Raw genomic sequence first — 917,216 nt, forward strand, 5'->3', positions numbered from 1 at the left:
TTTCGATGTCTTCCACATAGTTGGTCGAGTGCTTGCGATAGCCGCGCAGGTTGAGCGTGGTCTTGTGCGATTGGTCGCGGTACAGCAACCGGGAAACGGTCAACTGAAAGTTGTCGCTCTTGCCGCTGTAGCGCAGCACCTCATTGGCGTTGGGGATGTTCTGATGGTAGGTGTAGTCGTTATAGTTGGCCGAGAAGGCCCAATATCCCACCGGGAAGAAATAGTTCAGCGTATGCGAACGGTTGCCGAACGGCCCGTGTTGGAATAAATCCTTGCCGATGTTGGCGTAGAACAGGTCATTTTGCGCAAACGGGGCATCAATAGCCAGGGTGGCCGAGCCAAGATAGCGTCCGGTGCTTTTGGAGCCGCTGTCGTCCAACCCCAGACTGAGCCGCACCGGGCGCCCCTCGTGCCAGTTGACCTGCAGATCGCTGGTGCCTTCCTGGGTGCCGGGCACGATTTTAATGTCGGCATTGGCGCTGGGCACCCGCCTGAAGTTCTCCAGCCCCTGCTCGATATCGCGCAGGTTAAGAAGATCGCCGCGCGAGGCCGGAACGGCGTTCCACAACCGTCCACGCCAGGAAACCGGCTCATCAAAGCGGACGTCGCCAATACGCCCGGGTTGCAACGTAAGTGTCAATGTGCCCTGAGTCAGATCCTGCTCCTGCGCCATCACCCGAGTTGTGACGTAGCCTTTGGCCAAAATGGCATTTTGCACCTTGTTGATAGCGAGCACGATCCCCCGCCCGCCCAGGCAACGGCCTTTGGCATCGTTGGCGGCCGCAAGCGCCCACTGAAAGCGTTCGGCCGACTCGCCGACGAGCACCAACCGGTTGATGGTAAAACAGGGTTTTTCGTGAGGAGGATAATCGGGCAGCACCCGCTCAGGGGCAGCCACGCGCGCATCGGCCTGAGGGGTGTTTTGGTTCTGCAGGGCGCGTTCTCGCTCTTGCTGACGCAGCTGCTCACGGGCATCAATAGCCGCCGCGCCCTGGCTGAAAGCCTCAGCCGCAGAGGCGGAAAAAAACGGCACGGTGCCGAGCAACAATCCCGACAGACCATAGCGAATAAAACAAGGCACAGCACGAACGTAATTTGAGCGCATCCTTGGCTCCCCATCATTATTATTTCAATAAATTTATGAGTGAATATTATAAATAATTTAAATAATTGTAATGACACTGCTTTAGTGACGAATTATGAGCCGATAAGGGCAAAAATCAATCGATTTTTCCCGAAAGAGAGATCATGCGGAAAATAAACAGTTCAGCGACAATTAAGTGAAAGGAAAGCCGATAATGGATAATGGATAATGGATAATGAAAGGAGGATGGCGCGTAGCCGCCATCCTTTAGCGATAATAGCGTGAGCACCGAGGAATAGGCGCAGGCCATCAGTTCAGCAGGCTGCTGCCGAAAGCCCCCTGCCAATCCTGCTCGAACTTCTCGACCGCGGCCTGCACCGCCGGCGCGCCGAGGAACTGCTCCGCCACGTCCACCGGCAGCGTGATGGCCTGACAGCCCGCGAGCAGACATTCCAACGCCTGGCGCGGCGTCTTGAAGCTGGCGGCCAGCACCTGCGCCGACGGCGCGTGCAGGCTCAACAGCTGCTGCAGCTCGTGCACCATTTCGATACCGTCGCCGCCCTGCGCATCCACGCGGTTGACATAAGGCGCCACATATTCCGCCCCGGCCAATGCCGCCAACAGCCCCTGCCCGGCGCCGTATACCGCAGTGCCCAGCGTCGGGATGGACATCGTTTTGAGTTTCTTGATCGCCGCCAATCCTTCGGCGGTCGCCGGGATCTTCACCACCAGCCCCGGCACACGCTGGCTGAGCAGCGCCGCCTCAGCCACCATGCGCTCTGCATCGGTCGCCATCACCTGCGCAAACAGCTTGCCGGTGCCGCCGAGGGCGTCGCGCAGCGCGGGCAGCACTTCCCAGATCGGCTTGCCTTCTTTCGCCACGATGCTCGGGTTGGTGGTGACGCCGTGCAACGGCAGAATGCGCGCCAGGCGTTTTACCGCAGTCACATCGGCGGTATCGAGATAAAGCTCCATCACGGACTCCTCTGTCTTGTTCTGTGGGCGGATTCAAACTCTGATCATCATAGGGTAAAAAACCCGCAAACCTTTGACCAAAATCAATTCAACTTTCATTCGAAACATCTTTAATGGCGAAAGATTCAGCAACGCCAAACGGGTGACTCATGTTCTTTAATCTGCAGCGCTATTCGACCCATGACGGCCCCGGCATTCGCAGCGTGGTCTTTTTAAAAGGCTGCCCGCTGAGCTGCCGCTGGTGTCAGAACCCGGAAAGCCGCTCGCGCCACGCGGATCTGCTGTTTGACCAGCGCCTGTGTCTGAGCGGCTGCACGCTGTGTGCCGCGCGCTGCCCACAAGGCCTGCAGCCCACTTTGGACGGCGCGCTGACGCTGCAACGCGAGCACATCAACGCCGAGGATTATGCGGCCCTGGCCGCCGTCTGCCCGACCGGCGCACTCAGCCTGTGCGGCAGCGCGATCAATCCCGACGATATCATGGCCGAGGTGATGCGGGATAAGCCTTTCTATCTGCGTACCGGTGGCGGTTTAACGCTGTCCGGCGGCGAACCCTTTATGCAACCGGAGGTGGCGGCAGAGCTGCTGCGGCGCGGCCGCGAGGCCGGCATCCACACCGCCGTCGAGTCCTGTCTGCACGTGCCGTGGCGTTACATCACCCCTTCGCTGCCGTGGCTGGACCTGCTGTTGGCCGATCTCAAGCACACCGACGAAGCGCGCTTCAGAACCTGGACCGGCGGCTCCGCCCGCCGGGTACTGAACAACTTCCGCCGTCTGGCGGCGCATGGCGTGCAGATGACCGTGCGCGTGCCGCTGATCCCCGATTTCAACGCCGATCGCCGCTCAGTCCGCGCGATCGTCGACTTCGCCGCCGACGAGATCGGCGTATCGGAGATCCACTTTCTGCCGTACCACACGCTGGGCATCAACAAGTATCACCTGCTCGGAGAGCCCTACCGCGCCGCCCGCACGCCGCTGGACGCGCCGGATTTGCTGGCCTTCGCCGAAGCCTATGCCGGCGCCAAAGGCCTGACCGCCATTTTGCGAGGATAACGCCATGACCACGTTGGATTTGACCACCCTAAGCGCCCGCATCCAGGCGCACAAGAAAGCGCTGATTCACATCGTCAAACCGCCGGTGTGCACCGAGCGTGCGCAGCACTATACCGAAGCCTATCAACAGCATCAGGATCGGCCACTGCCGGTACGTCGCGCGCTGGCGCTGGCTAACCATCTGGCGAAGCGCACCATCTGGATCGCTAACGACGAGCTGATCGTCGGCAACCAGGCCAGCGAGCTGCGCGCCGCGCCGATCTTCCCCGAATACACCGTCGGCTGGGTAGAGAACGAGATCGACCAGCTAGCCGACCGGCCGGGCGCCGGTTTTTCGGTCAGCGAAGAGAACAAGGCGATTTTGCATCGCCTGTGCCCCTGGTGGCGCGGCCAAACGGTGCAGGATCGCTGCTACGGCATGTTCACCGACGAGCAAAAGGCGCTGCTGGCCACCGGCATCATCAAGGCCGAGGGCAACATGACCTCCGGCGACGCCCACCTGGCGGTTAACTTCCCGCTGCTGCTGGAGAAAGGTCTCGACGGCCTGCGTGAAAAAGTGAACGCGCGCCGCAGCCGTCTGCACCTGACCGAGTGGGAAGATCTGCACAAAGCGCAGTTTCTCAACGCCATCGACATCGTGCTGGCGGCGCTGAGCGAGCACATCCTGCGCTTCGCCCGCCTCGCGCGCGACATGGCGCAAAACGAACCGCGCGACTGGCGGCGCACCGAACTGCTGGCCCTCGCGGATAACTGTGAACAGATCGCCCATCGCCCGCCGCAAACCTTCTGGCAGGCGCTGCAGCTGTGCTATTTCATCCAGCTGACGTTGCAGATCGAATCCAATGGCCATTCGGTTTCCTTCGGCCGCCTCGATCAATACCTCTATCCCTGGTATCGGCGTGACGTGGAGCTGGAGCAAAAGCTGGCGCGGGAAGACGCCATCGAGCTGTTGCACAGCTGCTGGCTGAAGCTGCTGGAGGTCAACAAGATCCGCTCCGGCTCGCATTCCAAGGCTTCCGCCGGCAGCCCGCTGTACCAGAACGTCACCATCGGCGGACAGAAGCTGATCGACGGGCGGCCGTGCGATGCGGTCAACCCGCTGTCCTATGCCATTCTCGAGTCCTGCGGCCGCCTGCGTTCCACCCAGCCCAACCTCAGCGTGCGTTACCATGCCGGGATGAGCGCCGACTTCCTCGACGCCTGCGTGCAGGTGATCCGCTGCGGTTTCGGCATGCCGGCGTTCAACAACGACGAAATCGTCATTCCCGAATTCATCAGGCTGGGGGTTGAGCCGCAAGACGCTTACGACTACGCCGCCATCGGCTGCATCGAGACCGCCGTCGGCGGCAAATGGGGCTATCGCTGCACCGGCATGAGCTTCATCAACTTCGCCCGCGTGCTGCTGGCGGCGCTGGAACAGGGCCGCGACGCGACCTCCGGGCAGATCTTCCTGCCGCAGGCACAGGCGCTATCCAAAGGAAACTTCGCCGATTTCGAGCAGGTCTTAGCCGCCTGGGACCGGCAAATCCGCTACTACACGCGCAAGTCGATCGAGATCGAATGCGTGGTGGACAGCGTGCTGGAAGAGAATGCCCACGATATCCTCTGTTCCGCGCTGGTGGATGACTGCATCGAACGCGGTAAAAGCATCAAGCAAGGTGGCGCCAAATACGATTGGGTTTCCGGCCTGCAGGTCGGCATCGCCAACCTGGGCAATAGCCTGGCGGCGGTGCGCAAACTGGTGTTTGACCAGGGGGCGATCGGCCAGCAACAGCTGGCGGCGGCGCTGGCCGACGACTTCGCCGGGCTGGATGGCGAACAGCTGCGCCAGCGGCTGCTCAACGCCGCGCCTAAATACGGCAACGACGTGGACGAGGTCGATCGGCTGCTGGTGCGCGCCTACCAAACCTATATCGAAGAACTGAAGCAGTATCGCAACACCCGCTTCGGCCGCGGGCCGATCGGCGGTGGTTACTACGCCGGCACTTCGTCGATCTCGGCCAACGTGCCCTTCGGCGCCGCCACTGCGGCCACGCCCGATGGACGCAAGGCGCACACGCCACTGGCGGAAGGCGCCAGCCCAGCGTCAGGTACCGATCACCTGGGGCCGACGGCGGTGTTCAATTCGCTCGCCAAGTTGCCGACCGAGGCGATCCTCGGCGGCGTGCTGCTCAATCAAAAGCTGAACCCGGCGACGCTGGACAACCCGCGCGATCGGGAAAAGCTGATGCTGATGTTGCGCACCTTCTTCGAGAACTACCGAGGCTGGCATGTGCAGTACAATATCGTGTCGCGCGAAACGCTGCTGGCGGCGAAGCAACACCCTGACCAATATCGTGATTTAGTGGTTCGCGTAGCTGGCTATTCCGCCTTCTTTACCGCATTATCCCCTGAGGCGCAGGATGATATTATTGCGCGCACAGAACATACTCTTTAAACCTTTGACTCTTAGCGGCCGCGCCTTGGTGGCCGCATCATCAGGCCGATATGAATTTACGACAACAGACCATATTGCAGTTGGTTAACGATCGCCGGCGGATCAGCGTCAATGAACTGGCGCGCGCCTCGGGCGTCTCGGAAGTCACTATCCGGCAGGATCTCAACCTGCTGGAAAAGCGCAGTTATCTGAAGCGGGTGCACGGCTCTGCCGTGGCGTTAGAGAGCGACGACGTCGACGCCCGCATGATGTCCAATTTCACCCTCAAACAGCGGTTGGCGCAGTACGCCGCCGCGCAGGTCAATGACGGCGAGACGATCTTTATCGAGAGCGGCAGCACCAATGCCCTGCTGGCCCGCTACATCGCCGAACGCAAGCGCATTACGCTTATCACCGTCAGCCATTACATCGCCAACCTGCTCAAAGAAACCGACTGCGACGTCATCGTGCTGGGCGGCATGTACCAGAAGAAAAGCGAGACCGTGGTCGGCCCGCTGACGCGGCTGTGCATTCAACAGGTGCATTTCAACAAGGCATTTATCGGCATTGACGGCTTTCAGGCCGAAACCGGCTTTACCGGCCGCGACATGATGCGCGCCGATGTGGTCAGCGCAGTGCTGGCCAAGGGCGTGGAGAATATCGTGCTGACGGACTCCAGCAAATTCGGCCAAATCCAACCCAACCCGCTGGCGCAGCCGGGGCAGATCAGCCGGGTGATCACCGATTCACGTTTGGCGCTGGAGTATCAACATCAGTTGAAACGCCAGGGCGTGCAGCTTGAGTTGGTCAACGAGTAACGCGGCCGCCACCGCACCTATCGCGCCGCGCGGGCCACACCGCGCGCCTTTCCCCTTGCACAGCGGGTTTTTAAGACTATTTACCTGTTTATCCTTCCCGAGAAACCTATACTCAGCTTCGGTAACTTTTGGGCCGTAACCTGCTAATTATTCGGCCGTTAACAAAAGATGCCATTTTTTATATCGATACTGTATGGGAACCAACGGCAGGCCTGATCTATGGTTAACGCCTATACTTATAGGGCACTTCCATATAGCCAATGCTAAGGAGAAGTCATTATGATGATTATCAATAAACGTTTCGCCACCGCCGCTCTGGCTCTGACTCTGGCGTTTTCACTCAGCGCATGTTCCAACATGTCCAAACGCGATCGCAACACCGCTATCGGTGCCGGCGCCGGTGCAGTCGGCGGTGCGGTGCTGACCAACGGCAGCGCGTTGGGCACGCTGGGTGGGGCTGCGGTAGGGGGTATCATCGGTCACCAGGTTGGCAAATAAACCTGACCGATAGTCTTCCGCCGACAGGCTGGCAAAAGCGCATCTGCGCTTTGACGTATTAACCAGAATAACGATGATTTCAGGTCTGTTTTACTTTAAGTCTATGGTTCTTTTGCCGTTAACGGGCTAACCCCCGGCAGCAACAACCTCAAGCCATGCCGCGGCATTGCACTGCGGCATGGCGATTCGCCTCAGCCGCCCGCCAGCTTCACCTTCATGCCTTTGGCTTCCAGCAACTGTTTAAGCAGGTCGCGCTTATCGCCCTGGATCTCGATGACGCCTTCTTTCACCGAACCGCCGCAGCCGCATTTCTTTTTCAATTCCGCCGCCAGCTTGTCGAGCGCGGCATCATCCAGATCGACGCCGGCGATCAGGCACACGCCCTTCCCCTTGCGGCCGCTGGTCTGACGCTGGATGCGCACGATGCCATCGCCCTTGGCGCGTTGCGGTTTAACCTCTTCCTGCTTAATGCGACCGGTGTCCGTGGAATACACCAGACGGCTGTTATCGTCATTCATCATCGCTTCCTCAGGCCAAAGAGGCGCGGATCGCGCGCAGCGTCGCGGCCGGATCTGCAGATTGGGTGATCGGACGCCCAATCACCATGTAGTCCACGCCGGCAGCCTGCGCCTGCACCGGCGTCATGATGCGGCGCTGATCGCCCGCCGCGCTGCCTTCAGGACGGATCCCCGGCGTAACCAGTTGGAAAGCCTGCCCACAAGCGGCCTTCAGACGCTGCGCTTCGTGCGCCGAACACACCACGCCGTCCAGCCCGCAGTCGCGGGTCAGGCGCGCCAGGCGCTCGGCGTGCTCCGCCGGGCTGGTCTCGATGCCGATGCCGCGCAGGTCTTCCGCTTCCATGCTGGTCAGCACCGTAACGGCGATCAGCAGCGGCGCATCCGCGCCGTAAGGCACCAGTGCTTCTTTAGCGGCGGTCATCATGCGCGCGCCGCCGCTGGCGTGCACGTTAACCATCCAAACGCCCAGCTCGGCCGCTGCGGCAACCGCATGTGCAGTGGTATTGGGAATATCGTGGAATTTCAGGTCGAGAAACACGTCGAAGCCGCGCCCATGCAGATCGCGCACCAGCTGCGGCCCAAACAACGTGAACATTTCTTTGCCCACTTTCAAGCGGCAGTCTTGCGGATCGATACGGTCGGCGAACGCCAGCGCAGCGTTCTTATCGGCGTAATCTAACGCCACAACGATTGGAGATGATTTTAAGTCATTGTTATTAGTGTTATTTTCAGACTTCATTTCTTCTACCTTCTGTAAAATGGACATAATCAGGGACTCACCCGCGAAACTGACCGCCGCATTCTACATGCCGGGGACCAGAAATCCCAGCCGCAGCGCGCACCTACGCTCTGTCATGTTACCTCCCGTCTTTGTCATGGCGCGTCAACGAACGCCCGTCAGTAATAAACTACGCAGCGTAAAACGCCGTAAAGATGCGTAAATTGTTAATCAGATATTTTGAAAGACTTGCTCAGCATTATCAGATTTTCAATCGGCACGGATGCTTTATTATTCAACACATCGGAAGCGAACGGCTTCCTTCCTAAATAAACAGACTGGAGTCACCTATGAAAACCATCAAATATTTTGCAGCCGCTGCCGCTATTGCACTGACCTCTTTCGCCACCTTCGCCGCTGAACCGATCAGCAGCCAGCAGGCCGATAACCTGACCGCCACCGGCGTCGTTTCCGCAGGTCACGCAACGACCCTCAGCAGCCTGGAGAAAAAACTGGCCGCTAAAGCCGATGCCCAGGGCGCCAGCAGCTATCGCATCATCTCCGCCGGTGGTAACAACATGTTGAGCGGCACCGCGATCATCTACAAATAATGTTTCCGGTACAGGGCCCGAACGTTCGGGCCCTGCCTCTGTTTACCGCCTGAAAAAAACCGCATTTCCCCCGCCCCATTTTGTTACAGAAATATTAAATTTTTATTACACACTAGACACCCGATCGTCAGTGGCTTAGCTTGAAGGCATCTTCCTGCAGAAAGGCTTTCAAAATGAGCGAGATATCGACACTTACCATTAAAATTCCTCTGGAACTGAAGGAAAAAATCCGCGCCGCCGCCGCTGAAAACGAATTTTCGTTGAGCGTAGAAGTGTGCCAACGCCTGGAAAGCAGCTTCAGCGCGCCCGCCGCCAAGGCTGAAAAACCCACCAAGAAAGCGGATGAGCTGCACCACGGCGAGATCGACAATCAAAGCACCGAAGAAGAGATTGAACAGCCGCTGAGCCAGAAAGAGCTGAAGAAACTGCGTCAGCTGTTGAAAACCGGCGCCAAAGGCGGCAAGAAAAAGTAAGTGATGAACATAAAAAAACGGGGCGATTTATCGCCCCGTTTTGTTTTGTCTCGCCGCCGCGTTATTGCCCATCCAGACCGCGGATCGGTTTAACCGACGACCAGGCGCGGCACGACGGGCAATGCCAATAGAGCGAGTGCGCGGTGAAGCCACATTTGTGGCAGCGGTAACGCGGTTTGGTGCGAATTTGCTCGCCGACCATATCGCGCAACAACAGCAGACTCTCTTTCGCCCGGCCGTCTTCAGCGTCTGCCAGGTGGTAATCCATCAGCCGATAGAACACCCGCATGGTTGGATGGCGCTGCAGCTGACGGTTGATATAGACCTGCACCACATCACGCCCTTCGTGCTGCTCGATGATTTCGGCCAGCATCAGATCGGCGGTGGCGCCGGTGTTCTCTTCCACACAGCGTTTCAGGAAATCCGCCCAGTTGTGCTGCTGTTCCGGCAGATGCCGGTAGCACTCCTGCAGCATCGGCAGCGTCTCGCTGACCAGCTCTTTATCCTGGCTCAATACGCGCTGCAGCGATTCCGCCGCTTTGGCGTAGTCGTTTTGCGCCATGTAGATGCGCCCGAACATGATGGACACGCGCGCACACTGTTTGTCGGCGGCGTCCGCACGCTTGAGCAGGCTCATCGCCCGATCGAGATCGTCGCTGCCCATCGCCTGCAGCGCCAACTCGCAATAGAAGTGCGCAATTTCGACGCGCTGTTTCTCTTTGCCCAGCTTGACCAGCTTTTCCGCCACGTCGATCGCTTTTTGCCAATCGCTGGTGGCCTGATGGATCACCAGCAGCTGCTGCAGCGCCGAGACGCGAAAATCCGCTTCGTCGGTCAACTGGCTGAACATATCCTCCGCACGATCGTACAGCCCGGCCGCCATATAATCGCGGCCCAGCTGCTGTACCGCCAACAGACGTTGTTCGAAGGTCAGGGAGGCGCTTTCCATCAATGCCTGATGGATACGGATAGCGCGGTCGACTTCGCCGCGCGAACGGAACAGGTTGCCCAGCGTCAGGTGAGCCTCAACGGTGTTGCTGTCCTCTTTCAACATATCGAGGAACAGATCGACCGCCTTGTCCTGCTGGTTGGAAAGCAGAAAGTTCACCCCTGCCACGTATTCACGCGACAGGCGGTTGGCTTCTTGCTGTTTGTCCTGCTGAGCGCTTCTGCGCCCCATGTACCAACCGTACGCGGCAGCCACGGGCAGCAACAGAAACAGCAGTTCTAACATAGAGGATTATTCCTTGCTGACAACGGGCTGAGCCGCCGGTTCAGCGGGCTGCTCGAGCTGCAGCTCCAGCCTTTTGATCTTGCGCTCGGCGCGGCCCAGCGCAATGCGCGTGCGCAGGTAAAACAGGCCGCAAATGATCCAGCCGAGCACGAAACCGGCGCCAAACAGCGTGGCCAACAGGGTCGATACGCGATAGTCGCCCTGCGCGACCAGATAGTTAAAATTGACCACCTGATCGTTATGCGCACCCAGAGTGACGGAAATCACGAAGATCACCAGAACCAACAAAAAAATCAGCAAATATTTCACATTCTTTCCCGCGATGCCGAGTGAATCGGATGAACGATGCCAAAACGTGGCGTCCCTAACCCTTAAGTTAGCATTTCCCGTTGCGGCAGGGAAACCCTGCGGCACGATAAAACCACATATCTGCTGGCATATTCGGCAGTCAACGGCTTTAGCGATCAAATTGATGAGAAAGCTTCTCAAAACGTCGAATTTATAAGGATATGGGGGCGACGGCGCAGATTGCAATGGCGGGAAAATGTAAGCGGTTAATGCGGCGCCGATCGGGCGCCGCGTTGCATGTGACATGGTCACATAACCATCACGGCTCCGGCTTGCGCGCCGCGATTTCCTGCTGCTCTTGTGGCGGCGGCGTCAGCGGGCCGAACCAGCGCTGCGCCAGCCAGCAGGTGACCACCACCAGCAGCCAACTGATCAGCGTAGCCATCGCCAGATCGCGCGGCCAATGCATTCCCAGCAGCAGACGGCTGCCCATCACCCCCGTTGCCCACACCATCAGCAGCGCGACGGTTTTATAATGGCGACGCGGCCACAGCAGCCCTACGCCCAACAGCGCCCAGGTGGCGGCGAACATGGTGTGCCCCGACGGAAACGCGAAGCCGGTTTCAAACTGCCAGTGCTTGCGCAGCCAGTTCGGCACCACAGTTTGATCCTGCAGCTGCTCGCGCACCAGCGCGCTGCGCTCTTTGCGGTGCAGCGAATAGAAATATTTGCCGTCCACGCCGTGGGTTTGCTCCAGCCATACTACAAACGGCCGCGGTTCTTGCACCCGATCCTTGATTAACGACTTCACCCCCTGCCCGATCACCAGCGCGGCGAAAAGCAGGATCGCCAAACCGATGGCCGCCTTCAGCCGAAAGCGCAGACACCACAAAAACCAGCCGCAGAGGATAACACTGGTCAGAATGCCCCACGGCGAGGTTACGGTTTCGGTCACCCAGTACAGCGCTTTGAGCAGCGGCTCATTGCCGCCGGGTTGCCAGTGCCAGCCGGATACCCAGACCGCCAGCGGCATCAACAACAACAGCAGCGCGCCGCCCGCCGTGCGTTTTGCTATCTCATACATTGCCATTTTCCTCTGCGTGAATCAGGCAGCAGTGTAACAAGAGTGCAATATTGATAACACGCTAAAAATTAAACAGATAGGCAACCTATCGCAATAATAGGTGGCCAGAAAACGCCATCTGCTGGTTTGCTGAGCACCGCCCGGCAAGAAGTTGTGGCAAAATAGCCGATAATTAACGAAATAGAGATCGGCGTAGCACGTTTTAGTCTTGGTCAATACACTGAACCGGACTTAGGATGCGCGACAATGATTGAATCGTACGCTTTTGTGGAGAGTGACATGCAGCTTAAACGGGTGGCAGAGGCAAAACTGCCGACACCTTGGGGCGATTTCCTGATGGTAGGATTCGAAGAACTGGCGACCGGGCATGACCATCTGGCGCTGGTATTCGGTGACATTTCCGGCGAAGCGCCGGTGCTCGCGCGCGTGCATTCCGAATGTCTGACCGGCGACGCTTTATTCAGCCTGCGCTGTGACTGCGGTTTTCAACTGGAAGCCGCGCTGGAGCAGATCGCTGAAGAAGGCCGCGGCATCCTGCTTTATCATCGCCAGGAGGGCCGCAACATCGGCCTGTTGAACAAGATCCGCGCCTACGCCCTGCAGGATAAGGGCGCAGACACCGTGGAAGCCAACCACCAGCTCGGCTTCGCCGCCGACGAACGCGACTTCACCCTGTGCGCCGACATGTTCAAACTGCTGGGCGTCGACGCGGTGCGTTTGCTGACCAACAACCCGAAAAAGGTCGAGATCCTGACCGAAGCCGGTATCAACATCAGCGAACGCGTGCCGCTGATCGTCGGCCGCAACCCGAAGAACGAACACTATCTGGCGACCAAAGCCGCCAAAATGGGCCATTTGCTCGACCAGAAGTGATCGCCGCCACGGCGGAAACAATCAGGGCGCCTTGCGGCGCCCTTTTTATTGCTCGATTTACAGCATTTTCCTGATCACATAGTGCAGGATACCGTCGTTTTCGTAGTAGGTCAGCTCATTGCCGGTATCGATGCGGCAACGGGTGTCAATCACCTCCTTGCGCCCGTCGGCATAGGTGATGTGCACCGGCACCGTCTGGCCCGGCTGCAGCTGCTGCAGGCCGCCGACGCTGATCTGCTCGTCCCCGGTCAGCCCCAGCGTTTTGCGCGTCACCCCCTGTGGGAACTCCAGCGGCAAAATGCCCATGCCGATCAGGTTGGAGCGGTGAATGCGTTCGAAGGATTCGGCGATCACCACCCGCACGCCCAGCAGGCGCGGCCCTTTCGCCGCCCAGTCACGGCTGGAGCCGGAACCGTACTCTTTACCGGCAATCACCGCCAGTGGCACCTTCTCTTGCTGATACTGCATCGCGGCGTCGTAGATAGACAGCTGCTGCTGCGACGGAATATGACGGGTATAACCGCCCTCCACGCCCGGCACCATTTCGTTGCGGATACGGATATTGGCGAAAGTGCCGCGCATCATCACTTCATGGTTGCCGCGGCGCGAACCGTAGGAGTTGAAATCCTGCGGCGCCACGCCGTGCTCGCTCAGATAACGCCCCGCCGGGCTGTCGCGCTTGATATTCCCCGCCGGCGAAATGTGGTCGGTGGTCACCGAGTCGGCCAGTATCGCCAGAATGCGCGCATCCTTGATGTCTTGCACCGGATCCGGCTTCACCTTCATGGTGCTGAAGAACGGCGGATGGCGGATATAGGTCGAGTCTCCCTGCCACTGATAGGTCGCCGAACCGGTCACCTGGATCGCCTGCCAGTTGGCGTCGCCGTCGAACACTTCGCCGTATTCCTTGTGGAACATCTCGGTGCGCACCTCTTCCACCGCCTGAGCGATGTCCTGGCTGCTCGGCCAGATGTCCTTCAGGTAAACAGGTTGACCGTCGTTGCCCTCGCCGAGCGGCTCTTTGCTCAGATCAATCTTCATGCTGCCCGCCAGCGCATAGGCCACCACCAGCGGCGGCGAGGCCAGCCAGTTGGTTTTCACCAGCGGGTGGATGCGCCCTTCGAAGTTACGGTTGCCTGACAGCACCGCGCCCACGGTCAGATCGCCCTCTTTGATCGCCTGTTCGATCGGATCCGGCAGCGGACCCGAGTTACCGATACAGGTGGTACAGCCATACCCCACCAGGTTGAAACCCAACTCTTCCAGATAGGCGGTGAGTTTGGCGCTGTCGAAATAGTCGGTCACCACTTTGGAGCCCGGCGCCAGCGAGGTTTTTACCCAGGGCTTGCTGCGCAGCCCCTTCTTGACGGCGTTTTTCGCCAGCAGGCCGGCCGCCATCATCACGCTCGGGTTGGAGGTGTTGGTGCAAGAGGTGATCGCCGCGATCACCACCGCGCCGTCGCGCAGTTCGTGCTGCTGCCCGTCCAGCGTAAAGGTTTTGCTGTCGGCCTTGGCCTTGTGCCCGCCGATATCCAGTTCGGTAGCGGCCTTGAACGCCTGCGGCACATTCGGCAGCGCGACGCGATCCTGCGGGCGTTTCGGCCCGGCGAGGCTGGCTTCCACCGTCGACATGTCCAGCGCCAGCGAGCTGGTGAAGACCGGTTCATCACCCGGATGGCGCCACATGCCCTGCGCCTTGGCGTAAGCCTCTACCAGCGCGATTTGTTCGGCGCTGCGGCCGCTGAGTTTCATATAGCCGAGCGTAACGTCATCCACCGGGAAGAAGCCGCAGGTGGCGCCGAATTCCGGCGACATGTTGGCGATGGTCGCACGGTCCGCCAGCGGCAGATCGGCCAGGCCGTCGCCGTAGAACTCGACGAACTTGCCGACCACGCCGTGCTTGCGCAACATTTGGGTGACGGTCAGCACCAGGTCAGTGGCGGTAATCCCCTCTCTGAGCTTACCGGTCAGCTTGAAGCCGACCACGTCGGGGATCAGCATCGACACCGGCTGGCCCAGCATCGCCGCTTCCGCTTCGATGCCGCCGACGCCCCAACCGAGGATGCCCAGGCCGTTGATCATGGTGGTGTGGGAGTCGGTGCCCACCAGCGTATCCGGATAGGCCACGCGGCGGCCGCTTTCGTCGCTGTGCCAGACCGTTTGGCCAAGGTATTCGAGGTTAACCTGGTGACAGATGCCGGTGCCCGGCGGCACCACGCGGAAGCGGTTGAAGGCTTTCTGCCCCCAACGCAAGAAGGTGTAGCGCTCGTGGTTACGCTGCATCTCGATACGCACGTTGTCTTCAAAGGCGTTGTCATCGCCGAATTCATCGACGGTGACCGAGTGGTCAATCACCAGATCCACCGGCGACAGCGGGTTCACCTGGTCGACGTTGCCGCCCAGCCGCCGCACCGCTTCGCGCATCGCCGCCAGATCGACCACCGCCGGGACGCCGGTAAAATCCTGCATCAGCACGCGCGCCGGACGGTAGGCGATCTCACGGTCAGCATGGCCGGTTTGCAGCCAGGCGACGATGGCCTTGAGGTCGTCAACCTGCACGGTGTCACCATCCACATGGCGCAGCAGGTTCTCCAACAGCACTTTCATCGATTTTGGCAACCGGTCGATATCACCCAGCTGCTTCGCTGCCAGCGGCAGACTGTAATAGTAATACTCGCTATTCAGCGCAACCAGCTTATCCATACTTGTTTCACGAAGATCGGACGACATAGCTCCTCCATTTCTTATTGTGAGTAAAACAGGGTAATTACTGAGGTCTTGTTTAAAGATACCACAAAGATAAGTTAACGATTTGATAACAACACGTTTTGCACACAACGATAGGCGGGAACAATCAACGGGAAGAAAGGATCAACACGGCCAAGGGGTTAGACTGCGCGCCAACAAAAACGCCGCAACGATGCGGCGCTTTAGCACGAAAAGGCAGGTTTACAATGGTGCAGCGGGGAAATCCATGCCCACCACCGCCAGCTGATTCTTACGGCCCTTCTTCACCTGGATGCCCATCCCTTTGTGCAGCAGATGCATCTGGCCAGGTTGAACCAGGGCTTTGGCGGTGTGAAGGCGGGTGTCGCCCGGCAGATAAAAATCGACGTCAAAGAAAAAATCATTACCGTATCGGGTGTTGGTTTGCCGACAGGACTCGAGGCGCGAGGCGATAATCTCGCCTTGCCAGCTGTCCTTGCTGAGATAGTTTTTAACCGCGGACATCTCGCTCGAGTTACCGCCGTTATTTTTAAAAATACAGTAAAAGAAAATACCCATCACGACAGGGGTGGCGATCCCCGCATACAGGAAGTACTTCGACATATCAGCCAGAGACATAAGTGTGCTGCTCCATTTTATGTAATTATAAACAACGAGTTATTCGTTACATTCAGCGTTCTGTTGCTGATATTGGTCACCTCGATATTCACCACCACACCGTTCGTTTCCGTTTTAAACGCCGTCTTTGAAAACTCTTTCAGCTTATAAGAATTTGACAAACCTGTCAGGCTGTTGGACACGCCAACGATGCTGCTGGTTATCGCCGATGCCGATACGCTGTTGCCGGTGATACTTTCGCTGAAGGCGGTCACGGTCAGGCTGTGCAACTTGGGATTGAACACGGACTCCGGCGCTTCCAGGGTGATCTTTTCACCGCTGACAATCTTGATTTGATGCGGGCTGTAAATCGTAATGGTTCCCGCGTTGACGTTTTGCGTCCAGTCGCCGCTATTGATGTTGGTGGTAACGCCGTCTTTGATCGATTCATTGACGCCGCCTTTGATCTCGCGTGTGACGCCGCCGGTGACGTCCTCTTTATGGCCGCCGGCACCGATCTTAACCTCCCGCCCTTTATCCAGAGTCTCGGTCAGTTTGCCGGTGACATGGTGGCTTTCATTCCCGTCGATATCGCTGGTGCGGTCGCCTTTGATCGTAACCTTGTCGCCGCCGTCTTTAATGTCGAACGTCCGCCCCGCCTTGATCTCCGCTGCGACGCCGCCATTAAAATAGCCGGTTTCTTTTTGATCCACCGTGGTGGTGCGCTGGCCTTTGTAGTGGAAGGTGGCGTTGCCCGTCACTTCGTCTTGCTGTTGCTTGAGGATAGTTGTCGTCCGGTTGCCGTCGATATTGACCTGCTGGTCATTTTCCACCGAAACCTTCATATCCTTTTCGGAATGCAGCTCCACAGCCTCGCTGCCCGCCTTATCTTCGAAAAACAGATAGCTGGCATTGTCCCGGCTGCCGTCCTTACTGCGGGTCATAAAGCCCATTTGCGTCGCCGCCGCCGGCAACACCCACGGCGGCATGCTCGCTTCATTGTAGACGCGCCCGGTGACAATCGGCCGGTCCGGATCGCCGTTGATAAAGTCCACCACCACTTCATCACCAACGCGCGGTATTTGTACCGAACCGAACCCTTGCCCCGCCCAAGCGCTCGAGACCCTTACCCAGCACGAACTGGTGTCATCCCCTTTGGCGCGGCGATCCCAGTGAAACTTCACTTTTATCCGGCCGTATTTGTCCGTCCAGATATTTTCGCCGGCGGGCCCCACCACCCTGGCCGTTTGCGGGCCATAGGTGCGCGGCCACGGCGTCACCGTCAGCGGGCGAAAAACGGTGGCGGCCGGGATAACCGTAAAGTCGATGCGATGTACCGTTTCGCCTTCTTCGCCGCTGGCGTAGCGGTTCTCGGAGAACGTGTAATCGGCGGCCGTCGTCAGGTATTCGCCGTTATCGCTGAAAAACGGGGCGTTGACCAGGGTAAAGGTGTAGCCCGGCGCCACTCCGATCGCCGTTGCGGTGCCGTGTATCTGTTGATGTTCCACCTGCCAGCGCTCCTGGCGCACGCGTGCGTAGAACTCCCCGTCAGCGTGTTCGACATAGCGGCCCGGCCAATCGTAGACGTCGATGCTGCCCGGCATCGGCGAGGCCGGGTTTTGGCGTGCCTGGAACAGCCAGGCGTTCGGCTTGCGGAAATCATAGTCGTCCAGGCCGTAAATGCCCGGCGTCACGCTGTCTTCCGGTGCCCATTGCCCGATGCCCTGTTCGAGGGTGCTGCCGCCAGACGGAGTCTGATGGTAGGGAATCGTCTCGTAGCCGCTAAACGGCTGATACTGCCCTGCCGCATCCGTCAGCACCAACGTGTGACGGCCCGCCTCATGGCGAAAGTGGTAAACGATCCCCTCCAGCTCCATGAGGCGGCTGATGAAGTCGAGACTGCTCTCCTGATACTGAACGCAGTAATCCCACACCCGATAGTGACCGGTGAGTTTATCCTCTACGTTCACCTGATATTCGCTGAGCAAAGCACGCACCGTTTGCGGCACCGTCTGGCCCTGGAAGATGCGCAGATTGCGATCGCGCTTCATCGGCCATAGATCCGATTCCACCGTCAGCGTATACACGGCATAACGCGTGCCACTTAATTCGACGGCGCTGACGGCCACGCGAGTCACCTTGCCATTGATATGGCGATCCGCTGACAGCAGCCCCGTCGGCAGAGTTACCGTGACCGGTTGCCCCAACAGTTCGCTGCGATTAATACGGGCATCGCGGCCCAGCAAGGTCAGCGTCAGCGCAAACGGCTCGGACAAGGCTTCACGGCCCGCCAGCTTCCAAAAAAGCAGGCCCTCAACGGGCAATTGGACAGAGATACGGCTGGTCATGAGATAAGCGGCTCCGGTGACAATTGGTTAGCATCACTTTAACTTCCGAGAGAAAAAAAACTCTTTGCCAGAACAAAAACGCCTCATTTTCGGAGGATTCCTAACCAGCAAGACACAGGCCGCCTCAACGCAGAATGAGGGGTATTCAGAAACTTAATGGAAATGGCAGAGGGAGTTTGGTCTGGCGCAAGAGCACCGCAGCGCGTTCCCCTGGCCAAGATTGGATTAGCGCAATTTGCGAATGGGGCGGTTTATGTCGCAGGCGCTTGCTCATAAAAAACCCGGAAAGGCGCTGGCCTGTCCGGGTGTGGTTTGATGTCGTCAACGCGGGGGATTATTTGATCGGCAGCTTGATGTCCTTGAACATGGCTTCGATCTCTTCGTTGGAGCGCAGCGCCACCGCGCTGTCGACCACGTCGCGCGTCAGGTGCGGCGCGAAGCGCTGAATGAAGTCGTACATGTAGCTGCGCAGGAAGGTGCTGCGGCGGAAGCCAATCTTGGTAGTGCTGTAAGTGAAGATATCGCGCGCATCCACCGTCACCAGGTCCGGATCCTGCACCGGATCCACCGCCATGCTGGCGATAACCCCTACCCCCAATCCCAGGCGCACGTAGGTTTTGATCACGTCGGCGTCGGTGGCGGTAAAGACGATGCGCGGCGTCAGGCCGGCGCGGTTGAAGGCGGTATCCAGCTCCGAACGGCCGGTGAAACCGAAGGTGTAAGTGACGATCGGATAAGCCGCCAACTCTTCAATGCTGATGCTGCTTTTGCCCGCCAAAGGATGATCGGGTTTCACCACTACCGCACGGTTCCAGTGATAGCACGGCAACATAATGAGATCGTCGTACAGGTGCAGCGCTTCGGTGGCGATGGCGAAATCGGCGGTGCCCTTGGAGACCGCTTCGGCGATCTGCGTCGGCGAGCCCTGATGCATGTGCAGCGAGACGCGCGGGTAACGCTCGATAAAGCCCTTGATCACGTTAGGCAAAGCATAGCGTGCCTGAGTATGCGTGGTGGCGACGTACAGCGAGCCTTTGTCCGGGTAGGTGTGTTCACCGGCCACGGCTTTAATGGCGTCCACCTTGGACAGCACTTCACGCGCGATGCGAATGATTTCCTGGCCTGCCGGGGTGACCTGGGTCAGGTGTTTGCCGCTGCGGGCGAAAATCTGGATGCCCAGCTCGTCTTCGAGCATGCGCACTTGTTTACTGATGCCGGGTTGCGAGGTATAGAGCCCTTCTGCCGTTGAGGAGACATTCAGGTTGTGGTTAACCACTTCCACAATGTAACGAAGCTGCTGCAATTTCATATCTTATACCATCCTAGGTTAAACACTGCGGCTTACCCGCAGCCAGGTATATCGGTGTCGCCCCGGTATGCTGAAACTCACAAGCCATAAACACCGTGTTTTACCCTGATGGTGAAGAAAACGCCGTTGTTAATAAGCTTTAATAATAAAAAAACTTTTTATATAACCACTATACCACGTTGCAGCTTCAAGTATAGATCCGCGTCACACTATGATAACGATTATTTTGCATTGGTATCAACGTGAAACGGCGGCGGTGGAGGGATAAAAGCAGCAAAGCATAGATCCGTTCTCCTCTTTTCACCAATAAAAAAACCAGCCGCCAGGGCTGGTTTTTCTTCTTGCAGGCGGAATGCGGCCTTACTTCTTGCCTTCAACCCACTTGCCGTCCACGTAAAACGCGGACCAGCCGGTCGCCTTGCCGTCTTTCTCGGAAGAGACATACTGCTGCTTGGTTTTGCGGCTGAAACGCACCAGCGTTTTATTGCCTTCGGCATCCGCCACCGGCGCATCGGCCAGGTAGCGCAGCTTCTCCGGCAGGCGATCCTTGAAGCGAGCCAGCTCTTCCACCAGCGGCGCGCGGGTTTCACGCGATTTAGGGAAGGTGTTGGCCGCCAGGAACACGCCGGCCGCGCCGTCACGCAGCACGAAATAGGCGTCGGACTTCTCGCACGGCAGCTCCGGCAACGGCACCGGATCTTCCTTCGGCGGCGCAACATCGCCGTTACGCAGGATCTTGCGGGTGTTTTTGCAGTTCTCGTTGGTGCAGCCCATGTACTTGCCGAAACGCCCCATTTTCAGGTGCATTTCGGAACCGCACTTGTCGCACTCAACGACCGGACCGTCGTAACCTTTGAGGCGGAACTCGCCCTCTTCGATCTCATAGCCGTCGCACGCCGGGTTGTTACCGCACACGTGCAGCTTACGCTGGTTATCGATCAGATAGCTGTCCATCGCGGTACCGCATTTCTTGCAGCGGCGACGGGCGCGCAGCGCGTTGGTTTCCGCGTCGTCGCCTTCAAGGATGTTGAGCACTTCCGCTTCCGGCACCAGGTTGATGGTGGTTTTGCAGCGCTCTTTCGGCGGCAGCGCATAGCCGGAACAGCCGAGGAACACGCCGGTGCTGGCGGTGCGAATGCCCATCTTGCGGCCGCAGGTCGGGCAGTCGATGCTGGTCATTACCATCTGGTTAGGCCGCATGCCGCCTTCTTCCGGATCCTTCTCCGCCGTTTCCAGCTGTTCGCTGAAGTCGACGAAGAACTCGTCCAGCACCGCTTTCCACTCGGCCTGGTTGTTGGCGACCTCATCGAGGCCGTCTTCCATGCGGGCGGTGAAGTCATAGTTCATCAGCTCGCGGAAGTTCTCTTCCAGACGATCGGTGACGATCTCACCCATTTTTTCGGCATAGAAGCGGCGGCTTTCCACCCGCACATAACCACGATCCTGAATGGTCGAGATGATGGAGGCGTAGGTGGACGGGCGGCCGATACCGCGTTTTTCCAGCTCTTTCACCAGCGAAGCTTCGCTGTAACGCGCCGGTGGCTTGGTGAAGTGCTGGCTCGGGATCAGTTTCTGCAGATCCAGTTCGCTGCCGATTTCGACGTAAGGCAGCGTGCGATCTTCATCGCCCTTGCGCAGCGCCGGCATCACCTTGGTCCAACCGTCAAAGCGCAGCGTGCGGCCCTTGGCGCGCAGCTGATAATCGCCGGCTTTCACCGTCAGCGTGGTGGAATCGTATTGCGCCGGCGTCATCTGACAGGCGACGAACTGGCGCCAAATCAGCTGATACAGCTTCTGCGCGTCCGCTTCCATGTCTTTCAGCTGCTCGGCGAGCACGTTCACGTCCGAAGGACGGATCGCTTCGTGCGCTTCCTGAGAATTCTCTTTGCTGCTGTACTGGTTTGGCGCCTTCGGCAGGTATTTGTCGCCGAAGTTGTCGCCGATATAGCCACGCACCATGTTGAGCGCGTCCTGGCTCAGGTTGGTGGAGTCGGTACGCATATAGGTGATGTGGCCGGCTTCATACAGCCGTTGCGCCATCATCATGGTTTTCTTCACGCCGAAGCTCAGGCGGGTACTGGCGGCCTGTTGCAGCGTGGAGGTAATGAAAGGCGCGCCCGGCTTGCTGCTGGTCGGTTTATCTTCGCGATCCAGCACCGTGTAGCGGGCTTTTTCCAGCAGTTTGACCGCGGCGTGAGTCTGCTCGCGGTTGACCGGTTTGAACGGTTTGTCGTGCGCGTGGGTCACTTCCATCTGCAGCGCGGTTTCACCCTTCGCCAGCAGATCGGCATGCAGCTCCCAGTACTCTTCCGGCACGAAAGCCTTGATGTCGCGCTCACGCTCAACCACCAGGCGCACCGCCACCGACTGCACGCGGCCGGCGGACAGGCCGCGGGCGATTTTTTTCCACAGCAGCGGCGAGACCATATAGCCCACCACGCGGTCCATAAACCGGCGCGCCTGCTGCGCGTTGACGCGATCAATGTTCAGCTCGCCCGGCTGTTTGAACGCCTGTTGGATCGCGTTTTTGGTGATTTCGTTAAACACCACGCGGCTAAAACGTTTGTCATCCCCACCGATCACTTCCCGCAGGTGCCAGGCGATGGCTTCCCCTTCGCGGTCAAGGTCGGTTGCGAGATAAATGTGGTCGGCGTTTTCCGCCAACGATTTTAACTCGGCGACCACTTTTTCTTTACCCGGCAGGATTTCGTAATGCGCTTTCCAACCGTGGTAAGGGTCGACGCCCATGCGATTTACCAGCGCCGCCTTCTCATCTTTTTTAACTTTTTTCTTGGCTTTGTCTTCGGTTGAGTCAGCGCTCTTTTTGCTGGCTGAGCCACTGGTCGGCAAATCACGGATATGACCGACGCTGGACTTCACCACGTAGTCATTTCCTAAATATTTATTAATAGTTTTGGCTTTTGCCGGGGACTCAACTATTACGAGAGCTTTACCCATATTTACCTTTACCTAAATTTATTTCTTCTAAAAAGAAGTCTTTTATCTCGCCGTGCCGCGGCAATTCGTGTCTCTTTTTTATATTGCGGCAGTCTGGCAAGAGATCAACAGATTTTTTTCTTTTGGCTGCCCAACTGCTCAACCTGAACGCAAGTTGTTGATCCTGCCTGCTATTCACTCATGCCCCAGAAGTATGGCTGTGCGAGTTTTATTCATAGCGTAAACAAAACCTTCCACCCGACGCCGCAAAATCCCACACTGTACCTGATAAAAAGCGTCACGCAACCTAATTAGCACGGAAAGACCGATTTCGCCAACCGGCGGCCACCCATGGCCATCCAGACGGCAAATAAACCTTAGTCGGTTTGCGGATAAAAGCGAACCGGCGTTAGAATATGCGCAGCGTTTTTTGTTTGGAGTCTAATAAATGTACACAAATACTGCACCTATCGGCCGCGAGGCCCTGCTGGCGGAAGCAAATAACATCATCCGCCAACACGAAGATTATCTGCACGGCATGATCGCCACCGACGTTGAACAAAAAAACGGCGTTTTAGTTTTCCGCGGCGAATACTTTTTAGATGCCGACGGGCTGCCCACCGCCAAAACCACCGCCGTATTTAATATGTTTAAACATTTGGCGCATCTGCTTTCGGAAAAATACCATCTGGTCGATTGAGAAATGAAAACGGGGGCGCCAGGCCCCCGTTGATCCATACACTCACGCCGTTACAGCAGCGGTTTTTCCCCACGCTGCCACCAACGCAACAGCAAGCGATCGACGCTCTCCGCCGCGCTGCCGGTGAAACGATCCATCAGGCGTTTGCGGCGCGCATAGCGCACGGCAACCACCTCGTGATTATCCAGTTCGGCGATCAGCAAATCGTCGCTGGTGCCGATGGCGTCGACCAATCCCTTCTCTTTAGCCTGCGAACCGAACCAGTGCTCACCGGTGGCGACGCTATCGATGTCCAGCGACGGGCGCTGCTCATGCACGAAGCGCTTGAACAGCTCATGCGTTTCGTTCAGATCTTCGCGGAACTTCTCGCGCCCCTGCTCGGTGTTTTCACCGAACAGCGTCAGCGTGCGTTTGAACTGCCCGGCGGTGTGCAGCTCCACATCGATGTCGTTCTTCTTCAACAGGCGATGGAAGTTAGGGATCTGCGCCACCACGCCGATGGAACCGATGATGGCGAACGGCGCCGCCACGATGCGATCCGCGACGCAGGCCATCATGTAGCCGCCGCTGGCCGCCACTTTATCCACCGCCACCGTCAGGCGAATGCCGCCCTTGCGCAGGCGCTCCAGCTGCGAGGCCGCCAGACCGTAGCCGTGCACCACCCCGCCCGGGCTTTCCAGACGCAGCAGCACCTCATCCTGCGCCGTGGCTACCGCCAGCACCGCCGAAATCTCTTCCCGCAGCGACGTCACCTCGTGCGCGTCCATGCTGCCCTTGAAGTCCAGCACATACAGGCACGGCTTGCTCACTTCAACCGCGCCGGACTTGGCGCGCTGCTTTTTCAGCTTGTCGTCGGCCTTGGTCTGCTTCTTGAACTGTTTCAGCCACACCTTCTGCTCGGCGGCATCCATGCGCGCCAGACGCATATCGCGTTGCATCTCGCGATACTGTTCGCCGAGATCGGTCAGCTGCAGCTCCCCTTTTTGGCGGCTCTTGCGTTGCCCCAAACTGACCGCCAGTATGGCCAACGCGGCGATGGCCAGCACCACCGTGGCGACCTTGGCCAGAAACAGGCCATAAACAGATATAAACTCCACAGATTCCGCCTTTATTTACAGGTTGTTAGTATGCTTCTTTCCATTTTAGCCAACCACGGCGGCTGCTGTCGCGGCTAAATGAAAATTCGTTGCGTCCTGCACGTCACTATGGGGACGATTGGCCACCGAACCAAGCCACCGCCGCACCGCTTTTGTTACAAAAGAATGCCATTTCAGCCAGCTACGCATTGAAAATGCGCACGGATTAAGGCATATAACACCCATTATTCATCAATACGATGAGACAGATTCGCTGCGCGGCCCGCAGACGGTCGAGCCTTCGCTCCCGCCCCGGCCGCGCGTTTCACCCTTGCTCCCCATTATCAGCGGGAGAACAGCCACCCAGGCGAGGATTTATCGTGCATTACCAACCCAAACAAGATCTGCTCGAACAACGTATCATTTTGGTCACCGGCGCCGGCGACGGCATCGGCCGCGAAGCGGCGCTGACCTACGCACGTTTTGGCGCCCAGCTGGTTCTGCTGGGGCGCACCGAAAGCAAACTGCAGGCGGTTCAACAAGAGATCGCGGCCCAGGGCGGCGCCCCGGCGCTGGTAGTGACGCTGGACTTGCTGCACGCCACGCCGGAGCAATGCCGGCAAATCGCCGACGATCTGGCGCGCCAGCTCCCACGGCTGGACGGCGTGCTGCACAACGCCGGCCTGCTCGGCGACATCGCACCGATGGCCGATCTGTCGATGACCATGTGGCAAGAGGTGATGCAGGTTAACGTCAACGCCACCTTTATGCTGACTCAGGCGCTGCTGCCGCTGCTGCTGAAATCCCACGCCGGTTCACTGGTGTTCACCAGCTCCAGCGTCGGGCGCACCGGCCGCGCCGACTGGGGCGCCTATGCGGTATCGAAGTTCGCCACCGAAGGTATGATGCAGGTGTTGGCCGATGAATACAAAAATCGCAATCTGCGGGTAAACTGCATCAATCCGGGGGGAACTCGCACCAAAATGCGCGCATCCGCCTTCCCGCACGAAGACAAGAACAAGCTGAAAACCCCGGCCGACATCATGCCGCTGTATCTGTATCTGATGGGCGAAGACAGCCGCCGCAAAACCGGCATGAGCTTCGACGCTCAGCCGAATCGTAAACCCGGCGCGGCCGAATAATAAGGAGGGTTTTCATGGCGGAAGATCGTCATCAACAGCGCCAGCAACGCCTGAAAGAACAGGTCGATGCGCGCATCGCCGCCGCGCAGGAAACGCGCGGCCTGCTGCTGGTGTTTACCGGCAACGGTAAGGGCAAGAGCACCGCCGCTTTCGGCACCGTCACCCGCGCGGTGGGTCACGGCATGCGCGCCGGTGTGATTCAGTTCATCAAGGGCGAATGGCCCAATGGCGAAAAGAATCTGCTGCAGCAACACGGCGTTGAGTTTCAGGTGATGGCCACCGGCTTCACCTGGGAAACGCAGAACAAGGCCGACGATACTGCCGCCTGCCAGGCGGTGTGGCAACACGGCAAGCGCATGCTGGCCGACAGCAGCCTGGATCTGGTGTTGCTGGACGAAGTGACCTACATGCTGACCTACGGCTATCTGGAACTGGAGGAGCTGAAGGCAGCGCTGCTGGGGCGTCCTGCGCACCAAACGGTGATCCTGACCGGGCGCGGATGCCATCGCGATCTGCTGGAACTGGCGGATACGGTCACGGAGATGCGGCCGGTGAAACACGCGTTCGACGCGGGTGTGAAGGCGCAACAGGGGATCGATTGGTAACACAAAGTTCTGGCCCCGAACGGGGCCAGAATGAGGGATTAACTGCGTTTGCTCGGCTTGCTCGGTTTACCCGGCTTGCTGCCCGGCGCACTGCGGCGGCCGCTGCCGGCTACCTGCGAGTGACGCTTGACCGCGCGACGGATCTGGTTAGCCTTCACGCGGCGGCGCTCGCGCTCGACCGGCATCTTGCTGACCGTTTCCGGTTTCAATTCAACCAGCTCACGCAGGTAGTTGATCGCCGCCAGGTCCAGCTCAGCCCAACCGCCGCGCGGCAGGCCTTTCGGCAGGTCGATGTCGCCGTAGCGCACGCGGATCAGACGGCTGACCTGCACGCCCACAGCTTCCCACAGGCGGCGCACTTCACGGTTACGGCCTTCGGTCAGGGTCACGTTGTACCACTGGTTGAGACCTTCACCACCCTGGAAGCTGATGGTGCGGAAGGCGGCCGGGCCGTCTTCCAGCTGCACGCCCTTGCTCAGCTGTTTCACTTTCGCATCGTCGACCTGGCCGAACACGCGCACCGCGTACTCGCGTTCCACTTCGCGGCTCGGGTGCATCAGACGGTTGGCCAGTTCACCATCGGTGGTGAACAACAGCAGACCGGAGGTGTTGACGTCCAGACGCCCTACCGCCACCCAGCGCGAACCGCGCAGCTTCGGCAGGCGATCGAACACCGTCGGGCGGCCTTCAGGATCGCTGCGGGTACACAGCTCGCCTTCCGGCTTGTAGTAAGCCAGCACGCGGCAAACCACCTCTTCGGATTCTTTGATCGACAGGACATGACCGTCCAGACGAATTTTCATCGCCGGCGTCACTTCAACGCGATCGCCCAGCTTGGCGACCTTGCCGTCGACGCTGACGCGCCCGGCTTCAATCATGGTTTCGATTTCACGACGCGAGCCATGCCCGGCGCGCGCTAAAACTTTCTGTAACTTTTCGCTCATTGAGCAACCTCTAATGTCGCCTTCACAGGCGTCGGGGGGATAACCGCCGCGGCTGACCGCCACAGCGGTAATAATACGTTTATCAGGATCGAACCGCGCATTATACAGGCTTTCTAAGGTGTTGAAACCCACTTTATCGGCGGGGGGCACCCTCAGGCGGCGTTCAATACGCCAAAAAATCCTCCACCGCCCACAGCACCGCGTCAGGCCGTTCCAGAATGCCGAGATGGGTGCGCGCCTCGCCTAAACGCACCACGGAGAAAAACGGCTGCTCGGCGGCAAACATCTGCTGCTGCCGCAGGTAGTCGTCACGGCGCTCCAACGAGTAAATATGGCGGCACGGCAGCGGCGCGCTCATCCCCGCCAGGCGTTGCAGCGGCGAACCGAATTGCCGATAGGCCTGTTCGATGGCCACGCCAGCGGCGCGCCAAAGCCGGTAATCCTCCTGCGCCATCTCGACCTCCAGGTGGCGTTTAACCTCAACATGGTTGATTCCCCCCTGCCAGAAGTCAAACAAGGCGTCTCGCGCCGCCAGCCATTGTTGCGGCTGCTGCATGCGGCTTACCGCCGTAAAGAAAGCCGGCTCCGGCGGCGTCATGATCCAGTCGAGAAACACCATGCCGCGCACGCGCTGCGGCAACGCCTCGGCCAACGCCACCGCCAGCCAGCTGGCGTGCGCCACCGACAGAGTGACCACGTTGTCCAAATGCAGCGCCGTCAACAACTGACGCGCATCTTCCAGCAGATCGTCCGCCGTCAGCGACATCTCCGCCGCTTTTGACGACAGGCCGTGGCCGCGCCAATCGATGCTGATCACCCGGTAACGCTCGGCCGCCAGAGCGATGAACGGCTCGAACACGGTTTTCGGTTCACACCAGCCGGGCAGCAACACCAGCGTTATCGGCCCTGAGCCGATATCCTGATAGTCGAGCGTCACGTTGGCGCTGTGAAATACGGTCATGTTACCTCCTGCGCGTCTCTCCCCGACCCGTTCGGGGACTCTCGGGATGATAAGGTGACAGCGCAGCAGGCATTGATCTATTGAAGTTCGTGCGGAAAAGAACTCGAGCGCACCTTATGAAAAAATGCGCACCAATTGGAATAAGAAATTAATGACGCACGCAGGGATAGGCAGCTGTCAGCGCCAGCATAATCACCGACGGCGCGGAATAATGCAGCTGCTCAGGATGTTCGTTTAAATATTGCATTACCGCGTCGGCAGCTACGCCAATGCTCATCCCGGCCGCCGGGCAGATATTGCGATTGCCCTGCATGGAATAGGTATCGAATACGCCGGCGACGTATCCCATAAACATGCCGCCATTCAACGCTTCCGCCACGGTGGCTTCGCCGCTTTTATTTTTTACGTAACCGCCGGATTCCGACAGCAAGGCGCTGCCTGAATAAAAACCCGCATTTGCCATTGAGGAAAATAATAAGGCCGCTAAAAAAGAAACCTGTTTAATCATTGTTGCGCATCCTGCCCATTATCAATTCTGAAGTATTCAAGAATAGCGGCTTTCACGCGAAGTCGCGTCGTTTCGGCCGATTTTCAGATAATGGGCAAGGTGGCAACAATTTACATCAGCGGAAAGGCGCCGCGTCGCCCGCCCCTTCGCGCACCACTTCTGGCGAGGATTCGGTCAGATCGATAACCGTAGTCGGCTGTTGGCCGAGGAAGCCGCCGTGGATCACCAGATCGACCACCTTACCCAAGTGATCGTTGATCTCTTCCGGATCCGACTCGGCAAAATCATTGCCCGGCAGCATCAGAGTGGTGGACATCATCGGCTCGTTCAACGCCTCCAGCAGCGCCAGTGCGATCGGGTTCGACGGCACACGCAGACCGATGGTTTTGCGTTTTTCATTCATCAGGCGGCGCGGCACTTCTTTGGTCGCTTTCAGAATGAAGGTGTAGTTGCCTGGCGTATTGTTTTTGATCAGGCGGAACGCCGTATTGTCAACGTGCGCATAGGTCGACAACTCGGACAGATCGCGGCACATCAAGGTAAAGTTGTGGTTGCCGTCCAATTGGCGGATGCGGCAAATGCGTTCCATCGCCGCCTTTTCTTCCAGCATGCAGCCCAGCGCATAGCCGGAATCGGTGGGATAGACGATCACCCCACCCTTGCGCAGCGCCTCTACCGCCTGGTTGATCAAGCGCGGCTGCGGGTTGTCTGGGTGAATATAAAAAAGCTGACTCATGACTTGCTCCTAAAATGATGCCCGCGCGCGTCGCCACGCGCGTAAAATCAGACCGCCTCGCCCGACTGCGGCCAATCGCGCCACACCGGCTCGACGCCGCCCGGCAACCATAGCTTGCGCCCCAGCTCGATCCACGAACAAGGCTGATGAAAATCAGAGCCTTGCGAGGCCAACAGGCGGTAATCCTGCGCGTATTTGGCCAGCTGCGTGCGCTCGTGCGGCGCCTGCTGACACTGCGCCACTTCCATGGCGTCACCGCCGTGTTCGGCGAAATGCGCCAACAGACGCTTCAACCACTTCGCGGTCAGATCGTAACGGCCCGGATGCGCCATCACCGCCTGGCCGCCCGATTGATGAATCGCATCAATGGCTTGTTCTATTGTACACCACTGCGGCGGCACATAGCCGGTTTTGCCCTTGGCCAGGTATTTCTTGAACACCTGCGCCATATTGTCCGCCACGCCGATCTCCACCAGGTAACGGGCGAAATGGCCACGGGTTACCGCGCCGTCGCCCGCCAGCCGCTGGGCACCGGCATAGGCGTCGGGAATGCGCGCTTTACCCAGCCGCACGCCGATCTCTTGCGCCCGTTGGTTGCGGCGTTCGGTTTGTGCCGCCAACAGCGACACCAGCGCCGGGTGCGCGACGTCCATGCCCAGCCCAACGATATGGATCTCATGATTTTCCCACAGCGTCGAGATCTCCACCCCGTTGACCAAGCGTAACGGCAACGCCTGTGCCGCAATGGCGGCGGCGGCCTCGGCCAGCCCGGCGGTGGTATCGTGATCGGTGATCGCCAGCACGCCCACGCGCATCTCAACCGCGCGCTGCACCAGCTGCGTCGGCGTCAGGTAGCCATCGGAGGCGGTCGTGTGGCTGTGGAGATCGTACAGAGTAAAAGCGGTGGATTGAGGGTTACTGTCTGTCAAAACGGCTATCCGGCAATGGCTTGGCTTTCTATCATACCCGCGATCGGCGGCCGGACGGAAATCTATTCTTCCCCCCAGCCGTAGGCGTCAGGCGGAGGATGAATAGAATTCACGCTGACCGCTAAAACATTGTGCAAAAAGAGGGTTGACTTTGCCTCGCCGAACCAGTTAACTAGTACACAAGTTCACGGCAACGGCCGTGTCGGATGAGAGTTAACAGAGAGAGTCTGCAAATGAACAAATACATTTCTCTTCACGGTTGGTGGCGTACCTCCCTCTTGCGGGCGGTGTAATCGCGCATAGCTGTCATCTGACAATGCAGATTTCCTGAGCCCGCACCTGATGCGGGCTTTTTTATGGACAGAATTCACTGGAACCACCGATGATGAACACTAAACCACAACTGACACTGCTGAAGGCGCAAGCCAGCTACCGGGGCGACCCCACCACCATTTTCCACCAGCTGTGCGGCGCGCGGCCGGCCACCCTGCTGCTGGAGTCGGCGGAAATCAACAGCAAACAGAATCTTCAGAGCCTGTTGGTGATCGACAGCGCGCTGCGCATCACCGCGCTGGGCCACACCGTCAGCGTGCAGGCGCTGACCGCCAACGGCGCGGCGCTGCTGCCGCTGCTGGACGAAGCGCTGCCGCCCGAGGTGCGCAATCAGGCACGCCCTAACGGCCGCGAGCTGACCTTCCCGACGATCGACGCGGTGCAGGACGAAGACGCCCGCCTGCGTTCACTGTCGGTGTTCGACGCGCTGCGCACGCTGCTGACGCTGGTCGACTCTCCGGCGGACGAGCGCGAAGCCGTGATGCTGGGCGGCCTGTTCGCCTATGACCTGGTCGCCGGTTTCGAAAACCTGCCGGCGCTGCGCCAGGATCAGCGTTGCCCGGACTTCTGCTTCTATCTGGCGGAAACTCTGCTGGTGCTGGATCACCAGCGCGGCTCGGCCCGCCTGCAGGCCAGCGTTTTCAGCGAACAAGCGAGCGAGACACAGCGCCTGCAGCAGCGTCTGGAACAGCTGCAGGCCGAGTTGCAACAAACCCCGCAGCCGATCCCGCACCAAAAGCTGGAGAACATGCAGCTGAGCTGTAACCAGAGCGACGAAGAGTACGGCGCGGTGGTCAGCGAGCTGCAGGAAGCGATCCGTCACGGCGAGATTTTCCAGGTGGTGCCGTCGCGCCGCTTCTCCCTGCCGTGCCCGGCGCCGCTGGCGGCCTACCAGACCTTAAAAGACAACAACCCCAGCCCGTACATGTTCTTCATGCAGGATGATGACTTCACCCTGTTCGGCGCTTCGCCGGAGAGCGCGCTGAAATACGATGCGGGCAATCGCCAAATTGAAATCTACCCGATCGCCGGCACCCGCCCGCGCGGTCGCCGTGCCGACGGTTCGTTGGATCTGGATCTCGACAGCCGCATCGAGCTGGAAATGCGCACCGACCACAAAGAGCTGGCCGAGCACCTGATGCTGGTCGATCTGGCGCGCAACGATCTGGCGCGCATCTGCCAGGCCGGCAGCCGCTACGTGGCCGACCTGACCAAAGTAGACCGCTATTCGTTCGTCATGCATCTGGTTTCCCGCGTGGTGGGCACCCTGCGCGCCGATCTCGACGTGCTGCACGCCTACCAGGCCTGCATGAACATGGGCACCCTCAGCGGCGCGCCGAAAGTACGGGCGATGCAGCTGATCGCCGCCTCCGAAGGCACGCGCCGCGGCAGCTACGGTGGCGCGGTGGGCTACTTCACCGCCACCGGCGATCTGGATACCTGCATCGTCATTCGCTCCGCCTACGTTGAAGACGGCATCGCCACCGTGCAGGCCGGCGCCGGCGTAGTGCTGGATTCCATCCCGCAGGCGGAAGCCGACGAAACCCGTAATAAAGCCCGTGCCGTGCTGCGCGCCATCGCCACTGCGCACCATGCCAAGGAGGTGTTCTGATGGCCGATATCCTGCTGCTCGACAACGTCGATTCCTTTACCTACAACCTGGTCGATCAGCTGCGCGCCAGTGGCCACCAGGTAGTGATTTACCGTAATCAGATCGCCGCCGAGGTGATCATCGAGCGTCTGCAACAGATGGAACAGCCGGTGCTGATGCTGTCGCCCGGCCCCGGCGCCCCTTCCGAAGCGGGCTGCATGCCGGAACTGCTGCAGCGTCTGCGCGGCCAACTGCCGATCATCGGCATCTGTCTCGGCCACCAGGCGATCGTCGAAGCCTACGGCGGCCAGGTCGGCCAGGCGGGTGAAATTCTGCACGGCAAAGCCTCGGCGATCGTTCACGACGGTGAAGGCATGTTCGCCGGCATGGTCAATCCGCTGCCGGTGGCGCGCTACCACTCGCTGGTCGGCAGCAACATCCCGGCCGACCTCACCGTCAACGCCCGTTTCGGCGAGATGGTGATGGCGGTGCGCGACGACCGCCGCCGCGTGTGCGGCTTCCAGTTCCACCCGGAATCGATTCTGACCACCCACGGCGCGCGCCTGCTTGAGCAGACCCTGGCCTGGGCGCTGGCGAAGTAATATAAGGAACACGACGATGCAACCTATTCTTGAGAAACTGTACCGCGCCGAGTCGATGAGCCAGCAGGAAAGCCAACAGCTGTTCAGCGCCATCGTGCGCGGCGAACTGGAGCCGAGCCAACTGGCGGCGGCGTTGATCAGCATGAAGGTCCGCGGCGAACGCCCGGAAGAGATCGCCGGCGCCGCCAAAGCGCTGCTGGACGACGCTCAGCCGTTCCCGCGCCCTGACTATCTGTTCGCCGATATCGTCGGCACCGGCGGCGACGGCACCAACAGCATCAATATTTCCACCGCCAGCGCCTTCGTCGCGGCGGCGTGCGGCGCGAAGATCGCCAAGCACGGCAACCGCAGCGTCTCCAGCCGCTCCGGCTCCTCGGATCTGCTGGCGGCGTTCGGCATCCGCCTGGATCTGCCGGCGGAAGAAGCGCGCAAGGCGCTGGACGATCTCGGCGTGTGCTTCCTGTTCGCGCCGCAGTACCACACCGGCTTTCGTCACGCCATGCCGGTGCGCCAGCAGCTGAAGACCCGCACGCTGTTCAACGTGCTGGGCCCGCTGATCAACCCGGCGCGTCCGCCGCTGGCGCTGATCGGCGTTTACAGCCCGGAACTGGTGCTGCCGATCGCCGAAACCCTGCGCGTGCTGGGCTATCAGCGCGCGGCGGTGGTCCACGGCGGCGGCATGGACGAGGTGGCGATCCACGCCCCGACGCACGTGGCGGAATTGAACAACGGCGAAATCAGCAGCTACCAGCTCACGCCGCAGTCCTTCGGATTGGAAACCTATCCGCTGGAAGCCTTGCTGGGCGGCACGCCGGAAGAAAACCGTGACATTTTGGCGCGGCTGTTACAAGGTAAAGGCGAGCCGGCGCACGCCGCGGCGGTCGCGGCCAACGTCGCGTTGCTTCTGAAGTTATTCGGACATGAAGACCTGCGCCAAAATGCGCGGCAGGCACTGGATATGATCAACAGCGGGCAGGCCTATGAGCGTGTCATCGCACTGGCGGCAAGAGGATAAATGATGCAGGAAACCGTGCTACACAAGATTGTCCGCGACAAAGCGCAATGGATCGCGGCGCGACAACAGCAACAGCCCCTGGCCGGCTTTCAGAATGACATCGTACCGAGCGAACGCAGCTTCTACCACGCGCTGCAGGGCACCCGGACGGCTTTCATTCTCGAATGCAAGAAGGCCTCGCCTTCCAAGGGACTGATTCGCGAGAACTTTGATCCGGTGGAGATCGCCTCGGTCTATAAAGATTTCGCCTCGGCGATCTCGGTGTTGACCGACGAGAAATACTTCCAGGGCAGCTTCGACTTCCTGCCGCTGGTCAGTCAAACCGTCAGCCAGCCGGTGTTGTGCAAAGACTTTATCATCGATCCGTATCAGATTTACCTGGCGCGCTACTATCAGGCCGACGCCATCCTGCTGATGCTGTCGGTGTTGACCGACGAACAGTACCGCCAACTGGCGGCGGTGGCCCACAGCCTCAATATGGGCGTGCTGACCGAAGTGATCAGTGAAGAAGAGCTGCAGCGTGCGATCGCGCTGGAAGCGCGGGTGGTTGGCATCAATAACCGCGATCTGCGCGATCTGAGCATCGACCTGAACCGCACCCGTCAGTTGGCGCCGCGCGTGCCGCACGGCGTGACGGTGATCAGCGAATCGGGCATCAACAACTACGGGCAGATCCGCGAGCTGAGCCACTACGCCAACGGCTTCCTGATCGGCAGCGCGTTGATGTCGGAGCCCGATCTGCGCGCCGCCGTGCGCCGCGTGATCCTCGGCGACAACAAAGTGTGCGGACTGACTCGCCCGCAGGACGCTGCCGCCGCTTATCAGGCCGGCGCCATCTACGGCGGGCTGATTTTCGTCGGCCGTTCACCGCGCTATGTGGACATCACCCGCGCCCGTGAAGTGATCTCCGGCGCGCCGCTGAAGTACGTCGGCGTATTCTGCGACGCCCAGGTCGATACCGTGGCGTTGACCGTTGAGCGTCTCGGCTTGCAGGCGGTTCAGCTGCACGGTGCGGAAGACCAGGCCTATATCAGCGCCCTGCGCGCCCGTTTGCCGGCCGATTGCCGCATCTGGAAAGCGCTGAGCGTGAAAGATCGGGTGCCGGCGCGCGATCTGCAGCATGTCGATCGCTATCTGCTGGACAACGGCGCAGGCGGCACCGGCCAACGCTTCGACTGGTCGGTATTGCAAGGCGAAGACCTGACTAACGTCATGCTGGCGGGCGGCCTGCGCGCAGACAACTGCGTTGAAGCGGCCAAGCTCGGCTGCGCCGGTCTGGACTTCAACTCCGGCGTGGAAAGCGAACCGGGCATCAAAGATCCCGCGCGCCTGGCATCGGTTTTCCAAACCCTGCGCGCCTACTGAATATGGCTCTACATTAATAACGGATAATAACGGGAACTCTCATGACGCTGCTTAACCCCTACTTCGGCGAATTTGGTGGCCAATACGTGCCGCAAATTCTGATGCCGGCCTTGAAACAACTGGAAGAAGCCTTTGTCAGCGCTCAGCGCGATCCGGCGTTTCAGGCAGAATTTATCGATCTGTTGAAGAACTACGCGGGCCGCCCAACGGCGTTGACGCTGTGCAAAAACCTCACCGCCGGCAGCAACACCAAGCTCTATCTGAAGCGTGAAGATCTGCTGCACGGCGGCGCGCACAAAACCAACCAGGTGCTGGGCCAGGCCCTGCTGGCCAAACGCATGGGCAAAACCGAGATCATCGCGGAAACCGGCGCCGGTCAACACGGGGTCGCCTCCGCGCTGGCCTGCGCGCTGCTCGGCCTGAAATGCCGCATCTATATGGGTGCCAAGGACGTCGAGCGCCAGTCGCCGAACGTGTTCCGCATGCGGCTGATGGGTGCGGAAGTGATCCCGGTACACAGCGGCTCCGCCACGCTGAAAGACGCCTGCAACGAAGCGTTGCGCGACTGGTCCGGCAGCTATGAAACCGCGCACTATATGCTCGGCACCGCCGCCGGTCCGCACCCGTATCCCACCATCGTGCGTGAATTCCAGCGCATGATCGGCGAAGAAACCAAAGCGCAGGTGCTGGAGCGTGAAGGCCGTCTGCCGGATGCGGTCATCGCCTGCGTCGGCGGCGGCTCCAACGCCATCGGCATGTTCGCCGATTTTATCGATGACGCCGAAGTGGGCCTGATCGGCGTGGAACCCGCCGGTCTGGGCATCGAAACCGGTCAGCACGGCGCGCCGCTCAAGCATGGCCACGTCGGCATCTACTTCGGCATGAAAGCGCCGATGATGCAAACCGACGAAGGCCAGATTGAAGAGTCCTATTCGATCTCCGCCGGGCTGGACTTCCCGTCCGTCGGGCCACAGCACGCCTACCTGAACAGCATCGGCCGCGCAGAATACGTGTCAATCACCGACGACGAAGCGCTGGAAGCGTTCAAGGCGCTGTCGCGCCATGAAGGCATCATCCCGGCGCTGGAATCTTCGCACGCCCTGGCGCACGCGCTGAAAATGATCCGTGAAACGCCGCAGAAAGAGCAGATCCTGGTGGTCAACCTGTCCGGCCGCGGCGACAAAGACATATTTACCGTTCACGACATTTTGAAAGCACGGGGAGAAATCTGATGGAACGTTATCAGCAACTGTTCACGCGTCTGGAAAGCAGCAAGGAAGGCGCATTCGTCCCGTTCGTCACGCTGGGCGATCCCAACCCGGCGCTGTCACTGCAGATTATCGACACCCTGATTGAAGCCGGCGCAGACGCGCTGGAGCTGGGCATCCCCTTCTCCGATCCCCTGGCGGACGGGCCGACGATCCAGAACGCGACGCTGCGCGCCTTCGCCGCCGGCGTCACCCCGACCCAGTGCTTCGAGATGCTGGCGGCCATCCGCCAAAAGCACCCGACCATTCCTATCGGCCTGCTGATGTATGCCAATCTGGTGTTCCATAAAGGCATCGATGCGTTTTACCAACGCTGCGCCGAAGTGGGCGTGGATTCGGTGCTGGTCGCCGACGTGCCGTTTGAAGAGTCTGCGCCGTTCCGCGCTGCCGCCGCGCGCCACGGTATCGCGCCGATCTTCATCTGCCCACCGAACGCCGATGACGAGCTGCTGCGTGAAATCGCTTCGCACGGCCGCGGCTATACCTACCTGCTGTCGCGCGCCGGAGTAACCGGCACCGAAAGCCGGGCGCAGCTGCCGCTGCATCATCTGGTGAACAAGCTGCGCGAGTACCACGCCGCGCCGCCGCTGCAGGGCTTTGGCATCTCCGAACCGGAGCAGGTGAAGGCCGCGCTGCAGGCCGGCGCCGCCGGCGCGATCTCCGGCTCGGCCATCGTCAAAATCATCGAACAGCACCATGCCAACCCGGCGGAGATGCTGGCTAAACTGGCGACCTTCGTCAGCGCGATGAAGCACGCCACCCGGGCATGATCCTCTTTGGCGAGCGCCCTGCCGGCGCTCGCTTTAACAGCTTGTTTCCCTTCAAAGTTTGTTCCATTTATTTACCGCAAAAATTTGAACAAACCGCCGTCTTGTCTCACAATGAACTTTGTTCGCTATGCATTTCTTCGTTTGACTTGGGGAATGCGCTCGCAGTGGCGATACACCGTCGCGAGTTTTAACCATAACATTGCATGGAGAGTAATTTATGAAGCTTTTTAAAACCCTTTCGGCCTTGTGCATGGCAGCCGTTGTGGCGGTCGCGGTGAGCGCTTGCGCGCCGACGGCAAAATCTGAGGGAACGGGCGGCTATATCGATGACACGGTGATCACCACCAAAGTGAAATCGGCGCTGCTGGCGGATAAAAACATTAAGTCGCGCGAGATCAGCGTGGAAACCTTTAAAGGACGCGTTCAACTGAGTGGTTTCGTGACGTCCAGCGATGACGCCAACCGTGCGGTGCAGGTTACTCGCGGCGTTGCCGGCGTGAAATCCGTTGACAACGTGATGCAGCTTAAATAATACCGACAGGGAGGCCTTGCGCCTCCCTGCTTACGGCTTTGATCAGAAGCGGTAACCCGCCCCGAACATGAACACCCACGGATCCAGACGCGTATCGAAGCTGTGGTGCCCACCATTCGCATCGTTGAAGCGAGTTTTGGTTTCGATGTTCATCCACCACACCGACATGTTCAGCATCCAGTGTTCATCCAGGTTGTAATCCAGACCGGCCTGCGCCGCCACACCCCAGGAGTCTTTCAGATCGAGGTTGCTCAACCCGGCGCTTTTACCGTAGTCGTTGAACTTCTCGTCGAAGAAGGTGGTGTAGTTAACGCCGACGCCCAGGTAAGGACGCAGTTTGTCCTGCTTGTCGCCGAAGTAGTATTGCGCCATCAGCGTTGGCGGCAGTTGGTGAACGGTCGCCAGATCGGTGCCGCCCAGCGTCACCTTGTGGCGGAACGGGGTTGCGGCCAACAGCTCAACGCCAATGTTGTCCGTCACCATATACCCGAAGGTCAGGCCGAGCTGAGTGTTGTTTTTCGCATCCAGCGAACCTAAGCCCAGCACGTTGTCCGACCCCGCATTCGGGCGTACCGTCGCGGTACCCGCGCGGAACAGGAAATCACCAGCCTGATGCGCACTTGCCAACATAGGCGCCATCATCGTCGCCAATACCACCAGAGTTGTCTTTTTCATTATCCATTCCATTTGTGTGGTTAATCTCTCGGGGAGGAATATACCTACTTTCGGGTATTTGTGATCCCATCGAGATCACATCTTATGTGTAAAAATTTAAAATCCTACTAAAAACAAGGTTACCTAACCACTTAATAAATCAAGGATTGATCTGCATCAAAAAATCGATTTTGTTGCAAATTATCTACATGTTCAAATTTCAGTTGCGGAGAAAAATGCGGCTGAGGTAATTTCGTTTTCCGTGTTGGTTTTGGTTGGTGCCGTAAGGAGTCGGCGGGCAATCAAGATGAGCGAAATCCTTAATCCCTGTGTCAGCTGCGGCGCATGCTGCGGTTATTTTCGAGTGTCATTCTATTGGGCCGAAGCCGAAGACGGCGGCGGCACCGTCCCTCTTTCCCTAACGGAGCCTTTGACCCCGTTCCTACGCTGCATGCAGGGGACCAACAGCAAGTCCCCACGCTGTACCGCATTGGACGGCGAGATCGGCACCGCCGTGTCCTGCTCGATCTACCTCAATCGGCCCAGCCCGTGCAGAGAGTTCGATCAGTCCGGTGAAAACGGCCTGCGCAACGAAGCCTGCGATCGCGCTCGCGAACGCTACGGCCTGCCGCCGTTGCCGGTGCCCTTGCCGCTTTCGCTGCCTGAGACGACGATCGTTGAAGAAATAGGCGTAGTGCAATTCGCGGGGTGCCACAGCGGCGTGGAACAGGGTACAATCACCCACTGATTTATCTCTGTTTTCCCGACGCCAAGGAGTCTGCATGCCTATCACGGCCAACGCTTTGTACCGTGACAGTTTTAACTTTTTACGCAACCAACTGGCCAGCATCCTGATGCTGGCGCTGTTGACGGCGTTTATCTCCGTGCTGCTGAATCAGGCCTTCAGCCCCGATGCCGAACAGTTGGCGACGCTCGCGGCCACCACCAGCGATTTCGCCTCGTCTACCGGCATGGGCATTCAGGAAGTGATCCAGCAGATGACGCCGGAACAGCAGATGGTGCTGCTGAAAGTGTCGGCCGCCGCCACCTTCTCCGCCCTGGTCGGCAACGTGCTGCTGGTCGGCGGGATGCTGACGCTGATCCGTCTGGTGTCGCAAGGGCAACGCACCAGCGCCCTGCGCGCGCTCGGCGCTTCGGCGCCCGATCTGCCTCGCCTGTTGCTGCTGCTGTTTATCTGCACCCTGCTGATCCAGCTCGGTCTGACGCTGTTTGTGGTGCCGGGCGTGATCATGGCGATCGCCTTCGCGCTGGCGCCGGTGATCGCCTCCGTCGACAAAAAAGGCGTGTTCGCTTCGCTCAAGTTGAGCAGCAAACTGGCCTTCGCCAATGCGCGCGTGATTGTGCCGGCGATGATGCTGTGGCTGGCGGCCAAGCTGCTGGTGCTGTTCCTGGTGAGCCATCTGTCGGTGCTGACGCCGAACGTCGCCAGCGTAGTGTTGACCGCGTTGAGCAACCTGGTGTCCGCCCTGCTGCTGATCTATCTGTTCCGTCTGTATATGCTGCTGCGCGGCTAAGGCCGGCGCCACCAAAACCCAAGGGGCACGCTTCGGCGCGCCCCTTTTTTGTTTACCCCGCTGTGGCGGCTTCCGCCTGCTCCTTACTCTGAATCAGCTTCAGCGCCAGATACAGGTCCGGCACCAAAATCAGCTCTTTGTCACGCCCCAATCGGTTGATGCGGAACCAGCGCGTCAGCTCGGTGCGGCGCCCCGCCAGTACCAGCTTAACGTTACGCTGCAATAGGTCGCGTTTCAGTTCGTCGATGGCCGCCAGTACGCTGATGTCGGCATGGGTAAAGCTGGCCACCGCGTCCACCACCACCCAGCGCGGCTGGAACGGCGTGCCGTCGACCAAATTGAGGATGCGGCGTTTAAAATACGCCACGTTGAAATAGGTTAGCGGCGAATTGAAGCGGTACATCATGACGCCAGGCACCGCCTTCACGCCATTGTTGTTGCCCATGGAATGGATCATGCCTTCGTCGTTGACCCCCAGCAGCTGTTCCGTCGGCCGGAAGACGGTGCGCAGAAACTGCATCAATCCGAGCAAGACCGCCAAGCCGATACCGCTGATCACCCCCACCAGCAGCACGCTGAGGAAGGTAAACAGCGCCAGGCGGAAAGCCTGAGCGTTGCGACGGCGCAAGACCCAGATGCCGCGAATGTCCAGCAGCGACCAGGCCGCATACATCAGCACCACGCCCAATCCCGCCACCGGAATAAACTGCAGCGGCGCCATCAGGAACAGCAAGACGAAGGCGATTACCGCCGCGGCGATGATCGACACCAGTTGGCTCTTGCCACCGTTGGCGTCATTCACCGCGGTACGCGAGTCCGCACCGCTGATGGCGAAACCTTGCGACAGCGCCGAAACGATATTCACCAGCCCCAACGCGCGAAACTCGGCGTCGGCGTTGACCTCATAACCGTTCTTGGCGGCGAAGCTGCGGGCAGTAAGCATCATGCTGACAAAGCTCACCACCGCCAGGTTGAGCGCCGGGATCACCATGTCGCGCAGCAAACCAGGCTGAAAGTCCGGCCACTGGACGATCGGCAACACGCCGCTGAAGCCACCCACCGTCACCACGCCATGCTGCTGCAAGCCGCCGGCCCAGGTAACGAACGCCGCCAGCACGATGGCGAACAGCGGCGCCGGCCAGTTAGGCCGCCATTTTTTGAATCCAAGCAGCGTCACCAACGTCAGCAGCGACACCGCCATCGTCAGCCAATCGCTGTGCAGCAGGTTACCCGGCAGCGCGTAGATGCGTTCGATCAGCTGCGCCTGATGCACCGTGAACCCCAACACCTTGCCGATTTGATCGACGATAATGGTCAGCGCCACGCCGTTCAGCAGCCCGCTGAGGATCGGCCGCGACAGCAGATCCGCCAACGCCCCCAGCTTGAACCGGCTGGCCAGCAGGCACCATCCCCCCATCATGGCGGTCATCATGATGGTCAGTTGCCAATGGCGTTCCATATTGCCCGCCGCCAGCGGCGTCACCACCGCGGCGATCACCGCACAGGTGGCGGCGTCGGGCCCGACGATCAGCTGGCGTGACGAACCGAACAGCGCATAGGCCACCATCGGCAAGATACAGGAATAGAGCCCGACTACCGGGCTGACGCCGGCCAGCTCGGCGTAGGCGATGGCCACCGGCAAGGCGACGGCGGCAACGGAAAGACCGGCGCGAATATCCGGCTTGAGCCAACCGCGTTGATACCCCAATAAATGCGTCAAACCAGGCGTCAGGGCCTGGAGAGATTTCCACTGCATGCTGTTTTCCGCGGTAAATTATCTGGTTATTATGGCACTTACTATGCGACCTGCGGCCGACTCTGGCAATGCAACCGTGCTTTCTTGCGTAAGTTTATGCAAATTCCTGCTTTCGCGGCAGAAATCCGCCGGCCAAACGCCGATAATCGGCAACGTCCGGCGGTACACAGAGCCCGCCGAATCCGGTATAGTCGGCCGATGAACAGATGATGGATTGATTTATGAAGCAGTTTCTTGATTTTCTCCCGTTGATTGTCTTTTTCGCTTTTTACAAGCTGTACGACATTTACGTCGCCTCTGGCGCGTTGATCGTCGCCACCGCACTGGCGCTGGTGTTCACCTGGGTGAAATACCGCAAGGTTGAGAAGATGACGCTGATCACCTTCCTGATGGTGTTGGTGTTCGGCACCCTGACGCTGGTGTTCCACAACGATTTGTTCATCAAGTGGAAAGTGACGGTGATTTACGCGCTGTTCGCGCTGGCGCTGCTGATCAGCCAGTGGGTGCTCAAAAAGCCGCTGGTTCAACGCATGCTGGGCAAAGAGCTGACGCTGCCGGACAAAGTGTGGAGCAACCTCAACCTGGCCTGGGCGGTCTTCTTCCTGGCCTGCGGCCTGGCGAATATCTATGTCGCTTTCTGGCTGCCGCAAAGCGTCTGGGTCAATTTCAAAGTCTTTGGCCTGACGGTGTTGACGCTGGTATTCACCCTGCTTAGCGGTATCTATATTTACCGGCACATGCCGGCAGAACAGAAAAAATAGTTACAAATTTGTTAATGCCTGCGGCGCTTGCCGCGGGCAGTATGAAGTGATTCCCTCCTTTTAAAAGCAGACTGCTATGACACAACAACGACCTTTACCCAGCGGCGAGCTGGTGCTGCGCACGCTGGCGATGCCGGCTGATACCAATGCCAACGGCGATATCTTCGGCGGCTGGCTGATGTCGCAAATGGATATCGGCGGCGCCATCCAGGCAAAAGAGATCGCCGAAGGGCGCGTGGTGACCGTACGCGTAGACGGCATGACCTTCCTGAAACCGGTGGCGGTAGGCGACGTGGTTTGCTGCTATGCGCACTGCATCCGCACCGGGCGCAGCTCGATCACCATCAATATCGAAGTGTGGGTAAAGAAAGTCTCTTCCGCTCCGATCGGTCAGCGCTATCGCGCGACAGAAGCGGTGTTCACCTATGTGGCAGTCGATGCGGAAGGCAACTCGCGCGCGTTGCCAGACGGTAAAATGAATTTCCGCGTCGGCTTCGAAGAGTAAGCCGGCGGAGATACCGCAAATGCAAAAAGGGTCGCCGAGGCGACCCTTTTTTTCTTTGATGGTGACCGAACTCAGTTCAATTCGGTCGTGCCGTTCAGCTTGAAGCGGATAGTCACGGTGCGATCTTTCGCTTCCTTGGCTTCATACCGCCATTTGCGCATCGCCTGCTTCACTTCACGCTCAAACATATTGCGCGGTTCCGCCGACAGGATGCGCACGTTGCTCACCCGGCCGTCGCTGTCGATATCGAACTGTACCCGCACATTACCTTCGATCTGCAAAGCCTGGGCTCGCGGCGGATAGAGCGGGTTAGCGCGGCTGATCGGCCTTGGCCCAACCTCGCGCGAGTTGCCCTGCACCGGCGCGGCAGGCGCCTGTTTCACCGGCGCTTTGTCGATCGGCTTGGCCGGCGAATCGTTGTTGAACGGCGACGGCTCGCGCGGCTCGACTTTCTTCGGCTCCGATTTAACCGGTTTTTCTACCTTCGGCTTTGGCTTAGGCTTCGGTTTCGGCTTGACCGGCTCCGGCTTCACGATCGCCTTTGGCGGCGGCTCCACAATGGGTTCCGGTTCTGGCTCCGGCTCAGGTTCAACCTGCGGCGGTTCCGGCTCGGCCGGCGCCGGTGGCGGCGGTTCGGCCATCGCGGCGGTGTTGACCATCATGACGCTGATCGGCGCGTCCTCTGGCTTCGGCAGCTCCACCACTTCCTTTACCGAAGCGTAAAGCAACCCCGCCACCAGGGCGCTGTGCAAGCCTACGGACAAAACAAAAGGCACGGATATACGGCGATTAAGGAACATCTTTTTTAGCGGCATAATGATTCTGTTTCCTCTGGTTCGCCAAGTTTAAATGCAAATAGCAATCATATTCAATAACGAAAGGCAAACTATCGCTTTAATCGTCAGTATCCGCAGCGAAAACCAGCAAACTCATAAGGATATTAACCTGGCCGTTGCTTTTTAACCGCCGAATCAACACGCTTCATTAACGTTTGGCCGAGCGCTAAAAATAAAAAACCCGCCGTAGCGGGTCGATTGCGGTGATTAAGCGTTATTCTTCATCGCCATAGTAGAGCACGCCCAGCTTAATCAGCGGCCGCCCCTGCGCTTTGCGATGCAGGTTGGTGTCGCGCAGCGAATAGACGCAGCCGCAGTATTCCTGCTGATAGAAGCGTTCGCGTTTGCTGATCTCTATCATGCGCGACGAACCGCCCTTCTTGCGCCAGTTGTAATCCCAATACACCAGATCGGGATACTTTTCCGCCGCCCGGACGCCGCAGTCGGTGATCTGCTGCATGTTCTTCCAGCGCGAGATACCCAGCGAGCTGGAGATGGTGTCGTAACCATGCTCATGCGCATACAGCGCCGTGCGCTCGAAACGCATATCGAAGCACATGGTGCAGCGAATGCCGCGCTCCGGCTCATGCTCCATCCCTTTGGCGCGAGCGAACCAGTTGTCGGTGTCGTAATCGGCATCGATAATCGGCACCCCGTGCTGCTCGGCGAAACGGATATTCTCTTCTTTGCGCAACAGATACTCTTTTTGCGGGTGAATGTTGGGGTTATAGAAGAAAATGGCGTATTCGATCCCGGACGCCTGGATCGCTTCCATCACCTCGCCGGAACAGGGCGCGCAGCACGAATGCAGCAGCAGTTTGCTTTTGCCCGCAGGCAAATCGAGTTTTTCCCTTACCAGTTCCGTCATATCCTCACCTCAATGGCATATCAGTTTAAGCGCGCCGCACTATACGAATAAAAAGTAGCGGCTTCAAGGCATAAGCGCCAATCCGCCGGGAAATTCGCCGCGCGCCGTTCCCCTGCCGCGTCTTTTGCGCTACCTTGATAGCACCGTTTTATAGCCATGATTTTAAAGGTGAAACATGCTTTATCTGATCTACGCGCAAGACGTCCCCAACTCGCTGGAAAACCGCCTGGCGGTGCGCCCGGCGCATCTGGCGCGCCTGCAGGCGCTGCGCGACGCCGGCCGCCTGGTGGTCGCCGGCCCTAACCCGGCTATTGACAGCAACGATCCCGGCGCCGCCGGCTTTACCGGTTCAACGGTGATCGCCGAGTTCGCTTCGCTGGCGGAAGCCCAGACCTGGGCGCAGCAGGATCCCTATATCGCCGCCGGCGTCTACGCCGACGTGACGGTGAAACCGTTCAAGCAGGTATTCTGACCTCATTACCTGACCGGGAGCGGCGTACCGTTCCCGGATCAATGCGTGCTCTCGTCCGCCCTCATCGGTAGAAAAAATGCCTTCCCTTCGGGCGCTGTAGCGCCGCCTGCCTATACTCTCCTGAACCCGCGGCATCGCCGCGTACTCCGGGAGATCGACCGATGCGACTCGATGTTCACGCTCACCTGTGGAGCACAGAGTATCTGGATCTTTTGCAATCTCATGGCCTGCACGAAGTCGCCGCCTATCGGCAATTGGGCGCCGGCCGCAGCGATCGCGAGCTGGCAGCCCGCTTCGCCCTGCTGGACAGCGCCGGCATCGACATGCAAATCTTGTCGGCGACGCCGCTGTCGCCGCACCTGGAAGACGAACAGGCGGCCGTTGATGCCGCGCGCCGGATCAACGATGAATATGCGGAGCTGGCAGCGCGTTATCCCACCCGCTTCCGGGCCATCGCTTCTTTGCCGCTGCCGCACATCGACGCTGCGTTACGCGAGCTGGACAGAGCCTTGACCCAGCTCGGCATGCTGGGCGCCTGCATCACCACCTCAGTACTCGGGCTCTCTATCGCCAACCCGCTGTTCGAGCCGCTCTATCAGGAACTCAACCGCCGCCGCAGCGTGCTGGCCATTCATCCCGCCGGCCGCGGCGCGCACTCGCCGCTGATCGCCGATTACGCCTTGACCTGGTCGATCGGTGCGCCGATCGAAGACACGGTCGCCGCCATGCACTTTATCCTCAACGGCATCCCTCTACGCTTTCCGGAGATGAAAATCATCGTTCCGCATCTGGGCGGCCTGCTGCCAATGACGCTGGAACGCCTCGACCAAACCGTCGCGTGGGAAGCGCCGGATACGCCGGAACCCCCGAGCTGCGCCGCCCTGCGCATGTGGTACGACACGGTAGGACACGATCAGGTGCCTGCGTTGCAAGCGGCAGCAGCGACATTCGGCACCGAGCGGCTGCTGTTCGGCACCGATTTTCCGTTCCAGCCGGGCGAGCTGTTTCAAACCACGGTGGACTACATCCGGCGTGCCGGATTGCCGGAGGAAGAAGCGAGCGCCATTTTGGATCGCAATGCGGCGACGCTGTTTGGGCTGGAGGCAAACTGACGCGCGGAGCGCGCGTGCCAAGGCCGCCTTATAAGGTTGCGCCTGCGGTTATATAACGAGTTTTCCCCGCACCACCACCTTGCCCGGTTTAATGTCAGGATCGGCAATGCGGCGAATTGCCAGATTTAAGGCCTGCCAGGCGATCTCTTGCAAATCATGCGACACGCAGGGGAAATGAAAACCGTAAATCTCGGCATGCGAAACCTCATCGATGCTGAACAGCGACACCTCCTGCATCAACGGCAGCCGATGTTCGATGCAGGCCTTGATGATGCCCAGGGAGATTTGGTTGTTGCAGCCGACGAAAAAGTCCGGGGCGCGGTTGTTGGCCAGCCAACGGCTCGTCTCTTGCCAGGCGACATCCATAAAGAAATCGGCGTACAGCACTTCCAGCGACGCCACTTTGCCTTGCAAAGCCGCTTGCAATCCAGTGACCCTGTCACGCGCCACATTGGAATTCTCCGGCCCGGAGACCACCACTACCCGCTGCGCCTGCTGTTCCAGCAGCCAACGCCCCGCCTGGAGACCGCAGTCCAGGTTATCGATATACACCCCGCTGCAATGGCGGCTGTCCAATTCCCTATCGATCAGCACCACCGGGATATTGAGCGTTTCCAAGCGTTTCAGATAGGAAGGCTGGTACAAATGATCGTTGGAAATGACCGATAGAATGATCGCATCGACGTTGTAGCCAATGAGTTTGTCGATGATTCTGTCTTCGCTTTCCTGAGACTCATAGGAGTCGAACACCAGGGTGTCGTACCCCATTTTTTGCGCTTCGAGCGTCATCAGGCGCGTCAGGCCGCCAAAGAATGGGTTGGCCATATCAGGATTGACGATACCGATGGTTCTGCTGCTTTTCGCTCGCAGATTGCGCGCGGCGGCATTGACCACGTAACCGAGTTCGGCGGCAGTCTCGCGAATTCTCCTCAACGTTTCCGGATGGACCTTGTCCGGCTGTGAAAACGCCCGCGAAGCGGTTATTTTGCTGACATTCGCCTGTGCGGCGACGCTGGCCAGCGTCGCTTTCCGTCCTCGATCCACTGCCAAATGCAGCTCCTTAGCTTGAAGATATCATTTCGTACCATTCTCGGCATCATGACAGAACTTTGCCCATGGCGCTAATGGTTTACGCCTGCAAGGCGGTTAATACGCGGATCGGTAAAAATATCCAGCTCGTCGCGGCTCTCGGAAGAGAACTCGGAGACCACCGCGCCCTGCTTTCCCGCCTGAAACCAGTGCCGGGTGTTGGGGGCGATGGTGTATTGCTCACCCGGCCGCAGAAGGATATAGCGATCGCAGGTATACCACTGCTCCGCCCCTGCGGGCACCCGACATGCCAACTCGCCTCCACGATCGTTGGGCGTCAGGTTTTCATCATCGACAAACAGAAATACCTCCCCCCAACGGCAACGAAAAGTCTCTTGCTTACCGGGCGTGCCGGCGAAAGGCGGATGCAAATGCTCTGGGCAGGTCTGCCCCGGAAAGAGCACCAACTCTTTCGCACAATACCGGGGGGAGTTGACGTAAGTCAGCAGCTGCAATCCCGACACGGGATAGTCAGCCAGACCAAAAGTTGCAATTTCAATACGTTGCTGCTCGTCTTTCGTCAGGACAATGTCCGCCTGGCGCAAATATTCCAGCGTGGCGGCTTTGGCGTTTTGTTGTTTGTTCATCATTTTCCCTGCAAAGTAACGGTATCGATATCAACACGCCGATATTAAAACCGTCATTGCCCCGCCGGTTTTGTGACCGCCATCTCCATATTGAATAACAACCCCCCAGCAAAATTAACTCTCGTCGAGCAATTCCAACATTGATCACAGTTTAACCACCCGCTTTGGCCCACTATCGCCGCATTGAAATGATATCGTTACCATAAAAATGATTCACCAGGAGGCAATATGAAAGCATTAGTGTTGGCCAAGGCGGGGCAAATCGCTATTGAGGACGTCCAGCTGGCCGAGGCGCTGGGGCCCGATGATGTGCAGATTAAAATTCATTCCGTAGGTATCTGCGGCAGCGATGTGCACTATTACCAGCATGGCCGCATTGGCCCGTTCGTGGTTAACGCCCCGATGGTGCTCGGCCATGAAGCTTCCGGCGTGGTGCTTGCGACTGGCGAAAATGTCACTCACCTCAGCGTCGGCGATCGCGTTTGCATGGAGCCCGGCATTCCCGATCTCAACTCGGCCCAAACGCGCGCCGGTATTTACAACCTTGACCCGGCCGTTCGCTTCTGGGCAACGCCGCCGGTGCACGGCTGCCTGCGCGAAACCGTCATCCACCCCGCCGCGTTCACGTTCAAATTGCCGGACAACGTCAGTTTTGCTGAAGGCGCCATGGTTGAGCCCTTGGCTATCGGTATGCAAGCGGCCACCAAAGCCGGGATTAAACCCGGCGACATCGCGCTGGTGATCGGCGCCGGGCCGATCGGCGTGGTAACGGCCCTTGCCGCACTGGCGGGCGGCTGTTCGGACGTCATTATTTGCGACCTGTTTGACGAGAAACTCGCGGTGGCGGCCAGCTACGAAGGGTTGCACGCCGTCAATATCAAAACCGGCGACCTGGCGGGGAAAGTGGCCGCGCTCACCAGCGGCAACGGCGCCGATGTCGTGTTTGAATGCAGCGGCGCAAAACCGGCTATCGCAACGCTGGCTGAGCATGCGGCGCCGGGCGCGACCGCGGTGCTGGTCGGCATGCCGATCGACGCTGCGCCGATGGATATCGTCGCGGCGCAGGCCAAGGAAATTACCTTCAAGACCATCTTCCGCTACGCCAACATGTATCCGCGCACGCTGCGGCTGTTGAGCAGCGGCAAATTGCGCGTCCAGCCTTTAATCAGTCAGACCTACAAGTTCTCCGACAGCGTGGCCGCCTTCGAACGCGCGGCGGCGGGGCATGCCTCAGACATCAAAATCATGCTGGAGATGGAGTAAACCTATGACGCTCTATGCTGGCATAGACTGCGGTACGCAAGGCACGAAAGTCGTGATTGTCGACAGCGCACAGGGCGTGATCCTCGGTGAGGGCAGCGCCCCTCACCGCCTCATCAGCCATTCCAACGGCCGGCGCGAACAAGAGGCCGACTGGTGGGTTGACGCGCTGATCATCGCGTTTCAACAAGCGGTGACCAACGCCGGCGTCGACGCACGCGAGATTAACGCGTTGGGGGTTTCGGGCCAGCAGCATGGCTTCGTGCCGCTGGACGCACAAGGCAACGTGCTGCACAGCGTCAAGCTGTGGTGCGATACCGAAACCGCAGAGGAAAACGAACGGCTGCTGCAGCGGCTCGGCGGCGCCAACGGCTCGCTGGAAACACTCGGTCTGCGGGTCGCCACCGGTTACACCGCGTCGAAAATCCTTTGGTTCAAGACGCACCACCCGGCGCTCTGGGCAAAACTGCACACCGTGCTGCTGCCCCATGATTATTTAAACTTCTGGCTGACCGGGGAACGCGTGGCGGAATACGGCGACGCCTCCGGCACCGGGCTGCTCGATGTGCGCACCCGCAGCTGGAGCAAAACCGCCGTCGATCTCATCGACGACAGCGGCCGCCTGTGGCAAGCCCTGCCGCCGCTCAAAAGCGCGGAATGCTGCATCGGCACAGTGCGCCCTGTCGCGGCGGAAAAGCTCGGCCTCAGCCCCACCGCCAGGGTCTCGACCGGCGGCGGCGACAATATGATGGCGGCCATCGGCGCCGGCAACATCGAGGCAGGCGCCGTCACCCTGAGCCTGGGCACTTCCGGCACGCTATTCGCCTGGTCCGCCGCGCCCGTCGTGGCGGAGTCGGACATGATTGCCGGTTTCTGCTCCAGCACCAACGGGTGGTTGCCGTTGATATGCACCATGAATGTCACCTCGGCCACCACCGCGATGCAAACGCTGCTGGACGAAGATCTTGCCGGCTTCAACGCCCTATTGGCGCAGGCCGCACCGGGCGCCGGCGGCGTCGAGATGCTGCCGTTCTTCAACGGCGAACGCGTTCCGCCGCTGCCCCACGCGCGCGCCAGCCTGCATAACCTGGATAGCGACAATTTTACCCGTGCCAACCTCTGCCTGGCCGTAGTAGAGAGCGCCACCTACGGCCTGCGCTATGGCATCGAGCTGTTCCGCCGCCAGGGCATCGAAACGCGCGAGATCCGTCTCACCGGCGGCGGCGCCCGCAGCGCCGCCTGGCGACAAATCGTCGCGGACGTGATGGGATGCCCGGTGGTCTGTCTGAAAGTCAAAGAGACCGCCGCGTTGGGCGGCGCCATTCAGGCGATGTGGGCGACATCGTTGGCCGATCGCCCGAACCAGAGCGCCGCCGAATTATTGGCTGAACTGTGCCAACGCTTCGTTTCACTGGATGAAGCCACGCGCGCGACGCCAAACGCCGACCGACAAACGCAGTACGAGACGCTTTATCAACGGTACCTGCAGCGTTTGCAACGAACCTACCCGGAGGTGCAACTGTGACGCAAGATCCCCATACGTCAGCCCCCGCCTACCTGCTGGAAGTCAGCGGCGTCAGGAAAGCCTTTGGCCCGGTCGTGGCGCTTAAAAATGCAGAGTTTTGCCTGCGGCGCGGGTCCATCCATGCCCTGTGCGGCGGCAACGGCGCGGGTAAATCCACCTTTCTCAGCATTCTGATGGGCTTTATTCAACCCGATGGCGGCGACATTTTTATCCATGGCCAACGCTGCGAATTTGATCATCCCCGCGATGCCCTCAACGCCGGCATCGCCATTGTGCAACAGGAGTTGAGCGCGATCCCGGACCTGACGGTGGCCGAGAACATTTGGCTGGGCCGCGAGCCGAGGCGCCTGGGGTTCGTCGACTTCGCGACGCTCAACCAACGCACGACCAGCCTGCTCAATGAACTGGATTTCAAGATCGACGCCCGGGAAAAGATGCGCAATCTGAGCGTCGCCGAGCAACAGCTGGTCGAGATCGCCAAGGCGCTGTCGCATGCCAATGCCGACATCATCATCATGGATGAGCCCACCTCGGCGATTGGCGAAGAAGATGCGCAGAAAATCTTTCAGACGCTGCAGCAACTGGCGGCGAAAGGCAAAGGCATTATCTATGTGTCTCACCGCTTGTCAGAGATCTTCCAGATCGCGGACAGCTACACCATTTTTCGCGATGGCGCCTACATCCATGAAGGCTATATCGCCGACATTACCCGTGAACAGCTGATAGAACACATTATCGGCGGCGAGTACGACAGCGAGTTCGCCAAATTCAATCAACCCGGCGAGGCGGTGTTGCTGGAAGTTAACAACCTGTGTTGGCGCGACAAGATCAAAGATATCAGCCTGCAGCTTAAGCACGGCGAAATCCTGGGCATCTACGGCCTGGTGGGATCGGGCCGCAGCGAGTTCCTCGATCTTATCTTCGGCGTTCAGCATGCCGACAGCGGCACGATTCGCTTGGGCGACAAAACGCTGAGCCGTCACTCCCCGCGCGAAGCCATCGACAGCGGTATCGCCTATGTAACGGAAGACCGTAAGGAAACCGGCCTGGTGCTGTGCCGCTCCGTCAGCGAAAACATCAATATCGCCTCTTTCGCCGACATCAGCCGGATGGGATTTGTCAGCGAGAAACGGGAGCAAGCGCGTACCCGCGACATGATCCAGCGCTTCAACGTTAAAACCCACGACGGCGAGCAGCCGGTGGGCAACCTGAGCGGCGGCAACCAGCAAAAAGTGGTGCTGGGCCGCTGGGCGCTGCTGGATCCGGAGGTTTTGCTGCTCGACGAGCCGACGCGCGGCATCGACGTCGGCGCCAAAAAAGAGATCTATCGATTCATGTCGGAATTCGCCTTGCAAAACAAAGGGATCATCATGGTTTCCTCCGAACTTTCGGAAATCATAGGCATGAGCGATCGCATATTGGTGTTCCGTGACGGGCAGTTGGCCGGCGAACTTTCGGCAACCCATGCGACTCAGGCAGCACTGATGAAACTCGCGGTTTAACAGAGAGAGAATAACAATGAGCAGCGCCCACTCCTTATCACCAGGAATGTCATTTTTCACCCGCAATAAGCGCCGTATGCACAAATACGGCATTATCATCGCCTTTTTCGCCCTGTGCCTGACCGTGGCGCTGATTGGCGAATATCAGGTCGCCCAGGGGGCCTGGAGCAGCAATTATTTTCTCAGCAATGAAAACACCCTGATCGTCCTGCGCCAGGTCTCGATCAACGGCATTCTGGCAATCGGCATGACCTTCGTCATCATCACCGCCGGCGTCGATCTCTCCGTGGGTTCGGTGTTGGCGTTAAGCGGGATCGTCGCCGCCCGTTTCGCCACCAACAATAGCGGATTGGCTATCGGCGATACCGCGACCGCCGTCATGGCACCGCTGATTGTGGCGCTGGGCATCGGCATCGTCTGCGGCCTGGTGAACGGCACCGTGTTAGCCCGCTACCGGCTGCAACCCTTTATCGTCACCATGGGCATGCTCTCTGCGGCGCGCGGTTTAACCATGCTGACTACCAACGGCAATCCGGTTTCGCAATTGAACAGCGATTTCCGCTGGTTGGGCAATGGTTATGTCGGCGGCGTTCCGGTGCCCGTCATCATCTTCATCGTGCTGTTCGCCCTCGCCTGGCTGGTGCTGAATAAAACCCTCTTCGGGCGCTACATCTACGCCGTCGGCGGCAACCCGAAAAGCGCACGCACCTCTGGGATTAACGTCACTCGTATCAAGATACTGGTGTATACGCTGTGCGGCGCGCTGGCCGGCATCGCCGGTTTGATCCTCACCGCGCGCACCGGTTCGGCGCAAACCAACGCCGGCGCAGGCTATGAGCTGGACGCCATCGCCGCGGTGGTGATCGGCGGTACCAGCATGGCGGGCGGCGTCGGTACGCTGGTCGGCACCTTCTTCGGCGTGCTGATCATCGGGGTGATGAATAACGGCCTCGATCTGCTTGGCGTGCAATCGTATTACCAACAAATTATCAAAGGCGCATTGATCGTTCTTGCCGTCTTGCTCGACCCATCGCGTAAGCAACAGCGCGATTAATAACATCAGACCCAACTCTACCAGGAGAAAACCATGAATAAGACCAAGATAGCGTTGTTTGCCTCTGCCATGATGTTCGGCAGCCTGTCGGCTGCTCAGGCGGCCCCGGTTAAAATCGCGGTATTGATGTACGGCAACAAAGCCGAATTCGTGCAATTGATGGAAAGATTCGGCAAGGAACACCCGGCGGTGAAAAGCGGCGAAGCCGTGCTGACCTTCTACGATGGACGCTATGATGCCTCGGTGCAAAACGATCAGGCCGCCACCGCGATCCAGACGCGCGCCGACGCCATTATCGTCAACCCCATGGATTTTGAGGCCAATATCGATATCGTCACCAATGCCAACGAAGCCAAAATCCCGGTGGTGGTCACCAACGCGCGTCTGAACACGGACGCGATGACCTCTGAAGTGGTGTCTAACGATGAGCTGGGGGGATATCTCGAGGCCAAAGCCGTCCTGGACAAACTCGACTGCAAGAACCATAAGGTGAACGTGGTGATTATCGAAGGCCCGAAAGGCGGCAGCGGCGAGATCCAGCGCGGCAAGGGCAATGACAAAGCGATTGCCGAGTGCGGCGCCGGCCAGGTCACCGTGCTTGAACGCAAAACGGCCAACTGGTCGCGCGCTGAAGCGCAGCCGCTGATGGAAAACTGGCTGCAGAAACATCGGGGTAAAATCAACGGCGTGATTGGCCAGAACGACGAGATGGCGCTGGGCGCGATTGAAGCGATTAAAGGCGCCGGCCTGAATGTTAAGGACTTCGCGATCGCTGGCGTGGACGGCGTTTCCGACGCGATTCATGCGGTGCAGGCCGGTGAAATGGTCTCCATCCTGCAAGACGCCAAAGGCCAGATGCAGGGTTCCATCGACGTCGCATTGCGCGCCGTGAAAGGTGAAAGCTATCAACCACAGTCGGATATCTGGAAACAATACGCCAAGGATCTGAAATGGGAAGGCGGCACGCAGAAGCATTACTACATTCCGTGGACCGTCGTCACCCCAGAGAATGCCCAATCGCTGTTGGATGCCCGTAAATAACCCTTAGCCCCCCCTCTCCGGGGGGCCCGCCCGCACGTAAACAAAAAAAAGCCAGCACGGAGTGGCTGGCTTAAAGGTTCTTCGAGGGAATATCTTGTTCGATAAACATACGCCTGCCGCTGCCCATTGACTAACTATCAGTGTGATAGGCACAGCCGTCAGCGGCGATTTATTATTGCCGCCGCAGAGCAAACCGCCGCCGCTGATCTACACTTTAGCCGTATTTCAGATGCAGTTACGGGTCATTTTTATTTTCGAATCGAAAAGGAATAATTATGAAGGCAACTAAATATCTCTTGGCACTGCTGGCGTTCACCTCTTTCTCATCGCTGGCGGCGATTGAAATCACCCGGGAAGAGGCGGCGAAACATACCGAGATTGGTCCGGTGACCATTTCGCAAGACGGCGACGACACCGTGGGGATCGATCACGCGCGCCTGTCGAAAGCGGTGGACGAAAAAGGCGGCAAGTATTACGTCATTATTGGCCGCGAGGGCAAAACCACCTTCGAAACCATCAATGCGATAGCCTATAAATAATCGGGTTTATCCTGCGGCAGGCTGACACCTGCCGCTTAATTCATTCGTTATTTATCTCCGTCCGCCAGTATCAACGCCTGCATATCGGCGAACATCGTTTCCCACTCCGCCTGGTCGATATCCATCAAACCGAAATAACGCAGCATAAAAGCGCCTTCGGTGGCGAGAAACGCCAGGCGCGCGCGCTTGCCCTCTTCGCTCGTCAAATCGAGCCCGGCGATGCGGCTGCGGTACCATTCGCGCGTACTCGCCAGATGCTCCGGCGTTTGAATCAGCGTCGCCATCAGCCCGGCGGCCTTGGCGCTGGCGGTCTGATCCGAACTTTGGGTCGCCAACATATGCGCCCGCACGCCGGTCTGTGGCGAAGGGTCGGCGCCGGCGATATCCGCGAACAGCGCTTCATAGGCGCTGCCCCAGCGATCGAACATGGCGTCGATCAAGGCGTCCTTGCTACCGAAGCAATACTGCACCCCACCCTTGGAGATCCCCATCGCTTTGGCGACGGCGTCGATGGTCAAGCCGGCGGCGCCCTGAGTGGCGACGATCTCTTCGGCGGTGTCCAAAACCTTATCGCGATCGATGCTGCGTTGACGTCCCATTAAGAAACCCTTCTTTTCAATACGAACGTATGGATATATATTATCAACCAGTATACCACCCGGCGTCGCCGGAGGGTTACCGGAATGGCGGCGCCTTCGCGCCGCCCACTTTAGTGGATGAATGACTTATGTACGCCAAGAACCGCTGGCTGATCCTGGCCCTGATCGCCAGCGCCCTTTTCCTGATCGTTATCGATATGACGGTGTTATATACCGCGCTGCCGCGCTTGACCCAGGCGTTGGACGCCAGCGCCTCGCAGAAACTGTGGATCGTCAACGCCTACCCGTTGGTGGTGGCCGGGCTGTTGCCCGGCGCCGGGATGCTGAGCGACCGCATCGGCCATAAGCGGCTGTTTCTGGCCGGGCTGCCGGTGTTTGCCGTCGCTTCTCTGTGCGCCGCCTTCTCGCCAACCGCCGAGTGGCTGATCGCCGCACGGGTGTTCCTCGCCGTTGGCGCGGCGATGATGATGCCCGCCACGCTGTCCATCGTGCGCCACGTCTTTACCGACGAACGCGAGCGCGCGCTGGCGATCGGCATCTGGGCCTCGGTGGCCTCCGGCGGCGCGGCCATCGGCCCGGTGGTCGGCGGCCTGTTGCTGGAGTATTTCTGGTGGGGTTCGGTGTTCCTGATCAACGTGCCGGTGGTGCTGCTGGTCTGGCCGCTGGCGTGGAAACTGATCCCGCGCTGCGGCGGCGATAACCCGCGCCCTTCTGACATCGTCGGTTCGGTACAGATCATGATCGGCCTGGTCGGCGCTATCTACGCGCTGAAAGAGCTGAGCAAGCCGGCGCCAGACATCGGCGCCTTGATCGCGGCGGCCCTGATCGGCGCGCTGTTCCTGGCGATGTTCGTGCGCCGCCAGCAGCGCAGCGCCAATCCGATGATCGATTTCTCCCTGTTCCGCAACCGGCTGTTCGCCGGCGGCATCGGCGTAGCGCTGCTGTCGATGGTGGCGCTGATCGGCGTCGAGCTGGTACTCAGCCAACGCTTGCAACTGGTGCTCGGCCTCAGTCCACTGCAGGCGGCGCTGTTTATCTTGCCGATCCCGCTGGCTTCGGCGTTGGCGGGGCCGATGGCCGGTTTGCTGTTGCCGCGCTACGGCGAACGCAGCATCATCCTCGGCGGTTTCGCCCTGACCGCTTTCGGCATCGCCGCCCTCGCCCTGCTGTCTCAGAGCGGCATGGCGCCGCAGCTGGTGAGCCTGGCGTTGGTGGGTTTTGGCCTCGGCGGCGTGATCACCGCCGCGTCCACCGCCATCATGTTGAATGCGCCGGAGGAGAAATCCGGCATGGCCGCATCGATCGAGGACGTCTCCTATGAGCTGGGCGGCGTGCTGGGTGTAACGTTGCTCGGCGGGCTGATGACGGCGGTTTACAGCCACAGTCTGGCGCTGCCGGCGGAACTGCCGGTCAGCGATTTGGCCTACGACAGCATCGACGAAGCGTTGCGTCTGGCGGCCGGGATGGCGGCCGATCGCGCGCAGCAGCTGACTCAGCTGGCGCGGTTGGCCTTCGATCGCGCATTTATTACGGTGTTGATCGCCGCTGCGCTGTTGATGGCGCTGGGCGCCGGCGCGGTAAAACTGGCGCTGCGCAAGTAACCGATAAAAGCGGCTTTTTTCGTCTGCGGATCCTGCGTACACTGATTCGGCAATTTGCTCGACGGATTTATCGTCATCGGTTTGAGCGATGGCAATGATGACTGATATCGTGTTTAACCCTGCGATAAATCCGGTTACTGTAACAGCTATGGAAATGAATTCTGTCTACCCTTGGAACGAATAATCAGGAGAAGATTATTATGGCAACGGCGAAGAAAGCAGCGAAAACCCATATCGGCCTCGACAGTAAACAATCGGCAAAACTCGCCGAAGCGCTGAATGCGCTGTTGGCGAATTATCAGGTGCTGTATATGAACGTGCGCGGCTATCACTGGAATATTACCGGCCCGCAATTCTTTGAGCTGCACGCAAAATTCGAAGAAACTTACAACGATCTGCTGACCAAGGTGGATGAGCTGGCGGAACGCATTCTGACGCTGGGCTCGCAGCCGCGTCACGCTTACAGCGACTATCTGAAAACCGCCGATATCAAGGAACACACCAACGTGACCGATGATAAAGGCACGCTGCGCGGCCTGTTGGAAGGGTATTCAATCTTGCTGCAACAGCAGCGCGAACTGCTGACGGTGGCGGCCGATGCCGGCGACGAAGGCACCGCGTCGCTGATGAGCGATTACATCAAAGAACAGGAAAAACAGGTCTGGATGCTCAACGCCTATCTGGGCAAATAACCCAGGCTCCATGACAAAACAGTCCCTCACGGGACTGTTTTCGTTTTACCACTCGCAGGATACCGCAAACAGCAGCGCACGCCGGTGCTGATCGTCCAGGCGGCGGCGCACCCGGATGATATGGCGATTGCTGCACGACTGGCGCTCCAGCCAGCGATGCCGGCGGCGTTGGCTCTGCCGCAACATGCGCCAGCGGCCCACTTCATTTCTACTGCGTCTCATAATTCCGTCACTCGTTCGTCTAATGCCAACCGCGGGCATTATAGCCCTTTCGGCTCATGATCCAAGTCGCCGTTATCGACGGCACAGCGGACGCCACACGGGCAAAAGCCGCCCTTTCATTTTCAGCAAGTGCCTTAACTTCATCATATTTATGTAACATAAGCGCCGATAAAAGGTTTCGCCTTGACCGATCTGTGCGTACACTCATCATTGGTGGTTTGCGAACGGGATTTTTCGCCTTTATGACAACATTTTATACCGTAATCAGTTGGCTCATGGTGTTCGGCTACTGGCTGCTGATCGCCGGCGTGACGATGCGCATTTTGATGAAACGCCGTGCGGTTCCCTCCGCCATGGCCTGGCTGCTGGTTATCTATATTCTGCCGCTGTTCGGCATCGTAGCCTATTTATCCTTCGGCGAGCTGCACCTGGGCAAACGCCGGGCCGAGCGCGCCAAAGCCATGTGGCCGTCGACCGCACGCTGGCTGAAGGAATTGAAAGAGAGCCGCCGCATCTTCGCCACCGAGTATAGCGAGGTCGCCGAGCCGCTGTTCCAGCTGTGCAATCGTCGCCAGGGCATCGACGGCGTCAAGGGCAACCAGCTGCAGCTGCTCACCACCACCGACGACACGCTCAAAGCGTTGATCCGCGACATCGAACTGGCGCGCCACAACATCGAGATGGTGTTCTATATCTGGCAGCCCGGCGGCCTGGTCGATCAGGTGGCCGAATCGCTGATGGCCGCCGCCCGACGCGGCGTACACTGCCGCCTGATGCTGGACTCCGCCGGCAGCCTGCAATTCTTCCGCAGCCCCTACCCGGCGATGATGCGCAACGCCGGCATCGAAGTGGTCGAAGCGCTGAAGGTCAATCTGCTGCGCGTATTCCTGCGCCGCATGGATCTGCGCCAGCACCGCAAGGTGGTGCTGATCGACAACTATATCGCCTATACCGGCAGCATGAACATGGTCGACCCCCGTTACTTCAAGCAGGATGCGGGCGTCGGCCAATGGATCGATCTGATGGCGCGCATGGAAGGCCCGGTGGCCACCACCATGGGCATCGTCTATGCCTGCGACTGGGAAATTGAAACCGGAAAGCGCATTCTGCCGCCGCCGCCGGACGTCAACATCATGCCGTTCGAGCAAGAGAGCGGCCACACCATTCAGGTGATCGCCTCCGGCCCCGGCTTCCCCGAGGAGATGATCCACCAGGCGCTGTTGACCGCGGTCTATTCCGCGCGCGAGCAGCTGATCATGACCACGCCGTATTTCGTACCGAGCGACGATCTGCTGCACGCCATCTGCACCGCCGCCCTACGCGGCGTCGAGGTCAGCATCATCGTGCCACGCGACAACGATTCGATGATGGTGCGCTGGGCCAGCCGGGCGTTCTTCTCCGAGCTGCTGGAAGCCGGCGTGAAAATCTATCAGTTCGAAGGCGGCCTGCTGCATACCAAAAGCGTCCTGGTGGACGGCCAGCTCAGCCTGGTCGGCACCGTCAATCTGGATATGCGCAGCCTGTGGCTGAACTTCGAAATCACGCTGGTGATCGACGACGACGGCTTCGGCAGCGATCTGGCCTGCGTGCAGGAAGATTACATCGCCCGCTCCAAGCTGCTGAACGCCAAAGAGTGGTTGAAGCGGCCGTTCTGGCATCGCCTGGTCGAGCGCCTGTTCTACTTTTTCAGCCCGCTGCTGTAAAAGCCGCGGCGAGCGTGCTTTAATAGCGCCAAATCATTTGTTATCAGGATTTTTTATGGATTTGAATAACCGCCTTACCGAAGACGAAACGCTGGAACAGGCCTACGATATCTTCCTTGAATTGGCCGGCGACAATCTGGATCCGGCGGATATTCTGCTGTTCAATCTGCAGTTTGAAGAGCGCGGCGGCGCCGAACTGTACGATCCCTCCGAAGACTGGAGCGAGCACGTGGATTACGACCTGAACCCGGACTTCTTCGCCGAAGTGGTGATCGGTCTGGCGGACAGCGACGGCGAGCCGATCAATGACGTGTTCGCTCGCGTGCTGATCTGCCGCGAGAAAGACCACAAGCTGTGCCACATTCTGTGGAAAGAGTGATTCGCCGCTGGCGTCTCGGATAAAAAAAGCCCCGCTCAGTCAGCGGGGCTTTTTGTTGCCGGCTAACGGCACATTACAGCGGGTCGACCTTCAGGCAGGAAACCGCGTGGCGGAAACTGCCCTCCAGCAGCGGACGCGTTTTGGCGCACTCCGGCCCGGCGATCGGGCAGCGGGTACGGAACACGCAGCCTGACGGCGGGTTGATCGGCGAAGGCAGTTCCCCTTCCAGCAGCTGGATCTGTTTTTCCTTCTCCTTGTCCGGATCCGGGATCGGCACCGCCGACATCAACGCCTTGGTGTAAGGGTGCTGCGGATTGTGGTACACCTCGTCATAGGTGCCCAGCTCCACCGCATGGCCCAGGTACATCACCAGCACGCGATCGGAAATGTGCTTTACCACCGCCAAATCGTGGGCGATAAAGATCAACGACAGGCCCATCTCGCGCTGCAGCTGCTGCAACAGGTTCACCACCTGCGCCTGAATCGACACGTCCAGCGCGGAGACCGGCTCGTCGCAGATCACCAGCTTCGGCTCGAGGATCAGCGCACGCGCGATGCCGATGCGCTGGCACTGGCCGCCGGAGAACTCGTGCGGATAACGGTTGATCAGGTTAGGCAGCAGGCCGACCTTCAGCATCATCGCCTTGACCTTGTCCTTCACTTCCTGACGCGGCATTTTCGGGTAGTAGGTGCGCAGCGGCTCGGCGATGATCTCGCCGATGGTCATGCGCGGGTTGAGCGAAGCCAGCGGATCCTGGAAGATCATCTGAATATCGCTGCGGGTTTTGCGCCAGTCGGCGTCGCTCATGCCCAGCAGATCTTTACCCAACCAGGCGACGCGCCCGCTGGTGGCCTTCACCAGGCCGATGATGGCGCGCGCGAAGGTGGATTTGCCGCAGCCGGATTCGCCGACCACGCCGAGGGTCTCGCCCTCGAACAGCCGCAGCGTAACGCCATCGACCGCCTTCAGGGTTTTCGGCGGTTGCCAGAACCACTGCTTGTCGTCATGAATGTCGAAGTGCACTTTCAGATCGGCCACTTCGAGCAGCACTTTCTTGTCGGTTACCGCTGTCATACCAACGCCTCCACCGGTTTAAAGCAGGCGCGCAGGCGCCCTTCCCCAAATTGCTCCAACGGCGGAGCGCTCGCGCACTGTTCCATGGCATGCGGGCAGCGCGGCTGGAACGGGCAGCCTTTCGGCAACCGCAGCAGGTTCGGCGGGTTGCCGGGAATGGTCAGCAACGCCTCGCCTTCAGCGTCGAGACGCGGCACCGCGTTCAACAGGCCGATAGAGTACGGGTGGCTCGGCTGGTAGAACACTTCACGCGCGCTGCCGTATTCCATGGTGCGGCCGGCGTACATCACCAGCACCTTGTTGCAGATGCCGGCCACCACGCCCAGATCGTGGGTAATCATGATGATGGCGGTGTTGAACTCACGCTTCAGCTCGTTCAGCAATGTCATAATCTGCGCCTGAACGGTCACGTCCAATGCGGTGGTCGGCTCGTCGGCGATCAGCAGCTTCGGCCGGCACAGCAGCGCCATGGCGATCATCACGCGCTGGCGCATGCCGCCGGAAAACTCGTGCGGGTACATGCGCATGCGCTTGCGCGCCTCCGGCATTTTCACCGCGTCGAGCATGCGCACCGACTCTTCGAAGGCTTCGCTTTTGCTCATTTTCTTATGCAGCATCAGCACTTCCATCAGCTGCTCGCCAACGCGCATATACGGGTTAAGCGAGGTCATCGGGTCCTGGAAGATCATCGAAATCTCTTCTGCCCGCAGCTTGTTGAGCTGATTTTCCGGCAGGTTGAGGATTTCGCGGCCGTTGAATTTGGCCGATCCGCCGATGCGGCCATTGCTGGCCAGCAGCCCCATCAGGGCGAACGCGGTCTGCGATTTGCCGGAACCGGATTCACCGACGATGCCCAGCGTTTCGCCGGCGCGCAGATCGAAGTTCAGATCGTTCACCGCCGTCACGTCGCCGTCCGGGGTCGTGAACGTGACGCGCAGATCTTTCACGTCCAGCAGCGGCGAGGTTTTGACGCCGACGCCGGTTTGCAACTCAGGATGTTCAATGGTGCTCATGATTGCACTCCTTAACGATCTTTCGGGTCGAGGGCGTCACGCAGGCCATCGCCGATAAAGTTGAAACAGAACAGAGTGACAACCAGGAAACCCGCCGGGAACAGCAGCAACCACGGTGAAACTTCCATTGAGTTGGCGCCGTCGCTGAGCAAGGCGCCCCAGCTGCTGAGCGGCTCTTGCGTGCCCAGCCCCAGGAAGCTGAGGAAGGATTCGAACAGGATCATGCTCGGTACCAGCAGCGACGCATACACCACCACCACGCCGAGCACGTTCGGCACGATATGCCGCAGCACGATATTGCGCGTGGAGACGCCGCACACCAGCGCCGCTTCGATAAACTCCTTACGCTTCAAACCGAGGGTTTGGCCGCGCACGATACGCGCCATATCCAGCCACGACACCATGCCGATCGCCACGAAGATCAACAGGATATTTTGGCCAAAGAAAGTCACCAGCAGGATCACGAAGAACATGAACGGGAAGGAGTTGAGGATCTCCAGCAAGCGCATCATCACCGAATCGATCTTGCCGCCCAGATAGCCGGACATCGCGCCGTACAGAGTGCCGACGATCACCGCCACCAGCGCCGCTGCCACGCCGACCATCAGCGAGATGCGCCCGCCGATCGCCACGCGCACCAGCAGATCGCGCCCGGAGGAGTCGGTGCCGAAATAGTGCCCCGATTCGAAGCTCGGCACCGCGGACATCATCGCCCAGTCGGTATCGTCATAGGCAAATTGCGACAGCATCGGCGCCAGCACCACAAACAGCGTGATCAGCGCCAGTACGAACAGGCTGCTGACCGCCGCGCGGTTGTGCATAAAGCGCCGACGCGCGTCTTGCCACAGGCTGCGCCCTTCCACTTCCAGCTTCTCGCTGAAGTTTTCCAGAGCTTCGCTGTTCTTTTTAGTCAACATCATTCGCGTGCTCCAGATTAATAACGGATTTTCGGATCGATGACCGCATACAGCACATCGACGATCGCGTTGAACAGAATGGTCAGGGCGCCCACCAAAATGGTCAGGCTCAGCACCAGGGAGTAATCGCGGTTCAGCGCGCCGTTAACGAACAGCTGGCCGATCCCCGGCAAACCATAAATGGTTTCGATCACCATCGAACCGGTAATGATGCCGACGAAGGCCGGGCCCATGTAGGACAGCACCGGTAACAGCGCCGGCTTCAGCGCATGGCGGAAAATGATGCGGCGCATCGGCAAGCCTTTGGCGCGCGCGGTGCGAATGAAGTTGGAGTGCAGCACTTCGATCATCGAGCCGCGCGTGATACGGGCGATACTGGCGATATAGGCCAGCGACAGCGCCACCATCGGCAAGATGATGAACTTTGGCGCACCGCCGTTCCAGCCACCGCCCGGCAGCCATTTCAGCGTGATGGCGAAGATCAGCACCAGCAGCGGCGCCACCACGAAACTGGGTATCACCACCCCGGTCATGGCGAACCCCATCACCGTATAGTCCCATTTGGTGTTCTGATTCAGCGCGGCGATAACGCCAGCGCTAACGCCCAGCACCACCGCCAGCAAAAATGCGGCCAGGCCGAGTTTGGCGGAAACCGGGAACGAGCTGGCGACCAGATCGTTGACCGAATAGTCCTTGTATTTAAAGGATGGGCCGAAGTCTCCCTGCGCAAGCTGCGCCAAATAATGACCGTACTGTTTCCAGATAGGATCGTTCAAATGATATTTGGCTTCGATATTGGCCATGACTTCCGGCGGCAAAGCGCGCTCCCCGGTAAAGGGGCTGCCGGGCGCCAGACGCATCATGAAGAATGAGATGGTGATAAGGATAAATAGTGTCGGGATCGCTTCCAACAAGCGACGAAGTATAAATTTAAGCATTGCCCTAACCCTGTGCGACAGCCTGATGACGGCTTATTATTCTCAACATGGGCCGGCGGCTGCGCCGCCGGCTCTTACCGTATCAATGCTTGATGATGTACAGGTTTTTGTCGTACACGTTATCAAGCGGGTCTTTGCCGGTGTAGCCACCGACGTAAGGTTTCACCAAACGGGCGTTCACGTAGTAATACAGCGGAACGATGGCGGAATCTTTATCCAGCTGAACTTCCGCTTTCTGATACAGATCGGCGCGCTCGTCTTTGGTCTTCGCGGTCAACACGTTCGCCATCAGCTTGTCGAACTCGGCGCTCTTGTAGTGCGGGGTGTTACTGCTGCTGTCGGACAGCATCATGTTCAGGAACGAGCTCGGCTCGTTGTAATCGGCACACCAGCCGGCGCGCGCCACGTCATAGGTACCCTGATGGCGGGTATCCAGGAAGGTTTTCCACTCCTGGTTCACCAGCTTCACGTCCACGCCCAGGTTTTTCTTCCAGATGGAGGCGGCGGCGATCGCCAGCTTCTTGTGCAAGTCGGAGGTGTTGTACAGCAGGGAGAAAGTCAGCGGTTTACCCGGGCCGTAGCCGGCGTCCGCCAGCAGTTTCTTCGCCACTTCGTTGCGTTTTTCCTGCGTCCAACCGAACCACTCTGGCGGGGTCAGCTTGGCGCCGTCGGTGTATGGCGGCGTAAAGCTGTAGGCCGGCAGATCGCCCTGGTTTTTCACCTTGTTGACGATAATGTCGCGGTCCATGCCCAGCTTCAGCGCTTCACGCACGCGCGCATCGGTGAACGGCGCCTTCTGGTTGTTGATTTCGTAGTAATAGGTGCACAGATAAGGATCGACGTGCACCTCTTTCGGGATCTCTTTCTTCAGCTTCTGGAACAGTTCGATCGGCATGTTGTTGTAGGTCATGTCGATTTCACCGGTGCGGTAGCGGTTAACGTCGGTCACTTCCGACGAAATAGGCAGGAACGTCACTTTATTGATGATGGTTTTGGCGTTGTCCCAATATTCCGGGTTGCGCTCCAGCACGATGCGTTCGTTGACGATCCAGTCTTTCAGTTTATAGGCGCCGTTGCTGACGTAGTTGGCCGGCAGCGTCCACTTCTCGCCGAACTTCTCCACCGCGTCTTTATAAACCGGCTTCATGGCGTAGTGCGGGGTCATTTCAACCAGATAAGGCACCGGCTCGCTCAAGGTTACCTGGAAGGTGTGGTCGTCGATGGCCTTCACGCCCAGCGTCGATTTGTCTTTTTTGCCGGCGATGATGTCATCGACGTTTTCTACGTGAGCGTATTGCAGATAGCTGGCGTAAGGCGAAGCGGTTTTCGGATCGACCACGCGCTGCCAGCTGTAGACGAAATCTTGCGCCGTCACCGGCTTGCCGTTGGACCATTTGGCGTCTTTACGCAGGTGGAAGGTCCAGACTTTGAAATCCTTGTTATCCCAGCTTTCCGCAACCCCTGGCACGATAGAACCGTCCGGGCTGTTGTTCGCCAGGCCTTCCATCAGATCGCGGGTGACGTTATTTTCCGGCACGCCCTCGATTTTATGCGGATCCAGCGACTGCACTTCGGAACCGTTGTTTTTGACGATTTCTTGCTTGTCGGCCAGCTGCACGCCCGCAGGAACGTCAGCGGCGAAAGCGCCCGCGGTTGCTGTGATGCCCAGCGCGGCGATAACGCCAGCGGCAATGAGAGTTTTCTTCGTGATGTTGGTCATGCTTATCGACTCCAGTTTTTATTATCACAGGCTCTCCGTGGAGCCTGCGTTGCCCGTTAGCGGACTCTGTTTTACCGCCGCCGCGGAACGAATGCGGCGGCCGGCCTTCCCCCATATTCCTCTGCGGTTCGACGCGAGGAATACCCCTTTTACTGCTTGATAATGTACAGATTCTTAACGTCGGTATAGTCCAGCGGATCTTTGCCGGTGAACCCGCCCACCGTCGGTTTGATCAATCGCGCACTGACGCGGTAATAAACCGGGATCAACGCGGAGTCTCTATCCAGCTGCGCTTCCGCCTGCTGGTAGAGCGCGGCGCGCGCAGCTTCATCCGGCGCCTTCAACGTCGCGGCCATGATGGCGTCGAACGCCGGGCTCTTATAAAACACGGTATTGATGCTGCTGTTGGACAACACCAGATTCAGGAAGGCGCTCGGTTCGTTGTAATCCCCGCACCAGGTGGCGCGCGCCACGTCGTATTGCCCCTGATGGCGGCTTTCCAGCGAGGTTTTCCACTCCTGATTGCGCAGCGTGACGTCGGCGCCGAGATTCTTCTTCCACATCGACGCGGCGGCGATCGCCTGCTGTTTGTTTTGATCGGAGGTGTTGTACAACAGCGAGAATTTCAGCGGTTTGGCGTCGCTGTAGCCCGCTTCCGCCAGCAGTTTTTTGGCTTCGGCATTGCGCTGTTCCTGGCTCCATCCGGCCCACGCCGGCTGAGTGAAGTTGGCGCCTTCCGTGAAGGTCGGCGTAAAGCTGTAGGCCGGGATCTGCCCCTGGCCCATGATCTTGTTGGCGATGATGTCGCGATCCAGCGTCATTTTCACCGCCGCGCGCACGCGCGGATCGGTGAACGGCGCCCGCTGGTTATTGAGCTCGTAATAGAAGGTGCACAGATAAGGGTTAACGTGCAGCTGCTCGGGCACTTCGCGTTTCATTTTGACGTACAGATACGGCGGGATGGCGCTGTTGGTGATGTCGATCTCGCCACTGCGGAAGCGGTTGACGTCGCTGACTTCCGAAGCGATCGGCAGGAAGGTCGCCTGATTGATCACCGTCTGCTTGTCATTCCAGTAGCTCGGGCTGCGCACCAGTACGATGCGTTCGTTCACCACCCACTCTTTCAGGCGGTAAGCGCCGTTGCCGACATAGTTGGCGGGCAGCGTCCATTTGTCGCCAAATTTCTCCACCACCGCGCGCTTGACCGGCTTGAGCGACGTGTGACTCAGCATGCTGATGAAATACGGCACCGGCTCGCTCAGGGTCACCTGCAGCGTCTGGTCGTCCAACGCCTTGACGCCGAGCGTCTGCGGGCTCTTTTTGCCGGTCAGGATGTCGTCGATATTCTCGACCTTGGTGTATTGCAGATAGCTGGCGTACGGCGAGGCGATTTTCGGATCGGCCAAACGCTGCCAGCTGTAGACGAAGTCTTGCGCGGTCACCGGGCTGCCGTCACTCCACACCGCGCCAGGGCGCAGGTGGAAGGTCCACTGCCGATAATCCTGATTTTCCCAGCGGGTCGCCGCCGCCGGCACCACATGCCCGTTGGCGTCGGTGCTCACCAGCCCTTCCAGCAGGTTAAGAATGATATTGCTTTCCGGCACCCCCTCGACCTTATGCGGATCCAATGAAGCCACTTCGCTGCCGTTGTTAATCACAATATTCTGCTGCTGCGCCAATTGGACGCCGGCTGGAATCTCAGCCGCCAAACTGCTATTTACGGCGCCGACGCTCAACGCGCCGCTAATCAACAAGGTCAAAGAAGTGCGCTTCAGGGTTTGCTGCATAATCGAGGCTCCTTTTCACCGACAAGCATCGCTTATCGAAGTTTGTGAAGTGTTTATAAGAATTCTAAATAAACGGATACCAGCAAAAATCATTCCCGTTTTTGTGGCGCATTTCAGTTAATTGACCACGGGAAAGTTGCTCGGAAATTAGCAGAAGCCAAATTCCATAGCCAATAAATTTTACGAAAATGTTAAGCAATTCTCTTTTATCGCACCAAGCCTCGTCCGCCCCCTGAGATCGGGGCCGCGTAAAGGCAATCTCATGGCTTTGATTTTAAAGATAAAAAAACAAAAACCATTTCATTTGAAACCGTTAGTGCAATCTCACCGCCACACAAAGAAACATTCAGTTAACAATCTGGCCATTCAAAGAACAAACACCTGCCAATGGGGCGGTTAATCACTAATAACACCTGGATGAAAGTGAGACAAGCCCCACAGAATGATGTGATTAATTTAACAACAGCTTGACCGTTGAACGGGGGCAAAAATGGCAGAAATGGGGAAGGAAAAGTGTTTGAAATAATGCTTAGCGTTTTTTTTGAGCAGCAACATGAGATTTATGCAACATAAGAGTGCAACGGCTTAAATTTTATTCACTCCATGCACTATAATAATGCGAACTAATAAATAATTTAAATTTTAAAATTAACTTTAGCCGCGCCAATAGGCGAGACGCGGCTAAACGCGGCTATCACAACAGACCGGGGAATATCGCCTTAATGCCGGTCACGATAAATTCGATTCCAAGCGCCATCAGCAACAGGCCCATGATACGGGTGATTACGTTAATGCCGGTCTGCCCCAGCAAGCGTACCAACAGCGGCGCGGCACGGAACAACAGCCAGCAACAAAATGCGAACAAAGCGATCGCCACCGTGAAGCCGAGCAGGCTTTGCCAGTTGTGATAGCGGGAACTCCAGACGATGGTGGAACTGATGGCCCCCGGCCCCGCCATCAGCGGCAGCGCTAACGGCACCACGCCGATGCTCTCGCGGATCGCGCTCTCCGATTTTTCCTGCTTGTTCTGTTTGTCTTCCCCCAGCTTGCCGCTGATCATCGACATGGCTATGGTCACCACCAGAATACCGCCGGCGATGCGAAACGAATCGATAGAGATGCCGAACATGCGCAAGATCCCTTCACCCAGGAACAACGACGTCCACAGAATGATGGCGACCGACAGGTTGGCGGTCAGGTTGGTTTTGTTGCGCCCGGCTTCCGCCTGGTAGCTGGTCATGCTGATAAACACCGGCAAAATGCCGACCGGGTTGACCAGCGCAAACAGACCGACAAAGAACTTGATAAAGCCGGAAAGATCCAACAGAGATTGGCCCACAGATGGCTCCGCATTAATCGCTATGAAAAGGTGTGCTGCCTATGCGCGCTAATGTAATGGAATTGGCGCGGGTAATCCATCCGGCCCGAGCAGCATTTTTGACTGCCAGAAAGTTATGAGACGAAACAAATGCCCTTTGTTAAAGTGATGTATGGCCTTTTGATTTTTTATGTTGAAAAAAGAGTCACCGCTCACAGTTATCAAGAATGATTCCCAACACCAGCAAGCTGAAAGGTGTCAGCTTGCGCTTTTCATGATTTAGATCACAAATAAACTACCCAACAGTGGGTAAGCTCTTAGTCGTAGTCAGGGAGTAGAACAAAGTAGGTGGCCACATCGCCGGTTCCGTTCTCCTCACTGCCTGCCCCTCCGGTTGGCGTAGGGTAAAGCTCTTTAAGCAAATCAGCAGCATGCGAAGAAATAACGCGGGAAATCCCCGGTATTCGAATCACCGTTTATCCGCGTTATGACTATACTAGTGGCTCGCACGGCTTATTTACTGAAAGAGTTTAACATTATCAGGAGAGCATTATGGCTGTAACGAATGTCGCTGAACTGAACGAGCTTGTCGCACGTGTCAAAAAAGCCCAGCGCGAATATGCCAACTTCACTCAAGAGCAAGTGGACAAAATCTTCCGCGCTGCCGCCCTCGCCGCTGCTGATGCCCGTATCCCGTTGGCCAAAATGGCCGTGGAAGAATCCGGAATGGGTATCGTCGAAGACAAAGTGATCAAAAACCACTTCGCTTCCGAGTACATCTACAACGCCTATAAAGACGAAAAAACCTGTGGCATCCTGTCTGAAGATGACACTTTCGGTACCATCACCATCGCCGAACCTATCGGCCTGATTTGCGGTATCGTCCCTACCACCAACCCAACTTCTACCGCGATCTTCAAAGCGCTGATCAGCCTCAAAACCCGCAACGGCATCATCTTCTCGCCACATCCGCGCGCGAAGAATGCCACCAACAAAGCCGCCGATATCGTGCTGCAGGCCGCTATCGCCGCCGGTGCGCCAAAAGACATCATCGGTTGGATCGATCAGCCTACCGTCGAGCTGTCCAACCAGCTGATGCACCACCCTGACATCAACCTGATCCTGGCCACCGGTGGCCCGGGCATGGTGAAAGCCGCCTACAGCTCAGGCAAACCGGCGATCGGCGTAGGTGCCGGTAATACGCCGGTGGTAGTAGACGAAACCGCAGACATCAAACGCGTGGTCGCCTCTATCCTGATGTCCAAAACCTTCGACAGCGGCGTCATCTGCGCCTCCGAGCAGTCGGTCATCGTCGTTGACTCCGTCTATGATGCGGTGCGCGAACGCTTCGCCTCCCACGGCGGCTACCTGCTGCAGGGTAAAGAGCTGAAAGCGGTGCAGGACATCATTTTGAAAAACGGCGGCCTGAACGCGGCCATCGTGGGTCAATCCGCGCCGAAAATCGCCGAGATGGCAGGCATTAAAGTGCCGGCCAACACCAAGGTGCTGATCGGTGAAGTGAAACTGGTCGACGAAACCGAACCTTTCGCGCATGAAAAACTGTCGCCTACCCTGGCGATGTACCGCGCCAAAGACTTCGAAGACGCGGTCTCCAAAGCCGAAAAACTGGTCGCCATGGGCGGTATCGGCCACACCTCCTGCCTGTACACAGACCAGGATAACCAAACGGCTCGCGTCGCCTACTTCGGCGATAAAATGAAAACGGCTCGCATCCTGATCAACACCCCGGCTTCTCAGGGCGGCATCGGCGACCTGTACAACTTTAAACTCGCGCCTTCGCTGACGCTGGGTTGCGGTTCCTGGGGTGGTAACTCCATCTCTGAAAACGTCGGACCTAAACACCTGATCAACAAGAAAACTGTAGCGAAGCGAGCAGAAAACATGTTGTGGCATAAACTTCCGAAATCGATCTACTTCCGCCGTGGCTCGCTGCCTATCGCGCTGGAAGAAGTGGCGACCGACGGGGCGAAACGCGCCTTCATCGTGACCGACCGTTTCCTGTTCAACAACGGCTATGCCGACCAGATCACCAAGGTTCTGAAGTCACACGGCATCGAAACCGAAGTGTTCTTCGAAGTAGAGGCCGATCCGACGCTGAGCATCGTGCGTAAAGGCGCCGAGCAGATGAACTCCTTCAAACCGGACGTCATCATCGCGCTGGGCGGCGGTTCGCCGATGGACGCCGCGAAAATCATGTGGGTGCTGTACGAACATCCTGAAACCCACTTCGAGGATCTGGCGCTGCGCTTCATGGACATCCGCAAGCGTATCTACAAATTCCCGAAAATGGGCGTGAAAGCGAAAATGATCGCCATCACCACCACGTCAGGTACCGGTTCAGAAGTCACACCGTTCGCGGTCGTGACCGACGACGCCACCGGACAGAAATACCCGCTGGCCGACTATGCGCTGACCCCGGACATGGCGATTGTCGACGCCAACCTGGTGATGAACATGCCGAAATCCCTGTGCGCCTTCGGTGGCCTGGATGCGGTGACCCACGCGCTGGAAGCTTACGTGTCGGTGCTGGCGAACGAATACTCCGACGGCCAGGCGCTGCAGGCGCTGAAACTGTTGAAAGAGTATCTGCCGGCCAGCTACAAAGAAGGCGCGAAAAACCCGGTTGCCCGTGAACGCGTGCACAACGCCGCCACCATCGCCGGTATCGCTTTCGCCAACGCCTTCCTCGGGGTTTGTCACTCCATGGCGCACAAACTGGGTTCGGAGTTCCACATTCCGCACGGCCTGGCCAACGCGATGCTGATTTCCAACGTCATTCGCTACAACGCGAACGACAACCCGACCAAGCAGACGGCCTTCAGCCAGTACGACCGCCCTCAGGCGCGCCGTCGCTACGCTGAAATCGCCGACCACCTCGGCCTGAGCGCACCGGGCGACCGCACCGCGCAGAAGATTGAGAAACTGCTGGCCTGGCTGGATGAGCTGAAAACAGAGTTGGGCATCCCAACCTCCATCCGTGAGGCGGGCGTGCAGGAAGCGGACTTCCTGGCGAAGGTCGACAAGCTGTCGGAAGACGCTTTCGACGACCAGTGCACCGGCGCCAACCCACGCTATCCGCTGATTGCCGAACTGAAGCAAATCATGCTGGATACCTTCTACGGCCGCGAATTCAGTGAAACGGTAGAAGAGGAAGCGGCAGCACCGGCAGCTGCCAAAGCTGCGGTAAAAAAGTCCAAGAAATAACGGTTCCGTGAACCGATGAAAAAACCCGCCGAACGGCGGGTTTTTTATTGCGCCTGACGCGCTGTTTTTCTGCCCCCGCCGCCAAAGCGCCTCAGCCGGCCCTGGCGACGTTTTCGGCCCTACTCCAGGGAGTGAATCGCCTCTTTATAATGCTTGCGGCAGACAGAGACATAGCTCTCGTTACCGCCAATCACCACTTGCTCGCCGGCGTGCATCGCCTTGCCATTCTCATCCAACCGCAACACCATATTGGCTTTGCGCCCGCAGTGGCAGATGGTTTTCAATTCCACCAGCTTATCGGCCCAGGCCAGTAAATATTGGCTGCCGATAAACAGTTCGCCGAGAAAATCGGTTCGCAAGCCGTAACACAATACGGGAATGTCCAGTTGATCCACCACGTCGCACAATTGTTCAACCTGTGCTTTGGTCAGGAACTGGCTTTCGTCCAGCAGCACACAGTGCACCGGCTGCTGCTGATGCTCTTGCTGAATCATGGCGTACAACATCGAGTCATTGTTATAAAGCTGGGCCTGCGAGGATAAGCCGATGCGCGAACTGACTTTGCCCACGCCAAAGCGATGATCGATCTCCGCAGTGAACACCAGCGTGCGCATACCACGCTCTTGATAGTTATATGAAGACTGTAGCAGCGCGGTGGACTTGCCGGCATTCATCGCAGAGTAATAAAAATAAAGTTGAGCCATGGCCCCGCAACTCCGATGGTATAAGAAATATTCAAATGTTGATTAGGACGGCAAGTGTACCATAACCCGGCCCCGGGCTCAGCCCAAAGCGAGTGAATATTGCGTTCGCCGTAATAATGCGCTTTCAAGCGAAACATATCGTTCTGTCGGTATGTTCTTTTTACAGCTATTTACAGGATAATGTATGCCTGTCATCACTATTAATTCTTGCTAATGGTTATCGCACATTAATGCACAGCCGCCCTTTACCCACCGCAGGCGCGGCAGCCGTGACGGCAGCTCTGGCTATTATACTGCGGCCAATATCGGGCATTTAATCACCTTCACAAGCCCCCCGACGTTTCCTGACGTGATCTTTACCAATATACCCCTATTGTTTACAATGTCTGCAGTGCCACGACGTGATTAAGCCCACAGAACTCATTGTAATATTGATATAAATTGCGGCGATAACTTATCGAGGAAAGCCTTGCGGCACGTATCTTTTAAAGCATGTCTGCTGAAATTTTGGCTTAAGCAAGATGAGGGTAATAGTTAACAGCCCTTCCTATTATTAGTCGTCCGGATCCGATTAACGGTTTCTTTAAAGGTAAATTTGAGTATTCATGTCAATTTGGCTATTGCAGAAAAGAAAAGAGCACTCTATTATTATCGAGACGCCCCCCACCAATATAATTTGAGACTAGGACAATGAGCGAAGCATTAAAGATTTTGAACAACATCCGCACTCTGCGCGCCCAGGCAAGAGAATGCACGCTGGAAACGCTGGAAGAAATGCTCGAGAAACTGGAAGTTGTTGTGAACGAACGTCGCGAAGAAGACAGCCAGGCTCAAGCAGAAATCGAAGAACGCACTCGTAAACTGCAGCAATACCGCGAAATGCTGATTGCTGACGGTATCGACCCGAATGAACTGCTGCAAACTATGGCTGCCAACAAGGCTGCTGGTAAAGCAAAACGCGCAGCACGCCCGGCTAAATACCAATATAAAGACGAAAACGGCGAACTGAAAACCTGGACCGGTCAAGGCCGTACTCCTGCGGTGATCAAGAAAGCTATCGAAGAGCAAGGTAAATCTCTGGACGATTTCCTGCTGTAATAGCGACGCAGTCCGTATCTGAAAGGCTCCCTTCGGGGGGCCTTTTCATTTTAAAGCTTATCGTTCGACTCCCGCTCTCTCTCGCCTTTTAGTAAATATCCTAATTCGCTTTTCCTTCTAGCATGAAATTTCAGTGAAAAAAAAGGGACCCTAAGGCCCCTTTATCGCATTACACCCACGTTCAATTATTGAACCTGATAGAATGCCTTATACCAGTCAACGAAGCGCTTTACGCCCTCTTCAACACTGGTTTCCGGTTTAAAACCGATGTCACGATAAAGCTCTTCCGTATCCGCGCTGGTATCCATCACGTCGCCAGGTTGCATCGGCAGCATATTCTTACGGGCAGTCACCCCCAATGCCAGCTCCAATGCACGGATATATTCCATCAGTTTAACAGGCGTGTTATTGCCGATATTATAAACATGATACGGCGCGGAACTGGTCGCCGGCGATCCCTGTTCAACGGTCCATGACGGATCTGCCTGCGGAATAACCGCCTGCAGCCGTACAATCGCCTCAGCGATATCATCGATGTAAGTAAAGTCACGGTGCATTTCACCGTGGTTATATACATCGATGCTCTCCCCTGCCAATATAGCCTTGGTAAACTTGAACAGCGCCATATCCGGACGCCCCCAAGGACCATAAACGGTAAAGAAGCGCAGCCCCGTCGTAGGGAGACCGTATAAATGGGAGTAACTGTGCGACATCAGCTCATTGGCCTTTTTAGTTGCCGCATACAGTGATACCGGATGATCAACCGAATCTTCGGTTGCAAACGGCAGCTTGCGATTCAGGCCATATACCGAACTGGAAGAGGCATAGAGCAAATGCTCAACTTTATTATGACGGCAACCTTCCAGAACGTTTAAATGGCCGATCAGGTTAGCATCCGCATAAGCCAACGGATTGACCAACGAATAACGCACGCCGGCCTGAGCTCCCAAATGAATGACTCGTTGGAACTGATGCTCGGCAAACAATGCCGCCATACCTTCACGATCGGCCAAATCCAGCTTAATAAAGCGGAATCCCGGCTTATCCGCCAGTCTGTCCAGACGGGCCATTTTCAGGCCCACGTCATAATAGTCGTTCAGGTTATCAATGCCGACAACCTGATGACCGGCGGTCAACAAACGCTCTGCAACGTGATAGCCAATAAACCCTGCGGCGCCTGTAACCAGGAATTTCATGCCCACTCCTTAAATAACCGGTTTAATCGAGGCGCCGCGGCCAATCGCGTAGTAGGTAAAGCCGCGATTTTCCAAACGCTCCGGATCGTACAGGTTACGTCCATCGAAGATCACCGGCTGCTTCAGTTCACTTTTGATCACGTCGAAGTCCGGTGCGCGGAAATTCTGCCATTCGGTGCAGATCACCAGAGCATCGGCGCCGTGCAGCGCAGCCTCTTTGGTACCCATCAGCTTCAAGTCATCACGTTGGCCATAGATGCGTTGGACTTCGTTCATCGCTTCCGGATCGTAAGCCTGAACGGTGGCGCCGGCGGCCCACAGTTGCTCCATCAGCACGCGGCTGGAGGCTTCACGCATGTCATCGGTATTCGGCTTGAACGCCAGGCCCCACAGCGCGAAGGTTTTGCCCTTCAGATCGCTGCCGAAGTAGTCTTTGATAAAGCTGTTCAGCTTGTCTTTCTGTTGGTAGTTGACCTGCTCAACCGCCTGCAGCAGCTTCGGTTGGTAACCGATCTGCTCCGCCGTGCGGATCAGCGCCTGCACGTCTTTCGGGAAGCACGAGCCGCCGTAACCGCAGCCAGGGTAGATGAAGTGATAACCGATGCGAGAGTCGGAACCGATGCCCTGACGCACTTTTTCGATATCTGCGCCCAGCATTTCCGCCAGATTGGACATTTCGTTCATAAAGCTGATTTTAGTCGCCAGCATGCAGTTAGCGGCGTATTTGGTCAGCTCCGCGCTGCGGATATCCATCATGATCATGCGATCGTGATTGCGGTTAAACGGTTCGTACAGCTCGCGAATAGGTTCGATCACATCTTTATTGTCGGTGCCGATGACGATGCGCTCAGGACGCATGCAGTCTGCCACCGCCGCGCCTTCCTTCAGGAATTCCGGGTTAGACACCACGTCGAACGGCACATTGCTGCCGCGCTTCGCCAGCGTTTCCGCCATCACCTGGCGCACCTTGTCCGCCGTACCGACCGGTACGGTGGATTTGTCGATCACCACTTTGCGATCGGTCATGTGCTCGGCAATGGTGCGAGCCACCGCAGTGACATATTTCAGGTCGGCGGAACCGTCTTCATCCGGCGGCGTACCGACGGCGATGAACTGGATATTCCCGTGCGCCACGCCCGCTTTGGCATCGGTGGTGAAATGCAGGCGGCCGGCCTCATAGTTTTGCTGCACCAGCGGGGTCAGACCCGGTTCAAAAATCGGGATATTACCTTTTTTCAGGTTTTCGACTTTTCGTTCGTCGACGTCGATGCACATCACGTCATGGCCGACTTCAGCCAGCACGGCGGCCTGCACCAGACCCACATAGCCAATACCAAAAACTGTTACTTTCATGTGAAAATCCTAGTTTTTCAAATTAAGACGAAAGATCATTCAATTACTTCTTGTCAGCGGCAACAACCTGTTGCAGCCACTGAGAAAATTCTTTGCCCAGGCTGGCATGACGCATGCCGTATTCTACAAACGCCTGCATATAACCCAGCTTGTTGCCGCAGTCATGGCTCACGCCTTTCAGGTGATACGCTTCCACCGTTTCCTGCTGCATCAACATTTCGATGCTGTCAGTCAGCTGAATTTCATCGCCGGCGCCCGGAGGCGTTTTCGCCAGCAGCGGCCAAATATCGGCGGACAGCACGTAACGACCGACGATCGCCAGGTTGGAAGGCGCTTTATCCGGCGACGGCTTCTCGACCACGCAGACCATCGGCGCGCTTTCACCAGGCTGCAGATCGACGCCCTTGCAGTCGGCTACGCCGTAGTTTCCGACATCCTTATGCGGCACGGGTTCAACCATGATCTGGCTGACGCCGGTGGTTTCGAAGCGCTGCAACATCTCGCGCAGATTGTCTTTTTTCGGATCGGCGCTGTATTCGTCAAGGATCACGTCCGGCAACACCACGGCGACCGGCTCATCGCCCACCATCGGGTAAGCGCACATGATTGCGTGCCCCAAACCTTTCGCGTTCCCCTGGCGGACTTGCATCACGGTAACGCCTTTCGGGCAGATCGACTGCACTTCATCCAGCAATTGGCGCTTGACGCGTTTTTCCAGCATCGCTTCCAGCTCGAAACTGGTATCAAAATGGTTTTCGATCGAGTTCTTGGAGGAGTGAGTGACCAGCACAATCTCGTTAATCCCTGCCGCAATGCACTCATTGACGACGTATTGGATCAGCGGTTTATCAACCAGCGGCAACATTTCTTTTGGAATGGCTTTGGTGGCTGGCAACATCCGCGTACCCAAGCCTGCAACCGGGATCACGGCTTTTCTGACTTTGCGATTTACAGCAGGCATTATTTCCTCTCTTAAAGCTAAAGCGCTCATTTTATGAGCTTGGGCTCGATATAAAAAAACCTTCGGAGTATACCAGCTTATGCGCGCCGAGCATTAGCCAGAACACAAATAGAAAACATTTAGGACTATTACCCGCTCTGATAATCGGGGGAATAAATAAACGGTTTAATTACCGATAAGTGAATAGCTTAAGATCTCGCCACTCGGCACCGATTATTCAGCGCTGAGCATCAGCCGCAATCGGCCCCCGCTCCCCCATACCTGACATTGCCAGGCAGTACAGCGTTGGCTGATCTGATTCATGTAGGTGGCGCCCAGCGTACCCAGCGGCACGCCGTTGCTCAGCTGAATTTGATTGTCGCCGGTATTGACGTTGGCGTGCAGCCCGGCGGAAACCAGAATCAGGTTTTTATTTTCGGCGTGATAATATCCCAGCAACAGGGGGAATTGCCCCTCCAATTTCCCCTGTCGCAATAATTGATTAACCTGCTTTAACAATGCCGACATTTGCGGCAAGCGATGTTGTTGATTAGCCAGATGGTCTTGCAGCAATCCATTAAATAATGCGCGCAACAGCAACGCCGCCAATACGCCATTATCGCCGGCGCGGGTGACGTCCAGACAATAGAACGCCAGATCCTTTTCTGACAGCGCTGCGATATCCAATACCAGGCCGGGATTCTCTCCCGTGGTCAACTGCCGATAATTGATCCGGCAATGCGCAATGGTCTGTTGTACCGGCGGCTGCAGCTGTTTAAGCAATTTAATCGCTTCGGAAGGATTTTTGCTCAACGCATCCCAATCTTGAAACAGCTCGACCTCTTCAATGGCCTGGGAGGTGAACATATTGGGATACAAACACGCCAGCACCGCTTCACGCAGGCGATTCAGATCGGTCAGCGGCTTCAGCAACACATCCTGCACGCCCAGCCGCAATACCTTGGCGATGTCAGCCATCTTGTCGGTCGCCGAGATCACCAGCACCGGGATCTGCACTCCCTGCAGGCGCAGGTGCTCGACAAATTCAATGCCGCCCATTTCCGGCATCGCAAGATCGCACAGAATCAGATCCGGCTTGAAATCATCCACGGCACTCAGCGCCTGTAAACCGTTGGTCGCTTCGCCGGTTTCTGCGCCCAGCGAGGTCAAGTACCCGACCAGCACGGAACGAAACACCTGTTCGTCCTCCACGATCAAGATGCGCTTGTGAGTGAGTGGTAATGCCATCAGCCGAGCCTCGTCCCTTTCCATAGTGTAATAGTGGCTCAAAAAGGTCACTTATGCTCGTCTGAAACAGACCGACCGTGCATTGCCAACCGAGAACCGAGAATTATCTATTTTTTATCAACGGCAACAACCGATCCAGTTGTTTTTCCACCGCCAGCAGTCCCGCCTCGATCGCCTCTTCGGCGCGATGGAAATCCAACGTCGAAATCTGCGGACAGAAAGGTTGGATCAAGACGTCCGGCGGATCGCTCGCCATCCGCGTGCGTTTCAAACGATTTTCCAACATTTGAATCGACGTGCCCATAATCTCCATCGCCGTCGGCGCCGTCGTCGGTTTGCGCTGCCGCATTCTGCCAACCCGCTCTCGCAGACGCCCGCGCCAATTGCCTGCGGGGGCATCATCCGCACTTTGGTCCTCACCGCGTACCGAGAACAGATCCTGCTGCATCAGATGCGCGTCATGCTGCAGATCGACAGCGATGACGATGTCGGCGCCGAGCGCCCGGCAGAGCGACACCGGTACCGGATTCACCACCGCGCCATCTACCAGCCAATAGCCGTCGGCCCACACCGGCGCCAACAGGCCGGGCATGCTGCAAGAAGCGCGCACCGCCTGATGAATATCGCCCTCGGTCAGCCACAGTTCGCGGCCGGTGCTGAGGTTGGTCGTCACGGCGCCGAACTTCAGCGCACACTCGGCGATGTCATTGATCTTCAACAGCTGCCCGACGGCATTAAATACGCGTTCGCCGCGCAGCAAACCGCCGCGCTGCCAGGAAAAATCCATCAACCGGATCACGTCCCAATAGCTGAACGACCGCACCCACTGCTCCATCGCCGGCAAACGATGGCTGGCGAACGCCGCGCCCACCAGCGCACCGACAGAGCAACCCGCAACGATATCGACCTCAATCCCCAGTTTCTTTAACGCATTAATCACGCCGATGTGGGCCCAGCCTTTGGCCGAGCCTGCCCCCAGCGCCAGTCCGATCTTGATTTGCCGCATAGCGCCATCCTCTCGGTAAAGGGTTGCCTCTGCTTTCAGGGTAGATTGTCACCAACGAATATTGTTAGGTAACATATGTGCTAAATTCATTTTCTGCCTCGTCTTTCAGGAGTTATTTTGCCCGAATCATGCCCATGCGGCAGCGGACTGACCTACAACGCGTGCTGCGCCCTTTTTATCAATGGCAGCCAGCCGGCGCCGACCCCGGGTCAGCTGATGCGTTCACGCTTCACCGCCTACGTTAATCATAACGTCGACTATCTGATCGCCACCTGGCACCCCGATTGCGGCGCCGAAGCGTGGCGCAATGCCATCGTCGACAGTTTTAAAAACACCGAATGGCTGGGCCTGACGATCGTGGAAGAGAAAGCCGGCCATGAAGCGGATGAGGGCTTCGTCGAATTCATCGCCCGTTTTACCGACGGTGACAGCGGTACCCCTAAGGCGATGCATGAGCGCTCACGCTTCCTTCGCCGCGATCAACGTTGGTATTATATCGACGGTACCCAACCCCAGCCCGGCAGAAATGCAATTTGCCCCTGCGGCTCTGGGAAAAAATATAAGAAGTGCTGCGGGCGCTAGCCGGCCGGCGCTCCACGTTTATGCCTGCGCAGACAGGCCATTCAGTTCAGACAGGATCCCCAAGCTCATGCCACACCAAAATGTACAACGGAAAGTGTTACGCACCATCTGCCCGGACGCCAAAGGGCTGATCGCCAAGATCACCAACATTTGTTACAAGCACGAACTCAATATCGTCCAGAACAATGAGTTCGTCGATCACCGCACCGGGCGTTTCTTCATGCGCACCGAGCTGGAAGGCATTTTCAACGACAACACGCTGCTGGCCGATCTGGACAGCGCGCTGCCGGAAGGTTCACTGCGCGAGCTGCACAGCACCGGACGCCGGCGCATCGTGGTGCTAGTCACCAAAGAGGCCCACTGCCTGGGCGATCTGTTGATGAAAAGCGCCTATGGCGGTCTCGACGTTGAAATCGCCGCCGTGATTGGCAACCACGACACCTTGCAATCGCTGGTGGAGCGTTTCGACATTCCTTTCCACCTGGTGAGCCACGAAGGCCTGACGCGCGAACAGCACGACCGCGAAATGACGGCCAGGATCGATCAATATCAGCCGGATTATGTAGTGCTGGCCAAATATATGCGCGTACTGACGCCGGCCTTCGTACAACATTATCCGAATCAGGTGATCAACATTCACCATTCGTTCCTGCCGGCGTTTATCGGCGCGCGTCCTTATCACCAGGCCTACGAGCGCGGCGTGAAAATCATCGGCGCCACCGCCCACTACGTTAACGACAATCTCGACGAAGGCCCAATCATCATGCAGGACGTGATCCACGTCGATCACACCTACTCCGCCGAGGATATGATGCGCGCCGGCCGCGACGTTGAGAAAAATGTGCTCAGCCGCGCGCTGTACCAGGTACTGGCGCAGCGTGTCTTCGTCTACGGCAATCGCACCGTTATTCTGTAATCGCTCAATAAATCGGTGCATTTCGTTCAGGGATGCACCGCCAAGAATAAAAAAACGGCAAACGATTCATTTTCTGCATTTCAATGCTTTACACATCCGCTTCATTTGATATGATGCGCCCCGCTTACCGAGACAGCGCTCTCGCAAGCAAGGCCAGTTAAATAGCCATGTAATATGGTGGGGTTCCCGAGCGGCCAAAGGGAGCAGACTGTAAATCTGCCGTCACTGACTTCGAAGGTTCGAATCCTTCCCCCACCACCATCTTCTCTTTGTTGATGAACTTGAAGCGAAAGCTGAAATCTCATTAAACGCTGAGGGGGAGGATGAGAAGCTTCGACAAGGTTCGAGCCGAGCGTAGCGAGACAACGCGCTTTAGCGCGGTAATCCTTAGAAGCACACAACAGGAATTTAGCCCATTCCTTAAAAAATCAGTAAATCCATGAATATCATGGTGGGGTTCCCGAGCGGCCAAAGGGAGCAGACTGTAAATCTGCCGTCACTGACTTCGAAGGTTCGAATCCTTCCCCCACCACCATTCCTTGCACAAAACTCCAAAACCCACTTAAAGCACATCACATCCATAATACTCCGTACTGGGGAAGGATGAGAAGCTTCGACAAGGTTCGAGTCTCACGCAGTGAGACAACGCGCTTCAGCGCGGCCCGCAGGGTGAGTCGCGCAGCGACGAATCATCCTTCCCCCACCACCATTCCTTGCACAAAACTCCAAAACCCACTTAAAGCACATCACATCCATAATGCTCCGTACTGGGGAAGGATGAGAAGCTTCGACAAGGTTCGAGTCTCACGCAGTGAGACAACGCGCTTCAGCGCGGCCCGCAGGGTGAATAGCTCTCGTATCAATAAACTCAATTTATCTCCCTTTATCGCCGCTTTCACCTTGATGTTTTATCTCCACACTCCCAGCAGTAACTTGAACTCCGGCCGACAATTCGCTATACCACTGGCTTCTTTAGTGCAGTAAGGAACAGGTGGATGCGAAACAATATTTGCGTTTTTTGTGGCGCCAGCGAAGGCGTCAACCCCGCTTATGCCGAGCAGGCCCGTCAACTGGGGCAACTGCTGGCCGGACAGGGGCGCCGGTTGATCTACGGCGGCGGCAAAAAAGGGTTGATGGGCATCGTGGCGGACGCCGTGCTGGCCGCAGGCGGTGAAGCTGTCGGCATTATCCCTGAGCGCCTGGTTGAAGCGGAAACGGCGCATCGCGGCCTGACCGAGTTGGAAGTGGTGCCTGACATGCATACGCGCAAAGCCCGTATGGCGGCGTTGGCGGACGGTTTTATCGCCCTGCCCGGCGGCATCGGCACGCTGGAAGAGCTGTTTGAAATCTGGACCTGGGGACAGATCGGCTATCACAACAAACCGGTCGGCCTGCTGAACGTTAACGGGTTCTACCGCCCACTGAGCCAGTTCCTCGAACATGTCGCCGATCAGGGTTTCATGCGCCACGACTATCTCGGTACGCTGCACATCAGCGAATCGGCGCAAACGCTGCTGCAACAGTTTGACGACTATCAGCCTAAAAATTACGACCGCTGGGCGAAATAACCGGCTGCGCAGTCAGCGGGCCCGCCGCTGTCTGCGTTACATTTCCCGCCAAACTCTGCTACTATCACAGCACATTTTTCTCGTGAAAACGGCACCGCTCATGAAGTTTGTCTCTTTTAATATCAATGGACTGCGCGCGCGTCCGCACCAGTTGGCGGCAATTATCGAGCAGCACCAGCCCGACGTGATCGGTCTGCAGGAAACCAAAGTTCACGACGACATGTTCCCGCTGGAAGAAGTCAGCCAGCACGGCTACCACGTGTTCTATCACGGGCAAAAAGGCCATTACGGCGTGGCGCTGCTGACCAAAGCGGAACCGTTGGCTGTACGCCGCGGCTTCCCGACCGATGAAGAAGACGCACAGCGTCGCATCATCATGGCCGATCTGGCGACCCCGCAGGGTACGCTGACGGTGATCAACGGCTACTTCCCGCAGGGAGAAAGCCGCGATCACCCGATCAAGTTCCCGGCTAAGACGCGCTTCTATCAGGACCTGCAAAACTACCTGGAGCAACAGCTGTCGGCAGAATCCCCGGTGTTGATCATGGGCGACATGAACATCAGCCCCAGCGATTATGACATCGGCATCGGCGAAGACAGCCGTAAACGCTGGCTGCGCACCGGTAAGTGCTCCTTCCTGCCGGAAGAGCGCGAATGGATGGATCGCCTGCTGAACTGGGGCCTGGTGGACACCTATCGCCACGCCAACCCGGAGCGCAATGACGAGTTTTCGTGGTTCGACTATCGCTCAAAAGGCTTCGACGATAACCGCGGCCTGCGCATCGATCTGCTGCTGGCCAGCACCCCGCTGGCTTCGCGCTGCATCGCCACCGGCATCGACTATCAAACCCGCGGCATGGAGAAACCTTCCGACCACGCGCCGGTTTGGGCGGAATTTACGCTGTAACCCATCACCCCGGCGCTCGCCGGGGTTTTACTTTGTGAAGCCAATGAAAATTATCGACGTGGTAGCCGCTATTTTGGAACAGAACGGCCGCATTTTGCTGGCCCAGCGCGGCCCAGGCAGCGATCAGGCCGGTCTGTGGGAGTTTCCCGGCGGCAAGGTTGAGCCGGGCGAGAGCCAGTCAGAGGCGCTGGCGCGCGAGCTGGATGAAGAATTGGGGATTTGCGCCCGTGTCGACGCCTATGTGGGCAGCAATCAATGGCAGCAAGGCGAACGCGTCATCCGGCTGCACGCCTGGCGAGTCGTGGATTTCTCCGGCGAACTGCAACAGCGTTGCCACTCGGCGCTGGTCTGGGTCACGCCGCAACAAGCGCAGGAATTCGCCCTGGCACCCGCCGACGTTCCACTACTGGCGGATTATATCGCCGCGCAAAGCGATGCACGCTGAGCGCGGCAATAGGTTACATCGTCACTTCTTCAGGCGCACCCAAATCAAGGGGTTGGTACCGATGGTGTTGGGCTCACGCACGCACTGCAGCACTTCCCCCTCCACTTTGAGCACCGCGCCTTCGGAATAGTTTTGATTCTGGTAGACACAGCAACGGTTGCAGGGCTGCGCCGGCGGCGGATTAACGCCGTTTTTCGCCGTACCCCAGATTTCTGGAGAGACCGGTAACACCACGTCCACATCGCCACGGTTGGCGGCGGCCTGGCCGGAAAACGCCAGCGCAGCGGCGGCCAGCAATCCCATGAGTCCGTGCTTCATTCACTCTTCTCCTGCGCCTTACCGGCGCTTTTTCTGCGTTTTTTGCCCCCGCTGGCAGGCGGCGGTGGCAATCCACGAAACGCCATGCTCGCCCGGCTCTGCTTGGCCTGATAAATCAGCTCTTGCAGCGTGCCGACCAACGGCTGCATAAAGTCCTGATAACGACAGGATTTCTCGCTGATTTGCGTCAGCGTAGCCTCCCAGTTGGCCGTCATATCAGGACGAGCAGCAAGATCCGGCAGCGAGTGAATCAACGCGCGCCCGGTTTCGCTGGAGTGAATATAGCGCCCCTTCTTGTACAGAAACGCCCGCTTGAACAGTAATTCGATGATCCCCGCTCGCGTCGCTTCCGTCCCTAAACCATCGGTCGCTCGCAGGATTTTCTTTAGCGCTTTATCTTGTACGAACCGCGCGATGCCGGTCATGGCCGACAGCAGGCTGGCGTCGGTAAACGGCCGTGGGGGCTGGGTCTGGCGTTCTACCACTTCACCGCGCTCGCACAGCAGCTCATCATCTTTAGCCACCACCGGCAGCGGCGCACCTTCGTTTTCCTCGTCGCGCTCCTTGCTGCCCAACAGCGTACGCCAGCCGGCTTCCGCCAGGAAACGCGCCTTGGCGATAAATTTGCCGCCGGCGATATCCAGCTCGATCACGCATTTGCGGAATACCGCATCCGGACAAAACTGCATCAAGTACTGACGTGCCACCAGCCCATACACGTTCCGCTCATCCTGCGTCAGGTTGACCTTGCCGGCGCGGGCGGTGGGAATAATGGCGTGGTGGGCATCGACCTTTTTATCGTCCCAGCAGCGGTTGCGGCGATCGCTGTCGATCACCGGCTGCGGGTACAGCTCAGGTTGATGTACGCTGATTGCGTTTAGCACCGCGTGACGGCCGGCGAAATGCTCTTCCGGCAAGTAACGGCAGTCGGAACGCGGATAGGTGATCAATTTGTGGGTTTCATACAGCCGCTGGCAAACATCCAGCACCTGCTGCGCACTGAGGTTATAACGCCGGGCCGCTTCGATTTGCAGCGTAGAGAGCGAAAATGGCAGCGATGCGGTATCTGATTCCCGTTTATCATTATAGGCGGTGACCAGGGCCGGTTGGCCTTCGATGCGCTTAACCACGTGCTCCGCCAACGGCCGATGCAGCAAACGCCCCTCTTCATCCTGATAAGGCTCGCAGGATTCGCTGGGCTGCCACAGCGCCACAAAGCGCTCTTCTTTCGGCGTGACGATGTGCGCTTTGACCTCGAAGAAGTCTTTCGGCACAAAGTTTTCTATCTCTTCGTCGCGCCGCACCACCAACCCCAGCACCGGCGTCTGCACCCTGCCCACCGACAGCACGCCGTCATAACCGGCATTGCGGCCCAGCAGCGTATAGGCGCGGGTCATATTGATGCCATAGAGCCAGTCGGCGCGCGAACGCGCCAGTGCGGACACGCACAGCGGAATGAAATCACGGTTGTCGCGCAGGCGTTCGACAGCACGCTCCACCGCCTGCGGGTTGAGATCGTTGATCAGACAGCGGCGCACGTTCTGGCGCTTTTCTGCCGTCAAATCCAGATAGTCCAGCACCTCATCCACCAGTAACTGCCCTTCGCGGTCCGGGTCTCCGGCGTGCACAACTTCATCGGCTTCGAGCAGCAACTTTTTAATCGCATTGAGCTGTTTGCTGACCGAAGGGCGCGGCTGCAATCGCCATTTTTCAGGAATGATCGGCAGATCCGCCAACGACCAACGCGCATAGCGGCTGTCATAGGCGTCAGGCTGGGCCTGCTCCAACAGGTGACCGACGCACCAGGTCACCACATCGTTGTTGCCGCAGGCGATATAACCGTCGCCGCGGCGATGCGGCTTGGGCAATACGTCGGCAATGGCGCGCGCCAAACTCGGTTTCTCGGCTATGAACAGTCGCATTATTCACCGTTTTTCTGGCTGAACGTCATCAAGAATTCTCTTACTTCTGCATAGTTCCCGCGGAAGACGATCCGCTGGGCTTTCTTTTCCAACTGATAGCAATACATCGGATCGTAGTACTGCTGCAACAGGGGCGCCAACCATTCGCGGTGCGCGTCGCCCTGGCCGCTGAGGCGCTGTATCCGCAACGCCGCTTCGAGTCGCAGCGTCAACTGCTGGAAACGCTCCAGCCCCAGACGACGGCGTATGGCGAACAGGCCATGGTGCAAATAGTCGTCGTATTGCCGCCAACCCTCTTCTGCACCATAGGTTTGTTCGAACTGTTCGCGCATGCCGTCGATATATTCCGCCTGCAGGCGCGCCAGGCGAATGTCGAACGGATCGTCGATCACCGCTACCGGCGCCTGCTGCATGCCATTGAACAACGGCAACGGCAGATTGTTGCTGCCGATGATCCGCCCTTCGTCTTCCAGCACCCAACGGCGGCTGCCACCATGCTGTTTTTTCAGCAATAACACAGCCAGACGATTCTCAAAATCGATCTGCGAGCTCTGGCCCGCCAGCGTTCGGCCAAAAGATGAACCGCGATGGCGCGCCGCGCCTTCCAGATCGACGCCATCGGCCAGTTCGTTGACCAGCAGCGTCTTGCCGCTACCGGTATTGCCGCCGACCAGGGCCATCGGCAGCTCGGCGCTTTGCGCCAGCACGCCGAGCAGATAATTGCGCAGCGCCTTGTAGCCGCCGACGATGCGCGGGTAGTCCACGCCGGCCTCATGCAACCATTGCTGCACCAGTTGCGAGCGCAACCCGCCGCGGAAACAGTAAATATAGCCTTCGGGCCGCTGCGCGCAGGCCGTCAGCCAGGCGGTAGTGCGCTGTTCGCGCAGTTTGCCGTTCACCAGACTGTGGCCGAGCGCAATCGCCGCTTGCTGGCCATGCTGCTTATAGCAGGTACCGACCGCCTGCCGCTCGCTGTCGACCATCAGCGGCAAATTCAGCGCCTGGGCGAAGGCGCCCTGCTGGAATTCAATCGGCGCACGCACGTCAATCAGCGGCACGTCCTGCAGGAAAATGCGTGGGTAATCGTCGCTGTCCGGCCTTCCTTGCACGTTGGACACTACTCGACCTCTATCAGCGGCTTACCGGCCGAGGCCGCATGCAACTCGCCGATGGCGTTGAGCGTGATGCCATGCTGCTCGGCAATCGCCAACACCTGCGCTTCCGCCTCGGGCAGCACCGCCAACAGCAGCCCGCCGGAGGTCTGCGGATCGCACAGCAGCTGGCGTTGCAGGTCGCTCATCTCACCCACCAGATGGCCATAGCTGTCGAAGTTGCGCCCGGTGCCGCCCGGCACGCAGCCCTCGGCGATGTACGCCTCGACGTCCGGCAGTTTCGGCACCCGATCGAACCAGACCGTCGCCTGCAGACCGGAGCCCTGACAAACTTCGCTCAGGTGGCCCAACAGGCCAAAGCCGGTGATGTCGGTCATCGCCGTGACGCCCGCCACTTCGGCAAAGTCGGCGCCCGGTTTATTCAGGCGGCACATCACCTCCGTCGCCAGGCCCTGATGCTCCGGGCGCAGCTTGCTTTGTTTTTCGGCGGTCGTCAGCACGCCGATGCCGAGCGGTTTAGTCAGATAGAGTTTCGCCCCGGCCTGTGCGGCGCTGTTTTTCTTCACCCGCTCGGTATTGACCACGCCGGTGACCGCCAGGCCGAAAATGGGCTCCGGCGCATCGATGGAGTGGCCGCCGGCCAGCGCGATCCCCGCCTGCTGGCAGGCGAAACGGCCGCCGTCGATCACCTGCTGCGCCACCTCCGGCGGCAGTTTGGCGATCGGCCAGCCGAGAATGGCAATCGCCATGATCGGTTTACCGCCCATGGCGTATACGTCGCTGATGGCGTTAGCGGCGGCGATGCGGCCGAAATCGAACGGATCGTCGACGATCGGCATGAAGAAGTCGGTGGTGCTGATGATGCCGACGCCGTTGCCGATGTCGTACACCGCCGCGTCGTCGCGGGTTTCATTGCCGACCAGCAGGCGCGGATCGACAAATTTTTCCCGCTCGCTGTGCAAGATGGTTTCGAGAACTTTCGGTGAGATTTTGCAGCCGCAGCCAGCGCCATGGCTGTACTGGGTTAAACGGATCGCTGGCGATGTCATAGTTCACTCCCTTCGATAACGGCACTCAAGATAACATAGGGTAGCGCTTGCCGAGGGGATTGATAAGAGCGGGCCGCCGATAAGCGAACAGCCTGCTCAGAAACCATGCAATTTTGCGGGGTTTGGCGCATTTCCCCGCGCCCCGCGGGGAACAAACTCAGAAATAGCTGACGAAAGGCGCGCTGTCCTGCGGCGTCACCTTGGTGGCGGCCTTCAGCTGCGGCGTACCCAGATAGAGGAAGCCGACGATCTCGTCCTGCTCGCGGCAACCGAAGGCTTCGCGCACCAGCGCATGCTCGGTCCAGGCGCCGGTGCGCCAGATACCGTTAAAGCCCTGCGCCAGCGCCGCCATCTGCATCGCCTGCACCGCGCAACCGGCGGAAACCACCTGCTCCCAGCGCGGCACCTTGGTCTCTTCGGTGCAGTGCGCGATGACGGTGATGATCAGCGGCGCGCGGAACGGCGCTTTAGTGGCCTTCTCGATCGCCGCGTCGTCCAGTTGATCCTGCTTCGCCGCCGCCTGTAGCAGCTGGCTGAAACGCTCCAGACCCTGATTCTCGATCATCACGAAACGCCACGGCTGCAGCGCGCCGTGATCGGGCGCACGCAGGCCCGCGTTGATGATATTTTGGCGCACTTCCCCCGCCGGCGCCGGTTCCGCCAGGCGCGAAGCCGAGCGGCGATTCAATAAAAGATCCAGAGCATCCATCGTAAACTCCTGATAACAATTTTCATTCCGGCCACGTTAACATAGCTAAACGACGAGTTACAGCCTCGGCGATAGCGTCCGTGTGCCACGATTTAAAGCTGACATTTACCCGGCCGCTCATTAGGATAGCGGAACATTCTCGACTCTTGTTGGAGAGCACATGCGCACATTGTGGCAAATTATTGCCGGCATTTTCCGGTGGACATGGCGTCTGCTGAATTTTATCAGGGAACTGATCCTTAACCTGTTCCTGGTATTGCTGATCCTGGTTGGGGTCGGCATCTATCTATCCTTCCAAAGTTCTTCCACCTCGACGGCTCCGGCGCGCGGCGCACTGCTGGTCGATTTAAGCGGCGTAGTGGTCGATCAGCCTTCGGTCAACAACCGGGTGCGGCAATGGGGCCGCGAACTCTTGGGCGCCTCCAGCAGCCGTCTGCAGGAGAATTCGCTGTTCGACGTGGTGGACAGCATCCGCAAGGCCAAAGACGACAAAAACATTACCGGCATGGTGTTGCAGCTGAATGACTTCGCCGGCGCCGATCAGCCGTCGCTACGTTATATCGGCAAGGCGCTGCGCGAATTCCGCGACAGCGGCAAACCGATCTTCGCCATCGGCGACAGCTACAACCAGACGCAGTACTACCTGGCCAGCTACGCCAACAAGGTCTACCTGTCGCCGCAGGGCGCGGTCGATCTGCACGGCTTTGCCACCAACAACCTGTACTACAAGTCGTTGCTGGACATGCTTAAGGTCACCACCAATATCTTCCGCGTCGGCACCTATAAATCGGCGGTAGAACCGCTGATCCGCGACGATATGTCGCCGGCGGCGCGTGAAGCGGACAGCCGTTGGATTGGCGGCCTGTGGCAGAATTACCTGGAGACCGTGGCAGCCAACCGTCAACTGACGCCGCAGCAGCTGTTCCCGGGCGCGGCCGGCGTGTTGAGCGGCCTGCAGGCTGCCGGTGGCGATACCGCCCGCTATGCGCTGGACAATAAGCTGGTGGATGAGCTGGCGTCGCGCACCGCGATTGAAAATCAGCTGGTCAAAACCTTTGGCTGGGACAAACAGGCGAACGATTTCAACGCCATCAGCATCTATGATTACCAGCCGAAACCGGATGCCAACCAGGGCGGCAAGATCGCCGTGGTGTTCGCCAACGGCGCCATCATGGACGGCCCGCAGACGCCGGGCAACGTCGGTGGCGACACCACCGCCGCCGAACTGCGTCAGGCGCGCCTGGATCCGGCCATCAAGGCCGTGGTGTTCCGCGTCAACAGCCCTGGCGGCAGCGTCAGCGCGTCCGAAGTGATCCGCTCCGAGCTGGCCGCCGTGCGCGCCGCCGGCAAGCCGGTGGTGGTTTCCATGGGCGGCATGGCCGCATCGGGCGGCTACTGGGTCTCGACGCCGGCCGACTACATCATCGCCAGCCCGAGCACGCTGACCGGCTCCATCGGCATTTTCGGCATCATCAACACCTACGAGAAAACCCTGGATACGCTGGGCGTGCACACCGACGGCGTGTCGACCTCGCCGCTGGCCGACATCGCGGTCACCAAGGCGTTGCCGCAGGAGTTCTCGCAGATGATGCAGCTGAACATCGAAAACGGGTATAAGAACTTCCTCGATCTGGTCGCCAAATCGCGCAAGATGACCCCGCAACAGGTTGACCAAATCGCGCAAGGCCACGTGTGGCTCGGCAGCGACGCCAAGGCCAACGGCCTGGTCGATCAGTTAGGTGATTTCGACGACGCGGTGAAGAAAGCCGCCGAGCTGGCGAAACTGCAACAGTGGCAGCTCGACTGGTTCGTCGACACCCCAAGCCTGAGCGATATGGTGCTCAGCCAGTTCGGCGTTTCCATTCACGGCATGCTGCCGGCGGCGATTCAGGCCATGCTGCCCGCCCCGCTGGCGTCGGTCGCCAACGCGGTGAAAGAACAGCCGGGCTTGTTCAATAACCTGAACGATCCGCAAAACCGCTATGCGATCTGCCTGACCTGCGGAGAAGTCCGCTAACAAATAATTCTGCAGCCCGGCCATCGCCGGGCTTTTTTTCTGCCGCCATGCCCCTATAATTCAGCCCATCTTATCTTTGTTAAAATCATGACCATGCAAAAGAAATCCATTTACGTCGCCTACACCGGCGGCACCATCGGCATGCAGCGTTCCGATCACGGCTATATCCCGGTTTCCGGCCACCTGCAGCGCCAGCTGGCGCTGATGCCCGAATTCCATCGGCCGGAGATGCCGGATTTCACCATTCATGAATATGCGCCGCTCATCGACTCTTCGGACATGACGCCGGAAGACTGGCAACACATCGCCGACGATATCAAACAGAACTACGACCGCTACGACGGCTTCGTGATCCTACACGGCACCGACACCATGGCGTTCACCGCCTCGGCGCTCTCCTTTATGCTGGAGAACCTGGCCAAACCGGTGATCGTCACCGGTTCGCAAATTCCCCTGGCGGAACTGCGATCAGATGGCCAAACCAATCTGCTGAACGCACTGTATCTGGCGGCCAACCATCCGGTGAATGAAGTCAGCCTGTTCTTCAACAACAAGCTGTTCCGCGGCAACCGCACTACCAAAGCGCACGCCGACGGCTTCGACGCCTTCGCTTCCCCCAATCTGCCGCCGCTGCTGGAAGCCGGCATCCATATTCGCCGCCAGCACGGCATTGACAGTCCGGCGTGTGACGGCGCGCTGCAAGTGCACGACATCACGCCGCAGCCGATCGGCGTGGTCACCATCTATCCGGGCATTTCCGGCGCGGTAGTGCGCAACTTCCTGCTGCAGCCAGTCAAAGCGCTGATCCTGCGCTCCTACGGCGTCGGCAACGCGCCGCAGAAGGCCGAGCTGATCGACGAGTTGCGCGCGGCGTCCGAACGCGGCATCGTAGTGGTCAACCTGACGCAGTGCATCTCCGGGCGCGTCAATATGGAAGGCTACGCCACCGGCAACGCGTTGGCGCACGCCGGAGTGATCAGCGGTTTCGACATGACGGTGGAGGCCGCACTGACCAAACTGCACTATCTGTTGAGTCAGCCGCTGACGCCGGAACAAATCCGCACGCTGATGCAGCAAGACCTGCGCGGTGAACTGAGCATCAACGGTTAATCCACTGACCTAGGGAGTGGCGATGAAAACGGCCTTGTTGTTGATCGATCTGCAAAACGATTTCTGCCCCGGCGGCGCGCTGGCGGTCACGGAGGGCGACGCCGTCATTCCGGTCGCCAATCGGGCGATCGCCGCCTGTTTGGCGCGCGGCGAGCCGGTGGTGGCCAGCCAGGACTGGCACCCGGCCAATCATCGCAGCTTTGCGGTGAATTCACATGCGCAAGTCGGCACCCTCGGCGAGCTGGAAGGCCTGCCGCAGGTGTGGTGGCCGGTGCACTGCGCGCAAGGGAGCCACGGCGCCGATTTTCATCCCCAGTTGCAGCGGCAACACATCGATGCCGTTTTTCGCAAAGGACAGGATACGGATATCGACAGCTACAGCGCGTTCTTCGATAACGGCCACCGGGCGCAGACCGAACTGCACGATTGGCTGCAATCGCAGGGTGTCCGACAGTTGGCGATCATGGGCCTGGCGACCGATTACTGCGTGAAGTTCAGCGTGCTGGATGCGCTGGCTGCCGGCTATCCAACGCAAGTGATCGTCGACGGCTGCCGCGGCGTTAATCTGCAGCCGGGCGACAGCGAAAAGGCGCTGCAGGACATGGCGCACGCCGGCGCACAACTGGTTACCCTGTCACAGTTCCTCGCCAGCTAAATCCTCTCGGGTGCCATCGGCGCCCTTTTTGCGCGGCGGCGAAAATATCGACGCCGCTCACAATACCGCCCTTCTTCTCCGCCAGCCGCTTGTGACCGACAGACGCTTTTGCTGTTATGACTGCGACGCTTTTGACGTCAATCGGTTATACGCATCCGGGGCCCGCTGAGCCCGGCTTTATTGTGACCGCCGCTGGCGGTACGGTCGGCCTTGCCGACCCAAGGAGACAAACATGAAATTAACCCGAAAACTGCTGCCTTTGCTGGCAGCGGTGCAGTTGGCTATGGCCGGCGTCGGCTCGGCGCAGGCAGGCTATCTCTCCGTCGGCTACTTCAACGGCGGTGGCGACGTCACCGCCGGCCCCGGCGGTGATATCGACAAACTGGACGTGACGCAAATCACCCACCTCAACTATTCGTTTGGCCTGATCTACAACGGTGAGAAGGATGAAACCAATGCGGCGTTGAAAGATCCCGCGCGCCGGCACCAGATCTACCTGTCGCCGAAGGTAACGGCCGATCTGCAACGGCTGCCGGTGTTGCGTAAACAGAACCCCGAGTTGAAAGTCCTGTTGTCGGTCGGCGGCTGGGGGGCTCGCGGCTTCTCCGGCGCGGCCGCCACCGCAGAAAACCGGGCGATATTCATCCGCTCCGCGCTGCAGGTGATTGCACTGCATCAGTTGGATGGCATCGACCTGGACTGGGAATACCCGGTGAACGGCGCCTGGGGGCTGGTGGAAAGCCAGCCGGCAGACCGCGACAACTTCACCCTGCTGCTGAAAGAGCTTCACCAGGCGCTGGGTAAAGGTAAACTACTGACCATCGCCGTCGGTGCCAACGTCAAAAGCCCGCAGGAATGGGTCGATGTGAAAAGCATTGCCCCTCACCTCAACTACATCAATCTGATGACCTATGACATGGCTTACGGCACGCAGTACTTCAATGCCAACCTGTACGATTCAAAGCGCTGGCCAACCGTGGCCGCCGCCGACCGCTACAGCGCCGATTCCGTGGTAAAACATTATCTTGCCGCCGGATTAAAACCGGCGCAGATGAACCTCGGTATCGGTTTTTATGGCCGGGTGCCGAAACGAGCGACCGAAGCGGGCATCGACTGGGACAAGCCGGACGCCGCCAAACATCCGGTGACGCAGCCTTATTTCAGTGCGCGAGAAACCGCTCTGTTCAACGCGCTGGGGCTGGATCTCAGCAAAGACACTTACTTTAAATACCACGACATCGTCAGCAAACTGCTCAACGATCCGCAGCGCCGTTTCCGCGAGCACTGGGATGACGACGCCAAAGTGCCTTATCTGACGCTGCAATCCGCCACAGGCAAACCGCTGTTCGCTATCTCCTACGAGAACCCGCGTTCGGTGGCCATCAAAGCCGAATACATCAAAAGCCAGGGATTGGGCGGTGCGATGTTCTGGGAATACGGCGCGGACGACAACAACCGGCTGGCGCAACAGCTGGCGGAATCGCTGGGGATTAAGAGCGAGAAACGGTAAATCGACGGGGCGATGGCGACATCGCCCCGCTTTAGGAACAGCTTACTGCGGTTTGAGTTTGACCAGCGGCTCAGCAACGAACTGCTGCTTCAGTTCTTGCTTGCTCTTCATCACGATCTGCCCGTCGGTGCCGATGCTCATGTGCTGCGGATCGACGTTGTTCATCGACTGCCACAGCATCACCGCCTGCAGGCTGTTTTCCTTCTGCTCAGGCGTCAGCGCCACGCCGTCCGGCCACTTGCCCAGCTCAACCGCCTGCACCAGGCGCTGGTATATCTCGGGCGTCATCGCCGCAATCAGATCTTTCACGTCCATCAGAGCCCTTCTCGCTTACGGATGAATAATTAGCTGAATCGATTTTGTTGGTTAAATTACCACTTAACCGGCCGTTTGGTCGCCATTCTCACCGTCGGTGAAGCTCAGCGAAGCGGAGTTGACGCAGTAACGCTCGCCGGTCGGTTGCGGACCGTCGGGGAAAACGTGCCCCAGGTGCGCGTCGCAGTGGCCGCAGCGGATTTCAACACGATGCATATTATGAGAGTTATCATCGAGATAACGAATCGCATCGGCGGAAACCGGCTCATAAAAGCTCGGCCAGCCGCAGCCGGAATCGTATTTGGTTTCGGAATAGAACAGCGGCTGGTTACAACACAGACAATGGTACACGCCCTCACGCTTATTGTGCAGCAATTTGCCGCTGAACGGCGCTTCGGTGCCGCGCTGTTGCGTCACATAACGTTGGATTTCATTCAGTTCCGTGACCGGATGACCGGGGGTTGTCTCTTTAGCCATTTGTGCTTATCTCTGAATGTGGATAATGTCAACGAAAACAATGATTAATAATAACAAAAAATTAACACCGCTGCAGGGTTTTTTGGCCTAAACTGTAGCCCATAAAGGCCACGTCACGATGATATGTGATAACGATCACACATCTTGCGCATGCTGACTTTATACTTGGCGGCTTGTCCCCATATAACGGATAAGGCCGAGCGCAAATGGACTGTGCAATAAGCGTGCAAAACCACCCTTCCGGTTTGACTTGCCGCAAGAATTGACACGATTCCGCTTGACGCTGGGTAAGGTTTTTGTAATTTTACAACCAACCTTTTATTCACTAACAAATAGCTGGTGGAATATATGACTATCAAAGTAGGTATCAACGGTTTTGGCCGTATCGGTCGCATTGTTTTCCGTGCTGCTCAAGAGCGTTCTGACATCGAGATCGTTGCAATCAACGACCTGTTGGATGCAGAGTACATGGCTTACATGCTGAAGTATGACTCTACTCACGGCCGTTTCAACGGTACGGTAGAAGTTAAAGACGGCCACCTGGTTGTTAACGGCAAAACCATCCGTGTTACCGCAGAGAAAGACCCGGCTAACCTGAAGTGGAACGAAGTGGGCGTTGACGTGGTTGCTGAAGCGACCGGTATCTTCCTGACCGACGAAACCGCACGTAAACACATCACCGCTGGCGCTAAGAAAGTCGTTCTGACTGGCCCATCCAAAGATGCGACCCCAATGTTCGTGCGCGGCGCTAACTTTGACAAATATGCCGGCCAGGACATCGTGTCCAACGCCTCTTGCACCACCAACTGCCTGGCGCCACTGGCTAAAGTCATCAACGACAACTTCGGTATCGTTGAAGGCCTGATGACCACCGTTCACGCGACCACCGCTACTCAGAAAACCGTTGATGGCCCGTCCCACAAAGACTGGCGCGGCGGCCGCGGCGCATCCCAGAACATCATCCCTTCTTCTACCGGCGCAGCGAAAGCGGTTGGCGTGGTTCTGCCAGAGCTGAAAGGCAAACTGACCGGTATGGCGTTCCGCGTACCAACTCCTAACGTATCCGTTGTTGACCTGACCGTGCGTCTGGAAAAAGCGGCTACCTACGAAGAAATCAAGAAAGCCATCAAAGACGCCGCTGAAGGCTCGATGAAAGGCGTTCTGGGCTATGTTGAAGACGACGTGGTTTCCACCGACTTCAACGGCGAAGTGCTGACTTCCGTATTCGATGCCAAAGCCGGTATCGCACTGAACGACAACTTCGTGAAACTGGTTTCCTGGTACGACAACGAAACCGGTTATTCCAACAAGGTTCTGGATCTGATCGCTCACATCTCCAAGTAATGGCGTGATGTTAAGCTGATAGTAAGGGCGACATTTTTGTCGCCCTTTTTTATTTGTCTCTCCGGCAAACAATAAGGTAATGAAATGAACGAGAAAATTTTCACCCTGCCCGTTTCCGAACAGATTTCTCCTTACATCAGCCAACGTCAACTCGACGAGCTGGGTGTGGTTGTGGTGTCGCATCCGAAAGTGCGCGCAGCCGTCGCGCTGCAGGGCGCCCATTTGCTGGCCTGGCAGCCCAGCGGCGAGCAGCCGGTGATTTGGCTCAGCAGCAATACCCCTTTCGCTAAAGGCAAGGCCATCCGCGGCGGCGTGCCGATCTGCTGGCCGTGGTTCGGCCCAGCCGGGCAACCTTCGCACGGTTTTGCCCGCAACCAGCCCTGGAGCCTGACGGCGCACGATGAAGATGACAACGGCGTCATCCTGACCTTTACGCTGAAAGACAACGAACAGACCCGCAAACTGTGGCCGCACGCCTTCACGCTGATCGCCCGCTTCAAGCTGGGTGCAGAGTGCGAGATCGAACTGGAATCGCACGGCGATTATCAAGCCACTGCGGCGCTGCACAGCTACTTCCAGGTCGGCGACATCGACCGAGTCAGCGTAGCGGGCCTGGGCGAGCCGTATATCGATAAGGTGGCGGGCGGCATCGAAGCGCGCCAGTCCGGCGAAGTGACCTTCGTCGGCCAAACCGACCGCGTCTATACCCGCCCCGAGGCCTTCAGCCTGATCCGCGATCCGGCGCTCGCTCGCACCATCGAGGTTCACCACCACCATATGAGCGACGTTATCGCCTGGAACCCCGGCGTAGAGCTCTCTTGCAGCATGGGGGACATGCCGAACGACGGTTACAAGACCATGGTTTGCGTAGAGACCGGGCGCGTGAGCAAACCGCTGATCGCCGCCGGCGAACAACCTGCTCGATTGGGCGTCACCTTCCGCAGCCGCAAGAAGGCCTAATACACCGAGCGCGGCGGCGCACTACAGATGTGCAAAAGGGGCGCCAGCGCCCCTTTTTGATGCACGCGATGCACGATAATCGTGCAATGCATGATTAGAAGGTGTAGCTCACACCCGTCATCAACAAACCGGTGTAGGATTTATCCACCATCGGGCTGTCTTTCACTTCATCCGACAACTTCACATAGCGACCGACGAAGAAGGCGTTCCAGCTCTTGTTGATCTGGTAATTGGCGCTCAGCTCGAGGTACGGCGCCCAGCTATCGCCCGGGGTGTAGCTGTCAAGGCCGCTGCGACGGGATTCATTGGCGCTGACGCCGTAGTAATATTTGTTCTGGTTCTTGCTGTTCCACATCACGCCTACGCCCGGTACCAGCGTCAGCGCGTCCAGATCAAACTTGTACAGATAGGCCACATCGCCCACCAGCCCGTTGCTGTTGTTCAGCGTGTCGCCGGTAAAGGTGGTGCGGAGGGTACCCCACTCGGCGTTGTGCGAATAGGCCAGGCCAGCCATCAGCGTGCCGCGGCGCTTGTCGAGACGCTTCATGCGATCGTCGTCGCTGTCGCCCGGACGGTAGCCCCATGGCGTGTAGTAGCCCATGATGCTCAGCTGGTTTTCCTGATCTTTCCACAGGTAGTAACCGGCGGTCAGCGTACGGAAGTAGAAGTCGTCACCTTCATAGTCGATGACGGGCACCGGATAAACGCGGTCCTGATAACCACGATACGCGTCCGGGCTAACCAGCGCGGCAGCGCCGAGTGACCAGGTTCCCGCCTGAGCACTTTGCGCACAAACCATTGCGGAAGCGATAATTGCTAGCGTTTTGAGTTTTGAAATCTTCACTGGTTCTTTTTCCATAAATTACAGGGTTAATAGCCGCAACAGTTTATGTGAAAATTTAGTTACGCGCCTAATCTTTACAATAGAAAACGACCAAGATCGAATAACTTATAGCGGAATTATGAATTAATCATGGCGGAACGATGACGATTCAAGCCGCAGGCCGCGCCAGACAAGGCATTTGGCTCCCAGAGTAATAACTGAGTCATTGATATGACTTAAAAAAAGCTTTTTGTACGGCAGGAAATTTTCCGGCAAGCAAACTAAGCTTAAATCAGAAGGTGAATTTATCCTGAGCCCAGTGGCATACAGCGCAACTCGCGATAATAAGCGCACCAAGTTGGCATACGGGTTGCTGTACTTAGGCGTATTCTCATCTTTCGGGAGCCAGAACACTATCACACGCTCTCTTTAACCTGTGCTAATAACGAAAGGACGGGCATCATGAACATATTTGACCACTATCGCCAGCGCTATGAAGCTGCCAAGGACGAAGAGTTCACACTGCAGGAATTTCTTACCATTTGCCGGCAAGATCGCAGTGCCTATGCCAACGCGGCCGAACGTCTGCTGATGGCTATCGGTGAACCTGTGATGGTCGACACTGCGCTAGAATCACGCCTGTCGCGCCTGTTCTCCAACCGCGTGATCGCACGCTATCCGGCCTTCGAAGAGTTCTACGGCATGGAAGAGGCCATCGAACAGATCGTCTCTTACCTGAAACACGCCGCGCAGGGGCTGGAAGAGAAGAAACAGATCCTTTATCTGCTGGGCCCGGTGGGTGGCGGTAAATCCTCGCTGGCGGAACGTCTGAAGGCGTTGATGCAGCGCGTGCCTATCTATACCCTTAGCGCCAATGGCGAACGCAGCCCGGTCAACGATCATCCGCTGTGCCTGTTCAATCCGCAGGAAGACGCCACGATCCTGGAAAAAGAGTTCAATATCCCCAGTCGCTACCTCGGCACCATCATGTCGCCGTGGGCGGCGAAACGTCTGCATGAGTTCGGCGGCGACATCACCAAGTTTAAAGTGGTGAAAGTGCGCCCTTCCATTCTGGAACAGATCGCCATCGCCAAAACTGAGCCGGGCGATGAAAACAACCAGGACATCTCGGCGCTGGTCGGTAAAGTGGATATCCGCAAACTGGAGAACCACGCGCAGAACGATCCGGACGCCTACGGTTACTCCGGCGCCCTGTGCCGCGCCAACCAGGGGATTATGGAATTCGTCGAGATGTTCAAGGCGCCTATCAAGGTGCTGCATCCGCTGCTGACCGCAACCCAGGAAGGTAACTACAACGGTACCGAAGGCATCTCCGCCCTGCCGTTCAACGGCATTATTCTGGCGCACTCCAACGAATCCGAGTGGGTGACCTTCCGCAACAACAAGAACAACGAAGCGTTCCTCGACCGCGTCTATATCGTCAAGGTGCCTTACTGCCTGCGCGTGTCGGAAGAGATCAAGATCTACGATAAGCTGCTGGATCACAGCGAGTTGACCCACGCGCCGTGCGCGCCGGGCACCCTGGAAACGCTGGCGCGCTTTAGCGTGCTGTCGCGGCTGAAAGAGCCTGAAAACTCGAGCATTTACTCGAAAATGCGCGTGTACGACGGCGAAAGCCTCAAAGACACCGATCCGAAAGCCAAGTCCTATCAAGAGTACCGCGACTATGCGGGGGTTGACGAAGGCATGAACGGCCTCTCCACCCGTTTTGCCTTTAAAATCCTCTCGCGGGTGTTCAACTTCGATCACGCCGAGGTGGCGGCTAACCCGGTTCACCTGTTCTATGTGCTGGAGCAGCAGATAGAACGCGAGCAGTTCCCGCAAGATTTGGCGGAGAAATACCTGGAACACCTGAAAGGCTATCTGATCCCGAAATACGCCGAGTTTATCGGCAAAGAGATCCAGACCGCCTATCTGGAATCCTACTCGGAATATGGCCAAAACATTTTTGACCGCTACGTGACCTACGCAGACTTCTGGATCCAGGATCAGGAGTATCGCGATCCCGACACCGGTCAACTGTTCGACCGCGAGTCCCTGAACGCCGAACTGGAAAAAATTGAAAAACCGGCCGGCATCAGCAACCCGAAAGATTTCCGCAACGAAATCGTGAACTTCGTGCTGCGCGCCCGCGCCAACAACAACGGCCGCAATCCGAACTGGACCAGCTACGAGAAGCTGCGCACCGTGATCGAGAAGAAAATGTTCTCCAATACCGAAGAGCTGTTGCCGGTGATCTCGTTCAACGCCAAAACCTCGACGGACGAGCAGAAAAAACACGACGACTTCGTCGATCGCATGATGGAGAAAGGTTATACCCGCAAGCAGGTGCGCCTGCTGTGTGAATGGTATCTGCGGGTCAGAAAATCCTCATAACGCCTCAGGTAAGCGGCATTATCAGGGCCATGTCCGCAGTCATGGCCGTAGCAGCGCAGCCCACGGAGGGGCTGCACATTGCGCTGTCGCGGTTGGGACATGAAGAGTTGGCAACGTCGTTTGGGGGAAGTATGGCCTATTTCATTGACCGACGGCTGAACGGCAAAAACAAGAGCATGGTGAATCGCCAGCGCTTCTTGCGCCGTTACAAGTCGCAAATCAAACAGTCGATTGCCGAAGCCATCAACAAGCGTTCGGTCACCGACGTGGACAGCGGGGAGTCGGTATCCATCCCCACTGACGATATCAACGAACCGATGTTTCATCAGGGGCGCGGCGGCACGCGCCATCGGGTTCACCCGGGCAACGACCATTTTGTGCAGAACGATCGCGTCGAGCGGCCTCAGGGCGGATCGGGCGGTGGAGGCGGCCAGGGTAACGCCAGCCAGGACGGTGAAGGCCAGGATGAATTCGTTTTTCAGATCTCCAAAGATGAGTATCTCGATCTCTTGTTCGAAGATCTCGCCCTGCCCAACCTGAAAAAGAACCAGTACAAACAGCTGACCGAGTTCAAAACCCATCGCGCCGGTTATACCGCTAACGGCGTGCCGGCCAACATCAGCGTCGTGCGCTCACTGCAAAATTCGCTGGCGCGGCGTACCGCCATGACCGCCGGAAAAAGACGCGCGTTGCACGAGCTGGAAGAGGCGCTGACCCAGCTGGAAAACACCGAGCCGGTGCAACTGCTGGAAGAGGAACGGCTGCGTAAAGAGATTGCCGAGCTGCGCAAGAAAATCGAAAGCGTGCCGTTTATCGACACCTTCGACCTGCGTTACAAAAACTACGAGCGCCGGCCGGAGCCCTCCAGCCAGGCGGTGATGTTCTGCCTGATGGACGTGTCCGGCTCGATGGATCAGGCCACCAAAGACATGGCGAAACGTTTTTACATTCTGCTTTATCTGTTCCTGAGCCGAACCTACAAAAACGTCGACGTGGTGTATATCCGCCATCACACTCAGGCGAAAGAAGTGGACGAGCAGGAGTTCTTTTATTCGCAGGAAACCGGCGGCACCATTGTCTCCAGCGCGCTGAAGCTGATGAGTGAAGTGGTCGAAGAGCGTTACGACCCGGCGCAGTGGAATATCTACGCCGCGCAGGCGTCTGACGGGGACAACTGGGCAGACGATTCACCGCTGTGCCATGAGCTGTTGGCGAAGAAGCTCCTGCCGATGGTGCGTTACTACAGCTACATCGAAATCACCCGTCGCGCCCACCAAACGCTGTGGCGCGAATACGAGGATCTACAGGCGAAATTCGACAACTTCGCCATGCAGCATATCCGTGAACCGGACGATATCTATCCGGTATTCCGCGAACTGTTTCGCAAACAGACCGTTTGAATAATCTGCAATAACGCCACCACAGCCGGAGAACCACGTTTTCCGGCTGTTTCTTTTTCGCCATGATATATCGCCGAGCCTGAGCGTATAATTTTTGACCGCCATCCGAGAAATAATAAGCCGCGTTATCCCGAATGGCGCTGCCTATTATTCTTTCTTCTGAGGTTATTCCTAAACATTCGCCGCCGCGTCCGCACGGCTTGATGGGAATATTCCCATTCAGTTATCGTTATCTTATCGCTTAAGCCCTTTCCTAAGCGAAATTTGCCTTACTTTATTTTTCTATGGCTTCTCTGTCCGCCGTGGCGGGCTTTTACCGGTCAGCAGGTTAGACATCATGATCGATTACACCCTCTATGGCCTCAACCAGCACGATGTTGACGAATACAATAAGCAAATATGCTGCCTGCTCGGCAAAAGCGTGCTGCTGGCGCTGATCGCCAACAAACCGATAACCAAACAGAACCTGCTCAGCTGTCTTGTTCAGGAGGCGGAAAAGCAACCCGATGATTATTTCCAGCGGTTGCACCGCGCAGCCATCGAAATGATCGGCGTTAACGGACGCTAGGGCGATATGCGCAAGGCGGAAATCTACGCCATTATTGCCACCGTCGTGGTGTTGATTGCGCTGTTAATAATTAGCTACGATAGCGATATCCCTGTTTATCCCTGACGGCCAACCTGCTTGCGCCGGTTTTTCACCCGGCGCAAGCAGGATGCGCAGAAACAATTTGCCACCAGAACCGCTTTACAGCCCGGATAACATTCCCGCCCTGGCGTTATTTCGAACCGGCCGCTTCGTCAATCAACCTCGCCACCTCATCGGCGTGGGAGGCCAGCGAGGCGTGACTGGCATTCAAGGTCAACACTTTCCTGGCCTGCAACCGCTGCGCCATTCGCCGCTGATTCTCCGGCGCTATCATGCGATCGTCGCTGGAGAGTTGATACCATGACGGTTTATGTTTCCAGGCGGGGTCGCCGATAGCGTTGCCAAAGGTGCCGGCCAGCGGAGCCTTCTGCGCCACCGCCATCACCAGCGCCTCGTCAGCAGTCAGATCCTGGCAAAAGCTTTCATGGAACTTGTCGGCCTTGATCCACAGGTAACCGTCGCTGTCCGGCGCCAAATTCGCGACTGCCGCCGGAGGATGTTCTTGCGTAATGCCGCCGGGACTTTCACCGGCATCCGGCGCAAACGCGGCGATATAGACCAGCCCAATCACGTTGGGCTGGTTGCCCATTTCCGTGATCACCGCCCCACCGTAAGAGTGCCCGACCAACAAGACCGGCCCCGCTTGTTGCGCGACCATCTTGCGCGTGCGCTCCGCATCTTCGGCCAGTGACGTTAGCGGCATTTCCACCGCATGGATCGCCGAATATCCCCTGCGCGACAACGCGATAATGACTTTACTCCAGTGCGCCGCACCGCCCCAGAATCCATGTACCAGCACGATAGTTGGTTTTAAGCTCATTGCCGACTCCTTTATCTCATAGGGAAGCGCGGTACACCGATAGGCAGGCGCCCTTTACGCAGGCGCCGTACTGCCAGCGACGCTGCGCGCACTCCCCATTTTATATAGCCAGCCTCGCGACGTTCGACAATAGCTACGACGGGTTAACACGCCCGATTTTCCGGCATCGCCGTGAACGGCCGCAGCGGCGCAGGCCGCAATGGCCGAGCGAAAGATGGGATTAAAACTAGGATTTTTACCCATGACGATCTAAAATCTCGCGTAAAAACAAAGAGAAGTAAATTTGAATCACCGGGAAAAGGAATGAAGTTGTGAAGGAAATGATCTCCATCGTATTGATGACGTGCCTGCTGGCGCTGCTGTTTTCGTGGCTGTTCGTCTACGGTCTTAACATTCATTAAACCTACGGCGGCTACCCACGCCCCTTCCTGACTGGCAGGCAGCGCATCCGCACGGTGCGCTCAAAACCGCCGAATCGCGTCATGCTTTCATCCAACAACACGCCCCCTGCACCTGGCAAGAACACGCGCCCACCGAACCCGGCTTCCTCTCACCCAAGCCCTTCGCAAATACATCATAAATTTTTATCAATTACAGTTTCACCGCGTTCCTCTGTGACTCACCGCCCCTTTTCTTGCCTAACCGTGTCTCACTCTGGTGTGGGCTTGTTCACCCACCAATGTTACCGGTAACTATATTGTTGATTTCTTTTCGAAATAAACAGAAAGCTGTTAATAACCCTACGTTCTTTATAGAAATAAATTATGTATTCTTATGGATAAAGGTTTGAATTAACGGCCGTGGGTCATTGATTATCGTCCGCCAAGCTCCTAGAATTCGCGCGTAAAAATACAACTGGGATCGGGTTTCATGTCGTCGCTGTGGGTTGCAACGCAATACTGTTATTTTATTGGTCTGTTAGTTTCTATGGTTTTCACCTATCTGGTTAGCAGGGACACCGTCAAGATTCGATGCATCAGCGCATTGACCATCGGGTTGACCTGGCCGTTGAGTCTGCCGGTCGTGTTGCTGTTTTCGCTGTTCTAACGCTTCCAACGTCTCGCTGCGCTTTCGCTTTAAACAGCCTGCTCATGAAAATAGATTGATCGCCGCGGTTGCGGCTGCTGGCGTGGAATAAAAAAACGCCAGCACGAAGGCTGGCATGAAAAAATTGGAAGCAATGTGAGCAATGTCGTGCCGGCTTGGGGGGCACAGAAGGAGACAACCCTTTTCCCCTCACCGGCGAAACGGATGATAATACGTCTCATTATTAAATGTAAAGTCATTTCCCTGCGCAACTTTTTCCGTTTGGTAAAATATCAGCCGCGCGGCGTTCGCCAGCGCCGATACATCCGCACCGCCCCCCATACCAGCAACCACAGCAAAATATTCACCCCCAACCACAGCATCAGCAAGTAGCAGAAGGTCTGGTAACCGGGTATGCCCCGATCGGCCAAAAACGGGTTAAAGTGAAAAAATTTGACGATCGCGAACGGATTAAGATTGAAACGGTTGAATACGGCCGCCGTCAACAACGGTGGCAACAGGGTGTAAAACGCCAGGCTGAACAGCAGCAGGATCTTTGTACCCGAAGTGTTTTTATAATCTTTCATATCAATGTATTACGTCTTTCGCTGTGATGTAAAAACCGCCGAACATTCGCACGTCAATCGACCCCGAGCGCGAAAAAGAGTTCCCGGCCAACGCGGAAATAAAGCCGATCCTGTGTTTAATCGTCATTTAGCGCCCGGGTGATATATACCCTGTGGATTTTAAATTACGATGCCGGCGCACCGCCCTCATTCGCAACATTTGCGTGGCGTCATCAGGAGGCCTTAATGAAACCGGACGCACTCTCCCTGCCGCCGAACTCAAAAAAACTTAAAGTGATCTACGGCTGGTATATTTACGTAGTCTATATCCTGCTGGTTTTTAACATCTACATGGCGGTTTACAACGTCTGCGTTCGGCATCCGTTCGAAGCCCCGCTGCTGTCGCTGTTTCACAGCCTGTTCCTCGCGCTGATGCTGCAGCAGGTGCTCAAGAAAAACGTCATTTTCGCCTGGATCTTGCTGAGCTATTTTATTCTGATGCGTCTGTATTACGCCAATGTGCTGCATGTCGAGTTTACGCTGCTGAGCCGCAGCCTGGTACTGCTGATTCTGACGCTGTTGCTGACCGGCTCCGTGGCCGTCGGGCAACTGGCCACGCCCCCGCAGCGGCATGACTGGCTGGCGCGGTTGGGCTGGCGTCAGTGGGCTGCGCTCACGGCGCTGGCGGCGATTCTGACCCCGCTGATTACCACCGACTATCTGGGGTAAACAGGGCGTTATTTGGGGATATGAGGCTCGGATATGTCTACGATGCGGCATATTTTGGTGTAGTTACCCGCCTTCTCACAGATCTTGTCTGTGACGAACACGCTAAGGTAGCCCAGCAACAGCAAGTAGCCGACCATGCACAAAATAAAGATAAGCGTTCTCACCGATAGCGACCAACCAGACAAGAGTATCCCGAGCATCATAACCTGAACGCGGCGCTTTAAAAGGATTTCATGTGCGCACCAGCCGCATCAACGCACGTTCTGTAGTAAGATTAGGCAACCTCACCCACCACCGGAAACGCCGATGCACCATCTGATGTTAGACATTGAAACCCTGGATATAAAACCCAGCGCCGTCATTTTGGTGGTTGCGGCAGTGTTTTTCGATCCCCGCACCGGGGAACTGGGCGCCGAATTCGAAATCGCCGTCAGCAGTCAGAAAGACCAACCGGGCAGAACCATCAGCCTGGATACGGTCGCCTGGTGGGCGAAACAGTCCGATGAAGCGCGCAAGCAGGCCTTCGGCGGCACCGAGAGCCTGAAACGCGTGCTGAGCAGCCTCAGCCGCTTTATCCATATGAACAGCACCGACACGGTGAAAGTCTGGGGCAACGGCAAAGAGTTCGATTGCGCGATCCTCGAACACGCCTTCCAGCAGTTGGAAATGCCCTGCCCGTGGAAATTCTGGGATACACAGGACGTGCGCACGGTGATCACGCTGGCGGAACTGCACGGCTTTAACCCGAAAAAGACCCGCCCATTCGAAGGCATGCCGCATCGCGCGCTGGACGACGCCCGCCATCAGGCCCGCTACGTGGCCGACACCGTCTCGGCGCTCTATTACCGCCCGGCAGCGCAGCGTTGACCGCGCTTTGCCCCTTTTCATTTGCCGCCAGAATCTCTACTCTAGCCCTCTTTGTCACTCGGACATGCCTTTCTTGTTATGCAAAAGTTTCTGTTTCTGCTTCTCAGCCTGGTGCTGCTTGGCCCATTAGGCATCGACCTTTATCTGCCGACCATTCCCGCCATCGCCGTCGGCCTGGGCAGCAGTGAAGCGCTGATACAATCCACCATTTCACTGTTTATTTTGGTGCTCGGCCTCGGCCAGGTCATCGCCGGTCCGTTGGTGGATAACTACGGCCGCAAACCGGTGGCGCTGGCCGGCATTATTCTCTACATGCTCGGTGCGGCGATGGCGGCGCTGGCCAGCAACCCGACCGTTTTCATCGCCTCGCGTCTGCTGCAAGGGGTAGCGGTCTGTTGCACCGCCGTCGTCGCCTTCAGCGGCGTACGCGATCGCCTGAATGGTGACGATGCCGCTCGCGCGTTCGGCTTCCTCAACGGCACGCTGAACATCATCCCGGCGCTGGCGCCGCTGCTCGGCGGTCTGCTCGCCGAGGCCTTCGGCTGGCGCGCGCCTTTCTGGTTCCTGGTCGGCTACGCGCTGCTGGTATTAGCGATCATCGCGCTGTATCTGCCTGAAACCCGCCCCGTCGATACCGTGCCGGTCAAAGGGCTGCCGGTGCGCCAATACGCACGCATCCTCAGCGAACGGCGTTTCTTCTCCTTTGCCGTGGTGAATTCCGGGGCGATGGGCATGGCGTTGACCTACGTTTCCCTGGCCCCCAACGTGCTGATGGGCACCGCTGGCCTGACCCCGCTGCAATTCTCGCTGGTGTTCGGCGCCAACGGCTTCTGGATCATGTTGGTCAGCTTCTTCGCCAACCGCATCATCCACAAAGTCGGCCGTCCGGTTTGCCTGGCGATCGGCGGCATGCTGATGGGATTGGGCTGTCTAGGGCTGCTGCTGGGCGTCATGCTGCTGCCTGCGGCGGCGCAAGCGCATTGGCTGGCATATATGCTGCCGGTCGCCAGCGCCTGCGCCGGATTGGCGTTCGTGATGGGCCCGGCCACCAGCTATGCGCTGGAACCCTACTCCAATGAGGCCGGCGTCGCGTCTGCGCTGGTCGGCTTCGTGCAGATGGCGGGCGGCGCCGCGCTGGGTCTGGTGGCGATGGCGTTGCCGCTGCAACCGAAACTGTCGCTGGCGTTGGTCATGCTGGTAGGCTGCCTGCTGGCGCTGCACGCGCGGCGTCTCAGCAAGCAGATTAAAGGACAGATCAGAAAAGTCGCCTGAGCCCGGCTCAGGCTTCGGTGACGACCGGCACCCGCGCCGCTAACGCCGACAACAGCTCATAACCTAACGTCCCTGCCGCCGTGGCTACTTCGTCCACCGGCAGGCGTTTCCCCCACAGCTCGACTTCGGCGCCCAATTCGGCTTGTGGACAGGGCGTTAAATCTACCGCCAGCATATCCATCGATACCGTTCCCAGGGTGCGCGTCAGTACGCCATCCACCCATACCGGCGTACCGGTCGGCGCATGACGCGGATAGCCGTCGGCATAACCGCAGGCCACCACACCGATACGCTGCGCGCCGGCGGCGCTGTAACGGCCGCCATAGCCGACGCGATCGCCAGACTTCAATTGCTGAATGCCGATGATTTCACTGCTCAGCGTCATCGCCGGCTGCAACCCCGTCGACGCCACATCACTCCAGCAACCGCTCGGCGAGGCGCCATAGAGAATGATCCCAGGGCGCACCCAGCTGCCGTGGGTCGAAGGATGCCACAGCGTGGCGGCCGAGTTGGCCAGGCAGCGCGGCAGCGGTATATCGGCGGCGGCCGCCTCGATGGTGGCCATCTGCCGGGTCACTCCTTCCGGGCCGTCGGCGGTGGCGAAATGGCTCATCAGCGTCAGCTCGGCGATGTTGGCAACCGCCTGCGCCCTGCGCCACACCTCGTGCAGCCGTTCGGGTGCGAATCCCAGCCGGTTCATGCCGCTATTCACTTTCAAATAGACGTCGAGCGGCGCGCTCAGCCTGGCGTCGGCGATCGCCGCCAACTGCCAGTCGCTGTGCACCGCCGTCGTCAGGTGATAACGGTCGAGCAGCGCCAGATCCTGCGGCTGGAAAAAGCCCTCCAGCAGCAGAATCGGCCCCTGCCAGCCGGACTCACGCAGCAGCACCGCTTCGGCCAGATCCAGCATGGCGAAACCGTCGGTTTGCGCCATGCTGCGCCAAACGTTCTTGATGCCGTGGCCATAGGCGTTGGCTTTAACCACCGCCCAGACTTTGGCGCCGGGGGCAAAACGGCGCACCACCTGCAGGTTGTTTTCAATCGCGCCGAGATGCATCGTGGCGGTTATCGGACGGGGCATCGCTTCTCCTTGGGGCAGCATACAGCGGCCACGCGCGCCTGCGCGTGGCCAGGAAAGTCTATAATCGAATCGGACGATTAGCGTGCGGGATGCACGTCGCTCAGCGGAACCGCGTGTTGCTGGCGAAACCCGGCGCTGTAGCGCGCCACCGCCAGATCATCGGAAGGGATCGCCGGCGTAATGCCGGACATCAGATCGGACAGCAACTGCCCGGAACCGCAGGCCATCGTCCAGCCCAACGTGCCATGCCCGGTGTTGAGGTACAGATTCTTCAGCGAAGTGCGGCCGACGATCGGCGTTCCGTCCGGCGTCATTGGGCGCAGCCCGGTCCAGAACGTCGCGTCCTCCACTCTGCCGCCGTTCGGATAGAGATCGCGCACCACCATCTCCAGCGTTTCGCGCCGTTTTTGCTCCAGCTGAGTATTGAAACCGACGATCTCCGCCATACCGCCGACGCGAATACGCTGGTCGAAACGGGTAATGGCGATTTTGTACGTCTCATCCAGTACCGTAGAGAATGGCGCCGCCGTTTCATCAGCGATCGGGATGGTCAGCGAATAGCCCTTCAACGGGTAAACCGGGATAGACACCAGGCCGCGCAGCAGCGCCGTAGAGTACGACCCGAACGCCACCACGTAGCTATCGGCTTTGAACACCTCTTCACCGCACTGCACGCCGGCGATCTTGTCGCCCTCCACCAGCAGGCGATCGACGCTGCGGTTGAACAGGAAGGTCACGCCCGCCTGCTCTGCCATCTTCGCCAATTGCTGCGTGAACAGCTGACAATCGCCGGTTTCGTCGTTAGGCAACTGCAAACCGCCCGTCAGCTTGTGCGCCACCTGCGCCAGAGCCGGTTCGACGCTGGCGAGCTGGTTGGCCTCCAGCAACCGGTAAGGCACCCCGGCATCTTCCAATACCGCGATGTCTTTCGCCGCGTTTTCAAACTGTTGTTGGGTACGGAACAGCTGCAACGTGCCGCCCTGACGCCCTTCGTACTGGATGCCGGTTTCCTGGCGCAGCGCTTTGATGCAATCGCGGCTATATTCCGCCAGGCGCACCATGCGGCCTTTGTTGGTCATGTAGTGTTCGGTATTGCAGTTTTTCAGCATCTGCCACATCCAGCTCAGCTGGAAGCTGCTGCCGTCGAGGCGGACCGCCAACGGCGCATGGCGCTGGAACATCCACTTGATGGCTTTCAGCGGCACGCCCGGCGCCGCCCAGGGGGCAGCATAGCCCGGTGAGATCTGCCCGGCGTTCGCCGCGCTGGTCTCCAATGCCGGGCCGGGCTGACGATCGATCACCGTCACCTCATGCCCCGCTTTCGCCAAATACCAGGCACTGGCTACGCCCACCACTCCACTACCTAAAATTACCACTCGCATCGCTGACTCCAGCTCAAGGCTTCACAAAGCATAATCTTCTGCTCACAGGAAATTAACTCAGTGAAAAAATCCGTCCAACAACTTCATCATCAAACGTGACAATATTCACAATTAATTTATCGTCGATAGGCCAGGCATTTGCAATAGCCGCCAGTAAATAGCGATAAGATGCGGTTCATGGGGGATTATAACGTGAGGTCGACGCTGAATCGCTAGCAATGCTGTCACTGACAGCACCAAAAAAAGGCGTGATAAGCAACATGGTTTTAACAGAATATAAAAATATCAGCCAACACATAAATAGAATAAAACACCAACAAAACACATAAAACCAACACAACAGACAAACCCGGGTCATTGTCTTCACAGCAGAAAAGTCGCGTAAAATTTCAGCCAATAATAGCCCCATTATTGCTATTGAATTGAGCAGCCGCACACCCTGGCGCCAATCCCTCCTTTTCATCGCTCAGCACGATATGAACCGTTATGCCGTCGAGCAGATCCTAGAGTTCACATTATCGCTATTCTGGAGTGCCTGTTATGTTTATCGCTATCTACCGATTCTCAGTCAAAACCGGACACGAATCAGCCTTTCGCCAGGCCTGGTTTGAGTTGACTCAGGGTATCTATCTGCAGCGCGGCAGCCTCGGTTCGCGTTTGCATCGCGATGCGGGCGGGCAGTTTATCGGCTATGCGCAGTGGCCAAGCCGCGCCGCATGGGAAAGCGCCGGTGCCGTTCAATTGGAGGAACGCTATCGGCAAGCCCGGGAGCGAATGCGCGCAGCGTTGTTGACGGATGAAACGTTATTTGAACTGGAGGTTACGGATGATTATCTGCAAATCAGGCCGTTTGACTGAGCACAAGCCCACCCGTGCGGGCTTGTGACTGTGGGACAGACCGGCGTCAGTGATGCAGCATCTCGTCCACGACCTCTTTGGTCTGTAGCTGGAACGGGTAGTAGGTCGGCCAGTTATCCATTTCTTTCAGCAGCGCCTCCTGCGACGTGTTGCCCATAAAGATATGGAAATGCGCCGATTTGCGCGGGCCGATAATATGATCGCTGAACTGCACGAATTTCGGTGCCTGGCTGTCGGCATCCTGGCATTCGAACAGATAGCGCACGCCCTTTTTACCGGAGACATAAGTCAGGATCTTATGCCCGGCGTACTTATACTGACAGGCGCTGGATTGATCTCCGCGGTGAAACTCCATGACGCCGTTCTCAATGCCGATGGTATCCACATCAGTGGCGTACCCTTTGCGGTAATACGCCTTCACTTCGGCGAAGCTCTTGCTGTTATCCTGCGTCGCTTTCTTCTTGAACACCGGGTCAAGCTCCCCATTGAGCAAATAAGGATAGACGGATTGCCATACCCCCTCCCAGTCGGCCAAGTCGCGATCTTTGACGTCCTTGTCGTCGAACACGCCCGCTTCCGCCCTTTTTTCCACTTCCGTCAGCGGTTTGCCATGTGAATGATGCCCGTGGGCGACCGCCTGTCCGCTTATGAACATCGCCGCCAGCGCCACCGCCAGTTTGCCAAAATGCCTCGCCAAAATGCGCTCCTTGTCCGTCATTGAGAATTGAGAAAAACGAAAAGTTACAATATAACATAACAGTTTTCAATCATTCTGGCGCTGTAAGCAAGCTATTGCGCCCCCATGCCGCAGGGCTATACTCGGAGAAGAAGCGCGGGGCTTCTGCCGGGACGGACGCGGCGCCGGATCGACCGCCGTTCGCTCCCTTGCGTACCGGCATTTTTATTTCACTGATTTGCAACGGTTAATTATGACTTGAACTATGCTTGTTACAGGGCCTGCCGTTTGAGCGAGGCCCGTGAATAATGAGGGTGCGCTGATGACTACTTCAACACATGAAAAGGTTAAGGATGATAAACGGCTGAGCGATGGACCGGACTGGACGTTCGAACTGCTGCAGGTGTATTTGGAGCAGATCGACCGCGTCGCCAAGCATTACCGGCTCGACACCTACCCCCATCAGATCGAGGTGATCACCTCCGAGCAGATGATGGACGCTTATTCGAGCGTCGGCATGCCGATCAACTATACCCATTGGTCCTTCGGCAAAAAGTTCATCGAAACCGAGCAGCGCTACAAGCAAGGCCAGCAAGGGCTGGCGTATGAAATCGTCATCAACTCCAATCCCTGCATCGCCTACCTGATGGAAGAGAACACCATCACCATGCAGGCGCTGGTGATGGCGCACGCCTGCTATGGCCACAACTCGTTCTTCAAGAACAACTACCTGTTCCGCAGCTGGACTGATGCCAGCTCTATCGTCGATTATCTGCTGTTTGCTCGCCACTACATCAGCCAGTGCGAAGAGCGCTACGGCGTCGATGAGGTGGAACGGCTGCTGGATTCCTGCCACGCGCTGATGAATTACGGCGTCGACCGGTACAAACGTCCGCAAAAAATTTCATTGGTGGAAGAGAAAGCGCGCCAGAAAAGCCGCGAAGAGTATCTGCAGAGCCAGGTGAACACGCTGTGGAAGACCTTGCCGCGCGTCGAGCGCGAAGAGTCGCCGGAGCAGACGCGCCGCTATCCGAGTGAACCGCAGGAAAATATCCTCTATTTTATCGAGAAGAACGCGCCGCTGCTCGAGCCTTGGCAGCGTGAGGTGTTGCGCATCGTGCGCAAAGTCAGCCAATATTTCTACCCGCAAAAACAGACTCAGGTGATGAACGAGGGTTGGGCCACCTTCTGGCACTACACCATCCTCAATCATCTGTACGACGAAGGCCGGGTGACCGAACGCTTTATGCTGGAGTTTTTGCACAGCCACACCAACGTGGTGTACCAGCCGCCGTACAACAGCCCGTACTATAACGGTATCAACCCTTACGCGCTGGGCTTTGCCATGTTCCAGGACATCAAGCGCATCTGCCAATCACCGACCGAAGAAGATCGCTACTGGTTCCCGGACATCGCCGGCAAAGACTGGCTGGACACGTTGCATTTCGCCATGCGCGACTTTAAGGACGAGAGCTTCATCAGCCAGTTCCTGTCGCCCAAAGTGATGCGCGACTTCCGCTTGTTCACCGTGCTGGACGACGATCGCAACAACTATCTGGAAATCGCCGCGATCCACAACGAAGCCGGCTACCGGGCGATCCGCCAGGAGCTGTCGGCGCAATACAATTTGAGCAACCACGAACCGAACATTCAGATCTGGAACGTGGATTTGCGCGGCGACCGCTCGCTGACCCTGCGTTATATTCCGCAGGAACGCGCGCCGCTGGATAAAAGCCGCCGCGACGTGTTGAAACATCTGCATCGCCTGTGGGGCTTCGACGTGATCCTCGAGCAGCAAAACGAAGACGGCAGCGTAGAGCTGCTCGATCGTTGCCCGCCGCGGCCTACGCCGCAGTAACCGCTGTGCCATAACGACAAAGGGCGCCGAAAGGCGCCCTTTATTATTTCGCTCGCACGCGATCAGCGGCGCGCTTCGGTCAGATCGCTTGGCATGGTGCCCTGCATGCTCTGCCAAATCGCCCCGCTGTCTTTACCGTAATTACGCACGGTATCCATCACCTGGTCGTACATCTTCTCATGGCACAGCGTGGACAGTTTGCTGTAGAAGGTCAGCGCCAGCTTGCGCGCTTCCGGGTTGGAGAAGTAGTAACGGCCAACGCGGGTATACAGCCCTTTCAACCCGTTGAAGATCAGGCCGTAGATCGGGTTGCCGGAAGCGAACGCCAGACCGCGGAAGATTTCATAATCCAGCACATTGAACGCATCCGCCTGATCTTCGACTTCGGCGGCCTTCGCCAGCACTTCCTGCGCCTGCTCCGGATGATTGCGCACCGCGGCGCGAATAAAGATCGACGCGATATTGGTGCGTACCGACAGCAGATTATCGATCAGCTGCGGGACGCTTTTGTGATCGAGACGGGCTACGGTCTCAAGGATGTTGAGGCCGGACGTTTCCCAGAAATTGTTCACTTTGGTCGGTTTGCCATGCTGAATGGTCAACCAGCCATCGCGGGCAAGACGTTGCAACACTTCACGTAATGTGGTGCGCGTGACGCCAATCAACTCCGAAAGCTCACGCTCCGCGGGCAAAATAGAGCCAGGGGGGAAGCGATTATTCCAAATACTCTCAATAATGTACTCTTCCGCGAAACCGGCAGGACTCTGCGCCTTTATGACCATGTGTTTGACGTTCCGTTGCGACGATAAATTCAGTAAAAGTAATCAGCTCATCATACCAGATCACACAGACATGACATAGCGTGAGCGAAAAACAATAAACGAAAGTGTGCATAAAGTGGCAAAAAACGCGCAAAAACACCGGTTGCAAGAAATTTACCGCCGTAAAACAAGCTCCGGTTGCGCCCGCCCCCGCCGCGTTGTTAGGGTACGTGCTACGACTGATTTAAGGATGCATAAAGGACAATGGAAACAACCTTGCGCAGCGCCCTGCTCAAAAACTTCCTGGGGCAATCTCCCGACTGGTACAAACTGACCATTATTATTTTCCTGGCGATCAACCCGCTGGTGTTCTTTTTCGCCAGTCCGTTTATCGCGGGTTGGCTGCTGGTGGTGGAGTTCATCTTTACCCTGGCGATGGCGTTGAAGTGCTACCCGTTGCTGCCGGGCGGCCTGCTGGCGCTGGAGGCGGTAGCCATCGGCATGACCAGCCCGGCCCAGGTCTCGCAGGAAATCGAACATAATCTGGAAGTGCTGCTGCTGCTGGTCTTTATGGTAGCCGGCATCTACTTTATGAAGCAGCTGCTGCTGTTCGTATTTACCAAACTGCTGCTCAACATCCGCTCGAAAACGCTGTTGTCGCTGGCATTCTGCCTGGCCGCCGCCTTCCTTTCCGCTTTCCTCGACGCGCTGACGGTCGTGGCGGTGGTAATTAGCGTCGCCACAGGGTTCTATTCCATCTATCACAACGTGACCTCAAATCGCCCCGACGGCGACATCGGCGACGACAGCGATTTCACCGGCGAAGAGCGCAAACAGACGCTGGAACAATTCCGCGCCTTTCTGCGCAGCCTGCTGATGCATGCCGGCGTCGGCACCGCGCTCGGCGGGGTCATGACGATGGTGGGCGAGCCGCAGAACCTGATCATCGCCAAGAGCGCGGACTGGGGCTTCATCGACTTCTTCCTGCGTATGGCGCCGGTCACCTTGCCAGTGCTGGTGTGCGGCCTGCTGGTCTGCTGGCTGGTAGAGCGTTTTCGTCTGTTTGGCTACGGCGTGCAGCTGCCGGACGCAGTGCGCGAGGTGCTGAAAGAGTATGACCGCAAGGCCACTGCAGGCCGCAGCAAGCAAGAACGACTCAAGCTGGTGATGCAGGCGTTGATCGGTGTTTGGCTGGTGTTGGCGCTGGCCTTCCACCTGGCCGAGGTCGGGTTGATCGGCCTGTCGGTGATCATTCTCGCCACCTCGCTGTGTGGCGTGAACGATGAACACGCCATCGGCAAAGCGTTCCAGGAAGCGCTGCCGTTCACCGCCCTGTTGACGGTGTTTTTCACCGTCGTTGCGGTGATCATCGAACAGCACCTGTTCAGCCCGGTGATCCAGTTTGTGCTGCGCGCCGAGCCCGCCTCTCAGCTTTCGCTGTTCTACCTGTTCAACGGTCTGCTGTCGTCGGTTTCCGACAACGTGTTCGTCGGCACGGTTTACATCAACGAGGCGCGTGCCGCGCTGGAGTCTGGCGCCATTGCGCTGAAACAGTTTGAACTGCTGGCGGTCGCCATCAATACCGGCACCAACCTGCCTTCTGTCGCTACCCCGAACGGCCAGGCGGCGTTCCTGTTCCTGCTGACGTCGGCGCTGGCGCCGCTGGTGCGCCTGTCGTATGGACGCATGGTGTGGATGGCCCTGCCGTATACGGTGGTGCTGACCGTGGTCGGCCTGCTGTGCGTACAGTTCACGCTGGAGCCGGCGACCGAACTGTTGACGCAGTGGCACTGGCTGACGCTGCCTCCTCTCGACGCTATCGGCCACTGATGCGGCGCCGGCAGAGTAAACCGACTATTTTTACGCGGAAACCGGCCCAGGTGGCTGGCAGCGAAGATGAATTGGTTTACACTGCCGGTTCAATTGCTTACTGCATGGAAGAATCTAGATATGTTGCAATTCTTTAACCGCTGTTCACAAGGACGCGGCGCCTGGCTGCTGATGGCCCTGACAGCGTTGGTGTTGGAACTGGTCGCGCTCTATTTCCAGCACGTGATGCTGCTGCAGCCCTGCGTCATGTGCATTTACGAGCGTTGCGCACTGTTCGGCATCCTCGGCGCCTCGCTGGTGGGCGCCATCGCGCCGAAAACCCCGCTGCGCTACGCGGCGATCTTGCTGTGGATCTACAGCGCCTGGGAAGGCGTTCAGCTGGCGTGGAAGCACACCATGATCCAACTGCACCCTTCGCCGTTCAATACCTGCGATTTCTTCGTCAGCTTCCCTTCGTGGCTGCCGCTGGACAAATGGCTGCCGGCGGTGTTCCACGCCTCCGGTGACTGTTCCGTGCGCCAATGGCAGTTCCTGACCCTGGAAATGCCGCAATGGCTGGTCGGCATCTTCGGCGCCTACCTGCTGGTGGCGCTGATCGTGTTGATCGCACAGTTTGTTCGCCCACGCCGCCGCGATCTGTTCGGCCGCTGATCGGTACATAAACCAAAAACGGCGCCTGAAGGCGCCGTTTTTTTTAGGGTATTGCTGTCAAATTCAGAGATAACCCCATTTCAGGTATGTGTGAGGAAATAAACGAGCACGATCAGCGCTCCAGCCACGGCAAACAGACGAACCATTTTCATTGTTATGCTCTCGAACTTGCGGGAGAGCGGCCAAATTACCCAACTTATCGCTTAAAAAGAAGCATCCTGGCTCGATTACGCGCGTAATTTACATAACATTAAACTTCTGTGATGCCGGCAGGCAAAAACAGGCGATGTCGGCGCAATCCTCTCGGCTTTCAGGCAACAATAAATTACCGTTATTTATGAACGACTGCGCCTTTGTCACATTCAGAGCACAATATTTTGGTGAACTTTGCCCATAAAATCCTTATAGTATCGGCAAAGTGAGTACTACCGATTTCCCTGGTGTTGTTGTGTGTCTTGCCCCTCATCTATGTAGGGGCTTTTTTCCCCCTGCCCCCTGACTTGCAAAAATTCTCCCTTATCCCGCAATGCTGATAGCGCGCATCGAGTCTCGACTCACCGTTCGCGCACTAATGATTAAAATCGTTCCTGATTCTTTACCTATGCTGATGACGTTTGGATTTCCACACTTTTTCTCTAGTAAGCCGGGCCCAGTCTTTGGCTGACTACAGCAAATGATATCAAGGACACGATCTATGCCGGATACCGCATTGCCTCCCTCGTCTCAGCGCCCGTTCCTGCGTCGCCTGCTGCTTAAAGCAGGGAAAAGATTCCTGCGCTGGAACGGCGAGTTTCAGACTCGCCATTCGCTAATCTCCACCACGCCGCAGATCGGTAATCATGAATTTAATTGGGTGACGGCGCTGGAAGCCCGTTGGCCCGCCATTCGGGAGGAGTTGGATCGCCTGTTGGAGCATCCTGAAGATATTCCCGCATTCCACCAAATATCACCGGATCAGAAACGCATCTCCAAAGGAGATAACTGGAAAACCTTCGGGCTGTTTGTCTATGGGCAACGCGTTGATGAAAACTGCGCCATTTGCCCGCGTACCGCGCAAGCGGTCAGCGAGATCCCCGGCATGCGCACCGCCATGTTCTCTATCCTTAAGCCGCACTATCATATCGTGCCGCACAAAGGCCCGACGCGTGCCGTGGTGCGCGCTCATCTGGGATTAATCGTGCCAAAGGATCGGGAAAAGCTGTGGATCCGCGTTGACGATCAAATCCTGCACTGGGATGAAGGCAAAGTGATTTTGTTTGACGACTCTTATGAGCACGAAGTGCGTAATGATACCGACGAGCTACGCGCGGTGTTGTTTCTCGATATCGACCGGCCGATGGACAAGGTGGGTACGGCGGTGAATAAGCTGCTGTTCAGCCTGATCAAAGCCAGCCCTTATGTGAAACAACCGCTAAAAAACCTGGCGAACTGGCACCGGCGCGATAAAAAAGAGTGAAATGACGGCTTATGCCATGAGCCCCACGCCAGCGGGTTAGCTCAACAACGCAAAGGGGGAGTGCCCAACCACTCCGCCCTCTTGCATCGCGCTCCGCCTTGATCCGCAAGGGTTCCGATTTTACCTGGCCCAGTCCGGCTTGTTGAGGATATGGTCCTGCCAGTCCACCACTTCGCTCTCACGCACCGCGATATGCCGCACCGTGATGCGCTCGCCGTGCATCGCCGCCTTGGAGCCGCTCAGCAACGGGTGCCAGGGGAACAGCGGTTTACCTTCGCCAATCAGACGGTAGGCGCAGGTAGGTGGCAGCCAATCGAAGGTGGTGAGGTTCTCGCGCGTCAGTTTGATGCAGTCTTCTTCCAGCTCGAAGCGCCGCTCGTAGTTGCGGCATTGGCAGGATTTGATGTTGAGCTGGTTGCAGGCTACGTTGGTAAAATAAATCTCGTCGGTATCTTCGTCGATCAGCTTATTCAAACAGCATTGCCCGCACCCGTCGCACAACGACTCCCACTCTTGTTCTGACATTTCCGCCAGCGTTTTCTGTTGCCAAAAAGCGAGTTGTGACATGTTAGCGTCCGGTTTAGGTAAAGGGAAAAGTCACCTGCGCACAGGTTCGAGGGGGGACTATATAGACATTTTAGCCGCGAGATGCAAGTTTTGCCGCCGACGATGCCGGCGGCGAGGAGAAATCAGATCACCCGGGTGCTGAGGGTTTTGCCGTTCAGGCTGATTTTCAGCATGTCGCCGGAAGCCATCGGGCCCACGCCCTGCGGCGTGCCGGTCAGAATGATGTCGCCGGCGCGCAGCGTGAAGAAACGGCTCATGTAGCTGATAAGCGGCAGGATCGGCGTGATCATGTCACGCGTATTGCCCTGCTGGCGCAGCTGGTCGTTAACGGTCAACGACAGCTCGGCGTTTTGCGGATCGCCGAACTCGGCTACCGGGATAAATCCCGACATCGGGCAGGAACCGTCGAAGGCCTTGGCCTTTTCCCACGGCTGACCGGCTTTTTTAAAGCCCGCCTGCAGATCGCGCAGCGTCAGATCGAGCGCCACGCCGTAACCGGCGATCGCCCGCGCCACGCGGTCTTCGTTGGCCTGTTTCAGCGGCGTGCCGATCAGCACCGCCAGCTCGACCTCATGGTGCACTGAACCGAACTCTTTAGGGATGGCCACCGGCTGGCGGATATCGCACAGCGCCGTTTCCGGTTTGATAAACACCACCGGCTCGACGGAAACCGCGCTGCCCATTTCCTTGATGTGATCGGCGTAGTTGCTGCCGACGCAAACCACCTTGTTCACCGGGAAATCGAGCAACGAACCCTGCCAGTCTCTATGTTGATACATACCGCTTCTCCCAAACTGTAGAGGCTTGGCGCGCCAAGCCGATTATTGGTGTGTCGAATCAATGTCCGATCGCGTCCGCCATCATACCCACGGCGATAGCGAAATAGTAAGAGCGATTCCAGTGCATCAGGGTGCGGAAATTATCATAGACCAGGAACGTCCGCCCCTGCAGATCGTCCGGCGCAATGATCCAGCCGCGCTGAATGGCGTGCGGCAACGCACTGCCATCCGCACGCCGCACGCCGCGTTGTTGCCAATCGTTGACGCTGCGCGCCTGCGCATCCTTCAGCCCCAGTTCGGCCCGGATGAAACCGGCGGGCAGCTTGACCTCGCGCCCCCAACCGATGCCGGGCTGCCAGCCCTCTTTGGATAAATAGCTGGCGGTAGAGGCAAATACGTCATCGATGTTATTCCAGATATCGATGCGCCCGTCACCATCGCCATCCGCCGCATAGCGCAGGAAGGAACTCGGCATAAACTGGCATTGCCCCATCGCGCCGGCCCAGGACCCTTTCAGCGACGCATCGCCAACGTGTCCCTGCTCGATTATCTGCAGCGCCGCCAGCAGCTCCTGACTGAAAAAGGCCTCGCGGCGCCCTTCGAACGCCAGCGTCGCCAGCGCAGACACCACGTCTTCCCGCCCCTGAATCTTGCCATAGGCACTCTCCATGCCCCACAGCGCGATGATATAGCGCCCCGGCACCCGATAACGCTCGCTGGCCCGCGACAATTGCGCATGGCGCTGCCGGTACAGTTCGCGCCCCTGGCGCACCTTGACGGGCGACATCACCCGCCGCAGGTAGTCGTCCAGGGTTACCTTCTGCTCCGGCTGATTGCGATCGGCCTTGATCACCCGATCGACGAAATGGATTTGCGCAAAAGCGCGGTCGAGCGTGCCCTGACTGATGCCCTGCTCCCTCGCCCGCCGCTTAAGCTGCTCGACATACGCCGGAAACTGCGCCGGATCGCGGCCGCTCGCCGCCAGCGTCGTCTCCTGCGCCGCGTGTGACGAGCCCGGTATCAGCGCACCGCCCAGCGCCAGCCAAACGGCCAGCGCGGTTGTTCTCACTGAACGTGTCATCGCGCCTCCCCTGGCCGCAGCGCCTGCCTCAGGACTTGTCGCCCGCCAGATGCTGGTTGAGCAGATTTTCAACCGGCGGCGGGAACTGCAGGTAATAGCCTTCGTCTTTCAGCGCCTGCTTCACCTTTTCGATATCCGCCGAAGCCAATTTCTTGCGTTCATCGAGCGAAAGCATCATGGCGAATTGCGGCACGCCGAAACTTTTCATCAGTTCTTCCGGCACACGAGAGAAATCGTCTTTTTTTTCGACATAAAGATAAGTTTGATCGCGTTTCGGGCTTCTATAGATCACACAAAGCATTTTTTTAACTCTATTTAATTGAGGGAGCGTCTTGCCTGGATATAACTCTGACTATAACATGCTTATAGTACATCGGAATATCGCACCCCGAGTGGTATTCCGGGGATTTAAAGTTGCTGAGACTGAGTCAGGATAGATGTCACAATCGCCAATTGAGCTAAAAGGCAGCAGTTTTACCCTATCGGTTGTTCATTTGCATAATTCGCAGCCCGAGGTAATACGTCAGGCGTTACAAGAAAAAGTTGAGCAAGCGCCCGCTTTTCTGAAAAACGCCCCTGTTGTTATCAACGTCGCAACGCTGGATGGCGATGCGAACTGGAAAGAACTTCAACAGGCTGTCGCGGCGGCAGGTCTGCGCGTTGTGGGTATCAGCGGTTGCAGAGATGAGCGACAAAAGCGCGCGGTAGCCCGCGCCGGGCTACCGCTGCTGAGCGAAGGCAAAGGCCAGAAAATGGCGGCGCCGGAGCCTACCCCTGCGCCAGTGGCGGCGGATAACGCCCCCGCCAAAACGCGCATCATCAGCACGCCTGTCCGTTCCGGCCAACAGATTTACGCCCGCAACTGCGATCTTATCGTGACCAGCAGCGTCAGCGCCGGCGCCGAATTGATTGCCGACGGCAATATTCACGTCTATGGCATGATGCGCGGCCGCGCACTGGCAGGCGCGTCAGGCGACACGCAATGTCAGATTTTTTGCACCCACCTGGCGGCTGAGCTAGTCTCTATCGCAGGGCAGTACTGGTTGAGCGATCAAATCCCGTCCGATTACGTCGGGCAGGCCGTACGACTCAGCCTGTTGGATAACGCTTTAACCATACAACCTTTAAACTAAGCCCTTTTGACAAGGAATCCATTTCATGGCACGCATTATTGTTGTTACATCGGGTAAAGGGGGCGTTGGCAAGACCACTTCGAGCGCGGCCATCGCTACCGGCCTGGCCCAGAAAGGCAAGAAAACCGTGGTGATCGATTTCGATATCGGTCTGCGTAATCTTGACCTGATTATGGGCTGCGAACGTCGGGTAGTTTATGATTTCGTGAACGTGATTCAGGGCGACGCCACGCTGAATCAGGCGTTGATCAAAGACAAACGCACTGAAAACCTCTATATCCTGCCTGCTTCGCAGACGCGCGACAAAGACGCGCTGACCCGAGAAGGCGTTGAAAAGGTCCTCAACGATCTCGGTGAGATGGATTTTGACTTCGTAGTGTGCGACTCGCCGGCCGGTATCGAAACCGGTGCGCTGATGGCGCTGTACTTCGCCGACGAAGCTATCATCACCACCAACCCGGAAGTCTCTTCGGTACGTGACTCCGACCGTATTCTGGGGATCCTTTCTTCCAAGTCGCGCCGTGCCGAGAAAGGCGAATCGCCTATCAAGGAACACCTGCTGCTGACCCGTTACAACCCGGGCCGCGTCAGCCGTGGTGACATGCTGAGCATGGAAGACGTGCTGGAGATCCTGCGCATTCCGCTGGTGGGTGTGATTCCGGAAGACCAGTCAGTGCTGCGTGCTTCCAACCAGGGTGAGCCTGTCATTCTGGATGCCGAGTCAGACGCCGGTAAGGCGTATGACGATACCGTTTGCCGCTTGTTGGGGGAAGAACGCCCATTCCGCTTCATTGAAGAAGAGAAGAAGGGTTTCCTGAAACGCCTTTTTGGGGGATAAACCATGGCCTTATTAGACTTCTTTCTGTCCCGCAAAAAACAGACAGCCAATATAGCCAAGGAACGGCTGCAGATTATCGTCGCAGAGCGTCGTCGCGGGGACAGTGAGCCCCCGTATCTGCCTGATCTGAAACGCGATATTCTGGCGGTTATTTGCAAATACATTCAGATCGATCCTGAAATGCTGCATGTGCAGTTCGAGCAGAAAGGGGACGATATTTCGGTACTTGAACTTAACGTGACATTACCGGAATCGGAAGAAGCAGCTAAATGATTGCGACGCATTAATTACCCCCTGTATATTTTATGCAGGGGGTAACTGTATGTGCATCCAGTTAATAAGCATCATCGGCAGCAAAAAAGCGATTTTTCCCTTTGGGACAATTCCCAATTAACTTTGCCGCCACCTCGTTTAAAGTAAATTCTGGCCAGATTTACCTCCAACGCATTATTTCCTGCCTATATTCACCCGAGCAGAGTTTCCTTACCCTGCCCTGGTGAGTGCCAGCGATTAATATTCTTTCAGGATCTCCTGCAACGGCGCCATTAATAAATCGCCACGCCAGCCGCTGATTAATTCAGGGCGACTCTCGCCGTCCTTCAGTTTCCAATGCCAGTTCAGCAGTTGGTTAATTTGGCGACGGGACGCCAGCAGCTCGCTGCTCAACCCGCTTTGCTCGCTGACGGTGGCGATCGCCGCCTTGATGTCTTTAAACACCTTCTTGTAGCCCGGCTGATCGATAAGGTTGGCCAACGGCGCCGGCAGCTCGCCTTCGTCCAAGGCTTCGGCCTCGGCCACCAGCGCCAGCAGCGTTTTACCGTGATAACGGATCTCCGGCCCGCTCAGACCCAGCGAATCCAGTTCTCCCAGCGAAGAAGGCATATAGCGCGCCACCTGCCACAGGTTTTCCTCCCGCACCACGAAGTTCACCGCCAAATCGCGCTCGCGCGCCTGGCGCAACCGCCACTCCGCCAGCTTCTGCAGACAACCCAGCTGGCGCGGACGCAGCTGCCAGGCATTGCTGATTTCACGATAGGCCAATTCCGGCGCCAGCGTCTCGCTGCGGCGTTGGCACAACAGCAGGCACTCGTTATTGGCCGCCGCGGTCCAACCGGCCTCTTCGGTCTCCTGCACCAGCTGTTTGGCCATCGGCAGCAGATAGAACACGTCGGCCGCCGCGTATACGCACTGTCTTTCGGTCAGCGGGCGCGCCAGCCAGTCGGTGCGCGACTCGCTTTTGTCCAGCTCAACCTTCATGTACTCCGCCACCAGCGTCGCGAAACCGCAGGAGAGCGGCCGACCGGTAAAGGCCGCCAGGATCTGGGTATCGACCATCGCCGTCGGCAGCGTTTTAAAGGCGTTGAGAAACACTTCGAGATCTTCGCTGCCGGCATGCAGGAATTTCACCACGGCGGTATCGGCCAACAGCTCGACAAACGGCTGCCACTGCTTGATCGGCAAAGGATCGATAAGGGAGAGTTGTTCACCGTCGTAGAGCTGGATCAGGCCCAGCTGCGGATAGTAGGTGCGCGTTCTGACAAACTCGGTGTCCAGCGCTATCTGGGCATGCTTTCTCGCCTGCTCGCAGACCTGCTGCAATCCGGCATCGGTAGTGATCAACTGATAATTCAAAACATCATTCTCTTGTAGGATTCAAACACAACAACGCCGGCATTCACCGGCGTTGTCGATAGTCAGGCGCAAAGGCAAAACCTAGGCGGCATCGGCCGGCTTCGGCGTTTTTTGCTCCTCGCGCAGTTCTCGCCGCAATATCTTGCCGACGTTCGACTTCGGCAGCTCATCGCGGAACTCAACAATTTTAGGCACTTTATACCCGGTCAGGTGACGGCGGCAATGGGTCAACAGCTCTTCCTTGGTCAGCGAGGCGTCTTTCTTCACCACGCAGATCTTCACCGTTTCACCGGAAACCTCACTGGGCACGCCGATCGCCGCACATTCCAGCACTTTCGGGTGCTGGCTGACCACATCCTCGATCTCGTTCGGATAGACGTTGAAACCAGAGACCAGGATCATGTCTTTCTTGCGGTCGACGATGCGCACAAACCCCTGCTCGTCTACGGTAACCACATCGCCGGTCGCCAGCCAGCCGTCTTTCAGCACTTCGTCGGTGGCTTCCGGGCGCTGCCAATAGCCTAACATAACTTGTGGCCCTTTGACCCACAGTTCGCCCGGTTCACCCGGCGGCACATCCTGACCGTTGTCATCCACCAGTCGAATATCCGTCGACGGCACCGGCAGGCCGATGCTGCCGCTGTAGTGTTTCAGATCGTAAGGGTTGCCGGCCACCAGCGGTGCGCACTCCGTCAGGCCGTAACCTTCCAGCAAATGCTTGCCGGTGGTTTTCTCCCATTTCTCGGCCACCGCCTTTTGCACCGACATGCCGCCGCCAACCGAGAAGCGCAGCGTAGAGAAATCGAGCTTGTGGAAATCTTCGTTGTTCAGCAACGCGTTGAACAGCGTATTCACCCCGCTCATGGCGGTGAACGGATATTTGCCCAGTTCTTTCACCAGCCCTGGAATGTCGCGCGGGTTGGTGATCAGCAAATTGCGCCCGCCCAGGTCGATAAACAGCAGGCAGTTCACCGTCAGCGCGAAAATGTGATACAGCGGCAACGCCGTCACCACCAGTTCCTGCCCTTCACGGAACAGCGGCGAATAGGCGGCTTTGGCCTGCTCGAGGTTGGCCTGCATGTTGCGGTGCGTCAGCATCGCGCCCTTCGCCACGCCGGTCGTGCCGCCGGTGTATTGCAGGAAGGCCAGATCGGCATTAATGATGTCCGGTTTTACATACTGCAGGCGGCGGCCACGCTGCAGCGCGCTGCGGAATGAAATGGCATCCGGCAGGTTGTATTTCGGCACCAGACGCTTGACGTACTTGACCACGAAGTTGACCAGCGTGCCTTTGGCAGCCGAAAGCTGATCGCCCATGCGCGTCAGAATCACGTGCTTGACCTGGGTGTTGAACACCACTTTTTCCAGCGTATGGGCGAAGTTGGACACGATGACGATGGCGCTGACGCCGCTGTCGTTTAGCTGGTGCTCCAGCTCGCGCGGGGTATACAGCGGGTTGACGTTGACCACCACCATACCGGCGCGCAGAATGCCAAACAAGGCGATGGGATATTGCAGCAGGTTAGGCATCATCAGCGCGACGCGGTCGCCCTTCTTGAGGCCCAGTTCATTTTGCAGGTAAGCCGCGAAAGCCCGGCTGCGTTCTTCCAGTTTGCGGAAGGTCATCACCTCACCCATATTGATAAAGGCGGGCTGATCGGCATAGCGCTGCACGGCATGCTCAAACATTTCGATCAACGACGAATAGCGATCGGCATCAATCTCTGCGGGCACATCTGCCGGATACCGTTTTAACCAGACCTTATCCAAGGTATTACTCCTGAAATCATTACTAATTATCATCGCAGCCCTCAAACTCGCAGCCTAACCATAACAATATTTTAACTCAGCAGACCAGTTCGGGTTTTAAACATTATTCAGGTTGCGATGTACGTCACTAATTGTCGGATATTCCTTATCCCAAAAAGCAAAAGGGCGGCCTGAGCCGCCCTGTCAAATTTGTTCACATCAAGCGTATGCTACTCGGTTACGATGGTTTGCACCTGTGCCGGGCCAGGGTTGTACCAGCCATAGCCAGCCCCCCAACCGGGTCCCCACGGACCACCGCGCCAGCCCCAGGGCCCCATCGGCGCCGGCGGCATCACCACCTGCTGCACCAGATGCCAGCGTTTGAAACCGGTGACGTTCATCGTCACGAAGCGATACGGCGTCATGCCGATCCGCCCCTCTTTCAGGCCGGTAATGGGGCCGACAACGGTCACCAGTTGGCCTTTGAAATCAACCGGCTCGAGGAAGCCGTTTACCGTGGCCAGCAAGCGGCCGCGCGAGGGTTCACCCAATATCGGCCGCGCACCGCTGTCGAGCGGCACTGCCGCGATCTCCAGCACCGTACGCCCCTGTTCGTTGGCGACGTTCACCACGGTGCCGCCGAAGCGGGCTTCCGCGCCGGTAAACAGGTTCGGTGCATTTTGTACCGAGGAAAGCTGAGTCACCGGCGAAGGGCTGGAGCCTTTGATCGCATCCGGTACGGTGACGCACCCGGTCAGAACCAGCGCGCCGCAGGCGATGGCCAGCAGCGACAGCTTTTTACTTGCAGTGCGGATTAACATGGTCGCAATCTCCTGAAATGCCTGTAACTTTGACCGCGTTTCATCGTTCAAGTTGCAGGCCTTCATCGCCCGGCATCAACAACAGCACAATACGCCGCGATTACTCACGGCCCGGCAGCTTTTTCCAGGTCACTTCATTGCGCAGGTAGGTCGGCTCGGCGTTTTCTACCGCCACCGCCAGCCCCTGTTGCCAGGCGTGCAGCGCCAGCGGCAGCATGTCTTGCGCCTGCGGCAACAGCATCTGGCCGTCACGCACGCTCAGAGCGGAACCCTTGACCAGATCGGGATAGGTTTGCCAGCCGGTGCCGACGTGGGCCCATTCCCCCTGCAGGCGCTGCGCGCGCTCCAACGCCTGAACCGGCGACAGCACCGCCTCGCCTTCGCTTTCCAGCCAGCGGCCGTCAGCCTGACGCTCGAACTGCCCCCAGTAGACCTCGCCCATGCGCGCATCGATCGCCGCCAGCACGCGTTCAGCGCCGCTGACGCGCCAGGCGCCCTGCGCCATGGTTTGCAGCGTGGAAACGCCAATCATCGGCAGATCGGCGCCCAGCGCCAGGCCCTGAGCGATGCCGATGCCGATGCGCACCCCGGTAAAACTGCCGGGGCCGCGGCCGAAGGCCAGCGCATCGAGCTGGTTGAGCGCCAGACCGGATTCCGCCAGCACCTGCTGCACCATAGGTAAAATACGTTGCGTATGCTCGCGTGGGCACAGCTCAAACAGGGCGTGGATTTCGCCTTGATTCCAGACGGCGACGGAACAGGCTTCCGTCGCGGTATCGATCGCTAAAATTCGCGTGGACATGCCAACCTCTGGCGGGAATAAAACTGGGTTTTTCATACAGGGCGCGCATTGTAGCACAGCCCCGTAAGCCCTTCATCTTTCACGTAGCCGACGTCTCGGCGGCCTGCAGGAAGGCGATGGCCTGCTTCAGATCGCGGGTGCGCGGCGTGGGCGGCAGGCTGTTGAGGAACACCTCGCCATAAGGACGCATCACCAGACGATTATCGCAAATCACCAGCACGCCGCGATCGTCGGTATCGCGGATCAAACGCCCAACGCCCTGCTTCAGGGTGATGACCGCATCCGGCAACTGCACGTCATTGAACGGATCGCCGCCGCGCAGGCGGCAATCTTCAATACGCGCCTTCAACAGCGGATCGTCCGGTGACGTGAACGGCAGCTTATCGATGATGACGCAAGACAGCGCATCACCGCGCACGTCCACCCCTTCCCAAAAACTGCTGGTCGCCACCAACAGCGCGTTACCGGCAGCGACGAACTGCGCCAGCAGCTGCCCTTTGCTGGTTTCCCCTTGCAATAATACCGGCAGCGTCATCGTGGCGCGGAACTCTTCCGCCAGCTCGCGCATCATCTGGTGCGAGGTACATAAGAAGAAGCAGCGGCCGTTGTTGGCTTCGATTAACGGCCGCAGCATGCGCGCCAACTGGCGCGCTCCGCCCGGTTGATTCGGCGAAGGCAAAAAGCGCGGCACGCACAGCAACGCCTGTTTGGCATAGTCGAACGGGCTCGGCAGCAGCAACGTTTTAGCCTTGGTCAGCCCCAACCGTTCGGTGAAATGGCCCAACCGATCGTTGACCGACAGCGTGGCCGAGGTAAAGATCCAGCTGCCCGGCTTCTCGTCCAGCATTTCGCGGAACCGATCGGCCACCGTCAGCGGCGTCAGCGCCAACACGAAGTGGCGTGAATTGCATTCATACCAATAGCTGTAGCCCGGCTCCGTCACCGCCTTCAGCCGTTTGAGGCGCGCGCGATACAGCGTGGCGCGCTCAAAAGCGGCATCCAGCAGCGCCGAACGCCCCAGCGACAGTTTCATGACGTCATAACACAGCTCCAGCGCGTCATCGAGCAACAACAGAGCGCGCTGTACGTTCGGTTCGCCCAGCACGTCGCGCAGATTGCCGCGAAAGCCCGGCTCCCCCAGATTCAGGCGAAAATCTTGCGTACTCAGGCTGAGACGGTCAGCGCTTTTTTGCAGTTGGGCGGCGTCGCGCACCTCGGTGCGGTAGGCGATGGTGATGTCCTTCGCCAGATCCAGCAACTGGCGGCTGGTGAGCTGCTGGCCGAAATACTGGCTGGCGATGTCGGGAATTTGGTGCGCTTCATCGAAAATCATCACCTCGGCTTCCGGGATCAGCTCGGCGAAACCGCCCTCTTTCACCACCATATCCGCCAGGAACAGGTGATGGTTCACCACCACCACATCCGCATCCATCGCGCGGCGGCGCGCCTTGACCACGAAGCAATCCTGATACAGCGGGCAGTCGCTGCCCAGACAGTTGTCATTGGTGCTGGTCACCAGCGGCCAGACGAAGCTGTCTTCCGCCACTTCGCTGCAGGTGCTGATATCGCCCTCTTTGGTCTGCGACGACCACTTGCGCAGCTGCACCAGGTCGATCAGCGTCTGGCCCGCCAGCTCGCCGCCGGCCATCGACTGCTGCTCCAGTCGCTCCAGGCACAGGTAGTTGGAACGCCCCTTGAGCAGCGCCAGCTTGCCTTTGTACTTCAGCGCCTTGGCGACGGTGGGCAGATCGCGCGCATACAGCTGATCCTGCAACGCTTTCGAACCGGTAGAGATGATCACTTTGCGATCGGCGCGCAATGCCGGCGCCAGATAAGCGAAGGTCTTGCCGGTACCGGTGCCGGCTTCCACCACCAGTTCCTGCTTGAAATTGATCGCCTCGGTGACGGCTTGCGCCATCTGCCGCTGCGGCTCACGCGGTTTGAATCCCTTGATAGCCTGCGCCAATGCGCCGTCTGTTGCAAAATCGTCTGTCACGCTGTCTCTCTGCCGGTGTCATTCAGCGGTGATTATGCCAAGCCTGCCGCCCGGCTACCACCCACTTTATCGCCGCGCTTTTTCATCACCGGCTGTGCTACCCTTAGCGGGACGATGATATGGAGATAAGCAAATGAATATTGAAAGAATTGATCCCGATAAGCGCTGGTCCGAAGCCGTGGTGCACAACGAGACCGTTTACTACACCAGCGTGCCGGAGAACCTCGACGATGACGCGACCGCGCAGACCGCCAACGCCCTTGCCGCCATTGACGTGCTGCTGGCGCGCGTAGGTTCGGATAAGAGCCGTATTCTTGACGCCACCATTTTCCTGGCCAACACCGCCGACTTCGCTGCGATGAACGCCGCCTGGGACGCCTGGGTGGTCGCCGGCAGCGCGCCGGTGCGCTGCACCGTGCAGGCGCAGCTGATGAATCCGAAGTACAAGGTGGAAATCAAAATCATCGCCGCGCTGTAAGCCTGAGCACAGACGAAAAAAAACCGCAGGCGGCTATGCCTGCGGTTTTTTTATTGCCCACTATCAGGACAGTTTGAGGATCACCATCCCCGCCAGCAACAGCGCCAGGCCGACCCAGCCTTTGGCGTTTAACCGCTGACCGAACATGATCCAGCCCGCAGCGATAGTGGCGGCGATACCGAAACCGCCCCACAGCGCATAAGCGATCGACAGATCGATGCCCTTTACCGCCTGCGCCAGCGCGCTGAACGCGCCGAGTACCGACAGCAGCGACAACAGCCCCAACCAAATTTTACGGAAGCCGTCCGACATCTTCAGGAAGATGTTGGCGACGATTTCCAACACGATCGCCAGACCCAGGAACCCGATGTGGTACAACTCAAACTGTTGCATGGTTGTCACCTCGCGGGCTGACCTGTTTTCGCTCTTTGCGGGTGCCGGATTTCACCAACATGATGCCGGCGATCAGCGTCGCCAGACCCAGCACCTTCAGCACAGAGATTGGCTCGTCGAACCACAGCACGCTGAACAGGGTGATGAACAGAATGCCGATCCCTTCCCACAGCGCATAGGCCACGCCCAGCGCTACGCGTTTTACCGCGACAGACAGCAACACGTAAGACGCGGTAATCATCACATACATCACGATATGCCCGCTCATGCCGCCATTGACGCTGGCGTATTTCATCGACAAGGTGCCGATGATTTCGGTCATGATGGCCAAACCTAAAAAGATCCAATAAATCATAATTTTTCTCCCAAACGGCGAATAACGCGCGCCAAGGCATATTTATCCCGATTTATCTCGTCAAACGGCCGCCGTGCGGCGCGCAAGACGCAGAGATCCCTGGGGATAAACTGACCCAAACGCAAAAAGAATGTTTGCCCGGCTGAACGATAGCGTGAAGGCGTAAGCCCGCTACCTGCACCGGTTAAGGGAGAAAGACGCTATAGCTCGCTGCACCAGTGATGCTCACTGGCAAGGATCGCAGACAGGAAGAGTTGGCAAGTAGAGGTTCTGAGGGTAGTTCCGTTAATAGTCATCATAATAGTTCTCTATTATCAGCCGCACACCGTGCGATTTGCCCAATATCCTCATAAAAGTAAAATTTTCAACTGAGATATTTTTACCACAGCCAAAATAAGAAAGCAAACTGCCGTTTTCATAAAAAAGCAGAAAAAAACGGGTTAAAAATAATAAAGTTAATTGCAATGAAAATTAAAAAAGGCCCAACGGAGCGTTGAGCCTTGAGATAATCCAGGATGTGCAAATAAGCGCCAACCTCAGGCGCGGCGCGGGTTACGACGCGGCGCCGCTGACGGCATTGCGCGCCAGTTCGGTGATGCGCGCGTAGTCGCCGCTGTCGAGCGCGTCCGCCGGCACCAGCCAGGAGCCGCCGATGCAGAGCACGCTTTTCAGCGCCAGATAATCGCGATAATTGTTCGGCGTAATGCCGCCGGTCGGGCAGAAACGCACCTGCGGGAACGGACCGCCGATCGCCTGCAGCGCCTTCACTCCGCCGTTGGCTTCCGCCGGGAAGAATTTGAACTCGCGCAGGCCGTAATCCATCCCCTGCATCAGTTCAGAAACGGTGCTGATGCCCGGAATAAGCGGGATCGTCCCCGCCGTCGCCGCCTGCAGCAAGGCTTCGGTCAACCCCGGGCTGATGGCGAACTGCGCCCCCGCCTCAGTCACCTCCCGCAGCTGCTGCGGATTGATCACCGTACCGGCGCCGATGATCGCCTCCGGCACCTCTTTAGCGATAGCGCGAATCGCCTCCAGCGCACAGGCGGTGCGCAACGTCACCTCCAGCACCCGCACGCCCCCGGCAACCAGCGCTTTCGCCAGCGGAACCGCCTGTTCCAGCTTGTTGATCACGATAACCGGCACCACCGGTCCCGCCGTCAGGATCTGTTCGGCGCTGGTTTTCCAGTTTTTCATCGTTATTTCTCCATTACTCGCGGTTAACAATGGCACGCCCCTGCCACAGGGTTCCGCGCAAACGCGCGGACGCCGGCCGTACCGTAAGTGATGTGGCCCACGCGCAGATCGCAGGTAAAAAAAAGCCGGCAGACAGGCTGCCGGCATTGCGCATTACTCGAACTCGTTCCAGGAACGGCCGTCGCGGGTGATCATCGCCACCGAGGCCACCGGCCCCCAGGTGCCCGCCTGATAAGGCTTAGGCGCTTCGTTGTCGGCTTTCCACGCGTCCATGATGGAGTCGACCCACTTCCAGGCCTCTTCCACTTCATCACGGCGCACGAACAGCGCCTGGATGCCGCGCATGGTCTCCAGCAACAGGCGCTCATAGGCGTCCGCCACGTGCTCCTGGTTGAAGGTTTCCGAGAAGCTCAGATCCAGCTTGGTGGTCTGCAAGCGGTGCTTGTGATCCAGCCCCGGCACCTTGTTCAGCACCTGAATTTCGATGCCTTCGTCCGGTTGCAGACGGATGGTCAGCTTGTTCTGCGGCAACTGCTGATACGAGTCGCTGAACAGGTTAAGCGGCGGGTTTTTGAAGTACACCACCACTTCCGAACATTTGGTCGGCAGACGTTTACCGGTGCGCAGGTAGAACGGCACCCCGGCCCACTGCCAGTTGTCGATATCCACGCGGATGGAGACGAAGGTTTCGGTGCTGCTGCTCTTGTTCGCCCCCTCTTCTTCCAGATAGCCCGGCACTTTCTTGCCCTGGACGAAGCCGGCGGTGTACTGACCGCGCACGGTGGTTTCCCGGACATTGGTCTGATCGATGCGGCGCAGCGAACGCAGTACCTTGACCTTCTCGTCGCGGATGCGGTCGGTGGTCAGATCCGCCGGCGGCGACATGGCGATCATGGTCAGGATCTGCAGCAGGTGGTTCTGGATCATGTCGCGCATCTGGCCGGCCTGGTCGAAGTAACCCCAGCGCCCTTCGATGCCCACCTCTTCCGCTACGGTGATCTGCACCGAGTCGATGGTGCGGTTATCCCAGTTGGACGCGAACAGCGAGTTGGCGAAGCGCAGCGCCAACAGGTTCAACACCGTCTCTTTACCGAGATAGTGGTCGATACGGTAAACCTGGGACTCATTGAAGTACTCAGCCACCTGATCGTTGATCACGCGGGAGGACGCCAGATCGGTGCCCAGCGGTTTCTCCATCACCACACGCGCCGGCTCGTGGTTCAGCTTGGCTTCGCCCAACCCTTTGCAGATGGCGCCGAAGGTGCTTGGCGGCATAGCGAAGTAGTTGATGGTGGTGCGGTGCTTCTGATCCAGCATTTTACCCAGTTTGGTAAAGTTCTTGCTGTCGTTGACGTCCAGGTTGCAGAAGTCCAGGCGCGCGCTCAGCGTGGCCCAGAGTTCGTCATCCAGTTTTTCCTTCATGAAGGTGCCAAGCGCTTCCTTGACCACTTCGGTATAGGCTTTTTTATCCCACTCCGCGCGGCCGACGCCGATGATCCGCGTATCCGGGTGGATGTGTCCGGCTTTCTCTAACTGGTACAGGGAAGGCAGCAGTTTACGGCGCGCCAAATCACCTTTCGCGCCGAAAATAACCAGGTCACACGCCTGGGCTGTAGAGGTTACCGCCATGTTCATCTCCTCGTTGCAGGATATTTGTAATTTTCTTACATTACTAATGTACTCTGTTTGACTACGGCCAGCAAACCCGGTGCAAAAGCAGAAAAAAAGCCCCAAAGATTCCAGTGGTAAGCGCCACTGCGCGGCAGAGCCGTTGCAGGTGGACAAAACTGTAATTTTTCGTCTTTTTTGACGCTCTGTTACCATTATGAAAGTTAGACACAGGTCATATTCTGGTGAAAAAAGCCTGCATACGCCCTGTCGAGACTGCCAACGGTTACCAGCACGTAGTATATTTTCACTAAACCGGCATTGATTTCTCCTTTATTTGAAATCGACATACCCTATCGATTTCAGGTTACAGCCGCTCGTTTGGCGTCTGCTTGCACGGCGTACACGGACGAAATTCGACGCTGTCGCTTGAAAGCCACAGGGATAAAACCATGAGTGACTCTCGTTATATGAATACGCTGGACAAAATCCAGAGCCATCTGGAACTCCTGAGCAAATCTGAAAGGAAAGTCGCCGAGGTGATCCTGGCCTCCCCGCAGACCGCCATTCACTCCAGCATCGCTACGCTGGCGCGCATGGCCGACGTCAGCGAACCCACCGTCAACCGTTTTTGCCGCCGCCTTGATACTAAAGGCTTTCCCGACTTCAAACTGCATCTCGCCCAGAGCCTGGCCAACGGCACGCCTTACGTAAACCGTAACGTCGAGGAAGATGACAGCGTCGATGCCTATACCAGCAAGATCTTCGAGTCGGTGATGGCCAGCCTGGATACAGTAAAGGCAAATTTGGATATTGCCGCAATCAATCGTGCGGTTGACCTGCTCACCCAGGCAAAAAAGATCTCTTTCTTCGGCCTGGGCGCCTCTGCGGCGGTGGCGCACGACGCGATGAACAAATTTTTCCGCTTCAACATCCCGGTGGTCTACTTCGATGACATCGTCATGCAGCGCATGAGCTGCATGAACTCCGGCGAAGGCGACGTAGTGGTGTTAATCTCGCACACCGGCCGCACCAAGAATCTGGTGGAGATGGCCCAGCTGGCGCGCGAAAACGACGCCACGGTGCTGGCCATCACCTCGCGCGATACCCCGCTCGCCCAGGCGGCGACCCTCGCTTTACTGCTCGACGTGCCCGAGGACACCGACGTTTATATGCCGATGGTGTCGCGGATCGCGCAATTAACGCTCATTGACGTGCTCGCCACCGGATTTACCTTGCGCAGAGGGGCTAAATTCAGAGATAACTTGAAGCGGGTCAAAGAAGCGCTCAAAGAATCGCGCTTTGATAAAGGTGTGGTTATTCCCAACAGTTTTGACTCGTAACCTTACGAAGAAAAAATCGCCGTTCAACAGACATTTGAATGGCGGCATCAGAGGCTGTACCCTGTTAACACGCTCATGCGGGTAACCCGGGTGAAATATCAGTGTTGTAAAATTACATTTCACGCCTGGTTTCGTTATCCGACGTTATCGCAACACCAATATTTGCTTCACCAGTCAACGGAGTAATACATGTCCAGACGGCTCAGAAGAACCAAAATCGTTACCACCCTGGGTCCGGCTACAGACCGCGACAATAATCTGGAAAAGATCATTGCCGCCGGCGCCAACGTAGTTCGGCTCAACTTCTCCCACGGCAGCCCGGAAGATCACCAGGCTCGCGCTGACAAAGTGCGCGAAATCGCTGCCAAACTGGGGCGTCACGTCGCTATCCTCGGCGACCTGCAAGGGCCAAAAATCCGCGTATCCACCTTTAAGGAAGGCAAGATTTTCCTCAACGTGGGCGATAAATTCCTGCTGGACGCCAACCTGTCCAAAGGCGAAGGCGACAAAGAAAAAGTCGGTATCGACTATAAAGGCCTGCCTGCCGACGTGGTGCCGGGCGACGTCCTGCTGCTCGACGACGGCCGCGTTCAGCTGAAAGTGCTCGAAGTTCAGGGCATGAAAGTATTTACCGAAGTGACCGTTGGCGGCCCGCTGTCCAACAACAAGGGCATCAATAAACTCGGCGGTGGCCTGTCGGCCGAAGCGCTGACCGAAAAAGACAAGGCGGACATCGTTACCGCCGCCAAGATCGGCGTCGACTACCTGGCGGTTTCCTTCCCGCGCACCGGCGAAGACCTGAACTACGCCCGCCGTCTGGCGCGCGACGCAGGCTGCAACGCCAAGATCGTATCCAAGGTTGAGCGCGCCGAAGCGGTGTGCAGCGACGAAGCGATGGACGACATCATTCTGGCCTCCGACGTGGTGATGGTCGCCCGTGGCGATCTGGGCGTCGAAATCGGCGATCCGGAACTGGTCGGCATTCAGAAGAAACTGATCCGCCGCGCCCGCACCCTGAACCGCGCGGTGATCACCGCGACCCAGATGATGGAGTCGATGATCACCAACCCGATGCCGACCCGCGCCGAAGTCATGGACGTAGCCAACGCCGTGCTGGACGGCACCGATGCCGTCATGCTGTCGGCGGAAACCGCTGCCGGCCAATACCCGGCGGAAACCGTCGCGGCCATGGCGCGCGTTTGTCTCGGCGCCGAGAAGATCCCGAGCATCAACGTTTCCAAACACCGTCTGGACGTGCAGTTCGACAACATCGAAGAGGCGATCGCCATGTCTTCGATGTATGCGGCCAACCACCTGAAAGGCGTCACCGCGCTGATCGCCATGACCGAATCCGGCCGCACCGCGCTGATGATGTCACGCATCAGCTCCGGCCTGCCGATCTTCGCCATGTCCCGTCATGAACACACGCTGAACCTGACCGCACTGTATCGCGGCGTAACGCCGGTGTACTTCGACAGCCACAAAGACGGCGTGATCGCCGCCAACGAAGCCGTCAATCGCCTGCGCGACAAAGGCTTCCTGGTTTCCGGCGACCTGGTGATCGTCACCCAGGGCGACGTGATGGAAACCGTCGGCACCACCAATACCAGCCGTATCCTGCGCGTCGAGTAATCCACGCCGCAGACGAAATGCCGGCCGTCCCACGATGGCCGGCATTTTTTTTGCCTGACATCGCCATAAACGACGGAGAACGCCATGCTCCACCAACACAATCCCGCCTCGACCGGTGATGCGCTCGATCTCGATGGGCGCGGCCTGACGCAGCTCGACGAATCGCAGCTAACCGGCCATGCGCTGCGCAAAATCAGCCTGTACGACAATCAGCTGACGGCCTTCCCCGCCTCTATCTTGCAACACCGCAACCTGCAGGTGCTAAACATCTCCTGCAATCAGATCTGCCACCTGCCGCCGGAGATTGGCCAGTTACAACAGCTCGAGATGTTCGACTTTGGCCACAATCGCGCCAGCGAGCTCCCCGAGGCGCTGGGCCAACTGCATCGGTTGAAATACCTCTATTTGAGCGATAACGGCTTTTGCTGTCTGCCGCACTCGCTGGCGCAGCTGCAACAGCTGGTCTATCTCAACGCGACCGACAACCATCTGACCGCGTTGCCACAGGCGATACCGAGGCTTGCGGCATTGCAGGAGCTGCGTTTATACAACAATCGCATCCGCAGCCTGCCGGCCGAAATCGGGCAACTGCGCGCGCTGCGGGAACTGCATATCATGAAAAACGCCCTGACCACGCTGCCGGCGGAGATCGTCCTGCTCAGCGAGCTGGAGGTTCTCGATGCGACGAACAACGCCATCGCCGCGCTGCCGAAAGCCTTCTGCCGCCTGCCGCGATTGAGCGAGCTGAGCCTGCGTTTCAATCAGCTGACGCAGCTGCCGGATAATATCGGTGAGCTGACGGCGCTAAGAAGCCTGGATCTGCGGGCCAATCGCCTAAGCGAGCTGCCGGAAAGCCTTGGCGAACTGAGCCGGCTGCGCAAGCTGGACCTGCGTTGGAACGATTTCACCCACACGCCGAAAGTCGTCGACATCCTGCGGGCGCGCGGCTGTATGGTGCACATTTGAAGAGACGCCGGTCGGGTGAGAACCGGCCGGCGTTAGCGACAGAAGGAATTAACGGTACAGATCATCGCGCGAGTAAGGTTCAATCTCCCCTTCCTTACGCGTTTTCAGCAGTTTGAGGATCCAGGTGTACTGCTCCGGGTTCGGGCCCACCAGATTTTCCACCTCTTCGTTCATGCGGCGAGCAATGCGCGGATCGTCGGCTTCGGCCAGGTCATCCATCGGCTCGCGAATATAGATATCCAGCATGCTGGTTTTGCCGTCGTACACCGGGAACAAAGGCACGATCGCCGCACGACACACCTTCATCAGCCGCCCCACCGCCGGCAGCGTCGCCTTATAGGTCGCGAAGAAATCGACGAACTCGCTGTGCTCCGCGCCATGATCCTGATCCGGCAGGTAGTAGCCCCAATAACCCTGCCGCACCGAACTGATAAAGGGTTTGATGCCGTCGTTGCGCGCGTGCATGCGGCCGCCGAATTTGCGGCGCACGGCGTTCCATAGGTAGTCGATCAGCTGATTACGCTGATTGTGGAACATCGCCGCCATCGGTTGGCCGCGCGCGGCCATCAACATCGCCGGCACATCCACCGCCCAGCCGTGCGGCACCAGGAAGATCACGTTGCGCCCTTCCGCCCGGATCCTGTCCAACACTTCTTCGCCGTGCCAGCGCACGCGCTTAAGCACTTTCTCCGGCTTGGTGCAGGCCAGTTCCGCCATCAGCACCATCGACTGCGGCGCGCAGGCGAACATCTGGTCGATGATGTGTTCGCGTTCGCTTTCCGGCAGCTCCGGCAAGCAATAAAGCAAGTTGATGCGGGCGCGGCGGCGCGCCCCCTTCGCCAGCTTACCGGCCAGTTTGCCGACCGCGCCCAGCACCGGATCGCGCAGGCGCGCAGGCACCAGCGAAATGCCGGCCATCAGACCGGTTCCCAACCACACGCCCCAGTAGCGTGGAGATAAAAAGGCTTTCTGAAACTGCGGGATGAACTCTACGTTCGATTTCTTCTCGTTTTGCATGCACATGCTCTTGGCTTAGCGATTCGGCTAATCATAATTGCCATCACCGATTTTGCAATTAACAACCGCGAACCGCCCAGATAAAACAGCATCGGCCCGCAATCAGGCCGATGAAATTAGCGGCGCCGAAGCGCCGGAAAAGGGGGACGTTAATCCAGCTGCAGTTGAGGAACGACTTCCTTCACCTGCGCCAGATAATCGCTGCGGTCTTTGCCGCTCAGCCCTTCGGAACGCGGCAGCTTGGCCGTCAGCGGGTTCACCGCCTGCTGGCCGGTCCACAGTTCAAAGTGCAGGTGCGGCCCGGTGGAGCGCCCGGTGTTGCCGGAAAGCGCAATACGATCGCCGCGTTTCACTTTCTGGCCGGGTTTCACCAGCAACTTTTTCAGATGCATATAGCGCGTAGTGTACTGGCGGCCGTGGCGGATCGCCACATAGTTGCCCGCCGCGCCGCTGCGCTTGGCGATCACCACTTCACCGTCGCCGACCGCCAGCACTGGCGTGCCGACCGGCATGGCGAAATCGACGCCCTTATGCGGCGCCACGCGCCCGGTCACCGGGTTCACGCGGCGCGGGTTGAAGTTGGAGGAGATGCGGAACTGTTTCATGGTCGGGAAACGCATGAAGCCGCGCGCCAGGCCAGAGCCCTGGCGATCGTAGAATTTGCCGTCTTCGGCGCGGATCGCATAGTAATCCTTGCCGCCGGTGCGCATACGCACGCCCAACAGCTGACTTTGCGATTTCTTGCCGTCGAAATGTTCACGCGACATCAGCACGGAGAATTGGTCGCCTTTGCGCAGCTTGCGGAAATCGAGCTGCCACTGCAGCGCCTTGATCACCGCATTGATTTCGTTACGATTCAACCCAGCATCACCGGCGCTACTGACGAAGCTGCCGTTGACCCGGCCGCTGATCACGTTGTTGCGCCATTCGCCCTGCTGCGCCTCTTTCGATTCTTTGAAGCTGTTGCCGACGCGGTCATAGGTGCGGGTTTCACGGCGAGAAACCTCCCAGGTCAGCTGTTGCAGGTCGCCCGCGTCGTTCACGGTCCACGACAGTTGCTGGCCGATCTTCAGGTTACGCAGATCGCGGTTTTGCGAAGCCAACAGAGTGACATCCGACATGTCGATGCCATATTGCGTCAGAATGCTGCCGAGGGTGTCGCCGGTAGAAACCACATATTCATGCACGCCGTCATCGCCGGCATCCTTCTGATCCAACTCATCCTGCGGGATTTCGTCATCGGGGGTGGGTTGGTCGGCATCGATCGGCTCACTGGCTTCGGGAAGCAATGACCGCAACTGGCTGGATTCTAACTCGACGTTCTTGGCGATGGGATTATGTTCTGGGTGATAAACAAAAGGCCGCCAAACAGCGACGGCCAATGTGACGACTGTCAGCGACCCCAGCATGACGCGGTGGGGCCGTGGCAGGTTGTTATACGCCAGAGCGATAGTTCGGACTATCTGCTGCACTCGATATTATCCTCATAAGCTTTACTTCAGGCAGCTCACGTACTGGTTTGACAGCGCTGTCAGGAATTTCCCGTAGCTGTCCTTCCCCAGCGCGATGCCGATGCCCAGCGGGTCCAGCGTTCCTGAACGCACTTTGGTACCCTTGGCGACGGCATTGATTACGGCCGGCCTGAATTGTGGCTCAGCAAAAACGCATACCGCTTTCTGCTCAACCAACTGTGTTCGAATTTGGTGTAGGCGCTGTGCTCCAGGCTGAATTTCGGGATTGACGGTGAAATGGCCCAGCGGACTCAAACCGTAGTGTTTCTCAAAGTAGCCGTAAGCATCATGAAAAACAAAATAACCCTTACCTTGCACAGGCGTAAGCATGTTACCAACATTTTTGTCAGTTTGCGTCAGCAGATTCTCGAACTGGCGCAGGTTTGCGTCTAATTTGTCCTTATTTTGCGGCATAAGTTCCAACAATCTGTCGTGAATCGCGATCGCCGTCACTTTTGCCACCTCCGGCGATAGCCAAACGTGCATATTGTACTCGCCGTGATGATGCCCGTGATCGTCATCGGCATGATTATGCGCTTCATCTGCATGATCATGATCGTCGTCATCTTCGCCTTTCATCAGCAGCGGTTTCACCGCCGGCAGTTCGCTGTTGGCCAGTTTGCGGTCTGCCGAAATCGGCACCAGCGCCTTGGTCAGGAACGCTTCCATATCCGGCCCGACCCACAGCACCAGGTCTGCGGAGCGTAGGCGCTGGATATCGGAGGGACGCAGCGCGAAATCGTGCGGCGAAGCGCCATCCGGCAGCAGCACCTCGGTCGGCGTCACGCCGTCGGCGATCGCCGCAGCGATAAAGCCCAGCGGGCGAATCGAGGTCACCACCGCAGCGGAAGCGCTGCTCAGCGGGCCGGCCATCAACAGTGCGCTGGCCAGCAGCGTGCGCTGCAGCCATTTATTTTTCTGTGCCATCATCAGTAATCCCATCGTTTTCATCAACAAGGCGTGATATTATAACATCCGCTTCGTTCTGCAACCTGTAATCTCGAGATGTCCACACTGATAACGCTAAAAAATATCTCCGTCGCCTTCGGCAGCCGCAAGGTGCTGTCGAATATTTCCCTCAGCCTGCAGCCCGGCCGCATTCTTACGCTGCTTGGCCCGAACGGCGCGGGCAAATCCACGTTGGTGCGCGTGGTGCTCGGATTGGTCAAACCAACCGCCGGCACGCTGGAGCGGGAGCCCGATCTGCGCATCGGCTACGTGCCGCAAAAACTCCACCTCGACGCCACCCTGCCGCTGACCGTCAGCCGCTTTATGCGATTGAAGCCCGGCGTAAAGAAAGCCGACATTCTGCCGGCGCTCAAGCGCGTGCACGCCGCGCACCTGCTCGACCAGCCGATGCAAAAACTCTCCGGCGGCGAGAACCAACGCGTACTGTTGGCGCGGGCGCTGCTGAATAAACCGCAACTGCTGGTGCTGGACGAACCCACGCAAGGGGTGGACGTCAACGGCCAGTTGGCGCTGTACGACCTCATCGATCAGCTGCGTAAAGAGCTGGGCTGCGCCGTGCTGATGGTCTCGCACGATCTGCATCTGGTGATGGCCAAAACCGACGAGGTGTTGTGCCTCAATCAGCATATCTGCTGTTCCGGCGCGCCGGAGGTGGTCTCAATGCATCCCGAATTCATCGCCATGTTCGGCAACCGCGGCGCAGAACAGCTGGCGGTGTATCGCCACCATCACAATCACCGCCACGACCTGCAGGGAAGAATTGTCTTGAAGAAAACCGGGAGCCGCGAAGCATGATCGAATTGTTACTTCCCGGCTGGCTGGCCGGGGTTTTGCTGGCTAGCGCCGCCGGGCCGCTGGGCTCCTTCGTGGTCTGGCGCCGCATGTCCTACTTCGGCGATACCCTGGCGCACGCCTCGCTGCTCGGTGTCGCCTTTGGTCTGCTGCTGGACATCAATCCTTTCTATGCGGTGATCGCCATTACCCTGCTGCTGGCCCTGGCCCTGGTGTGGCTGGAACGCCGCCCGCAGCTTTCGGTGGATACCCTGCTCGGCATTCTGGCCCACAGCGCCCTGTCGCTGGGGCTGGTGGTGGTGGCGCTGATGTCCAACGTGCGGGTCGATCTGATGGCCTATCTGTTCGGCGATCTGCTGTCGGTCACGCTGAGCGATATTGCGATGATCGCCGGTGGCGTCGCCGTGGTGCTGCTGGTGCTGTGGTGGCAGTGGCGCGATCTGCTGTCGATGACCATCAGCCCGGAGCTGGCGCACGTCGACGGCGTCAATCTGGCGAGGGCTCGCACCGTGCTGATGCTGATTACCGCATTGACCATCGGTCTGGCGATGAAATTCGTCGGCGCCCTGATCATCACCTCGCTGCTGATCATTCCGGCGGCCACCGCTCGCCGCTTCGCGCGTACGCCGGAGCAAATGGCCGGCGTCGCCGTGTTGCTCGGCATGGTGGCGGTCACCGGCGGCCTGACCTTCTCGGCGTTTTACGATACGCCGGCCGGCCCTTCGGTGGTGCTCTGCGCCGCCGTGCTGTTCACGCTGAGCCTGTTCAAAAAACAGCAGGCCTGATTTAAAGCCGGGATATGACAAGGGCCGCATTTGCGGCCCTTTTTCATTGAGGATGGAAAACTTACTCTTCGCGTTCGAGCCCGAAGTGCCGGTAAGCATGCTGCGTCGCCAAACGGCCGCGCGGCGTGCGCTGAATAAAGCCCTGTTGGATCAGGAACGGTTCGATCACGTCTTCGATGGTTTCGCGTTCTTCGCCGATCGCCGCCGCCAGGTTGTCCAACCCGACCGGGCCACCGGTAAACTTGTCGATAATCGCCAGCAGTAGCTTGCGATCCATATAGTCGAAGCCCTCGGCATCGACGTTGAGCATATCGAGCGCCTGCGCCGCCACCCCGCCGCTGATCACGCCGTTGGCGCGCACCTCGGCGAAGTCGCGCACCCGGCGCAACAGGCGGTTGGCGATACGCGGCGTACCGCGCGCGCGACGGGCCACCTCATGGGCACCCTCATCGGACAGTTCCAGCCCCAGACAACCGGCGCTGCGAGAAACGATGTGCTGCAAATCCGCTACCTGATAAAACTCCAGCCGCTGGACAATGCCGAAACGATCGCGCAGCGGTGAGGTCAGCGAGCCGGCGCGGGTGGTGGCGCCCACCAGGGTAAACGGCGGCAAATCGAGCTTAATCGAGCGCGCCGCCGGCCCTTCGCCGATCATGATATCCAGCTGGTAATCTTCCATCGCTGGATACAGCACCTCTTCCACCACCGGTGACAGGCGGTGGATTTCGTCGATGAACAAGACGTCATGCGGTTCGAGGTTGGTCAGCATCGCCGCCAGATCGCCCGCCTTCTCCAGCACCGGGCCGGAGGTGGTGCGCAGATTCACCCCCATTTCGTTGGCCACGATGTTGGCCAGGGTAGTTTTCCCCAGCCCCGGCGGGCCGAAGATCAGCAGGTGGTCGAGCGCGTCACCGCGCTGTTTGGCCGCCTGGATGAAGATCTCCATCTGCTCGCGGACATGCGGCTGGCCGACATATTCGGTCAACAGCTTGGGGCGAATGGCACGATCGAGGACGTCTTCCTCGTTGATCGGTTCGGCGGAGATCAGGCGATCGGCTTCAATCATTATCTACCTCTTAGCGGCCTTACAAAGCAGCGCGCAACGCGTCGCGGATCAGCGTCTCGCAGTCGGCACCCGGTTTGGCAATTTTGCTGACCATGCGGCTGGCTTCCTGCGGCTTGTAGCCCAACGCCACCAGCGCCGAGACGGCTTCGGCTTCCGCGTCCGCTTCCGGCGTTTTGTCGGCGGCGGCCGGCAGGCTGATCTCGCTGCTGTTGTTGAACAGATCGCCGTTGAGCCCCTTGAAGCGGTCTTTCATCTCTACCACCAGGCGCTCGGCGGTTTTCTTGCCCACGCCCGGCAGCTTGACCAGCGCAGTGATCTCTTCGCGCTCCACCGCACTGACGAACTGCTGTGCGGACATGCCCGACAGGATCGCCAGCGCCAGCTTCGGCCCGACGCCGTTAACCTTGATCAGCTCGCGGAACAGCGCACGCTCTTGCTTGTCGTTGAAACCGTACAGCAGCTGCGCGTCCTCACGCACCACGAAGTGGGTAAACACGATGGCCTCTTGCCCCAGTTCCGGCAGCTCGTAAAAGCAGGTCATCGGCATGTGCACTTCATAGCCCACGCCGTTTGCCTCCAGTAACACCAGCGGCGGCTGCTTTTCCAGAATATTTCCTCTGAGACGACCTATCATTTACCCTCCTGCAGAATTACCGGGCATGGCGCCCTGCCATGCCGTTGCTGGTAAAGCTTATAACATAAAAAAGGCTGGATGAATATCCAGCCTGAGTAATCACCGCTTTGCGTCAGCGCAAACGCCCGCGCGCCAGGTTCAGCCGCCCTTCGCTCATCCGCAGCACGTTCTGGCTAAGGTGGCAGTGGGTAATAGCGATGGCCAGGGCGTCGGCGGCATCCGCCTGCGGGTTGGCCGAGAGTTTGAGCAGCGAGCGCACCATGTGTTGCACCTGCGCCTTTTCGGCTGCACCGGTGCCGACCACGGTTTGTTTGACCTGCCGCGCCGCATACTCGAACACTTCCAGATTCTGATTCACCGCCGCCACGATCGCGACGCCGCGCGCCTGACCGAGCTTGAGCGCCGAATCCGGGTTCTTGGCCATGAACACCTGTTCGATGGCGAAGAAGTCGGGCTGGAACTGGGTGATGATCTCACTGACGCCGGCATAAATCAGCTTCAGCCGCGTCGGCATGTCGTCCACCACCGTGCGAATGCAACCGCTGGCGATATAGCTCAACTGACGCCCCTGCTGGCGAATAAGGCCATAGCCGGTGACGCGTGAGCCGGGATCGATACCGAGTATGATCGCCATATCTACATCCACCTTGCATGCACGGCGCCGCCGAACGGCGGCGCCCGTTTTACCGGATTACAGCGTCGCCGCCACTTCGTCGGAGATCTCACCGTTATGGTAAACTTCCTGCACGTCGTCGCAGTCTTCCAGCATATCGATCAGGCGCAGCAGCTTAGGCGCGGTTTCCGCATCCATGTCGGCCTTGGTCGATGGGATCATCGACACTTCCGCCGCTTCGGCTTCGAAGCCCGCCGCGGTCAGCGCGTCTTTCACCGCGCCCAGACTTTCCCAGGCGGTGAACACGTCGATGGCGCCATCGTCATAGGTCACGATGTCTTCCGCGCCGGCTTCCAGCGCCGCTTCCATTACGCTGTCTTCATCCAGGCCTGGTGCGTAAGTGATCACGCCCTTCTTGGTGAACAGGTAGGCAACGGAACCGTCGGTGCCGAGGTTGCCGCCGCATTTGGTGAAGGCGTGACGCACTTCCGCCACGGTGCGGTTGCGGTTGTCGCTCAGGCATTCGATCATGACGGCGGTGCCGCCAGGGCCGTAGCCTTCATAGATGATGGTTTCCATGTTGGTATCATCATCACCGCCCACGCCGCGCGCGATTGCACGGTTCATGGTGTCGCGCGTCATGTTGTTCGACAGCGCCTTGTCCATCGCCGCGCGCAGACGCGGGTTGGAATCCGGATCGCCGCCGCCCAGCTTGGCGGCCGTGACCAGCTCACGAATAATCTTGGTGAAAATTTTACCGCGCTTGGCGTCCTGCGCCGCTTTACGGTGCTTTGTGTTGGCCCACTTACTATGACCTGCCATAAAAAAATCTCCGAAAAAAACTACTGGACTGAATTGATCACGAACTCTTCAATTGCCTGCTGATTGCTCCACGACTTGGTCAACTTCACGGCCTCTGCCGCCTCAAGCCATTGGTAAGCGTGATGCTCGGTAATCACCGGATCGCGCTCCTCGGGCAACGCCAGACAGAACCAGTGCTCTTTATTGCGCGTGGTTCCCGGCGCATAGCGATGTCGCAAATGGACAAAGAGTTCAAACTCCACGCAGCGCTGGCAATCGAACAACGGCAGGTGCTCTGCTTCGATATCGATGCCGACTTCTTCCATGACTTCACGCTGCGCGGCATGCGGCGGCGACTCATCCTGCTCCAGGCTGCCGGTGACCGACTGCCAGAACTCGGTATCGTCGCGCCGCTGTAACATCAGCACCCGACCACTGGATTTCGCGTAAATCACTACCAGGATAGATTCAGGGCGCTTATAACTCATCACTCGCTCTCTTGTTCCGCACCGGCTTTCTTTACCACGCTGATCGCCAGCTCCTGCAGCGACGCCGGGTTAGCGAAGCTCGGTGCGTCGGTCATCAGGCAGGCCGCCGCGGTGGTTTTCGGGAAGGCAATGACGTCGCGGATGTTGTCGGTGCCGGTCAGCAGCATCACCAGACGGTCCAGGCCGAAGGCCAGACCGGCGTGCGGCGGCGTGCCGTACTTCAGCGCGTCCAGCAGGAAGCCGAACTTCTCGCGCTGTTCGTGTTCGTTAATGCCCAGAATGCTGAACACCGTCTGCTGCATTTCGCTGCGGTGAATACGCACCGAACCGCCGCCCACTTCGTAGCCGTTGATCACCATGTCATAGGCGTTGGCGATGGCGTTGACCGGCGCAGCGGCCAGCTCTTCCGGGCTCATGTCGCGCGGTGAAGTGAACGGGTGGTGCATAGCCGCCAGGCCGCCCTCTTCGTCTTCTTCGAACATCGGGAAGTCAACCACCCACAGCGGCGCCCAGCTGTCGAGTTGGGTCAGTGCCAAATCGCGACCCAGCTTCAGGCGCAGCGCGCCCATCGCATCGGTGACAATCTTGAAGCTGTCGGCGCCGAAGAACAGGATATCGCCGGTCTGCGCATCGGTGCGCGCCAGGACGGCTTCCAGCACGTCCGCGCTGAGGAATTTGGCGATCGGGCTCTGCACGCCTTCCATGCCTGCGGCGCGGTCGTTGACCTTCAGCCACGCCAGGCCTTTGGCACCGTAGATGTTGACGAAAGCGCCGTACTCGTCGATCTGCTTACGGGTCAGCTGTGCGCCGCCCGGTACGCGGATCGCCGCCACGCGGCCTTTGGCGTCATTGGCCGGGCCGGAGAACACTTTAAACTCGACGTCTTTGACCAGGTCAGCCACGTCCACCAGCTCCAGCGGGTTACGCAGGTCCGGCTTGTCGGAACCAAAGCGACGCATCGCTTCGGCGAAGGTCATGACCGGGAAATCGCCCAGATCCACGCCTTTCACGTCCAGCCACAGTTCACGCGCCAGTTTCTCCATCACTTCACGCACCTGATCGGCAGTCATGAAGGAGGTTTCGACGTCGATCTGGGTGAATTCAGGCTGACGGTCCGCACGCAGGTCTTCGTCACGGAAGCATTTGACGATCTGGTAGTAACGATCGAAGCCGGACATCATCAGCAGCTGTTTAAACAGCTGCGGGGACTGCGGCAGCGCGTAGAATTTGCCCTTGTGCACGCGGCTCGGCACCAGGTAATCGCGGGCGCCTTCCGGCGTCGCCTTGGTCAGCATCGGCGTTTCGATGTCGAGGAAGCCATGGCTGTCCATGAAGCGGCGCACGAAGCTGGTGATCTTGGCGCGGGTCTTCAGACGCTCGGCCATTTCCGGGCGGCGCAGATCCAGGTAGCGATATTTCAGGCGCGCTTCTTCGCTGTTGACCTGGTTGGAGTCCAGCGGCAGCGGCTCGGAGCGGTTGATGATCTCGAGCGCGTGAGCGAACACTTCCACTTCGCCGGTGGCCATATCTTTATTGATCTGGCTGTCCGGACGCGCACGCACGGTGCCGACGATCTGGATGCAGAACTCATTGCGCAGGTCGTAAGCCTTGTCGAACGCCACTTTCTCGTCCGGATCGAAGAACACCTGCACGATGCCTTCGCGGTCGCGCATATCAATAAAGATCAGGCCGCCGAGATCGCGACGACGATTGACCCAACCACACAGAGTGACTTCCTGGCCCACGTGGGACAGATTCAACTGCCCGCAATATTCAGTACGCATACGCTATCCTTTTACACAGCCGATGCCGCGCCGGGCTACTGCGCCCCTGTCGCGCGGCTGTTATCTGATAAATTCTACTTGTTGCCCGGTTTAAAATCCGTCGCATACCAGCCGGTGCCCTTAAGCTGGAAACCGGAGGATGAGATCAACTTGGTCAACGCGGGCTGCCCACACGCCGGGCAGTCTGCCAGCGGCGCATCGGAAAATTTTTGCAATTTCTCTAACCGATGGTTGCAAGCACCACATGCATATTCATAAATCGGCATAGGTCGTTGGATTAAAGAGTGTTGAAAAAAGGGAGTCATTATAAAGGAAATTCATCCGCCCGATAAGTGCGAACACAGCATTGTTACTGCACTAAATGGCGCGTTTTTGTCCGAATCAACACATCGATTAACAAATTTCCCATTAACCTGCGACAGTTTTTTCACGTAGCCTGACTCTCCCCCGGTTTTGCGACTTACGCCGCTCGGCTGGCGTACCGGACAGTTTTTATCCACTTCGCAACGAGATGAAATTCATGCTGAAACTTGACGCCCAAACCACCGCTCTGGTGCTGATCGATTTGCAAAACGGCATTCTCCCTTACGCCGGCGGCCCGCACAGCGCCGATCAGGTCGTGGCGAACGCCGCGTTGCTGGCCGCGCGTTTTCGTATGCTGGGCGCGCCGGTACTGCTGGTGCGCGTCGGCTGGTCAGACTCCTTCGCCGAAGCGTTGAAGCAGCCGGTGGACAAACCGGCTCCCGCGCCCGCCGGCGGTTTACCGACCAATTGGTGGGAGTTCCCCGCGCAGCTGGCGGTCAGCGACAGCGATATTCGGGTAACCAAACGCCAATGGGGCGCCTTCTACGGCACCGATCTGGATTTGCAGCTGCGGCGCCGCGGCGTCAAATCCGTGGTGCTGGGCGGCATTTCCACCAATATCGGTGTGGAGTCCACCGCCCGCGCCGCCTGGGAGCACGGCTATGAACTGCTGATCGCCGAAGATGCCTGCAGCGCGCAGAGTGCGGAAATGCACCGCTTCGCGTTCGAGCACATCTTCCCGCGGCTGGCACGGGTGCGCGACACCGGCGAAATTCTTGCCGCGCTCGAGCGGTAACGTTAAGTTGTAGCCTGATGAGCTAAGTAAAGGAAGACGACGCCGTGATCTACATCGGACTGCCGCAGTGGCAACATTCGGCCTGGAACCGTATCGGGCTGCGTGATTTGGCGGATTACAGCCGCTACTTCAACTGCGTGGAAGGCAACACCACCTTCTACGCGCTGCCGAAACTGGAGATCGTGCAGCGCTGGCGCGACATGACCGGCGACGATTTTCGCTTCTGCTTCAAATTCCCGTCGGACATCAGCCACAAGGCTGCCCTGCGCAACTGCGCCGCCGAGCTGCAGGCGTTTTACCACTGCCTGAGTCCGGTGCACCAGCGCATCGGCCAGCTGTGGCTGCAGTTGCCCGCCGCCTTCGGCCCCGACGAGCTGCCGCGCATGTGGCAATTCTTCGAAAGCCTGCCGAAGGAATTCACCTACGGCGTTGAAGTGCGCCATCCGGCGTTTTTCGCCAAGGGCGAGGAAGAGCGTGCGCTGAATCAGGGGCTGCATCAGCGCGGCATCAATCGGGTGATCCTCGACAGCCGCCCGGTGCATCACGCCGCCCCCAATAGCGCCGCCGTACGCGATGCGCAGCAGAAAAAGCCGAAGCTGCCGGTACACGCCCTGGTCACCGCCGACCAACCGCTGGTGCGCTTTATCGGTGGCGATCAACTGACTGACAACCTGCGTTGGTTCGAAGCCTGGCAGCAAAAACTGCCGCTGTGGCAGCAACAGCATCAGCCTTATCTGTTTATTCATACGCCGGACAACGGCGATTCCCCCCAGCAAGCGCAAAAAATTTGGCAACAGCTGCGCCTGGCGATCCCCGATTTGCCTGCGCCGCCGGACTGGCCGGAACAGGATGCACTGTTTTGACCTATTAATCTGACCAATAACATCAAATATTTCCCCGCGACAGTGAATACAATGACGGCTATGATGCTGGCTGCCAGTTTTGGTTAGGGAACGGAGTGAAAAATGGTAAGCGCGCTTTATGTGGTGCTCGGCGCATTGTTGTTGATCAAACTCTCTTATGACGTAGTCAGATTAAGGATGCAGTACCGCGTAGCCTACGGCGACGGCGGTTTTTACGAATTACAGACCGCCATCCGCGTACATGGCAACGCCGTTGAATACATTCCTATCGCTGCCGTATTGCTGGTGATTATGGAGATGAACGGCGCGGAAATCTGGATGATTCACCTCTGCGGCCTGATGCTGATGGCCGGGCGGCTGGTGCATTACTACGGTTTACGCAACCGCGAGGTGCGCTGGCGCCGTTCGGGCATGGCCGCGACCTATATCTCTTTGTTGTTGATGGTGCTGGCAAATATCTTCTATCTGCCGTGGGATCTGATTTTCAGCCTGCATTGATCCCGTTTTATCATCAGGCGGCCGCGCCGCCTGCTTCCGCTCCGCTTTTTTGCGCTTTTCTGTTAGAGTACGCAGCTTCGAATTCTGAACTGATTTGCCGCTATGCCAAACCGCGATACCCTTTTCTCCGCCCCCATCGCCAAACTGGGCGACTGGACCTTCGACGAACGCGTCGCCGAAGTGTTCCCCGACATGATCCAACGCTCCGTGCCCGGCTATTCCAACATCATCTCGATGATCGGCATGCTGGCCGAACGCTTTGTGCAACCCGACAGCCGGGTATATGACCTCGGCTGCTCGCTGGGCGCGGCGACGCTGTCGATGCGGCGGAATATCAAGGTGCCCGGCTGCCATATCGTCGCCGTCGACAACTCTCCGGCGATGGTGGAACGCTGTCGCCGCCATATCGACGCCTTCCGTGCCGAGACACCGGTTGAGGTTATCGAAGCCGACATTCGCGATATCGATATCAAGAATGCCTCGATGGTGGTGCTGAACTTTACGCTGCAATTCCTCGAACCCGCCGACCGCCTGCGTCTGCTGGAGAAAATCTATCGCGGCCTGCGCCCGGGCGGCGCGCTGGTGCTGTCGGAGAAGTTCAGCTTTGAAGATGCCGAAGTCGGCGAACTGCTGTTCAACATGCACCACGATTTCAAACGTGCCAATGGATACAGCGAGCTGGAGATCAGCCAAAAACGCAGCATGCTGGAAAACGTGATGCTGACCGACTCGGTGGAAGCGCACAAGGCGCGTCTGCAACAGGCTGGATTCGAGCATGCCGAAGTGTGGTTCCAGTGCTTCAACTTCGGTTCGCTGATCGCTCTGAAAGCGGGGGATGCGCAATGATCGAGTTTGGTGACTTCTATCAGCATATCGCCAAGAGCCCCCTCAGCCACTGGCTGGATACGCTGCCCGCGCAGCTCAGCGCCTGGCAGCGGGAATCGCTGCACGGCAAATTCAAACAGTGGTTCAACTCGGTCGAGCACTTGCCGACGCTGACCCCAACCCGCCTCGATCTACTGCACGGCGTGCGCGCCGAGATGGAACCGGGGCTGTCGCCGGGCCAGCTCGAAGGTATCGAGAAAATGCTGCGCACCCTGATGCCATGGCGCAAAGGCCCCTTCTCTCTGTATGGCATCGATATAGATACCGAATGGCATTCCGACTGGAAATGGGATCGCGTGCTGCCGCACATCTCCCCGTTGGCCGGCCGTACTATTCTCGACGTCGGCTGCGGTAGCGGTTATCACCTGTGGCGCATGATCGGCGCCGGCGCACACTTTGCCGTAGGCATCGATCCGATGCAGCTGTTCCTGTGCCAATTTGAAGCGGTGCGCAAACTGTTGGGCGGCGATCAGCGCGCCCACCTGCTGCCGCTCGGCATCGAGCAGTTGCCGGAACTGGCGGCGTTCGACACCGTGTTCTCGATGGGCGTGCTGTATCATCGCCGCTCGCCGCTCGATCACCTGTACCAACTGAAAAATCAGCTGGTCTCCGAGGGGGAACTGGTGCTGGAAACGCTGGTGGTGGAAGGCGATCGCCACCAGGTGCTGGTGCCGGGCGACCGTTATGCGCAGATGCGCAACGTGTATTTCATTCCTTCCGCCGAAGCGCTGAAATGCTGGCTGGAGAAATGCGGCTTCGTCGACGTGAAAATCGCCGATATGTGCGTCACCAGCCTCGAAGAACAGCGCCGTACAGACTGGATGACCAGCGAGTCGCTGGCTGAATTCCTCGACCCGAACGACCGCAGCAAAACGGTTGAAGGCTATCCGGCGCCGCTGCGCGCCGTGTTGACCGCCAAAAAGCCCTAGCGCTTGCTAATCGGGCCGGCCTGCGCCGGCCCGCATTTACCCGTTGCCGACATCGACAATCCGCAGCTCATAGACCATCGTCGCGTTCGGCGGGATCTGCGGCGCATAGCCCGTTTCACCGTACGCCAACTCCGGCGGCACCACCATCGTCAGCGAGCCGTGATTTTTCAGATGGCCTATCGCCTCGCGAAACAGCGGCGGATAGGCGGAGAGCGGCTGTGACATCACCTTCCCACTGCGATCCATATCCTGAATCACGCTGCCGTCGGTCAAGCTCTCTTTCACCACGATGTCCACCCGCGCATTTTCCGCAATGGCTTCATCACCGGCATAATCGATGCGATACCAGAAGCCGGCTGGCGACTTCTGCGTGCCCTTCTTCTTTTTAAACTCGGCGACGAACGCTTCGCCTTTGCTGGTTTGCGTCTTCGCCGCCTGGCTTCTGGCGTCGTTCACCGCTTTTTCCGACTCCGCCAATGCGCTGGCCAGCTGCGCATCGCTCAGTTGGTAATGGCCGTTGAAGGTATCAATTACGCCGGCCAGCAGCACGGTTTTATCGGGAATGATGCCCCAATTTTTACGCTCCGCCAGCATCGTTTGAATGTCGCGCCCCAGGGCGACACCGGCGGCATAGCTCTGTTGCTCCGGTTTTTTCTTGAGCGTCAGTGCATCCGGCAGCCATTTGGCCCGCGCTTTCAGGCCGTTTAGCTCCTCCTGCAAGGCTTGCTGCGCCTGATGGGCGGCTGCCAGCGCCGTCGCCGTTTTATCCGCCTGTTGCGCCGCGTTATCCCGCTGCTGCGCTACCTGCGCGCTTTCTGCTACTGCTGCCGCCAAACGTTGTTCCAGCGTCTTAGCCTGCTCGGTTTGCTTTTGGTTTTTTTCCTGCAGCTGCGCCAGCTGCTGTTGCAGCTCGCCCGTCGTCTTGGTGGCCTCGGCCTTTTGCTGCGCCAACGCCGTCTTCAGGCTTTTCTCTTGCTGCTCGGCCTGCTGGCGCTGGCTGTCCCGCTCTTTCTGCAGCGTTGCCAGCTGCTGCTGCAGTTCGCCCGCCGTCTTGGCAGCCTCGGCCTTTTGCTGCGCCAACGCCGCCTTCAGGCTTTTCTCTTGCTGCTCGGCCTGCTGGCGCTGGCTGTCCCGCTCTTTCTGCAGCGTTGCCAACTGCTGCTGCAGTTCGCCCGCCGTCTTGGCAGCCTCGGCCTTTTGCTGCGCCAACGCCGCCTTCAGGCTTTTCTCTTGCTGCCCGCCCTGCTGTCGTTGGCCCTCCTGCTCTTTTTGCAGCAACGCCAGCTGCTGCTGGAGCGTATCCTGCGCCTTGGCGGCCTCGGCCTTCTGTTGTTCCAGTTCAGCGGCGGCCGCTTTTTTGTCCTGCTCATAACGCTGGCGCGCTTTATCATTGGCGGTTTGCGCCGCCGTCAGTTTTTCCCGCCAGACCTGCTGCGGAACGTTATCAGACGATTCAGACAACGTCGCCAACCGTTGTTCCAGCGATGCGATGCGTCGATCTCGCTCCTCGGTTTGTTGCTTTTGCTGCGCTAGCGCCGTTTGCGCCGCGGCTATTTGCGCCTGAGCCTGCCGCTCCTGCGGCGTCAGGTTCAACGCCTGCCGCACGCTGCTGGCAAAGTCGCTCAACGCGCTCAGATCGGGTGCCGCTGCCGGCTTATCGGCAGCCGCCAGGGAGGACGCGACGCGCAACGCGGTCAGTTCCTGCTGCAATGATTGAATAGCGGCTTGCTGTTGATCCAATCGCGCATCTTTCTCGCGCAGCGTCTTTTGCAACTGCGCCAGTTGCCTCTTCTGAGTGGCCGCCTCGCGGGGTTGAACCGGCCGGCTCGCCGATTTTTGGGGTTCCTGGGGCTGGACGGCCGTTGCAGCGGCGTCCGCCGCCGGGGCATCCTGCCGCTGGTAGCGCTCGGCAAATTGCAACAGCGCAGGCACATCGTCATCTGCCACAGCAACCGTTGGCGCAAACGCCAAGGGTATCATCAGGCTCAGCAATGCCTTTCTCGCACGCAGGATCATTTGGCGCGTTCTCCGCGCTCAGCCAGTCCGGTCATCATTGCAGAACTGATGTCCGCACAAAGGCGGTTGGTACGATAACGATATAGCGCGTCGACGGTTTCCTGCGTGTCCGTCTTGACCCGTTGGCGTACCCCGGCATATTGCGCTGCACCGCCCATCAAGGTATCGAATTCGCGTTTGAATTTTTGGTACTTTTCGTTATCCATGCCGCGCATCGCATCCAGTTCGCGCTGACATTGCTGCATGCGTTCGGCCTCACGCTGCCGTTTGTCTTGCTCCGCAATTTCTTCTGCGCTGGGCGGCTTGCTTAAGGTAGAAACAGGCCGCTTGGCGGTCTGACAGCCGGTCAGGGTCAAGGTCAGCAAAAGCGCAGCGGTCAAACAGTGTGCCGTTCGGGTCATTATCGTTATCTCCTTGTTAAGTCCGCCATCAGCGCGTTCTGCGGCTGCGCCGACGGCTCTCCTCAATTGATGCTGTGATGTTCCGGCCATCAGCCAGGCTGTGTTCGGACATGAAAATGCAGACGCAGCATTGAGAGGCATGGCGCCAATCATTCACTGCATAAATGCATATCAAAAAATCATTTAATATTATGATATTTAAAGGATTTTAACTCACAAACTTATCAGCAGGACATAACAATCGCAAGAAGATATGGGGGGTAGTCGACCGAGATACCGCGTTGAAACGGACTCATGGTCTTTACAAAACATAAAAAAAGCCCCGGCAATACGCCGGGGCATGACTTTACGCTGTATCAGCGTTCTACAAACCTTATCGACTGTTTCAATCGTCCCGACTGATTGACAATCATGTTGCCAACCAACAGGAGAAATTTCATGAGCAATATGATTAGTGTAAATAATATCAGTGAATTGCGTAATCTGACGCCAGTTACAGATGACCAGATTGTCTTTTTAGTTTCTCACACCGCCGGACGTTTCGCCGGCGGCGGAGAATTCTATTATGCGAAAACGGATACAACCAGTGCGGACAATAACGGCACCGTGGTGGTGACAACGGGAGGAGCCCGCTGGAAACGACTAGAGCAGAAACTCAGTTTCGATCACTTCGGCGCCGATCCCAGTGGTGCCTCCGCCTCGGATGCAGCAATCAGCGCGACATTAACCTATGCCGCGAGTTTAAAAAACAAAGTGGTCTATGCTTCGGAAAATGCTCAATATCTGCTGACCAGTGCTCAACCTATCAACGTCGCTAACGGCGTCACTGTGAGAGGCTCCCGTCGCGGTATTGCTCAAGGCCCTGCAAGCCTTACAAGCAATGGCCCTAATCGGGCAGGCCTTGCGGACGACAGTGCTTTCATTATCAAAAAACCCGCAAGTACGGTTTGTTTCGCCTGCGATAAGAATATTGTCTTTGATGGCTGGTCGTTCCTCTACCCGGATCAAAAATATACCGCCACCCAGCCGGAGGCATTCGTTCAATACGGTGCCACCATTACCGCAGCCGGCGCTCTGTCAGTCGCCAACTGCCGTTATGTAGGCGCCTATGACTTTGTTGAAGCTCGAGGAGAAGCCAACAACTTTGAGAATATCTACGGTTGGGCAGTCCGCTGCGACTACCGGGTTTATGAAAGCAGGGACATCAACAGATTTACCAATGTTCACGTCAATGCCAATGTTGTGCGTCCGACAGAAAACGCGGTTACTGCCTCTATCGCCGTAGCCGGTTCTTGTGCTTTCAATTTCGATCGCCACGACAATACGTTTATGGTGAATGTATTCTCTTATGGCAAAAAGATCTTTATCAAAACCACAACACAAGGAACCTCCTATTTAGGCGGTCTCAGCCTAAGCAACTTCATGGCAGACAGAAATGGTACCGGAATTGATATCGACTCAGATTCCTCCGCCAATATTCAAATCACCAACGGCTCTTATATTAATGACTATGGTGATGCCGTTGGGGGGTTCCTGGTATTAAGAAAATCTACTGGCCAATCTAATATCACCCCTGTGCAAATCAGCAATGTTAGCTTCGCTACCGCCAATGGACCGAAGAGCTCACTCTCTCCTCAGGCTATTCGCTTCGAAGCAAACGCTGGATATCAACTCTCATTCAGCAACACCGTTATGCCAATGTGGACAAACGGCAGTCTGAACAATGAAGCTGGTTACAACATTCTCAGAGGCACACTGAGCATTGCACAACGCAGCTATCAGCTGCATGAGGCCCCGCTAAATTATTTGACGAATAGCAATCTGATCGCCATCGGTGCTGACAATCAGCCTACAGGCTGGTTTATTGACGGGAAACTGACGGTAGACAGCAATCTTCTGACGGCCACTGGCGACAACCCGGCCTACAAAGGTTTGGGTCAACGTATTCATCGGAGCATGGGACCGAGGACATTCTGGGCCATCGCATCCTCTATCGGCGATCAATCCACCGCGCAAGCTTCGACTGGCATTTGGGCCCGCTCGTTCAACGATAACTATACCGACACTGTCGAGAGCAATCAGGCTATTCCCTGGATACGCATCGGCAACCTCTACTACGCGCGTTTTGTCATGAACAACAATCGCACTATCCACGATATCTTGGTCAATCCCGGCAGTGGCAATAATACGGTTCGCATTTTAGCCTGCGGCATTAGCCCGGGTGAAATCTTCGACTTCTCGCCTGACACGTTGCAATAGTCTCTCGCGGCATAAAAAAAGCCCCGGCAATACACCGGGGCCTGGTACTTGCGCGACCGCCGAGGGCCCAGCGTCACGCAAAGGGGTCTTACGGCCCGGAAACCGGTTGTCAAACGCGGTTAGCTGCGTGTTTATGCGCTTTGCGCCAAGGGATCAACCAAGGCCAGCGCGTTTTTCATCGCCTCCACCATTTCGCCATCCACGCAATAATGGCTAAATTCGTCAAACTCGTTGTCGGAGCACATGGTGACCCCCGCCTTGCGGTAACGCATGGTCGACGGCACCAGATGGCCGGAGGAGCTGTGCAATTCGTGCAGGCCGATATCGACAAACTTGTGCAGATTGCTGAGGCGCACGCCAGCGCCCGCCATGATCACCGGCCCCTGACTGGCCTGGCGCAAATCGCGCAGCAGCGGCAGACCCAGCTCGGCGCTCTGCTGTTGGCCGGAGGTCAGAATGCGCGCCACGCCCAGGTCGGTCAGCTGCTCGAGCGCCACCATCGGGTTCTGACACATGTCGAACGCGCGATGGAAGGTCACCGCCATGCCCTCACAGAGCTTCATCACTTCGCCCATGCGCGGCAGATCGATGTGCCCTTCTTCATCCAGCATACCGACCACCACGCCAGGGAACCCCATCTCGCGGATCTGGCAAATATCCTGCTTGATCACCGCGAAATCCACCGCGCCGTAGCAGAAATCGCCACCGCGCGGGCGTACGATCGGATGTACCGGGATCGAAACCCGCTCGCGCGCCAGACGCAGCGTGCCATAACTCGGCGTCAATCCCCCTTCGCTCTGGCTGGCGCACAACTCGATACGATCGGCGCCCGCCCGTTCGGCCGTCAGCGCACAGTCGACGCTAAAGCAACAAACTTCCAGTTTTATCATTGTCACCCCCAGATAACGGCCAACATACGGCGGCAATTGTTCATTTCTTTATTTCTCACGTAGGCTCATGCTTAAGCATAAACCGGCTCAGGGTTATCACTATGGCATTCAATTTTGATCAATGGGTAGACCGCAGTCACAGTGACAGCGTTAAGTGGGATAAATATCGCGATCGCGACATCATTCCGCTCTGGGTCGCCGACAGCGATTTCACCTCACCGCCGGCGGTGATCGAAGCCTTGCAGCGCCGCATAGCGCACGGCGTGTTCGGTTACACCCATCCATCCCATGATCTTATTGAGGTTTTTACCCGCCGCATGGTAGAGCGCTACGGTTGGCACATCAAGCCTGAGTGGATCATTTTCCTGCCGGGCCTGGTGTGCGGCCTGAACCTGTGCGTGCGCGCCTGCACCGAAGCCCACCAGAGCACGCTGGCCCCTACCCCTATTTATCCGCCGTTTCGCAAAGCGGCCAAATTCGCCGGACGCCAACACCTCTCGGTGCCGCTGGCGGCAGTGGATCAACGTTGGGTGTTGGATTTTGCCGCGATGCGCGGACGGCTCAGCGGCAACGAAAAGCTCCTGCTGCTGTGCAACCCGCAAAATCCAGGCGGCACCGTTTATCGCCGAGAGGAGCTGTTGCAGCACCATCAGTTCGCGCGCGAGCACGATCTAATCGTCTGTTCGGACGAGATCCACTGCGAACTGCTGCTTGAACCCGGCGTGCGTCATATCCCTTTCGCCACCCTGAACGAAGACGCGGCCCAACGCAGCGTAACCCTGATGTCGCCATCAAAAGCGTTTAATCTCGCCGGGTTGGGCGCCTCGATGGCGATCGTCCCTAATGACGCGCTGCGACAAAAGCTGAAACGCGCGCGCAGCGGCATCGTGCCGGAGGTCAATCTGCTGGCGCTGGTCGCCGCCCAAGCGGCCTATCAATACGGGCAACCCTGGCTGGACGAGCAGTTGATTTATCTGCGCGCCAATCGCGATCGGCTGACCGAGCGCATCAACGCGATGCCGGGATCGACGTTGTTGCCGATCGAAGCCACCTATTTGGCCTGGATCGACTGCAGCGCGTTGCCGGTGGACAATCCGCATCAGTTCTTCGAGCGCGCGGGCGTTGGATTAAGCGCCGGTTTGGATTTCGGCGATCGGCGCTTTGTACGACTGAACTTCGGTTGCCGGCGGGCTCTGCTCGATGAAGCGCTCGATCGCATGGCGCGGGCCTGCGCCACGTTGTTCGACTAGCCTTGCTCGCTGGCGACAATGTCCCGAATGGAGTAAGGATGAAACTTGATCGTGACCGTTCCATCGGTGATGGCCAGCGTCGGGTTAGGCAATCTCTCGCCCTCGCCTTTTGGCGAGCTTTGCTTCAGTTTGATCCCCGGTGCCAGCAACGCTTCGTCAGCGAGATAGCTCAACGCGCGGGCGTGCAACGTCTGCGGATCGCCGCTCAGGACCAACTCGACATGTTCCCAGCCTTCATGCGGATAGCGTTTCTCTCCGGGATACGGCAGCTCGACACAGTCTATATGCCACGGTCCCACGGCCAGCGGCTGCGACAAATCGAACAGACAGATAGGCCGCCCGTTGATCACCGCCTCGGAAAACAGTGTTCCGCACTGCATCAATCCCTGACGCCAGCGTTCGGCAGTGGCATTTTGGTGGCAACGCAGGGAAATGTGATCGGCGGTAAACGAGGACAGATCGAGCCGCAATCTGGCGGCAAATTGTTGCAACGCCTGTTCGAAACGCGGTAGGTCGAGCGTCAGATCGTCAAGCTCGGCAATGGCCTGCAAGGGAGTGGTCATAAAAACCTCAAAACAACGAGCGCAAAGTTAAACGCCGTAATTTACACGGTGGTGGCCGTATTCGCCAGGGATACGCGCCAGTTCCGGCGGTTTTCTGGCATCGGCAGAAAACAAGAAACCGATACCCTTTAAGGTGGGAATATACAATTGGCAATAAAATAAAAAATCAGATTTTTCGCACCTCATTATACTTTTTAATCATGACGCCACTATTTAAGTTATTTTACACAAGTTCAACCCGCACCGAGTCGTTAAAAACGATTGAGTTACTTCGTTTGTCCGGACTTTACTCATGCTTAGAGAGCATGTAAAACAACAAACACAACTCATTGTATAAGAAGAAAATAAAATCGTTAAATAATTAAAAATCTAAGGATTATCTTAATTTCCATCCGGCCAATTGATTCACCAAGGCAACTCGGCTACCTTGGTGGAAAATTTAATTCGAGATGATCATTATGCTATTGCTGACGATATCCTTGGTGTTGATAATTATCGCCGTATACGCCATCTACCGTCATTTCAAATCGCGCAGCACCAATACGCTTGATGGCAGACGTCACAATAAAAAACGTTAGCCTCCTGACTCTCTCCGCCCTGCCTGCTATTTTCTCGGTCGTACCATTTCCCACCTTCTGACAATCGACGGCCGCATCCGACGAGGGTTTCATCGCGGCGGCCGTGCCAACTGCTGACGGGCTGTGTCAAATCGGTTACACTTGCAGGCTGTTTTGTGGCGGTCGCCGTCGGCGCCCACCACCGTTGAATCCCGCAGGGGCTGGCATCGGCCCCTCGTTCGTCATTAAGGTAACCCGGTGAATATTCAGGTTCTTCTTTCAGATAAAGTCAGCCAGGCGCTGATCGCCGCTGGCGCCCCAGCCGATTGCGAAGCGCAGGTCCGCCCATCCGCCAAGGCTCAGTTTGGTGATTACCAGGCCAACGGCGTGATGTCCGTCGCCAAAAAGCTCGGCATGCCTCCTCGCCAGCTGGCGGAAAAAGTGGTGCAACTGCTGGATCTCGGCGACATCGCCGGCAAAGTGGAGATCGCCGGCCCCGGCTTTATCAATATTTTCCTGAACAGCGAGTGGGTCGCCCGTCAGGCGGACCTGGTGCTGAGCGCGCCGAAACTGGGCATCGCGCCGGTTGAGCCGCAAACCATCGTTATCGACTATTCCGCGCCGAACGTGGCGAAAGAGATGCACGTCGGCCACCTGCGTTCCACCATCATCGGCGACGCCGCGGCGCGCACCCAAGAGTTTCTGGGCCATAAGGTGATCCGCGCCAACCACGTCGGCGACTGGGGCACTCAATTCGGCATGCTGATTGCCTACCTGGAAAAAATGCAGAATGAAAACGCCAGCGATATGGGACTGTCCGATCTGGAACAGTTCTATCGCGAAGCCAAGAAGCATTACGACGAAGACGCCGAGTTCGCCGAGCGCGCGCGCGCGTACGTCGTGAAGCTGCAGGGCGGCGATCAGTACTGCCTGAAAATGTGGCGCAAGCTGGTCGACATCACCATGGCGCAAAACCAGCTGACCTATAACCGCCTGAACGTCACGCTGACCGAAGACGACGTGATGGGCGAAAGCCTGTACAACGCGATGCTGCCGGGCATCGTCGCCGATCTGAAAGCCAAGGGGCTGGCGGTGGAAAGCGAAGGCGCCACCGTGGTGTTCCTTAACGAATACCAGAACAAGGACGGCGACCCGATGGGCGTCATCATCCAGAAAAAGGATGGCGGCTACCTCTACACCACCACCGACATCGCCTGCGCCAAGTATCGCTACGAAACGCTGGGCGCCAACCGCGTCCTGTATTACATCGACTCCCGTCAGCATCAGCACCTGATGCAGGCCTGGACCATCGTGCGCAAAGCCGGTTACGTGCCGGAGTCCGTCTCGCTGGAACACCACATGTTCGGCATGATGCTGGGCAAAGACGGCAAGCCGTTCAAGACCCGCTCGGGCGGTACGGTGAAGCTCTCCGATCTGCTGGATGAGGCCATCGAGCGCGCCGAACAGCTGATCGCCGGCAAAAACCCGGATATGCCGGAAGACGAAATGAAAAACGTCGCTCGCGTGGTCGGCATCGGCGCGGTGAAATACGCAGACCTGTCGAAAAGCCGCACCACCGACTATGTCTTCGACTGGGATAACATGCTGGCCTTCGAAGGCAATACCGCACCTTATATGCAGTACGCCTATACCCGTGTGGCATCGGTATTCAAACGCGCCGGCATCGACGAAACCAGCCTGACGCTGCCGCTGACGCTGACCGAAGAGCGTGAAATTGCGCTGGCCACCCGCCTGCTGCAGTTCGATGAGGTACTCACCACCGTCGCGCGTGAAGGTACGCCGCACGTCATGTGTAGCTACCTGTACGATCTGGCCGGCCTGTTCTCCAGCTTCTACGAGCACTGCCAGATCCTGAACGCCGACAGCGAAGAAGCGCGTCAGAGCCGCCTGAAGCTGGCGCTGCTGACCTCGAAAACGCTGAAAACCGGTCTGGATACGCTGGGTATCGAAACCGTCGAGCGCATGTAAATCGCGCTGTGCGGAAAAACAAAAAAGGTCGCCAAGGCGACCTTTTTTCATTTTGGCATTCGGCTCAGGCGACCCGGCGCGCGAAATCACGCGGGCGGAAGCCCAACCCGGCCAGCACGCCGAAATAGGCCATCACACCGGCCACCACCACCGCAGCCAGGCGCAGCAAACGCTCCAGCATATTGCCCTGATCCCAGGCCGGCATCAGCCACATCGCGCCAATCAACACCGCCGACATCACCAGCACCGCGATCACCAGCTTGGTGAGGAACAGCGCCCAGCCCGGCTGCGGCTGGAAGATCTTTTGCTTGCGCAATTGCCAATACAGCAGCGAAGCGTTCAGACAGGCCGCCAAACCGATCGACAGCGCCAAACCGGCATGTTTCAGCGGGCCGATAAATGCCAGGTTCATTACCTGTGTCATGATCAGCGTAATGATGGCGATTTTGACCGGCGTTTTGATGTCCTGACGCGAATAAAAGCCCGGTGCCAGAACTTTCACCACGATCAGCCCCATCAGCCCTACCGAGTAGGCCACCAGCGCGCGTTGCGTCATCGCCGCGTCAAAGGCGCTGAACTTGCCGTACTGGAACAGCGAGACGGTCAACGGCTTGGCCAAAATACCCAGCGCGATGGCGCTCGGCAACGCCAGCAGGAAGCACAGACGCAGCCCCCAATCCATCAGACGCGAATACTCGTCGTGGTTGCCGCTCGAGAAGCTTTTGGCCAGCGACGGCAGCAGGATAGTGCCCAGCGCCACGCCCAGCACGCCGGAAGGAAACTCCATCAGGCGGTCGGCGTAATACATCCAGGACACCGAACCGGACACCAGAAACGAAGCGAAAATGGTGTTGATGATCAGCGAGATTTGGCTGACCGACACCCCGAGGATCGCCGGCCCCATCTGACGCATCACGCGCCAGACACCGGCATCGCCCAGCTTGAGTCGCGGCAGCACCAGCATGCCGATCTTGCGCAAGTGCGGCAGCTGGTAGCCCAGCTGCAGCACGCCGCCGACCACTACCGCCCAGGCCAACGCCAGCACCGGCGGGTTAAAGTAGGGGGCGGCAAACAGCGCAAAACCAATCATGCTGACGTTCAGCAACGTTGGCGCAAAGGCCGGGATCGAGAAGCGGTTCCAGGTATTGAGGATGGCCCCCACCAGCGATGCCAGCGAAATCAACAGAATATAGGGGAACGTGATGCGCAGCAGCGCCGACGTCAGCGCAAACTTGTCGGGCGTATCGGTAAAGCCCGGCGCGGTGAGATAGATAACCCAGGGCGCGGCCAGCATCCCCAGCACCGTCACTACTGCCAGCACCAGCGTCAGCAGCCCGGAGACGTAGGCAATAAACGTGCGCGTCGCCTCTTCACCCTGCTGGCTTTTATATTCGGCCAGGATCGGCACGAAGGCTTGCGAAAACGCTCCTTCGGCGAAGATACGGCGCAACAGGTTGGGAAGTTTGAACGCCACGAAAAAGGCGTCCGTTGCCATACCGGCCCCGAACACGCGCGCGACGATCGCATCGCGGGCAAAGCCCAACACCCGCGAAAACATCGTCATCGAGCTGACGGCAGCCAAGGATTTGAGTAGGTTCATGTGGTTATCTGATAGGTACCGTAAATATCAACGCCTGCTGTTGCAGGCGTCAGTGAAACAATCGGCTCAGTTTACGCATCCGGAAAAGAATAGCTACCGCCATATGTTACATAGAGTTATCCCGCAGCAAGCGCTCGACCATCCGCTGAGCCACCAGCGCCTGTTCGCCGCCGGTTTCCGGCGCGCTCTGATTGGCAACGGCATGGAGAAAATGCCGCACCGCCCCGTCGAAGCCGCGTTGCACCAGCGTGCTTTGCCATCCCGGCACCGGCTGCTCCAGCTCGCCCTGCGCATCTTCACGCAGCCAGTGACGCATATCGGTCAACTGGTACAGCGCGCCGTCGGTCACAGCCTGCACGCTTTCGCGCTGGCTGCCGCCGCGGCGATGCATGCTGGTCGTCACCTGCGTGTCTCCGCAGGCGAAGTGGTGTTCGGCATACAGCATTTCGCCTGCGGCGTTAACCCGCAAGCTGCCGCTCAGCAGTTGCTCGCGCCCCCCCGCCAGCCACAGAGCGGTATCCACCACGTGCAGGTAATCATCCAACAGGGTAAAACGCAGGTCTTGAGGGCCGACGCTGTCCGCCCGGTGTTTGTCCATGCGAATGGAAGCCGGCTGGTTCATTTGCTGCTTGAGCTGCTGATAAAGCGGCGCGAAACGGCGGTTGAATCCCACCATCAGCGTTTTGCCCCGCCGCTCGGCCAGCTCGAGCAACTGCTCGCCCTGCTCCAGCGTTTCCGCCAACGGCTTATCGACGTAAACATGCACGCCACGATTGAGCAGCTCGCCAATCACCGAGAAATGGCTGGCGGTGCTGCTGTGGACAAAGATCGCATCGCACTGTTCGGCCAGGCTGTCCAGACGAGGGAAGCAGGCCATGCGATAGCTGTCGCATATCGGCTGCGCCTTTTGTTGATTGGGGGAAAAGCCGCCCACCAGCGTCCAGTCCGCCGCCTGCCCAAGGATCGGCAGATACGCTTTCTGCGCGATGCCGCCCAATCCCACTACACCCACGCGCAATTTAGTCATTCGTCTCTCTCGCCAACAGTTGCTGCATTTGCCGTTTCAACTCCGCCACTTCAGTTTCCAGCGCGCTGATCCTGGCGCTCAATTCGTCGTCGGTCTCCGGCTCGAGCGCCAGCGGCGCCTCATCAACCTGACCGCTGAACAGATGCATGAAGCGACTTTCGCGCTTGCCGGGCTCACGCGCCAGGCGCACCACAAACGGACCATCTTCGCGGGTGGCCAGCTGCTGCAGCACCTGTTCAACCTCGCTGACATCGCTGAACTCATGCATCCGATTGGTACGGGTGCGCAGCTCGCCCGGCGTTTGCGCGCCGCGCAGCAGCAAGGTGGCGATCACCGCCAGCTCGGCGGGTGAGAGTTTCAACTGGCCGAATTCGGAATTGCAAAACCGCTGCTCGTACTTCACCACCCGATTGCCGAACCCGCTGAGGGTACGCAGGAAATGTTTACGCAGCAACAAATCGAGCAGTTGCTGCACCTCGCTTTCGCTCAGGTCCATCACCGGTTCGCGGTTGGTCTTTTGGTTACAGGCCAGGGTAATGGCGTTAAGCGAAAGCGGGTATTGGTCCGGGGTCGTGACCTGTTTTTCCAACAGGCAGCCGATAACCCGGGCCTCTTTGGCGCTCAATTCATATTTCATCGTTTGGCCTCAACGTGGCGGTAGCCACTCTTTATTGGTGTACGCCGTCAAAACGTGATCTTGCCACTTGCCGTCTATCAGCAGGTAATCCTTGGCGTAACCTTCGCGTTCGAATCCCAGTCGAGTCAGCAGTGCGCCGCTGCGCTGGTTGTGCGGCATATAGTTGGCCATGATGCGGTGCATGCGCTGTTGGCGCAGCATATAACGAATGGCGGACTGCAAGGCCTCGAACATCAGCCCCTGCCCCTGCCATTTCTCCCCCAGCGAATAGCCGAGGAAACAGGCGTGAAACGAACCGCGCAGCACGTTGCTGAAATTCGCCACGCCGCGCACTTCCTGTTCTTCCGGATCGAGCAGGATAAAATAGTAGGCGCTGCCCTGCTTTTGCATTTCGGTGATCATGCCCAGCCGAGCCTGCCAGCCGGAGGGGTAACAGTGGCTTTCGTCGCGCACCGGCTCCCAGGGTTTGAGAAAGGTCCGGTTCTCGGCATAATAGTCCGCCAGGCGATAGGCATCCCGTTCATGCACTAAACGGACCACCATCCGGTCGGTAGTAAGACGTACTTTTGGCGATGCAGAGCGGTAGCCGAACATCATTTCCCCCGCAGTCAAAACGGTTCGATAAGAAGTATTTATTAGGAAGCCGTGCGGATAATTATCCTGTGCCGATCTTACGCCACGGCATTATTTTGCCAATCACGCCGTCGAACCGCACTTTCCTGTCTTCAATATAACCGTTGCCCGCCCCCGAGGTAAAATCCCGGCCGCTCAGTAAATCGCCGAATGCGCGCTTTACGGCGTTTTTCCGCCAATTTTGCAGCGCAGATAACAGCTTGACGATAAAAAAATATTATCTACACCGCCCCTGTCGCCGCACGGAAATTGGGTAGAGAATGGAGAGGCTGTCTCCCCCTCTTTCTTAATTGCTCATGGTGAAGCATGTCTCTGGTGTCGCAAGCGCGCAGCTTGGGTAAATATTTTCTGTTGCTCGACAACCTGCTGGTGGTATTAGGCTTCTTTGTCGTGTTTCCGCTTATTTCGATTCGCTTTGTCGATCAGCTGGGATGGGCGGCGCTGATCGTCGGCATCGCGCTGGGTCTGCGTCAGCTGTTGCAGCAGGGGCTCGGCATCTTCGGCGGCGCCATCGCCGATCGTTTCGGCGCCAAACCGATGATCGTCACCGGCATGTTGTTGCGCGCCGCCGGTTTCGCCACCATGGCGATGGCCGATGAACCGTGGATCCTGTGGTTCTCCTGCGCGCTCTCCGCCCTCGGCGGTACGCTGTTCGATCCGCCGCGCACCGCTTTGGTGATCAAACTGACCCGCCCGCACGAACGCGGTCGCTTTTTCTCGCTGCTGATGATGCAGGACAGCGCCGGTGCGGTGGTCGGCGCGCTGATCGGCAGTTGGCTGCTGCAGTACGATTTCCACTTTGTCTGCTGGGTCGGGGCGGCGATCTTTGTGCTGGCCGCCGGCTGGAACGCCTGGTTGCTGCCGGCTTATCGCATCTCCACCGTACGCGTACCGATGAAAGAAGGCATGTTGCGGGTCCTGCGCGATCGCCGTTTCCTCACCTATGTCCTGACGCTGACCGGCTACTATATGCTGGCGGTGCAGGTGATGCTGATGCTGCCGATCGTGGTCAACGAAATTGCCGGTTCGCCGGCGGCGGTCAAATGGATGTATGCGATCGAAGCCGCGCTGTCGCTGTCGCTGCTCTATCCGCTGGCGCGCTGGGGAGAAAAACATTTTCGGCTTGAACAACGCCTGATGGCTGGCCTGCTGCTGATGACCCTCAGCCTGCTGCCGATCGGCTTGGCCACCAGTCTGCAGGGGGTGTTTACGCTGATCTGCTGCTTCTACCTGGGTTCAATCATCGCCGAACCGGCGCGCGAAACGCTGAGCGCTTCACTGGCCGATCCGCGGGCGCGCGGCAGCTACATGGGCTTCAGCCGTCTCGGTCTGGCGCTCGGCGGCGCGCTAGGTTATACCGGCGGCGGCTGGATGTACGATACCGGCCGGACGATGAACCTGCCGGAGCTGCCCTGGTTGCTGCTCGGTGCCGTCGGCTTCGCCACGCTGCTGGCACTGCATTGGCAATTCAGCCCGCGGCGCAGCGCCTCTATGATGCTGCGCGGCGGTTGAGGCCATAGAAATCCGGCCGAATCGGCAGCAGCTGCTATCCTGTTAGTAAAAACACCTACAGGAGCCCGTCGGCATGATTGAAGAAGCGAAGTTACCGCAACTGCTCGAACATATGATATTGAACTTGCGCATGATCTATGCGCGCTCTACCCTGGTGGAAAAGGCGCTGGCCCAAATTATCGCCGGCGACAGCGCGCTGAAAAGCGATGTCATCAAGCAGCTGCAGATCGTCACCGCCGCCAACGAGCGCGATCAGCTCGATCTGGAACAGGCCCGCATTCACCTGATCGATGTGCTCAACTCGGTACCGGTCAAGAAATAACGCCCCTCGCCCGCGCCTGTTGCGCGGGCAATGTCGCAATAACGCACCATCCAACACACGCACTTCAAGACAGCCTCGGTAAGCTGTGGTAACTATTGCTGTTAAAACCTGACAACCCGGAGCAAGCATGAAACTGTTCATTTACGATCATTGCCCATTCTGCGTTAAAGCCCGCATGATTTTCGGCCTGAAGCACCTGCCGGTTCGCCTGGTCACGTTGCTCAACGACGATGAGACGACCCCGTTCACCCTGATCGGCAAAAAAATGGTGCCTATCCTGGTCAAAGACGACGGTGAAGCGATGGCGGAAAGCCTGGATATCGTACGCTATGTCGACGGTCTGGACGGCAAACCGGCGCTGACCGGCAACACCAACCCGGCCATCGCCGAGTGGCTGCAGCGGGTCGGCGGTTACAGCGCAAAACTGCTGTTGCCGCGCATTGCGCATGCCGACTTCGAAGAATTTGCCACCGACAGCGCCCGCCGTTACTTTATCGATAAAAAGCAGGCGTCAATCGGTGATTTTACAGAGCATCTCGCCAACAGTGCCGATCTGATCGCCGAGTTGGAAGCTGACCTGCACGCGCTGTCGCCGCTAATCGTCTCCGCCGAGGCGGTAAACGGCGAGCTGTCCGAGGACGACATTCACCTGTTCCCGCTGTTGCGTTCGCTATCGATCGTCGCCGGAGTTGCCCTGCCGGACAATGTTGAAGCCTATCGCAACCGCATGGCGCAGCGCAGCGAGGTGCCGTTGCTGCTGGATATGGAACAATAACGTTAGCAAGTCACAACAAGGACATGGCGTACTGATGTTGAAAATGGTGCTCGCCACCGCTCGCGACCGGGCGCGGCTGAAGGAAATTACCTCCGTTCTGATTCGTTACGGCCTGCAGGACGTTCTGCGCCTGCTGGGGCTGGGCGCTTTGTTGCGCGGCGCCCGCAGCGAGCCCGGCCGACAGGACGCGCAGACGCTGCCTGAACGGCTGCGCGAAGCGCTCGAGGCGCTGGGCCCTACCTTCGTCAAATTCGGCCAGATCCTGGCCACGCGCTCTGATCTCTTGGATCCGGCCTGGACCGATGAACTGGATCGCCTGCACAGCCAGGCGGCGGTGCTGCCATGGGAAACGCTCGCGCCGCAAATCATCGCCGATCTGGGCGGCGAGCCCGAGCAGCAGTTTGCCGAATTCGATCGTACCCCGCTGGCCGCCGCGTCGATGGCGCAAATCTACCGTGCGCGCCTGCACAGCGGCGAACAGGTGGTGGTAAAAGTGCTGCGGCCCGGACTGGCGAAAACCATCCACGCCGATCTGCGGCTGCTGGCTTCGCTGGCGGAGACCGTGGAACAGCAGAGCCCGGCGCTGGCGCGCTATCGACCGAGGCAGATGGTCAGAGCGCTGGCGACGGCGCTCAATCACGAACTGGATTTGACTCACGAAGGGCATAACTGCGATCGCGTCGCCGGGATGTTCGCTCATCAACCCGACGTCGTGGTGCCGAAAATCTATTGGCAATACTCTTCCCCCCGCCTGCTCGTGCAGGAATACTTGCCCGGCACCGCGCCGGAAAACCCTGAGCAGCTGGCGGCGGCGGGTTTTGACGGGCCGCTGTTGGCGCAACGCGGCGCCCGCGCCTTTATGAGCATGGTACTGGAGCACCGGCTGTATCACGCCGATCCGCACCCCGGCAACGTGATGGCGCTGAGCGGCGATCGCGTCGGCTTTATCGACTTCGGCATGGTGGGCCAGTTGTCCGAACGGCGGCGCAACCAGTTGCTGTTGCTGCTGCAAGCCATCGCCGAACGTCAGTCCGAGGGCATCGTCAACACGCTGATCGCCTGGTCGGACAGCGAACCGCTGGACCTGATGGATCTGGAGCTGGCGGCGCAAAACTTTCTCGACAAGCAGGCCGCCGCCACCCTTACGCTGGGTAAAGCCCTGACCGATCTGCTGGTGATGGCGCGCGAACACCAGCTGGCGCTGCCGCCCGATCTGGTGCTGCTGTTCAAGGCCTTGATCACCGCCGATGGCGTGCTGCACCGGCTGGATCCGGCCTTCGACATCGTCGCAACGCTCAAGCCGATGTTGCAACAAACGGCGCTGCGGCGCTACGCCCCCGATGCCGTGCGCCAGCGGCTGTTGGCTCTGGGTGGGGAAGCGCTCGACGCCGGAGAGGAGCTGCCGCAAACCTTGCGGCTGTTGGTTCGCCGCCTGAAGCGCGGGCAGCTCAATGCCGATATCAACGTCAGTAACCTCGGCCAGTTGAGCAAAGCGCTGGAACGCGCCGCCGTCACCCTGGCCATCGCCATCGTCACCGCCGCTTTCGCCCTGGGGCTGGCGCCTTATTTGATGCATTCGTCGCTGCGGCTGTGGGGCGTTCCGCTGTTCCCGCTGTTGGGAGGCGCGGCCTGCCTGGCCGGAGTGATTCTGTTGGCGCTGCGATTGCGGCGCTGACGCTTTCGGCGTTATCCGATAGGTCTTGCCTGCTTTTGCGCGCACTATCCTCCCCATCTCTCCGCCGGCCGTTTTCACGCGCAGGTGGAGCGTTTATAATGATTAATCAATTATCTGCAGCACTTTTCGCCAGCAGTCGCAATGAGGCATTAATGAAGAAGATCCTGATGGGCGCAGCCGCCCTGCTGTTCGCCGGCGTATTGGCCGGTTGCAACCAACTGACCCAGTACACCCTGAGCGAGCAGGAAGTGAATGATTACCTGCAGAAACACAACGACTATCAGAAACAGATCGGCGTGCCCGGTCTGGTGGACGCCAACATCGTGCTGACTCAGCTGCAAAGCCAGATTGGCCGCAGCGAACCGGGTAAAGTCACCCTTTCCGGCGACGCCAAGGTCAACATCACGTCGATTCTCGGCCCGCAGGCGGCGGACCTGAAGCTGACGCTGAAGGCGCAGCCGGTTTACGACCGAGCGCAGGGCGCCATTTACCTGAAGGACATGGAACTGACCGATTACAGCGTGCAGCCGGAAAAAATGCAGACGGTGATGAAAGCGCTGACGCCGTATCTGAACCAGTCGCTGAAATCCTACTTCGACCAAAAACCGGCCTATGTGCTGAACCCTGACAACAGCAAAACCGAAGCGCTGGCGAAAAAACTGGCGAAGGGGTTGGAAGTGAAGCCGGGTGAGTTGGTGATCCCGTTCAGCGACTGACGCCGCCCTGAAGCATCAAGCCCGCCGCCGGCGGGCTTTTTATTGCGGGTAAAGATTACTGCGGCGCGCTGTAGGCGATTTCGCCGGTGTTGCAGTTGAGCGTCACGTTGTAGGTTTTATCTGCCTTGGTGCCACGCACCGTCAACGGCACCTGCCACACCTGATCCTTGCCGCTGATGGCATCCGGGCTGACCCAGGCAATCGGCGTTGCGGTACCCAACAGCTTTTTGTCCGACTCCCAGCGCGTGATGCGGTTCTGCAAGAAGTCGCGCTTGACCTGGGCGGCGATATCCGCCGGCTGCAGGCCCGCACACTGTCCCACCTTGGCGGTGCGCTGTTCGTGATCCTGCGCCCACACCGTCGTCGATGCTCCCACCATGGCCAACAAAGCGATAGCCAAACCCGTTTTTTTCATATGTCCTCCCGTTGTGATTAGCGCTATCCGGGCGCCCATCCCTGGCTCACAACAGGGTTTTGGCAAAGGATTACCGTTTGACGAACTCAATGACAAACAGCGCATCCAGGCCCGGATAGATTTCCTTGATCACCTGCTTCAACTCGCTGAGCGACATGTTCTCCTGCTGCGCGTGGCGTTCGGTCAGCGCATCCAGGCGCACCGGCGTTACCGACAACACTTCGATAAAGCAGAAGAATACGCCGTCCTCATTGCGGCTTACGCGCAGCACCTCGCCCGGTTTGAAATGCGATTCGCTGGCATCCCGAATGGTAATAGTTTTACGCCCGGCCAGAATGTCTTGCTCAAAACGGCTGAAGAAAGTTATTTCACGGCTCATTTTAGATCCTTTTTCATCACAACACCGCAACATAGGTCATTATGCCGCTTGCTTTTCTGACGCAGATCCCTCTTTTGAGTTAGACGATGCTTTTTTCGCTTTGTTTTCCGCCGGTTTCTTGAGGGTTTCCGCCGGCGAAGCACCGCGCAGAATCAGACCCAGCGCGTCTTTATTTTCCGCCAGGAAGAAGCTCAGCCCTTCACGCTGTTCGTCATCCAGGCTCAGCGGTGCCTGCTGCAGCCACTCCCCGAGGTTGTCCGCCAGATCCAGCATTTTGTCGTAGGCGTCGGCTTCTTTCTTGCTCGCGAAAGTCATTTTTTCCTCACCGTTTCTCACCACCACATATTTAACTTCAACCGCCATGCGTGCGTCCTCAAATACTCAAATGACTGTAATTATATACAGTATAAATAGATAATGGCGGGAAGGCAAACCGCCACCCGCCTTCGGCTTATTTCAGCAGCCGTACCTTGCAGCTTTTGCCTTTGATTTTACCCTGCTGCAGCTGTTGCAGCGCCTTGCGCGCGCTGGCCTTGCGAATAGCGACATAGGCGTGCACCGGGAACATGTCGATCTTGCCCACTTCCGCCGCCGTCAGCCCGGCGTCGCCGGTCAACGCGCCAAGGATATCGCCGGGACGGATTTTCGCCTTACGGCCGCCGTCGATGCATAGCGTCACCATCTCCGCTTCCAGCGAACCGCTCGCCGCCCCGCTCAGCTCGGACACCGGTGCCCAATCGACGCTCATCTGCAGATAATCTTCAATCGCGTGCGCCCGCGCCATTTCCTGCGGCGTGCACAGGCTGACCGCCAGTCCGCTCAGGCCGGCGCGGCCGGTGCGGCCAATGCGGTGCACATGCACTTCGGGATCGAACGCCAGCTCGTAGTTAACCACCAGCTCCAGCTCTTTGATATCCAGGCCGCGAGCGGCGACGTCGGTCGCCACCAACACCCGGCAACTGCGGTTGGCGAAACGTACCAACACCTGATCGCGATCGCGCTGCTCCAGATCGCCATGCAGCGCCAGTGCGCTGATGTTGCGGGCCTCCAGGGCTTCAAGCACCGTCTGGCAATCGCGCTTGGTATTGCAGAACACCACGCAGGACGCGGGTTGATGATGGCGAATCGCCGACACCAGCAGCGCCGGGCGCTGATCGCGGGTAGTCTCATAGAAGCGTTGTTCGATGGAAGTCTGCGCTTCGCCATCGTCCACCTCGACGCTCAGCGGCTGGCGCTGAACGCGCTCGCTGATGCGCTCGATGCCCGCCGGATAAGTGGCGGAGAACAGCAACGTCTGGCGCTGCGGCGGCGTGTAGCTGATAACATCGTCGATATCGTCGGCAAACCCCATGTCCAGCATGCGATCGGCCTCATCCAGCACCAGCATTTTCAGCTCGTCCAACTGCAGCGTTTTCTTGCGCAGGTGCTCCTGGATACGGCCCGGCGTCCCCACCACGATGTGTGGCGCATGCACCAGCGAATCGAGCTGTGGCCCCATCGGCTGGCCGCCGCACAGCGTCAGGATCTTGATGTTCTGCGTGAAACGCGCCAGGCGGCGCAGCTCTTTGCTGACCTGATCGGCCAGCTCGCGGGTCGGGCAAAGCACCAGCGCCTGTGTGGCGACCTGACCGACGACGATGCTGTTCAGCAGGCCAATGCCGAACGCCGCCGTTTTACCGCTGCCGGTTTTCGCCTTGGCGCGCACGTCCCGCCCTTGCAGGATGGCGGGCAACGCGGCGGCCTGCACCGGCGTCATTTCGGCGTACCCCAGTTCGTTGAGGTTGGCCAACTGTTCGGCTGGCAGCGGCAGGGAAGAAAAAGAAACTGTGCTCACGGCGATAACTCTTATATGGCGAATGAAATGGCGGCGCGCCCGCAGGTTAGCGCCGAATCAGCGGTAAATGATAACAGAGATGGGCGGCGTTACGGGCTGCGGGCATAAAAAAACCCGCCGGCGGCGGGTTTCTTGGCAACGCTGTCGTTAAATAGCAACGACGTTGGCTGCAGCCGGGCCACGTTGGCTGTCCTGGATGGAGAACTCAACCTGCTGGCCTTCAGCCAGGGTCTTGAAACCATCGCTAACGATAGCGGAAAAATGCACGAAAACGTCTTTAGAGCCATCGGCAGGGGTAATGAAGCCGAAACCTTTGCTTTCGTTGAACCATTTAACGTGACCAGTGATCTTGCTCATTTGTGTTTCCTTTACTTGATAAACCTGCCTTGACGGCACGAGACGCGAAAACCTTGTGATAAGTAGGCCTTCTTTCGCCGTCGGTTATTAACGCATAATCGCCCATGCAGGGCAAATATTTCTGCTTGTTATAAAAACAGTCAGTTAGCAACAAAACTGGCGCGACGGCTGTGCACGCAATCGTTTTCGTATATACTGCCCGCCGATCATCAATCCGCTTACTTTCACCGATCCAGGTACGAAACTATGTTAACGATTGGAACCGCCCTGCGCCCTTCCGCCACCCGCGTCATGTTGCTCGGCTCCGGCGAGTTGGGCAAAGAAGTCGCCATTGAATGCCAGCGCCTAGGTCTGGAAGTGATCGCCGTCGATCGCTACGCCGATGCGCCCGCCATGCATGTGGCGCACCGCAGCCACGTCATCAATATGCTGGACGGCGACGCGCTGAAAGCCGTTATCGAACAAGAACGGCCGGACTATATCGTTCCCGAAATCGAAGCGATCGCCACCGCCATGCTGGTGGAGCTTGAACATCAAGGGCACCGCGTCGTGCCCTGCGCCGAAGCCACGCGCCTGACCATGAACCGCGAAGGCATTCGCCGTCTGGCGGCGGAAGATCTCGGTTTGCCCACCTCGAGCTATCGCTTTGCCGACAGCGAGGCCGCCTTCCGCCAGGCGGTTGAACATATCGGCTACCCGTGCATCGTCAAACCGGTGATGAGCTCCTCCGGTAAAGGCCAAAGCCTGATCCGCACGCCCGACCAGTTGCAACAGTCCTGGGATTATGCCCAACAGGGCGGCCGGGCCGGCGGCGGCAGAGTGATCGTCGAAGGGCTGGTAAGATTTGACTTTGAAATTACGCTGCTGACCATCAGCGCAGTGGATGGCGTGCATTTCTGCGAGCCGATCGGGCATCGTCAGGAAGACGGAGATTATCGCGAATCCTGGCAGCCGCAGCGCATGTCGGCCACGGCGCTGAACCGCGCTCAGGCGATCGCGGAGAAAGTCGTGAAAGCCCTGGGCGGTTTCGGCCTGTTCGGCGTGGAGCTGTTCGTCTGTGGCGACGACGTGATCTTCAGCGAAGTGTCGCCACGCCCGCATGATACCGGCATGGTCACTTTGATTTCACAGGATCTGTCCGAGTTCGCCCTGCACGTTCGCGCGTTTCTCGGCTTGCCGATCGGCGCCATTCGCCAGTTCGGCCCTTCCGCCTCGGCGGTGATCCTGCCGCAGCTCACCAGCAGCGATGTGCGTTTCAGCGGGTTGGAAAACGCATTGCGCGGGTACAACCAGCTGCGTCTGTTCGGCAAACCGGAAATCGCCGGGCAACGCCGTCTTGGCGTTGCGCTGGCCACCGCGGACACCACTGAACACGCGGTGGAGCGAGCGAAGCAGGCCGCCGCCGCCGTGGCGGTTGAAAGCTGAAACTGACGGGGCCGCTTACGCGGCCCCGATAACATCAATAATCTTCGTCTTCTTCGGCATCGTCATCCAACGACGCATCCGGCGCGACTTCATGCTGCTCGTCTTCATCATCGTCATCGAACAATACCGCAACCTGAGCGCCCTGATGCTTCTCACGAATTTCCTGCGCAACGCGAGCAATGGCTTCACCGCTGCTCATGCCCTGCTCCATCAGTTGATGGATGCGATCCGCCGCTTCCTGCTGCTCCGCGTGACTCAGTAATGGCATACCTGCATGCATGTGTCGTTCTCTCCGGCAAAAGGGAGAAGGAGTATACGCGCTAATGCGGCGGATCCCAAGCCTCAGGCCGGTTGCGAACAGCCGTTATCGCTGCGCCACTGCTTCAGGCGATGCCGCCACAGCATGACATGCCACCCCTGCTTCACGCCGCGCGCATTGGCGGACATCGCTCTGTCGATGCCGCGCTGATAAAACTCTTCGGTAATCTGATTCTGGGCAAGCGGATCCGGCTCACGACGAATGCTATGGCAAATGCCCAACGCTTCGCGGGTGATTTGCCAGTGGAAAGCCGGACGAATGGCAATGCTGCCTGCATAGCGCAGGTTGAGCCGCTCCAGCATTTCGACGATTTTCATATAGTGGCGTTGATAATCCACGTTTGCTTTGCCGGTGCGGCGACGATTGCTGATCGACTTATCGTGCACCCGTTGACGGTACAGCGGCGTGCTTAAATACTTGACCCGCTGGGCATTAAACATGACTTCGGTCGTCCAGGGAATATCCTGATGATGTAACCCTGGTTCAAAATAAAGCTGATGCCGGCGGATAAAATCGAGGCGATATATCGCCAGCCATACAACGTGAATAAATTTTCGCGATTTCAATGCCCGTTCTAACCACTGTACGCCGGTGATAACGTCGGTGGTCTGTAAACGCTCTTGGGGAAAGATCGGCTGTAATTCGTCCTCACTGGCGAAATAGCGCTCGCCATTGCATTGCATCACGTCTAATTGATGCAGCTCGGCCTGTTCCAACAGCGTGGAATACATTTCTGGCGCCAACAGATCGTCGGCATCAGGAAACGCCACATATTTGCCCCGGGCGACGGCAAGACCGGCATTACGCGCATTGGAAACGCCGCCGTTGGCCTGATCGATCACTCTAATATGCGAATGCTGCGCCGCGTAACGGTGCGCAGTCTCACCCGAGCCGTCGGTAGAACCATCATTGACGATGATCACCTCCAACCGTTGTTCGCGCTGCGCCAACAACGAGGCCAGGAAGGGTTCCAGTAATTCTCCCGCATTATGCATCGGGACAATAACGCTCAGCATTAACGACATAGGCAGCTCTTCAATGATAATGTAACAAAATAATAATTTTATTTTTTTAGATAAAACCCACCCGTTCAGCGCTGGAGGAAAATGGCTGCTGATAAGGCACAGGCATTTCCAATACAGGCCAAATAAGATTAGTCTTATTTTTCTCTTTTCATGCTACGGGCAAGAAACGTTATATAATCAACCGTTAATCCAAAAATAATCGCCTCACCCTCTCAATACCGGGCGGTGCATCCTTTTCTCTTTTTTTTGATAACGAAGAGAAACAGTAAATTTGCGAAATTAACGAGTAATCTTTATATTCTTCGGGTTGCGCGCCCTCGATTGAAATACTTCCAGCTAACTTTAACGCTGAATTTTTAACATATTGAAGTGTAGTTAATGGCGCAAAAAATGCCTTATTTAAGGTCTATTGAGCTGCTGTTTATGTGAACTGTGCTTCATGTCGCGCATGGCAAGACATGCATGCCGCGGCCGTCTATGGCACACTAACGGCCGATATCGCCGCCCCCACAGCCAGGTTTATTGACGTTCATGAGCGTAACAGCCCCAAACATAAAGTCTTTGCCTTACAGCCGCAGCGCCCTGATGACGCTTTTCGCCCCGCTTTCATCCTCCCCTTGGGCGATGCTGCTGCATTCGGGGTTTGCCGAGCATTCGCATAACCGCTTCGATATCCTGGTCGCTGAGCCGCGCGTTACGCTCACCACCCATGGCGCCACCACCGAAATTTGTTGTGACGGCGTCACAAGCCTGTCTGAGGAAGATCCGTTTGCCCTGCTGCAACAACAGTTGGCGACGCAAGGTTGGCAGCCGGCCTTCAATCCAGATCTGCCGTTTCAGGGCGGCGCCCTGGGGCTGTTCGGCTACGATCTCGGGCGCCGGGTGGAAACTTTGCCACAGTTGGCCGACGCCGATCTCACTTTGCCGGATATGGCGGTAGGCATTTATGACTGGGCGCTTATTGCCGACCATCGGTTGCAAACGCTGACGCTGCTCAGCTATGGCGACGTGGAACAGCGCTGGCGCTGGCTCAATAATCAAACCGCGCCGACGGAACGCCCTTTTGCGCTGCTGAGCGACTGGCGCGCCAATATGAGCCGGCGGCAGTACGGTGAGAAATTCCAACGCATCCAGCACTACCTGCGCAACGGAGATTGCTACCAAATTAATCTGGCGCAGCGATTCTCCGCCGACTATCAAGGGGACGAATGGCAGGCATTTTGTCGCTTGAGCGCCAGCAATCGCGCGCCCTTCTCCGCTTTCCTGCGTCTACCGCACAACAGCGTGCTGAGCGTCTCTCCCGAACGCTTCCTGTGGCTGGAACAGCAGCGCATCCAAACCCGCCCGATCAAAGGCACGCTGCCGCGGCTGGCAGACACGGAACAAGACGCCGCGCAGGCTCGCCGCCTGGCGGATTCTCCCAAGGATCGCGCCGAAAATCTGATGATCGTCGATCTGCTGCGTAACGATATCGGCCGCGTCGCCCAACCCGGCAGCGTACGGGTGCCGCAACTGTTCGCCGTGGAGCCGTTCCCGGCGGTACACCACCTGGTAAGCACCATTACCGCGATCTTGCCGGACCAGGCCTCAGCCACCGCGTTGCTGCGCGCCTGCTTCCCCGGCGGGTCGATCACCGGCGCCCCTAAGGTGCGCGCGATGGAAATCATCGAAGAACTGGAGCCGCAGCGCCGCAATGCCTATTGCGGCAGCATCGGATATCTGAGCGCCTGCGGCACCATGGACACCAATATCACTATCCGCACGCTCGTCACCGAAAACGGGCGCATCCACTGCTCCGCCGGCGGCGGCATCGTGGCGGATAGCGAGGAACAGGCGGAATACCAGGAAACCTTCGACAAGGTGGGCCGCATTCTGCCGCAGCTTGGGGAGTGTGAGCTGTCGTGATCCCATCGAATTCACCGGCCTCTCTGCACGCCTTTATCAGCCGTTTTCAGCTGCAGCTGCCGCAGGCGGCGCAGATCTCGCACAACGTGCGCCCGGCGGCGGTGTTGATCCCGATTATCTGTCGCTCAGAGCCAACGCTGCTGTTGACTCGCCGCGCCGACTCGCTGCGCAAACATGCCGGCCAGGTGGCCTTCCCCGGCGGCAAAACCGACGCCGAAGACGGCTCGGCGATCGTCACGGCGCTGCGTGAGGCGCACGAAGAAGTGGCGATACCGCCGCAAGCGGTGACCGTACTCGGCCAAATGGCGCCGCTCGACAGCAGCACCGGATTTCAGGTCACGCCTATCGTCGGCCTGATCCCGCCGGAGGTGCAGTTCCGGGCCAATGAAGGCGAAGTGGCGGACGTGTTTGAGATGCCCCTTCGGGAGGCGCTGACCCTGTCGCGTTACTATCCGCTCGATATTCATCGCGCCGGGCATACGCACCGTATCTATCTCTCCTGGTATCACAGCCAGTTTATCTGGGGGCTGACCGCCGCCATCATTCGACGCCTGGCGCAACAGGTCAGCATTTAGCTGCCATTGCGTGATCTGACTCGCAATCTGGCATGACTATCGGCTTTCCGCTGCGGGTAAAGCGATCGAAATCACTTCATTTGATCGCTTTTTCAACTACCGTTGCGGTTGAATGGTTTTAAAAAAACTGTAAACCCTCTCTTAAACCTTACGAAATACCTGTAAAATACCACCGTCCGAGATAAACCACTGTAGAAACAGGGATTAAGCCGGCGGCGCTCAGCAAGGAAAAGCGGGCGCGATTACCGTTAATGGAGCTTGGGCGAAAGCGGATGCCACGCACAAGGGTTCGCCCCGGGTAATCAGTAAAAAAAGTGACACCACGGATTATTTAATTTCATGCGAAAAAGGCAGCCGAACCCGCACGGCCCTTTTACAATATCGCTGTTCCCTGCGCGGTTTTTAACCGCCGCAGCCATAACAATACGTCTCTTTAAGGAGTTTTAGCGTGATTAGCGTTTTCGACATGTTTAAGATCGGCATCGGCCCGTCCAGCTCTCATACGGTTGGACCGATGAAAGCCGGCAAACAGTTTGTCGACGATCTGGTAAATAAAGGCCTGATGCCTTCTATCACGCGTGTTGCCGTAGACGTTTACGGCTCACTCTCATTGACCGGCAAAGGTCACCATACCGATATCGCCATCATTCTCGGCCTGGCCGGCAACATGCCGGACACCGTCGATATCGATAGCATTCCGGGTTTTATTCGCGATGTAGAACAACGTCAACGCCTGATGCTGGCCAACGGCCTGCATGAAGTCGATTTCCCACGCGACGGCGGCATGGTCTTCCGCAGCGACAACCTGCCGCTGCATGAAAACGGCATGCAGGTTCACGCCTTCGCCGGCGATAAAGAAGTGTACAGCAAGACCTATTACTCCATCGGCGGCGGTTTCATCGTCGACGAGGAGAACTTCGGCAAGGCAGCCGAGCAAGAACTGCAAATGCCTTATCCGTTCAACTCCGCGCGCGAAATGCTCGACCACTGCCGCGAGACCGGGCTGTCGCTGTCCGGCATGGTGATGCAGAACGAACTGGCGCTGCACAGCAAGCAAGAGATCGACACCTACTTTGGTAACGTCTGGCAAACCATGCGCGCCTGTATCGATCGCGGTCTGAACACCGAAGGCGTGCTGCCGGGGCCGCTGCGCGTACCGCGCCGCGCCTCCGCGCTGCGCCGCATGCTGGTGGCGTCGGACAAACTGTCCAACGATCCGATGAACGTGATCGACTGGGTCAACATGTTCGCACTGGCGGTTAACGAAGAAAACGCCGCCGGCGGACGCGTGGTCACTGCGCCAACCAACGGCGCCTGCGGCATCGTGCCTGCCGTGCTGGCTTACTACGATCACTTCATTGAGTCTGTCAGCCCCGACATTTACATCCGCTACTTTATGGCAGCGGGTGCGATCGGTGCGCTGTACAAGATGAACGCCTCCATTTCCGGCGCCGAAGTCGGCTGCCAGGGGGAAGTGGGCGTCGCCTGCTCCATGGCGGCGGCCGGCCTGGCCGAACTGCTGGGCGGCAGCCCTGAGCAAGTGTGCGTGGCGGCAGAGATCGGCATGGAACACAACCTGGGGCTGACCTGTGACCCGGTCGCCGGCCAGGTGCAGGTGCCGTGCATCGAGCGCAACGCCATCGCCTCGGTCAAAGCGATCAACGCCGCCCGCATGGCTCTGCGCCGCACCAGCGAACCGCGCGTTTCGCTGGATAAGGTGATCGAAACCATGTACGAAACCGGCAAAGACATGAACGCCAAATACCGTGAAACCTCTCGCGGCGGCCTGGCGATCAAGGTGCAATGCGACTGACAGACAACCCCGCCGCCGGCGGGGTTTTTTATGGGTAATCAATTCATTGGCCGCTTTAGTGACAATGTCACCAAAAAATATCCTGCATTTTTCTCATCGATCCGACGGTTAGCCTGCAAATTGGCCTTCTGTTTTACCAAACTGAAATAATTTACTGAGTTACCATCAATCTTGTATAACCTCAGGCTAGAATTAGCCGAGCGCAACTTAAGGATCTATGGTCTGACTGTGACTCGGAGCTGGATTACCGAACAAGGATTTACCGGATGTTGATGACCCACCTCGCCGCGTCCCGATATCGTTACTACCGTTGGCTGCTGGCCGGAGCGGTGGGCGTGGCTATTCTGTTGGTATCGCTGTATACCCGTTACTACCAAGAGGTCAAAAGCATCGAACAGAGCCAACAGACGTTGGCCACCCGTACCGTTGGCAAGATCAACCAACTGTTGAGCCCGGCGCAGCTACAGGCGGAACGCAGTATGGATATGCTGGATCAGCCCTGCGAGAACGTCTCATCGACCCTGCGTTTTCGCGCCGCGCAAAATCAGGCGCTGCGCGCCATGCTGCTGGTGAAAAACGGCATCATTTACTGCTCCAGCCTGTTCGGCGCCCGCCATTATCAGATGGCCGCAGTGATGCCGACCCTGGTCAACAGCAATGCCCGGTTGGCGCTGCGCCCTTCGCTGGCGGTCAGCAAAGGTCTCCCCACGTTAGTATTGTGGACGCCATCTCCCACCGATAAAACCAGCGGCGTGCTGCACGTCTTCAATATCGAACTGCTGTCCAACTTTTTACTCGAGCCGCAGGAACCTTATGTTCAGCGAGTGGTGCTGAACGTCGCCGACAGCAGCCTGGAGTATGGCCGCCGTGAAATATTGAGCCGCGATACCCTGACTAACGATCTGCGCTACACCGCCGGTTCCGCGCTGTACCCCTTCTCAATTTCACTGTTCGGGCCACAGATTGGCATGCTCGCGCTTTCCGCGCTGCCGCGCCATATTCCGCTGGCGCTGCTGATCAGCCTGCTGGCGGCCTATGTGGTCTATCTGCTTACCGCTAACCGCATGAGCCTGTCTTATCACATCGGCCATGCCATCACCCATCGGGAATTTCGCGTCTACTGCCAGCCGATCATCCACAGCGACACCGGGCGCTGCGCCGGCGTCGAGATGCTGCTGCGTTGGAAAAAGAAGCGGCAGGGATGGATCTCGCCCGACGTATTTATCCCATTGGCCGAACAGCATGAGCTGATCATTCCGCTCACCCGCTATCTGCTGAACACCGTGACGGAAAACCTGCAGCTGTTCCCGCCGCGGCCGTCGTTTTACATCAGCATCAACGTCGCCGCCGAGCACTTTAAAACGCTCGATATCATCGACGATATCCGTCAGATTTGGCTGCCGGCGCACCCGATGCCGTCACTGATGCTGGAGCTGACCGAGCGCACCGCGCTGTCGGCGATCCAGTACGACCAGATCCGCACGCTGAAAGACATGGGCATCATGCTGGCTATCGACGACTTCGGCACCGGCCACAGTTCGCTGAGCTACCTGAAAAATCTCAGCCCGGACGTGTTGAAGATCGACCGCGGGTTTACCGCCGCCATCGGCACCGACGCGGTCAACGCCACGGTAACCGACACCATCATTACGCTGGCGCAGCGCCTGAAGCTGAAACTGGTGGCCGAAGGGGTAGAAACGGCGGAGCAGGCCGACTATTTGCGCTCGCGTGAGGTCAATGCCCTGCAGGGGTATTATTTCGCCAAGCCGATGCCGATCCACGTTTTCCCCCTGTGGTTACAGCAGTACGAATCGCGCGTCAGGAAAGCAGAAGAGAATACGCCGGAGGCCTGAGCCTCCGGCGGGAAGGTTACGAATGCGTTGATTCGTCAAACACGACGCGGGTAACGCGCACCAGTTCGATGCGGTATTCGGAGACCTCGACGATATCGAAACGCAGGTGGTTCAACTCGATGGTATCCCCCGCTACCGGCATCTGGCCATAATGGGCCAACAGCAGCCCGGCCAGAGTGGCGTAGTCGGCGGTAGGGCTGACCAGGTCATCGCAGGCCAGGGCCTGCTCCAGCGAGTGCAGGTCGGTCCCCCCCTTCACCAGCCAGCCGTCGCCTTCCGCCACGATGTCAGGCGTTTCATCTTCGTCCGGGAATTCACCGGCAATCGCCTCCAGCACGTCCAGCGGCGTCACCAGCCCCTGCACCACGCCGAATTCGTTGGTGACCACCACCAGACGTCCTTTGGCGCGACGCAGCACCGCCAGCAGCTTGATGACATCCATGGTTTCCGGCACCACGATCGGCGGCGTGCGGGCGGCGAACTCGGCGATATCTTCACCCTGTTCCAGCGCCACCAGCAGATCCTTGGCGCGCACGACGCCGACAATCTCATCCACCGACTCGCGGCATACCGGGAACAGGCTGTGCGGCGTATCCAGCAGCTGTGCGCGCACCTCTTCGCGAGAACGCTCGCAGTCGACCCAGGAGATCTCGGTGCGCGGCGTCATCACGCTGCGCAATGAGCGCGAGGCCAGCGTCAGCACGCCGCTGATCATATAACGCTCTTCCGCCGCAAAGGTTTCATCCCTCGGCAACGCGACCGCGTCGTCCGTCTGCTGCGCACGCTGCTGCCCCATCAGGCGCATGATCGCTTCCGCGGTGCGCTCGCGCATCGGGCGACGCGCCTGATGCTTAATGAAGTTACGGCGCGCGATCTGGTTGAACAATTCAATCAGGATCGAGAAGCCAATCGCGGCATACAGATAGCCTTTAGGAATGTGCAAGCCGAAGCCTTCGGCGATCAGGCTCAGGCCGATCATCAACAGGAAGCTCAGGCACAGCACCACGATGGTCGGGTGCGCGTTGACAAAGTTGGTCAACGGCTTGGATGCCAGCAGCATCACCGCCATTGCGATCACCACCGCCGCCATCATCACCGGCAGATCGTTCACCATGCCCACGGCGGTGATCACCGCATCGAGCGAGAACACCGCGTCCAGAATCACGATCTGTACCACCACCGCCCAGAACTTGGCGTAGCCGCGGTTGGCGCCGTCCTGATGCGACTGCCCCTCCAACCGTTCATGCAGCTCCATGGTGGCCTTGAACAGCAGGAATACCCCGCCGAACAGCAGGATAAGATCGCGGCCGGAAAAACTGAAATCGCCTACGCTGAACAGCGGCGTGGTCAGCGTCACCATCCAGGAGATCACCGACAGCAGGCCCAAACGCATCAACAAGGCCAGCGACAGGCCGATGATGCGCGCTTTATCGCGCTGCTTCGGCGGCAGCTTGTCGGCCAATATGGCGATGAACACCAGGTTGTCGATGCCCAGCACGATTTCCAGCACCACCAGCGTAAGCAACCCCGCCCAAATAGAGGGGTCCATTAAAAATTCCATATCAGACTCCAGAGAAAAGTGGGAATGAGCGCAAGCCGCTCAGACGTGACGATGCCGCCGCTGCATGGGCGCAGTCGACAATAGCAAGGTGACGGAATGGGGTTACCGGGAGGTGGCCGGACGGCCGAACAGCATATGTAACGCCAGCAGGTGGCGGGTGAAACCTGGAAAAACAGTAACTTCGGTGACAGTCCATAGGGAGGGCTGAGGCCCTTCACTCCTTAGTGATGAAAGAGGAAATTACTGTATCAGGATTTTTCTGGGGGACAAAGCGGCTTTTTCAACGACGGTTTAGGATGACGCTCCGTCATATCCCCCATGACAGCTAAGATTTCTCCGAGCATTCAATAGCGGAGCAACGTCACAAAAAATATTTTTTCACTCACTAAAATAAATGGCGCGTTCGTGAAATATCGCGCACAGGCATTTGAAACTGCGTGAGAAATGTTAGGGGTGCGTTTCTTTTTTTCTACCATAATGTATCTGAACCGCGGAAGTGACTGCCAAAACGGCGCGGAGGAACGACACAAACCGCGCCTGGAGTTCAACGAGGAGGTAGCGAGTGGCAATAGCTATTATCATCGGCACACACGGGGCTGCAGCGGAACAACTGCTGAAAACGGCGGAGATGCTATTGGGCGAGCAGGACAACGTCGCCTTTATAGACTTCGTTCCCGGTGAGAATGCCGAAACGTTAATCGTCAAATACAATGAAAAAATCAGTGGGTTGGATACCAGCGGCGGCGTGCTGTTCCTGGTGGATACCTGGGGCGGCAGCCCGTTCAACGCCGCCAGCCGCATTGCGGTCGACAAAGAACACTATGAGGTCGTCACCGGAGTCAACATTCCGATGCTGGTGGAAACCTTCATGGCGCGGGACGACAACCCCGCTTTCGATGAACTGGTGGCGCTGGCGTTGGAAACCGGCCGCGAAGGCGTGAAAGCGCTGAAAAAACCGCAGGAAGAACCCGCAAAACCCGCAGCACCCGTCGCCAAAGCCGCTGCCCCTCAGGCGCCGCTGGGGCCGAACGACCACATGAAAATCGGCCTGGCGCGCATCGATGACCGCTTAATTCACGGTCAGGTCGCCACCCGCTGGACCAAAGAGACCAACGTCAGCCGCATCATCGTCGTCAGCGACGAAGTCGCTGCCGACCATGTGCGCAAAACTCTGCTGACTCAGGTCGCCCCGCCGGGCGTCACCGCCCACGTGGTGGACGTGGCGAAGGCCATCCGCGTCTGGAACAACCCGAAATACGCCAACGACCGCGTGATGCTGCTGTTTACCAACCCGACCGACGTCTGGCGGCTGGTGGAAGGCGGCGTGGATATCAAATCCGTCAATATCGGCGGCATGGCGTTCCGTCAGGGGAAAACCCAGGTGAACAACGCCGTATCCGTCGATGAAAAAGATATCGAAGCGTTTAAGAAACTGAACGATCGCGGTATCGAGCTGGAGGTGCGCAAGGTCTCGTCCGACAGCCGGCTAAAAATGATGGACCTGATTAACAAACTCAATTAGTGGCGCCAGCCGCTGATTATTTTACTCAGAGCTTTTTTGGTCATAGGAGAAGTGCAATGGAGATCACCACTCTTCAGATTGTGCTGATATTTATCGTTGCCTGTATCGCCGGGATGGGTTCCGTCCTCGACGAGTTCCAGTTCCACCGTCCGTTGGTCGCCTGTACCCTGATAGGCTTCATCCTCGGCGACATGAAAACCGGCATCATCATCGGCGGTACGCTGGAAATGATCGCCCTGGGCTGGATGAACATCGGTGCGGCGGTCGCGCCGGATGCCGCCCTGGCCTCCATCATCTCGACCATTCTGGTCATCGCCGGCGGGCAAAGCGTCGGCGCCGGTATCGCCCTGGCCATTCCGCTGGCGGCAGCCGGCCAGGTATTGACCATCATCGTGCGTACCCTCACCGTAGCCTTCCAGCACGCGGCGGACAGCGCAGCGGAGCGCGGCAGCCTGCGCGCCATTAGCTGGATCCATGTCGGTGCCCTGCTGCTGCAGGCGATGCGCATCGCCATCCCGGCGGTCATCGTCGCCATCTCGGTCGGTACCGCCGGGGTACACGCCCTGCTCAACTCGATCCCGGAAGTGGTCACCAGCGGCCTGAACATCGCCGGCGGCATGATCGTGGTGGTCGGTTACGCAATGGTGATTAACATGATGCGTGCCGGCTACCTGATGCCGTTCTTCTATCTCGGTTTCGTGACCGCCGCCTTCACCAACTTCAACCTGGTGGCGCTCGGCGTCATCGGCGTGGTGATGGCCGTGCTGTATATCCAGCTCAGCCCGAAATACAACAAGTCTCAGGTTGTACAGGCCGGCCCGGCTAACGCGAACGATCTCGATAACGAACTCGACTAGGAATAGGTGAGAGAAATGGTTGATACGACTGCTCAAAAGAAACTCACGCCGGCCGATATTCGCGGCGTATTCCTGCGCTCGAACCTGTTCCAGGGTTCATGGAACTTCGAACGCATGCAGGCGCTGGGTTTTTGCTTCTCGATGGTGCCGGTGATCCGCCGCCTGTATCCGGAAAACAATGACGATCGCAAACAGGCGATCAAGCGCCACCTTGAGTTCTTCAACACCCACCCTTACGTGGCGGCGCCGGTGCTCGGCGTAACCATGGCGATGGAAGAGCAACGCGCCAACGGCGCGCCGATTGACGACGCCGCAATCAACGGCATCAAGGTCGGTTTGATGGGGCCGTTGGCAGGCGTCGGTGACCCGATCTTCTGGGGCACCGTGCGGCCGGTGTTCGCCGCGCTCGGCGCCGGCATCGCCATGAGCGGCAGCCTGCTCGGGCCGATCCTGTTCTTCGTGCTGTTCAACCTGGTGCGCCTGCTGACCCGCTACTACGGCGTGGCCTACGGTTACCGTAAAGGGGTGGATATCGTCAACGACATGGGCGGTGGTTTCCTGCAGAAACTGACGGAAGGGGCGTCCATTCTCGGCCTGTTTGTCATGGGGGCGCTGGTCAACAAGTGGACGCACGTGAATATCCCGCTGGTGGTGTCCAAGATAACCGACCAGACCGGGCATACCAACGTCACCACGGTGCAGACCATCCTCGACCAGTTGATGCCGGGCCTGGTGCCACTGCTGCTGACCTTCGCCTGTATGTGGCTGCTGCGCAAGAAAGTCAACGCGCTGTGGATCATCATCGGCTTCTTCGTCATCGGCATCTTTGGCTATTGGATTGGCCTGCTGGGCCTGTAATCGTTAGAAACGGCCGGGGGGCGACCCCCGGCTTTTTTATGTGTGGAGCAAGAGATGTCACTGACCGACGCCGTACTGATGCTGTTTATCGCCCTGCTGTTGCTGTACTCGCTGTATGACGAATTCGGCATGGATCTGCTGAAAGGCAAAACGCGGCTTAAAGTGCCGCTCAAACGCCGCAACCGCCTCGACAGCCTGATTTTCGTCGGCCTGATCGCCATTCTGATTTACCGCAATGTCACCGACAATGGTGCGGTACTCACCACCTATCTGCTTATTTCTTTAGCGCTGCTTGCGATCTATATCTTTTATATTCGCTCCCCCAAGATGCTGTTTAAAGCGCACGGTTTTTTCTTCGCCAATGTGTTTGTCGAATATAACCGCATTAAAGCCATGAATTTATCGGAGGATGGCATTCTGGCCGTCGATCTGGAACAGCGCCGGTTGTTGGTTCAAGTGACGCACCTGGACGACCTGGAGAAGATTTATCATTTTTTTGTTGATAATCAATAAATAAAGAAACAGTCATTTTTCCATTGCTCAAACCCTGCGCTGCTTATGGATAATTAATCGGCAGCGTAATTCCCTTCTGACTATTATTTCCGCAACATTGTTACCCCTGGCTACATTATATTCCCAGATGAAATTAGATTAATGAAAACGAGTCTCAATTAAGAACAAACATTGCCACAGAATAAGGTTGTCGGTGGCGGAAATAATATGGTATGGTTGCGCCGTCATTGGGGAGTAGCCGGTTTCTGGAGAATAAAACGCCAGAAACGCCCGTATCAACATACTCGTTTCGCCGTAAGAAACGTGGTGCGGGCAGCCAGGTAAGGTTGGCGAGACCATAGACACGTAACTCCGTCGTTTGGTTGGGGGTGGGTTACGTGTATATGGAGCCACCCGGCCGAGGCTATTTCACATGAACCTTTCAGCAACACTTATTCTCGCTTTCGGCATGTCCATGGATGCTTTCGCCGCTTCGATCGGTAAAGGCGCCAGTCTGCATCAGCCCCGTTTCCGCGAAGCGATCCGCACCGGCCTGATCTTCGGCGTGGTCGAAGCGATCACCCCGCTCATCGGTTGGGCCATCGGCCTGTTCGCCAGTCAATACATCATGGAATGGGACCACTGGGTCGCCTTCTCGCTGCTGTTCATTCTCGGCATGCGCATGATCGTCGAAGGGGTGCGCAACAGGCCCGATGAAGAAGAGAAGGTCAAACGTCATGGCTTCTGGTTGCTGGTCGCCACCGCCATCGCCACCAGCCTCGACGCCATGGCAATCGGCGTCGGTCTGGCCTTCCTGCAGGTGAATATCGTGCACACCGCGATGGCCATCGGCTGCGCCACCATGATCATGGCGACGCTGGGCATGATGATCGGCCGCTTTATCGGCCCGCTGCTGGGCAAACGCGCCGAGATCCTCGGCGGCGTGGTGCTGATCGGCATCGGCGTCAACATCCTGCTGGAACACCTCGGTTATCTGGCCTGAGGCGATTGCTCTGCAAAAAAAACCTGCCGCGGCAGGTTTTTTTGTTTCTGAGCCCGGCGCTTTTAAGCCCGACGCCGATACAGCGCCAGGACGAAATCCGTCTCGCACACAAACTCCCCGCCGTCGGCCAACCGCTGCTGCACCTCCGGCGTGGCGCGCCAGGCGAACGGCGTCATCTGCAGCAGATTGGCGGCCTGCGTCCCCGGCAGGGTCATCGTATAGGCCAGCGTCTCTTTGCGCTCGCAGTCGAAACCGGCGAACTGTTCGTCCTGTTCGGCATGCAGCTGCACCTGTTGGTACACCTGCTCTTTCAGCTGGTACAGATGGCGTGGCCCCGGCGAAACCGTCACCACTACGCCGCCCGGTTTTACCACCCGCGCCAGCTCCTCCGCCTTGCAAGGCGCATAAATGCGCAGAACCGCATCCAGCGCCCCGTCGGCGAACGGCAAACGGTGGCTGGAGGCGACGCAGAACGAGACCGCCGGATAACGTTTGGCAGCATAGCGGATCGCCACCTTGGCGACGTCCAGCCCATAGACCGTCATATTGCGCTTCTGTGCCAGCCGTGCGGCCACGGCGGCGGTGTAGTACCCTTCCCCACAGCCTATGTCCAATAACGCGCCTGCATCGGCCGCCAGCGCCAAATCCAGCCACTCGGCGACCTGCTCTTGCAGCGGCTGATAAAATCCGCCGTCGAGAAATGCGCGCCGCGCCTGCATCATTTCCGCGCTGTCCCCCGGCTGCTTCGATCGCTTGTGCTGCACCGGCAGCAGATTGACGTAGCCTTCTTTCGCTTGATCGAACTGATGATTGCCGTCGCAACGCCATTGTTGTGAGGAAAAATGCAGCGGCTGATGACACAGGGGACATTGATAAGACATGAATGGGCTTCCAGAAAGACAGGGCGCGGCTAGTCTAAAGAAGGCGCCGGCCCGATGCAAGGCGCATCCCCGCTCGCTTTCACCGCCAACAACACCTGGCCAAGCGGGGAAAAAGCTGGCTACACTGAGAGTCTGTTTTATCACGCAGGTGAAAATAACTTATGAGCGATCGTTCCGCGCTGCTCGATGCGGTGCCCCACATTCAGCACGGCTTCGGCAGCAAACTCGCGCTGCTGCCAGGGCATCTGCTGCCCTACAGCGCTACGCTGCCGGAAAAGAAGCAGGTGCACGGCACCCGCATCGTCGACGTGTTGCAACCGGCGCAGGCGTGCGGTGAGGCCGACGGTTTCTACACCCGCCAACCCGGCATTCTGCTCAGCGTGCTGACGGCGGACTGCCTGCCGGTGCTGTTCAGCCGCCGTGATGGCGGCGCCATCGCGGCGGTACACGCCGGTTGGCGCGGGTTGCTGGACGGCATTCTGGAACAGATGGCGGCGCGCATTCGCCAGGACGGCGACACCGCCGATTGGGTGGTTTCTATCGGCCCCGCCGCCGGCCCGTGCTGCTACGAAGTCGATGAAGCGCTGGTTGAAAATTTTAAACAGCGCCTGCCGCTGCCCGCTGCGCTGATCAGCCCGCATTATCGGCATCTGGATCTGGCCGCGATTGCCGAATACAAGCTGGCGGCGCTGGGCTTCGCCGCCGTTGACCGCGCCGGCAGCTGCACCATCTGCACGCCGGACGTCGACCCACAGCGGCCGCAGCGCTACAAATACACCAGCTATCGCCGCAACAGCCACCGGCGCGCGCAGGATCCGACGCATCCGGGGATCAAAGGCCGTAACCAGTATGCCGCCATCATCATCGCCGCCGGATGACGGAAACGAAAAAGCCCGCTCGAAGGCGGGCTTTTTGTACAGCTGACGCTGATTAGATAGCAGTAACGTTTACTGCAGATGGACCTTTCTGGCCATCTTGGATTTCGAACTCAACGTTCTGGCCTTCAGCCAGGGTTTTGAAGCCGTTACCCTGGATTGCAGAGAAGTGTACGAACACGTCTTTGCTGCCGTCAGCCGGGGTGATGAAACCGAAACCTTTAGACTCGTTGAACCACTTAACTTGACCTTTGATCTTTGCCATCTTGAGTATTTCCTTTGGATTGTTTAAACCGCCCGAGGGCGTTACATAGACAAACTAGAGTCGTTACTGCTTGAGGCACTAAGATAAGGATCGGCAGAGAAGCGGTATTCAACGCTAACGTCTTTACTCAGAACTTCTTTACTGAAAATGCCACACATATACAGAACTGTACCTCGTTTTACCCAGATGCGTTATCACATACTCTGTATGCGATGGCAAGCCATTTTTAATCACTGAACGACATGTCGCACATATTTGAAACGGTCGAGAGCCACATTTGCCTAAATAGGCCAAAAGATGTTGAAGCATCGGCTATTTTCTGCTTGCCGAAAACATCGCGCCAAGCCCCGCATTCTGGTGATGTTTTAACAAAACTTTCATCGTTTTGACGCATGTCTATCCGCTCTTTTTCACCTTTTCTGCGCTTATAGCGTTAAAAAATTTGAATCTTTATGGAATTTGATATGCAACATTTGAATATCGATGAACGGGGAGCCATTTACGCCATGCTCCTCCGACCATTTACCGCACGAGAACGCACTCATCGCCGGTCTTCAGCCCTGCTGCCAAACGGCGCAAACGGCAGCGCCACGCGGGCAAGAGGCAGCGCCACGCCCTGCGCAACGGATGCATAAGCATGCAAAGCCATGGCGCGTCTCCGCCGGCCTGCGGCTTCTGGATAAATAATCCGAAGGCTGTTAGCCTCAATAGCCGGAATAATCTTATGCATGGTGAAAGTTCAACGTTGAATTAAATCCTGAAACAGAGTGGTTATTTGAATCACCGCCCGCGCTTATCAATTCTGCTAATTACTGTCACGCTTTCAAACCGTTGACATTATTCCTCCGGCGGGCGGATAGGCGATGCTTGCTGCAAGTTCTGCAACGCAATGCGCTCGCCAATCTTCAGCGGATGGAATTGATGTTGTTCCAACCCCGCTTCGCTCAACGCCAGATTCAACTGATGGGGCGGCTCATCCAGCGATTCATCCGCCAATTCGAACACCCCCCAATGGATGGGAATGGCGCGTGGTTGATTCAGCTGTCGATACAGCGTCACCGACTGCTGCGGATCCATATGCTGTTCCTGCATGAACCACCGCGGCGCATAGGCCCCTATCGGCAACGCCGCCACGTCGAACGGCCCCAGCCGGTGTCCGATCTCCGCCAGCCGCTCCGAATAGCCGCTGTCGCCGGAAAAGTAGAAGCGCAGCGCCGGATGGTGGATCACCCAGCCGCACCACAGAGAACGGTTGCGATCCCACAGCGTGCGCATGCTCCAGTGCCGCGCCGGCGTAGCGTAGACCGTCAGCTCGCCCAACGACAGACTCTGCCACCAGTCCAGCTCATGCACGTTCAGCCGATAGCGGCGAAACCAGCGTTTCAATCCGAGCGGCACGATGAACTCGGCCCGAGGAAAACGCCGCGCCAGTTGCCGCACCGTGCGTCTGTCGAGATGGTCATAATGGTTATGAGAGATCAGCACCGCGTCCACCGCCGGCAGTTGCCCCACCGCCAGCGGCGGCGGCGTTCTGCGTTTCGGGCCGTAAAAGCTCAGCGGCGACGCGCGTTCGGACAACACCGGATCGATCAGGACATAGCGCCCCCCCAACCGCAGCAGCATTGAGGCATGCCCCAACCACCAGACGCTGTCGTCGCTGCCGCTGAGATCGGCAGGTTGCCACCAGCGCTCGGTAAACTGCGCGTAACCGTGCTGCGGCGGCTTGGGCAATCCCTGCCGCTTGCGTTCATCCTGCCAACGCTGAAGGTCGCCCTCCTGGCGCTGCGAAGGCTCCGGGTTGCGAAATCCCTCCGGCGTGTGATGCGCCTTGGCCGCGTCGTAATAACGGTTGATTCTTTTCATTCAGCCTCTTCTCCCGACCGCTGCGCCCCGCACGGGCATGACCTTCAGTGTAACAAACCCGATGAAGCTCGCACTTCGTCAGCCGTGCGCTGCATCGCGGGAGCTTTTGCCGTATGCTGTTGTCTCACTTCGGTGAGCAGCCAGGGCCGCCAAGAGCCCGTTAAGACTCTCTTAAGATCTTTGTGATTGACTTGTAGGGCATACAGAAAAGGAGAAGTTATGAGCCGTTCTACATCCCGTAAATCAGGCGCAGGCCTGGGACGCCGTATTCGCAGCGCGCTGCTGGCGCAGAAGCAATACTGGAAAATGTATTTCGCCATGAAGCTGCGCCGCCTGCGCGTACCTGCACCGCTGGTGGTGCTGGGCGGTTCGCTGCTCGGGTTCTTCATGTTGACCCTGCTGATGCTCAGCGTGGTGGCCATCGACGTGATCAGCACTCTGCTGCTGTTGTGTCGGAAACTGCTGGGGCGGGATCGCAGTGAGGGGCGCGCCTTTATGCCGCGCGGCTGACGAAAAGAGAGCGGAGGCGCCAATACGCCTCCGCACGCAGATTAACGCTTGGCGCCTTTGCGGCGCGTCAGCATAAACCCGCCCCACAGCACCGCAACCCACACCGGCATCAGCAACACCGAAATGCGGATCCCTTCGCTGAAATACATTATCACCAGAATCAGGCCGAGGAACGCCAGGCACAGGTAGTTGCCGAACGGATACCACAGCGCTTTAAAGCTCGGAATAACGCCCTGCCGGTTCTTCGCCGCGCGGAATTTCAGGTGTGCCAGGCAGATCATGACCCAGTTGATCACCAGCGTGGACACCACCAACGCCATCAGCAGCTCAAACGCCTTGCCGGGCATCAGGTAGTTGATCAGCACGCCGACCGAGGTAATCAGCGCCGACAGCGCGATGGACAGCACCGGCACCCCACGTTTGTTGACGCGCGTCAGCGCCTTCGGCGCATTGCCCTGGCTAGCCAGCCCGAACAGCATGCGGCTGTTGGCATAAACGCCGCTGTTGTAGACCGACAGCGCGGCGGTCAGCACCACCACGTTGAGCACGGTCGCCACCAGATTGCTGTTCAGCGCATGGAAGATCAGCACGAACGGGCTGCCGCCCTCCACCACTTGTCCCCACGGATAGAGCGAAAGCAGCACGGTCAGCGAGCCGATATAGAAGATCAAAATGCGGTACACCACCTGATTGGTGGCTTTGGGAATGCTGCGACGCGGGTCCGCGGCTTCCGCTGCGGTAATGCCGACCATTTCCAACCCGCCGAACGAGAACATGATCACCGCCATCGCCATCACCAGCCCGGAGAAGCCGTGCGGCATAAAGCCGCCCTGCTGCCACAGGTTGGTGATGCTGGCCTGCGGTCCGCCGTTGCCGCTGACCAGCAGCCAGGCACCGAACACGATCATGCCGACAATCGCCACCACTTTGATGATCGCAAACCAAAACTCGGTTTCGCCGTACAGGCGCACGTTCACCAGGTTGATCAGGTTGATCAGCACGAAGAACAGCGCGGCCGAGGCCCAGGTGGGGATCTCCGGCCACCAGTACTGAATGTAGATGCCGACGGCGGTCAACTCCGCCATGCCGACCAGAATGAACATCGCCCAATAGTTCCAGCCGGAAAGGAAGCCGGCGAAATCGCCCCAATATTTATAGGCAAAGTGGCTGAAAGATCCGGCGACCGGCTCCTCCACCACCATTTCGCCCAGTTGGCGCATGATCAAAAACGCGATAAAACCGCCGATGGCGTAGCCCAACAGCACGGCGGGGCCGGCCATTTTAATGGTTTGCGCAATGCCGAGAAATAAACCGGTTCCGATGGCGCCCCCGAGGGCAATAAGCTGTATATGTCTGTTTTTTAAGCCGCGTTTTAGCGGGGTATCCTGATGCTGACCGCCCATCTTATCCTCATATGGCGTACACCCTTGCCGTTATCGGCCAAGATTTCACCAATCAATAAATGTATCTGCGGGCGGCTTTTTAACACTTAACCCCGTGAGCATCAAGGAGTAGCGCCCCGAGACGGTAGGCCGGAGCGCGATTTTTTAACCGAGGGAGAGCGAGTAATGACGGCGTTCAGCCAGGCATACCGCACAGTTTGGTCAGGTTGCGCGCGCCGATCATCAGCGTCGCGACATAAGATTGACTACGCGTAACCACTTCCACCGCCACGCGATCGTTTTGATATTTTATCAGGTAGGTCGAAGGCCACCCCTGACGACGCTGGCCGAAGCTTTCGGCATGACGATCGATCGCCGCGTGGGCAATCACCAGATGAGACAAGTTTTTATCACCTTTGATAATGCGCTTCATAAACAGCCTCCGCCAACGACAGCTCTGTTATTAGAAAAAGGAGAAACTCTTACCAATCACCGGTATTTTTATCGAATCAGTTAGCCTGTTGGCTCATCAGGAAACAGATCATCGCCGCGCGCAGCGGGCTGGCGCAGTCCGCCTGCCATTCACCGCCCTGGGTGCTCATGCGCGCTTGCCACTGCGGGCTGTCGTTTTGCTGGTCGGGGTTCAGACTGATTTTGTTGGCGCAAATGATCGGCCAGGCATCGGAGGGATTCTTGCAGTAATCTTTACCTTTCACACCACCGTAAGGATACCACTTGTCCGGGTTCTCTCCGGTCAGCAGCGCGATGCTGCGGTTCACTTCGGCATCGCTTTCTTCGTACCATTTAATCATCGGCTTTATCCATCTTTTGTAAGGTTCGCGCTACATTACGATGTCTATACGACAGTTTTATGACAGCGTCGCCGGTTTTCACATTATCTATACTAATGTTTTATCCCCTTTATCTTTCCTCATCGCCTGCGTACACTTTTTGCCTGTTTACCGCCCAGGAAACGCCTACATGTTGACCGGCCTCAACCATCTGACGCTCGCCGTCCACGATCTCGATCGCAGCGTCGATTTTTATCATCATCTGTTGGGATTTATCCCGCACGCCCGTTGGCAAGGCGGCGCCTATCTTTCGTTGGGGGCCTTGTGGCTGTGCCTGTCGGTGGATGAATCGCGCACGCCACAAAACGCGCGCGATTATACCCACTACGCCTTCAGCGTAGCGCCGGAGCACATGGAGCAGGTCAGCGAGCGATTGCGCCAGAGCGGCGTAGAAGAGTGGAAAAGCAATCGCAGCGAAGGCGAATCGCTCTATTTTCTCGATCCCGATGGGCATCAGTTGGAGATTCATGCCGGCGATCTGGCCAGCCGCCTGGCGGCGTGCCGGGAAATCCCCTATCAAGGTATGGTGTTTTACTGAGGCGCTCCGGCGGCGCGGCCGCCAGCCGGAGCACATGTTCAGCGTTCGGGGATAAAACCTTTGAAGTTCAGCGCGGGGCTGAGTTCGTCGTCATCCGCGTCAGCATCGGCGCCGCGGGCGCTGTGCGCCAGACGCTTCAACAGCGCCGTTTGCTGGCGTTGCTGCTCGGCAATTTCCTGCAGCAGGCGAACCTGCTCGTTGGCGCGCACGCTGGCGCGGTTCACCAGGAACCAGACCCACAGCCCCACCAGCAACGCCACGGCGGCGAGGGCCAGCGACAGCAGGCCGTTCTGGCCAAAACCTAAATCGTACATGGACAACCCTATCTACTGCGACATTCAGGCCGCCATCTTAACACTCGCAGCGGTCGTGCGAACATCCCCGCCAAAAAAGCTTACCAGGGCACGAAGCGCGTCACCGAACAGATGCCCAGCGCGAAATTTCCGCCATCGTCGCAATAACTGTCCAGCGCCAACAGGTAGAAAAACAGGCAGGCAGCGACGGCCGTCATTATCACGAGGATTTTTTTTCGCAACAAATTTAGCAGCCTCATTGTTATCTGGGTAATCTATTGCGCATGTTATCACAGCGAAGTTAAACGAAGTTTAACTTGTCGTTTAGATTTCTGGCTACCGCCCATTTTTCAGACTGTTACCCTTGCCCTCACGCCGCCGCCGTGGCTAGATGCACACTCAGGGATAACGAGGAAGCGCAATGAGCAAATTGATTAAGTGGGTTCTGGTGTTGGCGGTCATTTACGGCGGTTTTTTGATCTCGGGCTACGGCGTGCTGATCGGCAGCAACAAGAACGTCGGCGGGTTGGGTTTGCAGTGCAAATATCTGACGGCGCGCAACGTGGCGATCGCCCAGTATGTCAATGGCGACAACGGTTTCATCGGCGTAGCCGATTGCCCGCTGTTCAAGAAAATCGAAACGGTGGTGGATTAACCGCCACCGCCAGATGCCGCCGCGCTGCGGCGGCCCCGCCTCAGTTGCGGGTAAACTTCATTTCGATCAGCGCAATCGCCTTGTCAATCGCTCGGCGAGTCACCGGATCGGCGCCGGCAGGGTGGGTGGAGAAATCGATGCTTTTGAGCTGGCCCGCCATCTTGTCGCGCACTTCGGTCGGCGCAATCACGTCGATAACGTCCAGAATCTGTTTGATGACCAGTTGGCAAGCGACCAGATCGGAAGCCAGTTCCTGCTCGTTGCTCAGCATGTCAGACATAATAATTTTTCCTCTTGATTCAAACGCCGCACAGAATAACACGCCGCCCGCGGCATTGCCTGCTCTCCCCGCCTTTTTCCCCATTCTGCGCACCACCGAGCAAAAGCCCGCGGCGGATTGGCCTATACTTGCAGCATGACGGTGGCAAAAACCACCCCTAAGCCACAACCAACAGGAGAAAGTTATGGCGAATCACAATGTGAAATCCTGGGCGACAGTGCGTGAAACTTCGGTGGAAATCGCCGAAGCCATTTTTGAACTGGCAGGGAACGACGAAGTGTTGGCGCAGAAGATCTGGGAAGAAGGCAGCGACGAAGCGTTGGAGAAGGCGTTCGCTAAAACCACCGCCGACCAGCTGTATTGGGGAGAGGAAACCGTCGAGCGGAAAAACGTTTAAGCCATCACGCAACAAAAAGCCCGGGTTTCTGACCCAGGCTTTCCCGATTGGCGATCGCCCTGCTCAGCGGCGGGCAAATTCTCTTGATCTCACGGCTCTTCACCTCCCACACCTTCCGCATTTTTCATGCTCATCACCGGCATCGCCATAAAAGCGCCGACGCCCACGATTACAACCAGAGTAATAATCACTGTCATTAACATGCGATCACCCCATCAACGTTGAGTTGTTACGGCTGACTCTGTTTTGGCGGTTATTTGCTGTGGCCTGCTCTGCGTCACCCACCGCGGCGGCGACAGTCTCAGATTAGCCGTTTTTCCTTTCGACTGACAAGCGGCGGTTGAACGGTTTTTCCGAATAATTGCCCTCTGCCATCGGCGGCGTTTTTGTCCGCGGCGGCAAGTTGTGTATACTTCACCGCTATGTAGATCTCACACTGACGCACTGATGATACAAGAACACCATCTCTCATTGGTCTGCGCCCTCAGCAAATGGGTCGAAACTCACCTCGGGCGAGTGATCCATCTCGAAGAGCTGGCCGAGTACTCCGGCTACTCGCTGTGGCACATGCAGAAGCTGTTCAAAGAAGCGACAGGGATTTCGCTGGGCAAATACATTCGCGAACGCCGTCTGGCCGGCGCGGTCTATCAACTGCGCAGCAGCGAAGCGTCGATCTTCGATATCGCCCTGGACTTTGGTTTCGGCTCGCAGTCCCATTTCACCTACATGTTCAGAAAGCGTTTTAATATCACGCCTTATGATTTCCGCCAGGATTTGAGCGTCGATCTGCACATCGATCCGCCGTTGCACGTCATTCACCAAAAATCCGCCTGACCTTCCCCGCCGTAAACCGGCGGGTTAGCGTGCGCCCCATACCGCCAGCAGCGCGATCAGGGCCGGCAACGCCTGCACCCACAGGATCTTGCGATTGGCGGTCAGTCCGCCGAACACGCCGGCAGCCAGCACGCAGCCGAGAAAGAACAGCTGCAGAGCGATATCCTCGCGCCAGTAACCCCATGCCAGTCCCAACGCCAGAAAGCCGTTGTACAACCCCTGATTGGCGGCCAATACCCACGTGGCCGCGGCAAACTCCGCCGTCGTGCCGAATGCCCGTCTGCCGAGCGGCGCACGCCACAGGAACATTTCCAGCACCAGGATATAAAGATGGAGAGCGGCAATTAGCAGCAGCAAAATGTCGGCGAATAGCTTCATGATTATCCTTAACGCTTATTTGAAGATGCCATTAAGTATAAGCGTACTGCCAATATCACCAGATGTTGGCGAAAAAAAACCCGCCGAAGCGGGTTTATGCAGGAGTCATTTTTTGAGGTTAATTTAACACGGCGACCAATAATGCCGCGACAGAGACCCAAAACAGCGCCGTAGCGATCACGACATGGGACAGTCTTGCACGATAGAGTACCTGGCTCATAATGACCTCACTGACATCTGACTAACGGGAGACAGCCTGACTTCCTGAGGATTATCCTAAACTTCTTTTCATTGTCGTTATATGAACCCGATCACTGTTTCGCCGAGAAAGCTTATATTGTCGTAAAGCTGGTGCCGCGATCACATTAATTGCGCCTTATTAGAGCAAAATAAACCGAATAATCGCGGCGATTATAGCTTAATGCTATCAAACATCGCTCCAGGGCAGGCGCGGCGCGGTCATTCGCTCGCCGGAATAGCCGCTAACGGCAGGGAAACGCGGTGTTCCTTGCTCCCAATCATGCTGGGCCTGAATAATGTCTGCCTTACTATGGCCAACAAAATTCCACCAGATAAGGATCTCTTCGTTTAACGGCGTTCCGCCGATTAATAATCCCCGGCTGCCTTTTTGAGCATTTAACTCGATAGAGTTATTTTTTATGCCCAAATAGGCAAACTCGTCAGGTGAAAAGATGTCGCCATTAAGTTCAAAGGTGCCAATCAGCGGCAGAAAACCGATTTCATAATCCTCGCGCAGCGGCAATGTTATCGTCGCCGTTTCCTGCCATTCCATATCAATGGCGATGAGCGGCGAAAGGGTAAACACTGGCGAACGATAAGCGCCAAACTCGCCGACCAACAAACGGTGATTCACGCCATTATTTTGCCAGTGCGGTAAATCAGGGTAATGATCAAAACGCGGCGCCATATCGGCATGCTCGGCCGGCAACGCAATCCACAGTTGCGCGGCGTGTAATCGGCGCGCTTCGCCCACCGACTGTTCCGTATGCGCGATGCCGTGTCCCGCAGTCATCAGATTGACCTGGCCCGGGCGGATCAGCTGTTCGCTGCCGAGGCTATCGCGGTGCAACACCTCCCCCTCGATCATCCAGGTAAAAGTTTGCAGACCGGTGTGCGGATGCGGCCCCACATCCATGCCAGGCGACGTGCCGTTAAATACCGTCGGCCCGGCGTGATCGAGAAAACACCAGGCACCGACGGTGCGTCGCTCACGAGTGGGCAACGCGCGGTTGATCGGAATGCCCCCCACTTCGGCGTTACGCACGGCAATACGCTGGATCTGGCGCACGCCGTCAACGACGGGGCGCTCGCGTGAAGGTAAAGAACGCGTAGGACGGGACTGACTCATCGCAAAGACCTCCTGAATGACGCCGATTCGCCAAAGGCAACCGCCCCAGCTTAGCACAGGACAGCCTCCCCCGGAGAACGACCACGCTCAGGCGCATTCGCGCGGATTAAGGCGCTTTGATATAGCAGCTTTTGATGTCGATATCGTCTTGCGCGTGCCTGAGATCGGAAAAATAGGTCACGCCAAAAAGAATGGATACGACCAGCAGCACGGAAACCAACAGGCCGATAATCGCCAGCAGTTTGGTTTCATCATGGAGATTAGGCTCCATTTTATCTCCCCTAGTTAATCGCGTCAGGTCACCCACAACGTGACCGCCAGCGTAAAAATAATCAGCGAGCAGGACGCAATCGCCAGCACGACGATCGCAAATTGCGCATCACCCAAGGTTTCTCGATAGTTTTTATCCGTTGAGGCATTGCGCTGTTGTTTCACTAAATCGGTTTTCACTCGTTCAACTACTGCATTGCTGCTTGATGGGGCAAGACGCCCCCTCAGAATGGGATTGAAGCCGCCATCATGGTCTTTCAGGCCTCAACCGGGGCATGACGCTATCAATTTTCACCATCAGGGTCAACACTCCCCCATCAGGCAAACGACAGGAAGCGCCAGATATAGGTAACTTTTATTGGGTTCGAAGGGAAATAAAAGATGCTTATGACAGGACGCCAAAAAAGCCCGGCATGCAACCGGGCTATGGCGGAACGTCGGGTTATTGCGGGATGCGCAAGACTTGCCCCGGATAGATTTTGTCCGGGCTCGACAGCATCGGTTTGTTGGCGTCGAAAATCTTGTTGTACAAATTGGCGTTGCCGTACATCTCTTTGGAAATCGCGCTCAGCGTATCGCCTTTCTTCACGGTATAGAAACGGCTCTCGGCATCGGATTGCGCGACCGCCACCTTGTCTTCCACGCCGCTGATACCCGCCACGTTGCCGATCGCGACCAGAATCTTCTCTTTCAATTCCTGGCTGACGGCGTCGCCGGTTACGACGGCTTTCCCATCGACGACCTGCACATCGACCTTGTCGGTACCCGGCAAGCCGCTCTTATCGAGATGCTCCTTGAGTTTGGCGCTTTGATCTTCGGCGGAGGCATTGCCGGTGACTGTGTCCCACAGTTTTTCGCCCGCTTCTTTGACGAAGTTAAACAAGCCCATATTCACTCCTTTTGATGGTTGCACTAATGCGTTGAAGTAAGGCCTGTTAAGCTTAGCACCGTCAAAAGGATATGCCATCCGCTCGCGACGCCAGAAAGGGTTAGAGAATTCCGAAAGTGCCGCAAGCCGCGCTTCGGTGGCGATATATCAGGCAATGATGCTGAAAAATCGCGCTTTTTTGCCTACACTGTTGCAGACAGGGCGGCTCGACGAAGGAGGCGTGCAACGATGTACGCATTGGTGATGTTTGTCTGTTATCTGGATGGCGGCTGCAGTGAGATGGTAGTCGACATATTGCGCGACGAACCGCAATGCCTGGTGGCGATGAAGGAACAGAACCTGCGCCACGCCGGCTGTTATCCCATGGAAGAGTTTATCGACGGCTTTTGGTTGCCGGCCAGCGAATACTCGGATTTTTAATCCTTTCCCACGCTGATGGCTGAGGAATTTCTGATTTCATCGGAAACTTCGTCTTCCTCCGAGGCATGAGGCCGCTGTTTTGCTAAATTGCGGCTCCCGAAGAAGAGAGACAGAGAAAGGTCATGTCAGCATCGGCTCATTCTAACGAGCATTATGAAACTCTGCTGCGCGACGTCAGCCTGGCGTTAGGCGACGCGGTGTTGCAGTTAATCAAAAACCACAAAAAGGTATCCGGCGGCAATATTCTTTCACAGCTGGTGACCGAAATAGAGCATGAGCAGGATCAGCAGCGTTTCGCCGCGCTGCGTTCCGCCATTGAGCTGGTGGGGCTGGCGCCAAAAGGCTGAGTTCCCAATAAAACGAAGGCAGGGCTTGCGCCCTGCCTGATTACCGATCCCGACACAGGATGAAGGTAATGAGAGAAACTTAGAAGCGATAGGTCAGGTTGACGGCAACGATGTCGTCAGTGCTCAGCTTCAGTTTGTTATCGTCGTTCAACTGGTTGATCTTGTAGTCGACGTAGGTGTACATGTTTTTGTTGAAGTAGTAAGTCGCGCCCACTTCCACGTATTTCACCAGATCGACGTCGCCAATCCCTTCAATATCCTTGCCTTTAGACTGCACGTAGGCCACGGACGGGCGCAGACCGTTCTCGAACTGGTACTGGGCCACAACTTCGAAGTTTTGCGTTTTGTTGGCGAAGCCGGAAACGCCGTTGCCACTGATCGGCGTCATGTTGCGCGTATCGGCATACATGGCCGCCAGGTAGACCTGGTTGGCATCATATTTGACCGCGGTGGTCCAGGCGGTGGCCTTGTCGCCTTTACCGTACTTCAGCGCCTTCTGATCGCTGGTGCGGTTGGAGTCGGAGAACGCCGCCGCTACGCCGATGCCGGTGCCGCCGATGTCCTGATAGTCCAGAGACATGCCGTAACCGTCGCCATTTTGCTTGGTCACGCTGCGGCCGTCACCGTCGTTTTTACCCTGGTATTGCAACGCCAGGTTCAGACCTTCTACCAAGCCGAAGAAGTCTCGGTTGCGGTAGGTCGCCAGGCCGTTGGAACGCGCGGTCATGTAGTTGTCGGTGTAGCTGTAGGAGTCGCCACCGAATTCCGGCAGCATATCGGTGTAGGCTTCGGCGTCATACACCACGCCGTAGTTGCGGCCGTAGTCGAATGAGCCGTAGTTGGCAAACTTCAGGCCGGCGAAGCCCAAACGCGTTTTGGTGCCGGTGGTGCCCTGCGCTTCGTCGTGGTTGGAAGCAACCTGGTATTCCCACTGGCCGTAACCGGTCAGCTGATCGTTGATTTGGGTTTCGCCTTTAAAACCCAGACGAACATAAGTTTTGTCCCCGTCTTCACCTTTGTCTTTGCTGAAAACGTGCTTGGCAGCAACGCGGCCGTACAGGTCGAGTTTATTGCCATCCTTATTATAGATTTCAGCCGCGTTGGCGAAGGAGGTGACCGCCCCGAGGGCGACAGCTAAGGCTAATACACTGCGTTTCATCATTTATTTTCCTAGATATTATAATTAGAACCCTGCCCGTCACGCCCAATTTATAATTTGGGCTGTGATTTTATCTTTTGGTATTTTATGAGCGCCCCTAATGTGGGGGTGATGTGACATTAGCATCATGAATCAAAACTTAAAATCAAAAAGTTCATGAAACAACGAGGAGAAAGCATGTTTATTTGTAACCAAATATTACCACAAAATAACCAGCCAACCCATTGAATATAAGAATATTTTATCACATAAGTTATAACCAAAATGGTGCACTGCACTAAAATAGTGCATTTTGGTTTCGTTTTGCGTGCTTTCTGCGCGATTCAAAAATAGCAACAAGATTAGCATGGTTATTAAAAACGTTACTTATTTCACATTTTTATCTTAACAAAGACATCAGGCAATTAAGGCTTTTCTATAACGGCCTAATAGGATCTTTATTGATGCGCGGAAATGCAGGCATCTGCGGCGAATAAAATTCGCTTTGAGGCAATTAAAATAGCGGGAAATAGCAGATTAAAGTAATTAAAGGAATAACGGCGGCGCGCTGACGGCGCCACCGTGGATAATTCAATACAACGTAGAGCGGGAAACTTCGTTCAGCAACATCCCGGCACGCAGCCCCAGCGCCACATTGGGATTAGGGAACAGGATCCATGCGCCCTCTTGGCCGACGCGGTATTCCTCCTGCGGCTGCTCGCACAGCAACATGCCCGCTTTCAGCTCGGTGAAGTTGGCCGTATCATCGTCCAGGTGCAGTTTGAAATCCTCGCTGTGTTTGATTAACGAGTGCATCACACGGAATACCCGGATCGCATCGCCCACGCGCACCGGCAACGCCCCTTCGCTGACCGCCGCCCGCAGAGCGCGATCGATGGCGGCGAACTGCTGCAGATCGTTGCTGCCGAACGGCCGCGCCTTGCCCAGCTCGAGCGTACAGCTCGCGGCATTGAGTTGCTCGCTGGAATAGTGGCTGAAAGTACCGCCCGGCGCGCTGTGCACCACCAGCGCATCCAGGTCGGCGGCGTCCAGCAGCGTTAACATAGCATCGCTGTACGGCCGTTTCTGAAATGGCAGAATACCGAAGCGCGGCAAGTGCGACTCGCGAATGGCGGTGTGCAGATCGTAGTGGAAACGCGCCGCCTGCTCGCCATCAAAAAAGGCGGCAAGCGTGCGCTCCAGCTGCTGGGCACGCGCCGTTTCCCCGCTGGCGGCAAAGTTGCGATAGCGGCCGCCGAACATACGATTCATGTCGCTGTGCAGGTAACGCTTGCCCGCACGCATCGCAGCCGGATTACCCAGCACCACCAACAGCCGCACCGTCAGCGGCAAGCGGCCGGCCAGCAGATCGCCGACCAGCTGATTGAGCAGTTCAATCGGCGCAGTTTCGTTGCCATGCACGCCCGCAGACACCACCATCGCCTGGCGATAAGGCTGCCGCGGCGTGAGCTCCAATACCCCTTCCCCTTGCCAACGCCAGCGCAGCTGCGGCGTTTCACCTTGCCATTCGGCGGGTTCATTCCCTTCCAGCGTCAGGGGCAGTAGATCGATCATACAGCCTCCCTTAGCGTTGGAACGGATAGATAGAGCCGAGACCGAGGATCGACGTCAACGAATCCAACGCCTCACGCCCTTCGCGCAGCAGCGCCGGATCGGCCAGGTCATCCTGCGTCAGACGATCGCGGTAATGGCGATCCACCCATTCGTTCAGCGTCGTAAACAGCCGATCGTTCATCATCACGCGCGAATTCACCGCCCGCAGCTCTTGCTCATTGAGCGCCACCCGCAGGCGCAGACAGGCCGGGCCGCCGCCGTTACGCATGCTTTCGCGCAGATCAAACACGCGGATCTCATCGATCGGGCCGCCGCCGCCAACCATGTCGTTCAGATAACGCCAGACGCCGGCATGCTGGCGCGACTCCTCCGGCACCACGATCATCATCTTGCCGTTCGGCTTGGTGAGAATTTGGCTGTTGAACAGATAGGTCGCCACCGCGTCCGCTACCGACACGCGCTCCGTCGGCACTTCGATCGCCACCAGTTCGCTGTCCAGCGTCGCCATCTTGCGGCGCACTTCATCCAGCGCCTGTTGCTGGCGATAAAACGCCTGCTGGTGGTGGAACAGCACGTTCTGGTTGCTGACCGCAATCACGTCGTTATGGAACACGCCCTGATCGATCACCGCCGGGTTTTGCTGCACGAAGACCGTATGCCGCTCGTCCAACTGGTGCAAACGCGCGATCGCCTCACCGGCTTCGCGCGTCTGGCGCGCAGGGTAACGCGCCGGCGCCGTTTCGCCGCCAAACTCCTGACGACCGTAAACGAACACCTGCACGCTGCGCTTGGCGTAGTCGCCGCCCAGACGGTTATGGTTAGCCGCCCCTTCGTCGCCGAACAACGCCACCTGCGGCAGCGCCTCGTGGTGGGCGAAATGCCGATCGTCGTTGAACATCGCCCGCAATACGTCGGTGGTGGTTTCCGCTTCGATGGCGCGGTGGAATTTGTTGTTCAGGTTGGCGGCGGTGAAATGCACCTTACCGTCGGCGCTGTCCGCCGAAGGCGACACCGTGGCCGCATTGGCGGTCCACATGCACGACGCCGAGCTGAGCGCCGACAGCAGGCGCGGCGATTGACGCATCGCCTGCGCCAGCACCGCCTCATCGCTGCCGCTGAACCCCAGACGCCGCAGCATCGGCAAATGCGGCCGCTCCTGCGGCGGCAATACCCCTTGCTGGAAACCGAGATCGGCCAGCGCCTTCATTTTCAGCAACCCTTGTTTCGCCGCCAGCTTCGGGTTCGATACGCTGTTTTGATGCTGCGTCGAGGCCTCGTTGCCGAACGACAGCCCGGCATAGTGGTGCGTCGGCCCCACCAAACCGTCGAAATTGACTTCATATCCTGACATGGCTATCCCCTGGGGATGGCCTGCGGCGGCGCCACAGCACCGCCGCAGACGATTAACGGAACGACAAGCCCGGCGACAGCGTTGCCGGCAGCGACAGGCTTTCACTTTCCAGCGAAGCCATCGGCCAGGCGCAATAGTCCGCCGCATAGAAGGCGCTTGGGCGATGGTTGCCGGAGGCCCCCACGCCGCCGAACGGCGCCGCGCTGGACGCCCCGGTCAGCGGCTTGTTCCAGTTGACGATGCCGGCGCGCGCTTCCAACAGCAGCCGCTCGAACAGTTCGCGCTGCGGCGAGACCAGCCCCACCGACAGGCCGTAGCGCGTCTGGTTGGCGAGCCACAGGGCCTCGTCGAAATCGCGGTAACGCACAATGGTGGTCAACGGCCCGAAATACTCTTCGTCCGGTACGCCGGCCACGCCGGTCAGATCGATGATCCCCGGGCTGAGCAGTGAGCTGCCCGGCTCCAGCAGGCGCAGGGTCAGCAGCGATTTGCCGCCCAGCGCCAGCAAGCGCTGCTGCGCTTTCAGCATGTTTTCCGCCGCGGCGGACGACACCACGCCGCCCATAAACGGCTGTGGTTCGGCATCCCAACGGCCGACGCGCAGTTCACCCGCCACCTGAACCAAACGCGCGATGAAGGCGTCGCCTTCCGCTCCCTGCTTCACCAGAATGCGGCGTGAACAGGTGCAGCGTTGGCCGGCGGAGATAAACGCCGACTGGATAGCCAGGTTGACCGCCGCATCGCGATCCTCGAAACCATCGACGATCAGGGCGTTGTTGCCGCCCATTTCCAGCGCCAGGATCTTCTCCGGCTGTCCCGCCAATTGGCGGTGCAGATGGTAGCCGGTCCCGGCGCTGCCGGTGAACAACAACCCGTCGATATCCGCACTGGCCGCCAGCGCTTCGCCGGTTTCGCGGCCGCCCTGCACCAGATTGATCACCCCCTCCGGCAGACCGGCTTTCAGCCACAGCTTCAGGGTCTCTTCGGCGGTCAGCGGCGTCAGTTCGCTCGGCTTGAACACCACGCAGTTCCCGGCCAGCAGCGCCGGCACGATATGGCCATTGGGCAGATGGCCGGGGAAGTTATAAGGCCCGAACACCGCCAGTACGCCGTGCGGACGATGGCGCAGCACCGAAGCGCCGTCGGCCATCGCCGTCTGGCTAAATCCGGTGCGCGTCTGATAGGCCTGCAGCGAAATGCCCACCTTGCCGATCATCGCCTGAATTTCGGTCAGCGTTTCCCAGCGCGGTTTGCCGGTCTCGCGGCTGATGGTTTCCGCCAGCGACTGTTTGTGTTCTTCCAACAAGGCGGCGAAGCGCTTCACCAGCTGTTCACGCTGCTCGAACGGCGTGCGCGCCCAGGCTGGGAAAGCGGCGCGCGCAGCTTCGCAGGCGGTGGCGACGTCATCGGCGTCAGCGGCGTTGGCGCGCCACAGCGGCTGATTGCCGACCGGGTCGGTCTTGCCGAACTCAGCGCCGCGGCCCTGCCGCCAGACGCCATTAATCAACAGAGCAGGATGGGACATCATGCTTTCTCCTGTGCAATAAGGGGGAGCACCCGCACCGGGCTGCCCTGCTCGACGCCCAGCGCCGCGGCGGTGGCGGCGTTGATATGCAGGCGGTCGTCATACAGATCGGCATTGACCAGCAGTGCGCGGTAGTTCTGATAGTTGTCGTTGGCCACCAGATGCACCGGCGCATCGGCGCGCATCGGCGTGTCATCCAGTACCACTTTCACCAGGCGGCTCTGCTTCACCGCACGGATGTGGTCGATCTCTGCTTCCAGCGTCGGGCCGCCGTCGAAGATATCGACGTAGCCCTGATAACTCAGGCCTTCCGCTTCCAGCAGGCGGCGCGCCGGCAGGGTTTGCGGGTGCACCTCGCCGATCACTTTCTGCGCGTCTTCGGCCAGGAAATCGACATACAGCGGATGCTTCGGCATCAGCTCGGCGATAAACGCCTTTTGCCCGGTGCCGCTCAGGTAGTCCGCCTTGGCGAACTCGATGGAGAAGAAACGGTGACCGACGCTCTCCCAGAACGGCGAACGGCCGTTTTCATCGGAGAAACCGCGCATTTCGGCGATCAGACGCCGGGAGAAGCGTTCACGGAACGCGGCAATAAACAGGAAACGTACCTTCGACAGCAGCTTGCCGTTCTCGCCGTGACGATAGTCCGGATCGAGGAACAGCGTACACAGCTCCGAATGGCCGGTGTGGTCGTTGCTGAGGAACAGCGTCGGCACCGATTTATAGACGTTCAGCTGTTTGGACGCGTGCACCTGCGTGCCGACGCGGAAGCTGTACCAGGGTTCCGCCAGGCCGACGGCCACTTCGATCGCGCAGACCCCCACCGCCTGCCGGCGCTCGCTGTCTTCCAACACGAACAAATAACACTGGTCACTTTGCGGAAGTTCGCCTTGCCAGGTTTTTAACGCCCGCTCAATACGTGCCGACAGAGTATCTTCATTTTGCGGCAGCGACGTGAGACCGATACCGGATTTGCCAGCCAACGTCAGCAAATCTGCCAGATCGCGGCGCTCTATAGGGCGAATAATCATCATAATGCGAACCTCTTCTGAATCAGGCTGCGCCGGTGAAGGCGCAGCCCGCTGATTAGCTGCAAATGCGCGCCACGGCGCGCGCGAATCGCGCCAGCCCCTCTTTCACATCCTGTTCAGGGATGATCAGCGACGGCGTGAAACGCACCACGTCCGGTCCGGCGATCAGCGCGATGACGCCTTCTTCGTTGGCCAGTTGGGTGATCTGCTTCGCTTTGCCGGCATAGTCTTTCTTCAGTTGGCAGCCGATCAGCAAACCGCCGCCGCGAATCTCGGCGAAGATCGGATACTGGCGGTTAATGTCGTTCAACCCATCGATAAACCACTGGTGCCGCTGTTTGACGCCTGCCAGCACTTCCGGGGTGTTGATGATGGAGAACACCTCTCCCGCCACCGCCGTCGCCAGCGGGTTGCCGCCGTAGGTGGTGCCGTGGGTGCCGACGCCCAGCGTTTTCGCCAGGGCGTCGGTGGTCAGCATGGCGCCGATCGGGAAGCCGCCGCCCAGCGCTTTGGCGGTGGTCAGCACGTCCGGCACCACGCCGTACTGCATGTAGGCATACAGGTGGCCGGTGCGGCCGACGCCGGTCTGCACTTCGTCAAAGATCAGCAGCGCGTTATGGCGATCGCACAGCTCGCGCAACCCCTGCAGGAAGCTGGCCTCCGCCGGCAGCACGCCGCCTTCACCCTGGATAGGCTCGACGATCACCGCGCAGGTGCGATCGTTGATAAGCTCGGCCGCCGCCGCCAGATCGTTATACGGCGTGTGGGTGATGCCGCCCGGCAGCGGCGCAAAGTCCTGCGAATACTTCGGCTGACCGCCGGCGGAGACGGTGAACAGCGTGCGGCCGTGGAACGCGTTGTTGAAGGCCACGATCTGATCTTTGCCGGCGCCGTGCTGGTCGTGCGCGTGTTTGCGCGCCAGCTTCAGCGCCGCTTCATTGGCTTCGGCGCCCGAGTTACAGAAAAACACCTTGTCGGCGAAGGTGGCGTCGATCAGCTTTTTGGCCAGACGCAGCACCGGTTCGTTGGTATAGCCATTGCCCAGATGCCACAGTTTGCCCGCCTGCTCCACCAGCGCCGCCTTGACCGCCGGGTGCGCATGGCCCAACGCATTAACCGCGATGCCGCCGGCGAAATCGATGTAAGACTTACCCTGTTGATCCCACACCTGCGAGCCTTCTCCCCGCACCAGAATAAAATCGGCAGGGGCATAAACCGGGACCATCCAGTCATCGAAAGACTGGCGGGTAACTGCGATTGGCTGTTCCATAGTGACCTCATAATCTCAGCAAAGGCTGAATTTTGACTGTAAGGGCCGCTCAAGCCCGGCTAGGCCGCCACAATGCAAAAAAAACGCTGTTCAAAACCGACTTTCCCCGCGGAGAAAATGCTGCCTTTCATCGCTGTTTTAGAAACAAATCTGTTACATAAAATCGGTTTTTCACTATTTATGGCGTATATCCGGTCCCTGAGCGGGGAGTAAATGTTAACGAGCAGTTAAAATACATGTCGTTTGATAAAGAGTGTAGAGCAGCTATCGTGCCAAAACGGGATTTTTGCCGGATTTTGCTATTTTTTACGTTAAAACAACGGCTTATAATGCATACCTATTCATTTTTTATGCATTGGTAATGCATAAATTAAAAAATAAGGCCTAAAATCATCATTGCCCGCGAAATCCTATTCAATTACGAAAAACTTCAGGATTTCTGATCGGGCTCGCAAAAATAATTTCATCCGATTTGCTCGTCATCACACTTTTTGCCCCAATCCGGTGCAGCGGTGCGCCAGGATCGTGCAATGCGGCGGCGAAGCGCCTATGCCCGACTGCCGCGGCTCTCGCTTTATGCGCCAACGACTACACTGTGATTCTGATCGCACCTTTTCTTCTTCCGCGCACAAGGAGTCACCATGTCCAAGAAAACCGTCGACCTCGGTCGGCCGCTCCCCCTGCATGACATCCGTACCTTTCTCGACGCGCTGAATGCCGCCGGCGGCAAACCCATGGAACACATGAAGCCCAAAGAGGCACGCAGGGTTTTGGAAGACGCGCAGCGCAGCGCCGAGGTGCCGCTGCGTGAGGTCGAGATCAGCGAGAAAAGCATTCATGTAGAGGGGCAGGATATTTTGCTGCAGCTGGTGCGGCCGGCCAGGGTCAAGGAAAAGCTGCCGGTCTTCATGTTCTTTCACGGCGGTGGTTGGGTGCTGGGCGATTTCCCCACCCACGAACGCCTGGTACGCGATCTGGTGCACAGCTCCGGGGCGGCGGCAGTGTTCGTCAACTACCCCCGTTCGCCCGAAGCGCGATACCCTGAGGCGATCAACTTGGCTTACGCCGCCACGGAATGGGTGGCCGAGTACGGTGAAAAGATCAACGTCGACGGCTCACGGCTGGCGGTGGTCGGCAACAGCGTCGGCGGCAACATGGCGGCGGTGGTCAGTCTGATGGCCAAAGAGAAAGGCATACCGGCGCTGCGTTGCCAGATCCTGCTGTGGCCCGTCACGCACGCCCAGTTTGATACCGACTCCTATCATCAGTTCGCCGAAGGCCATTTCCTGACCCGCAACATGATGAAGTGGTTTTGGGACAGCTATGCGCCCGATAAGGCGCAGCGCAAGGAAATCTACGCCTCGCCGCTCAACGCCACGGTGGAACAGCTGCAGGGGTTGCCGCCGGCGCTGGTGCAGACCGCCGAGCTGGACGTGTTGCGCGATGAAGGCGAGGCCTACGCGCGCCTGCTCGACGCCGCCGGGGTCGAGGTCACTTCCACCCGCTACAACGGATTGATCCACGACTACGGTCTGTTGAACCCGCTCGCCCATGTCCCGGCGGTGCATTCGGCGATCCACCAGGCCGGGCGCGCGCTGAAGCATTACCTGTCCTGACGCTAACCGACCAGGTGACAGGCCACCTGATGGCCGGGCGCAACGCTGCGCAGGCGCGGCGCCTGTTCACGGCACTGCGCCGTAGCCTGCGGGCAGCGAGGGTGGAAACGGCAGCCGCGCGGCGGGTTGGCGGGATTGGGCGGTTCACCGCTTGCCACCTGCGTCGGTAAGCGTTGCGTATCCAGCGTCGGCACCGCCGCCAACAGGGCCTGCGTATAGGGATGCAGCGGTTGGCGAAACAGCGCATCGCGGTCGGCGCTCTCGACAATCTGCCCCAGATACATCACCGCCACGTCCTGGCACAGATGCTCCACCACACCGAGATCGTGCGAAATAAACAGCAGCGTCACCCCCTGCCGTTCCTGCAAATCGGAAAACAGATTGATGATCTGCGCCTGAATCGACACGTCGAGCGCCGATATCGGTTCATCGGCGACGATAAACTCCGGCTGCAGGATCAGCGCGCGCGCGATGCCGATGCGCTGCCGCTGGCCGCCGGAAAACTCATGCGGAAACCGCACGTAATGCTGTGGAGACAGCCCGCAGATCGCCAGAGTGTCGAGCACCCGCTCGCGCAGTTCCGCCTTACTCGCCAGACCGTGCTGCAACAGCGCTTCGCCGATGGCGTCGCCCACGCGCAGGCGCGGATTTAGCGAACTGTACGGATCCTGAAACACCAGCTGCATTTTCGGCCGCAGCGCGCGCAGCGCCTCTTTGCTCAGGCTATCCAGCGCCTGCCCGTTAAACCGCACCTCGCCGGCGGTTTTGTCGTGCAGGCCGAGCAACGTACGGCCGACGGTGGTTTTACCGCTGCCGGACTCGCCCACCAACCCGAAAATGCGGCCCTTGCGAATGCTGAAGCTGACGTCGTCCACCGCCTTCAACTGGCCGGTGGTACGCCCGAACAGCCCGTCGCGCAGCGGGAAATATTTCTTCAATCCCTTCACTTCCACCAAAGGTTCAGTCGACATGCGGGCGCCCTCCGGCGTTGAGAAAACAGGCGGACTGGCGCTGCCGGGAGCCGTACAGCGGCGGAATGCCATCGCGGCAGCGCGCGGTGGCCTGTGCACAGCGTTCGGCGAATGCGCAATGCTCAGGCAGCCGCGCCAGATCCGGTACCTGGCCGGGAATGGAATATAAGCGATGGCGCCGCTGCCCCGGCGACGGCCGCGAGGCGATCAGCCCCTGCGTGTAGGGATGCTGCGGTTCGGCCAACACTTCCCGCGTCGTTCCCTGTTCGACAACGCGCCCGGCGTACATCACCGCCAGCCGATCCGCCATTTGGGCGATCACCCCAAGATCGTGGGTGATCAAGATCATCGCCATATTGTGTCGCCGGCTCTGTTCGCGCAGCAGCGCCAGGATCTGCGCCTGTACCGTAACGTCGAGCGCCGTGGTCGGCTCATCGGCGATCAACAGCGCCGGGCGGCACCCGATCGCCATGGCGATCATCACGCGCTGCAGCATGCCGCCGGACAGTTGATGCGGATAGCAGCCCATCAGCGCCTCCGCACGCGCCAGCCCCACTTCCGCCAGCAACTGAATCGCCTGCCGCCAGGCCGTTTTCGGCGACAGCAGCCGGTGACGTATCAGCGGCTCCACCAGCTGTTCGCCGAGCGTCAGCACCGGATTGAGCGCGCTCATCGGTTCCTGAAAGATCATCGCCAGCCGGTTGCCGCGCAGATCCGCCATGTTTGACGCCCGCAGCGACAGCAGGTTTTGCCCTTCGAAGCGGATTTCACCGCCGTCTACCTGCGCCAGCGGCTGCGGCAACAGCCCCATCAACGCCATGGCGGTCACGCTTTTGCCGCAGCCCGATTCGCCGACGATCCCCAGCGTTTGCCCGGCATGCAGTTCAAGGCTAACCTGCTGCACCGCCCGCACCGGCCCTTGCTCCCCCTGAAACGACACCGACAATCGATCGAACGCCAGCAGCGGTTGACTCATCGTTTTACCCCGTTCATTTTCGGATCGAGCGCGTCCCGCAGGCCATCGCCCAAAATATTGATCGCCACCACGGTGACGAAGATCGCCAGCCCCGGCGGCATCCACAGCCAGGGGCGGCGCTGAAAATCAATCAGGCTATTGGCAGCGTCCATCATGTTGCCCCACGACGGCGTCGGCGGCACCACACCCAGCCCGAGGTAGCTCAGCGCCGATTCGCTGAGGATGGCGTTGGCCACCGCCATGGTGGCCACCACCACCAGAATCGGCACGGTGTTGGGCAGCAGATGACCAAACAGCCGCCGCCGGGTGGAGAGCCCCAGCACTTCGGTGGCCAGCATGAAATCCCGTTCGCGCAGCGACAGGATCTGGCCGCGCACCAGCCGCGCCAATGACGGCCAACCCAGCAGGCTCAGCATGATCATCACCATGTAGATGCGGTAGTCAGGCGAGACGTCGAGCTCGGTCAGCATCGCCCCCATGATGATCAGCAGCGGCAGGCCGGGGATGGTCATCAGCAGATCGGCGAAACGCATGATCAGCCGATCCGCCACGCCCCCCAGATAACCGGCGAGCGCTCCCAGCACATAGCCCAGCGTCACCGACAACAGCATCGACACCAGGCCGATAGTCAGCGATATTCGCCCCGCCAGCAGCAGCCGGGTGCAGATATCGCGGCCGAGAAAGTCGGTGCCCAACCAGTGCGCACCGCTCGGTGCCTGGTTGATATTCAGCATATCGCCGGCGTCGTCGCGCCACGGCGACAGCGGCGGCCCAATCAGGCACAGCAACGCCAGCAGCACCAGCAACGCCAGCGAAATCATCGCCGGCCGGTGGCGGCGCAGACGTCGCCAGGCCTGCGCGGCGGGCGGCGGCGACAGCTGAGCCAGCACCGGCAGCTGCGCCTGTCGCCAGCGGCGACGGCGGCCGAAAAACAGCGTAACCAACATCGTATTACCTCAAGCGAATGCGCGGATCGGCGTAGGCGTACAGAATGTCCGCCAGCAGGTTGCCGAGAATGGTCAAGGCGGCCAGAAACAGCGTAAACCCCATCAATACCGGGTAGTCGCGCGCCGCCAGCGAATCGATATGAATATGCCCGGCCCCCGGCCAGTTGAAGATTTTTTCGGTGATCAGCGCGCCGGAGAACAATCCCGGCAGCTCGAACCCCAGCAGGGTGATGATCGGCAACAGCGCATTGCGCAGCGCGTGTTTGAGGATCACCGTTTTCTCCCTGAGCCCCTTGGCGCGCGCGGTGCGGATATAGTCCATGCGGATCACCTCCAGCATGCTGGCGCGGAAATAGCGCGTCAGGCTGCCGGCCTGCAGCATCACCAGCGCCAGCACCGGCAACAGCAGATGCGCCGCCACCTCCAGTGACCAGGCCAGCCCGCTCGCCTCACTGCCGGTGCGCAACATACCGCCCGCCGGCAGCCAGTGCAGATCGACGGCGAACCATTTGATCAGCAACAGGCAAAGAAAAAAGGTCGGAAACGACATGGCGGCGAACACCGCTACGGTGATCAGATGATCGAACAGCGAATAGGGTTTCATCGCCGAGACCACCCCCACCGCCAGCGCGATGCCCCAATACAGCACCATCGCCACCGCCGCCAACAGGAACGAATTCCAGATGTATTGATTCAGCAGCGTACTGACCGGGATCTGGTACTGCAGCGAAAAGCCGAGGTCGCCCTGCAGTAATCGGCCAAGCCAGTGCAGGTAACGGCTGAACAGCGGCTGATCCAACCCGTACAGTGCCCGCAGCTCGGCGGCGCGTTGCGCGGTCAGGTTGATATTGCCATCGATAAAGTCGCCGGGCGCCAGGGCGAAGATGCAAAAAATCAGCAATGAAGCCAACAGCAGCATCGGGATCGTCTGCAACAGACGGCGCAGGATAAAGTTTCTCATTGCGGTTTCCATCGCCGCCGCCCGAACTGGCGCAGCGGCTTCAGGGCGTTACGGCGCCGGTTTGACGTTCGGCAGGCTGCCGACCAAGCCGTTGTAGATATCCGGTTTAAAGCCGGTGACGCGCGCGCTGCTGGCGCTCAAGATTTCGCGATTGCCCAGCAAGATCACCGGCGGATCGTCCGCCAACACCTGATACAGCTGATGGTACAGCGGTTTGCGCTGCGCGATGTCCAGCGTGGCGTTGGCCCTGGCGATCAGTGCATCCACCTGCGGGTTGTGATACCCGGTCTGGCTCTCGCGGCTGATGAAATCGCGCACGCCGTCGTGCGGATCGTTCAACGTACTGGTGCTGAGGGACGCCAGGTCATAATTGCCCGCCTTGCGCTGCGCCAGCAGCGCGTTGAAATCCAATACCTGCGGTTTCAGCACCACGCCGAGCCGGCGGTAGTTGTCCTTGGCGATCGGCACCAACGCATCGTTGATCAGTTTTTTGGTCACCAACAGCGTCAGCTCCAGCTTTTTACCGTCTTTTTGCCGAATGCCATCCGCCCCCACTCGCCAACCGGCCTCGTCCAACAGCTTACCGGCCTTATCGAGATCGTAAGCGTAGGGATTGATGCCGTTCGCGTCATAGGCCCAGGAGATCGGCGAGATTGGCTGGTTGGCGACCTTGCCGTACCCCTGGTATACCACGGCGATCAGCCTCTGCCGATCCAGACCGTAGATCAGCGCCTGGCGCACCCGTTTGTCCTGCAGCGCCGGGCGCCGGAGGTTGAAGTCGACGCGGCTGTAATCGCTCGAACTGTAGAGGTTGATATTGGCGAAGCCGAGCAGCTTCAGCTGTTCGATATCGTCAGGCTTGGCGGTAAAGGCGTCGTAGTCGGTCTCGCCGGTCTGGAACAGCTGGAAGTTGGTAGCCGGGTTGGTCACGCGATAGATAAAGCGCGCCATCGGCGGCGGGCCAAGGTAGAAGTTCGGGTTGGCGTGGAAGCGAATCTCTTGCCCCGGCACATACCTGTCGTAAATGTAGGGGCCGTTGCCGAGCGGCTTGCCGTTGAAGGCGCGCACGCCGTCGAGCTTGCCGCGCTGATAGTCTTTGCCGTAGTAAGCACGAGACAGCACCGGCCCGCCGATCAATTGTAAGGTGGTCGCGCCCGGTTGCGTGGTGACGATCTGAATGGTGCGATCGTCGATCACCTTCAGCCCGCTAATGCTGGCCGCGGTGCCGTTTTTATAGTCGGCACCGCCCTGAATGTGAGCCGGCGTGATATCGGTATCGCCGTCATAGGCCGGGTCGTGCAGCAGCGTCAGGGTAAAGGCGATATCGTCGGCCTTCAACGGCGAACCGTCGCTGTAGACCAGGTTCGGCCGCAGCTTGATGGTGTAGGTCAAATTATCGGGGCTGACCTGCCAGGACTCAGCCAGGCGTCCTTCCGGCTTGCCCTGGCTGTCCAGGCCGATCAGGCGGCTGAAGATCACGTCGGTCACGTTTTCGTCCCAGCCGTTGGTGAACAGATACGGGTTGAAAATCCCCTGCGGCTCCGAGATGCCCGCCACAACGGTGTCTTTGCGCAGTTTGGCGGCGGCCGGCACCCGAGCGGCGTCGCTGGCCGGCGTGATGCCTTCGGCCAGCGTTTCCGCCTGAACGCCGGCGCTCAGCCCCAGCGCGCAGACCAACGCCAGCGGCGTCAGCCGATAACGCAACAGTTTGTTTAGTTTATTTTTTATTCCACTCACCCACTGCCCCTCGTCTTCCCGTTGATAAAAATGTGACAAAATTTATCGCAGAGTAATGGGCGGCTGGAGGGCTGTCTAACAACGAAACCGGCATTCCATTGCCGAAAAAAGCATTATGAATTTTTCTGGGGCGAACCGTCGTGCCAAACGCGGTTCAACCGGTCGCCGCCAGCCCCCGGATAAGTTTGGCTAAGGTTTTTATCGCCTCTTCAAACCGGTCGTTCCATTCAAACGAGGCGTTGAGACGGAAGCAGTGATTGAAATGGTCTCCGGTGGTGAACATGCGCCCCGGCGCGATGCTGATACCCCGAGAAAGAGCGCGCCGGTACAGTTCCATCGACGACAGCGCCGGATCCAGCTCCAGCCACAGAAAATAACCGCCGTCAGGCTGGCTGACTTTCACCGTCGGCGGAAAATGGTGGGCGATCGCCTGACGCATGGCGCTTTGGCGCTGAGCCAGCAGGCGACGCAACCGCCGCAGGTGGGTATCGTAGCCGCCGTGCAACAGATAATCCGCCAGCGCCATCTGGGTCGGCACGCTAGTGGAAACGGTGCTCATCAGTTGCAAACGCTGGATCTGTTGCGCGTAACGCCCCGCCGCCACCCAGCCAACGCGAAAGCCTGGCGCCAAACATTTGGAAAACGACGAACAGTGCAGAATCTGGCCACCGCTGTCGAGCGCCTTGGCCGGCAGCGGCCGTTCGGCGCTGAAATAGAGTTCCCCGTAGACATCGTCTTCGATCAGCGAGATCTGCCGCTCGCGCAGCAGCGCCACCAGACGCTGTTTGTTGGCCTCCGGCAAGGTGGCGCCCTGCGGGTTTTGGAAATGGGTCATCAGCCAGCAGGCCTTGATCGGATACTGTTCCACCGCCTGCTGCAACGCATCCAGATCGATGCCGTCCTGCGGATGGGTAGCGATCGCCACCGCCTTCAGTCGCAACCGCTCCAGCGCCTGCAGCGCGCCGTAAAACGCCGGCGACTCGATCGCCACATAGTCACCCGGCTGGGTCACCGCCTGCAGACTGAGACTGAGCGACTCCATCGCCCCGGCGGTGATGACGATCTCGTCCGGTGCCACCTGCATGCCGCTCAGCGCATAACGCTGGGCGATATGCCGCCGCAGCGCGTCGTTGCCCGGCGGCAGGTTGGCCAGCGAGCTGTGCGGCGTGAACTTGCGCGCCACGCTGCTCAGCGCCCGCGCCAGCTTCGGCTGCGCGAACAGCGTGGCGTCGGGAAACGCCGAACCGAAAGGCACGATGTCCGGGTCCTTGCAGGCCTGCAGCACGTCGAAGATAAAGGCGTTGATGTCCACCTGCTCGCTCAGCACCAGCTTCTCGCCGCGCGAAGGCTGCGGCAACGGCTGCGGGCGCGCCGCCACATAATAGCCCGACTGCGGCCGGGCGACGATCCATCCCTGGCTCTCCAACAGCTGGTAAGACTGCACCACCGTCATCAGGCTCAGCCCGGCGCGTTTGCCGCTTTCGCGCAGCGAAGGCAGCTTGTCGCCCGCCCGCCACACCCGGTTCTGGATCTGTTCTCTAATCTGCTGCGCAAGCTGTTCGTATCGGGTCATAGCTCTTAACTGTTATATGAAAAAGTAAAATAACTGTCACTATTATAGTCACTGTACTTCGTGATTAACTTCACGCCAAGCTTTTCACATAAAAATGACAGCTATACTCAAGAGGTTAATTTATGTTCAACCCTAGGAGGCGCCATGCTGGGTCTTGATGCACTGGAACTCGCCAGAATACAGTTCGCCTTCACCGTGTCTTTCCATATCATCTTCCCCGCCATCACCATCGGTTTAGCCAGCTATCTGGCGGTGCTGGAGGGATTATGGTTGAAAACGCACAATGAAGCCTATCGTGAGCTTTACCATTTCTGGTCAAAGATTTTCGCCGTTAACTTCGGCATGGGCGTGGTTTCCGGGTTGGTGATGGCCTACCAGTTCGGCACCAACTGGAGCTTCTTCTCCGAGTTCGCCGGCAGCATTACCGGGCCGCTGCTGACCTACGAAGTACTGACCGCCTTCTTCCTCGAAGCCGGTTTCCTCGGTGTGATGCTGTTCGGCTGGAACCGCGTCGGCCCAGGGCTGCACTTCTTCGCTACCTGTATGGTGGCACTCGGCACGCTGATCTCCACCTTCTGGATCCTGGCCTCTAACAGCTGGATGCAAACCCCGCAGGGACACGAAATTATCAACGGCCAGGTGGTGCCGGTCGACTGGCTGAAGGTGATCTTCAACCCGTCCTTCCCGTATCGCCTGCTGCACATGTCCACCGCCGCCTTCCTCTCCTCGGCGTTCTTCGTCGGCGCTTCCGCCGCCTGGCACCTGCTGCGCGGCCGCGATACGCCGGCGATGCGCAAGATGCTGTCGATGGCGATGTGGATGGCGCTGATCGTCGCGCCGGTGCAGGCGCTGATCGGCGATGCGCACGGCCTGAATACGCTGAAACACCAGCCGGCGAAGATCGCCGCCATCGAAGGCCACTGGGAAAACCCGCCGGGCGAAGCTACGCCGCTGATCCTGGTCGGTTGGCCGGACATGCAGCGTGAAGAGACTCGCTTCAAGCTGGAGGTGCCTTATCTCGGCAGCCTGATCCTGACGCACAGCCTGACCGAGCAAGTGCCGGCGCTCAAATCCTTCCCGCCGGAAGATCGCCCCAACTCCACCGTGGTGTTCTGGTCGTTCCGCATCATGGTCGGGCTGGGCATGCTGATGATTCTGGCCGGGGTGTGGAGCCTGTGGCTGCGCTGGCGCGGCGGGCTGTATCAGTCGCGTCCGTTCCTGTACTTCATTCTGTGGATGGGCCCGTCCGGGCTGCTGGCGCTGCTCGCGGGTTGGTTCACCACCGAGATCGGCCGCCAGCCCTGGGTGGTATATGGCCTGCTGCGCACCAAGGATGCGGTCTCCGCGCACGGCGATCTGCACATGAGCATCAGCCTGCTGGCGTTCATCATCGTCTATTGCTCGGTGTTCGGCGTGGGTTATTCCTACATGATGCGCCTGATCCGCAAAGGGCCACAGCCGCATGAGCACCAAGAAGACAATACCGAGGGCCGCCCGGCGCGTCCGCTGTCCGCGGTCAACGACACTCTGGATGACAGGAGCTGAACATGGGCATCGATCTTCCGCTGATTTGGTTTGTGATCATCGTGTTCAGCACCATGATGTACGTGGTGATGGACGGTTTCGATTTGGGCATCGGCATCCTGTTTCCGTGGGTGAAAGCGAGCGACGACCGCGATCTGATGATGAACACCGTCGCCCCGGTGTGGGACGGCAATGAGACCTGGCTGGTGCTGGGCGGCGCGGCGCTGTTCGGCGCCTTCCCGCTGGCCTACTCGGTGATCCTCGATGCGCTGGCGATCCCGCTGACGCTGATGCTGATCGGGCTGATTTTCCGCGGCGTGGCCTTCGAGTTTCGCTTCAAGGCAACACCGGAAAAGCGCCATATCTGGGACAAGGCGTTCATCTGGGGCTCACTGTTCGCCACCTTCAGCCAGGGGGTGGTGGTGGGCGCCGTGATCAACGGCTTCCCGGTCGAGGGCCGCACCTATGCCGGCGGCGCGCTGGACTGGCTGACGCCGTTCGCACTGTTCTGCGGGCTGGGGCTGGTGGTGACCTACGCCCTGCTCGGTTGCACCTGGCTGGTGATGAAAACCGCCGGTGATCTGCAGGCGCGCATGTATCACCTGGCGACGCCGCTGTTGGCGATCCTGTTGCTGGTGCTGGCTGCGGTCAGTATCTGGACGCCGATCGCCCATCCGGAAATCGCCGCCCGCTGGTTTACCTTGCCGAACCTGTTCTGGCTGCTGCCGGTGCCGGTGCTGGTGCTGCTCAGCGCCTGGGGAATTCAACGCGGGGTGAAACGCGGCGCGCACTACTCGCCGTTCATGCTGACGCTGCTGCTGGTGTTCCTCGGCCTGAGCGGGCTCGGCATCAGCATCTGGCCGCACCTGATCCCGCCGGCCATCAGCCTGTGGGACGCCGCCGCACCGCCGCAGAGCCTTGGGTTTATGCTGGTAGGCGCGCTGTTTATCATCCCGATCATTCTGGTCTACACCTTCTGGAGCTACTACGTGTTCCGCGGCAAGATCAGCCATGAACACGGCTATCACTGAGGAGGGAGGACGCTATGCAAGATAAAACGGCCGCAGCCGCCCCGGCGCCCTGGTGGAAACGCATCGGTTGGCTGGTGATCATCTGGAGCGCCAGCGTGCTGGGGCTGTTCGTGGTCGCCTCACTGTTCCGCTTGCTGATGACCGCGGCGGGCATGAAGTCGCATTAACGCGGCGCCTTATCTGGCCGCGCTGTTGGGAAAGTAGAAAGAGACCACCAGCGTGACCAGCGGCAAGGCGCCAATCTTCACCAGCTCGAACACCTGATTCAGCGCTTCATTTTTGTCCCAATACGCGTGGGCGGCGAATACGCCCACGCTGACCGCAAATATCCCACACAGCACCTGACGCGCCAGGCGCAGCCGCTCCATTTCGTCGAAGACCAGCGAAGGATCCAAATACAACCTTTCAGCATCGAGCTGCGGGCGCTCATTTTGCGGCTTCATGGAAAAATCCCCACCACCACGGCGACGGCCTCCAGCCCCTCGTCGCTTTCACGCACGATACCGAGGCGGGAACCATCCTGTTTCATCCACTCACGGTCGGCAATCGTCATTAAAGCAAACGCCAGCCGTATGACGTCAGTTTTGGCCATCCCGTGACGCCGGGCGATATCGTTCAAACTGTCGTCGATTTCATTGGATAACCGAATAGGTAAACTCCGCATACCCCACCTCCTGTGGCCGTTGATTCACAGGGAGAAAGTCTACTGGAAGGGCAAATATCGTTCAATTAGTGAACTGCGTAACGTCTCGCATAACCCGCATGCAACGCTAGTGCGGCTTGCGTCCCATCGCGCTGAGGAAGCGTTGCTGCAGACGCAACAGTTCCTCCAACTCAAGCAGCCGGTAGTCGATGCCGAAACGCGGCGCCACCTCGCCGATAATGCGGCTCAGCGCCGGGTAATGGCGGTGGCTCCAATGCGGGAACAGATGATGCGTCAAATGCAGGTTCGCCCCGCCGAACCAGTAGCCCAGCCAGCGCGGCCGGGTCAACCAGTCGAAGGTAGTGGCGAACACATGATGATACCAGCCGTGCGGCATCGCGCCCTGCGCCGGCGCCTGGTAAAAGTTGGCCTTGGCCCAGTGGGTGCCGATGATCAACATCACGAACAGCAATGAAGAAAGCATCTGGCTCAGCAAATAGACCAGCAGGATTTGCCCGATGCCGATGGCCGGCGGCAGCAGCCAGCACGGGATCGCCAGCGCCAGCAGCAGGTGCGCCGCCTTCCCCGCCAGAAAAGCGCTCCAGCCACGCACGCCCTGCTGCGCCATGCGGGCCGCCACGCGAGTGCGGCCCGCCCGGTCCAGCCAGTCGAACAGCCAGATGTAGTACGGGAACGTCAGCGCCGCCACCAGCGGCCAATAGTAACGCTGTGCGCGCATAAAGGGCCGCCAACGCTGGAACGGCGTTTGCCGCAGCACGCCGTTGGCGTCGATGTCGGGGTCGTAATGTTCGATATTGTTATGGGCATGGTGGAACAACACATGCCGCACGCGCCAGCAGTCAGGATCCAGCCCCAGCGGCACGCTCACCAGGGCGTTCAGCCAGCGGTTGGCCCAGGGCCGACGGAAAAACGCGTTGTGTGAGGCGTCGTGCACCACATTGACCGTCAGGAACATGCCGATAAAGATAAAACCGAAGTAACAGGCGAAAAACGCCCAGCCGTTCTGCTGCTGCAGGCTCAGCCCGTAACACAGAGCGCACAGCGCCAGCAGCAGCGCCACCTTCGCCAGCATGCCGCCGTCGGCGAAGCGGTGGTCGCCGTTGGTCGCCAGATAATGCTGAGCGGCCTGCATCAGCGCGCGATGCAACCCGCTGTCGTCGCGCCGATAGGCTAACGGTCGCAGCGCTTTCATGGCTGCCCCATGCGGCGCAGGAAACGCTGTTGCTGCGCCAGCAGTTCGCGATAGCCGATGCAGCGGTACGCCATGTCGTGCCGCTGCGCCACCTCCGCCACCGCAGCGGCCAGCGCCGGGTAATGGCGGTGATTCCAGCCGGGGAACAGGTGATGCGTCAGGTGATAGTTCAAGCCGCCGGTCAGGTGCTCCAGCCAGCGCGGCTCGGGCTGCCAGTCGCAGGCGGTGGCAAAATTGTGCCGGTACCAGCCGTGCGGCATGGTCTCGCCCGTCGGCGCCGGGTAAAACTCGGCCTGCGCCCAGTGGGTGCCCAACAGCAGGAACACCACCAGCAGCGAGGCGCACATCTGGCTGAGCGCGTAGGCCAGCAACACCCATCCCCAACCGATGCCGTGCAAATGACACAGGATCAGCGGCACAATCAGCACCAGCGCCAGATGGGCCAGCTTGCACAGCACGAACAGCGCCCAACCGCCGCGCCCGGCCAGCACGCGTTTTTCCCGCAGCGGCGTTTTATCGAGCCGATCGGACCAATCGAAAATCCAGGCGATGTAAGGCAACGAGAGCGCGGCGATCAGCGGCCAGTAAAGATGCTGATAGCGCATATGGGGCCGCCAGCGCTGGAACGGCGTCTGGCGGAAAAAGCCGTTCTCTTCGGTGTCCAGATCGTAGTGTTCGACGTTGGCGTAAACATGGTGGTAATCCACGTGCCGCGTGCGCCAATAGTCCGGATCGACGCCCAGCGGCAACGTCACCAACCGACCCACCAGGCGATTGGCCCAGGGCGCGCGCAGGAAAGCGTTGTGTGAAGCATCGTGATTGACGTTGACGTTGAGCAGCATGCCCATGGTCACGAACAGGAAATAACAGAGGAAAAACGCCCAGGGCTGATGCTGCAGCAGGCTCAGCGCGTAAAAGCCGATACACGACCCCATCAGCAGCGCGGCCTTGGCCAATCGCGCGGCATCGGCATAGCGATGATCGCCCGCCAGGCAGGCATGCGCCGCACGTTTGAGATCGCGGTGGAATGCCTGTTCGCCATCGGCGGGAAAACTCAGCGGCGGCAGTGATTCAACCATGCGGCTCCTCCACGGCGACCGACGCGGCCATGCGCCCCCAGCCCAGCGCGACACACAGGGCATGCAGCGCCACGGCGGCCATGGCGATATGCCAATAGCGCTGTGGCCAGCCGAGATAGCCGATAAACAGCAGCGGCATACCTACTGCGATCCACAACCAAAGCGCGCTCGCCCACGGCCGCCCTTCCGTCATGCCGCCCAATGCCACCGATCCCAACGCCAGCAACGCCAGCAGCGCCATTTGCGGCCAGCTGACGTCAGCGTAGCCATAGCCGTATTGGTAGACGTAACCGACCACCAATGAGAACAACAGCATGGCGCCGCTGAATACGCTAAACGCCGAACGGCGGTCGCGCGGCCGCCCGGGCGTCGGGCGCCAATCCAGCCGTAAATAACGCAGGAACGGCAGATTGCTCGCCCAGAACGGGTTGGCGGATGGTCTGTCGCCGCTGACGCCATAGCTGAACGGCGTGGTCGGCAATGCCGGGCAGAAGGTGCCGAACAGCTTGTCCCAGAAGATAAAGCTGCCGCCGAAATTCTTATTGGAATACGCCATGTCCTTGACGTGGTGCACCCGGTGGTGCGCGGGCGTGACCAGAATGTTTTCCAGCACGCCGAGCTTCGGCGTCAGCGCGTTGTGATTAAACAGCTGGATGCTGTAATGAAAAATCGACACCGTGACGAATACCGACAGCGGCACGCCCGCCAGCGCCAGCAGCAAAAAGAACGGGATCGACGTCAACGACGAATACCAGGAGTTGCGCACCCCCAACGACAGATTGAAATGCTCGCCCTGATGGTGCACCACGTGCACCGCCCACAGCAGCCGGAAACGGTGGTGCAGACGGTGCAGCCAGTAGAAACCGAAGTCCCACGCCAGCAAAGCGAACAGCCACATCAACAGCGGCGGCCAGGCGTCTACCAGCCCCAGACTGAAATGTGCGGCTACGTAGCCGTAGCAGGTAATTTCCAGGCCGCGGAACAGCCACAGCATGATATGGCCGGAGTTCAGGTTGAACACCAGATCGTGCCAGTTAACCGGTTCACGGCGCCCCCACTGCAACGCCACCGCCTCGGCCACCACGATGAACAGCATGAACACTATCGGCAACGCCAGATCGCTCATCCCATTTCTCCTTTAACCACGCGCCCACGCAGGGTCTGCATGCGCAGAGCCAACCAGCCGGCGAACAGCGCCAACAGCGCGCCGCCGGCCAGATCGACAAACAAATGGCGGCGCAGTTGCAGAATGGAGAACGCGATCGCCACGCCCCACAGCATCCACAGCGCCGTGCGCATTTTGCGCTCGCCGTCGCTCAGCGCCCACACCGCCAATACCGTCAACGCCATGTGCAACGAAGGCAAACAGTTTTGCGGCGAATCCACCTGGGTTAACGCCGCCAGCAGCTGCGCGCTGATCCCAACGCCATCGTTCTGCGGATAGGCCATGGTGGTCGGCCACAACAGATAAACCGCACCGGCGCCCAACGCGGTGAGCTGCATCGCCAGCGTCAGCCATTTTATCCGCTGCAGTGGCGCCAACAGATAGCCTGCCGGGACGATGAGGAAGAACGACAGATAAAGCCAGATGGCCGAGGGGCTGAACGGGATCGCCCGGTCAAGCGCCGACGGCGGCAACAGCGTTCCCGCCCCCTGCAAGCGATCGGTCAGGTTATACACGATGCCAACCGTCCCCCAGCCCAGCAGCATCTGCCACAGCCTGAACAGTGCGTTTTTCATGTCTCCTCCGCCCGGCGCACAATGCGCCGCCGTTTGCGGTCGAACTGCGGCAGCACCGCCTGCGCCGTCAACCGCCATTCCAGCCATTCGGTGGCGATGCCCTGGCGAGCGAACAGCGCGTTCAACTGCGCCTGGCAGTGCACCAATTCAGCCTGGCTGCAATCGGCGATCAGCTCCAGTCGCCGTTCGCCATGCTGGATCAGCCGGTAATCGCTGGTTAACGGCAGCGCATTGGCGATCGTCCGGCTGCAAGCATCGGCGAACACCGCCTGCGGTTGCCGCTGCGTATCGGGCAGCATCAGCTGATCGTCACGCCGCCCCTCGATGCGGGCGATCGCCCGCGTCGGTTGCCCGCACGGACAGGGCTCCTTGCGCAGCACCAGCACATCGTCCAGCCGATAGCGCACGATAGGCTGGGTACGGCGGGTAAAGTCGGTGATCAGCGGCGTGAAACGCAATTCGTCGATCCACTGCGGTTCAATATGCAAGAACTCTTCGTTCAGATGCAACGTACCGTGCGCGCAGGTGGCGGCGAGGAAACCTTCGGTAGCCTGATACACTTCGCCGACCGCCGGAAATACCTGCAACAGCAGGCGGCGATCCTGCTCTTCCAACACCTCGGCGACCGAGATCGCTTTTTTGACCGGCAGCTTCACCTGCCCGGCCAGCACCGCCAACGCCAACGCGCGCAGCACCTGCGCCGGCGCCACAATGATGCTGGGTGCCTGCCGTTCCAATGCGGGCAGATGCCCGCTGAACGGCGCCAGCAGATCGTAAAACGCCAGGCTCAGCCAACGGTTGTTCACGCTGTGATAAAGATTATTGTCCGCCCGCAGAAACAGCGCGACGCGCTCGCCGGCCAACAGCCCGTCCGGCAGCATCTTCGCCAGCATGCCGCCGGCCCACACCTGTTGTTCGCGCGGGCTGACGACAAACACGCCGCGCTGCCCGGAGGTGCCGGACGACAATCCGACGCTGTAGCGCCCGATCTTCGGCGTGAAATCGCGATCCGCCTCGCTGCGCTGCGCGCAGGCCAGCACCGCATCGCGTTGCAGCCCGGCGGTGTTCATCCGATCGAATAGCTCCATCATCAACGCCTTGTCCATCTGCGGCCATTCGGCGAACGGCCGGCGGCTGAAGCCTTGAAAATAGGGGCTCTTGCTCAGCACCCGACGGGCAAAGCCCGCGAGCTGGCGGGCCTGATGCGCCTCCAGCGCCGCACGATCGCCAAAGCGCAGGCGCCGGGCGCGAAAATAGTGCCAAAGAGTCATGAAGGGGATCACAGGTCCCCCTCGTGGCACAGCAAAATGTTGACCTGGCCGCCCGCCCACAGCTGGTTGAGCCGCTCCAGCGTGCGGGTATACGCCGCCGCGTCGTCCATCACCAGATTGGCCAGGCGCGAAGGCCCGCGCAGCGTCTGGTAACTCTGCGGCGACCAGGCGGCGTCGCTGGCCAGCAGCGTCCAACCGGCGTCGGTGAGAATAAAGGCGCCGATATGGCCGGCCGCATGCCCCGGCAACGGCACCAGCACGATCTGCCCTTCGCTGCCCGGCAGCGCATAGCCGCGCTCGAACGGTGCCAGCAGCGCGGGCAACGCCACCGAGGGAAAAGCTTCCATCAACTGCAGGTTGCTCTCGAAATCCGGCGGGATCAGGCCGGGAATAAAGGCGCGCTTCAGCGCCGCGAAACCGCGCAGATCACGGGTTTGCCGCCAGCCCTCGCCAGAACAAATAAAGTCGAGTTGACCGAAATCATGCAGCCCGGCGATGTGATCAGCGTGAAAATGCGAGACGATCAGCGTCTGAATATCCCCCTCGGCGTAACCGGCGGCGCGCAGCTGATGCGCCAACGACTCGGCGGGATCGAAATAGACCGGCGTCATTCGGCGGTAAAGGCTGAACAGCCCCGACTGCGTGTGCTGCTGAAAATAACGCGCATAGCCGGTATCCCACAGCCAGCGCCGCTCTCCCACCTCCAGCAGATAGGCGCGCGCCGGGAATTTGCACACCCGGAACCCGGCGCCGCGCAGCGCCATGCAGCCGATATGCGTGCAGTAACCCACTTCAAAAACGGTGACCTTAGCCATGCTGTATGCCTCCTTGCTGCCGCAGCCACTCGCCGGTCAGGCGAATGCCCTCCTCCATAGAGTAACGCGGCCGATAGCCCAGCTCTTCGATCGCGCGGGTCTGGCTCAGCGTCATGTCAAAATGCACCGCCGCCACGCTGTAGCGCGTCAGCAGCGGTTCCTTGCCGCTCAGCGTCGCCCACAGCTCCATGCCGCCGGCCAGCGCGTGCAGCAGCGGATAAGGCACCGCCTGCAGCCGGTAGCTCAGCCCCAGCTCCTGACGCAGCAACGCATCCAGCATCTCCGCCAACCGCTGCGGCTGGTGGTTGGTAATGTTGTAAACGGCGCCGGACGGCAACCCGCGCTGCCGGCTGGCCAGTTCCATCGCGTGCACAACGTTGGGGGCGAAGGTCAGATCCAGCAGCGCTTGCCCGCCGCCGGGCAGCCGCAGCACGCCGCGATCGCGGTCGAGCTGCTGTAACAGCCGCGGCACGATCACCCGATCGTGCGGGCCAAACAGGCCGCGCGGCCGCAGAATAATGTAGGTGGTTTGCGGATAGATTTTCGCCTGCGCCAACAGCCGCTGCTCGGCGACGTGCTTGCTGGCGGCATAGTGATTGGCGAAGCGCCGGGCACGGAAACCTTCGTCCAGATCGTAATGCGGCCGAAAATCGAAGTAGATCGCCGGCGTGGAGATATGCACGAAGCGCCGCACGCCGCAGCGCCCCGCCGCCTCCGCCAGTTTCTCCGTTGCGGCGGCGTTGATGCGGTGAAACTCCGCTTTGCCGCCCCAGGGCGAGGACTTGGCCGCGCAGTGCCACACCCACTCGCAGCCGGTCACCAACTGCCGGCACTGCTGCGGCGTGGCCTGCGCCAGATCGAGCGAGAAAAACTCGGCGCCCAGTTGACGCAACGCTTCGCCGGCCCGCTCGTCGCGGCCGGTGGCGCGCACCTGATGTCCCGCCTCCAGCAGCCACTGCGCCGCGTTGCGCCCCAGCCCGCTGGTCGCCCCGGTGACCAGCACCCTCATGGCAGCAACACCATGCCGGCCAGCGCCAGCCCGGCGGCGGTGCCGATCAGCATCACCGGCCGACCGGGATTGAAGCGCCCGGTGGTCACGGCGGCATGCAGCGCCGTCGGAATCGACGCCGCCACCTGATTGCCATGATGGCGGTAGATATCCACCAGCGCCTCGCTGGAGACGTGCAGCCGCTTGCGCATATGTTCGAGCGACAGATGACTGGCCTGATGCGGCACCACGGTGGCGATCTGCGCCAGGGTCAAACCGCTGGCGCTCAGCAGCCGGTCGAGGTAATCCTCAATTAGCGCCGACGCCTGGCGGAACAGCGGCTTGCCCTGCATATGAAACAGGAAGTCTTGCTCGCACATGCCGGCGCGCGGGTTGCGCCGCGTGCCGCCGGCGCGGATTTCGCACAGCTCGCTGCCGGCGGGATAGGTTTCCACCAGGCTGGCGAGGATGCCGCTGGCGCCGTCGCCGCGTTCCACGATGGCGCAGGCGGCGCCGTCGCCGAAGATCAGCGACGACTCTTCGTGCTGCCAGTCGATGCCGCGTGAAGCGAGATCGGCCGAGACGATGGCGATGCGTCGATACGTTCCGGCGTTCAACAGCCCCGCCGCCACCTGCAGCGCAGAGATAAAGCTGACGCAGCTGCTGTTGATGTCGAAGCCCGGCGTGCCCGGCGCCAGCCCCGCCACCTTGAGAATGTGCGCGGCGGTGCACGGCAGCGCCTGCACCGAAATCGCCGAGGCGGAGATCAGCAGGTCGATAGAGGCTGCCGGGAGGGCGCTGCGAACCAGCGCGTCTTGCAGCGCGGCGGCGGCGAGATCGGCCTGGCTGGCGTCGTCGGCGGCATGATAGCGGTAAACGATGCCCGAGCGTTTCTCAACGTAGCCGGCCGGTTTCCCCAGGCGGGCATCGAGCGTAGAAGAAGCCACGCGGTTGGGCGGCAACGCAGCCCCGGTGGCGATGATTTTCAGAGGCAGCGGCTCGGGTGAGCAAAATTGTGTGGTCATTATTGTTATTGATTAACCTGACTATCCATAAAGCGATTCTCCCGCACGACGCGAAGGCCACGCGGATCATCCCCGGTTTTTATATCCCAAAATGCCTTTCATCAAGGCGGTATCTCTTGTTATCGGCTACCACGGGCCGACGTCCGTCGGCGTAAGCATAAGCGTAACATGACTGAGATATTCAGTTTACGACATGGCGGGGAGAATGGGCAGACGGCGGGCGAATTATCGGAATAGCGCCGCCGCTGGCGATCAGCGGCGGCGAGGTCAGGCTCAACGGCGGTTGCGCACCAGCTGGTAACGGCGGGTCAGGTATTCCACCGGCGCACTCCAGATATGCACCAGGCGGCAGAATGGGAACAGTACAAACAGCGTCATGCCCAGCACCATGTGCAGCTTGAAGATCAGCGCCACCCCTTCGAGATGTGCAGAGGCACCGGCGTGGAAGGTCACCACCGCCTGGGCCCAGGCCACCAGCTTCATCATTTCGCTGCCGTCCATATGCTGGGCGGAGAACGGAATGGTCAGCAGGCCGAGGCACACCTGCACCACCAGCAACGTCAGGATCATGATGTCGGCGAAGCTGCTGGTAGCACGCACCCGCGGGTTGGTTAACCGGCGTTTGAGCAACAGTGCGCCGCCGATCAGCGTCATCAGGCCGCAGGCGCCGCCGGCGATCATCGCCAGCTTCTGCTTCACGTCGATCGGCAGGAAGGCCTCATACATCCAGTGCGGCGTCAGCATGCCGAGGAAGTGGCCGGCGAAGATGCCGATAATGCCGATATGAAACAGGTTGGACGCCAGGCGCATGCCCTTTTTATCCAGCATCTGGCTGGAACCGGCGCGCCAGCTGTACTGCCCGTAGTCGTAGCGCAGCCAGCTGCCGATCAGGAACACCGCACCGGCCAGATAAGGGTAGATGTCGAAGAAGAACTGATTCAAAAATTGCATGATTAGCGTCCTTTGGTTCCGGTTAACGCATCCGTCAGGTCCAGATACTGTGGCGCCACCGCGCCGGCAAAGCGCCGCTGGTGCGCCGTCTGCTGGGCGGAAGCGCAGCCCTGTTCACCGAGAAACTTGACCTGCTCCTCTTCCCACACCGCATCCAGCGCCTGCGGCGTATCGTCGCGCGCCTCTTGCGCCACCTGCATCTCCAGCGCCTGCGCCTGCACCTCGCTGCCGGACAACGCCAGCAGCAAATCGAACAGCACCGCATACGGGCTTTCACGCTGCTGCAAACGCGCCCCCAGCAGCGCCAGGATCGGCGCGATGTCCTGCAGCCCTTCGCGCGCTTGCGCCGCGTTGCGGCTGGCCAGATACTCCAGGTACAGCGGCAGGAAGTCCGGCAGCTCACGGCTGTCGATCTCCAGCCCGGCGGCGCGGTACTGGGCCATCAGATCGACCATCGCCTGGCCGCGATCGCGCGATTCGCCGTGCACGTGTTCAAACAGCAACAGCGAGGTGGCGCGGCCACGATCGAACAGTTCGCAATAGTCGGCCTGCGCGTCCAGCAACGGGCGCGCGCACAGGCGGCGGATAAACAGAATCAGCTGCGCGCTGTGGTGCAGATCCAGCTCGCTGGCCGGCTCCAATGCTTCGATCAGCGTCTGCTGATGGTCAAACAGCGCCTGCTCCGGGTAATCCAGCAGGCGGGCGATCACTTTCAGGCTGATCATGAGGCGTCCTCCGGCCGCGCAGTTTTCGCGGTCACGTCGATGGCATCGATACGGCGGCTGTTGAACAGGTTGAACTTGCCGTCGCTGCCGTGGCAACCGTCGCCGAAGCTGAAGCCGCAGCCTTTGCTTTCCGGGAAGGCTTCGCGCGCCAGTTCGCGGTGGCTCGACGGCACCACAAAGCGATCTTCATAGTTGGCGATCGCCAGGTAGCGGTACATCTCCTGCGCCTGCGCTTCACTCAGACCGACCTGCTCCAGCGCGCTGGTATCCACTACGCCGTCGACGGTTTCCGCCCGTTTGTAGTGGCGCATCGCCAGCATGCGCTTCAGCGCCAACAATACCGGTTCGGTATCGCCGGCGGTCAGCAGGTTTGCCAGATACTGCACCGGAATGCGCAGGCTCTCGACGTCCGGCAATACGCCGCTGTGCGCCAGCTCGCCGGCGTCGGCGGCAGACTGAATCGGCGACAATGGCGGCACGTACCAGACCATCGGCAGCGTGCGGTATTCCGGGTGCAGCGGCAGCGCCAGTTTCCAGTCCATCGCCATTTTGTACACCGGCGACTGCTGGGCGGCTTCAATGACGCCCTGCGGCACGCCGTCCGCCAACGCCTGAGCGATCACCGCCGGGTCATGCGGATCGAGGAAGATATCGAGCTGGCTCTGATACAAGTCCTTGTCGTTCTCCACCGCCGCCGCCTGCTCGATGCGATCGGCGTCGTACAGCAGCACACCGAGGTAACGAATGCGGCCGACGCAGGTCTCCGAACACACCGTCGGCTGCCCGGCTTCGATGCGCGGGTAGCAGAAGATGCACTTCTCGGACTTGCCGCTCTTCCAGTTGAAGTAGATTTTCTTGTACGGGCAGCCGGTCAGGCACATGCGCCAGCCGCGGCACTTGTCCTGGTCGATCAGCACGATGCCGTCTTCGCCGCGTTTGTAAATCGCCCCGCTCGGGCAGGTGGCGACGCAGGCCGGATTAAGGCAGTGCTCGCACAGACGCGGCAAATACATCATGAAGGTGTTTTCGAACTGGCCGTACATCGCCTTCTGCAGGTTGTCGAAGTTCTTGTCCTGCGAGCGCTTTTCAAATTCCCCGCCAAGGATCTCTTCCCAGTTCGGGCCGCTTTCGATCTTGTTCATGCGCTGGCCGGTGATCAGCGAGCGCGGGCGCGCCACCGGCTGGTGTTTGCCCTGTTTGGCGGTGTGCAGATGCTGGTAGTCGTAATCGAACGGCTCGTAGTAGTCGTCCAGCGCCGGCACGTCCGGGTTGGCGAAGATTTTCGCCAGCACGCCGACGCGGTTGCCCATGCGCGGCTCCAACTTGCCGTTGATTTTACGGATCCAGCCGCCCTTCCATTTTTCCTGATCTTCCCAGGCGTGCGGATAGCCGACGCCGGGTTTGCTTTCCACGTTGTTGAACCAGGCGTATTCCATGCCTTCTCGGCTGGTCCAGACGTTCTTGCAGGTAACCGAACAGGTGTGGCAACCGATGCACTTGTCCAGATTCAGCACCATGCCGACTTGCGAACGAATTTTCATTTGCTGTTCTCCTGCTGACTGCCCTGCGCGTAGTCGTTGCCTTCGTCGTCCAACCAATCAATGCGGTTCATCTTGCGCACCACCACGAACTCGTCTCGGTTGGAGCCGACGGTGCCGTAGTAGTTGAAGCCGTAGGCCAGCTGCGCATAGCCGCCGATCATGTGGGTCGGCTTCGGACAGGCGCGGGTCACCGAGTTGTGGATGCCGCCGCGTTGGCTGGTGATCTCCGAGCCAGGCAGATTCACGATGCGCTCCTGCGCGTGATACATCATGGTCATGCCTGCCGGAATACGCTGGCTGACCACCGCGCGCGCCGTCAGCGCGCCGTTGGCGTTGAAGGCCTCGATCCAGTCGTTGTCCGCGATGCCCAGATCTTTGGCGTCGTCTTCGCTCAGCCAGACGATCGGCCCGCCGCGCGACAGCGTCAGCATCAGCAGGTTGTCGCTGTAGGTGGAGTGGATACCCCACTTCTGGTGCGGCGTCAGGAAGTTCAGCGCCTTCTCCTTATTGCCGTTCGGCTTGCTGTTGAGCAGCGGCTGGGCGGCGCGGGTGTCGATCGGCGGCCGGTACACCAGCAGGCTTTCGCCGAAGGCGCGCATCCACTCGTGATCCTGATACAGCTGCTGGCGGCCGCTGAGCGTGCGCCACGGGATCAGCTCGTGCACGTTGGTGTAGCAGGCGTTATAGGAAACGTGTTCATCCTCCAGGCCAGACCAGGTCGGGCTGGAGATGATTTTGCGCGGCTGCGCCTGAATGTCGCGGAAGCGAATTTTTTCGTCTTCCTTGTTCAGCGCCAGATGCCGGTGATCGCGGCCGGTGACGTTGCTCAAGGCCTCCCAGGCTTTTACCGCCACCTGGCCGTTGGTTTCCGGCGCCAGCGACAGGATCACTTCCGCCGCGTCTATCGCGCTTTCGATCTTCGGCCGCCCCGCCGCCGGGCCGTCGGCCTTGACGTAGTTCAGCTGCTTGAGGAAATCGACCTCGGTTTGGGTATTCCAGCTGATGCCCTTGCCGCCGTTGCCCAGTTTGTCCAGCAGCGGCCCCAGCGAGGTGAAGCGCTCGTAGGTGGCCGGGTAATCGCGCTCCACCGCGATGATGTGCGGCGCGGTTTTACCGGGGATCAGGTCGCATTCGCCTTTCTTCCAGTCCTGCACGCCGTAAGGCTGCGCCAGTTCGGCAGCGGAATCGTGCTGGATAGGCAGCGTCACCACGTCGGTTTCCTGGCCCAGATGGCCGACGCACACCTCGGAGAAGGCCTTGGCGATGCCTTTGTAGATCTCCCAGTCGCTCTTCGAGTCCCAGGCCGGATCGACCGCCGCCGACAGCGGATGAATGAACGGGTGCATGTCGGAGGTGTTCATGTCGTCTTTTTCGTACCAGGTGGCGGTCGGCAGCACCACGTCGGAGTACAGGCAGGTGCTCGACATGCGGAAATCGAGCGTCACCACCAGATCCAGCTTGCCTTCGCCGCCCTGCTCGCGCCATTCCACTTCCTGCGGCTTCACGCCACCCTGCTGGCCGAGATCTTTGCCCTGAATGCCGTTTTCGGTGCCCAACAGGTATTTGAGCATGTACTCATGGCCCTTGCCGGAAGAGCCCAGCAGGTTGGAGCGCCAGACGAACAGGTTGCGCGGGAAGTTCTGCGGATTGTCCGGCTGCTCGGCGGCAAAGCCCAGCGAGCCGTTCTTCAGGCTGTCGACGGTAAATTCGACCGGCGATTGGCCGGCCGCGCGGGCCTGCTCCGCCAGGTGCAGCGGGTTGGTGCCCAGCTGCGGCGCCGACGGCAGCCAGCCCATGCGCTCGGCGCGCACGTTGAAGTCGATCAGGCTGCCGCCGAAGCGCGACTTGTCCGCCAGCGGCGACAGCAGCTCGTCGGTGCCGACGGTTTCATAGCGCCATTGGCTGGAATGGTTGTAGAAGAACGAGGTGCTGTTCATGTGGCGCGGCGGGCGCTGCCAGTCGAGGCCGAACGCCAGCGGCAGCCAGCCGGTTTGCGGCCGCAGTTTTTCCTGGCCGACGTAGTGCGCCCAGCCGCCGCCGCTCTGGCCGACGCAACCGCAGAAGATCAGCATGTTGATCAGGCCGCGGTAGGTCATGTCCATGTGATACCAGTGGTTGACGCCGGCGCCGACGATGATCATCGAACGGCCGTGGGTCTTCTCGGCGTTTTCCGCGAACTCGCGGGCAATGCGAATGATGTTGTGGCGCGACACGCCGGTGATCTGTTCGGCCCAGGCCGGGCTGTAGGCCTTGACCTCGTCATAGTCGGCGGCGCAGTTGGCATCGGCCAGCCCGCGCTCGAGGCCGTAGTTGGCCAGCGTCAGATCGTACACGCTGGTCACCAGCGCTTCGCTGCCGTCAGCCAGCTGCAGGCGTTTCACCGGCAGCTTGTGCAGCAGGATCTCGTCCAGTGCCACGCTGTTGAAATGCTCGCTGTCGGCGCCGCCGAAGTATGGGAAGCCCACCTCGGCAACCTCGTCATGCACGCCCAACAGGCTGAGCTGCAGCTCGACTTCCTGCTGCGCCTTGCCTTCGCGCTGTTCCAGGTTCCACTTGCCCTTTTCGCCCCAGCGGAAACCGATGGAGCCCTGCGGCGCCACCAGATCGCCGCTGCGGCCGTCGATAGCGACGGTTTTCCACTCGGGATTGTTTTCCTGGCCCAGCCCGTCCACCAGATCGGCGGCGCGCAGCAGGCGACCGGCGGCGTAATGGCCGCCTTCACGCGGCTCCAGCAGCACCAGCATCGGCATGTCGGTATAGCGACGCACATAGTCGCGGAAGTAGCCGACTTCGCGATCCAGGTGGAACTCTTTCAGCATCACGTGGCCCATCGCCAGCGCCATCGCGCTGTCGGTGCCCTGCTTCGGATTCAGCCAGTGGTCGCACAGCTTGGCGACTTCGGCATAGTCCGGCGTCACCGCTACGGTTTTGGTGCCCTTGTAACGCACTTCGGTAAAGAAGTGGGCGTCCGGGGTGCGCGTCTGCGGCACGTTGGAGCCCCAGGCGATAATGTAGGAGGAGTTATACCAGTCGGCGGATTCCGGCACGTCGGTCTGTTCGCCCCAGGTCATCGGCGAGGCCGGCGGCAGATCGCAATACCAGTCGTAGAAGCTCAGGCAGGCGCCGCCGATCAGCGACAGGTAGCGGGCGCCGGCGGCGTAGGACACCATCGACATCGCCGGGATCGGCGAGAAGCCGATAATGCGATCCGGGCCGAAGGTTTTGGCGGTGTAGACGTTGGCGGCGGCGATCAGTTCATTGACCTCCTGCCAGCTGGAGCGGACGAAACCGCCGCGGCCGCGCGCGACCTTGTAACTTTTGGCTTTTTCCGCATCGCCGACGATAGAGCCCCAGGCCGCGACCGGATCGCTGTGCTGCGCTTTCGCCTCGCGCCACAGCTTGAGCAGGCGCTTGCGCATCAGCGGGTATTTCAGCCGGTTGGCGCTGTACAGGTACCAGGAGTAGCTGGCGCCGCGCGGGCAGCCGCGCGGTTCATGGTTGGGCAGATCGGGACGGGTGCGCGGATAGTCGGTTTGCTGGGTTTCCCAGGTCACCAGACCATTCTTCACGTAGATCTTCCAACTGCAGGAACCGGTGCAGTTCACGCCGTGGGTGGAACGCACCACTTTGTCGTGCTGCCAGCGGCTGCGGTAGCCGTCTTCCCAGTCGCGGTTGGTGTTCAAGGTCTGGCCGTGCTCGCCAGAAAAAGGCTCCGCCAACTGCTTGAAATAGCGGAAACGGTCTAAAAATTTGCTCATCCGGAATGCTCCTGAAGGCTCTTGTCGTTATAAGAAGACATGCTCAATCTGCCGCCAGCCTACTGACGGCCAAGCGGCGGCAAATTGATTGCGATCAAGAGAAAGCGGGCGGCGACGCGTGCGTCGGGAGAGGAATACCACCAAAGTATAGGGGTGAAAAATGAGGTTAATTGATTGAATTACAATAAATAAAATGGAGCATTAGGGTAAAGGCGAACGGGCGGGAGGCAAGACGAGGTATTTGGGGGTAGGACGCGGGAGAAACCTCCCGCGTGACGTTCACTCGATGCTTTCAGCGTTGAAGCCACAGCGTCGCGGTGCCCACGGCGGGCAACGCCAGCATGAGCTCCGCCCCCCCTCCCTGCTGCCGCCAGCCCGCCGGAAGGCGCAATCGGGTGCTTCCCTCTCGATAATAGGGGTTGGCTACCAGCAGCAAGGCGCGATCGCCCAGAATAAACATCCGCGCCGGCATTTGAGGGTCGCTTCCCGCCAGCGGCGTCGATTTTCCTGTCAGCAGATAAGGGGTGAAGGCGGCGATTTGCTGCGACACGGCAGCCACACCACGCCAGGTAGCGTCAAACTCCCGTTGGTCGAAGCGGCCGGTTTTGCGCTTGTAAAACAGATCGGTATAAGAATAAAACAACAGTCCCTTGGCACCGCCGATCAGCGCCTGCCAGGCCTGATTGCGAATTTCCGCCTCTGACGGTGGATGTGGCCTACGGCGAGCGTCATAAGCGGCGTGATCCATGATTTGCATCACCACCCAGGCCCCGCGAGCCTGACGGGCGGCCTGTACCGTCAGGGCGGTATAACGCGTGGTGCGCGTCAGATCGCTATCGTTCCCCACCGGGTAAGGATCGGTCGCCAAAATGTCGCTGCTGTTAAAGTAGGCGTCCAACTCCCCGGTTTTGTTCAACACCTGGAAGGTAGGATGATCGCCGTCAAGCCGCTTTATTTGCAGGTTTTTTTCCTCGATCTTATCGAGATACTCCGGCCCCAGTTCATCGTTGATGTACCAGGCGAGCAGGTTGGGCTGAGAGCGCAAACGCTGCACGTGCCAGGCCGTCATCGCCGCGTAGTCGCCACCGCGTACGGCCGGAGCGAAACGGCTGCCGCTGTACTGATCTTTGACGGAGTAAATGACCAGCAGCCCGCGGTTGCGTGCGTTGCGGAAAAAGGTGTAAGGATCTTTCTTTTCCCCATAATCATAGTTCAGCACCGTGTTGAATCCCGCCGATGCGATGCGCGCCAAATGCTCATCGGTAGCCACGTTGGCATAAATGCCCAACGGGAAAAGTCGTTGACCATCGCGCAGGGTAAAGCCTTCGCTGTCGATCGCCACTTTGGCCGCAGGCTGCCCGACGCGAAAAGACAGCTCGCTACCCTGTACCGGCTGGGATTGCTGCCCGGTGACCTGCTGACGCAGGCGATATTCCCCCTGGGCCAGGCCAGTCGGCAGTTGATATTCGATACGGCGCTGCCCTTCAACCTGATAACGGTCGCGGCTACTGTGAACAACCTGCCCTGCGGCATTGAGCAATTCGCTGTCGACCTGCAAATGCTGCGGCTGCGGAGTAACCAGCAGCGTGTCGACTTTCCCCTGTGTCGACGCGCCGAGCTGATATAACGCCGGCGTAGGCGCTCGAGCACACGCATAGGCGTCATCAAACCAGGCGGTACCGGTGCTCCCCTTGCGCAGATAGACGCCAAAAGTGACTCGCGCCGCCTGCGGCGGCACGGTATAGCTGGCGCTCACCTGCCGCCAGCCGCTGTCACCGGTCACCCCTGCCGGGTAGCTGCCTTCCAGAAAGCGCCCTTGCGCATCGAAGCTCTGCAGATAAACCCCAGCACCACCGTCGCGGCTTTGCCCGCGTACGCCATGGGTCTTGAGCCAGACGCCGAAATCGATCGTCTGCCCGGGCACAACCCGCAGCATCTGGCTGAAGGTGCGGTACTGCGCGGCATCTGCATTGTCATAACGCAGACTTCCACGGCCGCTGTGCGTATCGCCGTCGGCCTGCGCGCCTTGCGCACGCCAGCCGCTGAGACCCTGTTCAAAGCCGGGGTTGGCCAACAGATTGGGTTGGCAGCTCTGCGCCAGAGCAAAAGCACTCCACCAGGCACAACAGACCAGAGCCACCCTCTGATACATCCCCTTCATGGTCATTTCCTTTTCACCACGGCATTGAACAGGTAGGTGGCGAACAGATAACAGGATTTCTGGTAAGACAGCCCCAAATGCTGACGGTAAATCCGCCATTGCCAGTCTGCGGCGCGGATTTTGTTGCCCGACAGCGAATGGGTAGACAATCGGTAGCAGGCCAGCGGTTCAGGAATGCAGTAAGCCAGGCCGTTGCGCGCCTTCTGCAGCACCGCCAGCCACATCAAATAGTCCTCATGGCCTACTTTTTGCTGATACACCTTACCGATGCGCTTCTGGTTATAGATCCCGGTGAGATTGCCGATCCAGTTGCTTTTCAACATGTCCTGATAGCCAATAAGCTCATCCGCGCCACGGGTGTTTTTGACCAATTTCAGGTCGTCTTCAAAGGTGTAATAATGGGAACACACCACGTCATAGCGGCGGGTTTGCAAAATGCTCGCCTGGCGCGACAGCTTGTTGGGCAGCCATACGTCATCACTGTCACAGAAGGCGATATAGTCGCCCTTCGCCGCCTCAATGCCGATGTTGCGCGTTTCCGCCACGCCCTGGTTATGCTCATTACGTATATAGGTGAGGCGATCGTGGATAAACGGCCGCACAACCTCGGCAGTATCGTCGGTAGACGCATCATCGATCACATACAGGTGATAATCGGTAAATCGCTGGTTCAGCACGCCTAAAATCGACTCTTTAATAGAGTTCGCAGCATTGTAGGCCGGCATTATCACGGATATCTTTTCCATACTGTCCTCACTCGGTGAGCTGTTGCCACTGGGGATAAATACGTTCGGGGGTAAAACGACGAGACTTCTCTAACGCGGCAATAGAAAAGTGCTCGCGCAAACCCGGATCGAGCATCAATTTGATCACCCCTTCGCTGAAGGCGGCGGCGTCGTCATCGGGCACCAGATAGCCGTTGACGCCGTCGTCTATCAACTCGGCCGGGCCGGTCTTGCAGTCGTAGGCCACCAGCGGCAGGCCGAAACTCATGGCTTCGATCAGCACCATCGGCAACCCCTCATAGCGAGAAGTCATCAGATACAGACTGGCTTGGCGATAATAGGCCGCCACGTCGGCGGTGGCCGGCAGTAGGCTCACCTGCTGCTCCAACCCGGCGTCTTCAATCTGCCGCCGCAATGCGTCGCGCTCTGGACCGTCGCCAATAATCAACAGCCGCCAATCCGGCACCTGCGCCGCCACTCCTCGCCACAACGCGATTAGACGATCGAAGCCTTTCTGATTGCTCAATCGCCCCACCGCCAGCGCCACCTTGTTCTGCAGCGCCGGCGTCGGCGCCTGCGTGCCGAACGGTGAAACGTTCTCGATCACCCGACATTTCCCGGCCCCCACCCAGCGAGCGATGGCGTCGCTATCTTGCCGCGTCAGGAAAATCACGCGGTCGCCCAGACGGTAAACCAGCAACTTCAACCACTTAAATACGCGTGGATACTGGTGAAAGCTGACGTGTTCACTCAACAGCAGCCGGCTGCGGGCACAGAACAAACGCAGAAAAGGCGTCATCACCACCGATAGTTTCCCCATGGAAACGGTAATGATCACGTCCGCGCGTTCACGCCGCAGGGCCATCGCCAGCCGCCATGGCCAGAACAGCGAATCGCCGCCGCCGCAGCGCAGCCGGACGTCGCTCGCCAACGGAAAGAAGCTCCGCTCGCCAAACAGCGAAAACACCGCCACCTCGTAACCCGGCAGACGTGCCAGCGCATTGGCCAAGCCGCTGGCGACCCGTTCAGTACCGCCCTTGCCCGCTATATTTTCGATAACGATGATTACCTTGCGTGGTTGCATATCATCTCCTGAATCCCTGGCGCACATTGCGCAGTAGCCGGCCGCCAACCGAGAACAACCCCAACCGCGCCAGACAATCGCCATACCATTTGATCATCTTGAACTTGCCGCTCAGACTGTGCCGCACGATGCGCGACGAGTAATAATTGAACGCCTGGGCGTTCTCCGAATACAGCGAGGCCAGCAGGTGCTTGCAGGCGAATCCGCTGATATGGCGATCGCTGGGGCTGAGAAAGGTATTGATAAAGCGATCGCTGGCCTCCAAATTTAGCTTCGCCGTCATGCGCCCGTAGCGTCCTACGTCGAGAAACACCCCTCCGCCGGCGTCGTGTGCCACATGCGCGCCCAAATTGGTGGCATTGACTAAAAAGCCCCAATCCTGATGCTTATTGAGGAATTCGGGAAATAAAAAGCGGCGATCGCTTTTTTTACGTATGCTGATGGTGGATGAACGGATATCACCCATTTCCAGAAAAAGGAAATCTTCGCCGGAAGAACCGGATTTGTAGTTGAAGTTGAAGTCACGTACCGAATCGCCGCTCACCTCCGCATAGTTACCGAAGATAATATCAATCTGGCGATCTTCATGTTTATTCATGCGGCGAATAATATAGTTGGTCGTGAAGTAATCATCAGAGTCGAGAAAAAACACGATCTCCGATTGCGCCAACCTGATACCTAAGTTACGCGATACCGCCGCATTGCTCTTCTTTTTTTTCTCATGCAACATCACGTTGCTATTGGTCGCTGCTATCTGGCGAATATATTTGATATCATCCTCGTCAGAGCAATCATCAACCAAAATCACCTGATAGTCGAACCCTTGGCAAGCGTTGAAAACCCGCTTCAGAGTTTTAGGCAGATAACGTGCACTATTATAAATAGGGATCACGATCGAGAAATCCATTTCTTAGCCCTCTAATTTAGAATTTATCATTTCTTTTCCACGGCAAAGCAACAATAACGACACGTTAAATACCGGGACCAAAAAATAGGTTTCCGTCAACGTAGTTAACAGGAAAACCACCACCACCCAGCGCATGAATCGACTCAGCTTGCGCATGTTACCCAACAGGTGAAAATAACAGAAAAGCATGACAACAGAGGCGATGCCACCGGCCGAATAAAACATGGCAATGAAGAAGAAATCGACGGGTTTATAAGGTTCTATATTCATACCGAACAGAGGATTGGGTAGTCCCACCGCCTGAAACATCTGCCAGGAGAACCAGACTCGCCCGGTCAACGCCTGGTTCAAGAGGACGTCCAATGCCGGATTGCTACCCCAGAGCATAACGCTGGCGAATTGAAAGCCGATAATGATCAACGTCAGCACGATGCAGACTTTTCTATTGGGGGCGACACGCAGCAGCGGCGCCAGCCAAAACAGCAATAACATCAACAACGCCAGCATAAAACAGGTGCGCGAATAGGAATACATCAGCACCGGGAGAATTAACGTCGACGCCGCCAACGACGCGATATTTTTCATTCCACGCGTTAATTTCGCATGGTCGATCAGGCACAGCAGGGTGGCGAACAAGGCAAAAGAATAATACGCCAGGGTATTCGGGTTATCGAAACCCAGCGTTAATCTGTTGCCGTAACGCTCATCAAGATAAACAAATCCATTGGTGTAAAAGGTATAGGGAATGACCATCAGCAACCCTGCCACCACAAAGGCAATGGCAAACATTTCAGCGCCACGTCCCATGTCTATGCGGCGAAATAAAATTATCACCGCCGTACTGAATACCGCGCCAAAAAGATAATCGCCATGCCCGGTGGCAATATTAATCAGAAACAACAGAGCCAAAAAACCCGCAACCGCTTTTTCCGCCAGCGTAGCGATAAAAAATGCATAACCGACATAGAGCAACATCAGGCCATTAAGCCCCATCACGGTTTTATTAATCAGCTCGCTGTTGAACGATCCCGAGGTCAGGAAAGTTTTCACGAAAAACATCAGCAGAAAGGTCAATACGATGGATTGATTGACTAAATCCCGCGACTGATTATAACCGGCATTGGTATGCATTTGAAAATTGGAGGCGACTCTTTGCATAAGTGTTTACTCAGTAAAATAACTGCCCCATTCCTGCTCAATGTTTTTCGGCATGAGCTTGCTTAGCCCCGCGCCAGGCGTAAACGTCAACTCACCGAAATACACCTTCTCGCCGATCTGGTAGAAATCCACACGGACATAAGAGAACTGCTGCGCTGCCTGGCGAGCCAAACGCGTCATTTCGTCCAACCGCGTAGGGCGCGGCATCGGTTCGTCGGCATTCGGCAAGCTGATACGGATTTCGGTGCGGTTCCAGTCGATATCAAAAATATCGCGCCGATGAGTGCCAAAACGCTGATAATCCACCTGGATGAACATGCGAATTTCATGATTGTCGTTGAAACAATGAAACTTGATATCGTTCGGCACCTGCTCGCCATCCAGCAACAGGCGCTCCACCATGATGCAGGGTTCGATATCCAGATAATGCTTTTCGCGACTCTGCTCGTAGAAGTTGCTGCGCATCCACGCGTTGCTGAGATCGTACAACTCCGCGTAGCTAACCTGCTGTTTGTCGAACACCAACCGGTTATAACCGCTGCCGTGGTTGGCTTTCAGTACAAAGGCGTTGGGCAATTGCCTGAACATGTCGTAGCTGAGCTCGGTGCCATGCGCATACAGCTCTACCAGATACTCCTCGCCCCACAGACCGGCGATAAATTCACGTACCTTGAACTTGTCCGACAAGGTGGTGTAGATGCTGCGCGGGTAAATTTTGCGTCGCATGATCTTTTCGCTGAAGCCGGTCGGTTTTGACAGGTGCGGCAGCTTCTTGAAATAGAGCGCGTATTTAACCTGATGGTGCCAGGCATCGGGCAGGCGCTTGGAAATGTTTTTAACCAGGATGTTTAACATGTTCTCTCCTTAATTTGCTGACAAGACGCGGCAAGCAGTAAAAACAGGTCAGCTGCAGTCGGGTAATTTTTCCGCCACGGAATAAACTGTTCAGCACGAAGAACGAAATGAATTCCGCCAGCAGCGTAGACACCGCCGCGCCGATCAGGCCGTAGCGCGGGATCAGCAGCAGATTCATCACCACGTTCGCCACTGCCACCAACGGCATCTTGATGGCGATAAAGCGATAGCCGGCGAACAGCACGATGCTGCGATAAGAAACTGTCCCCATTACCGAGAACAACGAGGTCAGCGTACAAATAGCCAGGATGCTGGCGGCCGGTTGGAAAGCGGCACCGTACAGCAGCGCAATGGCCGGGTGGGCGAACCACCACAGGCCCAGCAACACCGGCAACGATAGGCCCAAGACCACCAAATACAGCACCCGTATACGGTATTCTTGCTCCAACGGATCGCGACAGCTGGCAATGCCCGGCATCAACGAGGTGATCAGCGCCATCGGCACGAAAACCCAGCCTTGGCTGAGGGTGGTGGCGGCACTGAACCAGCCTACCGCCTGCTCGCCGACCAGATTGCCCAGCATGATTTGATCGATGCGGGTATAGATCACTATCGACAGGCTGGAGATGGCCAACGGCAGGCCCACCTTTAGCAAATAACGGCCATAGCGCCCGGCCTGGCGCGGCGTAACCTGCGGCGAGGCCGCCGCTTCCCCACGGAATAACCAGAGGCGCGCCAGGTAAGGTACGGCGCTGCTGAGGATGTAGGGTACCGCGAACCACACCAGCGGCAGCGCGGCGCTCACCAGCGCCAGCCGCAGCCCGATCGACAGCAGCAGCGCCAGGTTGTTGATCAGCGTATTGCGTTTCGACTGCAGGCGGGCATCGTAATAAATCTTGTACACGTCCTGAATCGAGAAATAGGCACTGACAAGCAGCAACAGCGTCATCAGTTGGCTGGCGGGCGATTGGCTGAAATAGCTCCATGTCAGTATCGGCAGCGCTACCACCAGGAACAGCCAACGGCGCAGGCGTATTGACGCCAGCATCAGGCGAATGCCGCTCGGCTGTCGGCGGGCGACGCGGTTGAAAATGATGCTGTCGGCGCCCAACTGCACCAGTGGCACCACGATGGCAATCGTCGCCAACAGATAGTTGAGAGCGCCAAACTGTGCGGGCCCCAGATAGCGCGCAACGTAAATGGAGACGAAGATGCCGGACAGGCTGAGCGAAACGCGTTCGAGCATCAGCCACAGGGCATTGGTGATAATGGCCTTCACCCGCTTATTCCCCTGCCTGCGGGCGATCTTCCCGATGGCTTGGGTAGGCGAAGTTGTAGTAGCTCATGTCGGTTGCCGCCTTCTTCACCATGCCGTTGAGGATCACGCCCTTGATCCCCACCCCATTCTGTTCGAAACGACGCATGCTGGTTTCGATCTGCTTGACGGTATTCACCTCAAAACGCACCACCAGCAGCGAGGTGCCGGCGTGGTTGCCGACGATCGCCGCATCCGTCACCGCCAGAATCGGCGGCGTATCGATCAACACCAGATCGTAGTTTTGCCCGGCCCAGCGCAGAAAATCGGCGAAACGGCGGTGCATCAGCAGTTCGGACGGGTTCGGCGGTACCTGGCCGCGCGGCACGAAGTCCAGATTGGCGATGGCGGTTTTCCGCACCGCCTGTTCCGCCATCACGTTGCCCACCAGCAGGTCAGACAGGCCCTGATGCCCATCATCCGCCAGCCAGCGGTGCAGGAAGCCTTTGCGCATATCGGCGTCGATCAACAGCACCCGCTGCCCGGCCTGCGCCACCACCACCGCCAGGTTGGTGCTGGTAAAGCTCTTACCGCTTTCCGGGCTGGCACCGGAGACCATCAGAATGTTGTTCTTGGCCTCCATCATGGCGAAATGCAGGCTGGTGCGCAGGCTGCGGATCGCTTCCACCGAGAGATCCGTCGGCTCGGCCACCGCCAGGATTGGCAAACGTCGGCCGCCGGATTTAGGCAACAGTTGGCGCTGCTCGCGGTTGCGCTTCACCTGCCACGGCGACAGCGGCACGGTGGCGTAGACGTTGATGCCCCGCCTCTCAAGGGTATCGATATCATTGATGCCGCGATGGAAGGCCGCGCGCAACAGCACGACCGAGACGGTGCCCGCCGCGCCCAGCAACAGCGCCAACAGCACGATCAACACCTTTTGCGGCTTAATCGGCCGGATAGCGGTTTCCGCTTCGTCGATAATGCGGACGTTGCCGACCGTGCCGGCCTTGCTGATGCTCAGCTCCTGCTGCTTGTTCATCAACTGCATGTAAACCTGCTGATCCACCTGCACGTCGCGGGTAAGGCGCAGGATCTCTTGTTGCATTTTCGGCAGCGTCTGCACCTGCTTACCCAGCCGCGCCTTTTCCGCCTCCAGCGTGGCACGCTTTTCCAACAGCGCCCGGTAAGCCGGGTGCACACGGGTATAGAGTTTGGAGATCTCCGCTTCCTTGAAGGTCAGCTCGTTGAGTTGGGCCTCGAGCTGCACCTGAGTATCCAGCACCGATTTGGCTTCCAGCGACAGATCCACCGAGTCGTTTTGCTGGCGGAATTGATTGAGCTGGGTTTCGGCGTTGTTCAACGAAGTTTGCGTTTGCGGCAGCTGCTGTTGCAGGAACGCCAGCATCCGCTGCGTTTCTTCCGTTTTGCGATCCACGTTCTGCTGCAGATAGTTGTCGGTGATGTTCTTCAACATCGCCTCGGCGCTCTGCGGATCTTCGCTCGGCAGCGTAAAGGTCATGATGCCGCTGTCCTTGCCACCCGGCACCACGTCCAGGTATTTGCGCAGCTCATCCACCGCTTTTTGACGCGCGACTTTCACCACGGTGAAACTGGCGCCCGGCGCTGCATCGAGCGCCGAAACGGTCATGTTCCATCCGCCCTGTGCGACCGCCTGCCCGACCACGCCGCTGAACAGTTTGTCGCCGTCATGGCTCAATTCATAATGCTGCCCGTCGCGCACCGTCAGCGTCAGCGCTTCGTCCAGCATGTCCTCCGGCGTCGTCAGCGTGGCAATCTCCAGGACCGGCGGTTTTTCGCCGCTCAGCCGGGCAAAGCCTTTGCCGAATACCGGGAAATAGTCCGGGCTGACGCGCACCGTCAGGCCGAGGGCGTCCACCGTTTTGCCAAGCACGTAGCGCGACTTGACCAGCGTCACCTCATCCTCCGTCGCCGAACTTTGCCCCATCATCGAGCTGTCCAGCGTTTCGCGCAGCAGCGAATCGCCGGACAGCTGCTTCTCCACCTGCACCACCGCCGTGGCCTGGTACACCGGGGTGGCCAACAGGGCGTAGACCACGCCCAGCACACCGGCCAAACCGGTCACGGCGGCGATCCGCCAACGGTTATCCCACAGCGGCCCGATTAGGCGCTCCCACTCCAGCTTTTCATCTTGTTCGGCCACCATAACGGACAGCGCATTGTTTTTCATTTTCTGTTCCTTATTCATCCTGCGGACTCACCAGTTGCGCACGCGCAAGGTAGCCTCGCTGAGATCGTTAAAGCTGCTGATGGTCGGCACCAGCTGGCTGATCAAACGGTTCCAGCGCGCGACCGGCGCCGCAGTGACGTACACGACGTCGTAAGGTTGCAGCTGAAATTCAGCGCCCATCGCCAGCGCGCTGGCGTCTGAAAGATCGAACTGGTACAGCGTCGCCAACCGCTGCGGCTGTTTGCCGCCGCTCGGTCGGATCACAAATACCCCGGTCGCATCCGCCACCGTCTGGCTGATCCCTTCGGAAGAACCGAGGGCTTCGGTCAGGGTCATGCCGCTGCGGTCCATCTTCAGCGTCGTTTGTTTGCCCACCTCGCCCATCACGAACACTTTCAACTCGTCATTGCGCGGGACGTAAAGGATATCGCCCGGTTGCAGCAGCGCGTTTTGGCTGATGTCGCCGCGCTGCATCAGCGCCTGCAGCGAGATGGCCCGCTCCTTGCCCTGATGGGTCAGCACGACGTTGCGCCAGTCGGCGTTGTCCGTCAGGCCGCCGGCGGCGTTGATCGCATCCAGAATGGTCAGCGGCACGTTGGTGATTGCCTGCTGGCCGGAGGTTTTCACTTCGCCGGTGACATAAGCCTTCTGCGAGCGGAACGCGGCGATACTGACATCCACCTGCGGGCTTTCCACATACTGTGCCAGACGGCCGGCGATCAGACTGCGCACTTCGGTGACGGTCTTGCCCACCACCGCCACGCGCCCGATATAGGGATAAAAGATCGTGCCATCCGCATGCACCCAGTTGCCGGTGTCGCTGGCGCTGCGGTACTGCCCGGCCGGTGTGGTCAACTCGGGATGATCCCAGACGGTGACGTTCAACACGTCGCCGACGCCGATGCGGTATTGATAACTCTGCAACCGCCGATCCAGCGCCGGGTTCGGCCGGGCGACCGGTTCTATGCGCCGCATTTTCTGCAGCAGCATCGGCGACATGCGATAGACCTGTACCTGGTTGTTCAAATCGAAATCGTCGTCTTGCTGCACGACGATGGCTTTTCCACTGGTCGGTAAATGCGAGCCGGGGACCACCGTACAACCGCTCAACAGCGCGGAGGTACAGACCAACGGCATCAAAAGAGGCAAATGAAAATTCATGGGGTTACCGTGATAGACGGGCTGCTGTCGCAGCCCGTGAGAGGATTAGCGACCAACGGTCGGGTTGTCGCTAAGCACCGTTGCCTGCCGCGGTTCGCGCAGCATGGCGAAATAGCCGCAAAAACAGAACAGGAACGCCACCAGCATCAGGCTCTCCTGGAGCTTCAACACTTCGCTGCAAATGCCGATGCAGGCCAGCGTCACCGCCAGCATGGTGCTCATGGCCAGCGCCTGGCGCGCATTGAGCCCGCGGCGCATCAGAATATGGTGCAGATGGTCACGGCCCGCTTTGAATGGGCTTTGGCGACGCAACAGGCGGCGCACCATCACGGTCACCATGTCCATCAGAGGAATGGCGATCAGCCACAGCGCGGTGACCGGGCGCATCACCGCCTGTGGCCCCTGCGTCGCCAACAGCACCAGCCACAGCACGCTAAAGCCAATCACCATGCTGCCGGCATCGCCCATAAAGATTTTGTTACGCGCGCCGAACAGGCTCAGGTTGAACAGCAGATAAGCTGCCAGCGCGACGAGCAGACCCAGGCACCACAGCGCCAGGTCTTCCCGCCCGCCCAGTCCAAACACAACGGCCAACGCGACGAAGGTAACGCAGGACAAGGCGCCCAGTTGCCCGTCGATGCCATCCACCATGTTGTAGGCGTTGATCGCCCCCCAGACCGCCAGCGGCGTGAGCAGCAGCGCGCCATAGCCGAGCATCACTTCCTGATGCCCCCAGACATAGCCCAGAGAGGAGAGTTGCATCCCTGCCGCCAGCATCATCGCCAGCGCGATCCCTCCCTGCACCATGACGCGCGGCGCCACGGGCAGATCAAAGCGGTCATCCAGCACGCCCAACACCACCAGCGCCGTGACGCACAGCAGGTAGATCGTGCTGTCGGGCAGCCAGGCGGGTTGCCACAGCGTCATCAGCGTCAACGTCAGGTATACGGCGATGCCGCCGACCAGCGGAATATGCCCCAGATGTTGCTTGCGCGCATTGGGCTTATCCACTAACCCCACCGCCAAAGCGGCCCGACGGGCAATAAGCACCCAGGCGACCGCCAGCACAAATATCACGCTCAGTTGATATAACATCGTTCCTCCAGCGATTAAGCACGCTACCGCCCTTGAGTTACAGCTCCCAATGCGCTATTAGCAAAAACAAAATTGATCCTGCCAGGATATAAGTCAGCATGAGTTAATCCTGAAAATGCAGATTTATCCGCTTGTCGGCGGAAATACATAAATAACGCCAGCGTGCGGTTAAGTTATCGGTCAGAAAACTCATGTTTAATGGTTCTTTCGATGGCCGAATCAAGTTCCACCGGCGCTACGAAATCATTCTTCACATTGGTTTTAAATTGCGTTCTGGCGCAGAATTTCTGCACTCTGACGCGGCTGATTGGGAATTTTTTTCGACTTATTTTACTCACAACATCTAATGCGGTCGCCCCGCAGATTCCCACTGCATAGGGAATGCGAATCGTCTTATTTTCACGACCAAGAGAAGAGGAAATAACCTCAACCAGTTGATTCATCGTGAAGTCTGGTTTATCAACGTAGTTGCTGACCTGATAGCTGGATTGCTGATCCAGCGCGTGTTCCAATCGTGCGGCAATATTTTCAACATACGCCATCGACTTCATATTATTGCCGCTGCCGATCATCACGAATCGGCCGCTGGCGATCTGACGGAACAGGTTATACACGTTGCCGCGATTCCCTTCGCCGAATACCACCGTCGGGCGAATGATGGTCAGCTTGTTTTCACTATCGGCTTTGCGCCACGCTTCATAAACGTATTCCGCTTCGAGCTTGGATTTGCCGTAGTGATTGAAGGGTTCGAAACGCCCCTCTTCGCCAGTCTCTTGTTTGACGAAACCATAAACGGCGACCGATGAGGTGAAAATGATTTGGCGGATATTCAACGCGGAAGCGGTCATGCAGACATGGCGTGCACCTTCGACGTTGACCTGGTAGTAGAGCGAAATGGGGTCGACATTGTCCTGATGCTCCGCAGCCAGATTAATGATGGCGTCACAGCCCGTCAGCGGTTGCTGCAAGGTCTCGGGCTGAGTCACATCACCGTACTGGTAGAGCGCCGGAAAGTGCTCGCTGGGCCGTTTATCCACGATGATCAGCGTCAGATCATCGCGTGCACTGAGACGTTTCGCCAGGCGCGTTCCGATAAAACCGGCCCCCCCGATAATAGCTACTTTACGCTTATCCATAATTTGTCACTCAGCAGGTTCTCATTATTCCCGTCACAACATTGAGACAGGACGCTAATACGCGTTAGGTAATGAGATTCAGACTGGACAAATCGAATCAGGCTTTCAAATAACAAATAATGAAATAAAAGATTTCATTAAATGTGAAATTATCGCTAAAGATAAAACCTCATTCAGTGCTAATTTTTAACATCGTAAGCAACTTGATATTGCAAGGTTTTATTGGGCAGTATGAGATTAATCCGACCTTTACCAGGCATAGAAAAGGCCTCATATTTTACCGGCAGCTTAATCTGGCCTTGCTTAGGATCGACACATTCAATGGTCGCCTGCTCCATGCTCTCTCCCTGGTAAAGGCAGAACAGGGTTTGCGGGCTATTGGTATGAGGGTTGTTCAGCGTCAACGTCAACACGACGCGCGTGTTATTCTGAATATCATTGATCACCGGCGGGCGGGTTTGGTTGCCCAACACATATGAAAAATGTGAAATGACCAGTAAAGAAGCGAATACCGTCAGGTATTTCACTACGCGGCTAGCGGGCATGCTGAAAAAACGCCGCCCCGATGTTGGCTTCTTTTCAGACGCCGGTGTTTCCTGGGATGGCGTCTCTGCCGCGAGAGGCGCAGAAACCAGTGTCGATTTACGTTGCTTAACTATTTTCTCATCGTTTGTTTCAGGCGCTCCATTTACATTTTCAGAAAGTTCCGCTTGAATATCAACATTAATATCATCATCGCCGTTTAATATATCATTACCGACGTAGTCTTCATCTTCAGATATAAAGTGAAAAACCGCCTGATTTTCCACCTTGTAACCCAAGCGAGGAATGGTTCTGATAAGCGTATGTTCGGTGTCGCTAATTTTCTGACGAATGGATTTAATTGTTTGATTTATCGTTGAATCTGAACAATAAGTCCCTTTCCAGATATTTTCTATAATTTCCGTTCGGGTAACCAGTTCGGGGGATCTGGCGACAAGCAGCGAAAGGATTTGATACTCTTTCCAACGCAGACGAAATTTCTCCCCGGCAGGAGTCAGAACATCGAGATTCCTAATCTTTATTCTTTTATCAAGATTCACTTTTAATTTCCTTAGCGTGCCTGTCCTGCACACTTTGTATAGAAATATCAAAAAATGTTCAAGAAATTAAATGTAAACTCAACAGGTTGCATTCATCGGATATTGGCTTTTATAAAAATTTTCTGATTTCATTTTTTACATTAAGCCTGATTAAGGATGTTCTGTTTATCCAGACGACTCTTTTTCCCTGTTGGCAACATGGATTTCTCTCATGACCGCCGTAAAATCCAACCTGGCACCTCATTGATTTAAAAAAGAAAAACTAACAATGTCGTTTAATTGTTAATCGAGTAAAATTGTGAAATTTCATTCCGTGATGTGAATTCATCCTATTTTCCCACTTAATCTGGTTGGCAGATAGACTACAAAAAGCCGAAAAAAACAGAATGAGAGTTATCTGATTTAACTCCAACACTCATTCATTCCAGCAAGTTTAGCATCTAAGACAAATCCCTATTGATGATTTTATAACAATCGCACTAATTATGCCTTCCCCACCCAGAAATTTCATTTAACCTGCGGCGATGGCATTAATATTTTAATGTAAGAATACTCTCAACAAAAAGAAAAAACCGTGCAAATAATATAATCCGTTTGTGAGAAGACATTCCTACATTGAGAGATATGGCTATAAAAAAAGAAAAAAACGGCAAGCGGAGATGAGAATTTTACCTAAAAGCAGAAAATTTCACTGAGAAGGCGAGGAGAGATGATTCGGTATGAGCGAAATATCCCTCCCCTGTCGGGGAGGAATTGAGACAATCGTTTGGTGCTCAGGCCTTTTTCTTACGGCCATACACTGCCCAGGTAATGACCACACACAAGATATAGAATACCAGGAACACTTTCATCGCCCCCGCCGGCGAACCGGTCAGCGCCAACGAGGTGCCGAATGCCTGCGGAATGAAAAAGCCGCCGGCCGCACCGATCGCCGAGATAAAGCCCAATGCGGCGGCGGAGTCGGTCACCGCTTCACGCTGCGCGCTCTCGTCGCTGCCGCCGGCCGCTTTGACGCGATCGACCGTGATTTTACGGAAGATGACGGCGATCATTTGGAAAGTCGAACCGCTGCCCAGCCCCGCAGTGAGGAACAGCACCATGAAGATGCCGTAGAAGGCGATGAATGAACCGCCCTGCCCTGCGTCCGGCAAGGTCAGGAACAACAGCGCGGCAAAAACGGCCATCACCACAAAGTTGATCAACGTGACCCGCACCCCGCCGAAACGGTCAGACAACGCACCGCCAACCGGCCGCGCCAGCGCCCCGAGGAACGGCCCGAAGAACGCGTAGTGCAGGATCACCACATCCGGGAACTGTGTTTTCGACAGCATGGCGAAACCGGCGGAGAAACCGATGAAGGAACCGAAGGTCGCGAGGTACAGCAGGCTCAGCATCCACAGATGCCCGCGTTTGAGCACCGGCAGTTGCTGGCGCAGCGACGCTTTGGCCGCCGCCAGATCGTTCATGCCGAACCAGGCTGCCAGCGTGGCGATCAACAGGAACGGCACCCAGATCCAGGCGGCATTTTCCAGCCACAGCGGACTTCCGTCCGCCTGATTTTGCGCCGCGCCACCAAACAGGCCGAACAGGCTGCAAGAGATCGCCAGCGGCGCAACCAGTTGCATCACGCTGACGCCCAGATTGCCCAACCCGCCATTGAGCCCCAACGCGCCGCCCTGGCGTGCTTTCGGGAAGAAGAAGCTGATGTTGGCCATGCTGGAAGCAAAGTTGGCACCGGCGAAACCGCACAGCAGGGAAATGACGACAAACACGCTGTACGGTGTGCTGCTGTCCTGTACCGCGAACCCCAGCCACAGGCAAGGCACCAGCAGGAAGCAAGTGCTGATAGCGGTCCAGCGACGGCCGCCGAACAGCGGGATCACGAACGAATACGGCACGCGCAAAATAGCGCCAGAGACCGACGGCAACGCCGTTAACAGAAACAGCTGGTCGGTGGTGAAGTTGAAGCCGACCTTGTTCAGGTTGACCGCGACGGCGCTGAACAGCATCCAGACACAGAAGGCCAGCAGCAGACAGGGAATGGAAATCCACAGATTGCGGGTGGCGATGCGCTGGCCGCGTTGCTGCCAAAAAGCACTGTCTTCAGGGCGCCAGTCCTGAATCAGCGCGCCGGTTTTCTTTGATGAAGGCGTTGCAAGTTGCGACATAAAAACCTCAGACACGGGGGATTATTCCGCACACCCTAGGGGGCGGCCCCGGCGGCAAAGTTGATGTACATCAACCCGAATGCAAGTAGTTGGCGGCGTAAACGGCGCCTTCATCCCCTTAGGGGTACGGGCAAACAAAAAATTAAATAACTTAAAATCAATAACTTGATCAACATCACTTCCTTGTTTTTACCGGCTCGCCACTTCACTGGAAACTAATGGGTACTTCATTCGAGGTATGGGGTTATGCTCAGGGATAATCAAAAATATGGCTGAATCGTTACTTTTTTTATCCCCGTCGCCGCCTACGCCCCTGAGCTTCAGCGGCGCTAAACGCCAGGAATCCGGACTTATGAAACGCCTGTTGGCCCCGCTTTCGATCGTGAATCAGGTCGCCCTGCTGATGTTACTGTCGGGCATTCTGGGCGTGGCCGGCATGGGCATTTCCGCCTGGATGTCGCAAAGCATTCAGGGCAACGCGCATGCCATCAACAAGGCCGGTTCGCTGCGTATGCAAAGCTATCGCCTGCTGGCGCAGGTGCCGCTGGACGCTCGGCACGAAATTCTGATTCAGGAACTTGAACGCGACGAAAACAGCCCAGACCTGCAGCGCTCGGTGGAACAAGAGGGGCTGACACAGCCTTTCGTCGCCTTGCGCGACTACTGGCAGCAGACTCTGCAGCCTCGCCTGCGCAGCGCGCAGCGCCCGGCCGATGCCGCACCGCAGGTGGCGCACTTCGTGCAGCTGCTGGACAAGCTGGTATCGGACATCGATCGGCAAACCGAGCGCCGCCTGCTGATGGTGACGCTGGTGCAGGCCGGCTTCATCGCACTGACGCTGTTGCTGTTGTTCGGCACCACCTGCTACCTGCGCCGCCGGTTGCTGCATCCCTGGCGGCAACTGGTAGAGATGGCGTTAGCGGTGGGCCGCGGCGATTTCAGCCGCCGCTTTCCCCAGCGTGGACACCAGGATGAAATGGCCTCGCTCGGCGGCGCGTTGAATACCATGTCCGATGAGCTGTCTGCCACCTACAGCGGGCTGGAGCAACGCGTAGCCGAAAAGACCGCCGACCTGCAGCAGAAAAATCAAGTGCTGAGCTTCCTCTATCGCGCCAGCCGCCAGCTGCACGCCAACGAACCGCTATGCAGCCGCCTGACGCCGCTGCTCAACCAACTGCAAACCCTGACGCCGCTGCGCGCCATCCAGGTGCGGCTGTATGAAAACGACAGCCGGGAACCGCTGCTGCAGCTGAGCGGCAACCAGCCGTTGCGGCCGGAGCACTGCCACAACCCGGTGTGCAGCGCCTGCCTGAACGACAGCGATCGCCAGCATCCCGATAACCCGTCGCTGAGCTGGAGCCTGAGCGACAAACTCGGCGACTACGGCGTGATCGTGGCTCAGCATGCGCCGCAACAGCCGCTGAACGATGAGCACCGCCAACTGATCAACACTCTGGTAGAGCAACTGACCAGCGTGCTGGCCATCGAACGCCAGGTCGACCACCAGCAACAGCTGATGCTGATGGAGGAACGGGCGGCGATCGCTCGCGAACTGCACGACTCCATCGCTCAATCGCTCTCTTGCCTGAAAATGCAGATCGCCTGCCTGCAGATGCAGGGCGAAACGCTCTCTTCCGCCAGCCAGGCGCTGGTGCAACAGATGCGCGAAGAGTTGAACGGCGCCTACCGCCAGCTGCGCGAGCTGTTGACCACCTTCCGCCTGCAGCTGACCGAACCGGGCCTGCTGGCGGCGCTGCAATCGACGGTGGCGGAGTTCAATCCCAAACTGGGCCTGACCATCAACCTCGATTACCAGCTCGGGCCGCGCACGGTGCCCGCCTATCAGGCCATTCATCTGCTGCAGATCGCCCGCGAGGCGCTCAGCAACATCCTTAAGCACGCCGCCGCCAGCCAGGTGAGCATTCAGGTCATCAATAAACGGGGCGAAGTGACCCTGAGCGTTTGCGACAACGGACGCGGCCTGCCGGCCGAGACGTCCCGCCCCGACCATTACGGCCTGATCATCATGCGCGATCGCGCCAAGAGCCTGCATGGCCGCTGCGACATTTTACCGCGCAGCGGCGGCGGCACCGAAGTGCGAGTCAGCTTCACGCCGGATAACCACGCCATCGACTAACGGAGACACCATGACGACAGAAACCGCCGCCACAATTTTACTGATCGACGACCATCCCATGCTGCGCAACGGCGTAAAACAGCTGATTGGCATGGACGCTCGCCTGCAGGTTATCGCCGAAGCCGGCAGCGGTGAGCAAGGCGTGGAACTGGCGCAACAGCACGATCCGGATCTGATCCTGCTCGACCTGAACATGCCCGGCATCAACGGGCTGGAAACGCTGGATCGCCTGCGCCAGACCGACCTGTCAGGGCGCGTCGTGGTGTTCAGCGTATCCAACCATGAAGACGATGTCGTCAGCGCGCTCAAGCGCGGCGCCGACGGCTATCTGTTGAAAGACATGGAGCCGGAGGAACTGCTGAAAGCGCTGCATCAGGCGGCGGCCGGGCAGATGGTGCTCAGCGAAACGCTGACGCCGATCCTCGCCGCCAGCCTGCGTGAAAACCGCCCCAGCGCCGAGCGCGATATTCAGCAGCTGACGCCGCGCGAACGGGATATTCTCAAGCTGATCGCCCAGGGGCTGCCGAACAAGCTGATCGCGCGCCGCCTGACCATCACGGAAAGCACCGTCAAGGTGCACGTCAAACACCTGCTGAAAAAGATGAAGCTGAAATCCCGCGTCGAGGCCGCCGTGTGGGTGCTGCAGGGTAAAAACGGTTAATCTTCCCCGTACAACGGCCCGGTTTGCGCCGGAATGGGCGGCGGCGTCAGGGTTTGGATCGCCGGCAGGTCCTCGCCATCGCCGGCGCTCGCCGTCAGCGGCGGCGCCACTTTCAGCTCGATCCAGTTGGACGTCACGCGTTGCTGCTTGTCGTCCTCCAGCGTGACCGACAGCCGGTAACTGTTGGCGGCACCCGGCGCGTCATCCCACGGCGGCACGATCGCCGTCCAGCCCTGCGGATCGTTGGCGTTGTGCGGCGGCGTCAGGCTCAGCGCCTGCGTATCCCCCTGCCAACTGACATGAGAAATCCCGTGCAACGCCTTGATTTCCAGCACCAGCGGCACAGTCTCTCCCGCCTGCAGGTTCCACGGCGGCGTAGCCAAGAACACCTGCAGCGTCTTGCGCTGACGGAATTCCAGCACCGGCACATTTTTACGCTCGATGGGATCGTAGCGGCTGCCGCGCAACGACTTGGCCTGCGCCACATACTCCGGCGAAATCTGCTTCACCAATGGCACCCCGAGCCGATAGCTCAGCGCCAGCTCAACCTGATCCTGGCTTTGGCCGCCCGCGCCAATCTTATGCAACGCCTTCATCGTCACCAGCGGCACCGGGGTGTAATTGAGCCCCAGCTGCATGGCGCGCGGATCGTTTTGCTTTTTCCCGCTGCCGAACAGATCGACATTATCGCCCAGATATTGCTCATAGCTGAGCGAACCGCCGATCTGGCGATAAAACGGCAGATAGCCTTGCGTCGTGATGTCGTAGCCTCGCGCCGGACGGCTGAAGAACACCCCATCGCCGGGCTGTTGCGACAACGCCGACAGCGGGTAGTAATAGTTGGTGGAGAAACGCAGATAGTCTCCCCAGGCCTCCGCGCCGATGCTGCCGCGATTGCGCTGCCGGGCGAAATCGCTGTCGAGCGCGGTGTTGTAACCCAGCAGCCAATCGCCGGCGATCCAGCGCTGCCCCAGTGCAAAATTGCCCAGCGCCCCGGCGCTTTGCTGCAGCCAGCCGATCTGGCTGTAGGTCAATAGCCCGTCGACGTCGTACAGCGGGCTGAATAGCTGGCCATTGCTGCCGGTAAAGTCGCCCTCACCGGTCATCTTCAGCGACAGCCTGGCGGTCCCCAGCGGAGACAGCAGCTCCTGCGCCTGTTGCTGCAGCGCGCCGGTCGCCTGGCCCAGCAAATAATCCTCAGCGCGGCTGCGCATCTGCTGACGAGACACATTGTTCAACTCTTGTTCACCGAGCTGCTTGGCCATCTCGGCCCACTGCTTTTCGCGCGCCGCGTCGTCGGGCGCACCGCCCAGCTCGGGCAAATTCGCGGCAGGATCCGCGGCGGTCTGTTCGGAAGGGATCACGCTGTCCGGCGCCGGTGGGGACTCGGCGCACGCGGGCGCCGCTCCGGCCAGCCACATCAGCGGCCCGGCCAGCCACGCCGTCTGACGCCGGCGCCAGAATCGTTTTTTGGTCTTGTTGAGTACTGCCTGAATGACGTCGTTCATGACACCGTTAGCTCCCTCCTTCCTGGAGCACGCCAACCCACTGCTGCGCCGCCGCCTTCCCGCGACAGTTCTGAAAAACCTCACGCCCCGACCAGGCGGGTGCGCCTCTACCCTAAAGCCTAACGGCTTGACGAGAAGAAACAATAGGATAAACCCCTAATCCCTCTTTTGTGACGACGTCACATTATGCGGTTTACCCTTTCATTTCAGCCATCGGGTGAATTCACGCCATTTTAGCGCCGATTTTGCCGATAAAAAGTACGCCAGCCTTTGCGCGCCGCCGCGCATGGCGTTGCACTGCCATGTAATCAGCACAGTGCCGATGCGTGCTATCGCGCGTTCCCCGCAGGCAGCCGCGTTTCACTCCGATGAAATCAGCATTTTGCCGTTATTTTAAACGCCTGTTTTACGGTTGGCGGAGTCCTGATGTTAATTTCTCTACTGTGGCACGCGCTGTTTTTCACCGCGCTGCTGGCGGCAGGCCTGGGCGCCTTCGCACTCATCACCCGGCTGGAGCGAACGGTAGCCACACGCGCCACCCCGCCGACATTACGTCGCCGCAGCCTGCTGTTGACGGCCCTGGGTTTGACTGTGGCGGCGCTGCCTTTCGAGCTGCCGGCGGCGCAGCGGTTATGGTTGCCGGCGGCGGCGGCGCTGCTGATCGCCCTGGCGTGGCTGGACTGGCGTCATCGCTGGTTGCCGGACCGACTGACTCAGCCGCTGCTGTGGGGTGGGCTGCTGTGCAACCTGGACGCTCGCTGGGCGCCACTGGACGACGCGGTTATCGGCGGCGCCGCCGGTTACGGGGCACTGTGGCTGCTCAACGCGCTCTATCGGCTGGTGCGGGGGCGTAACGGCATTGGCCAGGGCGATTTCAAGCTGCTGGCGGCACTGGGCGCCTGGCTCGGCTGGACGGCATTGCCGCTGCTGGTCTGTCTGGCGGCAGTATTCGGACTCGGCGCGGCATTGGCGCACGGCCTGCACAACCGCCGCGCCTGGCGCGCACCGCAACCTTTCGGCATCGCCCTGGCGGCCGCCGGCTGGCTGTTGCTGATGATGAACGCCGACCAAAATATGCCGGCGTTGTTCGGTTAGTTCTTCAGCGCGTCGATCAGTCGATTGAGCACGCCGGCCACTTCCGCCGTGCTGGCCGTTGTCGGATTGGCCAGGGGCTGGATCGCCGCGAGCCTGGTCGTGGAGAGCACCTCATCGCTGCGGATTTCCAGCGCATCGGATGGCGGTGCGTTTAACGATCCGCCATCCGGTCGCCAATAGCTGCCTCGCGTAGTCTGCACCTGATAGCTGCCAAAACCAAAGTCCTTCTCGACGCGGTAATATATTTCGCAGCTCAGCGGCCCGGTGCGCCGCAGCATAAAAGCGCCTTTCGCGCTATAGCTGCCTTTATTGACGACAAAGGCGGCGGCCTGCGAAGACAGATCGAACGTGATATACAAATCGCACGCCAGCACTTTGGTGCTTACTCCCTGTTGCAGAGTAATGTGCGTTGTGGGTTGCCGATCCGGCGCAGTCAGGGTGCCTAAAAAAGTCCACGATTGCTGTTTCGAGATATTGCGTGGCAGATGATTGCTGGTGGCGGAAGGCGCTATCCCCCGCCCCCCCAAACTGTTCATCACCTCAACTCCGCTCAAAAATGACGTGACGTCGACGGTGCTTTTGCCGGCTACCGCTACGCCGCCGTTGTATACGTTGCTGAACGTCACCTCGGTATTGTTGTTGCAGGCGGCGATCGCCACCGGGAAGGGAGTCGTCGAACCGCTGTAAAGACTCAACTGGCCGATATCCCAACGGGATTCGTTGATGAATCGGCACAACACGCCGCCGCTCTCCACGTTCTGCGCGTCCTGGATATTGATATTGCCTATTGTGCCTTGGGCAAAGTTGGTGGACAGCACGCTGACATTGGCGGCGCGCTGCGTGTTGCGGTTCTCGCAGCCCAATGAATTAATAGTGCCGTTAAAATCTTTGAAATAGTAGATATCGCCGATGCAGTCATCCGCAGCCAACGAGCCGACAGTAGAGTAAAACCCTGAGATTCTGAACGCAGTACCCTTGGCACGCGCAGCATAAAGGCCATCGATAAAGTTGGTGGTGCCGGACTTGTCCATCCACAACACCCCATCGCCCGGGCGACTGGCGTTAGCCTCCATCTGCACATTCACCAGCCAGTTAATGAACATGTCGCCCGAGACAAACAGCGAATAACCGCCGACGTTGGTGTAGATATCACGGATATCGAACTTCGTCATATTGCGATCGCTAAACCATACGCCGTGGGTGTCGTCTACGCCGGTATCATCCCGCAGCGTCAAGCCGTGCAGCGTCAGATTGGCGAATCCTTTCACTACGATTACCGCTTTCTTCGTTTCACCCTGTTCATTGGTGTAACTGCTGTCCGCGGTCTTGACGATTTTGGTCGCTCGCCCCAATCCGACCACCCGCAAACCGATGCCGCCGTAGATGTCCGTTGTCGTCTGAATGAGTACATGTCCAGCGACCGTATATACCCGTTTCCCCAGAGACAGTGTACCGCCTGCTTGCAACGCCGCCTCCGCCGCTTTGTTGATCGCCGGCCCCCAGTTGCTTCCGTCGCTGTCCTGATAAAACTGTTCCGGCGTCACAACCTCACCGGTGGCGAGCAAGGTTGCTGCGCGCTGTACTGGAACGTTTTCGTTATTGTCCATAATATCTCCTGACGTGATGTGTTCGCATCATTGCGAACGACCGCGCTGAAAGGCGTAAATAACGCCACCTTTCAGCGCCAATCTATCACCGCCACATGAGCACGTTATGAAATTTCATTTTATTTCACCTTGATACAACATCTCGCGTTTCGCGGTTGCAACAGCACGCGATTTCACACGCTGTCGGCCTTTGGCGCGCCAGAAGCCCGGCCAGGCGCGCAGCGCGGTCGCTACTTACTCACCCGGTCCAGATACAGCATGCTGTTGGCGATATCCACCCGAGCATCTTGAACGTTGTTGCGTAATGCCACCAGCGTTTGCCCCTGCAGCGCCACAACATAGGGCGAACTGGCCTGCAGTTCCCGCTGCAGCGTAACGTAGCGTGCGCTGCGCGCGGCGTTGTCGCCCTCCGCGGCCGCCGCGCGCGTTTCCGCGCTGATGGCGGGTATGCGCCATTGGGTGCGCCAGGCCAGGGTTTTCGGCCCGTCGGCCACGTTATAAGCAAATGCGCTGGCGTTGGTGTTCGGATCCAGGTAGTCGGCGCCCCAATAGGTGAATATCGCCTGAAAATCGCGACCGCGCATCTTGCCCCACAGATCGCTTTCCACCACCGGATGGATATCCAACCGCAGCCCGGCCTGCGCAAAACTGGCCTGCAGCGCCTGGGCGATATCGGTATACGGCGGCTGATTGATGACGATTAGGTCGATGCGCGTGCCTTCAGCGATGCCGGCATCGCGCAGGATCTGTTTGGCTTTATCCACGTCGAGCTTAAACGGCCGATCGTTGAGCGCACCGTCCAATCCTTGCGGCAAGAAGGCCTGATGCACCCGGTATTGCCCTTTCAGCAACCGCTCGGCGATGCTCTGATAGTCCACCAGCCAGCGTGCCGCCTGCCACAACGCCGGATTGCCCAGCGCCGGGTTGTCTTTGTTGCCGGTGTTGAAACCAAGATAATACACCCGGGGCGCATCGGCCTGCTCGATGCGCACACCCGGCGCCTTGCGCAGCGAGTCGAATTGGTCGGCGCCCAGATCGTAGGCCACGTCGGCATCCCCCTTCAGCAACAGCAGGCGGCGGGTGCCGGCGTCGCTGACATTCTTGAACAGCACCGTTTTCAGCCGAGCCGGCGACGGCGCATAGTCGTTGCGGCCAAACAGCAGCGCCTCGTGCGGCACATAGTTATTCACCCGATACGGGCCGCCGCCGGCGGAATGGCTGCGCAGCCAGGCGTTGCCGTAATCCCCCTGCTGCGCATGCTCATTCAGCAGCTTCTCATCCACAATCGAAGCCACATTCGCCGTCAGCAGACGCAGCGCCAGCTCACTGCCGATATTGGCCGGCCAGCTGAGCTGCACCTGGTCATCCCCGATCTTCTTCAGCTGCTGTTCAACGTTATCCGGCGTCCAACCAAACTCGGCGAGAATAAACGACGGCGCCTTGTTCAGCTTCACCGCACGCACCAGTGAGAAAATCACGTCCTCAGGCCGTAACGGATTACCGGAGGCAAAGCGTTGCTGCGGTTTCAGGGTAAAAGTCAGGCTGCGGCCATCGGCGCCCGCTTGCCAACTGCCTGCGGCGTCCGGCGCCAGCTTTTGCGGCGCGGCGCGATCCGGCGCCACCAGGCGCTGATAGAGGTTGACCAAATTGGCCGAGCTGACGGTTTCAAAACTCTCCGCCGGATCGAGGCTGATAATGCCCTCCAGCGAACTGACCACCACCAGGGTGTCTTGCGGGGTGGCGGCCTGCGCACCGAAAGCGGCCGCCAGCGCACCATACAACAAAGTTGGAATTAACCGTTTCATCGATACACTCTCCACAATCACGCGGTTGCGTTGTTTTTCGAGTGTATGGGGTAAGAATTAACAGAAGAACGACGATAAATTGCTTTATTTATTACCAAGATGGATATGCCCGCCGCGTTGGCGGGCACAGGTTTAAATGATGATGCGACCGTGCGCCATCGCTACCGCGCGATCGCACATGTGGTCGATGACGTCCGCATCGTGGCTGACCAGCACCATGGTCAGATCGCCCGCCTGCTTCAGCTCGTTGAGCAGATTGAGGATCTCCGCCTGTACCGACATATCCAGCGCCGAGGTCGGCTCATCCAGCAGCAGCAGCTTCGGCCGCAACAGCAGCGCGCGCACGATCGCCACGCGCTGGCGCTGGCCACCCGACAGCTGATGCGGATAGCGATCCAGCAGGCGCGGATCCAACCCGACCTGGCGAAATCCCGCGCTGATCTTGCGTTCGATATCGCTTTCCTGCAGCAGTTTTAGCGGCTCCGACAACGTGCGCAGCAGCCGGTGTTTGGGGTGCAGCGAAGCATAGGGATCCTGAAACACCATCTGCACTTCGCGCCGCAGTGGGCCGGTAAACGCCTGGCCCGGTTGCAGCCGCCGCCCCAACAGCTCAAAGCCGCCGCGCCAGCTGTCGTTCAGCCCGGCCAACACCCACAGCAACGAGGACTTGCCGCAGCCGGAAGGCCCCACCAGCCCGAAACACTCGCCCGGTTCGATGCGCAGGTTAACGTCATGCACCACGGTGCGCAGTTCGTATCCCTGACGATGGCTGACGCTCAGGTTATCCAGTGCAATCACGCTCATTTCAAGGTCTCCAATAGCGCCCGATCCAGCACCGGCAATGGTTTTCCGCGCGTCTCGCGGCTCGGCCGGCACGCCCACAGCGTACGGGTATAGGGGTGCGTGGCCTGCGCCAACTGCGTCGCCGGCAGCTGATCCAACAGCTCACCCTTGTACATCACCAATACCCGTTCGCAGTGGTGCGCCACCTGCTGCAAATCGTGGCTGATCAGGATCAGGCCCATATTGCGTTGCACGACCAGATTTTCTATCAGCTGCAGCACCTGATCGCGCATCTGGTGATCCAGCGCCGAAGTCGGTTCGTCGGCAATCAGCAGCTGCGGATCGTTGATCAGCGCAATGGCCAGCATCACCCGCTGCCCCATGCCGCCGGAGAGCTGATGCGGATAGCGCCGGCACAGCGCCGCCGGATCGGGCAACCCCACCGCCGCCAGCATCTCCAACACTTTTTCACGCCGCTCGGCGCGACTCAGCTTCGCATGCAGCACCAGCGGCTCCTCGACCTGACGCCCAATCGGCTGATTGGGGTTCAGCGCATGCTTGGGGTCTTGCATCACCATCGCCACCCGATCGCCGCGCAGCCGGCTCCACTGGCGTTCGCTCAGCCGCGTGAGGTCTTCGCCGCCCAGCGTCAGGCGCTGCGCCTGCAGCTGCAACGGCGGCGGCAACAGCCCCATCAGCGCACGCGCGGTCAACGATTTGCCCGAGCCGGACTCGCCGACCAGCGCCAGGCGCTCCCGCCCCATGCTGAACGAAATATTTTTCACCAGCGCCACCGGCTGCGGCCCCGGCACGCCGATCGCCAAACGCTCGACGGTCAATAAGGTGTTATCAGTGCCCATGACGAGGATCCATTTTGTCGCGCAGGCCATCGCCCAGCAGGTTAAAGGCCAGGCTGGCGAACAGGATCGCCCCGCCCGGTGCGGCGGCGACCCACCATTGGTCGAAAATCACTTTGCTGCCTTCGGCCACCATCGAGCCCCATTCGGCGGTCGGCGGCGCGACGCCCATGCCGAGGAACCCCAGACCGGCTGCGGACAGGATGATGCCGCCCAGGCTCAGCGCCGCGCGCACCACCGCGCTCGGCAGGCACAGCGGCAAAATGTGGCCAACCATCAGCCGCAGCCCGCGGATACCCTGCATGCGCGCCGCCGCCAGGTAATCGCTGCGCCTCAGCGCCAGGGTTTCGGCCCGCGCCTGGCGGGCAAAGGCCGGCCAACTGGTCAATGCCAGCGCCAGCGCGCCGTTCATCAGCCCCGGCCCCATCACCGCCACGAACGCCAGCGCAATCACCAGACTCGGCAACGACAGGAAAATGTCGGTCAGACGCATCAAAATACGCTCTACCCAGCCGCCGAGATAGCCGGCGCAGATACCGACCAGCAGACCGATAGGAATGGTCAGCACCAGAATCAGCGACACCAGAATCAGCGTCGGCCGCGCGCCGTAAATCACGCGGGAGAGCAAATCGCGGCCGAAGCCGTCGGTGCCCAGCCAATGCTCGGCGGAAGGTGGCAGCAAGCGCAGTTCGATATGCTGCAGATTAGGATCGAAAGGCGCCAGCCACGGGGCCAGCAGCGCGGTGACGATCAGGATCGCTACCAGCGCCGCGCCCAGCGTCAGCGTGGTCAACCGCTGACCGGTGCGGTAACCGACGGCCGGCTCGCTTTGCGGTTCGTGTTCAGAAAGATATTGGCTCATCGGGTTCGCGGATCCACTAAATAGGTCAAGGCGTCAGCCAGCGCATTCAACAGCACAAAACAGGTGCCGATCAGTAGCGTAGCGCCGAGGATCGCCGGCGTGTCGGCGGCAAACAGCGCCGAAGTCAGGTAACGCCCGACGCCGGGCCAGGCGAACACCGTTTCGGTCAATACCGCGCCCTCCAGCAGGCTGGCGTAGGAGAGAGACAGTACGGTGATCAGCGTGCCCAGCACGTTGGGAAACACGTGGCGCAGCAGAATGCGCAGACGCCCGGCTCCCTTGGAACGCGCCAGCGTCACGTATTCCTTGTTGCACTCTTCCAGCATCGCCGCACGCAGCAGCCGGGTGATGCCCGCCATCGACAGCAGCGCCAGCGCCACCACCGGCAGCCACAGGTGGCTGATGGCGTTATAGAACATCTCGCGATCGCCGGACAGCCAGCTGTCGATCAACACGAAACCGCTGCGCGGCTCCATGCTGTACAAGTAGATATCGTCCAGCCGCCCCGGCCCCGCCGACCAGTGCAGCGTGGCGTAGAACAGCAGCAGCCCGAGCAGGCTCAGCCAGAAAATCGGCACCGAATAGCCGATCAGCGACAGCAAACGCGCCGCGTTATCCAGCCAGCTGCCCGGTTTGAGCACCGCCAGAAACGCCAGCGTAATGCCGCCGAGGGCGCCGAGGATAATGGCGCAAGTGGCCAGCTCCACCGTCGCCGGGAAGGTACGCAGCAGATCGCTCAACACCGGCTGGGCGGTGATGCGCGAAATGCCCAGATCGCCGTGCGCCAGGTGCGTCAGATAACGCCAAAACTGCTCCGGCAGCGGCTGATCCAGCCCCAGCTCATGCCGCACCTGCGCATAGGTGGCTTCACTGGCGTGATCGCCCGCCACCTGCAGCGCCGGATCGATCGGCGCAAGGTGCGACAACATGAAGGTGAACAACAGCAGGCCGAGCAGCGTTAACGCCAGCGACAGCGCGCCGCCAAGCAGCCGCCCGCCCCAGCGCCAATACCGCCGGGCAGCTCCGGCGGAAGCGGAGAGTTCAGCGGCCATTACTTGCTGACCTTGCTGTAGAACACCATGTCAGGGTTGATGCCCTGTACATAGCCCTTGAGATTGTCGCGCACCGCGATCAGGCTGCGCGCCTGCAGGCCGATGACGAACGGCGAGCTTTGCTGCACCTGTTTTTGCAGTTGCTGGTAGTCGGCCACCCGTTTGGCAGTGTCGTTTTCCGCGGTGGCGGCCAACGTCAGCTTGCTCAGCGCCGGGATCTGCCAGTTAGCGCGCCAGGCCAGCGTCTTGCTGCCGTCTTCCGGATTGTAGGCGAAGGCTGCGGCATTGGTGTTAGGGTCGAAATAATCCGGCCCCCAGGAAGTCAGCGTCGCATCGTAGTTAAGCGCTTTCACCTTGGTGGAGACCTGCGAGCTGATACCCGGCACCAATTCGACCTTCACGCCGCCCTGGGCGAAACTGGCCTGCAGCGCCTGGGCGATATCCAGATACGGCGGCTGATTGTTGACGTCCAGACGGAAACTGACGTTGCTGAGCCCCGCTTTGGCCAGTATCTCTTTGGCTTTTTGCGGATTGAAGCTGTATGGCTGATCCTTGAGCGCCCCCAGATAACCCTCCGGCAGAAACGCCTGATGGCTCTGGAACTGCCCTTTCAGCAGATCGTCGGCGATGCCTTTATAATCGAACAGCCAACGCGCCGCCTCCCAGAACGCCGGATTGCCGAGCGCCGGCGACGCCTTGGCGTTGAACTGCAGGAAATACAGCGAAGCATAGGGAATAGCCAGCGGTTTGACGCCCGGCTTGCCCTTCAAGGCCGCCATTTGGTCGGCCCCCAGGTTGCGCGCGATATCGGCATCGCCCTGCTCGATCAGCAAGCGACGCGCGGCCGGATCGGGCACGTTTTTGATCAGGATGGTTTTCAGCGTCGGCGCGCCTTCCGGCGAGCCCGGGTTGGCGTCCAGCACTACCACTTCATGCGGCACATAGGTGCGGATTTTGTAAGGACCGCTGCCGGCGGAGTGGCTGTTCAGCCACTGGTGGCCCAGATCGTCGCCCTGCTGATGTGCCAGCGCCTCTTTGGCGTCGACGATCGACGATACCGGCGCCGACAGTAGGCTGAGCACAAAGGCCGGGCTGACGTTTTCACTCCAGCTGATTTTCACCTGGTGGTCATCCACTTTGATCAGATGTTGCTCGACGTTTTTCGCGTTCCAGCCCAGCTGCGTCAGGATAAACGACGGTTCCAGATTCAGCTTCACCACCCTTGAAAGCGAGAAGATCACATCCTCCGGCCGCAGCGGGTTGCCGCTGGCGAACCTGGCGTCCGGGCGCAGACGGAAGGTCAGGCTGCGGTTGTCGGCACCGGCCTGCCAGCTGCTGGCCAGGGTCGGCTTGAGATCGATGGGGTTGTGCGGATCGGACTGGATCAGACGTTGATACAGGCTGTTGAACGACTGCACCGTGGTCAACTCAAATCCCTGGGCCGGGTCAAAACTGACCACGTCATCGATAGATTGCGCGATCACCAGCGTGTTGGCCGGCGTCGCCGCCTGTACGTTTACGCTGGCCGCCACGGCCAAAAACAGCAAAGAAGGAACGAGCGCTTTCATCTGAAACTCTCCAAGCGGATGGAATTTATAATAATTTTGCGAGTGTATGCGAGCACGATCGGCAGCTGAAGGTACTTAAATCACTATAGATATTCTTTTTATGTATATAGCTGGGATTTTGATTATTAGGCGGGCTTTGGGGCAAATGCGGCAGGAATTGCCTGCCGCCTCTCGCTTAAATCTGATAGTCAATCACCGCATCCAACTGCGACGAGAAGACTTTGTCCTTGATTTCGGTTAGCGACAGCGTGGGGTTGCACAGTTGGATAAAGCGCCAGGCATAGTTGCGCTGCAGCTGGCTGCGCTTCAGGCCCAACCATACCGTATTAGGTTCAAACAAATGCTCGGCGTTGAGGCTGACCAATCCGCGATCGCGTTCTTTTTCATACGACATGTCAGCCAGCACGCCCACGCCTAACCCCAATTCAACGTAGGTTTTAATCACGTCGGAGTCCTGTGCGCTGAGCGCGATGTCCGGCGTCAGCCCCGCCGTTTTAAACGCCGCATCCAGCTTCGCGCGCCCGGTAATGCCCTGGCGGTAAGTAATCAGCGGCAAGGTGCTGAGCATCTCCAGCGTCACCTGCGGCTGTCGCGTCAACTCGTGCCCTTCCGGCACCAGAATGGTGTGATGCCAGCGATAGTAAGGAAACGCCGCCAACGATTCGTCACTCATCAATCGTTCGCTGGCGATGCCGATATCGGCTTCGCCGGCGGCCAACATCGAAGCGATCTCCTCCGGGCTGCCCTGGTTGAGCACCACCCGCACCCGTGGATAAAGCGCGCGAAACTCTTTGATCACCCCCGGCAGGCTGTAGCGCGCCTGAGTGTGCGTCGTCGCGATATGCAGCTGCCCCGAATCGTTGCTGCTGAAAACGTCCGCCAGGCGACGGATGTTATTGGCATCGTTGAGAATGCGCTCCGCCACCACCAGCAGCTCTTTGCCGGGTTCGGTCATGCCCAGCAAGCGCTTGCCGCGGCGAATGAATATTTCGATACCCAGTTCTTCTTCCAGCTCGCGAATATGGCGGCTGACGCCGGACTGCGAGGTAAATAAGGTATTGGCGACCTCAGTCAGGTTGTAGTTGCAGCGCGCCGATTCACGAATAATTTTTAATTGTTGAAAGTTCATCCCCGTCTCCCTGTTTCTTGCAGTAGCGTTTGCCATATTGATACGGAGTCCTGCGAGGCTGAACAAATAAGAAATAACCTTTAGTTATGCAATTTAATACTAAGTGAATTATTCATCGTTGCTCTCGGCTCAACAAGGCGCAACGAAATGCCAAATGACTTTAAAAATAAAGAGATAAACAACCATACAAAAAATAAGCATTAAATAATCATGCAGAAGAAAGTTATTAAATATAGGCATTAGATATATAAAAAGGGCTCAGCATGCTGAGCCCTTCAGTGTCTGCTGCCCTGCTAACGCCTCAGGCCGTGGCTTCAGCCCCGAAAGCGCCAGGGCGGTTCTGTTGCAACCACTGCTGTACATAGCGCACCAGATCGCCGATGCAATCATCCTGCATGCCGTGGTGTTTCAGCTCGTTATCCAGCGCAAACAAATATTGCGCGTTGGTGCCCAGCGGGCCGCTGGCGCTAGCGATCAATGGCGCGATCACCTGGTAGCTGGTGTCTTCTTCAAACAGCGGGTGCTGCGGGTTCATCACAAATACCAGCGCGGTCACGACCTCGCCGCCATCCAGCTGCAGCTCGCACCAGGTAGGCACGTAGCAATCGGTGATCATCTCGCGCTTCCACAGCAGTTCCAGCTCTTCGCGCAGCTTGTTTTCCGGCAGGCGGAATGCCAGGCCGGTGGTCTGGCCGCCCTCTTTCAGCGCCAGCATCCGCCCCGGCTGGTGCAGCGTGCCGCGCCCGGCGGTCAGGCGCATGCAGAACGCCCGATGCCAGCCCGGCAGCGTGGCGGGCCGCACTTCTTCCGATTCAAAAACCGGATTCCACATCAGCGAGCCGTAGCCGAATACCCATACCGGGCTGTGATCCGGCCGGCGCGATAACGTGCAATCCAACGAGGCTGCCCGCTGTTCAGGCGTCAGCAACATCGACTCCTCAATAGCGCCGAATGCGGTTTTACAATCCGCTTTTTGCAGAAAATCTCGCGTTAACACTGTTACAACCTCCCGGGAATACGATTGCTCGTCCTCCCTCGCCGCTGCTGAACCTTTGCAATTTTATTTTTGGTGCGGAATTTTATTAATTCAATAACCGCGCCTATTAATAATGACCTTATTCTTTTCCCGTCGCGCAATCAAGTTGCAAAGCGGTATTAAAGTGAAAAAGTATTTGTACTGAGCAGCAATAATATTAATTCCCGTGGTCGCATAGCGCATGTGCGATCCTCACCGCGGGGAAAACGTGACTTTTGCGCCCGCACGCGTTGTCGCCGGGCGCTGTTGAACGCTTCCTTATAATAGAGCGCCTGCGCATGTTTGGCTTCACCGCGTTCGGCAAGCCGTTCGCGGCGTGGCAGAACATCATGCCCTCGGTGCATGTTCCGAGAATCCTGACTAAACCGGGTTCGCGGCCGATGCGCCTCAATGAGCAAACAATTCTCATTATCAAACGGCATGATATACTCACCGCCAAACGAACTATAAGGAGATCCCCGTGACTACCGAAGCCCCTCGCTCACGCGCCCCCTACCTGATTGCCGTCAGCGCCGTACAGGACATTACCCCGCATCTGCGCCGCATCACCTTTACCGCGCCCGATCTGCGCTACTACCCGGCCAACGCCGCCGCAGCGCACATCAAGGTATTTTTACCGCTCGCCGGCCAAACCCAGCCGGATCTGCCGACGCTGACCGAAAACGGCCCTCGCTGGGCCGCGGACGCCGTGCGCCCGATCGTGCGCACCTATTCCATTCGCGCCGTGCGCCCGGAGCAGGCAGAAGTGGACATCGAGTTCGCCATCCATGACCACCAAGGCCCGGCGGTCGACTTTGCGCGCCAGGCGAAAGCCGGCGATAAAATCGGCATCAGCAACCCGGGTGGCCCGAAACCGATGCTGCCGCAGGCCGACTTCTACAGCCTGGCGGGCGACCCCTCCTCGCTGCCTGCGCTGGCCGCGCTGCTGGAAAACCTGCCGCCGCATAGCGCGGGGCGCGCTTTTGTCCGCATTGACAGCGCCGCCGACGTGATTGAGCTGAAGAAACCGGCGGACGTTGAAGTCAACTGGGTCGTTGGCGGCACGGAAAAAACCGACGAATTGATCGCACTGTTCCGCGAGCAGTCCTTGCCGCAAGGCGAGACGCATTTTTGGCTGGCCGGTGAAGATCGTTTGGTGGTAGGGCTGCGCCGTTACCTGCGCCGCGAACGCCAATGCGATCGTAATCGTCTTTATGCCGTACCTTACTGGCGTGAGGGACTAAATGAAGAGGGTTATCATAATAAACGGCATGAAATCATGGATAATATTGACGACTAACGGTCGCATTTTCCTTGATTAACCACGCACTAAATAAGTAAACACGACTTTTCTCAAATCTAACGTTAAAAAACAGCGTTATTGCGTAAAAGTAAGTAAATAAAACCGCACCCCGTGCGGTTTTTTTGCTACCCTGATCACATAAAGCAAGCAATTGCTTTCTCAGATAAAAACAACATCACACCGGCGCCGTGGGTGTATCCTAATATAAAATACCTACTGGAAACGCAGAGTTGCCGTGTTACGGCGACCGGCGCTGACGGGCTACGCTGTTTGAAAAGGAGTGCCACCCTCATGAAGTCGCAACACGATCCTGGCCGATCCACCAAATCTCGCCACACCGAATACTCGCTGATCTTCCCCATCGCCGCACTGGTGGTGTTGAATCTGTGGAGCAGCACCACTAACTTTCCGCTGATCGTCGGCATCAATATTCTCGCGCTGGTGGGGATCCTCAGCAGCGCCTTCAGCGTTGTGCGCCACGCCGACGTGCTCGCCCACCGTTTGGGCGAACCCTACGGTTCGCTGATCCTCAGCCTGTCGGTAGTGATCCTCGAGGTCAGCCTGATTTCGGCGCTGATGGCCACCGGCGACGCCGCGCCGGCGCTGATGCGCGACACGCTGTACTCCATCATCATGATCGTCTCCGCCGGCCTGGTCGGTTTCGCACTGTTGCTCGGCGGGCGCAAGTTCGCCACTCAGTACGTCAACCTGGGCGGCATCAAACAGTACCTGATGGCGATTTTCCCGCTGGCGGTGATCGTGCTGGTATTCCCGAGCGCGCTGCCGGGCGGCAACTTCAGCACCGGGCAAGCGCTGTTGGTGGCGCTGATCTCCGCCGCCATGTATGGCGTATTCCTGGTGATCCAGACCAAAACCCACCAGAGCCTGTTCGTGTATGAACATGAAGATGATGATGGCGACCCGCATCACGGCAAACCTTCTTCGCACAGCAGCGCCTGGCATGCCGCCTGGCTTATCGTGCACCTGATCGCGGTTATCGCCGTCACCAAATTCAACGCCAACCCGCTGGAAGGCCTGTTGACCAAGGTGAATGCGCCGGCGCAGTTCACCGGTTTCCTGGTGGCGCTGTTGATCCTGTCGCCTGAAGGGCTGGGTGCGCTGCGCGCCGTGCTGAACAACCAGGTGCAGCGCGCCATGAACCTGTTCTTCGGTTCGGTACTGGCGACCATCTCCCTGACGGTGCCGGCGGTGACCATCATCGCCACCCTGACCGGGCAGACGCTGATCTTCGGCCTGCAAACGCCGCATATCGTGGTGATGCTGACGGTGCTGCTGCTGTGCCAGCTGTCGTTCTCGACCGGCCGCACCAACGTGCTGAACGGCACCGCCCACCTGGCTCTGTTCGCCGCCTACATGATGACTATCTTCGCCTGATCAAAAAGGGGCGCACTCTGTGCGCCCCTGTCTGCGTTATACCGAGAAGAATATCGCCGCGGCGATCCCCCCGAACAAAATCCACTTGATGATGTAATAACCGGTGCGGTTCCAGGCCTTCAGGCGTTTCCCCACCCGGCGTATCGCATAGATGTATTTGAACATCTTGTTGACACCGCCGGTGCGATCGCCCTCTTCGTTCGGCGCAGTGGCGGCGCTCATCAGATTGCGCCCCAGCCAATGGTTCACCGCCTGCGTCCAGCGGTAGCGCATCGGCCGTTCGATGTCGCAGAACAAGATCAGGCGATTCTGCCCGCTCTGGTTTTCCGCGTAGTGCAGATAGGTTTCATCGAACATCACCCCTTCACCGTCGCGCCAGCTGTAGCGCTCGCCGTCCACTTCAATGAAGCAACGGTCATCGTTAGGGGTAATCAGCCCCAGGTGATAACGCAGCGAACCGGCGTAAGGATCGCGGTGACGCGGCAAACGGCTGCCGTCCGGCAGTTCGGCGAACATCGCCGCCTTGACCGAAGGCAGGCTGCGCAGCAGCTCAGTGGTCTGCGGGCACAGGGTCATGGCGGAAGGATGGCTGTCTTCATACCATTTCAGATAAAAGCGCTTCCAACCGGTCTTGAAGAACGAGTTGAAACCGGCGTCGTTGAATTGATCGGACGCTTTGATCTGCTGGATCTCCATCAGCTTCTGTCCTTCGTCGCGGATGGTTTCCCAATTCTCCCGCAGTACCGCCAGCTCAGGGAACTGCTCCGGCTTCAGGTACGGCGTAGTCGGCACGCGAGAAAACAGATACATGAAGACGTTCAGCGGTGCGGTAAAGGTGGAATGGTCAGACAGCTGCCGCCATACGTTGTAGCGCACTCGTCCGCGGTAATGCACATAGACGACGCATAAAATAAGCAAAATCAGAATGATATATTTCATGTTTGAATCGCAGCAAAGAACCCACACTCAATGCGCCGCGCGGCGCACACCCCAGATAGTGTCCTTTTGGCGGCACACGCAAACTGCGCGCCAATCTGGAACCCATTAATCATTAACGCTAACTCAACGAAAATCTATACAAATAACCACAATAATTTACACAAAGGTTAAACGAGAGCGGAAATTGCGGAGATAAAAAAGGCCGCCGAAGCGGCCTTTCCATTAGCGGATAGGTTAACTGTAAGCGTTGAGCGTGCGCTGGCACAAAGCGGAGCGCACGCAGTCCTGTTTCTCAAAGCGGATAACGCCGATCATCTCGTCCTCTTCGAAGCGCTCCAGCGCGTCGCTGAGGCCGGATTTTACGCCGCGTGGCAAGTCGCACTGGGTCACGTCGCCGTTAACGATAACCGTCACGTTTTCGCCCAGGCGGGTCAGGAACATTTTCATCTGGCTGGCGGTCACGTTCTGGGCTTCATCCAGGATAACGACCGCATTTTCGAAGGTGCGTCCGCGCATATAAGCGAACGGTGCAATCTCTACCTTGCCGATTTCCGGCCGCAGGCAGTACTGCATAAAGGAAGAGCCCAAACGGCGCACCAGAATGTCATACACCGGGCGGAAATAAGGGGCGAATTTCTCGGAGATATCCCCCGGCAGGAAACCGAGGTCTTCATCCGCCTGCAAAACAGGACGGGTAACGATAATCCGATCCACCTCTTTATGGATCAGCGCCTCCGCCGCCTTGGCGGCGCTGATAAATGTTTTGCCGCAGCCGGCTTCGCCGGTGGCGAAGATCAGCTGCTTATTTTCTATGGCTGATAAGTAATGACCCTGAGCTTCGGTTCTAGCCTCGATGGGTGAGCTATCGCGCTTGTCTCGCGCCATGCCGATAGACTCGACTCCCCCCATTTGCACCAGCGAGGTCACAGACTCTTCTTCCAGCTGGCGATGACTACGAGCGTCACGACGAATAACGCGTTTCGCTTCACGACGTGCTTTGATCACTGCTTTCTGTCTACCCATAGTGGCACCTTACAGTTTGTTTCACCTACCGCAACGGCCAGGCCGCGCGATTATGTTTCACACACGTATTAGGTTTTGGCCTCCTCCGAGCCAATAAGAGCCAAGGGACAAAGTGAATCGACGGCAATGCTTCGGCGCCGTATCTTCACGGGACAACGCGGACTGCATCAATAAACGTGGAGTAAAAAACGATGAGATTCGGTAGCGATAAGGGTGCGGAGTTGCCGGTAAAAGAGAGTCGGAGAGAGAACCCTCGTAACAACGAGAAATCAGGGGAGATGTGTTATTTTTTCTTTCCAGCCCAACCAAGGACTTTACCATTAGCGATCCCCGCAGTGATATTTACAGCTTCAAGCTGTGCACCGTGTGAAAACTACCGCCAGATGATTACAGTATAATGACATTCAATCCCACAGCGTTACTAAAATGTAAAAAAATTTAATATCTTTTGTTTTCAGTTAACGCAAAAACACTATATCACGCCTAAGACGTCATTCCATAGAAAATTATAATTAATAAATATCAATGAATTACAATTTAAAACCACGAATGACACTTTGGTTTCCCGATTAAATTTTGCGCAATCAAAAACAGCGCAACTGCGGTTTTTTTAATCTGCCGGCACAGCATTGAATTGCGTTTCATCGTTCATTGCCCCCACAACGGGAAAGACAAACGTAAAGCGAGGCGGAAGATCCCGCCCCGCCATTCCGTCTTCAGGCCTTGAGCAAGCCGCTGGCCAGATAGTCGCCGCCCTCTTTCACGCCCGGCAATACGAAGAAATACCCGCCGCCGATCGGCTTGATGTATTCCTCCAGCGCTTCGCCGTTCAGTCTTTTTTGCACCGTCAGAAACCCTTTTTCCAGATCGGCCTGATAGCAGACGAACAGCAGCCCCATTTCCAGCTGGCCGGCATTGGATACGCCAAGGGAATAGCTGTAGCCACGCCGCAACATCAGATTGCTTTGGCTTTCCGGCGTGCGCGGATTAGCCAATCGGATATGCGCATCCATCGGGATCACCTTGCCGTCGGGATCGCTCGCATAGTTCGGCTCATCATGTTCATGCTTCATGCCGAGCGGCGCGCCGCTGTGCTTTTCACGGCCGAAAATGGTTTCCTGCTCCTGCAACGGCGTGCGGTCCCAAAACTCAACGCGGAAACGAATAATGCGCGCGGCCTGATAGCTACCGCCCGCCGTCCACGCCGGCTCGCCGGCGTTGTCACCGACCCATACCACCTTATCCATCAGCGGCTTGTCGTCGGTTTTCGGGTTAGCGGTGCCGTCTTTGAAGCCCAACAGGTTAATCGGCGTCTCTTTGCCTTTGCTGCGCGCCGCATGCGCGGAGATAAACCCTTCCCGTTTCCAGCGCACGCTGAGCAGATCCGGCGAATGCTTGATGATGTCGCGCAGTGCGTGAATCACCGTTTCATTGGTGTTGGCGCAGATCTGCAGCAGCAGATCGCCATGGCACAGCCCGGCGTCCAACGCATCGTTGGGGAAGCGTGTCATCTTCTGCAACCGCAGCGGCTTGTGCGCCTGCAGGCCAAAGCGCTCGTCGAACAGCGAGGCGCCGACCGAGACGGTGACGGTCAGATTGTCCGGGTAAATCTCCGGCCCCATGATGCCGGAATCGAGCGGCGGTAGCTTGGCATCCACCTCCGGCGCCTTGCCGCCGTGGGTCAGGAAAGCGATGCGATCGGTCAGCAGCCTAAACAGACGCTCCAGATCCGCTTTGCTGGTCGCCAGCACGTCGAACGCCACCAGCATCATCGCCGCCTGTTGCGGGGTCAGCACCCCGGCCTGATGGCGGCCATAAAACGGCTGTTTCTGCCAGCGCTCATCCTGCGGCGCTGCCAACGGCTCCGCCGCTTTGTCCGCCGCCTGCACCAGGCGGCTGCCGCCCAGCGCCAGCGCGCTCAGCCCCAGTCCCTGCAGCAAACGGCGGCGTGAAGGGGATGCAGCCCCCTGAGAGTGCGGATGAGGCCCGTTATTCGGGCCTGCCTTGTTGCTCATAACCGTATGCCTCAGTCCAGACCCAATACGCCACGCAGTTGGGAAAGATCTTCCGCCAGGGTGGTGATCGGCCCTTTCAGCGCATTGCGATCGGCATCGGTCAGCTTCTCGTAGGACTCATACCCCTCTTTGGTTTGGTACTTCGCCAAAATGGTGTCGACGGTTTTGAAGTTGGCGTCGATCTTGTCCAGCAGCGGCTTGTTGGCTTTGATCAACAGCGGGCGCAGCAGGTTAACTATCTTCTGCGCGCCGTCGACGTTAGCCTGGAAATCCCACAAATCGGTGCGGCTGTAACGGTCTTCTTCACCGCTGATCTTGCTGGCCGCCACTTCTTCGATCAGCCCGGCCGCGCCGCCCACCACCTTGCTCGGCGGGAAGGTCAGTTCACTCACGCGTTTTTGCAGCTCAACGGTGTCGTGATACAGGCGATCGGCATATTTACCCATGTCTTTGGTGGAGTTATCAGCAAACAGCGCCTTCTCCAGACGGTGGAAGCCGGTGAAGTTAGGGTCCGCCGATTTCTTCTCGTAGTCGTCTTCACGGGCGTCGATACTGCCGTCCAGATCGGAGAACAGTTCGGCGATCGGTTCGATGCGCTCATAGTGTTGGCGGGTAGGCGCATACAGCTTGCGCGCTTGCTCCACATTGCCGGCCTTCACCGCATCGGTGAACAGCTTGGTCTGTTTCACCAGCCCATCGACCTCTTTGGTGACGTAGACCTTGTATTCGGCGATCGGGCCGACCAGGTCCAGCGCGCTCGGCTTGCCGTCGGTGGCGCCGCCGGCCGCTGCGGTGACGGTCAGTTTGCCTTTCGGATTGCTCAGCAGCCCGCAGGTCATGTCATATTCGCCCGCCTCGAGCGTGGCGGTCATTTTCTGGGTGAAGCCCGGCGCGATGTTCTCGCGCTCTTCCACCACCATCACCCCTTTCAGGATTTCCCATTCGACGTTTTTCTGGCTGGTGTTGTGCACCACAAACTGCGTCTTGCCGGCCGGCACGGTCAGCTGCATCGGCTCACACTGTTTGTCGTTGACCGTGACCTTGACCTGCGGCACATCCGCCGCCAATGCGTCGATGCTCAGCGCAAACGCCGGGATAGCCAGTAATGCTGCGTGCAACGCCTTGCGGCGAAATAACGGAGTAGACATACGAGATTCCCTATTAAATATTAATGATTGATTTTACGTTGCGCCGGGGCCGCTGCCGGCTCCGCGCGCTGCGGCAGGAAGAAGAAAATCAGCGCCGGGATCAGATACAGGAAGTAGACCGCCACTTCGCTGACCGTCGGCGCTTCCTGATAACCGAGAATGCCTTCCAGCAGGGTGCCGAACAGCGAATGGGTCGACAGGGTGCTGCTGAAGTCGAAGGCGATATCCTGGAAGTGGTTCCACAGGCCGGCTTCGTGGAATGCGCGGATCGCCCCGGCGGCCAGGCCGGCGGCGACGAACAGAATGAACAGGCTGGTCCATTTGAAGAATTTGGCCAGGTGCAGCTTCACCCCGCCCCAGTAAATCATCATGCCCAGCACGATGGCGGCCACCAGGCCGAGCACCGCGCCGATCGGCGCTGCGGCGCCCACGTCTTGCTGAAACGCCGCCAGCAGGAAGAACACCGACTCCAGCCCTTCGCGCGCGACGGCGAAGAACACCATCGCCACCAGCGCCCAACCCTGCCCTTTGCCGGCGTTGAGCGCCTGATCGATCGCCCCTTCCAGATGCACCTTGACCGACTTGGAGACTTTACGCATCCAGAACACCATGTAGGTGAGGATCACCACCGCCACCACCGCAACGATACCTTCGAACAGCTCCTGCTGTTTCTGCGGGAACTCGCCGGTGGTCTCATTGATGAAGATGCCGAGCGCCAGACACAGCGCGGCTGCGACTATCACGCCGATCCACACCGCGCCGAGCCATTGGCTGCGCTGCGTGCGCTTCAGGTAGCTGGCGATCAGGCTGACGATCAACGCCGCCTCCAGCCCCTCGCGGAACATGATAAGAAAGGGAACAAACATAAATAATCACCCCTGAAAAGAGCGCGGCGGCAGAAACGGTGGCTGCGAAACAAGCCGCGCGGCTATGTAAAGAAACGTAAAACTCAACGAGAGTGATTATCATTCGGCCAAGGATAAATACAAGAGGCGCGAGGGTGATTTTTTCTAATCAAATGTCGCCAGGTGTTACCGCTGGGTGGTGCGGAGCGCTCATGAAGTGCCATGATATACTGCAAAGAGCAGAAGTATGCCGTTCTGACGCCATAAACAGCGAGGAGATATCGACGCCGTTTGCTTTACGGACAGACCAGAAACGGTAGGATGGCAGCATCCATCACGATCCGTAGAAGTATGATTTAATCCTGCCGTCAGAGCCTGATTAACCGGTAAGGCGAGCCCGTAGCAAGTTAAATGGAGTAAAAATGAAGATATCCGCCATCGTTCCGGCATTTAACACGGAAAACTACATTAGTGAGTGCGTTGAATCTTTATTAAAGAACGATCAGGATAATATTGAAATCATTCTGGTCAACGATGGTTCAACCGACAAAACGGGCACGATCCTGAGTAGCTTCGTTGCACCTTGCATTAAAGTGATCCATACCGAAAACAAAGGGCAATCGTCTGCCAGAAACACGGGGCTCGCCGCCTCATCAGGCGACTATGTGATCTTTGTGGATAGCGATGACAAACTCGCGGAAAATGCACTGGATCGATTAGCTGGCATGCTAAAAGAAACCCAGGCGGACGTGGTCTTTTTTGAGTCTTCCGTGTTCTTCGACGATGAAAGTCTGGCTGAGCGATTCAACCCTAAGTATGAAAGAAATGGTTCATTAAGTAACATCACTTGCCCAGGAACGGATTTTTTTCAGAAAGCAATCAATGTCGGTAACTATATCGTCAGCCCTTGCTTGTATATATCCAGTAGAAAAGCTTTAAAAAACATCCAGTTCAAAAACGGCATCGTACACGAAGACAACATATTCACTACGCGTCTTCTGCTTGAGAATGATATTACCGTTCATTGTGTCAATGAAAAATTTTATTTACGTCGAGTGCGTCATGGTTCCGTGATGACGCAAAAGAAAGGCGATGAACATGTAAACGGCTACTATAGCTGTATTACCGAGCTGATTAATTATCCCCCAACCAATGCCGGCCGGGTACAGGCCGAGTACAATAAGTTTATTTGCCATATGGTCGATTGCTTCAAGTACACCAATGGCGACATCATTGCCGATTTGAAAGGTGAACTTGCCAAGAAAAACGACATAGTTTCAGGCAAGTTAGCGGGGTTGGAGCGAGAAATCACTGAGCTGCGCAACTCCACATCGTGGAAAATAACCTCGCCATTAAGACGCATGGTGACTTTATTGAAAAGATAACCCTATAACTTTATCAAAAGAAGGGGCGCCATTGGCGCCCTTCGTTATTTGACGGCAGTTATACCGTTTTGTACTCGGCTTCCGCCTGATCGAAACGCTCGGTCATGGTGGCGGAAGGCTGGCGGCCCATCAGGCTCACCACCACAATGGCCAGACAGCCCAGAATGAAGCCTGGGATGATTTCATACAGGCCCAGCCATTCGTACTGTTTCCAGACGATCACCGTCACCGCGCCGACCAGCATGCCGGCCAGCGCGCCGTTGCGGGTCATGCGTGACCACATTACCGAGATCAGCACAACCGGGCCGAAGGCGGCGCCGAAACCGGCCCAGGCGTAGCTCACCAGGCCCAGCACGCGGTTTTCCGGGTTGGCCGCCAGCGCGATGGCGACCAGCGCCACCACCAGCACCATCACGCGGCCGACCCACACCAGCTCACGCTGGCTGGCGCCTTTGCGCAGAAACGCCTTGTACAGGTCTTCGGTGATCGCGCTGGAGCACACCAGCAGCTGGCAGCTCAGGGTGCTCATGACCGCCGCCAGAATCGCCGAAAGCAGCACGCCCGCCACCCATGGGTTGAACAGCAGCATCGCCAGCTCGATGAACACACGCTCGCCGTTCTGCGACACGTTTCCGGCCTGATCAGGGTTGTTGGCGAAGTAAGCGATGCCGAAGAAACCGACGGCGATGGTGCCGGCCAGGCACAGGATCATCCAGGTCATGCTGATGCGACGCGCGCTGCGGATGGTGCGGTGAGAATCCGCCGCCATGAAACGCGCCAAGATGTGCGGCTGGCCGAAGTAGCCCAGGCCCCAACCCAGCAGCGACAAGATGGCGACGAAGTTCAGGCCTTTCAGCATGTCGAGGTTGGCCGGGTTCTGCGCCTGGATCACCAGCATCGAGGTATCGATGCCGCCGACGGCGAAGATCACGATCACCGGCGTCAGGATCAGCGCGAAAATCATCAGGCTGGCCTGCACGGTGTCGGTCCAGCTCACCGCCAGGAAACCGCCGATAAAGGTATACAGGATGGTCGCTGCGGCGCCGGCCCACAGGGCGGTTTCGTAGCTCATGCCGAAGGTGCTTTCGAACAGACGTGCGCCGGCCACGATGCCGGAGGCGCAGTAAATGGTGAAGAACACCAGGATGACGATGGCCGAGATCACCCGCAGCAGCTTGCTGTTGTCTTCAAAACGGCTGGTGAAATAGTCCGGCAGCGTCAGGGCGTTGTTGTTGGCTTCGGTATGCACGCGCAGCCTGCCTGCCACCAGCTTCCAGTTCAGGTAAGCGCCGATGGTCAGACCGATGGCGATCCAGCTTTCGGAGATGCCGGAGAGGAAGATGGCGCCCGGCAGGCCCATCAGCAGCCAGCCGCTCATGTCGGAAGCCCCGGCGGACAGCGCGGTCACCACGCTGCCCAAACTGCGACCGCCGAGAATATAATCATCAAAGTTGTTGGTTGCCCGGTAGGCAAGCAGGCCGATCAGCACCATCCCGAAAATGTACACCAGGAAGGTCACCAGCATAGGTGTGCTCATTGTCATTTAATTCTCCACTTTCATTATTATTCGCGTTTCGCTCCGGCCAAGCCGGCGCTGGTAAACCCACGCGCAATGCATTTCACTGGCCGCCGCGCCGGAACGTGGCGCAGCCTGCGAGCAAGTGCAGGTAAAATAGTTTCTGCCCGTAATTGTTGACCGTCGGTTATCCTAGATGAGCCTTTCATCAACCAACAAGATATTTAACAACAAAGTTACACAAAGTTTACCCTGCGTCACATTTACCGGGCCTGCAGGTTGCACTCACGACAAACAAAATGAGTTGCACCTGGTGATTACCCTTATATACCGCAAGGTAAAGCGCCTGCGGCATAATAAACCCCGCCGCATTCGCTCAATAACGCAACATTCATGCCAACTGTCCATGTTAAAAAATCGATGAAACTCACACTTCACTCATCAGCCTGATTTAACAAGGTTGCACAAAGTTGCAACATGCAGGATATTGTCTGCATTCTTAACACCACACATCTCACGAACCTATCCCAACAGGCTTTCCGGCCTGCTGTTTGTCTAGCCTGATGGGATAGGTTCTAAACACAGGAGTTGGACAGGCATGGGCACTACCACAATGGGCGTGAAACTCGACGAGGCAACACGCGACCGGATCAAGAGCGCCGCGCAGCGCATCGATCGCACGCCGCACTGGCTCATCAAGCAGGCCATCTTTAATTACCTCGAGCGTCTCGAGAGCGGTAGCGATATTCCTGAAATTCCAGCGCTGGCCGCAGCGGGCCAGCCTGAAGCGGACGACATTATGCCGCAAGCGCAGGAAGAGTCACACCAACCATTCCTCGATTTCGCCGAACAAATTCTGCCGCAGTCAGTCACCCGCGCCGCCATCACCGCCGCGTATCGCCGCCCAGAGACCGAAGCGGTGCCGATGTTGCTCGAACAGGCGCGATTACCCGCCGATCTTGCACAGGCCACTCACAAAATGGCCTACGGCATCGCCGAGAAGCTGCGTAACCAAAAAAGTGCAAATGGCCGCGCCGGCATGGTGCAAGGCCTGCTGCAAGAGTTCTCCCTCTCCTCGCAGGAAGGTGTGGCGCTGATGTGCCTGGCGGAAGCGCTGCTGCGCATTCCGGACAAACCGACCCGCGACGCCCTGATCCGCGACAAGATCAGCAACGGCAACTGGCACTCGCACCTGGGGCGCAGCCCGTCGCTGTTCGTCAACGCCGCCACCTGGGGCCTGCTGTTCACCGGCAAGCTGGTGTCGACCCATAACGAAGCCAACCTGTCCCGCTCGCTGAACCGCATCATCAGCAAGAGCGGCGAACCGCTGATCCGCAAAGGCGTGGACATGGCGATGCGCCTGATGGGCGAGCAGTTCGTGACCGGCGAAACCATCGCCGAAGCGCTGGCCAACGCGCGCAAGCTGGAAGAAAAAGGCTTCCGCTACTCTTATGACATGCTGGGCGAAGCCGCCCTGACCGAGGCCGACGCTCAGGCCTACCTAGTTTCCTACCAGCAGGCGATCCACGCCATCGGCAAAGCCTCCAACGGCCGCGGCATCTATGAAGGCCCCGGCATCTCCATCAAACTGTCCGCTCTGCACCCGCGCTACAGCCGCGCGCAGTACGAACGCGTCATGGAAGAACTCTACCCGCGCCTGCTGTCGCTGACCCTGCAGGCGCGCCAGTACGATATCGGCATCAACATCGACGCCGAAGAGGCCGACCGTCTGGAGATCTCGCTCGATCTGCTGGAGAAGCTGTGCTTCGAGCCGCAGCTGGCCGGTTGGAACGGCATCGGCTTCGTGATTCAGGCCTACCAGAAACGCTGCCCGTTCGCCATCGACGCGGTGATCGACATGGCGCAACGCAGCCGTCGTCGCCTGATGATCCGTCTGGTGAAGGGCGCCTACTGGGACAGCGAAATCAAACGCGCCCAGATGGACGGCCTGGAAGGCTACCCGGTTTACACCCGTAAGGTGTACACCGACGTTTCCTACCTGGCCTGCGCCCGCAAGCTGCTGTCGGTGCCGAACCTGATCTATCCGCAGTTCGCCACCCACAACGCCCATACCCTGAGCGCCATCTATCACCTGGCCGGCAACAACTACTACCCTGGCCAGTATGAGTTCCAGTGCCTGCACGGCATGGGTGAACCGCTGTACGAACAGGTGGTGGGTAAAGTGGCCGACGGCAAACTGAACCGCCCGTGCCGCATCTATGCGCCGGTCGGCACCCATGAAACGCTGCTGGCCTACCTGGTGCGTCGCCTGTTGGAAAACGGCGCCAACACCTCGTTCGTCAACCGCATCGCCGACGCCACCCTGCCGCTCGACGAGCTGGTGGCCGATCCGGTCAGCGCCGTGGAAGCCATGGCGGCCAGCGAAGGCCAGATGGGCCTGCCGCATCCGCGCATACCGCTGCCGCGCGAGCTGTATGGCGAGAAACGCACCAACTCCAGCGGTCTGGATCTGTCCAACGAACAGCGTCTGGCCTCGCTGTCCAGCGCCCTGCTCACCAGCGCCAGCCATCCGTGGCGCGCGGAACCTATTATCGACGCCGAGTTGGATCAGGGCGTGGAACAGCCGGTGATCAACCCGGCCGAGCCGGGCGATGTGGTCGGCTACGTGCGTGAAGCCACCGAAGGCGAAGTCAGCCGCGCGCTCGACGCCGCCGCGGCCGCCGGCCCAATCTGGTTCGCGACACCGCCAACGGAGCGCGCCGCGATCCTCGAACGCGCCGCCGAACTGATGGAAAGCCAGCTGCAAAGCCTGCTGGGCATTCTGGTGCGCGAAGCGGGTAAAACCTTCAACAACGCCATCGCCGAAGTGCGTGAAGCGGTCGACTTCCTGCACTACTACGCCGGCCAGGTGCGCGACGATTTCGCCAACGACAGCCACCGCCCGCTGGGCCCGGTAGTCTGCATCAGCCCGTGGAACTTCCCGCTGGCGATCTTCACCGGCCAGATCGCCGCCGCGCTGGCAGCAGGCAACAGCGTGTTGGCCAAACCGGCCGAGCAAACGCCGCTGGTGGCCGCTCAGGCGGTGCGCATCCTGCTGGAAGCCGGTATTCCGCAAGGCGTGCTGCAGCTGCTGCCAGGCCAGGGTGAAACCGTCGGCTCGACGCTGGTCAACGACGCCCGCGTACGCGGCGTGATGTTCACCGGCTCCACCGACGTCGCCGGCATTCTGCAGCGCAGCATCGCCGGTCGTCTGGATCCGCAGGGCCGTCCAACGCCGCTGATCGCCGAAACCGGCGGCCTGAACGCCATGATCGTAGACTCTTCCGCCCTGACTGAACAGGTCGTCACCGACGTGGTGGCCTCCGCCTTCGACAGCGCCGGCCAACGCTGCTCCGCGCTGCGTATCCTGTGCATTCAGGAAGACGTGGCCGAACACACGCTGCAGATGCTGCGCGGCGCGATGGCCGAATGCCGCATGGGCAACCCGGAGCGCCTGTCCACCGACGTGGGCCCGGTGATCGACGCCGAAGCCAAAACCGGCATCGAGCGCCACATCCAGGCGATGCGCGCCAAAGGCCGCAAGGTGTACCAGGCCGCCAAAGGTAGCACGCAGGATGAAAAAGAGTGGGCGCGCGGCACCTTCATCAAGCCGACGTTGATCGAGCTCGACAGCTTCGACGAGCTGCAGAAAGAGATCTTCGGCCCGGTGCTGCACGTCGTACGCTTCCAGCGCAGCAACCTGGACGCGCTGGTCGATCAGATCAACGCCGCCGGTTACGGCCTGACGCTGGGCATTCACACCCGTATCGATGAAACCATCGCCCGGGTGACCGAGCGCGCCAAGGTCGGCAACCTGTACGTTAACCGCAACATGGTGGGCGCAGTGGTCGGCGTGCAGCCGTTCGGCGGCGAAGGCCTGTCGGGCACCGGCCCGAAAGCCGGCGGCCCGCTGTACCTGTACCGTCTCTTGGCCAACCGGCCGGACGACGCGCTGCAGCGCACGCTGCAGCGCCAGGACGAGGAGCGCCCAATGGAAGCCACCGCACGGCCGCAGCTGCTGGGCGCGCTGCAATCGCTGGAGAAATGGGCGGTCACCAGCCAACACGGCGAACTGGCGGCATTGGCGCAGCGCTATGCGGAACTGGGCCAGGGCGGCACCGTCCGTCCGCTGCCAGGGCCGACCGGCGAGCGCAATACCTATGCCCTGTTGCCGCGTGAACGCGTGCTGTGCCTGGCGGATAACGAAGCCGATGCGCTGATCCAGCTGGCCGCCGTGCTGGCGGTCGGCAGCTGCGCGCTGTGGCCGGAAGCGGAACTGCAGCGCAATCTGTTCCGCCGCTTGCCGAACGATGTGCAGGCGCGTGTCGCCTTCAGCAAAGACTGGCAGCAGGATAAGGTTGAGTTCGACGCCGCCATCTACCACGGCGATGCCGACCAACTGCGCACCCTGTGCGAGCAGATCGCCCAGCGCGGCGGCGCCATCGTTTCGGTGCAGGGCTTCGCCCACGGGGAAACCAACATTCTGTTGGAGCGCCTGCTGATCGAACGTTCGCTGAGCGTCAACACCGCCGCCGCCGGCGGCAACGCCAGCCTGATGACCATCGGTTAACGCATCGTCAAGGCGGCGACACGTCGCCGCCTGATTTGCTTACCGCTACGCAAACCCTGCACTCGTGCAGGGTTTTTTATTGTCCGCCGCCCGGCCAGTCGTTAGCGTATTAATCTCCTTGCCTGAGAGTGTGTATGGTGTGTAGATTAAGGACGATAACATCGTGAAGAGTTCAGAGCTGATCGCGCTGCTGGAAAGCCACGGCTGGGTATTGCGGCGGGTAAAAGGCAGCCACCATCAATTCAAACATCCCGATTTTGCGCTGATCATCACCGTGCCGCACCCAAACAAAGATCTCAAGCTGGGCACGCTGCGGCAGATACTTAAAGACGCGGGGTTAACTGCACTTCACATCGCCACGCGTTAGACAGGAGAAACCATGTTTTATCCCGCTTACATCCATACCGAATCAGACGGCAGCGCCAGCGGTTTCTTTCCCGATGTCCCCGGTTGTTATTTCGCCGGCGCCAGCCTGGACGACGCCTTTGCCGATGCCCAAAGCGCGCTGGATGCGCACTTTGAGTTGTTGAGCGAAGACAATCAGCCGATACCGCGTCCGCGGGCCGTCGCCGTGCATCTTGCCAAAAACGCGGAATCCTTCGAGGGGGGGCAGTGGCTGTTGATCGCTATCAATATGGATAAGTTTGACGGCCGGGCCGAGCGAATCAATATCACGCTGCCCCACCGACTGTTAAGCCGCATTGATTCTCTGGTTCGGCAACATCCTGGATACGGCAGCCGCAGCGGGTTTCTCGCCGCCGCCGCGCGAAATGAATTGTTGAAAGTGGAGTGAACGCAGTCGGGGGAAGCTCCCCCGCCGCCTTATTGATTCAGAAACTTGTCGAGGAATTGCTGGGTGCGCTGGTGCTGCGGGTTGGCGAACAGCGCTTTGGCCGGGCCCTGTTCGACGATGCGGCCATGGTCCATAAAGATAACCCGGTCGGCCACGTCGCGGGCGAAGCTCATCTCATGGGTGACAATCACCATGGTGCGTTTCTCTTCCGCCAGTGAGCGCATGGTATTGAGCACTTCCCCCACCAGCTCGGGATCGAGCGCCGAGGTCGGCTCATCGAACAAAATCACCTCCGGCTGCATCGCCAGCGCGCGCGCAATAGCCACCCGCTGTTGCTGCCCACCGGACAGCCGCCGCGGATAGGCCTGCTCTTTGCCGCTCAGCCCCACCTTGGCCAGCAACGCGCGAGCGCGCTGTTCAGCGCTGGTTTTTGCTTCGCCCTTGACGATAACCGGCCCTTCGATAATGTTTTCCAGCACCGAACGATGCGGGAACAGGTTGAAGTTCTGGAACACGAAGCCGACCTGCTGACGCAGCGCACGCACCTGGTTCTTCTGTTTGCTCAGCGGTTTGCTGCCGTCGATCAGGATATCGCCGACGCGAATGGTGCCGGAATCCGGCTCCTCCAGCAGGTTGATGCAACGCAACAAGGTGGTTTTCCCCGAACCGCTCGGCCCGATGATCGCCACCACTTCGCCGGCGTCCACCGCCAGATCGATTCCATGCAGCACCGTCTGACCCTTGAACTGCTTGGTCAACTGTTTAACTTCAATGGCACTCATGCGTTACTCCTGATCCTGGCGATTTACGTGGGCTTCCAGACGGTTTTGCAGTGCGGAAAGCAGGGTCGCCATCACCCAGTAAATCAGCGAGGCCGCCAGGTACATGGTGAACACTTCCAGCGTGCGCGAGGTGATCAGCTGCGCCTGACGGAACAGTTCCGGTACCTGAATGGTGGCGGCCAGCGAGGTGTCCTTCACCAGACCGATAAAGCTGTTGCCGAGCGGCGGCAAGGCGGTGCGCGCCGCCTGCGGCAGGATCACCCGGCGCAGAGTTTGCCAGCGGGTCATGCCGATGCTGGCGGCGGCTTCCCACTGCCCTTTATCGATCGACGAAATCGCCGCGCGCAGCGTTTCCGAGGTGTAGGCGGCGGTATTGAGCGACAGGCCAATCAGCGCCGCCGGGAAGGGATCGAATTCGATGCCGAACTGCGGCAGACCGTAATAGATCATAAACAGCTGGGCGATCAACGGCGTGCCGCGGAACAGCGACACGTAAATGCGCGACAGCCACGACAGCGGCCACAGCGGCGAAAGGCGCATCAGCGCCAGCAGAAAACCGAGCAGCAATCCCAACGCCATCCCGCCCAGGCTGAGCTGAAGCGTCAGTATGGCGCCCTTCAATAAAAATGGCGCTGAATCCAGCGCCAGTTGAATACTTTCGTGCATTATTTAGTTACGTCCGCGCCAAACCATTTCTCGGAGATCTTCGCCATCGTGCCGTCTTTTTGCATCTCGGCGATCGCCTGATCAATCGCGGCCAGCAGCTCTGGGTTATTTTTGCGCAGCGCCACGCCGGACTCCTGACGAGAGAACGCCGGGCCGGCTACCGCCAGCGTATCACCGGTTTTCTTCACCAGATCCAGCGCCGCCAGACGATCCACCAGAATGGCGTTGATGCGGCCAACGCGCAGATCCTGATACTTGGTCGGGTCGTCGTCGTAGGTACGCACGTCCACGCCCTGCACGTTCGCGCGCAGCCACTGTTCATAGTTGGTGCCAAGACCCACGCCAACCTTCTTGCCCTTCAGGTCTTCCGGCTTGGTGATGGTGCCTTCGTTGCCTTTCTTCACCAGCGCCTGAATACCGGAAACGGTGTAAGGGGTGGAGAAGTCATATTTCTTCTTGCGCTCATCGGAGAGGGTCACCTGGTTGATGACCACGTCGATACGTTTCGAGTCCAGCGAAGCCAGCATGCCGTCCCATTTGGTCGGGTTCAGCTTGGCTTTCACGCCCAGGTGTTCCGCCAACGCGTTGGCGAAATCCACTTCGAAACCGGTCAGCTTGCCGTCTTCACCCTGGAAGCTGAACGGCGGATAGGTGCCTTCCAACCCGACGATCAGCGTACCGCGCTGTTTCACCTGCTGCAGCAGATTGTCGGCGGCATAGGTTTGCGTCGACAAACCGGCGGCCAACGCGACACCCACTACGCCCAACAGCCATTGACGACGAACTTTCGCAAACATCATAAACACCCCTGTGTGTTATTTATCTTTTTTGATATCAGCACTTTAACAGTGCGTCCGTCCGCATAAAGGAATATAACTTTATAAATATAGTTCAAAATGGAATAACAAGCGGTATTTACACCTGCGGATGATAGGCGAACAGCGCCGGCGCACCGCCGGTGTGAACGAACAGAATAGGCCCCTCATCGCGGAAACGCCGCTGGGCGATGCCGTCGATCAAACCGGCCATCGCCTTGCCGGTGTATACCGGGTCCAGCAACACGCCCTCTTGCTGCGCCAGCAACTGCACCGCCGCCATGCCTTCTTCATTCGGCATGCCGTACTGCGGCGCGAAGTAATCGTCCCACAGCGCGATCGGCGCCAGTTCGTCGATATTCAGCGAACAAGCCAGGGCCTTTTGGATCTGCTCAACCTTCGGCAGCTGATCGATCACGGTGCGCGAAACCGTCACGCCGATCAGCTCGGTTTCCGGCAACAGCTGCTGCAGCCCCACCGCCAGCCCGGCGTGGGTACCGGCGCTGCCGGAGGCCACCACCACCGAGCTGAACGCCACGTTGCTGCGCTGGCTCTGCTCAGCGATTTCCAATGCGCACTGCACATACCCCAACGCGCCCAGCGCATTGGAGCCGCCCACTGGCACCACGTAAGGTCGGAAGCCCTGCGCTTCAAGGCGCATAGCCAGTTCCGCCAGCTGCTGCTGCGGATCGTGCAGCGCTTCGCACATCACCACTTCGGCGTTGAACAGGCCGAGCAGCAGGCGGTTGCCGTTAGTCAGATAATTTTCTGCACGGGTGTCGATAGGATTTTCCAACAGCGCGACGCAATGCAGGCCCAGCTTCGCCGCCACCGCCGCCGTCTGGCGCACGTGGTTGGATTGAATGGCACCGGCGGTGACCAGCGTGTCGGCGCCTTGGCGCAGGGCGTCGGCGGCCAGAAACTCAAGCTTTCTCAGCTTGTTGCCGCCCATTGCCATAGGAGTGACGTCGTCACGTTTAAGGTAAATATCGCGGCCGAGGTAATCGGAAAGACGGGACAGCTTTTCCAGCGGTGTGGCGGTGCCAACCAGGTCCAGGCGCGGGAATTGCGCCAGTTGTTGTTGCAGGTTCACTTCTTCCCCCCAGGGAATCGAATATCAACATCTGATAACCGATAGATTTAGCAGATGTGAACTGAATAATCATCCTTTATCACGGGGGAAACAGCCAGCCCCGGCCCAACGGGCCGGGGTAAAGCTCAGTAGCTGCGCTGCCAGGCGAGATACTGATCGTATTTGCGCAGCGCAATGCGGTAGTTGTTGTGCGCCGCGGAAGGCAGATCGTCGATGATGCGCTGATGGCTGGCGCTGTTGGCGAACTTGTCCGCCGGGTAGTTGCGCGCCACCAGCATTTCGTCCAGCCGGCGCAGCCGCACCACATACTCGCGGATGGTGCTGTGGCTCATCTCGGTCTGTTCGAACAGATACTGTTTGAACGCCATGATGTCGAAATAGCTCGGGTGGCTGTTGCAGGAGATCTCGCTGCAAAAGCGGCACAGCGCGGTCAGCTCATGCTGTACGTTCAGCCAGACCGCGTCGTCGATCGGCTGATCCATGCGCGCGATGGCTTCTTTATTGATGATCTTGCCGCGAAACACCAGCGCCATGCGGTCCAACAGTTTACCGCACTGGGAGCAATGGGTCTGGCTGTGCTTGTAATCTTTCAGGTAACGGCTAAGCGGCCGTTTTTTCAACAGTATTCCTGGCATAAGGGGCAGTCCGATTGTCGCATGAGTCTTCGAGTTGAGGGGGCGGCGAGCCACCGTCAGGTATCGTTCGCCAGCCGCGCGCGCAGCCGTTTGATCGCCTGACTGTGCAGTTGGCTGACGCGGGATTCCCCGACGTCCAGCACGGCGCCGATCTCCTTGAGGTTCAACTCTTCCTGGTAATACAGCGTCAGCACCATTTTTTCGCGCTCCGGCAACGCCTCGATGGCGTCGATCACTCGCTGGCGCAGGCTGCCTTCCAACAGGTGATGCAGCGGGTTGGCCTCTTCATGCCCTTCCAGCATCGGTTCCGCGTTCTCGCCATGCTCCTCGCGCCATTCGTCGTAGGAGAAAAGCTGGCTGTTATTGGTGTCCAACAGAATTTGACGGTACTCATCCAGCGAGATATTCAGCGTCTGCGCCACTTCCGTCTCGCTCGCCGGACGGCCATAACGCTGTTCCAGTTGCCGCATCACCTGTGCGACCTCGCGCGCATGGCGCCGCACGCTGCGCGGCACCCAGTCGCGGCTGCGCAGCTCGTCGAGCATCGCGCCGCGAATGCGCTGCACCGCATAGGTGGTAAAGGCGGTTCCCTGTAGGGCGTCATAACGCTCAACGGCGTTCAATAACCCGATTCCCCCGGCCTGCAGCAAATCGTCGAGCTCCACGCTGGCGGGCAGCCTGACCTGCAGGCGCAACGCCTCGTGGCGCACTAACGGGACGTAGCGCAGCCAGAGAGAATTTTTGTCCATCACGCCTTCGGCGGTATACAGATCGCTCACTATGTCTTAAACCTGCGGATAAGAGAGTCAGCGCTATTATGCTTAGGGGGCGAAATGCCAATCGGCTGAACAGTCGCACAAAAGAGGCTTTATTTGCGCCATGTAATAACCGCGCGGTGCGCGAACATAAAAAAACCCCGCCGAAGCGGGGTCTTTTTGCGACAGTTAATCGGGAGAGACGATTAACGCAGCAGGGACAGTACGTTCTGAGTAGACTGGTTAGCCTGTGCCAGAACAGAGGTGCCAGCCTGTTGCAGGATGTTGGCACGGCTCATGTTGGACACTTCGGTCGCGTAGTCAGCGTCCTGGATACGAGACTGAGAAGCAGCCAGGTTGTTCACGGTGCTGTTCAGGTTGTTGATAACAGAATCGAAACGGTTCTGTACCGCACCCAGGGAAGAACGCAGACCGTCAACCTGTGCCAGCGCTTTGTCCAGGGTAGCCAGTGGATTTTTAACACCAGCGTCAGTGCCGGAATCAGTCACTTTACCGTCATCAGCAACTTTAGCTTTGGTGTAAGCAACATCACCTGTTGCATCATCTTTGGTTGCGATGAAGTAAGCTGCTTTACCGTCTGCGTCGGTACCTGAAACCAGAGTCTGGCCTTTAGCCAAGCCAGTCACATCAGCGTCAGCCTGTTTTGTTGCATCGCTATCAACAGTGATCTTGGTACCAGTAGCGATTTCAGCGCCTGCTTTTGCAGATTTAGTAGTAACGTCGAAAGTATCCAGGCCCAGTTGCTTAGCGTCGATTTTTTTCAGGTCGATATCGATGGTTTCGCCGTCGTTAGCGCCAACCTGAATAGTCAGTTTCTGATCGCTGCTCAGCACTTTCACGCCGTTGAAGTCAGTCTGCTCGGAGATGCGGTTGATTTCAGCCAGACGCTGAGTGACTTCGTCCTGGATGGATTTCAGGTCGCTGGTGGAGTTAGAACCGTTCAGAGCCTGTGCGGTCAGACGACGAATGTTCTGCAGGTTGTCGTTAACTTCGTTCAGTGCGCCTTCAGTGGTCTGTGCCAGAGAGATACCGTCGTTGGCGTTACGGGAAGCCTGAGTCAGGCCTTTGATGTTAGCGGTGAAACGGTTGGAGATCGCCTGACCCGCAGCGTCGTCTTTAGCGCTGTTGATACGCAGACCGGAAGACAGACGCTCAATCGCAGTGCCCAGAGAAGACTGAGATTTGTTCAGGTTGTTCTGCGCCATCAGAGACAGGCTGTTAGTGTTGATTACTTGTGCCATTGTTTGCTTTCCTTACGAGTCAGTTGCGTTCTTCGCAACACAGTTAAAAGGTTCGGGCTTATTTGCCCACGGCGTCAACCACCGTCCCCTCAGGTATCGGCCCTCCCCCAACAACCTTTAGAATTTTTTTATTTTTTTTTGCGTCTGCGGCAATGGCGGAAATAACGCGCTTTTTCCCTCTTCTATTGCGCCATCGGTTTTTTGTTTTTTTCGGTAAACTTTTTCATCACTGAGCCGATAACGCGTAAAGCGAATAAAGTCATCATCAAGGAGAATTACACATGGCAACGATCAGTTCATTAGGTCTCGGCTCAGGACTCGACCTCAACGGCTTGCTGGATAAGCTGACTAAAGCGGAACAACAGCGCCTGACCCCTTACACCACCAAACAGTCCAGCTATAACGCACAGCTGACCGGTTACGGCACGCTGAAAGGTGCACTGGAAAAGTTCGACAATCTCAGCAAAGAGATGGCGAAAGAGGACTCCTTTAAAGCCACCACCGCCACCGAACACGACGCCTTTAAAATCACCACCAACGCCAAGGCAGTGCCGGGCAACTACGTGGTGGAAGTGAACAAACTGGCTCAGGCGCAAACCCTGACCACGCAGGCGAAAGTCAGCGACCAGGGCGCTAAATTAGGCGCTGAAGGCGTGACGGACCGCTCATTGACCATCACCGCCGGCAATCCGCCTAAAGAAACCAAGATCCCGCTCAGCGACGATCAAACCTCGCTGCTGGAGCTGCGCGACGCCATCAACGGCGCCAAAGCCGGCGTCACCGCCAGCATCATGCGCGTCGGCGACAACGACTATCAGTTGGCGGTCAGCTCTTCCACCACCGGCGAAAACAATAAGATTTCTCTGCAGGTCGATAATGACGACAAGCTGGGCGATATCCTGAACTACAACGCCACCCGCGGCACTGGCACCGCCATGAAGCAGACGGTTGCGCCGCAGGATGCGGAGCTGATGGTAAACGGCACCGCTATCAAGCGCAGCACCAACTCGATCAGCGATGCCCTGCAGGGTGTCACCATCGATCTGAAAACCAAAACCAAAACCGATGAGCCGCAACATCTGGTGATCAGCACCAACACCGCCGGCACCACCGACAAGATCAAAGAGTGGGTCGACAGCTATAACTCGCTGCTGGACACCTTTAATGCGCTGACCAAATATACCCCGGTGAAAACCGGCGAAGCGCCAAACCCAACCAACGGTCCGCTGCTCGGCGACAACACCCTGCGCGGCGTTCAGTCGTCGATCAAAAGCGCCCTCAGCGGAGTCCAAGATAACCCGGAGTTGAAAGGCCTGGGCAACCTCGGCATCTCCACCAACACCAAAACCGGCAAGCTGGAAATCGACAGCGCCAAGCTGAAAAAAGCGATGGATGAAAAACCGGATCAGGTCACCAACTTCTTCGTCGGCAACGGCAAAGACACCGGCATGGCCACCGAGATCCACAACGAGATCCAAAGCTACATCAAATCCGGCGGCATCATCGAGAACTCGACCAAGAGCATTAACACCAACCTCGATCGCCTGAACAGCCAGATCACCACGGTCACCGCCAGCATTCAGAGCACCATCGACCGCTATAAACAGCAGTTCGTTCAGCTGGATACCATGATGTCGAAAATGAACGGCACCAGTAACTATTTGGCTCAACAGTTCAAGTAACCCTTAATCAGGTAAAGAAACAACATGTATAACCGTAGCGGCACTCAGGCCTACGCACAGGTCAGTCTGGAAAGCGGCGCCATGAGCGCCAGCCCGCACCAGTTAATCGTGATGTTGTTCGACGGGGCGCTCAGCGCCCTGCTTCGCGCACGCATTTTGATGAACCAGGGCGATATCGCAGGCAAAGGCATGGCGCTGTCCAAAGCCATCAACATCATCGACAACGGCCTGAAAAGCGGCCTCGACCATCAACAGGGCGGCGAGATCGCCGAAAACCTGGCGGCGCTGTATGACTATATGAAACGCCGGCTGATGCAGGCCAACCTGCACAACGACGAAGAGGCGATCGCCGAAGTGGTCAAGCTGCTGGAAAACATCGCCGACGCCTGGCGCCAGATCGGCCCCAACTACCACCCTTCGCAGGACGCCGTGTAATGGAACGTCAACAACAGCTCTTAGCCGCTTATCAACAAATCTATGCCCTGAGCAGCCAGATGATCGCGCTGGCGCAGACCGGGCGCTGGGAAGAGCTCGTTGAGCTCGAATTCGCCTACGTGACGGCGGTGGAAAAAACCGCCGCCTTTACCGGCCAGGCCGGCCCGTCAATGGCGTTGCAGGAGATGCTGCGCAATAAGTTGCAGCAAATTCTCGACAACGAAACCGAACTAAAACGCCTGCTGCAGCAGCGCATGGATGAGCTGAAAATGCTGATCGAACAGTCCACGCGCCAAAACGTGGTCAATAATACCTATGGTCAGTTTAACGACCGTTCGCTGCTGTTGGGGGAGCCACAGGTCCGATAAGATCGACAATACCGGCGAAAATGGATTAAATAGCACTATGCGCTATTACTCTCGGGTTAGGTTAGGATATTAATCTATGGCATTTGAATTATTCAGTTTATGGGTAATTGGTAAAATGCGCGCTTTGAGCTTTGCTCTCACTTTAATGGATAAACATCATCCCGACACGGACGTTTTCTGTTCAGCAGGAAATTGATTTTTGATAGATAAAACTCGCCGCTGTGTTTCACGGCCCATGGAAAAATGTTGCTCCGACGCTGATCAAAGCGTAAAGATATTCTCAGATAATGGCTGCGAAATGAATATCGATGGAACGTACAATTAATCTCTGTCCTGGAATTGGTGCCTCAGCGCACATCATTCAGCATACTGAATTATTATTCCCTTCAGTCTATTTTGAGCAACCACATCTGTATCTGATACAACAAGGCCATAAGCGCGTGCGCTGGCAACAACAGGAAGTGGTGGCTCATCCCGGCGAGCTGTTGATTATCGACGGCGGTCAAACGGTGGACATTATTAATGGCCCATCCGAAGAAGGTGTTTTCAGCTGTCAGTTGCTGACCTGCGATCCGCTGCTGCTCAACGTCCAGCCGCCGGTAGAAGAAATGCCGCCATCGATGCCGTTCGACGCCGTCCTGACGCTGCGCAACCTGCCCTGTGCCCTGAAACACAGCTTTGAGACCACCAGCCTGGCACTGGCGCTTCGGCAGCGTTTTCCCACCCTCATCGTGCGGCACAAAATGCTGGAAATTCTGCTGTGGTTGGCCCAGTTCGGTATTCGCTTCATCCATAACGAAGCCAAGGATCTCACGCAGCGCGTGCGCCGCTGCCTGGCGACCGATCCGCACAGCATTTGGACAGCGGCCAAAGTCGCGGAAAGCCTGTCGATGAGCGAAGTGATGCTGCGTCGCAAACTGTCGATGGAAAATACCGCGTTGCGCAATCTGATGATCGACGTGCGTATGAGCAGCGCGCTGGCCCTGCTGCAGTCGACCGACTGGCCTATCTCCGCCATTGCGCAACATGTCGGCTATGAAAGTGCGTCGCGTTTCGCCGAACGTTTTCGTAAACGCTTCGGTTTTGCGCCTACCGCCATTCGCGGCCACCAGAGAATTATGGAGCCCGGCCTCCAGGGGGGCGAGGCGATAGTCGCCGGAGAAACCTAAATAGACGCGCAACAAAACGGTTTTATTTAACACAAGCCCTTAACGGTTGTAACAATGCTGAGATACGCTATGTAACGTCCACCCGCCGAACAGCGAATTAAACGATGCATAATGAAAAGCGGTTATTTTCTCTGGCAATAATGTTGTTGGGGCTGTGGCTGTTGGCACTACTGTATGAAGAAGACATGATGCGCTTACTTGCCGCACAATAAGACGACCAGGCTTTTTATCGCCTGGTCAGACTTCAATCCAGTTTGACCAAAATGCCAATTAACACGGCGAGCACCGTCAACATTAAAATACTGATCAAACGCCATCTGGATTCGCTTTTACTGCTCATTGACCCGTCTCGAATAATAACCCTACTAATAAGGTTATAATAAACGCTCGCCTGCGCATTCAATAAGCCCGGCAGCACAGGTTTCATCCCTCTATTCGGTGCATTGCCCTCCCTTTCCCGCCGGTGCGGGCACCGGTCATGGCCGATGCGACATCGACGGCGCAACAAGCGCCAATTTTCCCGGCAGCTCCGCCACCAGTTTGTCCACCGCCAGCCGCACCTTAAGCGGCTGATAAGGCATAAAGGGCCACACAACGCTCACCGGAAAACTGAGGCTGGACTCACCGCGCATGACCTCCGTCAACGTCCCCGCCATCAACCGATCACGCACCAGCCACTCCGGCAGCCACGCAATGCCGGCACCGGCGGAAACCGCATCGACGATCCCCTGCATATCATCCATCATCATCTTGGCCGGCGGCCTGAACGACCGGAGTTCACCGTCTGCGCCGCGCAGCTGCCAGGGCAACACGACGCCGCCGTGTAAATACCCGACGGCCTGATGCCGGCTTAACGCTTCCGGCGTCCTGGGCTCGCCGTGGCGCTGTACGTAATCGGGCGAGGCGCAGAGGATCATGCCGTGTTCCCCCAGTCGCCGGGCAACCAGACTGCCGCTGTCCGCCAGCTCACCGATGCGCACCGCCAGATCGAATCCCTCGTCGATCAGATCGATCCTGCGATCGCTGAACGACATCTCCAGCGTCAATAGCGGGTGCTCATTCGCCAGCGCCGTCAGCAAGGGCGCAATGCACAGATGGCCAAACAATACCGGCACCGAGACTCTGAGGCGGCCGCTGACCTGCATCTTGCCGCTGTCCAGCTGATTTTCCGCCGCCTGCACATTCGCCAACGCCTGCCGGCAATGTTCATAGTACAACGCCCCTTCATCTGTCAGGCTCAGGCTGCGCGTGGTGCGCATAAACAACATGACCCCGAGCCGATCCTCCAGGCGCGACACGATTTTGCTGACCGCAGAACGGGTCAGATGAAGCTTGTCTGCGGCGGCGGCAAAACTGCCGCCTTCCGCCACGGCGACAAAAGCCGGCAGTGCGCTGAGATCGCTTTTCATCTTATGTTTCCAATTTGGAATCAATAATGTGAAAACCTATCACCACTGGTGAATACTAAGCAATGATAACCTGCAGTCATTCCGGTACTCCCGGTGAAATCCACAGATTACCGTCAGAGGACAACCACATGAAAAATATACTGGTGCTCAAATCCAGCATTATGGGAAACGACTCGCAGACCAATACCCTGATTGATCATTATCTGGCGGAACGTCGGGCCAAAGGATATGACGATAAGATCGTCGAACACGACCTGGCGGCGTTGGATCTGCCGGTATTGGACGGCGAGCTGTTCAGCGCGCTGCGCGGCGCGGAAAACACCAGCCAACGCGCCAAAGCGGCGGTGGCGCTCTCCGATCGACTGATTGCCGAACTGAAAGAGAGCGATCTACTGCTGATCGGCGCGCCGATGTACAACCTCAACGTACCGACCCAGCTGAAGAACTGGTTCGATCTGGTGGCCCGCGCCCGGGTAACGTTCAACTACACCGCCACCTATCCGGTTGGGTTGGTCGAGGGCGTCAATGCGCTGGTGTTCAGTTCACGCGGCGGCGTGCACGTCGGTCAGCCAACCGACGCCGTGACGCCCTACCTGCGCTCGGTGCTGGGGCTGATGGGAATTGGCGACGTGCAATTTATCTATGCTGAAGGGCTGGACATGAAACCGCACGGCCACGCTCAAGGGTTGGCGAATGCTCACGAGCGGATCGCAGAATTGGATGGCTGAGGTAAACGTACAACGGCATTGATTTGTTATAACATAACAAATATGATAACCGCGTCGGCGCCACTTCGAGCGGGCGTCGACGCTCCTACATTACACAAATGTTTTATCGCACCTTCAACCAGCTATTTCGATAGCTGGTTTTTTTTGTCCATCGGCTGGGGCCACGACGTCAATATTGCCGGGCGACGCGTTTCATCTCTCGCTCGCCGGGCGACTGCGTCTTCACGGACAGCGGTGCGACAAACGCTTTCCATTCTTTGCTGCTTTCCTGCTGAGCCGCATTCTTTTGGGCCGATGAATAATCATCGTTTTGCCCAGCGCATCCTGACAACGCTATCAAGGCCAGAACAAAACACCGTGATTTGCACATAATCATATCCCTATCAACAACAGTCGCTATAGGGTAACAGCGCCGAGCAAAATTTCACTGAAAAATGACCGGCATGCTCATCACACCGGCATATTCATGATGTCCTGGTAGGCCGCCACCAGCTTGTTGCGCACCTGGACGCCCAATTGCAGAGATACCGACGATTTTTGCAGATCGACCATCACATCGTTCAGGCTGATGCCCGGCACGCCCAGCTCGAAATCCTGCGCCTGTTTGCGCGCCGTTTGCTGCGTCTCGCTGATCTTACCGAGCGCAGCGGTCAGTTCACTGGCGAAACTAACGCCCTGCGGCGCCGCATTTTGCCCCATCTTGCCGGCCTGAACCGCCATGGTCTGCATCTGCTGCAGCACCCCTTCAATGCCCTGAATCGCCATCTGACCCTCAATCATTTCGTCTTGCCGGGTGAAGTTTCACCCTGCACTTCTCCAATGATGCACACCCTAGCACAGCGTTTTCAGAGCTAAAGCGGTTAATTAACTGCAAAAAACCCGGCTTATCGGGCAATCAGAATCATCTGATAAGGCGAATAATGGCCTGCCCAGAAATGGGAGCGCCGCTATTTAGAAGATATGTGTATCAGGGAGTCTGTTTTGTCACACAACGCTAACCATACCGTTCATCAGCCTGGCAGGGAGCTGCTCAGCGGCCCGTACGGGATCGTGAGCGCCATTGAAGGACGAGACCTAAAATGAGTGCTTCGATAACCGCCGGCGAAAGCCGCGACAACGGCCTGCAGGCCATCTGGAATCGTCTGCGCGCCAACCCGAAATTTCCGTTGCTGGTCGCCGCCTCCGCCGCGATCGCGATCGTCGTCGCACTGCTGTTGTGGGTGAAAAGCCCCGACTACCGCGTGCTGTACAGCAATCTGAACGACCGCGACGGTGGTGCCATCGTCACTCAGCTGACGCAGATGAACATCCCTTACCGCTTTGCCGAAAATGGCGCGGCGCTGCTGATCCCGGCGGAAAAAGTGCATGAAACCCGTCTGCGTCTGGCGCAGCAAGGGCTGCCAAAAGGCGGCGCTGTCGGTTTCGAACTGCTGGATCAGGAAAAATTCGGCATCAGCCAGTTCAGCGAGCAGATCAACTATCAGCGCGCCCTTGAAGGCGAGCTGTCGCGCACTATCGAATCGCTGGGACCGGTGCAAAACGCCCGCGTTCACCTGGCGTTACCTAAGCCTTCACTGTTCGTGCGCGAACAAAAATCCCCTTCCGCCTCGGTGACGCTGACTCTGCAACCGGGCCGCGCCCTGGACGACGGCCAGATCAACGCCATCGTTTATATGGTGTCGAGCAGCGTTGCCGGCCTACCGCCAGGCAACGTGACCGTCGTCGATCAGGCCGGACGCCTGCTGACGCAGTCCGACGGTACCGGGCGCGATCTCAACGCCTCGCAGCTGAAATACGCCAACGAAGTGGAAAACGGCTTCCAGCGCCGCATCGAAGCGATCCTGGCCCCGGTGGTCGGCAGCGCCAACGTGCGGGCTCAGGTCACGGCGCAGATCGATTTCGCCACGCGCGAACAAACCGATGAACAGTATCAGCCGAACCAGCAGCCGGACAAAGCCGCTATCCGCTCCCAGCAAACCAGCCTGAGCGAGCAGATCGGCGGGCCACAGGTCGGCGGCGTGCCGGGCGCGCTGTCCAATCAGCCGAGCGCGCCGGCCACCGCGCCGATTGAAACCGCCAAGCCGGCCACCGCGGCGGGCAACAACGCCAACGCGACCGCGCAAAACGCCGCAACCACCCGCAGCGCAGCGGCCAGCGGCGTGCCGCAAAACACCCGACGCGACGCGACGACCAACTACGAGCTTGACCGCACCATCCGCCATACCCAGCAAAAAGCCGGCACCGTGCAGCGTCTGTCGGTCGCCGTGGTGGTCAACTACCTCGGCGTAGACAAAGACGGCAAACCGCAGCCGATGAGCAAAGAGCAGCTGGCGCAGATCGAAGCGCTGGTGCGTGAAGCGATGGGCTATTCCAGCAGCCGCGGCGATACCCTGAACGTGGTCAACACACCGTTTACCGACAGTCAGGTTACCGGCGGTGAACTGCCGTTCTGGCAAAGTCAGTCGTTCATCGATCGTTTGCTCGACGCCGGCCGTTATCTGCTGGTGCTGCTGGTTGCCTGGCTGCTGTGGCGCAAACTGGTGCGGCCGCAGCTGCAACAGCGCCAGGCGGCGCAACAGGCCGCCCTCGCCGCCGCCAACGCCCCTGTCACTAAAACGGTCGACAGCAACAAACCGAGCAACGAGGAGCTGGCGCAGCGTCGCAAATCGCAGCAGCGCGTCAGTGCAGAAGTCCAGAGCCAGCGGATCCGCGATCTGGCTGACAAAGACCCACGCGTGGTCGCTCTGGTAATCCGCCAATGGATGAGTAACGAGATATGAGCCTGACCGGAACCGACAAAAGCGCCATCTTGCTGATGACGCTGGGTGAAGATCGCGCGGCGGAGGTGTTCAAACACCTCTCCTCGCGCGAAGTACAGCTGCTGAGCGGCACCATGGCCGGCATGAGCCAGGTTTCACACAAACAACTCGGCGAAATACTGACCGAGTTTGAAGACGACGCCGAGCAATACGCGGCGCTGAGCGTCAACGCCAGCGACTACCTGCGCTCGGTGCTGGTCAAGGCGCTGGGCGAGGAGCGAGCCGCCAGCCTGCTGGAAGACATTCTCGAATCGCGCGAGACCACCACCGGCATGGAAACGCTCAACTTTATGGAGCCTCAGAGCGCCGCCGATCTGATCCGCGACGAACACCCGCAGATCATCGCCACTATTTTGGTGCACCTCAAACGCGGCCAGGCGGCAGACATCCTGGCCCTGTTCGACGAACGCCTGCGCAACGACGTGATGCTGCGTATCGCCACCTTCGGCGGCGTGCAGCCGGCGGCGTTGGCGGAGCTGACCGAAGTGCTGAACAACCTGCTCGACGGTCAGAACCTCAAGCGCAGCAAAATGGGCGGGGTGCGTACCGCCGCCGAGATCATCAACCTGATGAAAACCCAGCAGGAAGAAGCGGTCATCGACGCGATGCGCGAATACGACGGCGAGCTGGCGCAGAAGATCATCGACGAGATGTTCCTGTTCGAAAACCTGGTGGAAGTCGACGATCGCAGCATCCAACGCCTGCTGCAGGAAGTGGAAGGCGAGTCGCTGCTGATCGCGTTGAAAGGCGCCGAACAGCCGCTGCGCGAGAAGTTCCTCAAGAACATGTCGCAACGCGCCGCCGACATCCTGCGCGACGATCTGGCCAACCGTGGGCCGGTGCGCATGTCGCAGGTGGAGAACGAGCAGAAAGCCATCCTGCTGGTGGTAAGACGCCTGGCGGAAACCGGCGAAATGATCATCGGCGGCGGCGAGGACACCTATGTCTGATCGCATTAACACCCTGCCCTGGCAGCCCTGGTCGCTCAACGATTTGGGCGAGCAGAAACCGGCTCTCGAGCTGCCGCCCTTGCCGGATCTCGAACTTGACGATCCGTCGCCGGACGCGCAGGCCGAATTGCAACAGCAGCTGGCGACGCTGCGCCTGCAGGCAGAGCAACAGGGCCAGCAGCTGGGCTATGCCGACGGCCAGCAAAAAGGGTATGAGGCCGGTTTTCAGTCCGGTCTGGAGGAAGGCCGCCAGCAGGGGCTGCTGGAAGCGCAGCAGCAGCAACAGCCGCTGACCGCTCACTGGCAGCAGTTGGTCACCGAATTCCAGCACACGCTGGACGCACTCGACAGCGTGATCGCTTCGCGGTTGATGCAGCTGGCGCTGACCGCCGCCAAACAGGTGCTGGGCCAGCCGCCGGTGTGCGACGGCACCGCCCTGCTCGCGCAGATCCAACAGCTGATTCAGCAGGAGCCGATGTTCAACGGCAAGCCGCAGCTGCGGGTCCACCCGGACGACTACCAACGCGTCGAACAGCAGCTGGGGGTCACCCTCAGCCTGCACGGCTGGCGCCTGCTGGCGGACGGCGAACTGCACCCGGGCGGCTGCAAGGTCAGCGCCGAAGAAGGCGATCTCGACGCCAGCCTGGCGACGCGCTGGCATGAACTGTGCCGCCTGGCGGCACCAGGAGAAGTCTGATGACCGCGCGTCTCGGCCGCTGGCTGAGCTCTCTGGATACGCTGGAAAAGCGCATCGCCCGCGCGCCGACGGTGCGTCGTTACGGCCGCCTGACCCGCGCCACCGGGCTGGTGCTCGAGGCCACCGGGCTGCAGTTGCCGCTCGGCGCGACCTGCCTCATCGAACGGCACGACGCCGGTGAGGTGCAGGAAGTGGAAAGCGAAGTGGTCGGCTTCAACGGCCAGCGGCTGTTTCTGATGCCGTTGGAAGAAGTGGAAGGCATCGTGCCAGGCGCGCGGGTTTACGCCCGCATCGCGCCGGAAGGCCAAAGCGCCGGCAAACAGCTGCCGCTCGGCCCGGCGCTGCTGGGCCGCGTACTCGACGGCAGCGCCAAACCGCTCGACGGCCTGCCCTCCCCGGAAACCGGTTACCGCGCGCCGCTGATCACCGCGCCGTTCAACCCCTTGCAGCGCACGCCGATCGAGCAGGTGCTGGACGTGGGAGTGCGCACCATCAACGGCCTGCTGACCGTCGGGCGCGGCCAGCGCATGGGCCTGTTCGCCGGCTCCGGCGTCGGTAAGAGCGTATTGCTCGGCATGATGGCCCGTTATACCCAGGCGGATGTGATCGTCGTTGGCCTGATCGGCGAACGTGGCCGCGAGGTGAAAGACTTTATCGAGAACATTCTCGGTGCCGAAGGCCGCGCGCGCTCGGTAGTGATCGCCGCTCCGGCAGACGTGTCGCCGCTGCTGCGCATGCAGGGAGCGGCCTACGCCACCCGCATCGCCGAAGATTTCCGCGATCGCGGGCAGCACGTGCTGCTGATCATGGACTCCCTCACCCGCTACGCCATGGCGCAGCGTGAGATCGCCCTAGCCATCGGCGAGCCGCCGGCGACCAAAGGCTATCCGCCTTCGGTCTTCGCCAAGCTGCCCGCCCTGGTGGAGCGCGCAGGCAACGGCATCAGTGGCGGTGGCTCCATCACCGCCTTCTATACCGTATTGACCGAAGGGGACGATCAGCAGGACCCGATCGCCGACTCGGCCCGCGCCATACTCGACGGCCATGTGGTGCTGTCGCGCCGCCTGGCGGAGGCCGGCCACTACCCGGCGATCGACATCGAAGCGTCGATCAGCCGCGCCATGACGTCGCTGATCGACGAAGAGCATTATCGCCGGGTTCGCACCTTTAAACAGATGCTGGCCAGCTATCAACGCAACCGCGATCTGATCAGCGTCGGCGCCTACGCGGCAGGCAGCGATCCGTTGCTGGACAAAGCGATGACGCTGTATCCGCAGATGGAAGCCTACCTGCAACAGGGCATCTTTGAACGCAGCGGCTATGATGAAGCCTGTCAACAGCTGCAGCAGTTGATTGTTTAACGTCACAGAGGCGCAGAGCGATGAAATCACAGTCACCCCTGATTACCCTACGCGATCTGGCGCAGGATACGGTGGAACAAGCCGCGCAACAGCTGGGCCAGGTACGGCAGGCGCAGCAGGCGGCGGAGCAACAGCTGTCGATGCTGCTCAACTATCAGGACGAATACCGCCAGAAGCTGAATCATACGCTCTGCGACGGCATGGACAGCTCACGCTGGCAAAACTACCAGCAGTTTATCGGCACGCTTGAGCAGGCCATCGACCAGCACCGCCAGCAGCTGCTGCAGTGGGGGCAGAAAGTGGATCACGCGGTGAAGCAATGGCAAGACAAACAACAGCGGCTGAACGCTTTCGAAACCCTGCATACCCGCGCAATGAATGCGGAGCAGCAGCAGGAGAACAAACGGGATCAAAAATTGATGGATGAATTCGCTCAACGCAGCGCACAAAGGAATATCAACCCATGAATCTGAACGCCCTGCCCGGCCTGGCCTTACCCGGCGACGCCGGCGGTCTGACCGAACTGACCTCGGCGCTGGACGAAAGCCAGCTGTCGTCCGCTTTTGCCCAGTTGCTCGGCGCGCGTTTCGCGCCCGCCGCCGATGGCAAACCTCAGCCGGCCACGCTGAGCGCGGACGATGAACGTGCCCCGGCCCTGAGCCGCAACCAGCTCAATCAACTGCTGGCCACCTTCGGCGAGCGCGGCGGTCTGTTGCCGAACCTGTCAACCTCAGCCGACGCGCCTTCACCTGAAGCCGTTGAAGGCGATGCGCCCGCCGCCGGCGATAAACCGACGCAGCCGCCGATCGTCGCCGCCAAAGAGCTGGATGCCGCGACGCTGCAGGCGCTGTACGCCATGCTGCCGGCCGCGATCGTCGCCCAGGCGCAACCGGCCGAAGGCCAACAGTCGCTGCCGATGGAAAACGCTGACGAGGCCACTGCGCTGCAGCCGGGCAACGGCCTGCTGAACATCGCGGCGGCCGGTGATAAAACCCCTGCTCGTTCAGCGGCGCCAGCCGCCCCGACGGTGACCAGCGTTAAAACACCGGCCACCGACGGCGATAACGCTACGGCGGCGCTCACGCAGCCGGCTACCGGCGAACGTGCAAGCACCGCGCAACCGCTGCCGGCCAGCGATGCGCAGCAGCCGCCGACGCTCAATCACGCCGTCGCCCTGGCTGCCGCCAGCCCGACGCAAACGGCCGCCCCGGCCAGCGCACTGGTGAGTGCACCGCCTACGCCGCAGCTCAACGCGCAGCTGGGCAGCCCGGAATGGCAGCAGGCGTTGAACCAACAGGTGCTGATGTTCCACCGCAACGGCCAGCAGAGCGCCGAGCTGCGCCTGCACCCGCAGGAACTGGGCGCTTTGCAGATCACGCTGAAACTGGACGACCAGCAGGCGCAGCTGCACATCGCCTCTGCGCACGGCCAGGTGCGTGCGGCGGTGGAAGCGGCGATGCCGCAGCTGCGCCACGCGCTGGCGGAGAGCGGTATCAACCTGGGGCAGAGCAGCGTGGGCGGCGAATCCACGCCGCACTGGCAACAGGCGCAACAGCAGGCTTCCAACGGCCAGGGGCGTTCCAGCTATGCTGAACATCATGGCGGCGAGGCGGCAGCAGCCGACAACGTCAGCGCGCCGGTGGCGCTGCAGCGCATGGCCAGTGCGGTCAACGGCGTCGATATTTTCGCCTGAGCCGCCGCAAACGCCCAAGCTGGCACCCATTTGCGCGTTTATTCAGGCTATTGCACGCCGCAATAGACGCGATAATACCTTTACATGTCATGCGTGCGGCTTTGCTGCGCGCTATGCTCGCCGCCTCGCAGGCCGCGGGTGGAACAACAGGAATTAGATTTGGCTATGTCTCAGAACTCCCTTCCGGCAGCACCGAAACGCCCCCTTCTGGTCATCCTGCTGGTGTTGATCAGCGTCGTCGCCTGTGGCGCCGCGGGTTACAGCTGGTGGCTGCTGCAACAGCATAAAAACGGCGCCGAACCGGCCGCCGTCAAAGAACAACCGCCGGCGGCGCCGGTGTTCATGCCGCTCGACACCTTTACCGTCAATCTGGTGACGCCGGACAACAACCCGGATCGCGTGCTGTACATCGGCCTCACGCTGCGTCTGCCGGACGAAAGTACCCGCCGTCAGCTGAACGATTTTCTGCCGGAAGTGCGCAGCCGTCTGCTGATGCTGCTTTCCCGCCAGGAAGCGAGCCAGCTGGCCAATGAACAAGGGAAGCAACAGTTGGTGGCGCAGATTAAGGATGTGCTCAGCCCGCCGCTGGTTAAGGGACAACCGAAGCAGGTGGTCAGCGACGTGCTGTTCACCGCCTTCATACTGCGGTAATCACTATGGGCGATAGCATTCTTTCACAGGCAGAGATCGACGCCTTGCTCAACGGCGACAGCGCGGGTGACGAACCCGAAGCGGTGGTCGGCAAAGAGAGCGAGGTCAAGCCTTACGATCCGAACACCCAGCGCCGAGTGGTGCGCGAGCGTCTGCACGCGCTGGAAATCATCAACGAACGTTTTGCCCGGCAGTTCCGCATGGGATTGTTCAACCTGCTGCGCCGCAGCCCGGACATCACCGTCGGCCCGATCAAAATCCAGCCGTATCACGAGTTCGCCCGCAATCTGCCGGTGCCGACCAACCTGAACCTGGTGCATCTGAACCCGCTGCGCGGCACCGCTCTGTTCGTGTTCGCGCCGAGCCTGGTGTTCATCGCCGTCGACAACCTGTTCGGCGGCGACGGCCGCTTCCCGACCAAGGTCGAAGGCCGCGAGTTCACCCCGACCGAACAGCGGGTGATCAAGCGCATGCTGCGCCTGGCGCTGGACGCCTACGGCGACGCCTGGAGCGCCATTTACAAGATCGACGTGGAATACGTGCGCGCCGAAATGCAGGTGAAGTTCACCAATATCACCACCTCGCCGAACGATATCGTGGTCACCACGCCGTTCCAGGTGGAGATCGGCGCGCTGACCGGCGAATTCAACATCTGCATTCCCTTCGCGATGATCGAACCGCTGCGCGAGCTGCTGACCAACCCACCGCTGGAAAACTCGCGGCAGGAAGACAGCCACTGGCGCGAAACGCTGGTGAAGCAGGTGCAGCACTCCGAACTGGAGCTGATCGCCAACTTCGTCGATATCCCGATGCGGCTGTCGAAAGTCCTGAAGCTGCAACCGGGCGATGTACTACCGATAGACAAGCCGGAACGCCTGATCGCCCATGTGGACGGCGTACCGGTTCTGACCAGCCAATACGGCACGTTGAACGGGCAATACGCCCTGCGTGTTGAACATTTGATTAACCCTATTTTGAATGCTCTGAGTGAGGAACAGCCCAATGAGTGATCCTAAGCAACCGTCTGGCGAAGGAAAGGAATCCGTGGACGATCTGTGGGCTGATGCGTTTAACGAGCAGCAGTCCTCAGAGAAATCCGGCGCGAGCACCGAAGGGGTGTTCAAGTCGCTGGAGGCTCAGGATGCGCTCGGCAGCCTGCAGGATATCGACCTGATCCTGGATATTCCGGTCAAGCTGACCGTGGAACTGGGGCGCACCAAGATGACTATCAAAGAGTTGCTGCGCCTGTCGCAGGGCTCGGTGGTGGCGCTGGACGGCCTGGCCGGCGAACCGCTGGACATCCTGATCAACGGTTACCTGATCGCACAAGGTGAAGTGGTGGTGGTGGCCGACAAGTTCGGCGTGCGCATCACCGACATCATCACCCCGTCCGAACGCATGCGTCGACTGAGCCGCTGATGACCGCCGCCGCGCCCGTTACCGTGCAAAGCACCCAACAACCCGCCGCGCCGGCCCTGCCGGCCGGTTCGGTGTTGATGCAGGTCAGCAGCGCGCTCGGCGGCATTCTGCTGCTGATCCTGCTGGCCGGTTGGCTGTTCCGTCGGCTGGGGTTCGCCCCGCAGGCGCGCAACAACAAACTGCTCAACCTGCGCGCCAGTTGCCAGGTCGGGCAGCGCGAGCGCGTGGTGGTGGTGGAAGTCGACGACACCCTGCTGGTCTTGGGCGTCACCGCCCAGCAGATCACCCCGCTGCACACCCTGCCCGCCCCGCCGAAAGACGAAGGCGAGACCAACGCGGCAACACCGGCGGACTTCCGCCAACTGATGCAAAAAGTTCTGAAACGCCCGGAAAAATCGGCATGACCTCGACTCTTCATACCCTCGTCCGCCGTCCGGCGGTTTGGCTCCCTGCCGCCCTGCTGCTGATCAGCCCGGCGGCTTTTGCACAACTGCCGGGGCTGATCAGCCAGCCGCTGGCCAACGGCGGCCAAAGCTGGTCGCTGCCGGTGCAGACGCTGGTGCTGTTGACCTCGCTGACCTTCTTGCCCGCCATGTTGCTGATGATGACCAGCTTCACCCGCATCATCATCGTGCTCGGGCTGCTGCGCAATGCGCTGGGCACGCCGTCAGCGCCGCCGAACCAGGTGATGCTGGGGCTGGCGCTGTTCCTGACCTTCTTCATCATGTCGCCGGTGTTCGACAAGGTCTATCAGGACGCCTACCTGCCGTTCAGCCAGGACAAGATCGGACTGGAGGTCGCGCTGGATAAAGGCGCGCAGCCGCTGCGCGAATTCATGCTGCGCCAAACGCGCGAAACCGATCTCGCGCTGTACGCCAGGCTGGCCAATCAGCCCCCGCTGGCCGGCCCGGAAGCGGTGCCGATGCGCATCTTGCTGCCCGCCTACGTCACCAGCGAACTGAAAACCGCCTTCCAGATCGGCTTTACGGTGTTTATTCCGTTCCTGATTATCGATCTGGTGGTCGCCAGCGTATTGATGGCGCTGGGGATGATGATGGTGCCGCCGGCGACCATCTCGCTACCGTTCAAGCTGATGCTGTTCGTGCTGGTCGATGGCTGGCAGCTGCTGCTCGGCTCGCTGGCGCAGAGCTTCTATTCGTAACCCCCGACCGGAGAAAGCGAGATGACACCTGAATCGGTTATGGCGCTCGGCACCGAGGCGATGAAAGTGGCGCTGGCGCTGGCCGCCCCGCTGCTGCTGGCAGCGCTCATCAGCGGCCTGGTAGTCAGCCTGCTGCAGGCCGCCACCCAGATCAACGAAATGACGCTGTCGTTCATCCCCAAAATTCTGGCGGTGGTGGCCACCATCATCATCGCCGGCCCCTGGATGCTGAACCTGTTGCTGGACTACATGCGCACCCTGTTCAGCAACCTGCCTACCCTGATCGGCTGACCGTGCTCACTTTCGACAGCGCCCAGCTCACCGTCTGGCTCAGCCACTATTTTTGGCCGCTGCTGCGCATTCTGGCACTGATCAGCACCGCGCCGATATTCAGCGAAAAGCAAATCAGCAAAAAGGTCAAAATCGGCCTTGGCGGGCTGATCGTCATCCTGATCGCGCCGACGCTGCCTGCCAGCAATATTCCGATCTTCTCCGCTGCCGGCCTGTGGCTGGCGATTCAACAGATTCTGATCGGCGTGGCGCTGGGGTTGACCATGCAGTTCGCCTTCGCGGCGGTGCGCCTGGCGGGCGAAGTGATCGGCATGCAGATGGGCCTGTCGTTCGCCACCTTCTTCGATCCCAGCGGAGGCCCGAACATGCCGGTGCTGGCGCGCCTGCTCAATCTGCTGGCGATGCTGCTGTTCCTCAGCTTCAACGGCCATCTGTGGCTGATTTCGCTGCTGGCTGACAGCTTCCACACCCTGCCTATCCAAACGCAGCCGCTGAACGGCAACGGCTTCCTGGTGCTGACCCAGGTCGGATCGCTGATCTTCATCAATGGCATGATGCTGGCGCTGCCGCTGATCTGCCTGCTGTTAACGCTGAACATGGCGCTCGGGCTGCTCAACCGCATGACGCCGCAGCTGTCGGTGTTCGTGATCGGCTTCCCGGTCACCATGACCTTCGGCATCATGACGCTGGGCATGATGATGCCGATGCTGGCGCCATTCTGCGAGCACCTGTTTGGTGAGATATTCGATCGTCTGGCGGCGGTGATCGGCGGCATGACCTTCTGAATCCGCCTCCTCCTTCCTTCCCCCCCTTTTGCCTGAGACAAAATGGCAATAAAACCGTTTTATTGGGACAAAAGCCTGAGAAACGCCTTTTATCCGGATTAAGGTTCAAATGTCTCCGGCGGCTTGAATAAATAAAACCCCGACCTAGAATAGACCCGGTAACAAGAAAACATCGCCTCCCCGTTAGCCATCGGCGGCGATAAAAACGCTTACTCCTCAGCGAAAATAAAAAATAACGCAGTCACGCAGAGTTAAATGCGCGACAGATAACTTACACCCTGAATAAATGCGTCCGGCAGCCTGCCGGCTGCAGGGCGCAGCATCGACCTTTGCTAACCACAGGAGCGAGATCATGATTAAAGCGAAAAGCAACCGCAAGGCACGCCGATTATTCGGCTTGACCCACTGGAAAAGCAACAAGTTTAGAGTTTCCTTCACCGAGACCAGCGATGGCGGAAAATGGAAAGTGGTGAAGAAAAAGAAATAATCACGCAGGACCTGTAGCAAAAATTCCGGGTTGCGCCCCTATCCGGCTTCTGCAACGTCATTCGACGCGGCGCCGCATCGGCAGCCCGGGACCCACACTCATCACTCGCCGGCAAACCGTGCCGGTGTACTTTATTCTTAGGAAGGGAATAACGCGCCACATCACCCTGGCTGCTGCGTTAAATTTAAAAATAATGTATTAATGATTTAATTTACTCACACCCCTTATTTATTCACTGACAAGAAAAATCGATTTCCCACCTTATTTCCCCAGCGTTATATTGAAAACAACCTTGCTACCAGTACGCAGCAAGCCTCACTAAAATATAAACGGTGTAAATATGAAGATAAAGTTTCAGCTGAGTGATTTATTCATCAGCGGCATCGCCCTTTTGATCATGAGCACTATTTTAAATACGCTGGGTTTTTCCTGGGGTTTATTTGCTCTGCCGCCTGGCGTCGATAGTTTTGTCATCATCCCGTTTACCTTATTTGGCTCATTGAAGTTGGCCGAGTGCCTCTATAAGCCAATACGCTGGCTGCTAAATGAGAGCCGCAAATCTCAAATCGAAAATAACAACCCTAAAAATAACGCTAAGTCGCGTTAACAGGAGATCGACCTATGCTGAGAGAACTGACCAGAGAAGAAATGCAACGGATTGGCGGCGCCGGTGACGGCAATAACGGCGGCGACCGGGATCGCGACTATGGCCCAAGCTCCTACGGCGCGCAGGCGAACGGCTTCCAGCCTAATTGGGCGGCGAAAGGCTATGGGCTATTTCAGGATCCTTGTACCGGCGCGGTGGTGACCGGCGCCATTGCCATGGCCGGCGCCCTGGCCAGCCGTAACGGCAGTGCGATTAGCACCGCGGCGGCCTCAGCCTTTGTCAACATAGGCGGTCAATGCACTAAAGGGTCCGGCAACGATCGCGGCGTGCCTTTCCGCTAACGCGTAAGCTGAATGAGGAAAACGCAGACAAAAAAAGGCGCGTCGCTCAGTCAGTAGTGGGAGAACGAACGACGCGCCAAACGAGTGCGCCCGGTTTCAAGAAGCCTCCCTCCCCGCGGGGCGGAGAGGGCATTTTCTAAGCGCACTAAAGGGAAACCCGTCGCGGTCAGGCAACGGGGTATTGCTCTTAACGATTCATCTGGAACAGCGACATGCCCTGCATATCGCTGAAGGTTTTGTACGACGCCTGCAGCGCCGCCTGCTGCATGAAGTAAGACGAGATAGACTCGGCCAAGTCGGCATCCGTCAACGCGCTCATCTGGATCTGGTTGGTCATGTCACGCTCTTTACCGATGCTGTCCAGCTGATCCATCTCCTGCAGCTGGCTGCCCAGCTCGGCACGCACGCTCAACACGTTGTTGTAGGAGTTGTCCAGGCCGCGGTTGGCTTTCGCCAACGCATCGTTCACCTGCTGTTTGGTAGCCTCGTCGGCGCCCTGCAGCGGCGTTTTCAGCGCATTCAGCGCGATGTCGATGCTCTCGAAAACGTTGCTGACCGGCGCGCTGCCGTCCGGCTCAGGCTTCGGGTTGCTGGTCAATGACATGAACACCGCGTTGCCGGTATGGCCGATGGTCATGGTGCGGTTGGCGTCCACTTTCTGCTCAACCGTCTTGTCGCCCCCCTGATAGCTGACGGTGCCGCCGTTGTCGACGAACGGCGCCTTGTCGTTCACGTATCCGCCGAACATATAGCGGCCGTTGCCGTCGGTGCTGTTGGCCTGGTTCAGCAGCTGATCTTTCAGCCCCTGCAGTTGGGTGGCCAACGACTGGCGGTCGTTATCGCTTTCGGTGCCGCCGGCATTGACGATCAGCGCCTTCATGTCCGCGATGGTGGAGGTCGCGCCGGCCAAGACCGTTTCTTCCATCGACACGCTCTGACGCGCGAAGGTGCGCGCCAGCGTGTATTGGCTGTTTTCCGCCTGCGATTGCGACAACATCACCGCGCGCGACGCCGCCAGCGGATCGTCGGACGGGTTGATCACCCGCTTGCCGGAGGAAAGCTGCTCGGCGGCCTTCATGAACAGCGACTGGTTGCCCGTGATGCCGCTCATGTTCTGTTGGTACATCATGCTGGTGCTCATGCGCATGCTGTGGGTTCCTTACTCTGAACGACCGGCGCTGCAACGGCGCCGGCTAACAATGAAATCAACGAATATTCAGCAACGCATCGAACAGCGAGCTGGCGGTCTGAATGACCTGCGCGTTGGCCATGTAGTACTGCTGGAAGCGCAGCAGCTCACCGTATTCTTCGTCGAGGTTAACCCCTGACAGCGATTGCTGTTGCTCACCCAGTTGCTTGACGATCTTGGCCTGCGAGGTCGCGATCGCCTTAGCGGCGGCGGTCTGGTTGCCCACGCCACTGACGATGCCGGCGTAAGCGCCGCTCAGGGTCGCCTTACCGTCCACCAGATTCTTGGTTTGCAGATCCAGCAGCTTCTTGGCGTTTTCGTTATCGCCGCGGCCGCTGTCGTCTTTACCGGCGGCGGCGATCTTGGACGAGTCGGTGATGGCGACTTTCAGGTTGCCCGCCACGTCGCTGACCGGCTTCACGGTGAAGCTGTCTTTGGCTTTCGCATTGCCGTCGATGCTCACTTCCAGGCCGTCGAAGTTCAGCGTCGGTTTGCCGTCGGCACTGGTGCCCGGCGTGGCGTTGACTTTTACGTTGTCCGGCAGGCGGCTGACCTGCCAGTTGCTGCCGTCGAACTCGACGCGATAATCGTTGGCCTTCACTTTGCCGGTGTCGGTGTAAGCCACCGACAGCGAAGCGTCGCCGGTGTTGCGGGTATTATCCACGACCCGACCGCCGCTGAAGCTGAAGAAGTCGCCGCCCGCGTCGCCGTTCAGATCGAAGCCTGCGCGATGCTGCTGGTTAAAGCTGTCCGCCATCGCCAGTGCCAACTGCCCCAGCTGATTGCGCACGCCGTCCAGCGTTTCGCTGCGGAATTTCAGCACGCCACTCAGACTGCCGCTGGTGATTTGCCCTTCCGGCACTTCGCTGGCACCGTTGCCGCGGTTGTAACCGATAGTCAAACGGGAAGGATCGCTGCTGGAAGGCATCGCCTCCACCTGATAGGTATTGCTGCCCTGCACCAGGGTCAAACCGTTGGCGAAGGAGACGGTATACGCGTCGCCATCCTGCTGCGTGACCTGAACCCCCACCAACTGGTTCAGCTCGGTGACCAGTTGGTCACGCTGATCCAGCAACGCGTTCGGTTCACCGGCGGCGCTGCCGCGCAGGCGGGTGATCTCGTCATTCAGCTTGGCGATCTGTTGGCTGTAGCTGTTGATCTGCTGCGCCGTATCGCTGATCTGCTGATTAACGCCGCTGTCCATGTCGCGCAGGAACTTGTCGGTGTTATTGAACTGGTTAACCAGGCCATTGGCCTTGCCCAGCACGGTCTGACGTGCGGCGTCGTCGCCGGCGTTGCTCACCAGGTTTTGCAGATTGGTGAAGAAGTCCTGCATGTTGGCCGACAGCGGGTTGGTTTTGCTCGCCAACAGATTGTCGATCTGCGAAATCTTCTCGTAATAGGCGTTTTGCGCCCCGAACGCGCTCTGTGAACTGCGCAGCTGATTGGTGATGAACTGGTTGTATTCACGGTTGACGCTGGTGACGGTCACGCCGTTGCCGATGAAGCCGCTCATGGTGGCCATGCCGCCATTCTGCGCCAAGATCGCAGTCTGGCGGTTGTAGCCCGCCACGTTATAGTTGGAGATGTTGTTGCTGACGGTACTGAGCGCCACCTGAGCCGCATTCAGCCCGCTCATCGCGGTATTGATTAAGCTATTGGACATCGGAATTCCTTATGCTGCGGCGCCGGTGGCCCACAGAGTTCTTAATTGAGCTGCTGAGCCTGTTCGCTCAGCCTGTCTCGGTTATCGGCCAAAATGGGAAGAACTTGAGGAAAAAAAGCGGCAACGCGCTCAGCATCCAGCTAGCCTTCGTTACCGCCTATCCCCTAAATAATTGGCGCCGCTGCGGCGTCAAGAATGACGGGGATTTAGAACAAATCTTTCAGATCGTGGGTATAAGCTTTGACCGCCTGTTCCCCGGCGTTCTTCATCTGCTGAATCACGCTGACCAGTTTGCTGGCGTACTGCGGGTCGGTGGCATAACCGGCGCGCTGCAGCGCATGTGCCGCCTGTTCCGGGCTGCGCGCGGCGGCCACGTCGGCGTAGCGCGGGTTGTTGGTCAACAGCTTGACGTAATCGGCGATCGCTTCGACGTACGAGCCGTAAACGCGGAACTTCGCCTTCACCTTCTTCGCGGCGCCCTGCTCAAACTCGGTGGTGGTGATCTCCGTCACCGGCCCATTCCAGCTGCCGCCGGCCTTGATGCCGAACAGGTTGTAGCTCGGCGTGCCGTCAGAAGTCGGGATCTCGCGCTGCCCCCAGCCGGACTCCAGCGCCGCCTGCGCGACAATCAGCTGATGCGGAATACCGCTCTGCTGGCTGGCGACCTTCGCCGGGATCGACAGACGGGCGACGAAGTTGCCGTTGTTGAGCGACAGCGGCGCGGCGGCCGGCGGCGCTTTCGGCATCGCCCGGCGCACCATCTGCTCCAGCGCCTGATTCGGCAGCGTTTGCAGCACCTCGTTGTCCAGCGCCATCGGCGACAAGCCCGCCGTTTCGCTCGGCACCGTATTGGCGTTGCTCATCTGCTTGACCATCATGTCGGCCAGCCCCAGCCCTTTTTGCGACATCTGCTGGGCGATTTGCTGGTCGTACATCGAGGTATAAAGCCGCGTTTGATCGCTGCTTAATACCCCGTCCTGTGGCAAGGCAGAACGCATGCTTTTCAGCATCATCTGCACGAACATGCCTTCCACCTGCTGCGCCACCTGCTTGAGGTTGCCCTGCGGATCGGCCGCCGCGTCGCGCTTCAGGCCGTTCAGCGCCTGGGCGTCATAGGCCGCGCCCGACATCGCCATCAGATCGCCGGCCATCAGATGATTTCCAGCTTGGCGCGCAGGCAGCCAGCGCTCTGCATCGCCTGCAGGATCGACATCAGATCGATCGGCGTGGCGCCCAGCGCATTCAGCGCGCGGATCACGTTGTTCAGGTTGGCGCTGGCGTTCACCTTCTGCAGCGACCCACCCTGCTGTTGCACCGAGATCTGGGTGTTTGGCGTCACCACCGTCTGGCCGCCGCCGAACGGCGTCGTCGGCTGGCTGACGGTGTTCTGCCGATCGACCACCACCGACAGATTGCCCTGGGCCACGGCGCAAGAGTCGAGGATCACGTCGCGGTTCATCACTACCGAACCGGTGCGCGAGTTGATGATCACCTTGGCGTCCATCGCACCGACGTTGACGGTGATGTTCTGAATCTCCGCCAGGAAGCGCACCTGAGAGCTGTTACCCTGCGGCACCAGCACCTGAATGGTGCGGGCGTCGAGCGGCGTCGCGGTGCCGCCGCCGCGTTGGCGGTTGATGGCGTCGCTGATCTGCTGCGCCAACGTGAAATCTTCGTCGTTCAACTGCAGATTGAGCACCCCGCCGCTGCCGAAGGTGGTCGGCAGCTCGCGCTCGATGGTGGCGCCGTTGCTGATGCGCCCGCCCGCCAGCTGATTGACCTGCACGCTGCTGCCGCCGGCCGCCGCGCCCGCACCGCCGACCAGCACGTTGCCCTGCGCCAGCGCATAGACCTGGTTATCCACGCCTTTAAGCGGCGTCATCAGCAGGGTGCCGCCGCGCAGGCTCTTGGCGTTGCCCATCGAAGAAACCACCACGTCGATGTTCTGCCCGGCGCGCGAGAACGGCGGCAGTTTGGCGGTCACCATCACCGCCGCCACGTTTTTCAGCTGCATGTTGGTGCCCGGCGGCACGGTGATGCCCAGCTGCGACAACATGTTGCTCAGGCTCTGGGTGGTGAACGGCGTCTGCATGGTCTGGTCGCCGGAGCCGTCCAGCCCCACCACCAGGCCGTAGCCAATCAGGGCGTTGTCTCGCACGCCCTGCACCGTCACCAGATCGCGGATGCGCTCCGCCGCCGCCGGCAAGCACACCAGCCCGACGCACAGCGCGATAAACCATTTTTTCAGCATCAGTCAATCCTTAGAACGGTGAAACATTTAAGAAGAAGCGCTGCAGCCAGCCCATGGTCTGCGCTTCGTTGATATAGCCATTGCCGACGTATTCGATACGCGCATCCGCCACCTGCGTCGAGGTGACCGAGTTGTTGCCGCTGATGGTGCGCGGGTTGACGACGCCGGAGAAACGAATGAATTCGGTGCCCTGGTTGATGGCGATCTGTTTTTCCCCCACCACGTGCAGGTTGCCGTTGGCCAGCACCTGGTTGACCGTCACCGTAATGGTGCCGTTGAAGGTGTTGTTGGCGTTGGCGCCGCCCTTGCCGCCGAAGGTGCTGTCGCCGGAAATGTCCATATCGGCGCGCGCATTGCCCAACAGGCCGTCGAGGTAACGCGGCGAGGTGGCGACGCCGAACTTGCTGGCGCCGTTGCGGCTGGCGTTGGCGGAGGAACTCTTGCTGGCGCTGACGTTTTCCTGCAGCACGATGGTCAGGGTGTCACCGACGTTGCGCGGACGGCGGTCTTCGAACAGCGGCTGATAGCCATAGTTCATCGGCTGCACCGTCTGGAAGATCGAGCCGTTCGGCATCGGCGCGCTGGCCGGCGCGGGCTGCGCCGTGGTCGCGCCGTCCACCAGCGGTTTGTGCGGGATATAAGCGCAGCCGCTCAGCGTCAGCATCACCATTCCCGCCAGCCAGCGTTGTCCCTGCCGCGGCAGGATTGCCATCGAATATGTGGTTACCACGGGTATCGCCTTTGTTTCACGAAAGAGAATGACGGGCGCGGCATGCCGGGCCCGTCAATGACAGATTACAGTTGCGTCAGCTTTTGCAGCATCTGATCGGAGGTCGATACCGCTTTGCTGTTGATCTCGTAAGCGCGCTGAGTCTGGATCATGTTGACCAGCTCTTCCGCCACGTTGACGTTGGAGGTTTCCACGTAGCCCTGATACAGCAGACCGGCGCCGTTCAGCCCCGGCGTGCTCTCGTTCGGCGCGCCCGAGCTTTCGGTTTCCTGATACAGGTTCTCGCCCACGCTCTCCAGACCGCTGTCGTTGACGAACGTGGTCAGCGTCAGTTGGCCCACCTGCTGAGCGGCGGTCTGCCCTTGCTGGGTAACGCTGACGATGCCGTCGCGGCCAACGGTGATGGACAGCGCGTTCGCCGGGATGGTGATCGCCGGCTGCACCTGGAAACCGCTGGAGGTCACCAGCTGGCCGTTCTGATCGATCTGGAACGACCCGTCGCGGGTGTAGGCCTGGGTGCCGTCCGGCAGCATCACCTGGAAGAACCCCTGCCCCTTGATGGCGACGTCTTTACTGTTGTTGGTCTGCGACAGGTTGCCCTGGCTGTGCAGACGCTCGGTCGCCACCGGACGCACGCCGGTGCCGATCTGCAGACCGGAGGGCAGCGTGGTCTGCTCGGAGGACTGTGCCCCCGGCTGACGCATGGTCTGGTACAGCAGATCTTCAAATACCGCACGCTGGCGCTTGAAGCCGTTGGTGCTGACGTTCGCCAGGTTGTTGGCGATCACGTCCATGTTGGTCTGCTGCGCGTCCAGACCGGTTTTGGCAATCCATAAGGATGGAATCATCGGTTATTTCCTTGCTGCTTAACTCAATGAGAGCAGTGAGTTGGCACGCTGTTCGTTTTCATCCACGCTGTGGATGACTTTCATTTGCATTTCAAAGCGACGGGCGTTGGCGATCATATCGACCATGGTTTCCATCGGCTTGACGTTGCTGCCTTCCAGCACGCCCGGCATCACCCGCACCTGCGGATCGTTTTGCAACTGATTGCCGCGCTGCTGTTGGGTTTCCGGCGTCAGGCGAAACAGCCCGTCGTCGCCGCGCATCACTTCGCGCGCATCGGCTTTGACCAGCTTCAGGCGGCCGATCTGCGCGATGGTGTTCGGCGGATCGCCGGCGTTCAGCGCCGAAATGGTGCCGTCGGCCGCGATGGTGATCTCCGCCGACGGCGGCACCTCGATCGGGCCGCCGTCGCCCATCAGCGGCATCCCCTGCACCGTCAACTGCCCGGTGGAGGAGATCTGAATGTTGCCGTTGCGGGTGTAAGCTTCACCGCCGCCTGGCAGACTCACCGCCAGGAAACCGTCCTGCTGCAGCGCCACGTCCAGCGGACGCGCCGTGTAGTTCAGCGCGCCCTGGCTCATGTCGGCGCCGGGCGTCGAGGCCGTCACCAAGGTGCGTGTCGCCATGCTCGGCCCGTCGACCGGCACCGCGCGCAACGCGGCGAGCTGGGCGCGAAAGCCCGGCGTCGACGCGTTGGCCAGGTTGTTGGCGGTAATGGACTGCTGTTCCAGCGTTTGGCGCGCCGCGCCCATCGCGGTATAAATCGCGTGATCCATAACTCGGCCCTATTAGCGCAGGCTAACCAGCGTCTGCAGGATTGAGTCCTGCGTCTTGATGGTCTGGGCGTTGGACTGGTAGTTACGCTGTGCGACGATCATGTTCACCAGCTCCTGGCTCAGATCGACGTTGGAAGATTCCAGCGCGCCGCTGGTCAGCTTGCCGAAGCCGCCGCCGCCCGCCAGACCAACGCGCGGCTGGCCGGACGCGCCGGTTTCCTGCCAAACGTTATCGCCCTGCGACGCCAGCCCTTCCGGGTTGGAGAAGTTGGTCATGACGATCTGACCCAACAGCTGGGTCTGCTGGTTGGAGTAGATACCCACCACTGTGCCGTCGTTGTTGATCTGATAGCCCGTGTATTCACCGGCGGCATAGCCGTCCTGCGATACCTTGCTCACCGAGTCGCTGCCCACGTTCTGCTGCATACTGCCGGCGAAGCTCAGGGTGAAGTTTTGCGCCGGCGCACCGTCTTTGGCGGTCATCGGGATCACCATGCTGAACTCGCCCGGCGCGCCGTTGGTGCTGGTGGTTTTCACCAGGTTGCCGCTTTCGCTGAACTCCATGGTGCCGGCGTCAACCGGTGCAGCGCTGCCGTCCTGGGTGTAGACCTGCCACTTGTTGTTTTCGGTCTTCACGAAGTAAGCGTTGATGTTGTGCGCGTTACCCAGCGAGTCGTAAGCGGTGATGGTGTTGACGTAGTTGTAGCTGTCCTGCTTGGTCGGATCGAACTTCGTGTTCTCCGGCACTTTATGGGTGGACTTCAGGTTGGCCACCATCTGGCCGGAGGTGGACGCCTTGGCGTTCATCATGCCTTCAGGAATGCTCAGCGGCACCGGGTTGGCGCCCTGCTGGATGGTCGGCGGGGAACCGGCCGCCGGGTAGCCGGTCAGCTGCAGGCCCTGCATGTTGGTCAGGTTGCGGTTTTCGTCCAGCTTGAACTGGCCATTGCGGGTATAGAAGATGCCGCCATCTTTATCCTGCATGCGGAAGAAACCGTTGCCGTTGATGGCGATATCCAGTGAACGGCTGGTACCGGTGGTGGTGCCGCCCTTGAAGTTCTGGGTGATGCCGGACACTTTGACGCCCAGACCGACCTGCGAACCAGCGAACATGTCGGCGAAAGATACGCTGCCGGATTTGAAGCCCGCGGTCGCAGAGTTGGCGATGTTGTTACCGATCACGTCCAGGTTGGTTGCTGCCGCGTTCAAGCCGCTGACTGCCTGAGAAAAGGCCATGTTATTCTCCGAATAGTGGTCAGGCTATCGTCCGATTGAGCCTGATGCTTAGGGTTATAAGATCTGTCGCACGTCTTCCAGGGTGGCGTTGCCCGCCAGGCCGAGATCCAGCTTGGCGCCGTTGCCGTCGCGGATCACGCCGTTCACCAGGCCGAAATGCAGGCTGCGCGCCACCAGTTGCTCGCCGTTGCCTTTGGCGTTGACGGCCACTTTGTAGGCGCCGTCGGGCGCGGTGGTGCCGTCATCCAGCGAACCGTCCCAGGTGAAGGCGTGCACGCCGGCGGTCAGACCGCCAATTTCGATGGTGCGCACGACCTGCCCGCTGGCATTGGTAATGGTGGCGGTCACCTGATCGGCTGCGCGCTCCAGTTCTACGCCGAACGGCGTGGTGCTGACCTTGCCGTCCTTGCTGCCGACCAGAATATTGTTGCCCGGCACCATCACGCCGTGACCGATCAACGCAGTGGCCTGCAGCGACTGGTTGCTGTTGATCTGGCCGGAGATCGAGCCCAGCGTGGTGTTGAGTTTTTCGATGCCCTGAACGGTGTTGATCTGCGCCAGCTGCGAAGTCAGCTCGTTGTTCTGCATCGGGTTGGTCGGATCCTGGTTTTTCAACTGCGCGACCAACAGCGTCAGGAAGCTGTTGTGCAGATCCTGACTGTTGGTGGTCTTACTGTTGTTACCGATGACGGTGTTGTCCAACGACTCGTTAGTGGTTGCGGCGATAGCCATGGGAATCTCCGGTTACTGACCCAGCGTCAGGGTTTTCATCATCATCGACTTGGTGGTGTTGAGCACCTCGACGTTGGCCTGGTAGCTGCGCGAAGCGGAGATGGTGTTGACCATTTCCCCGACTACGTCCACGTTCGGCATGCGCACGTAACCCTTGGCGTCCGCCAGCGGATTACCCGGCTGATACACCAGGCGCTCGGGCGCCGGATCGTCCACCACCTGGGCGACGCGCACCCCGCCGGTCGGTTGTCCAGGCGCTGCGGCGACCTGGAACACCACCTGCTTGGCGCGGTAAGGTTCACCGTCCGGGCCGGTCACGCTGTCGGCGTTGGCCATGTTGCTGGCGCTGACGTTCATGCGCTGAGACTGCGCCGATAACGCCGAGCCGGAGATATCAAAAATGTTCAGTAAAGACATGCGCCTTATCCTTGTTGCAGCACGGACATCATCCCTTTGATCTGACCGTTGAGCAGCGTCAGGTCGGTCTGATATTTCAGGCTGTTATCGGCAAAGTTGGTGCGTTCGCGATCCATGTCCACCGTATTGCCGTCCATCGACGGCTGATCCGGCACTCGGAACAGCAGATCAAGCTGTGGCGGCTGCATGGTCTGCGCCGGGATGTGGCGCGCCGCCGTCAGGTTCAGCGCCATGCCGTTGCCGTTGACGCGCCCTTGTTCCAGCACCTTGTTCAATTGGCTGGCGAAATCGATATCCCGCGCCTGATAACCCGGCGTGTCTGCGTTGGCGATGTTGGCGGCCAGAATTTCCTGCCGCTGGGCGCGCAAGTTCAGCGCCTCTTGGCCAAAGCGCAGAGCCGCGTCCAGTTTGTCGAGCATGCTCCCTCCGCGAGGTTAGAATTTGGAGTCGACAGCATAAACGCCCGCCGTGCCACCCTATCGCGGGAATAAACGCAAAATGGGGCGCTATTTATCTGCTTAGCCTGCGCGCGCTGCGGGTACACTTACGCGTATCCCGATGAAGCTTGAGAAGATGACGATGAAAGGTAAAATGCTGCTGCTTATCGGCCTGCTGTGCAGTCTGAACGCGCGCGCCGACGATCTGGCGACGCAAATCGAAAGCTTCATCAAAGGCAAATTCAACGGCGAACCGGTGCAGGTGAAAGTGCGGGTGCGCACGCCGCCGAACCAATGGCCCGCTTGCGAACTGCCGCAGCTGTCGCTGTCGCCCAATGCGCGGATCGGCGGCAATGTCAGCATTTCGGCGCGCTGTGGCCAGGAGCGACGTTTTATTCAGACGCAGGTGCAAGTGTTCGGCCGTTATCTCGTGTCGGCACGCGGCATCAGCGCCGGCGCCCGATTGACGGCGGCGGATCTGACGTTGAAGCAGGGTCGGCTCGATACCCTGCCGCCGCGCGCGCTGACCGAACCGGGCAAAGCGTTAGGCGCCGTCAGCCTGCGCAATATCAGCCCCGGCCAGCCGCTGACGCTCGCCATGCTGCGCCGCGCCTGGCTTATCAAAGCCGGGCAACCGGTGCAGGTCACCGCGCAGGGCGAAGGATTTAACATCAGCGGCGCGGGTAAGGCGATGAACAACGCCGCCGCCGAAGACAGCGTGCGCGTGCGCATGGCGTCCGGGCAAATCGTCAGCGGCGTGGTCGGGGACGACGGCGCGATTCGCATTACGTTATAAAAAAGTAAAGGTTCCGCCAACCTTGCCGATAAGACAAATCAAGCAGCATTTTATTGGCCACCAGGGCCGCAACACTTTCATTGCAGCGTCGTCGACCGCAAGCGGCGACGGCGTAAACGGAGATGGACCATGAGTATCGATCGCACCCAGCGGTTACAGCCGGTTTCCACTGTGCAACCGCGTGAAACCCCGGCCGACAACCCGCTCCAACCGCGTAAGGCCGCCGTGGCCGAAACCGCCGTCAGCGGCACCCAGGTCAAACTGAGCGAGGCACAGGCGCGCCTGATGCAGCCGGGCACCCAGGATATCGATATGGGCCGGGTCGAAGCCATCAAGCAGGCGATCCGCAACGGTGAACTGAAAATGGACGCCGGCAAAATCGCCGACGCGCTGCTGCAAGACGCGCAGAGCGATATTCAATGGATCGCCGGCCGCGACTGACAGCGCGGCGGCGGGTAGCGGTAAAGGATAAGTCATCACTATGGAAAACCTGGCACAACTGCTGGATAAACTGTTGGAAACCCTGCAGGCGCTCAATGGCGTGCTGGAGGAAGAGCACGACTTGCTGTGTGCCGGTCAACTGCCCGGTGTGGCATTGCAGCGCGTCACCGACGCCAAAAGCCAACTGCTGGCAACGGTCGCCTATCTCGAGCAGCAGCGTCTGGGGCAGGAGAAAGCCTGCGGGCAACGCGCCCCTTACGCCAGCCATGCGCCCCTGGCCGATCGCTGGCAGCGCGTTCAGTTGCTGAGCCAAACGCTGCGCGAGAAGAACCAGCACAATGGCCTGCTGCTCAATCAGCAGATCGACCATAACGCCCAGGCGCTGTCGATCCTCAGCAAAAACAACAAATCGCTGTATGGCCCGGACGGCCAGTCGCACGTCGGCAGCCTGCTCGGCAGAAAAATCGGCGTCTGACCTGCCCCATTTCGCCCGGTGTACGTGTCGCCGGGCGCAGCTTTATCGGCTTTTGCGCCTCCCTTCGCATTTTCCCCTTGTCGTTTTCTGAGTTCCCTTAACGTTATGCGCCAGCCTGCGCAGAACGGATATTTGCCTGTTCCCCATCACTCCCTATTTCGTCATCTTAGCTCGGTCGTTAAACATCTTGATCTATACCCATTAAGGGTATATTTTCACATGGAGAGTGAATGACCGACATTTATCTCACAAAAGCCTTCCAGACATTTGCCAGCGACGAACGCATCAGTGACGCCACGATAGTGAAAGCGGCGCAAGAGATGCAAAATCAGTTGTACGACGCCAATCTCGGTGGTTGCGTTTACAAAAAACGCATCGCCCGGATGGGGAGTGGAAAACGGCGCGGGTATCGGGTATTAATCGCAACGGCAGATGAAGGCAGGATCTTTTTCATGTATGGCTTTGCCAAAAACGAAAGAGACAACATCAATCAGGATGAGTTAATTTCCTGGCGGCATTTGGCGGCGCTGTATCTGGATTATTCACCATTCAGGCTGTATCAACTGGTCAACTGCGGGGAATTAATAAGGTTACAACTATGAGCAAGATGCTGAAATCGATCCACCAGGAAGTTCAGGGCCTGCATCGCGCCGGTTTCGTCGATGACGTGACCATGCGCACCTTCGACATGCTGTGCCTGCGGCCGGTGAAACAGTTCGGGCCGGCCGAGATCCGCGCGCTGCGCGAACGGGAAAACGTCAGTCAGCCAGTGTTCGCGCTGTATCTCAACGTCAGCAAAAAAGCGGTGCAGAAATGGGAGCGCGGCGAAGCGCAACCGAACTCCGCCGCGATGAAGCTGTTGACGTTGGTGGAACGCAACGGCCTGCAAATTTTGGCCTGATCCTACTGGTAATTGACGATCACCTGATTGCCAATCACCCGCAGCGGCGGGTTCAACCCGCCTTGCGACTGCACGTAATAGACAAAGCGCAATTCCGCATTGGCCGGCTCGCCCTGCAGACCGATGCTGCTACCGCTACCGCCGCCCAGCGGAATGCAGCGGTTCACCGTGCAGAGCTGCGCCTGCAGGCCCACCGGTTCCGGCCCCAGCAAACGGTAGCGCCAGCTGACGCTGGTGATGCGCGCGTTGGCGTCCGGCAGTGCGTTCGGCGGCCGCAAACCGGCGGACTCATCGCGCATGCCGCCCTGTTCCAGCGTAACGCCCGCCCCTTCCGCCACCCAGGAACCAGACACCGCGCCAGCGGCAAGCGGCGCCAACAAACCCAGCAAGCACAAACGGCGTTTCATCAGGCGGCTCCGATGGTCGAGGTCATGCGAATCTGGCGATCGTCGTTGATCTCCAGGTTGGACAGCACCACGATCTGCGGCAAACTGCGGCGCAAGAAGCGCGCCAGCAAGGCCCGCAGCGCATGGTTGACCAGCAGCACCGGCGGCGCGCTGAGCATCTCTTGTCGCTGCAACGCCTGGCGCGCCTGATCCAACAGGCGGTCGGCCAGACCTGGCTCCAGGCCACCGCCGCCTTGCAACGCCTGCAGCAACAGGCGCTCCAGCTGGGTATCCAGCCCGATAACCTGAATCTCGCCGTTGCCCGGGAACCACTGCTGCGTGATAGCCCGGCCCAGTGCCACCCGCACCACGGTGGTCAATTCATAAGGATCGCTCTGCGCCGGGGCATGCTCCGCCAGCGTTTCGACGATGGTGCGCATATCACGAATGGAAACGCGCTCGGCCAACAGGTTTTGCAACACCTTGTGCAGCGTGGTCAGCGACACCACGCCCGGCACGAAGTCTTCGGTCAGCTTCGGCATTTCCTGCGAAACGCGGTCCAGCAGTTGCTGAGCTTCCTGGCGGCCAAACAGTTCGCTGGCGAACTGACCGATCAGGTGATTGAGGTGCGTCGCCACCACGGTGCTGGCCTCCACCACGGTAAAGCCCTGGATCTGCGCCTGCTCGCGCAAGGCGCTGTCGATCCACACCGCTTCCAGCCCAAAGGCCGGATCGACGGTTTTATCACCCGCCAGCTCGCCTACGGCATTGCCGGGGTTGATCGCCAGCCAGCGGCCCGGTTGCGCTTCGCCGCTGCCGATCTCGACGCCTTTCATCAGGATGCGGTAGCTGGCAGGCGGCAGTTCCAGATTATCGCGAATGTGTACCACCGGCGGCAGATAGCCCATGTCCTGCGCGAATTTCTTGCGGATGCCGCGAATACGCCCAAGCAGCTCGCCGTTCTGCTGAAAATCGACCATCGGAATCAGCCGGTAGCCCACTTCCATCCCCAACGGGTCTTCCAACTGCACGTCGGCCCAGCTGGCTTCGGCAGCCTGCGGATTCTCCGGCATCACCGGCGCCTCTACCGTCTTCGGCGCCTGTTGTTCACGGCCGCGTAGCCACCAGGCCAGGCCCAGCAAAGCGGCGGTAAACAGCAGGAACACCAGGTTCGGCATGCCCGGCACCAGGCCCAACAGCCCCAGCACCCCGGCGCTCAGCAGCATCACGCGCGGATTGTTGAACAGCTGGCCTACCATCTGCTCGCCGACGTCCTGATCGGTCGCTACGCGGGTGACGATAACGCCGGCGGCGGTGGAGATCACCAACGCCGGGATCTGTGCCACCAGGCCATCACCGATGGTCAGCAGCGTATAGCTTTCCGCCGCCGCCCCCAGCTCCATGCCGTGTTGCACCACGCCGACCAACAGGCCGCCGACTACGTTCAGCACCATGATCATCAGGCCGGCGATGGCGTCGCCGCGCACGAATTTACTGGCACCGTCCATCGAGCCGTAGAAATCGGCCTCTTGGGTAACTTCGGCGCGGCGTTTCTTCGCTTCGTCTTCGCCGATCAATCCGGCGTTCAGATCGGCGTCAATCGCCATCTGTTTGCCCGGCATGCCGTCCAGCACGAAGCGCGCGCCCACTTCGGCGATACGCCCCGCACCTTTGGTGATGACCATAAAGTTAATCAGCACCAGGATGATGAACACCACGATGCCGATGGCGAAGTTGCCCCCCACCAGGAAGTGGCCGAAGGCTTCCACCACGCGGCCGGCGGCGGCGGAGCCGGTATGCCCTTCCAACAAGATGATGCGCGTTGACGCGACGTTGAGCGACAAACGCAGCAATGTGGAGAACAGCAGGATGGTCGGGAAAGCGGCGAACTCGAGCGTGCGCTGGGTGAACATCGCCACCAGCAGCACCATGATCGACAGCGCGATGTTGAAGGTAAACAGCAGATCAAGGATGAACGCCGGCAACGGCAGCACCATCATCGACAGAATCAACAGGATCAACACCGGGCCGGCCAGCACCTGCCACTGCGTATCTTTAAAATTGCCCGGCAAACGAAGCAGGGAGGCCAAATTAGCCATCAGAGTCACTCTCTCTCGCAAAATCCAGTGCTTCCGGCACCGGTAAACGTTCAGGTTTTTTTGGGATCAGGCCGCCCTCGCGCCGCCAGCGGCGCAGTTGGTACACCCAGGCCAGCACTTCGGCGACCGCGGCATACAGGGTGGCCGGAATATGTTGTCCGATCTCGCTGTGCCGATACAGCGCGCGCGCCAGCGGCGGCGCCTCCAGCATCGGGATGCGGTGTTCCGCACCGAGTTCGCGAATGCGCAAGGCGATTTCGCCGGCCCCTTTGGCCAGCACTTTCGGCGCGCTCATTTTTTTGTCGTTGTACTGCAACGCGACGGCGTAGTGCGTCGGGTTGGTGACGATCACGTCCGCCTTGGGCACATCGGCCATCATGCGGCGGCGGGCGATCGCCCGCTGCTGCTGACGAATGCGCCCCTTCACGTGCGGGTCCCCTTCCTGGTCTTTGAACTCGTCGCGAATATCCTGCTTGGTCATCTTCAGCTTCTTGAAGTGACTCCACAGCTGATAAAACACGTCGAATGCCACCATCGGCGTCAATCCCAGCACGACCAGAAAGCCGCAGAACAGAATCATCTGCAGCGCGTTGCCCAGCGCATCGAGCGGTTGCTGAGTCATCAGATGCAGCATCGCCGCCCAGTTGTGCCACAGATAGAGGCCGGTCACCCAACCGACCAGCGTCGCTTTCAGGATCCCTTTCAGCAGCTCGGCCAGCACCTGGGTAGAAAAGATGCGCTTCAACCCGGATAGCGGGTTCAGCCGCTTCAAATCGAACTTGATCGACTTGCCGCTGAACAAAATGCCCCCCAGCAACATCGGCGCGGCGAGCGCCACCAGCACCAGCCCCGCCATGATCGGCAGCAGCGCCAGCACCGCCTGGCGCAGCAACATGCCCAATTGGCGCAGCATCTGTTTATCGTTGCTGACCATGCCGTGATCGAAGTTCAGACCTTGCGTGAGCATCGCCGCCAGCTGTTGCGCCATGTTGCTGCCGGACATCAGGATAATCGCCAGGCCGGAGAGCAGCATCAGTACCGAGGTCAGCTCGCGCGAGCGCGGGATCTGGCCGTCTTCACGCGCCTTCTCCAGCCTGTGGGGCGTGGGGGCCTCGCTTTTTTCCAGATCGCTGTCTTCAGCCACGAAACGCCGTTCCTGTGTCGGGAGGGTAAAGAATGGCGGTCAGCATGCCAAAAAATTGGCGATGTCATTGGGGGAACAACGAGGAAAAAGGCGGGTTATTTGGGGGATGAGGCAATCAAGGGGAGGACGTTACAGCCAATTTTCCAGCCGTAAGCCATCAACGCGCTCAAATTCGCGTCGGTTATTGGTCACCAGAATCAATCCTTCGCTGCGCGCATGCCCGGCGATATACAGATCGTTTACGCCAATAGGCGTTCCATGACGTTCCAGCGCAGCCCGAATGTTGCCGTAGTGCGAAGCCGCTTTGGCGCCGTAATCGAGAATGTCCAATCGGGAGACAAAATCCTCAACCACTCTGGCGTTAACCGCCGGACGCGAGCTTTTCTCCACTCCGTGAACCAATTCGCCATAGGTGACCGACGAAATGACCATTTTGCCCGCATAGCGATTGAACGCCTCCAGCACTTCCAGAGGCCGGCGCTTGATGACATAGATAACAATATTGGTGTCCAGCATATGGCTGAACATCAAAACTCTTCCCGCTCACGCTGGTGTTGCCCGGCACGTTCATTGAGGAAGTCATCGCTCACCTCATTTTTCGCGCAGAAGAAACTGTCCCAGGTATTCTCCACCGGCGCAAGAATGCGCTCTTTGCCCACCACGCGGACGGTCACTTTAGAAACGGTATCGGGGAAACGCACCTCTGCAGGCAAGCGCACGGCCTGCGTCCGATTATTGGTAAAGACAGAACCTAACGTCATGGCGACCTCCTTTAACTGGAGTACAAATTATAATCGCCACAATGTATATAGCAACGCTATATACTCCAATCTTTGCGCGACGCTGCGCAACTTTCGGGGCGCACCGTCGCGCGCCCCGAAAAGCCTCAGAAACCGAGGCTGTCGAGCAGATCGTCGACCTGCGCCTGATTGGCGATCACGCCGACGCCGTTCTGGTCGAGCTGCGGACCGTTCAGCAGGCTGTCGTTCGGCCGTTTTTCCTTCACCGGCTGCTCCGGCATGTTTTCCATCAGTACCATCAGCAGCTGCTTTTCGATCTCCTGCACCACGTCCATCATGCGCTTGATTACCTGACCGGTCAGATCCTGGAAATCTTGCGCCATCATGATCTCCAGCAGCTGGGCGTTGGTGAAGGCCGTATGGCCCGGCACCTGATCCAGATACTGGCGCGTGTCGTTGACCAGAGAACGTGCGTCGTCCAGTTCGATGGGATTGGCGAACCACTCGTCCCAGCGCCCTTTCAACGCATTAGCGCCGGATTCCAGCTCCGCCTGGCGCGGTTGCGCCGCCTCTACGCAGTTCAACGCCCGTTCCGCCGCCTGCGCCGTCATGGTTACGACATAGTCAAGACGGTCGCGCGCATCCGGGATCGCCTCTGCCGCCTGGGCGATCGCCTGATCGAGCCCCAGTTCGCGCATGCTGTCGCGCAGCATTCGGGTCAGTTGGCCGATGCGGGAGATGATCTCTCCCGCGGTCGCTGCATCGCTGGCAGGCATTGGAATGTCTCTCATCGCCCTCTCCTTACATGCCCAATTTTTCAAAAATCTTGTTGAGCTTTTCTTCCAGCGTCGCCGCCGTAAATGGTTTCACTACATAACCGCTGGCGCCGGCCTGCGCCGCCGCGATGATATTTTCTTTCTTGGCTTCCGCGGTCACCATCAGTACCGGCATCGCGGCCAGCGCGCTGTCGGCGCGGATGGTTTGCAACAGTTCAAGCCCGTCCATGTTCGGCATGTTCCAGTCGGACACCACGAAGTCGAAACCACCGGCGCGCAGCTTGTTCAGCGCATCCGCCCCGTCTTCAGCTTCTTCGACATTGTTGAAGCCCAGCTCTTTCAGCAAATTTCTGACGATGCGACGCATGGTGGAGAAGTCGTCCACAACCAGAAATCTGAGGTTCTTGTCTGCCATTGTTACTCCTGAAATAGTTAACCGTTTAATGATGCAAAACCGCAGGCCGCCGCGCGGCGGCCGTGGGTCATATCGCCGCCGGGTAACCCCGGCGGACTAAAATTAAATACGCAATGCCTGGCCGCCGGCAATCTGCGCCAGCATCCGTTGGCTCATTCTGTCCAGCTCGACCACTTCGCTGACGCCGCCGCTGGCGATCGCCTCGCGCGGCATGCCGAACACCACGCAGCTCGCCTCGTTCTGCGCCAGGGTATAAGCCCCTGCGCGATGCATCTCCAGCATCCCCGCCGCACCGTCGTTGCCCATGCCGGTGAGGATCACCCCCACCGCATTGCGGCCGGCGTATTGCGCCACCGAGCGGAACAGCACATCGACCGACGGGCGATGGCGGTTGACCGCCGGGCCGTCATGCAGCTTCACCTGATAGTTGGCGCCGCTGCGCGCCAGCTCCAGATGGCGGTCCCCCGGTGCGATATAGGCGTGGCCCGGCAGCACGCGCTCGCCGTCCTCCGCTTCTTTCACCGTGATCTGGCACAGTTTGTTCAGCCGTTCGGCGAACGAACGGGTGAATCCCGGCGGCATGTGTTGCGTGATCAGCAGCGCCGGACTGGTGGCCGGCAGCGGCTGCAGCACCTGGCGGATCGCTTCGGTGCCGCCGGTGGAGGCGCCGATGGCGATCAGTTTTTCACTGCTCAGCAGCGGCGCATGGCTGAGGATCGCCGGCGCCGGGCTGCTCGAGCGCTGAGGCAGGCGCGCCCTGGCCGCGGTGCGGATCTTCTCGGCGATCAGCTCACTGTAGGCCAGCATGCCCTCGCGAATGCCGAGCTGCGGTTTGGTGACGAAATCCACCGCGCCCAGCTCCAGCGCGCGCAGCGTGATCTCCGAGCCTTTGCCGGTCAGCGAAGAGACCATCACCACCGGCATCGGCCGCAGGCGCATCAGTTTCTCGAGGAAATCCAGTCCGTCCATGCGCGGCATCTCGACGTCCAGCGTCAGCACCTGAGGATTAAATTTTTTGATCAGATCGCGCGCAACCAGCGGATCCGGCGCGGTCGCCACCATTTCCATATCGGCATGGCCGTTCACGATTTCCGTCATCAGCTGACGCATCAGTGCCGAATCGTCTACGCATAACACTCTGATTTTACTCATTACCTCTCCTTGGTCAGCCCATACACGGTCTGCCCACGCAAGTAGAAATCCCGGCTGATCTGGCTGAAGTTCTCGGAGTGGCCGGCGAACATCAGCCCCCCCGGCTTAAGCAAGGGAACGAAGCGGCGCAGGATGCGCTCCTGCGTCGCCTTATCGAAATAGATCATGACGTTGCGGCAAAAAATGGCGTCGAACTGCCCCGGCAGCGCCCACTCCGGCGCCAGCAGGTTCAGCGGCTGAAAGTTCACCCGCGCCGCCAGTTCCGGCCGCACCCGCACCAGCCCCTGATGCGGCCCGGTGCCACGCAGAAAATAGCGCTGCATTTGGGTCGGCGTCAGGGTGCGCAGATCTTCCTGGCGGTAAACGCCCGCCTCCGCTTTTTCCAGCACCTGCGTATCGATGTCGCTGGCCCAGACCTGGCAACTGCCGGCCCGCTGCCCCAAGGCATCGCTCAGCGTGATGGCGATCGAATACGGCTCTTCGCCGGTCGAGGCCGCAGTGCTCCAGACGCTGTAGCCGTTCGGCCGTGAGCGCGCATGCTCCGCCAGGATCGGGAAGTGATGCGCCTCGCGGAAAAATGCCGTCAGGTTGGTGGTCAACGCGTTGATGAACGCCTGCCATTCCGCGCTGTTCGGATCGCTTTCCAGCAGCGCCAGATAGTCGCCGAAGTCGTGCAATCCCAGCAGCCGCAATCGGCGCACCAGACGGTTGTAAACCATCTCGCGCTTATGCTCCGCCAGCACGATGCCGGCGCGTTGATAAATCAACTGGCTGATACGACGGAAATGCACGTCCGACAGCGGCAGGCGCTGCACCATTTGCGTCAACATCGACGCAGTATCCCGGTTAGAAGTTGACGGCGCCTGTTTCATGCCGCCTCACCGGGGAAAAACGTGCTGTTTATGCGGTTTGACAATCTTGGGCTTCCTTTACCACGGATGAAACTGCGTTGTTGCTGTTACCTGGCGCGACGAAGTTATCGTCCGCCAGACGGAATACCGCGACCGCATCGGCCAGGGTAATAGCCTGCTCTTCCAGCGCGGTGGCGGCAGAGGCGGACTCTTCCACCAGCGCGGCGTTCTGTTGGGTGACCTGGTCCATCTGGGTCACCGCCTGCGTCACCTGCTCGATGCCGCGGCTTTGTTCATCCGAAGCCGACGCGATCTCGCCCATGATGTCGGTGACGCGGGTCACCGAACGTACGATGTCCTGCATGGTGGCGCCGGAATTTTCCACCAGCACCGAGCCGTGTTTGACGCGGCTGACCGATTCGTCGATCAGCACCTTGATCTCTTTCGCCGCCTGGGCGCTGCGACTCGCCAGGTTGCGCACTTCGCCGGCGACCACGGCAAAACCGCGCCCCTGTTCACCGGCGCGTGCCGCTTCCACTGCCGCATTGAGCGCCAGAATGTTGGTCTGGAAGGCGATGCCGTCGATCACGCTGGTGATGGCACCGATTTTCTGCGAGCTGTTGGCGATATCGTGCATGGTGGTGACCACGTCACCGGCCAGTTCACCGCCCTTGGCCGCCGTGGCCGAGGCGTCGCGCGCCAGCTGAGACGCCTGCCGCGCATTGTCGGCGTTCTGTTTCACCGTCGCGGTCAGCTGTTCCATGCTGGCGGCGGTCTCTTCCAGCGAAGCGGCCTGCTGCTCGGTGCGGGAAGAGAGATCGTTGTTGCCTTCGGAGATCTCCTGCAGGCCGATCAGAATCGATTCCGCCCCGTCGCGCACCGCGCCCACAGTACCGATCAGCGACTGCTGCGTGCGCTGCAGGCTGGCGAACAGCATGCTGATTTCATTGCGGCCGTACACTTGAATCGGCGTCGCCAAGTCACCGGCGGCGATGCGTTCAAAGTGGCTGCGGATTTGGTTCAGCGGTTGTACCAACATGGTGCGCAACCACCACATGGCGCTACCGGTCACCACGATCAGCATCAATACCGCCCCCGCCAGCATCAGGCCCGCCAGCGTGAAGGAGAACTGGTTGGCGTCTCTGGCCTCGCTGATGTCGCCGTTGATCAACTGCAGATACTGCACGAAGTCGGCCTCGAACAGGTCCTGGGTCTTCTGCGTCGGCTGATCCATAAACGCCTGCAGCTCCCCTTTTTCCAGGAAGCCGATCAGCTCGCGCAGCGCGCCGCGCAATCGCTCGTAGCTGGCTTTGGTGGTCGCCGTCTGCTGGCTCTGTTGCTCACTGCTGCGCTCAACCGCCATGAACTGATTGAAATAGAGATCGGCCTTCTGCAGCGAACTGCGGGCGCTGCTCATCAATTCGTTCACCTGTTCCTGTGGCAGCTTCAGCGCCGCGCGGGTGCCGGCGCGGTTCAACGTATTGCGCGCCTGCAACAACGACACCCAGCTCAGGCTGAGCGAATCGCGCTGCTGGCTGCCGAGGGTGATGATATCGAGGTTGTGGTTATCGGAGCGGAACGCGGAATACGACAGGCCGCTGCTGGCCAACTGCAGAACGCAGAAGGTCATCAACAACAGGAACAAGCTGGTAGAGATACGGATTCGGTTAAACACTGTGAACCTCCTTGCAGCCGGCCGGCGACCGACCTACGTAGGGAAAAGGGCCTCTGCGAGAGAGGCCCGATACCGGTCAGAACGTTTCCCAGTTATCCTGCAGATCGCTGGCGTTCATTTTTTTATGATTGATTACCGGTGTTACCGTCGCCTTGCTGGTGACAGGCGTTTTAAACTCTTCCTGGCCTTCCGACCTCAGGCGGAATACCGCCACCGACTGGGTCAGCATGCTGGCCTGTTCTTCCAGCGCCGCCGCCGCCGAGGCAGATTCTTCTACCAACGAGGCGTTCTGCTGGGTCACGCGGTCCATTTCCGCCACCGCCTGGCCAACCTGATCGATGCCACGGCTCTGCTCGTCCGAAGCCGACGCGATTTCGCCCATGATGTCGGTCACACGGGTAACGGCGTTGACGATGTCGCCCATGGTTTCGCCGGCGCTCTCGACCAACACGGAACCCATATCGACGCGGCTGACCGAGTCTTCAATCAGGCCTTTGATCTCTTTCGCCGCCTGTGCGCTGCGCTGCGCCAGGTTGCGCACTTCACCGGCCACCACCGCGAAGCCACGGCCCTGTTCGCCGGCGCGCGCCGCTTCCACCGCGGCGTTCAACGCCAGGATGTTGGTCTGGAAAGCGATACCGTCGATCACACCGGTAATATCGGCGATCTTCTGTGAACTGCCGGCGATGTCGTGCATGGTCTGCACCACGTTAGCCACGACCTTGCCGCCTTTCTGCGCGGTTTCGGAGGCGCTCAGCGCCAGCTGAGAGGCCTGACGGGCGTTTTCGGCGTTCTGTTTCACCGTCGCGGTCAACTGCTCCATGCTGGCGGCGGTCTCTTCCAGCGAAGCAGCCTGCTGCTCGGTGCGGGAGGAGAGATCGTTGTTGCCTGCGGCGATTTCAGACGCGCCGCTGTAGATGGCGTCTGCGCCCTGACGCACGCCGCTGACGGTTTCGATCAGCTCGCTTTGCATGTGTTTCAGGCTGGCTGCCAGCACGCCCATTTCGTTGCGGCTGGTGACGACGATCTGTTGAGTCAGGTCGCCGGCGGCGATCTGTTTGATGTGGTCGATCATGCGATTCAGCGGACGCACCAGGATGTGATGGATACCGGTCCAGGCCAGTACGATCACCGCCAGCACCACCACCAGCACCACGATCAGCGTCCAAATGGCCGAGTTGTAGGAGCTGTTGCTGCCGTCGACTGCGATTTGGTACAGCTTGCCGTTTTGCTCCAGGTAAACGTTGTAGCTCTGCTCAAAGTTGTCCTGGTAGCTCTGCGTAGGCTGATCGAAGAAGGCGTTGATCTTGCCTTCGCCCAGCAGTTGGATCAGTTCGGAAAGCGCGCCGTACAGAATGTCGTACTGCTGCTTCACGCGCTCTGCCGACTGAGGATCCTGACGCGGATCCTGAGGGATTTTCTCGTACGCGGCGTAGTGTCTTTCCGCCTCGGCCAGCTCTTCTTTCGCCTTGGCCAGCAGTTCATCAATGGTGGCGCCGCTGCCGATCTTATTGGTATCCATCATGTAACGAATACCGGCGCGGTTCAGCGAGTTGCGCGCCTGCAGCAGATCAACGCGGCTTTCACTCAGCTGCAGCTGCTGCTGACGGATAGTTTGCAGGACGGTAAAGTTTTCCTTATCGCTTTTCAGCGAGGAGAAAAAGAGTCCGCCCGAAATCAACTGCAAGGCGCCAAACAGCACCAACACCAGCAACAGGCTGGTGACCACCTTCATACGATTTAACATGATTTCCCTTGTTGAAGCCCGCGCAGACAGGCTTTGATGACGTTGAATGTGAGAGTTATCGGCGCAGCGCGGCAAAACTTTATGCGGGAAAGTAACTATTTTTAGTGGGGGTTCAGGACACGGCCTGCGGCGTCGCGGCAAGTCATGGAAAGTGAAGGTGATAGGGGGCAGCGCCCTGCCCCCTTGGGTCTTGAATCAGACGCTTTTCGCCACGCTGTCGACCAGCGACATCTCTTCGCTGCTCAGCAGCTTTTCGATATCCACCAGGATCAACATGCGCTCGCCCAGCGAACCGAGGCCGGTGAGGTATTCGGTCGCCAGCGTCACCGCAAACTCCGGTGCCGGGCGGATCTGATCGGCGGTCAGCGACAGCACGTCGGAAACGCCGTCGACCACGATGCCCACCACGCGCTGGCCAAAGTTCAGCACGATCACCACGGTGTTCTCATCGTAAGACACGCTCTGCTGCGAGAACTTCACCCGCAGATCGATGATCGGCACGATCACGCCGCGCAGGTTAGTAACGCCCTTGATGAACGCCGGGGTGTTGGCGATGCGGGTTACCTGATCGTAGCCGCGAATTTCCTGCACCTTGAGGATATCGATGCCGTACTCCTCGTTGCCCAGGGTAAAAATCAGAAACTCTTGCCCTACCGTTTCGCCAGCCAATTTGCTGACGGCTGCCAATCCTGCCATATCATTCACCTTTTAAATCAATAAACTCATTATTATGCGGCGGCGTCCGTCAGACGCTTTTCACGGTTCAAGGTTTGCAACGCCGAGACATCGACGATCAATGCCACGCTGCCGTCGCCCAAAATGGTCGCGGCGGAGATGCCCGGCACTTTGCGGTAGTTGCTTTCCAGATTCTTCACCACCACCTGATGCTGGCCGATCAGCTGATCCACCAGCAACGCATAGCGGCGGCCGGCGCTTTGCAGGATAACGACGATGCCCTGCGTGGCGTCGGTTTTGGCGCCTTCCACTTCGAACACCCGATACAGCTCCACCAGCGGCAGGTATTCGCCGCGCACCTGCAGCACGCGTTCGCCGCCGGCCAACGGATGCAGGTCTTCCGCCTGCGGCTGCAGCGACTCCATCACCGCGTTCAGCGGCAGGATAAAGACTTCGTCGTTCACCTTAACCGACATGCCGTCGAGAATCGCCAGCGTCAGCGGCAGCAGGATGCGGATGGTGGTGCCTTTGCAGGCCTGCGAGCGGATCTCGACGTGACCGCCCATCTCCTGAATGTTCCGTTTCACCACGTCCATGCCGACGCCGCGGCCAGAAACGTCGGTCACCTGTTCGGCGGTGGAGAAGCCCGGCGCAAAGATCAGCATGCCGACCTCTTCGTCGCTCATGCTGTCGCTGACCGCCAGCCCTTGCGACGCGGCCTTGGCGAGAATTTTTTCGCGGTTCAGCCCGGCGCCGTCGTCGATGACCTCAATGCAGATGTTGCCGCCCTGATGTTCGGCAGACAGCACCAGATTGCCCACCGCCGACTTGCCGGCGGCGACGCGGGTGGCCGGCTCTTCGATGCCGTGATCGAGGCTGTTGCGCACCAGGTGCGTCAGCGGATCGATAATGCGTTCGATCAGGCTCTTGTCCAGTTCGGTGGAACTGCCCTGCAGCGTCAGCTCCACCTGTTTGTTCAGCTTGCCGGCCAGATCGCGCACCAGACGCGGATAGCGGCTGAAGACATATTCCATCGGCATCATGCGGATCGACATCACCGACTCCTGCAGATCGCGCGCGTTACGCTCCAGCTGGCTCATGCTGTTCAGCAGGTCGCCGTGGTTCACCGGATCCAGCGTGCCGGAGCGTTGCGCCAGCATCGACTGGGTGATCACCAGCTCGCCCACCAGGTTGATCAGTTGATCCACCTTTTCCACCGCTACGCGAATGCTGGTGGACTCGCTCGCCTTGGCGCGCGCTTTCGGCGCTTCCGCCTGCGCGGCGGCCGGTTTGGCGGCAGGCGGCGCGGCGTTCGCAACCGGCGCAGGCGCGGGCTCTGGCGTAACGACCGCCTCCGGCGAGTTCGCTGCCGCGACGACCGGCGCACTCTGCGTCGGCGTCGAGAAGCTGATTTGTTCCGGTTCCAGCACGAAGCACAGCACGGCGCTGATGTCGTCCTCGCTGGCGGAGGTGAGCAACGTTACGTCCAGACTGTGCTCCGTCTGATGAGGGTCTTTAACCTCGCCGAGGTTGCCCAGCTCTTCCAACATCAACGGGATTTCACTGGCTTTCAGCCCGTTCAGGCTGATGCGCATACCGCCTTCGATCGCCGCCGGCGCGGCCGCTGGCTGCACAACGGGCTGCTGAACGACCGGCTGAGCCGCGGGCGCCTCCTGCTGCTGTTGCGCTTCCAACGCCAGCTGACGCAGCGCCTGGCAAATGTATTCAAAGCTTTCAGCGTCAGGCTGTTGCGAGGTCTTATAGGCGTCCAGTTGCTCCTGCATAATGTCTTTGGTTTCCAGAAACAGGTTGATAATCTCGGTACTCAGGCTCATTTCTTGGCGCCTTGCACCGTCCAGCAGGTTCTCCAGCAGGTGGGTGGTTTCCTGCAGCACCGAAAAACCAAAGGTCGCCGCCCCGCCCTTGATCGAATGCGCCGCGCGGAAGATGGCGTTCAACGGCTCGATATCGGGGGCCAGCGGATCCAGCTCCAGCAGGTGTTGCTCCATGTCGGCCAGCAACTCGTCCGCCTCATCAAAGAAGGTCTGATAAAAATCGCTAATGTCCATGCTCACGGGGTCACCTCTGGCTGTGAGTCGCGGTTAGTCGGTGCGGGCGCGGCTGCCGGCTGTTCCGGCGTTTGACCGGCCGTGGCTAGCGCCGGGGATGCCTGCAATTGACCGGCGGGATCCGCCGCCGACAGCGGCGTTGGATCGGTCGGCGTTGCCGCCTGGGGTTCCGGCGTTTGGCTGGCCGGCGCAGTCGCCGACGGCGCCAGCTGCTTCAGGCTGTCCGGCTGGGCGATATCCACCGCGTTGCCTTCAGCATTTTCGTGTTCGATGCCTTCTTGCGTTTGCTTATTCAGCACCAGCACGGTGATGCGACGGTTGATCGCGTCATCGGCGCCGTGCTGTTTCAGGCTCATGGTGGCCGCCATGCCCACCACTCGCAGCACCTTGCCTTCCGCCAGACCGCCGGCGATCAGCTCGCGTCGGGAGGCGTTGGCGCGATCGGCCGACAGTTCCCAGTTGCTGTAGCCGCGCTCCCCGGTGGCGTAAGGAATATCATCGGTGTGGCCGGACAGGCTGATCTTGTTCGGCAGGTCGTTCAGAATCGGGGCTATCGCCCGCAGAATATCGCGCATGTAGCTCTCGACCTGCGCGCTACCGGTTTTGAACATCGGCCGATTCTGGCTATCGATAATCTGGATGCGCAGCCCCTCGTCCATCATGTTGATCAGCAGATGCGGACGCAGCGCCTTCAGGCGCGGATCGGACTCAATCAGTTCATCCAGCTTTTCGCGCAGCTTGTTCAGCCGCAGCTCTTCGGCGCGCTTGTCCGGCGAATCGACCTGTTTTTTCACCAGGCCGTGCTGTTGCGTCGGATCGTCGCCGCCGCCCGGAATCGGACTGCTTTCGGAACTGCTCTTGTCGCCGCTGGTCAGGGCAACCTTGAGCGGCGTGCGGAAGTATTCGGCGATTTGCGTCAGCTCCTGCGGGCTGGCGATCGCCAGCAGCCACATCACCAGGAAGAATGCCATCATCGCCGTCATAAAGTCGGCATAGGCAATCTTCCAGGAGCCGCCGTGATGGGCGGCATGATGCGACTTGCGCTTTCTGACCAGGACGACCGGGTGATTCTGTTTCATGCTTCTTCTTCTTCCGTCGCCTGCTGTGCCGGCGCTTTCACGCGGCGCACATGTTCTTCCAGCTCAACGAAAGAAGGACGTTCGGTGGTATACAGCGTTTTACGGCCGAACTCGACCGCGATCTGCGGGGCATAACCGTTCAGGCTCGACAGCAGCGTGACCTTGATGCACTGCATCATCTTGACGTTTTCGGCGCTCTTCTGGCGCAGCAGCGTGGCCAGCGGCGAGATAAAGCCGTAGGCCAACAGAATGCCGAGGAAAGTACCGACCATGGCGTTGGCGATCAGCGCCCCCAGTTCAGCGGCCGGACGGTCAGCCGAAGCCAGTGCGTGCACTACCCCCATCACTGCCGCGACGATACCGAACGCAGGCAAGGAATCGCCCACCATCGCCAGGCTGCCGGCGGGCACTTCGCTTTCCTGCTCGTAGGTTTCGATCTCTTCGTCCATCAGCGCTTCGATCTCGAACGCATTCATATTGCCGCTCACCATCAGCCGTAAATAGTCGGTAATGAACTCCACCAGGGTGTTATCGGCAAGGATGCGCGGATAATTAGAGAAAATTTCACTTTCTTGCGGATTATCGATATCGAACTCGAGCGACAGCATGCCCTGCTGACGCGATTTGGCCAGCAGGCGGAACAGCAGCGCCATCAGATCCATGTACAGATCTTTGTTGTATTTGGAGCGCCGCATCAGGCGTGGCAACGCGCGCAGCGTGGCCTTGATCGCCTTGCCGTTGTTGCCGACGATGAAAGCGCCGACGCCCGCCCCGCCGATGATCAGAAATTCAGCCGGCTGATATAACGCGCCGAGATGACCGCCCACGATCAGGTAGCCGCCAAACACCGCACCCAATACCACGAGATAACCCAAAATAACTAGCACACGCATTCCTTAAATTAACAATGTGGATGGAAGGTGGGGCAAACGCGCCCTGGCCAACAGACCAGGCGGCATGTCTGGGGGCGGCATGCCGCCCCTGCGTATCACACGTCGGTGTTCATTGCCGAGAGCCGGCAACGTGGCGGCTCAAATGGCGCGTTTGACCTGCTCGTCCAGCAGTTGAGGAATAATATCGGCCAGTTGCGGCGAAAGTTTACGTCTTTTTACTGCGCGGGATGGGGGTTGGCATAAACTGCAGATGAAACCATTCAGCGGCTGGTGCGCATGGGTGATAAATGCGCCGCCGCAGCAGCTGCAGGCGGAGAGTTGCAGCATGCCGCTGTCGACGAAACGCACCAGCGTCCAGGCGCGCGTCAACGCCAGCAGCGGCGCATCGCCGGCCTGCTGGGGACATTGTTCCAGATAGAGGCGATAAGCTTTAATCACCGCCTCCACTCCGCTGCACTGCCCACTTTTCATCAGGAACAGGTAAGCGTTGTAAAACATCGAAGAGTGAATATTTTGTTCCCAGGTCATAAACCAGTCGGTTGAGAACGGCAACATCCCTTTCGGCGGCGGACTGCCGCGCAACTCCTTATAAAGTTTAATCAAGCGCCCGCGGCTGAGCTGGGTCTCGCTCTCCAGCATCTGCAAACGGGCTCCCAGTGAAATCAGCTCCATCGCGAGCTGAATGTCCTTGGCTTCTTGAACAATACTTTTCTCAACCATCATCAGGCTCTTTTCTTCGTCGGGCTAGCGTCTTTACTCGATAGCTCTTGCAGTAAATGGCTTGATAGCAAAATGCCGGTATGGATTTGTTGCAGATCGTCGACGCGCGACTCTTTGGTCAGGCGTTCGATGGTCTGGTGATCGTTAAAGCGGAAGTGGCAAACCAGCTGGTTGGTCTCAGCCAGTTTAACCATTTGCGGCAAAGTCAGCTGCGCCAACGCGTCAGCCATGGTTTCATCGATACCAAGGCGGAACATCGCGGACGCTTTTTCATCGTTGATCAAACGTTGTGCTAAAAGTAAATATGACAAATTGATGTCATAAATATGCTTAAGTAATTCAGACGTACCCATATTCCCCATCCCGACAGACTATGTTTAAAAACATACGCTGGGTGATAAATTTTATCGCCCGTGACCTGGGTTTTTTCCCAAAGTTGGCAAATTAATCTCTCAAAAACGACCGCTATAACTTTCGCCAATCGCTAAATTCGACCACTGTTCAGTATTTGCTACGAGCGTAAACCTACGTGTATGGATGTACAGCATTTTGCTTCGATAGTGTTTAGCCACCATGAAACTATTTTTACAAATTTAATAAGATTATTCCTAAAGCAACGCAACTCTACCCCCGAACCATTAGCACACACAATGTAAGTGAGAGGCAATTTTAAATACAATGTGACATAGATCACAAAAATAAAAAATATTTAAGCCAAATACGACTAAATGCGCACGTTTATTGACCTCGTTTTCGCTCACAAAATAGCCATAGGTAAAAAAACGTCTTAAAAACAATGTTTATAAGCCAAAAAATTATCTTTTTTAGATCAATTCGAACAAAAGCATCACCAAACCAAAATAACAGAACAAAAATCTGTATATAGGCGACAAACTCAGTATAAATAACCAATTACGTTGCTAAAAAATATCCAAGATGAAAAATAACCAACGTAAACTATAAGGTTATTACCTTTCAGATTTGACTTAAGCCCCTCGCTTCGGGCTGCTCTAATTTTCAACATAAGGTGATTAGGGCTTATCAATGATTCGCTGACGTTGTGAACAAGCCAACAGACGTAACGATATGTTTCCGTATTAGCCTGACGCAAGAATGCCATTTTTACGTTAAAAAGTGCCAGAACGACATATCGGCAGCGCATCGTAAAACTTTAATGCTTTTTTATTTCTTTTTTGTCGCCGCTTTAATTATCACGCAGAACTGTGAATTATTAAAATCCCCCGCGCGCCCATCACTTCACTGCAATAAAATAAAACGCAGTTTTGTTTTTCTCCTCAAAACCCTCAGGCCAATGAGACGACGTTTCAGCGCGAGCGGCAACGCCAAAAGCCGGACAACGCCGTAGCGGTCTTGCTAAAAAAGGAAGAAATCCCCTTCCCAGGACGAAAACGCGCTACCGCGCCTCTACACGCCGCCGCAACCCTACGGTTTCATCCCCTCCCCGTGCAGCCTCACCTGAGACTTTCCCTAATTCTCCATTTATCAGCAGGATGAGATTGCTGACAGCGCACCGGCATATTATGATTTAGCAACGCTCCGCCTCAGGCGGTGTCTCAATTATTACCCAGTGCAATTTATCTACTTGAAATGATTTTTGTCAGGTCGTACATCGCTGCCTCGACGGCATCGCCGAGAGTCGCTGATGTGTTATTCACCCGGCTTTAACTATTAACAGGCTATATTTTAATCATGACCGATACGCTCGAATATCTGCTGACATTCCGTAAATGCTCCTCTTTGGACAGCCTGGAGAAGGTGTACGACAAACTGAACTACTCCATTGAAAATGATACAGAAATGAGCAATATGTACCGCGCTGCAGACCACCGTCGCGCCGAACTGGTTGCAGGTAAATTGTTCGATCTGGGCAAAGTGCCGAAAACGCTGTGGGCGCAGGTGCTTTAATTCAGTGGAATTACGTGCGGCAACGGTTTTATCTTTTATTGCTATATAACCGGGCAAACTCAGCTTTTATTGCCGCGCGTGATGCGAAACACATTTATTACGCCCGCCAGGTTCTACCCTTTATCCGAGCGTAGCATTTTCTCTAAGGCCACCGACGCGGCAGCCTGAAACACGACGGATACAACAAGGAGTGGGATATGGGGTATCAAAACGTTCTGGTCACCGTCGCCGTCGCGCCTGACAGTCACCGCCTGGTGGAAAAGGCCGTCTCCATCGTCCGTCCCTATGGCGGCAACATCACGCTGCTCAGCACCCTCGCCAATCCGGAAATGTACAATAACTTCGCCGGGCCGATGCTCGGCGATTTGCGCACGCTGATGGAGGAAGAAACCCGGTTGTTTATGGAGGAACTGCGCCAACGCGCGGATTATCCGATCGCCGATACGCTGATCGTACACGGCGAGTTGGGCGACAGCCTGGCATTCGCCAGCCGCCGTCGGCCGTTCGACCTGCTGCTCTGCGGCAATCATCGCGACGGCATGATGAACAAAGTCTCCTGTTCCGCCGCCCGCTTCATCAACATCAGCCATATCGACGTGTTGATCGTGCCGCTCTAACGCTAAGCACATTCGGTAACGTTGCCTTGCCGCCCCTGGACTAGGCTTAACCAACCTGTCTGTCGCAACGCAAAGGAGCTTTCGATGTCCCCTTCTCAACAGAACCGTCGCTTCCTGCTGGCCTCGCGCCCGCACGGGGAACCGACGGCGGCAAACTTCCGTCTCGACACGGTTGCCACGCCGCAACCCGGCGTCGGCCAGCTGTTGCTGCGCACCGTTTATCTGTCATTGGATCCTTATATGCGCGGCCGCATGAGCGATGCCCCCTCCTATGCGCCGCCGGTGGAGATCGGCCAGGTGATGGTCGGCGGAACGGTATCGCGCGTGGCCTCCTCACAGCATCCCGATTTCAAGGTCGGCGATTGGGTGTTGGGCTATGACGGTTGGCAGGATTACGCGCTGTCCGACGGCAGCGGCCTGCGCAATCTCGGCCCGCACCTGGCGCACCCTTCCCGCCTGCTCGGCGTGCTGGGCATGCCGGGCTTCACCGCTTATATGGGATTACTCGACATCGGCCAACCCCAGGCGGGCGAAACGCTGGTGGTAGCCGCCGCCAGCGGTGCGGTCGGCTCGGTGGTCGGCCAAATCGGCAAGCTGAAAGGCTGCCGCGTGGTCGGCGTTGCCGGCGGCGCGGAAAAATGCCGCTATGTGGTGGAAGAATTGGGTTTTGACGCCTGTATCGATCACCGTGCCCCCGACTTTGCCGAACAGCTGGCCGCCGCCTGCCCACAGGGTATCGACATCTATTATGAAAACGTCGGCGGCGCGGTATTCGACGCCGTGCTGCCGCTATTGAACACCAAAGCGCGCATTCCAGTCTGCGGCATCATCGCCCATTACAATGCCACCGGATTACCCGCCGGGCCGGACCGTTTGCCGTTGCTGGAGGGGCTGATTCTGCGTAAACGCATCCGCATGCAGGGCTTTATCATCTTCGATGACTACGGCTCACGCTTTGATGAATTCCTGCAACAGATGAGCGGTTGGGTCGAGCAGGGGAAAATCAAGTTCCGCGAGGACATCGTCGACGGCCTGGAGCAGGCGCCCCAGGCGTTTATCGGTCTGCTGCAAGGCAAAAACTTCGGCAAACTGGTGATTCGCGTCGCCGACGAATAACCCGCAGCTGGGCGTGGTGCGCCACGCCCCCTTCTTTAATGTACGGCGCCGTCGCCGAATCGCACATCTTCCTCAACCATCAACGTGACCTCTACGATAGTGCGCACAGCCTCAACCATCGTCGCCAACGCCATGCTCGGCTTGCCCGGATGCGCCGCCGCCAGCTCATGACTGTACGGGATATGCACGAACCCGGCGCTGACCGCCGGGCAATGCGTCTGCAGATAGTGGCGCAAACCGTAAAAAATATGGTTGCAGTTATAGGTGCCCGCCGTGTAAGAAACCGCCGCCGGGATCCCCTGCCGGCGCAGTTGCTGTACCGCAGCCTTGACGGGCAACGTGCTGAAGTAGCCCACCGGGCCGCCGGCGACCACCGGCATATCAATCGGCTGTTTGCCGGCATTATCGGGGATGCGGGCATCGATCAGATTGATGGCCACCCGCTCCAGGGATATTTCGGCCCGGCCGCCGGCCAGGCCCAGACAGATCACCGCCAGCGGCTGCAATTCCTCAATCGCCGCGATTAGCCGCTGATTGGCTTCACCCAGCACGCAAGGCAATTCACGCACTATGATCTCCGCGCCGCCGCTTCGCTCACCGGCCAACGCCTGCGCGACCTGCCAGGAAGGATTTACCGCATCGCCATCGAACGGCTCAATACCGGTTACCAACACTTTGTTCATCATTTCCCCTGCTTGAAGGCTAAATTCGTGTGCTACCAGCCTAGTGAACGCAGTATGATTCTGGAAATGGATTATCTATATATAGAGTATTCATAAAATGAATTTAGCCAACGTCGATCTCAACTTGCTGGTGGTGTTTGAAGCGTTGTATCAGACGCGTAACGTTACCGCCGCAGGCCGGCGCCTTAACCGCGCTCAACCCTCCGTCAGCAATGCGCTGGCGCGGCTGCGCATTCTGCTGAACGATCCGCTGTTTGTTCGCGGCGGCGGCGGCATGGCGCCTACGCCGCGCGCCCACCAACTCATGCCGCAGATACAGCAGGTGCTTGAACAGATCCATCTTGCGTTAGCTCCCCCAACGCGTTTCGATCCGGCCACCGCCGGGCAACGGCGCTTTACGCTGGCCGCCGGCGACTATGCCGATATTTTGCTGCTGCCCGCTATCATCAGCCGGTTGCGTCAGGCGGCACCCGGTATCGATATTCGCGTTTCGCGCCTGGATCGCCGCAATATTTACCGGCAGTTGGAAAGCGGCGAGGTGGACATCGCGTTGGGAGGACATCTTTCCGGCGCTGAAAGCCACTATGTGCACGCGCTGTTTGAAGAGCATCTGGTGTGTATCGCCAGCCGCACACATCCGCAGCTGGCGGACGGTCGTTGGGATCTGGCCCGCTATCTCAGCCTGCCGCACGGGCTGTACGCACCGGCAGACGACGGTTCCGCCAGAGGATTGGTCGACCGACGTCTGGCGGAAATCGGCGGCCAGCGGCGCGTCGCCGCAACCTTTTCACATATTGTAGCCCTGCCGGCCGTGGTTGCCGACAGCGATCTGATCGCCACCCTGGCCGCCAGCGTGGCCCGACGTTTTTCCGATCCGCAACGCGTACGCTTTCTCCCGCTGCCTGACGAGTTGGCCATCGCCCCTTTTCCCATTGAACTGATCGCCGGTCGGCAGGCACAACGCGACCCGGCCTTAATCTGGCTTTGCGATCTGATAGGCCAACTTCCCCTCGCCCCCCGCTCAGATTAACGGCGGCATTCGCTGCATTATCAACCGCTCAAATACACGCGCAAAGGCCCGTTGCGGTGCCTTTTTGCGTCCGCCAAATAGGAATCATCCGAATTCACATTCAGTAAATTTATATATTTGATCATCTTTAACTGACGAATGGTAAGGATAAAAAACAATCAGTGACTTTTTTCACGAAAAAAAAGAGTTGTTTTATAAACACCTTGACTTAAGTGTTACACATTTACTTCATGGTATTACCAATTTCCCAATAATTTGAGATAAAAAATGATCTCAGTGTATCTATATGTTTTAGATAATAAAAAACAGGATCGTGAGCGAGTTAACGAATTGAGCATTGATCCACAAGGCTATTTTGCAAATGCGAAGCTCTATTGTAGACTGCACAAATCGTGCCTTTGTGTAAACTTTGTTAAATCTTTCGTCAGCCCCTGTCTCAATTCGTGACAGATACGCCATCGGGATCGCGCGTTCACTCTCGTGCGGTAGCTATGCCTAAACCCGGGGATAGTATGAATCGCCTTATCAATGCGCATACGCCTTTGTCCGCCCACCAGCCGTTGTTCAGCAGCCTTTTCGGTGCGGAAAAACTGGCCGGCGGTCGAGTTCGACGTCGAGCAGCTCAGCTCTGACAACCGGGCATTTCACCGCGATAAAGTACGATCCGAAGCTCCCCAAAAAAGCGGTGCCCGAAGAGCGCTCGCGGCTTTGAGCAAAAAAAACGGTCAAACAACGCGATCTGGTCTCTACGTTCTGAAAACGACTTGTCGTCTATCAGTTCGCTAAATCACCTTGCATAAGGAAGTGTCACGATGGGCGAGTTTATTGCCTTTTCGACGCAGGACAGCCTCTGGGGACAAATCCTGTTTACCCTCTTTGGTATCCTGGTTGGCTGCGTCTTGCTCACCGCGATCGGCAAAACCTTTTTGTCGGCCGGCCGAGCAGCGGCGTTACCTGTGCGGCTGCTGATCTTTGTCGCACTGATGCTGGCGCTCCTGAAATACAACCAGCAAGTGATGTCGGCGGTGAATGCCCCCGCAGAGCTGATCGGATTCCTGATTCTGCCCGGTTTTTTGATGAGTTGTCTGGTTACGGCGACACCCGGCAGGCTGGCGTTGGCCATAGAGCTGGGCTGTTTTGCAGCGCTCACCGCGCTGTTGATTCTGGGCACCGCCGACATCGGCTTTTTTGCACCTTACCATCTGGAGAGCGCCGGCCAGGTTATCGCCAAGGCGATCGCCGCGGCGTTATCCGTGGCCGCCGTGTTGCTGGCTCGCGGAATCAGCGGCAAGGACAACGCGCTGTCCTCTTGATCATCCATTTCGAAGCGGGGCTCTCTCCGCGCATTAACGATCGGTTCTGAACGCCGCATCGTTTTCTTCATCTGTTGTGACATAGCCTGATATCTATTAAACCGAAAAACGGATTGTTTTTGAGCAAGCAGCCTGGCTGCCGGCTGATATCCACAGGAAGCTTTACACACACAATGAAAGTCGTGAAACCTCTGCGCCTCAGCGCACTTCATCGCCCCTTCTCTTGGCAAGGGCAAAATCATCTTGGCGTTTCCGTTTTGGCCTTGGCCGACATGGGGGTCTCCCCGCGCCTGCGCCCCGAGCCGGAGCTGTGGCAACTGGCCGCCGAAGAGCTCACCTTGAGCGGCGGCGTGCTCGATTTAGCCATCCCGAAAGCCTGTGCGGAGTTTCTCGCCACCGGCAACGCCTACACCCATCATCAACAAGACAAAACCGCCTGCGCCGTGAAGATCCAGCTGGATTCGCTGGAAAAAACGTTGGTGGTTTTCGGCGATCGCCACTGGACCAACGATCGTCCCTCCACTCCCCTCCCTTTTACAGAAATGCGTCTGGACTGGCGCCGGGCTTACGGCGGCACCCAGTTCGCCGATAATCCGCACGGCATCGGCGCCACTCCAGAAACATGTCCGCAAGGCCGTATCCATCGCCTGCCGAATGTCGAACCACTGCAGGGGCGCCTTACCTCTCCCCGGCAAAGCGCGCTACCGGCAAGCTTTGATGCGCTGGATATCACCTGGCCGCGCCGCTTCTCCCGCATCGGAAAAAACTACGACGCCGACTGGTTGAAAAACGGTTTTCCCGGTTTCGCCAACGACATCGACTGGCGCCTGTTCAACATGGCGGACAGCGATCAGCAGTTTCCTCAACGCGACAGCTTGCCTCCCCAGGCCGCCTACCGGATATGGAACATGCACCCGTCAGAGCCGGTGCAGCAAGGGCACTTGCCGCCGTGGCGCGCACGCTGCTTCATCAACCGGCTGCGCGCCGGCGAAGCGCATTTCGAAGAGATTGCCATGCGCCATACCACCGTCTGGTTCTTCCCCCATCGGGAGCAGATGCTGCTGATCTATCAGGGCAGCGCGCGCATCAATGAAGACGATGCCGCCGATGTGATGCAACTGATGCCGGCATTGGAAATCGAAGGAGAGCCCCGCGCCACCGAGCATTATCGGCAGGTGTTGGCCCAGCGACTGGATAAAGAACAGGGAGCCCTGCGCGCTTTTCGTGAGCAGGAGTTGCTGCCGGAAACCTGCATCGGCGCCTGGCTGGATACCGAAACGCCGACGCAGCAAAGCCCGGTAGCGCAAAATATCGCCGCCTACGAGCACCACCAACGCGAAGATCACCGCCAGCGCCTGCTGCGTGAGGGGCAGGACATCGATGAACTGTTCCCGCTGCCATCGCAAGAGGCACCGCCGACGCTGGACCAACTCGCCGAATTCGTCGAGCGATTGGAAAGCCAGGCCGAAGCTCAGTATCAGGACATGCTCAAACACGCACAGGATAACGGTATCGACCCCCTCAAACCCGGCGGAGAGCACGTGCCACCATCCGGTGTGGAAAGCTACCAGCATCAGCGCGATCTGCTGTTTCAGCAGGGGCGTCACTATCCCGACGCATTTAGCGACAAGCAGTTGGGGGAAAGCGAGCGTGCGCTGCACCAGATGTATTTAATGTCGGCACAGGCGCAAAGCCCGGCGCTGCGTTTAAGCGGCGATCTGGCGCAGATCATTCGCCAACGCGTCGCCGCCGCCATGCTGCGCGATAAAGATCTCAGCGGTCTTGATCTAACCGGCGCCGATCTGTCCGGCATGGACCTCTGCCAGGCTAACTTGCGCGGCGCGCTGCTGGAAAACGCCAATCTGCGCCAAACCCGGCTGGTGGGCTGCGATCTTCGCGAGGCGATGCTGGCGCGCGCCGATCTCAGCGGCGCCGTCTTGCAACAGGCCAATCTGAGCCACGCCTCCCTGGCCCTGGCGAAATGCGATGCGACGGATTTCGGCGGCGCGCAGCTGCACGAAACCCACATTCAGCAAACCTTGTTTCAACGCTGCGACTTCACGATGGCGTCATTACGCGATTTGCTGGGGTATGAAACCTTGCTCGGGCAGTGTGATTTCAGCCGCGCCACGCTGGCCAACATCACGCTGATGGAACTGCAGCTGGAGCAGTTGACATTCAGCCACGCCCGGCTCGACAAAGTCAGCTTCGTCAAATGCCGGCTGCTGGCGGTGAACTTCAGTCAGGCACGGCTGGAAAACTGCGCCTGGGTTGACACCGAGACGCAAAGCCTCAGCTTCCGCGCCGCACGCCTCACCGCCTGCGCCTTCGCAGCAAAAACACTGTTGCCGCAGGCGGATTTCAGCGATGCGACGCTGACCCAGTGCAATTTACGCCAGATGCCATTGCAACGGGCTAATTTCAGCCGTGCGCGCCTCAATAATTGCGACCTGTCGGAAACCCGATTGAACGAGGCCGATTTTCGCCAGGCCAACGGCAGCGGCAGCCTGTTCATCCGCAGCGATCTGTCCCAGGCCACCCTGCGCGACGCCAATTTCATTGCGGCGATCCTGCAGAAATGCCTGCTGTCAGGCGCCGACCTGCAGGGCACCAATCTGTTTCGAGCCGATTTGTCGCAGTCGCAAGTGGATCAGGCGACCCGGCTCGACGGTGCCTATACCGCCAGGGTGAAAACATTGCCTCGCCACAACGGGAAGGAAGTATGACCTCAAAGTCTGAGCAGATACGCCAGCGCGTGAAACGCGGCGAGCTGATTGCCGGTGAGGATTTGCACGGTCTGTCATTCGCCGGTATGGATTTGGCCGGCGGTATGTTTAACCAGTTGGACCTGAGCGGTGCGAACTTCTCCGATTGCGATCTGCGCGACAGCGTGTTCAACGATTGCCGGCTCGACCATGCTCAGTTTGCGCGAGCGGACCTGAAACAAACCGCCTTCAATCAGTGCGCCATGTCGGCCAGCCGCTTCGGCGAGAGCCATATCGAGCTGACGATGTTCAACGATTGCCGGCTTGAACAGGGCGACTTTAGCCGGCTGTCGCTCAGCCAAAGCCACTGGATGTCATGCCAATTGGCCGGCGCGAATTTTTCCGCCACTCAGCACGATCGCACCACCTTTTACGAAAGCCCGCTCAATGGCGCGAGTTTGGAGCATGCGCGGCTCTCTCTTGTCACTTTCTTTAGACTAACTCTCTGTGAAACAAGGTTTGAAGGTGCAGATTTCGACCGCGTCACGTTTTTCGAATGCGACCATCGCGGCAAAAGTTACGCCGGGCAGCGCCTGATCGCCTGCCAGTTTACCGATAACCAATTGGACGACGTCGACTTCAGTCAGGCGACGCTGCGCCAGAGCAACTTCAAGGGCGCTTCGCTGCGGCGCGCCACCCTGACGGGCGTGCAGGCGCAGCAATCGCTGTGGCTGGAGGCCAACCTGACCCAGGCTCACTGCCGCAGCGGGCAGTTCGATCAGGCGATTTTCAGCGAAGCGACGCTGGACGCCGCCAACTTCAGCCAGGCGCGCCTGTATCAGTGCGTGTTCCAGCATAGCCGCGCGGCGCGCTGCGACTTCAGCGACAGCGACCTGACCTACGCCGATTTCTGTTATGCCGACATCGGCGCCGCCGATTTCCGACGTGCGCGCTTTATGCGCACCCGCATGCACCGCGCCCACCAGCAGCAAACGCGCTGGGGCGATCGCAGCGGCATTCTCGAGCGCGACGACGAACTGTACGCCGCCGAAACCTGGAGCGCGCAGCGCCAGAGCCGCATTTGACCGTATTGACCACTTCACGAGGGGATCACCATGAGCGTTGCCAACTCTACTCGCGCCGTCAACATCGCGCCGCCCCGGCAGGCCGCCGGCCAGGTCGTCAATCTGCTGCCGGACGGCAGCCTGGTGGTGGAATGTGAAGGCCGCGGCTGGCATTGCCGCCGGGCGGCGAGCTGCCTGCTGACGCCGGCCCTCGGCGATAACGTGCTGGTCGCCGGCTGCGGCCACCAGCTGTGGGCGATCGCCGTCCTCGAGCGCGCGGAGCCGCAGAACGCGGCGCGGCTTTGCGTCGAAGGCGACCTGCAGATCGAAACGCCGAGCGGCTCGCTGTCGCTGCACAGCGCGCAGGCGCTGCAACTGCGCGGCGACGCCATGACGCTGCAGGCCAACAGCGGCGATTGCCACGTCGACAAGATGAAATACAGCGGCGAAGAGCTGTCGGCCTTCGTCAGCATCAGCCGCCTGGTCGGCAAACGCTGCGAGTCGCTGTGGCATTCGGTCAGCCAGATCAGCCACTCGCTGTTTCGCAAAGTGCGCCAGACCGAGCATGTGCGCGCCGGGCAGCTGGATTATCAGGCTGAAGATTACGCCCGCATTCATGCCCGCAACACGCTGATTACCTCGAAAGACATCACCAAGCTGGATTCGGAACAAATCCACGTCGGATAACCTTGCGGAGGCCTTCTATGTTTGCCAACAGCCAAATGATCGGCGTAGACCTGGCGTTTCCCGACGTCTGCCTGACGCCAAGCCCGGCGCCGGTGCCCGTGCCCTACCCGGATATCGCCCTGGCGCCGACCGCCATTCCGAACGCCTTCAATATTCTGTTCGTCGGCACTCCGGCGCACAACATGGCGACGGTGACGCCGCTGACCAACGGCGACAACCCCGGCGTGGCCACCGGCGTGGCTTCCGGTACGGTGATGGGGCCATCCCGCCACCTGACCGGCGCCTTTACCGTGCTGCTTAAAGGCACCCCAGCCACTCGGCTGACCAGCCTCAGCCTGCAGAATTCCACCAATGCGCTCGGCATGCGCATCGTGCCGAGCCAATTAAAAGTGTTGCTGCTTGCGCCCTGATGACGGCGCCCTATTACACAGCCATTCAATCAAGAAAATGAGGATATTGTGAAAACACGGATTACCCTGACGCTGCTGACCGCCCTGACGCTTGCCGGTTGTTCCACCCCTCCACCGCCGCCGCCGGCGCTCAATAACGACGCCATCGTCAGCAGTGAAGTCAATGGCGTCACGCTGCAGCACCGCGCCGCGGTGAGCGCGCCGAAACAGTTCAAGCCGATCGGTGAGGAGTACCGCAGCCTGTACGCCGCCAGCATCATGAGCAGCCCGAATTATACCGGTACCGCCGTCGGCAGCCTGGACAACGCCGCCGCGTTCTATGCGCTGGGCGAAGTGGAAAACAACTGGCTGGCGATCTCCGCCATCCGCGGTGGCGATCTGGTGGGCTATATCCAGGCCAACGCCGGCGTGCCGGAGGCGCGCTACAAATCGACGCTGCGCAAAGACCTGCCGCGGCGCGCGCGAGCTGCCAAACAGGACTGCGTCAAAGTCGGCGGCGACAGCAAGGCGTGTAAAAACGCCGGCTCAGCCACCTGGATCCTCCAGTAGTCAGCACGCCTGCGGGCGACGAGATTCCCATGATGACGACCCCTATCGCTTCCCGCTGGTGCGGGATGCTGTTTCTGCTGCTGGGCGCGCTGGCGCTCGGCGGTTGCATGTCTTCAGCCAAAAGCGTGCCGTCGCGCTACAGCCTGATCTTCGACGCTGACCGCCAGGTCAACGCCGCCGCCGGCGCGCAACCGGCGCCGATTAAAATTCGCGTGCTGCTGCTGCGTTCGGATGCGGAATTCATGGATGCCGACTTTTTCAGTCTGCAAAACGACGCCAAAAGCGTGCTCGGCAACAGCCTGCTGGACAGCGATCAGTTCTTCCTGACGCCTGGCCAGACCGGCAAAAAGCTCAGCGGGCAAAGCACATTGGACGCACGTTACCTCGGCGTGATCGCCGAATATCAAAATCTGGACGGCAAGAGCTGGCGCATTTCGCTGCCGCTGCCGGAACCCACCGAAACCAATTTCTACAAGGTATGGCAATTCTCGCCAGATGAGCTGGAAGCGCATATCGTCGCGGGCGTGAATGGCCTGCGCCCCGTAAAAAAGACCGACTGACCCACCGCTGCGCGGAAGCGAAGTCACTATAGGTGTGATGATGAAAGATGCTCATAAGGTTGTCTGGACCGAGGGAATGTTTTTACGCCCTCACCATTTCCAGCAGGCGGAAAACTATCTCGAAGGCTATATGCGCAACTGGGGCCAGGCCCACAGCGGCTGTTTCTGGGGATTCCTCACCCTGGATCTGGACCAAACGCTGCTGCGCCAGGGCAAGATCGCGCTCAACGCCGCCAGCGGCATCATGCCGGACGGCACGCCGTTCCGCTTCTCCGGCGCCCAGCAGGCGCCCGCGCCGCTGACCATCGCCGAAAACCAGACCGGCGAAAACGTGGTGCTGGCCCTGCCGACCTACCGCGCGGGGCGTGAAGACGTGATCTTTCAGGAAAGCCCCGAAGCGCTGGCGCGCTATCTGGCTTACGAGAACGAGGTCGACGATCTCAATGCCGTGTCCGTGGGCAGCGCGGCGCTGCAGTTCGGCCGTCTGCGCCTGCGGCTGATGCTGGAGAGCGAGCTCAATGCCGAATGGACGGCGCTCGGCGTCACCCGCGTGCTGGAAAAACGCGGCGACAACAGCCTGCGTCTCGATACCGCGCAGATCCCACCCATGCTGAACTGCCAGGGCAACCCGGTATTGAAGACCTTCATCAACGATCTGCAGGGCCTGCTGCAACAGCGCAGCCAGCAGATGAGCCAACGCCTGTTGCAACCGGGCCGCGGCGGCAGTTCCGAAATGGTGGATTTCATGCTGCTGCAGCTGATCAACCGTCATCTCGGCCAGGTGAGCCACGCCTACCACCTCGACCATCTGCACCCGGAGCGTCTGTTCGCCGATTGGCTGCAGTTCGCCACCGAACTCGCCAGCTTCTCGGCGCAGCGCACTCCGGAAGGCCGCCTGCCGGTGTATGACCACGACAACCTGGCGCTGTGCTTCGGCAAGCTGATGCTGTTGTTGCGTCAGGGGCTGTCGGTGGTGCTGGAAGACAACGCCATTCAGCTGACGCTGGTCGAGCGCTCCCACGGGCTGAACGTCGCCACCGTGCAGGACGCCAAAATGATGCGCGATTTCGGCTTCGTGCTGGCGGTGCGCGCCGACGTGGCCGCCGAGGTGTTGCTGACCCACTTCCCGGCGCAGATGAAGATCGCCCCGGTCACGCGCATCCGCGATCTGGTCCAGCTGCAGCTGCCGGGCATCGGTTTGCGCACCATGCCCGCCGCGCCGCGTCAGATCCCCTATCACGCCGGCTACACCTACTTCGAGCTGGAAAAAGGCGGCGACCTGTGGAAACAGATGGAAAAATCCAGCGCCTTCGCTCTGCACCTGGCCGGCGAATTCCCGGGGCTGGACATGGAATTTTGGGCGATTCGCAGCCATACGGACCGGTAATCTATGACTCAGGAAAATAGCATGGCGTCGGCGGCCAATCCGCTGGTGGACGCCGCCAACCCGCTGCTGAACGCCATTTCGCAGATCCGCCAGTCGGCCACGCACGCCAACCCGGCGCAGCTGCGCCAACAGCTGATCGACGAAGTGCGCCGCTTCGAGATCCGCGGCCAACGCGCCAATCTGCCGTACGAGGTGATCATCGGTGCGCGTTATTGCCTGTGCACCGCGCTGGATGAAGCGGCGGCGCTGACGCCTTGGGGCAGCAACAGCGTATGGTCCGGCAGCGGGTTGCTGGTGACCTTCCATAACGAAACCTGGGGCGGCGAGAAGTTCTTCCAGCTGCTGGCCAAGCTGTCGCAGAGCCCGCGTGAGCACATCAACCTGCTGGAGCTGATCAATTATTGCCTGCTGCTGGGTTTTGAAGGCCGCTACCGGGTAATGGAAAACGGCCGTTCGCAGTTGGAGACCATGAAGCAGCGCTTGCTGCAGCTGATTCGGTCGGTGCGCGGCGGCTACGCTCCGCCGCTGTCGCCTCATGCCTTGGATCTGCCGGTGCAGCAGAAACGGTGGCGCCCGCTGGTGCCGCTGTGGGCCTGCGTGGCGCTGACCGGTTTCCTGGCTTCGCTGCTGTTTATCGCCCTCAACTGGCGGCTGGGCGACAACACCAGCCCGGTGCTGGCGGCGATCTACCAAACCAATCTGCCGCAGGTGGCGATCAGCAACCCGGCGCCGGCCGCGCCGCCGACGCTGAGCCTGAAAAGTTTCCTGCGTAAAGAGATCGCCGAAGGGCTGGTGGTGGTGCGCGACGAAGCGCAGCAAAGCGTGGTGATCCTGAAAGGCGACGGGTTGTTCGACTCCGCCGCCACCACGGTGCGCGCCAACTATATTCCGGTCATCGACCGTATCGCCGCCGCCATGAACAGCGTCAGCGGCAAGATCCTGGTCACCGGCTACAGCGACAACGTGCCGATCCGCAGCGCCCGCTTCGCCTCCAACTGGGAACTGTCGCTGGCGCGCGCCGAAGCGGTCAGCGCCCGCTTGCAAAAGCGCCTCGCCAACCCGCAGCGGGTCAAGGCCGAGGGCCGCGGCGAAAGCAACCCCGTTGCGCCGAACGATAACAAAGTGAACCGCGCGTTGAACCGCCGGGTAGAAATTACGCTGTTGGTCGCCCCGGAAAACACCCAGGCGGAAATCAACGGCTTGCCGCAAGGAACCGGAAAGTAATGCTCAGTACGTTATTCTCCATCATCACCAGCCGCCTGCTGTGGGGCTTTGTCGGCATCACCGCGCTGGCGTTCATCATCTGGATGATCGGCCCGCTGGTGGCCATCGGTGACTATCGCCCGCTGGAACCGGAACTCAACCGCCAGATCGCCATCGGCGTTATCTACCTGATCTGGTTCCTGTGCCGCCTGATCCCACGCCTTTACAGCGCCTGGTTCAACAGCCGCCTGCTGAGCAACCTGCGCGCCGCCGAAGCGGCGCCGGCGGAAGACGGCAAGCCCGAGATCAAACAGGACGAACAGCTGGCGCAGCGTTTCGACGAAGCGGCGCAGCTGCTGAAAAAGGCACGTTTCGCACCGGGCCAGGGCGACGGCAAACATCGCTGGATGACCCGCTTCAGCCGCCAATACCTGTACCAGCTGCCGTGGTATGTGATCATCGGCGCGCCCGGCGCCGGCAAGACCACCGCGCTGGTCAACTCCGGCCTGCACTTCCCGCTGGCCGACCGCTTCGGCAAATCCGCGCTGCGCGGCGTGGGCGGGACCCGAAACTGCGACTGGTGGTTTACCAACGACGCGGTGCTGCTCGATACCGCCGGCCGCTACACCACGCAGGAAAGCCAGCGTGAAGAAGACGCCGGCGAATGGCAAAGCTTCGTCGCGCTGCTGAAAAAATACCGCACCCGCCAGCCGATCAACGGCGTGATGGTGACCATCAGCGTCGCCGATCTGCTGAGCGACAGCGCCGAAGCGCGCGCCGCGCAGGCCAGCGCGCTGCGTAAGCGCCTGATCGAACTGCACGAGCAGCTGGGCATTCACTTCCCGGTCTATGTGCTGGTCACCAAAACCGACCTGCTCAACGGCTTTATGTCCTATTTCGGCAGCTTCGACAAAGCGCAGCGCGACCAGATCTGGGGGTTCACCTTCCCTTACGAGCGCTCGCGGCAGCCGGACTTCAATCTGAACGCCGCCTTCGAACAGCAATACGCCCTGCTGCAACAGCGGCTGGACGCGGCGCTGCCGGATACGCTGCTGATGGAACACGACGCGCGCCAGCGCGCCGAAAGCTACCTGTTCCCGCAGGAATTCGCCGCGCTGCGCCCGCTGCTCGGCCAATATCTGGAACAGGTGTTCGCCACCTCCAGTTTTGAAACCCGCTTTACCCCGCGCGGCATCTATTTCACCAGCGGCACCCAGGAAGGCCTGCCGTTCGACCGGGTAATGGGCGAACTGAACCGCTATCTGCAGCTGCCGACGGCAAACTCAGGGGCACAGGCCAACGTGGCCTGGGACAGCGTGGGCCACGAGGCGCCGATCCCGGCGGCCAAAGGCCAGAGCTTCTTCCTGAAAGAGACGCTGGAATCGGTAGTCTTCCAGGAATCCGGGCTGGCGGGCAGCAACCGCTGGTGGGAATACCGCAATCGCGCCCTGCACTGGGCGGGTTACATCGCGCTGGCGGTGATCCTGGCGGTGCTGGCGATGTTCTGGTTCACCAGCTACGGCAACAACAAAGCCTATCTGGCGGAAGTGGCCGCCAAGGTGCCCGGCGTCGAGCGCCAGGGGCAAAGCCTGACGCAATTGGGCAACGGCGACATGTTCTCACTGCTGCCGTTCCTCAACAGTCTGCAGCACCTGCCGGAGAGCCAAAACTTTGCGCTGGACGATCCGCCGTTCACCTACCGCATGGGATTGTACCGCGGCGATCAGGTCGGCGACGCCGGCAATGCGCTGTACCAAAAAGCGCTGAAAGAACTGCTGCTGCCGCAGGTGGCACAACAGATCGCCACCACGCTGCGCAACGACAACCACGGCGACGCGGACTTCAGCTACGAAGCGCTGAAGGCCTACCAGATGCTGTATCTGCCGAAGCACTACGACGGCAAGTTCCTGCGCGCCTGGGTGATGCTCAACCTGCAGCGCAACCTGCCGCAGGGCAGCACCCAAAAACAGCTGCAGCAGATCGAATGGCATCTGAGCCAGCTGCTGGACACGCAGATCCAGGCCTCGCCTTACGCCAAAGACGAACAGCTGGTGGCGCAGGCGCAGGCCGCGCTCAATCGGGCGCCGCTGTCGCAGCGCGTCTATGGCCGCCTCAAGCGCCTGTTGCTGAAACAGACCGACATCAAACCGGTCAGCCTGGTCGATTTGGCCGGCCCGCAGACCGAACTGGCGTTCAGCCGCAAAAGCGGCAAACCGGTGACTGACGGCGTACCGGGTCTGTTCACCTCACAAGGGTATTGGAAGGCGTTCAACGACAACATCGATCCGGTGACCGACACCCTGCGCAAAGAAGACGTCTGGGTGTTGAACAGCCAGACGCCGGAGCAGAAAAGCGCCGATCTGACCAAAACCATCCGCCAGCTGTACATGCAGGACTTCATCAGCGCCTGGGATGAGCTGTTGGGGGATATCCAGTTGGCCAACATCGGCAACCTGACTCAGCGCATCAGCAGCGCGCGTCTGCTGTCCGGCAACCCGTCGCCGATGCGCAACCTGCTGGTCAACGTCAGCAAAAACGTCACCCTGCACGACGAGAAAAACGACGCCGATTCCCGCTCGCTGCTGGCCAAAACCGAAGACAAGCTGAACCAAAACGCCAACCGCACGCTGGAAGCGCTGTTCACCAACCGGCCGGCCAACGCCGACGGCGACGTCTCCGCCCAGCCGGAACAGCTGGTGATGGCGCACTTCGCGCCGTTGCTCGAACTGGCGCAAAGCCAGGGCGAAGGCAACAAGGCGATCCCTTTCGACAGCGTGCTGAAACAGGTCGATGAGCTGTACAGTTACCTGACGGCGGTTCAGGGCGCGGCCAACAGCGGCATGTCGGCGCCGCCGAGCGACATCATCCCGCGCCTGCAGGCCGAGTCCGGCCGCTTGCCGGTGCCGTTCAAGCAGATGCTGCTGTCGCTGGCCATCGGCGCCAGCAGCGACACTCAGCGCAAAGAGATGGAGAACGTGAAAAAGCGCATCAGCTTCGAAGTCGGCAGCTTCTGCCGCCAGGCGATCGCCGGGCGTTATCCGTTGGTGGCCCGGGCGCGCCAGGAAGTGACGCCGGACGACCTGGCGCGCATGTTCGCGCCGAACAGCGGGCTGATGGACAGCTTCTTCCGCGACAATCTGCAGGGCAAGGTCGACACCACCCGCGCCAACTGGCGTTTCACGCCCGGCGTGGACGGCAAGACACTGCCCGGCGGCGAAGGCATCCTGCGGTCGTTCCAGCAGGCGCAGCGCATCCGCGACGCGTTCTTCGCCAACGGCACCGCTACGCCCTCTTACCGCGTCACCGTGCGGCCGGTGCGGATGGATAACGACATCCTCAACCTGACGCTGGATATCGACGGGCAGCTGTTCAAATACAGCCACGGCCCACAGGTGCCGCTGGTGGTCAGCTGGCCGGGCACCCGCAATACCAATCAGGTGCATCTGCAGCTGGCGCTGGCCAACGGCACCACTGCCAGTCTGGTGACCAGCGGGCCGTGGGCGCTCAACCGTTTGGTGGATATGGCGCAATCTTCGGGTACCGCCGGCCTCGGCCGTCAGGCAACCTTCAATCTCGACGGCCATCGCGTCACGCTGGAGTTCACGCCCAACAGCATCCGCAATCCGTTCCAACTGCCGGCCTTCTCGTGCCCGTAGCCCCGAAAGGACATGACCATGAGCACTGATTCAAGCGCCCCGGCGAGCATCGGCTGGTATGGCAAACTGCCCTCCGCCGGCGACTTCCTGCAACGCCGCCTGCCCGATCCGGTGGTTAACCACTGGGCCCACTGGTTCCATAACGGGCTGGTGAACTTGCAGCGCGAGGCGCAGGGGCCGAACGGCCATCCGTTCAGCAACGCGCCGGTGTGGAACTTCGTGATCCCCGCCACGCTCGGCAGCCAGTACGTGCAGATGGGCTGTCTGCTGCCGGCGCGCGACCGCGTCGGGCGCCGCTATCCGATCTGCGCGCTGCGTCTGTTCAGCCAGCAGGATTGGCGCCCGCAACAGCTGAATATGGCGGCGGGCTGGTACCAGCAGCTCGGCCATACCCTGCTGAACGGCGTACGCAACGGCTTTTCCGCCGAACAGATCGACCGCACGTTGCAGGCGATCCCGGCGCTGCCCAGCCCGCCGGCCGAAGCGGACTCCGACATATTGTCGATCATCGGTTTTCAGCATCCGGACGTGCCGGGCCTCGGCTGGCAACAGGCCGCCGACTGTTTCGACCCGGCGCAGTACACCAGCTTCTGGTGGACCAATCAGGCCGACGGGCACCCGCTCTACACCCACGTGCACAGCGGCAACCTCACCGTGCAGCTGTTTTCGTTGCTGTTCGAGCCCAACGGTTGGGCGCGCCCCGGCCGCGGCGGCCAGTACCCGCAAATGTTTGATTAACATCGTTCGTTGAAGGAAATTCTATGGCTATCGATACCGATACCCTGCTGGCCCCGGTTGACGCGGACAATCCCTGCGGCGACAACCTGGAATACGACGCCGACTTTCTGGCGATGGCGCGCGCCGCCACCGGCAAGGCCGAACAGCAGTTCGGCAGTACCATCATTCCGGAAGAGGCGCCGGATTGGGTGCAGGTCGAGCGTCTCTCGACCTCGCTGCTGGCACGCACCAAAGACCTGCGCGTCATGCTGTACCTCACCCGCGCCTGGACCCAGCTGCGCGGCTTGCCGGGCTACGCCGACGGGCTGACGCTGATCAACCAGGCGATACTCCGTTACTGGGACAGCCTGCAGCCGGCATTGGAGTTCGACGGCGAGGCCGATCCGCTGTTTCGCATCAACGCGCTGGCCGACCTTGGCGACAAAGCCGCGCTGGCCGCCAGCGTGCGCGCCGCGCCGTTGCTGAAAAGCGCCGCCGGTGAAATCTCGCTGCGCGACGCCGGCGCCCTGCTCGACGGCAGCAAGCAAGAGTGCCCCAACTTTCCCGGCGGCCGCGCGCGGCTGCAGGATGAGCTGGCGCAACAGGATCGCCCCGAAGGCGCTCTGGTGACGCACATCGCCAACACCCTGAGCGCCATTCGCAGCGAAGTGACCCGCCATCTGGGGGAAAGCGCACTGCCTGAAATGAGCGCGTTAACCAAGGTGTTTTCTCTGGTGGCGCTCGCCGGCCAAAGCGACGCCCCGGCCGCCACCGAACCGGACGCCGCGCCGCAAGCCGCCGCCGCCGAGCCGCAACCGGCCGCGGTACAAAACGTCACGGCGCCGCTCAACTGGCGCAGCGCGCAAATCCAGTCGCGCGACGACGCCCAACTGATGCTGGACAAGGTGAAAAATTATTTTCGTCTTCATGAGCCGAGCCACCCGGCGCCGCTGATGATCGATCGGGTCCAGCGGCTGATTACGCTGGACTTTATGCAAATCGTCCGCGATTTGGCGCCCGATGGGCTTAACCAACTGGAGACCATTCTCGGTCGCCCCGACCACGAGGAGAACAGCTAGCCACCGACTTTTGTTCTCTTGACGACACCCGATACCGTCTGCCGCCTGCGCAGACCCGAATCAGAACCTGACTCTCCCAGCCGGACGAGGCGCGTTCCCAATCGCCATTAGATGGAGTAAATCATGTCAAACTCGAAATCCCGCAGCGGGCAGAAATTCATCGCCCGCAACCGCGCGCCGCGCGTACAGATTGAATACGATGTCGAAATTTATGGCGCAGAGCGCAAAATCCAGCTGCCGTTCGTGATGGGCGTGATGGCGGATCTGGTGGGGAAAGCGGTCGATCCGCAAGCCAGCGTGGAGGAACGCAAGTTCATGGAAATCGACGTCGACAACTTCGACGAGCGCATGAAATCGCTGAAGCCGCGCGTCGCTTATCAGGTCGACAACACCCTGACCGGCGAAGGCAAACTGAACATCGATCTGACCTTCGAAAGCATGGAAGACTTCTCCCCTGCCGCTATCGCCCGCAAGGTCGACTCGCTGGGCAATCTGCTGGACGCCCGCACCCAGCTTTCCAACCTGCTGTCCTATATGGACGGTAAAAACGGCGCCGAGGAGCTGATCTCCAAGATCCTGCAAAACCCGGCTTTGCTGCACTCCTTGACCGACGCGCCAAAGCCGGCGGTTAACGACGACAACAACGAGCGTGAGGATTAATCGATGAGCAACTCGCCTCAGCAACAAAATGCGTTGCAAACCACCGAGACTTTTTCCAGCGACGAATTCAGTGCGCTGCTGAACAAAGAGTTCCGGCCGAAGACCGATCAGGCTAAAGAAGCGGTCGAGAACGCGGTGAAAACCCTGGCGCAACAGGCGCTGGAAAACACCGTCACCGTCTCTTCCGACGCCTACCGCACCATTCAGGCGCTGATCGCGGAAATCGACGAAAAGCTGTCGCAACAGATCAACCAGATCATTCACCACGACGACTTCCAAAAGCTGGAAGGCGCCTGGCATGGCCTGCACTACCTGGTCAACAACTCCGAAACCGACGAGATGCTGAAGATTCGCTTCATGAGCATTTCCAAGCAGGAGCTGGGCCGCACGCTGAAGCGTTATAAAGGCGTGGGCTGGGACCAAAGCCCGATCTTCAAGAAAGTCTACGAAGAAGAGTATGGCCAGTTCGGCGGCGAGCCGTTCGGCTGCCTGGTGGGCGACTACTACTTCGATCACAGCCCGCAGGATGTGGAACTGCTGGGTGAAATGGCCAAGATCGGCGCCGCCTCGCACTGCCCGTTCATCGCCGGCACCGCGCCAAGCGTGATGCAGATGGAGTCCTGGCAGGAGCTCTCCAACCCGCGCGATCTGACCAAGATCTTCCAGAACACCGAGTACGCCGCCTGGCGCAGCCTGCGCGAATCGGAAGACGCGCGTTATCTGGGCCTGGTGATGCCGCGCTTCCTGGCGCGCCTGCCGTACGGTATCCGCACCAACCCGGTGGACGAGTTTGACTTCGAAGAAGAGACCGACGGCGCGACCCACGGCAACTACACCTGGACCAACGCCGCCTACGCCATGGCCGCCAACATCAACCGTTCGTTCAAAGAGTTCGGCTGGTGCACCGCCATTCGCGGGGTGGAATCCGGCGGCGCGGTGGAAAACCTGCCGTGCCACACTTTCCCGAGCGACGACGGCGGCGTGGACATGAAGTGCCCGACCGAGATCGCCATCAGCGATCGCCGCGAAGCCGAGCTGGCCAAGAACGGCTTTATGCCGCTGGTGCACCGCAAAAACTCCGACTTCGCCGCCTTTATCGGCGCGCAGTCGCTGCAGAAGCCGGCGGAATATTACGATGCCGACGCCTCTGCCAACGCCCAGCTTTCCGCGCGCCTGCCGTACCTGTTCGCCTGCTGCCGTTTCGCGCACTACCTGAAATGCATCGTGCGCGACAAAATTGGCTCCTTCCGCGAACGCGACGACATGGAGCGCTGGCTGAACGACTGGATCATGAACTACGTGGACGGCGATCCGGCCAACTCCTCGCAGGAAACCAAGTCGCGCAAACCGCTGGCCGCAGCGGAAGTTCAGGTGGAAGAGATCGAAGACAATCCGGGCTACTACAGCGCCAAGTTCTTCCTGCGCCCGCACTACCAGCTGGAAGGCCTGACCGTCTCCCTGCGCCTGGTGTCGAAACTGCCTTCACTGAAGCAAAACGACGCGTCCTGATGGACTGAAGTCAGGCCGCGATAGCGCGGCCTGACGGATACATCAACCTCATCACAGGGAAAGAAAGATGAAGACAAAACGGTTTTATCTGGCATCGCTGTTGGCTGTCGTCTGCTCGCTCTGCGCCGCGACGCCCGCTTTCGCAGAGCAGACATCGATAGCGCATTTGACTTCCGATGATGTCAATCTGTCAGGCAGCGACTTTTTCCGTTTCTATCGCAGTGCAGATAAACAGGAAAAAGAGAAAGCGCGAATTTATTTGCTGGGCGTGCTGGACGCGACGGAAGGAAAAAGCTGGTGCCAATACAGCCAGCTACAAACCGTCACTCTGCAGGAGTTTGTATTCGAATTCTTTAATAAACTTCCCGCTGCGCGCCTGCATGAAAGGGCTGCCCCCCTGATTGAAGAGGCTCTGGCGACTCGCTTCCCCTGCAAAGGAGGCAAAGCATGAAACCTTTATATCGTCAGCTAAAAAGCAGCCATTACTCCTCTGATTACTCTAGCCCGGGATATTTGGCAGCAGAAGCCGTTTACGCTGAGATTGGCTATGAGCTTGATACGCTTCTAAAGCAAAATCCTGGTTATGCCAATACCTGTGCTGTCCGCATGAGCCTGGCGCTGTTGAAAGCCGGCATCAGCTTCAAAGGCCGCCTGCCAATCAAAAAAGGTGCCTATAAGGGTAAAACGATTGAACCGGGAGCCAAACTGTTGGCCGATCAATTGCATCGCTCCAGTAGTTTTGGCAAAGCCAAAATTTTCTTTAATGCTCCAGATGCAGAGAAAGGTATTGGCAATAAAAAAGGCGTCGTGTTCTTCAATAAAATCACCAACTATGATGGCGGACACATTGATCTGATCGAACCAGAAAACTCACTATTGACCTGCCATTCCCATTGCTATTTTAACTGCAAAGAAGTCTGGTTTTGGGAATTGAGCTAGTGTGCCATCGGCTTATCAGTAAAAGCATGAGGTTGGGTTTAACTGCATGCTTGCTCATAGCAGGCAATCCAGATCGCACGTGAAACCAAGACAACGCGAAATAATTAAGCATTGAGCCATTATCATCTTAATAATGGCTCGGTAACCCGTACCGATAGTTTTCGGTATTTAAGAAGGTGCATGGCACAAGGATATAAATTGGTAATGCATTACCACACTTGCAATTCCTGCTGCTATTACCTGAGTTTTTCAACGTAACGTTAATACTACTGTTAACCCTTAATAAAGAGTGAAGAAACTATGGCTATTGATATGTTCCTGAAAGTTGAAGGTGCCAGCGGCGAATCTAAAGATTCGAATCACAAAGGCTGGACCGACATCACTTCTTTCTCCTGGGGCGCTTCTCAACCGGGCAATATGGGCGTTGGCGGCGGCGGTGGCGCCGGCAAAGTGTGCTTCAACGATCTGCACGTCAACGCGCTGGTCGACAAGTCAACCCCGGCGCTGCTGAAGCACTGCTCCAGCGGTAAACACCTGACCAAGGTTGAGTTGTCTGTCTGCAAGGCGGGCGGTACTCAGGTTGAGTACGTCAAAATCACCCTGGACGACGTGCTGGTCACCGCCGTGCAGTACACCGGTGCAGGCGGCGAAGACACCGTAGGCATCACCTACTCCTTCCAGGCGGCGAAAGTGAAGCAGCAGTACTGGGAGCAGAGCGACAAAGGCGGCAAAGGCGCCGAAAGCAGCGCAGGTTGGAACATCAAGGAAAACCGCGAAGCTTAATTGTTATACAACCTCCCCGTTATGGGGAGGTTGGTTTGGCAAGCGATGTATTTTAGATAAGGAAATCATGATGAAAGCGATTAGAAAAGGTGACAGAGGAAATCACGTAAAATCATTGCAAGAATTGCTTAATAAACAGGGGGCTATTCTTAACTCTGATGGCATATTCGGTCTAAAGACTGAATTAGCAGTAAAAAAAGTGCAACGTAAAAAAGGTCTGCATGTTGACGGCATCGCTGGTCGAAAAACATTCTTAGCCCTGGGTTCACACGTCGAAACTCGAGCACCACAACCTCCTATCGGTGGTAGTGCAGGTCGTCAAGGTCCCGGAGCTATGGGCATTTCACAAAGCGGTTTAAGGTTTATCTTTAATATTGAAGCATGGCGCGGAGTAAGTAACCACCTACATTGGCCTGGCGGTGCAAGCGGGGTCACTCTGGGGCCGGGTTATGATATGAAAGCTCGCTCTATAGAATCAATAAAAAATACCATGATCGCGATTGGATTAGACAGCGCAATTGCAGATAAAATCAGTGCAGCCGCCGGGTTACATCATCAGCAAGCTAAAGACTTCGCGAAAGAAAATCACAATTTAGTGGTTTTAACCGACACACAGGAAACGGAACTACTTAAATTTATAGTACCTGCCTATGAAAGAGCTGTTAGGAATAAAATTCTTGTTCCACTCACACAACAAGAGTTTGATGCGTTAGTCTCCTTTGCTTATAATCCAGGTGGTCGACTCAACAACGTCGCAGCATTCATTAATCAGAGCAAAATATCTGATGCAATGACAGAAATAAAACGTGCCATTACCTCAGGTGGAAAAGTGATGAAAGGGCTGATAAACAGAAGAAATTACGAAGTCGAGCTCTATTTAAATGGAAACTATCGCTAAGGAATTCGCCACAATGAAATTATCTGCATTTTTAATTAGTAGCGTATTTTTCTCACTTACTGCATGTGCAGCAGAAAAAAACGTTAATACCCCAACATCATCAACTATTGATGGCTTATGGCAAGTGACTCAGGTCAACATAGACAATGAGACTACCCGCACGCTTAGCTATCAACTTAACGACCCTCGATTACTAGGAAGGGTAATCAATATTTCCACTAAATCAATAGAAAACAATCTGCCGGAAAAAGACGTCTGCACAGCGCCAACCTTAAGTATTGAGAGAAGCACGCTAAATCAATTCATCGGTAAGTCGATGGGCGGAGATAAAAGCATCTCGGCTAAAAACTATGCATTGAAAGAAAACGGCCAAGCAGAAGTCTCTATTTTCAAGATCGCTTGTCACTCCGGATCATTCGGCCCATCCGATAATGGTGCAGGCTCCAGCTTTGCCGCTCTCAATCCAAAAAAAATGCTGGTTAATTGGTACGATGGTTCGCTACTGCAATTAGAACGGTTACCGAAAGATCCTAAACCTGCAGCGTCTTTCGACTGTGCCAAATCTACAAGCGTTGTTGAAAAAACTATCTGCTCAGACTTCAATTTATCCGCCTATGACAAAAGCGTTTCTCAAGCTTGGCTGTTGGCAAAAAAGCAGGCGACCGATGTAGGGGATAAAAAACTGGCGGCTTCTTTAAACAGCACGCAAAGATCTTGGTTACTGCAAAGGGATAAATGCCGAGATGACAAAGATTGCCTGGCCGATACGATGCAAAAACGAATCGATGCACTTACGTCACACGATTAAAACTGCGTTCCTACTCATGTTGGCGGTATTGAATACTGAAGCTTCCGCCAACGGAAAGTATTCCCCTGCTGAGTACCTCAAAAACTACGCGCTTAGCGTTTGCATCGCCGAGGGGTACTCAGCAAAAGAAGTCAAAAACGATGCCGCCGCCGCCGCTCGGGGTTACATGGAGTTCGGCGATTATTCTCTGGAAGCGCATACCGCTGTCAGGGCGCTGGCAAAAGAATTTCTGGCAAAGCCCTATGACAGCATGTCTGGAGAGCCGATGACGATGGCCAAGTGCATCGATCTTGTACATAGCCAAGCGTTGCAAGCTATCATCAAGAAATACCAAGGGAAAGACGACAACTGATATCAGAGTTGCTCAAACGACGGCTCATATCAAAGGTTATCTCGGATGAGAAGATACACGTACTTTTTAATGTCTCTGCTGCTCGGAAGCCATGTAGTCCTTGCTGAAAACTCGCTCAATGCTCTATCGCAAGAGGCACTATATAAAAATTGGTTAGTCAGCCGTTGCATTGGGAAGTCCACTGACTTAGAAAAAACCAAACAAGACGCCTTCCGTTCCGCTTCCGCCTATTTAGAATTGAGTAAACTGCCTATGGATGCATTTGAACAAGGTGAAAAACTGGCTGAACAGTACGCAAATAAAAACAGCCAAGGCTCAGTTCAAGGGACTTACCATACTTTAGATTGTCTTTCACTGCAGAACGCCAGTGAAGCTGAAACCATTTTTGAACGTTACTCAAAGTAATAGCCGCAGTGATAGAATTCATTTTTTTGCAGCCATCACCTTCAAATTAATTACATTTTTATCACTTATAATTTATTACTTGAAAATATACCAGCACCATTAATCATCAGTCATTGGGAAAATATTCCTTGGCTTTCTATTACTCAGTACAAACCATATGGAATTTTAGAGCATTGGGATAATGAAAAAACAGTGATCGATGACGTCACACTTTCCACCTACTCTTACTCATTTGTGTTTTTATACTTTTTCCTGTCAGTCTTAGTATTTGTCGGGCTTTATCACCTAAAACAAAAAACCAACAATAGAAAATCCCATTCCCTTTTTGTGATAGCTACCACAGTAAATTTATTTGCAAGCATCATCTAGGGTTTAGTGTTTAACTATGGTTCTGAGATACTGGATCCAATGCTCAATATAAAATTTCAAGACTATGATGAGGTGTGGTACGCCAGTATTATATTCGCCCTTACTTACCTGTCTCAATTACCAACTAATCTCTATTACAAAAGAAAGACTAAGAATAATGCGAACAATAGCAATGACATCACCTGACATATACAGCCTCACGTTATTATATTGAAGTTTTCGACCATATAATGCGTTAACCCAAAAAATTAGTCACTCACATTCAAAGATCTCTCTTAGGAAAGAAATTAAGTCAAACTCATCCAGTTATCGAGTTCCACTGTCTGGCCATAAGATCTAATCAGCAGGAATGCCTTATGCGATTTTCCATTGTAAAAAATAAAAGCGGCCAGGTTCCGCCGCAGAGCAGTTGCGATTTTCTGCCGCCGGGCGGCACCATCGGCCGCAGCGTGGACAACAACCTGGTGCTGCCGGACGAAGAGCGCGCCATTTCCCGCCTGCAGGCGATCGTGCATATTTCCGCTGACGGCGAATGCCGCATCACCAACCGCGGCAACGTCACCCGCGTGCTGCTGAACGACATTCCGCTGGAGCGCGGCCGCCAGGTTGAACTGCAGGATGGCGACGTGCTCGGCATCGACGATTACCAGATTGAAGTCAGCGCGCTACAGCAACACGCCGCGCCACAGGCTCAACCGGTGGCCAAGGCTGCTGCCGTTGCCGCTGCTGCGGCCCCAGCAGCCGCCGCCACCGAAAAATCCGCCGCGCCAATTCCCAACGAAATCTGGGACAGCCTGGTGGAAGAATTTACGCCTAACGCGCCGGCCGCCGTCACACCGCCGCCGATCGCCAATCCGGACAATCATCCGCTGCTGGATACCCCCGCTCACGAGCTGAACCCGGCCGATCCGCTGGCGCAGCTGGCGGGCAATGTCGATCTGCGCCAACTGCAGCAGCAGCAAACCGATCCGGCGGCGCTGTTCAACACCGACGCCACCTTTGAGCGCGAGCACATCCTGGCCGATACCACCCCTAGCGCGCTGCTGGCAGAACAGGCGGCACCGCCGCGTCCGGCAGCCCCGGCGCAGAATGCGCAGCAACCGGAGCAAGAACTGGATCCGCTGGCGCTGTTCGGGGGCTCATCCGCCCCCGCTTCGCCAGAGACGCTGAACAGCAACGATCCGCTGGGGTTGCTGATGGGCGGCGCCGTGCCGCTGGCTCAGCCGGAGGAACCGGTACAGCCGTCGTCCCCGCCGCCAGCACCGGCACCGATCGCCGCACAACCGCAAGCGCCGCGCCCACAGCCGACGCCGCCGCCCGTGCAGATGCCCGAGCCGCAACCCCAACCCGCGCCGCAGTTCAGCCAGCCGGAACCGCCCGCGCAGCCGCCGCGCCCGCGCCAGGGCAACCGCCTGGGCATCGATCCAGTCGCCTACCAGTCCGCCCAGCGGCAACACGCCGCCGCGCCGAATGGCGACGCATTGGAAGGGCCGTTGCTGACGGCACTGTTGCAAGGCATCGGTCTCGACGATCTGCAGCCACAGCCGCATTTCGACGAACGCCAGATCCGCCAGGCCGGCCGCCTGCTGAGCCTGTTCTCGCAAGGCACCGTCGCCCTGCTCTCATCCCGCTCGATCCTCAAGCGCGGCGTGAAGGCCGAGATGACCATGATCCTCGACGAAGCCAACAACCCGTTCAAGCTGTTGCCTTCGGGTAAAACGGTGCTGATGCAGATGTTCGGCAGCCAGATGCCGGGCTTTATGCCGCCGGAGCAGGCGGTACGCGACGCGCTGATCGACCTGCAGGCGCACCAGTTGGGGATGATCGCCGGCATCCGCGCCATCATCGCCGCCATGCTGCAGTCGTTCAATCCGGAGCGCCTCGAAGAGGAAGCGCGCAAAGAAGGCGTGGCGCCGCGCCTGTCGCTGCCCGCCAACCGCAAGGCCGCGCTGTGGGACTACTTCGTGAAGAACTATCAGCAAACCTCCGGCGAGATCGAGGACGATTTCCACACCCTGTTCGGCGAAGCCTTCCTGCACGCCTATGACGTTGAAGTGAATCAATACAAAGACTCACAGACCAAACCGGACGCGTAATGAATATCACCATAGCCTCTACCTCCAACCAGGGCGGCCGCGCCTCCAACCAGGATCAAACCGGCGAGGTGCTCGGCAACCGCGCCGCCTGCTTCGTGGTGTGCGACGGCATCGCCGGCTTTCCGGGCGGCGATATCGCCGCCCAGTTGGCGCGCGACACCATTTTGCAAAACTTCGACGGCGAAAAGCATCTGAACGCCCAGAGCATTCGTCAGCACATCACGCGCGCCAACGCCGCGATCCACCAGCAGCAGCGGCAGTCAGACGAATACAGCAAGATGGGCACCACGCTGGTCAGCCTGTTTATCGATCGCGATTATCAGCTGGCCTACTGGGCGCACGCCGGCGACAGCCGCCTGTACCTGTTCCGCCGCGGCTACCTGCATGCCGTCACCACCGACCACAGCCTGATCCAACAAATGCAGGACGCCGGTTATCAAACCAACGGCATCAACAGCAACCTGCTGTATTTCGCGCTGGGGCTCAACGAAGAGCGCGACGCCACCTACAGCGACGTGCTGCAGCTGGAGGACGGCGACGTTTTCCTGCTGTGCACCGACGGCTTCTGGCACAGCTTCAGCCAGGCCGAACTGGAACAGTCGCTGCACATGGTCAACTCCCCCAGCGAGTGGATCGCCCTGATGCAGCAGGCATGGAAGAAAAACAATAACAGCGATAACTACAGCGCTATCGCCGTCTGGATTGGCTCACCGCAGGAAACCACCCTGCTGCATTCGCTGGCGGATGCGGAACGGTTTTTGATTCGCGACTGAGTCGGCGCACATTCACAGCAAGGTTCACTATGAAATACTGGATGCCGGGGCTCGTTGCCCTGATGGCGGTACCGACCGCGCAGGCGATGAACTATCGCCTGGTTTACTCCCCCAGCCAGAAGCTGGAAGTGTTTATCGATGACGTCAAGAACAGCAATCCGGAAAGCTGGTGCGGTAAAAGCATCCCGCTGCGCATCGTCTCGGCGCAAGGCAAAGATCCGGCGGTGCTGAACGACTTCCTGCCGCGCGTCGGCAATCTGCTGGAAAAGCAGTGCCCGAAAGCCGGCCACCTGCCCTGGACGCTGACCGACAAGCGCGGTGAGAAGCTGGCCAGCGGCGAAGCCGCCAAAGCGCGCGGCTGGAAACCGGTGGTCAAACAGGAGACCGCCGAGCAGCCGGAAACTCCGCCGCAGCCGGCGATCCCTGCGGCGGTGGCCGTGACCTCTCCGCAGGCGGACACCGCACCGCCGCAGCGTTTCAGCCTGCCGCAGGGCTGCCATTTCCGCACTTTCTGGCGCGATGAAGCCAACGGCGGCGCGTTGTTCATTCCCGCTGGCGACGCGCTGCGTTGCGGCGAGGACGGCTGGCTGCAGGGCAGCGGCGCGGTCACGCTGCAACAGGGCGGCCAGACCCTCTCGCCGACGCTGTGGTTCCTGCAGGGCTACCCGCTGGCGAAGATCAACGGTGGCGATCGCGCGCTGACCGTCGTCAACGCCAACGCCCAACGGCTGGTGCTGGGCGGCAACCCGCAGGCGCCGGGCAGTTTCCTGCTGCTGAGCTTCGAACCGCAGTTGCACGCCTGGGCGTTCAACGGTGAAGCGATCGTTGAAATGGCGCGCGTCGACGCCGCCGACGAGAACAAGATCAAACAGCGCGTGCAACAGGCGCAGGCCGCCTGGCAGCCGCTGCTGAGCGCCCCCGCCCCGCTGGCCTTCAAACTGGTGGAGAAGCTGGCCGAAGACCGGGTCGATCCGGCCAGCGGCAGCTACCTGTCGGTTAACGGCGCCACTCACTGATTATAAGGAAAGCCTGTGAAATCATTAGCAAGCATGCTGCAAGGCCACTCGATCGGCGCGGCCATTACCGCCGTCGAAAATGACATCAAGGCGAAACCGGCGGATGCCGATCTGCGCGCCGCGCTGGTGCAACTGCTGTGCCTGAGCGGCAACTGGACGCGCGCCAACGCACAGCTGAAGTCCTGGCAGGCGCTGAAACCGATCGCCCAACCGACCACACTGCTGCTGATGCAGTCGGTCAACGCCGAGCTGCAGCGCCAGGCAGTGTTCGCCGGCACGGCCGCGCCGGCGCTGCTGCGGCAGGATCAGCCCTGGCTGCAACTGCTGGTGCAGGCGCTGCATCAGGATGCACAAGGGGCGGCCGAACAGGCCCAGGCGCTGCGCGACCAAGCGCTGGAAGCTGCGCCGGCCGGCGCCGGGCGGTTAACGCTGGCCGAAGGGGAGCAAGAGCGGCAACTGAGTTTCGACTGGCTGACCGACGGCGACGGCCGCCTCGGGCCGGTGTGCGAGCTGGCGCTGAATGGCGTTTACTACTGGCTGCCGTTCGCCGACATCGCCGCGATCCAGTTCCAGGCGCCGCAGAGCGCCATCGATCTGGTGTGGAGCCATGCGCTGGTGCGCCTGACCGATGGCCGCGAACAGGTGTGCCAACTGCCCGCCCGTTATCCGCTGGCTGCAGACAGCGACGACGCGCTGTTGCTGGGCAAACGCACCGAATGGCAACCGCTGGGCGACGGCACCCACTATGCCGGGCTCGGCCTGAAGACCTGGCTCAGCGAAAGCGATGAATTCCCGCTGCACAGCCTGCGGCAGCTGAGCTTCGACGCGAGCGCCTGAACATGAACGATAAGCGCCCACCCCACTACGACGGCGGCGATCTGCGCCGCCAGGGCTATCGCTATCGTCAGGACAGCGAACGCCTGACGTCGCGCGACAAAATGCAGCCGGTGCTGCTCGATATGCTGACCGACGACGAACCGCATAAAAAGCAGGAGGCGCAGGTGCGCAACCTGGTGTCGCACAGCGAGCTGCGCCGCCGGGTATTGCGCGATCTGCAGTGGCTGTTCAACTGCGTCAACAGCGAATCCAATCTGGATCTCGGCGATTTTCCGCAGGTGCGGCGTTCCACCCTGAATTACGGCATCGCCTCGCTGGCGGGCAAGCGCATGTCGGACATCGAATGGCTGGACATTCAGCGCGCGCTGACCGATTCCATTCTCCATTTCGAGCCGCGCATTCTGCCCGAAGGGTTGCAGGTGCGCTGCATCTCGGACACCGGCTCGCTGGAACTGCACAACGTGCTGTCGATCGAAATCAAGGGCCGCCTGTGGTGCGTGCCCTATCCGCTGGAGTTTCTGTTCCGTACCGACGTGGATCTGGAAAACGGCCACTTCGATCTGAAAGACATAGGGTAAGGCGATGGACAGTAAACTTTTAGACTATTACAACCGCGAGCTGGCCTATCTGCGTGAGATGGGCGCCGAGTTCGCCGAACAGTACCCGAAGGTCGCGGGCCGCCTCGGCATGCGCGGCATCGACGTGGCGGATCCCTATATCGAGCGCCTGATGGAGGGTTTCGCCTTCCTCACCTCGCGCGTGCAGCTGAAAATGGACGCCGAGTTCCCGCGCTTTTCTCAGCGCTTGCTGGAGATCATCTATCCCAACTATCTGTCGCCGACGCCGTCGATGGCGATCGCCGAGCTGCAGCCGGACAGCAGCAAGGGCGACATCAGCAACGGCTTCGTGGTGCCGCGCGGCACCATGATGGACAGCCAGACGCTGAAGAAAAGCGGCATCACCTGCAGTTACACCACGGCGCATGACGTCACGCTGCAGCCGGTGCGCATCGCCGGCGTCGAACTGGGCGGCATTCCGGCCGATATCCCGCTGGCTTCGCTGGGGCTGCAGCACAGCGGCTGCGTCAGCGCGCTGCGCATTCGTCTCGAGTGCTACGAAAGCGTCACGCTCAACAACCTGCAGTTGGACCAGTTGATGTTTTATCTGGCCGGGCCGGACATGCAGGCGCAGCAGCTGCTGGAACTGCTGATGCAGCACAGCGTCGGGCTGATTTGCCAAACGGTGGAAGCGCAGCCGCAGCGGCGGGCGCTGGCGTTGGACGGGTTGCGGCAGGAGGGCTTCGCCGCCGAACAGGCGCTGCTGCCCAACGACCTGCGCAACTTCGAAGGCTACCGGCTGCTGCAGGAGTACTTCGCCTTCCCGGCGCGCTTCCAGTTCTTCAGCGTCAACGGCCTGCGCCCGCTGCTGCAGAGCGTGCGCGAAGGGAAAAAGGCGCTGCGCCAGTTCGAGATCGTGGTGCTGCTGGATCGGCACGACGTCGCGCTGGAACGGGTGGTCGACGCCGCCCATTTGGCGCTGCACTGCACGCCAGTGATCAACCTGTTTCCGAAAGTCGCCGAACGCATCGCGATCAACGAAAAAAGCCATGAATACCATCTGGTGGTCGACAACATCCGCCCGCTGGATTACGAAGTGTTTTCGGTGCAGCGGCTCGGCGGCAGCGCCAGCGAAAAACGCTACGAGCAAGAGTTTCGGCCGTTTTACAGCACCCTGAGCGCGGACGACGGCAACTATGGTGCCTATTTCTCTTTGCGGCGCGAACAGCGCACGCTGTCGGAACATGCCCGCCGCTACGGCACCCGCACCGGCTATGCCGGTTCGGAAGTGTTCGTGTCGCTGGTGGACGAGCGGCAATCGCCGTGGCACAGCGATCTGAAATACCTCACCGCCGACGTGCTGTGCACCAGCCGCGACCTGCCGTTGATGCTGTTGCAGCAGGATCAGGGCAATTTCGTGATGCCCGATTCGATCCCGATCAAGCAGGTTTCGCTGCGCAAAGGCCCCACTCCGCCGCGCCCGGCACTGGCCGAAGGCATGATCACCTGGCGGCTGATCAGTCAGCTGCAGCTGAACTACCTCAGCATGATGGACGGCGATCCGGAACAGGGCGCCGCCAGCCTGCGCCAGCTGCTGGGGCTGTACGGCAACCTGAGCGAACCGGCGATCGCCAAACAGATCCAGGGCGTGCGCCACTGCAACCTGCGGCCGGTCTATCGGCGTGTGCCGGAGCCGGGCCCGATCGTGTTCGCACGCGGTATCGCCATCGATCTGACGGTCGATGAGCAGGCGTTCTCCGGCAACAGCCCTTACCTGCTCGGTAGCGTGCTGGAGCGCCTGTTCTCGCGCCTGGTGGCGATGAACACCTTCACCGAGATGACGCTCTCCAGCCAGCAGCGCGGCGAAATCGCCCACTGGCAGGCGCGCATGGGCAAAAGGACGCTGATATGAGCGCGGAGATGATCGCCACCGAACTGGCGCCGCCGCAGATCAATGCGCTGTATCGGCTGCCGGACGACTTCTGGCCGCGGCTGCGCAGCGCGCCTTACAAGCACGATCTGTTTCAACTGCTGCGACGCATCGACGCCCAGGGCGGCCAACCCTATCTGCTGGGGCGAGCGCCGCTGCCGCGCCACGAGATGCTGCGCCTGGGCCAGGAGCCGTCGCTGTCGTTCGCGCCCTCCACGCTGGCGCAGGTGGCGCCACGCGCCAACAGCCCGCTGCACGACGTTTCGATCTTCAGCTTCGGCCTGTTCGGCCCCAACGGGCCGCTGCCGCTGCACCTGACCGAATACGTGCGCGAACGGGTGTACCACCATCAGGACACCACCCTGCTGGCGTTCACCAACCTGTTCCATCACCGGCTGACGCTGCTGTTTTACCGCGCCTGGGCCGACGCGCAGCCGACGGTATCGCTGGATCGCCCGGACAACCGGCGCTTCGACGAGTATCTGTCGAGCCTGATCGGCATCGGCCAGCCGGCGCAACAGGAACGCGACAGCCTCAACGCCCACGCCAAGCATTTTATGGCCGGTCATCTGATTCGCCACAGCCGCGATCCGGAAGGCCTGAGCAAAATATTGCAGCAGTATTTCAAGGTGCCGGTGCGCATCGTCGAAAACGTGCCGCACTGGCTGCGGGTGGAACCGCGCGAACAGGCGCGGCTCAAGGCCGGGCGCGGTGCGCCGCGGCTCGGCGAGTCAGCCTTTCTCGGCATCGCGGTGCGCGATATCCAGCATAAATTCCGCATCGAGCTGGGGCCGATGCCGCAGCAGGACTATGACCGCTTCCTGCCCGGCGCCGAGCTGTGCCGGCAACTGCGCGACTGGGTGCGCCAATACCTGGGCATCGAGTTTGTCTGGGAAGTACGCCTGATTCTGGCGAAGGAACAGGCGCACGGCATCCAGCTCGGCGGCACGCAGCGCTTGGGCCTGAGCAGTTGGCTGGCCGACGATCGGCGACAGCGCGATCTCGACGATCTGATCTTCAGCCCTGAACCGCTGGAAAATCCGTTCTGACCCTATTTCGGCCGGCGCCCTGCGGCGTCAGGCCACCCTGAGACCTGAGGAAAACCATGTCTGAAATCAGCCGCTCGGTATTATTTGGCAAACTGGATAGCCTGTTATTCACCTCTCTGGAAAGTGCGACGGCGTTTTGCAAGCTGCGCGGTAACCCCTATGTCGAACTGGCGCACTGGCTGCATCAGCTGATGCAATCACCGGACGGCGATCTGCAGCAGATCGTTCGCCACTTCGCGCTGGACGAGGCACAGCTGGCACGCGACATCGTCGAAGCGCTCGATCGCCTGCCGCGCGGCGCTAGCGCCATCTCCGATCTGTCCGAGCACATCGACAGCGCGGTGGAACGCGCCTGGGTCTATGGCTCATTGAAGTTCGGCGCGGCGCGCATCCGCGGCGGCCACCTGCTGCTCGGCATTCTGAAAACCTACAGCCTGCGCCATCTGCTGAAGGCCATTTCCCCGCAGTTCGAACGCATCAACGCCGATCTGTTGATGGAGCAGTTCGCCGTCATCACCGCTCACTCGGCGGAAAACGCCCAGGATGCGCCGGCGGAAAACAGCGCCGAACCTCTGCCCGGCGCGCCGCGCAGCGGTGAAAGCGTGCTGGCGCAGTATGCCCAGGATCTGACCGCCAGAGCGCGCAACGGCGAGATCGACCCGGTGGCCGGCCGCGATGAAGAGATCCGGCAAATCATCGATATCCTGATGCGCCGCCGCCAAAACAACCCGCTGCTGACCGGTGAGGCCGGCGTCGGGAAAACCGCCGTGGTGGAAGGCCTGGCACTGCGCATCGTGGCCGGCGACGTGCCACCACAGCTACGCGACGTGAAGCTGTGCCTGCTGGACATCGGCATGCTGCAGGCCGGCGCCGGCGTCAAGGGCGAGTTTGAAAAACGGCTGCAGGCGGTGATCGACGAAGTGCAGTCCAGCCCGACGCCGATCATCCTGTTTATCGACGAAATTCACACCCTGATCGGCGCCGGTGGCGCCCAGGGCACCGGCGACGCCGCCAACCTGCTGAAACCGGCGCTGGCGCGCGGCCAGTTACGCACTATCGGTGCCACCACCTGGTCGGAATACAAGAAGTACATCGAGAAAGACCCGGCGCTCACCCGCCGTTTCCAGGTGGTGCAGGTGCACGAGCCGAGCGAAGACAAGGCGCTGCTGATGCTGCGCAGCACCGTCAGCCCACTGGAACAACACCATCGCGTGCTGCTGCTGGATGAAGCGGTGGACGCTGCGGTGCGGCTGTCTCACCGCTATATTCCCGCCCGCCAGCTGCCGGACAAGGCGGTGGCGCTGCTGGATACCGCCTGCGCGCGCGTGGCGGTCAGCCAACACGCCGAGCCCGCTCAGGTTGAAGACTGCCGCCACCGCATCGATGCGCTGCAAATAGAGTTGGATATCGCCCACCGCGAGGCCAAGGTCGGCATCGGCGATCCCCTGCGCCCGCAGGAGATTGAAGCCCAGCTGACCGCGCTGCGCCAGGAGCTGGAACTGTTGACCGAGCGCTGGCAGCAGGAGCTGGCGCTGATCCAGCAGATCATCACACTGCGCGCCCAGCTGCATCAGCAGGAAGAAGAGCCCGCCGAAGCCGAAGAAGAGACGCAGGCGCGCCCGGACGCCGACGCGCTGCGCGCCCAGTTGGGCGAACTGCAGCAGCAGCTGAGCGCGCTGCAGGGCGAAGCGCCGCTGATCTTCGCCGCCGTCGACGCCAACATCGTGGCGGCGGTAGTGGCCGACTGGACCGGCATTCCGCTGGGCCGCATGGTGAAAAACGAGATTGAAGCGGTGCTGCAACTCTCCGACACCCTGAACCAGCGCGTCATCGGTCAACGCCATGCGCTGGATCTGATCGCCCGCCGAGTGCGCACCTCACGGGCGCGGCTGGACGATCCGAACAAGCCGGTCGGGGTGTTTCTGCTGGCCGGGCCGTCCGGCGTCGGCAAGACCGAAACCGCGCTGGCGCTGGCGGAAACCCTGTACGGCGGCGAGCAAAACGTCATCACCATCAACATGAGCGAATTCCAGGAGTCGCACACCGTTTCGACGCTGAAAGGTGCGCCGCCCGGCTATGTCGGCTATGGCGAAGGCGGCGTGCTGACCGAAGCGGTGCGCCGTCGCCCTTACAGCGTGGTGCTGTTGGACGAAATAGAAAAGGCACACCCGGACGTGCATGAAATCTTCTTCCAGGTGTTCGACAAGGGCTGGATGGAGGACGGCGAAGGCCGCCATATCGATTTCCGCAACACCATCATCATTCTAACCTCCAACGTCGGCACCGATCTGATCGCCGGGCTGTGCAGCGATCCGGAGCTGCTGCCGGAACCGGAGGCGCTGAGCGGCGCGCTGCGACAGCCGCTGCTGTCGGTGTTCCCGGCCGCCTTGCTCGGTCGCCTGCTGGTGGTGCCGTATTACCCGCTGACCGACGCCACGCTAGGCAACATCGTGCGGCTGCAGTTGGGCCGTATTCAGCGCCGCCTGGCGGAGAATCACGACATCGTCTGCACCTTCGACGACGCGGTCATCGAGCAGATCGTCAGCCGCTGTACCGAGGTGGAGTCCGGCGGCCGCATGGTCGACGCCATCCTGACCAACACCCTGCTGCCGCAGATCAGCCACAGGCTGTTGACCGGCAGCGCCAACGACCAGCGCTATCGCCAGCTGCATATCGCGCTGCAGAACAACGAATTCATTTGTCAATTTCAGGCATAACGCCGCGGCCGCCGAGACGGCGGCCCTTTGAACACAGAGAGTCATCACTATGTCGGGAACCGGGATAACCAAACCGAATTCGAACAGCCTGCCGAGCGGCTATCGATTCAACGAATTCGAGATCCAGGAAGCGATCGGCGAAGGCGGCTTCGGCATCGTCTACCGCGCCTACGATCACCAACTGGAACGCACCATCGCCATCAAGGAGTACATGCCAACCTCGCTGGCGAAACGTAACGACGATCTCAGCATCGGGCTGCGCGGCGAGCGCTTCGGCAAAACCTTCCAGGCCGGGCTGAACAGCTTTATTCAGGAGGCGCGTCTGCTGGCGCGCTTCTCGCACCCCGGCCTGCTGCACGTGCTGCGCTTTTGGGAAGAAAACGGCACCGCCTATATGGGCACCCAGTTCTACAGCGGCACCACGCTGAAAAACCTGCAGGCGCAGCATCCGGAGAAGATTGACGAAGCGTGGATCCGCCGGCTGCTGCCGCCGCTGTTCAGCGCCATCAACACCATCCATCAGGAAGGCTACCTGCACCGCGACATTTCGCTGGATAACATCCAGATCCAGGAGAGCCAGCTGCCGGTGCTGCTGGACTTCGGGTCGGCGCGCAAAGAGATCGGCAACCTGTCGGACGAAACGGAGATCATGCTGAAACCGGGCTTTGCGCCGATCGAGCAGTACACCGAAAACAGCGACGGCGAACAGGGGCCATGGACCGATATTTACGCGCTGGGCGCCGTGCTGCACACGCTGATCGTCGGCTCGCCGCCGCCGGTCAGCGTGGTGCGCAGCATCGAAGACAGCTATCAACCGCTGGCCGATCGCCGCCCCGCCGGCTACTCGCCGGAGCTGCTGCGCACCGTCGACCGCGCGCTGGCGCTGAAGCCGGAAGACCGCCCGCAGACCATCGATGAAATGGCCGAGTTGTTGCAGCTGCCGATCGCCGATGAGAACGAAATCATCAGCACCCCGACGGCCGCGCCGGAGAACCTGCTGGTCGCCGCCAACCCGGCAGCCGCCGCTGCGGCCGCGGGCACCGTTACCGCGCGCAGCACCAAACTCACTCGCCCAGTGATGGCCGGCGCCGGCGTCGCGGTGCTGCTGGCGATCGGCGCCGTCGCCTGGCTGAGCGGCGGCAAGGACGACGCTCAGGCCGTCGCCCAAAACACCGAGGCTTCACCGGCGCAGAAGACCCTGACGCAGCAGCCGAGCGCACCGCAAACCACGCCGCCTGCGCCGGTAGAACCTGAAAAAACGGCGCCGCCGCCGCAGCCGGTGGCGCTGGTGTACTTCAAACTGCAGCCGGGTGAGCAGGTTAGCCTCGACGGCAAGCCGCAGCAGGTGACGCCGGGCGAAAATGGCTTCGCCAGCCTGAACCTGGCGCCGGGCCGTTATCAGTTGGAGATCCGCCACAACGATCGGCTCCGCCGCCAGCAGCTCAGCATCGACAACGCCGGCACCTGGCTGGTCAATCCGGCCACCGCCGGCTGATGCTGGATTTGAAGCCCGCCGCGGCGGGTTTCTCCCTATTTCATGAGACTGACGCATGCGTCAATCACAGAGGACGTTCTCATGTTGGATCGCATTATTGCGCACACGCCACTGGGCCAGGAGCAACTGCTGTTCCGCTCGCTGGACGGTATCGAAGCGCTTTCCACTCCTTTCGACTTCTCTATTGAACTGCTGAGCACCGACGCGCGCCTCGATCGCAAAGCGCTGCTCGGCCAACCGCTGACGCTGGAGATCCCAACCCAGGGCTTTCTCAGCGCTCCGCGCTACCTGAACGGCAAGATCACCGCCATCGCCGTCAGCAGCGAAGAGATCGGCGGCACGCGCTACGCGGTGTATAACCTGCACGTGCAACCGGATCTGTGGCCGATGACCAAGGACCGCAACTTCCGCATCTTCCAGGAACAGACGGTGCCGCAGATCGTCAAAACCCTGTTGGCGGAGCATAACGTGCAGCTGGAAGATCAGCTGACCGGCGACTATCGCCTGTGGGGCTACTGCGTGCAGTACAACGAAAGCAGCTTCAACTTCATCAGCCGCCTGATGGAGCTGGAGGGCATCTATTACTATTTCAAGCACGAGATGGGCAAACACACGCTGGTGCTCGGGGATGCGCCCCACCACCACCAGCCTTATCCCGGCTACGAGATGATCCCCTACCACCTGACGCCCTCCGGCGGCAGCACCAGAGAGGAAGGCATCAGCCAGTGGACGCTGTCCGATCGCGTCACGCCGGGCATCTACAGCCTGGACGACTACGATTTCCGCAAGCCGAACGCCTGGCTGTTCCAGGCGCGGCAGAACCCGGTATCGCCGACGCCGGGGCAGATCGACGTTTACGACTGGCCGGGCCGATACACCGAGCATCAGCAGGGCGAGTTCTACGCCCGCGTGCGCCAGGAAGCCTGGCAAGCCGAGCATCAGCAGATTCGGGGCACCGCCACCGCGTTGGGCATCGCCCCCGGCAGCACTTTCACGCTGTATAACGCCCCGCACGCCGACGACAACCGCGAATATCTGACGCTGCAGACCAACTATCACCTGAAAGAGAACCGCTACGCCAGCGGCGACGATCAGAGCAGCGAACACCGTATCGACTTCATCGTGCTGCCGGCAGACGTGCCCTGGCACCCGCCGCAGCAGGCCAGCTGGCCGAAAACCCACGGGCCGCAGACCGCCCGAGTCGTCGGCCCGGCCGGCGAATCGATCTGGACCGACAAATACGGCCGCATCAAGGTGAAGTTCCACTGGGACCGCTTCGGGCCGAAGGACGACGGCAGCTCCTGCTGGGTGCGCGTTTCCAGCGCCTGGGCCGGCCAGGGTTACGGCGGCGTGCAGATCCCGCGCGTCAACGACGAAGTGGTGGTGGACTTTATCAACGGCGATCCGGATCGGCCGATCGTCACCGGACGCGTCTATAACGAAGCCAGCATGCCGCCCTGGGCGCTGCCGGCCGCCGCTACCCAGATGGGCTTTATGAGCCGCACCAAGGACGGCACCGCCGATAACGCCAACGCCCTGCGCTTCGAAGACAAGGCCGGTGCCGAACAGGTGTGGATCCAGGCGGAACGCAACATGGACACCCAGGTCAAAAACGACGAGAGCCACACCATCGCTAACGACCACACCCACCTGGTAGGCGGCAACCAGATCAATCGGGTGGTGCTCAACCAGGCCAGCGGGGTCAAAGGCGACGCCTCCACGCTGACCGGCAAGACCCGCAGCGACGCGGCGGTCAACGCCTTTACCCTCGGCTCAGGCGAATCGCTGCGGCTGGAATGCGGCGAAAGCGTGATCGAGCTGCTGGCGAACGGCCAAATCAATATCACCGGCACCAGTTTCAATATCACGGTGAAAGAGGACGGGGAGATCAATACCGGCGGCCAGCTGGATCTTAACCAGCCCGGCGGCGCCGCGCGCACCGCCGCACCGGGCGGCGGCCATCAGGCGGCGATCCAGAGCGCCGTCGATCAGCTGTTCCCGGGAGGGAAATAGACCTAAGAATAGAATCGTTCCGAACGGCACGCAAAACGCACCTAAGGGCGTTTTGCGTAGCTCACGCCTTCCTCACCACTTCTTCACCGTCTGGTAAATCTCGAGGTCGAAATAGCCGTCGGCCTCGCAGTCGTTGAGATAGTGTTCATAGCTCGCCCCCTCAACCGGCTGATGGCCGCTGGCCGGCAGCAGCTTCTGATAGAACTCGCCCCACACCCGCTCGAAGTCGCCATCGCTGATGCGTACGCGGTAGACCGCGTACTGCCCGGCGGGCAGCGTCTGTACCGCAACGCCCTCGCTACCCGCCGGCAGCGCGAAATCGTCCGCCACGGTCATCACCACGTCGGCGCGCAGCTTTTCCGGCGCCACTTCCGCCGGGTCGTCCCAATACAACACCAGCCATTTGCCGAACGGCACGCCGTGGTGCCGCCGCCAATCCAGCAGTTGCTGCGAGCCCTGCGGGATGGTCTGGGGATACGGCCCCACTACCCTCACCCCCACCACTTTTTCCGCCGCTTTATCGATAATCCTCACGCTCATCGCCCTTCCCCCTCACAATGTCTCAGGCACCGATTTCGGTACGCACGTCCAGCAACTCGGGGAAAAAGGTCAGATCCAACGCCTTTTTCAGGAAGCTGACGCCGCTGGAGCCGCCGGTGCCCGACTTAAAGCCGATGATCCGCTCCACCGTTTTCATATGGCGGAAACGCCACAGATGGAAACTCTCTTCGATATCCACCAGCTTCTCCGCCATTTCATAGGCTTCCCAGTAAGTTTGCGGGTTGTCGTAGATCACTTTAAACGCCGGCAGCAGATCCGGGTTGCGCTGGTAGGGCTGCGTCCAGTCGCGCTCGAGACACTCCTGCGGGATCGGCAAGCCGTGGCGCGCCAGGTACAGCAAGTATTCGTCGTACAGGCTCGGCGCTTCGAGGATCGCCTTCAGCGCGGCGTGCTTTTCCGCGTCGTTGCTGAACACCGCCAGCATGGCGGCGTTCTTGTTGCCGAGCAGGAATTCGATCGACCGGTACTGGTGCGACTGGAAGCCCGACGAACTGCCCAGCACGTCGCGAAACTCGACGTATTCCGACGGCGTCAGCGTTTCCAGCACCGCCCACTGTTCGAACAGCAGCCGCTGGATCTGTTTGACGCGCGCGAGGATTTTGAAACAGTGGCTGAGTTTGTCCTGCTGCACCAGCCGCAGCGCCGCCTGCAGCTCGTGCAGCATCAGCTTCATCCACAGTTCGGAGGTTTGATGCTGTATCACGAACAGCATTTCGTCATGATGCGGCGGGTTGGAGAGCGGGTGCTGGCAGTCCAGCAGTTGGTCCAGGCACAGGTAGTCGCCATAGCTCATGCGTTTGGAAAAATCGGTGACAATCGCGCTTTCTAATTCCCGTTTGTTCATCTGTGATCTCCGTTGCGCCCAGCGCCCCATCGGCCTGGAACGTGCCGCAAAGAGAAAACAATAGTACAGAACCCGCCGCCCGGAAGGGCGATAAACGAGAGATGCTTCGCAGATCTCACTCATCTGCGTTAACACAGTGCCCCCACCCCCGTTGTTGTTTAGTAAACAACACGGCTGCCGCCTGACGACTCTCACAAATGCGCGATCCCATGCACGCGGCGCCCCGGTTGCAGCTTGCCTGCGGCCGGCTTCCCTTATAGATTGCAGGCTAACGGCAGGCAGCAAGGTAGCGGCAAATGGCAAATATTCGTGATGTGGCGCGGTTGGCCGGCGTGTCCATCAGCAGCGTGTCGAACCTGCTGAATAATCGCAGTCACCAGATGAGCGCGCAGACCCGTGAGCGCATCGAACGAGCGATGGCGACCCTGGGCTACCGGCCGGCTCAATCGGCGACGGCACCCACGCCGCAGGCGAAAATCATCGGCCTGCTGCTGCCGTCGATCGTTAACCCGAGCTTTTCGGCGCTGGCGCATGCGGTCGACGGCGCGGCGCGGGCTCACCGTTACCGGGTCTTGCTCGGCAACGCCTACCGCCAGGAGCAGGAGGAGGCCGCGTTTATCGACGATATGTTCCTGCATGGCGTGCGCGGCATCATCGTGGCGGCGAGCGACATTCGCCAGACCCATTTTGTTCGGGCCGCCGAGCGAGGCATGAAGATTGTCACCTACGACAGCCCCTTTGCCGAGCAGATGGCCACCGATAGCCGGCTGTTCGACAGCGTGTCGATGGACAATATCGCCGCCGGGCGCCTGGCCGCGCAGCACCTGCTCGAACGCGGCTGCCGGCACATCGTGTTCGCCACCGAAGCGACGCTGACCGTGGGGCGCAGCCACAAGATCGACGGTTTTCTGAGCGCCCTGGGGCACAGCCTGAGCGAACGCCAACGGGTGATCGAAGGCAAGGCCACCAGCGCCTACGGCGACACGGAAATGTTCGAATTGGGGCTGACGCTGGCGCCGCGCGTTCTCGCGTTGGCGCCACGCCCGGACGGCATCGTGGCGATTAACGATGCGTTGGGCATCGGGCTGATGGTGGGCCTGCGCGCCACCGGCGTCCAGGTGCCCGCAGACATCTCGGTGATCGGCATCGACAATATCGCGCTGGCCGGCCTGGCCGAACCGGGGCTGACGTCCGTCCGGCCGCCGCTGGCGGAGATGGCGCAGCTGATGGTCGAACGCCTGATCGGCCGCATCAACAATGATTCGCAACCGCCCGGCGAGTTTCTCTTCCCGCCGACGGTCATCAGCCGGCGCTCCGTCAAAACCGCCGGTTAATACGGTAAAAACGGCTTACCCTGACGATGCGCAGCCGGCATCGTCCGGATCGGCGCAGCCAAAATCAGAGAAATAGAATCGTCGCAATAAATAAACGGCGCGACGCTTTATGCACGCAACGTCGTTATTCAGCACTCCGCTCATGACTTTGGGCCGGGCCGCTATTATTCCGATTAACCACATGGGGAAAAACCATGATGAAAAAAACAATGCCAAAGGATATTGAACGCAGCGCCATCAGGAAATTGACGCTGCATATTGTCCCCCTCATGATCTTGTTGTATTTCCTGGCCTTTCTCGACCGCAACAATATGGCCTACGCCGCCAAAGCGTTGGAAGATAATCTGGGATTGACCGCCTCGGCCTTCGGCTTCGCCTCCGGAATTTTCTTTATCGGCTATTTTCTGTTTGAAATACCCAGCAACGCCGGCACCATAAAATTCGGCCCGCGCATCTGGTTCGCCAGAATATTAATTTCCTGGGGCATCTTCGCGACCCTGCTCGGTTTTGTGCGCACGCCGATGGAGCTGTATATTTGCCGTTTTATGCTGGGCGTGTGCGAAGCCGGTTTCTTTCCCTCGGTGGTGTATTACTTCACGGTGTTCTTCCCGGAAAAGTACCGCACTAAAATTCTCGGCATGTTCATCATCGTCCAGCCGCTGTCCAACGCCGTCGGCTCGCCGATTTCCGGCTTTATTCTCAATATTCAGCACGATTGGTTCGGGTTCGCCCCCTGGCAACTGCTGTTCATTCTCGAAGGGCTGCCGCCGATCGTCATCGGCCTGCTGATTCCGTTCCTGATCAAGAATTCGCCCAAAGACGTCGGCTATCTGAACGTAGAGGAAAAAGCCTGGCTGATGAGCAACGCCGGCCGTTCCAAATCCGGCTCCAAAATCACGCTGGGCGACTTCCTGAAAGGAATTAAAAACAAAAAATACCTGCTCTACGCGCTGCTCAACTTCGGCATGGTGTGCGGCATTTATGGCTTCGGCACCTGGCTGCCGTCCATCATCGGCGCCATTTCCGGCGGCGATATCTTCCGCGTCAGCCTGCTGGCGCTCATTCCCTACGGCCTGGCCGCGCTGCTGGTCTATCCGTGGAGCCTGTGGGCCAGCAAAACCAAAAAACTCGGCGTATTCGCCGGCCTCAGCATGGTGATCGCCGCCATCGGCCTGATGGGCGCGGTGACATTTTTTAAATACGACCCGTTCGTCGCGCTGTCGTTCCTGTGCATCGCCGCCATCGGCATCTACACCGCCGTGCCGCCGTTTTTATCCATGCCCGCCAACATTTCCACCGGCGCGGCGGCGGCGGCCGGGCTGGCGGTGGTCAGCTGCATCGGCAATATCGGCGGCTTCGTCGCCCCCTATGCGGTGGGCGTGCTGAACGATCTGACCGGCAGCAGCGCGCCGGGGCTGTTTTTCCTGGCCTCGTGCCTGCTGGCGACCGGTTTGACCTGCATTTTCTACTGCGCCAAACAGCGTGAAGGCGTCATCAATTCTTAACGAACCAATAAGGAGTCAATCATGGGCGATCTTACGGGCAAAAAGGTCTTTATCACCGGGGCGGAACAGGGCATCGGCCGCGCCACCGCGGAACGGCTTATCAAGGCCGGTTGCGACATCTATTTTCATTACCACAGCGACGAAAGCGGCCCCAAGGCGCTGGTGGCGCTGGCCCATTCTCTCGGGCAAAAGGCCGCTTACGGCTATGCCGATCTCATCGACACCGACGAAACGCGGCGCTGCGTCTCGGCCGGCGCAGAATTTCTCGGCGGCATCGATATTCTGATCAATAACGTCGGCGGCATCGTCGGGCGCAAATGGCTGGGCGAGATCGACCGCGCCTTTTGGCAAACCGTGATCGACGTGAACATGACCACCATGCTGAACGTGACCCAGAGCGCGCTGCCGCATCTGAAAGCGGCGCCTGACGGCGCCAGCATCGTCAACCTGGCCTCGCTGGCCGGCCGCACCGGCGGGCACTCGGGCTCGCTGGCCTATTCCGCCACCAAAGGTGCGGTGCTCACCTGGACGCGCTCGCTGGCGGCGGAGCTGGGCGAGTACGGCATCCGGGTGAATGCGGTGGCGCCCGGCCTGATCCTCGGCACCCGTTTCCACAATCGCCACACCACCCAGGCATCGGCGGAGGAAACCGTTCGCGCCATCCCGCTGGGCCGCGCAGGCACGCCGGACGACGTAGCGCGCGCCATCGCCTTTCTGGCGGCGGAGTTCGACGGCTTCATCTCCGGCGCCACCCTCGACATCAACGGCGGCATCTACCGCATGTAATTCAGCTGCGGGCGGCGCGGCTGCCGCCCCCTATTCAGGTATCGCTTTATGATCAAATCCGCCATCACCCACCCGCCGCTGCTCGCCGCGCTGGCGCAATGCGGGCATAAAACCCAGGTGCTGATCGCCGACGGCAACTACGCCTGCGTGACCCACGCGCCGAAAGACGCCACCGTGGTCTATCTTAACCTGGCGCCCGGCACCCTCACCGCCCCACCGATCCTGGAAAAACTGCTGGCCTGCATCAACGTGGAAAGCGCTGCGCTGATGGCCTGCCCGCCGGACTTCACCAACACCATCGAAGCCGAATACCGGCAGCTGCTACCGGCTCATTGCCCGGTCGAACACCTGCCGCGCGAGGCGTTTTACGCCGCGGTCAAATCGGATCGAACGCTGCTGGTGATCGCCTCCGGCGAACAGCGCCGCTTCGCCAATCTGCTGCTGACAGTGGCGCCGGTGGTGTGAAAGAGGTAGAGGGTGTGAGGGGTAAAATGAAGGGGCCAGCCCCCTCATGCCGTTACAGGTCAGCGACCCACTTCTCCAGCTCCCCCGCACGTTCCGCATCGATATAGCTGGTGGCCCAGCCAAACAGGTAAGCGAAGGCGAAAATGCCCACCGTCGACGACACCAGCGTCGGCGCGAAAAACGCGGCGATAGCGGAAAGCGTATACCCTGCGCCGATCGACAACCCGAGCGCTTCGAGCTGGTTGCGGAACGCTTTCCAGTTGCCCGTTGAGAAACCTTCAATCGCGGCGTTTACCAGATCCGCGCCTTTGATCGCCCAATCCACCCCGGTGAAGACCTTGCCCAATACCCGCGCATTGCGGGCATACTGTTCCGCATCGATCATTTTCAGCCAGGTGACAATCGCCGCTTTGTCCTGCGCCTTGAGTTTTTTGTTCAGGCCCTTCGTCAATTGCTCGTAGGTTTTCTCCGCATCTTGCACGTTGCGGATATATTTTCCTTGTATTCCCGCCTCCAAATCCTTGGCGAGTTTGGCGTATTTCGCGCCTATCTTTTCCGCGATATCTTTATTGATACCTGCGGCCAGGCTGACGCCATCCTTGATGGCTTTTAATTCCGCATTTTGATATTCGACGAATTCCTTAACGATCGTTTTTACCGAGCCGGGCGATTTTACCGGTTTGCCGTTGGCATATTTCACCTCCATGGCATTCAGATTATCCCCTCTCACCACGGCGATAAACGCGGGCCGGTTCTTATTGGCCTTATAGTAGAGGTTGTAGGTCGCCACTCCGTCTTGCTTTTCCACCTTCAAATGATGAAAACCGTAGTAACTCCCGGTCGTGCGGGTCGTCGAGAATTCGCCGGTTTTGCCGTTGCCATGCCAGCCGCTGACGGGCCGATCGCGATGCGAGTCTGTCACGAAACTGCCTAACGAAGAGGCGCCGATCTGCCCGGCATTCAGGCCATTGTTGCCGCCTTTGCTAGGAGTTGAGGGCTTGCGCGCATGGCCGGTTTCGATATCCCCGATCGCCACTGTCACCCCCTTGGCGTTGACCCCCATCACCAGCCCCCCCAGGCCAATGTGCTTCGCCTGCTCGGCCGTCAAACCGGTGGCGGAAAGGCTCAGCGTGCCGGATGGGCTGACGCTTTCAATATGCAATTTCGCATCCGGGTTAATTCTGCGCGCCGCCTTAATCACCGCCTCCAGCTTCATGCGCAGCGCCGGATCGTTTTGGATCGCCGCTATCTGTTGCTGTTCCGGGCTGTTGCCAACGCCGGCGCCGCCGCGATCGCCGGAATGGCCTTTATCGCCGCCCCCTGGCTCAGGGCCCGTACCGCGTTCAGAACTCCAGTTAGTCCCATCTCCTTTACCGCCATAATTAAATCCAGGCATATGCTTTCATCCTTATTTCGTTTTATTTTTAAGATGCCGATATTCTCGTTTAACGCGGATTGACACGCGCATTATCCCTATCGGCAAACCGTTTTTAGCTGCCCGTCATTTATAAAAAACTGCAGAAATAAGGACAACGGATGGCGGCTGTCTGGTCGGTGAAACAAATAGGATCGCGTCTGCAGAACCTGAATATATCGCCGCGGGACACACCTGGATGGCTGCGACCTGTTCAGAAGTCATTGGCACATACCATGAATTGCAATTACAATCATCGCACTTGCAACTTAAAGAGAATGCTCCGCATGTCGCCTCAACGTATAACACTGCCCGCCGCCTCGGCCAGAACCCAAACCCTGGCCGAAGCCTGTATCCGCAAGATGACCTCCGCCAGCCAAAAAGCCGGCGCTTCGCGCCCTTCTGCCAGCGCCTGGACGGCGCAAACTCTGGGCGAACTCAACGCCAGCGGCGACATCTGGCTTATCGACGGCAGAAGGCGCGCCGAGCCGCCGATTTCCCGCTACGCCACCGCCTGGCCGCTCTGGTTTGGCCATCAATCAGAGCGTTATGAGAAGCCGCTGTTTTACTTCGTCAACACGCCCTTGGTGGACATGCTCCGCGGGCTTGAGCCGGAAACCAATCGCAAGGGGATTTTCATCAGCGATGCAGATACCGGCAGTGCCGATTTGCCGAAAGGCGTTCAGGCCTGGTTCCCGCTTCAGCTCACGGGCATGCAGGGCTGGTTGCCTTTCGATCCGGCCAATGCCAGAGAAACCGGCGCGATACTCCATCACGCCCTGCGCGCGCTCTATCTGGAGGGAACGAGAAAGATGGTGTATCTCGCGACCAACGCAGACAATGGCCCCCTCTCTTCAGGGGAGCCGTTTGTCGCAGAACAGGCGTTCAGGGGAATGTATCGCGTCGCCACCGCGGCAGACTCACCGTTGCAGGTTCGTCTGTGCGGCGCCGGCCGTGCGCTCGCCCGCGTTCAGCAGGCGGCCGAGGTATTGAAAAACTGGGGGATTGCGTCTGAAATCTGGAGCTGCCCCAGCTACACGCGGTTGGCGCAGGACGCCGAACTCGCCGACATGCAGCGCCAGGACAGCGGCGGCAAATGCCATCTGAAAACGTGCCTGGGTGCCGGGAATGCCCCCGTCGTCGCCGTCACCGACTACTCGCACCTGATTGCCAATCAGCTCAAGCGATTCATTCCCGCACGCTTTGCCGCGGTGGGCTCAGATTCACGGGTGCGCGGCGAAATCCACTACCCGCAGGCGGAATGGATTGCGCTCTGCGCCCTCAAACTGCTGGCCGACGAGCAGAAAATCCCTTCGGCGCTGATCGCCGATGCGCTGCGCGTTCTGCACATCACACCCGCTGCCTGATCACTCTCTGGCCAGCTGCATCGCGTTGTCCAACGCGTCGGAGAAGCGTGCGATCTCTTCTTCGCTGAACTGGTTGAGAAAATGGGTGTTGACCACCGTGCGGTAGATCTCCCACATCTTTTTCCGCAGGGCCTTGCCTTCCTCGGTGATAGTCGCGAAGGAGGCCCGGCGATCGTCATCCGATCGAAAACGCGTGACCAGCCGCTCTTTTTCCAGGCGATCCATCAGGCGGGTCAGGTTGTAACGCTCAATCACCAACACGTCCGCCAGCTCATGCATGCGGCGTGTGCCGTTTTCCCCGCTTTCCAATCCCCATAACACGTCATACCAGGCGTAAACCGGCAGCCCCGCCTCCGACAACTTCGCCTCTATCTTTCTGATCATCGCCCGATGCGCGCGCACAAAGGAGAACCACAGGTCGGGTTGTTTATCTGTCATGTCATTTTTCTCGTCAAAAGCGGTGAGTTGCAATTGCAATTGTAAAGGGATAGAGTGGCTTTCGCCATTGTTGCATTTGCAACTCTTGCACTTGCAATTCAATAAACCCCTGTATCGCTCAGCGCCTTATCAGGTAAGTACATTTGGAGCTTTTATGAACCAACCCGTGGTTAAAGCAGATCTTGACCCGCAAGAGACGGCTGAATGGCTTGAGGCATTTGAAGGCGTCACCGATATCGATGGCCGTGAGCGCGCGCATTTTTTACTGGAGAAAATGGCCGAAGCCGATCAGCGAAAACACGGCGATTTCTTCAGCCTGGTCACCACGCCCTACGTGAACACCATTCCGGCTTATAAGCAGCCGACGTATCCCGGCGATCTGGCCGCTGAAGCGCGCATCAATGCGTTTATTCGCTGGAACGCCATGGCGATGGTGCTGCGCGCCGGCAAACATTCCAACGTTGGCGGGCATATCGCCACCTACCAGTCGGCCGCAGTGCTTTACGATGTGGGATTCATGCACTTCTTCCGTGGGCGCACCGATGATTTCGCCGGCGACATGGTGTATATCCAGGGCCACTCCGCCCCCGGTATTTATGGCCGTGCCTATCTCGAAGGCCGCATCGACGAGGAGCTGCTCGACAACTTTCGTCGCGAATCCGCGCACCGTGGCCTCTCCTCCTACCCGCACCCGCGGCTGATGCCGGATTTCTGGCAATATCCCACCGTTTCGATGGGGCTGGGGCCGCTGACCGCCGCCTACCAGGCGCGCTACATGCGTTATCTGGAATACCGCGAGCTGAAACCTCACCAGGGAAGAAAGGTGTGGGCGTTCCTCGGCGACGGCGAGATGGATCAACCGGAATCGCTGGCGGCGATTGCGCTGGGCGGACGAGAAAAACTCGATAACCTGATCTTCGTCGTGAACTGTAACCTGCAGCGGCTGGATGGCCCCGTGCGCGGCAACGGCAAGATCATTCAGGAACTGGAGGGCACCTTCAAAGCCGCCGGCTGGCAGGTAATCAAGGTGATCTGGGGCAGCGGCTGGGACAAACTGCTGCAAAAAGACCGCTCCGGACTGCTGATGCAGCGGATGATGGAGTGCGTCGACGGCGATTACCAGACCTTCAAATCGCAAAGCGGCGCCTATGTGCGGGAGCATTTCTTCGGCAAGTACCCGGAATTGCTCGAGCTGGTCGCCGACCTGAGCGACGATGAGATCTGGGCGCTGCACCGTGGCGGCCACGATCCGCAAAAGGTGTACGCCGCCTACCATCAGGCGGTGCATACCACGGGCAGACCGACGGTGGTGCTGGCCAAAACCGTCAAAGGGTTTGGCATGGGGGAAGCCGGTGAAGGGCAGAACATCAACCACCAGCTGAAAAAAATGAGCCAGGATGCGGTGAAAGCCTTCCGCGACCGTTTAGGGCTGACAATCTCCGACGCCCAACTGGCAGAGATCCCTTACCTGAAGCCTGAACCCGACAGCGCGGCGGCGAAGTACATCACCGCGACGCGCACTGCGCTGGGCGGCTACATCCCTGCCCGCTTCGGCCAATCCGCTCCGCTGGCGATACCGGAACTATCGCGCTTCGACGGCCTGCTGAAGGGCAGCGGCGAACGCAACATGTCGACCACCATGGCTTTCGTCAATATCCTCGGCACGCTGCTCAAAGACGCCAACATCGGCAAACTGATTGTGCCCATCGTGCCGGACGAATCGCGCACGTTCGGCATGGAAGGCCTGTTCCGCCAGATTGGCATCCATTCCTGGCTCGGCCAGCTGTATACCCCGCAAGACGCCGGGCAGCTCAGCTACTACAAAGAGGCCAAAGACGGCCAGATTTTGCAGGAAGGCATCAACGAATCCGGCGCGATATCGACCTGGATCGCCGCCGGCACCGCCTACAGCAACCACGATGTCGCGACAATCCCGTTCTATATCTTTTACTCCATGTTCGGGCTGCAGCGGGTGGGCGATCTCGCCTGGGCAGCGGCAGACGCGCGCACCAAGGGCTTCCTGCTCGGCGCCACCTCCGGCAGAACCACCCTGATGGGTGAAGGCTTGCAGCATGACGACGGCCACAGCCACGTGCTGTCTTCCGTCATTCCCAGCTGCGTCTCCTACGATCCGACCTATGCCTATGAACTCGCAGTGATCGTTCAGAGCGGCATGCGCAGGATGTTCGTTGAACAAGAGGATATTTACTACTACATCACCTTGCTCAACGAAGGATACCCGCAGCCGCCGATGCCGGCGGGCGTGGAGGACGGGATTATCCAGGGCGCCTATTTGCTCAAACAGAACGAAACGGCAAACCAAGAGAGCCCGCGCGCTCAGCTGGTCGCCAGCGGCGCCATCATGCGCGAGGCGCTGGCGGCGGCGGCGCTGTTGGCCGAGGACTTTGGCGTCGCCAGCGATATCTGGAGTGCCACCAGCCTGAGCGAACTGCGCCGTAACGGCATGGCGGCCGAACGCTGGAACCTGCTGCACCCGGAAGACCCGCCGAAAGTCCCTTATATACAGAGTCTGCTGGCGGCGCATCCTGGCCCGGTGGTGGTGGCGACGGACTATATGAAGATCGTCGGCGATCAGATCAAACCGTTCTTGCCGGACCGCGCCTTTATCACCTTGGGCACCGATGGCTTTGGCCGCTCGGACACTCGCGAGGCGCTACGTGAGTTCTTCGAGGTCAACCGCCATTTCATCGCGCTCGCCGCGTTGAAACTGCTGGCTGACGAAGGCCGTATCGCCCGCAGCGAGGTCAACCGCGCCATGGTGCTGTACGGCATCGCCCCCGATAAGCCGGATCCGGCGGCGGTGAAGTAACACTCAGCCTACCCACGCCGCCGGTTGTTACCCGCGGCGTTTTTCTTCCTTCGACTCGGCTGCGCGCGGCGCCCGCTCCCCCAGCCGCACCACCGGGATATCCGCCAGCCGGGTGGTGTAGGCCGGCGACAGCATTTCGCGCTTCATTTGCCACGGCTTGACGATCCCCTGCCCGGCGAACCACACACGCCCGCGCCCCTCCTGATTCAGACGATCGATGGTCGCCATCAGCTGACTGCCGTTGCGGCGCGGCGGACAGTCGTCGAACAGGTCGATCTGCGCCATGGCGGCGGCGCTGAAATCCCCCAGCACCACGCCGCCCTTCAGGTAGCGTCGCCCTTCCTGCCAGATGCTCTCCAGCGCGCGCACCGCCATGGCGATAATGTCGCGGCTGTCGTTGCTCGGCGTTTGCAGCCGGGCGGTGCCCATATTGCTGTAATACCCTTCGCCCGCCGAATGCGGGCTGGTTTTGATAAACACCGACACATTGCGACAGTAGCGCTTTTCCTGCCGCAGCTTCTCGGCGGCGCGTTCGGCGTAGCTGCAGATCGCCTCGCGCATGTGCGGGTAATGCGTCAGGCGCTGGCCGAACGAACGGGAACAGATGATCTGCTCTTTGGCCGCCGCTTCATCCTCCCATTGCAGGCATGACTCGCCGCGCAGCTCTCGTATCGTGCGCTCCAGCACCACGCTGAAGGTTTTACGCGCCAGCCGGGTATCGCAGTCCGCCAGCTGCAGCGCGGTGTGAATGCCCATCGCCTGCAGCTGACGGGTCAGGCGGCGGCCCACGCCCCACACCTCCTCCACCGGGATTAACGCCAGCAGCTTGCGCTGGCGCGCCGGATCGGACAAGTCCACCACGCCGCCGGTCCCCCGCCATTTCTTGGAGGCAAAGTTAGCCAACTTGGCCAGCGTTTTACTCGGTGCAATGCCGACCCCGACCGTCAAATGCAGCTCGCGCCGGATGCGATCGCGCACCCGATGACCGAACGGTTCCAGCGCCTCGCAGTGCGCCACGCCGTCCAGCCGCAGAAAGGCTTCGTCCAGCGAATAAATCTCCACCGCCGGCGCCATCTCCTCCAGCGTGTCCATCACCCGGCGGGACATATCGGCGTACAGCGCGTAGTTGGAGGAGAACACCGCGACGTTGCGGCGACGCATCTCCTCTTTGATCTTGAAATAAGGCGCGCCCATCGGCACGCCCAGCGCCTTCGCCTCGGCGTTGCGGGCGATCACACAGCCGTCGTTGTTGGACAGCACGATCACCGACCGCCCTTGCAGATCGGGTCGGAAGATGGTTTCGCAGGAAGCGTAGAAGCTGTTGACGTCTACCAGGGCGAACATGGCTACAGTGCCGCGTAGACGATAAAGGTCACCACGCCGAAGATCTCCAGCTGCGCTTCGTCGTCGAACACGATAGGCGCGTAGGCGGGATTCATCGGCAACAGCCGCACGTCGGGCCGGCGCTGCAGTTTTTTGACGGTGAATTCGCCGTCCACCGCGGCGATCACGATATTGCCGTGCTCTGGCGTCAGGGCGCTGTCGACGATCAGCAGATCGCCATCCCGAATATTGCCGTCGATCATCGATTCGCCGCTGGCGCGCACGAAATAGGTGGCGTTAGGATGGCGCACCAGCAGCTTGCCGATATCCAGCCGGCTCTCGACATAGTCCTGCGCCGGTGAAGGAAAGCCGCAGGCCACACGATCGGCAAACAGCGGTAACGTCAGGGGCTCACCTGGTGAAAAAGCATACAACCTTGAAGTGCTCAGCATATTCATAACCAAACTGTATATTTATACAGTAAAGCATAAACAAAACGCGAACGCGTGCAACCCCTAATTCCCCGGCGGATCGCACTTTGCCGTGTAATATAATAATTTTCTGAGTGATTTTTCCTGCAACTTTTGGCGTTCTTCACGTGTGTTTGCACACATGATACCCACCAAAACTGTGGATAATGCAGCACTCAGACCGTTGGCGTATCGATGGGCAGGATGAGTGAGGGAATGTCATTGCGAACGGCGCCGACGGCGGGCGATACCGGTTGCCAGACGAAATCCTCTGCCTGCAGGCTGTACACGTCAGCCTGCATTTGACCAGAGGGCGGGACTAAGCGGGTGTCGAGCCAGTCGCGCGCGGCCGTCGGTCTCTGCTGCGTACAGCGCCGCAAAGAACAGCGGCAGGCCTTGCCTCAGCAAGAGCCCACGGGAGGAACGGCGGACGGCCTTACAAAATGACGCCAATAAAATTGCGACTGGCAATGGCATCAATGGGACGGCCAGAGACGAAAGTCAGTACGTTATGCCAGGAGCTTGGGATAACCCGACAAACGCTGTACCGCCACATTTCCCCTGATGGTCCACTGCGAGCTGACGGTATAAAGCTGCTCAACCGGGGATAATTTCAGCGGACGGAAAAATCTGGGGTTCCGGCGTAGAACCCCGAATAAGGAATAATCCTTAATTCATTTCAGGATTATTAATTCCATCTAAAACCTCTTGGCAATATTCTTTTTTATAGGCTTCATCATTACTTAATGACTTAACCAAAAAATCAGCATTTTTCCAACCATTATCCCAATGCGTATCGAATCCTGACTGTTCATACTTTAATGTTCTAGTTAATGAGTCTTTTATTTGTTTTTTATATTTATCAATTTTCTCATTGGTTGCCCCACAAACATCATGTGCAACACGAGCATTTGAGCCAGAAAAACCTATTGCTGAAATTGCCATCGCTTCATTTGATTTGTCGAAATCATTCGCATATGCCACAGCATTAGATAAAGCGAATATGACAAGAGCAGGTATGGTTTTTTTGTATGAAATCATCTTTCACCTCTAACTCATTGATTGTTCATGGGGTCAGTTTGGATATAGAAAATTATTGTACATTAAGGCTGCTTTTTAATCAGTCTCAACTTCTTTATAGAAGGCCTGAATGCGACAAACTTGGGAAGTACTGTAGCCTGTCGCGTCTGCTGTTTCTCGGATGCTCAGTTTCTTAATCTGTCGGTAGTGCCTGATCCATCCTGCTCGCTCCATCTCACCGCTGGCGCGCACGAAATAGGTGGCGTTAGGATGGCACACCAGCAGCTTGCCGATATCCAGCCGGCTCTCGACATAGTCCTGCGCCGGTGAAGGAAAACCGCAGGCCACACGATCGGCAAGCAGCGGTAACGTCAGGGGCTCACCTGGTGAAAAAGCATACAACCTTGAAGTGCTCAGCATATTCATAACCAAACTGTATATTTATACAGTAAAGCATAAACAAAACGCGAACGCGTGAACCCCCCCTATCCCCCGTCAGAACACAGTTTGACGCGTAATATAATAATTTTCTGAGCGATTTTTTTTTACGCCTGCTAACGGTTTCACTCTGCCTTGCACACACGTTATCCACTAAAACTGTGGATAACATGCTGAGCTGCAGTGGCGTCTTCAGAACATGCGCCGTCGCCTCACCGCTCCGCCGCGGCCAGGCAAAAACGATGCACCGCTTCAACCATCTGATCGAGGCCCGGCTGCTCGAGGGGATAATGCCCGGCGTTCTCGAGCATCACGGTGGTCACCGGCACCCGCCGAATGCGCCGCAGAAACAGTTCACTCAGGTGCAACGGCGTCCAGCGATCCTGCGCCGGTTGCGTCAACAGAACCGGGCAAACGTCGAACGCTTCCGGTTCAATGGCGGGTGCATACTCCGCGTACGAGACCAAAAACCGCATCGTCACCCAGGCTCCCGCCGAGGTGTTGTCCGCCAGGCACGCCTTGAGCGCCGCCTTGTCATTGACCAGCGCATGCATCTTGCTCGCCAGCGCCATCGGCATCGCCATACCCGCCAGCGGCGTGGCGGCCGTCAGCCGCGCCAACGGAATGCCCAGGCGGCTCATCAACAGATTCAATGCCGTCTCGTCGCGCACCTGCTGTTCACGCTGATCGAGAAACGTCATGCCGACAATGCCTTTCACCTGCCGGTTCAACGCCGCCACGTGGTAAGTCTCCATCCCGCCGGCGCTCAGGCCGTACAGCACAATCGGCCGCGCATCCTTCGCCCGTTCCGCGTCGATCAGATCGCTGCCGATCTGCACCCAGTCGTCGTAACGCACGCGCCGCCGTTGGCCGCCCATCTGCGTCATTCCGTACCCCGGCATGTCGACGGCGATCGTCTCTATCCCCCGTCGCGCCAGCGGCGCTCCCAGGATGGTCGACATCTGTCGGCCGTTGGTGCCGACCCCATGAAACAGGATCACTTTCACCGGCGCCTCCGGGCGGCGATAGCAGTCCAGATGAATACGGTGCTGCCGCCAGGGCCACCACACCTCGGTCGGTTCTTCCCCCGGCCGCAGCCGAAAATTTTCCGGCAGGAATCGTTGAATCTCCTGCCAGTGAGATTGATTGGCGTAATTCTCCATACGAAACCTCTGGCGTTATGGCGCTTGGTTGACGGGTTCAATTTCAGTATAATCCAACAAATGTCGGATCATTAAAATACAACTTATGTCGGAAAAAGCGATGCCGCAAGCAAAAAAAAATGTGCGCGTGCCGATTCAGGAACGCGCGGCGGCGCGCATGGCCAAAGTGCTGAGCGCCGCCGAACAGATGCTCGCCACCCTCGGGCCGGAAAAAACCTCCATTCCCGCTCTGGCGGAAGCGGCCGATGTGCCGCGCGCCGCGATCTACCCGTTCTTCCCGGACAAATACGCGTTGTTTTCACACCTGGCTCAGAGCCATATGGCGCAACTGGCGCAGGCGCTGCGTGAAGCGGAGCTCAAGAGCGCCGACACCCTGCACGATTGGGTGGATGCCGCCGTGGCGGCCACCGCCCGCTACTACAACGCGCATCCGGCGGCGAGCGTCTTGCTGCTACGCGGCGCGTTCACCGAACCGGAGCAAGAGGCGCACGCCGCCAAGAACCTGACGATCGGCGAGATGTTCCGCGCCAAAGTGCGCGAGCTGCCCGAACTTGATGCGCTGCCGTCAGATCCCGACGTCGTCTTGATCGCCATAGAATTGGCGTTCGCCTGCATGAAATACGGCTATGCGCGGGAAGGCATCGTCTCGCCGGCCATTTGCCGCGAGGCTACGCGGGCGGTCACGAGCTATCTAGGGCAGTGGCGCGCCGCGCCGTAAGGCGGTGGCAAAGACGCCCCGTTTCGCCCTGTTCAAGCACGCCATCTATGATAAAATCGGCTATCACTCATCAGACTCTATCTGACGCCGGCGCTGTATCCGCCGGCGCCGCGAAACCATCATGAACAAGCATTTGATTCTCGACGAACCCGGCGATGCCGACTCGGCCTGCCTGTCGCGCCACGCAGTCTGGCAGCGCAACGATCTGGCTCAGGCGCAACAAGACTGGCTGGCGGAAGAAGTGCCGGTCGCCCTGGTGTACAACGGCATTTCCCACGTAGTGATGATGGCGACGCCGAAAGACCTGGCGGCCTTCGCCATCGGTTTTTCGCTGTCCGAAGGCATCATCGCCTCCCCCGACGATATCTACGACATTCGTCAACAACCGGCCTGCAACGGCATCGAAGTGCATGTGGAGCTCTCGAGCCGCCGCTTTATGCAGCTGAAAGAGAAGCGCCGCAGCCTGGCCGGCCGCACCGGCTGCGGCGTCTGCGGGGTGGAACAGCTGCAGGAGGTCGCTCAACCCGTCGCGCCGCTGCCCTTCACGCAACGCTTCGATTTGGCCCTGCTCGACCGGGCGTTGGCGCAGCTGCAAGGGGTGCAAACGGTAGGGAAACTGACCGGCTGCACCCATGCGGCGGCCTGGATCCAACCGGACGGCGCGCTCAGCGGCGGATGCGAAGACGTCGGCCGCCACGTGGCGCTCGACAAGCTGCTGGGCTACCGCAGCCAACAGGCGTGGTGGCAAGGCGCAGCGCTGGTCTCGAGCCGCGCCAGCTATGAAATGGTGCAAAAATCCGCCATGTGCGGCGTCGAGATCCTGTTCGCCGTTTCCGCCGCCACCCGCCTGGCGGTGGAGGTGGCCGAACGCAGCAACCTGACGCTGGTGGGGTTCAGCAAGCCGGGACGCGCCACCGTCTATACGCATCCGCAGCGGCTCTGGCAATCGACGACGACGGCATAACGCCGCCGGATAAGAATCGACTATTCTCAATAGCAGGACACCAGGAAGCGCCAACGTCATGATAATTCGCCCGAACCAGAACTGGTTTTTTCGCCTGTTCGCCTGGCACGGTTCCGTGCTGTCAAAGATCACCTTTCGCCTGTCGCTGAACGTGCTGATGTCGATAGTGGCGGTGATCAGCTACCAATGGTACGAGCAGCTCGGCGTGCATTTAACCATCGCACCGTTCAGCCTGCTGGGCATCGCCATCGCCATCTTTCTCGGCTTTCGCAATAACGCCGGCTATAGCCGCTTTGTCGAAGCGCGCAACCTGTGGGGTTCGCTGCTGATTACCGAGCGCTCCCTGCTGCGTCAGATCAAAAGCCTGCTGCCGGATGAACCGGCGGTGCAGCAAAAGGTCGCCAAGCTGCTGATCGCTTTCAGCTGGAGCCTGAAACATCAGCTGCGCGCCACCGATCCGACCGCCGATCTGTACCACAATCTCAGCAGCAAGGAGCTAGCCGAAGTGATCGCCAGCCCGATGCCGACCAACCGCATTCTGCTGATGCTGGGTCAGGAGATCGGCAAACTGCGCCATCAGGGCCTGCTGAGCGACATCACCTTCGAGCTGCTCGACAACAAGCTGAGCGAGCTGTCCCACGCCCTCGGCGGCTGTGAACGGCTCGCGAGCACCCCGGTGCCGTTCGCCTATACGCTAATCCTGCAGCGCACCGTTTACCTGTTCTGCAGCCTGCTGCCTTTCGCCCTGGTAACCGACCTGCATTACATGACACCATTTGTTTCGGTGTTCATTTCCTATACCTTCTTATCCTGGGACTCACTGGCCGAAGAGCTGGAAGATCCGTTCGGCGTGTCGGCCAACCATCTGCCGTTAAACGCCATCTGTAATACCATCGAGCGCAACCTGCTGGAAATGAACGACCAAAGCCCGCTGCCGCCGCCGATGAAACCCGACGAGCACTTTAATTTGATCTGATCTCTTTCACCCGAACACACTGGAGCCGAATGCAATGAATGCAAATAACACTTCGCCGCAAGCCGTATTCACGCCGGTAACGCGCCATGCCATCTTCATCGTCGCCACCCTGTCGCCGGTTCCCGCCCAGCTGGCGGCGGTGCGCGCCTGGTGCGGCGATATCGCCGCCGTAGTGCGTTCGGTCGGCAAACGCGCGCCGGCGGGCAATCTCACCTGCGTCTGCGGCTTCGGCTCCGAAGCCTGGGATACGCTGTTCGGCGCGCCGCGCCCTCGCCAGCTGCACCCGTTCAGCCCGATCGGCAGCGGGGAGCGCGTCGCGGTCGCCACGCCCGGCGACATCCTGCTGCATATCCGCGCCGATGAAATGGATCTGTGTTTCGAACTGGCCTCTCAGCTGATCGGCAAGCTCGGCGACGCCGTAACGGTAATCGAGGAGGTGCACGGCTTCCGTTACTTCGATCAGCGCGCCATGATCGGCTTCGTCGACGGCACGGAAAACCCGGAGGGGCACGAGGCCTTCGACTACACGGTGATCGGCGACGAAGACGCGGCGTTCAGCGGCGGCAGCTATGTACTGGTGCAAAAATACCTGCATGACATGCAGGGCTGGAACTCGCTCAGCGTGGAGACGCAGGAGAAGATCATCGGCCGCCACAAACAATCCAACATCGAGCTGGATGAAGCGGTCAAACCGTCGTCGTCGCACAGTTCTCTGACCACCATCACTGACGAGCAAGGCAACGAGGTGAAGATCCTGCGCGACAACATGCCGTTCGGCCGCCCCGGCCTGCGCGAATTCGGCACCTACTTTATCGGCTACGCGCGCTCTCCGCAGCCGATCGAGCAGATGCTGGAAAACATGTTCATCGGCCGCCCGGCCGGCAACTACGATCGGCTGCTCGATTTCAGCCACGCGGTGACCGGCACTCTGTTCTTCGTGCCTTCCGCCCCGCTGTTGGAAACGCTGGCCGACCGCAGCGGCGCCGAACTGCACTAATCCGCTTGCCCTACAGCAGCAGCGCCAGCTCCATCGCCGTGCGCTGCAGCTGCGGCAGCACTCGTTCGCGCAGCTCCGCCGCCGAGATCTGCGACGCATTGACGCCAACGTTCATCGCCGCAACAACCCCGCCTTTACGTGAATGCATCGGCACCGCAATGGAACGCAGGCCGATCTCCAGCTGTTGATCGTTGATGGCATACCCCTGCCTGCGTACCCTGGCCAACTGTTCCTGCAGCTGCTCCGCACTGGTGACGGTAAACTCGGTCAGCGGTTCGAAAGTGACCCGCGACAGATAATCCTCCAGTTCTCCCTCGTCCAGCGCGCTGAGCAACACCAGCCCCATCGACGTCGCATAAGCCGGCAGACGGCTGCCGCGCCCCAGATCGATAGTCATGATGCGTTTAACCGAGGCGCGGGCGATATACAAAATGTTATCGCCGTCCAGCGTCGCCACCGAGCAGGATTCATTAAGCAATTTGCTGAGATAGTCCAGCGAGTTTTGCGCCGCCTTCGCCAGCTCGGAGGAGGAAAGATAAGCGTGGCCAATAGTCAACACGCGCGGCAGCAAGCGATAGTGGCGCCCATCGGGACAATGCACGAATCCCAGCGCTCTTAGGGTATACAAACAACGGCGCACCGCCGCGCGCGGAATGCCGGTTTGTTGACTGATCTCGGACACCGACATCTGCGAATATTGCGGCTTGAAGGCCTGCAACACCTCCAGCCCTCTGGCCAGCGAGGCCATAAAATTAGGGTCGCCCTTGTACTGGTCGTTGCTTAAATCACCGATCTCCTGCAGGCGACGCAGTTCTTCAGTGCCAAATTCAGGAACTTCACTCATTCAGGCCTCCCATTAGTATCTGCACTCAATTTACACGCTCAATACGGCAGTAAAGCCCTGCGTATCGCATCCGATGCCGATTTAGCTGCCTGCATCACAAAATGCAGACCTAAACCCTCAATGTATCGATAATCGCACAATGTTCTGATATTCGCACTTGATGATGTTTTTTTCATCCTCTAGGTTAATTTCAAACCCGCTATTTGTTGGCGCAACGTCCTAACCGAGCCTTGAGGAGAACTGATGATCGATAAAAGCATGGCGTCCGCAGACGCCGCCGTCGCAGATATTCCGGATGGCGCCACCCTTATGGTTGGGGGATTCGGCCCGGCCGGGCAACCCTACGCACTGTTGGATGCTCTGATCCGTCACCGGCCACGCGCGCTTACGCTGATCAGCAACAATGCCGGCAACGGCGATTTTGGTCTGGCGGCTCTGCTGAAGGCCGGCTGTGTGCGCAAAGTAGTGTGTTCTTTTCCGCGGCAGGCTGATTCTTGGGTGTTTGACGACCTCTACCGCCGTGGCGAGTTGGAGCTGGAGCTGGTTCCGCAAGGCAATCTGGCGGCGCGCATCCAGGCCGCCGGCGCCGGGCTCGGCGGTTTCTATACCCCAACCGGCTATGGCACCCAATTGGCGGAAGGGAAGGAAACCCGCGAGATCGACGGCCGCCGATATGTTTTCGAACTGCCGCTGAAGGCCGACTTCGCGCTGATCAAGGCAGAACAAGCCGACCGTTGGGGCAACCTCCGCTATGACAAAACCGGACGCAACTTCGGGCCGATTATGGCGATGGCCGCCAACTGCACCATCGTCGAAGTCAACCATATGGTGCCGTTGGGCGAACTGGATCCGGAGAACATCATCACGCCCGGCATCTTCGTACAACGCCTGGTGCCCTCTTCTCCCCGTGCAGCACGGCTTTCGGCTTAAGGAGCGCATCATGAGCAAACTGACCCATCAACAGCTGGCTGAGCGCATCGCGCGCGATATTCCCGAAGGCGCCTACGTCAATCTGGGCATCGGCATACCTACTCAGATCGCCAACTACCTGCCCGCCGATAAAGAGATCTTCCTGCACAGCGAAAACGGCATTCTCGGCATGGGCCCGGCGCCGACGCCGGGCGAAGAGGACCCGGAATTGATCAATGCCGGCAAACAACCGGTTACGCTGCTGAAAGGCGGCTGCTTTTTCCACCACGGCGACTCTTTCGCCATGATGCGCGGCGGCCATCTGGATATTTGCGTGCTGGGCGCCTATCAGGTCTCCGAACGCGGCGATTTGGCGAACTGGAGCACTGGCGCACCGGGGGCGATTCCGGCGGTCGGCGGCGCGATGGATCTGGCGATCGGCGCACGCCAGGTATTTGTGATGACCGAACACCTGACCAAAACGGGTGAATGCAAAATCGTCCGCCAATGCAGCTATCCGTTGACCGGCGTCGGCTGCATCGACCGCATTTACAGCGATCTGGCGGTGATGGATGTCACCCCCCAGGGACTGGTGGTGCGCGAAATATTTGCCGGCCTGACTCCGCAACAGCTGCAGGACGTCACCCCGGTCGCACTGACTTTCACCCTTCAACACGGGGAACCGCGCCATGAATCCAGCTTATCTGTGTGACGCCGTCCGCACGCCCTTCGGTCGCCTCAACGGCAGCCTGGCCGGCATACGCGCCGACGATTTGGCCGCTCTGCCGCTGAAAGCCCTGCAGGCACGTCATCCGATGCTCGACTGGAGCCAGGTGGATGACGTGCTGCTCGGCTGCGCCAATCAGGCGGGGGAAGACAACCGCAACGTCGCGCGCATGGCGCTTCTGCTCGCCGGTCTGCCGGTGCAGGTGCCCGGCTGCACCATCAATCGCCTGTGCGGCTCCAGCCTGGATGCGGTGGCGGCTGCGGCGCGCGCCATCAAAACCGGCGAGAGCGGGCTGATGATCGCCGGCGGCGTGGAAAGCATGTCGCGGGCGCCGTATGTGATGGGCAAGGCGGAAAGCGCCTTCAGCCGCGCGATGAAGATTGAAGATACCACCATGGGCTGGCGTTTTATCAACCCGCAAATGCAGGCGCTGTATGGCGTGGACACGATGCCACAGACCGCCGAAAACGTGGCGTCGCAATTCGACATCAGCCGTCGCGATCAGGACGCCTTCGCCCTGCGCAGCCAGCAACGCACCGCCACCGCGCAGGAAAGCGGCTTTTACAGCGACCAACTGATCGAGGTGCTTATCCCGCAGAAGAAGGGCGAGCCGTTGACCTTCAGCCAGGACGAACATCCGCGCGCCACCACCTTAGCCGCACTGGAAAAACTCAGGCCGGTGGTCGCCCCGCAGGGCAGCATCACGGCCGGCAACGCATCCGGCCTGAACGACGGTGCCTGTGCGCTGCTGCTGGCCGGGGAGCGCAGCATGGCGCGCCATGGCCTGCAGCCCATGGCGCGCATCGTGGCCAGCGCTGTCACCGGCATCGAACCGGCGATCATGGGATTTGCCCCGGCGGCGGCGGTGCGCAAAGTGTTGCATATTGCCGGCCTGACCCTCGAACAGATGGACGTGATCGAACTGAACGAAGCCTTCGCCGCGCAAGCGCTGGCGGTGACCCGCGAGCTGGGACTGCGCGACGATGCGCCGCAGGTGAACCCGAACGGCGGCGCGATTGCGCTCGGCCATCCTTTGGGCGCATCCGGTGGCAGGCTGGTGATGAACGCCGCCTGGCAATTGAGGAAAACGCGCGGGCGCTACGGGCTGTGCACCATGTGCATCGGCGTCGGTCAGGGCATTGCGCTGATTATCGAACGGGTATGAGGTCAATCATGGATATTGAATATCGTCTCGACGGCCCGGCCGACGCACCGCTGCTGGTGCTGTCCAACTCGCTGGGCACCACTTTCGAGATGTGGCAACCGCAGTTGGCGGCGCTGACCGAACGCTTTCGCCTATTGCGTTACAACCAGCGCGGCCACGGAGCCACCCCGTTGGCGAAAGCGCCACTGCAACTGCAGCAGTTGGCTGAAGACGTCATCACCCTGCTCGACCATTTGGATGCGCCGAACGCCCATTTTTGCGGCATTTCGATGGGAGGATTGACCGGGCTCTGGCTCAGTCGTTATCACCCCGAGCGCATCGGCCGGCTGGTGGTCGCCAATACCGCCGCCCGCATCGGCGACGCCGAAGGCTGGCGACAACGCGCGCAGCAGGTACGGGAACACGGGTTGGCGCCGATCGCCGCCGCCTCCCCCGCGCGCTGGTTCTGCGTGGCATTCGCGCAACGCCACCCCGAGCAGGTGGCGGCGCTGGTGGCGGCGCTGGCAGCCGGTAATCCACAGGGATACGCCGCCTGCTGCGAGGCGCTGGCGCGGGCCGACCTGCGCGCCGAGGTCGCCTCGATGACGCGGCCGATGCGGGTGATTGCCGGTGAGCAAGATCCGGTCACGACGGTGGCGGACGCCGAGTTTTTAGTCGCCAATGCGCCACTCGCCGACCTGCGGCGGTTGCCGGCATCGCATATTTCCAACATCGCCTGTCCGGATCTCTTCAACCGCTGCGTTGTCGAGTTTCTTACTGAAAAGGAATGAAACATGGAACTTCGCATTGAACGCATCGACAGCTGGCTGGTGGATATCCCCACTATTCGGCCACACAAATTGTCGATGGCCACTATGGGCTGCCAAACGCTGACGCTGGTGCGCATGACCTGCGCCGACGGCCTGATCGGCTGGGGGGAAGCCACCACTATCGGCGGGCTGAGCTACGGCCCGCAAAGCCCGGAGGGGATCAAATCGGCGATCGACGGCTACCTCGCGCCGCTGCTGAGCGGCAAAAGCTTCAGCGGTCTGGCGCCGCTGGTTGCGTTGATGAATGGCCAGGTCCAGGGCAATACCTTTGCCAAGTCGGCACTGGAAACCGCCTTTCTCGATGCCCAGGGCAAACGCCTCGGCCTACCGGTCAGCACCCTGCTCGGCGGCGCGCTCAGCAACACTCTGCCGGTGCTGTGGACGCTGGCCAGCGGCGATACGCAGCAAGACATCATCGAAGGGCAACGCCTGTTGGCGGAAGACCGTCATCGCGCCTTCAAGTTGAAGATCGGCACCCGGCCGCTGGAGGAAGATCTGCACCACACCCTGGCGATCAAGCAAGCGCTGGGACCGGAGATCAGCATTCGCGTCGATGTTAACCAGGCCTGGGATGCCGCCACCGCCGTACGCGGAATGGCGGCGCTGCAGCAGATCGGCATCGATCTGGTCGAACAGCCGGTGCCGCAATGGGATCGCACGGCGTTAATCCGCCTCAGTCAGCGCTTCACTCTGCCGATCCTGGCCGACGAGGCGGTGGCCGACGCTCACGACGGTTATGCATTGGCTGCGGGCGGCTTTACCGGCGCCTACGCGCTGAAGATAGCCAAGGCCGGCGGCCCGGCGCAGGCGCTGAAACTGGCGCAGGTCGCACAGGCCGCCGGAGTCGGCGTCTATGGCGGCACCATGCTGGAAGGCACGCTGGGCACCGTCGCCTCGCTGCACGCCTGGTCGACGCTGAAGCTGGATTGGGGCAGCGAGATGTTCGGCCCGCTGTTGCTGAAAGACGACGTGGTCACCACGCCGCTGCGTTTCGCCAACGGTCACGTCAGTCTACCGTCAGGCCCGGGCCTGGGGCTCGATATCGATGAAGACAAACTGCGCTTTTACCGCCGCAAATAACCACGAGGTACTACGCCATGCTGTTCAAAGTTGAAATGGTCGTGAAATTACCGCTCGATATGCCTAAAGCGCTCGCCGACGAAATAAAAGCGCGCGAAAAAGCGTATTCGCAAACCCTGCAGGCGAGCGGAAAATGGCGACATCTTTGGCGCGTAGCCGGTAGCTACGCCAACGTCAGCATTTTCGATGTGGAAAGCAATGCCGAGCTGCACGAGCTGTTATTCGCCCTGCCGCTTTACCCTTATATGAAAATTCGCGTAACGGCGTTATGCCGACACCCGTCATCGATCCGCGACGATGACAAATAAAACACCGGGATAATAACCCGCAAGGTTAGCTGTTAATTCCTGTTCTCTGTATAACCTACATTATAAGCAATGAGGAATTCACAATGTCTATTTCCTTCAATCAACGTCAAGACATTATCAAACTGCTGGAAATCAGCAGCGGTTTTACTAATGACAATGGTGATCCGCGTTTCAAAAAAATCATGCATCATCTGCTGGGCGATATTTGTCAGCTCATCGATCGCTATGATATTTCCCCTGAGGAATTCTGGCAGGCGATCAACTATCTGCACGTCTTGGGCGAACACCAAGAGGCGGCGCTCCTGGCCGCCGGCTTGGGGCTGGAACACTACCTCGATCTGCGCGACGACGAGCGCGAACGTCAACAAGGGCTGAGCGGCGGTACGCCACGCACCATCGAGGGGCCGCTGTATGTGGCCAATGCGCCACTGAGCGCCGGCTTCGCGCGGATGGACGACGGCGACGACGACGGCGAGGTGATGTGGCTGCACGGCCAGGTCAAAGGCGCCGACGGCAAGCCGCTGGCGGGGGCGGTGGTCGATATTTGGCACGCCAACACGTTGGGCAACTACTCTTTCTTCGATAAATCGCAGAGCGGCTTCAACCTGCGCCGGCGGATAACCACCGACGCCGATGGCCGCTACGCGGCGCGCAGCATCGTGCCGTCGGGCTACGGCTGCCCGCCCGATGGGCCCACTCAGGCTTTGCTTAATCGACTGGGGCGCCACGGCAACCGCCCTGCACATATTCATTTCTTCGTCTCCGCACCGGCGCATAAACACCTGACGACGCAAATCAACCTCAATGGCGACCGCTATCTGTGGGATGACTTTGCTTTCGCTACCCGCGATGAGCTGATCGCCACCCCGGTGAAAATCACCGATTCGGCGCTGGCGGCAAAACGCGATCTGCCCGGCCCGCATACCGAAGTGCAGTTTGATTTCACGCTTTATGCCGCTGCGGACCGCATCGAACAAAACAGAATAAACCGTCCCCGCGCGCTGCAAGATTAATCTTTTTCGCACGAGAGAATAGCGACGCCAATAACGGGCAATCGGCTATTGATTGCCCGTCAATCCCTTTTATATGAGGCCATGAATATGCACTCATTATTGAACCCGACAATATCCAAGCTGAAAGAAAAAATAAATCATGCTTTAATCATTGATAAAGAAAATGGCATATATCAGTGCAACCGCGGTATTTTTACCGATGAGGCGCTGTTTGAATTGGAAATGAAAGCCATTTTCGAAGGCAATTGGATTTATCTGGCGCATGAAAGCCAAATCGCCGACTCAGGCGATTATTACACGCTCACCGTTGGGCGTCAGCCGGTGATGATCACGCGCGACAAAGACATGCAGCTGCATGCCATGATCAATAGCTGCTCGCATCGGGGCGCAATGTTGGCCAGCCGCAAGGCCGGCAATAAAAGTACCTTCACCTGCCCCTTCCACGGCTGGACCTTCAATAACGCCGGCAACCTGCTGAAAGCCAAGGACGAGAAAACCGGCGCCTATCCCCCCTGTTTCAAGCGGGACGGCTCACACGATTTGAAACAGCTGCCGCGTTTTGAATCTTATCGCGGATTTCTGTTCGGCAGCCTGAGCGATGAGGTGCAACCGCTGGAGGACTATCTGGGTGAAACGCGACAGATCCTCGATCTCATCGTCGATCAGGCTGAGAGCGGGCTGGAAGTTCTGCGTGGCTCATCCTCCTACACCTTCGACGGCAACTGGAAGCTGCAGATGGAGAATGGTGCGGACGGTTACCACGTCAGCGTGGTGCACTGGAACTATGTCTCCACCATGGCGCATCGGGATGCCGCCAGCGGCACCCAAACCATGGACGCCAACTGCTGGTCGTCAAAAAACGACGGTGGCGCCTACGGCTTCAAGAATGGTCATCTGCTGTTGTGGACCCGGGTGCTGAACCCGGAGTCCCGCCCCATTTATCGGCACTTCACCCGTTTGAACGACGCCTTCGGCGCACACCGTGCCGACCTGATGGTGAACCAAACCCGCAACCTGTGCCTTTACCCCAATCTGTACATCATGGACCAGCTTTCCAGCCAGTTGCGCGTAGTGCGCCCGATTGCCGTCAATAAAACCGAAGTGACCGTATTCTGCTTTGCGCCGAAGGGCGAAAACGCCGACGAGCGAGCCTTGCGCATTCGCCAGTATGAGGATTTCTTCAACGTCAGCGGCATGGGTACGCCGGACGATCTGGAGGAATTCCGCGCCTGCCAGCTCGGGTTCAACGCCGGCAACATGCCCTGGAGCGATCTGAGCCGCGGCGCTACCCGCTGGCTGGAGGGCCAGGCTGACGACCATGCCAAAGCGCTGGGGATCGTACCTGACATGACCGGTCCGCGCCCGGAAGATGAGGCCCTGTATCTCAGCCAGCATCATCATTGGCAAAACATTCTGCTGCGCCAGCTGGAGCGCCAGCAACGACACGACGAGGTGGCGCAATGAGCACATTTAACCTGCAACAGCGGGTGGAACAGTTCCTATACCGCGAAGCACGCCTGCTGGATGACCGGCAGTGGGATGACTGGCTGGCCTGTTACCATCCGCAGGTCGAATATTGGATGCCGGCCTGGGCTGACGACGATCGCCAGACGACGGACCCTCACAGCGAGATTTCGCTGATTTATTACGCCAATCGCGAAGGCCTGGAAGACCGCGTTTACCGCATAAAAACCGAACGCTCAGCCGCCAGCAGCATGCCGGAGCCGCGCACGGTGCATCTTATCAGCAACGTGGAGCTGTTATCGTCCGGTGCGGAACAGGCCGAGGTGAACTACCACTGGGCCACCTTCTATCACCGCTACAACCACACGGACACCTATTTCGGCTCAACCCGACTGTGGATAGATCTTAGCGGGGAGGCGCTACAAATTAAGCGCAAGAAAATTCGTCTGGATAATGACTATATCAATCATGTAATTGATATTTATCATCTTTAATGCAGGAGGTGAGGTATGTCTTTTACCGTTGCCCTTAATTTTGAAGACGGCGTCAGCCGCTTTATTCAATGCAACCCGAATGAAAAAGTACTCGACGCCGCCTACCGACAAAAGATCAATCTGCCGATGGACTGCTCGGACGGCGTATGCGGCACCTGTAAATGCCACTGTGAACAGGGAGAATACCAGTTGGGCGATGACTATCTGGACGAAGCACTGTCAGAGCAGGAAGCCGCACAGCGGCGGGTGTTGACCTGTCAGATGGTGCCGCTCTCGGACTGCGTCATCGAGGTGCCGATGCCTTCGACGATGTGTAAAACCGCCAGCGAAATGTTTACCGCCACCGTCACCTCCGCCACCGCCCTGTCGGACAGCGCCATCGAGTTCTGCCTGACGCTGGATGATGAACGCGGCATCGCGTTCCTGCCGGGGCAATATGTGAATATCGACGTTCCCGGCAGTGCGGCCAGCCGCGCCTATTCGTTCAGTTCGCCGCCCGGCAGCCGGCAGCTCTCTTTTCTGCTGCGCAACGTGCCCGGCGGCATGATGAGCCGTTATCTGACCGAACGGGCGAGCCCCGGCGACGCGATCCGTCTGCGCGGCCCGCAGGGCAGTTTCTATCTGCGTGCGCCGGTGCGGCCGATGTTATTTTTGGCCGGCGGCACCGGGCTGGCGCCGTTCCTTTCCATGCTGGAATATCTGGCGCTCGGCGGCAGCGAACAGCCGGTGCATCTGATCTACGGCGTCACCCATGACCACGATCTGGTCAAGCTGGAACAGCTGGAGGCGTATCGCCAGCGTCTGGCGAATTTCAGCTATCTGACCTGCGTGGCCAGTGAAACGTCGTTTTCGACGCATAAAGGGTATGTCACCCAGCATCTCGACGAAAGCCTGCTTAATAACGGTGAGCTGGATGTGTATCTGTGCGGGCCGCCGCCGATGGTGGAAGCGGTGCTTGGCGATTTTCAGCGACGCGCCTTTATCCCGCATAGCTTCCATTATGAGAAGTTCGCCCCCAGCCAGGCCGATGGGAGGAGTTGACCATGGATAAATCACGTTTCAGCGGCCAGGTGATGGTAATAACCGGCGCCGCTCAAGGCATCGGCAAAGCGGTGGCCGAACGCGCGGCTCGGGAAGAGGCCCGTTTGGCGCTGATCGATCGCTCCCCCTATCTGGAAGAGGTCGTGGCCGTTTTACGCGAACGCGGCGCCGATATCATCGCCCTGCAGGCCGACTTGGAGCATTGGGAAGCAGCGCGCGATGCGCTGGATCAGGTGCAACAGCACTTTGGACGCGTGGATATTATGGTGAACAACGTGGGCGGCACCATCTGGGCACGACCGTTTGCCGACTATGCGCCGCAACAGATTGAGGCGGAGATTCGGCGCTCGCTGTTCCCGACGCTATGGGGTTGCCGCGCCGCGTTGCCGTATATGCTGGCGCAGGGGAGCGGAGTGATCGTCAACGTCTCTTCGGTCGCCACGCGCGGCGTCAATCGCGTTCCCTATTCCGCAGCCAAAGGCGGCGTCAACGCCCTGACCCAATCACTGGCCTTTGAATATGCCGGCGCCGGCATTCGCATCAACGCCACGGCGCCGGGCGGCACCGAAGCGCCGCCGCGGCTGACGCCACGCAATCGCGAATCCCCGACGCAACAGGAGGAAAGTTGGTATCGGCAGGTGGTTGAGCAAACGCTCGACAGCAGTCTGATGCACCGCTACGGCAGCGTTGATGAACAAGCCGCCGCTATTCTGTTCCTCGCCAGCGCCGAAGCCAGTTACATTAACGGAACGGTGCTGCCGGTCGCCGGCGGCGATTTGGGGTAAAACAGGCGCCGGGGGATCAACGTATGATCCGCCGGCCCTGCGCATCGATCACCGGCTCCCCGTCCTCTTTGCTGAAGGCGCCGCGCTGCGGATCCGGCAGAATATCCAAAACCACCTCCGATGGGCGACACAGACGCGTGCCGAGCGGCGTCACTACGATAGGGCGATTGATCAGGAGCGGCCGTTGCAGCATAAAGTCGATCAGTTGTTCATCGCTCCAGGCGCTGTCGTCCAGATGCAGCTCGGCGTAGGGCTCGACGTTTTTGCGCAGCAAGGCGCGCGGCGTCATGCCCATCTCGGCCAGCAGCGCTGTCAAACGTTCGCGGCTGGGCGGCGTTTCCAGATACAAAATCACCTCCGGCTCAGCGCCGCTGTTGCGGATCAGCGCCAGCGTGTTGCGCGACGTGCCGCAGGCGGGATTGTGATAAATTTTGATGTCGCTCATGTCAGTTGCTCCGGTTATGGCAAAACGGACAGCCGCAGCGCCAGCGCGGCCAGGGTGACGAACAGGATCGGCAGCGTCATCATCACGCCTACGCGAAAATAATAGCCCCAGGTAATGACGATGTTCTTCCTTGCCAACACATGCAGCCACAGCAGCGTAGCCAGGCTGCCGATCGGGGTGATTTTGGGGCCGAGATCGCTGCCGATAACGTTAGCGTAAATCATCGCCTGCTTGATGACGCCTTCCGCGCTGCTGCCGTCGATCGACAGCGCCCCCACCAGCACCGTCGGCATGTTATTCATGACGGAGGAGAGAAACGCGCTCAGGAAACCGGTGCCGAGCGTCGCCGCCCACAGCCCCTGCCGCGCCAACGCATCCAGTACGCCGGACAGCAAATCGGTCAAGCCGGCATTGCGCAGCCCGTAGACCACCAGATACATGCCCAGCGAGAAAATCACAATCTGCCAAGGCGCCCCGCGCAGCACTTTGCCGGTATCGATCGCCCGCCCGCGTTTCGCCACCGCCAGCAGCACCAGCGCACCGCAGGCGGCGACCAAACTCACCGGTACGCCGAGCGGCTCCAGGCCGAAGAAGCCGATCAGCAACAGCGCCAATACGGCCCAGCCGGTCCTAAACGTCGCGCGATCGCGGATCGCTTCCTGCGGTACCGGTAAGCGCGCCAACGCGTAGCGCAGGGGAATATCTTTGCGGAAGAACAGATGCAACATCACCAGCGTCGCCGCCACGGCGACGAGGTTGACCGGCACCATCACCGCCGCATACTCCGTAAAGCCCAAGTGGAAGAAATCCGCCGAAACGATATTCACCAAATTGGACACCACCAGCGGCAGGCTGGCGGTATCAGCGATAAAGCCTGCCGCCATCACGAAAGCCAGCACCGCCGCAGGGCGAAAGCCGAGCGCCGACAGCATGGCGATCACGATCGGCGTCAGGATCAGCGCAGCGCCGTCGTTCGCAAACAGCGCCGCCACCACCGCACCCAACAACAGCATGTAGGTAAACAGCCAGCGCCCTTTACCGTTGCCCCAACGGGCGACATGCAAGGCGGTCCAGGCGAAAAAACCGCTCTCATCCAGCAACAGGCTGATAATGATGACGGCGATGAAGGTCGCGGTCGCATTCCAGACTATCTGCCACACCACGGGAATATCGCCGACGTGCACCACGCCGCTCAGCAATGCCAACCCCGCCCCGATTGACGCGCTCCAGCCAATACCCAGCCCTTTCGGTTGCCAGATAACCAAGATCAACGTCAGAATAAAGATCGTCCCCGCCACTATCATCGCTGCCTCACTGCTCTCTCAAGCTTACATATATGTTTTTTCGAATATATAACGGCAAATTTTTTTACCGTTACGAGCAGCCTTTCGCCACGCGTTGCCCCAACGCCGCCACCTGCTCTGGACGGCACAGATAAGCCTGCTCAATAATCGCCGCCGCCCAGGCCGGCATATGCGGCGACAGGCGATAATGTATCCATTTGCCGTCGCGCCGATCGAGCAACAGCCCGCTTTCGCGCAGCATCGCCAGATGCCTTGAGATTTTGGGTTGCGGCAGCGCCAGAGCACCCGACAGCTCGCACACGCACAGCTCGCCGGCGTGGCGCAGCAACAGCACCAGCGTCAGACGCGTATCGTCCGACAAGTTTTTAAACAGCTTCAGCGGCGTCAATGACGACATAATGCGCTCCTGGTATTCTTTGCCCCACTATAATCCAGCGCTGGAACATTTCAAAATCATATTCGTTTAAACGAATATAAATTCACGCGACATGTCATCGCGCACGCCCGGCTATCGGCGAGTTAAGTTTCAGCTATCGATTCCATACGCCAAAGCCGCTGTTCATTATGTGCTCTTTCGCTACAATCGTGAGCACTGACATTCACCGTATCGAGGACACCATGTACAACTTCTCCCGCTATCAGGCAAAAGAACTGGCGCTGGCTTACATGAGCGGCAAAAAACACGATCTGTCGCCACAGGAGTTTTTGCAGCAGTTGAAAAGCAGCGAAAGATCGTTTGAACACCTGCTGAAACACGGCAGCGAAATGCCGCGTGAAGTGCTGGTCAAAAGCTTCTGAACGGCCGGTTGCCGGCCCCTTTTCCTCTACATCGCCGGTGGCGAGCCTGACGGGCCCGCGCATTCCCGGCTATCCATCCCCCTCACCTCACCGCAGAATTTCGCCCCCATAGGCGAAAAGTTGATAAATTCGCACCAAAAAGCGAATTATTGACTTATTCGCATCAAGATGCGAATTTATAGTCTTCCTTCTACCAACAACGGATCACGCCATGCCGACGCCAATCAGCGTAATCAGCGGCGATCTGGTCGATTCTCGCCGGTCAGACACCGTCAACTATCTTAACGGGCTGCACAGCCTGCTCGAACGGCTGCAGCGCGATGGGCGGCTGCATCAGGTGGAGATTTTCCGTGGTGACGCCTTCCAGGCGCAGGCCGCCCCCGAGGACGGGCTGTTTCTGGCGGTGTACGTTCGCCTTGCCCTGCGGGCGATGGGCGCCGTGCACTGGGATGCGCGCATCGCCGTCGGGCTGGGCAGCCAGCGGCCCGACGCCATCGGTTACGGCAGCGCCTTTATCAATTCCGGCAGCGCGCTGGACGCCATGGCGAAAAATTGCCGGCTGGCTCTGAAAACCGACAACGATCGGACAAACGCCATTGTCAGCGATCTGCTGCCGATGTTAGATCATGTGATTAGCCGCCTGTCACAGACCGAAGCGCGCATCGTCCAGGCAAGAATGTTCGCTGACAGCGGCGCGGCCGTGGCGGGCCAACTGCAAAAAGCCGCCTCCACGGTCTCCGCCGCGCTGAAACGCGCGGCCTACGAGGAAATCATGCGGTTTATTCACGCCATTAACAGGATCGTCTGACTATGGATCTGACCTATACGCCCTTGCTGGCCTGGCTGTTGCTCGCCCACTTGCTGGCGGATTTTCCGCTGCAGCCGCGGAGTTGGGTGGAAGATAAAATCCAACATCGCGCGCGCTCGCGTTTTCTGCTGTTGCACGCCTTGCTGCACGGGGTGCTGGCCGCCTGGGTGGTGGCCGGTTTCGGCCTGCTGCACGGCGGGCTCTCTTCACGCCAGGTGCTGGCCGGCCTGCTGGTCATCGCCCTCAGCCACTACCTGATCGATTGGCTGAAAGTCACCATCATGGCCCGCCTGAGCCCGGCCCGCAGTTTCCTGCTCGATCAGGGATTGCATCTGGCGGTGATCGCCTTGCTGTGGCTGGGGCTGACGCCGAATGCGGCTGAACTGCTCGCCGCGCTGGGGCGGCAACTGGGGAGTTGGCAAACCGGCCTGGTGCTGGTGGCTTACAGCCTGATTTATCTGCCGATGAGTCTGCTGATCGGGCAACTGCTGGCGCGCTGGACGCCGCAAATGCCGCCTTCGGCCAAGGCCGACAACGACTCGCTGCTGCGCGCAGGCAAACAGATTGGCTACTTGGAGAGAACGCTGATCCTGACCTTTGTGCTGCTGGGGCAGATCCCGGCGATCGGTTTTTTGCTGGCGGCCAAATCCATCTTCCGTTTCGGCGATCTGCGCCAGAGCGACGATAAGATGCGTACCGAGTATGTGCTGCTCGGCACGCTGTTTTCCTTCACGCTGACCATCATGCTCGGCCTGTTGGTCAACAAACTGCTGTAGCGGTGAGGGGGCGAAGCATTTCGCCCCCGAAGTGAACGCCGAGGCGGCTTACAGCCACTCGCCGAAGCGGCGAATGTAGAAACGCTTCATCATCTGCGCAACCACGCAGTAACTGACCAACGTCGCGGCCAGCCACGGGAAGTATTCCCACGGCAGCGGCTGCAGGCCAACCAGGGCACCGAGCGGCGAGAACGGAATGTAGATGCCGAGCGCCATCACCAACCCGGTGGTCAGCAACACCGGCAGCGCCGCGGTGCTCTGAATGAACGGGATCTTCTGGGTGCGCAGCATATGTACCACCAGCGTTTGCGACAGCAGCCCCTCGATGAACCAACCAGACTGGAACAGCGCCTGGTGTTCCACGCTGTTGGCGGCGAACACGTACCACATCAGCGCATAGGTCGTAATATCGAAGATCGACGAGGTCGGCCCAATCCACAGCATAAAGCGCCCGATGTTTTTGGAATCCCACTTGCGCGGCTTGCGCAGGAACTCTTTGTCCATCTTGTCCCACGGCAGCGACAGCTGAGAAATGTCGTACATCAGGTTCTGAATCAACAGGTGGATCGCCAACATCGGCAGGAACGGAATGAAGGCGCTGGCCACCAGCACCGAGAACACGTTGCCGAAGTTGGAGCTGGCGGTCATGTTCAGGTACTTGATGATATTGCCGAAGGTCTCGCGCCCCTTGATCACCCCCTCTTCCAGCACCATCAGGTTCTTTTCCAACAGAATGATGTCCGCCGACTCCTTGGCGATGTCGGTGCCGGTATCGACCGAAATGCCGACGTCGGCGTCGCGCAGCGCCGGGGCATCGTTGATGCCGTCGCCGAGGAAACCGACGGTATGGCCGTTGGCCTGCAGCATTTTCAGCACCCGCGATTTTTGCAGCGGCGTCAGCTTGGTGAACACCGTGCGCAGCTCCACTTCGCGCGCCAGCTCTTCGTCATCCATCTGTTCAATCTGCAGCCCGGAGAGCGGTTCACCCGGCTCCAGCCCGACGTCGCGGCAAATCTTGCAGGTGATCACCGGGTTGTCGCCGGTCAGCACCTTCACCGTCACGCCGTTTTCCTGCAGTGCGGCGATCGCCTGCTGCGCGCTCTCCTTCGGCGGATCGAGGAAGGTCAGCAGCCCCTGCACCACCATGTCGCGCTCATCGGCCACGCTCAGCGGTTCGGCCGAGCGTTGCGCATCCAGCTCGCGCGTCGCCAGCACCAGCACGCGGAAGCCATCTTCGTTATACTCGCGAGCCAGCGCCTGCAGCGCCGCACGACGCGTTTCATCCAGTTCCAGCGTCTTGTCGCCTTCGCGCACGTGGGTGGCGATCTCCAGCATCTCCTCCACCGCGCCCTTACAGATCAGCTGCTGTCTGCCATGCTCATCCGCCACCACGATCGACAGACGGCGGCGCACGAAATCGAACGGCAGCTCATCCACCTTGCTGAAACGTCCCAGGGCTTCGATCCCCGGTTTGCCGCGCCCGAAGCGGATCACCGCCTGGTCCATCAGGTTCTTCATGCCGCTCTGGTGGAAGCTGTTCAGCCAGGCCAGGTGCAGCACCTCGTTATCCCTGGCGCCATTGACGTCGATGTGGTGCTCGAGAATGATGCGATCCTGCGTCAGCGTACCGGTCTTGTCGGTACAGAGCACGTCCATGGCGCCGAAGTTCTGAATGGCGTTCAGGCGCTTCACCACCACCTTGCGGCGCGACATGGCGATCGCCCCTTTCGCCAGGTTGGAGCTGACGATCATCGGCAGCATTTCCGGCGTCAGACCGACCGCCACCGCCAGCGCGAACAACGCCGCTTCGCTCCAGTCGCCTTTGGTGAAGCCGTTGATCAGCAACACCACCGGCACCATCACCAGCATGAAGCGAATCAACAGCCAGCTGACGCTGTTCACCCCGCGATCGAACGCGGTTTGCGCCCGCGAACCGACGATCGACTTGGCGAGCGAGCCGAAGTAGGTGCGCCCGCCGGTCGCCACCACCACTGCCGTCGCGGTACCGCTGGCGACGTTGGTGCCCATCAGGCAGATGTTGGACAGCTCAAGCAGCGCGTTCTCGCTGGAGACCTCCCCTTCGCTCGACTTCTGCGCCACGTTGCCCATCGCATCGTATTTCTCGATAGGGATCGCTTCACCGGTCAAAATCGCCTGGCTGATGAACAGATCGCGCGAGGCGATAAGGCGCACGTCGGCCGGCACCATGTCGCCGGCGGAGAGCTGAATGATATCCCCCGGCACCAGTTCGCGGATCGGCACCTCCAGCGTCAGCGGATGCGCGCTGTAGCTGCTGCGGCGCAGCACCGTAGCGGTGGTACGCACCATCGATTTCAGCGCTTCCGCCGCCTTATTGGTGCGATATTCCTGCCAGAAACGCAACAGCCCGCTCAACGTGACCATGGTCAGGATGATGATGACGCCGGTAAGTTCAGTTTCTTCACCGCTCTGGAGCGGCAGCCAATAATCGGTAAAGAAACTGATCGCAGCCAGCACCATCAGCACGAAGATAAACGGGTTATTGAAGGCCTTGATCAGCTGGATCAGGGCGTGCGGTGCCTTGTCGTGGGCGACCTGGTTGGCGCCGAACTGTTCCAGCCGTTCATCGGCGTCGTCCTGGGTCAAGCCGTTGCGGTTGCACTTCAGGTTCGCCAGCGTCTGGGCGATGCTGTTGGTCGCCTCTTGCGCAATGGCGTAGCTCACCGCGTCTTTATCACGGCGGTGCGTTCTTTCATTAATCTGAGTCATAACGCTATTCTCTTATTTTAGTTCTGCGCACAGGGTTCTCCCGCCCGATAAACAGGTGACTATGCACAGCTTGGAATTTGTTTAATTAGCGCGACTGAATGGCGAGATCACCCGGCCAGCCACGCAAGAATTATTTCCCTTCCGGGGTCATCGTCCATAACGCCTCCTTAATGCCCAACGTTATTCACGGCGTGCCTGAATAAACCCGAACATGCAATCAAGTTAATAAATATTTATATGATTAATCAGACCGGTAATTCGGACGCAACGCGCCAGCGAACGGCGCTCACACTTTTTTCCAGGCTGATGCGGCAGACAATACCCTCAATTTCTTTTTGCGCGGCCGGCGTGGCGTTAATTTCCGCGCACACTTCCAATTGCCCAGGGCTGGCAATATCGGCGCTGCGCAAGGATTGCAACCGCAAGGCCACGCCGTTCAACGCCTGCAATATCAGGGTGCGCACCAGAATTTCATCCTGCTCGCCGCAGGTCACCTGAATGCGATAGCACAGTTCGAGATCGGTCGCCTGCTGTTGCGGCTGCAGGTTGATGCGCTGCGCGGCTTCGCGCAGCAGGATATTGGCGCACAGGATAACTAGCGTGGCGACCACCGCATCCCAATGCTGGCCCAGGCCGCACAGCACGCCGATGCCCGCAGAACACCACAGCGTGGCGGCGGTGTTGAGGCCGCGAATGTTCAGCCCTTCACGCATGATTACGCCGGCGCCGAGGAAGCCGATGCCGGATACGATCTGCGCGGCCACGCGGCCGGCACTGGCCGGATCGGTGGACATAGAGCTGAGAATGAAGACCGCTGCGCCGGTCGCCACCAGCGCATTGGTGCGCAGGCCGGCCATGCGTTGGCGCCACTGGCGCTCGGCGCCAATCACCGCGCCCAGGCACATCGCCAGCAATAAATTTAAAACGAAAGGAGTCATAGCCATGACTTTCCCCTTAATTAACGACAGGAGATAAAATCATGTGCTGTTTAGCACACGCGAAAACGCGCTGAAAATAAATCAGCGAATCAGCGTGTCATGCCTGGAGGGAAAAGGCTGTGGCTGCAGAATACCATAATAACGTCCAACTCAATTCACCTGAAGCCACCTGGCATCAGGAAACGTTTTCTTATTCGGGTATGCACAGCTCAGAAATAACTGGAGAGGGGTGCTGCCCGCCGCTAGCGGCAAGCAACAAATCAGAAGAGAATTGGTCAGCTTGCCTTATTTATTTTATTACAACTGCAACTGTCCAATTGGGTTTCTCCACCGAAATTTTGGCTGAGTATAGTGACGTCGGATAATGAAGTAAAGGCTAATTTATTAAACGAAAAATAAACTGAAATACCGCACTGATATTTCGATGTCACAAATAGGGCGCGGCAACGTTGGGTAGCGGTGTGCTTATCGGTAAACTGCCCTCCTTCATCTTTCAAGGACGCCTCCGATGAAACAACGGTTTTCCCCGCTCGCGCTTGCGCTGCTCGTCAGCTTTTCCGCCGATGCCTTGCTGCTGCGGCAAGGCGACGTGCAGTTTGAACTCGATCCCGCCACGCTGCGCATCACCGCAGGTGCGGTGCCGGTCAACTTGGCTCAGCCCACGCAACAGGTGGCGGACCTCACCGCGTCGCCACAGCGCGCCAGCTGGCGATGGCCGCAAAGCGCGGTCAGCGTGAGCGCCCGCCTGGAAGACGGCGATCTGCGCCTGAGCTTCCGCAGCGACCGGCCGCAAACCCTGAGCTGGTATCGTCTGCCTCCGCAGGCGGCGGCGCTGTTGCTGCCGATCGGCGAAGGCAGCCGCATTCCGCTCGACAACCCGGTCTGGCGCAACTACCTGACGACGGAAATGACGCCGCTGGATACCAACTGGGATCTGAAACTGCCGCTGTGGAGCCAGCAACATCAGGACAAGGTCTACAGCTGGCTGATGTTGACGCCGTTCAGCAACCGGGTCACCTTCGCTTCGGAGCAGGAAAAGCTGGCGATGCGCGCCGAGCATCAGTTCAACCGCTTCAATCAACAACAGGCATTCGAGGTGCTGCTGCACGTGGGGAACACGCCGCTGTCCGGCGCCCGCCGTTACCGCGAGATTCTGCAACAAAGCGGCCAGTTCAGCAGCCTGCACGAAAAGATGAAACAGGCGCCCGAAGGCGAAAAGCTGATCGGCGCAACCCATATCTACCTGTGGGGCGACCAGCTGCTGGCGGCGGAAGATGTCAAAGATTGGCAGGGCTTGCTGCACTACCTCGCCTCTCCCGCCGCCGAAGCGCTGCGGCAGCAGATGGATGCCGAGAGCAGGAAGTCCTTGCGGCAATTGGCGGGCAAAACGCCGGAAGGCTGGCAACAACAGCCCCTGATAGACGGCATCAACCAGGCGCTGACGGCGCAGTTCGCGCTGGGCGCGACGCCGGATGACGCCGATTTCCTGCTGGCGCAGCAGCGCCAGGCCGCCGCAGTGCGTGAGCGGGCGCAGCAAGAGCTGGGACGCTGGTTAACCCCAGTGGACGGTTGGGGGCAAGGGCTGGCCAAACCACTGATCGATGCGCTGCGCCAGGCCGGTTTGCCGCGCCTGTGGTTGGGCACCGACAACTGGACCGCCGCCTTCCTGCACCCGCAAGCGGTGGCCGCCGCCAAAGCGGCCGGCTATCTGATCGCCAGCTACGACTCCTATGATACTGCCATTGCGCGCGGCGTGAACGACAGCTGGCTCACCGCGCAACTGCCGACGGCGCTGCGCGAAACCTGCGCCATCGTGCGCGCCGACGGCAGCAAGAAACCCGGCTTCGGCAAACAGGGTTACTACCTTAATCCGGGCTGCGTCCTGCCCTATTCTCAACAGCGCATGCGCGAGCTGGTGCAACTGGCCGGGTTGAACAGCCTGTTTCTCGACGTGGACGGCACCGGCATGGTGTCCGATGACTATCAGCCCGACCACCCGACCGGCGCAGCGCAGATGGCCGAGGCGCGCAACGCCCGGCTGGCCTGGTTCAGCGCCACCCTTAAGTTGCCGCTCGGCTCGGAGGACGGCAACGCGGTGACCGCCCGCAGCCTGATGTTCGCCCACGGCATGGAAACCTGGGGATTCGGCTGGGGCGATAAACAGATGAATCAGGATAAGTCCTCGCCCTATTATCTCGGTGCCTGGTGGCCCAACACCCAACCGGCGTTTTTCTTCCGCCCCGCCAGAGTGAAACAGCCCTACCGCACGGTCGAATTCGATCCGCGTTATCGCCTGCCGCTCTACCAGGCCGTTTTCCACGATGCGATCGTCAGCAGCCACCATTGGAATTACGACAATCTGAAGTTCAGCGACGTTCAGACCAGCCGTAGCCTGCTCAGCCAGCTGTATAACACTGCGCCGATGTTCCATCTGAGCCGCGCCACCCTGGCGGCACGCTTGCCGGCGATCAAACGCGCCGATGCCGCTTTCCGGCCGCTGCATCAGGCTCTGTGGGACAAAGCGCTGACCGACTTCCGCTGGCTCGATCGGGACGGCTGGGTGCAACAGACGACCTTCAGCGACGGCTCGACGCTGACCGCCAACTTTGGCGAGCGGCCTTTCGCCGGCATAGCGGCCCACAGTCTGCGTGCCAAACTGGCCGACGGCCGCACGCTCGACGTTGCCCCTTAGCAAGGTCGCCGGTGGTGGGCTACGCTAGGCTATATTTCCGACGACACGCAAGGAGCGGCCGATGACGCCTCTTATTCACACTCTGCTCGACGACATTTGGCAAAGCCTGGGGCAATGCCCCGCGCCCGTCGACCGGCTCACCGTCAGCGGCGCCGGCGCATTGCCTTCGGCGTTTCCCGTCACCGAATTGGCCACCGCCGCCTGGGGCGCCGCCGGATTGGCCTGCGGCGAATTGCTGCGCCGTGAGGCTGCCGACGCACCGCAGGCCTGGATCGATCAACGCCTGGCCTCATTCTGGTTCGGCTGGACGCTGCGTCCGTTGGGTTGGACGCTGCCTGCGGCGTGGGACGCGCTGGCCGGCGACTATGCCACGGCGGATGGCTGGATACGCCTGCATACCAATGCGCCGCACCATCGGCGAGCGGTGGAACAGGTGCTGGGCGCGGCATCGGATAAAGGCTCGCTGGCGGCGCGCGTGCTGAGCTGGAAAAAAAGCGAACTGGAACAGGCGGTCATCGAGGCCGGCGGCTGCGCGGCCCAAATGCGTTCGGCGGCCGACTGGCGCCAGCATATTCAGGGCAAGAGCGTGGCGCTCGAACCGTTGATCCACACCTCGCTGCAGCCGGAAGCGCCGCCGCCGGGTTGGGCGCTGCCCGCCGCCCGGCCGCTGCACGGCGTACGGGTGCTGGATCTGACGCGCATTCTCGCCGGGCCAATCGCCACGCGTTTTCTCGCCGGTTTGGGCGCCGACGTGCTGCGCATCGATCCTTACGGTTGGGATGAACCCGGCGTCGAGCATGAGGTGATGCTGGGCAAGCGCAGCGCGCGCCTCAACCTGGGCAATGCGCACGATCGCCATACGTTTGAACACCTGCTGAAGAACGCCGACGTGATTGTGCACGGCTACCGCGCCGGTGCGCTGGAGAAGCTGGGCTATGGCACGGAGGAAAGGCGCGCGCTGGCGCCGGGCCTGATCGACGTCTGCCTGAATGCCTACGGCTGGAGCGGGCCGTGGCGCACCCGGCGCGGTTTCGACAGTCTGGTGCAGATGAGCTGCGGGCTGGCGGAGGCAGGCATGGTTTGGCGCAGCGCCAGTATGCCGGTGCCGCTGCCGGTACAGGCTCTGGACCACGCCACCGGCTATTTGATGGCGGCAGCGGTATTGACCGGTATGGCGCAGCGCATGAAAAACGGTGCCGGCTACCACGCCCGGTTGTCGCTGGCGCGCACGGCGCAACTGCTGTTGGCGCATCCGCATCCGACGCATTATCGGCCGGAACCGCTGGCGCCTGCCGGCCCCGCCGACGAGAATCCGGAAACGGAACTGACTTACTGGGGCGCCGCGCAACGCCTGCGCGCGCCGTTAAGCCTGCAGGGCACCGCACTGCAATGGGCGCTGCCGGCGACCACGCTCGGCGCCTCGCAGCCGGAGTGGCTGCGCCGTTAAACCGCCGCCAGCTGCTGCTGCAGCCACTGCAGCAAACGTGTCACCGCCGGGGTCAGCCCGGCGGTCTGCGGCCACGCCAGATAAACGTCGTCATCGCTCAGGCGGCATGGCGCGGCCAGCGCCACCAGCCTCCCCGCGTCGATCGCGTCCTGTACCAGCAGCTTTTTCGCCAGCGCGATGCCGAATCCTTGTTCCGCTGCGCGAATCAATAATCCGGCATCGTTGAACAGCGCCTGTTGCCGCCCGCACAACGAGCGCCCCTGTGCGTTGAACCAGTCGCGCCAGGGGCTGACGTCGTGCTCCAGCAACGGCATATCCCCGCCGCTCTCGAATGCCTCCCGCCACTGCCGCGCCATGTCCGGTGAAGCGACCGGCAGCACATCACCCGCCGCGATGCGCTGCGCCTGCAGCCCCGGCCAATGCCCGCCGCCGATGCGGATCGCCGCATCGAAGCCGCGCTGCGACAGATCCTGTAGCGTCAATGAGGCATCGATATCGAGCGCAATATCGGCGCAGGTCTGATTAAAGGCCGGCAAACGCGGCAACAGCCAGTAATGGGCAAAAGACGGCAACACGCTGATGCGCAGCGTCTGGCGTGCCGCCGCACGTCGGGCGCGGGCCACGCCCTGCTGCAGCGCCTGCAGCGCCGGTTCCACCGCCGCCAGCAACTCTCGCCCGGCCGCATTCAAACGCAGCCCGCGCCCGCGCCGTTCAAACAGCGGGTAGCCGACCGCCTGCTCCAGCTGCTGAATTTGCTGGCTCACCGCCCCATGCGTCAAATGCACCTGCTGCGCCGTGGCACGCAAATTTTCCAACCGGGCGGCGATCGCAAAAGTCGGCAAGACATGCAGGGGAAGACGTTCATTCATCATTGGTTAACCAGGCTATCCAAAAAGGGTATTTTTTATCGATTTTGGCCGACAGGCAAATGTTCTATGTTTACCTGACCATTCCTGACGCTTTCGGAGCCGCCATGCACCCACGTTTACAACAGGATCTCGCTCAGTTTCCGCAGATCCTCGACTACACCCGCCAGCTGGCGGAGGACTTTCTGGCTGGGCTGCAACAGCGCTCGGTCTGCCCGCCGCTCGCGCACCAGCAGCTGCAGCCGGGTGATGACCGATTAGCAGAAAACGGCGCCGGCGCCCTGGCGGCGCTGGATGACTTCTGGCAGAAGTATCAGGCCGGCATTTCCGCCAGCGCCGGCCCGCGTTATTTCGGCTTCGTCACCGGCGGCGGTACCCCGGCGGCGGTCGCCGCGGACTGGCTGGTTAGTGTGACAGACCAAAATAGCCTGCTCAGCCATGATACCATCGCAGCCACGATTGAACTGGCGGCCGTGACGCAGTTGAAATCCCTGCTGGGCCTGCCGGAAGCGTTCAACGGCAGCCTGGTCAGCGGCGCCACCATGGCCAATTTCGCCGGGCTGGCCATTGGCCGACAGTGGCTGGGCCAACGACACGGTGTCGATGTCGCCCAACAGGGCCTGGCGGCACTGGGCCCCATCCGGGTATTGGCGGCCAATCCACACTCCAGCAGCGTGAAGGCGCTCAGCATGCTCGGCATCGGCCGCGAAGCGTTGACGACCGTCGCCAGCCTGCCGAAGTCTGAAGCCATGGATATGGAAGCACTGGAGCGGCAGCTCGCCGCTGGCGAAGGCCGGCCCACGTTGGTGCTCGCCAGCGCCGGCACGGTCAACACCGTCGCTTTCGACGATCTGCCGCGTCTGCTGGCGCTGCGGGAGCGTTATCCGTTTTGGCTGCATGTCGATGCGGCCTTCGGCGGCGTGGCGGCCTGCTCGCCGCTATACGCCCCAAGGCTCGAGGGCTGGCAACATGCGAATTCCATCACCGTCGATGCCCACAAATGGCTGAACGTGCCTTACGACAGCGCGATCCAATTTACCCGCCATCTGGATCTACAGATGCAGGTGTTTCAGAACCATTCGGCCTACCTGGAGGCGCCGACGCTGCGGCCAGACAACTACCTGCATCTGACGCCGGAAAACTCGCGCCGCTTTCGCGCCCTGCCGCTCTGGCTGACGCTGAAAGCCTATGGCCGCAGCGGTATCCGGGATATCGTCGAGCGCAACGTCCAACTGGCGCAGGCGCTGGGGGCGGCGTTAGCGGCAGACGAGGGGTTCCACCTGCTGGCACCGGTGAATTTGAACGTGGTGTGCTTTGCGCTCAGCCATCCGCAAGGTGAGCGCGAGGCGGCGCGCGATCGCTTTCTCGAGCGCCTTAATCGGCATGGCGTAGTGCGCTGCACCCCGACCACCTATAACCATCAGCCGGGGATCCGCGCCGCGTTGGTCAACTGGATGACGCAGGAGCAGGACATCCAATTGGCGCTGGACTCGTTGCGCCATTGCCTGGCGGAGACGGCTTAGGCGCCCGGCAGGTCACCGAGGTGAAAGGTCTGCAAACGCCGCTCTTGCCGCCCGTCATCACCGATATTGTCCGGCGACAGCCAGGCGGTAAACGCCGCGCGCAGCGGCGGCCACTCTCCGTCGATGATCGACAGCCAGTCGGTGTCGCGCGTGCGCCCTTTGACGACAATCGCCTGGCGGAAAGTGCCCTCGTAACGAAAGCCAAAACGCTCGGCGGCCTGGCGTGAGGGCAGATTGAGGTTATCGCACTTCCATTCGCAGCGCCGGTAGCCAAGATCGTCGAACAGATGCCGCAGCATCAGGAAGATCGCTTCGCTGCCGAGGGCGCTGCGCTTCATCAACGGCGACCAGTTGATGGTTCCCAGCTCTGCCACACCGTTGGCGGGATCGACGCGCAAAAAGGCGCAGGTTCCCACCGCGCGCCCGTTCTCCTGCTCGATCACCACCATCGTGTTTCTGTCGGCGCTGGTTGCCTGGGCCTGGAGATAGCGCTGGAAATCCTCGCGCGTCTGCGGCCGTTCCCAGAACAGATAGGTCCAGTCGCTATCGTCTTCGGCGGTTTGATAAGCGCGATAGAGTTCATCGCCCCAGCGATCGATGTTCAGCGGTTCCAGACGGCAAAACCGTCCTTGCAGTAACGTCTGTCCGGGCATGCCTGCCGGCTGCCAATGGGGAAGAGCGTCGCCTATCGGCTGCCCGTACGGATTCCGTCTCATCGCGGCGTCCTGTTTTTGAAAGGGAAAAAGCAAGTTAAAACCAACTCAGGCCAGAGACAACTCCGACCTGCTTTTTGGCGCAGGTTTGCCAGAAAGCGGCACAACTGTTTAGAGAAATAACTCAATTCCCGTTTAGCATTCACAGAAATGATTTCAGCTGAAATAAATATCCATATAACTCATTGTAAAACGGTGATTTATGGCAACAATTAAGCTACACATTTCAGCAATAACGTTAACTTTTGTTTGCCGTTATGATACAAAATGAAGTGATTGTCATTCTCAAAAATACTGTCACACTAGATAATTGATTGATTTTAAACCATAAAAAACCAACTGCGCAAAGTGAGTTGTTTTTGAGCATTCAAAAAGCCCGCTGAAAAGCTTCAAAAAAACAACACATGAATTTTTTTTAAGACTTTTCCTAGCAAACTAAAATTTTGTTTCGTGACATGATGGGCAGAATCCCGGCGAGAGATGCCGCCAGGCACGGGCGCCAAGTACAAATCAGGCCTATCATATTGAAGCGGAGCCGTCAGTGGAACGCTCTGACTTAAGCTAAACTTATAGATTCATGTGATTAATAAGTTTAGTATGAAAATATCATTGAGTGCCGTCGCGTTTATTGATAGAACACTCGCTACACTGAATTATTGTTTCATTTTGCCTTTCGGCTTTTTAGGCTTTTTCTCATATTACCGCAGTAAAACGGATTTAAGTGGGGGTGCGATATGCCAACGATCATCATGGATTCATGTAGCTATACCAGATTGGGATTAACCGACTATCTGACTTCGCACGGCGTGAAGAAACGCCATATTAATGCCATTGAGGATATTGACAGCCTGCATGAAAAATGCAGTAAGTTGAATCCCAGTTTGGTGTTTATTAACGAGGACTGCTTCATCCACGAAGCAAACGCCACCGAGCGAATAAAACGGGTGATATCACTGCACCCGGATACGTTATTCTTTATCTTTATGGCCATTACCAACGTACATTTCGACGATTACTTATATGTTCGCAAGAATGTCATCATATCGTCAAAATCCATCAAACCAGAGACTATGAATCAGCTACTTAGTCACTATCTCGAGAAAAAGTCCCTTCGGGTGGAGAAGTCCTCCCTGGATCAAACGCCGGTCACGTTGAGCCAGACCGAATCGAACATGTTACGCATGTGGATGTCCGGTCAAGGTACCATCCAGATATCAGACCAGATGCAAATAAAAGCTAAAACGGTCTCTTCACACAAGGGAAACATCAAGCGGAAAATAAAAACGCACAACAAGCAAATCATATACCACGTTGTTCGTTTGACTGACACGCTGACCAGTGGAATATTTGTCAATAGCCGTTAAACATACAGAGAATGCCCCCCACTCTGTTTTGGCCGTCGTTAAATATCCGGTGATAATGTAATCCGGGTGTCAAGCGTCGGAAACGCCAAAAGAATACCTGCTGCGTTATCCCCCGCTAGCGCAACGGGTATTTTTTTACATAGATAAAATAAATCCTACCGTAACGAAATAGTCTCAAAATAGACTATTTCACAAGTTGATTAATGAGATTACCCGAAGTCACTGCCCGCGTTCGCGGTGCGGCTCCACAAAGGTGCCGTCGCGGCTATCTATTTCATTAAAGAACCACACGCCCGCCGGATAATCCTCAAGGGAAACCAGATACATGGTGCCCTCGTTGAACACCTCTACGGCCAGGATGACGCCTTCCCGCCGTGGGCCGCCGTCTGTTTTTACCGTCACGCGATCGTTAACCTGCATACCTTCCCCCATTATTTGCGATTGGCGTCAGTGTATTACAAAACGCAGGGAGAACACACCGCCCTGTCCTGCCACACTCTGCTATCAGCGTAGCAGCCATCAGGATTTTTCACTTCCTTAACATTTTGGCCGCAGAATCTTAAGCTGGCCCCGCGTAACCTGTCCGTAGGCGTTTCCCCCCCAGAGAAGCGCTCGCAAATGAAGAAGTAACAAGGAACTTTTGCCCGCTGACTTGCGGGCTTTTTTTTGCCCTGCGCCAAATTACAGGCATAAAAAAACCCGCCGCAGCGGGTTCTTTTCAATCAGCGGTAAACGCCAATTAGATAGCGGTAACGTTAGCCGCAGATGGACCTTTCGCACCGTTCTCGATAGAGAACTGTACGTTCTGGCCTTCAGCCAGGGTCTTGAAGCCTTGATCCTGGATAGCAGAGAAGTGTACGAATACGTCTTTGCTGCCGTCTGCTGGGGTGATGAAACCAAAACCTTTAGCTTCGTTGAACCACTTCACTTGACCTTTGATCATGTTGGACATGTCTAATTTCCTTCAATAATAATGTAAGCCGCCATGGGCGAGATAGCCGGTCATCAGTTACTTATGGAGGCACTGGAAAGGAAATTCGTCAGAGAAGGGCTATCCGGGATAACGCTTTAAATTTGAACTACTTTACTCAAAATGTCGTGCATAAATAGGTCTGTACCACAGGCCGACATCATTAACTCATGAGCGAGCAGCAATAGCAACCTTTTTCGCCGTGATGAGACGCTAATCGCGGCTAAGCGCACAGGATTTGACCCTGCTTGCCGATGGAATCGCCGTCTGGCGTATCCGTAACACCCTGCTCAAATGATAGTAATTCTCGTTCTGCTGTTCTATAGTTGCCTGGCGAAATCATCCAGGGAGACTCACCATGCCGAGATGGCTCACATTACCGACCGCCTGCCGCGCCGCGCTGCTGGCCTTTGCCACTTGCAGCGCCCCGCTTGGCGCGCTGGAGTTGAATTATCAGCCTCCAGAGCCCAGTGCTGCCCCTGCCCCTAAACCGGTGGCGCCGCCAGGGCCGGCCCCCAAGGCGGCGAAATCGCCGATTACCTGGGTGGAAGCGCGAGATAAAAGCGGCTTTCGCGTCGATATCGAGTGCGATCATCCGGGTTGCAGCAAGCCGCGCACCAAACCTTACCCCGCGTATGAAGGCCCGGTGAAGAAAACCGATCGCCGCCGCCAATCCGATCCTTATTCCACCAACCAGGATCCCGATTACAACATTCAGTTAGGTTATGAATGGTAATAGCGCTTTCGGAGTAATGCCTATACACCCCGCTATCACGGCCGCTTAGAATAGCGTCAGTTCACCACTCCTCCTGGTGTTGAACCTAACAAGCTGTGTTGCAAATCTTTATGCGCCTCCCTATAGGCGCTTTTTTTTTTGCCTCTCGTCATCGCGCTTTGCCGATTACAGATTGGTCTCATTGCCCGACTAAGTGATGAATGTCACAAATACGCCTCTTTGCCATTCTTATTTCGGAGGTGATGTTCATGGCCACAGGATCCCTTGCTCTCTTGGCCGTCTTGGCCGGCATTGCGGGCTATGCGCTCTACAAGCATTTCAAATCTCAGAAGAAAAGCGCATTGGTTCGCCCGTACGATCGGTAACCGGCAACGCATTTTCACCGCAAAGGCGCGGCTCACCGCACGCCGCGCCTTCGCTGATTGTCATCCTTTCATCACAAAAATGTCACAATATGGCCATATCATGATTGGCGATTATCCGCTCTGGCTTAACACCAAGGATTTCGCCCATGACCCTAATTAAAGCTGCAAACCACCAGGAAGCAGAAAAGCTCATCCGCGCCGGCACGGCCAAGAAAATCGAACTGGCCTACGATATCGACAGCGACGATTTCTTCCAGCTTGCCAGCCTGTGGTGCGATAAAGGCGCCAAGATCTCCAAAGGAAAAGAACACTTTATCGTCTCGTTAAAAGGATTCCGCATCCCGCCTAACGATTGATCGCCTGCCGCCCATCGCGGCGGCTTCGCCCCTTCCTCGCAAAACCGCTCTATTCGACCACGCGCACCTCATTCGATTTCGCTAAGCTAACGGCAGACTTTATTGCGGGCGTTCCGCCTGATAGCCGCGTCCACCACGATGAGGAGAGTGACCATGTCAACAAATGCAGCGCTGCCCGGCAAGATGAAAGCGATTGAGATCAGCCAGCCAGGCGCCCCCGAGGTTCTGGTCGTCACCGAGCGCCCGGTACCCGTCCCGCAAGCGGGCGAACTGCTGGTGAAAATTGCCGCCGCCGGCGTTAACCGCCCCGACGTGTTGCAGCGCCAGGGAAACTATGCGCCACCGCCGGGCGCTTCGGATATCCCCGGTCTGGAAATCGCCGGCGAAGTGGTGGCCCTCGGCGAAGGCGTAACCCATTTCGCTCTTGGCGATCGGGTTTGCGCCCTCATCGCCGGCGGCGGCTATGCGGAATACTGCACCGTACATGAAAGCAATGCGCTGCCGGTGCCGGCGGGTCTGAGCCTGACCGAGGCCGCCGCACTGCCGGAAACCTTCTTTACCGTCTGGGTCAACGTGTTCCAACGCGGCCACCTCAAAGCCGGCGAAACCGTGTTGATCCACGGCGGCACTTCCGGTATCGGCACGGTCGCCACCATGCTGGCGAAAGCCTTCTGTGCACAGGTGATCACCACCGTCGGCTCCGAAGATAAACGCCAGGCCAGTCTGGCGCTGGGCGCCGACGTGGCGATTAATTACCGCAACGAAGACTTTGTCACGCGCACCAAAGAGGTCACCGGCGGCAAAGGCGCCGACGTAATCGTCGATCTGATCGCCGGCGACTATGTCGCCAAGAACTATCAGGCAGCGGCGATGGAAGGCCGCATCGTGCAAATCGGCACGCAACATGGCGTGGTGAAAGAGTTAAACCTGATGCCGCTGCTGTTGAAACGCCTGACCCATACCGGTTCAACGCTGCGCTCACGCAGCGTCGCGGACAAGGCGCAGATTGCCGCCGAGCTGCAAGAGAAGGTTTGGCCGCTGCTGGAACGCGGCGTGCTGAAACCGCAGATCTTTAAAACCTTCCCGCTTGAGCAGGCCGCCGCAGCGCATACGCTGATGGAGTCCAGCGAGCATATCGGCAAAATCATGCTGACGTTCTAAGACCGTTCCCCGCCGCCTCACGGCGGGGAAGCCAATACGCCACTCAGGGAATGATGCCGCGACGGCGGAACTCATCAAACAGCGTGATAAACATGGTTTCGGTTTCAATAAACTGATGGAAACCCAAACGCCGCGCCTTGCTGCCGTCCGCGAACATGTCATAGTCCCAGGAAAAGACGAAATCGGCGAAACGCCAGCCAGCCACCGCGCGATAATCAGCCTCGGTCAAAGAGTGCCGCTGCGCCAGCTCCCGCCACAGCGGCGCTTTGTCGGCCATCATGCTCTCCAGCGTCATCGACAACGGTGGCGCACATTCCAGCCCGAAGTACGCGGCGATTTTCGGCCACATTTCGCTCCAGCGAAACAGATCGCCGTTGTTGATGTTAAACGCCTGATTGGCCGCCGCAGGTTCGGTCGCCGCCCACAGAGTGGCGCGCGCCAACAGCCCGGCGTCGGTCATTTCCAACAGGCTGTGGTAAGCGCCCGGCTTACCGGGAAAGCGCAGCGGCAGCCCGAGCGCTTTACTGATGGAGGCGTAAACCGCGATGCTTAACGCCAGATTCATCGGGTTGCCGAGCGAGAAGCCCCCCACCACGCTCGGGCGAATGGCGCTCCAGCGCCAGCGCTTGCCTGCCTGACGCTGCGCCAAATACTGCTGCTGCGCCATGTTAAACTCCGGCGGCATATGCCCCGCGTCGCTTTCGCGCGCCGGCGTTTTAAACGGCCCCAAATGCGCGCCATAGACCTTATAGCCCTGCATCAGGCTGATATGCTCCAACGCCGGCGCGATCGGCTCCAGTCCTTCGACAACGTGTTGCAACATCTGCAGGTTCGGCGCCACCAGTCCCGCCCAGTCCGGCGCATCCTGATAGGCGGCATAGAAAACGTGACTAATCGCGCTCAGCGGTCGCAGCGCGTCACGCGTCGCCGCCGCATCCAGCAGGTCAACCTGCAGATGGCTCACCCCTGGCGCCGGTTGCCCACCCCGCCGCGAAACGCCCACCACTGGCCAACCCAGGCCGGTCAGCTCCTCAATCAATCGGCGCCCAATCACGCCATTGGCGCCGATCACCAGCGCCTGTCGCATTGCGTTCATCTTGCCACTCCTCGGGTTATCGATGCCCAGAGTGTTATTGATTAGCAATACTTGTGGTAGAAGAGACTTTCTACTAACACTAATAAGAAAAATCTATAGGCAAGCACATCATGGATAAGCTGAACGCGATGAAAACCTTTCTGCGGGTAGCGGAGCTGGGCAGCCTGTCGGCCGCCGCTCGCGATCTGCGTTTGACGCAGCCGGCGGTCAGTCAGCAAATCGCCGGCCTGGAGCAACAGCTGGGAGCGCAGCTGTTGTTTCGCAGCACTCGGGCGGTCACCCTGACCGAGGCCGGCAATGATTACTATCAGCGTATCAAACCGATTATGGCGGCGGTCGACGAAGCGGAAGAGGCGCTGCACGGGCAGCACCACCGGCTGCAGGGCAATCTGCGCCTTCACGCACCGACCGGTTTCGGGCAACGACACGTCACGCCGCTGGCCATCGCGTTCCAGCAGCGTCACCCGGAACTCACCATCGAGCTGCTGCTGGACGATCGCCGCGCCGACGTGATCGGCGAAGGCATCGACGTAGCGCTGCGCTTCGGCGAATTGCACGCGCCCGGCATGGTGGCGAAACGGCTGGGTGAGTTGCAACGCCTGCTGGTGGCGTCGCCGGCCTATCTGGCCAAGCACGGTACCCCCCGTTCGCCGGCGGAGCTGGTGAAACATGCGCACATTCGTTACAGCGGATTAAACGACGGTGATACGCTCACCCTGCTCGGCCCACACGGCGCCGAGATAGTCGCTCTGCGGCCCACGTTCCGCGCCAACAATACGTTATCGCTGCTGGCGGCCATCGAGGCAGGCGCCGGAATCGGCGGCGCTCAGCGGCCGTTGATCGGCGAGCAGCTGGCGACAGGGGCGTTGGTTCCCGTGTTGCCGGAATACCGCTACCCGCCCATGGCGCTGCACGCGGTCTACCCCGCTTTACGTTTTATTCCGGAAAAAGTGCGCGCCTGGGTGGCGCATCTGCAACAGGCGTTGACGACGATCGAGGGAATCAGCAGAGTGAATGCCCCCGGCCAGACGCCGGGAGCATAATCATTATTTGAACAATTTGCCGACCATGTCGCCCAATTCATTGCTGTCTTGCTGTACTTCGCCATTTGGTGAAGCGGCATCGGCTACCGTCGGCAAGAACTGCGCAATGGTGCTGGACGCCTGGGCCGGATCGACGCCCAGCTTTTCAGCCAGTTGATTGATCGCATCGCTGCCCAACGCCTGCTGCACGTGATCGCCGGTAATCGGCTGATTTTCGCCATTGCCGAGCCAGGAACCGACGATATCGCCGAACTGCCCCTGACGGAACTTGTCCAAAATGGCCTGCAGGCCGCCTTGTTGCTCGACCCACTGCATAATGGCGATGTAATCGATGCCTTTGCCGTTGGCACCGCCGCCTAAAATGTTACCCAATACGCTATCGAACAGACCCATGATATTCCCCTTTCAGCGATTCGGCCGCGCCGCGCCGCCGGATTGATTTCACGAAAAAGGGCCGCCGCGGCGACCCTGTTGAGCAACGGCTGCTTAGCCTTTGATCTTCCTGTAGACAAAAAGCACCACCAGTGCACCGATGACTGCCACCACAAAGCTGCCCAGGTTAAAACCGTCAACGCGACCCATACCGAAGAAGGTGCTGATATAGCCGCCGACCACGGCGCCCACGACCCCCAGTACCACGGTCATAATAAACCCGCCGCCGTCTTTGCCCGGCATAATCCATTTGGCCAGGATACCGGCGATTAAACCAAAAATGATCCAGGAAATGATGCCCATCTTTACTCTCCCTCTTACCTTTTGCCTAACAGAAATCCTATGACCAGGCCCACGACGGCGCCGGCGCCTATCCCCGCCCAAGGGTTATCCTTGATGCAGGCACATGATTGCTCGAGCGCTGCTTGTACGCCGCTGCGCACTTCGCAGGCGGTGGTTTTCACGTAGTCGCTCGGTTGCTCAACACCGTTTAGATCGTCATTTTCATATGACATGTCAAATCCTTACAGACCCACCCTCTGAGAATTGCGTCACCTGTTTCACGCCAGACGCCGTCCGCTCCGCGATGTTGCTCTGGGCGACTTGCCCGCAGCAGCTCAATGCAGGGTGTGCGGCGACAAACGCGCAACTTCACACTATGACTATAGTAAAAAATCAGCGGTTTACCCATTTCCGTCCGTCTGAATTTCACCGTATAAAAAACGCTCGCATTTCATCTCGTCGTCATATTGGCAGACTAAACTTTGAACAAATCCTTTGGGAGGAAACGCCGATGTTCAATGGCCCGTTTGTTCTGATTCTCGCGCTACTGTACGCACTGGCCGCCATCTGGGACGGTTCCGCCGCGTTACTGTTTCTTTAAGGTTACATAGCGGTTGTCACTTATGCGATGCGCTTAATTGTGTCCTTATTTTTCAAGGGCGCCAGCCGGTTGAAATAGCGGTGAATCTCCTCCCTTTCCTCGGTAAAAATCTCATTTCGTTCCGCTTTCCATCTGCGCTTAAACGTAAAAAAGCATCCATGGAAGACCCTATTCCGTACAAAACGCTCTAACATTCTGCTCATTTACCGGCTTGGACACGGCCTTTCGTGCCGCGACGCCTGCCGAATGCACAGGGTGACGAGCCGATCGTGCAACCGCCGTTGGTGGACTTCCCGCGGGATGATGAAATGTGCGCGGCCGGCGAACCTCCGCTGTATTAATCGCCTTCGCCGCGCTCAAGCATTCTGCAGCAGGGGAACTACACTAATAAGTCACCGACGGCAATTATTGCCGCCAGCAACCATTTTTCCCGCCCGTGGGCCGGTCGTTGCCTGCCGGGTCTTAACCGAGGTCAATGTCATGCTGGTACAACCCTATTTGTTCTTCAGCGGTAACTGTGAGCAAGCGATTAACTTCTATGTGCAGCAGCTGAATGCCAAAATTGAAATGGTCATGCGTTTCAAAGATATGCCCGAAGAGGCCCGACAAGGCGGGCCACAGGACGTCAACCCGGATGCGATCATGCATGCGCGCCTGCTGATCGGCGACGGCGTGCTGATGGCTTCAGACGGCTGTCCGCAGGATGACAGCGGCGGGGCTTCCCACAAAGGCTTCTCGCTGTCGCTGAACCCCAGCGATGCGGAACAAGGACGCAAACTGTTCGATAATCTGGCGCAGGGCGGCCAGGTGACGATGCCTTATCAAGCCACCTTCTGGGCCAAAGGCTTCGGTATGCTGACCGACAAATTCGGCGTCAACTGGATGATCAACGTCGAATAACCCCTTCATGGCGCCGCTAGCTATAGCGGTGCCAGTCATAGGCCGCCTTGGCGAACAGAACGAACAGCAGCGCCAACAGCACCAATCTCAACCGCCAGTAGGGCGACCGACGCCGCCGCCAGGCGAAGTACATCATCACCGCCAGCGCCCCCAGCGTGAGGGGGTAATACACCGCCAACGTCAGTAACGCGATAATGATGTAATCCGACATGGATCCTTTCACTCCGTAGTGTTTACGCCGCCGCTGATGCAGTTTGCGGCCCGACTTTCCCCCATCGCCACGTTAAGGGCTAGAGGTCTGGCGCATTTATGCATAAAATATAGGATTGCTCTTAACTCAAATTGAATAGTAATCAAACCACAAGGGTGACATGACTCAGCAGCAACCCCTACAGGATGCCGTGCCGCCGCGCAGCGTTAAAAGCTCCCCATTATTATTTCAGGCCGGCGTGTTTGTCATCATCGTTGCCGCCACGCTGATCCTCTTTAACAGCTGGCAAATCTGGAGCGCGCACCAGCGCGATCTGCGCAGCGCCGAGCATGAATCCGCCAACCTCGCCCGTTCGCTGGCGCAGCATGCCGACGACACCTTCATGCAGGTGGATGGCAATCTGCTCGATCTGACCGAGCGTATTCAGACCGACGGACTGGGTCCGTCACAGCTGATGCGGCTGCAGCGGGTGATGCAGACACAGGTCGGCAACCTGCCGCAGCTGCATGGGCTGTTTGTTTACGATGCGCGCGGCCGCTGGCTGGCGACGGCCTCAGGCAAATTCATCAAGAACGCCAACAACGCCGATCGCGATTACTTCAAATATCATCAGAATCGCGATGGCGCCGGCCTGTACATCGGCAAAGTGATCCGCAGCCGCACCACCGGCGATCTGATCATCCCCGTTTCGCGGCGATTCAACAACCCGGACGGCAGCTTTGGCGGCGTAGTGCTGGCCACGCTGTACATCGATTATTTCCGCCAGTTTTACGATAGTTTCGCGCTCAACACCGACGCCTCGTTAAACCTGCTGCTGGCGGATGGCACCATCCTGTACCGCCGCCCGTACTCGGCAACGTCGATCGGTAAAAACATCGCCAAGGGCGTGCTGTTCAGCGAGATTTTGCCGCATTCGGAGTTCGGCAACGCCACCATTACCTCGCTGTTCGACAAAGTGGAGCGCATCTACGGCTACTCGCGAGTGAACCGCTTTCCCCTGGTGATCGCTGCGGGATTGTCGAAACGCGACGCGCTGGCGGATTGGCGCACCGACGCCGGCCTGTTCGCCGCCGGCGGCCTCTCTTTATTGATGATCCTGCTGGCGATGGGCATGGTGCTGCTGCGGCAAATCAAGCACAGCATGCAAACCGAAGCCGAACTGATGCGCACCCGCGATCAATTGACCAGCATCAACCAGATGCTCGAAGAGCTGGCGCTGCTGGACGGCCTGACCGGCCTGGCCAATCGCCGCCAGTTTGATATCGCGCTGAAGAACGAGCTGGCGCGCGCTTCACGCAACTACCGCAGCGTGGCGCTACTGATGCTGGATATCGACTACTTCAAACAGTACAACGACAGCTATGGCCACGTCGCCGGCGACCAGTGCCTGCAGCAGATCGGCCAAACGCTGAAGGGGTTGGCATGCCGCAGCAACGACGTGCTGGCGCGCTACGGCGGTGAAGAGATGGGGATTATTCTGCCGGATACCGATGTGCAAGGCGCGCTGATTTTCGCCGAACGCGTTATCAATGCGGTGCGCGATCTGAAGATCCCGCATCAGGGCAATCCGCACGGCATCGTTACCATCAGCATCGGTATCTGCGCCAAAGTGCCGCATATGTACAACGATACGCCGATCGGCTTTATCAATGAGGCCGACAGCGCGCTGTATCAGGCCAAGAAAAAAGGCAAAAACTGCATTTACGGCGCTTGACCAATAATTAGGCCGTCGCAACCAGGCGGCCCAAATTATTTATCCGGAAAAATGAAATAATTCCCCCCCAAAACTTTTTCTCTCCGGCGTTATCTTCCCTCCTGAATAGAATAGCGGCGAAAAATAAGCAGGGTATTTATTTCCATTAAAATTCAACAAGATAAAAAACACGCCATTTAACGAACAATTCGTGCCTTTTTTGATTATTCGTGCCTACAGCGGGGCTCGTTTAGCCTACGTTTACTTTTTATTGGCGTTGCCGGTGATACCCTTGTCAGGACTATTCTAATTATCAGGAAGCCATCGCACGCTTCGGCGCAATGCGCCCTGCTGATACAACCATAATAGAACTCACCTATTTCACGTTGCCATTGGGCGACCGGCGCAAAGCGTTCTGACGCCGCTCCAGCCAGCCACTGTGCAAACCAGTGCAGCCATCCACGCGGCAACCTGAAAGGCGGGAATAAAGCGATACAGATTTGCGAGGAGATCTCATGCCTACTGGCGATATTATGCGTGAACAGGCCGTACTGACGCTGCCGTTGCGGCAATGGGCGGCGGCGGAAACATCCAGCGCGGTCAGCGAACTGGAACAGGGCAAAGTGCTGTTTCTGCCTGAACTGGCCTTCACCCTGTCTGAGCAGGAAAAGCCGCTGCTGGATCCGACGCTGGTCGATCCGAAGCGCAAGAACATCAGCTATCAGCCTCTGTCCGGCAAGCTGACCGGCGTCGCCGTTGCGGAGCGCCAGCAGCAGGTGCAGCAGCTGCTGGAACGCTATTACCAATCCTGTCGCCAGCTGATCGCCGGGCTGTTGCCCGAGTATCAGGAGGTGCTGCACCATCCGACCGGCAGCCTGCGCTTGCATCCGGTTTCCGCCTGGCGCGCCAAGAACTCCTGGCGCAAAGACGACAGCCGGCTGCACGTCGACGCTTTCCCGTCGCGTCCAAACTACGGCGAACGCATTCTGCGCATCTTCACCAACATCAATCCTCACGGTGAGAATCGCCAATGGCGCGTCGGAGAACCCTTCCCCGATCTGGCGGAACGCTTTATGCCGCGTTTGGCCCGTTACTCCGCCTTCAGCAGCTGGTTGCAACATCAGGTCCGCATCACCAAAACCCGCCGCAGCCATTATGACCATCTGATGCTGCAACTGCATGACGCGATGAAGGCCGACAGCGATTATCAGCAACGGGGTCCGCAGCTGGCGCTGGAGTTCCCGCCGGGCAGCAGTTGGATTTGCTTCTCGGATCAAACGCCGCACGCCGCGATGGGCGGCCAGTTTATGCTGGAGCAGACCTTCCTGTTGCCGGTGAATAAAATGCAGGATCCGCAGCGTTCGCCGCTGAAAGTGCTGGAACAGCTGCGCGGGCAGCCGCTGATCTGAATGACTCGCCGCCGCCGGCACCCGGCGGCGGCGAAGCGCGCATTATGCCTCGAAGTCCCCTTGCTGACGCGCCACCAGCGTCAGGATGCTGTACAGCGCCACCGGCTGCTGTTCCTGATTCAGCACCTGCACATCCCACACCACCACGCCATGCGGCCGATCTTCGGCGGTTTTCTGCGGCTTGCGGATCTTCTTCTTGCAGGTTAACCGCACCTGAATGGTGTCACCGATCTTCACCGGTTCAATAAAGCGCAGATTTTCCATGCCGTAGTTGGCGATTACCGGCCCAACGGCAGCGTCGACAAACAGCCCGGCAGCGGCGGACACCACAAAGTAACCGTGCGCCACCCGCTCGCCGAACAGCGAATCGGCAGCGCCGATCTTGTCCATGTGCGCGTAAAAATGGTCGCCGCTCAGGCAGGCGAAGTTGACGATATCCGCCTCGGTCACGGTGCGGCGCGCGGTCAACAGGCTATCGCCAAGCTGCAGCTGCTCGAAATATTTGCGGAACGGATGCACCGGATGCTCGGCGACCGGCGCGCCGCGCACCCATTCACCGCCGATGGCCGCCAGCATCGCCGGGCTGCCCTGGATCGCCGTACGCTGCATATAATGTTTCACCGCGCGCAGCCCGCCCAGCTCTTCGCCACCGCCGGCGCGCCCCGGGCCGCCGTGCACCAGCATCGGCAACGGCGAGCCGTGGCCGGTGGATTCCGCCGCCGCCTGCTCATCCAAAATCAACATACGTCCGTGAGCGCAGGCCGCCGCGCGGATAAAGCGCTTGGCCAGCGCCGGGTCGGCGGTCACCAGCGATCCCGCCAGGCTGCCCTGCCCCAGCAACGCCAGCGCGATCGCCTGCTCGGTATCCGCATACGGCATCAGCGTCGCCACCGGGCCGAAGGCCTCGGTACCGTGCACCGCCTGATGGGTGAACGGATCGGCGCAATACAGCAGAGTCGGCGGATAAAATGCGCCACCGCGCGCGCCGTCCCCCAGCACGTCCAGCTTATCCAGGGCTGCGCCGCACAGCGGCTCGCAACCGTTGCGCAGCAGGAACTCCACCTTGCTTTGCACATCATCACGCTGTTCGTGGCTGACCAACGCCCCCATGCGCACCTGCTCCAGCTGCGGGTCGCCCAGCGTCACGCCTGACAGTCGCTGCAGCAAGGCCTGACGCACCGCCGCCACCTGCGACGCCGGCACGATGATGCGGCGGATCGCGGTGCATTTCTGCCCCGCCTTGGCGGTCATTTCACGACACACCTCTTTAATAAACAGGGCAAATTCCGGCATTTCCGGCGTCACGTCCTCCGCCAACACGCAGCAGTTGAGCGAATCCGCCTCCATGGTGAACGCGATCGATTTCTCCAACAGGCGCGGATGCGCGCGCAGCCGCTGGCCGGTCTGCGCCGAACCGGTGAACGTGACCGCATCCTGATAATCCAGGTGCGCAAACATGTCGCCAACGCCGCCGCACACCAGCTGCAGCGCCCCTTCCGGCACCAGGCCGCTGTCGACGATCAGCCTGACCATCGCCTGCGTCAACTGCGCGGTGGCGGTGGCCGGCTTGATGATGGCCGGCATGCCCGCCAGCCAGGTCGGCGCCAGTTTTTCCAACATCCCCCAGCACGGGAAGTTGAAGGCATTGATATGCAGCGCTACGCCCGGGCGCGAGGTCAGAACATGGCGGGCGGCGAATTGCGCCTGCTTCGACAGCGGGATCAGCTCATCTTCCGGCCACAGCGTATCGTCCGGCAGATCGCGGCCGGCCATGCCGGCATAAGCGAACAGCGTCGCGATGCCGCCTTCGATATCGACCCAGCCGTCGCTGCGCGTCGCCCCGGTTTGATAGGAGATCTGATACAGCGCCTCTTTATGCGCCAGCAGGTGCTTCGCCACCGCTTTCAACATCTGGGCGCGCTGCTGGAACGTCATTTTCGCCAGCGCCGGGCCGCCGTGGCTGCGGGCATAGCTCAGGCTGGCCGCTAACGGCAGGCCGTCGGAGCAGACCTGGAACAGCACTTCGCCGGTCACGGCGTGGCGGATCTCGCGGCCCTCTCCCTGCCCATATACCCAGGCGCCAGAAAGATAACTGTGTAACTGCTGCATGTGCCCTCCAAAATTCATAAATTTTCACCATACAGCTTAATTACGTATCACATAAATGCCAGTCAACGCCAAACTCAATTTTAACAAAAAGAGAACAAAAGGCACCACCAGGCCGCTCACCCTGCCGTTAACACGGAATTAACCACCTTATTTATCAAATTAAATCAACAAATTAATATCACACCCTGTGATTGAGCTCGCAAAACCACATAAATCTCGTTTGATCTTTTTGTTATCAGTTTGTAGCCTTATGGTTAGTTAAAGTGATTCACATTTTTGTGTTTAATGTGAAAAATACGAATCACCAAGAGGCAAGCATGACAACTGAAGCACAGTACCAGCAGCATTTCGACGACAAGATCGCGGCGGATATCGCTATCGAGGCCAAAGACTGGATGCCGGACGCCTACCGTCAGAACCTGATTCGGCAGATCGGCCAACACGCCCACTCGGAAGTCATCGGCATGCTGCCGGAAGCCAACTGGCTGACGCGCGCCCCCACGCTGCGCCGCAAGGCGGTGCTGCTGGCCAAAGTGCAGGATGAGGCCGGCCACGGTCTGTACCTCTACAGCGCCGCCGAGACCCTCGGTTGTTCACGCCAGGACATCTACCAAAAGATGCTCGACGGCAAGATGAAGTACTCCTCTATCTTCAATTATCCCACGCTCAACTGGGCGGATATCGGCGTGATCGGCTGGCTGGTCGACGGCGCCGCCATCGTCAACCAGGTGGCGTTATGCCGTGCGTCCTACGGTCCCTATGCGCGGGCGATGGTGAAAATCTGCAAAGAGGAAAGCTTCCACCAGCGCCAGGGCTATGAGGCGGTGATGGCGATGGCCAACGGCAGCGACACGCAACGCGCCATGCTGCAGGACGCCATCGATCGCTTCTGGTGGCCGGTGCTGATGATGTTCGGCCCGAGCGACGCCGACTCCCCGCACAGCGCCCAAAGCATGGCGTGGAAAATCAAACGCCACAGCAACGATGAGCTGCGGCAGAAATTCGTCGACAACACCGTGCCGCAGCTTGAGGCGCTGGGCATGACGGCGCCGGACCCGGACCTTATCTGGGACGATGCCGCCGGCCACTATCGCTTCGGCGAGATCGACTGGAGCGAACTGCATGAGGTGATCAAAGGACGCGGCCAGTGCAACCACGAACGCCTGCAGGCCAAGCGCCGCGCCTGGGAAGACGGCGCCTGGGTGCGCGACGGCGCCATGGCCCACGCCGCGAAAAACGCCGCCTCCGCCGCATAGCCACCATAAGGAATCGAGATCATGAGCCACGTTGAATGGCCGCTGTATGAAGTGTTTATCCGCAGCAAACAAGGGTTGGCGCATCGCCACGTCGGCAGCCTGCACGCCGCCGACGACCAAATGGCGCTCGAAAACGCCCGCGACGCTTACACCCGCCGCAATGAAGGCTGCTCGATTTGGGTGGTGCAGTCGCGCCATCTGATCGCCTCGCAGCCGGAAGATCGCGGCGCGTTCTTCGATCCGTCCGAAGACAAGATCTACCGTCATCCGACGTTTTACACCATTCCCGACGGCATCAAGAACATGTAGAGGCGACCATGACGGTTAACGATCCGCGCATCAGCTATTTGCTTCGCCAGGGCGACACGCCTCTGATCCTCGCCCAGCGCCTGTGCGCCTGGTGCGGCCACGCGCCCGAGCTGGAGATCGATCTGGCGTTGGCCAACATCGGGCTCGACCTGCTCGGCCAGGCGCGCAACTTCCTGGGCTACGCCGCCGAACTGGCCGGGCCGCCCTGCAGCGAAGACAGCCTGGCCTTCGGCCGTGACGAGCGCCAGTTTCACAACCTGCTGTTGGCGGAACAGCCGAACGGCGGTTTCAACGACACGCTGGTGCGCCAGTTCCTGCTCGACGCCTACCACGTGCAGCTGCACCAAGGGCTGAGCCGCAGCCGCGATGCGCAGATCGCCGCCATCGCCGCCAAGTCGTTGAAGGAAGCCGACTATCATCTGCGCTTCAGCCACGGCTGGATGATCCGCCTGGGCGACGGCAACGACGTCAGCCACGACAAGATCCAACAGTCGCTGGATAACCTGTGGCGCTTCACCGCCGAGCTGTTCCACGCCGACGAGCTGGAACTGGCGTTGGCGGAGCAAGGCGTCGCCGTCGATCCGCGCGAACTGCAGGCCCCCTGGCAGGCTCAGGTGGAAGAGACGCTGCGCCAGGCGACATTGACGCCGCCTGCCGAGCAGGCGTTCCGTCACGGCGGCAAACAAGGGCGACACAGCGAACACCTCGGCCCGCTGCTGGCGGAGATGCAGTTCCTGCAGCGCGCCTATCCAAACGGTCAGTGGTAGGAGGCCGCGATGAACGTCACTCGTTTGCAACCCGCCGAAATTCCGCAGATTTGGCACTGCCTGCAGCAGATCAGCGATCCCGAACTGCCGGTGCTGTCGATCACCGATTTGGGCATGGTGCGCGACGTGGCGCGCGACGGCACCGGCTGGCGCGTGACCTTCACCCCAACCTACTCCGGCTGCCCGGCCACCGAATTTCTGCTCAACGCCATCGAGCAGCGGCTGGCGGAAGCCGGTTTCAGCCCGGTGCAGGTTGAGATCCGCCTCAGCCCGGCCTGGACCACCGACTGGATGAACGCCGACGCCCGCGAACGGCTGCGGCAATACGGCGTGGCGCCGCCGCAGGGCCACACCTGCGATCGTCCGCACGCCCACGGCCCGGTAGCCTGCCCGCGCTGCGGCAGCACCCACAGCGAGAAGATCAGCGAGTTCGGCTCCACCGCCTGTAAAGCGCTGTATCGCTGCTGCGACTGCCGGGAACCGTTCGACTACTTCAAATGCATATAGGAGCGCTGACACCATGACGGTCTTTCATCGCCTGAACGTCGCCGCCATCGAGCGCGAAACGCCGGACGCCGTAGCCATCACGCTGCGCGTGCCCGAAGAACTGCAAAACCAATACCGCTATACCCCCGGCCAGCACCTGACGCTCAAGGCGTTGGTCAACGGCGAAGAGCTGCGGCGTTGCTACTCCATCTGCAGTTCACCGCAGGAAGGCCTGCTGCAGATCGGCGTGAAAGCGATCGATCAGGGCCGTTTCTCCGGCTTCGTCAACCGCATGCTGAAGGTCGGCGATGCGCTGGAGGTGATGGTGCCGCAGGGGCGCTTCGGCTATCAACCGCAGGCGGAGCGCAGCGGCAACTACCTGGCGATCGCCGCCGGTTCCGGCATCACGCCGATGCTGTCGATCATCAAGGCGACGCTGCAGCTCGAACCGGGCAGCAGTTTCACCCTGATCTACGGCAACCGCAACAGCAGAACCATGATGTTCAAAGAAGCGCTGTCGGATTTGAAAAACCGCTACCCACAGCGTTTTCAGCAGCTGTACCTGTTCAGCCAGGAGAGCCTCGACAGCCCGCTGCTCAGCGGCCGCATCGACCGCGAACGCCTGGCGGCGATCGGCGGCGCGCTGCTGGATTTCCGCGACTATGACCACGCCTTCATTTGCGGGCCGGAATCGATGATGGACGACGCGCAAACCGTACTCGAACAGGCCGGGGTACCGGCCAATCACATCCACAGCGAGCGCTTCAACACCAGCGGCCTGGTCGCCCGCCCGCGCAGCAGCGGCGATCGCAACGCCACCCGGGTGGCGATCCTGCTCGACGGCCGCCGGTTGGATATTGAGGTCGGCGAACAGGACGACAGCATTCTCGACGCGGCGCTGCGCCAGGGCGCCGACCTGCCCTACGCCTGCAAAGGCGGCGTGTGCGCCACCTGCAAATGCCGGCTGAAGGCCGGCCAGGTGGAGATGGGCGTCAACTACAGCCTGGAGCCGGACCAGTTGGCCGCGGGCTATGTATTGAGCTGCCAGTCGTGGCCGAAAGGCGACGGCGTGGTGTTGGACTTCGACGTCTAGGAGCCGCGATGGACACCCCTTTCATTTTACGCCAACAACAACACCGGGTGGTCACGCTGACGCTGCACCGCCCGGAGGCGCGCAACGCCCTGAGCACCCCCTGCCTGGAGCAGCTGGTGTCTCTGCTGGAGCAGGCCGATGCCGACCGCGGCGTGGGCGCCGTGGTGATCGCCGGCGCGGCGCGTTTCTTCGCCGCCGGTGCCGATCTGCGCGAACTGCAGCAGCAGGATGTGCCGGCCGCCCTGGCGGACAGCCGTCCGCAGCTGTGGCAGCGGCTGGCGCAGTTCGGCAAGCCGCTGCTGGCGGCGGTAAACGGTTATGCATTGGGTGCCGGCTGCGAACTGGCGCTGGCCTGCGACATCGTCATCGGCGGTGAAAGCGCCCGCTTCGGCCTGCCGGAGATCACCCTTGGTCTGATGCCGGGCGCCGGAGGTACCCAACGCCTGATCCGCTGCGTCGGCAAATCGCGCGCCAGCCAGATGGTGCTGACCGGCGAAGCCATCGACGCCCGCACCGCGCTGCAGGCCGGCCTTATCAGCGAAGTGTGCGTCGATGCTCTGACGCTGGAACGCACACAGCAGATTGCCGAGCGCATCAGCCGTCAGGCGCCGCTGGCGCTGCGCGCCGCCAAACAGGCGCTGAAACAGGCCGAGGAGACCGGTCTTAGCCAGGGGCTTGCGATGGAACGTCAGCAGTTCGTCACCCTGGCCGCCACCGACGATCGCCGCGAAGGCATCGCCGCCTTTTTCGAAAAACGTACGCCAAACTATCAGGGGCGCTGATTTATGGATAACGCATTGATTCTCAGCCATCTCGACGCCGGCGTGTTGACGCTGACCCTCAACCGTCCGGATCGGCTCAACAGCTTTAACGACGAGATGCATCGCCAGCTGAGCGAGGCGCTGACGCAAGCCGAGCGCGACGACAACGTGCGCTGCCTGCTGATCGCCGGCGCCGGGCGCGGTTTCTGCGCCGGGCAGGATCTCAACGATCGCAACGTCAGCGCCGATCAACAGGCGCCGGATCTCGGCCTGTCGGTCGAACGTTTCTACAACCCCCTGATCCGCCGTCTGACCGCCCTGCCCAAGCCGGTGGTGTGTGCGGTCAACGGCGTGGCGGCCGGCGCCGGTGCCGCGCTGGCTTTGGCGTGCGACATCGTCATCGCCGCCGACAACGCCAGCTTTATTCAGTCTTTCTGCCGCCTGGGGCTGGTGCCGGACTCCGGCGGCAGCTGGTTCCTGCCGCGGCTGGCCGGCCACGCCCGCGCGATGGGCATGGCGCTGCTGGGCGACAAAATCAGCGCCCAACAGGCGCTGGAGTGGGGCATGATCTGGCAGGTGGTGCCGGCGGAGGAATTGGCCGATCGCACGCAAACGCTGGCGCGCCATCTGGCCACTCAGCCAACCTACGGTCTGGGCCTTATCAAGAAAGCCATCTATAGCTCGGCCACCAACAGCCTCGATCAGCAGCTCGATCTGGAGCGCGATCTGCAGCGATTGGGCGGCCGCAGCGACGACTACCGCGAAGGCGTCAGCGCGTTCTTCGCCAAACGCACCCCGAACTTCAGCGGGAAATAGCCATGAACGCGTCCCTTGTTAACGGCCGGGTGGCGGTGATCGGCGCCGGCACCATGGGCATCGGCATTGCGCAGGTGGCCGCTGCCGCCGGCCACCCGGTGCGGCTGTTCGATATCGCGCCCGCCGCCGCCCAGCGAGCGATCGACGAACTCGCTCGCCGCCTGCGGCAGCGGGTGGACGGCGGCAAGGCCGATGCCGCGACCACCGAAGCGCTGCTGGCGCGCCTCGAACGCGCCGACTCGCTCGAGCAACTGGCCGACTGCGCGCTGGTGATTGAAGCGGTGGCGGAAAACCTGGCGATTAAGCAGAGCCTGTTCCGCGATCTGGAAGCGGTCTGCTCGCCCGCGACGCTGTTCGCCAGCAATACCTCCTCGCTGTCGATCACCGCCATCGCCAGGGCATTGCAACACCCGGCGCGTATGGCCGGGCTGCACTTTTTCAACCCCGCGCCGCTGATGAAGCTGGTGGAGATCGTCAGCGGTCTGGAGACCGGTGCCGAAACCCTCGCCGCGCTGCAGGCCGTGGCGCAGCGTTGGGGTAAGCAGAGCGTTCTGTGCCGCTCAACGCCGGGATTCATCGTCAACCGCGTGGCGCGGCCGTTCTATGCCGAAACCCTGCGCGCGCTGGAGGAACGGGTGGCCGACGCCGCCACGCTGGACGCGGTATTGCGCGACGCCGGCGGTTTCGCCATGGGCCCGCTGCAATTGACCGATCTGATCGGCCAGGACGTCAATTTCGCCGTGACCGAATCGGTGTATCAGGCCTTCTACCAGGATCCGCGCTTCACCCCTTCGCTGGTGCAGCAGGAGTTGGTGGCCGCGGGGCACCTCGGCCGCAAATCCGGCCGCGGCTTCTACCGCTACGACACATCGCGCCCCGCCGCCGAGATCGCCTTTGCGCCGCCGGCGCAGGCCGCGCAGCCACAGCGCGTCACCTTGCACGGCGACTGGTCGCCGCTGGCCGATCTGGCGCAGCTGTTAAGCGAAAATGCGGGAGCGATCATACAACCTGGCCAGACCAGCCCGCACGTCACGATCGACGACGTTACACTGATGTTAACCAATGGTAAAACCGCCGGCCAGCTGGCCGACGAACGTGGAACGCCCGTGGTGCTGTTCGATCTCTGTGCCGACTATGCGCACGCCTCCGCCATCGCCATCAGCTGCGCGGAGCAAAACGGTGCGCAACACAATGCCAAAGCGATTCGCCTGCTGCAGTCCCTCGGCAAGCAGGTCATTCCGTTGCCGGATTACCCCGGCCTGCTGACGATGCGCACCCTGGCCATGCTGGCCAACGAAGCGCTCGACGTGGTGAACAAAGGCGTTGCCAGCGCCGAAGATATCGATCTGGCGATGCTGCGCGGCGTCAACTACCCACGCGGACCGTTGGCCTGGGGCGCCGCGCTTGGCTGGCGCCACATCCTGGCGACGCTGGAAAACCTGCAACGCTATTACGGCGAGGCGCGCTATCGCCCTATGCCGCTGCTGCGCCGTTATGCTTCTCCCGCCTCTTTCCCAGGAGCCGAACAATGAACGCCAATACGCCGCGCGCGCTGGCTCAGCGCTGCGCCGAGCAAATGTTTCAGCAAGATACCTGCGCTCAGGCGATGGGTATGCATATCGACGCCGTCGACGCCGGGTACGCGCAGGTCAGCATGACCGTCGGCCCGCAGATGCTCAATGGCCACCAGACCTGTCACGGCGGCCAGCTGTTCAGCCTGGCGGACACCGCTTTCGCCTACGCCTGCAATAGCCAGGGGTTGGCGGCGGTCGCCTCCGGCTGCAGCATCGACTTCGTCCGCCCGGCGCTGGCCGGCGATCGCCTCACCGCCAGTGCGGAGGTGCGCCATCAGGGCAAAGCCACCGGGCTGTATGACGTCGAGATCGTTAACCAACTGGGCAAAACCGTCGCCTGGTTCCGCGGCCGCGCGCACCGCCTCGGCCACAGCATTTTAGGAGAGCAGGCATGAATCAGGCATTTATCTGCGACGGCGTGCGCACCCCGATCGGCCGCTATGGCGGCGCGCTGGCACAGGTGCGCGCCGACGATCTCGCCGCCCTGCCGCTGCGCGTGCTGCTGGAACGCTATCCGCAGGTGGATTGGACGCAGCTGGACGATGTGATCCTCGGCTGCGCCAACCAGGCCGGGGAGGACAACCGCAACCTGGCGCGCATGGCGCTGCTGCTGGCCGGGCTGCCGGTCGGCGTGTCCGGCACCACGGTGAACCGCCTGTGCGGCTCGGGTCTGGATGCGCTGGCGATGGCGGCGCGCAGCATCAAAGCCGGCGACGCCGGGCTGATGCTGGCCGGCGGCGCAGAATCGATGACCCGCGCGCCGCTGGTGATGGGCAAGGCCGACAGCGCCTTCAGCCGCCAGGCGCAGCTGTACGACACCACTCTCGGCTGGCGCTTCGTCAACCCGCGCATGCAGGCCGAGTTCGGCACCGATTCGATGCCGGAGACCGCCGAAAACGTCGCGGCGCAGTTCAACATCAGCCGCGCCGATCAGGACGCCTTTGCGCTGCGCAGCCAGCAGCGCGCCGCCCGGGCGCAGGCGCTGGGCTACCTGGCGCAGGAGATTGCTCCGGTCAGCCTCACCGGCAAAAAAGGCGCGGTGACGCTGTTCAGCCAGGATGAGCATCCGCGCACCGACACCACGCTCGAGCAGCTGCAGGCGTTGAAAACCCCGTTCCGTCAGCCCGGCAGCGTCACCGCCGGCAACGCCTCGGGGCTGAACGACGGCGCAGCGGCACTGCTCGTCGCCTCCGAAGCGATGGCGGCACGCCAGGGCCTGACGCCGCGCGCGCGCATCGTTGCCACCGCCACCTGCGGCGTGGAGCCGCGGCTGATGGGCATCGGCCCGCTACCCGCCACCCGCAAGGTGCTGGAGATCGCCGGGCTGAGCCTGGCGCAGATGGACGTTATCGAACTGAACGAAGCGTTCGCCTCCCAGGCGCTAGCGGTGATGCGCCAGCTTGGCCTACCGGACGATGCGCCGCAGGTCAACCCCAACGGCGGCGCGATCGCTCTGGGACACCCGCTGGGCATGAGCGGCGCGCGCCTGGCGCTGGCCGCCCTGTTTGAACTGGAACGGCGTGCCGGCCGCTACGCGCTTTGCACCATGTGCATCGGCGTCGGCCAGGGCATCGCCATGATCATTGAGCGTGTCTGACCCCTGAGGCTAACCATGACAATAAATCCACAGCCCCTCGATAGCATCGAATTCGCCTCGCGCGATGAGATTGAAGCGTTGCAGTTGGCGCGCTTGAAATGGACTCTGCACCACGCCTACGACAATGTGCCGATGTACAAACGCAAGTTCGACCAGGCAGGCGTGCACCCTGACGATCTTAAACAGCTGAGCGATCTGGCGCGTTTCCCTTACACCACCAAGCAGGATCTGCGCGACAACTACCCGTTCGACACCTTCGCAGTGCCGATGGAACAGGTGGTGCGCATCCACGCCTCCTCGGGCACCACCGGCCGCCCGACGGTGGTCGGTTACACCCAGCGCGACATCGATAACTGGGCCGATATCGTCGCCCGCTGTCTGCGCGCCGGCGGCGCCACCGCCAAAGACAAGGTGCACGTCGCCTACGGTTACGGCCTGTTCACCGGCGGCCTGGGCGCACACTACGGCGCGGAGCGGCTCGGCGCCACGGTGATCCCGATGTCCGGCGGCCAGACGGAACGCCAGGCGCAGCTGATCCTCGACTTCAAACCCGACATCATCATGGTGACGCCGTCCTATTGCCTGACGCTGATCGACGAGCTGGAGCGCAAGATGGGCGGCGATGCGCGCGGCTGTTCGCTGCGGCTCGGCGTGTTCGGCGCCGAACCCTGGACCGAAGCTCTGCGGCACGAAATCGAAACCCGCATGGGCATCAAGGCACTGGATATCTATGGCCTGTCGGAAGTGATGGGGCCGGGCGTAGCGATGGAATGCCTGGAGAGCGGCGGCGGCCCCACCATCTGGGAAGACCACTTCCTGCCGGAGATCATCTGCCCGGAGACCGGCGTCGCCCTGCCGGACGGCGAGCACGGCGAACTGGTGTTTACCACCCTGACCAAAGAGGCGCTGCCGGTGATCCGCTACCGCACCCGCGATCTCACCCGTCTGCTGCCGGGGGACGCGCGCCAGATGCGCCGCATGGGCAAGATCACCGGCCGTTCCGACGACATGCTGATCATCCGCGGCGTCAACGTCTTCCCGTCGCAGGTGGAAGAGCAGATCATGCAGTTCGAGCAGCTGTCGCCGCACTATCAGCTGCAGGTCAGCCGCAGCGGGCACCTGGACACGCTGGCGGTGCGCGTCGAGCTGAAAGAATCGGCGCTCAGCCTCAGCCACCAGCAACGTTGCGACATCTGCCACCAGCTGCGCCACCACATCAAATCGATCGTGGGCGTCAGCACCGACGTCAGCATCGCCAACTGCGGCGATATTCCGCGCTCGGAAGGCAAGGCGCAGCGCGTGGTCGATCTGCGGCCACGTTGAGGCGCACGGTGTCACGGATGACGCCGCCCTAAATTATGGTAATGTTATGGCTCATCGAAGGCTAACCCATGGAAAAATATGGAACATAAACTGGATGAGTTCATTCGCCATGCCGTCGACGCGCAGCCGATCAGCGGCACTTCGCTGATCATTTCGCTGTACGGCGACGCGCTAAGCCACCGCGGCGGCGAAGTGTGGCTCGGCAGCCTGAGCGCGCTGCTGGAGGCCTTCGGTTTCGGCGATCGCTTCGTGCGCACCTCGGTGTTCCGCCTGCAGAAAGAGGGTTGGCTGGCGGTGGAGAAAATAGGCCGCCGCAGCTTCTACCGCGTGACCGATCAGGGAATGCGTCAGTTCCGCCACGCCGAATCGAAAATTTATCTGCGCGAGCAGCCCGCCTGGGACGGCAAGTGGGAGCTGTTGCTGCTGGAAAGCGCCGATAAAAACGCGCGCGCGCGGCTGAAAAAAGAGCTCGGCTGGCTCGGGTTCGGGCAGATCGCCAGCAACCTGATGGCCGCCCCCACCCACGCGCAGACCGACGTGACGGCGCTGCTCGGCGAACTGAACGCCAGCGAGCAGGTGATCTACTTCCGCGCCGATTACCCCTACAACCGCTCCGAACAAACCCTGCAGAAACTGGTGGCCGACTGCTGGTCGCTGAGCGAGGTGGCCGCCGGCTATCACGAGTTTATCGTCTCCTTCCGGCCGCTGATGGCGCTGCTGCGCGAAGTCGACCCGGCGGCGCTGACGCCGCTGCGCTGTTTCCAGATTAAGCTATTATTGATTCACTTCTTCCGTCGCGTGGTGTTGAAAGATCCGCTGCTGCCGGACGCGCTGCTGCCCGCGCAGTGGGAAGGCCAGATCGCCCGCAATCTGTGCATCAATCTCTATCAGCAGGTCGATCGCGCTGCGACGGAGTACGTCAGCTCGCTGGCGGAGACCACCATCGGCGCCTTGCCCGCGCCGGCCGCCGGTTACTATCGGCGCTTCGGCGGCCTGCCGCGCGACCCTACATGTTAAGGAACTCACGCTATGCCTGTGTATCAGATTGACGGCCTGACGCCGGTCGTTGACCCCAGCAGTTACGTGCACCCGACGGCGGTGCTGATCGGCGACGTGATCGTCGGCAAACACGTGTATATCGGCCCGAACGCCAGCCTGCGCGGCGATTTTGGCCGCCTGGTGATCTGCGACGGCGCCAACATTCAGGACAACTGCGTGATGCACGGCTTCCCGCAGCAGGACACGGTGGTGGAAGAAGACGGCCATATCGGCCACGGCGCCATCCTGCACGGCTGCCGCATTCGCCGCAACGCGATGGTGGGCATGAACGCGGTAGTGATGGACGGCGCGGAGATCGGCGAGAACACCATCGTCGGCGCGATGGCGTTCGTCAAAGCCGCGGCGACGATCGAAGCCAACAAGCTGGTGGTCGGCAGCCCGGCGCGCGTGCTGCGCGATCTGACCGAACAGGAGCTGGCCTGGAAGATCGCCGGCACTCGCGAGTATCAGGATCTGGTGCAGCGCTGCAAATCCTCGCTGCACGAAGTGGCGCCGTTGACCGCAATCGAGCCGGGCCGCCAGCGCCTGAGCTTCGGCGATCACCTCATCCCGAAAAGCCAGCTTTAATCCCCAGGGCTGAGGTGCGCCTCAGCCCCTGCCCCGCATTACTCCACCTCCGGCGCCTTGAACGGCGACGGCGCAGCCGCGCGGCGGCTCTGGAAGCGGTAGGCCACCACCAGCAGCAAGGTGAACGGAATGCCGAACCACAGCGTCATGCGGAAGAATTCGGTAAACGCCGTCGAGATCATCAGCGCCGCCATCAGCCCGCCACCCAGTAAGGTGGTATAGGGGAATCCCCACATGCGGAACTTCAGATGGGTCTGCCGGTGCCGGCGGCGGAAGAACAGATGGGTGACGAAGATCATCAGCCAGGTAAAACAGGCGCCATACACCGAAATGGACATCATGGCGGCGAACGACGTTTCCGGCGCCACCAGGCTCAGGACGATGGACACCACGATGCCGATGCATGACATCGCCAGCGCATTGACCGGAATGCCGCGCCGGCTGACGCGCCCCAGCGCCGCCGGCGCCTGCCCGGCGCGCGACAGCGAGAACATCATGCGGGTGGTGATGTACAGCTGGCTGTTCATCGCCGACAGCGCCGCCACCAGCACGATAAAGTTGAAGATGCCGGCGGCGGCAGGCAGATGGATCACGTTCATCGCCATCAGGAACGGGCTTTCGCCGGTGCCGGACTGGCGCCAGGGCACGATGGCCAGCATCAGGGCGATCGACAGCATGTAGAAAATGAACAGCCGCACGATGGTGCCCTTGAACGCCGCCTTCACCGCAATCACCGGATTTTTCGCCTCACCGGCGGCCACCGCGATCATCTCAATGCTCAGGTAGCTGAAGATGGAAACGATCACCGCAAACCACATGCCCTTGATGCCAAACGGCATAAAACCGCCGGTGGTCAGGTTGCGCAGGCCGTAGGTCGGGTTGCCCGAGAACGCCAGGATGCCGATACCGATCAGAATGAAGGCCACGATCGCCGTCACTTTGACGGTGGACAGCGCGTATTCCACCTGGCCGAACGACTTCACGCCGATCACGTTGACCGCGATCACCGCCGCCGAGAACAGCAGCACCCACGGCCAGGTCGGCGTCGCCGGAAACCAGAACTGCATGTACATGCCGATGGCGGTGACTTCGGTGCCCACCGCCAGCACCACGCAGGACCAGTAGGAGTAGCGCACCAGAAAACCGAACAGCGGGCCGAGATAAAATTCGGCGTAGTCGCCGAACGAACCGGGCGTCGGGTGTTCGGAGGTCATTTCCGCCAGGCTGCCCATCAGCAGCAACGCAATGACGCCGCCGATCAGGTAGCTCAGCAAGACCGACGGCCCCGCCATCTGAATGGCATAGGCGCTGCCGAGAAACAGCCCGGTGCCGATGGCGCCGCCTATCGCCAGCATCGACATCTGCCCGGCGGTAAGATGCTTGTTCAACCCGCCCTGGCGACGGGCGATATGCTCAAAATCATTCATCTGTGGCATGGCAGTGTTCCCGAGCAGAGTTAGACGGTACGGGTGACGTCGAGAATGGCGGCGGTCACGTAATCGATATTGCCGGGGTTGAGCCCCGGCAGGCACATGCGGCCGGGCGCAACCAGATAGATGGCGTAGCGTTGCCGCAAGGTTTGCAGCTGCGTTTCGTTCAGGCCGGTATAGCTGAACATGCCGCGCTGATCGCGAATGCGCCGGTGATCCAGCGAAGAACTGCCCCGTGCCAGCCCGGCGGCCAGCTGCTCACGCATCTGCTTGATGCGCGAGCGCATTTCCGCCAGCTCGTTGCGCCAAAGCGCACCGAGTTCGGCATCACCGAGCAGGATTTCCACGATCTGGCCGCCGTGTGTCGGCGGGCAGGAGTAGCTGCGGCGGATCAACGTTTTTAACGCGCCTTTGACGTTGGCGGCGTTTTCCACATCGGCGCAGCGCACCGACAGCGCGCCCAGTCGCTGGCCGTACAGCGCCACGTTTTTGGAGAACGAGTTGCAGACCAAAAACGGCAAGTCGATTTTCAGCGCTTCGCGTACTGCCAGACAATCCTCGTCCAGCCCGTCGCCGAAGCCCTGATAGGCGATATCGAACAGCGGCAGCAGGTTGCGCCGCTGCAGTACGGCGAGCGTAGCGCGCCACTGCTCCGGCGTCAGATCGGTGCCGGTCGGGTTATGACAACAAGGATGCAGCAAGACCACGCTGCCAGGCGCCAGGTTGCTCAGCGCGTCGAGCATGGCGGCGAAACGCAGGCCGCCCACCGCCTCGTCAAAGTAGGGATAGGTTTTCACCTGCAACCCGGCGCCTTCAAAAATCGCCCAGTGGTTGGCCCAGGTGGGATCGGACACCCAGATCTCGCTGCGCGACAAAAAGTGGCGCAGAAAATCCGCCGCCAGCTTCAGCGCCCCGGAGCCGCCGACGGTCTGCACCGTGGCGATGTCGGCCACAGTTCGCTCACCGAACAGCAGCGTCTGCACCTGGCTAGCGAACTGCGGCGAGCCTTCGATCGGCGGGTAGCCATGCGGGCGACGCAGCGCCAGCAGGCGTTGCTCGGCGGCCGCAACCGCCTGCATCAGCGGAATATTCCCCTGCTGGTCGTAATACAGCCCAATGCCTAAATTCACTTTGTTCGGATTGGGGTCCTGCAAATAGGCTTCCATCAGCGACATAATAGGATCGGCTGCGGAAGGCGCAATCTGTTTAAACATGACGCATCCTTAATTCATTATTGAATTAATATAAGAACGGATTTAAGCGGAAATTAAATCAGGCGATAGCGCTGACGGTAATTTCTATTTTCATTCCCGGCACCACCAGTTTTTCGACAATCACCGTGGATCGGTTAGGGTAAGGATAATTAAAGTATTCTCGGTAAATATTATCGAGACATTTAACGTCGTTGACGTCGGTAAGATAAACGATCACCTGCAAGACCTTATCGCTGTGGCTGCCCGCCGCCTTCAGCGTTTGCGCTAGATTGTCGAAGGTCAACGCAATCTGTTGCTCCGGCGCGCCGGTCTCGATGCTGCCGTCCGCCCGCACCGGGCCATGAGCGGTAAACAGCATGCCGCCGCCCCGTGTAGCCCAGGAAAAAGGCTGGCCGATTTCCGGCAGCCCGGTCTCTACGATCTCGCGCATGTCAGTGTTTCCCATGATGATCAAGTTGGCGAAGCAGCGCGCCGTCGGCGGCGAACAACGCATCCAGAATGGTGAAATGGTTGGCACCGGGCACCGCGACCAGTTCCGCCGGCAGCCCATGTTGATGCAGCGCCGCGTGATAGTGGCGCGACTGGCCGATCAGTTCCGGTAGCTCAGCCGCGCCGTAATACAGCGTGAGCGGTTTGATTCGCGCCGGCAGGTGGCGCGCTGGGCTGAGCGTTTCAATCTGCCGCGCGGTCAGCTGCAGCGCCCGGTTGACATAGCTTTCTCGCAGCGGCGCCAGCTCGAACAGGCCGCTGATGGGAAAGACCGCATCCACCATCGCATGCTGCTGCCAAAACGCCGCCAGATGCCCGCCGGCGGAATGGCCGCACAGGTGCACCGGATGGGCGTCGTGCGGCGGCAGGCGACGCTGAATGGCATCCAATGCGGCGCCGATCTGCCGACAAATAGCGTCAAGATTAACCGCCGGCGCCAGCGTATATTCCACCAGCACCACGTCGAATCCCAACGCCAACGGCCCGGCGGCGATAAAGGCGAAATCCGCCTTATCGCAAAATTGCCAATAGCCGCCGTGAATAAAAATTAACGTCCCCTGATGTTGCTTTGCAGAATAGAACCAATCCAATGTTTCGCGTTCGCTTTCACCGTAAGCAATATTCTTTTCATGCCGCGTCTGATTATAAACGGCCGCGCTGCGGGTTTGAAACGAAGCCAAAATAGCCGCTTCATCATCCACCGTAGCGCCGTTATCATAGCTCCCCGCAAGTTGTCTCATATATTAAACTTCGTTTATTATTTAAAATATAAAGTAACTATTAGCAGCGGCAAAATTATTGTCAAGATGGGCGTTGCAGCAATGCGCGTCCGGTAAAATAAAACCTCGTTTGCGGCGAAAAAGTTTAACCCATGAAACTTTTTCGCCGCCGGCCGCGTTTATTTTTGCCATGAAAATAGCACGAATGCCGAGGGCGATCGCTGAGAGGTTGCTGGCCGCACCGAGCCAGGCATCGGGGTTCAGACCAGATTGGTGAAGTCTGGCCGGCGCTTTTGCACAAAGGCGGCAAATGCCTCTCTGGCCTCCGCGCTTTGCAGCCGCGCCATGAAAACGCTCAACTCCAGGTCGGTCTGGGCAATGAGATGCTCGGCATCACGCATGAGTTTTTTCGTTGCCTGCAGCGAAATCGCCGGTTTGGCCGCCAGCCTCCGCGCCACCTGACGCGCCTCCTCGTCGAGAGCGGCGAGCGGAACGCATTTGTTCGCCATTCCCCAGGCAACCGCGTCCTGCGCGGCGACGGGCTCACCGAGAGCGAACATCTCAAAGGCTCTGACATAGCCTATCCGCGAAGGTAACAAATAGCTCGAGGCGGCCTCCGGCACCAAGGCTAAATTCACGAACGGCGTGCTCAACTCCGCATTATCGGCAACCAGCACATAATCACAGTGCAGAAGCATGGTGGTGCCAACACCGACCGCCTTCCCCTGCACCGCGGCGACGAGAGGTTTGGTGATACTGGCCAGGCTCTTTAAAAAGCGCACGACCTCTTGCCCCCCGCTGCCTTGCATGACCTGCGAAGCAAATTCATTGATGTCATTGCCGGCAGTAAACATGTCGCCCGCCGCCTGGAGCAGAATGACCCGAATGTCCGACTCCGCTTCCGCAATAGCCAAAGCATCGGCCAAAGCCGCATACATCGCCGTCGTTAGCGCATTCTTTTTATCCGGCCGTGTTAACGCGATCGTGAGAATACCTTCGTTCTTGTTGATGGCGATGTCAGCTGTCATGTCCCCTCCTTATTTTCAAACGCGGCTCATTCATCCGTTTGCTGCGGCTAAAACACATAAAGATATTACCCCAGCCAAATCACAGCATGTCGAATGCCTGTATGAGTATAGGTTGCAATAGCGATGCAGAGAGCGTCAAAAGACAACGCCATAAGTAGGGCTGGCATTGAAGAACTCACATGCTGTTTATTTTGGCGTACGGAGAACGGCATTCAGAATGGTAAAGCATGACGCGCCGCCGGATACCCTCAGTAAACGACGTCCTCGGCGGGGAGATTGGCGATGACATTGATAAGCGCTCACATACCCAGGCAGAGCGCTGTCAAAAGGTAGAAAATGCCGTCAGGCAAAATTGCCGTTCGCCTCAGCTTAAGCGAACGGCGGCGCCTGCGATGTCGGGAAACATCGGCAAATTACAGGCTGTGTTCGGCCGCCGCTGCGGCCTGATAAAGCTGACGAAAATAACTCAACCGCGCAAAGAACAGGCGGCTTTGCTGCTCCGACATGTTGCCGGCCACCTGCCCGGCGTCAATCTGCCGCCCTTGCCACTCCATCAGGGCGATGCTCGACGCCAAAAAATCCATTTCGCTGCCGTAGGCCGCGAGATGCCTGTCCACTGATTTCATCATTCGCACACTCCTTTTAATCACATCGAAAAGGGTCATATGCCTGCCCTTTCAGTATCGACCCGGCGGCGGATATTTTTTGTACAGAAGGTGCGCATAAAGAAAACGGTCATCTTGTCGCCGCGTCGGCAAACGGCGGCGGCAAAGTTTGCTAGGGTAAAGGGTAGCCGTATGGGATAGACCATTCTGTTGAACTCAGCAAAGGAAGAGACCAATGAGCACCAGTATCTGCGCGACCCTCAAGGATCCCACGCTGTTCCGCGAGGCCAATTACATCGACGGCCAATGGTTGCCGGCCCATGAGGGCCGCGCCATCGCCATTCATAACCCCGCCAACGGCGAGCTGGTCGGCCACGTGCCGGCCTTCGGCGCCGAAGAAACCGCGCGCGCCGTCGCCGCCGCAAAAAAAGCGCTGCCCGCCTGGCGCGCCCTGACCGCCAAAGAGCGCGCCGGCAAGCTGCGGCGGCTGTTTGAACTGATGATGGAAAATCAGGAAGATCTGGCGCGCATCATGACGGCGGAACAGGGCAAACCGCTGGCCGAAAGCCGCGGTGAAATCGCCTATGCCGCCTCCTTTATCGAATGGTTCGCCGAGGAAGGGAAGCGGGTCTATGGCGACACCATTCCGCAGCCCCAGTCGGGCCGCCGCATTATCGTGCAGAAAGAGCCGATCGGCGTGTTCGCCGCCATCACTCCGTGGAACTTCCCGGCGGCGATGATCACCCGTAAAGCCGGCCCCGGCTGGGCGGCAGGCTGCACCGGGGTGATCCGTCCCGCCAGCCAGACCCCGTTCTCGGCGCTGGCGATCGCCGTACTGGCGGAGCGCGCCGGGCTGCCCGCCGGGGTATGCAACGTGATAACAGGCCCCAGCAAGGGCATCGGCGGCGAGCTCACCACCAACCCGGACGTGCGCAAACTCTCCTTCACCGGCAGCACCGAAGTCGGCGCGCAGCTGCTGGCCCAGTGTGCGCCCACCATCAAGAAAACCAGCATGGAGTTGGGCGGCAACGCGCCGTTTATCGTATTCGACGACGCGGATCTGGACGCCGCTGTGGCCGGCGCAGTCGCCTCCAAATACCGCAACGCCGGCCAGACCTGCGTCTGCACCAACCGGTTTTTGGTGCAGGATGGCGTGTACGACGCCTTCGCAGCCAGGCTGAAAGCCGCCGTCGCCAAGCTGAAAGTCGGCAACGGCCTGGATGATGGCGTCACCATCGGCCCGTTGATCAACCAGGACGCGGTGGAGAAAGTGCGCGAGCATATCGCCGACGCCGTCGAGCACGGCGCCTCGGTGCTGCTGGGCGGCAAGCCTGACGCGTTGGGCGGCAATTTCTTCACCCCGACCATCCTGACCGACGTGCCGCGCACGGCAAAAATCTTCCGTGAGGAAACCTTCGGCCCGGTGGCGCCCCTGATCCGCTTCAGCCAGGAAGCCGAAGCCGTCGAAATGGCCAACGACACGCCGTTCGGCTTGGCCGCTTACTTCTATAGCCGCGACATCGGCCGGGTGATGCGCGTGGCCGAAGCGCTGGAGTACGGTATCGTCGGCATCAACGAAGGGTTGATCTCCACCGAGGTAGCGCCGTTCGGCGGCATGAAGCACTCCGGCTTGGGCCGCGAAGGGTCCAAATACGGCATCGAAGACTATCTCGAGATCAAATACCTGTGCCTCGGCGGCCTGGGCGCCTGATGCGATCGGCCCCCGCACCTGCGGGGGCCATACCTGGCGGATCCGGCAAGCCTTTGCTACCTTTAGGCATCTCTTTCAAGCGGTTAAAAGGAATTTCCCCTATGCAGCCTACCTCGGTGCACTTGCCCGGCTTTTACGTCGCCGGCCAAACAGTCAGAACCACCAACCAGAACGAAACCCAAGCCGAAACGGCAAAGATTCCCGCGCTGTGGTCGGATTTTTTCGCTACCTCACCCGCCCTGCCGGTATACGGGGTCTATTCCAATTACGCTTCCGACGCCAGCGGGCCGTTTGACGTCACCGCCGGCAGTGAGGCACAGAGCGGTTTGCACATCCAACCCGGCCGCTATCTGGTCTTCTCCGCCCGTGGCGCGATGCCGGCGGCGGTCATCGAAGGCTGGCAGCGCATCTGGGCCTACTTCGCACAACACCCTGAGATCGAACGCCGCTTCCTGACCGACTTCGAAGCCTATACCGGCCCCGACGCGGTCGATATCCACATCGGCTGCCGCTAACGCGGCAATGAGGTCAACGATGATCGCCTTCTCGCCCGCCATTCCGATCCTGCGCATCTTTTCGGTCGACAAGGCCAAAGAGTTTTACCTGGATTTTCTCGGTTTCACGCTGGAGTGGGAGCACCGTTTCAGCGAAGACCTGCCGCTGTACATGCAGATTGCCCGCGCCGGGCTGACGCTGCACCTGAGCGAACACTACGGCGACAGCACGCCCGGCGCCGCCATTTTCATTCCGATGCAGGACATCGATGCGCTGCATCGCGAACTCACGGCCAAAAACTACCGCTATGCACGGCCGGGCTTGGAGATTGTCGATTGGGGCAAGGAACTGAACCTCACCGATCCGTTCGGCAACCGCCTGCGGTTCTGCGAACAGAACCGCCGGTCCTGAGCGCCGTTATTGCCGGTACTCCGCCTCGCTGACCGGCTCCAGCCAGGTCACCGGGCTGCCGTCCACCGCTTCGGCGATGGCGATATGGGTCATGGCGCAGTCCGGCGTCGCGCCGTGCCAGTGTTTGACATCCGCCGGGATCCAGACGATATCGCCGGGGTGCATTTCCTGCGTCTTCTCGCCCCACATCTGGATCCAACCGCGCCCCTGAGTGACGATCAGCGTCTGACCGAGCGGGTGAGTATGCCAGGCCGTGCGGGCGCCGGGCTCGAAGGTGACGGTTGCGCCGCCCACTCTGGCCGGCGCCTCGCCGGCGAACGGCGCGTCGATGCGCACCTGCCCGGTAAAGTAATCCGCCGGGCCGTGCTGCGAAGGGATCGAACCGCTGCGTTGTATTTTCATCTGTAGTGTCCTCCGCGCCGGCTCTCACAGCCGGCGCTGATAGTCATGGGTCAGTGATGCCAAGATAGCGCCATGCTTTTCCGGCGACTAGCGGCTAAAATGCGCAAGGAGCTATGAGCTCAATTCATAAATCTACGCGCGGCCGCGCCCTAACCTTGCTCTCCGGTGCCGATATGTTGAAAGAAAACTTTAACGACCTGATCGCTTTCCTGATGGTGGCCAGAGAACGCAGCTTCACCAAAGCGGCGGCCCAGCTCGGGGTGTCTCAATCGGCGCTCAGCCACGCCATCCGCGGGCTGGAAGAACGCCTGGCGCTGCGCTTGCTTACGCGCACCACCCGCAGCGTGGCCCCCACCGAGGCCGGTGAGCGGCTGCTCAACAGCATCGGCCCGCGCTTTGCGGAGATAGAAAGCGAGCTGAACGCGCTGGGTGAAATGCGCGATCGCCCCGCCGGCAACATCCGCCTCACCGCCGGCGAACACGCGGTGGATGCGGTGCTGTGGCCGGTGCTGCGCACTTTTCTCGTCGATTACCCGGACATCAACGTGGAAATCACCGTCGACAATAGCCTGACCGACATCGTCGCCGGGCGTTTCGACGCCGGCATCCGGCTGGGGGAACAGGTGGCGAAGGACATGATCGCGGTGCGCATCGGCCCGGACATGCGCATGGTGGCCGTCGCCTCACCCGCCTATTTCGCCCGTCACGGCCTCCCCGCCACGCCGCAGGCATTGCAAAACCACCGTTGCATCAATATGCGCCTGCCCACCCTCGGCGGGTTGTACGCCTGGGAGTTCGCCCGCGATGGCCGGGAGATCAAAGTACGGGTGGAGGGGCAATTGACCTTCAACAGCCTGCGCCAGCGAATCGACGCCGCACAGCTCGGTCTCGGCATCGCCTTCGTGCCGGAAGACAGCGTCGCCGAGGCGCTGGCCGACGGGTGCTTGCAGATGGCGCTGGACGAGTGGTGCCCGCCGTTTCCCGGCTATTACCTCTATTACCCAAGCCGCAGGCAACACACCACCGCCTTTGCGCTGCTGATTGAGGCGCTGCGGCGCGGGGCTTAACGCCCGACGTTCTTCTGCAGATGCGCCGGGTAGCGATCGCCGATCACGTCGATAGCGGAGAGCGCACGCTCAATCTCGCCCAGTTCGTCCGCCGTCAACACCACCGACGCCGCCGCAAGGTTTTCTTCCAGTCGGTGACGCTTAGTGGTTCCCGGGATTGGCACGATCCACGGCTGCTGCGCCAGCAGCCAGGCCAGGGCGATCTGCGCCGGCGTCACGCCCTTGCGCTGCGCTATCTGCCCCAGCACGCCCACCAGTGCCTGATTGGCCCGGCGCGCCTCGGCGCTGAAGCGCGGCACCACGTTGCGAAAATCGCCGCTGTCAAAGGCGGTGTCTTCGGTGATGGCACCGGTGAGAAAGCCCTTGCCAAGCGGGCTGAACGGCACCAGACCGATGCCCAGTTCCGCCAGCGTCGGCAGGATTTCACGCTCCGGCTCGCGCCACCACAGCGAATATTCGCTTTGCAGTGCCGTGACCGGCTGCACCGCATGGGCGCGCCGAATGGTTTGCGCGCCGGCTTCCGACAGGCCGAAGTACTTCACTTTCCCTTCGCGAATCAGTTGCTGCACCGTGCCCGCCACCTCTTCGATAGGCACCTCGGGATCGACGCGGTGTTGATACAGCAGATCGATAGTCTCTACCCGCAGGCGCTGCAGCGAACCTTCCACCGCCCGGCGAATATGCTCCGGGCGGCTGTTCAACACCTGTTGCCCCGCCGGTTGCGGCAGATCGAAACCGAACTTGGTGGCGATGACGACCCGATCGCGCACCGGCGCCAGCGCTTCGCCCAACAATTCCTCGTTCGTGAACGGACCATAAATCTCGGCGGTATCGAAGAACGTCACGCCCTCGTCAACCGCGGCACGGATCAGATCGATCGCCTGCCGCTTGTCGGTAGCCGGGCCGTAGCCAAAACTGAGCCCCATGCAGCCCAGACCCAACGCCGATACTTCCAGCCCTTCGCGCCCCAACTTACGTGTTTGCATCTTCACTCTCCTGCGGATGGTTACCGGCCCCCTGACACAGAGCCGCTCGGATGAGATGACAGTAAAAGACCCATGCCGCCATGACTATGGGGCAAAATACGCTTGAGCTTATGAGCCAGTTTCATTAATCCGCTAACCGTCTCAGCGGATTGAACATTTTCCGGGAACGTTCCTTCCGCAGATATTCTATACTGATGTCAGGATGCACTACCCTTTTCGTTTAGCGTCATGTAGATGGAGTGACAGATGGCTAACCCTGAATCGATCAGCGATTCCCTTTTAATACCAGTGGCAGATTTATCCCATGACCAATAAGAAAAGCGCCGTGCTGACCCCGGCGGCGATGCTATTGCTGCAACCCATGTTCATCGGCCAGGCGTCAGCGGCGGAAAAAACTGAAGAAAAGAGCGACACCCTGGTGGTGATGGCGCAACCTACCGGCCTCACTGAGCTGGGATCGCCGGTTTCCGTCAACGTGATCGACGGCCAGGATCTGCGCAACGCCGCCCCGCAGATTAACCTGTCGGAAAATCTCGGCAGCGTGCCGGGCCTGCAGCTCCAGAATCGGCAAAACTATGCGCAGGATCTGCAGCTGTCGATACGCGGCTTCGGCAGCCGTTCGATGTTCGGCGTGCGCGGGGTGCGCATGTACGTCGACGGTATTCCCGCCACCATGCCCGACGGCCAGGGGCAAACCTCCAACATTGACATCAATTCCGTCGAACGCATCGAGGTACTGCGCGGCCCCTATTCCGCGCTGTACGGCAACGCCTCGGGCGGGGTCATCAACGTTGATACGATAACCGGCACCCAGCCGCCGACGCTGGAAGCCGGCGGCTATTTCGGCAGCGACAACACCTGGCGTTACGGGGTGAAAGCAACCGGCGCCACCGGCGACGGCACCCAGGCCGGCGACGTTAACTACGCCCTCTCCGGCACCCGCTTTACCACCCAGGGCTACCGCGATCACAGCGCCGCGCGGAAAAACCTCGGCAACGGCAAGCTCGGCGTGCGGCTGGACGACGTCAGCACCCTGACGCTGATGTTCAACAGCGTCTCGATTGACGCCGGCGATCCGGGCGGCCTGACCGAGGCGGAATGGAAAGAAAACCCACGCCAGGCACCGCGCGCGGATCAATACAACACCCGCAAATCGCTCGACCAGACCCAGGCCGGCCTGCGCTATCAGCGCCAGATGAGCGAACGCGACGAACTGACGCTGACCGCCTACCACGGCGAGCGCCACACCACGCAGTACCAATCGATCCCGAGCGGACCGCAGCTCAACCCCACCCACGCCGGCGGGGTGATCGTGCTGGAAAGGAAATATCAGGGCATTGACACTCGCTGGAAGCATGAGGATACTCTCGCCTCGTTACCGGTAACACTGATCGGCGGTCTGGATTATGAAACCATGACCGAACGCCGGCAGGGGTTCGAAAACTTTATTCTGCGAGACGGCAAAGTGGACTACGGCGAGAAAGGCGACCAGCGGCGCAACGAGAAGAACCGCATCTGGAACCTGGATCCTTACCTGCAAACTTCCTGGCAACTGACGCCGCACTGGACGCTGGACGCCGGCCTGCGCTACAGCACGGTCAGCTTCGATTCGACCGACTACTACATCACCCCGCGCAACGGCGATGACAGCGGCAGCAAACGCTATCACCAGTGGCTGCCGATGGGCTCGCTCAACTACAAAATCAGCCCGGCGTGGAACGTCTATCTCTCCGCCGGCCGCGGCTTCGAAACCCCGACCATCAACGAACTCTCCTACCGTCCCGACGGCCAGGCGGGTCTCAACATCGGCCTGCAACCATCCACCAGCGACACCGTCGAACTGGGCAGCAAACTGCGCCTCGGCAACGGCCTGGTGAGCGCTGCCCTGTTCCAGACCGATACCGACAACGAGCTGGTGGTGGCGGAAAGCAGCGGCGGGCGTACCAGCTACGCCAACGCCGGCAAGACCCGGCGGCGCGGTCTGGAGCTGGCGCTGGATCAGGAGTTCGCGTTGGACTGGCGCCTGCATATGGCCTGGACGCTGCTGGACGCCACCTACCGCAGCGAGATGTGCGGCAAAGCCGTTTGTACCCCGGCCCAAACCATTCCCGCCGGCAACCGCCTGCCGGGCATCGCCCGCAACATGGGCTACGCCTCGCTGGCCTATGCGCCGCCGGAAGGCTGGCACGCCGGGGCGGAGCTGCGCTACATGAGCGACATTCAGGCCAATGACGCCAACAGCGCGCAGGCCCCCGCTTACACCGTGGCCGGCGTGAACGCCGGCTATCGCTTTACCTGGAACCGCTGGGCGCTGGACGTGTTCAGCCGGGTGGACAATGTTTTCGATCGCCGCTACGTCGGTTCGGTGATCGTCAACGAAGGCAACGGCCGCTATTTCGAGCCGGCGCCGGGGCGCAACTGGGGTGGCGGCGCCACCTTGTCTTATCGCTTTGAATAAGGCAAAGCACCTTAAGGTTAAAAAACGGGATGGGTTTTACGTCACCCTAGCGGCTTCTCGCTGAAATAGTAGGGAGAAACCGCGTGTTTTTTGCGATTTGGCTTAATCTCTAAATCGGGGACTTTCATTTTTTGGTAAGGGTATTGCTATGCAAAATAAAGCGTCACTATCGCCGCTTATCGTCATAACGGCGCTGTTTGCCGCGCTGAGCGGGCTCTATCTGCTCGGCGGCGGCATCTGGCTCGCCAAGTTGGGCGGTTCGCTGTATTACATCATCGCCGGGCTGGTGCTGCTGGCGACCTCATGGCTGCTGTTCCGCCGCCGCGCCACCGCGCTGCTGCTGTACGCGGTGTTCCTGTTGGGCACCACCCTTTGGGCCCTGTGGGAAGTCGGCCCGGACTTCTGGGCGCTGACGCCGCGGCTCGACGTTACCTTCTTCTTCGGCCTGTGGCTGGTGCTGCCGTTTATCTACCGCAAGCTGGTCGCTAACGGCAAGTTCGCCTACGGCGCGCTGAGCGCGGCGCTGGTCATCACCGTCATCGCGCTGGCCTATGCCGTGTTCAACGATCCGCAAGAGATCAACGGTACGCTCGACGCCGCGCAGGTACAGCCGAAAGACACCACCGGCGCAGACTGGCCGGCCTATGGCCGCACCCAGGAAGGCACTCGTTATTCGCCGCTGAGCCAGATCAACGACAAAAACGTCGGCCAGCTGCAAGAGGCCTGGCGTTTCCAGACCGGCGATCTGAAGACCGCCAACGATCCGGGCGAGATCACCAACGAAGTCACACCGATCAAGATCCGCGATACCCTTTACATGTGTACCCCGCACCAGAAGCTGTTCGCGCTGGATGCCGCCACCGGTAAAGAGAAGTGGAAATTTGATCCGCAGCTGAAATATAACCCGACCTTCCAGCACATCACCTGCCGCGGCGTGTCTTACCACGAAACCGCTGCGGCTGCGGGCGCCGCCGGCGACGCCGCACCGGCAATGTGCGCGCGCCGCATCATTCTGCCGGTCAACGACGGCCGTCTATTCGCGCTGGATGCCGAAACCGGTAAACCGTGCCCAGACTTCGCCAACAACGGCGAGCTGAATCTGCAGAGCAACATGCCGTATGCGACGCCGGGCCACTACGAGCCGACTTCGCCGCCGGTGATCACCGATAACGTGATCGTCGTCGCCGGCGCCGTGACCGACAACTACTCCAACCGCGAGCCTTCCGGCGTGATCCGTGGCTTCGACGTCAACAGCGGCAAGCTGCTGTGGGCCTTCGATCCGGGCGCGAAAGATCCGAACGCCATCCCGGCGGACGAGCATCACTTCGTGCCGAACTCGCCGAACTCCTGGGCACCGGCCGCTTATGACGCCAAGCTGGATATCGTTTATCTGCCGATGGGCGTCGCCACGCCGGACATCTGGGGCGGCGATCGCACCCCGGAAATGGAGCGCTACGCCAGCGGCCTGTTGGCGCTGAACGCCTCTACCGGTAAGCTGGTCTGGTTCTATCAGACGGTCCACCACGATCTGTGGGATATGGACGTGCCGGCGCAGCCGACCCTGGCGGACATTACCGACAAGAGCGGCAAAAAAGTGCCGGTCATCTATGTGCCGACCAAAACCGGCAACATCTTCGTGCTGAACCGCACCAACGGCGAGCTGGTAGTGCCGGCGCCGGAGAAACCGGTACCGCAGGGCCCGGCCAAGGGCGATCGCCTGTCGCCGACCCAGCCGTTCTCCGAGCTGACCTTCCGTCCTGAGAAGAAACTGACCGGCGCGGACATGTGGGGCGCGACCATCTATGACCAACTGGTCTGCCGCGTGATGTTCCACAGCCTGCGTTATGAAGGCACCTTCACCCCGCCTTCCGAGCAGGGCACGCTGGTGTTCCCGGGGAACCTGGGCATGTTCGAATGGGGCGGCCTGGCCGTCGATACCGATCGCGAAATCGCCATCGCCAACCCGATCGCGCTGCCGTTCGTTTCCAAACTGATCCCACGCGGCCCAGGCAACCCGATTGAGCCGCCGGAAGGCGACAAAGGCGGCAGCGGCACCGAAACCGGTATCCAGCCGCAGTATGGCGTGCCGTTCGGCGTCACCCTGAACCCGTTCCTGTCACCGTTCGGCCTGCCGTGCAAACAGCCGGCCTGGGGTTACATTTCCGCCGTTGATCTGAAAACCAACGACATCGTGTGGAAAAAACGCATCGGCACCGTGCGCGACAGCTCACCGCTGCCGCTGCCGTTCAAAATGGGCATGCCGATGCTGGGCGGCCCGGTGACCACCGCCGGTAACGTGTTCTTCATCGGCGCCACCGCAGACAACTACCTGCGCGCCTTCAGCGTGACCAACGGTGAAAAACTGTGGGAAGCGCGTTTGCCGGCCGGCGGCCAGGCGACGCCGATGACCTATGAGGTCAACGGCAAGCAGTACGTGCTGATCTTCGCCGGCGGCCACGGTTCCTTCGGCACCAAGCTGGGCGACTATGTGATCGCGTACGCTCTGCCCGATCAGAAGTAACCGTCTGGGTTAATACTCCGCAAAGCACGCCGCAAGGCGTGCTTTTTCTTTTTATGCCCCGCCGAAACGCCCGCCCGCAATACCCCTATTTTTTTCATCTTCATTATTGATAATAATTATCATTCGCAATATTATGGCTTTGTGGCCAGGCAGTGGCCCGCAATCCTTCTCCAGCTTAATGGGCAATACGGCAGTCGGCCGCCTTCAGGCGGCCTTATTCGGAGGCGCATGGTCGACCATACTCGGAAACATCGAAAGAAAATCCTGCAAGCGGCGGTGAAAACGCGGCGCGCCGGCGTAGCGTTCGTGCCGGCCTTTCCCTCCGCCCCGTCTTTTGTCGGTTTGCCTCACCAGACGCAAGCCGTGCTGGTACATTTGATCGGCCATGATGACGCACAGGAGGAACATGAATGAACCTGCAGCCCTTTACCGCCATGCTGATGTTTGCCTACGTGCTGCTGATGGTGCCGCTGCTCTACGTCATCGACAGCCGGCTGAGCGCCAGCAGGCTGGTGCGCAAAGCCACGCAAAACGTCATCATCATCGCGTTGACCCTGCTGTTCTTCAGCGCGATGACGCTGCTGTATTGACGCCCCCCGGCCGCTTACCCTTGCGGCCGCTCTACGGTGTTCAATCCGCCCAAGCGCAGCCAGCGGTAGAGATCCGCGTTGCGTTTGAACCCCAGCTTCCTCATCGCCGCCTGCTTGTGGTTGCTGACGGTTTTCACGCTCAGACGCAGGTTGCGCGCGATGGTGGCCTGCGGTAATTCACTGGCCAGATAGCGCATCACATCCCGTTCGCGGCGAGTAATGCGCTGACGTTCACACCAATAGCAACGGTGTGCGACATCGCCATGCGCCCGCGCCGTCAGTGCTCGCTCCAACTGGCGTAATACGCTGCCCGGCGAGTCGTTGCGGAAAATGACGCCCGTTTCGCTGGCGCAGCGCGGGTTCTCGCGCCAACGGGTATCGTCCGGCACACGCAACGCAAAGTTCATCGGCCGGCCGTCGCTCGCTGACCGCAGGCAGAAACGCGCCTGCCAGTCCCGCGCCACGGACTGAAACACCATATCCGCCCGGTGCGCCAGGGCGGCGTCGAGCAATTGCACCCGTATGCCGCGACGCGCGAAATACGGCAGCAGCAGTTGCTGCAAACCGTCAATAAAGAAACGGTCATTATCGATAAACGCCAGAGTGATGGTGCTTTCCATCGGCACGCTCCCTTTGAAATAATCCTTCCCGGCCGCCGCCATGACACAGCGCCGTATCGTGGCGGCGCGCGGCGGGATAATGCGGCTACGGCAGCGCCAAAATGGCGACCGATTGGCCCGAATAATTGCCGGCCTTGATGGTGCCCGTCACGCCGAGCGTGGAGGTGATCGGCACCGTGACCCCGCGCGTATCCGCAGTGAACTGATACCCCAGGTTGCCCAGGGCGCCGTTGATGCGCAGCGTGCTGTAGACGCCGGAGCTCCCCAGATCCAGGCGGCCATTGCTGCCGACGCGGATATACATGACGATGTTCATCTTCTGCGAGCAAACCACGCGCAGGCTGCCGCGCGCCGTGTTGCCCGCCAATTCGGTATCCGGCAATACGCCGTGGTTCAGATCGAGCTGTTGCTCATCGATGCCGCACACCCCGACCGGCGGCGGCGCGATGCCGCAGACGCTGCTCGGCATCAGCCGTGCGCTGGACCCCACAACGGCGGAACCGGAACTGGTGGTATAAAACAGCCCCACGCACTCCTGAGTGATGGGATCGCCCACATGTGAGGTGTTGCCGCTAATCGGCAACGGGTAATAGCGCTGGTAATAGCTGCTGAGTTCCCCCATCGTCTTCAGTTTGGTGATCTGCGGATGTGCGGAGGAACCGACAACCGAAGCCGATGGCGTCACATTGGTGCTGCCGCCGGTGTTGGCGCTGGTGTGGCGGTGGTTGATCCCGATCGCACACTGGCTTTTCTGATAGCAAGGGTTTGGCGACGGATCATCCGTATCCCAGCTCTCAAGCACATACTCATATTGGGCGTCACTGGGGGAACCGCTGCTTTTGGTCACGTAGGAGTAAATTTGCGCCGAGCACAGCCCCGGCAGCAGGCCGAGCAGTAAGTACATCGCGCTGAAGTGAACACGCTGCATCGCGTCATATCCTTATTCTGTTTTGCCGGAACCCGGCGCTCATTGGTAGTCCAGACTGAAAGTCGCAATGGCGCTGAAAGCGCCGCGGCCGAGGGTTCGCTTTGCCAACGCTTCCGGTTCGCCGCGCACATAGGCCTGTATGCCAATCACCGTGCCGCCGTCCTGCAACGGGTACTTGCCGCCGGCGCTGTTGAGCGGCAAAGGCTGCCCCTGCAGCGTCTCCATACCGATGGCGATCCCGCGCGCCTGGCTGCTCGCCGCCAGCGCCAGCAGCCCCGGCAGCTGCGCATTCTCCGTTCCTTTGAAGGTGATCGACACCGTCTTGCCCAGGCTGAGATCGCACTGCGCCAACCGCAGCTCGAAAGGTTGCCCCTGCGTGCGCTGGTTCAGGTACAGGTACTTGTCGACCAGCGTGCCGAAATCCAGCTCGATGTCTTCGTCGCCCGGCTGAATAACGCAGGGTTCCGCCACCAGCGCACCGCGCATGCGTAGATTGTCTGCGGCCTGCGCGGCCCCGTTCACGCCCAGCGCCAACAGCACCAGGCCGATAACGCCCCGGCCGCCTTGCGTTGTTTTCACGCTCGCCTCCTCCTTCATTGATACTCGGCCCGCAGCGTCGCCGTGGCCTCGAACGCGCCTTCCGTCAGGGTTTCACCCGATTTGCCGACCGGTACCGCCTCCAGCACCGGCGGCTTGGCCGGATCGACAGGCAGCGCGCTGCCCACTTTGAACGGCTGTGCGTTCTGGTAAATGCGGATGCCCAGATAGCGCCGGTCGGTTTGCACCGCCGCTTCGTCAAACGTCGCGGCGGTGCCGGTCAGGCTCAACAGCATGTCCCATTTGCCGATCCCCGGTTCGCAGCGAATGCGGTAACCGATATTTTGCCGATAGTTCACGCCATCAACCTTGTTAATGCCGACGCGATCGCCGAAGTTCACGTCGATGATCCCGTCATCGTTAATGGTGCAGGGCGGCGGTTCGATCAGCGTGCCGCGAAACTGCATATCGACCGTTTTCTCCGCCCAGGCGAAATGGCACGCCATCCCGGCGCACAGCAGCACGCTCGCCGTAAAACGTAGTTTCATGCTCTCGCTCCCGCGTTACTGGTAATCCACCTTCATGGTGGCGCCCGCGGTGAACTCGCCCGCCGCCAGTTTGGCTGTGGCCGACTTCACCGGCACCGCTTCAAGCGTCGGCGCGGTCGGGTAGGTAAAGTTCAACCACTGGTTGATCGGCCAACGGCGGCCACCGCTCATCAACGCAATGCCCAACCCGTCTTTACTGGTGCGCAGCAGCTGGCCGTCGAAACCGCTCGCCGTCCCCTGTACCTGCAGCTTGAGCCCGTTGCTGCTCTGCCCGCTGCACGTCAGCGTGTAACTCACCGCCCGCCGATAGTTGACGCCATCGATGCGGGTGGTCATCACTTCGTCGCCAAAATCCACTTCGATCGGCCGCCCGCCATTGATGATGCAGGGTGGAGAAAGCACGGTGACCCGCACGTTCACCGTGGTCGCCTGAGCCGGCGGAAGGCCCAGCGCCAGCAGCCCCGCCAACCCAATCAGCGCCCGGCCCCGTGTTATCCTCAGCACCATGTCCTCGCCTCAGTCATAGTTCAGCCTAAAGTCCACCGTCGCCCGATAAGCGCCGGCCATCAACGGCGCCGCAGTCCGCTCCGGTGCCACGCTGTAGCTCAGCGCGTCTTGCCCCGGCGTCAACAGCAGCGGCTCGCCGCGGCTCCCCAGCCGAACGTCGCGGCCACGGCCATCACGCAGGCGCAGCCCCATCCCGGAAACGCCCTGCGCCTTCACCAGCTGCGGGTTGTCGCTGTCCGCCACCGAGGCGAAGCTGACCGTCACCGCCGGCTGATTCGGCGCCCAAACCAGCGCGCCGGTGCGCGCATCACGCTGGCCGCCCGGGGTGCGCAGGCAATCCATCAAACGCAGCTCGAACGCCACCGGCCGCCCGCGATCGCCGGCCTGGCGCATGCGCGCGGTGCCGGTCTCACCCAGCCAGATCTCCTGCCGCGCGCTGGTCATCTCCAGTCGACAGGCGCTCTCCGTCAGCGCGCCGTACACCTGCAGCACGCCATGGGCGCCCTCCACCTGCCAGTTGTCCACCACGTCGGCCTGCGCCGAAGGCATCGCGACCACGCCAAGGCTGAGCGCCAGCATCAACGCGCGCTCGCCGACCTTTCTCCGTTCTCGTTTCATCCTTTTCCCCTGAATGGCTCTCCCGTCGACACCGCCCGCTCACGGTGGGTCATGACGCCGCCCGTTTTTCCGGCACCACCTTGCAGCTCGCGCCGCTGCAGCTGAAGCTCAGCTGCGGCCGGCCGCCGTAATCGTTGATATAGGTCAGCACCGGGCTGCCGCCCAGCCCCGCAGCGCCTACGGTCAGGCGCGCCTGGCTCTTCGGCGCGATCATGAAGGGCTCAAACCCTTTCACGCCCTCACCGCCCTTTTTGCTGCCCGCATCGACGATGGTGATGTAGTACGGCGTCGGGTTATTGACCTGGTAACTCTCCCCTTGCCGCGTCAGCGTCAGCTGCTCCTGCCATGGCGTCGCCATGTCGGTGCGGCTCGGCACGATCGCCGCCGGGCGATAAAACAGCTTGATGCGCGTCTGCAGCGCGATCTGCAGCGTATTGGGCTTGTTGCTCTTCGGCGGTATCTCGCGCAGGTTGAAGTAGTACAGCGTCTCCCTGTCCTGCGGCAGCTGTCTTGCCGCCGGCAACGCCTGAATCTTGATCTGGCTCGGCTTACCCGGCTCGATGCGCTGCACCGGCGGCAATACCACCAGCGGGCTGTGGATTTTGTTGCCCTGCTCGTCCTCCAGCCACCCCTGCGCCAGGTACGGCAGCTGCTTATTCTGATTGCTGAGATTGAGGCTGACCGAGTTCTGGCCGCCGTCGAAGATCACCCGGGTACGGTCGAGCGCGATCGCCGCCTGCGCGTGCTGCGACACCGTGGCGCCCAACAGCGCGAACGCCGCTGCGGTTTTCAGAGAAAAAATTTGCATGTTGTCGATAACTCCAGATTCAGGGTGATGGGTTTATTCAACCGGGGCCGATTGCGCCGCGGCGATCGGCCGACACGGCAGCAGCAGCGTGCGCGTCAGCATGTCGGCCGGCAGCGTTGCCGGCAGCTGCACCTGGCACTGCGCCGCGCCGCTCCAGTGCAGCGTCATGCTCTCACCGGCTCTGACGCCGCTCAGGTACACGCTGCCGCCGTCATTGACGATGCCGGTCTCTTGTTTGCGGGCGTTCAGCACCGTGGCGCCGAACGGCGGCGTGCTGCCGTCCGCCAGTTTGACGATCGCCATCGCTTTCTCGCCGGCGATAACGTCAAACTGACGGTAGCCGATCGCGCCTTCGGTCAGGGTGGCCTGCACCACCGAGCGGGTGGCTTCGGCGTTGTCGCCCAGTTTGTCCAGATCGATGCTGGCCTTGTTGCGGTAGTAGCTGTTGACGTCCGCCACCACCGCCTTGCCGAAGCGGTTGGTGCGAACGGTGCTGCCGTAGCCGCGCACCGGCACCCCGCCCACGCCGTTGGTGTCCAGCAGCAGGCGCGTGCCGCCGATCATGCCGACGCGGTGCAATGCGCCGCCCTCCGGCGTCAGCGTCGCGCCGCCCTGCGCGGACACCCCCACGGCGCTGTAGCGCCCTTCCTGATAGCTGGCGTTGGCGCTCAGGCGCGCCGCATCACCCTCGTGGTTGTAGTAGCCGCTCAGGTTGGCACCATGACGGGCGCTGCCGGCGCTCAGTTGGTAATTGTTGTGTTCATCGACTCGCTGGTAGTAACCCACCCGGTTCGTGGTGTCGTTACGGTTCACCGTGCTGTTGTAGCTGAGCGTGGCGCCGTTGCCCCACGGCATCGACAGCGACAGGTACACGCCGTCGTCGTTGGTGTCGTTGTAACGGTTGCGATAGGCCGACAGCGACAGGTTCAGGTTTTTTATCTCGCCGAGATCGAAGTAGCTCGACAGCGTCAGGTTGTAACGGTCGTTGGACGGGCGATCCCAATAGGTCTGGTGGCTGTAGTTGAGGTAGCTGCTCAGCCCCCAGTCGCGGAACTGCTTGTTGAAGGTGATGGTGTACATCTCCTTGTTGTTGCCGACCCGGCTGCCGTAATAGCGCGCGTCGAGATACTCGCTCATGCTCATGAAGTCCTCTTCCGAGAAGCGATAGCCGGCGAAGGTGACCTGACTGTCCAGCTCGTCGAACGTTTTCGAATAGCTCACCCGGTAAGAGCCGCCGCTGAGCGTCTCGTCTCGCTGCGGCAACCGCGCCCGCGACTGGGTGGCGTCGAACGACAGCGCGCCGAACATCATCAGATCGCGGCCGACCCCCAATGACAGCGCGTTATAGTCGCCGCCCAGCAACGCACCGCCATACAGCGACCAACCGTTGCTGACGCCCCAGGAAAACTCGCCGGTGCCGAACAGCGGCCCGCGTGAATGGTGTTGCCAGTCCGACGGTTTGCCGGCGGCCAGTTTGAAGCGCCACGATCCGGGGCGCGTCAGGTAAGGAATGCTGGCGGTATTGACCTTGAACGCTTGCACGCCGCCGTCCTGTTCCTCCACCCGCACGTCCAGCTCGCCGGTGACGGCGTCGTTGATGTCCTGAATGCGAAACGGCCCCGCCGCCACCTGGGTTTCATAGATCACCCGCCCCTGCTGGCTGATGGTCACCTTGGCGTTGGTCTTGGCGACCCCAACCACCTCAGGCGCATAGCCGCGCAGGTTGGGAGGCAGCATGTTGTCGTCCGACACCAGGCTCACCCCCGAGAAACGAAAGCTGTCGAAAATGCCCGAATCCAGATAGTCCTCGCCGAGCGTCAGGCGCGAGCGCAGCGCGGAAACGGCCCGATAGGCGTAATAGCGGCTCCAATCCAGGCGTTTTTCCGTGGATTGCCCGCTGCCGGTCTGATGATTGACCTGCCCCTGCCAGTCGGCGCGCAGACGCCACGCGCCCAGGTTGGCGCCGGCGGTGCCGTTGCCGCTGACGCTGTAACCACGCGTGCCGCCCTGCTGCTGCTGTCGGCTTTGTGCGTTGACGTTGTAATCGAACAGCAGCCCTGGAATGCCCTCATCCCAGCGCGACGGCGGATCCCAGTCATCCGAGCTGTATTCCAGGTAAGCCTGCGGCACGCTCAGGTACAGCGTCCCCGTCGCCAGATCGCCCCGCGACACCATGCCTTTCAGGCTGGACTCATCCAGACACTCGCCCTGATGCCACCAGGTGAGCGATTGCATCGCCGCCGATTTCAGCCCAAGCTGATCGACCAACGCTTTAGCGACGCAGGCGCGGCTGCCGGCAGGATCGTTGTCCGGCGGATAAAAAGCGATTTTCTGCTCGGGCAACTCGCTTTTATTGAGATGAACCACCATGCCGTAACTTCCCGGCATAATGTATCCGCTGCGGGAAAATTGGCTTAGGTCGATATTTTTGCGATCGTTCACGTCCAAAATGTCGGCATTAAACTGAACGCCATCTTCGGCATAGACCCGCGTTGATGAACTTCCCAGCGCCAGCGTGATACATAATCCCAGCACCTGAAAACGAAATAGCTTCCCAGCAGGCGAAAACATCATATCCCTAACCTTATATCGTATAATTCTGGCGTTGCGGCTTGCCGCAATAACAGCGCTCAGTAATAATCCAGCTTGAACCGCACGGCGGAAAAATAGCTTCCCGCACGCATCGGCTGGTTATTGGCAACCAATTTAATGGAGTAATTGAGCGACATGTTGCCCGGCGTTATATCGCCCAGCGGCAATGGCCGGCCAGGCGCGGCGATATTCCCCAGGTCATCGGATATTTGCAGCGCGATGCCTTTCGCCTCACCGTGCACGCCGAATAAGTCGCCGTCGGCGTCGCCGTCGAAAACCACCTGAAACTGTCGCCAGTCCGGTAAATTCGGCTTTGGACGCTCAAGCGTGCAGTTGATTAATTCGATGGTGAATGGGTGCGTATTCCCTAAGCCGTCGCGCATAATATTTCCCGTCGGCATCACAGCCATATCGATAGTCTGCTCGCGGCTGCCGGCGGCAATCGCACAAGCGGTATCAATAATGGCTCCTTGCATATTTACGCGCCCCCAACCTTGAGAGCCGGACGCCGCCGACACGGCCGGGCTCATCAGCGTGGCCATCAATATGCAAGGAGACACTAAAGGGTGAATAAACCGGCGCATTAAACCTCCTGACACTTGCCTTCCCTCCAGGGAAAATGCATGCGGGGGCTCCCGCATGCAAAAAGTCACGCCAATGGCGCAGGCTTACTGGTAAGCCAGCTTGAAATCGGCCACGGCGGTGAAGTCGCCCGGAACCACGGCGGAGGAAGCGCCGTCGCCCTGCAGGTAAGCCGCGAAGCGCAGCGTGTTGGTGCCGGTACCCAGGTTCTGTGGAGCCGTTGCGGTGCCCAGCTTGATCGGGTTGCTGGCGGTGTCGGTGATGGCGATGCTGGCGCCGCTGGCGGTGCCGACGATGCCCAGCAGGTCCTTGTTGGCGGTAGAGGCTTTGCCTTCGAAGGTGGTGGTGACAGTTTTCAGCGTCGAGTTGTCGCACTGTTCCAGCTTAATATCGAACTGGCGCGGCGCTGATTTGCCGCCATTTTTCAACGCAACGTTGGACACCTGGCCCATATCCACGGTCTGGTCCACGGTCTCGGGAGAAATGGAGCAAGGCGCATCAATAATGGAACCGGTAAACGTCACTTTGCCATGCCCTTGATCGGCAGCATGCGCCAGAGAAGAAACGCCAAACGCCAGAACTGCTGTCAGCATGATTTTGTTCAGTTTCATAATTCACTTATTCCTTTAATTTATGTAAAAAGCGCAGGATCTCTCCCGTTCCTTTAACAGTTATTTATACAGTCCAGAATTAAAACGGTATTATTCGCAGCCAAAACAAATTCTCGCGATAGTTAAACCGCGACTTTCATTTCACCATCACTCGTTTTAGGTACTCAGCGAAACCCATGCTGATGAGGAAGAAAAATAATCAAACCCGTGAACTTCCGTGAATATTTACCGTTCCACGGATAATTCAACTAAGATTCAACTCACTCGTTTGTTTCGGCCCAAATATTGTTACAAAAACCGTCACAATTTGAAAAGCCATTCCCGCCAAAAGCAATAAATACGAGATATAAGCCCAAAAACCACAGGGCAAATATATTTTTTCGAGACAACAGATCGTAAAATTAATAACCTCAGTCGATTATCTCGTAAAATATATATCATGCGACATTATTGATCGCCTTTTTTCTATTTGCGTTATAATGATTCGGAAATGGAAAGGGAGGCTTATCAATTCGGTCTGGTGAAAACCAGCACCGGGCAGTAAACCATGGAGAAAAACAATGAAGCACAGCCATTACATACAGCAGGCTGAACATTTAGCCACCCCATTACCGCTCCCGATACATGAACGTCGCAGGTTTATAGCAGCGGAAATATCGGGTTCAGGCAGGCGTTCGCTACCGGTTCAGGAAGGGTATTGCCGGGACAGGGCATTATTTTCCGGGCGACGCTTATCGTTATATCAAAACTCGGCTGAAGTTTAAGGGAGGCTGACATGATAAAACGCACGTCAAAACAACAAGAATTACAAAACCTGCAGCAGCATTTATTAACGACGCTGCACCGTCTCTGCCCTTCGGCCAACGGCATGGCCCCGCCGCCGCCCGGTGAGTGGCCCACCACTCGTCAGCTGGCCGAGTCCAACGACATCACCATCTATCAGGCGCGCAACTTGCTGTTGAACCTGGCCGGCAGAGGTAAAGTGTTGGTCACGCCGGGGCCGGTCAACAAGTCGTTGCGCTGGTACCCTTCCCTCTGATACACGATTTCGCCTGCCGGCCGCTCAGGGCGCCGGCAGGCTGCGCGCAGGCAAGATTAGCCGGCGTCCGTGCGCCGCACGCGCGGATATTTCCACAGCCAGCGCCCGCTGACCATGCGCCAGTAGAACAAGGCGCCGCGCACCGCCCAATCGAGGAACATCCCCAACCAGACGCCCACCACGCCCATGCCCAGCTCAATGCCCAGCACATAGCCGGCCACCACGCGGCAGCCCCACATGCCGAGCATCGTCACCCACATGGCAAAGCGGGCATCGCGCGCGCCTTTCAGCCCGGCGGGCAATACCCAGGAGGCGGCCCAGATCGGCATAAAGGCGGCGTTTAGCCAGATCAGGGTTTTCACCACCGTTTTCACGTCATCCTGCGAGGTGTAAAACGCGGCGAACACCCCGGCCAGCGGCGCCGTGCCCCAAGCGATGGCGGTCAGCCCGAGGGTCGAAAGCCAGAAAATATGGCGCAGCTGCCGCTCCGCCTGACCTATCTCGCCTTTGCCGAGCCGCCGGCCGACGATGATGGTCGAGGCCGATCCCAGGGCGTTGCCCGGCAAGTTGATCAGTGAAGCGATGGAGAAGGCGATGAAGTTACCGGCGATCACGTTGGTGCCCATGCCGGCGACGAACATCTGCGTCAACAGCTTGCCGCCGTTGAACAACACCGATTCGACGCTGGCGGGAATGCCGATCCCCAGCACTTCCCACAGGATGCTCATTTTCAGCGGTGTGAAATAGCTTTTCAGCGTGATGTGCAGCGCCGGGTTAAAACCGATCGCCAGCACATAGAGGATGGCGATCGCGCCGATGTAGCGGGAAATCGTCAGCCCCAGCCCGGCGCCGACGAAGCCCAGACCGTGCCAACCCAGCATGCCGTAGATCAGGATGCTGCTGATGATGATATTGAGGATATTCATGCCGCCATTGATCAGCAGCGGGATCTTGGTGTTGCCCGCGCCGCGCAGCGCGCCGCTGCCGATCAGCGCAATCGCCGCCGCCGGGTAGCTCCACACCGTGGTTTGCAGGTAAGAGAGCGCCAACGCTTTCACTTCCGGCGAGGCCGCACCGGCGATCACATCGATGATCTGCTCGCCCGCCAGATGAATGCCCGCCGCCAGCAACAGCGCCACGGCGGTCATCAGCACCAGCGACTGGCGCGCCGCGGCCCGCGCCCGCCGGCGATCGCGCTTGCCGAGGCTGAAGGCCACCACCACGGTAGTGCCGAGATCCACCGCGGCAAAAAAGGCGATGATCACCATGTTGAAGCTGTCTGCCAGCCCCACCCCGGCCATCGCCTCTTTACCGAGCCAGCTCACCAGAAAGGTGCTCAGCACCCCCATCAGCAAAACACAGGCGTTTTCCAGAAAGATCGGCACCGCCAGCGGCGTGATCTCGCGCCAAAACAGTACGCGGTAACTTTTCCGTTTGGCATACCAGGGCGTATTTTCCACGCGCTGACGCAGGGCGGCATACAGGTTCAAGATGGGCTCGATGGGTAAAAGTGAAACATCATTTCAAATGATGAGCGATAAATCGTTATCCTGCAAAGAATTTTTGGGCGCCCATGACGAGCGCCCGAAAGGGGGACGGCAACGCTACTCCATGTAGTCTTCCTGATCGGCCTGCGCCGCCGCGATAAAGCGCGCCGTGCTGCGGCTGAGCGCGGCGCATTTTTCCGTCAGCAGTTGATTATCCTGTTGCAGGGTCAGGTAACGCGCCTGAGTGAGCGCCGGTAACTGCCGATACCCGGCCGCATGCGTATCCCAGCCGCGATGCTGCGCCGCACGCATCGCGGTGCGCTGCAGTTTCACGTCGTCCGGCACCTCGCTGCGCCCGCAGTCCACACGCAGAAAGTGCCCGCCGGCGAGCATCGATGCGATATGATCCAACTGCGCCTGCAGCGGCGGCGCCGGCTTATGCGCCGTCTGCTGGCAACCCGCAAGCAGCAGCAACGCCACCGCGCCGCAAAGAGAAGTGCGAAACAGAGTAGACATGAAAGCCCCCGGAAAAGCGGTAGATGATGTGATGATCTTAGGCGAGCAGATGCCGGGCGGCAAGGCGAGCGGCACGCTCAGCGCCGACCGTTGCTGACCTTGGTGGCGCGGGCGGGGTTGCCGGCAACGAATTCCAGCGTGGGGGAATAGTAAAACGGCAGCCAGGCGTTATAGCCGCTCTCCCACTCCCATTTGACCGGGCAGGGCCACAGCATGTCTTCATGCAGGATGTAATAGATCCACCGCCCGGGCGGACGGCGCGGTTTACGCATTTTCATAACGGATACAACGGCCTGATGGCGTGCGATAAGATCAACTGCTGCATTTTACCGCGATTTCGGCCGCGGGGACAGCCTGCGTTGCCCTGCGTAGGTCAGCCGTTGCTCGCCGGGTCACCGCTCGCCGCCCCCAGCACCACTACCCTATCTGCCGAGTCGATCGTCGACTTTCTGTGGGCGACAATCACGCGCGTGATATTCAATGAAGATATCGCCCGGTTGATTGCCAATTCATTCTCAACGTCCAGATGGCTGGTCGCTTCATCCATAAACAGCACGCTCGGCCGCCGGTAGAGCGCACGCGCAATAAACAAGCGTTGTTTTTGCCCGCCGGAGATGCCGTTCCCCAACTCGCCAATCAGGGTTTCGTAGCCCATCGGCATCTGCATGATTTCATCGTGAATGTTGCTGTGCACCGCACAAGCGACAATCAACGCCTTATCGGCATTGACCTCGAAACCGCTGATGTTTTCCGCGATGGAGCCGGAGAACAGCCGGTCGTCCTGCAGCACGCAGGCGATCGCATTACGGTAGTTATTCACCCCCACTTTATGGATATCCATAGAGTCGGCCAATATTTGGCCTGAGGTCGGGCTGAGCAAGCCGCACATCACCTTCAGCAACGTGGTCTTCCCGGCGCCGGAGACCCCCACCACGGCCACGCTTTCACCGGCCGCAATGCACATGTCCAGATCTTTAAATATCGGCCGGGACAGCGCGTCATATTGATAGGTGAGGTTTTTAACCTCGACGGCAACGCCCTTGCCCGGTTGAAATATCTGCCGCGGCGCGGATTCCGGCTCCGCATCGGTAAACACAATGTCGGATATCCTCTCATTATGCAGCGACAGCATGCGCAGCCCGATCGCCAGATCGATCAGGTTGGAAGCCCGCTGCGAGAACTGGCCGCGGTAGGCGTTGAACGCCATAAACATGCCGAGCGTCATCGAGTTGTCGATGACCATCATGGCACCGAGCCAAAGTATCGCCACCTGATCGAGCGTGGTGATGAAGGTGTTGATCCCGCCGAACATCATATTGAATCGGGTGATTTTGATATTGGTATTGGCCGCATCGACGTTCAAATTGAGCCAATAGCTGGAGCGCGTGTCCTTGATGCCGAGCGCTTTGACCGTAGAGACGCCGTACAGCGTCTCCATGAAATGGGAATTGGCCTTGGCCGCCTTGACGATTTGTTCTTCCGAGAATTGGCGGTAGGTTCGGTAAGTCATCATCCTGATGAGGATATAGACCAAGGTGAAGCCTGACACAACCCAGACCAGCCATCCGCCGTAGACCATCATCATCACGAACAGGCCAACCGTCATGATGCCGTCGATGATCCCGCTGACGATATTATTGGTAAAGGTGGTTCTGATCGCATCCAACGAGGAAAATCGCGATTGAATATCCCCCAGGTGCCGTTTCTCGAAAAAATCCAGCGGCAGCTTTAACAGATGCTCGAACAGCGTTGTCTTCCACTGAATGTCGGTCAGCGTCCCCAGTACGATGGAAATCCAGGCTCTGGCAATACTGACCACGGCGCGAAACAGGGTGAAGAAGATCAGCCCCAAACAAATGACCGTCAGCAAACTGTAGTCGTGCGCCTGAATGACATGGTCGGTCACCAGTTGGGTCCCCACGGGCAGCAGCAGGTTGACCGACTCAATGACGATAGATAACGCAAAAATCTTGAGCAGCGTCCCCGGCAGCCCCTCGATGTTTTTCATCAAATCCAGCAGGCGCAAGCGGGTCTTTAGCGTCTCTTTCTGAAACGCCCTGTCGGGCCACAGCTCCAGCGCAATGCCGGTAAAATGATTCGACATCTCTTGCAGGCCGATCACTCTGCGCCCGAAGGCGGGATCGTGGATCACAAAGCTGGCGCGGCGAACCTTCACCAGCACCACGAAATGGTTCATGTTCCAATGCAATACGCAGGGCGTTTTCAACTGGTTGACTTCATCGATGTCCAATGACAGCGCGCGCGTCTTGAGCTGAATCTGCGAGGCGATTTGTGAAATGGTACCCAGGGTCGCGCCTTGGGTGGAGATGCCGAATCGCTGCCGCAGGCTCAGCATGTCCACATTAAACCCGTAATAGGATGAAATCATGGCGAGGCACGCCAGGCCGCATTCAGATGACTCCGACTGCAAGATGCTCGGCACCCGTTTGCGCAGAGAGAAGATTAACTTCTCGTTGATCCGTTCAAAGAGATTATGATCCTTCATCGACTCTCCCCACCACGCTGTTTTTTATGTCATACAAAGGCGCTACCGCCCATTGATAAAGCGGTTTCTTATCCAGAAAGACAATCACTCTGGCCTGCAGCCCGCTGCTGATTTCCAGATATTTTCCTTTGTCGCTGAATTGCGTATCGCTAATGGACGCCAACACTTTGTAGTAGGCGTTCCTCTCCCTTTTATTGCCGCTGCTGTATTCCGACATCTCCTGCGGCGAAGCCGGAACAGAGGAGATCGACTCAATTCGCCCCGGGAACTGACCGAATTTGTCCGAGGGAAAAGCTTCGTAGCGAATGTTGATGCCATCGCCGATTTTTACGTAGGGCAAACTGTTATTCGGCAGCCACAACACCAGGTAATATTTGATGTTTTCAATCGGCTTGATCTGCGCCAGGCTGCTGCCGCTCTCGACCACCTGCCCGGCGGTCACGCTCAGAGACTCGATTTTCCCTTTCAGGGGCGCTTTGATGATCACCTGGTCGCCAGCATTGGATTCCGCCAATTGACGTTGCAATTCGCTGCGTTGCGATTCGCTTTGCGAAATTTGATTGTCGTAATCGGCGGCGCGAATAAGCAGATCGCTGCGCAACTGCGACAGCTGGATATTCTGCTGAATCTTTTGGCTGTTGAGCGCCTGATAGGAGCTCTGCTGTTGCTGAAAGAGCGAACGCTGATAGTTCAACTGATCCTTGGTAATCAATCCTTTGGTCAGGTAATGCTCATAGTTTTTTAAACTCTCCCTCATTTTTTCCATGCCGTCTCGGGCATTGAGATTAAGTTTTTCCGTTTCTTTATACGCTAACTCATAGCTATTGATCTGTTTTCTCAGGTTATCCAGCATGGCGTCTTTGTTTTTATTCAGCTTGCTGATAATCGAATCCAGATTGCCAATCTGTTTGTTGATTTCACTGGCGGCGATATGGCTGACATTGCCTGAGGCCGTGCTGCGCGACACATCAATGACGTATAGCGGTTCGTCTTTTTCCACCACATCACCGGCCTGATGAAAAGATCGATTCACGTAGCCATATTGAGAGGAGAAAACGTTGGTCGAATGCGGAATGCTGATCACCTCGCCCTCGACATCGACCCTGCGCGTATACTCACAGAAATAGAGCGCGCCCGCTAAAATAAGAATAAAAATAAAGCACGTAACGGCAATCACATAGCTCGACGCACCGGAAATTAACAGCGCTCTGCCGGTCCATCTTTGACGTTGATAATTAACCGCCTCCTGGCGGAAAATATTTCTGCTCTTATTTTCACTCATAGGAAGAGCCTGCGCATGCCTGACCGAGAGACAGCCGCAGCGAAAATGCTGCGGCCTTGGACAACGATATTGATTTAGCTGATGGTGCCGTTAATCAGCCCATCGAGGCCTTTTTTGGAGTATTCCAGGGTGGTATCCCAGCCGATAACGGCGGCGGCTACGCCGCTGGCTACCCCGCCCAGGATGCCGCCGGCCACCATGCCGACGCCCTGGCCAATGGAACCGACGCCCAGCAGGCCGCCGCCGTCACCGCCGTGCTTACCGCCGATAACGGCGCCCGCCATGCTGCCGACGGAGGCGCCCAAAGCGACCGACGAAACGGCTTCCGCGGCATTCGCGACGGCGCTGCCAATCAGGCCGGCCAGTCCATTGCTCATATCCCAGGAGTAGGCGCCTGACACTTCATTCATTTCGATAACAGACAGTTCTTTCATAGGTTAATCTCCATATTTAAACGGACAAACACCGCCATACATGCGTGTTGTCATTGCATTGGCATCGGCCTGCAGCGCCGGATGCCACCAATAATGTCGCGGGAAAAAACGACATTATATTTTGATGAGGCTCCCTTAATTCTGCGTAATCGTGAATGTCATCACCGCATCGGCCTGTCCGGGGCTAATGTCTCCCGTTTGCTTATATCGCGCCATTAAGGGAATTCTGATCTCTTTTTCTGCAGCGGTGTGATAGTTAATCGGCCGGGAAAAAGCGATCGGATTACGGTTCTCGTCCAAGACTTCTACAGCAACGCCCTTTGCCGCATCGGAGCCGTCGGCAATATCGATCATGCCTACGCCCGGAGAACTTCCCGCCGCTTCAAACGTCACCTGCACCGGAATATTGTCTTCCTGGCATTGCAAGACCACGAAGAAGTTGCGTTCCGAAGAAACCGCGCTGCTGCCGACCCCGTTAAACTCGCTGCGTTTTGGGCTGCCTAAATTCACCGTCTGATTTTTATAATTCAAATCAACCAGGCAACTTTTCTGAATGACCTTCATGCCGGAAATGCTCAAATCCAATACCGAGGTCGAGTCCAGATAATATCTGGCGATAATCTTCCCCCCCATATCGCCGCCGGTTTTTATCGGGCCGGTTTTGATGAACGTCAGCCTGACATCGTTGCGGTTGATCCACGGCGTCAGCAGATTGGGCGAAATCGCCGTATTGAAAGGCACGTTCTTATTGCTCTGCCACAGGTCTGAAATCGTCACCCCTACGCCGTCAATGCCCGTTTCAAACACGCCGGGCAGCGCACTCGGCGTCAGCGGCGACATGGAGCGATAGGCGACCGAGCCCGAACAAAGAAAAGAAAACGTGGTGCCACTGATACTGTTTTCCGTACGAACAGCCAACTGCTCGCCGATTTCAATACGCGGATCCACGGCCAGGGTCAGCAACCCCATGCGGATGGTTTTTGCATTTGTGCTACAGGTGCCGGCATAGGCCAACGTCGTTAGCGTTGCCAGCCACAGCAGGGCGCCGTAACGGAATATCCTGAGAAAAACGTTCATTTTCACTCTCACTTAACAAGTCATGATGGATACCGAGCGAGACTTATTGGCAAACTCCATTGAGGGTTTGGATCCCTGCTGCGGGTTTCTCCGCCGGCAGTTGATAACTGATGCGGCATTGATGCTCGGCATTTCTCCCCCACTGCACGATGAGCCGGCCTTGCTCCGCCATGCCGGACAAATAAACCAACCCATCGCCGCCAATCAGGAACGGCTGCGCCGAATGCCCGGCATCGCGCACGCTGGCGCCCAGAGGGAGAGGAACCCCATGCGGATCCGTGACTCTCATCAAGATCCTGTTGCCGACGTTAGCCTTGAAGTTCGCCCGGCTCACCGCACCGCGGGTCGGAATGACCGACTGATTGGTCAACGCCAGATCGACATCATCCGGTAAACTTTCCACATCAAGACGAATCGAGTTGTTGCGATAAGGCGTGGCGTAAGGAACGATCGCGTAGCCGCGCCAGTCGGTTTTCACCCCGACCTGGTTGCCGACCGCCACATCGCTGGCGCCGGCCGCCGTCACCAGCGCCGCCGTCTCGCCAAAAGGCTGGCCAAAGGTGACGCCGTCTTCGTGAGCGATCACCCCGCCTTTCACCCCATAGTTGACGCGCTGCTGGCTGCGATCGTAGGCGTACCCCGCGACGACTTCGCCGTAAGTCGCGCGCCAGTCAAGATTCGCATTGCCGCTGTTGCCCTGGCCCTGATTGCCATACCCTTCCTGCACGCTCCAGTTGAGGTTATTGCCGGCCAGCGCCGTGCCGTTGAGCCCCGCCGTATGGCTGGTGTTGCCCTTTTGGCTGGTATTGAGGCTGTAAGTGGCGTAGGTATTGCTCAGCCATTTCTCCAATGGCACGCTGATATTGAAGGCAAACAGCTGGTCGCGATCGTAAATACGCCGCTGCCCTCGGTTTGAATCACCGTAAATAGCCTGAGAATTGCGGTTGTAGCTGTAGTTAAAGCCGTAGCTGATGCCATTCCAGCTATTGTTGTAACCCGCCCCCAGCGACTGCATGCTGCGCTCGGAGTTCCAGTAATCTTCGCTGACCGCGCTGAGTGACAGCGAACCGGCCCCCTGCCATAAATTCTGGCTGAGTGTAATCTCGGCGCGGTTCTTGCGGCGATCTATCGGGGCGTAGCGGTTGCCGCCGCGATAGGTATCCAGCACTTCCTGCAGCCCGTAATATCCGCTGGTCGAATAGCGATAGCCGGCAATGGCGAAGTTGGTGCCGGTTTCAACGATGTTTTTGCTGTAGCGCACGCGCCACGACTGGCCATCGCTTTTCGCTTGGTGTTCCTGTTTTGCCCAGGCCTGAGTCACGTCCACCGACAGGGCGCCGAACTCCCCCAGGTTTTTACCTGCTCCCAATGCCAGCGATTGGTACGGACCGGCGAATTGTCCACCGCCATAGAGCGTGAAGCCGGCCGGCAAGCCATAAATCAGGCTGGCCTGCGTGAAGATCTTTTTCTCCACGCTGTGATCGTAGGTGCGGTATTGGCCCGACGTCAGCGAGTATTTCAGGCGTCCTTCGCGTTGCAATACCGGCAAGCTGGCAAAGGGAACGGTCATATGCTGTTCGCTGCCGTCCGCCTCTTTGATAGTCACGTCCAAATCGCCGCTGCCACCGGTCGGATACATGTCGGAAATCTCGAACGCACCCGGCGCGACGTAGCTCTGGTAGATGACATAGCCGTTTTGGCGAATCACCACTTGCGCGTTGCTGCGTGCGATGCCGCGCACCACCGGCGCATAGCCGCGCAGGCTTTCCGGCAACATATCGTCATCGGACGCCAACTGCGCACCGCGAAACGACACGCTGTCGAACACATCGGACGGGCTGCTGCTTTCACCGAGCGTCAGCAAACTCTTCAGCCTGATGATATTGCGCTGGGCGTAGGTATAGACAGTATCCCAACGATCTTCAGACGGCTGCCCTCCGCCGCCGCTGTTGTAGCTCCAGGTGGTATAATTTCGCACCCGCCAGGCGCCCAGATTGAAGCCTGGCCGCAGGTTGAGGTAGTAGCTGCTGGCGCTCTGGGTAAAACGATCGCGCCCCTTGCTGTTGCTGCCGGTGAAGCCATAGTTGAGCAGCATCGCCGGCATCCCTTCGTCCCACAGTTCGGGCGGCACATAGCCGCGTATCCGATTTTCCAACGCCGCCTGGGGAATACTCAGCATCAACCGCTGGCGGTTAAATTGAAATTGCGCCGTGGCCTGCGGAATAGCGGCCAAATTCACGCACTCTTCAGCGCGGTTCAACGCGGGAAATCGCTCGACTTTCACGCCGAGCCGCTGCAGATCCTCCTTCGTCAGGCAAGGCTGCAAACCCGCTTTATCGTCGCCGCCGGGCTTGATGACAAAACGAACTTCACGCGTCTCCATCAGCATGTCATTCACCCAAATATCCACCCGGTACTTGCCGGGCACCTGGTTGCCGTTTTCAAAAACCGACAGGTCGATATGCTGTTGGCCCGAACGCCCCGTTTCCAGCAACGCCGGATTAAAGTAGTCACGAGAAAAGGCAGGATTGGCCATATTGCCGCATACCGCCGTGGTTGCCGTGAATAAGACTACGCGTTTCAGCCAAGCATCCCGCTTCGCTAACATACGCTTGTGCGTTATCATTCATTAGCTCCATTATTGAATTTGTTATTTCCTGCTGTGCCCCTTCCCCAGGCGGTTAAATACCTGACTGATGCTCCTTACCGGTGCCGCCATAGTCATTAATTAATTTCCAGCTGACCGACGATGCGCCGGAAACCGGCACTGAAAACATTTCGCTGCTCATCGGCGCGATATAGGTCACCTCTTTCATTTCACGCCCACCGATGCGAACATAATGAAAGTTCATATAATAAGGCGTGGGATTGGTCAGTTTTAATTCCTTGCCGACGCGTTGCCACGTCAACTGTTGAGCCACATCCTCGGGAACCTGTTTGAGCAACGCCGCGGGGCGATAAATAAGTTTGATGCGCGTTTTCACCGCGATCTGCAACGTGTTAGATTTGGCCGTATGTTCTGTCGAAGGAATGGATTTTATATTCATCCAATACAGGCTCTCTTTATCCTTCGGCAAGTCATCACCAACACGCACGATGCGCAACATATTCTCCTGGTGACCATCCAGGCGGAATAAAGGCGGCGTAATGATAAATGCAATCTTATCGACGCCGCTCTGTTGATTATCCAACCAGGACTGAATCAAATAAGGCTCGCTGTCCGGGTTATCGACGCTGATTGACGCCTCTTTTTTTTCGCCGTTGAAAATCACTCGCGTTCCGCCGACAACCACACCGGCCTGAGCCGTGGAAAAAAACAATAAGAAAACGAAGCCCGCCAGGGCACTGCAGCGACTAAACCGCATAATATTATCTCCGAGGCAATACGGCCCGCTGGAAACCAGCGGGCAAGAAAATATTATCAGTTGTAATTCAGCGTGAAGGTGGCGACACCGTTGGCTTTACCGGCAGTCACATCCGCAAGCGTAGAAATATAACGCGCGGTAAAATCAAGGTTGTTTTTCACGCCGCTGCCGGAGGCCAGCGGATAGGCCGTTGAGGCGGTGTAAAGCGGAAGAACATTGTTAGAAATATCAGACAGCTGGATGCCAACGCCCGTGGCGACATCCGTTTCCTGGGTCAGCTGCAATACGTTGCTGTCGCCATTGTCGGCCGCACCGTCGAACTTAACGGTAGCGCTTTTCACCGTATCAGGACAATCCGTCACTTCCAGCGTAAATTTAGTCGCCGAGGACGTGGATCCCTTGCCACCCGCAAATGCCGTTCGGGCCACGTCGCCCAGAACAACATTTAATGGATTACTCAAGTCATTTGTGACCTTGCATGCGGCATCAACAATATTCCCGGTAAAATTAACCTGCCCGTCTGCCGCCAGGGCCGGTAGAGCACTCGAAAAAGTCGCCGCAACCAATGCCAACACAATCACTTTTTTTTCCATCATGGGTACTTCTCCTTTTGATTAGATAAACTGCAAAATATCCCTATCACGGCTACCCCGTGACAAGGAGAATAGGAGCTCCGCCCCTTTCACAGTTAATTATGCTTGGCTTTCCCTCTTTAGCAATACATAAAATCAATGTAAGAATGAGAAAAGACAATTACCCCAAATCGAATTGGCATCATTCTTATTTTTATTTTAAAAAAACCAAAAAAACGATGTTTCTCGACTCATTAACCTGGGCGAACAGAGAATTATTTTCGCCCAACCTTCACGCTATCGCACGAGCTAATCCACTCATTTCCACCTCAGACGACAAGCAAAAATAACAGGTGCCGTCATAAAAAGTAAAAATATCCCAAGCAGGCCAGATGCCAGCGGCATTTGTATCTTGCAAAGGGGGATCACGCTTCAGCGACAGAGCAAATTTCGGGAGCAGAAAAGCAAAGATAAGAAGATGTGGTGCCATGAGAACGGGCATTTACCGGCACTTCATAAAATAGAAAAACGCTGACGATAAAATCAGCGCAATAATGATGCAAACAGAAGGCACCGGCAATAGAAAACGGTTCCCCTCTGATGTAGGCTAATTAAGCGGCATATCCGCACGTTCCAGGCTCAACGCATAATATGCCCCTCTCCACCTTATTTTTTAGCGTGATTAATCGTCATGGCGATAATCCTCGCCGAGCCCTCTGCCCGGTAAGGTTTCACACGCCAGGCCATCGCCTGCCGGCGCGGCGATCGGATAGCGATCGTCAGGCGTGATAAATACCGGCGAGGTCGCGATATAGCCATCGCTGAACTCGGCTTCGATAAAGGTGGCCGCCCATCCCTGCGCAGGGGTAACCAGCCGAAATTCGCCGAGGTTCTCCCCCGCGGCCGCCAGCGGCGCCGAAGTAAAACGCACGCCGCACGAGTAACGAAAATCTCGGGCCGCGCGGTTATGCGCCGTCCAACGCGACACCCTGACCGGCGGTTCGGAAAAGCGCAGCGTGCGCAATGCAGCCTCTGAGGCGCTGCTCTGTACCTCGATCGTCGGTAACGCAATATCACGCTGTCGACGATTCACCAGAGCCAGAACAGCGCGTTCGGCGGCCTGCCGGCTTACCGCGCGATCGCCGTCGGCGATGGCTCGCAGCGAGATTTCCCCCGGCAGTTTATGCAAATAAAATCGCGTGCTGTCGGGCGGATAACGCTCGTCGCCGCCGGCGATGATGAGGTACTTCGGCACCGGCGGCCGCTCGCGCCCAACCGGCAAGGGGTATGCGGTGGGATCCTCAATTTGCATCAGCTTGTCAAACGCCGGGGTCTCTATGCGCCGATCGATGCCAAGTTGATAATAAGGATGGAACGCCAAAGGCCAACGCCCGCCATACGTGCGATAGGTATGCTTCATCACTTGCCGCGCCGCGATCCCATCAGGGAAAATGGCAACCACAGCATCGATGCGTTGATCTGAACGCGCCGCCAGCATGGCCGCGGTTCCTCCGTCAGCCACGCCCGCGACGATAAATTTGTCGATCCCCCATTGGCGCAACTCGCGCTGCGCCAGCGTCATGGCTTGTGACAGCGCCGCCGTCATCGGGATATGCAGCGGCATCATCAAATATTCATCCGCATCGTCCAGGAACAATCGCCACCCTCTGGCTCGGCTCTCCTCTCCTGAACGGCGGCGCCCCTCATTCTGGTATTCCAGGTACGGGTAAGGCAGCCGATTGACCACCACCACCACCGTTTTGCTCTGCGCCGCCAACGCCTCGGCGGAAAACGCCGCTTTCTGATTACCTGTCGCTTTCGGTCCGGCAGCGCTGCACGCACAGTCATCGTCCATCACCAGCAGCGCTTTACGGGTGAGAGCGCCGTTGGGAATATAAATGTCCACGTCGTGCCACCATTGCGTCGGCCGGATGGCGTCTTGCGGCGACCAGGATTGCGACATCAGCCGATAATGACGAATTTCCGTGTCATGACCGCTATCCACGCTTTTTAATGAAAATGACAGAGGCAGCGTGGCCAACTGCTGGTTATAGCAAGGTATGACCGTCTGTAGCGATGGGGACTCACCCGCAAAGCAGATGTCTTCCTCGTTGGCCGCAGCGTACCGGCAGACGGCCAGCGCCAGCCAAACCAAGATCATGTAAGCGGATATTTTTAACATGTTTCCCTCACGATGGTTGACGTTGCTTCACCCCTCCAGGCTGGCGAAGCGGCAAACAGGCATCAGCGGCCTCATGAAGCACGATGAAATAATATCGGATAGCCGAAGCTGTCCTTTTCGAACGCCACGTCTTTCTCGTTTTCTCCCAACAGCACGCTGTAAATGCTGTTTTCCTGATAACGACTCATGGCGACGTAGAGCACCACCTCGCGATGATCCGTCAAGGTGAACTGCCTGCTCCTGGCATTGATTTCCAACGTGAACGCCACCACGGGATTGTTGTTTAAGAATACCGAGGTCTGTCTCATGGAGACGATTCTGGCCTGCGCTTTCTCCGCGACCTGAAAGGGAGTAGTGTCACTGGGGTAGCGGATATCCATCTTCTTTTGGATATAGATGACGTTAAACACCGCCAATGCCACCGCCACAAAAAGGTTGATTACCATAATCAGCATGATTTTATTCGCCATTCATCCTCCCGCCCCGTTCTCTATGCCGCGCTCGCGGTTGATTTAAAAGTGCCCTTGCGGGCACTTTTCATTAGAGGCTTAAGAGGATTTGCGGCCGAACAACTGCGAGAACGCGCTAATCCCGGCATCGATGACGGCGCCAATGCCTTCACCGAGTTTTGCACCGGCGTTTGCCGCATCCGCATGGATACCGAAAAGACCGGTGCCGGCATCCACGATGGCGCCAATGCCGGTACCCAGGATTTTGCCGGCGTCGGAAGCGATGCCCGCACCGGAAACCGCCATGACTTCTGCTTCAGTCAGTTCTTTCATACTTGCTCCTTTGCATTAATCGAAAGTGTTCCGTTTTAAGAAAATGAGACCCTCACTGTCTGTTCACCTCCTTTTTTCCGCCAATAAAACGCACCCGGTGAAAACGTCAGAACAGACCGAATTCACGACAGAGATAATCTGCGACGCCATTGCGGCTGTTGGGCAGCGCAACCGGATTCAACGGCAGAGCGTGTTTCAATTCGCTCATGGCATTGCCCATCACCACGCCCGTCCCGGCCCAGCGCAGCATATCCAGATCGTTCATGGCATCGCCGAAAGACAGGCAATCGCGCATCGCTATCTGTTTGGAATTCAAATAGTCGGCCACGCTTCTGGCCTTGGAAACATGCTTATCCATGATGTCTATCGTTTCCGTGGAGGACTTACAGATGGACAGCGTTTTTCCAAACGCCAGACTGACCTCGTCGAACAGCGTCTCGATCTGCGCCGCATCGCCATGCACCAGCACTTTTAATATCTGCTGCCGCTTCATGGCCGCAGGCTCGACATAGCGGCAGGCGACGCCCGACGTTTTGACATAGTCAGAGAAAAGCGGATTCTCTTCGGCCATCATCCACCCCTCCCGGGTGAACAGGGTCACGTGGAACGGGCTGGCGAATAAAAAGTCGATCAACCCCGCTTGCAGCTCCACCGGCAAAAAATAGTTTTTATCCGCCACCGTCTGCCCTTCGATGTTGACCATCGCGCCGTTGCAGGAAACAATCACCGGCGAGAACCCCAACCCGTCCACGATCCCACGCGCATCGGCATCGCAGCGCCCCGTCGCGATGACGATTTCCAGCCCCCGGCGGTGTAAAATATTGAGCGTTTCCACCGTCAGATCGGATAAATTTCCCGAAGGATCGAGCAAAGTGCCGTCAAGATCGCTCACGATCGCCCGGTATTTAATTTTGCCGTCGATGGCCAGCCACATATCATGCCTCCTCAGCCTGGATAATCCCGTCCTCAGCGCTGATGTCGCTGTCGGGCGGAAGATTGGCGATTGCGAGCGCGATAATCAGAAAACGTCGGCCTAATTCGTCGATGGTTTCCCGAGCGATCTCGTGGGAATCATAAAACAGTGAAATGGCGAGCCGTTCCGCCTCGGGGAACAGACACAGCACCGTTTGGTGATTGCTGCCGCTGACGATGTCCATCACGCGACAGTGAAACGGCAGCCGCGGATCCAACGCCGGTTTCGGCATGTTTTCAAACACGAACAGGCTGCCGAACGGCGAGGTAGGCACCCAATTCTCGTCGTAACGATTCAGTTCGGAAAAGGCGTACTTCTGCCTGAAAGTTTGTGAATCCGCGATGTCATCCAGCAGTGCATAAATCGGCCGTTGACGGATTGCCTGCAGCCGCAGCACCGGGCTCGCGACGCACAGGCCAAACAGCGTCTGCACCTGCTCAATGTCGGCAGGGCGCTCGCTCATGGTCGTGCCGATCGCGATGTCATCGCAAGCCAACGCTTCGGCCAGCGCCAGCATCCAGGCCAGCTGCGTCAGCTGGTTGACGGTGATCCCCTGTCGCCGACAAAATGCGGTGAGGCGCGCCATCTGCGCGCTGGAGAATTCATCGCAATGCTGACGCATCCGGCGCCCCTGCGGCGCGATAGCCGGTGCGGCAGCCAACGGCAAGCGTTGATTGACCGGTGCACCCTGCAGATAGTCCGCCCAGAAGGCCCGCGCTTCGGGGTCATTGCCGTGCGTTCGCACATAGGCGGCAAAAGGTTCGAAGCGGTTAATCTCCAGCGCCGGCACCCTGCCCGCCAATAGGGCGAGGTAATCGTTGAACCACTGGCCGAACAACACCCCCAGCGACCAGCCGTCAAACAAAATATGGTTAAAGGTCTGCACCAGATAATGCTCATCCGCGTTCAGCCTGATGAGGCGCCAGCGAATCAACGGCGGCGCATCCAGTTCAAACGACGTTTCCCTCTCCCGGGTCAACAGCGCCTCCATCCTTTCTTCCAGAGAGGACGGTGATGCATCCGACCAATCGTCCATCGCGATCGGCGCCTGCAACGTTTCGCAGATGAAGACGTTGGGCCGGCCGCGGCGGGTTTGATCGCCAAACCCGGCACGCAGCATTTCAAACCGCTGCAGCGCCAGCGCCCACGCCTGATTCAGCACCTCCGGCTGCAACGGGCCCGAGATTTCATAAACCGCCTGATCAATCTGATACTCGCGGTTGAGCCGGTTGAAATACATCAGCTCCCGCTGGGTCACCGTGGCTTCGAAAACGGCGGCGAGGCGATGCTTCTGCTGCCAGCGATCCAGTTCGGCGAGGCTGACGTCGGCATGGGGGAAGTCCCCAGGGCTGGCGAGGCAAACGCCGTTACTCGCCTCGTGGCAACAGTGCTCGACCAGCGCCGACAGGCTGTCGACATAGTGCGAGCCGATCCGCGACAGCGTTTCATGCGGCAGCAAACCCGACATGACGATGCTCAACCGATCGTCGTGAACATAAAGCACCAGATCCAATACGTTGCCGCTCACCGGCATCGCGCCATTTTCCAAATCCGCCGTTTGGTCGATCAATGCCCATAACGCGTCGTCGGCCTGCTCGTTGAACACCCCGAGATAATTGAATGAAATGGCCGGCAGGCGGTGCCGCCGCAGGCAAGCCAGCGCCTCATCGCCCGACGCTGAAGCGTATTTCAGCGCCGAGTAACCGATGCCGTGATCGGGCATCTTTCGCAACGTGTCCTTGATGGCGCGCAACGTGGTTTTTTGGCACTCGTGCGCGGTGATGCGCAACGGCGCCAGGGCGGTGAACCAGCCGACGGTGCCCTCAAGCCGGACCCTATCGTCATTGATATCGCGGCCATGGTGTTCCAGCGTGAGGTAACTGTCCGCGCTGCCGTGCCAAGCCTGCAGCACCGGCGCCAGAGCCGCTAACAGCACTTCGCGGATCGAGGTGTTGTAGGCCTGATGGCAAGTGTCCACCAGCAGCGTTGTCAACGCCGCGTCGCACTCGAATCGGCAAAATTCGGGGGGCTGCGCCGCGCTGCCGAGCCGGGCATAATCGGGCTGCCCGGCGATCATCGCCAGCCAGTAAGCGCATTGGTCTTTCTGCGTTGCCGCGTATTGCCGTAACCGCTCTCCCCATTGGCGGTAGCTGGTGCCTTTTGCCGACAGCGATTCCCCCAGGTGCAACCGCTGCATGTCGCTGACGATGATGCGCCAGGACACCACATCGACGATCAGATGATGAAACGCGCAGAACATCAGGGCATAGCCGGGCGCGCTGCTGTCAAAGATATAAACGAAACGGCACATCGGCCCTTCTGCCGGATCAAACCCCGATTGCCATTGCCGCAGCAGCTCGGCGCGGCTTTGACGACACAGCGCCAGGTCATAGTAGCCCCATGAAGGGCCGCCATCGGCCGCCGAAAGGTAGCGCTGCGACACGATGACGCCGTTGTCATCGACGCTAAAACGCGCGCGCAACATGTCATGCTGCTCCGCCAGCGCGGCCACCAGATCGGCGACCTGCTCGGCGGACATCGACGGTACCCGCACCAAAAATGTCTGGTTGAAGAAGGCGTCGCGCTTCGGTGCCAGCTCACTGTACCAACGCTGAATCGGCTGCAGTTCGAATTCGCCCTGCAGCTCGCCTTGTTCGTCTAGCGTCGTCACCGCATCTTGCTGCCGCAGAATGCGCTTGGCCAGGGCTCGCGCATTTCTGGTTTCGAACACCGCGCGCGAGTTGCTGTGGTAACCCGACTTGCTCAATTCGCTGGTGAACACAATGCTTTGGATCGAATCGCCCCCCAACCGAAAGAAGTCGTCGTCGACCCCCACGGTCTCCACGCCGAGAATGCTCGACCACAGCGAGCAAATCAGCGCCTCCAGCGGGTTCTCCGGCGCGGCATAACGCTCGTTTTGCGCGAATTGCGGCGTGGGCAAGGCCGAGCGATCCAACTTGCCGTTAACCGTCAGTGGGATCTCCTCGATCTCGACATAGCTGGACGGCACCATATAATCCGGCAAATCGCGCTCGAGCCGTGAGCGGAACTCGGCAGGATCCAGGGCCACGCCTCGCGTCATCAGCAAGTAGGCGGCAAGACGCTTGCTGTCCCGATGGACGACATCCACCACGACGCATTTCTCGACGCCCTCCAGGGCATTGCTCGCGCTTTCTATCTCGCTGAGTTCAATCCTGAATCCGCGGATTTTCACCTGGCAATCATTTCTGCCGAGATATTCCAGATTACCGTCGCGCAGCCAACGCACCCGATCGCCGGTTTTATACAAGCGCCGGCCATTCAGTTCGATGAAACTCGTCTGGGTTTGTTGCGGCTGATTGAGATAGCCGCGCGCCAGCGCCGAACCGCCGATATACAGCTCGCCGGCCAAGCCCGGCGGCAGCGGCTGCAGCCAGCGATCCAGCACATAAAGCTCGCGCCCCGGTATCGCTCTGCCGATGGGAATACTGCTGCGGGTTTCGTCCGCCGCGATGGCATACAGGGTGGTGAACGTGGTGCATTCGGTTGGGCCGTAGCCGTTGATGACCTGCTGTGGTCGGTTGGTTTGCCGCACCAGGCGCTGCATCAGCGTGGCGGTCAGCGCCTCTCCGCCCACCAGCAAACAGCGCAGCCCGGAAAACAGGTCGGCATTGCTGAGATAAAGGTGATCGAACAGGCTGCGCGTCGCCCAGAGAATCGACACCTGTTGCCGACGCAACAAGGCCTCCAGCTGCGGCACATCCCCGGCGATATCCTCCGTATCACGGATGACCACCAGTTTGGCGCCGTTGAGCAATGCGCCCCACACTTCGAACGTCGCCGCGTCAAACGCGGGGCTGGACAGGAACAACAACACATCTTCGGGCGTAATCGCGATGCCGGACGCGGTCGCCAATTGGCACATCGCATGTTGTTCGAGCATCACGCCTTTCGGCGTTCCCGTCGAACCCGAGGTATAAATGACAGCGCCAAGCCGTTCGGCGGCGGTGATAACCGGCAGGTTATGTCGTTCATGCGGCAGGCGGCTCAGGTCGCCCAATGTCAGCACGGACGGGGTATGCGGCAGCATCGCGGCCAACGCCTGCGCCGAGGTCTGCATAGTTTGCCCGGCGATGAGCAACGCCGAGCGGGTTTCCTCAAGAATATGCCGAATGCGCGCCTGAGGATAATGGCAAGAGATCGGCACGTAGGCCGCGCCGGTTTTCAGCACCGCCAGCAGCGCCACGACCATTTCCAGGCTTTTCTCGCTGTACAGGGCGATCGGCGTGTCCGCCTGGGGCGCGGCCCCGGTCAGCGACGTATAGCGAAGCACGATTTCTCTCGCCAGGCTATTCGCCAGGCCGTTCAACTCACGGTAACTGACGCGCAGCCCCTCATACTCCAGCGCGATATTTTCCGGATACCGCTGCGCGATCGCTTCAAAGCGGGCACTGAGGGTTTCCCTCGGTTGCACGGGGCTTTCGTCATTCTGCGGCAACCGCTCGGCGGCGGGATAGCAGGCGATGTGGCTTAAAGGGGCATCAGGTGCGCTCATCGCCTGTTGCATCAGGCGAATAAAATGCGCCGCGCAGTCACGCATCTCTTCCTCGTCAAACAGGCCCTGGCGAAAGCGCAAACGAAACTGCAACGCGTCGCCATCGGCCCGATCCTCGTACTCCAGAGAGAGCGTCGCACTGGCCATATCATGGTTGGCTTCGAATAGCGGCGAGGTGACGCAATCGGCCAGCGACAATGCCTCGTCGCGCAAGTTGGTCTGGGCGAAGGAAATCGGCAATGAGCGAATACCTAACGCTCGCACCACCTCTTGCGTGGGCAGCTGATTAAATCGATGGCGCGATTGCGGCGCCGCGGCGGTAATAAATGCCAAAGCGCGTCGATAAACATCGGAAAAACCCGCGCCATCGCGTAAAGAAACGGGGAGCACGCTGGTGTTCACATGCCCACCGAGCGCAAATTTTTGCCCCTTCTTTATCGACACCGGATAGCTGATATAGACAGTTTCCTGATTGCCGCTGCGCGCCATCAAGATCCCCCACAACACCAGCAGCGCCAGAAAGTCATTAATTCGCCGTATCCCCGAGGCCTGTTTCAGCGCTTTCCATTGCGCTTTGGGAAATTGGAAACGCAACTCGCCCGCTTCATCCACGCGCCCGGCGCCGCTTCGCTCAAACGGCACCTCAAGCGTGCTCAAATTGGCCGCTTCGGCATGCCAGTGCGCCAGCGCCCCTGCGGAGGCCAGTTGTTCCACCTCCCGGTGCAATTGCCGGTTAATGACGGCGATCTCGGCCGCTTCTATGCGCGTCGCCAGCCGCTGTTGGCGATAGTACTGGCTTACCAATGAGAAAAACTCGTCGGAAGACGCGCCGTCAATCACCAGATGGTGGCCGACCAACGCCAGGGTATAGCGCCCTTCTCCCTCGGCGAAGAGCGCCCAACGATAAAGAGGCCCGCGATAAATATCGAAAGGCTGGCGAATCACTTGCGTCAACAGCGTGCGGTCCGTGTAATGCTGCAGAGGATAGATTGCGTCATTGCGACGCCAATACAGCTCGCCATCCTGTTCATGAATATGGCTGTTCAGCAATACATGATCTTGCACCAACGCATTCAGCGCGGCTTGCAATCTGATGGGATCCAGCGCGCCCTCAATACGCTGCAGCACCAATACGTTGTAGTTGCAACCCTCTGGATGGCGGTCATATTCATCGATAAAAACGTTTGAATAGGGTGATACAGGAATCTCTTCCATGACAAACACTCCATTTAAAATACACGTGCCCTGCTTAACGGCGATCCATGCGGCATACCCAAACGTCTTTCGGCATCAGCTCGCTTATCTTTTGTGAGTAATAGCCGATCAACATGTTGATGCGCTTTTCTGAAATCACCTCCGCCGCCTGAGCGCAAACCGACTTATAAAAAGCGATGGGCACCATCACTTTGCAACGGCTATGCAGGTGCCGACAAACCCCGATCGCCCAGGAAAAGCACTCCCTGGAAGGATTGGAAATATCCAATAGTTCGGCGCACTCGCCAGAACATCCGATCACGGCGTAAAGGCTCCCTTTATTTATATAATGAATTTTATGATACAGGGGATGCTTTTCAATATACTCAAATGCGTGATAATCCTTTTCCCGCCCTAAATTATTGATAAAGTTTGCCTGTTGAGCGAACCCACCCTCAGCGAAACGGAAGGCCATAAATTTGTCAGGCTTTAAGGTTAATTCGACATAGGGATAGATTTGCGTATTGGACGTTAAATACTTTCTAAAAATCTTTTCATAAACCCGGATCTTACGGTCATCGGAAAAGCAGATATCCGCCGCCACATCCGACCGCCTGGCCTGCAGGAAAAAGTCTTTCAATACGGTGGAGGATTTTACCTGATGATGGATCCCAAGATCGCCAAGCATATTGACATTGAAAGAAACGCCATTGATTTTAAAGGGATAAAGGCTGGACACGAACATCCCGAGGTAGCGTTCCTGCTCCTTGTAGAATATGCCAGTTTTTTCCATTGGGGCCCCACAATGCGGATCGAGCAGATGCTTCCAGTGCAGGAAACGCTCCCCGCCCAAATCTCTGCCGTAAAGCTCTTGCAATAATTTGAAATGATTATGGGAAACCGTTTCCCTCACGAAATCAGCCATGTTTTATCTCCCTATAAAACCTATTCCATGCCAGGCGGCAATCAATGAACGATTGCCACCCCGCTCCGGTATAAAATACGGAATCAGACTGTCTCTGCCCTCGGTCCTATTAACAAGAGTCGCTGTGCATTTTTAACCAGCGCAAGAATTCAATATTATTATCGATGTTTAGTTTTCTCATCGCTGAGCGCTTATGGATGCTGACCGTTTTCGGGCTGATGCCGAGCAACATCGCCGTTTGATTTTGCGAATATCCCAGGTGAATCAGGCGGCACACTTTTCCCTCGCTAAAGGTCAGTTGGGTACGGCAACGTGGGCAATGGCTTGAAACTAAACTGTTTTTCTTGCGATAGCTCAACATGACCTTATCCACGATCGCCGCCACGCCGTCTTTGCGCGTAATGCTTCCGGCCTCTAAATTGCAATGAATTTTCGGAAAAATCGTTTTATGCTCCAATATTGAAAAATAGAGCGGAATAGAAGAAAAATTGCCCTGCAAAAGCTGGGTATGGCAAAAGTTGATAGACACCCGTTTATCCGGCGCCCTGAATATAATGTTGGCCCTTTCCTCTCCCGTGATCCTGGCCTTGACACCATTCGTGAGAAAACCTTCTTGCAAGGCCAGACCTAACCCAAGCTTGAAAAATTGATTTTGATCGACGATAGCAATATTGACGCGCTCCATTAACAAACCTCCCTTTTGACTGCGCTTGCCCACTCTCCTTACTGCAATATGCTTGCTGTGATTATTTTTTATTTTTGAGATGCTTTTTAATAAAAAAGCGTTATATGCGATACGGAAACGTCTTCGCCTCGCAAAGGTGTATTTTATATATAACGATATAAGCTCATCAGCCCTGGAGAGCACGCAAAAGCAAGACGCGGGGAAACACCGCGTTTTACAAGGTAAAGGGTTACCGTAAGATATATTTATAGTGCATCATTGCCATCCGTGGTACGGTGCCAAGAATTTTCTCCGATAAGTTAATTTTACTCCAAGAGCGCAATATATCCAGATAAATATCGAAAAAAAACATAATATGGAACATAACGCCGTGCTGAATTGATTGTTAAGAGCATCCGATTATGTATTAGGATTTTACTTAGAAGAAAGGCGGGATAATGCTTTATCTCGAAGCGTGCCGTTCCCCTGGCAAGCCATATTAAAAAACTGTCTATAACCATATTAATCTTATTGTAAAAAAAATGCATAAAAAAAAGCTACACTTTACGGTTGCAAGTGACTGCAAAACTTTCATGGCGATTGATTGAGAAAAGATGAACTCATCGGCGGCCGGAGCAAGAACGTCCAGGCTGGGAAAGCGTTTTTACCGGCGTGACGCAGAGCAAACAGAGGTAATAAATAGTGTCGATCTGAGTAATTTTTATATTTTTTTTAATCGCGTCAGTTTTTTAGCCTCCAGACAGGCAATCAGCCCGAGGTGATCTTTTTTTAACTGTTTATGACTGCCAATGGGCAGAATGACTTTAACCGTTTGCAACTTACCGTGATTATTATAGATATCAAATACAATCACCGGCGGGCCATACCCCTGGATCATGCAGTCTAAAAACCGCAGAGCGGCGCACCCCAAGCGGCTTCTGGCCTCTACGACAATTTTTTCCGCAAGCTCATCATAGCGGAAAGGTCTTTCCGGCGTCGTCAATATCTTCATACGGTCTCCCTTCGGGTAGATGTCATTCAGATTTTTAAATAACAAGCGTTATTGCGCAGTGAACGCTGAGGGTAAATGCGATATGAAAAATCAGGATCCAATAACATATAATTTAACGATGCCAAATTAAAATAACAAACAACAGAATAGTATAAAAAATGACAACACTTTTGTTGAAAAAAAGACCTGATTTGCAATAATGAAATTGCCTGAAGTAAAGGGCTAACTGAAAAAGGAGTTTCAATCATGAAAGAACTATCCGCAATTGAAATTGAACAAGTTAACGGTGCTGGTTTTTTTGGTGACGTAGGTACACTGATTGGCAGTGCAGTGGGAACCGGTATTGATACCATTTCCGCGATTGCCGGTGTTAACCCTGATGCCAAAACCGTTGTCGGCACCATCGGTAAAGGTATTGGTCTGGCCGTCGATGCGCTGATTTCCAGCGGGTTGCAGATCATCTCGAAACTGTAATAAAAACTCATAATCATCCCTTACTATTTTTTTTAATTCGTTTCATTTTAAGCACCTTTGCGGGTGCTTTTTTTTACATCAAAGAATCAAAAAATATAAAAGGTCAGAAAAACCATTATCCAGAAAAACAAGCTGGGTATCACCATGATGAAAAAACCCATGCGTTTATTGGCGTTTTTAAGCATCCAGTCATAGATCATCGCACCACTCCTTGTGAATACCAGGAGGCATTTCCACCTCCCGGTATTTTATCCATCGAGTTGTTGATTACAGTTTCGGCACTTTGGAAAAGAAGTCCGCCATTTCGTGCGGGAACCCTTTCGCAATCGCCGGACGAAGATCGTCCATGGAAACATTAAAATCTTTCGGCTGCTCGCCCGTTTGCATTTTTTGGTGTGCGTTCACATTCGATTGCAGACCATTAAAAATGCCCTTCATATTACCGAACATATCATCGCAAGATTTTGTCACGTTACTCATGACCGACTTGGCCGCGTCGGGCCCCGACATTTGAATATTGCTGACGCCTTGCATAAAGGGTTGGCTCAGCGACGATTGGGAGTTGGTGCCCAAATTGCCGCCGGCTTTCATGGTTTCTAAAATTTTGGCTGGATCTAACATGTTTATCACCTCGTTACGGTTGTGTTTACATCGCTTTCGGGCACGAGAATCCTCGCAACGCCCGTGACCAAAGTGGGAAATCTTTCATCGTCGAGCGCAACTCCAGTTTGAGCACGCCAACCACCGACGACATCGACATCGTCAGCTCTCGCCTGTCGCTGGCGAGCGGCACCGGATTGCTGGCGTCGAACATCCGGAATAAGGCCCAGGGCCCGTCGAAACTGGCGACCTGGATCTGGCCGGTGCCGGTGCGGAAGGTCAGTCGAACATAGCTACCGCCTTTCGGGCCCGGCCAATCGATGCGGGTAGGCTGGCTATAACCATGGCTGTAGTTAATCACCTGCCCATCGATGTCCAGGGTCGCTTCGGTGATGGTCGGGGTCAGAGACAGCGGTCTGATGAACATGGAGAATGAAAGTTTGTCGCCGGCGCTGAAGAAGGTATCGCGAATCAAGCGGGCATTTTCAAACGCGCCCAGCGTGCTCGCATTGACGATCCCCTCCGACCCCGGTTTGGCATTCCATTTCTGCGCGTTGACATCCACGTAAGCGGCCAGGTTTTCATCGAAGAACTGCTGCATTGCGCCGTTCTGCCCAAACATGCGCGAGAAGTCCTCGATGCCGACCTCCGCTCTGGCGTTGCGCGAGAACGGATAGCGCCCGCTGATGCTGCCCTTGCACAACCCGGAAGCCAGCGACGAAGCCCCTTTGCTCAGGTTCTTCTGGCTCTGCTGGATCGTTTGACTGTCCCCAACCTGCAACAGATCCATCATGACGCTGCGCACCGGTTCCGGCTGACGCGCCGCATCCAACTGCAGCCGTTTCAGCGTGCCGCCGGCCGGTACCACCTGGCCACCGCGCAATGAGGTGGATAGCGTGGTCAACTGGCTGTACAGCGCTTCGAAACTGCGGCTCAGCGGATCGTTGCTGGCATTGGTGGTCTGCAACAGCTGATACCCCAAGCGGCGAAGCAACTCGAAACGATCTTCCACCGCGCGTTCCGGCGTAAGACGAAAACGCGCACGTTCGCCGGAGATCTCGCCGAGGATGTCACGCCGTTGCTGTTCGAGGCGATTGCGTTGGCGATCGAACCAGCTCGCCGCATCGCCCTGGTTGGTGCCGGTCATGCTGGTTTCACGCGCGGCGAAACGCACCAGGTTGGCCAACGGAGACGAAGGATCGGACAGCTGACGCGCCAATATCGCCGCATCCTCCAGCCCGTTGACCGGCCGGGCGCGCACGTCGCGCATGAACGCATCCCATTTGTCCGCGTATTCGATGAGATAAAGCTTTCTCGCTTCATCAGCCAACTTTTGTGCGGAGGCCAATGAGTTCACTTTGTTTTTGCCTTCCGGGCTGTCGCGCAGCACCCAGGACTCTTCTTCGATCATATCCCTGGCGGCGTCATCGAGCTGCGCCAGGAAGACATCGCGGTAGCTGGCGCGGGTATAGAACCCCGGCACGGCGGTATCGGTCACCGTCGCCTGGCTCTTGCGGCGCAGCATCAAGGACACGTTCGGCCCGGCGGCGTCGGCCAGCGAAATGTCGTTGATCGCCGCCGGCAGCGGTTTCTCTTCGATGCGGCGCACCACCCGCACCTGCATCGGAATATTCATCGCTTTCACCCGCGCCAGGCGCAGCAAGTCGCCGTTCATTTTCATGACCGGCGCATTCGGCAGGGAAAACATTTCCCTCAGGTGGTAAGCGAAGATGCCTTTGTTCATGTCGGTGTAACCTTGCGGCATGAAGCTATCCCAACGCGTCATGAACCAGTCGACCAGCGCCTCGGCGGAACGGTGCGAAGGCTCGCCCATCATCAGATACACTTTCAGCGTGCCGTAGACGTCCTTGTTGGACGCCGATACGTCATTCTTGAGTTCGTCCGCGATATAGTTTTCCACCGCCGGCCAGAAGATCTGCAGCAAATGGCGCTGATAAGTCTTTTGCGCCGCGCTGTTGATCAGCTTGTGCTCGAAATAGGGATTCGGCACCGGTGAAACCTCACCGCCCAGCTGCGCGTTCATATAGCCCAACTGCTCATAGGCGGAAATGACATCGTCGCTGACGCGGTTAGTGACCGGTATTTCACGCACGATGCGCTTCGTTTCGTCAAAGCGCGCCGCAATGTAGGAGATGTAATCACTCTCCCACAGGTAACGCATCGCCAGCAGGTTAAAAGAGACCGCCAACAGAATGAGCACCAGCACATAGCGGCCCAGGGAGCTCATGCGGCTGCCGAGCGGCCTGGCGTGAGAAGACTGCTGCATCACCCCACGCTCTTGCCGGGCGTAATTCAGCTCCGGGTGATAAATGCGCCCGGTCGGGCGAGCTTCATAGATATCCGCCGCTTCCGCGTTGTAAATCGCGCCCTGCGGCGGCAGGGCGATGGTGCTGCCCAGCCAGACCTGCTGCAAATGGCAGGCGTAGCCCACCGGTGTTTGCGGGAAGATCTGCTCTAACAGGGAATACAGCGGGTTGCCCAGCGATCCCAGCGACTCGGTGAAGAACAGCAGCTGTTGGCGGTTTTGCCCATCCGGCGCATCGTGCAGCAGTTCGAGCACGTGATGGCTGACGCGCGCCACCATCTCCCGGTAGAGGGTTTCATACTGTTCGAAGGGCGTTTCGCCCTGGGCGGCGCGGTTCAGGCTGAACCCCATCCCGTTTTGCAGCAGATCGTCGCCCAGCATGGACAGGAAGGTCTCGCCGCCGACCAGCTGATCGAGGTGACTGATGGTGAGATAGACCGGCAGCTCGCTGCGGAACCACGAAGCCATTTCCAGCAGACGCACGCGCAGCGCGTCGGCGACCGACTTTCTTTCGGTCAGCGAAGCGTGCAGCAACCAACGCGCATCCAGACACAGCATGATGCCGTCGATGCCCGGATGGCGGCGGTGGCGCCTGATCAGCTTGAACAGAGTATCGCGCGCCCTGGCACCCTCATCGCCGAGGCCGTTCAGCTGCAGCCATTCACCGGAGGTGTCCACATACACCGAATTCTCCGCCAGCCACCAGTTGCAATCCTGGGTTGGCCCGACATCCACCGTCTGTTGCAGCCCATAGTGTTCGGCCAGCAAGAAGCGTTCGCCGCTTTCGCCGATCAACGAGGTTTTGCCGCTGCCCGGCGGCCCGATGACCAAAAACCAGGGTTTTTCGCTGATGTAACGGCGCGTCAGGCGGTACTTGAAGCGCTGCCAGGGGGTGCGCTGCTTCGACGTGCCGACGTACTGCAAGGTGCGCAAGGCGTCGTAAAAACGCGAGGTGACGCGATCTCGCTGCGCGGTTTTTCTTTTGGCCGGGGCGGGGGCCCGCGCGTGGCGGAACACCCAGGACAAAAACGTCGCCACGAACGGCCACAGCGCCCAGCACAGGATCAGAGCGATAATGATGCCTCTGACCCAGACCGACAGCAGCGGGCGGTAGGTGCCGATGGCGATCAGCGGCCCAATCCACCACACCACCGCACACAGCAGCAAGGCAATCACCAATATGAATGATCTACGTATCATATAATTTCCTTATTATCTCTACGCCGACGGATGTCTTAGTTATCCTCGGGGACCTCGGCGGCTACCCCTGCCTGATTCAACGTGGCAGACGGTGAAGCCATCTCCCTCTCGCCGATTTTCCAAAGGATGTCCACCCGGCGGTTGCGGCGGCGCCCTTCTTCCGTCGCGTTGTCGTCCAGCGGCTCCTGATCGCCCTTGCCGACCGATGTCACGGTGCGGTTGTATTTACTGTTGGCCAAGGATTCTCGCAGCTTGTCGGCCACCGTCTGCGCGCGAGCTTCCGAGAGTTTCAGGTTGGAGTTGTTGGAGGTGTTGCGATACGGTTTGTTGTCGGTATGCCCGATCACCTCCAGATCGCCCGGCCACGGCGCCAGCGCCTCCCCCAAACGCTCAATGTTGCGTTTCTTTTTAAACTCTTCCGACAGCTTCGACTGCCCGGTGGCGAAAGCGCCGTCGGAGGTGAAGATCAACAGCCAGCCGCGCGGATCGGCGCGCACCTCCAACCACCCTTCGCTGAGGATTTGCGGCAGCGGCTGCGGCAGCGTCTCCATGATGTTGATTTTGCGCGGCTGCGGTGGCGTCCAAGCCAGAATGGCGTTGCGCAGCGCGCGCGACTGATCGTGCAGATACCAGGCGGCCGAGGCGTACGCCAGCAGCGCTATCGCCAGGCCGTAGCACAGCAGCTTGAGCGGCGTGATGCGGGTGGCCTTGCGCACCACGCTGCTCGGTTCGGCATCGGCCAGCGTCTGCGTCGGGTTCTGGCTGTACAGATAACCGTCAAGACGGTTGCGCACGTCGGCCAGCAGCACCGCGCCGCGCTCCATCACGTGGTATTGCCCTTCGAAGCCCAGCGACAGGATCAGATCGTAGAACGCCAGGATCTCCTTATTGCGCGGCGAGGCGGCCAGATACTCTTGCAGGTGCTCGAAGCACTTTTCCCCGCCCCAGGCGTCGCGATAAAACTCCACCAGCAGGCTGAGATTCAGTTCGCCCGACTCCAGCGTGCCCATGCAGCACTCGTCCACGTAGGAGCACAGCAGATAGGCCAGCTTGTCGACATCGCTCGGCGCGACGTGATCCGCCAACAGCGTCTGCTGGAACTGTTGGATCTCGCGCACGATCTGCGCGCGCACCGCGCCCGGATTCAGCTGTTTCTGATCGCGTACCCGCTCCACCTGCAGCAAGACCGGAATGGCGGCGGCGATCAGTGGATTGTCCCAGTGGCCCATCATCACCCCGGGCTTGCTCAGCGCGGCGCGGCCAAACAAGCCGTTCGAGGCCGTCGCCGTGTCCCCCTGGCGGTCGCCAGGGGCGGGATCGCTGTTTTCCGGCGCGGCGCTTTCCGCTTCATAAGGCTTGGGTTCGGTGGGCGCCGCCACCCCGGCGCTCCCCGGCCGCAGCTTGGCGGCCAACGCCCGCGCGCCGAAGGACAGCGCGGCGATTTCCGCCGTCGTTTTGCCTACCGTGCCGGACGCGGGGAGGCGCGGCGTCGCGTTGTTGCGCGTTACCGCCATCGCCTCGCGTATTTTTCTCTCGAATTCGTTCATCCCACCCTCCCTTGCCTTAATCCCCAGACGTCAAAGCGCAAGTCCGGGAAATCCCCCACGATGCTGAGCGCCATCGCCGAGCCGCCCATCATCTCCTTGTAAATCGGGTCAGCATGATCAACCTCGAAATAGATGCTGTTCGGGTAATACGGTATGTGCCGCGGCGGCGAAGCCATAGGCAGCAAGCGAGCGCCCGGTAATTGAAGATCGATCAGCTGAATGATTTTCTCGACCGGCCCCAGTTTGACCTGCGCGGGGAAATACGAGCGCAGATGCTCGATGGACAACCCGCAGCTGACGGCAAACACCAGTTTTTCCAGACGCAGCTGCGAGTCGTTCGGGCACAGATAAATGCTGTCGCCGCGATCGATAAACGGCAGCGCCACCGCCGGCGCTTCGATCACCAGCGACAGCGCGCGACGGATCGAGGCGAACAGCTGGAAATAGCAGTTGTGCGGCTCATCGTGCAGATACACCAAATCGGCGCGATCCCAGAGACGTTCGCCGCCGGGAATGATGCTGAGCCGCCCCAACAGGCTCAGCAGCGTGTCGAACAGGGTTTCAGGGTGCACCTGCGGGCTGGCCAACAGTTGGCTGATGCGCAAATTGAACTCGCTCAAGGTTTGCAGCAACAGCAACTCCAGCAGCTCGGAAAGCCCGCCGATCGTCATGTGCACGTCCGGACGGAAGACCGATTCCAGACGTTGGCTGATCAGCCCAAGCAGTTCGGTGGTGAACGCGGGCAGCCAGCCGATGGCGCGGAAATCCAGCATCGGCGGCAAGGCGCGCTCATCCAGCAGCACCCGACGATCGCTGGTGAGCTCGCGCACGAAGCCGACCGGCAAAACGCTTTCCGCGCTGCTGACCGCATCCTCCAGGCTTAGCCGCGTCACCAGGCTCCCCAGCTGCATCGTGCATACGCGCGGTGTCCCTTCCAGACTGACGCCGTGGTTGCGATCCGGCACATCGGCGTCCATGGTGCGAAAGCGGCTGCTTTTCCGCTCATCCTGGATAAGATCGATCTGGGCATTGCCGGCAATGTCCATCAGCACGGACAGGCACACCACTTTCCCCTGGCAGCCTTCTCCCAGCACCAGCGGCGGCGGCAGCGGAATATCCTCAGGCATGCTGAACGCCGTGCCGTCGGGGAAAACGCCCTTGGCTTTCTTCAGCGCAAACTTGCCCTGCTCCAATAGCCCGTTGTCGATCTCCAGCGCCAGGAACCCCCAGGTGAAGGTTTCGACGCTGCGCAAGCGCGCTTCAATCAAGTGCTCGAAAAAACGTTCCTGCTGCTGGAAATGCTGCGGTTCCATCAACATGCCTTCTACCCAGGCGACGCGTTGTTTAGGTAACATGTCATTCATCCATTTTGTCGTTAGTCACTATGCTGAGTGACGTCATCCCCACCATCACCTTCATTTGCGAATCAGCCTGCGCGGGGGACTTTTTCTCGGCGAGCGGCAAGACGCCGCTGATTTGCTGAAATTCCGCCCCGACGACGACCCATCGCTCTTGCCCTGCCGGCACCTCGAAGCGATAACGCAGCGTTTCCCTCGGTTGCAAAATGCTCTGGTGCCGGCTCAGCGCCCCTTCCGACGGCGCCGTCTCGCGGCAAGGGGCGCCATCGCCAATCCCTTCGGGCATCCACCCCGAGCGATTGGTTTCTATGACGCACACCTTGACCGGCTGCGCCTCCCCGGCCGCATTCGGGTTCACGTTGTCGTTGGCGGTCACTTCGACGTCGATAAACCGCAACCGACGCCCCGCATCCGCCGCTTCGTCGTGAGAAAACCAGCTGCATCCGCTCAGCGTCCCCACCGCCAACAGAGCCCCTACCGCGATCCCCCGGAGCGTTTTCACCATGCTGAACTCCTATGCATTAACGAAACATTTGGTCTGGCTGGGCGCGACCTGAGTAGCGACCATGTTGTTGTTGTTCGTCGTGCTGGAATCACCTAATCGCGTGACCGGCATGCCGCCGGAGAAATACTTGCCCGATCCCTGCACCGGCTGCGCCTGGGCCGAATGCGTTCCCGAGGCGGCGCCGATCACCCCGCCCGAATCGATGGTGGCCACGCGAATGGTGCCGAGGTTCTGTTCATTGCCGCCGCAAATGAAATAGTTAGGCACGTTCGGTATGCCGGTGTTGTTGGGCGAAGTATTCGGACCCGGCGCCGGTATCATCGGGTCACAGCCGGCCAAGCCGATCCCGCCCATGTTGGTATTGGCTGCAGTCATGGTGGTTACCCCATATGTATCTGGCCGCCGTCGATCTTCAGCACCGCCGAAGACTTCAGGGAACCAATTTCACTGTTGATGACCAGGGATTGCCGCGCATCCTGAATGATGTGTTTCGCCAATACCTCGTCGGTTTCCTCCACCCGCCGGCTTGCGTGCTTGCTGCGCACAAACAGGCGTTGAGAGATTTGGTGCAGCGTTTCGGCCACCCAACGGCTGCTGCGCGTCAGCAGCGTGAAGTGCGGGCTGCGCAACGTCAGCCGCTTGCCGCCCTGCAGTTCGATCTCCGGCGCCACGATGCGCAAGTTGGCGCTGCGGCTGTCCAGCGTCATGACGGCGTGCGCCTGTTGCCGCGACAGGATCTCGGTAATGACCAATTTGTCGCCGTCGACGATGACGCAAACGCGATCGCCCGCCAGCGGCTGAACCAGGCAGCTGGTGGCGACCGCCAGACAATGGGCGCGCATGCCGTCGACATACAGGCCGCCATTGGCGTCGGCCGCCAGCGTCACCACCTTGCGCCCCCCTTGTTCGGCAAGCGGAGCGCTGCGCACCAACTGCAAAGGCGTCACCCTGGCGTTGGCATAGACCTTCTGATGCTCTCTTCTGGACTTATACATATCTGCTTACTCCTGTTGGCCGTTGATACGACGGTTGCCGCGGTCCCGGTTGTTGATGCGCATACCAGGCGTCGATCGCACTCAAGAACGGATCGGCGGTAAGCGGCACATTTTCGGCGCGATGACGCTGTGCGCCATGCAGACGAGCGCTCTGTTGCTGGGCGGCGGTCAACGGCTGTTCGATCAGATTCGCTTCCCGCAGCTCGGCCTGCTCCAGATTGGCCAGCGCCAGATCGCACGCCCTGAATTCCGCTTGCATCAGCATGGCGCGCCCCCAGTTGGCACCGCCCATCGCGCACTCGCTGAACCGGGCTTTTTGCCCCTGCGCCAGGGTCAGCGTCGCGCGCTCGAAATCGCAGCGCAGCGCCTGCGCTTCGGCGAAGATCGCCGAGGTCAGATCGCTGTCGGCGAACGAACACCCCTCCAGCTCGCTGCGGTGAAAACTGGCGCCCTGCAGTTGCAGCTGCGCCAAATTGCAGCCCGACAGGCGGCAGGTGAACCAGATGCGCGCCTGTCCGGCGATCGTTTGCCAGCTGCACTTCTCCAACTGACAGCCCCCCATGATGTGGCGCTCGAGGGTCGACGCCTGCCACAAGCACTGTGTGAGTTGGCAGGCATACCAGTTGGCGTCCTGTATCACGTCCTGGTGAAACATCAGGTTGGTCAGGGTGCTGGTCTGCACGGCCAGATGCCCCAGGCTGCTGCGTTCAACTTCCGCCCCGTTGACCTCGCACCGGATCAAACTGCAGTCGTCCAGCAGACAATCGCCGACGTAGCACCCCTGCAGCGTGGTGTCATTGCACGCCACATTGCACAGCAGCCCCTGTTGCAACGTCAGGTTGTCAAACCGGCATTCGTTGAACGCCAGGCGCATCAAGCTGCCGCCGACCACGTTGACCTGCTGCAGGGTGCAGCCCTCAAAGCGCACCGCTCGCAAATCGCATCCTTCAAACGTGACGCGTTCGAAATGGCAGTCGATGAAAAAACAGTCGCTCAGCGTCAACCCTTTCAGCTCACGATCGTGGAAACGTCGCTTTTTGAAGGTGCGCGGCATGGCCGGCGTCTGCGCCACCGCCTGAGCGACCTCCAGCTCAATCACCCCGGTGTCAGGCAGGGCCTGTTGGATGACGCGGCTCTCAGTTTTCATGCGCATAGTCCCCCTGAATAATTCTGCGCGGCACCCAGCACGCCCGTTCAAGCAAACACCCGCTGAAACGGGTACCGGCGTCCTGCCAGCTCATCGCCAGATTCGCCGCCGCCAGGTTGCACTGGTCAAATCCCGCATCGCGCAAGTCGGCGTTGTAAAACAGTCCTTGCTGGGCGCTGCTGTTTTGCCAGCGAGCGTGCGTCAGCACGCTGTCTTTGAACCGCACGCCGGCCATGTCGCAGCCGGCGATGGTGCTAGCCGTCAAATCGGCCTCGTCGAAATTGCATTCGGTGAAAACGCTGTACAGCAGTTGGCACCTCTCCAGGCGCGCCGCTTTCAGCCCCACTTTGGTGAAACAGCAATCGCTGAACACGCCGTGGGAAAAATTCACCTGCATGCCCGCCGTCAAGCTCTCGACGCCGCAGCGTTCAAAGCGCACGCCGCGCCAATTGCCGCCGAGGAACGAGTTTTTGGTTAACGTCATATCCAGCGCCACCGCACCTTCGGCCAGGCAGCGGTTGAACACGCAGGCATCCAGTTCCCCTTGCAGAAATTGCGTGCGAATCAGCGTCGAGCCGTTGAACATGCCGTTGCCAATCGCCCCGCGCTCAAAGCGCATCGCCGTGAAATCCCCCCGCTCGAAGACGCAGTAATCCAGCTTCACCCCCTCGGCCCGCATGCCTTGCCCCTGCGGTGCCTCCAGCGTTACCCGTTCGAGGACCGCCTCCTGCCACGCGCTTTCCGCCATCGACGGCTTTTGCAAGGTGCACGAAACCATGCGGATCCGACGCAGCGTCGCCTGCGTCAGGTCGACCGCATCAAAAACACAGTTTTCGAAGGTGCAGTTCTCCAGGATCGCCTGGGAAAAATCGCAGCGCTCAAAGCGGCATTGCAGAAAATGCTTGTCTGACAGCGCATGGCTGCGCAATCCGCTGAAAGTCTTCCCTTCCACGGTTGCGCTAGCGGGAAAAAACGCATCATTGCCGTCTTCGGCGGGCAGATCCGGCAAATCGGGCAGCGTCACGGAAGCGGGATCCGCCGTCGTCTGTTGCTGGTGCAAGGCAATCGCCTCGCGGATGCGTTGATAGAAAACGGCGGAGTCGCCCAACGAGGTGGGCGACGGGTCATAACGCAAATCGCTGGGGTGATCCGACACCGCCTGGATGACATTCAGGCCCATCTCCGCCGGCATCAGATCCGGATCGAACAGGAACTCAAAGGGGGAAGCCTCATCGTCGCTGCGCTTGTGATGCACCTGCCGGAAATAATCGAACGGCCGCGGCGCATCGCAGCGATCCAACGCCAGCATCAGGGACTCGATGGACTCGTCCAGAAGATGCGTCAGCGGCGCATCGCCGGTGAACACGATCAGCGCGATGTCGCTGTCGGGCAGGAACCACAGCGTTTTGCGCAGCAGTGCAATTTCCTCGAGGCTCTCGCTATCGTGGCGGCGTATGAACGCCCGCCCACGCACCGCCGGCAGCTCGCCGCGTATCGCCTGGCTTTGCGCGCCGACGCCCTGCAGTTCAAAGGGCACCCTATCCGGCCACGCCGCTTCCGGCAGCCACTGTGCCGGCGGCGCCATCTGGTAGTAGCGCCGATCGATATCGGCCGGCAATCCGGGGAAAGCCGTTTCCAGATACGCTTTGCTGGCGATCTGGCCCGCCACCTTGTCGATGTGCGCCTTACGCAGCAAAAACTCATGCGGCACCGGCGCCGGCGCCGCCAGCGGGGAGCGTTCCTGTGCGGAGCCCTCGGCGGACAAGGTCATCAGCAGCGGCCGCAGTCCATCATTGCCACCGCGCCCCAACGGATTCTCCTTGTTGTCTTTCCCGCCCCAGGCCGAGGTGTGATCCAGCGGCACGCTGAGGAAAGGTTCCGCCCCCATCGCGCCGCGTCGGCCCTCGCCCTCGACCCGCCAACGGCGCTTAAGCCCGCCGATGTCGGCGCTGACGTCCAGCGTTTTTACCGGCTGACCGATGCCGGCATGGCCGGCGATCAGGTATTCGGCGAACGGCTTCGGCTCGGCCACATCCAGCACCGGCAGGCTGAGCGGCGCGCGTTTCCACGCCTCCCAGATTTCGGCTTCGTTCACGAAGTGTTCCGGTCGGGACAGGTAGCATCCGGCCACGACGCTGATGCCGAGCCGGCTGTCTGTGCCGATCTGGTAACTTCCTTTAATCGCCACCAATTGCTGTGGCCGTATGATTCTCATTGCCGCGCCTCGTTAGTTTTTGCTTTGCATCCCGACTTTTTTCAAATCGACGCCGGTCTCGGACAGTGACGCGCCGGTGTAGCTGATGGACACCCCCGTCGTGCTGGTGCTGCTGCCGGTATTGCTGACGCTGCTACCGGTATTGCTGACGCTGCTACCGGTGCTGCTGACGCTGCTGCCGGTGGTGCCGACGCTGCTGCCGGTGGTGCTCACGCTGCTGCCGGTGGTGCTGATGCTGCAACCGGTGGTGCTGGTCGACGAACCGGTGGTGCTGATACTGCAGCCGGTGGTGCTGGTCGATGAGCCGGTGGTGCTCACGCTCACGCCGGTAAAGCTGGTGCTGCTGCCGGTCTGGCTGGTGCTGACCGTGGTATAGCTGTTGCTCTCGCCGGTCATGCTGTTGCTGATGCTGGTGAAGGAGTTACTTTCGCCGGTCATCGAGTTCGAGACGCCGGTGCAGCTGGTGCTCTGCCCGGTAAACGACGTGCTCAACCCGGTGAACGAGGTACTCACGCCGGTAAACGACGTGCTCACGCCGGTGAACGAGGTGCTGACGCCGGTAAACGAGGTGCTGACCCCGGTGGCGCTAAGGCTGACGCCGGTCAGTGAGGCGCTAACGCCGGTGATCGACGCGTTAAATCCGGTAATGCTGAAGACGTAATCCTTGTAAGAGACGTGGTTGGTGAACCAGTCCGTAAAGGTGCGGCGGATGATGTCGAACTTGTCCATCCCCACCTCGGTGGCCTGATTGCGCTCCACCGTGGTTTGCAGATCGCGCTCGGCGTGCAGCATGACGCGTTCGTTGTTGCGGTTGTCATCGAAGGTCAACTGGCTGGCGTGCTGCGGCTTGCCGAAGCGCAGCGAACGCGACACCATCCCCGAGTAGTTGATGTATTCAGGCAGTTGGTAAGGCGGCGGGTTATCGCCGTTATAAACAATCCCTGTCACCATCGGACGGTCGAGATCGCCGTCGACATAGGTCACCAGCACTTCCTGGCCGACGCGCGGCATGGCGATCACGCCCCAGCCTTTCCCCGCCCAGGCCTGCACGACGCGGATCCAGCAAGAGCTGTCCTCCTCGGTGGTTTTGTAGCGATCCCAGTGGAAATGCACGCGAATGCGCGCAAACTTGTCGGTATGCACTTCGGAATTGGGCGCGCCGACCACGGTGGCGCTCTGGATGCCCGGCATCTGCGGCTTGGGCGTTTCGCGCAGCGGGCGGAACGCCACATCGTCGTTTAGCGCATTGAAACGGCAGGTCACGTTGCGGCCGTCGCTGCTGCTGTCGGGGCCGTCTTGCACGAACACATAGTCGCAACGGGTCAGTTTGAAGCGGCGGTTGCGGTTGGCGTCCGGGTGCAAAATCAAGGAGAAGTCCTTACCGGCCATCAGCCCGACGGCGTTGCTCTCGCCAAACAGCAGGTGACCGTCGCTTTGCATTTCTTCCAGGCGCAACCGCGCCAGGTTCTCACCGCGCTCGGTATCGATATAACCCGCCGCGTAGTCGTACCATTCCAGCGGCGTGTTCTGCAGGCCGAGGCGGCTCTCTTCCACCTTGGTTTGCAGGTTCTTGCGCGGGTTCTGGAAGTCGAAGTCGCGCAGCACGATTTCATTCGGGCGTACTTTGCGGGAACGCTGGATGCGCTGGATCCCTTCGCGAATAGCGCGGTTTTCTTCGCTGTCCGGCATGAACGGCAACACGGCGTAACCGAAATCCAGATCGTCGAAGTTCTGCCGGTCGGTGATCACCAGCGTGTGCTTATCCTCGGCGTGATCGAAGTAATACCAGATGCCTTCGTCTTCCAGCAGGCGGCTGATAAACGCGAAATCCGTTTCGGAAAATTGCACGCAATACTCACGCGTCGGATAGGTGCCTTGAATATCCAGACGGTAGTCGGCAAAGCCGTAGCGAGAGAAGATTTGCTCGATGATGTCGAGCACGTTCAGATCCTGGAATATACGGCTGTTGCGGTTCTGCATCAAAAACCACAGCCAGGTGCTCAGCTCCAGCTTATAAACGAACTTATCCTGGTGCTGCCCCGCATCGGAGGCGCCGATCACGTAAGCGTAAAAAGGCCGCGAGCCGAAATCCGGCCTTTCTATTTGAATGCTGATCCCTTCACCCAGCAAAGACTCATAATCCACATCCGCCTGAGCGCATTCGAATTCGAGCGAATATTGCGAGTTGCTCGACAACCCTTCTTTGGTGGTAAAGCTGAGTGGAAACGCATTTAATTCGGCTAACACCGGGTTATCAATTTCGATTAAAGGCATAACAACCTCTCTGATCCGATATCGAACCCCGCCCCGCGTTTGCGGGCCGGCGGTAAATTAAAAATCAGTCGAAATAAACACTTAAACTATCGTTCTCGACCATGAGTTGGATATTCTGCAGTTCCTGACCCGCCCGTTTGCGCTGCAGCACTTCATTGCTGATTGGCGGCAAAATCGCCTGCTGCAGCAGCGACTCGACCGCTCTACCGCGCGAAGGATGGGCGCTGATGCGTTTGGCTATCCAGCCGGGAATGTCGCCTTCCAGCACCAGCGACACGCCCACTTCTTTGTGCAAACGTTGCTGTAAACGTGAAATCTGTTTGGTGGCGATATGGGTTATCGCTTCGGTGGAAAGCGGCACGTAAGGAATGACGTTCATGCGCGCCAACAGCGCCGCCGGGAAAAAGCGCGCCAGGACATCGTGCAGCATCGGGCGCAGCGCCTCGGTTTTCAGCTCCGGCGTTTCCGCCAGCGTCGCTTCTATTTCGCCGGCGCCGATGTTGCTCGTCATCAAAATAAAGCACTGGCGGAAGCTGATCATGCGGCCTTCGCCGTCCTCCATCACGCCCTTGTCAAAGACTTGATAGAACGCCTCATGAATGTCGGGATGTGCCTTGTCGAATTCGTCGAGCAGCACGATGGAATAAGGCTTGCGGCGCACCGCCTCCGTCAATTTGCCGCCCTTGCCGTAGCCGACATAGCCCGGCGGTGCCCCCTTCAGCGTGGAGACGGTGTGCGATTCCTGAAATTCGCTCATATTGAAGACGATCAGGTTGTGCGCGCCGCCGTACATCGCCTCCGCCAGGGCGAACGCGGTCTCCGTTTTGCCGACGCCGCTCGGGCCGGACAGCATGAAAACGCCCAATGGCCGATCGTGCGCCTGAATGCCGGCGCGGGAGATCCTCACCGCCTGCGCGATTTCATCGATCGCCGTCTGCTGGCCGAAAATCTGGCGGCTCAGCAGTTGGTTAAGGTTGAGCGCATTGTCCAGATCGCTTTGCAGCATGCGGCCGGTGGGAATGCCGGTCCAATCCGACAGCACCTCCGCCACGACGCGATCGTCCACCCACGGATACACCAACGGCAGGCCGCCGTCTTGCAGCTCGCCCAACTCGGTGGCCAGTTGCGGCAGACGCTCCGGCGACTGCCGCTCCGCCTCGAGCAAGGTGGTAACCGCCTGCTGCTCCTGTGCTTGTCGCCGACGCAGGGCGTCCAGCTCTCCCTCCATCTCGCTGAGCGTCTGCTGCAATTCGCTGATGCGAGTGGGCGCCAGACTGTCGAATCGGCTTTCTTCCTGCAGGCCGTTCAATTCGGTGCGCTTCACCGCCAGCCCGGCCTCGAGCGACTCGATTTTTTCAGGCTGCGCATGCTGGCTCAGCGCCACCCGCGCACAGGCGGTATCCAGCAGGCTGATGGCCTTGTCCGGCAGCTGCCGCGACGGCAGATGGCGCAGCGACAAATGCACCGCCGCCTGCAGCGCCGATTCGCGGATTTTGACGCTGTGGTGCTGTGCGAAATGCGGGGCGATGGCGCGCATCATGTTCACCGCATTCTCTTCGTCCGGCTCTGAAACCAACACGTACTGGAAGCGGCGCGTCAACGCGGCATCCGGCTCGATGAACTGTTTGTATTCCGACCAGGTGGTCGCCGCCACCATGCGCAGCGCTCCCCTGGCCAGCATGGGTTTCAGCAGGTTGACGGCGTCGCCGGTGCCGGCCTGCCCGCCGGCGCCCACCAGCGTATGCGCCTCATCGCAGAACAGGATCACCGGCACGGCCGAATGCGCAATGGCGTCGATCAGCGCTTTCAGACGTGATTCGAACTCCCCGCGCATGCTCGCCCCGGCCTGCATGCGCCCCAGATCCAAAGACAGCAGCCGGGCGCCCTGCAGCAGCGGCGGCACCTGTCCTTGCGCTATCTTGCAGGCCAGCGCTTCCGCCACCGCCGTTTTGCCGACCCCGGCTTCGCCCACCAAAATCGGGTTGTTCTGCCGACGGCGCAGCAAAATGTCGATCACCTGACGCAGCTCCGCCTCGCGGCCAATCACCGGATCGATTTCACCGTCGCGCGCCTGGCGAGTCAGGTCGGCGCACCATTTATCGAGTATCTCGACCGTCTCGGACGCATCCGGCGCATCGCCGTGGGCGCTGTAGACTTCATCTTCTTCTTCCTCATGCTCGACGGACTCCGCCAGAATCGCCGGATAATCGTCGAACAGCTGCGGGATCGGCAGTTTTTTGAATTCGTCGCTCAGCCGGTACAGACTGCGCTGCAGCGTGGGATCCTGCAGAATGCCGACCAGGATATGGATGGTGCGCACGCCGCCGGACGGCGTTTCGGCGAGCTGGCTCATCAGCAGGCCCCTTTCCACCACCGTTTCCAATTGCGTCGACAGATCCACCACCGCATTCGTGCGGTTCGGCAAGGTATGCAGAATGCGATCCAACGCATCGCTGATGCGCTGACTATTGATGGCGTAGTGCGCCAGGATCAGCGGCAGGTCGCCGCGCTCCTTGTCCACCAGGACTTTCAGCCAGTGTTCAAGCTCCACGTATTCGTGCCTGAAGGTCCGGCACAGCTTGGTCGCTTCAACGAAGGACTGATAAGCAAAGTGGCCCAATCGCGAAAAAAGACGTTCTCGTTGATACACCTTAAATTTCCTTATATTAAGTTGTTGATTGATAAACCAGCTGCCTAAACGTCCCTGTCTTAGGTTTCAGCCAGCTGTCTTTACTCAGCGACTTGCCGCCCAGCTGCGCCGCCATGCCCGGCTCCGTGGCGATCAGCAGGCTGACGTCCAGCATCAGCTGATGGCTCGTGAAGTCATGACAGATACTCACCAGCGCCTGCAGCCGCCGGCTGCCGCGCTGATACTGCTGGTAATGCGGGGCCCCCAGCGGCCCGATTTGAATATGCGCGCCGTATTGGGCATCGAAAAAGCGGCTGCCAATGCGCGTGCGACCCAACTTGCCCAGCTTTTGACTGCCGCTTTTTTTGCCGTCGTCGATCCACTTGGCGTAGCGCGGCGTAATGGTGATGGGAACGGCGAAATAGGCCGTCAGCATCTTGGTCAACTGCCGCAGCGAGCGACGCCCCGGCAGATAAGTGCCGGGATAGGCTTCGCGCAGACGCTGGATATGCGGGTTTACCGTCAACGCCGTATCGACGCCCACCGTCTGACGCAAATGATGCAAGAACGGGTTTTTGTCATCGTCGTGATCATGGCCGATCATCGCCTTCAACTGCGCCCAGGCCCGGTAGTGCAAGACGGCGAAGCGCTGGCTGACGATGCCGACGAACTGCTGGAACGCCTGATTGCGCCGGGCGATGACTTCGGTGCGAGCGTGCTCGGTCACATGGATCGGCAGCGGGCCGTAAGGGGCGAACATGCCGAAATGCCGCGCCTGAATCAGCACCTGCGTCGGGCGTTGCACGATGGAGGCGATTTCGCGCGAGGCAAACGCCATATCCGCCGGCTGGGTGATGCAGAGCCTTTCGCGGCTGCGATCGTTGGAGACGCCGAGCCGCGGCGCATCCGGCTGCGCGCGTTCGATACGCCGCAGCAACTCGAAAAAATCCTGCCGATTGGACAGCCCGCGGATTTCGGCCTGGCCCAGGCTTTCGCCTTGCGCCCCCGTCGCCGGCGCCGGCTCCAACGACAGCGCCGTTTCGCGCATCAACGACATATCAGCCATAGTAGAGCGCCCCCCAGTCGGCGTGGGTTTCCCCATCCAGCAACAGCTTCATGCTCAACGTTTGGTTCAAATCGCCGTATTGGCTGAGCGCGTGGTGCAATATTTTGCCGAACAGATAGGCGCCGTGGTCGGCATGATGGTTGGCGCTCAAGTTGACGGCGATCTCGGCCCCGCGGATCCAGGCGAGCGGCCCCGGCCCCTGATTGCGTTCGAAGTGGTGCTCCACCCAGGCATTTTTGATGCTGGCGATGCGTTTACGCTGGCTGGAGTCATCCTGATGGCAGAACAACGACAGCCAATCGCGCAACAGCGCCGAACAATCCTGAACGTCCGGGCGCGCATGGCGCAAAGGATTGGAGGCCAGCATCTGAATCGCTTGCCACGCCTGGCTGATGTTGGGCACCGCGACAGGGTTGCTCGGGTAGCGGACGATCTCCACCTGGTGGATCGGCATCGCCGTTTCCAGTTGGAAATGTGGTTGCTGAAGGTGCGCAGGCACCAGATGCCGTTCGCAGACCAGCGCCTCGACGCTGAGCGACGTGATGTCGTCGATGTCGATACCGCTTTTGCCCGGCGAAATGGCGATGAAAGTATCTTCGTTGGGCAGGTGCGGGTTGTTGTATTTGGATGGCGACGGCTCGCGACGACGCTGCAGCGTATAACCCGCCGGCTCCCGTTCACAGTCGTAATGCACATCGGCCTGCAGCGAAGAGAAAATCACCGGGTTGCCGTCCGGCAACATGCCTTTCACCTGTTTAACGCTATGTATCTCATACAGCGAGGTGTTCAAACGGTCGACCACCAGCTGGTGCTCGGTGCGCTCACCCGTCAACAGCACCGGCGAGCAATGGCGGCGATACAGGTTGATGACCGGGGTCGCGAAAAGATGAAAATCCCTGGCGTTGACGCGACCGATCAGAGTCAGTGGGCGTTGCTCAAGAGCAAACAAGATCTCGAACTCATGGACGCGTTCGCATTGACGCAGAAAATCCTGTACGCCATGCAGCTCGAGGCTGAAGAAGCGGCTCGGTGCCGCAAAGTATTCGCGCATCAGCCGGTTGCCGGGCAATTCCCCTACCGCGGTGGGCAACAATGCCTCTTCGTCGCCGACGCCGCCCAGGCGCAGGCTTTCCGGTTGCAGGACTTTGACGATCGGCCGGTCATCGTTTTTCGCCCATAGCACGATGCGCAAGGTGCGATTAAGCAGCGCGGCCATCAGTTGATTGGCCCGCACCGTATCTTCCGCCAACGTCAGGTGCAAGGGTTCGAGGTCCAGTTCCGAGACGGGCAACACGCCGTGCGTGGTCAGGCCGATTCTGACGTAGGCTGAACAATCTTGCATATGCCTGGCGGCGCCGTCAGGCAGATGGTGAGGCGGCAAAATTTCACATTCCGCCAATGAAATCTCAACGGGCTGCACTTTAATATGCCGCGCCGTGGTGAAGGTGGCGGGTTTGTTGTTCAGCGAGATATCGTTGAGGGTCATTCGGCTTCCCCGCGGCAGATCGACCTGGCTGTGCCACTGGGGGAAAGAGAGATCGGGCTTAATCGCGACGGTGGCGATCGCGGGAACGGGCGTGTACCACAAGGGCGCCAGGCGAGAAAGCATTTGCAAGGCAAATTCTGGCTGCTCGTTGTTCAGTTTTTCCTGGATGCGGGTGCAAAGAAAAGCGGAGCCCTCCAACAGACGCTCGACGAAGGGATCCAGCACGCCGTCGATATGCATGCCCAAATGCTGAGCGACCTGAGGATGAGAAGAGGCAAATTGACGACCGGCCTCGCGAAAATAACGCAGCTCATCATTATATAATTGGAGAAAGCGCTCACTGAACATAGTCACCTCTATTAATCAAATACGTGTACGGCGCCACAGGAATAATCAAGAGCTATGCGCAAATTAACCAGCATTTCGTCGCCCGGTAATGAGCAAGTGCCATAGATATCAAATAAGATTGCCAATACATACGATTGACGTTCATTCACGACCGGCACCACGCGAATCGTTTTCGGATCCAATCTCGGCTCAAAAGAAGTAATAATTCTTTGTATATGCCTCGCCAACGTTAGCGGATCGGTATTAATGGGTATTCGTTGGCTCAGCGACGGCAGACCATAATTCAATACCGAGCTTTCGCTATGCGCATAATCGTGAAGTTTTAAATCTGCGCTGCGCGATGCGTCATTCAGTAAAAATTCGATATCACGCACCAGGACGCGCCGCCAATTATCGGCGCTGCCGCTTTGATTTCTCACGCTGAGCTTATCGAATAGCATGGGCAATGACGCTTTCATTTAACACCTCGCGGTAATGATTGTGTCTGCCCGCAAGGTTCTGCGGGCAGACGGCCTGCAATAAGTGTTATGACATCAATGATCAGATACGGGCATTAAGCTTGAGGTCATACCCCGTCTTAATCACCGCACCCATGGAGCCATCGTTGTTTTGCTCTTTGTACTCAACTTCGATACGTGCGAAATTCAGCTTGATAACATCGGTTGGCAGCACGGTATCGATTTCAGTACCGATGGTGGAGTTCAGCGGCATATTGCCCACGGTCTTGAATGAGGAAACCAGGCAGTTACTGAAGGTCACGGCAATAAAATCTTGCTGACCCTGGCCTGATTTACGGCAAACAAGTTTTGCCTGAGGAATATGTTCGCCGGTGGCGCACATCAGAAACAGCTTGGGCGAAGCCTTATTACTTACCATGCGAAACTCAAAGTCTTTCATTTCGACTTTGCCGGACCCACCGCCGCTGCCGAATCCCCAGCGCCCGGCATTTTCCTCCGCCCATTGCCAGGCTTGCAGCTGAATCCATCCCGGATAGGTTTGGTCAGGGGATTCGCCGTCTACACCCTCAATCTTCAAAAAATAGTCTACTAATGCTTTAGTGCTCATTTTTGTCTCCTTGACTGATAGGTCCTACTACGTTAATTGAAATATCCACTCAGATAAGTCGTTATATTGCCAACGCAATCATTGAAATAGCGGAAATGGGAATCCATCAGCCATCAATAAATAGCCATGACGCAGAGAATAACGCCGCTAAATTTCAACGAAATATCAATTCACACTCACGCCATTTAATAATAGGCGTCGGCAATATCCAAACCAATGACCAGCCGTAACTTATCTGCTCCCATCTTTTTTGGCTGACGGAAGTTTTGATACAAGTCGCAAGGACACGGTCATGCCTTCCAACTGGTAATGCGGGCGCAAATAGAAATGTGCGCGGTAATAACCCGGATCGTCTTCAACATCCTCAACGCGAACTTCGGCGGCGGCCAATGGACGACGCGCTTTCGTCGCCTCCGTCGACACGGAAGGATCGCCATCGACGTAATTCATCAGCCAGTCATTCAGCCACAGCTGCATATCGTCTCTGGAACGGAAAGAACCGATTTTGTCGCGTACGATGCATTTCAAATAGTGCGCGAATCGGCACGTGGCGAAAATGTACGGCAGCCGGGAGGAAAGCTTGGCGTTGGCCGTCGCATCCGGATCTTCGTATTTCGCCGGGGCATGCATGGTGCAAGAACCGATAAAGGCAGCGAAATCAGAATGCTTGCGATAAACCAAAGGCAAGAACCCGGCGTCTGACAGCTCCTGTTCACGCCGATCGGAAATGGCGACCTCCGTCGGACACGTCAACTCATAACCGCCCTCATCAGAAGGAAACGCGTAGGCGGGCAGTTCTTCTACCGAGCCGCCGGATTCGATGCCGCGGATTTTCGAGCACCAACCGTACTCATGGAAGGCGCGGTTGATGTTCACGCCCATCGCATACGCCGAGTTAGCCCAGGAGAAATCATCATCCATATCCGGCCGGACGGCCTCCTCGAAAGCGAACTCTTCGATCGGGTTGGTCTTGGCACCGTAAGGCAAACGCGACAGGAAGCGCGGCATGGTCAGCACCAGATAACGCGAATCGTTGCTTTCGCGCAGGCGGCGCCAGGAGGCATACTCCGGCGTGGTGAAAATCTTGCCGATATCCCGCGGGTTGCCCAGTTCGTTCCACTTGCTCATCTGCAACAGCGACGGCGAAGCGGCGGAAATAAACGGACAGTGCGAGGCGGCGGAAATTTTCGCCAGCTCCGTCAGCAGCGTCACGCTCATCGGGCTGTGATCGAACTCAAAATCGCCGATGATGCAACCGAACGGCTCGCCACCGAACTGGCCATACTCTTGTTCGTAAATTTGTTTGAACACCGGGCTTTGATCCCAGGCCGATCCTCGATAGCGCCGCAGATTGCGCGTCAACTCATCCTGGCTGATATTCAATACCCGAATCTTCAGCGTTTCGCTGACGTTGGTGTTATCGACCAGATAACTCAGACCTTGCCAGGCGGACTCCAGCTTCTGGAACTCCTTATGGTGCAAGATATTGTTCATCTGCTGCGACAGCTGCTCATCGATCTGGGCGATCAACGATTCAATGGTCAATACGACATCCTGGCTGACCTTTACCTTGCCTTGGTTGGCATATTCGGACAGCGTGCCGATGGCCCGACGAACCGCTTCTGAGGCCTCGTTCGTTCTCGGCCGGAATGAACGCTTGAGCAGACCGTCAAGCTCATTTTCCGTTTCCTGCGTTTCAACTTCAGCGACCGCCGTTGCCTGCTGTTTAGCTGAATAGCGTCGTTGCCTCGCTCTCATTCCTCATCTCCTTTATTGCCCGAATCCTGCACATCCTGTTCCGCATCCGCGACCGTTTTGCGTGCATCCGTCACCAAGCGATGCAGAAAATCGGGCTTCTCCAGCAGATTCTTCACCACCTCTTCCGCGCTGGATTTACCATCCATATACGTGATGAGCTCCGTGAGATGTTCCCGGGCTTCCAGCAGACGTTGCATTTGCGGAACCCGTTTGGCGATGGCGCCAGGCGTAAAATCCTCCATCGATTCAAACTCTAATTCCACATCCAGCAGCGCATCGTCTTCGCTCAGGGTATTCTCCACGTAAAATTGAAGACGAGGTTTAATGGCGCGCATGCGATCGTTGAAATTGTCCTGATCGAACGTCAGGAATTTCCGCTCTTCGATCGGCAGCAAAGGTTTTTTCCGATGCCCAGAGAGATCGGACATGACCCCCGTGACGAAAGGTAACTCTACTTTCTTTTGCGAACCGTAGAGCTCTACGTCATATTCAATTTGCACGCGGGGCGCGTTATTTTTACCGATAAATTTCTGAGAGCTTGAGTCCTTAGCCATTGGAAAACTCCTTTGTGAGAAAAATTACTTCCCGGACAATTGATTTAATGAGGCCAGAGATTCCGGCAAAAGCTCCTCAACAATCGTCGCGAAGTCCATACCGATCATTTTTTGCGAACGTCGAATAAGAATGGGGGCCGGATGGCTGGGCTCATAGTTTTGGAAGTAGTCCAAAACCTGATCCAACAGCAAGATGACATCCTGCCGGGAACGGATATATTTGCCAGGCAGGGTGGCCGGCGTCTCCGCCGCTTCCGCGTCGGCCGGCGCAGCGCCGATATCCTCCGGCAACTCCTGCTGTTCAAGAGAAAGCAATTGACGACTGAACAGCGTCAAATAGTCACGCACCTGCCGGCAGTCCAGCCGATAATCTTCGGCCTGCAGGTTGGCGTAGTTTTCCACGCGCTCCAGGGCATCTATTCCCCGAGACAGCTGTTCCTTTAATGGCGGCATGTTTCTGCCGGCAAAATAGCTGTCAGCCTGCCCCAACACTTTCACCACTTCCGAGAAATGCAGGCTTTTGCCTTCCTGCTCGTCAATTCGCATATTGAGCAGTTCATCAGTGGTTAACGGCGTGTCGGGGAAAATCTTGCTGTTCTTGATTTCGTGCAGGCAGGACGAGGTAGCGAGCCAGCCTAATGCGGCCGCATGAAAGCTGTCCGTCGCCGGCTCCATATCGGCCTGAGGGAAAATGGTGCCCCCCTCTTCGGCATATTTGCCGTCGATAGTGGTGATGCCCTGATAGACAGCCGAAAAACCATCGATATGAAGATTGGCGCGCATAAACCACAGCACGACATGCAAATCGAAGCACTGCTCAAGCAAGGCGGCAGATTGCTCGCGAATAGCATGCCAATTGATATCGCGTGCATTGTCCACGGCATTCAGCGGATCGGTTTGGCTGTCGAATTCCGATAACGTAAATTCAATTTCACTGTATCGAGGGTCAAATTCGACGCCGTTAACTGCTGTTGAGATGACTTCATTCATGGCCTGATATCCTTTTCATCAGCACTACAAACATAAAGCCTATAAAAATGGGCTTTTACATTCGCCAGTCTTTCCCAGAGTCCTTTTAGCCTAATTAGTCGTCACCAAGCCCGCAAATTGTTTAGATGTATTAATATTAACAACAATAATAGATTAAACCTATCAATAAAAACTCAGTGATCGGTTTAAACTATTTTACATTTACATATTTATTTTTTCATTTTAAAATCAATAAGTTGCAATCAATAATTATGCAAGCTAATAATAGGAAAAAAATCAAAAAATGCCCTAAAAACAACGTTTCCCTGTTGGTAGGACAATTCCAATAAAACACCAGAATACAAATAATTTAATAAACAAATGATAACCACAGTAAATAGTGAAATTTTTTCATAAAACCATGACAGCCATTCGTTTCTTGCGATCGAGCAGCACGCAATGATCAGCAGAAGACGATGACAGTGTGACTTTCATTTCCAGCACTCAGTACTTACCCATACGAAACCTGGTGTGAAAATAAACAATTTGGCGAGAGTTTTGATTATTAATTTTAACGCTTTGGTACAAGGTTAACATTACGCCGTGGCGCACCGAACACGGTTTTAGCACGCAAACAGCGGGGTTGATAAAGCAACATTTTTTATAGTTAACCCACGGTAATGATCAGAGCAACTTAAGATTCAATGCTCTTTCACCTGCATGTTCTTTTGCAGCAGGCCAACACCGAAGCATCACGCGATAAAAGCGCCTACTTTGCTAAAGTGGTATAAACAATGTCATTTAACCTGACAGCTAAATAACCACCCAGCCCTTGCAACGGCGACACTTCTGTTAAGACCCGTGATCCGCTCCATGCTCAAGAGATGTTTTCCCAACTGATAAGACCACTAATTTGATACTAGCAAAGCCGAAACCAATATCAAGGGAAAATATTATTTTTTTAATAAAAAATTAACAAATTAATATACATTAATTAAACAATTCAATAACTTAAAAAAATGGTAATTCTATTATTTTTAGGCTGATAAAAATAGTTCACCAAAGTTTACAGCCGCTCATAATGCCAATCATGGAATCAGTCGGATTCTCTTCAGCGTTGAATTCCCATCAAAAAAAAAGAAAAAATCCAGAAATAAACTCAGCGCGAAGCATTTCACCCCACAGAATCAACTTTCGCAAAACAAAATAAGCAAGATAATTCCCAATAAAATTGCGAAAAAGAACCGCTAATTAGTTAGTCGTTCAAAATAAAAGCATGATTAACCCTATAGAGTTATATCGAGTGCACGCCAAAGCCGTTTACTCATGAAGAAAAACCTTATTAATCTTTATGTTGTCGGCTATCCTCGCGCATTGGCGCAGGCGTCACTCCTGAGGGCAAAAAAGGATATGAAAGGAATGCGCAGCATCATAATAAGGTGATACCGGAAACGGCGCAGAGACTTTTTTTACCTCACGTTCAGCCTGTGTGGAAATGTTATTCCGTGTAATAAACCTGAACGCAACAGCCGCCCTCGTCCCCTTAAGCAAGGCGCACGCCGGGATGGCCTCCCTCCTTTCCCCCTGGCTTCCAGGCGCAAATTCGATGCGAAGCCCACCCTTTTACTGATCCAGAACATCTTTCGCATTCCCCCAATTGATATATTGATTGAAAATCATTCCTATTCAGGAGAAAAGGCCATGGTTAAGTCACTGAATGCGGCATTCACTCGTCTTTTTGATCGCCCGGATGCGGGCAAACTGGCGCTCAGACTGACCTTCGGCGGGCTGATGCTGTTTCACGGCGTGGCGAAAGTTCAGCATGGCGTCGGCTGGATCGCCGGCGCGTTGCAGGAGCAAGGGCTGCCCGCCTTCATCGCTTATGGCGTGTATGTCGGCGAGATCCTGGCGCCGATCCTGATCATCCTGGGGCTGTTTACCCGCCCCGCCGCGCTGGTTTACGCCCTTACGCTGGTGGTGGCATTTCTGATGGTGGGCACTGGCAAGGTATTCACCGTCACCGACGTCGGTGCCTGGGGGATTGAAAACGAACTGGTGTTCTTTATGGGCGGGCTCGCCATCCTGCTGCTGGGCAGCGGGAAATACGCGATCGCGCGGAATGAAGCCTATCGATAAGCCGTGCAATCAATAAGGAGGTTCTGAAGCGAACCTCCTCTCTGCGTACTTAAGGTTTGGCGAGCAGCGTGTTCGCCATGAACGACAGTAAGGCGGTCGCTTTAGGGTAAACCGCGCGGTTCTCGGTGACCGCGCGATCAAACCGCCAGTTCATGATGTAAACCACGGGTGCATGCGGATATTGGTTAATAAAATCCCAATACAATTGAATTTGCGCGTGCAGCTGCTGGTCATTCATTCCTAACGAGGCCGTAGAAGGCGGCACCAGCACCCACTTTTGCCCGGCTGCGCTTATCGGCGCCAGGCGATTGTAGGTACTCCACATATCCGCCACCGACCAGTTGTAGTTATCCACCCCAACCCAATCGGGCGTGCTTTTGACGTTGGCCGGGCACGCAGTCACGGGTGCGCCCTGCTGTATTTCACGGATCCATTCGGCGTTGTTGGCCTGCCGATAGGACAAGATAGTGTAGACGGGGATCGCGACCCCGTACTGCTGCATGGCCTGCCGTAGGGTGCATACATAGCTGGAATATTGGAAAGCGTCATATTTCCCCGCGGTCTGTAAGGCAGGAACGTCGAACGGCTCATCGATAAAATAAATGGCACCAGGCTTATATTTAGCTTCGGCGATCTTCTTGACTACCGTCCAGATGGCGTTCCAGGAACCTGCGGCCTGGCAGTTGCTGTTCGAGACCGCCCCAGGGCAGATATCGATAAACGGCGATCCCGATACCGCCCCCGATCCAGCCTGAATATTCACGGCGCAGGTGCCACCGGCGCAAACAGGCAGATTAAGACTTTCCATAGTGTGCACCACATTCAGATTGGTCATACTGAAGCCGGTGTCGGTAATCACCTTAAGCGCTTCTGTGGCGCTGAAAGACGGCGTGGCGGTTTCATAAAAGTCCAGCCAGTCATAGCCGTAATACTTGATATTGGCGTTGGGGCCCGCCGCCAGCGCATTGGCGCCGATCAGGCACCAGCACAGCAACGCAAAACGTTTCAACATATTCTTCTCCTTCAAACCCTCATCGATGTTAACCAACGGCGAGCGGCAAACGGCGCCGCCGGCCAGAGACACCATCGTGGCACGCGCTATCGGCGATGACCCGCCGTTTGCGTTGTGCTGCGGTAGAACAAACGATGAGTAGCTTTTGGGAAGATATCGCGTTGATTTTCTTAACGATCGACGAGGCGATGCAAGTAGAAAACGAGGGCTGCGCGCAAGGAGCCAAACTGCACTCAACGAGAATCAAGCATAAATATCAGACTGCGCGCCTGCCATCGGCGCTTAATGATCGACCAACCGGTACACCGGCACCTTGCGCGTCGTACCGGTCAGGGTATCGAAGATCTCCGTTTCCGCCGTCGCGATCGCCATGCCGGCTTTTCTTAGCCTGCGCACTTCGGCGGCGATGCGCTGTATGCCGAACCAGAACAGGCCGTCCAGCGCCGTGACCTGCAGGCCTTGATCCAGCGCCAGCTTGAGCCGCTCACGCGGCGCCTTGAGCGTTTTGGCGATTTCCCGGTAAGGCAGCGCGTCCACGCCCGACGCAGAGGTTCGATGAATACGGGTCGACAGGCCGTATTGGAAGGCCTCGGGCACGCCGCTTAAATCGCTTTTTAAGCTGTAAACGCAACCAAAGCGTTTGCCGTTGAACACCACATTTTTTTGACTGAGCGCCAGCTCATCACGCAGGCCGGCGATCAGCTGCGGCGCCCTGACCAGCAATAAACGGAAAGGCAATTCAAAACTGGTCACATAGTCCACGTTGAGCAGTGCAATGCGCAGGCGCTCTTCCGCCCCAGCCTGCGTCTGGCGACACTCGTTCAGCACCTCGCTCCACTGGTGCGCAAGCCGCGGGGTTTCATCCAGCGGCGCGAAGTGGTATTTCTCGATGTGGTAGTCGATCCTTTCATTCATGTCCGTTGGCCCCTGCGTCAGTCGTCATTGCCATCAGCAAATTACCTTACCCGCGGGCAACAGTACAACACCGCGATGAGGTCACTCGGGAAATACGGCGCTGGCTTCGCCGGAACGGACTACGCGCTCTCGATGAACAGCATCATGCGTTGCAGTGCGTCATCCAGGGCACTGAGCCCGACGTCATCCAGACAGGCCATCAGCCGTGCGTCATAATCCGCCACCCGCTGTCTCGCCTGGTCAAAAATAGGGCGAGACGCCGGCATCACGCGCAGATATACCGCCCGCTTATCTTCCGGATCGGGGAAACGCGCAACCCATCCCCGGTTAACCAGTTGGGTGAGCGTGCGTCCAAGCGCAGTGCGATCGGTCTGCGAATGCGCTATCACATCGCTCATGGACACATCGCCCGGAAAGCTGTAGAGAATGCGCAACGCGCGCCACTCATGGAGGCTGAGCCCTTGTAAAGCCAGTAACGCAGACAGCCGTTTTTCACGGTGACGCACCACTTCCGTCATCTTATAAAGCGCGCCGTTGGGCAATCCCATCCCCCGTCGGCCACTATGTGCGCCTTTCTTTTCAGAATCCATACTGTTTCCAATTAGCTTCGACTTTTGCCCTGACCTGTTCCGGATAAGCATGTCTGAAAGAGGCCGTGCCCGCACGCGTTACTCCGCTGAACTGCTCAGGGAACAGACAGTTGATGATGGCTTTGCCGCCGCTGCCGAGCGCCTTGTCCTCTTCCGTCAGGTACGGCACCATCGGGAACTCGCGCACGCCAGGGAAAAGAAAATGATCGCGCGCCGGATGTGAACGCGTGGCCAGCGCCCAAACCACCTGATCGATATCGACAATATCAATGTCATTGCCGACCAGAATCAGTTTGGGGATCAGGTAGCCCGCATGCGAACCGAAGACGATCTCCGCGACCTTATCGGCAAAATCAGCAGCGTTGGTCTTCATGCCGGCCAGTTTTTCAATATCGATGGAGAGCACCGCCCAACAGGTTGCCGCCTCATAGGAACACCAGACAAAGTCGACGGGCAATGCCGCGCTCTGCAGGGTCTCCAGCAGCTGAGCCGAGATCATGGTACCCCAGATCGTATGATTTTCCTCCGGCGGCGTGCCTGCGACGCAAATAGGCAAAATGGGGTCATCGCGAAATGTCACCGCGTGCACATGGAACACCGGCTGTTCGTGGCCTTGCTGATGTTGATAGCCGTGATACTCCCCCATCGGCCCTTCCAACGCCGTCTCCGTCAGGCTGATTTCACCTTCCAGCACAATTTCCGCATTGGCCGGCACCCAGAGATCGTTGGTTTCCGCTTGGGTGAGCGTGACGCTTTTACCGAGCAGCGCGCCGACATAGTCCGGCTCACTGACGCCGGCCGGCAACGGCATCCCCGCCACCGCCACCGCGGCAGGCGGCGCCCCGAGCACCATCGCCCACGGCGTAGGTTTCCCCTCTCGGCGCCACATTTCACGGATCATGCCGATGTGTTGGGTGGGGATTGCCGGGCCGGTGAGACGATTGCGATCGAGCATCATGAGCCTGCCGACGCCCCAACTGTGCCACTGCCCGTCCGGGGATTGCACGACATGGAATCCGTAAGTGCCGAAGTAGCGCCCGCCATCCCGTTCATGCAGCAGCGGTACCGGGAAGCGTTCCAGATCAACCTCGTCGCCTCGCCAAATATTCTCTTTCACCGGCCCGGTCGAGCAGTAATCGGGGGCTAGCGGTTCCGCCTTCACCGCCCGGCGAATCGCCGCCACGATATCCCGCGGAGTGCTCTCCGGCGGCAGCCCGAAATGCAGGGCTAGACGAGAATAGGCGTATTCCGGCGAAGCGAGCATGCCGGCCGGCGCGCCGAGGATGCGGGCTCCCGGCATCGCGCCCGCCACATGATGAAATAGCGGAGCCGAGAGCCGTTGCTCGTAAACCCGGCGGCAGACAGCCGCTATCTCCAGATCGGCGGAGACTTCCTGATGCACGTCGACCAAATCTTTTCGGCGACGCAGCTCCTCAATGAAGTGGCGAAAATCCAGTGCGCAATCGAGCAAACTCATGTCAAGTCCTCCAGTCTCCAGGCGGTCAGCCCCTTCTGTCGCCCTCGTTTCGGGCAGGAGACTGATCATTTATGTGCATGTGCACACATATTAACGCGCGAGAAATCGCGTGTAAATAAACACCATTTTGGCAAGATTGGACCTGTTAGTAGACTGGCTTTGGCCGGCAGGCATGATCACCGTAGCCGTTTCATACGCTCAGCCTGATTGACAGGCCGCAGCCACGTTCTTGTCTCAAGCGCCGCATCGTATTTGAGCGCAACATAGCTCACAAAATGAAGAACATAATCGTAAAATGCTATTCGTTGATAATGCACGGGTTATAATGCGAAACGGGATGCCGACCAACGCAAACACGTTGCAAATCGAACGGTTACAGCGCATTAGACAGAAGAAAATGAAAAGGAATTTGAATCGATGGGTAATAACGCGGGGGGAAGTGGCGGAGAGAGGGGGATTTGAACCCCCGGTAGAGTTGCCCCTACTCCAGTTTTCGAGACTGGTCCGTTCAGCCGCTCCGGCATCTCTCCTGACAACGCTTGCTATCATGCCCGCTTTTGCGGCATTTTTACAGCACTAGCATGCAGCCGAACGTTCAAGTGATGACTTTACGAGCAACCTGATGATTAAATGGCCGTGGAAAGCGACTCAACCCTCTCAACCCCAGGCAGACATTCAGGCCCAGTGGCAAGACGCGCTGGCGATCCCGCTGCTCTCGCCGCTGGATGAGCAGGAGCGGCAGCGGCTGGTGGCCGTCGCCGGGCAGATTTTGCAGCAAAAGCGCATCGTACCGCTGCAGGGGCTGCAGCTCACTTCACAAATGCAGGCGCGCATCGCCCTGCTGTTCGCCTTGCCGGTGCTGGAGCTCGGCGCGGAGTGCCTCGACGGCTTCAACGAAATCCTGCTCTACCCCACCCCGTTCGTGGTGGAAGACGAATGGCAGGACGAGATCGGCCTGGTGCACTCGGGGCCGGTGGTGCAGTCTGGCCAAAGCTGGGAACAGGGGCCGATCGTGCTCAATTGGCAAGACGTGCAGGACTCTTTCGATCTTTCCGGTTTTAACCTGGTGATCCACGAAGCGGTGCACAAGCTGGATATGCGCAACGGCGGCGTCGCCACCGGCGTGCCGCCGATCCCGCTGCGCGAGGTGGCTGCCTGGGAACACGATCTGCACGCCGCGATGGAAAGCCTGCAGGACGAGATCGACATGGTCGGCGAAGAGGCCGCCAGCATGGACGCCTACGCCGCCACCGATGCGGCCGAGTGCTTTGCCGTGCTGTCGGAGTATTTTTTCAGCGCCCCCGAGCTGCTGGCCGAACGTTTCCCGGCGCTGTATCAGCACTTTTGCCGCTTCTACCGCCAGGATCCGCTGGCGCGTCTGCTGCGCGGCCAGGCGGAAAACGACGCGTAATGGGCTGATTGACGGGCGCATTGCTCAGATACCGAGCAGTCGAACCGCTCAAGGCAATTTAGCGTTGACACACCCGGGGCTGCTGGATATCATGCGCCCCGTTCACACGATTCCTCTGTAGTTCAGTCGGTAGAACGGCGGACTGTTAATCCGTATGTCACTGGTTCGAGTCCAGTCAGAGGAGCCATATTTAGAGAAGCCCGCTTAAGGAAACTTAAGCGGGCTTTTTGCTATTGGACGTTTACAGCCCGCGTTTTTCCATCAGCAGCGCCAGATCGACCAACCGATTGGAGAAGCCCCACTCGTTGTCATACCAGGCGAGCACTTTCACCAGGTTGCCGCCGATGACCAGCGTGGACAAACCATCGATAATCGATGAGCGCGCATCGCCCCGGTAGTCGCTCGACACCAGCGGTTCATCGCTGTACCCCAGGATCCCTTGCAGCGGGCCGGACGCCGCCGCCGCGCGGAAAGCGGCGTTGATCTCCTCCACCGTCGCCGGGCGTTTCAGCGTCACCGTCAGATCGACGATCGAAACCACCGGCACCGGCACCCGCAGCGAGTAACCGGTCAACCGGCCGTCCAGATCCGGGATCACCTTGCCGAGCGCCTTGGCCGCACCGCTGGAATAAGGCACGATCGATTCCGCCGCCGCCCGCGCGCCGCGCAGATCTTTTTCCGGCTGATCGTGCAGCGCCTGGCTGTTGGTATAGGCATGAGTGGTGTTCATCAGCCCGTATTCGATACCGAACGCCTGATGCAACACCTGCGCGGCGGGCGCCAGCCCGTTGGTGGTACAGCTGCCGTTGCTGACCACTTTATGCAGCGCCGGATCGTAGAGCGAGTCGTTAACGCCCATGACGATGGTAATGTCGTCGTTCTTGGCCGGCGCCGAGATAATCACCCGCTTGGCGCCGCCGTGCGTAATGTGCACTTCCGCTTTGGCCTTGTCGGTAAAGAAGCCCGTCGCTTCGATAACCACGTCCACGCCCACGCTGCTCCAAGGGATCTCGGCGGGATCGCGCTGCGAAAATACCTGAATCGGCCGGCCGTCCAGCAGCAGCTGGTTGTCGCCGGCTTCCACCCTGGCCGCCAGCGTGCCGGAAAGCGTGTCGTATTTCAGCAGGTGCGCCAGCGTTTTGCTGTCCGTCAGATCGTTGATCGCCACCACTTCGAAATCGCTGCGCCCCAGCGCCGCGCGCAGCACGTTGCGTCCGATCCTGCCGAAGCCATTAATGCCTACTCTCACCATGATGATCTCCTCGTTTTGGGCTTTGCCTCAAATCTAGCCCTGCCCCGAGGCGGCGTAAATGACGTTTACCAATCAATTTACGCCAAATTGCGCGCATGGAAGCGCTCACGGTATTCGCTCGGGGTCAACTGCAGTTTGCGTTCAAACACGCGCCGCAGGTTAAGGCCGTTGCCGAAGCCGGTGGCCAGGGCGACCTGTTCGATGCCTTCCGCACTCTGCTCGAGGCGCTGCCTGGCGGTATGCAACCGCCCCTCTTCGACGAATTTGGCGGGAGAAATGCCCGTCTCGCGGGTGAACACCCGGGTAAAGTTGCGCGGGCTCATCGCCACGCGCTCGGCCAACCGATCGACGCTGAGATCGTCGGCGAGGTTCTCCAGGATCCAGGACTGCAGGTCGCGGATCGGGCCCGGCGATTTGGCCTGGTTGAGCGGGTAGCGGCTGAACTGCGCCTGCCCGCCGGGGCGGCGCAGAAACATCACCAGATCCTGAGCCACTTCGCGCGCCTGCACGAAGCCGTAGTCGTCCTCCACCAACGCCAGCGTCAGATCGAAGCCGGAACTGACGCCGCCGGAGGTCCAAATCGGCCCGTCCTGCACGTAGATCGGGCCGTTTTCGACCTGCACCTGCGGGAAGCGCGCCTGCAGCGTTTCCGCCAGCCGCCAGTGGGTGGTCGCCCGTCGTCCGTCCAGCAAGCCGGCCTCGGCCAGCAGCAGAGCCCCGCCGCAGACCGAGGCGATACGGCGCGCTTGCGGGGCCGCGCGGCGCAGCCAATCCGCCACCAGGGCGCCCTCTTCTTCGGTCGCCCCTTTGCCGGCGACGATGACGGTATCGCGCGGCAGGGCCGGGTCGAGATCCGCCAGGCGATGATCGGCCAGCAGGCTCAGACCGGACAGGCCGTGTACCACCCGATGGGATTGCGTGGTGGCGACCGCGATCTGATACAGCGGCGCCTCGGCAGGGCTCAGGCGATTGGCCTGCATCAGAATATCGGCGATGCCCGCCGCTTCGAACAGCATGCCCCCTTCGGGGACGATAATCAGAAATGTGTGCATGGCGATAATATAAATAACAATCAAAACAGGCCAGGCAACCACTGTATAAGAAAAGCCCCGTCGGTTCACCCTGCGGGCATAAAAAAGCCCGCCGATAACCACCGACGGGCCAGGAGAACGCGGCCATCAGGCCTGAGGCAAACTCACCTCGCTCACGCGCGCCAACTGCGCCAGCAGCGCCGTTTGAAACGCCTCGTCGTGCACCGCCGCATGAGGATCCAACCGCTGCTGATGGTGCCAATAACCGCCGGAAACCAGGGCCTGCGGCTCATCACTGCTCACCAGCCACGCCTGCGTCACGTGTCCCAGCGCCAGATCGTCGGGCGCGTCCGCGCCGCCCATTTTGGTCGGCACCCAGCCGGGATCGACTGCGCTGCTGATGACGTCGGGCCACAGGCGCGCCACGGCGGCGGCCAGCGCGGTGACGAACAGCTTGCTGTCCGAATAGGAGCCGGCTGCGCCGCCAAGCCAATCCACGCCGTTCAGTTCCGCTACGCCGTCAAAGTGCATGCTGCTGCTCAGGTAGACGATGCGATCGGGGCGTTCGATCAGGGCCGTCAGCAGATAGGGCGCTATCACGTTCACCGGCATCACCTGCGGCCCGGTGAACATGCCGGCGTTGTGGATCACCGCATTCGGGCGGCCGAGGCGATTCACCTGCTCGGCGACCTGCCGGATCTGCTGCACCTCGGACAGGTCGCCAATCACCGCCTGCGCGCCCTGATCCAACAGATCGCGCACTGCCTCCAGACGGCCGGGGGCGCGCGCATGCAGGATAACCTGATGCCCTTCGTCCAACAGCGTTTGCGCGGCGGCGCGGCCCAGCCCGTCCACCGAGCCGGTAATGAAAATACGTGACATGCCAGTCCTCCGTTTAGCGCCAGCCGAGCGCCGGCGCGACATGGGTTAAAATCGATTCGATAACGTGGGCGTTGTAATCCACGCCCAGCTGGTTAGGCACGGTCAGCAGCAGCGTATCCGCTTCGGCGATGGCCTCGTCCTGCGCCAGCTGCTCGATCAGCGCGTCCGGCTCGGCAGCATAGCTGCGGCCGAAGATCGCCCGGGTCTGCGCGTCGATATACCCCAGCTGATCGCCCTCTTTGCCACCGCCGCCGAAGTAATTGCGATCCCGCTGATCCACCAGCGCAAAGATACTGCGGCTCACGGAAACCCGCGGCTCGCGCGCATGGCCGGCCTCTTGCCAGGCGGCGCGATAGGCGCGGATCTGCTTGGCCTGCTGGATATGGAAGGGTTCGCCGGTCTCGTCGTTCTTGAGCGTCGAGCTTTGCAGGTTCATACCCAGCTTCGCCGCCCAGACGGCGGTCGCGTTCGAACCGGCACCCCACCAGATGCGATCGCGCAGCCCGGCGGAAAACGGCTCCGGCCGCAGCAGCCCGGGCGGATTGGGGAACATCGGCTGCGGATTGGGTTCAGCGAACCCTTCGCCGCGCAGCGCTTCCAGAAAGACTTCGGTATGGCGGCGGGCCATGTCCGCGTCGGTTTCCCCCTCGGCCGGGGCATAGCCGAAATAGCGCCAGCCGTCGATCACCTGCTCCGGCGAGCCGCGGCTGATGCCGAGCTGCAAACGCCCGCCGGCGATCAGATCCGCCGCGCCGGCGTCCTCCACCATATACAGCGGGTTTTCATAGCGCATGTCGATCACGCCGGTGCCGATCTCGATGCGTTGGGTTTTGGCGCCGATGGCGGCCAGCAACGGGAATGGCGATCCCAGCTGGCGCGCGAAGTGGTGCACACGAAAATAGGCGCCGTCCGCCCCCAGATCTTCGGCGGCGACCGCCAGATCGATAGACTGCAGCAGCGCATCCGCCGCTGAACGGGTGCCGGACTGAGCGGAAGGCGACCAGTGGCCAAACGAGAGAAAACCAATCTTTTTCATCGGGAATCGTCCTCAAAGGCAAAACATAGGCCTACAGTGACAAAAACCGCGCGCTCTGCGCCAGCAAAATCGCCCCCGATCGCACTAAACGAACCGATTGCCGCGCCGCCGCCCGACGATTGTAATCAAAAAACAAATGTCGTATAACAAGCAGCTCCGAGGGGTGTCCTGTTACGGGCTGAGATGGCGTAAGCCGAACCCTTTGAACCTGATCTGGGTCATGCCAGCGAAGGGACGGTTAGGCAACAACGCAATCACCCGTTGCCTGTTCATACCTCAGCGTGCCCGGATCTCCACTGACTCAAGGAGGTCCCATGTCCATCACCACCCTGTTCGAAAGCGGTCTTTACGGCCGGCTGCGGCAACAAGCCGGCAGCCACTGGCAGGACTACGTCGATCACCCGTTTCTGCAGCAGTTGGCCGCCGGTACCTTGCCCGAACGCGCTTTTCGTCGCTACCTGACCCAGGACTATCTGTTCCTGCTGCACTTCGCCCGCGCCTACGCGCTGCTGGTCAGCAAGCTGCGCACCCTGCCAGAGATGCGCGCCGCCACCGCCTCGCTCAACGGCATCGTCGCCGAACTGCCGCTGCACGTGGCCTACTGCGCCGAATGGGGGTTGAACGAGGCGCAGATCGCCGCCCAGCCGGAAGCGGCGGAGACCATGAACTACACCCGCTACGTGCTGGATATCGGCCATGCCGGCGACGCCCTCGATCTGCTGGCCGGCCTGCTGCCCTGCGTGGCCGGCTATGCCGAAATCGGCCTGCGGCTGCTGCACGATCCCGCCACCAAAATGGAGGGGAATCCTTACGCCTCCTGGATCCGCAACTACGGCGACGAGGGCTATCTGGCCGGCGTGCGCGCCGCCATCGAACTGCTGGAGACCGTCGGCCATCAGCGCGGGGCGCAGAGCCGCCTCACCGAGCTGGCGCAGATTTTCACCACCGCCACCCAGCTGGAATCGGCATTTTGGCAAATGGGGCTGAACGCCTCATGACCTCCCCGCTTCTCCCGCCCGGCATCCAGGTGCGGGATCTCAGCCTGCGTTTTGGTCAGCAAATCGTCTTCGACCGGCTGAGCTTCGACATCGCCGGCGGCAGCTTCGTCGCCCTGCTCGGCGCCAGCGGCGCCGGCAAAACCAGTTTGCTGAAGATCATCGCCGGGCTGGCGCAGGCCAGCTCAGGCACGGTGAGCGGCAGCGACGGCCTGCCGATCGCCGGGCGCATCGCCTACATGGGGCAGAAAGACCTGCTCTACCCCTGGCTGACTATCGAGGAGAACGTCGCCCTCGGCTCGCGGCTGCGCGGCGAAGCGCCGGATCGGGCGTGGGCGGCGCACCTGCTTGAACGCGTAGGCCTGGCCGCGCATGGCCGCAGCCTGCCCGCCGCGCTGTCCGGCGGCATGCGCCAGCGCGCCGCCATCGCCCGCACGCTCTACGAACGCCAGCCGATCGTACTGATGGACGAGCCCTTTTCCGCGCTGGACGCCATCACCCGCGCCGAGATCCAGAGCCTGGCCGCCGAGCTGCTGGCGCAAAACACCGTGCTGCTGATCACCCACGATCCGATGGAGGCCTGCCGCCTGAGCCACCGCCTGCTGGTGCTGTCGCCCTGGCCGCTCGGTCTCGACGATAGCCACTGCATCAAAGGGCAGCCGCCGCGCGCGCCGGATGACGCCGACCTGCTGAAAAGTCAGGCCGAGCTGCTGCAGCAGATGGTGAGGGCGGCGCAATGAATATCGCCAAAGAACGCGGGCTTACCCGCCTGCGGCGCGGGCTGACGGTGTTCGCCGGCCTGCTGCTGCTGTGGTGGCTGGCAGGGCAAAGCGGCATCCCGGCCTTTCTGCTGCCCACACCGGGCGCGGTGGCGCAGGCGCTGTGGGACGGGCGCGGCTACCTAGCCTGGCACACGCTGGTCACCGCTTCGGAGATCGTCAGCGGGCTGGTTCTGGGCGTGTTGCTCGGTGCGGCGCTGGCGCTGTGCATGATCTTCTCACCGCGCCTGCAGCGTTGGCTGATGCCGCTGGTGCTCACCAGCCAGGCGATACCGGTGTTTGCCCTGGCCCCGCTGCTGGTGCTGTGGTTCGGCTTCGGCATGAGCGCCAAGGTGGCGATGGCGGTGCTGGTGATCTTCTTCCCGGTGGTGTCGGCCTTCTTCGACGGGCTGCGCCGAGTCAACAACGACTATCTCGATCTGGCACGCACGATGCGCGCTTCGCGCTGGGCGCAACTGCGGCACGTGCGGCTGATGGCGGCGCTGCCGGCTTTCGGCTCCGGCCTGCGCATGGCCGCTGCGGTCGCGCCGATCGGCGCCATCATCGGCGAATGGGTCGGCTCGGCCGAAGGGCTGGGCTACGTGATGCTGAACGCCAACGCGCGCATGCAGACCGACGTCTGCTTCGCCGCGCTGTTTATTCTAGTGCTGATGACCGTGTTGCTGTGGGCCGCGGTGGATGCGCTGCTGCGGCGCCTGATCGTCTGGGCGCCGGAAAACGACTGATGATTGCAACCATAACCAGGGATAAAGGAACGACCATGATTAAACATACCCTCTGCGGGCTGTTGCTCGGCGCCGCCATCACCGGCCAGGCCGGCGCGGCCGAGAAATTGACGCTGGTGCTCGACTGGTACATCAACCCCGATCACGCGCCGATTATGGTGGCCGAGCAGATCGGCGCCTTCAAGGCCGCAGGGCTGGACGTCAAGATCGTGCCGCCGTCCGATCCGGCGCTGCCGCCGCGGCTGGTGGCCGCTAAACAGGCCGATCTCGCCATCACCTATCAGCCGCAGCTGCACTTCTTCGCCGATCAGGGCCTGCCGCTGATGCGCGTCGGCACGCTGATCAACACGCCGCTGAATACGGTGATCGCGCTGGACAAGAACATCGCCTCGCCGGCGGATCTCAAGGGCAAAACGGTGGGTTACTCGGTCAGCGGCATCGAACAGGCGACGCTGGCCACCATGGTTGAACACGAGCATCTCAAACCGCAGGATATCAAGCTCATCAACGTCAACTTCCAGCTGACCAGCGCCCTGCTGGCGGGCCAGGTCGATGCGGTGATCGGCGGCTACCGCAACATCGAAGCGCTGGAGCTCAAGCTGCAGGGTAAAGAACCGGTGGTGTTCAACGTCGAAGATTACGGCGTGCCGGCCTACGACGAGCTGATCATCGTCGCCAACCGCGATGCGGTGAACGAGCCGAAAATTGGCAAATTCCTCGCCGCGCTGAAACAAGGCAGCGACTACCTGCACGCGCACCCGCAGGACACCTGGCTGGCGTTTGCCAAGGCGCACCCGGAGCTGAATACCGAGCTGAACAAGCAGGCCTGGCAAGCCAGCCTGCCGCTGTTTGCGCGCGATCCGGCCAAGCTGGATCGCGCCCGCTACCAGGCTTACGAGCAGTTCCTGTTCGACAACAAGCTGATCAAGAAAATCACCCCGGTAGAACAGTACGCGGTGGAGCTGGACTGATCACGCCGAGGCGGCCGGCGGCGCCACCGTCACCTCGCCCTGGCCGCTGCGCTGCAATGCCGCCTTCACCAGCCCGTTGGCCTTGCAGCGTTCAATAAAGCCGTTCACATAGGCGGCGCCCTGCGTTTTTTGCCGCGGCACCGCCATCGCCTGACGGATGGCGGTGAAATGCCCCTCCAGCACCCGGTAGCCCGGATGGGCGGCCGCGGCGGCCAGCAGCGGCTGACGCACGCCGGCCGCCGCCTCCAGCCCCCGTTCGAAAAACAGCGCGATCGCCTCGGCAGAGGTTGCCGCCCGCACCAGTTGCGCCTGCTGCAGCGTGCGCGATAAAAACAGGTCATACGCCGCCCCCTGGCCGACCGCAATGCGCACTTCCGGCCTGTCGAGCTGCGCCACCTCAAAGTAAGGCGCGTCGTTCGCCACCAGGTAAGTCCCCTCAATGATCACGTAGGGTTCGCTGAACGCAATCTGCGCCGCGCGCACCGGCTCGATGGCCATAAACGCCAGGTTCCAGGCGCCGCTGTCCAGATCGGCGAACACCTTGCCCGCCGCGTCATAGGTCACCAGCTCGAGCGTCACGCCCAGTTCCTGAGCCAGCGCGGTGGCCAGCTCCACCGAAGCCCCCTGCGGTTTGCCGCCGGCCCCCGCCTGCGCCAGCACCGGATTACCGTAGTTGATCGCCGCGCGCAACACGCCTTGCGGGGCCAAATCCTCGAGTACCGCTGCGGAAATCGTCTGCATACTGCCTCCTGAATGGCTGATGGGCGCGCCGTCGTGGCGCTCATTAAGCGTAGAGCGAAACCTCCGACCAGCAAGCTTTCGCCGCCGTGGCCGCCGCTGGCGTGATTAACGTCACACTATCGTCATAAAAATGTACAATAGCCGCCGCTCGTCGGCCGTAGCGGGAGATCGCGCGTTGTTCCGCCGCCGGCAATAGGCTATACCCTTCACTTTTCGCGCCGCGGCACGGCCGGCGGCGCAGACCAGGGCAGCAACGTTTTTTCCAATCAGACAGGGTTTGGCGGATGGTTTTAGCAGTCGTTTCGTTTGTTCTCTTTTTGGCGTCGATTTTGATTTATCGCACCCGGGCCGCCGCCAACCGCTGGTGGTTCGCCATTTTGCTGACGCTGCTCGGCAGCTATCTGGTGCTGAACGTCATCCTGATCGCCAGCAACTACTTTACCGGCGACGGCATCACCGATGCGGTGATCTACACCGTCACCAGTAGCCTCAAGGGCGCCGGCGTCAGCAAATACGTGCTGCCGTTTATCGGCCTGCTGGCGGCGCTGGGGGGAGTTTTCGCCGTGCTGGCCCGCAGCCTGCTGCGTCGCAAGGCTAAAGGCAGCAGCGTGGCCTACAGCGTCGTCGCCGTGCTGCTGGCGCTGTTTTCGGTCGGCACCACCCCGGCGTTTCAGGACATTTCGCTGCTGGTCAAGAGCCAGATCGTCGGCGATACCGCCGATTTCACCACCTACTACAAGGCGCCGAAAAAGACCGTGCAGGGCAAGCGGCCGAACCTGGTGTATATCTATGCCGAGAGCCTGGAGCGCACCTACTTCGACACCGAGCTGTTTCCCGGTTTGGCCGACGAACTGAATGCCCTGCGCGCCGACAGCATCGACTTCAGCAACACCCAGCAGCTGCCGGGTACCGGTTACACCATCGCCGGCATGGTCGCCTCGCAGTGCGGCATTCCGCTGTTCGCACCCTTCGACGGTAACGCCTCCAGCGCGGTCTCCACCTTCTACCCGGAGAACGTCTGCCTGGGCGACGTGCTGAAGGCCGCCGGCTACAGCAACTATTTCTACCAGGGCGCCGAGCTGGCGTTCGCCGGTAAAGACACCTTCCTGAAATCCCACGGCTTCGATCACGTTTACGGCTTCAAAGAGCTGCGCGATCGGGTCGCCGATCCAAGCTATAAAAACGACTGGGGCTGGTACGACGACACCGTGCTGGACGTGGTGTACGGCAAGTTTGTCGAACTGTCCGAACAGCGCCAACCGTTCTCGCTGTTTACCCTGACCGTCGACACCCATCACCCGGACGGTTTTATCTCCGCCGGCTGCAGCAAGCAAAGTTACGCCTGGCAGAATAAGGACAACCGCTCGCTGAGCGCGGTGGCCTGCAGTCAGCAGCACATCGCCGCGCTGATCGACAAGATCAAACGCTCGCCGTACTTCAGCAATACCGTGATCGTGGTGTCTTCCGACCACCTGGCGATGAACAACACCGCCTACGACATTCTGACCAAGCAGAAGCGCCGCAACCTGTTCTTCATCATCGACGGCACCCGGCCGCAGGCGGAGCAGCGCCACGAAAAGCGCAGCACGCTGGATAACGGCGCCACGGTGCTGGACGTGATGGGCGGCGACAACTATATCGGCCTCGGCCGCAGCAGCCTGTCGGCGCCGTCGCTGTCTACGGTGTTCCTGAACATCGAAGAGAAGATCAACGGCTGGAAACCAGCGGTGATCAACCAGTGGGGTCTGCCGAACCGCATCAGCGACTACAGCGTGGATACACGCCAGCGCAGCTTCAGCTTCTCCGGCGTCACCTATAAGGTGCCGTTCATCCTGCGGGTGGGCGATAACCGCATCGAACCGATGTTCAACGTCTATCTCTCCACCCCGCTGCGCAAGCAGCTGGCCGGGCTGGGGGCGGGGGAGAAATTCGTCTGGGTCGATAAATGCTACGAGATCGGCCGGGTCTGGGCGCCGCAGTTGGCGCTGAGCACCGACATCTGCGTGGCCTCAGGTATCCTGGCCTCGCCGCCGCAGATCGCGCAGGCCAGCGGCGAGCGCTTTCGCGGCAAGGTAAACTTTGGTGCCCCGACGGCGGACAGCGTCGCCGACTACCAAAACGCCGTCGCCCGCCTGCAGGTGGACGACGCGGCGGTGAAATACCGGGCGGACGCCATCGAGTTCATGCTGCCCGGCATGCCGGAACAGGTGAAGGCCATCACCGGCGTCTCCGCCGTCGAGGAATGGGGCCGCTGGTCCGACGCCAATCTGGCGCCGGCGGTGAACATCGATTACGTCGATCCGCTGCCTAAAACCTTCGATCTGGTGCTGCGCGCCCGCGCCTACGGCAACAACGTCGGCGAACCGATTTCGGTGCGCGTCGGCGACGAAGAGCGTTTCGTGTCGCTCGGCGAACAGGACAGCACCGTCACCCTGCGCTTCGATAACCCGCGCGGCGCGCAAAACATCAGCATTACGCCGCCGGCGCCGACCGAGCCGAAAGAGAGCGCCAGCGGCGGCTTCACGCCGAAGAAACTGGGCATCGGCCTGGTGTCGCTGAAGGTCGAAGCGGCCGACCCCGCTTCCTGATCCCCCTGCGCCGCGGGCGCGGTATTTTCTTTGCCGCGCCCGTCATTTCGACCAAGCTTTTACGCCTTTCTTCGGCTAACCTGTGACGGTGAAACGCCGCAGCCCCGCCACAGAGCCGGGACATCCAAGGAGAAAGTATGAGCTATGCCCCACCTCGCAGCGGCCTCAGCGCCGATCAGGCACTCGATCAACTGGAAGCCCTGTATGACGCCGCGGTAGACGCGCTGCGTCAGGCGGTCAGCGACTTTATCAGCCACGGCACGCTGCCGGATCCGCAGGCGCGCGCCGCCGGGCTGTTCGTGTACCCCGAGCTGCGCGTCAGCTGGGACGGGCAGCAATCCGGCCCGAGCAAAACCCGCGCCTTCGGCCGCTTTACCCATCCCGGCAGCTACAGCACAACCGTGACCCGGCCGCAGCTGTTCCGCCACTATCTGGCCGAGCAGCTGGCGATGCTGGAACACGATTACGCCGCCCATATCGAAGTGGCGCCGTCACAGCAGGAGATCCCGTTCCCTTATGTCATCGACGGCTCCAGCCTGGCGCTCGACCGCTCAATGAGCGCCGGCATCGCCCAGCATTTCCCGACCACCGAGCTGGCGCAGATCGGTGACGAAACCGCCGACGGCCTGTACCACGCCACCGACAATCATTTCCCACTGTCGCATTTCGATGCGCTGCGCGCGGACTTCTCGCTGGCGCGCCTGCGGCACTACACCGGCACGCCGGTGGAGCATTTCCAGCCGTTCGTGCTGTTCACCAACTACACCCGCTATGTGGACGAGTTCGTGCGCTGGGCCTGCGCGCAGATCGCCGATCCGGCCAGCCCATATATCGCGCTCTCCAGCGCCGGCGGCGCCTACATCACGCCAGAAACCAGCGCGCCCGAGCAGACGGTGTCCGACCTGGCCTGGAAAAACAACCAGATGCCGGCCTATCACCTGATCTCACGCACCGGTCAGGGCATCACGCTGATCAACATCGGCGTCGGCCCGTCCAACGCCAAGACCATCTGCGATCACCTGGCGGTGCTGCGCCCGAGCGCCTGGCTGATGATCGGCCACTGCGGCGGCCTGCGCGAAAGCCAGGCGATCGGCGACTATGTGCTGGCCCACGCCTATCTGCGCGACGATCACGTGCTGGACGCGGTGCTGCCGCCGGATATCCCGATCCCGAGCATCGCCGAGGTGCAGCGCGCCCTGTATGACGCCACCAAAATGGTCAGCGGCATGCCTGGCGAAGAGGTCAAACAGCGCCTGCGCACCGGCACCGTGGTCACCACCGACGACCGCAACTGGGAGCTGCGCTACTCCGCTTCGGCGCGCCGCTTCAACCTCAGCCGCGCGGTGGCGGTCGACATGGAGAGCGCCACCATCGCCGCCCAGGGTTACCGCTTCCGGGTGCCGTACGGTACACTGCTGTGCGTCTCCGACAAACCGCTGCACGGCGAGATCAAACTGCCGGGCCAGGCCAACCGCTTCTACGAAGGGGCGATCTCCGAGCACCTGCAGATTGGCATCTGCGCCATCGATCTGCTGCGCGCCGAGGGCGATCGCCTGCATTCGCGCAAGCTGCGCACCTTCAACGAACCACCGTTCCGCTAACGGTGCACAGGCCCGCTGCGGCGGGCCGTTTTTTCCTCAACGCACCAGCGCCAGCGCGCGCTTCTCCTGGCTGCGGCCGCCGGCGATCGACAACAGCAGGTCTTTCACCAGCAATGCCGGGGCGGACAGCGCCTGTTGGCCCGACATGCACAGCGACAGCGGCACCGACATCGTCGGCGCATTGATGCGCGCCATCCAGGCCTTGGCCGGGCCGATCATCGCGCGCGCCACCGATTCCGGCAGCACGGTCGCCCCCAACCCGCTGGCGATCGCGGCGCTCAGCGCGCCCGAGGATTCAATCTCTCCCACCACGTTGATCGCCAGTTTGCGCAGCGCCATCGCCTCTTCCAGCTGGTTGCGCACCGCATCCCCCTCGCGCGGCAGAAACAGGTTCAGCCGCGCCACGTCCAGCAGCTCGACGCTGTTGCCGGGATGCGGCACCGCACGCGTCGCCACCAGATAGAGATCTTCCCGCATCAGCGCGATAGCGTGCTGACCGGCGGGCATTTTGGCGCCGTAGATCATCGCCATATCCAGCGTCTGATTGGCTACCTGCCCGGCCAACGCCGCGCCGCTGTTTTCATGCAGGCTGAGCAGAATGCCCGGCTGTTGATCGCGCAGGGTCTGCAGCAGCGGTAGCGCCAGCTGCGCCGCAGTGCTGCCCGACGCCAACCCGAGAGACACCTGGCCGCTCATCGCCTGCCCGGCGCTGTTGACCGCGCTCTGCGCCTGTTCGCACTGGCGCAGAATGGTCTGCGCGTGGGCATAGAGAATATTGCCGGCCTCGGTCGGCTGCACACCGCGCTTGGTGCGGATCAGCAGCTGCTGCTTCAACTCCCCTTCCAACGTTGCCAATTGCTGGCTGAGCGCCGGCTGGGCGATGTGCAACACCTCCGCCGCCTGGGTCAGGCTGCCAATATCGACGATTTTCACGAAGTACTTCAGACGTCTGAAATTCATAGTGCCTCCAGCGAGCCGCTAAATTGAGAATGCCGAAATCCGGTTATTCAATCGCAGCAAGATCCGGGCCAGAGTCGGTAAATGCCCCGAGAAGCGGGATACGCGGCGGCAAACGGCCGTTCGCCGGGCAGCGCGCGCCACAACGCAGGGCATGCGTTGCACCACCGGCAGGCAACGGTCTTAAACAATGGGCAATCCGCCGGCACTGCGCGCGGGATAAGCGACAAAAGCGAGAAAAAGCAGCAGGTTGGGCAATCTTGCAGCAAACGAACGCATCGGGCGCTTTCAGGCTTTACAAGCCGCAACCGCCCCGCTATTATTCGCCCCGTTCACACGATTCCTCTGTAGTTCAGTCGGTAGAACGGCGGACTGTTAATCCGTATGTCACTGGTTCGAGTCCAGTCAGAGGAGCCATATTTAGAGAAGCCCGCTCAGGGAAACCCGAGCGGGCTTTTTGCATCTGTACCGCTGCCCTCCCGCCTCAGGTTCACCTCATCCACAAAAAACGCGAAACCCTCACCTGCGGGTAGAATGGTTTTATCCGCCAATACCCTAAGCCGACGGTGCTGAATATTCGGCCCGGACAATAATTTCTCGCCATAACCGTATTTTTCCACCTTCCCTGCATGCATCACGGGTTGAACGTTGCAGCCAGATATCGGGCTTAGGTATAATTATTGACCGATAATGCGTTATTACATGGAGTGTTCGCTGTGAAAAAATTATTGTGTTTATGCCTGCCGATTATTTATTCGTGTAATGTCTATGCAAATGAAAAGATCTGCCCTGAACATCTCACCGCCATTAATGCTTTCAATAACATGATATTGACGCAAGACGCCTCAGCCAGGAAGATTCCCAAAAAAGTCAGCATGCATATAGAAAGCAAAGATGATTATATAAAGGCTGATACGCAGATGGAGTTCGATGAATGCGGCGCGTTGTTAAGTTCACGCAGCAGTAAAACCATCAAGTCACGGATTAATAACAACGTTTTGCTAACTCAACTCCAGGGTTCGATAGATAAAAATCATAACAACTGGGATTACGACATGACTTTTAAGATGTCAATGATTGAAAATGGAGCGGACAAACATGAACTGATGACACAAAAAATGAGCGGGACATTTCTGACAGACCTCAATGGCAAAATAATCCGCTCTGAGGACACATCCGATATTTCCGCTGGAAAAAATCATCAATCAGGTAAGGCAATAACCACATTCTCAACGGATGATGCAGGCAGGCTCTCCGGTTCAAGCCGGGTTAGCACGTTAGGAAATGACAGTAGCAACACCGTTTATAGTTATGACGCTAAAAATCGTTTAACAAGAATGATCTCGGGAGCAACAACTGAAGATTTTACTTATGATAACGACGATAGAGAGTTAACCAGCAAAGAAGTGATGAAGTCATTCACCACAGAAACGACCACAACCACCTGTAAAAGCTGGGATAAATTTGGAAGATGCATTAATGCTCAGCAAAACATTTCAATTTTGATTAAAGACGTGAAGAAAAACCGGGATAACGTCTACAACCACGTTGCAGAAATAAAGTATGACTATGTTTACTAGATTGTTATCGGGGGAGTAATCTCCCCCGACAATAGGCAACGTCACTCAAGGCGCGGCAGCAAACGGCGCGCTCAAAAGCTGCGTTTCGCCACCAGATAAGCGCCCGCCACCAGCAACAAGGCGCCGAACAACGCCGGCAGATTCTCGCGCAGCGCCGCCGGACCGGCGCGGTAGGCATCGGCCAACAGCCCCATGCACAGCTGGCTGGCGACCAGGATCGAGATGGTGGTCGCCGCCCCCAGCTTTTGGTAACCCAAAATGCCGGCGAACACGAACAGCGATCCCAACAGCCCCGGCAACAGCATCCACCACCTGGCGGCGCCGGTCACTTCCGCCACCGCGCCGAGACCGTTTTTGGCCAGCAGCAGCCCCATCAGCAGCAGCAAACCGACGCTGGAGTTGATCACCAGCGTGATAAGGATGGTCGAGACGCTTTCGGTAATGCGCACCATCAGCAGATTCTGCACCACCAGCCCCATCCCCGCCGCCACCAGCAGCAACAGCATATTCATCGCTCTGTCTCCCGGGATCAGCGCGCGGGCGGCGTGGCCCGCTCGTCCAGCTTCAGCTGCAGGAAGGTCAGATCCAGCCATTGGCCGAATTTGGCGCCCACCTGCTCCATACGCCCCACCTCATGGAATCCCTGCGCCAGATGCAGTTTGATGGAGGCCTGGTTGCCGGATTCAATGCCGGCCACCATCACGTGCTTGCCGATCTCCCGCGCCCGTGCGATCAGCGCCAGCAGCAACGCTTTGCCAATCCCCTCTCCGCGATGCGCCTGATGGACATACACCGAATGTTCCACGGTATGCCGATAGCCGTCCCAGGCGCGCCAGTCACCGAACGACGCATAGCCGATCGCCTCGTCCGCGGCGTTCACCGCCACCAGCACCGGGTAGTCCGCCGCCTGGCGTTCGCCGATCCAGGTTGCGCGGTTGGCCGCATCCACGGTTTGTTCATTCCAGATGGCGGTGCTGTTCAACACCGCGTCGTTATAGATAGCGGCAATCGCCGCGCTGTCGTTGAGCGTCGCATTTCGTATAATCATGGTTTACCCCGGCCAATTGTCCACTATAATACTACGATATGAATATTAAATTAGACAATCTAAATCAGCTGATCGGCGCGCGCATTCGCATTGAACGCGAGGCGCGCCACTGGTCGCTGTCCGATCTGGCCGAACGGGCGGGCGTATCGCGGGCGATGGTTCATAAGATCGAACGCGGCGAGAGCAGCCCGACGGCGATGCTGCTGGGCAGACTGGCGGGCGCGTTCGGTCTCAGCATGTCCAAGCTGATCGCTCGGGCGGAAACGCAGGAAGGCCGACTGCTGCGCCGGGAAGAACAACCGATGTGGGTCGATCCGGAGAGTGGCTACGTGCGGCGCCACGTTTCGCCGCGCACCGATCTGCCGCTCGATCTGGTGCGCATCGAACTGCCGGCCGGCGCGGCGATCCCGATGCCGGCTTCGGTGTATGCGTTCAAGCGTCAGCTAATTTGGGTGTTATCCGGTGAGCTGCTGTTTGTTGAGGGTGAGGCGCGCCACGAAATGGCCGAGGGAGACTGCCTGGAGCTCGGCCCACCGGCGGACTGCCGCTTTGAAAACCGTAGCGACCAACCGTGCGTGTATATGGTGGCGGTACTGAGCGCCGCCTGACGGCTTGCATGCGTTAACTTTGCATCGGTCGGTTATAGCCGGCGCGGAAAAACTTCTCCGCCAGCCGGTTATCGCCGCCAGAGAAGAACTCGCTCATCGGCTCGCTGCCGAGGCCATAGGCGCGGCTGAGCTGCCCGGCCTCAAACGCCGCCCGGTTCTCGTCGCCGCAGCGCTGCGCCAAATGGTGCGCATAGCCGAGCACGAAACCGCGCTTGTAGTCGGAGCAAAAGCGCGACAGCTCCGCCTCCGGCTGCAGATTCTCCGCCTTTAACCCCGCCAACAGCCCTTTGCCAAAATGATCCCCCACGGTTTCCTCCTCATCATGCAATCGCTATATAAAGAAATATACAGCGAATAGGCGAGCGAGAATATACTCCCAAAGTTTTACTCGCCGCATAAAAAAGGCCCGCCAGGCGGGCCTCGGCGAGCGCAAGCGATCACAGCGTGAAGTTCAGCCCTTCGCTGACGGTCTTGCCGAGCGGCAGACGACCCGACGGCGTTTCTTTTTCCTGCAGAAAATCCGGCAGGCGAGCTTTGTCGCCCGGTTTGCCGATCGCCACCATGGCGTGCACCGCATAGTCGTCCGGCAGCTGCAGCGCCGCTTTGATCTTATCGTGGTGGATGCCGCTCATGCAGTGGGTCAGCCAGCCTTTCAGGTGCGCCTGATGCGCCAGGTTGGCCCAGGCGGCGCCGGTATCAAACGCATGAGTCGGATTGTCCACCAGCCGCTCGCCGTTCAGGCTGGTGGTTTTGGAGACGATCACCACCAGCGCCGAGGCGTGCTGCGCCCAGCCGCGGTTGAAGTCGATCAGAAACTCCAGATAGCTCTCCCAGCTGTCGGAACCGTGCTTGCTGTAGGCGAAGCGCCACGGCTGAATGTTGTAGGCCGAAGGCGACCAGCGCGCCGCTTCAAAGAAGCTGAGCAGCGTCTGATCGTCGATGGCGTCGTTGGCTATGGCACGCGGCGACCAGCGTTCAATAAATTGTGCATCAATCGGGTAATCGGAAGTTCTTGGCTGGCTCATGGTAGGTTCTCGCAGTGAAGTAAAAACAAAAGTTCGCTGATATTCCCACAGCTTAGGACGATAAAACTTTTATTTCGTGCCATTGCCCTGCGGCAGTTCCTGCTGCAACCAGGCGAGGAATGCACTGACCGGCGGATGCCGTTCGCGCCCCGGTGCGCACAACACGCTGTACGCGGCGCCCGGTACGCTCACCTCCGGCCGGTACGCCACCAACAGACCGTTGTCCACCATATCGGACACCATCACCGAACTGGCGAGCACCAGCCCCTGTCCGGCCACCGCCGCCTGCAGGGCGTAATGCTCCTCGTGATAGCTGCGCATCGCCGCATGGCGCTGCCACCAGTCTACGCCCGCGGCTCGGCACCAGTCATGCCAGCCGCTGTCGTACAGCGCAGAATCCCCCCACTTGACGGTGATCAGCACCGGATTTTCCGGCGGAGCGGCGGCCAGCCCCGGCGCGGCATAGACGCCAAAGTTTTCCTCCAGGCGCGCCGTCTGATGCAGCGCGGGATAATGCGCGCGGCTGTAGCGCACCGCCACGTCCACGCTGGCGTCCTGCTGCAGATCGATCACCTCGGCGCAGGCCTCCAGGCGCACCAGATAGTGCGGATGCGCCTGGTAGAAACGGCCCAGGCGCGGCACCAGCCACAGCGCCGCGAAAGAGTGCGTCACCGAGACGCACAGCGATCCGCTGCTGGGCTGCGGCCGCAGGCCCTCGAGCGTGGCGGCGACATCCAGCAGCGCGCCGTGCACTCCGGCAAACAGCGTTTCCCCTTTCGCCGTCAGCTGCACGCCGCGCGGCAGCCGCTGAAACAGCGCAAATCCCAGCTGCTGTTCCAGCGCTTTTATCTGGTGTGAAATCGCCGTTGGCGTTACCGCCAGCTCGGCCGCCGCCAGCTTGAAGCTGTGCAGACGAGCGGCGGATTCAAAAGTGCGCAGTGCGTTGACGGGCAGCGTGGCGAACATGGTGAAACCCCTACAGGTGAATTGAATTCATCCTGGCAGAAAAGCCGTCATTTGTCGTCTGCCAACGTTAGTTTCTAAAGTAAGGCTGAAATCGCTTAACAAAAAGGAATATGACATGAATACAACTCATCAACCCAAGCGTTTGGTGGTATTGGTCGGCAGCCCGCGCCGCGATGGCAACAGCGCCACGCTGGCGCAGGCGATCGTGGCGGGCGCCGCCGAAGCCGGCACGTCCGCCAGCCTGCATTTTCTCGATGATTACCTGAGCGGTTTTCTGAGCGACGAGCGGCATACGCCGGCGCCGGCCGATCGCTACGCCGAGCTGTTTCTGGAACACTTCCTGCCGGCCGACGGCGCGGTGTTTTGCACGCCGATTTACTGGTACGGCATGTCGGCACAAACCAAGGCCTTTTTCGATCGCTCGTTCAGTTTCTATTCCAACGCCTACCCTCAGGCGGCGGAGGTGCATCAACGCATGAGCGGCAAGCGCATTGGGCTGGCGGTGGCATCGGAAGAGACCTACCCCGGCGCGGCGCTGGGTATCGTGCATCAACTTCAGGAGTTCAGCCGCTACACCCACTCTGAATTCGTCGGGCTGGTGCACGGCGCCGGCAACCAACGCGGCGAAATCGCCCGCGATCCGCGCAACCCGCTGCAGGCCGCCCGCGCGCTGGGGCGCGAGATCTTCACCCGCCCCTACTCGGATTATCAGATGGACAGCCCGCGCAGCACGCAGGTCTGGGAGGAGTAGGCGCGGCGCAGCAATTGCAAGCATAACGTTAGCATCTGTCGCAATCTGTTGCGGGCCATTGGCCCGCCGTTGCCGCGCTTGTATGATACGACGCGGCGCCAGAAGGTGGCCGCCTTTCTCAAACGGAAGCGAACTGCAATGTCGAAACAGTGGAAAATAGCGGCGGCCAACGCCGGTTTACGTCTTTATACCCGCATCGCGGGCAATTTCCGGCCAGCAGCGAGCTTCGATCCGCAGCACCCGTTTGAGCGCATCGTGATTTTCTCCACCAGCGCCCTCGGCGATCTGATGTTCAATACGCCCGCCATCCGAGCGCTGCATGAACGCTATCCCGGCGCGCAAATTACCTTAGTCTCCAGCCATAAAAACCGGCAACTGGTCGAGGGTAGCCCCTGGTTTCATGACGTGATTTACTGGGATCACAAGGCCAAATACATGCTGAGCGTGATCCGCCGGCTGCGAAGAAACCGGCCGCAGCTGGCGATCATCCTGCACTCGAAGGCGCCTTACGACGTGCTGGTCGCCATCGCCGCCGGCTGCCGCTACCTGTTTAAAGACCTTTACGGCAATAAGCCGAGCGGGATGGAACGCTGGTTGACCGGCGTCAGCCGCAGCACCGGCGGCCATCTGATCCAACGCAAGCTGGATATGGTGGGGCAACTGGGCTGCCGCACCGATAACCCGGAGATGTTCATTCCCGTCGCTTTCCTGCCGCGCGCAAAACCGGCAGGCAAGATCCTGATCGGCTTTCAGATGGGCGCCTCCGAAACGCTGCGCCGCTGGCCGGTCGAACGTTTTGTTCAGCTGGCGCAACGGCTGCTGGCGCACTCCGCCGACTATCAGATCGAGCTGATTGGCAGCGCTGCGGAGCGCCACATCGAGCGGGAATTTATGGCGGGCCTGAGCGAGGAACAGCAACAGCGGGTGGTAAGCCATATCGGCACGACCACGCTGCCGCAACTGCTGGCGGTGATCGCCAATCTGCAGGTGCTGGTGACCGGCGATACCGGCCCGCTGCACCTCGCCGTGGCGTTGAAAACCGCCACCGTCAGCCTGTTCGTCACCGCCAATCCGCAGCATACCGGCCCCTATCAGGACCCTGAGCGGCACCAGGTGATGTATGTGCCGGTTGACAGCGCCGCGCTGGATGCCGCCCAGCGCCGCCAACCGCTCAGTATCATCGAGGCGGAACGGGTGCTGGAGAAGACGCTGGCGGCGCTGCCGCCCGCACCCGTCTGATCGGCGACCGCTTTGGCTGCGACAACAGCATCGCCAACGGCAGCCAGAACAGGTACCAAAACTCCGCCGGATTGGCGATCACAAACATCCCCTGCGAACTGTAGAATACCAGCATAAACAGAAACATGGCCGCCTCCCAACGCCGTCCTGCACGCCAGTGCGCAAAGGCAAGCCGCGCACCGTATGCCAGCAACGCAAACAGCAGCAGAAAACCCACGCCGCCGCCCTTCAGCAAGGCGCCGAGGTACAGGCTGTGCGTGGTATGGTTCAGCTCGCCGGTATAATTGAGAAAGTTAAGCTGCTTATCAAAGCCGTAGCCGAAGAACGGCGCCTGTTCGATCAGCCTCAGGCTATGGCGCCAAATGCTGATGCGCACAAAGCTCTGTTGGTACAGCTCGCCAAAGCGGGTGAGCAGCATCTCGCCGATCGCGCTGTAAACGACGGCGAAAACCACCCCCAGCACGCCGGGCAGCAGGATCCACAGCCACTTTCCCAGCCGCTGTCGATAAGGCATCGTCGCCACCAGCGCAAACACCAGCGCCATCAACGGACCGCGGCTTTGCGTCAGCACCATGAACGCCAGCAGCGGCGGGATAAAGCACAGCGCCGCCTTCTGCCCGGTGTCGCGGAAAATCATCAGGCTCAGCAAAATGGCTATGGCGGCGTAACCGGCCAGATCGATCACGTTGCTCGGCCCCGGATTGCGGGGGGTGGTTTCTCGCAGATGATAAATCGACGGGGCGTCGACCAGCGTCAAATACAGGCACAGCGCCGCAATGCCGGCCAACATCACCCACTGCAACTGATGGCGTCGCTCACCGTCAAGCAGTGTCACCAGCCAGGCGAGATACAGCAGGATATAGGCGCTGTGGGTCAGGGCCGACGGTAAGTCGCCCGGCGTCTCGCTCCACAGGGCGCTGAGGGAATAATAAAGCAGAAACATCAGCGTCAATCCGCCGCCCCACAGTGCCCTGCGGTTGCTCAGCAACTGCCGCCGCAGCGGCGGCCAGGTAAACACCGCGGCCAGCCACAGCAGCGCCGCCAGGTGAAACAGATTGTTGACGCGGGTTTGGCCGCAAAATATCGCGCTGAAAAACGCAAAGGCTAAAAACAACGCGCTGCCGAGGCGATAAAATTGCTCAGGCTTGCTGAAAGTAAACATTGCCGTCCACCTTCTCGAAGATATCGCTGTCGATAGCGCTGTGCAGGGAAAGGTTTTTTATCGCGATCTGCTGCTTTTTCATGATCGCGCCGGCGTGCCGGAAAGCGGGGATCACCAGCGACTCTACCTTGTCTGCCAGGAATGTCGGCAACCGATCTTGCTCGGTCTCGTAAAAACGCGGCTGGTGGAAGTTGTTCATGTCCAGCCCGGCGATAAACAGCTGCTTGAAACCGAGATAGGCGATGATTTGCAGCGCCCAGTAGGCCACGGTGCCGGCATCGAAAACGCCGCAGCGAATATCCTGACTGAAGCCGAGCGTGCGGCACGCGGCGGCAAAAACCACGCCGCTTTCCCGGCAGTAGTGATTCCACAGCGCACCGTTGTCGATCCGGGGATGGTAAATCTTGCAGGACGCATCTTCGACAATCGCCAAACGGCAACCGATCGCCGCCTGGCCAAATCGATCGAGAATGCGGGCTACGCCGTGCACGGTGGTGAATAACGTCAGCTCCCGCCGTTGAATGACGTCGAAAACGATCTCCGGACGGCTATCGATAAAGCCCATGTCCACAATGACGTAGAAGCGAAAATCCACTTGCCGATGCAGAAAATAGGCGCCGTTGACCCCGATGGCGGGCATGGCGGGAATATTTTCGAAGCGCAGCTGCTTCACCGACGGGCCGGTGGCCGTCAACAGCGCCTCTCCCCGGCAGCTGTTGCGCAGTTCGCTCAACGGGACGATCGGCACCGACCGGTGCTTATACCACAAGGCGGTGATTTCCCCTCCTTCGCCGCGCGCGATCTTCACATAGGGCCAAAGATTTTCGTTATGCCGATAAGGGCGCGCGTGGGAATAGCGATAGACCTGCTTAAAAAAAGAGCCCATGGTGGCGATGTCCTATCCAGAGTGCGTGACGATACCTACAGGGGCATCTTTCTGTATGCTCAGAATTTAATAACGTGTCAGCGCTGGCCAGGCCGTACAGCGAGTATCTAAATATTCGTTTAATGAGGCAATTTTTGTAATTTGAATTATTCGTCAACGCATCGCCAAGGGATATGTCCAGATGTTAACTAGATGAATAAATGTTTCAGTGCGTAAATATAAAATAAAACCCAAGCTCACCGTTATCCTGTCGCTTAGGCGGCAGTTTACGCCATTATCCTGCGGCTGTTTCGGCAGATTCACAGAGGACGGATAGCATATCGATTAATAACTTATCTGAACAAGAGCGCCAGACCAGGAGGCGCGATAAACACATTTTTAGGTAAAATAGGCAGCCACCGACAGTGCTAGGATTAACTCGCTATCATTTTATGTGCACTTTCAACCAACGTTACCCTGTTATTTCGCATTCGCCGATCGTAAAGATCGGCTTTTTTATTTCCCCCGACTGATCCGCCACCATAAATACCGTTTTTTGGTAAGAAAATGCCGAAGCGATAAGGTTAGATACGCAGTGCATGCCCTTATTTTCCGTGTGTAGGTCATGCATCCCAGAGAGATTATCGATGTTTCATTCGCCGGCGTTATCGCCGGCTTTTTTTATTCCAACATCACCTTGCCAGACCTCAACACTATCGACAGCGGAGCCGGATTAGCACGTTTTACCTATTTATTGATAACAGAGAACACTTTTCGGTAAAGAGAAAATGGCAACGCGCGCTACTATTTCACCCGTAGTTTGTCATACCTATTGAATACCCCATGCTTACCGACCCTCGCGGTCGGTTTTTTTTCGCTCTCCCCACCGCAGCCTGAGCACCAGGCTACGCGCATGCCATCCCAATAGGGCATTGGGAGGCCTGAAAAAAATTGTCAATGATATCAATGCAAAAATCAGACAGCGCGCTTCGGCCCGAGCAACAAGCCCGGATCATTTAATCGGTATGAAATACCACATGCTGATGTCATCCTTTTCACCCGGGCAATGATCGTGGATTTTAAACATGACGCTCTCGGTAATGGAGATATCCAATGAAGCCAGAACACCTTCATAGGCCGACAGGATGAACTCGCTTTCACTCATCTTGTGCTCATTACGCCGGATTGCAAGGTACCTTGCCGATGAGTTGTACAGATCACAGGTTATTGGGTCCTTGTAGCTTATCTTCATCTGTCCCCGGATCATGACCGGAGACAACAGTTGCACCTGCCTTTTTTTCTCGTAATACTCGTGCAAATTCAAGTGCACGATACTGCTGGGAAAGGGCTCTTTGTCGAAAGCAATAATCGGTTGATAATTGATAAAAGGCCAGTGGCTCATGGTTCTAAATGTTCGCGGCGGACAACCGAATTGATTTGAAAAGGCGCGGCTAAATGATTGTTGAGAACTAAATCCAGACAGTAAGGCAATTTCATAGATCTTCATATCCGTACGTTTCAACAGCAACGTCGAGCGGCTCAGCCTGCGTTTTCTGATGTAAGTTCCTATCTTCATCCCTTGATACAAATAGAACATCCGCTGCAAATGCCCAATGGAATATCCTGACTTGACGGATAACGCTCTAATTGAAACATGGCTCTGAGTATCTATCGCCTTTTCAATGATGCAGATTATTTCGTCTAAAATATTGCGCCTGAACTCGTTAGAACAATCCATAGTAAAGCCTGTCATCTTGCTATATTTATTATTGAATGCATTTCTCTTTTTTTAGCATCAGAAAACCGTTAAGTTTGCTTCCTATTGAAAAATGACATCCCCATACTTGTTCAAATATATCCATGCGTCAGACGGCGCGAACAACCTGTCCATGACCATAGGATGGCCATTCGCCTTTCGCGCAAGTTGAAGTTCTCAGGCAAGTCGCATCTAATAACGCCAATAATGGCATCAAGACAGAAACACGTTATGGAATTACCCCCGTGATACCCAATTTGGATTAGACATTATTTTGCAGCGCAGCCTTAGGCCTATTTCCCCCTTAACCACTCACCCTTAAACATAGCATAGTTAATTATTTCGATTCTAAAAGATGTTACTGTCAATAAATTGGCAGACATATAGAGTTTTTATCTATCAATGAATAAAAAGTGCGCTTCCGCTCCCCGTGCCCTATCCTGTCCCGATCGGATAGCACGACAAAAAAACAAATAAAAATCAATCGATTACAAAATTACGCTGTCTAAGTCACGCCTTCTTGCCGCCTCTCGTCCTACCCAGTTAGTTGCCAAATGACACTTTTGAGTACATTTTCCTCAATTTGCCGCGTTAATATTGCGTGCGCTCTATACTCAGGATATTGCCTAAAACAGCGAATGAATCAGGCCGCTGTCGCTGATTACCGATAAAGCGTTATTTTACCTGACGCAACCATTAGGCAGATAACTAAAAGGAAGCTCCCGTATGTTTATAACCAAAGTCATTGAGGAGCTGCTCGCCTGGGTCGAGGAAAGTGGGTTCAATGAGAAGCTCACTGTTGAGATGCTTTCAGAAAAAAGCGGATATTCACGTGGGCATATCCAGAAAGCCTTTAAAGATGAAACGGGAATGACTTTCGGCAACTATGTGAGGGGTAGAAAACTCATTCGCGCCGCATTTATGCTGAAAGCGACAAACCTCTCCATTTCCCATATCGTTAATGAGTTGAAATTTCAGTCATATCAATCATTTGGCCGAGCGTTTCGCAAGCAGTTCAGAACGTCGCCGATGCAGTACCGCAAGAGTAAATCCTGGGACGTTTCCTCCGCCATCCCCTTGCTGTTTCTCGATGGCATACCCGAACATCGCTATGTCCACCTGCCAAAATTTTTCGATGAATCAGGGGATTGTATCGATGCTGAGATCTATCACTTCCACCCCGCGGTTTCGGCGCTGCGATTGGCGGCAATCGATAAAATGCAAGCAACAGACGGCGGCATGATTAATTTTTTTAACTTCGGCGCAAGCGCCAACAAAGAGAACCACGTTAGCATCTATTTGAAGACGACCTATGTTCCTGAAGGCGCTGATATCAGTAGCGTTCTTGCCTCGCTGGCCGAGGTTCAGGGAAAAAAGGATATGCAACTGTTTGCCGAATTCACTTTTAAAGGCGCGAGCGATGAAGCGCAACAGTTCACGCAAAGCATTTACACCAAATCATTCCCGATAAATAAAGTGGGCATGGTCGATCGCTTCCTCATCGAAATCCTTAGCCCAATAGGCAATGGCGAAATAGCGATGAAGACCTATATCCCTATTTTATTCCCTGCCAGGAAAAGAGAAATAAATGGAACGAAAATGCCAGAATAGCCGGCACGTCAATGTCGACCTCAGGCTTTACTAATGCAATCTATATCAATCAGTAAAAATCATATTGAGCTTGCGAGCGGCATCACGCGCGCACGTTAAAATAGAGCAAATTTTAAGACTTATCCAATTGGAAAGTCCATCAACATCATTTCGCAAAGCGAGTCCGGTCTCTATCTTGTGGCCATGGTAATGGTTGAACGTTTATCTGCGGATAAATCACTGCAATGTGACTAACATACCAATACCTTATATATCAATGAGTTATGTTAATTTACCTTTCGTGCGGGCTGAGTTATAACTTATTGTTTTAATTTGGTTTATTGAAAAACCCCGATCGCGTCATACCGCCTGACGTTCGCTTTACCCCGCTCCCCCCTCTTGTAGACATCCCTAAACAGGGAAGATATTTTATTTCCACGATGCCTGTATTCACCGGTGCTATTAACATGCCTTAAACAAGAGTAAACCCCGTCAGGAAAATAGAATTATGAGCACTCACGCATGGTCCAAAAATTTAAAAAAACACTACCCCGATGTTAATGTGGAAAAAGTGACTATCGGCGACCGCGGGAAAGGTTATATTGTCTATGTCGATGGCGAGAGAATGGCGTTGAATCATTTTTTTCGCCGTTTTTATCGACACCGGCTTGATAAAGAATGAAGCTTTACACTGAATTTATCGGGTTGTGAAAATCGGTAAAAGCCTGTTATTTAAAATAGCACTGTATTACGCATCACTCTAAATAATTAGCCCAAAGAGGCCCTTTCATCAGGCGCACATATCGTCTAACAGAGTATTAAATTCGCCGTAATACTGAAAGCCGCGCCGTTCAGCAACGGTTTTCAACCCGGTATTAAATGATGCGATAAGCCATACGTTAATCACGTACGCGCCCTCATTGCTCAATAAAACCTTTATCTCGCTCGGGCGGCGGTTCCAGGCCGCCATTCTGCGCCATGAAATGGAAAGCGAAACAAGACCTTAGCAGCCATAAAGCGTTAGTGAACCGTCTCAAGGCGATGAAAGTGCCTTTCATGCCGGCGTTTTCGCGTATTGAGAGCGATGGAATGATGATCCCAATGGGATTGACAGGTCAAAGGAAAACATATGATTAGAACATCGGTTGTAAAGAGAGCTTTAATAATCACGTTCTTTTGCTTGCTGGTTTTTTCGGGCGTTGCGTTAACCGTGGGCGGCGTTTGGCTCATTGCCCTCGGCGGCTCGTTTTACTATGCCATCGCAGGGATAGGTTATGCCGCAGCCGCGATACTGGTGTTTAAACGCAACAAACAGGGTTATCACTTAACCATTGCGCTGTTCTTCATCACGACGCTGTGGGCGCTTTGGGAATCCGGGCTCAACTACTGGGCACTGTTCCCTCGTCTGCTGGTTCCCGCGGGCCTTTCTATCATCGCCGCGTTTTTACTTCCCTCGCATCTGTACAGCGCTAAGGGGAAAAAACAGGCTTACATTGCCGGTACGGTTTTGTCCGTTGCATTCGTTGCTTTCTTTAGCGGCGCCTTTTTTCCCCATGGAGCGATAACGCCTGCTGATAACGCAACCTTTATCGAGAGCAAAAGCGATAATGCCCCTGCGGATTGGAGCGCCTATGGCCGCACGACGGAAGGAACGCGCTATGCGCCGTTTAATCAAGTTAACCGTTCCACAGTCAAAGATCTCAAGCTCGCCTGGGTTTACCGGACCGGCGATTTCAGGCCGGGCGTCGATCAGAACACCCCGCTGGCCATTGATGATTTGGTCTATAACTGCACGCCCAACGGGCTGATTACCGCCATAGATGCCGATACGGGCAAAGCGCGTTGGAAGTTTGACTCGCATTCAACATCCCCGGTCTGGCAGCGCTGTCGCGGGCTGGGTTACTACCAGAATGAGGATGCGGCGCCAGGCTCTGTGTGCGAAAAAACGATCATTCATACCACAATCGACGCCCGCATCATTGCGCTGGATGCCAAAACGGGCCAGAAATGCCCCTCATTCGGTCAAAACGGCGAGGTTAACCTCGGCCAGCATATGGGGAAAATCGAACCTGGATTTTACTTCCAGACGTCAGCGCCAACTATCGCCCGGGGGAAAATTATCGTCGGCGGTTGGGTCATCGATAATGTGATGAAAGGGGAGCCTTCCGGCGTCATCAGAGCGTTTGACGCCAAAACCGGCGAGTTGGACTGGGCGTGGGACTTAGGCAATCCGGCGATCGCCAAAACGCCGCCGCCCGGAAGCACCTATACCCGCGGCACCCCGAATATGTGGACCACCGCCGCCTATGATGACAAATTGGGTTTGTTGTACGCACCGCTCGGCAACGCGACACCCGACTATTACGGCATGAACCGCCCTAAAAACTCGGACGACTACAACTCATCCATTGTCGCCATCGATATTGAAACGGGCCGCGAGCGCTGGAAATTCCAAACGACCCACCACGATATCTGGGATTACGATCTCGCCTCCCAGCCCGCCCTGGTGGACGGCTTCGACGATCGGCATAATCCGGTGCCCGCCCTCCTGTTGGGCACTAAACGCGGGCAGATTTTCTACCTGAACCGTGAGACAGGCCAGCCGCTGGCACGGGTTGAAGAGCAAGCCGTACCGACCCGGGGCGCCGCTCCGGAAGAAAAACTCTCACCAACCCAGCCGTTTTCTGTCGGCATGCCGACCATCGGCGCGGAACACCTTACCGAAGAGAAAATGTGGGGCACCACCCTGTTTGATCAAATGGCATGCCGCATCTTGTTCAAACGGATGAATTATCAGGGGGCCATGACCCCAATCAGCACGCGGCCCACGCTCGAGCAGCCCGGCAATATAGGCGGTCTCAACTGGGGCAGCATGTCGATTGATCCGGTGAACCACATGGCTTACATGAACGATGTGCGGATCCCGAATGTGTTCTGGTTAGTGACGCGCGATAACTATGAGCGCGTCGCGAAACAGTATCCGCAAAAAGTGATCGACGGCCATGGGCCATCGCCCATGATCGGCACGCCATACGGCATGATCACGCTGATGTGGATGTCGCCGCTCGAGGTGCCTTGTAACCAGCCCCCTTACGGCACCATCACCGCCGTCGATTACAAAAACAAGAAGATTGCCTGGCAGATCCCTGCCGGCACCGCCGAAAAAATGGGGCCGTTGGGCATCAGGTCACACCTGCCAATGCCCGTCGGCATGCCCACCTATGCGGGCACCATGACGACAGCCGGCGGCCTGGTCTTCTTCGCCGGCTTCCAGGACTACTATCTGCGGGCCTACAACAGCAGCACCGGTAAGGAGGTCTGGAAGTACGCGCTGCCGGTCGGCGCGAGCGCCACGCCGATGAGCTATGTTTCGCCGAAAACCGGCCGGCAATACATCGTGATTGTGGTCGGCGGCGCGGCGCACTCGCAAGAAACCGGCGATTACGTCATGGCGTTTGCGCTTCCTGAATCCTGACCTCGTTACCCCGGCCGATCGAATCTGCCGGGGAGACACTACACGATACTCTGACGGCCGCTATGTATGGCCGCCCTGGAGCCATACATAGCTTATCCGCCTGCAGAAGGACGAGCCTGCCGGGGCGGCAGACATCAAGCAGGCAGCGCCTGAAAACGGCGAGAAAAATTAACCAACCAAAGGTTCACGATGGAAACATTCTTCACCATATTAATCTTATTACTCACCGTCTCGTTGTCCGGCATCGTGACGAGAATATTTCCATTCCAAATCCCCTTGCCGCTGGTGCAAATCATCGTCGGCGCCGTTTTGGCCTGGCCGCAATTTGGCCTGCACATCGACTTCAACCCCGAACTTTTCTTGATGCTGTTTATCCCTCCTCTGCTGTTTGCCGACGGATGGAAAACGCCGGCGCAAGAGTTTATTCATTACGGCAGAGAAATACTGAGCCTGGCTTTGGTGCTGGTGATCATCACGGTGGTGGGGGTGGGCTATCTGATTCACTTGCTGCTTCCGTCTATCCCTCTCGCGGCCGCGTTTGCCCTGGCCGCCGTCCTGTCGCCTACCGATGCCGTCGCGCTTTCCGGCATCGTCGGCAAAGGGCGCATGCCCAAGCCGGTCATGCGCGTGATCGAAGGCGAGGCGCTCATGAACGACGCTTCCGGTTTGGTTTCCCTTAACTTTTCCATCGCCGTTGCGCTCGGCGCATTGGCCTTCACCTGGGAAAGCGCCTTTCTGACCTTTCTGCAGGTCTCTATTGGCGGGGTGCTCTGCGGCATTGTTATCGTCGTTTTATATAATCAAATGGTTAAATTCATCCACAGATGGATGTACAACGACTCGGCCACGCAGATTGTCTTCTCTTTGCTGCTCCCCTTTTCTTGTTACCTGATAGCGGAAAAGATCGGCGTCTCCGGCATTCTGGCTGCCGTCAGCGCCGGCATGATGATTGGCCAATCCAAAGTGAATCACAATATGCCGCTGGTGCGTTTGCGCACCAATAACATATGGGAAATGCTCGAGTTTATCTTTAACGGCATGGTGTTTATTTTGCTCGGGCTGCAGCTGCCGGGCATCCTGAACTTCACCCTGGCGCAAACCGATATGGATCATTCCGTCAGTCTGGAGAAACTGCTGGGTTACGTGGCCATCATCTATTTCAGTTTGATCGCGGTACGTTTGATCTGGCTGTGGTTGATGAAATTCGGCAGCGCGAAGCTGATGCGCAAAGATCCGCTGTTATTTTCGAAATTCAGCACGCGCGATCTGTTCGTGGCGTCCTTCGCCGGGGTTCGTGGGGCCGTCACGTTGGCGGGCGTGTTATCGATCCCGTTGTTCTTGCTCGACGGTTCGCCATTCCCGGGGCGCTATCAGCTGGTGTTTATCGCTTCTGGCGTCATCTTGCTGTCGATCGTCGTCGGCATACTCACCCTGCCTTTGCTATTACGCGGCAACCCGCCGCCTGAAGAGGATCAGGAAGAAGCGTTTTCAGTCTCAGAGGCGCTGGCGAGTGCCGCCATCAAAGCGGTTAATGAAACGAAGGAAAAGCTGATCGATACTCCACCGGACGACGCAACGCCAGAGTTGATTGAAGAAACGACGCGCCGGATGTTGGACGTGCTGCAGCGAAAAATCCTGACCAAGGACGATATTAAAAACATCGTGGCGCTGAAACGGCTCGAAAGGCAGCTGTACCTGGCTTCTTTGCACGCAGAAAGGGAAGAACTGTATCGATTGCGCCGCATGAAAAAAATCAGCCATGAAAAGCTGAGAAAGCTGCTGCATCGAATTGATATTACCGAAGTGCTGATCTCTGAAGACAGTGTCTGAACCGATGAGCCTCGGTCTGGCGGCAATCACGACCCTGCGGGGTACGATTGCCGCCGAAAAACCGCCGTCGTGCAACAAAAAAGCCGGCGATATGACGCCGTTTTCCTCTCCCGGCGCAGGCGACGGCGCCCTGTCCTCTCTTCGTTACCTTGTTTCCGGGTGCCGCTTGGCAGGGCATTTATTCTGTTATAATGTATCAGAAATTAACGAAGGGAAGACGACGATGAAAATCCAGCTGTCGCTGCTGTTTCTCAGCCTGTTGGCCGGCAAGGCCGCGGCGTTTCAGTCGAAGGTGCCCGAGCCGCGTCCCGAGCAGGCGCGCGCGGCGGAGCAAAACATCGAAAATCTGTTTTACGGCTTTCACGCCATGGACGCCCAGACGGTGAACATCGGCAGCTGCGCGGCAGTGCCGGTGGCGGGATGCCAATGCGCGTTCTGCACCCAGCTGCGGCAGGCCGGGCGCTGAAGCCCCCTTATTCAACCCAGCTCATACTGCACGATCAGCTGCCCTTTCTTCATTTTGACGCCGGTGACGATCACCGCCCCTATCTCGGCCAGCGTGGCGACATGGGTGCCACCGCAGCCGTAAGCGGGCAGCTCGCCGAAACCCACCTGGCGCATGCCGTCCACCGCCTGTTGGCGACGCGGCAGATCGGCGGCGATCAGATGCGCCAGCTCCGCTTGTAAAACATCCGCCTCGATCGTCTGCGCGTCTGCCCCCGGAGTAAACGTGATGCGGCCTTCCCCCGGCCAATGATGCGCCTTGACTGGCCGCCACCCCCGGCCTTCGCCCAGCCAGCCGATCAGATGTCCGCCGGAGTGCCAGCGGGCATGCAGCCGGCGTTGCGCTTCATCGATGCGCATCGTAACCGGCCCGATCGGCAGCGGCGCGGCGGTAAAGTGCACCACCTTATCCCCCTGCTGCTGCACCCGCACGACGGCGACGTTGTCCAACGTTCCCACGTCGGAGGGCTGGCCGCCGCCCTGCGGGTGAAATAGCGTGGCGTCGAGCTCTACGGCGTAAGCGCCCGCCTCGGCCGGCGCGCAGCTCAACACCTGTGCCTGGCCCTGTAACTCGTCGCTGTAGTAATAACGTCGTTCGGTCATCATTTTTCTCCTCGATTCAGGGAGCCATTATATTCATGTCATAATCAGAGGATAATCCGTCGTCATCACAATGGACCTTTGCGTCATGAGCACAAATCTTTCTTACGCCCTGTTGGCCGAAATGGCCGTTTTCGTCCAGGTGGTGGAGAGCGGCAGCTTTTCCGCCGCCGCCCGTAAGCTGGGTGCTTCGCCTTCCGCCGTCAGCCGCAGCGTGGCGAAACTCGAGCAGGCGCTGGCGCTGCAGCTGTTGCACCGCACCACCCGCAAGCTGCGGCTTAGCGAAAGCGGCGAAGAGGTGTTTCAACACTGCCGCGCCATGCTGGCGGCGGCCGAGGCGGCGATGGCGATCGGCGGGCGCGGCGCCGCGGAGCCCGAAGGGTTGGTCAGCATCAGCGTCCCCAAGGCGGTGGGTCGTTTCGTGCTACATCCGCACATGCCGGCGTTTCTGCGGCGCTACCCGAAGGTAGACGTCAGGCTGCGGCTGGAAGATCGCTATATGGATCTGATCGACGATCGGGTCGATCTGGCGCTGCGCATTACCGATCGCCCGTCGCCCGGTTTGATCGGCCGCCAGTTGATGAGAATAGACCATCTGATATGCGCCACACCGGATTATCTGGCGCAGTACGGCACGCCGCAGCACCCGCACGATCTGGCGGCGCACAGCTGCATCTATCTGGGAGAGACGCCGAGCGATGCGCAATGGAAATTCCGCCGCAGCGGCAAAACGGTGACGGTCAACGTGCGCGGCCGCTACGCCGCCAACCACACCGGCGTGCGGCTGGACGCAGTGAAACAGCATATCGGCATCGGCAGCCTGCCGTACTTTACCGCCCGCCAGGCGCTCGAAGACGGCGAGATCGTGCAAGTGTTGCCGGAATGGGATTTTCTCAGCAGCTATCACGGCGGCCTGTGGTTGCTCTACGTGCCCAACCAGCATTTGCCGCCCAAACTGCGGGTATTCATCGACTATCTCGTCGCCTGCCTGGCGCAGGAACCGCAGCTACAGCGCCTTGCGTAGCGTAATGTTGATGCGGTGCGGCCCCACCAGCGAGTGGTAGCCTTCTTTGACCGGCAGGATGCCGTGGAAGCAGAGCCGCGCCGGGCCGCCCCATACCACCACGTCGCCGTGCGCCAACGGGATGCGCCGCGCCCGGTCGCTGCGCTGCAGGCCGCCGAACTGAAATACCGCCGGCAGCCCGAGCGAAACCGAGACGATCGGCGCACCGAAGTCGTGTTCGTCCTTATCCTGATGCAGCGACAGCTTGCTGCCCGGATCGTAACGGTTCATCAGGCAAGAGTCCGGCACGAAGGGGCCAAAGCCCGCCTGCTGTGCGGCCTCATCCGCCAACGCCATCAAGATTGGGGGAATGGCCGGCCAGCGTTTGCCGCTGCGTGCGTCGCGTTCCGAATAGCGATAGCCGCGGCTGTCGCTGGTCCAGCCGTTGCCGCACCAGCTCATCGCCACCGACATCACATGCCCGCCGGGGGTGGTCAAATGCCGCCATGGCACCTGAGCCACCACGCCCTGCACCGCCGCCAGCAGTTCCGGCCCGTGATCGCGCACGAAGCCGTGCATCACCACCGCGCCGGGAGCGATCTCTTCCCGCCACGGCGGCGGCAGTGCGTCTTCAAAAAGATCGATTGTCATCGTCAAAGCCTGTATGAATACACAGTATTAATTGTAACCCGCTGCTGTCGATTGTCCAGCGCCCGGCAACGCCATTGTCGTTGGCGGCAAATTTCTCTACAGTAGCCGCCATAAAATCAATCACTCACCAGGAATGCGTGTGATTAAGGGCATCACTCTTTCGGTCGTCGCCTCCATCTTGTTCGGCGCGATGTATTACTTCACCTCTACCCTCACCCCGCTGAACGGCGAACAGGTTTACGGCTGGCGCACGCTGCTGACGCTGCCGTTCCTGACGCTGTTCATGGCGTTGTCCGGCGATTGGCGCAAGGTGGCCGACACGCTGGGCTGGATCGGCCAACGGCCGCTGCGGCTGCTGGGCCTGCTGCTCACCTCGGCGCTGCTGGGGGTGCAGCTGTGGCTGTTCCTGTGGGCGCCGCTGCACGGCAAGGCGCTAGACGTGTCGCTCGGCTATTTTCTGCTGCCGCTGACCATGGTGCTGGCGGGGCGCCTGATCTATCGCGATCGGCTGTCGCTGCTGCAAAAACTGGCGGTGGCGTGCGCTATGGTGGGGGTAGGCAATGAGCTGTATCAGGCGGGCGGCGTCTCATGGCCGACGCTGGTGGTGGCGCTGGGCTATCCGCTCTACTTTATTTTGCGGCGCCGCTTCGCCACCGACAACCTCGGCGGACTGTGGTGCGAGCTGGCGCTGATGCTGCCGGCGGCGGCCTGGTTCGCTTTCGGCGACCACGGCGCGGCGGCGCTGCAGGCCAATGCCGAGCTGTATTGGCGCATTCCGTTGCTCGGCGTCATCAGCGCCGTGGCGCTGGTGTGTTACATCCTCGCCAGCCGCCTGCTGCCGTTCAGTCTGTTCGGCCTGCTGAGCTATGTGGAACCTGTGCTGCTGGTGATCGTCGCGCTGCTGCTCGGCGAGAGCATCAGCCAAAGCGAATGGCCGACCTATCTGGCGATCTGGCTGGCGGTGCTGCTGCTGGCGGCGGAAGGCGCGCAGCACCTGCTGCGCCGCCAGCGGGTCTGACTCAGGCGGCCAGCGTGGCGCCGCCGTCGATCACGATATCCTGCATGGTGATGTGGCTGGCCAAGTCGGAGGCCAGGAACAACACCGCGTTGGCGATCTCGTCCGGGCGGGCGATTTTACCCAGCGGGATCCCCAGTTTGAACATCTCGGGGAAGCCGGCAATGGTGCGCTGCTGCGCATCGTCGGTCTGCCACATGCCGCGCTGCATCGGCGTGTCGGTCGAGCCCGGCGACACCAGATTGCAGCGCACGCCGAACGGCGCCATCTCCAGCCCCACGCAGTGGTTCAGGCTGGTCAGCGCCGCCTTGGAGGCGCAGTAGGCCGCCATCTGCGCGCGCGGCACGTGCGCGGCGTTGGAGCCGACGCTGACGATCGCCCCGCTGCGCTGCACCTTGAAGTGCGGCAGCAGCGCGCGGAACAGGTAAAACGCCCCCGAGGCGTTGACGTTGATGCACTGATGCCAGTCATCCACGCTCAGATCTTCGGTATTGCCCATGCGCAAAATGCCGGCGGCGTTGACCAACACGTCCAGTCGCGGGTTCTCCCCCAGCTGTTGGCGGCACACCGCCTCCACCTGTTCCGGCCGGCTGATGTCCAGCGTCACGCAAGGGTAAGGCAGATCCGGGTTGGCGAATTCGCGATCAAATCCCACCACCTCAGCACCCTGAGCCAAAAAGTGCCGGGCGATCTGCTCACCGATGCCGCGCGCCGCGCCGGTCACCCACACCCGTTTGCCGGTGAAATCCATCTGAATGCTCATGCGCACACCGCCATCCGGGCGCACAGCCGGGTCATGTTGTTGTTCATCGTTGTCTCCTGCGAAAGCGTATGGCGCGGCGCACACTGCGCCGCAAAGAGGCCCTACAGCGCGCCGCTGTTCAGGCCGAAAGCGTTGAGCATGGTGCCCAGTTTGGCGGCAGTTTCCATCCACTCGGACTGCGGCGTCGAAGCGGCGACGATGCCCGCGCCGGCGAACAGCCGCACCCGGTTACCGTGCAGCAGACCGCTGCGGATGACGATCGCCCACTCGCCGTCGCCGTTGGCGTCGCACCAGCCGACGATGCCGCTGAACAGGCCACGATCGTGCGGCTCCAAATCGGCGATCAGCTGGCGGGCGCTCTCGGTCGGGAAGCCGCACAGCGCCGGTGTCGGATGCAGCAGGCAAGCCAGCTGCATCACGTTGAGCGTCGGGTTCAGCAACTCGCCGCGAATGCGGGTGGACAGGTGCCACATGGTGCCGGTGCTGAGCAGCGACGGGCCGCTGGGCACGCTCAGGCTGGCGCACAGCGGCGCCAGATGCCGGCGAATATCCTCTATCACCAGCTTGTGTTCGTATTTGTCTTTGGTCGAGCGCATCAGGCGCTCGCTACCGAGGCGATCCTGCTGCGCATCGTCCTGACGGCGCGCCGAGCCCGCCAGCGGATTGGTGTGGATCTCGCCGCCCTGCTTGCGGATCAGCAGTTCCGGGCTGGCGCCGATCAGCACGCCGCCATCGGCCAACGGCAGGGAAAAGTGGTAACCGGTCGGGTTCTGCACCATCAGGTTATTGAAGATCTGGTGGCCCGCCACCGGCTGTTCCAGCTCGATGTCGAGGATGCGCGACAGCACCGCCTTGTCCAGCTTGCCTTGTTTAAAGCGGCTGACCGCTTCCGCCACCGCATGCTTGAAGCGCGGCTCGTCCGGAATGCTGGTGCAGGCGGCAAGACGATGCGGCTGTTGCAGCATCGGGCGCGCGGCGCGGGTAAAGCTGTCGTTGGCGACAAACTGGCAGTTTTCAGGCACGTACAGGCTGGAAGGCCGGCGCGTATCGAACGGAATGGCGCCCACCACCACCGGCGCCGCCTGGCCGGCGGCTTTGGCGCGCGCCAGCGCCTGGCGGATGTGCTGAGTCAGCGCGCCGCCTTCCTGTTCGCCGCCGAACGCCGGCGCCTCAATGCGCTCGAACACGCCGTCGGCGGAAAGTGAACGGAATTCGGACCGGTACAAAAAGGTCGATTGCTCGGCGTACACAAACCCGGGGAAGGTTTGGTTATCTGTCGTCAGTGTCGCCACAAGACCACTCCTTTGTTGCGCCTCACCAATGATAATGTTTATGCGAATAATTATCATTAGCCATAAAAAGGATGGTAAATTACACCGGATCCCCACCGTGGGTCAATCACCGGTGAATGAATCTTTCGGCGCGCCGCGGCAAATCCGCGTTACGGCACAGAAATAAATAACACACTGTTATTATTGTGTTTTAGCAAAAAATAAAGGTCGTGACGTCGTCACCTTCACGCCAAAAACGCCCGCTGAACCGGCGCCCGGCGGGGCAATGCGGCGTCAATGTCTTAAGCAGCTCTAATACGAACGTCTGCCGCTGCACGTCCACGGCCGTCATGCGCGCATCAAGAAAGTCAAAGTAACAGCGCACCTGCGGATAAAGCGTCTTGAACAGGCTCTCTTTGGCGGAAAACGTCAGCGTCAGCAGCGCGTTGAACGGCAGCGCCTCGCGCAGCAACGCCTCGCGCTCCGTCGGCGAAACGATCGCCCCCCACAGCTCCTCCGCCCGCTCGTCAGACAGCAGCGTCTCCACATCCAGCCCAACGCCGCCCAGCCCGCTCTCGCGGTGCACGGCGCACAGCGCGGTATTCGAATTATGGCTCAGCGCACCGGCGATGCCAGCCGGCCACTGCGGCGCGCGATCTTCGCCGCGCGCCAGAGTGAAATCGGCGAAACCGAACGGCGCCAACAGCTGCCGCGCCAGAACGCGTCCGGCCAGATACTCCGCACGGCGCTTCGGCACCGCGCGCGCCAGATGATCCGGCAGCGTAAAGCCCAATGCAGAAAAGCTGTCGTCGCGATATTCCGCCAGCGCAAACTGGCAGCGCGCCACCTGGCCCGGATAACCGTCCGGCGTGAAAAAGTTGATATTGCGGATAAAAGTGGGCAACGGCAGTATCCATGATAAGCAGGCAGGCTGATGATGTTAGCCCCCGAAACGGCCTGCAACAATGACTCTGGGCAAAATAAATGGCGTTAAGGCCGGCACGGCGGCGCGTTAGCCGGGATGGGAAGAGGCCTCTCCCCCGCAACCGGGAGAGAGGCTGGGCATTACAGGATGCCCTTCATGGTCTTTTCGAAATCGCTCCAGGCGCAGAAACCGTCCTTGTCGATCGGGCAACCTTTCAGCGCCAGCGTTACGCGCTGCGGCGGGGTTTGCAGCGTCAGCGGCGTCGCCTTGCGCAGCTGTTCGGTGGACTGATAGACGTACTCGATCTTCAGCAATTCACGGTCGTTCTGCGCGTCGCGCCAGCGTTGGAACACCAGCTTGCCGCCGATCGGCGTTTTCTCATACTGCTGCGGCAGCTGATACGGCTGGAACTGCATGGCCGACAGCAGCGAAGCGATATTGGAGTCGTGGCCGACCAGCACCGTCAGCTTCGGCGCGTCCGGTTTGCGCTCGCCGAGCAGCGCGTTGTTGATATAGGTCAGCAGCGGTTTGGCGACGTTTTGCGCCACCACCGGCGAGGTGAACAGCGAATCCTGATAGCCGTCTTTCAGCTGCGCCAGCTGTTTCCACTGATGCGGGGTGGCGATTTTGCCCCAGGCCACCTCTTTCATCGGGAAACCTTCGTAGTACTGCAACATAAAGGCGTCCACCAGCGAGTTGCCCACCCGCAGCGGGCCGGAGACGCCCGGCTCTTTGCCCGGCACCGCGCTCATCACGCTGGCTTCTTTGGTCAGATCGCAGTGTTTGTCGGTCTTGCAGGCGGCGGAATCCTTGTAATCGATGATCTTCGCCAGCTGTTGGTAAGAGGCGTCCAGCTTCAGCGATCCCAGCGCGGCGTTCATCGCCGCCAGCGCCTGCTGGTTGAAGGCTTCGCTAGTGTCGGTGATGATCGGGTTGAAGGTCGGATCCATCTCACCCATCTTGTCCTGATGGTGCACGCTGACGTCGCAGCCCGGGAACGCGCCGTTGCTGAAGAACTGCGCGGTGGCCACCGTGCGCTGCAGGCTGTTGGCGTAGACATACACGCTGCCGGCGGTCGGGCAGCCCTCTTGCGGCAACAGGCCGGTCTGCTTCAGCCAGGCATTGAAGTAGTGCCCCATGTACACTTCCAGCACCCCGCCCTTGGTGGTCAGCTGGCCGCCCGGCGTTTCCCAGGCCGGCCAGGCCTTCGGCGTAGACTGCGCCAGCACGCTGCCGTTATTGGCCAGCGGCGCACGCAGGTTATGGCGGCTCATCACCAGCACCTGTTCCAGTTGATAACCGCCGGCTTCCGCCAGCGCGTTCCCGGTGAATAACAAAGGCAGGCACAGCAATAACGTTTTTTTTCTCATCCGCAGAGGCTCCCGGAAAATGATTATTTTTAAGGTGTTAGCGTTTGCCTGAGTATGATGGCGAGGTTAGTGTGACAAGTGTGTGACAGGGTTCACGGGAAAAGATCGTACCAGCGGCCACCGGGCGGCGGCCGCTGTGCTTCAACTCAGTACCACAGGCTCATGATCGGCCAGCCGATCAGCAGCAGCGCGGCGATGTACACCACGCCGAGAATGCCGCCCAGGCGCCAGTAGTCTTTCGATTTCACGTAGCCGCAGCCATAGATGATGACCCCCGGCCCGGTGGCGTACGGCGTCAGCACGCCCATGATGCCGATCGACAGCACCAGCAGCATCGACAGCTGCTCCATCGGCACGCCCGGCAGCCCTTTACCGACCGCCAGGATCACCGGCAGCATGGTGGCGGTATGCGCCGATAGGCTGGCGAACAGATAGTGGGCGAAGTAGAACACCAGCACCAGCGCCACCACCGTCATGTTCGGCGAGAAGCCGTCCAGATGGGTGCTCATGGTCTGGGCGAACCAGTCGATAAAGCCGGAGCGCGTCAGGCCGTTGGCCATCACCACCAGCGTCGCCAGGTTAACCAGCGTGTTCCAGGCGCTGGAATATTTGGTGATCTCTTTCCACGACACCACGTGCAGTGCCAGCATCAGCGACACCGCCAGCAGACACACCGCGGTGGCGTCCAGCATTTTGCCGCCGAATACCCACAGGCACAGGCTGAGCAGCACCAGGCCGATCAGGGTGTATTCCTTGCGCGTCAGCTTGCCCATTTCCCCCAGCGCGGTATCCGCCCAGGCGGCCACTTCGCTGCTGTGGGTCACGCCCGGTTTGTACAGGTAATAGGAAATCAGCGGCGCGATGATCAGCAACAGCAGACCGACCGGCAGGAACGCCAGGAACCACTGCATCCAGCTGATGTGCACCCCGGCGATCTTGCCGACGAACTCGATGCCCAGCACGTTCGGCGCAGCGCCAGTGACGAACATCGAGGAGCTGATGCTGGTACCGACCACCATCATCCACATCAGGTAACCACCGATGCGGCGCGAGGAGGGATCGTTAGGGAAAGAGTCGAACAGCGGCGGCAGGTTTTTCACCACCGGGAACACGGTGCCGCCGGTGCGCGCAGTGTTGGACGGCGTGAACGGCGCCAGCAGGATATCGATGATCACCACCGCATAGCCCAGCGTCAGCGTGCGCTTGCCCATGAACTTCACCAGGAACAGTGCGATGCGCCGCCCCAGCCCGGTGGCCTCGTAGCCCAGCGCGAAGATAAAGGCGCCGAACACCAGCCAGACGGTGGTGCTGGAGAAGCCCGCCAGCCCCCATTTCAGCGCCTCTTTACCGGCCTTGAAGCCCGGCTCCGCCAGTTCCTGCGCGCCGAACAGCACCCAGTTGGCGCTGAGCACGCTGACGGTCACGGCGATAAAGCTGATGGCGGTGGCCGGGATCGGCTCCAGAATCATGCCGACGATCATCGCCACGAAGATGGCGAAGTAGTGCCACGCCTGCGGCGGCATGCCGTCGGGCACCGGTATCAATAACAGGATCGCGAGCACCGCCAGCGGCGCTATCGCTTTCCAGATCTTTTCCTGGGTTTGGGACATGGGGACTCTCCTGAAGGCTTGGTTATTATTCTTGGGCACCCAGCTGCGCCAGCAGCCAGGTCACTATCAACAAGTCGGCGCTGCCGCCGGGACTGAGGTTGCGGGCAATGCAGTCGGCATCGAAGCGCCGCAGGCGCGCCAGGCCAACCTCCCCGGCCGAGCCGCCCTGCGCCAGCAGCAACGCCGCCTGGCGCCGTAGCCAGCGCAGTCCGAGCATGCCGCCGCGCGAGGCGACGTTGGTGTCACCGTTGTGGGCCATCAGCCACAGCAGACTGTCCAGCAGCGCCCGCTGTTCGTCGCCGTCAGCGGCCAACCGTTGCCGATACAGCGGCAGCGCGCCGTCCAGCACCAGCCGAAAACCGGCTTCCGCCTCGCCGCGCGCGCCGCTGAGGCCGTAGGCAGCGAACAGCCTCTGACCGGCGGTCTGCCCGGCGTTGTTGCGTCGCAGCTCGCGGTCCACCAGCCCCCGACACATCGCCGCCGTTTCGGCGCACAGCGCCGCTGCGCCGATGGCGCGCCCCTGCTGCTGCAGGCGGCCGAAGGCGGCGCACAGCAACCCGAGCGAGAACACGCTGCCTTTGTGGGTGTTAATGCCGCCGGTGGCGCGAAACATCTGGTTTTCGCAGGCCAGGCCCAGCGGCCGCAGCCGCGCCAGCTGCTGCTCTGCCGGCAGAGCCGCGTCTTCGCGCCCGCGTTGGATAAAGCGCGGCAGCCACACGCCGATGGCGCGGGCGCTGCGGTAAAAATGCCCGAGATCCATGTCGCGGTGGGCGCCGGTGTTATGGCGATCCACCAGCCCCGGTTTGGGCGTGAGGTTGACTTCCACCAGCAGCGCGCGAAAGGCGGCGCGGGCGAAGTCGCAGGCCGGTTCGGCACGGCGGGCGGGCAGATTAATCGGCAGAGATCGCATCGTTGAACATCCTTTCCATTTCATGCAGCAGTTGCTCGCTGCTATGCCGCCGCTGGCGGGCGCAGATCTTGGCCGGTTGGCCGCACAGCAAACAGCGCCGTTCCGGCAGGCCGATATCGCGGCGCGACAAAATGCGCCCCTGCGTATCCAGCACGTCGATGTCCCACAGCCGGCCGATCGGGCGGCTCACCTCCAGCTGCATGGCGCAGTCCTTCACCCGCTGGGCATCGGCGCGTAGCGCGACAAACCCTTCGCAGCCGGTGGAGAGCGCCAGCGCTTCGGCCTGCGGGCTGGGCCAGCCCTGTTCGGCGCACAGCCGCAGCAGCGCCGCCCACCCCAGGTTGAAGATGCCGCGCGTCAGCGCGCTGTCCTTCACCGGGCCGGGCACCACCAGCGTCAGCACCAGCAGCGTGCACTGGTGCTGCGCCAGCCACGCCTGCTGGCGCGCCTGGCGGCATTCGCGGCTGGTGAGCAGCTCCGGCAGGCTGACCGCGCGTTCGGCGGCCAGTTGGGGATCGACGGCGGCCATCGATTACTCCGCCACCTGATGCACCACGTCGATCACCGAGCCGTCGCGGTAACGCACCACCGCCACCACCTTGTCGGTAAAGGCGATCGGCTGCGGTTCGCCGGTCAGCTGCAGCGCGCGGGCGCGCAGCCAGTCGATGCTCACCACCTCGAGCCCAGCCTCCCGCAGGCGCTGCGCCAGCTCCGGCCGCGCCGGGTTGACGGCGATGCCGTGGTCGGTCACCAGAATGTCGATGCTGGAGCCCGGCGTGACGCAGGTGGTCACCTGCTCCACCAGCGTCGGAATGCGCCCACGCACCAGCGGCGCGACGATGATCGCCAGCCGCGCGGCGGCGGCGGTGTCGCAGTGGCCGCCGGACGCGCCGCGCAGCACGCCGTCGGAGCCGGTCAGCACGTTAACGTTGAAGCCGGTATCGATCTCGAGCGCGCTCAGCACCACCACGTCGAGCCGATCGACCGACGCCCCCTTGGAGCTGAAGTTGGCGTACTGGTTGGCGCTGATTTCGATATGGCGCGGGTTGCGCGCCAGCGAGGTCGCCGCCGCCCGATCGAAGCTCTGCACGTCCAGCAGCTTGCCGATTAGCCCTTTCTCGTGCAGATCCACCATGGTCGAGGTGATGCCGCCGAGGGCGAACGCGGCGCGAATGCCGCGGGCGCGCATCTTGTCCTCCAGGAACCGGGTCACCGCCAACGAGGCACCGCCGGTGCCGGTTTGCAGCGAGAAGCCTTCGGTGAAGTAGCCGGAGCCGGCGATCACCTCGGCGGCGCGGCGGGCGATCAGCAGCTCACGCGGGTTCGAGGTCATGCGCGTGGCGTCGGCGCCGATCTTGTCGGCGTCCCCCACCCGCTCCAGCTGCACGATCAGGTCCACCCGATCCTGCGCCAGGCTGGCGGGATGATGCGGATACGGCACCAGTTGCTCGGTCAACAGCACCACGGTGCCCGCCGCCTCGGCGTCCACCCGCGCATAGCCGAGCGAGCCGCAGCAGGCTTCACCGCTGTAGCCGTTGGCGTTGCCGAACTCATCGCAGGCCGGCACGCCGAGGAAGGCCACGTCTATCTTCAGCTCGCCGGATTCGATCAGGTTGACCCGGCCGCCGTGCGAATGAATTTGCACCGGCTCCGCCAGCAGCCCGCGTGAAACGGCGTCCGCCAGCGGGCCACGCAACCCGGAAGTGTAAATGCGGCTCACCACGCCGTGGCGAATGTGTTCAACCAACGGCGCGTGGCAATCGGTCAGCGAACTGGAGGCCAGCGTCAGGTTGCGGAACCCCATCGCCGCCAGCGTCTCCATCACCTGGTTGAGGGTCAAATCGCCGCCGCGAAACGCATGGTGGAAAGAGATGGTCATGCCGTCCTGCAATCCGCTGCGGCGCACCGCCTCTTGCAAGGAATCGCACAACTTGAGATCGCGCGGTTTGCGCGCCTGCAGATTGGCCTTGGAGACGTCCTGATAGCCCGGCAGATCCGCCGGGTTGGCGAAGGTCATCAATCGTTGTTGGCGGTTCATCATGCTTCCTCCCCGTGCTGAGCCGGTTCTTCCCGTAAGCCGGACAGCGCGGCGCGCTCCAGCACCAGCCGGGCGCGTTCAATCACCGGGCTGTCGACCATTTTTCCGTTGAGCGACACCACGCCGCGTCCTTCCCGCTCCGCCGCTTCGGCGGCGTCCACCACCCGCTGCGCGTGCGCCACCTCTTTGGCGGTCGGTGCGTACAGGTTGTGCAGCAGCTCAATCTGGCGCGGGTTGATCAGCGATTTGCCGTCGAAGCCGAGCTGTTTGATCAGCGCCGCCTCCTGCAGGAAACCGGCCTCGTTATTGGCGTCGGAGTAGACGGTGTCGAACGCCTGAATGCCGGCGGCGCGCGCCGCCTGCAGCAGCGAGCAACGGGCGAACAGCAGCTCGATGCCTTCCGGCGAGCGTTCGGTGCGCAGGTTGCGTACATAGTCTTCCGCCCCCAGCGCGATGCCGATAAGACGCGGCGAAGCGTGCGCGATCGCCACCGCGTTGGTGATGCCCTGCGCCGATTCGATCGCCGCCAACAGCCCGGTGCTGCCGACCGGCCGGCCGCAGGCCGCTTCGATGGCGGCAATCTCGCGCTCCATGTCGATAACGTCCTGCGCGCTGTCGGTCTTAGGCAGACGCACGATGTCTGCGCCGCCGCGCACCACCGCCTGCAGGTCCGCCAGGCCGTAGGCGGAGTCGAGCGCATTGACGCGCACGATGGTTTCCACCTCCTGGTACAGCGGGTGCTGCAACGCGTGGTACACCAGCCGGCGCGCCGCGTCTTTTTCACGCAGGATTACCGAGTCTTCCAGATCGAACATCAGCGCGTCGGCCTGGTAGATAAAGGCGTTGCTGACCATCGCCGCGTTGGCGCCGGGAACGAACAGCATGCTGCGGCGCAGCCGGGTTTTATTCAGCGTTTTCATCTTTCGCCTCCCACGGCAGTTGGCCGCCCTCGCAGGCGCGCATCAGCGCGGTTTCCAGCCGGGCGCGCAGCACGCAGTCCAGCGCGCCTTTGTCGTCAACGATCACCTGCACCGGCTCCACCTCATAACGCTGCAGCACTTCCAGCAAGGTGTGGCGGATAGCCGCGCCGAACTGTTTTTCCACGCTGCTGGCGATCAGCAGATCGTGCTGCGGTCCCTCGGCGGGCGCGATGCGCACCATGACATCGCTGGATTCCAGCGTGCCGGCCATTGCTTCTCGGATAATTTTCATCATTCACCTGATTGTGCGGACTCAAAAGGATGCGGGGCCGCCTTGGCCCGGCGCTGCGTTTGCAGATCCTGCAGGTAGTACAGGGTGTCCGGCGGCACCAGCGGCGCGGCGGCGTGGAAGTCCCCCGCCGCCAGCAGCTTGCGCACCCAGGAGGCGGAGATCGCCGTGCCCTGATATTGCAAACGCTCGATTTCCACCAGCGCGATCGGCGGGCTGGGCAGCGCCGGCGTTTCCAGCCAGTAGCGCATGTCGCGGTTGTATTTCGCGGTCACCGCACAGAACGGCTCGTTGCCGACGAAGCGGTGGGTAATGCCCAGCGCGGGTGCCAGATACTGGCGGAAGATCTTCAGATCGATTTCGGTGTAACAGTCGTCGGCCACGCCCTGGTCCTTGATGAAGTAACAGGGGAAGGTGGCGCGCGAGATCACGTACTGCGAGCCTTCGTGTACCGTGAGGTTGGGGATATCGGCGGTGCCGGCCAGCACCAGCCGGCGCCGGTCTTCATAGCTGAAGCGCGAGGTGTTTTCCTTCACCAGAAACAGGTGCAGCCAGTCGCAGCGCTTGGCCGCCTGACGCACCAGATACTGATGCCCGCGGGTGAAGGGGTTGGCGTTCATCACGATGCTGCCGATGGTGTCGCCCGGCCGGCGCTGGCTCGCCAGTTGGGCGGCATAGCGCTTCAGGCGGCACGGGCTGTTTTCCATCAGCACCACGATGCCCGGCACGGTGGCGATCGGGTAGAAACCGCACTGGCGGAACAGCGGCTCGTTCTGCACCTTGGTGTAGATAAACAGCTGGGTATGGTGCCGCTCGTAGGCCAGGTTCACCAGCTCGGTCGCCAGCGCCAGCGCCAACCCTTCGCCGCGCATCAGCGGACTGATGGCGACGCATTTGATAATATTGTCGGCGATGCCGCCGCAGGCGACCAATTTGTCGTGCTGGGTAACGGTAATAAATATTTCAACCGTAGTGTCGATATTCAGATCGTTACTGCGCAAGAAGGCGCTTATTTCCGAAATCGCTTTATGATCCGATCGCTTTACCCGATTAAATACGGCATCGCCTAACATAACACGCTCTCTGGGTTAACTAACAAACAACAAGTTAAATACAAAAAGGCTTTTTAATTAACATTGACAAGGTTAATTAAAACCTTAAAAACCATGAAGATAAACACGACATCGCACTCGATAAACCAATGGTAAACAGAAAAAAAACGCGGATTATTGACCTATTTCACAAACCGTCCCCGGTTAATAAGTTATTTAATGTTCTTTATTTGCTTAATTAATCTTATGGTGTTTATTATTGAGATAATCTTTATTTGACGCCGCAATTTACTTACATTCATTTAGCATCTTGATTGCAATAGTAGGTTTCATTATGGAATGGCTGAACATCCTGATCGTTGAAGACGAAACGCCGCTGGCGGAGATGCATGCGGAGTTTATCCGCCAGAACGGCGGCTGCCGCCAGATTTGGCTGGCCGGTACGCTGGCGCAGGCCCGCGCCATGACCGAACGCTTCAAGCCGGACCTGATCCTGCTGGACAACTTTCTGCCCGACGGCCAGGGCATCACCCTGCTGCGCGAACTGACGCTGAGCGGCTATCGCGGCGGCATCGTGTTCATCACCGCCGCCAGCGACATGGCCACCGTGGCCGAGGCTTTGCGTTACGGCGTGTTCGACTACCTGATCAAACCGCTGGCCTATGACCGGCTGAGCCAGACCCTTCAGCGCTTCAGCCAACGCCGCGAAGCGCTGAAGGACAAGGCGCGCCTCAACCAACGCCGCATTGACGAGATGTTCAACACCTACGCCCGCGGCGAACAGCAGGCGGCGCTGCCCGCCGGCATCGACGAGCTGACGCTGGGTAAGATCCGCGCGCTGTTCGCCGAACCCGCCGCGCGCCACACCGCTGAAAGCGTTGCGCAAAAAATGGGGCTCAGCCGCACCACCGCGCGCCGTTATCTGGAATTTTGCACCGCCGCGCAGCAGCTGCGCGCCGAGATCATTTACGGCAAGGTGGGCCGCCCACAGCGGATCTATCGCGCCGGCGAGCCGCATTAACGGTTATTTGATCGCCCTTGCAAGGTTGCGTGTAACCGCTTTACTTTTTATGCGCCGGTCAGCATCTTGGTGAGCATCACCTAGCCAACTGGACGATCGCCGATGCCTGCTGCGCCCCTTGCTTCCCTGACCGAGATCCTCGCCCGCCGTGACTGGCAAAACCCGGCCTGCACCCACTACCGCCGGCTGGACGCCCACCCGCCGTTCGCCAGCTGGCGCACGGTGGAGGACGCGCGCGACGATGCCCCCAGCGCCAGCCGCAAGTCGCTGAACGGCGAATGGCGCTTCAGCTATTTCCCGTGCCCGCAGGCGGCACCGGAAGGCTGGCTGCAGCAGGATCTGCCGGACGCCGCCCCGCTGGCGGTGCCGGGCAACTGGCAGCTCGCCGGCTACGACGCGCCGATCTACACCAACGTGCGCTATCCATTCCCGGTCGATCCGCCACGCGTGCCGGAAGACAACCCCACCGGCTGCTACTCGCGCACCTTCAGCGTCGATCCGGCCTGGCTGGTCGCCGGCCAGACGCGCATCATCTTCGACGGCGTAAACTCGGCATTCTATTTATGGTGCAACGGCCACTGGGTCGGCTATTCGCAGGACAGCCGCCTGCCGGCGGAGTTCGATCTCAGCCCGTGGCTGCAGCCGGGTGAAAACCGGCTGGCGGTGATGGTGCTGCGCTGGTGCGACGGCAGCTACCTGGAAGATCAGGATATGTGGCGCATGAGCGGCATCTTCCGCGACGTCAGCCTGCTGCACAAACCCGCCGCGTACCTGAGCGATATCCACCTCACCACCCCGCTGCATGACAGCTTTACCCGCGGCGAACTGGTGGTAACGGCGCGTGCCAACCGGCCCGGCCCACTGCAAGTGCAGGTGCAGCTGTGGCGCGACGGCGCCCAGGTGGCCGAACGCACCCAGCCACTCGGCGGCGAGATCGTGGACGAACGCGGCGCCTATGACGACCGCGTCACGCTGCGCCTGCCGGTGGAGCGCCCCGCGCTGTGGAGCGCCGAAACGCCCGCGCTGTATCGCGCCACCGTCGCCCTGCTCTCCCCCGAGGGGGAGATTATCGAAGTGGAAGCCTATGACGTCGGCTTCCGCCAGGTGGAAATCAACGGCGGGCTGTTGAAGCTTAACGGGCAACCGCTGCTGATCCGCGGCGTTAACCGCCACGAGCATCATCCGCGCCACGGCCAGGTGATGGACGAAGCGACGATGCGCCACGACATCCTGCTGATGAAGCAGCACAACTTCAACGCGGTGCGCTGCTCGCATTATCCCAACCACCCGCTGTGGTATCGGCTTTGCGACCGCTACGGGCTGTACGTGGTGGACGAAGCCAATATCGAGACCCACGGCATGCAGCCGATGAACCGGCTGGCTGACGATCCGCTGTGGCTGCCGGCGATGAGCGAGCGCGTCACCCGCATGGTGCAGCGCGATCGCAACCACCCTTGCATCATTATCTGGTCGCTGGGCAACGAGTCCGGCCACGGCGTGAACCACGACGCGCTGTACCGCTGGGTGAAAAGCCAGGATCCGACCCGCCCGGTGCAATATGAAGGCGGCGGCGCCGACACCGCCGCCACCGACATCATCTGCCCGATGTATGCGCGGGTGGATCAGGATCAGCCGTTCCCGGCGGTGCCCAAATGGGCAATCGGCAAGTGGATCGGTCTGCCGGAGGAACAGCGGCCGCTGATCCTGTGTGAATACGCCCATGCGATGGGCAACAGCTTCGGCGGCTTTGAGCGCTACTGGCGCGCGTTCCACCACTATCCGCGCCTGCAGGGCGGCTTTGTCTGGGACTGGGTCGATCAGGCGCAGATCAGGCGCGACGCCCAAGGCGAAGAGTACTGGGCCTACGGCGGCGACTTCGGCGATACCCCCAACGATCGCCAGTTCTGCCTGAACGGGCTGGTGTTCGCGGATCGCACCCCGCACCCGGCGCTGTTCGAAGCGCAGCGGGCGCAGCAGCTGTTCCGCTTCGCCTTCGACGCCGCCTCGCTGACGCTGACCGTCACCAGCGATTACCTGTTCCGCCACACCGACAACGAACAGCTCAACTGGCGGCTGGAGCTGGACGGCGTGGAGCGCGCCAGCAGCAGCATCGATCTGGCGCTGGCGCCGCAGGGCAGTGCTAGCTTCATCTTGCTCGACCGGCTGCCGATGTTGCATCAGCCAGGCGAGCTGTGGCTGAACGTGGAGGTGGTGCAACCGAAGGCCACCGACTGGTCTGAAGCTCACCACCGCTGCGCCTGGGATCAGTGGCGGGTGCCGCGTGCGCTGCATCCCGCGCCGCCGCCCGCACAGGGCGTGCCGCCAACGCTGATTGAAGACGATCAGGGGCTGACCCTCACCCACGGCGACCAGCGCTGGCGCTTCGATCGCAGCAGCGGCCACCTGACGCAGTGGTGGCAAAACGAACAGCCGCAGCTGCTGACGCCGCTGCGCGACGGCTTTGCGCGCGCGCCGATCGACAACGACATCGGCGTCAGCGAGGCGGACCATATCGATCCCAACGCCTGGGTCGAACGTTGGAAGCTGGCGGGCCTGTACCGGCTGGAGGAGCGCTGCTCGCGGCTGCAGGCCGATGCGCTGCAAAACGGCGTGCAGGTGGTGAGCGAACACCAGTTCGGCGTGGACGGGCAGATTCTGCTGATCAGCCGCAAACAATGGCTGTTCGATGCGCTGGGCGCAGTGAGCGTGAACGTGGAGGTCGAGGTGGCCGATACTCTGCCGCCGCCGGCGCGCATCGGCCTGCACTGCCAACTGGCGACGGTGCAGCCGCACGCCGAGTGGCTGGGCCTGGGCCCGCACGAGAACTACCCGGATCGCCGCCTGGCCGCGCAGCATGGGCGCTGGCGCCTGCCGCTGGCGGATCTGCACACGCCGTATATTTTCCCCGGCGAGAACGGCCTGCGCTGCGACACCCGCAGCCTGCGCTACGGCGGCTGGCGCATCGACGGCCGCTTCCATTTCTCGCTCAGCCGCTACGGCCTGCAACAGCTGATGGCCTGCAGCCACCAGCATCTGCTGCAGCCGGAAGCAGGCACCTGGCTGCATCTGGACGGCTTCCACATGGGGGTGGGCGGCGACGACTCCTGGAGCCCGAGCGTGCACCGGGATTACCTGCTCACCGCCGGCGTTTACCGCTATCAGCTGCGCCTGCAGCGGGCGATCGAGGGCTAAATCTGCCAAAAAACTCAACGGGTTGCGCATTCTGTAAGCAAACAGTCACAGAATGTGTAATCCGCCTTTGACATGCCTGCGGCGCCTCGCTATTATTCGCCCCGTTCACACGATTCCTCTGTAGTTCAGTCGGTAGAACGGCGGACTGTTAATCCGTATGTCACTGGTTCGAGTCCAGTCAGAGGAGCCATATTTAGAGAAGCCCGCCCAGGGAAACCTGAGCGGGCTTTTTGCTGTTGGGCGGTTATACTCAATTATCCCCTGCACTCTCGCTACCCGACACCGTTCAGCCATCCGTTGAACGGGTGAGTTTCTCCCATTGTTCAATTTCCTGACCTAACGCCTCGAGCTTTTGCCGCACCAAACTTAATGCGTCACTGCCTAACAACAGATGCGTAGGTGGGGTCTGGCTCTCGATCAATGCCAGCATGGCGTGAGCCGCCTTCACGGGATCGCCGAGTTGCTTGCCGCTTTTTTCCTGACGCGCCTGACGAACAGGTTCAAATAACGCGTCATAGTCAGGGAGACGGCGAGGGCTGCGTACCATTGAACGCCCGGCCCAGTCCGTTCGAAACGAGCCGGGCGCTACTGCGGTCACGTGTAGGTTGAACGGGGCAAGCTCTTTACTTAAGGTTTCTGATATCCCTTCCAGTGCAAATTTGCTGCCGCAGTAATAGCTGATACCGGGCAAGGTAATGAAACTGCCCATTGAGGTGATATTGATAATGTGACCGCGACGGCGCTGGCGCATGCCCGGCAGCACGGCTTTGATCATCGCCACCGCGCCAAACACATTGACGTTAAACTGGCGGCGCAGCTCTGCAAGCGGGGATTCTTCCAGAATGCCTTCATGGCCGTAACCGGCATTGTTCACCAGCACATCTATCGGACCGACGGCGGACTCTATCTCTCCAACCACCTCATCAATACGTTCATCGTCCGTGACATCAAGCAGATAGCCAAAAGCCCGCAGCGTATCGAGCGCGGCGAAAGCCTGCAGTGCTTCGCTGTTGCGCACCGTCCCTACAACCCGATGCCCTACGGCGAGGGCTTCCCGCGCCAGCGCCTGACCAAAGCCACTGCTGACGCCGGTAATTAAAATCGTTTTTGCAGATGCCATAAAAAGAACTCCCATGAACCATGAAGGTTGCATGGTATTCTCTTCCCTGCCGTATTTTTAGGCCGTATTTTCTCTTTTTCTTGCCTGATTTTATGAGGTGGTGGGATGTCCGACATGATTGCCCTGATGAATAGACTTGCGGTGCAAGAGGGATACAACCTCACTGCCCTACCTGATGTGCGAATTTTGCGTTCCGATCGCCCGCTTGCCAGAACGCCGGTGCTTTACGATCCAGGGATCGTGATCGTCTGCCAGGGCAGCAAACGCGGCTATTTCGGTCAACAGACCTATTTATATGATGAGCAGCACTACCTGGCGGTTTCGGTGCCGGTACCGTTTGTGATGGAAACCGACGCGTCGGCAGCACATCCGCTGCTGGCGATTTATATGCATCTGGATTTTCAGCTTGCCGCGGAACTGATGTTGCAGATTGAACAGCATGGCGCCCCGCATCCTCCCGTCGCGCCGCAAAGCATGATGTCGAGCCCCATGGACGGCGCGGTAAAAATGGCCGTACTTCGCTTACTTGAAGTCCTGGCTAACCCGCTTGAGGCAGCGATCCTCGGCCCGGCGCGGGTGCGTGAGCTTTATTTCCGCGTATTGACAGGCGCACAGGGCAACGCAATGCGTGCCGCATTGGCCTTGCAGGGCCAGTTTGGCAAGATCGGTAAAGCGTTGCAGCACATCCATGCCGCTTACGCGGAGCCGTTAAAGCTGACGCAGCTGGCGATGATGGCCGGCATGAGCGTGCCGACCTTTCATAGCCATTTCAAAGCGATAACGCAGATGCCGCCAATGCAGTATGTGAAGTCGGTACGCCTGCACCAGGCACGGATGCTGATGGTGCGCCAACAAATCACCGCCGCCGCCGCGAGTTACGCCGTTGGCTATGAAAGCCCATCGCAATTTAACCGCGAATTCAAGCGTCTGTTTGGCCTGCCACCGGCAGAGGAGATAAAACGCATGCAGCGTCACTTCGCCATTCCGCCCGCGCAGCCTGCGTCGGTATTTGTTTCATCGCACTGAGGCTTATTTGGTCAGGCGAACGATAGTCCGCTATGAGCGAAATGCTGACTTCGGCGTCAGCAAAATTACGTTCAGTTGACAAAGCTATATGATATAATTTTATCATGCTGAATCGGCGGATAATTCGGTAGAGTAGTACTAAGTATGCGTTACGTTGCTATTAAGAATGAGACAGTAAATTGAAAACAAAACAGTCAAAAATCCCCAAATCAATTTATAGGCCCATGCATGACAACGAGTTTGACCTCTGGGGGGGCCTCTCTTTAAATGACTATGTTGAAGACCTGATGGCAAATCATCGGTACAGTCGTAAAAAAGCCCAGATAGAGGCGTCGAAATCATTTAAAACAGCCTTGCCAGCGGGAATCAATACTCAAAATAACCATTTTAGAACTTATGAACATGACAGTCAGGCTGCGGGATATCTGTGGTTTAGCCTGGAAGATAACTCAGCCTTTTTGTCAGATATAATGCTTCTCCCAGAATTTCAGGGTAAGGGAATGGGTCGGGATTTTATCCGTGCATTCCTGAATGAGCTGACTCAACAGGGCGCATATGAGGTGGAACTCAGAGTGTCACCGGACAATCAAAGGGCTTTGAAATTATATAAAGAGTTTGGTTTTCGGATAACTGGTTTTGATATGAGTCTTTTGCTAGGATCCGACTGATCAGCAATCCGTTAATCATAATTTTCGGAGACAATCTCGGGTAATATCAACTATCGATAGGCAATCTACCACTATATATCCTCACATCATCAATGTCCGCTTCTGGCACAAAGCCGACTGTCAGATTACCCACTCCAGCATTTCCCCCCCATTCCACGCCCACACCATTCCACGCCCCAGCAACGTTGGAGCGCCCCCCTGCGTTGCCGTCGGCGTGAATCCGCCAAGCGGCAGCGGCAACCACCGCCATAACTCCAACGCTTGGCCAACCCCTACCAGCGAAACCCGCTCTTTTATCTAAGAAGATTCCTAACCCAGCTGACGGATATCCCTTCCTGACGCCAATACGCAGGTTAACCCGCAGATTTACAGAAATAATCCTGTAAAAACAATCGATAAGAGAATTGTTCGCACTCGGTAAGTTGCGTCTATCCTTTCGTATGGGCGCCTGCCGCCCATCGTTCGCTGCGGCTCGCGGCATGCGCGTTTCTGGCTGTACGGGTTTCGGTTTATTCCATCGCGCGCCTCCATTCATCATGTTGAATTTCACAGCAATCTCTCAGCAACAAGGAGTGTTTATATGGCTTACGTCATTACCGACCGAGAAAAACTGCAAGCGATTTGGGAGGCCGCCAAAGCCGGCGACTGGCCGGCCGTGTATGCCGCCTCCGTCGATGCGCTCACCGATCCCAACCATGCCAACCAACCTATTCAAGGCGTGGATATCGCGGTCTATACCTGGATCAAAGGCGCCTATGGCGTGAACTCGAATCAGGGGGCGTTTGCCCATTACATTCGCGACCAAACCAAGCTGCAGTATGAGCTGCGCACCGGGCATGTTCCCGATGACTGGGAAACGCGCATTCAAAATGCCTCCGACAACATCGCCAAGAACTTCGCCAAGACGCTGTTTGGCGTCGATCTGAGCAGCGATCCCAACGCGCCGCTGCCGGATGCCCCGCCCACCAGCGCCAAAGTGCCGGACATTCACGAGGTCGGCCTGATCGACGCCGGCGCAGCGGCATCCGAGGTGTTCACCGATGCCTCCTCGACCGGCGCCCCCAACTATTCGCCCTGGGCCGGCACCACGCTGTTCTCCTATTTAGGCGACACCTCGTTCTTTACCGAATGGGTGGCCACCAACGATACCTCGCCTTTTAAGGTCGAAAGCGGCACCTACGATTTGATTGCGGCGGCGCAGGTCTCCATGCAGATGAAAAACCTCAGCTACGTGGTTGAAACACTGCTGGCGGGCGAAGTGCCCACCTATTTGACCACCCTCGGTATTGGCCACGAGACCATCCGCCTCGCCGCCGAAGCGGCGCGTGATTTCTACACCGAATCCTACGGCAGCAGCGTGACCGGCGGCGGCAGTATCATTCCCGGCAAGCTGGATATCGGCTCGGCGATTTTCAACGACATTGCCGACGTGCTGTCCACGCCGAATCTGTACCGCGTCGGTACTCTGCATGACGATGATTTCACGCTGGCGTTCGGCAATATCGCCGTTAACACCGGCAGCGGCGACGACACCATCAGCGTGCCGCGCGGCTGGCAAAACAACGCCGGCAACTACGGCTGGACGGTGATCGACGGCGGCAGCGGCCATGATACGGTCGATTATTCCAGCCTGTCGCACGGGGTAAACCTGAAGTTTGACGCCCAGGGCAGCTACGGCGGGCGCGGAGTGATCGAGAAAAACGGCATCGGGCTGTACGGTTTTAAGGACGGGCTGTACAACATTGAGGCGGTGAAGCTGACGGACTTTAAGGATAACGTCACCTTTAACGATCGGGTGCTGACGCCGGCCAACGGCCTGGAGGTTAACCTGGGCAAAGGCTCCAGCGAGATTCGCTTCGAGCACGGCTATACCACTGCGCCGGGTGGGAGCGCGCCGCAGGATTATCTCGGCGTGAACCTGAGCATGCTGTCCAACGATGTTCCCTTCCCCAACAGCCTGCTGAATATTCCCGTGAAGCAGACCCACAATATCTACATCGACGACAGCTTCGAACTGGGCTTTTTACAGGCCTCTTCCCTGTCTATCGATAACCACCTGCTGGCCTTCGGCGCCGAAGGCTCAAACAGCAGCTTCTCGCTGAACTACAACGCGCAAACGCATACGCAGGATCTGTCGATATTCATGCAGGGCACAAGCGCGCTCAATCAGCACGTCGTCAATATCTACAATTGGGGCCAGGGCGACTTCGGCATCACGCTGGAGCAGCCGGCCATACAGCTTGTCGGTTTGCAAAACGTTACGCCGCAAGAGCTGGCGGCCGCCTAAATAAAGCCCGCCCGTTTCCCCGGGCGGGCTGTTTACCTTCAGCGCGGCGACTCACTCCCTGTCTCGCTCCGCAATCCGCGCCATCAGCGCCCCCAGCAACGCCAAATCGACCAGCAACGCCAGCGCGAAACAGGCTCCCTTTATCTCCGGCGCGGCATAGGTCTGCACCAGCAAAACGGCAACCACCACCGCCGCGGTGGTCATCACCGTCGTCAGCCTGCACGCCACGGCGAACGCCGCTTTCTCCCCCACCGCCGTGCGGTAGGCTACGCCCTGGCCCAGGCCGCCGAGGGCGATGCCCGGCAGCAGGGCCGGCCAGTCATGGCCACCGAACAGCATCAGCAGCGTGAATAACCACCCCGCCGCCGCCAGCAAAAAGCCGTAGCGGAGAACGATCAACGCCGGGCCATTGCGCAGCGTCCGCCAGCGGGCCAGCGCGCCGCCGCCAAGAAACGCCAGCGCCAAGGCCGTTAGCAGCGTCAGGGTGGCGCCGATGCCCAACAGGCTTTCCGTCTCCAGCAGCAAGGCGCCCGCTGCCACCGGCACGCTGAGCGCCAGGGCACTCGCCGCCGTTCCCGTATGTTCCATGGCGCCCAGGGCGCCGTTGTTGATATAGAGGCTCATCGCTCACTCCCGACAAGATGAAAATGATGAAATAAATTCATTTCCTTGTTCACATGTCGGTAGCCTATCTCTTGTATACTCGGTCAGACAAACTCATAGTTTTCAGCCTTAGATGAGAATAACTCAGCCATGAGAAAAACCCGTTTGCCGCCGCTGGGCGCGCTGCGCGCCTTCCACGCCGTGGCCGGCTGTCTCAGCTTCAAGCTGGCCGCCGAGGAGCTGGGCGTCAGCGCGACGGCGGTCAGCCATCAGATCAAGCTGCTGGAGTCGGTGCTGGCATGCCGGGTGTGCGAGCGCAGCGCGCAGGGCGTCAGCCTGACCGAGACCGGCGAGATCCTGTATGCCGGCACCCAGCGCGCCTTCGCCGCGCTGGAGCAGTCCGTCGCCCAAATCACCCGCGCCCAGCAGCCGCCGGCGCTGACCGTCACTACCACCTCCAATTTTCTCACCCACTGGCTGGTGCCGCGTCTGGCGGATTTCAAGGCGGAGTTTCCCGCCATCGATCTGCGCCTGCACACCAGCGTCGAGCGCGTCGATCTCAACCAGCGCACCGTGGACGTCGCTATCCGCTACCGCGAAACGCCGGAAACCGATCTTCACTGCACCCTGCTGCATGAGGATCGCTTTATCGTGGTGGCCAGCCCGGCGCTGGCGCTGGAGCGCAGCGAGGATTTGCAGCGGGTGACGCTGTTTCACGTGGAACATCGGCAGGTGCCCGCCGACGCGCCGACCTGGGAAAACTGGCGGCGGCGCTACGGGCCGGAGGGGTTGAACGTGGCAGCCGGGCTGACCTTCAGCGACGAAACCCATGCGCTGCAGGCGGCGGTGGCAGGTCAGGGGGTGGTGATCGCCAGCCGGCTGCTGGCGCGCGATTTGTTGCAGCGCGGCGTGTTGGACGCGCCGTTCGAGATGTCATTGCCCGGCGCCAACTACTATTTGGTGGCCACCGAAGAGACCGCGCAGCGCTCCGATATCATTGCGCTGCGCGAGTGGTTGTTGCGGCAAATGGCGGCGGGCTAACGGCGCTCGGGGGCGATTTCCCCCAGGCGGATCGCCACGCCGATCGCCTGCGCGGTGGTGGCGGCGCCGAGCCGTTGGCGAATGCGCCGCAGATGGTTTTCTACCGTGCGTTCAGACAGGCCGAGCATCGCGGCAATATCCGCCTGGCGCCGGCCGATGGCGGTCCAGCTCAGCACCTCGCGCTCGCGCGCCGACAGACGCCCCCTCTCCTGCACGGCCGCCGGCTCGAACAGCCGCCGCGCCGCCAGAAAGGCCGCCGTGCCCACGAGCGACAGCGCCAACCGCACCGGCGGCGAGGCGTCGATGCGCTCGCCCCCCAGGCTGACAGCCCCCTCCAGGCCGGCGGGGCCGAACACCGGGATCTGCACGCCGTGCAGCCCCGCGCCGCGCGGCGTGCGCACAATCCGGTAGCGCTCTCCCTGCTCCGCCCGGGTTTTGGTCCAGAAGAACGGTTCGCTGGCCCGCAGCATGTGCCGGGTCACCGGGCAGTGCCGCACGTAGGTCAGCGCATCGACCGCCTCACCGTCGCCGAACCAGTCGCCCTCGACCCAATAGATATGCTCTATCCCCGCTTCCGCCGCAGCGGAGGCGGAGAACAGCACAAAGCGGTCGAAGCCGAACGGTGCGGCGAAGGTGCGAACCCGCCCCTGAATGGCGGACAGGGTTCGCTCATGCTCCATCGCCAACGCCGTCTGGAAAGCGCGCTGCGCGAGCTCGTCGCTCATCGCGCGGCGACGTCGGCCAACAGCGTCTCCGCCGCCAGCTTGCCGAGGTTGTTGGAGGCCAGCGGGCTGTCGCCGGTCAGCAGGCGCCGATCTTTATGCACCTTGCCGGTGATGTCGCCGTTGACGATCTTGACGCCCCGCTCGCGCAGGCGTTCGCCCACCAGCCAGGGCATCGGGCCGGGGATGTAGCCGATGTCGATGTTGGCGCCGGTATCGAGCGAGTCCGGGAACACGCACATCTCATAGCCGCGATAGAGGAAATCCTCTTTGCGCTCGCCGATGCCCGCCGCCAGCAGGCCCGCCGGCCCGTGGCACAGCGAAATCACGTAGCGATCGTTGTCGTGCGCCCAGTGCAGGGTCTTTTTCACCTCTTCGCTGAACGGAATATCATTCAGCACGCCGTGGCCGCCGGGGATGAAAACGCCGAGGTAGTTGCCGCCATCCAGATCCTTCACCACCTCCGTCAGCTTTTTCGGCTGCTTGAGTTGGCTGCGGTACTTCTCGTAGGTGGCCTTGACCGCTTCGTCTTCCTGCGGGAACGCCCACATCTCCAACTTCACCGGATCGCCGGACGGCGTGGCGATGTCGATCTCGAAACCGGCCAGATCCAGGTGGTACATCGGCAACAGCATCTCGACCGGGTGGTTGCCGGTGGAGAAGAATTTGCCGTTTTGCATCAGCAGGTAGCGCTCCTGCGAGGCGATCATCAGCACCTTCCACTTGCCGCCGCGATAGGCGTTCGGGTAGCTGGCGCCCGCGAAGTCGGTTTTGGACGAGGTGTACTGGCTGAGGGAGTAAGGCGATGGGAAGAACGCGTTGTCTTCCGCCACATCCGGGGTGGGATTACGATCGTTGGACACTGAATCAGTCATGATTATCTCCATATTCACCGTTACGTTGCCCTTTCAGCTTAAATAACCGCCGGCGGGGCCGCAATGAGGGATATCCCTCAAGCAATCTTTGCAGCCGAAACTCAGGCGAGATTGCGCAGAGCGATAATAAAGGTTTCTTCGCCGGCGCCCTGGTATTCATAGCGGCACTTTCTTACCGGCACCCGAAAATAGCGCTCCAGGATATCTTCCCGCAGCACAGCGCTTTTAACGCCAAACAACGACTGCCGTTTTGTCATCAGTAAACACTTGTCGGAGATGCGTTCGGCATAATTGAGGAAATGCGTATTCAGCACGATCGTCATCTGCCGCTCTTTGGCGAGGCGCCAGAGCATCTCGATCATTTTTGCCTGATTGTAAAAATCCAGGTTCGACTCCGGCTCATCAAGGATCATGACGTCAGGATCTGCCATCAGCGCCTTGGCGAAATAACACATCTGCAGTTCACCGCCGCTGATCTGATCGATGCTTTTCTGCGCCAACGGGCCGATTTCCAGGGATTGCAGCACCGCCTGCGCCCTGGCGAAATCGTGCTTTCCCGGCCGGGCAAACAGTCCGGCCTGACGAACGCAGCCGAAAGTGACAAAATCGAGTACGCCATAGGAAAAATGTGGCGCCTTCGCCTGCGGCACATAGGCCAGGCGCGCCTCTCGATTATCGACACGGCCGATCTCGCACCAGCCGGCGCTGGGCCGACACAGGCCCGCAATATTTCTCAGCAGCGTGGTTTTGCCGGCGCCGTTCGGGCCCAGCACGCTGAGGATCTCGCCGCGCTTAAGCTCGAAGCTGACGTTGTCGAAAATGGGCTCCCGCCCTTTGAAACCAAAGGATAGTCGGCTAGCGGTGATCATATCGATTGCCCATAATAAAAAGCGTGGCGAAAAGCGGCGCACCGATCAGCGCGGTCAGGATGCCGATCGGGATTTCTGCGTAGGTGGCGCCTCTGGCGATATTGTCTATCACCAGCAAAAACAACGCCCCGCTCAGCGCCGAGACCGGGATCAGGCGGCCGTGGTTATACCCCAGCACGCTTCTCACCAGATGCGGGATCACCAAGCCGACCCATCCCACCACGCCGGCCAAGCTTACCGAGGCGGAAACCAGCAGGGAGGCGGCGATCAGCAGCAGGATCTTCAACCGGGGCGGATTTAGGCCGGCAATGCGCGCCTCGTCGTCCCCCAGCGAGAGAATGTTCATTTTCCACCTGAGCCGATAGATTGTCAGGTAACACGCCGCAAACAGCGGGATTAGCCAATAGACCTGCGCTTTCGCCACCGAAGCGAAGCTGCCCATCAGCCAGAAGACAATCGCCGGCAAGGTATCCTGCGGATCGGCGACATATTTTATGACCGAGACAAACGCGATAAACAACGACGCGATAATCATGCCGGACAGGATCGTCGTCAGCGCATCCTGCCGACGTTTCAGGCGACAGATGCCGAACACCAGCAGCAGGCTCACCACGCCGAAAAGAAACGACAGCATGGCACTCAGGGCAAAAGGCAGACTCAATAAAATGCCCAGCGCAGCGCCAAAGGCGGAGGCGGAAGAGGTGCCCAGCACGTCCGGGCTGGCTAACGCGTTTTTCAGCACCGCCTGAAAGGTCGCGCCGGCGACCGCCAACCCGCCGCCCACCAGCATCACCGCCACCACCCGCGGCGCGCGCAGGTTAAAAATCACCGAATAGCGGGTCGGGTTTTCCCCCGGCATGTTCCCCTGCCATAAAATCTGCATCACATCATGGGCCGACAAGGCGTAGCGGCCGGCAAACAGTGATGCGACGGCGGCCACACACAAGGCCAAAAACAGCCCCGCCAGGATCGCCACATATTTTCCTCTGCCCGGCATCCCCAAGCTCCCCCCATTAAATGAATACTATTCAACCGTGGTTCTAGCGCTGTGCCAGCACCTCATCCAGCAACCGGTCCGGGATCGCATAGGAGAACATCGTCTGATAATAGCGGCGCGTCTCCTCCCACAGCGTCTTGTCGCTAATGTCTTCAGGCGCATAGCGGTTGATCATAAACAGCGGCAGCAGCGATGTTTCCGCCGACAGGCCCCCCCAGTTATGAATGCCCACCGGCGTCGAGAAAACCTTGCCGTTTTTTACCGCCCTGAGCGTTTCCCAGGCCTGGCCGGGGATCCCCCCGTGCAGCAGCGCTTTGGCGCTACCGAACACCACGAAAATCACATCCGGGTCCCAGGCCATGATCTGCTCCATCGAAACGTTGATGTACCTGCCGGCATCCCCTTTCACCGGCAAATCCCCGGCGACGTTGTCCATGCCGGCCATTTTCAGGTAGGTGTCGCCATAGGTATGCGGGCCACTCACCTTCAGCTGCCTGCCGTCACTTTCTTCGAGATACAACGCCCTGACGTGCTGCGCATGGATGGCTGCGGCATAGGGGCGGATCTGCTTCAGGGTCTTTTCCCAGGCGTCTTTGAATTTGTGCGTGCGCGGCAGGCCGAGCGTGTCGGCGAAAGTGTTCTCCCAATACACCTGGGTAGCCATCGGCTGGTATTTTGTCTGCCCGCCGGCATCCAGATCGACGGTCATCACGCCCGCCCTTTCCAGCCGATCGTCCTGGCTTTTGCCGTAGTAATAAATAATGTCGGGCCGTAGATTCATTAACGATTCCATGTTGACCCGGTAGTCCTTATTGATGAAGGCGGAGGTGATCCTGCCGATGTCAGGCTTCATGTCCTCCAATACATGCCTATCGGCATGCATGAACGCCCAGGGCCCCACGCCGACGACGTGCCGGTAGGCCGCCTCGTTCGCCAGGATCACGCCGAAGGGGCAGTTGCCGGTGATGACGATCCGCGGATAGCTGCCGGGCAGCGTTTGCGCCGCCACGCTTTGTGGCGGTTCGGCCGCCGCCGGCTGGCCGGCGGTGGCGTAAGGCGCCGTCGGCAAGGCGAATATTGCCAGCAGAGCGGTGGCGATAAATTTCACTGTGACGCACATGGTGCCTCCTGTGCGCACGCTCGGCGGCGTGCGTCGATGGGCTGCTTTAGGCCGACGCGGCGATGCCGGCGGCCATGATGGTGATCCCGGCCACAAACACGATTGCCGTGGTGGCGACCGCGCCGCCGCCGACCAACGCGGCGGTTTTTCCTGTGGAAAGGTCTTTTCGTTGCAGGAAAGAGAGCTGCGACAGAGGAATGATTTTTCCGCTGTCGGCAACCAAGTCTTTCGGTTCAACCTTCGCCACCGTCAGCTCGCCGCCGCTGCCGTCCTTCAGGCCATATTTCAACTGGTCGCCGACATAGACCGGCGGCTGCAGCAGGTAATACGGGCTATTGAGCCCCGCCTCTTTTTGTTGCAATGCCACGTCGTGGTAGGTCGTGCAGCCGGCAAGGGAAAACGCCGCCATCCCGATAACCAACGGCACTAATGGGACAAATCGCATGGGAAACCTCGTGCTTCTATTTGCTGGTTTTTAACGTAACGGCGGACTTGAAGCGCATATAGCTCACGACCAGAGAAAGGAACGAGAATGCCGCCCCCGCCATTAAACTGATATTCGTCGCTTGCGCGCCGCGCATATTGAAGAAAATCGCCACTAACGCCGAACCGACGATTTGCCCAATCAGCCGGGAGCTGCCCAACAGGCCGCTGGCGATGCTGCTGTTTTCATGGGAGACCGAAGTCATGATCAGCAGGTTGTTCGGTGATTGAAACAGGCCAAAACCGATGCCGCACAGCGCCACGCGCCATACGATCGCCCCATTCGACGGATCGCTGGGCAGATTGGCCATCAGCAGCATGCCTGCCAGCAGACAGGCAAGGCCCGAGAGGGCAACAAGATTGGGATCGTATTTCTTGGCCAAATCGCCGGAAATTAGCGAAGACGCCATGGTGGCCAGCGGCCAGGCGGTCAGCAACAGACCGATGTCCACCACGTTTCTTTGCAGGACATTGTGGAAATAGAAAGGCAGCGATACAAAAGCCAAAAGCTGGGTGCTGTAAGACAGCATCGACATCAGCAAAGACAATGACAGCGTCGGATTATGCAGCATCGCGATCGGGATCAGCGCGGCGTTGGCCTTTCTTTTCTGATTGATATACAGCAACCCGGCCAGCCCGGCGAATACCGCAAAGCTCAGCGCCGCCGCCGGCAGATGGTGGGTGGTCATGCTCATGGTGCTGAGCGAGAAAGCGATGAACAGCACAAACACCAACAGGGCGCCCCCGCGGTCAAATCCAACGCTGCGTCGCTCGCGGGGGGCCAGGAAGATCAGGCTCAGCAACAGCGACAGGCAGGCGATGGGAACATTGATGGTAAACAGCCAGTTCCAGCTCGTTTGAGAAAGTATCGCCGAGGCGATGGAGGGCCCGGCGGCGGCGGAAACCGACACCACCATTACGTTTATGCCCAGGCCGCGCCCCAGCAGCCTTTCCGGGTATATCTCCTTGATCAGCGCCGCATTGACGCTGAGCACCGCCGCCGCACCGAAGCCCTGTATCACCCGGAATGCCGTCAGCATCGACAGCGTCGCGGAAAGCGCGCAGCCCAAGGATGAAAAAGCGAACAGCACCACCCCGGCTATAAAGATCTTTTTATTGCCCACCGCGCGGCCCAGCGCCGCGAAGGGCATCAAAGAGGCAACGACGGCAAACTGGTAGGCATTAATAATCATGATGGAGGCCGATTCGGAAACGCCGAAATCTTTGGCGATCACCGGCAGTGCCACATTGGCGATGGTACTGTCGAGCATGGCGATAACCGTGCTTAACGAGACCGCGAGAACGGCGAATATATTTAATGTCTCTTTTTCCTGGTGTTTAAAAGTCATGTTAACGCTCCAAAAACGTGAGTGGCTTCATGCCGGCAGCAAAGACCCCGTTTTTTATCCGTTTTATTAATTACGTTATAACATATCAATTAAGAAGGAGAATAAATCTCATTTGAAATATTAGATTAAATAGTGTGTCAAAATAAGAATTAACAAATACAAAACAAATAAATATCAATACGAACATTCAATAAACAAAATAAATGCAGTATAAAAAACCAGTGAACTTAAGGAATGACATTAAAAGTAACAGCCGCTAACAGACAACCCCGCCGAAGCACGGAATTGTTATGTTATAACAAAAACACCCTTTCCTTTTATGCTGGTTACCCTTATGGCTAAGACGGACCTTTTGAACACCCGGTTATCTCGCCGCAGAATGATGTTGGCAGGGCTGGCGGCCCTGGCGCTGAACGGCGCCGTTTCCCCGCTGGCTCACGCCCACGGCCTGCCGCGCCCCAAGCCTCACGGTGCGCGAAAAAGATTCCTGGTCATGTTGGATCCCGGTCATGGCGGCATCGACTCCGGTGCCATTGGCCACACCGGTTCGCTGGAAAAACATGTCGTTCTGGAGATCGCCAGAAATGTGCGTGCACAGCTCGATCGACACGGCATCGATGCCCGCCTGACGCGCGACAGCGACGTTTTTATTCCGCTTTACGATCGGGTGGAGATCGCGCACCGGCATGGCGCGGATCTTTTCATGTCCATCCACGCCGACGGTTTTACCTGCCCCAGCGCCTGCGGCGCTTCGGTCTTTGCGCTTTCCAATAAAGGCGCCAGCAGCGCGATGGCGAAATACTTATCGAACAGTGAAAACGCGGCGGACGATCTCGCCGGCCCTAACGTCATCAAGAAAGACCGCTATTTGCAGAAGATACTGTTTGACTTGGAGCAGACGGAAACGATCAAAGAAAGCCTGGCGCTGGGCTCGCACCTGATTCAACATATTGCGCCCATCCATCATCTGCATGCCAAAAATACCGAACAGGCGGCCTTCGTGGTCTTAAAGTCCCCGTATATTCCTTCCGTCTTGGTGGAAACCTCTTTCATCACCAACCCTGAGGAAGAAAAGCTGCTCGGCACCCCCGCCTTCAGAAATAAAATTGCCACGGCGATCGCTCAGGGGATCGTCAGCTACTTTAAACGCGAAACGCACGCTTAAGCTTCGCCGGGGCGGCAAGCTCACGGGCTTGCCGCGCACAGGGACGGTGCCATCATGATAAAACGCAATCCTCGTTATTTTTCGGCGGGCATGCTTTTCCCCCTGCTGGCCTTGTTACCGCGCGGCGCCTTCGCCGTGTCGTTGACGGGATCGCAGCAAAACAGCCTGAATTTCTACGGCACGATTATCGCCAGACGCTACAGCGGCCACAACGAACGCGACGACGGCGACCGCAGCTACCTCTATTTCGGCCTGATAGGCAAAAAAAAGATCGCGCCGCGCTGGCAGGCCTACGCCCACTGGGAATATACCGTCAGCTTCGCCGACGCGACGCGCAACAGCACCCGGCTCGCCTATATCGGCGTGCAAAACGCCGCCCTGGGCAGCCTCGATATCGGCCGCAACTGGGGCGTGCTTTATGATGTGACCGCCCTGACCGATCGCTCTCCGCTGTTTAGAGAGATGGCCTACAACTACATCGACAACTTTATGCGCGGCCGGGCGCATAACCTGCTCACCTACCGCCAAACTTTCAGCCTGTTTCAGCGGCGCGCCGCCCTCGCGCTGCAATACCAGTTCAAAGACGGCGACGAACGGCAAGCGCCGGGCAAACAAAACGGCAACGGATTCGGCGCCTCGTTCCGTTATGCGCTGACGCCGACGCTCAGCCTCATCGCCGCCGCCTCGGCGTCTCAAACCACGCAGCGGCAGCAACACGCCGCCGGCTATCGCCGGCGCATCGATACGCTGGCCGAAGGGGTTCTCTATGCGTCGAAAAAAATCTATCTTGCGGCCGTGTTCACCCAAAGCGACAACGCCATCAGCCCGCAACAAACCGCTAACCACGGTTCGGCGTCAAGCTATGAAGCGCTCGCCAAATATCGGCTGACGGACCATATTCAACCCAACATCGGCTATACCCGCTTGATACAGGCCCGGGCAGGCCGGAACACGGACTTATTGAACTATGAGGAGTTGGGGGTCACCTGGTTGCTCAACGGCAATATGCAGGTGTTCATTAACTATGAATTCAATAACCTTTCGCAGCACGCGGCCGGCGTCGATGCGTCGGACAAGCTCGATATGGGCATCAGCTATCACTGCTGATCCGCTCTCCCGCAGCCAATAAAAAGCCCCGTCCGGTGAGGGGCGAGGCTCGCGACGCGTTGAGTCTTTAGCTGTTCACGAACGCCAGCAGATCGGCGTTGACCTGATCGGCATGGGTGGTCGGGATGCCGTGCGGCGCGCCCTTATAGGTATGGAGCGTGCCGTTTTGCACCAGCTTGGCCGACAGCACGCCGGAGTCCTGATAAGGCACCACCTGATCGTCGTCGCCGTGGATCACCAGCACCGGAATGGCAATCTTCTTGAGATCCTCGGTGAAATCGGTCTGCGAGAAGGCGACAATGCCGTCGTAGTGCGCCTTGGCGCCGCCCATCATGCCCTGGCGCCACCAGTTCCAGATAATCGCCTCAGAGGGTTTGGCGCCCGGGCGGTTATAGCCGTAGAACGGGCCGGCGGGCACGTCGTAATAGAACTGTGCCCGGTTGGCGGCCAGCTGCGCCTGGAAATCATCGAACACCGCTTTGGGGGTACCCTGCGGATTGGCGTCGGTTTTTACCATCAGCGGCGGCACCGCGCTGATCAGCACCGCTTTGGACACCTTGTCCTCGGCGTGGCGCACAATATAGCGCACCACTTCGCCGCCGCCCGTCGAGTGGCCCACGTGCATCGCGCCCTGCACGCCGAGGTGTTTTACCACCGCGGCGACGTCATCGGCGTAGTGGTCCATGTCGTGCCCTTCCGACACCTGGCTGGAGCGGCCGTGGCCGCGGCGATCGTGCGCCACCACGCGGAACCCTTTGTTCACGAAGAACAGCATCTGGGCATCCCAGTCATCGCTGGACAGCGGCCAGCCGTGGTGGAAGTAGATGACCTTGCCGTTTTTGGGGCCCCAATCCTTGTAGAAAATCTCGACGCCATCGCTGGTCGTTACGTAACCCATGTCGTTTCTCCCATTTACACATTGTCAGAAAATAAGACGGATAGTGCTCACGACGCCGGTATGGCAAGCTCCCTCATCCCGGTTGGCCGGCGATCTTGCGTTGATCGCTTAACGAGTATAGGTTTAAACCTTACTTTAAGGTCAAATGCAGTTCTGCAGACGGTGTGCCCCCACCCAACAAGCTCGGTATCAGGAGTATTCAAGTGCCAGGAGATGACGCCGCCATGACGATGAAGCAACGGCTTGCCGCCCAACGCCGTGCCTTCCTGCGCGACGGCGCGCCGACGATCGCTCAACGCAAGGACGCCCTGCGCCGCCTGCGCAGCGCCATTTTGGCCCAGCGCAGCGCACTGACGGCGGCCGTCAGCGCGGATTTCGGCCACCGCTCGCCTTACGAAACCGACATTCTGGAAATTCTGGTCACCGTGCAGGCGATCGATTATCTGCTGCGCAACCTGAAGCGCTTTATGCAGCCGGAGCGCCGCCACGTCGCCCTGCCATACCAGGCCGGGCGCGCCTATGTGCAATACCAACCCAAGGGCGTGGTCGGCGTCATGGCACCGTGGAACTACCCGTTATCCTTGACGCTCATCCCGCTGGCCACCGCCCTGGCCGCCGGCAATCGCGCGATGCTGAAACCTTCGGAACTCACGCCGCACACCAGCCAACTCATCGAGACGATGCTGGCGGCGCAGTTTCCCGCCGACAAGGTCGCCGTGGTGACCGGCGGGCCAGAGATCGGGGCCAGGTTCAGCGAACTGGCGTTCGATCACCTGGTGTTCACCGGCAGCACGGCGATCGGCCGTCAGGTCATGCAGGCAGCCGCTAAAAATCTGGTGCCGCTGACGCTCGAGTTGGGCGGCAAGAGCCCTGCGGTCATGGCGCGCGATGCGCTCACCGCCAGAGACGTCAACAGCCTGGCATTCGGCAAGCTGTCGAACGCGGGCCAAACCTGCATCGCGCCCGATTACCTGCTGATCCATCAGAACGATGTGGAGAACTTCATTGCGCTCTACGACGCGGCGGTCAAAGCGTTTTACCCCACAGGGCCGACGGGCAGCGACTACGGCGCCATCATCAGCGACAGGCACTATCAGCGTTTGCAAGACCTGCTGGCCGACGCGCAAGCGCGGGGCGCGCGGATCGTTCCGGTGGGCCATCGCCCTGAATCTGCGTCTGAACGGGCAAAAACCCTGGCCCCCACGCTGATCGTCGGCGCGCCCGACGACAGCCGGATCATGCAAGAGGAGATCTTCGGGCCGCTGCTGCCGGTACGCACCTACGCTGCTATTGATGAGGCGATCGAGCTTATCAACGCCGGGCCGCGCCCGCTGGCGCTGTACTACTTCGGGCCGGCCGGCGCAGAGCGGGAACGGCTGCTGGCGCGCACCACCTCCGGCAACGTCAGCGTCAACACCACCCTGCTGCACTTCGCCCAGGACGATCTGCCGTTCGGCGGCATCGGCCCCAGCGGCATGGGAGCCTGTCACGGCATCGAAGGGTTCCGGGCGCTGAGCCACGCCAAAGGCGTCTTCATCCAGAGCCGCTGGCACTTTACCGATCTGCTGCGCGCCCCGTTCGGCAAACTGGCGGACGCGGTGCTCAAGATCATGCTGCGGCGTCGATAAGGCGCCGCGTTGCCTATCAACGGCAAGGCCTTGAATCGCTGAAAGCTATCACAGTATTCAATCATTCCTATTTTATCTCTCCGCCGCCGCTGACTAAGCTTAGCCATGAGTCGCCCTTTGCCCGTTAGCGGCCGGGGCGATGTGGATCGATTGAGTTCAGTTATTTAGCGCAACACCCGACGCAAGCCTTACCCGCATGTCTTGTTAACCGCTCCACGCCTGGAGCCCAATACGGAAGCAGAGAGCGCATTATGACAACTGAAAGCAAATGCCCGTTTTCGGGCGGCAAACAGCCCGCACCGCAGGACGGCACCACCAATCAGGATTGGTGGCCTAATCAGCTCAGCCTGAAACCGCTGCATCAACACTCCCCCCTGTCCGATCCGATGGATAAAGACTTCAACTACGCCGACGCCTTCAACAGCCTCGATCTGGCGGCGGTCAAACAGGATCTGCACGCCCTGATGACCGACTCACAGGAATGGTGGCCGGCGGACTTCGGCCACTACGGCGGCCTGTTCATCCGCATGGCCTGGCACAGCGCCGGCACCTACCGTATCGGCGACGGCCGCGGCGGCGCGGGCGAAGGCCAGCAGCGCTTCGCTCCGCTCAACAGCTGGCCGGACAACGTCAGCCTCGACAAGGCGCGCCGCCTGCTGTGGCCGATCAAACAAAAATACGGCCGCAACATCTCCTGGGCCGACCTGCTGATCCTGACCGGCAACGTGGCGCTCGAATCGATGGGCTTCAAAACCTTCGGCTACGCCGGCGGCCGCGCCGACACCTGGGAGCCGGACGACGTCTACTGGGGATCTGAGAAGATCTGGCTGGAGTTAAGCGGCGGGCCGAACAGCCGCTACTCGGGCGACCGCGACCTGGAAGACCCGCTGGCGGCGGTGCAGATGGGCCTGATCTACGTCAACCCGGAAGGGCCGGACGGCAACCCCGATCCGGTGGCCGCCGCGCGCGACATCCGTGAAACCTTCGCCCGCATGGCGATGAATGACGAAGAGACCGTGGCGCTGATCGCCGGCGGCCACACCTTCGGCAAAACCCACGGCGCCGGCCCGGCGTCTAACGTCGGCGCCGATCCGGAAGCCGCCGGGCTGGAACAGCAAGGCCTCGGCTGGCACAGCACCTTCGGCACCGGCGTCGGCAAAGACGCCATCACCAGCGGGCTGGAAGTCACCTGGACCACCACCCCGACCCAGTGGAACCACGACTTCTTCCGCCACCTGTTCGAATACGAATGGGAGCTGAGCCAAAGCCCGGCCGGCGCGCACCAGTGGGTGGCGAAAGACATCGGCGAAACCATCCCCGACGCCTTCGACCCGAACAAGAAACGCCGTCCGACCATGCTGACCACCGACCTGTCGCTGCGTTTCGATCCGGCCTACGAGAAAATTTCGCGCCGCTTCTATGAACACCCGGAAGAGCTGGCCGACGCCTTCGCCCGCGCCTGGTTCAAGCTGACCCACCGCGACATGGGGCCGCGCGCGCGCTACCTCGGCCCGGAAGTGCCGCAGGAAGAACTGATCTGGCAAGATCCGGTTCCGGCGGTCGATCATCCGCTGATCGACGAGCAGGACGTCGCCGCGTTGAAAAGCAAGGTGCTGGCTTCCGGCCTGCCGGTCTCAACGCTGGTTTCCACCGCCTGGGCGTCGGCCTCGAGCTTCCGCGGTTCCGACAAGCGCGGCGGCGCCAACGGCGCGCGCATTCGCCTGGCGCCGCAGAAGGACTGGGCGGTCAACCAGCCTGCGCAGCTCGCCGCGACGCTGGCCACGCTGGAAGGCATCCAGCGCGCCTTCAACGATGCGCAAACCGGCGGCAAGCGCGTCTCACTGGCGGATCTGATCGTGCTGGCCGGCGCGGCGGGCGTGGAACAGGCGGCGAAGAACGCCGGCTTGACCCTGACGGTGCCGTTCGCACCGGGCCGCACCGACGCTTCGCAGGAACAGACCGACGTGGACTCTTTCGAGGCGATGGAGCCGCTCGCCGACGGCTTCCGCAACTTCCTGAAGGGCAAATACCGCGTGCCGGCCGAAGCGTTGTTGGTCGATAAGGCGCAGCTGCTGACCCTGACCGCGCCGGAAATGACGGTGCTGGTCGGCGGGCTGCGGGTGCTCGGCGCCAACGTCGGCGGCGCGCAGCATGGCGTGTTCACCCAGCGGCCGCAGGCGCTGACCAACGACTTCTTCGTCAACCTGCTCGATATGGGCACCACCTGGCACCCGGTGGGCGAGGACGGCCTGTTCGAAGGCCGCGATCGCCGCAGCGGCGCGGTCAAGTGGACCGGCACCCGCGTCGATCTGGTGTTCGGTTCGCACGCGCAGCTGCGCGCGCTGGCCGAAGTCTACGGCAGCGCCGACGCGCAAGAGAAGTTCGCCCATGACTTCGTCGCCGCCTGGAACAAAGTGATGAACCTCGATCGTTTCGATCTGGCGTAAACTCCCCGCAACGGCCTGCTTCGGCAGGCCGTTTTTTTCCCGAGATCAACACTGCCTCCGCTCAGCGCCCGTCGTTATATTTCATCTCCTCGCTTATTCGTATTTACTCAACAAGTCATATAAAAATTTGATGGGCGGCAATTCTCTTAATGCTGTATTTATATTTAGAGGGCAATGAAGAACGTAAATTCAGCGTGCCAATACGATATATCCCAGCAAGGAGAAGACCGTTATGGATTATCCTCGATTCACTTCAACACGCGACGAGGCGGGCCGCATTATCAGCGCCGTCCCTTAGCGACAGCTGGCCTGCTGGCCGGGCGCCTCACCGTTTACGCCAATAAGAATAAATGTTCTGCACCTGCGCCATATTCGCCGGGGCGTCAGAACTTCGCCCCTACTTAGCGTTTCATCACGCACGTTGCGTTTTTGGTTTTTTATTTTCAGCCGACGGGAAAGCCCATAGGAAATTACGCTGCACTCAGGAAAATAACCGCAACCTGGAGGTCATCATGCAACACATTATCGGTATTTCTTCTCGTCGGCTGAGGATATCAGCCCTTGCGCTGCTGCTCCCGGCAATGTCATGGGCGGCCGATACGGCGTCTGTCGCCGTGGGGCCGCAATACGACACCACGCATGTCTATGTGGAACGCGGCAAAATGGATGCCTTTGTCGACAGCATCCTGAAAACCTTCGGCGGCACCAGCACCGAACGCGTGCTGGTCAACGTCACGCCCACGCCGAGCGAAACCTATTCCCAGCTGATACTGACGCCGGCCGGCAGCTTCTCGGTGTTCGATTTCAAAACGCCGATCCCGCACCCGTTCGGCACCGAGCGCAACGGTTTTCTGGTCAGGGATATGGATGCCGCCATTCAACAAGCCAAGGCCGCCGGCGCCGATGTGCAGGTTGAGCCTTTCGACGATCCGATCGGCCGCGACGCGGTGATCCAATGGCCCGGCGGCGTCAATATGCAGCTCTATTGGCACACCAAAGCGCCCAACTACCGGCCGCTGCTGAGCGTGCCGGAAAACCGCCTGTATCTCTCCGCCTACCGCGTCGATGACTTCCTGAAAAGCTATCAGGCGTTCTCGCACGGTAAGGTCGTGCGCGACGAGCAGGTCAGCGATGCGGCGATCGGCCGCAACGATAACGGCAAGATCCGCCAAATCGAACTGGATTCGCGGTTTGGCAAAACGCGCATTTTCGTCACCGACGGGCACCTGCCTTATCCGTTCGGTCATGAGCGCACCGGCTATGGCGTCGAGGATCTGCAGGCCACGCTGGCCAAAGCGACGGCCAGCGGCGCACAGGTGCTGTGGCATTCGACGGCGGCGGAAAGCCGCGCTTCGGCGCTGGTGCGTTTCCCCGGCGGCTATATCGCCGAAATTCACCAGACGGCTAAATAAACCCAAGGCGCGCTGCGGCGCGCTTTTTTCTTCGGATATCCATGATGAAACGCACGCTTCCCGCACTTTTGCTGTTCTCCGCACTGCCCGCTCTGGCGGCGGAACCCACCGCTGCGCCCTGGAAAAACATCCCGTTGGGCGATGCGGCCACCTTGTCTTTCGACGGTTCACTGCGCGAGCGCTATGAATGGACGGATCAACGCGATCTGAGCGGCGGGCGCGACGACACTTTAATGCAGCGCCTGCTGATCGGCGCACGCCTCGACTACGGCGACTATTTTGGCGCCTACGTCCAGTTGGGATCTTCGCTGGCGACGATGCGCGACCATGGGCGCAAGCCAACCGATGAAGATCGCGCCTATCTCGGCCAGGGCTATGTGGATATGAAATTGCCCACCGCCTACGGCCTCGGCACCCTGCGGGTCGGCCGCCAGGAGATTGCGCTGGGTTCGCTGCACCTGATGGGCACCCGCGACGGCCCCAACGTGCGCCGTTCTTTCGACGCCATCCGCGCCAGCTGGGCCAAGGATAAAAACCGCCTCGACGCCTTTATCGGCCATCCCGTCACCCTTAAAACCGGCAGTTTCGACGACGATACCGACAACAGCCAAAAAGTTTGGGGGCTCTACGGCACCACGCCGCTGACGCCGCTGGCTTCTTCGCTCGATCTCTACACCTTTGGCTTTGAAGATAACGACGCCCATTACGCGCAGCTCAACGGGCAAGAGCGGCGCTATACCGTCGGCGCGCGCATTTTCGGCACGGCACAGGGGTTCGACTGGGACAATGAGGCCGCCTGGCAGTTCGGCAGCGCAGAACAGCGCGACATCCGCGCCTGGTCCGCGTCGGCGCACGCCGGCTATACGGTGAGCGACTGGCGCTGGCAGCCGCGCTTCGGCGGCAAGATTGGCATCGCCAGCGGCGATAAAAACGGCCATGACGGGCAGCTCAATACCTTCAACGCCATGTACCCCAAGCTGCCCTATCTGACCGAGAACGGGCTGGTGGCGCCGGCTAACCTGATCGCCATCCACCCTTCGGTCACCATCACGCCGTGGCAAACCCTGGCCATCGACTTCAGCTGGGACGCGTTATGGCGGCAACGCCGCGAGGACGCCTTCTATCTCGGGCCGATGCGCCCGGTGAAAGGCAGCGAGCAGGGCTCGCGCTTTATCGGCAATCAGTATCAGGTCGAAACCGCCTGGACGCCGAGAAGCGATCTCCAGTTCAAGGTGGCCTATGTCTACTTCGACGTCGGCCACAGCCTGCAGCAACATGCCGGGCTGAAAGACATGAACTTCGTCCTGGCGCAGGGCACCTACAGCTTCTGACGTCAATAAAAAGGGCGCCGAACCAGGCGCCCCGTCTGTCTTACAGCGCAGCCAACTCCGCCGCCAGGGTGGCGACCAGCTGCGCCGCCGGCATCGGCCGCGCCAGGCCTACGCCCTGCCCGGCCCACAGCGACATGAACTCCCCGCGCCCGGCCTTGGCCGCCGCCTGGCGGATATCGCCGGTGAGCGCGTTCTGCACCGGATAAGGCAGGATCTGCCCCTCCTCCGCGCGCATCTGGCGCATGAAATCATTGACGATGCCGCGCGCCGGGCGGCCGCTGAAGGCGCGTGTCAGGCGCGTACTGTCATCACCGGCGTTGCGCAATGCCGCTCGCCAGGCGTCGGCGATGCCCGATTCCGGGCTGCACAGAAACGCGGTGCCGAGCTGCGCCGCCTGCGCGCCCAGCAATTGCGCCGCCGCGATGCCGCGACCGTTCATGATGCCGCCTGCGGCGATCACCGGGATCTTCACCGCCGCCACCACCTGCGGCAACAGGGCCATCAGGCCGACGCAGGATTGCTCGATATCGCCGAGGAAGGTCGGACGATGACCGCCCGCCTCCGCGCCCGAAACGCAGACAAAATCGGCGCCCGCCTCTTCCCAGGCGCGGGCTTCCGCCACCGTGGTGGCGGTGCCTATCACCCGCGAACCGGCCTGCTTGAACTGCGTGACCGTCGCGCGCGGCAGCACGCCGAAGGTGAAGCTGGCCACCGGCGGCGCAGCCTCCAGCAAGGCCGCGATCTGGTCGCGGTTGTTTTCGGCAAATTTGGCGGGGATCGGCGGCTCGCTCAGCCCCAACGCTTCGCGGAACGGCCGCAGCAGGTGCTGGGCGCGTTTCAGCTCGGCGAGATCCGGGTGCTGTTCATCGAGCAGAAACAGGTTGATGTTGAACGGCGCGGCGGTCTGCGCGCGGATCTGCTGCACGCGCTCGAGGATCACCTCCGGCGAGAACAGCGCCGCCGCGCACGATCCCAGCGCCCCGGCGTTGCTCACCGCCACCGCCAACGCCGGCGGCGACGCGCCGTTCATCGGCCCTTGAACGATCGGATAGCGCAACCCAAGCTCGCGGGCAAAAGCAGAAGGTGCCGTCATCAATGTGTCTCCCTGTGTGGACTACATTCGTCTTACGGCGGCCGCGCCGCCGAACCGACCAAAAGCATAGCACCTTCTCGCCGCCTGGCCGTGCAGTTAATGCTTCACTTGACGCCGATCCAGCGACAGGAAGTGGTGCACCACCGGCTTGTCCGGGCCGATATGGAAGCCCAGCGCCTCCTGTTGCAGATCGGCGTCGGCGTGCGACACCCGCTGATGCTGGCGCAGATGCTCCGCCCAGGACTCCACCAGGAACCACTCCATGATGCATTCCGGATCGCCGGTATGCTCGGTGATGCCCCAGGCGTAAGCGCCGTCGCGACGGCGCGCCCGCTCCAGCATCAGCAAAGTGCGCAAGAACTGCGGGCGATCCTGTTCGCGGATGCGGTATTCCACCTGAATCATCACCGGCCCGCGATCGTTCTCGACCGGCGTGTTGACCAACGGTTCCGGCCAATGGTTCGACGGCTGCAGATCGGCCTCGCCGGTCGGCAGACGCAGACGGTGGAACAGCAGCCCCGCCGCCAACAGGCCGACGCCACCGACCAGCAGCGTGGCGGCGACGCCCAGCTCCTGCGCCACCAGCCCCCACAGCAGGCTGCCCGCCGCCATCGCGCCGTTGAACACCATCAGGTAGATGGCCAGGCCGCGGCCGCGCACCCAGTTAGGCAGCACGCCCTGCGCCGCGCCGTTGAGCGTGGTCAGCGCGATGATCCAGCCGGCGCCCAGCACCAACAGCAGCACCACCGCCAGCCACTGCGGCGGCGCCAGCGACAGGGCCGCCATCACCACGGCGGTGAGCACCGCCGCCAGCAGCACCAGCCCGTCGGCGTTGAGCCGCTGGCGCAGACGCGGCAGCACAATAGCCCCGAGGATCGCCCCGGCGCCCACCGCCCCCAGCAGAACGCCGTAAAAACCGGCGCTGCCGCCCAGCATGCGGCGCGCCACCAGCGGCAGCAGCGCCCAGACCGAGCTGGAGAAGGCGAAAAACACCGCCGCCCGCAGCAGCACCACGTGCAGCTCGCGGCTGGAACGCGCATAGCGCAGACCGGCGCGGAAGGCGCCGAAGAAATGCTCCGACAAGCCGCTGTCTTCGGCCTTCGGCCGCTTCCACCACAGCAGCGCCGCGATCACCAGCACATAGCTCATCACGTCCGCGCCGTAGGCCGCGCCGGCGCCGAAGCTGGCCAGCAGCAGGCCGCCGGCCGCCGGGCCGATGGAGCGGGCGATGTTGATGCCCAGCGAGTTCAGCGCCACGGCGTTTTTCAGCTCGGCGCGCGGCACCAGTTCCGGCACGATCGCCTGCCAGGTCGGCCCCATCAGCGCCGCGCCGATGCCGCCGACAAAGGTCAGCGCCAGCAGGTATTCCACCGTCAGCGCACCGGTCTGCGACAGCACCAGCAGGCTGCCACTGACGCAGGCCAGCAGGATTTGCACGAAGATCAGAAAGCGCCGCCGATCGAGAATGTCCGACAATACTCCGGCCGGGATCGCCAGCAGGAACACCGGCAGCGTGGCGGCGGTTTGCATCAGCGCCACCGCCGAGGGGTTGCTCGACAGGTCGGTGATCAGCCACGAGCTGGCGACGTCGCGCATAAAGCTGCCGACGTTGCCGAGCACCGTCGCGCCCCACAGCACCGCAAATAATGGGATTTTCAGCGGCGCGAAGCCGCCCGCCGCCGCCTTGTTTTCCGTCTGTTCAGCCATCCGTTCGCTCCTTCAAATCGTTAAATGCCACCAGCAACAGCGCGCCGGCCAGCCCGAGGTGTTCAAAAAATCCGTTCATCATCTGGCCGCGTTCCGCGCCGTCGAACTGCCAGAACGGATTGGCCATCAGCGTCGCCATCAGGGTAAAACCGGCCAGCGCCAACGCGCCGAGCCAGCGGTAAAAACCGCTCAGGATCAGCGCCGACGCCGCCAGTTCAAACAGCGTCACCAGCACGGCGAACAGCGCCGCCGGCTGCAGGCCGAAGTGGGTCATCTCGGCGACCGCGTCCTCGACATTCAACGCCTTGACCAGCCCGCCCTGAATGTAGGCGGCGCAAATCGCGAGCAGCAGCAGCCAGCGCACCGCGGGCGCATGCAGCCGCTGAGCGCAGCGGGCGGCGATATCGGTAATATTCATCGCGCCCCCTTAGAATGGCGAATTCTGGATAAAGGCCAGCAGATCGGCGTTGAAGCGATCGGGATCGGTCTGCGCCAAACCGTGTGAGCCGCCAGCGTAAACATTCAGCTCCGCCTGTTGCATAAGCTTAGCGGCTTTCTGCGCCGAGGCTTCGAACGGCACGATCTGATCGGCGTCGCCGTGCACCAGCAGCGTCGGCTTGTCGATCGCCAGCAGATCGGCGGTGTAATCCACTTCGGAGAACTCGCGCACGCCGTCGTACTGGCCTTTCACGCCGCCCTGCATGCCCATCAGCCAAAAGCTGTCGATAAGCCCCGCGTTGCTCTCGACCTCATCGCAGTGGAGGCCGTAGAACGGCACCGCCAAATCTTTGAAGAACTGCGAGCGGTTGCCCGCCACGCCGCTGCGAATGCCGTCGAACGCCGCCATCGGCGAGCCCTCGGGGTTGGCCGGCGTCTGCAGCATCAGCGGCGCCGGCGCCCCCACCAGCACCACCTTCGCCACCCGACTGCTGCCGTGACGGCCGATATAGCGCGCCACTTCGCCGCCGCCGGTGGAATGGCCGACCAGGATCAGATCGCGCAGATCCAGCGTTTCTATCAGCAAAGCCAGATCGTCGGCGTATTGATTGATGTCGTTGCCGTACCAGGTTTGATCCGAACGGCCATGGCTGCGGCGATCGTGAGCGATCACGCGGAATCCGCTCTGGCCGAAAAACAGCATCTGGTTGTCCCAGGCGTCGGCGGACAGCGGCCAACCGTGGGAGAACAGGATCGGCTGGCCGCGGCCCCAATCCTTATAGAAAATGCGTGCGCCATCGGGCGCGGTAAGAGTGCTCATGACGTGCTCCCCGTTCGGTATCGAATTGGATTTTGTACGGGTTAACAGTACGGCAGGCGTAAAGGCAGTGATAACGGAATAATTTTCGCATGATCGCGAGTTTTTTTGCTGAAGAGGCCGGCGTAGCCGCCGGCGCATAACGTCAGATGTTTTCCAGATCGATGCCGCGCGTTTTCGGGCCAAACAGCCCGATCACCAGCATCACGATCAGCATGCTGGCGACGATAAACGCGATCACCCCCAGCGAGCCGCCGTACTGCAAGATAATGCCGATGATGATGCTGCTGAACACCGTCGACAGGCGGCTGAAGGAGTAGCAAAAACCGACGGCGCGGGCGCGGATGTGGGTCGGGAAGATCTCGGATTGATACGAGTGGTAGCTGTAGGTCAGCCAGGCATTGGACCAGGTGATGAAGAAACCGCACAGGATCAGCCACAGCGGATTGTTCTGCAGCGCGAACAGCGAGCCGAAGATCACCGTCACCAGGCAAGACAACACGATCTGCCACTTGTTCTCCATCTTGTCGGCGTAAAAACTGCACAGCAGCGAGCCCAGCGGATAGGCCAGCGTGATGAAGAAAGCGTACAGCAGGCTGTGCGTGACCGACGCGCCCTTGCCCGACAGCAGCGCCGGCAGCCAGTTGCCGAAGCCGAAGAAGCCGATGGCCTGAAAGAAGTTCATCACCACCAGCATCAGCGTGCGATCGCGATATTGCGGCGCCCAGATGTCGCGAAAGCGGCCGCGCTGCGGCGCGCCGTCGGCCTCTTCAGCCGAGCGCAACGGAAACTCCGCGGCCGCCACGCCGCAGCGCCGTTCCATGTCCTGCATCACCTGCCGCGCCTGCGCATAGCGCCGTTGCTGCACCAGCCAGCGCGGCGACTCCGGCAGCCCCTTGCGCACCAGCCAGATCACCAGCGAGGCCAGCGCGCCGGCGATCACCACGTAACGCCAGCCGCTCAGCCCCCAAATCGTCTGCGGCACCAGCCACCAGGACATCAGCGCCACCGCCGGCACCGACAGGAACTGCACGAAGAACGCGAAGGCGAAAGCCCGGGTGCGCAAGTGCGCGGGCACCCACTCCGTCAGGTAAGTGTCGATGGTCACCAGCTCGATGCCGAGCCCCACTCCCACCAGAAAGCGCAGAAAGATCACCCATTCCGCCTGCTGTTGAAACGCCAGCAACAGCGAGAAGGCGCCATACCAGATCAGGGCAAACATAAAGGTGGCACGGCGGCCGAAGCGGTCAGCGTAAGGGCTCAGCAGGCTGGCGCCGACGAACAGACCGAGAAAGGTGGCGGCGGCGAAGGCCGCCTGATCCGACACGCCGAAGACGCCCAGCGCCCCGATGTGGAAAATGCCGTCGGCGATAAGGCCGGTGCTGATATAGCCGGTCTGGAACAGATCGTAGAGTTCGAAAAAGCCGCCTAGCGACAGCAAAATGATAAAGCGCCACAGGCCGGCCGACGCGGGCAAGGCGTCGATTCTGGCCGCCAAATCCCGCGCATGGATCGGCGACGCCGCTATAGAGTCACTCACCGTTAACCTCGCATTAACATTTTTGATGACTTTCTATGCTAGCGAAGCGACGCCGGAGTTAAATTTTTAATTAGCAGACTATGAAAAAAAGTTAAGCATAAAACGCTGCAGCGGCCTGTTTTATAGCGAGAAAATGTAGCGCGGGATGCCGGCCGGCATCCCGAATCGGTGGATTAACGGCTGTGGTGCTGCTGCAACCGTTCGCTGCGGTAAAAGCTCAGCAGGCACCAGCCGAGGGCGATCAGCGCCAGCGGCGCGGCGACGAAACCGATGTTGCCCATCCCCAGATGCAGGCTCACCTGATTGCCCAACAGCGCGCCGCTGCCGATGCCGAAGTTGTACAGGCCGGAGAAGATCGCCATCGCCACATCGGTGGCGTCCGGCGCCAGGCTCAGCACCTTGGCCTGCATCGACAGGCCGATGGCCATGATCGCCATGCCCCAGAAAATGCACAGCACCGTCAGGTGGCTTTCGCTGCCGGCGGCCGGCAACAGCAGCAGCAGGCTCAGGGCCAGCAGCGCGATGGCGCCGATAAAGAAGCCGGAAGGAAACCGCTCGCTGTAGCGGCTGAACAGCAGGCTGCCGACGATGCCGGCGGCGCCGAACAGCAGCAGCATCAGCGTAGTGAAGTTTTCCGACAGCCCGGCCACGGTCTGGATAAACGGCTCGATGTAGCTGTAGGCGGTGAAGTGCGCCGTCACCACGATGATGGTCAGCATGTACAGCGCCACCAGCGCCGGGCGTTTGAACAACAGCGGCACGCTGGCCAGCGAACCGGAGTGCTCGCTTTTCAGCACCGGCAGCAGGCGCCACAGCAGCACCAGCGCCAGAGTGGCGCACACCGCGATGCCGATAAAGGTCATGCGCCAGCCGAGTAGCTGCCCGACCACCCGCCCGAGCGGCAGCCCGAGCACCATCGCCAGCGCGGTGCCGCCCGCCAGCAGGCTCAACGCCTGCGCTTTCTTGCCCGGCGGCGCCACGCGGATCGCCAGCGAGGCGGTGATCGACCAGAACACCGAGTGCGCCAGCGCCACGCCGGCGCGTGAAATCACCAGCGTGGTGAAGTTCCAGGCCACGGCGGTCAGCACATGGCTGGCGATAAACAGGATGAACACGCCGATCAGCAGCTTGCGGCGCTCGATCTTGCTGGTCAGCAGCATGCACGCCAGCGAGGCGGCGGCGACGATCCAGGCGTAAATGGTGATGATCAGGCCGACCTGTTCGGTTTGCATCGAGAAGCTGGCGGCGATATCGCTCAACAGCCCGACCGGAATAAATTCGGTGGTGTTGAAGATAAAGGCCGAGACGGCGAGGATAACCACGCGCAACCAGGCGGTTGAGCGCGAAACGGGTGCGTGTTCCATGGTAAACAAAATCCGGACAGGTGCGGGCAAGTAGCGATATTTTAACCAACCGCCGCGCTAAATGCGATACGCGTCACACTTTAATTGTGTGGTTTTTTTCGCCGCATTTCGACACACTCGCAGACACACGGTTGCACAAATGCTGTGCTAATCTCTTGAAGCGTACCAATTTTTCCTGCCGCTCTTCCTTCAGCCGCCGCAAGACGATGCGCCGCGCCGAAGAACCGCGCGCAGTGTCCATTTGGCGTTTCCTGAGGCGAGGTCATTATGTCCGCGATTTATGATTGGTCCGTGCTCGCATTGCGCAATGTTTACGATCGTCGCATTCAGGGCCAACCGGTGCTCGACAGCGCCGCGCTGTTCCCCGATGCGGAACGTTTCACCGCCCAGTGGCGGCAGATCCGCGAAGAGGCGCTGACCGTCGCCCACGATCTGCACAATATCCCACGCTTTCACGAGATCATGATCCAACAGGAGTCTATCTCCGCCAACGACGCGCGCGACTGGCGCATGTTCATCATGAAGGCCTACGGCCAGCCGATCGCCCGCAACCTGGCGCGCTGCCCTGCGCTGGCGGCATTGATCGCCTCCTCGCCGGACGTGCTGTCCGCCTCGCTCTCCTTCCTGGCGCCCGGCAAGCAGGTGCCGCCCCACCGTGGCCCGTTCCGCGGCATTCTGCGCGGCTATCTGGTGCTGGACATGCCCAAGCGCGCCGACGGCGTACCGGCGGCGGTGCTGAAAGTGGACGGCCGCGAATACCGTCTGCATGAGGGGGAATTCATGCTGTGGGACGACACTTTCGAACACGAGGTGTGGAACGACAGCGCGCAGGTGCGCACCGTGCTGCTGCTGGATATCCGCCGTCGCGACATGCCCGGCGGGCTGCGGCTGCTCTCCAGCGCCATCATCGCGCTGGTGCGGCTGAACGTGCGCTGGATGCAGCGCCAGTTCTGAACTGCTCAGGCGATCAACCGCCGTGAGCGACCGGCCAATACCGCGCCAGCCACTGGCCGGCGGTGGTGGTGAGCAGGCCCTGACGCGCATTGAAGGTTGCCGCCTTGTCCCAGGCTACGCCGTCGGGCCGGGCGAAAGCCAGCCGGTATTTGGCGCCGACGTCATGCGGATGGTTCCGCACCGCCTCCTGCAGCCGTGCGGAGTCGAGCAGGGTTCTGTTGACCTCGACGCCCCAGTGCGCCTGCAGGAGATCGGCAAGCTCGCGGTAGGTCAACGTGTCGCCGGCGATATAAACCACCTGGTTACGAAACGCGGGCCGATGGAAAAAAATCTCGGCCGTCAGCCGGCCAATGTCTTCAGGGGTGGTCAGCGTCACCGCATAGCGCCAGTCGCCCAGCGCGCATACCGTTTTGCTTGCCGCGTCCACCACGCCAAAGCCGGGGTCAAACAGGTAGCTGGTGAAAATGCCCGTGGAAACAATCACCCACTCCGTCGCACGCTGCGCACGCAGCAGGTGGCGCACCTCGAGCTGTTCATCCCACACCTGCTGCCCGCTGCCTTTACCCACGACATCGTAATCTACGCCAAACTGCCACGGGAAATAGCGCGCCACGCCCGCCTGCAAGACGGCCTGGGTGATCTTTATCTGCGTGCCCGCCCCGCCGACAAAGCCGCTGCAGTTGATCACCGCGTCGAAGGAACGGAATAGCGCACTCAGCGCCTCCACGCCGTTTTGCTGCAGATCGCCTTCCACCACGGCGATGCCGAGCCGCGTCAGCTCATCCCGCCGCGCCCGATGCGGGCCGCTGACGGCGCGGGCGGCCTCCGGCCGGAGCAGCACGCTGATGGTGACATTCGCATGCCGCTGAGCGTGCCGGCTCATCGCACGCAATACCGGCAGCCCCAGTTCACCGGCGCCGAGTATGAGCACGGTATTGATAGATGGATTTGTGGATTTCATTCTTGCCTCCTGTCTTAACACTGCGTCATCCTGACAGCTGACAAAAACGGGTTCAATTAGGTACACCCGTGATACCGGAGAGGAATATGACGAGCGATCGCGCAGCGCTGCTGCAATTTTCGCAGGCGTTCTGTGAAGAACTGAGCAACGACGATGAAGGGTTGAAGCGTGAGATCCTCGCGCATGCGGGCAACCGTTGGTCGCTGGGGGTATTGCATATCCTGGGCACTCACGGGCCGCTGCGCCACGGCGAGATAAGCCGCCAGCTGGCGGGCGTGACGCAGAGAATGCTGACGCGGACGCTGCGCCATCTCGAGCGGGACGGGCTGATATCGCGCTGCGATTATCAGGAAAAGTTGCCCCGCGTGGTGTACGCCATCACCGAAGCGGGGGAAACGATGCTGCTCAACATGCTGCCGCTCTGGTCGTGGATTATCTCCTCCGCCGACGCTTTCAGGACGGCCCGCTCGCACTACGATGACCAACAGCGCAACGCCGTCGAGGAATGAACGCGGGCTTCCCTGCCCTTGGGAGGCACTCAGCCGCCGCCCAGATAGGCCTTTCTCACCTCAGGATCGTTCAACAGTTCCTGGCCGCTGCCGGTGAGGCGGATCTGGCCGTTGACCATCACATAGCCGCGATCGGACAGCTTCAGCGCGTGGTTGGCGTTCTGTTCCACCAGAAACAGCGTCATGCCGCTGCGGGTCAGCTCGCGCAGCACGCCGAAGATCTGCCGCACCACGATCGGCGCCAGCCCCAGGCTCGGCTCGTCCAACAGCAGCAGCTTCGGCCGGCTCATCAGCGCGCGGGCGATAGCCAGCATCTGCTGTTCGCCGCCCGACAGGGTCATCGCCCGCTGATTGCGCCGCTCCCTGAGGCGCGGAAACAGCTCGAACATGCGCTGTAAATCCTCCGCCAGATAGCGATTGCCGACGGTGATGGTGCCCATCAGCAGGTTCTCCTCCACGCTCATGTCCGGGAAGATGCGCCGCCCTTCCGGCGCCTGCGCGATGCCGCCGGCTGCCACGTAGTGCGTGGAGCGACGGCTGATGTCCTCACCGCCGAACAGGATCTGCCCGCCGGCGATGCGCGGCTGGCCGAAGATCGACATCAACAGCGTGGATTTGCCCGCGCCGTTGGCGCCGATCAGCGCCACCGTCTCGCCGGCGTTGACCTGCAGCGACACCTTGCGCAGCGCCTGGATCGGCCCGTAAAACACGTCCACTTCGCGAAATTCCAGCATCGCTTCGCTCATCCCGCCAGCTCCTCTTCGTCCGCGCCCAGGTAGGCGGCGATCACCGCGTCGTTGTGTTGGATCTCCTGCGGCGTGCCGCGGGCGATCACGTCGCCGTGATCGAGCACGATCACCCGATCGGAGATCTCCATCACCATGCCCATGTCATGCTCGATCAACAGCACCGTGATGCCGTGATGCTGGCGCAGAAAACGGATGATGCGGCTCAGCGTGGCCGTCTCCACCGGGTTCAGCCCGGCGGCCGGCTCGTCGAGGCAGATCATCTCCGGCGCGGTGCACATGGCGCGCGCGATCTCCAGCCGCCGCTGCTGGCCGTAGGACATCTCCCCCGCCAGCCGGTTGGCGCAGTCCACCAGATCCACCACCTCCAGCCAGTAGAAGGCGCGATCCAGCGCGGCGTTCTCCGCCCGACGATAGCCCGGTGTGTTCAGTACGCCGGCGAGCAGGTTGCGGTTGCTTTGCATGTGCTGCGCCACCAGCAGGTTCTCCACCACCGACATTTCACGAAACAGGCGGATGTTCTGGAAGGTGCGCGCCAGCCCGGCGCGGTTCACCAGGTGCGTGCCGCCGAACATCTTGTAGTAGAGACGCGAACCGAGCCGCTTCGGGCGTATCCAGTCGCCGGCGCGGAACTTCTGCCCCAGCACCTGGATCACGTCGGTCGGCCGCTTGTGGGTATTGAGCAGGATCGCGCCGCCGGTGGCGCGGTAGAAGCCGGTCAGGCAGTTGAACACCGTGGTCTTGCCGGCACCGTTGGGGCCGATCAGCGCGGTGATCGAGCCGCGCTCCACCTCCAGATTGACGTCGTTCAGCGCCTTGATGCCACCAAAGCGCATCATCAGGTGCTCCACCCGCAAAATGGCGTCGCTCATGGCGCCACCCCCTTGCGCTCAGCGAAGCTGGATCGGCTGATGCGCACCAGCCCGCGCGGCCGCCAGATCATCATCGCCACCATCAGCACGCCGAACAACAGCACCCGGTATTCGGCGAAGCTGCGCAGCAACTCCGGCGCCACCGTCAGCACGAAGGCCGCTAGCACCACGCCGAGGGTGGAACCCATGCCGCCCAGCACCACGATCGCCAGGATCAGCGCCGACTCGAAGAAGGTGAACGAAGTCGGGTTGACGAAGCCCTGATAAGTGGCGAAAAACACCCCCGCCAGCCCGGCGGTGGAGGCGCCCAGCATAAAGGCCGACAGCTTCACCAGCACGTGGTTCAGCCCGAGGGAGCGGCAGGCGATCTCATCCTCGCGCAGCGCCTCCCAGGCGCGGCCGATCGGCATGCGCGTCAGCCGATGCTTGATATACAGCACCAGCAGCACCACCAAAAACAGCACCGCGTAGATGAAAATGAACTTGAGATTGGGGTTGTAATCGATGCCGAGAAACTCGTGGATCGGCACCCCGCCCTCTTTGGCCCGCCGGCCGAACTCGAGGCCGAACACCGTCGGCGCCGGCACCGAGACGCCGTTCGGCCCGCCGGTGAGCGACATCCAGTTGTTCAGCACCAGCCGGATGATCTCGCCGAACCCCAGCGTAACGATCGCCAGGTAGTCACCGTGCATGCGCAGCACCGGGAAGCCCAGCAATGCGCCGGCCAGCGCCGCCATCAGCGCGCCCAGCGGCAGCATCGTCCAGAACCCCAGCCCGAGATACTGGTAGCCCAGCGCCAGCCCGTAGGCGCCGATGGCGTAAAACGCCACGTACCCCAGATCGAGCAGCCCCGCCAACCCGACCACGATGTTCAGCCCCAGGCCGAGCAGCACGTAGATCAGGCCGAGGATCGCCACCGTCAGCAGGTATTTGGTGGCGACAAACGGGAACAGCAACGCGATCGCCGCCATCAGCGGCAGGATCCAGCGCAGGTTGGATTTATAGCCGAGCGGCCGCACGTAGACGCCGTCGTTGCCGCCGTCGAAGCGCGCCAACACCTTACGCCCCGGCGCAGTTTGCAGGAACAGGCTCAGCAGCAGCCGCCCGGCCATCACCGCGACGATGATCCACACCAGCCGGTGCGGCTCGAAGTTGAAGCTGTAGCCGTTCAGCACGATGCCGACGATCGGCCCGAACACGATCAGAGCGATCAGCCCGGCCAAGACGGCGTCCAGCAGGCTGCGTTTAACGTCCAGCCCGCCGTTGATCACGGATTGCGACATGGCGTTCTCCTTAAACCTTGGCGACCAGCGGCCGGCCGAGCAGGCCCTGCGGCCGGAAGATCAGGATCGCCACCAGCAACCCGAAGGAGAACACGTCCTTATAATCCGAGTTCACCATGCCGGCAAACTGCGCCTCCGCCACCCCAAGCAGCAGCCCGCCCAGCATCGCGCCCGGCAGCGAACCGATGCCGCCCAGCACTGCGGCGGTAAAGGCCTTGATGCCGATGATAAAACCGACGTAAAAATCGAAGGTGCCGTAGTTCATGGTGATCAGCACGCCGGCCAGCCCGGCCATGGCGGCGCCGATCACGAACACCAGCGAGATCACCCGATCGGTATTGATGCCGAGGATCGAGGCCATTTTGCGATCCTGCTGGGTGGCGCGGCAGATGCGCCCCAGCCGGGTGCGCTGAATGATGTAGGTGAGGATCGCCATGCCGAGCAGCGACGCCACCAGAATAAACACCTTGGTGTAGGTAATCTGCAGCACGCCGCCGTCGAACTCCAGGCGGAACACGCCGCTCAGCAGCGTCGGGATTCCCTGTTGGCGCGGCCCCTGGCTAATCTGCGCGTAGTTTTGCAGGATTAACGACATGCCGATGGCGGAGATCAGCGGCGCCAGGCGGGTGGAGTTGCGCAGCGGCTTGTAGGCGATGCGCTCGATCACCCAGCCGTACACCCCGGTGATGACGATGGTGAACACCAGCGTGCCGAGGATCAGCAGCGGGAACGAGTGCAGCCCGAAGAACGACAGCAGCGCCAAACCGATGGCGCAGAGATAGGCGGAGATCATGTACACCTCGCCGTGGGCGAAGTTGATCATGCCGATGATGCCGTAAACCATGGTGTAGCCGATGGCGATCAGGCCATACACCGCACCGAGGGTCAGGCCGTTGATCAGCTGTTGCAGAAAGAATACATCCATAATGAGCAGTCTCGCCTGGTAAGGCCGCCAACGCAGTCCGATGCGGCCCAAAGGTCATCGCGGAACGGGCGCGCCACAGCGGCGGGCCCGTCTGTCATGGGGTCACAACTTCAGTATTGGGTTGTTCAAAGCTGGTGATATTTGCCCTTGTCATCCCACTGATAGACCACGTAGTCCGAAACCTTCAGGTCGCCCTTCTGGTCCCAGGCTTTCTTGCCCATCACGGTGTCCACGTCGTGCGATTTCAGCCATTCGGCGGCCTTGGCGCTGTCTTTGCCGCCGGTGGCGTTGAAGGCGGCGGCGATCGCCTGGATCGAGGCATAGGAATAGAGGGTGTAGCCTTCCGGCTCAAAGCCGCTGGCTCGGAACTTGGCGATCACCGCCTTGCCTTCCGGGATCAGGCGCGGATCGTTGCCGAAGGTCATCAGCACGCCGTTGGTGTACTGCGGCCCGCCGGCGGCGGTCACCAGCTCTTCGGTCACCACGCAGTCGCCGGAGAAGAACTTGGCGGTCACGCCCTGCTCGCGCATCTGGCGCACCAGCGGCCCGGCTTCCGGATGACAGCCGCCGAAGTAAACCACGTCCGGCTTGACCGAGGCGATCTTGGTCACCAGCGCGTTGAAGTCTTTTTCACCGCGCGACAGCCCCTCATACAGCACCTCTGTGACGCCGCGTTTGTTCATCGCCGCCTTGGCGGCGTCCGCCAGCCCCTGGCCGTAGGTATCTTTATCGTGGATCACCGCGATGCGTTTGGCCTTCAGCGTATCCAGCATGTAGTTGGTAGCGATCGCGCCCTGCTGATCGTCGCGCCCGCACATGCGGAACATGGTCTTCATGCCGCGCTCGGTGATCTGCGGGTTGGTGGAGCCGGGGGTGATGGCGATGATGCCGGCTTCGTCATACACCTCGGAGGCGGGCATGGTGGAAGAGGAGCAGAAATGGCCGACCACCGCCGAGACCTTGTCCTGATCCACCAGCCGGTTGGCGACCGCGACCGCCTGTTTCGGTTCGCAGGCGTCATCCCCCTGCACCAGCTTGATTTTTTCCCCTTTGATACCGCCGGCGGCGTTGATGTCCGCCGCCGCCTGCGAAGCGCCGCGCCAATACTGATCGCCATAGGTGGCGTTCGGCCCGGAGAACGGCCCGGCGACGCCGATGACGATATCGGCCTGCGCAGAAAAGGCCGTGCCTAAACAACCGATGAGCAAAGCAGCGAGCGGACTTTTTATCAATTTCGATGACATTGTTATCTTCCTCAGCACTGTTGTAGCGAAACGCCCTGGGGCGCGGATCAGTCACTTTATGTGTAGACGGGGAAAATAATTTTCTTGAGAGCGCAGTCGCATTCCCCAAAAATGGGTAAGCAAAAATCCAGCCATTGTGACGACGAATACATATTGTTTGCTTATTCATCCTACATATCAGTTGCAGCGCAGCGTGTGGCGGGGATAACCGAGAGTCTGGGCAGTGCGGCTAGCGTGAGAGGGAGAACGGCCTTGCACCATCGCCGTGCAAAGGCTTGTGCAATCGTTGTGGGCCACAAAATCACCGCACAGCGATGGAAAATGCCGAAAAACAGCGCAAGATGTTCATTCCGCCAGCAAACGCGCTTTTTTTGCAGTTTAGCGCTTTGACAAACCCCAGGTGCCCCGCTATTATTCGCCCCGTTCACACGATTCCTCTGTAGTTCAGTCGGTAGAACGGCGGACTGTTAATCCGTATGTCACTGGTTCGAGTCCAGTCAGAGGAGCCATATTTAGAGAAGCCCGCTTAAGGAAACTTAAGCGGGCTTTTTGCTTTTCGGGTTATAACTCGCTGCAAGAGAGGGTTCATTCATCCAGGAATGACCACCGGCTATCTGGATCGCTAACCGGTGTTTCAATAGGGTTTACGGTGCATGTCAGCACATCATCACCGACCCAGGGACAACATGACAATGGCGGTCTTCAGCTCGGGAACCAGCCTGGGGTATTTTGAATCGCTTGCCACAGTTTATGTGGGATCTGTAATTCATCCGGATCTTGCGACGCGTTGAGTTTGACGTTCATGCTTCCTTCATGACCTGATTGTACTCTCTCCACCCATTGGGGATTCATAACCATCGCGCGTCCCAAAGCGACCATGGACAATCCGGCATCCAGCGCTTGCCGTGCCACGTCCGACGACGTGATTTTTCCGGCGGCCAGTATCGGCAAACGGCCGTTATTCAGCTCAATGAACCTTGCCAGCGTACTCTTTTCATCCTCGTCATCCCGAGGGGTGTCCGTCAGTACATGGTGCAACGAGATGTGCAAATAATCGATAAGCGCCTCTTCCGTCAATTGGTTCGCCAACGCCAGAGAATCATCTATACGCAGTCCCTTTTCGCCGGATTCTTCCGGAGACAACCGATACCCCAATAAGAAAGGCTGTGTAGCATGGCGTTCGATAACTCGCCGAACTTCGCGCGCCACTTCCAAGGGGAAACGCATGCGATTCTCCAGAGAACCGCCCCATTCATCCGTGCGCTGATTGAAATACGGGGAGAAAAAGTTTTGGAGCAGGAAACCATGGGCGCCATGCAATTCTACGCCATCGAACCCCGCCTCAATCGCGCGGCGAGTGGCTTCGCCAAAATCGCGGATCACAGTCAGAATTTCGTCATGGCTTAACGCGCGGCCGGCTTTTTTGCCATCGTTAAACGGGCCTGCCGGTGCGGCTAGCGCACTGGCGCCAACGAGGTCGCCATCGGAGATCAAGGCCGGAACGGCTTTATTTCCCGCGTGAAAGAGTTGCAGGATCGCCGGCGCGCCGCCGCTTTTAGCGGCATCCGCCAGCCGTTTCAGGCTCGGGATAAAGCGATCGTCATAGGCCGCGAACTCATGAGTAAACCCGATGCCATTTCGCTGTACATGGGAACAGCCTGTCAGCACCAACCCAACACCGGTCGCGCGTGCCCGATAATAGGCTAACTCTGCATCTGAAATAGTTTCATCATCATTGGCTGACCAGGTGGTCATTGGGGCCATCACGATGCGATTGCGCATCTCAAGGCCGTTTTTAAATAAAAATGGCTGCATTAATGGATCTTTCATAATTCTCTCAGCATTTAACATTTTGATCTAAAACCAAAAACTATAAACAATCACTTCGCCAGCGGGGTTCCCAACCAGCGAGCATCGATAAATTGCAGCATCTGTTCCGGTGTGATTTGCTGCGTCATTCGCCCTCGCAGCACCGTGCGATGCTCGAAAGTGACGGCTCCCCGAACAAGCACCTGGGCTTTAAAACGCGCGATATGCTCGTCCGAGAAGTGGCTGTTGTGGGTATTAAACAGGATGACCCGTTTACCGCTGAAATCGCTGTTCTCGATAAAAGCCCAAATCGGCGGCGCCGGACTGTATAGCCAGATCGGCGAGCCTAACCAGAGAGTGTCAAACGGCGTCAAGTCAATCTTGGCCGGCGTTATCTGGGGCAACGCATCCTGCCGCTCTTTCAGCAGAGTGGCGTCTTTCAGCGCATACGCCAGCCCCGGCAAGCCAGGGGCATAGTTCGGCGCATCAAGCCTGAAGAGCTGTGCATCCAGGCGGTTAGCGATATGGCGAGCGGCCAGCGCCGTATTCCCTGAACGAGAAAAATAAACGACGGCGGTACGCGATGCGTTTTCTTCTGAATGCGTATGAGGCTGTATCTTGGCCAACTGGGCGGCTTGTCGATTTTCAATCAGCGTGACAGAGGCCAATACGCCCAAAATAGCCAGCAAAACGACCGTCAAACCGATGAGGGTTCCATACATAGGTAAGCGCCTTGATGCCATTAATCAAAATCGGTCGTCTTGCTGAGCGCCTCAAACTCCCACGTTTCTGCGATGCGGGACTGCAAGGTCGGCATGACGAAATCGAGAGCATCATTACCGATTAATAGCTGGCGCGGAGGCGTGTCCATTTCCACCAACCGGCAAATCACCTGCGCAAGTTTGGCAGGATCGCCCTGTTGCTGACCATCGGCGGATGCCAGTAGCTCGCGTGCGCTGCCAAAAGCGGCATAATCGGCAATGCTTCTTTCCCCGAACCGGGCAGAACTGTCATTGAGGAACTCGGTGCGGAAAAAGCCGGGCTCAACGGCGGTGACGGTAATTCCAAGAGGCGCGACCTCATCGGCCAACGCCAGGGTCATGCCTTCCACGGCAAACTTCGACGCGGAATAAAATGTGGCGTTCGCGACGGCTTTCACGCCGGCGATGGAAGAGGTGTTGATAATGCGCCCGCCCCGCTGGCGCCGCATCACCGGCAGCACCGCGCGCAATACATTGGCCATGCCGAAAACGTTGGTTGAAAATTGCTGCTCTATCTGTTCGGCTGTCGCTTCTTCAAAACGCCCCAACAGACAGAACCCGGCATTATTCACTAATACATCAATGCGGCCAAAACGGCTCACGGCCGCATCTGCAGCAGCCAGCGCCTGATGTTCATCACGAACATCAAGCTCCAGCAGCTCAATCTTTTCCGCTGCAACATCGCTGAATGTCCGGCGCAATTTTTCCCTATCCCGCCCCGTTGCGACCACACAGTCTCCCTGTTGCAACGCAGCCCTGACAATATGGGCGCCCATACCGCGCGCGGCGCCGGTGACAAACCAAATGCGATTCATATCTATTCACCTTAATCGGTTTAAAAACTCGTACTGCCTCATCGCAGTACGAGGTGTCGAGGCACTAAAGCGTCAATTGCAAACTAGGGCGTATCACGATGTCATCGAGTAATACGCCGGGCGGTTGAGCAAATGAATAGACCAATGCACGAGCCACGTCATCCGGCATGAGAGCCTGAATGGCATCACGACGTTCGCGCATCATGTCTGCAGAAACATTGTGTCCCCATTCCGTATGCACCGCCCCCGGATGAATCAATGACACGCGTATGCCTGCTTCAGCCAGCTCCTGCCGCAAGCCGTCACAGAACCCCCTGACGGCAAATTTGGTGGCGCAATACACGGCCCAGTTAGGCGCACTGCTTTTCCCCCCGACGCTGGATACCGTGGAGATCATTGCGCCGGGGCGATTTTTCATCAGAGGGATAGCTTCGTAGGAACAGTTCAACACGCCGTACATATTCGCGTTGATCTGCTCCTGCCAGCCCTCGGGTGAGCTCTCCTCGAACCGACCGAAAATCCCCATGCCCGCGTTGTTAAAAAGCAGATCCACACCGCCGAAGCGGCTCTTCACCCTATTAAAAAGTGACCGGACCTGAGCTAAATCAGCAACGTCAGCGTCAAAGGCGACGGCGGCTCCGCCCAGTTCGGCAGCCAGACTTTCGATTCGCTCTTTGCGTCTTGCTACCAGCACGACCGAAACGCCTTCCGCAACCAATCGGCGGGCGGCAGCTTCACCAATACCGCTTGAAGCCCCGGTGATAACAGCGACTTTGCCGCTGAGACTGTTCATCTCCATCGTCCTGCCTCTATAGATAAATTTTATGGCGGGTGTTTACATAAAATACGGCTTGTCACCGTCAGTGCCCGGCTGGTTGACGCCGATGTTCTCACCCAGATGTTTTTTCGGTTGCTCGATGATGTCGGCAATTAAAGCGGCGACGCTCTTGCGCGATACGATCGTTCCTTTGAACGGCGCATCGCGGGCGGTAAGCTCATAGTCAACCAGATCTTCGTCCGTTAACCAGGCCGGGCGCAGAATGGTGTAGTCCAGCCCGGAGGCTTCAATCGCGTCAGCCGCCCGACGAAATGGCTTGAGGGGCTCACCGATGATCGCGTTGTTCCATTCACCGAATTTTCCCGGGACCTCATCATAAATCCCCAGCGAAAGAACGAAGATCAGGCGCTTGACGTCGCTGGCCTGCATGGCGGCAATCACCGCCTCAGCCTGCACATCCAGATCCTCCCCCGTCAGGTTGGCATACACCAGATCCTGGCTCTGCATCGCTTGTTTCAATGCGGACGGGTTCAACACATCGCCGATAAGGATCCGGCCGTTGGCCGGGCGCGACCGGATTTTTTCCGGCCGGCGAGCGAACAACGTTTGCACAAGCGACTGTTCATCCGCCAATCGGTCGATAACATGACGGGCGATTTGGCCGCCGGCGCCAAGGATCAATACATTTTTCATGGTGTTCTCCATCGGTTATTCACCCAGGTGCGCGGCTAAAAACGGCAGCACCTTGTCCATCGCTGCACGAACGGCTTCCGGCTTGTCATACAGCTCGTAATGTGAAAAGTCCGCTAACGAGACCAGCTCGCGATGCGCCGAAGCCGTTGCGCGCCCATAGACTTCCATGCCATCACGATAGGCGCCAAAGGCACCGACTTTCTCGCCCACCACCACCATCACCGGCTGAGTCAGCAGCACCTCGGCAAAGGCGAAGGCATCCCAGGCCAGCGTTTTTTGCGCATGCGAGAACAACATGCGTGTCGCGCCACCCGGCTGTTGGCCGCGCGCGGTCTTGTAATAGTCTGTCGCTTCGAAAACGTCGCGTTCGGTGAGCCCATGGGCCGTTGCCTCTTGAGGACTGGCGGGCAGCAGTTCATTGACCTGAAGCTCTCCGCCCCGCGCTTCCCGGGTGCGCTGCGCAGCCATCGCGTTCAGCGCGCCCAGCGGATCGTAGCCGCTGAAGCCTTCGCGGAAGAGTCGCCCAATATTAACGCCGGTGATGCTCACCACGGCTTTGATGCGTTTCTCTGTCAGCGTGGCATTGACGGCATAACCGCCGCCGCCGCAAATGCCCAGCACGCCGATACGCTCCGCATCGACATACGGCAAGGTGACGGCATAGTCGATGACGCGGCTGATGTCTTCCACCCGCTGGGTCGGATCTTCTATCCAGCGCGGCGCCCCGCCCGACTCCCCCTGAAAACTGGCGTCATAGGCGATAACGACGTACCCCTGTTCCGCCAACGCCTTACCGTAAACATTGCCGGAGGTTTGTTCCTTGCAGCTGCCGAAAGGATGGACGCTGACCACCGTCGGGTAGCGCTTGGATTCATCGAACCTTGGCGGCAGCTGAATGTTGGCGGCGATGTGCCAGGCCATATCGGCGTTTTGGATGCGAACATTTTTCATTACAGTGTCTCTTCAAAGAACGGCGCCAGGACGGAAACGGCTTCGGCGACATAGGCTTTGCCGTCATACAATTCCATATGATTCGCACCTTCGACGATGTGGTAACGCTTGTCGCTGCTCGCGGCGCGATCGTATAAATCGTCACTCATCCATTTACTGCCCGCCACGCTGCCCGCCACGATCTGCATCGGCTGGGTCAGATACACTTCAGCCATATGGTAGGCGTCGTAGGTAATGATCTGGTTGAGGCTGCGCAGCGTCGCATAGCCGGGCGCCGTCGGATATTGCGCGCGCGGGGTATGGTAATACTCCCAGGCCTGGCGCAGCTCTTCGTTCGGCGCATCGGATTCTTTCATCGGTGCCAGCGGCATGGTGGCATGTTCACCGCTGCTGATATCGCCGGTACGGGCGTTGGAACCCGCCTCAACATACGGCAGCGCATCAATGGACTTCACATTGTTTTCCCACCCGTTGCGGAACATCGAGCCGATATTGACGGCGCTGACGGTGCCGATCGCCTTGATGCGGCGATCCTGGATCGCAGCGTTGGCGGTATAGCCCGCGCCGGCGCAAATTCCCATCGCGCCTATGCGCTCGTTGTCGACATAAGGCAGCGTGGTCAGGTAATCAATCACCGCGCTGACGTCTTCGGTGCGGATATAAGGGTTTTCCAACTGACGGGGTTCGCCGTCGCTTTCCCCCTGATAAGAGGCATCGTAAGCCACGGTCACAAATCCCTGCTCCGCCAGTTTTGCGGCATAGGTGCCGGCGGTTTGCTCTTTCACGCCGCCCCCCGGGTGAGAAACGACGATGGCCGCATACTGACGGCCCGCGTCGAACGCCGGTGGCAAGTAGAGCACTGCGGAAAGATCGATGGTTGGGTTATTGCTATTAGTGAAGCTGATTTTCTGGTTCATCATCCGGTTCCTCATCAGGGTGGTCGGTTAACTACATCGTTTCTGATTCTCACTATAGACATTGAACATTAAGATGATTAGACCCAAAATAATGATTGGACCTATCACTTAAATGATTAATCAGCCGAGCGGAAAACAGAGATGAAACGTGATGAGATAGCCGATTTGGTGGCATTTGTGGTGGTCGCCGAGGAGCGCAGCTTCACCCGGGCCGCAGCCCGCCTGGGCATGGCGCAGTCGGCGTTAAGCCAGATCGTCCGCCGCATCGAAGAACGGCTGGGGTTTCGTCTGCTGACGCGCACCACGCGCAGCGTAGTGCCCACCGAGGCCGGGGAGCAGCTTTTGTCGACCCTTGGCCCCATGCTGCAAGACCTGGATTCCGTCATGACGTCACTGGGCGAGCTGCGCAACCGCCCTTCCGGCACCATACGCATCACCACGGTGGAGCATGCGGCAAAAACCCTGTTGCTGCCCGCCATGCGCACGCTGCTGAAATCTCACCCAGAAATAAACGTGCAGCTCCTGATCGATTATGGTCTTAGCGATGTGGTCGCCGAGCGTTTCGATGCCGGCGTCCGTCTGGGGGGAGAGATGGATAAGGATATGATTGCCGTACGGATTGGGCCTGATATTCCGATGGCGATCGTTGGCGCGCCGGATTATCTTGCCCGGCGAGGCACCCCGACTTCGGTGGCGCAGCTGGTCGATCATCAGGCGATTAACCTCTATCTTCCCACCTCTGGCACCGCCAACCGCTGGCGGCTCATGCGCGGCGGACGTGAAGTTCGGGTTCGCATGGAAGGCCAACTGTTGTTAAACACCATCGACCTGATCCTGGACGCCGCTCTCGACGGGCACGGCCTGGCCTACCTACCTTGCGATCAGGTGCAGAGCGCCCTTGACGAGAAAAAACTCGTTCGCGTGCTGGACAAGTTCACCCCGGACCTGCCGGGGTATCATCTTTACTACCCGCACCGCAAGCACCCAGGATCGGCCTTTTCTTTGCTTATCGATGTGCTTAGGTTTAACGACGCGCAGAAGCCCAAATAGCGTACTGCCGCCAGCTGACAACGGCGCTTACAGCACAAATTCGTAGTGCGAACCGTCCGGCAGTTCGACATCCAGGCGCAGTTTGCCGCCTGCCGCCTCAACATAGCGTTTGAGCGAGGAAAGCTTCAGATCGCGGCCCGGCTTTTCCATCACGGCGACGGTCGGTTGCCTGATGCCCAGCGCCTGCGCCATTTCAACCTGGGTTTTCTGCACCTTCTCGCGCAGCTCGGCAAGATGGATGTTCAGCATAATCTCCGTCGCCATTGCCTGCGCTTCGGCCACGACCTCGGGCTTTTCATCCGCAATAAGCTGTTCCAACGTTCTGCCCATCGCGTCACTCCTTCTCTTTTAGTGTATTCAGCCAATTCGTGAATTCCCGATCGGCAATCTGCAGCATTCGATCGTAAAAACGTTTTTCATTGCCCGCTTTATTGCCCGCGCAAAGCACCATGCCGACACGGTACGGATCGAAGGCGAAGAATGCCCGCAACGGTTCGCCACGGCTCTGAATACGCAGCTCTTTCATGTTGCAGTAACACGAGCCTTTAACCGTATCGGCATAGGGCCTGGACAAGCCGGGCCCTTTTTCCCGCAGAACCATCAATGCGGCAAGCACTGCGGCTCGCTCGGCATCGTTGAGAGAGCTAAACCAGTTATCAAACACATCCGTTGTTTTAATTTCCCACACGGGGCCTCCCTGCAATATAGGTCAATTGCTATATAGATGTAAAGCTATAGCAGAGAGGTGCGGGGATGATATGAAGCAACATAAACCTTTGCTGTAATGTGGAACGTACGTTCGGGCATTGATGCAAATGCCGTGTAGGTATTCACCTTTTTACGCGCTGTGCCGAACAATCGGCACGGGGCAGTTCCCCGCCCCGCCATTAACCCTGTCACAAAAGCGCATAACGTTCTCGGCGCCCGGTACCACGGTGGCGCACGGCATGCGGCTGCACGCCGCGTGACACCGGTTTAACGCCTGGGTGAGCCTCGCCCTTATCGCCCCAGCAGCACCGTTGCCCAAACAACGATGGTCATCAGCACCGCCACCAATTGCGCCGCGCCGCCCAGATCTTTGGCGCGTTTGGATAACGGATGCAGCGCCAGTGAAATACGGTCGACCACGGTCTCAATCGCCGTATTAAGCAGCTCGACCACCAACAGCAGGAAACTGCAGGCGATTAATAACAGCCGTTCCATTTTTGTAATATCTAAAGTAAATGTAACAACCAGTAAAATGGCGTTAATAACCAATAATTGACGGAATGCATCCTCGGTCAACATGGCATCAATAAAGCCGGCCCATGAATTCCTTATGCTGTAGGTTAATCGGTTTATTCCTTTTTTCTTTTTCACAGGCATCTATTCTGCTCTCATCCACATCACGGCGACCAGGCGAAAATAAGTCACACGCCGTGAATTTGTCCGTGGTTTATTAGTTAAAGACTTTAATCTATCCCCTCTGGGGATCATCCACTCACTCAGGTTTTACTGTCCACGACTGGAACCGCACCGCACGAAAAGCACCCTGACGCGGCAATTATCCTGGGGACGTTAAAAGACGATTCGCGATCAATCGGTTAAAGTGTTTTTTCGTACAATCGGTAGCGCTTATAAGGCACCGCGCCGATGCGTTCTAAAATCGTCCGCATGCCGGTATTGGTTTCCAGGATCCACGACATTTCCAGCGCGTCGATATTGCGCTTGGCGAAGGGCTCGCGCAGCGCCTCAATCAGCAGCAGCGCAATAATCGGCCCGATGCGGCTGAATTGATATTCCTGACGCACGCCCATCAATGGCACCCGTGCCGTGCGCACGCCGCTGACTTTCAGGCGCCACAGCAGTTTGGCCCAGCCGAAAGGCAATAACCGCCCCTGCAGATCGGCAATGGCCTCGTTAATGTTCGGCAGCCCGACGATAAAGGCGCAGGGCGCGCCGTCCACCTCGGCGATATGGATCATATCGTCGGGCACCAGGAACTTCAGCTGATCCCCCATGGTGGCGAACTCGTGTTCGGTGAACGGGACAAATCCCCAGTTATGCTGCCATCCGGAATTGAACACCTCCCGCAACACCTGCATCTCTTCCCGAAAGCGCTTACGGTTGAGGCGACGAACGGTCACCTTTTTGCGCACCTGGTCCATCATCCGGCTGAGCGACGGCGAGAAATGCAGGTCGGTTCTTTTCATCCAATAGGCAAGCAGATCAATCCCTTCGCTGTAACCCTGCTGCGCTATCTGGGTCGCATAGTAGGGTTTGGCATGCGTCATCATGGCCGACGGCGGGGTGTCAAATCCCTCGACCAACAGGCCGCTCTCCTGATTGATGTTGAGGCTGAACGGCCCGGTGATCTTGCGCGCGCCCTTCGATCTCAGCCACTCTTCCGCCGCCGAAAATAGCGCGCTGAAAACGGCGGGATCGTCAACGGCGTCAATCATGCCGAAGTGACCGGTATCTTCCCCATGCAGCTCGCGATGCAGGGAGTCAATTTGTGCGGTAATGCGCCCGACGACCTTCCCCTGTTTTTTGGCCACCCACGCCTGCCATTCGATATGGTCGGTGCCGGGATTTTTCTTTGACAGGTGTTCTTCACGCTCTAAATACAGCGGCTCAATCCAGTTCGGATCATCGCGAAACAGTAACGAGGGGAAAGCAATAAACTCTTTAAGTTCGGGTTTATCCAGAACTTTCTCAATACGGATCATAAATAGCCTTAGGTTTTAATAAAATAATCAAATATGAGCGCGACAACGCCTTTAGCATTTTTTATGCTGTTCTCTTTTATTGAATTGTGTCTTGCCTCCGGCTAAACGATAAGAAAAACCGAATATTACCCCCGGTGAATCAGCGCATTAATTGCCCGTTACTCACCCGTAAACACTGTTGATGGTGCAAAAAAAGGAAAGCCCAAAGCGGCGCAGGCATGCTACGCTATTGGTGCTCTTTTATTATTTAGTGCTGTCTCGGCAAAAGAATCCTGCCCGTTTTTAGTGTGCCGACTTTAATCATGAGGGGCACCGTCATTTTTACCACTTAATGCTGTTTTTAAGATTCAGGTTAAATCAGGCATTCACTTTTTGATTTCTTGCGGCATACTGTTTAGGAAGTGTTTAAGTTCTAAGATAGCCATGCATGAGGTCATAACCTATGAGGCGACAGTTATTCCCTGCCCGACAGACACAAACTAAAGAACGGCAAAGCCAGGATATCACAATATCTCCCCGTATATCCCCAACGCGCCGCTCAAGGCTGATGACGCAAGTTGCTCACGGGTTACCGGGTTAATAACTGACGCGCTACTCAAGCTCGGCAATATACGCTGTTCGCGGAATGAAGATGGTTGAATAACAAACTTATTCAAATCCTATTCATAGTAAAATATCAATTACCTCGCCAAGAGTGATGTATTTCTTTTGGTGATTTTTAATCTATGGCTAAGTTTGTCTATGTCTGAAACAAGTTCTGTTCATTCTCTTCCTATGCGCTATGCGGACTTCCCCACTTTAGTGGACGCGTTGGATTACGCGGCGCTCGGTAATACGGGAATGAATTTTTACGACCGTCGCAATCAACTCGTGACCGTTCTCGAATATCGCACGCTGCAGCAAAAAGCGATCTCGGGCGCGCGGCGTTTATTGTCGCTGAAACTCAAGAAAGGCGATCGCGTGGCGCTTATCGCCGAAACCAGCGCGGGATTCGTCGAAGCCTTTTTCGCCTGCCAATATGCCGGCCTGGTGGCGGTGCCGCTGGCGATCCCCATGGGTGTCGGCCAGCGTGATTCCTACACCGCCAAACTGAAAGGGCTGATCGCCAGCTGTAATCCTGCGGCGATCATCAGCAGCGAAGAGTGGACGCCGCTGATCGCCTCCGCCACGGAACGCGCGCCGTCGCTGCACATTCTCAGCGACGCGGACTTCAACGCGCTGCCAGAGCCGGCGATCGCGCTGCCGGCGCCCTCACCCGACGATATCGCCTATCTCCAATACACCTCGGGCAGCACGCGTTTTCCGCGCGGCGTGATCATCACCCAGCGGGCGGCGATGGCGAACCTGAACGCGATCAGCCGCGACGGCATCAAGCTGCGCGCCGGCGACCGCTGCGTCTCCTGGCTGCCCTTCTATCACGATATGGGCCTGGTCGGTTTCCTGCTGACCCCGGTAGCGACCCAGCTGTCCGTCGACTACCTGCGCACGCAAGATTTCGCCATGCGCCCGATGCAGTGGCTGAAACTGATCGCCAAGAACCGCGGCACGGTGTCCGTCGCCCCGCCGTTCGGCTACGATCTGTGCCTGCGCCGCAGCAACGCCAAAGAGCTGGCCGATCTGGATCTCTCCAGCTGGCGGGTCGCCGGCGTCGGCGCCGAACCTATTCCGGCCGAGCTGCTCAGCCAATTTGGCGAACACTTCAGCAGCATCAACTTCGACAGCAAAGCCTTCATGCCTTGTTACGGCCTGGCGGAGAACACGCTGGCGGTCAGCTTTTCCGATCCTTGCTCCGGCCCGCAAACCAACGCGGTCGACCGCGATATTTTGGAGTACCAGGGTAAAGCGGTCGCGCCCGGCAAGAAGACCCGCGCCGTTTCGACCTTCGTCAACTGCGGCCGGGCGCTGCCCGGGCATCGCATCGAGATCCGCAGCGAAACCGGGCAACCGCTGCCGGAACGCCAGGTCGGCCATATCACGATTTCCGGTCCCAGCCTGATGAACGGTTACTTCTGCGACGATGAGTCCCAGCAGCAAATTCAGGTGACCGGTTGGATGGATACCGGCGATCTGGGCTACCTGCTGGACGGCTATCTGTACGTCACCGGCCGCAAGAAGGATTTGATCATCATTCGCGGCCGCAATATCTGGCCGCAGGATATCGAGTACGTCGCGGAATCCGAACCGGAAATCCGCTCCGGCGATGCGATTGCCTTCGTGACCGAAGAACACGACGAAGCGGCCAGAATTATTTTGCAGATCCAGTGCCGGGTCAGCTCGGAAGAACGTCGGGAACAAATCGTCCATTCGCTGAGCGCGCGCATTCAAAGCGAATTCGGCATCGCGGTGGACATTGAGCTGCTGCCGCCGCACAGCATTCCCCGCACGTCGTCGGGCAAACCCGCCCGCGCCGAAGCCAAAAAACGCTGGCTGAGCGCCTCGCTATATCCGCAACTGCCGCAGCTGGCCGGTTTCGCGCAATGAGCGGCACCGTCGCGGTGACGGGCGCGACCGGCTTTATCGGCCGGCATATCGTCCAGGAACTGCTGGCGCAAGGGTTTAGCGTGCGCGCCCTGACGCGGCAAGCCGGAAAAGCCACCGCCGACAACCTGCAGTGGATCCCCGGCGCGCTGGAAGATCGGCCCTCGCTCACCGAACTGGTGCGCGGTGCGGAGTGCGTGGTGCACTGCGCCGGCCAGGTGCGTGGGCATGCGGAAGCGGTGTTCACCCGCTGCAACGTGACCGGCAGCCTGAACCTGATGCAGGCGGCCAGGCAGAACGGCCGCTGCAATCGCTTCCTGTTCATGTCGTCGCTGGCGGCCCGCCATCCGGCGCTGTCCTGGTACGCCCATTCAAAACAGGCCGCCGAACAGCAACTCATCGCCGCCAGCGGCGATATCGCGCTGGGAATTTTCCGCCCGACGGCGGTTTACGGCCCGGGCGATAAAGAGCTGAAACCGCTGTTCAACGGCCTGCTGCGCGGCGTGCTGCCCCGGCTGGGCGCGCCTGACGCCAAACTCTCTTTTCTGCACGTGAGCGATTTGGCGCAGGCGGTCACCCAATGGTTATTGGCGCAGCCCGCGCAGCCGAATATTTACGAACTGTGCGACGGCGTGGCCGAAGGCTATAACTGGCTGCGCCTGCGGGACATCGGCGCTGCGGTGCGCCAGGGCCCGGTGCGCCTGGTGGGCATTCCGCTGCCGCTGCTGAAAGCCATGGCGGATATCGGCGGATTGTGGAACCGCCTGATTAAACGGGAGCCGATGCTGACGCGCAGCAAAATACGCGAATTAACCCATCGCGACTGGTCCGCCAGCAATCATGCGCTGTCGCAGCAGATTAATTGGTTTCCACAGGTGAGTTTGGAGCGCGCGCTGCGTGAAGGGCTGTTTTAATTATTCCAATTAGAGGTGTGTCAACGTTCTTATGCTAAATCGCGATGCTGTAATGGATTATATCCTGACGTGTTTGCAAGGTATCGTCGAAGGCGGAGTCGAAATAAAGCCTGATAGCGATCTCGTCAATGATCTTGGCCTGGAATCCATCAGGGTATTGGATCTGCTGATGATGCTGGAAGATGAATTAGATATCTCCATCCCGATCAATATATTGCTTGATGTCAGAACGCCAGAGCAACTGCTTGACGCGCTGCGCCCTTATCTGGAGAAAAGCCATGGGACTGTATGATAAATTTTCGCGGCTCGCGGGCGAGCGTGAACAATTTCAAACGTCCGGCCTGAACCCGTTCGGCACCTGCATCGACGAAGTCTATTCCGCCACCCAGGGGCGCATCGGCGATCAAAAGATTGTCCTCGCCGGCACCAATAACTACCTCGGCCTGACGTTCGACGCGCAGGCGATCGCCGCCGGCCAGGCGGCCCTGGCCGCGCTCGGCACCGGCACTACCGGCTCGCGCATGGCGAACGGCAGCTACGGATCGCACCTGACGCTGGAGCGGGAATTGGCGGAATTCTTCGATCGCCCCAGCGCCATCGTGTTCTCCACCGGCTATACCGCCAACCTCGGCGTCATCAGCACGCTGGCGGGGCCGGGATCCGTGGTGTTGATCGATGCGGACAGCCACGCGAGCATTTACGACGCCTGCGCCCTCGGCGGCGCGGAGATCATTCGCTTCCGCCACAATGACGCCGCCGATCTGGAGCGCCGCATGCTGCGCCTGGGCGAGCGCGCCCGCGAGGCGATCATCATCGTCGAAGGCATCTACAGCATGCTGGGCGACGTCGCCCCGCTGGTGGAAATCGTCGATATCAAGCGGCGGCTGGGCGGCTATCTGCTGGTGGACGAAGCGCACTCCTTCGGCGTGATGGGCGAGCATGGCCGCGGCCTGGCCGAAGCGCTGGGCGTCGAGCAAGACGTGGATATCATCCTGGGCACCTTCAGCAAAAGCCTGGCTTCGATCGGCGGATTCGCCGTCGGCGGCAAGGGGATGGACGTGCTGCGCTACAGCAGCCGGCCGTATATCTTTACCGCTTCGCCGTCGCCTTCCAGCATCGCCTCGGTGCGCACGGCGCTGCAAAAAATCGCGCGCCATCCCGAGCTGCGGGAGAAACTGTGGAGCAACGCGCACCGCCTGTACCACGGCCTCGCCGAACTGGGGTATACCCTGGGGCCGCGCATCAGCCCGGTGGTGCCGGTGATGATCGGGTCGAAGGAAGACGGCCTGCGTTTCTGGCGCGAGCTGATCGCCCACGGCGTGTATGTGAATCTGGTGCTGCCGCCGGCCGCGCCGGCGGGCGTCACCCTGCTGCGCTGCAGCGTCAATGCCGCGCACAGCGATGAAGAGATCGATGCCATCGTGCGCGCCTTTGCCGCGCTGAAAAAATAAAGCCTTTCCCTGTCGGCCGCGGCGGCGGTGCCGGAAACGTCATCGCCGCCCTGCCGAACCGATGCGCACCTCAGTGCGCAGCCGTTGACACTCCATCAGCCGAATAGCGATATCCCTGCGCCACCATAAATTCCGCGATGGCCTGTTCCGCCGCCGAAAGCACCTCTTCGATCGGCCGATCGGCGTCGAGATCCACGATATCGGCGCCTTCGAACGTCAATAACGGCGTGACGGCGATCTTCTTCTCCAGCGCCGCTTTGCGATGATCGGGCTTGCGCGCGCAGGCCACGTCCAGACTGACATTCAGCTTGAGGACCAGATCCGGTTTTTGCCCCGCCATCCATTGGAACGCCGCCCGCTCGCGCGCCGCCAGCCAACGGACAAAACGGCTGCCTTCCACATCGACGGGAAATACCGTGCCGTCATACGCGCCGGGGATCTGCGCCTGTGGAAAACGGTCGGTCAACACGATGAATCCCTGCCGGCGAAACGCCAGCATGCGGCGAAACCGCAGCAGCCGCCGCCCCACGAAAGCGATGATCACCGCAGACGGCAACAGACCGATGCGGGATTTCTTCGTTTTGACTTTTTTGGTATTGCTCTCGATAGCCTTGCCCACCGAGCGCCCCAGCAGCGGCAATTTCGCCGCCGCGCGCCCGACGTTGCCCGCCTGTTTGCCCAGATGCACCTGCACCGCCGGACCATAATGTTTCACATACTCGATCAAATGTTCGCAAACGGTGGACTTACCCGAACCGTCGCTGCCAATAACCGCAATCAACGGCGGAAATTTTACACTCATAATCAAACTCTCTTTCAATACGCCGGAAACGGCGCGCCTTATTTGAAGCGAAATATCACTCACGGCCGTGGCGGCAGCGCGCAAGAAACCTTCTTCACGCGGCGCCAAACAGCACAAAAGATTAAGCGAAAATAAAAAACCTCTGCTCGTTTTCTGCCATGGGTCAGGCCGGAAGTTAACATAAAAAGCGAAACCGACCCACGCACGGATAATTAGCACAAAATAACAAGAACCAACGCCACAAATATCAATTCAAATAACGAACAAAAATACAGTTCTCATTATTTTATCGCAGCAAAGCACAATAAATATCTTGAACCCAAGGCGTATTGGAATACAATAGTTTTTTTCGCATTGGATCAATTATTGTGAGTCAGCAGATAAGACCTTCATCTGATCGCTCGCCCGTGCGCGTAATAGCGATAACCGGCTGTGACGGCTCGGGAAAATCCACATTGGCTGCCCGTTTGGTCGGCGCCTTATCGGCGCAGGAACCGGCAGAACTGCTGTATCTCGGCCAGTCTTCCGGGCGCATCGGCGAATGGATAAGTTCGCTGCCGATTATTGGCACGCCCTTCGGCCGTTATTTGCTGAAGAAATCGCAGCGCGTGCACGATCGCCCTTCTACGCCGCCGGATAATGCCACGGCACTGGTTATTTTTTTACTTTCCTATTGGCGCGTTTATAAATTTCGCCGCATGTTGGCGAAAAGTCGCCGGGGCGCATTGCTGATTACCGATCGTTATCCGCAGGCGGAAGTGGCGGGTTTTCGTTTCGATGGCCCGCAACTGGCGAAAACCGCCGGCGGCAACCGTTGGATCCGCTGGCTGAGAACACGCGAGCAAAACCTGTACCAATGGATGGCGTCTTATCGGCCGTTATTATTAATTCGGCTGGATATTGACGAGCAAACGGCCTATTCACGCAAACCCGATCACTCGCTGGCGGCGTTGCGTGAAAAGATCGCCGTTATCCCACACCTGACGTTTAACGGCGCCAACATACTGGATTTAGACGGCCGCGAGCCGGCCAACCGTATTTTCGACGAGTCGCTGCGCGCCGCTCAAATATCGCTGAGGGCCGCCAATGCCTAGCCGCCAAATAACCTTTTCGTACCGAAACAGATGAATAAAAATAAACTTACCGCCGAGCCGGACGCCTCCGCCACCTGCATTACCGGGCTGATTGCCGTAGTGGGCAGCGACGGCACCGGCAAGTCCACGCTGACCGCCGATCTGGTGAAAAACCTGCAGCGGCATCGCCCCACGGAACGGCGCTACTTGGGGCTCATCTCCGGCGAAGACGGCGACAAAATCAAGAAATTGCCGTTCATCGGCGTATGGCTGGAACGGCGCCTGGCGGCCAAATCCGATAAAACTCAGCGCATGAGCAACAAGCCGCCGGCGCTGTGGGCGGCGCTGATCATGTACGGCTTTTCGCTGTGGCGCGCCGCCAACCTGCGCAAGGTGCGGCGGCTGGCGCAGAGCGGCGTGCTGGTGATCAGCGATCGCTATCCGCAGGCGGAAATATCGGGTTTTTACTACGATGGTCCCGGTATCGGCGTGGAACGCGCAAAAGGCGGTTTATTGAGCCGCCTGGCGGCGCGCGAACGCCGTTTGTATCAGCAGATGGCCGTCTATCGGCCGGAGCTGATCATTCGCCTGGATATCGATGTCGATACGGCGTTTTCCCGCAAGCCCGATCACAGCTATGACGAGCTGAAAGACAAGATTGCCGCCATGGTGCGCCTGCAATATAACGGCGCGCGCATCATCGAGCTGGACGCCCGAGCCCCTTACGACGAGGTATTGAGCAACGCGCTCAACGCCATTTCCGCCGTGGTAAACGCCGCGCAGCGCCCACAGAGCGACATCGGGCAATCCGGCGAGAGCACCGGCAAAGAAACTCAGGTTTATTAAATGCATACAGGGCAAGTGCATGACTGCGGGACACAAGATGCAGAAAAATAACGATAACGGTTGGTTTGAGTCATGAAACGGTGGTTTTCCGATGGCGCGTTTCGCTCCATTTTACGTAACGCCGCCTATTTAGGTTCCGGCAGCGTGGCCAGCGCGCTGCTCGGCCTGCTGGCGCTCTCCTGCGCCGGTAAAGGCATGTCGCCTGAAATGTTCGGCGTGCTGGTGGTGATCCAGGCCTATACCAAAGCGGTCAGCGATTTCATCAAATTCCAGACCTGGCAGTTTGTGGTGCAATTCGGCACCCCGGCGCTGGAGCATCAAAATACCGGCCGCTTCCGCGACGTCGTCGCCTTCTCCTTCGGGCTGGATATCGCCAGCGGCGTCATCGCCGTGCTGGGCGGCATGGTCATGCTGCCGTTCCTGTCTCACGCCCTGGGGCTGGACAGCGAGAGCTTCTGGCTCGCCATGCTGTATTGCACGCTGATCCCGTCGATGACCTCATCCACGCCGACCGGCGTGCTGCGCGCCTTCAACCGTTTCGACCTCATCGCCATCCAGCAGGCGATCAAGCCGTTCCTGCAGGCGGTGGGCAGCGTCATCTCCTACTATTTCGATCTGGGGTTCCCGGGCTTTATCGTCACCTGGTACGCCTCTAACCTGATCGGCGGCACGCTGTTCTGGTGGTTCACCGCGCGCGAACTGCGCCGCCGCGATATCCACGGCGCGCTGCGGCCGCGGCTGTTCGACGTCGCACGCCGCATCGAGGGCGCCTGGAACTTCGTCTGGACCACCAACATCGCCCATACCATCTGGGCCGCACGCAACTCCTGTACCACGGTGCTGGTGGGCGTGGTGCTCGGGCCGGCCGCCGCCGGGCTGTTCAAGATCGCCATGACCTTCTTCGATGCGACGGGTACCCCGGCCAAGCTGCTGGAGAAAAGCTTCTATCCGGAGATCATGCGCCTGGATCCGCGCACCAAGACGCCGTGGCTGCTGGGCCTGCGCTCCTCGCTGCTGGCCGGCGGCATCGGCCTGGCCGTGGCGGTGTTGATGCTGCTGGTGGGCAAGCCGCTTATCTCCGCGGTGTTCGGGCAACAATACCTGGAAGCCTATGACCTGATTCAAATCATGCTGGGCGCGATCATCGTCTCGATGATGGGCTTCCCACAGGAATCCTTACTGTTTATGGCGGGCAAGCAGCGCGCTTTCCTGATCGCGCAGGCGACGGCCTCGGCGGCCTACATTGCGCTGCTGGTGTCGATGGCGTACGCCTTCGGCGTGCAGGGCGCCGCCTTCGCTTATTTACTTGGGCAATGTTTAGACGTTCTGTTATCCCTGATACCGACGATCGGCGCCTACCGCAATCGCTTTATGTTGGGGCTGAATGTGCCCAAAGAGAGTAATCAATGACCGCTAACACGAATTGGAAGAAGTTCTCCACCGAAACCACCCAGGCGCTGTTTGTCGCGGTGGAAGAGGACGATCTGGTCGAGGCGAATATCAGCCTGCCGCAGCAGATTGATTTGCACTGTTCCCCCGAGAGCATCCGGGACAACTACGCGCTGTGCCTGCAGTTTTGGGAAGACGGTTTTTCCCGCCGCGAGCTGCTGCAACTGGTGAACGGTTTCCTGCAAGACCCGCAATTGGCGGCGGCCACCCGCATGCGCTACAAATATATTCGCGCCCGCTATAAGCACCTGCGCTTCGCCCAGCAGCTGTACGGCGCCTCTCATCGCGCCAACCGCCTGTTCCACACCACCACCGTGGTGCTCGGCCATTTTCAGGACGCATTTCGCAACGGCAACCAGAAGAACCTGACGCTGTACGGCAACCTGCTGCGGCTGCTGCTCAGCAAGCCGGTGTGGTCTTACGTGCGCTATGCGCTGCGCCACACCCGGCTGGAAAGCCCGCAAGGCTTTATCACCTACCGCCAGGAACAGATGCGCTCCCTGCAGACGCTGATCGCCAGCCCGGCGCTGACCGGGCATCAGTTCCACGACGTGCGCAAAATCGTCAGCCGGCAGGTGTCGTTTTACGACACGCTGAGATCGATCGATCCCGACAACCGCGAAGCCCGGCAGATCTCGCGCTTCCTGGCGGCGATTAACGGCCTGATGGGCGACCGGCATGACGTGATGGTGGCGGACAAGCTGGCCGGCGGCGATATCTATGACCGGCCGGCGACGCTGGACATCGACATCCGCCAGCGCCTGGAGCTGCTGCTGGCGCGCTTCCCGCTGTCGTTTTCCCAGCCGGCCATCGCGGCGGGCAGATAAGCGCGTTGCTCAGAGCCATGATGACGTTACGCCGCTTGCTGCCCCTCGCCCTGCTGCTGACGCCGCTGGCGGCGCCTGCGCATAACTTCGTGCATGGCAAGCCGGTGGCGCCGATCGCCATCGCCGATCGCGGCGAGCTGCTGCTGCGCGACGGCGATTTCCACTACCGGCCGTGGAACAGCGCCAAACTGGCGGGCAAGGTGCGGGTGATCCAGTACATCGCCGGGCGCACCTCGGCCAAAAAGAAGAACTCGCTGCTGATCAACTCCGTCAAGGAGGCGAACCTGCCGGGCGATCGCTTCCAGCCCACCACCATCGTCAACACCGACGACGCGATACCGGGCTCCGGCTTCTTCGTGCGCGGCAAGATAGAGAAAAACAAGCGGCATTACCCCTGGGCGCAGTTCATCGTCGACAGCGACGGGCTGGGGCGCATGGCCTGGAGGCTGCCGGAGGAGAGCTCCACCATCGTGGTGCTGGACAAGGCCGGGCGCGTGCAGTGGGCGAAGGACGGCGCACTCACGCCGCAGGAAGTTGACCAGGTGATCGCCCTGCTGCGCGCCCTGATCGACCAAGAGACGCCATGACGCGCACGCCGCCGGGAGCCGATAACGCATGTCTTTGATTGAACGCTATATCACGGTTGAGATCCGCCGCCTGGTAATGATGATCGCCGGGTTTCTGATCTTCATGTTCGCCAGCTACTCCGCCCAACGCTACCTGACCGACGCCGCCAACGGCACGCTGGCGCTGCGGGTGGTGGCCGACGTGGTTTTCTATAAATCGTTGATCGCGCTGGAGATGATATTGCCCGTCGCGCTGTATGTTTCGGTGGCGGTGGCGCTGAGCCAGATGTACAGCGATGCGGAGATCACCGCCATGCTGGCCGCCGGCGCCAGCCCGCTGCGGCTGTACAAGGCGGTGCTGATACTGGCCGTGCCGCTGGCGATAGCGGTCACGCTGCTTTCGCTGTATGGCAGACCCTGGGCGTACGCCAATATTTATCAGCTGCAGCAGCAGTCGCAATCGGTGCTGGACGTGAGCCACCTGCAGGCCGACAAATTCAACGTCAGCGGCAACGGCCGCATGATCCTCGCCAATCACGTCGATAAAACGGCCAACCACCTGACGGACGCCCTGATTTACGTACGCGGCGCCCATCACACCAACCTGTACCGCGCGCAGTCGGTGGAGGTGCTCGACGCCTCCCCCGCCAGCCCCGCCGTGCGGCTGAAAACCGGCACCGCCTACGCGCTGGATCGCCAGGGCACCGACGACAACGGGCAGAACTACGACAACTTCGACATCGCGCTCAAACCGTTCGTGCCCAGCGCCGAGTCTCGGCATAAATCGGCCTCGCCGGCGGAACTGGCACGCTCCGCCGATCCGGGTGACGCCGCCGAACTGCAATGGCGCGAAAGCCGCGGGCTGACCACCGTGCTGATGGTGCTGCTGGCGATCCCCTTTAGCCGCATCAAGCCGCGGCAGGGGCGCTACGCCGCGCTGCTGCCCCTGACGATTCTGTTTACCGTGATTTTCTATGGCGGCAACATTTGCCGCACGCTGGTGGCCAACGGTTCTCTGCCGACGATCCCCGGCGTCTGGCTGGTGCCGATAGCGATGGCTGTCGGCATTGCCCTGCTGCTGGCGCGCGACCTATCCCTGCTGCGGAAAACTGCCCGATGACCATTTTTAGCCGCTACCTGATCCGCAACGTGTTCATCGGCTTCGCCGCCGCGGCCGGGCTGCTGATCCCGCTGTTCACCACCTTCACGCTGATCAACGAGCTGGAGGACGTGACCCCGGGCGGCTACCGCTGGCAGCAGGCGCTGCTGGTGACCGTGATGACCCTGCCGCGCAGCCTGGTCGATCTGGGGCCGTTTATCGCGCTGCTCGGCGGCATCGTTGGGCTGGGCCAGCTGTCTAAAACCCTGGAGCTGACGGCGATCCGCTCCGCCGGGATGTCGATATTCCGCATTGCGCTGGTGATGCTCGCCGCCGGGCTGTTGATGAACCTCTCGCTCGGCGCTCTCGATGAATGGGCGGCCTCGCCGCTGCAGCAGCGCGCGCTGCAGATGAAAAACAACGCGCTGGCACAGTCGAACGCTAACGACGTGACCGTGAACCCGCTGTGGGCGCGGCGCGGCAACGAATTTGTGACGGTAAAAACCGTCGATGAGAACGACCAGCCCCACGGCATTGAGATCTTCCGTTATCAGGCCAACCGCGCGCTGGAATCTTACATATACGCCGAAAGCGCCAGCACCTCTGCCGACGGCAGCTGGCTGCTGCACAATGTGATGCAAAAAAGCTGGCAAGGCAGGAAAGAGACGATTGAGCGGCTAAACAGCTTGCCGTGGCGATCGCTGTTCGCCGTGCCGAGCCTGAAAGAGCTGACCCTGCCGGCGGGCAGCTTCTCGCTGCAGCAGCTGGATCGCTATATCGATTACCTGCAGGGCTCGGGGCAGCCCAGCACCGAATACCGCCTGGCGCTGTGGAAAAAAATCGGCCAGCCCCTGCTGGTGCTGGCGATGATTCTGCTGGCCATCCCGTTTACCTTCACCGCCCCGCGCGCCCCCGGCATGGGCAGCCGGTTAGCGCTCGGCGTGATCGTCGGGCTGTTGACCTACATCGCTTACCAGATTGTCCTCAACCTGGGGTTGCTGTTCGCCCTCAATGCGCCTTTCACCGCCCTCGCTCCACCGCTGCTGATTTTGGCGTTGGCGTTGGCGCTGGTTTATCGGTTTGATCGGCGGGGTTAGGAGTGAGAACCGTGGAATGATGGGAAGGGCTGCAGGTGATTTACTCGTCCGCAAGCGGCGTTAACACAGCGCCTGAGTTCACACGCTAGATTTTGGTGGGTGCTGGCGGATATGAGTGACAAGCAGAGTGAACTGCCTCCTATCCGCCACATTGTGAGGCGTATGGGGAATGTAGGCAGAGAATACCTTTCATGGTAGACGCACAGACATTCCTGGCGATTAATCATTATAATTAACAGCCATAATAATACTGTTCGAAAGTTAATTTTGATCACCATCACCATAATTCATATGGATATTTATCCCGTTGAATGCGAGAATTACGCATGAAGAAGCCAATTTATTGCTGTATTTTTTGAAGCAATAATCAATTTCTACAAGTCAGCATTGGAATAGGCTAAGAATTAGGCTTCAGTATCAACTTAATGTTCATACAAAGAAAATTTCAGACTTTGATGCGTATTACTACACAGGGATTACCTTATGTCTCTCCGCTTCAGACAAACCTTTACTCTTTTCCCCGGCGTTCGCCTCAATATTGGTAAGCGTGGAATAAGCGCGAGCATCGGTGTACCTGGCGCAACAGTCAATGTTGGGCAAAAAGGGGTTAGAGCAACCGTAGGACTACCGGGTTCTGGTTTATCTTATACAACACCTACTTTTTCCTACGGAGCCAAGCACTCAGTAACCAATCCACTGAATCCGTCTGCTACAGATACTCATCTTGAAATACCGGAGACAGCGCCAGGTAACGTTCCTTCAAACGCCAAAATTTATATGCCTCAAGCTGGCATGAATGAAATCTCCAGCGCTTCTGTTGAAGTTCTGACCAGCACATCTCTTTTACCTTTACGAGACTTGCTCGCCAAAGCACGTGAACAAAGAGCTGAGGTAAAAGCTGATTTACAAGAGGCAATCGCTGAAGAGTCAAAACAAAAGAGCGAATTGGCTCGGCGTAAATCAAGCCTGTTCCGTTTGTTCTACAAGCGTCGTATTGCAGAGCTTGAGATCAAACTTCCGCAAACCCAAGCAGAAATATCTCGCCTAGTGTCTTGGGAAGACAGTACAAAAATTGCTATCACTTTCGAAAGCAGCGATGCCTCACAGAGAGCTTATGACGCAATGGTTCGTGCATTCGACGTTTTAAAATCGAGCGTCAAGAAATGGGATATTACTGCTGATAAGGCTATAGACCAGTTTGCCGAAAGGACGTTAGCCACACGGTCTGTTAATCGTCATCCGGTTACTTTCGATTTTAGTTCAACTGATCTCATACAGTTTACAGGACGAGCGATGCGGTTTGAAAATGCCAATGGTGACGATATTTTGCTTTACCCTGGTGTTGCAGTCATGCCACGCGCTGATGGGGCATTTGCTCTAATTGACTTACGCGAATTACAAATTAGTGCAGAACCTCGCGGATTCCATGAAGAAGATGGCGTTCCAAGTGATGCCAGTATAGCTGGGCATACATGGGCTAAAACGAACAAAAATGGCTCGCCAGATCGCAGATTCAAAGACAACTATCAAATCCCTATTTGTATTTATGGGAATATGACTTTCCAGTCTCAAACGGGTGTAACTGAAGAATATATGGTCTCGAATGCCGATGCCGCCCAAGCCTTTGCAGAGGCAGTGAAACGCTATCAGCTCTCGCTCACTCAAACTGAGTCGCTAGTTAGAGTCTAACGCTATATTTGGGGGCTCTCCCCCAAAGAGCCTCAATCGCCCCGCCGCTGCTGATCCCGGCGCTGCTTTATCGGTTTGATCGGCGTGGTTAGCGAAAGCGCTGGTTTAGAGGCAATCTTGGCAAGGGAGAGTACCAAGCGGAACAATGCCATCACATACAGTACAGGGGCAAGGTTCCGCTTTACGTGCTAAGCCAATCTGCCTGGCAATGAAGGTAGGTATACCCTCAACCGGCCCCCAGATTGAACCCTATTTACCAGGGTTGATGATGTGCCTGCGCTGCCACTCATCGGCGACATCACCTAACGTCTTTGACATGTCATTGCGTATCCATGCCATAAATTCACGATCGAAGCGAAAATCTTCTCCGCACGCCTCAACCATGAAACGCCGAACGTTTTGCGTATTTTTGTAGCTTTTATCCACGATCGTGGCGCGTGTTAGCAATGCGCTATGCCAATCGATTTTCAATTTACCCACTCCTGTGAAGAGCCTTTCGATAAAGAGCTTCAGCCTGGCCTGACCTATCGCACTTTTGTCACGCCCGTTTCGGCGCAAAGTGGATGTGATGAAAAGCATAGCCCAGATCGCCATTTCCGCGCTGTTATATGTGCGAGCGCATTTTTGCCATCGCCTTCAAACAGGGGCGGAGTGGCAACCGCCCCTGTTCGCGCCGTGGAATTAACGCAATTCCTTGGCTATCGCACTAAACATCAGCGATGCCTCCAGCGGTTGGGCGCTGAAAGAAGGCTCCGCCTGCGGCCAGGTAGACCACTGGACGATCACCAGATTCTCCGCCTGATTGACCATAATCATCTGGCCGAAGATCCCCAGCGCCCACAGGGAATGCTTGAGGGACGCCTGCGGAGTGGGTTCTACGTTAGCCGCATTCGCCGGCACTTCATTGTTCCACCACTGGAAGCCGTAAATGCCGTCAGGATGCGCCGCCGATACCGAGCCCGCCGCCCGTGTCCAGTTGGCCGACTGGGCTACCCAATCTTCCGGCAGGATCTGTTTACCGTTCGGCAACCTCCCGTTATGCAGGATGAATTCGCCGAAGCGCCCCCAGTCTTCCAGCGTGGCGTTAAAGCCGTGCGCACCCACGTCGTGCTGGCCTTTGGCGTAGGCATGCCACACGCCGTCGCTCGCCATGCCGTACGGCTGCCAGATGCTTTGCTCCAGATAGGTCGCCAGCGGCATGCCGGTGGCGCGCTCCAGCACGTCGCCCAGCAGCCATGCGCCGCCGGAGGAGTAAGACCAGTTCTGCCCGGCCGGATGCGCACGCTGCAGACCGGCCACCAGCTTGCGCACGCAGGCGTAGGTGCCGGGTTTGGCTTCACACTCGGTCAACTGCGCGAAGTCTGATTTCGGGTTGGTGTAATCCTCATTCCACGCCACGCCGGAGGTATGAGTGATCAGCTGCCTGAGGGTCACACCGTCCCACGCGGTGCCTTTGAGATCGGGTTCGTATTGCGTGATGAGATCGTCGAGCGAGCGGATCTTGCCCTGTTTAATCGCCACGCCCACCAGCGTGGCGACCACCGATTTGCCCACCGAGCGCGACGTCCACAGCGTGGCGTCGGTATTGCCCTGCCCCAGATATTTCCAGGCAATTTTGCCGTCTTTCAATACCAGCATGCCGCTGACGTTCTGGCGCTGCAGATAATCCTGCAGGTGGTAGGTTTTGCCATTCACCCGATAGCTGGCGTCGGTTAAAGGTTTAGCGGCAGTCGGCAGCGGCGTGGCATTGCCGTGGTGAAACACATCCCCGGCATAGTTGCGGTAGTCATTACGAAAACCGACCACCCGGTCGCTCTGGCTCCAGGTGAGCATCTTGTGCGTGTCCGGCAATTGCGCATCGAAAGGCGCGGGACAGGCGCTGAGTTCGGTGCCCGCACAGGCGGCCAGCGCGGCGGGCGCCAACAGGCCGCTGCAGAGACTGATAACAACGCCCGCCAGCAGGCTGCGGTTAAACACTTTGCTTTTCATATTTTTTCTCGTATAGCTCAGGAAGGCGTTCAGCTTAAAAAAACGCGGCCTATAATAAAAAACGCCTGATGGGGGAAAATCCCCCGAAAAATCGACGGGAGAACCGCGTGCCCAGCCTGATTTATTCCTTTGCCCAACTGGAAGCCTTCACCGCCGTGGCCGAGCACGGCAGCCTGGCGAAAGCCGCGCTCAAGCTCGGCAAAGACCGCACGACGCTGCGCGATTTGATTGATTTTCTCGAGGATGGCTTGGGCTATGCGCTGTTCCTGCGCGAGGGGCGCAGCCTGCACCTGACGCCGGAGGGCGAACAGCTGCAACGCCAGGCGCACCTGCTGATGCGGCAGGTGAAAGCGTTTGAGGCGTTTGCCAAAGACGTGCCGAAGAGCGCGGCGCAGGAAATCTCGCTGGTTTACGATCCCTTTACGCCCCGCGCGTTGCTGCAGGCGCTGATTGCCGCTATGGCCCAACGCAACACGCGCCTGAGCCTGATTAACGCCTCACGCGAAGAAGCAGAAAGCCTGCTGGCAAACGGCCAGGCCGATCTGGGGATCTGCCAGGCGCGCCATCGCAGCGTGGGCGACGCCATGGAGTGGCGCGCCTTAGGGGCGATAGAGATGGATTTCTACGCCGCTAAAATGCTTTTTCCCGGCGCGGAACAACCGCTTTCGCTGCTGGAGCTCTCGCTCGCGCCACAGGTGATCATGCACCCGGATTCTGACGAACCGGTGGCGCGCCGCCTGCAAATTTCAGGGCACACTATCTTCACCAACGAACTGGAGATGCTGCGCGCCCTGCTTGAACAGGGCTGCGGCTGGGGGTTCTTGCCGACGCATATGCATGCGGAACAGTGGAAAAACGTCAGCACGCTGCGCACCGAAGTGGGCAGCCAGGGGATCAGCCAAACCATGGTGACCATCTGGAAGCCGGGCAATGACCGGCGAGCGCTGATTGATGAGACGTTGGCACTGTTGCCGGGGTTGTGGCGAGGAGCTGAGGGGGGTGAAAAGTCGCTGCTAGATTAGCGGTGTTGTTACCGGTAGACGGTCGTAGGGCTCATCGTCCGCGTTACTTTTTCGTTCGTTCTTTGGCGTGGATTGCTGTTTTCCCCAGTGAGACCCTCATCGCCGTCTCTCCAGCGCTGCTGGCGCTAGTTTAGTGCTTTGATAGGCAGCATTTGAGGGGCTGCTTTTAGCAAAAAGCGGACACTAAAGCCGCAATTTGCCGTGAGTGAAGCCCCCTTGACGATAAGTACATTCTTAAAGCTTTGCTTGCCGACAACATTGAATTACTCACCCGAAGTTCCACACCACCTCTTTACAACCTCCATTAAATCAGCATCTTGAGTAGCATCATTCGACCACCCACTTGCGAATTTAATATCATTAGAATTGGGTAATCTATCAGGTGATAATTCTCTAATTCTAATCCTGCTTGGAAGTGCTGCGGCCTCCCCAACAAAAATAGCCTCTCGTCTTGTAAGGGCAGATAACATTTTAGTTAAACCGCTTAAACTGTCAGGCAAGAACCTAGATACATGCTCTTGATCACTTGAATTCGACAATCTAAGTACTATCCAAGAGTTACATTGGGAGAGAACAGTACTTTCAACATCGGATGGTCTCTGTGAAATAAGCCCCAGACCTAATCCATATTTACGCCCTTCTTTTGCAATACGTCGAATAGCATCTTGAGCCTCTTTATATTGAGCTTCACCATGATTTGGCACGTAGCGGTGCGCTTCTTCGCAGATAAATAATATGGGATCTTTCTCTCTTTCATCCCTCGTTTGCCAGAGTTTGTATTGAAAAAGAAGACGGGATATTAATGCAGTTAATGGTCCTGCCACCTCATTTGGCAGCCCTGATATATCTATAATGCGAATATCTTTTCCATTTGCTTCACCGACAAACTGTGCCAATATATCCTGTAGTTTTGGAGAGTCAGCTTCACTATATTCTTTTAGCAAAAAACTAAGTTGGGGATTTGAGCGAAGGACTTTTAGCTTTTTAAGTATGTTATCTATTTTATCACGCCCCGATGATGCAGCTAGTTTTTCCTGTTTCCCTTCTTTGCGACCTTGCACCTTGTCTATGTGCTTAACAAACTGTGTCAATTTGAATGGAACGGGTTTGTCTCTATCAAAATTCAAAACCTGTTCTTCATTTACACCATCAACAAATGCGGCTTCTAATCCGCCGTTTGGTTCAGCGCCTACATCTTGCACGTAGCCAGCCTCTAGCAATCTAGAATAGGTGATTGCTTCATAAACAATATTATTTTGAGAGGTAGCTTCGTGTTCTGTTTTACCAATAATTAACGAGCGTAATTCATCACTGGACATCAGCCAATAAGGCAATTTCAATAACTCAGCATCATCCTCTGCTGCAGATGCGTCATTATACGCACGAAATACTTTTGCCCTGTTTCCAAAAGCGCTAGCATATTCACCATGGGGATCAATCATGACAATTTTTGGCTTTAATGTGGTGTCTCCAGGTCGATGATCTAGAACAGAGTGTAAAATTGATGCCACTGTTCCAGATTTTCCTGAACCTGTAGACCCTAATATCGCAAAGTGATGCCCAAACAATTTATCAATATTTGCTCTACATACTGCATTGTTGCCACCAATGTAATTCCCAATTGGAACCATGGGTGTAATTGCTTCATCTTGAGCATTTGATTCTGCTGCGTTATAAACAGCCTCTAGTTCATCGTTTAAGCAAATATAGGCACTTTGTAATGGCAAAGGGTAAGTTTCAACACCACGAGAAAATTCAAGTCGATTATTTTTGTTAGACCATACTCCCTGACCAAAGAGGTCAACCTCTAAGATACGAGCATCATCTGCTGCGTTAATTAGTTTGTTGATATCTTCAGTAATCAACTCAGATCTCATTTTAAGAGACCGAACAAAAGCAAATAGCAACTTCCTACCAAAATGTACTTTAATGATACTGCCCATTTGTCCTACAGGATAAACTTGTCCGTCAACAGCACGAATAAGCTCATTAACGCCCTCATCAATCTCTATGCGTAAATTATTGCCAGACACCTCAATAATTTTCCCTACCTTTAGTTCTTTCCGTGATTGAAAAATATTACTCATGGAATATCTCCTGTGCTGATGAACTGCGTTAAGCCATCAAAACGCCACCATGTATATTTGCTATTATCAGACTCAGCCAAAGGAATTATTGAATTATGGTAAATACCTAATTCACCTGCAACATACACTCTAGAGTTAATTTTCGGACATTTCAGCCAAGCGTCTAAAGTCTTATTAATAACGATTCCATTTTTTGGTGACTCTTTAATAAATACAATCACCGTCGTTTGATTAGATTCACTTCGCAATGCGCTTTCAATCTCAGCATTAATATGGTCATCACCAAAACTATAACCACAAGTAATCAATGTATTTTGCTGCCCACTCATTAGGGTTTTTCTTAAACCCAAAAATAAACTAGCAAACGGGTCTTTTTGTGTTTCAATATATTTTGTTGCCTGAGGGTAAATCATTATATTTGCGGGGTTTGACAAATATTTAGTTCCATATCTCGCACGCACCAGGCCTAAGTCATCATCTCTGTGCCAATCTATCGAACCATGTAATTTATATAGATGGTATGTATTTGAATCCAAAGCTGCATTCGAGAATTCATTTTCTGCATTCCAAAAACCTACAGCTCCACCTGAAAAACCATCACATACTATTTTTTTATGTAGAGCTAAGGCATCCTCGAGCAAAGTATCATAATTAGTAGTGAAAAATGTAGTTTTTGAACGTTGTTCTAGGTTCAATTTACTAATCAATAATGCCTTTATAAATTTACAATGAGGCTCAATTTCAACTATTGGGTTTGCTGCGCTCCCAATCTCCTCCTCTATCGTGTGTTCAGCATTGGCAGCGACGTAACCGTATCTGACTATCCCGCCGATAGCCTTGATAATTTCTAGATACAGTTTCCTTAACTCCTCACCGGTATAACGGTTAGCGCCAATATATGCAGACTGGCTCCTTGAACGATCCGCAATAGCTAAAAGATCACCCAAATGGCTCAAGTAGTGTTCAACATGGCAGTCATCAGATAGATCTGCTTTTAAAGCAGCCAAAATTTCTTTTTCTTTATCCCCGGAATCTTCTTCGATAATTCTTTCAACGCGGCTGGTCAATGGATACATTAAAGGTATTTTTGAGCCAAAACTTATACCAGCACCAAAAAGCCAACTTTGTCTACTTTGAGAACTTAAAAGCTGCTTTATGTTTTCTAACCTCTTATCAAATTCTTCCATAATTCCCCCTCAATTCATTGCGACTAGAATACTTAATTAGGCGCATACGTGAGTATATTTAACACTTATTCAACGGTTCGTCCCGTAATTAAGTACAGACCAACTTTTTTGTGCGTTTAATGTACAGGACACTACATTAACCATTTCAAAATTACAACTACTTATCGGTACAGTTGATACCTGTGCTAGCGACAAAAAATCAACCCGACTTATACGCAATAGCAGCATCTAGATACAAAAACGAGGAACATTGAAGGCATTAATAAATTGGCAAGGGAGTAAGGGATGTCCACGCATGGCACAAAGTAGTCATTGATACCTAACTTCGGCCACGTGAAGCACCTTATCAAATTCACCGCCAACAAAATATAGCCACATAAAAATCATTTAATCCGTAATTAATAAATAAATGAATTATTAATTTCGTTTCCATTCCGTTATTTTCCCACCCCCAACTCCCTCCCCCCCAACTCCCCCCTATAGTGGCGAGTATCAATGCCGCATTGCTGATGGGCTGCGTCATGGTGATCGTTTCGCTTAACGGTGTGTTCTCCGCCATGTTCGGCCTGGGCCGATAACGCAAGGAAAGACGGTGTCGAAAGCCAATCCCAATGCCACTATCGTGGATATCGCTCGCCGCGCCAGGGTGACCAATATCACCGTTTCCCGCGCCTTCAATAAGCCCGAGCTGGTCAAGCCGGAAACCCGCGAGCGCATTCACGCCATCGCCAAAGAGCTGAACTATGTGCCCAACGCCTTCGCGCAGGGGCTGAAAAGCAGCAGCAGCCAGATTATCGGCATCGTTACCAGCAGCATGTACAACCCGTTCTATTCCGGCCTGATCAAGACCGTGTCGCGCATTGCGCGTCAGCAGGGTTATCAGATCATGCTGTTCGACACCGACGGCAGCGAAGAGGCGGAAATGCGCGCCATTCAGGCGCTGTTCGGCTACAAGGCGCGCGGCATCCTGCTGTCGGCGGTGCGCGACGACAAGCGCTACCGCCCCGCCTATCTCGAGCTGGCCGAGGTGTACAGCGTGCCGCTGATCCTGATCGACCGCGATCTTTACGATCAGCAGCTGAGCGGCGTGTTCCTCGATAACCGCGAAATTGGCGTTTTGGCCGGGCGTTATCTGGCGGAGCAGCCGGAGCAGAAGCTGCTGATTATCGGCGGCCCGGCGGATTCGGAAATTACGCTAACACGCACCGCCGGCATCGTCGCGGCCTTGCAGGGCAGCGGGCGTGAGATTCATATCATCAACGGAGACTACGATTTCACCTCGCAAGAGAGCGAGGTGCGCACCTATCTGGCGCAGCCGGAGAACCGCCCGGATTACATCATCGGCCTGAATGGCATCATCACGCTGGGCGCCATCGCCATCTGCCACGAGATGGGGCTTTATCAGCAGGTGAAATTCTTCTCGATCGACGAACCGCCGCGCGCCGGTGCTTACGGCCTGCACATTCCGGGGGTGTATCACGATACGCAGAAACTGGGGGAGATCGCCGCGGAGCTGCTGTTCAGCGCCATTCACAGCCCACGCGGCGAGCTGCCGGTGCGCAGAGAGTTCTTCACCGGCTCGCTGTTGAATCGCTGACGGGCGCTATTGCCCGTAGTAGGCGTGTTTGCCGTGCTTGCGCAGGAAATGTTTGTCCAATAGCTCCGGCTGCATCGGGGCGATGGCCGGCGCCAGCTGGCGCGTCGCCATCGCCATGATCGCCACCTCTTCCAGCACCACCGCGTTGTGCACCGCATCCGCCGCGTCCTTGCCCCAGGCAAACGGGCCGTGGGAGTAAACCAGCACTCCCGGCACCTGCTGCGGATCGCGCCCCGTCTGATTGAAGGTCTCGATGATCACCTTGCCGGTTTCCCCCTCGTAGTCGCCGGCGATCTCCGCCTCGCTCATCGGCCGGGTGCAGGGAATGTCGCCGTAAAAGTAGTCGGCGTGGGTGGTGCCCAGCGCCGGGATCGGCTGCCCGGCCTGCGCCCAGATGGTGGCGTTGCGGCTGTGGGTGTGCACCACGCCGCCGATATCAGCGAAGGCGCGGTACAGCGCCAGGTGGGTGGCGGTATCGGATGAGGGTTTACGGTGCCCTTCGCGCACCTTGCCCTCCAGATCCACCACCACCAGATCCGCCAGCGTCATCGCCTCGTAGGCGATGCCCGAAGGCTTGATCACCACCAGCCCGCGCTCGCGATCGATCGCCGAGACGTTGCCCCAGGTAAAGGTCACCAGCCCGTATGCCGGCAGGCTGAGGTTAGCGGCCAGCACCTGCCGCTTGAGTTCGTTCAGCATGCGATGCCTCCCCCATTCATTTGTTGTTCGATCCAGGCCTTGGCCTGGGCGATGCGTTGCTTGTCCTGCCCGTCTTCGCGCGCCCACATCTCCAGCAGGTAGGGGCCGCGATAGCCGAGCGCGTTGAGCACGGAAAAGGCGTGGGCGAAATCCACGCAACCCTCGCCGAACGGCACGTCGCGGAACTGCCCGGCGCTGCCTGGCCCCACCGCCACGGTGTCTTTGAGGTGCACGGCGGTGATGCTGCCGATGCCCTGCGCCAGCTCGGCGGCGACGTCGTTGCCCCAGGCGCTGAGGTTGCCGAGATCGGGATACACCGTGAACCACGGGCTGTTGACGTGGCGGGCGATGTCGCGCCATTTGCTGATGCTGTTGATGAACGGCGTGTCCATCACCTCTACCGACAGCATCACCTGCGCCCTGGCGGCCTGCGTCGCCGCCCACTGCATGCCCTCGATAAAGCGTTCGCGGCTGTGGCGATCGGCCGGTTCGTAATAGACGTCGTAGCCCGCCAGCTGGATGTTGCGGATGCCGAGATCCGTCGCCAGTTCCAGCGCCTTGCTCATCAGCACCCGCGCCCGTTCGCGGGTGGCGGCGTCGGCGCTGCCGAACGGATCGCGCCGGTGCGCCGACAGGCACAGGCTCGGTACCGTCACCCCGCTGTCGAGCCGCGCCTGGATAAACGCCAGCCGCTGGCGGCGATCCCAGTCCAGCCGCTGTTGGCGCGCCGGCTGTTCGTCGATCGACATCTCCACGAACTCAAAGCCCAGCTCGGCGGCGGTGGCCAGCCGCTGCGGCCAGTCCAGATCGGCGGGCAGCGCCTTTTCATACAGCCCCAGACAGGCGGCGTTAGTCGTTTGCATCAGTCACCTCACTCAAAGCCTGGGCGACCGCCAGATAGCGCGCCTGCTGGGCGCGCAGGCGCCGGTGGGCGGCGGTCGCGGGATAATAACAACGCAGTTTGGGCGGCGCGGCGGCGATCGCTTCGGCGAACCCGGCGTACTCCCCGGCGCCGACGGCGGCGCACAAGGCGGCGGCGCGGCAGCCGCTCTGGCGCGTTTCCACCACCTCGAGCGGCAGGTTGCCGGCGTCGGCGTACATCTGCATCCACACCTCGGACTGCGTCGGCCCGCCGGTCATGCGCACCCGCTCGATGCGCGGGTTCAGCTGCACCATGCGTTCCTGATGGATCAGGTGCGAGAACACGATGCCCTGGTAGATCGCCTGCACCACGTCCGCCATCTCGTGGTGGGCGCTCAGGCCGATCAGCCCGCCCGGCGTGTTGCCGCCGAGGTTGGAGCCGTACAGATAAGGCAGGAACAGCAGCCCGCTGGGCTGCTCGCGGCGCTCGGCCACCCAGGCGTTGAACTGGGCGTAACGCTGCCGGTCGTCGGCGCAGAACTGGCGCAGGAACCAGGCCAGGTTGCCGGCCGAGGTCGGGCTGCCTTCGTGCACGAAATAGCGGCCGTCGATGCAATAGCGCCCCCAGGCGTAGGGGTAATCGGCGGGAATGATGCGCTCGGTCACGCAGGTGGCGATCGACCAAGTGCCCGCCACCGCGCTGAGCGTGCGATCGTCGGCCACGCCGGAGCTGAGCGCCGCGCCCACCACGTCGAACAGGCCGCCGTACACCGCAGTGCCCGCTCGCAGGCCGCACTGCGCCGCCGCAGCGGCCGTCACCCGCCCGGCCAGCTGCGCCGAGCCGATCACCGGCGCGGTCTTCTCCTGCGCCTCTTCAATGCCGAAGGCCGCCATCAGCGCCGGATCGTAAGCGCCGCTGTGCTGATTGAACAGGTTACTGCCGGAGATGTTGGTCACTTCGGCCGCCGCCTCGCCGGTGAGGCGAAAGCGCAGGTAGTCGTGCGCCATCAGGATGCGATCGACGGCGGCGTACTGCGCCGGTTGCCGCTGCTTCAGCCAGCGCAACAGCAGCGCCGGGTGGCTGGGCCACAGCGGCTGCAGGCTGCGCGGGTAGCTCTGCGCGTCCACGCCGGCGCGGCGCAGCTCAGCCACTGTTGCCGCCGCGCGGTTGTCCGAAGAGAGGATGCCGTTGCCGACCGGTTTACCGTGGCGGTCGATGGCGTACAGCCCTTTGCCGTGCGCCGAAAAGCTGACGCCGCGCACCTGCCCGGCTTCCAACCCCGCCGCATGCAGCGTCTGGTGGATCGCCGCGCACACGTCATCCCACAGCGCATCCATATTGCGTTCGCTGAAGCCCGGCTGGGCGGCAATCGCCGCGCCGTCGCGTTCGGCGATCGCCAGCTCTTCGCCGCTTGCCCGGTACAGCCCGGCCTTGATCACCGTGCCGCCGACGTCTATGCCAAGAAAGACTGCCATCGCGCCTCCTATTTGCGCCGCACGGAGCTGAGGTAGATGGCGGCCAGGATGATGCCGCCCTTCACCACGTTCTGGATATACGGCGATACGTTCATCAGATTGAGGCCGTTGTTGAGCACCCCGAGCATCATCGCCCCCACCAGCGTGCCGACGATGGCGCCGCGCCCGCCGGAGATCGCCGCCCCGCCCAGCACTACGGCAGCGATGGCGTCCAGCTCGAAGCCTTCGCCGGCGTTGGGCTGCCCGCTCATCAGGCGCGAGGTCAGCACCAGCCCGGCCAGCGCGGCGGTCAGGCCGCTGATCACGTAGACCAGCATCTTGTAGCGCGGCACGCGGATGCCGCTCAGGCGCGCCGCCTCTTCGTTGCCGCCCATCGCGTAGACGTAGCGGCCGAACGGCAGCTGGTTGAGCATCAGCCAGGCCAGCAGGTACACGCCGAGCATGATCAGGATCGGCACCTGAATGCCCAGCACCGTGCCGCGGCCGAAGAAGGAGAAGACGTCGGGCAGGCCGGAGATCGGGTAGCCGCCGGTATAGAGCAGCGCCAGGCCGCGGGCGATGCCCATCGACGCCAGAGTGACGATGATCGGCGGCATGCGCAGGTAGGCGATGCAGGCGCCGTTGGCCAGGCCGAACAGCGCGCCGAGCGCCAGCGCGGCCACCATCGCCAGCGGGATGGGCACCGCCGCCAGCATCAGCCCGGCGGCGACCGAGCCGGCCAGCGCCATCACCGGCCCCACCGAGAGATCGATGCCGCCGGTCAGGATGGCGCAGGTCATGCCCACCGCGATGATGGCGTTGATCGACACCTGGCGCGCTACGTTGGTCAGGTTGTTGACGCTGAGGAAGCTGTCGTTCAGCAGGCTCATCAGCACGAACAGGACAGCGAAGCCGATAAACGGCAAAACCGCCGGGTGATGCAGCAGTTTTTCCCAGCGCTTGCCGAGGCTGGGGCCGGCGGCGCGGCGCGCCACGGCGGGTTGTTCAATTCCGATCATAAGGCACTCCCGGTCGCGTGAAGCATGATGTGGTTGGATTCGATGTCGTCGCCGGTCAGCTCGGCGACGATGTGGCCGCCGCGAAACACCAGCACGCGGTCGCACACGCCGATGATCTCCGGCAGTTCGGAGGAAATCATGATGATGGAGATGCCCTGCTGGGTCAGTTGCTGCATCAGCTGGTAGATCTCGGCCTTGGCGCCCACGTCGATGCCGCGCGTCGGCTCGTCGAAGATCAGGATGTTGCAGTCGTTGTTGAGCCAGCGGGCGATCACCACTTTCTGCTGGTTGCCGCCGCTCAGGGTGCTGACGGCGGTCTCGGCGTCCGGGGTTTTCACCCCCACGGCGCGGATCAGCCGCTGCACCACGTCGCGATCCTTGCGGGCGCTGACGAAGATCTTGCTGCGCCGGTGGTGTCGGTTGAGGGTGATGTTCTGCGCCACCGAAAACGGCAGCACCAGGCCCTCGGTTTTGCGGCTCTCCGGCAGCAGGCCGATGCCCTGCGCCAGCGCCTGCGCCGGGGAGCGCAGCGCCGCCGGTTGGCCGCCGAGGCTGACGCGTTTGCGGTGGCAGCGGCTGGCGCCGATCAGCGCCGAGACGGTCTCGGTGCGCCCGGAGCCCACCAGCCCGGCGAAACCGAGGATCTCGCCCTTGTGCAGGTGGAAGCGGTCGGTCGCGCCGTGCTTCTCGCGCTGGATCTCCGCCTCCAGCAGCACCGTCGCGGTATCGACCGGGTGCTGTTTCACCGGGAAGGCGTTCTCGATTTTGCGTCCGACCATCAGCCGCACCAGCTCCTCCACGTTGGTGTCACCGGTGGCCAGCGTTTCTATGTAGCTGCCGTCGCGCAGCACGGTGATGCGATCGCAGATGGTGAAAATCTCGTCCAGGTGGTGCGAGATAAACACCATGCCGACGCCCAGCAGCCGCAGATCGTTCATCACGCTGAACAGGTGCTCGGCCTCGCCCGGCGTCAGCGTGGCGGTCGGTTCGTCCAGCACCAGCACCCGCGCCTCCAGCGACAGCGCCTTGGCGATCTCAACGAACTGCTGCTGCGCCACGCTCAGCTGCTCCACCGGGCAATCGAGATCGATAGCCACCGTCAGCCGCTTGAAGATCGCCTCGGCCTTGCGCCGCATTGCCCGCCGATCCAGCAGGCCCCAGCGGTTCCTGATCTCCCGGTTGAGGAAGATGTTGTCGATGGCGCTCATGTAGGGAATCAACGAGAATTCCTGAAAAATAATGCCGACCCCGGCCTCGATCGCCTGGCGATAGTTGTTAAAGCGGCGCTGCTCGCCGTCGATAAAAATATCGCCCTCGTCCGGCTGATGGATGCCGCACATGATTTTCACCAGCGTCGATTTGCCGGCGCCGTTTTCACCCAGCAAGGCGTGCACCTCGCCGCGTTGAATGGCCAGGTCGATGCCGTCCAGCGCCTTCACGCCGGGAAAGCTCTTTTTTATTCGCTTCAGTTCCAGTAAAGGTGTCACCGCATTACCCTCCGCACCGAACGCCCCGCCGCAGCGGGGCGAACCTGCCGCTGTTACCAGCTAAAGCCGGCCGCATTGCTGCGGTCGATCAGCTTCACTTTGACCGGCACGGTTTTCGGCACCGTGGCACCCCAGTAGCGGGCCAGCGCGATGCCGAGCGCGATGCGCAGCTGGTCACGCGGGAACTGCGCCGAGGTGGCGATAAACGGCGAATTCGGCTTGAGGATCTCTTTGATGGCTTCCGGCTGGCCGTCGACGCTCACCAGCTTGACCTTGGCGCCGTTGCTTTCGATCGCCGCCAGGGCGCCGAGCGCGCCGACGTCGTTGACGCTGAAGATGCCCGCCAGATCCGGCGCCGACTGCAGCATGTTTTCGGTGACGGTCAGCGCGGTGTCGCGTTCCTGCTTGCCGTTTTGTTTGGTGACGATCTTGATGTCGGGGTATTTCTTCATCGCCGCCTCAAAGCCGCGTACGCGCTCCAGGATCGGCACCACTGGGATGCCGTCGAGGATCGCCACCTTGCCTTTGCCGCCCAGCGCTTTCGCCAGGTATTCACCCGCCTGGAAGCCGGCGTCGTAGTTTTCCGAGCCGACGAACGAGTCGAGCGGCCCTTCCGCCTGCGCGTCGATCGCCACCACCACCGCGCCGGCCTTATGGGCGGAGATCACCGCCGACTGCACCCCCACCGAATCGGTCGGGTTGATCAGCAGGATGTCCACCTTCTTCTGCAGCATGTCTTCCACGTCGCCGATCTGTTTGGCGACGTCATGGCGCGCATCGGCCACGTACACCTTGGCGCCGATATCCGCCGCCGCCTGATCCAGCGCCTGCTTCATGGTGACGAAGTAGTCGTTGTTCATTTCCTGGAACGACATACCGATAGTGATTTGCTTGGCCAGCGCCCCATGGCTGGCCGCCAACATTCCACCGGCGACGATAAAAGGCAGGGTCTTTTTGAATAATGAAAACATAGCCAATTCTCCTGTAGGGAAGCTTCTTGTTGTGGTTATCAGAGCAACAGCATGTCTTTACGTTTGGCCGACCGGCCGGCCCCCCATTGCGAGCGGGCCGGCGATCGTGACTGCAACAGCGGTACGGCGGGAGGGTCATGGAACCAGGATCACCTTGATGGAGTCGGTCGAGTCCGCCAGGGCGAAGGCTTCGTCCCAGTCGTTCAATGAATAGCTGTGGGTGACCACGCCGTTGGAGGTCACCAGCCCGCGCTCGAACAGATCGATGGCGATCTCATAGCTGTAGGGCGCCAGGTGCGCGCCGCGAATGTCCAGCTCCTTGCGATCGCCGATGATCGACCAGTCGACGGTGGTTTCCTTGCCGAACACGCTGAACTCCACGAAGCGGCCCAGCTTGCGGATCATCTGCAGCCCCTGGGTGACGCCGATCGGCGCGCCGGTGGCCTCGATGTAGACGTCGCAGCCGTAGCCGCCGGTCAGCGATTTGACGATCTGGTCGGCGTCTTCCTTCAGCGGGTTGATCACCACGTCGGCGCCAAACTCCTTCGCCAGCGCCAGCCGCTCGTCGATGGCGTCGATCACGATCAGTTTCTTCGGCGTCTTCAGGCGTGCCACCTGCACCATGCACAGCCCAAGCGGCCCGGCGCCGGCCAGCACCACCACGTCGTCCAGCTGAATGTCGCCGCGCGCCACGGTGTGGATGGCGCAGGCCATCGGTTCGATCAAGACCGCGTCTTCATGGCTCAGGCTTTCCGGGATCTTGTGCACGATGGCGTTCTCGGAAAAGCGCATGTATTCCGCCATACCGCCTTCCGCCACGTCTTTCTGGAAGCCGTAAATGTTGTGCGTCTCACACATCCAGTAGCTGCCGGATTTGCAGTAACGGCACTCCCAGCACGGTACGATCTGCTCAGCGATCACCCGCTCGCCGATCCGGTATTTGCCTTCCGCGCCCTCGCCCAGCGCGGCGATGCGGCCGTAGAACTCGTGCCCCGGCACCACCGGCGGTTTGACCCACGGATTCTCTCCCCAAAACATCTGCGCGCCGTTCTTGCACTTGCAGTCGCCGGCGCAGATGCCGCAGCCTTCCACCTTGATCACCAGCTCGCGCGCCTTCGGCAGCGGCGTGGGCACCTGTTCGAAACGATAATCCTGCGGGCCGTGGCAAACGACCGCGCGCATTTTTTCCGGCAACTGACTCATCCACTCCTCCAATACACTCGTTAAATACTTGAAAAATCTAAATGTTGACGTTGTCATTTTTATCTAACAAAAAACAAAAAACGCTATAAAGTGATAAATTTCAATTGATTAATCATCAAATATCCAGGAAAACTCAAAATGACAACGTGAACATAGAGCGACATATAACCAAAGCTGCAAAAATAATTATTTGAGCAAAATCACATATCGTTAACATTGCGGCTAAAAATGCTACAAATGCGGATCGCGATCCCATTTACGGGATCGGCGATCCAGGCAGATCCGCTAAATCAGCAGGCGCACGCGATCGTAGATCTGGCGATCCTCCGGCCGCGACGATCGCACCTGCTGGCGCAGGGTGCGCACCAGCGTGTCGATAAACGCATGGGCGGCGGCGCTCAGAATGCTGTTGCGCCGGGTGACGATATTCAGCTGCGCCGGTTGGCAGCTCTCCCGCAGCGCCAGCGGCTGTACGCGGGAGGCGAACTGCGGCAGCGCGGCGATCGGCCGCGGGCACCAGGTACACATCTCGGCAGACTCCACCAACGCTTGCAGCATGCCGAACGAATGCGCCTGGATAATGCGCTGGCGCGGCAGGCGCGCGCCGTGGCGGTGGAACACCTCGTCGAGCAGCGCATCGAAACTTTCCTGGGTATAGCTCATCACCCAATCCTGCTCCAGCAGCTGATGCAGCGAGGTGCTGTGCGCCAGCGGGTGGCCGCGCCGCACCATGTACGCCGTTTCATACTCCAGCAGCGGCTCGCAGTGAAACTCCTGCGGCGCCGACGACGCCGGCAGCGGCGTGATGGCGAAATCCATCGTGCCCTCGCGCAGCTGCGACTGGGCGTTGGCCATCAGGCTTTCCGACAGTTCCAGCCGCACCGCCGGCATCTTGCCGCGAAACGCCATCACCGCCGGCGGCAGCACCGTCAGCATCAGCCAGGGGGTAATCGCCGCCTTGACCAGATCCGCCGCACTCCCGCGCAGCGCCGCCATTTCGCCCTGCGCCTGCTCCAGTTGGTTGAGCACCAGCCGCGCGTGCGCCAGCAAGGTTTTGCCGTAAGGGGTAAAGCCCAGCCCGGTCGGCGTGCGGATCAGCAGCGGCAGCGCCTGCTCCTGTTCCAGTTCGCGCAGCGCGCGGGTCACCGCCGCCTGCGACAGCCCCAGATGCCGCGCCGCCGCGCGAATGCTGCCGCTGTCGGCGCTGGCCACCAGCGCCTGCAGTTGATGCAGTTTCATGTTCACCTCCTGACAATCACAGGTTGTCAGCATAACCGAACGGCGGCTACCCGACAAAAACGGAGTTTGCTAGTCTCGATACCAACCTCTCTGCCCCGTTTACCGCCCGTTAGCCGGGGCCCTTTGCCGGAGATCGTGATGATGCATTCACTGATACTGCCTGATATCGCCGCCGTTCATGATGAGATGGTCGCCCTTCGCCGCCACCTTCACGCCCACCCGGAATTGGGATTCCAGGAGTTCGCCACCTCGGATCTGGTGGCGCGGCGGCTGGAGGAATGGGGTTACCGCGTCACGCGCGGCGTAGGACAAACCGGCGTTGTCGCCACACTGCAGCGCGGGCCGGGAAAATCGCTCGGCATTCGCGCCGACATGGACGCCCTGCCGATCGCCGAAACCACCGAGCTGCCTTACGCCAGCACCCATTCCGGGGTGATGCACGCCTGCGGCCACGACGGGCACACCGCCATGCTGCTGGCGGCGGCGCGCTATCTGGCGCAGCAGCCGAACTTTTGCGGCACCCTGCACCTGATTTTCCAGCCGGCGGAAGAAGGCGGCGGCGGCGCCAGAGTGATGATCGAAGACGGCCTGTTTGAGCGCTTCCCCTGCGACGCGGTGTTCGCCATGCACAACGTGCCCGGCTTCCCCACCGGTCACCTGGGCTTCGCCAGCGGCCCCTTGATGTGCTCGGCCGACACGGTGCACATCACCCTGCACGGCCACGGCGGCCACGGCGCGGTGCCGCAGAGCACCGTCGATCCAGTGGTGGCCTGCGCGGCCATCGTCATGAGCCTGCAAACCATCGTGGCGCGCAATATCGATCCGCAGGAAACGGCGATCGTCACCGTGGGGGCGATGCAGGCCGGTCAGGCCGCCAACGTGATCCCGGCGACCGCCACCCTGACGCTCAGCGTGCGCGCGCTGACGGCGGCGGTGCGCGCGCGGCTGGAGCAGCGCATCACCGAGCTGGTCACGGCGCAGGCCGCCAGCTTCGGCGCCCGCGCGGAGATCGACTACCAACACGGCTATCCGGTGCTGGTGAACCACCCGGCAGAAACCGAGCTGGCGCGCGCCGTGGCGCTGGAGTGGGCCGGAGAGGGCCGGGTGATCCCCACGCTGCGGCCGTTCACCGCCAGCGAAGATTTCGCCTTTATGCTGGAGAAGTGCCCGGGCAGTTACATCTCAATCGGCAACGGCCCCGCCACGCCGGGCAATGCCCTGCACAACCCCGGCTATGACTTCAATGACGACAGTCTGTCGCTGGGCGCCACCTACTGGGTCAAATTGGTCGAGCGCTTTTTGGCTCGCCCTGCGGTTTAATCGCCAACGCTGAGGAAATGACATGAAAACCATCAAAGGGCTGTTGTTGTTGCTGCCGCTGGCCGCGAGTTTTCCCGCGCTGAGCGGTGAATTCAGCGGCAAAGTGATCAAGTTGGGCATCGATCCCACCTTTCCGCCGCTGGAATATAAAAACCCGCAGGGCAAGCTGACCGGCTTCGGCGTCGATATCGCCCAGGCGCTGTGCGACCAGATGCAAGCCAGGTGCGTGTGGGTGGAAAGCAGCTGGGACGGCATGATCCCCGGCCTGCAGGCAAAGAAGTTCGACGCTATCGCCTCGTCGATGACCATCACGCCGCAGCGCCGGCAGCAGATCGCATTCTCCAGCAAAGTCTCGAACGCCCCGGCGCGGCTGGTGGCGCATAAGGGCAGCAACCTGCAGCCGACCGCCGCCTCGCTGAAGGGCAAATCCGTCGGCGTGCAGCAAGGCTCCAGCCAGGAGGCCTACGCCAACGCGCTGTGGCGCCCGGCCGGCGTTAACGTGGTCGCCTACCAAAGCCAGCAGGAGGTGAACGAAGATCTGGCCAACGGCCGCCTGGATGCGTCGCTGCTGGCCAGCGTCAGCGCCAGCGAATTCTTCAAAACGCCCGGCGGCAAAGACTTCGCCTTCATCGGCGCCGAGCTGACCGACAGCAAATACTTCGGCGTCGGCGACGGCATCGGGGTGCGCAAAGAGGATACCGCGCTGCTTAACGCCTTCAACGACGCGCTGCAGGCGATCCGCGTCAACGGCACTTACAAGAAAATCAACGACAAGTATTTCGACTTCGACATGTACGGCGCGGAGCAGTAACAAGCGTTCCCCCGTGGTCACCTGCCGATCAGGCAGGATGGGGAGGCGCCTTCGGCCGCCGGGGAACGCCCCAACGAAAACGGCAGTGTTAGCAGGTGGGATAGCGATACGGGCCAGGCAGGACGCCCGGCCCGATAAGGCGATTTACTTCACTTCGCCCATTGCCTTCAGCTTTTTGGAGAGCTCGCGGCGTTCTTTGGACAGATCGGCATTTTTGATGATGTAGTCATCAACGCGATCTTCGTAGTCGCTGCGCATGTTGGCGATGATGCCCTGAATGTCTTCAATGCTCATGCCGGGCTTGATGTACTCACTCAGGTTGTCGAGCAGCAGCACGCGCTTCTGGTTATCACGAATTTTCTTTTCGTTGTCGACGATCTCGCGTTGCAGTTTGTTTTTGCGGCGGAACATACGCACAAACTCCAGCACGTCCTGGAAACTCGGCTTATTTGCATTATCCATCTTTATACCCTTGCTTTAGTAATACACAGATTCATTTGCTTACGGCCACATGGCACCAAGATACAGGTTTGTGGCGGTCCGGCACAACAGTGATTGCCTTATCTTACCCACTTTGCCCCGGCGGCCAAAACCCAAAGCGCCACCTTCATGATCTGACCCCTTATTCACGCCCGGCGGCGGTGCAAACCTGGAGCAGATCCCCTAACTCTTCCAGCTGTTGCGCCAGCTCCATGCTGAGCCAGACATAGCCGTAAATCGGCGCTTCGCCGTGCTGGCCGAGGCTAACCTCCTGCATCAGCGTTTTCAGCTCGCCGGCGATCTCCGCCAACTGCCCCGCCGCCGCCTGCCGCTGCGCCTGAGGCCCTTCGCGCATCAGCAGCGCCAGCGATTCCAGCGAGCTCAACGTCAGCAATTGGGTGCTGCGCAGCGTGCGAGCGTTCAGCATGATGAAGTGCGTTTCGCGCGAGGCCCAGTAGGCGTCGGCCATCAGCTCCAGCGTGCACACCAGATTGCGGCTGAGGGTTTGCACCGCTTCGAACACCGTTTTGGGAATGCGGGTTTCCTTACTGGCGGGCACGATCAGGCTGCGCAGCTTCACCACCTGATTCAACAAATCCTTGAGCTGCGGCTCCAGCCGCGGCCGCTCAATGACGTTCGGTGAAAAATAGGCGCCGTAGATGCGGGCGGCGGTTTGCAGGCAGTCCGCCATTTGCATGCGCCACAGAATGTAGGCGCGTTGCGGGTAGATGCTGGTAAACAGCAGCGCCAGCAGCGAACCGAAAATCACATCGCCGCTGCGCCACAGCGCGGTGTGCATGTCGCCGGCGCCCGCGCCGCACACCACCGCCAGCGTGATCCCCACCAGCAGCGCCATATAGGGCCGTTTGCCGAGCGTCAGGTAACCGCAGACGAACATCACCACGCCGCACCATGCCAGCATCAGCGGCAGCGAATAGAGCTCGAGGTACAGGGCGATCAGGCCGGAAACAGCGCCGAACACCGTGCCGGCGATGCGTTGCAGCGCCCGCTGCAGCACGTTGCCCCAAAACGAGATCGGCCCCATCACCACCACCAGGGTGATCAACGGCCAGGTGCCTTCAGGCACCGCCAGCAGGCGGATCAGCAGAAAAGTCAGGATAAACGCCAGCCCGATGCGCACGCCGTGGACGACGCGATAATGGCGATAGGTCAGCAGCTCAAGGGAAGAGATTTTTCGATCGAGGCGCACGATGCCTCCGATAAGTACCAGCCAGGCCGCTATTTTAACGGAGGAAGCGCGACAAGGAAAAGGCGAATGAGGCGTCCCCCATTCGCACTCAGGCTCAGGCGACGTATTTGTCGACCAGCGCGCGCAGAACGGCGGCGGTCTCAACATCCATCACGCCGTCATACTTCTGCTGACGGAAGTGCAACTGGAACGCGCGCACCAGCTGGCGATAGCCTTCTGCGGTGTTCGCCGCCGAGGTGTCGTAGCCGTATTGGGCGAACAGTTTCAACAGCTCGGCCTGCGCCGGCAGCCCCTGGCTGCAATATTCCTGCTGGCGCTGCTGCTTGGTCGCTTCGTCATACCAGGCGCCGACTCCGGCCTGATACAGCTGCTGCCACGGGAACTGCGGGCCCGGATCGCTCTTGCGGCCCGGCGCGATGTCGGAGTGCGCCACCACGTTCACCGGCGAGATGTCCGGATAACGCTGCAGGATGTTCTGCGCCAGCTGGGTGACCGCCTCGATCTGCTGCGGGTTGAACGGCGGGAAGGTGATGTTCTCACCGTCGCCGCTCGCCAGGTTAACGATCTCGATGCCGATCGAGGTGTCGTTGATGTTGCTGCGGGTGCCCCACTGGCTGGTACCGGCATGCCAGGCGCGTTCGTTCTCGTCCACCAGGTTGAAAATGCGCACGCCGTTGAAGCCGGCGGCCTGATAGGTGGCCTCGGTCGGATCCGGCACCAGATAGTGCGCGCTGACCGATTTTCCGGTCAATGACTTCACCGAGTCGGCGAAGTTTTGCGCCGTGTAGTGCAGCACCAGAAAGCGCACGCGGTGGCCGAAGCTGGCGACCGATCGGTAGCTATTGTAATCAATCTTGTACATCGTAAAGTCCCTCTCTCGTTTGATTTCACTGAGCGGCCCCTCATCATGACAGGCCGCCCCGCACAGGTGAACCTTCGGCTCACCTTTTCTGTTTTAGCTAATTGCTAAATCATGCGCAAGTATTTTTTAGCAAAACCGTTATTTACCTTTTTGCTAAAGAGTGCGATCATCAAACGATGGAAACTAAAGAAATCAGGCGCAACAATCTGCGCGAATTGATGGCCCGCTACGCCCGGCAAGGTGTCAACCAGAATGAGTTCGCCACGCTGGTTGAATCTTCCGCGCCAACGCTGAGCCAAATCATCGGGGAAAAATCCTCCCGCAATCTTGGCGACAATCTGGCCAGGCGGATCGAGGCCAGGCTGAATTTGCCTAAGGGCTGGTTCGACGTATTTCATGAAAAGCAGCTGGTGCGCCCGTTTGACAACGTGGCGGCGGAGTCGGACTTCCAACCCGCCCGTTTGAAACCGGTGGTATGGGAAGATACCGAACAAGACAAGGAAGAGTTTGTGGAGATCCCGCTGCTGGATATCGATTTTTCCGCCGGCGACGGCTGCTACGAAATCGTCGATCGCGAGGAGTTTTCGCTGATCTTTCGCCGTTACTATCTGCACAAGATGGGGGTGGCGGTCAACGCCGCGCGCATCATCCGCATCTCCGGCTCCAGCATGGAGCCGCGCCTGCAGGATGGCGACGTGGTCGGCATCAACACCGACGACACGCGCATTCGCGAAGGCAAGACCTACGCCATCCGCCACGGCAATTTGCTGCGGGTGAAGGTGCTGATCGAACAGCCGGACGGCGGCGTCATCATCCGCTCCCTCAACCGGGAAGAGTACCAGGACGAGCATCTCAGCTATCAGCAGCGCAAAGAGCAACTGGTGGTGCTCGGCCGCGTCTTCTGGTCGTCTTCGTCCTGGTAACGGACGACAACGTCGGGCGCCCGTTGCGCCCGGCGGTTACTTGAAGTCCACCACCATCTGCTGCTGGATAGACAACCCGCGGGTCGACTGCACGCAACCGGCGATGTAGTCGGTGAAACGCGGCGGTTTCGGCATGCCCAGCTTGAGGATCTTCTCGTTGCTGAAACGCACGTTGAGCATGGCGAACGATCCGTACAGGCGCATCGCCTTCAGCATCAGCCGCTCGTTGCACGGGCCGAAAATGTCTTTCAACTGCCGGCGCATTTTCACCAGCGCGTCGTAGGTTACTTGCGCATACTCATCGCCCACCGGCGCTTTTTCCAGCGCCGCCGCCATGGCGTTGTCAATTTCGGCAAAGCTGACGCTGCTCTCTACGCCGGCGGAGATGTGATAAACATCGTTCTCCAGCGTTTCGCTGTTCATCAGCATCACCAGCGCATCCGCACAGTAGTCCGCCGGGATCACGTCGATATTGTCCTGCAGCGAGCACATGAACTTGCGCAGCATCAGCGCCATGCCGAATACCCAGAAAATGCTGCTGGAAGGCTGACAGCCCAGGCGAGTGTGCCCCACCACGATCGACGGACGCGCGATGGTCAGCGGCATTTGCGGGCAGCGTTGGCGCATCAGCTGTTCGATGGTGGATTTGGAACGCGTATATTCCACCAGGTGCTCGGCGTCTTCCTCAAACTCGCCGCTCTCCGCCACCAGCGAACCCGGTTCCGGCGAACAGGACATGGCGGTGCCGACATGCAGGAAACGTTTTAACCCCGGCACCTGCGCCATTCTTTCGGCAAAGGCCAGGGTGCCTTCCACGTTTACCTTCCAAATGAGCGGGTTATTACCAAATGATGCAACGGCAGCACAGTTAATAACGTGCGTGACATTGTTAATGCGTGCGTCAGTTAAAAACTCGGCCGGCTCGGAAAGATCGCCCAACAATATATTTTCTATCGTGATTTTAGAAAGCAGGTTCGCGTCGATATTAAACTTTTCCATATTCGCGCGAATACGGGCCAGCCCTTGCTGCGCATCCTCGGCGCGCACCAGTAAAAGATAATTAATAGACTGATTTTCAATCAATAATTTTTCGAGAACTGCACCACCGAGAAAGCCGGTAGCGCCGGTCAACAGTAGCGTTTTCATAATTGTCACCCACATTGGTATTGAATGTGGAAGATTGTATCTGCGGATAATTAAACAAATATTAAATAGAATTACGGCACCCTGACTCACTCTTCTTAATATTATCTTAAGGAATCTTTTGAAACATCCGTCATGGATTTAGTAACAAAAGAGTCGGGCAACCATTGCGATTAATCCCTACTGTTTAAATACCATTGATGCAGCCCCTGATTTAATTTAACGGTCAATGTTATTTCTCTTCTCGTCCGTGGAGGACTTATGACCTATAACCAAAAAGCCTGGTTGGGGGTTTTACTGCTGTGCACCCTGTTTTGGGTGGCGGTGATCGGCGGCGCCTGCTCGCTGTATAACCGGGCTGAGCGGCTCGGCGCGCACCACCCGGAGAGCGAGTTCGCCGCTCGCCACAGCGTGGCCCCTTGCCAGCAACCCAACGCCCAGGCGCTGATCGCCCCCCGGAATGGGTAGGGACAATATCCGCTAACGATCCTATTATGCCCTAAGGTTAACAGGGAGATAACGATGGCTCGAAAGCTGGATAGCTTACCGCAAGCGCAACGTGAACAGATAGAAACCGATTTGCTGGCCATCAGCGTGATCTACAACGAACGCTACGGCATCGCTTCGACCCAGGCGGAAACCGAACAACAGATCCCCGACCACCTGCTCCCCTACTTTCATCAACGGCTGGATTACTATCGTCGTGCGTAATTGCGCGCATTTCGCTAACCGCCGCTTGGCATCGCTCCCCACGCCGTTACAATAGGAGCATATTGTATCCGCCACTGAAGAGACGCGATTTTGAGCAGCAAGGCAACGGCCACATTTTACATTCACGATTACGAAACCTTCGGCAAGAGCCCGTCGCTGGACCGCCCGGCGCAGTTCGCCGGCGTGCGCACCGATATGGATTTCAACATTATCGAAGAGCCGCTGGTCATCTACTGCGCCCCGGCCGACGACTACCTGCCGGAACCCGAGGCGGTGATGATCACCGGCATCACCCCGCAGGTGGCGCGCGCCAAAGGCGTTAACGAGGCCGAGTTCACCCGTCAAATTCATCAGGCCTTCAGCGTGGCCGGCACCTGCATTCTCGGTTACAACAACATCCGCTTCGATGACGAAGTGAGCCGCAATATCTTCTATCGCAATTTCTACGATCCCTATGCCTACAGCTGGCAAAACGGCAACTCGCGCTGGGATCTGCTGGATGTGATGCGCGCCTGCTATGCCCTGCGTCCGGACGGCATCGTCTGGCCGGAAAATGAAGACGGCTTCCCCAGCTTCCGCCTCGAACACCTGACGCGCGCCAACGGCGTCGAGCACACGCAGGCTCACGACGCGATGTCGGACGTTTACGCCACCATCGCCATGGCCAAGCTGGTCAAGCAGGCGCAGCCGCGGCTGTTCGATTTCCTGTTGCAGCACCGCAACAAGCACAAGCTGAACGCTCTGATCGACGTCGCCGACATGACGCCGCTGGTGCACGTCTCCGGCATGTTCGGCGCGGCGCGCGGCAACACCAGCTGGGTGTCGCCGCTGGCCTGGCACCCGGACAACAAGAACGCGGTGATCATGTGCGATCTCGCCGGCGATATGACGCCGCTGCTGACGCTGAGCGCCGAGCAACTGCGGGAAAGGCTGTACACCCGCCGCGACGACCTGGCGCCGGATCAGGCGCCGGTGCCGATCAAGCTGGTGCACATCAACAAATGCCCGGTGCTGGCGCCGGCCAAAACCCTGCTGCCGGAGAACGCCGAGCGGCTGGGTATCGATCGCCAGGCCTGCCTGCAAAACCTGCAGCTGCTGAAACAGCACCCGGAAGTGCGCGAGAAAGTGGTGGCGCTGTTCGCCGAAGCCGAGCCGTTCAAGGGCTCCGACGACGTCGACGCCCGGTTGTATGATGGCTTCTTCAGCGACGCCGACAAGGCGGCGATGAAGATTATCCAGCAGACCAAACCGCAAAACCTGCCGGCGCTGGATCTGGCCTTCAACGACGGCCGCATGAAAGAGCTGCTGTTCCGTTTCCGTGCGCGCAACTACCCGAATACGCTGGACGACACCGAGCAGCGCCGCTGGCTACAGCACCGTCAGGAAGCCTTGAGCGCGGAGCGCGTGCAAAGTTACCTGCTGCAGTTGGAATCGCTGTATAACCTGCACGAAGGCGACAAAGAGAAAACCGCCCTGCTGAAAGCGCTGTTCGATTACGGCAAAGAATTGGTGGGGTAACCCCGCAGCAGCAGAAAAGAAAAAGGCCGCGAATGCGGCCTTTTTTGTGGCTGAGGAAACGGCTCGCGCTTAGGCGGCGTCTTCGCTCGCTTGCGGTACCGGCAGACGGAAGCTGCGGGTAACGACGGCCAGATAGATCAGACCGATGGTCGCCCAAACCAGGCCCAGCGTCATCGAGCTGGCTTCCAGGTTGATCCACAGCGCGCCGACGGTCAGTGCGCCCATCACCGGCAGGATCAGGTAGTTGAACGTGTCCTTCACGGTGCGGTTCATCTTGTCGCGAATATAGAACTGCGAGATCACCGACAGGTTGACGAAGGTGAAGGCTACCAGCGCACCGAAGTTAATCAGCGCAGTCGCGGTCACCAGGTCAAACGACACCGCGGACAGCGCGATGGCGCCAACCAGCAGCACGTTCAGCGCCGGGGTACGCCACTTCGGATGCACATAGCCGAAGAAGCGGGTCGGGAACACGCCGTCGCGGCCCATCACGTACATCAGACGCGAAACGCCCGCGTGCGCCGCCATGCCTGACGCCAATACCGTCACGCAGGAGAACACCAGGATCACCGACTGGAAGAACTTGCCCGCCACATACAGCATGATTTCAGGCTGCGACGCGTCAGGATCCTTGAAGCGCGAGATGTCCGGGAAGTACAGCTGCACGAAGTAAGACACCACGATAAAGATGATGCCGCCGATCAGCGCCGTCAGGAAGATGGCTTTCGGGATCACTTTTTCCGCGTCTTTGGTCTCTTCGGACAGCGAGCTGATGCCGTCGAAGCCCAGGAACGAGAAGCACAGAATGGTCGCACCGGTAATCATCGGCACCACGTGTGCGTTATCGGACCAGAACGGACGGCTGCTGACCAGCGTACCGGCGCCTTCGCCGTGGTAGATGCCGTTGATCACCAGGCCGAGGAACACGATCATGATCGCCACCTGCACCACCACGATGATGGAGTTCAGGTTGGCCACCAGCTTGATGCCGCGCAGGTTGAAAATCGTCATCAACCCGACCAGCACCGCCACGAAGATCCAGGACGGAACGCCCGGGAAGATCGCTTCCAGGTAAATCTTGGCCAGCAAAATGTTGATCATCGGCATGAACAGGTAGTCCAGCAGCGATGACCAGCCCACCATAAAGCCGACGTGCGGGCTGATGGCTTTCTGGGCATAGGTGTAGGCAGAACCGGCGGAAGGGAATTTCTTCACCAGTTTGCCGTAGCTCAGGGCGGTAAACAGGATCGCCAGCAGAGCGAAGGCGTACGCGGTCGCGACGTGACCATCGGTCAGGCCGGATACGATGCCAAAGGTATCGAAAATGGTCATTGGCTGCAGATAAGCCAGGCCCATCATCACTACCGGAACTAAAGTCAGGGTTTTACGCAGCTGAGTGCGCTGAGCCGGAGCGGCGTTGATGGTGTTATCGGACATTGGTCAGCCCCCCCTTACCTTGAGCCTTGCGGATGGCGGACACGCCAAGACTTAAGGTTGCGGGGAAACTTCGCAACGAGCGACTTAATTCTAAAAGAAGGGGATTGTAAGCTGGATAACGGGTCGAGGTAACCTCGGCTGCTCCATAGTCGCTGCGGCCACAGCGGAAACCGGCGGGCACCGGTGCTAAAGTGAAAAATTGCCCCATCTTTCTAATCCTCATGAGTCACGACCATAAAGTTTTGTTTGATCGTGCACGAAACTATTTATCTATCCGGATCGGTGTCCGGCCTCGCTTGGTGTATGAAACGCTACGTTGGTAAAACTTAATGCAAAAAAAATAACCGACGCTTTCAAAACGTCGGCTATCTGCATTTGAGATATTTTGCACCAGAATGCCTCCGGATGACAAGATCCGGAAACCCTCAAATACAAATTCTTTTTGTCGATCGAACGGAAAACCAGCCCGGCAGGCGAATTAATCCGCTACCGGCAGGCTGGTCGCCCGCACATACCTCTTACTTTATACGCCTATTCAGGCATTTTTCAACATCCAGTCGATCTCGGTCTCCGTCACTCGCCGTTCAAACTGCAGCAGCTCGTCGGTCTTGCAGGCGTGGTAGACGTGGGTGAAGCGCTCGCCGAGATAGTGCGTCAGCGCGCGCTGGTGTTCAAACTCGTACAGCGCGTCGCTCTGGCGTATCGGCAGCGGCAGCCCCTCTTGCTCCAGCCCGTTGCCGGTTACCGGTGCAGGCAACGGTAACGCGGTGTCCAGCCCATACAGCATGCCGGCCAGGATCGCCGCCATTACCAGATACGGATTGGCGTCGGCGCCCGCCACGCGATACTCCACCCGGCGGTTCTCCGCCTCCCCGCAGGGAATGCGCAGCGCCACGGTACGGTTGTTGTGGCCCCAGGAAGCCTGGATAGGCACATACATCCCCGGCTGGAAGCGCCGGTAGGCGTTGACGTTCGGCGCCAGCAGCGCCATCGACGCCGGCATCAGGGTGATCATCCCGGCCAGCGTCTGCTCCAACAGCGGCGAATCCTCGCCTTCGGCGTCGGCGAACAGGTTATTGCCGGCGCCGTCCTGCATGCTGACATGCACATGCATGCCGCTGCCGGCGTAATCCTCATAGGGTTTGGCCATAAAGGTGGCGTGCATGCCGTGATTCTCGGCCACCAGCCGCACCAGCCGTTTCAGCGCCAGTGCATGGTCGCAGGCCAGCAAGATATCGTCGGTATGGCGCAGGTTGACCTCAAACTGCCCCGGTGAGGCCTCCGCCACCGCGCCGTCCGCCGGCAGCCCCTGCAGCTTCGCCAGCGCGTCGATATCGTTCAGCACCTCGGCGAAATGGTTGAGGTTATCGACGGAGTACACCTGGCTTTGGGTGTTGCGCTCCTGGGTGCCGGGCGCGCACGGCGGCTGCAGATCGCCTTCCGCATCCCGCTGCCGATCGATGAGATAAAACTCCAGCTCTACCGCTGCCACCGGGAACAAGCCGCGCTGTCGCAACGCCTGCCACACGCGATTCAGCACATTGCGGGGTTCAACGTCAAAGGGAGTGCCATCTTCGTCCAGCATGGTCAGCAGCACCTGGCCGATGTGCTCAGGATCGGCGGCCGAGGGGGTCAGCGAGCCCGGCACCGGCAGGCACACGCGGTCCGGTTCGCCGAGCTCCTGCCCAAGACCGGTCTCCTCCACCACGTTGCCGAGGATGTCCATAGCGAACACCGACGCGGGGAAGTAGCTGCCTTTTTCCAGTTTTTTCAACCCTGAGACGGGTATGCGTTTGCCGCGGAAGGAACCATTAAGATCGGTGAGAAGGATATCGACATACTGCGTGGCGGGATGGCGTTCCAAATAATGAGCGACCTCATTTTGGAACGCGCTACTTCGCCTCTCTTCATGATGCTGTGCAAAATGTTCAACTGCTGCGCTATTGGTTTGCATACGTCACCCGCCATTATGCTCTGAAGGCGCGCTGGCGCCCGTCCGCCGTTCGATTCAACACATGATAGGATTTCTCGCCAGGCCGCGCCGCTGCTGGGCGCTCAAAATAACATCCACAATATGAAACATAGCCTTAACAGAATTGGTTTGCAAATGTTACAATCCTGTTTGATTATTCGCCGCCGGCTGCTAAATTGATAAAATATTGACCGAAAAGGCCTTACCGCCATTTTCACGTCAACTATTTTGTCCGCCGCGCTGAAGGTGAGCATGGGCAATATATTTTCCAAACTCGCCCTAACTACCGATATCATGCAGCATCGTTATCGCCCAGACAGGCGCCCGATACCGATATTCATTTCTGCCTGTCGCCCCTACCAGAAGGAAGTACCGCTATGAGCGAAGCCAGCTTGGCACCGGGCAAGCGCCTGTCGCAGATCCGTCAGCAATTGGGTTTGTCGCAGCGCCGGGTCGCCGAACTGTCCGGGTTAACCCACAGTGCGATCAGCACCATCGAACAGGACAAGGTCAGCCCGGCCATCAGCACGCTGCAAAAGCTGCTGAAGGTCTATGGTCTGTCGCTGTCGGAATTCTTTGCCGAACCGGAAGCCGCCGACGAGCCGCGCGTGGTGATCGACGCCGAGGACCTGATTGAGATCGGCAGCCAGGGGGTGTCGATGAAACTGGTGCATAACGGCAGCCCGACGCGCAACCTGGCGATGATGCTGGAAACCTACCAGCCCGGCACCACCACCGGCGAAAAGATCAAGCATCAGGGAGAAGAGATCGGCACCCTGCTGGAAGGCGAAATCGTGCTGACCATCAACGGCCAGAGCTACTGCCTGAGCGCCGGCCAGAGTTACGCCATCAACACCGGCATCCCGCACAGCTTCAGCAATACGTCGGCGCGTGTCTGCCGCATCGTCAGCGCACACACCCCCACCACCTTCTGACCGCTTCTCGCACCGGCGCAGCCTGACGCGGGTTGCGCCCCAGCCCGCCAACGCTTTTTTCATCTCCGTTATGCCATTTTGTTGGTTGCCAACGGCGCAATCTGTGTTACAACAGAACAAAACAGCCATCTAAACATCTAAACGGCCTTAATACCCTATGTCAACCGCAACGCCTTCACGCCTCGAGATGTGTAATATCTCGATCACCTTCGCCGGCTTCAACGCGCTGCAAGACGTGGACTTCACGCTGCAGGGCGGCTCAATCCATGCGCTGGTCGGCGCCAACGGCGCAGGCAAGTCGACGCTGATGGCAATCCTCTCCGGCGCCCACGATCATTATCGCGGCGAAATCCTGATCGACGGCCAGGCGGTGGCGATCCACTCCCCGTTGCAGGCGCGCCGCCACGGCATTCACGTGGTGCAGCAAGAGGTCGACGTCGCGCTGATCCCCACGCTGTCGGTGGCGGAGAACATCATGCTGGACTGGCTGAACGAGCCGGGGCATTGGCTGAACTGGGCGGAGCTGCACCGCCGCGCCGCGCAGCTGTTGCAGCAATGGGCGCTGCCGCTCAACCCGCGCAAACGCCTGGCAGACTGTACGCTGGCGGAAAAACAGCAGGTGCTGCTGGCGCGCGCGCTGTCACACCGCTGCCGTTTTCTGGTGCTCGACGAGCCGACCGCGCCGCTCGATCGCGCCGAGAGCGAGCGCCTGTTTAACGTGGTGCGCCGCCTGCAATCCGAAGGTATCGGCATCGTGTTCATTTCCCACCGCATCCACGAACTGAGCGACATTTGCGATCGGCTGACGGTGCTGCGCGACGGCCGCCGCGTCAGCGAAGACGCCATGCGCGGGCTGAGCGGCGAACAGATCGTCGAAAAGATGCTCGGCCATCGGCTGGACGACATTTTCCCGCCGCCGCGCCCGCCGCACCCTGAGCGAACGCTGCTGCAGGTGCAAGGCTTACGCGATCGCCACAAGCTGCGCGACGTTTCGCTGCGGCTGCATGAAGGCGAGATCCTCGGCATCGCCGGGCTGGCCGGAGCGGGCAAAACCGAGCTGTGCAAAGCGCTGTTCGGCGCCAGCGCCGTGCAGCTCGAGCGCGGCGAACTGCGCGGGCAACCCTGGGCGCCGCGCGCGCCGCATCTGTCGGTCGAACAGGGATTGGCGCTGGTGCCGGAAGAGCGCCGCAAAGAAGGCATTTTTATCGATGAGGCGATCCCGATGAACCTGAGCGTCAGCGCCGACGACAGCTTCTCGCGCTGGAGCCTGTTCAGCCGGCGACAGGAACTGCGCTGGGCGCGCGAGATCATGCAGCGCCTGAACATTCGCGCCTCCGGCCCGCAACAGCGGCTGGCGCGCCTGTCCGGCGGCAATCAACAAAAAGTGGCGATCGGCAAATGGCTACGCGGCGACGCCGAGGTGCTGATCTTCGATGAGCCGACCAAGGGCGTGGACATCAAGGCCAAGCGGGAACTGTTCAGCCTGATCGACGGCCTGGCGCGCGCCGGCAAAGGCGTGATTTACGCCTCCGGCGAGTTTGCCGAACTGGTTGGCCTGTGCGATCGCATCTGCGTGCTGTGGGACGGCCGCATCGTGGCGGAGCTGCACGCCGCCGACATCGACGAAGAAACCTTATTGCTCTATTCCACCGGAGGAACCCCTGCGTGAGTAAAGAATTTGCCCTGCGGCCAGCGCTGCCCTGGCGTCAACAGCTGTTCGATTTCCTCTACAAATGGGGCATGCTGCTGACCGTCGCGGCGCTGATCGCCCTGTTCGGCCTGGCGTCGGACAACTTTCTCGACGCCAACAACATCATCAATATCCTGCGTTCGATCGCCATCGTGACGGTGATCGCCATCGGCGTCTCTCTCTCGCTGTCGGTCGGCGGTTTCGATCTGTCGGTCGGTTCGACCGCCTCGTTGGCCAACGCGCTGGTGATTTCGCTGTTCGTCTGGCACGGGTTCGGCACCACCGGCGCCATTGTGGTGACGCTGTTGCTGTGCACGCTGGTCGGCCTGTTCAACGCCCTGCTGATCGTGGTGTTCAGAATTCCCGATATGCTGGCGACGCTGGCCAGCCTGTTCGTGATCCAGGGCGTGGCGATGACCTACAGCTACGGCGGCTCCATCACCCAAAACATGGTGCTGCCGAACGGCGACATGGCGGAAGGCCTGATCCCGGAGATGTTTTCCGCCCTCGGTCAGGTGCCGGTGATCGTGCTGATCATGCTGGCGGTCACCGTGGCGGTGCAGCTGTTCCTGTCGCTGACCAAGCACGGCCGCCGCATGTATGCCATCGGCGGCAACCCCGAGGCTGCGCGCCTGTCGGGCATTCGCACCGTACGTTACAGGGTGGCCGCTTACGTCATTTCTTCTTGGCTGGCGGCGCTTGGCGGCATCCTGTTGGCGTCACGTATCGGTTCTTCGCAGGTCAACGCCGGCGGCGGCTATCTGATGGATGCGGTGGCGGCGGCCTACATCGGCTTCTCGCTGGCCGGCTCCGGCAAACCCAATGCGCTCGGCACCCTGATCGGCGCGGTGATCCTCGGCGTGCTGCAAAACGGCCTGGTGATGCTCTCGGTGCCCTACTACGCCATGGACATTATCAAAGGCCTGGTGTTGGCGCTGGCGCTGGCCATCACCTATATCCAGAAACGCTGATCCTCTCCGGCGCACGTCCGCTGCGCCGCTTTTCCCTTTAATTCATCCGGTTACTCTTTCCCGTCAGAATAACAAGCATACAAATGATATGAATTATCATTAGCGTTTACATTCAGTAAAAAATCCTTACAATGGCCTCACGCAACGCTGACGAAGCGACGGATTTCTCAGCGAACGATGAATTATTTCATTAGAAATTCAATTGGTTAATTACTTTCACTTCAATCCAGGAAAGGTTTACCTCATGGAAACGCCACGTTACAGCAAGCTCGCCGCTCTGGTGATCGCCTCACTCAGCGCCACCGCCGCACTGGCCGCGCCGCAGGACGATACCCAAGACACCATGGTCGTCACCGCCTCCGGCTTCCAGCAAAAAATTCAGGACTCCGCCGCCTCCATCTCGGTGATCCCGCGCCAGCAGATCGAAGATAAGGCCTATCGCGACGTGACCGACGCGCTGAAAGACGTGCCGGGCGTAGTAGTCACCGGCGGCGCCAGCAGCAGCGACATCAGCATTCGCGGCATGTCTTCCAAGTACACGCTGATCCTGGTGGACGGCAAGCGCGTCGACACCCGCAGCACCCGGCCGAACAGCGACAACGCCGGCATCGAACAGGGCTGGCTGCCGCCGCTGGAAGCCATCGAGCGCATCGAAGTGGTGCGCGGGCCGATGTCTTCACTGTACGGTTCCGACGCCATGGGCGGGGTGATCAACGTCATCACCCGAAAAACCTCCCGTACCGAGTGGAAAGGCTCGCTGCACGGTGACGCCACCCTTCAGGAAAACCGCGATTCCGGCGATCTGTTCCAGACCAACGCCTACGCCTCCGGCCCGCTGGTTGAAGGCCTGCTGGGCCTGCGGGTCAACGGCCTGCTGTCGCGCCGCGCGGAAGATAAAATCGTCAACGGTTACAACGAACAGCGCATGCGCAGCGGCACCGCGGTGTTCACCCTGACGCCGGACGAGAAAAACGAATTCGACTTCGAAATCGGCCGCTCGCTGCAGGACCGCAACAGCACGCCGGGCAAATCGGTGGTGGCGGAACGCTGCAGCAAAGGCAAATGCACCCCAACCGAAGTCAGCGAAAACCTGTATACGCGCACCAACTACGCGCTGACCCACAACGGCTATTACGATTTCGGCAACTCCACCAGCTACATTCAACGCGAAGAAACCGGTAATCCGGGCCGTAACATGAAGGCCTACAACACCATCTTCAACACCCAGAACCAGTTCGAACTGGGTTCCCATATGTTGAACCTTGGCGGACAGTATCGTTACGAGAAACTGGGCGATGGCGGTAACCAGCTTGAATCGGCTCAAGGCCTCAGCAAGCTGACACGCTGGAGCTGGGCATTGTTCGCTGAAGACGAATGGGCGCTGACCAACGACTTCAGCCTGACGACCGGCATCCGCATGGATCAGGACGAAAACTTCGGCAGCCACTGGACGCCACGCATGTACGGCGTCTGGCACCTGACCGAACAGTGGACGCTGAAAGGCGGCGTCTCCGCCGGTTACAAATCGCCGGATCTGCGCCAATCCTCCCCTAACTGGGGGCAGGTCACCGGCGGCGGCGTGCGTAAAGGCATCATCGTCGGCAACCCGGATCTGCAGCCAGAGAAGAGCCTGAGCGAAGAGATCGGCCTGATGTGGGATAGCCTGAAAGGCATCAACGCCGGCGTGACGGTCTTCAACACCGACTTTAAAGACAAAATCACCGAAGTGCGCCGCTGCGAAGACACGCCGGACTGTAAGATCGGTAACGATGTCTATGACTTTATCAGCGATCGCGTTAACGTCGACAAAGCCAATATGCGCGGCATAGAAGCCACCTTCGGCTGGCAGATCAACAAAGACTGGAAGTGGAACACCAACTACACCTACACCTCTTCCGAGCAGAAGAGCGGCGAGTTCCAGGGCAAGGCACTCAACCAGATGCCGAAGCACATGCTGAATACCGTGCTGGACTGGCGTGCCACGCAGGACCTCAGCCTGTGGTCGCGCGTTAACTTCCGCAGCAAAACCTCACAGTATCTGAGCCGCACCTCGATGGCGACCAGCACGCCGTCCTACACCTTCGTCGATGCGGGCCTGAGCTACCAGGCGGCGAAAAACCTGCAGCTGACCGGCGGGGTTTACAACATCCTCGACAAAACCGTGGATTACGATCACTTCCGCACTACGCTGGACGGCCGCCGTTATACCGTCGGCATGACCTACAACTTCTGATGCCCCCGGGCGCGCGCTGCGCGCCCTTTTCATTCCATCACCGTGAGGAAGCCCCATGAAATTACGCCGCTCCCCCCTGATGATCGCCCTGCTGGCCACGATGGCGCTGGCGGGTTGCCACAGCAAAACCGACGCGCCGGCGGCCCCGGCCACCGTCAATGTCCAGCACCTGAACGGCAGCACCGAGGTGAAAAAACACCCACAGCGCATCGTGGTGCTGGATTACGCCTCGCTGGAAACGCTGCAGCTGCTGGGCGTCGAGCCGCTGGCGCTGCCCGGCAACCGCAAGAACTTGCCGGATAACCTGAAGCGCTATCAGGACGACAAATACCTCAATGCCGGTACCCTGTTCGAGCCGGATATGGCCGTGCTGCGCGCCGCCAAACCGGATCTGATCCTGATCGCCGGCCGGGCGTCCAAGGCCTATGACGAGCTGAACGCGCTGGCGCCGACGTTGAACATGTCCGTCGATCCGCAGGATCAGTTGGGCAGCCTGAAACAGCGCACGCTGCAGTTGGGTGAGCTGTTCGATAAGCAGCAGCAGGCGCAGGCGGCGGTCGATAAGCTGGATGCGCAGATCGCCGCGGTCAAACCGCAGGCCGCCCAGGCCGGGCACGGACTGGTGGTGCTGTTCTCCGGCGGCAAGATCAGTGCTTACGCCCCCAAGAGCCGTTTCAGCTTCGTCTATGACGCCCTCGGCTTCTCGTCTGCGTTGCAGTCCGACGAGAAAGACGTGCGCGGCAACAAACTGACGCCTGAGCAGGTGGCCAAACTGAATCCGGACTGGCTGTTCGTTATCGACAGAGACGCCGCGACCGGGCGGCCGAACGCGGTGGCGCCGCAGAAGATCCTTACCGGCACCGCGCTAAAGAAAACCACGGCGGTGAAAAAAGGCCAGGTGGTTTACCTGCCGGCGGCCGAGGTCTATCTGTCCGGCGGCATCGTCACCGCCCAGCACGTTGTTGAACGCGTGAGCGAGGCGCTCAATCACACTGCACGATAAAGAAAGCCCGGCGATGCCGGGCTTTTTTCTGGATTAAATCGTCGGCTGATTTACCAAGCCGTCTATCAGCACCTGCGGCGTGCCCTGCGAGCAGCGTTCGATACGCCCGCGCACGCCGTAGACCCGTGCCAGGCTCTGCGGCGTAATCACCTGATCCGGCGCGCCGTCGGCGATCAGATCGCCATCCTGCAGCATCAGCACGTGGTCGCCGTGACGCAGTGCGATATTGATGTCATGCACCACCACCACCGTCACGATGTTGCGCTTGCGGGTTTCGCGGCGTACCAAATCCATCACGTGGAACTGATAGTTGAGATCGAGCGCGCTCAGCGGCTCATCCAGCAACAGCAGAGAAGGCTGGCGGATCAGCGACTGCGCCAACCCCACCAGCTGTTTCTGGCCGCCGGACAGCTGATCGAGATAGCTCAGCGCCAGGTGGGCGATGCCCAGCTGTTCCAGCAAAGCCATCACTTCCGCTTCGCTGCCGGCGTTGCTGCGACCGCCCGAGGCGCGCTGCGCCACGATGATCGACTCCAGCACGTGCAGATGCACCCCGGCGGGCAGCGACTGCGGCAGGTACACCACCTTCTCCGCCCGACGGGCGAACGGCATCTGCATCAGATCGCCGTCGTCCAGCCACAGCTTGCCCTGCGCCGGGTTCAGCCCGGCCAGTGAACGCAGCAGCGTCGATTTGCCGCTGCCGTTCGGCCCCAGCAGCACGGTGATTTGCCCACGCGGCAGCATCGGCACCGAGAGATCGTCAATCACCTGGCGTTTCGGGTAGCCCGCCGAGAAGTTTTCTATCCGCAAGCCCTGATTCATACGTTCCCCCGGTGGCGCAGAATAATGCTCAGGAAGAACGGCACCCCGACCAGCGACGTCACGATACCCACCGGAATGATCACCCCAGGCACCAGGTTTTTCGACGCCACCGAGGCCATCGACAGCACCAGAGCGCCGATCAGCGCGCTGGCCGGCAGATAGAAACGATGATCTTCGCCGAAGATCATGCGGGCGATATGCGGCGCCACCAGGCCGATAAAGCCGATTGGCCCGACGAAGGCCACCGCCAGCGCCGAGAGAATGCTGATGCGCAGCAGCGTGGTCAGCCGCAGGCGACGCACGTCGATGCCGAAGCTCACCGCCCGGTCTTCACCCAGGCGCAGCGCCGTCAGTTTCCACGAGCTCATCATCGACAGCGGCAGCAGCACGGCGAACACGCCGAACAGAATGCCCAGCTTATCCCATGAAGCGCGCGCCAGGCTGCCCATGGTCCAGAACACCAGCCCCTGCAGCGTGTCCTCGCTGGCGATGAACTGCATCATCGAAACCAGCGCGTTGAAGGTAAATACCAGCGCGATGCCGAACAGCACCACGCCGGAGGTGGCGACCCGCGTCCAGCGCGTGATGCCGTCGAGCATCAGCGCGGCGAACAGCGCAAAGATAAAGGCGTTGGCGGAGATGAACCACTGATCGGGAATCCCCGGAATGCCGATGCCGAGCACGATCGCCAGCGCGGCGCCAAAGGCCGCGGCGGAAGACACGCCGAGAGTAAAGGGGCTGGCCAGCGGGTTATTCAGGATGGTCTGCATTTCCGCCCCGGCCAGGCCGAGCGCAAAGCCCACCACCACCGCCATCAGCGCATACGGCAAGCGGATATCCCAGACGATCACTCGCGTACCGGCGTCGGCCGCGGCGGGGTCAAGCAGCGTTTGCCATAAGGATGCCAGCGACAGGCCGGAGGGCCCCATGGTGAAATCCAGCAGCAGCGAGCCCAGGATCGCCAGTGCCAACACGCCCATCATCAACAGGCGATGGCGAAGAATATGCTGATAACGCCCCATCACGCCGGCGTCGGGTTGCCCCTTGGCTTCAGTCATGGGATCGGTGGATACGCTCATTAGTTAAGATACCTGTTGCAACCATGATGACAGCGGCGCGAAAGCGGCCGCCGTGAACCGGAAAGTGCACGCAGACCGCCCGCGCGCAGCCGTTAACAATAAAACAAACGATAATACTTATCAATCATATCAATAGGTGAAAACGGCGTTGTCGAAATGTAATAATTTGTTTTTACTCGCCATTTTTCAACCCCTCGCGTTTCCTCCCTTCACCGCCATTAGGTTAATTATTCTGAAAATTATTCCTGATCCGACCAGACTCTGACAAAACACGAAAAAACCACATAGAATCCAGAACCACGGCACCGCGCGTGCAAAAAACTTCAGGCTGCCGCAAGAGCGGCCTTATTGACGAGGCAGTAATGAGAAGTCCATCTCCGGCGGTAACGCCCAAACGTCCTGCGCTGCTGAACTGGCTGTTATACAGCCCGCTGCACGCCGATGACGAGCCGTTTCAACGCCAGCTGCGGCTCACGTTGACGCCCTCTCCTCTCACCCCCTGGCTGAATGCCGCGGGGCCGGCCGCGCTGCTGGTGGGGTACGCCTGGCTGAGCCAGCGGCCGATCGGCATCGGCTTGCTGCTGCTGTTGCTGCTGTTGACCGCCGGGCGCGCCTGGCTGGCGCGCCGACGTCAGCCTGCCTGGCCGAACGCCATGCTGGTGACGGTGCTGCTGTGGGCGCTACTGGTCGGCGCCAGCGCCGCCCTGGCGATGCTGTCGGGCCGCTTCGTGCTGATCCTGTTCGCCGGTCTGACGATCACCGCCCTGGCCTGCTGGCTGATGCAGCGTCACGCCGCCGCCCCGCGCTTCGCGCTGCTTGAAGTGATCGTACTGACGCTGCCCTATCTGCTGGCGGCCCCGCTGTCACGGGTGCAAAACCTGTTTATCCTGGCGGATCTCGCCCCGCTGTGGCTGGTGCTGGCCCATGGCATGATCGCTCGCTATCACCGCCAATTGGTGCAGCGCGTCACGCTGGCGTGGGAAAAGCAGCTGGCGTCACACCGCGATCGCCTGACCGGCTTCCTCAACCGCGCGGGGGGCGAAGCGGTGATGCGCAGCATCTGCCGCCCCGGTTCGACGCAGCCGATCTCCCACCTGTTCATTCTTGAATTCGGCCCGCTGGCAGCGCTCTACCAAAGCCACGGCGTCCAGATCGGCGACGACGTACTGCGCACCGTCGGCGAACGCCTCAAGACGCTGATCCGCCCCAGCGACTACGTCTGCCGCTATACCGGCGGTCTGTTTTTGATTCTGGTGCACGATCTGCCCTACGGGGCGGAAAGCGAGTTCCTGGCGCGCATTGTGCCGCCGCTGGAGGCGCCCTACGATTTTGGCGCGTTCGGCGAGGTGAACATGCAGCTTAGCGCCGGCATTCTGGCGTTGACGCAGGATTACGCGACGGTGGACAGTTTGATGAGCTCGGCGCAGCAGGCGCTGGCGGAAGCCAAAGGCGGGAAAAAGTAACATAAAACGCGGCGGGAGCCCCCGCCGCGTATCACTCACCGAAAATTACTTCACGTCCATCTTCGGGAATTCCATTTCGCTGTACTTCACCACACGGGTGCCGCGCGACAGCTTGTAGCCGAACCAGATCAGCAGGAACAGCGGGATGCCGATGTAGGTCGCGGTCACGCCGTACCAGTCGATCTTGTCTTGCAGGAAGGCCTGATAGTTCTGGCCCAGGGTGATGATCAGGCACAGCACGAAGGCGAAGATCGGCCCCAGCGGGAAGAACCCGGAACGGTACGGCAAGTCGTTCAGATCGCGCCCCTGCAGCATGTAACCGCGACGGAAGCGGTAGTGGCTGATGGCGATGCCCAACCAGGCGATGAAGCCGGTCATGCCCGAAGTATTCAGCAGCCACAGATAAACCGACTGGTTGCCAAACATCGACGTCAGGAAGCACAGGCCGGCCACCACGCAGGTCGCATACAGCGCGTTGCGCGGCACGCCGCCTTTCGACAGCTTGGCGAAGATGCGCGGTGCCTTGCCTTCCGAGGCCAGAGTGAACAGCATGCGGGTAGACGCGTACATACCCGAGTTACCGGCGGAAAGCACCGCCGTCAGGATCACCGCGTTCATCACCGCCGCCGCCGACAGCAGGCCGGCATGCTGGAACACCAGGGTGAACGGGCTGACGCTGATGTCTTTCACGTCATTGCGCAGCAGGCTCGGATCGGTGTACGGAATGATCAGGCTGATGATCAGAATGGCGAAGATATAGAACAGCAGGATACGCCAGAACACCTGACGCACCGCGCGCGGGATGTTTTTGCCCGGGTTTTCCGACTCGCCGGCCGCGATGCCGATAAGTTCGGTGCCCTGGAACGAGAAGCCGACGATCATCGCCACGCCGATCATCGCCGAGAAGCCGCCGGCGAACGGCGCGTCTCCTATCGTCCAGTTCTGCCAGCCGGCGTGTTCGCCGCCCTTCAGAATGCCGACGATCATCAGCACGCCGACGGCGATGAAGATAATCACGGTGCTGACCTTGATCAGCGCGAACCAGTATTCCGCCTCGCCGAACCCTTTCACCGAAATGTAGTTCAGCAGGAACATCAGGCCGAGGAACAGCGCGCTCCAGATCCAACCCGGCGTGTCCGGGAACCAGTAACTCATCACCAACTGCGAGGCCACCAGGTCAACCGCGATGGTCACCGCCCAGTTGTACCAGTAGTTCCAGCCCAGCGCGAAGCCGAAGCCTTCTTCCACGTATTTGGCGCCGTAGGTGGAGAATGAACCGGAGACCGGCATAAAGGCCGCCAGTTCGCCCAGGCTGGTCATCAGGAAATACACCATCAAACCGATCAGAGCGTAAGACAACAGTGCCCCGCCGGGGCCTGCCTGAGAAACCGTGGCGCCCGAGGCGACGAACAGACCGGTGCCGATGGAGCCGCCGATGGCGATCATGGTCAAATGCCGGGCTTTCAGCTCGCGGCGCAATCCGGGTGCTTGCTGCCCCGATGTTTTTATATCCTGCTGAGCCATTCGTTCCCTATCTATCTGCTCTTCGAAAAATGAGGGCGGATTGTAACAAATACCCGCCGGTGAACTAGCAACATTGCACTGATATAAGATAGCTTCATAATTCAGAGGCAATTATTAGCCGCGGCCCTTATGGCCTTACTTACTCTCATTAATGTGAGCGCGCGCAGATTTTTATGCTTTTTCAGGCCTGCGCGGCGATAGAAGGCGTGACGCGCTGCCGATTACAGCGCGCAATAGCTGAGAAAACGCTGCAACGCGTTGGAGATGTGCTTTTGCCGATGGCGAATCAGGTACAGGGTGCGACGCAGCGGCGGCAGCGGAAGCGGCAGTTCCACCAGCGCGCCGCTGGCAAGCTGTTCGGCCACCACCCGCCGCGACAGGCAGCTGATGCCGATACCGTGCCGCACCGCGTGCTTGATCGCCTCGGAGTTGCCCAGCTCCATCACCAGCTGGAAATGTGGCAGATGCGCCAACAGCAGATGATCCAGCACCTCGCGAGTGCCCGAACCGCGCTCGCGCAGGATCCAGGGCGCATTGGCCAATGCCTCCAGCGTCGGCGGCTCGCGGGTCAGCGGGTTATCCGGCGCGGCGAACACCACCAGCTCGTCCTCCAGCCACGGCTGCGTCACCAGCTCCGGCATATGGCAAGGCCCCTCGATCAATCCCAGATCGACGCGAAAATCCGCCACCGCCACGATCACGTCCTGGCTGTTGCCGACATTCAGCTCCAGCGGCGCGGCCGGAAAATCCCGGCGGTAACGGGCGATCATCTCCGGCAGCATGTAGTTGCCGATGGTGCTGCTGGCGGCGATGCGCAGCGCCCCGCCGTCATGGCGAAACAGCTGCTCGATCTCCCCCGCCTGTTCCAACAGCGCCAGCGCTTTGGGATACAGCAACCGGCCATGTTCGTTGATCACCAGCCGTTTGCCGACGCGATCGAACAGCTGCACGCCCAGCTGCCCCTCCAGATCCGCCAGTGCCGCGCTGACCGCCGACTGCGACAGCGCCAGCACCACCGAGGCCTGAGTGGTCGAACCGCTTTTCAGCACTTCGGTGAAGACTTCCAGTTGACGCAACGTGATATGCATAGCTGTCCCGGTATTGAAAGAAGGTTCCGTCAGAGAACCAAAATATGATGTCGGCATGATGTGGGCGACCCGATCAGGCCATCCTGTTTACGGCCCGATCGGCGTTACTTGCCCAAAGCGACCAGCTGCGCCGCGGCGGCCAGCACCGCCTCGCGCGGCGTGCCGGTTTCGTCCCGCTGTATTAATTGCAGCATCGCCACCAGGCGATCGCGATCGACCGCTTTGTTCTCTTCAATCAAACGCCGCACCGCGCGGCCCACTTCCAGGTCTATCTGCTCTCTGCGTTGATCGTCGATATCCATCGCCTGCTCCTGTTCAGTTGGAAAATTGACGGCGGCTCGCCGCGCCTCCCTCACCCTAGCCGCAATGCGGCTTTATGCCAATGTCTGAACGCATACCACTTATTCAGATAGGTTATAAATATATAATCAATTTCTCTTTTATTCAGCCCAAACGTACTCTTAGCGGCAAGAAACAGACTGAAGGACTGACTTTTATGGCGACTGATACCACTCACACTTATCCCGAGCGACGCTTTCCGCTGTTCGGCCTGCCGCGGCTGGTGCCGGGGCTGCTGCTGACCGGCGCGCTCACCGCGCTGGCCGTCTGGGCCGGCGATATTCCCTGGGTGGCGGAGCTGGGGCTGGGGGCGCTGACGCTGGCGATCCTGCTCGGCATTCTGGTGGGCAACACGCTGTATCCGCGCTGGCAAACCGCTTGCCACAGCGGCGTACAGCTGGCTAAACAGCGTCTGCTGCGTTTGGGCATTATCCTTTATGGCTTCCGGCTGACCTTTCAGCAGATCGCCGACGTGGGCGCCAGCGGCATCATCATCGACGCGCTGACCCTGACCACCACCTTCCTGCTGGCCTGTTGGCTCGGCAAAAAAGTGTTCGGCATCGACAGCCAGACCGCGATACTGATCGGCGCCGGCAGCAGCATTTGCGGCGCGGCGGCGGTGATGGCCACCGAGCCGGTGCTGAAGGCCGACTCCAGCAAAGTGGCGGTGGCGGTCTCGACCGTGGTGGTGTTCGGTACTCTGGCGATCTTCGCCTACCCGTGGCTGTATCAGTTGAATGAACACTTCCAGTGGCTGCCGTTCAGCCAGGAAACCTTCGGCATCTACGCCGGCTCCACCATTCACGAAGTGGCTCAGGTGGTCGCCGCCGGGCACGCCATCAGCCCTGACGCCGAAAACGCGGCGGTGATCGCCAAGATGATTCGCGTGATGATGCTGGCGCCGTTCCTGCTGCTGCTGTCGGGCTACATCAGCCGCGGCGGCGAAGGTAAGGCGGAAAAATCCGCCATCACCATTCCATGGTTCGCCGTGCTGTTTATCGCCGTCGCCGGGCTGAACTCCTTCAACCTGCTGCCGGCCACGCTGGTGCGTCACCTGATCACCGCCGACACCTGGATGCTGGCGATGGCGATGGCGGCGCTGGGGCTGACCACCCACATCAGCGCCGTGCGCCAGGCCGGGATGAAACCGATTCTGTTGGCTACGCTGCTGTTCGTCTGGCTGCTGGTCGGCGGCGCCGCGATAAATCAGCTGGTGCAACACTGGTTCTAATCTCCCCTTCTGCGGCCCGCTTCGGCGGGCCGCATTTATTCCGCCCGCCATCAATGCCATAATGTCACCGATAACACAGGAGAATGAAGATGAAGTTTGTCGGTGCACATGTCAGCGCGTCAGGCGGCGTGGATCAAGCGGTTATCCGCGCGCACGAATTGGAGGCGACCGCGTTCGCCCTGTTCACCAAAAATCAGCGTCAATGGAAGGCCGCGCCGCTGGCCGCCGACGTGATCGATAAGTTCAAGAGCGCCTGCGCCCAGTACGGCTTCGGGCCGGGGCAGATCCTGCCGCACGACAGCTACCTGATCAACCTTGGGCACCCGGTGGCCGACGCGTTGGAAAAATCGCGCGAAGCGTTTATCGACGAGCTGCAGCGCTGCGAACAGCTGGGGCTGACGCTGCTGAACTTCCACCCAGGCAGCCACCTGCTGCAAATCGATGAAGACAAGTGCCTGGCGCGCATCGCCGAATCGATCAACATCGCGCTGGATAAAACCGCCGGCGTGACGGCCGTGATCGAGAACACCGCCGGTCAGGGCAGCAATCTGGGCTTCAAATTCGAACACCTGGCGGCGATCATCGACGGCGTGGAAGACAAAAGCCGCGTCGGCGTCTGCATCGATACCTGCCACGCCTTCGCCGCCGGCTACGATCTGCGCACCGAAGAAGAGTGCGAGCGCACCTTTAAGCAGCTTGGCGACATCGTCGGTTTCAACTACCTGCGCGGCATGCACCTGAACGACGCCAAGAGCGAGTTCAACAGCCGCGTCGATCGTCACCACAGCCTGGGGGAAGGCAACATCGGTAAAACGGTGTTCAGCTACATCATGCGCGATCCGCGTTTCGACAATATTCCGTTGATTCTGGAAACGGTAAACCCGGATATCTGGGCCGAAGAGATCGCCTGGCTGAAGGCGCAGCAGTAACCCTCCCCTGGCCGCTCGCCTAAGCGCGGGCGGTTTCCTTCACCGCGTGCTCCGCCGCCAGCATGGCGCTGAACTGACGCAGCGTTTCTTCATCCAGGCCCGCAGCCCTGAACACCGCGGTGGTAAAGCTGACCGGCGACGATCCCGGCGCCGTAATGACCCGGTCATCCGCCACGGCGGCGGCGCTCGCAACGAAACGGCGCTGCCCGGTATAGCCCGCCACATGGCGCGTCAAAAACTCGGCATCGTTGGAGGTGTGCGCCCTGCCGTTCAACAGGCCGGCCCGCGCCAACGCCAGCGTTCCGCCGCAAATGCCCGCCACAGTCGCGCCGCGTTGCAGCTGCTCGTTGAGCAGCGCGCTGATATCCGGCGCCCGCTCGGTTTCCCACAGGGTGCCGCCGACCACCACCAGCACCTCGGGGCACCAATCCGCCAATACGGCGACGCCGCGAGCCACTTCCACCGTCAACCCGCCCTGTGAGCGAAGCTTTCCGGCCTCCGGCGCAAAAAACGCCACATCCAAGCCATAAAACGGCCCGCCAACGCCGGCGATAAGCGCGTATTCCCAATCGGCGAAACCGGATGTCAGTACGATCGCCACTTTTTTAGCCACTGATGAATCTCCTTGAGTCATTCCTTGTTCGCAGGAACAAAGTCGCGCTATCAGCGTAGAAAGCATTGTGATTTTTGGCTAGGGGTAAATCGTGCTAACCGACTAAGACACAAACAAAAACGCGCAGCTCGAGGCTGCGCGTTTTGCGGTATCGGCAAGGCTTACGCCGCGGCGGCTACCGGCGCTTCAGCACGTTTCAGCAGGGCGTACGCCACCCCCGCCAGCAGCGTGCCTGCAGCGATCGCCACCAGGTACAACAGCACCGGCGAAATCGCGCCCGGGATCAGCAGCACGAACAGCCCACCGTGCGGCGCCATCAGTTTGGCGCCGAAGGCCATCGACAGCGCGCCGGTCAGCGCCCCGCCGGCAATGCAGCACGGCAGCACGCGCATCGGATCGCGGGCGGCGAATGGAATCGCCCCTTCGGTAATAAAGCACAGCCCCAGCACCAACGCCGCCTTGCCGCCTTCCTGTTCGGATTTCGGGAACTTGCGGCGCGCCAGCAGCGTCGCCAGCCCCATCGCCAGCGGCGGTACCATGCCCGCCGCCATGATCGCCGCCATCGGCGCATACACCGAGGAGCTGAGCAGCGCGACGCCGAACGCGTAGGCCGCTTTGTTCACCGGGCCGCCCATGTCGGTGCACATCATGCCGCCGAGGATTGCGCCCAGCAGCACTGCGTTGGCGGTGCCCAGCGATTGCAGCCAATGGGTCAGGCCTTCCATGATCTTCGCCACCGGCGTGCCGACCACGTAAATCATGATAAGGCCGGTGATCAGGCTGGCAACCAGCGGAATGATCAGGATCGGCTTCAACGCTTCCATGCTTTGCGGCAGGCGCAGCTTGCTGCTGATCGCCTTGGCGACGTAACCCGCCAGGAAGCCGGCGATGATACCGCCGAGGAAACCGGCGCCGGTGCTCACCGCCAGCATGCCGCCGATCAGGCCCGGCGTCAGCCCCGGACGATCCGCGATGGAAAAGGCGATGAAACCGGCCAATACCGGCACCATCAGCGCGAAGGCGGAGCCGCCGCCGATCTGCATCAGCGCCGCCGCCAGCGTGCCTTTGACTTCAAACGCCTTGATGCCGAACACGAACGACAGCGCGATGCACAACCCGCCTGCCACCACCATCGGCAGCATGTAAGACACGCCGGTCAGCAGGTGGCGATACGGGCCGTTGCCCTCTTTCTTTTTCGCCGCCGGCGCCGCGTTGCCGCGCTGCTGCGGCTGAAACACTTCCGCCTCGGCCTGCGCCTTGTCCAGCTCCTGGGCGGTTTTCTTCAGCGCCAGGCCGGTCGAAGTACGATACATCGGCTTACCGGCAAATTTGTCCAGATCCACTTCGATGTCCGCCGCGACGATCACCAAATCCGCCGCCGCCACTTCTTCCGGAGTGATAGCGTTGCCGGCACCCACGGAGCCGCGCGTTTCCACCTTCACCCACCAGCCGCGCTTCTTCGCTTCGCTTTCAATGGCTTCGGCCGCCATAAAGGTGTGCGCCACGCCGGTCGGGCAGGCGGTGATCGCCACGATGCGTTTTTGCCCGGCGGCTTTCACCGCCGCCGCCTGCGGCGCCTGATAGGTTTCAGCTTCGGCCTTGGCCCGTGCCAGAAAAGCCTCCGGTTCACGCACCGCCTGCTCTACCTCACCCACATACACCAATTTGCCGTTCAGCCCGGCGTCAGCAGGCGCAGTCTGCCCTGCCACCACCACCAGTTCGGCATCCTGCAGCGACTCGACCAGCGTCAGGCCGGTTTTGGCCGCGGCAGCCTCCAGCATGCGTTTCGCCAGGTGGCCACGGGCCTGCCCCAACGAACTGTCTACCATCAGCAGCGTTTTCATTCTGCCTCCTGCTATTGATTGAAAGGTTTCAGATCGACGCGCGCCATCATCGCGGCCAACTGGGGACGATCGGTCACGCCGACGTTGCTCTGGCTGACCGCCAGCGCCGCTACTGCCGTGGCCAAACGCAGGGTGTGTTCGCTGGATTCGCGCATCAACAGGCCGTAAATCAGGCCGCCGACCATCGAATCGCCGGCACCCACGGTGCTGACCACCTCACAGGACGGCGGTTTGGCGATCCAGGCGCCGGAAGCGTTAACCCACAGCGCGCCTTCCGCACCGAGGGAGATCACCACGTGGGCGATGCCCTGCTCGCGCAGCGCATGCGCGGCCTCGACCACGTCCGCCAGCGCCGGCAGCGGGCGGCCGGCCCAGATTTCCAGCTCGCGGCGGTTCGGTTTGACCAACCACGGCGAGGCCTTCAGCCCGGCGACCAGCGCTTCGCGGCTGCTGTCGAAAATGATGCACGGGCACTTGGCGCGCAGCTGGGTCATCCAGTCGGTAAACGCATCGGGATCGACGCCGGCCGGCAGGCTGCCGCTCACCGCCACCATATCGAACTGGCCCAGCCAGCTCAGCGAGTCGCTGACGAAACGATCCCAGTCCTGCGGCGTGACTTCAAAACCGGAGAAGTTAAAGTCGGTCACTTCGCCGTCTTTTTCCGTCAGCTTGACGTTGATACGGGTGCGGCCCGGCACCACCTGGAAGCGGTTGGCGATCCCCAGATCGCTGAACAGCAGCTGGAAACCGTCCTGATTGTCTTTGCCCAGGAAGCCGCCGACGGTGACGTCGATGCCTAAATCCTTCAACACCTTGGCGACGTTGATGCCCTTACCGGCAGCGTGCAGGCCGGCGGTTTTTACCCGGTTGACTTCCCCGCGCTCGATCTGCGGGCAGAAACCCACCAGATCGTACGCCGGGTTCAAGGTGATCGTTGCTACTCTTCTGCTCATGCTGCGCCCTCGCCCAGTCCTTCATTAATCGCTTCGCCGATCGCCTTCAGCGCGGCTTCAGCATCTTCTCCATTGGCGGTAAAGCGCAGGTGGTGCCCTTTCTTCACGCCCAGTGCCACCACCTTCATCAGGCTGCGCCCGTTGGCCGGCTTGCCGCTGCCGTCCAGGTTGGTGACGGTGATGTCACTGTTGAAACTTTTAATCACGTTAACCAGCGCCGTGCCCGGCCGCGCGTGCAGACCGTGCTCGTTGCGGATCACGAACTCGGCGCTCAGCACGCTGCTCTCCTCGGCCACTTCGCTGGTCAGCAGCGCCAGCACGCCGGCGGCATCCGCCTTCAGCAAGCGTTCAGCTTTATTGTCCAGCAGTAGATCGCTGAGGTAGTTGAGCACCGCCAGCGGCTGCGCGTCGGCGACCGACACCGTCAGCAGCAGCGCCACCGGCTCGCCGTCTTCCACGAAAGCCTGCGCCGGTCGGCTGACGGTGGCCGCGCTGGCCAGGTTGCCTTCAACGCTGTCGCTCAGCCAGATACCCTGCCCCAGGTTCAGCGGCTTACGGGTGATAACATCGCTGACGAACTGCGCATTGACCGCACCGACCTTTTGCAGCCGGCCGGCGTTCAGCGCCTGCAGCGTCATCAGGCTGTCGGCCGCGACGTCGAGCGCAATCAGCGAGACGTCGAACTGGAATTCGGCGCTCTGCTGCTCGCCCATCAACAGGCTGCGCAGCTCTTCCGCAGAGGTGGTTTTCGCCAACCGCTCCGCCACGCTGTCATCGCTCAGCACGTGGGTGAGCTGACGCAGCAGCGCCAAATGCTCGTCGGAACGGGCGGCGATGCCGATCGCTACATAGGCGGTCTGGCCTTCTCCCCAGGTGATGCCCTGCGGGAACTGAAACACCTGCACGCCGGTTTTCAACACCAGATCACGGGTATCGGTGGTGCCGTGCGGAATGGCGATGCCGTTACCCAGATAGGTGGACGTCTGCAGTTCGCGCTGCAGCATGCCGTCTACATAGCCGGCGCTGACGCAGCCGGCTTCGGTCAGGGCGGCGGCCACCTGACGGATGGCCTCCTGCTTACCGGCAGCCGCGGCGCCCAGATGAATGTCTTGCGGTGACAACTGGAACATGATTCTCCTCTCCTGCTGAATTGAATCGTTTCAGCTTCATTGAGAAAAAGGAGCGCTATCCGCTGACCACAAGCGGCGGGATAACGCTGAAACGTTTCAAGGAGTGTGTGAGCAGCGCAAGGCGAAAGCAAGTTTTCTCCCTTTCGCCATTGCAGATTTTTGAGCTTACGCACACTTTCGCCGGCGCATTGGTCAGCGCCGGGGCAAAATGACATACTGGTGCTGAAACTTTGCTGACGGAGAAAAGCATGAACGTAGTGACGGGCGTCGGGGTGATCATCGTCAACCCGCAAGGCGAGATTTTGTTGGGCAAACGCTGCGGTTCCCACGCGCCCTTTTGGTCGATTCCCGGCGGCCATCTGGAGGCCGGGGAGACCTTCGAGCAGTGCGCCCAGCGCGAAATCGCCGAAGAGACCGGCTTGCTCATCGATCCGCCGCGCTTCGTGGGCGTCAGCAACAATCTGCAGACCTGGCGCGCCGAAGGCAAACACACGGTGTCTATCTGCCTGCAGGTGGCCCACCCCGGCGGCGCAGCCGAGCTGAAAGAACCGGAGAAATGCGCCGAGTGGCGCTGGTGCGCGCCTGAAGCCCTGCCGGAACCCCATTTCGAAGCCAGCCGCACCGCTATCCGCCTGTGGCTGAGCGGCCAGGCCTACCTGCCAGCGGTCTGATCCAATGCGAGCGCGTGCTGCGCTCGCTTCCCCTGCCGCATCGCTCCACCGTTATATAAATTAGAATATAACGCTATTTTTTGCGATATACGCCATTTTTTTGACTACGGATAACCCTATGGGGTTAACCCTCTTCTATCATTATCCCTGCAATCGACGTGGCATTCTGACCTCCGGTCGGCGGCCTTTTGGCAAGATTTTATTTTAAATTCATAATTATAAGCGGGTTTACCATGAGCAAAAAACTGACTGGCTTTGAAAAAAAGCGTCGGTGGGGATGGCTATGGCTTTTGCTGCTGGGGATTATCCTCGGCGCGGCGCTGTTGGCCGGGACCGCCACCGTATTCCATAAAACCAGCGATACCGCCTTCTGCGTTTCCTGCCACACCATGCAACAACCGTTGGCCGAATATCAGGGCAGCGTCCACTTCCAGAACACCAAGGGCATCCGCGCCGAGTGCGCCGACTGCCACGTGCCACACCAGCCGATCGATTATCTGTGGACCAAAATCCGCGCGGTGAAAGACATTTACGGCGAGATGGTCGGCACCATCGATACGCCGGAGAAATACGAAGCGCACAAGCTGGCGATGGCGCAGTCAGTCTGGAAAACGCTGAAAGAGAACGACTCGGCCACCTGCCGCTCCTGCCACAGCTATGACGCCATGGATATCACCGCCCAGCGCCCTGAAGCGCGCCTGCAGCACCCGGTGGCGATCAAACAGGGCGAAACCTGCATCGATTGCCACAAGGGCGTGGCGCATATCCTGCCGGACATGAGCGGCGAAACCCAGGCCGGCGCCGCCGAGCTGGCGAAGGCCGCGGCGTTGACCGCACCGGACGCCACCACCCTCTACACCATCGCCACCGAGCCGTTCTTCCTCGGCGCCAACGACAGCCATAACGCCGGCAACCTGATGCCGTCCACCGAAGTGCAGGTGGTCAAGCAGGATGGCGACAAAGTGCTGGCCACCGTCAGCGGCTGGCAGCAGGACGGGGTCAGCGAAGTGTTCTACGCCGCGCAGGGCAAACGCATCCTCAGCGTGCTGCTGGGTGAAGACGCACGCCAACAGCTGAAGACCGCCGCCACCCAGACCGATGCGGAAACCGGCCTGGTCTGGCATCAGGTTTCTCTGCAGGTGTGGCTGCCGCGCAAACAGTTGATTGACGATCAGCAAAAAATCTGGCGCTACGCCGCAGACATGATGTCGGCCAACTGCACCGGCTGCCACGGGCTGACCGCGCTCGATCGCTTCAACGCCAACCAATGGATCGGCGTCATCAAAGGCATGGCACCGCGCACTTCGCTGACGCAGGAACAGCTGCGCGTGCTGACGCAATACGTACAAAAACACGCCAGCGACATGCCACCTGCCGCACCGGCCAAGCTTTAAGGGAGAAGCGCAATGAGCAACCAACAACCGTTAACCATGAGCCGCCGCCGCTTCCTGACCGGCACCGCCGCGCTGGCCACCGCCCCGCTGCTGGCGGGCTTATGGCCCAAAGCGGCGCTGGCGCAGGCCATCAGCGAAGCGCTGCCGCAGTTCATCGTCTTGCGTCAGGCGCAGAAAGGCATTCTGACCGGCGCTCACTGGGGCGCGTTTGAAGCCATCGTGCAAGACGGTAAGATGGTCGGCGTACAGCCGGTGCAGGACGATCCGTATCCGAATGAGCTGATCACCATGGCGCCTTATCAGGTGCACGCCGAGAACCGCATCAAATACCCGATGGTGCGCAAAAGCTGGCTGGAGGGCGGCCCCGGCAGCCGCACCGAACTGCGCGGCCGCGACGAGTGGGTGCGCGTCAGCTGGGACAAAGCGACCGAGCTGGTGTGCAATGAGATCGTTCGCCTGCAAAAAGATCACGGGCCGCAGTCGATCTATGCCGGTTCCTACGGCTGGAAAAGCGTCGGCATGCTGCACAACAGCCGCACGCTGCTGCAGCGCCTGATGAACCTGACCGGTGGTTTCCTCGGCTACGCCGGCGACTACTCCACCGGCGCGGCGCAGGTGATCATGTCGCACGTGGTCGGTTCGATGGAGGTCTACGAGCAGCAGACCGCCTGGCCGAACGTGATCGAGAACAGCGAGCTGGTGATCCTGTGGGGCTGCAACCCGATGGTCACGCTGAAAAACAGCTGGAACGTGCCGGATCACGTCGGCCAGACCGGCTTCGAGGCGCTGAAGAAGAAAGGCACCCGGGTGATCAGCATCGATCCGGTGCACAGCGACAGCGCCAAGTTCGTCAATGCACAGTGGATCGCCCCGCGTCCTTATACCGACGGCGCGATGCTGATCGGCATCGCCCACACGCTGCTGACCGAGAAGCTGCATAACCCGGACTTCTTGAAAACCTACACCGTCGGCTTCGACAAGTTCCAGGCCTACCTGCTGGGCGAGAGCGACGGCGTGGCGAAAACCGCCGAATGGGCGGCCGACATCAGCGGCGTCGATGCCGATACGCTGCGCGGACTGGCGCGCGAGATGGCGAAACACCGCACCATGATCATGGGCGGCTGGGGCATTCAGCGCCAGCACCACGGCGAACAGCAGCACTGGCTGCTGGTGACGGTGGCGGCGATGCTCGGCCAGATCGGCCTGCCGGGCGGCGGCTTCGGCTTCAGCTACCACTATTCCTCCGGCGGCAGCCCGACCGCCAAAGGCGGCATCATCGCCGGCATCTCGGCCGGCAACGCGCCGAAGAACTCGCCGGCGCCGATCCCGGTGGCGCGCATCGCCGAATGCCTGAGCAATCCGGGCAAAACCATCGACTTCAACGGCGCCAAGGTCACCTACCCCGAGGTGAAAATGGTGTATGTGGCGGGCGGCAACACCTTCCACCAGCATCAGGACACCAATAACCTGGTCAAAGCCTGGCAGCGGCCGGACACCATCGTGGTCAACGAGCCTTACTGGACCGCCACCGCCAAGCATGCCGACATCGTACTGCCGGCCACCACCAGCTACGAGCGCAACGATCTGGAGATGGGCGGCGACTATTCGCAGCTCTACGTGTTCCCGATGCATCAATGCGTGCCGCCGCAGCACGAGTCGCGCAGCGACTTCGACATCTTCTCGGCGATGGCGGCCAGGCTGGGCGTGCAGGAAGCCTTCACCGAGGGCAAGGACGAAACCCAGTGGCTGAAAGGCATGTACGACGACATGAAGAACCAGGCGCGCGCCGCGCGGGTGGCGCTGCCGCCGTTCGATATGTTCTGGCAATCCAATAACTACGTGCGTTTCCCGGTGCCGGAGGCCAACACGCAGTGGGTGCGCTTTGCCGACTATCGCGACAACCCGCTGCTGAACCCGCTGGGCACGCCGTCGGGCAAGATCGAGATCTACTCCGACGCCATCGCCAAAATGCATTATGCGGATTGCCCCGGCATCCCGACCTGGATGCCGCCGCACGAGTGGTATCGCGGGCCGGAAGCGGCCAAATATCCGCTGTCGCTCAATACCGCGCATCCGACCAACCGGCTGCATTCCCAGCTCGACAACACGCCGCTGCGCGAGAAATACGCGGTGGCGGATCGTGAAGCGATCCTGATCCACCCGCAGGACGCGCAGCCGCGCGGCATCAGCGGCGGCGATCTGGTGCGGGCGTTCAACGATCGCGGCCAGATCCTGGTGGGCGCGGTGGTCAGCGAAGACGTGCGGCCCGGCGTGGTGCGCATCAGCGAAGGCGCCTGGTTCGATCCGGCCGATCCGGCGCAGCCCGGCTCGCTGTGCAAGAACGGCAACGTCAACTGCCTGACCTTCGACATCGGCTCTTCCAGCCTGGCGCAGGGCAACTGCGGGCAGATGGCACAGCTGCAGATCGAGAAGTATCAGGGGCCGGCGCTGAAAAACACCGCGCACGCGGTGCCACAAGGCGCCTGATTTATCGGCAAGTATCAGGGGCGCGGTGCGCCCCTTTTTTCTCGTCGCCGCGCGAAATATTCGCTTACCCTACGCCGCTGGATAGCGGTTTGCGTTTCTTTTCAACGGGCGTATGATGCGCGCGACCTCCCTTTTTCGACGAATTCTCAACCGCCATGCCGACTTCATCCGCAGTAACGCGACGCGCGCCCGACCTCACTTCGCTGGCCTTTTTGGCGGTGGCGTTCCTGACCGGCATCGCCGGCGCTTTGCAAACCCCGACGCTGAGTCTGTTTCTGGAAACCGAGGTCAAGGTGCGGCCAGCGCTGGTCGGGCTGTTCTTTACCGGAAGCGCGGTGATCGGCATTTTGGTCAGCCAGTTTCTCGCCGGCCGTTCGGATAAAAAAGGCGACCGCAAATCACTGATTTTCCTCTGCTGCATGCTGGGCGCGCTGGGGTTCACGCTGTTCGCCTGGAGCCGCAACTATTACCTGCTGCTGCTCGTCGGCGTACTGCTCACCAGCTTCGGTTCCACCGCTAACCCGCAGATGTTTGCGCTGGCGCGCGAGCACGCCGATCGCTCCGGACGCGAGGCGGTGATGTTCACCTCCATCATGCGCGCCCAGGTCTCCCTCGCCTGGGTGATCGGTCCGCCGATCGCCTTTGCGCTGGCGCTGGGATTCGGCTTCAAAACCCTGTATCTGGCGGGCGCGGCGGCCTTTGTGCTGTGTGGCCTGCTGGTGTGGCAGCGGTTGCCTTCGATGCCGAAGGCCGTGGCGGCGGGCGCCCCGCTGGCCGCGCCGCGCCAACATCGCCGCGATTCGCTGCTGCTGTTCGCCGCCTGCACCCTGATGTGGACCGCCAACAGCATGTACCTGATCACGATGCCGCTGTATGTGGTGCACGAATTGCGGCTGCCGGAACGGCTGGCCGGGATACTGATGGGCGCCGCCGCCGGGCTGGAGATCCCCATCATGCTGCTCGCCGGGCTGGCGGCGAAACGCTGCGGCAAGCGTTTCCTGATGCGCGTGGCGGTGGTCGCCGGCGTGCTGTTCTACGCTGGCCTGCTGTTTATCACCGGCAGCGGGCAACTCATCGCTCTGCAGCTGCTGAATGCGGCGTTTATCGGCGTGCTGGCGGGGATCGGCATGCTCTATTTCCAGGATTTGATGCCCGGTCAGGCCGGCACCGCCACCACGTTGTTCACCAATACCATCCGGGTGGGCTGGATCATTGCCGGCGCCCTCGCCGGCGCGGTGGCGGAAATCTGGCGCTATCATGCGGTGTTTTACGCCGCGCTGGCGATGGCGGCAGGGGCGACGCTGTGTCTGTGGAAGCTGAAGGAGGCTTAAGGCGCGGTGTCCGCTTCCAGCCTGGCGAGATAGATCAACGCCTGATCGCGGTGATCGTGGCACATGTCGCGGCTCGGCTGCAGGCTGCCGCACACCTTCGGCCGCAGCGGCGAATGAAACAGGCCGCAGCGCAGCTGTTCATCCAAATGAATGCAGCGGGTATTGGCGGGCTTGCCGTTCGGCATGCCGGGGATCGGGCTGGATATTGACGGCGCGATACAGCAGGCGCCGCAGTCGCTGCGACAGTCCATCAGCGCTACTCCTGGTGGGCTGGGGAAAAGAAGCGCGACAATAGCAGCCGCGCGCGGCTGCTGCCAGCAGAATCCCTGCGGCTCGGCGATCTTTACACACTTCTCGCGGCGGCTTGGCGCCGGTTTATTTAGCCACGTGGCGAATAAACGCCCAAAACATCTCATTTTAAAGATAAAAACGCGTGAAACGTGCAATCCCCCTGCTTTACATGCGTCATACACCCATGTACCATTGAGCTAGTACAAAAGAACCTCTTTCAGGAGCACACATGTCTACGGACACCATCCAGAAGCTGGCCCGCCCTTCCGTCCTCGGCGGCGCGATGATCATTGCCGGTACCGCCGTTGGCGCCGGCATGTTTTCCATTCCGATCGTCACTTCCGGTGTCTGGTTCAGCGGCTCCGTCGCGCTGCTGGTGTATACCTGGGCCTGCATGTTGCTGTCCGGCCTGATGATCCTCGAAGCCACGCTGCACTACCCGAGCGGCGCCAGCTTCAACACCATGGTCAAGGATCTGCTGGGTAAAGGCTGGAACGCCGTGAATGGCCTGTCGGTGGCATTCGTGCTGTACATCCTGACCTACGCCTATATCTCCGCCGGCGGCTCGATCATCGCCCACACGCTGGAAGGCATCGTCGGCGTCGGCCAGACTACCGCCGGCTTGGTGTTCGCACTGGTGGTGGCATTTATCGTCTGGCTCTCCACCCGCGCGGTCGATCGCCTCAGCACCATTCTGATCGGCGGCATGGTGATCACCTTCGTGATGTCGGTGGGCGACATGTTCACCCACGTGCAGCCTGCGGTGCTGTTCAACAGCGGCGACGATCGGGCCAGCTATCTGCCTTACGCCCTGGCGGCGTTGCCTTACCTGCTGACCTCGTTCGGCTACCACGGCAACATTCCCGGGCTGGTGAAGTACTACCACAAGGACAGCGGCTCCGTGGTGCGCAGCCTGGTGTACGGCACCCTGCTGGCATTGGCTATCTACATCCTGTGGCAGTATGTGATTCAGGGCAATATCGCGCGCGACGCCTTTAAGCAAGTGATCGCCGAAGGCGGCAATATCGGCAGCCTGCTCAAGCAAATGGGCAACGTCTCCAGCAGCCAGACCGTCAGCCAACTGCTGAACGCCTTCTCCTATATGGCGCTGGCCAGCTCGTTCCTCGGCGTGTCGCTGGGCCTGTTCGATTATCTGGCGGACTTCTGCAAGTTCAAGGACGACGCCGTCGGGCGCAGCAAGACCGCTCTGGTGACCTTCGTGCCGCCGACCCTGGCCGCGCTGCTGTTCCCGAACGGCTTCCTGTACGCCATCGGCTTCGCCGGGCTGGCGGCCACCATCTGGGCGGTGATCGTGCCGGCGCTGATGGCGCGCGCCAGCCGCCGCCGCTACCCGCAGGCGGGTTACCGCGCACCGGGCGGCCGCGCCGTGATTCTGTTCGTCATCCTGTTCGGGCTGATCAACGCCGCCGCGCATATCCTGTCGCTGTTCGGCCTGCTGCCGGTCTTCCAGTAATCCTTGAAGGGAGAGCGCCTGCTCTCCCTTTCCTGCACTGTTTTTACGCCGGGCTCTTGCCTGAAATCGGCGGCGCGAGTACCTTGTCGCAACTTCTCTAATACTCTTCATTGCGGATGAATTGAAATGGCAAGAGCTAACGAAATTAAGCGCGGCATGGCGATCAGCTACAACGGCAAACTGCTGCTGGTAAAAGATATCGACGTGCAGAGCCCGAGCGCCCGTGGCGCCAGCACCCTGTACAAAATGCGCTTCTCCGACGTGCGCACCGGCCTGAAAGTGGAAGAACGCTTCAAGGGCGACGATATTCTGGACACCATTTCCCTGTCGCGCCGCAAGGTGAACTTCTCCTATATCGACGGTGAAGAATACGTGTTCATGGACGACGAAGATTACACGCCGTACATCTTCAAGAAAGACCAGATCGAAGATGAACTGCTGTTCATTCCGGAAGGCGGCCTGCCGGGCATGCAGGTGCTGACGCTGGATGGCCAGGTGCTGGCGCTGGAGCTGCCGCAAACCGTGGATATGGAAATCGTCGAGACCGCACCGGGCATCAAAGGCGCCTCCGCCAGCGCCCGCAACAAACCGGCCACCATGGCGACCGGTCTGGTGATCCACGTGCCGGAATACCTCAGCGCCGGCGACAAGATCCGCATTCATATCGCCGAACGCCGCTATATGAGCCGCGCCGACTAGTCGCGCCTACGGGGCCGATGCTCGGCCCCGTGTCACTTTCCGCTACGGCAATTCCGGGAAAAAGCGCCGCTTGAGCGCCAGCTCGACGCCGCGCAGCTCCGCCAGCCCTTTCAACCGCCCGATGGCCGAATAGCCCGGATTGGTTTTCTTTTTCAAATCGTCCAGCATCTGATGCCCATGATCGGGGCGCATCGGGATCGGCCGCCGATCGCCCGCCCGTTGCCGCCGCAACTCTTCGGTCAGGATCGCTTCGATCACCGCCACCATGTCCACATCGCCCTGCAGGTGCGCCCCTTCATGGAAGCTTTTCGGGTTTTCCTCGCGGCAGGTGGCGCGCAGATGGGTGAAATGAATGCGATCGCCGAAGGTTTCAATCATCCGCACCAGATCGTTGTCGGCGCGCACGCCGTATGAACCGGTACACATCGTGAAACCGTTATGAGGGCTGTCGACGGTCTGTTTCAGCCACTGCATGTCTTCTAGGGTGGAAACGATGCGCGGCAGGCCGAGGATCGGCCGCGGCGGATCGTCGGGGTGCACTGCCAGCCGGATGCCGGCCTCTTCCGCCACCGGCACGATGGCGCGCAGAAAGACCGCCATGTTTTCGCGCAGCCGCGCCTTGTCGATGCCGTCATATTCCGCCAACCGCCGGCGGAACTGCTCCAACGTATAGCCTTCTTCCGCTCCCGGCAGCCCGGCGATAATGTTGCCGGTCAGCCGGTTTTTTTCCTCCTCGCTCATGGCGGCGAAATAGGCCGCCGCCTGACTGCGCTCCTCTGACGTATAGTCCGCCTCGGCACCGGTGCGCTGCAGGATATGCAGCTCGAACGCGGCGAAGGCGGTCTGATCGAAACGCAGCGCTTTGGAACCGTCCGGCAGCGGATAGGCCAGATCGGTGCGCGTCCAGTCGAGGATCGGCATGAAGTTGTAGCAGACGGTGTCGATGCCGCAGGCCGCCAGGTTGCGCAGCGTCTGTTGATAGTTGACGATATGCCGCCGCCAGTCGCCGCTGTGGGTTTTGATCTCCTCATGCACCGGTACGCTTTCCACCACCGACCACACCAGCCCCTTTTCCGCCAGCAGCGCCTGCCGCGCGCGGATCTCGTCGATCGGCCAGACCTCGCCGTTCGCGATATGGTGCAGCGCCGTCACCACCCCGGTCGCCCCGGCCTGACGTACGTCGTCCAAAGAGACCGGATCGTTCGGGCCATACCAACGCCATGTTTGTTCCATGTTTTATCCTTATGCCTGTCTCGCACCGCAATGCTGTTATACCAGTTTAATTTAGATGTCAGCTATCTTTACCTTACTCTTTCGCCCTCCACTGTCAAAACCGAACCCTTGATTGGTTGATCCACTTCACGAATCTGGCTTATTTTGGACAGGCCAATTTATTTGACTGGCTGACAGCTCTACACTGGCCGCAGTTTTATATCGTCAGCGCGCCCTTGTTGATAGGGCGACAAACTGGTCCGCTAACTTGACGCAAGGGGCCAACCAGCTGTCTTACAGGCTTTGGAGATGAGATGAAAACGATCGCCAACACCCCGCTGCCGGGCGCCGTCCGGCAACCGAGCTATGACCGCCGAGCCCTGCGCAGCCGCATCGTGCACCTTGGTTTCGGTGCGTTCCACCGCGCGCATCAGGCGCTGCTGACCGATCGGGTGCTGAACGCCCAAGGCGGCGACTGGGGCATTTGCGAGATCAGTCTGTCCGGCGGCGTACCGCTGTTTGAGGCGCTGCGACAGCAGGATCATCTGTACAGCGTGCTGGAGAAAGGCGCGGACGGTCATCAGGCCATCGTGATCGGCGCGGTGCGTGAGAGCCTGCACCGCAAGCTGGAGGGCATCGCCGCGGTGCTGGAGAAGCTGGCCGAACCGCAGGTGGCGATCGTCTCGATGACCATTACCGAAAAAGGCTACTGCATCGAGCCCGGCAACGGGCGACTGGATCGGCAGCATCCGGGGATCGTCGCCGATCTGGCGTGGCCGCATCAGCCGCAGACCGTGCCCGGCATTTTGGTGGAAGCGCTGCGGCTGCGGCGCGAACGCGGCCTGCCCGCCTTCTCCCTGCTCTCCTGCGACAATATTCCGGAGAACGGCCATGTGCTGCGCCGGGCGGTGCTCGATCTGGCGCAGGCGCGGGATCCGTCGCTCGCCGATTGGATCGCCAGCGCCGCTACCTTCCCCTGCACCATGGTGGATCGCATCGTGCCGGCCGCCACGCCGGCCACGCTGGATGAGATCGCCGCCGCGCTGGGCGGCGTGCGCGACGAATGCGCCATCGCCTGCGAGCCCTTCATTCAATGGGTGGTGGAAGACCACTTCGCCGCCGGACGCCCGGCGTGGGAGTTGGCCGGCGCCCAGTTGGTCAGCGATGTGCTGCCGTTTGAACACATGAAGCTGCGCATGCTGAACGGCAGCCACTCGTTCCTGGCTTACCTAGGCTACCTGGGCGGCTACCGCTATATCAACGAGTGCATGGCGGATGAGCACTACCGCCGCGCCGCCCTGCGGTTGATGCTGGATGAACAGGCGCCAACGCTGAGCGTCACCGGCATCAGCCTGCCCGACTATGCCGCACAGCTTATCGCGCGTTTCAGCAATCCGGCGCTGCAACACCTCACCTGGCAGATCGCCATGGACGGCACGCAGAAGCTGCCGCAGCGCCTGCTGGATGCCGTGTGCTGGCATCTGCGGCACGGCGGCGACTATAGCGGGCTGGCGTTGGGCGTGGCGGGCTGGATGCGTTACATCGGCGGCGTCGATGACGCCGGTGAGCCGATCGACATTCGCGATCCGCTGGCAGACATGCTGCTGCAGACGGTTGCCGCAACGCCGGACGATCGACGGCGCGTAGCGGCGCTGTTGGCGTTGAAATCGGTATTCGGCGAAACGCTGGCGGCGCATGCGGCGTTTAGCGAAGCGGTGACGCAAGCCTATTTATCGCTGCGCGATCGCGGTGCGCGTGAAACGGTGAAGGAGTGGGTGATGCGGTGAGGAGCCTGCAGAGCCGAGAATAACCATGCCGGCGTAACGTTACGCCGGCATGGCGGAACGACTTAACGATAAACGACCGTCATAACAGCGAGTTTCTTCTGTTGGTCTACCCACTTCATTTCGGTTGTGCCTAGATTTAGCGGAAGTTCTTTGCGTGTAGTATCAAAACCTGACAACGCTTGCTGGGCCTGATAATGCTGGCCGTTGCGGTAACATTGCGTATTCGCCTTAGAATCTGCAATATTGACCGTGCAAGGACTTTCAACGATAGAACCGACGAAGCGAATTACCCCGCCGGCCACTCCTGCATGACTCACTGCCGTCCATGAAAACAACATTCCTACGATCAAAAATAACCGAAAGATATTCATGGCAACCTCATTTCTAGTTAAGCCAATTTAACCATAGAGGATCTTGTTCGGAATAATCGCAAGGAAAGGGGCAGGATTTGATCGTTAATCGCGTCATTAACAATGTAAAAACAAGCTACTAACAAAAGTTAACCGTATCTAATACAGGGTTTTATCTAAGAACTTTCTTGTTCTGAAAAGTGGATTTTGTCGGTTGAAAAGCGCAGGGTGACGTGCAAAATTTGAGAGATAGAGCACAAATTAAATCGCAGCGGCCTTGCCAATCCGGCAGCGTAACTCATTTATTAAGCAAGTTAATTTTTGCACCTGGAATTATTAATGACCAAAACCAATCTGATTACCGGCTTCCTCGGCAGCGGTAAAACCACCACCATCCGCCATTTGCTGGCTCATAAACCCGAGCATGAGCGCTGGGCGGTATTGGTCAATGAATTCGGCGAAATCGGCATCGACGGCGCGCTGCTGGCGGACAGCGGCGCGGTGCTCAAAGAGATCCCCGGCGGCTGTATGTGCTGCGTCAACGGCCTGCCGATGCAGGTGGGTTTGAATATGTTGTTGCAGCAGGCCAAACCGGACCGGCTGCTGATCGAGCCAACCGGGCTTGGGCATCCGAAACAAATCCTGTCGCTGCTGACCCAGGAGAGCTATGCCGGCTGGATCGATCTGCAGGCGACGCTGTGCCTGCTGGACGCGCGCCAGCTCAGCCAACCGCGCTACCGCGACAACGAAAACTTCCGCGATCAGCTGGCCGCAGCCGACATTATTTTGGCCAGCAAAAGCGATACCTATCAGGCAGAAGATCGGCTGGCGCTAACAGCCTGGACGGCGCAGGATCCGCTGCAGCGGCCCTGCTACGCTATCGCGCAAGGCGAGGCGGATGTCGGGCTGTTGTCACTTCCGCGCACGAATCGTACAGAATTGCCGGACGCGCAGCATCATCATGGGCAGGCGAAAACGCAGGGATTGGCGGCGCTGCGGCTACCGGAAAACGCCCGCTGGCGGCGGGCGTTGAACGAAGGGCAAGGCTTCACCAGCTGCGGCTGGATTTTTGACGGCGAAACCCGGTTCGACACCGTCGGTTTTATGGAGTGGGTGCGGCTGGCACCGGTCGAACGTGCCAAAGGCGTGGTGCGCATCCCCGAAGGCACGCTGCTGATCAACCGCCAGGGCCAGGATCTCAACATCGAAACTCGTCCGGCCGCCCCGCTCGATAGCCGCATTGAGCTGATCCACAGCGAAAATGCCGATTGGAACGCCCTGCAATCCGCCTTGTTTAAGATTCGTTTAAGTTAAATCTCGTACCGTTGCCCCCCCGGTTGTCGCAGGGCAGCCGGGTTTTGTTTCATTTTCATTTTTTCAACAGGTTATGTCATGACACGCCGCAATTTACCCTTCATTCTCTTCTTCAACTTACTGGGCGTTGCGCTGTTTCTGTCCTGGTTCCTGCCGGCCAACCACGGCGGCTGGTTTACCCTGGACTCGGCGATCTTCTTCTTCTTTAACCGCCATCTGGCCACCGACCCGTCATTTTTGCACTTGGTCGCCATCACCAATAACCGGGCGTTCGATGTGATTTCGCTGCTCGCCATGGGCCTGCTGTACCTGTACTTCTACCTGAAGCAGGACGCCGCCGGCCGCCGCCGCCTGGTGATCACCGGCGTGGTGATGCTGCTGACCGCTGTGGTGCTGAACCAACTGGGTCACCTGCTGCCGGTGAAACATCCGAGCCCAACCCTGACCTTCGACAATATCAATCGCGTTAGCGAGCTGACCGGTATCCCCACCAAGGACGCTTCCGGCGACAGTTTCCCCGGCGACCACGGCATGATGCTGATTATTTTTTCCTGCTTTATGCTGCGCTATTTCGGCCGCAGCGCCTTTGCCATCGCCTTGCTGATTACGCTGGTCTTTTCATTGCCGCGCGTGATGATTGGCGCCCACTGGTTTACCGACATCGCCGTCGGTTCGCTCTCCGTGGTGCTGGTTGGCGCCAGCTGGGTGTTGATGACGCCTTGCAGCGACTGGATTATCGATCGGTTGAATCGCCTGTTGCCCGGCAAACACCGCCCCGGCCAACCATAACTTGCGTCTATGACTCATGCCGGGAGGTCCACGCCTCCCGTGCTCTCCCCCCGCGCAGCGCGCAAAATTTCACCGCCGCCCGTTAACGCTTTTACAACCTGATTTCACGCCAGATTCATACATCGGACAATTGGCGTTTTTTATATGAAGATTTACATTATGTTACATCACAAATTCATATAAAAAAGACGGGAAAAAGGCTCGCAATCCCCTATCTGTTCCGGTAATCTCGGATGCGTTTGTGCCTGGTTTAAGTTGAATCAGTATGGAATCCGGTAAAAATGTGCGTTCCCGCACGTTTTCAGCGGTAACTGATTGTCGATGCAGCAGGTGCAGATTAGGCTCGTTCCGTTTGGCATTTTTCAGGTAGCGACTTTCGTCGTTAAGGACTTCAAGGGAAAACAACAACAATGGTCAAATCTCAACCGTTTCTGAGATATTTTTTGCGGGCGATCCCTGCAATTGCCGCTGCGGTTATGCTGTCAGCGTGCAGCTCGACTCACACTTCGAACTTGAATAACGCACAAACTGAGATGCGTGCAGTTAATGACAAAGACGGTCTTTTACTGCAAGCCTCTCAGGATGAATTCGAAGCGATGGTCCGCAACGTTGACGTCAAGTCAAAGATTATGGATCAGTACGCGGACTGGAAAGGCGTTCGCTACCGCTTAGGCGGTGACACCAAGCGCGGCATCGATTGCTCGGCGTTTGTACAGCGTACCTTCCGCGAACAGTTCGGCATGGATTTACCGCGTTCGACCTATGAACAGGAAGATCTCGGCAAGAAAATCCAGCGCACCAAGCTGCGCGCCGGCGATTTGGTGCTGTTCCGCGCCGGTTCCACCGGGCGCCATGTCGGCATCTATTTAGGCAACGATCAGTTCGTTCACGCCTCCACCAGCAGTGGTGTCATGATTTCCAAGCTGACCGATAACTACTGGGACAAACGTTATCGAGAAGCGCGTCGGGTGCTGACCAGCGGCTGACGGCGCCATGCCTTGAAGTTTCTGAAGACCAAACGAGCGATAAGCGCCGCCTACGGGCGGCGTTTTTATTGCTGTCGAACCGCCGAATCACCGGGGTTTGGCCGGGTATTATCGTTACCTTCCCCGCCAAGCCGCCGCCACCCACCATTATTTTGATAAACTGTTGGCAGGAAATCGCGCCGGCGAGGAGAAACTCGCCTATTATCGTCAGATGACGGCAACGGCACCCCGGCGTTATTTAAAACGTTACCGCTTAAAATATGCGCAATATATTTATCAGCGACGCTTCGCATTTAAACGGCGCCGTCGGCTGGGTACAGGATAGAAAGGCAAAAATGAAAAAAAAGCCGTTGGCACAATCCATTAAATGGCTGCGCAATAACCCTGACGCCCTGATGCAGAGGACTCGATTATGGGCTTGAAAAGGGCTTTCGCCCGCAGCGTGTCGCTTCGGCAGCGCAGTCTGGCTAAGAGCTGCGTCGCCGCCCTGGTCTTTTTTACGCTATTTACCGCGGTCACGCTTTCTTTGATCAACCACCAACGCACGCAATATCAGCATAAGGTTGAAGCTCGCACCAGGCAGTTCTCGCTGGATTATATTTCGCACCTGACGGCGGTCATGCAAAAAATGATGCCGTTGCTGGACAAGCCTTGCCTCTCCAGCCAGTCGGACATTACCTATCAGGCGGCCTTCACCAGCGGCGTGCGCACCTTCCTGTTAGTGAAGGAAGGTTACGCCTATTGCTCATCCGCCACCGGCGACATGATGTTGCCGATGAAAAATCTGTATCAGGATATCGACTGGACTCTGCCTCTGGATATGAAATTGCAGCAGGGCACGCCGATTGTGCCGAACAAACCGGCGGTGGCGGTTTGGCTGCGGCATCCCGGCGAGCCGGCTACCGGTATTCTCGCGACGCTGGACATCGATCTGATGCCTTATCTGCTGTTCACCTCGCATGACGAACAGGCGCCGGGCATCGCCATCGTGATGGGCCAGCGCGCCCTGACCACTTTCAGCCCGAACCTGATGCCGGTCGATCAGCTGCCGAAAGGCAAGGCGGATTACCTGACGCTGCCCAATCTGCCGTTGACCATTATGTTCTACAACGAAAAATTGACGCCTAATGACATCCGCCTGACGCTGCTGGGCAGCCTGGTGCTGTCTCTGATGATCGGCGTGCTCTGCTATTACATGCTGCTGCTGCGGCAAAGCCCGGAGCGCGCGCTGCTGCGCGGCATCAAGCGCAATGAGTTCTTTGTCGAATACCAACCGGTGTTTCATACCGGCAGCAACAGCATCGGCGGACTGGAAGCGCTGATTCGCTGGCAGCATCCTATCGAAGGGCGCATTCCGCCGGATATCTTTATCCCTTATGCCGAAAGCAACGGGCTGATCGTGCCGCTCACCCGCCACCTGTTCAGACTGATCGCCGAAGATGCGCCGCAGCTGGCCAAAGCCTTGCCGCAAGGCGGCAAGCTCGGCCTCAATATCTCCCCCTCCCACCTCAGCGCGCCATCCTTCCACCAGGACGTGTATGAACTGCTGGCGCAGTTGCCGTGCAACTACTTTACGCTGGTGTTTGAAATTACCGAACGCGGCATGGTGGAAGAAGAGAGCGCGCTGGCGGAATTCGACTGGTTGCATAAGCAGGGCATCGAGATCGCGGTAGACGACTTCGGCACCGGCCACAGTGCGCTTATTTATCTTGAACGTTTCACCATGGATTACCTGAAGATCGATCGCGGCTTCGTCAATACCATCGGCCAGGATACGGTCACTGCACCGGTGCTGGATGCCGTGATTTCGCTGGCGAGAAAGCTGAAAATGCTGACGGTGGCCGAAGGCGTGGAAACCGCCGAGCAAATGCAGTTCTTGCAGGAACACGGCGTCAACTTCATGCAGGGTTATTACTTCAGCAGGCCCTTGAGCCTCGACAATTTCGTCGCTTACTGCAAGGCGCATCAGGTCTTTGATTATCAGGAAAAAAATAGTTAATCTTTAAGCATCTTTACCCTGCGTCTCCCCGAAGAATGTTATGCTGGGCGCAGGTTGTACTTCATTCCACAGCAGGAGCTTACCGTCTGATGTCCGTGCGCATTTTCGCAGCTTTGGTGCTTTCGACACTGAGCTTCGGTCTGCAGGCCGAGGCCCTCAATGAAAGCTACGCTTTCGCCCTTCTCGGTGAACCGAAATACGCCACCGACTTCAGCCATTTCGACTACGTCAATCCGGCTGCGCCCAAAGGCGGCGACGTGCGGCTGGCGGCCATCGGCACCTACGACAATTTCAACCGCTTCGCCACCCGCGGCGTGCCCGGCGAGCGCACGATGGAGCTGTACGATACGCTGTTCACCAACTCCGACGACGAACCCGGCAGCTATTACCCGTTGATTGCCGAATCGGCCCGTTTCCCGGCCGACATGCGCTGGATGGAATTGGATATTAACGCCCGCGCCCGCTTCCAGGACGGCAGCCCGATCACCGCCGCCGACGTGGCCTTCACCTTCAACAAATTCATGGCCGAGGGCGTGCCGCAGTTTCGTGCTTTCTACAAAGGCGTTACGGTCAAGGCAATTTCCCGGCTGACGGTGCGCATCGAGCTGCCTAAGGCGAATCGGGATCAAATCCTCAGCCTGCTCAGCCTGCGAGTATTGCCGGAAAGCTTCTGGAAAAACCATAAGCTCAATGAGCCGCTCAACACCCCACCACTCGCCAGCGGCCCATATAAAATCAGCGATTACCGCCTCGGCCAGTACATCACCTACCAGCGGGTGCGCGACTACTGGGCAGCCAACTTGCCGGTGAATCGCGGCCGTTACAACTTCGACAGCATTCGCTACGATTATTACCTGGACGATAAAGTGGCGCTGGAAGCCTTCAAGGCCGGGGCTTACGATTTCCGCATCGAGCCGTCGCCCAAGAGCTGGGCCACCCAGTATCAGGGCGGCAACTTCGCGCGCAACTACATCATCAAACAGGATGAGACCAATCAGGCGGCGCAGAATACCCGCTGGCTGGCGTTCAACCTGCAAAAGCCGCTGTTTTCCGATCGCCGGGTACGGGAAGCGATCGGTTTGGCTTTCGACTTCAACTGGATGAACAAGGCGCTGTATTACAACGCCTATCAGCGCACCGACAGCTATTTCCAAAATACCGCCTACGCTGCCCGCGGCTACCCGGACGCCGACGAATTGGCCTTGCTGGCGCCGCTTAAGGGCCAGGTGCCGCCGGAAGTGTTTACCAGCATCTACCAACCGCCCTCTTCCGACGGCAGCGGTAACGACCGGCAAAATCTGCTGAAGGCGACCCAACTGCTGAAAGAGGCCGGCTGGGTGGTCAAAAACCAAAAGCTGGTCAACGCCAAAACCGGCCAGCCGTTCACCTTTGAACTGATGCTGCTGAGCGGCAGCAACTTCCAGTATGTGCTGCCGTTCCGCCATAACTTGCAGCGGCTGGGCATCGAGATGCAGATCCGCGAGGTCGACGCTTCGCAGTACACCCGCCGCATGCGCGAACGCGATTTCGACATGATGTCAACGGTATATATGGCGATGCCGTTCCCCAGCGCCGATCTGCAAATCCTGTGGGATTCACAGTACATCGATTCCAGTTACAACACGGCCGGCGTCAAAGATCCGGCGGTCGACAGCCTGGTCAGACAAATCGCCGCCCATCAGGGCGACGAAAAAGCCCTGCTGCCGCTCGGTCGCGCGCTGGATCGGGTGCTGACCTGGAATCGCTATATGCTGCCAATGTGGTACTCCAGCCACGATCGCTACGCCTATTGGGACAAGTTCTCCACGCCGCCGATCCGCCCGGCCTATGCGATCGGATTCGACAACTGGTGGTACGACGTCAACAAGGCGGCACGTTTACCGGCTCAACGGCAATAAGGAGTCGGAATGGCAGCCTATCTGATACGCAGACTGTTACTGGTGATCCCCACGCTGTGGGCGATCATCACCATCAACTTTTTTATCGTGCAAATCGCCCCCGGCGGCCCGGTCGATCAGGCCATCGCCGCCATCGAACTGGGTCAGGGCAGCGGTTTTGGCAGCGGCGGCGTGAATGAAGGCCTGGGCCATGCTCGGGCCGGCGTTCCCGCCGCAACTGAAGGCCAATATCGCGGTTCGCGCGGCTTGGATCCGGAGGTGATCGCCGAGATCACTAAGCGTTACGGCTTCGACAAACCGCTGCACGAGCGCTACTTCACCATGCTGTGGAACTATATGCGCTTCGACTTCGGCGACAGCCTGTTTCGCGGCGCTTCAGTGATGCAGCTGATCGGCCAGAGCCTGCCGGTCTCCATCACGCTGGGCCTGTGGAGCACGCTGATCATCTATCTGGTGTCGATCCCGCTCGGCATCCGCAAGGCCGTCCACAACGGCAGCGCGTTCGATACCTGGAGCAGCACGCTGATTATCATCGGCTACGCCATTCCGGCTTTTCTGTTCGCCATTCTGATGATCGTGCTGTTCGCCGGCGGCAGCTACCTGGACTGGTTCCCGCTGCGCGGCCTGGTGTCGAGCAACTTCGACACCCTCTCGTGGCCGGCGAAGATCGCCGACTACCTGTGGCACATCACGCTGCCGGTGCTGGCGACGGTGATCGGCGGTTTCGCCACCCTGACCATGCTGACCAAGAACTCATTCCTCGACGAGATCCGTAAACAATACGTCACCACCGCCCGTGCCAAGGGGCTGGACGAGAAAAAAATCCTCTACCGCCACGTGTTCCGCAACGCCATGCTGCTGGTGATCGCCGGTTTTCCGGCCACCTTTATCAGCATGTTCTTCACCGGCTCGCTGCTGATCGAAGTGATGTTCTCGCTCAACGGCCTGGGGCTGCTGGGCTACGATGCCACACTGCAGCGCGACTACCCGGTGATGTTCGGCACGCTGTATATCTTCACCCTGATCGGCCTGCTGTTGAATATCCTCAGCGATATCACCTACACCCTGGTCGATCCGCGCATTGACTTCGAGGCCCGCCAATGAGCCGCCTTAGCCCGATCAACCAGGCACGCTGGGCGCGTTTTCGCCGCAACCGCCGCGGTTACTGGTCGCTGTGGATCTTCTTGGTGCTGTTCACCCTCAGCCTGGCCGCCGATCTGATCGCCAACGACAAACCGCTGTTGGTGCGTTATGAAGGCCGGCTGTATCTGCCGTTTATGATCAACTACAGCGAAACCGCGTTCGGCGGCGAGCTGAGTACCGAAGCCGACTATCAGGATCCGTTCGTGCAGCGGCAGATCGAACGGCACGGCTGGGCGGTTTGGGCGCCGATCCGCTTCAGTTACGACACCATCAATTTCGCCACCGAGGTGCCCTTCCCCTCGCCGCCTTCGCGCCACAATCTGCTCGGCACCGACAGCAACGGCGGCGACGTGCTCGCTCGTGTGCTGTACGGCTTTCGCATTTCGATGCTGTTCGGCCTGGCGCTGACGCTGTTTTCCAGCCTGATCGGCGTGTGCGTCGGCGCGACGCAGGGATATTACGGCGGGCGCTTCGATCTGTGGGGGCAACGCTTTATCGAAGTGTGGTCGGGCATGCCGACGTTGTTTCTGATCATTCTGCTGTCGAGCATCGTTCAGCCCAATTTCTGGTGGCTGCTAGGCATCACTATCCTGTTCGGCTGGATGAGCCTGGTGGGCGTGGTGCGCGCCGAGTTTCTGCGCACTCGCAACTATGACTATATCCGCGCCGCGCGCGCCATGGGCGTGTCGGATCGGGTCATCATGTCCCGCCATATGCTGCCCAACGCCATGGTGGCAACGCTGACCTTCCTGCCGTTTATCCTCTGCGGCTCGATCACCACCCTGACGTCGCTCGATTTTCTCGGCTTCGGCCTGCCGATAGGTTCGCCGTCGCTCGGCGAACTGCTGCTGCAAGGCAAAAACAATCTGCAGGCGCCGTGGCTCGGCATCACCGCCTTCCTGGTATTGGCGGTACTGCTGTCGTTATTAATCTTTATCGGCGAAGCGGTGCGCGACGCCTTTGACCCCAGCAAGGCGCATTGATATGGCCACTCCTCTGCTCGCTATCCAGGATCTCAGCATCGCCTTCCGCCAGGGCGACAGCCTCACGCCGGTAGTCAATGAACTGTCGCTGCAAATAGCGCCGGCGGAAACGCTGGCGTTGGTGGGAGAATCCGGCTCCGGCAAAAGCGTCACCGCCCTGTCGATACTGCGCCTGCTGCCCGCGCCGCCGGTGGTCTATCCTGCCGGCGATATCCTGTTTAACGGCGACTCGTTGCTGCATGCGCCGGAAGCGGCGCTGCGCAAGGTGCGCGGCAACCATATCGCGATGATCTTTCAGGAGCCGATGGTGTCACTCAACCCGCTGCACACCATCGAAAAGCAACTGGCGGAAGTGCTGATGCTGCACCGCGGCCTGCGGCGCGAGGCCGCGCGCGCCGAGATCGTCGAGTGTCTGGAGCGCGTCGGCATCCGCCAGGCCAAGAGCCGATTGCAGGACTACCCGCATCAGCTGTCCGGCGGCGAACGCCAGCGGGTGATGATCGCCATGGCGGTATTGACCCGCCCGAAACTGCTGATTGCCGACGAGCCCACCACCGCACTCGACGTGACTATCCAGGCGCAGATCCTGACGCTGCTGCAAGAATTGAAACAAGAAATGGGCATGGGGCTGCTGTTCATCACTCATAACCTGAATATCGTGCGCCGCCTGGCGGACAACGTGGCGGTGATGCGCCAGGGGCGCTGCGTGGAGCAAAACGGCCGCGCACAGCTGTTCAGCCGGCCGCAGCATCCCTACACGCAGCAGCTGCTGGCCGCCGAAGACGTCGGTGAACCGCTGCCGCTGCCCACCGCGCGCCCCGGCGACGAGCGGCCGCTGCTCAAGGTGGAAGGTCTGCAGGTACGCTTCCCCATCCGGCGCGGCCTGCTGCGCCGCACGGTGGATTATCACTATGCGCTGAAATCGTTGAGCTTTGAGTTGCGCGCCGGGGAAAGCGTGGGGCTGGTGGGGGAATCCGGATCGGGTAAAAGCACCACCGGGTTGGCGCTATTGCGTCTGCTGGCCTCGCAGGGCGCCATCTGGTTCGACGGCGAACCGTTGCACCCGCTCACGATGAAGCAGATGTTGCCCTACCGCAGCCGGATGCAAATCGTCTTCCAGGATCCCTACTCCGCCCTGAACCCGCGCCTGAACGTGCAGCAGATCATCGCTGAAGGGTTGGAAGTGCACCAGCGGCTTAGCGCCGAGCAGCGGGAGCAGCGCGTGATCGAGGTGTTGCAGGAGGTCGGCCTGGATCCGCAGCTGCGCCATCGTTACCCTACCGAGTTTTCCGGCGGTCAGCGCCAGCGTATCGCCATCGCGCGCGCGCTGATCCTGCAGCCGCAGCTGCTGATCCTCGACGAGCCGACCTCTTCACTGGATAAATCGGTGCAGGCGCAGATCCTGACGCTGCTGAAATCGCTGCAGCAACGCCACCGGCTGGCTTATCTGTTCATCAGCCATGACCTGCAGGTGGTGCGTTCGCTGTGCCACCAGGTCATCGTGCTGCGACAGGGGGAAGTGGTTGAGCAAGGGGACTGCCGGGCCATTTTCGCGGCGCCTGCAGCCGACTATACCCGACAACTGCTGCAGTTGGCGGATTAGCGGCGAAGTCAGAAGGGGTATTGTGCGCTAAGCGGTTCGGCGATGGCGGCGCCGACGTTTTTCAGGCGGCACATCGTCGCGCTCTCGTCGCTGCGCTGTACGAACAGGCAAGGTTCCCCTTCCCATTCGACGATCGCGCAGTCGACCTGAATCTCCTGCAACGACAGATTAAGCTGTTGCATCACCTGCCAGGCCTCGGCGCCTTCATGGCTGAGCAACTTCAGCCCAATCAGGTTGTTATCCTCGTCTATTCCGTTAAACGGAAGCGGTTCGACCTTCACGCCGGTGAAACCGGATAGCCAACGATAACTTTGCGGCAAGCGATGCACTACCGAAAGTTGGATACTCTCCACATGAAATCCCTAGTTTGAAAAGGTGAAACACGTTTACCTGACAGGGTAACTAAGTTATAGCCGTTGACTCCCGACTCTGCCGCGCACAAATGTTATTTAAATGTAAATTTTGCCGCAAGCCATTAACATTACCCCGTGCGAGCCGATGCCGTGCCATTTTCTGGCGCGCCGTGCGGTGTTATTTCACGGCATTTTGCGACTCAGCTCGCATTTTTGCGTTATATGTAACCCTTTCCCGCCGCGATCTCAACTCTTTTTTCTTGCAATGCGACTACTTTTTCGTCGCCATATTTTTACATTGAGGAAACATTTCCCCTGTCTAATTAGCGCACACCATGGCGCTAATAGGTTGATTTACATTGCCCCTAATACAAATCACCCACTTCAGCCAGCCGGTAGAACGCCGCGCCGCCCGGCCGATATCGGGCGGCGCGACAGCGGTTATTTTTAACAAAAAGCACACAGGTGAGAAAATGGCCAATTGATTAGCTAGCGTATATTTAGCAACAAAATTTTCATTGCCGGTTGCACGATGAAATGGCAGGGCGCAACCTCATGATGAAACGGGGCTGCGCGCCCCGCTCCCGGAGAACGTCAGACCGCGCGATCGCGCGGCCGGCTGGCGTACAGGTAGAACAGCACCGCCACAATGCTGCACAGCGCCATCGAAGTGACCATAGGCCAGGCGCTTTTGCCTGGCGCCATCGACAGCACCGCGCCCACCAGCGCGCCGATGCTGAAACGCAGCGTGCCGGCCAGGGAAGAGGCGGTGCCCGCCATATGCGGAAAATCGTCCAGGATCACCGCCATGGCGTTGGATGAGATCATCGCGATGCACCCCAGATAGACCGCAACGCCGATCACCAGCGCCCAGAAACCCAGCCCGATGGCGCTCACCGCCAGCAGCCACAGCCCCATCGCCAGCTGCACCAACAGCCCCAGTTTGAACATCTTGACCGCGCCGAATCGCCGCACGTTGCGGCTGTTGATCAGCGTCGTCAGGAACAGGAAGACGATGTTCAGCGCAAAGTAGTAACCGAAGTGCTGCGGCGAAACGTGGTTCAGTTCAATGTAGACGAACGGCCCGGCGCTGAGGAACGAGAACATGCCGGCGAACGAGAAGGCGCTGGCCAGCATGTAGCTCAGCACCCGCTTGTGTCGGAACAGCGAACCGAAGTTGCCCAGCGTGGTGCGCAGGTGGAAGCGCTGTCGCCGCTCTTTCGGCAACGTCTCCTTGATGAACAAGGCCACCAGCAGTGAACCGATCAACGCCGCGGCGCCCATGGTCCAGAAGATGGCGTGCCAGCTGAACCACAGCAGCAGCGCACCACCGATCATCGGTGCCAGCAGCGGCGCGATGGTCATCACCAGAATGACGAACGACATCATGCGCGAAAACTCGTCCTTGGTGAACATGTCGCGCATCAAGGCGTTGATCACCACGCTGGCGGCGGCGGCGGCCAGGCCGTGCAGGAAACGCAGCCCGATCAGCTGATCGATCGACTGCGCCATGGCGCAGGCGCAACCGGCGATGGCGAAGATCAGCGTCCCCCACAGGATCACCGGTTTGCGGCCGATGCTGTCCGACATCGGCCCATAGAACAGCTGACCGAAGGCGAAGCCGAGCATATAAGCGCTGAGCGTCATCTGCACGCTGCCAGATTCGACGCCAAACTGGGCGGCGATCACCGGCATACTGGGCAGGTACATGTCGATGGCCAACGGCATCAACATGGACAACAGGCCCAGAATGAAAATCAAACCGAGATGAGAGGTTCGGTTCTGTTGCACGTTCCACGACTCCTTAATCGGCCGCAATCAATGATCGTTTATCCGCCCTGCAGGTGCGGCGCGCCCACGCTGGCGATCTCTTCTTCGGTCAGAGGGCGGTATTCCCCCGGCGCCAGGTCGTCATCCAGCACGATGCCGCCGATGCGCTCACGGTGCAACTCGATCACCCGGTTGCCAACGGCGGCGAACATCCGCTTCACCTGATGGTAGCGCCCTTCGCTGATGGTCAGACGCACCACATGCTCGTCAACCTGCTCCAGCGTCGCCGGCCGCGTCAGATCTTTCTCGTTGTGCAGTTGCACCCCTTCGGCGAAACGTTGCGCGGTGTCTTCCGCCAGCGGGTGCTCCAGCGTCACCAGATAGGTTTTCTCGCAGTGGTGACGCGGCGACGTGACGCGGTGCGACCACTGGCCGTCGTCGGTCATCAGCACCAGCCCGGTGGTATCGATGTCCAGCCGCCCGGCGGCGTGCAGTTTGTACGCGACCGGCTCATCGAGGAAATACAGCACCGTCGGATGATCGGGATCGTCGGTGGAGCAAACGTAGCCCTGCGGTTTGTTGAGCATGAAATAGCGCGGGCCGTTCTGCTGCTGCAGCGGGTTGCCATCGAACGCCACCTCTTGCTCCGGGGTCAGTTTGAGCGCCCCGCTCTTCGCTATTTCACCGTCCACGGTAACGCGTTTAGCCCGAAGTTCGCGCGCTACCAGCGCACGGCTGATGCCTAACTGCTGAGATAAAAACTTGTCCAGTCGCATGGGATCTGCTTTGCCTGTCGTTGTTATGATCGCATTGATCGTATTGCCAAAATATGACGCCCCCGCCGTTGCACCGGGTGCAAATGGCAGGTTCAAGGGGGAAATCGCGTGGGGGAACAGCGATTGCTGTCGCACGAGTATAGCGACACAACGCGTTGCCCGACAGGGGTAATTTTCACGCCTCTCGCACCGCGCGCGCCGGGAAGGCATAATAATAGAAATTTTTCGGCCGCCCAGCGCGTAAAATGTCACGATTTCTGTGGGAACAGCGGTGACAAAACCGGCACCCGGCGGCCCATTCCAACCTACGGCGTTCATTTATGGCCTTTACCCTACGCCCCTACCAACTGGAAGCGGTCGAAGCCACCATTAACCATTTCCGGCGGCATCCCGAACCGGCGCTGATCGTGCTGCCGACCGGCGCCGGCAAAAGCCTGGTGATCGCCGAGCTGGCGAAGCGCGCCCGCGGGCGGGTGCTGGTGTTGGCGCACGTCAAGGAGCTGGTGGCGCAAAACCACGCCAAATACTGCGCCTACGGCCTGGAGGCGGACATCTTCGCCGCCGGCCTGCAGCAAAAAGAGAGCGCCGGCAAGGTGGTGTTCGGCAGCGTGCAGTCGGTGGCGCGCAACCTGCCGTTGTTCGACGGCGCCTTTTCGCTGGTGATTGTCGATGAATGCCATCGCATCAGCGACGACGACGACAGCCAGTACCAGCAAATCATTCAGCACTTGCAGAAAACCAACCCGCAATTGCGGTTGCTGGGGCTGACCGCCACCCCCTACCGGCTGGGCAAGGGCTGGATTTACCAATATCACTACCACGGTTTCACCCGCGGCGACGGCGCCAGCCTGTTTCGCGACTGCATCTACGAGCTGCCGCTGCGCTATATGATTAAACACGGCTTTCTGGTGCCGCCGGAGCGGCTGGACATGCCGATCGTGCAGTACGATTTCAGCCGGCTGGAGGCCAGGAGCAACGGCCTGTTCAGCGAAGCGGACCTGAACCGCGAGCTGAAGCGGCAAAACCGCGTCACGCCGCACATCATCAGCCAGATCGTGGAGTACGCCGAAGATCGTAAAGGGGTGATGATTTTCGCCGCCACCGTCGAGCACGCCCGCGAGATCCACGACCTGCTGCCGAACGGCGAAGCCGCGCTGGTCAGCGCCGAAACGCCGCCCGCCGAGCGCGATGCGCTGATCGAGGCGTTCAAACAGCAGCAGTTGCGCTACCTGGTCAACGTGGCGGTGTTGACCACCGGCTTCGATGCGCCGCACGTCGATCTGATCGCCATCCTGCGCCCGACCGAGTCCGTCAGCCTGTACCAGCAGATCGTCGGACGCGGGCTGCGTTTGGCGCCCGGCAAAGAGGATTGTCTGATCCTCGACTATGCCGGCAACCCGCACGACCTGTTCACGCCGGAGGTCGGCGTCAGCAAGCCGCACGGCGACAGCCAACCGGTGCAGGTGTTCTGCCCGGCCTGCGGCTTCGCCAACCTGTTCTGGGGCAAGTGCACCGAAAACGGCGACATCATCGAGCACTACGGCCGCCGCTGTCAGGGCTGGCTGGAGGACGACGACGGCCGCCGCGAGCAGTGCGACTACCGCTTTCGGTTCAAGAGCTGCCCGCACTGCGGCGCGGAGAACGACATCGCCGCGCGCCGCTGCCATCAGTGCCAGGAAGTGTTGGTCGATCCCGACGATATGCTGAAAGCGGCGCTGAAGCTGAAAGACGCGCTGGTGCTGCGCTGCGGCGGTATGGAGCTACAGAGCGGCCGCGACGACAAGGGCGAATGGCTGAAGGCCACCTATTACGATGAGGACGGCACCAGCACCAGCGAGCGCTTCCGCCTGCAGACGCCGGCGCAGCGCAAAGCGTTCGAGATGCTGTTCCTGCGCCCGCACCAGCGCGCGCCGGGCGTGCCGTTCGCCTGGCACACCGCCGCCGACGTGCTGGCGCAACAACAGGCGCTGCGCCATCCGGATTTCGTGGTGGCGCGCAAACGCGGGCAGTTTTGGCAGGTGCGCGAGAAAGTGTTCGATTATCAAGGCCGTTTTCGCCGCGCCAATCAATTGGCCTGAGCGAACTGTCCCCAATCTGGGCAGGTTTTCATTGCCCTGCGGATGGCTTTCCGTTAAAATGCCGCGCGCTTTACCTGGGCCTGCCCAGCGTTAAAGCGGGTTTCCGAACTTGCTACTTGGGTCGCCTGTAGCAGGGTAAATTTTCTTTTAAGAGAAAAAACAATGTTCACTATCAATGTAGAAGTACGTAAAGACCAGGGTAAAGGTGCGAGCCGCCGCCTGCGTGCAGCAAACAAATTCCCAGCTATCGTTTACGGTGGCAAAGAAGCTGCAGTTTCCATCGAATTGGACCATGATTCTGTTAAGAACATGGAAGCTAAACCAGAATTCTACAGCGAAGCAGTAACTCTGGTTATCGACGGTAAAGAAACCAAAGTTAAGGTTCAGGCTGTACAGCGTCACCCGTTCAAGCCAAAACTGGCTCACATCGACTTCGTTCGCGTTTAATCGCTACGTTTTCGAACCTTTCGGGACGCCGAAATAAAGAACGCCGCAATTGCGGCGTTTTTTATTGTCTGCGATTCGGCAAGCTTACTTGCCGCTGCCGGTCCGGCGCTGCAGCTGATCGCGCAGGTTCGGCGGCGTGCCTTTGATGGTCAGCGTGTCGGTAGCCGCATCCCAGAAAATGCGCTCGCCAAGCAGCATGGCGTCGAAGTTCAGGCTGATGCCGCCGCCGCTGCCGGCGAATTTGGTCAGCTGGCGCAAAGTGCCGCGATCCGCCGGGAAGCTCTCTTCCAGCTCATACCCTTGCTCGCTGGAAAACTGCATGAAGTCTTTCTCGCCGACCGGCGACAGCTCCTGCGACAACGCCTGCAGTTCGATCTCTTCGCCTGCCTGCAACTGTTCGTTGCAGTAGCTGTAAACTTGCTGGCGCACCGACTGGCGCTCATTCTTGTCCAGCTGCGCATCGGCACAGTAGTCGTCTACCGCCTGCAGCAGCCCGCGGTTTTGCGCCTTGGTGTCCAACCCTTCGGACGCCGCCAGGAAATCCATAAAGAAGTCAGCAACCTTGCGGCCCACGCGCCCGCGCAGGAAGGTCAGATAGCGGGTCGATTCCGGGTTGGTTTCCCACTCGGTCAGATCGATGCGCGCGACGATATCGGCGTTGTTGATATCCAGATAGTGCGTGGTGTTGATATCCAGCTCTTCGTTGACGCGCATGCTGTTGCGGCTGTTCAGCACCGCGATCAGCAGATACTCCACCGCCAGATAACGGTATTGACCGAACAGCACCACGCCGCCTTCAGCGAACGGATACTTCGCCAGTTCGTCGCGCAGGCGACCGGTTGCCGCACGGCTGAAGGCCAGAAAGTCCTTATCGTCCTTGCGGCAGGTGCGCAGCGCCTCCGCCAGCTCGCTGCCTTCGTTGAACAGGCCTAAAGCCTTGCTCTTGGCGCTGTAAACGCGATGCAGTTCCGCCATCATTTCTTCCACCGCCGCGTTGTTGGGCAGCAAGGAATCGCGCAGCACCACGTCCAGCGTTTGCTCGTCGCGTTTCACCAATTGATGCAGAGCGATCTGGTCGATATCCAGACTCATGGTAAATCCTCCTGTTCTTTAGGCGCGTATTCAAACACTGAAGGCCCCGCCCTGCAATACTAAAAACCGCGGCAAACCGGAAAGGCGCGGCGATGAGCCGCCTCGCCGCCGACTATCGCGGATCCGAATGACAGGAAGTGATAAAAGAGCGGAAAATCACTGTCCTATACGGTAAGATAGAGCACTTTGCAGATTACTAAGCGCAATTTTATGCCACAATCATCCCGTTACAGTGACGAACACGTTGAACAACTGCTCTCAGAGCTGGTCAATGTTCTGGAAAAACACCATACCCCCACCGATCTTTCCCTGATGGTGCTGGGCAACATGGTCACTAATTTGATCAACACCAGCGTTGCCCCCGCGCAGCGGAAAACCCTGGCGAGATCGTTCGCGGAAGCCCTGCAGGCTTCTGTCCGTGAAGATAAAGCGCATTAATATTGACTTATGGTGACAAACCGTCAGCGTTATCGTGAAAAAGTCTCCCAGATGATCAGCTGGGGGCACTGGTTCGCCTTATTCAACATCCTGCTCGCCCTTGGGTTGGGCAGCCGCTACCTGTTTGTCACCGACTGGCCCGCTTCCCTGCTGGGCCGGGTCTATGCTCTGGTCAGCCTGCTGGGGCATTTCAGCTTTATCGTGTTCGCCGGCTATTTGCTGGTGATCTTCCCGCTCACCTTCGTGGTGATGTCGCAGCGGCTGTTGCGATTTATTTCCGCCGCGTTGGCCACCGCCGGGCTCACGCTGTTGCTGGTCGACAGCGAGGTGTTCTCTCATTTCCACCTGCACCTCAATCCGGTGGTGTGGGATCTGGTGGTCAACCCGGACCAAAGCGAGCTGTCGCGCGATTGGCAGCTGATGTTTATCTGCGTGCCAGTGATCTTCCTGGTGGAGATGCTGTTCGGCACCTGGAGCTGGCAGAAGCTGCGCAGCCTGAACCGACGCCGATTCGGCAAGCCGCTGGCGGCGCTGTTTATCAGCGCCTTTTTCGCTTCGCACCTGATTTACATCTGGGCCGACGCCAACTTCTATCGCCCGATCACCATGCAGCGGGCCAACCTGCCGCTCTCGTACCCGATGACCGCGCGCAAATTCCTCGAGAAACACGGCCTGCTCGACCAGCAAGAATATGAGCGCCGCCTGGTGCAACAGGGCAATCCGGAAGCGGTGGCGGTCGAGTATCCGCTCAGCGATCTCAGCTACAGCGATAAGGGTAGCGGCTATAACCTGCTGATGATCGTGGTGGACGGCATTCGCGCCAAAGACATGGCGCAGGACATGCCAACGTTGACGCGTTTCGCCCAGGAAAACGTGCGTTTCAGCGATCACTATAGCTCGGGAAACCACGCCGACACCGGGCTGTTCGGCCTGTTCTACGGCATTTCTCCGACCTATCTGGACAGCGTGCTCGCCGGCCGCAAACCGTCGGCGCTGATCAACGCGCTCGGCGATCAGGGCTACCAACTGGGGCTGTTCTCGTCCGACGGCTTCAACGCCAGCCTGTACCGTCAGGCTCTGTTGACCGACTTCTCGCTGCCGACGCCGGCGCCGCAAAGCGACGCGCAGACCACGCAGCAGTGGCAACGTTGGCTGACGGATCAGGGCGATAAAGAGCCATGGTTCTCTTATATCAACTTCAGCGGCGCTGAGCCGGCCGAAGGCGACAAAACTCCGGCGCCGGCCGACTTTATCCAGCGCTATCGCAGCGGCGCGCAAGACGTGGACGCTCAGATAGCCCAGGTTCTGGACACTCTGAAACAACGCGGCCTGCTGGATAAAACCGTGGTGGTGATCACCGCCGAGCACGGCGTCGAGTTCAACGACAGCGGCAAAGGGCAATGGGGCGCCGGCACCGCCTTCAATCAGGCACAGCTGCAGGTGCCGCTGGTGATCCACTGGCCGGGTACGCCGGCGCAGACCATCAACAAGCTGACCGGCCATAACGACGTGATGCGTACCCTGATGCAACGGTTGCTGCACGTGAAGACCACGCCGAAAGACTATTCGCAGGGCGAGGATCTGTTCACCGCTCAGCGCCGCAACAACTGGATTGCCACCGGTGACAACAACCAGCTGGTGATCACCACGCCGACGCAGACGCTGATGCTGGACAACAGCGGCAACTATCGCGTCTACGATCAGAATGGCGAGGAAATAAAAGACGAGAAACCGCAGCTTGCTCTGCTGCTGCAGGTGCTGACCGATGTAAAACGCTTTATCGCCAACTAACTGCTTAAAACTAAAGCAATCAAGTGGCGAGGCGCTTGCATTAACATCGGGAATCGGTAGTATGATTTTTCATAGCGTCGGCATGTAGCGCAGCCTGGTAGCGCACCGTCATGGGGTGTCGGGGGTCGGAGGTTCGAATCCTCTCATGCCGACCAAATTTAAGAAAACCTGCTGTTACAGCAGGTTTTTTTTCGTCTGCACGCTGAGAGGATGAGAATCTCCGAAGGAGGTTTGAGCCGAGCGTAGTGAGACCACGTTGCTTTAGCAACGGCCCGCAGGGCAAGCATCGAAGATGCACATAATCCTCTCATGCCGACCAAATTTAAGAAAACCTGCTGTTACAACAGGTTTTTTTTCGTCTGCACGCTGAGAGGATGAGAATCTCCGAAGGAGGTTTGAGCCGAACGTAGTGAGACCACGTTGCTTTAGCAACGGCCCGCAGGGCAAGCATCGAAGATGCGCATAATCCTCTCATGCCGACCAAATTCAAGAAAACCTGCTGTTACAGCAGGTTTTTTTTCGTCTGCACGCTGAGAGGATGAGAATCTCCGAAGGAGGTTTGAGCCGAACGTAGACAGAGCGCGAGGCCCCTCCGTAGCATAATGAGTGCGAATTCCCTTTTGTTACTTTTAAGCCTCCCTTTAAGGCGGTTGCCTAACTTAATTCATTCATTTTTGTACGCGCGCTGAAGCAAATGATAAATATGAATACAATGCCTACCAACTGCGGCCAAATTGCGCCACAAAGGAAATCGTCCCCTATATGCTTGCTGAGATCGAGGCATGTGTAAGTCGTAGCCCCAGAGAACCAAGCTTTTATCCAAAAAGTTTTCTTCATGGGATGTCCCTATTCCAAAACATTTTAATATGTCACATAACAGAGTAAGCAGTCATTAATATAAACATTGATTCGATTGTGGAAAAGAGCTAATTATAAAGAGCCTTACGAAGGCTTACATAGTATCAATCAAATAATCAAAAGGAGTTGTTTATGAAAGTTATTGATTCTTCAATGCTAAATTTCGTTTCTGGCGCAGGGAATTTTGCGGATAACCGTAGCAGTAACGGCAAGGTCAACAATAATAATGGGGGCTGTGGTGCTTCAACTAACTATGGTGGCCAGGCTAATGGTTTTGTTAGCAACTCTTCAGCCGGCATGAGCAAGGATTGTGCTATAGCACTAGGATTGGCAGCGGCAGGTGGCGTTATCGGCGGACTTATATCGCAAGGCGCCAGGGCTGTTATTGGTGGTGTAGTGGGATCTTCGATTGGCTCCTTTGGAGCATGCATTGGTGGAAGCAACAACAATGGTTCTCAAAACGCCTCTAAAAGCGGAGGTTATAACGGGGGTACCTGTTCCTGGTAATTACACACGAAATACTAACAGTGCTTATAAAAATCTTGCATGGTGTTTTTTGAAAGGAGGAAAGGAAATGAAAAATCCATTTGTTGTTTTTGCTTTTGTTTTTATAATGATTTCATTATCGCAAAGTGTTTTTCACACTCTTGGAATAACAAGTTACAACGGGCTTTTAAATATCAACTTACCTAAAGATCTCGCTCTGAGCATTATAATTATCTCTGTTCCAATAGGGATTTTTGCAATCATGTATGGGATCTATTCATCTGTTAAATGGTTCGCTAAAACGTGGAATAAATCTGGAGGGTAACAGATTACTCCCTATGCGATAGCGGAGGATCCCCCCCCCTATCGCTGGTGTATTATTATTTAATCCAACCTAATCACTCTATCTGCCGACGCTATCGTAGTTTCACGGTGAGCAATGATGATCCGCGTAATTTTTAGTTTTTTGATCGCCTGATTCACCTTCGCTTCACTGTCCTTGTCCAGCGCACTGGTCGCCTCATCCAGGAACAAAATCGCCGGTTTCTTGTAAATGGCTCGGGCAATAAACAGGCGTTGCTTCTGCCCACCGGACAACCCTTCCCCCAGTTCGCCGATCAGGGTTTCGTACCCCATCGGCATGCGCATGATCACCTCATGCAGATAGCTGGCTCGGGCACAGACCTCCATCCAGGCATCATCCATCTCGTCCGCGAACCCGCAGATATTTTCCCGGATCGAGCCGGAGAACAGCTTGTCGTCCTGCATCACGCAGGCGATCATCTTGTGATAGTTGTTGATGCCGAGCTGCCGGATATCGACGCCGTTCACCTCAACCCGCCCTGAATCCGGGGGAAACAGCCCGCACAGCACCTTCATCAGCGTGGTCTTGCCAGCCCCGGATGGGCCCACGATGGCCACACTCTCTCCCGGCGCAACAGAGATATTTAGAGCATCGAAGACCGCCGGTGACTGGCTGTCGTATCGATAGCTCAGGGCATGGGTGGACAATCCCATTGGTTGCATTTTCGAGATATATGGGAGGTCGGGCTTGCGATCTTCCCGTGGATGCAGGGCGATATCGGCAATGCGTTCGTTATGCAGGCTCATCATGCGCAGCTGCAGCAAAAATTCCGTCAGCGACCCTATGCGGTCGGAGAACTGCCCCCGAAAGGCGCCGAACGCGACGAACATACCGAGGGTCATCTGATTATCGATCACCAGACGGGTCCCCAGCCACAGTATGACGACCTGGTCACAGGCCGCCACGAAGGTGTTGATCCCGCCAAACAGCATATCCATTTTGGTGATCCGGATACCGGTATTGATGGTGTCGATTTCAAGATTGAGCCAGTGGGCGATACGGCACTCCGCCATGCCCTGCATCTTGACGGTGGCGATACCGTACAGCGTCTCCATAAAATAGGAACCGGCGCGGGCATTTCTCACCAGCGCTTCTTCGGACAGCTGGCGATAATACCCGTAGGTCAACAGGCGCATCAGCACATAGAGCGCGGTGAACGCGATCACCACCCAGGTCAACCAGCCCCCATACAGCACCATCATCACCAGCACGCCAATCACCATGATGCCGTCCATGATGGCGCCGACAATACTGGAGGTGAAGGTGCTGCGCAGCGTATCCAGTGAGCCGAAGCGCGACTGAATGTCACCCAGCTTACGCCGTTCAAAGTAACCGAGCGGCAGGCGCAACAGGTGAGTAAACAGCCCGGATTGCCACTGCACGTTGATGAGCGTCGACATGACCAGTCCGGCCCAGGCGCGCACCATGCCAATGGCGGCCCGCAACAGAATGAACAGCATCAGCCCAACGCAGATGAGCGTCAGCAACCCGCGGTCCCCGGCGGGAATAGCGTGATCCATCACCAGCTGCGTGCCGATGGGCACCACCAGGTTGATGGTTTCGAACACCAGAGACAGACAAAAGATTTTGCCAAGCGCCCCCTTGAGACCGTGTACGCTGCCAATCAGCGTACGCAGGTGAATGCGGTGGCGAACGCTGTCGGCGGTAAAGGCGCTGCCGGGCCAGGCCTCAAGCGCTACGCCGGTGAAACTGTGCGACAGCTCCGCCAGGCTGACCGCCCGCCGCCCGCGCGCCGGATCGTGCAGCACCGCGCGGTGACCTTTGACGCTAACCAGCACCACGAAATGGTTGAACTCCCAGTGCAGAATGCAGGGCAGTTTCAGCGCGCCAAGTTCGTCCAGATCCAGCGACAAGGGGCGAGTGCTCAACCCCAGCTGTTCGGCGATACCGATCAGCCCAACCAGCGTTGCACCGCGGGTTGACAGGTTGAACTGCCGGCGCAGCGCGATCAGGTCGATGTTTTTGCCGTAATAACCGCAGATCATCGCCAAACAGGCCAGCCCGCATTCCGACGACTCGGTCTGGTGCACCATCGGAACCCGGTGGCGCAGCCGCAGATCCAGCTGGCTGACCCGTTGTTTGAATGTTGGCTTATTCATTGACCGGCCCCGTTGCGCTGTGTTTCATGTCGTAGAACGGCGACAGCATCCATTGATAAACCAGCCTTTTCTCCAGAAACAGAGTGCTTTGCGCTTTCATGCCGTTTTCCAGGCTCAGACGCTTGCCGTCATAGGCAATGGTCTGTTTTTCCGGAATGACGATCACCTTGTAGTAAGGCACAGCGGCGGTCAGCGCCGCTTTGGGCGCCCCCTGATAGGTCAGCATTTCCTGCGGTGAGGCCGGGGCTTTGGAAATGACGGATACCGTACCGGCAAACTGGCCGAACTTCTCCGCCGGAAAGGCGTCATAACGCACATTGACCCGATCACCGGCAGCAATGTAAGGGATGGCGTCGTTAGGTACCCACAGCACCAGAGCATAGCGATCGATGTCGTGGGGGAGTACCTGCAGCAGACTGTCGCCGACGTTCACCATCTGGCCAACCGTGACGCTCAGCGAATCGATGCGGCCGCCGGCCAGCGCGCGAACGATAATATCGCCAGTGGCATCGATGTTTTGCCGCTCCTTTTGCAGCTCGTAGCGCTGCAGCTCCATCTGGTAGATCTGGTTGTCAAATTCAGCGGCCTGGGTATGGATCTGGCTTTCCAGCGCGGTGATCTGCAGCGCATTCTGTTCGTTCTGGCCGGAAAGCCCCAGCAGGTTGTTCTGCTGCTGGTAATACAACGCCACCTGGTTGGTGAGCTGATCCTTGTTGATCAGCCCCTTGGTCTGATAGTGCCGGTAGTTCTCCATGTTCTCCTTCATGATGCGTATCCCTTCCTGGGCGCGCTGGAGGATATCGGTGGAGCGGGTAAATGCGGCGGTATATTGCGCCTTCTGTTTTTCCAACATAGTCAGCGTGGCCTGCTTGCTGCTTTCCAGCCGGCTGATGATTTGCGCAATGCGCGCCAGCTGGCCATCGATATCCCGCTGCTGGTTATCGCTGACCACTCCGCTGCGGGTGCTTTTGCTGACGTCAATCTGGTAAATGGCCGCCCCGGCGGCGATCCGTTGCCCTTCGGTGACAAATTGTTTGATCACTACCCCTTGAACCGTGGAGTAAACGTTCGCGGCGCGGGGATAGGTGCTGATCTCACCGGTCACGTTGACCCGCCGGGTATAGGTACCGGCGAGCACGAAGGTGAGAAAAGCAATGAGAAAAAACAGGCACAGCCCCGCAGTGAACCAAGCGGGAATACCGGGCAACAGCAATGCCCGGCCGCGCCATTTCAATTTTTGGTTACCGATCGCTTCCTGGCGAAACACCGTTTTTCTTCCTTAAAAAAATAAGGGCCGTTGGCTCTTGCCCTATTATGTCGTTAACAATTCGCTAAATATCAGGCTTGCTGTGAGCCAGCGCTCGATACATAGTTGAATGTGATATCGCAAATAACCCCGTCAGTTTACTGAGCGAATCTTGCCCGTTTTTATGCGCAGGGCCTAACTGTTTTTATTTTTTCCAGATATTTCTTGCTCCTCATCAAATTGTCTCGGCGTCCAAATTCCCGTTACCGTGCCTTAGTGGGTATGCAGTTGCATCCAGTAAAACTCAATCCCTGCAAAGGCTTACTCCTATTTTTTGATGGCAAACCCAAATAGCAAACCATTGCACCGGAGAACTAAGATTTCATCGAAATAGTTAATTCATTGAACACCTTTATACTTAACTGAATAATACTTCGCGATAGTTATTCATCATTAATTTAAACTTGACCCGTCCAATAAAAAGCGTTAATCGTAACAAGCTTTAAACATGGTTGCACAAGATAACGTCAACAAGTAAAAGGAATTATTTATGAAAACCATTGATTCTTCAATGCTGGATTACATTGCTGGTGGCCGTGGCAATAATGGCAACGGCCGTGTTGACAACGACAGGTAGAATAGTCATTCTGGCAGTAAAAAACTGCAAGAATTCAATAGGCGGTTCTTGTAAGGTTTGACTTTACCTTCAAGAGCATAACATTACAATATCAGACAGGACTAAAACGGTGACAAAGATTATCAATTCATTAATTGTCTTTTTATCCATCCTGGCCGGTTCTTTTTTTCTGAGTGGCGCCGGGGTAATAGGTTACCAACCGTGGTTTTCTGCACCCGAGAATTTGTCAAAACTTGTGATTATCGTTGTCACCTACTGCTCCTTTGTTTACGCCGCATTAAGTATTTATAGAAAACTTAAAAAACAAACCCCATAAAAAAGCCATAACACAGGCATGACGTTCAGTTTTGGGTTAAAGAATAGAATTAACTATAAATTAACCCTCGCTAATTCAGTTTTTCGCCTGCCGTTTACGCGGGCAGTTTAACGATCGCCGCCGGGATGCCCTGCCGCACCGCCGCGCCGGTCACCCAATCCAGCCAGGTGTTCGGCACTTCGCGCGTCGGATCGGCAAACCCCAGATCGTTGAGGTTGATGCCGGCGGCGATGCGCTCATCCATCGCCAGCGGCTCACCGTCCAGATAGTGTTGGCTGGCCCCCATCTCGCGGTGGCCGTAGCCGTGTTCAACCGCAATCACGCCGGGCATCACGCCCGCCAGTAAACTGATCTGCGCCTCCCGGCTGCCGCCCGGCGTGCTGATGCACACCCGGTCGCCGTGTTGAATGCCGAAATGCGCCCCATCCGCCGGGTTTAACGCCACCAGGTTCACCGGTTTCACGTCGTGCAGGCGCCGGATCACCGCAGTGGAGCTGCTCATCACATTGGATTTGAAGGACATCAGGCGCAGCGGCCACTGCCGTTGCGGGTAGAGTTCTTCCACCGCGCGGCCATCCGACAAACGCGCCGGATAGCAGGTTGGGCAGCCGCTGAAACGCTCGCCGGTGATCGCATGCCGGTGCTTCGCCACTTCCGCGTTCCAGATCTGCAGCGGTTTCTCCCAGCGATTGCCCACGCTGCCGTCGCGGCGGCCGCTGTCATGAGCGGCGAACCGGCCGCCGCGGCTGTAGATAAACGCTACGCGGTCGATTTCATCGGCGCGCAGCGTCTGCGCCAGCTGCGGCAACAAGCGATCGACGCCGCTTAGCGCCAGCTCTTCCGCCCTCGCAGCCGGCACCGGCGCCTTGCCTGCAAACGCGACGTTGGCGGCGGCGCGCAGATAATAATCCTCGGCGCGGTTGAGCGGCAGCAGCCCTCCCTGGCCGTCGCCGATCGCCCGATCGCCGAAGCCCGGCAACGCCAGGCGTTTGGCGACGGCGATGCAAAACGCCTCCATGGAGATCGGTTGCCCTTGCGCCGTTTTAGCGGTCGCCGGCGTCACTATCGGCCAGCGCGCGGTGGTGGCCTTGCTGGCGACGCCGCCCCAGGGAGCGCTAAATCCCCAACTCTCAAAGTTATGGGTATCCGGGATGATATAGTCGGCCAATGCCGTCGTTTCATTGATAAACGCATCGATAGCGATAAACAGCGGCAAACGCGCCGGATCTTTGAGCCGTTCCTCCGCCACGCCGCGCAAACCGGCGATACCGTACAAGGGATTGGTCATGTTCGAGATCCAGGCTTTCAGCCCGTAGGGATACCCCGCCAACGCCGAGGTCAGCAGCTCGGTCAACTGCCCGGCGACGAACGGATACCAGGGCGCTTTGGCCGGCCAGGGCGAAATGCCCGCCGCCACTTTTTCGCGATATTCGTCCGAGGCTTCATAGGCAGCCTTGCTGCGCGCAATATTCAGCCCCTTTGGTTTCACCAGACCGGGAAACTCAGCCAGGTTATAGCGTGGCCCTTCGGCGAAGCCGTTAAATTTACCGCCGCCGACGAACACCCCGCCCGCCAGGCTCAGATTGCCGATCAGCACATTGAGCATCATCACCGACCAGGTATTATAAAACCCGTTTGCCGCCATCATCCCGCCATGAGCGATCACCGCCGCCTTGCGCCCATGGGCGGTAAAAGCCTCGGCCAGCGCCGCAATGCGCGCCACCGGCACGCCGCATTCTCGGCTGTACGCCTCTGGCGAAAGTTTGTCGGCAGCCTCTTTCAAACACTGAAAGCCGCTCTTCACCGCCACCTGCGCACCGTCGTGCAGCGTCACCCTGCGCGTTACCCACAGCTCGGCACTGTCGCACGTCTCGGCCGCCACCAGCTCGCCCGCACCGTTGACCACCAGCGGCGATGCCAACCCTGCGCCGTTCAGATGGGCGAGCGTCAGATGTTGGCCCGCCAACGGGTGCTCGCTCTCGGCGATCACCAGATGCGTGGCGTTGGTCCAGCTCTTCTCGCCGGCGCGTTGCATGGCAGCCTCTGACGGGATGGCGAGATAGTCGGCTTGATAGCGCCGGTTGTCGAGGATCCAACGGATCATCGCCATCGCAAGCGCCGAGTCGGTGCCCGGCAACACCGGGATCCAATGACCATGATCGTCCGCCAACGTAGTGGTCAGCGGCAGCGCCGGCGCCACCACCGCATAGCGGAACTCGCTGCGCAGCCTGGCGCTAGCCAGTTGCCGGGCCTGGCGCTTGAAAGGGTTGCCGGACTGCGCCGGTGAGGTGCCCATAAACAACGCGAATTCGACCTGTTCCCAGTCTGGTTTCACGTGCGGGTTCTTATCCAGATCGTTCATCAACGCACCGGAGCCGGCGCGGTAGGCCAGCCCGCAGTAAGCGCCGTGCGCGCCGAAATTCTTGCTGCCAAAGCTGTTCTGGGCGAAGCGCCGCAGGAAGCTGTCGCGCCCGTCGTCACCGGCGTTGGTCACCAGCAGCTGATTGGCTTTCGGCCCCAGCCCCGGCTGCCGGGCGTCGATCGGCGTTTCCAGATCGCGGATCGCCCGCAGACCGTCCACCGGTCCTTCGCCGAACAGATCGCCGCCCTCCACCACTTCCTCGATCAGCTGCTCAAAACTGATGCGCTGCCACTTGCCTTCGCCGCGTTTGCCGACGCGCTTCATCGGCTCCAGTACGCGCAGCGGACTGTAAAGGCCCTCCAGCAGCGTGGCGCCGCGCGCACAGGCGGTGGAACGGGCATCGAGACCGCTTTCGCCACCCAGCTGCGCCAGCGCTTCCTGCAGCGGCAAGGCGGAATCGACGTGCTGCTCCTGAGACAGCGGATGATAAGGGTTGCCGGCAATGCGCAGCACCCGGTCGGTCTGCCGATCCACCCTCACCCGCACGCCGCACTGCGTCCAGCAGCCGAAACATTGGGTCATCGAGATGGCCTGCTGCGGATTGCTTTGCCATTCCGGCGCCGCCCGCCCTTCGGGCGGCAGAGAGTTACTGTTGATGCGATCCCGCGTCACGCGCCCAGAGGTGCCGTGGATCAAGCCGTCGATCGCCCGTTTGGCGACCTCGCGATAACTCAGGCCAAAGGCGGACAACCCGCCGAAGGCCAGGCCCACTTTCAACCACTGACGCCGGGTGAGTTTAGCCATGTTGTTTTCTCCGCAGTAAAAACGCCTGTGCTTCACGCACCATGATCATTAACGCCAGCCACAACCCAAAGGTGCCGACGATCGCCAGCAAGCCATCGGTGCCCAGCGGCAGGCTGTAGGGGGAAGAAGACGCGTTGTATTTCGGGATGGTTTGCACCTCGATCAACAGCGTCCAGCGCATCAGCCAACTCAGCCCCAGAGCACCGGCCACCAGCAGCGGCGCACCGCCGCGCGGCAAGCGCCGATAGGCGCCCCAGGCGGCGCCCCCCAGCGTCAGCCCCCATAACGCGATCCATCCGGCGGCATAATGGCGCGCTATCGCCTGCGTCCGCAGCCAGTGGCGTACCGCCGCGCCGGATAACGTATCGCCGCACACCCACAACAGAATCGCCCCGCCGAGCAGCAACAGCGTCAGCAGCATTCCGCGCGCCAGCGGCGCCTGCAGACCGGGCCGTTCGCGTATCGCCAGCAGCAACAAGGCCAAGAGCGCCTGCAGCGCACTGAGCAACATGACGATAGGAAATCCGTAGCTGAACCAGATCGGGCGGGCGCGCACGACGGAAACCTCTCGCCCGGTGTACAGCAGCAGGCCGATAGCCACCAGCGCGCAGGCGGGCGCAATCCCGCGCAGCAGCGCAACCGGTCGGCCCGTCAGCCGCGTGAATTCGAGCGCGAGAAACCACAGGCCGATCAGCAGGGTAAACAGCGGCAAAAACAGCGCGCCCCACGGCATCCACGACCAGGGCGTCGGATAGGCATAGAAATGCCAGAAGCGGGCGGTTTGATGCAGGTCTGCGGTCAGCGCCAGCGGCGCGGTGATGGCGCACGTCAGCCCGATAAACAGCGTCACGCGCTCCAGGTGTGCGGCATTCTCTCCACCGCGCCAGCGCCATGCGCAGGCCAGCAGCGCGGCGCAGGCGGCGATGCCGATAAAGAAGAAATATTGCACGGCCCACGGCAGCCAGCTAACCGCCTGCGGTTGGCTCAACACTTCTGCGATCGTCAGTTGGCGACTCATCGTCTCTCTCCCCATAAGGCGACCTGCGCCCGCCCCGGCAGCGGCGTAACGAAGGCTTCATCCAGCCCCAGATAAAACACGTGGGGCGCGGTGTGGTTTTCCGGCTTGAGAACGTTGATCTCGGCCTCATGGCGCCGCAGCATCTTGCTCAACGTGCTGTGCGGATCGCGCATGTCGCCGATGATCCGTGCGCCGCCCACGCATGACTCCACGCACGCCGGCAGCAATCCCGCCTCCAGCCGGTGCACGCAGAAGGTGCATTTGTCCGCCGTTTGGGTGGCGTGATTGATAAAGCGGGCGTCGTACGGACAGGCCTGCACGCAATAGGCGCATCCCACGCAGCGTGTGTTGTCGACAACCACGATCCCGTCCTCGCGCTGGAAGGTGGCCTGTACCGGGCATACCGGCACGCATGGCGGGTTGTCGCAGTGGTTGCACAGCCTGGGCAGCAGCACGTTGGTCGCCACCTCTTCCCCTTCGAGGCTGACCTGGTACTGGTTTACCGTGGTGCGGAACTCGCCGTGCGGCGTCTGGTTTTCAATGGCGCAGCTGACGGTACAGGCCTGGCACCCGACGCAGCGCCGCAGATCGATCAGCATCGCGTAGCGGCGGCGAGCATCCCCCTCGCGCCGCGCCGGTGCCAACGTCAGCCCGGCCTCCGCCACGGGGACCAGCGAAGCCCCCGCCGTCAATACGCCCAGCCGTTGCAAAAACTGCCGTTTACTGAAGTCCATCCGTTTCTCCCACGCCCAGGGCGTCACCCCGATCACGCTATTGACGCCCGTTAGATGAATAAACAATGTCGATGATTTACAGTGTAAAAATGGCATCGAAGGCGCTCTATTGTGGTTAACCACATACCGGACCCAACGTTGATCTAAAACAAGTGGCGGCAGATAAATCGCCATCAGGAGGGGCCGTGAGGGTCGTGTTATTACTGCTGTTTTGTCTCGGCTGGGGGGCAGCGGCGCAGGCGAAGGAATGGTCGGTCGGCGTGCTGGCGATGCGAGGCGATGCGGCGACCGTGCGCGACTGGCAACCGCTGATCGACCAGCTCAACGACAGCGTCAGCGGTGAGCGCTTCCGCCTGCGGCCGCTCGATCTGGCGCAGATGCGCGAGGCGGTCAATCAGGGCAGCGTGCAGTTCGTGGTCACCAATCCGGCGCAGTTCGTGCAATTGAACAGCCACTATCATCTGCGCTGGCTGGCGTCGTTGCGCGCCGCCAACGGCGATCGGGAAACGGGCAACATCATCGGCAGCGTGATTCTGGTGCGGCGCGACAGTGACGTCACGACGCCGCAGGCGCTGATGGGCAAAACGGTGGGCGCCATCGATCCGCAGGCCTTCGGCGGCTATCTGACCGGTTATAAGGCGCTCAGCGATGCCGGCATGCGGCCCGAGCGCGATTTCCACCTGCGTTTTACCGGCTTCCCTGCCGATGCCCTGCTCTATCTGCTGCGCGAACGCGCCATTCAGGCCGCCATCGTCCCGGTTTGCCTGCTGGAGAAAATGGATCGGGAAGGCCTGCTCAACCAGGCGGATTTTCGCCCGCTGCTGCAACAGGCCACGTCAGTTGACTGCGTCACCAGCACGCCGCTTTACCCCAACTGGTCGTTCGCCGCCCTGCCCGGCCTGGATAATCCGCTGGTGGATGCGGTGGCGAGAGCGTTGCTGACCGCACCGCCGCAGTCTCCCTTCCTGTGGGGGGCGCCGGCCTCGACCAGCGAGGTGGAAGCCTTATTGCGCGCCGTCAATCAACACCCGGAACAGCGGCTGCTGTGGCTGGATATCAAGAGCTGGCTGATCCAGCATCAGACAGCCGTCGGCCTGTCGCTCACGGTGCTGGCGCTGTTGATCGTCAACCATATCTGGATAGCGCTGCTGGTACGCCGCCGCGGGCGACAATTGCTTCATGCCGGAGAGCAACTGCGCCGACAGGAACAGGCGCTGGAAAATGCCAGGCAGCTGAGCGTGCTGGGGGAGATGGCCTCCGGCTTTGCGCATGAGCTCAACCAGCCGCTGGCGGCCATTCGCCACTATGCGCAGGGGTGCCTCATCCAACTGCGCAAAACGGACGCCGGCCATCCGCTGCTGGCACCGCTGGAAAATATCGACCGGCAGGCGCAGCGCGGTGGCGAAACGATCCATAACCTGCGCCAGTGGGTGCAGCCCCCCACCGAGACGGCAGGCAAGGCGCACTGGCGCCCCATCGCGGTGAATGAAACCGCCGAGCGGGTGTGGGCGCTGCTGCGCCTGACGCAGCGCTATCCCGACCTGAAGTTGTTCATTAACGTGGCGCCTTCGCTAACGCTAACCCTGCCGCCGGCGCTACTGGAACAGCTGCTGGCGAACCTGCTGCTGAATGCGGCGCAGGCCGGTGCCAACGCCATCTGGCTTTCCGCCGACGAGAACGACCGGGCGCTCGATTTGCATTTGCAGGACAACGCGGGTGGGATGAGCGCAGTCGGGCTGGAGCAGGCTTTCCGCCCCTTCAACACCACCAAAGCCGGCGGCATGGGGCTGGGGCTGGCTATTTGCCGCCGCCTGGTCCGCTATGGCGGCGGCGAGATCCTGTTAGCTAACCGCCCCGCTCCCGACAGCCGCAATGGGCTGTGCGTCACCCTGCATTTCCTATTTAACGATGAGGAAAACCATGTCGCTAATTCATCTGGTAGATGATGACGTCGCCGTCACCGACGCCTGCCATTTTTTATTGACCAACCTCGGCCATTGCGCCCACTGCTGGAATGACAGCACCGACTTTTTGGCGCAGGCTGACCTGTTGCAGACCGGAATCGTGTTGCTGGATATGCGAATGCCGAAGCTCGACGGTCACCAGACCTACGCTGAACTGCGCCGCCGCGGCAGCACGCTGGCGGTGGTGTTCCTGTCCGGCCATGGCGACGTACCGATGGCGGTAGAACAGATGAAGTACGGCGCAGTGGACTTCCTGCAAAAACCGATCGCCGCAGAGCCGTTGATCGCCGCCCTAGCACGGGCGCAGCAAGTCTCCGCCGAGACCCAACAGCGCCATGAAACTTTTGGCCGCTACCGCACGCTCACGCCGAAAGAGCGTGAGATCGCGCATCTGGTGGTGCGCGGCATGATGAACCGGGAAATGGCGGAACGGCTGAATATCGCGCTGCGCACCGTGGAGGTCCATCGCGCAAAAGTGATGGAGAAAATGCAGGCCGCCAGCCTGGCAGAATTGGTGATTCAGCTGCAAACTTTACCGCTCACGATTCAAGAATAAACGCAGAAGCCCCGCATAAAACTAGCCCTGAGTCCCTCCGCACCTGATTGACACAGCGCGAACCAGGCAATATATTCATTAAGATAATTAATGAATTGTAGCCAGATCGCCCCAGTCCGACGAACGGGCCATCAATGCCCCTGCACAACCCCCGCGTGGCGCTTTTGCCTTCTGGGAACCTGAGAGGTAAAGAGGACGTTTTATATTTCGAATGAAGAGAAATGCGGGCATATAACATCGCCTGTACACGATGACGCCACTGTCGGGTCGGCTCGTGTACGCGGCAACCAGTATGGATAGTTAATAACAAAAAATATGGACTGAATAAGGAACAAAGATGCAAGGAAATCTCAAACTCTATGGTCTTTTTGTTGGCCTGACCGTAACCATAATGATCACCTGCGACACCCTGGTTTATAAAGTTTTTGATATCTATGGTTTTAAAATAACCGCTAGCGGCATTGTATTCTCCCTGTGTTTTCTGATATCTACGTTGCTTACCGAGGTTTACGGCTATAAATTATCAGTAAGAGCAATATGGATCATGGTGTTCTGCCAAAGTTTATATGTCATCATACTTAACCTCTCCGCTGTCATCCAGCCAGAAAATAACGCTATAGCGACTCACTATAACGCTTTATACCATGAATTTTGGCGCGTCATGATAGGCACCTGGGTATCCGTTCCCGTCTCATATTTTGTTAATGGCTTCATCATTTCAAAGATGAAAATTATCTTCTCCGGCAAATACTTCTTCATTCGCTATATTGCAGGCTCCATGTCTACGCAGGCCGCGTTGTTGCTGACGGCCTATCCGATTAGCCTTTCGGGCAAATACACCTTTATGGAACTGGTTAATATCATAAGCACCACCTGGTCTTATAAGGTGGTCGTCTCCATTGTATTGCTGCCGCTCGCTATCATCCTGGTAGAATGGGTTAAGAAAATAGAAAACACCGATCATTATGATTGGGGCGCATCATACAATCCTTTTAAATAATTTCAGTAAGGTAGAGCATGAAAGCAATTCAGATTAGTGACATACACATTATGCCTAATGAAAGCGCGCTGGCCTCTAAGCACCTGGCTAATTTCGAAAAGGCCATTGATTTTATTAATGCCAATGCCGATCAAATAAAGGCAGACTTGATCATTGTAACAGGTGATATCTCTCATGATGGTGACATTCCCTCATATGAGCGTTTCTTTAACGTAATGAGCCGCGTTTCATTACCTTTTTATTTATTCCCAGGCAACCACGACAGTAAAAAAAATCTGAGTGATGTAGCCCGCCAACAGGGCGGTAACTATGATATAAATTCTTTTGAAGATGACGAGTGGCGCATGCTTAGCATCGACTCGGTTGTTGACAATGAAGATTTTGGCTGGGTGTCGAAACAAGCGTTAGAAACGCTTGAAGAAGCCATAATATCCAGTGAAAATAAAAAGATAGCTATTTTCTTGCACCATCACCCGCTTCCTGTCGGCACCCCCATTGTCGATAGTTGTATGTTAAACAATGCCGGCGAACTTTTGAGCCTCTGTCAACGATTGAACGTTAAGTTTATTGGTTCAGGCCATGCGCATACGCTATTTCAACGGAAAATGGGAGACACCCTGGTCTCGGTTTCCCCTGCAATTTGCTCGCAATGGAAAAACGGCACAAGCGAAGTCAGCAGCATAGACAATACGGCTTTCAGCGTGATTACGTTCGATGAGCATATTCACGTCGAGCCATGGTTCATTTAATCAACGTCAGTATCGTTTTTTTAGGCTTGTCACTTTGCTTTGCGTTTTGCAAGGAGGCGGAGATTTCTCTGCCTTCTTTCACTCCGGCATAAAATGCTATTTTTGTCGCATCTAAAGACTCGGTTTTATCGACCAGCTCACGATTTCTTAAAAAATCCTTTCCTGATATGGATATTGAATCAGCACCGTTTTTCAACGTCCACATACAGTTCCTTTTCTCTTCATGAATCGACAGTTTGGCTGAGGCAATTTTTATTTTAGACTCCGTTTCGGCGATGAAAGCAATGTCTTTAGGGTTAACATGCCTTAGAAAGTCGCCCTCAACAAGCTGCCCCCAGTTTTTTTTCACGAAGGTATGGGTGCCAAACTCTTTGAAAAGCCAATACCCCTCGGCGGTTCGCGTCACGCTGCGATCTAAAGTGTACAGATAACTTGGAGAGTATATTCTCCTTAACTTGCGGACTATTTTAAACAAATCCATTTATTTCAGCCTCTTTATCGTTTTCAATAAAACACCGATAATCGCGTAATCGCTGTAGGACTTCACACTGCTGTCTGAATCTAATGAGATGTTTGTAAACTGCAAGTCGTCATGAGAAACAAAGACCCTTCTTAAGCATATTGGGTAGTTTTTTAGCTTAACCAGGACGATATCCCCATCACAAAATGGTTCCTGAAGGGAGATGACACAATAGGTTCCACGATCCCATTCAGGTGACAACGAGTTATTCGTTATCTCCACCACAAACAGCGAATCGTCCGTAATGTCATCCACTTCTGTCGTGTAGGTATCTGATGTTGTCATCGCCTGATCCAGGAAACGCTCTATATCGCTGTAGCTAATGAGCGGTAGCGATCTAACGTTGTGATTGGCCTCTCCCGAGACTCGTAAGTCCTTGTCAGTCAGCTCCCCAACTTTCACGCTGAAAAATTCACCAATTGACGAGAGCGTAGAGATCGTCGGATTCCCGATGCCCTTTCTCAGGTTGTTGATAGTGGCAATACCGATCCCTGTTTCGATACTCAGTCTGCTGGCGTCAATCCCATGCATGCGCATGAGATAAGTTAGGTTTTCCCCTATCATTTTCAATGACATACCACTTTCTTCTGATATTTTAATGTTGTTTTGTTGCATTATAATGTTTTAAACCTATACTTTAGCGTTGTTAAAGTTAATTTAAAATATTAAACCACTCCAAGGGACGTGATGACAATGGTACAGGTCGAATTACATGCAAATTAAAAAATAATTATTTGTAATGTAAATCATTTATTAAATAAGCGTTCTTACAGAAGCAAGATAGGCCACCACAACAATAATTCAAATTCCTTATGTAACCGCTTTATCTAGTCTGCATCCCATACTGCGACGAGCGTTTTGCAAGCGTGACGCCAATAACTCACATACCAACGCATCAAACATTAGCAGTGCTGTTAAAACGCAAGAAGCCTCTTCACCGTATTTACGCCACGGCAGACGAGGGAAACACCAAAAACGGCGACCAGAAAGGTGGCGTCGGGCCTCCAACACCAGGGAGCGCCAGTCCGACGCCACCACCTTATGTATTGAATGAGAGAGAAATGCGCTCAGCGGGTAATGGCGATAATCTTCTGAAGATTCGACAGGCGATTACGGGTGGGGAAAAATGCGGACCATCGGCCTGGCCGGCTCAACGGCAAATTCTGCCGCCCGGCATGTAAAGATGAATGCCCATGCAAAATTCCGCATCCCCTCTTGCCAACTCTCACTCCTCAGGCCAAAATACTGTACATTAAATCAGTATTTACAGGTGGGTCATGTTTGTAGAATTGGTGTACGACAAACGCAACGTCGCTGGGCTGCCCAACGCCGCCGAGATTATTCGCAGCGAACTGGAGAAACGCGTGCATGCGCTGTTCCCGGAAGCGGAAGTGCGCGTGAAGCCGATGCAGGCCAACGGCCTGAACTCCGACGCCAGCAAAAGCGATCGCGAAAAGCTGAACCGGATGTTGGAAGAGATGTTCGAAGAAGCGGATCAGTGGCTGGTCACTGATATTTGACGGGCAGTAACGCTATTGACTCCCACTCAGCGGGAAGTTTGCCTGGCGGGAACGGGCCGCGTGTTTGCCCGAGCCTCTCGGTGATAATGCCGGTGCCGATGCAATAGGCGACCAAAACCCTACTGCACCGGCATTTTACCTGGTATCCACGTTATTTATGAAGCCGCGTTGGTTTCCGATGACCCGTCATCGTTTGATACCAGCGCCTCCGGCGGCAACACTTCCACCACTTCACGCACCGGCATGGCGAGGCGCAGATCGATCCAGCGCCCTTCAGGGATATCCATCGCTTCGCCGGCCACAACCGTCGCGGTATCGATGTCAAAACGACGTTTGCTGATTTTCACCGTAATAACACCGTCGCTGTCGGTGGCGGTTTCCACAAAGCACAGGCGGTTGCCGTTCACGTCCTGCGGTACTTCGATGGTCCAGCCCTCCTTTGCCAACCCCAGCGAACCTTTCAGTTGATAAACGCCGGTGGAGATTCGCTCAGCACTTACCCCGTCTGCCTCACCGTTAACCGCTACGCAACCGGCCAGAGCAAAGCCACCTTCCAGATAATCAGCCTGCATATGCTCAGGCGCAGCAGACAATCTGGCGATCGGTGAGGCTTTCTTGATAAAGCCGTTGGCATCAACGGTAGTGTTTGATGTCCCCCAAAGGATGTTGCTTTTGACAATGCCAGCCGTTAATCCTGTTCCGTTGCAGGTCATCGTGTTTACATTACCGTTGTTATAATCCACAGCAATAACCGCACTCACGTCACCGCACATTAAATGAATCGATGAACCGTCTGGAGGCATACCTATTTTTGAACCACCTCCAACACGAAATATTTCACTACCGTGCCCTCTCAATGTTTTCATTAACGTCACTTGAGACTCAACATCGACACCACTAATTCTCGGCCCGCCGGCCCCGCCAAAACCATTAGAAAACGCTTTAGCTACGCTTTCATAATCCGGCAACTGCTTTTTATTATCCCAAACAGGGATTTTATACTCGATAAAATCCATTGTTCCTACTGGAGAAACACTCATTTTTTTAAAAGAAACATTAACTTTTGCCAATTGACCTGGAGAGCGAGAATCAACAACCATATATGTGGCGGAGGTAACAAATGCGTTCACTAATATATAAATATCAAACGTATTACGTGCGCTTTCTATCATTGCTGCACTACCTAATATGGGACGAGTGCCAGTTGTATAGAGCGTAATCGATGCGGCCCCCTTCACGTTTGTGTCAACCGCCCTATTTCCATATCTGAATATGAGTCTCTGGCTACATGTCTGATCCGAGTTTCCGTTGTAACCGGACCCACCATTGAAATCAAAAACGACGGTATCTCCATGCTGATCCGTAACTACTGTACCTAATTGGTACCACCACACCCCCACTCCCTGAGATGGCATAGCATATCGAGTTTTACCCCATAGTGTTGACACAATCCGATCGTCAATGCTATTCGCCAACTGATCAACAATCTTTGCTGCATTGTTTTCACTGTTTTTTGCTGCAACAGCCGATTTCGCTGATTTATCTGCTGATAACGCAGCCTCTGCGCGTAGGCGATCGACGGTTTGCACAATCTCCGGCGTGATATCGCTTTTTCCAGGTCGGCTCAGGAAATCATTGAGCGTGCCGGGCAGGGAATCGTTATAAACCTCGATAGCACCCACTCGCTCCGGCTGTGCGCCGTATACAGAGATAATGACCTCGTAAGCGCCCGCCTCTACGGGTAGGGAATATTTACCGCTATCATCCGTCACTGATTGTGATTTAGCCAGACTCAGGACCGTTGATGAGGTTCTGACTGCGCGCAGGGTAATGGTTACGCCGGAGCGAGGATCGCCGTAAGGGCCTTTTAATACGCCGCTGATTAATGTCATTGTACTTTCTCCATAAGTTCTTTGATTAATTCATCCTGGCGATCGATTCTATCCAGAGCCTGATTCAGCGCAGCCAGGGCCACATATCCCAGCGTTGAATAATCGACGGATTTTACTCGAGTAACAGTTTCGCCGTTTTGCAATTGTAAAGAACCGCCTTCAGCAACAACCTGGGGAAGTTTCTTTTCAATTTCTTGTGCGATACCACCAATAAAGGGTTTACCATCTCGCTTGCCAGTATAGAGTTTTAGACCACGAATGAGTGTTATAGGGTCTTCAATTTCTTCTACTTCAGTTTTAATTCTAAGGTCTGAGCCGGTCACCCAATTTCCGGTTAAGTTATTAAAGTCCCCGTTATTCTGTAGACGGACCTCATGCCAGACATTGGCGTAATCCTTAAATGAAATCGCACCATAATCAGTTACCCCAATTTCACGACGACAAAACATTTGCATGGCAGTGACAACGCCACCTGCAGTTGTCATGACCGATAGTAATGTCGGGCCATCTACAGTTCCGGTAGATCTGGTAAAAGTCTTTTCAGCACGGACATTAGACGATCCCGTATCACCAGAGTTCAAATGAATGCCATTTCGCCCCATCATGGTATCATCAAATGTCGTTGACTTGCGAAAGCGTGAATATCCACCCACATCAAGATTTGCCGTTTGTCCTGTCACCACAGAGCCCTGTAAAGACAGTGAACCTTTAATCTCTTGGGCAGTAGCAACCGTCTTATCTAATTTATTATTAAGCGAAGCCGTAATACTGTTCCAGGCCGGGCCACTATAGGTGCCACCGTCCGGCAGCTTAACGGTAATATTTCCGTTGCCGCTGAAGACCTGCTGCCAGTTCTCCTTATCGAGGTTCAGCCCGCGCAGGGCTTTCGCCGTTTCGGCGGCCAGTTGGGCGGTGATGGCATTCATCGCATCGCGCGGTACGGCATACCATGCTGCGCCCGCCTGCGTTGGGCCGTCATAGGCTTTAACCAGTGTTACCTGAGTGGCGTTATCAATCGTTTTTACCGGCAGCGTATAGGTGACGCCACCGACGGTGCTGACAATAAAGTCACCGGCTTTCAGTTCGGTATTAAAGGCCGTTCCGGTTCCTTTCACTATAGTTGAATTATTCGTTAGGGTTAGAGTGCCTGCTGGCATAATACTCTCCTGAGTTTTGATAATAAAAATAAGAAGGTATCAGGATTACGTTCTTGTCTAGCAAGGTTTATACTTATACCAACCAATGTGATATTTTCTACGAATGCCTATTTTATTTTCTTGACTTATCTATTTATAAATGTAGCAATGGGAAACTTCAAATAGCCTCGTCCAGAAAATCTCTCCGAATATGTCTGAGTCCGATATTTTAGCCACGTCAGTTGAAGTTCCATCCCAGTCCATCGGACTAAAATACCTGCATTTTGTGCAGAAATCTCGCTTTCAAATGAGTCAGCTGGCATACAATTGATTGGAAACCACGGGCTAAAACTAGATGGTAATGACTGTATCCCTTTGTCTACTGCACTAGTTACTTCAACTATGCTCCGTACTCGTGGCATATCACTAGCTGATTTTGCGGTCCATATAAGCTCAGAGTCAGCGGAGAACACATCTAAATATCCGGACTGCATTGCGATATTATGCGATGTAGCAATAAGCTCAACACCTCCCGCCGTGAAGTATTTAGCGCCTGGCCAGCACCAAGCGCCCGGGGATAGCCGAGCCCAATACAGCAACCCAACCGAAAGCTCATTAATAGCTAAGTAGCTTAATTTATGAAGATCACCAAATATAGTATCCCCCCATAAATCAGGCGGGTAAAATTTTGGCACCTTGTGCTCAGCAACAAGAGTATGTTTATACTCACTGTCTATTATCAGTGAGCCATCTGTGTTGTAAATTTGAAAATTAGACATTATCGAACCTCATAAATGTAGACAGTATAATATTTATCATATCCGTCCGTTACAGAGCTTATTAACCACACACCTCCATCTCTTGTGCAGGCTGTAACCCCATCAAATACAATGTCCCCATGAAAAAATGGTCCAGCTCTAACAATAGCTGCAAAATGCCTATCCGAGGTCACACCTGGGTAACTAATATTAACTGCTGCCTGATTTTTGGGCAGCGTTGCATCAATAGAGGCAAAAAATCTAGTGCTACAATCACCCAGATCGACTGTAATGTTTCCATTACTATCCCAGCATTGTAATCCATTACCCATTACCAAAGCCCCATTCTGACGCGTAGTACATTATTACTGTCAAATATCTGAATGAGTGTACTAGTAATCAACATTCTGCCTCCTCCAGCCACGCCATTTATCTCAAAGCTGCCTGTTTTATCTAATCGCCACCCTTGTGAGCCCACAACATAGTTATTCGACTGGATATAGTTACCAATCTTGGCATTACTGATTGTTCCATCCTGGATAAAGGCATTATTCATAAACACCTGCCCATCCACCACAGCAAACGGTGAATACTGATTGCTGTTATTGCCGCTCATCAGCACGAACTGGTTGGCGTTAAAGCCGACGCGGGTGGTGACCGGCCTGCCGTTTTCCGCCAATACCGCGATCGACATGCCGGCGTTGTAGAAGGTGCCGTTCACCCGCACGCCCGCTTTCAGCGTATGGATGGCCGTGGCGCCGTCGGCGTCTACCGTCGCCGTCAGTTTATCTTCCAGCACCGCCGCGACGTCATCAATCTGCGCCTGCACCTGGGTTTTCATCTCAGCCAGTCCGCGATCGACCTCCGCGATGGTGGTTTTCACCACCATGATATCGGCGCGCACCGTGCCGTACTGTGCCCACTGGTGTTCCACCGTCGCGTTGTTGGCCAGCGCATTCTGCAAGATAGCGTCGATGTTGGTGTCGATATCGCCCACCAGCCGCTCGCCGTCTTTCGCGGTCAGGAGATCGTCGCCGATGTTCTCGAGATAATCGCCGGCGTCCGCGTTCGCCTGCCCAGCGGTCCAGCCTGTCCAGTCGCCCTGATTGCCGGTGCGGTCTTGCAACCGCGCGCGGAACCAAAACTCTTGCCCCGCCTTCAACCCGGTCATGGCGTGGGTGTGCAGCGGGTACGGGATATCGGCCAGCAGCATCGCGTTATTCCCGGCCGCGTTGTCCGCATACTGGATTTCGGTTTTCAGCGTATCTTCGGCGCCGGTAGGGAACGCCCAGTCGAGCTGGATGCCCCACAGCAAAGGCGATGCCTTGAAGCCGACCGGCATCGGCGGCTTACCCTCTTTGCCCTTGAGGTAGGTTTCCATCGAGGTCGCCCAGATGGACGACACATTGCTGGCGTTGATGGCCCGCACCCGCACCCGATAACGACCGGCGTAAATGCCCGGCACTTCAAAGCCGAGCGCCGAGGTGCGCGGCACCGCCACCCAGTTACCGTTATCTTTGCGCCATTCCGCCTCATAGGCGATGGCATTTTCAACCGCGCCCCAGTCGGCGCGCAGGGTGGTAATGGCAATACCCTGGCTCACCGAGGAGTAGCTGTCGATGGTGATGTTTTTCGGCGGTGCCTGCACGCCGGGCGGTATGATGGAAATCGGGCGATCGTCGATACGCGCGCCGGTATCGATGCGGGCGTACTTATTCGGATCGTGTTCCGCGGCGTTGACGCTATAGGTGTTGTCGCCGTTATCGGCGATGCCCACCACACGGTAAAGCTGCACCGCCAGGTCGTCCGCGTCGATGGACCAGGCCGCCTCCGGCGCCGGCGCCTCGCTGTAGGCGGTGGTGACGGTCACCACGCATTCATTCACCGCCTGCACGGTGCGCGCCTGCGCTTTACCTGAAGGCAGGTTAACGATAAGACGATCGCCAACTTTAGCGCCCGGCTTTCTGTCCAGCGTCAGTTTACGGCCGTCCACGCCGCTGAGGCGCCCGCCAATCACCCGCCCGGCCAGCATCTGGTCCGCCACGCCAACGATATGCCCCGGCATGGGGATCATACCGTCCAACCCCACGGAGAAACTGACCGTACGATCCTTGCTGTTGGTCAACAGCGCCCAGCGGCCGCGGCGGTTCGCTTCGCTCGGCGTGGTGCAGCCGATGGCCGTCAGTTCGGTCTGGTTCACGTCGTAGCGGCGTACCAAATCGGTGTCGAATACCGCCTCTATCGCATCGGCGTAATGGTTGCCCGGATCGGACCAGCTGACCATCGCGGTACTGTAGCGAGTGCGTTCGCTGGCGGACGAGTAGGTAAACTTGCCGTCGATAACGTTGGCGCGGGTGTAAGTAAAGTCCATATCGCGCGGCATGTCCGCCAGGGCGACCATTTGGTTTTGCCCCCAATAGGTCATGCCGCGGAAGATGCCGGCCAAATCGCTCAGCACCGTCCAGGCCTCTTCCCGCGACTGCAGATAAACGTTGCAGGTAAAGCGCGGCTCCATGCCTTCGCCGCCGCGCCCGTCCGGCACCAGCTGATCGCAATACTGCGCGATGCGATACAGCTCGGACTCGGAGACCTGGGAAGCGTCGATGCGATCGCCGAGGCCAAAACGCTCGGCCAAAATAATGTCGTAAAACACCCACGCCGGGTTATCGCTGTAGGCCCACTTAAAGCCGCCGCTCCAGATGCCGGTATAGCTGCGCGTTTGCGGATCGTAGTTGTCCGGCACGCGGATCAGGCGGCCGCGCGGTTTGCAGCTGATCTTCGGGATGTTGGGGAACTGCTTTGAGTCGAACTCCACGTAAAGCAGCGCAGTGTTCGGGTAGCGCAGCTTGGCGTCGATGATTTCGGTCAGCGCCTCGATGTTCATCCGGTCGGCGATCCGGGCGCTGTTGGCGTTAGGCGTCAACCGGCGCACGCGCAGCTGCCATCCCGTGGTGGCCTTCGGCAAGTTGATACGGTGCGAGCGTTCATACAGCGAGGTGGTTTTATCGTCGATCGCCGCCGTTAACACCTCCTGGTAGCTGCCGCCGTCAGTCGCCACTTCGATGGCATACTCAATGCGATAGCCGTTAACGTCGCCGTTGTCCGCCTGCTTTTGCAGCATGGGCCACCCCAGGCGCAGGCGAACGGCGGAAAGTTGCAGGTTCGAGACGGAACGCACCCACGGCGCACCACTTTTTAGTTCGCTGCCAACCGAGATCTCATTCTCAACGGCGGGAATGCCCTGGATATATTCCTGCGCCTGCGAACCAGGGCGGAATTCCCAGCGGAAACCGGGAAAGTTTTCCGTTCCATCGCTGCCCAGCACCGGCGTGCCGTCAACAAAAATGTTTGTGCCATCCAGCCCGCCGGCAAACTCCCCTTCCCCCAGTGCGAACAGCAGCTTCGCTCTGGCGATCGACTGAATGCTGTCCGGCGTTTCTACCGGCGTGTGGCCGCCTCCGCCGCCGCCTTTTCGCCCACGGATAATTTTCTGTGCCATATTTCGCCCATAAAAAAAGCCGCTATTGCGGCTGTCTGTTCAAACGGATGTTGTTATTGCTGGTCTTCAGTATAAATACCGGCAGAGATAATCGCCCCGCCAATTTCACGCGTGCCGTACAGCACGCCGACGGGGTTGCCCTGCGCCGTGGTGTTGACCGGCCCGCCAAAGGCATAGCTCGGTTTATTTTCCGGGCCTTGCCGCATGCGCAGCCCGCCCATTTGCGGGGAAAGCATTTGGAGGATGCCGCCGAGGGCCATGGAAGCACCGGCCATCGCCGCCATGCCAGTTCCCCCACCCGCCGTAAATGCCCCCAGAGCCCCCGTCCCTGCGCCCGCAGAAACATACATAGCCACGGCAACCAGCGCCACGCCCAACACGGTCTGGAATAAGCCTGCGCGCTTGCTCCCAATCACGACGGGAACAAGGTGAATCTCTTCCGACCCTTTGGTGAACGCCAGCTCATCCTGCCCGACATTGCGTTTACCGACGAAAATAGAAAATGTCAGGCCGCGTTTGTGCGCTTCAAGCATGTAGCGCTCGAAACCGGGCAGCAGATTTTTCATCGCATCGATCGCTTTTGGCACCGTTGGCGCCCGATATTTAAATTCGCGGCCGAAAACCTTAATCATGGGACCATGAAAACGAATGGTTCTGAGAGGAATATCAATAAAATCCATACAGCCTCCAATAAAAAGCCCCACTAGAATGGGGCTGTAAATTTACTTGCGGGCGCTATTTATTATTATTTTACATTCGCGCTTGTTAAGTTCAATACCACCTAGTGCTGTGGTTCCATTTTTACAGTCTGTTGAAAGTTTTCTAATACTCAACGCACCATACCTATCACCTTTTGCATCAAGTAGTTCGTTAATTTTTTTTGAGTCTGACGTATTATATTTTTGCTGAGCATCCATTAATGCCATAAACCAAGCCCACTTCCTTACATACTCACCAAGAATTGGATCTTCGTCTATTTCTTTATGATGACTAAGATATGCATCCAGTGTAGTTGCATTAGCAAAAAAAGAAGTCATAAAACACAAAGCCAGCGCAGAGATTATTTTCTTCATTACCCTTTTCCTTAAGCTGAAAAGTGGAATGATAACATCACATCAGCGCTTTGTGGCGCAACACCTTCACCGTTCGCTCCTTCCAGTAACCGCCGTAAGGCACCCGCTGGCTGAGCATGCCATACATATGGTGCAGCAACAGGCCATCAGCCAGCAGAATGCCGGCGTGGTTGGCCACCGGCGCCGAAACCTGCATGATCACCATATCTCCGGGGCGCGGCGGGCCATCGAACTCGCGAAAGCCGCAGGCATGCCAGTTATCCAGATAGCGGTTTTCACCCCGCTCCCACCACGGATAATCAACCCGATAATCATGCAGCGCCAAGCCCTGCTCCTGCCGGTAATAGCTCATGATCAGCCCCCAGCAGTCGGTATGCCCCAGCACGAACTGGCGGCCCACCAGCGGCAGTTCCCCGCGCGGCATGATTGTTCTCAAGTCACCCTCCGGCCAGCTGGCGATCGCCCAGGGCAGTTCCATCGCGTCGCACTGCGCCTTGTCCAGTTCACTCGGCTGCGTGGTGGCGTCCGGGTGGCTGTGTACAATGAGGGTGATGGTGCCCCATTCGGCGGCGGCCACGTAGTCTTCCGGTGTCAGATGAAACTGCTCGGTGGGGTTGTCCGCCAGGTTGCGGCACGGGAAATAGCGCTCCACGCGGGATTTTTGCGCCACCACGCCGCAGCATTCGCGCGGGTACTCGGCCCTGGCGTGGGCCATAATGGCCGCCGCAGTTTTTTCTTTCATGTTCGCCCCCTATTGCCGGATCAACGCCGCGCCGGGGAAGCCGCCGAACGGCAACGGCTCGTGCTCGCCAAAGCGTTTCTGGCAGTCGCTCAACAGCCCACCGCAGCGATCCTGGCTCGGGTCACCCACCGGGTTGCCCTTGTCGTCAAAGTAACGGCTACCGGCGTAATCGCAGCCCTTGCCAGTGCGATAGCCACCGCGCGAGCACCAGGTGCACAGGCTGTGGATTTGCCGGGTCGGAATGCGCAATCCCCGCAGGTCCGCCGGGCTGGAGAGTTCGAACTCCACCGCCTCATCGCTTTCCGTCGCCTTGCGATCGATGTAGAACACCTGCAGCTTTTCCTGCAGCGGATCGGCAGAAGGGTTCCCCTGCGGGAAATTGCGGGCGTCAAGGTAGTGCACCAGCGTGTCGTGGATCCGCACCTTGGCCTGCGCCATGTCCTCAAACTGCAGACAGAGTGCGCTGATCAGGCCGTTGATATTGGCGACCGACAGCTTGGGCGCATTGCCCTGGCTATCGGCGGAGATCTCCAGCCCTTCGACGCTAAACGGCCACGGACCGTACTCCAGCCCTTGCCACCAGACCGATTTCGCCGGCAGTTTGGTTTCATCACCGCCGGCGGCGGTCAGCTCTTGCGGCGTAAAAGGCAAAGTATCGCAATGAAAGCGCAGAATATCGGCGCCGAACCGGGTGCCGTCCACCTCAATCAGGCGGATGCGGTTGCCCGGCTCCAGCTTTTGCAAATCTGAATTCAGCATCGTCTCCCCCGGTTAAACGTGGAAGGCCTCGGTAAACGTGGCCGTCAGTGAATAGTTGTCCCCGCCCATAGCGACCGGCTTATAACCCTCGCAGCGGTACAGGCCGGGAACTTGCGTCGGTGGCGTCCATTGGAAGGATTTCACCCCGTGATGATTTTCCAGAAAGACGATGATCGGCGTGATGTAGTCATACTTGCCGACAAAGGTCAGATCCCAGGAGCGCACGATCGGGTTAATGCCGTCGCCAGAGACCTGCGCATAGCCGTCGCCGAACTGCGCCTTTCTGACGCGAAAACGCATATCGCCGGCGGCATTGACGCGCGCCGGAAATTCAAATGTCTGAATGCCCATTACATCCCCTTGATTGCTTTCCAAATCGGCTGGCCCGGCATCAGGTTGCGGTTGATCACCTTCTGGCTTTCCTGCGCGGCGATATTCCCCATCTGTTTACCGAACTCGCCCCATCCCGGATCGGCCTGCGAACTGACGTTGCCGCCGTTCTCAATGGTGATGTAGACATTCGGCGCCGCCGCAGGCTGCTGGCCAGCGCCGATCGCCCGCACGCCGAGCGAACCGTCCGCGCCGCGTTTGAGCGGCATGATGGCCTCCGGCCCGGCCTCGCCCATCAAACCTGCTCCCCTGGCGAACGCGAACAGCGTGGGATTGCTGACGATCTGGCCGCTGAATGCGCTCAGCGAAGGCGAGGCATATACGCCGCCCTTGGCGTTAGGGACATAGCCTTGCCAACCGGTCGGCATGCCCATCGCGCCTGAACCGGCCGCGCCCGCGCCGGTGCTTGCAGCCCCGCCCAGCAAACCGCCGCCGATATTCATAAAGGTGGAAAGAATGGTTCTGGTTAACAGCGCCTGCATCGCCAGATCGATCAGTTGCTGAATGATGGACTGCGTCATGGATGTCATCAAACCGAGCATGCTTTGCTTAAAGTTTTGCGTCCCGGTCAGCAGATCGAACATCATGCCGGAGGTCCGTTCCCGCGTCATATCCACCAGCCCCAGCGCCATCTTGTGCACGCGGCTCTGGCCGCCGAACAGGCTCAGCGCCTGCTGATACTGAGCGTCCGACGATTCTTGCGTCGCCGCCTGCATCAGCTGCTCATAGCGCTGTTTATCCAGAATGCCTTGCTGGTAGTAAGCCTGGTATTGCGCCAGCTGCTGCACCAGCTGGTTGTTAAGGCGAGCGACCGGATCCACATCACCGGCAATGTTCATACGCGGCGCAGCGAGCGCATCGGTTTCAGCCTTCAACCGCTGGCGCGTCGTTTCTTGCTGCTGCATCCGACTGGCGGTCTGGTACTCGCGCTCGGTCAACAGCCGCCCGTCATACAACGCCTTCAGCTCCTTGCCGACCTCCTGCTCTTTGCGCATCGCCGCCTGCCCTGGCGCGTATTGTTCAGCCAGCTGCTGTCGCTGCCGCTGATACTTCTCGGCGTTCAGCGCCATCGCTCGCTGCACATCGGCTTGCCCGGCACCGGCCGTCTTGGCTGCTGACATCAGCTTGGCCTGTGCGCTTTGTTCATCCTGGGTGATTTTTTCGAGGCTGCTCAGATGCGCCTGCTCGATTTCCTGACGCAGTTGTTGGTACTGCTCTAGAGCCTGCTGCCGCTCACGACCACGATTATCTGTACTTACCATATCCAATGGATAATCGGGGGGTGGGGGGCCCATCAACTGTGCTGGCGCAGTAACGGGAAAAATATTGCCGGCCGGCTGATTAAAATGACGAGCGGCCCCTGTCAAAACAAGAAGGTTAGCTTGGTCAATATTTTGCATACTAGTGCGAGTATTTTGAATCCCGATGTCTATTGACTCGAGAGCCGCTTCTGCACGCACCCGCGTAGCTTGCATTTGCTTTTCAACACCAAATATGTCGCCCAGCCGACCTGGGTTACTCTGGATTCGTTCTATTCTCTCGTTTGCATAATTCAACAAATTCTGCTGCTTATCTCGCTCACTAAGCTGTTCTTCGAGCTTCTCACTGAGATCTAATTTTCTCAGGGCAAGTTGCTTACTAGACAGTTTTATAAGCTCTGACGTCGTTAGAATCGCAGCATCTTTCAGACTCACTGCCGCCTCTTTGGCTTGCATCGTTTGTTCATAAAAGTATGCCATCCCCAACCCCGCCTGGATGACAACACCGATCGGGCCGCCAAGCGCCCCCAGCGCGACGTTGGCTACGCGAGAGGCAGCACCAACGCCATCTGTCGCCTGAGCCGCCCCGCGCGCCGCCGCAGCCTGATCGCGCCAGGCCGCCGCGCTGTCATTCAGGCCACCGGCCAGTTTCAGCATCTCCTCCGCCCGGCTGCCGCCTTCGCCGGAAGCGCTGCTCGCCTGGCGGGCCGCGTCGTCCAACTGTTTCATCTGCGCCGTCGCGGCGACGGTGATGGACGCAAGTTCGGTGAGCGCCTGCCCATACTGGCGCGAGGTGGCGGCGAGGCCCTGCAGCGACAGCTCAACGCCGGCCAGCCCAGCCAGTTTCTCCGCCAGGCCGCCAAGCGTGCCGCCGATGCGTTGATACGACTCGTCGGTCTTCTTCGCATCCTGCTGAGCCTGGCGGTTAAATTTGGCGGATTGTTCCCCGGCGGTGCGGTAAGCCGCCGTCAGTTTGTTTTTAAAGTTGGTGTCATTCAGTTGCAGCCCGACGACCAACTGTGCGGTATCAGCCATTTCCCAGCACTCGCATAACGTCAGCACACTGCATATCAATACTGCTTTGCGCGGGCTGACCGGGTTGATGAACGGGGGCACTCTCCGCCGCATCGGCCGTCATGCCTTGCAGTTTGAAGTATGCCCGCCAGTGATTCAGGATGTGCGCCGGCAGCGCGGCGATCTTGCGAGGATCCGACTCACCCCAGCGATCGGCCAGTTGGAACACCAACATCAGCCAGGGCGAGTCAGTCAGTTTTTTTCCGCTTCCTCGAGGCTGCCGACCGCATGGCGCTTAACGGCACCGATGGCCTCGACCAGGGTCGGGTTGTCGTGCGCCGCCAGCAGATCGTCTACGCTCGGCAAGGCGCCGGCCGGAATGCGTTTACCGTCTGGCGTCATCAGGCAAGACAGCAGCAGCTGCACGTTGAGCTGCGCGGCTTTGTTCATATCACCGCTATCGATGGCGGCCTTCATGCCGTCTTCGTTTTCCTGCAGCTCTGCGGCTTTCAGGCGGCGGATGAAGGCCTTGGCGCCAAAGATCTGCGTTTCGATCACGTGATCGTCGGATTTCAGCAGCGCCGCTTTCAGCGCTTTCAGATCGTATTTCTCAGTCATCGGTTTTTCCTTGTTCATATAATGTGCTCTGCATGAAGAAAGTTGCCGCAGGCCACATGGCCCGCGGCGGAAGCGATCGCGTCGAGCGCACTCAGGCGTTAACCCAGCGCGATCGTCGGTTCGTCACACCTTCGGGGTGACCGAGCCCCAGGTGTTGCTGTTTTGCTTGCCCTGAACGGTAATCTGAATGACTTCACTCGCCGGAGCAGTGATCTCATTCATTTTCCAGCCGGACAGCGACAGGATGGAGGTGGAGGTGCGGCCGTTAGGCAGCTCGACGTAAAACTGCACCGTTTCGCGCTTGTCCGCCGCATTCAGCAGCGCCGCGAAATCGGCGTTGGACGGATCGTCGATGAAACCGATGGATTTTTCCGCGCCTTCCGGCAGGTCGGAAATAAACTGCTTGGCGGTATCCAGCAGCGTGGTGCAATCGACAAAACCGCCGGTTTGCCCCATTTCACCCACCGCTTTACAGTTGGTCAGCGCCTTCATGGCCGTCGGTGCAGCCCCAACGGTGCCCCATTTGACGATAGTGCCGGCAGGCAGCATGGCGTATTCTGGCGAAGTTTTATCAGCCATAGTTTTTCTCTCTCTTTTTGATGAAGGATGGTAGCGGTCGCTACCGGTTTTCGATGCCATAGCGGACGTTAGCCGCCAGGATGCGTAACACTTGGTGCTTATGGTGATCCAGCGCAGGGCGAATAAACGGGGCGGCGGCTTGCGTTGCCGTGCCGTACTCCTGCGCCAGGGCTCTGTGGTAATGCTGTTTACTGGGGCCAACACGCAACGTCACCGCGTTCCATCCGGTAACGACCGGGCGTATCGCGATGCCGGCGCTCAGCGAGGGTTCGCGGTTTGACGCCCCCCGATCGGCACACTGCCGCATCGTGCTAAGTAGCGGCGCCAACGCGGCATAGCCGGCCTCCGGCAGAATGTGGCTGGCGACATCGCGCCGAATCGTTTCCAATCGGCGAGTCAATTCCGCCATACCGGAAACGTTCATGGCGATCACACCGCCACCTCGGAATAGGTGATGAGGTAATCGCGCACCATCCGGTACTGAACGCGGTTATCAGCCAGGGGCGTGGCGCTCTGCAAAAGGGTGCTGCGCGTGACCGCCTGTACCGGCCATTGGCCAATATGGCCATGCCTAACCCCTTCCCAGGCGTTCAAAACCGCCTTATCCAGAGCGATCAGCCGGGAGTAATCGTCAATCACATACAGCACGATCTGAAAACGGCCCTGCACCAGCGAGCTGTCAACCAGACCGGTATTCACTTTCAGATCGCTGATCTTCTGATAGGTCACGCCTTCTTGCTGAGGATCCGGCAAGATCAGCGGGTAAGCCGCCAGATGGGTTAGCGCGGCCAGCGAGCGTTGGATTTCATCTTCTATCATTTGGGCAAGGTCTCCGTCGTTTTGAGGGTTGAATCGTTCTGCAAACGCATTCGGGCATCAGGAAAGGAACAGTGCACGTTCCGCTGCACGCCGGGCAACCAACCCATCGAGCCGCACGCCGCCCGCATTTACCCAGCGCCCGAACTGGTCGGCCGCCCCTTGCCGATCGCCGGCATTCAGCCGGCGCAGCAGCGTCGAGTTCTCCAACGCGCGCAGGCCCAGGTTATAGGCAAAGCTCACCAGCGCATCGAACTGCCCCTGCGTGATCGTCACCGCCACCCGCCTTTCGACGCCCTGTTCGAATTGGGCAATACCGCACAGCAGCAAACGCTCGGCCGTTACGGCATCGATCGCCATGCCGGCACCCACTTTTCGGCCTGCAACCGGCTGAGTCCACCCGTAGCCGATGGTCCAAACGCCGACCGAGTCCTGATAAGCCTGCAACCGCAAGCCTTCGAAACGCTTAATCAGCGCCATGCCATCGTCACTTATCTTCATGGTTTCCTCCTGACGCTTTATTGAGAAATCGGCGTTCCAATGCCTTGATCAACGATGCTCCCGACCACCCCGCCATGCCGCATACGCCGCCCATCACCTCCGAAGGCCAGTCGTAATGCAGTGCAATCATCACCATGGTCAAACCGGCGAAAATAGAGACGAACAGCTGCAAAAACAGCGTCCTCCAGCTAAAGGTTTCGCCATTCAAGACCTTGAAGGAATAGCTGGCGATCGCCCCCAGCAGCGTCATGCCGAAAGCAAGCAGCATTGAAAGGATGTTTGGTTCATTTTTCCAAGGCATAATCATTACCCTCCCCTTACCGGGGCATAACCCGATGTTCGGGAGTCATGGAAAAGAGCGGCTAAATGCGGCCCCCCTCTCCGTCGTTCCTGTTCCATTTAAAAAGCGGCCATTTACGCGGTTGAAAATGGCTTATTCGTTCTGCTCAACCTGGGCAGATAAATAAGGATTGCGCTGTTTTATAAAGAAGAGGGATTAGCCTCTCGTCGTGGTCATTCAATGACAGCTATTATTCAGTGAGTGATTGACCGTTTTGACAAGGAGGCTAAAAATGAAAACCCCGCCGGAGCGAAGTTTATCTGTCGTGTGGCGGTGCCGGCAGCGACTCAGTTTTATCAGATTACGCGCTTATTTGCGTACGCGTGAGTCTTTTATTATAAAAAAACTAAACCCCGCCGCAGCGAGGTTTATTTATCGTGCGACGGCGCCGGCAACGACTCAGTTTTATCAGATTACGCGCTTATTTGCGTACGCGTGAGTCTTTTATCATAAAAAAACTACCGCAGCGCGGTTTAGTTATCGTGCGGTGGCGCCGGCAACGACTCAGCTTTATCAGATTACGCGCTTATTTGCGTACGCGTGAGTATTTTATGATAAAAAAAACAAAACCCCGCCGCAGCGAGGTTTTGTTATCGTGCGACGGCGCCGGCAACGACTCAGTTTTATCAGATTACGCGCTTATTTGCGTACGCGTGAGTATTTTATGATAAAAAAAACCGCCGGAGCGAGGTTTAGTTATCGTGCGGCGGCGCCGGCAACGACTCAGTTTTATCAGATTACGCGCTTATTTGCGTACGCGTGAGTATTTTATGATAAAAAAAACCCCGCCGGAGCGAGGTTTAGTTATCGTTCGGCGGCACCGGCAACGACTCAGATTTATCAGATTACGCGCTTATTTGCGTACGCGTGAGTATTTTTTAAATTATTGCAACGCGCATACGCTATTATTATTCCTGATGTCACAGTGAAACGAGAAATAAGCCCTCATCAACTTCAACGGCAGCCGTTTCAGCGATCCATACTCAATTTTATATCCAACATCGCCAGGCATCCCCCGATGAATCCTTCCGCCGTTTGCATCTCTTTGCGTATCGTACCGTCTGAACATTTCCTTTTCAGGGCAATCTTGCGCAGAGATATGCCATAAACATGGTGGGCAATGATGAGATCGAACTCTTCGGGTTTGTATTTCTTCAATCTGCCCACGCAACCGTCGATCACCAGGCCGTCATCATCGCAGCAGGAGAGCTCGCCATTCGATTTATAGGACAATAACCCTTTGAACCCGGCGGCAATGGGGGAATAATCGATGCCGCTGTTATCCCTGGCCCATACGCCCCACCGCTCCAACACTTCATTCATATCTCTCATGCTTCCACCTCCTTTGGGCGTTTGCCACATCGCCAGGGCTCCATGTCACTTACCGACGTCGGTCGAGCCGTTGTGCTGCTCGGCGTGCGCCAACGCGCAACAACCGATCCGCCCGGCTTGCTCGCCGAGGGATGTCGCACCAAATACTGTATAAATAAACAGTATCAAGTATACCCAGAGGTATCTTTTTTTCAATAGCGAAAATCCATTTACCTGCAGGTAAATTTAGGTACGATGACCTGATGAAAAGCGAGCAAAAAATGCACCTGCAGGAGATGCGACGAGAGCGCCTGATCATCCTGATCGATAACCTCGGCGTAGGGGGCCAAAAGCGCCTGGCCGAGGCGCTTGGCATTGCCGCAGACTATGTTTCCCGTTTGCTCTATCCGCCGGGCAAGAAAGGGAAAAAAGGCATCAGTGGCGACATGGCGCGAAGAATTGAGCAGTACTTCGCCGTGCAAATCGGCTGGCTGGATGGCCTGGAGCAAATCGGGTTACGCCCCGTCAGGCAGAAGACTTCGCAGGCCTTGGGTAAAACGCTGCCGCTGCTGGCGTGGACATTGCCGTTGTCTCATGAACAGCTGCGCAAAGGAACGACCGTCCACTACCCGGCGATGGTGCAATGCAGCGCTCAGGCCTACTGGTTGCCGGTGCGGGATGACACGATGAACGGCTCTGCCGGCGCCAATTACCCAAAGGGCGCCTTGATACTTGTCGAACCCGTTACTACCGGCATAACCGAGCTCGTGTCCGGCGATAAGGTGATAGCGAAACGCTGCGACAGCGCCGAGCTCATCTTTAGAAGATATGTCGAGGAAGTTGGGCATCGATGGCTTAAGGGAAGCATGCCGGGTTGCCCGGCGCTAAATGCCGATGAGTACGCGATTATCGGGATGGTGCTTGGCGCCTGGCTGCCCTAGCCCATGTGCCTGCGTTGAGAACCGCATAAAGCAAAAAACCGCCAACCTTGCGGCTGGCGGTTTTTTTGCACTCAGGGTGCCGGTACTGCTTTATCATGGTGCCGGCTACCGGAATCGAACTGGTGACCTACTGATTACAAGTCAGTTGCTCTACCTACTGAGCTAAGCCGGCTGAATTTGGCGGAAGGACAGAGATTCGAACTCTGGGAGCTGTTACACTCGACGGTTTTCAAGACCGTTGCCTTAAACCACTCGGCCATCCTTCCAATGGGCGCTGATATTAGCGATACCGTTATGAAATGTCTATCGTTTTCATGCAAAAAAATCGCATCGGCGGTACAGTTGCCTAAACTTCAGGCCTTAAACGCTTAAAAAATGAAAAGCCCCGTGAAAACGAGGCTTTTTTGTTCGGCCGAAACGCGGTTATTTCGGCTGCGAATCGTAGTCTGAACAGGTTTGATAGCCTTTGTTCATAACGTGGCCCGTATCGTTGTAGCTGACAAAATACGTCTGCACCTTGCCGTCGCGCGGCGCCACCGCATAGGTGTCGCAGGTACCCTGCGCGTGAACCAGCGTGGCGGTTGTCGACGGCGGACCGGCAATCGCCCGCACCTGCTGCTTGGTCATCCCTACTTTGACATCGCTAACCACCGGCTCGTTGACATAACTGGTTGCCCGGTCATAGGCGGTACAGCCGGCAAGAATGGAAAATACCGCCGCAGTGCCGACGGCCAACACCAACTTCTTCGTCATAGCTTGTCCTCTTGGAGTGCGTTTGTTGTCCCCTAAGTCTAGAAGCGGAAAGGCTTTTCTACAAATTCCCCTTTGTCGATCGGTGCGTTTTTTCTCACGAGCGGCCATCGCGGGCGCGACATCGGATTCAAAAACCGAAATCGCTCAAGGCCGGGATATCGTCCGGGCGTCGACCGAGCGGCCAATGGAAACGCCGATCCTGCTCGCGGATCGGCATGTCGTTAATGCAGGCATGACGATTGATCATTAACCCATCCTGATTGAACTCCCAGTTTTCGTTACCGAAGCTGCGATACCAGTCGCCGGAATCATCGCGCCATTCATAAGCGAAACGCACCGCAATGCGCGCGCCGTCAAACGCCCACAGTTCCTTAATCAGCCGATACTCCAGCTCTTTCGCCCACTTGCGTTGCAAAAAACCGACCACCGCCGCGCGGCCGTCGACAAATTCCGCGCGATTCCGCCAGTGGGTATCGAGCGAATACACCTGCGACACCCGCTCAGGCTCGCGGCTGTTCCACGCATCCTCCGCCAGCCGCACTTTTTCAATGGCCGAGTCGCGGGTAAAAGGCGGCAATGGGGGTTTAATGCTCATGTTCATCTCCTGGGTGAAGGTATGTAGACAACTCTGTCTACAATATTACGCTAGCGCATGTAGACAGAGTTGTCTACAATCACCCGAAAATAGCCCGGGAGAAAATGATGACCGCCGATCTCAACGCCTTGCCCGCCCGCCAGCGCATTTTGCTGACGGCGCACGATCTGTTTTATCAGGAGGGGATCCGCGCCACCGGCATCGATCGCATCATCAAGGAATCAGGGGTGACCAAGGTGACGTTCTACCGCCACTTTCCCAGCAAGAACGACCTGATTACGGCGTTTTTGGCCTATCGCCATCAGCAGTGGCTGGGCTGGTTCAGCGCATCGTTGGCGCGCCATGTGGCGCAGGCCGGCGGGCTGCTGCCGGCGCTGGCCCCCTGCCTGGCGGAATGGTTCGACGATCCGCGCTTTCGCGGCTGCGCATTTATCAATACGGCGGTGGAGATCGCCGACCTGCTGCCGGAAAGCCTGCAAATCGCCAGCCAGCATAAGCGGCAGATGACGGATGAGTTGGCGCGCCACCTGCCCGCCGGCCCACAGCGGGAACAGCACGCAGCGATGCTGGCGATGTTGATCGACGGCGCCATTGTCAGGGTGCAGATAGAGCGGCAACCACAGGCAGCGCTGCAGGTGCTGGATGCCACGCTGACAATACTGGCGCAAGGCGGCTTCGATCAGTAATTGGCCCAGATGCCCGGCGTCACCAGCTCCAACAGGTGGGCGTCGGGATCGCGAAAATAAATGCTCTCGCCGCCCTGCTCCCAACGCATTCGTCCCTCAATCTCCACGCCGTTGGCCATCAGATGCCGTTCCCAATGCAGCAGCTGTTCTTTCGCCACCGCCAGCCCGATATGCGCCGGCCCCACGCCATCGTGAGCGGGAATAAAGCCGGTCGGATACTGCGCCCCGCGCAGCGAATCACCCTCGACAAACAGCAGCAATACGCTCCGATCGCCGACGTTATAGGCGCGAAATCGCTCGTTGGCGACCATCACCGGCAGCTGCAGCACCTCTCGATAGAAAGCGTCCGCGCGCTCAATATCGCTGACGTACAACACCGTCTCGATCACTTTATCGATCTTGAGCTCCATATCACCTCCGCTCTGTTTGCTGTATTGACAGCGTAGGCCGAGGGGCGGAAACCCAAAGCGCTTCCCGTGCCGCTCACGGATCAATCCGTGCTTCTTTACAGGCAAAAAAAAGCGCGGCCCGAAGGCCGCGCGATGACATTCACATGCAGAGGCTTAGAACTGGTAAACCAGGCCCACGGCAACCACGTTGTCGGTGTTGATACCGGCAGCTTGGGTGAAGTCGTTGTTGTCCAACAGGTTGATTTTGTAGTCAACATAGGTGGACATGTTTTTGTTGAAGAAGTAGGTCGCGCCCAGGTCGACGAATTTGACCAGATCTTCATCACCGTAGTCCTTGCCGTTGCCGGCGCGGCCCAGGTCTTTACCTTTGGTCTGGTTATAGCCTACGAACGGACGCAGACCGAAGTCGAACTGGTAGTGCGCGTAGGCTTCGAAGCTCTGCGCCTTGTTGGCGTAACCGAAAGCATCGCTGGTAGAGCTACCGAAACGCGCCGCGTTGTAAGACTGGGTGAACATCACAGCCAGGTAGGTATCGTTGGCGTCATATTTCAGACCGCCGGAATACCCTTCTGCTTTATCGCCGCGGCCCATGATGTTCTGGTAGCCGCCACCGCCGTTCTGCTCGCTGGTACGACGAGAGTTGAAGAAGGCGCCTGCGGCGCTGATGCCGTAGCCCATGTCATAGCTCATGGACATGCCGTAGCCTTCGCCGTTCTGACCCAGAACGTCACGACCGTTGTTGGTCTCTTCAGCGCTGCCGTTTTTACCCTGGTACTGCAGGGCGAAGTTCAGGCCGTCAACCAAACCGAAGAAGCCGTTGTTACGGTAGGTCGCCAGGCCGCTGGAGCGTTGGAACATGAACTGGTCAGCGCCGTAGGTCGAGCCGTCGAACTCAGGCTGCAAGTCGGTGTAAGCCGCGACGTCGTACAGCACGCCGGTGTTACGGCCGTAGTCGAAGGAGCCGTAGTCGCCGAATTTCAGACCGGCGAAGCCGTAACGGGTGAAGTTCTTGTTGTCCTGATTTTCAGCGTGGTTCAGGTTGGCCTGATATTCCCACTGGCCGTAACCGGTCAGCTGATCGCTGATCTGCGTTTCGCCGCGCAGGCCAAAACGCATATAAGACTGATCGCCGTCCGCACCGTTGTTGCTGGAGAAATAGTGAAGACCGTCGACTTTACCGTACAAATCCAGTTTATTACCGTCTTTGTTGTAGATTTCCGCCGCGCCTGCTGTGCCTGCAACCAGCAGTGCGGGTACCATCAGAGAGAGTACTCGAAGTTTCATCGTTATTATCCTCGTTAATTATGTCGAGCTACGGCCACTGCCCTTTTCGAGCATTATTAGCACGACTGTGCATTACCATTCTGGTAACAAGGGTTATATTAATCCAGAAAGAAAATGATACCAAGTATCCGATAGTGTTTCATTGTAATTAATAAAGGTTTCAAAATGTAAATACGCGCGAACTTTCACAAAACCTTACAGACAAACAAAATAAAGCACTTAAAGACAAAGAATAGATTAATTGATAAAAAATCATGTAGTTATACATATCTTTAAGAAAAAAAAGCCAACCATACAATTGAACCGGGCAATAAGCACATTGTGCCAAAACGCTGTCCGCACGCAGCCGCTATAATCACTTCGCTATCATCATTATTTTCATTATTACCTTCATTACCCGAAGATAATTTCTGCATTCCTTTAACCGGCTTCTGGCCGGTTTTTTATTTTTCTTCACACTCTCCTCACAATTTCGATCCGCACAAATAGCAAGCAAATAAATAACCCCATGATATAGTTTCACTAATTTACTTCCGCACTAATTGCTAATCTTTTTCCTTATTTTAGTCTACAAATTGAGCTTGCTTTTCATTTCGTGCCTTATCCCGCCCATTATTTTCCACCGCAGGCATAATTAGCCGCGGAGTTTCACTTCTGGTAGCCTGAAAAAACCGCCCTTGCTGCGAGCAAATAGATAATGAAGCCATTTCAACCCGACGCGCTGTGGCGACGGCTGCAAAGCTCGTCTTTCCGCGCCCGCTTCCGTTTAAATACCAAGGATCAAGCCTATCTCGATGACAAAGGCTTGCCGCTGATCCTCAGCCATGCCCGTGATTTTATCGATCGCCGCCTGGCCGCCGCTCACCCCAAAAACGATGGCAGGCAGACGCCGATGCGCGGCCATCCGGTGTTCGTCGCCCAACACGCCACCGCCACCTGCTGCCGCGGCTGTCTGGAAAAATGGCACGGCATACCGCAGGGCGTCGCACTGGACGATCGGCAAAAAGACTATATTGTCCAGGCGATCAAGCTGTGGCTGGTGCGCAGCGGCGGCGCCAGAGAGGAGCCAGGCGCGAATCTTTTCGACCCGGATCGCGGATTGTGATAAAAACTGTCAGTAACTTTCGCCACTCTTTTGATCCAAGATCCTGACGCTTACATGACAGCCACCTTGTGCAATGAACAGCAAACGCCCGGCGTTCCTCAACAGATCGCCACCCGCCTGGCCTTTTTCGTCGCCGGCCTCGGCATGGCCGCCTGGGCGCCGCTGGTGCCCTTCGCCAAAGCACGTATCGGCATCGATGACGGTTCGCTCGGCCTGTTGCTGTTGTGCATCGGCGCCGGCTCCATGCTGGCGATGCCGCTGACCGGCTTCCTGACCGGAAAATTGGGCTGCCGCGCGGTGATCCTGATGGCGGGGCTGGGGCTGTGCATCGATCTGCCGTTGCTCGCGCTGATGGATTCCCTCGGCGGCATGGCCGTGGCGCTGCTGCTGTTCGGTGCGGCGATCGGCATGATCGACGTGGCGATGAACGTACAGGCGGTGATCGTCGAGCGCGCCAGCGGCAAAGCGATGATGTCCGGCTTTCACGGCTTTTTCAGCATCGGCGGCATTGCCGGCGCCGGCGGCGTCAGCGCGCTGCTGTGGCTGGGGCTGACGCCGCTGCAATCCACCCTGCTCACCGTGCTGGCGGTGATAGTGCTGCTGGCGTTCGCCAGCCGCCATCTGCTGCGTGAGAGCGGCGCCGACGACGGCGGGCCGATGTTCGTCTTGCCGCGCGGCTGGGTGATGTTTATCGGCATTTTGTGCTTTATCATGTTTCTGGCGGAAGGGTCGATGCTCGACTGGAGCGCGCTGTTTCTCACCACCTTGCGCGGCGTCGAACACAGTCAGGCCGGCCTGGGCTATGCGCTGTTCTCCATCACCATGACGCTCGGCCGGCTCAATGGCGATCGGGTGGTGAACTCGCTAGGCCGCTACCGGGTGCTGCTGCTGGGCAGCCTGTGCGCCGCTCTCGGTCTGAGCCTGGCCATCGCCTTCAATCACGCCACCGTTTCGCTGGTCGGCTTCATGCTGGTCGGCCTCGGTGCCTCGAACGTCGTGCCGATCCTGTTCAGCGCCGCAGGCAACCAGCGCGACATGCCGGCCAATCTGGCGATCGCCTCCGTCACCACCGTCGGCTATGCCGGTATTCTGGCCGGCCCGGCGCTGATCGGTTTTATCGCTCAGTTTTCCAGCCTGACGGCGGCTTTCGCCTGCGTAGCCGTTCTGCTGTTGGCGGTCACCGCCAGCGCCAGGGCCGTCACTCGCTGATTCAGGAATGCGCAGCCACTATGCAAAATAAGCAACTGACCATTAGCTCCAGCAATATCACCCGCTGCTTCCTGCTGTTTATCGTACTGCTGACGATCGGCATCGGTCTGTATGGCTACAACTACACCAACGCCTGGTTGGCGGAAAAGAAATACACGCTGAACAGCATCGCCGGTTCGCTGCAAAAACGCATCGACACCTACCGTTACATGACTTACCAGGTCTACGACAAATTCGGCAATGCGCCGGCGCAGAATGCCGATCCCGGCTTGCAGGAGACGCGCCTGCGGCCCGACGTTTATTATGTGGAAAAGCAGCATAAGAAAACCGATGCGGTGATCTTCGGCAGTCATGACGAGAACACGCTGGCGATGATCGCCAATATCTCGGACTACCTCGACACCCGCTGGGGCGCCAAGACCGAGAACTACGCCATGTATTATCTCAATGGCCAGGACAACAGCCTCAGTCTGATCACCACCCAGCCGCTCAAAGAGCTGGCTTCGCGCTTTCGGGAAAGCTACCTGACCACCTCTGCGGACGAACGCCGCGCCGAGATGCTGCAGCAGGCCAATATGCTCGACGAACGCGAGAGCTTTTCCGATCTGCGCAAGCAACGCTTCCAGAACGCCTATTCGTTCTCGATTCGCACCACGTTCAATCAGCCGGGACATCTGGCGACGGTGATCGCCTTCGATATGCCGATCAACGATATCATTCCTGCCAATCTGGCCCGCGCCAATTTCCTGTTGCTGCCAGACAATGCCGATCTTGACGACAACGCGATTCCGACGGAAACCGCACTCGGCTCCCATACGACGATGAGCGGTGGCTGGGTCGAGTTCAGCGCCGCCTTGCCCAATGCGCCGCTGAAGGTGGTGTATCGCGTTTCGGCCATCAATCTGGCCATCGATCTGCTGCGCAACAACATCTGGCTGATCGCGGTCAATCTGTTGCTGCTGGGGCTGTCGATGTTGAGCATCTACTTTATCCGCCGCCAGTACATTCGTCCGAGCGAAAATATGGCGGTGGAGCTTGAGGCCGAGCGCGCGCTGAATCAAGAGATCATCGCCAGCCTGCCCTCCGGCCTGCTGGTTTACAGCTTCGCCAACAATACGGTGATCGCCAGCAACAAAATCGCCGAACATCTGCTGCCGCACCTCAGCCTGCAAAAAATCGCCCACATGGCCGAACAGCATCACGGGGTGATCCAGGCTACGGTCAACAACGAGGTGTATGAAATTCGCATTTTCCGCAGCCAGCTATCGCCGGACACTTACCTGTTCCTGATGCACGATCAGGATAAAGAGGTGATGGTGAACAAGCGGCTGCAGCAGGCACGACGCGAATACGACAAGAACGTTCAGGCGCGTAAGCTGATGTTGCACAACCTGGGCATCGAGCTGAACCAGCCGGTGCGCCAGATGCACGATCTGGTCGATCGCCTGCGCATCTCGTCGGGTGAAGATCAACAGCAGGCGCTGTTGGGCCAGCTGGCGGCGGAGTCGGCTTCGGTGCTGGGATTGATCGATAACATCACCCTGCTGACCCGGCTGGAAACCCAGGACTGGCAACCCACGCGCGAACCGTTCTCCCCTGCGGCAATGGTCGATGAGCTGCTGCTGGAGGCCCTGCCCGCCCTCAACCAGAAGGGATTGGCGCTGTTCAAGCATTTCCAGCTGGACGTCGAACAAAACTACATCGGCGACGCCAACGCGTTGCGCAAAGTGATCTCGCTGCTGGTGCAATACGCCATTATCACCACCGCCTGCGGCAAGATTTCCCTGGTGGTCGACCATGAGCCCGAACACCCGGACCGCCTGATTTTTCAGATCAACGACACCGGCTCCGGCATCTCCAACGAAGAGATCAGCAACCTCAACTACCCGTTCCTCAGCCAGACGCTGGTGGACCGCTTCAATCACGGTTCCGGTCTCACCTTCTTCTTGTGCAATCAGCTGTGCAAGAAGCTTAACGGCCAGTTGGACATTCGCAGCAAAGTGGATATCGGCACCCGCTATACCATTCGCGTCGCTATGGAGATGGAGAAAAAAGAGCCGCAGGATCAGGAAAAGCTGCTCGACGGCGTCACCGCCCTGCTGGACGTCACGTCGGATGAAGTGCGCGGCATCGTGACCCGCTTGCTGCAAGCCTACGGTGCCGACTGTATCGTCGCCGAAGATCGGGCGGTCAATCGCGATTATGACGTATTGCTGACTGATAACCCGCAGCGCGCCGATGATTACACGCTGTTGCTGGCGAGCGATGAACCGGGCTGGCAAGCATTGGACAAGCGCTACATTCGGGTGAACTACAACCTGAACGGCGCTTTAATCGACGCCGTGCTGATGCTGATCGAACAGCAAATGGCCGCGCTGGAGCAGGAAGAAAGCCCGCTGTCATTGAGCTCAGAAGATATCCAACTCTATGAAAAACAATTGAAATCAAGTGATTACTATGGGCTGTTTGTCGATACAGTACCCGACGATGTCAAAAAACTGTATACTGAGGCGGGCAGCAGTGATTTCAATGCGCTGTCACAAACCGCACACCGCCTGAAAGGCGTGTTTGCCATGTTAAATCTGCTTCCCGGCAAGCAGCTGTGCGAATCGTTAGAACAGCGCATCGCAGAAGGTGATGCGCCCGAGATCGAGAATAACATCAGTCAGATTGATTTTTTCGTCAGCAGACTGCTGAAGCAAGGTAGCCAACAACATGAATAACCTGAACGTAATTATTGCTGATGACCATCCTATCGTACTGTTTGGCATCCGGAAGTCGCTTGAGCAAATTGAATGGGTGAATGTCGTTGGGGAGTTCGAAGACTCAACCGCACTGATCAACAATCTGTCCAAGCTGGACGCCAACGTGCTGATCACCGATCTGTCGATGCCGGGTGACAAGTATGGCGACGGCATCACGCTGATTAAGTACATCAAGCGCCACTATCCGCAGTTGTCGATCATCGTGCTGACCATGAACAACAACCCGGCGATCCTGAGCGCGGTACTGGATCTGGATATCGAAGGCATCGTGCTGAAACAAGGCGCACCGACCGATCTGCCGAAGGCGCTGGCCGCCCTGCAGAAAGGCAAGAAATTCACGCCGGAAAGCGTCTCTAAACTGCTGGAGAAAATCAGCGCCAGCGGCTATGGCGACAAACGTCTGTCGCCGAAAGAGAGCGAAGTGTTGCGTCTGTTCGCCGAAGGTTTCCTGGTGACCGAAATCGCCAAGAAACTCAACCGCAGCATCAAAACCATCAGCAGCCAGAAGAAATCGGCGATGATGAAGCTGGGCGTCGAAAACGACATCGCCTTGCTCAACTACCTCTCCTCCGTCAGCATGACGCCGCTGGACAAAGAGTAACCCTCGCCTCACGGCAGGTTAACGCCAAACAGGCACGGCATTCGCCGTGCCTGTTTGCTTTTCAGGCCTCGCTGCGGCTGTATCGTACCTGTTGGCTGTAATACGCCAGCGTCTGCTCCAGCGTCTCCAGCGTGACCGGTTTCGACAGGCAATTATCCATGCCCGCCTCGAGGCAGCGCTGCCTCTCTTCCGCCAGCGCGTTCGCCGTCACGCCGATCACCGGCGCGCTGAACTGCATCTGCCGTAGCTCTTGCGTCAGGCGATAGCCATCCATATTCGGCATATTGACGTCGGTCAGCACAATATCGACGCGGTGCTGTTTCAGCACGCCGAGCGCATCCACGCCATCGTTGGCGGTCACCACCTGATATCCCAGCGATCCCAGCTGATCGGACAGCAGGCGACGGTTGATCGGATGATCATCGACCACCAGCAGATGAATATCGCCGTTGTCCGCCGCGCTGGCCTTGGCGGGCACCGGCAGTTGCACCAGCCCCTCTGCCGCGCCGCCGCCGACGCCGAACAACCGGTTGAGCAAGGTCAGCGTTTCGCGCGGCGTGGATGTACTGTGCATCCAATAGCCTGGCCGGGTTTCCAGCGATGGGCCGATATGCTCGGTGGAGAACTGGATCTGAGCCAGCAGCGGCGTATCCAGCATCAGCGGATGATCGCTGAGCATCACCTCGCCGGCGGCGGTCTCCTGACCGTCATAGCGCTGGATATCCGCGCCGTACCCGTCCAGGATGGCCATCAGATAGCTTTCCAGCCGCTGATTGCGGATATCCAGCCACAGCCGACGGCCTTGCCAGGTATCACTGGCCTGCGGGATGGGGAACTGGGCGTTGAACAGCGGAATGCGGATGCTGAACAGACTGCCCAGCCCCGGTTCGGACTCGACGGCGATATCGCCGTCCATCAGGTTGATCAGTTTTTCACAGATCGCCAACCCCAGACCGGTTCCCTGGAAATGGCGCTGCACGCCGGTGCCGACCTGGAAGAACGGATCGAACAAGCGCGAGATCTCCTTCTCCGGGATGCCGACGCCGGTATCGCGCACGCTGAACTCCAGATAGCTGCCGCGAGTGCAGACCTGCAGCACGATGCAGCCGGTATCGGTGAACTTGATGGCGTTGTTCACCAGGTTGGACAGCACCTGCTGCAAGCGCACCGGATCGCCGAAGATGCGCTCCGGCACGTTCTGTTCGATAAAGCAGTACAGCCCCAGACGTTTTTTCACCACCAGCGGCAAGTAGTTGCCGGCGATATGGGTGATCACCTCCAGGCAGGAGAACTCGCGCGGCTCGATCTTCAGCTGTTCGGACTCGATCTTGGAGAAGTCGAGGATATCGCTGATGATCTTCAGCAGCAGGCCGGAAGAGTTGTTCATCGCATTGACCAGCCGGTCCACCCCTTGCGGCAACGCCTTGGTTTGCAACAGATCGAGGTTACCGATAATGCCGTACAGCGGCGTGCGCAGTTCATGGCTGACGGTGGCCAGGAACATCGATTTCGACTGGCTGGCCTGCTCCGCCGCCGCCGCCATCTCCTGCAGCGACTCTTCCATCTTCACGCGCGCGCTGACGTCCACCAGCACGCAGATCGCCACCTCTTCGTTACGGTAGCGCGAGTGAACAAAGCTAATCTGCAGGTTGTTGTTGTTGCTGGTCATCACATCGACGAAATTCGCCTGCTGTTCGCAAATGATGCGCGTAATGCGATCGCGATCTTCGTGGGTCAACAGATTGATGTAGTTGTGCGCCAGCTCGTTGCTCAGGATATTGGTGCCATCGCTGATGCGCAGGATACAGATGCCCACCGGCGCCGAGGCGACGATCTTGCGGTTGAACTGCTCGTGTTCTTCCAACCGGAAGGCGTTGTCCTCCGCCGGCAGGAACATCTTGCGCTCAAACAGCCACGCCAGCGTGAACAGCACGATGGCCGACAGCAGGTTCAGCAATAGCGCGTTGAGGATCAGCATCTTGAAGCGTTCCACCACGCTTTTCACCGGCAGCGCATAGACGATGCTCAGCGAAGAAGGCGGCAGCGCTTTCTTCAGGATCAGGTCGCGGTAATTGTCGACATAGCCAAAGTAGGCGTGCTCTGCGGGATAGCTGTTAAGCGAAGCGGCATAGCGATCGCCATCCGCCAGGCGCAGCACCGGCTCGTTGTTCTCATCCAGCAGCGTGACGCCGATCGGCAGGTTGCCGGCGGTGACGAAGTCCTCCAGCCGAACGGTTTGCTCGATGCCCAGCAGCGCTTCCAGCTTGTTGCCGATATAAATCGGCGTCAACACATACAGATAACCGACGTCCGGCCGCTGCGCGCTGGGGCTGATCCAATACAGGTTGTTGTCTTTATCCAGATTCTTGGCATTGCGGTATTTTAGAATGCGCTCATGCAGCGACTTGAGCACGTTTTCCCGGTTGGCGACCGCATTGCCGCCGCCGAACTCCGCCATGCACAGGCTGTCGCCGCCGATGAAGAACACCCGGTTAAGATCGTAGGCCGCCACGAAGTTCTCTTTCCAATACTGGATCAGGCCGCTTAGCGAATCGAGCGAACTGCGGTAGGTGGTGCTCAGCGCGCAGTTGGACTCCGGGTACAGCGGGAAGAATTGCGGCGGGCTGCCCTTGCCGGGAAACACCCCGCTGAACATGTCCAGGCTGCTGACCGAACCGTTGAGGCGGTTCTCCGCCATATACTTGATGTCGCGGATGATATCGGCGGAATGGCGGATGTAGCCCTGCGCCTGATCGAAATTGAGGTTGTATTCCTGCCGGATGTCCGACTCTTTCTGATGCAGAATATTCAGAATATAAAAGGTGGTGAGCAGCGCTCCCAACGACCACAGCAAAATCGCCAGCACCCGAAACAGATAGCGGGATATCTTCAGCGTAGTTCGAAAAGAGGCTAAGTATTTCAATCGGGTACCATACGAAAGTCAGTGACGGCGCGCGTTGTCGCCGGCGCGGCGGCCGGCGGCTCGGTGCCCAATTAAACCATATAACTGAAAAAGGGCCTAGCATCGCTGCCAGGCCCTTTTGTCTCGGTGCATTACGGTGTCGGCATGCCGACGCCTTCACCTTGCTTAAACGTTGTCGTCGTCCATCGGCTCAGCCGCGTCGTCGCCATCGTCCAGCGGCGTGCTGTCTTCTTCCGCCGCTTCCGCGCCCGGCTCCAGGCTGTCCAGCTCTTCGTCTTCCACCGGCTCGGCCACGCGCTGCAGGCCGACGACGTTTTCGTCTTCCGCCGTGCGGATCAACGTCACGCCCTGGGTGTTACGGCCCACCACGCTGACTTCCGAAACGCGGGTACGCACCAGCGTGCCGGCATCGGTGATCATCATGATCTGGTCGCTGGTTTCCACCTGCACGGCGCCGACCACCTGACCGTTACGCTCGCTCACCTTGATGGAGATAACCCCCTGGGTGGCGCGTGACTTGGTCGGGTATTCGGTCACGGCGGTACGTTTACCGAAGCCGTTTTGCGTGACGGTCAGGATATCGCCTTCGCCGCGCGGCACGATCAGGGAGATCACGCTGTCGCCTTCGCCGAGGTTGATGCCGCGCACGCCGGTGGCGGTACGGCCCATCGAACGAACCTGCGTTTCCGGGAAGCGCACCACTTTACCGTTGGCGGAGAACAGCATCACTTCGTTGCTGCCGTCGGTCAGATCGACACCGATCAGCTCGTCGCCCTCGTTGAGGTTGACGGCGATGATGCCGGCGCTGCGCGGACGGCTGAACTCGGTCAGCGCGGTTTTCTTCACGGTACCACTGGCGGTAGCCATGAACACGTGACGCCCTTCTTCATACTCGCGCACCGGCAGGATGGCGGTGATACGCTCATCGGCTTCCAGCGGCAGCAGGTTGACGATTGGGCGACCGCGCGCGCCACGGCTGGCTTCAGGCAGTTGATACACCTTCATCCAGTACAGGCGGCCACGGCTGGAGAAGCACAGGATCGTATCGTGGGTATTGGCCACCAGCAGGCGATCGATAAAGTCTTCTTCTTTAATACGCGCGGCGGACTTGCCTTTGCCGCCGCGGCGCTGAGCTTCATAGTCGGACAGCGGCTGATACTTCACGTAACCCTGGTGAGACAGGGTCACCACCACATCTTCCTGGTTGATCAGGTCTTCGATGTTGATGTCGGAAGTATTGGCGGTGATCTCGGTGCGACGGCCGTCGTTGTACAGCTCTTTGACCGCCACCAGCTCTTCGCGGATCACTTCCATCAGACGTTCTGGGCTTTCCAGAATGAAGATCAGCTCGGCGATAAAGTTGAGCAGCTCTTTGTATTCGTCCAGCAGCTTTTCATGCTCCAGACCGGTCAGTTTCTGCAGACGCAGATCCAGAATCGCCTGAGCCTGCTGCTCGGTCAGGTAGTACTTGCCGTCGCGGATACCGAACTCCGGCTCCAGCCACTCAGGGCGGGCGGCGTCGTCACCGGCGCGCTCCAGCATGGCGCTGACGTTGCCCAGATCCCACGGCTGCGCCACCAACGCGACTTTTGCTTCCGCCGGCGTCGGCGCACGGCGAATCAACTCGATGATCGGATCGATGTTGGCCAACGCGATGGCCAACGCTTCCAGGATATGGGCGCGGTCGCGGGCCTTACGCAGTTCGAAGATGGTGCGGCGGGTAACCACTTCGCGGCGGTGGCGCACGAAGGCTTCGAGGATGTCTTTCAGGTTCAGCAGCTTAGGCTGGCCCTGATGCAATGCCACCATGTTGATGCCGAAGGTGACCTGCAGTTGCGTCAGCGCATACAGGTTGTTCAGCACCACCTCGCCGACCGCGTCGCGTTTGACTTCGATCACGATACGCATGCCGTCTTTATCGGACTCGTCGCGCAGCGCGCTGATGCCTTCGACGCGTTTCTCTTTCACCAGCTCGGCGATCTTCTCGATCAGACGCGCCTTGTTCACCTGATACGGGATCTCGTGAACGATGATGGTTTCGCGGCCGGTCTTGGCGTCGGCTTCCACTTCCGCGCGCGCGCGCAGGTAGACTTTGCCGCGCCCGGTGCGGTAGGCCTCTTCAATGCCGCGACGGCCGTTGATAATCGCCGCCGTCGGGAAGTCCGGCCCCGGAATGTGTTCCATCAGCCCTTCGATGCTGATGTTTTCATCATCGATATAGGCCAGGCAGCCGTTGACGACTTCAGCCAGGTTGTGCGGTGGAATATTGGTGGCCATACCCACGGCGATGCCCGACGAGCCGTTGACCAGCAGGTTCGGGATCTTGGTCGGCATGACGGCCGGGATCTGCTCGGTGCCATCATAGTTAGGCACGAAGTCGACGGTTTCTTTTTCCAGATCCGCCAACAGTTCGTGAGCAATCTTGGACATGCGCACTTCGGTATAACGCATCGCCGCGGCGGAGTCGCCGTCGACGGAACCGAAGTTACCCTGACCGTCCACCAGCATGTAGCGCAGTGAAAACGGCTGAGCCATACGCACGATAGTGTCGTAAACCGCGCTGTCACCGTGTGGGTGATATTTACCGATCACGTCCCCGACGACACGGGCCGATTTCTTGTATGGTTTATTCCAGTCGTTACCCAGTACGCTCATCGCGTACAGAACGCGGCGGTGAACCGGCTTCAGACCATCACGAACATCTGGCAGCGCGCGTCCGACAATAACGGACATCGCGTAGTCCAGATACGAGTTTTTCAACTCGTCTTCGATGTTTACCGGTGTGATTTCTCTGGCAAGGTCGCTCATGGAGCTGCTATCCCTCTACTAATGATTCATCTGCCCGCTGCCATAGTGGCAAAGGTGTAAAACTATATCACAAAGCGCGCTTTACGGGAAAATAACCGCCGCTGTTTCACGGAAATTGTGCAGATTCGTGCGCGAAAAACGCATCGGCGCAGACGATGCCGCGTCGGAACATGTATAATCCGCGCAACGAGAACAAGGAGCCAGACAAGCCCATGAACGCAGAATCATCCAGCCACGCGCAAAACGTTGACCACCAGGAAATCGCCAAGTTCGAGGCCGTCGCCTCCCGCTGGTGGGATCTGGAAGGCGAGTTCAAACCGCTGCACCGCATCAACCCGCTGCGCCTGAACTACATCATGCAGCGCGCCGGCGGCATTTTTGACAAGCAGGTGCTCGACGTGGGCTGCGGTGGCGGCATTCTGGCGGAAAGCATGGCGCGCGAAGGCGCGCAGGTGACCGGCCTGGACATGGGCGCGGAACCGCTGCAGGTCGCTCGCCTGCATGCGCTGGAAAGCGGCGTAAACGTGACTTACGTGCAGGAGACGGTGGAAAGCCATGCTCAGGTCAACCCGCAGCGCTACGACGTGGTCACCTGCATGGAGATGCTGGAGCACGTGCCGGATCCGGCCTCGGTAGTGCGGGCCTGCGCCCAGTTGGTGAAACCAGGCGGCCATGTGTTCTTCTCCACGATCAACCGCAACACCAAAGCCTGGCTGATGGCGGTGATCGGCGCAGAGTACGTGCTGAAGATGGTGCCGCAGGGCACCCACGATCATAAGAAGTTCATTCGCCCCTCCGAACTGATCGGTTGGGTCGACGGCACGCCGCTGCGCGAAAAGCATATGATCGGCCTGCATTACAACCCGATCACCGATCATTTCAAGCTTGGCCGCAACGTTGACGTGAACTACATGGTGCACACCCAGCACGAAGGTTGAGCGCCGTATGCCGCGCCGGCCCTGCGTTACCGGGGTACGGCGCCAGCGGCGTATTAAGAAAAATACCTAATTTACACGACTTCGATCAAAATCGCCGTTGTAAACAGGTTTTTAGAATATTAAATCAGATCAATATGCCGTTTTTTTCTAACGTTTAATAAAGCGTCAAACGATCGGCTTTTTCAGTTTTTAAGGAAAATCTGATCACGCTTATTGACAAGCTTGTCGCGCCAGTCACGGCGCGCGCTTCGCGCGGCAAGTTACATTTCACCCCCAAGTTATCCACAAATTAGGCCGATTTTGTTCACTTGCAAAGGCCGTTTTTTCTCACTATCTTGTTACCTCACCGACATACAACCCCTATATATAGTGTTTACATACTGAGCAGAGCGACTACACTTCTGCTTAGGGGCACCATACGGACAGGTAAAACACCACATGAACCAAAGTCTGCTTGTAACTAAACGCGATGGCCGTAAAGAGCGCATCAACCTCGACAAAATCCACCGGGTCATCGATTGGGCCGCAGAAGGATTGCACAACGTCTCGGTTTCTCAAGTAGAGTTGCGTTCGCACATTCAGTTTTATGACGGCATCAAAACCGCCGACATTCATGAAACCATCATCAAAGCCGCTGCCGACCTGATCTCCCGCGATGCGCCGGACTATCAGTACCTGGCCGCTCGCCTGGCGATCTTCCACCTGCGTAAAAAGGCTTACGGCCAGTTCGAGCCGCCGAAGCTGCACGCTCACGTGATTCGCATGGTTGAGATGGGCAAATACGATAAACATCTGCTGGAAGACTACAGCGCTGAAGAGTTCGAGCAGATGGACTCCTTTATCGATCACTGGCGCGACATGAACTTCTCTTATGCCGCCGTCAAGCAGCTGGAAGGCAAGTATCTGGTGCAGAACCGCGTCAGCGGCGAGATCTACGAAAGCGCCCAGTTCCTGTACATGCTGGTGTCCGCCTGCCTGTTCTCCAACTACCCGCGTGAAACCCGTCTGGATTACGTCAAACGTTTCTACGACGCGATTTCCACCTTCAAGATTTCGCTGCCTACGCCGATCATGTCCGGCGTGCGCACCCCAACCCGCCAGTTCAGCTCCTGCGTGCTGATCGAGTGCGGCGACAGCCTGGATTCCATCAACGCCACCTCCAGCGCCATTGTGAAATACGTTTCGCAACGCGCCGGCATCGGCATCAACGCCGGCCGCATCCGCGCGCTGGGCAGCCCGATCCGTGGCGGTGAAGCCTTCCATACCGGCTGCATCCCGTTCTACAAACACTTCCAGACCGCCGTTAAATCCTGCTCGCAGGGCGGCGTACGCGGTGGCGCGGCAACGCTGTTCTACCCGATGTGGCACCTGGAAGTGGAAAGCCTGCTGGTGTTGAAAAACAACCGCGGCGTTGAAGGCAACCGCGTGCGTCACATGGACTACGGCGTGCAGCTGAACCGCCTGATGTACCAGCGTCTGATCAAGGGCGAAGACATCACCCTGTTCAGCCCGTCCGACGTGCCGGGGCTGTATGACGCGTTCTTCGCCGATCAGGACGAATTCGAGCGCCTGTATACCCAGTACGAGAAAGACGACAGCATTCGCCAGAAGCGCGTGAAAGCGGTTGAGCTGTTCTCGCTGATGATGCAAGAGCGCGCCTCTACCGGCCGCATCTACATTCAGAACGTCGACCACTGCAACACCCACAGCCCGTTCGATCCGCAGATCGCGCCGGTGCGTCAGTCCAACCTGTGCCTGGAAATCGCCCTGCCGACCAAGCCGCTGGAAGACGTCAACGACGAGAACGGCGAAATTGCGCTGTGCACCCTGTCCGCCTTCAACCTGGGCGCGATCGACAGCCTGGACGATCTGGAAGAGCTGGCGACCCTGGCGGTGCGTTCACTCGACGCCCTGCTGGATTACCAGGATTATCCGATCAAGGCCGCGCACCGTGGCGCGATGGGTCGCCGCACCCTGGGCATCGGCGTGATCAACTTCGCCTATTATCTGGCGAAGAACGGCGTGCGTTACTCCGACGGCAGCGCCAACAACCTGACCCACAAAACGTTCGAAGCCATTCAGTACTACCTGCTGAAAGCCTCCAACCGTCTGGCTCAGGAACAAGGCGCTTGCCCGTGGTTCAAAGAGACCACCTATTCGCAGGGCATCCTGCCGATCGACACCTACAAGAAAGACCTGGATGCGGTCTGCAACGAGCCGCTGCATTACGACTGGGAAACCCTGCGTAAAGAGATCCAGGAAACCGGCCTGCGCAACTCGACGCTGTCCGCCCTGATGCCATCGGAAACCTCTTCGCAGATTTCCAACGCCACCAACGGCATCGAGCCGCCGCGCGGCCACATCAGCATCAAGGCCTCGAAAGACGGCATCCTGCGCCAGGTGGTGCCGGAGTATGAACGTCTGAAAGACAACTATGAGCTGCTGTGGGAAATGCCGAGCAACGACGGCTACCTGCAGCTGGTAGGTCTGATGCAGAAATTCATCGACCAGTCGATTTCGGCCAACACCAACTACGATCCGACCCGCTTCCCGGGCGGCAAGGTGCCGATGAAGCAGCTGTTGAAAGACCTGCTCACCACCTACAAGTTCGGTGTGAAAACGCTGTACTACCAGAACACCCGCGACGGTGCGGAAGACGCCCAGGAAGATTTGCAGCCTGCCAAGGCCGGCGATGACGACTGCGAAAGCGGCGCCTGCAAGATCTAAAGTTTGACCTAGCGGGCCGGAATTTTCCGGCCCCTTCATTTAGCCACGTTACGATGGATTCAGGCTTATGGCTTACACCACTTTTTCTCAGACCAAAAACGACCAGCTGCAAGAGCCGATGTTCTTCGGCCAGTCGGTAAACGTTGCGCGTTTCGACCAGCAAAAGCATGAAATCTTCGAAAAACTGATCGAAAAACAGCTCTCCTTCTTCTGGCGCCCGGAAGAGGTTGACGTCTCGCGCGATCGCATCGATTACCAGGCGCTGCCGGAGCACGAGAAGCACATCTTCATCAGCAACCTGAAGTATCAGACCCTGCTGGACTCCATTCAGGGCCGCAGCCCGAACGTCGCCCTGCTGCCGCTGATCTCGATCCCTGAGCTGGAAACCTGGGTGGAAACCTGGTCGTTCTCCGAGACCATCCACTCGCGTTCCTACACTCACATCATCCGCAACATCGTCAACGATCCGGCGCTGGTGTTCGACGACATCGTCACCAACGAAGAGATCAAGAAGCGCGCGAAAGACATTTCCGGCTACTACGACGATCTGATCGAGATGACCAGCTACTATCACCTGCTGGGTGAAGGCACCCATCAGGTGAACGGTAAAACCGTCACCGTCAATCTGCGCGCGCTGAAGAAGCAGCTGTACCTGTGCCTGATGAGCGTGAACGCGCTGGAAGCGATCCGCTTCTACGTCAGCTTCGCCTGCTCCTTCGCTTTCGCCGAGCGCGAACTGATGGAAGGCAACGCCAAAATCATCAAGCTGATCGCCCGCGACGAAGCGCTGCACCTGACCGGCACCCAGCACATGCTGAACCTGATGCGTTCCGGCGCCGACGATCCTGAAATGGCGGAGATCGCCGAGGAATGTCAGCAACAGTGCTACGATCTGTTCGTGCTGGCTGCCCAGCAGGAGAAAGAGTGGGCGGAATACCTGTTCCGCGACGGCTCGATGATCGGCCTGAATAAAGACATCCTGTGCCAGTATGTGGAATACATCACCAATATCCGCATGCAGGCGGTCGGCCTCGGCCTGCCGTTCGAAACCCGCTCCAACCCGATCCCGTGGATCAATGCCTGGTTGGTGTCCGATAACGTGCAGGTAGCGCCGCAGGAAGTGGAAGTGAGCTCCTACCTGGTTGGCCAGATCGACTCGGAGATCAACGCCGACGACCTGAGCGACTTCGAACTGTAAGCGATGGCGACGCCAACCGTAACGCTGCGCGCCGCCGGCACGCAGCTTTCCTGCCCCAACAGTGAAAACTGCCTGCTCGACGTGCTGGAACTGCACGACGTGCAGGTGGAGTACCAATGCCGCTCCGGTTATTGCGGCGCCTGCCGCCTGAAACTGGTGAAAGGCGAAGTGGCCTACCGCCAGCAGCCGTTGGCGTTTATCAACGCCGGCGAGATCCTGCCCTGCTGCTGCATGCCGCTGACGGATATCGAGCTGGAAATTTAAAGTCGGGTGCCGGAAACCGCGCCTGGAGACCAGAAGGCGGGGTTGCCCCCGCCCTATGATTACCGCTTCACCTCACACGCCAACCTGATCAGGATAGTGATATTTTCCTGGTAGATTTTCAGCTCGCACAGCGAGTCTCTTATCATCCAGATAAATAACAAAACCGTAATACATACAACGGTTAGCGAGTGAAACACATGCCTTAAGCGCATGCTTGCCTCCTTGCTGCGAAGGGGCTACCATACCGGTGTCTAGGCGGTATGTGCAGCCCCATTCTGATTGAGAGTCAGTCTGGGGCTTTCATCTATCCGCCTTGTCACACAATGCCCAAGACGAACAGTCTCAAGCACCCGCCAAGAGAGTAACAGCATTCCCTCACCGCGAATATCCCCTATAAGATTATGATTAATCAGGGATATATAACCATCCTCAAGGTATTCTTGTTCTTGCAGCGTCCGCTTAGCGCCTCTTTCCTGCCGATACGGAAAAATAACGCGCCGGAGAGTCGCCGAAGGCTTTGCGAAACATGGCGATAAAGTTGCTCGGCGAGGCATACCCCAGCGCTTCAGCGATCTGCAACACCGTTTCGCCTTCGGCCAGCTTCGCCAATGCATGTGACAACCGGGCCTGCTGACGCCACTGGGCAAAACTCAATCCCGTTTCGCCGATCATCAGCCGCCGCAGGGTGCGCGGCGACATCGCGCCCCATTCGGCCCATGCCTCCAGCGTGCGCTCGCTCCCCGGCTGCGCCAGCAAGGCCTGCAGAACGCCGGCCAGGCGCGGATGAGACGACATCGGCAAATGCAGCGGCTCCGTCGGCGCCAGACGTATCTCGTCCCGCATCACCTGCGCCATGCGATCCTGCTCCTGGGTCAGCAGGCTGCGCTTGTCCCAGCCTTCCGCACGCTGAGCCAGCGCCTGCAGCACGGCGCTGATGCCGATAACGCAGGGTTTATTCGCCAAATCGGTGCAGGCCTCCGGCGCCAGCAACAGGCTCCAGCCGCTCAGCGCACCGCAGACCTGCACCCGGTGCTCCGTCGCCGGCGGGATCCAACCCGCCCGCCCCGGCGGCAGCACCCAATCGCCTTGCGCCGTTCGCACATGCAGCAAACCGCTTTCAACGCACAGCAGCTGACCGCGGACATGCTGATGCCAGTCGTATTCACGCGTGCCCAACCGATACTCCCGGCCCGCCGCATCGCGGCCGCCAAGGGCGATCAGCCAGGGGCCCGCCGGCCATTCGCTGCAGTCCGCGTCGGTAAAATGAGGGTTATCGTTCATATTGGCCACTCATCACTATTTTTAGTCCAGATACCGTTATATCAACCTTTTCCCGCACCGACATAATGAAATGCTTCCGGCCGCTACCGTCTACGGCCACTGACTCACGAGGGAACAGGATGACTACACTCAACATTGGCATTATCGGCGCCGGGCCCGGCGGGCTGTGTCTGGCTCAGGGGCTGCGCCGCTACGGCATCCACGCCACGGTGTTTGAACGCGACACCACACCGCAGGCGCGCGATCAGGGTTACCGGCTGCGTATCGATCCTTCGGGCCAGCAGGCGCTGGCCGCCTGCCTGCCGCCGGCGCACTATCGGTTGCTCTGCGCCAGCAGCGCGCAAAACAGCGGCGAGAGCAATCTGTGGGATCCGCAGCTTGCTCCGCTTAACGATCGCCGCCCCAAACACTGGCTGCCTTCCAGCCAGCAGCCCATGCAAGAACCAAACGGCGATCTCGGCGTTCATCGGCAAACGCTGCGCGAAATCCTACTCGCCGGTCTGCAAGATCGGGTGCGCTTCGGCTATACCCTGCGTGAGTTTGCACAAACGTCACAGGGTGTGGAACTTCAATTCGCCAACGGCGAGCAAGTGCGGGTCGATGTGCTGATCGCCGCCGACGGCGTCAACTCGCTGGTGCGGCGGCGCTGCCTGCCCGAGGCGGGGCCCGAAGATAGCGGCGTGGTCACCCTCTATGGCAAAACGCCGCTCAACGCGGCGACCCGGGCCCAATTGGCCCCCGAATTGCTGCGCGGCGTGTCGGTTGTCTTCGCCGACGGCTTGTCGCTGGTGATTGAACCGATGCGCTTTCAGGCGCCCATGGCGCAGCTGGCGGCCGACTACGCGCCCGATTGCCGCCTCACGCCGGTCGACGACTATCTTTATTGGGCCTGTATCGGATCGGCTGAACGGCTCGGCGGGCCGGCACGGGCGGAGGGGGCCGCAGCGCTGCAGGCGCGCGTACGGCATATTTCGCAGGGATGGGCGCCCGCCTTGCAAACGGCGTTAGCGCTGACGGAGCCCCAGTCGCTCAGCGTGCGGGCGGTGCAGGTCACGAAGGCGATACCGGTGTGGCACAGCGAACGCATCGCCTTTCTCGGCGACGCCGTGCACGCCATGAGCCCGGCGGGTGGGCTCGGCGCCAACAGCGCGCTGGCGGACGCCGCCAGCCTGGCGATGCATCTGGCGCAGGCCGACAGCGCCGCGCAGGCGCTCAGGGACTATAGCCAGGGGCTGCAAGTGCGGGGCGCGGCGGCGATACGTCTGTCACGTCTGGCGTCCGAGCGGCTGCTGCAAAGCAGCGAAATCGGCAACTCGCCGTGACCGTCACTCGATAATTTCCACGACCTCCAGCCAGGCGTTTTGGCCGCACGCCTGGCCTCCGTTCAGCCAACGACGCAGCATATCCAACGCCAACATCGCCACCGACTCCTGACGCAGCCGCAGGCCGTGGCGCGACGCGCGATAACGCACGGTCTGGCCAATGCCGCCGCGTGGCGTGTGCAGCGCAATGCTGACCTGCTCATCGCGCATGGCGCTGACCGCCAACGCCAACGGCGCGCCGGTCAACTCCGCCAGCGAGCGGGCGCGCGCCAGCGTTGTTTCCAACGTTTCGATGCAATGCGCCGGCAACAGCTCTCCCCCCGCCAGCGGCGCACCTTCGCTCTGCAGCTGCAGATTGATCAACCCGCCGCTGAATTGCTCGCTCAACGCCAGCGTCAATCCTTGCTGATTCAGGCGCTGCGTCAGCGTCGCCGGCAAACCGGCGGTGCCTTCAAAGATGCAGTTGTCCCCCGCCACCTCGCGCACGCGTCGCCAGGCCTGTTCCATTTCCGCACGCCGGCTTTCAGGCCCGGTCAACTTCAACTCGATGATCGGGCTGGATGAACGATAACCCAACACCACGTCCGGCGGCAGCGGCATGCCGTCCAGCTCGGCGGCCAGATCGCTTTCGGAGGTGCCGAAGGTGGTCAGGCGCAGGCACAGCGGCGCCGCCGGCAAGGTAAAGCGCTGACGCAGGCGCGGCACGATCTGCTGTTCAACCATCACTTTGAATTCCGACGGCACGCCAGGCGTGAAGAACATCAGACATTGGTTGAGCTGCAGCGCAAAGCCGCAGGCGGTACCCACCGGATTGTCCAGCATTTCCGCATTGGCCGGGATCTGCGCCTGCTTGCGGTTGGAAGGGGCCATTGGCCGCCCGCGCCCGGCGAAATAGGCCTCCATGCGCGCCACCCAGTCGGCCCGTTCAACCAGTTCTACGCCACAGGCTTTAGCGGCGGCCAACGCGCTGAGATCGTCGCTGGTCGGCCCCAGGCCACCATTGACGATCAGCACATCGGCGATATGACTCCGTTCCTGCAGGATCTCGATCAAAGCAGAGAGGCTGTCCCCTACCGTTTCACGCCCGCTCATCGGCACGCCCTGCTGGAACAGGTAGTCCGCCAGCCAGGCGGCGTTGGTATCAATAATTTGCCCGTGCAGCACCTCATCGCCGGTGCTGAGCATCTCCACCCTTAACATTGATCTCTCCCACATTTTTTGGTCATTCCACTATAGAAGCCCGTAAATAACTTTTCACTAACCGTCGGCGGATAATTTCAGCCATCGTTCTGTTCTTCATGCGCCGTGCCGCCCTCCTTGATGTAAATATTAATTTACATCACGCGTAACGCCGGTTTGACACAAATTAGAGCTTCCACTATCCTGCCATCCTCATAAATCGTTACCTATAATTTTCAAAATCTTTCGGCTGGTAGAGAAAAAACGTGAAGAATCGCACTCTTGGCAGTGTTTTTATCGTGGCGGGCACCACCATTGGCGCCGGGATGCTGGCGATGCCGCTGGCGGCGGCCGGCGTCGGCTTTGGCGTCACGCTGGCCTTACTGGTCGGGCTGTGGCTGTTGATGTGTTACACCGCGCTGCTGCTGGTGGAGGTTTACCAGCATGAGCAAGCAGATACCGGTCTCGGCACGCTCGCCAAACGTTATCTCGGCGGCGGCGGCCAGTGGCTGACCAGCTTCAGCATGATGTTCCTGATGTACGCGCTCACCGCCGCCTATATCAGCGGCGCCGGCGAACTGCTCGCCACCAGCATCAGTCAATGGACGTCGCAGGACTTCCCGGTGTCGCTCGGCGTCCTGCTGTTCACCCTGGTGGCTGGCGGTGTGGTGTGCATCGGCACTCACTCGGTCGATTTGTTCAACCGCATCCTGTTCAGCGCCAAGGTGGTGTTCCTGGTGGTGATGCTCGGCCTGATGTTGCCGAATATCCACCAGACCAACCTGCTGACGTTGCCGCTGGAGCAAGGCCTGGCGCTGTCGGCCATTCCGGTGATCTTCACCTCATTCGGCTTCCACGGCAGCGTGCCGAGCATCGTCAACTACATGGGCGGCAACATTCGCAAACTGCGCTGGGTGTTCATCATCGGCAGCGCCATTCCGCTGATCGCCTATATCTTCTGGCAGTTGGCGACGCTGGGCAGCATCAGCTCCGACACTTTCGTCGGCATTCTGGCGCAGCAAGCCGGGTTGAACGGTCTGTTACAGGCGGTGCGCGATGCGGTCGCTTCGCCGCACGTTGAACTGGCGGTGCACCTGTTCGCCGATCTGGCGTTGGCGACCTCGTTCCTCGGTGTGGCGCTCGGGCTGTTCGATTTCCTGGCCGACCTGTTCAAACGTCAAGACAACGTGCGCGGCCGTCTGCAAACCGGCGCCATCACCTTCCTGCCGCCGCTGGCCTTCGCGCTGTTCTATCCGCGAGGCTTCGTGCTGGCGCTGGGGTTCGCCGCCATCGCCCTGTCGGTACTGGCGTTGCTGCTGCCTTCGCTGCTGGTGTGGAAAACGCGGCAGAAACATCAGGCGCAGTATCGCGTCTGGGGCGGCACTCCGGCCTTGGCGTTGGTGTTTATCTGCGGGATTACGGTGATCGCCATCCAATTGGGCATCGCCAGCGGCATGCTGCCGGCGGTAGGGTAACGTATTCGGGGGCCGTTTCGGTCCCCGAATCTGTTCAAGCGGGTGGATTAAGAATAGCGTCGATCTGCGCCGCGCTGAGCGACAGACCGAAAAAGGCCCGATAAAAATCTCTCGTCTCTTCCCGCATGTCAATGTCGGCGAAACGCGCCGGGTACAGCGTTTTCGCCAACCATAAAAACTGCAGCGCCTCTTCGCTGGTCTCGCGGCACCACCAGAACATCCCCTTGGGATTGACCACGACCCGATGTTGTAAAACGGCATCGATGCCCCGCCATTGCGCAGAGGCGCGTATCTCTTCGGCGTCGCGCTTGTTCATCGCCACGATCACCTGCGGATTGGCGGCCACGATCTGCTCCAACGCCACCTCACCCGCCCCCTCTTTTTTCAGGCCAAACCACGTTTCCGCCACGTTGACGGCGCCGGCCAGATCCATCCAATCCTGATTAAGCGACGGTCGACCTGAGGTGGTCAACGGATTGCCCATGCTGTGATAAACGCGAATGCGCTGCCCAGGCGGTAAATCTTTCAGTCGCTCGGCAACGCGCGCCACATTGCGAGAAAAATAGCGATCGTAGGCCAGCGCTTTTACCTGCGCATCCGGCCCCAGCGCGGCGCCCGTTTTTAACACTCGTGCGCGCAGCGCCGCCATCGAATTGGCTTTAAACGCCAATACGCGTACGCCGGCCCGTTCGAGCACATCCAATTGCGGCACTTTCATGCTGTCAGGCACGAACAGCAGCCGGGTGCCAAGCGCGATGATTTGTTCCGGATTCAACTCTTGTCCGCTATTCACACTCACCGCCGGGACAGCGTCAATGCGCGGCAGGCTTTGGCGAAACAGCGGGATCTGTTTCGCGACATTCGATGTGCCGACGATATTATCGCCATAGCCCAGCATCGCGATGATGGCGTTTTGCGCAGGCCACGGCGAGGCAATGCGCACTTCGCCAGCAGGCGGCGCAGCCCACAAACCGCCATGAAACAACACGCCAACCAACAGCACCCATGCAGGCAACGATACGATTCTCATGGCGCCCTCAGAAGTCAAAGGTGACGGATGCGCGTACTTCACGGCCGCTGCCGAGAAACGCGCTCGATGCCCCGCCGTTCCCGTCCGTGCCCGACGGGAAAATAGAGGCCCAGTAATGTTCGTTCGTGACGTTATTGACCGTCAGCCGCAAAGTCGCAGGCACGGAATGAATGCGGGTAGCATAGCGGGTTCCCAGGTCCAGCGTGGTGTAACTGTCAGCCCAGGCACTGTTGGTGTCGTTCGCCGCTCGCTTGCCGGTATAGTGCACGTTGGCGCTATAGACCCATTGCGGCATCGACGGCAGGCTGTACTCCACCAGCATATTGGCCTGCACCTTCGGCACGCCGACCACGCGCTTGCCGCGCGTGCTGTCGGAAGCCGTCTCTTTCAGTTGCGGATCGAGCAGCGTGACGCCGCCAAACAGGCTCAGCCCTTCATGCACGCGCCCGGCGGCCGTCAACTCCAGGCCATTGTTCACCTGTTCGCCCTGCTCCTTGTACACCCGGTCTTCGGCGTCAACATAAGCGAACGGCCGCTTGAGGCGGAACAGCGCGGCGCCGAGGTTCATCTCCCCGACGTCGGCTTTCAGGCCAATCTCATATTGCCGGCTGCGATAGGGCTTGAGCGTCTGCCCTTCGTTCTTCACGCCTTCTCCCAGCGGGGCCGTACCACCTTGCTCCAGCGAGTCGGCATAGCTGAGATAAGCCATCAGCGTCGGGGTGATTTTGTACATCAACGCCGCGTTCGGGCTCAAACCCTGCTGATTGTCTTCTTCGATTTTCTTGCCGTCGGCGCCGTAATTGCGCGTTTGCAACCAGCTTTCGCTTACATAGAGCATCGCCGACCACTGCGGATTGAAGGTCATCGTATCGCCGAAAGTCACGCTCTGCTGGCTGTTCTCGCTGGATTTATAGCGCACGCCGTTCTTGGGGATCTTTCCGTCGTCCGGCTCATGCATCGCCGACGGATGATACATATTGTCGATACCCAAATCGTAGCGCCGGCTGGCGCCTTTGCCGCTGTAGATAGACCAGACATAGCCCGTCGTGGCGAGCGCCAACTCATGCCCCACCGAGCCGGTATCGATATGGCCGTTCAACGTCAGCGTATTGCTCAATACCCGAAATCGCCCCGAGGCGCTGGAGTCGCTCATCGACCGCTTGATGTCGCCGTCGCCGTTGAGCAGGGTGCTGGATACCGAACGCATGGCGCGATCCGCCTGTTGCCAACCTACGCCGCCCGTTACTGACCAATCGTCATTGAAATAATGAATCAGCCGCGTGCTGAGGGTGTCAGTGGTTAAATCGTTACCTGCCGTTGCGAGCGCCAGATGTTTATTCTGCGGATTGGGGGCGGAAGGCAGCGGGACATTCGGCCCATAGCTGAAGCCACCGGGGTAACCCTTTTGCAGGAATTCGTAATGGCTGGCGTCCAGTTGCAGCTGCGTGCCCGGCTTTATATTCCAGTCGAACGCCACGGCCAACAGCCGACGACGCAATGTACTGTCGTCAACGTTGCCTTCGCCCTCTTCGTTGAGCGCATTGATGCGATAGCCGAATCTGTTGTCATCGTCGAGGTGGCCGCCGAGATCGACATGGCCGCTGAAGGCGCTGCGGCTCTGATACCCGAGCGTCACCTCGCGTAGCGGTTGCGGCGTCGGGCGTTTCGCCACAAAGTTGAACTGCCCCGCCGGGCTCGCAGGGCCATACAAGGCGCCGGTCAGGCTGTTGAGAACATCCAGCCGCTCCAGCATTTCAACGGGAAAGGCCGTGGTGGAGACGATGTTCAGCCCATTCAGCCGACTGTTCGCCACTACGCTGCCCTGCATGCCTCGGCTCTGAGGGCGCCCAACGTCCATGCCGCCGCGTGCCTGCATTTGCGTGCTCGGTGAATATTTCAGTAACTCGGCGACGCTTTTCGCCTGCTGATTTTTAATCATCGGTTGGGTTACGGTGGTGGAGGAATAAGGCGTATCGAGCCACGCCCTGGCGCCCAACGGCCCCAGTTCAATATCCGTCGTTTTAAAACCGGCGCCAGACGCGCTTTGCGTCGCGGGGGATAACGCACTGCCCGTGACGGTCAACACCTCTTCATGATCGGCTTGCGCCGCGGCGGCTTCATAAGAAAAGAGTGAGACAAGCAGCGGCATCAGCGCCGCCAGAGGATTTCGGTAAGCCATGACGTCCATATCGCTATATAATAATTTATATTACGCATTTTACGGCATGTGCTCTCCCGTGGCGATGCCGATCGCCGAATCTTTAAATAATTTAATCTATTATCGTTACGCTCCCAGAGGAACGCCCCCACGGAGGGCGCAAAAAAAAATCCCCCGGCCAATGACCGAGGGATTCGCTGAACGCGACGGACCGCAGTCCGTCCGTCAGAGTTAGAAGCTCAGACCAACACCGACATAAGGGCCATCGGCCAGGGTGTTGTCACGACGCCCGTCTTTGCCTTCCATCTTCATGTAGCGGTAGCCTACGTCCACGCTCAACGGACGGAACTTCCAGCGCAGGCCGCCGCTGGCTTCGTTATAGGCCTTCACGCCGCTGGTGAAGGATTCAGGAGCAAAGTAACCTTCGCCGTGCAGGCTGAAGTAACGGTTGATTTCCCACTCCAGGCCGCCGCCCAGCGCCAACGCGCCGCCGCTCTTGCCGTCTTTCGGGCTGAGGTACAGCGCTTTGCCGCCCACGGTCGCCGTCAACGGCCCCAGCGGCACGCCGAAGTTCAAGCCCAGGCTGCCGACGTTGCCGTCGTGGTCGCTGCGCGCCCAGTTGCCGGTCAGGCCCAGACCTGAAGAGCCGGTGCTCATGCCGAAGCCCAGGTTGGTATAGTGCTGCCCGGCCTCACCCGACACGCTGATGGCGTTCGCTGCGCCGGTCACAAACAGCAATCCTGCCGCGCACGCGACCCAAGTCTTTTTCATCATCTTTCCCTCTGGTTTGTCATCCGTACCGAATGATCGAATCAACGCATAATAATAACGTCACGAGTCTATACCAAAGCACAATGAGGATTTAAGGGATAAAAGCGAAAAAATTCTTCATTAATCAAATAAATGTAAATATTTGCAAACAACACTCTATATTCGTCAAGGCGATGCCAACGATAACCGAGACCTATTTGCCGCCGCTCGGCAATAGGGCTACAACTAGTAGTGGCTTTGACCAAGGTCAGGGGAAAAAGCCCCGCCAAAGGACTATGCTGATGAACGCTTAAACCGCCCGAGTCTTTACTTAAATGCACTACGATAAGGAGCAAGTGATGAGCAAGAAAGGACTGACCACCGCAGCCGGCGCCCCGGTTGTCGATAACAATAACGTGATCACCGCAGGCAAACGCGGCCCAATGTTGTTGCAGGACGTGTGGTTCCTGGAAAAACTGGCCCACTTCGACCGCGAGGTCATCCCCGAGCGCCGCATGCACGCCAAAGGATCGGGCGCCTACGGCACCTTTACCGTCACCCACGACATTACCCGCTACACCCGCGCCAAGATCTTCGCCGAGGTCGGCAAACAGACCGACATGTTCATCCGCTTCTCCACTGTCGCCGGTGAACGCGGTGCCGCCGACGCCGAGCGCGATATTCGCGGCTTCGCCATGAAGTTTTATACCGAAGAAGGCAACTGGGATTTGGTGGGCAACGATACGCCGGTGTTCTATCTGCGCGATCCGCTGAAATTCCCCGATCTCAACCACGTGGTGAAACGCGATCCGCATACCAACCTGCGCAACCCGGTGTACAAATGGGACTTCTTCTCTCACCTGCCTGAATCGCTGCATCAGCTGACCATCGACTTCAGCGATCGCGGCATTCCGAAGTCCTACCGCCACATGCACGGCTTCGGCAGCCACACCTTCAGTTTTATCAATGCCGCCAACGAGCGCTTCTGGGTGAAATTCCACTTCCGCTGCGAACAAGGCATTGAAAACCTGATGGATGAAGAGGCGGAAGCGATCATCGCCAAGGATCGCGAAAGCTCACAGCGCGATCTGTTCGAAGCGATCAAGCGCGGCGACTTCCCGCGCTGGAAGCTGCAAATTCAGATCATGCCGGAACATGAAGCCTCGCAGACTCCCTATAACCCGTTCGATCTGACCAAGGTATGGCCGCACGGCGACTATCCGCTGATCGACGTCGGCTATTTCGAGCTCAACCGCAACCCCGACAACTACTTCTCCGAGGTCGAGCAGGTGGCGATGAACCCCGCCAACGTGGTGCCGGGCATCAGCTTCTCGCCGGATAAAATGCTGCAGGGCCGCCTGTTCTCGTATGGGGATGCACACCGCTATCGCCTGGGCGTCAACCACCACCAGATCCCGGTGAACGGCGCCAAATGCCCGTTCCACAACTATCATCGCGACGGTGCGATGCGCGTGGACGGCAACAGCGGCAACGGCGCCACCTACGAGCCGAACAGCTTCGGTCTGTTCCAGGAGCAGCCGGACTTCAGCGAACCGCCGTTGAGCATTGAGGGGGCGGCCGACCACTGGAATCATCGTGAAGACGACGATTACTACAGCCAGCCGCGCGCGCTGTTCAACCTGCTGAGCGCCGAAGAGCACCAGCGCATGTTCACCCGCATCGCCGGCGAGCTGTCGCAGGTGCCGGAACAGATTCAGCGCCGGCAGGTCGAGCTGTTCAGCAAGGTGCACCCGGACTACGGCGCCGGCGTCGCCAAGGCGTTGGGGCTGAAGTAACCCCCTGCCGTCATCAACTCAGCCGCCCTGTCGGGCGGCTTTTTTATGTCTGAGAGAAACGCTGCGCTACCCACTGCTGCAGCTGACGGCGCGAAATCTTGATGCCGCCGCTTTTCAGCTCGTCGGGCAAGGCAAACAGCGCCATCGGACGCTGGAAATTAGCCAGCTTATCCTGCGACCAGGCGAGCAATACCGCCAGCGACAACGACGGGTCGCCGTCGATCACCGCCACCGGCCGCTGGCCGAATTCGGCATCCGCCGCCGGCACCACAAACGCCTGCGTGATCTGCGGATGCGCCGCCAGCACGCGTTCGATATCTTCCGGTTGCACCCCTTCGCCGCCGCTGAAAAACAGGTTGTCCAGCCGGCCGAGAATGCGCAGCTCCCCTTCGGCCATCACGCCGCGATCGCGGGTCGCGAACCAGCCCTGCTCATCGGCCAGCGGCCGCACATGGCCATGACACCAGTAGCCGAGCGCCAGGCTGTCGGCGCGGATCCAGACCTCCTCGTCCACCAGTTTGATCTCGCGGCCGCTCAGCGGCAGACCGACGCCCGGCCGCGCATCGGCGCGCTTGGCGCACACCGTGGAGGCGAGTTCGGTCAACCCATAACCGCACCAGCAGCGTATCCCTGCCGCTTCCGCCCGTTCGGTCAGTTCGACCGGGATCATCGCGCCACCGAGCAGCACTGCCTTCAGCGTCACGCCCGTCAGCGGTTGCGCCAGCAGCCGCCAAAGCTGCGTCGGTACCAGCGAAGCATACGTGCATCCCGCCAGCGCCTCGGCCAGCGGGTGCATCTCGCGCACTGCCAACCGGGCACCCGCTGCCAGCCAGCGCCAGACGATGCCCTGGCCGGAAACGTGATACAGCGGCAATGACAACAGCCAGCAATCCTCACGCTGGAAATCCATCAGCCGCAACACCCCGTCGGCGCTGGCCAGATGGTTGGCGTAACTGTGCGCGGCCGCCTTCGGCATACCGCTGGAGCCGGAGGTCAACGTCAGCGTCGCCAGACGCTGCGCATCCCACGCCGGCAGGTTCGGACAGCGCGGCTCGGTCGAGGGCGGCGTCAACCGAATCAGCGCCTCCGGCAGCGCCGGCAAAGGATCCGGGCCGAAGGCAAAGGTTATATCCAATTCAGGCAGTAGCTGCGCCAACAGCGGCGTCGGCAAGGCGGGATTGAGCGGCAGTAGACGGGCGCCGCATTGCAGCAGCGCCAGATAGGCCAGCAGCAGCGGATAGCTGTTTTTGCCGCTCAGCGCCACGCCGCACCCCGGCTCCACGCCCTGGTGCTGAAAATCCGCCGCCAGCTCATCCACCTGGCTTTGCAACGCCAGCCAGCTCAGTGGCCGTTCGCCGAGCAGCAGCGCCGTCGCCTGCGGCTGAAGGCGCGCCCAGTGCCGCCACGGCCAATCGCTTAACGGCGCCATAGGCACTCCAGCGCCGAAACCTCCAGCAGCGGCAACGCACTGTCCGGCCACGGACGCAGCACCTGCGCCTGCATTAACCCCAGCGTGTCCAACCCCGGCACGATGTCCGGCGTCAGCCAGCGGGCGATGCGCGCCAGCTGGGTCAACCCCAGACTGGATTCGATGCTGGAGCTGATCACCGCCGTCAGCCCCGCCGCGTGCGCCTGCGCCACCAGTGTCTGGCAGCGCGTCAGGCTGCCGACCAGCGTCGGCTTGATCACGATGGCCGCCACGCCCGGCTCGGCCTGCACCACAAAGTCCGCCTCACGCACGCTCTCATCCCAGGCGATGGCGATGCCGGTCGCCCGGGCGAAATCGCGCGATTCATCACGGGTCTTGCAGGGCTCCTCCAGGAAGGCGATGCGATCGCGCCACGCCGGGTTGACGTACCTGGCGAAGCCGTCGGCTTTGGCGCGGCTCCAACTGCGGTTGGCGTCCAGCCGCAGCCGCAGATCCGGCAGCGCCTCCAGCAGCACGTTGACGATCATGCCGTCGCGTACCGCCTCATACAGCCCCACTTTCACCTTGGCGACTTTCTCGCCCGGCAAGGCATTCAAGGTTTCGAACAGCTCGTCCGGATCGCCGGTGCACAGCGGCGCCTTGCGGAAATCCGCCTGCGTCGGCAAGCGCTGCTCCAGCTCGGCCATCGCGCAGCTGAGCCCAAAGGCCACCGAGGGCAGCGCGCTATCATCCGGTTCGTTGCCCGCTAACCACGCCTGCAGCCACTCCAATGCGGCCTGCTCGGCCTGCGCCAGCGTTTCCCGGCTGAACTCCGGCAGCGGCGCGATCTCTCCCCAGCCTTCACGATCGCCCTGGCACAGCTGCACCACCCATCCGTCACGCGTTTTCAACCGCTGATTGCGCAGCACCACGCCCGCCTCCATCGGCAGGCTGTAACGGTAAAGCGCCGCGCTGCGGTTCGCGCCGTTCATTACGGGTTACGCTTGAATTTGCTGAAGTCCGGCTGACGCTTCTCGTTGAATGCGTTGCGCCCTTCCTGCCCTTCGTCGGTCATGTAGAACAGCATGGTGGCGTTGCCCGCCAGCTCTTGCAAACCGGCCTGGCCGTCGCAGTCGGCGTTCAGCGCCGCCTTCAGGCAGCGCAGCGCCATCGGGCTATTCTGCAGCATTTCGCGGCACCAGCGCACCGTCTCTTTCTCCAGTTCGGCCAGCGGCACCACGGTGTTGACCAGCCCCATGTCCAGCGCGGCGGCGGCGTCGTACTGGCGGCACAGGAACCAGATTTCGCGCGCCTTCTTCTGGCCGACGATGCGCGCCATATAAGACGCGCCCCAGCCGCCGTCGAACGAGCCGACTTTCGGGCCGGTCTGGCCGAAAATGGCGTTATCCGCCGCAATGGTCAGATCGCACATCATGTGCAGCACATGGCCGCCGCCGATCGAGTAGCCGGCCACCATCGCCACCACCGGTTTCGGGCAGGTGCGGATCTGGCGCTGGAAGTCCAGCACGTTGAGGTGATGTACGCCGCTGTCGTCGCGATAGCCGCCGTAGTCGCCGCGCACTTTCTGATCGCCGCCGGAGCAGAAGGCCTTATCGCCGGCGCCGGTGAGAATAATCACGCCGATGCCGTCGTCGTAACGGGCGTTGGCCAGCGCGTCGATCATCTCTTTGACCGTTTGCGGGCGAAACGCATTGCGCACCTGCGGCCGGTTGATGGTGATTTTGGCGATGCCGTCGGCGGACTTGTGATACAGGATGTCTTCGAAATCGCCGGTGCAATCCTGCCAGGCGATGGCGGCGTACAGCTGTTCTTCATTCGGATAAAGCATGTTCGGTTCCTTTAACCAGGGTTAACGAGAAAGGTCTGCAGCTCGGCGACGAAATCTTGCGGATTAGCCAGATGCGCGTTGTGGCCGGCCTGCGGCACGATGCGCAACGGCAACCCGGCGTCGCGCGCCAGCCGTTGAAATTTGGGATCGTTTTCACCGCACAGCACCCGCAGCGGTACGGTCAGTTGGCTCAGCTGCGGCGCCAGGTAAGGTTGCCGCCCGAGCGACGTCGCTTCGAGCATATCGGCGATCGCCGGGCCGCTGTTGACCGAGCGCGCGCCGATCAGCGCCTGACGATGCACATGGCTAAGCTCTTTGAACACCGGCTGTTGATACCAGTCCGCCAGAACTTCGGCGATCGGCTCACTGCGAAAGCGCGCCGCCCACAGCGCATCCTGCTCGCAGCGATGGCGGCGCTGTTCTGCGTCCTCCAGCCCCGGATTGCCGCCCTCAACCAGCACGCCTTGCAGACCGTCGTGGCGGCCATGGCAGGCGTGATACATGGCGATGCGCCCGCCGAGCGAGTAGCCCACCAGCCAATAGCGTTCGATATTGCGTAGCTGCAGCGTGGCGGCGATCTGAGCGCTGATGTCGTCGAAGCCGCGGCAGCTCACCGCCACGGAATCGCCGTGACCGGGCAGATCGATAGCCAGCGATGGCCATTCCGGGCAGCGCGCGGCGATCACCCGCCACTCATTGCTGTTGCCTAGCAGGCCGTGCAGCCACACCAGCCAAGGCCGGCCCGCTTCGCCCTGTTGTAAAACCCGCGTCGCCAGCATCATTGCACCGCCATCTGTTGCACCAGATATTGCAGGCTTTCGGCTCCTTCGCTCGGCGGCACCTGCAGTTCGATAATCGTTGCGCCGCCGCGCCGCCAGCCTTGTTCAACCGCCTGTTGCAGTTGGCTCCAGTTCTCCGGCCGCGCGTACCCCAGTTGGAACATCGCCGCCGCGTGGCTGAACTCGACATTTTGCGGCATGCAGTAAAAGCGCTGCCGTTCCTCTTCCGGCGTCGGCAGCAGCGAGAAAATTTGGCCACCGTTATTGTTGACGACGATCAACACCGTCGGCGCTGAGCACTGACGCAGCAGCGCCAGCGCATTGAGGTCATACAAGGCGGAAAGATCGCCCACCACCGCCAGCGTCGGCTTGGCGGTGGCGCGCTGTACGCCGGCGGCGGTGGAGATCAGACCATCGATGCCGCTGGCGCCGCGGTTGCTGAACACCGGATAGGCGGCGGGCAATGGCGTTAGCGCGTCGATCAGCCGGACCACCAGGCTGTTGCCGAGGAACAGCTGGCCATTCTCTGGCAGCAGCTCCGGTAGCCGGTGCGCCAGTTGCGCCTCGCCAAAGCTATCGTGCAAACGCGCGGACGCGGCCGCCAGCGCCTGGCTCGCCAACGCGGTCAGCCCGGCGGCCCACGGTGTGCGCGGCTGCGCCGGATGTTGCGCCAACCATTGCGCCACGCTGGCGCGCAGGCGACGGCCGCGATGCTGGGCCGGATCGAGCCGCCCAGGCAACTCGTCGATCACCCAATACTCTTCCGGCCGGCACTGTGCCTGCCACTGCAGCACGCGCTTGCCGGTCAGGCTGCCGCCGAACTGCACCACCAGCTGCGCGTCTTTCAGCATGCGTTGGGCCTGTGGATGAGCGAGCCACAAGTCGGCGCAGGGCAGCGGTTGCCCAGTCTGCGACAACGCGTCGCCGATCAGCGGCCAGCCCAGCGTCTCGGCCCAGTCGGCCAATCGCGCGCCCTCTTCCGCGCTCATGCGCCCGGCCAACACCACGCCGCGCTTTTGCCGCCAGAAGAACCAGTCCGGCTGCGGTGCCGGCGCCGCATGCGCCTCGCTTTCCCGCAGCCATGGCCGATCGCTCTGCCACCAGTCGCCCAATGCGGCGGACCAGTCAGCGTGGTTAAGCTCATCGCCGCCGTACAGCGGCTCGGCGAACGGACAGTTGATATGCAAAGCGCCGTGCTGCAAGCGCGCCATCGCGCTGTCGACGCTGGAGGCCAGCCAGGCGGCCGGAATATCCGGCGTAGGACGCGGCAAATCAATCGCCAGCGTCGGATGGCTGCTGTAGAGGCCGTTCTGACGGATCGCCTGATTGGCGCCGCAATCGATCAGTTCCGGCGGCCGATCGGCGGTGAGAAACACCAGCCGCTCACCGGTCAGGCCGGCTTCGATCAAAGCCGGATAAAGGTTAGCCGCCGCGGTGCCGGACGTGACGATCACCGCCACCGGTTCACGCGCGGCCTTCGCCAGCCCGAGCGCCAGATGGCCGAGCCCGCGCTCATCAAAATGGGTGTGGCAAACAAAAGAGGGGTTAGCCGCAGCGGCCAGCGTCAGCGGCGTGGAGCGCGATCCCGGAGCGATACAAACATGCCGCACCCCATGGCGGGCCAACGCCTCGAGCAGCACAGCCGCCCACCGGCGATTAAAAACACTTGTCGACATAGTTCGCTCACAAGTCAGTTAGCAGAGATCGTCTCCGGCGCAGCCGACGGGTGCCGCGCCTGTAGTTACGCTCTGTATTATATGAGGTGTTATTTTCACGGCTTTTGCGCCAGCGCAAGAACGCCGTATATCCCTGGGTGTTTACATCAGATAATTATTTGATTAAGAACAAAAAACAAACAATAAAGACACAGACACTTTACACTTGCAGCGACAATGCCTCAATCCATCCATACAAAAACCAGGGGAATAGCCTCTCTTTGGCGGCTAGCGGGAAGTATAGGCGGGATAAGGAAAAGCTATTGGAGAAACAGCGGGATGAAGCGTGTGAAAGAACACAGTCTGAAGAAAAAAACGAAGCGGCTTACCGCCGCCCCGCACACAGGATTTATTTTCGCGCCAGCAGCAACCCCAGCACCAACCCGACGGTGGCGCCGATGCCCACGCTGTGCCAGGGTTTATCCCGCACGTAGTCGTCGGTGCGGTGTACCGCCTCTTTGGCCCGCGCATAGTAGGATTCGCCGGTGTTCGCCCAGCGCGCCTTGACCTCACTCAGCGCCTGCTCGGCGTGCGACTTGATGTCGACGTAAGCCTGATCCGCGCGATCGCCGGTGTATTGCAGCACTTCTTCCAGCGTCTCGGTCAGCATTCTCAGATCGTCATCCAGCGTAGTTTGCTCAGCATCCGTATGTCTTGCCATAGTGAGATCTCCGTGGTTGAAAAATTAAGCGTTCCTACACTATAGACAAGGATCGCCGGACGCGGCCATCGGACTTTTACCCTAAAACACCAATTGCACCTTGGCGGCCTGGCGTTTATCGCCGGCAAACTCCAGCGCCTGCGCCAACTGCCCGCTGGCGAATTCGGCCGACAGCAGCGGCAGCGGATCGACCACGCCGTCGGCCAGCCACTCCACCGCCTGCGCGAACTCCGCCACGAAACGGAACGAACCGAGCAGGTTCAACTCCTTGGCGATCAACAACATCAATGGAAAATCGGGGAAGCTGCCACCCATGCCCACCTGCACCACGGTGCCTTTAGCGCGCGTGATCTCCAGGCAGCGCTGCAGCGACTGCGGATGCCCCGCCACTTCGAAGGCGAAGTCGAAATAGCCTTTGTCTCGCAGATAATCGCTGAAATCGTCATCCGCGGCATGCAGGCACCGATCCGCGCCCATTTGAGCGGCAATCGCCAAGCAACGCGGGCTGAGATCGGCGCAGACTATCTCGGCGGCGCCCAGCGCCTTCAGCGCCGTCACCAGCAGACAGCCGATCGGGCCGACGCCGGACACAAAGACCTTTTTCCCGGCCACGCCGCCAGGCTGTTGCGCTGCGTGGATCGCCACCGCCAACGGTTCGGCGAACACCATCACCCTGTCATCGCGATCGGCGCCGTAGGGAATGCACTGCGCGCTGCTCACCACTTTATATTGGGTAAAAGCGCCGTCGACGTGCGGAAAATACATCGCGCTGCCGAAAAAACGCATCCCGACGCATTGATTGCTCTGCTCCGCCAGACAATATCTGCACTGCCCGCAGGGCTTACTGGGATTGAGCGCCACCTTCTGACCGACCGGCAGCTGCGGTGAATCGCTGGCGATCACCTCGCCGATCGCCTCATGGCCCAGCACCATTGGCTGACGCACCTGAAAATTGCCGACCTTACCTTCCTGGAAGTAATGCAGATCCGAACCGCAGATGCCGCCGCGACGGATTTTCACCAGCGTCCCCACCCCCTGGTACTCCACCTCTTGCGCAATCACCGCCACGTCGCGTTTGCCGTTCACCACGCAGGACTGGGTTTGAATTTTCATCTCATGCTCCACGGAAACAAGGTTACACCGCGGCGGACATGCCGCCATCGACAAACAGCAACTGCCCATTGACGAAGGCGGAAGCGTCAGCGGCCAGGAACACCGCCGCGCCGATCAGCTCCTGCGGATCGCCCCAGCGCGCGGCGGGCGTACGTTGGGTCAGCCAGGCGGTAAAGGCCGGATCGTCGGCCAGCGCCTGCGTCATCTCGGTTTTGAAATAGCCGGGGGCGATACCGTTGACCTGAATATTGTAACGCGCCAGTTCCACGCACATGCCGCGCGTCAGCATTTTCACCGCGCCCTTGGACGCCGCATAAGGCGTAATGGTGTCCCGCCCCAGTTCGCTCTGCATCGAGCCAATGTTGATTATTTTGCCGCGTCGACGCGGCACCATGTAGCGCGCTACGGTCTGCGACACGATAAACACCGCTTTCTGGTTGACGGCGATGATGTCGTCCCAGTCTTGCTCCGGGAACTCGGTGAATGGGTGGCGGCGCTGGATGCCGGCGTTGTTGATCAATACGTCTATCGCGCCGATGTCCGCTTCGATACGGTCGATAGCGGCATGCACCGCCTGAGAATCGGTGACGTCGAACGCCGCCGCATCAGCGCGCAGCCCTTCGTCTCGCAGGCGTTCGGCCGCGTGGCGGGCATGCGCTTCGGTGGTGGCGTTGATCAGAATATGCGCGCCTTGCTGCGCCAGGCCACGCGCCAACAGAAAACCGATGCCGCGTGAAGCGCCGGTGATCAAAACGGTCTTGGTATCCAGTGAAAACAAATTGTTCATGATGATTCCCGGCCATCAGGCCTCCAATCGGACAGGCCTCTATCTCAGCCGATTGTTACCGGTAAAAACGTGATGGGAATCACTGAAAACCATGTTACGAAATCCTGTTACCCTTAACGTGATCTCACGCAATCCGCGAGGGAGGAATCAACACCTGTGCAATTTAAAATGGATAATTTTCAACAACATTACCGCTCTTGTTATCAGGGGATACGGTTGCACAGCGGCGCGGCTGCCGCTCACTCGGCGACGCCGTTTGAGCCGGCATTTGCGCTGATTGACGGCTTGGCGCGGGCTTTTTCGCTGCGCGCCGCCCACCACAGGCCGCTGTTTTTCATCGCATAGCCGAACAGCAGACCCACCAGCAGGGACAGCGTCACCAGCGGCCAATCGCCGCCGCCGGCGAAGGTCGCACAGGCGCCGATAAAGGTACCGGGCACGAACCCCAGCCACTGCTGTTTGGCCTGAATGCACATCAGGAACGCCACGACGCCGGTCAGCAGATACCCCAGCAGACTCCACTGCGGCGCCAGTTCGCTGCCGTGGATGATCATCATCGCCCAAAAGACGCCGCTGCAGCAGGTCAACGCGCCGATCAACAGCCCTTTCAGACCGCCCTGCGGGCAGGCGAAATACGCCGTGCAGCCGAGAAAACCGGCCCAGCTGATCAAGCCCAGACTGACGGCAACCCATCCCCACACGCCGGAAAGGATCCCGGTGGTGACGGCAATGGCGAAAAGAACGTTCATAAAGTGACCCGCGGCAAAAAGAAAGCGCGCAGTTTACCCGAAAACAGGCCAATTTATGCGACATAAATCACATCATAAATGTAATTAAAGAGTCGTTAATTATTAAAAATAGACATTCATCACAAAACAATTAACGAGGGAACCCGACACGAGTCGTCTTCCATGCCAGCAACAGGCACACCACAGAGCTCCCCAGGAACAGTAAATGGGTTGCCTGACGCAGATCGACGCGATCGACCACCACGCCCAACAAGATCGGTACCCAGTTGGCGATATAAGCGATAACGTAAAACAGAGAAAGCAAACGCGCATGGTTGGCCGGCGGCGAAATCAGGTTCACCAGCGTCGCGCTGCCGACGAAAATGGCGCCGTAAGCATAGCCGGCCACCACCAGCCCCGCCGCCGCCAGCCCCAGAGAGTGCCACTGAATCGCCATAGCGAACACCGCTGCCGCCAGCACCTGCGCCAGGCAACCGAACAGCAGCGAATGACGAGCGTTAACGCGGCGGCTCAGGATCTGGCTAATGCCGGCAATCAGCAGATAAACCGCAATCGCATAGCCAAAGACGCCCCGTTGGTGCATCCCCAGCAGCGTTTCCGCCACGCCAGGGCCGATCGCTAAAATACTGGCTGCCAGAGCCCAACAGATAAACAGCGCCCCGGCACAAACAAAGAATTTAGCGCCGGTGGCGCGCAGCCCCGCGAGCAATGCGCCTTTTTCTGCCGCCGCCGACGCAGAACGAACCGGCGCCGCGACCACACCGCGCGGCCACCACAGCATTACGCCCAGCGCAGCAATGGCGGCAATGGCCATGATAAGAACGAACGGCAGCGTCGTGGGATGAAAACCGGTTTGCAAGGCGATGCCGCTGAAGATCGGCCCCAGCGCCAACCCGGTAGTGAACGACAGCGTGGCGATCAGAGCCGCGTTTTTGCCGCCGTCGCGCGGCCCAAACCGCACCAGCGCGATGTTCGCCGCGCCGGTCAGCGCCCCGGTGCCTACCCCGGCCAGCAGTCGCGCCATGAGCATCATGGCGAAGGTATCGGCCCAGGCGAACAGCAACGCACCGCTCAACACCACCAGCAATGCCGGCACGATCATGCTGCGCAAGTCCTTCACCTTGCCGGCCAGATTGCCGACGCCGAACAGCGAGATCAACACGCCGGCGGCATAGGCGCCGTAAACGACCGTCAGACTGACGGAACTCAGCGCAAGCTGCTGCTGATACAACGGGTAAAGCGGCGTCGGAGCGCTGCTGTTCAGCAATGCCGACATCAACGCCAGCGCCAGGAACAGTAAAATGGCCGTGTGCGACGTCTGCATATTTTTCGGCGCCGCATCCTGAAGGGCGGTATTTTCTGACATGCTTCAACTCCCAAAATCGGCAGGCGGCGGCCTGCCATCGCCCGGTCAGCCCGGGAACGGCGCTTATCATAGCGTTACAGCAGCAGCCGAAATATCATCAAGAATGCATCAGGGTGATTCATTCTTGCATCACTGGAGAAATAACCGCCGATGGGCAAGCCGTTAACGTCTTTCTCTCCCTACAGGCTGGACAACGCTTTATGATGGAAACCACTATCGTTCGCCCGGCCTGTGCTTTACAGCGCCGGCCAACCCGCGAAAAGGAAATGGCATGATGAATTGGGACGACGCGCGCTTCTTTTTGGCCGTCGCGCGCTGCGGCACGCTTCGCAAAGCCGCCAATCAGCTGCAGGTGGATCAGGCGACCGTAGGCCGCCGCATCTCCGCGCTGGAAAGTTCACTGGGTTCGAAGCTGTTTATCCGCACGCCGAAATCCTTCTCCCTCAGCCCGCTGGGCGAATCCATGTTGGCGGACGTGATGAAGATGGAAAATGCGGTGCAGGCGATCGGCCGCAAAGCCGCCAGCGGCGACGAAAGCCTGTGCGGCAACGTGCGCATCGCCACCACCGATACCCTGGCCGAAGCCTTCGTGATGCCGGCGCTGCAAGATCTGCGGCAACGCTATCCGGCCATCACCATCACGCTGTTGACGGCGCTGAACATCGCCGACATCTCTTATCACGGCGCGGACCTGGCGATCCGCGGTGCCCGCCCCGATGACGATGAGCTGATCATCAAGCGGCTGGCCACCATCGAGATGGGGCTGTACGCCAGCCGGCGCTACCTGGCGCAGCGCGGCATGCCGGCCAAAGGTGAGCAGCTGCGCGGGCACGATCTGCTGATGTTCCCGCGTGAACTGGTGCCGCGCCACTGGAGCGATTTCTGCGGTGAAACGCTGCACGCTCCCAACGTGGTGCTGCAATGCAATTCGCAGCTGCTGTTGCGTTCCGCCGCCCGCAGCGGGCTGGGCATCGGCCTGCTCTCCGCGTTCCTGGCGGACAAAGACCCTGAGCTGGTGCGCCTGTTCCCGGAAAACAAAGACTGGGTGGATATCTGGCTGGTGCTGCATCCCGACATACAGCGCGCCGCCCGCGTGCGCGCGGTAGTGCAGGCGCTGGAAGCATCGTTTAGTGCTCATTACAGCTGAGTGCCGTTTCCCCATAAAAAAAGGTCGCCGAAGCGACCTTTTTGCCGTCTGAAGCGTTATCAGAACGTCGGCTGCGCCATCTGCACCAGCGAAATCAGCGGCTGCGGGTAGACGCCCAGCAGCAGCACCAGCGCGGCGGAGATCAGCACCACGACGCCGCCGGCGGTCAACGCCCAGTTGTTCGGGGTATCACGCTGCAGTGATTCCGGCGCGCTGAGGAACAGGCTGACGGTCACGCGCAGGTAGTAATACAGGCCGATGGCGCTGCCTACCACAACTGCGCCGGTCAGCCACCACAGGTGCGCGCTGACGCCCATCGCGATCACGAAGAACTTACCGATAAAGCCCAGCGTCATCGGGATACCGGCCAGCGACAGCATCATCACCGTCATCACCGCGGACAAGATTGGCTTATGCCAGAACAGGCCACGGTAAGAGAACAGCGAATCCGCATCCGGGCCGCGGTACGGGCTGGACATCAGGCTGACTACGCCGAAGGCGCCCAGGCTGCTGAACAGATAACCGGCCAGGTAAACGCCGGCGGTTTCCAGCGACAGCTGGTGGGTTTGCACCGCAATCAGCGCCACCAGCAGGTAGCCCAGGTGAGCGATGGACGAGTAGCCCAGCAGACGCTTGATGTTGGTCTGGCTGATAGCCATCAGGTTACCGAACAAGATAGAGCAGAACGCGATGATCGACAGCACCATGCGCAGCGCTTCGTTGTCGGCGGCCGGGGCATACAGGAACAGACGCATCACGACCGCGAAGATCGCGATCTTGCTGGCGGTCGCCAGGAAGGTCGAGACCGGCGCAGGCGCGCCCTGATACACGTCCGGCGTCCACAGTTGGAACGGCACCAGCGACAGCTTGAAGCCCAGACCGACGATCATCATGCCCATGCCGGCCAGGATCAGCGGCTGGTGCATCATGTTTTCCTGCAGGCTCTTGCCGAGGCCGGCCAGCGACAGATCGCCGGACTCGGCATACAGCAGCGCCATGCCGAACAGCAGGAACGACGAAGCGGCGGCGGACAGCAGCATGTATTTGATGGCGGCTTCCAACGGGCGCTTCTGGCGATAGGCGTAGCCCACCAGGCCGAACAGCGGCAGTGAGATAAGCTCAATGCCGATGAACAGCGAAGCCAGGTGGTTGGCGCTCGCCAGCAGGATGCCGCCCAGGGCGGCGATCAGCACCAGCAGGTAGAACTCTTCGCGGTTATCCGGATAGCCGACCAGCCACGGATAGGCGAAGGTGCAGGTCGCCAGACTCGCCAGCAGCACCAGCCCGGTGTAGAACATCGAGTAACCGTCAACCCGCAGCAGCGGGGTGACGTCCATTGGGCCTGCCTGGCCGACAAAGTACAGCGAAAGCAGCGCCAGGTTGAGACCGATCACGGTCAGGGTGGCGTTGATAAAGTGGTCGCGTCGCCACGCAATGCCTAGCATCACAACCACCACCGTCAATCCGACGATCAACAGCGGCAGCAGTGCGATCAGTTGTTGAGGAGTTATTGTCATGGCGAATTACGGCCTTGTTGTTGAAATTGCTGAAACTGACGAACCAAACCAGTGTTGCACGTTGCTCATCGCCGCGTTGGAAGTATCCAGAATCGGCTGCGGGTAAACCCCCAGCAGAACCAGCAACACCACCAGCAGCAGAATGATGAACAGCTCGCGCGCGGTCATGCCCTGCAGCGGCTGGTCAGACTTAGGCGCACCGTAATAAGCGCGCTGCATCATGATCAGCGAGTAAACCGAAGCGAACACCAGGCCGAAAGTGGAGATCACGGTGATCACCGGCACCACCTGGTAGCTGCCGAACAGAATCATGAATTCGCCGACGAAGTTACCGGTGCCCGGCATCCCCAGCGTAGCCACGGCGAAGAACAGCGACAGCGCAGGGATGAACTTGATACGCCCCCACAGGCCACCCATCTGACGCATGTCACGGGTATGCAGGCGCTCATACAGCTGGCCGCAGATGATAAACATACCGGCGGCAGACAGACCGTGCGCGATCATCTGGATCACGGCGCCCTGGTAAGCCAGCTGGCTGCCGGTGTAGATGGCGATCAGCACGAAGCCCATGTGCGAAACCGAGGTGTAGGCGATAAGACGCTTGATGTCGGTCTGCGCGAACGCCATCCAGGCACCGTAGAAGATGCCGACCACGCCCAGCCACATGGCGATTGGCGCGAACTCGTGCGAAGCCTCAGGGAACAGCGGCAGGCTGAAACGCAGCAGGCCGTAGGCCGCGGTTTTCAGCAAGATGCCCGCCAGGTCGACGGAACCTGCGGTCGGTGCCTGGCTGTGCGCGTCCGGCAACCAGCCGTGCAGTGGCACCACCGGCATTTTCACCGCGAAGGCGATGAAGAAGCCCAGCATCAACACATACTGCACATTGTGGGACATCGGCGTTTGCAGCAGGTCTTCGTAATCGAAGGTCCACACGCCGGTGGCGTTGTAGTGCACGAACACCAGGCCCAGGATCGCAATCAGCATCACCAGACCGCTGGCCTGGGTGTAGATGAAGAACTTGGTCGCCGCGGTGATACGGGTTTTACCGTCCGACGCCTTGTGGCCCCACAGTGCGATCAGGAAGTACATCGGCACCAACATCATTTCCCAGAAGAAGAAGAACAGGAACATGTCGATGGCGAGGAACACGCCGATAACGCCGCCCAGGATCCACAGCAGGTTGAGGTGGAAGAAGCCCTGATACTTCTGGATTTCACGCCAGGAACAGAGGATCGCCAGCACGCCCAGCAGACCGGTCAACACCACCATCAGCAGCGACAGACCGTCCAGCGCCAGGTGGATGGAGATGCCGAAGCGCGGGATCCACGGCAGCAGGAATTCGCTCTGCCACTGCGGAATGCCTTTCGGCGTGGTCAATGTATAGCCGCCCTGCATCCACAGCTGCAGAGAGAGCGCCAACGTCAGCCCCATTGCGATCAGCGCTATCCAGCGCGGCACCTTAGTACCGAAGCGCTCAAGCTGCCAGCACAGCAGACCGCCGATAAAGGGGATAAGAATTAGCCAAGGTAATAGCATGGCGTTTTGTGTCCCTTATACGAATAATTTCAAACTTTGTACGTAGCGCCTGCCCGGCGCTACGCCCGAAAAATGCGTCTGTTTAAATTATTCAATTAAACCAAAATCAACAGAGCCAATACGACCACTGCACCCACACCCATAGACGCTATATACCAACGCACCTGGCCGTTCTCGCTCACCGTCAGACCGCGGTTCCCCCAACGGGAGAAGACGGCCGGCAGGTTCATCAGCGAGTTCAGCGGATCGCGCTGCAGCAGCTTCGCAATGCCCAGGTACGGCTTGACGAACACTTTGTCATACAGCCAGTCGAAGCCCCAGGCATGGAACCACCAGGTCGAGAAGAAACGACCCGGCGCGCTGTTGGCGATGCTGTTGACCAGGCTGCGTTTGCCCAGCCACAGCGCGGCCGCCAGCAGAATGCCGACGATAGCCACCACGCCGGAGGTGATTTCCAGCGTCAGCACGCTGCCGTGCGCCAGTTCGGTCGTATCCGGCAGCACGCCCTGCAACGGCGGCACGATCATCGCGCCGACGAAGGTGGACAGCACCAGCAGAACCAACAGCGGCAGGTGGTGAGTGATACCTTTACCGGCATGCGCTTTGATTTTCTCTTCGCCATGGAACACGATGAAAATCATACGGAAGGTGTACAGCGAAGTCATGAACGCACCGACCAGGCCGGCAACCATCAGGTTGATGTGGCCGTTGGCCATCGCGCCCGCCAGGATCTCGTCCTTACTGAAGAAGCCGGCCGTGACCAACGGCAACGCAGACAGCGCCGCGCCACCCACCAGGAAGCAGACGTACACCAGCGGGATGCTCTTGCGCAGGCCGCCCATCTTGAAGATGTTTTGCTCGTGGTGGCAGGCCAGGATCACCGAACCGGACGACAGGAACAGCAGCGCCTTGAAGAACGCGTGGGTCATCAGGTGGAAGATCGCCGCGTCCCATGCCTGCACGCCCAGCGCCAGGAACATGTAACCGATTTGGCTCATGGTGGAGTAAGCGAGCACGCGCTTGATGTCGGTCTGCACCAGCGCGGCGAAGCCGGCCAGCAGCAGAGTGACCGCACCGACGATGCCCACCAGGTGCAGCACTTCCGGCGCCATCAGGAACAGGCCGTGCGTGCGGGCAATCAGGTAGACGCCCGCGGTCACCATGGTCGCCGCGTGGATCAGTGCGGAAACCGGGGTTGGGCCCGCCATCGCGTCCGCCAGCCAGGTTTGCAACGGCAGCTGCGCCGATTTACCGACCGCGCCGCCCAGCAGCATCAGCGTCGCCCAGGTGATGGCGGTATCGCCCACCGCCAGTTTCTGCGGCGCCAGGATCATCAGCTCGCGGATGTTCAGCGTGCCCAGCTCGTTGTAGAGGATGAACAGTGCGAACGCCAGGAACACGTCGCCCACGCGGGTGACGATGAAGGCTTTCATCGCCGCCGCGCCGTTGGCCGGATCTTTGTAGTAGAAACCGATCAACAGGTAGCTGCACAGGCCCACGCCTTCCCAACCCAGATACATCAGCAACAGGTTGTCCGCCAGCACCAGGACCACCATGCTGGCGATAAACAGGTTGGTGTAGGCGAAGAAGCGCGAATAGCCCTCTTCACCGCGCATGTACCAGGAAGCGAACATGTGGATGAAGAAGCCGACGCCGGTAACCACCGACAGCATGGTCAGCGACAGGCCGTCCAGCACCAGGGTCACGCCGATATTGAAGTTGCCGACGGCCATCCAGGTCCACAGGCTTTGTTCGAACAGCTGCACGCCGGCGGCTTTTTGGGCGAAGAAATCCATCGCCACATACACCGTGACCAGCGCAGCCAGGCCGATAGAGCCCACGCCGACGGTGGCCGCCGTGTTCTCAGACCAACGACCGCGGGAAAATGCCAACAGCAGGAACCCGATCAGCGGTAGCAGAATTGTTAAATATAATAGGTTCATCCGCGCATCTCACTGACAGTATCAATATTCAGGGTATGACGACGACGGTAGAGCTGCAGCAGCAGCGCCAGGCCGATACTGGCCTCGGCTGCCGCCAGGCTGATCGCCAGGATGTACATCACCTGCCCGTCCGCCTGGCCCCAGTAGCTTCCCGCCACGATAAACGCCAACGCCGCAGCGTTGATCATCACTTCCAGGCTGATCAGCATAAACAGCAGGTTGCGGCGCACCAGCAGCCCGGTCAGCCCGAGCACGAACAGGATAGCCGCCAGGATCAGGCCGTGTTGAAGAGGGATCATGCTTGCTCCTCCGATTTTCTTCTCGCCATTTCGCCACTCGCCGGCGCGTTGCTCAGCACCTCGCCAGGCTTGTGTTCACGGCCGATATGGAAGGCGACAACCAGACCCGCCAACAGCAGCATTGAAGCCAGCTCAACCGCCAATACGTAAGGACCGAACAGGCTGATGCCCACCGCCTTCGCGTCGACCATCTCACCGCTGATACCCTGATCGGATACGCTGCGAATAGCGACAATCAGCACCACCAGCAACGCCAGCGACAACAGGCCAGGCCCGATCCACACCGTCGGCTTCATCCAGTCGCGCTCTTGCTGCTGCACGTTGCCGAGGTTCAGCATCATCACCACGAATACGAACAGCACCATGATGGCGCCCGCATAAACGATGATTTCCAACGCGGCGGCAAAGTAGGCGCCGAGCGAGAAGAAGACTGCCGAGATCGCCAATAACGAGACGATCAGATACAGCAGCGCATGCACAGGGTTGGTATGGGTGATCACGCGAATCGTCGCGGCCACCGCAATCAAACCTGCCAGGTAAAATGCAATTTCCATGCTTGCTGGCTCCTTAGGGCAACAGACCTTTGACGTCGATCGGTTTGGCTTCGTTTTCGGCTTCGCCTTTGGCTTTGCCGTCAATCGCCATACCGGCCATCCGGTAGAAGTTATATTCCGGATATTTACCCGGCCCCGAGATCAACAGATCTTCTTTTTCGTACACCAGATCCTGACGCTTGTACTCACCCAATTCGAAATCCGGCGTCAGCTGGATAGCGGTGGTCGGGCAAGCCTCTTCGCACAGGCCGCAGAAGATGCAGCGCGAGAAGTTGATGCGGAAGAACTCCGGATACCAACGGCCGTCTTTCTGTTCTGCTTTTTGCAGCGAGATACAGCCGACCGGGCAGGCAACCGCACACAGGTTACAGGCAACGCAGCGCTCTTCGCCGTCCGGATCGCGCGTCAGCACGATGCGGCCGCGGTAGCGTGGCGGCAGGTAAACCGGTTCTTCCGGATACATCTGGGTTTCGCGCTTGGCGAAGGCATGCATGCCAATCATCCAAATGCTGCGCACCTGGGTGCCGAAACCAACCACTAACTCTTTCAATGTCATGGTTTATTCACCCCTTATTGAGCGTTGTACAAAATGACCGCGGCGGTCGCCAGCAGGTTCAGCAGCGTCAGCGGCAGGCATACTTTCCAGCCGAAGGACATCACCTGGTCATAACGCGGACGCGGCAGCGCGGCGCGGATCAGGATGAACATCATCATGAAGAAGGCCGTTTTCAACGCGAACCAGATGAATGGCGGCAGGAACGGACCCTGCCAACCGCCGAAGAACAACGTCACAATCAGGGCGGACACCGTAACGATACCGATGTATTCCCCCACGAAGAACAGACCGAACTTCATGCCGGAATATTCGATGTGGTAACCGTCGGCCAGTTCCTGCTCGGCTTCCGGCTGGTCAAACGGGTGACGGTGACACACCGCCACGCCGGCGATCGCGAAGGTCACGAAGCCGAAGAACTGCGGAATGACGTTCCAGACGTGCGCCTGGGATTCAACGATGGCCTGCATGTTGAACGAATCCGCCTGCATTACCACGCCCATCAGCGACAGGCCGATGAACACTTCGTAGCTCAGGGTTTGCGCGGAGGCGCGCATCGCGCCCAACAGCGAGTATTTGTTGTTGCTCGACCATCCGGCGAACAGCACGGCGTACACCGCCAGGCCGGCCATCATCAGGAAGAACAGAATACCGATGTTGAGATCGGACACCGCCCAGGTCGGGCTGACCGGAACGATGGCAAATGCCAGCAACAGGGAAGTAAAGGCGATCATCGGCGCCAGGGTGAAGATCACCCGGTCGGAGAATCTCGGCACCCAGTCTTCCTTGAAGAACATTTTGATCATGTCGGCGACCAGCTGCAGCGAGCCGCCCCAGCCTACGCGGTTCGGTCCGTAGCGGTTCTGGAACAGGCCGAGCAGACGGCGTTCGCCGAAGCTCATGAATGCCCCGCACGCCACGACCACCAACAGGATCACAACCGCTTTAAGAATGGCGATCAGAATGTCGATCACCTCAGGGGTAAACCAGCTCATCGTGCCGCCTCCCGCAGATTGTCTACCTTAGCACCCACCAAGATCGGCGGGATCCCTGGCAAGCCGAGCGGCAAACCAACCTGGCCCTGGGTCAGGGTTTCACTCAGACGCACCGGCAGACGCAGGGTCTGGCCCGCGCAGCTGAACTCCACCAGGCTGCCCGCGTTGACGCCAAGCGTCGCCGCATCGGCCGGGTTGACCATCACGTAGGCTTCCGGCATGCGCTGCTGGATCACGTGAGAGCGCTGCGACATTTCGTCGCTGCCGAACAGGTGGTAGTAAGGCGCGACACGCCAGCCGTCGACCGGATTGAACGCGGCAGGCACGCGGTCGAAGTAACCGAGGCTGCCCTCCCCCGCTTCGATCAGGCGCACGCCCGGATCGCCGTGGCGCAGTTTGCCGCCCACTTCGGCCTGGAATTTGTTCCATGCCTGCGGTGAGTTCCAACCTGGCGCCCAGGCGAACGGGATCTGCTGACGATCGGCCAGCGGGCTGTTATTCCCTTCCATCGAGAAGGCGAACATGGTGTCTTTATCCTGCGGCTGACGCGGCTCGTGCACGCTGATGTTGGCGCGCATGGCGGTACGGCCGCTGGAACGGTGCGGCGAACGCGCCAGCTTCTGACCGCGAATGCGGAAAGTCGCGTCCGGCGCGGCGTCGACGATGCCCTGCAGCTGCGGCAACGCGGCGACGCAAGCGGCGATCACGTCATCGAGCTGAGTCCAGTCCACGTGGCGGCTGGTGTAGGTGGAGTGCAGCGAGTGCATCCAGCGCCAGCTTTCCAGCATCACGGTGAACTGATTCTTCTTGGCGTCGTCGTAGTAAGCCGGATCGTATACCTGGAAGAAGCGCTGCGCGCGGCCTTCCTGGTTGATCAGCGTGCCGTCGCTCTCGGCGAAGCTGGCCGAAGAGAGGATCAGGTTGGCTTTGTCCATGATCGCGGTGCGCTGATGGTCGGCGACGATCAGGTTATTGACCTTGGCCAACGCTGCGTCCACCTGCGCCGCCGGCGCATGGCGATAGAGATCGTTTTCCATCACGATGGCGGTGTCGGCTGCGCCGCTCGCCAGCTGTTCCAGCGCCTGATCGAGCGAACCGCCGCCGATCATCGCCAGGCCCATGCTGTTGGCTGCGCCCGCCACGAAGGTGATGCCGACATCTGAACCGCGGCCCTTCAACGCTTTGGCGATGTTGGCCGCCGCTTCGATGATGGCTTCGCTGCCGGCGTTGCTGCCGGTCACGATCAGCGGTTTGCGTGCGCCGGTCAGCGCCTGCACGATGATATCGACTTTCTTGTTCAGGCCTTCAGCCAGATCGTTCACCGCCGGCGCGGCGTTATCCAGCGCGTGAGCGATGGCGAAGCCGAAGCGCGCCTGCTCGTCTACCGGCGCGCGGTAGTTCCAGGCGGCGATGTCATCCAGACGGGTGTTATCGACGTTGGTGGTGAACAACGGATACTTGGCGTGTTGGCCGATATTCTGCACCGCCGCGATCTGCCAGTCGGCCACGCGTTGCGCCGCTGCCATCGCTCGGGCTTTACCCTTGACGGCCTGACGCACGGACAGCGCGATACGCGCGCCGGTTTGCGTCAGGTCTTCGCCCAACACCAGCACCGCGTCGTAATCTTCGATCTCACGCAGCGCCGGCGTATGAACGCCGCCGTTCTTCAGCACGTTCAGCATCAGCGCCAGACGTGATTGCTCCGCCTGAGCGATACCGGTGTAGTAGTTCTCTGCGCCAACCAGCTCGCGCAGTGCGAAGTTGCTTTCCAGGCTGGCGCGCGGGGAGCCGATGCCGATGGTTTTCTTCGCCTGGCGCAGGATGTCCGCCGCACCCTGCATCGCCTGCTCGGCGTTCAGGGTGATCCAGTCGTCGCCGCGCAGCTGCTGCGGTTGACGCGGACGATCTTTCTGGTTGACGTAGCCGTAGCCGAAACGGCCACGGTCGCACAGGAAGTAGTGGTTCACGCTGCCGTTGTAACGGTTTTCGATACGACGCAGCTCGCCATAGCGCTCGCCCGGGCTGGTGTTACAGCCGATGCTGCACTGCTGGCAAATGCTCGGCGCGAACTGCATGTCCCATTTACGGTTGTAGCGCTCGGAGTGCGTTTTGTCGGTGAATACGCCGGTCGGGCACACTTCCACCAGGTTGCCGGAGAACTCGCTTTCCAGCGTGCCGCTTTCCGGGCGACCGAAGTAGACGTTGTCGTGTGCGCCGTACACGCCGAAGTCGGTGCCGTCCGCATAGTCTTTGTAGTAACGCACGCAGCGGTAGCAGGCGATGCAGCGGTTCATCTCGTGCGAGATAAACGGCCCCAGCTCCTGGTTGTTGTGGGTGCGCTTGGTGAAGCGGTAGCGACGGAAGCTGTGGCCGGTCATTACCGTCATATCCTGCAGGTGACAGTTACCGCCTTCTTCACACACCGGGCAATCGTGCGGGTGGTTGGTCATCAACCACTCGACCACGCTTTCACGGAACTGCTTCGCTTCGCCGTCATCGATAGAGATGAAGGTGCCATCGGATGCCGGGGTCATACAGGACATCACCAAACGGCCGCGCGTATCTTCCGCGTTTTGGTATTGCTTTACCGCACATTGGCGGCAAGCGCCGACGCTTCCCAGCGCCGGATGCCAGCAAAAGTAAGGAATATCGAGGCCAAGGGAGAGACAAGCCTGCAGCAGGTTGTCCGCTCCGTCTACCTCATACTCTTTGCCGTCTACATGAATCGTAGCCATAGTCAGCATGCTTCCAAGTGGCCTGCCTTGCGGCAGGCGTTAATCAAAAATTCTGGCCGTGTTCGGGCGAGTCGGCTTACCAGCGCTGCTTCAGCAGGTTGTTCGGCTGAATGCCGCCAATCGCATGAGCGTTGCCGAAGTGCTGCACGGCGATACCCGCCTCGAACTCTTCACGGAAATATTTAATCGCGCTTTGCAGTGGCTCTACGGCACCTGGCGCGTGGGCGCAGAAGGTTTTGCCCGGGCCGAGGGAACGGCACAGCTGTTCGAGGGTTTCGATATCCCCCGGCTGCCCTTCGCCGTTTTCCAACGCACGCAGGATCTTCACGCTCCACGGCAGGCCGTCGCGGCATGGCGTACACCAGCCGCAGGACTCGCGGGCGAAGAACTCTTCCAGGTTGCGCACCAGCGGCACCATGCCGATTTCGTGGTCTACCGCCATCGCCAGCGCGGTGCCGAGACGGCTGCCGGCTTTGCCGATTGCGCCGTATTCCATCGGCAGATCGAGGTGATCGGCGGTCAGGAAGTCGGTGCCCGCACCGCCCGGCTGCCAGGCTTTGAAGCGCAGACCGTCGCGCATGCCGCCGGCGTAGTCTTCCAGGATTTCACGCGCTGTGGTGCCGAACGGCAGCTCCCAGACGCCCGGATTTTTCACCCGACCGGAGAAACCCATCAGCTTGGTGCCTTTGTCTTCACTGCCGGAGATGCCGGTGTACCACTCCACGCCGTTCGCCAGAATGGCCGGCACGTTGCACAGCGTTTCGACGTTGTTGACGCAGGTCGGCTTGCCCCATACGCCGGCGCTGGCCGGGAATGGCGGCTTGGAGCGCGGGTTGGCGCGGCGGCCTTCCAGCGAGTTGATCAGCGCGGTTTCTTCGCCGCAGATGTAACGGCCGGCGCCGGTGTGCACGATCAGCTCGAAATCAAACCCGGTGCCGAGAATGTTCTTGCCCAGATAGCCGGCTTCGGTGGCTTCCGCGATGGCGCGACGCAAGTGTGCCGCCGCTTCGATGTACTCACCGCGCAGGAAGATGTACCCACGGTAGGCTTTCAGCGCGAACGCGGAGATCAGCATGCCTTCCACCAGCAGGTGCGGCAGCTGCTCCATCAGCAGGCGGTCTTTATAGGTGCCCGGCTCCATCTCATCGGCGTTACACAGCAGGTAACGGATGTTCATGGATTCGTCCTTCGGCATCAGGCTCCACTTCAAACCGGTGGAGAAGCCCGCGCCGCCGCGGCCCTTCAGCCCGGAATCTTTTACCAGGCTGACGATCTCGTCGGGCGCCAGGCCCTTCAGGGCCTTTTCCGCACCGGCATAGCCGTTTTTGCTGCGGTATTCGTCCAGCCACAGCGGCTGCTTGTCATCGCGCAGACGCCAGGTCAGCGGATGCGTTTCGGGAGTGCGTACAATGTGCTTGGTCATTGATACTGCTCCAGTAGCGTCTCGATATCTTCAGGCTTCAGCTGACTGTGAGTGTCCTCATCAATCATCATGGTCGGCCCTTTATCGCAGTTGCCCAGACAGCAGGTCGGCAACAGCGTGAAGCGGCCATCAAAGGTGGTTTGACCCGGTTTGATGTTCAGCTTCTTCTCGATAGCGGCCTGAATGCCCTGGTAACCGGTGATGTGACAAACAACGCTGTCACAATAACGGATCACGTGACGTCCTACTGGCTGACGGAAAATCTGGCTGTAGAACGTGGCCACGCCTTCTACGTCGCTGGCGGGGATGCCCAGCACTTCCGCGATGGCGTAAATCGCACCGTCCGGAACCCAGCCGCGCTGCTTCTGCACAATTTTCAGTGCTTCGATGGAAGCGGCGCGCGGATCCTCGTAATGGTGCTTTTCGTGCTCGATCGCATCACGTTCTTCCGCGCTCAGTACAAATGCATCAACGCCGCTCTGAGGAGCGGCTGCGTTGATGGGCTCGAGCGCATCATTGACTGCGTGATTGTCTTTTTGATCATGCATAGTTAGCGGTCCACATCTGACATTACAAAATCGATACTACCCAGATAGACGATCAGGTCGGAAACCAGGCTGCCTCGGATGACCGATGGGATCTGCTGCAGGTGCGCAAAGCTTGGCGTACGTACCCGGGTGCGGTAGCTCATGGTGCTGCCGTCGCTGGTCAGGTAGTAGCTGTTGATCCCTTTGGTGGCTTCAATCATCTGGAATGATTCGTTGGCTGGCATCACCGGGCCCCAGGAAACCTGCAGGAAGTGGGTGATCAGCGTTTCAATGTGCTGCAGCGTGCGCTCTTTCGGCGGCGGCGTGGTCAGCGGGTGATCGGCCTTGAACGGGCCTTCCGGCATGTTGTTCAGGCACTGTTCGAGGATGCGCAGGCTCTGGCGCAGCTCTTCCACCTTCAGCATCACGCGGGTGTAGCAGTCGCTGGTGCCGTCGCCGACCGGCACTTCGAAGTCGAAGTTCTCGTAGCCGGAATACGGACGCCATTTACGCACGTCGAACTCGACGCCGGTCGCGCGCAGACCGGCACCGGTCACGCCCCACTCCAGCGCTTCTTTGGCGTTATAGGACGCCACGCCGATGGAACGGCCTTTCAGGATGCTGTTCTTCAGCGCCGCTTTCACGTAAGAATCCAGACGCTTCGGCATCCAGTCGAGGAATTCGCGCAGCAGGCGATCCCAACCGCGCGGCAGATCGTGCGCGACGCCGCCGATGCGGAACCAGGCCGGGTGCATGCGGAAACCGGTAATCGCTTCCACCAGATCGTAGATCTTCTGACGGTCGGTAAAGGCGAAGAACACCGGGGTCATCGCGCCGACGTCCTGAATGAAGGTGGAGATGTACAGCAGGTGGCTGTTGATGCGGAACAGTTCGGACAGCATCACGCGAATGGTGTCTACGCGCTCCGGCACCTTGATGCCGGCCAGCTTTTCAACCGCCAGCACGTAAGGCATTTCGTTCACGCAGCCGCCGAGGTACTCGATGCGGTCGGTGTACGGAATGTAGCTGTGCCAGGATTGACGCTCGCCCATCTTCTCGGCGCCGCGGTGGTGATAGCCGATATCCGGCACGCAGTCGACGATCTCTTCGCCGTCCAGCTGCAGAATGATGCGGAACGCACCGTGCGCGGACGGGTGGTTCGGGCCGAGGTTGAGGAACATGAAGTCTTCATTCTCGGTGCCGCGCTTCATGCCCCAGTCTTCCGGCTTGAAGGTCAGCGCTTCCATCTCCAGATCTTCTTTCTGTTTGGTCAACACGAAAGGATCGAATTCGGTGGCGCGCGCCGGGTAGTCCTTACGCAGCGGGTGCCCTTCCCAGGTCTGCGGCATCATGATGCGCGACAGGTGCGGGTGGCCGTCGAAGGTGATGCCGAACATTTCCCAGGTCTCGCGCTCATACCAGTTGGCGTTCGGGAACACCTTGGTCGCCGTCGGCACGTGCAGGTCTTTTTCAGACAGCGCTACCTTCAGCATGATGTCGCGGTTGCGTTCGATGGAAATCAGATGGTAGAAAACGGAGAAATCCGCAGCGGGCAGGCCGTCGCGGTGGGTGCGAAGACGTTCGTCTACGCCATGCAGATCGAACAGCATGACATACGGCTTCGGCTGTTTTCTCAGGAACGTCATTACTTCCAGTAACTGGTCAGGTTTAACCCATACCACGGGCATGCCGGTGCGGGTGGCCTGAACAGTAAAGGCTTCCGGCCCAAAACGGTTGCGCAGTTCGCCGATCACCGGGTCGTCAAGGTGATCTCGGGTCTGCCAGGCAGGCAAGGCGTCGTGCGTCGTCAAATCTGTCATAATTTTTTTTCACCACACTAAAGGGTTATTCGCCGCAAGTTTCACTTTTCGCTGTGTTAACCAATAGCGCACTAAGATGGACGTTAAATGAACGTCTTAAATCTCGTCAGGCGTCCGGAGGTTGGTCACCGCGATGCGCTCGCCGTGTTTACGCTCTCTTTCAGACTGCATATTGGCGCGGTAAACGCCCTGATCGCCGACAACCCACGACAGCGGGCGACGTTCTTTGCCGATGGATTCCTGCAGCAGCATCAGCGCTTGCATGTAGGCTTCCGGACGCGGCGGGCAGCCGGGAATGTACACGTCGACCGGCAGGAACTTGTCCACACCCTGCACCACGGAATAGATGTCGTACATGCCGCCGGAGTTGGCGCAGGCGCCCATCGAAATCACCCACTTCGGTTCCAGCATCTGCTCGTACAGGCGCTGGATGACCGGAGCCATCTTGGTGAAGCAGGTGCCGGCCACCACCATCAGGTCAGCCTGACGCGGGGAGGCGCGCAACACTTCCGCACCGAAACGCGCCACGTCGTGAACGGCGGTAAACGACGTCACCATCTCCACGTAACAGCACGAAAGGCCGAAGTTATACGGCCAAATAGAGTTTTTACGCCCCCAGTTCACCATGTCATGCAGCGCATGTTCGAGTTTACCCATGTAAACCGTGCGGTGGACCTGTTGTTCCAGGGGATCGGCGACGATCTCCTGTTTTTGCAGGGGATAACGGTCGTTCTCACCGTTCGGGTCTATGCGGGTGAGCGTATAGTCCATCTTAATGCCTCGCTGTTACTGCGGATGACTGTTGGTGTTAGTGATCGTGCTCGGTTTGCTGCGGCGTTGGGAACGCGCCGGAGTCCAATCCAACGCGCCGATGCGCACCAGATAAACCAGACCGGCCAATAGCACCAAAATGAAAATGGCGGCTTCGATAAAGCCTACCCAGCCGCTCTCGCGAATCGAGACCGACCAGGCGTACAGGTATAAGGCTTCAACGTCGAAAATAACGAAGAACATGGCCACCAGGTAAAACTTGGCGGACAGACGCATGCGCGCCGTGCCGACGGAGTCGATACCTGATTCAAACGGGGTGTGTTTGGCGCGCGCCCGGGCTCTCCCGCCCAAGAAGAACGCACCCAGCAGCATTAAGCCGCAAAGCCCGATAGCCACAACGAGAAATACGGCGAGCGCCCAGTGATGAGCGATAACTTCAGTGGTTGTTGACATACTCTATGCTTACTCATCAAAAGTGGCGTCGATCGCACTGCTCTTGTCACCGGCAGTTAGTGCGCCACATCGATTTAAGGGAAGGATAAATAACCACACAAACAAACTGCTTTTACAGCGAGTTAGGCAGCGTTTTTCTGTGGGCTTTTTACTCCTTTCTATAACCTTTTGTCAACTTTGACAAAAGTATCTACACACTAGTTTACATACGTATCATTTGATTAACATTTGATGCGCCAGGGACAGGCTAAATCGTGTCAGTTAATTTTTGTGTAGAAACAGATAGATATAAACCAACATGCACATTTCAGTTTTACTATACCATTGTCTCAGGAATTCCCTGTTCTTCCACTCACTACCTAGGGGTATTTTTTTGATCCAGGACACGTTTTCAGCATAAATCCTCAAAAAAAGTGTGGGCCTTTAACAATTTTCCTCAAATTAAGCCGCAAAAACGGCCGCTATAAGCTAACAAAATAACCTTACCATTACCATGCCTTTAACCCATTCAATCTTATTGCTCAAAAAACAAACTCACCGTCTTAAACCCGGCCAAACTCTGTTTTCATTGACGCTTAAAATGCAAAAAAATAGCCATCTCATAACAAAATTGCACTTAACCACCTATAACAGTCACTTTCATCAAAATTAAGGCAAAAAAAACCTCCGCCGAAGCAGAGGTTTTTCATCCGATTTCACGCCGCAGCGTTACTCTTCTTCGTCCACCAGGCTGGCGTCATCCTGATCGCCCTGGAGACCGGTTTCCGTTCCGTTGAAACCATAGCTGTCGTTGCCGCCCTGCATCGCGCTGAAGATGGCCATCGCCAGCTCGCTGCTGCACTGCGCGTTTTTGCACAGCGCATACTGGGTATCCGGCAACGGCGGCAAACCTTCCGCCGCGCCCAGCACCCGCAGGTCGGGGCTCATCATCTCGATAGGCCGCGCGGTGACGCCCAGACCGGCCTTGCAGGCCGCCCGCACTGCGGACAGCGTAGAGGCGACGTAGGCGATGCGCCACGGAATACCGGCTTCGTCCAACTGTTTGATCGCCAGCGCGCGGAACGGGCTTGGCTCGTCCATCACCACCAACGGGATCGGCTCGCCGGCCTGGTAGTGGTAATCAGCGGCGCAGTACCACAGCGTCGGCGACGTGCGCAGCACAATGTGCGGATGCCCTTCGGGATCGGCCGTGGTCACCGCCAGATCGATCTGCCCTTCTTCCAGCAGGTCGACCATCGTCGTGCTGCGCTTCACGCGCACGTCAATAGCCAGCTTGGGATAGATGGCGGTCACGCGGTTCAACAGGAAAGGCAGAATGGTATCGGCGGTGTCGTCGGAAGCGCCGATGGTCAGAACACCTTTAATATTGTTGTACATCAGAGAGGTACAGGCTTCATCGTTAAAGCGCAGGATCTTCCTGGCATAACCGAGAAGCTGAATACCGTGCTCAGTCAGGAGTTTGTTACGCCCATGGCGGGCAAACAGTTCTTTGCCGACCAGTTGCTCTAATCGCTGCATTTGCTGGCTGACGGCTGATTGAGTACGGCAAACGGCGACGGCCGCCGCCGCGAAGGTATTCAAATCAGCAACAGCAACAAAAGTTCTTAGCAGATCGAGGTCGAGATTAAGTATCGGACGATTTGCAGTTGTCATAGTGTATTCTTCACTTTTTTAAATTCTAATTTACGAACTACTACCCTGGTGTGTTTCTCAGACGCCGTTGAAAAAGGGCGGCGCCTGTTATGACAGTACCCCACTCATAAGTGGAGGGCAAAAAAATTACTTATGTTTCGTTACCTCTATCGCTTTTTAAAATGCAACCTATCGATAATGCTTATAGGACGCAGGGAGTTAAATACCGATGGAAAGGGCTTATTCCCACCGAACCTAAGATTTTACTCATTCATACTGCCTGATTTCCACTCCATTCGTGCTACTGAGAACCCTTATCAACGGGGGCTTAGACAGCATTTCAGAGCAAAAAAGATAAATAATTAACAGCGCCGGCTTCGTACCCCTACTCAATGAATTTAATAAATTCAATCAGTAAGATTTCTACTTTAAATAATAATCTCATACCCACATTAACAATGTTTAAGACAAAATATAAAGTAAAGCTAATGTAAATATGCCTTTTTCTTAGTGTGGTGCGCCATCCGACAACCGGCTATCAGACAAGTCCGGTATTATCGTTCCTTTACAGTTTATTGACACCCATCCTTCCTTCCCGCTTATCAGTTCTCTGACGCCGGCCGCGCTCGCCGGCGCATCGCGTTTCCCGGCTCACATTTTTTCAGAACAAAACCCTACTAAAATTATAGTTCATGACATTATGAACCACAAAATAACTTTACCTTTACTTATCATAACTAAAATCCCCCGTTACGACATGCGTTTGCACCAAAGGCGTGCAAAACCCTTCAAAAGCAACTACGCCAGGAGTACATTGGGCGGGTTGCGGCGTTCCACGGTAGGAGCGCCCCTATCCCAGCAAAAGGCTCAACTTTTTATGTCCCCCATTGAGAAATCCAGCAAACTGGACAACGTCTGCTATGACATTCGCGGCCCGGTGCTTAAAGAAGCTAAACGTCTTGAAGAAGAAGGCAACAAAGTCCTGAAACTGAACATCGGCAACCCCGCCCCGTTCGGCTTCGACGCCCCGGACGAAATCCTGGTCGACGTGATCCGCAATCTGCCCACGGCGCAAGGTTACTCCGATTCCAAAGGCCTCTTCTCGGCGCGTAAAGCGATCATGCAGCACTATCAGGCGCGCAACATGCGTGACGTGACCGTTGAGGATATCTACATTGGCAACGGCGTCTCGGAGCTGATCGTCCAATCCATGCAGGCGCTGCTCAACAGCGGCGACGAAATGCTGGTGCCGGCGCCGGACTACCCGCTGTGGACCGCCGCGGTCTCGCTGTCCGGCGGCAAGGCCGTGCACTACCTGTGCGATGAGCAGGCCGGCTGGTTCCCGGATCTGGACGACATCATCAGCAAGATCACTCCGCGCACCCGCGGCATCGTGATCATCAACCCGAACAACCCGACCGGTGCGGTTTACAGCAAAGCGCTGCTGGAGCAGATCGTCGAGATCGCCCGTCAACACAACCTGATCATCTTCGCCGACGAGATCTACGACAAGATCCTGTATGACGAAGCCGAGCACCACTCGATCGCCGCACTGGCGCCGGATCTGCTGACAGTGACCTTCAACGGCCTGTCGAAGACCTACCGCGTGGCCGGCTTCCGCCAGGGCTGGATGGTGCTGAACGGGCCGAAAAAGCACGCCAAAGGCTATATCGAAGGGCTGGAGATGCTGGCTTCGATGCGCCTGTGCGCCAACGTGCCGATGCAGCACGCCATTCAGACCGCGCTGGGCGGTTATCAGAGCATCAGCGAATTCATTCAGCCCGGCGGGCGTCTGTATGAGCAGCGCAACCGCACCTGGGAACTGCTCAACGATATCCCGGGCGTCTCTTGCGTGAAACCGCAGGGCGCGCTGTACATGTTCCCACGCATCGACGCCAAGCGCTTCAACATCCATGACGACCAGAAGCTGGTGCTGGATCTGTTGCTGCAGGAAAAAGTGCTGCTGGTGCAGGGTTCCGCATTCAACTGGCCTTACCCGGATCACGTGCGCATCGTCACCCTGCCGCGCGTAGACGAGCTGGAAATGGCGGTCGGCAAGCTGGGCCGCTTCCTGGAAGGCTACCACCAGTAATCGCCTGGGGCGCAGCGGCTTGCTGCGCCCTTCCCTCACAGGCCGGTTGCAAAATTCGCCGTCACTGCTTCACAATGGGGCCCTCACTTGCCGTTAAAGAGAGCACCATGAGCCAGAGCCATTTCTTCGCCCATCTGTCCCGCCTGAAACTGATCAACCGCTGGCCGCTGATGCGCAACGTGCGTACCGAGAACGTCTCCGAACACAGCCTGCAGGTGGCTTTTGTCGCCCACGCGTTGGCGGTGATCAAGAACCGCAAATTCAACGGCAACCTCAACGCTGACCGCGTTGCGCTGCTGGCGATGTACCACGACGCCAGCGAAGTGATCACCGGCGACATGCCGACGCCGATCAAGTACTACAACCCGCAGATCGCCCACGAGTACAAGAAGATCGAAAAGATCGCCCAACAAAAGCTGCTGGACATGATCCCGGCGGAGCTGCGCAACGACTTCCGCACCATTCTCGATGAGCATTACTACAGCGAAGATGAAAAGCAGGTGGTGAAGCAGGCGGACGCACTGTGCGCTTACCTGAAATGCCTGGAGGAGCTGTCCGCCGGCAACAACGAATTCACTCTGGCCAAGGCGCGGCTGGATAAAACGCTGGAGCAGCGCCGCAGCCCGGAAATGGACTACTTCATGGAGGTGTTCATTCCCAGCTTCAGCCTGTCGCTGGACGAAATCAGCCTCGACAGCTCGCTGTAACCCGCCGGCGCAGCCTTCGCTGCGCCGTTAAAATCCGTAAAGCCACGGCACCACCAACACGCTGACCGCCATCACCAACAGAGTGAACGGCACGCCAAGACGCACGAAATCGCCGAACTTGTAATTACCCGGCCCCAGCACCAGCGTGTTGACTGGCGAAGAGACCGGCGTCATAAAGGCAGCGGACGCGGCGATGGCGATAATCATCGCGAACGGGTACGGCGAGACGCCCATTTCGCGCGCGGCGGCGATGGCGATCGGTGCCATCAGCACCGCCGTCGCGGTATTGGAAATAAACAGGCCGATGGTGGCGCACAGCACGAACAGGCACAACAGCATCACGCGCGGCCCCGCGCCGCCCGCGACGTCCATCAGCCCGCGGACGATCAGATCGACACCGCCGGTCTTTTGCAGCGCCTGCGCGAACGGCATCATGCCGACGATCAAAATGATGCTCGGCCAGTGGATCGATTTATAGGCGCTCTCCATGTCGATGCAACGGAACTTGCCCATCAGCAGGCAGGCGATCAGCGCCGCGATCGGGTTGGGGATTTCGTCGGTCAGCATCATCGCCACCATCAACGCCAGACAAAACAGCGCGTGCGGCGCCTGGGTGATGGCCGGCGCCACTTCATCCACTTCGGCCGGCAGATTGAGCACGATAAAGTCGTGGGTTTTGGCCTGCAGCTGACGGATGGCCTTCCAGTCGCCGATCACCAGCAAAATGTCGCCCAACTCCAGCGGTTCGTCCACCAGCTTGCCGCTCAGCGTCTCGCCGTGGCGCCGGATGCCCACCACGTTCAGATCATAGCGGCTGCGGAACGCCGCTTCGCGCAGGCTTTTGCCCAGCAGCGCCGAGTCCGGGATCAGCGAGACCTCCGCCATGCCGACGTTGCGCGACTGTTCAGAGAAATAATCACCACGCAGCACCATCGGCTCCAGCTGCTGCTCGCCGCAGAATTCACGCAGATCGACCTGGCTGTCCGACATGTCGATCAGGAGGACATCGCCCTCGCGCAGTTCGGTGCTGCCGGAAGCGCTGACCATCACTCGCCGGAAGCGTTTCCAACGCTCGATGCCCACCACGTTGGCGCCATAGCGCGCGCGCAGGTGCAGCTCATCCAGAGAACGCCCGATCAGCGGCGAAGCGCTACGGACAGCCAGCCGCCGCGCGCGGCCGGTCAGTTTGTAATCGCGGATCAGATCGCGGAAGGTGCGCCGCCGCCAGTCGTCGCCGGCTTTGCCCGTTTCACCGCTGCCCAGCCAACGGCGGGCGATCAGCATGTAGCCGACGCCCAGCGCCAGCACCGCCAGGCCGATGGGCGTCACGCTGAAGAAGCCGAAACCATGAATGCCTTCGCGCACCAGTTCGCTGTTGACCACCATGTTGGGCGGCGTGGCCACCAGCGTCATCATACCGCTGATTAGCCCGGCGAAGCTGAGCGGCATCATCAGCCGCCCCGGTGCGATCTTCATTCTCGCCGTCACGCTGAGCACCACCGGGATAAAGATCGCCACCACGCCGGTCGAGCTCATGAACGCTCCCAGCCCGGCGACCGTCACCATCAGCAGCATCAACATTTTGGTTTCGCTGCTGCCGGCCACTTTCACCAGCCAGTCGCCGACCTGATAGGCCACACCGGTGCGCACCAGCCCTTCGCCGATCACGAACAGCGCGGCGATCAAAATCACGTTGGGATCGCTGAAACCGACCGTCGCCTCCTGCAGGCTGAGCGTGCCGCTCAGCACGAAAGCGATGATCACCAACAGCGCCACCACGTCCATGCGCAGCTTGTTGGTGGTAAACAGCACAATGGCAATCAGCAGTAAACTCAGCACCCACAGTAATTCGCTGTTCAAAACGGCCTCATCCGGCAAATGTCCAAGGGGTTAAAAAATAGCATAAAAAAACCCCGCCGAGGCGGGGTCTAATCAATTAGGGTGAAGATAATGCTGCTCAGGCCAGCCGGCGAACGATCGCCCCGTGCGCCGTTTTCTCGACGGCGATCTGTTCCAGCGACCCCAGCCGCAGGTCGACCTGATCCAGCTTCGGCGCATCCGCCGGCGCGTTGACCGCGATCACCTGGCAGCCCGCCGCCAGACCGGAAAGAATGCCGGCCGGTGCGTCTTCGACCACCACGCACTCGTGCGGCGCCAGGCCCAGACGCTCGGCGCCCAGCAGATAGGCGTCGGGCTGCGGTTTACCGTGTTTAACCTGCTCGGCGGTGATAAACACCGCCGGCTGCGGCAAGCCGCCGGCCTGGCGACGGGCGCCCGCCACCGGCACCGAACCGGAGGTGACGATCGCCCAGGGAATGTCGAGCGCGTTCAGGCGATCCAGCAATGCAATGGCGCCAGGCAGTGCGCGAACGCCGTCGGTATCCTGCGCTTCCCTCTGCTCCAGCAGTTGGAACTCGCGCTGAATTTCCGCTTCGCTTTCACCCGGCATAAAGTGGCGCAGAGAAGTAATGGCCTGTTTACCGTGAATGAAGTCCAGCACGGCTTGCGGGTTGACGCCGCGGCGCTCGGCCCAGTGCGTCCAGGCGCGCTCTACCGCCGGCAGCGAATCCACCAGGGTGCCATCAAGATCGAACAGAAAACCCTTACACTCCACAGAAAACCTCTTTTTAATCAAGCATTGATGATTTGCGCTATCTCAACGGCGCTCAAGTGATACTGGCGCGGGCAGGCCAGCCAGATCGCCAGCATACGCTGGTATTTCTCCCACATTTTGGTCTGGGCGTTGAAACCGTGGCTGCCGGAATCGAAGTGAGTATAACGCCCCTCGGTGCTGACCAGGAAACGCACGTAGCTCAGGTAGCGCGCCTCGGTGGCGGCATCGAAACCGAGAAACGCCAGGCGGCGTTCGTCCAGATCCTGTTTCTCTTTCAGGTTGCCCCAGGAAACCTGCAGCGCATGATGCATCTCCATCACGTTGATGATGGTGCGGCACACCTCTTCGCTCAGTTCGCCGAAGTCGCGATCCAGCTCGCGCATTTGCAAACCGAAGCCGCGTTCGACGATGGTTTGCAACCGGCGATAACGATCGCTGTTGTCCGGATCGAGCAGGGTCATCATCTTGTACTGATTCGACAGGATCAGCCGCTGGGCGTTGGTCATTTCCATCAGGATTTCCTCATTTCTGTGTGATGGCGGGAGCATCGCACAGCGCAAGAACGCAGGAAATCACAACTCGACCGTTCTTTGATTTAAACCGGGGTTATTGGCGCTTAGACGAAAAAGGCCGCATCAACGCGGCCTTTTTTCAGTTACAGATCGTCAAGGAAGGTTTTGTCCAGCTGCTTGAACGCGCGCTTGAGCAGATCGGCCAACGTCTGATAAGTCGGCGTCCCTTCGAGCGGCGCCACCGCCTGCCCCGCTTCCGTCAGCTTGTTGCGCACCTCGTGGAACCATTGCAGCAGCGTCGGCGGCAGCGGCGTGACCGAACGGCGCCCCAGCCACCACAGCCCCTGCATCGGCAGGCTGCAGGCGAACAGCGCGGTGGCGATCGCCGGGCCGAGCTGGCCGCCGAGCGCGATCTGCCAGGTCAGCGTGAAAATCGCCAACGGCGGCATGAAGCGGATGGCGAAACGGGTAGCACGCGCAACGCGGTTCTCCGGAAAGACCGGTGCCAGACGTTTGTCTGACGGCCAGGTTTTCATATAATGCTGCCCGCGCTGGAAGACCTGAAACCAGCTTACGGAACCGGACGGTTTGCTCGTCATTGCGTACCTCAACGTCACGTAAAGAAACTCACAGCGTGCTGCCAGAGACAATACTAAAAAATTTGAAGCTTTAAATTTATTTTGTGTTTGCACCGGGCTATCGGTATCCTAAGCCGGCCTTGTGGCCGGTAGAAGATGACGTAAATTTTGTCAACTTTTAGCCCTATAAAAATCAAGATTATTTAAACCGCAGAGAAATCATCGGTTTTTCCATCATCCTGTGATTTGTGCACTTCACATGATGTTAATCATAAATGTCATCGGCACTATGCGCTACGCTTGTTGTCTGATTGACGATTAATTCACCACGTGTGTTCGATTTTCTTTTAACAACACGACTATTTAAGTAGGTACTTCCATGTCGAGTAAGCTAGTACTGGTTCTTAACTGCGGCAGTTCTTCTCTGAAATTCGCCATCATCGATGCCGTTAACGGCGACGAATTCCTCTCCGGTTTGGCCGAGTGTTTCCACCTGCCTGAAGCTCGCATCAAGTGGAAAATGGACGGCGCCAAACACGAAGCTGCCCTGGGGGCCGGCGCTGCACACAGCGAAGCGCTGAACTTCATTGTTAATACTATTCTGGCACAAAAACCAGAGCTTTCCGCGCAGTTGACCGCTATCGGCCACCGCATCGTGCACGGCGGCGAGAAATTCACCGCCTCCGCCGTGATCAACGACGAAGTTCTGCAGGGTATCAAAGATTCCGTACCGTTTGCACCACTGCACAACCCGGCTCACCTGATCGGCATCGCGGAAGCGCTGAAATCCTTCCCTCACCTGGCTGACAAGAACGTTGCCGTGTTCGACACCGCGTTCCACCAGACCATGCCGGAAGAATCCTACCTGTACGCCCTGCCGTACAGCCTGTACCGCGACCACGGCGTTCGCCGCTACGGCGCGCACGGCACCAGCCACTTCTACGTGACTCAAGAAGCCGCGAAGATGCTGAACAAGCCGGTGGAAGAAGTGAACGTGATCACCTGCCACCTGGGCAACGGCGGTTCCGTTACCGCAGTGCGCAACGGCCAGTGCGTTGATACCTCCATGGGTCTGACCCCGCTGGAAGGCCTGGTGATGGGCACCCGCAGCGGCGACATCGATCCGGCTATCATCTTCCACCTGCACGATTCTCTGGGCATGAGCGTTGACCAGATCAACAAGATGCTGACCAAAGAATCCGGCCTGCTGGGCCTGACCGAAGTCACCAGCGACTGCCGTTACGTTGAAGACAACTACGACAGCAAAGCCGACGCCAAACGCGCAATGGACGTGTTCTGCCACCGTCTGGCCAAATACGTCGGCGCCTACAGCGCGCTGATGGAAGGCCGTCTGGACGCGGTGATCTTCACCGGCGGCATCGGCGAGAACGCCGGCATGGTGCGCGAGCTGACCCTGAACAAACTGGGCCTGCTGGGCTTCGAAATCGACCACGACCGCAACATGGCCGCTCGCTTCGGCAAATCCGGCGCCATCACCAAAGACGGCAGCCGCCTGGCGCTGGTGATCCCGACCAACGAAGAGTTGGTCATCGCGCAGGACGCATCCCGCCTGACCGCGTAATGCTCTCAAAACACCGTCAGCCCAGGCTGACGGTGTTGTTTTAGCCTCATGTTAATCGTGAAGAGGACTATTCTGTGTCACGTACTATTATGTTGATCCCCACCGGCACCAGCGTCGGCCTGACCAGCGTCAGCCTGGGTGTCATCCGCTCCATGGAGCAAAAAGGCGTTCGTCTGAGCGTATTCAAGCCTATCGCTCAACCGCGCTCCGGCGACAATGCGCTCGACCAGACCACCACCATCATCCGCAGCAGCAACTCCACCATTACGGCGGCCGAACCGCTGCGCATGGACTACGTTGAGGGCCTGCTGAGCTCCAACCAGCAAGACGTGCTGATGGAAGAGATCGTGGCGCGCTACCACGAGAACACCAAAGACGCGGAAGTGGTGCTGATCGAAGGCCTGGTGCCGACCCGCAAGCACCAGTTCGCCAACGCGCTGAACTACGAGATCGCCAAAACCCTGAACGCCGAGATCGTCTTCGTGCTGGCGCTGGGCAACGACTCCCCGGCGCAGCTGAAAGAGCGCATCGAACTGGCGCGCACCAGCTTCGGCGGCAGCAAGAACAAGAACATCACCGGCGTTATCATCAACAAGCTGAACGCACCGGTCGACGATCAGGGCCGCACCCGTCCTGACCTGTCCGAAATCTTCGACGACTCCACCAAAGCCAGCATCGCCCACGTCGATCCTGCGCAGCTGTTCGCCAACAGCCCGCTGCCGGTTCTGGGCTGCGTGCCGTGGAGCTTCGATCTGATCGCCACCCGCGCCATCGACATGGCTCGCCACCTGAAGGCCCGCGTGGTCAACGAAGGCGACATCATGACCCGCCGCGTGAAGTCCGTGACCTTCTGTGCGCGCAGCATTCCGCACATGCTGGAACACTTCCGCCCTGGCTCCCTGCTGGTGACCTCCGCAGACCGCCCTGACGTGCTGGTCTCCGCCTGCCTGGCGGCGATGAACGGCGTGGAAATCGGCGCCATTCTGCTGACCGGCGGCTACGCCATCGACGAGCCGATCAAGAAGCTGTGCGAACGCGCCTTCCAGACCGGCCTGCCGGTGTTCATGGTCGACACCAATACCTGGCAGACCTCGCTGAGCCTGCAGAGCTTCAACCTCGAAGTGCCGGCGGACGACCACCAGCGCATCGAGAAAGTGCAGAACTACGTGGCCAGCCACATCAACACCGAGTGGATCGACTCGCTGACCGCCACCTCCGAGCGTTCACGCCGCCTGTCTCCACCGGCGTTCCGTTACGAGCTGACCGAGCTGGCGCGTAAAGCCGGCAAGCGCATCGTGCTGCCGGAAGGCGACGAGCCGCGCACCGTGAAAGCAGCGGCCATCTGCGCCGAACGCGGTATTGCGGAATGCGTGCTGCTCGGCAACCCGGACGAGATCCAGCGCGTAGCGGCAGCGCAAGGCGTTGAGCTGGGCAAAGGCATCGAAATCGTCGATCCGGTCGCCGTGCGTGAAAACTACGTGCCGCGTCTGGTTGAGCTGCGCAAGAGCAAGGGCATGACCGAAGTGGTCGCGCGCGAGCAGTTGGAAGACAACGTGGTACTCGGCACCCTGATGCTGGAACAAGGCGAAGTCGACGGTCTGGTTTCCGGTGCGGTTCACACCACCGCCAACACCATCCGTCCGCCGTTGCAGCTGATCAAAACCGCGCCGGGCAGCTCGCTGGTGTCCTCCGTGTTCTTCATGCTGCTGCCTGACCAGGTTCTGGTCTACGGCGACTGCGCGATCAACCCGGATCCGACCGCCGAGCAGCTGTCTGAGATCGCCATCCAGTCTGCAGATTCCGCCGCCGCCTTCGGTATCGAGCCGCGCGTAGCGATGATCTCCTACTCCACCGGCAACTCCGGTGCGGGCAGCGACGTAGAGAAAGTGCGCGAAGCGACCCGTCTGGCGCAGGAAAAACGCCCGGACCTGATCATCGATGGCCCGCTGCAGTACGACGCCGCCATCATGGCCGACGTTGCCAAGTCCAAGGCGCCGAACTCACCGGTAGCCGGCCAGGCGACCGTGTTCATCTTCCCGGATCTGAACACCGGCAACACCACTTACAAAGCGGTGCAGCGTTCCGCTGACCTGGTCTCCATCGGGCCGATGCTGCAAGGCATGCGCAAGCCGGTGAACGACCTGTCGCGCGGCGCGCTGGTAGACGATATCGTCTACACCGTCGCACTGACGGCGATCCAGTCTTCCCAGGCTGACGCTGCCGCCGCCAAGGCCTGATAGCCCATTAACGCCCCGTCCCGGACGGGGTGGTGGATAATGAGTATTGGCGTAAACAATAAAGCACCGCTCATGCATATTGAGCGGTGCTTTTTTATTCTCAAGAGAAAAACCTGTCTCTCTCAAGCGGGCGAAGCTCGCTGCCTGCCCTACGCTGAGTGCGCACCAATTTCCGTAGAAACAAACAAATAGCCGCAATATCGTCAGCGAGCCACTCCTGTTCCGCCGCAAGATAAGAATACTCTTAATTAAAGGCCCGCCTTATTCCGATGACTGGGTTTTGTGCTAGACACTATGCACACTCATAAAAAAACCTGAAGGTTTACCCTATGGCACACACTGGTCAGTCCGTTGAGAAAATAGCCAAAACGCTCATTAACAATGCCATTAATTACGATTCCTACCTCTGGAAGATCGACCGGCTCGGCCCCACAACGAACAGAATGCTGGCGCTGGCTTTCTCTCTGACGAGGGGAAAAAGAGAGGTATCGGGATTAACCCGCTTCGTGGGCCACAGCGCAGGCATCACGCATGACGCCTCCCTATTTGACCGATATATTGCAGAACTGCAGGCGAAAGAGAAAAAAAGCCAGCGGCTGATTCTGCCGTGGAGCGGTAAAAAGGAAGTTGAAGCGCGGCCTTTTACCGCATGCGCCGAAGCCCATGTATGGCTTGAGCTTTATGCTCGCAACCTGCATCCGCGTCATTACTACTGCGTTGCTTTCAACGGGGATGGGAGGATCGCGCCGTGTTGCAATAACTGCAAAATGTGGGTCCACAACGCGTTTTTCGGCGTTGTCACGCCCAATACCGAATATAACAATCGACACACCTATTCTCCGCGTTAAGGCGCGCGTTGCCTTGGCGACGTTTCATGGCCTTATCCATCAGGCAACGCCGGTCATTGACCGGCGTCCTGGTCTTTTCTAATGCTGCACCAGCAGCTGCTTGGCGGCCTCCAGAATATGCTCCGCGGTCAGGCCATACTCCTGCTGTAAAAACGCCTGGGTGCCCACCTGGCCGTAACGCTCCTTCACCCCCACGCGCCGCATCGGCGTCGGGCACTCCTCCGCCAGCACCTCCGCCACCGCCGACCCCAGCCCGTTATGAATGCTGTGGTTTTCACAGGTAACGATGCGTCCGGTCTTGGCCGCGTAGGTTTTGATCAGTTCACGGTCGATAGGCTTGAGGGTGAACATATCGATTACCGCCGCGCTGACGCCCTGCTGCGCCAGCATCTGCGCCGCCTTCAGCGCTTCGGCCACCATGATGCCGTTGGCGATCAGCGTGACGTCGTCGCCGTCGCGCAGCAGGTTGCCCTTGCCGATGGTAAAGCGCGAGCCCTCCTGATAGATGCGCGTTGCCTGCTTGCGGATGGTGCGCACCCAGTAGAAACCGCGCAAGTCCATCAGCTGACGCAGAATGTCGGCGAACATGGTGGCGTCAGTCACTTCCAGCACCACCGAATGCGCCAGCCCGCGCACGATGCCCATGTCTTCGAACGACATATGGGTGCCGCCGTTGTGGCAGGCGCTCACCCCGGCGTCGGAGGCGATCACCTTGACGTTGTTGCGCTGGTAATCCAGCGACATGAACAGCTGATCGAAGCAGCGGCGGCTGGCGAAGGCGGTAAAGGTATGCACGAACGGCACCCGGCCGGTGAGCGACAGCCCGGCGGCGACGCCGATCACATTGGCCTCCATGATGCCGCAGTTAATCACGTGCTGCGGGTGATCCTTGTGCACGCCGTCCATCGCCATCGAGCTCATCAGGTCCGCCTCCAGCGCGATGATCGGCGCGCCCGCTTCAATCTGCCGCCGCACCGCGCCGGCGTAGACTTTGCGCATTTCGACGGCGTCGTTTTCCAACTGCGTCACTACGTTAAACATGGGCGGCCTCCAGTTCGGCGATGGCTTTTTCGATCTCCAGCTGCACGTCCGGCGTCAGGCGCAGATGGTGTGAGTTGGACAGGTTTTCCAGATAGCTCACGCCCTGTCCCTTGATGCTGTCGAGCACGATCGCCAGCGGCCGCTGTTCGCCGCCGCGCGCCGGCGCCACCGCCGCCAGCAGCGCTGCGATGTCGTCGCCCTTGATGGTCTGCACCTCAAAACCAAAGGCGCGGAACTTGGCGGCCAGATCGAACGGTTGGATCACCTCGTCCAGCGCGCCGTCCAGCTGCTGCTTGTTGTAATCGATAAACAGCGTCAGGTTGTTCAGATTGTGGTGGGCGATAAACTGGAACGCCTCCCAGCACTGCCCTTCGTTCAGCTCCCCGTCGCCGAGGATGCTGAACACCCGGTTGCGCCGCCCCGCCAGCCGGTGGGACAACGCCATGCCGGCGGCGATCGACACGCCCTGCCCCAGCGAACCTGTGGTAGCGTCCACGCCGCGCGTACGCAGCCGGTCCGGGTGGCTCGGCAGACGCGTGCCGTTCTGGTTGAGGGTCTTCAACTCCTCCAGCGGGAAGTAGCCCTTGATCGCCAGCGTGCTGTACAGCGCCGGGCCGGCGTGCCCTTTCGACAGCACGAAGTCATCGCGCTCCGGCCAGTCCGGATCCGCCGGATCGATGCGCATCACGCCGCCGTACAGCACCGCCAGCGTCTCCACCACCGACATGCAGCCGCCGTAGTGGCCGAAGCCCAGCCCGGTCAGCGCCTTCAAGGTTTCCAGACGGATCGCACGCGCCAGGGCGCGCAGCTCTCTCATTTCCGTTTCGCTCGTTGTGTCATTCATCAGTCTGCCCTCGTTATTTCTCGACGCGGTCAGCGGCCGGTGCGCCTTTGCGTTTTCCCAGGAAGTTATGCGCCACCAGCAGCGCGAACACGGCGACGATCGCCAGCATGATCATCTCTTTCGACATAAAGCGCGCCATATTGCCCAGCAGGATGCCGACTACGCCGAAGTCGGCGTCGGAGAAGGTGGTGTTGGCGAAGCCCAGCGCCCCCAGCACCGGCAACAGCAGCACCGGCAGGAAAGTGATCAGCAGGCCGTTGGCGAAAGCGCCCAGCATCGCGCCGCGCCGCCCGCCGGTGGCATTGCCGAACACCCCGGCGGTGGCGCCGGTGAAGAAGTGCGGCACCACGCCAGGCAGGATCAGCACCATCTTCAGCTGTCCCAACAGAAACAGCCCGGCCAACCCGCCGAGGAAACTGAACAGGAAGCCGATCAGCACCGCGTTGGGGGCATAGGGATACACCACCGGGCAATCCAGCGCCGGCCGCGCGTTAGGCACCAGCTTTTCCGAGAAGCCGGTAAACGCCGGCACGATTTCCGCCAGAATCAAGCGCACGCCCTGCAGGATGATGAACACCCCGGCGGCGAAGGTAATGGCCTGGATTATCGAATACACCAGGTAGTTCTGGCCGCCGCTGAGTTCGCTTTCCACATAGGCCCGCCCGGCGCAGATCGCCAGGATCAGGTAGATGACGATCATGGTCATCGAGATCGAAATAGAGCTGTCGCGCAGGAAGCTGAGGTTTTTCGGCAGGTTCATCTCTTCGGTCGAGCGTGAATGTTTCCCCACCTTCGAGCCGATCCAGCCGGACAGCACGTAGCCCAGGGTGCCGAAGTGGCCGAAGGCGATGTCGTCGTTGCCGGTGATACGCCGCATATAGCGCTGGGCGATCGCCGGGAAGAACGCCATCACCAGCCCCAGGGTCAGCGCGCCGGTGAACACCAGCTGCACGCCCTCAAAGCCCGCCACCGTCAGGATGATGCCGATCATGCAGGCCATGTAGAACGTGTGGTGGCCGGTGAGGAAGATGTATTTCAGCCGGGTGAAGCGCGCCACCACGATGTTCGCCACCATGCCGAACGCCATGATCAACGCGGTGGAGGCACCGTATTTCTCCAGCGCGATAGAGACGATCGCTTCGTTGTTCGGAATGATGCCCTGAATATTAAACGCGTGCTCGAACATGCCGCCCAGCGGATTGAGCGACCCGACCAATACCGTGGCGCCGCCGCCCAAAACGATAAAGCCGAGAATGGTTTTTACCGTGCCTTTCACCACATCGGAAAAGGATTTCTTTTGCGCCAGCAAACCGATCAGCGCAATAAGCCCGACCAGCACCGAAGGCACCTTTAATATATCCACCACAAACTTGAGCGTTTCCTGGATAAACATATCCACCTCGCCAATCGTTTTATTCAGAGGATTGAGTGGGCTTCGAAGTAAGCGCGCAGCTTGGCTTCCAGCTCATTGATGTCGATGATGTTACTGATCACCACCAGCTGATCGGCCGGCACGCTGGCGCTGTCGGCGATGTCTTTCGCCATCACGAACACGTCGGCCGCGCCGGGAGTGGCCGACGACAGATCGGAGTGTTCGACCTCGGCCTCCACGCCCATCTTTTTCAGCACCTTTTTAATGTTCATTTCCACCATAAAACTGCTGCCGAGACCGGAACCGCAAATCGCCATGATTTTCATGATATCCACCTGTTGAATTTAGCGTGTAGGGTAGCGCCGCCGGTCATATTCCCGGCGTTGTTAGCATTAATAGTGTTCCTGGTGATTAAGCGTTAATAGCGGGCGATAATATCCTCAATTTGCCGTTTATCTTTGGCGTGAAATAACGCCTCCATCGCCTGATTGTCTGAAAATAATTCCGCCAGCTGCGAAATCAATTCGATGTGGCTGTCGCCGTCGGGCGCAGAAAGCATCACCACCACCTGAACCGGATCGTTATCCGCGGAGTGGAAATTCACCCCCTGATGGATCTTCAATAGCGATAACCCCAGCGCGTTGGCGCCTTCCTCCGGCCGGGCGTGCGGCATGGCAATGCCCGGCGCTAGTACGAAGTAAGGGCCGAGCTTCTCCTGCTGATGAAAGATGGCCGTCAGGTAATTCGGCGTAATCACGCCGCCTTGCAGCAGCGGTTGTGCGCTCAGCGTTACCGCCTGGCGCCAGTCCTCCACCCGTTCGCACAGCTGTATATGATCGGCGGTCAGCCACTCTTTCAGCACATTACCCTCCCAAGCGTTGATGGTTTCGGTCGGTGATTAATTCACCGACGACGGTAAAACTTTAATCAACCCCTCTCGGCTGCACAGTGACTGGCATCACAAAGATAGCGCTACCAAAGCGCTATCATGCAGATCTGTGATAGCGCTATCAAAACACCGCGCCGCGGCATGGCGTTAACCACAATTTTTTCTCGCTCTTTCGGCTAACGGGGTAGAATGTGCCGCATACGGGGATCGTCGAAGCCGCCTCGTCGGCTTCCCACCCCTACCATTTTTATGCGCCGCGCGCGCATTTCAGTCAGGATTACGCATGTCGATCGGTAAAAAACGACGCAGCACAGGCAGGGTGACGTTGGCTGACGTGGCGCAGCTGGCGGGCGTCGGCACCATGACGGTTTCGCGCGCGCTGCGCACACCGGAGCAGGTTTCGGACAAACTGCGCGAGAAGATCGATGCGGCGGTGAGCGAACTGGGCTATCTGCCCAATCTGGCCGCCAGTTCGCTGGCGTCGGCCTCGTCCTACACCATCGCCATGGTGGTGCCCAGCCTGTCCGAGTCCGGCTGCGCCGAGATGTTCGCCGGCCTGCAGAAAGTGCTGCAGCCGGCCGGCTATCACATCATGCTGGCGGAGTCGCAGCATCACCTCGAACGCGAAGAGAAGCTACTGGAGACCCTGCTCTCTTACAACCTGGCAGCGGCGGTGCTGCTCAGCGTCGAGCATTCGCAGAACGCCCGCAACGCGTTGATCGCTGCCAACATCCCGGTGGTGGAGATTGGCGCCGTGCGCGCCGATCCGATCGACATGAGCATCGGCATCGATTACGTGGCGGCCATGTATCAGCTGACGCAAACGGTGATCGCCAGCGGCTATCAGAATATCGGGCTGTTGTGTGCCAACCAGGAGCAGTGGATTTTCCAGCAGCACCTGCAGGGCTGGCACAAGGCGCTGCTGCGCAACCATATGTCGCCGCATCGGGTGATCAACGCCGCACAGCCCGCCAGCTTCAGCACCGGCGCACAGCAGCTGCCGGAATTTTTGCTGGCCTGGCCGGAGCTGGACGCGCTGGTGTGCGCGTCGGACGAACTGGCGGGCGGCGCGCTGTATGAATGCCAGCGGCGGCGCATCAAGGTGCCGGACAATCTGGCGGTGGTGGGGTTCGGCAACAGCGAGTTCAGCCGGGTGTGTCAGCCGCCGCTGACCACCATGACCATTCCGCATCGCGACATCGGCATTCAGGCCGGCCAGGCGCTGCTGGCGCGGCTGAACCAGCAACCCTGGCTGCCGGAAGGCTCCCTGCCCGCCACGCTGTGCCGCCGCGACAGCTGCTGAATCCGCGCCATAAAAAAAGCCGGTCGATGACCGGCTCTTTCATGCGTTGGCGTCTCAGTGGTTATCGATCGGCTTGCCGTAATCCTGCTCGTTGTTGCGCGTCAGCCACAGCGACAGCGCCTTCAGCGAATCCGGGGTAAACTCGTCGCAGCGCGCGGTGATCTCTTCCGGCGTCAACCAGCACACTTCGGCCACTTCTTCTTCCTGCAGCGCGAACGGGCCGTGCGACACGCAGCTGAACAGCGCACCCCACACCCGGCACTGCTCTTCTTCAAAGTAGAACAGACCGTGCTCGGCGAAAGGCACGCCGGCGATGCCCAGCTCCTCTTCCGCCTCGCGGCGCGCCGAATCCAGCACGTTTTCACCGCTTTGCACTACGCCGCCCGCCGTCGCGTCCAGCCAGCCCGGGTAGAAGTCCTTGATCTCGGTGCGACGCTGCACCAGAATTTTTCCCATCCCATCATGCACCACAATATAGGTAGCACGATGGCGCAGCCGCTCCGCCCGCATCTGTTGACGACTGGATTGAGCAATCACCTCGTTTTGTTCGTCGACGATATCAACCCATTCGGTATCTGCAGCCTGACCCTGTTCCGCCATCCTCTAAAACCTTCTATTTTGGCGCGATGCATCCCGCGCGCTGGTTAATCAATGAGTGTTTTTCAAAGATTTTTATTGTGTGTGTATAAATTAGTGCGTTTAGCGTGTTAACGCCACCTCCGCGACGACCTTGCCGTCGTCGAGCGTCAGCACGCTCAAAGTGCCACTATCCAACATGCCGTAGCTGGCGGGAAAGCCCCCTTTCGGGATGCTGACCGAGCCTGGATTGAAGCAGTAGATCTCCCCCTGCCGCTCCGCCTGCGGCAGATGCGAATGGCCGTAGGCCAGGACGTCTCCGCGGGATAACGGCGGCAGTGCCGAGGGATGATAAAGGTGACCGTGGGTCAAAAACAATCGTCTTTTTTGCAGTAAAACCTGTTGCCAGGGCGCTTCGATGGGGAACGTCAGCAGCATCTGATCGACCTCGCTGTCGCAATTGCCGCGAACGGCGATGATCTTGTCGCTATAGCGGTTCAATCGTTCGGCAACCTGAGCGGGCTGATACCCGGCCGGCAGCGCGTTGCGCGGGCCGTGATTCAGCAAATCACCCAGAAGAATCAGCCAGTCGGCGCGGTTTTGCTCGAACAATTCCAGCACGCGTTCGGCAGCAGGCAGCGAACCGTGGATATCCGAGGCGAACATCAGCTTCATAACCTTGTCCTATAGAGGGAAATAAGCTTCATTTTACCGCGCCGGCACCGTGCGGCAAACCGCCGCCCGCCCCGGTGGAGAATTGTGATCCAACCGCGCAGATAGCATCGGACGAATCCCACATAGCCTGCTATCCTTAGCTGCTATTGTTGGATCTCTGATATACCTTTGTGCGCGGCGAAGACCGCAGCAACGTGTAATGAATTACAGATCACCTTACCGCAGGAGGCAACATGATTGACCTGTATTACGCGCCTACTCCCAATGGTCACAAGATCACCTTGTTTTTGGAAGAGGTCGGCTTACCCTACCGTATCCATCGCGTAAACATCAGCGCCGGCGAGCAGTTCAAACCGGACTTTCTGAGCATTTCTCCCAACAACAAAATCCCGGCGATCGTCGATCAGCAACCGGTGGACGGCGGCGCGCCAATCAGCCTGTTCGAGTCCGGGGAAATTCTGCTGTATCTGGCGGAGAAAACCGGCAAGCTGCTGAGCAAAGGCCTGCGCGAACGCGCCGCCACTCTGCAGTGGCTGTTCTGGCAGGTGGCCGGATTCGGGCCGATGCTCGGGCAGAATCACCATTTCAATCACTACGCGCCGCAGCCGGTGCCTTACGCCATCGAGCGTTACCAGCTGGAAACCAAACGGCTGTATGGCGTGCTGGAAGCCGAACTGCAAAAACACCCGTATCTGGGCGGCGACAACTACAGCATTGCCGATATCGCCACCTATCCATGGGTGGTATCGCATCCGCGCCAGCGCATCGATCTGGCGGATTACCCGGCGGTGCGCAACTGGTTCGAGCGCATCAGCAACCGTCCGGCGACCGAACGCGCCTACAAGCTGGCCGAACAGGCCTAAGCGGCTCTTCCGACTCCCCGCCGAACGGGGAGTCGCATCGTCCCTGCGTTATCATTTCCCTACTTTCCGTGTATTCTGAACGTCAATAATCAGACCTATGGAGAATCTCTGATGTCTTTCAGTCAACCCGACGCCGTTATTCGCATCAAAAACCTGCGGCTGCGCACGTTCATCGGTATCAAGGAAGAAGAAATCAACAACCGACAGGACGTGCTGATCAACGTGGTGATCCACTACCCGGCGGACAAAGCGCGCAACAGCGAAGACATCGCCGATGCGCTCAACTACCGCACCATCACCAAAGCGATCATCCGCCATGTGGAAGATAACCGTTTCGCGCTGCTGGAAAAATTAACGCAGGATGTGCTCGATATCGTAAAAGATCACGCCTGGGTGACCTATGCTGAAGTGGAGATAGATAAACTTCTGGCCCTGCGCTATGCCGATTCGGTTTCCATGACCATGAGCTACCGCCGGGACTAACTCAGGGAGGTCGACCATGCGGATCCTGATCACCGGCGCAACGGGATTGATAGGCAGCAGCCTGACGGCCAGGCTGCTGGCGCTTTCTCACCACATTACGGTGCTGACGCGAGACGAACAGCGGGCCCGGGCCCGGCTCGGCGACCAGCCGAGCTATTGGCAAACGCTGGACGACGTGCAGTCGCTGGATGGCTTCGACGCGGTGATCAACCTGGCCGGCGAACCGATTGCCGACAAGCGCTGGAGCGCGCAGCAAAAGGAGCGGCTGTGCCATAGCCGCTGGGATCTGACCGAACGCCTGGCGCAGCTTATCAAGGCAAGCAGCACGCCGCCCGGCGTACTGATTTCCGGTTCCGCCGTCGGCTACTACGGCGATCAGGGGCAGGCGGTGGTGACCGAAGAGGAACCGCCGCACGACGAATTCACCCACCGATTGTGCCAACGTTGGGAAGCGCTGGCGCTGCAGGCGCAAAGCGACGCCACTCGCGTCTGCCTGCTGCGCACCGGCGTGGTGCTGGCGCCGCAGGGCGGTGCGCTGGCCAAAATGCTGCCGCCGTTCCGCTTCGGACTGGGCGGCCCGATCGGCGACGGCCGCCAATACCTGCCGTGGATCCATCTCGAAGACATGGTCAACGGCATTATTTATCTGCTGGATCACGCGACCCTGACCGGCCCGTTCAACATGGTCGCGCCCTACCCGGTGCATAATGAACAGTTCGCCGCCCAATTGGCCAACGTGCTCGATCGCCCGGCGTTTCTGCGGGTGCCGGCGTTCGTCATGCGGCTGTTGATGGGGGAAGCGGCGGTGCTGGTGCTCGGCGGCCAACGGGCGGTGCCGAAGCGCCTGGAAGAGGCCGGTTTTCACTTCCGCTATCTGGAGCTGGAACAGGCATTGGATGACGTGATCAATCAGCGGGCCGAAGCCCGCTGATCTGAGGTTACTTCAACGCGCCGGACAGGAACTGCTGCAGGCGCGGGCTTTTGGGGTTGCCGAACAGCTCGGCCGGCGGCCCCTGCTCTTCAATCAACCCTTTGTGCAGAAAGATCACGTGGTTGGAGACGTGGCGCGCAAACTCCATTTCGTGCGTCACCACCACCATGGTTTTCCCCTCCTCCGCCAGCTTCTGCATGATGCGCAGCACCTCGCCCACCAGTTCGGGATCCAGCGCCGAGGTCGGCTCGTCAAACAGCAGCACTTCCGGCTCCATCGCCAAGGCGCGGGCGATAGAGACGCGCTGCTGCTGACCGCCCGACAGGTGTACCGGGTATTTGCCGCGCGCCCGCTCATCGATGCCCACTTTGTCCAGGTAGCGCACCGCACGATCGTGCGCTTCGGCCTTGCTCAGCCCCAGCACCTGCACCGGCGCCTCCATCACGTTCTCAAGCACCGTCATGTGACTCCACAGGTTAAAGTGCTGGAACACCATGGTCAGGCGGGTGCGCAGCAGCTGCAGCTGCTTCTTGTCGAACACCTTCAGCTGGCCGTCCTTGTCGCGCACCATGCGAATGTCCTGGTTGTTCAGGCTGATCGAGCCTTCGCTCGGCTTTTCAAGGAAGTTAATGCAGCGCAGAAAGGTGCTTTTGCCGGAGCCGGAGGAGCCGATGATGCTGATCACATCCCCGGCGTTGGCCGCCAGCGAAACGCCCTTCAGCACTTCGTGATCGCCATAGCGTTTGTGCAGTTCCGTGACGGCTAATTTATTCTCAGACATGGTTTTTCTTCCCGTCATTTATCAGTGACTAACGTGGGCCATCCAGCGTTTTTCAGCTTTGCGGAACAGGCTGATTAACACGTAGGAGATGATCAGGTACAACACCGCCGCAATGCCGAAAGCGTAAAACGGCTGATAGGTCGCGGCGTTGATGTCGCGCGCGATCTTCAGCAGATCCGGCACGGTGGCGGTAAACGCCAGCGCGGTGGAGTGCAGCATCAGGATCACTTCGTTGCTGTAGGCCGGCAACGCGGTGCGCAGCGCCGAAGGCAAGATGATGCAGCGATACATTTTGAAGCGCGAGAAACCGTAGGCGTTGGCGGCCTCAATTTCACCATGCGGCACCGAGCGGATCGCCCCGGCGAAGATCTCGGTGGTATAGGCGCAGGTATTGAGCGTCAGCGCCAGAATGGTGCAATTGAGCCCGCTGCGGAAAAACGCATTGAGAAACTCGCTGCCGCGCACGATCTCAAGGCTGTACATACCGGAGTAGAACACCAGCAGCTGCACGTACAGCGGCGTGCCGCGAAACACGTAGGTATAGAGCCACACCGGAAAACGCACCCAGCGAATGGGAGACACGCGCGCCACCGCCATCGGGATCGCCAGCAGCCCGCCCATCACCACCGAAGCGATCAGCAACCACAGCGTGACCGCCACGCCGGTAAAGCGGTAGCCGTCGCTCCACAGCAGCGACTGCCAGTACTGTTGCAGGATATCGATCATAGTTCGGCCCTCTTGACGCCCAGTGAGTAACGCCGTTCAAGCCACAGCAGCACGCCGTTGGAAACGGTAGTGAAAACCAGGTACACCACGCCGGCCACGATGGCGAAGAAGAACGGCTGATAGGTGCCTTTCCCCGCCAGCTGCGTGGCTTTCACGACGTCGTTCAGGCCAAGGATCGACACCAACGCCGTCGCCTTCAGGATCACCTGCCAGTTGTTGCCGATGCCCGGTAAGGCGAAACGCATCATCGCCGGGAACAGAATGCGCCGAAAGATCTGCGCGCCGCTGAAGCCGTAGGCCGTCGCCGCTTCGATCTGCCCTTTCGGCACCGCCAGATAGGCGCCGCGGAAGGTCTCGGTAAAATAAGCGCCGTAGATAAAGCCGAGAGTTATGATGCCGGCACCGAGCGGATCGATATCGATCTGCGCGAAGCCCAGCAGCGTGGTGATATTGTTCAGCGCGATTTGCAGACCGTAAAAGATCAGCAGCATCAGCACCAGATCGGGCACGCCGCGGATCAGCGTGGTATAAGCGCCGAACAAACCGGAGATAAAGGGGTTATGAGACAATTTGCCGCCGGCGCCGATCAGACCGATCACCACCGCCAGCACTACGGAACTGAGGGCCAGCTCCAGCGTCACCAGAGCCCCCTCTAAAATCAGTTGGGAATAGCCTTGCAGCATCTACTTCACCCTGTGGTCTAGGATCCGAACCATCGGGGCCGGCGCACCGGCCCCGCAGTCACAGCATGGAACGGGAAGCGGATTACCCGCCGTAGACGTCAAAGTCGAAGTACTTTTTCGCGTATTTATCGTAGGTGCCGTCTTTACGCATCTCGGCGAAGGCTTTGTCCAGCGCCGCTTTCAGCTCGGTATCGGTCTTGCGCAGCCCCATGCCGGTGCCGACGCCGAAGAACTTGTCATCTTTCACCGATTCACCGGCAAAGGCATAGTCTTTGCCCGGCGGCTGTTTCAGGAAGCCGTCGCTGCCTGCCACTTCATCCTGGAAGGCGGCGTCAATGCGGCCGGAGGCCAGGTCGGCATAGGCCAGATCCTGGTTCTGGTAAGGCACCACGGTGACGCCCTTCGGCTGCCACATGGCGTTGGCGTAGGCTTCCTGGGTGGTGCCCTGCAGCACGCCCACGCTCTTGCCTTTCAGCGCTTCAGCGGTCGGCAACAGTTTGGACCCTTTCGGCGCGATCAGACGCGCGTTGGCGGCATACAGCTTGTCGGTAAAGGCGATTTCCTGCTGGCGTTTTTCAGTGATGGACAGCGAAGAGATGATGGCGTCGATCTTCTTCGCCTTGAGGGATGGGATCAGCGCGTCAAAGTCGCTCTCCACGAAGGTACATTGGGTATTGATGCGTTTGCACAGCTCTTTGGCCAAATCGATGTCAAAGCCGACTAATTCGCCTTTGGCGTTTTTGGATTCAAACGGTGCGTAAGTCGGATCGGTGCCAATCTTCAGCGTTGAAGGAATGGCGGCAAAGGCGCTGCTGGCGGCGCTCAAAGCCAGAACTAACGGCAGAATCAAAACCCGCTTTTTCATAAATTACCCTCAAATTGATTTTTTTGATGCCACTACGGGCATTACTTTCCCCACCAAATCAATTTGCAGTAATCGTGCCACATTAGGTGCTACGGCAGGAGGGAACGGCTCCGGCCTTCACAATACTGTTTCCTGGGACGATAACCGCAAAATTAAATCGGCCGGTCAGGGCCGCGTCACTGGCAGCCGCGACAAGACGGCGCCATGAAACAGTGAGCGTGATGAAGTAGGATCATTATGGTGCATGCGCCGCCCCAATTCAGTGCGGTGTTGCACAAATGTACCAATTTAGGGATAAAACTGTTAATTAGCACCCTGCCAGCGGGTGAACAGATCGGTCGGCAGTTCGATATCAAACTGGTCGATCACCCGATTGACGGTCTGATCGATGATGTCTTCCACGCTTTTCGGCTGGTGGTAAAACGCCGGCACCGGCGGCATGATCACCGCGCCCATCTCCGCCGCCTGGGTCATCAACCGCAGGTGCCCCAGATGCAGCGGCGTTTCGCGCACGCACAAGACCAAACGGCGGCGCTCTTTGAGCACCACGTCGGCGGCGCGGGTCAGCAGCCCGTCGCTGTAGCTGTTGACGATGCCGGACAGCGTTTTGATCGAGCAAGGCAGGATGGCCATGCCCAGGGTTTTGAAGGAGCCGGAGGAGATGCCGGCGGCGATATCGCGCGCATCATGCACCACATCGGCCAACGCCTGCACTTCACGCAGGCTGTACGGCGTTTCCAGCGCCAGCGTCTGCCTTGCCGCGTTGCTCATCACCAGATGGGTTTCCACCTCTGCGACGTCGCGCAAAACCTGTAACAGGCGCACGCCGTAGATCGCGCCGCTGGCACCGGAAATGCCGATGATGAGTCGTTTCATGGAAAATGGCCTCTGCCGTAAAAAGTAAGATCAGGCAGACTTTGCCGCAATGGCGAGGGATAAGCAAGTCACAGGAGCAAGGTGCAGCGCCGCAAACGCGGCGCTGCACCTTGGGGGATCAACGCGGGCGATTAGCCTTCGTTGTGCAGTTCCAGATTTTCCGCTTCGGTTTGCACCCGCAGCGCCTTGGCGTCGTCGCTGCGCAGCGACTCCAGGTATTCCAGATAGCTTTGGTCGACGTCTTTGGTCACGTAGATGCCGTTGAACACCGAGCATTCGAACTGGGTGATATCCGGGTTCTCTTCGCGCACCGCTTCGATCAGATCGTCCAGGTCCTGGAAGATCAGCCCGTCGGCGCCGATGATCTGGCGGATTTCATCCACTTCACGCCCGTGGGCGATCAGTTCGTTGGCGCTCGGCATGTCGATGCCGTAGACGTTAGGGAAACGCACTTCCGGCGCGGCGGAAGCCAGATAGACGCGCTTGGCGCCCGCTTCGCGTGCCATTTCGACGATCTGCTCCGAGGTGGTGCCGCGCACGATGGAGTCATCCACCAGCAGCACGTTCTTGTCGCGGAATTCGGCGCGGTTGGCGTTCAGCTTGCGGCGCACAGACTGACGACGCGCCTGTTGGCCCGGCATGATGAAGGTGCGGCCAACATAGCGGTTCTTCACAAAGCCCTGGCGGTATGGCTTCTCGAGAATGCGCGCGATCTCCAGTGCGATATCGCAGGAGGTTTCCGGGATCGGGATCACCACGTCGATATCCAGATCTTCCCATTCGCGGGCGATCTTCTCACCCAGCTTCTGGCCCATGCGCACGCGGGCGCTGTAGACCGAGATCTTGTCCATAAAGGAATCCGGGCGCGCGAAATAGACGTATTCGAACAGGCACGGGTTGGTTTTCGGGTTCTCTGCACACTGGCGAGTGAACAGCTGGCCTTTGGTGGTGATGTACACCGCTTCGCCCGGCGCTACATCGCGCAGGAACTCAAAGCCCAGGGTATCCAACGCCACGCTCTCGGAAGCCACCATGTACTCGCTGCGGCCATCCTCCAGCGTACGCTTGCCGATCACCAGCGGGCGAATGCCGTTCGGATCGCGGAACGCCAGCAGGCCGTGGCCGATGATCATCGCCACACAGGCGTAAGCGCCGCGCAGTTGCTGATGCATCGCGGCGACTGCGGTAAAGATGTTGTCGGCCTCCAGCGGATAGTGCGGGAAGCGATCCAGCTCGCTGGCCAGCACGTTCAGCAGGATTTCCGAGTCGGAGGTGGTATTGACATGGCGACGGCCGCTTTCGAACAGCTTTTGGCGCAGCTCATGGGCGTTGGTCAGATTACCGTTATGGGCCAGCGTAATGCCGAACGGCGAGTTGACGTAGAAAGGCTGGGCCTCAGAGGCGCTCGAGCTGCCGGCCGTCGGGTAACGCACATGGCCAATGCCCATGTTGCCCTGCAAGCGTTGCATATGGCGCGCCTCAAACACATCCTTCACCAGGCCGTTGGCTTTACGCAAACGGAACCCGTTGTGGGCGTCAATGGTGACGATGCCTGCGGCATCCTGGCCACGGTGCTGGAGCACCGTCAGCGCATCATAAATCGACTGGTTTACCGGCATGAAACCGGCGATACCGACAATACCGCACATGTTGTCTTTTCCTCATCAGCGCTACCGCCCCGGCAATTGGGTCGGCAAGAAACTCGACGTGCTCTGCAGGTAGTCAAAGAACCACCTGATGACGTAACTGAACTGGGGAATGAGCTGCGACTGTTTCCAGTCGGCACTTTGTGAGAAGCCGGTAAAGGTATCCAGGAAGAACAGGATCGCCGCGACGATCAACACTCCGCGCAGCGCGCCGAAGCAGATGCCCAACACGCGGTCGGTGCCCGACAACCCGGTTTTCTCTACCAGTGAGCTAATCACATAGTTAACAATAGCCCCTACGATCAAGGTCGCGATGAACAAAATCGCGATCGCGATGCCGTTTCGCACCAGTTCATCTTCAAAACGAGTGAAATAGACCGCAAGGTAAGAGTAGAAATGGCTGGCAACAAAAAACGCACATCCCCATGTCACAAGTGACAATGCTTCGCGAACAAACCCTCGGATCAGGCTCACCAGAGCCGAAAATCCAATCACCGCTATAATGACGTAATCAATCCAGACCATGAACTATTCCAATAATGAATCGCCCCTGCATCCAATTCGCGGCGAATTCTAACAGAAAAAGAAAACGTTTGCGTAGGGGATTTCCTACCACGTTACAAATAAAAAGCGGCGATCAAAAAATTCCTAATCGCCGCGCCTACATAGGTGATTTCGCCTGCAAAAGGCGCGGTTTTTCTCGCTTTCTCTCCACCACTCCTTAATTCAGGGGCGCATCGTGCTGCGCCCCTGCGAGGTTTAACGGCCGTACGGCTTCACCTGCCCGCTCAGCCCGCTGATCGAATTCAGCGACGGCAGCGCCGCCTGCAGCTTCTGCTTAGAGGCATCTGGCCCGACGTAGATACGGGTGATCTGCCCCTGCACCGGCGTCGACGGCACGGTAAAGGCGCGATAGCCCGAAAGGCGCAGCGAGGCGACAATCTCGTTCGCCTTGGCGGCGTTTTTCAACGCGCCGAGCTGCACGACATAGGCTTGCCCGGCCGGCGCTTTTTCTTCCGCCGGTTTCGGCTGCGGCGTCGGTTCAGGTTTCGGCTCCGGCTTAGGCTCCGGTTTCGGTACCGGCTTCACTTCCACCGGCTTCGGCTGCGGCGCCGGTTTCGGTTTCACTTCCACCGGTTTGGTTTCTACCGGTTTCGGCTTAGGCTGCGGCGCCGGCTGAGGACGCGTCTCGACCGGCGGTGGCGCCACCAGCGTCGGTTGCTGAGCATTCTGCCGCGCCGCCTGTTGCGCCGCCGCTTCGTTGGCCGCCTGCTGCTCGACCAACGCGCCCGCCCCTTCCGGCGGCTGCGCCGGCAACGGCTGCGTCACCGGCGGCAGCACGTCGTTCTCTTCGACGTCGCCCGGCTTCGGCACCAAAGGAATGGCCGCGAATTCGTCCTCGTAATGCTTCTTCTTGCCGTCCAGCAACCCTGGCAGGATGATTACCCCCAGCGCCACCAGAATCACGGTTCCGACCAGTCGGTTCTGAAATTTACTCGCCACTCACACTCCCCGCATCTCGTCTAACGCCGCCATCACCTGCGCAACGGTGTGGAACGATCCACAGACGATCACAATATCCTGTTTATCAGCATCCTGCATAGCCTGCCGCCAGGCAGTTTCGACATCGGCAAAACGGCGCGGTTCCGTCAGATGTTGCGCCAGCTGTTCGACGCTGGCACCGCGCGGCCCGTCGAGCGGCGCGCAGTACCATTCATCCACCTGCTCGCTCAGGCAGGCCAACGTGCCGGCGATGTCCTTGTCCGACAGCATGCCCACCACCGCGCGCACCTTGCCGCCTTCGCGCGGCAGGCTGGCCAGGCGCCCGGCCAGATAACCGGCGGCGTGCGGATTGTGCGCCACATCGAGGATCAGCGTCGGCTCCCGCCGCACGATCTGGAAGCGCCCCGGCAGCGTCGCCTGCTGCAGCCCGGTGAAGATCGCCCGTTCGTCGATTTCCAGCGGGGAGCAGTTCAGCGCCGCCAGTGCGGTAGCGGCATTGGCCAGCGGCACGTTCGGCGTCGGCAGATCGGTCAGCAGCGTATCGCCGCCCTGCCACTGCCAGCGATCGCCCTGCTCGCTGAAGCGCCAGGCTTCACCGCGGCGATACAGCGGCGCGCCCAGCGTTTCGGCGACCTGGCGAATGCTGTCCGGCATGTCGGGTTCGCCCACTACCGCCGGCTTGCCGCTGCGGAAAATACCGGCCTTTTCACGGCCGATGCTTTCACGATCGTCGCCCAGCCAATCGGTGTGATCGAGCGCGATGCTGGTGATCACCGCCACGCTCGGATCGACGATGTTGGTGGCGTCGAGACGCCCGCCCAGGCCCACTTCCAGGATCACCACGTCGAGCCGCGCCTGTTTGAACAGCTGCAACGCCGACAGGGTGCCGAATTCGAAATAGGTCAGCGACGTTTCGCCGCGGCCGGCTTCAATGGCAGCGAACGAGCGGCTGTGCTCCGCTTCGCTCAGCTCTTCCCCTTGAATGCGCACGCGCTCGGTATAGCGCACCAGATGTGGCGAACTGTAGACGCCGACGCGCAGGCCGGCGGCCAGCAAAATAGCTTCGAGAGTGCGACAGGTGGTGCCTTTGCCGTTGGTGCCGGCAACGGTGAACACCGTAGGAGCGGGAGTCAGTAAATCCAGATGCGCCGCGACGCGCTGTACGCGCTCAAGGCCGAGTTCGATCGCCTGGCTGTGCAGACGTTCCAGATAGTAAAGCCACGAGCTCAATGGCGACGTGGCTTGGGGAATTTGGTGGTTTTGCATGAGTCCCGTCACTGAACTTGGGTTCATTAATCCATCAGGGCACCACCCTCACCGCGGTAAAGGCGATGCGCTTCGTTACCGCCGCCAACCGGCCTGCCGCGGCGTAATGAACCGCGGCCGGCAGGAAACGGGCTTCAGCCGTCACTTAGCCACAAAGTGGCGGCTGAACCCGGGCGGGATCTGTCTTTGCCTCAGGCGTCGGCCTGCTGCTCCGGTTCAATCACCGGCGCGGCCTCATCGAAATGCGGCTGCGGCTGGTTAGTCAGCTTCGACAGAATGCTCGCCAACGTTTGGCGCATTTCCGGACGGCGAACGATCATGTCGATCGCGCCTTTTTCGATCAGGAATTCGCTGCGCTGGAAGCCCGGCGGCAGTTTCTCGCGCACGGTCTGCTCGATCACGCGCGGGCCGGCGAAGCCGATCAGCGCTTTCGGTTCGGCGATGTTGATATCGCCCAGCATCGCCAGACTGGCGGAAACGCCGCCCATGGTCGGGTCGGTCAGCACGGAGATGTACGGCAAGCCGCGCTCCTGCATTTTGGCCAACGCCGCGCTGGTTTTCGCCATCTGCATCAGCGACATCAGCGCTTCCTGCATACGCGCGCCGCCGCTGGCGGAGAAGCACACCAGCGGACAGTTGTCCTCCAGCGCCTGCTCAACCGCGCGCACGAAACGTGCGCCGACCACGGAAGACATCGAACCGCCGATAAAGGCGAACTCGAAGGACGCTGCGACGATCGGCATGCCGTACAGCGTGCCCTTCATCACCACCAGCGCGTCTTTCTCGCCGGTCGCTTTCTGTGCGGCGACCAGGCGATCTTTATAGCGTTTGGAATCCTTGAATTTCAGAACGTCTTTCGGCTCCAGATCGCTGCCCAGCTCCACTTCGCTGCCTTCGTCCAGCAGGGTATGCAAACGCGCGCGCGCGCCCATACGCATGTGGTGGTCGCACTTCGGACACACTTCCAGATTACGCTCCAGCTCGGCGCGGTAGAGAACCTGGCCGCAGCTGTCGCATTTGGTCCAGACCCCTTCAGGAATGCTCGCCTTACGGGTTTGTGTGATATTGCTCTTGTTAAGAATTCGTTCAATCCAGCTCATCGATGACCTTTCTGTTTGAACCTGGCACACGCCAGTCCGCTGTTCATGCTTTAACAATCCCCCCGAAAACACCCCAATGAAAAAATGCCCGTTCGCGGCGCGGCAAGCGCGGCGACTGAGGCATCGGCTTCAGGGTTGTTCGCAGGAACAGACCATAATGTCGCTCATTAAACCATATCGGCCCGACGCTGTGGACAAAAAACTGGTCGAACCGACAGGTTGAGCGATGTTTTTACTGTTTTTGCTGGCGGGCGGCCGCGCGCTTGTGGCGCCAAATTTCAATCACGCCCGGCAGAATCGAAACGATGATGATCCCGACGATCAGCAGTTTCAGGTTCTCCTGCACCACCGGCAGATCGCCGAACAGGTAGCCAGCATAAGTGAAGAGCAGCACCCAAACCAGTGCGCCAATCACATTGTAGGCGGCGAAGTGGCGATAGGACATATGCCCCATACCGGCGACGAACGGCGCAAAAGTGCGCACGATCGGCACGAATCGCGCCAGAATAATCGTTTTCCCGCCGTGCTTCTCATAGAACTGATGCGTCTTGTCCAGATAGCTGCGGCGGAAGATTTTCGAATTCGGATTGCTGAACAGCTTCTCGCCGAACAGCCGCCCGATCGTATAGTTCACCGCATCGCCGAGGATCGCCGCCACCACCATCAACGCCACCATGGTGTGCACGTTCAGATCGTTGGTCGGCAACGCCGCCAGCGCGCCGGCGACGAACAGTAAAGAATCCCCCGGCAGGAACGGCGTCACCACCAGACCGGTTTCGCAAAACAGGATCAGGAACAGAATAGCGTAGACCCACATGCCGTATTGTGCGACCAGTTCGGCCAGATGCACATCAATATGCAGAATGAAATCAATAATAAACTTGATGATATCCATAAATTCTCTCATTGATGCCGAGTGTTTCAATCACCCGGCAGAAGCACAAGGGAGCGACGCTTTCAGGCGTGCCGGCGTTTAATCGTCGGGTAAAAACAGCGGCCCCATCGGCGGCCGCGGTATGCCAAAGTGGTCGGGATAGTCCACGGAAACCAGATACAGTCCCTCGGCTCGTGCCGTCGCCGCCGCCAGATTGCGATCCTTCAGCGCCAGCAATTCGGCCATCCAGTTCTCATCCTGATTGCCGCAGCCGATCTCCATCAGGCTGCCGACGATATTGCGAACCATGTGATGCACAAAGGCATTCGCCTTGATATCTACCACAATATATTCGCCGTAGCGCGTAACCTTAACGTGTTTTACGAAGCGCCACGGGGTACGCGACTGGCATTGCACCGCACGGAACGAGGTGAAATCGTTCTCGCCCAGCAGCGCCTGCGCCGCCCGGTGCATGCGATCGGCGTCCAGCGGGTGATAAAAATGCGTCACCCCCTGCTGCAGCACCGCCGGCCGGTAGCGATGGTTGAAAATAATATAGCGGTAACGGCGCGCGGTGGCGCTGAAACGCGCGTGAAAATCGTCGGCGACCGGGCTCACCCAGCGCACCGCGATGTCCGGCGGCAGATGGGTGTTCACCCCCATCGTCCAGGCGGCGTCCTTGCGGCGCGCGGTAGTTTCGAAATGCACCACCTGCCCGGTGGCGTGCACGCCGGCGTCGGTGCGCCCGGCGCACAGCACGTTGATCGGCGCATCCGCCACCTTGCTCAACGCCTGCTCCAGCCGCTCCTGCACGCTGGCCACTTCTTGCTGCCGCTGCCAGCCGTAATAACGGCTGCCGTCATATTCGATGCCCAGCGCGATCTTCAGCGTCGGCTGAGCGGACGAGACCACCTCAGACATCAGTACATCTGCTCCTGCACCAGACGCTCGGCGGTTTCGACAGCCATCAACGCGCCGCCGAAGCGCACGTTGTCCGCCACCGTCCAGAATTGCAGCAGCTCGGGGATGCCGTAATCGTTACGCAGGCAGCCGATGCTGAGCGCATCGCTGCCGGAAGCATCGGTGACCTGCGTCGGGTAATCGTCTTCTTCGCTCAGCTGAATGTCCTCGACCTCTTCGAGCTCGCTGCGCGCCTCCTCGGCGGACAACGGACGCAGCGCTTCCAGGTGCACCACCTGCGCGTGGCCATAAAACACCGGCGACTGCACGCAGCTCACCGAGATCGGCAAACCTTCATCCTGCAGCACCTTGCGCACCTGATCGACGATCAGGCGCTCTTCGCGCACGCTGCCCTGTTCGTCGGCAATCAGCGGCAGCAGGTTGAACGCCAGCTGTTTGCCGAAGACGCCCTCCTCGGCCGGGATGCCATTCAGCAGACGCGCGCTTTGGCCGGCCAGATCGTCCACCGCCGCCTTGCCGCGCGACGATACCGACATCAGCGTGGTGACGTGCAGACGCGACAGCCCCGCCTGTTCGGTCAGCGGTTTGATCGCCGTCAGCAGTTGGCTGACCATGCTGTCGGCCACCGCGACGATATTGCGGTTGCGGTAATCCGCCAGCACCTGCGGGTTAACGCCAGGCACCACCAGCGGCACATCCGGCTCCATGGCGAACAGGCCGCTGGTGTCGATCACCAGACAGCCCATATTGCCGGCTTCTTCAGCATAGCGCGCGGAAGCTTCGCTGCCGGCGACGAAGAAGGCCAGCTGCGCCTGCGACCAGTCGAACTCTTCGGCGTTTTGCACCAGAATGGACTTGCCGTTGAAGCGCACATTGGCGCCCGCGCTGCGCTCGCTTGCCAGAGGATAGAGCTCACCCACCGGGAACTGGCGTTCCTGCAACAATTCCAGCAACGCTTCACCTACCGCGCCAGTGGCGCCGAGCAGCGCGATATTCCAGCCGTCAGACATTGGGGTTTTCTCCAGAGTATTTCATTCATAAAAGCAGACGGGCAGTGCAGCCACCGCCCGATAATCTTTGCCGCTCACTGTAGCGGCGTTGGCTTAAGACAACCTTACGCGTTGACGAGATGGCCTACGCCACGCTGAAGCCCAGCTTGCCGAGCAGCTCGGCGCTGGCGCTGTCATCGCATTGCACGACCAACGAAGACCACTCGCGGCGCTCCTGGTAGTGCTTGCGCAGGCGATCGAACTCGCCCGGTTGCCCGGCGACTTTGCGCAGCGGCGCATCATCGCGGCGCACATCATACACCAAGTGCATCAATCGTTTTAACCGCGCTTCATCCAGCGGCCCGTTGAGGCGGATCTGGCTGAACTCGGGCGGCGGCAGCAGCGAGGCCAGCGCTACCTGCTGCGGCTGCCCCAGATGACGGCTGAAAGCCTCGAACACCTGGGTGGTGCCGCGTGCCTTGCCTTCCAGCGTATACCCGGCGATGTGCGCAGTGCCGATATCCACCCGCGCCAGCAGCGGCAAGGAGAGGTCCGGCTCCGGTTCCCACACGTCCAGCACCGTGCTCAGTTTTTTGCCCTTTTCCAACGCCTGCAGCAGCGCGGCGTTATCCACCACCGGCCCGCGACAGGCGTTGATCAGAATGCGGTTGTCCGGCAGCGCCGCCAGCAGGTCGGCATCCGCCAGATGCAGCGAATGGTATGGGCCGGATTTATTCAGCGGCGTGTGGAAGGTCAGCACGTCGGCTTCGGCCACCAGTTTCTCCAGTGGCAAAAATTCCCCGGCGTCGCCGCGATCGGCGCGCGGCGGATCGCACAGCAGCGTGCGCACGCCCAGTGCTTTGAGGCGTGCGTCCAGGCGCGAACCGACGTTGCCCACGCCGACGATGCCGACGGTTTTATCCCGCAGGTGGAAACCGTCGCGTTCAGCCAGCAGCATCAAGGCGGAGAACACATACTCGACCACCGCGATGGCGTTGCAGCCCGGCGCGGCGGAAAAACCGATGCCCTGCCGCTGCAGCCAGGCGTCATCGACGTGATCGGTGCCGGCGGTGGCGGTGCCGACAAAGCCAATGCGGCTGCCGGCCAACAATTCTTCATTTACCTTGGTGACCGAACGCACCATCAGCGCGTCGGCACCCGCCAGCGCCTCGCGCGGGATCGGGCGGCCAGGCACCGCCTGCACATCGCCCAGGCGGCTGAACAGCTCGGCCGCATACGGCATATTTTCATCAACCAGAATCTTCACTGCGTTCTCCGACGGTTTACGGCTATTGGTCTGCGAAATAGTGTGCCACTGAATCAGGCACGGCGAAAGCGCTCAGGGGTGGTGCCGGCGATCTGCTGGAACATGACGATAAACGCCGAGGCGGAGCTGTAGCCGACGTCCAACGCCACTTCCTGCACGGTTTTTCCCTGTTCGAGCAGCGACACGGCGTGCAGGAAACGCAGGCGCTGGCGCCATTCGCTGAACGACATGCCCAGATCCTGCTGGCAGCGGCGCGACAGGGTGCGCTCGGTGGTGTAGACCCGAGCCGCCCAGGCCGCCAGCGAGGTGTTGTCCGCCGGGCAATGCTCCAGCGCTTCCAGCACCGGGGCCAAAAACTTGTCGTCCGACGACGGCAGATAGGTTTGTTGGCGCGGCGACAGGCGCAGCTGATCGATCAGCACCTGACAGAGGCGCAAATCCTCTTCCGCCTGTGGGATGTACTGCTTGCGCGCATAGAAATCCTCGGCGATGGCGCGGAATATCGGCGTCACGCTCACCAGACAAGGGTCGGCCGGCATGCCGACGCACAGCGCCGGCGTGATGTCCACCATGCGGCACTGCGCCAGCCGCTGGTTATAGCAGGAGTGTTCGATGCCGGCCGGCGCCCACAGCACGAATTCCGGCGGCGCCAGAAAGCGCTGCCCGCCGATGCGCAGCACCATCACCCCGGCTTTGACCCACATCAACTGGCCCCAGGTATGGCTGTGCGGCTGGAATTCGGTGCGTGCGTTAAACTCCTCGCAGCGGAACTGCACCGGGTTGGGCGCCGGGATCAGCGACTCGGGGAAATGGCGGATTTCTGGCATGGTTTCGTCCCGTGATTTGTCTTGTTTACGCCGATTTTTGTCTGGATATCGCTATATATGATAAACCGGACACGCGTAGACTAGCCAGCATGTTGGACGTTATTGAGAATAATTATCATGAATATGCTCTTCCCGCTGTTGGCCGTGCTGATTTGGTCGATTAACGCCGTCGTCAGCAAACTCTCCGCCACCGCCATCGATCCGGCGGCCATTTCACTTTACCGCTGGTTGCTGGCGCTGATCGCGCTGACGCCGTTCGTGCTGCCGGGCGTGTTGCGCAACTGGGCGCAGGTGCGCGCCAACTGGTGGAAACTGATGATCCTCGGCTTGCTGGGCATGGTGCTGTATCAAAGCCTGGCCTATTACGCGGCGCACAGCGTCAGCGCGCTGTTTATGGGCATCATCGTGTCGCTGATCCCGCTGCTGACCATCCTCATCAGCATCGTACTGCTGCGCATTGCGCCGACCGTCGGCGTGTTGCTCGGCAGCATACTCTCCTTCTGCGGTTTGATCTGGCTGGTCAGCGGCGGCCAGCCCGGCGTGCTGTTGCAACATGGCATCGGCAAGGGGGAATTGATGATGCTGCTCGCCACCGCCTCTTACGCGCTGTATGGCGTGTTGACCAAACGCTGGGCCATCGCGCTGCCGAACTGGCAATCGCTGTACGTGCAGATCCTGTTCGGCGTGCTGCTGTTGCTGCCTAACTTCCTGATGGCTCAGGATGTTGGACTGAACGGCCATAACCTGCCGCTGGTGCTGTTCGCCGGCATTCCGGCTTCAATCATCGCCCCGTTCCTGTGGATCCAGGGCGTGATGCGACTGGGCGCCAATACCGCCTCGATCTTCATGAACCTGGCGCCGGTGTTCACCGCCGCCATCGCCGTGCTGTTCCTGCATGAGCAGCTGCACGGTTACCACCTGATCGGCGGCGGCATCACCCTGCTGGGCGTGATCCTGTCGCAGCGGCTGCGCACGCCGCTGACGCGTAAAGCCAAAGCCCCGGCGGCCAACGCCGAATCCTGCAAAGAACAGGCTTAAGGCAGCAACCTGAAACGCACCCGCACCAACAGGCCGCCCAGCGCGGCGGAGCTCAGCAGCTCCGGGCGGGTGCCGTGATACGCGGTGATGTCTTTCACCAACGCCAGCCCTAAACCGGCGCCCGGCTGATCGCCCACATTGTCCAGCCGGTGAAACGGCTGCAGCGCCAACGCCTTGTCCTGCAAGGCGATGCCGGGGCCGCTGTCTTCAATCTCCAGCACGCCTTCCCCCACCGCCTTATCCTGAGTAAGACGAGCGGTCACCACGCCCTGACGCGGCGTGTATTTCAGCGCGTTGTCCAACAGGTTGGCGCACAGTTCGGCCAGCAGCAACGCCTCCCCCGCCACCTGACACGCCGCCTCGCCTTCGAAACCGAGATCGATCTGCTTACTGCGCGCCTGCGGCAGGCGAGAGAAGCAGGCGTCGCGCAGCACCTGCGCCAGATTGACCGGCTGCAGTTTACGCTCGGCCTGGTGCTCGCTGGCCTTCAGGCGTGAAAGGTGCAGCAGCCGGTCGGTCAGCGCCACGGTATTATCCAGCGTCGCGCTCATCGCCTGCAGACTTTCACGCCACTGCTGCGGCCGATCGCTGGCCAGCGCCACCCCGACCTGGGTCTTCAATACCGTCAACGGCGTGCGCAGCTGGTGGGAAGCATCGGCACTAAAGCGCTCCTGACGCGCCACCATCAGCCGCAGCCGTTCGATGTAACGATTGAACGCCACCAGCAGCGGCTGCATCTCCGACCACGGAAGAACCCGCGGCAAGGGCGTCAGCTCGCCCGGATCGCGCCGCAGCATGATGCCGGAGAGTTTGCGCATCGGCTTCAACACTCGCTTGAGCAGCGCGAACGCCAGGATCAGGGTCAACACCACCACCGTGCCCTGGCTCAACAGCGCCGCGATCATCATCTGTCGCGCCAGGTAACGGCGCGATTCCAGGGTTTCCGCCACCAGGATGGTCGCCATGCCGCTTACGCCCGACTCGTTGACCGGTTGAAACAGCGCCGCCACGCGGATCGGCCGGCCGAGGTATTCCGCATCATAGAAATGCACCAGCGCCGGGTAGAGCGTGGAGCGCGGGATGTGGGGCGGCAGCGACGGCAGATCGTCATAGCCCGAGATGCTTTGCCCCTGCGGCGAGATCACCTCGTAATAGAGCTGATCGTTCATGTTGCGCTCGAAGCTGTCGAGCACCACATAGGGCACATCGACCGCCAGCTTGCCTTCGCGCACCACCAGTCGCTCCGCCACGGTGCGCGCCGACGCCAGCAGCGTGCGATCGTAAGCCAGGGTGGCGGCGCTCATGGCGCTGAAATAGTGGGTGTAGATAGAGATGCCGCCCAACGCCAGCAGCGGCAGGCCAAAAAACAGCAGCAGTTGATAGAACAGCGAACGCGGCGCGTTAAACCACCGCATTGCACAGTTCCAGGCTGTAGCCCAGACCGCGCAGCGTGACGATCGCCACGTCGCTGCCCTGCAGCTTTTTCCGCAAACGGTGTACGTAAAGCTCGATGCTCTCCGGGTTAGCCTCGTCGGACAACGTAAACACCTGCTCAAACAGCTGCTGCTTGGCCACCGGACGGCCGCGCCGGTGCATCAATGCGGTCAACACCGACAGTTCGCGCGGCGTCAGCGCCAGCGGCCGGCTCTCCAGCAAGAAGTAGCCTTCGTCGTGGTAGGTCAGCGCGCCATACTGCAAAGCCGGCTGCGCGGCGCCGACGCTGCGGCGCAGCAACGCCCGAATGCGCGCCTCCAGCTCGTCCAGTTCGAACGGCTTGGTGAGATAATCATCCGCCCCCAGGTTCAGGCCTTTCACCCGATCGGTTACGTCGGTGCGCGCCGTCAGCAGCAGCACCGGCAGATCCTGCCCGCGCTTGCGCAGACGCGCCAGCAGCTCCAGCCCGTTCAAACGCGGCAGCGCTACATCCAGCACCGCCAGCGCATAGCGTTCATTGAGCAACAGGTGGTCGGCCGCCACGCCGTCCGGCGCGACGTCGACGGCAAACCCGGCGCCGGTCAGCGCTTTTTGCAACCAGTGAGACAGCTCGGGGTGATCTTCAACCAATAACAGTCGCATGTTCCCATTCCATTGATTTACCTGAACAACCCGGCGCCGATGCAGCGCCTGTTAACAGGCCGATAACAGAGAATGGCATGGAAAATAAGGGGATAAAAGAGCACTGCGCCGCCAGTTTTGGGAGCTGGCACACAATTATGCGTAGTGGCGCGCGATCGTAGGTGGGGTCAGATCAGCGGGATGGGGCTATCGGCAAGAGCAATATCCAACACCGGGCGCAGCTTGTCGGCGGTAAACGGCGAAGGCACCAGCACGGAGCGGTTGTTGGCGGCAAACACCAGATCGATGCCGGTCACGCAGGCGGTCATCGCACAGACATACTTTTCACCGTCGGCGTTGACAAAATGCAGCTCGAATACGCCTATATCGGCGCGCAGGCGTTTCAAACGACACTGCGCGTTTTCTCCGGCCATCTCAGCATAGACTTCAGGCAACCGTTTAATCGCGCACACTTTGGCGCTGTCCCTACCGCCAAACAATTTCCCTAACGAAAACATATCACTGCGTCTCTATTCATTTCAGTGCTCATGATTTTATCGCGAAAGCAAAACGCCGAACCTGATATTACGCAGGGTTTTAGCCGGTTTTGCGCCCTGTTCTTCTCTTCCTTTCTATGGTAGCCCACCCGCTATTCGCTCGCGACAAGAGACCCCAATCACAGACTGGAAACTTTTCCGTCCGCTGAAAGGTAAATGAAAGGTTGTTGTTTTAACAATCCCGCAACCGCACCCGGCGGGATTCACAACCAGAACAATACCGAGGGCAAGTCACAATGAAAAAAATAATGACCCGTACCTTTACCGCCGCCGCCCTGCTGCTGGCGGCCAATCAGGCCTTTGCCGTGGAAGCGCCCAAACGCACCGAATGCATCGCGCCGGCCAAGCCCGGCGGCGGCTTCGATCTGACCTGCAAGCTGATTCAGGTATCGCTGCAGGACACCAAGGCCATCGATAAACCGATGCGCGTCACCTATATGCCCGGCGGCGTCGGCGCGGTGGCCTACAACGCCATCGTCGCACAGCGCCCGGCGGAGTTCGGCACCGTGGTGGCGTTCTCCGGCGGCTCGTTGCTCAACCTTTCTCAGGGCAAGTTCGGTCGCTACAACGTGGACGACGTGAAATGGCTGGCGGCGGTCGGCACCGACTACGGCATGATTGCGGTGCGCGCCGACTCGCCCTACAAAACGCTGAAAGACCTGATGGACGCCTTCCAAAAAGATCCCAACAGCGTGGTGTTCGGCGCCGGCGCCTCCATCGGCAGCCAGGACTGGATGAAAACCGCGCTGCTGGCGCGCGAAGTCGGCGTAGATCCGCGCAAGATGCGCTACGTGGCGTTCGAAGGCGGCGGCGAGCCGGTGACCGCGCTGCTGGGCAACCACATCCAGGCGGTCTCCGGCGACCTGAGCGAAATGGTGCCTTACCTGCAGGGCGACAAGATCCGCGTGCTGGCGGTGTATGCCGAGCAACGCCTGCCGGGCCAGTTGGCCGACATTCCCACCGCCAAAGAGCAGGGATACAGCCTGGTGTGGCCAATCATTCGCGGCTTCTACGTCGGGCCGAAGGTCAGCGATGAGGAGTATCAGTGGTGGATCGACACCTTCCAGAAAATGATGGCGACCGACGAATTCAAGCAGCAGCGCGATCTGCGCGGCCTGTTCGAGTTCAACATGACCGGCAAAGAGCTGGACGCCTACGTGAAGAATCAGGTTGCCCAATACCGCGAGCAGGCGAAAGTGTTCGGCCTGGCCAAATAACCGCAGGGGAAAACCATGAGCGATCGTATTTTTGCCGGCTTTTGGCTGCTGCTGTGTATCGGCGGGCTGTTTATCGGTTGGGGCATCCAGAGCGAATACAGCTATGAACCGCTGGGGCCGCGCCCGTTCCCACTGGCGATCCTCAGCCTGATGGCGCTGTGCGCGGCCCTGCTGTTGCTGCGCCGCCCGCAGGCGGTGGAGTGGCCGCACAACAAGGTGCTGCAGCGGCTGCTGGTGCTGGTGATCACCCTGGTGCTGTATGCCTGGGGCTTTGAATGGCTGGGCTTCCCGCTGGCGACCGCGCTGCTGACGTTCAGCATCGGCCTGCTGTTTCAGGCCAGCCTGCCGGCGGCGGCCATCTCCGGCGTCGTCATGGGCGCCGCGCTGTATTACGCCTTTGACCAACTTCTCGATGTCACACTGCCGCTCGGCGCCTGGCTGAGCTAACGGGAGCGATGATGGATACCTGGATGTATTTGACCCAAGGGTTCGAAGTGGCGCTGGTGCCGCAGAACCTGATTATCGCCCTGATCGGCTGCTTTGTCGGCACCATTGTCGGCCTGCTGCCGGGGCTGGGGCCGATCAACGGCGTGGCGATCCTGCTGCCGCTGGCGTTCGCCCTCAAACTGCCGGCCGAATCGGCGCTGATCCTGCTGGCGACGGTGTATATCGGATGCGAGTACGGCGGACGCATCTCGTCGATTCTGCTCAACGTGCCGGGCGACGCGGCGGCGATCATGACCGCGCTGGACGGCTACCCGATGGCCCAGCAGGGGCGCGCCGGCGTGGCGCTGTCTATTTCGGCGGTCAGCTCGTTCGTCGGCTCGATGATCGCCATCGGTGGCATCATCCTGTTCGCACCGCTGCTGGCACGCTGGTCGCTGGCCTTCGGCCCGGCGGAGTATTTCGCTCTGATGGTGTTCGCTATCGCTTGCCTCGGCAGCATGATGAGCCAGAACCCGCTGAAATCGCTGCTGGCGGCGCTGATCGGCCTGGGGCTGGCGACGGTAGGCGTCGACGCCAACACCGGCGTTTACCGCTTTACTTTCGACAGCGTGCACCTTTCTGACGGCGTGCAGTTTATCGTGGTGGTGATCGGCCTGTTCTCGGTCAGTGAAATCCTGCTGATGCTGGAGAGCACCAGCGCCGGTCAGAAGCTGGTGCGTAAAACCGGCCGGCTGCTGTTCAACCGCAAAGAGGCGGCGCAGTGCGCAGGCCCTACCCTGCGTTCGTCGGTGATCGGCTTCTTCGTCGGCATTTTGCCGGGTGCCGGCGCCACCATCGCCAGCGCGCTGACCTACATGACCGAGAAGAAAATCAGCGGCAACAGCGACACCTTCGGCAAAGGCGATATCCGCGGCGTCGCGGCGCCGGAAGCGGCCAACAACGCCTCGGCCTGCGGTTCGTTCATTCCGATGCTGACGCTGGGGGTGCCGGGCTCCGGTACCACGGCGGTGATGATGGGCGCGTTGACGCTGTACAACATCACCCCCGGCCCGGCGATGTTCACCGAACAGCCGGATATCGTCTGGGGGCTGATCGCCGCACTGCTGATCGCCAACGTCATCTTGCTGATCATGAACCTGCCGCTGGTCGGTCTGTTCACCCGCATGCTGACCATCCCGCTGTGGTTCCTGGTACCGGCGATCGCCGCAGTGTCGGCGGTGGGAGTTTATGCGGTGCACAGCACCACCTTCGACCTGCTGCTGATGGTCGGATTGGGGGTGTTCGGCTATATCCTGCGCAAAATGCATTTCCCGATGTCGCCGCTGATTCTGGGCTTTGTGCTGGGTGAGATGTTGGAGCAAAACCTGCGCCGCGCGCTGTCGATCAGCAACGGCGAATTCGGCATCCTGTGGAGCAGCAGCATAGCGCAAACGCTGCTGGTGCTGGCGGTGGCGGTGCTGGCGCTGCCGCCGCTGCTGCGCCTGATGCGCAAACGCCGCCATCTGGCGACCGAGGCCAAGGCCGAGTAATGCGAAACGGGCGGGGATCCCCCGCCCGTTATGTTTAACGGCCTAAGGCCGCCATTCTTCTTTCCAACGCCCCGATATCGTTATCGGCAAGCAACGGCTGGATCGCCGCAAACTCCGCCTCGGACAAGTCATAGATGCGCAAGGCAAGCAAACGCGCGATGATTTCCGGCGCGAATCGCCAACGGATAAACCTCGCCGGATTGCCGCCGACGATGGCGTAAGGCTCCACGTCGCCGACCACCACGCTGCCGGCAGCGACGATCGCCCCTTCGCCTATCGCTACCCCCGGCATCAACATCGCCCGCATGCCAATCCAGCAGCCGTCGCCCAGCCGGGTATCGCCTTTGGGACGGTATGCCTGTTGGATGGTTGCCATAAACGGGTACAGGCTCAGCCAGTCGATGCGGTGGGTGTGGTTGCCCCCCATCAGGATCACTGCTTCGGCAGCGATGCATACATAATCGCCGATCAGCAGGCGGTCTATTTCACCCAGCGGCTGCCATTGGCGGCTGACCGCATCGCCGTGCAGATAGCGCACCACCGAGCGTTCGAAGCCGCTATCCCAGCAATCGCTGTAGTAGCTGTGGGTGCCTTTGACGATGATATTCGGGTTGGTCACCGTCTGATGCAGCAGTTCGGTTTGAGACCAGTGTTTTTCGGACATGGCGTATTCTCTTGTTGCGGGAATAAAAGCCACGGAACGGAGTGTCTGTGGCCGTGTTGTCGTTCACTCAACACGGCAGATCAAGCGATAAGCGCTCGTTTCAATCTCGGGTTATTCATCATTAGTGCCTCTCTTGCGAGGCGCAATGGTAACCCATCACGCCTCAGCGGTCTTGCTTTTCAACAGCAACACGCCCCCCATCACCAGCGCGCTGCCCAGCAGCTGCAGCTGATTCATGCTTTCCCCCAGCAGGAAATAGGCGATCACCGCGGTGAACACCAGCTCCAGCGACAGGATCAGGTTGGCCACCGCCAGCGGCAGCGTTTTCAGACTGATGTTATACAGCCCGAAACCCAACAGCGTCGGCCCGGCGGCCAATGCCAGCAGCAACAGCCAGCCGCTCCACTGGATGCCCTGTGCGCCGTGCGACAGGAACCACAGAGAACCGGCCATGCCGTGAAACGCCGCCAGCGGGAACGCCGTCAGCGCCGCGTTAAACGCCAGCTGGTACAGCGCCGAAAAACCGAACACGTACAGGATGGTGTTCCACACCGGATAGCCGCGTTCACTGGCCACCCGCCCGCCGAGGGTATACAGGGTATAGCCGATGCCCGACAGCATCCCCACCAGCAACCCCAGCAGATCGAAGTGGCTGTTGCCCATGCTGTCGCCGTTGCTGACCAGGAAACAGCCGCCCAGGCTGATGGCGATCACCAGTAGCTGGCGCAGCGTCAGGCGTTCGCTGTACATCACCCAGCCGAGGAACACGGTAAACCCCACCGAACAGTAGGTCAGGATCGTCGCCACCGACGCGCCGTTCAACGCCACCGACAGCGTCCACAGGCTGTTGAACAGCGCCAGCAACAGGCCGTAAAGCGCGTAAAACACCACCTGTTCACGGCGCAGGCGTGCCCACTGCGGCTTCACCAGCAACAGCAGCGGCAACAGCACCAGCGCCACCAACGCCGCACGCCAGAACGCCAACACGAAGGTCGGCAGGTGATAGTACTCGGTCAGCGCACGGATGATGATGGCGGTAAAAGCCAGCAGCATAGCGCTGATAATGGCGATGACGTAACCCTGGTGGCTGCCCTGCAAGAGACGCGCGCCGGGCAGCGCCGGCCGGGCGGAAACGCCTGACGGTAATGACATGGGATCCTCGGAAAAATGGCGACAAACATACTCAGGCACACAGTGTAACGCGGCCATTTTTTCCCACTATAGCCACTTTACGGCGTTGTCATGCAGGCCACTTTTCGGCGCTTGAAGGCTTGCTGACATGGGGTATAGTAAAAATCACTCTCCATAACCGAGCCAATTTCGCATGCATATCCCGTTAGATCGCGAGCAGGATGTTCCGCTCTATTTGCAGATCGAAGAAGCGTTGCGGCGCGCCATCCTCACCGGCGTGTTCGTCGATGGCGACAAACTGCCCTCGACGCGCACGCTGGCAGCCGAACTGGCGGTCAGCCGTTTGACGGTGGATAACGCCTACGCCGAACTGGCGGCCAAAGGATTTCTGCACCAGCTGCGCGGCAGCGGCGCCTATGTTGCCCATCCGCAGACGCAGGCGCGCCCGACCCGGCCGAGCAGCGATACGCCTTTCTCGCTGGAGAGTTTCACCACCCTCACCTCGCGGCTGGACGGCTACGCCGACGCGCCGCTGCCGGAGGGGCTGATCAACTTCGCCGCCGGCGTCGGCAGCCCTAAGGTGTTTCCGCTGGAGGCGTTTCGCAAAGTGCTGCTGTCGGTGCTCAGCCGCCACGCGGAAGAGGCCTTCAGCTACGGCGAATACTGCGGCTACTACCCGCTGCGCGATACGCTGAGCCGTATTCTCAGCGCCCAGGGCATCCCCACGCAGGCGGAACAGGTGCTGATCACCAACGGTTCGCAGCACGCCATCAGCCTGGTGGTGCAAAGCCTGCTGGCACCGGGCGATTCGGTGATCGTCGAAGAACCGACCTACGCCGAAGCGCTGGGCCTGCTGCGCCAGCACCGCATCAATATCGTCACCGTGCCCGGCGACCGCGACGGCATGCGGGTGGATTTGCTGCCGGAGTTGTTGGAACGCCACCGCCCCAAACTGATCTACACCATCCCCAATTTCCACAACCCGACCGGCCGCTGCCTGAGCGAGGCCCGCCGGCGGCGCCTGCTGGCGATCGCCCAACAGGCCGGGGTGGTGATCCTGGAGGACGACTTCGTCGGCGATCTGCGTTATCAGGGCAAACAGCTGCCGTCGCTGCGCGCGCTGGCGCAGCCGGGCGCGGTGATCTACGTCAGCACCTTTTCCAAGATGCTGCTGCCCAGCATGCGCATCGGCTATCTGGTGGCGGACAGCGAACACTATCAGCGCTTCGCGCGGCGCAAGCACGTCGATAGCTTCACCAGCTCCAGCCTGATCCAGCGGGCGCTGGACGCCTTCGTCACCGTCGGCCGTTACGACAAACAGCTGCGGCGCGCCGGGCGCGTCTATCGCCGCCATCTGGACGTGATGGTCGACGCGCTGCAACGGCGGTTGCCACCGGGGTGCCGCTTCGAAACGCCGCAGGGGGGATTGTTTATCTGGCTGACGCTGCCTGAGGCGGTGACCACCGCCGAACTGATGCCGGTGGCCTGGCGGTACGGCGTCACCTTCGCGCGCGGTGAATGCTTTTACGCTCAGGAACAGCTGGGCGCACACGGCCTGCGGCTGAACTTTGCCGCCAACTCGCCGCCGCAGATTGAAGAAGGAATCGCCCGGCTGTGCCGGGCGATTGAGGAGGTAATAACGGAGAAAAACGCCGGTTAGACGGCGGCCCACCACAGCCGTAGCTTCATGCCCCAGTAGCTGGTCCAGCCGGTGGTGCTTTGCACCACCTTGCCCTGCGAGATCACCACGAAGGTCGGCGTGACGCCAATCCGCCACTGCGCCGACAGCGCGCCGGCCGGATCGTTGACCACCGGCAGCGCCAGCCGTTTGCGCGCCAGCCACTGCTTCACCTGGGCATCGTCGCCCGAGCGCAGCGCGACGGTCAGCACGTTGCCGCCCGCCGCCTGCAAGCGGGCGACGTCCGGCGTGGTGAAGCGGCAAACGCCGCACCAACTGGCCCAGAAGTAAACTAGCAGCGGCCGATCGTGGCTGAGCTGCGCCAACGACACCTTCTCGCCGTCCAGCGTGGTCAGCGTCTGGGCATCGAAGGCCGGCGGCGCCTGCGGCGCGTTCAGCCAATCCATCACCGTCACCACCGCCAGCGCGATCAGCGCCAGCAGCAACAACTCGCGCCCCCAGCGCTTGAGCTTAGCCATTTTTGGCCTTCGCCAGCTGCTGTTTCACCATCGCTTCCAGCTCTTCATACGACACCGCTCCCGGCAACATCCGATCGCCGATCAGCGTCGCCGGCGTCCCCTGCACGCCCAATTGCTCCGCCAATTCCATATTGGTGCGCAGCGTGGTCATGCTCTGTTCGCTGGGCGCCACCGCCTTGACGCCGGTTTTCTCTTGCGCAGCGGCGATGCTGGCGTTGTCATGGAAGCCTTTTTTCGCCATCAGCCGCTGGTGCAAGGCCCAGAATTGGTCCGGGTGCTGTTGCCAGGTGGTGAGCGCCACGCGCGCCGAACTGACCGAGCTTTCGCCCTTGAACGGCAGCAGTTTCACCACCAGCGCCACATCCGGGTATTGCTTGACAATCTTCTCCAGCATCGGATCAAAACGCTTGCAGTACGGGCAGTTATAGTCGGTAAAGGTCACCAACGTCAGTTTGGGATTGGCGGCGCCCAGATGCGGGCTGGCCGGATCCTGGTACAGCGTTTTGGCATTCTGCTTGATAGCCTGGCTGATTTGCTCGCCAGCGGTTTGCTGCTGCCAGGCGTCCACCGCCTGCGCCAGAATGTCCGGATTGGACACCAGCGTTTCACGGATCATCTCTTTGATACGCGCCTCTTGCGCCGGAGTGAAAGGTTCGGCGGCCCACGCCGGGGCGGCGATAATCATCAGTAAAATCAGTAATTTTTTCATTTTTCGGTTCCTTTGGCATCGGAAAGCGTTTGCAGCACGGCGTCACGGGTCAACAGCGGGGATAACACCACGCCGTCCGGGCTGCCGGGGCCATAGATTTGGTTGAAGGGCACGGCGACGCTGCCGCGCTTTTGCAGAAAGGCGCTGATGTCGGCCGACGGACGGCTCCAATCGCCGCGCAGCGCAACCACATCGTCGGCGCTCAGCGCTCGCTGCACGTCATCACGCAACAGCACATTGAATTTGTTGGCCTTACAGGTCACGCACCAGTCGGCGGTCACATCGACGAACACTCGCTTATGCTGGCCCAGCGCCTCGGTAATCGCCTGTTCGCTCAGCGGTTGCCACGGCACCCGATCCTGCAACGGCTGGCGCCACAGGCCGGCGGTCAGCGATCCCGCCAGCAGGGCCACGCCCGCCAACACCAACGTGCCCGCCGCCAGTTTGGCCGCCAACCGCGCCCCCTGTTGACGCCATACCGCCAACAGCAACGCCAGCAGCGCCAACGCCCCCAGCCACAGCGTGGCCTGCGCGCCGATATGATTGCTCAGCAGGCTCAGCAGCCACAGCGACGACGCCAGCATCAGCAGCCCCATCGCCAGCTTGACGGTATTCATCCAGCGGCCGGGGCGCGGCAACCGCAGCGCCAGCGACGGCCAGGCGGCAATCAGCAGCCACGGCAGGCTCATGCCGATGCCGAGCGCAATGAACATGCCCCACAGCACCGGCAGCGACGCCGCCAACGCGAAGGCCACCGCCGTGCCGAGAAACGGCGCCGAGCACGGCGTCGCCAGCAGCGTAGCGAAAGCGCCCTGCCAAAAATGGCCGCTCAGACCGTGTCCGTTATGGGTCGCCAGTGACGTATTCAGATCGGACGAGAGGCGCAGATGGAACAGACCGAACAGGTTGGCGCTGAACAGCAGCGTCACCAGCACCATAAAGCCGATAAACCACGGATTCTGGAACTGAATGCCCCAGCCGAGCGCATGGTTGCCGAGCCGCAGCAGCGTCATCAGCAAGGCCAGCGCCATAAACGAGGCGACGATGCCCAGCGACGACGCCAGGAACTGCAAACGCACGCTGTGCCGATCGCGCCGCTCCACCTGCAGGATCGAACCGAGTTTGATGCCCAGTACCGGCAGCACGCACGGCATCAGGTTGAGGATCAACCCGCCTGCCAGCGCCATCAATACCGCCTGCCATAGCGGGAACGCCGCAGCGGCGGGCGCGACCAGCGGATCGCCAATCGGCAGCGTGATCTGCTGCGCCATACCGCCGTCGTCGATCACCAACGTCAGCGTTTTGCCGCGCAGATCCGGCGCCGCATCGCCCCAGCCATCGCTGACCGGCACTCGCGCCAGCAGTTGAGCACCGTCGGTCTCGACCTGCGGCTTGCCGAGATCGGCATCCGCCAGCGTATCGAAGAACAGCGCAGGCTGCCGCCAACCGGCGGCGCGTTCGGCGGCAATCTGCAGCTCGCCGCTGCGGTAACCGGCCTTGACGCTCTCCGCCACCCCGGCGGCGATCGGCACCTGCCCCATCGCCTGTGCGAAGTCGTGGTTAAACTGCGGATCGTTCGGCGTCGTCAGATCCAGGCTGAACAGGTAGTCGGTCAGAATGCAGACATTGCTGCAGGTGGATAGCGTCAGGGTGCCCGCCAGCGGGCCGGATACCTGACCTGGCATCACGATCGGCAGCGCGACCCGATCGTGATAACCCTGGGTGGAAATGCCGGCCACCTCGAAACGCTGCGGCGTCGGCCAGTGCCAGGTCGCCGGCGGCGGGTTGCCTTGCCAGACTATCGCCGGCGCGATGCCGCCTTCGCCCGGAGAGCGCCAATAGGTTTTCCAGCCTTTTTGCAGCTCGACCGACAGCAGCAGACGGGTCTCCCCCGGCTGTGACGTGTCGGCGCGCAGCCGCACCTTGGCATGATCGTTGGTTGGATTTTGCAGCCAGCCGCTGTCCGCCGCCTGTGAAGCAGGCAGCCACAGCATAAACAGGCAAGCGCAGGCCAGCCTGATGATTTTCAACATGTTAATTCTCCATAAATGATTAATTCACCGCGAAAAACGGGCGATTAACTCATTCACGGAAGACGCATAATCGGAGGTGCACCCTGAGGGTGGGCGGTGAAATGGCGCGAGGAGGAGGAATGCGCAGGCGCGCAGCGATGGTCGGTGCCAACAGAACCAGCAGCAAGCCCAATCCGAACAGCACGGCTTCGAACATCACCGGCGGCGCGGCCAGCAATGACTTGGCGCTCAGCTCACAGGGCGTCGGCTGCGCTTCGGCGGCCTCATCGCCGGATTGAACGGCGGTGGCGGCCGGGATCCCCAGCGTTTGCTGCAGCGCATGCAGGCCAGCCATGCGCTGGGTCATGCACGTCAGCACCACCAGACAAGCCAGGCATAAAAACCATTTTGCAATCCGCTGCCGTTTAACCATGCCATCCTCACGTTCAGGTCTGCGGTTATCTTAGCGGCGCAGGCGCGATTAGCAACGTTTTGTCGGTAAAGAAATGTCTGGGCGGCGGTATTGATGGCGGCGATTTACAGGTATCATAGTCAGTAAGCCTGCGCTTTTCGCCGGGTACCATGATGATTCTCTCCTCCAGGCACCCTGCGGGGATACACAGCGAAGGACTGGTGATATGCAACCTTTGAGTGGGCCGGGCGCCCCAATCGCCGGCGAACGCCCTCCCTCCCCGGGCAAAACGGCGGCCACTGAAGATCAACCCCTCTCTCCGGCACAGCGCACGACGCTGGAAAAGCTGATCGTGAAAATCATGACGCTCAGCCCGACAAAATCGGCCGAGATCTGGGCCTCGCTGCGCCACGATCTCGGCGCCGACAACGGCGGTGAACTGCTGGCGCGCCATTTTCAACCGGCGGAACAGCTGCTGCAAACGCGCCTGGCACAGGCGCAGCAAAACCATGCCGGGCGCCAGCTGCTGCAACAGCTGGCCGAATTGCTGCCGCAGGGCAACAATCGCCAGGCGGTCAGCGATTTTATTCGTCAGCAGTTTGGCCACACGGTGCTGAGCCAATTGAGCCCACCGCAACTGCAGCAGGTGCTGAATCTGCTGCAGACCGGCGGCCTGACCATTCCCCAGCCGCAGCAAACCGCCACCAGCGATCGCCCGCTGCTGCCCGCAGAGCATCAAAGCCTGCAACAGCAGGTCACCAAACTCAGCGCCGCCACCGGCGAAGCGCCGGCTAAAATCTGGCAAACGCTGTTCGACCTGGCGGGCGTAAAAACCAACGATCCGCTGCCGGCACGCCACTTCCAGCTATTGAACCAGTTCTTGCAGGTGAAGGTGGCACTCAGCCCGCAGAGCGCGCCGACACTGAACAACCTGTTGGCGGCGCTCAAACAGCCGGCGGATGAACAAGAGCTGCAGCAGATGAACGACTACTGCCAGGCGCGCTTCAACTGCGGCGCCAATGCGCCGCTGACGCATCCGCAAATGAGCGACGCCATTCATCAGCTGTTTGCCCGCCGTCTGGATAAGGCCGGCCAGGCCCAGCCTATCGTCAGCCACTCTGTCGAGCCGCAGCCGCTGCTCAATCCGCTGATCGCCGCCCTGCCTCTGCCGCTGCAAAAAGCGCTCAGCAAGCCCGCCGTGGCGCTGATCCTGCTGCTGCTGGCGCTGGCGGTCGTGCTGGCGTTGGTGTTTTAACGCCTCAGGCGCAGCCGCAATCCACGGCGGCCGCCCTATCACGCAGCGATCCCGGCTGCTCGCCGATGGCCAACGGATGGCCGTCGCGCAGCCAGAAATCCAACCCGCCGATCAGCTCCTTGACCCTGAACCCCAGCTTCGCCAGCTTGTAAGCGCCTTTGGTTGAGCCGTTGCAGCCGATGCCGTCACAGTAGGTCACATACACCTTTTGGCGATCCAGGTGCGCCGTGCCGGCTTGGTCCATCAGGCGATGCGGCAAACTGAACGCGCCGGGGATATGCCCGGCGGCGTACAGCGCCTCCGCGCGGGTGTCGATCACCACTATCCCATCCTCGCCATTGCGCAGATCTTCCGCCACGTCCCAGGCATCCGCATAGCGGCTCAATTTGGCCGCCAGGTAAGCCAGGCTCTCTTCCGGCTCCGCCGGCGGAAAAGCCAGTACCAATGATTCTTTCGACATTCCGCTCACTCCCACGCATCAAGACAGATGACAATAGTGCCCCATTTTGGTCTTATGATTGATACCCATTTCTCACCCATGACAAGACCCATTATGCGGCACACGCTGATCACGCTGTTTCAGCAATCGCCCCACGCTGCCGGCACGCTGCGCGATCGCCTGTGCGGCGCATTGCGGCAGGCCATCCATCACGGCGCATTGGGCGTTGGGCAACGGCTGCCTTCCAGCCGGGTGCTGGCGGGCGATCTGAACCTCTCAAGGGTGACCGTCGAAGCCGCCTACGGCCAGCTGGAGGCTGAGGGATACTTGCAGCGCCGCGTCGGCCAGGGAACGTTCGTGGCGATCCGCATCGCCAAATCGCCGACGACGACGGCGCGCGGCACCGGCACCGGCACCGGCACCGGCATGCCGCGCCTTTCGCGGCGCGGCCAACAGATCGTGCAAACCGGCGGTTGCCGCGATCCGCAACATCCCCAGGCCTTCGCTGCCGGCTCGCCGGACCTGCGTGCGTTTCCGCTCGCCTTGTGGAAGCAACTGACTGCTCAGCGCCTGCGTCTTCAGGGAGAAAGCCTGCTGCGCTACGGCGATCCGCAGGGCTATTTGCCGCTGCGCGAAGCGATCGCCGCCCACGTTAACCAAACGCGCGGCGTAGTCTGCGATGCACGGCAGGTTATCGTGCTGACCAGTTCACAGCAGGCGCTGCAGCTGATCGCTACGTTGTTGCTGGACGGCGGCGACAGCGTCTGGATGGAAGAGCCGGGCTACGCCGGAGCAAGAAACGCCTTTATCAGCGCCGGCGCGGCCCTGACGCCGGTCGCGGTGGACAGCGACGGTCTGCGGGCTGAGCCGCCCTTGCCCGATCCGCGTTTGATTTACCTGACGCCCTCGCACCAATACCCGACCGGCGCGGCGCTCAGCCTGGCGCGTCGGTTGGCGTTGCTGGCGCTGGCCGAACGGCAACAGGCCTGGATCATCGAGGACGATTACGACAGCGAGTTTCACTATGACGGCCTGCCGATACCGGCGATGCAGGGCCTGGATCGCTGCGGCCGGGTGCTGTATCTCGGCACCTTCTCCAAGTCGCTGTTCCCTTCCCTGCGGCTGGCGTATCTGATCGTCCCGCCTGCGCTGGTCTCCCCCTTCGTCACCGCGCGCACGGTCTATGACGGCCACAGCGCGCAGCTGATGCAGGCGGTTACCGCCGAGTTCATCCGCCAGGGGCACTTCGCCGCGCATATCCGCTACATGCGCCAGCTCTACCGCAGCCGGCGCGATGTGTTGCTGGCGGAAATGCGCGAAAAACTGAGCCACTTCGCCACGCCCATTCCCGCCGCCGGCGGCCTGCAGCTCAGCGTTTGGCTGCCACCCGGCCAGGAGGCGGCACTCAGCCGGCAGGCGCGACGGCTCGGCATTCTCACGCCCGGGCTTTCGGCGCAGTACCAAACGACGCAGGCGCAGCGCGACGGGTGGCTGCTGGGCTTTTCGGCTCTCACGCCGGGCGAGATCCGCAGTGCCGTCGAGCGGCTGGCGCGGATCGCCGTGGTTTAGCCAGGCCCGACGGGATGCCGGCCGGCTTATTGCTCGGTCAGGCGCATCTCCGCCACCAACGGCAGGTGGTCGCTCACCGCCGGCCAATGAATGCCGTTCCAATCGCCGCTGGCGTTCGGCACCGTCAGGCTGTCCAGATGCCAGCGCTGCGCATTGCCGCTAAAGATGTAATCCACCTTGATTTCGGCGTTTTCCGCCGGCCAACTGCGGCCATCCTGCCCGTTAGGCATGATGTCGTTCCAATAGCGGCTCAGCTCCAGCCAGGTCACGCTGCCCGGCACGTCGTTCATGTCGCCGAACAGCAGCTTGATGCCGCGCACTTCGATGGTGCGATCGTTCAGCTCCCGCACCTGATCCAGGCGCATCGTCGGATCTTCCTTGGTATCGAGGTGGGTGTTGAACAGGGTGATCGGCGCCGGGAACTCCGGCACGTCGACCTTGGCGCTGAAGGCGATGCGCTGTTCGCGCTGGCCGGACGGCAACGGATAGATCACGGCGTCGTGCAGCGGATACTTCGACAGAAACGCCAGGCCATATTCACCGCCGTCGAAATCGATCGCCCGGCCGAACACCGCCTGCATGCCGGTCAGCTTCGCCAATTCCGCCGCCTGATCGACACGGCCGCTGCGGGCGGTGAGTTTATCCACCTCTTGCAGCGCCACCACGTCGACGTTCATCGCGCGAATCGCCTTGGCGATGGCGGTCATGTCGCTGACCTTGCCGGCGGCGATGTTGAAGCTGGCGACGCGGATCTTCGGCGCCTGCTCCAGTTCGTAAGTTTTATTTTTCAGGCCGCCCAACGCGCTGGCCACTTCGCGGCTGTTGGCGTTGCTGTTGGCGTGCCCGGTATCGGCGGACGACCAGGCGCTGTGAGAGATGCCCAGGGACAGTAAGGTGATGAGCAAAGCGTGACCGGTGTGCATGAATTCTCCTTGAGGGACAGATAAGTGTTATGCGGGCGCTTCCCGGCCCACAGCTAACACCGATTTTGCCGCAGAAACCTGCGACTATTTCCTAGTTGCGCCGCTATTTTTCGTTTCTGCGCGATGCTTCGCATTCTGGCGGTTTACGCATTGCACCGTTGGACAAACGGCTGATTTCGTTTTAAAACCGGTAGATTGCCAACCGCGAGGAGTCCCGATGACCAGCCCGATTGCCGAACAGCTCACCGAACGTTTCTTCCGCTACCTGGCGGTGACCAGCCAAAGCGACGCCGCCGCAACCGCCCTGCCCAGCACGCTGGGGCAGCATGAGATGGCGCAACTGCTGGCGGACGAGCTGCGTCGGCTCGGCCTGGCCGACGTGCAGATCGACGAGCACGCCACCGTGACCGCCCGCAAGCCCGGCACCCAACCCGGCGCGCCGCGCATCGGCTTCATCACCCATATCGACACCGTAGACGTCGGCCTGTCACCGGAGATTCGCCCGCAGCGCCTGCGCTTCACCGGCGAAGATTTATGCCTGAACGCCGAGCAAGACATCTGGCTGCGCACCGCCGAGCATCCGGAGATCCTGCCCTACCGGAACGAAGAGATCCTGTTCAGCGACGGCACCAGCGTGCTGGGCGCCGACAATAAGGCGGCGGTCACCGTGGTGATGACGCTGCTGGCCAACCTGACCGCCGCCGATCGCCACGGCGACATCGTGGTGGCGTTCGTGCCGGACGAAGAGATCGGCCTGCGCGGCGCCAAGGCGCTGGATCTGCAGCGTTTCGCCGTCGATTTCGCCTATACCATCGACTGCTGCGAACTGGGTGAAGTGGTGTACGAAAACTTCAACGCGGCGGCGGCGGAGATCCGCATCGAGGGGGTAACCGCGCACCCGATGTCGGCGAAAAACGTATTGATCAACCCGATACGCATCGCCAACGACATCATCAACCGATTTGACGTGCACGACACCCCGGAACACACCGAAGGGCGCGAGGGTTATTTCTGGTTCACGGATCTGGCCGCCAACGCCAATCAGGCGACGCTGAAGGTGTCGATTCGCGACTTCGATCGGGCGGCGTTCGAGGCGCGTAAAGCCCGCCTTGAGGAAACGGTGCGTCAGGTGGCGGCCAACTATCCGCGCGCCAATGTCAGCTGCCGCGTCAGCGACATCTACAGCAACATCAGCAACGCCATCGGCGAAGACCGGCGCGCGATCGATCTGATCTTCGGCGCCCTCGCCGCCCACGGCATCCCGCCGAAGGTGATCCCGATGCGCGGCGGCACCGACGGTGCGGCGCTCTCGAGCCGCGGCATCCTGACGCCCAATTATTTCACCGGCGCGCACAACTTCCATTCGCGCTTCGAGTTTTTACCCGTCAGCGCCTTCGTGAAATCCTATCAGGTGACCCGCAGCATTTGCCTGCTGGCCGCGCGGCAGAGCGGCAATCAGGGTTAGCTTAACAGCCAACCGATCAGGGCGGCCCACGCCAGCAGCGGCAGCGAGTAGTAGTGGAAACGCAGCCAAATCTTGCGCTCCCCCGCCATTCGCAGCGCAATCAGGTTGGCGAGCGATCCAATCGCCAACCCGAAACCGCCGGCGTTGACCGCATAGGCCAACTGCGCGCTGGAAGGCACGTAGTTGAGCAGCAAGATTGTAGCCGGCACGTTGCTGACGATCTGCGACAGCCCGACGCCCAGCGCATATACCCCGCCGTCGTTCAGCCCGGCGATGGCGGCGAACGCCGGTTGAAGCGGCGGCAAGCGGGTGAACAGGCCGACATCGATGAACATGGCAGCGAACACGAAAATCAGGCTCCAGTCGATCTGCAACAGCACCCGGCGCGCCAGCAGCAAAAAGCCGGCGAATACCGCCAGCAGCCCATACAGCGGCAGACCGATATCGAGGCACAGCAGAAAGATCGCATACAACGCCACGCAACTCAGCAACAGCGGCCGTTGATAGGGATAACCCTCGGTATTCGGCGTTTTCACGATCTCGCGCGCCGGGAAGTTGAACCAGGTCAGCGCCAGCAGGCTCAGCATCATCGCGGCGCCAAACGGCGCCATCTGGCCGATGAAGCCGAGGAAAGAGAGGCCGGAGCGGCTCCACAGCAGGATATTTTGCGGGTTGCCGATCGGCGTCAGCAACGAGCCGGCGTTCACCGCCAGCGCCTGGAAGATGATCAAACGCCCAATCGGCAGCGCCGACAGCTTCTTCAGCGTGATGGTGAGCGGAATGACGATAAACAGCGCCACATCGTTGGTTAGAAATGACGACAGCAGCGCGGCGGAAAACACCAGGAACAGCGCCAGCCGCCGTTCGCTGTGCAAGCGGTTGATGATCTTGCGGCCGACGAAGTCGAAATAGCCGCTGACCTCAACGCCCTTGGTCAGCAACATCAGCCCCAACAGGGTGATGATAGTGCGGCCGTCGATAAAATCGCTCAGCGCCGACAGCGGCTGCGGATGAAAGGCGAACATCGCTGCGCCAGCCAGCAGCAACGCATGCAGGAAACGGTCTTTGACAAAGGGATGGATAAGCCGGGAAATGGTGGTTGAACTCATGGCGGCAGCTTGAAACCTCAGCGAAAAGCATGGGCAAGACGTTAGCTCAGGCGCGGCCTCAGCGCCAGTAAAATGCTATTTTACCTTTATCCGCTTTCCATTTGCCGCGCTTTACTTTATTTGTAGCGGCTTTCCCGTTTTCAAAGGACATGTTATGGCTTCCCTGTTCGCCAAAGGGGCGCTGCTGAGCGCCTTATGCGCCCTGCTCGCCGCCTGCGACGATGCCTCCACCCGCCCGCAAATCGATATCGACGGCAAGACCATGGGCACCTTCTACAGCGTAAAAGTCAGCGGTGACGTCGCGATCGGCAAGCAAGAACTGCAACGGCAGATAGACAAAGTGCTCGAGCAGGCCAACGACGATATCTCCACCTACCGCGCCGACTCGGTGCTGTCGCGGTTTAACCACAGCGCCAGCCTCGAGCCGCAGCCGATCCCGCGCGGCATGGCGGACATCGTGTTGATGGCCCAGCGCATCGGCCGCGATACCGGCGGCGCCATGGACATCACCGTCGGCCCTTTGGTGAATCTGTGGGGATTCGGCCCCGACAAACATCCGGTCAAGGTACCGGAACAGGCGCAAATCGACGCGGCGAAGCAGCGCATCGGCCTGCAGCACCTGAAGCTGATAAGCGACAATCGTGGAGAGTGGCTGCAGAAAGATCTGCCGGACATGTATGTCGATCTTTCGACCCTGGGCGAAGGCTATGGCGCCGATGAACTGGTGCGCCTGATGAACCGTAACGGCATTACCAACTATCTGGTATCGGTCGGCGGCGCGGTCTCTTCACGCGGCGTCAACGGCCAGGGAAAGCCCTGGCGGGTGGCGATCCAGAAGCCGACCGACCGTGAAAATGCGGTGCAGGCGCTGGTGGATCTGCACGGTTACGGCATCAGCACCGCCGGCAGCTACCGCAACTACTTCGAACAAAACGGCCAGCGCTACTCCCATGTCATCGATCCGAGCACCGGCAGGCCGATCAACCATCGACTGGTTTCCGCCACGGTCATAGCGCCGACCGCGCTCGAGGCCGACGGCTGGGATACCGGCCTGATGGTGCTGGGTACGGAAAAAGCGTTAAAGCTCGCAGAGGAGAAAGGGCTGGCGGTCTACCTGATCAGTAAAACCGACGACGGTTTCAGCGCCGTGATGACGCCGCAATTCAAGGCGTTTTTGGTGCAGTAAGATAAAAAAGCCCGGCGCGCAATGGCCGGGCTTGTTGCATGCGCTCGCAGGCGCCGCGCCGATTACTTGGTCAGCGCGATGATGCCGAGGGTCAGACCGGCAACCGCCGCCGCACCGCCGGCGATCGCGCCTGCGGTTTCCCAGTTATCCTGAGTGGTGCCTTTCATACAGGTGTTGGTGTGCACCAGACGCCCCTGGTCATCGTAGACCGGAACGCAGGGAGAATCGGTGGCGCATCCGGCCAACACGGCCGACAGTAACCCAACCGCAATTAACTTTTTCATACTTCTTGCCTCAATGTTCGATCACTTTAAAAAGCCACACCGAGCGATTATCACGCTACCCGGCTATTGTATGCCCAACGCATGTAATGGCGAGGTAATGATGTGTCAGGGGATGTGATTTGGGAAAACTCCGAGCGCCCGGCGGGCGGGCTTCGGGCAGTAAAAAGCCCGCGAAAACGCGGGCTTGATGGCGAGATGGCGCTTAGGCGGGATTATTTCGCCAGTTTGCGCATCACCAGGGTGGCGTTGGTGCCGCCGAAGCCGAAGCTGTTGGACATCACGGTGGTCAGCTCGCGCTGGGTCGGCTGAGTCACGATGTTCATGCCGGCCGCCTGCTCATCCAGAGTTTCGATGTTGATGCTCGGTGCGATAAAGCCGTGCTCCAGCATCAGCAGGCTGTAGATCGCTTCCTGCACGCCTGCGGCGCCCAGCGAGTGACCGGTCATCGCCTTGGTGGAGGAGATAGCCGGGGTATTGTCGCCGAACACTTCGCGAATCGCGCCCAGCTCTTTCACGTCGCCTACCGGTGTGGAAGTGCCGTGCACGTTGATGTAGTCGATCGGCGCATCCAGATCCTGCATCGCCATCTTCATGCAGCGCACCGCGCCTTCGCCCGATGGCGCAACCATGTCGGCGCCGTCAGACGTTGCGCCGTAGCCAACGATTTCTGCGTAGATGTGCGCGCCGCGCGCCAGCGCGTGCTCCAGTTCTTCAACCACCACCATGCCGCCGCCGCCGGCGATGACGAAACCGTCACGATCGGCGTCGTAAGTACGGGAGGCTTTTTCCGGCGTATCGTTGTACTTGGTGGACAGCGCGCCCATCGCGTCGAACTCGCAGGCCATTTCCCAGCACAGCTCTTCGCCGCCGCCGGCAAACACGATGTCCTGTTTGCCCAGCTGAATTTGCTCAACCGCGTTGCCGATGCAGTGTGCGGAGGTCGCACAAGCGGAGCTGATGGAATAGTTCACGCCGTGGATTTTGAACGGTGTCGCCAGGCAGGCGGAAACGCCGGAAGCCATGGCTTTGGTCACCACGTAAGGGCCGACCGCTTTCAGGCCGCGCGGGCTGCGCATCGCATCGGCGCCGAACACCTGGAAGCGCGGAGAACCGCCGCCGGAACCGGCGATCAGGCCCACGCGCGGGTTGTTTTGATACTCTTCTTCCTTCAGACCGGAAGAAGCGATCGCTTCTTGCATCGCCAGGAAGGCATAGATGGAAGCGTCGCTCATGAAACGCACCGCCTTGCGGTCGATCAGGCCGGTCGTGTCGAGCTTAACTTGCCCCCATACGTGACTACGCATGCCGGAATCTTTCAGCTCCTGGGAGAAAGTGATCCCAGAACGTCCTTCCTGCAGGCTTGCCAGGACCTCCTGCTGGTTATTACCAATGCTGGAGACAACTCCCAGGCCAGTAATCACTGCACGTTTCATTCAATACCTCTTCCACTATTTACCTACGGGATTTTGCATCGCACTTTAGCGTACAGATGTAAGCCGAACAAGTCCGATCAGCGTTTTTCAGCTTTATTGTTGTCCAGTTTGCGCCGGGGCGCCAGCGCCGTTAGAATTCGCGGCATCCCTTGAATTTCGAGCCATTGACCGTGAACCACGCCCCCATCCAAACCGCAACGCTAACCTGGAACGAACAGGGTACACCTGTTTCGAAACAGTTTGATGACGTCTATTTTTCCAATCAGGATGGGCTGGAAGAAACCCGCTACGTCTTCCTGCACGGCAACCGGCTGCCGCAACGTTTCGCCACCCACCCGCGTTCGCTGTTGGTGGTGGCGGAAACCGGGTTCGGCACCGGGCTGAATTTCCTCACGCTGTGGCAGGCCTTCGCCGGCTTCCGTCAGGCCGAGCCGCACGCCGCGCTGCAGCGCCTGCACTTTATCAGCTTCGAAAAATTCCCCCTGCAGCAGGCTGACCTGGCGGCAGCGCATGCGCGCTGGCCGGAGCTGGCGCCTTATGCCGATGAACTGCGCGCCCAATGGCCGCTGCCGCTGCCGGGTTGCCATCGCCTGCTGTTGGCCGAAGGCCGCATTACGCTCGATCTGTGGTTCGGCGACGTCAACGAACTGTTGCCGCAGTTCGACGCCAGCATGAATAACCAGGTCGATGCCTGGTTCCTCGACGGCTTCGCGCCGGCAAAAAATCCCGACATGTGGACCGAGCAACTGTTCGCCGCCATGGCGCGCTTCGCTCGGCCGGAAGGCAGCTTTGCCACCTTTACCGCCGCCGGCTTTGTGCGCCGCGGGTTGCAACAGGCCGGTTTTCAGGTCAACCGCTGCAAAGGCTTCGGCCAAAAGCGTGAGATGCTCGCCGGTTGCCTGCCCGCCGATGCGCAGCCCGCTCCCCACCCGGCCCCCTGGTATCGGCGGCCGGCGGCGGACAACACCACCGATATCGCCCTGATCGGCGGCGGCGTCGCCAGCGCGCTCACCGCGCTGGCCCTGCTGCGGCGCGGCGCCAGCGTCACGCTGTACTGCGCCGACGAGCAGGCGGCCGAGGGTGCATCCGGCAACCGCCAGGGGGCGATTTATCCCCTGCTGAACGGCAGCGGCGACGCGCTGGAGAACTTCTTCAGCGCCGCGTTTCCCTTCGCACGCCGCCAATACGACGCCCTGCTGCAACAAGGCGTCGCCTTTGATCACCAATGGTGCGGCGTCAGCCAGTTGGCCTATGACGAAAAGAGCGGCGCCAAGATCGCCAATATGCTGAAAACCGACTGGCCGCCGTCGCTGGCGATGGCGGCCGACCGCGAGACGCTCAGCGAACTGTGCGGCGTCGATACCGGCTTTGGCGGCATCACCTACCCGCAAGGCGGCTGGCTCTGCCCGGCCGAGCTGACGCGCGGCGCTATCGCGCTGGCGCAGCGTCAGGGCCTGATCTGCCGCTACCGGCACGATGCACAGGCGCTGACGCGTGAAGAAAACGGCTGGCGTATCAACTTCACCAACGGTGACAGCCATCGTCATGCCACGGTGATCCTGGCCAACGGGCACCGGTTAGCCGAGCTGGCGCCGACAGAGGCTCTGCCGCTGTACTCAGTGCGCGGGCAGGTGTCGCATATCCCGACCTCACAGGCGCTCGGCCAACTGAAACAGGTATTGTGCTATGACGGCTATCTGACGCCGGTCAACGTCAACAACGGCCAGCACTGCATCGGCGCCAGCTACCAACGCGGCGACACCGCCACCGACTACCGCGAGCAGGAGCAGCAGGATAACCGCGAACGCCTGCTGCGCTGCCTGCCGGAACAGGCCTGGCCGCAGCAGGTTGACGTCAGCGCGCATCAGGCACGTTGCGGCGTGCGCAGCGCCACTCGCGATCATCTGCCGATGGTCGGCGCACTGCCGGACTATCAGACTACGCTAATGCAGTATCAGGATTTGCAGCGGCAGAACCAGCGCGGTGAAACCGTCGCCGATGCGCCGGTTTATCCCGGCCTGTTCGCTATCGGCGGATTAGGCTCGCGCGGCTTGTGCTCGGCGCCGCTGGCGGCGGAAATTCTGGCGGCGCAGCTGTTCGGCGAGCCGTTGCCGGGCGATGCGCAGTTGCTGGCGGCGTTGAATCCGAATCGGATGTGGGTGCGGAAACTGCTGAAAGGACGTGTGGTTTAATCAACCCTAAGGGGCGCGGCAATCGCGCCCCGGCATAACGGTCAAGCGGCGGGCGTTGCCGCCTGATAGAGGTTTTCCCACATGCCGCGCACCAGGATCTGATCCGGCGGCGAGAGCTCCCCGGCGGCAATCGCCTTGTGCAGGCTCTCTTCCACCCGCGCTTTCAACGCTTCGGCGGTGTGCTCGCCCTGCTCTTCCGCTTCGGCCACCGCCAGCGTCAGATGACCGCGCAGGTAGCCACCGGCAAACAGTTCATCATCGCTGGCGTGCTCTACCATGTCATCAATCAGCGCCAAAATGCGCGCTTCAAATTCTGCGATCATCAAATTTCCTCATTAAATAACGGGCTGTGGCGTCAGTTGAGATCTTCCGGATACGGAAAATGCTCGGCCGCCAACGGTGGCGTATTGTAGAACGATTGCAACGCCTGAATAAAGCGCGCAGGCCGTGTGGGTATTCCCTGCTCCAGCAGCGTCAATACCCGGGCGCGCACCTTGCGCTGGAACGCGATGCGGTCCGGCTCGCAGTCGCCGTTCAGGTTGTCGCAACTGACGTTGAACGGGAAACCGGCCGCCATGCAGAACATCCATTCCAACGCCTGCGGTTTGATCTCCACCGCTTCGAATTCACTCTGGGTTTGCGCGTCGCGCCCGTCCGGGCAATACCAGTAACCGAAGTCCACCAATTGGCGGCGCGCTTCGCCGGCGATGCACCAGTGCGAGATTTCGTGCAGGCCGCTGGCGTAAAAGCCGTGGGCGAAAACGATGCGGTGATACGGCAGTTCGTCGTCGGCCGGCAGGTAGATAGGCTCGTCGTCGCCCTTCACCAGGCGAGTGTTGTAATCATCGCTGAAACACCGATTGAAGATCTCGATCAGCTGTTCATAGTGATGACGGGTCTGCGTGTCTGACATAAAAAACTCTATAACCACAAAAATAAAGAGGCCATTATACCCGATAACCGGCGGGGGGATATGGGCGCATAAAAGACGCCCATTTTCATCGTCAACCGTGCGTGAAGGCAGTCAACCACTGCTGAATCTCCGCGCCGTGGTTGTCGTACAGCAGCTTGAGGCTCATCACCAGCGAGACGATCACGATCATCGGCCGAATCAGTTTCTGCCCGCGGGTCAGCACCATGTGCGCGCCCAAACGCGCCCCCAGCACCTGCCCCACCAGCATCACCAAACCGATGCTCCACACCACCTTACCGCCGATGATGAACAGCGTCAGCCCGCCGACGTTGGAGGTGAAGTTCAACACCTTGGCGTGCGCCGTAGACTTGGCGAGGTTAAAGCCGCACAGCGTCACATAGGCCAGCGCGTAGAACGATCCGGCGCCGGGGCCGAAAAAGCCATCGTAGAATCCGACGCAACCGCCGGCCACCAGCCCGAACGGCAAGGCGCCGAGGCGGCGTTGACGATCTTCCTCACCCAATCGTGGCATCAACAGGAAATAGAGACCGATGCCGATCACCAGCAGCGGCAGCATCTGCCGCAGCAGATCGGCGCGCATATGCTGCACCAGAATGGCGCCGACGATCGAACCGATCAGCGTCAGAAATATCGTCAGCTTCTGGTCATTGAGGTTCACCGCACGCCGGCGAATAAAGTACAGGCTGGCGGAGAAAGAACCGCCGACCGACTGCAGTTTATTGGTCGCCAGCGCCTGCGCCGGAGGAACCCCCACCGCCAGCAAGGCCGGCACCGTCAGCAACCCGCCGCCGCCGGCGATGGAGTCGATAAACCCCGCCAGCAGCGCTACCGCAAACAACACCCCGAGCATCTCGGGGCCGATGACGAACCAGTCCATGTGTTATTCCGCTGAGAAATGGTGATCCAGCAATGCCTGACAGGTCGGCGGTAACGGCGGCGGCACGGATTTGCCCGGCTTCGCGTTCGGCTGATGCGGCACGAACCAGCTCGCCAGTTCAGCACCGCAGCCGTCGCCCGGTGGCGGCGTATCCTGCTCCTGGCACTCCAGGCTGCCGGCCGGACAACGCAGGCGCACATGCATGTGCGCGCGATGGCCGAACCACGGCCGCACCTTGTGCAGCCAGGCGCGATCGGCACCGGCATCCAGGCACAGACGCTGCTTGATCGCCGGGTTGACGAAGATGCGCGTCACCTCCGCATCCTGCGCCGCCAGCTTGATCAACGACTCAATCTGCGGCTGCCATTGGCTCGCCACCACCTGCTTGCCATCGCCTGACACCAGGTCGATCGGCTGCGGTTTCAGCAATTGCTGCGCGCTCCAGCGTTGGCGCGGCAGCTGCAGCCAAATGTCGACGTCGAGCCCCGACTGATGGCTGGCATGGCCGCTGCTGAAGCGCCCGCCGGCCGGCATCGCCATATCGCCGATCAGCACTGTACCCAGCGCTTTCTGGTTCGCCTGGCTGCTGAGGCGCTGAATGAACGCCAGCAGATCCGGGTGACCGAAATAACGGCGTTGGTCGGTGCGCATCACCTGGTAGTTCGGTGAATTCAGCGGCAGAGGCTGCGCGCCGATGATGCAGCCGTTGGCGAAACCGCCCACCGCCTGCGGCGCGCCGGCCACCGGATGGTCGATTTTCTGCCACGGCGTCAGCGCCATGGCGGAAGCGGAGGCCGTCAGGGCCAGCAGACCCAACATCCAGTTTTTCATGGCGATTACCAGCGAGGCACGTCGGAAACCACATCACCGTTTTGCGCGCGCTGGCGCAGCAGGTGATCCATCAATACGATCGCCATCATCGCTTCGGCGATCGGCACGGCGCGGATGCCCACGCACGGATCGTGGCGGCCACGGGTGACCATTTCCACCGCTTCGCCCTGGCGATTGATAGTGCGACCCGGCACCATGATGCTGGAGGTCGGCTTCAGCGCCAGATGCGCGATCACCGGTTGGCCGCTGCTGATACCGCCGAGAATGCCGCCGGCGTGGTTGCTCTGGAAGCCTTCCGGGGTGATTTCGTCGCGGTTTTCGCTGCCGCGCTTGGTCACCACGGCGAACCCGTCGCCGATCTCCACGCCTTTCACCGCGTTGATGCTCATCAGCGCGTGCGCCAGATCGGCGTCGAGGCGGTCAAACACCGGCTCGCCCAGGCCAACCGGCACATTTTCGGCAATCACGCTGACCTTGGCACCGATGGAGTCACCCTCTTTTTTCAGCGCGCGCATCAGTTCATCCAGCGCTTCCAGCTTGTCCGGATCCGGGCAGAAGAACGGGTTCTGTTCGACCTGCTCCCAATCTTTCAGCTCGCAGGTCACGTCGCCGATCTGCGCCAGATAGCCGCGCACCTGCACGCCGAATTTCTGCTGCAGGTATTTCTTGGCGATAGCGCCCGCCGCGACGCGCATGGCGGTTTCACGCGCCGAAGAACGGCCGCCGCCGCGATAGTCGCGCAGACCGTATTTCTGTTCGTAGGTGTAGTCGGCATGCCCTGGACGGAACACGTCTTTGATGGCGCTGTAGTCTTGCGAGCGCTGATCGGTGTTCTCAATGATCAGACCGATGCTGGTACCGGTGGTCACGCCTTCGAATACGCCGGAGAGAATGCGCACCTGATCCGGTTCGCGGCGCTGGGTGGTGTAACGCGAGGTGCCCGGACGACGGCGGTCCAGATCGTGTTGCAAATCGGCTTCGGTGAGCGGAATGCCGGGCGGCACGCCATCGACGATACAACCCAGCGCCACCCCGTGAGATTCACCGAAGGTGGTGACGCGGAAAATCTGCCCAATACTGTTTCCTGCCATCACGGCTCCTTACCGTTAGTCTTTTATCGTTATGAGGCCCGCCGTGCGGGCCTGGAAATGCGGCTTAGCTGCGATAGAGGCTGAAGTGATCCTTGCAATCCACCAGCTGCTGTTTGGTCAGCATGAACACGCCGTCGCCGCCGTTTTCGAACTCCAGCCAGGTGAACGGAATGTCCGGATATTGTTCCATCAGATGTACCATGCTGTTGCCCACTTCACAAATCAGCACGCCGTCGTCGGTCAGGTAGTCCGGCGCGCAGGCCAGAATGCGGCGCACCAGCTTCAGGCCGTCGCTGCCTGCAGCCAGGCCCAGTTCCGGTTCGAAGCGGAACTCCTGCGGCAGATCGGACATGTCTTCCGCATCGACGTACGGCGGGTTGGTGACGATCAGATCGTACTGGATCGCGGGAACGTCGCGGAACAGATCGGAACGGATCGGGATCACCTGGTGTTCGACGCCGTGCGCCTGAATATTGCGCTCGGTCACCGCCAGCACCTCGCTGGAGATGTCCACCGCGTCCACTTCCGCTTCCGGGAAGGCGTAGCCGCAGGCGATGGCGATGCAGCCGCTGCCGGTGCACATGTCGAGAATATGGCGCGGCGGATGCGGGATCAGCGCGCTGAAACGATCGTTGATCAACTCACCGATCGGCGAACGCGGCACCAGCACGCGCTCGTCGACGTAAAATTCCATGCCGCAGAACCAGGCCTTGTTGGTCAGATAGGCGACCGGAATGCGCTCGTTGACGCGGCGGATCACGCGCTCAACGATGCGATGGCGCTCGCTGGAGGTCAGACGGGCGGTGTGCATGTCCTCCGGAATGTCCAACGGCAGGAACAGGCTTGGCAGCACCAATTGCACCGCTTCGTCCCACGGATTGTCGGTTCCGTGACCATAATAGATATTGGCGGCGTTGAAGCGGCTTACCGTCCAGCGCAGCATATCTTGAATGGTGTGCAGTTCGTTCACTGCTTCGTCGACGAAAATTTTGTCCAATTTGCCCTCCGGCAGGCGCTGTGTTTCATGATTTAGCCGCATAGTTTGCCATGAAGCCCGCGACAAATCACGCTCGCCCCTCGCGCTTTTCACTCTGGCCCGAGTTTTGCGTCGACAGCGCTCATTCACAAGGTAAACTAGCGAAATAAACGATTTCCGGTGAATGAAGCATGAAGAACAAGCCCCCTCTGAGCAAAGACGAACAACAGCTCTTCAGAGAGTCGGTGGCGGGCGCAAAAAAACTGCGCCAGGACACCATCGTCCACCGCCCGCCGAAGCCCAAGATCAAACAAATTGCGCCGCAGCGGCTGCTGCAGGAGCAGGTCGATGCCAGCTATTATTTTTCAGATGAATACCAGCCGCAGCTGGAAGAGGAAGGCCCGACGCGCTACGTGCGCCCCGGCAGCAGCCCGTATGAGCTGAAGAAGCTGCGACGCGGCGATTATTCGCCGGAGCTGTTTCTGGATTTGCACGGCCTGACCCAACTGCAGGCCAAGCAGGAACTGGGGGCGCTGATCGCCGCCTGCAAGCGCGAGCACGTGCACTGCGCCTGTGTGATGCACGGGCACGGCAAACACATCCTCAAACAGCAAACGCCGCTGTGGCTGGCGCAGCACCCCGACGTGCTGGCGTTCCATCAGGCACCGAAGGAATGGGGCGGCAATGCCGCCATCCTGCTGCTGGTGGAGCTGGCGGAATAGCGCTGCGCAGAAACGACTCAGGGCGATGTCAGACATCGCCCTGAGTTTATTTTCGCACCGCGCGGCTCAGACCTTGGCCATTACCTGCGATGGGCTGACTTGCCATTCAAACTTGCCGTAGCTGCCGTCCGCCGGCAGATCGACGTTGGCGATCGCCGAGGTCGCGAACATCGGCGGGCACTCGCCCGGGCACAGTTCGGCGACCAGATACCCCACCAGCGGCAGGTGCGACACGATCAGCACCGAGCTCACCCCTTGCATCGCCAGCGCCTGCAGATAGCTGCCGACCTGTTCGGCGTTGCCGCCCGGGGTCAGCTCGGGCAGCACTTCTTCGCCCTCCGGCAGCGTCAAGGCTTCACGCACCGTCGCCAGCGTCTGTTCGGCCCGCAGATAAGGGCTGACCAGCACGCGTTCAATATCCACAGACTTGGTGTTCAACCAGGCCGCCATCTGACGGGACTCGTCGCGGCCGCACAGGGTAAGGGGCCTTACCGCATCGCTGGCTGCCTCGAGCGCCGCCTCTCCGTGACGCATAATCAAAACTTGCATATTGCACCGCTGTTGTTGACAAAGTAACGCTATACAGAAACGCCGTGCGTGCTGTACCGCCGAGTTTTACAACCCCAAAGCCAAAGCTTTAAAACGATAACGCGCCGTCTCTTTATGGCGGCCGGGCATTTTGCCTGAAAGTTTGCCTAAAGAAAATGCTGTTTTTTACAGCAACCCTCCCCTGGCAAACCCTGATTGCTCACAGAACAATCAATTCAACAGGTTAAATTTTAACCTCGCCGCCATGAAATTTATTGATGGCGGTCAAGCTAACTTACCGCTGCCGCAGCCATGCTGTACAGCCTCACCGGCTGACGCTGTTGCAAGGAGTGATGGCGATCACAACGCGGCCCTGTTGCAACTATAGTGCAAATCGGGCCGCCCTGCGTTCAGCTCCCCAACGGGTAAAAACGCTCGCCCTGTTGCGCCATGCGCTGCAGGCGTTCACACGGAGTAAAGTGCTCGCCGTGCTGCTGGCGCAGGTATTCCAGCGTCTTCACCACCTTCTCGGCGCCGAGCTCGTCCATATAGCGGAACGGGCCGCCGAGGAACGGCGGGAAGCCGATGCCGAACACCGCACCGATGTCGCCATCGCGCGCGCTGCGGATCACGCCTTCCTCCAGGCAGCGCGCCGCTTCATTCAGCATCATCATCACGCAGCGCTGGGCGATGGTCGCCGGCAGCATATGCGCCTTCGGCGTGACGCCGAGCAGCGAATACAAAGAGGTATCCGCACGTTTACGCCGCTGCCGCTGCTGCCCCTCGCTCGGGTAGAGATAGAAGCCGCGGCCGTTCTTACGCCCTTTACGCCCGTCTTTCAGCACCGCATCGAACGCGGCCGGTGCCGCGAAACGCGGTCCCAGCGCCTCGACCAGTACCGGAATGATTTTGGTGCCGACGTCGATGCCCACTTCGTCCAACAACGTGATCGGGCCGACCGGGAAACCGAAATCCACCAGTGCCTTGTCCAGCGATTCCATCGGCTCGCCTTCCAGCAGGCAGCGCGCCGCTTCGTTGATGTACGGCGCCAGGATGCGGTTGACATAAAAACCGGCGCTGTCGCCCACCACGATGGCGGTCTTGCCCTGCTTGTGCGCCAACGCCACGGTGGTGGCGATGGTCTCTTCACTGGTACCTGCATGCGGGATCACTTCCACCAGCGGCATTTTGTCCACCGGGCTGAAGTAGTGCAGACCGATCACCTGCTGCGGCCGCTGGGCTTTCTCGGCGATGAGGCCGATAGGCAGCGAGGAGGTATTGGAGGCGAATACGGTATGCGGCGCACAGTGCGCTTCGACTTCGGCCACCATCTGCTGCTTCAGCGCCAGATCCTCAAACACCGCCTCGACCACGATATCCGCCTGCTCAAAGCCGGTGTAATCGGTAGAGCCGGAGATCAGCATCATCTGCTTTTGCCGCTCCGCCGGACGCATGCGCTTGCTGCGCACCCGCTTGCCGAGCACATCCCAGCTGTATTTCAGCGCGTGATTGATGCCGGTTTCATTGATGTCTTTGATGCGCACCGGCAACCCGCCGCGCGTGGCGGTAACGCAGGCGATGCCGCCACCCATCAGGCCGCCGCCGAGAATGCCGACGCGATGCAGGGTGTGCGGCCTGGCATTGCCGCCCCGTTCTTTTTTCAGCGCGGTGGAAGCGAAGAACAGGCTGCGCAGCGCCGCCGACTGCGGCGTCATCGCCAATTCGCCGAAGGCGCGCGCTTCGGCCTCATAGCCGCTGGCGCTGCCGTGATCCAGCCCGGTGCGCACCACCTGAATGATGCGCTCCGCCGCCGGGTAGTTGCCATGCGTTTTCGCCAACGTTTTCTTGCGCACTATGCTGAACAGCAGGTTTCTGCCCAGCGGGCCGTTGAGCAGGCGATCCTGCCACGGCAGCTCGCGCTGATGCTTCCAGCCCTGCTTCACCCGCTCGATAGCGGTCTGCAACAAAATCGACGGCGGCACGGCGTCGTCCACCAGCCCCATGCGCAGCGCCTGGCGGGCGCGAATGTGCTTGCCGGTCAGGATCATATCCAGCGCCTTGGCGGCGCCGATCAGACGCGGCAGACGTTGAGTGCCGCCGGAGCCCGGCAGCAGACCCAGCTGCACTTCCGGCAGACCGAGCGCGGTTTTGTCATCCAGCGAACAGACGCGGCCGTGGCAGGCCAGCGCCAGCTCCAGGCCGCCGCCCAGGCAGGCGCCGTGAATGGCCGCCACCACCGGCACTGGAAAAGCGGCGATCTGCGCCAGCGTGCTCTGCCCTTTTTTGGCCAGCGTCTCCGCCTCTTTGGCGCTGGCGCAGGCGGCGATCATGGTGATGTCGGCGCCGGCGATAAACGAGTCCGGCTTGCCGGAAACGATCACCAGCCCTTCCAGCGCGGTATGCTGCTGCGCCCGGATCAGCACGTCGTTGACCTGTTCGACGAACTCGGCCTTGAGCGTATTGACCTTGTCACCCGGCACGTCGATGGTGATCACGCCGATGTTGTCGGGGCGAATCGTCAGCTGAAAAGCCGACGGCGTGGCGCGCTGTTCGTGCAATGCGTTCTCGAAGCTCATTATTCCACCTCCACGATCATCGCGGCCCCTAACCCGCCGGCGGCGCAGGCGGTGGTCAGGCCCAGCCCGCCGCCGCGACGTTTCAGCTCATGCAGCGTCTGGGTGATCATCCGCGCGCCGGTGGCGGCGAACGGGTGGCCATAGGCGATAGAACCGCCCAACACGTTGAATTTGTCCATATCCACCTCACCGATCGCCTGGCTGCGGCCAAGCTTCTCGCGAGCGAACGCTTCGCTGGCGAACATCTTCAGGTTAGCCAGCGTTTGCGCGGCGAAGGCTTCATGCATGTCGATGAGCGTCAGATCCGCCAGACCGATGCCGGCGCGATCCAGCGCCAGCGGCGTGGCGTAGGAGGGCCCCAGCAGCATGTCTTCCCACACGTCGATGGCGGCGAAGGCGAAGCTGCGCAAATAGCCCAGCGGCTGCAGCCCCAGCTCTTTGGCGCGCGATTCGCTCATCATCAATACCGCCGCCGCGCCGTCGGTCAGCGGCGTACTGTTGGCCGCGGTGACGCTGCCATGCTTGCGATCGAACGCCGGCTTCAGCTTGGCGTAGGAAGCCAGGCTGGAGTCTTTGCGGATGTTGTTGTCTTCAGAAAGCTGCGCGCGGTAAGGCGGCACGTAGGCGGTCATCACCTCGTCGCGCAGCCAGCCCTCTCGCCAGGCCTTGGCCGCCAGCTCGTGGGAACGGTGCGCCAGCGCATCCTGCGCTTCACGGGTGATGCCGTGGCTTTTCGCCATCTGTTCGGCGGTATCGCCCATGCGCAGGCCGGTGGAATACTCCGCCACCGCTGGCGGCACCGGCATCAGATCGCGGAATTTAAGCCGGCTGAACAGCTTGAGGCGCTGCGACAGCGTGCGCGCCTTGTTGACGTCCACCAACGTGCGCGCCAGCGCTTTGCTGACGCCGATCGGCAAGACGGAAGAAGAGTCGGCCCCGCCGGCGATGCCGACGCTGATGCTGCCGGCCATGATGCTCTCCGCCACGTTGGCGATCGCCTGGAAACTGGTGGCGCAGGCGCGCGACACGCTGTAGGCGTCGGTGTGGACGCTCATGCCGGTGCCGAGCACGATTTCACGCGCGATGTTCGGCGCCTCGGGCATTTGTACCACCTGGCCGAACACCAGTTGCTCGATAAGCTGCGGATCGATACCGCTGCGCGCCAACAGCTCACTCACCGCCGTTTTCCCTAAATCCACCGCCGGAATGCCGTGATAGGCGGTCGCCTGTTTGGCAAAAGGGGTACGCAGTCCATTCACAATCGCAATGCGGTCACCATGACGGGTCACCAACGGCAGTGCCTTACTCATAAATGCTCCTGAAGAAAATAACGTCAGCGCAATGGGCAGAAAGAGGTCTGACCTGATGAGGTCATTGTTAACCAAACGGTTACATTTGGCAAACCGGCAGAGATCAAAACTGCGAGCAGGCGCACTTTCTACAGGAGGGGATACGGGAAAGGAAATCCCCGGCGCGCAACAGGCGGCGCCGGGGGTAAAGCGGGATTAACGCAGGCCGAGCTGGAAGATCAGGGTTTCCGCCTGGCAGGCGAAGGTGAAATCGGCCTCCAACTGCACGCCGCCGTCAACCGGTTTAATGCTACTGCTGATGTCACAAGGGTCGGATTCGACCGCGTGCGCCTTTTCGCTCAGGGCCGCCAACATCGCCTCCGCATCTTGTTGATTGCTGAACACTTGGCTGTAGGATGCGGTGCAATCGGTATTATCCATCACGGTGCCGACATCCACACAGCAGCAGGCTGCGGTTTCCTGGGCGCTGCATTTATTAATTGCATCTGACATGATTGGTTCTCCTCAAGGGCCTCTGTTATCAGCCCAAATTGCCGTTTTACTCACCGGCACAAAGCCACAAAATTCTGCGGGTATTTTACTCCTCCGCGCAGGCAATCACTAGCACTTACTTTTACTGGGTGTTTTAAGTGATGGAAATCACAAATAAAAATGAGCGTCTGCTAAGGAATAGTAAGAATTTTGTTATTTACCGCTGGCTTTTTGTTAAGCGGATCTCTTTTTTGATATCAGGTTAGAAATATTTCAAAAACAAACTTGCAACATCTTCACAGGTCAGACCTATACTTCAGCCACTGGTCTGATTTGTCTGAACGATAACGGACCCTACAATCCCGCGCTCCTTGTTACTTCGTGTAACAATAGTTTAAATAATAAACACATAATGAGGTTTTGGTCATGAGCCAGAAAAACCTATTGACTAAATCAGCTCTCGCAGCTGCAGTGGCAATTATTTCTTCAAACGTGTCTGCCGCAGGATTCCAGCTGAACGAGTTCTCAGCAGCTGGTTTAGGACGTTCGTATTCTGGCGAAGGCGCCATGGCGGATACGGCGGCCTCCGCGAGCCGCAACCCGGCATTGTTGATGATGTATACCCGCCCGGAACTCTCCATCGGCGCGGTCTTCATCGATCCAGACGTAGACATCACCGGCAAATCTCCTTCCGGTGCCAGCCTGGATGCGAAAAACATCGCGCCAACCGCCTGGGTGCCGAACCTGCATTACGTTCACCCGATTAACGATCAGTTCGCCGTAGGCGGCTCTGTCACCAGCAACTACGGCCTGGCGACCGAATTCAACGACGGCTACACCGCGGGCGCTTACGGCGGTAAAACCGATCTGGAAACCCTGAACCTGAACCTGAGCGGCGCTTACCGCCTGGATCAACATTTCAGCTTCGGCCTGGGCTTTGATGCCGTCTACGCCAGAGCCAAACTGGAACGCTACGCTGGTGAATTGCCGAAGCTGCTTGCCGGTCAAGGCCTGCAAACCGGTAAATTAACGCCTCAGCAAGCCGGGATGATCGCTCAAATCCCTGGCGACACCCAGATTTCTCACCTGAAAGGCGATAAATGGGGCTTCGGCTGGAACGCCGGCCTGCTGTACGAAGTGGATGAAAACAACCGTTACGGCTTCACCTATCGCTCTGAAGTGAAAATCAAGTTCGACGGTGACTACAAGAGCAGCCTGCCGGCACAGTACAACCCAATTACCCAGGCGCTGGGCGTGGGCTTACCGTGGGGCACCAGCGGCAGCACCATCCCAGGTTCTCTGGATCTGAACCTGCCGGAAATGTGGGAACTGTCCGGTTACAACAAAGTGGCACCGCAGTGGGCCATCCACTACAGCCTGGCCTACACCAGCTGGAGTCAGTTCCAAGAGCTGAGAGCCACCGGCAGCAACGGTCAAACGCTGTTCCAGAAGCATGAAGGCTTCCGCGACGCTTACCGCATCGCGCTGGGTACCACTTACTTCTACGACGACAACTGGACCTTCCGCGGCGGCGTTGCCTTCGATGACAGCCCGGTGCCGGCACAGAACCGTTCCATCTCCATTCCGGATCAGGACCGCTTCTGGGTCAGCGCAGGTACCTCTTATGCGTTCAACAAAGACGCTTCGGTTGACGTCGGCGTGTCCTACATGCACGGCCAGAAAGTCACCATCAACGAAGGCCCTTACACCTTCAACTCGGTGGGCAAGGCCTGGCTGTACGGCGCCAACTTCAACTACCGCTTCTAATCTCGCTTGAGAAAGATGCCAAAGCGCTCTACGGGGCGCTTTTTCTTTGCCTGCCGCTCGCGGCATAAAAAACCCGCCTGATGGCGGGTTTTCTTTGGCATAAGGCCAGAGATTACTGCGAGTCGATCTCGTCCAACTCGCCCTGAATCGCCTTGGCGTTCGGGTTCTCTTCCGGCTTGAGCGAACCGCCGTTAGCGATGAAATCGTGGCGCTGGAAGTAAGCCTCGCGCACCATGACATAAGGATCGGAGGAGTTGCGCAGCAGGCCGTCGGAATCCAGCAGTTGGGCGCGGGTTTCGATACCCTCGACCACCCATTTGCCCGCCGACATCCAGAAGGTCAGGTAGCTCAGCATCGGATACAGCGTATCCGCAAAATCACCGCCGTCTTCACGCAGCGTGAAGCTGCCATAGCCAGGCAACATCACATACGGACCGTAACCCACATCGTAATGGCCCAAGGTGCTACCGAAACGGTTCGGCTCTTCGCGCGCCAGTTTCGGGTTGGCCATGCCGGCCACGTCGATCAGGCCGCCCATGCCAAGCAGGGTATTCAGGAAGAAACGGTTGAAGTGGATCATCCCACGGTAAGGATCGCCCTTCAGGAAGGCGTTGACCATGCTGGCCGGTTCTTCCAGGTTGGAGGTGAAGTTGCTGATGCCGTTACGCGCCGGCATCGGCACATAGTCGCGCCACGCCACCGCGACCGGGCGCAGGATATAAGGATCCAGGACGTTGTAGTTGAAGTCGAACATCGTCCGGTTAAATCCTTCCAGCGGATCGGAACGCCCTTGCGGCTCGTTGTCTGGCGCGCTGGCACAGCCCACCAGTAATACCGTTGCGAATGCCACCCCAGTCAGGCGAAAATTCATATTTTTCTCCATAAAAACACGTTCGGTCTTATTTTTCAGGGACCTGCTTGTTTATCTGAACGCTAACCTGCTCTTTACCGCTGAATGTCTGCAGCGAGCTTTCGCCGAACCAGTCTCCCGGCTGCGGCGTGGCCAATCCGTCCTGTGAGAGGCGCACACGCACCTGCACCTGATGCTGCGCCGAGAGTAGACGCTCGGGCATCATGGCGTTGCTGTCATCCAGAGAGAAAGACAGCGGAAAACGGCTCAGCGGCAATTGTTTTACCGCCACCGGCACCGGGCTGACGCCGTCGGTGACCGAGATGACCAGCGTGCCCTGCGGCGGCATGGCTTTCGCCGCCTGCGGTGACAGCGAAACGGTCACATTCAGTTTAACAGTTTCTCCGCCTGCCTGGGCTTTTGCTTGTGCAATGCTGCGCTTTATCACTTCCGCGCGCGGATCGTTGGCCGGCAGAAGCTGCAACATCACCTGCCAGGCGCCGATCGCCTGCTTGAAATCGCCCTGTTCGAAGGCATTGAACGCCAGCAGGCTCAGCACCCGCGGATCGCTGTGATTTTCCGCGAGCATGCGCCGCAACAGCTTCGTCGCCTGCTTGTTATCCTCCGGATCGTTGGAGCGAGTCAAGACCTCGGCATAGCCGAGCCGCACTTCCAGACTATTCGGATCCAATTGATAAGCATGGGCAAATGCCTGCGTGGCGGTGGTGGCGTTGTTCAGCGCCATACCGACGCGCCCCAGCATCATCCAGTCGTTGATGTTGCGATCGTCCTGCTGCAGCTCGGTGCGCAGCCCCAGCCCAAGACGGGCGATCTCTTCCATGCTCAGCGGTTTGGCGCGTTCATTGGCGACGCGCTCGCGCAATTCCGGCATTTGCGCCTGCACCAGACGCCAATCCAGCACCTGCGCCAGCCCGCCGGTTTTCAGATAAAAGCCAACCGTCACCACCAACAATAACAGCACGCCCGGCACCAGCGCCCAGCGGTTGATCGGCTTCGCCTGCAGCGCTTGCTGCTCGGCGGGAATGTCGTACAACAGGTTCTGCTGCAGCTCTTTCACCAGCTCCGGGCGCTCGGCCACTACACCCTGCTGCTCATCCTGCTCCAGTTCGCTGAGGCGATCCTGATAAAACGCCTTGTTCAACGCATCGCGCGTGGCGGCGCTCTGCTTGCCGCGGCGCATCGCCGGCACCACCAGCGTTGCTGCGGCGCCGGCCAGCAACGCGCAAATAATCAGCCAAAAAGCCATTAGGGTTTCTTCCTGTCAGTCTCTTGCAACAGCGCCGCCAGGCGCTGCCGTTCCCGTTCGGAGAATTCATCGTCTGCCGCTGCACCGGGCCGGCGACGGGTGCGCAGGATCACCACCGCCCCGCCGATCAACACAAACAGCAGCGGGCCGATCCACAAGATCAGCGTCGCCGGCGTTACCGGCGGTTCGTAGGTGACGAAGTTGCCGTAACGCGCCACCATGTAATCGATGATCTGCTGCTTACTTTGCCCCTGCATCATCAGCTCATACACCTTGGTGCGCATGTCGGCGGCGATGATGGCGTTGGAATCGGCAATGCTGTTGTTTTGGCATTTCGGGCAGCGCAGTTGTTCGGTCAACTCGCGATACTGCTGCTCCTGCTCGACGGAGTTAAAGCGATAGGTATCGATCGCCGCAGCGGCGCTCCAGCTCAGCAACGCGGCGCACAGCAGGACAATCAGCCTCATGCTTCACCCCCGTATTTTTTATACAGCGGCAACACTTCCTGCTGCCAGACGCGCTCGTTCATGTCGCCGGCGTGGCGATAGCGAATAATCCCCTGGCCGTCGATAAGGAAGGTCTCAGGCGCGCCGTACACCCCGAGATCCAAGCCCAGCATGCCGTCGCCGTCATACAGGCTGAGGGCATAGGGATTGCCGAGGGAATTGAGCCAGATCACCGCCTTGGCGCGATCGTCTTTGTAATTCAAGCCGACCACCCGTACACCGCGCGCCGCCAGCGTATTGAGGTACTGGTGCTCCGCGCGGCAGGTCGGGCACCAGGTGGCCCAGACGTTGAGCAATATCGGCTTACCGTCGCGCAGCACCGCCTGATCGTAGGTTTTGCCTGGCTGATCCAGAGATTCCAGCCTGAAGGTCGGCACCGGCTTGCCGATCAGCGCCGATTCCAGCATGGTCGGATCTTCGCCGCCGGCGTTGCGCGTCAGCTGCACCATCAGCGCCGCCACCAGCAGCAGAAACAGCACCAGGGGGATAAACAGCAGCTTACGCTTCATGGTTGCGCCTCCAGCTTGCCTTCGCGTTTGAGCTTTTTACTCATGCGGTAACGCGGATCGAGAATGCACAGCAGGCCGCCGATCGCCATAAAGACGCCGCCGAACCAGATCCAGCGCACGAAAGGTTTGTAATACAGACGCACCGCCCAGGAGCCGTCTTCCAGCTCCTCGCCCAGCGCCGCGTACAGATCGCGGCTGAAACCGCCGTCGATCGCCGCCTCGGTCATCATGCTGCGCGCCACGCTGTAGTAGCGTTTCTCTGCGCGCAGCGTCGCCTCTGGCTTGCCGTTGCGCGTGACGTCGATGATACCGACGCCGCCGCTGTAGTTCGGGCCGCGGATGTCGTGCACGTCGCGGAACACGAAGTGATAGTTGTGGATATCCACGCTGTCGCCGGCCTTCATCCGCACGTCGCGCTCCACGCTGTAATTCTGGCTGAAGGCGATGCCGATCACCGTCACCGCCACGCCGAGGTGGCCGAGCACCATGCCCCAGTGGCTGCGGGACAGCTGACGCAGGCCGCGCCAGAAACCGTGACGATGGGTGGCGCGCTCATGCAGCTCCATCAGCGTCAGGATGATCACCCACAGCGCCATGATCAGGCCCACCACCGTCATGCCGGCGATGCTGTCCTGCAACAGCCACGGCAGCAGGATTGACAGCACCAGCGTCGCCAACAGCGCCACGCCGAGGCGGCGCCACAGCTTGCTCGGCTCATCGCGGCGCCAGCGCACCAGCGGGCCGATGCCCAACAGCAGCGCCAACGGCGCCATCAGCCAGGTGAACATGGTGTTGAAGAACGGCTCACCGATCGAGATGCTGCCCAACCCCAGCTGTTTGTGCACCAGCGGCAGCAACGTGCCCAGCAGCACCACCAGCATGGCGGCGATCAGCAGCACGTTGTTGCCCAGCAGAAAGGTCTCGCGCGAGAAGGTTTCGTGCTGCACCCGGCTGCGCACCTGGCCGCCTTTGACCGCGTACAACAGCAGCGAGCCGCCGATCACGATCACCAGATAAGCGAGAATAAACATGCCGCGCGCCGGATCGGAGGCGAAGGAGTGCACCGAGACCAGCACGCCTGAGCGCACCAGGAAGGTGCCCAGCAGGCACAGCGAGAAGGCGGTGATCGCCAGCAACACCGTCCAGGCTTTGAACGTGCCGCGTTTTTCGGTCACCGCCAGCGAATGCATCAGCGCGGTGCCGGCCAGCCACGGCATAAAGGAGGCGTTTTCCACCGGATCCCAGAACCACCAGCCGCCCCAACCCAGCTCATAGTAGGCCCAGGCCGAGCCGAGCACGATGCCCAGCGTGAGGAACACCCAGGCGGCGGTGGTCCACGGGCGCGACCAGCGCGCCCAGGCGGTATCGAGCCGGCCTGCCATCAGCGAAGCGATGGCGAACGCAAAGGCGACCGAGAAGCCGACATAGCCCATATACAACAGCGGCGGGTGGAAGATCAGGCCGATATCCTGCAGCAGCGGGTTGAGATCGCTGCCGTCGATCGGAAAATTCGGCAGCGTACGGGTGAACGGGCTGGAGGTCATGATGATGAACAGCAGGAAACCGGCGGTGATCATCCCCATCACCGACAGCACCCGCGCCACCGCATCCTGCGGCATCGCCCGGCTGCACAGCGCCACCGCCAGCGACCAACAGCTCAGCAGCAGCACCCACAGCAGCAGCGAACCTTCATGCGCCCCCCAGGTGGCGGCGATGCGGTAATACACCGGCAGTTGGGTATTGGAGTTGGTGGCCACGTAGGCGACGGTAAAATCGTTGACCACGAAGGCGTGCACCAGGCACAGGAACGCCAGCGCAATCGCGGCGAACATGCCGTAGGTCAGCGGCCGCGCCACCGCCATCATGCGGCTGTCCTGCCGCGCCGCGCCCCACTGCGGGTAAATGCTCAGCAGCAGCGCAATCGCCAGCGCCAGGCACAGCAGAAAACTGCCCAGTTCCGGCATCATGACTTGGCACCCTCCGCCTGCGGCGCGCTATACGCCTGCGCCGGCCCTTGGTGGTTCTCTTTCATCGCGTCGGCCACTTCCGGCGGGGTGTATTTCTCATCGTGTTTGGCCAACACTTCGCGCGCGTTGACCACGTTGCCCTCACCCAGCACGCCCTGCGCCACCACGCCCTGCCCTTCGCGGAACAGATCCGGCAGAATGCCGGTGTAGGTCACGCCGATCGCGCCGCGCGCGTCGTAAATCTTGAAGCTGACCTGCAGCGTATTGGGATCGCGCTTCACCGAGCCGGGCATCACCATGCCGCCGATGCGCAGCCGCTGGCCGACTTCGGGCTTCTCATGGTTTTCGCCCTTGCCCTGCAGGATTTCCCCCGGGGTGTAGAACAGATCGATGTTGGAGCGCAGCGCGTACAGCATCAGGGTCGCGGTCAGCGCGATGCCGATCAGCACAACGATCGCCAGATAAAGGCGGCTTTTACGACGTGGATTCACAATGATTTCTCCCGCGGTGCGGCGGATTTTTGTTTTGATTGTTGCGCATGGCGAATGCGCCGCTCGCGCGCCTGACGCCGGCCGATCTCGACGAGCAGTTGCCGCCGCTGCCAGACGGTGTGCGCCACCAGCCCCAACAGCGAAATCAGCGTGGCGGCGACCGCCAGCCAGACATAGAAGGCGTAGCCGCCCATGGCGAAAAACGCCGACCAGGAATCGAACGCGGCGTTCATGACTGACGCTCCTTATTCACCAGCCCGGCGACCCACGGGCGCTGGCGCTCCTGGAACAGGATCAGATTGCGCAGGCGCATCAGCGTCAGCGTGACGAACAGCAACAGGTAGCCGAGGATCGCCCAGCGCAGCGGGGTGCGCATGCTCGGCGCGATGGACTGCTGCATATTGGTCGAGCCCTGATGCAGCGTATTCCACCATTCAACGGAGAAATGGATGATCGGAATATTCACCACCCCCACCAGCACCAGAATGCCGGCGGCGCGGCCCGCCAGGCGGCGGTCTTCGAAGGCGTTATACAGCGCGATGACGCCCATATAGAGAAACAGCAGCACCAGTTCGGAGGTCAGACGCGCGTCCCACACCCACCAGGTGCCCCACATCGGCTTGCCCCAGGCGGAGCCGGTCACCAACGCAATAAAGGTGAACACCGCGCCGATCGGCGCCATCGCCGCCACCACGGTATCGGACATTTTCATCTGCCACACCAGGCCGATAAACGCCGCCACCGCCATCGAGGCGTAGATGCCCATCGACCACATGGCCGCCGGCACGTGAATATAAATGATGCGGAAGCTGTCGCCCTGTTGATAGTCTTTCGGCGCGAAACCAAAGCCCCAGGCCCAGCCGAACAGCAGGCAAACCGCCGCCGCCAGCCCCAGCCAGGGGATGAAGCGGCCGCAGACGTGATACAGCCGCTCGGGCCGCGCCAGTTGATGTAACCATTTCCACATTGTCGTCAGTGCTCACGGTAATTTTTGTGCGTCGGCCGCCCCGAGCGATCGAAACGGCGAAAATCTTCTGCGGGGTACGCTCTTGTCGGCCTTGCCCCGTCTGTTCATTCAATCAGTTAGCTAGTGCACGCTCACTCGCAGCGCCGCCGCGGTGGCAAACGGTGCCAATGTCACGCTGCCCGCCAGCATCGCGCCGAGTATAGCCAGATAACCGTCGATCGGCATGCCCATCGAGGCGGCGTCGATCGCGCCGGTGGCGAAGATCAGCACCGGGATATACAGCGGCAGCACCAGCAGGCTGAGCAGCACGCCCCCTTTGCGCAGACCGACGGTCAACCCCACGCCGATAGCGCCTATCAGGCTCAGCGTCGGCGTGCCGAGCAGCAGCGTCCCCGCCACCGCCAGCCAGGTCTGCATATCGAGCGACAGCAGCAGCGCCACCAGCGGCGACAGGATCAGCAACGGTAATCCCGTCACCACCCAGTGAGCACACACTTTGCCCAGCACCGTCATCGGCAGCGGCGTCGGCAGCAGCAACAGCTGCTCCAGCGAACCGTCGAGAAAATCGTCGCGAAACAGCCGCTCCAACGAGAGCAGCGAGGCCAGCAGCGCCGCCACCCACACGATGCCCGGCGCAATGCGCGCCAGCAACTGCGGCTCAGGGCCAATCCCCAACGGGAACAGCGTGATGACGATCAGGAAAAACCACAGCGGGTTGACGATCTCCGAACCTTTACGGCAGGCGATTTTCAATTCGCGACACAGCAGGGTCAAAAACATCACAAACTCCCCGCGTCGTGTTCCGCCAACCGGATTCTGCCCACCGTTTGGCTGACGCCGGCCAAATCCTGGTGCGTGGTCAACAATACCATGCCGCCCCGCTGCGCATGTTGTTCAAAAAGGCTAATCAACTCGGCCACGCCCTGTTTGTCGATCGCCGTTAGCGGCTCATCGAGGATCCACAGCGGCGCCGCGCTCAGCCACAGGCGCGCCAGCGCCACGCGCCGCTGCTGCCCCGCCGACAGCTGCGCCACCGGCAGATCTTCGTAACCCACCAGCCCCACCTGCTCCAGCGCGCGCCAGATGGCCTGATGATCGGCGACGCCGCGCACCGCTTGATAAAACTGCAGATTTTCGAAGGGCGTCAATACGGCCTTGATGCCGGGCTGGTGGCCGATAAACAACAAGTCTTGCTGGTAGGCTGCACGATCGCGCAACGTGCTGCGCCCGCGCCAGCACACCTCGCCGCCGTCCGGCCGCGCCAGACCGGCGAGAATGCGCAGCAGACTGGTCTTGCCCGCGCCGTTCGGCCCTTCTACCTGAATGATATCGCCCGGCTGAACTGAAAAGCTTAGCTCGCTAAACAGGATGCGCTCATCGCGCACGCAACTCAGACTTTTGGCTTCCAGCATCGGGGAACTCATATTTTTCTTTGGGATAGCGAATCATAGCATAAGCCTTTCCCCGCACGCAGCCCGCGGCGGGCGCGCCAACGGGACAATATGGCGAGCAGGATCAAGAATGCGTGGAAAAAACCGGCGGATTTTAACTCTTGTTACTTTTTTCTGTATTTCGCCGCATTTAGGCCGGGCAGCTACGCTTAATGACGTGAACTCACCCTTATTGAGCAGGAGCGACAGCATGAACGAACAGCAGCGCCAGGAGCACGAGCAGGATGAGACGATGCAGGTAGAGAGCGAAGAGCAGGAACAGGGCAAGCGCGAAATCGAAGTCAGGGAAGAGAATCTGCCGTCGCGCGCGGCGGCGGTACATGAACAGATCCGGATGGAGGGCGAAAAAGAGCTGGAGCGCGACGGGCTGGCGTTGCTGTGGTCGGCAGTCGCCGCCGGGCTGTCGATGGGCGCCTCGCTGGCGGCGAAAGGCATTTTCCACGCCCGTCTGCCGGACGATCCCAGCCGTTTTTTCATCGAGAACCTCGGCTACACCTTCGGTTTTATCATCGTCATCATGGCGCGCCAGCAGCTGTTTACCGAAAACACCGTCACGGCAGTGTTGCCAGTCATGCATAAACCCACGCCGCGTAACCTGCTGATCCTGCTGCGACTGTGGGGCGTGGTGCTGCTCGGCAACCTGATCGGCACCGGGCTGGCGGCGCTGGCGTTTACCCATATGCCGCTGTTCGACACCGAAACACGCGGCGCCTTCATCAGCCTGGGCGAAGAGGTGATACGCCATACGCCGGGAGAAATGTTCGCCAACGGCATTCTGGCCGGCTGGATCATCGCTACCATGGTATGGATGTTCCCGGCCGCCGGCGCGGCGAAAATCTGGGTGATCGTGCTGATGACCTATCTGGTGGCGATTTGCGATTTGACCCATATCGTGGTCGGTTCGGTAGAGATCCTCTATCTGGTGTTCAACGGCGCGATTGGCTGGCGAGAATTCGTTTATCCGTTCGCCTTGCCGACGCTGGCGGGCAATATCATCGGCGGCACCTTTATCTTTGCGCTGATAAGCCATGCGCAAATCCGCAACGATTTGAGCGCCAAAAATAAGGCGGCGCGCCTGCAAGAGGAAAAACGGCGCCACGGCGGGGAAAAACCGTGATCGCCGTCGGTTAGCCGAGGAAATTTCGGCGCGAACTGGCGAGGTATTGAGCAAACGCGCCGCTAAGCGCTTATTCTGCGGGTAAAAAAAGGTATAATGCCCCGGCAGCTTCGGTTGCCGACCCGCAGCGTCCCCGTAGTTAAACGGATATAACAAGCCCCTCCTAAGGGCTAGTTACTGGTTCGATTCCAGTCGGGGACACCATCCTTTCTTATCAAGCCATTCTCCATCATCTGCACCCGCAATCCGCCCTTTTCCCCTGTACAGACACGGTTTGCCCGCGCGTTATGATTGGCGTTAATTAAAAAACTTGATATCCGTCGGCGTTGAGATCGTCGCCGCCTCCCCCCTGGCCTGCAACTTGCCCGTCTCATCATCGAAATCGAACAGGGTCACGGTATTGGTGAACACATTCGTGGCATAGAGGTAGCGGCCTCCGACATCGAACGCGAGCGCACGCGGTTCAATGCCGCCGGCTTGATAGCGCGCCGGCGCGCCTGGCAGACCATTCTCGGCAATGCTTAATACCAGCAGTTGATTATCGCTGCCGCGATTGGTGGCAATAAGATATTTTCCGCTCGGGCTAAGGATAATGGCTCCGCCGCTTTTAAATTCCGCCGAGTCCTGCCCACCGTTCAGCTTCACTTTCCCCAGCGGCGTCAATCGATGGTCGTTGACGGCAAACGCCTCGATGTCGCCCGCCATTTCGGTGATGACATAGGCATATTCGCCTTGCGGCGAGAACACCATGTGCCGTGGACCGGCGCCGGGTGCAAAGCTGACATCGCGCGAGGCATCCGCCTGCAACGGCTGCGCGCTATCCGAACGGTAGCGATAGGCGTGCAGCTTGTCCCCGCCAAGATCCGCCGCATACAGATAGTTGCCATCGCGGCTGAAGGTGGTGGAGTGCGCATGGCCCCCTTCCTGACGCCCCTGCACGGCGCCGGAACCTGATGTAAACGGATAATGCTGCACGGACTCACCCAGCTTGCCGTCGCCGCCAATCGGCAATGCCGTCACGCCCGCGCCACCTTGAGTGACGGAGTAGTTGGCGACAAACAGATACCGGCCATCCGGGCTGAGTGTGGCATGCGTCGGCTGCCGGCCTGCACTGTTCACCGTATTCAGTACCCGGACGGCGCCGTCTTGGCCTATCGCCAACGCGGTCACCGTTCCCGCGTCCTCTTCATTGGTGACATAGGCAAAACGGCCATCGCGAGATTTTACGATCCACGACGGGCTTTTCATCTTAATCACATCGAGCGGCGTTAACGTGCCGTCGCCATTCACCGCCAGGCGATAGAGCCCTTCACTGGGATGCGCCGGTTTCTGCACCGCCGGCGCATCCGGAATATGGGTCCAGGTTCCGACCAACGCTATTTTCTGATGATCCTGCTTATTTGCCATCGCATTTCCTGAAAACATGAAAAAAATTAACACCACCGTAAATTTAATGGCCTGCTGACCTAAACCGGCAACCCTTGTTCGGCCAGGCGCAGGTAATGTAAAAGGTAGCATAAAGCGAACCTGTTGGCGTTTATTAATCGGGTCGAGGCTTTTTTCTCTATTCATGATGTCTTCTTGCCTTATCACTAGGTTACAGGAATAAGTATATCGACATTGATAACATTACCATTTAAATTATCTTGTCTATATAACTCGATAAAAAAGCTCTCCCGCATTTTGACATTGATAGCCGGCAGATAGATGTCGTATATTCCTTCGAAAAATTTAACGTACTCTGACAACTCCCCCATAAAGGGGATGACAATATATCTACCCATAGGGATATAAAAATTAAAAATAGAATGAAAAACCTCTGATTCCTTGCTGCTGGAATGCCATTTATGGCTCCTGTTCTTTTCGGCATTACACACCCCTCGCTGCTTGCTTAACCATTTCTCATTGGTCTGTGCAATGTCACTGGCATCTCTGTATTTTCTTATAGAATGAAAAATCAGTGCCTTGTAATGCTTTAACATCTCAATGTCATCCGGCATGACCGCGTGGTAGAAATAGGGTTTCTTGTCGTTGCCATATGGCGGGATCTGCATGGAAAAATCCCACCCCCTGCTGTTCCTGAAGCTGTTGGGCGTTTCGCCAAAGAAACGTTTGAATGCCCGCGTGTAACATTGCTGAGAGGCAAACCCGGATGCCAGGGCAACATCCAATATATTTCCTTGGTGCTGTTTGAGCAGAATAGCAGAGCGACTCAGTTTTCTATTCCTTATATAAGTCCCGAGCGTTATGCCAAAATAATGCTTAAACAGCCGTTGCAAATGCCATTTAGAGTAGCCTGAAATAATGGAAACCTTTTCAACTGACAGCCCCTCGACAATATTCTTCTCCATATACTCCAACACCTGTACAAGAATATCTTTTCTGTAATCCATATGTGCTCCTTGCCTTTATAAGATTTGCGTCCTTTTTATTAAAATCGTTAACCAAACAAACCAAGTCATTAAGATTAATCCTAAAAAAAATCACCCTGCCAATTCATTTTTTACGGCATAGGAAAAACTATCGCATAAATAACTGAAAATGATCATGTTATATAAATCCCGCCATGGGAAACCCATAAAACAAAATCAAGCCATGTAAAATGCACTCATCAAAGATGCACTTGCCACACCTGGTGGAATCACACTTTTTGTTAATTGTTTTACCTTAAAGTGTTTTTTTACAGCCGGATTGCATGGCCGAATAGGAATTTCATCATCACAAATGAAAACGCATTTTATAGTTTGGCCCGCCGATAAATATTACTGCGGCCGATATGTAAAAGGATGATCGTCAGTCAAAGAAAACGAGAGAGGTAAGCTCAGGAATTGAACGTTGTTCTCAATAATCTCGCGTCGCAATAGCACATTTCTTTTTTATCGTTCCAGCGCAGAGAAAACGGATGTTTTAACCAACCTTGCTCGATGCCCTGTTTTACAAACCACGCCCATAGGGAGCCACGTCCACTCCCGTGAACCGCACACCTCTCCCCCGGTAAAATACCGAGCCGACTCGCCCCGTGCCTTGTCGCCAGAACGGCCTACGGCCCCAAACAAAAAGCCCAGCACGTGAGGCTGGGCTTTTCATTCAACAAATGGATTAATCAGTCAGGTTATCGATCTCTGCCGATCGGTGTTTACGCAACAGATACAGCAGCAAAGATACCCGTCGTTCGGTGCGTTCCGGGGTATCCGGTGGCAGGTTGTAGCGCAAGGTGTAGCGCTCGTTGTTCTCGTTGCAAAAATCGATGACGAGCACGGGGGCTGACGCCCCCGCCACTTTTCGATAATTCAGCGAGATGCACGACAGGTTTTTCTTCATCTCAACTTACCGCGACGGTACGACGGGTGGATTCAGCAATCCGCCCCACGCCCGCGCTCAGCGCGGCGCCCAACAGCAGCACCAACAGGGAGCCCCATGCGGCACGAGACAGCTGTTTGGCCGCTTCATCGGCCGCTTCGCGCGCCTTTTGTTCGGCCTGCGCCTTGAGTTTTTCCACTTTTTGCACCGCCTGCTGGTAAGCCTGAGCGTAGTTATCGACGATTTGGCTCGCTTCGTCGCGGCTCTTCCCGGTGCGCGCGGCAACGATATTCACCAGCGCGTTCTTATCGGCGGCGCTCAGCGTCGGCTCTCCGGACTGTTTGACGCGTTCGAACCACTGCTTAAGCTCGGTGGCGGCCTGCGCAGGATCGGCAGCGGCATCCATGGCTGATTGTTTGCCGTCAGCGGCCACCCGATCGGCCTTCTGTTCCAACCGTGCAGGATCCAACTCCGGCTTACCGGTCTGCTTAAGCGTGGCGTTCAACTGGTTTTCCAGACTTCCCCAGTCCAGGCTGATGCCGTTTTTATCCAGCTGTTGCTTGAGGCCTTCGCCCACGTTTGGCGCCGCCGCCGCCAGGCCGCTGCCCGCCAGCGAAAGCCCCTTGCCCACCGCGCTGCCCGCCAGTCCAACCACGCCACTTGCCAATGAAACCATCAGCCAGGTGGTCAGCAAGGTGGTGATAGACCAGCTCAGCAGGCCATGCAAGCCGCCGCGGTTCGGCGCGGTGCGCCCGGCGACGAACGCGCCAGCGGCCAGCGCCGCCAGCGTTGAAACCAGCAGCCAGATGCCGGTGCCGGTGCCAAAGCCGCTCAGCGGATTGCCCTGTTGCATCATATCCACGGCCTGAGCGCCAATAGCCGTACCCAGCACGCTGAATATCAGATAAGTCACCAGCGCCACGGCACTCCCGGCCAATATCGAGCCCCATGACACCTGAAACGCAAAGCGATTTGATTCATAGACAGTGGTCATCGTTGTTCCTTATATTTTCTGGACAAGTGATTGCACGCACGGCGGATAACCGCGCAGACAAATTCAGTCTGCCGCGCGGCGTCGTCGGCCGTCCCGGTTCATTTGCGCCAGAATGACTAGTGCATTCACACCCTGCGAATTCGCACGTTATGCACTAAGCTGCTCAGCGAGTAGCGTAATCTGCGGCCCCCGCCAGAGGCCGCCCCCTTCTGTCTAGCGGAGAATCCATGAGCCAATCCGTCCTCGCCAGCGAAACCCAGCGCGGCCACCTGCAGCAAATCATCTCCGGCTTGTCCGACGGCGTGATCCTGACGGATACCGAGCAAACCCTTCTCTGGGCCAACGAGGCCGCGCTCGCCATGCATGGCGTGGGTCATCAGAAAGCCCTGGGGGCCAATGCCGGCGAGTACGCGGCGCGTTTTGCCCTGCGCTATCGCAACAATCATCCGCTGGCGCTGGAACAGTACCCGCTGAGCCGGGTTGCCGATGGCGAGACCTTTACCGATGTGGTGGTGGAAGTTCGGCGGTTAGACGATCCGGACAGCTTCTGGGTGCACCGCCTGCGGAGCCTGATCGTCACCGATCCGCAGGGGCAGCCGGAGCTGCTGGCGCTGATCCTGAGCGATGCTACCGAGTGGGCCAGCGCGGAGCAGCGTTTTGAAAAAACCTTCAACGCCAACCCGGCGCCGGCGGTCATCTGTCGGCTAAGCGACCTGCGCTACGTCAAGGTCAATCAAGGGTTTCTGGATATGACCGGTTATCAACGCGAACAGGTCATGGGCCGTTCGGTTTATGAAGTGGATGTCCTGGAACAAGCGGAGCACAAAGAGCTGGCGGTACAGCGCCTGGGAGAAGGCGCCACCATTCCGCAGATGGAGGCCGAGCTGAAACTGCCCGGTGGCGGAAGCAAGCTGGTGGTGGTTGCCGGCCAACCATTGGACTTCAATGAAGACGATTGCATGCTGTTCACATTCACCGATCTCGAACCCCGACGCCAGGCTGAATCGGCGCTGCGAGAAAGCGAAGAGCGATTCGCCAAGGCATTTCGCCTGAGCCCGGTGCCAACGCTACTGTGCACCGCAGACGAGCGGCGCGTGCTGGATGTCAACGAAGCCTTCACCCGCACCACCGAGTACGAGGCCGAAGCCTTGATCGGCAAGACGGTCGATGAGATCCAGTTTATTGACGATCCCGAGGCAAGCCGCCGGCTGTTTGCCGCCCTGGAAAAAGGCGGTAACGTCGAAGGGCTGGACATCCAGGTGCGCAAGAAAGGGAGTGAGCTGATCGACTGCGTGGCCTCGGCGGACGCCATCAGCATCCACAATGCGCCCTGTTATCTGTTGGTCTTGATGGACATTACCGAACGCAAACGCTCGGAGCTGGAGCTGGTGAGCGCCATCGAAGAAGTGATGCAGGACGCTTCCTGGTTCAGCCAAACCCTGATCGAAAAACTGGCTAACGTGAAAAGCATCAACCGGCCCGACCAGGCCAGATTTAACGCCAGCGATCTCACGCCGCGCGAGCGCGATGTGCTGGAATTGATTTGCGAGGGGCTGCCGGACAAGAAAATCGCGGCGCGTCTCAATCTGGCGCTCAACACCATTCGCAACCATGTCGCGACGGTCTATTCCAAACTGGGTGTGCATAGCCGCAGCGAAGCCATCGTCTGGGCCAGAGAACGCGGGCTGTTTACCGGTGGGCCGAGCGCCAGGAACAGCAAGTAGCCTGCAAATGCACTATCCGCACCGATGCAAACGCCCCTTATAGGCACCCGATGTAGTGCATAACATGGAAATGCAAATGCAAGCTTTCGCCCTGTGCGGAAGCCAAACGGATCGAACCTTAGGAGCGCATCATAATGAACAGCGAAAAAGCCGATGGCATGATAGAGAAAGTGGCGGGCAAAGCGCAGGAAATGGCGGGCGACGTTACCGGAAACGAACGTTTGCAAGCCGAAGGCGCCACGCGCTATGCAGCGGGCGCGCTGCAAGAAAAATACGGCGAAGCCCTGAGCTGTGCCGGCAGCATGATGAAGAAAAACCCAATCGTCGCGTTGGCTTTGATTGCCGGCGCAGGCCTATTGACCGGCCTGCTGCTGCGCCGCCGTTGATGCGCGCCGACGAGCAAACCGCTTTTCACTGAATGCCGGGCCCGGTGGGTAGCCATCAGGCCCGGTCCTCTCGGCCAAAGAGCAAACACAGCGGGTGCGCCGAATTATCATAGTGAAGCCGCTATATCCCTCATAGATAGGCGTATTTAGTCGCCGCTTAACCGCAGCCATGTTATTTTACTCACCGATTCCCGACGCTCATCGTCTTCTCACCCCAAGCCATCCGCCCGTTATTTACGGTCATGAGGCAATAAATCAGCTTACCCTCAGCATCACTGAAATCGTCAGTTTAACATCCGAATATATTCACCAACCTGGGTTTATCCCTTTCTCCATTAAATGTTAGTATCGCTGCATTGCGCGCACGGAGAAATAACATGTTCCCCAGTAGAAAATATTCACAACGGGCCACCCCGCTGACCAGCTATCAATTTTCCCGGCTGCATACTTTCGAATGCGTCGCCCGTCATTTATCTTTTGCGCTGGCGGCGCAAGAATTGTCGATCACCCCCAGCGCCGTGAGCCATCGCATTAATTTGCTCGAAAAGGAGTTGGGCTTTCTGCTATTCCAGCGTTTTCATCGCAGAATTACCCTGACGCCGGAAGGTGAGCGCATGCAATGGGCGCTGGACAGTTCCTTCAACACTTTGAATCAGGAAATTCTGGATATCAAAAATCGCGAGTTGACGGGGACATTGACGCTCTACTCGCACCCATCCCTGGTGCAATGTCTGCTGCTGCCGCGCATCGGCGACTTTATCGCCCAACACCCCACCATTCACCTCAATATTCTGACCGGGCAAGAGATCATCAACCTGGCCAACCGTGGCGTGGACCTGGCGATGTACTTCGGCAAACTGCCCTCTGGGCGGCATCTGGACGAAGCCTTTATGCAGGAATCAATGGTGCCGATCTGCACCCCGCAGTACGCCGCCGCGCATAATCTGTACGACGCGCCGGAAAACCTGGCCCACTGCACGTTGCTGCACGATCGCTACAATTCCGGCGAAGATGAATGGCAAACCTGGTCGCAACACTTTGCGCTGGGGTTGGATACCGACAGCAAAAGCATGGAGTTCGACCGCTCCGATCTTGCGGTGCTGGCCGCCACGCGGCACCTTGGCGTCGCCATGGGGCGGCTCAATCTGGTGCAGGATTGGATCAAAAGCGGTGAGCTGATCATCCCGTTCAGCAATATGACCGTGCCCTGTGAGCACTGCTATTTTACCTCGACCATCTCCGAACGGCAGTGGCCGAAAATCCTCGCCTTTAAACAGTGGATCATGAAGACCTTTCCTCTGGCCTGACGGCCAGAGGCTTATTTCCATATGTTGGGGGAATAAGAGAAGTGCAGCGCACAGGCATAAATGCGCCCGTCTTTTGAATAGGAGATGTATTTCCGATTTTTATCCCAGGCCAGCAGGGAATTATTGGCAAAGTAATAAACTTCCAACGCCATCCCGTTAGCCAACTTTGACCAGCCTCGGCTTCTTATTACGGTCAAATCGCCGTTATCGATGAGCGTAATCAGCGGCACGCCCCAGGCATAGCGAGATATTTGCAGTTGAATAATGAATTGGCTTTCGCAGCTTATTTGGTAGTTCTGTACATCAACATCCATAATTTATATTTTTGGTGCCACCCTTCGGTCAACATAAATAAGATATGAGCAACTCACCACGACTAGCCCCAGCACGATCAGCACAGCACCCAATACAAACTCAATTTGCAGCGGTTCGCCGAGAATGACGACACCCGCCAGGATACCGAATACCGGGGTCATAAAGGTAAGAATGCCCAGCGAAGAAGCCTGATAGCGGCGCAACAGTGAAAACCAGATCAGGTAGCTGAAAAACGACACGATCACCGTTTGGAACAGCAAACTGCTCCAGACCACCGTGCTCATGACGACGTGCAAATTGCCCGTCGCTATCGCCAGCAGCGACAGCAGCACGCCGGCGCCCGTCAACTGAAACAGCAGCGTCTGTTTGGCGGGGCACTCCGCCAGACGGGTGGTGCGAATCACCAGAGTAGAACCGCCCCAGGCGATCCCCGCCAGCAGGCCGTAGAGATCGCCTTTCAGCCGCTCGGCACCGCCGCTTTCCACGGCCATGCCCGACATGGCCAGCACCACGCCGCCAAAGGCGATGAGCATGCCAAACCACTGCATCGGCGACAGGCGCTCCTGATGAATAAGAAAATGCAGGCCAAGCGCGGAAAACAGCGGCGCGGTGTACAAAAACACCGCCATATGTGAAGCACTGGTGTAACGCAGCCCCTCGGAGACAAAAAAGAACTCCAGCGCAAACAATCCCCCCACGCTCAAACCGGCGCACAGCGTAGCGCGATCCCAGGTGAAGCGTTCGCCGCGGCAGCGCGCCAGCAGATAAACCCCCAGCGCGGCGAGACCCGAGCGAATGGCAATCTGCAGCACCGCCGACATGTCCGACTCTGCCGCCTTGATCGCCACCTGCTGCATCCCCCAGATGGCGCATAGCATCACCATGGCGGCGGCAGCTCTGCCGTCGATACCAATTCTTGCATTCATAATAAGTTCTCGCCGCCGTTGGAATAATAACAGGCTGCCGTCGTCTTATTCTTTATAAACCACGATTTCCTGATAAAGTTTAATAACCTCACCATCGCTGTCTACGGCGTCGGTATATTCGGTTTGCTGCGCCAAATGAATCACCTTCCATCCTTTACGCGCCAGTTCAGGGATCGTCAGGTGCCCCACGCCGCGGCAGGTAAACAGGGTATCGTCGGACAACCTGAGTTTGCTAACCTCAGCATAATCATAAGCTTGAGAATGGCAAACGTGCGACTCCGCCGCCATCGCCGGTAATGAAAACAACCCCACTAACAACATTAACAGGTTTCTCATGGCGACCTCCCAATCGCTTATTTATCCCGACCGATTACGCAGCCAAAGGTCAACGTTAATACGGCGGTGACAGGCTAAAATCAATTATCTCTTGCACGGTTGAAATTACAGGCAGGCGCCGGTGGCTGACAAATGAAAAATATAAACCTTGGCGTTAAATGAATTCATCCAAGCGGAGAGGCATGCATAGCGCCCGTTTTCGCCGCACGAAATGGTCAAAAACCGGCCAATAATTAGCAAGAAAAGTAATTATTTATCTCGTCGTTTATGTTACAAATGCCGCCCGCCGCGAAAACACTAAAAAACACCGTCAAAATGCGCAAAAACGCAGCTTTTTGCGCAAAACATCGGCATGGCGGCGCTGATGGGGGCGGTCATACATAAAACAGGGATAACACATGGCAATGAAATTGCGCGTAGTGACTCAGGCAGTGGCGCTGGGTCTGGCGATCGGCAGTGCGTCGTTCGCCGCTCAGGCGGAAATCACCCTGCTGAAGCAAGATCCGCAGGCCGGCGATCCGCTCAGCCGCCTGAACTTCACCGTTGGCGGCAGCATCCGTCCGCAGTTCAACAACATGACGGGCGACGGTGACAAGGGCTCCTACAAGCGTAACGGCTTCGACGGCGGCACCCGTTTCCGTTTCGCGGCGGACTACTACCTGTTCGACGATATCAGCTGGATCAGCTACTACGAGCTGGGTGTGAACATTCCGGCGCTGTTTGACTGGGATCATCACTATGCCGACGGCGCGCGAAACACCAGCCGCCGCATGCTGTATACCGGCCTGAAGAGCAAAACCTGGGGACAGATGACCTTCGGCCAGCAGAACAGCGTTTACTATGATGTCGTCGGTGCCAAAACCGACATCTGGGACTACGACATGCTGGCTCAGGCGCCGGGCAACGGCATCAACGGCGACTACGACGGCTCTTACCGTTCACGCAAAATGCTGAAGTACAAAAATAGCTTCGGCGATGCGGACGTTTACGCTTCGTACCTGTTCAGCGACAGCGACTACCTGCCGGGCAACGGCCTGCGCTATAAGCGCAAAGGCGGCGGCTCACTGGGCGTGGATTACCACATTACTCAGGATCTGACCTGGGGCACCGCCTGGAACTACACCCGCGCCGAAATGCGCAACCCGTCCACCAGCGGCAGCAAAAGCTACGACCAGAACATCGTCGGCACCGCCATCAGCTGGAAACCGGACAACTGGACGCTGACCTTCGGCGGCGGTTACTACCACGACTTCCTGACCACCAAGAAAGCCGACATCAACAATTACTTCGCCGGCGACGCGTGGGGCATCGAGTACCTGGCCGGTTATACCGTGCCGGTTGGTCAGTACGCGGTGAAATCGGTGATGCCGTACTTCATGGGCGATCGCCTGGAATACGTCACCGGCCGCAACTACCAGCGCATCGACAACGGCCTCGGGGTTACCGTGCAGTTTGACTACGGCTTCCGCGTTGACGTAGAGCATGTGCTGACATCGAGCACCGACAACCTCGGCGATATGACCGTGGTGCGTCTGCGCTACGACTTCTGATTGCTCAGAACGTAAAAAAGGCCGCGCAAGCGGCCTTTTTCGTTGATTGAAGCAGCGTCAGAAACCGCCGCGCGCCGAGCGCCCAACCGCTTCGCCCAACTGCCACACCGCCATGGCGTAGTGGGTGCTGTGGTTATAGCGGGTGATGACGTAGAAGTTCGGCAAGCCGTACCAATACTGGTAGCCGGTGCCAACGTCCAGCCGCAGCAGGCTGGCCTCCTGATTATCGCCGAGCGAACCCTGTGGGCTTAGGCCAGCTTCCGCCAGCGCGGCAACCGAATAGCGAGTCTTGAAGCCGTTTTCCAGCCCCGGCGCCTGGCCGTTGGCCTGGATGGCGACCGGTTCGCCTTTGGACCACCCGTGCGCCTTGAAGTAATTGGCCACGCT

General features: G+C 59.1%; 864 protein-coding genes, 11 tRNA genes, 4 other RNA genes, 3 pseudogenes, 2 riboswitches and 1 other annotated feature (2 of these 885 running past the window's edge). Of the genes and pseudogenes, 370 read left to right on the forward strand and 512 right to left on the reverse strand.

Features of this window, described 5'->3' with window-relative positions; all coding sequences use genetic code 11:
* Positions 1-1,105, reverse strand: the 5' portion of a protein-coding gene (locus ATE40_RS09870; RefSeq protein ID WP_063918430.1) for a ShlB/FhaC/HecB family hemolysin secretion/activation protein. 617 nt of this gene lie to the left of the window's left edge; the window shows 1,105 of its 1,722 coding nt (coding positions 1-1,105); it begins with the start codon at positions 1,103-1,105; the stop codon falls past the left edge of the window.
* 288 nt (positions 1,106-1,393) lie between these two features.
* A complete protein-coding gene (gene fsa / locus ATE40_RS09875) occupies positions 1,394-2,059 on the reverse strand; it encodes a fructose-6-phosphate aldolase (RefSeq protein ID WP_063918431.1) in 666 nt (221 codons plus the stop codon).
* A 149-nt stretch (positions 2,060-2,208) separates the two neighbouring features.
* Here fsa and ATE40_RS09880 point away from each other — a divergent pair, with 149 nt between their 5' ends.
* From ATE40_RS09880 to osmB, 4 genes are all read left to right on the forward strand, one after another.
* The gene (locus ATE40_RS09880; RefSeq protein ID WP_063918432.1) at positions 2,209-3,111 is read left to right on the forward strand and encodes a glycyl-radical enzyme activating protein; all 903 of its coding nucleotides are present in this window, start codon (positions 2,209-2,211) and stop codon (positions 3,109-3,111) included.
* A 4-nt stretch (positions 3,112-3,115) separates the two neighbouring features.
* Positions 3,116-5,548, forward strand: coding sequence for a formate C-acetyltransferase/glycerol dehydratase family glycyl radical enzyme (locus tag ATE40_RS09885; protein WP_063918433.1), 2,433 nt, complete (start codon positions 3,116-3,118; stop codon positions 5,546-5,548).
* Positions 5,549-5,598: 50 nt separating this feature from the next.
* The gene (locus tag ATE40_RS09890; RefSeq protein WP_019452688.1) at positions 5,599-6,345 is read left to right on the forward strand and encodes a DeoR/GlpR family DNA-binding transcription regulator; all 747 of its coding nucleotides are present in this window, start codon (positions 5,599-5,601) and stop codon (positions 6,343-6,345) included.
* A gap of 279 nt (positions 6,346-6,624) precedes the next feature.
* Complete coding sequence (gene osmB / locus ATE40_RS09895) at positions 6,625-6,843, forward strand: osmotically-inducible lipoprotein OsmB (RefSeq protein ID WP_004930634.1); 219 nt, start codon at positions 6,625-6,627, stop codon at positions 6,841-6,843.
* 191 nt (positions 6,844-7,034) lie between these two features.
* Here osmB and yciH read toward each other — a convergent pair whose 3' ends face one another.
* The gene (gene yciH / locus ATE40_RS09900; protein ID WP_019452689.1) at positions 7,035-7,361 is read right to left on the reverse strand and encodes a stress response translation initiation inhibitor YciH; all 327 of its coding nucleotides are present in this window, start codon (positions 7,359-7,361) and stop codon (positions 7,035-7,037) included.
* Between the two features lie 10 nt (positions 7,362-7,371).
* Positions 7,372-8,100 (reverse strand): orotidine-5'-phosphate decarboxylase, encoded by a 729-nt coding sequence (gene pyrF, locus ATE40_RS09905; RefSeq protein WP_063918636.1) that lies wholly within the window; start codon positions 8,098-8,100, stop codon positions 7,372-7,374.
* 329 nt (positions 8,101-8,429) lie between these two features.
* Here pyrF and bhsA point away from each other — a divergent pair, with 329 nt between their 5' ends.
* A complete protein-coding gene (gene bhsA, locus ATE40_RS09910; RefSeq protein ID WP_019452691.1) occupies positions 8,430-8,690 on the forward strand; it encodes a multiple stress resistance protein BhsA in 261 nt (86 codons plus the stop codon).
* 173 nt (positions 8,691-8,863) lie between these two features.
* Entirely contained in the window at positions 8,864-9,163 is a 300-nt protein-coding gene (locus ATE40_RS09915; protein WP_063918434.1) for an Arc family DNA-binding protein, read from the forward strand.
* A gap of 61 nt (positions 9,164-9,224) precedes the next feature.
* Here the strand turns inward: ATE40_RS09915 and lapB are convergent, their stop codons facing one another.
* From lapB to pgpB, 3 genes are all read right to left on the reverse strand, one after another.
* Positions 9,225-10,397 (reverse strand): lipopolysaccharide assembly protein LapB, encoded by a 1,173-nt coding sequence (gene lapB / locus ATE40_RS09920; RefSeq protein WP_019452693.1) that lies wholly within the window; start codon positions 10,395-10,397, stop codon positions 9,225-9,227.
* Between the two features lie 6 nt (positions 10,398-10,403).
* Entirely contained in the window at positions 10,404-10,706 is a 303-nt protein-coding gene (locus ATE40_RS09925) for a LapA family protein (protein WP_004930650.1), read from the reverse strand.
* Positions 10,707-11,004: 298 nt separating this feature from the next.
* The gene (pgpB, locus tag ATE40_RS09930) at positions 11,005-11,769 is read right to left on the reverse strand and encodes a phosphatidylglycerophosphatase B (RefSeq protein ID WP_019452694.1); all 765 of its coding nucleotides are present in this window, start codon (positions 11,767-11,769) and stop codon (positions 11,005-11,007) included.
* Between the two features lie 279 nt (positions 11,770-12,048).
* Here pgpB and ribA point away from each other — a divergent pair, with 279 nt between their 5' ends.
* Positions 12,049-12,642 carry a GTP cyclohydrolase II gene (gene ribA / locus ATE40_RS09935; RefSeq protein WP_019452695.1) on the forward strand — a complete coding sequence of 198 codons (594 nt, stop codon included), beginning with the start codon at positions 12,049-12,051 and terminating at the stop codon, positions 12,640-12,642.
* A 57-nt stretch (positions 12,643-12,699) separates the two neighbouring features.
* Here the strand turns inward: ribA and acnA are convergent, their stop codons facing one another.
* From acnA to topA, 5 genes are all read right to left on the reverse strand, one after another.
* Entirely contained in the window at positions 12,700-15,372 is a 2,673-nt protein-coding gene (gene acnA / locus ATE40_RS09940; RefSeq protein WP_063918435.1) for an aconitate hydratase AcnA, read from the reverse strand.
* A 219-nt stretch (positions 15,373-15,591) separates the two neighbouring features.
* On the reverse strand, positions 15,592-15,987 hold the full coding sequence (locus tag ATE40_RS09945; RefSeq protein WP_019452697.1) for a hypothetical protein: 396 nt from the start codon (positions 15,985-15,987) through the stop codon (positions 15,592-15,594).
* A gap of 17 nt (positions 15,988-16,004) precedes the next feature.
* A complete protein-coding gene (locus ATE40_RS09950; protein ID WP_063918436.1) occupies positions 16,005-18,314 on the reverse strand; it encodes a type VI secretion system Vgr family protein in 2,310 nt (769 codons plus the stop codon).
* A gap of 334 nt (positions 18,315-18,648) precedes the next feature.
* Positions 18,649-19,623, reverse strand: coding sequence for an HTH-type transcriptional regulator CysB (gene cysB, locus ATE40_RS09955; RefSeq protein ID WP_004930690.1), 975 nt, complete (start codon positions 19,621-19,623; stop codon positions 18,649-18,651).
* A 360-nt stretch (positions 19,624-19,983) separates the two neighbouring features.
* Positions 19,984-22,581, reverse strand: coding sequence for a type I DNA topoisomerase (topA, locus tag ATE40_RS09960; protein WP_025159788.1), 2,598 nt, complete (start codon positions 22,579-22,581; stop codon positions 19,984-19,986).
* A 427-nt stretch (positions 22,582-23,008) separates the two neighbouring features.
* On the opposite strand from topA, the gene ATE40_RS09965 reads away from it, so the two are divergent.
* On the forward strand, positions 23,009-23,260 hold the full coding sequence (locus ATE40_RS09965) for a YciN family protein (RefSeq protein ID WP_019452700.1): 252 nt from the start codon (positions 23,009-23,011) through the stop codon (positions 23,258-23,260).
* A 50-nt stretch (positions 23,261-23,310) separates the two neighbouring features.
* On the opposite strand, the gene sohB is transcribed toward ATE40_RS09965, so the two are convergent.
* Entirely contained in the window at positions 23,311-24,357 is a 1,047-nt protein-coding gene (gene sohB, locus ATE40_RS09970) for a protease SohB (protein WP_063918437.1), read from the reverse strand.
* Between the two features lie 359 nt (positions 24,358-24,716).
* Here sohB and ATE40_RS09975 point away from each other — a divergent pair, with 359 nt between their 5' ends.
* Positions 24,717-25,478, forward strand: coding sequence for a YciK family oxidoreductase (locus ATE40_RS09975; protein ID WP_019452702.1), 762 nt, complete (start codon positions 24,717-24,719; stop codon positions 25,476-25,478).
* Positions 25,479-25,492: 14 nt separating this feature from the next.
* Positions 25,493-26,083, forward strand: coding sequence for a cob(I)yrinic acid a,c-diamide adenosyltransferase (gene cobO / locus ATE40_RS09980; RefSeq protein ID WP_019452703.1), 591 nt, complete (start codon positions 25,493-25,495; stop codon positions 26,081-26,083).
* Between the two features lie 38 nt (positions 26,084-26,121).
* On the opposite strand, the gene rluB is transcribed toward cobO, so the two are convergent.
* From rluB to rnm, 5 genes are all read right to left on the reverse strand, one after another.
* Positions 26,122-27,027 (reverse strand): 23S rRNA pseudouridine(2605) synthase RluB, encoded by a 906-nt coding sequence (rluB, locus tag ATE40_RS09985; RefSeq protein WP_063918438.1) that lies wholly within the window; start codon positions 27,025-27,027, stop codon positions 26,122-26,124.
* Between the two features lie 163 nt (positions 27,028-27,190).
* Positions 27,191-27,988: an alpha/beta fold hydrolase gene (locus ATE40_RS09990; RefSeq protein ID WP_063918439.1), complete on the reverse strand. Its 798-nt coding sequence runs from the start codon at positions 27,986-27,988 to the stop codon at positions 27,191-27,193.
* Between the two features lie 148 nt (positions 27,989-28,136).
* A complete protein-coding gene (locus ATE40_RS09995; protein WP_019452706.1) occupies positions 28,137-28,496 on the reverse strand; it encodes a Rap1a/Tai family immunity protein in 360 nt (119 codons plus the stop codon).
* A 115-nt stretch (positions 28,497-28,611) separates the two neighbouring features.
* The gene (locus tag ATE40_RS10000; RefSeq protein WP_063918440.1) at positions 28,612-29,232 is read right to left on the reverse strand and encodes an L-threonylcarbamoyladenylate synthase; all 621 of its coding nucleotides are present in this window, start codon (positions 29,230-29,232) and stop codon (positions 28,612-28,614) included.
* 47 nt (positions 29,233-29,279) lie between these two features.
* Complete coding sequence (rnm, locus tag ATE40_RS10005) at positions 29,280-30,161, reverse strand: RNase RNM (protein WP_063918441.1); 882 nt, start codon at positions 30,159-30,161, stop codon at positions 29,280-29,282.
* A 254-nt stretch (positions 30,162-30,415) separates the two neighbouring features.
* Positions 30,416-30,519: a sequence feature (Trp leader region), on the forward strand.
* A gap of 24 nt (positions 30,520-30,543) precedes the next feature.
* Here rnm and ATE40_RS10010 point away from each other — a divergent pair.
* The 6 genes and pseudogenes from ATE40_RS10010 to ATE40_RS10040 all read left to right on the forward strand — a co-directional run bounded on the left by ATE40_RS10010 (position 30,544) and on the right by ATE40_RS10040 (position 37,637).
* Positions 30,544-32,106, forward strand: a complete 1,563-nt coding sequence (locus ATE40_RS10010) for an anthranilate synthase component 1 (protein ID WP_019452709.1) — start codon at positions 30,544-30,546, stop codon at positions 32,104-32,106.
* Positions 32,106-33,702: pseudogene (trpD, locus tag ATE40_RS25095) on the forward strand (bifunctional anthranilate synthase glutamate amidotransferase component TrpG/anthranilate phosphoribosyltransferase TrpD). Before ATE40_RS10010 ends, trpD begins: the two are co-directional and overlap by 1 nt.
* 3 nt (positions 33,703-33,705) lie before the next feature.
* Positions 33,706-35,067 carry a bifunctional indole-3-glycerol-phosphate synthase TrpC/phosphoribosylanthranilate isomerase TrpF gene (gene trpCF, locus ATE40_RS10025; protein ID WP_025159789.1) on the forward strand — a complete coding sequence of 454 codons (1,362 nt, stop codon included), beginning with the start codon at positions 33,706-33,708 and terminating at the stop codon, positions 35,065-35,067.
* 41 nt (positions 35,068-35,108) lie between these two features.
* Positions 35,109-36,299 carry a tryptophan synthase subunit beta gene (trpB, locus tag ATE40_RS10030; RefSeq protein WP_049242960.1) on the forward strand — a complete coding sequence of 397 codons (1,191 nt, stop codon included), beginning with the start codon at positions 35,109-35,111 and terminating at the stop codon, positions 36,297-36,299.
* A complete protein-coding gene (gene trpA, locus ATE40_RS10035; protein ID WP_063918443.1) occupies positions 36,299-37,105 on the forward strand; it encodes a tryptophan synthase subunit alpha in 807 nt (268 codons plus the stop codon). Before trpB ends, trpA begins: the two co-directional genes overlap by 1 nt.
* A gap of 217 nt (positions 37,106-37,322) precedes the next feature.
* Positions 37,323-37,637 carry a BON domain-containing protein gene (locus ATE40_RS10040; protein ID WP_019452714.1) on the forward strand — a complete coding sequence of 105 codons (315 nt, stop codon included), beginning with the start codon at positions 37,323-37,325 and terminating at the stop codon, positions 37,635-37,637.
* A 42-nt stretch (positions 37,638-37,679) separates the two neighbouring features.
* Here the strand turns inward: ATE40_RS10040 and ompW are convergent, their stop codons facing one another.
* On the reverse strand, positions 37,680-38,312 hold the full coding sequence (gene ompW, locus ATE40_RS10045) for an outer membrane protein OmpW (protein ID WP_019452715.1): 633 nt from the start codon (positions 38,310-38,312) through the stop codon (positions 37,680-37,682).
* A 286-nt stretch (positions 38,313-38,598) separates the two neighbouring features.
* Here ompW and ATE40_RS10050 point away from each other — a divergent pair, with 286 nt between their 5' ends.
* Both ATE40_RS10050 and ATE40_RS10055 read left to right on the forward strand, forming a co-directional pair.
* Positions 38,599-39,039 (forward strand): YkgJ family cysteine cluster protein, encoded by a 441-nt coding sequence (locus ATE40_RS10050; RefSeq protein WP_025159790.1) that lies wholly within the window; start codon positions 38,599-38,601, stop codon positions 39,037-39,039.
* A 34-nt stretch (positions 39,040-39,073) separates the two neighbouring features.
* Entirely contained in the window at positions 39,074-39,826 is a 753-nt protein-coding gene (locus tag ATE40_RS10055) for a YciC family protein (protein ID WP_019452717.1), read from the forward strand.
* Positions 39,827-39,878: 52 nt separating this feature from the next.
* Here the strand turns inward: ATE40_RS10055 and ATE40_RS10060 are convergent, their stop codons facing one another.
* Complete coding sequence (locus tag ATE40_RS10060; protein ID WP_063918444.1) at positions 39,879-41,582, reverse strand: SulP family inorganic anion transporter; 1,704 nt, start codon at positions 41,580-41,582, stop codon at positions 39,879-39,881.
* A 221-nt stretch (positions 41,583-41,803) separates the two neighbouring features.
* On the opposite strand from ATE40_RS10060, the gene ATE40_RS10065 reads away from it, so the two are divergent.
* Together ATE40_RS10065 and yciA are read left to right on the forward strand one after the other, a co-directional pair.
* Positions 41,804-42,343 carry a septation protein A gene (locus ATE40_RS10065; protein WP_019452719.1) on the forward strand — a complete coding sequence of 180 codons (540 nt, stop codon included), beginning with the start codon at positions 41,804-41,806 and terminating at the stop codon, positions 42,341-42,343.
* 76 nt (positions 42,344-42,419) lie between these two features.
* Entirely contained in the window at positions 42,420-42,848 is a 429-nt protein-coding gene (gene yciA / locus ATE40_RS10070) for an acyl-CoA thioester hydrolase YciA (protein ID WP_019452720.1), read from the forward strand.
* A gap of 71 nt (positions 42,849-42,919) precedes the next feature.
* Here the strand turns inward: yciA and tonB are convergent, their stop codons facing one another.
* Complete coding sequence (gene tonB, locus ATE40_RS10075; protein WP_063918445.1) at positions 42,920-43,663, reverse strand: TonB system transport protein TonB; 744 nt, start codon at positions 43,661-43,663, stop codon at positions 42,920-42,922.
* Positions 43,664-43,898: 235 nt separating this feature from the next.
* Positions 43,899-44,552: an epoxyqueuosine reductase QueH gene (locus tag ATE40_RS10080; protein ID WP_019452723.1), complete on the reverse strand. Its 654-nt coding sequence runs from the start codon at positions 44,550-44,552 to the stop codon at positions 43,899-43,901.
* 175 nt (positions 44,553-44,727) lie between these two features.
* On the opposite strand from ATE40_RS10080, the gene ATE40_RS10085 reads away from it, so the two are divergent.
* Together ATE40_RS10085 and ATE40_RS10090 are read left to right on the forward strand one after the other, a co-directional pair.
* Complete coding sequence (locus ATE40_RS10085; protein WP_063918446.1) at positions 44,728-45,024, forward strand: YciI family protein; 297 nt, start codon at positions 44,728-44,730, stop codon at positions 45,022-45,024.
* 161 nt (positions 45,025-45,185) lie between these two features.
* Positions 45,186-46,136: an amidohydrolase family protein gene (locus ATE40_RS10090; protein ID WP_063918447.1), complete on the forward strand. Its 951-nt coding sequence runs from the start codon at positions 45,186-45,188 to the stop codon at positions 46,134-46,136.
* Between the two features lie 48 nt (positions 46,137-46,184).
* On the opposite strand, the gene ATE40_RS10095 is transcribed toward ATE40_RS10090, so the two are convergent.
* A complete protein-coding gene (locus tag ATE40_RS10095) occupies positions 46,185-47,186 on the reverse strand; it encodes a LacI family DNA-binding transcriptional regulator (RefSeq protein WP_063918448.1) in 1,002 nt (333 codons plus the stop codon).
* A gap of 71 nt (positions 47,187-47,257) precedes the next feature.
* Positions 47,258-47,812, reverse strand: a complete 555-nt coding sequence (locus ATE40_RS10100; protein ID WP_019452726.1) for a D-lyxose/D-mannose family sugar isomerase — start codon at positions 47,810-47,812, stop codon at positions 47,258-47,260.
* Between the two features lie 228 nt (positions 47,813-48,040).
* On the opposite strand from ATE40_RS10100, the gene ATE40_RS10105 reads away from it, so the two are divergent.
* The 6 genes from ATE40_RS10105 to ATE40_RS10130 all read left to right on the forward strand — a co-directional run bounded on the left by ATE40_RS10105 (position 48,041) and on the right by ATE40_RS10130 (position 54,733).
* Positions 48,041-49,075 carry an NAD(P)-dependent alcohol dehydrogenase gene (locus ATE40_RS10105; protein WP_063918449.1) on the forward strand — a complete coding sequence of 345 codons (1,035 nt, stop codon included), beginning with the start codon at positions 48,041-48,043 and terminating at the stop codon, positions 49,073-49,075.
* Positions 49,076-49,079: 4 nt separating this feature from the next.
* Positions 49,080-50,597, forward strand: coding sequence for a xylulokinase (gene xylB, locus ATE40_RS10110; protein ID WP_063918450.1), 1,518 nt, complete (start codon positions 49,080-49,082; stop codon positions 50,595-50,597).
* A complete protein-coding gene (locus ATE40_RS10115; protein WP_063918451.1) occupies positions 50,594-52,099 on the forward strand; it encodes a sugar ABC transporter ATP-binding protein in 1,506 nt (501 codons plus the stop codon). Before xylB ends, ATE40_RS10115 begins: the two co-directional genes overlap by 4 nt.
* Before the next feature lie 16 nt (positions 52,100-52,115).
* Positions 52,116-53,153, forward strand: coding sequence for an ABC transporter permease (locus ATE40_RS10120; RefSeq protein WP_043128958.1), 1,038 nt, complete (start codon positions 52,116-52,118; stop codon positions 53,151-53,153).
* A gap of 33 nt (positions 53,154-53,186) precedes the next feature.
* Complete coding sequence (locus ATE40_RS10125; protein ID WP_019452731.1) at positions 53,187-54,194, forward strand: substrate-binding domain-containing protein; 1,008 nt, start codon at positions 53,187-53,189, stop codon at positions 54,192-54,194.
* Positions 54,195-54,469: 275 nt separating this feature from the next.
* A complete protein-coding gene (locus tag ATE40_RS10130) occupies positions 54,470-54,733 on the forward strand; it encodes a hypothetical protein (protein WP_019452732.1) in 264 nt (87 codons plus the stop codon).
* 47 nt (positions 54,734-54,780) lie between these two features.
* Here ATE40_RS10130 and ATE40_RS10135 read toward each other — a convergent pair whose 3' ends face one another.
* Positions 54,781-55,332, reverse strand: coding sequence for a TetR/AcrR family transcriptional regulator (locus ATE40_RS10135; protein ID WP_063918452.1), 552 nt, complete (start codon positions 55,330-55,332; stop codon positions 54,781-54,783).
* A 128-nt stretch (positions 55,333-55,460) separates the two neighbouring features.
* Here ATE40_RS10135 and smfY point away from each other — a divergent pair, with 128 nt between their 5' ends.
* Both smfY and ATE40_RS10145 read left to right on the forward strand, forming a co-directional pair.
* Positions 55,461-56,933, forward strand: a complete 1,473-nt coding sequence (smfY, locus tag ATE40_RS10140) for a multidrug efflux MFS transporter SmfY (RefSeq protein ID WP_019452734.1) — start codon at positions 55,461-55,463, stop codon at positions 56,931-56,933.
* 200 nt (positions 56,934-57,133) lie between these two features.
* On the forward strand, positions 57,134-57,625 hold the full coding sequence (locus ATE40_RS10145) for a Dps family protein (RefSeq protein ID WP_019452735.1): 492 nt from the start codon (positions 57,134-57,136) through the stop codon (positions 57,623-57,625).
* Positions 57,626-57,670: 45 nt separating this feature from the next.
* Here ATE40_RS10145 and ATE40_RS10150 read toward each other — a convergent pair whose 3' ends face one another.
* Entirely contained in the window at positions 57,671-57,847 is a 177-nt protein-coding gene (locus ATE40_RS10150; RefSeq protein ID WP_025159792.1) for a YciY family protein, read from the reverse strand.
* 242 nt (positions 57,848-58,089) lie between these two features.
* Between ATE40_RS10150 and cls the strand changes: the two genes are divergently transcribed.
* On the forward strand, positions 58,090-59,550 hold the full coding sequence (gene cls, locus ATE40_RS10155; RefSeq protein WP_025159793.1) for a cardiolipin synthase: 1,461 nt from the start codon (positions 58,090-58,092) through the stop codon (positions 59,548-59,550).
* A gap of 55 nt (positions 59,551-59,605) precedes the next feature.
* On the forward strand, positions 59,606-59,929 hold the full coding sequence (locus tag ATE40_RS10160; RefSeq protein WP_004932139.1) for an HI1450 family dsDNA-mimic protein: 324 nt from the start codon (positions 59,606-59,608) through the stop codon (positions 59,927-59,929).
* A 73-nt stretch (positions 59,930-60,002) separates the two neighbouring features.
* Here ATE40_RS10160 and oppF read toward each other — a convergent pair whose 3' ends face one another.
* From oppF to ATE40_RS10195, 7 genes are all read right to left on the reverse strand, one after another.
* Positions 60,003-61,004, reverse strand: a complete 1,002-nt coding sequence (gene oppF / locus ATE40_RS10165) for a murein tripeptide/oligopeptide ABC transporter ATP binding protein OppF (RefSeq protein WP_019452737.1) — start codon at positions 61,002-61,004, stop codon at positions 60,003-60,005.
* Positions 61,001-62,017: an ABC transporter ATP-binding protein gene (gene oppD / locus ATE40_RS10170; protein ID WP_063918453.1), complete on the reverse strand. Its 1,017-nt coding sequence runs from the start codon at positions 62,015-62,017 to the stop codon at positions 61,001-61,003. Before oppD ends, oppF begins: the two co-directional genes overlap by 4 nt.
* Positions 62,018-62,028: 11 nt before the next feature.
* The gene (gene oppC / locus ATE40_RS10175; protein ID WP_019452739.1) at positions 62,029-62,937 is read right to left on the reverse strand and encodes an oligopeptide ABC transporter permease OppC; all 909 of its coding nucleotides are present in this window, start codon (positions 62,935-62,937) and stop codon (positions 62,029-62,031) included.
* 14 nt (positions 62,938-62,951) lie between these two features.
* Entirely contained in the window at positions 62,952-63,872 is a 921-nt protein-coding gene (gene oppB, locus ATE40_RS10180) for an oligopeptide ABC transporter permease OppB (RefSeq protein WP_004932150.1), read from the reverse strand.
* A gap of 82 nt (positions 63,873-63,954) precedes the next feature.
* A complete protein-coding gene (gene oppA / locus ATE40_RS10185) occupies positions 63,955-65,592 on the reverse strand; it encodes an oligopeptide ABC transporter substrate-binding protein OppA (protein WP_019452741.1) in 1,638 nt (545 codons plus the stop codon).
* Between the two features lie 149 nt (positions 65,593-65,741).
* Positions 65,742-67,379: an ABC transporter substrate-binding protein gene (locus tag ATE40_RS10190; protein WP_063918454.1), complete on the reverse strand. Its 1,638-nt coding sequence runs from the start codon at positions 67,377-67,379 to the stop codon at positions 65,742-65,744.
* Positions 67,380-68,073: 694 nt separating this feature from the next.
* Positions 68,074-68,718, reverse strand: coding sequence for a YchE family NAAT transporter (locus ATE40_RS10195; RefSeq protein WP_015378089.1), 645 nt, complete (start codon positions 68,716-68,718; stop codon positions 68,074-68,076).
* A gap of 531 nt (positions 68,719-69,249) precedes the next feature.
* Between ATE40_RS10195 and adhE the strand changes: the two genes are divergently transcribed.
* On the forward strand, positions 69,250-71,922 hold the full coding sequence (gene adhE, locus ATE40_RS10200; RefSeq protein ID WP_019452743.1) for a bifunctional acetaldehyde-CoA/alcohol dehydrogenase: 2,673 nt from the start codon (positions 69,250-69,252) through the stop codon (positions 71,920-71,922).
* A 119-nt stretch (positions 71,923-72,041) separates the two neighbouring features.
* Here the strand turns inward: adhE and ATE40_RS10205 are convergent, their stop codons facing one another.
* A complete protein-coding gene (locus ATE40_RS10205; protein WP_063918455.1) occupies positions 72,042-72,626 on the reverse strand; it encodes a thymidine kinase in 585 nt (194 codons plus the stop codon).
* 690 nt (positions 72,627-73,316) lie between these two features.
* On the opposite strand from ATE40_RS10205, the gene hns reads away from it, so the two are divergent.
* A complete protein-coding gene (gene hns / locus ATE40_RS10210) occupies positions 73,317-73,724 on the forward strand; it encodes a histone-like nucleoid-structuring protein H-NS (protein ID WP_004932170.1) in 408 nt (135 codons plus the stop codon).
* 185 nt (positions 73,725-73,909) lie between these two features.
* Here the strand turns inward: hns and ATE40_RS10215 are convergent, their stop codons facing one another.
* The 5 genes from ATE40_RS10215 to rssA all read right to left on the reverse strand — a co-directional run bounded on the left by ATE40_RS10215 (position 73,910) and on the right by rssA (position 79,467).
* Positions 73,910-74,920: an NAD-dependent epimerase gene (locus ATE40_RS10215; protein WP_019452745.1), complete on the reverse strand. Its 1,011-nt coding sequence runs from the start codon at positions 74,918-74,920 to the stop codon at positions 73,910-73,912.
* A 9-nt stretch (positions 74,921-74,929) separates the two neighbouring features.
* Complete coding sequence (locus ATE40_RS10220) at positions 74,930-76,273, reverse strand: UDP-glucose dehydrogenase family protein (RefSeq protein WP_025159795.1); 1,344 nt, start codon at positions 76,271-76,273, stop codon at positions 74,930-74,932.
* 43 nt (positions 76,274-76,316) lie between these two features.
* Positions 76,317-77,234, reverse strand: a complete 918-nt coding sequence (gene galU / locus ATE40_RS10225; protein WP_025159796.1) for a UTP--glucose-1-phosphate uridylyltransferase GalU — start codon at positions 77,232-77,234, stop codon at positions 76,317-76,319.
* Positions 77,235-77,447: 213 nt separating this feature from the next.
* Positions 77,448-78,461, reverse strand: coding sequence for a two-component system response regulator RssB (gene rssB / locus ATE40_RS10230; RefSeq protein WP_025159797.1), 1,014 nt, complete (start codon positions 78,459-78,461; stop codon positions 77,448-77,450).
* A gap of 103 nt (positions 78,462-78,564) precedes the next feature.
* The gene (gene rssA / locus ATE40_RS10235) at positions 78,565-79,467 is read right to left on the reverse strand and encodes a patatin-like phospholipase RssA (RefSeq protein WP_019452749.1); all 903 of its coding nucleotides are present in this window, start codon (positions 79,465-79,467) and stop codon (positions 78,565-78,567) included.
* A gap of 117 nt (positions 79,468-79,584) precedes the next feature.
* On the opposite strand from rssA, the gene ATE40_RS10240 reads away from it, so the two are divergent.
* From ATE40_RS10240 to ATE40_RS10280, 9 genes are all read left to right on the forward strand, one after another.
* On the forward strand, positions 79,585-80,049 hold the full coding sequence (locus tag ATE40_RS10240) for a YchJ family protein (RefSeq protein WP_019452750.1): 465 nt from the start codon (positions 79,585-79,587) through the stop codon (positions 80,047-80,049).
* Between the two features lie 67 nt (positions 80,050-80,116).
* Complete coding sequence (gene purU / locus ATE40_RS10245; RefSeq protein ID WP_019452751.1) at positions 80,117-80,965, forward strand: formyltetrahydrofolate deformylase; 849 nt, start codon at positions 80,117-80,119, stop codon at positions 80,963-80,965.
* Positions 80,966-81,141: 176 nt separating this feature from the next.
* Positions 81,142-81,226 (forward strand) — tRNA-Tyr (locus ATE40_RS10250).
* Positions 81,227-81,415: 189 nt separating this feature from the next.
* Positions 81,416-81,500: transfer RNA gene (locus ATE40_RS10255), tRNA-Tyr, on the forward strand.
* Positions 81,501-81,547: 47 nt separating this feature from the next.
* Positions 81,548-81,674, forward strand: a non-coding RNA gene (locus ATE40_RS10260) — RtT sRNA.
* 50 nt (positions 81,675-81,724) lie between these two features.
* Positions 81,725-81,848: non-coding RNA, RtT sRNA (locus tag ATE40_RS10265), on the forward strand.
* 112 nt (positions 81,849-81,960) lie between these two features.
* Positions 81,961-82,533 (forward strand): LOG family protein, encoded by a 573-nt coding sequence (locus tag ATE40_RS10270; RefSeq protein WP_019452752.1) that lies wholly within the window; start codon positions 81,961-81,963, stop codon positions 82,531-82,533.
* 100 nt (positions 82,534-82,633) lie between these two features.
* Positions 82,634-83,440, forward strand: coding sequence for an exodeoxyribonuclease III (xthA, locus tag ATE40_RS10275; RefSeq protein WP_063918456.1), 807 nt, complete (start codon positions 82,634-82,636; stop codon positions 83,438-83,440).
* A gap of 43 nt (positions 83,441-83,483) precedes the next feature.
* Positions 83,484-83,885 (forward strand): pyrimidine (deoxy)nucleoside triphosphate diphosphatase, encoded by a 402-nt coding sequence (locus ATE40_RS10280; RefSeq protein ID WP_063918457.1) that lies wholly within the window; start codon positions 83,484-83,486, stop codon positions 83,883-83,885.
* A gap of 21 nt (positions 83,886-83,906) precedes the next feature.
* On the opposite strand, the gene ATE40_RS25065 is transcribed toward ATE40_RS10280, so the two are convergent.
* From ATE40_RS25065 to ATE40_RS10305, 5 genes are all read right to left on the reverse strand, one after another.
* The gene (locus tag ATE40_RS25065) at positions 83,907-83,999 is read right to left on the reverse strand and encodes a DUF1496 domain-containing protein (protein WP_415640691.1); all 93 of its coding nucleotides are present in this window, start codon (positions 83,997-83,999) and stop codon (positions 83,907-83,909) included.
* Positions 84,000-84,199: 200 nt separating this feature from the next.
* On the reverse strand, positions 84,200-86,125 hold the full coding sequence (locus ATE40_RS10290) for a DNA topoisomerase III (protein WP_063918459.1): 1,926 nt from the start codon (positions 86,123-86,125) through the stop codon (positions 84,200-84,202).
* Positions 86,125-87,243: a tRNA 2-selenouridine(34) synthase MnmH gene (mnmH, locus tag ATE40_RS10295; RefSeq protein WP_019452757.1), complete on the reverse strand. Its 1,119-nt coding sequence runs from the start codon at positions 87,241-87,243 to the stop codon at positions 86,125-86,127. The genes ATE40_RS10290 and mnmH overlap by 1 nt, the downstream gene beginning before the upstream one ends.
* Positions 87,243-88,286 (reverse strand): selenide, water dikinase SelD, encoded by a 1,044-nt coding sequence (selD, locus tag ATE40_RS10300; RefSeq protein ID WP_019452758.1) that lies wholly within the window; start codon positions 88,284-88,286, stop codon positions 87,243-87,245. The genes mnmH and selD overlap by 1 nt, the downstream gene beginning before the upstream one ends.
* Before the next feature lie 157 nt (positions 88,287-88,443).
* Positions 88,444-88,995 carry an NAD(P)H nitroreductase gene (locus tag ATE40_RS10305; protein WP_063918460.1) on the reverse strand — a complete coding sequence of 184 codons (552 nt, stop codon included), beginning with the start codon at positions 88,993-88,995 and terminating at the stop codon, positions 88,444-88,446.
* A gap of 160 nt (positions 88,996-89,155) precedes the next feature.
* Between ATE40_RS10305 and sppA the strand changes: the two genes are divergently transcribed.
* From sppA to chiD, 4 genes are all read left to right on the forward strand, one after another.
* The gene (gene sppA, locus ATE40_RS10310) at positions 89,156-91,012 is read left to right on the forward strand and encodes a signal peptide peptidase SppA (RefSeq protein WP_063918461.1); all 1,857 of its coding nucleotides are present in this window, start codon (positions 89,156-89,158) and stop codon (positions 91,010-91,012) included.
* Positions 91,013-91,105: 93 nt separating this feature from the next.
* On the forward strand, positions 91,106-92,122 hold the full coding sequence (gene ansA, locus ATE40_RS10315; protein ID WP_025159798.1) for an asparaginase: 1,017 nt from the start codon (positions 91,106-91,108) through the stop codon (positions 92,120-92,122).
* A 22-nt stretch (positions 92,123-92,144) separates the two neighbouring features.
* A complete protein-coding gene (gene pncA / locus ATE40_RS10320; protein ID WP_063918462.1) occupies positions 92,145-92,777 on the forward strand; it encodes a bifunctional nicotinamidase/pyrazinamidase in 633 nt (210 codons plus the stop codon).
* Positions 92,778-93,009: 232 nt separating this feature from the next.
* Positions 93,010-94,287, forward strand: coding sequence for a chitinase ChiD (gene chiD, locus ATE40_RS10325; RefSeq protein WP_063918463.1), 1,278 nt, complete (start codon positions 93,010-93,012; stop codon positions 94,285-94,287).
* 42 nt (positions 94,288-94,329) lie between these two features.
* On the opposite strand, the gene ATE40_RS10330 is transcribed toward chiD, so the two are convergent.
* Both ATE40_RS10330 and msrB read right to left on the reverse strand, forming a co-directional pair.
* Positions 94,330-94,602: a YeaC family protein gene (locus tag ATE40_RS10330; RefSeq protein ID WP_004932218.1), complete on the reverse strand. Its 273-nt coding sequence runs from the start codon at positions 94,600-94,602 to the stop codon at positions 94,330-94,332.
* A gap of 63 nt (positions 94,603-94,665) precedes the next feature.
* Positions 94,666-95,079: a peptide-methionine (R)-S-oxide reductase MsrB gene (gene msrB / locus ATE40_RS10335; protein WP_019452764.1), complete on the reverse strand. Its 414-nt coding sequence runs from the start codon at positions 95,077-95,079 to the stop codon at positions 94,666-94,668.
* A gap of 348 nt (positions 95,080-95,427) precedes the next feature.
* On the opposite strand from msrB, the gene gapA reads away from it, so the two are divergent.
* Both gapA and ATE40_RS10345 read left to right on the forward strand, forming a co-directional pair.
* Positions 95,428-96,423 (forward strand): glyceraldehyde-3-phosphate dehydrogenase, encoded by a 996-nt coding sequence (gene gapA, locus ATE40_RS10340; protein WP_004932222.1) that lies wholly within the window; start codon positions 95,428-95,430, stop codon positions 96,421-96,423.
* A gap of 84 nt (positions 96,424-96,507) precedes the next feature.
* Positions 96,508-97,383 carry a D-hexose-6-phosphate mutarotase gene (locus ATE40_RS10345; RefSeq protein ID WP_063918464.1) on the forward strand — a complete coding sequence of 292 codons (876 nt, stop codon included), beginning with the start codon at positions 96,508-96,510 and terminating at the stop codon, positions 97,381-97,383.
* A 94-nt stretch (positions 97,384-97,477) separates the two neighbouring features.
* Here the strand turns inward: ATE40_RS10345 and ATE40_RS10350 are convergent, their stop codons facing one another.
* Positions 97,478-98,242, reverse strand: a complete 765-nt coding sequence (locus ATE40_RS10350) for a MipA/OmpV family protein (protein ID WP_015378103.1) — start codon at positions 98,240-98,242, stop codon at positions 97,478-97,480.
* Between the two features lie 426 nt (positions 98,243-98,668).
* On the opposite strand from ATE40_RS10350, the gene yeaG reads away from it, so the two are divergent.
* The 3 genes from yeaG (at position 98,669) to ATE40_RS10365 (ending at position 102,571) form a co-directional block, all read left to right on the forward strand.
* On the forward strand, positions 98,669-100,603 hold the full coding sequence (gene yeaG, locus ATE40_RS10355) for a protein kinase YeaG (protein WP_019452766.1): 1,935 nt from the start codon (positions 98,669-98,671) through the stop codon (positions 100,601-100,603).
* Between the two features lie 131 nt (positions 100,604-100,734).
* A complete protein-coding gene (locus tag ATE40_RS10360) occupies positions 100,735-102,003 on the forward strand; it encodes a YeaH/YhbH family protein (protein WP_019452767.1) in 1,269 nt (422 codons plus the stop codon).
* Between the two features lie 337 nt (positions 102,004-102,340).
* The gene (locus ATE40_RS10365; protein ID WP_063918465.1) at positions 102,341-102,571 is read left to right on the forward strand and encodes a hypothetical protein; all 231 of its coding nucleotides are present in this window, start codon (positions 102,341-102,343) and stop codon (positions 102,569-102,571) included.
* Between the two features lie 211 nt (positions 102,572-102,782).
* Here ATE40_RS10365 and ATE40_RS10370 read toward each other — a convergent pair whose 3' ends face one another.
* On the reverse strand, positions 102,783-103,472 hold the full coding sequence (locus ATE40_RS10370; protein WP_063918466.1) for an alpha/beta hydrolase: 690 nt from the start codon (positions 103,470-103,472) through the stop codon (positions 102,783-102,785).
* 870 nt (positions 103,473-104,342) lie between these two features.
* On the opposite strand from ATE40_RS10370, the gene ATE40_RS24175 reads away from it, so the two are divergent.
* A complete protein-coding gene (locus tag ATE40_RS24175; RefSeq protein WP_025159799.1) occupies positions 104,343-104,519 on the forward strand; it encodes a GhoT/OrtT family toxin in 177 nt (58 codons plus the stop codon).
* 272 nt (positions 104,520-104,791) lie between these two features.
* Here ATE40_RS24175 and ATE40_RS10375 read toward each other — a convergent pair whose 3' ends face one another.
* A complete protein-coding gene (locus ATE40_RS10375) occupies positions 104,792-105,085 on the reverse strand; it encodes a hypothetical protein (protein ID WP_063918467.1) in 294 nt (97 codons plus the stop codon).
* Positions 105,086-105,310: 225 nt separating this feature from the next.
* On the opposite strand from ATE40_RS10375, the gene ATE40_RS10380 reads away from it, so the two are divergent.
* The 3 genes from ATE40_RS10380 to ATE40_RS10395 all read left to right on the forward strand — a co-directional run bounded on the left by ATE40_RS10380 (position 105,311) and on the right by ATE40_RS10395 (position 107,932).
* Positions 105,311-105,793, forward strand: a complete 483-nt coding sequence (locus ATE40_RS10380; protein ID WP_063918468.1) for a hypothetical protein — start codon at positions 105,311-105,313, stop codon at positions 105,791-105,793.
* A 306-nt stretch (positions 105,794-106,099) separates the two neighbouring features.
* Entirely contained in the window at positions 106,100-106,660 is a 561-nt protein-coding gene (locus ATE40_RS10390; RefSeq protein ID WP_019452775.1) for a 3'-5' exonuclease, read from the forward strand.
* A gap of 78 nt (positions 106,661-106,738) precedes the next feature.
* Positions 106,739-107,932, forward strand: a complete 1,194-nt coding sequence (locus tag ATE40_RS10395) for a multidrug effflux MFS transporter (RefSeq protein ID WP_063918469.1) — start codon at positions 106,739-106,741, stop codon at positions 107,930-107,932.
* A gap of 7 nt (positions 107,933-107,939) precedes the next feature.
* On the opposite strand, the gene dadX is transcribed toward ATE40_RS10395, so the two are convergent.
* The gene (gene dadX / locus ATE40_RS10400; RefSeq protein ID WP_063918470.1) at positions 107,940-109,013 is read right to left on the reverse strand and encodes a catabolic alanine racemase DadX; all 1,074 of its coding nucleotides are present in this window, start codon (positions 109,011-109,013) and stop codon (positions 107,940-107,942) included.
* 77 nt (positions 109,014-109,090) lie between these two features.
* Positions 109,091-110,395, reverse strand: a complete 1,305-nt coding sequence (locus ATE40_RS10405; protein ID WP_025159801.1) for a D-amino acid dehydrogenase — start codon at positions 110,393-110,395, stop codon at positions 109,091-109,093.
* Positions 110,396-110,935: 540 nt separating this feature from the next.
* Here ATE40_RS10405 and ATE40_RS10410 point away from each other — a divergent pair.
* Positions 110,936-111,253: an antibiotic biosynthesis monooxygenase family protein gene (locus ATE40_RS10410; protein ID WP_063918471.1), complete on the forward strand. Its 318-nt coding sequence runs from the start codon at positions 110,936-110,938 to the stop codon at positions 111,251-111,253.
* Between the two features lie 46 nt (positions 111,254-111,299).
* Here the strand turns inward: ATE40_RS10410 and zinT are convergent, their stop codons facing one another.
* Entirely contained in the window at positions 111,300-111,950 is a 651-nt protein-coding gene (gene zinT, locus ATE40_RS10415) for a metal-binding protein ZinT (RefSeq protein ID WP_063918472.1), read from the reverse strand.
* A gap of 301 nt (positions 111,951-112,251) precedes the next feature.
* Between zinT and ATE40_RS10420 the strand changes: the two genes are divergently transcribed.
* The gene (locus ATE40_RS10420; protein ID WP_063918473.1) at positions 112,252-113,787 is read left to right on the forward strand and encodes a SpoVR family protein; all 1,536 of its coding nucleotides are present in this window, start codon (positions 112,252-112,254) and stop codon (positions 113,785-113,787) included.
* Positions 113,788-113,849: 62 nt separating this feature from the next.
* Here ATE40_RS10420 and fadR read toward each other — a convergent pair whose 3' ends face one another.
* The gene (gene fadR / locus ATE40_RS10425; RefSeq protein ID WP_025159802.1) at positions 113,850-114,569 is read right to left on the reverse strand and encodes a fatty acid metabolism transcriptional regulator FadR; all 720 of its coding nucleotides are present in this window, start codon (positions 114,567-114,569) and stop codon (positions 113,850-113,852) included.
* A gap of 243 nt (positions 114,570-114,812) precedes the next feature.
* On the opposite strand from fadR, the gene nhaB reads away from it, so the two are divergent.
* The 3 genes from nhaB to ATE40_RS10440 all read left to right on the forward strand — a co-directional run bounded on the left by nhaB (position 114,813) and on the right by ATE40_RS10440 (position 118,485).
* Positions 114,813-116,378, forward strand: a complete 1,566-nt coding sequence (gene nhaB, locus ATE40_RS10430) for a sodium/proton antiporter NhaB (protein WP_063918474.1) — start codon at positions 114,813-114,815, stop codon at positions 116,376-116,378.
* Between the two features lie 120 nt (positions 116,379-116,498).
* Positions 116,499-117,029 carry a disulfide bond formation protein DsbB gene (gene dsbB, locus ATE40_RS10435; RefSeq protein ID WP_004932277.1) on the forward strand — a complete coding sequence of 177 codons (531 nt, stop codon included), beginning with the start codon at positions 116,499-116,501 and terminating at the stop codon, positions 117,027-117,029.
* Between the two features lie 694 nt (positions 117,030-117,723).
* Positions 117,724-118,485 (forward strand): aspartyl/asparaginyl beta-hydroxylase domain-containing protein, encoded by a 762-nt coding sequence (locus tag ATE40_RS10440; RefSeq protein WP_019452784.1) that lies wholly within the window; start codon positions 117,724-117,726, stop codon positions 118,483-118,485.
* A gap of 120 nt (positions 118,486-118,605) precedes the next feature.
* On the opposite strand, the gene ATE40_RS10445 is transcribed toward ATE40_RS10440, so the two are convergent.
* From ATE40_RS10445 to ATE40_RS10460, 4 genes are all read right to left on the reverse strand, one after another.
* Positions 118,606-119,052, reverse strand: a complete 447-nt coding sequence (locus ATE40_RS10445) for a YcgN family cysteine cluster protein (protein WP_025159803.1) — start codon at positions 119,050-119,052, stop codon at positions 118,606-118,608.
* 122 nt (positions 119,053-119,174) lie between these two features.
* Positions 119,175-119,831 carry a fumarylacetoacetate hydrolase family protein gene (locus ATE40_RS10450; protein ID WP_025159804.1) on the reverse strand — a complete coding sequence of 219 codons (657 nt, stop codon included), beginning with the start codon at positions 119,829-119,831 and terminating at the stop codon, positions 119,175-119,177.
* A 58-nt stretch (positions 119,832-119,889) separates the two neighbouring features.
* Positions 119,890-120,912, reverse strand: coding sequence for a lytic murein transglycosylase (locus tag ATE40_RS10455; protein WP_063918475.1), 1,023 nt, complete (start codon positions 120,910-120,912; stop codon positions 119,890-119,892).
* Between the two features lie 28 nt (positions 120,913-120,940).
* Complete coding sequence (locus tag ATE40_RS10460; RefSeq protein WP_019452788.1) at positions 120,941-121,213, reverse strand: YcgL domain-containing protein; 273 nt, start codon at positions 121,211-121,213, stop codon at positions 120,941-120,943.
* A gap of 136 nt (positions 121,214-121,349) precedes the next feature.
* On the opposite strand from ATE40_RS10460, the gene minC reads away from it, so the two are divergent.
* Genes minC through minE form a run of 3 tightly spaced genes read left to right on the forward strand, consistent with a single transcriptional unit; the run spans position 121,350 to position 123,156 of the window.
* Positions 121,350-122,045: a septum site-determining protein MinC gene (minC, locus tag ATE40_RS10465; protein WP_063918476.1), complete on the forward strand. Its 696-nt coding sequence runs from the start codon at positions 121,350-121,352 to the stop codon at positions 122,043-122,045.
* 25 nt (positions 122,046-122,070) lie between these two features.
* The gene (gene minD, locus ATE40_RS10470) at positions 122,071-122,883 is read left to right on the forward strand and encodes a septum site-determining protein MinD (protein ID WP_004932300.1); all 813 of its coding nucleotides are present in this window, start codon (positions 122,071-122,073) and stop codon (positions 122,881-122,883) included.
* Between the two features lie 3 nt (positions 122,884-122,886).
* Positions 122,887-123,156, forward strand: coding sequence for a cell division topological specificity factor MinE (gene minE / locus ATE40_RS10475; protein ID WP_004932303.1), 270 nt, complete (start codon positions 122,887-122,889; stop codon positions 123,154-123,156).
* A gap of 237 nt (positions 123,157-123,393) precedes the next feature.
* Here the strand turns inward: minE and rnd are convergent, their stop codons facing one another.
* The 5 genes from rnd to ATE40_RS10500 form a co-directional block, all read right to left on the reverse strand.
* Positions 123,394-124,515 (reverse strand): ribonuclease D, encoded by a 1,122-nt coding sequence (gene rnd, locus ATE40_RS10480; protein WP_063918477.1) that lies wholly within the window; start codon positions 124,513-124,515, stop codon positions 123,394-123,396.
* Between the two features lie 81 nt (positions 124,516-124,596).
* On the reverse strand, positions 124,597-126,285 hold the full coding sequence (gene fadD, locus ATE40_RS10485) for a long-chain-fatty-acid--CoA ligase FadD (RefSeq protein ID WP_063918478.1): 1,689 nt from the start codon (positions 126,283-126,285) through the stop codon (positions 124,597-124,599).
* Between the two features lie 209 nt (positions 126,286-126,494).
* Positions 126,495-127,085, reverse strand: a complete 591-nt coding sequence (locus tag ATE40_RS10490; protein ID WP_063918637.1) for a Slp family lipoprotein — start codon at positions 127,083-127,085, stop codon at positions 126,495-126,497.
* A gap of 100 nt (positions 127,086-127,185) precedes the next feature.
* The gene (gene tsaB, locus ATE40_RS10495) at positions 127,186-127,887 is read right to left on the reverse strand and encodes a tRNA (adenosine(37)-N6)-threonylcarbamoyltransferase complex dimerization subunit type 1 TsaB (protein WP_019452793.1); all 702 of its coding nucleotides are present in this window, start codon (positions 127,885-127,887) and stop codon (positions 127,186-127,188) included.
* Between the two features lie 79 nt (positions 127,888-127,966).
* Positions 127,967-129,883, reverse strand: a complete 1,917-nt coding sequence (locus tag ATE40_RS10500; RefSeq protein ID WP_063918479.1) for a DNA repair helicase YoaA — start codon at positions 129,881-129,883, stop codon at positions 127,967-127,969.
* A 133-nt stretch (positions 129,884-130,016) separates the two neighbouring features.
* Here ATE40_RS10500 and ATE40_RS10505 point away from each other — a divergent pair, with 133 nt between their 5' ends.
* Positions 130,017-130,361, forward strand: coding sequence for a RidA family protein (locus ATE40_RS10505; protein ID WP_019452795.1), 345 nt, complete (start codon positions 130,017-130,019; stop codon positions 130,359-130,361).
* Between the two features lie 63 nt (positions 130,362-130,424).
* Here the strand turns inward: ATE40_RS10505 and mdtI are convergent, their stop codons facing one another.
* The 4 genes from mdtI to zwf form a co-directional block, all read right to left on the reverse strand.
* Complete coding sequence (gene mdtI / locus ATE40_RS10510; RefSeq protein ID WP_019452796.1) at positions 130,425-130,754, reverse strand: multidrug/spermidine efflux SMR transporter subunit MdtI; 330 nt, start codon at positions 130,752-130,754, stop codon at positions 130,425-130,427.
* Complete coding sequence (mdtJ, locus tag ATE40_RS10515; protein WP_019452797.1) at positions 130,741-131,109, reverse strand: multidrug/spermidine efflux SMR transporter subunit MdtJ; 369 nt, start codon at positions 131,107-131,109, stop codon at positions 130,741-130,743. Before mdtJ ends, mdtI begins: the two co-directional genes overlap by 14 nt.
* A 552-nt stretch (positions 131,110-131,661) precedes the next feature.
* The gene (locus ATE40_RS10520; protein WP_063918480.1) at positions 131,662-132,303 is read right to left on the reverse strand and encodes a bifunctional 4-hydroxy-2-oxoglutarate aldolase/2-dehydro-3-deoxy-phosphogluconate aldolase; all 642 of its coding nucleotides are present in this window, start codon (positions 132,301-132,303) and stop codon (positions 131,662-131,664) included.
* A gap of 153 nt (positions 132,304-132,456) precedes the next feature.
* Positions 132,457-133,932, reverse strand: coding sequence for a glucose-6-phosphate dehydrogenase (gene zwf / locus ATE40_RS10525; RefSeq protein WP_019452799.1), 1,476 nt, complete (start codon positions 133,930-133,932; stop codon positions 132,457-132,459).
* A gap of 449 nt (positions 133,933-134,381) precedes the next feature.
* Between zwf and ATE40_RS10530 the strand changes: the two genes are divergently transcribed.
* From ATE40_RS10530 to ATE40_RS10540, 3 genes are all read left to right on the forward strand, one after another.
* Positions 134,382-135,254, forward strand: coding sequence for a MurR/RpiR family transcriptional regulator (locus tag ATE40_RS10530; RefSeq protein ID WP_019452800.1), 873 nt, complete (start codon positions 134,382-134,384; stop codon positions 135,252-135,254).
* 189 nt (positions 135,255-135,443) lie between these two features.
* Complete coding sequence (pyk, locus tag ATE40_RS10535) at positions 135,444-136,886, forward strand: pyruvate kinase (RefSeq protein WP_019452801.1); 1,443 nt, start codon at positions 135,444-135,446, stop codon at positions 136,884-136,886.
* Positions 136,887-136,970: 84 nt separating this feature from the next.
* Positions 136,971-137,852 (forward strand): leucine-rich repeat domain-containing protein, encoded by an 882-nt coding sequence (locus tag ATE40_RS10540; RefSeq protein ID WP_063918481.1) that lies wholly within the window; start codon positions 136,971-136,973, stop codon positions 137,850-137,852.
* Between the two features lie 48 nt (positions 137,853-137,900).
* Here ATE40_RS10540 and lpxM read toward each other — a convergent pair whose 3' ends face one another.
* The 3 genes from lpxM to znuA all read right to left on the reverse strand — a co-directional run bounded on the left by lpxM (position 137,901) and on the right by znuA (position 141,307).
* Positions 137,901-138,869: a lauroyl-Kdo(2)-lipid IV(A) myristoyltransferase gene (gene lpxM / locus ATE40_RS10545; RefSeq protein ID WP_019452803.1), complete on the reverse strand. Its 969-nt coding sequence runs from the start codon at positions 138,867-138,869 to the stop codon at positions 137,901-137,903.
* A gap of 149 nt (positions 138,870-139,018) precedes the next feature.
* The gene (mepM, locus tag ATE40_RS10550; protein ID WP_063918482.1) at positions 139,019-140,341 is read right to left on the reverse strand and encodes a murein DD-endopeptidase MepM; all 1,323 of its coding nucleotides are present in this window, start codon (positions 140,339-140,341) and stop codon (positions 139,019-139,021) included.
* Between the two features lie 21 nt (positions 140,342-140,362).
* Entirely contained in the window at positions 140,363-141,307 is a 945-nt protein-coding gene (gene znuA, locus ATE40_RS10555) for a zinc ABC transporter substrate-binding protein ZnuA (protein ID WP_063918638.1), read from the reverse strand.
* A 78-nt stretch (positions 141,308-141,385) separates the two neighbouring features.
* Between znuA and znuC the strand changes: the two genes are divergently transcribed.
* Positions 141,386-142,144, forward strand: a complete 759-nt coding sequence (gene znuC / locus ATE40_RS10560; protein WP_004932357.1) for a zinc ABC transporter ATP-binding protein ZnuC — start codon at positions 141,386-141,388, stop codon at positions 142,142-142,144.
* The gene (znuB, locus tag ATE40_RS10565) at positions 142,141-142,926 is read left to right on the forward strand and encodes a zinc ABC transporter permease subunit ZnuB (RefSeq protein ID WP_019452806.1); all 786 of its coding nucleotides are present in this window, start codon (positions 142,141-142,143) and stop codon (positions 142,924-142,926) included. Before znuC ends, znuB begins: the two co-directional genes overlap by 4 nt.
* 61 nt (positions 142,927-142,987) lie before the next feature.
* Here znuB and ruvB read toward each other — a convergent pair whose 3' ends face one another.
* From ruvB to ATE40_RS24180, 7 genes are all read right to left on the reverse strand, one after another.
* On the reverse strand, positions 142,988-143,992 hold the full coding sequence (ruvB, locus tag ATE40_RS10570) for a Holliday junction branch migration DNA helicase RuvB (protein ID WP_019452807.1): 1,005 nt from the start codon (positions 143,990-143,992) through the stop codon (positions 142,988-142,990).
* A 19-nt stretch (positions 143,993-144,011) separates the two neighbouring features.
* Positions 144,012-144,626: a Holliday junction branch migration protein RuvA gene (gene ruvA / locus ATE40_RS10575; protein ID WP_004932365.1), complete on the reverse strand. Its 615-nt coding sequence runs from the start codon at positions 144,624-144,626 to the stop codon at positions 144,012-144,014.
* A gap of 112 nt (positions 144,627-144,738) precedes the next feature.
* Positions 144,739-145,260 (reverse strand): crossover junction endodeoxyribonuclease RuvC, encoded by a 522-nt coding sequence (gene ruvC / locus ATE40_RS10580; RefSeq protein ID WP_004932367.1) that lies wholly within the window; start codon positions 145,258-145,260, stop codon positions 144,739-144,741.
* Positions 145,261-145,317: 57 nt separating this feature from the next.
* Positions 145,318-146,061: a YebC/PmpR family DNA-binding transcriptional regulator gene (locus ATE40_RS10585; RefSeq protein ID WP_004932370.1), complete on the reverse strand. Its 744-nt coding sequence runs from the start codon at positions 146,059-146,061 to the stop codon at positions 145,318-145,320.
* A gap of 20 nt (positions 146,062-146,081) precedes the next feature.
* The gene (gene nudB, locus ATE40_RS10590; protein ID WP_019452808.1) at positions 146,082-146,528 is read right to left on the reverse strand and encodes a dihydroneopterin triphosphate diphosphatase; all 447 of its coding nucleotides are present in this window, start codon (positions 146,526-146,528) and stop codon (positions 146,082-146,084) included.
* Entirely contained in the window at positions 146,528-148,312 is a 1,785-nt protein-coding gene (gene aspS, locus ATE40_RS10595; RefSeq protein ID WP_019452809.1) for an aspartate--tRNA ligase, read from the reverse strand. The genes nudB and aspS overlap by 1 nt, the downstream gene beginning before the upstream one ends.
* A 74-nt stretch (positions 148,313-148,386) precedes the next feature.
* Entirely contained in the window at positions 148,387-148,617 is a 231-nt protein-coding gene (locus ATE40_RS24180) for an FmdB family zinc ribbon protein (protein ID WP_320204121.1), read from the reverse strand.
* Positions 148,618-148,832: 215 nt separating this feature from the next.
* Here ATE40_RS24180 and ATE40_RS10600 point away from each other — a divergent pair, with 215 nt between their 5' ends.
* The 5 genes from ATE40_RS10600 to cmoB all read left to right on the forward strand — a co-directional run bounded on the left by ATE40_RS10600 (position 148,833) and on the right by cmoB (position 152,586).
* Complete coding sequence (locus tag ATE40_RS10600) at positions 148,833-149,411, forward strand: hydrolase (protein ID WP_063918639.1); 579 nt, start codon at positions 148,833-148,835, stop codon at positions 149,409-149,411.
* Between the two features lie 47 nt (positions 149,412-149,458).
* Positions 149,459-150,274, forward strand: a complete 816-nt coding sequence (locus tag ATE40_RS10605) for a DUF72 domain-containing protein (protein WP_025159809.1) — start codon at positions 149,459-149,461, stop codon at positions 150,272-150,274.
* Positions 150,275-150,376: 102 nt separating this feature from the next.
* Positions 150,377-150,772 carry an MAPEG family protein gene (locus ATE40_RS10610; RefSeq protein WP_004932387.1) on the forward strand — a complete coding sequence of 132 codons (396 nt, stop codon included), beginning with the start codon at positions 150,377-150,379 and terminating at the stop codon, positions 150,770-150,772.
* A gap of 102 nt (positions 150,773-150,874) precedes the next feature.
* On the forward strand, positions 150,875-151,618 hold the full coding sequence (cmoA, locus tag ATE40_RS10615; RefSeq protein WP_063918483.1) for a carboxy-S-adenosyl-L-methionine synthase CmoA: 744 nt from the start codon (positions 150,875-150,877) through the stop codon (positions 151,616-151,618).
* Entirely contained in the window at positions 151,615-152,586 is a 972-nt protein-coding gene (cmoB, locus tag ATE40_RS10620) for a tRNA 5-methoxyuridine(34)/uridine 5-oxyacetic acid(34) synthase CmoB (RefSeq protein ID WP_019452813.1), read from the forward strand. Before cmoA ends, cmoB begins: the two co-directional genes overlap by 4 nt.
* 36 nt (positions 152,587-152,622) lie before the next feature.
* Here cmoB and ATE40_RS10625 read toward each other — a convergent pair whose 3' ends face one another.
* Positions 152,623-154,602: an FKBP-type peptidyl-prolyl cis-trans isomerase N-terminal domain-containing protein gene (locus tag ATE40_RS10625; RefSeq protein WP_063918484.1), complete on the reverse strand. Its 1,980-nt coding sequence runs from the start codon at positions 154,600-154,602 to the stop codon at positions 152,623-152,625.
* Positions 154,599-155,003: a hypothetical protein gene (locus ATE40_RS10630; RefSeq protein WP_063918485.1), complete on the reverse strand. Its 405-nt coding sequence runs from the start codon at positions 155,001-155,003 to the stop codon at positions 154,599-154,601. Before ATE40_RS10630 ends, ATE40_RS10625 begins: the two co-directional genes overlap by 4 nt.
* 438 nt (positions 155,004-155,441) lie before the next feature.
* On the opposite strand from ATE40_RS10630, the gene ATE40_RS10635 reads away from it, so the two are divergent.
* Positions 155,442-157,262, forward strand: coding sequence for a hypothetical protein (locus ATE40_RS10635; RefSeq protein ID WP_063918486.1), 1,821 nt, complete (start codon positions 155,442-155,444; stop codon positions 157,260-157,262).
* Positions 157,263-157,393: 131 nt separating this feature from the next.
* Here ATE40_RS10635 and cutC read toward each other — a convergent pair whose 3' ends face one another.
* The gene (gene cutC, locus ATE40_RS10640; RefSeq protein WP_063918640.1) at positions 157,394-158,152 is read right to left on the reverse strand and encodes a copper homeostasis protein CutC; all 759 of its coding nucleotides are present in this window, start codon (positions 158,150-158,152) and stop codon (positions 157,394-157,396) included.
* Between the two features lie 101 nt (positions 158,153-158,253).
* Here cutC and ATE40_RS10645 point away from each other — a divergent pair, with 101 nt between their 5' ends.
* Positions 158,254-159,402: a MalY/PatB family protein gene (locus ATE40_RS10645; RefSeq protein WP_063918487.1), complete on the forward strand. Its 1,149-nt coding sequence runs from the start codon at positions 158,254-158,256 to the stop codon at positions 159,400-159,402.
* Here the strand turns inward: ATE40_RS10645 and ATE40_RS10650 are convergent.
* Positions 159,399-159,965 (reverse strand): VOC family protein, encoded by a 567-nt coding sequence (locus tag ATE40_RS10650; RefSeq protein ID WP_019452819.1) that lies wholly within the window; start codon positions 159,963-159,965, stop codon positions 159,399-159,401. The two genes, ATE40_RS10645 and ATE40_RS10650, sit on opposite strands and share 4 nt — an antisense overlap.
* Positions 159,966-160,780: 815 nt before the next feature.
* Here ATE40_RS10650 and argS point away from each other — a divergent pair.
* Positions 160,781-162,511, forward strand: a complete 1,731-nt coding sequence (gene argS / locus ATE40_RS10655) for an arginine--tRNA ligase (protein WP_063918488.1) — start codon at positions 160,781-160,783, stop codon at positions 162,509-162,511.
* A 64-nt stretch (positions 162,512-162,575) separates the two neighbouring features.
* On the opposite strand, the gene murJ is transcribed toward argS, so the two are convergent.
* From murJ to rimJ, 4 genes are all read right to left on the reverse strand, one after another.
* On the reverse strand, positions 162,576-164,111 hold the full coding sequence (gene murJ / locus ATE40_RS10660; protein ID WP_025159812.1) for a murein biosynthesis integral membrane protein MurJ: 1,536 nt from the start codon (positions 164,109-164,111) through the stop codon (positions 162,576-162,578).
* Positions 164,112-164,217: 106 nt separating this feature from the next.
* Positions 164,218-165,138 (reverse strand): Gfo/Idh/MocA family protein, encoded by a 921-nt coding sequence (locus tag ATE40_RS10665; protein WP_025159813.1) that lies wholly within the window; start codon positions 165,136-165,138, stop codon positions 164,218-164,220.
* Positions 165,131-165,775 (reverse strand): YceH family protein, encoded by a 645-nt coding sequence (locus ATE40_RS10670; RefSeq protein WP_063918489.1) that lies wholly within the window; start codon positions 165,773-165,775, stop codon positions 165,131-165,133. The genes ATE40_RS10665 and ATE40_RS10670 overlap by 8 nt, the downstream gene beginning before the upstream one ends.
* A gap of 9 nt (positions 165,776-165,784) precedes the next feature.
* Positions 165,785-166,369 carry a ribosomal protein S5-alanine N-acetyltransferase gene (gene rimJ, locus ATE40_RS10675; RefSeq protein ID WP_025159814.1) on the reverse strand — a complete coding sequence of 195 codons (585 nt, stop codon included), beginning with the start codon at positions 166,367-166,369 and terminating at the stop codon, positions 165,785-165,787.
* 345 nt (positions 166,370-166,714) lie between these two features.
* Here rimJ and mdtH point away from each other — a divergent pair, with 345 nt between their 5' ends.
* The 5 genes from mdtH (at position 166,715) to ATE40_RS10700 (ending at position 171,408) form a co-directional block, all read left to right on the forward strand.
* Positions 166,715-167,920 (forward strand): multidrug efflux MFS transporter MdtH, encoded by a 1,206-nt coding sequence (mdtH, locus tag ATE40_RS10680; RefSeq protein WP_063918490.1) that lies wholly within the window; start codon positions 166,715-166,717, stop codon positions 167,918-167,920.
* A gap of 73 nt (positions 167,921-167,993) precedes the next feature.
* Positions 167,994-168,242 carry a hypothetical protein gene (locus tag ATE40_RS10685; protein ID WP_019452827.1) on the forward strand — a complete coding sequence of 83 codons (249 nt, stop codon included), beginning with the start codon at positions 167,994-167,996 and terminating at the stop codon, positions 168,240-168,242.
* A gap of 127 nt (positions 168,243-168,369) precedes the next feature.
* Positions 168,370-169,017 (forward strand): glutaredoxin 2, encoded by a 648-nt coding sequence (grxB, locus tag ATE40_RS10690; RefSeq protein ID WP_063918491.1) that lies wholly within the window; start codon positions 168,370-168,372, stop codon positions 169,015-169,017.
* Positions 169,018-169,051: 34 nt separating this feature from the next.
* Complete coding sequence (locus ATE40_RS10695; RefSeq protein WP_063918492.1) at positions 169,052-170,692, forward strand: ABC1 kinase family protein; 1,641 nt, start codon at positions 169,052-169,054, stop codon at positions 170,690-170,692.
* A gap of 152 nt (positions 170,693-170,844) precedes the next feature.
* A complete protein-coding gene (locus tag ATE40_RS10700) occupies positions 170,845-171,408 on the forward strand; it encodes a lipoprotein (protein ID WP_004927555.1) in 564 nt (187 codons plus the stop codon).
* Between the two features lie 55 nt (positions 171,409-171,463).
* On the opposite strand, the gene yebF is transcribed toward ATE40_RS10700, so the two are convergent.
* The 5 genes from yebF to cspE (ATE40_RS10725) form a co-directional block, all read right to left on the reverse strand.
* Positions 171,464-171,823 carry a protein YebF gene (gene yebF / locus ATE40_RS10705; protein WP_019452830.1) on the reverse strand — a complete coding sequence of 120 codons (360 nt, stop codon included), beginning with the start codon at positions 171,821-171,823 and terminating at the stop codon, positions 171,464-171,466.
* 70 nt (positions 171,824-171,893) lie between these two features.
* On the reverse strand, positions 171,894-172,202 hold the full coding sequence (gene yqfB / locus ATE40_RS10710; protein WP_019452831.1) for a N(4)-acetylcytidine aminohydrolase: 309 nt from the start codon (positions 172,200-172,202) through the stop codon (positions 171,894-171,896).
* A gap of 39 nt (positions 172,203-172,241) precedes the next feature.
* Entirely contained in the window at positions 172,242-172,565 is a 324-nt protein-coding gene (locus tag ATE40_RS10715) for a YebG family protein (RefSeq protein ID WP_063918493.1), read from the reverse strand.
* A gap of 88 nt (positions 172,566-172,653) precedes the next feature.
* Positions 172,654-174,036, reverse strand: coding sequence for an ATP-dependent RNA helicase DbpA (dbpA, locus tag ATE40_RS10720; protein ID WP_025159815.1), 1,383 nt, complete (start codon positions 174,034-174,036; stop codon positions 172,654-172,656).
* Between the two features lie 147 nt (positions 174,037-174,183).
* A complete protein-coding gene (gene cspE, locus ATE40_RS10725) occupies positions 174,184-174,393 on the reverse strand; it encodes a transcription antiterminator/RNA stability regulator CspE (RefSeq protein ID WP_004927572.1) in 210 nt (69 codons plus the stop codon).
* Positions 174,394-174,639: 246 nt separating this feature from the next.
* Here cspE (ATE40_RS10725) and purT point away from each other — a divergent pair, with 246 nt between their 5' ends.
* The gene (purT, locus tag ATE40_RS10730; RefSeq protein WP_063918494.1) at positions 174,640-175,818 is read left to right on the forward strand and encodes a formate-dependent phosphoribosylglycinamide formyltransferase; all 1,179 of its coding nucleotides are present in this window, start codon (positions 174,640-174,642) and stop codon (positions 175,816-175,818) included.
* Between the two features lie 34 nt (positions 175,819-175,852).
* Here the strand turns inward: purT and ATE40_RS10735 are convergent, their stop codons facing one another.
* Complete coding sequence (locus ATE40_RS10735; RefSeq protein WP_063918495.1) at positions 175,853-176,098, reverse strand: YoaH family protein; 246 nt, start codon at positions 176,096-176,098, stop codon at positions 175,853-175,855.
* Between the two features lie 62 nt (positions 176,099-176,160).
* On the reverse strand, positions 176,161-177,162 hold the full coding sequence (locus ATE40_RS10740; protein ID WP_063918496.1) for a glycosyltransferase: 1,002 nt from the start codon (positions 177,160-177,162) through the stop codon (positions 176,161-176,163).
* Between the two features lie 531 nt (positions 177,163-177,693).
* Between ATE40_RS10740 and pabB the strand changes: the two genes are divergently transcribed.
* From pabB to ATE40_RS10760, 4 genes are all read left to right on the forward strand, one after another.
* A complete protein-coding gene (gene pabB / locus ATE40_RS10745; RefSeq protein ID WP_063918641.1) occupies positions 177,694-179,067 on the forward strand; it encodes an aminodeoxychorismate synthase component 1 in 1,374 nt (457 codons plus the stop codon).
* Positions 179,064-179,642: a CoA pyrophosphatase gene (locus ATE40_RS10750; protein ID WP_063918497.1), complete on the forward strand. Its 579-nt coding sequence runs from the start codon at positions 179,064-179,066 to the stop codon at positions 179,640-179,642. The genes pabB and ATE40_RS10750 overlap by 4 nt, the downstream gene beginning before the upstream one ends.
* A gap of 448 nt (positions 179,643-180,090) precedes the next feature.
* On the forward strand, positions 180,091-181,455 hold the full coding sequence (gene sdaA, locus ATE40_RS10755) for an L-serine ammonia-lyase (protein WP_025159820.1): 1,365 nt from the start codon (positions 180,091-180,093) through the stop codon (positions 181,453-181,455).
* Between the two features lie 266 nt (positions 181,456-181,721).
* Positions 181,722-183,308, forward strand: coding sequence for an EAL domain-containing protein (locus ATE40_RS10760; protein ID WP_019452840.1), 1,587 nt, complete (start codon positions 181,722-181,724; stop codon positions 183,306-183,308).
* A 16-nt stretch (positions 183,309-183,324) separates the two neighbouring features.
* On the opposite strand, the gene ATE40_RS10765 is transcribed toward ATE40_RS10760, so the two are convergent.
* Positions 183,325-184,869: a TerC family protein gene (locus ATE40_RS10765; RefSeq protein WP_063918498.1), complete on the reverse strand. Its 1,545-nt coding sequence runs from the start codon at positions 184,867-184,869 to the stop codon at positions 183,325-183,327.
* Positions 184,870-185,431: 562 nt separating this feature from the next.
* Between ATE40_RS10765 and manX the strand changes: the two genes are divergently transcribed.
* The 5 genes from manX to mntP all read left to right on the forward strand — a co-directional run bounded on the left by manX (position 185,432) and on the right by mntP (position 189,601).
* Positions 185,432-186,391 (forward strand): PTS mannose transporter subunit IIAB, encoded by a 960-nt coding sequence (gene manX / locus ATE40_RS10770; protein ID WP_025159821.1) that lies wholly within the window; start codon positions 185,432-185,434, stop codon positions 186,389-186,391.
* A gap of 56 nt (positions 186,392-186,447) precedes the next feature.
* Positions 186,448-187,248 carry a PTS mannose/fructose/sorbose transporter subunit IIC gene (locus ATE40_RS10775; protein ID WP_015378156.1) on the forward strand — a complete coding sequence of 267 codons (801 nt, stop codon included), beginning with the start codon at positions 186,448-186,450 and terminating at the stop codon, positions 187,246-187,248.
* A 15-nt stretch (positions 187,249-187,263) separates the two neighbouring features.
* Positions 187,264-188,106, forward strand: coding sequence for a PTS mannose transporter subunit IID (locus ATE40_RS10780; RefSeq protein WP_015378157.1), 843 nt, complete (start codon positions 187,264-187,266; stop codon positions 188,104-188,106).
* A gap of 54 nt (positions 188,107-188,160) precedes the next feature.
* On the forward strand, positions 188,161-188,619 hold the full coding sequence (locus ATE40_RS10785; protein ID WP_019452843.1) for a DUF986 family protein: 459 nt from the start codon (positions 188,161-188,163) through the stop codon (positions 188,617-188,619).
* Positions 188,620-188,836: 217 nt separating this feature from the next.
* Positions 188,837-189,020: riboswitch (yybP-ykoY riboswitch) on the forward strand.
* Positions 189,021-189,031: 11 nt separating this feature from the next.
* On the forward strand, positions 189,032-189,601 hold the full coding sequence (mntP, locus tag ATE40_RS10790; RefSeq protein WP_025159822.1) for a manganese efflux pump MntP: 570 nt from the start codon (positions 189,032-189,034) through the stop codon (positions 189,599-189,601).
* Between the two features lie 62 nt (positions 189,602-189,663).
* Here the strand turns inward: mntP and rlmA are convergent, their stop codons facing one another.
* A complete protein-coding gene (gene rlmA, locus ATE40_RS10795; RefSeq protein WP_063918499.1) occupies positions 189,664-190,482 on the reverse strand; it encodes a 23S rRNA (guanine(745)-N(1))-methyltransferase in 819 nt (272 codons plus the stop codon).
* 161 nt (positions 190,483-190,643) lie between these two features.
* Between rlmA and pgeF the strand changes: the two genes are divergently transcribed.
* On the forward strand, positions 190,644-191,360 hold the full coding sequence (gene pgeF / locus ATE40_RS10800) for a peptidoglycan editing factor PgeF (RefSeq protein WP_019452846.1): 717 nt from the start codon (positions 190,644-190,646) through the stop codon (positions 191,358-191,360).
* A 52-nt stretch (positions 191,361-191,412) separates the two neighbouring features.
* Here the strand turns inward: pgeF and cspE (ATE40_RS10805) are convergent, their stop codons facing one another.
* The 4 genes from cspE (ATE40_RS10805) to ATE40_RS10810 all read right to left on the reverse strand — a co-directional run bounded on the left by cspE (ATE40_RS10805) (position 191,413) and on the right by ATE40_RS10810 (position 193,485).
* Positions 191,413-191,622, reverse strand: coding sequence for a transcription antiterminator/RNA stability regulator CspE (gene cspE, locus ATE40_RS10805; protein WP_002221949.1), 210 nt, complete (start codon positions 191,620-191,622; stop codon positions 191,413-191,415).
* 41 nt (positions 191,623-191,663) lie between these two features.
* Complete coding sequence (locus ATE40_RS24185; RefSeq protein WP_002211058.1) at positions 191,664-191,780, reverse strand: DUF2627 domain-containing protein; 117 nt, start codon at positions 191,778-191,780, stop codon at positions 191,664-191,666.
* Positions 191,781-191,848: 68 nt separating this feature from the next.
* Entirely contained in the window at positions 191,849-192,016 is a 168-nt protein-coding gene (locus tag ATE40_RS24680; RefSeq protein WP_154746349.1) for a hypothetical protein, read from the reverse strand.
* Positions 192,017-192,459: 443 nt separating this feature from the next.
* Positions 192,460-193,485: an MBL fold metallo-hydrolase gene (locus tag ATE40_RS10810; RefSeq protein ID WP_019452847.1), complete on the reverse strand. Its 1,026-nt coding sequence runs from the start codon at positions 193,483-193,485 to the stop codon at positions 192,460-192,462.
* Between the two features lie 219 nt (positions 193,486-193,704).
* Here ATE40_RS10810 and ATE40_RS10815 point away from each other — a divergent pair, with 219 nt between their 5' ends.
* Positions 193,705-193,995, forward strand: a complete 291-nt coding sequence (locus ATE40_RS10815; RefSeq protein WP_063918500.1) for a hypothetical protein — start codon at positions 193,705-193,707, stop codon at positions 193,993-193,995.
* 41 nt (positions 193,996-194,036) lie between these two features.
* On the opposite strand, the gene ATE40_RS10820 is transcribed toward ATE40_RS10815, so the two are convergent.
* From ATE40_RS10820 to ATE40_RS10830, 3 genes are all read right to left on the reverse strand, one after another.
* The gene (locus ATE40_RS10820; protein ID WP_019452849.1) at positions 194,037-195,398 is read right to left on the reverse strand and encodes an amino acid permease; all 1,362 of its coding nucleotides are present in this window, start codon (positions 195,396-195,398) and stop codon (positions 194,037-194,039) included.
* A 175-nt stretch (positions 195,399-195,573) separates the two neighbouring features.
* A complete protein-coding gene (locus tag ATE40_RS10825) occupies positions 195,574-195,810 on the reverse strand; it encodes a DUF4060 family protein (RefSeq protein ID WP_004927680.1) in 237 nt (78 codons plus the stop codon).
* A gap of 76 nt (positions 195,811-195,886) precedes the next feature.
* Complete coding sequence (locus tag ATE40_RS10830; protein WP_019452850.1) at positions 195,887-196,189, reverse strand: phage protein NinX family protein; 303 nt, start codon at positions 196,187-196,189, stop codon at positions 195,887-195,889.
* Between the two features lie 169 nt (positions 196,190-196,358).
* Here ATE40_RS10830 and fos point away from each other — a divergent pair, with 169 nt between their 5' ends.
* A complete protein-coding gene (gene fos / locus ATE40_RS10835) occupies positions 196,359-196,766 on the forward strand; it encodes a fosfomycin resistance glutathione transferase (protein WP_019452851.1) in 408 nt (135 codons plus the stop codon).
* A 38-nt stretch (positions 196,767-196,804) separates the two neighbouring features.
* Here fos and ATE40_RS10840 read toward each other — a convergent pair whose 3' ends face one another.
* Positions 196,805-197,080 carry a YebO family protein gene (locus ATE40_RS10840; RefSeq protein ID WP_019452852.1) on the reverse strand — a complete coding sequence of 92 codons (276 nt, stop codon included), beginning with the start codon at positions 197,078-197,080 and terminating at the stop codon, positions 196,805-196,807.
* 80 nt (positions 197,081-197,160) lie between these two features.
* Complete coding sequence (gene mgrB / locus ATE40_RS10845; protein WP_016927395.1) at positions 197,161-197,304, reverse strand: PhoP/PhoQ regulatory lipoprotein MgrB; 144 nt, start codon at positions 197,302-197,304, stop codon at positions 197,161-197,163.
* Positions 197,305-197,480: 176 nt separating this feature from the next.
* On the opposite strand from mgrB, the gene ATE40_RS10850 reads away from it, so the two are divergent.
* Positions 197,481-197,714 (forward strand): YobH family protein, encoded by a 234-nt coding sequence (locus ATE40_RS10850; RefSeq protein WP_004927690.1) that lies wholly within the window; start codon positions 197,481-197,483, stop codon positions 197,712-197,714.
* Between the two features lie 40 nt (positions 197,715-197,754).
* Here the strand turns inward: ATE40_RS10850 and ATE40_RS10855 are convergent, their stop codons facing one another.
* A complete protein-coding gene (locus ATE40_RS10855) occupies positions 197,755-197,994 on the reverse strand; it encodes a DUF2766 family protein (protein WP_004927692.1) in 240 nt (79 codons plus the stop codon).
* 184 nt (positions 197,995-198,178) lie between these two features.
* Here ATE40_RS10855 and ATE40_RS10860 point away from each other — a divergent pair, with 184 nt between their 5' ends.
* Positions 198,179-198,391, forward strand: a complete 213-nt coding sequence (locus tag ATE40_RS10860) for a YccJ family protein (RefSeq protein ID WP_004927694.1) — start codon at positions 198,179-198,181, stop codon at positions 198,389-198,391.
* Positions 198,392-198,838: 447 nt separating this feature from the next.
* Positions 198,839-199,225 carry a helix-turn-helix domain-containing protein gene (locus tag ATE40_RS10865; RefSeq protein ID WP_004927697.1) on the forward strand — a complete coding sequence of 129 codons (387 nt, stop codon included), beginning with the start codon at positions 198,839-198,841 and terminating at the stop codon, positions 199,223-199,225.
* A gap of 24 nt (positions 199,226-199,249) precedes the next feature.
* Here the strand turns inward: ATE40_RS10865 and ATE40_RS10870 are convergent, their stop codons facing one another.
* The 5 genes from ATE40_RS10870 to lysM form a co-directional block, all read right to left on the reverse strand.
* Positions 199,250-199,603, reverse strand: a complete 354-nt coding sequence (locus tag ATE40_RS10870) for a DUF1304 domain-containing protein (protein ID WP_019452855.1) — start codon at positions 199,601-199,603, stop codon at positions 199,250-199,252.
* Between the two features lie 427 nt (positions 199,604-200,030).
* Positions 200,031-200,972: a pirin family protein gene (locus tag ATE40_RS10875; RefSeq protein ID WP_063918501.1), complete on the reverse strand. Its 942-nt coding sequence runs from the start codon at positions 200,970-200,972 to the stop codon at positions 200,031-200,033.
* Positions 200,973-201,078: 106 nt separating this feature from the next.
* Positions 201,079-201,243 carry a hypothetical protein gene (locus ATE40_RS24880; protein WP_019452857.1) on the reverse strand — a complete coding sequence of 55 codons (165 nt, stop codon included), beginning with the start codon at positions 201,241-201,243 and terminating at the stop codon, positions 201,079-201,081.
* A gap of 23 nt (positions 201,244-201,266) precedes the next feature.
* Positions 201,267-201,422: a hypothetical protein gene (locus ATE40_RS24885; protein WP_019452858.1), complete on the reverse strand. Its 156-nt coding sequence runs from the start codon at positions 201,420-201,422 to the stop codon at positions 201,267-201,269.
* A 262-nt stretch (positions 201,423-201,684) separates the two neighbouring features.
* Positions 201,685-202,131 (reverse strand): peptidoglycan-binding protein LysM, encoded by a 447-nt coding sequence (lysM, locus tag ATE40_RS10880; protein ID WP_019452859.1) that lies wholly within the window; start codon positions 202,129-202,131, stop codon positions 201,685-201,687.
* A 228-nt stretch (positions 202,132-202,359) separates the two neighbouring features.
* Between lysM and ATE40_RS10885 the strand changes: the two genes are divergently transcribed.
* Positions 202,360-202,551: a YdfD/YebW family protein gene (locus tag ATE40_RS10885; RefSeq protein WP_004934567.1), complete on the forward strand. Its 192-nt coding sequence runs from the start codon at positions 202,360-202,362 to the stop codon at positions 202,549-202,551.
* A gap of 122 nt (positions 202,552-202,673) precedes the next feature.
* Positions 202,674-202,898: a biofilm development regulator YmgB/AriR family protein gene (locus tag ATE40_RS10890; RefSeq protein WP_063918502.1), complete on the forward strand. Its 225-nt coding sequence runs from the start codon at positions 202,674-202,676 to the stop codon at positions 202,896-202,898.
* A gap of 79 nt (positions 202,899-202,977) precedes the next feature.
* Here ATE40_RS10890 and ompC (ATE40_RS10895) read toward each other — a convergent pair whose 3' ends face one another.
* From ompC (ATE40_RS10895) to ATE40_RS10920, 6 genes are all read right to left on the reverse strand, one after another.
* The gene (ompC, locus tag ATE40_RS10895; protein WP_063918503.1) at positions 202,978-204,060 is read right to left on the reverse strand and encodes a porin OmpC; all 1,083 of its coding nucleotides are present in this window, start codon (positions 204,058-204,060) and stop codon (positions 202,978-202,980) included.
* A 567-nt stretch (positions 204,061-204,627) separates the two neighbouring features.
* Positions 204,628-205,611, reverse strand: coding sequence for a succinylglutamate desuccinylase (gene astE, locus ATE40_RS10900; RefSeq protein ID WP_019452862.1), 984 nt, complete (start codon positions 205,609-205,611; stop codon positions 204,628-204,630).
* Between the two features lie 10 nt (positions 205,612-205,621).
* Positions 205,622-206,962 carry an N-succinylarginine dihydrolase gene (gene astB, locus ATE40_RS10905; RefSeq protein WP_063918504.1) on the reverse strand — a complete coding sequence of 447 codons (1,341 nt, stop codon included), beginning with the start codon at positions 206,960-206,962 and terminating at the stop codon, positions 205,622-205,624.
* Positions 206,963-207,014: 52 nt separating this feature from the next.
* On the reverse strand, positions 207,015-208,487 hold the full coding sequence (astD, locus tag ATE40_RS10910) for a succinylglutamate-semialdehyde dehydrogenase (protein WP_063918642.1): 1,473 nt from the start codon (positions 208,485-208,487) through the stop codon (positions 207,015-207,017).
* Positions 208,487-209,521 (reverse strand): arginine N-succinyltransferase, encoded by a 1,035-nt coding sequence (astA, locus tag ATE40_RS10915; RefSeq protein WP_004934585.1) that lies wholly within the window; start codon positions 209,519-209,521, stop codon positions 208,487-208,489. Before astA ends, astD begins: the two co-directional genes overlap by 1 nt.
* Positions 209,522-209,573: 52 nt before the next feature.
* Positions 209,574-210,788: an aspartate aminotransferase family protein gene (locus ATE40_RS10920; RefSeq protein ID WP_019452865.1), complete on the reverse strand. Its 1,215-nt coding sequence runs from the start codon at positions 210,786-210,788 to the stop codon at positions 209,574-209,576.
* A 641-nt stretch (positions 210,789-211,429) separates the two neighbouring features.
* Here ATE40_RS10920 and ATE40_RS10925 point away from each other — a divergent pair.
* Complete coding sequence (locus tag ATE40_RS10925; RefSeq protein ID WP_063918505.1) at positions 211,430-212,404, forward strand: alpha/beta hydrolase; 975 nt, start codon at positions 211,430-211,432, stop codon at positions 212,402-212,404.
* Between the two features lie 2 nt (positions 212,405-212,406).
* Here the strand turns inward: ATE40_RS10925 and ATE40_RS10930 are convergent, their stop codons facing one another.
* From ATE40_RS10930 to ATE40_RS10955, 6 genes are all read right to left on the reverse strand, one after another.
* A complete protein-coding gene (locus ATE40_RS10930; protein WP_063918506.1) occupies positions 212,407-213,375 on the reverse strand; it encodes an ABC transporter ATP-binding protein in 969 nt (322 codons plus the stop codon).
* Positions 213,365-214,351, reverse strand: coding sequence for an ABC transporter ATP-binding protein (locus ATE40_RS10935; RefSeq protein WP_019452868.1), 987 nt, complete (start codon positions 214,349-214,351; stop codon positions 213,365-213,367). The genes ATE40_RS10930 and ATE40_RS10935 overlap by 11 nt, the downstream gene beginning before the upstream one ends.
* A complete protein-coding gene (gene opp4C / locus ATE40_RS10940) occupies positions 214,348-215,298 on the reverse strand; it encodes an oligopeptide ABC transporter permease (RefSeq protein ID WP_063918507.1) in 951 nt (316 codons plus the stop codon). Before opp4C ends, ATE40_RS10935 begins: the two co-directional genes overlap by 4 nt.
* Before the next feature lie 4 nt (positions 215,299-215,302).
* Positions 215,303-216,259 (reverse strand): ABC transporter permease, encoded by a 957-nt coding sequence (locus ATE40_RS10945; RefSeq protein WP_063918508.1) that lies wholly within the window; start codon positions 216,257-216,259, stop codon positions 215,303-215,305.
* A 48-nt stretch (positions 216,260-216,307) separates the two neighbouring features.
* Positions 216,308-217,963, reverse strand: a complete 1,656-nt coding sequence (locus tag ATE40_RS10950; protein ID WP_063918509.1) for an ABC transporter substrate-binding protein — start codon at positions 217,961-217,963, stop codon at positions 216,308-216,310.
* Positions 217,964-218,150: 187 nt separating this feature from the next.
* Positions 218,151-219,569 carry an aminotransferase-like domain-containing protein gene (locus ATE40_RS10955; RefSeq protein ID WP_019452872.1) on the reverse strand — a complete coding sequence of 473 codons (1,419 nt, stop codon included), beginning with the start codon at positions 219,567-219,569 and terminating at the stop codon, positions 218,151-218,153.
* A 144-nt stretch (positions 219,570-219,713) separates the two neighbouring features.
* Between ATE40_RS10955 and ATE40_RS10960 the strand changes: the two genes are divergently transcribed.
* The 3 genes from ATE40_RS10960 to ATE40_RS24190 are packed head-to-tail and all read left to right on the forward strand — an operon-like array spanning position 219,714 to position 222,291.
* On the forward strand, positions 219,714-221,114 hold the full coding sequence (locus ATE40_RS10960) for a cytochrome ubiquinol oxidase subunit I (RefSeq protein ID WP_004934615.1): 1,401 nt from the start codon (positions 219,714-219,716) through the stop codon (positions 221,112-221,114).
* 2 nt (positions 221,115-221,116) lie between these two features.
* Positions 221,117-222,124, forward strand: a complete 1,008-nt coding sequence (gene cydB, locus ATE40_RS10965) for a cytochrome d ubiquinol oxidase subunit II (RefSeq protein WP_063918510.1) — start codon at positions 221,117-221,119, stop codon at positions 222,122-222,124.
* Between the two features lie 14 nt (positions 222,125-222,138).
* The gene (locus ATE40_RS24190) at positions 222,139-222,291 is read left to right on the forward strand and encodes a DUF2474 domain-containing protein (protein WP_004934619.1); all 153 of its coding nucleotides are present in this window, start codon (positions 222,139-222,141) and stop codon (positions 222,289-222,291) included.
* 9 nt (positions 222,292-222,300) lie between these two features.
* Here the strand turns inward: ATE40_RS24190 and ATE40_RS10970 are convergent, their stop codons facing one another.
* The 27 genes from ATE40_RS10970 to ATE40_RS11100 form a co-directional block, all read right to left on the reverse strand.
* On the reverse strand, positions 222,301-222,567 hold the full coding sequence (locus ATE40_RS10970; protein ID WP_063918511.1) for a hypothetical protein: 267 nt from the start codon (positions 222,565-222,567) through the stop codon (positions 222,301-222,303).
* Positions 222,564-222,788: a hypothetical protein gene (locus tag ATE40_RS10975; protein ID WP_004934623.1), complete on the reverse strand. Its 225-nt coding sequence runs from the start codon at positions 222,786-222,788 to the stop codon at positions 222,564-222,566. Before ATE40_RS10975 ends, ATE40_RS10970 begins: the two co-directional genes overlap by 4 nt.
* Positions 222,789-222,894: 106 nt before the next feature.
* Positions 222,895-223,980, reverse strand: coding sequence for an acyl-CoA desaturase (locus ATE40_RS10980; RefSeq protein WP_019452875.1), 1,086 nt, complete (start codon positions 223,978-223,980; stop codon positions 222,895-222,897).
* Positions 223,977-225,059, reverse strand: coding sequence for a fatty acid desaturase family protein (locus ATE40_RS10985; RefSeq protein ID WP_063918512.1), 1,083 nt, complete (start codon positions 225,057-225,059; stop codon positions 223,977-223,979). Before ATE40_RS10985 ends, ATE40_RS10980 begins: the two co-directional genes overlap by 4 nt.
* Positions 225,052-226,185, reverse strand: a complete 1,134-nt coding sequence (locus tag ATE40_RS10990; protein ID WP_063918513.1) for a sterol desaturase family protein — start codon at positions 226,183-226,185, stop codon at positions 225,052-225,054. Before ATE40_RS10990 ends, ATE40_RS10985 begins: the two co-directional genes overlap by 8 nt.
* Entirely contained in the window at positions 226,182-226,799 is a 618-nt protein-coding gene (locus ATE40_RS10995) for a phosphatase PAP2 family protein (protein ID WP_019452878.1), read from the reverse strand. Before ATE40_RS10995 ends, ATE40_RS10990 begins: the two co-directional genes overlap by 4 nt.
* Positions 226,796-228,082, reverse strand: a complete 1,287-nt coding sequence (locus tag ATE40_RS11000) for a F390 synthetase-related protein (RefSeq protein ID WP_063918514.1) — start codon at positions 228,080-228,082, stop codon at positions 226,796-226,798. The genes ATE40_RS10995 and ATE40_RS11000 overlap by 4 nt, the downstream gene beginning before the upstream one ends.
* Positions 228,079-228,885, reverse strand: coding sequence for an MBL fold metallo-hydrolase (locus ATE40_RS11005; protein ID WP_063918515.1), 807 nt, complete (start codon positions 228,883-228,885; stop codon positions 228,079-228,081). Before ATE40_RS11005 ends, ATE40_RS11000 begins: the two co-directional genes overlap by 4 nt.
* Positions 228,878-229,894 (reverse strand): NAD-dependent epimerase/dehydratase family protein, encoded by a 1,017-nt coding sequence (locus ATE40_RS11010; protein ID WP_019452881.1) that lies wholly within the window; start codon positions 229,892-229,894, stop codon positions 228,878-228,880. The genes ATE40_RS11005 and ATE40_RS11010 overlap by 8 nt, the downstream gene beginning before the upstream one ends.
* Positions 229,891-230,898 (reverse strand): 3-oxoacyl-[acyl-carrier-protein] synthase III C-terminal domain-containing protein, encoded by a 1,008-nt coding sequence (locus tag ATE40_RS11015; RefSeq protein WP_063918516.1) that lies wholly within the window; start codon positions 230,896-230,898, stop codon positions 229,891-229,893. The genes ATE40_RS11010 and ATE40_RS11015 overlap by 4 nt, the downstream gene beginning before the upstream one ends.
* A gap of 273 nt (positions 230,899-231,171) precedes the next feature.
* Positions 231,172-231,849 carry a respiratory nitrate reductase subunit gamma gene (narI, locus tag ATE40_RS11020; protein ID WP_019452883.1) on the reverse strand — a complete coding sequence of 226 codons (678 nt, stop codon included), beginning with the start codon at positions 231,847-231,849 and terminating at the stop codon, positions 231,172-231,174.
* Between the two features lie 2 nt (positions 231,850-231,851).
* The gene (narJ, locus tag ATE40_RS11025) at positions 231,852-232,574 is read right to left on the reverse strand and encodes a nitrate reductase molybdenum cofactor assembly chaperone (protein ID WP_063918517.1); all 723 of its coding nucleotides are present in this window, start codon (positions 232,572-232,574) and stop codon (positions 231,852-231,854) included.
* Positions 232,571-234,115 carry a nitrate reductase subunit beta gene (narH, locus tag ATE40_RS11030; protein ID WP_049240570.1) on the reverse strand — a complete coding sequence of 515 codons (1,545 nt, stop codon included), beginning with the start codon at positions 234,113-234,115 and terminating at the stop codon, positions 232,571-232,573. The genes narJ and narH overlap by 4 nt, the downstream gene beginning before the upstream one ends.
* A complete protein-coding gene (locus tag ATE40_RS11035; protein ID WP_063918518.1) occupies positions 234,112-237,873 on the reverse strand; it encodes a nitrate reductase subunit alpha in 3,762 nt (1,253 codons plus the stop codon). Before ATE40_RS11035 ends, narH begins: the two co-directional genes overlap by 4 nt.
* Positions 237,874-238,165: 292 nt before the next feature.
* Positions 238,166-240,025, reverse strand: a complete 1,860-nt coding sequence (locus ATE40_RS11040) for a carbohydrate binding domain-containing protein (protein WP_063918643.1) — start codon at positions 240,023-240,025, stop codon at positions 238,166-238,168.
* Between the two features lie 11 nt (positions 240,026-240,036).
* The gene (locus ATE40_RS11045) at positions 240,037-240,780 is read right to left on the reverse strand and encodes a glycosyltransferase family 2 protein (protein ID WP_029988798.1); all 744 of its coding nucleotides are present in this window, start codon (positions 240,778-240,780) and stop codon (positions 240,037-240,039) included.
* A gap of 7 nt (positions 240,781-240,787) precedes the next feature.
* The gene (locus tag ATE40_RS11050; RefSeq protein ID WP_063918519.1) at positions 240,788-241,843 is read right to left on the reverse strand and encodes a glycosyltransferase family 4 protein; all 1,056 of its coding nucleotides are present in this window, start codon (positions 241,841-241,843) and stop codon (positions 240,788-240,790) included.
* Position 241,844: 1 nt separating this feature from the next.
* Entirely contained in the window at positions 241,845-242,750 is a 906-nt protein-coding gene (locus tag ATE40_RS11055) for a glycosyltransferase family 2 protein (RefSeq protein ID WP_019452889.1), read from the reverse strand.
* A gap of 3 nt (positions 242,751-242,753) precedes the next feature.
* Positions 242,754-243,908, reverse strand: a complete 1,155-nt coding sequence (locus ATE40_RS11060; RefSeq protein WP_019452890.1) for a hypothetical protein — start codon at positions 243,906-243,908, stop codon at positions 242,754-242,756.
* A 6-nt stretch (positions 243,909-243,914) separates the two neighbouring features.
* Complete coding sequence (locus ATE40_RS11065) at positions 243,915-244,763, reverse strand: ATP-grasp fold amidoligase family protein (RefSeq protein WP_019452891.1); 849 nt, start codon at positions 244,761-244,763, stop codon at positions 243,915-243,917.
* Positions 244,744-246,042, reverse strand: coding sequence for a flippase (locus ATE40_RS11070; protein WP_063918520.1), 1,299 nt, complete (start codon positions 246,040-246,042; stop codon positions 244,744-244,746). Before ATE40_RS11070 ends, ATE40_RS11065 begins: the two co-directional genes overlap by 20 nt.
* Positions 246,043-246,046: 4 nt before the next feature.
* The gene (locus ATE40_RS11075) at positions 246,047-248,230 is read right to left on the reverse strand and encodes a polysaccharide biosynthesis tyrosine autokinase (RefSeq protein WP_019452893.1); all 2,184 of its coding nucleotides are present in this window, start codon (positions 248,228-248,230) and stop codon (positions 246,047-246,049) included.
* A 27-nt stretch (positions 248,231-248,257) separates the two neighbouring features.
* Positions 248,258-249,391, reverse strand: coding sequence for a polysaccharide export protein (locus ATE40_RS11080; RefSeq protein ID WP_063918521.1), 1,134 nt, complete (start codon positions 249,389-249,391; stop codon positions 248,258-248,260).
* Positions 249,392-249,436: 45 nt separating this feature from the next.
* Positions 249,437-250,486 carry a UDP-N-acetylglucosamine--undecaprenyl-phosphate N-acetylglucosaminephosphotransferase gene (gene wecA / locus ATE40_RS11085; protein ID WP_019452895.1) on the reverse strand — a complete coding sequence of 350 codons (1,050 nt, stop codon included), beginning with the start codon at positions 250,484-250,486 and terminating at the stop codon, positions 249,437-249,439.
* Positions 250,487-250,659: 173 nt separating this feature from the next.
* On the reverse strand, positions 250,660-251,622 hold the full coding sequence (locus ATE40_RS11090; protein ID WP_063918522.1) for an NAD-dependent epimerase/dehydratase family protein: 963 nt from the start codon (positions 251,620-251,622) through the stop codon (positions 250,660-250,662).
* Between the two features lie 179 nt (positions 251,623-251,801).
* A complete protein-coding gene (locus tag ATE40_RS11095) occupies positions 251,802-252,704 on the reverse strand; it encodes a winged helix-turn-helix domain-containing protein (RefSeq protein ID WP_019452897.1) in 903 nt (300 codons plus the stop codon).
* A gap of 773 nt (positions 252,705-253,477) precedes the next feature.
* Entirely contained in the window at positions 253,478-254,872 is a 1,395-nt protein-coding gene (locus ATE40_RS11100; protein ID WP_063918523.1) for a NarK family nitrate/nitrite MFS transporter, read from the reverse strand.
* A gap of 352 nt (positions 254,873-255,224) precedes the next feature.
* On the opposite strand from ATE40_RS11100, the gene narX reads away from it, so the two are divergent.
* Both narX and narL read left to right on the forward strand, forming a co-directional pair.
* Complete coding sequence (gene narX, locus ATE40_RS11105) at positions 255,225-257,009, forward strand: nitrate/nitrite two-component system sensor histidine kinase NarX (protein WP_019452899.1); 1,785 nt, start codon at positions 255,225-255,227, stop codon at positions 257,007-257,009.
* A 10-nt stretch (positions 257,010-257,019) separates the two neighbouring features.
* Complete coding sequence (narL, locus tag ATE40_RS11110; protein WP_019452900.1) at positions 257,020-257,670, forward strand: two-component system response regulator NarL; 651 nt, start codon at positions 257,020-257,022, stop codon at positions 257,668-257,670.
* On the opposite strand, the gene ATE40_RS11115 is transcribed toward narL, so the two are convergent.
* The gene (locus ATE40_RS11115; RefSeq protein ID WP_019452901.1) at positions 257,667-259,178 is read right to left on the reverse strand and encodes a YchO/YchP family invasin; all 1,512 of its coding nucleotides are present in this window, start codon (positions 259,176-259,178) and stop codon (positions 257,667-257,669) included. The two genes, narL and ATE40_RS11115, sit on opposite strands and share 4 nt — an antisense overlap.
* 426 nt (positions 259,179-259,604) lie before the next feature.
* On the opposite strand from ATE40_RS11115, the gene ATE40_RS11120 reads away from it, so the two are divergent.
* Positions 259,605-260,273 carry a prepilin peptidase gene (locus ATE40_RS11120; RefSeq protein ID WP_063918524.1) on the forward strand — a complete coding sequence of 223 codons (669 nt, stop codon included), beginning with the start codon at positions 259,605-259,607 and terminating at the stop codon, positions 260,271-260,273.
* Here ATE40_RS11120 and ATE40_RS11125 read toward each other — a convergent pair.
* The 9 genes from ATE40_RS11125 to ATE40_RS11165 form a co-directional block, all read right to left on the reverse strand.
* A complete protein-coding gene (locus tag ATE40_RS11125) occupies positions 260,270-261,880 on the reverse strand; it encodes a hypothetical protein (protein WP_063918525.1) in 1,611 nt (536 codons plus the stop codon). The two genes, ATE40_RS11120 and ATE40_RS11125, sit on opposite strands and share 4 nt — an antisense overlap.
* Positions 261,881-262,110: 230 nt before the next feature.
* Positions 262,111-263,685, reverse strand: a complete 1,575-nt coding sequence (locus ATE40_RS11130; RefSeq protein WP_063918526.1) for an ABC transporter substrate-binding protein — start codon at positions 263,683-263,685, stop codon at positions 262,111-262,113.
* Positions 263,686-263,817: 132 nt separating this feature from the next.
* The gene (locus ATE40_RS11135; protein WP_063918527.1) at positions 263,818-264,489 is read right to left on the reverse strand and encodes an ABC transporter ATP-binding protein; all 672 of its coding nucleotides are present in this window, start codon (positions 264,487-264,489) and stop codon (positions 263,818-263,820) included.
* Positions 264,486-265,328, reverse strand: a complete 843-nt coding sequence (locus ATE40_RS11140; RefSeq protein ID WP_063918528.1) for an ABC transporter ATP-binding protein — start codon at positions 265,326-265,328, stop codon at positions 264,486-264,488. Before ATE40_RS11140 ends, ATE40_RS11135 begins: the two co-directional genes overlap by 4 nt.
* Positions 265,318-266,187, reverse strand: a complete 870-nt coding sequence (locus ATE40_RS11145) for an ABC transporter permease (protein WP_063918529.1) — start codon at positions 266,185-266,187, stop codon at positions 265,318-265,320. Before ATE40_RS11145 ends, ATE40_RS11140 begins: the two co-directional genes overlap by 11 nt.
* Positions 266,184-267,239, reverse strand: a complete 1,056-nt coding sequence (locus tag ATE40_RS11150) for an ABC transporter permease (RefSeq protein WP_063918530.1) — start codon at positions 267,237-267,239, stop codon at positions 266,184-266,186. The genes ATE40_RS11145 and ATE40_RS11150 overlap by 4 nt, the downstream gene beginning before the upstream one ends.
* The gene (locus tag ATE40_RS11155; protein ID WP_063918531.1) at positions 267,239-268,807 is read right to left on the reverse strand and encodes an ABC transporter substrate-binding protein; all 1,569 of its coding nucleotides are present in this window, start codon (positions 268,805-268,807) and stop codon (positions 267,239-267,241) included. The genes ATE40_RS11150 and ATE40_RS11155 overlap by 1 nt, the downstream gene beginning before the upstream one ends.
* A 175-nt stretch (positions 268,808-268,982) precedes the next feature.
* Positions 268,983-269,936 carry an HTH-type transcriptional regulator Cbl gene (cbl, locus tag ATE40_RS11160; RefSeq protein ID WP_019452911.1) on the reverse strand — a complete coding sequence of 318 codons (954 nt, stop codon included), beginning with the start codon at positions 269,934-269,936 and terminating at the stop codon, positions 268,983-268,985.
* Between the two features lie 301 nt (positions 269,937-270,237).
* Positions 270,238-270,933, reverse strand: coding sequence for a gamma-glutamylcyclotransferase (locus tag ATE40_RS11165; RefSeq protein WP_025159829.1), 696 nt, complete (start codon positions 270,931-270,933; stop codon positions 270,238-270,240).
* A 499-nt stretch (positions 270,934-271,432) separates the two neighbouring features.
* On the opposite strand from ATE40_RS11165, the gene ATE40_RS11175 reads away from it, so the two are divergent.
* Entirely contained in the window at positions 271,433-272,251 is an 819-nt protein-coding gene (locus ATE40_RS11175) for a siderophore-interacting protein (protein WP_063918533.1), read from the forward strand.
* A gap of 294 nt (positions 272,252-272,545) precedes the next feature.
* Positions 272,546-273,649 carry a sodium-potassium/proton antiporter ChaA gene (chaA, locus tag ATE40_RS11180; protein ID WP_019452915.1) on the forward strand — a complete coding sequence of 368 codons (1,104 nt, stop codon included), beginning with the start codon at positions 272,546-272,548 and terminating at the stop codon, positions 273,647-273,649.
* A 36-nt stretch (positions 273,650-273,685) separates the two neighbouring features.
* Here the strand turns inward: chaA and lpxO are convergent, their stop codons facing one another.
* From lpxO to efeU, 5 genes are all read right to left on the reverse strand, one after another.
* Positions 273,686-274,588, reverse strand: a complete 903-nt coding sequence (gene lpxO, locus ATE40_RS11185) for a lipid A hydroxylase LpxO (protein WP_019452916.1) — start codon at positions 274,586-274,588, stop codon at positions 273,686-273,688.
* Positions 274,589-274,822: 234 nt separating this feature from the next.
* Positions 274,823-275,611 carry a phosphate starvation-inducible protein PhoH gene (gene phoH, locus ATE40_RS11190; protein ID WP_015378226.1) on the reverse strand — a complete coding sequence of 263 codons (789 nt, stop codon included), beginning with the start codon at positions 275,609-275,611 and terminating at the stop codon, positions 274,823-274,825.
* A 716-nt stretch (positions 275,612-276,327) separates the two neighbouring features.
* Positions 276,328-277,626 carry an iron uptake transporter deferrochelatase/peroxidase subunit gene (gene efeB, locus ATE40_RS11195; protein ID WP_063918534.1) on the reverse strand — a complete coding sequence of 433 codons (1,299 nt, stop codon included), beginning with the start codon at positions 277,624-277,626 and terminating at the stop codon, positions 276,328-276,330.
* Between the two features lie 11 nt (positions 277,627-277,637).
* Entirely contained in the window at positions 277,638-278,774 is a 1,137-nt protein-coding gene (efeO, locus tag ATE40_RS11200) for an iron uptake system protein EfeO (protein WP_019452918.1), read from the reverse strand.
* Positions 278,775-278,794: 20 nt separating this feature from the next.
* Entirely contained in the window at positions 278,795-279,640 is an 846-nt protein-coding gene (efeU, locus tag ATE40_RS11205; RefSeq protein ID WP_025159831.1) for an iron uptake transporter permease EfeU, read from the reverse strand.
* A gap of 401 nt (positions 279,641-280,041) precedes the next feature.
* Here efeU and ATE40_RS11210 point away from each other — a divergent pair, with 401 nt between their 5' ends.
* The gene (locus ATE40_RS11210; RefSeq protein ID WP_019452920.1) at positions 280,042-281,004 is read left to right on the forward strand and encodes a glycosyltransferase family 2 protein; all 963 of its coding nucleotides are present in this window, start codon (positions 280,042-280,044) and stop codon (positions 281,002-281,004) included.
* Between the two features lie 58 nt (positions 281,005-281,062).
* On the opposite strand, the gene putP is transcribed toward ATE40_RS11210, so the two are convergent.
* Complete coding sequence (gene putP, locus ATE40_RS11215) at positions 281,063-282,547, reverse strand: sodium/proline symporter PutP (RefSeq protein WP_025159832.1); 1,485 nt, start codon at positions 282,545-282,547, stop codon at positions 281,063-281,065.
* Between the two features lie 571 nt (positions 282,548-283,118).
* On the opposite strand from putP, the gene putA reads away from it, so the two are divergent.
* From putA to ATE40_RS11230, 3 genes are all read left to right on the forward strand, one after another.
* Positions 283,119-287,090 carry a trifunctional transcriptional regulator/proline dehydrogenase/L-glutamate gamma-semialdehyde dehydrogenase gene (putA, locus tag ATE40_RS11220; RefSeq protein WP_063918535.1) on the forward strand — a complete coding sequence of 1,324 codons (3,972 nt, stop codon included), beginning with the start codon at positions 283,119-283,121 and terminating at the stop codon, positions 287,088-287,090.
* Positions 287,091-287,253: 163 nt separating this feature from the next.
* Positions 287,254-287,457, forward strand: coding sequence for a type II toxin-antitoxin system HicA family toxin (locus ATE40_RS11225; RefSeq protein WP_063918536.1), 204 nt, complete (start codon positions 287,254-287,256; stop codon positions 287,455-287,457).
* A gap of 12 nt (positions 287,458-287,469) precedes the next feature.
* A complete protein-coding gene (locus ATE40_RS11230; RefSeq protein ID WP_019452924.1) occupies positions 287,470-287,883 on the forward strand; it encodes a type II toxin-antitoxin system HicB family antitoxin in 414 nt (137 codons plus the stop codon).
* 29 nt (positions 287,884-287,912) lie between these two features.
* Here the strand turns inward: ATE40_RS11230 and tcyN are convergent, their stop codons facing one another.
* The 7 genes from tcyN to ATE40_RS11265 all read right to left on the reverse strand — a co-directional run bounded on the left by tcyN (position 287,913) and on the right by ATE40_RS11265 (position 293,891).
* Positions 287,913-288,665: an L-cystine ABC transporter ATP-binding protein TcyN gene (tcyN, locus tag ATE40_RS11235; RefSeq protein WP_063918537.1), complete on the reverse strand. Its 753-nt coding sequence runs from the start codon at positions 288,663-288,665 to the stop codon at positions 287,913-287,915.
* Positions 288,666-288,668: 3 nt separating this feature from the next.
* A complete protein-coding gene (gene tcyL, locus ATE40_RS11240) occupies positions 288,669-289,331 on the reverse strand; it encodes a cystine ABC transporter permease (RefSeq protein ID WP_025303237.1) in 663 nt (220 codons plus the stop codon).
* Positions 289,331-290,131 carry a cystine ABC transporter substrate-binding protein gene (tcyJ, locus tag ATE40_RS11245; protein WP_019452927.1) on the reverse strand — a complete coding sequence of 267 codons (801 nt, stop codon included), beginning with the start codon at positions 290,129-290,131 and terminating at the stop codon, positions 289,331-289,333. Before tcyJ ends, tcyL begins: the two co-directional genes overlap by 1 nt.
* Positions 290,132-290,246: 115 nt before the next feature.
* Positions 290,247-291,239 (reverse strand): D-cysteine desulfhydrase, encoded by a 993-nt coding sequence (locus ATE40_RS11250; protein WP_019452928.1) that lies wholly within the window; start codon positions 291,237-291,239, stop codon positions 290,247-290,249.
* A gap of 125 nt (positions 291,240-291,364) precedes the next feature.
* Positions 291,365-291,874 carry a flagella biosynthesis regulatory protein FliZ gene (fliZ, locus tag ATE40_RS11255; protein ID WP_025159834.1) on the reverse strand — a complete coding sequence of 170 codons (510 nt, stop codon included), beginning with the start codon at positions 291,872-291,874 and terminating at the stop codon, positions 291,365-291,367.
* A gap of 56 nt (positions 291,875-291,930) precedes the next feature.
* On the reverse strand, positions 291,931-292,653 hold the full coding sequence (locus ATE40_RS11260) for an RNA polymerase sigma factor FliA (RefSeq protein ID WP_004934752.1): 723 nt from the start codon (positions 292,651-292,653) through the stop codon (positions 291,931-291,933).
* Between the two features lie 182 nt (positions 292,654-292,835).
* The gene (locus ATE40_RS11265) at positions 292,836-293,891 is read right to left on the reverse strand and encodes a flagellin FliC (protein WP_019452930.1); all 1,056 of its coding nucleotides are present in this window, start codon (positions 293,889-293,891) and stop codon (positions 292,836-292,838) included.
* A gap of 281 nt (positions 293,892-294,172) precedes the next feature.
* Between ATE40_RS11265 and fliD the strand changes: the two genes are divergently transcribed.
* From fliD to ATE40_RS11285, 4 genes are all read left to right on the forward strand, one after another.
* Positions 294,173-295,573, forward strand: coding sequence for a flagellar filament capping protein FliD (gene fliD / locus ATE40_RS11270; RefSeq protein WP_019452931.1), 1,401 nt, complete (start codon positions 294,173-294,175; stop codon positions 295,571-295,573).
* 24 nt (positions 295,574-295,597) lie between these two features.
* Positions 295,598-296,008 (forward strand): flagellar export chaperone FliS, encoded by a 411-nt coding sequence (fliS, locus tag ATE40_RS11275; RefSeq protein WP_019452932.1) that lies wholly within the window; start codon positions 295,598-295,600, stop codon positions 296,006-296,008.
* Complete coding sequence (fliT, locus tag ATE40_RS11280) at positions 296,008-296,376, forward strand: flagella biosynthesis regulatory protein FliT (protein WP_019452933.1); 369 nt, start codon at positions 296,008-296,010, stop codon at positions 296,374-296,376. The genes fliS and fliT overlap by 1 nt, the downstream gene beginning before the upstream one ends.
* Before the next feature lie 308 nt (positions 296,377-296,684).
* Complete coding sequence (locus ATE40_RS11285) at positions 296,685-297,545, forward strand: helix-turn-helix transcriptional regulator (RefSeq protein WP_063918538.1); 861 nt, start codon at positions 296,685-296,687, stop codon at positions 297,543-297,545.
* Between the two features lie 476 nt (positions 297,546-298,021).
* Here ATE40_RS11285 and ATE40_RS11290 read toward each other — a convergent pair whose 3' ends face one another.
* Positions 298,022-298,954, reverse strand: a complete 933-nt coding sequence (locus tag ATE40_RS11290) for a LysR family transcriptional regulator (RefSeq protein ID WP_063918539.1) — start codon at positions 298,952-298,954, stop codon at positions 298,022-298,024.
* A 128-nt stretch (positions 298,955-299,082) separates the two neighbouring features.
* Between ATE40_RS11290 and ATE40_RS11295 the strand changes: the two genes are divergently transcribed.
* Positions 299,083-299,682 carry an FMN-dependent NADH-azoreductase gene (locus tag ATE40_RS11295; RefSeq protein ID WP_063918540.1) on the forward strand — a complete coding sequence of 200 codons (600 nt, stop codon included), beginning with the start codon at positions 299,083-299,085 and terminating at the stop codon, positions 299,680-299,682.
* 450 nt (positions 299,683-300,132) lie between these two features.
* On the opposite strand, the gene fliE is transcribed toward ATE40_RS11295, so the two are convergent.
* Complete coding sequence (gene fliE / locus ATE40_RS11300; RefSeq protein ID WP_025159836.1) at positions 300,133-300,447, reverse strand: flagellar hook-basal body complex protein FliE; 315 nt, start codon at positions 300,445-300,447, stop codon at positions 300,133-300,135.
* A gap of 314 nt (positions 300,448-300,761) precedes the next feature.
* Here fliE and fliF point away from each other — a divergent pair, with 314 nt between their 5' ends.
* From fliF to ATE40_RS11375, 16 genes are all read left to right on the forward strand, one after another.
* The gene (gene fliF / locus ATE40_RS11305) at positions 300,762-302,462 is read left to right on the forward strand and encodes a flagellar basal-body MS-ring/collar protein FliF (RefSeq protein WP_063918541.1); all 1,701 of its coding nucleotides are present in this window, start codon (positions 300,762-300,764) and stop codon (positions 302,460-302,462) included.
* Positions 302,459-303,451 carry a flagellar motor switch protein FliG gene (gene fliG / locus ATE40_RS11310; protein WP_004934775.1) on the forward strand — a complete coding sequence of 331 codons (993 nt, stop codon included), beginning with the start codon at positions 302,459-302,461 and terminating at the stop codon, positions 303,449-303,451. The genes fliF and fliG overlap by 4 nt, the downstream gene beginning before the upstream one ends.
* Positions 303,444-304,148, forward strand: coding sequence for a flagellar assembly protein FliH (gene fliH / locus ATE40_RS11315; protein WP_063918542.1), 705 nt, complete (start codon positions 303,444-303,446; stop codon positions 304,146-304,148). Before fliG ends, fliH begins: the two co-directional genes overlap by 8 nt.
* Positions 304,148-305,509: a flagellar protein export ATPase FliI gene (gene fliI, locus ATE40_RS11320; protein ID WP_004934781.1), complete on the forward strand. Its 1,362-nt coding sequence runs from the start codon at positions 304,148-304,150 to the stop codon at positions 305,507-305,509. Before fliH ends, fliI begins: the two co-directional genes overlap by 1 nt.
* A gap of 20 nt (positions 305,510-305,529) precedes the next feature.
* Positions 305,530-305,976: a flagellar export protein FliJ gene (fliJ, locus tag ATE40_RS11325; protein WP_063918543.1), complete on the forward strand. Its 447-nt coding sequence runs from the start codon at positions 305,530-305,532 to the stop codon at positions 305,974-305,976.
* Positions 305,973-307,202 (forward strand): flagellar hook-length control protein FliK, encoded by a 1,230-nt coding sequence (locus ATE40_RS11330; RefSeq protein ID WP_063918544.1) that lies wholly within the window; start codon positions 305,973-305,975, stop codon positions 307,200-307,202. The genes fliJ and ATE40_RS11330 overlap by 4 nt, the downstream gene beginning before the upstream one ends.
* A gap of 165 nt (positions 307,203-307,367) precedes the next feature.
* Entirely contained in the window at positions 307,368-307,853 is a 486-nt protein-coding gene (gene fliL, locus ATE40_RS11335) for a flagellar basal body-associated protein FliL (protein WP_015378245.1), read from the forward strand.
* 5 nt (positions 307,854-307,858) lie between these two features.
* A complete protein-coding gene (fliM, locus tag ATE40_RS11340; protein WP_004934798.1) occupies positions 307,859-308,863 on the forward strand; it encodes a flagellar motor switch protein FliM in 1,005 nt (334 codons plus the stop codon).
* On the forward strand, positions 308,856-309,272 hold the full coding sequence (gene fliN / locus ATE40_RS11345; RefSeq protein WP_004934799.1) for a flagellar motor switch protein FliN: 417 nt from the start codon (positions 308,856-308,858) through the stop codon (positions 309,270-309,272). Before fliM ends, fliN begins: the two co-directional genes overlap by 8 nt.
* Positions 309,272-309,676, forward strand: coding sequence for a flagellar biosynthetic protein FliO (gene fliO, locus ATE40_RS11350; RefSeq protein ID WP_019452944.1), 405 nt, complete (start codon positions 309,272-309,274; stop codon positions 309,674-309,676). The genes fliN and fliO overlap by 1 nt, the downstream gene beginning before the upstream one ends.
* Positions 309,673-310,434 carry a flagellar type III secretion system pore protein FliP gene (gene fliP / locus ATE40_RS11355; RefSeq protein WP_004934802.1) on the forward strand — a complete coding sequence of 254 codons (762 nt, stop codon included), beginning with the start codon at positions 309,673-309,675 and terminating at the stop codon, positions 310,432-310,434. The genes fliO and fliP overlap by 4 nt, the downstream gene beginning before the upstream one ends.
* 21 nt (positions 310,435-310,455) lie before the next feature.
* Positions 310,456-310,725, forward strand: a complete 270-nt coding sequence (gene fliQ, locus ATE40_RS11360; RefSeq protein ID WP_004934803.1) for a flagellar biosynthesis protein FliQ — start codon at positions 310,456-310,458, stop codon at positions 310,723-310,725.
* 2 nt (positions 310,726-310,727) lie between these two features.
* A complete protein-coding gene (gene fliR / locus ATE40_RS11365) occupies positions 310,728-311,510 on the forward strand; it encodes a flagellar biosynthetic protein FliR (RefSeq protein ID WP_019452945.1) in 783 nt (260 codons plus the stop codon).
* Between the two features lie 352 nt (positions 311,511-311,862).
* A complete protein-coding gene (gene sra, locus ATE40_RS24890; RefSeq protein ID WP_013813483.1) occupies positions 311,863-311,997 on the forward strand; it encodes a stationary-phase-induced ribosome-associated protein in 135 nt (44 codons plus the stop codon).
* Between the two features lie 340 nt (positions 311,998-312,337).
* Positions 312,338-312,604 (forward strand): hypothetical protein, encoded by a 267-nt coding sequence (locus tag ATE40_RS11370; protein ID WP_015378248.1) that lies wholly within the window; start codon positions 312,338-312,340, stop codon positions 312,602-312,604.
* Between the two features lie 14 nt (positions 312,605-312,618).
* Entirely contained in the window at positions 312,619-312,945 is a 327-nt protein-coding gene (locus tag ATE40_RS11375; protein WP_019452948.1) for a hypothetical protein, read from the forward strand.
* A 187-nt stretch (positions 312,946-313,132) separates the two neighbouring features.
* On the opposite strand, the gene flgL is transcribed toward ATE40_RS11375, so the two are convergent.
* The 11 genes from flgL to flgB form a co-directional block, all read right to left on the reverse strand.
* A complete protein-coding gene (gene flgL / locus ATE40_RS11380) occupies positions 313,133-314,092 on the reverse strand; it encodes a flagellar hook-associated protein FlgL (RefSeq protein WP_019452949.1) in 960 nt (319 codons plus the stop codon).
* Between the two features lie 58 nt (positions 314,093-314,150).
* Positions 314,151-315,800 (reverse strand): flagellar hook-associated protein FlgK, encoded by a 1,650-nt coding sequence (flgK, locus tag ATE40_RS11385; protein ID WP_019452950.1) that lies wholly within the window; start codon positions 315,798-315,800, stop codon positions 314,151-314,153.
* Between the two features lie 206 nt (positions 315,801-316,006).
* Positions 316,007-316,951 carry a flagellar assembly peptidoglycan hydrolase FlgJ gene (flgJ, locus tag ATE40_RS11390; protein ID WP_049200258.1) on the reverse strand — a complete coding sequence of 315 codons (945 nt, stop codon included), beginning with the start codon at positions 316,949-316,951 and terminating at the stop codon, positions 316,007-316,009.
* Positions 316,951-318,051, reverse strand: a complete 1,101-nt coding sequence (locus ATE40_RS11395; protein ID WP_004934816.1) for a flagellar basal body P-ring protein FlgI — start codon at positions 318,049-318,051, stop codon at positions 316,951-316,953. The genes flgJ and ATE40_RS11395 overlap by 1 nt, the downstream gene beginning before the upstream one ends.
* A 10-nt stretch (positions 318,052-318,061) precedes the next feature.
* Positions 318,062-318,763: a flagellar basal body L-ring protein FlgH gene (flgH, locus tag ATE40_RS11400; RefSeq protein ID WP_004934817.1), complete on the reverse strand. Its 702-nt coding sequence runs from the start codon at positions 318,761-318,763 to the stop codon at positions 318,062-318,064.
* Positions 318,764-318,846: 83 nt separating this feature from the next.
* Positions 318,847-319,629, reverse strand: coding sequence for a flagellar basal-body rod protein FlgG (gene flgG, locus ATE40_RS11405; protein ID WP_004934819.1), 783 nt, complete (start codon positions 319,627-319,629; stop codon positions 318,847-318,849).
* 18 nt (positions 319,630-319,647) lie between these two features.
* On the reverse strand, positions 319,648-320,403 hold the full coding sequence (locus ATE40_RS11410) for a flagellar basal body rod protein FlgF (RefSeq protein WP_019452952.1): 756 nt from the start codon (positions 320,401-320,403) through the stop codon (positions 319,648-319,650).
* 12 nt (positions 320,404-320,415) lie between these two features.
* Positions 320,416-321,639, reverse strand: coding sequence for a flagellar hook protein FlgE (flgE, locus tag ATE40_RS11415; protein WP_063918545.1), 1,224 nt, complete (start codon positions 321,637-321,639; stop codon positions 320,416-320,418).
* Positions 321,640-321,693: 54 nt separating this feature from the next.
* Entirely contained in the window at positions 321,694-322,371 is a 678-nt protein-coding gene (flgD, locus tag ATE40_RS11420; protein ID WP_019452954.1) for a flagellar hook assembly protein FlgD, read from the reverse strand.
* Positions 322,372-322,383: 12 nt separating this feature from the next.
* Entirely contained in the window at positions 322,384-322,788 is a 405-nt protein-coding gene (gene flgC, locus ATE40_RS11425) for a flagellar basal body rod protein FlgC (protein WP_004934826.1), read from the reverse strand.
* A 5-nt stretch (positions 322,789-322,793) separates the two neighbouring features.
* Positions 322,794-323,207 (reverse strand): flagellar basal body rod protein FlgB, encoded by a 414-nt coding sequence (gene flgB / locus ATE40_RS11430; RefSeq protein WP_019452955.1) that lies wholly within the window; start codon positions 323,205-323,207, stop codon positions 322,794-322,796.
* Between the two features lie 160 nt (positions 323,208-323,367).
* Between flgB and flgA the strand changes: the two genes are divergently transcribed.
* The 5 genes from flgA (at position 323,368) to ATE40_RS11455 (ending at position 325,838) form a co-directional block, all read left to right on the forward strand.
* Entirely contained in the window at positions 323,368-324,021 is a 654-nt protein-coding gene (gene flgA / locus ATE40_RS11435; RefSeq protein ID WP_019452956.1) for a flagellar basal body P-ring formation chaperone FlgA, read from the forward strand.
* Positions 324,022-324,150: 129 nt separating this feature from the next.
* Complete coding sequence (flgM, locus tag ATE40_RS11440) at positions 324,151-324,462, forward strand: flagellar biosynthesis anti-sigma factor FlgM (protein ID WP_019452957.1); 312 nt, start codon at positions 324,151-324,153, stop codon at positions 324,460-324,462.
* Between the two features lie 40 nt (positions 324,463-324,502).
* Positions 324,503-324,937 carry a flagella synthesis protein FlgN gene (locus ATE40_RS11445; protein ID WP_019452958.1) on the forward strand — a complete coding sequence of 145 codons (435 nt, stop codon included), beginning with the start codon at positions 324,503-324,505 and terminating at the stop codon, positions 324,935-324,937.
* Positions 324,938-325,167: 230 nt separating this feature from the next.
* Complete coding sequence (locus ATE40_RS11450; protein ID WP_063918546.1) at positions 325,168-325,539, forward strand: type II toxin-antitoxin system RelE/ParE family toxin; 372 nt, start codon at positions 325,168-325,170, stop codon at positions 325,537-325,539.
* On the forward strand, positions 325,536-325,838 hold the full coding sequence (locus tag ATE40_RS11455) for a helix-turn-helix domain-containing protein (protein WP_033632742.1): 303 nt from the start codon (positions 325,536-325,538) through the stop codon (positions 325,836-325,838). The genes ATE40_RS11450 and ATE40_RS11455 overlap by 4 nt, the downstream gene beginning before the upstream one ends.
* A 2-nt stretch (positions 325,839-325,840) precedes the next feature.
* Here the strand turns inward: ATE40_RS11455 and ATE40_RS11460 are convergent, their stop codons facing one another.
* From ATE40_RS11460 to flhD, 17 genes are all read right to left on the reverse strand, one after another.
* Entirely contained in the window at positions 325,841-326,245 is a 405-nt protein-coding gene (locus tag ATE40_RS11460) for a flagellar protein FlhE (RefSeq protein ID WP_019452960.1), read from the reverse strand.
* Complete coding sequence (flhA, locus tag ATE40_RS11465) at positions 326,245-328,323, reverse strand: flagellar biosynthesis protein FlhA (protein WP_019452961.1); 2,079 nt, start codon at positions 328,321-328,323, stop codon at positions 326,245-326,247. The genes ATE40_RS11460 and flhA overlap by 1 nt, the downstream gene beginning before the upstream one ends.
* Positions 328,316-329,467, reverse strand: coding sequence for a flagellar biosynthesis protein FlhB (flhB, locus tag ATE40_RS11470; RefSeq protein ID WP_019452962.1), 1,152 nt, complete (start codon positions 329,465-329,467; stop codon positions 328,316-328,318). The genes flhA and flhB overlap by 8 nt, the downstream gene beginning before the upstream one ends.
* Positions 329,468-329,596: 129 nt before the next feature.
* Positions 329,597-329,995, reverse strand: a complete 399-nt coding sequence (vapC, locus tag ATE40_RS11475; RefSeq protein ID WP_063918547.1) for a type II toxin-antitoxin system tRNA(fMet)-specific endonuclease VapC — start codon at positions 329,993-329,995, stop codon at positions 329,597-329,599.
* Positions 329,995-330,228 (reverse strand): type II toxin-antitoxin system VapB family antitoxin, encoded by a 234-nt coding sequence (gene vapB / locus ATE40_RS11480; protein WP_063918548.1) that lies wholly within the window; start codon positions 330,226-330,228, stop codon positions 329,995-329,997. Before vapB ends, vapC begins: the two co-directional genes overlap by 1 nt.
* Positions 330,229-330,353: 125 nt before the next feature.
* On the reverse strand, positions 330,354-330,998 hold the full coding sequence (cheZ, locus tag ATE40_RS11485) for a protein phosphatase CheZ (protein ID WP_004934858.1): 645 nt from the start codon (positions 330,996-330,998) through the stop codon (positions 330,354-330,356).
* A 10-nt stretch (positions 330,999-331,008) separates the two neighbouring features.
* Positions 331,009-331,398, reverse strand: a complete 390-nt coding sequence (cheY, locus tag ATE40_RS11490) for a chemotaxis response regulator CheY (RefSeq protein WP_004934862.1) — start codon at positions 331,396-331,398, stop codon at positions 331,009-331,011.
* Positions 331,399-331,500: 102 nt separating this feature from the next.
* Positions 331,501-332,550, reverse strand: a complete 1,050-nt coding sequence (locus ATE40_RS11495) for a protein-glutamate methylesterase/protein-glutamine glutaminase (protein ID WP_016927288.1) — start codon at positions 332,548-332,550, stop codon at positions 331,501-331,503.
* Positions 332,550-333,422, reverse strand: a complete 873-nt coding sequence (gene cheR / locus ATE40_RS11500) for a protein-glutamate O-methyltransferase CheR (protein ID WP_025159837.1) — start codon at positions 333,420-333,422, stop codon at positions 332,550-332,552. The genes ATE40_RS11495 and cheR overlap by 1 nt, the downstream gene beginning before the upstream one ends.
* 28 nt (positions 333,423-333,450) lie before the next feature.
* Positions 333,451-335,076, reverse strand: coding sequence for a methyl-accepting chemotaxis protein (locus ATE40_RS11505; protein ID WP_019452966.1), 1,626 nt, complete (start codon positions 335,074-335,076; stop codon positions 333,451-333,453).
* 76 nt (positions 335,077-335,152) lie between these two features.
* Positions 335,153-336,823 (reverse strand): methyl-accepting chemotaxis protein, encoded by a 1,671-nt coding sequence (locus tag ATE40_RS11510; protein WP_025159838.1) that lies wholly within the window; start codon positions 336,821-336,823, stop codon positions 335,153-335,155.
* 195 nt (positions 336,824-337,018) lie between these two features.
* Positions 337,019-337,519 carry a chemotaxis protein CheW gene (cheW, locus tag ATE40_RS11515; RefSeq protein ID WP_004934876.1) on the reverse strand — a complete coding sequence of 167 codons (501 nt, stop codon included), beginning with the start codon at positions 337,517-337,519 and terminating at the stop codon, positions 337,019-337,021.
* A gap of 32 nt (positions 337,520-337,551) precedes the next feature.
* Positions 337,552-339,573: a chemotaxis protein CheA gene (gene cheA / locus ATE40_RS11520; protein ID WP_063918549.1), complete on the reverse strand. Its 2,022-nt coding sequence runs from the start codon at positions 339,571-339,573 to the stop codon at positions 337,552-337,554.
* On the reverse strand, positions 339,570-340,646 hold the full coding sequence (motB, locus tag ATE40_RS11525) for a flagellar motor protein MotB (RefSeq protein ID WP_063918550.1): 1,077 nt from the start codon (positions 340,644-340,646) through the stop codon (positions 339,570-339,572). Before motB ends, cheA begins: the two co-directional genes overlap by 4 nt.
* Positions 340,643-341,533, reverse strand: a complete 891-nt coding sequence (gene motA / locus ATE40_RS11530) for a flagellar motor stator protein MotA (protein WP_015378266.1) — start codon at positions 341,531-341,533, stop codon at positions 340,643-340,645. Before motA ends, motB begins: the two co-directional genes overlap by 4 nt.
* Positions 341,534-341,677: 144 nt before the next feature.
* The gene (gene flhC / locus ATE40_RS11535) at positions 341,678-342,262 is read right to left on the reverse strand and encodes a flagellar transcriptional regulator FlhC (protein ID WP_019452971.1); all 585 of its coding nucleotides are present in this window, start codon (positions 342,260-342,262) and stop codon (positions 341,678-341,680) included.
* Positions 342,262-342,612, reverse strand: a complete 351-nt coding sequence (flhD, locus tag ATE40_RS11540) for a flagellar transcriptional regulator FlhD (protein WP_033643537.1) — start codon at positions 342,610-342,612, stop codon at positions 342,262-342,264. Before flhD ends, flhC begins: the two co-directional genes overlap by 1 nt.
* A 1,357-nt stretch (positions 342,613-343,969) precedes the next feature.
* Between flhD and ydgT the strand changes: the two genes are divergently transcribed.
* The 3 genes from ydgT (at position 343,970) to ATE40_RS11555 (ending at position 345,918) form a co-directional block, all read left to right on the forward strand.
* Entirely contained in the window at positions 343,970-344,185 is a 216-nt protein-coding gene (ydgT, locus tag ATE40_RS11545) for a transcription modulator YdgT (protein WP_004934895.1), read from the forward strand.
* Positions 344,186-344,382: 197 nt separating this feature from the next.
* Positions 344,383-344,802 (forward strand): universal stress protein UspC, encoded by a 420-nt coding sequence (gene uspC / locus ATE40_RS11550; protein WP_019452973.1) that lies wholly within the window; start codon positions 344,383-344,385, stop codon positions 344,800-344,802.
* A gap of 84 nt (positions 344,803-344,886) precedes the next feature.
* The gene (locus ATE40_RS11555; RefSeq protein WP_063918551.1) at positions 344,887-345,918 is read left to right on the forward strand and encodes an NADP-dependent oxidoreductase; all 1,032 of its coding nucleotides are present in this window, start codon (positions 344,887-344,889) and stop codon (positions 345,916-345,918) included.
* Positions 345,919-345,953: 35 nt separating this feature from the next.
* On the opposite strand, the gene pcp is transcribed toward ATE40_RS11555, so the two are convergent.
* Complete coding sequence (gene pcp / locus ATE40_RS11560; protein ID WP_063918644.1) at positions 345,954-346,601, reverse strand: pyroglutamyl-peptidase I; 648 nt, start codon at positions 346,599-346,601, stop codon at positions 345,954-345,956.
* 97 nt (positions 346,602-346,698) lie between these two features.
* Between pcp and ATE40_RS11565 the strand changes: the two genes are divergently transcribed.
* The 32 genes from ATE40_RS11565 (at position 346,699) to ATE40_RS11705 (ending at position 384,167) form a co-directional block, all read left to right on the forward strand.
* Positions 346,699-347,631: a LysR family transcriptional regulator gene (locus ATE40_RS11565; RefSeq protein WP_063918552.1), complete on the forward strand. Its 933-nt coding sequence runs from the start codon at positions 346,699-346,701 to the stop codon at positions 347,629-347,631.
* Between the two features lie 812 nt (positions 347,632-348,443).
* Positions 348,444-348,944, forward strand: a complete 501-nt coding sequence (locus tag ATE40_RS11570) for a hypothetical protein (protein ID WP_063918553.1) — start codon at positions 348,444-348,446, stop codon at positions 348,942-348,944.
* 173 nt (positions 348,945-349,117) lie between these two features.
* Entirely contained in the window at positions 349,118-351,670 is a 2,553-nt protein-coding gene (locus tag ATE40_RS11575) for a DUF2169 family type VI secretion system accessory protein (RefSeq protein ID WP_063918554.1), read from the forward strand.
* A complete protein-coding gene (locus ATE40_RS11580; RefSeq protein WP_063918555.1) occupies positions 351,667-352,734 on the forward strand; it encodes a pentapeptide repeat-containing protein in 1,068 nt (355 codons plus the stop codon). Before ATE40_RS11575 ends, ATE40_RS11580 begins: the two co-directional genes overlap by 4 nt.
* A 30-nt stretch (positions 352,735-352,764) precedes the next feature.
* Positions 352,765-353,400 (forward strand): DUF3540 domain-containing protein, encoded by a 636-nt coding sequence (locus ATE40_RS11585; RefSeq protein ID WP_063918556.1) that lies wholly within the window; start codon positions 352,765-352,767, stop codon positions 353,398-353,400.
* Positions 353,401-353,417: 17 nt separating this feature from the next.
* Positions 353,418-353,810, forward strand: a complete 393-nt coding sequence (locus ATE40_RS11590; protein WP_004934933.1) for a DUF4150 domain-containing protein — start codon at positions 353,418-353,420, stop codon at positions 353,808-353,810.
* A 48-nt stretch (positions 353,811-353,858) separates the two neighbouring features.
* On the forward strand, positions 353,859-354,359 hold the full coding sequence (gene tagV, locus ATE40_RS11595) for a type VI secretion system accessory protein TagV (RefSeq protein WP_019452982.1): 501 nt from the start codon (positions 353,859-353,861) through the stop codon (positions 354,357-354,359).
* A gap of 29 nt (positions 354,360-354,388) precedes the next feature.
* A complete protein-coding gene (tssJ, locus tag ATE40_RS11600) occupies positions 354,389-354,919 on the forward strand; it encodes a type VI secretion system lipoprotein TssJ (RefSeq protein WP_063918557.1) in 531 nt (176 codons plus the stop codon).
* Positions 354,920-354,959: 40 nt separating this feature from the next.
* Positions 354,960-356,306, forward strand: a complete 1,347-nt coding sequence (tssK, locus tag ATE40_RS11605) for a type VI secretion system baseplate subunit TssK (RefSeq protein ID WP_025159842.1) — start codon at positions 354,960-354,962, stop codon at positions 356,304-356,306.
* Between the two features lie 3 nt (positions 356,307-356,309).
* Positions 356,310-357,530: a DotU family type VI secretion system protein gene (locus tag ATE40_RS11610; RefSeq protein WP_063918558.1), complete on the forward strand. Its 1,221-nt coding sequence runs from the start codon at positions 356,310-356,312 to the stop codon at positions 357,528-357,530.
* Complete coding sequence (gene tssM / locus ATE40_RS11615; protein ID WP_063918559.1) at positions 357,530-361,165, forward strand: type VI secretion system membrane subunit TssM; 3,636 nt, start codon at positions 357,530-357,532, stop codon at positions 361,163-361,165. Before ATE40_RS11610 ends, tssM (ATE40_RS11615) begins: the two co-directional genes overlap by 1 nt.
* Before the next feature lie 18 nt (positions 361,166-361,183).
* Positions 361,184-361,903: a type VI secretion system-associated protein TagF gene (tagF, locus tag ATE40_RS11620; RefSeq protein WP_019452987.1), complete on the forward strand. Its 720-nt coding sequence runs from the start codon at positions 361,184-361,186 to the stop codon at positions 361,901-361,903.
* Positions 361,904-361,926: 23 nt separating this feature from the next.
* Complete coding sequence (gene tssA, locus ATE40_RS11625) at positions 361,927-362,961, forward strand: type VI secretion system protein TssA (protein ID WP_063918560.1); 1,035 nt, start codon at positions 361,927-361,929, stop codon at positions 362,959-362,961.
* Positions 362,962-363,084: 123 nt separating this feature from the next.
* Positions 363,085-363,621: a type VI secretion system contractile sheath small subunit gene (gene tssB, locus ATE40_RS11630; protein WP_019452989.1), complete on the forward strand. Its 537-nt coding sequence runs from the start codon at positions 363,085-363,087 to the stop codon at positions 363,619-363,621.
* Positions 363,622-363,624: 3 nt separating this feature from the next.
* Positions 363,625-365,130 carry a type VI secretion system contractile sheath large subunit gene (gene tssC, locus ATE40_RS11635; RefSeq protein WP_019452990.1) on the forward strand — a complete coding sequence of 502 codons (1,506 nt, stop codon included), beginning with the start codon at positions 363,625-363,627 and terminating at the stop codon, positions 365,128-365,130.
* A 67-nt stretch (positions 365,131-365,197) separates the two neighbouring features.
* The gene (locus ATE40_RS11640; RefSeq protein WP_019452991.1) at positions 365,198-365,581 is read left to right on the forward strand and encodes a Rap1a/Tai family immunity protein; all 384 of its coding nucleotides are present in this window, start codon (positions 365,198-365,200) and stop codon (positions 365,579-365,581) included.
* A complete protein-coding gene (locus tag ATE40_RS11645; RefSeq protein ID WP_025159845.1) occupies positions 365,578-366,069 on the forward strand; it encodes a T6SS effector amidase Tae4 family protein in 492 nt (163 codons plus the stop codon). The genes ATE40_RS11640 and ATE40_RS11645 overlap by 4 nt, the downstream gene beginning before the upstream one ends.
* Before the next feature lie 300 nt (positions 366,070-366,369).
* Entirely contained in the window at positions 366,370-366,852 is a 483-nt protein-coding gene (locus ATE40_RS11650) for an Hcp family type VI secretion system effector (RefSeq protein WP_019452993.1), read from the forward strand.
* Between the two features lie 67 nt (positions 366,853-366,919).
* Entirely contained in the window at positions 366,920-367,750 is an 831-nt protein-coding gene (locus ATE40_RS24200; protein ID WP_244889081.1) for a pesticin C-terminus-like muramidase, read from the forward strand.
* Complete coding sequence (locus tag ATE40_RS24205; RefSeq protein WP_244889082.1) at positions 367,734-368,558, forward strand: lysozyme inhibitor LprI family protein; 825 nt, start codon at positions 367,734-367,736, stop codon at positions 368,556-368,558. Before ATE40_RS24200 ends, ATE40_RS24205 begins: the two co-directional genes overlap by 17 nt.
* A 16-nt stretch (positions 368,559-368,574) precedes the next feature.
* Entirely contained in the window at positions 368,575-368,910 is a 336-nt protein-coding gene (locus tag ATE40_RS11655) for a T6SS amidase immunity protein Tai4 family protein (RefSeq protein WP_050501245.1), read from the forward strand.
* A 69-nt stretch (positions 368,911-368,979) separates the two neighbouring features.
* Positions 368,980-369,315 (forward strand): T6SS amidase immunity protein Tai4 family protein, encoded by a 336-nt coding sequence (locus tag ATE40_RS24210; RefSeq protein WP_230328916.1) that lies wholly within the window; start codon positions 368,980-368,982, stop codon positions 369,313-369,315.
* 725 nt (positions 369,316-370,040) lie between these two features.
* Positions 370,041-371,780 carry a type VI secretion system-associated FHA domain protein TagH gene (gene tagH, locus ATE40_RS11660; RefSeq protein WP_063918561.1) on the forward strand — a complete coding sequence of 580 codons (1,740 nt, stop codon included), beginning with the start codon at positions 370,041-370,043 and terminating at the stop codon, positions 371,778-371,780.
* The gene (locus ATE40_RS11665) at positions 371,780-372,553 is read left to right on the forward strand and encodes a PP2C family protein-serine/threonine phosphatase (RefSeq protein ID WP_063918562.1); all 774 of its coding nucleotides are present in this window, start codon (positions 371,780-371,782) and stop codon (positions 372,551-372,553) included. The genes tagH and ATE40_RS11665 overlap by 1 nt, the downstream gene beginning before the upstream one ends.
* Before the next feature lie 29 nt (positions 372,554-372,582).
* Entirely contained in the window at positions 372,583-373,569 is a 987-nt protein-coding gene (locus ATE40_RS11670) for a double-strand break repair protein MRE11 (RefSeq protein ID WP_063918563.1), read from the forward strand.
* A 15-nt stretch (positions 373,570-373,584) separates the two neighbouring features.
* Positions 373,585-374,406, forward strand: coding sequence for a type VI secretion system accessory protein TagJ (locus ATE40_RS11675; RefSeq protein WP_370520158.1), 822 nt, complete (start codon positions 373,585-373,587; stop codon positions 374,404-374,406).
* Positions 374,407-374,408: 2 nt separating this feature from the next.
* Positions 374,409-374,984: a type VI secretion system baseplate subunit TssE gene (locus ATE40_RS11680; protein WP_019453002.1), complete on the forward strand. Its 576-nt coding sequence runs from the start codon at positions 374,409-374,411 to the stop codon at positions 374,982-374,984.
* Positions 374,985-374,988: 4 nt separating this feature from the next.
* On the forward strand, positions 374,989-376,875 hold the full coding sequence (gene tssF / locus ATE40_RS11685) for a type VI secretion system baseplate subunit TssF (protein ID WP_019453003.1): 1,887 nt from the start codon (positions 374,989-374,991) through the stop codon (positions 376,873-376,875).
* The gene (tssG, locus tag ATE40_RS11690; RefSeq protein WP_019453004.1) at positions 376,872-377,942 is read left to right on the forward strand and encodes a type VI secretion system baseplate subunit TssG; all 1,071 of its coding nucleotides are present in this window, start codon (positions 376,872-376,874) and stop codon (positions 377,940-377,942) included. Before tssF (ATE40_RS11685) ends, tssG (ATE40_RS11690) begins: the two co-directional genes overlap by 4 nt.
* A gap of 56 nt (positions 377,943-377,998) precedes the next feature.
* The gene (tssH, locus tag ATE40_RS11695) at positions 377,999-380,659 is read left to right on the forward strand and encodes a type VI secretion system ATPase TssH (protein WP_063918565.1); all 2,661 of its coding nucleotides are present in this window, start codon (positions 377,999-378,001) and stop codon (positions 380,657-380,659) included.
* Between the two features lie 49 nt (positions 380,660-380,708).
* Entirely contained in the window at positions 380,709-382,154 is a 1,446-nt protein-coding gene (locus tag ATE40_RS11700; protein ID WP_063918566.1) for a serine/threonine protein kinase, read from the forward strand.
* A gap of 81 nt (positions 382,155-382,235) precedes the next feature.
* On the forward strand, positions 382,236-384,167 hold the full coding sequence (locus ATE40_RS11705) for a type VI secretion system Vgr family protein (RefSeq protein ID WP_063918567.1): 1,932 nt from the start codon (positions 382,236-382,238) through the stop codon (positions 384,165-384,167).
* Positions 384,168-384,239: 72 nt separating this feature from the next.
* Here ATE40_RS11705 and sbmC read toward each other — a convergent pair whose 3' ends face one another.
* A complete protein-coding gene (gene sbmC / locus ATE40_RS11710; RefSeq protein ID WP_019453008.1) occupies positions 384,240-384,707 on the reverse strand; it encodes a DNA gyrase inhibitor SbmC in 468 nt (155 codons plus the stop codon).
* Between the two features lie 22 nt (positions 384,708-384,729).
* A complete protein-coding gene (gene kynA, locus ATE40_RS11715; RefSeq protein ID WP_015378298.1) occupies positions 384,730-385,572 on the reverse strand; it encodes a tryptophan 2,3-dioxygenase in 843 nt (280 codons plus the stop codon).
* 296 nt (positions 385,573-385,868) lie between these two features.
* Here kynA and ATE40_RS11720 point away from each other — a divergent pair, with 296 nt between their 5' ends.
* From ATE40_RS11720 to ATE40_RS11735, 4 genes are all read left to right on the forward strand, one after another.
* Positions 385,869-386,906, forward strand: coding sequence for a LacI family DNA-binding transcriptional regulator (locus ATE40_RS11720; protein WP_063918568.1), 1,038 nt, complete (start codon positions 385,869-385,871; stop codon positions 386,904-386,906).
* Positions 386,907-387,175: 269 nt separating this feature from the next.
* Positions 387,176-388,411, forward strand: coding sequence for an MFS transporter (locus tag ATE40_RS11725; protein ID WP_230328945.1), 1,236 nt, complete (start codon positions 387,176-387,178; stop codon positions 388,409-388,411).
* 21 nt (positions 388,412-388,432) lie between these two features.
* Positions 388,433-389,197: an SDR family NAD(P)-dependent oxidoreductase gene (locus tag ATE40_RS11730; RefSeq protein ID WP_063918569.1), complete on the forward strand. Its 765-nt coding sequence runs from the start codon at positions 388,433-388,435 to the stop codon at positions 389,195-389,197.
* Positions 389,198-389,245: 48 nt separating this feature from the next.
* Positions 389,246-389,662: an RbsD/FucU domain-containing protein gene (locus tag ATE40_RS11735; RefSeq protein WP_063918570.1), complete on the forward strand. Its 417-nt coding sequence runs from the start codon at positions 389,246-389,248 to the stop codon at positions 389,660-389,662.
* A 52-nt stretch (positions 389,663-389,714) separates the two neighbouring features.
* On the opposite strand, the gene ATE40_RS11740 is transcribed toward ATE40_RS11735, so the two are convergent.
* Positions 389,715-390,878, reverse strand: coding sequence for a colicin-like pore-forming protein (locus tag ATE40_RS11740; protein WP_244889092.1), 1,164 nt, complete (start codon positions 390,876-390,878; stop codon positions 389,715-389,717).
* Between the two features lie 485 nt (positions 390,879-391,363).
* Between ATE40_RS11740 and ATE40_RS11745 the strand changes: the two genes are divergently transcribed.
* A complete protein-coding gene (locus tag ATE40_RS11745) occupies positions 391,364-392,443 on the forward strand; it encodes a transketolase-like TK C-terminal-containing protein (protein ID WP_063918572.1) in 1,080 nt (359 codons plus the stop codon).
* Here ATE40_RS11745 and ATE40_RS11750 read toward each other — a convergent pair whose 3' ends face one another.
* Entirely contained in the window at positions 392,444-392,881 is a 438-nt protein-coding gene (locus ATE40_RS11750) for a MarR family winged helix-turn-helix transcriptional regulator (protein ID WP_015378305.1), read from the reverse strand. It abuts the gene before it with no gap.
* Between the two features lie 154 nt (positions 392,882-393,035).
* On the opposite strand from ATE40_RS11750, the gene aceE reads away from it, so the two are divergent.
* On the forward strand, positions 393,036-395,711 hold the full coding sequence (aceE, locus tag ATE40_RS11755) for a pyruvate dehydrogenase (acetyl-transferring), homodimeric type (protein WP_063918573.1): 2,676 nt from the start codon (positions 393,036-393,038) through the stop codon (positions 395,709-395,711).
* A gap of 27 nt (positions 395,712-395,738) precedes the next feature.
* Here the strand turns inward: aceE and umuC are convergent, their stop codons facing one another.
* From umuC to ATE40_RS11770, 6 genes and pseudogenes are all read right to left on the reverse strand, one after another.
* Positions 395,739-397,055 (reverse strand): translesion error-prone DNA polymerase V subunit UmuC, encoded by a 1,317-nt coding sequence (umuC, locus tag ATE40_RS11760; protein ID WP_019453019.1) that lies wholly within the window; start codon positions 397,053-397,055, stop codon positions 395,739-395,741.
* Positions 397,056-397,057: 2 nt separating this feature from the next.
* Positions 397,058-397,492, reverse strand: a complete 435-nt coding sequence (gene umuD, locus ATE40_RS11765; protein WP_050578390.1) for a translesion error-prone DNA polymerase V autoproteolytic subunit — start codon at positions 397,490-397,492, stop codon at positions 397,058-397,060.
* Positions 397,493-397,680: 188 nt separating this feature from the next.
* Positions 397,681-397,860 (reverse strand): annotated as a pseudogene (locus ATE40_RS25070) (SOS response-associated peptidase family protein); the annotation flags it as partial.
* A 313-nt stretch (positions 397,861-398,173) separates the two neighbouring features.
* The gene (locus tag ATE40_RS24685) at positions 398,174-398,545 is read right to left on the reverse strand and encodes a hypothetical protein (RefSeq protein ID WP_126181107.1); all 372 of its coding nucleotides are present in this window, start codon (positions 398,543-398,545) and stop codon (positions 398,174-398,176) included.
* Between the two features lie 213 nt (positions 398,546-398,758).
* Positions 398,759-398,950, reverse strand: a pseudogene (locus ATE40_RS24695) (S24/S26 family peptidase); the annotation flags it as partial.
* A 224-nt stretch (positions 398,951-399,174) separates the two neighbouring features.
* Positions 399,175-400,125 (reverse strand): alpha/beta hydrolase, encoded by a 951-nt coding sequence (locus ATE40_RS11770; protein ID WP_063918574.1) that lies wholly within the window; start codon positions 400,123-400,125, stop codon positions 399,175-399,177.
* A 100-nt stretch (positions 400,126-400,225) separates the two neighbouring features.
* On the opposite strand from ATE40_RS11770, the gene ATE40_RS11775 reads away from it, so the two are divergent.
* The 4 genes from ATE40_RS11775 to ATE40_RS11790 all read left to right on the forward strand — a co-directional run bounded on the left by ATE40_RS11775 (position 400,226) and on the right by ATE40_RS11790 (position 403,780).
* Positions 400,226-400,843, forward strand: a complete 618-nt coding sequence (locus ATE40_RS11775) for a TetR/AcrR family transcriptional regulator (RefSeq protein WP_244889083.1) — start codon at positions 400,226-400,228, stop codon at positions 400,841-400,843.
* Between the two features lie 121 nt (positions 400,844-400,964).
* Entirely contained in the window at positions 400,965-401,807 is an 843-nt protein-coding gene (gene fdhD, locus ATE40_RS11780) for a formate dehydrogenase accessory sulfurtransferase FdhD (RefSeq protein ID WP_015378311.1), read from the forward strand.
* 58 nt (positions 401,808-401,865) lie between these two features.
* Entirely contained in the window at positions 401,866-402,783 is a 918-nt protein-coding gene (locus ATE40_RS11785; protein WP_015378312.1) for a bestrophin family protein, read from the forward strand.
* Positions 402,784-402,817: 34 nt separating this feature from the next.
* Positions 402,818-403,780, forward strand: a complete 963-nt coding sequence (locus ATE40_RS11790; RefSeq protein ID WP_019453524.1) for a Dyp-type peroxidase — start codon at positions 402,818-402,820, stop codon at positions 403,778-403,780.
* 10 nt (positions 403,781-403,790) lie between these two features.
* On the opposite strand, the gene ATE40_RS11795 is transcribed toward ATE40_RS11790, so the two are convergent.
* Positions 403,791-404,624 carry an IclR family transcriptional regulator domain-containing protein gene (locus ATE40_RS11795; RefSeq protein WP_015378314.1) on the reverse strand — a complete coding sequence of 278 codons (834 nt, stop codon included), beginning with the start codon at positions 404,622-404,624 and terminating at the stop codon, positions 403,791-403,793.
* A gap of 243 nt (positions 404,625-404,867) precedes the next feature.
* Here ATE40_RS11795 and ATE40_RS11800 point away from each other — a divergent pair, with 243 nt between their 5' ends.
* The 11 genes from ATE40_RS11800 (at position 404,868) to benD (ending at position 414,419) form a co-directional block, all read left to right on the forward strand.
* Positions 404,868-405,554 carry a 3-oxoacid CoA-transferase subunit A gene (locus tag ATE40_RS11800; RefSeq protein WP_015378315.1) on the forward strand — a complete coding sequence of 229 codons (687 nt, stop codon included), beginning with the start codon at positions 404,868-404,870 and terminating at the stop codon, positions 405,552-405,554.
* A 10-nt stretch (positions 405,555-405,564) separates the two neighbouring features.
* Complete coding sequence (locus ATE40_RS11805; protein ID WP_063918576.1) at positions 405,565-406,245, forward strand: 3-oxoacid CoA-transferase subunit B; 681 nt, start codon at positions 405,565-405,567, stop codon at positions 406,243-406,245.
* Positions 406,223-407,425 carry a 3-oxoadipyl-CoA thiolase gene (gene pcaF, locus ATE40_RS11810; protein ID WP_063918577.1) on the forward strand — a complete coding sequence of 401 codons (1,203 nt, stop codon included), beginning with the start codon at positions 406,223-406,225 and terminating at the stop codon, positions 407,423-407,425. The genes ATE40_RS11805 and pcaF (ATE40_RS11810) overlap by 23 nt, the downstream gene beginning before the upstream one ends.
* Positions 407,426-407,433: 8 nt before the next feature.
* Complete coding sequence (gene pcaD / locus ATE40_RS11815; RefSeq protein ID WP_063918578.1) at positions 407,434-408,195, forward strand: 3-oxoadipate enol-lactonase; 762 nt, start codon at positions 407,434-407,436, stop codon at positions 408,193-408,195.
* A gap of 3 nt (positions 408,196-408,198) precedes the next feature.
* Entirely contained in the window at positions 408,199-409,314 is a 1,116-nt protein-coding gene (locus ATE40_RS11820; RefSeq protein WP_063918579.1) for a muconate cycloisomerase family protein, read from the forward strand.
* A gap of 17 nt (positions 409,315-409,331) precedes the next feature.
* Positions 409,332-409,622, forward strand: coding sequence for a muconolactone Delta-isomerase (catC, locus tag ATE40_RS11825; protein WP_063918580.1), 291 nt, complete (start codon positions 409,332-409,334; stop codon positions 409,620-409,622).
* 83 nt (positions 409,623-409,705) lie between these two features.
* A complete protein-coding gene (catA, locus tag ATE40_RS11830) occupies positions 409,706-410,635 on the forward strand; it encodes a catechol 1,2-dioxygenase (RefSeq protein ID WP_063918581.1) in 930 nt (309 codons plus the stop codon).
* 87 nt (positions 410,636-410,722) lie between these two features.
* Positions 410,723-412,099 carry a Rieske 2Fe-2S domain-containing protein gene (locus ATE40_RS11835; RefSeq protein WP_063918646.1) on the forward strand — a complete coding sequence of 459 codons (1,377 nt, stop codon included), beginning with the start codon at positions 410,723-410,725 and terminating at the stop codon, positions 412,097-412,099.
* Positions 412,096-412,593: a benzoate 1,2-dioxygenase small subunit gene (benB, locus tag ATE40_RS11840; protein ID WP_063918582.1), complete on the forward strand. Its 498-nt coding sequence runs from the start codon at positions 412,096-412,098 to the stop codon at positions 412,591-412,593. The genes ATE40_RS11835 and benB overlap by 4 nt, the downstream gene beginning before the upstream one ends.
* A gap of 15 nt (positions 412,594-412,608) precedes the next feature.
* Positions 412,609-413,634 (forward strand): benzoate 1,2-dioxygenase electron transfer component BenC, encoded by a 1,026-nt coding sequence (gene benC, locus ATE40_RS11845; protein WP_063918583.1) that lies wholly within the window; start codon positions 412,609-412,611, stop codon positions 413,632-413,634.
* A gap of 2 nt (positions 413,635-413,636) precedes the next feature.
* Positions 413,637-414,419: a benzoate diol dehydrogenase BenD gene (benD, locus tag ATE40_RS11850; protein ID WP_063918584.1), complete on the forward strand. Its 783-nt coding sequence runs from the start codon at positions 413,637-413,639 to the stop codon at positions 414,417-414,419.
* Positions 414,420-414,435: 16 nt separating this feature from the next.
* On the opposite strand, the gene arsC is transcribed toward benD, so the two are convergent.
* From arsC to ATE40_RS11865, 3 genes are all read right to left on the reverse strand, one after another.
* Entirely contained in the window at positions 414,436-414,864 is a 429-nt protein-coding gene (gene arsC / locus ATE40_RS11855; RefSeq protein WP_063918585.1) for a glutaredoxin-dependent arsenate reductase, read from the reverse strand.
* A 14-nt stretch (positions 414,865-414,878) separates the two neighbouring features.
* Complete coding sequence (locus tag ATE40_RS11860; protein WP_063918586.1) at positions 414,879-416,168, reverse strand: arsenic transporter; 1,290 nt, start codon at positions 416,166-416,168, stop codon at positions 414,879-414,881.
* Positions 416,169-416,238: 70 nt separating this feature from the next.
* Positions 416,239-416,565 (reverse strand): metalloregulator ArsR/SmtB family transcription factor, encoded by a 327-nt coding sequence (locus ATE40_RS11865; protein ID WP_019453521.1) that lies wholly within the window; start codon positions 416,563-416,565, stop codon positions 416,239-416,241.
* A gap of 221 nt (positions 416,566-416,786) precedes the next feature.
* Between ATE40_RS11865 and ATE40_RS11870 the strand changes: the two genes are divergently transcribed.
* The 3 genes from ATE40_RS11870 to ATE40_RS11880 all read left to right on the forward strand — a co-directional run bounded on the left by ATE40_RS11870 (position 416,787) and on the right by ATE40_RS11880 (position 418,550).
* Positions 416,787-416,966 carry a hypothetical protein gene (locus tag ATE40_RS11870; RefSeq protein ID WP_019453520.1) on the forward strand — a complete coding sequence of 60 codons (180 nt, stop codon included), beginning with the start codon at positions 416,787-416,789 and terminating at the stop codon, positions 416,964-416,966.
* 211 nt (positions 416,967-417,177) lie between these two features.
* Positions 417,178-417,774 (forward strand): hypothetical protein, encoded by a 597-nt coding sequence (locus ATE40_RS11875; RefSeq protein ID WP_063918587.1) that lies wholly within the window; start codon positions 417,178-417,180, stop codon positions 417,772-417,774.
* Positions 417,775-417,776: 2 nt separating this feature from the next.
* Positions 417,777-418,550: a DUF3307 domain-containing protein gene (locus ATE40_RS11880; RefSeq protein WP_063918588.1), complete on the forward strand. Its 774-nt coding sequence runs from the start codon at positions 417,777-417,779 to the stop codon at positions 418,548-418,550.
* A 48-nt stretch (positions 418,551-418,598) separates the two neighbouring features.
* On the opposite strand, the gene mgtA is transcribed toward ATE40_RS11880, so the two are convergent.
* The gene (gene mgtA / locus ATE40_RS11885) at positions 418,599-421,298 is read right to left on the reverse strand and encodes a magnesium-translocating P-type ATPase (RefSeq protein WP_063918589.1); all 2,700 of its coding nucleotides are present in this window, start codon (positions 421,296-421,298) and stop codon (positions 418,599-418,601) included.
* 245 nt (positions 421,299-421,543) lie between these two features.
* The gene (locus tag ATE40_RS11890; RefSeq protein ID WP_025159855.1) at positions 421,544-422,242 is read right to left on the reverse strand and encodes an MgtC family protein; all 699 of its coding nucleotides are present in this window, start codon (positions 422,240-422,242) and stop codon (positions 421,544-421,546) included.
* Positions 422,243-422,355: 113 nt separating this feature from the next.
* Here ATE40_RS11890 and ATE40_RS24700 point away from each other — a divergent pair, with 113 nt between their 5' ends.
* The 3 genes from ATE40_RS24700 to ATE40_RS11900 all read left to right on the forward strand — a co-directional run bounded on the left by ATE40_RS24700 (position 422,356) and on the right by ATE40_RS11900 (position 426,375).
* Positions 422,356-422,601 (forward strand): hypothetical protein, encoded by a 246-nt coding sequence (locus tag ATE40_RS24700; RefSeq protein WP_154746434.1) that lies wholly within the window; start codon positions 422,356-422,358, stop codon positions 422,599-422,601.
* Between the two features lie 143 nt (positions 422,602-422,744).
* Positions 422,745-424,928, forward strand: coding sequence for a glycoside hydrolase (locus ATE40_RS11895; RefSeq protein WP_063918590.1), 2,184 nt, complete (start codon positions 422,745-422,747; stop codon positions 424,926-424,928).
* A gap of 61 nt (positions 424,929-424,989) precedes the next feature.
* On the forward strand, positions 424,990-426,375 hold the full coding sequence (locus tag ATE40_RS11900; RefSeq protein ID WP_063918591.1) for a CoA transferase: 1,386 nt from the start codon (positions 424,990-424,992) through the stop codon (positions 426,373-426,375).
* Here ATE40_RS11900 and ATE40_RS11905 read toward each other — a convergent pair.
* Positions 426,372-427,247: a LysR substrate-binding domain-containing protein gene (locus tag ATE40_RS11905; protein WP_063918592.1), complete on the reverse strand. Its 876-nt coding sequence runs from the start codon at positions 427,245-427,247 to the stop codon at positions 426,372-426,374. The two genes, ATE40_RS11900 and ATE40_RS11905, sit on opposite strands and share 4 nt — an antisense overlap.
* Before the next feature lie 101 nt (positions 427,248-427,348).
* Between ATE40_RS11905 and ATE40_RS11910 the strand changes: the two genes are divergently transcribed.
* On the forward strand, positions 427,349-428,764 hold the full coding sequence (locus ATE40_RS11910) for a pyridoxal phosphate-dependent decarboxylase family protein (RefSeq protein ID WP_063918647.1): 1,416 nt from the start codon (positions 427,349-427,351) through the stop codon (positions 428,762-428,764).
* On the opposite strand, the gene ATE40_RS11915 is transcribed toward ATE40_RS11910, so the two are convergent.
* Positions 428,761-429,480, reverse strand: coding sequence for a GNAT family N-acetyltransferase (locus tag ATE40_RS11915; protein ID WP_071892008.1), 720 nt, complete (start codon positions 429,478-429,480; stop codon positions 428,761-428,763). The two genes, ATE40_RS11910 and ATE40_RS11915, sit on opposite strands and share 4 nt — an antisense overlap.
* A gap of 731 nt (positions 429,481-430,211) precedes the next feature.
* On the opposite strand from ATE40_RS11915, the gene rcsA reads away from it, so the two are divergent.
* Entirely contained in the window at positions 430,212-430,841 is a 630-nt protein-coding gene (gene rcsA / locus ATE40_RS11920; protein WP_019453510.1) for a transcriptional regulator RcsA, read from the forward strand.
* A 219-nt stretch (positions 430,842-431,060) separates the two neighbouring features.
* Here the strand turns inward: rcsA and dsrB are convergent, their stop codons facing one another.
* Complete coding sequence (gene dsrB, locus ATE40_RS11925) at positions 431,061-431,261, reverse strand: protein DsrB (protein ID WP_019453509.1); 201 nt, start codon at positions 431,259-431,261, stop codon at positions 431,061-431,063.
* A 319-nt stretch (positions 431,262-431,580) separates the two neighbouring features.
* Positions 431,581-431,793, reverse strand: coding sequence for a transcription antiterminator/RNA stability regulator CspE (cspE, locus tag ATE40_RS11930; protein WP_004935122.1), 213 nt, complete (start codon positions 431,791-431,793; stop codon positions 431,581-431,583).
* Between the two features lie 376 nt (positions 431,794-432,169).
* Here cspE (ATE40_RS11930) and ATE40_RS11935 point away from each other — a divergent pair, with 376 nt between their 5' ends.
* The 3 genes from ATE40_RS11935 (at position 432,170) to ATE40_RS11945 (ending at position 434,429) form a co-directional block, all read left to right on the forward strand.
* The gene (locus ATE40_RS11935; RefSeq protein WP_063918594.1) at positions 432,170-432,547 is read left to right on the forward strand and encodes a hypothetical protein; all 378 of its coding nucleotides are present in this window, start codon (positions 432,170-432,172) and stop codon (positions 432,545-432,547) included.
* A 511-nt stretch (positions 432,548-433,058) separates the two neighbouring features.
* Complete coding sequence (locus ATE40_RS11940; RefSeq protein ID WP_019453506.1) at positions 433,059-433,268, forward strand: hypothetical protein; 210 nt, start codon at positions 433,059-433,061, stop codon at positions 433,266-433,268.
* A 153-nt stretch (positions 433,269-433,421) separates the two neighbouring features.
* Positions 433,422-434,429 (forward strand): NAD(P)H-quinone oxidoreductase, encoded by a 1,008-nt coding sequence (locus ATE40_RS11945; RefSeq protein ID WP_019453505.1) that lies wholly within the window; start codon positions 433,422-433,424, stop codon positions 434,427-434,429.
* 43 nt (positions 434,430-434,472) lie between these two features.
* On the opposite strand, the gene ATE40_RS11950 is transcribed toward ATE40_RS11945, so the two are convergent.
* Positions 434,473-435,525 (reverse strand): SDR family oxidoreductase, encoded by a 1,053-nt coding sequence (locus ATE40_RS11950; protein ID WP_063918595.1) that lies wholly within the window; start codon positions 435,523-435,525, stop codon positions 434,473-434,475.
* 110 nt (positions 435,526-435,635) lie between these two features.
* Here ATE40_RS11950 and ATE40_RS11955 point away from each other — a divergent pair, with 110 nt between their 5' ends.
* Positions 435,636-436,568, forward strand: coding sequence for a LysR family transcriptional regulator (locus ATE40_RS11955; protein WP_063918596.1), 933 nt, complete (start codon positions 435,636-435,638; stop codon positions 436,566-436,568).
* Between the two features lie 3 nt (positions 436,569-436,571).
* Here ATE40_RS11955 and ATE40_RS11960 read toward each other — a convergent pair whose 3' ends face one another.
* The 3 genes from ATE40_RS11960 to ATE40_RS11970 form a co-directional block, all read right to left on the reverse strand.
* Positions 436,572-436,961 (reverse strand): YidB family protein, encoded by a 390-nt coding sequence (locus tag ATE40_RS11960; RefSeq protein WP_019453502.1) that lies wholly within the window; start codon positions 436,959-436,961, stop codon positions 436,572-436,574.
* A gap of 93 nt (positions 436,962-437,054) precedes the next feature.
* On the reverse strand, positions 437,055-437,303 hold the full coding sequence (locus ATE40_RS11965; RefSeq protein ID WP_019453501.1) for a GlsB/YeaQ/YmgE family stress response membrane protein: 249 nt from the start codon (positions 437,301-437,303) through the stop codon (positions 437,055-437,057).
* A 14-nt stretch (positions 437,304-437,317) separates the two neighbouring features.
* Positions 437,318-437,515 carry an ElaB/YgaM/YqjD family protein gene (locus ATE40_RS11970; RefSeq protein WP_019453500.1) on the reverse strand — a complete coding sequence of 66 codons (198 nt, stop codon included), beginning with the start codon at positions 437,513-437,515 and terminating at the stop codon, positions 437,318-437,320.
* Positions 437,516-438,363: 848 nt separating this feature from the next.
* Here ATE40_RS11970 and yjdN point away from each other — a divergent pair.
* Entirely contained in the window at positions 438,364-438,783 is a 420-nt protein-coding gene (yjdN, locus tag ATE40_RS11975; protein WP_019453497.1) for a VOC family metalloprotein YjdN, read from the forward strand.
* Between the two features lie 16 nt (positions 438,784-438,799).
* On the opposite strand, the gene ATE40_RS11980 is transcribed toward yjdN, so the two are convergent.
* Positions 438,800-438,994, reverse strand: coding sequence for a hypothetical protein (locus tag ATE40_RS11980; protein ID WP_063918597.1), 195 nt, complete (start codon positions 438,992-438,994; stop codon positions 438,800-438,802).
* Positions 438,995-439,154: 160 nt separating this feature from the next.
* Here ATE40_RS11980 and ATE40_RS11985 point away from each other — a divergent pair, with 160 nt between their 5' ends.
* On the forward strand, positions 439,155-440,708 hold the full coding sequence (locus ATE40_RS11985) for a sensor domain-containing diguanylate cyclase (protein WP_063918598.1): 1,554 nt from the start codon (positions 439,155-439,157) through the stop codon (positions 440,706-440,708).
* A 494-nt stretch (positions 440,709-441,202) separates the two neighbouring features.
* Positions 441,203-442,096 (forward strand): Kdo hydroxylase KdoO, encoded by an 894-nt coding sequence (locus ATE40_RS11990; RefSeq protein WP_019453494.1) that lies wholly within the window; start codon positions 441,203-441,205, stop codon positions 442,094-442,096.
* 42 nt (positions 442,097-442,138) lie between these two features.
* On the opposite strand, the gene paaZ is transcribed toward ATE40_RS11990, so the two are convergent.
* On the reverse strand, positions 442,139-444,205 hold the full coding sequence (paaZ, locus tag ATE40_RS11995; protein WP_063918599.1) for a phenylacetic acid degradation bifunctional protein PaaZ: 2,067 nt from the start codon (positions 444,203-444,205) through the stop codon (positions 442,139-442,141).
* Positions 444,206-444,522: 317 nt separating this feature from the next.
* Here paaZ and paaA point away from each other — a divergent pair, with 317 nt between their 5' ends.
* From paaA to paaY, 13 genes are all read left to right on the forward strand, one after another.
* Positions 444,523-445,461: a 1,2-phenylacetyl-CoA epoxidase subunit PaaA gene (paaA, locus tag ATE40_RS12000; protein ID WP_063918600.1), complete on the forward strand. Its 939-nt coding sequence runs from the start codon at positions 444,523-444,525 to the stop codon at positions 445,459-445,461.
* A 21-nt stretch (positions 445,462-445,482) separates the two neighbouring features.
* Positions 445,483-445,770 (forward strand): 1,2-phenylacetyl-CoA epoxidase subunit PaaB, encoded by a 288-nt coding sequence (gene paaB, locus ATE40_RS12005; RefSeq protein WP_004935173.1) that lies wholly within the window; start codon positions 445,483-445,485, stop codon positions 445,768-445,770.
* Positions 445,771-445,778: 8 nt separating this feature from the next.
* Positions 445,779-446,537, forward strand: a complete 759-nt coding sequence (paaC, locus tag ATE40_RS12010; RefSeq protein ID WP_063918601.1) for a 1,2-phenylacetyl-CoA epoxidase subunit PaaC — start codon at positions 445,779-445,781, stop codon at positions 446,535-446,537.
* A 9-nt stretch (positions 446,538-446,546) separates the two neighbouring features.
* Complete coding sequence (gene paaD, locus ATE40_RS12015) at positions 446,547-447,044, forward strand: 1,2-phenylacetyl-CoA epoxidase subunit PaaD (RefSeq protein WP_019453490.1); 498 nt, start codon at positions 446,547-446,549, stop codon at positions 447,042-447,044.
* Positions 447,045-447,057: 13 nt separating this feature from the next.
* Positions 447,058-448,116 carry a 1,2-phenylacetyl-CoA epoxidase subunit PaaE gene (gene paaE / locus ATE40_RS12020; protein WP_019453489.1) on the forward strand — a complete coding sequence of 353 codons (1,059 nt, stop codon included), beginning with the start codon at positions 447,058-447,060 and terminating at the stop codon, positions 448,114-448,116.
* An 8-nt stretch (positions 448,117-448,124) separates the two neighbouring features.
* A complete protein-coding gene (paaF, locus tag ATE40_RS12025) occupies positions 448,125-448,898 on the forward strand; it encodes a 2,3-dehydroadipyl-CoA hydratase PaaF (protein WP_019453488.1) in 774 nt (257 codons plus the stop codon).
* 3 nt (positions 448,899-448,901) lie between these two features.
* On the forward strand, positions 448,902-449,693 hold the full coding sequence (paaG, locus tag ATE40_RS12030; protein ID WP_019453487.1) for a 2-(1,2-epoxy-1,2-dihydrophenyl)acetyl-CoA isomerase PaaG: 792 nt from the start codon (positions 448,902-448,904) through the stop codon (positions 449,691-449,693).
* Between the two features lie 2 nt (positions 449,694-449,695).
* Positions 449,696-451,225 carry a 3-hydroxyacyl-CoA dehydrogenase gene (locus ATE40_RS12035; protein ID WP_063918602.1) on the forward strand — a complete coding sequence of 510 codons (1,530 nt, stop codon included), beginning with the start codon at positions 449,696-449,698 and terminating at the stop codon, positions 451,223-451,225.
* A complete protein-coding gene (gene paaI, locus ATE40_RS12040; RefSeq protein ID WP_019453485.1) occupies positions 451,222-451,662 on the forward strand; it encodes a hydroxyphenylacetyl-CoA thioesterase PaaI in 441 nt (146 codons plus the stop codon). Before ATE40_RS12035 ends, paaI begins: the two co-directional genes overlap by 4 nt.
* Positions 451,659-452,864: a 3-oxoadipyl-CoA thiolase gene (pcaF, locus tag ATE40_RS12045; protein ID WP_063918603.1), complete on the forward strand. Its 1,206-nt coding sequence runs from the start codon at positions 451,659-451,661 to the stop codon at positions 452,862-452,864. The genes paaI and pcaF (ATE40_RS12045) overlap by 4 nt, the downstream gene beginning before the upstream one ends.
* 15 nt (positions 452,865-452,879) lie before the next feature.
* The gene (gene paaK / locus ATE40_RS12050) at positions 452,880-454,187 is read left to right on the forward strand and encodes a phenylacetate--CoA ligase PaaK (RefSeq protein WP_063918604.1); all 1,308 of its coding nucleotides are present in this window, start codon (positions 452,880-452,882) and stop codon (positions 454,185-454,187) included.
* Between the two features lie 78 nt (positions 454,188-454,265).
* Positions 454,266-455,204 (forward strand): phenylacetic acid degradation operon negative regulatory protein PaaX, encoded by a 939-nt coding sequence (gene paaX / locus ATE40_RS12055; protein ID WP_019453482.1) that lies wholly within the window; start codon positions 454,266-454,268, stop codon positions 455,202-455,204.
* A 12-nt stretch (positions 455,205-455,216) separates the two neighbouring features.
* On the forward strand, positions 455,217-455,813 hold the full coding sequence (paaY, locus tag ATE40_RS12060; protein ID WP_019453481.1) for a phenylacetic acid degradation protein PaaY: 597 nt from the start codon (positions 455,217-455,219) through the stop codon (positions 455,811-455,813).
* A 38-nt stretch (positions 455,814-455,851) separates the two neighbouring features.
* On the opposite strand, the gene ATE40_RS12065 is transcribed toward paaY, so the two are convergent.
* The 6 genes from ATE40_RS12065 to ATE40_RS12090 form a co-directional block, all read right to left on the reverse strand.
* Positions 455,852-457,249: an amino acid permease gene (locus ATE40_RS12065; RefSeq protein WP_063918605.1), complete on the reverse strand. Its 1,398-nt coding sequence runs from the start codon at positions 457,247-457,249 to the stop codon at positions 455,852-455,854.
* Positions 457,250-457,269: 20 nt separating this feature from the next.
* A complete protein-coding gene (locus ATE40_RS12070; RefSeq protein WP_063918606.1) occupies positions 457,270-458,457 on the reverse strand; it encodes an amino acid aminotransferase in 1,188 nt (395 codons plus the stop codon).
* A 58-nt stretch (positions 458,458-458,515) separates the two neighbouring features.
* Complete coding sequence (locus ATE40_RS12075) at positions 458,516-458,887, reverse strand: RidA family protein (RefSeq protein WP_019453478.1); 372 nt, start codon at positions 458,885-458,887, stop codon at positions 458,516-458,518.
* Position 458,888: 1 nt separating this feature from the next.
* Positions 458,889-459,686: an alpha/beta hydrolase gene (locus ATE40_RS12080; protein ID WP_063918607.1), complete on the reverse strand. Its 798-nt coding sequence runs from the start codon at positions 459,684-459,686 to the stop codon at positions 458,889-458,891.
* A gap of 239 nt (positions 459,687-459,925) precedes the next feature.
* Positions 459,926-460,693, reverse strand: coding sequence for an enoyl-CoA hydratase-related protein (locus ATE40_RS12085; protein ID WP_063918608.1), 768 nt, complete (start codon positions 460,691-460,693; stop codon positions 459,926-459,928).
* Positions 460,694-461,106: 413 nt separating this feature from the next.
* On the reverse strand, positions 461,107-461,322 hold the full coding sequence (locus ATE40_RS12090; protein ID WP_049201387.1) for a glycogen synthesis protein: 216 nt from the start codon (positions 461,320-461,322) through the stop codon (positions 461,107-461,109).
* A gap of 211 nt (positions 461,323-461,533) precedes the next feature.
* On the opposite strand from ATE40_RS12090, the gene gabD reads away from it, so the two are divergent.
* The 3 genes from gabD to ATE40_RS12105 all read left to right on the forward strand — a co-directional run bounded on the left by gabD (position 461,534) and on the right by ATE40_RS12105 (position 463,915).
* On the forward strand, positions 461,534-463,009 hold the full coding sequence (gabD, locus tag ATE40_RS12095) for an NADP-dependent succinate-semialdehyde dehydrogenase (RefSeq protein ID WP_063918609.1): 1,476 nt from the start codon (positions 461,534-461,536) through the stop codon (positions 463,007-463,009).
* 101 nt (positions 463,010-463,110) lie between these two features.
* Entirely contained in the window at positions 463,111-463,524 is a 414-nt protein-coding gene (locus ATE40_RS12100; RefSeq protein WP_019453473.1) for a GyrI-like domain-containing protein, read from the forward strand.
* Between the two features lie 22 nt (positions 463,525-463,546).
* Complete coding sequence (locus tag ATE40_RS12105) at positions 463,547-463,915, forward strand: glyoxalase superfamily protein (protein ID WP_025159860.1); 369 nt, start codon at positions 463,547-463,549, stop codon at positions 463,913-463,915.
* 6 nt (positions 463,916-463,921) lie between these two features.
* On the opposite strand, the gene ATE40_RS12110 is transcribed toward ATE40_RS12105, so the two are convergent.
* Complete coding sequence (locus ATE40_RS12110) at positions 463,922-464,317, reverse strand: (R)-mandelonitrile lyase (protein ID WP_063918610.1); 396 nt, start codon at positions 464,315-464,317, stop codon at positions 463,922-463,924.
* A 173-nt stretch (positions 464,318-464,490) separates the two neighbouring features.
* Here ATE40_RS12110 and ATE40_RS12115 point away from each other — a divergent pair, with 173 nt between their 5' ends.
* Entirely contained in the window at positions 464,491-465,384 is an 894-nt protein-coding gene (locus ATE40_RS12115; RefSeq protein WP_063918648.1) for a LysR family transcriptional regulator, read from the forward strand.
* Here ATE40_RS12115 and ATE40_RS12120 read toward each other — a convergent pair.
* On the reverse strand, positions 465,381-466,370 hold the full coding sequence (locus tag ATE40_RS12120) for an aldo/keto reductase (RefSeq protein ID WP_063918611.1): 990 nt from the start codon (positions 466,368-466,370) through the stop codon (positions 465,381-465,383). The genes ATE40_RS12115 and ATE40_RS12120 overlap by 4 nt on opposite strands.
* A gap of 361 nt (positions 466,371-466,731) precedes the next feature.
* Between ATE40_RS12120 and pqqU the strand changes: the two genes are divergently transcribed.
* The 3 genes from pqqU (at position 466,732) to ATE40_RS12140 (ending at position 471,939) form a co-directional block, all read left to right on the forward strand.
* Entirely contained in the window at positions 466,732-468,828 is a 2,097-nt protein-coding gene (pqqU, locus tag ATE40_RS12125) for a TonB-dependent receptor PqqU (protein WP_063918649.1), read from the forward strand.
* 148 nt (positions 468,829-468,976) lie between these two features.
* Complete coding sequence (locus ATE40_RS12130; RefSeq protein WP_019453468.1) at positions 468,977-471,349, forward strand: glucose/quinate/shikimate family membrane-bound PQQ-dependent dehydrogenase; 2,373 nt, start codon at positions 468,977-468,979, stop codon at positions 471,347-471,349.
* A 410-nt stretch (positions 471,350-471,759) separates the two neighbouring features.
* Positions 471,760-471,939, forward strand: coding sequence for a hypothetical protein (locus tag ATE40_RS12140; protein WP_019453466.1), 180 nt, complete (start codon positions 471,760-471,762; stop codon positions 471,937-471,939).
* Positions 471,940-471,953: 14 nt separating this feature from the next.
* Here ATE40_RS12140 and ATE40_RS12145 read toward each other — a convergent pair whose 3' ends face one another.
* The 10 genes from ATE40_RS12145 to ATE40_RS12190 all read right to left on the reverse strand — a co-directional run bounded on the left by ATE40_RS12145 (position 471,954) and on the right by ATE40_RS12190 (position 480,290).
* Complete coding sequence (locus ATE40_RS12145; RefSeq protein ID WP_025159863.1) at positions 471,954-472,559, reverse strand: helix-turn-helix transcriptional regulator; 606 nt, start codon at positions 472,557-472,559, stop codon at positions 471,954-471,956.
* Positions 472,560-472,644: 85 nt separating this feature from the next.
* A complete protein-coding gene (locus tag ATE40_RS12150) occupies positions 472,645-473,487 on the reverse strand; it encodes an MrpH family fimbial adhesin (protein ID WP_063918613.1) in 843 nt (280 codons plus the stop codon).
* A gap of 39 nt (positions 473,488-473,526) precedes the next feature.
* Positions 473,527-474,084, reverse strand: coding sequence for a fimbrial protein (locus ATE40_RS12155; protein WP_019453463.1), 558 nt, complete (start codon positions 474,082-474,084; stop codon positions 473,527-473,529).
* Positions 474,081-474,572: a fimbrial protein gene (locus ATE40_RS12160; protein WP_019453462.1), complete on the reverse strand. Its 492-nt coding sequence runs from the start codon at positions 474,570-474,572 to the stop codon at positions 474,081-474,083. Before ATE40_RS12160 ends, ATE40_RS12155 begins: the two co-directional genes overlap by 4 nt.
* Positions 474,573-474,587: 15 nt before the next feature.
* Entirely contained in the window at positions 474,588-475,079 is a 492-nt protein-coding gene (locus ATE40_RS12165; RefSeq protein WP_025159864.1) for a fimbrial protein, read from the reverse strand.
* A 9-nt stretch (positions 475,080-475,088) separates the two neighbouring features.
* On the reverse strand, positions 475,089-475,697 hold the full coding sequence (locus ATE40_RS12170; protein ID WP_050439758.1) for a fimbrial protein: 609 nt from the start codon (positions 475,695-475,697) through the stop codon (positions 475,089-475,091).
* Positions 475,698-475,746: 49 nt separating this feature from the next.
* Entirely contained in the window at positions 475,747-476,505 is a 759-nt protein-coding gene (locus ATE40_RS12175; protein ID WP_063918614.1) for a fimbria/pilus periplasmic chaperone, read from the reverse strand.
* Between the two features lie 33 nt (positions 476,506-476,538).
* Complete coding sequence (locus tag ATE40_RS12180; RefSeq protein ID WP_063918615.1) at positions 476,539-479,079, reverse strand: outer membrane usher protein; 2,541 nt, start codon at positions 479,077-479,079, stop codon at positions 476,539-476,541.
* Positions 479,080-479,135: 56 nt separating this feature from the next.
* The gene (locus tag ATE40_RS12185) at positions 479,136-479,681 is read right to left on the reverse strand and encodes a fimbrial protein (RefSeq protein ID WP_025159867.1); all 546 of its coding nucleotides are present in this window, start codon (positions 479,679-479,681) and stop codon (positions 479,136-479,138) included.
* Between the two features lie 84 nt (positions 479,682-479,765).
* Positions 479,766-480,290 (reverse strand): fimbrial protein, encoded by a 525-nt coding sequence (locus ATE40_RS12190; protein WP_019453456.1) that lies wholly within the window; start codon positions 480,288-480,290, stop codon positions 479,766-479,768.
* 775 nt (positions 480,291-481,065) lie between these two features.
* Here ATE40_RS12190 and ATE40_RS12195 point away from each other — a divergent pair.
* On the forward strand, positions 481,066-481,329 hold the full coding sequence (locus ATE40_RS12195; RefSeq protein ID WP_063918616.1) for a FaeA/PapI family transcriptional regulator: 264 nt from the start codon (positions 481,066-481,068) through the stop codon (positions 481,327-481,329).
* A gap of 56 nt (positions 481,330-481,385) precedes the next feature.
* Here ATE40_RS12195 and ATE40_RS12200 read toward each other — a convergent pair whose 3' ends face one another.
* From ATE40_RS12200 to ATE40_RS12285, 18 genes are all read right to left on the reverse strand, one after another.
* Positions 481,386-482,819: an EmmdR/YeeO family multidrug/toxin efflux MATE transporter gene (locus tag ATE40_RS12200; RefSeq protein WP_019453454.1), complete on the reverse strand. Its 1,434-nt coding sequence runs from the start codon at positions 482,817-482,819 to the stop codon at positions 481,386-481,388.
* 114 nt (positions 482,820-482,933) lie between these two features.
* Entirely contained in the window at positions 482,934-483,332 is a 399-nt protein-coding gene (gene gspS / locus ATE40_RS12205; protein ID WP_019453453.1) for a type II secretion system pilot lipoprotein GspS, read from the reverse strand.
* A 77-nt stretch (positions 483,333-483,409) separates the two neighbouring features.
* Complete coding sequence (locus ATE40_RS12210; protein ID WP_019453451.1) at positions 483,410-483,610, reverse strand: hypothetical protein; 201 nt, start codon at positions 483,608-483,610, stop codon at positions 483,410-483,412.
* A gap of 95 nt (positions 483,611-483,705) precedes the next feature.
* Positions 483,706-485,838, reverse strand: a complete 2,133-nt coding sequence (locus tag ATE40_RS12215) for a peptidase domain-containing ABC transporter (protein WP_019453450.1) — start codon at positions 485,836-485,838, stop codon at positions 483,706-483,708.
* A complete protein-coding gene (locus tag ATE40_RS12220) occupies positions 485,825-487,120 on the reverse strand; it encodes an HlyD family secretion protein (protein ID WP_019453449.1) in 1,296 nt (431 codons plus the stop codon). The genes ATE40_RS12215 and ATE40_RS12220 overlap by 14 nt, the downstream gene beginning before the upstream one ends.
* A gap of 74 nt (positions 487,121-487,194) precedes the next feature.
* Positions 487,195-487,554: a hypothetical protein gene (locus ATE40_RS12225; protein ID WP_019453448.1), complete on the reverse strand. Its 360-nt coding sequence runs from the start codon at positions 487,552-487,554 to the stop codon at positions 487,195-487,197.
* A 135-nt stretch (positions 487,555-487,689) separates the two neighbouring features.
* Complete coding sequence (locus ATE40_RS12230; protein WP_025159868.1) at positions 487,690-488,631, reverse strand: fimbrial protein; 942 nt, start codon at positions 488,629-488,631, stop codon at positions 487,690-487,692.
* Positions 488,632-488,674: 43 nt separating this feature from the next.
* A complete protein-coding gene (locus ATE40_RS12235; protein ID WP_063918617.1) occupies positions 488,675-491,257 on the reverse strand; it encodes a fimbria/pilus outer membrane usher protein in 2,583 nt (860 codons plus the stop codon).
* A gap of 55 nt (positions 491,258-491,312) precedes the next feature.
* Positions 491,313-491,996, reverse strand: coding sequence for a fimbrial biogenesis chaperone (locus tag ATE40_RS12240; RefSeq protein WP_025159869.1), 684 nt, complete (start codon positions 491,994-491,996; stop codon positions 491,313-491,315).
* A 56-nt stretch (positions 491,997-492,052) separates the two neighbouring features.
* Entirely contained in the window at positions 492,053-492,592 is a 540-nt protein-coding gene (locus tag ATE40_RS12245; RefSeq protein WP_071532816.1) for a fimbrial protein, read from the reverse strand.
* 658 nt (positions 492,593-493,250) lie between these two features.
* Positions 493,251-494,750, reverse strand: a complete 1,500-nt coding sequence (locus ATE40_RS12250) for a PhoPQ-activated protein PqaA family protein (RefSeq protein WP_063918618.1) — start codon at positions 494,748-494,750, stop codon at positions 493,251-493,253.
* 71 nt (positions 494,751-494,821) lie between these two features.
* Positions 494,822-495,220: a hypothetical protein gene (locus ATE40_RS12255; protein ID WP_019453442.1), complete on the reverse strand. Its 399-nt coding sequence runs from the start codon at positions 495,218-495,220 to the stop codon at positions 494,822-494,824.
* Positions 495,221-495,298: 78 nt separating this feature from the next.
* Complete coding sequence (locus tag ATE40_RS12260) at positions 495,299-495,532, reverse strand: hypothetical protein (RefSeq protein WP_019453441.1); 234 nt, start codon at positions 495,530-495,532, stop codon at positions 495,299-495,301.
* Between the two features lie 106 nt (positions 495,533-495,638).
* Positions 495,639-496,466, reverse strand: a complete 828-nt coding sequence (locus ATE40_RS12265; RefSeq protein ID WP_063918619.1) for a Cof-type HAD-IIB family hydrolase — start codon at positions 496,464-496,466, stop codon at positions 495,639-495,641.
* 1 nt (position 496,467) lies between these two features.
* Positions 496,468-502,254, reverse strand: a complete 5,787-nt coding sequence (locus tag ATE40_RS12270; RefSeq protein WP_063918620.1) for a non-ribosomal peptide synthetase — start codon at positions 502,252-502,254, stop codon at positions 496,468-496,470.
* Between the two features lie 34 nt (positions 502,255-502,288).
* Positions 502,289-503,158, reverse strand: a complete 870-nt coding sequence (locus ATE40_RS12275) for a hypothetical protein (RefSeq protein WP_063918621.1) — start codon at positions 503,156-503,158, stop codon at positions 502,289-502,291.
* Between the two features lie 109 nt (positions 503,159-503,267).
* A complete protein-coding gene (locus ATE40_RS12280) occupies positions 503,268-503,843 on the reverse strand; it encodes a helix-turn-helix transcriptional regulator (protein ID WP_063918622.1) in 576 nt (191 codons plus the stop codon).
* 700 nt (positions 503,844-504,543) lie between these two features.
* Positions 504,544-504,834: a hypothetical protein gene (locus ATE40_RS12285; protein WP_019453436.1), complete on the reverse strand. Its 291-nt coding sequence runs from the start codon at positions 504,832-504,834 to the stop codon at positions 504,544-504,546.
* A gap of 246 nt (positions 504,835-505,080) precedes the next feature.
* Between ATE40_RS12285 and ATE40_RS12290 the strand changes: the two genes are divergently transcribed.
* The gene (locus ATE40_RS12290; RefSeq protein WP_019453435.1) at positions 505,081-505,308 is read left to right on the forward strand and encodes a hypothetical protein; all 228 of its coding nucleotides are present in this window, start codon (positions 505,081-505,083) and stop codon (positions 505,306-505,308) included.
* 267 nt (positions 505,309-505,575) lie between these two features.
* On the opposite strand, the gene ATE40_RS12295 is transcribed toward ATE40_RS12290, so the two are convergent.
* The 18 genes from ATE40_RS12295 to ATE40_RS12375 form a co-directional block, all read right to left on the reverse strand.
* On the reverse strand, positions 505,576-505,929 hold the full coding sequence (locus tag ATE40_RS12295) for a DUF6277 family protein (RefSeq protein WP_004935323.1): 354 nt from the start codon (positions 505,927-505,929) through the stop codon (positions 505,576-505,578).
* Positions 505,930-505,954: 25 nt separating this feature from the next.
* Positions 505,955-509,434, reverse strand: coding sequence for a type VI secretion system membrane subunit TssM (gene tssM, locus ATE40_RS12300; RefSeq protein ID WP_025159872.1), 3,480 nt, complete (start codon positions 509,432-509,434; stop codon positions 505,955-505,957).
* Between the two features lie 35 nt (positions 509,435-509,469).
* The gene (gene icmH, locus ATE40_RS12305) at positions 509,470-510,981 is read right to left on the reverse strand and encodes a type IVB secretion system protein IcmH/DotU (RefSeq protein WP_019456424.1); all 1,512 of its coding nucleotides are present in this window, start codon (positions 510,979-510,981) and stop codon (positions 509,470-509,472) included.
* Entirely contained in the window at positions 510,978-512,336 is a 1,359-nt protein-coding gene (gene tssK, locus ATE40_RS12310) for a type VI secretion system baseplate subunit TssK (protein WP_019456423.1), read from the reverse strand. The genes icmH and tssK (ATE40_RS12310) overlap by 4 nt, the downstream gene beginning before the upstream one ends.
* Position 512,337: 1 nt before the next feature.
* Entirely contained in the window at positions 512,338-512,844 is a 507-nt protein-coding gene (locus tag ATE40_RS12315; RefSeq protein ID WP_063918623.1) for a type VI secretion lipoprotein TssJ, read from the reverse strand.
* 9 nt (positions 512,845-512,853) lie between these two features.
* Positions 512,854-513,219 carry a PAAR-like domain-containing protein gene (locus tag ATE40_RS12320; protein ID WP_025159873.1) on the reverse strand — a complete coding sequence of 122 codons (366 nt, stop codon included), beginning with the start codon at positions 513,217-513,219 and terminating at the stop codon, positions 512,854-512,856.
* A gap of 5 nt (positions 513,220-513,224) precedes the next feature.
* The gene (locus tag ATE40_RS12325; RefSeq protein ID WP_019456420.1) at positions 513,225-513,839 is read right to left on the reverse strand and encodes a DUF3540 domain-containing protein; all 615 of its coding nucleotides are present in this window, start codon (positions 513,837-513,839) and stop codon (positions 513,225-513,227) included.
* Positions 513,832-514,986, reverse strand: a complete 1,155-nt coding sequence (locus ATE40_RS12330; protein ID WP_244889040.1) for a pentapeptide repeat-containing protein — start codon at positions 514,984-514,986, stop codon at positions 513,832-513,834. The genes ATE40_RS12325 and ATE40_RS12330 overlap by 8 nt, the downstream gene beginning before the upstream one ends.
* The gene (locus tag ATE40_RS12335) at positions 514,976-517,201 is read right to left on the reverse strand and encodes a DUF2169 family type VI secretion system accessory protein (RefSeq protein ID WP_063918625.1); all 2,226 of its coding nucleotides are present in this window, start codon (positions 517,199-517,201) and stop codon (positions 514,976-514,978) included. The genes ATE40_RS12330 and ATE40_RS12335 overlap by 11 nt, the downstream gene beginning before the upstream one ends.
* A gap of 12 nt (positions 517,202-517,213) precedes the next feature.
* Positions 517,214-519,475, reverse strand: coding sequence for a type VI secretion system tip protein VgrG (gene vgrG, locus ATE40_RS12340; protein ID WP_063918626.1), 2,262 nt, complete (start codon positions 519,473-519,475; stop codon positions 517,214-517,216).
* Between the two features lie 64 nt (positions 519,476-519,539).
* On the reverse strand, positions 519,540-522,125 hold the full coding sequence (tssH, locus tag ATE40_RS12345) for a type VI secretion system ATPase TssH (RefSeq protein WP_063918627.1): 2,586 nt from the start codon (positions 522,123-522,125) through the stop codon (positions 519,540-519,542).
* Between the two features lie 16 nt (positions 522,126-522,141).
* On the reverse strand, positions 522,142-523,170 hold the full coding sequence (gene tssG, locus ATE40_RS12350) for a type VI secretion system baseplate subunit TssG (RefSeq protein WP_063918628.1): 1,029 nt from the start codon (positions 523,168-523,170) through the stop codon (positions 522,142-522,144).
* Complete coding sequence (gene tssF / locus ATE40_RS12355) at positions 523,163-525,004, reverse strand: type VI secretion system baseplate subunit TssF (protein ID WP_025160410.1); 1,842 nt, start codon at positions 525,002-525,004, stop codon at positions 523,163-523,165. The genes tssG (ATE40_RS12350) and tssF (ATE40_RS12355) overlap by 8 nt, the downstream gene beginning before the upstream one ends.
* Before the next feature lie 11 nt (positions 525,005-525,015).
* Positions 525,016-525,462 (reverse strand): type VI secretion system baseplate subunit TssE, encoded by a 447-nt coding sequence (locus ATE40_RS24245; protein ID WP_071532884.1) that lies wholly within the window; start codon positions 525,460-525,462, stop codon positions 525,016-525,018.
* A gap of 82 nt (positions 525,463-525,544) precedes the next feature.
* Complete coding sequence (locus tag ATE40_RS12360; RefSeq protein ID WP_004935369.1) at positions 525,545-526,069, reverse strand: Hcp family type VI secretion system effector; 525 nt, start codon at positions 526,067-526,069, stop codon at positions 525,545-525,547.
* A gap of 231 nt (positions 526,070-526,300) precedes the next feature.
* Positions 526,301-527,827, reverse strand: coding sequence for a type VI secretion system contractile sheath large subunit (tssC, locus tag ATE40_RS12365; protein ID WP_019456177.1), 1,527 nt, complete (start codon positions 527,825-527,827; stop codon positions 526,301-526,303).
* On the reverse strand, positions 527,824-528,381 hold the full coding sequence (tssB, locus tag ATE40_RS12370) for a type VI secretion system contractile sheath small subunit (RefSeq protein ID WP_019456176.1): 558 nt from the start codon (positions 528,379-528,381) through the stop codon (positions 527,824-527,826). The genes tssC (ATE40_RS12365) and tssB (ATE40_RS12370) overlap by 4 nt, the downstream gene beginning before the upstream one ends.
* A 24-nt stretch (positions 528,382-528,405) precedes the next feature.
* Complete coding sequence (locus ATE40_RS12375) at positions 528,406-529,371, reverse strand: type VI secretion system protein TssA (protein ID WP_063918629.1); 966 nt, start codon at positions 529,369-529,371, stop codon at positions 528,406-528,408.
* Between the two features lie 1,680 nt (positions 529,372-531,051).
* Here ATE40_RS12375 and ATE40_RS12380 point away from each other — a divergent pair.
* Positions 531,052-531,486 (forward strand): DoxX family protein, encoded by a 435-nt coding sequence (locus tag ATE40_RS12380; RefSeq protein WP_063918630.1) that lies wholly within the window; start codon positions 531,052-531,054, stop codon positions 531,484-531,486.
* 49 nt (positions 531,487-531,535) lie between these two features.
* Here the strand turns inward: ATE40_RS12380 and ATE40_RS12385 are convergent, their stop codons facing one another.
* From ATE40_RS12385 to ATE40_RS12405, 5 genes are all read right to left on the reverse strand, one after another.
* Positions 531,536-532,498 carry a hypothetical protein gene (locus ATE40_RS12385; RefSeq protein WP_025160317.1) on the reverse strand — a complete coding sequence of 321 codons (963 nt, stop codon included), beginning with the start codon at positions 532,496-532,498 and terminating at the stop codon, positions 531,536-531,538.
* 282 nt (positions 532,499-532,780) lie between these two features.
* The gene (locus tag ATE40_RS12390; RefSeq protein ID WP_063918631.1) at positions 532,781-533,413 is read right to left on the reverse strand and encodes an ECs1377 family protein; all 633 of its coding nucleotides are present in this window, start codon (positions 533,411-533,413) and stop codon (positions 532,781-532,783) included.
* A gap of 119 nt (positions 533,414-533,532) precedes the next feature.
* Positions 533,533-534,003: a MarR family winged helix-turn-helix transcriptional regulator gene (locus ATE40_RS12395; protein WP_063918632.1), complete on the reverse strand. Its 471-nt coding sequence runs from the start codon at positions 534,001-534,003 to the stop codon at positions 533,533-533,535.
* Entirely contained in the window at positions 533,993-535,480 is a 1,488-nt protein-coding gene (locus ATE40_RS12400; RefSeq protein WP_063918633.1) for a UbiD family decarboxylase, read from the reverse strand. Before ATE40_RS12400 ends, ATE40_RS12395 begins: the two co-directional genes overlap by 11 nt.
* Positions 535,481-535,920: 440 nt before the next feature.
* Positions 535,921-536,010, reverse strand: a tRNA-Ser gene (locus tag ATE40_RS12405).
* A gap of 92 nt (positions 536,011-536,102) precedes the next feature.
* Between ATE40_RS12405 and mtfA the strand changes: the two genes are divergently transcribed.
* Both mtfA and ATE40_RS12415 read left to right on the forward strand, forming a co-directional pair.
* Positions 536,103-536,891, forward strand: coding sequence for a DgsA anti-repressor MtfA (mtfA, locus tag ATE40_RS12410; RefSeq protein WP_063918634.1), 789 nt, complete (start codon positions 536,103-536,105; stop codon positions 536,889-536,891).
* 111 nt (positions 536,892-537,002) lie between these two features.
* Positions 537,003-537,078, forward strand: a tRNA-Asn gene (locus ATE40_RS12415).
* 54 nt (positions 537,079-537,132) lie between these two features.
* On the opposite strand, the gene gap is transcribed toward ATE40_RS12415, so the two are convergent.
* From gap to ATE40_RS12435, 4 genes are all read right to left on the reverse strand, one after another.
* Positions 537,133-538,143, reverse strand: a complete 1,011-nt coding sequence (gap, locus tag ATE40_RS12420; RefSeq protein WP_063917913.1) for a type I glyceraldehyde-3-phosphate dehydrogenase — start codon at positions 538,141-538,143, stop codon at positions 537,133-537,135.
* 77 nt (positions 538,144-538,220) lie between these two features.
* The gene (locus ATE40_RS12425) at positions 538,221-539,195 is read right to left on the reverse strand and encodes a GlxA family transcriptional regulator (protein ID WP_025160319.1); all 975 of its coding nucleotides are present in this window, start codon (positions 539,193-539,195) and stop codon (positions 538,221-538,223) included.
* A gap of 126 nt (positions 539,196-539,321) precedes the next feature.
* A complete protein-coding gene (locus tag ATE40_RS12430) occupies positions 539,322-540,056 on the reverse strand; it encodes an SDR family NAD(P)-dependent oxidoreductase (RefSeq protein ID WP_063917912.1) in 735 nt (244 codons plus the stop codon).
* Between the two features lie 13 nt (positions 540,057-540,069).
* On the reverse strand, positions 540,070-541,092 hold the full coding sequence (locus tag ATE40_RS12435; protein ID WP_063917911.1) for an LLM class flavin-dependent oxidoreductase: 1,023 nt from the start codon (positions 541,090-541,092) through the stop codon (positions 540,070-540,072).
* Between the two features lie 149 nt (positions 541,093-541,241).
* Positions 541,242-541,344, forward strand: a riboswitch (TPP riboswitch).
* A gap of 62 nt (positions 541,345-541,406) precedes the next feature.
* On the opposite strand from ATE40_RS12435, the gene tenA reads away from it, so the two are divergent.
* From tenA to ATE40_RS12455, 4 genes are read left to right on the forward strand one after another with little or no spacing between them, the layout of a single operon-like run.
* Complete coding sequence (gene tenA, locus ATE40_RS12440) at positions 541,407-542,090, forward strand: thiaminase II (RefSeq protein ID WP_019452504.1); 684 nt, start codon at positions 541,407-541,409, stop codon at positions 542,088-542,090.
* Positions 542,087-542,827, forward strand: coding sequence for an ABC transporter ATP-binding protein (locus ATE40_RS12445; protein ID WP_019452503.1), 741 nt, complete (start codon positions 542,087-542,089; stop codon positions 542,825-542,827). Before tenA ends, ATE40_RS12445 begins: the two co-directional genes overlap by 4 nt.
* Positions 542,824-543,591 carry an ABC transporter permease gene (locus tag ATE40_RS12450; RefSeq protein WP_063917910.1) on the forward strand — a complete coding sequence of 256 codons (768 nt, stop codon included), beginning with the start codon at positions 542,824-542,826 and terminating at the stop codon, positions 543,589-543,591. The genes ATE40_RS12445 and ATE40_RS12450 overlap by 4 nt, the downstream gene beginning before the upstream one ends.
* A gap of 35 nt (positions 543,592-543,626) precedes the next feature.
* Entirely contained in the window at positions 543,627-544,562 is a 936-nt protein-coding gene (locus ATE40_RS12455) for an ABC transporter substrate-binding protein (RefSeq protein WP_063917909.1), read from the forward strand.
* Here the strand turns inward: ATE40_RS12455 and ATE40_RS12460 are convergent, their stop codons facing one another.
* Complete coding sequence (locus ATE40_RS12460; RefSeq protein ID WP_063917908.1) at positions 544,563-545,303, reverse strand: transporter substrate-binding domain-containing protein; 741 nt, start codon at positions 545,301-545,303, stop codon at positions 544,563-544,565.
* Positions 545,304-545,587: 284 nt separating this feature from the next.
* On the opposite strand from ATE40_RS12460, the gene opgB reads away from it, so the two are divergent.
* Together opgB and ATE40_RS12470 are read left to right on the forward strand one after the other, a co-directional pair.
* Positions 545,588-547,891, forward strand: a complete 2,304-nt coding sequence (gene opgB / locus ATE40_RS12465) for a phosphatidylglycerol--membrane-oligosaccharide glycerophosphotransferase (protein ID WP_063917907.1) — start codon at positions 545,588-545,590, stop codon at positions 547,889-547,891.
* A gap of 137 nt (positions 547,892-548,028) precedes the next feature.
* Positions 548,029-549,492, forward strand: coding sequence for an AMP nucleosidase (locus tag ATE40_RS12470; protein WP_019452498.1), 1,464 nt, complete (start codon positions 548,029-548,031; stop codon positions 549,490-549,492).
* 36 nt (positions 549,493-549,528) lie between these two features.
* On the opposite strand, the gene nac is transcribed toward ATE40_RS12470, so the two are convergent.
* The gene (nac, locus tag ATE40_RS12475) at positions 549,529-550,452 is read right to left on the reverse strand and encodes a nitrogen assimilation transcriptional regulator NAC (protein WP_019452497.1); all 924 of its coding nucleotides are present in this window, start codon (positions 550,450-550,452) and stop codon (positions 549,529-549,531) included.
* Positions 550,453-550,790: 338 nt separating this feature from the next.
* Between nac and ATE40_RS12480 the strand changes: the two genes are divergently transcribed.
* Both ATE40_RS12480 and ATE40_RS12485 read left to right on the forward strand, forming a co-directional pair.
* A tRNA-Asn gene (locus ATE40_RS12480) sits at positions 550,791-550,866 on the forward strand.
* Between the two features lie 299 nt (positions 550,867-551,165).
* Positions 551,166-552,029: a hypothetical protein gene (locus ATE40_RS12485; protein ID WP_244889041.1), complete on the forward strand. Its 864-nt coding sequence runs from the start codon at positions 551,166-551,168 to the stop codon at positions 552,027-552,029.
* A gap of 71 nt (positions 552,030-552,100) precedes the next feature.
* On the opposite strand, the gene ATE40_RS12490 is transcribed toward ATE40_RS12485, so the two are convergent.
* Positions 552,101-552,541, reverse strand: coding sequence for a DMT family transporter (locus ATE40_RS12490; protein ID WP_063917905.1), 441 nt, complete (start codon positions 552,539-552,541; stop codon positions 552,101-552,103).
* A 17-nt stretch (positions 552,542-552,558) separates the two neighbouring features.
* Positions 552,559-553,077, reverse strand: a complete 519-nt coding sequence (locus ATE40_RS12495) for a GNAT family N-acetyltransferase (RefSeq protein ID WP_063917904.1) — start codon at positions 553,075-553,077, stop codon at positions 552,559-552,561.
* 38 nt (positions 553,078-553,115) lie between these two features.
* Between ATE40_RS12495 and ATE40_RS12500 the strand changes: the two genes are divergently transcribed.
* Entirely contained in the window at positions 553,116-553,685 is a 570-nt protein-coding gene (locus tag ATE40_RS12500; protein ID WP_063917903.1) for a helix-turn-helix domain-containing protein, read from the forward strand.
* 13 nt (positions 553,686-553,698) lie between these two features.
* On the opposite strand, the gene ATE40_RS12505 is transcribed toward ATE40_RS12500, so the two are convergent.
* The 3 genes from ATE40_RS12505 to ATE40_RS12515 all read right to left on the reverse strand — a co-directional run bounded on the left by ATE40_RS12505 (position 553,699) and on the right by ATE40_RS12515 (position 555,676).
* Positions 553,699-553,992 carry a DUF2623 family protein gene (locus tag ATE40_RS12505; RefSeq protein WP_063917902.1) on the reverse strand — a complete coding sequence of 98 codons (294 nt, stop codon included), beginning with the start codon at positions 553,990-553,992 and terminating at the stop codon, positions 553,699-553,701.
* A gap of 130 nt (positions 553,993-554,122) precedes the next feature.
* Entirely contained in the window at positions 554,123-554,710 is a 588-nt protein-coding gene (locus ATE40_RS12510; RefSeq protein ID WP_063917901.1) for a nitroreductase family protein, read from the reverse strand.
* Positions 554,711-554,779: 69 nt separating this feature from the next.
* The gene (locus ATE40_RS12515; RefSeq protein WP_063917900.1) at positions 554,780-555,676 is read right to left on the reverse strand and encodes a LysR substrate-binding domain-containing protein; all 897 of its coding nucleotides are present in this window, start codon (positions 555,674-555,676) and stop codon (positions 554,780-554,782) included.
* Positions 555,677-555,791: 115 nt separating this feature from the next.
* On the opposite strand from ATE40_RS12515, the gene ATE40_RS12520 reads away from it, so the two are divergent.
* Both ATE40_RS12520 and ATE40_RS12525 read left to right on the forward strand, forming a co-directional pair.
* Complete coding sequence (locus tag ATE40_RS12520; protein WP_019452488.1) at positions 555,792-556,427, forward strand: flavodoxin family protein; 636 nt, start codon at positions 555,792-555,794, stop codon at positions 556,425-556,427.
* Between the two features lie 138 nt (positions 556,428-556,565).
* Entirely contained in the window at positions 556,566-557,666 is a 1,101-nt protein-coding gene (locus tag ATE40_RS12525; RefSeq protein ID WP_063917899.1) for a glycosyltransferase family 9 protein, read from the forward strand.
* On the opposite strand, the gene ATE40_RS12530 is transcribed toward ATE40_RS12525, so the two are convergent.
* From ATE40_RS12530 to ATE40_RS12540, 3 genes are all read right to left on the reverse strand, one after another.
* The gene (locus ATE40_RS12530) at positions 557,605-558,828 is read right to left on the reverse strand and encodes an O-antigen ligase family protein (RefSeq protein ID WP_063917898.1); all 1,224 of its coding nucleotides are present in this window, start codon (positions 558,826-558,828) and stop codon (positions 557,605-557,607) included. The genes ATE40_RS12525 and ATE40_RS12530 overlap by 62 nt on opposite strands.
* Positions 558,806-559,714 carry a hypothetical protein gene (locus ATE40_RS12535; protein WP_063917897.1) on the reverse strand — a complete coding sequence of 303 codons (909 nt, stop codon included), beginning with the start codon at positions 559,712-559,714 and terminating at the stop codon, positions 558,806-558,808. Before ATE40_RS12535 ends, ATE40_RS12530 begins: the two co-directional genes overlap by 23 nt.
* A 991-nt stretch (positions 559,715-560,705) precedes the next feature.
* Positions 560,706-561,431: a helix-turn-helix domain-containing protein gene (locus tag ATE40_RS12540; RefSeq protein ID WP_063917896.1), complete on the reverse strand. Its 726-nt coding sequence runs from the start codon at positions 561,429-561,431 to the stop codon at positions 560,706-560,708.
* A gap of 744 nt (positions 561,432-562,175) precedes the next feature.
* Here ATE40_RS12540 and ATE40_RS12545 point away from each other — a divergent pair.
* The 5 genes from ATE40_RS12545 to ATE40_RS12565 all read left to right on the forward strand — a co-directional run bounded on the left by ATE40_RS12545 (position 562,176) and on the right by ATE40_RS12565 (position 568,810).
* Positions 562,176-563,060, forward strand: a complete 885-nt coding sequence (locus ATE40_RS12545) for a helix-turn-helix domain-containing protein (protein WP_063917895.1) — start codon at positions 562,176-562,178, stop codon at positions 563,058-563,060.
* Between the two features lie 487 nt (positions 563,061-563,547).
* Positions 563,548-563,721 (forward strand): hypothetical protein, encoded by a 174-nt coding sequence (locus ATE40_RS24710; protein ID WP_154746484.1) that lies wholly within the window; start codon positions 563,548-563,550, stop codon positions 563,719-563,721.
* A 447-nt stretch (positions 563,722-564,168) separates the two neighbouring features.
* Entirely contained in the window at positions 564,169-566,514 is a 2,346-nt protein-coding gene (locus tag ATE40_RS12555; RefSeq protein WP_063917893.1) for a membrane-bound PQQ-dependent dehydrogenase, glucose/quinate/shikimate family, read from the forward strand.
* A gap of 189 nt (positions 566,515-566,703) precedes the next feature.
* Positions 566,704-568,344 carry a Na+/H+ antiporter gene (locus ATE40_RS12560; protein ID WP_063917892.1) on the forward strand — a complete coding sequence of 547 codons (1,641 nt, stop codon included), beginning with the start codon at positions 566,704-566,706 and terminating at the stop codon, positions 568,342-568,344.
* A gap of 223 nt (positions 568,345-568,567) precedes the next feature.
* The gene (locus tag ATE40_RS12565) at positions 568,568-568,810 is read left to right on the forward strand and encodes a hypothetical protein (RefSeq protein ID WP_063917891.1); all 243 of its coding nucleotides are present in this window, start codon (positions 568,568-568,570) and stop codon (positions 568,808-568,810) included.
* A gap of 11 nt (positions 568,811-568,821) precedes the next feature.
* Here ATE40_RS12565 and ATE40_RS12570 read toward each other — a convergent pair whose 3' ends face one another.
* Entirely contained in the window at positions 568,822-569,451 is a 630-nt protein-coding gene (locus ATE40_RS12570; RefSeq protein WP_063917890.1) for an alanyl-tRNA editing protein, read from the reverse strand.
* Positions 569,452-569,536: 85 nt separating this feature from the next.
* On the opposite strand from ATE40_RS12570, the gene ATE40_RS12575 reads away from it, so the two are divergent.
* Positions 569,537-570,472 carry a LysR family transcriptional regulator gene (locus ATE40_RS12575; protein WP_019452475.1) on the forward strand — a complete coding sequence of 312 codons (936 nt, stop codon included), beginning with the start codon at positions 569,537-569,539 and terminating at the stop codon, positions 570,470-570,472.
* Here the strand turns inward: ATE40_RS12575 and alkB are convergent.
* Positions 570,455-571,102 (reverse strand): DNA oxidative demethylase AlkB, encoded by a 648-nt coding sequence (gene alkB, locus ATE40_RS12580; RefSeq protein ID WP_019452474.1) that lies wholly within the window; start codon positions 571,100-571,102, stop codon positions 570,455-570,457. The genes ATE40_RS12575 and alkB overlap by 18 nt on opposite strands.
* A gap of 139 nt (positions 571,103-571,241) precedes the next feature.
* Between alkB and rarD the strand changes: the two genes are divergently transcribed.
* Complete coding sequence (gene rarD, locus ATE40_RS12585; RefSeq protein ID WP_063917889.1) at positions 571,242-572,120, forward strand: EamA family transporter RarD; 879 nt, start codon at positions 571,242-571,244, stop codon at positions 572,118-572,120.
* A gap of 1 nt (position 572,121) precedes the next feature.
* Here rarD and dhbA read toward each other — a convergent pair whose 3' ends face one another.
* The 11 genes from dhbA to citC all read right to left on the reverse strand — a co-directional run bounded on the left by dhbA (position 572,122) and on the right by citC (position 583,286).
* Positions 572,122-572,880: a 2,3-dihydro-2,3-dihydroxybenzoate dehydrogenase gene (gene dhbA, locus ATE40_RS12590; protein ID WP_019452472.1), complete on the reverse strand. Its 759-nt coding sequence runs from the start codon at positions 572,878-572,880 to the stop codon at positions 572,122-572,124.
* 101 nt (positions 572,881-572,981) lie between these two features.
* Positions 572,982-574,172, reverse strand: a complete 1,191-nt coding sequence (locus tag ATE40_RS12595; protein ID WP_063917888.1) for an isochorismate synthase — start codon at positions 574,170-574,172, stop codon at positions 572,982-572,984.
* Between the two features lie 190 nt (positions 574,173-574,362).
* Positions 574,363-575,055 (reverse strand): 4'-phosphopantetheinyl transferase family protein, encoded by a 693-nt coding sequence (locus ATE40_RS12600; protein WP_084799155.1) that lies wholly within the window; start codon positions 575,053-575,055, stop codon positions 574,363-574,365.
* A 161-nt stretch (positions 575,056-575,216) separates the two neighbouring features.
* Positions 575,217-576,446: a bifunctional glucose-1-phosphatase/inositol phosphatase gene (gene agp / locus ATE40_RS12605; protein ID WP_019452469.1), complete on the reverse strand. Its 1,230-nt coding sequence runs from the start codon at positions 576,444-576,446 to the stop codon at positions 575,217-575,219.
* A 146-nt stretch (positions 576,447-576,592) separates the two neighbouring features.
* Positions 576,593-578,056 (reverse strand): anion permease, encoded by a 1,464-nt coding sequence (locus tag ATE40_RS12610; RefSeq protein WP_004940821.1) that lies wholly within the window; start codon positions 578,054-578,056, stop codon positions 576,593-576,595.
* 25 nt (positions 578,057-578,081) lie between these two features.
* Positions 578,082-578,966 (reverse strand): triphosphoribosyl-dephospho-CoA synthase CitG, encoded by an 885-nt coding sequence (gene citG / locus ATE40_RS12615; RefSeq protein ID WP_063917886.1) that lies wholly within the window; start codon positions 578,964-578,966, stop codon positions 578,082-578,084.
* Positions 578,947-579,495 (reverse strand): citrate lyase holo-[acyl-carrier protein] synthase, encoded by a 549-nt coding sequence (citX, locus tag ATE40_RS12620; protein WP_019452467.1) that lies wholly within the window; start codon positions 579,493-579,495, stop codon positions 578,947-578,949. The genes citG and citX overlap by 20 nt, the downstream gene beginning before the upstream one ends.
* A gap of 3 nt (positions 579,496-579,498) precedes the next feature.
* Positions 579,499-581,004, reverse strand: a complete 1,506-nt coding sequence (gene citF, locus ATE40_RS12625; protein WP_004940815.1) for a citrate lyase subunit alpha — start codon at positions 581,002-581,004, stop codon at positions 579,499-579,501.
* Positions 581,004-581,924, reverse strand: a complete 921-nt coding sequence (gene citE / locus ATE40_RS12630; protein ID WP_044030873.1) for a citrate (pro-3S)-lyase subunit beta — start codon at positions 581,922-581,924, stop codon at positions 581,004-581,006. The genes citF and citE overlap by 1 nt, the downstream gene beginning before the upstream one ends.
* Positions 581,908-582,216 (reverse strand): citrate lyase acyl carrier protein, encoded by a 309-nt coding sequence (gene citD, locus ATE40_RS12635; protein WP_019452464.1) that lies wholly within the window; start codon positions 582,214-582,216, stop codon positions 581,908-581,910. The genes citE and citD overlap by 17 nt, the downstream gene beginning before the upstream one ends.
* Positions 582,216-583,286 carry a [citrate (pro-3S)-lyase] ligase gene (gene citC / locus ATE40_RS12640; protein ID WP_004940809.1) on the reverse strand — a complete coding sequence of 357 codons (1,071 nt, stop codon included), beginning with the start codon at positions 583,284-583,286 and terminating at the stop codon, positions 582,216-582,218. The genes citD and citC overlap by 1 nt, the downstream gene beginning before the upstream one ends.
* 313 nt (positions 583,287-583,599) lie before the next feature.
* Between citC and dpiA the strand changes: the two genes are divergently transcribed.
* From dpiA to ATE40_RS12655, 3 genes are all read left to right on the forward strand, one after another.
* Complete coding sequence (gene dpiA, locus ATE40_RS12645) at positions 583,600-584,286, forward strand: two-component response regulator DpiA (RefSeq protein ID WP_004940807.1); 687 nt, start codon at positions 583,600-583,602, stop codon at positions 584,284-584,286.
* 102 nt (positions 584,287-584,388) lie between these two features.
* Entirely contained in the window at positions 584,389-587,478 is a 3,090-nt protein-coding gene (locus ATE40_RS12650; protein ID WP_063917885.1) for a beta-galactosidase, read from the forward strand.
* A 114-nt stretch (positions 587,479-587,592) separates the two neighbouring features.
* Positions 587,593-587,668, forward strand: a tRNA-Asn gene (locus ATE40_RS12655).
* Between the two features lie 96 nt (positions 587,669-587,764).
* On the opposite strand, the gene ATE40_RS12660 is transcribed toward ATE40_RS12655, so the two are convergent.
* Positions 587,765-588,598 carry an oxidoreductase gene (locus ATE40_RS12660; protein ID WP_063919654.1) on the reverse strand — a complete coding sequence of 278 codons (834 nt, stop codon included), beginning with the start codon at positions 588,596-588,598 and terminating at the stop codon, positions 587,765-587,767.
* A gap of 105 nt (positions 588,599-588,703) precedes the next feature.
* Here ATE40_RS12660 and ATE40_RS12665 point away from each other — a divergent pair, with 105 nt between their 5' ends.
* The 3 genes from ATE40_RS12665 to ATE40_RS12675 all read left to right on the forward strand — a co-directional run bounded on the left by ATE40_RS12665 (position 588,704) and on the right by ATE40_RS12675 (position 592,579).
* Entirely contained in the window at positions 588,704-589,624 is a 921-nt protein-coding gene (locus ATE40_RS12665; protein ID WP_063919634.1) for an AraC family transcriptional regulator, read from the forward strand.
* A gap of 179 nt (positions 589,625-589,803) precedes the next feature.
* Entirely contained in the window at positions 589,804-590,292 is a 489-nt protein-coding gene (locus tag ATE40_RS12670) for a GNAT family N-acetyltransferase (protein ID WP_063919635.1), read from the forward strand.
* Between the two features lie 580 nt (positions 590,293-590,872).
* Positions 590,873-592,579 (forward strand): hypothetical protein, encoded by a 1,707-nt coding sequence (locus tag ATE40_RS12675; protein WP_063919636.1) that lies wholly within the window; start codon positions 590,873-590,875, stop codon positions 592,577-592,579.
* 51 nt (positions 592,580-592,630) lie between these two features.
* On the opposite strand, the gene ATE40_RS12680 is transcribed toward ATE40_RS12675, so the two are convergent.
* Entirely contained in the window at positions 592,631-593,203 is a 573-nt protein-coding gene (locus ATE40_RS12680) for a hypothetical protein (protein WP_063919637.1), read from the reverse strand.
* Positions 593,204-593,332: 129 nt separating this feature from the next.
* On the opposite strand from ATE40_RS12680, the gene ATE40_RS12685 reads away from it, so the two are divergent.
* On the forward strand, positions 593,333-594,223 hold the full coding sequence (locus tag ATE40_RS12685) for a LysR substrate-binding domain-containing protein (protein WP_063919638.1): 891 nt from the start codon (positions 593,333-593,335) through the stop codon (positions 594,221-594,223).
* Here the strand turns inward: ATE40_RS12685 and ATE40_RS12690 are convergent.
* The 7 genes from ATE40_RS12690 to ATE40_RS12720 all read right to left on the reverse strand — a co-directional run bounded on the left by ATE40_RS12690 (position 594,220) and on the right by ATE40_RS12720 (position 600,638).
* On the reverse strand, positions 594,220-594,948 hold the full coding sequence (locus tag ATE40_RS12690) for a PA1136 family autoinducer-binding transcriptional regulator (RefSeq protein WP_063919639.1): 729 nt from the start codon (positions 594,946-594,948) through the stop codon (positions 594,220-594,222). The two genes, ATE40_RS12685 and ATE40_RS12690, sit on opposite strands and share 4 nt — an antisense overlap.
* A complete protein-coding gene (gene hchA, locus ATE40_RS12695; protein WP_063919640.1) occupies positions 594,945-595,820 on the reverse strand; it encodes a glyoxalase III HchA in 876 nt (291 codons plus the stop codon). The genes ATE40_RS12690 and hchA overlap by 4 nt, the downstream gene beginning before the upstream one ends.
* A gap of 101 nt (positions 595,821-595,921) precedes the next feature.
* Positions 595,922-596,689 carry an ABC transporter ATP-binding protein gene (locus ATE40_RS12700; RefSeq protein ID WP_060420360.1) on the reverse strand — a complete coding sequence of 256 codons (768 nt, stop codon included), beginning with the start codon at positions 596,687-596,689 and terminating at the stop codon, positions 595,922-595,924.
* Positions 596,676-597,686: a FecCD family ABC transporter permease gene (locus ATE40_RS12705; RefSeq protein WP_060425978.1), complete on the reverse strand. Its 1,011-nt coding sequence runs from the start codon at positions 597,684-597,686 to the stop codon at positions 596,676-596,678. Before ATE40_RS12705 ends, ATE40_RS12700 begins: the two co-directional genes overlap by 14 nt.
* Before the next feature lie 43 nt (positions 597,687-597,729).
* Entirely contained in the window at positions 597,730-598,806 is a 1,077-nt protein-coding gene (locus ATE40_RS12710; RefSeq protein WP_244889042.1) for an ABC transporter substrate-binding protein, read from the reverse strand.
* Positions 598,807-598,852: 46 nt separating this feature from the next.
* Entirely contained in the window at positions 598,853-599,251 is a 399-nt protein-coding gene (locus ATE40_RS12715) for a hypothetical protein (RefSeq protein ID WP_244889043.1), read from the reverse strand.
* 16 nt (positions 599,252-599,267) lie between these two features.
* Positions 599,268-600,638: an MFS transporter gene (locus tag ATE40_RS12720; protein ID WP_063919642.1), complete on the reverse strand. Its 1,371-nt coding sequence runs from the start codon at positions 600,636-600,638 to the stop codon at positions 599,268-599,270.
* Between the two features lie 334 nt (positions 600,639-600,972).
* Between ATE40_RS12720 and amiA the strand changes: the two genes are divergently transcribed.
* Together amiA and ATE40_RS12730 are read left to right on the forward strand one after the other, a co-directional pair.
* On the forward strand, positions 600,973-601,803 hold the full coding sequence (gene amiA, locus ATE40_RS12725; RefSeq protein ID WP_063919656.1) for an N-acetylmuramoyl-L-alanine amidase AmiA: 831 nt from the start codon (positions 600,973-600,975) through the stop codon (positions 601,801-601,803).
* Positions 601,804-601,857: 54 nt separating this feature from the next.
* Entirely contained in the window at positions 601,858-602,910 is a 1,053-nt protein-coding gene (locus ATE40_RS12730; protein WP_063919643.1) for a porin, read from the forward strand.
* Between the two features lie 67 nt (positions 602,911-602,977).
* On the opposite strand, the gene ATE40_RS12735 is transcribed toward ATE40_RS12730, so the two are convergent.
* The gene (locus ATE40_RS12735; RefSeq protein ID WP_060420350.1) at positions 602,978-603,808 is read right to left on the reverse strand and encodes an alpha/beta fold hydrolase; all 831 of its coding nucleotides are present in this window, start codon (positions 603,806-603,808) and stop codon (positions 602,978-602,980) included.
* Between the two features lie 203 nt (positions 603,809-604,011).
* Between ATE40_RS12735 and ATE40_RS12740 the strand changes: the two genes are divergently transcribed.
* The 4 genes from ATE40_RS12740 to ATE40_RS12755 all read left to right on the forward strand — a co-directional run bounded on the left by ATE40_RS12740 (position 604,012) and on the right by ATE40_RS12755 (position 610,626).
* Entirely contained in the window at positions 604,012-605,436 is a 1,425-nt protein-coding gene (locus ATE40_RS12740; RefSeq protein ID WP_244889044.1) for a coniferyl aldehyde dehydrogenase, read from the forward strand.
* Between the two features lie 251 nt (positions 605,437-605,687).
* Positions 605,688-607,883 (forward strand): catalase/peroxidase HPI, encoded by a 2,196-nt coding sequence (gene katG, locus ATE40_RS12745; protein ID WP_019452452.1) that lies wholly within the window; start codon positions 605,688-605,690, stop codon positions 607,881-607,883.
* 512 nt (positions 607,884-608,395) lie between these two features.
* Positions 608,396-609,295: a VOC family protein gene (locus tag ATE40_RS12750; protein WP_063919645.1), complete on the forward strand. Its 900-nt coding sequence runs from the start codon at positions 608,396-608,398 to the stop codon at positions 609,293-609,295.
* 41 nt (positions 609,296-609,336) lie between these two features.
* Positions 609,337-610,626, forward strand: a complete 1,290-nt coding sequence (locus tag ATE40_RS12755; protein WP_063919646.1) for an alginate export family protein — start codon at positions 609,337-609,339, stop codon at positions 610,624-610,626.
* A 40-nt stretch (positions 610,627-610,666) separates the two neighbouring features.
* On the opposite strand, the gene ATE40_RS12760 is transcribed toward ATE40_RS12755, so the two are convergent.
* From ATE40_RS12760 to ATE40_RS24715, 7 genes are all read right to left on the reverse strand, one after another.
* On the reverse strand, positions 610,667-611,719 hold the full coding sequence (locus ATE40_RS12760; RefSeq protein WP_025160327.1) for an NAD(P)H-dependent flavin oxidoreductase: 1,053 nt from the start codon (positions 611,717-611,719) through the stop codon (positions 610,667-610,669).
* A 96-nt stretch (positions 611,720-611,815) separates the two neighbouring features.
* A complete protein-coding gene (locus ATE40_RS12765; protein WP_019452448.1) occupies positions 611,816-613,426 on the reverse strand; it encodes an MFS transporter in 1,611 nt (536 codons plus the stop codon).
* On the reverse strand, positions 613,419-613,844 hold the full coding sequence (locus tag ATE40_RS12770) for a DoxX family protein (protein WP_063919647.1): 426 nt from the start codon (positions 613,842-613,844) through the stop codon (positions 613,419-613,421). The genes ATE40_RS12765 and ATE40_RS12770 overlap by 8 nt, the downstream gene beginning before the upstream one ends.
* A 9-nt stretch (positions 613,845-613,853) precedes the next feature.
* Positions 613,854-614,684 (reverse strand): alpha/beta fold hydrolase, encoded by an 831-nt coding sequence (locus ATE40_RS12775; protein WP_063919648.1) that lies wholly within the window; start codon positions 614,682-614,684, stop codon positions 613,854-613,856.
* A gap of 142 nt (positions 614,685-614,826) precedes the next feature.
* Entirely contained in the window at positions 614,827-616,221 is a 1,395-nt protein-coding gene (locus ATE40_RS12780) for an MFS transporter (protein ID WP_063919649.1), read from the reverse strand.
* 173 nt (positions 616,222-616,394) lie between these two features.
* On the reverse strand, positions 616,395-617,585 hold the full coding sequence (locus ATE40_RS12785; RefSeq protein ID WP_019452444.1) for a sugar transporter: 1,191 nt from the start codon (positions 617,583-617,585) through the stop codon (positions 616,395-616,397).
* Between the two features lie 73 nt (positions 617,586-617,658).
* A complete protein-coding gene (locus ATE40_RS24715; protein ID WP_156785426.1) occupies positions 617,659-617,826 on the reverse strand; it encodes a hypothetical protein in 168 nt (55 codons plus the stop codon).
* A gap of 26 nt (positions 617,827-617,852) precedes the next feature.
* Here ATE40_RS24715 and ATE40_RS12790 point away from each other — a divergent pair, with 26 nt between their 5' ends.
* Positions 617,853-618,539 (forward strand): aspartyl/asparaginyl beta-hydroxylase domain-containing protein, encoded by a 687-nt coding sequence (locus ATE40_RS12790; RefSeq protein WP_019452443.1) that lies wholly within the window; start codon positions 617,853-617,855, stop codon positions 618,537-618,539.
* Positions 618,540-618,552: 13 nt separating this feature from the next.
* Here the strand turns inward: ATE40_RS12790 and ATE40_RS12795 are convergent, their stop codons facing one another.
* Positions 618,553-619,500, reverse strand: a complete 948-nt coding sequence (locus ATE40_RS12795) for an aromatic alcohol reductase (RefSeq protein ID WP_063919650.1) — start codon at positions 619,498-619,500, stop codon at positions 618,553-618,555.
* An 86-nt stretch (positions 619,501-619,586) separates the two neighbouring features.
* On the opposite strand from ATE40_RS12795, the gene ATE40_RS12800 reads away from it, so the two are divergent.
* The gene (locus ATE40_RS12800) at positions 619,587-620,009 is read left to right on the forward strand and encodes a winged helix-turn-helix transcriptional regulator (RefSeq protein ID WP_063919651.1); all 423 of its coding nucleotides are present in this window, start codon (positions 619,587-619,589) and stop codon (positions 620,007-620,009) included.
* A gap of 29 nt (positions 620,010-620,038) precedes the next feature.
* Here ATE40_RS12800 and ATE40_RS12805 read toward each other — a convergent pair whose 3' ends face one another.
* The 5 genes from ATE40_RS12805 to ATE40_RS12825 form a co-directional block, all read right to left on the reverse strand.
* On the reverse strand, positions 620,039-620,755 hold the full coding sequence (locus ATE40_RS12805) for an ABC transporter ATP-binding protein (protein ID WP_019452439.1): 717 nt from the start codon (positions 620,753-620,755) through the stop codon (positions 620,039-620,041).
* Positions 620,752-621,627 (reverse strand): ABC transporter ATP-binding protein, encoded by an 876-nt coding sequence (locus ATE40_RS12810; protein ID WP_063919652.1) that lies wholly within the window; start codon positions 621,625-621,627, stop codon positions 620,752-620,754. The genes ATE40_RS12805 and ATE40_RS12810 overlap by 4 nt, the downstream gene beginning before the upstream one ends.
* Positions 621,624-622,910: a high-affinity branched-chain amino acid ABC transporter permease LivM gene (livM, locus tag ATE40_RS12815; protein ID WP_063919653.1), complete on the reverse strand. Its 1,287-nt coding sequence runs from the start codon at positions 622,908-622,910 to the stop codon at positions 621,624-621,626. Before livM ends, ATE40_RS12810 begins: the two co-directional genes overlap by 4 nt.
* A 10-nt stretch (positions 622,911-622,920) precedes the next feature.
* The gene (locus ATE40_RS12820) at positions 622,921-623,835 is read right to left on the reverse strand and encodes an ABC transporter permease subunit (RefSeq protein ID WP_019452436.1); all 915 of its coding nucleotides are present in this window, start codon (positions 623,833-623,835) and stop codon (positions 622,921-622,923) included.
* A gap of 125 nt (positions 623,836-623,960) precedes the next feature.
* Entirely contained in the window at positions 623,961-625,079 is a 1,119-nt protein-coding gene (locus ATE40_RS12825; protein ID WP_019452435.1) for a branched-chain amino acid ABC transporter substrate-binding protein, read from the reverse strand.
* A 433-nt stretch (positions 625,080-625,512) separates the two neighbouring features.
* On the opposite strand from ATE40_RS12825, the gene ATE40_RS12830 reads away from it, so the two are divergent.
* Positions 625,513-625,588, forward strand: a tRNA-Asn gene (locus ATE40_RS12830).
* A gap of 193 nt (positions 625,589-625,781) precedes the next feature.
* On the opposite strand, the gene ATE40_RS12835 is transcribed toward ATE40_RS12830, so the two are convergent.
* The 7 genes from ATE40_RS12835 to ATE40_RS12865 all read right to left on the reverse strand — a co-directional run bounded on the left by ATE40_RS12835 (position 625,782) and on the right by ATE40_RS12865 (position 631,806).
* Positions 625,782-626,909 carry an NADH-dependent flavin oxidoreductase gene (locus ATE40_RS12835; protein ID WP_063919696.1) on the reverse strand — a complete coding sequence of 376 codons (1,128 nt, stop codon included), beginning with the start codon at positions 626,907-626,909 and terminating at the stop codon, positions 625,782-625,784.
* 50 nt (positions 626,910-626,959) lie between these two features.
* The gene (locus ATE40_RS12840; protein ID WP_063919697.1) at positions 626,960-627,610 is read right to left on the reverse strand and encodes a flavodoxin family protein; all 651 of its coding nucleotides are present in this window, start codon (positions 627,608-627,610) and stop codon (positions 626,960-626,962) included.
* Between the two features lie 20 nt (positions 627,611-627,630).
* The gene (locus tag ATE40_RS12845; protein ID WP_019453560.1) at positions 627,631-628,464 is read right to left on the reverse strand and encodes an SDR family NAD(P)-dependent oxidoreductase; all 834 of its coding nucleotides are present in this window, start codon (positions 628,462-628,464) and stop codon (positions 627,631-627,633) included.
* Between the two features lie 64 nt (positions 628,465-628,528).
* Positions 628,529-629,257, reverse strand: coding sequence for an SDR family oxidoreductase (locus tag ATE40_RS12850; protein ID WP_232094168.1), 729 nt, complete (start codon positions 629,255-629,257; stop codon positions 628,529-628,531).
* Positions 629,258-629,299: 42 nt separating this feature from the next.
* Positions 629,300-629,935: an SDR family oxidoreductase gene (locus tag ATE40_RS12855; RefSeq protein ID WP_063919699.1), complete on the reverse strand. Its 636-nt coding sequence runs from the start codon at positions 629,933-629,935 to the stop codon at positions 629,300-629,302.
* 15 nt (positions 629,936-629,950) lie between these two features.
* Positions 629,951-630,886, reverse strand: coding sequence for an alpha/beta hydrolase (locus tag ATE40_RS12860; protein WP_063919700.1), 936 nt, complete (start codon positions 630,884-630,886; stop codon positions 629,951-629,953).
* The gene (locus tag ATE40_RS12865) at positions 630,886-631,806 is read right to left on the reverse strand and encodes an alpha/beta hydrolase (RefSeq protein ID WP_063919701.1); all 921 of its coding nucleotides are present in this window, start codon (positions 631,804-631,806) and stop codon (positions 630,886-630,888) included. The genes ATE40_RS12860 and ATE40_RS12865 overlap by 1 nt, the downstream gene beginning before the upstream one ends.
* 138 nt (positions 631,807-631,944) lie before the next feature.
* Between ATE40_RS12865 and ATE40_RS12870 the strand changes: the two genes are divergently transcribed.
* Complete coding sequence (locus ATE40_RS12870) at positions 631,945-632,853, forward strand: LysR family transcriptional regulator (RefSeq protein ID WP_019453564.1); 909 nt, start codon at positions 631,945-631,947, stop codon at positions 632,851-632,853.
* A 27-nt stretch (positions 632,854-632,880) separates the two neighbouring features.
* Here ATE40_RS12870 and ATE40_RS12875 read toward each other — a convergent pair whose 3' ends face one another.
* The 4 genes from ATE40_RS12875 to ATE40_RS12890 form a co-directional block, all read right to left on the reverse strand.
* Complete coding sequence (locus ATE40_RS12875) at positions 632,881-633,183, reverse strand: helix-turn-helix domain-containing protein (protein ID WP_063919702.1); 303 nt, start codon at positions 633,181-633,183, stop codon at positions 632,881-632,883.
* Between the two features lie 4 nt (positions 633,184-633,187).
* Entirely contained in the window at positions 633,188-633,541 is a 354-nt protein-coding gene (locus tag ATE40_RS12880; RefSeq protein ID WP_063919703.1) for a type II toxin-antitoxin system RelE/ParE family toxin, read from the reverse strand.
* Between the two features lie 311 nt (positions 633,542-633,852).
* Complete coding sequence (locus tag ATE40_RS12885) at positions 633,853-634,218, reverse strand: diacylglycerol kinase (protein WP_063919704.1); 366 nt, start codon at positions 634,216-634,218, stop codon at positions 633,853-633,855.
* Between the two features lie 218 nt (positions 634,219-634,436).
* Positions 634,437-635,561 carry a GNAT family N-acetyltransferase gene (locus tag ATE40_RS12890; RefSeq protein ID WP_063919705.1) on the reverse strand — a complete coding sequence of 375 codons (1,125 nt, stop codon included), beginning with the start codon at positions 635,559-635,561 and terminating at the stop codon, positions 634,437-634,439.
* A 741-nt stretch (positions 635,562-636,302) separates the two neighbouring features.
* Between ATE40_RS12890 and ATE40_RS12895 the strand changes: the two genes are divergently transcribed.
* From ATE40_RS12895 to spt, 4 genes are read left to right on the forward strand one after another with little or no spacing between them, the layout of a single operon-like run.
* Entirely contained in the window at positions 636,303-638,042 is a 1,740-nt protein-coding gene (locus ATE40_RS12895; RefSeq protein ID WP_071892015.1) for a fatty acyl-AMP ligase, read from the forward strand.
* Positions 638,039-638,953 (forward strand): NAD-dependent epimerase/dehydratase family protein, encoded by a 915-nt coding sequence (locus tag ATE40_RS12900; RefSeq protein WP_063919707.1) that lies wholly within the window; start codon positions 638,039-638,041, stop codon positions 638,951-638,953. Before ATE40_RS12895 ends, ATE40_RS12900 begins: the two co-directional genes overlap by 4 nt.
* Positions 638,954-638,984: 31 nt before the next feature.
* Positions 638,985-639,245 (forward strand): acyl carrier protein, encoded by a 261-nt coding sequence (locus ATE40_RS12905; RefSeq protein WP_019453571.1) that lies wholly within the window; start codon positions 638,985-638,987, stop codon positions 639,243-639,245.
* A complete protein-coding gene (spt, locus tag ATE40_RS12910; RefSeq protein ID WP_063919708.1) occupies positions 639,232-640,404 on the forward strand; it encodes a serine palmitoyltransferase in 1,173 nt (390 codons plus the stop codon). The genes ATE40_RS12905 and spt overlap by 14 nt, the downstream gene beginning before the upstream one ends.
* A gap of 70 nt (positions 640,405-640,474) precedes the next feature.
* Here the strand turns inward: spt and ATE40_RS12915 are convergent, their stop codons facing one another.
* Positions 640,475-641,206 carry a nucleoside/nucleotide kinase family protein gene (locus tag ATE40_RS12915; RefSeq protein ID WP_063919709.1) on the reverse strand — a complete coding sequence of 244 codons (732 nt, stop codon included), beginning with the start codon at positions 641,204-641,206 and terminating at the stop codon, positions 640,475-640,477.
* Positions 641,207-641,574: 368 nt separating this feature from the next.
* Between ATE40_RS12915 and ATE40_RS12920 the strand changes: the two genes are divergently transcribed.
* From ATE40_RS12920 to ATE40_RS12955, 8 genes are all read left to right on the forward strand, one after another.
* A complete protein-coding gene (locus tag ATE40_RS12920; protein WP_063919710.1) occupies positions 641,575-642,300 on the forward strand; it encodes a nucleoside/nucleotide kinase family protein in 726 nt (241 codons plus the stop codon).
* Between the two features lie 30 nt (positions 642,301-642,330).
* Positions 642,331-643,125, forward strand: a complete 795-nt coding sequence (locus tag ATE40_RS12925) for a nucleoside/nucleotide kinase family protein (RefSeq protein ID WP_063919711.1) — start codon at positions 642,331-642,333, stop codon at positions 643,123-643,125.
* A 72-nt stretch (positions 643,126-643,197) separates the two neighbouring features.
* Positions 643,198-644,535 carry a lipopolysaccharide biosynthesis protein gene (locus ATE40_RS12930; protein ID WP_063919712.1) on the forward strand — a complete coding sequence of 446 codons (1,338 nt, stop codon included), beginning with the start codon at positions 643,198-643,200 and terminating at the stop codon, positions 644,533-644,535.
* Complete coding sequence (locus ATE40_RS12935; protein ID WP_063919713.1) at positions 644,532-645,401, forward strand: hypothetical protein; 870 nt, start codon at positions 644,532-644,534, stop codon at positions 645,399-645,401. The genes ATE40_RS12930 and ATE40_RS12935 overlap by 4 nt, the downstream gene beginning before the upstream one ends.
* Before the next feature lie 20 nt (positions 645,402-645,421).
* Complete coding sequence (locus tag ATE40_RS12940; RefSeq protein WP_063919966.1) at positions 645,422-645,988, forward strand: YtfJ family protein; 567 nt, start codon at positions 645,422-645,424, stop codon at positions 645,986-645,988.
* 28 nt (positions 645,989-646,016) lie between these two features.
* On the forward strand, positions 646,017-647,087 hold the full coding sequence (gene lptF, locus ATE40_RS12945; protein ID WP_063919714.1) for an LPS export ABC transporter permease LptF: 1,071 nt from the start codon (positions 646,017-646,019) through the stop codon (positions 647,085-647,087).
* Positions 647,084-648,163 carry an LPS export ABC transporter permease LptG gene (lptG, locus tag ATE40_RS12950; RefSeq protein WP_063919715.1) on the forward strand — a complete coding sequence of 360 codons (1,080 nt, stop codon included), beginning with the start codon at positions 647,084-647,086 and terminating at the stop codon, positions 648,161-648,163. Before lptF ends, lptG begins: the two co-directional genes overlap by 4 nt.
* A 483-nt stretch (positions 648,164-648,646) precedes the next feature.
* Entirely contained in the window at positions 648,647-649,852 is a 1,206-nt protein-coding gene (locus ATE40_RS12955; RefSeq protein WP_025160194.1) for a DUF4236 domain-containing protein, read from the forward strand.
* A gap of 249 nt (positions 649,853-650,101) precedes the next feature.
* Here the strand turns inward: ATE40_RS12955 and ATE40_RS25045 are convergent, their stop codons facing one another.
* The gene (locus tag ATE40_RS25045) at positions 650,102-650,323 is read right to left on the reverse strand and encodes a DUF6434 domain-containing protein (RefSeq protein ID WP_063919967.1); all 222 of its coding nucleotides are present in this window, start codon (positions 650,321-650,323) and stop codon (positions 650,102-650,104) included.
* A 210-nt stretch (positions 650,324-650,533) separates the two neighbouring features.
* On the reverse strand, positions 650,534-651,841 hold the full coding sequence (locus tag ATE40_RS12965; RefSeq protein ID WP_063919716.1) for a serine hydrolase domain-containing protein: 1,308 nt from the start codon (positions 651,839-651,841) through the stop codon (positions 650,534-650,536).
* Positions 651,842-651,948: 107 nt separating this feature from the next.
* Between ATE40_RS12965 and ATE40_RS12970 the strand changes: the two genes are divergently transcribed.
* The gene (locus ATE40_RS12970) at positions 651,949-652,863 is read left to right on the forward strand and encodes a LysR family transcriptional regulator (RefSeq protein WP_063919717.1); all 915 of its coding nucleotides are present in this window, start codon (positions 651,949-651,951) and stop codon (positions 652,861-652,863) included.
* Positions 652,864-653,126: 263 nt separating this feature from the next.
* On the opposite strand, the gene ATE40_RS24250 is transcribed toward ATE40_RS12970, so the two are convergent.
* Positions 653,127-654,950 (reverse strand): ATP-binding protein, encoded by a 1,824-nt coding sequence (locus ATE40_RS24250; protein WP_071892017.1) that lies wholly within the window; start codon positions 654,948-654,950, stop codon positions 653,127-653,129.
* Positions 654,947-656,137 (reverse strand): SIR2 family NAD-dependent protein deacylase, encoded by a 1,191-nt coding sequence (locus tag ATE40_RS24255; protein WP_071892020.1) that lies wholly within the window; start codon positions 656,135-656,137, stop codon positions 654,947-654,949. Before ATE40_RS24255 ends, ATE40_RS24250 begins: the two co-directional genes overlap by 4 nt.
* A 592-nt stretch (positions 656,138-656,729) precedes the next feature.
* Between ATE40_RS24255 and ATE40_RS12975 the strand changes: the two genes are divergently transcribed.
* On the forward strand, positions 656,730-657,734 hold the full coding sequence (locus ATE40_RS12975; protein ID WP_063919718.1) for a LacI family DNA-binding transcriptional regulator: 1,005 nt from the start codon (positions 656,730-656,732) through the stop codon (positions 657,732-657,734).
* Between the two features lie 6 nt (positions 657,735-657,740).
* On the opposite strand, the gene araD is transcribed toward ATE40_RS12975, so the two are convergent.
* From araD to ATE40_RS13015, 8 genes are all read right to left on the reverse strand, one after another.
* The gene (araD, locus tag ATE40_RS12980) at positions 657,741-658,433 is read right to left on the reverse strand and encodes an L-ribulose-5-phosphate 4-epimerase (protein ID WP_063919719.1); all 693 of its coding nucleotides are present in this window, start codon (positions 658,431-658,433) and stop codon (positions 657,741-657,743) included.
* Positions 658,427-659,296 (reverse strand): L-ribulose-5-phosphate 3-epimerase, encoded by an 870-nt coding sequence (locus ATE40_RS12985; protein ID WP_063919720.1) that lies wholly within the window; start codon positions 659,294-659,296, stop codon positions 658,427-658,429. Before ATE40_RS12985 ends, araD begins: the two co-directional genes overlap by 7 nt.
* Positions 659,283-660,770 carry an FGGY-family carbohydrate kinase gene (locus ATE40_RS12990; RefSeq protein ID WP_063919721.1) on the reverse strand — a complete coding sequence of 496 codons (1,488 nt, stop codon included), beginning with the start codon at positions 660,768-660,770 and terminating at the stop codon, positions 659,283-659,285. Before ATE40_RS12990 ends, ATE40_RS12985 begins: the two co-directional genes overlap by 14 nt.
* An 8-nt stretch (positions 660,771-660,778) precedes the next feature.
* A complete protein-coding gene (locus ATE40_RS12995; RefSeq protein ID WP_015378500.1) occupies positions 660,779-661,768 on the reverse strand; it encodes an ABC transporter permease in 990 nt (329 codons plus the stop codon).
* Complete coding sequence (locus ATE40_RS13000; protein WP_063919722.1) at positions 661,765-663,255, reverse strand: sugar ABC transporter ATP-binding protein; 1,491 nt, start codon at positions 663,253-663,255, stop codon at positions 661,765-661,767. Before ATE40_RS13000 ends, ATE40_RS12995 begins: the two co-directional genes overlap by 4 nt.
* A 53-nt stretch (positions 663,256-663,308) precedes the next feature.
* A complete protein-coding gene (locus ATE40_RS13005; RefSeq protein ID WP_015378502.1) occupies positions 663,309-664,226 on the reverse strand; it encodes an ABC transporter substrate-binding protein in 918 nt (305 codons plus the stop codon).
* 135 nt (positions 664,227-664,361) lie between these two features.
* The gene (locus tag ATE40_RS13010; protein WP_016927009.1) at positions 664,362-665,429 is read right to left on the reverse strand and encodes an erythritol/L-threitol dehydrogenase; all 1,068 of its coding nucleotides are present in this window, start codon (positions 665,427-665,429) and stop codon (positions 664,362-664,364) included.
* 285 nt (positions 665,430-665,714) lie between these two features.
* Positions 665,715-666,668, reverse strand: a complete 954-nt coding sequence (locus ATE40_RS13015; RefSeq protein WP_063919723.1) for a LysR family transcriptional regulator — start codon at positions 666,666-666,668, stop codon at positions 665,715-665,717.
* A 138-nt stretch (positions 666,669-666,806) separates the two neighbouring features.
* Here ATE40_RS13015 and ATE40_RS13020 point away from each other — a divergent pair, with 138 nt between their 5' ends.
* Entirely contained in the window at positions 666,807-667,988 is a 1,182-nt protein-coding gene (locus ATE40_RS13020) for a M20 aminoacylase family protein (protein WP_063919724.1), read from the forward strand.
* A 22-nt stretch (positions 667,989-668,010) separates the two neighbouring features.
* A complete protein-coding gene (locus ATE40_RS13025) occupies positions 668,011-668,799 on the forward strand; it encodes an ABC transporter substrate-binding protein (protein WP_019453594.1) in 789 nt (262 codons plus the stop codon).
* 144 nt (positions 668,800-668,943) lie between these two features.
* On the opposite strand, the gene tmaR is transcribed toward ATE40_RS13025, so the two are convergent.
* From tmaR to ATE40_RS13040, 3 genes are all read right to left on the reverse strand, one after another.
* Positions 668,944-669,261 (reverse strand): PTS system regulator TmaR, encoded by a 318-nt coding sequence (tmaR, locus tag ATE40_RS13030; RefSeq protein WP_004935612.1) that lies wholly within the window; start codon positions 669,259-669,261, stop codon positions 668,944-668,946.
* A 160-nt stretch (positions 669,262-669,421) separates the two neighbouring features.
* Complete coding sequence (locus ATE40_RS13035) at positions 669,422-670,489, reverse strand: FUSC family protein (protein WP_019453595.1); 1,068 nt, start codon at positions 670,487-670,489, stop codon at positions 669,422-669,424.
* Positions 670,490-670,583: 94 nt separating this feature from the next.
* Positions 670,584-671,351: an N-acetylmuramoyl-L-alanine amidase gene (locus tag ATE40_RS13040; protein ID WP_019453596.1), complete on the reverse strand. Its 768-nt coding sequence runs from the start codon at positions 671,349-671,351 to the stop codon at positions 670,584-670,586.
* 176 nt (positions 671,352-671,527) lie between these two features.
* Here ATE40_RS13040 and ATE40_RS13045 point away from each other — a divergent pair, with 176 nt between their 5' ends.
* On the forward strand, positions 671,528-672,274 hold the full coding sequence (locus tag ATE40_RS13045; RefSeq protein WP_019453597.1) for a S24 family peptidase: 747 nt from the start codon (positions 671,528-671,530) through the stop codon (positions 672,272-672,274).
* A 36-nt stretch (positions 672,275-672,310) separates the two neighbouring features.
* On the opposite strand, the gene ATE40_RS13050 is transcribed toward ATE40_RS13045, so the two are convergent.
* On the reverse strand, positions 672,311-673,420 hold the full coding sequence (locus tag ATE40_RS13050) for an SDR family oxidoreductase (RefSeq protein ID WP_025160190.1): 1,110 nt from the start codon (positions 673,418-673,420) through the stop codon (positions 672,311-672,313).
* 258 nt (positions 673,421-673,678) lie between these two features.
* Between ATE40_RS13050 and ATE40_RS13055 the strand changes: the two genes are divergently transcribed.
* The 3 genes from ATE40_RS13055 (at position 673,679) to sbcB (ending at position 675,646) form a co-directional block, all read left to right on the forward strand.
* Positions 673,679-673,885, forward strand: coding sequence for a hypothetical protein (locus ATE40_RS13055; RefSeq protein WP_063919725.1), 207 nt, complete (start codon positions 673,679-673,681; stop codon positions 673,883-673,885).
* A 54-nt stretch (positions 673,886-673,939) separates the two neighbouring features.
* A complete protein-coding gene (locus ATE40_RS13060) occupies positions 673,940-674,128 on the forward strand; it encodes a DNA polymerase III subunit theta (RefSeq protein ID WP_019453600.1) in 189 nt (62 codons plus the stop codon).
* A 90-nt stretch (positions 674,129-674,218) separates the two neighbouring features.
* Complete coding sequence (gene sbcB / locus ATE40_RS13065) at positions 674,219-675,646, forward strand: exodeoxyribonuclease I (RefSeq protein ID WP_063919726.1); 1,428 nt, start codon at positions 674,219-674,221, stop codon at positions 675,644-675,646.
* A gap of 69 nt (positions 675,647-675,715) precedes the next feature.
* On the opposite strand, the gene ATE40_RS13070 is transcribed toward sbcB, so the two are convergent.
* A complete protein-coding gene (locus tag ATE40_RS13070; RefSeq protein WP_019453602.1) occupies positions 675,716-677,083 on the reverse strand; it encodes an APC family permease in 1,368 nt (455 codons plus the stop codon).
* Positions 677,084-677,618: 535 nt separating this feature from the next.
* The gene (locus ATE40_RS13075) at positions 677,619-679,037 is read right to left on the reverse strand and encodes a glutamine synthetase family protein (protein WP_063919727.1); all 1,419 of its coding nucleotides are present in this window, start codon (positions 679,035-679,037) and stop codon (positions 677,619-677,621) included.
* A gap of 395 nt (positions 679,038-679,432) precedes the next feature.
* Between ATE40_RS13075 and puuR the strand changes: the two genes are divergently transcribed.
* The 5 genes from puuR to ATE40_RS13100 all read left to right on the forward strand — a co-directional run bounded on the left by puuR (position 679,433) and on the right by ATE40_RS13100 (position 685,887).
* The gene (gene puuR / locus ATE40_RS13080) at positions 679,433-679,990 is read left to right on the forward strand and encodes an HTH-type transcriptional regulator PuuR (protein ID WP_063919728.1); all 558 of its coding nucleotides are present in this window, start codon (positions 679,433-679,435) and stop codon (positions 679,988-679,990) included.
* A gap of 157 nt (positions 679,991-680,147) precedes the next feature.
* Positions 680,148-681,659, forward strand: coding sequence for a sugar ABC transporter ATP-binding protein (locus ATE40_RS13085; protein WP_063919729.1), 1,512 nt, complete (start codon positions 680,148-680,150; stop codon positions 681,657-681,659).
* Entirely contained in the window at positions 681,656-682,651 is a 996-nt protein-coding gene (locus ATE40_RS13090) for an ABC transporter permease (RefSeq protein WP_063919730.1), read from the forward strand. Before ATE40_RS13085 ends, ATE40_RS13090 begins: the two co-directional genes overlap by 4 nt.
* A gap of 244 nt (positions 682,652-682,895) precedes the next feature.
* Positions 682,896-684,884 carry a ligand-gated channel protein gene (locus tag ATE40_RS13095; RefSeq protein WP_063919731.1) on the forward strand — a complete coding sequence of 663 codons (1,989 nt, stop codon included), beginning with the start codon at positions 682,896-682,898 and terminating at the stop codon, positions 684,882-684,884.
* Between the two features lie 55 nt (positions 684,885-684,939).
* Positions 684,940-685,887 (forward strand): siderophore ABC transporter substrate-binding protein, encoded by a 948-nt coding sequence (locus ATE40_RS13100; protein WP_063919732.1) that lies wholly within the window; start codon positions 684,940-684,942, stop codon positions 685,885-685,887.
* 33 nt (positions 685,888-685,920) lie between these two features.
* On the opposite strand, the gene ATE40_RS13105 is transcribed toward ATE40_RS13100, so the two are convergent.
* Both ATE40_RS13105 and ATE40_RS13110 read right to left on the reverse strand, forming a co-directional pair.
* Positions 685,921-686,709 (reverse strand): ABC transporter ATP-binding protein, encoded by a 789-nt coding sequence (locus ATE40_RS13105; protein ID WP_019453610.1) that lies wholly within the window; start codon positions 686,707-686,709, stop codon positions 685,921-685,923.
* Entirely contained in the window at positions 686,706-687,788 is a 1,083-nt protein-coding gene (locus ATE40_RS13110) for a FecCD family ABC transporter permease (protein WP_025160187.1), read from the reverse strand. Before ATE40_RS13110 ends, ATE40_RS13105 begins: the two co-directional genes overlap by 4 nt.
* Before the next feature lie 362 nt (positions 687,789-688,150).
* On the opposite strand from ATE40_RS13110, the gene ATE40_RS13115 reads away from it, so the two are divergent.
* The gene (locus tag ATE40_RS13115; protein WP_063919733.1) at positions 688,151-689,251 is read left to right on the forward strand and encodes a GGDEF domain-containing protein; all 1,101 of its coding nucleotides are present in this window, start codon (positions 688,151-688,153) and stop codon (positions 689,249-689,251) included.
* A gap of 45 nt (positions 689,252-689,296) precedes the next feature.
* Here ATE40_RS13115 and ATE40_RS13120 read toward each other — a convergent pair whose 3' ends face one another.
* From ATE40_RS13120 to ATE40_RS13130, 3 genes are all read right to left on the reverse strand, one after another.
* Entirely contained in the window at positions 689,297-690,775 is a 1,479-nt protein-coding gene (locus ATE40_RS13120; protein WP_025160186.1) for an amino acid permease, read from the reverse strand.
* A gap of 221 nt (positions 690,776-690,996) precedes the next feature.
* On the reverse strand, positions 690,997-691,863 hold the full coding sequence (gene yieE / locus ATE40_RS13125; RefSeq protein ID WP_063919734.1) for a DNA-binding transcriptional regulator YeiE: 867 nt from the start codon (positions 691,861-691,863) through the stop codon (positions 690,997-690,999).
* Positions 691,864-691,967: 104 nt separating this feature from the next.
* Positions 691,968-692,165: a hypothetical protein gene (locus ATE40_RS13130; protein ID WP_019453615.1), complete on the reverse strand. Its 198-nt coding sequence runs from the start codon at positions 692,163-692,165 to the stop codon at positions 691,968-691,970.
* A gap of 194 nt (positions 692,166-692,359) precedes the next feature.
* Between ATE40_RS13130 and ATE40_RS13135 the strand changes: the two genes are divergently transcribed.
* Both ATE40_RS13135 and nfo read left to right on the forward strand, forming a co-directional pair.
* Positions 692,360-693,433, forward strand: a complete 1,074-nt coding sequence (locus ATE40_RS13135; protein ID WP_019453616.1) for a YeiH family putative sulfate export transporter — start codon at positions 692,360-692,362, stop codon at positions 693,431-693,433.
* 89 nt (positions 693,434-693,522) lie between these two features.
* Complete coding sequence (nfo, locus tag ATE40_RS13140; RefSeq protein WP_019453617.1) at positions 693,523-694,362, forward strand: deoxyribonuclease IV; 840 nt, start codon at positions 693,523-693,525, stop codon at positions 694,360-694,362.
* 19 nt (positions 694,363-694,381) lie between these two features.
* On the opposite strand, the gene ATE40_RS13145 is transcribed toward nfo, so the two are convergent.
* The 4 genes from ATE40_RS13145 to fruB all read right to left on the reverse strand — a co-directional run bounded on the left by ATE40_RS13145 (position 694,382) and on the right by fruB (position 698,902).
* Positions 694,382-694,975, reverse strand: a complete 594-nt coding sequence (locus ATE40_RS13145) for a DJ-1/PfpI family protein (protein WP_084799157.1) — start codon at positions 694,973-694,975, stop codon at positions 694,382-694,384.
* Positions 694,976-695,136: 161 nt separating this feature from the next.
* On the reverse strand, positions 695,137-696,819 hold the full coding sequence (gene fruA, locus ATE40_RS13150; RefSeq protein ID WP_019453619.1) for a PTS fructose transporter subunit IIBC: 1,683 nt from the start codon (positions 696,817-696,819) through the stop codon (positions 695,137-695,139).
* Between the two features lie 11 nt (positions 696,820-696,830).
* Positions 696,831-697,772, reverse strand: coding sequence for a 1-phosphofructokinase (gene fruK, locus ATE40_RS13155; RefSeq protein WP_004935702.1), 942 nt, complete (start codon positions 697,770-697,772; stop codon positions 696,831-696,833).
* The gene (fruB, locus tag ATE40_RS13160; RefSeq protein ID WP_063919736.1) at positions 697,769-698,902 is read right to left on the reverse strand and encodes a fused PTS fructose transporter subunit IIA/HPr protein; all 1,134 of its coding nucleotides are present in this window, start codon (positions 698,900-698,902) and stop codon (positions 697,769-697,771) included. Before fruB ends, fruK begins: the two co-directional genes overlap by 4 nt.
* A gap of 248 nt (positions 698,903-699,150) precedes the next feature.
* On the opposite strand from fruB, the gene ATE40_RS13170 reads away from it, so the two are divergent.
* The 4 genes from ATE40_RS13170 (at position 699,151) to ATE40_RS13185 (ending at position 704,785) form a co-directional block, all read left to right on the forward strand.
* A complete protein-coding gene (locus ATE40_RS13170; RefSeq protein ID WP_063919738.1) occupies positions 699,151-699,573 on the forward strand; it encodes a nucleotide triphosphate diphosphatase NUDT15 in 423 nt (140 codons plus the stop codon).
* 233 nt (positions 699,574-699,806) lie between these two features.
* Positions 699,807-700,967 carry a NapC/NirT family cytochrome c gene (locus ATE40_RS13175; protein ID WP_060559953.1) on the forward strand — a complete coding sequence of 387 codons (1,161 nt, stop codon included), beginning with the start codon at positions 699,807-699,809 and terminating at the stop codon, positions 700,965-700,967.
* Between the two features lie 12 nt (positions 700,968-700,979).
* On the forward strand, positions 700,980-703,454 hold the full coding sequence (torA, locus tag ATE40_RS13180) for a trimethylamine-N-oxide reductase TorA (protein ID WP_063919739.1): 2,475 nt from the start codon (positions 700,980-700,982) through the stop codon (positions 703,452-703,454).
* 155 nt (positions 703,455-703,609) lie between these two features.
* Complete coding sequence (locus ATE40_RS13185; protein ID WP_025160184.1) at positions 703,610-704,785, forward strand: sugar efflux transporter; 1,176 nt, start codon at positions 703,610-703,612, stop codon at positions 704,783-704,785.
* Here the strand turns inward: ATE40_RS13185 and ATE40_RS13190 are convergent.
* On the reverse strand, positions 704,782-705,036 hold the full coding sequence (locus tag ATE40_RS13190; protein WP_019453627.1) for a YkgJ family cysteine cluster protein: 255 nt from the start codon (positions 705,034-705,036) through the stop codon (positions 704,782-704,784). The two genes, ATE40_RS13185 and ATE40_RS13190, sit on opposite strands and share 4 nt — an antisense overlap.
* 269 nt (positions 705,037-705,305) lie before the next feature.
* On the opposite strand from ATE40_RS13190, the gene mtr reads away from it, so the two are divergent.
* Positions 705,306-706,550: a tryptophan permease gene (gene mtr / locus ATE40_RS13195; RefSeq protein ID WP_019453628.1), complete on the forward strand. Its 1,245-nt coding sequence runs from the start codon at positions 705,306-705,308 to the stop codon at positions 706,548-706,550.
* 126 nt (positions 706,551-706,676) lie between these two features.
* The gene (gene yeiP / locus ATE40_RS13200; protein WP_004935725.1) at positions 706,677-707,249 is read left to right on the forward strand and encodes an elongation factor P-like protein YeiP; all 573 of its coding nucleotides are present in this window, start codon (positions 706,677-706,679) and stop codon (positions 707,247-707,249) included.
* A 42-nt stretch (positions 707,250-707,291) separates the two neighbouring features.
* On the opposite strand, the gene uxuA is transcribed toward yeiP, so the two are convergent.
* Positions 707,292-708,482, reverse strand: coding sequence for a mannonate dehydratase (gene uxuA, locus ATE40_RS13205; protein WP_063919740.1), 1,191 nt, complete (start codon positions 708,480-708,482; stop codon positions 707,292-707,294).
* Between the two features lie 293 nt (positions 708,483-708,775).
* Between uxuA and ATE40_RS13210 the strand changes: the two genes are divergently transcribed.
* Positions 708,776-710,248, forward strand: a complete 1,473-nt coding sequence (locus ATE40_RS13210; protein WP_063919741.1) for a mannitol dehydrogenase family protein — start codon at positions 708,776-708,778, stop codon at positions 710,246-710,248.
* A gap of 62 nt (positions 710,249-710,310) precedes the next feature.
* Here the strand turns inward: ATE40_RS13210 and ATE40_RS13215 are convergent, their stop codons facing one another.
* Positions 710,311-710,619, reverse strand: a complete 309-nt coding sequence (locus ATE40_RS13215; protein WP_019453631.1) for a type 1 fimbrial protein — start codon at positions 710,617-710,619, stop codon at positions 710,311-710,313.
* A 318-nt stretch (positions 710,620-710,937) separates the two neighbouring features.
* Between ATE40_RS13215 and ATE40_RS13220 the strand changes: the two genes are divergently transcribed.
* The 8 genes from ATE40_RS13220 to yejF all read left to right on the forward strand — a co-directional run bounded on the left by ATE40_RS13220 (position 710,938) and on the right by yejF (position 721,313).
* A complete protein-coding gene (locus tag ATE40_RS13220) occupies positions 710,938-711,912 on the forward strand; it encodes a CobW family GTP-binding protein (protein ID WP_063919742.1) in 975 nt (324 codons plus the stop codon).
* Positions 711,913-711,990: 78 nt separating this feature from the next.
* Positions 711,991-712,701, forward strand: a complete 711-nt coding sequence (locus tag ATE40_RS13225; protein WP_063919743.1) for a phosphatase PAP2 family protein — start codon at positions 711,991-711,993, stop codon at positions 712,699-712,701.
* Between the two features lie 410 nt (positions 712,702-713,111).
* The gene (mepS, locus tag ATE40_RS13230; protein ID WP_025160183.1) at positions 713,112-713,687 is read left to right on the forward strand and encodes a bifunctional murein DD-endopeptidase/murein LD-carboxypeptidase; all 576 of its coding nucleotides are present in this window, start codon (positions 713,112-713,114) and stop codon (positions 713,685-713,687) included.
* 412 nt (positions 713,688-714,099) lie between these two features.
* Entirely contained in the window at positions 714,100-715,686 is a 1,587-nt protein-coding gene (locus ATE40_RS13235; protein ID WP_019453636.1) for a cyclic di-GMP phosphodiesterase, read from the forward strand.
* Between the two features lie 89 nt (positions 715,687-715,775).
* Complete coding sequence (locus ATE40_RS13240) at positions 715,776-717,584, forward strand: extracellular solute-binding protein (protein ID WP_063919744.1); 1,809 nt, start codon at positions 715,776-715,778, stop codon at positions 717,582-717,584.
* A gap of 9 nt (positions 717,585-717,593) precedes the next feature.
* On the forward strand, positions 717,594-718,688 hold the full coding sequence (locus ATE40_RS13245; RefSeq protein ID WP_063919745.1) for a microcin C ABC transporter permease YejB: 1,095 nt from the start codon (positions 717,594-717,596) through the stop codon (positions 718,686-718,688).
* A complete protein-coding gene (locus tag ATE40_RS13250; RefSeq protein ID WP_019453639.1) occupies positions 718,685-719,710 on the forward strand; it encodes an ABC transporter permease in 1,026 nt (341 codons plus the stop codon). Before ATE40_RS13245 ends, ATE40_RS13250 begins: the two co-directional genes overlap by 4 nt.
* Position 719,711: 1 nt before the next feature.
* The gene (gene yejF / locus ATE40_RS13255; RefSeq protein WP_063919746.1) at positions 719,712-721,313 is read left to right on the forward strand and encodes a microcin C ABC transporter ATP-binding protein YejF; all 1,602 of its coding nucleotides are present in this window, start codon (positions 719,712-719,714) and stop codon (positions 721,311-721,313) included.
* Between the two features lie 8 nt (positions 721,314-721,321).
* Here the strand turns inward: yejF and ATE40_RS13260 are convergent, their stop codons facing one another.
* The 3 genes from ATE40_RS13260 to rsuA form a co-directional block, all read right to left on the reverse strand.
* Positions 721,322-721,666, reverse strand: coding sequence for a YejG family protein (locus ATE40_RS13260; protein ID WP_025160182.1), 345 nt, complete (start codon positions 721,664-721,666; stop codon positions 721,322-721,324).
* 594 nt (positions 721,667-722,260) lie between these two features.
* Positions 722,261-723,457 (reverse strand): Bcr/CflA family multidrug efflux MFS transporter, encoded by a 1,197-nt coding sequence (locus ATE40_RS13265; RefSeq protein WP_019453642.1) that lies wholly within the window; start codon positions 723,455-723,457, stop codon positions 722,261-722,263.
* 38 nt (positions 723,458-723,495) lie between these two features.
* Complete coding sequence (gene rsuA / locus ATE40_RS13270) at positions 723,496-724,212, reverse strand: 16S rRNA pseudouridine(516) synthase RsuA (RefSeq protein ID WP_019453643.1); 717 nt, start codon at positions 724,210-724,212, stop codon at positions 723,496-723,498.
* Between the two features lie 320 nt (positions 724,213-724,532).
* Between rsuA and radD the strand changes: the two genes are divergently transcribed.
* Both radD and rplY read left to right on the forward strand, forming a co-directional pair.
* Complete coding sequence (gene radD, locus ATE40_RS13275; protein WP_063919747.1) at positions 724,533-726,290, forward strand: DNA repair helicase RadD; 1,758 nt, start codon at positions 724,533-724,535, stop codon at positions 726,288-726,290.
* A gap of 162 nt (positions 726,291-726,452) precedes the next feature.
* The gene (gene rplY, locus ATE40_RS13280) at positions 726,453-726,737 is read left to right on the forward strand and encodes a 50S ribosomal protein L25 (protein ID WP_019453645.1); all 285 of its coding nucleotides are present in this window, start codon (positions 726,453-726,455) and stop codon (positions 726,735-726,737) included.
* A gap of 84 nt (positions 726,738-726,821) precedes the next feature.
* Here rplY and yejK read toward each other — a convergent pair whose 3' ends face one another.
* A complete protein-coding gene (gene yejK / locus ATE40_RS13285; protein WP_019453646.1) occupies positions 726,822-727,829 on the reverse strand; it encodes a nucleoid-associated protein YejK in 1,008 nt (335 codons plus the stop codon).
* A 210-nt stretch (positions 727,830-728,039) separates the two neighbouring features.
* Between yejK and ATE40_RS13290 the strand changes: the two genes are divergently transcribed.
* The 7 genes from ATE40_RS13290 to ATE40_RS24725 all read left to right on the forward strand — a co-directional run bounded on the left by ATE40_RS13290 (position 728,040) and on the right by ATE40_RS24725 (position 731,727).
* Positions 728,040-728,267, forward strand: coding sequence for a YejL family protein (locus ATE40_RS13290; protein WP_004935782.1), 228 nt, complete (start codon positions 728,040-728,042; stop codon positions 728,265-728,267).
* 9 nt (positions 728,268-728,276) lie between these two features.
* Positions 728,277-730,058: an LPS biosynthesis-modulating metalloenzyme YejM gene (yejM, locus tag ATE40_RS13295; RefSeq protein WP_019453648.1), complete on the forward strand. Its 1,782-nt coding sequence runs from the start codon at positions 728,277-728,279 to the stop codon at positions 730,056-730,058.
* A 78-nt stretch (positions 730,059-730,136) separates the two neighbouring features.
* Positions 730,137-730,213 (forward strand) — tRNA-Pro (locus ATE40_RS13300).
* Between the two features lie 34 nt (positions 730,214-730,247).
* A non-coding RNA gene (locus ATE40_RS13305) (RtT sRNA) lies at positions 730,248-730,377 on the forward strand.
* A 34-nt stretch (positions 730,378-730,411) separates the two neighbouring features.
* Positions 730,412-730,541: non-coding RNA, RtT sRNA (locus ATE40_RS13310), on the forward strand.
* A gap of 507 nt (positions 730,542-731,048) precedes the next feature.
* The gene (locus tag ATE40_RS24720) at positions 731,049-731,423 is read left to right on the forward strand and encodes a hypothetical protein (RefSeq protein ID WP_156785427.1); all 375 of its coding nucleotides are present in this window, start codon (positions 731,049-731,051) and stop codon (positions 731,421-731,423) included.
* Positions 731,424-731,490: 67 nt separating this feature from the next.
* A complete protein-coding gene (locus ATE40_RS24725; protein WP_156785428.1) occupies positions 731,491-731,727 on the forward strand; it encodes a hypothetical protein in 237 nt (78 codons plus the stop codon).
* A gap of 59 nt (positions 731,728-731,786) precedes the next feature.
* Here the strand turns inward: ATE40_RS24725 and ATE40_RS13315 are convergent, their stop codons facing one another.
* A complete protein-coding gene (locus ATE40_RS13315; protein WP_063919748.1) occupies positions 731,787-733,886 on the reverse strand; it encodes a peptidase domain-containing ABC transporter in 2,100 nt (699 codons plus the stop codon).
* Positions 733,879-735,153 (reverse strand): HlyD family secretion protein, encoded by a 1,275-nt coding sequence (locus ATE40_RS13320; protein ID WP_063919749.1) that lies wholly within the window; start codon positions 735,151-735,153, stop codon positions 733,879-733,881. Before ATE40_RS13320 ends, ATE40_RS13315 begins: the two co-directional genes overlap by 8 nt.
* 725 nt (positions 735,154-735,878) lie before the next feature.
* Between ATE40_RS13320 and ATE40_RS24730 the strand changes: the two genes are divergently transcribed.
* A complete protein-coding gene (locus tag ATE40_RS24730; RefSeq protein ID WP_156785429.1) occupies positions 735,879-736,085 on the forward strand; it encodes a hypothetical protein in 207 nt (68 codons plus the stop codon).
* 94 nt (positions 736,086-736,179) lie between these two features.
* Here ATE40_RS24730 and ttrA read toward each other — a convergent pair whose 3' ends face one another.
* From ttrA to ttrB, 3 genes are read right to left on the reverse strand one after another with little or no spacing between them, the layout of a single operon-like run.
* Complete coding sequence (gene ttrA / locus ATE40_RS13325) at positions 736,180-739,251, reverse strand: tetrathionate reductase subunit TtrA (protein WP_063919750.1); 3,072 nt, start codon at positions 739,249-739,251, stop codon at positions 736,180-736,182.
* Positions 739,244-740,269 (reverse strand): tetrathionate reductase subunit TtrC, encoded by a 1,026-nt coding sequence (gene ttrC / locus ATE40_RS13330; RefSeq protein WP_063919751.1) that lies wholly within the window; start codon positions 740,267-740,269, stop codon positions 739,244-739,246. The genes ttrA and ttrC overlap by 8 nt, the downstream gene beginning before the upstream one ends.
* Positions 740,266-741,003, reverse strand: coding sequence for a tetrathionate reductase subunit TtrB (ttrB, locus tag ATE40_RS13335; RefSeq protein WP_063919752.1), 738 nt, complete (start codon positions 741,001-741,003; stop codon positions 740,266-740,268). The genes ttrC and ttrB overlap by 4 nt, the downstream gene beginning before the upstream one ends.
* A gap of 194 nt (positions 741,004-741,197) precedes the next feature.
* On the opposite strand from ttrB, the gene ttrS reads away from it, so the two are divergent.
* From ttrS to ATE40_RS13355, 4 genes are all read left to right on the forward strand, one after another.
* Positions 741,198-742,949: a tetrathionate respiration histidine kinase TtrS gene (gene ttrS / locus ATE40_RS13340; RefSeq protein WP_063919753.1), complete on the forward strand. Its 1,752-nt coding sequence runs from the start codon at positions 741,198-741,200 to the stop codon at positions 742,947-742,949.
* On the forward strand, positions 742,924-743,523 hold the full coding sequence (gene ttrR / locus ATE40_RS13345) for a tetrathionate respiration response regulator TtrR (RefSeq protein WP_063919754.1): 600 nt from the start codon (positions 742,924-742,926) through the stop codon (positions 743,521-743,523). Before ttrS ends, ttrR begins: the two co-directional genes overlap by 26 nt.
* A gap of 337 nt (positions 743,524-743,860) precedes the next feature.
* Positions 743,861-744,523, forward strand: a complete 663-nt coding sequence (locus tag ATE40_RS13350; protein WP_063919755.1) for a VUT family protein — start codon at positions 743,861-743,863, stop codon at positions 744,521-744,523.
* 17 nt (positions 744,524-744,540) lie between these two features.
* A complete protein-coding gene (locus tag ATE40_RS13355) occupies positions 744,541-745,272 on the forward strand; it encodes a metallophosphoesterase (RefSeq protein WP_063919756.1) in 732 nt (243 codons plus the stop codon).
* Here the strand turns inward: ATE40_RS13355 and ATE40_RS13360 are convergent.
* Both ATE40_RS13360 and ATE40_RS13365 read right to left on the reverse strand, forming a co-directional pair.
* The gene (locus ATE40_RS13360) at positions 745,265-745,753 is read right to left on the reverse strand and encodes a hypothetical protein (RefSeq protein WP_063919757.1); all 489 of its coding nucleotides are present in this window, start codon (positions 745,751-745,753) and stop codon (positions 745,265-745,267) included. The genes ATE40_RS13355 and ATE40_RS13360 overlap by 8 nt on opposite strands.
* The gene (locus tag ATE40_RS13365; RefSeq protein ID WP_063919758.1) at positions 745,754-746,407 is read right to left on the reverse strand and encodes a helix-turn-helix domain-containing protein; all 654 of its coding nucleotides are present in this window, start codon (positions 746,405-746,407) and stop codon (positions 745,754-745,756) included.
* Positions 746,408-747,069: 662 nt separating this feature from the next.
* Here ATE40_RS13365 and ATE40_RS13370 point away from each other — a divergent pair.
* Positions 747,070-747,312, forward strand: a complete 243-nt coding sequence (locus ATE40_RS13370; RefSeq protein ID WP_033652519.1) for a DinI family protein — start codon at positions 747,070-747,072, stop codon at positions 747,310-747,312.
* Between the two features lie 155 nt (positions 747,313-747,467).
* On the opposite strand, the gene ATE40_RS24500 is transcribed toward ATE40_RS13370, so the two are convergent.
* The 17 genes from ATE40_RS24500 to ATE40_RS13450 all read right to left on the reverse strand — a co-directional run bounded on the left by ATE40_RS24500 (position 747,468) and on the right by ATE40_RS13450 (position 764,020).
* Positions 747,468-749,204 carry a phage tail fiber protein gene (locus ATE40_RS24500; protein ID WP_084799160.1) on the reverse strand — a complete coding sequence of 579 codons (1,737 nt, stop codon included), beginning with the start codon at positions 749,202-749,204 and terminating at the stop codon, positions 747,468-747,470.
* A complete protein-coding gene (locus ATE40_RS13380) occupies positions 749,201-750,361 on the reverse strand; it encodes a tail fiber domain-containing protein (protein WP_063919760.1) in 1,161 nt (386 codons plus the stop codon). The genes ATE40_RS24500 and ATE40_RS13380 overlap by 4 nt, the downstream gene beginning before the upstream one ends.
* Positions 750,362-750,486: 125 nt before the next feature.
* Positions 750,487-751,119, reverse strand: coding sequence for a hypothetical protein (locus tag ATE40_RS24735; protein ID WP_156785430.1), 633 nt, complete (start codon positions 751,117-751,119; stop codon positions 750,487-750,489).
* A 310-nt stretch (positions 751,120-751,429) separates the two neighbouring features.
* Complete coding sequence (locus ATE40_RS13385) at positions 751,430-754,597, reverse strand: TipJ family phage tail tip protein (RefSeq protein WP_063919761.1); 3,168 nt, start codon at positions 754,595-754,597, stop codon at positions 751,430-751,432.
* 53 nt (positions 754,598-754,650) lie between these two features.
* Positions 754,651-755,277 carry a tail assembly protein gene (locus tag ATE40_RS13390; protein WP_063919762.1) on the reverse strand — a complete coding sequence of 209 codons (627 nt, stop codon included), beginning with the start codon at positions 755,275-755,277 and terminating at the stop codon, positions 754,651-754,653.
* 42 nt (positions 755,278-755,319) lie between these two features.
* Positions 755,320-755,670 (reverse strand): hypothetical protein, encoded by a 351-nt coding sequence (locus ATE40_RS24740; protein WP_019453668.1) that lies wholly within the window; start codon positions 755,668-755,670, stop codon positions 755,320-755,322.
* Between the two features lie 37 nt (positions 755,671-755,707).
* Positions 755,708-756,412: a C40 family peptidase gene (locus tag ATE40_RS13395; RefSeq protein WP_063919763.1), complete on the reverse strand. Its 705-nt coding sequence runs from the start codon at positions 756,410-756,412 to the stop codon at positions 755,708-755,710.
* Positions 756,413-756,421: 9 nt separating this feature from the next.
* Positions 756,422-757,171: a phage minor tail protein L gene (locus ATE40_RS13400; protein WP_063919764.1), complete on the reverse strand. Its 750-nt coding sequence runs from the start codon at positions 757,169-757,171 to the stop codon at positions 756,422-756,424.
* 12 nt (positions 757,172-757,183) lie between these two features.
* Positions 757,184-757,522, reverse strand: a complete 339-nt coding sequence (locus tag ATE40_RS13405; protein ID WP_004935824.1) for a phage tail protein — start codon at positions 757,520-757,522, stop codon at positions 757,184-757,186.
* The gene (locus ATE40_RS13410) at positions 757,522-759,882 is read right to left on the reverse strand and encodes a phage tail tape measure protein (protein WP_244889045.1); all 2,361 of its coding nucleotides are present in this window, start codon (positions 759,880-759,882) and stop codon (positions 757,522-757,524) included. The genes ATE40_RS13405 and ATE40_RS13410 overlap by 1 nt, the downstream gene beginning before the upstream one ends.
* A gap of 204 nt (positions 759,883-760,086) precedes the next feature.
* A complete protein-coding gene (locus tag ATE40_RS13420; RefSeq protein WP_025160180.1) occupies positions 760,087-760,452 on the reverse strand; it encodes a phage tail protein in 366 nt (121 codons plus the stop codon).
* Between the two features lie 123 nt (positions 760,453-760,575).
* A complete protein-coding gene (locus ATE40_RS13425) occupies positions 760,576-761,031 on the reverse strand; it encodes a major tail shaft subunit (protein ID WP_016926946.1) in 456 nt (151 codons plus the stop codon).
* A gap of 40 nt (positions 761,032-761,071) precedes the next feature.
* A complete protein-coding gene (locus ATE40_RS13430; RefSeq protein WP_244889095.1) occupies positions 761,072-761,455 on the reverse strand; it encodes an HK97-gp10 family putative phage morphogenesis protein in 384 nt (127 codons plus the stop codon).
* Between the two features lie 5 nt (positions 761,456-761,460).
* On the reverse strand, positions 761,461-761,850 hold the full coding sequence (locus tag ATE40_RS13435; RefSeq protein ID WP_063919767.1) for a hypothetical protein: 390 nt from the start codon (positions 761,848-761,850) through the stop codon (positions 761,461-761,463).
* A gap of 57 nt (positions 761,851-761,907) precedes the next feature.
* Positions 761,908-762,348, reverse strand: a complete 441-nt coding sequence (locus ATE40_RS13440) for a lysozyme (RefSeq protein WP_019453677.1) — start codon at positions 762,346-762,348, stop codon at positions 761,908-761,910.
* The gene (locus ATE40_RS13445; RefSeq protein WP_019453678.1) at positions 762,335-762,655 is read right to left on the reverse strand and encodes a phage holin family protein; all 321 of its coding nucleotides are present in this window, start codon (positions 762,653-762,655) and stop codon (positions 762,335-762,337) included. Before ATE40_RS13445 ends, ATE40_RS13440 begins: the two co-directional genes overlap by 14 nt.
* 1,002 nt (positions 762,656-763,657) lie before the next feature.
* Entirely contained in the window at positions 763,658-764,020 is a 363-nt protein-coding gene (locus tag ATE40_RS13450; RefSeq protein ID WP_019453679.1) for an antiterminator Q family protein, read from the reverse strand.
* 242 nt (positions 764,021-764,262) lie between these two features.
* Here ATE40_RS13450 and ATE40_RS13455 point away from each other — a divergent pair, with 242 nt between their 5' ends.
* On the forward strand, positions 764,263-764,940 hold the full coding sequence (locus ATE40_RS13455; protein ID WP_019453680.1) for a LexA family protein: 678 nt from the start codon (positions 764,263-764,265) through the stop codon (positions 764,938-764,940).
* A 96-nt stretch (positions 764,941-765,036) separates the two neighbouring features.
* On the opposite strand, the gene ATE40_RS13460 is transcribed toward ATE40_RS13455, so the two are convergent.
* The 4 genes from ATE40_RS13460 to ATE40_RS13475 form a co-directional block, all read right to left on the reverse strand.
* Positions 765,037-765,112, reverse strand: a tRNA-Thr gene (locus ATE40_RS13460).
* A 6-nt stretch (positions 765,113-765,118) separates the two neighbouring features.
* Positions 765,119-765,206 (reverse strand) — tRNA-Ser (locus ATE40_RS13465).
* 157 nt (positions 765,207-765,363) lie between these two features.
* Positions 765,364-765,693 carry an osmotically-inducible lipoprotein OsmE gene (osmE, locus tag ATE40_RS13470; RefSeq protein WP_019453681.1) on the reverse strand — a complete coding sequence of 110 codons (330 nt, stop codon included), beginning with the start codon at positions 765,691-765,693 and terminating at the stop codon, positions 765,364-765,366.
* 127 nt (positions 765,694-765,820) lie between these two features.
* Complete coding sequence (locus tag ATE40_RS13475; protein ID WP_063919768.1) at positions 765,821-766,288, reverse strand: nuclear transport factor 2 family protein; 468 nt, start codon at positions 766,286-766,288, stop codon at positions 765,821-765,823.
* Positions 766,289-766,395: 107 nt separating this feature from the next.
* Here ATE40_RS13475 and ATE40_RS13480 point away from each other — a divergent pair, with 107 nt between their 5' ends.
* Positions 766,396-766,974, forward strand: a complete 579-nt coding sequence (locus tag ATE40_RS13480; RefSeq protein ID WP_063919769.1) for a TetR/AcrR family transcriptional regulator — start codon at positions 766,396-766,398, stop codon at positions 766,972-766,974.
* On the opposite strand, the gene ATE40_RS13485 is transcribed toward ATE40_RS13480, so the two are convergent.
* Both ATE40_RS13485 and ompC (ATE40_RS13490) read right to left on the reverse strand, forming a co-directional pair.
* The gene (locus ATE40_RS13485; protein WP_019453684.1) at positions 766,968-767,384 is read right to left on the reverse strand and encodes a VOC family protein; all 417 of its coding nucleotides are present in this window, start codon (positions 767,382-767,384) and stop codon (positions 766,968-766,970) included. The genes ATE40_RS13480 and ATE40_RS13485 overlap by 7 nt on opposite strands.
* Before the next feature lie 153 nt (positions 767,385-767,537).
* The gene (ompC, locus tag ATE40_RS13490) at positions 767,538-768,668 is read right to left on the reverse strand and encodes a porin OmpC (RefSeq protein ID WP_025160179.1); all 1,131 of its coding nucleotides are present in this window, start codon (positions 768,666-768,668) and stop codon (positions 767,538-767,540) included.
* Between the two features lie 697 nt (positions 768,669-769,365).
* Here ompC (ATE40_RS13490) and ATE40_RS13495 point away from each other — a divergent pair.
* Genes ATE40_RS13495 through rcsB form a run of 4 tightly spaced genes read left to right on the forward strand, consistent with a single transcriptional unit; the run spans position 769,366 to position 774,348 of the window.
* Positions 769,366-769,773 carry a DUF4186 domain-containing protein gene (locus ATE40_RS13495; protein ID WP_019453686.1) on the forward strand — a complete coding sequence of 136 codons (408 nt, stop codon included), beginning with the start codon at positions 769,366-769,368 and terminating at the stop codon, positions 769,771-769,773.
* Between the two features lie 54 nt (positions 769,774-769,827).
* Positions 769,828-770,982 (forward strand): MFS transporter, encoded by a 1,155-nt coding sequence (locus tag ATE40_RS13500; protein WP_063919770.1) that lies wholly within the window; start codon positions 769,828-769,830, stop codon positions 770,980-770,982.
* Between the two features lie 20 nt (positions 770,983-771,002).
* Positions 771,003-773,705, forward strand: a complete 2,703-nt coding sequence (gene rcsD / locus ATE40_RS13505) for a phosphotransferase RcsD (RefSeq protein ID WP_019453688.1) — start codon at positions 771,003-771,005, stop codon at positions 773,703-773,705.
* Entirely contained in the window at positions 773,698-774,348 is a 651-nt protein-coding gene (rcsB, locus tag ATE40_RS13510; protein WP_019453689.1) for a response regulator transcription factor RcsB, read from the forward strand. The genes rcsD and rcsB overlap by 8 nt, the downstream gene beginning before the upstream one ends.
* Before the next feature lie 61 nt (positions 774,349-774,409).
* Here the strand turns inward: rcsB and rcsC are convergent, their stop codons facing one another.
* Together rcsC and gyrA are read right to left on the reverse strand one after the other, a co-directional pair.
* Complete coding sequence (gene rcsC, locus ATE40_RS13515; RefSeq protein ID WP_063919771.1) at positions 774,410-777,271, reverse strand: two-component system sensor histidine kinase RcsC; 2,862 nt, start codon at positions 777,269-777,271, stop codon at positions 774,410-774,412.
* A gap of 165 nt (positions 777,272-777,436) precedes the next feature.
* Positions 777,437-780,079 (reverse strand): DNA topoisomerase (ATP-hydrolyzing) subunit A, encoded by a 2,643-nt coding sequence (gene gyrA, locus ATE40_RS13520; protein WP_019453691.1) that lies wholly within the window; start codon positions 780,077-780,079, stop codon positions 777,437-777,439.
* Positions 780,080-780,291: 212 nt separating this feature from the next.
* Between gyrA and ubiG the strand changes: the two genes are divergently transcribed.
* The 4 genes from ubiG (at position 780,292) to yfaE (ending at position 785,206) form a co-directional block, all read left to right on the forward strand.
* The gene (gene ubiG, locus ATE40_RS13525) at positions 780,292-781,017 is read left to right on the forward strand and encodes a bifunctional 2-polyprenyl-6-hydroxyphenol methylase/3-demethylubiquinol 3-O-methyltransferase UbiG (protein ID WP_019453692.1); all 726 of its coding nucleotides are present in this window, start codon (positions 780,292-780,294) and stop codon (positions 781,015-781,017) included.
* A 438-nt stretch (positions 781,018-781,455) separates the two neighbouring features.
* On the forward strand, positions 781,456-783,744 hold the full coding sequence (gene nrdA, locus ATE40_RS13530; RefSeq protein ID WP_019453693.1) for a class 1a ribonucleoside-diphosphate reductase subunit alpha: 2,289 nt from the start codon (positions 781,456-781,458) through the stop codon (positions 783,742-783,744).
* 67 nt (positions 783,745-783,811) lie between these two features.
* Positions 783,812-784,942, forward strand: coding sequence for a class Ia ribonucleoside-diphosphate reductase subunit beta (gene nrdB / locus ATE40_RS13535; protein ID WP_019453694.1), 1,131 nt, complete (start codon positions 783,812-783,814; stop codon positions 784,940-784,942).
* Between the two features lie 3 nt (positions 784,943-784,945).
* A complete protein-coding gene (yfaE, locus tag ATE40_RS13540) occupies positions 784,946-785,206 on the forward strand; it encodes a class I ribonucleotide reductase maintenance protein YfaE (RefSeq protein ID WP_019453695.1) in 261 nt (86 codons plus the stop codon).
* Positions 785,207-785,265: 59 nt separating this feature from the next.
* Here yfaE and ATE40_RS25020 read toward each other — a convergent pair whose 3' ends face one another.
* Together ATE40_RS25020 and ATE40_RS13550 are read right to left on the reverse strand one after the other, a co-directional pair.
* Positions 785,266-785,418, reverse strand: a complete 153-nt coding sequence (locus ATE40_RS25020) for a Hok/Gef family protein (RefSeq protein WP_004935921.1) — start codon at positions 785,416-785,418, stop codon at positions 785,266-785,268.
* Between the two features lie 247 nt (positions 785,419-785,665).
* Complete coding sequence (locus tag ATE40_RS13550) at positions 785,666-786,487, reverse strand: AraC family transcriptional regulator (RefSeq protein ID WP_019453696.1); 822 nt, start codon at positions 786,485-786,487, stop codon at positions 785,666-785,668.
* A gap of 119 nt (positions 786,488-786,606) precedes the next feature.
* Between ATE40_RS13550 and ATE40_RS13555 the strand changes: the two genes are divergently transcribed.
* Complete coding sequence (locus ATE40_RS13555; protein WP_063919772.1) at positions 786,607-787,809, forward strand: FAD-dependent oxidoreductase; 1,203 nt, start codon at positions 786,607-786,609, stop codon at positions 787,807-787,809.
* A gap of 3 nt (positions 787,810-787,812) precedes the next feature.
* Here ATE40_RS13555 and ATE40_RS13560 read toward each other — a convergent pair whose 3' ends face one another.
* Complete coding sequence (locus ATE40_RS13560) at positions 787,813-789,009, reverse strand: nicotinamide mononucleotide deamidase-related protein YfaY (RefSeq protein WP_025160177.1); 1,197 nt, start codon at positions 789,007-789,009, stop codon at positions 787,813-787,815.
* Positions 789,010-789,254: 245 nt separating this feature from the next.
* Between ATE40_RS13560 and tyrP the strand changes: the two genes are divergently transcribed.
* Positions 789,255-790,463: a tyrosine transporter TyrP gene (gene tyrP, locus ATE40_RS13565; RefSeq protein ID WP_063919773.1), complete on the forward strand. Its 1,209-nt coding sequence runs from the start codon at positions 789,255-789,257 to the stop codon at positions 790,461-790,463.
* A 34-nt stretch (positions 790,464-790,497) separates the two neighbouring features.
* On the opposite strand, the gene ATE40_RS13570 is transcribed toward tyrP, so the two are convergent.
* From ATE40_RS13570 to ATE40_RS13580, 3 genes are all read right to left on the reverse strand, one after another.
* Complete coding sequence (locus tag ATE40_RS13570) at positions 790,498-791,493, reverse strand: ABC transporter substrate-binding protein (protein ID WP_177342841.1); 996 nt, start codon at positions 791,491-791,493, stop codon at positions 790,498-790,500.
* A 7-nt stretch (positions 791,494-791,500) separates the two neighbouring features.
* Positions 791,501-793,681, reverse strand: a complete 2,181-nt coding sequence (locus ATE40_RS13575; RefSeq protein WP_156785431.1) for a TonB-dependent receptor — start codon at positions 793,679-793,681, stop codon at positions 791,501-791,503.
* A gap of 201 nt (positions 793,682-793,882) precedes the next feature.
* Positions 793,883-794,422, reverse strand: coding sequence for a YfaZ family outer membrane protein (locus ATE40_RS13580; RefSeq protein WP_019453702.1), 540 nt, complete (start codon positions 794,420-794,422; stop codon positions 793,883-793,885).
* Positions 794,423-794,760: 338 nt separating this feature from the next.
* Here ATE40_RS13580 and katA point away from each other — a divergent pair, with 338 nt between their 5' ends.
* The gene (gene katA, locus ATE40_RS13585; RefSeq protein ID WP_063919775.1) at positions 794,761-796,197 is read left to right on the forward strand and encodes a catalase KatA; all 1,437 of its coding nucleotides are present in this window, start codon (positions 794,761-794,763) and stop codon (positions 796,195-796,197) included.
* Positions 796,198-796,240: 43 nt separating this feature from the next.
* Here katA and menE read toward each other — a convergent pair whose 3' ends face one another.
* The 10 genes from menE to ATE40_RS13635 form a co-directional block, all read right to left on the reverse strand.
* On the reverse strand, positions 796,241-797,626 hold the full coding sequence (menE, locus tag ATE40_RS13590) for an o-succinylbenzoate--CoA ligase (RefSeq protein WP_063919776.1): 1,386 nt from the start codon (positions 797,624-797,626) through the stop codon (positions 796,241-796,243).
* Positions 797,614-798,597 (reverse strand): o-succinylbenzoate synthase, encoded by a 984-nt coding sequence (gene menC, locus ATE40_RS13595; protein ID WP_063919777.1) that lies wholly within the window; start codon positions 798,595-798,597, stop codon positions 797,614-797,616. The genes menE and menC overlap by 13 nt, the downstream gene beginning before the upstream one ends.
* Positions 798,597-799,454 (reverse strand): 1,4-dihydroxy-2-naphthoyl-CoA synthase, encoded by an 858-nt coding sequence (gene menB, locus ATE40_RS13600; protein ID WP_019453706.1) that lies wholly within the window; start codon positions 799,452-799,454, stop codon positions 798,597-798,599. The genes menC and menB overlap by 1 nt, the downstream gene beginning before the upstream one ends.
* Positions 799,455-799,465: 11 nt before the next feature.
* A complete protein-coding gene (gene menH / locus ATE40_RS13605; RefSeq protein WP_063919778.1) occupies positions 799,466-800,236 on the reverse strand; it encodes a 2-succinyl-6-hydroxy-2,4-cyclohexadiene-1-carboxylate synthase in 771 nt (256 codons plus the stop codon).
* On the reverse strand, positions 800,233-801,909 hold the full coding sequence (menD, locus tag ATE40_RS13610; RefSeq protein ID WP_025160173.1) for a 2-succinyl-5-enolpyruvyl-6-hydroxy-3-cyclohexene-1-carboxylic-acid synthase: 1,677 nt from the start codon (positions 801,907-801,909) through the stop codon (positions 800,233-800,235). Before menD ends, menH begins: the two co-directional genes overlap by 4 nt.
* A gap of 388 nt (positions 801,910-802,297) precedes the next feature.
* Positions 802,298-802,609, reverse strand: coding sequence for a stress response protein ElaB (gene elaB, locus ATE40_RS13615; protein WP_025160172.1), 312 nt, complete (start codon positions 802,607-802,609; stop codon positions 802,298-802,300).
* Between the two features lie 81 nt (positions 802,610-802,690).
* On the reverse strand, positions 802,691-803,722 hold the full coding sequence (gene idnD / locus ATE40_RS13620; RefSeq protein ID WP_063919779.1) for an L-idonate 5-dehydrogenase: 1,032 nt from the start codon (positions 803,720-803,722) through the stop codon (positions 802,691-802,693).
* Positions 803,723-803,744: 22 nt separating this feature from the next.
* Positions 803,745-804,509, reverse strand: a complete 765-nt coding sequence (gene idnO / locus ATE40_RS13625; RefSeq protein WP_019453711.1) for a gluconate 5-dehydrogenase — start codon at positions 804,507-804,509, stop codon at positions 803,745-803,747.
* 239 nt (positions 804,510-804,748) lie between these two features.
* Entirely contained in the window at positions 804,749-805,258 is a 510-nt protein-coding gene (locus tag ATE40_RS13630) for a DUF1097 domain-containing protein (protein WP_019453712.1), read from the reverse strand.
* A gap of 130 nt (positions 805,259-805,388) precedes the next feature.
* Positions 805,389-806,624 carry an MFS transporter gene (locus tag ATE40_RS13635; protein WP_063919780.1) on the reverse strand — a complete coding sequence of 412 codons (1,236 nt, stop codon included), beginning with the start codon at positions 806,622-806,624 and terminating at the stop codon, positions 805,389-805,391.
* Positions 806,625-806,895: 271 nt separating this feature from the next.
* Here ATE40_RS13635 and ATE40_RS13640 point away from each other — a divergent pair, with 271 nt between their 5' ends.
* A complete protein-coding gene (locus ATE40_RS13640; protein ID WP_063919781.1) occupies positions 806,896-807,771 on the forward strand; it encodes a LysR family transcriptional regulator in 876 nt (291 codons plus the stop codon).
* Positions 807,772-807,830: 59 nt separating this feature from the next.
* Here the strand turns inward: ATE40_RS13640 and nuoN are convergent, their stop codons facing one another.
* The 14 genes from nuoN to lrhA all read right to left on the reverse strand — a co-directional run bounded on the left by nuoN (position 807,831) and on the right by lrhA (position 824,550).
* Positions 807,831-809,288, reverse strand: coding sequence for an NADH-quinone oxidoreductase subunit NuoN (nuoN, locus tag ATE40_RS13645; RefSeq protein ID WP_004936000.1), 1,458 nt, complete (start codon positions 809,286-809,288; stop codon positions 807,831-807,833).
* A gap of 6 nt (positions 809,289-809,294) precedes the next feature.
* Positions 809,295-810,824 carry an NADH-quinone oxidoreductase subunit M gene (nuoM, locus tag ATE40_RS13650; RefSeq protein ID WP_025160171.1) on the reverse strand — a complete coding sequence of 510 codons (1,530 nt, stop codon included), beginning with the start codon at positions 810,822-810,824 and terminating at the stop codon, positions 809,295-809,297.
* Positions 810,825-810,919: 95 nt separating this feature from the next.
* Positions 810,920-812,767 carry an NADH-quinone oxidoreductase subunit L gene (nuoL, locus tag ATE40_RS13655; protein WP_019453716.1) on the reverse strand — a complete coding sequence of 616 codons (1,848 nt, stop codon included), beginning with the start codon at positions 812,765-812,767 and terminating at the stop codon, positions 810,920-810,922.
* Entirely contained in the window at positions 812,764-813,066 is a 303-nt protein-coding gene (gene nuoK / locus ATE40_RS13660; RefSeq protein WP_004936014.1) for an NADH-quinone oxidoreductase subunit NuoK, read from the reverse strand. The genes nuoL and nuoK overlap by 4 nt, the downstream gene beginning before the upstream one ends.
* Positions 813,063-813,620, reverse strand: coding sequence for an NADH-quinone oxidoreductase subunit J (gene nuoJ, locus ATE40_RS13665; RefSeq protein WP_019453717.1), 558 nt, complete (start codon positions 813,618-813,620; stop codon positions 813,063-813,065). Before nuoJ ends, nuoK begins: the two co-directional genes overlap by 4 nt.
* 13 nt (positions 813,621-813,633) lie before the next feature.
* Positions 813,634-814,176: an NADH-quinone oxidoreductase subunit NuoI gene (gene nuoI, locus ATE40_RS13670; protein WP_025160170.1), complete on the reverse strand. Its 543-nt coding sequence runs from the start codon at positions 814,174-814,176 to the stop codon at positions 813,634-813,636.
* 14 nt (positions 814,177-814,190) lie between these two features.
* A complete protein-coding gene (nuoH, locus tag ATE40_RS13675) occupies positions 814,191-815,168 on the reverse strand; it encodes an NADH-quinone oxidoreductase subunit NuoH (protein ID WP_004936022.1) in 978 nt (325 codons plus the stop codon).
* A complete protein-coding gene (gene nuoG / locus ATE40_RS13680) occupies positions 815,165-817,903 on the reverse strand; it encodes an NADH-quinone oxidoreductase subunit NuoG (protein ID WP_025921001.1) in 2,739 nt (912 codons plus the stop codon). Before nuoG ends, nuoH begins: the two co-directional genes overlap by 4 nt.
* Before the next feature lie 76 nt (positions 817,904-817,979).
* A complete protein-coding gene (gene nuoF, locus ATE40_RS13685; protein WP_004936030.1) occupies positions 817,980-819,326 on the reverse strand; it encodes an NADH-quinone oxidoreductase subunit NuoF in 1,347 nt (448 codons plus the stop codon).
* On the reverse strand, positions 819,323-819,874 hold the full coding sequence (gene nuoE, locus ATE40_RS13690; protein ID WP_004936034.1) for an NADH-quinone oxidoreductase subunit NuoE: 552 nt from the start codon (positions 819,872-819,874) through the stop codon (positions 819,323-819,325). Before nuoE ends, nuoF begins: the two co-directional genes overlap by 4 nt.
* Positions 819,875-819,876: 2 nt before the next feature.
* Positions 819,877-821,673 carry an NADH-quinone oxidoreductase subunit C/D gene (nuoC, locus tag ATE40_RS13695; RefSeq protein WP_004936036.1) on the reverse strand — a complete coding sequence of 599 codons (1,797 nt, stop codon included), beginning with the start codon at positions 821,671-821,673 and terminating at the stop codon, positions 819,877-819,879.
* Positions 821,674-821,769: 96 nt separating this feature from the next.
* Complete coding sequence (locus ATE40_RS13700) at positions 821,770-822,444, reverse strand: NuoB/complex I 20 kDa subunit family protein (protein ID WP_004936039.1); 675 nt, start codon at positions 822,442-822,444, stop codon at positions 821,770-821,772.
* Positions 822,445-822,459: 15 nt separating this feature from the next.
* Complete coding sequence (nuoA, locus tag ATE40_RS13705; protein WP_004936040.1) at positions 822,460-822,897, reverse strand: NADH-quinone oxidoreductase subunit NuoA; 438 nt, start codon at positions 822,895-822,897, stop codon at positions 822,460-822,462.
* 708 nt (positions 822,898-823,605) lie between these two features.
* Positions 823,606-824,550, reverse strand: coding sequence for a transcriptional regulator LrhA (gene lrhA / locus ATE40_RS13710; RefSeq protein ID WP_025160168.1), 945 nt, complete (start codon positions 824,548-824,550; stop codon positions 823,606-823,608).
* 856 nt (positions 824,551-825,406) lie between these two features.
* On the opposite strand from lrhA, the gene ATE40_RS13715 reads away from it, so the two are divergent.
* A complete protein-coding gene (locus tag ATE40_RS13715; protein ID WP_019453720.1) occupies positions 825,407-826,621 on the forward strand; it encodes a pyridoxal phosphate-dependent aminotransferase in 1,215 nt (404 codons plus the stop codon).
* Between the two features lie 107 nt (positions 826,622-826,728).
* Positions 826,729-827,328, forward strand: coding sequence for a 5'-deoxynucleotidase (yfbR, locus tag ATE40_RS13720; protein WP_015378582.1), 600 nt, complete (start codon positions 826,729-826,731; stop codon positions 827,326-827,328).
* A gap of 27 nt (positions 827,329-827,355) precedes the next feature.
* Here the strand turns inward: yfbR and ATE40_RS13725 are convergent, their stop codons facing one another.
* From ATE40_RS13725 to yfbV, 4 genes are all read right to left on the reverse strand, one after another.
* Positions 827,356-829,206, reverse strand: coding sequence for an SLC13 family permease (locus tag ATE40_RS13725; RefSeq protein WP_071532826.1), 1,851 nt, complete (start codon positions 829,204-829,206; stop codon positions 827,356-827,358).
* A 79-nt stretch (positions 829,207-829,285) separates the two neighbouring features.
* Positions 829,286-829,942, reverse strand: a complete 657-nt coding sequence (locus tag ATE40_RS13730; protein WP_063919782.1) for a sugar phosphatase — start codon at positions 829,940-829,942, stop codon at positions 829,286-829,288.
* Between the two features lie 17 nt (positions 829,943-829,959).
* A complete protein-coding gene (locus ATE40_RS13735; protein ID WP_019453723.1) occupies positions 829,960-830,454 on the reverse strand; it encodes a YfbU family protein in 495 nt (164 codons plus the stop codon).
* Positions 830,455-830,597: 143 nt separating this feature from the next.
* On the reverse strand, positions 830,598-831,053 hold the full coding sequence (yfbV, locus tag ATE40_RS13740; RefSeq protein ID WP_004936061.1) for a terminus macrodomain insulation protein YfbV: 456 nt from the start codon (positions 831,051-831,053) through the stop codon (positions 830,598-830,600).
* A 358-nt stretch (positions 831,054-831,411) separates the two neighbouring features.
* On the opposite strand from yfbV, the gene ackA reads away from it, so the two are divergent.
* The 3 genes from ackA (at position 831,412) to ATE40_RS13755 (ending at position 835,699) form a co-directional block, all read left to right on the forward strand.
* On the forward strand, positions 831,412-832,614 hold the full coding sequence (gene ackA / locus ATE40_RS13745; protein WP_004936063.1) for an acetate kinase: 1,203 nt from the start codon (positions 831,412-831,414) through the stop codon (positions 832,612-832,614).
* Positions 832,615-832,688: 74 nt separating this feature from the next.
* Positions 832,689-834,851 carry a phosphate acetyltransferase gene (gene pta / locus ATE40_RS13750; RefSeq protein WP_025160167.1) on the forward strand — a complete coding sequence of 721 codons (2,163 nt, stop codon included), beginning with the start codon at positions 832,689-832,691 and terminating at the stop codon, positions 834,849-834,851.
* Between the two features lie 329 nt (positions 834,852-835,180).
* Positions 835,181-835,699 carry a hypothetical protein gene (locus ATE40_RS13755; RefSeq protein WP_019453725.1) on the forward strand — a complete coding sequence of 173 codons (519 nt, stop codon included), beginning with the start codon at positions 835,181-835,183 and terminating at the stop codon, positions 835,697-835,699.
* A gap of 78 nt (positions 835,700-835,777) precedes the next feature.
* On the opposite strand, the gene ATE40_RS13760 is transcribed toward ATE40_RS13755, so the two are convergent.
* The 5 genes from ATE40_RS13760 to ATE40_RS13780 all read right to left on the reverse strand — a co-directional run bounded on the left by ATE40_RS13760 (position 835,778) and on the right by ATE40_RS13780 (position 839,818).
* Complete coding sequence (locus tag ATE40_RS13760; RefSeq protein ID WP_063919783.1) at positions 835,778-836,740, reverse strand: transketolase family protein; 963 nt, start codon at positions 836,738-836,740, stop codon at positions 835,778-835,780.
* A complete protein-coding gene (locus tag ATE40_RS13765; RefSeq protein ID WP_025160166.1) occupies positions 836,733-837,584 on the reverse strand; it encodes a transketolase in 852 nt (283 codons plus the stop codon). The genes ATE40_RS13760 and ATE40_RS13765 overlap by 8 nt, the downstream gene beginning before the upstream one ends.
* Positions 837,585-837,597: 13 nt before the next feature.
* Entirely contained in the window at positions 837,598-838,977 is a 1,380-nt protein-coding gene (locus tag ATE40_RS13770) for a PTS ascorbate transporter subunit IIC (RefSeq protein WP_019453728.1), read from the reverse strand.
* Between the two features lie 23 nt (positions 838,978-839,000).
* Positions 839,001-839,282, reverse strand: coding sequence for a PTS sugar transporter subunit IIB (locus tag ATE40_RS13775; RefSeq protein WP_019453729.1), 282 nt, complete (start codon positions 839,280-839,282; stop codon positions 839,001-839,003).
* A 92-nt stretch (positions 839,283-839,374) separates the two neighbouring features.
* Positions 839,375-839,818 (reverse strand): PTS sugar transporter subunit IIA, encoded by a 444-nt coding sequence (locus ATE40_RS13780; protein ID WP_019453730.1) that lies wholly within the window; start codon positions 839,816-839,818, stop codon positions 839,375-839,377.
* A 310-nt stretch (positions 839,819-840,128) separates the two neighbouring features.
* Here ATE40_RS13780 and ATE40_RS13785 point away from each other — a divergent pair, with 310 nt between their 5' ends.
* Positions 840,129-841,148: a LacI family DNA-binding transcriptional regulator gene (locus tag ATE40_RS13785; protein ID WP_025160165.1), complete on the forward strand. Its 1,020-nt coding sequence runs from the start codon at positions 840,129-840,131 to the stop codon at positions 841,146-841,148.
* A gap of 54 nt (positions 841,149-841,202) precedes the next feature.
* Here ATE40_RS13785 and yfcD read toward each other — a convergent pair whose 3' ends face one another.
* Both yfcD and yfcE read right to left on the reverse strand, forming a co-directional pair.
* Complete coding sequence (gene yfcD / locus ATE40_RS13790; RefSeq protein WP_019453732.1) at positions 841,203-841,748, reverse strand: NUDIX hydrolase YfcD; 546 nt, start codon at positions 841,746-841,748, stop codon at positions 841,203-841,205.
* Positions 841,749-841,847: 99 nt separating this feature from the next.
* Entirely contained in the window at positions 841,848-842,399 is a 552-nt protein-coding gene (gene yfcE / locus ATE40_RS13795; protein WP_063919784.1) for a phosphodiesterase, read from the reverse strand.
* A 233-nt stretch (positions 842,400-842,632) separates the two neighbouring features.
* Between yfcE and yfcG the strand changes: the two genes are divergently transcribed.
* The 3 genes from yfcG to ATE40_RS13810 all read left to right on the forward strand — a co-directional run bounded on the left by yfcG (position 842,633) and on the right by ATE40_RS13810 (position 844,676).
* Positions 842,633-843,262, forward strand: a complete 630-nt coding sequence (gene yfcG, locus ATE40_RS13800; RefSeq protein WP_063919785.1) for a GSH-dependent disulfide bond oxidoreductase — start codon at positions 842,633-842,635, stop codon at positions 843,260-843,262.
* A 111-nt stretch (positions 843,263-843,373) separates the two neighbouring features.
* Positions 843,374-843,745 carry a dihydroneopterin triphosphate 2'-epimerase gene (folX, locus tag ATE40_RS13805; RefSeq protein ID WP_019453735.1) on the forward strand — a complete coding sequence of 124 codons (372 nt, stop codon included), beginning with the start codon at positions 843,374-843,376 and terminating at the stop codon, positions 843,743-843,745.
* 16 nt (positions 843,746-843,761) lie between these two features.
* Positions 843,762-844,676 (forward strand): TIGR01777 family oxidoreductase, encoded by a 915-nt coding sequence (locus tag ATE40_RS13810; RefSeq protein WP_019453736.1) that lies wholly within the window; start codon positions 843,762-843,764, stop codon positions 844,674-844,676.
* 7 nt (positions 844,677-844,683) lie between these two features.
* Here the strand turns inward: ATE40_RS13810 and hisP are convergent, their stop codons facing one another.
* The 15 genes from hisP to ATE40_RS13885 all read right to left on the reverse strand — a co-directional run bounded on the left by hisP (position 844,684) and on the right by ATE40_RS13885 (position 859,000).
* Entirely contained in the window at positions 844,684-845,457 is a 774-nt protein-coding gene (gene hisP, locus ATE40_RS13815; protein ID WP_019453737.1) for a histidine ABC transporter ATP-binding protein HisP, read from the reverse strand.
* Between the two features lie 21 nt (positions 845,458-845,478).
* Positions 845,479-846,183, reverse strand: a complete 705-nt coding sequence (locus tag ATE40_RS13820; protein ID WP_019453738.1) for an ABC transporter permease — start codon at positions 846,181-846,183, stop codon at positions 845,479-845,481.
* Positions 846,180-846,866 carry a histidine ABC transporter permease HisQ gene (locus ATE40_RS13825; protein WP_019453739.1) on the reverse strand — a complete coding sequence of 229 codons (687 nt, stop codon included), beginning with the start codon at positions 846,864-846,866 and terminating at the stop codon, positions 846,180-846,182. The genes ATE40_RS13820 and ATE40_RS13825 overlap by 4 nt, the downstream gene beginning before the upstream one ends.
* A gap of 82 nt (positions 846,867-846,948) precedes the next feature.
* On the reverse strand, positions 846,949-847,731 hold the full coding sequence (hisJ, locus tag ATE40_RS13830; RefSeq protein WP_019453740.1) for a histidine ABC transporter substrate-binding protein HisJ: 783 nt from the start codon (positions 847,729-847,731) through the stop codon (positions 846,949-846,951).
* A 303-nt stretch (positions 847,732-848,034) separates the two neighbouring features.
* Positions 848,035-848,607 (reverse strand): UbiX family flavin prenyltransferase, encoded by a 573-nt coding sequence (locus tag ATE40_RS13835; RefSeq protein WP_019453741.1) that lies wholly within the window; start codon positions 848,605-848,607, stop codon positions 848,035-848,037.
* A gap of 131 nt (positions 848,608-848,738) precedes the next feature.
* Positions 848,739-850,256 carry an amidophosphoribosyltransferase gene (gene purF, locus ATE40_RS13840; protein WP_019453742.1) on the reverse strand — a complete coding sequence of 506 codons (1,518 nt, stop codon included), beginning with the start codon at positions 850,254-850,256 and terminating at the stop codon, positions 848,739-848,741.
* A gap of 21 nt (positions 850,257-850,277) precedes the next feature.
* Positions 850,278-850,778, reverse strand: coding sequence for a colicin V production protein (cvpA, locus tag ATE40_RS13845; protein ID WP_004936119.1), 501 nt, complete (start codon positions 850,776-850,778; stop codon positions 850,278-850,280).
* 234 nt (positions 850,779-851,012) lie between these two features.
* Positions 851,013-851,756: a cell division protein DedD gene (dedD, locus tag ATE40_RS13850; protein ID WP_019453743.1), complete on the reverse strand. Its 744-nt coding sequence runs from the start codon at positions 851,754-851,756 to the stop codon at positions 851,013-851,015.
* Positions 851,757-853,022: a bifunctional tetrahydrofolate synthase/dihydrofolate synthase gene (gene folC, locus ATE40_RS13855; RefSeq protein WP_063919786.1), complete on the reverse strand. Its 1,266-nt coding sequence runs from the start codon at positions 853,020-853,022 to the stop codon at positions 851,757-851,759.
* A 191-nt stretch (positions 853,023-853,213) separates the two neighbouring features.
* On the reverse strand, positions 853,214-854,122 hold the full coding sequence (gene accD / locus ATE40_RS13860; protein ID WP_004936126.1) for an acetyl-CoA carboxylase, carboxyltransferase subunit beta: 909 nt from the start codon (positions 854,120-854,122) through the stop codon (positions 853,214-853,216).
* Positions 854,123-854,354: 232 nt separating this feature from the next.
* Positions 854,355-855,017 carry a DedA family protein gene (locus tag ATE40_RS13865; protein WP_019453745.1) on the reverse strand — a complete coding sequence of 221 codons (663 nt, stop codon included), beginning with the start codon at positions 855,015-855,017 and terminating at the stop codon, positions 854,355-854,357.
* Between the two features lie 78 nt (positions 855,018-855,095).
* The gene (truA, locus tag ATE40_RS13870; RefSeq protein ID WP_019453746.1) at positions 855,096-855,917 is read right to left on the reverse strand and encodes a tRNA pseudouridine(38-40) synthase TruA; all 822 of its coding nucleotides are present in this window, start codon (positions 855,915-855,917) and stop codon (positions 855,096-855,098) included.
* Entirely contained in the window at positions 855,917-856,927 is a 1,011-nt protein-coding gene (locus tag ATE40_RS13875; RefSeq protein WP_063919787.1) for an aspartate-semialdehyde dehydrogenase, read from the reverse strand. The genes truA and ATE40_RS13875 overlap by 1 nt, the downstream gene beginning before the upstream one ends.
* A 124-nt stretch (positions 856,928-857,051) precedes the next feature.
* Positions 857,052-858,173, reverse strand: coding sequence for a 4-phosphoerythronate dehydrogenase PdxB (gene pdxB / locus ATE40_RS13880; RefSeq protein ID WP_019453748.1), 1,122 nt, complete (start codon positions 858,171-858,173; stop codon positions 857,052-857,054).
* A gap of 53 nt (positions 858,174-858,226) precedes the next feature.
* Positions 858,227-859,000, reverse strand: a complete 774-nt coding sequence (locus tag ATE40_RS13885; protein ID WP_019453749.1) for an AraC family transcriptional regulator — start codon at positions 858,998-859,000, stop codon at positions 858,227-858,229.
* Between the two features lie 117 nt (positions 859,001-859,117).
* Between ATE40_RS13885 and ATE40_RS13890 the strand changes: the two genes are divergently transcribed.
* Entirely contained in the window at positions 859,118-860,038 is a 921-nt protein-coding gene (locus ATE40_RS13890; protein ID WP_019453750.1) for a DMT family transporter, read from the forward strand.
* Here the strand turns inward: ATE40_RS13890 and ATE40_RS13895 are convergent.
* The 3 genes from ATE40_RS13895 to ATE40_RS13905 all read right to left on the reverse strand — a co-directional run bounded on the left by ATE40_RS13895 (position 860,035) and on the right by ATE40_RS13905 (position 862,527).
* The gene (locus tag ATE40_RS13895; RefSeq protein ID WP_063919788.1) at positions 860,035-861,453 is read right to left on the reverse strand and encodes a sensor histidine kinase; all 1,419 of its coding nucleotides are present in this window, start codon (positions 861,451-861,453) and stop codon (positions 860,035-860,037) included. The genes ATE40_RS13890 and ATE40_RS13895 overlap by 4 nt on opposite strands.
* A complete protein-coding gene (gene tctD, locus ATE40_RS13900; protein ID WP_019453752.1) occupies positions 861,440-862,114 on the reverse strand; it encodes a transcriptional regulator TctD in 675 nt (224 codons plus the stop codon). The genes ATE40_RS13895 and tctD overlap by 14 nt, the downstream gene beginning before the upstream one ends.
* A gap of 167 nt (positions 862,115-862,281) precedes the next feature.
* Complete coding sequence (locus ATE40_RS13905) at positions 862,282-862,527, reverse strand: hypothetical protein (RefSeq protein WP_019453753.1); 246 nt, start codon at positions 862,525-862,527, stop codon at positions 862,282-862,284.
* 359 nt (positions 862,528-862,886) lie between these two features.
* Here ATE40_RS13905 and ATE40_RS13910 point away from each other — a divergent pair, with 359 nt between their 5' ends.
* Genes ATE40_RS13910 through ATE40_RS13920 form a run of 3 tightly spaced genes read left to right on the forward strand, consistent with a single transcriptional unit; the run spans position 862,887 to position 865,843 of the window.
* Positions 862,887-863,867 carry a Bug family tripartite tricarboxylate transporter substrate binding protein gene (locus tag ATE40_RS13910; RefSeq protein WP_025160161.1) on the forward strand — a complete coding sequence of 327 codons (981 nt, stop codon included), beginning with the start codon at positions 862,887-862,889 and terminating at the stop codon, positions 863,865-863,867.
* Between the two features lie 15 nt (positions 863,868-863,882).
* Positions 863,883-864,314 (forward strand): tripartite tricarboxylate transporter TctB family protein, encoded by a 432-nt coding sequence (locus ATE40_RS13915; RefSeq protein WP_019453755.1) that lies wholly within the window; start codon positions 863,883-863,885, stop codon positions 864,312-864,314.
* Positions 864,315-864,325: 11 nt separating this feature from the next.
* A complete protein-coding gene (locus ATE40_RS13920) occupies positions 864,326-865,843 on the forward strand; it encodes a tripartite tricarboxylate transporter permease (RefSeq protein WP_004936157.1) in 1,518 nt (505 codons plus the stop codon).
* A gap of 34 nt (positions 865,844-865,877) precedes the next feature.
* On the opposite strand, the gene ATE40_RS13925 is transcribed toward ATE40_RS13920, so the two are convergent.
* Together ATE40_RS13925 and ATE40_RS13930 are read right to left on the reverse strand one after the other, a co-directional pair.
* A complete protein-coding gene (locus ATE40_RS13925; protein WP_019453756.1) occupies positions 865,878-866,507 on the reverse strand; it encodes a CatB-related O-acetyltransferase in 630 nt (209 codons plus the stop codon).
* A 156-nt stretch (positions 866,508-866,663) separates the two neighbouring features.
* Positions 866,664-867,659 (reverse strand): DMT family transporter, encoded by a 996-nt coding sequence (locus ATE40_RS13930; RefSeq protein ID WP_025160160.1) that lies wholly within the window; start codon positions 867,657-867,659, stop codon positions 866,664-866,666.
* 172 nt (positions 867,660-867,831) lie between these two features.
* Here ATE40_RS13930 and pdxR (ATE40_RS13935) point away from each other — a divergent pair, with 172 nt between their 5' ends.
* Entirely contained in the window at positions 867,832-869,298 is a 1,467-nt protein-coding gene (gene pdxR, locus ATE40_RS13935) for a MocR-like pyridoxine biosynthesis transcription factor PdxR (protein WP_063919789.1), read from the forward strand.
* On the opposite strand, the gene ATE40_RS13940 is transcribed toward pdxR (ATE40_RS13935), so the two are convergent.
* From ATE40_RS13940 to ATE40_RS13955, 4 genes are read right to left on the reverse strand one after another with little or no spacing between them, the layout of a single operon-like run.
* Positions 869,295-869,795 carry a protein disulfide oxidoreductase gene (locus ATE40_RS13940; RefSeq protein ID WP_019453759.1) on the reverse strand — a complete coding sequence of 167 codons (501 nt, stop codon included), beginning with the start codon at positions 869,793-869,795 and terminating at the stop codon, positions 869,295-869,297. The two genes, pdxR (ATE40_RS13935) and ATE40_RS13940, sit on opposite strands and share 4 nt — an antisense overlap.
* Complete coding sequence (locus tag ATE40_RS13945; protein ID WP_063919790.1) at positions 869,788-870,504, reverse strand: DsbA family protein; 717 nt, start codon at positions 870,502-870,504, stop codon at positions 869,788-869,790. The genes ATE40_RS13940 and ATE40_RS13945 overlap by 8 nt, the downstream gene beginning before the upstream one ends.
* Complete coding sequence (locus tag ATE40_RS13950) at positions 870,501-872,537, reverse strand: protein-disulfide reductase DsbD family protein (protein WP_063919791.1); 2,037 nt, start codon at positions 872,535-872,537, stop codon at positions 870,501-870,503. Before ATE40_RS13950 ends, ATE40_RS13945 begins: the two co-directional genes overlap by 4 nt.
* A 49-nt stretch (positions 872,538-872,586) precedes the next feature.
* A complete protein-coding gene (locus tag ATE40_RS13955) occupies positions 872,587-872,949 on the reverse strand; it encodes a hypothetical protein (RefSeq protein ID WP_019453762.1) in 363 nt (120 codons plus the stop codon).
* Between the two features lie 205 nt (positions 872,950-873,154).
* On the opposite strand from ATE40_RS13955, the gene flk reads away from it, so the two are divergent.
* Positions 873,155-874,183: a flagella biosynthesis regulator Flk gene (flk, locus tag ATE40_RS13960; protein WP_019453763.1), complete on the forward strand. Its 1,029-nt coding sequence runs from the start codon at positions 873,155-873,157 to the stop codon at positions 874,181-874,183.
* Between the two features lie 4 nt (positions 874,184-874,187).
* On the opposite strand, the gene ATE40_RS13965 is transcribed toward flk, so the two are convergent.
* The gene (locus ATE40_RS13965; RefSeq protein WP_019453764.1) at positions 874,188-874,643 is read right to left on the reverse strand and encodes a rhodanese-like domain-containing protein; all 456 of its coding nucleotides are present in this window, start codon (positions 874,641-874,643) and stop codon (positions 874,188-874,190) included.
* A 93-nt stretch (positions 874,644-874,736) separates the two neighbouring features.
* Here ATE40_RS13965 and pdxR (ATE40_RS13970) point away from each other — a divergent pair, with 93 nt between their 5' ends.
* The gene (gene pdxR, locus ATE40_RS13970; RefSeq protein WP_177342842.1) at positions 874,737-876,191 is read left to right on the forward strand and encodes a MocR-like pyridoxine biosynthesis transcription factor PdxR; all 1,455 of its coding nucleotides are present in this window, start codon (positions 874,737-874,739) and stop codon (positions 876,189-876,191) included.
* A gap of 26 nt (positions 876,192-876,217) precedes the next feature.
* Here the strand turns inward: pdxR (ATE40_RS13970) and ATE40_RS13975 are convergent, their stop codons facing one another.
* The gene (locus ATE40_RS13975; RefSeq protein ID WP_063919793.1) at positions 876,218-877,114 is read right to left on the reverse strand and encodes an endonuclease/exonuclease/phosphatase family protein; all 897 of its coding nucleotides are present in this window, start codon (positions 877,112-877,114) and stop codon (positions 876,218-876,220) included.
* Between the two features lie 217 nt (positions 877,115-877,331).
* Here ATE40_RS13975 and pepT point away from each other — a divergent pair, with 217 nt between their 5' ends.
* Complete coding sequence (pepT, locus tag ATE40_RS13980) at positions 877,332-878,579, forward strand: peptidase T (RefSeq protein ID WP_063919794.1); 1,248 nt, start codon at positions 877,332-877,334, stop codon at positions 878,577-878,579.
* Here the strand turns inward: pepT and ATE40_RS13985 are convergent.
* Positions 878,576-879,688: an SLC13 family permease gene (locus ATE40_RS13985; protein ID WP_063919795.1), complete on the reverse strand. Its 1,113-nt coding sequence runs from the start codon at positions 879,686-879,688 to the stop codon at positions 878,576-878,578. The genes pepT and ATE40_RS13985 overlap by 4 nt on opposite strands.
* 154 nt (positions 879,689-879,842) lie before the next feature.
* Between ATE40_RS13985 and apbE the strand changes: the two genes are divergently transcribed.
* Positions 879,843-880,874 carry an FAD:protein FMN transferase ApbE gene (apbE, locus tag ATE40_RS13990; protein ID WP_063919796.1) on the forward strand — a complete coding sequence of 344 codons (1,032 nt, stop codon included), beginning with the start codon at positions 879,843-879,845 and terminating at the stop codon, positions 880,872-880,874.
* 62 nt (positions 880,875-880,936) lie between these two features.
* On the opposite strand, the gene ATE40_RS13995 is transcribed toward apbE, so the two are convergent.
* Both ATE40_RS13995 and fabB read right to left on the reverse strand, forming a co-directional pair.
* Positions 880,937-881,158, reverse strand: a complete 222-nt coding sequence (locus ATE40_RS13995) for a putative periplasmic lipoprotein (protein ID WP_004936201.1) — start codon at positions 881,156-881,158, stop codon at positions 880,937-880,939.
* Between the two features lie 212 nt (positions 881,159-881,370).
* Positions 881,371-882,591 carry a beta-ketoacyl-ACP synthase I gene (gene fabB, locus ATE40_RS14000; RefSeq protein ID WP_016926857.1) on the reverse strand — a complete coding sequence of 407 codons (1,221 nt, stop codon included), beginning with the start codon at positions 882,589-882,591 and terminating at the stop codon, positions 881,371-881,373.
* 170 nt (positions 882,592-882,761) lie between these two features.
* Between fabB and mnmC the strand changes: the two genes are divergently transcribed.
* Complete coding sequence (gene mnmC / locus ATE40_RS14005; protein WP_063919970.1) at positions 882,762-884,783, forward strand: bifunctional tRNA (5-methylaminomethyl-2-thiouridine)(34)-methyltransferase MnmC2/FAD-dependent 5-carboxymethylaminomethyl-2-thiouridine(34) oxidoreductase MnmC1; 2,022 nt, start codon at positions 882,762-882,764, stop codon at positions 884,781-884,783.
* A gap of 41 nt (positions 884,784-884,824) precedes the next feature.
* Here mnmC and ATE40_RS14010 read toward each other — a convergent pair whose 3' ends face one another.
* From ATE40_RS14010 to prmB, 6 genes are all read right to left on the reverse strand, one after another.
* Complete coding sequence (locus ATE40_RS14010) at positions 884,825-885,106, reverse strand: YfcL family protein (protein ID WP_016926855.1); 282 nt, start codon at positions 885,104-885,106, stop codon at positions 884,825-884,827.
* A gap of 32 nt (positions 885,107-885,138) precedes the next feature.
* On the reverse strand, positions 885,139-885,696 hold the full coding sequence (locus tag ATE40_RS14015; protein ID WP_063919797.1) for an elongation factor P hydroxylase: 558 nt from the start codon (positions 885,694-885,696) through the stop codon (positions 885,139-885,141).
* A 91-nt stretch (positions 885,697-885,787) separates the two neighbouring features.
* The gene (locus ATE40_RS14020) at positions 885,788-886,594 is read right to left on the reverse strand and encodes a sulfite exporter TauE/SafE family protein (RefSeq protein ID WP_019453773.1); all 807 of its coding nucleotides are present in this window, start codon (positions 886,592-886,594) and stop codon (positions 885,788-885,790) included.
* Positions 886,595-886,597: 3 nt separating this feature from the next.
* Positions 886,598-887,425, reverse strand: a complete 828-nt coding sequence (gene mepA, locus ATE40_RS14025) for a penicillin-insensitive murein endopeptidase (protein WP_025160158.1) — start codon at positions 887,423-887,425, stop codon at positions 886,598-886,600.
* A 5-nt stretch (positions 887,426-887,430) separates the two neighbouring features.
* Positions 887,431-888,516: a chorismate synthase gene (gene aroC, locus ATE40_RS14030; protein WP_019453775.1), complete on the reverse strand. Its 1,086-nt coding sequence runs from the start codon at positions 888,514-888,516 to the stop codon at positions 887,431-887,433.
* Positions 888,517-888,580: 64 nt separating this feature from the next.
* Positions 888,581-889,513 carry a 50S ribosomal protein L3 N(5)-glutamine methyltransferase gene (gene prmB / locus ATE40_RS14035; protein WP_025160157.1) on the reverse strand — a complete coding sequence of 311 codons (933 nt, stop codon included), beginning with the start codon at positions 889,511-889,513 and terminating at the stop codon, positions 888,581-888,583.
* Positions 889,514-889,683: 170 nt separating this feature from the next.
* Here prmB and smrB point away from each other — a divergent pair, with 170 nt between their 5' ends.
* The gene (smrB, locus tag ATE40_RS14040) at positions 889,684-890,214 is read left to right on the forward strand and encodes an endonuclease SmrB (protein ID WP_019453777.1); all 531 of its coding nucleotides are present in this window, start codon (positions 889,684-889,686) and stop codon (positions 890,212-890,214) included.
* A 66-nt stretch (positions 890,215-890,280) separates the two neighbouring features.
* Here the strand turns inward: smrB and sixA are convergent, their stop codons facing one another.
* The 4 genes from sixA to ATE40_RS14060 form a co-directional block, all read right to left on the reverse strand.
* The gene (gene sixA / locus ATE40_RS14045) at positions 890,281-890,763 is read right to left on the reverse strand and encodes a phosphohistidine phosphatase SixA (RefSeq protein WP_004936230.1); all 483 of its coding nucleotides are present in this window, start codon (positions 890,761-890,763) and stop codon (positions 890,281-890,283) included.
* A 389-nt stretch (positions 890,764-891,152) separates the two neighbouring features.
* Positions 891,153-893,318 (reverse strand): fatty acid oxidation complex subunit alpha FadJ, encoded by a 2,166-nt coding sequence (fadJ, locus tag ATE40_RS14050; protein WP_019453779.1) that lies wholly within the window; start codon positions 893,316-893,318, stop codon positions 891,153-891,155.
* Positions 893,318-894,628, reverse strand: coding sequence for an acetyl-CoA C-acyltransferase FadI (gene fadI, locus ATE40_RS14055; RefSeq protein ID WP_019453780.1), 1,311 nt, complete (start codon positions 894,626-894,628; stop codon positions 893,318-893,320). Before fadI ends, fadJ begins: the two co-directional genes overlap by 1 nt.
* Before the next feature lie 195 nt (positions 894,629-894,823).
* On the reverse strand, positions 894,824-895,120 hold the full coding sequence (locus tag ATE40_RS14060) for a YfcZ/YiiS family protein (RefSeq protein ID WP_019453781.1): 297 nt from the start codon (positions 895,118-895,120) through the stop codon (positions 894,824-894,826).
* Positions 895,121-895,525: 405 nt separating this feature from the next.
* Here ATE40_RS14060 and fadL point away from each other — a divergent pair, with 405 nt between their 5' ends.
* Positions 895,526-896,866, forward strand: a complete 1,341-nt coding sequence (gene fadL / locus ATE40_RS14065; RefSeq protein WP_025160155.1) for a long-chain fatty acid transporter FadL — start codon at positions 895,526-895,528, stop codon at positions 896,864-896,866.
* A gap of 112 nt (positions 896,867-896,978) precedes the next feature.
* Here the strand turns inward: fadL and mlaA are convergent, their stop codons facing one another.
* From mlaA to ccmA, 10 genes are all read right to left on the reverse strand, one after another.
* A complete protein-coding gene (gene mlaA, locus ATE40_RS14070) occupies positions 896,979-897,737 on the reverse strand; it encodes a phospholipid-binding lipoprotein MlaA (protein WP_019453783.1) in 759 nt (252 codons plus the stop codon).
* 28 nt (positions 897,738-897,765) lie between these two features.
* A complete protein-coding gene (gene ccmI / locus ATE40_RS14075; protein WP_063919798.1) occupies positions 897,766-898,983 on the reverse strand; it encodes a c-type cytochrome biogenesis protein CcmI in 1,218 nt (405 codons plus the stop codon).
* Positions 898,983-899,450 (reverse strand): cytochrome c-type biogenesis protein, encoded by a 468-nt coding sequence (locus ATE40_RS14080; RefSeq protein ID WP_019453785.1) that lies wholly within the window; start codon positions 899,448-899,450, stop codon positions 898,983-898,985. The genes ccmI and ATE40_RS14080 overlap by 1 nt, the downstream gene beginning before the upstream one ends.
* Positions 899,447-899,998, reverse strand: a complete 552-nt coding sequence (locus ATE40_RS14085; RefSeq protein ID WP_019453786.1) for a DsbE family thiol:disulfide interchange protein — start codon at positions 899,996-899,998, stop codon at positions 899,447-899,449. Before ATE40_RS14085 ends, ATE40_RS14080 begins: the two co-directional genes overlap by 4 nt.
* On the reverse strand, positions 899,995-901,965 hold the full coding sequence (locus ATE40_RS14090) for a heme lyase CcmF/NrfE family subunit (RefSeq protein WP_063919799.1): 1,971 nt from the start codon (positions 901,963-901,965) through the stop codon (positions 899,995-899,997). Before ATE40_RS14090 ends, ATE40_RS14085 begins: the two co-directional genes overlap by 4 nt.
* Positions 901,962-902,456, reverse strand: a complete 495-nt coding sequence (gene ccmE / locus ATE40_RS14095; RefSeq protein ID WP_019453788.1) for a cytochrome c maturation protein CcmE — start codon at positions 902,454-902,456, stop codon at positions 901,962-901,964. The genes ATE40_RS14090 and ccmE overlap by 4 nt, the downstream gene beginning before the upstream one ends.
* The gene (ccmD, locus tag ATE40_RS14100) at positions 902,453-902,689 is read right to left on the reverse strand and encodes a heme exporter protein CcmD (RefSeq protein WP_063919800.1); all 237 of its coding nucleotides are present in this window, start codon (positions 902,687-902,689) and stop codon (positions 902,453-902,455) included. Before ccmD ends, ccmE begins: the two co-directional genes overlap by 4 nt.
* A complete protein-coding gene (locus ATE40_RS14105; protein ID WP_063919801.1) occupies positions 902,686-903,423 on the reverse strand; it encodes a heme ABC transporter permease in 738 nt (245 codons plus the stop codon). The genes ccmD and ATE40_RS14105 overlap by 4 nt, the downstream gene beginning before the upstream one ends.
* 120 nt (positions 903,424-903,543) lie before the next feature.
* Positions 903,544-904,203: a heme exporter protein CcmB gene (gene ccmB, locus ATE40_RS14110; RefSeq protein ID WP_063919802.1), complete on the reverse strand. Its 660-nt coding sequence runs from the start codon at positions 904,201-904,203 to the stop codon at positions 903,544-903,546.
* Positions 904,203-904,835 (reverse strand): cytochrome c biogenesis heme-transporting ATPase CcmA, encoded by a 633-nt coding sequence (ccmA, locus tag ATE40_RS14115; protein WP_063919803.1) that lies wholly within the window; start codon positions 904,833-904,835, stop codon positions 904,203-904,205. The genes ccmB and ccmA overlap by 1 nt, the downstream gene beginning before the upstream one ends.
* A 229-nt stretch (positions 904,836-905,064) precedes the next feature.
* Here ccmA and ATE40_RS14120 point away from each other — a divergent pair, with 229 nt between their 5' ends.
* The gene (locus tag ATE40_RS14120; RefSeq protein ID WP_019453792.1) at positions 905,065-905,991 is read left to right on the forward strand and encodes a formate/nitrite transporter family protein; all 927 of its coding nucleotides are present in this window, start codon (positions 905,065-905,067) and stop codon (positions 905,989-905,991) included.
* A gap of 129 nt (positions 905,992-906,120) precedes the next feature.
* A tRNA-Arg gene (locus tag ATE40_RS14125) sits at positions 906,121-906,195 on the forward strand.
* A 93-nt stretch (positions 906,196-906,288) separates the two neighbouring features.
* Here ATE40_RS14125 and ATE40_RS14130 read toward each other — a convergent pair.
* From ATE40_RS14130 to ATE40_RS14145, 4 genes are all read right to left on the reverse strand, one after another.
* Positions 906,289-907,563 (reverse strand): lactonase family protein, encoded by a 1,275-nt coding sequence (locus ATE40_RS14130; protein WP_244889046.1) that lies wholly within the window; start codon positions 907,561-907,563, stop codon positions 906,289-906,291.
* A gap of 20 nt (positions 907,564-907,583) precedes the next feature.
* Positions 907,584-908,384 carry a helix-turn-helix domain-containing protein gene (locus ATE40_RS14135; protein ID WP_063919805.1) on the reverse strand — a complete coding sequence of 267 codons (801 nt, stop codon included), beginning with the start codon at positions 908,382-908,384 and terminating at the stop codon, positions 907,584-907,586.
* A 706-nt stretch (positions 908,385-909,090) separates the two neighbouring features.
* Positions 909,091-909,312, reverse strand: coding sequence for a hypothetical protein (locus ATE40_RS14140; protein WP_019453795.1), 222 nt, complete (start codon positions 909,310-909,312; stop codon positions 909,091-909,093).
* Between the two features lies 1 nt (position 909,313).
* On the reverse strand, positions 909,314-910,285 hold the full coding sequence (locus ATE40_RS14145) for a hypothetical protein (RefSeq protein WP_063919806.1): 972 nt from the start codon (positions 910,283-910,285) through the stop codon (positions 909,314-909,316).
* A gap of 227 nt (positions 910,286-910,512) precedes the next feature.
* On the opposite strand from ATE40_RS14145, the gene ATE40_RS14150 reads away from it, so the two are divergent.
* From ATE40_RS14150 to dsdC, 3 genes are all read left to right on the forward strand, one after another.
* Positions 910,513-912,009 (forward strand): helix-turn-helix transcriptional regulator, encoded by a 1,497-nt coding sequence (locus ATE40_RS14150; RefSeq protein ID WP_019453797.1) that lies wholly within the window; start codon positions 910,513-910,515, stop codon positions 912,007-912,009.
* Between the two features lie 134 nt (positions 912,010-912,143).
* On the forward strand, positions 912,144-912,395 hold the full coding sequence (locus tag ATE40_RS14155; protein ID WP_019453798.1) for a CsbD family protein: 252 nt from the start codon (positions 912,144-912,146) through the stop codon (positions 912,393-912,395).
* A gap of 377 nt (positions 912,396-912,772) precedes the next feature.
* On the forward strand, positions 912,773-913,702 hold the full coding sequence (gene dsdC, locus ATE40_RS14160; protein WP_019453799.1) for a DNA-binding transcriptional regulator DsdC: 930 nt from the start codon (positions 912,773-912,775) through the stop codon (positions 913,700-913,702).
* 11 nt (positions 913,703-913,713) lie between these two features.
* Here dsdC and ATE40_RS14165 read toward each other — a convergent pair whose 3' ends face one another.
* From ATE40_RS14165 to ATE40_RS14175, 3 genes are read right to left on the reverse strand one after another with little or no spacing between them, the layout of a single operon-like run.
* Positions 913,714-914,016, reverse strand: coding sequence for a hypothetical protein (locus tag ATE40_RS14165; RefSeq protein WP_019453800.1), 303 nt, complete (start codon positions 914,014-914,016; stop codon positions 913,714-913,716).
* Positions 914,017-914,019: 3 nt separating this feature from the next.
* Positions 914,020-914,943: a DMT family transporter gene (locus tag ATE40_RS14170; RefSeq protein WP_063919807.1), complete on the reverse strand. Its 924-nt coding sequence runs from the start codon at positions 914,941-914,943 to the stop codon at positions 914,020-914,022.
* A gap of 45 nt (positions 914,944-914,988) precedes the next feature.
* A complete protein-coding gene (locus tag ATE40_RS14175) occupies positions 914,989-915,279 on the reverse strand; it encodes a hypothetical protein (RefSeq protein WP_025160153.1) in 291 nt (96 codons plus the stop codon).
* A gap of 404 nt (positions 915,280-915,683) precedes the next feature.
* On the opposite strand from ATE40_RS14175, the gene ATE40_RS14180 reads away from it, so the two are divergent.
* Positions 915,684-916,829: a porin gene (locus ATE40_RS14180; RefSeq protein ID WP_019453803.1), complete on the forward strand. Its 1,146-nt coding sequence runs from the start codon at positions 915,684-915,686 to the stop codon at positions 916,827-916,829.
* A gap of 57 nt (positions 916,830-916,886) precedes the next feature.
* Here the strand turns inward: ATE40_RS14180 and mltB are convergent, their stop codons facing one another.
* Positions 916,887-917,216, reverse strand: partial view of a lytic murein transglycosylase B gene (mltB, locus tag ATE40_RS14185; RefSeq protein ID WP_019453804.1) — the 3' portion only. The gene runs 759 nt beyond the window's last position; 330 of the gene's 1,089 nt are visible here — the last part of the coding sequence; its start codon lies off the right edge, out of view — the gene reads right to left on this strand; its stop codon occupies positions 916,887-916,889.

Origin of the sequence: Serratia surfactantfaciens (assembly GCF_001642805.2) — a bacterium.
Lineage (GTDB): Bacteria > Pseudomonadota > Gammaproteobacteria > Enterobacterales > Enterobacteriaceae > Serratia > Serratia surfactantfaciens.

Excerpts from the sequence above, each read along its gene's own strand:
- ccmA (WP_063919803.1), bottom strand. The coding sequence starts at position 904,835 with ATGCTGGAAGCCAAAAGTCTGAGTTGCGTGCGCGATGAGCGCATCCTG.
- ATE40_RS10700 (WP_004927555.1), top strand. The coding sequence starts at position 170,845 with ATGAAGAAGATCCTGATGGGCGCAGCCGCCCTGCTGTTCGCCGGCGTA.
- ATE40_RS13905 (WP_019453753.1), bottom strand. The coding sequence starts at position 862,527 with ATGGCCGGAGAAAACGCGCAGTGTCGTTTGAAACGCCTGCGCGCCGAT.
- ATE40_RS13055 (WP_063919725.1), top strand. The coding sequence starts at position 673,679 with ATGACCTATAACCAAAAAGCCTGGTTGGGGGTTTTACTGCTGTGCACC.
- ATE40_RS09995 (WP_019452706.1), bottom strand. The coding sequence starts at position 28,496 with ATGATTAAACAGGTTTCTTTTTTAGCGGCCTTATTATTTTCCTCAATG.
- ansA (WP_025159798.1), top strand. The coding sequence starts at position 91,106 with ATGCAAAAGAAATCCATTTACGTCGCCTACACCGGCGGCACCATCGGC.
- ATE40_RS11750 (WP_015378305.1), bottom strand. The coding sequence starts at position 392,881 with ATGACAGATAAACAACCCGACCTGTGGTTCTCCTTTGTGCGCGCGCAT.
- ATE40_RS11005 (WP_063918515.1), bottom strand. The coding sequence starts at position 228,885 with ATGGCTAAGGTCACCGTTTTTGAAGTGGGTTACTGCACGCATATCGGC.
- nuoA (WP_004936040.1), bottom strand. The coding sequence starts at position 822,897 with ATGTCAACAACCACTGAAGTTATCGCTCATCACTGGGCGCTCGCCGTA.
- ATE40_RS11945 (WP_019453505.1), top strand. The coding sequence starts at position 433,422 with ATGTCAACAAATGCAGCGCTGCCCGGCAAGATGAAAGCGATTGAGATC.
- ATE40_RS12490 (WP_063917905.1), bottom strand. The coding sequence starts at position 552,541 with ATGAATATGCTGTTGCTGCTGGTGGCGGCGGGGATGGGGCTGGTGGTG.
- ATE40_RS12785 (WP_019452444.1), bottom strand. The coding sequence starts at position 617,585 with ATGGAACACGCACCCGTTTCGCGCTCAACCGCCTGGTTGCGCGTGGTT.
- mgtA (WP_063918589.1), bottom strand. The coding sequence starts at position 421,298 with ATGACTCAGATTAATGAAAGAACGCACCGCCGTGATAAAGACGCGGTG.
- flgM (WP_019452957.1), top strand. The coding sequence starts at position 324,151 with ATGAGTATCGATCGCACCCAGCGGTTACAGCCGGTTTCCACTGTGCAA.
- ATE40_RS12855 (WP_063919699.1), bottom strand. The coding sequence starts at position 629,935 with ATGAAAAATGTATTGATCCTTGGCGCCGGCGGCCAAATCGCCCGTCAT.
- paaZ (WP_063918599.1), bottom strand. The coding sequence starts at position 444,205 with ATGCAGCAGTTACACAGTTATCTTTCTGGCGCCTGGGTATATGGGCAG.
- ATE40_RS12540 (WP_063917896.1), bottom strand. The coding sequence starts at position 561,431 with ATGGATTGTTCTAACGAGTTCAGGCGCAATATTTTAGACGAAATAATC.
- ATE40_RS12380 (WP_063918630.1), top strand. The coding sequence starts at position 531,052 with ATGGTTAAGTCACTGAATGCGGCATTCACTCGTCTTTTTGATCGCCCG.
- ATE40_RS10370 (WP_063918466.1), bottom strand. The coding sequence starts at position 103,472 with ATGAGCTTAAAACCAACTATCGTGCTGGTACATGGATTCTGGGGCGGT.
- fliG (WP_004934775.1), top strand. The coding sequence starts at position 302,459 with ATGAGCCTGACCGGAACCGACAAAAGCGCCATCTTGCTGATGACGCTG.
- fliP (WP_004934802.1), top strand. The coding sequence starts at position 309,673 with ATGACCTCGACTCTTCATACCCTCGTCCGCCGTCCGGCGGTTTGGCTC.
- fliI (WP_004934781.1), top strand. The coding sequence starts at position 304,148 with ATGACCGCGCGTCTCGGCCGCTGGCTGAGCTCTCTGGATACGCTGGAA.
- ATE40_RS12080 (WP_063918607.1), bottom strand. The coding sequence starts at position 459,686 with ATGAGACAACTTGCGGGGAGCTATGATAACGGCGCTACGGTGGATGAT.
- ATE40_RS11725 (WP_230328945.1), top strand. The coding sequence starts at position 387,176 with ATGATCTTGTTGTATTTCCTGGCCTTTCTCGACCGCAACAATATGGCC.
- nuoN (WP_004936000.1), bottom strand. The coding sequence starts at position 809,288 with ATGACAATAACTCCTCAACAACTGATCGCACTGCTGCCGCTGTTGATC.
- nuoG (WP_025921001.1), bottom strand. The coding sequence starts at position 817,903 with ATGGCTACGATTCATGTAGACGGCAAAGAGTATGAGGTAGACGGAGCG.
- ATE40_RS12850 (WP_232094168.1), bottom strand. The coding sequence starts at position 629,257 with ATGAACAGTCTCAGCGGCAAAGTCGCTGTTATCACCGGGGCTTCAAGC.
- ATE40_RS12940 (WP_063919966.1), top strand. The coding sequence starts at position 645,422 with ATGACGTTACGCCGCTTGCTGCCCCTCGCCCTGCTGCTGACGCCGCTG.
- ATE40_RS12360 (WP_004935369.1), bottom strand. The coding sequence starts at position 526,069 with ATGAGCACTAAAGCATTAGTAGACTATTTTTTGAAGATTGAGGGTGTA.
- ATE40_RS10830 (WP_019452850.1), bottom strand. The coding sequence starts at position 196,189 with ATGATTAAATGGTACGAAGAAAGCGATGCCGAAGTGAACCGCAGCATC.
- ATE40_RS12990 (WP_063919721.1), bottom strand. The coding sequence starts at position 660,770 with ATGGCAGTCTTTCTTGGCATAGACGTCGGCGGCACGGTGATCAAGGCC.
- ATE40_RS24250 (WP_071892017.1), bottom strand. The coding sequence starts at position 654,950 with ATGAGTAATATTTTTCAATCACGGAAAGAACTAAAGGTAGGGAAAATT.
- ATE40_RS10670 (WP_063918489.1), bottom strand. The coding sequence starts at position 165,775 with ATGAAATATGAATTGAGCGCCAAAGAGGCCCGGGTTATCGGCTGCCTG.
- ATE40_RS12985 (WP_063919720.1), bottom strand. The coding sequence starts at position 659,296 with ATGCAAACGACTAACGCCGCCTGTCTGGGGCTGTATGAAAAGGCGCTG.
- oppA (WP_019452741.1), bottom strand. The coding sequence starts at position 65,592 with ATGACCAACATCACGAAGAAAACTCTCATTGCCGCTGGCGTTATCGCC.
- ATE40_RS10975 (WP_004934623.1), bottom strand. The coding sequence starts at position 222,788 with ATGCGGAGTTTACCTATTCGGTTATCCAATGAAATCGACGACAGTTTG.
- ATE40_RS11075 (WP_019452893.1), bottom strand. The coding sequence starts at position 248,230 with ATGAAAAACAATGCGCTGTCCGTTATGGTGGCCGAACAAGATGAAAAG.
- ccmI (WP_063919798.1), bottom strand. The coding sequence starts at position 898,983 with ATGGCTTTTTGGCTGATTATTTGCGCGTTGCTGGCCGGCGCCGCAGCA.
- ATE40_RS10065 (WP_019452719.1), top strand. The coding sequence starts at position 41,804 with ATGAAGCAGTTTCTTGATTTTCTCCCGTTGATTGTCTTTTTCGCTTTT.
- tssG (WP_063918628.1), bottom strand. The coding sequence starts at position 523,170 with ATGGCTGATATGTCGTTGATGCGCGAAACGGCGCTGTCGTTGGAGCCG.
- ATE40_RS14175 (WP_025160153.1), bottom strand. The coding sequence starts at position 915,279 with ATGAGAAACCTGTTAATGTTGTTAGTGGGGTTGTTTTCATTACCGGCG.
- ATE40_RS13220 (WP_063919742.1), top strand. The coding sequence starts at position 710,938 with ATGACCAAAACCAATCTGATTACCGGCTTCCTCGGCAGCGGTAAAACC.
- ATE40_RS10930 (WP_063918506.1), bottom strand. The coding sequence starts at position 213,375 with ATGTCGACTGAACCTTTGGTGGAAGTGAAGGGATTGAAGAAATATTTC.
- ATE40_RS11655 (WP_050501245.1), top strand. The coding sequence starts at position 368,575 with ATGTTGGCGGTATTGAATACTGAAGCTTCCGCCAACGGAAAGTATTCC.
- zwf (WP_019452799.1), bottom strand. The coding sequence starts at position 133,932 with ATGGCGGTAACCTCTACAGCCCAGGCGTGTGACCTGGTTATTTTCGGC.
- ATE40_RS11805 (WP_063918576.1), top strand. The coding sequence starts at position 405,565 with ATGAGCAAACTGACCCATCAACAGCTGGCTGAGCGCATCGCGCGCGAT.
- ATE40_RS10980 (WP_019452875.1), bottom strand. The coding sequence starts at position 223,980 with ATGAAAGCGCTGCGACCGTTAGCCTATCGGCGCGACGACAGCGGGTTG.
- ttrC (WP_063919751.1), bottom strand. The coding sequence starts at position 740,269 with ATGAGTCGCCAACTGACGATCGCAGAAGTGTTGAGCCAACCGCAGGCG.
- ATE40_RS10955 (WP_019452872.1), bottom strand. The coding sequence starts at position 219,569 with ATGACCCGATACGAACAGCTTGCGCAGCAGATTAGAGAACAGATCCAG.
- alkB (WP_019452474.1), bottom strand. The coding sequence starts at position 571,102 with ATGACAATCGATCTTTTTGAAGACGCACTGCCGCCGCCGTGGCGGGAA.
- ATE40_RS11010 (WP_019452881.1), bottom strand. The coding sequence starts at position 229,894 with ATGAGGGTGCTGGTCACCGGGGCGACCAGCGGGCTGGGGCGCAACGCG.
- ATE40_RS11915 (WP_071892008.1), bottom strand. The coding sequence starts at position 429,480 with ATGAGACGGAATCCGTACGGGCAGCCGATAGGCGACGCTCTTCCCCAT.
- ccmD (WP_063919800.1), bottom strand. The coding sequence starts at position 902,689 with ATGAACGCCGCGTTCGATTCCTGGTCGGCGTTTTTCGCCATGGGCGGC.
- ATE40_RS10270 (WP_019452752.1), top strand. The coding sequence starts at position 81,961 with ATGCGAAACAATATTTGCGTTTTTTGTGGCGCCAGCGAAGGCGTCAAC.
- phoH (WP_015378226.1), bottom strand. The coding sequence starts at position 275,611 with ATGGGTAGACAGAAAGCAGTGATCAAAGCACGTCGTGAAGCGAAACGC.
- elaB (WP_025160172.1), bottom strand. The coding sequence starts at position 802,609 with ATGGCAAGACATACGGATGCTGAGCAAACTACGCTGGATGACGATCTG.
- rplY (WP_019453645.1), top strand. The coding sequence starts at position 726,453 with ATGTTCACTATCAATGTAGAAGTACGTAAAGACCAGGGTAAAGGTGCG.
- ATE40_RS11565 (WP_063918552.1), top strand. The coding sequence starts at position 346,699 with ATGAATTTAGCCAACGTCGATCTCAACTTGCTGGTGGTGTTTGAAGCG.
- benB (WP_063918582.1), top strand. The coding sequence starts at position 412,096 with ATGAGCACATTTAACCTGCAACAGCGGGTGGAACAGTTCCTATACCGC.
- ATE40_RS10290 (WP_063918459.1), bottom strand. The coding sequence starts at position 86,125 with ATGCGACTGTTCATAGCCGAGAAACCGAGTTTGGCGCGCGCCATTGCC.
- fliH (WP_063918542.1), top strand. The coding sequence starts at position 303,444 with ATGTCTGATCGCATTAACACCCTGCCCTGGCAGCCCTGGTCGCTCAAC.
- oppD (WP_063918453.1), bottom strand. The coding sequence starts at position 62,017 with ATGAGCACCATTGAACATCCTGAGTTGCAAACCGGCGTCGGCGTCAAA.
- ATE40_RS10840 (WP_019452852.1), bottom strand. The coding sequence starts at position 197,080 with ATGTACGATTTAGGTTTTGGCCAGAACGGCCTGCTGTCGCTGGCCCTC.
- ATE40_RS10860 (WP_004927694.1), top strand. The coding sequence starts at position 198,179 with ATGGCGAATCACAATGTGAAATCCTGGGCGACAGTGCGTGAAACTTCG.
- tssB (WP_019452989.1), top strand. The coding sequence starts at position 363,085 with ATGTCAAACTCGAAATCCCGCAGCGGGCAGAAATTCATCGCCCGCAAC.
- ATE40_RS14145 (WP_063919806.1), bottom strand. The coding sequence starts at position 910,285 with ATGACCACTGTCTATGAATCAAATCGCTTTGCGTTTCAGGTGTCATGG.
- ATE40_RS10405 (WP_025159801.1), bottom strand. The coding sequence starts at position 110,395 with ATGCGAGTGGTAATTTTAGGTAGTGGAGTGGTGGGCGTAGCCAGTGCC.
- paaE (WP_019453489.1), top strand. The coding sequence starts at position 447,058 with ATGACGGTCTTTCATCGCCTGAACGTCGCCGCCATCGAGCGCGAAACG.
- ATE40_RS12750 (WP_063919645.1), top strand. The coding sequence starts at position 608,396 with ATGCAACACATTATCGGTATTTCTTCTCGTCGGCTGAGGATATCAGCC.
- ATE40_RS10390 (WP_019452775.1), top strand. The coding sequence starts at position 106,100 with ATGCACCATCTGATGTTAGACATTGAAACCCTGGATATAAAACCCAGC.
- bhsA (WP_019452691.1), top strand. The coding sequence starts at position 8,430 with ATGAAAACCATCAAATATTTTGCAGCCGCTGCCGCTATTGCACTGACC.
- nuoI (WP_025160170.1), bottom strand. The coding sequence starts at position 814,176 with ATGACATTGAAAGAGTTAGTGGTTGGTTTCGGCACCCAGGTGCGCAGC.
- catC (WP_063918580.1), top strand. The coding sequence starts at position 409,332 with ATGCTGTTCAAAGTTGAAATGGTCGTGAAATTACCGCTCGATATGCCT.
- ATE40_RS10760 (WP_019452840.1), top strand. The coding sequence starts at position 181,722 with ATGTTGATGACCCACCTCGCCGCGTCCCGATATCGTTACTACCGTTGG.
- mepA (WP_025160158.1), bottom strand. The coding sequence starts at position 887,425 with ATGAAAAACTGGATGTTGGGTCTGCTGGCCCTGACGGCCTCCGCTTCC.
- ATE40_RS24680 (WP_154746349.1), bottom strand. The coding sequence starts at position 192,016 with ATGCGTCAAAACGATGAAAGTTTTGTTAAAACATCACCAGAATGCGGG.
- ATE40_RS13235 (WP_019453636.1), top strand. The coding sequence starts at position 714,100 with ATGGGCTTGAAAAGGGCTTTCGCCCGCAGCGTGTCGCTTCGGCAGCGC.
- ATE40_RS12820 (WP_019452436.1), bottom strand. The coding sequence starts at position 623,835 with ATGGATGTATTCTTTCTGCAACAGCTGATCAACGGCCTGACCCTCGGT.
- putA (WP_063918535.1), top strand. The coding sequence starts at position 283,119 with ATGGGCACTACCACAATGGGCGTGAAACTCGACGAGGCAACACGCGAC.
- narX (WP_019452899.1), top strand. The coding sequence starts at position 255,225 with ATGAAACGCCTGTTGGCCCCGCTTTCGATCGTGAATCAGGTCGCCCTG.
- ATE40_RS09915 (WP_063918434.1), top strand. The coding sequence starts at position 8,864 with ATGAGCGAGATATCGACACTTACCATTAAAATTCCTCTGGAACTGAAG.
- ATE40_RS13135 (WP_019453616.1), top strand. The coding sequence starts at position 692,360 with ATGGCGACTGATACCACTCACACTTATCCCGAGCGACGCTTTCCGCTG.
- ATE40_RS12085 (WP_063918608.1), bottom strand. The coding sequence starts at position 460,693 with ATGACAGCTGACATCGCCATCAACAAGAACGAAGGTATTCTCACGATC.
- ATE40_RS12870 (WP_019453564.1), top strand. The coding sequence starts at position 631,945 with ATGAAACGTGATGAGATAGCCGATTTGGTGGCATTTGTGGTGGTCGCC.
- uspC (WP_019452973.1), top strand. The coding sequence starts at position 344,383 with ATGGGGTATCAAAACGTTCTGGTCACCGTCGCCGTCGCGCCTGACAGT.
- ATE40_RS13075 (WP_063919727.1), bottom strand. The coding sequence starts at position 679,037 with ATGCAAACCAATAGCGCAGCAGTTGAACATTTTGCACAGCATCATGAA.
- umuC (WP_019453019.1), bottom strand. The coding sequence starts at position 397,055 with ATGTTCGCCCTGGTAGACGTCAACAGCTTCTACGCTTCCTGCGAAACC.
- ATE40_RS11080 (WP_063918521.1), bottom strand. The coding sequence starts at position 249,391 with ATGAATTTTCATTTGCCTCTTTTGATGCCGTTGGTCTGTACCTCCGCG.
- ATE40_RS10145 (WP_019452735.1), top strand. The coding sequence starts at position 57,134 with ATGGCAACGGCGAAGAAAGCAGCGAAAACCCATATCGGCCTCGACAGT.
- ATE40_RS11460 (WP_019452960.1), bottom strand. The coding sequence starts at position 326,245 with ATGAAACGCCGTTTGTGCTTGCTGGGTTTGTTGGCGCCGCTTGCCGCT.
- ATE40_RS11875 (WP_063918587.1), top strand. The coding sequence starts at position 417,178 with ATGCCGACGCCAATCAGCGTAATCAGCGGCGATCTGGTCGATTCTCGC.
- fruA (WP_019453619.1), bottom strand. The coding sequence starts at position 696,819 with ATGAAAACGCTGCTGATGGTAGACAGTTCGTTGGGGCAGGCCCGTGGC.
- efeO (WP_019452918.1), bottom strand. The coding sequence starts at position 278,774 with ATGTCTACTCCGTTATTTCGCCGCAAGGCGTTGCACGCAGCATTACTG.
- ATE40_RS10410 (WP_063918471.1), top strand. The coding sequence starts at position 110,936 with ATGTTTATCGCTATCTACCGATTCTCAGTCAAAACCGGACACGAATCA.
- selD (WP_019452758.1), bottom strand. The coding sequence starts at position 88,286 with ATGACATCGCCAGCGATCCGTTTAACCCAGTACAGCCATGGCGCTGGC.
- paaG (WP_019453487.1), top strand. The coding sequence starts at position 448,902 with ATGGATAACGCATTGATTCTCAGCCATCTCGACGCCGGCGTGTTGACG.
- ATE40_RS12210 (WP_019453451.1), bottom strand. The coding sequence starts at position 483,610 with ATGAAAATGCGTAAACCGCGCCGTCCGCCCGGGCGGTGGATCTATTAC.
- ATE40_RS11720 (WP_063918568.1), top strand. The coding sequence starts at position 385,869 with ATGGCAAATATTCGTGATGTGGCGCGGTTGGCCGGCGTGTCCATCAGC.
- fliL (WP_015378245.1), top strand. The coding sequence starts at position 307,368 with ATGTCTCAGAACTCCCTTCCGGCAGCACCGAAACGCCCCCTTCTGGTC.
- idnO (WP_019453711.1), bottom strand. The coding sequence starts at position 804,509 with ATGAACAATTTGTTTTCACTGGATACCAAGACCGTTTTGATCACCGGC.
- ATE40_RS11150 (WP_063918530.1), bottom strand. The coding sequence starts at position 267,239 with ATGGCCGCTGAACTCTCCGCTTCCGCCGGAGCTGCCCGGCGGTATTGG.
- tcyL (WP_025303237.1), bottom strand. The coding sequence starts at position 289,331 with ATGCACGAAAGTATTCAACTGGCGCTGGATTCAGCGCCATTTTTATTG.
- ATE40_RS10160 (WP_004932139.1), top strand. The coding sequence starts at position 59,606 with ATGGATTTGAATAACCGCCTTACCGAAGACGAAACGCTGGAACAGGCC.
- lrhA (WP_025160168.1), bottom strand. The coding sequence starts at position 824,550 with ATGACAACTGCAAATCGTCCGATACTTAATCTCGACCTCGATCTGCTA.
- ATE40_RS13025 (WP_019453594.1), top strand. The coding sequence starts at position 668,011 with ATGAAAACCATCAAAGGGCTGTTGTTGTTGCTGCCGCTGGCCGCGAGT.
- gapA (WP_004932222.1), top strand. The coding sequence starts at position 95,428 with ATGACTATCAAAGTAGGTATCAACGGTTTTGGCCGTATCGGTCGCATT.
- ATE40_RS13930 (WP_025160160.1), bottom strand. The coding sequence starts at position 867,659 with ATGTCATTACCGTCAGGCGTTTCCGCCCGGCCGGCGCTGCCCGGCGCG.
- pdxR (WP_177342842.1), top strand. The coding sequence starts at position 874,737 with ATGCGGCACACGCTGATCACGCTGTTTCAGCAATCGCCCCACGCTGCC.
- ATE40_RS13560 (WP_025160177.1), bottom strand. The coding sequence starts at position 789,009 with ATGTTAAGGGTGGAGATGCTCAGCACCGGCGATGAGGTGCTGCACGGG.
- yciH (WP_019452689.1), bottom strand. The coding sequence starts at position 7,361 with ATGAATGACGATAACAGCCGTCTGGTGTATTCCACGGACACCGGTCGC.
- ATE40_RS09965 (WP_019452700.1), top strand. The coding sequence starts at position 23,009 with ATGTACACAAATACTGCACCTATCGGCCGCGAGGCCCTGCTGGCGGAA.
- ATE40_RS11495 (WP_016927288.1), bottom strand. The coding sequence starts at position 332,550 with ATGAGTAAAATCAGAGTGTTATGCGTAGACGATTCGGCACTGATGCGT.
- ATE40_RS12955 (WP_025160194.1), top strand. The coding sequence starts at position 648,647 with ATGTCTCTCCGCTTCAGACAAACCTTTACTCTTTTCCCCGGCGTTCGC.
- sixA (WP_004936230.1), bottom strand. The coding sequence starts at position 890,763 with ATGCAAGTTTTGATTATGCGTCACGGAGAGGCGGCGCTCGAGGCAGCC.
- ATE40_RS11230 (WP_019452924.1), top strand. The coding sequence starts at position 287,470 with ATGTTTTATCCCGCTTACATCCATACCGAATCAGACGGCAGCGCCAGC.
- cysB (WP_004930690.1), bottom strand. The coding sequence starts at position 19,623 with ATGAAATTGCAGCAGCTTCGTTACATTGTGGAAGTGGTTAACCACAAC.
- ATE40_RS13360 (WP_063919757.1), bottom strand. The coding sequence starts at position 745,753 with ATGGATTTGTTTAAAATAGTCCGCAAGTTAAGGAGAATATACTCTCCA.
- arsC (WP_063918585.1), bottom strand. The coding sequence starts at position 414,864 with ATGAGCGACATCAAAATTTATCACAATCCCGCCTGCGGCACGTCGCGC.
- ATE40_RS24685 (WP_126181107.1), bottom strand. The coding sequence starts at position 398,545 with ATGATTTCATACAAAAAAACCATACCTGCTCTTGTCATATTCGCTTTA.
- apbE (WP_063919796.1), top strand. The coding sequence starts at position 879,843 with ATGGCTTCCCTGTTCGCCAAAGGGGCGCTGCTGAGCGCCTTATGCGCC.
- ATE40_RS10665 (WP_025159813.1), bottom strand. The coding sequence starts at position 165,138 with ATGACTAAATTGCGCGTGGGTGTAGTGGGATTGGGCGGCATCGCGCAG.
- ATE40_RS12160 (WP_019453462.1), bottom strand. The coding sequence starts at position 474,572 with ATGAAACTACGTTTTACGGCGAGCGTGCTGCTGTGCGCCGGGATGGCG.
- ATE40_RS13635 (WP_063919780.1), bottom strand. The coding sequence starts at position 806,624 with ATGTCAGAAAATACCGCCCTTCAGGATGCGGCGCCGAAAAATATGCAG.
- ATE40_RS12685 (WP_063919638.1), top strand. The coding sequence starts at position 593,333 with ATGAGAAAAACCCGTTTGCCGCCGCTGGGCGCGCTGCGCGCCTTCCAC.
- ATE40_RS10765 (WP_063918498.1), bottom strand. The coding sequence starts at position 184,869 with ATGGAATTTTTAATGGACCCCTCTATTTGGGCGGGGTTGCTTACGCTG.
- ATE40_RS10820 (WP_019452849.1), bottom strand. The coding sequence starts at position 195,398 with ATGGGCGGTCAGCATCAGGATACCCCGCTAAAACGCGGCTTAAAAAAC.
- ATE40_RS24185 (WP_002211058.1), bottom strand. The coding sequence starts at position 191,780 with ATGTGTGGCATTTTCAGTAAAGAAGTTCTGAGTAAAGACGTTAGCGTT.
- citE (WP_044030873.1), bottom strand. The coding sequence starts at position 581,924 with ATGAAAACGCTGAATAAAACCCGGCTGCGCCGCAGCATGCTGTTCGTT.
- ATE40_RS10100 (WP_019452726.1), bottom strand. The coding sequence starts at position 47,812 with ATGAACAAACAACAAAACGCCAAAGCCGCCACGCTGGAATATTTGCGC.
- ATE40_RS10685 (WP_019452827.1), top strand. The coding sequence starts at position 167,994 with ATGATTGAAGAAGCGAAGTTACCGCAACTGCTCGAACATATGATATTG.
- tssK (WP_019456423.1), bottom strand. The coding sequence starts at position 512,336 with ATGTTACCTAAACAACGCGTCGCCTGGGTAGAAGGCATGTTGATGGAA.
- ATE40_RS11770 (WP_063918574.1), bottom strand. The coding sequence starts at position 400,125 with ATGGAGAATTACGCCAATCAATCTCACTGGCAGGAGATTCAACGATTC.
- dadX (WP_063918470.1), bottom strand. The coding sequence starts at position 109,013 with ATGCCCCGTCCGATAACCGCCACGATGCATCTCGGCGCGATTGAAAAC.
- ATE40_RS11375 (WP_019452948.1), top strand. The coding sequence starts at position 312,619 with ATGCTGAGAGAACTGACCAGAGAAGAAATGCAACGGATTGGCGGCGCC.
- rcsA (WP_019453510.1), top strand. The coding sequence starts at position 430,212 with ATGCCAACGATCATCATGGATTCATGTAGCTATACCAGATTGGGATTA.
- ATE40_RS12090 (WP_049201387.1), bottom strand. The coding sequence starts at position 461,322 with ATGATGAAATCAGTGGACAGGCATCTCGCGGCCTACGGCAGCGAAATG.
- ATE40_RS10775 (WP_015378156.1), top strand. The coding sequence starts at position 186,448 with ATGGAGATCACCACTCTTCAGATTGTGCTGATATTTATCGTTGCCTGT.
- ATE40_RS24190 (WP_004934619.1), top strand. The coding sequence starts at position 222,139 with ATGCAAGATAAAACGGCCGCAGCCGCCCCGGCGCCCTGGTGGAAACGC.
- ATE40_RS11510 (WP_025159838.1), bottom strand. The coding sequence starts at position 336,823 with ATGTTAAATCGTATGAAGGTGGTCACCAGCCTGTTGCTGGTGTTGGTG.
- ATE40_RS11590 (WP_004934933.1), top strand. The coding sequence starts at position 353,418 with ATGTTTGCCAACAGCCAAATGATCGGCGTAGACCTGGCGTTTCCCGAC.
- ATE40_RS13945 (WP_063919790.1), bottom strand. The coding sequence starts at position 870,504 with ATGAAAAAATTACTGATTTTACTGATGATTATCGCCGCCCCGGCGTGG.
- ATE40_RS13400 (WP_063919764.1), bottom strand. The coding sequence starts at position 757,171 with ATGCTGAATTCAGATTTGCAAAAGCTGGAGCCGGGCAACCGCATCCGC.
- ATE40_RS12935 (WP_063919713.1), top strand. The coding sequence starts at position 644,532 with ATGACCGCTAACACGAATTGGAAGAAGTTCTCCACCGAAACCACCCAG.
- ATE40_RS14130 (WP_244889046.1), bottom strand. The coding sequence starts at position 907,563 with ATGAATAGAGAAAAAAGCCTCGACCCGATTAATAAACGCCAACAGGTT.
- ATE40_RS12965 (WP_063919716.1), bottom strand. The coding sequence starts at position 651,841 with ATGAAAAGCAAAGTGTTTAACCGCAGCCTGCTGGCGGGCGTTGTTATC.
- ATE40_RS13485 (WP_019453684.1), bottom strand. The coding sequence starts at position 767,384 with ATGGAGCTCAAGATCGATAAAGTGATCGAGACGGTGTTGTACGTCAGC.
- fruB (WP_063919736.1), bottom strand. The coding sequence starts at position 698,902 with ATGTTCCAGTTGTCACCGCAAGACATTCATCTGGGCGCCGCGGCTGCC.
- lptF (WP_063919714.1), top strand. The coding sequence starts at position 646,017 with ATGTCTTTGATTGAACGCTATATCACGGTTGAGATCCGCCGCCTGGTA.
- tmaR (WP_004935612.1), bottom strand. The coding sequence starts at position 669,261 with ATGGATAATGCAAATAAGCCGAGTTTCCAGGACGTGCTGGAGTTTGTG.
- ATE40_RS13020 (WP_063919724.1), top strand. The coding sequence starts at position 666,807 with ATGATGCATTCACTGATACTGCCTGATATCGCCGCCGTTCATGATGAG.
- ATE40_RS13875 (WP_063919787.1), bottom strand. The coding sequence starts at position 856,927 with ATGTCTGACGGCTGGAATATCGCGCTGCTCGGCGCCACTGGCGCGGTA.
- ttrB (WP_063919752.1), bottom strand. The coding sequence starts at position 741,003 with ATGGACTTCAGTAAACGGCAGTTTTTGCAACGGCTGGGCGTATTGACG.
- adhE (WP_019452743.1), top strand. The coding sequence starts at position 69,250 with ATGGCTGTAACGAATGTCGCTGAACTGAACGAGCTTGTCGCACGTGTC.
- citX (WP_019452467.1), bottom strand. The coding sequence starts at position 579,495 with ATGGCCGCCGTCGATCCCCAACTGGCCGCCGAACGCGCGGTCAGCCTG.
- ATE40_RS11990 (WP_019453494.1), top strand. The coding sequence starts at position 441,203 with ATGCCTACTGGCGATATTATGCGTGAACAGGCCGTACTGACGCTGCCG.
- ATE40_RS12170 (WP_050439758.1), bottom strand. The coding sequence starts at position 475,697 with ATGAAACGAGAACGGAGAAAGGTCGGCGAGCGCGCGTTGATGCTGGCG.
- ATE40_RS10855 (WP_004927692.1), bottom strand. The coding sequence starts at position 197,994 with ATGTCTGACATGCTGAGCAACGAGCAGGAACTGGCTTCCGATCTGGTC.
- pcp (WP_063918644.1), bottom strand. The coding sequence starts at position 346,601 with ATGAACAAAGTGTTGGTAACCGGTATTGAGCCGTTCGATGGCGATGCG.
- ATE40_RS13570 (WP_177342841.1), bottom strand. The coding sequence starts at position 791,493 with ATGAGAATCGTATCGTTGCCTGCATGGGTGCTGTTGGTTGGCGTGTTG.
- ATE40_RS10865 (WP_004927697.1), top strand. The coding sequence starts at position 198,839 with ATGATACAAGAACACCATCTCTCATTGGTCTGCGCCCTCAGCAAATGG.
- ATE40_RS09890 (WP_019452688.1), top strand. The coding sequence starts at position 5,599 with ATGAATTTACGACAACAGACCATATTGCAGTTGGTTAACGATCGCCGG.
- ATE40_RS24255 (WP_071892020.1), bottom strand. The coding sequence starts at position 656,137 with ATGGAAGAATTTGATAAGAGGTTAGAAAACATAAAGCAGCTTTTAAGT.
- nuoM (WP_025160171.1), bottom strand. The coding sequence starts at position 810,824 with ATGCTATTACCTTGGCTAATTCTTATCCCCTTTATCGGCGGTCTGCTG.
- ATE40_RS13500 (WP_063919770.1), top strand. The coding sequence starts at position 769,828 with ATGACAGCCACCTTGTGCAATGAACAGCAAACGCCCGGCGTTCCTCAA.
- ATE40_RS13430 (WP_244889095.1), bottom strand. The coding sequence starts at position 761,455 with ATGAACGTTTCCGGTATGGCGGAATTGACTCGCCGATTGGAAACGATT.
- ATE40_RS10505 (WP_019452795.1), top strand. The coding sequence starts at position 130,017 with ATGAATATTGAAAGAATTGATCCCGATAAGCGCTGGTCCGAAGCCGTG.
- citF (WP_004940815.1), bottom strand. The coding sequence starts at position 581,004 with ATGAACCGCCAACAACGATTGATGACCTTCGCCAACCCGGCGGATCTG.
- ATE40_RS12525 (WP_063917899.1), top strand. The coding sequence starts at position 556,566 with ATGTCGAAACAGTGGAAAATAGCGGCGGCCAACGCCGGTTTACGTCTT.
- ATE40_RS10085 (WP_063918446.1), top strand. The coding sequence starts at position 44,728 with ATGCTTTATCTGATCTACGCGCAAGACGTCCCCAACTCGCTGGAAAAC.
- ATE40_RS10990 (WP_063918513.1), bottom strand. The coding sequence starts at position 226,185 with ATGAGCGATCTGGCGTTGCCGATAGTGTTCATGCTGTTCATCGTGGTG.
- mdtI (WP_019452796.1), bottom strand. The coding sequence starts at position 130,754 with ATGCAACAGTTTGAGTTGTACCACATCGGGTTCCTGGGTCTGGCGATC.
- ATE40_RS11665 (WP_063918562.1), top strand. The coding sequence starts at position 371,780 with ATGAATATCACCATAGCCTCTACCTCCAACCAGGGCGGCCGCGCCTCC.
- ATE40_RS11370 (WP_015378248.1), top strand. The coding sequence starts at position 312,338 with ATGAAGATAAAGTTTCAGCTGAGTGATTTATTCATCAGCGGCATCGCC.
- ATE40_RS12290 (WP_019453435.1), top strand. The coding sequence starts at position 505,081 with ATGAAAGAACTATCCGCAATTGAAATTGAACAAGTTAACGGTGCTGGT.
- ATE40_RS12275 (WP_063918621.1), bottom strand. The coding sequence starts at position 503,158 with ATGGCTGATTTCGTGAGGGAAACGGTTTCCCATAATCATTTCAAATTA.
- ATE40_RS13715 (WP_019453720.1), top strand. The coding sequence starts at position 825,407 with ATGTCCCCCATTGAGAAATCCAGCAAACTGGACAACGTCTGCTATGAC.
- katA (WP_063919775.1), top strand. The coding sequence starts at position 794,761 with ATGAGCAAGAAAGGACTGACCACCGCAGCCGGCGCCCCGGTTGTCGAT.
- flgA (WP_019452956.1), top strand. The coding sequence starts at position 323,368 with ATGAAAGGTAAAATGCTGCTGCTTATCGGCCTGCTGTGCAGTCTGAAC.
- purT (WP_063918494.1), top strand. The coding sequence starts at position 174,640 with ATGTTAACGATTGGAACCGCCCTGCGCCCTTCCGCCACCCGCGTCATG.
- benD (WP_063918584.1), top strand. The coding sequence starts at position 413,637 with ATGGATAAATCACGTTTCAGCGGCCAGGTGATGGTAATAACCGGCGCC.
- ATE40_RS13825 (WP_019453739.1), bottom strand. The coding sequence starts at position 846,866 with ATGCTGCAAGGCTATTCCCAACTGATTTTAGAGGGGGCTCTGGTGACG.
- ATE40_RS10600 (WP_063918639.1), top strand. The coding sequence starts at position 148,833 with ATGCTGAAACTTGACGCCCAAACCACCGCTCTGGTGCTGATCGATTTG.
- ATE40_RS12070 (WP_063918606.1), bottom strand. The coding sequence starts at position 458,457 with ATGTTTAAACAGATTGCGCCTTCCGCAGCCGATCCTATTATGTCGCTG.
- ATE40_RS12690 (WP_063919639.1), bottom strand. The coding sequence starts at position 594,948 with ATGAGCGACGAGCTCGCGCAGCGCGCTTTCCAGACGGCGTTGGCGATG.
- ATE40_RS10715 (WP_063918493.1), bottom strand. The coding sequence starts at position 172,565 with ATGGCGGTTGAAGTTAAATATGTGGTGGTGAGAAACGGTGAGGAAAAA.
- ATE40_RS11700 (WP_063918566.1), top strand. The coding sequence starts at position 380,709 with ATGTCGGGAACCGGGATAACCAAACCGAATTCGAACAGCCTGCCGAGC.
- narL (WP_019452900.1), top strand. The coding sequence starts at position 257,020 with ATGACGACAGAAACCGCCGCCACAATTTTACTGATCGACGACCATCCC.
- yfbR (WP_015378582.1), top strand. The coding sequence starts at position 826,729 with ATGAGCCAGAGCCATTTCTTCGCCCATCTGTCCCGCCTGAAACTGATC.
- fliF (WP_063918541.1), top strand. The coding sequence starts at position 300,762 with ATGAGTGCTTCGATAACCGCCGGCGAAAGCCGCGACAACGGCCTGCAG.
- ATE40_RS14165 (WP_019453800.1), bottom strand. The coding sequence starts at position 914,016 with ATGGATGTTGATGTACAGAACTACCAAATAAGCTGCGAAAGCCAATTC.
- astA (WP_004934585.1), bottom strand. The coding sequence starts at position 209,521 with ATGATGATTATTCGCCCTATAGAGCGCCGCGATCTGGCAGATTTGCTG.
- ATE40_RS11330 (WP_063918544.1), top strand. The coding sequence starts at position 305,973 with ATGAATCTGAACGCCCTGCCCGGCCTGGCCTTACCCGGCGACGCCGGC.
- ATE40_RS11970 (WP_019453500.1), bottom strand. The coding sequence starts at position 437,515 with ATGTCATATGAAAATGACGATCTAAACGGTGTTGAGCAACCGAGCGAC.
- ATE40_RS13445 (WP_019453678.1), bottom strand. The coding sequence starts at position 762,655 with ATGATTATGCCTTGGAAAAATGAACCAAACATCCTTTCAATGCTGCTT.
- uxuA (WP_063919740.1), bottom strand. The coding sequence starts at position 708,482 with ATGGAACAAACATGGCGTTGGTATGGCCCGAACGATCCGGTCTCTTTG.
- ATE40_RS13630 (WP_019453712.1), bottom strand. The coding sequence starts at position 805,258 with ATGAACGTTCTTTTCGCCATTGCCGTCACCACCGGGATCCTTTCCGGC.
- ATE40_RS11575 (WP_063918554.1), top strand. The coding sequence starts at position 349,118 with ATGAAAGTCGTGAAACCTCTGCGCCTCAGCGCACTTCATCGCCCCTTC.
- nuoL (WP_019453716.1), bottom strand. The coding sequence starts at position 812,767 with ATGAACCTATTATATTTAACAATTCTGCTACCGCTGATCGGGTTCCTG.
- yciA (WP_019452720.1), top strand. The coding sequence starts at position 42,420 with ATGACACAACAACGACCTTTACCCAGCGGCGAGCTGGTGCTGCGCACG.
- fliS (WP_019452932.1), top strand. The coding sequence starts at position 295,598 with ATGTATAACCGTAGCGGCACTCAGGCCTACGCACAGGTCAGTCTGGAA.
- yfbV (WP_004936061.1), bottom strand. The coding sequence starts at position 831,053 with ATGACGAGCAAACCGTCCGGTTCCGTAAGCTGGTTTCAGGTCTTCCAG.
- ATE40_RS13435 (WP_063919767.1), bottom strand. The coding sequence starts at position 761,850 with ATGATAGAAGATGAAATCCAACGCTCGCTGGCCGCGCTAACCCATCTG.
- yqfB (WP_019452831.1), bottom strand. The coding sequence starts at position 172,202 with ATGAGCCGTGAAATAACTTTCTTCAGCCGTTTTGAGCAAGACATTCTG.
- ATE40_RS13290 (WP_004935782.1), top strand. The coding sequence starts at position 728,040 with ATGCCACAATCATCCCGTTACAGTGACGAACACGTTGAACAACTGCTC.
- araD (WP_063919719.1), bottom strand. The coding sequence starts at position 658,433 with ATGCTGAACGAACTCAAGCGGCAGGTGCTGGCCGCTAACCTCAGCCTG.
- ATE40_RS13700 (WP_004936039.1), bottom strand. The coding sequence starts at position 822,444 with ATGGACTATACGCTCACCCGCATAGACCCGAACGGTGAGAACGACCGT.
- ATE40_RS11950 (WP_063918595.1), bottom strand. The coding sequence starts at position 435,525 with ATGAACGCAATGCGACAGGCGCTGGTGATCGGCGCCAATGGCGTGATT.
- tcyJ (WP_019452927.1), bottom strand. The coding sequence starts at position 290,131 with ATGATGTTTGCGAAAGTTCGTCGTCAATGGCTGTTGGGCGTAGTGGGT.
- tssH (WP_063918565.1), top strand. The coding sequence starts at position 377,999 with ATGTCTGAAATCAGCCGCTCGGTATTATTTGGCAAACTGGATAGCCTG.
- flk (WP_019453763.1), top strand. The coding sequence starts at position 873,155 with ATGCAACCTTTGAGTGGGCCGGGCGCCCCAATCGCCGGCGAACGCCCT.
- ATE40_RS11865 (WP_019453521.1), bottom strand. The coding sequence starts at position 416,565 with ATGTCGTCATTGACGCCGCTGAAGCTGTTTAAAAACTTGTCGGACGAT.
- ATE40_RS12770 (WP_063919647.1), bottom strand. The coding sequence starts at position 613,844 with ATGAATATTACCGATATCGCCGCCCGCTGCGCTCAGCGGCTGCATGCG.
- fabB (WP_016926857.1), bottom strand. The coding sequence starts at position 882,591 with ATGAAACGTGCAGTGATTACTGGCCTGGGAGTTGTCTCCAGCATTGGT.
- nhaB (WP_063918474.1), top strand. The coding sequence starts at position 114,813 with ATGGAAACAACCTTGCGCAGCGCCCTGCTCAAAAACTTCCTGGGGCAA.
- folX (WP_019453735.1), top strand. The coding sequence starts at position 843,374 with ATGTCTTTCAGTCAACCCGACGCCGTTATTCGCATCAAAAACCTGCGG.
- ATE40_RS12335 (WP_063918625.1), bottom strand. The coding sequence starts at position 517,201 with ATGAGAATCATACGGCCACAGCAATTGGTGGCGATTAAAGGAAGTTAC.
- ATE40_RS12075 (WP_019453478.1), bottom strand. The coding sequence starts at position 458,887 with ATGCGCGAGATCGTAGAGACCGGGCTGCCGGAAATCGGCCAGCCTTTT.
- ATE40_RS11610 (WP_063918558.1), top strand. The coding sequence starts at position 356,310 with ATGACTCAGGAAAATAGCATGGCGTCGGCGGCCAATCCGCTGGTGGAC.
- ATE40_RS11900 (WP_063918591.1), top strand. The coding sequence starts at position 424,990 with ATGACGCCTCTTATTCACACTCTGCTCGACGACATTTGGCAAAGCCTG.
- ATE40_RS10105 (WP_063918449.1), top strand. The coding sequence starts at position 48,041 with ATGAAAGCATTAGTGTTGGCCAAGGCGGGGCAAATCGCTATTGAGGAC.
- ATE40_RS13085 (WP_063919729.1), top strand. The coding sequence starts at position 680,148 with ATGTCAACCGCAACGCCTTCACGCCTCGAGATGTGTAATATCTCGATC.
- ATE40_RS10205 (WP_063918455.1), bottom strand. The coding sequence starts at position 72,626 with ATGGCTCAACTTTATTTTTATTACTCTGCGATGAATGCCGGCAAGTCC.
- ATE40_RS14015 (WP_063919797.1), bottom strand. The coding sequence starts at position 885,696 with ATGTCAGACACGCAGACCCGTCATCACTATGAACAGCTGATCGAGATC.
- acnA (WP_063918435.1), bottom strand. The coding sequence starts at position 15,372 with ATGTCGTCCGATCTTCGTGAAACAAGTATGGATAAGCTGGTTGCGCTG.
- catA (WP_063918581.1), top strand. The coding sequence starts at position 409,706 with ATGTCTATTTCCTTCAATCAACGTCAAGACATTATCAAACTGCTGGAA.
- ATE40_RS24175 (WP_025159799.1), top strand. The coding sequence starts at position 104,343 with ATGTCGTCGCTGTGGGTTGCAACGCAATACTGTTATTTTATTGGTCTG.
- ATE40_RS12385 (WP_025160317.1), bottom strand. The coding sequence starts at position 532,498 with ATGTTGAAACGTTTTGCGTTGCTGTGCTGGTGCCTGATCGGCGCCAAT.
- dsdC (WP_019453799.1), top strand. The coding sequence starts at position 912,773 with ATGTTCCCCAGTAGAAAATATTCACAACGGGCCACCCCGCTGACCAGC.
- ATE40_RS12805 (WP_019452439.1), bottom strand. The coding sequence starts at position 620,755 with ATGAGCGAAGCGATGCTGGAATTTCGCGAAGTGGACGTGTTTTACGGG.
- ATE40_RS10875 (WP_063918501.1), bottom strand. The coding sequence starts at position 200,972 with ATGAGTCAGTCCCGTCCTACGCGTTCTTTACCTTCACGCGAGCGCCCC.
- ATE40_RS10280 (WP_063918457.1), top strand. The coding sequence starts at position 83,484 with ATGAAAATTATCGACGTGGTAGCCGCTATTTTGGAACAGAACGGCCGC.
- ATE40_RS10815 (WP_063918500.1), top strand. The coding sequence starts at position 193,705 with ATGAGCCGTTCTACATCCCGTAAATCAGGCGCAGGCCTGGGACGCCGT.
- efeU (WP_025159831.1), bottom strand. The coding sequence starts at position 279,640 with ATGTTTGTTCCCTTTCTTATCATGTTCCGCGAGGGGCTGGAGGCGGCG.
- znuA (WP_063918638.1), bottom strand. The coding sequence starts at position 141,307 with ATGGCACAGAAAAATAAATGGCTGCAGCGCACGCTGCTGGCCAGCGCA.
- murJ (WP_025159812.1), bottom strand. The coding sequence starts at position 164,111 with ATGAACCTACTCAAATCCTTGGCTGCCGTCAGCTCGATGACGATGTTT.
- ATE40_RS12445 (WP_019452503.1), top strand. The coding sequence starts at position 542,087 with ATGACCTCCCCGCTTCTCCCGCCCGGCATCCAGGTGCGGGATCTCAGC.
- ATE40_RS11285 (WP_063918538.1), top strand. The coding sequence starts at position 296,685 with ATGGAACGTACAATTAATCTCTGTCCTGGAATTGGTGCCTCAGCGCAC.
- aroC (WP_019453775.1), bottom strand. The coding sequence starts at position 888,516 with ATGGCAGGAAACAGTATTGGGCAGATTTTCCGCGTCACCACCTTCGGT.
- ATE40_RS13950 (WP_063919791.1), bottom strand. The coding sequence starts at position 872,537 with ATGTTGAAAATCATCAGGCTGGCCTGCGCTTGCCTGTTTATGCTGTGG.
- fliN (WP_004934799.1), top strand. The coding sequence starts at position 308,856 with ATGAGTGATCCTAAGCAACCGTCTGGCGAAGGAAAGGAATCCGTGGAC.
- tonB (WP_063918445.1), bottom strand. The coding sequence starts at position 43,663 with ATGCCGCTAAAAAAGATGTTCCTTAATCGCCGTATATCCGTGCCTTTT.
- ATE40_RS11935 (WP_063918594.1), top strand. The coding sequence starts at position 432,170 with ATGCCGAGATGGCTCACATTACCGACCGCCTGCCGCGCCGCGCTGCTG.
- oppC (WP_019452739.1), bottom strand. The coding sequence starts at position 62,937 with ATGATGTTGACTAAAAAGAACAGCGAAGCTCTGGAAAACTTCAGCGAG.
- ATE40_RS11120 (WP_063918524.1), top strand. The coding sequence starts at position 259,605 with ATGTTAATTTCTCTACTGTGGCACGCGCTGTTTTTCACCGCGCTGCTG.
- ATE40_RS13225 (WP_063919743.1), top strand. The coding sequence starts at position 711,991 with ATGACACGCCGCAATTTACCCTTCATTCTCTTCTTCAACTTACTGGGC.
- flgL (WP_019452949.1), bottom strand. The coding sequence starts at position 314,092 with ATGCGCATGAGCACCAGCATGATGTACCAACAGAACATGAGCGGCATC.
- msrB (WP_019452764.1), bottom strand. The coding sequence starts at position 95,079 with ATGGCTAAAGAGACAACCCCCGGTCATCCGGTCACGGAACTGAATGAA.
- ATE40_RS09990 (WP_063918439.1), bottom strand. The coding sequence starts at position 27,988 with ATGACCGTATTTCACAGCGCCAACGTGACGCTCGACTATCAGGATATC.
- oppB (WP_004932150.1), bottom strand. The coding sequence starts at position 63,872 with ATGCTTAAATTTATACTTCGTCGCTTGTTGGAAGCGATCCCGACACTA.
- ATE40_RS12495 (WP_063917904.1), bottom strand. The coding sequence starts at position 553,077 with ATGATTATACGAAATGCGACGCTCAACGACAGCGCGGCGATTGCCGCT.
- gabD (WP_063918609.1), top strand. The coding sequence starts at position 461,534 with ATGAGCACCAGTATCTGCGCGACCCTCAAGGATCCCACGCTGTTCCGC.
- ATE40_RS12265 (WP_063918619.1), bottom strand. The coding sequence starts at position 496,466 with ATGTGGCTGGCCATCGACGGCAAAATTAAATACCGGGCGATCGTGAGC.
- ATE40_RS13175 (WP_060559953.1), top strand. The coding sequence starts at position 699,807 with ATGAGCAAAAAACTGACTGGCTTTGAAAAAAAGCGTCGGTGGGGATGG.
- ATE40_RS12860 (WP_063919700.1), bottom strand. The coding sequence starts at position 630,886 with ATGAAAAATGTTCGCATCCAAAACGCCGATATGGCCTGGCACATCGCC.
- ruvA (WP_004932365.1), bottom strand. The coding sequence starts at position 144,626 with ATGATAGGTCGTCTCAGAGGAAATATTCTGGAAAAGCAGCCGCCGCTG.
- ATE40_RS24880 (WP_019452857.1), bottom strand. The coding sequence starts at position 201,243 with ATGGAGCCTAATCTCCATGATGAAACCAAACTGCTGGCGATTATCGGC.
- ATE40_RS12140 (WP_019453466.1), top strand. The coding sequence starts at position 471,760 with ATGAACCTGCAGCCCTTTACCGCCATGCTGATGTTTGCCTACGTGCTG.
- ATE40_RS12175 (WP_063918614.1), bottom strand. The coding sequence starts at position 476,505 with ATGCAAATTTTTTCTCTGAAAACCGCAGCGGCGTTCGCGCTGTTGGGC.
- flgC (WP_004934826.1), bottom strand. The coding sequence starts at position 322,788 with ATGTCTTTACTGAACATTTTTGATATCTCCGGCTCGGCGTTATCGGCG.
- ATE40_RS12660 (WP_063919654.1), bottom strand. The coding sequence starts at position 588,598 with ATGGCATCTGCAAAAACGATTTTAATTACCGGCGTCAGCAGTGGCTTT.
- tssK (WP_025159842.1), top strand. The coding sequence starts at position 354,960 with ATGAAAGATGCTCATAAGGTTGTCTGGACCGAGGGAATGTTTTTACGC.
- oppF (WP_019452737.1), bottom strand. The coding sequence starts at position 61,004 with ATGACAGCGGTAACCGACAAGAAAGTGCTGCTCGAAGTGGCCGATCTG.
- ATE40_RS12915 (WP_063919709.1), bottom strand. The coding sequence starts at position 641,206 with ATGAGTGTAAAATTTCCGCCGTTGATTGCGGTTATTGGCAGCGACGGT.
- nuoE (WP_004936034.1), bottom strand. The coding sequence starts at position 819,874 with ATGCATGATCAAAAAGACAATCACGCAGTCAATGATGCGCTCGAGCCC.
- agp (WP_019452469.1), bottom strand. The coding sequence starts at position 576,446 with ATGAGAAAAAAAACGTTATTGCTGTGCCTGCCTTTGTTATTCACCGGG.
- ATE40_RS12800 (WP_063919651.1), top strand. The coding sequence starts at position 619,587 with ATGACGAGCGATCGCGCAGCGCTGCTGCAATTTTCGCAGGCGTTCTGT.
- ATE40_RS13985 (WP_063919795.1), bottom strand. The coding sequence starts at position 879,688 with ATGAGTTCAACCACCATTTCCCGGCTTATCCATCCCTTTGTCAAAGAC.
- ATE40_RS13170 (WP_063919738.1), top strand. The coding sequence starts at position 699,151 with ATGAACGTAGTGACGGGCGTCGGGGTGATCATCGTCAACCCGCAAGGC.
- tssM (WP_025159872.1), bottom strand. The coding sequence starts at position 509,434 with ATGATACGTAGATCATTCATATTGGTGATTGCCTTGCTGCTGTGTGCG.
- cspE (WP_004935122.1), bottom strand. The coding sequence starts at position 431,793 with ATGTCCAACATGATCAAAGGTCAAGTGAAGTGGTTCAACGAAGCTAAA.
- ATE40_RS11410 (WP_019452952.1), bottom strand. The coding sequence starts at position 320,403 with ATGGATCACGCGATTTATACCGCGATGGGCGCGGCGCGCCAAACGCTG.
- citG (WP_063917886.1), bottom strand. The coding sequence starts at position 578,966 with ATGCGATCTCTGCCGATTAATCTGCCCGCCCGCCGTGCCGAACCGGCC.
- fliQ (WP_004934803.1), top strand. The coding sequence starts at position 310,456 with ATGACACCTGAATCGGTTATGGCGCTCGGCACCGAGGCGATGAAAGTG.
- ATE40_RS12570 (WP_063917890.1), bottom strand. The coding sequence starts at position 569,451 with ATGACCGAACGACGTTATTACTACAGCGACGAGTTACAGGGCCAGGCA.
- lysM (WP_019452859.1), bottom strand. The coding sequence starts at position 202,131 with ATGGGCTTGTTTAACTTCGTCAAAGAAGCGGGCGAAAAACTGTGGGAC.
- ATE40_RS13060 (WP_019453600.1), top strand. The coding sequence starts at position 673,940 with ATGGCTCGAAAGCTGGATAGCTTACCGCAAGCGCAACGTGAACAGATA.
- ATE40_RS13975 (WP_063919793.1), bottom strand. The coding sequence starts at position 877,114 with ATGCACACCGGTCACGCTTTGCTCATCACCTTACTGTCCCTGGGCATC.
- grxB (WP_063918491.1), top strand. The coding sequence starts at position 168,370 with ATGAAACTGTTCATTTACGATCATTGCCCATTCTGCGTTAAAGCCCGC.
- ATE40_RS13910 (WP_025160161.1), top strand. The coding sequence starts at position 862,887 with ATGAAAAAAATAATGACCCGTACCTTTACCGCCGCCGCCCTGCTGCTG.
- ATE40_RS13925 (WP_019453756.1), bottom strand. The coding sequence starts at position 866,507 with ATGTCCGAAAAACACTGGTCTCAAACCGAACTGCTGCATCAGACGGTG.
- ATE40_RS13005 (WP_015378502.1), bottom strand. The coding sequence starts at position 664,226 with ATGTTTTCATTATTCAAAAAGACCCTGCCTTTTATCGTCGCCGGTGGA.
- ATE40_RS24200 (WP_244889081.1), top strand. The coding sequence starts at position 366,920 with ATGATGAAAGCGATTAGAAAAGGTGACAGAGGAAATCACGTAAAATCA.
- ATE40_RS24710 (WP_154746484.1), top strand. The coding sequence starts at position 563,548 with ATGAGCACTCACGCATGGTCCAAAAATTTAAAAAAACACTACCCCGAT.
- yfcD (WP_019453732.1), bottom strand. The coding sequence starts at position 841,748 with ATGGCGGAACAGGGTCAGGCTGCAGATACCGAATGGGTTGATATCGTC.
- ATE40_RS11740 (WP_244889092.1), bottom strand. The coding sequence starts at position 390,878 with ATGAAGCTGGAGGCGGTGATTAAGGCGGCGCGCAGAATTAACCCGGAT.
- ATE40_RS12235 (WP_063918617.1), bottom strand. The coding sequence starts at position 491,257 with ATGATAACGCACAAGCGTATGTTAGCGAAGCGGGATGCTTGGCTGAAA.
- tssG (WP_019453004.1), top strand. The coding sequence starts at position 376,872 with ATGAGCGCGGAGATGATCGCCACCGAACTGGCGCCGCCGCAGATCAAT.
- mntP (WP_025159822.1), top strand. The coding sequence starts at position 189,032 with ATGAACCTTTCAGCAACACTTATTCTCGCTTTCGGCATGTCCATGGAT.
- ATE40_RS12825 (WP_019452435.1), bottom strand. The coding sequence starts at position 625,079 with ATGTCATCGAAATTGATAAAAAGTCCGCTCGCTGCTTTGCTCATCGGT.
- ATE40_RS13765 (WP_025160166.1), bottom strand. The coding sequence starts at position 837,584 with ATGAATGACACAACGAGCGAAACGGAAATGAGAGAGCTGCGCGCCCTG.
- flhD (WP_033643537.1), bottom strand. The coding sequence starts at position 342,612 with ATGGGTACGTCTGAATTACTTAAGCATATTTATGACATCAATTTGTCA.
- lpxO (WP_019452916.1), bottom strand. The coding sequence starts at position 274,588 with ATGAAATATATCATTCTGATTTTGCTTATTTTATGCGTCGTCTATGTG.
- ATE40_RS14105 (WP_063919801.1), bottom strand. The coding sequence starts at position 903,423 with ATGTGGAAATGGTTACATCAACTGGCGCGGCCCGAGCGGCTGTATCAC.
- nuoH (WP_004936022.1), bottom strand. The coding sequence starts at position 815,168 with ATGAGCTGGTTTACCCCTGAGGTGATCGACATTCTGATCGCCATTCTT.
- ATE40_RS11880 (WP_063918588.1), top strand. The coding sequence starts at position 417,777 with ATGGATCTGACCTATACGCCCTTGCTGGCCTGGCTGTTGCTCGCCCAC.
- yfaE (WP_019453695.1), top strand. The coding sequence starts at position 784,946 with ATGGCGACGCCAACCGTAACGCTGCGCGCCGCCGGCACGCAGCTTTCC.
- ATE40_RS10925 (WP_063918505.1), top strand. The coding sequence starts at position 211,430 with ATGTCCAAGAAAACCGTCGACCTCGGTCGGCCGCTCCCCCTGCATGAC.
- opgB (WP_063917907.1), top strand. The coding sequence starts at position 545,588 with ATGGTTTTAGCAGTCGTTTCGTTTGTTCTCTTTTTGGCGTCGATTTTG.
- ATE40_RS13770 (WP_019453728.1), bottom strand. The coding sequence starts at position 838,977 with ATGTTTATCCAGGAAACGCTCAAGTTTGTGGTGGATATATTAAAGGTG.
- ATE40_RS10040 (WP_019452714.1), top strand. The coding sequence starts at position 37,323 with ATGAAGCTTTTTAAAACCCTTTCGGCCTTGTGCATGGCAGCCGTTGTG.
- ATE40_RS12185 (WP_025159867.1), bottom strand. The coding sequence starts at position 479,681 with ATGCGCCGGTTTATTCACCCTTTAGTGTCTCCTTGCATATTGATGGCC.
- ATE40_RS11210 (WP_019452920.1), top strand. The coding sequence starts at position 280,042 with ATGAAGATATCCGCCATCGTTCCGGCATTTAACACGGAAAACTACATT.
- ATE40_RS11445 (WP_019452958.1), top strand. The coding sequence starts at position 324,503 with ATGGAAAACCTGGCACAACTGCTGGATAAACTGTTGGAAACCCTGCAG.
- hchA (WP_063919640.1), bottom strand. The coding sequence starts at position 595,820 with ATGACTGATTCAGTGTCCAACGATCGTAATCCCACCCCGGATGTGGCG.
- cmoA (WP_063918483.1), top strand. The coding sequence starts at position 150,875 with ATGCCAAACCGCGATACCCTTTTCTCCGCCCCCATCGCCAAACTGGGC.
- ATE40_RS12930 (WP_063919712.1), top strand. The coding sequence starts at position 643,198 with ATGAAACGGTGGTTTTCCGATGGCGCGTTTCGCTCCATTTTACGTAAC.
- ATE40_RS13865 (WP_019453745.1), bottom strand. The coding sequence starts at position 855,017 with ATGGATATCATCAAGTTTATTATTGATTTCATTCTGCATATTGATGTG.
- ATE40_RS10610 (WP_004932387.1), top strand. The coding sequence starts at position 150,377 with ATGGTAAGCGCGCTTTATGTGGTGCTCGGCGCATTGTTGTTGATCAAA.
- katG (WP_019452452.1), top strand. The coding sequence starts at position 605,688 with ATGACAACTGAAAGCAAATGCCCGTTTTCGGGCGGCAAACAGCCCGCA.
- ATE40_RS10630 (WP_063918485.1), bottom strand. The coding sequence starts at position 155,003 with ATGACCCGAACGGCACACTGTTTGACCGCTGCGCTTTTGCTGACCTTG.
- ATE40_RS13775 (WP_019453729.1), bottom strand. The coding sequence starts at position 839,282 with ATGAAAATCATGGCGATTTGCGGTTCCGGTCTCGGCAGCAGTTTTATG.
- ATE40_RS10395 (WP_063918469.1), top strand. The coding sequence starts at position 106,739 with ATGCAAAAGTTTCTGTTTCTGCTTCTCAGCCTGGTGCTGCTTGGCCCA.
- nrdB (WP_019453694.1), top strand. The coding sequence starts at position 783,812 with ATGGCTTACACCACTTTTTCTCAGACCAAAAACGACCAGCTGCAAGAG.
- ATE40_RS12325 (WP_019456420.1), bottom strand. The coding sequence starts at position 513,839 with ATGTATAAGTCCAGAAGAGAGCATCAGAAGGTCTATGCCAACGCCAGG.
- ATE40_RS12295 (WP_004935323.1), bottom strand. The coding sequence starts at position 505,929 with ATGTTAGATCCAGCCAAAATTTTAGAAACCATGAAAGCCGGCGGCAAT.
- ATE40_RS11090 (WP_063918522.1), bottom strand. The coding sequence starts at position 251,622 with ATGGATAAGCGTAAAGTAGCTATTATCGGGGGGGCCGGTTTTATCGGA.
- fadI (WP_019453780.1), bottom strand. The coding sequence starts at position 894,628 with ATGAGTAAGGCACTGCCGTTGGTGACCCGTCATGGTGACCGCATTGCG.
- ATE40_RS12375 (WP_063918629.1), bottom strand. The coding sequence starts at position 529,371 with ATGAATGAAGTCATCTCAACAGCAGTTAACGGCGTCGAATTTGACCCT.
- ATE40_RS13355 (WP_063919756.1), top strand. The coding sequence starts at position 744,541 with ATGAAAGCAATTCAGATTAGTGACATACACATTATGCCTAATGAAAGC.
- trpCF (WP_025159789.1), top strand. The coding sequence starts at position 33,706 with ATGCAGGAAACCGTGCTACACAAGATTGTCCGCGACAAAGCGCAATGG.
- ATE40_RS12320 (WP_025159873.1), bottom strand. The coding sequence starts at position 513,219 with ATGACTGCAGCCAATACCAACATGGGCGGGATCGGCTTGGCCGGCTGT.
- ATE40_RS12130 (WP_019453468.1), top strand. The coding sequence starts at position 468,977 with ATGCAAAATAAAGCGTCACTATCGCCGCTTATCGTCATAACGGCGCTG.
- ttrR (WP_063919754.1), top strand. The coding sequence starts at position 742,924 with ATGTCGCTAATTCATCTGGTAGATGATGACGTCGCCGTCACCGACGCC.
- ATE40_RS11670 (WP_063918563.1), top strand. The coding sequence starts at position 372,583 with ATGAAATACTGGATGCCGGGGCTCGTTGCCCTGATGGCGGTACCGACC.
- ATE40_RS24210 (WP_230328916.1), top strand. The coding sequence starts at position 368,980 with ATGTCTCTGCTGCTCGGAAGCCATGTAGTCCTTGCTGAAAACTCGCTC.
- ATE40_RS12555 (WP_063917893.1), top strand. The coding sequence starts at position 564,169 with ATGATTAGAACATCGGTTGTAAAGAGAGCTTTAATAATCACGTTCTTT.
- cmoB (WP_019452813.1), top strand. The coding sequence starts at position 151,615 with ATGATCGAGTTTGGTGACTTCTATCAGCATATCGCCAAGAGCCCCCTC.
- ATE40_RS10625 (WP_063918484.1), bottom strand. The coding sequence starts at position 154,602 with ATGATCCTGCGTGCGAGAAAGGCATTGCTGAGCCTGATGATACCCTTG.
- ATE40_RS09885 (WP_063918433.1), top strand. The coding sequence starts at position 3,116 with ATGACCACGTTGGATTTGACCACCCTAAGCGCCCGCATCCAGGCGCAC.
- tssF (WP_019453003.1), top strand. The coding sequence starts at position 374,989 with ATGGACAGTAAACTTTTAGACTATTACAACCGCGAGCTGGCCTATCTG.
- pgeF (WP_019452846.1), top strand. The coding sequence starts at position 190,644 with ATGAGCGATCGTTCCGCGCTGCTCGATGCGGTGCCCCACATTCAGCAC.
- nac (WP_019452497.1), bottom strand. The coding sequence starts at position 550,452 with ATGAATTTCAGACGTCTGAAGTACTTCGTGAAAATCGTCGATATTGGC.
- ATE40_RS13185 (WP_025160184.1), top strand. The coding sequence starts at position 703,610 with ATGCCGACTTCATCCGCAGTAACGCGACGCGCGCCCGACCTCACTTCG.
- ATE40_RS12735 (WP_060420350.1), bottom strand. The coding sequence starts at position 603,808 with ATGGGTTACGTAACGACCAGCGATGGCGTCGAGATTTTCTACAAGGAT.
- ATE40_RS13940 (WP_019453759.1), bottom strand. The coding sequence starts at position 869,795 with ATGGCTAAGCTCAAGCGCTGGGGGCGCGAGTTGTTGCTGCTGGCGCTG.
- ATE40_RS12230 (WP_025159868.1), bottom strand. The coding sequence starts at position 488,631 with ATGAACGTTTTTCTCAGGATATTCCGTTACGGCGCCCTGCTGTGGCTG.
- ATE40_RS11965 (WP_019453501.1), bottom strand. The coding sequence starts at position 437,303 with ATGGGCATCATTTCCTGGATCATTTTTGGTTTAATCGCCGGTATCCTG.
- osmB (WP_004930634.1), top strand. The coding sequence starts at position 6,625 with ATGATGATTATCAATAAACGTTTCGCCACCGCCGCTCTGGCTCTGACT.
- ATE40_RS12255 (WP_019453442.1), bottom strand. The coding sequence starts at position 495,220 with ATGGCGAATAAAATCATGCTGATTATGGTAATCAACCTTTTTGTGGCG.
- ATE40_RS12775 (WP_063919648.1), bottom strand. The coding sequence starts at position 614,684 with ATGAGCACTCTTACCGCGCCCGATGGCGCACGCATTTTCTATAAGGAT.
- ATE40_RS12270 (WP_063918620.1), bottom strand. The coding sequence starts at position 502,254 with ATGGAAGAGATTCCTGTATCACCCTATTCAAACGTTTTTATCGATGAA.
- ATE40_RS11130 (WP_063918526.1), bottom strand. The coding sequence starts at position 263,685 with ATGAAACGGTTAATTCCAACTTTGTTGTATGGTGCGCTGGCGGCCGCT.
- pabB (WP_063918641.1), top strand. The coding sequence starts at position 177,694 with ATGAGCGTAACAGCCCCAAACATAAAGTCTTTGCCTTACAGCCGCAGC.
- pyrF (WP_063918636.1), bottom strand. The coding sequence starts at position 8,100 with ATGAAGTCTGAAAATAACACTAATAACAATGACTTAAAATCATCTCCA.
- minC (WP_063918476.1), top strand. The coding sequence starts at position 121,350 with ATGTCACAATCGCCAATTGAGCTAAAAGGCAGCAGTTTTACCCTATCG.
- ATE40_RS11730 (WP_063918569.1), top strand. The coding sequence starts at position 388,433 with ATGGGCGATCTTACGGGCAAAAAGGTCTTTATCACCGGGGCGGAACAG.
- pncA (WP_063918462.1), top strand. The coding sequence starts at position 92,145 with ATGAAAACGGCCTTGTTGTTGATCGATCTGCAAAACGATTTCTGCCCC.
- xthA (WP_063918456.1), top strand. The coding sequence starts at position 82,634 with ATGAAGTTTGTCTCTTTTAATATCAATGGACTGCGCGCGCGTCCGCAC.
- ATE40_RS11055 (WP_019452889.1), bottom strand. The coding sequence starts at position 242,750 with ATGGATTTCTCGATCGTGATCCCTATTTATAATAGTGCACGTTATCTG.
- citC (WP_004940809.1), bottom strand. The coding sequence starts at position 583,286 with ATGTTAGGCGATGCCGTATTTAATCGGGTAAAGCGATCGGATCATAAA.
- ATE40_RS14120 (WP_019453792.1), top strand. The coding sequence starts at position 905,065 with ATGAACGAACAGCAGCGCCAGGAGCACGAGCAGGATGAGACGATGCAG.
- ATE40_RS12885 (WP_063919704.1), bottom strand. The coding sequence starts at position 634,218 with ATGCCTGTGAAAAAGAAAAAAGGAATAAACCGATTAACCTACAGCATA.
- ompW (WP_019452715.1), bottom strand. The coding sequence starts at position 38,312 with ATGAAAAAGACAACTCTGGTGGTATTGGCGACGATGATGGCGCCTATG.
- ATE40_RS10150 (WP_025159792.1), bottom strand. The coding sequence starts at position 57,847 with ATGAGACGCAGTAGAAATGAAGTGGGCCGCTGGCGCATGTTGCGGCAG.
- chiD (WP_063918463.1), top strand. The coding sequence starts at position 93,010 with ATGAAATTAACCCGAAAACTGCTGCCTTTGCTGGCAGCGGTGCAGTTG.
- tssF (WP_025160410.1), bottom strand. The coding sequence starts at position 525,004 with ATGTTCAGTGAGCGCTTTCTCCAATTATATAATGATGAGCTGCGTTAT.
- ATE40_RS12705 (WP_060425978.1), bottom strand. The coding sequence starts at position 597,686 with ATGCCGGGCAGAGGAAAATATGTGGCGATCCTGGCGGGGCTGTTTTTG.
- ATE40_RS12765 (WP_019452448.1), bottom strand. The coding sequence starts at position 613,426 with ATGGCTGAACAGACGGAAAACAAGGCGGCGGCGGGCGGCTTCGCGCCG.
- ATE40_RS14155 (WP_019453798.1), top strand. The coding sequence starts at position 912,144 with ATGAACAGCGAAAAAGCCGATGGCATGATAGAGAAAGTGGCGGGCAAA.
- gap (WP_063917913.1), bottom strand. The coding sequence starts at position 538,143 with ATGGTGAGAGTAGGCATTAATGGCTTCGGCAGGATCGGACGCAACGTG.
- folC (WP_063919786.1), bottom strand. The coding sequence starts at position 853,022 with ATGCAAAACCACCAAATTCCCCAAGCCACGTCGCCATTGAGCTCGTGG.
- lpxM (WP_019452803.1), bottom strand. The coding sequence starts at position 138,869 with ATGCAAAACGAGAAGAAATCGAACGTAGAGTTCATCCCGCAGTTTCAG.
- tssC (WP_019452990.1), top strand. The coding sequence starts at position 363,625 with ATGAGCAACTCGCCTCAGCAACAAAATGCGTTGCAAACCACCGAGACT.
- ATE40_RS12790 (WP_019452443.1), top strand. The coding sequence starts at position 617,853 with ATGTCCGCGATTTATGATTGGTCCGTGCTCGCATTGCGCAATGTTTAC.
- ATE40_RS13015 (WP_063919723.1), bottom strand. The coding sequence starts at position 666,668 with ATGAAACTGCATCAACTGCAGGCGCTGGTGGCCAGCGCCGACAGCGGC.
- ATE40_RS12875 (WP_063919702.1), bottom strand. The coding sequence starts at position 633,183 with ATGGGCAGAACGTTGGAACAGCTTATTGCGGATGAAAAGCCCGAGGTC.
- hns (WP_004932170.1), top strand. The coding sequence starts at position 73,317 with ATGAGCGAAGCATTAAAGATTTTGAACAACATCCGCACTCTGCGCGCC.
- ATE40_RS11860 (WP_063918586.1), bottom strand. The coding sequence starts at position 416,168 with ATGATAGTGGCGGGGACGATCTTTATTCTGACGTTGATCTTGGTTATC.
- yejK (WP_019453646.1), bottom strand. The coding sequence starts at position 727,829 with ATGAGTCTGGATATCGACCAGATCGCTCTGCATCAATTGGTGAAACGC.
- ATE40_RS11555 (WP_063918551.1), top strand. The coding sequence starts at position 344,887 with ATGTCCCCTTCTCAACAGAACCGTCGCTTCCTGCTGGCCTCGCGCCCG.
- rssB (WP_025159797.1), bottom strand. The coding sequence starts at position 78,461 with ATGGCATTACCACTCACTCACAAGCGCATCTTGATCGTGGAGGACGAA.
- flgB (WP_019452955.1), bottom strand. The coding sequence starts at position 323,207 with ATGCTCGACAAACTGGACGCGGCTCTGCGCTTTGGCCAAGAGGCGCTG.
- dsbB (WP_004932277.1), top strand. The coding sequence starts at position 116,499 with ATGTTGCAATTCTTTAACCGCTGTTCACAAGGACGCGGCGCCTGGCTG.
- ATE40_RS10330 (WP_004932218.1), bottom strand. The coding sequence starts at position 94,602 with ATGGACGTGAAAGATCTGATTGCGGCGATGACGCCCGAGATATACCAG.
- ATE40_RS13240 (WP_063919744.1), top strand. The coding sequence starts at position 715,776 with ATGTCCGTGCGCATTTTCGCAGCTTTGGTGCTTTCGACACTGAGCTTC.
- ATE40_RS11775 (WP_244889083.1), top strand. The coding sequence starts at position 400,226 with ATGCCGCAAGCAAAAAAAAATGTGCGCGTGCCGATTCAGGAACGCGCG.
- livM (WP_063919653.1), bottom strand. The coding sequence starts at position 622,910 with ATGTCGCAATCCGTGATCAACGGCGGGCTGGACGTTAAACGCAGCCTG.
- ydgT (WP_004934895.1), top strand. The coding sequence starts at position 343,970 with ATGACCGATACGCTCGAATATCTGCTGACATTCCGTAAATGCTCCTCT.
- ATE40_RS12900 (WP_063919707.1), top strand. The coding sequence starts at position 638,039 with ATGAGCGGCACCGTCGCGGTGACGGGCGCGACCGGCTTTATCGGCCGG.
- aspS (WP_019452809.1), bottom strand. The coding sequence starts at position 148,312 with ATGCGTACTGAATATTGCGGGCAGTTGAATCTGTCCCACGTGGGCCAG.
- ATE40_RS11640 (WP_019452991.1), top strand. The coding sequence starts at position 365,198 with ATGAAGACAAAACGGTTTTATCTGGCATCGCTGTTGGCTGTCGTCTGC.
- ATE40_RS13820 (WP_019453738.1), bottom strand. The coding sequence starts at position 846,183 with ATGATCGATATCCTGCAACAGTACTGGCAGTCGCTGCTGTGGAGCGAC.
- paaC (WP_063918601.1), top strand. The coding sequence starts at position 445,779 with ATGACGGTTAACGATCCGCGCATCAGCTATTTGCTTCGCCAGGGCGAC.
- tssM (WP_063918559.1), top strand. The coding sequence starts at position 357,530 with ATGCTCAGTACGTTATTCTCCATCATCACCAGCCGCCTGCTGTGGGGC.
- ompC (WP_063918503.1), bottom strand. The coding sequence starts at position 204,060 with ATGATGAAACGCAGTGTATTAGCCTTAGCTGTCGCCCTCGGGGCGGTC.
- tctD (WP_019453752.1), bottom strand. The coding sequence starts at position 862,114 with ATGCGACTGTTATTGGTTGAAGATCACCCCGAGCTGTCTCACTGGTTG.
- fadJ (WP_019453779.1), bottom strand. The coding sequence starts at position 893,318 with ATGAGCTTCGAGAACGCATTGCACGAACAGCGCGCCACGCCGTCGGCT.
- cheR (WP_025159837.1), bottom strand. The coding sequence starts at position 333,422 with ATGAAACAGGCGCCGTCAACTTCTAACCGGGATACTGCGTCGATGTTG.
- ATE40_RS12665 (WP_063919634.1), top strand. The coding sequence starts at position 588,704 with ATGTCCGACATGATTGCCCTGATGAATAGACTTGCGGTGCAAGAGGGA.
- ATE40_RS10825 (WP_004927680.1), bottom strand. The coding sequence starts at position 195,810 with ATGAAGCGCATTATCAAAGGTGATAAAAACTTGTCTCATCTGGTGATT.
- sbmC (WP_019453008.1), bottom strand. The coding sequence starts at position 384,707 with ATGAGCGTGAGGATTATCGATAAAGCGGCGGAAAAAGTGGTGGGGGTG.
- ATE40_RS11940 (WP_019453506.1), top strand. The coding sequence starts at position 433,059 with ATGACCCTAATTAAAGCTGCAAACCACCAGGAAGCAGAAAAGCTCATC.
- cydB (WP_063918510.1), top strand. The coding sequence starts at position 221,117 with ATGGGCATCGATCTTCCGCTGATTTGGTTTGTGATCATCGTGTTCAGC.
- ATE40_RS10345 (WP_063918464.1), top strand. The coding sequence starts at position 96,508 with ATGAACGAGAAAATTTTCACCCTGCCCGTTTCCGAACAGATTTCTCCT.
- ATE40_RS10135 (WP_063918452.1), bottom strand. The coding sequence starts at position 55,332 with ATGGGACGTCAACGCAGCATCGATCGCGATAAGGTTTTGGACACCGCC.
- ATE40_RS10420 (WP_063918473.1), top strand. The coding sequence starts at position 112,252 with ATGACTACTTCAACACATGAAAAGGTTAAGGATGATAAACGGCTGAGC.
- ATE40_RS13785 (WP_025160165.1), top strand. The coding sequence starts at position 840,129 with ATGTCGATCGGTAAAAAACGACGCAGCACAGGCAGGGTGACGTTGGCT.
- paaX (WP_019453482.1), top strand. The coding sequence starts at position 454,266 with ATGGAACATAAACTGGATGAGTTCATTCGCCATGCCGTCGACGCGCAG.
- menH (WP_063919778.1), bottom strand. The coding sequence starts at position 800,236 with ATGATGCTGGCGACGCGGGTTTTACAACAGGGCGAAGCGGGCCGGCCT.
- ATE40_RS09880 (WP_063918432.1), top strand. The coding sequence starts at position 2,209 with ATGTTCTTTAATCTGCAGCGCTATTCGACCCATGACGGCCCCGGCATT.
- narI (WP_019452883.1), bottom strand. The coding sequence starts at position 231,849 with ATGCAATTTTTGAATCAGTTCTTCTTCGACATCTACCCTTATCTGGCC.
- ATE40_RS13760 (WP_063919783.1), bottom strand. The coding sequence starts at position 836,740 with ATGTTTAACGTAGTGACGCAGTTGGAAAACGACGCCGTCGAAATGCGC.
- aceE (WP_063918573.1), top strand. The coding sequence starts at position 393,036 with ATGAACCAACCCGTGGTTAAAGCAGATCTTGACCCGCAAGAGACGGCT.
- ATE40_RS13455 (WP_019453680.1), top strand. The coding sequence starts at position 764,263 with ATGAAAAGCGAGCAAAAAATGCACCTGCAGGAGATGCGACGAGAGCGC.
- ATE40_RS12155 (WP_019453463.1), bottom strand. The coding sequence starts at position 474,084 with ATGAAGGAGGAGGCGAGCGTGAAAACAACGCAAGGCGGCCGGGGCGTT.
- ATE40_RS12330 (WP_244889040.1), bottom strand. The coding sequence starts at position 514,986 with ATGAAAACTGAGAGCCGCGTCATCCAACAGGCCCTGCCTGACACCGGG.
- cheZ (WP_004934858.1), bottom strand. The coding sequence starts at position 330,998 with ATGAGAGACATTCCAATGCCTGCCAGCGATGCAGCGACCGCGGGAGAG.
- cheY (WP_004934862.1), bottom strand. The coding sequence starts at position 331,398 with ATGGCAGACAAGAACCTCAGATTTCTGGTTGTGGACGACTTCTCCACC.
- ATE40_RS24245 (WP_071532884.1), bottom strand. The coding sequence starts at position 525,462 with ATGAAAGCGTCATTGCCCATGCTATTCGATAAGCTCAGCGTGAGAAAT.
- ATE40_RS12215 (WP_019453450.1), bottom strand. The coding sequence starts at position 485,838 with ATGAAGGATCATAATCTCTTTGAACGGATCAACGAGAAGTTAATCTTC.
- fliM (WP_004934798.1), top strand. The coding sequence starts at position 307,859 with ATGGGCGATAGCATTCTTTCACAGGCAGAGATCGACGCCTTGCTCAAC.
- fliO (WP_019452944.1), top strand. The coding sequence starts at position 309,272 with ATGACCGCCGCCGCGCCCGTTACCGTGCAAAGCACCCAACAACCCGCC.
- ATE40_RS13050 (WP_025160190.1), bottom strand. The coding sequence starts at position 673,420 with ATGAAAACGCTACTGTTGACCGGCGCTACCGGCTTTCTCGGTGGTGCA.
- ATE40_RS11905 (WP_063918592.1), bottom strand. The coding sequence starts at position 427,247 with ATGATGAATGAACGTCTTCCCCTGCATGTCTTGCCGACTTTTGCGATC.
- ATE40_RS13070 (WP_019453602.1), bottom strand. The coding sequence starts at position 677,083 with ATGTCCGATAACACCATCAACGCCGCTCCGGCTCAGCGCACTCAGCTG.
- ATE40_RS10365 (WP_063918465.1), top strand. The coding sequence starts at position 102,341 with ATGATCGATTACACCCTCTATGGCCTCAACCAGCACGATGTTGACGAA.
- flgK (WP_019452950.1), bottom strand. The coding sequence starts at position 315,800 with ATGTCCAATAGCTTAATCAATACCGCGATGAGCGGGCTGAATGCGGCT.
- vgrG (WP_063918626.1), bottom strand. The coding sequence starts at position 519,475 with ATGCCTTTAATCGAAATTGATAACCCGGTGTTAGCCGAATTAAATGCG.
- ATE40_RS12225 (WP_019453448.1), bottom strand. The coding sequence starts at position 487,554 with ATGAAAGAACTGTCTGTTATCGAAATGAATGAAGTGTCAGGCGCCTAC.
- ATE40_RS10785 (WP_019452843.1), top strand. The coding sequence starts at position 188,161 with ATGTCACTGACCGACGCCGTACTGATGCTGTTTATCGCCCTGCTGTTG.
- fliD (WP_019452931.1), top strand. The coding sequence starts at position 294,173 with ATGGCAACGATCAGTTCATTAGGTCTCGGCTCAGGACTCGACCTCAAC.
- rlmA (WP_063918499.1), bottom strand. The coding sequence starts at position 190,482 with ATGTCTTATCAATGTCCCCTGTGTCATCAGCCGCTGCATTTTTCCTCA.
- ATE40_RS11035 (WP_063918518.1), bottom strand. The coding sequence starts at position 237,873 with ATGAGCAAATTTTTAGACCGTTTCCGCTATTTCAAGCAGTTGGCGGAG.
- pyk (WP_019452801.1), top strand. The coding sequence starts at position 135,444 with ATGTCCAGACGGCTCAGAAGAACCAAAATCGTTACCACCCTGGGTCCG.
- ompC (WP_025160179.1), bottom strand. The coding sequence starts at position 768,668 with ATGAAACTTCGAGTACTCTCTCTGATGGTACCCGCACTGCTGGTTGCA.
- ATE40_RS11450 (WP_063918546.1), top strand. The coding sequence starts at position 325,168 with ATGACCGACATTTATCTCACAAAAGCCTTCCAGACATTTGCCAGCGAC.
- benC (WP_063918583.1), top strand. The coding sequence starts at position 412,609 with ATGTCTTTTACCGTTGCCCTTAATTTTGAAGACGGCGTCAGCCGCTTT.
- ATE40_RS10920 (WP_019452865.1), bottom strand. The coding sequence starts at position 210,788 with ATGGAACAGCCAATCGCAGTTACCCGCCAGTCTTTCGATGACTGGATG.
- ATE40_RS11785 (WP_015378312.1), top strand. The coding sequence starts at position 401,866 with ATGATAATTCGCCCGAACCAGAACTGGTTTTTTCGCCTGTTCGCCTGG.
- ATE40_RS10445 (WP_025159803.1), bottom strand. The coding sequence starts at position 119,052 with ATGTCACAACTCGCTTTTTGGCAACAGAAAACGCTGGCGGAAATGTCA.
- idnD (WP_063919779.1), bottom strand. The coding sequence starts at position 803,722 with ATGAAAATTCAAACCCAGTCCTGCGTGGTGAACGGCAAACGCGACGTG.
- ATE40_RS12430 (WP_063917912.1), bottom strand. The coding sequence starts at position 540,056 with ATGTCACGTATTTTCATTACCGGCTCGGTGGACGGGCTGGGCCGCGCC.
- ATE40_RS12755 (WP_063919646.1), top strand. The coding sequence starts at position 609,337 with ATGATGAAACGCACGCTTCCCGCACTTTTGCTGTTCTCCGCACTGCCC.
- ATE40_RS13315 (WP_063919748.1), bottom strand. The coding sequence starts at position 733,886 with ATGAATAAGCCAACATTCAAACAACGGGTCAGCCAGCTGGATCTGCGG.
- rluB (WP_063918438.1), bottom strand. The coding sequence starts at position 27,027 with ATGAGCGAAAAGTTACAGAAAGTTTTAGCGCGCGCCGGGCATGGCTCG.
- ATE40_RS13965 (WP_019453764.1), bottom strand. The coding sequence starts at position 874,643 with ATGTCGAAAGAATCATTGGTACTGGCTTTTCCGCCGGCGGAGCCGGAA.
- paaA (WP_063918600.1), top strand. The coding sequence starts at position 444,523 with ATGACAACTGAAGCACAGTACCAGCAGCATTTCGACGACAAGATCGCG.
- astB (WP_063918504.1), bottom strand. The coding sequence starts at position 206,962 with ATGTCAGGATATGAAGTCAATTTCGACGGTTTGGTGGGGCCGACGCAC.
- ATE40_RS10455 (WP_063918475.1), bottom strand. The coding sequence starts at position 120,912 with ATGACACGTTCAGTGAGAACAACCGCGCTGGCCGTTTGGCTGGCGCTG.
- ATE40_RS11745 (WP_063918572.1), top strand. The coding sequence starts at position 391,364 with ATGTCGCCTCAACGTATAACACTGCCCGCCGCCTCGGCCAGAACCCAA.
- ATE40_RS13920 (WP_004936157.1), top strand. The coding sequence starts at position 864,326 with ATGGATACCTGGATGTATTTGACCCAAGGGTTCGAAGTGGCGCTGGTG.
- ATE40_RS13395 (WP_063919763.1), bottom strand. The coding sequence starts at position 756,412 with ATGAAAGAAAAAACTGCGGCGGCCATTATGGCCCACGCCAGGGCCGAG.
- accD (WP_004936126.1), bottom strand. The coding sequence starts at position 854,122 with ATGAGCTGGATTGAACGAATTCTTAACAAGAGCAATATCACACAAACC.
- paaI (WP_019453485.1), top strand. The coding sequence starts at position 451,222 with ATGAACGCCAATACGCCGCGCGCGCTGGCTCAGCGCTGCGCCGAGCAA.
- osmE (WP_019453681.1), bottom strand. The coding sequence starts at position 765,693 with ATGACGAAGAAGTTGGTGTTGGCCGTCGGCACTGCGGCGGTATTTTCC.
- ATE40_RS13440 (WP_019453677.1), bottom strand. The coding sequence starts at position 762,348 with ATGAAGATAAGTGACGATGGCATGGCGCTGATTAAGCGTTTCGAAGGC.
- ATE40_RS10215 (WP_019452745.1), bottom strand. The coding sequence starts at position 74,920 with ATGAAATTCCTGGTTACAGGCGCCGCAGGGTTTATTGGCTATCACGTT.
- ATE40_RS10740 (WP_063918496.1), bottom strand. The coding sequence starts at position 177,162 with ATGTCGTTAATGCTGAGCGTTATTGTCCCGATGCATAATGCGGGAGAA.
- paaY (WP_019453481.1), top strand. The coding sequence starts at position 455,217 with ATGCCTGTGTATCAGATTGACGGCCTGACGCCGGTCGTTGACCCCAGC.
- nrdA (WP_019453693.1), top strand. The coding sequence starts at position 781,456 with ATGAACCAAAGTCTGCTTGTAACTAAACGCGATGGCCGTAAAGAGCGC.
- ATE40_RS24720 (WP_156785427.1), top strand. The coding sequence starts at position 731,049 with ATGAAAGTTATTGATTCTTCAATGCTAAATTTCGTTTCTGGCGCAGGG.
- ATE40_RS12995 (WP_015378500.1), bottom strand. The coding sequence starts at position 661,768 with ATGATCGGAATTGAACAACCCGCCGTGGCGCGCCGCGCCGCCGGCCCC.
- ATE40_RS11585 (WP_063918556.1), top strand. The coding sequence starts at position 352,765 with ATGAGCGTTGCCAACTCTACTCGCGCCGTCAACATCGCGCCGCCCCGG.
- rsuA (WP_019453643.1), bottom strand. The coding sequence starts at position 724,212 with ATGCGACTGGACAAGTTTTTATCTCAGCAGTTAGGCATCAGCCGTGCG.
- hisJ (WP_019453740.1), bottom strand. The coding sequence starts at position 847,731 with ATGAAAAAGCGGGTTTTGATTCTGCCGTTAGTTCTGGCTTTGAGCGCC.
- yeaG (WP_019452766.1), top strand. The coding sequence starts at position 98,669 with ATGAACATATTTGACCACTATCGCCAGCGCTATGAAGCTGCCAAGGAC.
- kynA (WP_015378298.1), bottom strand. The coding sequence starts at position 385,572 with ATGAACAAACGGGAATTAGAAAGCGCGATTGTCACCGATTTTTCCAAA.
- cbl (WP_019452911.1), bottom strand. The coding sequence starts at position 269,936 with ATGAACTTTCAACAATTAAAAATTATTCGTGAATCGGCGCGCTGCAAC.
- ATE40_RS24725 (WP_156785428.1), top strand. The coding sequence starts at position 731,491 with ATGAAAAATCCATTTGTTGTTTTTGCTTTTGTTTTTATAATGATTTCA.
- ATE40_RS12180 (WP_063918615.1), bottom strand. The coding sequence starts at position 479,079 with ATGATGTTTTCGCCTGCTGGGAAGCTATTTCGTTTTCAGGTGCTGGGA.
- smrB (WP_019453777.1), top strand. The coding sequence starts at position 889,684 with ATGAAGAACAAGCCCCCTCTGAGCAAAGACGAACAACAGCTCTTCAGA.
- tcyN (WP_063918537.1), bottom strand. The coding sequence starts at position 288,665 with ATGAGTGCCATTGAAGTTAAACAGTTGACCAAGCAGTTCAAGGGTCAG.
- ATE40_RS10695 (WP_063918492.1), top strand. The coding sequence starts at position 169,052 with ATGTTGAAAATGGTGCTCGCCACCGCTCGCGACCGGGCGCGGCTGAAG.
- ATE40_RS12455 (WP_063917909.1), top strand. The coding sequence starts at position 543,627 with ATGATTAAACATACCCTCTGCGGGCTGTTGCTCGGCGCCGCCATCACC.
- ATE40_RS11065 (WP_019452891.1), bottom strand. The coding sequence starts at position 244,763 with ATGTTAAACATCCTGGTTAAAAACATTTCCAAGCGCCTGCCCGATGCC.
- ATE40_RS13550 (WP_019453696.1), bottom strand. The coding sequence starts at position 786,487 with ATGAACGATAACCCTCATTTTACCGACGCGGACTGCAGCGAATGGCCG.
- ATE40_RS14060 (WP_019453781.1), bottom strand. The coding sequence starts at position 895,120 with ATGTCAGATGCAATTAATAAATGCAGCGCCCAGGAAACCGCAGCCTGC.
- mtr (WP_019453628.1), top strand. The coding sequence starts at position 705,306 with ATGTCTACGGACACCATCCAGAAGCTGGCCCGCCCTTCCGTCCTCGGC.
- ATE40_RS12650 (WP_063917885.1), top strand. The coding sequence starts at position 584,389 with ATGCCTGCTGCGCCCCTTGCTTCCCTGACCGAGATCCTCGCCCGCCGT.
- ATE40_RS12835 (WP_063919696.1), bottom strand. The coding sequence starts at position 626,909 with ATGAAAGATCCATTAATGCAGCCATTTTTATTTAAAAACGGCCTTGAG.
- ATE40_RS13405 (WP_004935824.1), bottom strand. The coding sequence starts at position 757,522 with ATGGGCATTCAGACATTTGAATTTCCGGCGCGCGTCAATGCCGCCGGC.
- trpB (WP_049242960.1), top strand. The coding sequence starts at position 35,109 with ATGACGCTGCTTAACCCCTACTTCGGCGAATTTGGTGGCCAATACGTG.
- ATE40_RS10995 (WP_019452878.1), bottom strand. The coding sequence starts at position 226,799 with ATGAAAAACGCACTGTTCAGGCTGTGGCAGATGCTGCTGGGCTGGGGG.
- ATE40_RS12720 (WP_063919642.1), bottom strand. The coding sequence starts at position 600,638 with ATGACTTTTAAACACCAGGAAAAAGAGACATTAAATATATTCGCCGTT.
- ATE40_RS10360 (WP_019452767.1), top strand. The coding sequence starts at position 100,735 with ATGGCCTATTTCATTGACCGACGGCTGAACGGCAAAAACAAGAGCATG.
- flgD (WP_019452954.1), bottom strand. The coding sequence starts at position 322,371 with ATGGCTATCGCCGCAACCACTAACGAGTCGTTGGACAACACCGTCATC.
- ATE40_RS10010 (WP_019452709.1), top strand. The coding sequence starts at position 30,544 with ATGATGAACACTAAACCACAACTGACACTGCTGAAGGCGCAAGCCAGC.
- ATE40_RS11265 (WP_019452930.1), bottom strand. The coding sequence starts at position 293,891 with ATGGCACAAGTAATCAACACTAACAGCCTGTCTCTGATGGCGCAGAAC.
- ATE40_RS11045 (WP_029988798.1), bottom strand. The coding sequence starts at position 240,780 with ATGGAAAAGATATCCGTGATAATGCCGGCCTACAATGCTGCGAACTCT.
- ATE40_RS12425 (WP_025160319.1), bottom strand. The coding sequence starts at position 539,195 with ATGCACACATTTCTGATTATCGTCCCCGAAGGGGGCATGCTGTTCGAA.
- ATE40_RS13045 (WP_019453597.1), top strand. The coding sequence starts at position 671,528 with ATGGAAACTAAAGAAATCAGGCGCAACAATCTGCGCGAATTGATGGCC.
- ATE40_RS12575 (WP_019452475.1), top strand. The coding sequence starts at position 569,537 with ATGAGCACAAATCTTTCTTACGCCCTGTTGGCCGAAATGGCCGTTTTC.
- minE (WP_004932303.1), top strand. The coding sequence starts at position 122,887 with ATGGCCTTATTAGACTTCTTTCTGTCCCGCAAAAAACAGACAGCCAAT.
- ATE40_RS10055 (WP_019452717.1), top strand. The coding sequence starts at position 39,074 with ATGCCTATCACGGCCAACGCTTTGTACCGTGACAGTTTTAACTTTTTA.
- tsaB (WP_019452793.1), bottom strand. The coding sequence starts at position 127,887 with ATGTCCACGCGAATTTTAGCGATCGATACCGCGACGGAAGCCTGTTCC.
- ATE40_RS12100 (WP_019453473.1), top strand. The coding sequence starts at position 463,111 with ATGCAGCCTACCTCGGTGCACTTGCCCGGCTTTTACGTCGCCGGCCAA.
- ATE40_RS13380 (WP_063919760.1), bottom strand. The coding sequence starts at position 750,361 with ATGCCAGCAGGCACTCTAACCCTAACGAATAATTCAACTATAGTGAAA.
- ATE40_RS13810 (WP_019453736.1), top strand. The coding sequence starts at position 843,762 with ATGCGGATCCTGATCACCGGCGCAACGGGATTGATAGGCAGCAGCCTG.
- ATE40_RS10190 (WP_063918454.1), bottom strand. The coding sequence starts at position 67,379 with ATGCAGCAAACCCTGAAGCGCACTTCTTTGACCTTGTTGATTAGCGGC.
- ATE40_RS12250 (WP_063918618.1), bottom strand. The coding sequence starts at position 494,750 with ATGTTAAAAATATCCGCTTACATGATCTTGGTTTGGCTGGCGCTGGCC.
- ATE40_RS12905 (WP_019453571.1), top strand. The coding sequence starts at position 638,985 with ATGCTAAATCGCGATGCTGTAATGGATTATATCCTGACGTGTTTGCAA.
- ATE40_RS12145 (WP_025159863.1), bottom strand. The coding sequence starts at position 472,559 with ATGGAAAGCACCATCACTCTGGCGTTTATCGATAATGACCGTTTCTTT.
- pqqU (WP_063918649.1), top strand. The coding sequence starts at position 466,732 with ATGTTCATCGGCCAGGCGTCAGCGGCGGAAAAAACTGAAGAAAAGAGC.
- ATE40_RS12150 (WP_063918613.1), bottom strand. The coding sequence starts at position 473,487 with ATGCAGCGTGTTCACTTCAGCGCGATGTACTTACTGCTCGGCCTGCTG.
- ATE40_RS10635 (WP_063918486.1), top strand. The coding sequence starts at position 155,442 with ATGAGCAATATGATTAGTGTAAATAATATCAGTGAATTGCGTAATCTG.
- ATE40_RS11645 (WP_025159845.1), top strand. The coding sequence starts at position 365,578 with ATGAAACCTTTATATCGTCAGCTAAAAAGCAGCCATTACTCCTCTGAT.
- ATE40_RS13105 (WP_019453610.1), bottom strand. The coding sequence starts at position 686,709 with ATGAATCAGGGCTTGCGGATAGAAAACTTCTCGGCGGGCTACCCGAAA.
- ATE40_RS12395 (WP_063918632.1), bottom strand. The coding sequence starts at position 534,003 with ATGGATTCTGAAAAGAAAGGCGCACATAGTGGCCGACGGGGGATGGGA.
- ATE40_RS13245 (WP_063919745.1), top strand. The coding sequence starts at position 717,594 with ATGGCAGCCTATCTGATACGCAGACTGTTACTGGTGATCCCCACGCTG.
- ATE40_RS12865 (WP_063919701.1), bottom strand. The coding sequence starts at position 631,806 with ATGATGAACCAGAAAATCAGCTTCACTAATAGCAATAACCCAACCATC.
- ATE40_RS13210 (WP_063919741.1), top strand. The coding sequence starts at position 708,776 with ATGAAAACGATCGCCAACACCCCGCTGCCGGGCGCCGTCCGGCAACCG.
- ATE40_RS13190 (WP_019453627.1), bottom strand. The coding sequence starts at position 705,036 with ATGGACTGTCGCAGCGACTGCGGCGCCTGCTGTATCGCGCCGTCAATA.
- menD (WP_025160173.1), bottom strand. The coding sequence starts at position 801,909 with ATGTCGACAAGTGTTTTTAATCGCCGGTGGGCGGCTGTGCTGCTCGAG.
- ATE40_RS10375 (WP_063918467.1), bottom strand. The coding sequence starts at position 105,085 with ATGAAAGATTATAAAAACACTTCGGGTACAAAGATCCTGCTGCTGTTC.
- pgpB (WP_019452694.1), bottom strand. The coding sequence starts at position 11,769 with ATGTATGAGATAGCAAAACGCACGGCGGGCGGCGCGCTGCTGTTGTTG.
- ATE40_RS14150 (WP_019453797.1), top strand. The coding sequence starts at position 910,513 with ATGAGCCAATCCGTCCTCGCCAGCGAAACCCAGCGCGGCCACCTGCAG.
- flgH (WP_004934817.1), bottom strand. The coding sequence starts at position 318,763 with ATGGCAATCCTGCCGCGGCAGGGACAACGCTGGCTGGCGGGAATGGTG.
- fruK (WP_004935702.1), bottom strand. The coding sequence starts at position 697,772 with ATGAGCAGAAGAGTAGCAACGATCACCTTGAACCCGGCGTACGATCTG.
- ATE40_RS13130 (WP_019453615.1), bottom strand. The coding sequence starts at position 692,165 with ATGGATATCGACGATCAACGCAGAGAGCAGATAGACCTGGAAGTGGGC.
- menE (WP_063919776.1), bottom strand. The coding sequence starts at position 797,626 with ATGGCGCCGTTAAGCGATTGGCCGTGGCGGCACTGGGCGCGCCTTCAG.
- sra (WP_013813483.1), top strand. The coding sequence starts at position 311,863 with ATGATTAAAGCGAAAAGCAACCGCAAGGCACGCCGATTATTCGGCTTG.
- ATE40_RS11960 (WP_019453502.1), bottom strand. The coding sequence starts at position 436,961 with ATGGGTCTGTTCGATAGCGTATTGGGTAACATTTTAGGCGGCGGTGCC.
- ATE40_RS10645 (WP_063918487.1), top strand. The coding sequence starts at position 158,254 with ATGGCATTCAATTTTGATCAATGGGTAGACCGCAGTCACAGTGACAGC.
- fsa (WP_063918431.1), bottom strand. The coding sequence starts at position 2,059 with ATGGAGCTTTATCTCGATACCGCCGATGTGACTGCGGTAAAACGCCTG.
- ATE40_RS10130 (WP_019452732.1), top strand. The coding sequence starts at position 54,470 with ATGAAGGCAACTAAATATCTCTTGGCACTGCTGGCGTTCACCTCTTTC.
- ATE40_RS12470 (WP_019452498.1), top strand. The coding sequence starts at position 548,029 with ATGAGCTATGCCCCACCTCGCAGCGGCCTCAGCGCCGATCAGGCACTC.
- ATE40_RS10810 (WP_019452847.1), bottom strand. The coding sequence starts at position 193,485 with ATGAAAAGAATCAACCGTTATTACGACGCGGCCAAGGCGCATCACACG.
- ATE40_RS11580 (WP_063918555.1), top strand. The coding sequence starts at position 351,667 with ATGACCTCAAAGTCTGAGCAGATACGCCAGCGCGTGAAACGCGGCGAG.
- ATE40_RS12165 (WP_025159864.1), bottom strand. The coding sequence starts at position 475,079 with ATGGTGCTGAGGATAACACGGGGCCGGGCGCTGATTGGGTTGGCGGGG.
- menC (WP_063919777.1), bottom strand. The coding sequence starts at position 798,597 with ATGAACGGCGCGAACCGCAGCGCGGCGCTTTACCGTTACAGCCTGCCG.
- ATE40_RS12190 (WP_019453456.1), bottom strand. The coding sequence starts at position 480,290 with ATGAAACTGAACAAAATCATGCTGACAGCAGTTCTGGCGTTTGGCGTT.
- yjdN (WP_019453497.1), top strand. The coding sequence starts at position 438,364 with ATGCTGGTACAACCCTATTTGTTCTTCAGCGGTAACTGTGAGCAAGCG.
- ATE40_RS12895 (WP_071892015.1), top strand. The coding sequence starts at position 636,303 with ATGTCTGAAACAAGTTCTGTTCATTCTCTTCCTATGCGCTATGCGGAC.
- ATE40_RS12675 (WP_063919636.1), top strand. The coding sequence starts at position 590,873 with ATGGCTTACGTCATTACCGACCGAGAAAAACTGCAAGCGATTTGGGAG.
- ATE40_RS10090 (WP_063918447.1), top strand. The coding sequence starts at position 45,186 with ATGCGACTCGATGTTCACGCTCACCTGTGGAGCACAGAGTATCTGGAT.
- ATE40_RS10885 (WP_004934567.1), top strand. The coding sequence starts at position 202,360 with ATGTACGCATTGGTGATGTTTGTCTGTTATCTGGATGGCGGCTGCAGT.
- cvpA (WP_004936119.1), bottom strand. The coding sequence starts at position 850,778 with ATGGTCTGGATTGATTACGTCATTATAGCGGTGATTGGATTTTCGGCT.
- radD (WP_063919747.1), top strand. The coding sequence starts at position 724,533 with ATGGCCTTTACCCTACGCCCCTACCAACTGGAAGCGGTCGAAGCCACC.
- ATE40_RS12680 (WP_063919637.1), bottom strand. The coding sequence starts at position 593,203 with ATGAGCCTCTATATCAACAACGGCGCCCTGGGCGCCATGGAACATACG.
- ATE40_RS12285 (WP_019453436.1), bottom strand. The coding sequence starts at position 504,834 with ATGAAGATATTGACGACGCCGGAAAGACCTTTCCGCTATGATGAGCTT.
- ATE40_RS11910 (WP_063918647.1), top strand. The coding sequence starts at position 427,349 with ATGCACCCACGTTTACAACAGGATCTCGCTCAGTTTCCGCAGATCCTC.
- ATE40_RS24735 (WP_156785430.1), bottom strand. The coding sequence starts at position 751,119 with ATGTCTAATTTTCAAATTTACAACACAGATGGCTCACTGATAATAGAC.
- cspE (WP_004927572.1), bottom strand. The coding sequence starts at position 174,393 with ATGAGCAAGATCACTGGTCACGTTAAATGGTTCAACGAAAGCAAAGGT.
- cutC (WP_063918640.1), bottom strand. The coding sequence starts at position 158,152 with ATGATAAAACTGGAAGTTTGTTGCTTTAGCGTCGACTGTGCGCTGACG.
- ATE40_RS24500 (WP_084799160.1), bottom strand. The coding sequence starts at position 749,204 with ATGACATTAATCAGCGGCGTATTAAAAGGCCCTTACGGCGATCCTCGC.
- ATE40_RS09945 (WP_019452697.1), bottom strand. The coding sequence starts at position 15,987 with ATGTCTCTGGCTGATATGTCGAAGTACTTCCTGTATGCGGGGATCGCC.
- ATE40_RS10520 (WP_063918480.1), bottom strand. The coding sequence starts at position 132,303 with ATGAAAAACTGGAAAACCAGCGCCGAACAGATCCTGACGGCGGGACCG.
- ATE40_RS12845 (WP_019453560.1), bottom strand. The coding sequence starts at position 628,464 with ATGAATCGCATTTGGTTTGTCACCGGCGCCGCGCGCGGTATGGGCGCC.
- gspS (WP_019453453.1), bottom strand. The coding sequence starts at position 483,332 with ATGTCTACTCTGTTTCGCACTTCTCTTTGCGGCGCGGTGGCGTTGCTG.
- topA (WP_025159788.1), bottom strand. The coding sequence starts at position 22,581 with ATGGGTAAAGCTCTCGTAATAGTTGAGTCCCCGGCAAAAGCCAAAACT.
- cheW (WP_004934876.1), bottom strand. The coding sequence starts at position 337,519 with ATGGCAGGATTGGCAGCCGTCAGCAAATTGGCTGGCGAAACGGTAGGG.
- paaK (WP_063918604.1), top strand. The coding sequence starts at position 452,880 with ATGACAATAAATCCACAGCCCCTCGATAGCATCGAATTCGCCTCGCGC.
- cobO (WP_019452703.1), top strand. The coding sequence starts at position 25,493 with ATGGCGGAAGATCGTCATCAACAGCGCCAGCAACGCCTGAAAGAACAG.
- ATE40_RS11890 (WP_025159855.1), bottom strand. The coding sequence starts at position 422,242 with ATGGCTATGACTCCTTTCGTTTTAAATTTATTGCTGGCGATGTGCCTG.
- ATE40_RS24715 (WP_156785426.1), bottom strand. The coding sequence starts at position 617,826 with ATGGACACTGCGCGCGGTTCTTCGGCGCGGCGCATCGTCTTGCGGCGG.
- ATE40_RS11140 (WP_063918528.1), bottom strand. The coding sequence starts at position 265,328 with ATGGGCACTGATAACACCTTATTGACCGTCGAGCGTTTGGCGATCGGC.
- ATE40_RS12260 (WP_019453441.1), bottom strand. The coding sequence starts at position 495,532 with ATGAAAGAACTGACTGAAGCAGAAGTCATGGCGGTTTCCGGTGCGGGC.
- ATE40_RS10970 (WP_063918511.1), bottom strand. The coding sequence starts at position 222,567 with ATGAAGCCGCAAAATGAGCGCCCGCAGCTCGATGCTGAAAGGTTGTAT.
- ATE40_RS13755 (WP_019453725.1), top strand. The coding sequence starts at position 835,181 with ATGGCACACACTGGTCAGTCCGTTGAGAAAATAGCCAAAACGCTCATT.
- vapC (WP_063918547.1), bottom strand. The coding sequence starts at position 329,995 with ATGTTCAGCCATATGCTGGACACCAATATTGTTATCTATGTCATCAAG.
- ATE40_RS14135 (WP_063919805.1), bottom strand. The coding sequence starts at position 908,384 with ATGGATTACAGAAAAGATATTCTTGTACAGGTGTTGGAGTATATGGAG.
- tssA (WP_063918560.1), top strand. The coding sequence starts at position 361,927 with ATGGCTATCGATACCGATACCCTGCTGGCCCCGGTTGACGCGGACAAT.
- ribA (WP_019452695.1), top strand. The coding sequence starts at position 12,049 with ATGCAGCTTAAACGGGTGGCAGAGGCAAAACTGCCGACACCTTGGGGC.
- ATE40_RS10960 (WP_004934615.1), top strand. The coding sequence starts at position 219,714 with ATGCTGGGTCTTGATGCACTGGAACTCGCCAGAATACAGTTCGCCTTC.
- ATE40_RS14180 (WP_019453803.1), top strand. The coding sequence starts at position 915,684 with ATGAAATTGCGCGTAGTGACTCAGGCAGTGGCGCTGGGTCTGGCGATC.
- ATE40_RS12500 (WP_063917903.1), top strand. The coding sequence starts at position 553,116 with ATGAATATTAAATTAGACAATCTAAATCAGCTGATCGGCGCGCGCATT.
- ATE40_RS14090 (WP_063919799.1), bottom strand. The coding sequence starts at position 901,965 with ATGATGCCGGAACTGGGCAGTTTTCTGCTGTGCCTGGCGCTGGCGATT.
- ATE40_RS11650 (WP_019452993.1), top strand. The coding sequence starts at position 366,370 with ATGGCTATTGATATGTTCCTGAAAGTTGAAGGTGCCAGCGGCGAATCT.
- ATE40_RS12730 (WP_063919643.1), top strand. The coding sequence starts at position 601,858 with ATGATAAAACGCAATCCTCGTTATTTTTCGGCGGGCATGCTTTTCCCC.
- ATE40_RS12115 (WP_063918648.1), top strand. The coding sequence starts at position 464,491 with ATGTTGAAAGAAAACTTTAACGACCTGATCGCTTTCCTGATGGTGGCC.
- ATE40_RS12535 (WP_063917897.1), bottom strand. The coding sequence starts at position 559,714 with ATGGGCTCTTTTTTTAAGCAGGTCTATCGCTATTCCCACGCGCGCCCT.
- vapB (WP_063918548.1), bottom strand. The coding sequence starts at position 330,228 with ATGACGTTAGGTTCTGTCTTTACCAATAATCGGACGCAGGCCGTGCGC.
- ATE40_RS13350 (WP_063919755.1), top strand. The coding sequence starts at position 743,861 with ATGCAAGGAAATCTCAAACTCTATGGTCTTTTTGTTGGCCTGACCGTA.
- ATE40_RS12560 (WP_063917892.1), top strand. The coding sequence starts at position 566,704 with ATGGAAACATTCTTCACCATATTAATCTTATTACTCACCGTCTCGTTG.
- ATE40_RS11040 (WP_063918643.1), bottom strand. The coding sequence starts at position 240,025 with ATGTATCAGAGGGTGGCTCTGGTCTGTTGTGCCTGGTGGAGTGCTTTT.
- ATE40_RS11955 (WP_063918596.1), top strand. The coding sequence starts at position 435,636 with ATGGATAAGCTGAACGCGATGAAAACCTTTCTGCGGGTAGCGGAGCTG.
- ATE40_RS12610 (WP_004940821.1), bottom strand. The coding sequence starts at position 578,056 with ATGTCCCAAACCCAGGAAAAGATCTGGAAAGCGATAGCGCCGCTGGCG.
- ATE40_RS12700 (WP_060420360.1), bottom strand. The coding sequence starts at position 596,689 with ATGATCACCGCTAGCCGACTATCCTTTGGTTTCAAAGGGCGGGAGCCC.
- fadR (WP_025159802.1), bottom strand. The coding sequence starts at position 114,569 with ATGGTCATAAAGGCGCAGAGTCCTGCCGGTTTCGCGGAAGAGTACATT.
- mdtH (WP_063918490.1), top strand. The coding sequence starts at position 166,715 with ATGTCTCTGGTGTCGCAAGCGCGCAGCTTGGGTAAATATTTTCTGTTG.
- ATE40_RS12035 (WP_063918602.1), top strand. The coding sequence starts at position 449,696 with ATGAACGCGTCCCTTGTTAACGGCCGGGTGGCGGTGATCGGCGCCGGC.
- fos (WP_019452851.1), top strand. The coding sequence starts at position 196,359 with ATGTTGACCGGCCTCAACCATCTGACGCTCGCCGTCCACGATCTCGAT.
- ATE40_RS12390 (WP_063918631.1), bottom strand. The coding sequence starts at position 533,413 with ATGAATGAAAGGATCGACTACCACATCGAGAAATACCACTTCGCGCCG.
- ATE40_RS24205 (WP_244889082.1), top strand. The coding sequence starts at position 367,734 with ATGGAAACTATCGCTAAGGAATTCGCCACAATGAAATTATCTGCATTT.
- ATE40_RS10450 (WP_025159804.1), bottom strand. The coding sequence starts at position 119,831 with ATGTATCAACATAGAGACTGGCAGGGTTCGTTGCTCGATTTCCCGGTG.
- tssC (WP_019456177.1), bottom strand. The coding sequence starts at position 527,827 with ATGAGAGCGAGGCAACGACGCTATTCAGCTAAACAGCAGGCAACGGCG.
- fliJ (WP_063918543.1), top strand. The coding sequence starts at position 305,530 with ATGAAATCACAGTCACCCCTGATTACCCTACGCGATCTGGCGCAGGAT.
- mepS (WP_025160183.1), top strand. The coding sequence starts at position 713,112 with ATGGTCAAATCTCAACCGTTTCTGAGATATTTTTTGCGGGCGATCCCT.
- ATE40_RS11980 (WP_063918597.1), bottom strand. The coding sequence starts at position 438,994 with ATGTCGGATTACATCATTATCGCGTTACTGACGTTGGCGGTGTATTAC.
- paaD (WP_019453490.1), top strand. The coding sequence starts at position 446,547 with ATGAACGTCACTCGTTTGCAACCCGCCGAAATTCCGCAGATTTGGCAC.
- ATE40_RS14080 (WP_019453785.1), bottom strand. The coding sequence starts at position 899,450 with ATGAGGCTGATTGTCCTGCTGTGCGCCGCGTTGCTGAGCTGGAGCGCC.
- ATE40_RS11060 (WP_019452890.1), bottom strand. The coding sequence starts at position 243,908 with ATGCAAAGAGTCGCCTCCAATTTTCAAATGCATACCAATGCCGGTTAT.
- purU (WP_019452751.1), top strand. The coding sequence starts at position 80,117 with ATGCCACACCAAAATGTACAACGGAAAGTGTTACGCACCATCTGCCCG.
- ATE40_RS11395 (WP_004934816.1), bottom strand. The coding sequence starts at position 318,051 with ATGCTGAAAAAATGGTTTATCGCGCTGTGCGTCGGGCTGGTGTGCTTG.
- narJ (WP_063918517.1), bottom strand. The coding sequence starts at position 232,574 with ATGATCAGCCTGAAAGTGATCGCCCGCCTGCTGGATTACCCGGAGCAG.
- ATE40_RS13365 (WP_063919758.1), bottom strand. The coding sequence starts at position 746,407 with ATGCAACAAAACAACATTAAAATATCAGAAGAAAGTGGTATGTCATTG.
- minD (WP_004932300.1), top strand. The coding sequence starts at position 122,071 with ATGGCACGCATTATTGTTGTTACATCGGGTAAAGGGGGCGTTGGCAAG.
- ATE40_RS12810 (WP_063919652.1), bottom strand. The coding sequence starts at position 621,627 with ATGAGCGACGCCATTTTGCGGGTGGAGCACCTGATGATGCGCTTTGGT.
- citD (WP_019452464.1), bottom strand. The coding sequence starts at position 582,216 with ATGAAAATTATCCGAGAAGCAATGGCCGGCACGCTGGAATCCAGCGAT.
- ATE40_RS10440 (WP_019452784.1), top strand. The coding sequence starts at position 117,724 with ATGCCGGATACCGCATTGCCTCCCTCGTCTCAGCGCCCGTTCCTGCGT.
- ATE40_RS12460 (WP_063917908.1), bottom strand. The coding sequence starts at position 545,303 with ATGCAGACGATTTCCGCAGCGGTACTCGAGGATTTGGCCCCGCAAGGC.
- flgG (WP_004934819.1), bottom strand. The coding sequence starts at position 319,629 with ATGATTCCATCCTTATGGATTGCCAAAACCGGTCTGGACGCGCAGCAG.
- yejM (WP_019453648.1), top strand. The coding sequence starts at position 728,277 with ATGGTGACAAACCGTCAGCGTTATCGTGAAAAAGTCTCCCAGATGATC.
- mtfA (WP_063918634.1), top strand. The coding sequence starts at position 536,103 with ATGATTAAATGGCCGTGGAAAGCGACTCAACCCTCTCAACCCCAGGCA.
- fdhD (WP_015378311.1), top strand. The coding sequence starts at position 400,965 with ATGAACAAGCATTTGATTCTCGACGAACCCGGCGATGCCGACTCGGCC.
- ATE40_RS14085 (WP_019453786.1), bottom strand. The coding sequence starts at position 899,998 with ATGAAGCGTAAGCTGCTGTTTATCCCCCTGGTGCTGTTTCTGCTGCTG.
- yebF (WP_019452830.1), bottom strand. The coding sequence starts at position 171,823 with ATGAAAAAAACGGGTTTGGCTATCGCTTTGTTGGCCATGGTGGGAGCA.
- ATE40_RS12450 (WP_063917910.1), top strand. The coding sequence starts at position 542,824 with ATGAATATCGCCAAAGAACGCGGGCTTACCCGCCTGCGGCGCGGGCTG.
- nfo (WP_019453617.1), top strand. The coding sequence starts at position 693,523 with ATGAAGTTTGTCGGTGCACATGTCAGCGCGTCAGGCGGCGTGGATCAA.
- paaB (WP_004935173.1), top strand. The coding sequence starts at position 445,483 with ATGAGCCACGTTGAATGGCCGCTGTATGAAGTGTTTATCCGCAGCAAA.
- ATE40_RS11290 (WP_063918539.1), bottom strand. The coding sequence starts at position 298,954 with ATGAAAAGCGATCTCAGCGCACTGCCGGCTTTTGTCGCCGTGGCGGAA.
- fliT (WP_019452933.1), top strand. The coding sequence starts at position 296,008 with ATGGAACGTCAACAACAGCTCTTAGCCGCTTATCAACAAATCTATGCC.
- narH (WP_049240570.1), bottom strand. The coding sequence starts at position 234,115 with ATGAAAATTCGTTCGCAAGTCGGCATGGTGCTGAATCTGGACAAGTGC.
- rcsB (WP_019453689.1), top strand. The coding sequence starts at position 773,698 with ATGAATAACCTGAACGTAATTATTGCTGATGACCATCCTATCGTACTG.
- flgE (WP_063918545.1), bottom strand. The coding sequence starts at position 321,639 with ATGGCCTTTTCTCAGGCAGTCAGCGGCTTGAACGCGGCAGCAACCAAC.
- cspE (WP_002221949.1), bottom strand. The coding sequence starts at position 191,622 with ATGGCAAAGATCAAAGGTCAAGTTAAGTGGTTCAACGAGTCTAAAGGT.
- znuB (WP_019452806.1), top strand. The coding sequence starts at position 142,141 with ATGATCGAATTGTTACTTCCCGGCTGGCTGGCCGGGGTTTTGCTGGCT.
- ATE40_RS10735 (WP_063918495.1), bottom strand. The coding sequence starts at position 176,098 with ATGCATGCAGGTATGCCATTACTGAGTCACGCGGAGCAGCAGGAAGCG.
- yfcE (WP_063919784.1), bottom strand. The coding sequence starts at position 842,399 with ATGAAGCTGATGTTCGCCTCGGATATCCACGGTTCGCTGCCTGCTGCC.
- hisP (WP_019453737.1), bottom strand. The coding sequence starts at position 845,457 with ATGTCTGAGAATAAATTAGCCGTCACGGAACTGCACAAACGCTATGGC.
- pcaF (WP_063918577.1), top strand. The coding sequence starts at position 406,223 with ATGAATCCAGCTTATCTGTGTGACGCCGTCCGCACGCCCTTCGGTCGC.
- ATE40_RS10080 (WP_019452723.1), bottom strand. The coding sequence starts at position 44,552 with ATGACGGAACTGGTAAGGGAAAAACTCGATTTGCCTGCGGGCAAAAGC.
- mdtJ (WP_019452797.1), bottom strand. The coding sequence starts at position 131,109 with ATGATTTATTGGATCTTTTTAGGTTTGGCCATCATGACCGAAATCATC.
- ATE40_RS14170 (WP_063919807.1), bottom strand. The coding sequence starts at position 914,943 with ATGAATGCAAGAATTGGTATCGACGGCAGAGCTGCCGCCGCCATGGTG.
- ATE40_RS12795 (WP_063919650.1), bottom strand. The coding sequence starts at position 619,500 with ATGAAATCCACAAATCCATCTATCAATACCGTGCTCATACTCGGCGCC.
- ATE40_RS13450 (WP_019453679.1), bottom strand. The coding sequence starts at position 764,020 with ATGAGAGATATGAATGAAGTGTTGGAGCGGTGGGGCGTATGGGCCAGG.
- fliZ (WP_025159834.1), bottom strand. The coding sequence starts at position 291,874 with ATGCCAGGAATACTGTTGAAAAAACGGCCGCTTAGCCGTTACCTGAAA.
- ATE40_RS13575 (WP_156785431.1), bottom strand. The coding sequence starts at position 793,681 with ATGGACGTCATGGCTTACCGAAATCCTCTGGCGGCGCTGATGCCGCTG.
- ATE40_RS25020 (WP_004935921.1), bottom strand. The coding sequence starts at position 785,418 with ATGCGCTTAAGGCATGTGTTTCACTCGCTAACCGTTGTATGTATTACG.
- ATE40_RS11800 (WP_015378315.1), top strand. The coding sequence starts at position 404,868 with ATGATCGATAAAAGCATGGCGTCCGCAGACGCCGCCGTCGCAGATATT.
- efeB (WP_063918534.1), bottom strand. The coding sequence starts at position 277,626 with ATGAGCAACAAGGCAGGCCCGAATAACGGGCCTCATCCGCACTCTCAG.
- ackA (WP_004936063.1), top strand. The coding sequence starts at position 831,412 with ATGTCGAGTAAGCTAGTACTGGTTCTTAACTGCGGCAGTTCTTCTCTG.
- ATE40_RS10890 (WP_063918502.1), top strand. The coding sequence starts at position 202,674 with ATGTCAGCATCGGCTCATTCTAACGAGCATTATGAAACTCTGCTGCGC.
- yejF (WP_063919746.1), top strand. The coding sequence starts at position 719,712 with ATGGCCACTCCTCTGCTCGCTATCCAGGATCTCAGCATCGCCTTCCGC.
- ATE40_RS14140 (WP_019453795.1), bottom strand. The coding sequence starts at position 909,312 with ATGAAGAAAAACCTGTCGTGCATCTCGCTGAATTATCGAAAAGTGGCG.
- putP (WP_025159832.1), bottom strand. The coding sequence starts at position 282,547 with ATGACAATGAGCACACCTATGCTGGTGACCTTCCTGGTGTACATTTTC.
- ATE40_RS13580 (WP_019453702.1), bottom strand. The coding sequence starts at position 794,422 with ATGAAAAAGACTTGGGTCGCGTGCGCGGCAGGATTGCTGTTTGTGACC.
- wecA (WP_019452895.1), bottom strand. The coding sequence starts at position 250,486 with ATGTTATATCAACTGAGCGTGATATTTGTGCTGGCGGTCGCCTGGGTG.
- ATE40_RS24180 (WP_320204121.1), bottom strand. The coding sequence starts at position 148,617 with ATGACTCCCTTTTTTCAACACTCTTTAATCCAACGACCTATGCCGATT.
- ATE40_RS12240 (WP_025159869.1), bottom strand. The coding sequence starts at position 491,996 with ATGCGGTTTAGTCGCTGCAGTGCCCTGGCGGGCTTCGTTTTCTTATTG.
- ATE40_RS12760 (WP_025160327.1), bottom strand. The coding sequence starts at position 611,719 with ATGACGGCACCTTCTGCTTTTGCCCGCGAGCTTGGGTTGCGCTATCCG.
- fliE (WP_025159836.1), bottom strand. The coding sequence starts at position 300,447 with ATGGCGATTCAGGGCATTGAAGGGGTGCTGCAGCAGATGCAGACCATG.
- tenA (WP_019452504.1), top strand. The coding sequence starts at position 541,407 with ATGTCCATCACCACCCTGTTCGAAAGCGGTCTTTACGGCCGGCTGCGG.
- ATE40_RS11835 (WP_063918646.1), top strand. The coding sequence starts at position 410,723 with ATGCACTCATTATTGAACCCGACAATATCCAAGCTGAAAGAAAAAATA.
- ATE40_RS10380 (WP_063918468.1), top strand. The coding sequence starts at position 105,311 with ATGAAACCGGACGCACTCTCCCTGCCGCCGAACTCAAAAAAACTTAAA.
- ATE40_RS11870 (WP_019453520.1), top strand. The coding sequence starts at position 416,787 with ATGTACAACTTCTCCCGCTATCAGGCAAAAGAACTGGCGCTGGCTTAC.
- ATE40_RS13095 (WP_063919731.1), top strand. The coding sequence starts at position 682,896 with ATGGAAACGCCACGTTACAGCAAGCTCGCCGCTCTGGTGATCGCCTCA.
- tssB (WP_019456176.1), bottom strand. The coding sequence starts at position 528,381 with ATGGCTAAGGACTCAAGCTCTCAGAAATTTATCGGTAAAAATAACGCG.
- ATE40_RS11135 (WP_063918527.1), bottom strand. The coding sequence starts at position 264,489 with ATGAGCGTGATTGCACTGGATAACCTGAGCGTCAGCCATCGTCAGGGA.
- mlaA (WP_019453783.1), bottom strand. The coding sequence starts at position 897,737 with ATGAATTTTCGCCTGACTGGGGTGGCATTCGCAACGGTATTACTGGTG.
- ATE40_RS10220 (WP_025159795.1), bottom strand. The coding sequence starts at position 76,273 with ATGAAAGTAACAGTTTTTGGTATTGGCTATGTGGGTCTGGTGCAGGCC.
- ATE40_RS10935 (WP_019452868.1), bottom strand. The coding sequence starts at position 214,351 with ATGAGTCAACCGCTGCTGGCGTTCGATCGATTGTCGGTGTCGTTTCAG.
- dhbA (WP_019452472.1), bottom strand. The coding sequence starts at position 572,880 with ATGAGCATTCAGATGGATTTCACCGGCAAACGGGTGTGGGTGACCGGC.
- ATE40_RS12890 (WP_063919705.1), bottom strand. The coding sequence starts at position 635,561 with ATGATCCGTATTGAGAAAGTTCTGGATAAACCCGAACTTAAAGAGTTT.
- ATE40_RS13215 (WP_019453631.1), bottom strand. The coding sequence starts at position 710,619 with ATGAATATCTTTCGGTTATTTTTGATCGTAGGAATGTTGTTTTCATGG.
- ATE40_RS11155 (WP_063918531.1), bottom strand. The coding sequence starts at position 268,807 with ATGAAAGCGCTCGTTCCTTCTTTGCTGTTTTTGGCCGTGGCGGCCAGC.
- ATE40_RS13955 (WP_019453762.1), bottom strand. The coding sequence starts at position 872,949 with ATGGTTAAACGGCAGCGGATTGCAAAATGGTTTTTATGCCTGGCTTGT.
- ATE40_RS10650 (WP_019452819.1), bottom strand. The coding sequence starts at position 159,965 with ATGACCACTCCCTTGCAGGCCATTGCCGAGCTTGACGATCTGACGCTC.
- trpA (WP_063918443.1), top strand. The coding sequence starts at position 36,299 with ATGGAACGTTATCAGCAACTGTTCACGCGTCTGGAAAGCAGCAAGGAA.
- puuR (WP_063919728.1), top strand. The coding sequence starts at position 679,433 with ATGAGCGAAGCCAGCTTGGCACCGGGCAAGCGCCTGTCGCAGATCCGT.
- ATE40_RS10945 (WP_063918508.1), bottom strand. The coding sequence starts at position 216,259 with ATGAGAAACTTTATCCTGCGCCGTCTGTTGCAGACGATCCCGATGCTG.
- paaF (WP_019453488.1), top strand. The coding sequence starts at position 448,125 with ATGGACACCCCTTTCATTTTACGCCAACAACAACACCGGGTGGTCACG.
- ATE40_RS12510 (WP_063917901.1), bottom strand. The coding sequence starts at position 554,710 with ATGAGCCAGCCAAGAACTTCCGATTACCCGATTGATGCACAATTTATT.
- ATE40_RS13100 (WP_063919732.1), top strand. The coding sequence starts at position 684,940 with ATGAAATTACGCCGCTCCCCCCTGATGATCGCCCTGCTGGCCACGATG.
- sppA (WP_063918461.1), top strand. The coding sequence starts at position 89,156 with ATGCGCACATTGTGGCAAATTATTGCCGGCATTTTCCGGTGGACATGG.
- ATE40_RS13475 (WP_063919768.1), bottom strand. The coding sequence starts at position 766,288 with ATGAGCATTAAACCCCCATTGCCGCCTTTTACCCGCGACTCGGCCATT.
- pepT (WP_063919794.1), top strand. The coding sequence starts at position 877,332 with ATGACCAGCCCGATTGCCGAACAGCTCACCGAACGTTTCTTCCGCTAC.
- icmH (WP_019456424.1), bottom strand. The coding sequence starts at position 510,981 with ATGAACGAATTCGAGAGAAAAATACGCGAGGCGATGGCGGTAACGCGC.
- ATE40_RS10850 (WP_004927690.1), top strand. The coding sequence starts at position 197,481 with ATGAGCAAATTGATTAAGTGGGTTCTGGTGTTGGCGGTCATTTACGGC.
- ATE40_RS13370 (WP_033652519.1), top strand. The coding sequence starts at position 747,070 with ATGTTTGTAGAATTGGTGTACGACAAACGCAACGTCGCTGGGCTGCCC.
- ATE40_RS12545 (WP_063917895.1), top strand. The coding sequence starts at position 562,176 with ATGTTTATAACCAAAGTCATTGAGGAGCTGCTCGCCTGGGTCGAGGAA.
- galU (WP_025159796.1), bottom strand. The coding sequence starts at position 77,234 with ATGCCTGCTGTAAATCGCAAAGTCAGAAAAGCCGTGATCCCGGTTGCA.
- ATE40_RS12315 (WP_063918623.1), bottom strand. The coding sequence starts at position 512,844 with ATGGTGAAAACGCTCCGGGGGATCGCGGTAGGGGCTCTGTTGGCGGTG.
- fadL (WP_025160155.1), top strand. The coding sequence starts at position 895,526 with ATGAGCCAGAAAAACCTATTGACTAAATCAGCTCTCGCAGCTGCAGTG.
- ATE40_RS11895 (WP_063918590.1), top strand. The coding sequence starts at position 422,745 with ATGAAACAACGGTTTTCCCCGCTCGCGCTTGCGCTGCTCGTCAGCTTT.
- ATE40_RS12715 (WP_244889043.1), bottom strand. The coding sequence starts at position 599,251 with ATGCGATTTGTCCCATTAGTGCCGTTGGTTATCGGGATGGCGGCGTTT.
- ATE40_RS12710 (WP_244889042.1), bottom strand. The coding sequence starts at position 598,806 with ATGTGCGTCACAGTGAAATTTATCGCCACCGCTCTGCTGGCAATATTC.
- ATE40_RS11705 (WP_063918567.1), top strand. The coding sequence starts at position 382,236 with ATGTTGGATCGCATTATTGCGCACACGCCACTGGGCCAGGAGCAACTG.
- ATE40_RS12280 (WP_063918622.1), bottom strand. The coding sequence starts at position 503,843 with ATGGAGCGCGTCAATATTGCTATCGTCGATCAAAATCAATTTTTCAAG.
- yfcG (WP_063919785.1), top strand. The coding sequence starts at position 842,633 with ATGATTGACCTGTATTACGCGCCTACTCCCAATGGTCACAAGATCACC.
- ATE40_RS12435 (WP_063917911.1), bottom strand. The coding sequence starts at position 541,092 with ATGAAAAAGATTGGTTTTCTCTCGTTTGGCCACTGGTCGCCTTCCGCT.
- ATE40_RS13890 (WP_019453750.1), top strand. The coding sequence starts at position 859,118 with ATGAATATGCTCTTCCCGCTGTTGGCCGTGCTGATTTGGTCGATTAAC.
- ATE40_RS12520 (WP_019452488.1), top strand. The coding sequence starts at position 555,792 with ATGAATACAACTCATCAACCCAAGCGTTTGGTGGTATTGGTCGGCAGC.
- smfY (WP_019452734.1), top strand. The coding sequence starts at position 55,461 with ATGTACGCCAAGAACCGCTGGCTGATCCTGGCCCTGATCGCCAGCGCC.
- umuD (WP_050578390.1), bottom strand. The coding sequence starts at position 397,492 with ATGAATATGCTGAGCACTTCAAGGTTGTATGCTTTTTCACCAGGTGAG.
- ATE40_RS12515 (WP_063917900.1), bottom strand. The coding sequence starts at position 555,676 with ATGTTCGCCACGCTGCCCGTCAACGCACTGCGCACTTTTGAATCCGCC.
- ATE40_RS13115 (WP_063919733.1), top strand. The coding sequence starts at position 688,151 with ATGAGAAGTCCATCTCCGGCGGTAACGCCCAAACGTCCTGCGCTGCTG.
- ATE40_RS13555 (WP_063919772.1), top strand. The coding sequence starts at position 786,607 with ATGACTACACTCAACATTGGCATTATCGGCGCCGGGCCCGGCGGGCTG.
- ATE40_RS12065 (WP_063918605.1), bottom strand. The coding sequence starts at position 457,249 with ATGCCACAGATGAATGATTTTGAGCATATCGCCCGTCGCCAGGGCGGG.
- xylB (WP_063918450.1), top strand. The coding sequence starts at position 49,080 with ATGACGCTCTATGCTGGCATAGACTGCGGTACGCAAGGCACGAAAGTC.
- ATE40_RS12530 (WP_063917898.1), bottom strand. The coding sequence starts at position 558,828 with ATGTTTACTTTCAGCAAGCCTGAGCAATTTTATCGCCTCGGCAGCGCG.
- yeiP (WP_004935725.1), top strand. The coding sequence starts at position 706,677 with ATGGCAAGAGCTAACGAAATTAAGCGCGGCATGGCGATCAGCTACAAC.
- ATE40_RS14010 (WP_016926855.1), bottom strand. The coding sequence starts at position 885,106 with ATGATCGCAGAATTTGAAGCGCGCATTTTGGCGCTGATTGATGACATG.
- ATE40_RS13420 (WP_025160180.1), bottom strand. The coding sequence starts at position 760,452 with ATGACTGAGAAATACGATCTGAAAGCGCTGAAAGCGGCGCTGCTGAAA.
- ubiG (WP_019453692.1), top strand. The coding sequence starts at position 780,292 with ATGAACGCAGAATCATCCAGCCACGCGCAAAACGTTGACCACCAGGAA.
- ATE40_RS24740 (WP_019453668.1), bottom strand. The coding sequence starts at position 755,670 with ATGAAGAAAATAATCTCTGCGCTGGCTTTGTGTTTTATGACTTCTTTT.
- ATE40_RS11115 (WP_019452901.1), bottom strand. The coding sequence starts at position 259,178 with ATGAACGACGTCATTCAGGCAGTACTCAACAAGACCAAAAAACGATTC.
- ATE40_RS10460 (WP_019452788.1), bottom strand. The coding sequence starts at position 121,213 with ATGCTTTGTGTGATCTATAGAAGCCCGAAACGCGATCAAACTTATCTT.
- ATE40_RS14020 (WP_019453773.1), bottom strand. The coding sequence starts at position 886,594 with ATGGACTGGTTCGTCATCGGCCCCGAGATGCTCGGGGTGTTGTTTGCG.
- ATE40_RS13040 (WP_019453596.1), bottom strand. The coding sequence starts at position 671,351 with ATGTACAAGATTGATTACAATAGCTACCGATCGGTCGCCAGCTTCGGC.
- ATE40_RS11100 (WP_063918523.1), bottom strand. The coding sequence starts at position 254,872 with ATGTCGCAACTTGCAACGCCTTCATCAAAGAAAACCGGCGCGCTGATT.
- astD (WP_063918642.1), bottom strand. The coding sequence starts at position 208,487 with ATGTCCCATCCTGCTCTGTTGATTAATGGCGTCTGGCGGCAGGGCCGC.
- ATE40_RS10125 (WP_019452731.1), top strand. The coding sequence starts at position 53,187 with ATGAATAAGACCAAGATAGCGTTGTTTGCCTCTGCCATGATGTTCGGC.
- ATE40_RS13010 (WP_016927009.1), bottom strand. The coding sequence starts at position 665,429 with ATGAGTCAGTTGCCGGAAAAAATGCGCGCGGTCGTTTGCCACGGCCCG.
- ATE40_RS12220 (WP_019453449.1), bottom strand. The coding sequence starts at position 487,120 with ATGAGTGAAAATAAGAGCAGAAATATTTTCCGCCAGGAGGCGGTTAAT.
- ATE40_RS13385 (WP_063919761.1), bottom strand. The coding sequence starts at position 754,597 with ATGGCACAGAAAATTATCCGTGGGCGAAAAGGCGGCGGCGGAGGCGGC.
- ATE40_RS12110 (WP_063918610.1), bottom strand. The coding sequence starts at position 464,317 with ATGAAAATACAACGCAGCGGTTCGATCCCTTCGCAGCACGGCCCGGCG.
- ATE40_RS10490 (WP_063918637.1), bottom strand. The coding sequence starts at position 127,085 with ATGTTAATCCGCACTGCAAGTAAAAAGCTGTCGCTGCTGGCCATCGCC.
- flgJ (WP_049200258.1), bottom strand. The coding sequence starts at position 316,951 with ATGGCCGGCGATCTGATGGCGATGTCGGGCGCGGCCTATGACGCCCAG.
- ATE40_RS11295 (WP_063918540.1), top strand. The coding sequence starts at position 299,083 with ATGAAAAATATACTGGTGCTCAAATCCAGCATTATGGGAAACGACTCG.
- ATE40_RS12925 (WP_063919711.1), top strand. The coding sequence starts at position 642,331 with ATGAATAAAAATAAACTTACCGCCGAGCCGGACGCCTCCGCCACCTGC.
- nuoJ (WP_019453717.1), bottom strand. The coding sequence starts at position 813,620 with ATGGAAATTGCATTTTACCTGGCAGGTTTGATTGCGGTGGCCGCGACG.
- ATE40_RS12400 (WP_063918633.1), bottom strand. The coding sequence starts at position 535,480 with ATGAGTTTGCTCGATTGCGCACTGGATTTTCGCCACTTCATTGAGGAG.
- ATE40_RS13895 (WP_063919788.1), bottom strand. The coding sequence starts at position 861,453 with ATGCGGTGGTTTAACGCGCCGCGTTCGCTGTTCTATCAACTGCTGCTG.
- motB (WP_063918550.1), bottom strand. The coding sequence starts at position 340,646 with ATGAAACAGAATCACCCGGTCGTCCTGGTCAGAAAGCGCAAGTCGCAT.
- ATE40_RS11050 (WP_063918519.1), bottom strand. The coding sequence starts at position 241,843 with ATGCAACCACGCAAGGTAATCATCGTTATCGAAAATATAGCGGGCAAG.
- ATE40_RS11735 (WP_063918570.1), top strand. The coding sequence starts at position 389,246 with ATGATCAAATCCGCCATCACCCACCCGCCGCTGCTCGCCGCGCTGGCG.
- ATE40_RS11790 (WP_019453524.1), top strand. The coding sequence starts at position 402,818 with ATGAATGCAAATAACACTTCGCCGCAAGCCGTATTCACGCCGGTAACG.
- ATE40_RS10050 (WP_025159790.1), top strand. The coding sequence starts at position 38,599 with ATGAGCGAAATCCTTAATCCCTGTGTCAGCTGCGGCGCATGCTGCGGT.
- flhA (WP_019452961.1), bottom strand. The coding sequence starts at position 328,323 with ATGGCTAATTTGGCCTCCCTGCTTCGTTTGCCGGGCAATTTTAAAGAT.
- ATE40_RS13480 (WP_063919769.1), top strand. The coding sequence starts at position 766,396 with ATGACCGCCGATCTCAACGCCTTGCCCGCCCGCCAGCGCATTTTGCTG.
- ATE40_RS10530 (WP_019452800.1), top strand. The coding sequence starts at position 134,382 with ATGAATACGCTGGACAAAATCCAGAGCCATCTGGAACTCCTGAGCAAA.
- ATE40_RS10985 (WP_063918512.1), bottom strand. The coding sequence starts at position 225,059 with ATGGTTGAATCACTGCCGCCGCTGAGTTTTCCCGCCGATGGCGAACAG.
- ruvB (WP_019452807.1), bottom strand. The coding sequence starts at position 143,992 with ATGATTGAAGCCGATCGCCTGATCTCCGCCGAACCGATCAACGAGGAA.
- ATE40_RS13250 (WP_019453639.1), top strand. The coding sequence starts at position 718,685 with ATGAGCCGCCTTAGCCCGATCAACCAGGCACGCTGGGCGCGTTTTCGC.
- tagF (WP_019452987.1), top strand. The coding sequence starts at position 361,184 with ATGAGCACTGATTCAAGCGCCCCGGCGAGCATCGGCTGGTATGGCAAA.
- nudB (WP_019452808.1), bottom strand. The coding sequence starts at position 146,528 with ATGAGTTATAAGCGCCCTGAATCTATCCTGGTAGTGATTTACGCGAAA.
- ATE40_RS13495 (WP_019453686.1), top strand. The coding sequence starts at position 769,366 with ATGAAGCCATTTCAACCCGACGCGCTGTGGCGACGGCTGCAAAGCTCG.
- gyrA (WP_019453691.1), bottom strand. The coding sequence starts at position 780,079 with ATGAGCGACCTTGCCAGAGAAATCACACCGGTAAACATCGAAGACGAG.
- ATE40_RS13995 (WP_004936201.1), bottom strand. The coding sequence starts at position 881,158 with ATGAAAAAGTTAATTGCGGTTGGGTTACTGTCGGCCGTGTTGGCCGGA.
- dsrB (WP_019453509.1), bottom strand. The coding sequence starts at position 431,261 with ATGCAGGTTAACGATCGCGTGACGGTAAAAACAGACGGCGGCCCACGG.
- ATE40_RS13120 (WP_025160186.1), bottom strand. The coding sequence starts at position 690,775 with ATGGCTCAGCAGGATATAAAAACATCGGGGCAGCAAGCACCCGGATTG.
- ATE40_RS10870 (WP_019452855.1), bottom strand. The coding sequence starts at position 199,603 with ATGAAGCTATTCGCCGACATTTTGCTGCTGCTAATTGCCGCTCTCCAT.
- ATE40_RS12840 (WP_063919697.1), bottom strand. The coding sequence starts at position 627,610 with ATGTATGGAACCCTCATCGGTTTGACGGTCGTTTTGCTGGCTATTTTG.
- ruvC (WP_004932367.1), bottom strand. The coding sequence starts at position 145,260 with ATGGCGATCATACTCGGTATCGATCCCGGCTCACGCGTCACCGGCTAT.
- ccmB (WP_063919802.1), bottom strand. The coding sequence starts at position 904,203 with ATGTTTTTGACCCTGCTGTGTCGCGAATTGAAAATCGCCTGCCGTAAA.
- rcsD (WP_019453688.1), top strand. The coding sequence starts at position 771,003 with ATGCAAAATAAGCAACTGACCATTAGCTCCAGCAATATCACCCGCTGC.
- menB (WP_019453706.1), bottom strand. The coding sequence starts at position 799,454 with ATGCTTTATCCGAATGAAGAACAGCTGTACGCCGCCATCGCCTGGCAG.
- ATE40_RS13735 (WP_019453723.1), bottom strand. The coding sequence starts at position 830,454 with ATGGAAATGACCAACGCCCAGCGGCTGATCCTGTCGAATCAGTACAAG.
- pdxR (WP_063919789.1), top strand. The coding sequence starts at position 867,832 with ATGCATATCCCGTTAGATCGCGAGCAGGATGTTCCGCTCTATTTGCAG.
- nuoF (WP_004936030.1), bottom strand. The coding sequence starts at position 819,326 with ATGACCAAGCACATTGTACGCACTCCCGAAACGCATCCGCTGACCTGG.
- nuoC (WP_004936036.1), bottom strand. The coding sequence starts at position 821,673 with ATGACAGATTTGACGACGCACGACGCCTTGCCTGCCTGGCAGACCCGA.
- ttrA (WP_063919750.1), bottom strand. The coding sequence starts at position 739,251 with ATGGCTAAACTCACCCGGCGTCAGTGGTTGAAAGTGGGCCTGGCCTTC.
- ATE40_RS13885 (WP_019453749.1), bottom strand. The coding sequence starts at position 859,000 with ATGCCAGAAATCCGCCATTTCCCCGAGTCGCTGATCCCGGCGCCCAAC.
- ATE40_RS11455 (WP_033632742.1), top strand. The coding sequence starts at position 325,536 with ATGAGCAAGATGCTGAAATCGATCCACCAGGAAGTTCAGGGCCTGCAT.
- ATE40_RS13390 (WP_063919762.1), bottom strand. The coding sequence starts at position 755,277 with ATGGATTTTATTGATATTCCTCTCAGAACCATTCGTTTTCATGGTCCC.
- torA (WP_063919739.1), top strand. The coding sequence starts at position 700,980 with ATGAGCAACCAACAACCGTTAACCATGAGCCGCCGCCGCTTCCTGACC.
- astE (WP_019452862.1), bottom strand. The coding sequence starts at position 205,611 with ATGATCGATCTACTGCCCCTGACGCTGGAAGGGAATGAACCCGCCGAA.
- ATE40_RS11795 (WP_015378314.1), bottom strand. The coding sequence starts at position 404,624 with ATGAGTGAAGTTCCTGAATTTGGCACTGAAGAACTGCGTCGCCTGCAG.
- lptG (WP_063919715.1), top strand. The coding sequence starts at position 647,084 with ATGACCATTTTTAGCCGCTACCTGATCCGCAACGTGTTCATCGGCTTC.
- ATE40_RS10585 (WP_004932370.1), bottom strand. The coding sequence starts at position 146,061 with ATGGCAGGTCATAGTAAGTGGGCCAACACAAAGCACCGTAAAGCGGCG.
- cls (WP_025159793.1), top strand. The coding sequence starts at position 58,090 with ATGACAACATTTTATACCGTAATCAGTTGGCTCATGGTGTTCGGCTAC.
- yieE (WP_063919734.1), bottom strand. The coding sequence starts at position 691,863 with ATGCATATCACGTTGCGTCAACTGGAAGTCTTCACCGAAGTGCTGAAA.
- amiA (WP_063919656.1), top strand. The coding sequence starts at position 600,973 with ATGGCTAAGACGGACCTTTTGAACACCCGGTTATCTCGCCGCAGAATG.
- ATE40_RS10060 (WP_063918444.1), bottom strand. The coding sequence starts at position 41,582 with ATGCAGTGGAAATCTCTCCAGGCCCTGACGCCTGGTTTGACGCATTTA.
- ATE40_RS13110 (WP_025160187.1), bottom strand. The coding sequence starts at position 687,788 with ATGAGCGTATCCACCGATCCCATGACTGAAGCCAAGGGGCAACCCGAC.
- dpiA (WP_004940807.1), top strand. The coding sequence starts at position 583,600 with ATGGAATGGCTGAACATCCTGATCGTTGAAGACGAAACGCCGCTGGCG.
- ATE40_RS10305 (WP_063918460.1), bottom strand. The coding sequence starts at position 88,995 with ATGGATGCTCTGGATCTTTTATTGAATCGCCGCTCGGCTTCGCGCCTG.
- rimJ (WP_025159814.1), bottom strand. The coding sequence starts at position 166,369 with ATGTTCGGCTACCGCTCTGCATCGCCAAAAGTACGTCTTACTACCGAC.
- ATE40_RS10000 (WP_063918440.1), bottom strand. The coding sequence starts at position 29,232 with ATGAGTCAGCTTTTTTATATTCACCCAGACAACCCGCAGCCGCGCTTG.
- rssA (WP_019452749.1), bottom strand. The coding sequence starts at position 79,467 with ATGCGGCAAATCAAGATCGGACTGGCGCTGGGGGCAGGCTCGGCCAAA.
- ATE40_RS11680 (WP_019453002.1), top strand. The coding sequence starts at position 374,409 with ATGAACGATAAGCGCCCACCCCACTACGACGGCGGCGATCTGCGCCGC.
- ATE40_RS12195 (WP_063918616.1), top strand. The coding sequence starts at position 481,066 with ATGATAAAACGCACGTCAAAACAACAAGAATTACAAAACCTGCAGCAG.
- ATE40_RS12245 (WP_071532816.1), bottom strand. The coding sequence starts at position 492,592 with ATGATGGAAAAAAAAGTGATTGTGTTGGCATTGGTTGCGGCGACTTTT.
- ATE40_RS13640 (WP_063919781.1), top strand. The coding sequence starts at position 806,896 with ATGATGAATTGGGACGACGCGCGCTTCTTTTTGGCCGTCGCGCGCTGC.
- ATE40_RS11985 (WP_063918598.1), top strand. The coding sequence starts at position 439,155 with ATGACTCAGCAGCAACCCCTACAGGATGCCGTGCCGCCGCGCAGCGTT.
- ATE40_RS12120 (WP_063918611.1), bottom strand. The coding sequence starts at position 466,370 with ATGCAAACACGTAAGTTGGGGCGCGAAGGGCTGGAAGTATCGGCGTTG.
- ATE40_RS09950 (WP_063918436.1), bottom strand. The coding sequence starts at position 18,314 with ATGACCAGCCGTATCTCTGTCCAATTGCCCGTTGAGGGCCTGCTTTTT.
- ATE40_RS11820 (WP_063918579.1), top strand. The coding sequence starts at position 408,199 with ATGGAACTTCGCATTGAACGCATCGACAGCTGGCTGGTGGATATCCCC.
- ATE40_RS13915 (WP_019453755.1), top strand. The coding sequence starts at position 863,883 with ATGAGCGATCGTATTTTTGCCGGCTTTTGGCTGCTGCTGTGTATCGGC.
- lapB (WP_019452693.1), bottom strand. The coding sequence starts at position 10,397 with ATGTTAGAACTGCTGTTTCTGTTGCTGCCCGTGGCTGCCGCGTACGGT.
- ATE40_RS11145 (WP_063918529.1), bottom strand. The coding sequence starts at position 266,187 with ATGAGCCAATATCTTTCTGAACACGAACCGCAAAGCGAGCCGGCCGTC.
- spt (WP_063919708.1), top strand. The coding sequence starts at position 639,232 with ATGGGACTGTATGATAAATTTTCGCGGCTCGCGGGCGAGCGTGAACAA.
- tssJ (WP_063918557.1), top strand. The coding sequence starts at position 354,389 with ATGATGACGACCCCTATCGCTTCCCGCTGGTGCGGGATGCTGTTTCTG.
- pcaF (WP_063918603.1), top strand. The coding sequence starts at position 451,659 with ATGAATCAGGCATTTATCTGCGACGGCGTGCGCACCCCGATCGGCCGC.
- ATE40_RS13835 (WP_019453741.1), bottom strand. The coding sequence starts at position 848,607 with ATGAAACGACTCATCATCGGCATTTCCGGTGCCAGCGGCGCGATCTAC.
- opp4C (WP_063918507.1), bottom strand. The coding sequence starts at position 215,298 with ATGTTGGTTACGCTGTTTTTCGGCCGCCGTCGCCGCTGGCGACAGGCG.
- ATE40_RS10350 (WP_015378103.1), bottom strand. The coding sequence starts at position 98,242 with ATGGAAAAAGAACCAGTGAAGATTTCAAAACTCAAAACGCTAGCAATT.
- ATE40_RS11570 (WP_063918553.1), top strand. The coding sequence starts at position 348,444 with ATGGGCGAGTTTATTGCCTTTTCGACGCAGGACAGCCTCTGGGGACAA.
- ATE40_RS10540 (WP_063918481.1), top strand. The coding sequence starts at position 136,971 with ATGCTCCACCAACACAATCCCGCCTCGACCGGTGATGCGCTCGATCTC.
- chaA (WP_019452915.1), top strand. The coding sequence starts at position 272,546 with ATGAAGTCGCAACACGATCCTGGCCGATCCACCAAATCTCGCCACACC.
- ATE40_RS10780 (WP_015378157.1), top strand. The coding sequence starts at position 187,264 with ATGGTTGATACGACTGCTCAAAAGAAACTCACGCCGGCCGATATTCGC.
- ATE40_RS12565 (WP_063917891.1), top strand. The coding sequence starts at position 568,568 with ATGAAAATCCAGCTGTCGCTGCTGTTTCTCAGCCTGTTGGCCGGCAAG.
- pcaD (WP_063918578.1), top strand. The coding sequence starts at position 407,434 with ATGGATATTGAATATCGTCTCGACGGCCCGGCCGACGCACCGCTGCTG.
- ATE40_RS11015 (WP_063918516.1), bottom strand. The coding sequence starts at position 230,898 with ATGACCACACAATTTTGCTCACCCGAGCCGCTGCCTCTGAAAATCATC.
- truA (WP_019453746.1), bottom strand. The coding sequence starts at position 855,917 with ATGTCTGAGGTGGTCTCGTCCGCTCAGCCGACGCTGAAGATCGCGCTG.
- ATE40_RS10120 (WP_043128958.1), top strand. The coding sequence starts at position 52,116 with ATGAGCAGCGCCCACTCCTTATCACCAGGAATGTCATTTTTCACCCGC.
- flhC (WP_019452971.1), bottom strand. The coding sequence starts at position 342,262 with ATGATGGTTGAGAAAAGTATTGTTCAAGAAGCCAAGGACATTCAGCTC.
- znuC (WP_004932357.1), top strand. The coding sequence starts at position 141,386 with ATGTCCACACTGATAACGCTAAAAAATATCTCCGTCGCCTTCGGCAGC.
- purF (WP_019453742.1), bottom strand. The coding sequence starts at position 850,256 with ATGTGCGGTATTGTCGGTATCGCCGGTTTCATGCCGGTAAACCAGTCG.
- ATE40_RS11125 (WP_063918525.1), bottom strand. The coding sequence starts at position 261,880 with ATGGACAATAACGAAAACGTTCCAGTACAGCGCGCAGCAACCTTGCTC.
- tagH (WP_063918561.1), top strand. The coding sequence starts at position 370,041 with ATGCGATTTTCCATTGTAAAAAATAAAAGCGGCCAGGTTCCGCCGCAG.
- ATE40_RS13425 (WP_016926946.1), bottom strand. The coding sequence starts at position 761,031 with ATGGCTGATAAAACTTCGCCAGAATACGCCATGCTGCCTGCCGGCACT.
- nuoK (WP_004936014.1), bottom strand. The coding sequence starts at position 813,066 with ATGATCCCTCTTCAACACGGCCTGATCCTGGCGGCTATCCTGTTCGTG.